This is a genomic window from Variovorax sp. J2P1-31 (assembly GCF_030317215.1).
Taxonomy (GTDB): Bacteria; Pseudomonadota; Gammaproteobacteria; order Burkholderiales; family Burkholderiaceae_C; genus Variovorax.
This window is the reverse complement of record NZ_JASZYA010000002.1, coordinates 1,179,523-1,865,560: the sequence shown is the minus strand read 5'-3', so window position 1 is coordinate 1,865,560 and position 686,038 is coordinate 1,179,523. Positions and strand designations below refer to the sequence as shown.

Genomic DNA, 686,038 nt, shown 5'->3' with positions numbered 1-686,038 from the left:
CATGAGCGTTTAAAGTCTTGCGACTTGTTCCGAAGAACTTGGCAATTACCTTCAAACGCCCACGCTTATCGGCTGTAGATTTTTAATGAACCGCATCAGACATCTACCGTCTTCTGCTTGCGTTCGCTGCGATCAGCGAAGCCTTGTAGTCTATCACGGTTTTTACAGAACCGTCAAACTTTTTTCGCTTTCTTTTTCTTCACCGTCTCACTTCGTTCGGACTCTCATCCCCTGAAGCTCAACTGCGATTCGTTTTCAGCGCAGCCTTCGATTATGACTCGGTTTTGGCGACTTCGTCAAACCTTTCGGCTTTTTTCTTTGCTCACCAGAGTGAAGCCTTCCAGCATCACCCCGGTCTGCTTTCGTACGTGACGTCTGCTGAGCGAAGCCCTCAAGTGTATGCCAAAAACAGGCGCTTGCAAGCCTGCACCTACAAGAAGTTTGAACAATGCACCCGCTCGACGGGGTTCGAAGGCAGCAGTCCCCATCGGCGCGGGCAATGGAACTACAGGAGAGACGGCACGGACACTACATAGAGGAGGCTGTGTGCCCCCCAGACTGCCTGTCGAGACCAAGGATCCATCCGGGCCCGCTTCGTTCGAAACAAAACGGAACGCTCACGCCCTCCGCCCCGGGGAACCCTTGCCTTAGCACTCCCTCCAACCGAGTGCTAATATGTCGATCAACAAAGGAGTTCCCCCAATGACAAGTCTGTCTGGAGCCTCTATGACCCATCAACTCGCCGTCGCCAACCCCTGGTCGATGGTGCCGCCGCTGGGCAACCTGGATGCCTACATTTCGGCTGCGAACCGCCTGCCGCTGCTCTCCCTCGAGGAAGAGCAGGGCTTTGCGCGCAGCCTGCGTGACCACAACGACCTCGAATCGGCAGGTGCTCTGATCCTGTCGCACCTGCGCCTCGTGGTCTCCATCTCCCGCCAGTACCTGGGCTACGGGCTGCCGCACGGCGACCTGATCCAGGAAGGCAACATCGGCCTGATGAAGGCGGTGAAGCGCTTCGATCCGGACCAGGGCGTCCGGCTGGTGAGCTACGCCATGCACTGGATCAAGGCCGAGATTCACGAGTACATCCTGAAGAACTGGCGCATGGTGAAGGTCGCCACCACCAAGGCGCAGCGCAAGCTGTTCTTCAATCTGCGTTCGATGAAGCAGGGTTTCAAGGCCGACGACGCCGCCGCCGATGGCGACACCCATCGCTCGACCCTGACCGAAGGCCAGATCACGCAGATGGCGGAGAAGCTCAACGTCAAGCGCGAGGAAGTGCTCGAGATGGAGATGCGTCTGTCGGGCGGCGACGTGCTGCTCGACCCGAGCCCCTCGGACGACGGCGACGACGCCTTCGGCCCGATCGCCTACCTGGCGGACGCCACGCAGGAGCCGACCGCGCAGCTGGAATCGCGTGCGCGCGACAAGCTGTCGAGCGACGGCATCGCGACCGCGCTGGAAGCGCTGGACGAGCGCAGCCGCCGGATCGTGGAAGAGCGCTGGCTCAAGGTCAACGACGACGGTTCGGGCGGCATGACGCTGCACGACCTGGCCGACGTGTACGGCGTGAGCGCCGAGCGCATCCGCCAGATCGAGGTGGCGGCCATGAAGAAGATGAAGAAGGCGCTCGCCGACTACGCGTGAGGCCTTCGCCCTCCAGGAACAAAGCCCGGCATGCCGGGCTTTGTCATTTGGAGAGCGTGCGCAGCGCCCGCTTGGCGATGTAGCGCGTCTGGGGCGTGTCCGATTCCGCCACCCAGCGCGCGCACACGCCGTCGACCCATTCCCCCTGGCTCTTGCTCGCGTCGTTGAGCCAGTTGGCCACCGAGTTCTGCACATAGCGGCTCGGATCGGCGCGCAGGGGTTCGAGCAAGGCCAGCGCGCGCCAGGGCGCGGTTTTGAGCGCCTCGATCTGCGCACACCACACACCGCGCGGGCGCGTGAGTTCGCTCGCGAAGCGGCGGATGTTCGGATCGGGATCGCCCACCCAGGGCTGCAACAAGGCCAGCGCTTCGTCGAGCGAGGCGATGACCGCATCGCGCACCGCCATCCAGGCGATCTCGCGCACGCCGAAATGCGGATCGGCGGCAAAGCGTCGTACCGCCTCCAGTTGCGCCGGCAGCGGCAGACCCGACAGCGTGACCCATTGCGCGGCCCAGCAGCGCGCCACGTCGCTGGGGTGGGTGGCCAGCCTGTGGGCCACGGCGTCGCGTTCGTCGTGCTGCGCCGCCAGGTCGTAGAGCACGCGGGCGATGTGGCCGTGGCGCTGCATCGGCCTGAAGGCGTCGAGCATGGCCAGCGTGTCGAGCAGACGCTCGTGCTGCGCATCGAGTCCGATGTGGCCCGCCACGCTGCGCGCCAGTTGCGGCAGCGCCAGCGCCATGAATTCGTTGAGGTTGACGGTCTCGAGCCGGCCGTCGTTGAGGGCCTGCAGCACCTCGGGCGGGATCAACGCGATGCGGAATGCGCCCTTGCGCCCTTTCAGGTGCTCGACCGAGTCCGCCGCCGTCGCCATGCCCTGTTCAGGAAGCGAGCAGCGTCTTCACGTCCGCCACCATCGGCGCCACGCCCATGCCGTAGCGCGCGTAGAGGCGCAGCCGCCCCTGCGTGTCGTAGATGTAGCTGGCGGCCGAGTGGTCCATCGAGTAGCTGGTGGGCGTCTTGCCGTCGACCTTCTTGTAGTAGGCCTTGTAGTCCTTGGCCATCGCGACCAGCTGTTCGTTGGTCGGGATCAGCGCGACGAAGGAGGGGTCGAAGGCGCCCATGTAGGCCTTCATGACCTCGGGCGTGTCGCGCTCGGGGTCGACCGTGACGAACAGCACCTGCAACTTGTCGCCGTCCTTGCCCAGCTGCTGCTTGACCTGCGCCATCTCGCTCATGGTGGTCGGGCAGACGTCGGGGCACTGGGCGTAGCCGAAGAACAGCACCACCACCTTGCCCTTGAAGTCCTGCAGCGTGCGCGCCTTGCCCTCGGCGTCGGTCAGCGCGAAATTCTTGGCGTAGTCGGCGCCGGTCATGTCGACCGCATTGAAATTGGGCTTGGCCTCGGTGCAGGCGGCGAGGCTGGTGCCGACCAGGGCGGCCGCGCCGGCCCACTGCAGGAAATGTCGCTTGTGCATGGCGTCGTCAGAGGAGGTAGTGATCGACCAGCAGCGCCGCGAACAGCACGCTCAGGTGGATCAGGGAGAAACGGAAGGTCTTGCGCGCGAGCGCGTCGGAATAGTTGCGCCACAGCGCGAAGGCGTAGCCGCTGAAACCGATGCTCACCACCACCGCCACCGCGAGGTACAGCCAGCCGCTCATGCCGTAGATGAAGGGCATCAGGCAGGCCGCGAACAGGATGAAGGTGTAGAGCAGCACCTGCAGCCGTGTGAACGCGTTGCCGTGCGTGACCGGCAGCATCGGCAGGCCGGCCTTGCGGTAGTCCTCGACCCGGTAGAGCGCCAGCGCCCAGAAGTGCGGCGGCGTCCAGAGGAAGATGATCAGGAACAGGATCAGCGCCTCCGGCCCGACGTCGCCGGTCATCGCGGCCCAGCCCAGCACCGGCGGCATCGCGCCCGAGGCGCCGCCGATCACGATGTTCTGCGGCGTCAGCGGCTTGAGGATCACGGTGTAGATCACCGCGTAGCCGACGAAGGTGGCGAAGGTGAGCCACATGGTCAGCGGGTTGACCGTGAACCACAGCAGCGCCGAGCCGGCCGCGCACAGCAGCGCCGAGAAGATCAGCGCCTGCCGGTCGCTGAGCTCGCCGCGCGCGGTCGGGCGCCAGGCGGTGCGCTTCATCTTGGCGTCGATGCCCTTCTCGACCAGGCAGTTGAAGGCGGCGGCCGCACCGGCCACCAGCCAGATGCCGATGCAGGCCAGCAGCGCGCGCTCCACGTCGGCCAGGCTCGGTGCGCCGGGCACGGCCAGCACCATGCCGATCAGGGCGCAGAAGACGATGAGCTGGACCACGCGCGGCTTGGTCAGCGCATAGAACTGGCGGATCACGCTGGCGTTCGAGGCGCTCTGCGGTGCGGGAGGGGTGGGAACGGGTCTGCTCATGCGGCCCCCATGGTGCCCGAACGCGGGGCGGTGCCGCGCACCGTCACCGCATTCTTTTCGCGCCGGCTCTCGCACAGCGTCCAGACCAGCACCACGGCCAGCGCCGCGGCGCCGCCGGTGTGCAGCACGGCCGCGGCCAGCGGCCAGCCCAGCAGCACGTTGCCCAGGCCGGTGGCGAGCTGCAGCAGCGCGAGTCCGGCCAGCCAGCGCGCCGAGAAGCGCAGCGCAACGATGCGATGCAGGCGCCAGGCCAGCACGCCCAGCGCGACGAAGACCAGGTAGGCCATCAGGCGGTGCACATAGTGGATGGCGGTGAGCGCCGCGAAGTCGATCGGCGTGCCCGAGGTGTCCACACCCAGCTCACGCCAGATCTGGAAGCCCTGGGCGAAATTCATCGGCGGCCACCAGCTGCCCTGGCAGGTGGGGAACTGGGTGCAGGCCAGCACCGCGTAGTTGGTGCTGACCCAGCCGCCCAGCGCGATCTGCAGCGTGAGCAGCGCGGTGGTGGCGACCAGCAGGGTGCGCAGCGGCGAGGCGATCGGCACCGGGCCGCGCGCGGCCGCGGCCTGCCGGTAGCGCACGGCCTGGATGCACAGCAGCGCGAGCAGCACGATCGCGCCCATCAGATGCAGGGTGACGATGGCCGGGAACAGCTTGAGCGTGACCGTGAGCGCGCCGAAGGCGCCCTGCAGGCAGACCCAGACCAGCGTGGCGGCGGGCCACCAGGCGCTGAGCGCCTGCGGCGCGTCGGCCGCCTCGCGCGCGGACAGGCGGCGCTGGCGGCGGCGTTCGATCCAGGTGGCGACGGACAGCACCAGGATCAGCACGCCCACGCCGGTGGCCAGGTAGCGGTGCACCATCTCGACCCAGGCCTTGCTGTGCGTGACCGGGCCGGTGGGCTGCGCCGACTGCGCCATCGCGATCTCGTGCCGCGCGCCCAGCGGGCTGGCGTTGCCGTAGCAGCCGGGCCAGTCCGGGCAGCCCAGGCCCGAATCGGTGAGCCGGGTGAAGGCGCCGAAGAGCGTGAGGTCGAAGGTGAGGAAGAGCGTGAGCACGGTCAGCGCGTGCAGCCGGCGCGCGGGGCCGGCGCCGGCGTTGCGCCGCCAGACCCAGAACAGCGGGCCGAGCGCGATCAGCACGCCCATGGCCATGAGCCAGGCGACGGGCGTGAGGTCGTAGAGAGACTGGGTTTCCTTCATCGAGAATCAGCGGCCCGCCTCGTCCCAGGACGACGACGCCCGCAACAGGCGCCCCAGGTCGCGCTTGGCATGGCCCGCGCCTTCGGCATCCATGCGGGCCGGGAAGCGCATCATCAGGTTGCCCAGCGGGTCCACCACGAACAGGTGCTCGGCCAGCGCATGGCCGGCCGCGGGCACCAGCCACTGCGCGAGGTCGGCTGCCGGCACGCGCAGCACGGTCGCGCCGTGCAGGCCGTTGTCCAGGCGCGCGGGCACCGGGGCCGCGTCGCTCACCAGCCAGACGCGGTCGAGCCGGTCCTTTTCGCGGCCCAGGCTCTCGCGCAGCTGGCGCTGCAGGTAGAGCTGCTGCTCGCACAGCGCGTCGCAGGCCGCATCGGCCACCGTCACCAGCAGCCACTGGCCCTTGAGCGCGGGCAGCGGCGTGGGCGTGCCGTCGCGGGCGATGGCGTTCAGCGCCGGCAGCGGGCGCTGCGGCTCGATCAGTTCGCCGTACACGCTGCGGCCTTCGGGCCGGACCACGTAGTAGGTGAAATAGGAGGCGATCACCGGCGCGGCGCAGCACAGCATCACGGCCGCCATCTTCCAGCGGCCGAGCGCGGTGCGGCGGCCTTCGCCGCCCTGCAGCGCCTGGGTCGGCGAGGGCATCGAATGCACGGTCAGGCCGAGCGGCTCGTCAGGAGCGGACATCACGGGCCTTGCTGCGCCGGGGGGCGATGAGTTGGAACCAGACATAGAGGAAGACGACGAGGGCCGCGAGGCCGAACCACTGGAATGCATAGCCATAGTGCTTTTCGACGCCCAGCGCGGGCGCGGGCCATTCGCGCAGCAGGCCTTCGGAGGCGGCGCCGGTCTGCTGCAGCGAGAGGTCGGTGCGCAAGGGCAGCCGGGTCTCGGCGCGGAAGGCTTCGAGGTCCAGATTCTGCCGGATGGGGGAAGACCCCACGGCGGGCTGCTGGCCTTCGGGCGCCGGCGCCGGTGCCGCTTCCTTGCCCAGCTCGAACAGATGCGCGGGCGGCGTGGCGACCAGCGCCGTCACCTCGACCAGGCCGCCGGGCGTCTCGACCGGCACCAGCTGCGTGCGGTCGGTGAAATTGCGCTGCACCCAGCCGCGCTGGATCATCACCGTCTGCTCGCTGCCCTCGATGGCGAAGGGCGTCAGCACATAGAAGCCGGGCACGCCGCGCATCTGGCGGTTGTCCAGGTAGACGGTCTGCGGCGCCAGCCAGAGGCCGCGCAGGTGCACCGGGCGGTGCAGCGCCTGCGCGGGTTGGTCCAGCGTCAGGAAGGCCTCCTGGTCGAGCGGCGGCAGCAGCTTCTGCGCATCGATCTCGGCCTGCAGCGCTTCCTTCTGCGCCGCGCGCGACAGCTGCCAGCGGCCCAGCGAGACGGTGGTGGCGAGGGTCAGCACGGCGGCCAGCGTGACCAGCCAGAAACGTCCGCGCCGGGCAGGCCGAACGGGCGCGGGTGGCACGTCGTTCAGCACCGGAGGTGCCTCGCGAGGCCGATAATCGGGTTCATGAAATACGTCCTCGCCCTTGCGTTCGCGGGCATCCTGGCCAGCCTGGGCTGGGCCCTGTTCTTCATGATGAAAGACGGCCGGGATGGCCGCGCCAAGAGCGGCGGCATGGTGCGCGCCCTCACGGTTCGGATCGGCCTGTCGGTCCTTTTGTTCCTCTGCGTGCTGCTGGGCTGGAAGCTGGGCTACATCACGCCCGGCGGGCTGCCGATCGGCAAGTAGATCGTGCTCGTTCCAGGTCCACCAGGACCAGGGCGACCATGAAAAAAGCGCCTTCCGGCGCTTTTTTTTCGGACCGGTCGGAATGCTCAAAGCCAGTAGACCAGGAAGTAGAGGCCCAGCCACACCACGTCGACGAAGTGCCAGTACCAGGCGGCGCCTTCGAAACCGAAGTGGCGCTCGGCCGTGAAGTGGCCCTTCTGCAGGCGCAGCGTGATGAACAGCAGCATCAGCATGCCGATGAACACGTGCAGGCCGTGGAAGCCGGTCAGCATGAAGAAGGTCGAGCCGTAGGCACCCGAGCTGAGCTTGAGGTTCAGTTCGGTGTACAGGTGGTAGTACTCGTAGCCCTGGACGCCCAGGAACACGATGCCCAGCAGCACGGTCAGCCACATGAAGCGGATGCACTGGGCGCGGTGGTCGGCGCGCAGCGCGTGGTGGGCGATGGTCAGCGTCACACCCGAGCTCAGCAGCAGCGCGGTGTTGATGGTCGGCAGCCAGAAGGGGCCGACGGTCTGGAAGGGCTCGACGATACCGGCCGGCGAACCGGTCACGCCGGCCGCGACGCTGGGCCACACGGCCTTGAAGTCGGGCCACAGCAGCGCGTTGTCCAGGCTGCCGAGCGCCGGCAGCGAATGGGTGCGGGTCCACCACAGCGCGGTGAAGAAGGCGCCGAAGAACATCACTTCCGAGAAGATGAACCAGCTCATGCTCCAGCGGTAGGACAGGTCGATCTTGTGACCGTACTGCCCGCTTTCGCTTTCACGGATCGATTCGCTGAACCATTGGTACAGCACGACCCACCACCACAGCAGGCCGAAGGCCAGCGAGTAGGCGCCCCATTGGTGCGCGTTGATCCACTGCCCCGCACCCAGGATCACGAAGAACAGGCCGATGGCCGCCATGATCGGGTGGCGCGACGGCCCGGGCACGAAGTAGTAAGGCGTGGTGCCGTGGGTGGTTGAACTCATATCCGTTCCTGGCTTTCTCTCTCGTTTTCGTTTCTATGGGGCAACTCTTGTCGTGGCCTCAGGCCGCAACCACGTACTTGACCAGCACGATCAGCGCGCCGACGAACAGCGCCACCGCCACCAGGCCCACGGCCACGATGTGCAGCGGCGTGAGCCGGGCGATGTCTTCCTGATAGGCGCTGTTCTTGCGCACGCCGAAGAAGCCCCAGGCCACCGCCTTGACGGTGCGCCAGATGGAGCCCTTGCGGGGTGCGGCAGCCGGACTCACGAGCGCGGCTCCTCGCCCACCAGCGGCGCGGCCGATGCCGTCGGTGCCGCGGGCGTCTTGCCGCCCACCTCGAAGAAGGTGTACGACAGCGTGATGGTCTTCACGTCCTTGGAAATCTTGGGGTCGATCACGAAGGCGACCGGCCACTGCTTCTTCTCGCCCGAATCCAGCGTGTACTGGTTGAAGCAGAAGCACTCGAGCTTGTTGAAGTACGGCGCGGCCTGCTGCGGCGCGTAGCTCGGAATCGCCTGCGCCGCCATGCGACGGTTCTGCGTGTTCTGGAACTCGTACATCACGGTGTTCAGCTGGCCCGGGTGCACCTGCATCGAGCGCAGCTCGGGCTTGAAGTCCCAGAGGCCGCGCACGTTGGCATCGAACTCGACGGTGATCGTGCGCGAGGTGTCGACCTGCGTGTTGTCCGGCACGCGGACGTTCTTGCCGCCCGATGCGCCGCCCGGCACTTCCAGTTCGGACAGCGCCAGGATGTTGATCCCGGTCATCTCGCAGATCGCGCGATAGAGCGGCACCAGGCCGTAGCCGAAGGCGAACATGCCGCAGGCGACGATCGCCAGCTTGCCGACCATGCGGGCGTTTTCGCGGCGAAGAGCGGAACCCAGTGCCATGTCAGCCTCCGAACCAGGCCATGCGCGCCATGAAACCGATGAAGAACAGCACCGCGATGGAGGCCAGCGTGAGCCCCATGCGTCGGTTGTTCTTTTTCTGTTCAGGTGTCATTGCAGGCAATCGTCTGGCGGCGGATCAGCCGATCACCTTGGTGGCGGTCGCGTCGAGCTTGGGCGGGGTCTCGAAGGTGTGGAAGGGCGCCGGCGACGGCACTTCCCACTCGAGGCCTTCGGCGGCTTCCCACGGCTTGGCCGCGGCAGGCTCGCCCTTGCCGCGCATCGCGGGCAGCACGACGAAGAAGAAGAAGTACACCTGTGCCAGACCGAAGCCGAAGGCGCCGACCGAGGCCACCGCATTGAAGTCGGCGAACTGCATCGGGTAGTCGGCATAGCGGCGCGGCATGCCGGCCAGGCCCAGGAAGTGCATCGGGAAGAAGGTGATGTTGAAGGAGATCAGCGACCACCAGAAGTGGATCTTGCCGCGGGTCTCGTTGTACATCACGCCGGTCCACTTCGGGCACCAGTAGTAGAAGCCGGCGAACATCGCATACAGCGAACCGGCCACCAGCACGTAGTGGAAGTGGGCCACCACGTAGTAGGTGTCCTGCAGCTGGATGTCGATCGGCGCCACGGCCAGGATCAGGCCGGTGAAGCCGCCCATCGTGAACACGAAGATGAAGCCGACCGCGAACAGCATCGGCGTCTCGAAGGTCATCGAGCCCTGCCACATCGTGGCGATCCAGTTGAAGATCTTCACGGCCGTGGGCACCGCGATCAGCATGGTCGCGTACATGAAGAACAGCTGGCCGGTCACCGGCATGCCGGTGGTGAACATGTGGTGGGCCCACACGATGAAGGACAGGATCGCGATCGACGAAGTGGCGTACACCATCGAGGCGTAGCCGAACAGCTTCTTGCGGGCGAAGGCCGGCACGATCTGGCTCACGATGCCGAAGGCCGGCAAGATCATGATGTAGACCTCGGGGTGGCCGAAGAACCAGAAGATGTGCTGGTACATCACCGGGTCGCCGCCGCCGGCGGGGTTGAAGAAGCTGGTGCCGAAGTGGCGGTCGGTCAGCGTCATGGTGATGGCGCCGGCCAGCACGGGCATCACGGCGATCAGCAGGTAGGCGGTGATGAGCCAGGTCCAGCAGAACATCGGCATCTTCATCAGCGTCATGCCGGGGGCGCGCATGTTGAGGATGGTCACGATGATGTTGATCGAGCCCATGATCGACGAGGCGCCGAGGATGTGCATCGCGAAGATGCCCGCGTCCATCGACGGGCCCATCTGCAGCGTCAGCGGTGCGTAGAGCGTCCAGCCAGCCGCGGGGGCGCCGCCGGGCATGAAGAACGAGCCCACCAGCATCAGCGCGGCGGGGATCATCAGCCAGAAGCTGAAGTTGTTCATCCGCGCGAAGGCCATGTCGGAAGCGCCGATCTGCAGCGGGATCATCCAGTTCGCGAAGCCCACGAAGGCCGGCATGATCGCGCCGAACACCATGATCAGACCGTGCATGGTCGTGAACTGGTTGAACAGCTCGGGGTTCACGAGTTGCAGGCCGGGCTGGAACAGCTCGGCGCGGATCAGCAGCGCCAGCACGCCGCCCACCATCAGCATGGTGAACGAGAACAGCAGGTACAGCGTACCGATGTCCTTGTGGTTGGTCGCGAACAGCCAGCGGCGCCAGCCGGTGGGCGCGTGGTGATGGTCGTCGTGCGCGTGATCGCCGTGGGCGTGACCGTGTGGGTCGAGGACTGCACTCATTTCAATGTTCCTTGCAATTTCTTCGTCGCGGGGCGCTTGGCCTCTTGTTTAGAGCTTGGCCCGCTCGGTCTTCACTTCGGCCGGCTGCACCAACTGGCCCGTCTTGTTCGACCAGCTGTTCTTGGTGTACGTCGCGACGGCGGCGATGTCGGTGTCGCTCAGCTGCTTCCAGGACGGCATCGCGCCGTTGTTCTGGCCCTTGAGCAGCACATTGATCTGGTCGGTGTGGTCGGCGTCGAGCACCTTGGCCGAGCCGTCGAGCGGCTTGATCGGGCCGGCGCCCTTGCCGTTGGCCTGGTGGCAGGCGGCGCAGTTGGCCGCATAGACCTTCTCGCCACGCACCAGCATCTCGGGCAGCGCCCAGACCTTGTTCGGGTCGTCGAGCTTGGCGGCGGCTTCCTTGCGCTTGACGTCGACCCAGGCCGTGTAGTCGGCGGCCGAGACCACCTTCACGTGGATCGGCATGTAGGCGTGCTCCTTGCCGCACAGTTCCTGGCACTGGCCGTAGTAGTCGCCGACCTTCTCGGCCCGGAACCAGGTGTCGCGCACGAAGCCGGGGATCGCGTCCTGCTTGATGCCGAACTGCGGCACGGCGAAGGCGTGGATCACGTCGTTGGCGGTGGTGATCACGCGGATCTTCTTGTCGACCGGCACCACCAGCGGGTTGTCGACCTTGAACAGGTAGTCGGCCGGGATCTCGCCCTTGGCGCCGGCGTTCGACATCGCGCGGTGCGAGCTGTCGAGCGTCGAGATGAAGCCCAGGCCCTCGCCCTCGCCGGTGATGTAGTCGTAGCCCCACTTCCACTGGTAACCGGTGGCCTTGACGGTGAGGTCGGCGTTGGTGGTGTCCTTCTGGGCCACCAGCACCTTGGTGGCCGGCAGCGCCATCAGGATCACGATGATGAAGGGCACGATGGTCCAGACGACTTCGACCACCACCGATTCATGGAAGTTGGCGGCCTTGTGGCCCACCGACTTGCGGTGCTTCCAGATCGAATAGAACATGACCGCGAACACGGCGATGAAGATCACGGTGCACAGGATCATCATGACCGTGTGCAGGAAATGCTGTTCCTGCGCGATCTTGGTCACGCCGACCGGCATGTTCAGCTGGCGCACCAGCGGACCGCCCGGCAGGTCTTCGACTGCATGCGCCGCGCCGCCGAGGACCGCGCTGGCCGCCAGCAGCAAATTCGCCGGCCTGTACTTGTTGCGCCAAATGCTCTTCATCGTGTTCACTTCTTCAATTTCCGTTTAACCCACCGGCCTGCACGGTGCGAGCCCCGTGCCGCTCAAACGCCACGCAATGCCATGCGAATCTCGCGCGCCAGCGCCGCGCGCAATTCGGGGCGCACATAGCGCCCCACCTTGACCGACCGACCCTGCCCCGACACCTCGATCAGCGAACGATCGCTGACCTGCGGCTCGACCCTCACCTGGTGCGGCAAGAACTCCGTGCGCTCGCAGCGCCCTCCGTTTTCCAGCTCGACCACCAGCCGCCCGCCCTGCAACTCGATCCGCTCTCCGTCGGTCGCGTGCCTGGCATACAGCATGAAAGCGACGCCGACCGCAATGAGCTCGATCCATGCGAACGGCAGCACCAGCGGTGCGCCGTTCAGCCAGAAACCCGTGCCGACGCCCAGCGAGATCACGCAAAGCGACGCGTAGAGCCACCCCAGCTGACTCGGGGTGACCGAGCAGTTGCGCTTCAGAAACCAGTGGATGCTCTGGCCTGAGACGGTGGCAAAACGAAACACGGAATTCGACACGGACGAGTTCGGCAGATCGGTTCTTCGACGGCCACCGCTCCCGTTTCAGCCAGGTTGGGCAATCATCGAACGAGGGAAAAGCCCCGGGAGTTCACGCAACCGCGGATTGTAGCGGGTCGGTTGCACAATTTGACCTCGATCAAGGCCGCCCGCGCTGCAGCATCTCGCGCATCTGGCGCAGGGAAACCGCGCTTTCGCCGGACAGCGCCACGCGCGGCGGCGGCTTGAAGGCATGGCCGTAGATGATTTCGAAGGTCATCGAGATGCGGCCATCCGGGGCTTGCGCGGCCGATCCGGCCAGCGCGCCGGCGAGCTCGGCTTGCCAGCCGCGCCCGCGCAGGCCGGCGAAGCGCGCCGGGTGCAAGTTGCGCCCCAGCCCGCGCAATTCGGCGAACGCGGCCTCGGGCGTGGCCCAGGTCAGCACGATGCGCTCCATGTCCATGATCGGCTCGGCGAAACCCGCGCCGACCAGCATGTCGCCCCAGTCGTGCATGTCGGTGAACTGGTGGCAGGCGGGCGGCCAGCCCAGCCCTTCGTACAGCGCGCGCAGCTCGCGCAGGGTGTCCGGTCCGAGACAGGAGAACATCAGGAAACCGTCGGTCGCGAGGTGCCGGTGCCACTCGGCGATCAGCGCCTGGGGATCGGCCGCCATGTGCAGCGCCATGTTGGCCCACAGCAGGTCGACGCCCGCCTCCGGCGGCGCCTCGACCCGGGCGCGCACGCCCTGCCAGCGGCGCGCGCTCCACCAGGGCGTGTTCAGCGCCTCGGCGGTGCGGGCCGCCAGCGCCGCATCGGGCTCGATCACGTAGGGCACGGCGTCGCGGTAGCGCCGCGCCACCAGCGCATGCGTTTCCAGCCCGCCACGCAGCGGCGACCAGTCGGCCCAGCGCTGGGGCTTGGCCGTGATCCATTGCAGCCGGTCTTCCATGCGCCGGCCGATCTCCTCGTGCAGCCACGGGGAAGCGGGGTGGGCGGGCAGCCGGGCCCACCTTGCGGCGGCCGGTGCATCGATGGTCGGCGGGCGCTGGACGGGATCGGTGGGCATGGGGAGCCCAGTATATTGAGCGATGCGTTCCAGCCTGGCCGCACGGCCTTTCTCGTCTCTGCTAGGGCGGCTGCCCAGCCAGTGCGCGGTGTGCCGCGCCTGGCCCTCGCGGCCGGTCTGCGACGCCTGCGTGGCGCGTTTCGCGCCGCCGGCACCGCGCTGCCGCACCTGCGCCCTGCCGCTGCCGGCCGGGGTGGCGAGCTGCGGCGAATGCGTGCGGCATCCGCCGCCGCTCGACGCCTGCCTGGCCGCCTGCAGCTACGCCTGGCCCTGGCCGGGCCACATCGGTGAATTCAAGTTCCAGGGCCAGGCCGGCTGGGCGGGCCCCTTCGCCACGCTGATGCGCAGCGCGCCCTGGGTCGAACCGGCGCTGGACGCCTGCGACCTGCTGCTTCCCATGCCGCTGGCACCGGCCCGCCTGCGCGAACGCGGCTTCAACCAGGCGCTCGAACTCGCACGCCGCCTGGCGCCGCGCAAGACCGAGGCGCGCCTGCTGCTGCGCACCCGCGACACCACGGCGCAGAGCGGCCTGACCCGGGCCGAGCGGCTGCGCAACCTGCGCGGCGCCTTCGCGCTCGAGCCGCTGCGCGCGGCGGAGGTCGGAGGCCGGCGCGTCGTGCTGCTCGACGACGTGATGACCAGCGGGGCCTCGCTGTTCGCGGCGGCGGCGGTGCTGCGCGCGGCCGGCGCGGCGCACATCACCGGCCTGGTGCTGGCCCGCACCGATCCGCCGCGCTGAAGTCGCCCCCGGGGCCGCGACAATCGGCCCCATGTTCCATATCGTCCTGGTCGAACCCGAAATCCCGCCGAACACCGGCAACGTGATCCGCCTGGCGGCCAACACCGGCTGCACGCTGCACCTGGTCGAACCGCTGGGTTTCTCGATGGACGACAAGCTGCTGCGCCGCGCCGGCCTCGACTACCACGAGTACGCCGAAGTGAAGCGCCATGCCGACTGGGCCGCCCTGCTGGCCAGCGAGGCGCCCGCGCCCGAGCGCATGTTCGCGCTGACCACCCGCGGCACCCGGGCGGTGCACGACGTGGCCTTCCAGCCCGGCGACTGGCTGGTCTTCGGTTCGGAAACCCGCGGGCTGGCACCCGAACTGCGCGACAGCTTCGCGCCGCCGCAGAAGCTGCGCCTGCCGATGCGCGAGGGGCAGCGCAGCCTCAACCTGTCGAACGCCGTGGCCGTGACGGTGTTCGAGGCCTGGCGGCAGAACGGCTTCGGTTAGGGCCTGTGAACAGGCCCTAGTTACTTGAAGCGCCGCACCACCGACTCGGCCACGCAGGCCGGCTTGGCCGCGCCTTCGAGCTCGATCGTGGCTTCCCACACCATCTGCAGGCCGTCGCCGGCGATCGGCTCGGCCGACAGCAGCTTCATGCGCCCGCGCAGCCGGCTGCCGACCGGCACCGGCGACATGAAGCGCACCCGGTTCAGGCCGTAGTTCACGCCCATGCGCGATTCGACGACGTCGAAGGCGCTTTCATACAGCTTGGGCAGCAGCGACAGCGTGAGGAAGCCGTGCGCGATCGGCGCGCCGAAGGGGCCGGCCTTGGCCCGCTCGACGTCGACGTGGATCCACTGGTGGTCGCCGGTCGCCTCGGCGAACTGGTTGACCTGTTCCTGGGTGATGGTCAGCCAGTCGCTCACCGCGACTTCCTGGCCGACGCAGGCGGCGAGGTCCGCCAGGGTCTGGAATGTCTTTTTCATGCGACGCACTGTACGCCGGCGTCTTCGCAACGCGCTGTCCGCGCGGCGACAACAACCGCGAACCGGCACGGGATGCGTCCGCTGCGCTATGTTCGCGGGATATGACTACAACAACAGAAACGGGAACCGACGCGGCGCGCATCTACGTGATCGCCGCCCACCCGCACTGGCGCGATTCGCGCGTCAACCGGCGCATGCTGGCGGCCGCGCGGCAGGTGCCGGGCATCGACGTCAACGACCTCTACGGCAGCTACCCCGACTACGCCATCGACGCCCATGCCGAGCGCGAACGCCTGGCGCGGGCCGACCTGCTGGTGCTGCTGCACCCGATCCAGTGGTATGCGATGCCGCCGCTGCAGAAGCTCTGGCTCGACGAGGTGCTGCACTACGGCTGGGCCTACGGCACCGGCGGCACGGCACTGCGCGGCAAGGCCCTGTGGCTGGTCGCGACCACCGGCGGCCCGCAGGAGAGCTACCACCCGCAAAGCTACAACCGCTACTTCTTCGACGCCTTCCTGCCGCCCTACGAGCAGACCGCCGCGCTGTGCGGCATGCGCTTCCTGCCGCCGATGATCCTGCACGGCGCGCGCAGCGCCGACGCGGCCGAAGTCACGGCCCACGTCCAGACCTTCGCCGAGCGCCTGGCCAGCTACCCGGCCTGGCCCGAACTCGACGCGCTGGGCGACTGCCCGGCCTGCGAGGTGCCGGCGGCCGACCGGCCGGCCCTCGAGCCGGACCGCAGCGCCGCCTTCAGCGACGGGATGCAGCGGGCGCTGGCCGCCATGGCGACACCGGCCGCGGCGGCCGACGAGAAGAAGGCGGCCTGAGCATGGAACACGCACCCGCCTGGCTCACCAGCAGCCTGATCTATTTGAGCGCCGCCGTGCTGGTGGTGCCGCTGTCCAAGGCGCTGGGCCTGGGCTCCATCATCGGCTACCTGGCCGCGGGCATCGCCATCGGGCCCTGGGGCCTGGGGCTGGTCTCCAGCGTCGAGGACGTGCTGCACTTCGCCGAGTTCGGCGTGGTGCTGATGCTGTTCCTGGTCGGTCTCGAACTCGAACCCGCGCGCCTGTGGAACCTGCGACGGCCGATCTTCGGCTGGGGCAGCGCGCAGGTGCTGGTCTGCGCGGGCGTGCTGTTCCTGGTCGGCTACCTGGCCGGCGCGAGCTGGCGCGTGGCGCTGGTCGCGGCGCTGGGCCTGGCACTGTCGTCCACCGCGATCGCGCTGCAGGTGTTCGGCGAACGCAACCTGCTGCCCACCGCCAGCGGGCAGGCCGGCTTCTCGATCCTGCTGTTCCAGGACGTGGCCGCGATCCCGATCCTCGCGCTGCTGCCCCTGCTGGCCGGTGCCGGTGCCGATGCGCACGAGGCCATGAGCGGCGCGGCGCGCGCGCTCGAAGCCGCAAAGATCGTCGGCGTGATCGCCGGCATCGTGCTGGGCGGCCGGCTGCTGCTGCGGCCCGTGCTGCGCTGGATCGCACGCAGCAACACGCCCGAGATCTTCACCGCCGCCGCGCTGCTGCTGGTGGTGGCCATCGCGGCGCTGATGCAGTTCGTCGGCCTGTCGATGGCGCTGGGCGCCTTCCTCGCCGGCGTGCTGCTGGCCGAGAGCGAGTACCGGCGCGAGCTGGAGACCGACATCGAACCCTTCAAGGGCCTGCTGCTGGGGCTGTTCTTCATCGCCGTCGGCATGAGCATCGACTTCGGCGTCCTGATGGCGCAGCCGGGCCTGATGGCGCTGGTGGTGGTGGGCTTCCTGGCGCTCAAGTTCGTGGTGATCTACGCGCTGGCCAAGGCCATGGACGTGCCCTACCAGCAGCGGCCGGTGTTCACGCTGCTGCTCGCGCAGGGCGGCGAGTTCGCCTTCGTGGTGTTCCAGGCGGCCGGCCCCGACGTGCTGCCGCCGGGCGTCGCTTCCTTCCTGATCGGCGCGGTCGCGCTGTCGATGCTGATCTCGCCGCTGCTGCTGGTCGCGATCGACAAGTTCGTGCTGCCGCGCTACAACCTGTCGGCCGGCCCGCAACTGGAGGAGATCTCCGAACAGCAGGAGCCCAAGGTGCTGATCTGCGGCTTCGGCCGCTACGGCCAGATCGTGGGCCGCATGCTGGGCTCGCAGCGCATCGACGTGACGGTGCTCGACCACAACCCCGACACGGTGCAGGGCCTGCGCGAATTCGGCTTCCGGGTGTTCTACGGCGATGCGACGCGGCTCGACCTGCTGCGCACCGCGGGCGCCGGCACGGCGCTGGCCATCGTGGTGGCGGTGGACGACATCGACCAGTCGCTGGAGATCGTCGACCTGGTGCGCGAGCATTTCCCGCAGGCGCGGCTGGTCGCGCGGGCGCGCAACGTGAGCCACCTCTACCAGCTGCTGGACCGCAAGGTGGAGTTCATCGAACGCGAGCTGTTCGAATCCTCATTGCGCAGCGCGCGCTCGGTGCTCGAGGTGCTGGGCTGGCCCGCGCACGAGGCGCGCGAATCGGCGATGGCCTTCCGCCGGCGCAACATCAAGCTCACCCAGCAGACCTACCCGCACTACAAGGACCGGGCCAAGCTGATCGCGGTGGCCAAGGAAGGCCGCCAGCAATTCCAGGAGCAGATGACGCGCGAACGCGAGGAGCGCCAGCAGCGCTCCGGTGCGGATTGGGACCGGCGCGACGACTGAACGGCGCCGGCCCCCCCCCGCGGATCCTCAATCCAGGCTGGCGCCCGATTCCTTCACGACCTTGCCCCACTTGGCGGTCTCGCTCTTGATGAAGGCGGCGAACTCTTCGGGCTTCTCGCCGTGCGATTCGGCGCCCTGCTCGGCCAGCTTCTTCTTCACTTCGGGATCGGCCAGCGCCTTGAGAATCGCGGCGTTGAGCTTGGCGACGATGGGCGCGGGCGTGCCGGCCGGGGCCAGCAGGCCGAACCACGAGGTGGCTTCGTAGCCGGGCACGCCGGCTTCGGCGATGGTCGGCACGTCGGGCAGCGCGGGCGAACGCTTGGCGGTGGTCACGGCCAGGGCGCGCAGCTTGCCGCCCTTCACATGCTGGATCGCCGAGGGCATGTTGTCGAACATCACCGAGATCTGGCCGCCCAGCAGGTCGGACACGGCCGGCGCGCTGCCGCGGTAGGGCACGTGCTGCATGTCGACGCCGGTCATCTGCTTGAACAGCTCGCCCGACAGGTGGATCGAGCTGCCGTTGCCCGAGGAGCCGAAGTTGATCTTGCCCGGGTTGGCCTTGCCGTAGGCGATCAGTTCCTTCACGCTCTTGTAGGGCTGGCCCGGGTTGACCACCAGCAGGTTCGGCACCATGGCCACGCGCGACAGCGGCGCGAAGTCCTTGATCGGGTCGAAGGGCATCTTCTTGTAGAGGCTCTGGTTGATGGCGTGCGTGCCGACCGTGCCCATGAACAGCGTGTAGCCGTCGGCCGGCGCGCGCGCCGCGGCCTGGCCGCCGATGTTGCCGCCCGCGCCCGCGCGGTTGTCGACCACCACCGGCTGCCCGAGGTCGGTGCCCATGTGCAGGCCGACCACGCGCGCCAGGATGTCGGTGGTGCCACCGGCCGAGAAGGGCACGATGATGGTGATGGGCTTGCTCGGGAACGCGGCCTGGGCTTGCGCCGCCAGCGGGGCCAGCGACAGCGCGCCGGCAGCGGCCACGGTGGCCAGGACGAAAGTGCGGCGCTTCGGCGCGACGGCAGGGAAGAAACGGGTCATGGGAAAGCCTTGGAAAAGGTGGAACCAGCGCAGGCGGCATGGCGCCTGCACGCGAAGCGAACGGGCACGGCCCGTTCGAGGGAGTGCGCGGGCGCGCGGGCGATGGCCCGGGCCCGCGGCGAGGTCAGATGGGCGCGACGCCCAAGGTCGTGCCGCCGCAGACGTACAGCACCTGACCGGTGACGAAACCGTTGTCGGGCGAGAGGAAGAACATCGTGGCGCGGGCCACGTCCTCGGCCGTGCCCAGGCGCTTCACGACGATGCTGTCGATGATGCGTTGGGTCTGCGGCGCGCCTTCGGGGTTGCTGTTGCGGAACAGCTCGGTCGCGATCGGGCCCGGCGCCACGGCGTTGACCGTGATGCCGTCACCGCCGAGTTCCATCGCCAGCGTGCGCGTCAGGCCGACCATGCCGGCCTTGGTGGCCGAATAGACGATGCGCTCGGGCTTGCCCAGCGCGGCGCGCGAGGACACGTTCACGATGCGGCCGCGGCCCGAGGCGCGCAGCGCGGGCAGCGCGGCCTGGATCAGGATCATGCTGGCCTTGAAGTGCAGGCCGACCACGTAGTCCAGGTCGGCCATGGTGGCCGTGTCGATGGTGCCGGGCCGCGTGGCGCCGGCGTTGTTGACCAGCGCGGTGATGGCGTACTGTGACGCGATGTGGGCCGCGATCTCCTTCGTGTCCTGCTCGCGCGTGAGGTCGGCCTGGAAGGACACGAGCTTCTCGTGCGTCCAGTCGGGTTGGTTGTAGTCGAGGTTGACGACCGTACGGCCCTGCGCCAGCAGCGCTTCGCAGGTGGCGCGGCCGATGCCGGCGCTGCCGCCCGTGACCAGGGCGACTTCTTGTTGACTCATCTTGGCTTCCAGAACTCTTCAGAAGGGGCCGCGCGGACACGGCCCCGGAAACAGAACGCGCTCAGACGCGTTCGAGGATCAGGGCGATGCCCTGGCCGACGCCGATGCACATGGTGCACAGCGCATAGCGGCCGCCGCTCTTGTGCAGCTGGTTGACCGCGGTGGTCGCGAGGCGCGCGCCGCTGGCACCCAGCGGGTGGCCCAGCGCGATCGCGCCGCCGTTGATGTTGACGCGCGCGTCGTCGTCCTTCAGGCCCAGCAGGCGCAGCACCGCGAGGCCCTGGGCCGCGAAGGCCTCGTTGAGTTCGATCACGTCGATCTGGTCGATCGTGAGGCCGGTCAGCGCCAGCACCTTCTGCGTGGCGGGCGCGGGGCCGATGCCCATCACGCGCGGCGCGACGCCGGCCGTCGCCATGCCGACGATGCGGGCCCGCGGCGTGAGGCCGTGCTTCGCGGCGCTGGTCTCGTCGGCCAGCAGCAGCGCGCAGGCGCCGTCGTTCACGCCGCTGGCGTTGCCGGCGGTCACCGTGCCGTCGGGACGCACCACGCCCTTGAGCTTGGCCAGCGCCTCGAGGCTGGTGTCGCGCGGGTGCTCGTCCTTGCTCACCACGATCGCGTCGCCCTTCTTCTGCGGCACGTGCACCGGCACGATCTCCGCGTCGAAGAAGCCTGACTTCTGCGAGGCCACGGCGCGCTGCTGCGAGGCCAGGGCCATGCGGTCCTGCGCTTCGCGCTCGATCTTGTAGTCGGTGGCCACGTTCTCGGCCGTCTCGGGCATCGAGTCGACGCCGTACTGCGCCTTCATCAGCTTGTTGACGAAGCGCCAGCCGATGGTGGTGTCGTAGACCGCGTTGGCGCGGCTGAAGGCCGACTCGGCCTTGGGCATCACGAAGGGCGCGCGGCTCATGCTCTCGACACCGCCCGCGATCATCAGGCCGGCTTCGCCCGCCTTGATCGCGCGCGCGGCCGAACCGACCGCGTCCAGGCCCGAGCCGCAGAGGCGGTTGATGGTGGCGCCACCCAGTTCCAGCGGCAGGCCGGCCAGCAGCGCCGACATGCGCGCGACGTTGCGGTTGTCCTCGCCCGCCTGGTTGGCGCAGCCGTAGAGCACGTCGCCCACGGCCTGCCAGTCGACGTTGGCGTTGCGTTCCATCAGCGCCTTGAGCGGGATCGCGCCCAGGTCGTCGGCGCGCACGCTGGAGAGCGCACCACCGTAGCGGCCGAAGGGCGTGCGGATGGCGTCGCAGATGAAGGCTTGTCGGGTCATGGTGTTGTCTCTGTTGAAGGTTGAAAGACGGACTGCAGGACGCAGAGGTCCCGCAGAGGGCGCGGAAGAAATCCTGCTTGTTCTTTTGCGATCTCTGCGAAACCTTTGCGTTTTCTGCGTCCGGAAGCCCGCATCAGGCGGCGATCGGCAGGCCGATCAGCTTCTCGAGCTCGGCATGCGAGAGGCCGTCGACCGTGTCGACCAGCTTCAGGCCGGCGGGCGTGCATTCGAGCGTCGCGAGGTCGGAGTACACGCGCTTGACGCAGCCGATGCCGGTCAGCGGATAGCTGCACTGGGCCACGATCTTGCTCAGGCCGGCCTTGGTCAGCAGGTCCATCATGACCCAGGTCTGTTTCGCGCCGATGGCCAGGTCCATCGCGCCGCCGACCGCGGGGATCGCGCCCTCCTCGCCGGTGCTCCAGTTGGCCAGGTCGCCTGTGGCCGAGACCTGGAAGGCACCCAGCACGCAGATGTCGAGGTGGCCGCCGCGCATCATCGCGAAGCTGTCGGCATGGTGGAAGTAGGAGCCGCCGGCCAGCAGCGTGACCGGCTGCTTGCCGGCGTTGATCAGGTCGTAGTCCTCGTCGCCCGCGGCCGGTGCCGGGCCCATGCCCAGGATGCCGTTCTCGCTCTGCAGCACGATCTCGCGGCCGGCCGGCAGGTGGTTGGCCACCAGCGTGGGCTGGCCGATGCCGAGGTTGACGACCGCGCCGTCGAAGATGTCCTGCGCCACGCGGGCGGCGAGCTGGTCCTTGGTGCGGCGCTGGTAGGTGGGGGTGCTCATGGTCATGCTGCCTTCTTGAAGCCGCCGGCTTGCGTGGCCACACGCTCGACCTTGACGACATGGTGGACGAACACGCCGGGCGTCACGATCGCCTCGGGGTCGAAGGAACCGAGCTCGACGACCTCGTGCACGGTCGCGATGGTCTTCTTCGAGGCCATGGCCATCACCGGGCCGAAGTTGCGCGCCGCCTTGCGGTAGAGCAGGTTGCCCCAGCGGTCGCCGGCCTCGGCCTTGATCAGCGCCACGTCGCCGTGGATCGGGTACTCGAGCACGTACTGCTTGCCGTCGATCTCGCGCGTCTCGCGGCCTTCGGCCAGCTGCGTGCCGTAGCCGGTGGGGCAGAAGAAGGCGCCGATGCCGGCACCGGCGGCGCGGATGCGCTCGGCCAGGTTGCCCTGGGGCACCAGTTCGAGCTCCAGCTTGCCGCTGCGGTAGAGGCCGTCGAAGACCTGGCTGTCGACCTGGCGCGGGAAGCTGCAGATGATCTTGCGCACGCGGCCGGCCTTGAGCAGCGCGGCCAGGCCGGTCTCGCCGTTGCCCGCGTTGTTGTTGACCACGGTCAGGTCCTTCGCGCCCTGCGCGATCAGGCCGTCGATCAGTTCGAGCGGGATGCCGGCGGTGCCGAAGCCGCCGATGAGGACGGTGGCACCGTCCTGGATGCCGGACATGGCCTCGGCAATCGAAGGCGCGATCTTGTCGATCATGGAATCTGTCTCCGGTGAGGGGAAAGGGACTGCGCGCAAAGCGCCGGGACCGCTCGCCAATTTGTTCGTATGGCGAACATTTGTTCTTATAATGAATTCTAAACAACAAGACCCGTCATGGCAAACCCTCGAGACAACGACACCGCGCCGGCCCCCGGCGACAGCTACGTGCAATCCTTCGCCCGCGGCCTGCAGGTGATCCGCTCCTTCAGTGCCGCCGCGCCGCGCCAGACCCTCAGCGAAGTGGCGGCCGCGACCGGCCTCACGCGCGCCGGCGCACGGCGCATCCTGCTCACGCTGCAATCGCTGGGCTATGTCGAGACCGACGGCAAGCGCTTCGGCCTGACGGCGCGCATCCTCGAGCTGGGCTTCGCCTACCTGTCGTCGATGCCGATCTGGAACCGGGCCGAGCCGGTGATGGAGGCGCTGGTGGCGCAGGTCAAGGAGTCCTGCTCGGCGGCGGTGCTCGACGGCACCGACATCGTCTATGTGCTGCGGGTGCAGACGCACAAGATCATGCGCATCAACCTCGCGGTCGGCACCCGGCTGCCGGCCTACTGCACCTCGCTGGGCCGCATGCTTCTGGCCGACCTCGACGACGACGCGGTGCGCGCGCGGCTGGAGGCCTCGCAGCCGGTCGCGCTCACGCGCCACACGGTCACCGACATCGACGCGCTGCTGGCCAAGGTGCAGCAGGCGCGCCGCCAGGGCTGGTGCCTGATGAACCAGGAGCTGGAAGAAGGCCTGATCTCGATCGCCGCGCCGGTCACCGACCGCAGCGGCCGCACCGTGGCCGCGCTCAACATCAGCGGCCAGGCCAACCGCACCCCCGCCAAGGTCATGCAGGAGACCCTGCTGCCCGGCCTGCGCGCGGCCGCGGCCGAGATTTCACGGCTGCTCTGACACGTCTTTGGCCCGGTGCTACCCTCCCGCGCATCATGTTCAATCCCACTCAGGAAGAAGTGCGCCGCTTCTTCTGCAACGTCTACGCGAAGAACCGCGACGGCCTGCCCATGGAAGCGCTGGAAACCATCGCTGCGGGCTGGATCGACGCGCACCCCGAATACCACGCCGAACTGGCCGATGCCGATGCCGCGGTGGCGCGCATCTACGACGGGAAGGACGGGCGCGAGAACCCCTTCCTGCACCTGTCGATGCACCTGTCGATCAGCGAGCAGTGCTCGATCGACCAGCCGAGCGGCATCCGCCAGGCGGTCGAGCTGCTGTCGGCGCGCCGCCGCTCGCTGCTCGAAGCGCACCACGAAGCCATGGAATGCCTGGGCCGGATGATGTGGGAGGCCCAGCGCGCGGGCCGCCCGCCCGACGGCGAAGCGTATGTGGACTGCGTGCAGCGCCGCGCTACCCGCGACTGAACAGCGCGGCCGCGTGGGCTGAGGCCCCTTCGCGCAGCAGCGCCGCCAGCGTGCGCTGCGCGGCCGACAGCTCCACGCCGCTGCGCAGCAGCAGGCCCACCGGCTCCTCGGTGCCGGGCGTCGCGACATTCAGGCGCACCAGCGTGCCCGAGCGCAGTTCGTCGCGCGCCGCGCCCGCGGCCGTGAACCACACCGCATCCGAACGCAGCAGCAGCGCGCGCGCCACCGACAGGTCCAGCGTCTGCGTGTGGTCGGCCGGCAGTCGCAGGCCCAGGCCCGAGAGCAGGCTCTCGGTGTGGTGGCGCGGCACCGTGCCCTCGCTGTAGACCACGAGCGGACAGGCCATCACCTCCTGCATCGACAGCGCGGCCGCGCCGGCCAGCGGATGGCCGGGCCGCACCACCATGGCCAGCGGCTCGGCGCAGAGGAACTCGAAGCTCAGGCCGGCCATGCGCTGCGGGTCGCTCATGCGGCCGCAGACCAGGTCGAGCTCGCCGGCGCGCAGAGCGTCGCACAGCGCGGCGTTGGCGCCGGTGCGCACCTCGGCCTGCAGCGCGGGGATGCGCTGGCGCAGCGCCAGCAGCGCATCGACCAGCAGGGTCGGCGCCACGCTGGGCAAGGCGCCGATGCGCACCCGTTCGAGGCGCTCGCCCGCGCCGGGCCGCAGCGCCTGCGCGCCCGCATCGACAGCCTCCAGCACGCGCAGCGCATGCGCGAGCAGCTGTTCGCCCGCCACGGTGAAGCGCTGGATGCCCCGGCGCCCGGCCTCGCCGCGCTCGACCAGCCGGGTCCCGGCCAGCGCCTCGAGCTCGGCCAGGGTCTTGGACATCGCGGGCTGGCTCAGCGCCAGCCGCTCGGCGGCGCGCGCCAGGTGCCGCTCCTGCGCCACCGCCACCAGGCAGCGCAGGTGCCGCAGCTGGACGCCGCGCGCGAAGCGTTCGGAAGCAAGGGGCGGCCGCATTGAATTACCAATGGTTATGAGAAGTCACCGAACAGTCAATTTACATCAGCACTGCGCATGAATAAAGTGCAGGTCCCCCTCGATGCCGGAGACAAGCCCATGAACGACCCCACCCCCCTGCCCTCGCTCACGCCCCGCGACTGGGACAGCCACCCTTCCTACATCTACCCCGGCTACAAGTCGACCGTGAAGCGCGGCCCGCTGCAGCCGCTGATCCCGCTCAAGGCCTCGCTGGGTGAATTGCAGCAGCCGGTCTACGGCCACGGCAGCATCGGCGCGCTCGACCACGACCTCACCCGCAACGCGCGCCGCAACGGCGAGCCGATCGGCGAACGCATGGTGCTGGCCGGCCAGGTGCTCGACGAGCACCGCCGCCCGGTGCGCAACACGCTGGTCGAGCTCTGGCAGGCCAACGCCTCGGGCCGCTACGTGCACAAGGTCGACCAGCACGACGCGCCGCTGGACCCCAACTTCCTGGGCGCGGGCCGCTGCCTGACCGACGACGAGGGCCGCTACCGCTTCCTCACCATCAAGCCCGGCGCCTACCCCTGGGGCAACCACCCCAACGCCTGGCGGCCGCAGCACATCCACCTGTCGCTGTTCGGCCAGCACTTCGCGAGCCGGCTGGTGACGCAGATGTACTTCCCCGGCGACCCGCTGCTGCAGTACGACCCGATGGTGACCGGCACGCCGGAGAAATACCGCAACCGCCTGATCGCCGACTTCAGCCTCGACCTCACCGAGCCCGACTACGCGCTGGGCTACCAGTTCGACATCGTGCTGCGCGGCGCCGACGAGACGCCCTTCGAAAACCGTTGAGCCAGGAGACACACACCATGATGAGCGCACTGGAAAGCAACTTCGGCCAGACCCCGTCGCAGACGGTCGGCCCCTACTTCGCCTACGGCCTCACGGCCACGCAGTACGGCTACGACTTCGACCAGCCCTTCGATGCCACGCTGGCGCTCGACGGCGCCACCGGCGAACGCATCCGCCTCGAAGGCCGGGTGATCGACGGCGACGGCCAGCCGATCTTCGACGCCATGATCGAGATCAGCCAGCCCGACGGCGAAGGCCGCTACCCGCGGTCGGTGGAAGAGGCCCAGGCCCGCGGCTTCCGCGCCTTCGGCCGCTGCGGCACCGGCACCGACGCGCAGAAGCGCTTCGTCTTCCACACCGTCAAGCCGGGCGCCGAGGCACCGGGCGAGGCGCCGCACATCAACGTGATCGTCACGATGCGCGGCCTGCTGCTGCATGCCTTCACCCGCATCTACTTCAGCGACGAGGCCGCGGCCAACGCCGGCGACGCGGTGCTGCAAAGCGTGCCGGCCGCGCGCCGCCCGACGCTGGTCGCCGAGCGCATCGCGCAGGACGGCGCCGTGACCTACCGCTTCGACATCCGCATGCAGGGCGCGGACGAGACGGTGTTCTTCGACATCTGATCGGCTGCCGCCAAGGCAAAAGGGGCGCACCTCGCGGTGCGCCCCTTTTTCGTTTCATGCGCGCGCGGCGCTCAGGCCGTGGCGTGCCGCACGCGCCCCGCGTCCATGGCCTCCTCGCGCAGGCGGTCGTATTCCGGCTGCGGCACCGGCACCGCGTCGGCCTTGCCCAGGTCCTTCATCTGCACGCGGAAGGTCTCGCGGGCGGTGTAGGCCGACACGGCCGCGATGGCGCAGATGGCCAGTGTGATCGAGCCGATCAGCAGCGGGATGTTGGTGGCGCCGGGCGGGGCCACGGCCACGAACAGCGCCGGCAGCAGGGCCGTGATGGCGGTGCCGATGTTCTGCGAGATCGCCATGCCCGAGACGCGCGTACGGGTCGGGAACATCTCCGGGTAGAAGCTCGGGAACACCGCGTTGTAGCCCTGGTAGACCACGCCCCACATCAGCAGCGACATCACGATGGCCAGCGGCACGTTGTGGATGCTGATCGCATACAGGTAGCCGAAGGACAGGAGGCCCGAGCCCAGCGCGCCGACGATGATCGGCAGCCGGCGGCCCACCTTGTCCGACAGGTTGCCGACGAAGGGGATCACGATCACGGCCACGATGTTGCCCATCACCGGGATCCAGAGGTAGAGGTCCTTCTCGAAGTTGATGCCGTAGCCCGGCTGCACCGCGTAGGCGGCGCCGAAGATGGTGGCGACCACCGGGATCACGTTCATCAGCGAGCAGCACAGCACGCGCAGCATGTCGCGCCAGCTCTCGGTCACGGCCTGGATCACCGGCGCCTTGGGCAGCTTGCCGCTCTGGTCGACCTCGGCGAAGGCCGGCGTCTCGTTGACCTCGCGGCGGATCACATAGCCCGCGACGATCACCAGGAAGCTCAGCAGGAAGGGGATGCGCCAGCCCCAGCTGTTGAAGTCGTCCTTGGGCATGTAGTGCGCGAGCGGCAGGAACACCGCGGCCGCCATGATCTGGCCGGCCTGCACGCCCTGCAGCGTGAAGCTGGCGAAGAAGCCGCGCCGGCCGAAGGGCGCATGCTCGAGGATCATCGAGCTCGCGCCCGAGATCTCGCCGGCCACCGCGAAGCCCTGGATCAGGCGCATCAGCACCAGCAGTGCGGGCGCCCACAGGCCGACCTGGTCGTAGGTCGGCAGCAGGCCCACGGCCACGGTCGAGAAGCCCATCAGGAACATGCAGACGATCAGCACATGCTTGCGGCCGTGGGTGTCGCCCCAGTGGCCCAGCATGATGGCGCCGATCGGGCGCGCCACGTAGCCCACGCCGTAGGTGGCGAGCGAGGCGATGATCGCGATCTGCGGGTCGCCCTTGGGAAAGAAGATCTGCGGAAAGATCAGTGCCGCCGCGGTGGCGTAGATGAAGAAGTCGTAGTACTCCAGGGCGGAGCCGATCCAGCCGCTGGCTGTGGCCTTCCTGGACTGGTGCTTGCCTTGCGGCTCGCCGGGTAATGCAGTGCTGCTCATGGGGTGTCTCCTGTGGCTGGATCGGTCTGCGGGGATGGGGGCTGCTGGGCCTGTGATGCCATGCGTGCGGGCGCGTTGACCGCGCCATACGCGTCGTAGGAAGCGACACGTTGCACCACCTCGAAGAACAGGCCGTTCTTCTCGAAGCTCTCGGTGTAGATGTGGAGGTAGTCGCCGGCCGGCGAGCGGTCGAACAGCACGCCGGCGGCGCGCATGCGCGCCACCAGGCCCGCGTCGAGCTCGATGCGGGTGGCCAGGTCGTCGTGGTAGTTGCCGGAGATCGGCACGAAGCGCACGCCGTTGGCGCGCAGCCGCGCCACGGTGTCGAAGATGTCCTCGCAGCGCAGCGCGATGTGGTGCACCGCGCCGCCGCCGCCCGCGCGCACGGCCTGCGCGGTGCGGGTGCGCTGGCTCAGCGACACGTTGAGCACCAGGCGCACCGTGCGTTCGGCATTCGCCACGCCGCGGCTGCGGATCAGGCCGAAGGGGTCGGCCAGCTCCAGGCTCTCGCCGGGCTCCAGGCCCAGCACCGCGCGCGAGAACAGCACCCAGGTGTCGAGCTGGTCGACGGCCAGGCCCAGCGCGACATGGTCGATGGCCTGCAGGCCGGCGCCGTCCTGATCGCTGTCTTCCAGTTCGAAGTCCGCCGCGTAGAGGCCGTGTTCGCCCAGCGCGCTGGCCACGAAATGCACCAGGTTGCCACCCGGCACCACGATCGCCGGCACGGTCGCCTCGCCCGGCCCGGTGGGGCTGTGGTGGCGCTTCGAATGCATGGCGGCGGCCCGCGCCGCGGCCGCTTCGGGCTCGGGCGTGCGCAGGCCCAGCGCGCAGACCGACACGCCGTGGGCCTCGAAGCGTTCGCGCGCGAAGGAGGCCGGCTCGGCATTGACGATGAAGTGGATGCCGCCCTGCCGGTACAGCGTGACGGCCTTGGAGCGGTGCCGGCCGATGCGGCTGAAGCCCAGCTGCCGCAGCAGCGCGCCGAGGCTTTGGGCCGCCGCTTCGTCGACCGCGAATTCGATGAAGGCGATGCCGTCGAGCACCGGCCGCGGCGGCGGGCCGAACAGCGTCACGCCCGGCGGTGGCGCGTCCGCCATGCGCTCGCGCACCTGGCTCTCGAGGTACAGCAGCGAGCGCATCGCATCGACCACCGTGCGCCGGTTGGGCGTCTCGCGGAACAGGTCGTTGAAGATCTCCAGCGAGAGCGGGCCGGTGTAGCCCGCGCGCAGCGTCTGCGCGAGGAAGTTCACCACGTCGAAGTCGCCCTGGCCCGGGAAGGAACGGTGGTGGCGCGCCCACTGCAGCACGTCCATCGCCATCAGCGGCGCGTCGGCCATCTGCAGGAAGAAGATCTTCTGGCCCGGGATGTCGGCAATGCCGGCCGGATCGTCCTGGAGCGACAGCGTGTGGAAGCTGTCGAGGATCAGCCCCAGCTGCGGATGGTCGGCGCGGCGCACGATGTCCCAGGCCTGGCCGTAGCGCGAGGTCGCGCGGCCCCAGGCCAGCGCCTCGAAGCCCACGCGCAGGCCGCGCCGCGCGGCGCGCTCGGCCAGCGCATGGAGCTGCGCGGCGGCCAGCGCCGGGTCGTCCACCGTCAGCGGCGAGGTGTTCGAGCAGCACAGCACCAGCGACGCGCCCATGGCCTGCATCAGGTCGAACTTGCGCTCGGCGCGTTCCAGGCTGCGGCGGAACAGCGGCTCGGGCATGCCCTCGAAGTCGCGGAAGGGTTGGTAGAGGTCGACGGAGAGGCCCAGGTCGGCCGCGATGCGCCCCAGCTCGGCGGCGTCGCCGTTGAACTGGATGAAGTCGTTCTCGAACAGCTCGAAGCCGTCGAAGCCGGCCGCGGCGATGGCTTCCAGCTTCTGGCGCAGCGTTCCGCTGAGCGACACGGTGGCGATCGAGCGATGCATGTCAGCCTTGGACGAGGTCCGGACCGGTGGCGCCGGCCCGGGGGTGGAAGGACGTGAAGGTGTTCATCTGTGGGAGGACTGTAAGAAGCCGATCGCCCCGCCACAACGGCCGGAGCCGCCGACGCGATCGATGATCGATCGCATGCGGTCAGAATACGTACGAAACTCGGGTTACACCTAGGCCATGACCAAGACCGACACCGCCGCCGCGCCGATCGACCGCAAGCTGCTCATCGAGGGGCTGGGCAAGGGGCTGCGCGTGATCGAGGCCTTCACCGACGAGCGCACCCGCATGACCGCGACCGAGGCCGGCACGCACGCGGGGCTGACGCGCACCGCGGCCCGGCGCTACCTGATGAGCCTGGTGCACTACGGCTACGCCGAGACCGACGGCAAGCACTACTGGCTGCTGCCGCGGGTGCTGCGACTGGGCCAGGCCTACCTGGAAGGGGCGCGGGTGCCGCGCCTGGTGCAGCCCTACATCCAGCGCGCGTCGATGCAGTGCGGCGAGACGCTCAACGTGGGCACGCTGGACGGCCACGAGGTGGTCTACCTGGCGCGCAGCAACCCGCCGCGCATGGTGTCGATCGGCTTCCATCCCGGCGCCCGGGTGCCGGCCCATGTGGTGTCGCAGGGCTTCGTGCTGCTGTCGACCTTCGACGACGCCGCGCTCGACGCCTGGATCGCCGAGCACGCCTTCAGCAGCTTCACCGGCTCGGCGCCGGTCGATGCCGCGCGCTTTCGCGACAGCGTGCTCGCGGCGCGCCAGCTCGACTTCTGGCAGGCCGAACAGCACCTGGACGTGGGACTGGCCGGCCTCGCGGTGGCGCTCAAGGACCGCAAGGGCCGCTGCAAGTACGCGCTGAGCGTGACGGTGCAGCAGCAGCTCTACCCGGGCGAGCAGCTGACGAAGAAGCTGCTGCCGGTGCTGCGCGAGGTGGCCGAGGCGATGCGCCCGATCATCTGAGGCGCCGGCCGGCTCAGTAGCGCAGCTGCGCCACGGCGCGCAGCGCCTCGGGCGTGGCACTGCCGAAGCCGAAGAACTCGAGGTACGCCGGGATCATCTCGAACAGCATGTCTGTGCCGACCTGCACCGCGCAGCCCTTGGCCTTGGCGGCCTGCAGCAGCGGCGTGTACTCGGACTTCATCACCACTTCGCCGACGAAGGTGCGCGGGTCGATGCGCTCGACGTCGAAGGGCAGCGGGTCGCCCTCCTTCATGCCCAGCGGCGTGGCGTTGACCACCACGTCGAAGCCGGCCGGGTCCTTCGAGCCGGTGCGCACGCCCAGCTGCGGGTAGTGCGCGCGCAGCCGCTCGGCCAGCGCCTGGGCCGAGGCCTCGCTGACGTCGAACAGCGCGATCTCGGCGGCGCCGGCCGCCGCGATGGAGGCCGCGATGGCCGAGCCCACGCCGCCGGTGCCCGACACCAGCACGCGCGTGCCCTGGAACAGCCGGCCCTTGCGTTCGACGCCGCGCACGAAACCGGCGCCGTCGAACTGGTCGCCCAGCAGCGTGCCGTCGGGCCGCAGCAGGATGGCGTTGCAGGCGCCGGCGATGCGCGCGGTCGGCGTGACCTCGTCCACCAGCGCCATGGTCGCGATCTTGTGCGGCATGGTCACGAGCGCGCCGCGCAGGTTGGTCAGCCGCGCCAGCGAGGCCAGCATGGCCGCATAGTCCTCGGGCTTGACTCCCATCGGCACCACCACCGCGTCGATGCCCTGCTGGTCGAACCAGGGGTTGTAGATCATCGGCGCCTTGAAGGCTTCGGTGGGGTAGCCCAGGTGGGCGATGAGCGTGGTCTTGCCGGAGATCATGGGGAGGTCGGAACGAGGAAGTGGAGGGAGGGGTTCAGGTCCCGCTGGGGCGCAGGTAGCGCAGCGGCTGGCGGATCTCGGCGTGCATGGCCTCGGGGTAGATGCGCTCGCGCAGGAAGTCCGAATCGGCCGCCAGCGACTGCGCGACCGCTTCGTGGCCGAAGTAGCGCAGGTAGTGCGGCATCTGCTGGATCAGCATCTCGAAGCCGGCCTGCGCATGCAGGCCGCGGGCCCGCGCGGCGCGCACCACGGGCGTGGGCTGGCCGCGCAGCAGGATGTCGAACAGCGAGGCGTGGCGGTCCATGCGGGACACGTCCACCGGCAGCGGGTCGTTCGGGTCCAGGCCCAGCGGGGTCGCGTTGACGACCAGGTCGTAGCCCTCGGGCGCGTTGCTGTCGACCGCCACCACGTCGGCGTCGAAGAAGGCGTCGAGCTTGGCCGCCACGCCCGCGGCCTTGCCGGCCGAACTGTCGTAGAAGGCGATGTGCGCCGCGCCGCCCATGCCGCCGCCCTCGACCAGCGCCACGCCCACGGCCGAGGCGCTGACGCCCGCGCCCAGGATCAGCACGCGCTTGCCGCGGAAGGGGATCGCGTAGTGGTCGAGCGCGCCGATCAGGCCCTCGCCGTCGAACAGGTCGCCCTCGAGCCGGTCCTCCTCGGTACGGCGCACGATGTTGATCGAGCCGGCCACGCGGCCGATCAGGCCGCAGCCGTCGAGCAGGTCGATGGCCAGCGGCTTGTGCGGCGGCGCGATCAGCATGCCGCGCACGTTGCGCGCCAGGAAGGCCGCGGCGAAGAAGACCGCGAAGTCGCGCCGCGGCACCTGCATCGGCACCAGCACCGCGTCGATCTCGAAGCGCTCGAACACGGCGTTGAACATCCGCGGCAGCCGCACGTTGCGCACCGGGTCGCCGGGGATGAGGTAGGCCTGCGTGTTGCCAGTGATGCCAGGGGTCATGGATCGGTCCGTCGGGTCAGTGGATCTGGATCGTCGGTCGCTGCGGGTAGAGCCGCAATGGTGGCCGGCGACGCGGGGGATGTCGAGGCGCAAGGCGGCCACGGCGATCGATCATCGCGCACATCCGATCGCTGATCGAACAGTCCGAGGGTTTGTCCCGCCTCGGCGTCGGTCGCCCCCAAAGAAAAAACCCGCACGAGGCGGGTTTTTTGCGGGGGAAGCGGGGCGTCAGTTGTTGGCCGTGTGGAAGCGCGACTCCGGCACCACCTTGACTTCGCCCGGCAGCGAGCTGATGTAGCCGGCCAGTTCCTTGAGTTCGGCGTTGGTGAACTTCTTGGCCTGGCCGCTCATCACGCCGTTCGAACGGCCGACCTGGGCGTGGTTCTCGGCCTTGTACGACTTCAGCGCGACGAACAGGTAGTCGGCGTGCTGGCCGGCGATCTTGGCCACGGTGCCGTCGTTGGGGGTGTTGAAGTTGGCGCCGTGGCACTTGGTGCAGGCGTTGTCCTTGTCGCGCGAGATCAGCGCCTGGACGCGTTCGCTGGGCTGCTTGGCGGCGGTGGCCGGCGGTGCATCGCCGGCCTTGACGCCCAGCTGGCTGTAGTAGGCCGCGAGGTCGGCCATGTCCTGCTCGGTCAGCGAGTCGGCGATGGCGCGCATCGTCGGGTGCTTGCGGTCACCGGCCTTGTAGGCGGCCAGCGCCGAGCTGATGTACGTGGCGCTCTGGCCCGCGATCATCGGCACCTTGTGGATCTCGGGGAAGCTGGCCTGGTAGCCGACGATGCCGTGGCAACCCACGCACATGGCGGTCTTCTTGGCACCGTTTTCGACGCTGCCGGTGACAGCCTGAGCCTGGGCCGAGAACGTCACGCAAGCGACAGCCAGGGCAAACATCGTGGTCAACAACTTGTTCATTTTGCGCGCACAATCTCGTGGAAATTCGGTTTTTTCAGATCAACATTTGATTATATGCGGGGGCTTTTCACGGCCCCGAGCCAAGGCGACAGTGCCGGCCGGCAACGCATGCTTGAATGGTCGCTTCATCCACCCCCAGCTCGATGTCATCCATGAAATTCAAGGGCTCAGACAATTACGTTGCCACCCAGGACCTGATGCTCGCGGTCAATGCCGCCATCACGCTCAAGCGCCCGCTGCTCGTCAAGGGCGAACCGGGCACCGGCAAGACGATGCTGGCCGAGGAAGTGGCCGCCGCGCTCGACCTGCCGCTGCTGCAGTGGCACATCAAGTCGACCACCAAGGCGCAGCAGGGCCTCTACGAATACGACGCCGTGAGCCGCCTGCGCGACTCGCAGCTGTCCGACGTGGACGGCGGCGAGCGGGTCAAGAACATCGAGAACTACATCGTCAAGGGCGTGCTGTGGCAGGCCTTCACGGCGGACAAGCCGGTGGCGCTGCTGATCGACGAGATCGACAAGGCCGACATCGAATTCCCGAACGACCTGCTGCGCGAAATCGACCGCATGGAGTTCTACTGCTACGAGACGCGCGAACTGATCCGCGCCAAGCACCGGCCGGTGGTGTTCATCACCTCGAACAACGAGAAGGAGCTGCCCGACGCCTTCCTGCGCCGCTGCTTCTTCCACTACATCAAGTTTCCCGACGCCGACACCATGCGCAGCATCGTCGACGTGCACTTCCCCGGCCTCAAGCAGGAACTGCTCGCGGCCGCGATGAAGACCTTCTACGACGTGCGCAACCTGCCCGGCCTGAAGAAGAAGCCCTCGACCTCCGAGCTGCTGGACTGGCTCAAGCTGCTGGTGGCCGAGGACATCCCGCTCGAGGCGCTGCAGAGCAAGGACGACAAGGTCGCGGTGCCGCCGCTGGTGGGCGCGCTGCTGAAGAACGAACAGGACGTGACCTTGTTCGAAAAACTCGTCTTCATGCAACGCAACAACCGCTGAGGCCGCGACCATGAACGGCACGACCCCGCATCCGCCGCGCCAGCTGCTGATCCTCGGCGTGGCCCAGGCCGTGGGCTTCGTGCTCGGCGCGCTGCTGGGCCGCGGGCTGGGCCTGCTGTTCGGGCTCGACGCCTTCGGCAGCGCGGGCTACGACGGCCCGGGCATGCTGGGCATCGCGCTGATCGGCGCGGGCGGCGGCGGCGGCGTGCAGCTGGGCCGCACGCTGTACCGCCGCAAGTACGGCGACCCGCGGGCCTGAGCCGGAACACGCGCCATGGCCTTCGTCGAACCCGTCACCCTGAAGTCGCGCGGCATCGCGCTGGTGCCGCTGGCGCTGGCGCATGAAGACGGCCTGCGCGCCGCCGCGGCCGACGGCGAACTGTGGACGCTGCGCGTGACCTCGGTGCCCGAGCCGCAGCACACCCGCGCCTACATCGAGGCCGCGCTGCAGATGCGCGAGGCCGGCAACCGCTTCGCCTTCGCCGTGACCGACGAGGCCACCGGCACCGTGCTCGGCAGCACCAGCTTCCACGACATGCTGCCGGCCGTGAAGCGGGTGGAGATCGGCTACACCTGGTATGCCGCGCGCTGCCAGCGCACGCACGTCAACACCACCTGCAAGTTGCTGATGCTCACCCACGCCTTCGACGCGCTGGGCTGCCGCACCGTGGGCTGGCGCACCGACAACTTCAACTTCGCCTCGCAGCGCGCCATCGAGCGCCTGGGCGCGAAGAAGGACGGCGTGATCCGCGGCAATGCGCTGCGGCGCGACGGCACGGTGCGCGACACCGTGATGTACAGCCTCGGCGCGGGCGAATGGCCCGAAACCAAGGCGCAGCTGCTGTACCTGCTCGACAGGCCGCGCCCTGCAACGACCAACCCAAAGGAGTGAGCCGCGATGCTGATCGACTTCTTCTACACCCTGCGCGCGGCCAAGCTGCCGGTATCGGTCAAGGAATACCTGACGCTGCTCGAGGCGCTGCAGTCCGACGTGGTCGGGCCCAATTCCGATGATGCCTACGGCATGGACGACTTCTACTACCTGAGCCGCACGGCGCTGGTGAAGGACGAGAAGCACTACGACAAGTTCGACCGCGCCTTCGCCGGCTACTTCAAGGGCGTGGAGATGCTCACGGACTTCACCAAGGAAGTCCCGCTCGACTGGCTGCGCAAGACGCTGGAGCGCGAGTTCAGCGCCGAGGAGAAGGCCAAGATCGAGAAGATGGGCTGGGACGAGCTCATGGAGACCCTGAAGAAGCGCTTCGAGGAACAGAAGGAGCGCCACCAGGGCGGCAACAAGTGGATCGGCACGGGCGGCACCTCGCCCTTCGGCCACGGCGGCTACAACCCGCAGGGCATCCGCATCGGCGGCGCCGGCAAGAACAAGAGCGCGGTCAAGGTCTGGGACCAGCGCGCCTACAAGGACTACGACGACACGCAGGAACTGGGCACGCGCAACATCAAGGTCGCGCTGCGCCGGCTGCGCAAGTTCGCGCGCGAGGGCAACGTCGAGGAGCTGGACCTCGACGAGACCATCGCCAAGACCGCGGCCAACGCCGGCTACCTCGACATCAAGATGCGGCCCGAGCGCCACAACAACGTCAAGGTGCTGCTGCTGATGGACGTGGGCGGCACCATGGACGAGCACATCCAGCGCGTGGAAGAACTGTTCTCGGCCGTCAAGACCGAGTTCAAGCACCTGGAGTTCTACTACTTCCACAACTGCGTCTACGACTTCATGTGGAAGAACAACAAGCGCCGCTTCTCGGAGAAGTTCGCGACCTGGGACATCCTGCGCAAGTACAACAAGGACTACAAGCTGATCTTCGTGGGCGACGCGACCATGAGCCCCTACGAGATCCTGCAGCCCGGCGGCAGCGTCGAATACAACAACGAGGAGGCCGGCGCCGAATGGCTGCAGCGCCTCACGCACGCCTTCCCCAAGTTCGCCTGGATCAACCCCGAGCCGCAGGGCGTCTGGCAGTACCGACAGAGCATCTCGGTGGTGCAGCAGCTGATGTCCAACCGCATGTACCCGCTGACGCTCAAGGGCCTCGAGGAAGCGATGCGCATGCTGTCCAAGTAGGACGCCGCCGTCTCTTCGCGCACCACCCCCGGCGAGCGCCGGGACGGCCATGGCTTGATGTCAGAATGGGGCCGATGGTCAGGGTGGTCCTCTTCAAAACGCCGGCGCGCATGCCGGCGTTGCTTCTTGCAAGCGTCCTTCTTCTTTTGCAAGGATGCAGCCTGCTGCCATCCAAAAAGGACGCCACCGAGGACGGCACGCAGGCCGTCACGGCCGACAGCTCCTCGTCGTCCAGCGAGGACGGCGCCACCCGGCGCGAGGCCTTCACGCTCGAAGTGCACGGCCCCGACGTGGTGCGCGACTACCTGGCGCTGCACCTCGAGATCCAGCGCTACACCCGGCTGCCCGACCTCGGCGCGACCGAGCTGTCGCGCCTGATGGTCGCCGCCGAGGCCAATGCGCGCGAGCTGCTGGCCACGCTGGGCTACTTCACGCCGACGCTCACGCTCGAGCTCAAGGAAACGCCCGAAGAGAAGACGCCGCGCAAGGTCGTGGTGACGGTCGAGCCGGGCGAGGCCACGCGGGTGAAGGCGGTGGACATCCGCTTCAGCGACGCCATCGCCGCCGACCCGAGCGCCGCGGCGCAGCGCGAGGCGATCCAGTCGGCCTGGACGCTGCAGAGCGGCCAGCTGTTCACCCAGCAGGCCTGGGACAACGCCAAGGCCGTCGGCCTGCGCAGCCTCACATCCAAACGCTACGCCACGGGCAGCATCGCCAACAGCCGCGCCACCGTCGACGCCGACCGCGGCGAGGCGCAGCTGGGCATCACCTATGCCTCGGGCCCGGCCTACCGTTTCGGCCCGGTCGACGTGCGCGGCGCCCAGCGCTACGACGCCGACGGCGCGCGCCGCATCGCCCGCGTGCCCACCGGCGCCGACTACGACCAGCAGAAGCTGCTCGACGCCCAGCAGCGGCTGGCCAGCAGCGGCTACTACGACTCGGTCTTCCTCACGCTCGACACCGACGGCACCGACCCGCAGGCCGCGCCCGTCATCGCGCAGGTGCGCGAGGCGCCGCTGCAGAAGGTGGTGCTGGGGGCCGGTTTCACCACCGACGGCGGGCCGCGCCTGTCGATCGACCATGTGCACAACCAGATGCCGCTGCTCGGGTGGCGCGCGGTGTCCAAGCTGTCGGTCGACCGCGAGACCCAGTCGCTGGGCACCGACTGGAACGGCATCCCCGGCGACGACGGCTGGCGCTGGTTCGGCTCCGGCCTGCTCAAGCGCGAGGTCTCGGGCACCTACGACGTCGACAGCGGACGGCTGCGCGCCGGCCGCGGCCGCACCGGCGACCGCATCGACCGCAGCCTGTTCCTGCAGTACGACTACGCGACCAACCGCGGCGACGGCGCGCCGCCCTCGGCTTCCGCCATCAGCGCCAACTGGACCTGGACCGGCCGCTACTTCGACAGCAACGACGCGCCCTCGCGCGGCCAGGGCCTGGCGCTCGAGCTCGGCCTGGGCCAGACGCTGATCGGCGAACGCGCGCCCTTCGTGCGCAGCTATGCGCGCTGGCTCGGCATCCTGCCGCTGGGCCGCGTGCAGGGCAGCGACGGCACCCAGGCGCGCAACAGCCGGCTGCAGTTCCGCGCCGAGGGCGGCGCCGTGGTCGCCAAGGACAGCGCGCAGATCCCGTCCACACTGATGTTCCTGACCGGCGGCGACACCACGGTGCGCGGCTACAGCTACCGCCAGATCGGCACCGAGCGCGCCGACGGCACCATCGTCGCGGGCCGCTACATGGGCGTGGCCAGCGTCGAATGGCAGCGCCCGATCGTCTGGAACGGCAAGCTCAGCGACTGGGAAAGTGCGGCCTTCGTCGACGCCGGCTCGGTGGCGGACAAGGTCGGCGAGCTCAAGGCCAAGGTCGGCGTGGGCGTGGGCGCGCGCTGGCGCAGCCCGGTCGGCCCGGTGCAGGCCGACGTGGCCTACGGCGTCGACGTGAAGAAGTTCAGGCTGCACCTGCGGCTGGGCTTCACCTTCTAGGCATGGCAACGGCACCCACGACACCTTCCACCGCGCCGCCGCGCCGCTTGCGCACGCGCCGCGTGCTGCGCGCCGCGGCCTGGAGCTTCGGCGCGCTGCTCGCGCTGCTGGTGCTGGTGGTCGCCGCGGGCTGGTGGTGGCTGGGCTCGGACCAGTCGCTGGCCTATGCGATCACAAAGGCCGCGCGCTACATGCCGGCCGGCCAGACGCTGCAGAGCCGCGAGGTCAGCGGCTCGCTGCGCACCGGCGGCCGCATCGGCTTCCTGCAATGGCAGAGCCCCACGCTGTCGGTCGAGGTGCACGAGGCCACCATCGGCTGGACGCTCAAGCCGCTGTTCCAGCGCAAGGTGCAGCTGGGCGAGGTGCACGCCGCGCAGGTGCTGATCGAACGCCGCGGCCCGCCGCCCGAGAAGAACGACGAACCGCTGCAGCCGCTCGAACAGCTGGTGCTGCCGGTCGACGTCGACCTGCCCTTCCGCGTCGACACCGTGCGCTGGGCCGGCCCGCCCGTGGTGGAAGTCAAGAACCTAGCCGGCCGCTACGGCTACGCCCAGCGCCAGCATGCGCTGACCGTCGACGGCGTGGACGTCGCCGACGGCCACTACAGCGCGCGCGTCGGCCTGCAGGGCGACGCCCCGATGGCCCTCGACGCCGCGCTCGAAGGCAAGGTGCGCGCGCCGCTGGCCGAAGACCGCAGCATCGAAGTCCAGGCCCAGGCCAGCGTCAAGGGCACGCTGGCCGGCAGCGCCGCGCGCCTGGCCATCGCGGCCGAACTGCAGCCCACCGAACAGGACGAGAAGAATCCGATGCAGGCCCGGCTGCGCGCCAACATCGCGCCCTGGCTGACGCAGCCGGTGGTCGACGCCGACGCCGACCTGCGCAACGTGGACCTGGCCCGGCTCTGGCCCACCGCCCCCGCCACGCTGCTGAGCGGCACCGTGCAGGCCGGCCCGGGCGCGGCCGGCAGCGACGTGCAATGGCAGGCCAGCGCCGACATCCGCAACGCCCTGCCCGGCCCCTGGGACGCAGGCCGGCTGCCGCTGGAGCAGCTCGAGGCCCGCACCAGTTTCGACGGCAGCACCTGGACCGTGCCCGCGGCCACCGTGCGCGCCGGCGGCGGCCGCATCGAGGCCGAAGGCGAATGGCGCCCCGCGCCCGCGCCCTGGCAGGTGACGGCCACCGTGCGCGGCGTGCAGCCCGGCGGCCTGCACACCCAGCTGGCCGGCGCGCCCGTGGGCGGCCGCATCGAGGTCGAGCAACGCGACGAAGCCTTGCGCTTCGACGTGGCGCTGCAGGCCCAGGGCACGGCCGGCAGCCGCGCGCTGCAGGGCCTGCGGCTCGACCTGGTCAAGGCCCAGGGCCAGTGGAAGGACGAGGTGCTGGACCTGCGCACGCTGCGCTTCGAGGCGGCCCAGGCCAGCGTGGCCGGCCAGCTGCAGGCCCGCATCGCCGAGCGCGCGGGCAGCGGCGACCTGAAGGTGGTGCTGCCCGGCGGCAACGCCCAGGTTGCCGGCCGCATGGGTCCCGCACAAGGGCGCGGCGAGCTCACGGTCCAGGTCGACGATGCGGCCGCGCTGCAGCGCTGGGTCGAGAAGCTGCCTGGCCTGTCGACGGTTTTCGCGGGCGCGAGCGCCCAGGGCAACGCCCGCCTCGATGCACGCTGGAGCGGCGGCTGGGAAGCCGTGCAGCGGCGCCTGCAGAACGCTGCCGCGCCGGCCCCGCGCGGCAGCGTCGAGCCGACCGTGCAGGCCACGCTGGCCGTGCCGCGGCTCGACCTGCGCCTGCCGGCCGTGCCCGCGGGCGCGGTGCCGGCACCGCCCGATGCGCCGATCCAGTTGCGCGGCCTGCGCGCCGAACTGGGCGGCAGCCTGGCGCAGGCCACGCTCTCGGTGCAGGGCGAGGCCCTGCGCGGCACCCAGAAACTCACGCTCGACACCCGCGCCAGCGGCGCGCTGGAAGGCCCGGGCCGCTGGCGCGCCGCGCTGGCCAGCCTGCGCGTGCAGGCCCAGGACAGCACCCGTCCCGGCCCCTGGACCGTGGCCCTGAGCGCGCCGCTGAGCGCCAACGTGCGCCGCCTGGCCAGCGGCCTCGAGATCGACACCTCGGCCGGCGGCGCCACGCTGCAGGGCCCGGTGGCCGGCACGGTGCGCCTCGACTGGGAGCCGGTGCGCTTCCGCCAGACCGGCAGCGGCGCGCAGCAAGGCATCCGCGTGCAGACCAAGGGCCGCATGCAGGGCCTGCCGATGGCCTGGGCCGAGGCGCTGGACAACAACAGCTCGCTCGCGAGCCTGGGCCTGAGCGGCGACCTGCTGTTCAACGGCGACTGGGACATCGACGCCGGCGACGCGCTGCGCGCCAGCGTGCGGCTCGCGCGTCAGAGCGGCGACATCCGCGTGCAGGCCGGCGAAGCCGCGCTGGTCACGCGCATCGAGAGCCGCGGCACCGGCACCAAGAGCGAGATCAAGATGGTGTCGGGCAGCACCAACGTCGACAGCCCCAGCACCCCGGCCGGGCTGCGGCAGGCCGAGCTCCGGATCGACGCGCAGGGTGAAGAGGTGCGTGCCAACCTGGTCTGGGACAGCGAACGCGCCGGCAACATCCGCGCCGACGCGCGCACCCGCGTGGCGCAGCGCGACGGCGGCTGGCAATGGGCCGAGGACGCCCCGCTCAACGGCAGCGTCAAGGCCCGCATGCCGAGCCTGGGCGTGTGGTCGATGCTCGCGCCGCCGGGCTGGCGCATCGCCGGCACGCTCGAGGCCGACGCCGCGCTCTCGGGCAACCGCGCCGCGCCGCGCTGGAACGGCACGCTGGCGGCCGACCAGCTGGCGCTGCGCGCGCCGGTCGAAGGGCTGGACCTGCGCGACGGCCGGCTGCGCGCCACCCTGGGCGGCGACCGCGTGGACATCACCGATTTCACGCTCAAGGGCGGCCGTGGCAACAGCGCGCGCATCGCCGGGCAGAGCGGCAACCTCAGCACCACCTCGAGCGAGGCCGCGCGCGACGGCGGCACGCTCACGGGACGCGGCGAGATGCGCTGGGGCCAGGCCTCGGCCGCCGGCGGCTCGGGCATCCGGATGGCGATGCAGGCCCAGCTGCGCAGCCTGCGCGTGCTGGTGCGCACCGACCGCCAGGTCACGCTGTCGGGCGACCTGCAGGCACGGCTGGACGACGGCCAGTTCACGCTGCGCGGCAAACTCGAGACCGAGCGCGCCGTGATCATCCTGCCCGACGAGAGCGCGCCCAGCCTGGGCACCGACGTGGTGGTGCGCTCGGCCGCCAAGGACCGCGAGACGGCCGCAGCCGCACAGCGCGAGGCCGCACAGAACAGCGCGCAGGCGGCCCGGCCGCAGACCGCCAAGCCCTTCGACGTGGCCGTGAGCTTCGACCTGGGCAAGGACTTCGCGGTCCAGGGCCGCGGCATCACGACCCGGCTCGAAGGCCAGCTCGACATCCGCAGCAGCTCCCTCAGTTCGCCGCCGCGCGTGACCGGCGAGGTGCGCACGGTCAAGGGCCAGTACCGCGCCTACGGCCAGCAGCTCGACGTCGAGACCGGGCTGGCGCGCTTCAACGGCCCGATGGACAACCCGGCGCTCGACATCCTCGCGATCCGGCCCAACATCTCGCAGCGCGCGGGCGTGCAGGTCTCGGGCACGGCTCAGGTGCCGCGCGTCAAGCTCTACTCGGAGCCCGCGCTGTCGGACGCGGAAACCCTGTCGTGGGTGATCCTGGGCCGTGCCTCGGTGGGCAACGGCGGCGAATCGATCCTGATGCAGCAGGCCGCGCTGGCCCTGCTGGGCGGCCTGGGCAAGGGCGGATCGGGCGGCAGCCTGGCCAGCCGGCTGGGCCTGGACGAGATCGGCTTCAAGGGCCCGGGCGCCGGCGGCGAGCTGCGCGAATCCGCGGTCACGGTGGGCAAGCGGCTGTCGAAGGATTTCTACGTCACCTACGAGAGCAGCCTGACCGGCGTGCTGGGCACCCTCTTCATCTTCTACGACCTGACCCAGCGCCTCACGCTGCGCGGCCAGGCCGGCGTCCAGAGCGGCGTGGACCTGATCTACACCCTCAAGTACGACTGAGTCCCTCTGCTACAGTCGCCGGGCTGCCCACCGTCCTCGTAGTTCAATGGATAGAACGGGGTCCTCCTAAGACTCAGATACAGGTTCGATTCCTGTCGAGGGCACCAGCCGGTCGGCGCACCCGATCGCACCGAACCACCCGCTTGCCGCAAGGCAAGGCGGGTTTTTTGTCGTCTTGCCGCATCGCCGGGCACGCAGGCGTGGCTTCTCGGCCACAGCACTTTTGTGACCTAGGACACAAACTAGAAACATTTACGAGTGCAACAAAATGAAATAGTTCCTACTATCCATTGCTTGTTCACTGCTCCCGTTTCGAGCGCGCCGCCGATGACTTCCACCTCGTTTCAGATGCATGTCCCGTGCCGGGGCGGGTGCCAGAGGAATGGGCTGCATCCTTGAAACGGCGGACGGTGTTCTCCGTTCCGGGCGGCAGCCCGGCGCGGAAGGCCCATCCCACCCCCTCCCCTCCACCTCTCGCCATGGCGGGCGGCGGAGCACCGCCCGCCAGGAACACAGGTCAGCGACCGGTCCCACGCATGCCGCCATGCCCCAGCCAGACAGCCATGCGATGAGCGCATCCCCGATCAAATCCGCCGCGCCCGCGCAGCCGGCCGATGCATGGGTCGACTCGATGTCGGAGCCCTGCCGGTGCGTCTTCGTGTTCATCGGCAATGCGCCGCACCTGGCGCAGGCCTTCAGCGCCGGCCTGGCCGCGGCGGTCGGGCGGGAAGTCGGGCGGCGGCTCATGGCGCTCGCGAGCGCGACGGCCGGCCCGGAGGTGATCGAGATCCGCGACGACTGCTTCCTGCTCTGGTCGCCCGGCGACGCGGCGGGCGGGGGCTACGGCGGATCGCCGAGCGTGAGCGAGAGCATCGAGCACCTGCTGTCGGCGCTGTCCGCCGAGCCCGTGCGATTCGACGGGCTGGTGGCCCTGCCCGAGCTGCATGCCGGCTGGATCGAGGTCTCGGACCCGCGCACCCTCGATGCGACCGAGATCGACCTGATCCTGTGGGCCGCGCAGCAGTCGCCCTCGCTCGACGAGGTGCGCGCCGAGGATTGGCGCGCCGGCTATCGCGCCGACATGGCGGTCGCGGTGCGGGTATGGGAGGCCGCGCGCGCCGGGCGGCTGCAGACCCGCTGGCAACCCGTGGTGGACGCCTACGCGGGCGCCGCCACGCTCTACCGCGAGGGCTGCGTGCAGGTGGCGCCGGCGCCGGAGCACCATGCGCCGCTGGCGTCCGGCAGTTTCATGCCCAGCCTGGAGCGGCTGCGGCTGACACGGGCCTTCGATCGCCGCGTCGCCCACCAGGTGCTCGACGCGCTGCGCCAGCAGCCCGGCGCGAACATGGGCCTGAACCTGTCGGCGCACAGCGCGCGGCTCGACCATTGGTGGGCCCTGTTCCTGGACGCCCTCGCGCGCGAGCCGCTGCTCGCCCGACGGCTGGTGGTGGAGATCGATTGCGCGCGGGCCCAGTTGCAGGACGCCGAGGCCGTGCGTGATTTCTGCCGCTGCCTGGCGGCCTACGGCTGCCGGATCGCCATGGACGCCTTCGGCGCGGGATCGGCCGGCCTGACCTTCGTGCAGGCGTGCAAGCCCGAGATCGTCAAGCTGGAGGCGGCCTTCGTGCGGCGCGCCGGCGAGAACCAGTTCGGCTTCGAGAGCCTCAAGGACATGCTGGGGCTTTGCGCACGCCTGGCCCCGCGGACCGTGGTGGCCGGCATCGACCGCGAGGCCGACCTGCACGTGGCGATGCGCGCAGGCGCGCAGTGGCTGCAGGGCTGCTACCTTGGCGGCGGCCAGGTCCTCACCCGCCACCGTGGCCCGGCCCGGCGCGGTCTCGCTTCGATGCGAGGCGAGGCGGCCCCGTCGGACCGACCGAGGATCCATCCCCTCTAACCAGGCGTTCGGGACCGCCGCCCTGCCAGGCTGCCGCTCGAAAAGAACGAAGTTTTGTCACCGGAACGCGCACTGCTGCAACACGCATGTACCTGCACCCACTGACTTCCTGCCTGCCCCAGTTCGAGCGCGACGAGCTGAAGAAGGCCGTGGACGTCCGCTCCTACAAACGCAACCAGTACCTGCTGGCCAGCGGACAGCGGTCGCAGAGCATCTTCTGCGTCGCCACCGGCCTGTTGCGGGTGGCCCTGCAGGGCCAGGGCAACCACGAGGAAGTCACCACCGACTTCATCCGGCCGGACGAGTTCTTCCTGCCGCCCTCCCTGCGCCATGACGAGTTCGAGAGCCCCGCCACCGTCATCGCGGCGCTGCCGACCGTGGTCTATGCCATCCCGCTGCGCCATGTGCGCATGCTGTGCGCCAAGTACCCCGACCTGCTGATCGGCCTGCTCGAGCACGAATCGCGGCGCATCGGCATCCTGCGGACGCAATTGCGCCGCGTCACCACCTCGTCGGTCGAGAAACTCGTGAGCCGGGTGCTGCACGAACTGACGCAGCTGGCCCCGTCCGAGAACGGCGGCTACGACAAGCGCATCACGCAGGCCCTGATCGCGTCCTACGCCGGCATCTCGCGCGAGATGGTGAACAAGACCATGAAGGACCTGGAGAACCGCGGCCTCGTCACCAAGGACGAGCAGGGCGTCCACGTGCCGCCCAGCTTCGCGTCGACCGATTTCGGCAGTGCGCTGCCGGTGATGCCGGCTCCCGCGAAGAAGAGCCCGCCGCCGGTCGACCCGGGCTTCGAGATCGATTTCCTGAAGAAGCCGCGCAAGGACTGACGATGAACATCGCCCTGCCCGGCCGGATCACGCCGCCTTCCCTTTTCCCCGTGCCGCACCGCGCGCACGCCCCGTTTCGATTCGCATGAGGCTCGTTGAAGCATGAAGATCCTGAAGTCGGGCTGCGCCTGCCGCCCCCCCTCGCTCGAACGCCTGGAACGCAGCCCCTGGATGCGGCTGCTGCCGGGCCTCAGGGCCTACCACTGCACGAACTGCGGCGAGAGCTTCCTGGCCTCGAAGCGGGAGGTCACGGACATCATCGTCGCCCACCGGCAGCGGGTGTTCACCCACCGGCACGAGACCGCCGATGCCTCACGTTCCGAATAGCCCGCGTGGCCCAGACATGACGCCGCGGCATCCGCCCCCCATGCACCGCGACGACCGCATCCTGAACATCGTGACCATCGCCAACCAGGGCGCGGGACTGATGAAGGCGAGCGAGGTGGTCCGGGTGATCGCGGACCTGATCGACCGGCTCGACCGCTCGTGCGAGAGCTACGCGCAGGAGACGGAGGCGCTGCTGCGGATCGGCGCCACGGTATGGCACCAGCAACAGCGACAGACCCCTGCGTGCGAGGCCGGCGCCGGCCAGGACACGCCCTGGCCGGCCCGCTAGGGCAGCGGGTCGCGACCCCGGTCCGCGGGTGACCGCGGGCCCGCCCGCCCCACGGCATGGCGCGGCGGCGAGGCGGCCAGGCCATCGGCGCCTTCGATGGGCGCGGTCTGCAGATGGTCGAGCACCTCGGCCGCATCGATCATGGACAGCGCGTAGGAGCCGAAGCTGCGGCTGCTCCGAAGCAGCATCGCGCCATCGGCACCGCGCAGGAGCCATGACCATCGGCGGTCCACGGTGCGAATGCCGAGCAGTTGCATGCGGCCTCAGACCGTCTCGTGATCGAACACCGGGCGGGCCTGCAAGGGCATCCCGCCACGCGGCCGCCCCGCCATGCCGCCGGCCTGGGGGCCGATGCCCCGGCCGCCCTGCGCGGGCAGCGCCCCGTTCCTCCTGGCGATGAACGCGCGCAACGCCTCCACCGATGCCGGCCGCCCGAACAGCCAGCCCTGCGCGAACTGGACGCCGCTCTCGACCAGGAAGTCAGCCTGGGCCTGCGTCTCGACGCCCTCGGCCACCATCTCCAGCGCCAGCGACCGGGACAGGCCGATGATGGCGGTCGCCACTTCCGAGCCCTGGCCGGCCTGCGTCGCCGACTGGACGAAGCGGCGGTCGATCTTCAGCAGGTCCACCTCGATGCTGGCCAGGGTGCCGAGGTTGGCGTAGCCGGTGCCGAAGTCGTCGATGGCCACCCGGAAGCCCAGCGCGCGGATCCGGTCGATGATCTGGCTCACGTTCTCCTCGAAGCTGGTCTCGGTGATCTCGATCCAGAAGCTGGCGGCCGGCAGCCCCGTCACCCGCAGCAGGCCGGTGAGCAGTTCCACCGCCTCGGTCGAGCGCAGGTCCATGGCCGAGAAGTTGATGCTCACGTGCAGCGCCGGGTTCGCGCGCAGCAGTTCGGCCATGTCCAGCGCGACCAGCTGCACGATGCGGCGCGTCACCAGCGGCATGATGCCGGCGCGCTCGGCCGCGACGATGAAGCGCTGGGGCGGCACCAGCCCGCCGCCGTGCCGCCAGCGCACCAGCGCTTCGGCGCCGATGCAGCGCCCGGTGCGCAGGTCGACGATCGGCTGGTACTCCATGTAGACGCGGTCGGTGTGGAGCGCGCGCGCCAGCGAGGCGGCGACCGAGCTGAGGCTCCGGTACGACACGAACAGCAGCAGCGAGAGCGACAGGCCCAGCACGGCGCCCAGCGGCAGCAGCGAGGCCCGGGCATCGTCGATGCTGGCCTGCACCCGGTCCGCGGGCAGTTCGACGAACGCGACGTACTCCGAGTTCGGCGAAGCGCCGAGCCCCAGCAGGCGGTGGCCGTCGAAGGCGGCCGACGCGCCGTCGTGCGCCAGGACCTTGAACGCCGCGAGGTCGTAGGTGCCGCGGCTGAAGAGCACCGGTCCGCCGTCCCGCACATAGGCGCCCAGGGAGGCGTCGCGCAGGGTGGCCAGGATCGTCGTCGCCACGCTGCGGTGCACGAACACGGCGAGGGTGCCGTCGGACACCACGAAATACTCGGCGCCGTCGGCGGCCGGCAGGGTCACGCGCCGGTGCACCCGCCGGGTCCCGCGGCGGATCACGTCGTCGGCCGGCCCCAGCCGCATCCCGTCGGCCTCGGGGCCGAAGGTGGAGCACAGGATGCGGTCGCCCGACGGGTCCAGGCGCGCCATGGCACCGACGTAGCTGTAGCGCGCATGGATGGCCTGCAGCCGCGGGATGTCGGCGCCGTCGCAGTGCGCGGCACTGCCGATGTCTCGGCTGCCGCGCGCCATGGCCTCGTCGATCTGCGCGCCGATGCTCTCGGCGCCGCCGAGCACGCCGGCGGCGAGGTCGGCCGCGCGCCGCTCCGCGCGTTCCAGGCCCTGCTGCGATGCCAGCCAGGCGGCGCCCCACAGGCAGGCCACGAACAGGACGAGGCAGGCCATGAACAGCGGCGCGGGCGCGGCCTGCCGCAGGCGCGACCACGCCGCCGCGAGCCTGCGCGAGGCGGTGGGCCGGGCAGGCCGCCGCCCGTCAGGCATCGGGATCGAGGCCGGCGGCCTGGCGCGGTGGGACGAGGGGGTACAGGATCATGGAGAGGCCGCCGTCGCGCCTGCAAGCGGGCTCGCCGGGCAGGGGCGGCATCGGCGAGCGGTTCGGTGACCGAAAGGGTTGTTCGCTCGCAGGCGCAGCGGGTTCATCCTGGGACTCGGTTCGAGAAGAAGACCTGCCACGCACGGAGCGCCCGGCCATGGCGATGGCTGGGCGCGCTGGCGTGGCCTGTCGGGCAAAACGGCACGGCCGCCAGGCCGCCCGTCTCTTTCTTGCGCGGATGGGTCGTTGTTAGAACTCGCCTTTCAGGCCGATGCGCACACCGAGCGAACCGTTGCCGCCGGCCACACCGGCGGAGATGGCCAAGGGAATGTCGGTGGTCAGACGGTGCATGAGGCTGGCGCCGATCGCGGCCTCGCCCTTGTAGCTCGCCGCCTGGGTCGCCCAGCTGGTCTTGCCCGGTGCCGAGGGCATCGGCGCATCGGCGCTGGCCATGGCCGCGGCCACGCCCCGGGCCGCGAACTTGCGCGCCTCGCCGAGCGTCGCGGCGTTGAGCTGCTGCGCCTGCTCCAGGTTCACCGCGTCCGTGGGCAGCACGCCCGGCGCCACGTTGGCGATGTTGCGCGTGAAGCCCGTCGCGGCATTGCCCACCGACACCGTGTTGTCCCGCGTCGCGACCGAGCCCTGGCCCAGCGCCACCGAATTGGCGCCGCTGGCCAGCGTGTTGGCGCCCAGCGCCACCGAGTCGTTGCCCGCGGCGATGGCGTTGTTGCCCACGGCGGTGGTCGGGTCCGCCAGCGCCCGCGCGCCGGCGCCGATCGCCACCGAGCCGGCGAAGCTGGCCTGTGCGCCGTTGCCGATCGCCGTCGTGTCGTCGCCGTTGGCGACCGCGTTCGGGCCGAGCACGGTCGCGCCCGTGCCGGTGGCCTTGCTGCCGGTGCCGCAGGTCACGTTGCCGTTGCTGAAGCTGCACAGGCCGTTGTCGAAGGCCCGGTTCATGACCTCCTGCAGCGCGCTGACCTGCTGGCTCGTGAAGCCGTTGGCCGTCACCACGGCCGCCTGCTGCGCCTGCTGCACCTGGCCGAAGTTGGCCGCGTCGGTCGCGCCGACGCCGGCGCGCACGTTGGTGATGGTCGAGCCCGCGCCGCCGTTGGCGTTGAGCTGGAGCTGGGTTCCACCGGCGGCGTACTGGGCCGAGTTCTGGCCCAGGCGCTGCGCATCGTTGGCGGTGGCCTGGGCCGCGTCGGCCGAGACCTGGGCGGTCTGGGCGGCGCCGAGCGCGGTATTGGCCGTGCCTTGCGCCGCGGCAGCCGCGCTCACGCCGGTGTTGGCCGTGGTCTGTGCGGCATTGGCGGCCCCCAGCGCGGTGTTGGCCGTGCCCTGCGCCGTGGCGGCCGCGCCCACGGCGTTGTTGGCCGTGGTCTGCGCGGCACCGGCTGCGCCCAGTGCGGTGTTGGCCGTGCCTTGCGCCGCGGCGGCCGCGCTCACGCCGTTGTTGGCCGTGGTCTGCGCGACAGCGGCTGCGCCCAGCGCATTGTTGGCGGTGTTCTGCGCCGTGTTGCCCACGCCCAGGGCCGTGTTGGCGACGGTGTTGGCGGCGTTGGCGCTTTGCTGGGCGCCGTTGGCGGCAAAGTTGGCGGCGCCGGCCAGGTTGAGCGCGCCATTGGCCGTGTCCTGTGCCGCGTAGGCGGTGTTCTGGGCCGCCTGGGCGGCGCCCGCGGCGGTGTTGGCAGCGTCGTGCGCGGCGCCGGCGGCGGTGGAAGCCAGGTCCGCGGCATTCTGGGCATTGTTGGCGGTGTTGTTCGCCGAATTGGCCACACCCAGCGCGAGGCCGGCCAGGTTGCTCGCATTGCTGGCGGCGTTCTGGGCGAGGCCTGCGGCAGTGCTGGCCGCGCCCGCCTGGCTCAGTGCACTGTTGGCCGTGCCCTGCGCCGCGCTCGCGGTGTTCTGGGCCGTGGTGGCGGCCGACGAAGCCGCATTGGCCGTGCTCTGCGCGGCGCCCGCGGCAGCCGCCGCGGCATCCGCGGTCCCCTGCGCGTTGCCCGCCGCATTCATCGCGTTGTTCCCGACGCCCAGCGCGATACCGGCCACGCTGGCGGCGGCGTTGGCGCTCTGCTGTGCGCCGTTGGAAGCCACGTTGGCCGCTTGCGCGATGGCCGATGCGTAGTCGGCGGTCCCTTGCGCCGTCTGGATCGCCGTCTCGGCAGCGGCCCGGATGTCGAAGACCTGTCCGCCATTGATGGCTTCCGTGCTGCCCTGCGCAATGGCGCCGGCGCCCACATTGACGACGGCCGGCTGGGCCAGGGCACCGCCCATGGCGGTCGCGACGACGGTGGCGACGAGGGTGCGGACGAGAAGCGGCCGGTGCGACCGCGAAGGAAGAAGGTGAGAGGGCAAGGTTGGCTCCGTACTTGTTGTAGCGGGGAGCGCTTTGCCATCGTGGGTGCGCCCCCCAGGCACCGGGGGGTGCTCGAAATGAATGTACATCTCGATACATATGTGACGGACGGGCCAACTGGGCAATCCAGTGAACCGGTTCACATTCAGGACACGTTTTCGGGTTGGCGGGCGGGCGGACGCATACGGCCCGATGCGTCAGCGCCGGTGCAGGGCACGGGGAGCGGCCCGGCGCCGCCCCACGATGACACCGACCTACTTGGTCAGGATCAGCTTGCCGAGCTTGGTGGCCTGCAGCGTGTACACGAAGCCGTTGTGCGCGATCTGGACGGTCTTGTGGCCCCGCAGCAGCGCGTGGCTGTCCAGGCTGGACACGACCAGCGCCGCATCGTCGAAGCGCGGCGCTTCGGGCGCCGCCGGTGCATGCGCCTGCACGTCCGCGACCGGCGCGACGAGCGAAGAAGCCGTGATGCGGCGGCGCACGCGCAGGGTCGGGGTGCTGTGGTGGGACAGGGCGGTCTGCATGGGGATCGATCCTTCGTTGATCATCAATCGGAGGCTGGTCCTGCGGCCGCCCTTCGAGGAAAGCGAGGCACCGGATCCAGCAGCATGGCCCCAGTATAGCCTCAAATACGATTGATTCTCATTTGAATCCATCCGCCCCGGCCTTGCCAGCCGCGCATCCCGATCCCTCAGTCTCGCCCGGGGCGCCAGCGCAGCTGGCACTTGTCGCCGCTCGCGCGGCGCTCGATCGTGACCGCGCTCAGCAGGGGGAGCGTGGGCTGCAGATGACGCCGGATGAAGTTGCAGAGGTTTTCCAGCGTGGCCGGCCCCAGGTCGGGGATCTCGTCGAGGAAGCGATGGTCGAGCAGCTCGCGCACGCGCGCCACCTCCTGGCGCACCAGGCCCAGATCCGCCAGCATGCCCGTGGCCGCATCCGGCACCCCGGTGATCGTGATCTCGGCTTCGTAGGTGTGGCCGTGGATGCGCCGGCTGCCCTCGGTTTCCACGGCGCGGTGCAGCGTGTGGGCGGCATCGAAGAAGAAGCGCTGCGACAGCTCGCAGAGGGTGCCGTCGAAGGGAGAAGCGTCGTTCATCGGATGTCCAGCACCTTGTGCGTCTGCACCGACAGCCGCCATTCGGGGTGGGCCTGGCAATACGCGATCGCCGCCCGCGTGTTCTGGCGCTGGAGGGGCCCGTCCATGGGCTGGAGCAGCCGGTGGTCGAAATCGAGATCCGCCACCGCCGCGACGTCGCCGGGCAGCAGGCCGGGCTGCGGATAGACCAGCTTGAGTTCGTGGCCCTGGCGCTGCACCCAGCCGGCGCCGGCCTTCGGGCTCACGCAGATCCAGTCCAGGCCCGGCGGCGCGGCGACGGTCCCGTTGGTCTCGACCGCAATCTCGAAGCGATGGGCGTGCAGCGCATCGATCAAGGCGGCGTCCACCTGCAGCAGCGGCTCGCCGCCGGTCAGGACCACATACCGGTGCGCCTGCCCGGCCGGCCACTGGGCCATGATCCGGTCGGCCAGGGCCGCGGCCCGGGCGAACTTCCCGCCCAGGGTTCCGTCCGTGCCCACGAAATCGGTGTCGCAGAACCGGCAGGTCGCGCTGGCGCGGTCTTCCTCACGGCCGGTCCACAGATTGCACCCTGCAAAGCGGCAGAAGACCGCGGGCCGTCCGGCCCGCAATCCCTCGCCTTGCAAGGTGTAGAAGATTTCTTTCACGCTGTATGTCATGGCGCCGGGTGCGGATCGCACCTGCCCTGTTCGAGTCCCTGATACGCGGATCCTACGGCAGGGTCCGCCGGCCTGGAAATCCCGTGCGCGCGACCGCCGTCGACGCACACGGCACAATGGCCTGATGACAGTGATAAGTGAATTGAGTGACGATGACTTGGCGCTTCACGCGCAGGAATGGCGCCAGAGAGCCCTGAGAGGTGAAAAGACAGCCCGCGGGGTGGCCCACACCCTGGAGACCGAGCTGCGCCAGCGCAGCGGCGTCACGCTCGCCAGCGCCGAGACGCTGGACACGCGGCCCGCCACGGTGCGCCAGCAGACGCGACCCTGGTGGAAGTTCTGGTAGCCGCGGCCGATCGGCTTCGGTGATCCACCACGAACCTCCAACAGCTCACTCGTCCTCTACCGCCGCGCCGGGCATGCTGCCCGCGACGCTGACCATGGCGGCCGCCGCGGCCTCCCGGTCGGGGAACGTGGCAGCGCTCTTCGCCACCACCTTGCCCTCGGCATCCTTCAGCCCCCAGCTGAACTGTCCGGGGGCATCTTCTGCAACAAAAAACTCCAATTGATCACTCCGTAGATCCATGTGCCCGCGCGCTGCGGGCACCGCTTCTCGATAACAGGCGGCCCGGTGCTTCCAGGCGCGCCCTCCCTTGCTTGCAATGCGTCGGCGTCCTGCGTGCCATGCGCCGAAAAGGCTGGGAACGCACGCGCTTGCCGAGCAGGCAGATTCGAACCCGGGGCGCCGGCCGGGGCCGTCAGCATTCGCCTGATGCCACTGCCCGCTGAAACCGGTTCCGTCCGAGTCGTCCTCTACGCATGAGCGCCTGCTTTGGATGCAGTGTGCAGGGACTTATCGATTCCGGACACTCAAAAAAGCGTAACTGTCTGCAGCAGGAACGCGGCGACCGCGTGCGGCAGAATGCGTTCGATGGCAGCGGCCGCGCCCTTGCCGCCCTGCCACGCTTCGCCCTCGCCCTCGCCCGATGAAAAGCTTCGCCCTCGTCCTGTCGTCCCTGCTGTCGCTGTATGGCTGCGCCATGCCGGCGCCCACGGGCGTGACGCGCCTCGGCGACGGCGTGCTGCAGGCGCGCAGCGCGCAGGAGGCCGAGCGCTTCTGCCGCACCACCGGCGACCCGATCCGCCTGCTCGACCTCCCCGGCGCACCGCCGGAGACGGTTCGCTTCCGATGCGACTGAGCCGCCCCCGGCGAACAGGCTGCGCGATGCACCCCACGCCATCCTGCCGATGAAGGGACTGCTGTTCGCGCTGGCGGGGCAGTTCTGCATCCTCGGGATGGTGGTGAGCGCGGCACGCCCGCAGTGGTTCCGCATCCACGGCGTCGTGCCCTCGCGCTGGAAGATCGGCGGCGCCTGGTTCGCGCTGGCGCTGGTCTGCGCCGTCGGCGCCCTGGCCAGCGGCTTCGAGCCGGAGCGGGCCCCGACCGAGTGGGTGGAGACCACCACCGTCGAGCCCGCCGTCATGGACATCGCGGTGCCGGTGCCGGTCGAGGTCGAGGCACCGGGCCTCCAGGACGCGAGCCGCCCGGCTCTGCCCGACCCCGCGCTGCGGCCGCCGGTCCGGCGCTGAGCGCGGGATGCGCTCGCGTCGCGCATGCGCGATGGCTTTGCGCTGACAGAGCGCACGGCCACGGTCCGCGAAGCTTGCGCCCATGACCACCTTTCTCGCCACCGTCCTCGCCTCGCTCGCCGCGGCGGCCATCTTCACGCTGGCGATCCCCGCCGACGCGGCGACCGCGGACTGGGAGCTGCCCTTCACTGCCGCGCGCTGAGGGCGCCCGGGTGTAGGCAGCGGACCACGCGATCGGCTTGCCTTCTCCCGCAGGGTGCGCGAGCGACCAGGCCCTACGCTGATTCCTCACTCAAACAAGTTCGGAGAAATTCATGAAGAGCATCATCCTTTGGCTGTGCGGCGTGCCCGTGGTGGCGATCATTGCGCTGAAGATTTTTGGAATTCTCTGACCCCATTTGCATCCAACGGCTGGATCCTCCTCGCGGCGCCCGAAAGGCGCCGTTCCACAGCGCCCTTCGGGGCGCTTTTTTTGCGCCGGGCTAGCCGGGACGACGGCCGCCGGTCTGCTCGTACACCAGCACCGCGGCCGCCAGGTCCTCGAGCGCCGTGCCCACCGACTTGAAGACCGTGCGGCCCCCACCCTCGCCGCGCCCCGGCACCGTGCCGCGCGCCAGGTCGGCCAGCGTGCCCGCGACGTCGGCGGCGGCGAACACGCCGCGCGCCATCGGCCCCAGCAGTTCGCCGCTCTTCTGCAGCGCTTCGGGCGTGTCGACATAGAGCCGCGCGCCGCCGCCGAAGCAGGCGTCGTCGGCCTCGCGCATGGCCGGCGTGAAGCTGCCGATCAGGTCGAGGTGGGCATGGGGCGCCAGCCAGGCGCCCTGCACCACCGGCGCCGTGGCCAGTGTGGCGCAGCTCACGATGTCCGCCTGCGCCACGGCCGTCGGCAGGTCGGCCGCGGCCTCCGCGGCGATGCCTTGCGCACGCAGCCGTTCGACCAGCGCGTCCGCCTGCGCAGCGTTGCGCCCCCAGACCCTCACCGTCTCCAGCGGCCGCACGGCACGGTAGGCCGCGGGCAGCAGTTCGGCCACGCGGCCGGCGCCGACCACCAGCAGCGAGCGGGCGTCGGCCGGTGCCAGGTAGGAGGCCGCCAGCGCCGAGGCGGCCGCGGTGCGGCGCGAAGTGATCTCGTCGCCGTCGATCTGCGCCAGCGGCGCGCCGGTCTGCGCGTCGTAGAGCACGTAGGTCGAGTGCAGGCCCGGCAGCCCGCGCGCCGCGTTGCCGGGGAAGATGGCGACGGTCTTGATGCCCAGGTAGGCTCCGGCCTGCCAGGCCGGCATGATCAGCACCGTGCCCCCGCTGCCGCCCTCGGCCGCGGGCAGCGCGTGCACATGGCGCGGCGGCACCTCGCAGCCCGCGGCGAACAGGCTGGCGAGCGCCGGCACCAGCCGCTCGAAGGGCAGGGCCTCGCGCGTGGCGGCGGCATCGATGAAACGCATGGGGGATCTCCCGGCTTCGTTGCGGAGGGACGGTCGCGCGTCAGCGCTCGGGCGGCATCGCGTCGCGCAGCGCGATCACGTCGGCATGCAGCGACTCGGCCCAACGGCGCCGGTCGCGCCCGGTCGACGACTGCGGCGCACCGAAACGCACGACCGCGCGCAGCGGCGGCGCCCTGAGCGTGTTCCACAGCGAGGCCGCGAGGCTGTCGTCGTCGATGTAGCGCGGGGCCTGGCTGAGGGCGCCGGTGGCGTCGTCGACGAAGCGCAGCGCGGCCGGCTGCACCGGCGCGCCCGAGACGATGGCCGCCTGCAGCAGGTTGGCATGGAAGGGCAGCACGCCGCGGCCGTCGCTGGTCGTGCCTTCGGGGAAGACCGCGATCAGGTCGCCGTCGCGCAGCGCCTCGGTCATGTGGTGCACCACGCGCAGCGCGTCGCGGCGGTTCTCGCGTTCGATGTAGAGCGTGCCCGCGCCGGTGGCCAGCCGGCCGATCAGCGGCCAGCGGTGCACGCCGGCCTTGGACACGAAGCGCACATGGCGCGCCGCATGGATGGTCACGATGTCCAGCCACGACAGGTGGTTGCAGACCAGCAGCAGCGGCCCATGGGACGGCACCGTGCCCTCGACCACCAGCCGCACGCCCATGAGTTCGAGCATGCGCGCGGCCCATTGCTGCACCCGCAGGTTGCGCTGGTCGGGCGTGAGCTTCGGGAACACGAAACGGATGGTCCACCAGCCGCCCAGCGCATGCCCGATGGCGCGCAGCAGTTTCCAGCAGGCGGTGAGCGATCGCATGGCGGCCTCAGGTCGAATGCACGATCCGGCCGCCGACCAGCGTGAAGCGGGCCTGGCCGCGCATCGCATAGCCGGCGAAGGGCGTGTGCTTGCCCTGGCTGCGCAGCGCGTCGGCCTGCACCTGCCACTCCACCGCGGGGTCGATCACGCAGAGGTCGGCCGGGCCGCCCGCTGCGAGTCGGCCGATGCCGGGCGCGCCGAGGCGCTGCGCCGGCGCGGCGCTCACCACCTCGAGCGCGCGCATCAGGCCCGCGCCGCTCTGCTCGCCCCATTGCAGCGCCAGCGGCAACAGCAGTTCGAGGCCGGTGGCACCCGGCTCGCTTTCGGCGAAGGGCAGGGTCTTGGCATCGGCCTCGACCGGCGTGTGGTCGGACACCAGCGCGTCGATGGTGCCGTCGGCCAGCCCGGCCGAGAGCGCATCGCGGTCGCGCTGCTGGCGCAGCGGCGGGTTCAAGCGCGCACGGCTGTCGAAGTAGCCGATGTCGTTCTCGGTCAGGTGCAGCGAGTTGATGCTGACGTCGCAGCTCAGCGGCAGGCCCTCGGCCTTGGCCGCGCGCACCAGCGCCACGCCGGCCGCGCTCGACAGCCGGCACAGGTGCACGCGCGCGCCGCTGCTCTTCATGAGCTCGAAGATGGTGAACAGCGCGATGGTCTCGGCCGCCACCGGCACGCCCGACAGGCCCAGCCGCGTGGCCAGCGCGCCGCTGGCCGCCACGCCCTTGCCCAGGTCGCGGTCCTGCGGCCGCAGCCACACGGTGTAGCCGAAGGTCGCGGCATAGGACAGCGCGCGCTGCAGCACCTGGGTGCTGGCCAGCGGCACGTCGGCCTGGCTGAAGCCGACACAGCCGGCCTCGGTCAGCGCCACCATCTCGGTCAGCACCTCGCCGGCCAGGCCGCGCGTGACCGCGCCCAGCGGGAACAGCCGCGCGCGCCGCAGCTTCTCGGCACGGAAGGTGAGCATCTCGACCAGGCCGGGTTCGTCGAGCACCGGGTCGGTGTCGGGCGGGCAGACCAGGCTGGTCACGCCGCCGGCCACGGCCGCGGCCATCTCGCTGTCGAGCATGCCCTCGTGCTCGTAGCCGGGCTCGCGCAAACGCGCGGCCAGGTCGACCAGGCCGGGGGCGACGATGCAGCCCGCGGCGTCGAGCGTGCGCTCGGCCTGGAAGCCGGCGGGGGTGGCGCCGAGAGCGAGGATCCTGCCATCGGCGATGGCGACATCGGCCACCTGGTCGAGTCCGGAGGCCGGATCGACGACACGGCCATGGGTGATCAGGATGTTCATGGCGTCGTCTTGAAATCGGGAGCGGACCGCCGGACGCAGAGGACGCGAAGATTCCGCGGAAGAAAGCCCAAAGGGAAATTTCTTTCTTTGACTTCTTTCGCGTCCTCCGCGGATCCTCCGCGTCCTCCGCGTCCTCCGCGTCCGGAAGTTCTTTTCCTCATGACTCGTTCCCCGCCACGATGCTCATCACGGCCATGCGCACCGCGATCCCGAAGGTGACCTGCGGCAGGATCACGCTCTGCCGGCCGTCGACCACGGCCGAGTCGATCTCGACGCCGCGGTTGATCGGGCCCGGGTGCATCACGATGCAGTCGGGCTTGGCCAGCTGCAGCTTCTCGGGCGTGAGGCCGTAGGTCTTGAAGAACTCCTGGCTCGAGGGCAGCAGCGCGCCGCTCATGCGCTCGTTCTGCAGGCGCAGCATGATGACGACGTCGCAGTCCTTGATGCCTTCTTCGAGCGTGTGGCACACGCGCACGCCCATGCCGGCCATGTCGGCGGGCACCAGCGTCTTGGGACCGACCACGCGCACTTCGGCGCAACCGAGCGTCGTCAATGCATGGATGTCCGAACGCGCCACGCGCGAGTGCAGCACGTCGCCCACGATCGCGACCGTGAGGTTGGCGAAGTCCTTCTTGTAGTGGCGGATCGTGAACATGTCGAGCAGCCCCTGCGTCGGGTGCGCGTGGCGGCCGTCGCCGGCATTCACCACGTGCACGTGCGGCGCGACATGCTGCGCGATCAGGTAGGGCGCGCCCGACTCGCTGTGGCGCACCACGAAGATGTCGGCCGCCATCGCCGACAGGTTGGCGATGGTGTCGAGCAGCGACTCGCCCTTGCTCGCCGACGAACGCGCGATGTCGAGATTGAGCACGTCGGCCGACAGCCGCTTGGCCGCGATCTCGAAGGTGGTGCGGGTGCGCGTGCTGTTCTCGAAGAACAGGTTGAACACGCTCTTGCCGCGCAGCAGGGGCACCTTCTTCACCTCGCGGTCGCTCACGCTGGTGAAGTTTGCCGCGGTGTCGAGGATGTGCGTGAGGATGCTCCTGGGCAGGCCTTCGATCGACAGCAGGTGGATCAGCTCGCCGTGCTTGTTGAGCTGCGGGTTGCGCTTGTAGAGCACTTCAGGATTCCTTGAGGTCGAAGCTGAAGCTGCCCGCCTCGCTGCGGGCCAGCGCCAGCGACTGCGCGGGGGCCAGCGTGAGCCGCGCGGCCGCGAAGTCCGCCGCCACCGGCAGTTCGCGCCCGCCGCGGTCGACCAGCACCGCCAGCCGCACGCAGGCCGGGCGGCCGAAGTCGAACAGTTCGTTGAGCACCGCGCGGATGGTGCGGCCGGTGTAGAGCACGTCGTCGAGCAGCAGCACGTCGGCGCCGTTCACTTCGAAGGGCAGCGCGGTCTGCGCGCTGGCCGACAGGCCGCGGCGCGCGAAATCGTCGCGGTGCATGGCCGAGGAGATCACGCCGGGCGCGCCGGCCAGGCCCAGGTCCTGCTGCAGCCGCTCGACCAGCCAGGCACCGCCCGAGGTGATGCCGACCAGCCGGGTGTCGGGCCGCCGCAGCGCCTGGACGCCGCGCAGCAGGTCGCCATAGAGCGCCTCGGCTTCGGGGATGGAGGTCAAGGAAGATTCCTCAGGAACTGCTCGAGGATGATGCAGGCCGACGCGGCGTCGGCATCGCGCGCGCCCGAGGACAGGGCCTCGGTCGTGCTGTAGCGCTCGTCGACCTCGTAGACCGGCAGCTTGAAGCGGCCGCGCAGCTGGCGCGCGAACTTCTGCGCCGCGCGCGTGTTGTCGTGGGCCGCGCCGTCGGGGTGGAAAGGCACGCCGATCACCAGCGCATCGGGCTGCCACTCCTTGATCCGGGCCGCCACCTGCACGAAGCGCGCGTCGCCCTCGGCCTTGATCGTGGCCTGCGGCGAGGCGCTGCGCAGCAGCCGGTTGCCGGTCGCGACGCCGGTGCGCTTCTGGCCGTAGTCGAAGGCGAGGAAGCTCTGGAAATGCGCGGGGACCGGTGCCGAAGCCGACAGGCCGGCGGCGGGCGCCGGTGCGGCCTCAGCGTTCATGCGTGCCCCGCATCGGGCGACAAGGTCCAGGCCTCGAGTCCCAGCAGCATCAGGGCGCGGTCGTAGCGCTCGGCGATCGGCGTGTCGAAGATCACGGCCGGGTCGGCGCCCACGGTGAGCCAGCTGTTCTCGGCCAGTTCGCTCTCGAGCTGGCCCTCGCCCCAGGCCGAGTAGCCCAGCGACACCAGCACCCTGCGCGGGCCGGCGCCGGTGGCCAACGCCTCCAGCACGTCCTTCGACGTGGTCATTTCCAGCCCGCCGGGGATGCTCATGGTCGAGGCGTAGACCGATTCCTCAGGCTTGTCGGCATCGGCGAAGACCGGCTCGTGCAGCACGAAGCCGCGCTCGGTCTGGACCGGGCCGCCCTGGAACACCGGCGCCTCGCCCAGCTCGGGGCGCGACAGGTGCAGCTCGATCTTCTCGAACAGCACCTTGAGGTTGATGTCGCTGGGCTTGTTGATCACCAGGCCCAGCGCGCCGCGCGCGCTGTGCTCGCACAGGTAGACGACGCTGCGGTTGAAGACCTGGTCCTCCAGCCCCGGCATCGCGATCAGGAAATGATGCGTGAGGTTCATCGGGGCAGAATCGGAAGACATATGCCTCCGATTTTACTGGCCGTCGACAAAATCTATCCCAAGGGTCTCGTGTGGTTCCGCCGGGACCTGCGCGTGGACGACAACGCCGCCCTCTGGCAGGCGCTGCGCACCTGCCGCGAGGTGCTGTGCGTGTTCGTCCTCGACCAGCCTCTGCTCGAGCCGCTGCCGCGGTCCGACCGCCGGGTCGAGTTCATCCGCGAGTCGCTGGCCGCGCTCGATGCCGAGCTGCGCACCCTGGGTGGCGGCCTGATGGTGCGCCATGCGGTGGCCGAGGAGGAGATTCCCGAGCTGGCGCACTCGCTGGACGTGCAGGCCGTGTTCGCCAACCGCGACTACGAGCCGGCCGCGATGGCGCGCGACGCGCGGGTCTTCGGCGCGCTGGCCAATGCCGGCATCACCTTCGTGACGGCCAAGGATCAGGCGGTGTTCGAGCGCGACGAGCTGCTGACCAAGACCGGCCAGCCCTACACCGTGTTCACGCCCTACAAGCGGGCCTGGCTGGCCAAGGTCGACAGCTTCTACCTCAAGGCCTACCCGGTGCGCGGCCACGCCGACGCGCTGATCCCGCCGCCCGCGCGCCACGACGCGCCGGTGCCCACCCTGGCCGACATCGGCTTCGAGGCGACCAACCTGTCCTCGCTCGAGATCCCCACGGGCGCCCAGGGCGGCGCCGCGCTGTTCGAGGATTTCTTCGACCGCATCGACCGCTACGACGAGGCCCGCAACTACCCGGCGGTGCGCGGCCCCAGCTACCTGGGCGTGCACCTGCGCTTCGGCACGGTGTCGATCCGCGGCCTGGCGGGCGTGGCGCACCAGCTCGCGCTGCAGGGCAACGCGGGCGCGGCCACCTGGCTCAGCGAGCTGATCTGGCGCGATTTCTATTTCCAGGTGCTGGTGCACCACCCGCAGGTGGCCGAGGGCAAGAGCTTCCGGCCCGAGTACGACCGGATCATCTGGCACCACGGCAAGCATGCCGACGGCCTGTTCGCGGCCTGGTGCGAGGGCCGCACCGGCTACCCGCTGATCGACGCGGCCATGGCGCAGATCAACCAGAGCGGCTACATGCACAACCGGCTGCGCATGGTGGTCGCGAGCTTCCTGTGCAAGGACCTGGGGCTGGACTGGCGCCGCGGCGAGGCCTACTTCGCCCAGCACCTCAACGACTTCGAGCTGTCGTCGAACAACGGCGGCTGGCAGTGGGCCAGCTCGAGCGGCTGCGACGCGCAGCCCTACTTCCGCATCTTCAACCCGGTCACGCAGAGCGAGCGCTTCGATCCCGAGGGCAAGTTCATCCGGCGCTACCTGCCGCAGCTCGCCGGCCTGTCGAACAAGGTGATCCACGCGCCCTGGACCGCCTCGCCGGTCGAGCTGGCCGCCGCCGGCCTGACGCTGGGCGAGCACTACCCGCAGCCGGTGGTCGACCACGCCGAGGCGCGCGAGCGCACGCTGCAGCGCTACGGCGTGGTGCGCGGCCCCAAGGCCAAGGCCGCGGCCTGATCAGGCCGCCGGCGGCGGCTCGACCTGCGCGTAGCTGCGCACCAGCCGGATCAGTTCCTCTTCCGAGTAGGGCTTGCCCAGGTAGTGGTTCACGCCCAGCTGCACCGCATGCTCGCGGTGCTTCTCGGCGATGCGCGAGGTGATCATGATGATCGGCAGGTCGGCCAGCGCGGGGTCGACGCGGATGTTGCGCGCCAGGTCGAAGCCGTCCATGCGCGGCATCTCGATGTCCGACAGCACCACCGCGGGCCGCTCCACCTGCAGCCGCTCGAGCGCCTGCAGCCCATCGGCCGCCAGCGCCACGCGGTAGCCCTCGCGCTGCAGCATGCGCTGCGTGACGCGCCGCACGGTGATCGAGTCGTCGACCACCAGCACCAGCGGCGCCTCGGGCAGCGCGGGCTCGACCACGGGCGTGGCACCACCGCGCGCACCGGTGTGCTGCAGCGCGCGCGCCCGTTCGCCGTGCACCGCCGCGAGCGCCACCGGGTTGTAGATCAGCACCACCGCGCCCGAGGCCAGCACCGAGATGCCGGCCATGCCGGGCAGGTTCGAGAGCTGCGGGCCGAGGTTCTTGACCACCACTTCCTGGTTGCCCAGCACCTCGTCCACGTGCAGCGCCACCCGCTGGGCCGCGCTGCGCACCACGATCACCGAATGGGTCTTGCTGCTCGAGGCCTCGCTGCGCGCCGAGGACTGGAGCAGCGCACCGCCCCAGTAGAAGGGCACGGCCTCGTCGGCGAAGGGGTAGTGCTGCGCGGCGTAGGCCGTGTCGAGCTCGGCCAGGCCCACGCGCTGCACCAGCTCGACCAGGTTGGAGGGCACCCCGATCGAGGTGCTGCCGGTGCGCAGCATCACCACGTGCGTCACCGCGGTGGTCAGCGGCAGCACCAGCTTGAAGCGCGTGCCCTGGCCCGGCGTGCTGAGCGTCTCGATGCGGCCGCCCAGCGCCGCCACCTCGGCCCGCACCACGTCCATGCCGATGCCGCGGCCGGCCAGTTCGGACACCTGTGCGGCGGTCGAGAAACCGGGCCGGAAGATGAGTTCGGCCGCGGCCTCGGGCGTGAGCGCCGCGGGGCCGTCGACCAGGCCCAGCGCCCGCGCGCGCTGCTCGATGCGCGCCAGGTCCAGGCCCGCGCCGTCGTCGCCGAAGCTCACCGACACGTCGTTGCCTTCGTGCTGCAGCGCGATGGTGATCAGGCCGGTCGCGTCCTTGCCGGCGCGCTCGCGCCAGGCGGCGTCCTCGATGCCGTGGGCCACGCTGTTGCGCAGCAGGTGTTCGAAGGCCGGCGTCATGCGCTCCAGCACGCCGCGGTCCATCTCGATCGAGCCGCCGACGATGTCCAGGCGCACCGGCTTGCCGGTGTCCTTGGAGGCCTGGCGCACCACGCGGTAGAGGCGGTCGGAGATGCCCTCGAACTCCACCATGCGCGTGCGCAGCAGGCCGCGCTGCAGCTCGCGCGTCTGGCGCGCCTGGGCCGACAGGTCGTCCTCGGTGGCCTGCACCGTCTTCTGCAGCGTGCGCTGCACGGTGGCCACGTCGTTGACCGACTCGGCCATCATGCGGGTGAGTTCCTGCACCCGCGTGAAGCGGTCGAACTCCAGCGGGTCGAAGCCCTGCTGCGAATCCTTGGCCTGGGCCAGGCGCGACTGCATCTGGCTCTCGGCCTGCACCTCGATGTCGCGCAGCTGCTGGCGCAGGCGGTCGAGGTTGCCGGTCAGGTCGCCCAGCGACCCGCGCAGCTGCTGCAGTTCGACCTCGAGCCGCGAGCGCGTGATGATCACCTCGCCGGCCTGGGCCACCAGCCGGTCGAGCAGTTGGGTGCGGATGCGCACCGCCTGCTGCGAACTGCTGCCGCGCAGGGGCGTGAGCCGCGACGGCAGCGGCTTGGCCACGCGGCCGGCCGGCACGGCCGGGCGCTCCGGCACGATCGGCGCCGCCGGTACCGCGACCGGCTCGGCCACCGGCACTTCCGGCGCCGGCTCCACGGACTGGCCGCTGCGCAGCTGGTCGAAGGCGGACTGCAGCGCATCGAAGCGCACCAGCAGCGCCTCGACCGAGGCCCGGTCCGCGCCCTGCGCGCCCAGGTACTCGATCTCCGACTCCATGCGGTGGGCGCGTTCGCCCAGGCGCATCGCACCGGCCAGCCGGGCACTGCCCTTGAGGGTGTGCAGCGCGCGCAGCACGGCGGCGCGCGGCGCGTCGCTGTCGGGCTGGCGCAGCCAGTCGCGCAGGGCGCCGCCCAGCGTCGGCAGCAGGTCGACCGCCTCGTCCTCGAAGATGGGGAACAGCTCGCGGTCGATGACATCGGCCAGGTCGACGCCATCGTCCGAATCGTCGAGCGACACGTCGACCTGCACCGGCGCCCGTTCGAGCGGCGCGTTGCCGCTGTCCTGCGCCTCGACGGGCAGCTGCGAGGCCGCGACCTCGCGCAGGGCCTGCAGCGTGGCCTCGACCGGTTCGCGCAGGAAGCCGGCGGCGAACTGGTGCAGCAGGCGCCGCACCTCTTCGGCGGCGGCCACCAGCACCTGGCCCTGCTCGGGCGTGCCACGGCCCTGGCGCTGCAGATGCTGCAGCGCGGACTCGAACAGGCGCGCCATGCCCGACAGGCCCTGGAAGCCGACCGTGGCCGAGCTGCCGGCCAGCGAATGCGCCAGCGCGATGGTCGAATCGCCGATGCGCAGGTGCGATTCGAGCGCCCACTCGCCGACGTCGATGGCCAGCTGGCGCGACCACTCGTCGGCTTCGTTGAGGTAGACGTTGTAGAGCGCGATGCCGATGCGCAGCGGGCCGATCGCCTTGATCGGGTCGTCCGCGCTCGGCGGCGGGGTGCCGGTGCCGACCAGGGTCAGGCGCGGAGGCGCGGGCGGCGGGGGCGCCGTGGGCGGTTCCGGTTCCGGTTCCGGCTCGACGGTGGCCACGGGCGACACCGGCTCCGGCACCGCTTCCGTGGGTGCGGGCTCGGCCGGCGCCTCCGCCGGCACCGCCGGGTCCCAGGGCATCCCGCTGGGCCGCGACAGCAGGCTCGCGAGCACCGCGAGGTCGTCCTGCGCCTCCTGGGCATCGGGCGCGGGCGTCTCGGGGGCCTCGACGAGCGCGGGCGCCGGCGCCGGGGCGGCGGCTTCCTGCGCCGGGGGCGCCGCGGGCTGCAGCCAACCGGCCTCGATCGACGCATGGGCGGTCTCGAAGAAATCGATGTCCTCGCCCTGCGGCAGATGCGGCGCGGGCGTGGCCGCGGGGGCCGGTTCGGGCGAAGGGTCCAGCGTGCGCAGGTCGAAGTCCAGGAAGTCGGTGGACGCGAAATCGTCGTCCATCTCGCTGTCGCGGCGCGTGCTCGCGCGTTCGGTCTCGGCCAGGCGCGAGGAGGTTTCCAGCGCGTGCTGCCCGTCGAGTTCGGGCGCCGCGGGCTCCGGCTCCGGCTCGACATGCGCCGGCGCCGGCGGCTCGGCCGCGATGTGACGCGCGGCGATCGCCAGCAGGTCGGGGTCGCTCAGGCGCGTGGGCGGCAGCGGTGCGCCGCTGCACAGGGCCTCGGCCAGGCGGCCGAAGTCGTCGTCCTGCGCGTCGTGCGGCCGGCCGGCCGCGATGGCCTCGACCCAGGCGGCGAAATCCTTGAGCGCGCGACCGGTGGCCTCGCGCAGTTCGGGCGTGGCGGGACGCTGGTCGGCCAGCCAGAGGTTGACGACCTGCTCGAAGGACCAGGCGGCGTCGCCGAAGTCGGTCAGGCCGACCATGCGCGAGCTGCCCTTGAGCGTGTGGAAGGCGCGGCGCAGCACCGTGAGCGCGCCCATGTCGGTGGCATCCTGCCCGAGCGTCTCGAGCGCCGCCTGGCCGTTGACCAGCACCTCGCGCGCCTCGTCCAGGAAGATGTTGCGCAGGTCGTCTTCCTCGAGCTCCGTCACCTCGGTGTCGGGCAGGGACATCGGGCCGACGATCTTGGCGGTCCAGCTGTCGGCCGCGCGGCTGAATTCCTCGATCGGCGAGACCGGCTTGCGGTGCGGCGTGGCCAGCGCGGCGAGCTTGGCGGCGATCTGGGCATCGACCTCCTCCACGCTGAGCGCGAGCTCGGCGTCGGGCGCAGCGGCCAGGGCCTCGGAGGGCGCGGCCGCGGCGCCGGCCTCGGCGGTGCGGCCCATCAGCGGCTTGAGTTCGCCGGCCTCGGCGTCGAACACGAACAGGCGCTTGGCCAGCGCCGGCTGGTAGGCCAGCATGTCGATCAGGAAGCCCAGCGCGCCCAGGTTGTTGCCCAGCGAATCGAAGTCGCTCGTCTCGTCGGCCGGCGACGCGGCCGCCGTCAGGTGGTCGACGTTCTCGCGCATGCGCTGCACGGTCTGTGCGGCCTGGTCGAGCCCCAGCACCGAGAACACGCCGCGCATCTGCAGCAGCTGGGTGGGCACGGTGCGCAGCAGCGACAGGTCCTGCGGCCGGCGGAAGAACTGGTCGAGCGATTTCTCGAGCTCGCTGAGGTTGGCGCGCAGCTCGTCGACCACCGTGCCCATCGACTGGCGGTCGCTCACGCGGCGATAGAGCTCCTCCATCCAGGGCTCGAGCGGCTCGGCCCGGCCGCCTTCGCGCACCCGGTCGATGCGGCCGGCGAGCTGGACGGTGCGCGCCGTGAGCTGGCGGTCCTGCGGATCGAGGTCCTCGAAGGCGGCTTCCAGGTACAGCACCGAGGTCGCGACCTCCATGCCGAGCTCGGTGCCGGGCGGCTCGCCCGACCGCAAGGTGGCCTCGACCGCTTGGTCGAGCGCCTGCGCCATCGGCAGGCTGGCCGGATGCAGCTTCTGCAGCGATTCGCCCAGCTGCGTGAACGCATCGACCGCCTGGCGGACGCGCGACAGGTCGCCGCCGGACAGCGCCGACCACATCTCCTTGGCGGCCTCGATGCGCTTGCGGGCCTGGGCCAGCGCCTGCGGGTCGAAGCGGCCGAACTGCTCGACCGCGTAGTCGACCGGCGCCTCGTCCTGGACGCCCCAGGCGCGCCGCACCCGGCGCAGCGTGAGCACCTCCGCGCCGCGGGCCGGCGCGGCCTGCGCGCAGAAGAAAAGAAGATCCTGCGCCAGCCGCTCCGACGTGGCGGCATCGCCGCCCCGGGCCAGCGTGGCGTACTGCAGCAGCACGCGCGAGGCGGCGCGCTTCACGTAGAGGTCGACCGGCAGCAGCGACAGGCTCAGCGCCTCGAAGAAGCCGGCGGCCAGCATCCAGAAGCTGACCACGCGCGGCGCCGAGGCGCCGCGGGCCAGGCCGAGGCACAGCGCGTGCAGGCGGCGCGCCGCCTCCGCGTCGCCGTCCTGGACGATCTTGAGCACCTCGCGGTCGAGCTTGGAACGCACTGCCGGGTCGTAGACCAGCGCCACCTGGGTCGGCGACGGGCGGATCTCGACCCAGCGCCAGGGATGGGGCCAGAGGTCGGCCGGGTGCACGCGGTCGCTGCTGGCCATCTGCAGCACGTCGCGGTACTGCGGGAACAGGCCGACCGCGGACACGGCCTTGCCGCCCAGCAGGGCCTGCAGGTAGTCGATCACCGCGAAGCTCGCGCGGTCGATCTTGTGCACCTCGGCCTCGGTGCAGCGCGCGGGTTCGTCGACGAAGCGCTGCACCGCGAACTCCATCGCGCCCACCACCAGCGCCGGCGTCTTGTGGCCCACCATGGTGAGCGCCCCCACGGCCTGGTGCAGATGCTGGCGCGCCTGGCGCAGCGGCCCGGCGTCGGACGTCGACGCCACGTCGCGCGCGAAGCGGCGCAGGGACTTGCCCGTGCCCTCGAGGGTCTTCTGGACTTCGCCGATCACCCAGGCCAGCGGCCCCAGGTCATGGCTGTCGGGTGCGGAGGCGGTGGACTCGGCCATGGCGGACGAAGGGGTCGACACGTTCGGCGCCCGCGGTTCAGACGATCTTGAAGCGAGCCACCGACTGGCGCAGCTCCTCGGCCATCTGCGAGAGCTCGCGCACCTGCTGGGCCGTGGTGCGCGTGCCGTCGCCGGTCTGCTCGGTCACCGCGAAGATGTGCTGGATGTTGGCCGCCACCACGTTGGCCGAATCGGCCTCGCGCGAGGCGGACTGCGAGATCTGCTCGATCAGGTCGGCCAGCCGGCGCGACACGCGGTCGATCTCGGACAGCGCGGTGCCGGCGTTGTCGGACAGCTTCGCGCCCTCGACCACGCCCTGCGTGGAGCGCTCCATGGCGCCCACCGCATCCTGGGTGTCGGTCTGGATCGCCTTCACCAGCGCCGCGATCTGGCGCGTGGCGTCGGCCGAGCGTTCGGCCAGGCGCTGCACTTCTTCCGCCACCACCGAGAAGCCGCGGCCGGCCTCGCCCGCGGACGCGGCCTGGATGGCGGCGTTGAGCGCCAGCACGTTGGTCTGTTCGGTGATGTCCGAGATCAGTTCGGTGATTTCGCCGATCTCCTGCGAGGACTCGCCCAGCCGCTTGATGCGCTTGGAGGTTTCCTGGATCTGGTCGCGGATCGAGTTCATGCCGCCGATCGCGTTCTGCACCGCCTGCAGGCCCGACGAGGCCGCCTTGAGCGACTGGCGCGCCACCGTGGCCGATTCCTGCGCCTGGGACGACACGCCGTTGATGCGCTCGGCCATGGTCAGCACCGACTGGCCGGTCTCGCGGATCTCGCGCAGCTGTTCGGTCGAGGCCGCCAGCAGCTCGGTCGAGGTGCTTTCCACCAGCGAGGTGGTGTGGGCCACGCGCGAGGCGGTGTTCTGCACGTTGCCCACCAGCAGGCGCAGTTCCTCCACCGTGTAGTTCACCGAGTCGGCGATGGCGCCGGTGATGTCCTCGGTCACCGTGGCTTCCTGCGTCAGGTCGCCTTCGGCCACCGTCTGCAGTTCGTTCATGAGCCGCAGGATCGCGGCCTGGTTGGCGCTGTTCACGCGGCTGGCCTCTTCGCTCAGGCGCTCGGCCTCGAGCCGGTCCTTCTCGGCCGCGACCGCGCGCTCGCGGCCTTCGCGCACCTGCACGAAGCCCATGCCGCCGGCCAGCGCCAGCGCCGCCAGCGAGAGCACGACCAGCATGGCCAGCGTGCCGGCGCCCAGGCCGGTGCGGTCGGACAGCTTGGACTGCAGGTCGCCCAGGGCCAGGCGCAGCGGCTCGCTGTCGGCCAGGATGGTGGCCAGGCCTTCGCGCGCCGACACCAGGCCCTGCAGGTTGCCCAGGATGGCGCCGGCCTGCGTGCGGGTCTGTTCGTAGGTCTTGAGGATCAGTTCGAGTTGCTGGCGGCTCTGCGCATCGCGCGCGCCCGGCAGGCGCTGCTGTGCATTGCCGTCGAGCAGGCCGCGCGCGAGTTCCTGGAAGGTGTTCAGGTCCTTGCCCAGCAGGAACACGGCGTCGGGGCTCACGCCTTCGACGGTCAGGAATTCGTTGGCCGACTTGCCGATGCGCTGCGTGAGCATCACCAGCTGGCCGGACGCGGAAATCTCGGGAATGGAGGCGCCCTGCTGCGTCTTCAGCGCGGTCAGCGTCTCGGCCATTTCCAGCAGGTCGGAGGACTGCCGGTTGATGTCGCGCAGCGCCGCGCCCACCTGCGTCAGGATCTTCTGCTGGGCCAGCACGGCCTTGGCGCTCTTGTCGGCACGCTCGACCAGCGGCGTGATCCTGGCGAGTTCGGCGTCGTACTGCCCGCCCACGCGCTCCAGCTTGAGGGACTCGTCGCCGCTCGCCAGGCCCTGCACGCGGCGCGTCAGGTCGTCCGAGCTCTCGCGCACTTCGGTGAAGGCGGCGCCGTTGCCCACCAGCGCCTGCGACACCGACTTGGCCAGCCGCTGCGACTGCATCAGCGCCTGGCCGGTCGAGGCCACCTGCTGCGCCAGGCGGTCGGCGCGCAGGATCGCGGAGCCGGCCACCAGCAGCAGCAGCAGGATCACCACCGCCAGCGCGATCGCGAAGATGCGCAGCTGGCGCGCGGGATGCACGCGCAGCGCCGCCGCCACGGCCTGGGCCGCCCCGCCACCGCTGTCGGCCGCGGCCGGCGCGCTCGCCGCGGCCGCGAAGGCCGGCTCGGCCGCCGGGAAGGACGCGTGCGGCGGTGACGCCACCGGGGTGCGCGGCAACGACGGCTCGTCCGCCAGCGGCTGCAGGGTTTCGATGTTGTCCAGCGCCAGCGTCGAGCCGGCGCCATGCATGCGCTCGTTCGCGCTGTCCTCCGCGTCGGGCAGGTACTTCTTCAGCTTGTCGGCGATCGAGCTCACGGTCGGTCCTTCACTTGGATGTCAAAGCCCGGCCAGCCATTCAGGCGCCGATGCTCAGGAAATGGGATTGCTGCGACAACGCCTGCAGGCTGAGTTCCTGCCAGGATTCGCCGTCGGCGTCCTGGTAGGTGTGGCCGAACCAGGCGGGGGCGTCGGCGGCCGGCGGCTGCGAATCGGTGAAGGCCTCCACGCCGCGCAGGCCCACCAGCCGGTCGACCAGCAGCGCGCAATTGACTTCCAGCAGCTCGTTGAGCGCCACCAGGCGCGACTGCGCCCGCGCGCCTTCGCCGGCGGGCACCGGCGCATCGGGCGGCTGGCCGGTCAGGAAGCTCGACAGCTGCACCACGCCGTAGAGGCCGCCGCGCAGGTTCGCCACGCCCAGGAACCAGGGCGCGGTGTAGGGCACCGCCTGCGGCGGGGTCCAGGGAAAGATCTCGCCGGCGTGGCCGAGCGGGAACAGGTAGCGCGCCTCGCCGGCCTCGACCGCCAGCCACGAGGCCGACACGTCCGAGGTGCGCGCGGCCTGGAGGCGCGCCGCCAGCCGGGACTGAAAGGCACGCAGGGCGTCGCGATTGGCCATGGGCGGATCGGCAGACTCAGGCCAGCGCGCTGATCTTCGCCATCAGCTCGGTGGCGTTGACCGGCTTCACGATGTAGTCGCGCGCGCCCTGGCGCATGCCCCAGACGCGATCGGTTTCCTGGTTCTTGCTCGTGCACAGGATGATGGGCACGTTGGCGTACTGCGGATTGCGCGCGATCGCGCGGGTCAGCTGGAAGCCGTTCTGGCCGGGCATGACCACGTCCATCAGGATCAGGTCGGGCCGCTCTTCCTCGATGCGGCGCATCGCGTCGTCGGCGTTCTCCGCGGTCTTGACCGAGAAGCCGTTCTTCTGCAGCAGGTCGCTCAGGAAGAGCAGCTCGGTCTTGGAGTCGTCGACCACGAGCACTTTGTGGATGGGCATCAGAGCGCCTCTTTCTTCTGTGCGGTGCCGAACTGCTGCACGGCCTGCAGCAGCTGGTCCTTGGTGAAAGGCTTGGTGAGATAGTCCTGGGAGCCGACCATGCGGCCGCGCGCCTTGTCGAACACGCCGTCCTTGGAGGACAGCATCACGACCGGCACGTTGGAGAAATCGGCATTGCGCTTGATGATGGCGCAGGTCTGGTAGCCGTCGAGGCGCGGCATCAGGATGTCGCAGAAGATCAGGTGCGGCTTGTGGTCGTTGACCTTGGACAAGGCATCGAAGCCGTCCTCGGCCAGCAGGACTTCATGGCCGCCCTGCTTGAGGAAGATCTCGGCACTGCGCCGAATGGTGTTGCTGTCGTCGATGACGAGCACCTTGTAACCGGACCCATTCGTGCTCATTGGCACACGCTCCTCGTATGAGACTGCCTCGACTACCGTGCCTCTGCCGCACCAGGGACCTCACCCTATGCCATGCTTCAGATCTCAACCATTTCGAAGTCTTCCTTGCGTGCGCCACACTCGGGGCATGTCCAGTTCATCGGGACATCGGCCCAGGCCGTGTTGGCGGCAATACCGTCTTCCGGCACACCCGCCGCTTCGTCGTAGATCCACCCGCAAATCAGGCACATCCAGGTTTTCGTGTTCATCGCAGCTTAAAGTCCCTGTACATAGAATGCAACGATTGTATCTAGACGTATCATCAAAATACCCGACGACCGTCGCACATACGCCACCATGGCGTGGGCGTCCGATGGCGTATGAAAACTTACCTACTACCGCCTTGCAGCGGTCGCGGCATGGCTGATCTTAACGACCCCTCCGCAGACGACCTGGCCGAACTGGACGTCGATCTCAATCCCCCCTGCGTGCTGGTCTTCAACGCCAGCGATCCCAGCGGTGCCGGCGGCCTGGGCGGCGATGCGCTGGCCATGGCGTCAGTCGGCGCTCACATGCTGCCGGTGGTCACGGGCGCCTATGCGCGCGACACGGCCGAGATCTTCGACCATTTCGCCTTCGACGAAGAGGCGGTGGCCGAGCAGACGCGCGCGATCCTCGAGGACGTGGAAGTGCAGCTGATCAAGGTCGGCTTCGCGGGCTCGCCGGAGATCCTCAGCACCATCGCCGAGACCGCGACCGACTACCCCGACGTGCCGCTGGTGGCCTACATGCCCAACCTCTCGTGGTGGGACGAGAACCAGATCGACGCCTACCTCGACGCCTTCCGCGAACTGGTGCTGCCGCAGACCACGGTGCTGGTCGGCAACCACAGCACGCTGTGGCGCTGGCTGCTGCCCGACTGGAGCGGCGAGAAGCCGCCGACGGCCCGCGACATCGCCCGGGCCGCCGGTGAACAGGGCACGCCCTACACGCTGGTCACGGGCATCATGCTGCCCGACCAGTTCATCGACAACGTGCTGGCCTCGCCGCAGGCGGTGCTGGCCAGCGAGAAGTACGAGCGCCTCGAAGCCGTGTTCGCCGGCGCCGGCGACACGCTGTCGGCCACGCTGGCCGCGCTGCTGGCCAGCGGCACCGACCTGGTGGCCGCCACCTCCGAGGCGCTGAGCTACATGGACCGCTGCCTCGACGCGGGCTTCCGCCCCGGCATGGGCCACGTGCTGCCCGACCGGCTGTTCTGGGCCCAGCCCGAGGACGACGAAGACGAGGACGACGACGGCCCGGCCGATCCCGCCGATTTCGCACTCCCCCCCCACGACACCCGACACTGACCCACCCACCCCCGAAGCGCCTGCGGCGCTTCCCCTCCAGGGGGCGATACCAGCGGCCCGGCACAGCCGGTTCCACCGTGTCCCCGGCCACGGGCCCCCATCGAACGTTAGGCAAGACATGACCACCGACAACAACCAGACCCTCTTCGAACGCGCCAGCGCCGTGATCCCCGGCGGCGTGAACTCGCCGGTGCGCGCCTTCAAGGCCGTGGGCGGCACGCCGCGCTTCATCCAGCGCGCGCAGGGCGCCTACTTCTGGGACGCCAACGGGAAGCGCTACATCGACTACATCGGCTCCTGGGGCCCGATGATCCTGGGCCATGGCCACCCGGCGGTGGTCGAGGCGGTGCAGAAGGCCGTGCTCGAAGGCTTCTCCTACGGCGCGCCGACCGAGCGCGAGATCGAACTGGCCGAAGCCATCCTGGCGCTGGTGCCGTCGATGGAGATGGTGCGGCTCGTGAGCTCGGGCACCGAGGCCGCGATGAGCGCGCTGCGCCTGGCGCGTGGCGCCACCGGCCGCAAGCACATCATCAAATTCGAAGGCTGCTACCACGGCCATGCCGACGCGCTGCTGGTCAAGGCCGGCTCGGGCCTGGCGACCTTCGGCCACCCGACCTCGGGCGGCGTCCCGCCCGAAGCGGTGCAGCACACGATCGTGCTCGAGTACAACAACATCGCCCAGCTCGAGGAAGCCTTCGCGCTGCACGGCAACGACATGGCCTGCCTGATGATCGAGGCCATCGCGGGCAACATGAACTTCGTGCGCGCCACGCCCGAGTTCGCCCGGCGCTGCCGCGAGCTCTGCACGCAGCACGGCGCGCTGCTGGTGTTCGACGAAGTGATGACCGGCTTCCGCGTCGGACGGCACGGCGCGCAGGGCGTGCTGGGCATCACGCCCGACCTCACGGTGCTGGGCAAGGTGATCGGCGGCGGCATGCCGCTGGCGGCCTTCGGCGGACCGCGCGCCATCATGGAACAGCTGGCGCCGCTGGGCCCGGTCTACCAGGCCGGCACGCTCTCGGGCAACCCGGTGGCCACGGCCTGCGGCTTGGCGACGCTCAGGGAGATCGCCAAGCCCGGCTTCTACGAGGCGCTGTCGGCCAAGACGCGCACGCTGGTCGCGGGCCTGAAAGCCGCGGCGGATGCCGAAGGCGTGGCCTTCAACGTCGACAGCGAAGGCGGCATGTTCGGCTTCTACCTGATGCAGGACAAGCCACAAAACTATGGCACCGTGATGACCACCGACAACGCGAAATTCAACGCGCTGTTTCACGGATTGCTCGATCGCGGCGTGTACATTGCACCCGCGCTCTACGAGGCCGGCTTCGTGAGCGCTGCCCACAGCGACGAGGACATCGCTGCCACCATCGACGCCGCACGTCAGATCTTCCACGCATCCCAGCCATGAATTCCCTGCGCGCCCTGCCGCTCCTGAGTGCCCTCCTGCTGCCCGGCCTGGCGCTGGCGCAGTCCTTCGACCCGAAGGAGATCTGGATCAACCCGGGCTTCTACTCGGCGCACTTCGACAGCCACAAGGGCCTCGAGAACTCCAACTACGGGCTGGGCTTCGAGTACCCGCTGAGCGACGTCTACCGGCTCACAGCCGGCACCTTCCACAACAGCGACCGCCGGCAGTCGAACTACCTGGGCCTGTACGTGCTGCCCTTCGAGGTCTATGGCGTGCGGCTGGGTGCCGTGGTCGGCGGCTTCGACGGCTACCCCAACTACCGCAACGGCAACTGGTTCCCGGCCCTGATCCCCACCGCGGCGATCGAAGGCAAGAACTGGGGGCTCAACATCGCCTACGTGCCGACGATCAAGAACCGGCTGTACGGCGCGCTGACCTTCCAGCTCAAGTACCGCTTCAAGGACTGAGCCTGCCCCGGCCGCTTGCGCGCCGAGGCGCGCAAGCGTTCAGTGCCGGAAGTGGCGCACGCCGGAGAGCACCATCACCACGCCGCGCTCGTCCGCGGCATCGATGACTTCCTGGTCGCGCATCGAGCCACCCGGCTGGATCACGCAGCTCGCGCCCGCATCCACCACCACGTCGAGGCCGTCGCGGAAGGGGAAGAAGGCGTCGCTGGCCACGGCCGTGTTCTTCAGCGACAGGCCCGCGTGCTCGGCCTTGATGCTCGCGATGCGCGCCGAGTCGAGGCGGCTCATCTGGCCCGCGCCCACGCCCATGGTCATGCCGTCGGCACAGAACACGATGGCGTTGCTCTTCACGTACTTCGCGACCTTCCAGGCGAACAGCAGGTCTTCGAGTTGCTGCGGCGTGGGCTGCTTCTTGCTGACCACCTTGAGCTCGCTGGCCGCGAGCTCATGGTTGTCGGCGGTCTGGATCAACAGGCCCGAGCCGACGCGCTTGACGTCCATCGCGTTGCGGCCATTGTCCCAGTCGCTGGTGCCGCCCTGGGGCAGCGCGATTTCCAGCACGCGCACGTTGAGCTTGGCCTTGGTGGCCTGGAACACTTCCAGCGCCTCGGGCGTGTAGCCCGGCGCCATCAGCACTTCGACGAACTGCTTGGCGATGGCCTGGGCGGTCTCTGCGTCGACCGGCCGGTTGAAGGCGATGATGCCGCCGAAGGCCGAGGTCGGGTCGGTCTTGAAGGCCTTCGAATAGGCCTCCGCCGCGTCCTTGCCGATGGCCACGCCGCAGGGGTTGGCGTGCTTGACGATCACGCAGGCCGGCACGTCGAAGCTCTTGACGCATTCCCAGGCCGCATCGGCATCGGCGATGTTGTTGTAGCTCAGTTCCTTGCCCTGCAGCTGCTTTGCAGACACCAGCGAACCGGGCGCCGGATGCAGGTCGCGGTAGAAGGCGGCCTGCTGGTGCGGGTTCTCGCCGTAGCGCAGGTCCTGCACCTTGACGAAGCGGCCGTTGCTCTGCGCCGGGAACAGCGAGCGCTTGGGTGCGGGCTGGCCGATGCTGGCGTCGAAGTCGATGGCCGAGAGGTAGTCGCTGATCGCGCCGTCGTAGTCGGCGATGCGGTTGAAGGCGGCCACCGAGAACGCGAACTTGGTCTTGTCGCTGAGCTTGCCGTCGGCCTTCAGTTCGGCCAGCGCCACCGCGTACTGCGAGGCGTCGGTGAGCACGCCCACGTCCTTCCAGTTCTTGGCCGCGCTGCGCACCATGGCCGGGCCGCCGATGTCGATGTTCTCGATCGCGTCTTCCAGCGTGCAGCCGGCCTTGGCCACGGTGGCTTCGAAGGGGTAGAGGTTGACGATCAGCAGGTCGATGGTGTCGATGCCGTGGGCCTGGATCGCCGCCACGTGTTCGGGCAGGTCGCGCCGCGCCAGCAGGCCGCCGTGGATCTTCGGATGCAGCGTCTTCACGCGGCCGTCGAGCATCTCGGGAAAGCCGGTGTGCTCGGCCACTTCGGTCACCGGCAGGCCGGCGTCGGCCAGCAGCTTGGCGGTGCCGCCGGTGGACAGCAGCTTCGTGCCCAGCGCATGCAGCGCCTGGGCGAATTCGAGGATGCCGGTCTTGTCGGAGACGGAAATCAGTGCGGTCAGTGCCATAAGGTTCTCAGCAAAAGCAAAAGGGGCGGTGTTCTTTTTCGGGGACCACCGCGGAACCGGCTTTGCCGGGCCGCCGGTGGGGCCCCCTCGAGGGGGAGGTCGCCGCGACACGCAGTGCGCGGCGACTTCGGGGGTGGGCCTACTTGATCAGTTTGTGCTCGACCAGCTTCTTGCGCAGCGTGTTGCGGTTGAGCCCCAGCCACTGGGCCGCCTTGGACTGGTTGCCCTCCGCGCGGGTCATCACCACGTCGAGCAGCGGTTTCTCCACCACCCGCACCAGCATGTCGTACATGCCGTCGGGCTCGATGCCCCGCAGGTCGCGGAAATAGCTGTCGAGGCTGTTCCTCACGCATTCGTCGATGTTCTTCTTGCTCATGGTCTTCTCTTGTGTTCTCAATGCGCGGCCGCAGCCGCGCCCTCGTCCTCGGCACCTTCTTCGTCGTCGACCGCCTCGGCCGCATCCCGGTGCACGGGAATCCGTTCCATCCCCGCGGCCAGCTGCTCGAAATAGTCGGACACCGCGCGCAGCTGCTGCGCGCAGTCCTCGATGCCGTTCATGCGGCCGCGGAATGCCTCGCCGCCGGGCAGCGCGCGCACGTACCAGCCGATGTGCTTGCGCGCCGTGCGCACGCCGCTGTACTCGCCGTAGAGGCCGTAGTGCTCCTGCAGGTGATCGAGCAGCAGCCGGCGCACCTCGGCGACCAGGGGCGGTGCAAGGTGCGTGCCCGTCGCGAGGAAATGCGCGATCTCGCGGAAGATCCAGGGCCGGCCCTGTGCCGCGCGGCCGATCATCACCGCGTCGGCGCCGGTCGCGGCCAGCACCTCGCGCGCCTTCTCGGGGCTGGTGACGTCGCCGTTGGCCACCACCGGCACCCGCACCGCGGCCTTGACGGCGGCGATGGTGTCGTATTCGGCCGACCCCTTGTAGCCCTGCTCGCGCGTGCGGCCGTGCACGGTGAGCATCTGCACGCCGGCGGATTCGAAATCGCGCGCCAGCTTGACGGCGTTGCGGTGGTCGGCGCTCCAGCCGGTGCGCATCTTGAGCGTCACCGGCACGCCGTGCGGCGCGGCCGCGTCGACCACCGCGCGCGCGATCTCCAGCGCCAGCGGCTCGTCGCGCATCAGCGCCGAACCGGCCCACTTGTTGCAGACCTTCTTGGCCGGGCAACCCATGTTGATGTCGATGATCTGCGCGCCGCGGTCGATGTTGTACTGCGCCGCCTCGGCCATCATGGCCGCATCGGTGCCCGCGATCTGCACCGCGATGGGGCCCGGCTCGCCCGCATGGTCGGCGCGGCGCGAGGTCTTGAGCGTGTTCCACAGCTCCTTGCGCGAGGTCACCATCTCGCTCACCGCATAGCCCGCGCCCAGCGAGCGGCAGAGCATGCGGAACGGCCGGTCGGTCACGCCGGCCATGGGCGCGACGAACAGCCGGTTTTCCAGCGCGATAGGGCCGATCTGCATGGTGATTGGAAGAGGGGGAGCGAGCGCGGGGCTGCTGAAAAATGAGGCACGATTGTAGCCAAGCGCCATTTCAGGGGCTGAAACGTTTGAACTAAGGCTTCCCCTCTTGCGCGGGCCGCGCGGCGCCCTCTCCCACGCGCCGCCGCCGGCCGCCTTCCTATACTGCGTGGCAATGGAAGCCTGGCTCGACTCTCTCCTGACCCTTCTGGCGCTGCCGCAGTACGGGCTGTCGACGCTGTTCTTCGCGGCCTTCGTCTCCGCCACGCTGATCCCCGTGGGCTCCGAGCCGATCCTGTTCGGCCTGCTGCGCCTCAACCCCGACATGTTCTGGTCGGCCATCGCGGTGGCGACGGTGGGCAACACGCTGGGCGGCGCGGTCGACTGGTGGATGGGCTACGGCGCCCACCAGGTGGCCGACAAGTACTCGAACTCCAAGCACCACGTGCGGGTGCTGGGCTGGCTCGAGCGATTGGGGCCCAAGGCCTGCCTGCTCAGCTGGCTGCCGCTGGTGGGCGACCCGCTGTGCGCGGTGGCCGGCTGGCTCAAGCTGCCCTTCTGGCCCTGCGTGTTCTACATGGCCATCGGCAAGTTCGCGCGCTACGTGACGATGACCGTGGCGCTGCTCTACATCTGGCCCACGCACTGAAAAGCGCGGCGCCGTCCTCCTTCAGGACAACAGGCCGTAGGGGCCGCCGCGTTCCAGCGCGCGCCGGTAGGCGGGCCGCGCGTGGATGCGTTCGAGCCAGGCCATCAGCCGCGGCCGGCTGGCGTCGAGCCCGCCGCGGGCCTTTGCGGCCTCGACCGGAAAACTCATCTGGATGTCGGCGCCCGTGAAGTCAGGCCCGGCGAACCATTCGCCCTTGCCGAGCTCGCCCTCCATGAAGTCCAGGTGCGTCCTGAGGTTGGGCGTCACGAAGCCGGCCTTGGCCTTGCCCGCGATCATCCGCGCCACCGGCTTCACGAAGAAGGGCATCTTGCTGCTCTCGATGCGGTCGAAGATCAGCTTGAGCAGCAGCGGCGGCATGGCCGAGCCCTCGGCATAGTGCAGCCAGTAGCGGTAGCGCAGCGCCTCCGCGCTGCCCGCCGCCGGCGCGAGCCGGCCCTGGCCGTGGCGCTCGATCAGCGTCTCGATGATCGCGCCCGACTCGGCCAGCACCAGCCCCTCGTCGGTCGTCACCACCGGCGACTTGCCCAGGGGATGGACCTTGCGCAGTTCCGGTGGCGCCAGCATCGTCTTGGGATCGCGCTCGTAGCGCACGATGTCGTAGGGCAGCCCGAGTTCTTCGAGCAGCCAGAGCACGCGCTGCGAGCGCGAATTGTTGAGGTGGTGGACGGTGATCATGGGCGCAGCTTGCACGCCAGGCGCCGGAAGAGGCCTGCAGCGGTTCCGGTTTCTAACCGATCCGGCCGCCTCGCGCCCGCGCCATGCGATCAGCGGCCCTTGCCGAAGCGCGCGCCACCGAAGGCATCGCGCTCGGAGGCGAGGCTGGCGAAATAGGGTGCGAGCCGCCGTTCCATCTGCGCCACCACCTCCTGCAGTTGGCGCGCGATCTCGGGCGCGCGCGCATGCGGGATGCGGTGGTTCGGCCCCACCACGGTGATCGAGCCGAAGGGGCGCCCCGCCGCGGTCAGCGCCACCGCGATCGCCGAATCGCCCAGCGCGACGCGGTTGCGCAGGAAGGCGTAGCCGCAGCGCGCCGCTTCCTCGATGGCGGTGACGAAATCCTCCTGGCCCACCTTGTAGGGGCCGCGCAGCCGCGGCAGGGACAGCGAGACGATGTGGTCGCGCTCCTCGCGCGGCAGGCGCGCCAGCATGGCCACGCTGCCCGAGCCGGCCCCCAGGGGCCAGCGCGTACCCATCACCAGCAGCACGCGCGCGCCGGCCGTGGGGCTGTTGCAGCAGTCGATGCAGACCGCCTCGTCGCCGCTGCGGATGGTCAGGTAGACGGTTTCGCCCGTGCTCTCGGCCAGCTGCAGCAGGTAGGGCCGGCAGTGGGGGCGGATCTCGAAATGCGGTGCCGCCGCCAGCCCCAGCTCGAACAGCATGGGCCCGAGGATGTAGCGGCGCGAGGTCTCGACCTTGCGGGCCAGCCCTTCGTCGATCAGCTGGCCCAGCAGCCGGTGCACCGTGGGATGCGGCAGGCCCACGTAGGTCGAGAGCTCCGACAGGCCCAGCCCATGGCCTCCCGCGACGGCCAGCATGCGCAGCAGGTGCGCGGCGCGACCGATCGTGCTGTCGTTGCTGGACCCGGCGCGCGGCTTGAGGGTCCCTGGACTGGGCGCTTCCATGGCGGCGAGTCTAGCCCGCTCCACCGGCGTGAGCGGCGGGATCGCAGCCGCTGCGTCTTCCGTGCGCGATGCCATGCGCCGCGCCCCGCTCAGGCCTGTTGCGCCTCGGCGTGGCTCACCGCGACGTGGGCGAAAGCGATGGCGGGGCCCAGCGTGATGCCGCCGCCCGGGTAGGCGCCGCGCATCATCGAGGCCAGCTCGTTGCCGCAGGCGTAGAGGCCGGGGATGGGCGCGCCGGCCGCGTCGACGACCCGCGCGTGCGCGTCGGTCTGCAGCCCGATCGCGGTCCCCAGCGTGGCCGGCACGATGGGCAGCGCGTAGAAGGGGCCGCGAGCGATCGGCGCCAGGTTGGGGTTGGGCTGCACCGCCGGGTCGCCCCAGGAATGGTTGTAGGCGGTGTCGCCCTTGCCGAAGTCGGTGTCGACGCCGGTCGCGCAGAAGGCGTTGTGGCGCCGCACCTCGTCCACCAGCCCCGCCGGGTCGAGGCCCGCTCGCGATGCCAGTTCGGCCAGCGTGTCGGCGCGCAGCAGGTAGCCGTCGCGCAGCATGCGCGGCATCTGCACCAGGTTCCAGGGCCAGGGCCGCACGGCCCCGAGGCCGCGCTTGTGCATGAAGTCGGCGTCGCAGACGAAGTAGAAGCGCTGCTGCCCCGCGCGCTGGCGTTCGAACAGCGCCAGCACGATGTCGTGGTACGAGTTCGACTCGTTGACGAAGCGCCGCCCCGTGCCGTCGACGGCGATCACGCCGGGCCGGCCGCGGTCGAGGTAGCCGTAGATGAAGGTCTCGCGCCGCTGGCCGCTCACCCGTTCCGAGGCCGGCGTCCAGAGGCCCGGCGAATGCAGCGCCGTGTCGACCTGAGCGCCGACCGCGCGCGCGGCGCCGATGCCGTCGCCCGTGTTCGCGCCGAAGGCCATCGAATGCACATGCGGGAAGCGCGGCGCCAGTTCGGCGCGCAGCGGCTGGCTGTGCGGGAAGCCGCCGGTGGCCAGCACCACGCCCAGGCGCGCATTCACGCGGCGCGGACCGTCGGGCGTGTCGACCTCGGCCCCGGCCACGCGTCCGCCCTCTTCCACCAGTGACACCAGCGGCGACGACACCCAGATCTGCGCCGGGGTGGTGCGCAGGTAGGCGAACATGCGCGCGACCAGCGCATTGCCGTTCGAAATGACGGTGCCGCGCGGGTAGCCGCGCAGGCGGTCGCCCGCGTGCCGCAGCACACGGCTGACCACGCGCGAGAACGCGGCGAACGAGGCCAGGGGCCGCACGAACTTGGCCACGTCGTCGGGGCCGAGCATCATGCCGCCGAGCACCAGCAGGTTGCTGATCGGCGCCCGCACCTTCGCGAAATCCGCACCGAGTTCGCGCCCGTCATAGGCGCGCGCCTGCAGCGAGCGGCCGCGCGCCACGGCACCGGGCGCCGCGCTGTGGTAGTCGGGCATGTCGATCAGGTCGAAGGGCACGCCCGCCTGTTCCAGCGCCTGCAGCGCCGGCACGCCGTGCGCCAGGTAGGCCGAGACCAGGTCGTCGCGGTAGAGCGCACCGGCCTCGCCCCGGAGGTAGGTGCGGACCGCATCGGCCGAGTCCGCGACGCCGGCCTGGCGCGCCTGCGGGCTGCAGGGGATCCAGACCACGCCACCCGAGGTGGCCGTGGTGCCGCCCAGTTGCGCGCTCTTCTCGCACAGCAGCACGCGCAGGCCGCGCTGCGCCGCGAAGACGGCCGTGGCCAGCCCCCCCGCGCCGGAACCGAACACCAGCAGGTCGACCTGCACGGGCGCGTCCTGGCTCATCGGGCGCCTCCCGCCGCTGTCCATCCAACGGACATTGCGGTGGTCGGCGGGGCGAACTGTTCGTAAATTCGCGCACCTACAAGGAAGACAAGCATGATGGAAGTCAGCGACCACACAGCGGCGCCCCCTGCGGGCGCGCACAGCGGATTCATCGACAGCTCGCGAGAGCGACTGAAGACCGTCGCACCCCTGCTCTCGCCGAGAGAGGTGGAGGTGTGCATCCGGATCATGCTGGGTGTCACGTCCGAGGGCATCGGGATCGATCTGGGAATTAGCCGAAACACAGTTCTTACCTATAGAAAACGGGCCTACGCGAGGCTCAACATCTCGTCCCAGAACCAGTTGTTCCGGTTGCTCATGTAAGTTGTCGACTCTAGGCAGCCAGGCAGCGTCCCGCCATCACATGGCGATGTGACGCCCCACCGTCCGACTCACGCGTGCAGCGCATGCACCGATGGAAGAACCCATGCCATTCACCCACAAGGTCTGCGTCGTCACCGGCGCGGCCAGCGGCATCGGCCGCGAGATCGCCTGGGCCTTCGCGGCCGCCGGCGGCGACGTGCTCGCGGTCGACCGCGACCCGGTCCTGCTCGAGCAGCTGGCGGACGAGGCGGCAGGTGCCGCGCTGCGCATCCGCGGCGCGGTGTGCGACGTGGCCGATGCGGCGCAAATCGCGCGCACCTGCGACGAGCTCATCGCGCGCGCCGGCCGCTGCGACGTGCTGGTCAACAACGCGGGCATCCTGCGGCGCGGCGCGCTGGAGGATCTCGACGACGCACAGTGGGACCAGGTGCTGGACATCAACCTCGGCGGCGGCTTCCGCTTCGCGCGGCAGCTCGGGCGCCACATGATCGCGGAGCGCCGCGGCGCCATCGTCCACATCGCCTCCATCGCGGCCACACAGGCGCATGGCGGCTGCGGCGCCTATTCGGCGTCGAAGGCGGCGACGGTGGCGCTGTCCGCGCAGATGGCCGTGGAGTGGGGCCCGCACGGCGTGCGCTCCAACTGCATCAGCCCCGGCTTGATCGAGACCGCATTGAGCGCGCCCTTCTATGCGGTGCCCGGCGTGCGCGCGCAACGCGAGCAGCTGGTGCCGCTGCGCGCGATCGGCACGCCCCGCCACGTGGCCGACGCCGCCCTCTTCCTGGCGAGCGATGCGGCCGCCTACATCAGCGGCCACAACCTCGTGATCGACGGCGGCCTGTCGCATGCACTGATCGGGCAGGTGCCCCGGCCGCAGGCCGCCTGAGCCCCACACCCACCCAAAAAAAGCGCCCTGGACGGGCGCCTTCCTCACTTCACCGAGATCCTGTTCTCGTTGATCACCTTCTGCATCTGCTGCGCCATGGTCAGCGCCTGCTCGCGCAAGCCGCTGCCGGGCAGGTAGGTGGCCACCACGCCGCGCGATTCGAAGTCCTTGCGCACCGGCTCCAGCGTCAGCACCTTCTTGAACGCCGCGCTGAGCTTCTCGGCGATCGGCGCCGGCACGCCGGCGGGCGCGATGATGCCCACGTAGGGATCGAAGAAGTAGTTCGGCAGGCCGGCCTTGGCCATGGTCGGCAGTTCCGGCAGCACGCCCTTCAGGCCGTGGCCGGTCCAGGCGTAGGCCCGCAGCTGGCCGGACTTCACGAACTGCAGCGAGCCCGGCACGTCGGTCAGGATGAAGTCGATCTGCTTGGCCACCAGGGCCTGCACCGCGGGCGCCGTGCCGCCCGGGTAGGGAATCATGGTGGCGCTCACGCCCATCTGGTTCAGCATCATCTGGGTGCCGAGGTGGGTCACCGAGCCCACGCCGAAGGAGCCGTAGTTGAGCTTGGTACCGTCCGCACGCAGCCGCTCGGTGAACTCCTTGAGGTTGTTGGCCGGGAAGTCGCCGCGTGCCACCAGCACGTAGGGCGCGGTCATCATCGACGCGATGAAGGTGAAGTCCTGCTCCACCTTGTACGGCGCGTCGTACAGCAGGGGCACGATCGACAGGGCGTCGGCGCCGGCCGCCATGATGGTGTAGCCGTCCGGCTTGGAACTCAGCAGCGCGCGCGCCGCGATCAGGTTGTTGCCGCCCGGACGGTTCTCGATCACCACCGGTTGACCCAGCTCCTTGGCCAGCTCCTGGCCCACGATGCGGGCCGCCACGTCGGTGGCGCCGCCGGGCGCGAAGGGAATGATCACGCGCAGGGGCCGGTTCGGCCAGTCGTTGGGCTCGGCCGCGAACGCCGGGACGGCGATGGCGGAGGCCAGCAGGGCGGCGCACAGGGCGCGGCGGTGGAGGGTCTTTGTCATATGTTTCTTCTCTGGTGAACGAACGGGACGCGCGCCGCATCCCGCTACCGCGACTGTAGGAACGAAGCGGCGCCAGCGCTGCCACATCGCGATGTGACAGCCGGCCGGCGGCGCGCGTTACTGCATGCGGACGCCGCCGTTGACGTCCAGCGTGGCGCCGGTGACGAAGGCCGCGTCGACGGAGGCGAGATAGGACGCGGCCGCCGCGATCTCGTGCGGCAGGCCGACCCGGCCCAGGGGCAGCATCGCCATCGCGTCGTAGGCGGTGTCGGCGGTCCGGGCGTCGGCCGCCTTGCGCGAGGACCGCATCATGGGCGTCTCGACCGGCCCGGGCGCGATCGCGTTCACCGTGATGCCCTGCGCCGCGAGCTCGCGCGCGACGACGCGGGTCAGGCCCAGCACCGCGGCCTTGGAGCTCACGTAGGGCGAGCGGCTCTGGTAGCCACCCAGCTGCCCCGCCGAGGACGACACGGTGATCACCCGGCCGTGCGGCACCGCCTGCCGCGCACGCCAGCGCGCGAACTCGCGCACGCACAGGAAGCAGCCCGTGACATTGACGGCGAGCGTGAAGTTCCACGTGTCGAGCGTGGTGTCGACCAGCGCCGGCTGTCGGCCGTCGGGCCCGTTGCCGACCACGCCGGCGAAGGTGGCGAGCACCGCGATCGGGCCGAGCCCGGTCTCGATCGTCTCGAAGGCCTGCGCGACCGAGGCCTCGCTCGTCACGTCCAGCGCGATGCCGCGGTGGCCGGTGCCCGGCAGGGCCGCGGCGATGCGTTCGGCCTGCGCCGCCTCCATGTCGGCCACCACCACGCGCAGGCCATCCTCCGCGAAGCGCTGCGCCACCGCGTGGCCGAGCGCGCCGGCACCGCCGGTGATCAATGCCACGCGGTGCGCGGCGACAGGAGAAGCGTTGGAGGATGGAGCAGAGGACATGGCAGGCCGTTCGATGGGGCCCGAAAGTCTAGACCGCACGTCCGCGCCCGTCTGCCCCATGCGGATGTGACGGATCCGCAGCCTCTGGAAACGCCTTGCGGAGGCCCTCGGCCGCTAAAGTTTCGGCCATGAAAAATCCTGCAGTGGGCGCGACGTGAGCGCCGTCGGAGTGAACGAAGTCCCGGACCTGGTGGCCGTCCAGGTGATGCGGCTCTATGCGCGCCAATCGCGCCTGATCGACAGCGGCGATGCCGCGGCGTGGGCCTCGACCTTCACCGCCGACGGCGTGTTCGCCTCGCCGTCCTACCCCGAGCCTGCGACGGGCACGCAGCAACTGCGCGCCTTCGCCGAGCGCTTTGCCGCGGGCAATGCCTCGGGCACCGTGAGCCGGCACGTGATCACCAACGTGGACGTGCTGCCCGGCGCCGACGAGGACCGGCTCGTGGTCCACGCCTACCTGCAGATCGTGGCCACACCGCGCGGCGAGTTCAGCCGCCTCGTGCGCCTGACCACCATCACCGACCAGCTGCTGCGCCGCGACGGCGCCTGGCGCGTCGCCCACCGCCAGGTGGTTCGCGACGATGCCGAACCGACCCGCGCACCCATCGAAAGCAAGGCATGAGCGCCGTGGAAACAACCCCGAAGCACCCCGGCCGTGTCGAGGGCCGACTGATGGCGGCGGAGCACCCGGACCTGCGCGGCAAGGTGGCCGTGGTGACCGGTGCCGGCCGCGGCATGGGCGCGCGCTTCGCCGCCGCCCTGGCGCGCCGCGGCGTGCAGGTGGTGGGCGCCGACATCGACGTCGGCGCCATGCAAGAGGCGGCGAAGGCCATCGCCCTGGAGCACCGCGAGGTCGCCGGCGCCGGCGAGGTTGTGGTCACCACGGTCGACGTGCGCAGCCGCGCGGCCCAGCAGGCGCTGGCCGACTTCGCCGTCGAGCGCTTCGGCCGGCTCGACCTGTGGATCAACAACGCGGGCATCTTCCCCGCCGCGCCGGCCGCCGAGATTCCCGTCTCGCAGATCCAGGCCACCCTGGCGATCAACGTCGAGGGCGTGCTCTACGGCGCGCAGGCCGCGGCGTCGGTCATGAAGCCGGGCGGCGCGATCCTCAACATGGCCAGCGTGGCCGCCTTCCGGGTGCGGCGGCTGCGGGCCGCGTACTGCGCCTCGAAGGCCGCGGTGGCGCACCTGACCGAATCGCTCGCGGTGGAGTTCGGCGACCTGGGGCTGCGCGTCAACGCGATCGCGCCGGGCCTCATCGACACCGAGATGACGCATTGGCTCCAGAACGATGCCGAGACGCTGGGCAGGACGCTGGACAACATCCCGCTGCACCGCATGGGCTCGCCCGAGGAAGTCGTCGGCCCGCTGCTCTTCCTGCTCTCGGACAGCGCGCGCTACGTGACCGGCCACATCCTGACGGTGGACGGCGGCTCGCGGCACGTCTAGGCCTGCGCGCGGGCTCCGGCCCGCACGCGGCCGCTCAGGAGCTGAACAGGAAGTTCATCACGTCGCCATCCTTGACGACGTAGTCCTTGCCTTCGGCGCGCATCTTGCCCGCGTCCTTGGCGCCCTGCTCGCCCTTGAAGGCGATGTAGTCGTCGAAGGCGATGGTCTGGGCGCGGATGTAGCCCTTCTCGAAGTCGCCGTGGATCACGCCGGCGGCCTGCGGGCCGGTGTCGCCGATGTGGATGGTCCAGGCGCGCACTTCCTTCACGCCGGCGGTGAAGTAGGTCTGCAGGCCCAGCAGCTTGTAGGCCGCGCGGATCAGGCGGTTCAGGCCCGGCTCGTCCTGGCCGATCTCGGCCAGGAACATGGTCTTGTCCTCGTCGTCCATCTCGGACAGCTCGGCTTCGATCTTGGCGCAGATCGCCACCACGGGCGCGTTCTGCTTGGCCGCATACTCGCGCAGGCGGTCGAGGTAGGGGTTGTTCTCGAAGCCGGTCTCCGACACGTTGCCCACGAACATCGCGGGCTTGGCGGTGATCAGCGTGAAGCTCTTGACCAGCGGCTGCTCTTCCTTGCTGAACTCCAGCGCGCGCACCGGGATGTTCTCGTTGAGCGCCTTCTGGCAGCGCTCGAGCAGGCCGACCAGCTTCTGCGCGTCCTTGTCGCCCGAGCGCGCGACCTTGGTGTGGCGGTGCAGCGCCTTCTCGACCGTGGCCAGGTCGGCCAGGCAGAGTTCGGTCTGGATCACCTCGATGTCGGAGATCGGGTCGACGCGGCCGGCCACGTGGATCACGTTGTCGTCGTCGAAGCAGCGCACCACGTTCACCGTGGCGTCGGTCTCGCGGATGTGCGCGAGGAACTTGTTGCCCAGGCCTTCGCCCGTGCTGGCGCCGGCCACCAGGCCCGCGATGTCGACGAACTCGACGATCGCCGGGACGACGCGCTCGGGGCTCACGATCTGGCTGAGCTGGGCCAGCCGCGGATCGGGCACCTCGACCACGCCGGTGTTGGGCTCGATCGTGCAGAAGGGGTAGTTCTCCGCAGCGATACCGGCCTTGGTCAACGCATTGAAAAGGGTGGATTTACCGACGTTGGGCAGGCCGACGATGCCGCATTGCAAACTCATGGGAGGTCCTCTTGGGTAACCCACGATTTTAGGCGGTCCCGCGTGTCCCCCGAATGGCACGCCCTTCGGCGCACCCCGCACACCCCTGCGGAACGCCTGTCGCGTAGGGGTTTGACCCGATTAGCAAACGTTTGCGCAAACGTTCTCGTCGACTAAGATCGCGGCCCCGGCCAAGACCGGTGCCATCTCGCCGCTCACCCAACCCTGGAGACATCACCATGAAGTTCACCCGCCGTACCCTGCAAGGCGCTGCCGCCCTCACGCTCCTGGGCGCCATCGCCGGAACGCCCGCCTTCGCCCAGGACAAGCCCAAGGTGGCGCTGGTCATGAAGTCGCTGGCCAACGAGTTCTTCCGCACCATGGAAGACGGCGCCAAGGCGCACCAGAAGGCGCATGCCGCCGAGTACACGCTGGTCGCCAACGGCATCAAGGACGAGACCGACACCGCGGCCCAGATCAAGATGGTCGAGCAGATGGTGGCGCAGAAGATCAACGCGCTGGTGATCGCCCCGGCCGATTCGAAGGCGCTGGTGCCGGTGATCAAGGCCGCCATCGACAAGGGCATCCTGGTGGTCAACATCGACAACCAGCTCGACGCCGCGGCGCTCAAGGAAAAGGGCATCCAGGTGCCCTTCGTCGGCCCCGACAACCGCGCCGGCTCCAAGCTGGTGGGCGATGCGCTGGCCAAGGAACTCAAGGCCGGCGACAAGGTCGGCATCATCGAAGGCGTGTCGACCACCTTCAATGCGCAGCAGCGCACGCTGGGCTACCAGGACGCGATGAAGGCCGCCGGCATGACGGTGGTGGGCGTGCAGTCGGGCCAGTGGGAGATCGACAAGGGCAACACGGTGGCCGCCGGCATGATGCGCGAGCACCCCGACCTCAAGGCCCTGCTGGCCGGCAACGACAGCATGGCGCTGGGCGCGGTCGCGGCGGTCAAGGCCGCAGGCAAGACCGGCAAGGTGCTGGTGGTGGGCTACGACAACATCGGCGCCATCAAGCCCATGCTGAAAGACGGCCGCGTGCTCGCCACCGCCGACCAGTTCGCCGCCAAGCAGGCCGTGTTCGGCATCGAGACCGCGCTCAAGGCCCTCGCCGACAAGAAGAAGCAGGCGGACATGCCGGCCGCGGTGAAGACCGACGTGGTGCTGGTCACCAAGGACAGCAAGTAAGCCGCCAGGCCCGCCGACCGGACGACCCCACCTTGACTTCTTCCCCCGCCGCCCCGACGGCCACCCCGGTGCTGGCGCTGAACGCGCTCGGCAAGGACTATGCGGCGCCGGTGCTCGACGACGTCTCGCTGGTGCTGAACGCCGGCGAGGTGCTGGCCCTCACGGGCGAGAACGGCGCCGGCAAGAGCACGCTGTCGAAGATGGTCTGCGGCCTGGTGCAGCCCACGCGCGGCCGCATGCTGCTCGACGGCCAGCCCTTCGCGCCCGGCTCGCGCCGCGAGGCCGAGCGCCTGGGCGTGCGCATGGTGATGCAGGAGCTGGGCCTGGTCACCACGCTGTCGGTGGCCGAGAACCTGCTGCTCGACCGCCTGCCGCACCAGGCCGGCTGGGTCCGGCGCGGCCGGCTGCACGAACTGGCCGCGCAGCAGCTGGCCAAGATCGGCATGGCGCACATCGACCCGGCCACGCCGGTGGCCCGGCTGGGCATCGGCCAGCAGCAGATGGTCGAGATCGCGCGCAACCTGCAGGACGACACGCGCGTGCTGGTGCTCGACGAGCCCACCGCGATGCTCACGCCGCGCGAGACTTCGCACCTGTTCGAGCAGATCGACCGGCTCAAGGCGCGCGGCGTGGCGATCGTCTACGTGTCGCACCGGCTGGAGGAACTGCAACGCATCGCCGACCGCGTGGCGGTGCTGCGCGACGGCCGGCTGGTCGACGTGCGGCCCATGGCCGGCGTGCGCGAAGCCGAGCTGGTCCAGCGCATGGTCGGCCGCGCGGTGCACGAGCACGAAGGCCGCGCGCGCCGCGTCGCCGGGCCGGTGCTGCTGAGCGCCCGCGGCCTGGGCCGGGCCCAGGCGGTGCGCGATGTGGACCTCGACCTGCATGCCGGCGAGGTGATGGGCCTGGCCGGCCTGGTCGGCTCGGGCCGGACCGAGCTCGTGCGCCTGCTGTTCGGTGCCGACCGCGCGGACCGCGGCGGGATCACGCTGCACGAGAACGGCCAGGCGACGCAGCCGGCGCGCCAGGGCTGGCGCTCGCCGATGCAGGCGATCCGCGCGGGCATCGGCCTGGTCACCGAAGACCGCAAGTCGCAGGGCCTGCTGCTCACCCAGTCGATCCGCGTGAACGCCACGCTGAGCGACCTGGGCGCGATCTCGCGCGGCGGCTGGCTGCTGCGCGCCAAGGAGCGCGGCATCGCCCGGCGCCTGGTCGACCTGCTGCGCGTGCGCTCGCGCAGCATCGAACAGCCGGTAGCGACGCTCAGCGGCGGCAACCAGCAGAAGGTGGTGTTCGCGCGCTGGCTGCACCGCGAATGCAAGGTGCTGCTGCTCGACGAACCCACGCGCGGCGTGGACGTGGGCGCGCGCGCCGACCTCTACGCCGAACTCGACCGCATGACCGACGCCGGCAAGGCCCTGCTGATGGTCTCGAGCGACCTGCGCGAACTGATGGCCATGTGCGACCGCATCGGCGTGATGAGCGCGGGCCGGCTGGTCGCGGTGTTCGAGCGCGGCCAGTGGAGCGAGCAGTCGCTGCTGGCCGCCGCCTTCAGCGATGCCACCGGGCACGCTGCCTCCCCTTCCTCCACGGCCACGGCCGACACCCCATGACCGCTGCCTCCTCCGCCACCGCTTCGCCCGCCCAGCCGTCCGCCCTCCGGGGCCAGCTCGGCACCTACCTGGGCCTCGCCATCGTGCTCGTGGGCATGATCGCGCTGTTCGGCTCGATGAGCGAATACTTCCTCACGCGCGACACCTTCCTTTCGATCGCCAACGAGATCCCGGCGCTGGCCGTGATGGCGGTCGGCATGACCTTCGTGCTGATCATCGCGGGCATCGACCTGTCGGTGGGCTCGGTGCTCGCGCTGAGCGCGGCCGTCACCGCCGCCGCCATCCTCCAATGGAAGCTCTCGGTGCCCGTGGCCGCGGTGCTGGGCCTGCTCACCGGCCTGCTGTGCGGCACGGTCACGGGCGCGGTGTCGGTGGCCTGGCGGCTGCCGAGCTTCATTGTCTCGCTGGGCATGCTCGAGGCCGTGCGCGGCGGCGCCTACCTGGTGACCGACTCGCGCACCCAGTACGTGGGCGATGCGATCTCCGGCCTGGCCGCGCCCTGGATCGGTGGCATCTCCGCCGCCTTCGTGCTGGCCGTGGTGCTGGTCGTGGTGGGCCAGCTGGTGCTCACGCGCACCGTGTTCGGCCGCTACGTGGTCGGCATCGGCACCAACGAGGAAGCGATGCGTCTGGCGGGCGTGGACCCGCGCCCCATCCGCATCATCGTGTTCGCCGTGACCGGCCTGCTGGCCGGGCTCGCGGGCCTGATGCAGTCGGCGCGGCTCGAGGCGGCCGACCCGAACGCCGGCGTGGGCATCGAGCTGCAGGTGATCGCGGCCGTGGTGATCGGCGGCACCAGCCTCATGGGCGGGCGCGGCTCGGTGATCAACACCTTCTTCGGCGTGCTGATCATCGCGGTGCTCGAGGCCGGGCTGGCCCAGGTGGGCGCCAGCGAGCCGAGCAAGCGCATCATCACCGGCGCGGTGATCGTGGTGGCCGTGATCATCGACACGCTGCGCCAGCGCCGCGCCGACCGCCGCCTGGCCTGAAGGAAGCGGCACGCCATGGCCACCCTCAAGGACGTCGCGCTCGAGGCGCGGGTTTCCGTCACCACCGTGTCGCACGTGGTCAACGCCACGCGCCATGTGAGCCCCGCGGTGCGCGAGCGCGTGGAGCTCGCCATCCGCGCGCTGGGCTACGTGCCCAACGCGATGGCGCGCAGCCTGAAGAGCAACACCACCTCGACGCTGGGGATGCTGATCCCCAACTGCTCGAACCCCTATTTCGCCGAGATCGTGCGCATCGTCGAAGACCGCTGCTTCGGCGCCGGCTACACGCTGGTGCTGTGCAACACCGACGACGAGCCGAACCGCCAGAGCGTCTACCTGCAGGTGCTGGCCGAGCGCCGCATCGACGGGCTGATCGTGGTGTCGACCGGCCCGGCCGACGACGACTCGCTGGTGCGCCAGCTGCACGGCCTGCGCGTGCCGACCGTGCTGCTGGACCGCGAGATCGCCGACCCCGCCTGCGACCTGGTGGAAACCGCGCACATGCAGGGCGGCCTGCTGGCGGCGCGGCACCTGCTGTCGCTGGGCCACCGGCGCATCGCGTGCATCGGCGGGCCGGTGGGCGTGGCGCCCAGCGAGCAGCGCATCGAAGGCTGGCGCCTGGCGCTGGCCGAGGCCGGCGCGACGCCCGACCCGGCGCACGCCGACGCGCTGCTGTGGCGCGGCAGCTTCACCAGCCAGAGCGGCTACGAGGCCATGCACGCCATCCTGCGCACCGCCGAGCGGCCCTCCGCCGTGTTCGCCTGCAACGACCTGATGGCCATCGGCGCGTTGCGTGCCGCGCACGAGAGCGGCGTGCACGTGCCCGACGAGATCTCGATCGTGGGCTTCGACGACATCGAACTCTCGGCCTACACCAGCCCGCCGCTCACCACCGTGGCCCAGCCCAAGGAGCGCATCGGCGCGCTGGCGGTCGACATGCTGCTCGAGCGCGTGGGCGGCCAGCGCCGCGACGCGCGCAAGGTGGTGCTGCAACCCGAGCTGTGCGTGCGCGGCTCGACCGCGCGCCATGCGAATTTCCGCGAGGCGGCCGTGCCCGCGCCGGCCGCTTCTTCTTCCGCCACCTCTTCCCGAAAGTCCCGCACCCCGTGAGTCCGTCGCCTTCCTCCCGCCCCAGCCACCCCGCACCGCGCATCGTGGTGCTCGGCAGCCTCAACATGGACCTGGTGCTGCGCGTGCCGCACGCGCCCGCCGCGGGCGAGACCCTGCAAGGCCATTCGATTGCCACCATCCCCGGCGGCAAGGGCGCGAACCAGGCCGTGAGCTGTGCGCGCCAGGGCGGCCAGGTGCGGATGATCGGCTGCGTGGGCGACGACGCGCATGGCGCGGCGCTGCGCGAGGCGCTCGAAGGCGATGGCATCGACACCGCCGCGCTGCGCACCGTGGCCGGCGAGGCCACGGGCACCGCGCTGATCCTGGTCGAGGACAGCGGCCAGAACCGCATCGTGATCGTGCCCGGCGCCAACGCCCGGGTCGAACTCGACGAGGCCGCGCTGCAGCCGCAGCTGCGGGGCGCCGCCTTCCTGGTGACGCAGTTCGAGACGCCGATGGCGCCGGTGCTGCGCGCCGTCGCGCTGGCCCACGACGCGGGCTGCAAGGTGATGCTCAACCCCTCGCCCATGCAGCCGATCCCCGACGCGCTGTGGTCGCAGGTCGACACGCTGGTGGTCAACGAAATCGAGGCCGAGGCGCTGTGCGGCCTGGCCGCCGACACGCCGCAGCAGGCCGCCGCCGCCGGCCGTTCGCTGCGTGCCAAGGGCATCGCGCGCGTGGTCGTCACGCTCGGCGCGCGCGGCGCGGTGGCGGTCGATGCCGAGGGCGCGCGCCACCATCCCGCGCCGACCGTGCAGGCCGTCGACACCACGGCCGCGGGCGACACCTTCCTGGGCGCGCTGGCCGTGGCGCTGGGCGAGGGCCAGGCCTTCGACGACGCGGTGCGCCTGGGCATCCGCGCCGCCGCGCTGTGCATCCAGCAGCCCGGCGCCCAACCGTCCATTCCGAAGCGTGACGCCGTGCTGCGCCAAAGCCCCCTGCCCCCCGACTGGAGCTCGCTGTGAAACGCTCGCCCCTGCTGCATGCCGAACTGTCCCAGCTGATCGCCTCGATGGGCCACGGCGACATGCTGGTGCTCGGCGATGCCGGCCTGCCCATTCCCGCGGGCCCGCGCCGCATCGACCTGGCCGTGGCGCGCGGCGTGCCGCGGCTGGCCGACGTGCTGGGCGCGGTGCTGTCCGAGCTGCAGGTCGAAGGCATCGTGGTGGCCGACGAGGCGCTGGGCACCGACGGGCAGCTGCCCGGCTGGTACCCGCAGGCGCTGGGCATCGCGCCGCAGACCGTGTCGCACGAGGAGTTCAAGCAGCGCAGCGCGAAAGCCCGCGCCATCGTGCGCACGGGCGAATGCACGCCCTACGCCAACATCATCCTCATTGCCGGGGTGGCGTTCTAGCCGGCGTCACTCGAATCGGTAGTTCGCGTCGACGGACTGCCCCACCTTGAGCAGGTGCTCGACCCCCTCGAGCACGATGCAGTTCATGCCGAAGGTGATCGCGCCGTCGACCCGCGCGTTGGCGCGGTAGGTGCGCAGCATGTCGTTGACCTCGGGGCTGGAGACGGCCGTGAGCGGATCGATGTCCGGGATCGGGCAGCGCGGGCAGGGCTTGGCCGGCTGCAGCCGCGCCTGGCCTTCGGCGGTCGCCACGTGCATCGTCTCGACCCGGTCCTCGTCCTGTGCTTCGATGCCGGCCAGCACGATGTTGGGCCGGAAGCGCGCCATCGTGACCGCGGCATGCCCCGCGGCCAGCAGCTTGTCGTTGAGCTCGGCCAGCGAGGCCTCGCTCGTGACCAGCAGCGGGAAGCCGTCGGCGAACTGGTTCTCGGCCTCGACGCCACCGGTCCAGGCCATGTTCGACAGGCGCTTCTGCTCGGGGTCGAAGCGCACCAGGCGCAGCGCCTGCGGCCGGCCGGGCTCCGAGAGGAAATCGCTGAACCACTGGGCCGCGATGTCGCCCATGTCGTAGGCCGCCACCTCGTCGCGCCAGACCTTCACGCGCACCGGCTTCTCTACCCGGTCGAAGGCGACGTGCAGCGCCAGCATGCCGGGCGCGCGCAGCACCATCTCCATGTGCTTCAGGGTCGGCTGGACCAGCGCCATGCGCGGCAGCTCGCGCTGGGTCACGAACTCGCCCTGCGCGTCGACCACCATCCAGGCGCGGTCGAACTCCAGCCCGGTCTCGGTCAGCAGCACCTCGGGCAGCTCGACCCCGGCGCAGGACTTGATCGGGTAGACGAAAAGGCGCGCGATGGTGGCGCGCAGGTCGAAAGCGGAGTCGGTCACGGTCGGAACCTCAGGACGGCGAAGCGGCGATTGTCCCCGGTTCCCGCGGGTGCGCAGGGCGCCTGCCTACAATGCCCCGATGGCCCTTTCCCCCGAGGTTTGCATTCGCGGCGCCGGCATCGTCGGACGCACATTGGCGCTGCTGCTGGCGCGCGAACGGGTGCGCGTCGCGCTCGTCGCGCCCGAGGCAGCCACACGCCCCGACCCCCCCCCCCAGGACGTGCGCGCCTACGCGCTCAACGCGGCGTCGAAGACGCTGCTCGAATCGCTGCGGGCCTGGCCCGATGCGGCCCACGCCACGCCGGTGCGCGAGATGCGCGTGAACGGCGACGACGGCGGCCACGTGCGCTTCGATGCCGCGGCACAGAAGGTCGAGGCGCTGGCCTGGATCGTCGACGTGCCCGCGCTCGAGCGGCAGCTGGCCGACGCGGTGCGCTTCCAGCCGCTGATCGACGTCGTGTCCGCGCCCGTGAACGCGGCCCTGACCGTGGTCTGCGAAGGCAAGGCCAGCGCCACCCGCGAAGCGCTGGGCGTGAGCTACGAGGTCACGCGCTATCCGCAGCACGCCATCGCCGCCCGGTTCGACGCCGAGCGCCCGCACGACGGCATCGCGCGCCAGTGGTTCAACGACCGGGGCGAGGTGCTGGCCCTGCTGCCGCTGGGCGGCGCCGGCGGCCGCTCGCTGGCACTGGTCTGGTCGGTCGAGCAGTTGCGCGCGCCCGCGCTGCTGGCGCTGGGCGCCGAGGAATTCGACGCCGCGGTGCGCGAAGCCAGCCACGACGCGCTGGGCGCGCTCACGCTGACCAGCGAACGCGCCGCCTGGCCGCTGCAACGCGCCATCGCCGACCGCTGGACCGGCCGCTTCGCGGGCGCCGACGGCAAGGCCTGGGCACTGGCCGGCGACGCGGCCCACACCGTGCATCCGCTGGCGGGCCAGGGCCTGAACCTGGGCCTGGCCGACGTCGCCGTGCTGGCCGAGGTGATCCAGGGCCGCGAATACTGGCGCAGCGTGGGCGATGCGCGCCTGCTGCGCCGCTACGAACGCGCGCGCCGCACCGACGTGCTGTCGATGAGCCTGGCGACCGACGGCCTGCAGCAGTTGTTCGCCCACAGCGCCGACCCGCTGCCGGCCTTGCGCAACTGGGGCATGCGCGGCTTCGATCGCACGCGCCTGCTCAAGCACTGGATCGCCGGCCATGCCATCGGCACAAGGTGACCCACCCCCGATGCGCCCGCGGCGCCTCCCCCTCGAGGGGGCGACACCAGCGGCCCGGCGAAGCCGGTTCCGCGCTGCCCCCTGAACCATCGACCTCGTCAACGATCGATCGAACATGAAGAAAACCCTCCGCATCCTCTTCGCCGCGCTCGCACTGGGCAGCACGCTGGCGGCCGTCGCCGGTGAAGCCGACATCCGCAAGAACCTGGCCTCGCGCATTCCGCAGTTCGCCAACATCGACGAGGTGAGCAAGACGCCGGTCGCGGGCCTCTACGAAGTCCGCATCAACGGCTTCGAGATCTACTACACCGACGAGCAGGGCAACTACCTGCTGCAGGGCAACCTGATCGACGTGCAGGCGCGCCGCAACCTGACCGAGGAACGGGTCGACAAGCTCAGCACGGTCGATTTCGACAAGCTGCCCTTCAAGGACGCGTTCAAGATCGTGCGCGGCAACGGCAAGCGCAAGCTGGCGGTGTTCGAGGACCCGAACTGCGGCTACTGCAAGCAGTTCGAGCGCGAGATGAAGAACGTCGACAACGTCACGGTCTACCTGTTCCTCTACCCGGTGCTGGGACCGGACTCGAACGTCAAGTCGCGCGACATCTGGTGCAGCAAGGACAAGGCCAAGACCTGGGACGACTGGATGAGCACCGGCGCCAAGCCCGCCACGGGCAGCTGCGACACCGCGGCCCTGCAGCGCAACATCGAGTTCGGCCGCAAGTACAACATCACGGGCACGCCGACCGTGATCTTCGCCGACGGCAGCCGCGCCCCGGGCGCGATCCCGGCCGCCCAGGTCGAGAAGATGCTCGCAGCGGCCAAGTGATGGCAGGCACCGAAGCCATCCACTACCGCGTGGAATGCGCGGACCCGCACGCGCACCTGTTCGCCGTCACGCTGACCATCGCCTCGCCCGCCGCGCTGCAGCGCGTGGCGCTGCCGGTGTGGATCCCGGGCAGCTACCTGGTGCGCGAGTTCGCCAAGAACCTGCAGCAGCTGCGCGCCACCCAGGGCCGGCGCAAGGTGCTGCTGACGCAGCTCGACAAGCACAGCTGGCAGACCGACTGCGTGGCCGGCAAGCCGCTGGTGCTGCGCTACGAAGTCTGCGCCTACGACCACTCGGTGCGCACCGCCTGGCTCGATGCCGACCGCGGCTTCTTCAACGGCACCAGCCTGTGCCTGCAGGTGGACGGCCAGACCGGCCTGCCGCATGCGCTGGAGATCGTGGCGCCCGCGCCGGCCGCCGGCCGCGCGCGCTGGCAGTGCGCCACCGCGCTGCCGCCCGCCCGGGTCGACGCGCGCGGCTTCGGCCTCTACCGCGCCGAGAACTACGACGAGCTGGCCGACAGCCCGGTCGAGCTGGGCGATTTCTGGAGCGCCAGCTTCGAGGCCTGCGGCGTGCCGCACCGCTTCGTGGTGGCGGGCGCGACCGCGGCCTTCGACAGCGAGCGCCTGGTCGCCGACACGCAGGCGATCTGCGAGACGCTGATGCGCTTCTGGCACGGCGACAAGGTGGGCAAGCGCGGGGGCGGCAAGCCGCCGCACGACCGCTACGTGTTCATGCTCAACGCGGTCGACGACGGCTACGGCGGCCTCGAGCACCGCCACTCGACCGCGCTGATCTGCACCCGTCACGACCTGCCGCAGCGCGGCGCCAAGAAGCAGCCCGAGGGCTACACCACGCTGCTGGGCCTGATCAGCCACGAGTACTTCCACACCTGGAACGTCAAGCGGCTGCGGCCTTCGGAGTTCGAGCGCTACGACTACGCGCAGGAGAACTACACGCGGCTGCTGTGGTTCTTCGAGGGCTTCACCAGCTACTACGACGACCTGCTGCTGCGCCGCGCCGGCCGCATCGACGACGCGACCTACCTCAAGCTGCTCAACAAGACCATCAACCAGGTGCTGCAGGCGCCCGGCCGGCAGGTGCAGTCGGTGGCCGAGGCCAGCTTCGACGCCTGGGTCAAGTACTACCGCCAGGACGAACAGACCGCCAACCAGACCATCAGCTACTACACCAAGGGCGCGCTGGTCGCGCTGTGCCTGGACCTCACGCTGCGGCGCGAAGGCCATGGCACGCTCGACGAGGTGATGCGCCTGCTGTGGACCCGCAGCGGTGGCGGCCCGATCGACGAGGCCATGGTCGCGGCGGCGCTGGAATCCGTGGGCCAGCGCGCCTACGCGACCGAGCTCGCGCAATGGGTGCACGGCACCGGCGAACTGCCTTTGTCGGAGCTGCTGCGCGCCCATGGCGTGGCCACGCTGGACGACCCGGCGCAACGCGCCCAGGCGCTGGGCCTGCGCGTGGCCGAAACCAACGGCAGCGTGCAGGTGAAGGTGGTGCTGCGCGGCAGCGCAGCGGAAAAGGCCGGCTTCTCGGCCGGCGACGAATGGATCGGCATCGAGCTGCCCGCGGCCAAGGGCCGGCCCGCGCAGGGCTGGCGCCTGGCCAAGCTCGACGACCTGGCGCTCTACCTCGGCGACGCGCACAAGAAGGTGACGGCGCTGGTGGCGCGCGACAAGCGCCTGCTGCGGCTGGCGCTCACGCTGCCGAGTGGCGAGACGACCTGGCGCTTGTTCGCTCAAGACGCCGCCAAACTTTCGGCCTGGCTGAGCTGACCCACCCCCGATGCAGCGCACTTCGTGTCGCTGCCTCCCCCTCAAGGGGGCGACACCTGCAGCCCGGCGAAGCCGGTTCTGCGGTGTCTCTGGTATTCGGGCCCAGCGGTTTCACGCGGTGCGGCCCTGCGCCCGCGCCATGAGACGTTAGGAACCCACCGTCTCCCCGCGCCGCACGAAGCGGATCGGCTGCGCCTGCCCCACCAGCACGCAGGGCTTGCCGGTGCGGCGGCAATGGTCCTGCACGCGCCAGTAGGCGCCGTGGCTCATGCAGCCGGTCTGGCAGATCACCAGGTCGGCCGCGCGCAGGCTGGCCTCGAGGGCGGCGGCGTCGACGTCGTCCTGGCCGTCGTGGTGCAGGAAGCGGCCGCCGGCGATCTCGACCAGCTGGCGCGCCATGGCCGAGGCCTCCTCGGCCCGCCCCACGCACAGCACCGCCTTCTCGCGCAGGTCGGCCTCGTGCAGGGAGGCGCGCGTGGCGCGGCGCCGCGCGGGCAGCAGCAGGTTCTGCAGCCGCTTGGGCAGCGACACGCCGCTGGTCGGCGCCGCCAGCGCCTCGCGCACCATGGCCAGCGCCGAATCGCGCACGATCAGCGCGGCGCGCAGCCGCACGATCTGCGCGGCCTGTTCGGCCAGCAGGCGCGAGCAGCGCTCCTGCGCCCGGGCATAGGCGCGCAACAGGACGGCGTTTTCTTCCATGGCAACTCCAAATCGATGGCGCATTCTAGATGCGAATTATTCGCAACAAAGTCGCCAATCCTGGGTCGCCGCGCTGGTTATAGTGGCCCGCATCCCCCGCATTCCTTCACCTCTCACGGAGACAGCATGAGCTACGACAACATCGAAGTGCGCACCGAGGCCGGCAAGGTCGGTGTCATCACCCTGAACCGCCCCAAGGCGCTGAACGCACTCAACGACGCGCTGATGACCGAGCTGGGCACCGCGCTCCAGGCCTTCGACGCCGACGGCGCGATCGGCTGCATCGTCATCACCGGCAGCGAACGCGCCTTCGCCGCCGGCGCCGACATCAGCGCGATGGCCAAGTACAGCTTCATCGACGCCTACAAGGGCGACTACATCACGCGCAATTGGGAAACCATCCGCAGCATCCGCAAGCCGGTGATCGCGGCCGTGTCGGGCTTCGCGCTGGGCGGCGGCTGCGAGCTGGCCATGATGTGCGACTTCATCATCGCCGCCGACAATGCCAAGTTCGGCCAGCCCGAGATCAAGCTGGGCGTGATCCCCGGTGCCGGCGGCACGCAGCGCCTGCCGCGCGCGGTGGGCAAGAGCAAGGCCATGGACATGGCGCTCACCGGCCGCATGATGGACGCCGCCGAAGCCGAGCGCGCGGGCCTGGTGAGCCGCGTGGTGCCCTTCGACAAGCTGGCCGACGAGGCCCTGGGCGCGGCCCTGCAGATCGCCGACTTCTCGCAGATCGCGGTGATGGCGGCCAAGGAATCGGTCAACCGCGCCTTCGAGAGCGGGCTGAGCGACGGCGTGATGTTCGAGCGCCGGCTGTTCCACGCGCTGTTCGCCACGCACGACCAGAAGGAAGGCATGGACGCCTTCGTGAACAAGCGCAAGGCCGAGTTCAAGCACGAATGACGCCGGCCGTCACCGGCCGCGCCTCAGCGCGGCGGTGACGGCTGCTGCGCCGGGGCGCTCGCCTCTTCCAGCGCGGCACGCAATCCCTTCATGGCGCCAGCCCCGGGCGAACCGACGCCCGGCGCCACGCCCTCTTCGCGCCAGCGCACCTGGCCGCCGGCCAGTTCCAGCACCGCCAGCGCCTCGCCGTTTCGATCGAGCGTGAGGCGCCAGTCGACCTTGGCGCGCAGCGGCCGAGCACCCACGCCCGCCAAGGCCGCCGAGCCGATCAGCGCGCCCAGCTCGCGCGCCTCGGCCCGCTGCAGGGTGCGCGTTTCGCCATCGGGGCGCGTGATGTGCAGCACGGTCCATTGCGACAGCGCGGCGAAGCTCGGCGGCGCGGCCGCTGCGGCCGGCTCGATCGCGGCAGGCGCCGGCGCCACGGCCGCCGCGCGCGGCGGCGCGGCCGCCGGGGCGGCGTCCTGCGGTGCCGCGAAGGTGCGGCGCTCGGTGATCGCCGCCTGCGGGGCCGCGCGGCCGGACGGCGCCTCGGCCGTCGCCGGTGCGGCGGGCGGGGCCGGTGGCACCGGTGGCGGTGGGCGCGCGCTCTCCTTCCTGAGCGCGCGCGCACGCGCCGTTGCCGCCTCGGTCTCGGCCTGACGGTCGCGCTTGGCGCGGGCTTCGTCCTCGTCGAGCGCGCGCGTGGCGGCCGCGTTGGTCGCGCGGGACTCGGCCAGCTGCGCATCGAGCGCGCTGGGCGGAGGGGCGGGCTCGGGTGCCGGCGGGGCCGCTGGCGCTGGTGCTGGTGCCGGTGCGCCTTGCGCGACCTCGGCCTGCGGCGCGGCCGCCGCGGGCGCCGCTTGTTGCTGCGCGCCATCGGGCCGCGCACCCGGCACCTCTTCGCGCTGCCACATCAAGGTGACCAGCACGCCAACCAGCACGGTCGCGAAAGCCGCGTTCCACGGCACACCGCCGCCCGCGCCGATGCCCAGCAGCCGCTGCCACCAGGTGCGTTGCAGCGGCAGTTCGGGCAACGAGGGCGCCACGGCCTCGTGCGCCATCGCGCGGATCGACTCGCCCAGGCGCCAGTCGGGTGTGGCCGCCTGGTCGGGCGCGTTCTCGAGCGCGCGCTGCAGCACCGGGTCGCGCAGGTCGTCCGCATCGTCGTCGTGGATCGAGGTCGGATCGCTCATGCGCCCTCCCCCAGCGCCGTCAGATAGCGCTCCATGCAGCCGCGCAGCTTCTTCATGCCGTAGCGCAGCCGGCTGCGCACCGTCTCGAAGCCGATCTCGAGCGTGGTGGCCAGGGCCTCGACGGTGAAGCCGTCTTCGTGGTGCAGCAGGAAGGCCGCGCGCTGCTCGTCGGGCAGTTCGTCGAGGCAGTTCAGCAGCCGCCGGCCGGCCGAGCGCCAGAAGGCCATGTCCTCGGCCGAGGGATGGGCGGCGTCGACCGGCTGCCCCAGGTCGTTGACCAGGGCGCGCCCGAACAGCTGCGCGGCCTCGATGCCGTCGCCGTCCTCGTCGTGCGCATGGAAGACCACCTGGCGCCCGCTCGCGCGCAACCGGTCCATCGCCAGGTTGTGCGCGATGGTGAAGGCCCAGGTGCGCCACGCGGCGCCCTGCGGCGAGAAGCTGTCGCGCGCCGTGATGACCCGCACCCAGGTCTCCTGGAACACCTCGTCGACCTCGGCCGCCAGCCGCACACCCAGCAGCCGCCGCACGAAACGGTACAGCGCGCCTTCGTGGCGCGCATAGAGCAGGTCGAAGGCCGCGGTGTCGCCGCCGGCATAGGCCAGCATCAGCTGGTCGTCCGGCATGGCGGCATGGATCGCGGAAGCTGCGACGGGCGGGGGGGACTGCATGGACAGATTCTCACCTCAGCTTGTACGCGCGGCGACGGCGTTCGGGGTTTGCACGCAGCGTTTTCTTTGGCCGACCCGAACCCCGGACGCACGCGCCGGCCGTATCAAGGACATCACTCACCCTCGGAGTCCTCGATGACCCTGCCTTCCGTCCCTCCTTCGACCGCCTCCGCCGCCCGTCCCGCGGCCCGCCGTCTTTCACGTGGCCCGCGCGCCGTCGTCGTGCTGCTGTGCGCGCAGTTGCTGCTCGGCGCCTGCCAGGCCCGAAGCGTGGTGGTCGAAGGCCCCACCGCCTGGCCCGAGCCCACGCCCCAACCCCAGCCGCCGCTGCCCACGCCAGGCACGCCGCCGCAGTGGCCCGCCGGCGCGGCCGTGCTGCACACGCCGAACTTCCAGGCACCGTCGGCGCTGAGCTGCGCGCGTCCGATCCAGACGCGGGAGGTGCCGGGGCGCGATCCGCAGGCCAGCCGGCGCGACGAGATGCGCGAGCATGCGGGCATCGCCGGCAAGCGGCGCAGCCATCGCGCGGAGGCTGGCGAACCCGCGGCCGACGCTTCGGTCGCCGAAGCGGAGGTCTCCGCAGCCGCGCCCCCGCCCTCGCCCGCGCCGGCCCTCCTGCCGATGCCGCGCCAGGCCCCGCCACAGCGGCCGCAGCAGCCCGTGACCGCCGGCATGGTCGACGACAACGCCGACTTCGGCGAGTACCTGCGCTTCCGAGACCGCACCCAGGTCACGCACCGCGCCCGCGACGTGCGCCAGCGCTACCTGCTGCAGGTGCGCAGCGCGCGCGGTGCCGTCGTGCCCGATGCCGAGATCGCGGTGCGCGCCCCCGGCGGCGCCGCGATGTGGGCCCGCACCGACGCGGGGGGCCGCGCCTGGCTGCACCCCGACGCCTTCGACCCGAACGCCAGCCAGGTCTACGAGATCGCGGTGCGCAAGAACGGCCGGCAGGCCAGCGGCTTCCTGCAGCGCGGCCAGAAGAGCGCGGTCGACATCGTGCTGGCCGACGACGCGGCGCCGGCGCGCGCGCGGCTGGACCTGGTCTTCCTGATCGACGCCACCGGCTCGATGGCCGACGAGATCGGCCGCCTCAAGAGCACGCTGCGCACCATCGCCGGCGAAGTGGCGCAACTGCCCAGCCGCCCCGACACCTGCTTCGGCCTGGTGGCCTACCGCGACAAGGGCGACGCCTTCCTGCTGCGCAGCCACGACTTCACCAACGACCTCGACGCCTTCCAGGGCGTGCTGAACGCGCTGCAGGCCAACGGCGGCGGCGACTACCCGGAGGCGATGAACGAAGCGCTGCACGAAACGGTGCACAAGTTGAGCTGGCGCGGCAGCGGCGCGACCCGCATGGTCGTGCTGCTGGCCGACGCGCCACCGCACCTGGACTACGGCGGCCCGCAGTACGACGACGACATGCTGGTCGCGCTGGGCAAGGGCATCAAGGTGTTCAGCGTGGGCGCGAGCGGCCTCGACAAGCAGGGCGAGTACATCCAGCGGCAGATCGCGCAGTACACCGGCGGGCGCTTCGTGTTCCTCACCTACAAAGACGCCGAGCGCCCCGCGAGCGGCCCGGGCCGCGAGACGGTGCACGACGTGGGCAACTACTCGGTCCAGACCCTGGACCGGCTGATCGTGCGGCTGGTGACCGAAGAACTCGACAAATTGCCGCGAGGCAGTTGACGGGGCATACAAAGCTCGGGCTATAATCTCGGGCTCGGCTCTTTAGCTCAGTCGGTTAGAGCGATGGAATCATAATCCACAGGTCCGCGGTTCGAATCCGTGAAGAGCCACCAGTCAGAAAAAGCCTTGCAAGTCAACGACTTGCAAGGCTTTTTGTTTTCCAGGGCAGCCCCATGCACATCCACGAACTGAGGCAACGGCTGCAGGACGCCGGCGCCGGCCCGCTGCACGAACACCGGATCCTGCGCATGTGGTCGCATGCGCGGCCGCAGGACAGCGGCCGGCGCCGGCCGCACACCTTCTTCCCGTCGTCCCTGCTGGCCGCGATGCCGCGCATCGAGGCCGAGCTCGCGGGGCTGGCGCGCATCGACGCCGTCCATCCCGGGGCCGACGGGTCCGAGCGCCTGCTGGTGGCGCTGGCCGACGGCCAGACGGTGGAAAGCGTGCTGCTGCCGCGCGGCGGCCTGTGCGTGTCGTCGCAGGTGGGTTGCGCGGTCGGCTGCCAGTTCTGCATGACGGGGCGCGACGGGCTGCTGCGCCAGGTCGGCAGCGCCGAGATCGTGGCCCAGGTGGTGCTCGCGCGCCAGCGTCGCGCCGTGACCAAGGTGGTGTTCATGGGCATGGGCGAGCCGGCCCACAACCTGGACAACGTGATGGAGGCGATCGAGCTGCTCGGCACAGTCGGCAACATCGGCCACAAGAACCTGGTGTTCTCCACCGTGGGCGATCCGCGCGCCTTCGAGCGCCTGCAGCACAGCACGGTGAAGCCCGCGTTGGCGCTCTCGCTGCACACGACCGACGCCGCCCTGCGCCGCAAGCTGCTGCCGCGCGCGCCAAACCTGTCGCCCGAGGAACTGGTCGACGCCAGCGAACGCTACGCGCGCGCCTGCGGCTACCCCGTGCAGTACCAGTGGACGCTGCTGGAAGGCGTCAACGACAGCGACGAGGAGGTCGAGGGCATCGTCGCGCTGCTGGGCGGCAAGTACGGCGTGCTCAACATGATCCCCTTCAACACGGTGGACGGCGTGGCCTTCAGCCGCCCGCAGCGGGCGCGCTGCGAGCAGATCGCCCGCACGCTGCGCCAGCGCGGCATCCTCACCAAGCTGCGCTACTCGGCCGGGCAGGATGTCGATGGCGGCTGCGGCCAGCTGAGGGCGCGGGCCATCGAGTCGCGGGTGGTGCTGCATCGGGGGACCTGAAGAGGCCGATCAGCCCTCGATCGCCCCCTCGGCCTTGGCCAGCCACCGGCTCGCGGCTTCGATTGCGTCGCGCTCGGTCTCGACGAAGGCGATGGCCAGCCCGAGCACCTTGCCCGCGCCCTGGGCCGCCAGCCGTGCCGCAGCAGGGATCGCACGGTCGCCAGTGACAAGGGCCTGTTAACGCTATTTCCGGGGTCGCGAAGGCCTGCCATGGCGGGCCAATCAAGGCGCGTGACGCCGTGCGTGCTGAAGCACGCGCAAGGAACGCAACGCCGAGTGGCCCGTCATGGCAGGCCTTCCCGAAGGGTTGGCTGAGCCAGGGGCCGTCTGCGGCGTTGCCCGCGCTTGCAAGGCGCAAGCCTTGCTGCGCACGGGCGCCTTGCATCCAGCCCCTGATTCAACCAACGCGATCCCCGGAAATAGGGTGAACAGGCCCCAGTGTGTTGATTTTTTGTTTCTTGTACCGATCGACTTCGTGCACGCCGTGTTTCCATCGCACGAACAATCACGCGCCCTCGAAATGGCATGCGGCGAGAATCGGGCGCACTCGGCTACGCTTCTTTTCTTCCGACGCTCCTTCTCCGCATGACACCCTCCGACCTCCAGCCCGGCCTCCTGGTCCTGCACGGCAACCGCGCCGAGCTGCTGGGCGATGCGTTGTTCGAGTGGACCCGCCGCCATCCGCTGCAGCCGCTGGAGGAAGAGATCTTCCTGGTGCAGAGCAACGGCGTGGCCGAGTGGCTGAAGATGACGCTGGCCGCGCGCAGCGGGGTGTGCGCGGCAGCCAGGGTCGAACTGCCCGCGCGTTTCCTCTGGCGCAGCTACCGCCAGGTGCTAGGCCGCGACGCGGTGCCGCCGCGCTCCGCGCTCGACAAGCAGGCGCTGGCCTGGCGCCTGATGCACCTGCTGCCCGCGCTCGCGCCGCAGCCGGGCTACGAGCCGCTGGCCGGCTTCCTGCGCGACGGCGACATGGGCCGCCGGTTGCAGCTCGCGAGTCGGCTGGCCGATCTCTACGACCAGTACCAGGTCTACCGCGGCGACTGGCTCGCGGCCTGGGAAGCCGGCCGCGACCTGCTGCCCGGCCCCCGGGGCGAGACCGCATTGCCGCCCGACCAGCGCTGGCAGGCCGCGCTGTGGCGCGAACTGCTCGAAGGCCTGAGCGAGGAGGAGCGCTTCGCGGCGCGCTCGAATCTGCACCGCCGTTTCATCGCCGCGCTGGACGCGGGCGACAGGCCCGCCACGCCGGTGGCGCGCCGCGTGATGCTGTTCGGCATGACGCATGTGCCGATGCAGACCCTCGAGGCGCTGGCCGCGCTGTCCGCGCACAGCCAGGTGCTGATGGCCATCCCCAACCCCAGCCGCTACCACTGGGCCGACATCATCGAAGGCCGCGAGCTGCTGCGCATGGAGCGCCGGCGCCAGCCCTTGCGTGCCGAACGCGACCTCGCCTTGGTGCCCCTGGAGCAGATGCATGCGCACGGCCATCCGCTGCTCGCGGCCTGGGGCCGCCAGGGCCGTGACTTCGTGCGCCAGCTCGATGCCTTCGACGATGCCGACGCCACGCGCCAGCGCTTCGGCGACAGCAAGATCGACCTGTTCGACGAGGCCGAGCCCGGGACGCTGCTGCAGCAGGTGCAGGCCCACATCCGCGACCTGCTGCCGCTGGGCGAGCATTCGCATCCGGCGGTCGATGCCGACGACCGCTCGATCGTCTTCCACATCGCGCACGGCGCGCAGCGCGAGGTCGAGATCCTGCACGACCAGCTGCTCGCGTTGCTGGCTCATCCCCCGGGCGACGAGCCGCTCAACCCGCGCGACATCGTGGTCATGGTGCCCGACGTGGCGGCCTTCGCGCCGGCCATCCGCTCGGTGTTCGGCCAGCATTCGCGCGGCGATGCGCGCTTCATTCCCTTCGACATCGCCGACCTGAGCGAGCGCGGCCACAACCCGCTGCTGGTCGCGCTCGAATGGCTGCTGCGCCTGCCGCAGCAGCGCTGCGGCCTGACCGAGATCCGCGACCTGCTCGACGTGCCGGCTGTGGCCGCGCGCTTCGGCCTCGATGCCGATGCGCTGCCACGCCTGGCGCGCTGGATGGAAGGCGCGGGCATCCGCTGGGGCCTGGACCTCGCGCACCGGCGCGACCTCGGCCTGGCCGAGTGCGGCGAGCAGAACACCTGGCTGTTCGGCCTGCGCCGCATGCTGCTGGGCTATGCCAGCGGCGAGGCGGCCGAGGGCGTGGACGGCAGCTTCCAGGACATCGAGCCCTATGCCGAGGTCGGCGGCCTCGAGGCCACCATCGCGGGCGCGCTGGCCGACCTGGTCGAGGTGCTGGGCGACTGGTGGGTGCAGGCCTCGACCGAGGCCACGCCCGCGGGCTGGGCCGAACGCTCGCGCGCCCTGCTCGAGGCGCTGATGGCGCCCACCGACGAACGCGAGCGGCTGGCGCTGGCCGCCGCGCAGCAGGCGCTGGGCCAGTGGCTGGAAGCCTGCGAACTGGCCGGCTTCGATGCGCCGGTGTCGCTGGCCGTGGCGCGCGAGGCCTGGCTCGAAGGCATCGACGAGCCCGGCCTGAGCCGCCGCTTCCGCGCCGGCGGCGTCACCTTCTGCACCTTGCTGCCGATGCGCGCCGTGCCCTTCGAGGTCGTGTGCCTGCTGGGCATGAACGACGGCGACTACCCGCGCAGCAGCCCGCGCAGCGACTTCGACCTGATGGGCCTGCCCGGCCAGCGGCGCCCCGGCGACCGCTCGCGCCGCGACGACGACCGCCAGCTCATGCTGGAGGCGCTGCTGTCGGCGCGCCGCGTGCTCTACCTGAGCTGGACCGGCCGCAGCGTGCGCGACAACAGCGAGCAGCCGCCCTCGGTGCTGGTCTCGCAGCTGCGCGACTACCTGGCCGCGGGATGGCACGAGGATGTCGTCGAAGCCCGCACCACCGAGCATCCGCTGCAGCCCTTCAGCCGGCGCTATTTCGAAGGCCGCGAGGGCGATGCGCTGTTCACCCATGCGCGCGAATGGCGCACCGCGCACGAGGCCACGGTCGAACAGGCGGCTCCCGTGCTGCGTCCCGAAGGCGCGGCGGCCAACGGCGAGCGCGCGGTGCCGCTCACGCTCGCGGCGCTGACCAGCTTCCTCAAGAACCCGGTCAAGGACTTCTTCCGCCGCCAGCTCGACGTGGTGTTCCAGGAGGACGAGGCCGCGATGGAGGACCACGAGGCCTTCGCGCTCGACGGCCTCGAACAGTACGGCCTGCTCGACGAGGCGCTGACGGTGCTGCGCGATGTCGACGACGCGGCCGCGCTGTCGCGGCGCGTCGCTGCGCAGCTGCAGCGCATCCGCCGCAGCGGCCGGCTGCCGATGGCCGAGCTGGGCCGGCGCGCCGAGCGCGCGCTGGCCGACACGCTGCAGCCCATGCTCGCGCGCTGGCGTGCGCTGCATGCGCTGTACCCGGTGGCGGGCGTGAAGGAGCCGCTGCGCTTCGCGCACGAAGGCCTGCTGCTCGACGACTGGCTCGACGGCCTGCGCCTGTCCTCGCTCGAATCGGGTGAGCCGGTGTGGATGGGCATGCTGCCCACGCGGCTCGCCTCGGAAAAAGGCGTGGTGCGGCCCGACAAGCTGATCGCCCTGTGGGTCAACACCCTCGTCAGCAGCGCCTGCGGCGCGCCGGTGCAGGGCGTGCTGGTGGGGCGCGATGCGACCATCACCGCCCAGCCGCTGCAGGCCGACTTCGCGATGGCCACGCTGCGCACCCTGCTCGACGTCTGGCGCGAAGGCATGGGCCGGCCGCTGCCGCTGGCGCCGCTCACGGCCCTCGAATGGCTGGCCGGCGGCAAGCCCGAGCAGGCCTACGAAGGCGGCATGTTCGTCGGTGGCGAGGTGCAGGAGCCCTGCCTGGCGCGGGTCTATCCCGACCATGAGGCCTTGCGCGCGGGGGGCGAATTCGAAGACCTGGCCGAAGCGCTGTTCGCGCCGCTGCGAAGCTGGGCCGAAACGCAGGTCACGGTGGAACTGCATGCGGCCGGCGGGTCGGAAGGAGAGCTGGCATGAGCATCGCGCTGAACGCGCTCACCTTGCCCTTGTGGGGCAGCCGCCTGATCGAGGCCAGCGCGGGCACGGGCAAGACCTGGACCATCGCCGCGCTGTACCTGCGGCTGGTGCTGAGCCATGGCGGTGAGGACGAAGACGGTGCGTCGACCGCGTTCGCGCGCCCGCTGGTGCCGGCCGAGATCCTGGTGATGACCTTCACCCGCGCCGCCACGCGCGAGCTGTCGGACCGCGTGCGCGCGCGACTGCTGCAGGCCGCGCGCTGCTTCCGCGGCGAGGCCGAGCCCGAGGCGCACGACGTGTTCCTGCGCGAACTCATGGCCGCCTATCCCGAAGGCACGGCCCGCACGGCGGCGGCCTGGCGGCTCGCGATGGCGGCCGAGAGCATGGACGACGCGGCGGTCCACACCATCGACGCCTGGTGCCAGCGCATGCTGCGCGAGCACGCCTTCGACAGCGGCAGCCTGTTCGACGAGGAGCTGGCCGCCAACGAGCGCGCGATGTTCGACGAGGCCGCGCAGGACTACTGGCGCCAGCAGTTCTACCCGCTCACCGGCGACGCGCTCGATGCCGCACTGGCGGCCTGGGCCAGCGTCGAGGCCCTGGCGAAGGACGCGCGCGCGCTGGCCGGGCAGGCCCTGCCGGCCGATGCGGGGCAGGGCAGCCTGGGCGCGCTGATCGCGACCGCATTGGCCGAGCGCCAGCGCGCGCTGGTCGAACTCAAGCAGGGCTGGCCCGCGCGCATCGAGGCCATGCGCACCTGGCTCGAAGGCCAGCTGGGCGGCAAGACCAGCGTCTTCAACAAGACCAAGCTGCGCGCCCAGTACTACGAGCCCTGGCTGCGCGAGCTGCACGACTGGGCCAGCGGTGCGCGCAGCGACCGGCCGGTGCTCAACAAGGGCGAGTTCCGGCTCACGCCCGCGGGCCTGGACGACGCCTGCAAGGGCGCTGCGCCGCCCGCCTGGCCGGCCGAGTTCGACGCCTTCGCGCAGCTGATGACGGCGCTCGATGCGCTGCCGCCCCTCGCGCCGCGCCTGCGGCTGCACGCGGCCGCGCAGATCGCGCAGCGCATGGCCGAGCTCAAGAAGCAGGCCGGCAGCTTCGGCTTCGCCGACATGCTCGAGCGGCTCGATGCCGCGCTCGACCCGGCGCGCAACGGCGAGGCCGCGCTGCGCCTGCGCGAACGCATGCTGGCGCAGTACCCGGTGGCGCTGATCGACGAGTTCCAGGACACCTCGCCGGTGCAGTCGCGCATCTTCGACCGGCTCTACCGCATCGCCGACAACGCGCCGGCCACGGGCCTGCTGCTGATCGGCGACCCCAAGCAGTCGATCTACGGCTTCCGCGGCGCCGACATCCATGCCTACCTGATGGCACGCCGCGCGACCGAGGGCCGGCACTACGTGCTGGGCACCAACCACCGCTCGACCGCCTCGGTGGTCGCGGCCGTGAACCACCTGCTGGCGCAGCCCGAGGCACGCGAAGGCGAGGGCGCCTTCATGTACCGCAGCGCGGGCGACAACCCGCTGCCCTTCGAGGCCGTGGGTGCGCGCGGGCGCGGCGAATCCTTCGTCAGCGCAGACGGCGCCGAGCCGGCCGTGACGATCGCGCTCGACGCCGAACTGCTCAACGCCGAGGGCAGCCGGCGCCGCTTCGCCGCGCGCTGCGCCGAGCGCATCGTCACGCTGCTCAACGACGAGGCCGCCGGCTTCGCCGAGCCTGGCGAGCCCTTCGTGCGCCTGCGCCCGGCCGACATCGCGGTGCTGGTGCGCACCGGCAAGGAGGCCGCGGCCGTGCAGCGTGAACTGCGCCGCCGTCGCGTGGCCTCGGTCTACCTGTCGGACAAGGATTCGGTGTTCGCCAGCAGCGAGGCCCACGACCTGCTGCACTGGCTCAAGGCGGTGGCGGCGCCGCTCGACGTGCGGCTGGCGCGCGCCGCGCTGGCCACGCGCACCGTGGGCCTGTCGATCGAAGAACTGCGCGTGCTCGCGCGCGACGACGAGGCCTTCGATGCGCGCAGCGAGCAGCTGCGCGAACTGCACGGCGTGTGGCAGCAGCAGGGCGTGCTGACCATGCTGCGCCGCACCTTGCACCGGCTCGACCTGCCCGCGCGCTGGCTGGCCGCGCCCGACGGCGAGCGCCGGCTCACCAACTTCCTGCACCTGGCCGAACTGCTGCAGGCCGCCAGCGGCATGCTCGACGGCGAACAGGCGCTGGTGCGCTGGCTGGGCGACCAGCTGCGCGGCGAATCGGCGGGCGGCGACGAGCAGGTGGTGCGGCTGGAAAGCGACGCCGACCTGGTCAAGGTCGTGACCGTCCACAAGTCCAAGGGCCTCGAGTACCCGCTGGTGTTCCTGCCCTTCGCCAGCGGCTTCCGTGGCGTGAAGAAGGCCGGCACCTCGCACCTGAGCCTGGCCGATGCAGAGGGCGAGCGCACGCTGCACCTGCACCTGAGCGATGCCCATGTGGCCGAGGCCGACAAGGAGCGCCACCGCGAAGACCTGCGCCTGCTGTACGTGGCGCTCACGCGCGCGCGGCACGCGGTGTGGGTCGGGCTGGCCGCGCTCAAGGAGGGCAGCGCCAACGCGCCGACCCTGCACCGCAGCGCGATCGGCTATGTGCTCAACGGCACCGAGGCGGTGCTGCCCGAGCAGCTGCAGGCGCGCATCGTGGAAGCGGTGCAGGGCTGCGCCGACATCGCGCTGGTGCCGGCCGCCGAGATGGCGGGCCTCGCGGCCACGCCCTTGCAGTCGCGCGGCGCGCCGCCCGCGCTGCGCGACGTCGCGGTCTACGACGCGCGCTTCGACCGGCGCTGGTCCATCGGCAGTTTCTCGGCGCTGGTGCGCACGCTGCCCTCGATGCCGGGCGTGCTGGCGTCCAGTGTGGCGGCGGTGCGCAACGACGAAGCGAGCGACGAGGCGCCCGAGCCGATCGCGCCGGCCTCCGTTGCACCGGGCGACGCCCCTTGGCACCGCTTCCCGCGCGGCGCCTTCGCGGGCAATTTCCTGCACGACCAGCTCGAATGGCTGGCCGGCGAGGGCTTCGACCTCGCGGCCTCGGAAGAACGCCAGCAGCAGCTGCTGCGCCGCTGCGAACGCCAGGGCTGGGGCGAACGGGCGGCCGAGGTGCTGGCCTGGCTGCTGCAGGTGCTGCAGACGCCGCTGCCGCCGATCGGCAGCGCGCTCGAGGGTCTGCAGGCCACGCTGCCCGAAATGGAGTTCTGGCTGCCCAGCCGCAGCCTCGATGCGCTGCAGATCGATGCGCTGTGCAGCGCGCACCTGCTGGCCGGCCGCGCGCGGCCGCCGCTGCCCGAGCGCGAGCTGCACGGCATGCTGATGGGCTTCGCCGACATCGTGTTCGCGCACGAAGGCCGCTACTGGGTGCTCGACCACAAGTCCAGCCACCTGGGCGACGCCGACGCCGACTACACGCCCGATGCGCTCGAGGCCGCGATGGCCGCGCACCGCTACGACGTGCAGGCCGGCATCTACCTGCTGGCCCTGCACCGCCTGCTGCGCGAGCGGCTGGGCGAGGCCTACGACCCCGCGCAGCACCTGGGCGGCGCGGTCTTCCTGTTCCTGCGCGGCGTGGCCGGACCGGCCCGCGGCTGCTACCACGTGCGGCCGCCGCTGGCGCTGCTCGACGGGCTCGACCAGCTGCTGGGCGCGGCGCAGGAGGCCGACGCATGACGACGGAATCGACACCCATGCTGCTCGACACGCTGCGACGCTGGGCCGCGCAGGGCTGGCTGCGCCGGCTCGACAGCGCCTTCGCCGCCTTCCTGGGCGAGCTGCAATCCGCCACCCCACCCGAGGTGCTGATGGCCGGCGCGCTGGTCGCGCACATGGAAGGCCGCGGCCATGCCTGCCTGCTGCTCGACGAACTGCGCGACGACCCGGCCGCGCTGCTCAACTGGCCGGCCGAGGTGATGGCCGAACTGCAGTCCGCGCTGGCGACCTTGCCGCCGGTGGCGCAGTGGGCCGAGGCCTTGCGCGCCAGCCCGTTGGTCGCACACGGCGACGACGCCGCGGCGGCCGGCCGCGGCGAGCCGCTGGTGCTGCAGGCCGGCAAGCTCTACCTGCGCCGCTACTGGGCCTACGAGCAGCGCGTCGCGGCCCAGGTGCTGGCGCGCGGCGCGGCGTCGCGCAAGGTCGACGAAGCGGGGCTGCGCGCGCAACTCGACCTGCTGTTCGGGCCCTCGGCCGACGGCGCGCTGGACTGGCAGAAGATCGCCTGCGGCATCGCGCTGCGCGGCCGGCTGTCGATCGTCACCGGCGGCCCGGGCACGGGCAAGACCTACACCGCGGCGCGGCTGCTGGCGCTGCTGTTCGCGATGGACCGCTCGCCCGAACGCCTGCGCGTGATGCTGGCCGCGCCCACGGGCAAGGCGGCCGCGCGGCTCAAGCAGTCGATCGATGGCGCCTTGAGCCAGCTGAGCGAGCAGGTCGGCGACCGCCTGCCGTTGAACGAACTGGCCTCGCACATCCAGCCCGCGCGCACGCTGCATTCGCTGCTGGGTGCGCGGCCCGACACGCGGCGCTTTCGCTTCGACGCGGCGCGCCCGCTCGAGGTCGACGTGCTGATCGTCGACGAGGCCTCGATGATCCACCTGGAGATGATGGCCGCGTTGCTGGAGGCCTTGCCGCCGCAGGCGCGCGTGATCTTCCTGGGCGACAAGGACCAGCTGGCCTCGGTCGAAGCGGGCGCGGTGCTGGGCGACCTGTGCCGCACGGCCGAGAAAGGCCGCTACAGCGCGCCGACGCTGGCCTTCATCGAGGCCGTGACCGGGCAGCGCGTGCCCGAACGCTTCGCGGGCGCGGGCTCGCCGCTGGCGCAGCAGACCGTGATGCTGCGCGAGAGCCGGCGCTTCGGCGGCCCGATCGGGCAACTGGCGCTGGCCGCCAACGGCGGCGACGTGCGGGCTGCGACACAGCTGCTGCACGCCAGGGCGAAGGGCGAACTGGCCTGGCTCGATGCGCCCTCGACCGCGGTCGTGGTGCAGCTGGCCCTGCACGGCCGCGCCGATGCGCCCGGCGGCTTCGGCCACTACCTGCGCGCGCTGCAGCAGCGCCCCGCGGCGCCGAACGCGCAGGCGCATGCGGCCTGGGTGCTGTCGGTGCTCCACGCCTTCGAGCGCTTCCGCCTGCTGTGCGCGGTGCGCCAGGGCGAGTGGGGCTCGGAGGGGCTCAACCTGGCGATCGAGCGCGCGCTGGTGTCGGCCGGCTTGCTGGCCAAGCGCGGCGCCTGGTACGAAGGGCGGCCGGTGATGGTGACCCGCAACGATGCGGGCGTGGGCGTGTTCAACGGCGACATCGGCATCGCGCTGCCGCCGGCCACGCCGGGCGCCCCGCTGCGCGCCTATTTCCTCGATGGCGCCGAGGCGCGCTCGGTCGGCGTGAGCCGGCTGGCCGCGGTCGAGACCGCCTTCGCCATGACGGTGCACAAGTCGCAGGGCTCGGAGTTCGAGCACACGGTGCTGGTGCTGCCGCGCGACCCGAGCCGCGTGCTCACGCGCGAGCTGGTCTACACCGGCATCACGCGCGCGCGCCAGGCCTTCACGCTGGTCACGCCGCGCGCGCAGGCCTTCGGCGAGGCCTTGGCGCAGCGCACGCGGCGCGCCAGCGGCTTGCTCGAAAGGCTGGACCGCCCGGGCTAGCCACCGCCGCCCTCACCGAGCCCGGCCGCGCGCGCACGACGCCGCGGTCCGGCATCGATTTCCATTTCTCCAGCAGCAGATCCAATGTGCGATCGGCTGCGTACCCTTTGCCGTGAACCCTTCCCTCCTGCCCGAATTCCTCCCCTCCCATCACAACCTGTGGGCCGTCGCCGCCTCGGTGCTGATCGCGATGCTCGCGTCCTACGTGGCGCTCGACCTCGCGCGGCGCGTGCGCCAGTCGGACGGCCGGCTCCACGCCATCTGGTGGGTCGCCGGCTCCCTCACGCTGGGCACCGGCATCTGGTCGATGCATTTCGTCGGCATGCTGGGCTTCTCGCTGCCGATCGACCTGGGCTTCACCGTGGGCGCCACGCTGGCCTCCTGGATCGCCGCCGTGGGCGCCTCCGGCATCGCGCTGTGGGTCGCGAGCCAGGGGCGCTACGGGCCCGTGCGACTGGTGCTCGCGTCGGTGGCCATGGGGGCCGGCATCTGCGCCATGCACTACATCGGCATGGCCGCGCTCGACATGGCGCCGGGCATCGTCTGGCATGCGCCGACGGTCGCGCTGTCGGCCGCGATCGCGATCGGCGCCTCGGCCGCCTCGCTGCTGATCTTCAAGCACCTCGGCGATGCGGCGCCCGAGCGGCGGGTGCCGCTGCAGCTGCTGGCCGCGCTGGTGATGGGCCTGGCCATCTGCGGCATGCACTACACCGGCATGGCGGCCGCGGCCTTCCCGGCCGGTTCGGTCTGCCTGAGCACCGACGCGCTGCAGGGCACCGGGCTCACCACCGTGGTCGGGCTCGCGACCAGCATCCTGCTGCTGGGCACGCTGTTCACCTCGACGCTGGAAGCCCGCCTGCAGGTGGTGGCGCAGCGCCTCGCGCACTCGCTGCAGGAGGCCAACACCGAGCTCACGCGCGCCAACCACGAGCTGCACCAGCGCGCCTTCACCGACGCGCTCACCGGCCTGCCGAACCGCGTGCTGTTCGAGGACCGCCTGCGCCACGCGCTGCTGCGCATGGGGCGCGCCAACCTGCTCAAGGTGGAGGAGCGGATCGCGGTGCTGTTCGTCGACCTCGACGGCTTCAAGCCGATCAACGATTCCTTCGGCCATGCGGCGGGCGACCACATCCTGCGCGCCACCGCCGACCGGCTGGTCCGGCTGGTGAAGGAGAGCGACACGGTCGCGCGCGTGGGCGGCGACGAGTTCCTGATCCTGCTGGAGGGGGTGCGCGACGACGCCGAATGCGCGCAGGCCGCGAACAAGGTGCTGCGCGCGCTGTCCGAGCCCTTCAGCATCATGGGCAAGCAGTTGCAGATCGCCTGCTCGATCGGCATCGTGCTGCACCCCGACCAGGGCGAGCCGGACAAGCTGGTGTCGAACGCCGACGCCGCCATGTACGCCGCCAAGCGCGCGGGCGGCGGCAACTACGCGATGTTCGAATCGTCCATGGGCGCCGATGCCTCGCAGCAGCTCGAGCTGCAGAGCGACCTGCGGCAGGCGCTCGTGCTCAAGCAGTTCGAGCTCTACTACCAGCCCAAGATCGACGGGCGCAGCACGCGCACCAGCGGCGTGGAAGCGCTGGTGCGCTGGAACCATCCGCAGCGCGGCCTGATCGCGCCGGTGCACTTCATCGGCCTGGCCGAGCGCTTCGGCCTGATCGTGCGCCTGGGCGACTGGATCATCGACGAGGCCTGCCGCCAGATCGCCCAGTGGCAATCGCAGGGCATGACGATGTCGGTGGCGGTGAACCTTTCGGTGATGCAGCTGCGCGAGGCCGACTTCGCCGACCGCGTGGGGCAGGCGCTGGCGCGGCATGGCGTGCCGGCCTCGCTGCTGCTGTGCGAGATCACCGAGTCGCTGGCGATGGAGGACTTCCGCGCCACCGAGCGCACGATCGCGGGGCTGGCGCGCATCGGCGTGTTCCTCTCGATCGACGACTTCGGCACCGGCTACTCGAGCCTGAGCCACTTGCGCCAGCTGCCGGCGCGCCAGGTCAAGATCGACCGCAGCTTCGTGCAGGACCTCGAGACGCAGGAGGACGCGCGCGCGGTGGTCGATGCGGTGATCCGCCTGGCCCATGCGCTGGGCCTGGGCGTGGTGGCCGAAGGGGTGGAGACGCAGGCGCAGCGCGACCTGCTGCTGGCCATGGGCTGCGACGAACTGCAGGGCTTCTTCTATGCGAAGCCGATGGATGCGTCGGCGCTGCTCGACTGGTTCGGCACGCGCAAGATCGGCGATGCGGGCGGCCTGGGTGCCGCCGCGGGCCAGCGTCTTGCGCCGGCCCTGCCGCGGGCTTAGCGCGCCGCGCCGCTGAGGTAGGGCTCGGGGTTCACGGCCGTGCCGTTCTTGCGGATCTCGAAGTGCAGCTTCACGCGGTCGGCGTCGCTCTGGCCCATCTCGGCGATCTTCTGGCCCTGGCGCACGATCTGGTTCTCCTTCACCACGATGGCCCGGTTGTGCGCATAGGCCGTGAGGAAGGTCTCGTTGTGCTTGATGATCACCATGTTGCCGTAGCCGCGCAGCTGGCCGCCCACGAAGACCACGCGGCCGTCGGCCGAGGCGACGATCGGGTCGCCCGCGTTGCCCGCGATGTCGAGCCCCTTGTTGCGGTTGCCGTCGAAGCGCGCCAGCGTGGCGCCGGGCGCGGGACGGATGAAGATCGCCTTGGCCTGCGGCGCCGCGGCCGCCGGGGCGGACTTGCCCGGGCCCGGGGTGGGCGTGGTGGTGGTGCAGGCCAGCAGGCCGAACGCGGCGAGGGCCGCGAGGCCGCCGCGCAGCACGGTGCGCAGGGAGGGGAGTGAAATGGAACGGGACATGGGCCGATTGGAACGCATTCGCCCCCGAGGGTTCCCCAAGGCCCTAGTTCGGCGCAACCATGCGTTGCAGCAGCGGCTGGCGGGCCAGCACGGCCTCGCGCGGGCCGGCATCGAGCACCCGGCCGGCCTCCATCAGCACCACGGTGTCGAAGCGATCGAGCAGGCTCAGCCGGTGGATCGAGGCCACCACGCAGGCTTCGGGGAAGGCGTTGGCGATGCGCTCGAGCACGCGGGCCTCGGTGGCCGCGTCGAGCGCGCTGGTGGGCTCGTCGAGCAGCAGCAGCGTGCTGCCCTGGGCCGCGAGCACGCCGCGCGCCAGGCACAGGCGCTGGCGCTGGCCGCCCGAGAGGTTGAAGCCGCGTTCCGACAGGGGTGTGTCGAGGCTGCCCTGCGTGGCCGCCAGCACCTCGTCGAAGGCGCTGGCATGCAGCGCGGCCAGCAGGGCCGCGTCGTCGCCGGGCCGGCCGAAGGTGAGGTTCTCGCGCACGCTGGCCTCGAACACCTCGGTCTCCTGCGGGATCAGCGTGGCGATCTGGCGCAGCCGGCCCCAGTCGGCGGGCTGGCCGTCGAAGGCCAGCGTGCCGGCCTGCGGTGCGTAGAGGCCGGCCAGCAGCCGCAGCAGCGTGCTCTTGCCGCCGCCGCTGGGACCCACCAGCGCCACCCGCTGGCCGCGTCGCAGCGTGAGCGCCACCTCGTGCAGGCCGCTGCGCACGGTCTCGCCTTCGACCGGCTCACCGCGCCGCGCGTAGTCCCAGCGCAGGCCGCTCACCGCGAGCTGCGACCAGCGCGTGCCGGCGTCGATGCGCTCGTGCGCGGGCACCTGCTCGGGCGGCGTGGTCAGCGCGGGGCCGTGCGGCGCTTCCCAGATCGGCGCCGCGCTGCCGTAGTCGGTGTGCATGCGCGCGAAGAACTGGAAGTTGGCCGCCATCGACGACACCACGCCGGCCGCCTGCTGCGCGTACTGGTAGATCATGAACACCGAGCCCAGCAGCACCGCCTGGCCCGGCGTGCGCGACTGCCACACGTACAGCACCACCAGGCCCCAGGTCAGCATCAGGCCCAGCATGTCGACGGTGAACCACTTGCCTTCGTTGAGCACCACGGTGCGCTTGAGCGGCACCGAGATGGCCGCCATGCGCGCGCGCAGCAGCAGGCGCGAGGCGCCCTGCAGCCGCAAGCCGATCACGGTCGAGGTGTTGCCGACGAAGTCCAGCAGCGCGGCCACGTAGCGCCGGTCGGCGTCGTTCTCGGTGCGCGCCAGCCGCATCAACGCGCGGTCGATGCGCAGGATGATCAGGCCGATCACCACATAGCCCGCGAGCGCGGTGATGCCGCTGCTGCGCGACAGCAGCGTGAGCGCCACCAGCGGGCCGACGATGTTGACCACGTTGGTGAGCCAGATGAACTGGTTCTGCGCGAAGTCCGAGAGCGCGCGGCTGGCCTGATGCACGCGGTGCTGCAGTTCGCCCGAATGGTGGCCGTCGTGCCAGACCAGCGGCGCCGACGCCAGCCGCACGTAGAGCTGGTCGGCCAGCGATTCGCGCACCCTGACGCCGACGTTGCGCTCGAGGATGCGGCCCGGGCCGTGCAGCATCCAGGAGAACAGGTAGACGCCGGTCAGCGTGGCGATCCAGCCGCCCGAGCCGCGCAGGTCGCCGCGTTGCAATGCGTTGATGGCCTGGCCCGCGAGGTAGGGCAGGGTCAGCTTGACCAGCTGCGAGCCGGTGAGCAGCGCGGTCGCGCCCAGCAATTGCCCGCGCGCGCCTTCGGCGAAGCGCCACAGCGCGGCATAGAGTTCGCGGACGGCGTTGCCGGGGGCTGTGGTCATCCGTGCGGCTTCGCTTCGTCTACTTCAGGGGAATCGGCGTGGCCCGGTCGACCGGCACCGCGGTCACGCTGTTTTGCGGCGAGCCCTCGACCAGCCGGTCGGAGTAGCTCATGTAGACCAGCGTGTTGCGCTTGGCATCGACCATGCGCACCACGCGCAGGCGCTTGAACATGATCGACTGGCGCTCGCTGAAGATCTCGTCGCGCTTCCTGATCGGCTCGGTGAAGCTCACCGGCCCGACCTGGCGGCAGGCGATCGAGGCCTCGGCCTTGTCCTCGGCCAGGCCGAAGGCGCCCTTGACGCCACCGGTCTTGGCGCGCGAGACATAGCAGGTCACGCCGGCCACCTGCGGATCGTCGTAGGCCTCGACCACGATCTTGTGGTCGGGGCCGATGAGCTTGAAGACCGTGTCGACCTCGCCCACCTGCTCGGCGCCGGCCGTGCAGGCGGCGATGGCGCCGAGGAGAACGAAGGCGAGGCGTTGGGTCTTCATGAAGAGGTTCAAGTGATGTCCAGGGTGTGCACGCGGTCGAAATTGCCGCGCCGACGGTCGTCGAAATAGCAGCGCAGCGCCTCGCGCACCGTGCGGAAGGCGATCTCGTCCCAGGGAATCTCTTCCTCGGTGAAGAGCTTCGCCTCGATGGTCTCGTGACCCGGGTCGAACACGTCGTCGAGCAGCCGCGCGCGGTAGAACAGGTGGACCTGGCCCACGCGGATCACGCTCATCACGGCGAACAGGCCTTCGATCTCGAAGTGCGCGCCGGCCTCTTCATCGGTCTCGCGCGCGGCGCCCTGGGCCGTCGATTCGTTGAGCTCCATGAAGCCGGCCGGCAGCGTCCACTTGCCCCAGCGCGGTTCGATGTTGCGCTTGCACAGCAGCACGCGCTCGCCCAGCACGGGGATGGTGCCCACCACGTTGACCGGGTTCTCGTAGTGGATGGTGTGGCAGGCCGGGCACACGGCGCGCTCGCGCGTGTCGCCGTCGTCGGGCACGCGGTAGACCACGGCGGTGCCGCAGTTCTTGCAGTGCTTGATGGGAAGGTGGATGACGCTCATCGCTCAGACGATCTTCACGGTGAGGGTCGGCAGGCCGGCCACGGTGCCGACCAGCGTGTCGCCCGCGACCACCGCGGCCACGCCCTCGGGCGTGCCGGTGAAGATCAGGTCGCCGGGCTGCAGTTCCCAGGCGGCCGACAGGTGCTCGATGGTCTCGGCGATGTTCCAGATCAGCTTGCTCACCGTGCTGCGCTGGCGCTCGCTGCCGTTGACCTGCAGCGCGATCTCGGCGTTGGGCGCGTCGCCGGCCTCAGCCACGGGCACGATCGGGCCGATGGGCGCGCTCTGCTCGAAGCTCTTGCCGATGTCCCAGGGGCGGCCCTGCTTCTTCATCTCGCCCTGCAGGTCGCGCCGGGTCATGTCCAGGCCCACGGCATAGCCGAAGATGTGTTTTTGCGCATCGGCCGCGGCGATGTTCTTGCCGCCGGTGCCGATGGCCACCACCAGCTCGATCTCGTGGTGCAGGTTGTGGGTGAGCGAGGGGTAGGCCATGGTGCCGGTCTGGCCGGCGTCGACCACCACCACCGCATCGGCCGGCTTCATGAAGAAGAAGGGCGGCTCGCGGCCGGTGAAGCCCATTTCCTTGGCATGTTCCTCGTAGTTGCGGCCCACGCAGTAGATGCGGTGCACCGGGAAGCGGGCGGGCTGGCCGGCGACGGGGATGCTGACCACGGCCGGCGCGGGGAAAACGTACTCGGAAGCCATTTGCTTGTTCGTCCTTTGAAGCGAGAACGGCAGTTTGCCAGAGGCGCAACGAAGACGTGCCGCGGCGCCCCTTCGCAGGGGCGGCGCGGCACGCGTCAGGTCAGGGCCCGTGGAGGCCGCTGGCGGGGATCAGAAGCTGTGGCGCAGGCCCAGTTCGTAGCCGGTCACGCTGCTGCCCAGCGCGATGGTCGGGCTGGCCAGCGAGGACGAGGACACGGCCAGGCCGCGGTTCGCGCGGTCGTCGTTGCTCACGCGGGCGATGGTGCCGTAGACCTGGGTGCGCTTCGACAGGTTGTAGCCGTAGCCCAGCGCGAACTTGTCCGAGTCGGCGTTGTCGATGTCCTTGCGCTGGAAGTGGCTGTAGGCCGCGCGGATCTCGCCGGCGCCCACGGGCACGGTCACACCCACGCCCAGCAGGTCGACGCGGCGGCCGTTGCCCTTCTCGCTGGCGTACACGATCATGGGCTTGGCAACGCCGAAGTTGTACGAGGCGCCGATGTTGGTCGACTTGTAGTCCACGCCCACGGCGGTGGTGCCGCCGCGCGTCTCGCCGTAGCCCAGGGCCACGTTCAGCGGGCCCGAGCCGTAGCCCAGGCGCAGGGCGACCGAGTCGCGCAGCGTGTCGTTGGCCACGTTCGAGACCTGTTCGCCGAAGGCGTACTGGACCTGGCCGTAGAAGCCGCCCAGCGTGGCGGGCAGCAGGTAGTTGATGCCGTTGCTGGTGCGCTTGGGCGCGCTGCCTTCGGGCGTGCCGACCGCCGAGGAGGCGCTGCCGACCAGGTTCGAGCCGCCGATGCCGCCCACGCCGACGTCGCCGAAGGGATCGAAGGTCTCGATGTTGAGGTAGGCCGGCGACTTGTCGCGGCCCAGGCGCAGCTCGCCCAGTTCGTTGGTCGACAGGCTCACGGTCGAGCGGCGGTCGAAGGACAGGCCGGCGCTGTTGCCGTTGTCGACGTTGATGCCGGCTTCGAGCCAGAAGCCCGCGGCCAGGCCGCCGCCGAGGTCCTCGACGCCGCGGAAGCCCAGGCGGCTGCTCGACTGGCCGCCGTTGGCCAGGCCGGTGATGCTGGAATTGTCGGCCTTGATGTGGGCCAGCGAGGCGTCGAGCACACCGAAGAGCTGGACGTTGGATTGGGCGAAGGCGCCGGCGGCGGCGGTCAGGGCCGCGATGGCGACGAGAGTGTTTTTCATGGAAGTCGTTTCTTCGTTGGGGGGATGCCGGCGGCTGCTTGCGCGAGGCGCCGGACATGCGCGTGGCGCCCGTTGCCGGGCGCCTTCCGATTAGAGAAACTTTGTGTGACAACTCAGGGTAAACCCGTGCGTCGAGGGGGTAAGCAGGGCGCTCCGTCATCGGGGCGTGATAGGCCCTCGGGCCCGTGTGCCGGGGCCCCGCCGCGCAGGGGCCGCGATATGCTCGATGCATGATGAAGCTGCACAACTACTTTCGCTCCTCCTCCTCGTACCGCGTGCGCATCGCGCTGAACCTCAAGGGCCTGGCCTACGACTACGTGCCGGTGCACATCGCGCGCGGCGAGAACCACCAGGCGCCGTTCAACACGCTGTCGGCCGACATGCTGGTGCCGGTGCTGGAAGAGGATGCGTCGTCGGGCGGCGAACTGTTCTCGCAGTCGATGGCGATCATCGAATACCTCGACGAACTGCACCCCGAGCCGCCGCTGCTGCCGCACGACCCGGTGGGCCGCCAGCGCGTGCGCGCACTGGCGCAGATGATCGCCTGCGAGATCCACCCGATCAACAACCTGCGCGTGCTCAAGTACCTGGTGCGCGAGCTCAAGGTCGACGAGGCCGCCAAGAACGCCTGGTACCGCCACTGGGTGCGCGACGGTCTGGAAGCCTTCGAGCGCCAGCTGGCGCGCCTGCCCGCGAGCCTCTACTGCTACGGCAACACGCCCACGCTGGCCGACTGTTGCCTGGTGCCGCAGATCTTCAATGCCCAGCGTTTCGACGCCGACCTGAGCGGCCTGCCGCGCACGATGGCGGCGTATGAGGCGGCGATGCAGCTCGATGCGTTTCAACGCGCCCAACCTTCCCGCTGCCCCGACGCTGAAACATGACCCCTGCGCTGGACTGGCTGCAGCCCGACTGGCCCGCGCCCGCGGGCGTGCGGGCCGTGTGCACCACGCGCGCGGGCGGCGTCTCGCAAGGCGCATGGCGCGGCCTCAACCTCGGCGACCATGTGGGCGATGACCCGGCGCATGTGGCGGCCAACCGGGCGCAGCTGCGCGCGGCCATCGATGCCCAGGCGGTGTTCCTGCGGCAGGTCCATGGCGCCGATGTGCTGGCGCTGCAGCCCGGCACGCCCGACGGCGCGGTGGCCGATGCCTGCACCACCACGCAGACGGGCCTGGCCTGCACGATGATGGTGGCCGACTGCCTGCCGGTGCTGTTCACCGATGCGGAGGGCCGGCGCGTGGCGGCCGCGCATGCGGGCTGGCGCGGCCTGGCCGCGGGCGTGCTCGAGCGCAGCGTCGACAGCTTCGGTGAAGCGCGTCCCATCGCCTGGCTCGGCCCCTGCATCGGGCCGCAGGCCTTCGAGGTCGGCGACGAGGTCAAGGCCGCGTTCGAGGCGTCGTCGGCCGAGGCCGCGCAATGCTTTCGCCCCACGGGCGCACCGGGCAAGTGGTGGGCCGACCTGCCCGCGCTCGCGCGCCAGCGGCTGCGTTCGGCGGGGGTGGCCGGGATCTACGGCAACGACGGCAGCGAGGACTGGTGCACGGTGCGCAATCCCTTACGGTTTTTCTCGCACCGGCGCGACGGGGTCAGCGGCCGTTTCGCCGCCGCCGTCTGGCGCGTCTGATGCCGCCTTGGCGGCGGCCGCGAGGCGCGCGGCTTCACGGGCCGCGGCTTCCTTTTCCTTCAGTGCCCGCCGCCGTGCGGGCGTGCTCATCAGGTAAACCACCAGGGACAGCGGCAGCAGGCCGTAGAGTAGAAAGGTGAAGATGGCGCCCAGCACCGTGCCGTTCGTGTTGGTGGCTTCGGCCACGGCCATCATCACGGTGACGTAGAGCCAGGCGATGATCACGAGGTAGAGGGACATGGGATGCGAAGGAGAGAAAGAGAAAGCTGAAATGAGGGGGCGTCGCGTTGTGGGCGCCCGGCGAATGCAGGATACTCAAAATCAAAAGCAGTCCAGGAACCAGGAGAACCCATGAAGCAGCAGGCCGCATCCTCCGATGCCTTCACCCCGTTCCAGGAAGCACTGACCCAAGGCTGGCAGAAGGCGCTCTCGTCCTTCCAGTCGATGGGCGCGCCCGGCGCCGCACCCGAGATACCGCGCTTCACCTTCGCCGCCGACAAGCTCAAGGCGATCCAGGAACAGTACGTGGCCGAGGCCGGCGAGCTCTGGCGCAATGGCATGAGCGCGCAGCCCGCGGCCGACAAGCGCTTCGCCGGCGAAGCCTGGACGAGCAACCCGCTGTCGGCCTTCGCCGCCGCCGTCTACCTGCTCAACGCGCGCACGCTGCTGGGCATGGCCGATGCGATCGAGACCGATGCCAAGACCCGCGCCCGCCTGCGCTTCGCCATCGAGCAATGGCTCGCGGCCTCCTCGCCCAGCAACTCGCTGGCCTTCAACGCCGAGGCGCAGCAGAAGGCGCTCCAGAGCCGCGGCGAGAGCATCGCCAAGGGTGTGCAGAACCTGGTCCATGACATCCAGCAGGGCCACCTGAGCATGACCGACGAGAGCGCCTTCGAGGTCGGCCGCAACGTCGCGACCACCGAGGGCGCGGTGGTGTTCGAGAACGAGCTGTTCCAGCTGCTCGAGTACAAGCCGCTCACGGCCAAGGTGCACGAGCGGCCCTTCCTGCTGGTGCCGCCCTGCATCAACAAGTTCTACATCCTCGACCTGCAGCCCGAGAACTCGCTGATCCGCTATGCGGTCGAGCAGGGCCATCGCGTGTTCGTCGTGAGCTGGCGCAACCCCGACGAGTCGATGCGCGACTTCACCTGGGACCGCTACATCGAGGACGCGGCCATCAAGGCCATCCACGTGGTGCAGGAGATCGGTGGCAGCCCGCAGATCAACGCGCTGGGCTTCTGCGTCGGCGGCACCATCCTGGGCACCGCGCTGGCGGTGCTGGCCGCGCGCGGCGAGAAGCCGGCCGCCTCGGTCACGCTGCTGACCACGCTGCTCGACTTCCAGGACACCGGCATCCTCGACATCTTCATCGACGAGGCGATGGTCAAGCTGCGCGAGATGCAGATGGGGCAGGGCGGCCTGCTGCCGGGCATGGACCTGGCGTCGACCTTCAGCTTCCTGCGCCCCAACGACCTGGTGTGGAACTACGTGGTGGGCAACTACCTCAAGGGCGAGACCCCGCCGCCCTTCGACCTGCTCTACTGGAACAGCGACGCGACCAACCTGCCCGGCCCCTTCTACGCCTGGTACCTGCGCAACACCTACCTCGAGAACAAGCTGGCCCAGCCCAACGCACTGACCGTCTGCGGCGAGAAGATCGACCTGGGCCGCATCGACATCCCGGCCTACATCTACGGCTCGCGCGAGGACCACATCGTGCCCATCGGCGGCGCCTACGCGTCGACGCAACTGCTGAGCGGCAAGAAGCGCTTCGTGATGGGGGCCTCGGGCCACATCGCGGGCGTGATCAACCCGCCGGCCAAGAAGAAGCGCAGCCACTGGATCCGCGAGGACGGCAAGCTGCCCCAGGCGCAGTCCGAGTGGCTGGCCGGCGCGGTCGAGCATCCGGGCAGCTGGTGGACCGACTGGTCGCAATGGCTCAAGGGCCATGCGGGCAAGCAGATCCCCGCGCCCAAGGCCTACGGCAAGGGCCGCAGCTATGTGGCTGGCGAGCCGGCGCCGGGCCGCTACGTCAAGGCCCGCGCCTGAACATCCTTTTCCTTTTTTCATTCCAGCCCAAAGCAACGGAGAGCATTCATCATGGAAGACATCGTCATCGTTTCAGCCGCCCGCACCGCCGTCGGCAAGTTCGGCGGCTCGCTGGCCGGCATCGCCGCCACCGAGCTCGGCGCCATCGTGATCAAGGAAGTGCTGGCGCGCGCCGGCCGCTCGCCCGAGGAGATCGGCGAAGTCATCATGGGCCAGGTGCTGGCCGCGGGCGCGGGCCAGAACCCCGCGCGCCAGGCCCTGCTCAAGGGCGGCCTGACCAAGGCCACGCCGGGCCTGACCATCAATGCGGTCTGCGGCTCGGGCCTGAAGGCCGTGATGCTCGCGGCGCAGGCCGTGGCCACGGGCGACAGCGAGATCGTGATCGCCGGCGGCCAGGAGAACATGAGCCTGGCGCCGCACGTGCTGCCGAATTCGCGCAACGGCCAGCGCATGGGCGACTGGAAGCTGGTCGACACCATGATCGTCGACGGCCTGTGGGACGTCTACAACCAGTACCACATGGGCATCACGGCCGAGAACGTGGCCAAGCAATACAACATCGACCGCGCCGCGCAGGACGAGCTCGCGCTGGGCAGCCAGACCAAGGCCGCGGCCGCGCAGGACGCCGGCAAGTTCAAGGACGAGATCACGGCCGTCACCATTCCGCAGAAGAAGGGCGATGCGATCGTCTTCGACAAGGACGAGTTCATCAACCGCAAGTCGAGCGCCGAAGGCCTGGCCGCGCTGCGCCCCGCCTTCGACAAGGCCGGCGGCGTGACGGCCGGCAACGCCTCGGGCCTCAACGACGGCGCGGCTGCCGTGATGGTGATGACGGCCAAGAAGGCCGCCGCCCTGGGCCTGACGCCGCTGGGCCGCATCGCGAGCTACGCCACCGTGGGCCTCGACCCCGCGATCATGGGCATGGGCCCGGTCGGCGCATCGCGCAAGGCGCTGGAGCGCGCGGGCTGGAAGGCCGCCGACCTCGACGTGCTGGAGATCAACGAAGCCTTCGCGGCCCAGGCCTGCGCGGTGAACCGCGAGATGGGCTGGGACGTGAGCAAGGTCAACGTCAACGGCGGCGCGATCGCCATCGGCCACCCGATCGGCGCGTCCGGCTGCCGCATCCTCGTGACGCTGCTGCACGAGATGAAGCGCCAGAACGCCAAGAAGGGCATCGCCTCGCTGTGCATCGGCGGCGGCATGGGCGTGGCCCTGACCATCGAACGTTGAGAACGTACGAAAGAACCTGCTGCGCGCCCCGATCCCGCATCTGCGGTCCTCACCGCACGCAAGTGCGGCGCCGGTCCAGAACCCAGCCTTGGCAGGCTCAGGGCGTTCGCGACGGTTCCTTCGCACGTTCTGAGTCGCCCATCTTGTACGTTCCCATTGGCGTGGCGGCGCGCCTGAGTGCTGCCGCCTGTTCAAAGCGCCATGGACGTTGACGCGCCAATGAAGACGCTGGTCCTCGGCGGCTACGGCAATTTCGGCGTGCGCATCGTGCGCGCGCTGGCCGGCGACCCGGCCATCGCCCTGTGCATCGGCGGCCGCGACCTGCGGCGCGCCGAAGCACTGGCGGCCGAGGTGGGGCAGGGGACGGTCGGCATCGCCATCGACCTCGGGTCCGCCGACTTCGCCGCGCAGTTGCGCCGGCTCGGCATCGAACTGCTGATCCACACGGCCGGCCCGTTCCAGGTGCAGGGCTATGGCGTGGCCGAGGCCGCCGCGGCGGCCGGCGCGCACTACATCGATCTCTCGGACGGGCGCCGCTTCGTCTGCGATTTTCCCGCGGCGCTCGATGCGCGCTTCCGCGCCGCCGGCCGCAGCGCCGTGTGCGGCGCGAGCACCGTGCCCGCGCTGTCCTCGGCCGTGGTCGACGCACTCGCGCGCGGCTGGCAACGCATCGACACGATCGACACCTGCATCGCGCCGGCCCAGACCGCGCCGCGCGGCGAGGCCACGATGGCCGCGGTGCTGGGCTATTGCGGCGCACCGATAGCGGTCTGGGACCAGGGCCGCTGGCAGGCGCAGCGTGGCTGGGCGAGCCCATCGCGCGTGCACTTCGAGCGGCTGCGGCCGCGGCTGGGCGCGCTGTGCGACATCCCCGACCTCGAACTCTTTCCGGCGCGCTATGGCGTGTCGCAGCGCGTGATGTTCCGCGCTGCGCTCGAGCTGGGCTTCGCGCAGCGGGCCTTCGCCACGCTGGCGGCCCTGCGCGGGGCCGGCCTGCTGCCCGACCCCGCGCGCTGGGCGAAATGGCTCAACCTGGCTGCGGGCACCATCGACTTCCTCGGCTCCGCGCTGGGCGGCATGGTGGTGCGCGTGCAGGGCCTCGATGCGGGCGGCCGGCCGGCCCGCGTGGCCTGGCACATCGCGGCCGACGACGATCACGGGCCCGAGATCCCCTGCATGGCCGCGATCCTGCTGGCGCGGCGCTGGGCACGCGGCGAGCCCGCGCCGGTGGGGGCGTTCACCAGCAGCGGCCTGCTGGCGCTGGCCGAGTTCGCGCCCGAGTTCGCGCGCTGGGGCATGGTGACCGACCTGCGCGTCGAGACCGCATCGGAGCTCCCGCCGTGAACGCAGCGTCCCGTGAGATGTCGTGGCTGCGCTTCAGCCTGGTCTTCGTGTGGCTGGCGACCGCGGTGGCCAGCGTGTGGGAACTCGACGGCCAGAGCACCGAGCTGCTGGTCGCGGCCGGCATCGGCGACCCGGCGCTGCGGCGCGGCCTGATCCTGGGCGGCGCGGCCGTCGATGCGCTGCTGGGACTGCTGCTGTGGCTGCGGCCGACGCGCGCCGTCTACTTCGCGGCACTGGCCGCGATGGTCGGCATGACGGTGGTCGCGACGCTGTTGCTGCCCGCGCTGTGGCTGCATCCGCTCGGGCCCCTGACCAAGAACCTGCCCATCGCCGCGGCGCTGTGGCTGCTGGCGAGCTCAAGACGATGAGCCTCTACCTGACCCTCAAGTGGCTGCACATCCTGTCGAGCGTGGTGCTGGTCGGCACCGGCTTCGGCTCGGCCTACTACATGTTCTTCGCCAACCGCAGCGGCAGCGTGGCGGCGCAGGCCGTGGTGGCGCGGCTGGTGGTGCGGGCCGACTGGTGGTTCACCACGCCCACCATCGTGCTGCAGCCGGCCACCGGCCTCGCGATGGCGCATCTGGCCGGCCTGCCGCTGAGCACGCCCTGGCTGATGCTGTCGCTGGGCCTGTTCGTCCTGGCCGGCGCCTGCTGGCTGCCCGTGGTGTGGCTGCAGCTGCGGCTGGCCGCGATGGCGCGCGAGGCCGCGCAGCAGGGCACCGCGTTGCCCGAACGCTTCACCCGCTATGCGCGCTACTGGGAATGGTTGGGCTACCCGGCCTTCGTGGCGATGCTGGGCATCTTCTATCTCATGGTGGCCAAGCCGGCCCTGTTCTCGTGACCCCTGATCCTTCTGCCGACGACACCGCGATCGTCATCGACACCAACATCGTGCTCGACCTGCTGGTCTTCGACGACCCGCGCTGGGCCGCGTTGCGCGCGGCGCTGGCCGCGGGCACGCTGCGGTGGCTGGCCACCGCAGCGATGCGCGTCGAGCTCGCGCGCGTGCTGGGCTATCCGCTGATCGTGCGGCGGCTGGCCAAGGACGCGCGCGCGCCCGAGGCGGTGCTGGCCGCCTTCGATGCGCAGGCGCGCCTCGTGGAAGGCACACCACCCCGCGCGCGTTTCGTCTGCAAGGACCCCGACGACCAGGTCTTCATCGACCTCGCGGTGATGCACCGCGCGCGGCTGCTGAGCAAGGACCAGGCGGTGCTGGTGATGCGCAAGCGGCTCGCGACGCTGGGTGTGACCGTGGCGCCGAGTTACGAAGCCCCGCCTGCGGGCTAGCGCGCGCAAGCCTGCGCGATGCAGGCATCGCCTATACGATGGCGCCCCTGAAAGGAACGCTGCCATGTCCACCCTCTACGACATCCCCGTCCGTCGCATCGACGGCACCCCCACGACCCTGGCCCCCTTCCGCGGCGAGGTGCTGCTGATCGTCAACGTGGCCTCCAAGTGCGGCCTGACGCCGCAGTACGAGGGGCTCGAGAAGCTCTACCAGCAGAAGAAGGCGCAGGGCCTGCAGGTGCTGGGCTTTCCGGCCAACAACTTCGCCGGGCAGGAGCCGGGCACCGACGCCGAGATCAGCGGCTTCTGCAGCCTGAACTACGACGTCCACTTTCCCCTGTTCTCCAAGCTCTCGGTCAAGGGCGAGGACCGGCACCCGCTGTACGCCGAACTCACGGCCGCGCAGCCCCAGGCCATCGGCGACGGGCCGCTGCGCCAGCGCCTCGCGGGCATGGGCCTGGCCCAGGGCCAGCCTGGCGAGGTGCTGTGGAACTTCGAGAAATTCCTCGTGAGCCGCGAAGGGCAGGTGGTCGCGCGCTTCGCCCCCGACTTGACGGCCGAGGACCCGGCCCTGCTGGCGGCCATCGACGCGCAACTCGACCGCGCCTGAGGCGGCCGCGTCCAGCGGCCTCAGTCCCGGTCCGGGTACCAGCGCCCCAGCAGCCGCGCCAGCGCGCGCACGCGCTGCGTGTCGCGGCCCCAGCGGCGGCTCGCGGGCAGCTTGCGCAGCCAGCGCATGCGGCGCGAGGCCTCGGCGATGCGCTCGCGCACGGCTTCGCTGGCGCCGCTCTGCTGCATCGCGTGCCAGTGCTCGCCCGCGGCCTGCGGCGCGGCGGCGCGCACCAGCATGGCGGTGGAGTGCAGGTAGCTGAGCCAGTCGCGCACCTGGCAGTCGACCAGGTCCAGGGTCTCGCCCGGGTCGTCCTCGAAGTCGATGTAGCCGATCACGCCGTCGGGGCACTGCACCAGGTTGCGGTCGAAGGCCTGGCTCAGGTAGGCGCCGCGCGCATGCACCGCGGCGATGGCTTCCAGCCCCTCGCGCCACACGGCCAGCAGCGCCGCCGGGCCGGCCGCGGCCGCCTGCTCGATGCGTTCCTGCACGGTCACGGTGGCATGGCTCTGGCCCAGGTCCGACAGCAGCAGGCCGCCCGCCTCCTGCGCCAGCACCTGGGGCACGCGCAGCCCGGCCGCGCCCAACTGGCGCAGCCGCCGGGCCTCGATGGCCACCGCCGCCTCGCCGCCCGGGTTGGGCACGGGCTTGATGATGTCCAGCCGCAGCGCATGGGCGAACAGCGCCATCACGCGGTAGCCCCACTTGCCGTGGCGCGGGCCGGCCTTCTTGAGCCACACGCGCTCCTGGCCCAGCCGGTGGCTGGCGACGGTGTCGGCCTGACGCGGCAGCGTGCTGCGCAGGAATTCGGCGTAGCCGTCGCGTGGCGTGTCCTGGGCGGTGAGCGGGGCCGGCGCGGAGGCCGCGCCCTTGCGCATCTGCACGCGCGTCGATGTGCTGCCGCGGCCGCGATGCAAGGGGTTCATGCGGCGAGGGCCTGGTCCTGGGGCTCGGGCATGTCCTGGGCCATGGGCTGGAAGCTCTGTGCGCTGGCCAGCGGCCAGTACATTCGGAACACCGTGTGTTGCTGGTCCAGCGGACCGAGCAGCGCGCCGGGCTGCACCTGCATCACCAGGTTGCTCAGCAGGCGCACTTCGGTGTCGGAGATGCGGCGCACGATGTGGTGGGCGGTGATCTGCTGCGGATGGTCCAGGCCCGCGGCCTGCACCAGTTCCTGCAGCGCATGCAGCGTGCTGCGATGGAAGTTGCGCACCCGCTCGGCCTTGGCCGGCACCACCAGCGCCTGCTGGCGCACCGGGTCCTGGGTGGTCACGCCGGTCGGGCAGTGGCCGGTGTGGCAGCTCTGGGCCTGGATGCAGCCCAGCGCGAGCATGAAGCCGCGGCCCGCGTTGCACCAGTCGGCGCCCAGCGCCATCATGCGTGCCAGGTCGAAGGCGGTGATCACCTTGCCCGCGCAGCCGACCTTGACGCGGCTGCGCAGGCCCACGCCCACCAGCGTGTTGTGCACCAGCAGCAGGCCTTCCTGCAGCGGCGCGCCCACATGGTCGCTGAACTCCACCGGGGCCGCACCGGTGCCGCCTTCGGCGCCGTCGACCACGATGAAGTCGGGCGTGATGCCGGTCTCGAGCATGGCCTTGACGATCGCGAACCACTCCCACGGGTGGCCCAGGCAGAACTTGAAGCCGGTGGGCTTGCCGCCCGACAGCTCGCGCAGCCGGGCGATGAAATGCATCATCTCGGTCGGCGTGGAGAAGGCGCCGTGCGAGGAGGGCGAGATGCAGTCGACGCCGATCGGCACGCCGCGCGCGGCCGCGATCTCGGCCGTGACCTTGGGCGCCGGCAGCACGCCGCCGTGGCCGGGCTTGGCGCCCTGGCTCAGCTTGATCTCGATCATCTTCACCTGCGGGTCGCGCGCGTTGACGATGAAGCGCTCCTCGCTGAAGCTGCCGTCGTCGTTGCGGCAGCCGAAGTAGCCCGAGCCGATCTCCCAGATCAGGTCGCCGCCGTGCACCCGGTGGTGCTGCGAGATCGAGCCCTCGCCGGTGTCGTGCGCGAAGCCGCCCATCTTGGCGCCCTGGTTGAGCGCCAGGATCGCGTTGGCCGACAGCGCGCCGAAGCTCATGGCCGAGATGTTGAACACGCTGGCGCTGTAGGGCTGGGTGCAGGTGAAGCCCGAGGGCGTGGCCGGGTTGGGCGTGCCGCCGATCACGATGCGGAAGTCGTGGTCGGCCAGTTGCGTCGGCTGCATCGAATGGTTGATCCACTCGTAGCCCGAGAGCGTGACGTTGAGCTGGGTGCCGAAGGGCCGGTTGTCGGGTTCGCCCTTGGCGCGCTGGTAGACCAGCGAACGCTGCGCGCGCGAGAAGGGCGCGGCTTCGCTGTCGCTCTCGATGAAGTACTGGCGCATCTCCGGCCGGATGAATTCCAGCAGGAAACGCAGGTGGCCGATCACCGGGTAGTTGCGCAGGATCGCATGCCGCTCCTGGCGCAGGTCGTGCACGCCCACGCCGGTGAGCGTGGCGAACACGGCCAGCGCGAGCCAGGCCGTCCAGGCCTGCGGCAGCAGGACCGAGGCGACGACACTGGCGACGAGGCCTGCCACGCACAGCGCAAAGGCGCTGTAACGGGCTGGAAAGAAGGAAAACGTGGGGGATGAAATGATGTCTCTCCGGGAGCCTGCTGCATCATAGAGGGCTCTATCCGGCCTTTTCATGACCACGACACCCGATACCCCCGCTTCCCCGCCCTCCGACGACACCCCTGCGACCTCGCTCACCCCGAGCGCAGAAAAGGCCCTCGGCCCCGAAGACTTCGACCTGCTCGACACCCTGCTCGACGCGATGCGCGAGAAGGACGACGAGATCCCGCAGTGGGAATTCTGCGAAGGCTTCCTGGCCGCGCTGGTCTGTTCGCGCCGCGCCATCCCGCCCTCGGAGTACTGGCCCGTGCTGCTGGGCGACAGCTTCGTCGCCGCGCAACAGATGGAATTCGTCTGGCACTGGAAACGCCGCTGGCGCGAGGTCGAGCAGGCGCTCGACGCCGACGTCGAGGCGCTCGACGACGACCGCAGCTACCAGCCCGAGGTGCTCGACACCCGCGGCGCCATCGCCTCGCTGCCCGAGGAGGAGCGCGAGGAAGTCGCCGGCGAGGCGATTCCCTCCTTCGCCCAGGTCTATGCGCTGGGCTTCATGTTCGCGGTCGAGAACTGGCCCGAGGACTGGGCCGCGCCGCGCGACAAGGAGGCCGCGGGCATGCTCGACGACGCGCTCCATTCCATCGTCGCGCTGACCGAGGACGACACCGGCAAGCCCGAGCTCTCGATGTTCAGCGAGGACGGCCCGCCCAGCGTGAGCCAGCGCCGGCTCGACGAGTTCGGCGAGGCCATCTGGGCCGTCTACGACCTGCGCCAGCTCTGGAAGAGCATGGGCCCGCGCGTCGAGACGGTGCGCAAGGAAGCCACGCCGGGGCGCAACGACCCGTGCCCCTGCGGCAGCGGGAAGAAGTTCAAGAAGTGCCACGGCGCCTGAGGGCCTGAGGCGCACGCTCGACGTGCGAACGAAGCGGCCACGATGGCCGGTTCGTTCGCCGTCCTCAGATCTTGAAGGCGCGCTGGATGTCCGGCCGCACCAGGTCCGCGTAGTCGCGGTGCTTGCGGATGTAGCCCGCGATGAACTGGCACACCGGGATCACGTGCCTGCCCTCGCTGCGCGCGGCGTCGAGCACGTGTTTCGCGAGCGCCGAACCCACGCCCTTGCCTTCGTTCTCCGGCAGCACCTCGGTGTGCGTGAACATGATGGCGTCGGTCAGCAGGTTGTATTCGCAGTAGCCCGCGAGGGCGTCGCCGGCGTAGGCCTCGTAGCGGTGCAGTTCGGCGTTGTTGACGATGCGGAGGTCGGCCATCGGATGCGGCTCCAGGAAATCAGGGTTGACGGGCCAGGAAGGCCTTGAGGTTGGCGGCCGCGGTGCCGCGCACCTTGCGGCGCAGGCTCGGCGACCAGCCCAGCAGCAGGCCCGGCAGGCCCAGCGCCTGGCGGGCCCAGGTCCAGAAGGAGAAGCTGTCGCGGTGCGTGGCGATCAGGCCCTCGGGCGTGAAGGTGAAGCGCGCATCGACGGCGTTGTCCACGATGCGGCCGGTGGCGCTGAAGCGGTAGTGCGCGTCCCAGTGGGCCTGGCCCCGGGTGCCGTCGGCCTTCACGTCGCGGTACGTGAGCTTCCAGATGTCCGCGCCCTTGGCCTTGGTGCTGCTGCCCAGTAGCTTCCACATGCCGCCGATCTCGCGCGCGCCGCGCAGCTCGAACACCTCGTCCTTGAAGGTGGCGTCGGGGGCATAGCAGGCGGCCATGGTGTCGGCGTCGAGCTGGGCGAAGGCGTCGTAGAAGCGGCGGATCGTCTGTTCGGGTGTGGTGGTCATGGTGCGGGAGGAGGGGCGTCGGCCAGGAGCAGGGCCAGTGTCTGCAGGGCATGGTGGGCGGTGGCGGCGCGCACGGCGGCGCGGTCGCCGTCGAAGCGGCGGCGCTCGCTGCGCAGCACGCCGTCGACCGACCAGCCGAACCACACGGTGCCCACCGGCTTGTCGGGCGTGCCGCCGGTCGGGCCGGCCACGCCGGTGACGGCCAGCGAGACCTGGGCGTTCGAATGCGCGAGCGCGCCCGAAGCCATGGCGCGCGCGACCGCTTCGCTGACCGCGCCGTGCGCGTCGATCAGCGCCGCGTCGACGCCGATCGATTCGTGCTTGGCGGCGTTGGAATAGGTGACGAAGCCCCGCTCGAACCAGGCGCTGGAGCCTGAGAGTTCGGTACACGCCGCGGCGATCAGTCCACCGGTGCAGCTCTCGGCCGTGGCCAGCATCCAGCCGCGGCGCTGCAGCAGCGCGGCGACCTCGGCGGCCAGGGCGGGCAGGGTGGAATAGGCGTCGTTCATGGGCGGCGAGTATGCAACGGGCGGGTGACCGGTCTCATCAGCCGCGCCACAGCGCGATCACCACCAGCGTGCAGAAGGCGGCCACCAGGTCGTCGAAGATGATGCCGAAGCCGGCCAGGCTCCAGCGCATGGTCTGGGGCGTGGCGTTCTTCTGCTTGCACAGGGCGTCGGCCCAGCCCACCGGGCCGCGCTTGACGGCGTCGAACACGCGGAACAGCGCGAAGGCCGCGAACTGGCCCCAGAAGCCGGCCGGCGTGACCAGCCAGAGGATCAGCCAGAAGGCCACCACCTCGTCCCACACGACCGCGCTCGGGTCGGCCACGTTCATGTGGCGCGCGGTCACGGTGCAGGCCCACCAGCCGATCGGCAGCGAGGCCAGGATCACCCAGCCGATGGTGGCGGGCGAGAGCCAGAGCTGCATCACGAGGAAGGCGACCCAGGCCCACAGCGTGCCCACGGTGCCCGGCGCCCAGCGGGGCAGGCCCGAGCCGAAGCCCAGCGCGATGACGTGCGCGGGGTGCGAGAGCATGAAGCGGAAGCTCGCGCGGACCGGCGCGGTGGCGGGCGGGGCGGGGAAGGCGGTCGGCATGGCGCCGGATTCGGGTGCGGTGGACATCACCCCGCAGTGTCGCGCATCTTGGGCGCCGGCTGCGCCTCGACCGGTGCGATCGGCGTGATCGGTGTGATGCGGTAGACGCAGCGCCGCGCACCCGCGATCAGGTGCTCCTCGCGCCGCAGCGCGCCGCGCGGCCCGGCGACCTCGCGGAACACCTCGAGCTCGGAGCGGCAGAAGCCCAGGCAGCTGCTGGCGGCGGCGCAGATCGGGCAGTGGTCCTCGATCAGCAGCCAGTCGGCGCCCTCGCGTTCGACGCGCGCCATGTAGCCCTCGCCGTCGCGCAGCGCGGCCAGCCGGCGCAGCCGGGGCTCGAGCGCCTCGATGCCCTCGCAGGCCTGCAGGTAGGCGGTGCGCGTGGCCTGTTCGCGGGCGGCGATCAGGCGTTCGAGCCCGGGCTCGCCGAAGACCTCGCGCACCGTGGCCAGCAGCTGCACCGTGAGCTGCGCATGCGCGTCCGGAAAGCGCGCATGGCCCGCGGCCGTCAGCGCCCAGTGGCTGCGTGGGCGGCCGGCGCCGGCCTGCGGCTGCAGCCGGGCCTCGACCAGTCCGGCGGCCTGCAGCTTCTGCAGCTGCTGGCGCGCGGCCTCGCCGGTGATCGCCAGTTCGGCGGCGAGGGCGGCGGTCGCGCGCGGGCCGTGCGTCTTCAGCGCGAACAGCAGGCGGTCGGCGGTGGCGGCGGGGTCGGCTTCCATTTATGCAAGTATTTACTTGTTTAATCGTCTGGGCAAGTCTAATATCCAAGACCTGACTTGGATAATAACGCCGGCCGCCCGGCCACGACACATGAGCTCACAAGCCTCCGCGGTGGATGCCGCGCCTTCGCCCTCCACCCCCGACATCACCGCCGGCTGGTCCGAACTCTTCACCGGCCGCAACGGCTGGCGCGCGCTGGCGCTGACCGGCGGCGTCGCGCTGCATGCCGTCAACGTGCACATCGTGACCACCGTGCTGCCCTCGGTGGTGCGCGAGATCGGCGGCCTCGACTGGTACGCCTGGAGCACCACGCTGTTCGTGGTCGGCTCGATCGTCGGCGCGGCCCTGTCGGTGCGCCTGCTGGCCGCGCTGGGCCCGCGCGGCGCCTGCCTGGCCGCGCTGGCGGTGTTCGCCGCCGGTTCGGTCGGCTGCGCGACCGCGCTGGCCATGCCCTGGCTGCTGGCCGGCCGCACCGTGCAGGGCCTGGGCGGGGGCGTCCTCGCGGCCCTGAGCTACGCGCTGATCGGCCGGGTGTTCGAACCGCGGCTGTGGCCGCGCGCGGTGGCGCTGGTCTCGGGCATGTGGGGCGTGGCGACGCTGTGTGGTCCCGCAGTCGGTGGGCTGTTCGCGCAGTCCGGCCACTGGCGCTGGGCCTTCTGGTCGCTGCTGCCGCTGGCCGTGCTGCAGGGCCTGCTGGTGAGCTGGCAGCTGTCGCCGCGGGCCGGCGTGCAGCACCAGCGGCCCGCCACCATGCCGCGCGTGCCGGCGCCGCAGATCGCGCTGCTGGCGCTGTCGGTGCTGGCGATCGCCGCGGGCGGGCTGCTGGACTCGCTGGCGGCGCAGGCGGTCGCGGTGGCGGTCGGCCTGGCGCTGGGCTGGCTGGCCAGCCGCTGGGACCGGCGCGCCACGGTGCGCCTGCTGCCCACCGGCGCCTATGCGCTGGGCCGGCCGCTGGGCGCGATCTACGCGGCCATCGCGCTGCTGCTGGTCGGCACCACCACCGAGATCTTCGTGCCCTATTTCCTGCAGCTGCTGCAGGGCCACAGTCCGCTGGCCGCGGGCTACCTCACGGCCGCGATGGCGGCGGGCTGGAGCGTGGGCTCGCTGGGTTCGTCGGGGCGCCAGGGCGCGGCCGCCGACCGCCTGCTGCGCCTCGGGCCGGTGCTGTCGGCGCTGGGCCTGGGCGTGCTGGCCTGGGTAGTGCCCACCAGCGGCGCGCTGGCGGCCGGCCCGACGCTGGCGCTGATGGCACTGGCGCTCAGCGCGGTCGGCCTGGGCGTGGGCATCGGCTGGCCGCACCTGCTGACGCGCGTGATGGCGCTGGCCCCCCAGGGCGAGGAGGGCATCGCCTCGGCCTCGATCACCACGGTGCAGCTCTACGGCATGGCGGTGGGCGCGGCCATCGCCGGCCTGGTGGCCAATGCCGCCGGGCTCAGCGCGCCCGGCGGCGTGGCCGGCGCGCAGTCGGCGGCGTTGTGGCTCTTCGCCAGCTTCGCGCTGGCGCCGCTGGCGGCCGCCCTGCTGGCCCGGCGCGCGACGCGGGGCACCGCATGAGCCTCGACGCCACCGCGCTCTTCGCCGCCACGCAGGCGCTGGGGCTCGCGCTCTGGGCCAGCCTCGCGGTGATCAACAACGTCCAGGATTTCCGGGGCGCGGCGGCCGCGGTCGGCCGCACGCTGTCGATGGCGCCGCTGGCCGAGGCCCCGGCCATCGACACGCCCCTGCGCCGCCGCGCGATCCGCTCGCCGGTGCTGCACCGGCTGGGCCTGGTCGGCGTGGTGCTGCTGCAGTGCATTGCCGCGGCCGCGCTGTGGACCGGCTGCGTGCTGTGGGCCGCGCAGGGCACGCGCGTGCCGGCGCTGCCCTGGTTCGACCTGGGCCTGGCTGCGCTCTCGGCCGCGGTGCTGGCGATGCTGCTGGGCGGCCTCGCGACGGCCTACTGGATCCGGCAGGAGGCGCTGCAGCAGACGCACTTCCTGCTGCTGCTGTGGATCCTCGCGGCCTTCGGCGTGCTGCACTTCGGCGGGGCCGCATGACGGCCGGCGGCCCCGCGCCGGAAGCGCTCGAAAAGCTGCTGGCCAAGGGCACCGACAACGCGCTGCTGCGCATGGGCCTGGCGCTGGCCTGCCAGCGGCGCGGCGAACTCGAGCGCGCGCGCGGCCATGTCGAGCAGGCGCTGCGGCACCAGCCGGGCTTCGCGGCCGCGGGCCGCCTGCGCGGGCTGATCGCGTTGGAGCAGGGCGAGCCCGCGGTGGCGGCCGAGGCCTTCGCGCAGGCGCTGGACGCCGCGCAACGGCAGGGCGAGCGCCAGCTGGAACGCGAGCTCGCGGTGCGGCTCAAGCGTCTGCAGCCGCCTGCTTCAACGGCTCACACGAAGTGATCGAATGAAGTGAAGCGCTGTTCGACCGGCGCGCGCGCCGCGTCGACGATGCGCACGCCGGGCGCGACCTCGATGCGGCCGATGCGCGTCACCGCGGTGGCGCTCGCGCGGCCGGCCTGGGCCACGGCCTCCCGTGCCGTGGCCGGCGCGGTGAACACCAGCTCGTAGTCGTCGCCGCCCGAGAGCGCGCACAGCCGCTGCAGTTCGTCGCCGAGGTCGAAGGCCGGATGGGCCCGGGCCGCGATGCAGCCGGCCGCGGCATCGGCATCGACCACCGCGCCCACACCGCTGGCGCGCAGGATGTGCGACAGGTCGCCCAGCAGGCCGTCGCTCACGTCGGCCGCCGCGCTGGCGATGCCGCGCAGCGCCTGGCCCAGCGCCACGCGGGGCGCGGGCGTTTCCATGCGCGCGCGCGCCAGCGCGAACAGTTCGGCTGGCAGTTCGAGCGTGCCGCGGAACACTTCGAGCGCCAGCCGCGCATCGCCCAGCGTGCCGCTGACCCAGAGGTCGTCGCCGGCCTTGGCACCCGAGCGCAGCAGCGCGCCGCCCCGGGGCACTTCGCCGAAGACCGTGATGCAGATGTTGAGCGGGCCGCGCGTGGTGTCGCCGCCCACCAGCGCGCAGCCGTGTTCGTCGGCCAGCGCGAACAGGCCGCGCGAGAAGCCGTCGAGCCAGCCTTCGTCGACCGAGGGCAGCGACAGCGCCAGCGTGAAGGCCAGCGGCCGCGCGCCGCAGGCGGCCAAGTCGCTGAGGTTCACGGCCAGCGACTTGTGGCCCAGCCGCGCGGGGTCGACGGTGGACAGGAAGTGCCGGCCCTCGACCAGCATGTCGGTCGACACGGCCAGCTGCATGCCGGGCGCGGGCTGCAGCAGCGCGCAGTCGTCGCCCACGCCGAGCACCACGGCGCCGGCCGCGCCGGTGGCCGCGCGGCCCTGCGCCGGGCGCGTGAAGTAGCGCGCGATCAGGTCGAACTCACCCATCATGGCCACTTCGGCGGGTTGCGGAAGCGCAGCGCGGCCTGGCGCACCACCTCGGCCAGCAGCTTCTCCCTCGACTGCTTCTCGCGCAGCCAGCGCGCATCGTTCTGGCCGGCCTCGACGTCGGTGCGCAGCTGCGCGATCGAGCGGCTCGCGTTGATCGCCTCGCTGTGCCATTCGAGCTGCGTCATGGTCATCAGGATGTGCTCGCGCAGCGGCATGTGCTGGCCGGTGGCGGGGTCGACGTAGACCGCGTCGAGCCCGAAGCGGCAGGCCTGGAAGCGGTTGTAGGTGTAGACCAGGTAGTCGTCCTCGGTCGGCGTGAAGGGCTGCTCCTGCAGGAACCAGGCGCCCAGCGACTGCACGTAGCCCGCGAGCGCGGCCGCGCGCTCGACCGTCAGCGGCGTGTCGAACACGCGGATCTCGATGGTGCCGAACTCGGGCTTGGGCCGGATGTCCCAGTAGAAGTCCTTCATGCTGCGGACCACGCCGGTGCGGGTCATGCGCTCGAAGTAGTTCTCGAACTCCTTCCACGACAGGGTGAAGGGCGCGCGGCCCGAGAGCGGGAAGGCGAACACCGAGTTGAGCCGGGCCGAGTCGAACTGCGTGTCCTGCCCCTGCACGTAGGGCGAGGAGGCCGACAGCGCGATGAAGTGCGGGATGTAGCGCGACATGCGGTGCAGCATCAGCAGCGCCGCGTCGGCATCGGGGCAGCCGATGTGCACATGCTGGCCGAAGATGGTGAACTGCTTGCTCAGGTAGCCGTAAAGCTCCGACAGCTCGCGAAAGCGCGGCTTGTCGTAGATGCGCTGCTCGTGCCACTGCTGGAAGGCGTGCGTGCCGCCGCCCAGCACCGCGATGTTGAGCTTGTCGGCGTTCTTCACCAGCGCGTCGCGGATCGGCGTGAGCTGGTCGATCACGTCCTGCGCCGAATGGCAGATGTCGGTCGAGATCTCGATCATGCTCGAGGTCATCTCGGGCACCACGCTGCCGGGCAGCGGGGTCTGCGCCATCAGGCGCAGCATGTCCTCGGCATAGGGCGCGAGGTCGTAGTCGTTGGTGTTGACCAGCTGCAGCTCGAGCTCCACGCCCAGCGACAGCGCCACGGACTTGTTGAAGCGCTCGAGCTTGACGCTGCGGTCGGCCGGCAGCGAAGGCGCCGCACCGGACGAAGGGGTTTGCGTGCTCATCGTTGGGTGTCCCTCGTGTCGCGTTCCTCGGGGCGGGTGAAGGCTTCGGGTGCCCAGGGCCGGTGGCTCTCGCCCGAAGCATGGACGGCCACGGTGGCGAGCACCGCGCCCAGCACCTCCATCAGCAGGATCGCGGGCAGCGTGATCTGCGTGATCATCGCGCCCAGCAGCGGCGAGGCGCTGGCGAAGTTGGAGGCGATCAGCAGCGCGATCGACGACAGCGGCGACATCGCGCAGCCGACCCAGAAGGCCTGCTTCCAGCTGGTGCCGCTGCCCTTGTTGGCGATCGCCACGCCGGCGATCTTGGCCACCAGGCGCACGCCGATCACGGCCAGCACCAGGCTGGCCACCGGCATGCTCCAGTCGCCCTGCGCGGCCACGATCGACACCAGCACGAACATCAGCATGGTCAGCAGCGAGGCCGCGGTGCCCAGCTGGCGCGGCCAGGCCCAGGGCTTGGGATTGAGCTGCTTGAGCAGGATGCCGCCGATCAGCGCGGCCAGCGGCGCGGCACCGCCGAAGTGGGCGGCCAGCGCGGCGCCCGCGCCGATCAGCGCGAGCAGCAGGATCGAGGTGTTCTCGCTGGTCGGGCTCATGACCCGCAGCGCCGAGCGCATGGCCAGGGCCAGCACCGCGCCCACCACGAAGGACACGCCCAGCACCACCAGCACCGGGTAGAGCTTGCTGATCAGCCCGGCCGGGCCGCGTTCGAGCAGGCCGGCCTGCGCATAGCCCAGGGCCAGCGCATAGAAGGTGTTGAGCGTGGCCAGCGTGAGCGCGCGCTCGGTCACCGGGCCCGAGGCGCCGGTGTCCATCACCACCCGGCTCAGCACGGCCGGCGAGGCGACGATGGCGATCAGCGCCACCGGGTTGGCCACCGGGTCGGGCACGCCCAGCCAGTGCAGCGTCCAGAACACGCCGAAGTAGGTCAGGGCCGATTCGAGCAGGCTCTGCAGCAGCAGCATCGGGTTGTGGCGGAACCAGCGCAGCGGCAGCCGGCCGCCGGCCTCGAACAGCACGATGGCCACGCCCAGCTCGAGCAGGAACAGGCTGATGCCCTGCAGCGGCCAGACCGCGCCTTCGAAGCCGGCCAGGCCGACCAGTGTGCCGACGATGGCGTAGCCCACCACCTTGGGCAGGCCCATGTAGCGTTGCACCAGGTGGCCGGAGGCCGCGGCCGCGGCGATCAGCAGCGACCACAGCACGGTCGGCAGGCCGGCCGAGGGGCGCACCCATTCGGCCCAGAAGCCCAGGAGGTCGGCGGGAATGAAAGAGGTCATCGGGCAGGCACGAAGAAGCTGGCGGGCCGGCTGCGCCAGCGGGCCCAGATCGCGGAACGGATGCGCGCGCGGTCGACGGCGTTCACGCTGTGGGCCCGCAGCGCGAGGCGGAAGGCGAAGTAGAAGCTCACGCTCACGTTGAGCGCGCCGATCAGCGGCACGGCCGCGACCGCCCACCACAGCGCGGGCAGCTGCAGCGCGGCCGGGCCGAGCGCGCCGGCCGCGGCCGCGATCTGGCCGGCCGAGAGCGTGACGTGGCGCACGTCCAGCCCGACGCCGAAGAAGGCCGCGAACGCCGGCACCAGGCCCAGCATGAGGCCCAGCGAGATGTTCGAGGCGAAACCGGAGATGTGTGTGCGCATGAAGTCGGCCCAGCGGCGGGCACGGGCGGCGCCGAGGAAGGCGCCGATGCGGGGGTTGTAACGCATCGCCGAGTCCAGGCGATGCAGGACAAAGGCGTTTTCGGTCCAGCCGGCCACGATGCTGGACGCGAACAGCAGCAGGCCGGTGAAGGCCGCGTAGAGTGCGGTCGGGCCCGCGAGCGACAGGCCGTGCAGCACGTCGACCGCGTGCACCGCGTCGAGCGGCGCGATGCCCAGCAACTGCTGCGCCGCCACCACGATCGCCAGCACCACCGGCACCACGACCAGCACGTTGCCCAGCACCGCCGCCACCTGCGAGCGCACCAGGTGCGTGACCTCGTCGACGAAGGCATCGACCGCGCCCTCGGACTTCAGGTCGCGCAGCTTGGCGGCCATGGCCGGCGCGGTCATCGCGGGCTGCTTGGTGGCCAGCGTCAGGTGCAGCAGCTGGATCGCGACGAAGCTGGCCGCATACATCAGGCCGGCCGCCAGCCCCCCCCAGAAGGCCGAGAGCCCGAGCGCCAGGATGGCGAACTTGAGCAGCACCGTGACCGAGGTCAGCGCGCCGCCGCCCGCGGCCTTGCGCACCATCTGCGCGTAGGCGCCGCGGTCGCGCGTGATGTAGTGCTCGCCGGCCTCGGCGCTGCGCTCGGTGACCTTGGCCGCGAGCATCGAGGAGTTGGAGGCGATCAGCGCGCGGATGCTGCTGCGCTCGCCGCCGGCCGTGACCAGCTTGCCGACCAGGCGTGCCACGCTGGCCTGCGGCGCGGGGGTCATCAGGCAATCCAGCAGTTCGCGGATGCGCAGCACGCGCTCGCGCAATTGGCGCAGCCGGAACACCAGGCCCACCGAGATGCCGTGGTCCTCGAGATGGGTGTAGACCGAGGACGCGCCCAGCCGGCAGGCGTCGAGCCGGTCGCGAAAGGCGAGGTAGGCGGCCTGCAGCGCGGCCTCGTCGCGCGGCACGCGGAACATCTCGTCGCGCAGATCGTCCAGGCTGGACATCAGCGTGTGGAAGGGGCGCGACTGCCGCACCGGGTCGCTCATGCGCAGCCGCAGCTCGGGCGAGAAACCGGCCGCGACCACCTGGCTGCTGCAGTAGGTGATGGCGTCCATCACGGTGTGGCGCCAGCGCGGGATGTCTTCATCCACCGGGGCGTCCGGCCCGTCGGCCAGCAGTGCGCCCACGCGCGCCAGCGTGGCCTCGTCGAGCAGCGCGATCCAGCGCGCGTCGAAGTCGCCGGGCAGCACCATGCGGAACAGTTCCGAAGCGTCGGTGGTCTCGGGCGTGCCGGGCAGCAGCTTGCGGCGCAGGCGTTCGCTGAGTTCGCTGAGGAAGGCGGTGCGCGGCGCGAAGCCGTGGTCGGCCAGCAGGGCCGTGAGGTCCACGTCGCGCGTGAAGGCCGACCACCAGGCCCGCACGCGTTCGCGCAGCGCGGGGCGGCCGTCGACGGCGTCGAGCAGCAGCCGCACGCGCGCGGCGGCGGCCTGGGGCGTGCCGCGCTCGCCGCGCAGCCAGTCGAACAGGTCGATCAGCCAGACGTGGCGCTCGGGTGTGCCGGCCGCCGGATCGAGTCGGGCGAGCAGCGTCGACAGATCGCTCTGGGCGCGCATCCTGGAGGCGGGGCGCCGGGCTTAGTGCAGCACGCGCGCCGCGGGCGCGCCGTCGGTGTGGGCTTCCAGCAGGAACAGCGGCACCGGCACGTCGTGGCGTCCGCCGTGCTCGTCCACCACGAAGAAGCTGCCGTGCATGGTGCCGCTGGCGGCCTGCAGCCGGCAGCCGCTGGTGTAGCGGAAGGATTCGCCGGGCGCCAGCAGCGGCTGCTGGCCGATCACGCCCAGGCCCTTGACCTCCTGGGCATGGCCCGAGGTGTCGTTGATCAGCCAGTGGCGCGCGATCAGCTGGGCCGCGACCTTGCCGACGTTGGTCACGGTGATGGTGTAGGAGAAGGTGTAGACGTGGTCGTCCGGCGAGGATTGCTCGGGGAGGTAGCGCGGCTCGACCTGGACGCTCATGGGGGACTGGGACATGCGCGAATGGTAACTGTTGGCTCCGGCGCCACGCTGCGACAATCCCGGGCATGAGCAGCCCCACCTACCGCATCGCGCCCTCGATCCTGTCCGCCGACTTCGCCCGCCTGGGTGCCGAAGTCGGCGACGTGATCGCTGCCGGCGCCGACTGGATCCATTTCGACGTGATGGACAACCACTACGTCCCCAACCTCACCTTCGGACCGATGGTGTGCCAGGCCCTCAAGCCGCACGCCAAGAAGCCCGACGGCACGCCCGTGCCCATCGACGTGCACCTGATGATCCAGCCGGTCGACGCGCTGGCCGCGGCCTTCGCGCAGGCGGGCGCCGACTACATCAGCTTCCACCCCGACGCCTCGCCGCACGTGCACCGCAGCATCCAGGCGATCCGCGCCGCGGGCTGCAAGCCGGGCCTGGTGTTCAACCCGGGCGCCGGCCTCGAGGCGCTCGACTGGGCGATCGACGACATCGACCTGATCCTGATCATGAGCGTGAACCCGGGTTTCGGCGGCCAGAGCTTCATCGATTCGGCGCTGCGCAAGATCGAACTGGCGCGCAAGCGCATCGAGCAGAGCGGGCGCGACATCCGGCTCGAGGTCGACGGCGGCATCAAGGCCGAGAACATCGCGCGCGTGGCCTCGGCCGGCGCCGACACCTTCGTGGCCGGCAGCGCGATCTTCAACGCCAAGGACTACGCCGGCGTGATCTCCACCATGCGCGCCAACCTGGCGGGCTGAGCCTTCAGGCCGCGGCGTGCTGCCGGGCGGTGCGCCGCACGGCCTGCGGCGGCTGCCCCATGGTGCGCAGGAAAGCCCGGCGCATGCGCTCCGGGTCGCCGAAGCCGGCCATCGCGGCGACCGACTCGATCGGGTGCCGGCCTTCTTCGAGCAGTTCGCGCGCGGCCTCGACGCGCAGCTTCTCGACCGCGCGCGCGGGCGACTGGCCGGTCTCCGCGCTGAAGGCCCGGCTGAACTGGCGCGGGCTCAGGTTGGCCGCGGCCGCCAGGTCGTCGACCGACAGGCGCTGGCGCAGGTTCTTCTTCGCATAGGCCAGCGCGGTCTGGATGCGGTCCGAAGCCGGTGCCATGTCCAGCAGCGCCGAGAACTGCGACTGCCCGCCGGTGCGCCGGTGGTAGACCACCATCTTGCGTGCCACCGCGCGCGCCACCTCCACCCCCAGGTCCTCCTCGACCAGCGCGAGCGAGAGGTCGATGCAGGCCGTCATGCCGGCCGAGGTCCAGACCGAGCCGTCGTTGACGAAGATCCGGTCGGGCTCGAGGTGGATGGCCGGGTGGGCGCGCTGCAGCGCCTGCGCGAAATGCCAGTGCGTGGTCGCGCGGCGGCCGTCGAGCACGCCGGCCTCGGCCAGGATGAAGGCGCCGGTGCAGATGCTCGCCAGCCGGCGCGACGAGGCCAGCGCGCGCCGCAGGAAGGCCAGCAGGCCGGGCGGGGAGGGCTCGGGCGTCATCGCGCCCGTGACCATCACGGTGTCGAAACGGGCGCGGCCGAAGGGCGCGCTCTCGACGCGCACGCCCGACGAACTGAGCACCGCGCCGCCGTGTTCCGACACCACGCCCACCTCGTAGGCCGGGCGCGCCAGCTGCTGGTTGGCCAGCTCGAACACCGACACCACCACCAGGTCGAGCACCTGGAAGCCCGGGAAGACGACGATGGCGATGCGGCGCATGATGTCCTGAAACGAGGGTTAAATGACTTTCAGGACATGAGCCTAGATGAGCCAATAGAGCCTTGTCAATCCCGACCGCTCAAGGACATCTCTCATGAACACTTCCGCAACCCCGCTGGGCAAGGCCCTGATCACCGGTGCCTCGTCGGGCATCGGCGCCGTCTACGCCGACCGGCTCGCCCGCCGCGGCCATCCGCTGGTGCTGGTGGCGCGCGATGCGACGCGCCTGGCCGAACTCGCGGCGCGCATGAAGGCCGCGCACGGCGTCGAGGTCGAGGTGCTGGTGGCCGACCTCACGCAGACGGCCGACCTGCGCCGCGTCGAGGCCAGGCTCGACAGCGACGTCGGCATCTCGCTGCTGGTCAACAACGCCGGCGTGGGCGCGACCGCGCCGCTGGTGCAATCGACGCCCGAGTCGCTCGACGCGATGCTGCTGCTCAACGTGCTGGCGCTGACGCGGCTCACGCGCGCGGCCGTGCCGGGCTTCGTGGCGCGCGGACAGGGCGCGGTGATCAACATCGCGTCGATCGTGGCGCTGGCGCCCGAGCTGCTCAACGGGGTCTACAGCGGCAGCAAGGCCTTCGTGGTGAACCTGAGCCAGTCGCTGCACCACGAGGTGGGCGACAAGGGCGTGCAGGTGCAGGCCGTGCTGCCTGGCGCCACGCACACCGACTTCTGGCGCATCGCGGGCGTGCCGGTGGAGCACCTGCCCGAAGGCATCGTGATGTCCGCCGAGGACATGGTCGACGCCGCGCTGGCCGGCTTCGACCAGCGCGAACTGATCACCATCCCCTCGCTGCCCGACGTGGCGGACTGGGAACGCGCCGACGCGGCCCGCCGCGCGCTGGGCCCGAACCTGTCGCGCCCGACGCCGGCCGAGCGCTACGGCGTGGCGCTCAGCGCTTGACCTTGTCGTTGTAGACGCGGTCCGTCACCGGGCCGCGGTCGGTGTCGACCGCGCCGCGCTCCACGTCGTCATGGGCCCGCTTGCCCACATCGGTGGCGGTGCCGTCGCTGTTGCGCTGGCTGTCGGAGGACTCGTCGCGTTCGTGCGGCAGGCGCGGCGCGGATTCGCCGTCCTGCGCTGCGCGGGTCTTGCCGTCCTCGGGCTTCTGCGGGGTCTTCTTCGTGGCGGTCATGCGGTGCTCCTTGGGCTTTCGCCTGTGGCTCGGTTATGGCCCGGTCCTCGGAAAAGCCCGGTAGGACCGCCCAGCCGCGCGCTGTAGGATCGCTGGCGATGCCTTCATTTCCGCCCGACGACCTTCTCCGCATCCACAGCTTCGTCTCGACCGAGCCCGGCCCCCGGCTGATCGTGCTCGGCGGCGTGCACGGCGACGAGACCTGCGGCACCGTGGGCATCGAGCGCCTGCGGGCCGAACTCGACGGCGGCGCGTTGCGGCTGGCGCGGGGCGAACTCACGCTGGTGCCGGTGGCCAATCCGCTGGCGCGCCGCCTGCTGCGGCGCGAGGGCGAGCGCAACCTCAACCGCTCCTTCCGGCCCAGCGAGGCGCCGCCCGACCACGAGGCGCGGCTCACCAACCTGCTGTGCCCGCTGCTCGCGCGCCACGAGGTGCTGCTCGACCTGCATTCCTTCCAGAGCGCGGGCGAGGCTTTCTCGATGATCGGCCCGCGCGACAACGCCGGCACGCTCGAGCCCTTTGCGCGCGCCTTCGAGGAAGGCCAGCTGGCGCTGCACATCGGCACGCCGCGCGTGGTCGAGGGCTGGCTGGACATCTATGCCGCGGGCCTGGCGCAGCGCGCGGGCGGCCAGCCGGCCGACGAGGCGGCGCTGGCCTTCGGCTGGGGCACCAACGAGTACATGCGCAGCCAGGGCGGCTACGGCGTCACGCTCGAATGCGGACAGCACACCGACCCGGCCGCGCCCGAGGTGGCCCATGCGGCCATCCATTCGGCGCTTCGCCTGCTCGGCATGGTCGATGCGCCGGCCCCGGTGGCACCGCCACAGCCCGTGCTGCTGCGGCTGGTCAGCGTGACCGACCGCGCCCATGAAGACGACCAGTTCGTGCGCGAATGGGCCACCTTCGACGCGGTGGCGCAGGGCGAGGCCATCGGCGTGCGCGCCGACGGCAGCGTGCTGCGCGCCGAGCGCGACGGCTTCCTGGTGTTTCCGAACACCGAGGCGCTGCCCGGCACCGAGTGGTTCTACTTCGCGGTGGCGAGCGAGCGCAGCCTCTAGCGCATCGGCGCCCCCCCACGACGGGGGAGGCCGGGTTCCTACATGCGCGGCGGAAGCGCCGGGCTAGTTTGCAGGCTGGAGGAATCCCGCCATGCCTGCTGCCGCCAAATCGTCGACCCCCCGTGTGCTCTGGAAAGGCGCGATCAGCTTCGGGCTGGTGCACATCCCGGTTGCGCTCTATTCGGCCACCACCGACCACAGCATCGACTTCGACTGGCTCGACAAGCGCACCATGGACCCGGTGGGCTACAAGCGGGTCAACAAGAAGACCGGCAAGGAGATCGCGCGCGAGCAGATCGTCAAGGGCATCGCCTACGAAGACGGCCAGTACGTGGTGCTGACCGATGCCGAGATCGCCGCCGCCTACCCCAAGACCACGCAGACGGTGGAGATCGAGACCTTCGTGCCGGCCGACAGCATCCCCTTCGTCTATCTGGAGCGCCCCTACTACGTGGCGCCGATCAACCGCGGCGCCAAGGTCTATGCGCTGCTGCGCGAGACCTTGCAGCGCACCGGCCGGGTCGGCATCGCGCGCGTGGTGATCCAGACCAAGCAGCACCTGGCGGTGCTGGTGCCGGCCGGGCCCGGGCTGGTGCTCAACCTGCTGCGCTGGGGCGCGGACATCCGGCCCTGGAAGGACCTGCCCCTGCCGGCCGAGGGCGCCAAGGCCGCGGGCCTGACCGAGCGCGAGCTCAAGATGGCGGGGGAGCTGGTTAAGGACATGAGTTCGGACTGGGATCCCGACGAATTCAAGGACTCGTTCAAGGACGAGATCATGCGACTGGTCGACCGCAAGGTGGCGGCGGGCGACACCGAGACCGTGACCCAGCCCGAGGCGGCCGAGGAAGACGGCCGCGGCAGCGCGAAGATCATCGACCTCACCGAACTGCTGCAGCGCAGCCTGCGCAAGGGTGCCAAGGCGGCGGCCGCGCCATCCGAGGACGACGAGGAAGAAGCGCCTGCCGCGAAGACGGCCGCGCGCAAGAAGCCCGCGCGCAAGGCCGCCCCGGCCAAGAAGGCCCCGGCCCGCCGCCGCGCGGCCTGAGACGCGGAGCCGCCATGGGTGCGAAGGAGGCGCTCGCGCACTACCACCGCAAGCGCGACTTCAGCAAGACGCCCGAGCCGCGCACGGGCGGCAAGGCAGGCAAGGGCGTGCTGTCCTTCGTGGTTCAGAAACACCACGCGAGCCGGCTGCACTACGACTTCCGGCTCGAGCTCGACGGCACGCTCAAGAGCTGGGCCGTGCCCAAGGGCCCCTGCCTCGATCCGCAGGTCAAGCGCATGGCGGTACTGGTCGAGGACCATCCGCTGTCGTACGGCGGCTTCGAGGGCACGATCCCGCCGGGCCAGTACGGCGCGGGCACGGTGATCGTCTGGGACCGCGGCACCTGGCAGGCCGAGGGCGACGCGCGCGCGGCGTTGGCCGCGGGCAAGCTCAAGTTCTCGCTCCAGGGCGAGAAGCTGCAGGGCCACTGGACGCTGGTGCGCATGAAGGGCAAGGGAGAGAAGCAGGAGGCCTGGCTGCTGATCAAGGAGAAGGACGATGCGGCACGACCGCTCGACGACTACGACGTGACCGAGGCCCTGCCCGACAGCGTGATCGCGGCGGCCCGGTCCAAGCCCGCGCCCGCCGCGAAGAAGGCCGCCAGCCGGCGCCGCGCGACGGAGACAGCGCTCCCGGAAAACTTCGCGCCCCAGCTCGCCACCCTGGCCACGGCGCCCCCGCCCACGCCGCAGGAATGGCTCTGGGAACTCAAGTTCGACGGTTACCGGCTGCTGACCCGGATCGAGAAGGGCACGGTGCGCTGCTTCACCCGCAACGGCCACGACTGGACCGCCAAGCTGCCCGAGCTGGCGCGCGCGCTGGCCGGCCTCGAGCTGCGCTCGGCCTGGCTCGACGGCGAGATCGTGGTGCAGGACGCGCACGACAGGCCCGACTTCCAGGCGCTGCAGAACGCCTTCGACCATCGCTCGACCGCCTCGATCGTCTACTGGATCTTCGATGCGCCCTGGCTCGACGGCGAGGACCTGCGCGCCTTGCCGGTCGAGCAGCGGCGCGAGCGCCTGGCCCCCTTGTTGACCGACGACCTGGCGCCGCGCCTGCGCTTCAGCGAGGCCTTCGATGCGCCGCCGCGCGACCTGCTGGCTTCGGTCAGCGCGCTGGGCTTCGAGGGGCTGATCGGCAAGCGGCGCGGTTCGGGCTATGTCTCGCGCCGCTCGCCCGACTGGATCAAGCTCAAGAGCCAGCAGCGCCAGGAATTCGTGATCGGCGGCTACACCGAACCCAAGGGTTCGCGCGCGGGCTTCGGCGCCTTGCTGCTGGGCGTGCACGACGCCGACGGCGCGCTGCGCTATTGCGGCAACGTGGGCACGGGCTTCGACGGCGAGCGGCTCACGGACATCAAGGCGAAGCTCGACGCGCTCGCGACCGCGCATTCGCCTTTCGCCGAGGGCGCGCACGGCGTGCCGCGCACGGTGAAGGCGCACTGGGTCAGGCCGCAGCTGGTGGCCGAGGTGTCCTTCGGCGAATGGACGCGCGAGCATCGGGTGCGCCACAGCGTCTTCCAGGGCCTGCGCAGCGACAAGCCGGCGCGCCAGATCACGCGGGAACAGGCGGTCGCGGTGGCGCCCGCCAAGGACGGTGCCATGACGAAGAAGACAACGAAGACGAACAGCGCCGCGGCCAGGATGCCGCGCATCACCAACGCCGAGCGCGTGATCGACGCCGAGAGCGGCGTGACCAAGGGCGAGCTGGTCGACTACTACGCCCAGGCCACGCCGCTGATCCTGCCGCACCTGCAGGGACGGCCGGTGTCGCTGGTGCGCGCGCCCGAGGGCATCGGCGGCGAGCTGTTCTTCCAGAAGCATGCCAAGGGCACCGAGATGCCGGGCATCACGCTGCTCGACCCCGCGCTCGACCGCGACCACGATCCGCTGCTGCAGATCGACCGCGGCGAAGGGCTGCTGTCGGCCACGCAACTCAACGTGGTGGAGTTCCACACCTGGAACGCGGTGTCGAAGGCCATCGGCCAGCCCGACCGCATGACTTTCGACCTCGACCCCGGCGAGGGCGTGCCCTGGGAGCGCATGCAGGAGGCCGCGCTGCTGGCGCGCACGCTGCTCGAGGAGGTGGGGCTGGTCGGCTTCCTCAAGACCAGCGGCGGCAAGGGCCTGCACGTGGTGGTGCCGATCCGCCGCCACTACGGCTGGGACGCGGTCAAGGCCTTCTCGCAGGCGCTGGTGCTGCACCTGGCCCGGACCATTCCCGACCGCTTCGTGGCCAAGAGCGGTCCGCGCAACCGCGTGGGCAAGATCTTCGTCGACTACCTGCGCAACGGCTTCGGCGCGACCACCGTGAGCGCCTGGTCGGTGCGCGCCCGCCCGGGAATGGGCGTGTCGGTGCCGGTGGCCTGGGACGAGCTGCCGACGCTGCGCTCGGGTGCGCACTGGAACCTGCGCTCGGCGCCGGAGCGCTTCGCGGTGGGCAACATGCCCTGGGCCGACTGGGAGCGCGGACGCAAGGGCCTGGCCGCACCGATGAAGGTGGTGGGCTTCGTCCCCGACGCGCCCGCCTGACCGGCCTCAACCCGTCACTTCGAAGGTCGTGACCTCGAAGCGCTGCAGCGTGTTGGCGCCGAAGACCATGGTGATCGGCACGTCGGCGGCATCGCGGCCGCGCGCGATCACGATGCGGCCGATGCGCGGCGTGTTGTGGCGCGCGTCGAAGGTGTGCCAGCGGTCGCCCAGGTAGACCTCGAACCAGGCGCTGAAGTCCATCGGGTAGGGCACGGGCGGGATGCCGATGTCGCCCAGGTAGCCGGTCACGTAGCGCGCCGGGATGTTCATGCAGCGGCACAGCGTGATCGCCAGGTGCGTGAAGTCGCGGCACACGCCGACGCGCTCGCGGTAGCCCTCGAGCGCGGTGCGCGTGGCGCGCGCCTGCTGGTAGTCGAAGCGCAGGTGGTTGTGCACGAAGTCGCAGATCGCCTGCACCCGGTGCCAGCCCGGCGCGACGCCGCCGAACTGGGCCCAGGCGAAGGCCAGCAGTTCGCTGTCGACCTCGCAATAGCGGCTGGGCAGCACGAAGGGCAGGGTGGCCACGGGCAGGTCGGCCGGCGCGTGGCCGACGGCGCCGTAGTCGACCGGATCGTGCCAGCCCGGGTCGTACACCACCGCGTGGTTGCGCAGGCGCACGCTCTGCACGCCTTCGGGCACATGCACGCGCGCGCAATGGTTGTGGAAGCTGTCCTGGAAATGGTCGGTGCGCAGCGGCGGGCTGATCGTGATGTGCTCGCCCGTCTGGATGTCCGCCGCGCGCGAGGGATGGATCTGCAGCATGTAGAGGAGCGCGGTAGGCGCGCTGACGCCGATTTCGATGTCATAGCCGATCTGGATGAGCATGGCGTCGCTTCGCAAGAGTGGAGTGGTGGGAATGCTGAAGCATGTTCGGTGCCCGCTGCGAACCATGGTAGCGGCGGACGCATCCGCGCGCCCCACGGCAGCCCGTCATGGCGTAGGCGGAAAGCGCTGCGTCGGTGCACGCCTACCGGATCCGCCCCTGTGCACCTACAGACCCGAGCGCGCGGCCACTACGGGGTCGGCACGCGCGCGGCCCTACGCTCATCGGGTCGATGTGATCGTCGACGACCTTCATTCAAACGAGGCAAAAACATGGTGCTTTCCACGCTGGTCGACCTGCTGAACAGCCCCTTCATGGACGAGTTCCTGATCTGGTCGGTGGCGGCGCTGGCCGGCACCATCGGCCTCGTCGCGTTGGTGAATGCGCTGGACATCGTCCTCGACGCAGAAGCCAACTGAGTTTTTTTCGCGCCGTGAGGCGCCTTACCCACGATCCCGAGGATTCGGAATGACCCCAAGAAACAGGGCTGCGGCCAACCGCCGTCCGAAGGCCGGCGACGGCCCGAACGGCAAGCAGATGCAGCTGGCGGGCTTCACCCAGGAGGGCGCGGCGCAGCTCACGACCAACCAGGGTCTGCACATTCCCGACAACCACAACTCGCTCAAGGCGGGTGTGCGCGGCCCGACGCTGCTGGAGGACTTCATCCTCCGCGAGAAGATCACCCACTTCGACCACGAACGCATTCCCGAACGCGCCGTGCATGCGCGCGGTTCGGCGGCCCACGGCTACTTCGAGGTCTACAAGTCGATGTCGCAGTTCACCTGCGCCGATTTCCTGCAGGACCCGGCCCAGAAGACGCCCGTTTTCGTGCGCTTCTCGACCGTGGCCGGCGAACGCGGTTCGGCCGACACGGTGCGCGACGTGCGCGGCTTCGCGGTCAAGTTCTACACCCGTGAAGGCAACTACGACCTGGTGGGCAACAACATCCCGGTGTTCTTCATCCAGGACGCGATGAAGTTCCCCGACCTGATCCATGCGGTCAAGCCCGAACCTCACCATGCGATGCCGCAGGCCGCGAGCGCGCACGACACCTTCTGGGACTTCGCCTCGCTGATGCCCGAGACCACCCACATGCTGATGTGGGCCATGAGCGACCGCGCCATCCCGCGCAGCTACCGGATGATGGAAGGCTTCGGCGTCCACACCTTCCGCTTCGTCAACGCGCGCGGCGAATCGCACTTCGTCAAGTTCCACTGGAAGCCCAAGCTGGGCGTGCACGGCCTGGCCTGGGACGAGGCGCAGAAGATCGCCGGCAAGGACGCCGACTTCCATCGGCGCGACCTCTGGGACGCGATCGAGAACGGCGACTTCCCGGAGTGGGAGCTGGGCGTGCAGATGATCCCGCAGGACAAGGAGCACTCGCTGGGCTTCGACCTGCTCGACCCGACCAAGCTGATCCCCGAGGAACTGGTGCCGGTGCAGAAGATCGGCCGGCTGGTGCTCGACCGCAACCCCGACAACTTCTTCGCCGAGACCGAGCAGGTGGCCTTCCACCCGGGCCATGTGGTGCCGGGCATCGACTTCAGCAACGATCCGCTGCTGCAGGGCCGGCTGTTCTCGTACACCGACACGCAGATCTCGCGGCTGGGCGGTGCCAACTTCCACGAGCTGCCGATCAACAAGGCGGTGTGCCCCTTCCACAACTTCCAGCGCGACGGCATGCACCGCCAGACCATCGCGCGCGGCCAGGTCGCCTACGAACCCAACACGCTGGCCACCGGCGCGGAGTACCGCGTCGATGGCGAGAGCGGCGGTTTCCAGTCGTACCCGGAGGCCATCGAGGCGCCCAAGGTGCGGCGCCGCAGCGCCTCCTTCGACGACCACTTCACGCAGGCGCGGCTGTTCTTCAACAGCCAGAGCACGGCCGAGAAGGAACACATCGTCGCGGCCTTCCGCTTCGAGTTGTCGAAGCTCGAGGTGCCGGCGATCCGCCAGCGCATGGTGGACAACCTCGCGCACGTCGACGAGAAGCTGGCGCGGCGCGTGGCCGAGCCGCTGGGCATCGGCGCTCCCGACGCCAAGGCCGCGGCCGGCCGGCCGGGCTTCCGCGACCACCGCATCGCCTCGGCCATCGAGGAGTCGCCCGCGCTGCGCATGGTCGACAGCGGCGACGGCTCGATCAAGACCCGCAAGATCGCGATCCTGGTGGCCGATGGCGTGGACTCCGCCTCGCTCAAGCCGATCCGCGAGGCGCTGGAGCATGCCGGCGCGACCTGCAAGGTCGTCGGCCCGCGCCTGGGCACGGTGGCCAGCGCCTCGAAGCGCCAGATCGACGTCGACGCCACTTTCGCCAACATGCCCTCGGTGATGTTCGATGCGGTGCTGCTGCCGGCCGGCAAGGAGGGCGCCGCAGCCATGGCGCTGAACGGCGACGCGGTGCATTTCGTGCTCGAAGCCTTCAAGCACTGCAAGGCGATCTGCGCGGTGGGCGAGGGCGTGCAGCTGCTGGCCACGCTGGGCGTCACGGCGGACTCGGCCGCGCCGGCCGGCGTGGTGGTGGCGGCGACGCCGGTCACCAACCTGGGCGACACCACCGCGGCCACCGACATCGCCGCGAGCTTCGTGGCGGCGATCGCCAAGCACCGGCATTGGGACCGGACGGGCGTGGAGGCGGTACCGGCCTGAGCGGGCTGACCGTCTCTCGATCAAAAAAAGGGACGCCGGCTGGCGTCCCTTTTCGTTTCAGCGGAGGGCCGCGCTCAGCCCCGTGCCGGAATCCCCAGGCCCCTGACGACGGCGGGCCGGGCCACGAAGGCCTCGAGCACGCGGTTCACGTGGGGGAAGTTCTCGAAACCCACCAGTTCGCGCGCTTCGTAGAAGCCGATCAGGTTGCGCACCCACGGGAAGGTCGCGATGTCGGCGATGCTGTAGTCGGCGCCCAGGAGCCAGTCGCGGCCCGCGAGGCGTTGTTCGAGCACGCCCAGCAGCCGCTTCGATTCGGCCACGTAGCGGTCGCGCGGGCGCTTGTCCTCGTAAGCCTTGCCGGCGAACTTGTGGAAGAAACCGAGCTGGCCGAACATCGGGCCGATGCCGCCCATCTGGAACATCACCCACTGCAGCGCTTCGTAGCGGCCGGCCGCATCGGCGGGCAGGAAGCGCCCGGTCTTCTCCGCCAGGTAGAACAGGATCGCGCCCGACTCGAACAGCGCGAGCGGCTTTCCGCCGGGGCCGTCCGGGTCGATGATCGCGGGGATCTTGTTGTTCGGGTTCAGCGAGAGGAAGGCCGGCGACAGCTGGTCGTTGGTCTCGAAGCTCACCAGGTGCGGCTCGTAGGGCAGGCTGAGTTCCTCCAGCAGGATCGAGACCTTCACGCCGTTGGGCGTGGGCAGCGAGTAGAGCTGCAGGCGCTCCGGATGCTGGGCGGGCCACTTCTGCGTGATGGGAAAGGCGGAGAGATCGATGGTCATGGTGTGCGCACGGGGCAGGAAGAAAGGAGCCGGAGGCAGCGGTGGGCGCTGCTGCTGTGTCGAATTCTGCATGGCCGCCGGTGTTTCGTCCCGGCCGGGGTTTTGCAGCCGTGGCGGTGGGCGCCGTACCATCGCGCCCACGTGTTCGCCCCTTGCCCGCAGGAGACCCCATGACCAATCCGGACCCCGACCCGAGCGCCTCGGTGCGCATCGACCAGCGCATCGCCGAGCTTGCCGATTGGCGCGGCCAGACGCTGGCGCGCATGCGCCAGCTGATCCACGAGGCCGACCCGGCGGTGGTCGAGGAAATGAAATGGCGGGGCACGCCGGTGTGGTCGCACGACGGCATCCTCTGCACGGGAGAGTCCTACAAGAAGGTCGTGAAGCTCACCTTCGCCAAAGGTGCCTCGCTCGCGGACCCGGCGCGGCTGTTCAACGCCAGCCTCGACGGGAACGTGCGCCGCGCGATCGACATCGCCGAGGGCGAGCAGGTCGATGCGGCGGCGTTCAAGGCGCTGGTGGGTGAGGCGGTGGCGCTCAATGCGTCGTCCGTCAAGCCGAAGCCCGCGAAAAAGCGCAGCGCCTGAGCTGGCCGCGCGCTCCTGCGCCGCCATGGCCCAGTCGCGAAAGCGCGTTCTTGGCTCTACCGCGCCCGGACCCGGCTGCCTAGAGTCGCTGCATGACCCAAGCCACCCCTCTTTCCCCCCGACCGATCGACGCCGCCCTGCGCCATGCCGAGACCGATGCCGAACTGCGCGCCTGCTGGCCCGTGATGCAGCAGCTGCGACCGCACCTGCAGGGCCCCGACGACTTCATCGCCCGCGTGCGCCGCATGCAGGACGACAGCTACCGCCTGCTCGCCGTCTGGCAGGGCGACAGCCCGCGCGCGCTGGCCGGCTACCGGTTGCAGGAGAACCTGGTCTATGGCGGCCGTTTCCTCTACGTCGACGACCTGGTCACCGACGAAGCGGCACGCGGCACGCAATGGGGCGCACGCCTGATCGAGGCCACCACGCGCATCGCGGACGAGGCCGGCTGCGTGCGCTTCGTGCTCGACACCGGCCTGTCGAACGCGCTGGCCCAGCGTTTCTATTTCCGCCAGGGCCTGCTGACCGAGGCGATCCGCTTCGGCCGCACGCTGGGCACGGCCGGAGCCGCGGCATGAAGAAGATCCTGCACATCGTCTGCAGCCCGCGCGCCGAGGGCTCGCACAGCACGCGTTTCTCTTCGCGGATCGTCGAGCGCCTGATGGCAAGCCACCCCGAGGCCGAGGTGCTCGTGCGCGACCTCGCCAGCGTGCCGCTGCCGCAGGTCGACAGCGACTACGCCTACACCTTGGCCGGTGCCCGGCCCGACGTGGCGGCGCCGGGCTCGCTGGCGCGCTCCGACCACCTGATCGCCGAGCTCGAACAGGCCGACGCCGTCGTCATCGGCACGCCGATGCACAACTACACCGTGCCGTCCTCGCTCAAGGCCTGGATCGACCACGTGCTGCGCATCGGCCGCACCTTCGTGCCCACGCCCGAAGGCAAGCAGGGCCTGCTGCCCGACCGGCCGGTGTACGTGGCGGTGGCCTCGGGTGGCCTCTACCTGGGCGAACATGCGCGCCAGCCGGATTTCCTCACGCCCTACCTCAAGGCGGCGCTGGCCACCATCGGCCTGCGCAGCCTGCACTTCTTTGCGCTGCAGGGGATGGTGCGGGGGGAGACGGCGGTGGCGGAGGAGTGGCGCGGGGCGGCGGCGTTGCTCGACGCTCAACTCCCTTTGCAGAAAATGGCGCTGCTGGACTGAGTCGCCAATCCCCGCACATTCATCGAAATGCGCGTGGATCACGCTGCATCGACAGACTCGCGGCTGCGGTTGATGCTGGCCAGCACGAAGGGATTGCGGATGGCCCCGGGCTCGACCAGGTCCACGCCGCGTCCCAGCAGCTTCTCCAGGTCTGCCTTGGCGCCGAAGAAGGTGTCGAGATCGACGACGGTGTCCGGCGCGAACTCCACCAGGAAGTCCGCATCGCTGTGGTCCGCATCGAAGTCCTCGGCCCGCGCCGCGGAACCGAACACGTCGAGTCGACGGATTCGATAGCGTTGGCAGATGGCGGAGATGCCGGCGCGGTGTCTGGCGATGGCGGGGTGCATGGCGCAAGTTTAGTGCGCCAGGCCTGGCATCGGTGACACGGCCGCAAGGCACGCCTCACCGCACGCCATTCACTTCCCCCAGCCGTCCCGCATCCCCGCCGCCCGGTTGAACACGCGCGCACCGCTGGCGCTGGCCTTCGAATCGACCACGAAGTAGCCGTGGCGCTCGAACTGGAAGCCCGCGCCGCCGGCCTCGGCGCCCGCGAGGGAAGGCTCGACGAAGGCCGTGATGGTGCTCAGGCTGTTCTTGTTGAGTTCTTCCAGCAGCTCGCCGCTGCCCGGCTTCTCGGCCGCGAACAGGCGTTCGTAGAGGCGCACCTCGGCCGGCAGTGCATCGGCGACCGCGACCCAGGTGATGTTGCCCTTGACCTTGACCGCGTCGGCGCCCGGCGTGCCGCTCTTGGTGTCGGGCACCAGCGTGGCCTGGATCTCGAGCAGCTGGCCGTCGGCGTCGCGCGTGGCGCCGGTGCATTCGATGGTGTGGCCGTACTTCAGGCGCACCTTGTTGCCAGGGAACAGGCGGAAGAAGCCCTTGGGCTGCACGTCTTGGTAGTCGGTGCGCTCGACCCAGACCTCGCGGCCGATCTTGAACTGGCGCAGGCCGGCGTCGGCGTCGCGCGGGTTCAGGGGCGCGGTGCAGTCGTCGAGCACTTCGTCGCCGCCCATGAGCTCGCCCCAGTTGGTGATCACCAGCTTGACCGGGTCCAGCACGGCCATGGCGCGCGGGGCGATCGGGTCCAGCGTGTCGCGCAGCGCGGCCTCGAGGCTCGCGTAGTCGATCCAGCCGCCGGACTTGGTCACGCCGCTGCGTTCGCAGAAGAGCTTCAGGGCTTCGGGCGTGTAGCCGCGGCGGCGCAGGCCGGCCAGGGTGGGCATGCGCGGGTCGTCCCAGCCGTCGACGTGGCCTTCCTCGACCAGCTGGCGCAGCTTGCGCTTGCTGGTGATCACGTGGGTCACGTTGAGGCGCGCGAACTCGTACTGGCGCGGGTGCGGGCTGGCGATCAGCTTGCCTTCGGCCAGGCGGTCGAGCAGCCAGTCGTAGAAGGGGCGCTGGTCCTCGAACTCCAGCGTGCAGATCGAATGGGTGATCTGCTCGAGCGCGTCCTCGATCGGGTGCGCGAAGGTGTACATCGGGTAGATGCACCAGGTGTCGCCGGTGTTGTGGTGGGTGGCCCGGCGGATGCGGTAGAGCGCCGGGTCGCGCATGTTGATGTTGGGGCTCGCCATGTCGATCTTGGCGCGCAGCACCGCGGCGCCGTCCTCGAGCTGGCCGTCGCGCATGGCGCGGAAGCGCGCCAGGTTCTCGGCCGGCGTGCGGCTTCGGAAGGGGCTGTCGGTGCCGGGCGTGACGAAGTCGCCGCGGTTGACGCGCATCTCCTCGGGCGTCTGCTCGTCCACATAGGCCAGGCCGGCCTCGACCAGGTACTCGGCCGCGCGGTACATGAAGTCGAAGTAGTTGCTCGCGAAGTACTCGTGCGGCTGCAGGGTGCCGGGCGCGCTGGGGCGGTCGGCCAGGTAGGTCTCGTAGCCCAGCCACTGCACGGCTTCGCGGATCGAGTCGACGTATTCCTGCTCTTCCTTCTCGGGGTTGGTGTCGTCGAAGCGCAGGTGGCACACGCCGCCGTATTCCTTGGCCATCTCGAAGTTCAGCCAGATGCTCTTGGCGTGGCCGATGTGCAGGTAGCCGTTGGGTTCGGGCGGGAAGCGCATGCGGACCTGGGCCGGGTCGGCCATGCCCTGGGCGTGGTGGGCGGCGTCGCCGGGCGAGCCGCCCCATTGGCGCTGGGCATAGGTCTTCTGCTCGAGATCGTTTTCGATGACGTGGCGCAGGAAATTGCTGGGGGCCGCGGGCGTTTTGTTGCCGCTTTTGTCTACAGGGGAGGTCATGGGATCATTCTAGGCGGCGGGTCCGGGCGTTACCTTTGGCAACGAACTTCACGATGCCGAGTGAACCTGATTAACGCCTGACGCGTTCAATACAGGCATGGGCGGTTGTCGCCCCCGGTCGATTCCCCGGCATCCCGCCGCCGACCGCCCCGTTTTCACAGGAGTCCCGTCATGAGCCTCACACGTTCTACCTTCTTCAAGTGGGCCGCCGCCGGTGCGGTGGCCGCCGCCGCGCTGTTCGGCGCCTCGGCCGCCAGCGCCCGTGGCGATGTCAGCTGGTCCATCGGCATCAACACGCCCGGCGTGGTCTTCGGCGCCCCCGCGCCCACCTACTACGCCCCGCCGCCGACCTACTATGCGCCGCCGCCGACCTATTACGCACCGCCGCCGGTGTATTACCGTCCTGCTCCGGTCTATTACGCACCGCCGCCGGTGTATTACCGGCCGGCACCCGGCTACTACCGGGGCGGTGGCTACTACCGCCACGACCACGGTCGTCGCGACTGGCGCTGAGTCGCCAAGACCCGGGCGCGCCTGAACGCGCCCGCCAGCAGCCGGCCTCTCGAGGCCGGCTTTTTCTTGGGCGCTACATCGCGCGGAACAGGTGGGCGTAGAGCCGGCTGACCGGGATGGTCTCGCTGCGGTCGCGCAGCGTGAGCGAGAGCTTGCCGGCGTCGTCGCGGTGCACGGAGGCGATCGCGTCGGTGCGCACGGCCACCGCGCGGTGCACCTGCCGGAAGGTGTTGGCGTCGAGTTGCGGCAGCAGCTGCTTGAGGGGGGTGCGGATCAGGTATTCGCGCGTCGCGGTGAGCACGCGCACGTACTTGTCGGCGGCCTCGAAATACTGGACCTCGTCGATCGGCACCATGTGCACGGTCGCGCCCGAGGAGCCGGCCTCGCTGGCCGTGATGAACTTGAGCGGCGTGCCGGCCGGGTCGCCGGCCGCGTTGAGCAGCCGGCGCCACTGGGCCAGGGTGCTGGCCAGCACGTCTTCGCCGGGCACGGCGGTCGAGCGGCGCAGCGCCATGGCTTCCTTGAGGCGGGCCACGGTGCGCCGGAGCCGTTCGGGCTGCACCGGCTTGAGGATGTAGTCGATGGCCTGGGCGTCGAAGGCGCGGGTCGCGTACTCGTCGTAGGCGGTGACGAACACCAGCTGGGGCAGCGGCGCCTCGTCGGCCGGCCAGTTGTCGGCCAGTTCGGCGGCGGCGGCCAGCCCGTCGAGGCCGGGCATGCGGATGTCCAGGAACAGGATCTGCGGCAGCAGGCGCAGGGCCTCGCGCACCGCGCTGAGGCCGTCGCCCACGCCGGCGACCACCTGCAGCTCGGGCCAGGCCAGCGCAAGCTCTGCGCGCAGGGCTTGGGCGAGCAGGGGCTCGTCTTCGGCGATCAGGGCGGTGGGATTCATGGGCGTGAGGGGAACGAGATGCTCGCGCAGGTGCCGCCCCCGCGCAAGGGGTGCAGCTGCAGGACGCCGTCGTCTCCATGCAGGGTCGCCAGCCTCTCCCTGACCTGCGCCAGGCCGAAGCCGCCGCCTTCCGACGGCGCGGCACCCGCGGGGGCCTGGCCCTGGCCGGTGTCGCACACCTCCAGCCGCAGCCGGTCGCCCTCGCGCCGCGCGCGCACCGTGATCTCGCCGCCCTCGACCTGCGGTTCCAGGCCGTGCCGGATGGCGTTCTCCACCAGCGGCTGCAGCAGCAGCGGCGGCACGGGCACCTCGCGCAGCGCGGCCGGCAGGTCCAGCGTGTAGCGCAGCCGCGGGCCCATGCGCACGGCCATCAGCTCGAGGTAGTCGCCCAGCCGGTCGAACTCGGCCGCCAGCGGGTGCGACAGCGCGCGCGAGCCCGACAGCGTGACGCGCAGGTAGCTGTTGAGCCGGTCGAGCATGGTCACGGCGCGCGGCGGGTCGAGCGTGATCAGCACCCGCAGGTTGGCCAGGGTGTTGAACAGCATGTGCGGCTCGAGCTGCGTTTCGAGCAGCTTGAGCCGGGCCTCGGTGGCGGCGCGCTGGGCCAGTTCGATCTGGCTCTGCAGGTGCTTGCTCTTGCCCAGGCTGTAGAAATAGAAGCACATGCCGACGGTGGCGGTGAGCGTGATGACGATCGCGGTGGCCAGCTTGTGGCCGGCGAAGTCCAGGAAGTCGAAGGCCGGTGCGCCGATCCAGGCGTCGCCGATGAGGTTGCCGCCCAGGAAGCCCAGGGTCACGCCGACCGCCACCACCAGGTAGCCCCTGAAACCGAAGGGCCAGCGGATCTCGCGGCCGCGGGTCAGCAGCAGCCGGCAGCCGTCGATGAACAGCCAGCTGATGGTGCCTATCGACAGCGAATAGACCAGGTGGTTGGCCCAGCCGCCGCCCTTGGTGACGGTCAGTGCGATGGCGATCAGGCAGCAGAAGACGGCGGTGACCAGGCCGTGCCGCAGCATGTCCCGCAGGTCTTCGGCAAGGCGCCGGGACGGCGGGGTCGTGCTCGGCGCGGCCAGGCTCATCCGCGATCCCCGGCGCGCAGCGCGCGGCGCTCGCGTTCCAGCAGCCGGTCGTAGAGGCCGCCGCCGGGCGCCAGCAGCCAGACCACCGCGCCATGGACCAGCAGGCCCAGGCCCCAGCCCATGAGCGGATAGACCGCCCAGCTGTGGCCGTTGGCGGCCGACAGCGTGACCAGGCCCAGGTTGACCAGCACGTAGACGAAGGCGTGGATGTACCAGCCCATCTTGGCGCCGGCGCGGCGGCGGGCGGCGCGCTCGAGGTCGGGACGGGCGGGGTTCGAAGCGGGGTAGGCCATGGCGATGCTCCTCAGCATAAGGGGTGGGGAATGGAGGGCGGGCTCAACTGCGTTCGATGCCCAGCCCGGTGTCGAGCGGTGCGTCAGCGGGCAGGGTCTCCTGCGGGCGGGCGGCGCGTTGCCGCAGTTCTTCCGTGGTCTCGCCCGGCCCGTCGGGCCGCCAGCCCGGCGGCTTGACCAGGTAGCCCAGGAAGGCGCGCGCCGAGCGTGCCGAGGCCAGGTCGCGCCACAGCGCGCGCCATTGCGAGAACTCGATCTCCAGCAGGTTGTGCGAGGTGATCGGCCGCACCAGGCCGTAGCGGCAGGGCAGGTCGGCGCGCTCGGGGATGTAGGTGCCGAACAGGCGGTCGAACACGATCAGCACGCCGCCGTAGTTGCCGTCTAGGTATTCGAGGTTCGAGGCATGGTGCACGCGGTGCGCCGAGGCCGTGTTGAACACCCATTCCAGCGGCCCGAGGCGCGGGATCCAGGTGGCGTGGATCCAGAACTGGTAGAGCAGGTTCAGCGTGAACATCAGCAGCACCACGCGCGGCGGCATGCCCAGCAGCGGTGCCAGCATGAAGAAGGCCAGCGTGCCGGTGAGCTTGCCGGTCCAGCCGAAGCGGTAGGCGGCCGACAGGTTGAGCTGGTTGGGCGAATGGTGGATGGCATGGGTGCACCAGAACCAGCGCACCCGGTGCGCCGACCGGTGGTACCAGTAGTAGCAGAACTCCTGGCCGATGAAGCAGGCGGCCCAGCCGGTCCAGTGGTCCATCGGCAGCGTGAGCAGGCGGTGGGCGTAGAACCAGTCCATGGCGCCGGTCCAGAAGGCCAGCGGCAGCAGCCAGCGCAGCGGGTATTCGCGCACCAGGAAGTCGACCACCGAGATGGCGGAGGCCTTCCAGTCGTAGCTGCGCCAGCCATGGCGCCAGGACAGCACCAGGGCCTCGGCGACCGAGGCCACGAGCACCACGGTGACGGCCAGCTTGAGGATCAGCAAGAGCACGCTCATGGCACTTCCTGGCAGTGGGACGGTGGCGGGATTGTCAGGCCGCGCGGGCGCCGGCGGCCATCGAATCGGTCGCGATGGCCAGCTTCCACAGGCGCACGGCGCGGGCCGCGAAGACGCCGGTGAAGGCGCCGTAGAGCATGGGCAGCAGCACGGCGAAGGTGGGCTGCAGCTTCAGCTCGGGGTGCATGGCCAGGGCGATGGCCACCAGGTACTTGGTCAGGAAGATGCCCATCATGAGCATCAGCGGCACCGGGCTGCCGGCCAGGTGGAAACGGCGTGCCGCCGCGTCGTAGCGGGTGGTGGCGGGCAGCGGGCGCTGCAGCAGCAGGGCCAGCATCGCGGCCACGGCCACCGCCCAGCCGAGCAGCGCGCCGACGGCGTCGCCGAAGACGGAGATCACGCCGTAGAGCGACAGCGCGCCCATGACGACGGGCATCAGGGTGACGCGGTTCAGGCCCACGCTGTGGGTGAGCATCTGCTTGGCGCCGAGCCAGATGAGCAGCGCGAAGACGGCGAACACCCACTTGGGGGTATGGAGGATGACTTGCATCAGCATGGTGGCACTCCGTGGAAGGTTGGGAGGGTGGAATGGCGGGGCAGGAAGCGATGGAGCGGACTGTGCCGGGAAGCGCCGCCGCCCGCCAGCGCGGTGCGACGGAATGCCGGCAGGCGGCGCGAACGGAGGCTCGGCGGCGCCAAATGCGCTCGGAGGCGGCGGGGCGTGACGGCGGCCCGGCGCTTTACCCGCCGTTTACGGACAGGCAGATGAAGCGTCGCAATCCGCGGCCGGGCGCAGGCTACGATTCGATGCAAATTTCCGCGCGTCGGTCCAACCGGCGGCTCTCTTCAGGACTCTCCATGGACAACCGTCCCGCCGAAACAACCCCCACCCCCCCGGCCACCGAAGCCCCACCGCGCCCGCGTCGGCGCTGGCTCGGCGGCACGATCGCGCTGCTGGTGCTGGCGGCGCTGATCGGCACCGCGTGGTACCTGGCCAATCGGCCGCCGGCCGATGCCGCGCCCGGGGGGCGGCCAGGCGGCGGCGCACGCGGACCGGGTGGGCCCGGTGGCCCGCGGGCCGGCGGCGGCGGTTCCGGTCCGCTGGTGACCGTGGGCATGGCGGTGGCCAAGCGGGCCGACATCCCGGTCTATCTCGATGCGCTGGGCACGGTCACGCCGGTCACGACCATCACGCTGCGCCCGCAGGTCTCGGGCGTGATGACCGACGTGCTGTTCACCGAAGGCCAGACCGTCAAGAAGGGCGACGTGCTGGCCCGCATCGACCCGCGCCCCTATGAACAGGCGCTGATGCAGGCCCAGGGCACGCGCGTGCGCGACGAGGCGCAGCTCGAGGCGGCGCGGGTCACGCTCGCGCGCTTCCGCACGCTGCTGGGCCAGGACTCCATCGCCCGCCAGGACGTCGACACCCAGGCCGCGCTGGTCAAGCAGCTCGAAGGCACGGTGACCACCGACAAGGCGGCCGAGGGCGCGGCGCGGCTCAACCTCGAGTACACCCGCGTGACCTCGCCGGTCAGCGGCCGCGTCGGCCTGCGCACGGTCGACCCGGGCAACTACGTGGCGGGCGGCGCCACCACCGGCATCGCCGTGATCACGCAGATGACGCCCATCGACGTGCAGTTCTCGGTGCCGCAGGACCGCGTGCCCGACATCGAGCGCCGCGTGGCGCAGGGCGCGAAGCTCAGCGTGACGGCGCTCGACCGCACCAAGGCCAGCACGCTGGACACCGGCGTCTTCTCCACGCTCGACAACGTGGTCGACGTGCAGACCGGCACGGTCAAGGCCAAGGCCCGCTTCGGCAACGCCGGCAGCACGCTGTTCCCGAGCCAGTTCGTCAACGTGCAGCTGCTGCTGCGCACGGTCGAGGGCGCGGTGGTGGTGCCGGTCACGGCGCTGCGCACCGCGGGCACCGGCAACTACGTCTACGTGATCAACGAGGACCGCACGGTGTCGATGCGCAACGTGAAGCGCGGCGAATCGACGGTCGAGTCGGTGGTGATCACCGAGGGCCTCAAGGAAGGCGAGCGCGTGGTGACCGAGGGCGGCGACCGCCTGAAGGACGGCACCACCGTGCAACTGCCCACCGACGCACCGGCCGCGCCGCGCGTGCGCGGCGGCGCCTCGGGCGCGCGCCATGGCGCCTCGGGGCCGCGCGGCGGTGCCTCCGGCCCGCGCCGCCGGCCGGAATGAGGACGCGCCAGCCATGAGTCCGTCGCGCCCCTTCATCGAGCGGCCGGTCGCGACCGCGCTGCTGATGCTCGCCATCGTGCTCGCGGGCTTCGTCGGTTTCCGCTTCCTGCCGCTGTCGGCGCTGCCGCAGGTCGACTACCCGACGATCCAGGTGCAGACGCTCTACCCGGGCGCGAGCCCCGAGGTCATGAGCCGCACCGTGACGGCGCCGCTCGAGCGCCAGTTCGGCCAGATGTCGGGCCTGAACCGCATGAGCTCGACCAGCGCCTCGGGCGTGTCGATCATCACGCTGCAGTTCGGCCTGGCCGAGACACTGGACGTGGCCGAGCAGGAGGTGCAGGCCGCCATCAACGCCAGCAACTCGCTGCTGCCGGCCGACCTGCCCGCGCCGCCGGTGTACGCCAAGGTGAACCCGGCCGACGCGCCGGTGCTCACGCTCGCGATCAGCTCGGGCACCATGCCGCTGACCGAGGTACAGAACATCGTCAACACCCGGCTCGCGCAGAAGATCAGCCAGGTCTCGGGCGTGGGCCTGGTCACGCTCTCGGGCGGCCAGCGGCCGGCCGTGCGCATCCAGGCCGACACCAAGGCGCTGGCTTCCTACGGCATCGGCCTCGACACGCTGCGCACCGCCATCTCGGCGGCCAACTCCAACAGCGCCAAGGGCAGCTTCGACGGCCCCAAGCGCTCGTACAGCATCAACGCCAACGACCAGCTGGTCACGGCCAAGGACTACCTCGACCTGATCGTGGCCTTCCGCAACGGCGCGCCGGTGCGCATGTCCGACGTGGCGGGCGTGGTCGACAGCGCCGAGAACACGCGGCTCGGTGCCTGGTCCGGCATCGACGGGCAGCTCACGCCCAGCATCATCCTGAACGTGCAGCGCCAGCCCGGCGCCAACGTGATCGCCACGGTCGACGCGATCAAGCGCCAACTGCCCGAGCTGCAGGCCGGCCTGCCGCCCACGTTGGACGTGCGGGTGCTGAGCGACCGCACCACCGGCATCCGGGCTTCGGTCAAGCACGTCGAGATCGAGCTGGTGCTGGCGGTGGTGATGGTGGTGCTGGTGATCTTCTTCTTCCTGCACAGCTGGCGCGCCACGCTGATCGCCAGCCTGTCGGTGCCGATCTCGCTGATCGGCACCTGCGGCGTGATGTACCTGATGGGCTACAGCCTCAACAACCTGAGCCTGATGGCGCTGACCATCGCGACCGGCTTCGTGGTCGACGACGCGATCGTGATGATCGAGAACATCGCGCGCTACCTGGAGGAGGGCGAGGCGCCGTTCGCCGCCGCCATCAAGGGCGCGACGCAGATCGGCTTCACCATCATCTCGCTCACGGTCTCGCTGATCGCGGTGCTGATCCCGCTGCTGTTCATGGGCGACGTGGTGGGCCGGCTGTTCCGCGAGTTCGCGGTCACGCTGGCGATCACCATCCTGATCTCGGCCGTGGTCTCGCTCACGCTGGTGCCGATGATGTCGGCGCGCATGTTGAAGAGCGAGCCGCACAACGCCACGCGCGGCCTGGCCGGCAAGGTGCAGGCCTTCTTCGACCGCGTGATCGCGCGCTACGACCTGATGCTGCAATGGGTGTTCCGCCGCCAGGGCCTGACGCTGATCGTCGCGCTGGCCACGCTGGCGCTCACGGTGCTGCTCTACGTGTTCATTCCCAAGGGCCTGTTCCCGACGCAGGACACCGGGCAGCTGCAGGGCCGCATCGAGGCCGCGCAGGACGTCTCCTATGCGCGCATGGCCGAGCTGCAGCAGGCGGCCGCGCGCGCCGTGCTGGCCGACCCCGACGTGGAGAGCCTGAGCTCCTTCACCGGCGTGGACGCGGCCAACAACACCATGCTCAACACCGGCCGCATGCTGATCAACCTCAAGGCCGACCGCGGCTCGCAGGAGGCCACGATGAACCGGCTGCGCGAGCGGGTGGCGCAGGTGGCGGGCGTGAAGCTCTACCTGCAGCCCACGCAGGATCTGACCATCGACGCCGAGACCGGCCCGACCGAGTACCGCTTCTCGATCGAGGGCGTGGACTCGGCCACGGTCACCGAATGGGTCAACAAGCTGCGCGCCCGGCTGCAGGACGTGAAGCAGGTGCGCAACGTGACCAGCGATGCCGGCGCGCAGGGCCTGTCGGCCTATGTCGACATCGACCGTGCCACCGCCTCGCGGCTGGCGGTCACGGCCAGCGCGGTCGACGACGTGCTCTACAGCGCCTTCGGCCAGCGCATCGTCTCGACCATCTTCACCGAGACCAACCAGTACCGCGTGATCCTCGAGGCCAAGGTCGATTCGATCGAGACCCCGCAGCAGCTGGGCACGCTGAACCTCACGACCGGTTCGGGCGCGCCGACCTCGCTGGCGTCCATCGCCACCATCCGCGAGCAGCTCGCGCCGCTGCAGATCACGCACGTGGCGCAGTACCCGGCCGCGACGGTGGGCTTCGACACCGCCGACGGCGTGTCGCTGGGCCGCGCGGTCGACGCGATCCGCCAGGCCGCCAAGGACATCGGCCTGCCGACCGGCGTGACCATGACCTTCCTGGGCGCCTCGGGCGCCTACGAGAAGTCGCTGTCGAACCAGCTGTGGCTGATCCTGGCGGCGGTGGTGTGCGTCTACATCGTGCTGGGCGTGCTCTACGAGAGCTACATCCATCCGCTGACCATCCTCTCGACCTTGCCCTCGGCCGGCGTGGGCGCGCTGCTGGCGCTGATGGTCACGGGCAACGACCTCGGCGTGATCGGGATCATCGGCATCATCCTGTTGATCGGCATCGTCAAGAAGAACGCGATCATGATGATCGACTTCGCGATCGAGGCCGAGCGGCAGCAGGGCAAGAGCCCCCTCGAGGCGATCCACCAGGCGGCGCTGCTGCGCTTCCGCCCGATCCTCATGACCACGCTGGCCGCGCTGTTCGCCGCGGTCCCGCTGATGCTGGGCTTCGGCGAAGGCGCCGAACTGCGCCGGCCGCTGGGCCTGGCGATCTTCGGCGGGCTGATCGTGAGCCAGGTGCTGACCCTGTTCACCACGCCCGTGATCTACCTGGCCTTCGACCGGCTGGGGCGGCGCTTCGGCGGGCGGCGTGAAGCGGTGAGCGCAGCATGAACGGCCTCGCGCATCCGCTCCCTCCCCCTCTGGGGGAGGGCTGGGGTGGGGGCCCGCGGCCTGAGGCGCTGGGCGCGTGGCTGCCCCCATCCCCGCCTTCCCCCAGAGGGGGAAGGGGCAAGACAGGGATGCGGGCATGAACCTCTCCAAACCCTTCGTCGAACGCCCGATCGCCACCATCCTGCTGACCATCGGCATCGCGCTCGCGGGCATCGCGGCCTTCTTCGTGCTGCCGGTGTCGCCGCTGCCCAAGGTCGACTTCCCGATCATCTCGGTCAGCGCCTCGATGGCCGGCGCGAGCCCCGACACCATGGCCAGCAGCGTGGCCACGCCGCTGGAACGGCGGCTGGGCACCATCGCGGGCGTCAACGAGATGACCTCGAACAGCTCGACCGGCTCGGCCCGCGTCACGCTGCAGTTCGACCTCAACCGCAACATCGACGGCGCGGCGCGCGAGGTGCAGGCGGCGATCAACGCCGCCCGCGTCGACCTGCCGGCCTCGCTGCGCAGCAACCCGACCTACCGCAAGGCCAACCCGGCCTCGGCGCCGGTGGTGATCCTGGCGCTGACCTCCAAGACCAAGACGCCCGGCCAGATCTACGACGCGGTGTCCAACATCGTGAGCCAGCGCCTGTCGCAGGTCGAGGGCGTGGGAGACGTCGAGATCGGCGGCGGCTCGCTGCCGGCGGTGCGGGTCGAGCTGCTGCCCTTCGCGCTCAACCGCTACGGCATCAGCACCGAGGACGTGCGCGCCGCCATCCAGGCCACCAACGCCAACCGGCCCAAGGGCGCGATCGAGGGCGAGGGCCGGCGGTTGCAGATCTACACGCCCTCGCCGGCGCGCAAGGCCAGCGAGTACCGCTCGATGATCGTGGCCTGGCGCAACGGCGCGGCGGTGCGACTGTCGGACGTGGCCAACGTGGTCGACGGGGTCGAGAACCGGCGCACGCTGGGGCTGTTCAACGGGCAGCCCGCGATCATCGTGCTGATCACGCGCGAACCCAGCGCCAACATCATCGAGACCGTCGACCGCGTGCGCGCGCTGATCCCCGAGCTGCGTGCCCAATTGCCGCAGGACATCGACGTGCAGGTGGCGTCGGACAGCACCAACTCGATCCGCGCCTCGCTCAAGGAGATCGAGCTCACGCTGGTGGTCTCGATCGTGCTGGTGGTGCTGGTGGTGGGGCTGTTCCTGCGCAAGGCGCGCGCCACCATCGTGCCGGCCGTGGCCACCGTGGTGTCGCTGCTGGGCACCTTCGGCGTGATGTACCTGCTGGGCTTCAGCCTCAACAACCTGAGCCTGATGGCGCTGACCGTGGCCACCGGCTTCGTGGTCGACGACGCCATCGTGGTGCTCGAGAACACCATGCGCCACATCGAGGCCGGCATGGGCCGGGTCGAGGCCGCGCTGCGCGGTGCGCGCGAGGTGGGCTTCACGGTGCTGTCGATCAGCCTGTCGCTGGTGGCGGTGTTCATCCCGTTGCTGTTCATGGATGGGCAGGTGGGCCGGCTGTTCCGCGAGTTCGCGATCACGCTGTCGGCCGCGGTGCTGATCTCGCTGGTGATCTCGCTGACCACCACGCCCATGATGTGCGCGGTGCTGCTGCGGGCCGAGCCCAAGCTCGAAGGCCCGCCGCGCCGGCCTTCGTGGCCCGCGCGCTGGGCCGAGCGCGGCTACGACAAGGTGCTGCGCGGCTACGAGCGTTCGCTCGACTGGGCGCTGGCGAGCAAGGGCCTGGTGATCTTCATCCTGCTGGCGGTGGTCGGGCTCAACGTCTACCTGTTCGCGAAGGTGCCCAAGGGCTTCTTCCCGCAGACCGACAACGGCCAGCTCAACGGCGGCCTGCGCGCCGACCAGAGCATCTCGTCGGAGGCGCTGGGCAACAAGCTGCGCGAGGCGGTCGACATCATCCGCAAGGACCCGGCGGTCGACACCGTGGTCGGCTTCTCGGGCGGCAGCCGCGCGGGCGGCGGCTTCATGTTCGTCAACCTCAAGCCGGCCGGCGAACGCTCGGTGAGCAGCCAGGCCGTGATCGCACGCCTGCGGCCGCAGCTCGACAAGCTCACCGGCCTGCGTGTGTTCCTGGGCCAGGTGCAGGACCTGCGCGGCGGCGGGCGCTCGAGCAACTCGACCTACCAGTACACGCTCAAGGCCGACAACATCGCCGACCTGCGGCTGTGGGTGGGCAAGCTGGCCGACCGGCTCAAGCAGGAGACGGCGCTGACCGACATCGACAGCGACCAGTCGGACAACGGCGTCGAGACCTATGTCACGGTCGACCGCGAGACCGCGTCCCGCATGGGCATCACCTCGAGCAGCATCGACAGCGCGCTCTACAACGCCTTCGGCCAGCGCTCGGTCGCGACCATCTACGACGAGCTCAACCAGTACGCGGTGATCATGGAGTGGGCGCCGAAGTTCATGCAGGGCCCGGTGGCGCTCAAGGACCTGTACGTGCCCGCCTCGGCGGTCACGGCGAGCGGGGTGGCCGTGACCACGACCTCGGCCAACCCGGGCCAGCGCGGTGCCTCCACCGGCGCGCCGCTGAGCACCAGCGCCACCACCATGGTGCCGCTCAGCGTGATCTCGAAGCTGTCCGAACGCGCGATCCCGACCTCGATCTCGCACGACGGCGGCGAACTCTCGAGCACCATCTCCTTCAACCTCGAGGCCGGCGCCACGCTGGGCCAGGCGCAGGCGATCATCGACCAGGCCACGGCCGACATCGCGATGCCGATCAACGTGCGCGGCAGCTTCGGCGGCACGGCCGCCACCTTCCAGCAGTCGCAGGGCCAGCAGCTGTTCCTGGTGCTGGCGGCGCTGGTGGTGATCTACATCGTGCTGGGCGTGCTCTACGAGAGCCTGATCCATCCGATCACGGTGCTCACGACATTGCCCTCGGCCGGCGTGGGCGCGGTGCTGGCGCTGATGGTGCTGCGCATGGAGTTCTCGCTGATCGCGCTGATCGGCGTGTTCCTGCTGATCGGCATCGTCAAGAAGAACGCCATCCTGATCATCGACTTCGCGCTCGATGCCGAACGCGCGCGCGGCCTGAGCGCCACCGAGGCGGTGCGCGAGGCCTGCATGCTGCGCTTCCGCCCGATCCTCATGACCACGCTGGCCGCGGCGCTGGGCGCGCTGCCGCTGGCCATCGGCTTCGGCCAGGGCGCCGAGCTGCGCCAGCCGCTGGGCGTGGCCATCGTCGGCGGGCTGATCGCGAGCCAGCTGCTGACGCTGCTGACCACGCCCGTGGTCTACGTGCTGATGGACAAGCTGCGCCGCCGCTCCCCCAACGAACGCCATCTGGCCCGGCCCGATGCGGCCCCCACCGCGGCCTGAAGAGAAGAAAACGACCTGACATGACCTCCCGACGCTTCCTGTCCACCCTGACCGTGCTGGCCGCCGCGGCCGCGCTCAGCGCCTGCGCGGTCGGGCCACGCTACGAACGCCCTGCGCTGGACGCCCCGAGTGCCTGGAAGGAGGCGCCCGCGGCCGAAGGCTGGCTGCCCGCCGCCCCGGCCGATGCGCTGGAGCGCGGCCCGTGGTGGCTGCTGTTCGGCGACGCCGACCTGAACGCGCTGGCCGATCGGGTGCAGGTGTCGAACCAGAACATCGCCGCGGCGGTGGCCAGCTATGCGCAGGCGAGCGCGCTGGTGCGCCAGCAGCGCGCCGGGCTGCTGCCCAGCGTGTCGCTGACGGGCGGCGCCTCGCGCAACGGCAACCGCGACACCGGCACCGCCAGCGGCAGCGCCAACGCGACGCTGGGTGCCGACTGGGCGCCCGACGTCTGGGGCCGGCTCGGCCTGGCGGTGGACAGCGCCGCGGCCCAGGCCCAGGCCAGCGCGGCCGATCTCGCGGCGGCGCGGCTATCGGCCCAGGGTGCGCTGGCGTCGAACTACTTCTCGCTGCGCGAGGCCGATGCCGAACTGGCACTGCTGGCGACCACGCTCGAAGGCTACGAACGCTCGCTGACCATCGCGCGCAACCGCTACGAGGCCGGCATCGCGGCGCAGAGCGACGTGCTGCAGGCCCAGACCACGCTGGTCAACACGCGCGCCGAACGGGTCGCGCTGCAGCGCACGCGCGACACGCTGGAGCATGCGATCGCGGTGCTGGTGGGCGTGGCGCCGGCCGACTTCCGCATCCCGGTGGCCGCCACCTGGACCCCGACCGTGCCATCGGTGCCGCTGGGCGTGCCCTCGACCTTGCTGCAGCGCCGGCCCGACATCGCCTCGGCCGAGCGCGCCGTGGCCGCGGCCAATGCGCAGATCGGCGTCGAGCGCGCGGCCTACTACCCGAGCTTCAGCCTCAGCGCCTCGCTGGGCCGTTCGTCGAGCCGCGTGTCGGACCTGTTCGGCGCCTCGAACACGCTGTGGTCGCTGGGCCTGTCGGCCGCGCAGGTGATCTTCGATGCGGGCGCCATCGACGCGCGCGTCGATTCGGCCAAGGCCGCGCACGAGGCCGCGGTGGCGCGCTACCGCCAGACCGTGCTCACCGCCTTCCAGGGCGTCGAGGACCAGCTCACCGCCACCGCCAGCCTGGCCCAGCAGGAAGCGCTGCGCCGCGAGGCCTCGGCCGCGGCCGACCTGACCGAGCAGCAGATCCTCAACCGCTACCGCGCGGGGCAGGTGAGCTACACCGAGGTGGTCACGGCGCAGGCCTCGGCGCTGAGCGCGCGCCGCACGGTGCTGCAGCTGCAGGTCAACCGCCAGAACGCGGCCGTGACGCTGATCCAGGGCCTCGGCGGCGGCTGGACCGCACCGGATTGAGGGTTACTCCGGCACAGGCCCGAATCGCATCTATCTACAATATGGACACCCATCCACATTATGGACAGATGAAATGCCCGTCGACGCCAACGACCCCAACCCCAAGACTCCCTACCAGTACCCGAACCCGCCGGACGCGCTGCCGGAGATCGTGATCAACCACGCGATCCCGCAGGACGAGCGCCTGTGGGTGCCGCAGGCGGAGAACGTGTGGTTCCGCCCGCTGTGCCTCAACGCGAGCCAGGGCTACTGGATGAACCTGCTGCGGGTGCGCAAGTCGGGCGTGCTGAGCCGCCACCGCCATCCGCAGGCGGTGCACGGCTTCGTGCTCAAGGGCCGCTGGCGCTACCTCGAGCACGACTGGGAAGCCACCGAGGGCAGCTACGTGTTCGAGCCGCCGGGCGAGACCCACACGCTCTACGTGCCGGAAGACGTCGAGGAAATGATCACCTACTTCCAGGTCAACGGTGTCATGTACTACACCGACCCCTGGGGCAAGGGCATGGGCTACGAGGACGTGTTCACCAAGATCGACATGTGCCGCAAGCACTTCGAGGCCGTGGGCCTGGGCGCGGACTTCACCAAGCAGTTCATCCGATGAGCCAGGCCTACGGCAACGCACGCTACGACTTCGCGGGCAGCGTGGCGATCGTCACCGGCGGCGCGAGCGGCATCGGCGCCGAGGTGGCGAGCCGGCTGCGCGAGAGCGGGGCGCGGGTGGCGCTGTGGGACGTGGCCGAGAGCGTCGACGCCGAGGCCTGGCAGGTGGACGTGAGCGACCGCACGGGCGTGGACAACGCCGCGCAGGAAGTGCTGGCGCGCTTCGGCCGCATCGACTTCCTGGTCAACAGCGCGGGCTTCACCGGCCCGACGCTGCCGCTGGAGGACTACGACCCCGCGCTCTGGGCGCGCATCGTCGAGGTCAACCTGGTGGGCACCTTCAACGTCTGTCGCGCGGTGGTGCCCACCATGCGCGCCGCGGGCGCGGGCCGCATCGTCAACATCGCCTCGCTGGCCGGCAAGGAAGGCACGCCCAACGCCTCGGCCTACAGCGCGGCCAAGGCCGGCGTGCTGGCGCTGACCAAGTCGCTGGGCAAGGAACTCGCGACCACCGGCATCCTGGTGAACGCCATCGCGCCGGCCGCGGTGCGCACGCCGATCCTGTCGCAGATGTCGATCGCGCATGTGCAGGCCATGGTCGACAAGAGCCCGATGGAGCGGCTGGGCGAGCCCTTCGAAGTCGCCGAGATGGTGGCCTGGCTGTGCTCGGGCTCCTGCAGCTTCAGCACCGGCGCGGTGTTCGACCTCTCGGGCGGCCGCGCGACCTATTGATCCCGAATCTCTTTTTCTTCTTCTCATGACCTATCAGGCAGATCTCTTCAGGGGCAAGCGCGCGCTGGTGTCGGGCGCGACGCAGGGCATCGGTGCCGTCATCGCCAACCACCTGGCCGCGCTGGGCGCGCAGGTCACGGCCATCGGGCTGGGCAACGGCGACGGCACGCTGGATGCGGCCGTCGAGGTCAAGCAGGCCGACGTGACCTCGGCCGAGAGCGTCGAGGCGGCGCTCGCGCCCATCGAGCGGCTGGACATCGTCTTCAACTGCGCCGGCATCATCCAGCGCGGCGCCGAGCACGACCTCGAAGTCTTCGAGCGCGTGCTGGCGGTGAACCTCACCGGCACCATGCGGGTGTGCGGCGCCACGCGCGCGCGGCTCAAGGCCAGCGGCGGCTGCATCGTCAACACGGCATCGATGCTGAGCTTCTTCGGCGGCGGGCTGGTGCCGGGCTATGCGGCCAGCAAGGGCGGCGTGGCCCAGCTCACCAAGTCGCTGGCCATCGCCTATGCGGCCGACGGCATCCGCGTGAACGCGGTGGCGCCGGGCTGGATCGCGACGCCGCTCACGCAGGCGCTGCAGGACGACCCGGCCCGCGCCGGCCCGATCCTCGCGCGCACGCCGCTGGGCCGCTGGGGCACGCCCGACGACGTGGCGCGCGCGGCGGTGTTCCTGTGCACGCCGGCCGCGGCCTTCATGACCGGCGTGATCCTGCCTGTCGATGGCGGCTACATGGTCTCCTGAGCGCGCGGGGCCGCGGAGATAATCGCGCGGCCCTTCGCTCACCTCCCTTCTTCCTTCCTCCCATGCCTGCTCTCCGGTCTCCCGCTGCCACCGCCACGCCCGTCTCGGCGCAGGTCGCGGGCACCGCATCGTTCTCCAAGTTCATGCACGTGCTGCAGCTGGTGGCCGATGCACAGGAACCGGTCAACGTCGCGGCCTTGATGCGCGCCAGCGGCTATCCGCGGCCGACCGTGCACCGCATCGTCGCGGCGCTGATCGCCGAGCGGCTGCTGGTGGAGAACGAACGCAGCGGCATGCTCGCGCTGGGCCCGCGGCTGATCCAGCTCGCGAGCCGCAGCTGGGGCCGCTCCGAACTGCGGCTGGCCGCGGTCGACGAGCTCAAGCGCCTGCGCGACCTCACGGGCGAGACCGTGCACCTCGCGGTGCCCAACGGCAGCAGCATGGTCTACATCGAGAAGCTCGAGAGCCCGAGCGCGGTGCGCATGAGCTCGCGCATCGGCACCAGCGTGTCGCTGCACGCCACGGCCGTGGGCAAGGCCTACCTGGCGGCCCTCGACGAGGCCGCGCTGGCGCCGCTGCTGCAGGGCCTGCCGCTGCCGCGCTACACCGCGAACACCGCCACCGACCTCGATGCGCTGCGCGCGCAGGTCGCGCTCACGCGCACGCGCGGCTGGTCGGTCGACAACGAGGAGAACGAGGCCGGCATCTTCTGCTTCGGCGCCGTGATCCGCGGCGGCACGGGCGCGCCGGTGGCGGCCATCAGCGTGAGCACGCTGGTGTTCCGCCAGAAGGACGATCCCGAGCAGGCCTATGTCGCGCCGCTGCTCGAGGCCTGCCGCGCGATCTCCGAGCGCATCGCGCAGACGCCGGCGCTGTCGGCCGCGGACATCCTCTAGCTGCGCGAACGCGGCGCCGACACATAGGCGCCCGACTCGAACAGCTGCGCCTCGGCCTGGTCGATGCGCCGGACCACCGGCTTGCCCGCGCGGCTGGCCAGCATCTCCACCAGCGCCTCGGCCACCGCCACGCCGGCCGCGATCGAGGGGAAGAACGACGGACTCTGGATCGCGAAGAGCAGGGTCTCGTCGGCCATCAGCGCGAGCGGCGAGGCCAGGCTGTCGGTGATCGCCACCAGCTTGCAGCCCGCGGCCTTGGCCGCCTGCGCCACCTGCACCGCCTCGCGCGAGTAGGGCGCGAAGCTGGCCACCACCAGCGCGTCGCCCTTGGCGAAGGCGCGCTGCTGCATCTCGAGCGAGCCGCCCTGGCCGTCGACCAGGTGCACGCTGTTGCGGAAGAGCCGGTACACGTAGACGAAGGAGAAGGCGATCGGGAAGCAGGCCCGGAAGCCCGTGGCATGCACCGCGCCGGCCTTCTCCAGCAGCGCGCAGGCCTTCTCCAGCGCGGCGCCGCTCTGGCGGTGCGTGGCGTCGAGGTTGCGGCGCTGCACCTCGAACATCTCGCCGGCCAGCGTGTGGTCGGCCGCGCGGCCGACCAGCGCCTTGGCGCGCGCGCCGTAGGCGTCGGAGCCCAGGCCCATGTCCGAGGCCACCGCCTCCTTGAACTGCGGCCAGCCCGCATAGCCCAGGTGCTGGGCGAAGCGCACCAGCGTGGCCGGCGTGCTGCCGGCACGTGTGCCGACGGTGCGCATCGAGCTGGTCACCACGTCGTTGGGATGGTCCAGCACATGGCGCGCGACCTGCTGCAGCGCGGGGCTGAGGTCGGCGAAACGCTGGAGGAGGTCGGCTTTCACGCCCATGGTCTTTCCCTTGTGCTTGGAACGAATGTGCCGGCTGGAACACGGCTGTTCCAGATTGTGCTTGACGGAACAAATGTTCCAAATCAGAATCGGCCGGCACATTGGTTCCAACGGAGTTTCCTGTCTTGACGCACGTCTTCCACCGCCATCTCCACCAGACACCGCCGGTCGCCGTGTCGGCCCAGGGCCTGCAGATCCGCGACGCGGCCGGCCGCACTTATCTCGACGCCTCGGGCGGCGCGGCCGTGTCCTCGCTGGGCCACGGCCATCCCGACGTGATCGCCGCCATGCACGCGCAGGTCGATGCGCTGGCCTATGCCCACACCAGCTTCTTCACCACCGGGGTGGCCGAGCAGCTGGCCGACGAACTGGTGCGCACCGCGCCCAAAGGCATGGAGCACGTCTACCTGGTGAGCGGCGGTTCGGAGGCGGTCGAGGCGGCGCTCAAGATGGCGCGCCAGTACTTCGTCGAGATCGGCCAGCCGCAGCGCACCCACTTCATCGCGCGGCGCCAGAGCTACCACGGCAATACGCTGGGCGCGCTGGCGGTGGGTGGCAACGAATGGCGGCGCGCGCCCTTCGCGCCGCTGCTGGTGCCGGCCACGCATGTCGCGCCCTGCTATCCCTACCGCGAGCAGCGTGACGACGAGACGCCCGCGGCCTACGGCCAGCGCCTGGCCGAGGAGCTCGAGGCCGCCATCGTGGCGCAGGGACCCGAACGCGTGATCGCCTTTGTGGCCGAGACGGTCGGAGGCGCCACCGCCGGCGTGCTGACGCCGGTGCCCGGCTACTTCAAGGCGGTGCGCGAGGTGTGCGACCGCCATGGCGTGCTGCTGATCCTCGACGAGGTGATGTGCGGCATGGGCCGCACCGGCACGCTCTACGCCTGCGAGCAGGAGCAGGTGGTGCCCGACCTGGTGACCATCGCCAAGGGCCTGGGCGGCGGCTACCAGCCGGTGGGCGCGGTGCTGGCGCAGCGCCGCATCGTCGAGGCGATGTCCGGCGGCAGCGGCTTCTTCCAGCACGGCCACACCTACCTGGGCCATCCCGTGGCCTGCGCGGCGGCGCTGGCCGTACAGCGCGTGATCCACCGCGACGGCCTGCTGGCCAGGGTGCGCGCGGAGGGCGAGGTCTTCGGCGGACTGCTGCGCGAGGCGCTGGGTGCAGAGGCGTACGTGGGCGACATCCGCGGCCGCGGCTTCTTCTGGGGCGTCGAGCTGGTGGCCGATCGCGCCGCGAAGACGCCCTTCGACCCGGCGTTGAGGCTGCACGCACGCATCAAGCAGGAGGCGATGGCCCAGGGCCTGCTGTGCTACCCCTTCGGCGGCACCGTGGACGGCCGCCGCGGCGACCACGTGCTGCTGGCGCCCCCCTTCGTCGCGCAGCGCGCCGAGCTCGCACGCATCGCCGAGCTGCTCGCGTCGTCGATCGCCGCCGTCATGCGTTCGCCCGACGTGCCGGCCGCGCGCTGAGTTTTTCCTTTCGCCTTTTCTTCTTCAACCTTCCTCGAGGAGCTTCGCCATGCCCGTCCCGTCCGTCTTTCGCCTGTCGGTCCTGAATGCCTTGCTGCTGCTCGGCGCCGCCGCGCTGTGGCCTGTCGCCGCGGTCCAGGCCCAGGAGGGCGGCACGCTGGCCAAGATCAAGGCCACCGGTGCCATCACCTACGGCTACCGCGAATCGTCCTTCGGCTTCTCCTACCTCGACGCCAACCTCAAGCCCGTGGGCTACAGCATCGAGATCTGCAACCGCATCGTCGAGGCGGTGAAGACCGAGCTGCAGCTGCCGGCGATCGACATCAAGTACCAGGCCGTCACCTCGGCCAACCGGATTCCGCTGGTGGCCAACGGCACGGTGGACATCGAGTGCGGCTCCACCACCAACCTGGTCGAGCGGCAGAAGCAGGTGGCCTTCTCGCCGGACATCTTCCGCTACAACGTGCGCATGCTGGTGCGCGCCGATTCGGGCATCCGCAGCATCGCCGACCTGCAGGGCAAGACGGTGGTCACGACCACCGGCACCACCTCGTTCCGCCTGCTGCGCGAGGCCGACAAGGGGCGCAACCTCGAGGTCAACAACCTGGGCGGCAAGGACCATTCCGACTCCTTCCTGCTGGTGGAGAGCGGCCGTGCCCAGGCCTTCGTGCTCGACGACATCCTGCTCGCGGGCCAGATCGCCAATGCACGCAACCCCAAGGACTTCATCATCACCGGCGAGAGCCTGCGCACCGAGAACCAGGCGCTGATGCTGCGCAAGGACGATCCGGAATTCAAGGCGCTGGTGGACCGCGTGGTCGGCGGCATGATGAAATCCGGCGAGATGGAGAAGCTCTACAACAAGTGGTTCACCTCGCCCATCCCGCCGAAGAACATCAACATCAACTACCCGCTCAATGCCGAGACGAAGGAGGCTTTCGCCAACCCGTCGTCCAAGGGCATCTGAGCCTTCCCCGCCTCACTTCATGACCCGCATCGCCCTGATCCACGCGCTCGCCCATTCCGTCGAACCCATCAACGCCGCGTTCGCGCGCGACTGGCCCGAGGCCCAGCGCATGAACCTGCTGGACGACAGCCTGTCGGCCGACCTGGCCCGCGGCGGGCAGGGCCTGGACGCCGCGATGCACGAACGCTTCCAGCGGCTCGCGCAGTACGCGGTCGACACCGGCGCGCAGGCCATCCTCTTCACCTGCTCGGCCTTCGGGCCGTGCATCGAGGCGGTGGCGCGCCGGCACGCCGCGCTGCCGGTGCTCAAGCCCAACGAGGCGATGGTGGCGGAGGCCGCTGCGGGCGAGGGCCGGCTGGGCCTGGTCTCCAGCTTCGCACCGACGCTGGTCTCGATGCCGCCGGAGTTCCCTGCGCGGGTCGAACTCGACACGGCCCTGGCCGAGGGCGCGCTCGAGGCGCTCAACCGCGGCGACGAACCGGCCCACGATGCGCTGGTCGTGGCGCAGGCCCTGGCGCTGAAGGCGCGCGGCTGCCGGCGCATCGCGCTGGCCCAGTTCAGCATGGCGCGCGCGCGTGCGGCCTGCGAGGTCGCGACGGGCCTGCCGGTGCTGACCACCGTCGACAGCGCGGTGCGGGCTTTGCGGGCACGACTGGCCTGATCGCCCCCGTGGGCGGCTGTCTGAACGCCAGCTGACTTGAGGGGTCGCGATAATCCTGCTCTTTGCCAACAGGAGTACGCGTGGACATTGTTTTGCTGGTCAAGGCCGCCATCATGGGGATCGTCGAGGGCCTGACCGAGTTCCTGCCGATCTCGTCGACGGGCCACCTGATCCTCGCCGGGTCCTTGCTGGATCTGCACGGCGACAAGTTCAAGGTCTTCGACATCGCGATCCAGACCGGCGCGATCTTCGCGGTGATCTTGGTCTATTGGCAGAAGATCCATTCCACCGTCGTGGCGTTGCCGCGCCAGGCCAAGGCACGGCGCTTCGCGCTCAACGTGTTCATCGGCTTCCTGCCGGCGGTGGTGCTGGGCCTGCTGTTCGGCAAGGTCATCAAGGCGCACCTGTTCATCCCGACCGTGGTGGCCACCACCTTCATCGTGGGTGGCTTCATCATCCTGTGGGCCGAGAAGCGGCCGCCGGGCTCGATCCGCATCGAGAGCGTCGACGACATGACGCCCTGGGACGCGCTCAAGGTGGGCCTGGTCCAGTGCTTCGCGATGATCCCGGGCACCAGCCGCAGCGGCTCGACCATCATCGGCGGCATGCTGCTGGGCCTGAGCCGCAAGGCCGCGACCGACTTCTCCTTCTTCCTGGCCATCCCCACGCTGATCGGCGCCGGCGTCTACAGCCTCTACAAGGAGCGCGCGCTGCTGTCCACGGCCGACATCCCGCTGTTCGCGGTCGGCCTGCTGTTCTCCTTCCTGAGCGCCTGGCTGTGCGTGCGCTGGCTGCTCAAGTACATCAGCACCCACAACTTCGTGCCCTTCGCCTGGTACCGCATCGCCTTCGGCATCGTGGTGCTGGCGACCGCGTGGAGCGGCGTGGTGGTCTGGGCCGACTGACGAGGGCTCAGCGCCCCGCGCGCTGCCGCTTCGCTTCCTGCGCCAGGAAGCGGTAGAGCTTGGGATCGTCCGCATAGCCCACGTTGAAGCGCAGCCAGGGCGTGGGCCGCAGGTCGGTGCGGAACAGGTCGCCCGGCGCGAGCAGGAAGCTCTCGGCGATGGCACGCTGCGCCAGCGCGCGCATGTCGACGTCGTCGCGCTCGAAGCGCGCCCACAGGAAGGGGCCGCCGGCCGGCCGCGTGAAGAGCTGCATGCCCGCGGCCTCCAGCCGGTCGCACACCGTGCGCTGCGCCGCCTGCAGGCGCTCGGCCAGCCGCGCCACGTGCGCGCGGTAGCGTCCCTCGACCAGCACGCTGTGCAGCAGCCGCTCGGTGAGTTCGGAGGAGGTCAGGCTGTTGACCATCTTCTGCAGGATCATCTTCTCGGCGAACTCCTCGCTGCAGGCCACGAAGCCCACGCGCAGCGCCGGTGACACGGTCTTGGAGAAGCTCCCCACATGGATCACGCGCCGCAGCCGGTCGAGGCTGGCCAGCGGCGTGGCCGCGCCGGGCGGCTCCAGCCCGGCCATCACGTCGTTGTCGACGATGTGGAAGTCCAACTGCTCGGCCAGTCGCAGCATCTGGTAGGCCACGGCCGGCGTGCACTGGCTGCCCGTGGGGTTGTGCAGGTTGGTGGTGGTGAAGAAGGCCTTGGCGCCGTGGCGCTGCGCCAGCGCCTGCAGCGCGGCCAGGTCGGGCCCGTCCGCGGTGCGCTCCACGCCCACCAGCTTGAGGTCGAGCGAGCGCAGCATCGCGTAGAGGTTGGTCGAGCCGGGCTCGTCGACCAGCACCACGTCGCGCGGCTGCAGCAGGCAGCGCGCCACCAGGTTCAGCGCCTGGGACGCGCCGTGCGTCAGCACGATCTGGTGCGGCGCGGTCTCGATGCCCTGCTGCGCGAGCAGCGTCTGGATCTGCTGGCGCAGCGGCAGGTAGCCGTAGGGCGTGCCGTAGTTCGCCAGGCCGGCCGCCGACTTGCGCGACAGCGCGGCCAGCGCGCGCCGCACGCCGTCGACGTGCAGCATTTCGGGCGGGATCCAGCCGCAGCCGGCGTTGAGCAGCGTGCGGTCGTCCTCGTAGACATGCTTGAGCAGCCACAGCGAATCGACCGAAGTGCGGCCCAGGAAGGGCTTGCGCCGCGTGGCGGCCGAGCGCTCGGCCTGCGCCACGTAGTAGCCGCTGGCGCGCCGTGCCTCGACCTGGCCTTCGGCCACCAGGCGCTGGTAGGCGTTGGTGACGGTCATGGTGCTCACGCCGCAGTCGGCGGCGAGCGCGCGCACCGAAGGCAGCTTGTCGCCGGGCTTCATCGCGCTCGAGGCGATCTGCGCCTGCAGCGCCTCGTAGACCTGGCGAACCAGCGGGATGGACAGCGAAGGATGGACGGTGATCACGGCAGGGGTGTGCACGGTTCGTGTGCATGAAAAGGCCCCAACACGGGGCCGAGACGATGGAGAGCGCGCGACTGTTCTACTACAGAAGAGTTGAACTGTATATATGCATTTGACCGGTCGGATGCCCCAATGGAGCCCTCGCCGCCGCCAGCCTTCGCGCTGTCGGCATCGCGTTCCCTGTTCCATCCCTTCCAGGAAGTCACATGCCATCGCAGCCCTTCTCGCCTTCGCCGGCCCGCCCGGCAGCCACCTTGTCGCGCCGCCTTGCCCGGTGGGGTGCCGCCGCATTGCTGGCCGGCGCCGCCATCGCGCCGGCCATGGCGCAGACCAGCACGCTCAAGATCATTCCGAGCAGCAACATCACCGTGCTCGACCCGATCTGGACCACGGCCTACGTGACGCGCAACTTCGGCTACATGGTGTACGACACGCTGTTCGCGACCGACCTCGAAGGCCACATCAAGCCGCAGATGGTCGACAAGTGGAAGGTCTCCAGCGACAACAAGACCTGGACCTTCACCCTGCGCGAGGGCCTGGAGTTCCATGACGGCAAGCCCGTCACCAGCGAGGACGTGGTGGCCTCGCTCAAGCGCTGGGCCAGCCGCGACACCTTCGGCGCCCAGCTCGCCAAGGTGACCGAGCGCTACGACACGCCCGACGCCAAGACCTTCTCCATCGTGCTCAAGGAGCCCTTCGGCCTGGTGCTCGAAGCGCTGGGCAAGCCCTCGTCGAACGTGCCCTTCATCATGCCCAAGCGCATGGCCGACACCTCGGGCGACCTGCAGGTCAAGGAGTCGATCGGTTCCGGCCCCTACGTCTTCAAGGCCGACGAGTTCCGCCCCGGCGAACGCGTGGTGTTCACCAAGAACATGCGCTACAAGCCGCGCACCGAGGCGCCCTCGGGCACGGCCGGCGGCAAGAAGGTGTACGTGGACCGCGTCGAGTGGCTCATCATCCGCGACGCGCAGACGCAGATGAATGCGCTGCTCAACGGCGAGGCCGACATCCTCGAGCAGCCGGCCTTCGAGCAGTACGCCACGCTGCGCACGAACCCCGACATCCAGCTGGTGGACGCGCAACCCGCGGGCAACCAGTTCATCCTGCGCTTCAACTTCCTGCAGCCGCCCTTCAACAACGAGAAGGTGCGCCGCGCCGCGCTGCTGGCGCTGGGCCAGGAGGCTTTCCTGCGCACCCAGGTGGGCACGCCCGGCCTCACGCGCTACTGCAAGAGCATGTTCCCCTGCGGCACGCCCTTCGAGTCGGAGCAGACCGGCGACTACACCGGCATCGCCAACCCGCAGAAGGCCAAGGCATTGCTCGAGGAGGCCGGCTACAAGGGCGAGCCCGTGGTGCTGATGCGGCCCACCGACAACCCGACCATCGGCAAGCTGCCGCTGGTGGCCAAGCAGCAGCTGGAGCAGGCCGGCTTCAAGGTCGACATGCAGTCGATGGACTGGTCCACGCTGGTGGCGCGCCGCGCCAAGAAGGACGCGCCCGCGGCCGGCGGCTGGAGCGCGTTCATGACCTCCTGGACCGCCTCCGACATCCTCAACCCGATCACCATGGCGATGATGAACGCCACCGGCGACAAGGGCTGGTTCGGCTGGCAGAACGACCCGAAGCTCGAAGAGATCAAAGTCCAGTTCGCGCAGGCCAAGACCGAGGCCGAGAAGAAGAAGTTCGCCCAGGCCGCGCAGTTGCGCGCCTTCGAGACCGCCTCGCACGTGCCCGTGGGCCAGTACAACCAGCCCGCCGCGGTGCGCAAGAACGTGAGCGGCCTGGTGCCGGCCGGCGCGCAGGTGTACTGGAACATCAAGAAGCAATAAGCCCATGCTGACCTTCCTCGGCAAGCGCCTGCTCGCCACGCTGCCGGTGCTGCTGGTGGTGGCGATCGCGATCTTCATGATCGTGCGCCTCACGCCCGGCGACCCGGCGGCCGTCATCGGCGGCAACAGCGCCACCAACGAAGACCTGGACCGCATTCGCGTGCAGCTGGGCCTGACCCGCCCGCTTTGGGAGCAGTTCGCGATCTGGGGCCGGGGCGTGCTGCACGGCGACCTGGGCTTCTCCTTCTTCCTGAACAAGCCGGTGACCGAGCTCATCGGCCAGCGCATGGAGCCCACGCTCTCGCTGGCCGGCGGCACGCTGCTGCTGGCGGTGCTCATCGCGCTGCCACTGGGCACGCTGGCCGCCTGGCGCATGGGCGGCTGGCTCGACAAGGCCGTGATGGCGTTTTCGGTGGCCGGCTTCTCGGTGCCGGTGTTCGTGGTCGGCTATGTGCTGATCTACCTGCTGGCGATGAAGCTGCAGTGGTTCCCGGTGCAGGGCTACCGGCGAATCGGCGACGGCCTGGGGCCGTGGCTGATCCAATTGGTGCTGCCCTGCCTCACGCTGGCCATCACCTATGTGGCGCTGCTGTCGCGCGTGACGCGCGCCGCGGTGAGCGAGGCGCTGACCGAGGACTTCATCCGCACCGCGCGCGCCAAGGGCATCACCGAGCTGCAGGTGCTCTCGCACCACGCGCTGCGCAACGCGGCGGTGCCGGTGGTCACGGTGATCGGCGTGAGCGCGGCGCTGCTGCTGGGCGGCGTGGTGGTCACCGAGACGGTGTTCGCGATTCCCGGCCTGGGCCAGCTCACGGTCGACGCGGTGCTCAACCGCGACTTCCCTGTGCTGCAGGGCGTGGTGCTGTTCTTCGCCGTGGTGTATGTGGCCGTCAACCTGCTGGTGGACCTGAGCTATCTCTTCATCGACCCGCGCATCCGATACTGACATGAAACCCACCCCCGACGCGCCTTCGGCGCCTCCCCCTCGAGGGGGCGCACCCAGCGGCCTGGCAGAGCCAGTTCCGCGGGTGCTCCGGCATCGGCCGCGCCAGCTTCATGCCATGCGGGCGGCGCGCAGCGCAATGGACAACCGATCATGAATAACTTTCAAAGACTCTGGCGCAACACCGCCGTGCGCGGCGGCGTCGTCGTGCTGGTGGGGCTGGCGCTGCTGGGCGTGTTCGCGCCCTGGCTCGGCACCTTCGATCCTTCGGTGATGGACCCGGGCTTCGTCTCGGTCGGCGCCGGCACCGCGGGGCAGGTGACCATGCCCGACGGCGCGCAGTTCGCCCACACCTTCTGGATGGGCAGCGACAGCGTGGGCCGCGACGTGTGGAGCCGCGTGCTCTACGGCACCCGCATCTCGATGACCGTGGGCCTGTTCACCGCCTTCGTCGCCATCGCCTTCGGCTGCCTGCTGGGCATGCTGGCGGGCTATTTCCGCGCGGTCGATGCGGTGCTGATGCGCGTGATGGACGGCGTGATGGCCATCCCCGCCGTGCTGCTCGCCATCACGCTGGTGGCGGTGCTGGGTGCCAGCCTGCCGACGGTGATCCTGGCCATCGCGGTGCCCGAGGTGCCGCGCGTGACCCGGCTGGTGCGCGCGCTGGTGATGAGCCTGCGCGACGAGCCCTTCGTGGAAGCGGCGCGCGCGCTGGCCACGCCCGACATCACGATCCTCTGGCGCGACATCCTGCCCAACGCGCTGGCGCCGCTGATCGTGCAGGGCACCTTCATCGCGGCCTCGGCCGTGCTGACCGAGGCCATCCTGAGCTTCCTGGGCCTGGGCCTGCCCTCGGACGTGCCGACCTGGGGAAACATCATGGCCGAAGGCCGCGTGCAGTTCTCGCAGAGCCCCGGCAACGTGCTGTTCCCCGCACTGTTCCTGGTGCCCACGGTGCTGGCCATCAACATGCTGGGCGACGGCCTGCGCGACGTGCTCGACCCCAAGTTCTCCAAACGTGTGTGAGGCGCCGATTCCATGACTGATTCCAATCCAGGCGCCGCCATCCTCGAGGTGCGCGGCCTGCAGGTCGCGCTGCCCGCCGACGCCGACCGGCCGCATGCCATCGAACAGCTCGACCTGCGGATCGCCGCCGGCCGCACGCTGTGCATCGTGGGCGAGTCCGGCTCGGGCAAGTCGGTGCTGGCCACCACGGTGATGGGCCTGCTGGCCAAGGGCCTCACGCTGAAGGCGGGCCAGGTGCTGCTGTCCGGCGAGAAGCTGGTCGGCGACGGCCGCTTCATCGCCGACAAGCGGCTGCGCCAGTTGCGCGGCACCGGCATGGGCATGGTGTTCCAGGAGCCGATGACCGCGCTGAACCCGGTGCTCACCTGCGGCGAGCAGGTCGACGAGCTGCTGCGCACGCACACCGCGTGGGGCGCGGCCGAGCGCAAGGCGCAGATCCTCGCGATCTTCGAGCGCGTGCGGCTGCCCGACCCGGCGCGCATCCATGCGAGCTACCCGCACCAGCTCTCGGGCGGGCAGCGCCAGCGCATCGTGATCGCGATGGCCATCATCCTCAAGCCGCGCCTCCTGATCTGCGACGAGCCGACCACCGCGCTGGACGTGACCACGCAGGCCGAGATCCTCAAGCTCATCGCCGAGCTGCAGGCCGAGCAGGGCAGCGCCGTGCTCTTCATCACGCACGACATGGGCGTGGTGGCCGAGATCGCCGACGAGGTGATGGTGATGCACCGCGGCGTGCTGGTGGAGCAGGGCGCGTGCGACCAGGTGCTGCGCAACCCGCGCGCGGCCTACACCCGCATGCTGCTCGATGCCGTGCCCGGCATGACGCCGCCGCCCGCGCGCGCGCTGCCCGGCGGCCCGCCGCTGCTGGCCGGCACCGGCGTGGGCAAGGTCTACACGCGGCGCGACTGGCTCGGCCGCGCGAAGCACAACACCGCGCTGCAGGACGCCAGCGTGGCGGTGCACCGTGGCGAGACCGTGGGCGTGGTGGGCGAGTCGGGCTCGGGCAAGTCGACCTTCGCGCGCTGCATGATCCGGCTGATTTCGCCCAGCGCGGGCAGCATCCTCTGGGGCGACGCCGAGGTGCGCGAGCTGCCCGAGGGCCGGCTGCGGCCGCTGCGTTCGCGGGTGCAGGTGGTGTTCCAGGACCCCAACCGCTCGCTGAACCCGCGGCGCACCGTGGGCTCGTCGATGGTCGAGGGCGCGATGAACTTCGGCATGGGCCAGCGGCAGGCACGCCAGACCGCCGAGGAACTGATGGACCGCATCCAGCTGCCGCGCACCGCGCTCGAACGCTACCCGCACCAGTTCTCCGGCGGCCAGCGCCAGCGCCTGGCGATCGCGCGCGCCATCGCCTGCCAGCCGCAGGTGCTGGTGGCCGACGAGGCGGTGTCGGCGCTCGACGTGTCGGTTCAGGCGCAGATCCTCGACCTGCTGCGCGAGATCCAGCGCGACCTGGGGCTGGGCATTTTGTTCATCACGCACGACCTGCGCGTGGCGGCGCAGCTGTGCGACCGCGTGATCGTGATGAACCAGGGCCGCATCGTCGAGCAGGGTGCCACGGGCCAGGTCTTCAACGCGCCGGCCAACGACTACACGCGGCGGCTGCTGGCGGCCGCGCCGCGCGCCGAACTCGCGACGAGCGCGCGGTGAAGGCAGGGCCTGCCCGGCGTGCAGCCGTCGACGACCCGGCCTGGCGCCACGCCTTCGCGCAAGGGCGGCGCGACATCGCGGGCGCGGCGATCGGCACCCTGGCCATGGGCCTGGTGGCGGGCGTGGCCATGGCCAAGAGCGGCGTGGGGCTGGGCGTGATCCTCGCGATGTCGCTCTTGGTCTTCGCCAGCGCCTCGCAGCTGGCCTGCCTGCCGCTGATCGCGGCCGGCGCGCCGCTGTGGGTGATCGTCGCGACCGCCTGCGTGCTCAACCTGCGCTTCGTGGTGTTCAGCGTGAGCTGGCGGCGCTACTTCGGGCACCACCGCCGTTCGCAGCGCATGCTGCTGGCCTACCTGGCGGGCGACCCGGTCTATGCGCAGTTCGTGCAGCGGCATCCGCAGCCGCCGGCCGCGGGGCAGGCCACGCCGCAGCAGCAGGGCTACTTCCTGGGCCTGGCGCTGACCAACTGGGCCGCCTGGCACATCGCATCGCTGGCCGGCATCTTCCTGGCCGATGCGATTCCCGCGGCCTGGGGCCTGCGCTTCATCGGCGTGCTGGCCCTGCTGGCGCTCGCGCTGCCCATGCTCACCGACCGCGCGGTGCGCTGCTCGGCCCTGGCCGCGGGCGCGGTGGCGCTGGCCACGGCCTCGTGGCCCATGGGGCTCAACGTGGTGGCGGCCATCGCCACCGCCGTCGTGGCCGGCACCTGGGCCGACCGCCGCTGGAGCCCGCGCTGATGCACCTCGGGCACGCGCTCTATGTGTGGCTGGCCGTGGGCGCGCTGGTGGGCGTGACGGTGCTCACGCGCAGCTTCTTCCTGCTGCCCGACGGCGAGCCGAAGCTGCCGGGCTGGCTGTGGCGCGGGCTGCGCCATGCGCCGGTCGCGGCCCTGCTCGCGATGGTGGTGCCCGACGTGTTCCTGAGCAACGGGCGCCTGCTGTCCGACTGGCACGATGCGCGGCTCTTTGCCGTGGGCGCCGCATTGGCCTACTACCTCGTTCGGCGAAACGACGTGGCCGGGACGATCCTGGTCGGCACGGGTACGCTGATGCTCTTGCGGCTCGGCTTCGGCTGGCCCTGACATGGTTATTTTTTTGAAGCGATATTGGAGAAAGACAGATGACGCTGGCAATGCGCTGGGATGAATGGTCCGCACACGACGGGATCGGGCTGGCCGAACGGGTCCGCAAGGGCGAGGTCTCGGCGGCCGAACTCGCGGCGCAGGCCGCGGCCGGCATCGCGAAGGTGAACCCGCAACTCGACGCAGTGGTCGAGGTGTTCGACGACGTGGTGGCCGATCCGCTCAAGGACGGCATGAACCCCGCAGGCGTGTTCGCGGGCCTGCCCTACCTGATGAAAGACCTGGGGCCCACGCTCAAGGGCCGGCTGCAGGAATTCGGCTCGATGATCATGCAGGGACACCGGCCCGCGGCCGACAGCTTTCTCACGCAGCAACTGCGGCGCGCCGGCCTCAACATCGTGGGCCGCAGCACCACGCCCGAGTTCGGCGTCTGCAGTTCGGTGGAGAACGCGCTGCATGTCACGCGCAACCCGTGGGACCTGGAATACACCACCTGCGGTTCCTCGGCCGGCACGGCCGCGGCGGTGGCGGCCGGCGTGCTGCCGTTGTCGCATGCCACCGACGGCGGCGGTTCGATCCGCATCCCCGCGGGCGTGAACGGCAACATCGGCCTCAAGGTGTCGCGCGGCGTGTTCTCGCTGGCGCCGAACCTGTCGGACCTGTCGGGCCTGGTGTCCATCCAAGGCTGCCACAGCCGCACCGTGCGCGACACCGCGGCCTTCGTCGACCACTGCCGCGGCGGCGCGCCGGGCGAGTTCATGCCCTTCTGGTCGCCGGCCGAGCCGTACAGCGAGCTCATCCAGAAGGACCCGGGCCGGCTGCGCATCGCGCTGTCGCACGAATGGGGCGACTTCCGCGCCACGCCGCATTTCGTGGCCGAGCTGACGCGCGTGGGCCAGTTCCTCGAAGGGCTGGGCCACCATGTCGAATGGGCGCTGCCCGCGGTCGACTTCCAGGGCGCCTTCGCCGCACAGACCACCTGCTACATCAGCAACTTCGCGCAGGTCATCGACGGCCACCTGCACCGCCTGGGCCTGGCGCGCCCGCCGGCCGAACTGCTGGAGCCGATCAACATCAAGATCTGGGAAGCGGGGGTGCACACCTCGTTCTCCGAGCGTTCGAAGATGCAGGCGGTGTTCAACACCACCTCGCGCGCCTTCGGCCAGTTCTTCCAGGACTGGGACATCATCCTCACGCCGATCACCGCGCTGCCCACGCCCCGCGTCGGCACCAGCGAGTACCTGACGACCAGCACCAACCCCTCGGTGCACGACTGGTTCGCCAACCTCTGGCAGAACTTCGCGTACACGCCGCTGGCCAACCTCTGCGGCATGCCGGGCATCTCGCTGCCGATGGCGGCGCAGGAGAACGGCCTGCCGCTGGGCATCCAGGCGCAGGCCGCGCAGGCCAACGACGGCCTGCTGCTGCAGCTGGCGGCGCAGATCGAGCGCGCGCTCGACGGGAAATGGAACGCAGGCCGGCGGCCGGGCGTGCACGTCACCCAGGCCTGAGCCGAACAGGTCCTAGCCGCGCGCGCCGAGCAGGGTGCTCGTGGCCTGCGCCTCGCGCTGCACCGCCAGCGCGATCGGCCCGCCCAGGGCCGGGTCGAAACCGCCCGTGGCCCCCAGGGCGGTGAGCACCGCGCACACGCGGCCGGCGTAGTCGTAGACCGGCGCCGCCACGGCGCTTATGCCGCGCAGGTAGGTGTCCTTCACGCTGGCGCAGTGCGCCTGCTGCACCTCGCGGCGCAGCTGGCCGATGGGGTCGGCGGCATCGAGCGTGGCCCGCATCTCGGGCGTGGCCGCGGCCAGTTCCTGCTCGGCCAGCGCCACCACGCGCGACTCGTCGAGCAGCCCGAGGAAGGCGCGGCCGGTGGCCGACCACAGCATCGACATCACCGAGCCGGCGCGCACGTTCACCGTGACCGGCAGGCCCGGCTCCTCGAAGCGCACGATGGTCGGGCCCTTGTTGCCCATCACCGCGATGAAGCAGGTCACCTCCAGCGATTCGCGCAGCCGGATCAGGCAGGGCTCGGCCGCGCGGATCGGGTCGGCCTGCCGCATGGCCGCCAACCCGATCTGGATCGCCTCGGTCCCCAGGTAGTAGTGCTGCGACGCGGCGTCCTGCGACACCAGCCCTTCCTCCATCAGGCTCGCCAGGTAGCGGTGCACCTTGGCCGGGCTCTCGCCGACGTGGGTGGAGAGCGCGGTCAGGCTGCTGCGGCCGCCCAGGTGGGCCAGGCCCTTGAGCACGGCCATGCCGGTTTCGGCGGCCTGGACGCGCTGGCGCCGTTCGCGGGGGGCAGGGGATTCGGCAGGGGAGGAAGTCATGTCGCCTGGATGTTAGGGGCTCGGGCCGTGCCTGCCCGTGCGTCAGCGTGGGGCGGGTAAACCCGCAAATATAGATTACGCAATGCGGATGATACTTACGCAATACACAACATCCCATCCGGAGACACCCCATGAAGAAGCACCTCGCCAGCGGCCTCGCGCTGCTGTCCCTCGTCGTCGCAGCGGGCGCCAGCGCGCAGGGCTACCCGACCAAGCCGATCCGCTGGATCGTTCCCTATGCGGCCGGCGGCGGCTCCGACTTCCTGGCGCGCACCGTGGGCCAGACCCTGTCGACGCAGGTCGGCCAGCCGGTGCTGGTGGACAACAAGCCCGGCGGCAACACCGCGCTGGGCGCCGCCGAGACCGCGCGCGCGCCGGCCGACGGCTACACCATCCTCTCGGCCGACAACGGCACGCTGGTGTTCAACCCCGCCCTCTACAAGTCGCTGAGCTACAACGCCACCAAGGACCTGACGCCGGTCACGCTGATGGGCAAGTTCCCGATGATCCTGGTGGTCGGCACCAACTCGGGCTTCGCCACCGCCAAGGACTTCATCGCGCAGGCCAAGGCCAAGCCCGGCGGCATCAACTACGCCTCGGCCGGCGCGGGCAGCCCGCACCACCTGGCGATGGAACTGCTCAAGGTCGAGGCGGGCCTGTTCATGGTCCACGTGCCCTACCGCGGCGCGGCGCCGGCGCTGGCCGATGTGGTGGGCGGGCAGCTGCCGGCCATGATGGTCGACTTGGCCGCGGGTGCCGGCTTCATCAAGGGCAACAAGGTGCGCGCGCTGGCCGTGGCCAATCCCACGCGCCTGCCGCAGCTGCCCGACGTGCCGACCTTCGCCGAGCTGGGCTACAAGAACGTCGAAGCCGCCGCGCTGGTCGGCGTGGTGGTGCCCTCGGCCACGCCGACGGAGGTGGTGAACACGCTCAACCGCCAGATCGTCGCGGCCATCCATGAACCGGCGGTGCGCACCCGCATGATCGACTTCGGCGTCGAACCCGTGGGCAACACGCCCGCGCAGTACGCCGAGCTGCTGAAGAACGAGACCACGCGCTGGCACAAGCTGATCCGCGACCTGAAGATCACGCTCGACTGACCCGACCGCCATGCCCGACACCGCCACCCCTTCGCGCGCTTCCGGTTGCCCTGTCGCGCACGGTCCGCTCTCCGCCGAGCGCACGCCCACCGGTTGCCCGGTGAGCCAGCGCGCCGCGGCCTTCGATCCCTTCGAGGACGGCTACCAGCAGGACCCGCCCGAGTACGTGCGCTGGGCGCGCGAGCAGGAGCCGATCTTCTACAGCCCCAAGCTGGGCTACTGGGTGATCACGCGCTATGCCGACATCAAGGCGGTGTTCCGCGACAACATCACCTTCAGCCCGTCGAACGCGCTGGAGAAGATCACGCCCACCGGCGACGAAGCCAACGCGGTGCTCGCGAGCTACGGCTTCGCGCTCAACCGCACGCTGGTGAACGAGGACGAGCCGGCCCACATGCCGCGCCGCCGTGCGCTGATGGACCCGTTCACGCCCGAGGAACTCAAGCACCACGAACCCATGGTGCGCGAACTGGCCCGCAGCTACGTCGATCGCTTCATCGACGACGGCAAGGCGGACCTGGTCGACCAGATGCTGTGGGAGATCCCGCTGACCGTGGCGCTGCATTTCCTCGGCGTGCCCGAGGAGGACATGGACACGCTGCGCAAGTACTCCATTGCGCACACCGTCAACACCTGGGGTCGCCCCAAGCCCGAGGAGCAGGTGGCGGTGGCCCACGCCGTGGGCAACTTCTGGCAGTACGCGGGCAAGGTGCTCGACAAGATGCGCCAGGACCCCGATGCGCCCGGCTGGATGCAGTACGGCATCCGCAAGCAGATGCTGCAGCCCGAGGTGGTGACGGATTCGTACCTGCACTCGATGATGATGGCCGGCATCGTGGCCGCGCACGAGACCACGGCCAATGCCACCGCCAACGCGATGAAGCTGCTGCTGCAGCATCCGCAGGTGTGGCGCGAGCTCTGCGAAGACCCGGGCCTGATCCCCAATGCAGTGGAAGAGTGCCTGCGCCACAACGGCTCGGTGGCCGCCTGGCGCCGCCTGGTCACGGCCGACACGCAGGTGGGCGGCGTGGACCTGCCCGCGGGCTCGCGGCTGCTGATCGTGACCTCGTCGGCCAACCACGACGAAGGCCACTTCGCCGACGCCGACCTGTTCGACATCCGCCGCGACAACGCCAGCGACCACCTGACCTTCGGCTACGGCTCGCACCAGTGCATGGGCAAGAACCTGGCGCGCATGGAGATGCAGATCTTCCTGGAGGAGTTCACGCGCCGGCTGCCGCACATGAAGCTGAGCGCGCAGCGTTTCAGCTACGTGCCCAACACCTCCTTCCGCGGCCCCGAGCACCTGTGGGTCGAATGGGACCCGGCCGCCAACCCCGAACGAAGCAACGCCGGCCTGCGCGACGTGCAGGTGCCGGTGCGCATCGGCGAACCCTCGCGCCACGCGATCGCGCGGCCGGTGGTGGTCGAGCGCGTGACGCGCGCGGCCGACGGCATCGTCCGGCTGCGCCTGGCCTCGCCCGACGGCAAGCCGCTGCCGCGCTGGACGCCGGGCTCGCACATCGACGTGGAGTGCGGCACGCCCGAGCTGTCGCGCCAGTACTCGCTGTGCGGCGACCCGGACGAAGCCGGCGTGTTCGAGATCGCGGTGCTGCACGAGCCCGAAGGCCGGGGCGGCTCGGCCTGGGTGCATGGCCAGCTGAAGGCCGGCGACCGGCTGCGCATCCGCGGCCCGCGCAACCATTTCCGGCTCGACGAGTCGCTGCAGAAGGCGGTCTTCATTGCGGGCGGCATCGGCATCACGCCGGTGAGCGCGATGGCGCGGCGGGCGAAGGCGCTGGGCATGGACTATCAACTGCACTACAGCGGCCGCAGCCGCGCGAGCATGGCGATGGTCGAGGAACTGCGTGCGCTGCATGGCGAGCGCCTGCACCTGCACATCGCCGACGAGGGCGGCCGCAACGACCTGCAGGCCCTGCTCGCGCAGCCCGTGCCGGGTGCGCAGGTCTACGCCTGCGGCCCCTTGCGCATGCTCGAAGCGCTGGAATCCTGCTGCGCCGCCTGGCCCGAGGGCGCCTTGCGTGTCGAGCATTTCGAGTCGACGCTGGCGACGCTCGATCCGTCGAAGGAACAGGCGTTCGAGGTCGAGCTCAAGGACTCCGGCCTGGTGCTCACCGTGCCGCCGGACCAGACCCTGCTGACCGCGCTGCGCGCCGCCAACGTCGACGTGCAGAGCGACTGCGAGGAAGGCCTGTGCGGTTCCTGCGAGGTGCAGGTGCTGGCCGGCAGGGTCGACCACCGCGACGTGGTACTGACGCGCATGGAGCGCGATGCGAACACCAAGATGATGGCCTGTTGTTCGCGCGCCTGCGACGGGCGCCTGGTGCTGGCGCTGTAGGGCTGTCCGCTCAGCCGACCGGCCCGAGCGGCCCGAGCGGCATGCGCAGCACCACCTGCGTCTCGCCCGGCCGGGATTCGAGCCGCAGTTCGGCCTTGAGCCGCCGGGCGCGTGCATGGAGGCTGCGAAGGCCTGCGCCCTGGCCCTTGGCCGCCGCCTCGACCACGAAGCCGCGTCCGTCGTCGCACACGCTCAGCTGAAGCGCGCCGTCCGCACACTGCACGCGCACGTCCACGCGCCGGCTCGCGCTGTGCTTGAGCACGTTGGTCAGCGCCTCCTGCAGGAAGCGCAGCAGCTCCAGGCTCTGCGAAGGCGAGAGTTCCAGCGTCTCGAGGCCGGCGACCCGCCAGCGGCAGTCGATGCCGCTCGCGTCGAGCGACTGCGAGATCCGGTGGCGCAGCGGCGCCAGCAGCTCGCCGAAGGCCAGCGGGCCCTCGCTCTGGCCGGTGGCCTCGATGATCAGCCGCAGGTCGTCGCGCAGGCTCTTGAGCATCGCGAGCAGCTGCGGCGCCGACAGCGCCTCGGGCCGGCGTTCCAGCGTCGCGATGCTGCCCAGCAGCATGCCGCCGAGACCGTCGTGCAGGTCGCTCACGAGGTTGACGCGCTCGCCGATGCGCGCGTGCGCGAGTGCCAGCGCGTGCTGCTGCGCGAGCGTGGCGGCCAGTTCCGACTTGGCGGCGTTCACTTCCTCGATCAGCTCGGTGTTGAAGTGCTCGATGCGGTCGAGGCTCTGCACGAAGCGCGCGGCCTGGGTCATGGCCATGCCCAGCAGCAGCACGTACGAAGACATCGTCGTGTAGTAGGTGTTGCTGTCGATCACCTGCGTGAACACCAGCAGGTCGTGTCCGGCGGCAGCGGCGGACACCGCCATGAAGGGGGCCAGCGAACGCATCGGGCTGCCGCGGTGGCGCAGCGCATGGACGATCGCGCCGCAGTTCACCGCGATGGCCGTGAGGCCGCCCACCAGTGTCCAGGCGGCGCGGTGCGCGGGCAGGCCGGCGCCGCTGGCCAGCCACAGGTCGAGCACGCCGGCCGCCGCGACCAGCAGCGCGAAGGCTTCGAGGCGGGACTTGCGTGCCTGGCAGAAGCGCAACGCGAAGACCAGGTAGGCCACGTCGAAGAGCAGCAGCAGCGAGGTGTTCAGCGCCTGCCAGCCGTGGTTGTCGGCAAAGGGCCAGGGGCTGGTCGCGATCTGGTTGTAGCCGAACAGCAGCCACAGCACCGACATCAGCGCGAACCAGCCGTAGGCCGTCTCGCGCCGCCGCAGCAGCCACGCCGCGGCGAAGAAGGCCGACACCGCCGCGCTCAGTGCCAGGCCCAGCACCTGCAGGTCGCGGCGCACGATGCGCTCGTGTTCGAACGCGGCCTGCAGCGCCGACGGCGGGCCCAGGTCGACCGGCCCCAGCCCCGCCTGGTAGGCGGACAGGCCCGAGACGCGCACCAGCAGCGTGTTGCTGCCGGGCCGCAGCAGCGGCGGCGCCAGCAGCCAGTAGCGCGGCGTGTTCCAGGCGCGGGTGAGCGGCTCGACCAGGCTGGGGTCGCGTGAGATGGGCGTGCCGTTGAGCGACACCTCGCCCGCCATGTTGAGGTAGTGCAGCAGCAGGCCGGTGTCGCGCACCGGCGCGGGCTGTTCCCAAGTCAGCCGGTACCAGACCACGCCGTCGAAGCCGGGCCAGCGCTGGCCCCAGCTGTCGGGCAGGGTGACGGGCACCCAGCCTTCGGCGGGCGGGGCGGTGTCGTCCCAGCTGGTGGCACGCACGGCCTCGGCACGCAGTTCGGGCACGGGCTGCGCCAGCGCCGTGCCGGCGGCCAGCACGAGGACAAGGCACAGACCGATCCGCGCGGCGAGCCAGGCCCAGGCCCGTGTCAGTCGGCTGCGGAGCGGAGAGCGCATCGTGCTCAGTGCAGCAAGCCGTGCCTTCGGCCCTGGTAGACGGCCTCGGTGCGCGAGCCGACGGCCAGCTTGCGGTAGATGTTCTTGGTGTGGCATTCCACCGTGAGCCTGGAGATCGACAGCGACTCGGCCATGTCGCGGTTGCTCAGGCCCTGCGCGACCAGTTCGAGGATCCGGCGTTCGCGTGGCGTCAGCGCGACCGGCAGGGGCGCCGGCTCGTCGGCGATCGGCACCGCGGGCCGCGCAGGCTGTTGCGCCGAGAGCCAGCCCAGGATCCGGCGCGCGATGGCCGGATCGATGGGCGCGCCGCCCTGTGCGATGCTGCGCAGCGCCAGGCTCAGTTCGAGATCGTCGCGCTCCTTGAGCAGGTAGCCGATGGCGCCGGCACGCAGCGCCGCGAAGATGATGTCCTCGGTGCGCCAGGCCGAGATCACCACCGCGGGCAGCTGCGGGTGCTGCGTGCGCATCCATTCGATGAGCTCGACCCCGCTGCCGTCCGGCAGGCCGATGTCGACCAGGGCGATGCCGAAACGCTGCGTCGCGAGCAGTTCCCTGGCCGCGGCCACGCTGTCGGCCCAGGCGATCTGCGGCGCGCTGTCCCCCAGCGTGGCCAGCACGCCGCTCAGGCGCTCGCACATCGCGGGATCGTCTTCGACCACCAGGGCGGGACTCAACGAGACGGCTTCAACGTCTTCCAGCGGGGAATGGGACATGGGCGCGGAGCGGGTCGCTGGCTGTTGCCGGCGACGTGTTTACCTGTTTTCGGGGATTGTTCCAGGATATTGCCATTTGTATCTTCTGCGGGTTGTCCGTGTCCGGGCAGGTCTTTTGCAACCAGAGAAGTACAGCGCGTGAACCTCATCTACAGACTCGTTTGCAATCGCGCGACAGGGGTGCGTCAGGTCGTCTCCGAAGTGGCCCGGGCGGCCCATGGCGGCACCACCGTGAGCCGGGTGCCAGTGGGGTTGCGCGGTGTGCTCGCAATGGCCTTGTCGGCCGCGCTGGCGCCGGCCGCGATGGGCGCCAGCACCGACCTCGTCATCGACAGCGGCACCACGCACAACAACCTCGTGCAGCTCACGGGCCCCAACGCACGACTGACGAACAACGGCACGCTCGACACCACCGCGCAGGCCGGCGCGACCGCGGTCGAAGGGCTGGCCGGCTTCGCGGGCGTGACGGTGACCAACAGCGGCACCATCGCCAGCAACGCCGACGCCGCGGCCGTGATGATCCGCGGCGCCAGGGCCGGCGTGATCAACCTGGCCGGCGGCACCATCTCGACCAGCAGCGTCAACGGCGAAGCGGTCTTCCTCACGAGCGGCGGCACGCTCACGAATGCCGGCACCTTGATCGGCCACGGCTCGGGCGCACTCATCTTCGGCGACGGCAGCGTCGTCAACTCGGGCCTCATCTCGGCCGACCGCGCGGGCTCGGCCGGGGTCAGCATCAACTACGCGGCCATCGCCACGCTGGTGAACCAGGCGGGTGGCGAGATCAGCGGCGGGTTGTCGGGCGTCAAGCTGTCGGGTGGCAGCCTCGCCAGCCTGGAGAACGCGGGCACCATCCGCGCGACCGCGGCGAACGCCAACGCCGCGGCCGTGCGCGTCTCGGGCGGCACCGTCAACGTGGCGAAGAACCTCGCGGGCGGCCTGATCGAGTCCGCGGCGGGCATCGGCATCCAGATGGAGAACGGCACCGTGCTCAATGCACACGGCGCGACCATCACCGCCCCGATCGCCATCGCCATCACCGACTACACGCAGTCGGCCAGCGTCACCAACCACGGCACGCTCAACGGCGATGTCTACCTGGGCAGCGGCAACGCCGTGCTCACGCTGGGTGCCGACGGCCGTTTCAACGGCAAGGCCGACGCGGGCATCCGCACCGGCGCGCCGACCGTGGTCAAGGCCGTGGTGCTGAGCGGCAGCGAGAACGGCGCGGCCGCATCGGGCACGCTCGACGGCGCACAGCTCACGGGCTTCGACAGCCTCGACGTGAACGCGGCCAACGCACGCTGGACGCTGAGCGGCCACTTCACCCACGCCGGTGGCACCACCCTGCGCGCGGGCCGGCTCGACGTGGCCAGCAACGGCGCGCTGGGCGCGGGGGCGCTGGCCATGGACGACGGCACCACGCTCGGCTTCGCGGCCGACGGCCTGGTGCTGGCCAACGCGCTGCGCTTCACCAGCATCGCCGACCCGACCATCGACACCGGCGCTTTCACCGGCACGCTGGCCGGCGCGATCAGCGGCGCGGGCGCGCTCACCAAGACCGGCAGCGGCACGCTGGTGCTCAGCGGCGCCAACGGCTACACCGGCGCCACCACGGTGGCCCAGGGCACGCTGCGTGCCGGCGCGGCCGGCAGCTTCAGCAGCGCGTCGGCGCACAGCGTGACGGCAGGCGCCATGCTCGACCTGTCCGGTTTCAACCAGACCCTGTCCGCACTCGACAACGGCGGCACCGTCTCGCTGCAGGGCGCGGCGCCCGGCACCACGCTCACCGTCACCGGCGCCTACACCGGCAGCAACGGCCTGCTGCGCCTGGGCACCGCGCTGGGCGACAGCGCCAGCCTGAGCGACCGCCTGGTGCTCGACGGCGCCGGCGCCTCGGCGCGCGGCCGGACCACGGTGCAGGTGAGCAACCTCGGCGGCCTGGGCGCGCTGACCACGGGCAACGGCATCGAGGTGGTCAGCGCGCTGAACGGCGCGACCACCACCGCGCAGACCACGAAGGACGCCTTCGCGCTGGCCGGCGGCCATGTGGACGCGGGCGCCTACGAGTACCGGCTGCACGCGGCCGATGCCGACGGCGCGGGCGAGAACTGGTACCTGCGTTCGACCATCGTGGCCACGCCGGTCGACCCGGCCCAGCCCGGCGGGCCGACCCAGCCCGGCGAACCGGTCGTGGAACGGCCCGTCTACCGCGGCGAGGTGCCGCTGTTCGCCGCGCTGCCCGAGCAACTGCGCCAGGCCAACCTCGCGCTGCTGGGCAACCTGCACCAGCGCCAGGGCGACGACGAGCTGAAGTCCGGCGCCGGCCAGGACGCGCCGCGCAGCGCCTGGGGCCGCGTGCTGTCCACCGAGGTCCGCCTGGGCCAGCAGGGCACCGTGCGCCCGCACAGCGAGGGCCGGCTCACCGGCTTCCAGGTCGGCACCGACCTGTTCACCGACACCCGATGGCGCGCCGGCCTCTACGTCGGTCAACTCGACGGCGACATGGCGGTGCGCGGCGACGCGCGCGGCCTGCTGGGCCTGGGCGTGGGCGGCAACGACCTGCGCAACCAGTACCTCGGCGGCTATGCGACGTGGGCCGGCGTTCGCGACCTCTACGTCGACGCAGTGCTGCAGGCCGGGCGGCATCGCTACACCGTGGGCCCGCTGGACGGCGACGGCGCGCCGGGCAAGGGCCGCAGCCTGCTGGCCTCGATCGAGGTGGGCCAGGCCTTTGCCGTGGTGCCGGGTTGGCAGGTCGAACCGCAATTGCAGCTGGTCCACCAGCGCCTGCGGCTGGACGACACCGGCATCGCCGGCGCCCGCGTGCAGCAGCGGCCGGACGATGGCTGGCTGCTGCGTGCCGGCGTGCGCGTGAAGGGCGAACTGCGCACAGGACTGGGCACGCTGCAGCCCTATGCGCGGCTCAACCTGTACCGGGCCGCGGGCGGCACCGACGTGGCGCGCTTCGTCAGCCCGGCGGCCAGCACCGACATCGCGAGCCGCACCGGCCATGCCTCGACGGAACTGGCGACCGGGGCCTCGCTGGCGCTGGGCGCGCGCACCAGCGTCTACGGCGAGATCGGCAAGCTGTGGGCCTCGGGCGGCGCGAGCCGCGTGGCGTCGTCGGTGCAGGGCTCGGTGGGCCTGCGCGTCAGGTGGTGAGCGGGCTGCGCGGCGCGCGGCACATGATCAGGTAGTCCGCACCGGTGACCGGCTCGCGGTGCGTGGCCGCGGCGCGGAAGCCCAGCCGCTCGTAGAAGCCCACGCTGCGCGGCGTGAAGGTCTCGAGGAAGCAGGGCGCGCCCGCCGCATCGGCCTCGGCCAGCGTCGGTGCCAGCAGCTTCGCGCCGAGGCCCTGGCCTTGCGCGGCCGGCGCGATGCCCAGGATCGACAGGTACCACGCGCCCGCCGGCACCACGGCCGGTGACTGCGCGGCCATGAATTCGACGATGCGGTGGTAGTGGGCCAGGCCCCGCGGGCCCAGCGTGCGGGCGAGGAAGGCGTGCTTCGCGGCCGACTCCGCCGCCTCGGCTTCGTCCGCGCGCGGCAGCAGCCATGCGGCCGCGCCCGATGTGCGATCTTCGAGCGTGAGGCAGCGCCCGCTGCGTTCGGCTTCGCCCATCGAATACGCGAAGTAGGACGCGAGCACGGCCTTGCGGCGGGGCATGTCGTGTTCGAAATCGACGGAGATCGCCAGGTAGAAGGGGTCGATGATCAGGGCATCGGCCAGGGCGGGCGCGGACAGGGATTCGGGCGGGAGCATGCGGATTCGGCGGGTCGGTCTCTGGAAGGGGCCGCGCGATTCTAGGCAGCCACCCGCCGCCACGCCGACGGTCAGAGCAGGTTGCGCAGCGAGGCTTCCACCGCCGCGGCCGACGCGATCGGCTTCTCCATCGGGAACAGGTGCGTGCCGTCGAGCATCGCGATGCGCCCGCGCGTGATGCGGTCGGTCATGGCCATGCCCACGCGCCGCATCTCGACCGACTGGCGCCCGCCCACGAAGGCCACGCGGCATTGCAGCGGGTTGGCGCGCAGCAGCGCACCGAGGTTGTGGGGCAGGGTGTCGTAGATCGCGGTCTCGACGTCGCGGTCGAAGCTCAGGGTCAGTGCCTCGGCCGGGTCGGCGGCATCGGGCGCGTCGAGCATGCCGTGCTCGATGTAGTCGCGCAGCACCTGCTCGTCCCAGCGCGCGAAGGCCTTCTTGGCGCGGAAGTGGGCGAAGGCGGCCTCGCGGTCGTCCCAGCGGTTGCGCCGCTTGCGGCTCACCGCGCCGGGCGAGACGGTCTTCATCAGCGCGGTGCGCTTGACCAGGCCCAGCGTGTTGGCGCGCCAGCCGCCCACCAGCGGCGAGTCGAGCATGACCACGCCGCGCGCGAGCGTCGGGTGGCCCGAGGCGCACATCAGGCTCAGGAAGCCGCCCAGCGAATGGCCCACCAGCAGCGCCGGCTGGCCCGCTTCCTTGACCACGCCGCGCGTGAAGTCGGCCAGCTGCGCGACCAGGTGCGGCCAGTTGTTGGTCACCGGGTACTTCGGGTCGTGCCCGAACTTCTCGATCGCGTGCACGTCGAAGCCGCGGTTGCGCAGGCTGTCGAGCATCACGCGGTAGGTGCTCGCCGGGAAGCTGTTGCCGTGCGAGAAGACGATCGGGGGCATGGCCATCGGATGCGGGCCCGGGCCTAGATCAGCTTTTCGTCGGGCGTGGAGATCTTGCGCAGCGGCGCGTGGCGCGTGGCCGGCATCATCAGCGGATGCTCGGTGAAGCTGCCGTCCCAGACCGGGTCCTCGATGCTGTCGAACACCTCGCGCAGCTTCTGGCCCCAGCTGTTGTGCATCATCTGGTAGTAGGGGTTGTTGGCGTCGAGGCAGACGATCTTGTCGGTGCGCAGTCGGCCGGCTTCATACACCACCAGGTCCAGCGGCAGGCCCACCGAGAGGTTGGACTTCATGGTCGAGTCCATCGACACCAGCGCGCACTTGGCGGCCTCGTCGAGCGGGGTGTCGGGCGTGAGCACGCGGTCGAGCACCGGCTTGCCGTACTTCGATTCGCCGACCTGGAAGTAGGGCGTCTCGTTGGTGGCCTCGATGAAGTTGCCGGCCGAGTAGACCAGGAACAGGCGCATGCCTTCGCCCTTGACCTGGCCGCCGAAGATGAAGGACACGTTGAAGTCCACGCCCGCATGCTTGAGCGCCTCGGCGTCGCGGTCGTAGACATGGCGCACCGCCGAGCCGAGCACGCGCGCGGCGTCGAACATGCTCTTGGCGTTCCAGATGGTGATCGGCGGGCCGGGCTCGCCGTTCTCCTGGACCTCGCGCACCTCCTCGATCTGCAGGATCTCGCGCACCGACTGCGAGATGCTCAGGTTGCCGGCCGACAGCAGCACCATGACGCGGTCGTCGGGCTGCTCGTAGACGATCATCTTGCGGAAGGTGCTGATGTGGTCCACGCCCGCGTTGGTGCGCGAGTCCGAGAGGAACACCAGGCCGGCGTTGAGTTTGATGCCTACGCAATAAGTCATGGGGTCTGCGTGCGAATCGGGCCGGTTCAGGGGCGACCGCCTTCGCGCATGTTGAGTTTTTGAAGGGCGTACAGCGCCTCGAGCGCTTCCCGGGGGCTCATCGCGTCGAGGTCGAGTGCGGCCAGGGCGGATTCTACGGCGCTGTCCTCGGGCGTCTCGGCCACCGGCGGCGGCGCGAACAGGTCGACCTGGGCCCGGGTCTGCGTCTGCTGGGCCTCGAGCGCCTCCAAGGCCTGGCGCGCGTGGTTGACCACCGCGGCCGGCATGCCCGCCAGCCGCGCCACCTGGATGCCGTAGCTCTTGCTCGCCGGCCCCGGCTGCATCTCGTGCAGGAACACGATGTCGCGCCCCGATTCGGTCGCGCTCACATGCATGTTGACCGCGCCGTGGTGCGTGGCCGGGAACTCGGTGAGCTCGAAATAATGGGTGGCGAACAGGGTGAAGGCCTTGGTGCGGTCGTGCAGCTGCGCGGCGATGCCCGCGGCCAGCGCGAGGCCGTCGAAGGTGCTGGTGCCGCGGCCGATCTCGTCCATCAGCACCAGCGACTGCGCGGTGGCGCCGTGCAGGATCTGCGCGGCCTCGGTCATCTCGAGCATGAAGGTCGACTGCGCATTGGCCAGGTCGTCGGCCGCGCCGATGCGGGTGTGGATCGCGTCGATGGGCCCGAGCCGGCAGGCCGCCGCGGGCACGTGCGAGCCGATCGAGGCCAGCAGCACCACGATCGCGATCTGCCGCATGTAGGTCGACTTGCCGCCCATGTTGGGGCCGGTGATGACCTGCATGCGCTGCTGCGGGCCGAGCTGGGTGTCGTTGGCGATGAAGGCGCCGGCCGACTTCTCGGCCAGCCGCGCCTCGACCACCGGATGGCGGCCCTGCGAGATCTCGATGCAGGGGTGCGAGACGAAGCTCGGCGCCTTCCAGTGCAGCGTGTGCGAGCGTTCGGCCAGCGCGCACAGCGCATCGAGCGTGGCGATGCCCGCGGCCAGGCCGGTGAGCGCGTTCACATGCGGCTGCAGCGCGTCGAGCAGCTGTTCGTAGAGCCACTTCTCGCGCGCCAGCGCGCGGTCCTGCGCGCTCAGCGCCTTGTCCTCGAAGGCCTTGAGCTCGGGCGTGATGAAGCGCTCGGCGTTCTTCAGCGTCTGGCGGCGGCGGTAGTTGTCGGGCACCTTGGCCAGCGCGCTCTGCGTGACCTCGATGTAGAAGCCGTGCACGCGGTTGAACTGCACCCTCAGGTTGCTGATGCCGGTGCGCTCGCGCTCGCTGACTTCGAGCTTGAGCAGGAACTCGTCGCAGTTCTCGCTGATCGCGCGCAGCTCGTCGAGGTCGGCGTCGTGGCCGGTGGCGATCACGCCGCCGTCGCGCACCAGCGCGGCCGGGTCGGGCTTGAGCGCCGCGACCAGCAGCTCGGCGCAGCCCGCGGGCGGCGACAGGCGCTGCGCGATCTGCTGCAGCAGCGGCGCCGCGCCGGGCAGGGCGGGCGCGAGCTGCTCGGCCTTGGCCAGCGCCAGCCGCAGCGCCACCAGTTCGCGCGGGCGCACCTGGCGCAGCGCGATGCGCGCCGCGATGCGCTCGACGTCGCTGGTGTTCTTGAGCTGCTCGCGCAGCGTACGCCAGGGCGCGCTGCTGCCGCCGAGCGCCGGCGCCTGCAGCGCGCCGATGGCGTCGAGCCGCGCCTGCGCCTCGCCGCGCTCGCGCCGCGGCGACAGCAGCCAGCGCTTGAGCAGGCGGCTGCCCATGCCGGTCATGCAGGTGTCGATCAGCGAGAACAGGGTGGGCGAATCCTCGCCGCGCAAGGTCTGCACCAGCTCGAGGTTGCGGCGCGTGGCGGGCGGCAGTTCGATCAGGTCGCCGTCGCGTTCCACCGTGAGGCGCTGCAGGTGCGGCAGCGCGCGGCCCTGCGTGTGCTCGGCATAGCCCAGCAGCGCCGAGGCCGCGGCATGGGCATTGCCCAGGCCCTCGGCGTTCCAGGCCGACAGGCTGGCGCTGGCCAGCTGCTCGCAGAGCTTGCGCTCGCCCAGCGCGCCGTCGAACTGCCAGGCCGGCCGCACCGACAGCGTGAAAGGCTGGGCCGCGCGCGCGGACTTGAGCCGGTTCTCGAAGGCCGGCGTGACCTCGGCGCTGTAGAGCACCTCGCTGGGCGCGATGCGCGCGATCCAGGCTTCCAGCGCATCGGCCGGGCATTCGGCCAGGCGCAGCTCGGCGCCGGTCACGCTGAGCCAGGCCAGGCCGCAGGAATTGCGGCTGCCCGCATGCACCGCGAGCAGCAGCGATTCGCTCTTGTCCTGGAGCAGCTCGGCGTCGGTCAGCGTGCCGGGCGTGACCACGCGCATCACCTTGCGCTCGACCGGGCCCTTGCTGGCGCCGACCTCGCCGACCTGCTCGCAGATCGCGACCGACTCGCCCAGCTTGATCAGCCGGCCCAGGTAGGCATCGACCGCATGGAAGGGCACGCCGGCCATGGTGACCGGGTGACCGCCCGACTGGCCGCGCTGCGTGAGCGTGATGTCGAGCAGGCGCGCGGCCTTCTCGGCGTCGGCGTAAAACAGCTCGTAGAAGTCGCCCATCCGGTAGAACAGCAGGGTGTCGGGATGGTCCGCTTTCAGGCGGAAATACTGCGCCATCATGGGCGTGTGCTGCGCGAAGTCGTCCTTCGCCAGCATCGGATCCGGCTGGCTTTTCTTGCCCGCACCGCGGATCCCATTGGAGTTCGTTGCACTCGCCTCGGTCATTGTTCGCTTGTCTTCACTGGTCCTGGCCGCGCGACCTTGGCATCGGCGGCACAGGCTTGGCCTGTCGTTTGGAAAAAAGGGGGGCCGGCGGCGTGGCGCCGGGTGAGCCCGCGCGGCGGCAGCCCGGCCGAACATTATCGCGGCAGGGGCCGGCCGCTCCCGCAGCGACGCCGCGCCGGCACTCAGTGCCCGGCCAGCGGCAGCCTCGAGCGGTAGCGCGAGCGCCCCTGCGGGTAGATGCCGACCGAGCACTGCACCAGCTTGCCCGCCGCGTCGAGCCAGTGGCGCGTGACCTGCAGGCAGGGCGAGCCGGCCTCGGCGCCCAGGCGATCGGCCAGCTGCGCCTCCAGCGGGGCCGCGTCGATCTCCTGGTCCACCACGGCCACGCGCACGCCGAAGCGCTGCTCCAGCAGCTTGAAGACCGGCCCGTTCCAATCCTCCAGCGATTCGGCCGCCGCCGCGAACTCGGGCCGCGTGTAGAGCCAGAGCGCGCCGATGGGCCGCGATTCGTTGCGCAGGTAGCGCAGCGTGTCCATGAAGAACCAGTCGCTGTCGGGTGCCACGCGCAGCAGCCCCGCCAGCTGTGCGTCGGCCCTCAGGTGGCCGGAGCGCTCGAGCTTGAGCTTGGTGGTGCGCGCGGCCTCCATGATGCTGTCGAGCGTCTGCTGCGAATGCACGAAGAAGGGCGTCGGGTTGCGCGCCAGCACCGTGGTGCCGATGCCGGCGCGCGAATCGATCACGCCCAGCTTGCGCAGCGCGCCCATGGCCTCGCGCAGGCGGTAGCGGGTGGCGCCGAACTGCGCCTGCAGGTCCGCCTCGCTGGGCAGCAGGCTGCCCACGGGGTAGTGCCCCTCGTCGATCCTGCGGACGATGGCGGCAACGATGTCCTGGGTGGAAAGCGCCGCGCCGGCGCTTGTTGGATTCGCCATGAATTGATAATATTCGAATATTCGACTAATAAGGCGATCGACGCCGATCACGCCTCGACTGGAGACAAACGCATGAAACGCAGAGACTTTATCCGCACGCTGTCCGCGGCCGCCGCGCTGCCTCTGGCGGGCGCCGCCGCCGGGGCTTTCGCCGACACCTATCCGAGCAAGCCGATCCGCCTGGTCGTCACGCAGGGCACGGGCTCGGGCAGCGACGTGATCGGTAGGCTGCTGGCCACCAAGCTGGGCGAGCGCCTGAAGCAGAGCGTCTACGTGGAGAACAAGGCCGGCGGCGGCGGCATCATCGGCCACCAGTTCGTGCTGGAGCAGCCCGCCGACGGCTACACCCTGCTGCTGAGCACCACCGCCCCGCTGGTCGTGGTGCCGGCGATGAACCGGAACGCCAGATTCCGCCTGAACGACTTCACCCCCGTGGCGGCCGCCTTGCGCAGCCCCTACCTGGTGCTGGTGGGCACCGGCCCCGACAGCCCGCGCAGCCTGCAGGAACTGACCCGGCGGCTGGCGTCGACGCCCTCGAGCTATTCCTCGTCGGGCACCGGCACGTTGACCCACCTGGCGACCGAGATGTACCTGCAGCAGGCCAAGGTCGAGGCGACCCATGTGCCCTACAAGGGCAGCGGCCAGTCGCTGGCCGACCTGGCGGGCGGGCAGGTGCTGTTCTCGACCGATTCGCCGATCGCCGCCCGCGCGCTGATGCGCGGCGGGCGGCTGCGGGCCCTGGCCGTGACCTCGGTCCAGCGCCTGGCGACCTACCCGGACGTGCCGACCATGGCCGAGCTCGGCCACCCCGGCCTCACGCTCAACACCATGGGCGGCCTGTTCGGGCCGCCGAAGCTGCCCGCGGCCGTCGTCGAGCGCATCGGCACCGAGATGGCGGCGGTGCTGTCCTCGCCCGAGGTCAAGGCGCAGTTCGCCGCCATGGAGACCGAGCCGCTCGCGATGCCGGTCGAGGCCTTCCGCGCGCAGATGCTGAAGGACGCGCCGGTCTGGGAAGCCGTGGTCGCGCGTCTGGGCATCACGGCCGATTGAGCGGGCGACGATGGACCTGCACCGCATCCGCACCGCGCTCTTCGTGCCGGTGCTCGAACCCCGCTTCTTCGCCCGCGCGGGCGAACGCGGCGCCGACGCGCTGATCCTCGACCTGGAGGATGCGATCGCGCCGCAGCGCAAGGCCGAGGCGCGGCGCGCCCTGGCGCCGGCCGTGGCTGCATTGCGCGCCACCGGCCTGCCGCTGTTCGCGCGCGTCAATGCCGAAGCCGAACTGTGCGAAGTCGACCTGGTGGCCTGCGTTGCCGCCGGCGTCGATGCCGTCATGCTGCCCAAGGTCGAATCGCCCGACACGGTGCAGGCCGCCCGGGCCGCGCTCGAGCGCCATGCGCAGGCCCTGGGCGTGGCCGCGCCCGGCGCGCTGGTCGCGTTGATCGAGACGCCGCGCGGCGTGCTGCGCGCCGACGCCATCGCCGCCGCCGACCCCGGCCTGCGCGCGCTCGGCTTCGGCGCCGAGGACTATGCCGCCGCCATGGGGCGTGCGCCCGAGCGCGAACTGCTGCTGCCCGCGGCCGCGCGCGTGGCGATGTGCGCCGCGGCCGAGGGCCTGGCCTGCTGGGGCCTGGCCGCATCGATCGCCGAACTGGACGAGCTCGAGTCCCTGGCGCAGGCCGCGCGGCTGTCGCGCCGGCTGGGCTTCGGCGGCTCGCCCGCCGTGCATCCGGGCCAGGTGCCGGTGCTGCGCCGCGCCTTTGCCCCCTCCGACGACGAGCTCGCCCACGCCCGCGATGTGCTGGCGGCGTACGCAGCGGCCGAAGCCGACGGCAGCGGCGCCCTGCGGCTGCAGGGCCGCATGGTCGACCGGCCGATGGTGGAACGCGCGCGCCGGCTGCTGGCCTGAGCCGCGCGCGCTCGCTCCCTGCCGTTCATTCCATCGACTCTCCACGGACCCCATCCCATGGCGCAACAGACACTCGAGGGCATCCAGGTGCTCGACTTCAGCACCTACATCGCCGGCCCCTACGGCGCCAGCCTGCTGGGCGACATGGGCGCCGACGTGGTCAAGGTCGAGACGCCCGAGGGCGACCCGATGCGCCACTACCCGTCGACCCTGCCCGGCGAGAGCCGTGCCTTCCTGGGTGTCAACCGGAACAAGCGCGGCATCGTGCTGGACCTGAAGCAGCCCGCCGACCGCGCGGCCTGCCACCACCTCGTGGCCGACGCCGACGTGGTGCTGCACAACTTCCGCCCCGGCGTGGCCGAGCGGCTCGGGCTCGACTTCGACACGCTGCGCGCGCTCCAGCCGCGGCTGGTCTATTGCAGCTTCACCGGCTACGGCCCCGACGGCCCGCAGGCGCAGCGCCCCGGCTTCGACCAGGTGCTGCAATGCCGCACCGGCATCGCACAGGCGCAGGGCTATCCCGGTGACGAGCCGCGCGTGGTCTGGGGCTCGGCCGTGGACTTCTACGGCGCGAGCCTGATCGCCACCGGCATCTGCGCGGCGCTGTTCCAGCGCGAGCGCACCGGGCTGGCGCAGCGCGTCGACACCTCGCTGCTGCAGGCCGCGCTGGCGATGCAGGCGGGCCGCATGGTGTGGGCCGAAGGCGAGTCGGCCGAGGTCGACCGCGACCTGCGCGGCGGCGCGCTCTCGGGTCTGCATCCCACGCGCGACGGTTACCTCTACCTCCAGGCCCAGACCGAAGCCTTCTGGGAAGCGCTGTGCGAACTCACGGGCCTCGGGCACCTGGCCTGCGATTCGCGCTATGCCCACATGCGCCTGCGCAAGGCGAACGAGGCGGTGCTGCTGCCACAGCTGCGCGCGGCGCTGATGACGCGCAGCGCCAGGGAATGGGAGGCGATCTTCGGCAACCGCGTGCCCTGCACGGTGGTGCGCGGCATCGAGGCGGTGTTCGACGACGAGCAGGTCGCGCACCAGGGCCTGCTCGTGACCCATGCCCACCCGACGCTGGGCAGCTATCGCGCCGTCGCGGAGCCGATCCGCTTCAACGGGGAGCGCAGCCGGAAGCAGGAACGCAGGGCGCCGATGCTGGGCGAGCACACGGCGGACATCGTGGGACCGGCGCGCTGAGCCTGCGGGCCGAGCGCGTCAGGATCCGGCGCGCCTTCAGCTCCCCGTTTCCTTCCAGTGCTTGGCCCACAGCGCCTCGCCACGCTCCAGCGCCGCGCCCAGTTCCTTCTTGCGCCGCTGCGCCACGGCCATGACCAGCGCGTTGGCCACCGAGAGCGCGGCGGTGTAGGAGTCGAAGGGCGAAGCGCTCGAGGTGCGCACCAGCAGCATGTGGTCGGCCGAGGCCGCGGGCGGGGCGGTGGGCATGTCGGTGATCACCACCACCTTGGCGCCCTGGGCGCGGAAGTACCTGGCCGCGCGCGTGATCGCCAGCGAATGGCGGCGGAAGGTCGGGGCCAGCAGCACGTCGTGCTCGCCGATCCACAGCATCTCGTCCTCGATGAACAGCGGGCCGGTCGAGCTCATCAGCCGCACGTCGGGCAGGCACAGGTTCAGGTGCAGCGCCAGGTGGCCGGCGATCGGGGCGCCGTGGCGCTGCCCCAGCACATGGACGCGCGCCTTGCGCTGCGTGAGCAGGCGCACCGTGGCCTCGAAGGCGGCCACGTCGAGCGCGGCGAAGGTGGCGGCCAGGTTGTGCTGGTCGTGCAGCAGCACGTTGTCCAGGCAGGAGCGGATGGAGGTGTCGTCGCCGATCACGGCGCTGGCGCGGGTGCCCGGCGTGGCGAGCAGGGCCGTGACCTCCGAGCGCGCTTCCATCTGCGCTTCGGCATAGCTCGCATAGCCCAGCTTGGCGAGCAGCCGCACCACGGTGGATGCGCTGGTGTTGACCTGCCGGGCCAGCTGGCTGGCCGATTCGAGCAGGCCCTGCGGGTGGCGGGCCTGCAGTTCGGCGATCAGCCGCTGCTCGCTCTTGGTGAGCTTCCTGTCGTAGCCGGCGATGCGTTGGTTGAGGTTCTGGGTGGCCATGGGGGATTGTGAGCAAACTGCCTGCCGCCCTATTTTGAAGACTTCATTGCAATTTGAAAAATAAAATGAAAAAATCTCTTCAAATATTCTTGCTGTTCTCCTTCCACCCTTTCTGGACATCACGCCATGCGCTCCTTTTCCGACGCTTTCACGCTGCGCCGCCGCAGCCTCCTGGGCATGGGCCTGGCCGCCGCGCTGCCCCTGGGGGCGCATGCACAGTCCTTCCCGTCCCGGCCGGTCACGCTGGTGGTGCCGTTTCCCGCGGGCGGCTCGGTCGACCTGATCGCGCGGCTCTACGCCGAGCCGCTGGCCAAGGCGCTGGGCACCTCGGTGGTGGTGGACAACCGCGCGGGGGCGGGTGGCTCCATCGCCAGCGCCCAGGTCGCGCGCGCCAAGGCCGACGGCTACACGCTGGTGGTGTCCTCGCAGAGCTCGCACCTGGCCAACCCGCTCACGCAGGCCAACACCGGTTACGACCCGATCAAGGACTTCGCTTCCATCGCGCAGCTGGCGCGCACGCCCAACGTGCTGGTGGTCAACCCGGCCGTGCCGGGCAAGACCTTCAAGGAATTCCTCGCGCATCTGAAGGCCCACCCCGGCCAGCTCAATTTCTGCAGCGCCGGGCCGGGCAGCATGGGGCAGCTCAACGTGGAGCTGCTCAGGAACGCGGCGCAGTTCGACGCGGTGCATGTGCCCTACCGCGGCGGCGGCCCGCTGGTCGCGGCGCTGATGGCCAACGAGGTGCAGTTCGGCCTCGACAACCTCGCGCCCTTCCTGCCGCAGATCCAGGCCGGCAAGCTGCGCGCGCTCGCGGTGGCCGCGCCCACGCGGCTGTCGGTGCTGCCCGAGGTGCCCACCTTCGAGGAGCTGGGCTACCCCGTGGTCAACGCCACCTCGTGGATCGGGCTGGCGGCGCCGGCCCGGACGCCGCCCGAGGTGCTGGCCGCGCTCTACAAGGCCGTGCGCACCGTGGCGGAGCAGCCGAGCATGCTGGACGCGCTGCAGTCGCGCGGCGCATTGGCGCCCGAGGCGCTGTCGTCGGCGCAGTTCACCGCCATGATGTCGGAGCGCCTCGCGGTGTACGGCGAGCTGGTCAAGCGCGCCGGCATCAAGGGGGAGTGAGGCCATGACGACCTTCGTTCCCGACAGCTCGCCGCTGGAGGTGCTGCCGCGCGACCTGTCGGCCTACCGGCAGGGCAACACCGGCATCGACTATGTGCACCGCTTCGCATCGGGTCGGCCCGGCCCCCATGTGCTGGTCAACGCGCTGACCCACGGCAACGAGATCTGCGGCATGGTGGCCGCGACCCATCTGCTGGACACCGGCGTGCGCCCCCGGGTCGGCACCCTCACGGTGAGCTTCGCGAATGTCGAAGCCTACGAGGCCTTCGACCTCGAGCGGCCTTACGAGAACCGCCAGCTGGTGCACAACCTCAACCGCATCTGGTCGCCCGAGATGCTCGACGGCGCCGAGCAGAGCCCCGAGCTGCGCCGCGCGCGCGAACTGCGCCCGGTGCTGGCCGCGGCCGACAGCATCCTCGACATCCACTCCACGCGCGCGCCGGTGCAGCCCTTCTGGGTCTACCCGGAGTTCGCGCGCAATGCCGCGCTCACGCTGGCCGTGGGCAACCCGCTGGTGCACCTGGTCATGCCGCCGGGCGCGGCGCCGGGCACGGGCGTGATGTCCTATGCGCGCCATGGCGATCCGGCGGGCGACAGCCTCGGTGCCGTGGTGGTGGAGTGCGGCCAGCATTTCAGCCAGTCGGCGGCCGAGCTCGCGACGGACGTGACGCTGCGCTTCCTCGCGCACCACGGGCTCATCGACGCGTTGCCCGCGGCTTCGGCCGGCGCGCCCGCGCGGCGCTTCCGCCTGCTCGCGGTGCACATGGTGAAGACCCCGGGCTTCGCCTTCGTGCGGCCGGTGATCGGCTTCGAGACCTTCGCCAAGGGCGAACTGATCGCGGTGGATGCGGGCCAGGAGATCCGCTCGCCCTGCGACGACTGCACGATCTTCATGCCCACGCGCGACCCGGTGGTGGGGCGCGAGGGCGTCTACCTCACGGTGCAGATCTAGGACGTCAGGCGGCCGGCCAGCAGGCCCAGCCAGCGCGCCCGCCAGCTCAGCGTGAAGGCGATGGCCAGCGCGGAGCCGGCCAAGGTCATGAACCAGACCAGGAAGGCCATCGACGCGTGGTCGACGCGCAGGCACAGCGCCAGCGACACGGCCAGGCCCGCCACGCCGAGCACGCGCAGCCGCTTCACCGCACCGGGCGATGCAGGGCGCGGCCCGAAGACCTGTTCCCAGTGAACGTCCATCGCCAGGGCCAGCCAGCCCAGGCCCGCGAGGTTGGCCGCCACGGCCAGCAAGAGCAGCACGGCATCAGGCACGGGCACGCTCCCCCGCCAGCGCGGCGCTGGCGGCCACCGGCGTGCCGGCGCGCCGGCCGAGCTTGCGTGCCACGCCGATCGCGATGGCGGCGCTGGCCAGCATGAACAGGTCGACCCCGGCCACGGGCCAGTAGCGTTCGCCGAGCGTGCGCAGCAGGTGGTCGCCGGTGGTGATCCAGTTGAGCAGCACGGCCGTGACGGCCAGGGCCGCGATGGCCCAGCACTGCTCGGCCCAGGCCGGCGCCATGCGCGCCTCGGCCACGGGCGCGGTGCGCCACAGGCCGTGCAGGCCGGCCAGCACCCAGGCGCCCCAGAAGATGTACTTCTCGGCATCGCCCTTGCCGGGCCAGCCCGCGGGCATCACGTCGGGCAGCAGGCGGTTGCCGATCAGCATGGCGAGCGCGGCGACCAGCATGCCGGTGACCGTGGTCACGGCGAAGCCGTCGACCCAGCGCGCGCCCCCCTTGCCCTGCCTGGCATGCTGGCGCTTGCGCTTCTCGACGAAGAAGATGAAGCCGGTCGCGATGCAGGCGCAGCCCGCGAGGCCGCCCAGCACATAGAGCCAGCGCAGCAGCCAGTGGCGGAAGTGCTGCAGGTGCAGGCCGGTCAGGAAGGTGTTGATGCTGGCCACGGGCGTGAGCGGCGGGTCTTCGCGCAGCAGCTCGCCGGTCGCGGCCTTGAAGTGCATGCCCTCGCCGGTGAGCGCGATGCGGTCGGTGCCGGCGCGGTACACGCTCACGTAGCTGTTGGCATCGCCCACGTGCTGCACGCTCAGGAAGCCCACCTCGCCCGCCATGTCCTTGGCGGCCCAGCGGCGCTGGGCCTCGGCCACCATCGCATCGACCGAGGCCAGCGGCCCGGCCACGCCCGCGCGGTCGTGCGGCAGGCCGGTCTCGAGCGCCTCGTGCTTTTCGTGCATCTCGTGCAGTGGCTCGAGTTGCGTGTGGGTCACCGGGAAGTAGATGCCGCCGAAGATCACCAGGCCCGAGAAGGCGAAGATGAAATGGAAGGGCAGGGCCACCACGCCCGTGAGGTTGTGCAGGTCGAGCGCGCTGCGCTGCGTGTGCTTCTTCGGCCTGAAGGTGAAGAGCTCGCGGAAGATCTTGCGGTGCATCACCACGCCGCTGACCAGCGCCACCAGCATGATCAGCGCCGCGAAGCCGACGATCCAGTAGCCCAGGTTCTTCCACTCGAGGTGCAGGCTGTAGTGCAGCGGGTAGAAGAACTGGCTGCCGATCTTGAGGTGGTCGTCGGGCAGCGACTTGCCGCTGCGCGGGTCGATGGTGCGGGTACCGAAGACGCCGTCTTCGGGGTCCTTGGCGTTGGGCAGTTCGTAGCTGGAGAACAGGCCCAGCACCGGATCGCGGTGCGTGGTGTAGGCGCTCCAGCTCTTGACCACCGGGAAGCTCTCGGCCATCGGGCCGTTCACGCGGCTGCGGGCTTGCGCGATGCTCTCGGGGTTGGCCTTCATGTCCTGGAACACCGGCAGCAGCACCTTGTCGAAGGAGGGCATGGGCTGCGGCGCGAAGCGCGATTCGGGAATCGCCCAGCGGTCGATCTCGCGGTCGAACACCGACAGCGAGCCGAAGAAGAACACGACCATCAGCACGAAGCCCAGCACCAGGCCGAACCAGGTGTGCAGCCAGGCCATGGTGAGGCGGAAATTCTGGAACATGGTGGGGTGTCCTTAGAGCAGGGCGCGCTGCACGAGCCAGGCCGCGCCGGTCATGAGGGCACCGCCGCCGGCCAGCACCAGCCACACGCGGGCCAGGCTGCGCGCGCTGAAGGCCCAGAGGAAGACCCCCAGGAAGACGATGAAACCGAGGATGTAGCCCAGCGCTTCGGCGTCATGGAATTCCATCTTCGCGGCGAACAGCAGGCCGATCAGCAGGGCGATGAAGCCCCAGGTGAAGGCGTAGCCGCCCAGCATGCCCGCGGCGATGCGCGAGGCGAGGTGGACGCGGGACAGGGTCGAAGCGGTCATGGTCGTTGTTCAGGAACGGGCGCGGCAAGCGCGGGCGGTCGCTGCGACAGGCTGGCTTGGGAAGCGTGGCTGACCTGTGATCTGCGGAAGCGGCGTGATTATCCCCGACCCTCGGCGCCGGGCGCGCGGTATGCATGCGCATCGTAGGGGCAGCGTGCGCGCGGGTCCCGCTTCATCGTCGTGAAAGTCCTACACGCCGCATCGGCATGCGCGCATGCGGTCGACGGCCTGGCGGCCCGAGGATCGACATCTCCCCAGGGAATACCTCCACCATGCACAGGGATGCGAATGCCGCAGACCCTGACGACCTCCAGAGAAAGCTCACGCCGTCATGCCCCTGTCCCTGTCGTCCCCGCCATCCTCGATGCCCATCGGTCGTCTCTGTACGCTGGCCATGTTGCTCGGCACCGCCTGGCTCGCCGCCACACCGGCCGCCGCGCAGGTCTCGCCCGCGCTCGACCGCTTCAGCCTGTCGGTGGGCGCCTTTCATGCCGAGCCGACTTTCGGCGCGCGCTTCGACACGCCCTATGGCCGGCTCGATTCCGGCGACGTCAAGCGCGATGCCGTGACCATGCCGCGGATCTCGGCCGACCTGCTGCTGTTCGACAGCCAGGGCCTGTCCTTCGACTACTACCGCTATTCGCGCAGCTACTCGCAGAGCGTCGGCGGCAATTTCACGGTGGGGCCGAACCAGGTCGCGGCCTCGGCCGATGCCACGCTCGACACCAAGATCGAGTTCGCCAAGCTGGCCTACAAGTGGTGGATCGGTTCGGGCAACACGGTGGTCGGCCTGGGTGCCGGTGCCGCGTACTACCGGGTCGGGCTCGACGCGCGCGCCAACGCCACGGTCAACGGCACCAGCGCGGCCTTCAGCACCAGCCAGAGCGAGGACGCGATCGCGCCGTTGCTGGAAGTCGGCGTGCGGCATGCGCTCACGCCCGACTTCCGCCTGTTCGCCGATGCCTCGGGCGTCTGGAAGAACGGCGGCAAGGTGCACGGCAGCATCTACAACGCGGCCGTGGGCGTCGAGTGGTTCCCGATCAAGAACGTGGGCCTGGTGCTGTCGTACGGCGTGACCGACATCGACTTGAAGCGCGACGACACCATCGACACGCGGCTGCGCGTGAAGCTGCAGGGGCCGAGCGCCTTCCTCAAGGCCCGCTTCTGATCGGGTCCGCTGCAGGGCTCGACCCTGCAATCCTCAACTATCGATAGAGGAATTCAGCGCAAGCGGTGCGCGCAAGGCCCCAGAGAATTCGCAGCAATTCTCTCCGGGGCGTCTTTCGCCGCACACCGTGTCCTATTCGCTGTCCCTGCTCGACAAGAGCCTGATCCCTGAAGGCGCCGACGCCGCCCAGGCCTTCCAGCACACCGTGGCGCTGGCGCAAAGCGCGGAGCGGCTGGGCTACCGGCGCTACTGGCTGGCCGAGCACCACGGCAACAGCAGCTATGCGGGCTCGGCGCCCGAGGTGCTGGCCGCGCATGTGCTGGCCAGGACCTCGCGCATCCGCGTCGGCACCGGCGGCGTGATGCTGCAGCACTACAGCCCCTTCAAGGTGGCCGAGACCTTCCGCGTGCTGGCCTCGCTGGCGCCGGGCCGGGTGGACCTGGGCATCGGCAAGGCGCCGGGCGGCCTGCCCCTGACCAGCAAGGCGCTGCAATGGCTGCACGATCCGCTCAGGAAGAAGGAAGACTTCGCGCTTCGCCTGGCCGAGCTCGATGCCTTCCTGCACGACGGTGTCGCGCCCGACCACGCGCTGGCCGGTGCGCTCGCCCGGCCCGAGCCCCCGCAGCCGCCGCAACGCGTGCTGCTGGGCGGCAGCCCCGAGAGCGCGGTGCTGGCCGCGCGCCAGGGCTGGCAGTTCGTCTATGCGGGCCACTTCAACGGCGACCCGGTGAACCTCGCGCAATCGATCGCGGCCTACCGCGCCGAAGCCGGCCGCGCGCCGTGGCTCGCGCTCTTCGCCTTCGCCGCGCCGACGCGCGCAGAGGCCGCCGAACGGGTGGCCGCGCTGCGCAGCTTTCGGGTGCACCTCTCCACCGGCCAGACGGTCAACCTGCCCAGCCTCGAAGCCGCCGCCGAATTCGCGCGCCAGGCCGGCGTGAGCGACTACCGCACCGAAGAGCGGCGCCCGCACGTGATCGCAGGCACGGGCGAGGAGGTGCGCGATGCGCTCGATGCGCTGAGCGAACAGCACGGCATCGAGGAGCTCGTCATTGACATCCCGGTCGCGGACTTCGCGGCGCGCCATGCCGCGGTCGAACTGCTGGCCGCGGCGCGCGAGCGCGTGCCGGCCTGAACCGCATTCCTCCCCCCAACGAGACAAAGGAAGCATCGCATGCGCAACATCCCCTTCGGCGTCATGCTGCAAGGCGCGGGCAGCCACATGAATTCGTGGAAGCACCCCGGCGGGCCGGCCGACGCCAGCGTCAACCTCGACTTCTTCATCGGCACGGCGCGCAAGGCCGAGGCGGCCGGCATCGCCTTCGCCTTCGTGGCCGACGGGCTCTACATCAACGAGCAGTCGATCCCGCACTTCCTCAATCGCTTCGAGCCGATCTCGATCCTCTCGGCGCTGGCCGTGGCGACCTCGAAGATCGGGCTGGCGGGCACGGTGTCGAGTTCGTACAGCGACCCGTTCACCGTGGCGCGCCAGTTCGCCTCGCTCGACCTGATCAGCGGCGGCCGGGCGGGCTGGAACGTGGTGACCACGCCGCTGGAAGGCAGCGCGAAGAACTACAGCCGCGCGCACCCCGCGCATGCGCTGCGTTACGAGATCGCCGACGAGTACCTGGCCGTGACCCAGGGCCTGTGGGACAGCTGGGACGACGACGCCTTCGTGCGCGACCGCGCGAGCGGCCGCTTCTTCGACCGCGACAAGCTGCACCCGCTCGACCACAAGGGCCGCTTCTTCGAGGTGGCGGGGCCGCTCAACATCCAGCGCTCGCCGCAGGGCCAGCCGGTGATCTTCCAGGCCGGTTCGTCCGACGCGGGCATCGGCCTGGCCGGCAAGTACGCCGACGCGGTGTTCACCCATTCGCCATCGCTCGACGAGACGCGCGGCTTCCTGCGCCAGGTCAAGGCCAGCGCGGTGGCGCAGGGCCGCCGGGCCGACGACGTGAAGATCTTCCCCGGCATCGGCCCGGTGGTCGCGGCCACCGAGGAAGAGGCCGAGGCCAAGTACCGGCTGATCCGCGAACTGCTGACCATCGAGGAAGCACTGGCCTACCTGGGCCGCTTCTTCGACCACCACGACTTCGGCCAGTACGCGCTGGACGATGCCTTCCCCGAACTGGGCGAGATCGGCCGCAACAGCTTTCGCTCGACCACCGACCGCATCAAGGCCAACGCCAGGGCCAAGGGCCTGACGCTGCGCGAAGTGGCGCTCGAAGTGGCGACGCCGCGCACCGCCTTCGTGGGCACGGGCGAACGCATCGCCGACGAGATCATCCGCTGGGTAGACGAGGGCGCGGCCGACGGCTTCATCCTCGGCTTCCCGGTGCTGGGCCAGGGCCTGGACGACTTCATCGAATTCGTGCTGCCGGTGCTGGAGGCGCGCGGGCGCTACAGCCGCGCGCTGCCGGGGCGGACGCTGCGCGACCACCTGGGCCTGCCGCGCAAGGCGAGCCGCCATGCGACCGCGGGCGACACGGCCGCGGCACGGAGGGCCGCCTGATGCGCGAAGCCTTCGTCTACACCACGCCGCTCGATCCACGCGCGCGGCCGCTGCTCGACGAGCTGGCCTTCGAGTACGACAGCCGCTACGGCGACGTGCTGCGCGAGCCCGGCGAGCCGCGCGAGATGGAGCGCTACCCGGCGCATCTGTTCGCGCCGCCCCATGGCAACTTCGTGCTGCTGCTGCGCGATGGCGTGGCGGTGGGCGGCGGCGCGTTCATGCGCCACGACGAACGCACGGCCGAGCTCAAGCGCATGTGGACCCACAGCGCGCTGCGGCGCCAGGGCCTGGCGAGCAAGGTGCTGCTCGAATTGGAGGCGCAGGTGCGGCGCCAGGGCTATGAACGCATCTACCTGACCACCGGCTTTCGCCAGCCGGAGGCGGTGGGGCTGTACCTGGGCCACGGCTACACCGCGCTGTTCGATCCGCCCGAGGACCCGGAGACGCCGCGCAAGCTGCCCTTCGAGAAGCAGCTGCAGCTGGCGCGCCCGTCGGCCCGGATCGTGCCGCAGCAGGCCGAGGCGGTGCAGCGATGAACACCACCGTCCTCGACGGCGAGGCCGCACCGGCGCGCGTGCCGCCGGCGCCACGTGCCGCACCCGCCGCGCCGGAAAAAGGCGACTACTCGCACTTCCGCATCGTGCCCGCCCGCTACCCGGCGCGCACCGTGGGCACGGTATTCGCGGCGGCGGTCATCGCGGTGGTGTTGTATTCGACCCTGACCAACCCGCGCTGGGGCTGGGGCGTGTTCGCGCAATGGTTCTTCGCCGAGCCGGTGCTCGAGGGCCTGGGCCGCACGCTGCTGCTGACGGCGCTGGGCGCGGTGCTCGGCTTCTTCTTCGGCACCGGGCTGGCGCTGGCGCGCGTGTCGCGCTCGCCGCTGCTGTCGAGGCTGTCGTGGGTGTTCACCTGGATCTTCCGCTCGATCCCGGTGATCGTGCTGCTGCTGATCATCAACAACCTCGGCTACCTCTACGAGACGGTGACGCTGGGCATCCCCGGCACCGATGTCACCTTCTTCTCCTACCCGACCACCCAGCTGATCAGCCCCTTCGTGGCGGCGCTGCTGGGCCTGACGCTGAACCAGGCGGCCTTCGCCTCGGAGATCGTGCGCGGTGGCATCCTGTCGGTGGAGCAGGGCCAGCTCGAGGCCGCGGCGGCGCTGGGCCTGTCGCGCAGCCGGCAGTCGTTCCGCATCGTCCTGCCGCAGGCGATGCGCACCATCCTGCCCACGGCCTTCAACGACATCATCGGGCTGGCCAAGGGCACGTCCAACCTCTACATCCTGGCGCTGCCCGAGCTGTTCTACACGATCCAGATCATCTACCGGCGCAACCTGGAAGTGATCCCGCTGCTGATGGTGGCGACCGTCTGGTACCTGGTGATCCTCACGGCGCTGTCGGTGGTGCAGCACTACGTGGAGCGGCATTTCTCGCGCGGTGCCTTGCGCAACCCGCCGCGCTCGTGGCTCGGCGGTGTGCTGCGCGGGCTGTGGCCTTCGAAGGCGGCGGCGAGCGAGCCCGCGGCACCGCCCGCCGCGGCACCCGCGCAGCTGCCGCGCTGGACCGATCCGCTCACGCAGGGCGGCGAGGTCACGATCCACGGCATCTCCAAGCGCTTCGGCGCGCTCGAGGTGCTCGACGAGGTGACGCTCACGGTGGGGCAGGGCAGCGTCACGGTGATCCTCGGCCAGTCGGGCTCGGGCAAGTCGACGCTGCTGCGCGCCATCAACCACCTGGAGCGGGTGGACGACGGCTTCATCGCCATCGACGGCGAACTGATCGGCTACCGTCGCGATGCCGACACCCTCTACGAGCTGCACGAGAAGGAGATCCTGAAGCGCCGGGTCGATGTCGGCATGGTGTTCCAGAACTTCAACCTGTTCCCGCACCTCACGGTGCTGGAGAACATCGTCGAGGCGCCGGTCTCGGTGCGCGGCCTGTCGCGTACCGACGCCGAGGCGCTGGCCTCCGAGCTGCTGCGGCGCGTGGGCCTGGCCGACAAGACGCATGCCTACCCGCGCCAGCTCTCCGGCGGCCAGCAGCAGCGCGTGGCCATCGCGCGCGCGCTGGCGCTCAAGCCCAAGGTGCTGCTGTTCGACGAGCCCACCTCGGCGCTCGACCCCGAGCTGGTGGGCGAGGTGCTGGCGGTGATCAAGGAGCTGGCGCGCTCGGGCACCACGCTGCTGATCGTCACGCACGAGATCGGCTTCGCGCGCGAGGTGGCCGACACCATCGTCTTCATGGAGCGCGGCCGCATCCTCGAAACCGGCACGCCCGAGCAGGTGTTCAACGCGCCGAAGCATCCGCGCACGGCCGAGTTCCTGGCCAAGGTCCTCTGATTCCTTCTCTTCTTCTTCTTACTGCATTGCACTTCATGACCCCTCGACGAAACATCCTGTCCGTTCTGCTGGCGGCGCTGCTGCTGCCGCTGGCCGCCGCCGCCCAGACCGCGCCCGACCTGAGCCCCGAGCAGGCGGGCCGCCCGCGCGCGCAGAAGAACGAGGAGGCGGTGGCGCTGGCCAGGGACTTCAAGTTCCAGAAGGAGGGCGTGCTCGTCGTCGGCACCACCACCGGCCGCCTGCCTTTCGCGGCTTATGCCACCGACACCAGGACGCCCGTGGGCAACGCGCCCGACATCGCGCAACTGGTGGCCGACAGCCTGGGGCGCAGGCTGGAGCTGGTGTCCACCACCTGGGGCGACTGGCCGCTGGGCCTGCAGTCGGGAAAGTTCGACCTGGTGGTGTCCAACGTGACCGTGACCGAGGAGCGCAAGGAGAAGTTCGACTTCTCGACCTACCGCAACGACCAGATCGGCATCTACGTGAAGTCCGACAGCAAGCTGGGCGCGATCAAGGAACCCAAGGACATCGCGGGCCTGCGCACCATCGTGCAGGCCAGCACCAACCAGGAGCAGATCATCCTGCGCTGGAACAAGCAGAACGTGGCGGCCGGGCTCAAGCCCATCGAGCTCCAGTACTACGACGACGATGTGGTGCAGCGCCTGGCGATCCAGTCGGGCCGCGCCGACATCTACGTGGGGCCGAACGCCATCGCGGCCTACGAGGCGCGCGACGGCAAGACCCGGCTGGCCGGCGTGTTCTCCGGCGGCTGGCCGCTGAACGCCGAGATCGCCGTCACCTCGCGCAAGGGCTCGGGCATCGCCGAGGCGGTGACGCTGGCGCTGAACACGCAGATCAGGAACGGCAACTACGCCAGGACCCTGTCGCGCTGGAGCCTGGAATCCGAAGCCATCCAGAGCTCGCGCACCAACCCGCCCGGCCTGCCGAAGAACTGAAGACCATGCCATTCACCAGGAACCCATCCGCGGCGTGGATCGCCCGCAGCGTCGTCGCCCTCGCGCTGATCACCGGCGCGGCCCATGCCGCCGACAAGTTCGACTTCAGCCCCGAGCAGGCGGGCCGACCGCGCGCGTCCAAGGATGCCGAGGCCGTGAAGGCCATTCCGCCGAACTTCAAGTTCGTGAAGGAGGGCGTGCTGACCGTCGCCATCGCGCCCTTCGCGCCACCCATCTCGACCTATGCCACCGACGCCCGTACCGTGGTGGGCTTCGACGCCGACTTCGCGCTGCTCGTGGCCGACACCCTGGGCCTGAAGCTCGAGCTGCAGCCCATCGCCTGGGCCGACTGGCCGCTGGGCCTGAGCTCGGGCAAGTACGACGCGGTGATCTCCAACGTGGGCGTGACCGAGCAGCGCAAGGAGAAGTTCGACTTCTCGACCTACCGGCTGGGTCTGCACGGCTTCTACGTCAAGGCCGACAGCGCCATCCAGAGCATCAAGGAACCGAAGGACATCGCGGGCCTGAAGCTCACGACCGGCGCGGGCACCAACCAGGAGCGCATCCTGCTCGAGTGGAACCGGCAGAACGCCGCGGCCGGCCTCAAGCCCGCCACGATCCAGTACTACGACGACGATGTGACGCGCACGCTGGCGGTGGTCACCCAGCGGGTGGAGGCCAACTTCAACCCCAACGCGCCGCAGGCCTACGAGGCCGCGAAGAACGGCCAGATCCGGCTGGTCGGCACGGTCAACGCGGGCTGGCCGCTGAAGTCCGACGTGGCGATCGCCACGCGCAAGGGCAGCGGCCTGGCCGTGGCGCTGACCGCGGCCACCAACCAGCTGATCCGCAACGGAAGCTACGCGAAGACGCTGGCGCGCTGGAGCCTCGCGGAAGAGGCGCTGCCGAAGTCGGAGACCAACCCGCCCGGCCTGCCGAAATTCGCGCCGTGAGCATCCGGCACCTGGCCTTCCTCACGCCCGGCAACTATGCCGAGGCCGACCCGCTGGCGGGCCTGGAGACCGCACTGGGCCTGTTCGAGCTCGGCGAGCGGCTGGGCTTCGACGGCGCCTGGGTGCGGCAGCGGCACCTGGAACGCGGCGTGTCCTCGGCCGCGACCTTCCTGGCCGCCGCCACCCAGCGCACGCGCCGCATCGAGCTGGGCGTGGCGGTGATCCAGATGGGCTACGAGAACCCGTTCCGCCTGGCCGAGGACATGGCCACGGTCGACATCCTGTCGCGCGGCCGGCTGCAGGTGGGCCTGAGCGCGGGCGCGCCGCCGCACGGCGCACTGCTGGGCCAGCGCTTCTACGATGCGCCGCCGAACACCGTCGACTTCAGCCACAAGCGCGTGGGCCGCTTCAAGGCCAACCTCGAAGACACGCTGCTCGGCGACGCCCAGACCTTCGTCGAGTCGGCCGGCGGGCGCGTGCGGCCGCAGGTGCAGCCGCATGCGCCGGGGCTGATCGACCGGCTCTGGTACGGCGGCGGCTCGCTGCGCTCGGCCGAGTGGGCGGGGCGCAACGGCTTCAACCTGCTGCAGGGCAACGTGCTGACGGGCGAGACCACCGACGACTTCCTCGCCGCGCAAGGCGGCCTGGTCGCGCGCTACCGCGCCAGCGAGACCGGCGCGCGCCGGGGCCGGGTGGCGCTGGGCCGCGTGATCGTGCCGCTGGACGGCGCCGATGCCGCCACCCGCCGGCGCTACCGCGCCTTCGCGGCCGGGCGTGTCGAGCGCACGCTGGCGCCGCAGGGCGTGCGGCGCACGCTGTTCGCGTCCGACCTGGTGGGCACGTCGGACGAGATCCTGGAGCGCCTGCACCGCGACCCGGTGCTGCCGCTGGTGGACGAGCTGCGCGTGGAGCTGCCCTACAACTTCAGCGGCGAGGAGTACGCGCAGATCCTGAGCGACCTGTCGCTGCGCGTCGCGCCGGCGCTGGGATGGCGCGGCGGCGTGCATGCGGTTTAGCTGTCGCCGCGCCGCCGGCGCGCCACCTTCACCGCATCGAACCAGAAGTCGACGTTGAAGCGCTGGCCGGTGGCCGCCATGCGCGCGCTCTGGATCGCATGCAAGGGCACCACGCGGGTCTGGCCCGGCAGGTCGCCGTGGCCCACGATGAAGCGCCGGCGCAGGTCGACCTGCTCGATCTGCAGCGTGCATTCGGCCTTGTGGCCCTGCGGGTCGCGGTAGCGCAGGTGGACGCGCGGCCGCTCGTCGACCACCGCATGGCCGCCCTTGCCCTGGATGAACCACTCGGGCAGGGTGTCGGGCGCGGCGCCGTTCTGCGTGCCGCCGAGGCCGCCGCGCATCGTGGGGATCTCGTTGGGCAGGTGGCCCGCGCGCACGCGGGCGGCCGCGATGCGCCTGCGCGCCGAACGCTGCGTGGCGATCCAGCGCCAGCCCCAGCCGCCGAGGGCCAGCAGGAGCAGCAGGCCGCTCGCGAGCCGCAGCGCGGCGTTGTCGAAGAGGTCGAGTCCGAAGCCCATGGAAAAGCTCCTTTGCCGAGGTCGATCACGGCCAGGAATGCTAATTCTTTGGTATTCAAATGAACAGTCCCCCGAACGGGGGATGGCGCCGCGGGCCCGCGGCTGTCAGCGCGGCAGCGCGAGCGCGAAGGGCAGGCTCGCCACGCCCAGCAGCGTGGACAGCGTGACCAGCCCCGCCACGTAGGGCCCGTTGTAGCCCATGCGCGCCGCCAGCACGTAGGCGCTCGAGGCCGTGGGCACGGCGGAGAAGGTCAGGAGCACGCTGGCCTGCACCGGGTCCAGCCGCAGCGCGCGCGCCAGGGCCCAGCCGATCAGCGGCAGCAGCAGGTGGCGGATCGACAGCAGCGACACCGCCAGCACCTTGCCGCGCGCCAGCGTCGCGAACTGCATGCCGGCGCCGGCCGCCATCAGGCCCAGCGCCAGCGAGGCCGCGCCGATGCGGGTCAGCGTGGGCTCCATCCAGGTCGGCACGCCGAGCCCGAGCAGGTTGACCACCAGGCCGGTGGCGGTCGCGACGATCAGCGGGTTGCGCAGCAGCTGGCGCAGGAAGCCGGTCTGCGCATGGCGCGCCATCGGCCAGACCGCCGCCACGTTCATCAGCGGCACGCCCACGCCGATCAGCACCGCGATCATCAGCAGGCCCTGCGCGCCGCCGAGCCGGTCGGCCAGCGCCAGGCAGATGAAGGAGTTGAAGCGGAACGCGACCTGCACGCTGCCCGCGTGTTCGCGCCGGTCGATGTGCGGGCCGATGCCGGGCAGGTGGGGCAGCACATAGGCCAGCGCGACGCCGCTGGCGCAGACGCCCAGGCCGGCGGCCAGCAGGTGCGAGGTCTCGCCGAAGTCGATCGGGCTGCGCACGATCGAATGGAACAGCAGCACCGGGAACAGGAAGTAGTAGACCAGGCTCTCGACCTGGTCCCACACGCGGCGGTCGAGGGCGGTGTAGCGGCACAGCAGCCAGCCGCAGGCGATCAGGGAGAAGTCGGGGAAGAGGAGCTGCGCGTAGTTCACCGGTCGAGGATAAACCGTGCGCTCCGTGGGTAATCCTGGGCATCGGGATCGGCGCCGAGCCGCTAGCATGGCCGTTTTCGTTTCCACGACTTTCACTCACAAGGAGTTTGCTGATGCAACGTCGTCAATGGGGCGCTCTCGCAGGTGCAGCGGCAATGGTCGCCATCGCCGGGCCGGTGCTGGCACAGGGTTATCCGAACAGGGCCATCGAGCTCCAGGTGCCCTTCGCACCGGGCGGCACCACCGACATCGTGGCGCGCGTGATCGCCGACCCGCTGGGCCGGACGCTGGGACAGAGCGTGATCGTCATCAACAAGGCCGGCGGCGGCGGCGTGGTCGGCGCGGCCGAGACCGCGCGCGCGGCGCCCGATGGCTACAAGCTGGGCATCGCCACCGTCTCGAGCACCGCCGCCAACCCGGCGATCAACCCGAAGACGCCCTACGACCCGATCAACGACTTCACGCCGATCATCAACATCGCGGCGACGCCGAACATCATCGCGGTCAACCCGAACTTCCCGGCCAAGAACTACGCCGAGTTCGTGGCCGAGCTCAAGAAGAACCCGGGCAAGTACTCGTACTCGTCCTCGGGCACGGGCGGCATCGGCCACCTGCTGATGGAGCTCTACAAGAGCCTGACCAACACCTTCGTCACCCACATCCCGTACCGCGGCGCGGGCCCGGCGCTCAACGACACGGTGGCCGGCCAGGTGCCGATCATCTTCGACAACCTGCCCTCGGCGCTGCCCTTCATCAAGGCCGGCCGGCTGGTCCCGATCGTGGTGAGCGCGCCCAACCGCGTGGCGGCCCTGCCCAACGTGCCGACCTTCAAGGAAGTCGGCCTGGAACCGGTCAACCGCATGGCCTACTACGGCATCCTGGGCCCCAAGGGCCTGCCGAAGGAAGTGGTCGACAAGATCAGCGAAGGCACGCGCAAGGCGCTGGCCGACCCGGCGGTGCGCAAGCGCATCGAGGACACCGACTCGATCATCGTGGCCAACACGCCCGAGCAGTTCGCGGCCCAGATCAAGGCCGAGTTCGAGGTCTACAAGCAGGTCGTGGTCAAGCAGAAGCTCACGCTGGAGTAGGCCGTCGCGCCTTCGCCTCGAAAGCCGCCTTCGGGCGGCTTTTTGTTTGCTATCTTGCGGGCCATGCCCCGCCCTGTGAAAACGCCTGCCGCCCCCGCTTCCGTGCCGGAGATCGACGACTTCGTGGACGCGCTGTGGCTGGAGGACGGCCTGTCGAAGAACACGCTGGCGGCCTACCGGCAGGACCTCGCGCTGTTCGCGCAATGGCTGCGGGCCGAGCGCGCCACCGCGCTCGACCACACGGCCGAGAGCGATCTGCAGGCCTACATGGGAGAGCGCCTGGTGCACGGCGGGCGCGAAGGAAAGACCGGCAAGGCGACCTCGGCCAACCGGCGGCTCACGGTGTTCAAGCGCTACTTCCGCTGGGCGCTGCGCGAGAACCGCATCACGGCCGACCCCACGCTGCGGCTCGCGCCCGCGCGCCAGGCGCCGCGCGCGATCAAGCTGCTGTCGGAGCAGCAGGTCGACGACCTGCTCAACGCGCCCGACGTGAACACGCCGCTGGGCCTGCGCGACCGCGCGATGCTCGAGCTGATGTACGCGAGCGGCCTGCGTGTGAGCGAGCTGGTGGCGATCAAGGTGATCGAACTGAGCCTCAACGACGGCGTGCTGCGGGTGACCGGCAAGGGCGACAAGGAGCGTCTCGTGCCCTTCGGCGGCGAGGCGCGCCGCTGGATCGAGCGCTACATGGACGAGGCCCGCCCGGAGATCCTGGGCGGCCAGCAGACGCCCGACCTGTTCGTGACCGCGCGCGGCGCGGGCATGACGCGCGTGATGTTCTGGATCATCGTGAAGAAGCAGGCCGAGGCGGCGGGCATCCGCTCGCCGCTGTCGCCGCACACGCTGCGCCATGCCTTCGCCACGCATCTGCTCAACCACGGCGCCGACCTGCGCGCGGTGCAGCTGCTGCTGGGCCATGCGGACATCTCGACCACCACCATCTACACCCACGTGGCGCGCGAACGGCTCAAGCAGCTGCATGCGCAGCACCATCCGCGCGGATGACCAAGCCCGGCCTGCCCCCGCTGCGCATCGGCTGTGCCGGCTGGAGCCTGCCGCGCGCGCAGTGGCCCGACTTTCCGGCCGAGGGCTCGCACCTGGCGCGCTACGCGCAGCGCTTCGACGCGGTGGAGATCGACACCTCCTTCTACCGCCCGCACCGCACCGAGACCTATGCGCGCTGGGCCGCGAGCACGCCCGTGCATTTCCGCTTCGCGGTCAAGCTGCCCAAGACCGTCACGCACGAGCGCCAGCTGGTCGATGCGATGCAGCCCTTCGACGACTTCCTCGCGCAGGTCGCGGGCCTGGGCGAGCGGCTGGGCTGCCTGCTGGTGCAGCTCGCGCCGCGGCTGGCTTTCGAGGCCGACGTGGTGGAGCGCTTTCTCTCGGATGTGCGCGAGCGTCACGCCGGCGCGATGGCGCTGGAGCCGCGGCATGCGAGCTGGTTCACGCCCGAGGCCGATGCGCTGCTGGCGCGCTTCGCGGTCGGCCGGGTGCTGGCCGACCCGGTGCTGCACGACGCGGCCACCGCGCCCGGCGGCTGGCCCGGCCTGGTCTATGTGCGCATGCACGGCACGCCGCGGGTCTACTGGTCGGCCTACGACGAGGCCCTGCTCGCGCGCGTCGCGCAACGCCTGCGCCAGGCGCGAGCCGAGGGCGCGGAATGCTGGTGCGTGCTCGACAACACGGCCGGCGGCGCGGCGGTCGGCAATGCGCTGAGCCTCGCGCGGCAGGCGGCAGAATCGGTGCCGGATCACAACAACACGGAGACCGCATCCTCATGACCGCTCGCAAGAATTTCTGGACCGCCCTCGCGCTCGCCGCCGCCGCGGGCCTGACCTCGGCGCAGGGCTACCCGAGCAGCAAGCCGATCCGCCTGATCGTCGGCTACCCGCCCGGCGGCGGCATCGACTTCGCTGCCCGCACGGTGCAGGTGCCGCTGCAGGAGGCGCTCAAGCAGCAGATGGTGGTCGACTACAAGCCCGGCGCCAGCGGCATGATCGCCGCGACCGAGCTGACCCGGCAGGCGCCCGACGGCTACACGCTGCTGCTGGCCAACACCGGCCCGTTTGCCATCGCGCCCTACCTGCAGTCCAAGCCGCCCTACGACCCGGTGAAGCAGTTCACCTACATCGGCCAGATCAGCCAGGGCAGCTACATCGCCGTCACGCGCAACGACCATCCCGCGAAGGACCTCAAGGCCTTCGTGGCCTGGGCCAAGGGGCAGCCGGGCAAGGTCAATTTCGCCTCGGGCGGCGCCGGCACCTCGACCCATCTCAACGGCGAACTCATGAACCAGGTCACCGGCCTGGACATGACCCACGTGCCCTACAAGGGCAGCGCGCCCGCGGTGCAGGACCTGATCGGCGGGCAGACGCAGATCCTGATCGACGCCGGCAGCGTGCTGCTGCCGCAGGTCAAGGGCGGCAAGCTCAAGGCGCTGGCCGTGACCGGCCCGAAGCGCGATCCGCAGCTGCCCGACGTGCCCACGGTGGCCGAGCTGGGCCTCGCCGGCATGGAGTCGGTGGGCTTCCAGGGCCTGGTGGGGCCGGCGGGCATGCCCAGGGACGTGGTCGACCGGCTGTCGAACGAACTGGCCAAGGTGCTGGCGCAGCCCGACATCCAGGCCAAGTTCGCGGTCGCGGGCGCGGAAGTGCATTCGCTGGGGCCGACGGCCTTCTCGGCCTTCGTGAAGGCGGACAACGAGAAATGGGCCAAGCTGATCCGGGAACGCAAATTGCAGCTGGACTGAGAACCTCACAACCTTCAACGAGAACGATCGAATGGATTCCCGAATTTCGCGGCGCGGCGCGCTGGCCCTGTCCGCCCTGGCCCTGGCCGCCGCCGGCACGCTCTGCGGCGCCGCCGCCTCGGCGCAGGCCCTGCCCAAGACCTTGCGCATCGTCGTCGCCTATCCCGCGGGCGGCGTCAGCGACACCGTGGCGCGCGCGCTGGCCGACCGGCTGGCGGCGCAGATGAACATCCCGGTGGTGATCGACAACAAGGCCGGCGCCAGCGGCAGCATCGGCATGGATGCGGTCGCCAAGGCGGCGCCCGACGGCGCCACGCTGGGCTTCTCGGCGATCAGCCCGCTGGTGCTCAACCCGCACCTGGGCAAGTCGCCCTTCGATCCGCTGAAGGACATCCAGCCGATCGCCAGCGTGATGTATTCGCCGGTGCTGCTGATGGCGACCTCGGCCAGCACGAGCAAGGACTTCGCCGGCCTGCTGGCCGAGGCGAAAGCGAAGCCCGGCGCGATCCGCTGGGCCACCTCGGGCCAGGCCTCGCTGGGCCACATCATGCTGGAGCAGCTGCACGCCGGCGCGCGCATCGAGGTCACGCACGTGCCCTACAAGGGCGGCGGCCAGCAGATGAACGATGCGATCAGCGGCCAGTTCGAGGTGCTGTCGACCAACGCGGGCGGCGCGCTGTCGCAGTACATCAAGGCCGGCAAGCTGCGGCCTCTGGCCGTGGGCGCGCCCGCGCGGCTCGAGAGCCTGCCCGAGGTGCCCACGCTGGCCGAGCTGGGCTACCCGGCCGCCAACCTGTCCTCGCTGTTCGGCGTGTTCGCGCCGGCCGGACTGCCGCAGCCGCTGGCCGCGCGCTACAACGCCGAGATCAACAAGGCGCTGGCCACGCCCGAACTGCGCGCCAAGCTGGTCGCGACCGACAACGTGCCGACCGGCGGTGCCGCAGCCGACTTCGCCAAGGCCATCGCGGCCGAGTACGAGAGCAACGGCCGGGCCATCAGGGCGGCGGGCATCAAGGCCGACTGAGCGACAGGGTCATCGGCCGGGCCGGGCTGGCGTGCGCTGCCAGCCTACCTTATAGTAGGCCCATGTCCACTGCCTCGCTTGCCGCCCCCTCCACGCGCGAACAGATCGTGCGCGTGGCGCGCCGGCTGATCCGCACGCGCTCCTACCTGGGCTTCAGCTTCCAGGACGTGGCCGACGAGATCGGCATCCGCAAGGCCAGCCTGTACCACCACTTCCCGAGCAAGGAAGCGCTGGGCATCGCGGTGCTGCGCGAATCGAACCAGTCCTTCAAGGACTGGGCCGCCAAGCCGCGCGCGCCGGCCGAGGCGCTGGAGGCCTACTTCTTCATGTACCGCAACGCCCTGCAGGCCGGCGCGGCGGTCTGCCCCGCGGGGGCACTGGCGCCGGGCTGGGACTGCATCGAGGACGAGCTGCGCCAGACCGTGCGCGAACTGCGCGACACCCAGCTCATGTGGCTCACCGGCGTGCTCGGCGCGCTGGTCCACGGCGCCGCGAAGCCGGTGTCGGCCGGCGCGTTGGCCGCCTGCGTGTTCGCGACCGCCCAGGGCGCGCTGCTGTCGGCCCGCATGAGTGGCCGGCCCGAGGATTTCGACGCGGTCATCGACCCCTTGAAAGCCATGCTGCCGACCTGAGACACCCGATCACCCGCGGCACGCCCGGCGTGCCTTTTTTCAGCCCTCGAAGACTACCGATCGGTTGGTAGTCAGTCATCGAAAGGAACCGTCATGAAAGCCGTCATCGCCGCCTACGCGCGCACCCCCTTCCACTTCGCGCGCAAGGGCGCGCTGGCCGAGGTCCGGCCCGACACCCTGGCCGCGCAGGCGGTGAGCGGCCTGCTGGCGCGCACCGACCTCGACCCGGCGCTGATCGAGGACGTGATCCTGGGCTGTGCCTACCCCGAGGCCGCGCAGGGCAACAACCTCGCGCGCATCGTCTGCCTGCTCGCGGGCCTGCCGCTCGAGGTGGGCGGCATGACGGTCAACCGCTTCTGCGGCTCCTCGATGCAGGCGGTGCACATCGCGGCCGCGCAGATCGAGGCCGGCATGGGGGAGGCCTTTCTGTGCGTGGGCGTCGAGTCGATGACCATGGTGCCGCAGGGCGGCTTCAACTTCTCGCCCAGCCCCGAGCTGCTGGCGAACACCGCGGCCTACATCTCGATGGGCGAGACGGCCGAGAACGTGGCCACGCGCTGGAACGTGAGCCGCGCCGACCAGGAGGCGCTGGCGGTCGAATCGCACCGCAAGGCCGCGGCGGCGCGCGCCGAAGGCCGGCTGGCCGAGGAGATCGTGCCGGTGCGCCTGGCCAACGGCGAGTTCGTCGAGGCCGACGGCTGCATCCGCCCCGGCACCTCGGCCGAGGCGCTGGCCGGGCTCAAGCTGGCCTTCCGGCCCGACGGCTCGGTCACGGCCGGCACCTCGTCGCCGCTGACCGACGGCGCCGCCGTGGTGCTGGTCACCAGCGACGCCTTCGCCGAAAAGCATGGGCTGAAGCCGATGGCGCGAATCCGCGCCTTCGCCTCGGTGGGCGTGGACCCGGCCGTGATGGGCATCGGCCCGATCCCGGCCACGCGCAAGGCCCTGGCGCGGGCCGGCCTCACGGTGGCCGACCTCGACGTGGTCGAGATCAACGAGGCCTTCTCCTCGCAGGCGCTGGCCTGCATCCGCGACCTGGGGCTCGATCCGGCCACGGTCAACCTCGACGGCGGCGGCCTGGCCATCGGCCACCCGCTGGGCGCGACCGGCGCGCGCATCACGGGCAAGGCCGCCGCATTGCTGGTGCGCGAGAACGGGCGCTATGCGCTGTCGACCCAGTGCATCGGCGGCGGGCAGGGCATTGCGACGGTGCTCGAACGCGTCTGAGCGGGGCCGTGACAAGATGGCTGCACCCGATTTCCCAGGAGACCTTCTTGTCGAAAAAACTCTACCTCGATGACCTCCGGGTCGGCGACCGCTTCACCAGCGGCGAGCATGCGCTCGATGCGGCGCAGATCATCGCCTTCGCGCGGCAGTTCGACCCGCAGCCCTTCCACACCGACCCCGAGGCGGCGCAGTCCACTTTCTTCGGCGGCCTGGCCGCGAGCGGCTGGCACACGGCCGCGCTCACGATGAAGCTGCTGGTGGAAAGCGGCCTGCCGCTGGCCGATGGCGTGATCGGGTCCGGCGGCGAGATCCAGTGGCCGCAGCCGACCCGTCCCGGCGACGTGCTGCATGTGGAGGGCGAGGTGATGGAGATCGTCCCTTCGCGCTCCAAGCCGGGCCGCGCGATGGTGCTGATGCGCTGCGAAACCAGGAACCAGCGCGGCGAGGTGCTGCAGCGCTTCGGGCCGAAGCTGGTGGTGGCGAGCCGGCCCTAACCGGCCACCAGCTCGCCCAGCTCTTCGTCTGTGAAACCCGCCAGCGCGCGCGCCTCGAGGTTGAAGGGCGCGCGCAGCCGCGGCGCATCGTGCCGGCGGTAGAGCACGCGGTAGTGCGCGATCGGGTCGAAGCCGTCGCGTTCGCAGGCCCATCGGTACCAGCGGTTGCCCACCGCCACATGGCCCACCTCGTCGCGCAGGATGATGTCGAGGATCGCGATGGCCGCGATCGCATCGGGCGTGCCCACGCGCTGGAGCTTGGCCTGGATCAGCGGCGTGGCGTCGAGCCCGCGCGCCTCGAGCGTGCGCGGCACCAGCGCCATGCGCGCGAGCACATCGTGCGCGGTCTTCTCGCACATGGCCCACAGGCCGTCGTGGCCGGTGAAGTCGCCGTAGCCGAAGCCCAGGGTCCGCAGGTGCGCATGCAGCAGTTCGAAGTGCAGCGCCTCCTCGCCGGCCACGCGCAGCCAGTCGCGGTAGTAGGCCTCGGGCATGCCGTCGAAGCGCCAGACGGCGTCGAGCGCGAGGTTGATCGCGTTGAACTCGATGTGGCAGATCGAATGGATCAGCGCGGCGCGGCCCTCGGGGGTGAAGGGCGAGCGCTTGCCGACCTCGGTCGCGCCCACGCGCAGAGGGCGCTCGGGCCGGCCGGGGACATCGGTTTCGTCGACGCTGCCGTGCAGCGTGACCGGGGGCAGGGGAAGGGTGGCGGCGTCGGCCGCGAGCGCGCGCGTGGCGGCCACCTTGGCCTCGGGATCGGTCAGGCGCAGGGCGGCGAGGGCGCCTAAACGGGGATGCATCCCTACAATTCTAGTTTTAGCCCCAGAACAAGGAGACACCGCGATGGCCCTCTATGAACTCGATGGCGTGGCGCCGCAGCTGGCGGAAGGCGCCTGGGTGGCCGACAGCGCGCAGGTGATGGGCGCGGTGGTGCTGGGCGAAAATGCCAGCGTCTGGTTCGGCGCGGTGCTGCGCGGCGACACCGAGACCCTGACCATCGGCCGCAACAGCAACGTGCAGGACCTGTCGGTGCTGCACGCCGACATCGGCTGCCCGCTGACCCTGGGCGAGAACGTCACGGTCGGCCACCAGGTCATGCTGCACGGCTGCACCATCGGCGACAACACGCTGATCGGCATCCAGGCGGTGGTCTTGAATAACGCGAAGATCGGCCGCAACTCGATCGTTGGCGCCGGCAGCGTCGTGACCGAGGGCAAGGAGTTTCCGGACAACTCGCTGATCATCGGCGCGCCGGCCAAGGTGGTGCGCACGCTCGACGATGCCGCCGCCGCCAAGCTGCGCGCGAGCGCGGAACACTATGTGGAAAACGCCCATCGCTTCGCGAAGGGCCTCAAGAGAATTAGCTAACCCCCAGGCTTGCCCACTTCGTGTGGCCTCCCTCCCCCTTGCGGGGGGCCATGCCAGCGGCCCGGCAAAGCCGGCGCCGCGGTATGTCATGTGAAGAAGAAGCCTGATCAAGAGAAAGACGATGCTGTGAGCGAGCTGCACAAATTCCTGTTCGACGGCATGCCGGTGCGCGGCATGATCGTGCGCCTGACCGACGCCTGGCAGGAAATCCTGGCGCGCCGCGCCGCCAACACCACCACCGGGGCCTACTCGGCGCCGGTGGCCGAGCTGCTGGGCGAGATGACCGCGGCCGCCACGCTGATGCAGTCCAACATCAAGTTCAACGGCTCGCTGATCCTGCAGATCTTCGGCGACGGGCCGGTCAAGGTCGCGGTGGCCGAGGTCCAGGCCGACCTGGGCCTGCGCTCGACCGCCACCATGGTCGGCGAGCTGCCGGCCGACGCGCGCTTCCCCGACATGGTGAATGTCCAGAACAAGGGCCGCTGCGCGATCACGCTCGAGCCCAAGGGCCGCGTGCCCGGCCAGCAGCCTTACCAGGGCGTGGTGCCGCTGTTCGGCGACGACGGCCAGAAGCTGGGCAAGCTCAGCGACGTGCTGCAGCACTACATGCTGCAGAGCGAACAGCTCGACACCACGCTGGTGCTGGCGGCCGACGACAAGGTCGCGGCCGGGCTGCTGATCCAGCGCCTGCCGGTCAAGGGCGAGGGCAACCTCGAGGGCACGGCGGGCAGCGACCTGAACCTGGCCAACGAGGACGAGATCGGCCGCAACGAGGACTACAACCGGATCTCGATCCTGGCCTCGACCCTGACGCGCGAGGAACTGCTGACGCTCGACGTCGAGACCATCCTGCGGCGCCTGTTCTGGGAAGAGAAGGTGCTGCGCTTCCAGCCGCAGGTCGGCGCGCTGGGCCCGCACTTCGCCTGCAACTGCAGCCGCGAACGCGTGGCGCAGATGATCCGCGGCCTGGGCGTGGAGGAGGCCGAGGAGATCCTCGCCGAGCGCGGCGACATCGAGGTCGGCTGCGATTTCTGCGGCAAGCAATACCGCTTCGACGCGGTCGACGCGGCCCAGATCTTCCGCCCGCCGGGCAACCAGCTGCCGGCCAGCCCCACGGTCCAGTGAGACCGCGTCAGCGCGCCGTCGCGAAGCCGCTGAAGCGGATGTCGGGCGCGCTGGTGTTGTGCCTGGACGGCAGGCTGCGCGCGAAGCGCAGGTCCATGGCCCGCAGCGTGCCGAGTTCCGGCAGCGCCGTCACGGTCGGCGCGGCGCCGGACGTGGCGCGCCACTGCAGCTCGCTGACGTCCGCGTTGTCGGGCTGCACGTACATCGAACGCAGCACGGCGAAGGGCCGGCCGTCCGCTGCGGCGGGCCGCAGCGCGACGTCGAGCGCGGTGCGCCGGCGGCTGATCTCGGCCACGGTCACCCGTGCCTTGCCGCCATCGGCAAAGCGCAGCCGCAGCGCGAGCGGCTGCGTCGCGACCGTGATCGAGGCGATGTCCACCACGGGCCTGCGCGCCTGCGTGACCGGTCCCAGCAGGAAGGTCGAGCCGTAGACGCCGTCGCCGAAGCGCGCTTCGGGCAGGGGCTTGAGGCGCCATGAGCCGTCCGACGGGTACATCACCAGGGCCTCCTTGGGCTCGGCGCCGTCGGCCGTCTTGGCGAAGACCTGCAGCAGATGGAGGCCGCGCACGGTGCGGCCGTCGACCGTCACGGGCACGCGCTGCGGCCGCCAGAAGCGGGCCAGGGTGAGCCCGACGATGCGCCAGCGCGGACCGTCGTGCAGCACCACGCGGCCTGGCTCGAAATCGAAGGCTGGATCGGTGGGGTGCGTGCCGCCGTCGAAGTTGCAGCCGGAGAAGTCGGGGGCGGTGGTGTCGCGCTCGATGCGATCGAGGTAGGCCGGCTGCAGGGCCTCGACGCGGAAGCCGGCGATGCGCGACCCGCTCAGGGCCACGGACACGTTGTCCTCCTCGGCGCAGGCCGTGGCCGTGCTCTGGTTGACCACCGTCGCCAGCGCGGGGGCGGCGATGGCCGGCCCGCTCGCCGCCAGGCAGACGAGGGGAACCCAGCGGACCCAGTGAAGGCGCGGCATCGGCATCTCCCAACGAGGGCGGCGCGGCCGCGTTCAGGAGCGTCGTGCCACCAGTTCGGTGAAAAGGCGATGTTCGCACACCGGGTCGGAGCATTTCTCGCACGACCACTGCCAGCCCTCCCTGGCGCGGCCGGCCGGCCGGCGCGCGGCGGGCGCCTCCGACTGCGCGGCCAGGTTCAGCGCATTCCAGGCATTGGCGAGGCGCTCGCCGCCGCTGCCGTGCACCACCGCGTACGAGACGCCGGCCCGGCCCAGCGCGGCGCGCACCAGCGCATCGACCGGCTCGCGCACATGCGGCCCGTCGCGCTGCAGGCCGTCGGCCACCCAGGGCAGGTCGAGCGCGGTGAGCAGCGTCAAGGCGTAGCCGGCCTGCGCGGCCAGCGCGTCGGCATGGAGCGATCGGTCGTCGAACAGCAGCTCGCTGTAGACCGCGGTCATGAGCGCCGTGGTGTCGGCCACCGCCACGCCCTGCCGCGCGGCCAGCGCGATGCGCCGGCTTTGTTCGGCGGCGATGGCGGCCTGCTCGTCGGGCCGCGGCGTGCGGCCCTCGCGCTCGCACCATTCGCGCAGGTACTCGGGTACCAGGGTGGCGACGATGCCGCGCTGCGTCAGCCGCTCGGTCAGCGCGCCCGCGAGCGCGGTCTTGCCCGTGCTCTCGGCGCCGAGCACCGCGATCACGCAGCCCGCCGACAGCGAGGGCGTCATGCCGCGACCCTCGGCAGGCGCCGCTGCCAGGCCAGGTAGCCCGCCACGCTGAGGGCCGCGAACACCGCATAGAGGCCCACGGTGAGCCACAGCCCCTTGTGGATGAACAAGCCGATGCTCACCGCATTGACCGCGAGCCAGACCAGCCAGTTCTCGATGTACTTGCGCCCCAGCAGGAACTGGCCGACCAGGCTCAGGCCGGTGGCGAAGCCGTCCCACCAGGGCACGTCGGTGTCGGTGAAGCGGCGCAGGAAGAGCGCGACCGCGGGCCAGGCCACGGCGCAGGCGAGCAGCACGAGCGCGATGCCGCGCGGCGACAGCCGCGTCACCCGCAGCGCGCTGCCGTCGGCGCGATGCCCGCGCAGCCACTGGAACCAGCCCCAGAACGCGACGCTGGCGAAGAAGACCTGCAGCGAGGCGTCGCCATAGATGCGGGCCTGCGCGAACACGCCGAAATACAGCAGCGAACTCACGATCGCCAGCGGCCAGCCCCAATGGATCTCGCGCATGTTGCAGCCCACCATGACCAGCGCCAGCGACGCCGCGAGCACCTCGAGCCAACTGGTCGGAGCGCCCCAGAGCAAGAAGGCGGGCGCGGAAAAGAACTCAGGCATCACCGCATTCTGCAAGGAGTGGAGGAGCGAGCCGTGTTCGCGGCAAGCGAAGCGAAGCCCCTTCGTGAAACACCGCGGAACCGGCTTCGCCGGGCCGCCGGTGTTGCCCCCTTGAAAAGGGGGAGGGAGAAGCGACACGAAGTGCGCGGAGCCTGGGGGTTACTTCGTTATTTGTACGAAAACCTCGTCCGGCTTGACCATGCCCAGCTCCTGCCGTGCACGCTCTTCCACCATCTCGAGGCCTTCCTTGAGGTCGTTGACCTCCGAGCCCAGCCGCTCGTTGGCCAGCGCCGCGCGGGCGTTGGCCTCCTTCTGGGCCACCAGCCTGGATTCGAGCCGCGCCACCTCGGGCACGCTCCCGCGCCCGGTCCACAGCTGCCACTGAAGGATCAGCAGCAGCAGGGCCAGGACGATGGGAACGATGCGCGAGCGCATGCGGCGCCGAAGCGGCTCTTAACGCAGGTTGTAGAACGCGCCGCGGCCGGGGTAGCTGGCGATGTCGCCGAGGTCTTCCTCGATGCGCAGCAGCTGGTTGTACTTGGCCGTGCGGTCCGAGCGCGACAGCGAGCCGGTCTTGATCTGGCCGGCGTTGGTGCCCACCGCGATGTCGGCGATGGTGCTGTCCTCGGTCTCGCCCGAACGGTGCGAGATCACGGCGGTGTAGCCCGCGCGCTTGGCCATCTCGATGGCGGCGAAGGTCTCGGTCAGCGTGCCGATCTGGTTGATCTTGATCAGGATCGAGTTGGCGATGCCCTTGTCGATGCCCTCTTGCAGGATCTTGGTGTTGGTGACGAACAGGTCGTCGCCCACCAGCTGCACGCGCTTGCCCAGGCGTTCGGTCAGGTGCTTCCAGCCGTCCCAGTCGCCTTCGTGCATGCCGTCTTCGATGCTGATGATCGGGTACTTGTCGACCCAGGTCTCGAGCATGTCGGTCCAGCTCTCGGCCGACAGCGACAGGTACTCGCCCGACAGCACGTACTTGCCGTCCTTGTAGAACTCGCTCGCGGCGCAGTCCAGGCCCAGGGCGATCTGTTCGCCGGCCACGTAGCCGGCCTTGTCGATCGCCTCGAGGATCAGCTGGATCGCTTCCTCATGGCTGGCCACGCTGGGGGCGAAGCCGCCTTCGTCGCCGACAGCGGTGCTGATGCCGCGGTCGCTCAGGATCTTCTTGAGCGCGTGGAAGGTCTCGGCGCCGTAACGCACCGCTTCGCGGAAGCTCTTGGCGCCCACGGGAATGATCATGAACTCCTGCAGGTCCAGGCTGTTGTTGGCGTGCGCGCCGCCGTTGATGACGTTCATCATCGGCACCGGCAGCTGCATGCCGCCCATGCCGCCGAAGTAGCGGTACAGCGGCAGGCCCGATTCCTCGGCCGCGGCGCGGGCCACGGCCATCGACACCGCCAGCGTGGCGTTGGCGCCCAGGCGGGCCTTGTTCTCGGTGCCGTCGAGGTCAAGCAGCGTGCGGTCCAGGAAGGCCTGTTCCGAGGCGTCGAGGCCCAGCACCGATTCGGAGATCTCGGTGTTGATGTTCTCGACCGCCTTCAGCACGCCCTTGCCGAGATAGCGCTTGGCATCGCCGTCGCGCAGTTCGATCGCTTCACGCGAACCGGTCGATGCGCCCGAAGGCACGGCCGCGCGGCCCATGGTGCCCGATTCGAGCAGCACGTCGCACTCGACGGTGGGGTTGCCGCGGCTGTCGAGAATTTCGCGCCCGACGATGTCAACGATTGCACTCATTTTTTCTCCGATTTAAATAGATTCATCTCGCGCCCACCCTGTGAGGGGCGGGCTGGGAAGGCGGGTGCACGGCACCGCAAGGAGGCGCCTCAGGCCACGCCTTCGACCACGATCATCCGCATGATCGCGGCGCCCTGGCGCGACGCGCGCGCCTTGCCGTATTCGGGGGAGCTGTCGAACTTCTTGGCGGCTTCGACGCTGGGGAACTTGAGCACCACCAGGCGCTCGGGTGTCCAGTCGCCTTCGAGCACTTCGACCTTGCCGCCGCGCACGCAAACCTCGGCCCCATGCGCCTGCATGGCGGCCGTCGACCACTTCTTGTACTCCTCGTACTGGGTCGGATTCGTCACTTCGACGTGGGCGATGATGTAAGCGGTCATCGTGCCCCCACGCGCGTCACTGTCGTGTACTCGCTGCCCCCCGAGGGGGCCTTCGCTTGCTTGAAGCGGTTCGGCGCTGCGCTCATGACTGGAAGATGTCCTCGAGGAATGCGTTCTGCTTGGTGACCCGGTCGAGCGCGACCAGCGTCTCGAGCAGGGCCTTCATGTGCTTGAGCGGCACGGCGTTGGGGCCGTCGCTCAGCGCCTTCGACGGGTCGGGGTGCGTTTCCATGAACAGGCCCGCGACGCCCACCGCCACCGCCGCGCGCGACAGCACCGGCACCATCTCGCGCTGGCCGCCCGAGGTCGTGCCCTGGCCGCCGGGCAGCTGCACCGAGTGGGTCGCGTCGAACACCACCGGCGCGCGGGTCTCGCGCATGATCGCCAGCGAGCGCATGTCCGACACCAGGTTGTTGTAGCCGAAGCTCGCGCCGCGTTCGCAGGCCATGAAGCTGTCCTCGTCGAGGCCGGCCTCGCGCGCCGCCGCACGCGCCTTGTCGATCACGTTCTTCATGTCGTGCGGCGCGAGGAACTGGCCCTTCTTGATGTTGACCGGCTTGCCCGACTGCGCCGCGGCGTGGATGAAGTCGGTCTGGCGGCACAGGAAGGCGGGCGTCTGCAGCACGTCGACCACCTTGGCGGCCTCGGTGATGTCCTCGTGCGTGTGCACGTCGGTCAGCACCGGCAGGTTCAGCTCGCGCTTGACCTTGGCCAGGATCTCCAGGCCCTTGTCGCGGCCCGGGCCGCGGAAGCTGGTGCCCGAGGAGCGGTTGGCCTTGTCGAAGCTGCTCTTGAAGATGAAGGGGATGCCGAGCGCCGAGGTGATTTCCTTCAGCGTGCCGGCGGTGTCCATCTGCAGTTGCTCGGACTCGACCACACAGGGTCCGGCGATCAGGAAGAAGGGCTGGTGCAGCCCGATGTCGAATCCGCAAAGCTTCATGGTGGGTCTTTCCTTCTTCAGGCGACGGACTTCAAGGCCTTCTTGCCCGCGCCCTGGTGGTCGAGCGCGGCCTTGATGAATGCATTGAACAACGGATGACCGCTCCACGGCGTGGACTTGAATTCCGGGTGGAACTGCACGCCGATGAACCAGGGGTGCACGTCGACCGGCAGTTCGACGATCTCGGTCAGGTGCTCGCGCTGCGTGAGCGCCGAGATCACCAGGCCGGCATCGCGCAGCTGGTCGAGGTAGTTGACGTTGGCTTCGTAGCGGTGGCGATGGCGCTCGGTCACCACGTCGCCGTAGATGCTGTGCGCCAGCGTGTCGGGCGAGACGTCGGAGCTCTGCGCGCCCAGGCGCATGGTGCCGCCGAGGTCGGACTTCTCGTTGCGCTTCTTGACCGTGCCGTCGGCGTCCTTCCACTCGGTGATCAGCGCGATCACGGGGGTGGGGGTGTCGGGGTCGAACTCGGTGCTGTTGGCGTTCTTGAGGCCGGCCACGTTGCGCGCGTACTCGATGGTCGCGACCTGCATGCCCAGGCAGATGCCGAGGTAGGGCACCTTGCTCTCGCGGGCGAAGCGGGCGGTGGAGATCTTGCCCTCGACGCCGCGCTGGCCGAAGCCGCCGGGCACCAGGATGGCGTCGTACTTGGCCAGGCGCGAGACGTCCTGCGGCGTGATGGTCTCGGAGTCGACGTACTCGATCTTCACGCGGGCATGGTTCTTCATGCCGGCGTGGCGCAGCGCCTCGTTGACCGACTTGTAGCTGTCCGACAGGTCGACGTACTTGCCGACCATCGCGATGGTGACTTCGCGCTGCGGGTGCTCGACCTCGTAGACCAGGTCGTCCCAGCGCTTGAGCTTGGCCGGCGGCGTGTTGATGCGCAGCTTGTCGCAGATCAGGCCGTCGAGGCCCTGCTCGTGCAGCATGCGCGGCACCTTGTAGATGGTGTCGACGTCCCACATCGAGATCACGCCCCATTCGGGCACGTTCGAGAACAGCGAGATCTTGGCGCGCTCGTCGTCGGGGATCGGGCGGTCGGCGCGGCACAGCAGCACGTCGGCCTGGATGCCGATGGCGCGCAGTTCCTTGGCCGTGTGCTGGGTCGGCTTGGTCTTGAGTTCGCCGGCCGCGGCGATCCAGGGCACGTACGACAGGTGCACGAAGGCCGAGTTGTTGGGGCCGTTGCGCAGGCTCATCTGGCGCACCGCCTCGAGGAAGGGCAGCGACTCGATGTCGCCCACCGTGCCGCCGATCTCGACGATCGCGACGTCGACCTCGTGCGCGGTGTCGATGCCGGCGCCGCGCTTGATGTATTCCTGGATCTCGTTGGTGATGTGCGGGATCACCTGCACGGTCTTGCCGAGGTAGTCGCCGCGGCGTTCCTTCTCGAGGACCGACTTGTAGATCTGGCCGGTCGTGAAGTTGTTGGCCTTGCGCATCCGGGTGTTGATGAAGCGCTCGTAGTGGCCGAGGTCGAGGTCGGTTTCGGCCCCGTCGTCGGTGACGAACACCTCGCCGTGCTGGAACGGCGACATCGTGCCGGGATCGACGTTGATGTACGGATCCAGCTTGATCAGGGTGACGGAGAGGCCGCGCGATTCAAGGATGGCGGCGAGAGAGGCGGAGGCGATTCCCTTGCCCAGGGAAGACACCACACCGCCGGTGACGAAGACGAATTTGGTCATGCCATTTCCAGACTTTTCAGGTCCGGTCAGTGGGAAATGAGGATTATAGGTGGCTGCGGGACGCGATTTCGGTCCGGGCCCAAGTGTCCTTCGCCGTTCTCCGGCGATGCGCCACGTCATTACACTCCCAGCGATATGCAAGACCTCCTTGGCAAACACATCGTTCTCGGGCTCACGGGCGGCATCGCCTGCTACAAATCCGCCGAGCTGTGCCGGCTGTTCGTGAAAGCCGGCGCCACCGTGCAGGTGGTCATGACCGAGGCGGCGACCCAGTTCATGACGCCGGTCACGATGCAGGCGCTGTCGGGCCGCCCGGTCTATGTCTCGCAATGGGATGCGCGCGAAGACAACAACATGCCGCACATCAACCTGAGCCGCGAGGCCGACGCGATCGTGCTGGCGCCGTGCAGCGCGGACTTCATCGCCCGGCTGGCCGAGGGCCGCAGCGACGAGTTGCTGAGCCTGATGTGCCTGGCGCGCCCGATGGACCGGATCCCGCTGCTGATCGCCCCGGCCATGAACCGCGAGATGTGGGCGCACCCCGCGACCCAGCGCAACCTGCAGCAGGTGGCGGCCGACGGCGCGACCATGCTGGGCGTGGGCAGCGGCTGGCAGGCCTGCGGAGAGACCGGCGACGGCCGCATGCTGGAGCCGGCCCAGCTGCTAGAGGACATCACGGCCTTCTTCCATGCCAAGGTGCTGGCCGGCCAGCATGTGCTGGTCACGGCCGGCCCGACCTTCGAGGCGCTGGACCCGATCCGCGGCATCACCAACCATTCGTCCGGCAAGATGGGCTTCGCCATCGCGCGCGCCGCCCGCGAAGCCGGCGCCGAGGTCACGCTGATCGCCGGCCCGGTGCACCTGCCCACGCCGCGCGGCGTGCGCCGGATCGACGTGCTGTCGGCACTGGACATGCTGGCCGCCACCGAGCGCGAGGCGGCGCGAGCCTCGGTCTTCGTCGCCACGGCGGCGGTGGCCGACTGGCGGCCGGCCTCGCACAGCGAGCAGAAGATCAAGAAGGACGGCAGCGGCCTGCCGCCGGTGCTGAACTTCGTCGAGAACCCCGACATCCTCGCGACCGTGGCGCGCAGCCCGCGCGCGGCCAGCGGCGCGCTGTTCTGCGTGGGCTTCGCGGCCGAGAGCGAGAACCTGGCCGCGCATGCCAAGGCCAAGCGCGAGCGCAAGGGTATCCCGCTGCTGGTGGGCAACATCGGTCCGCTGACCTTCGGTCAGGACGACAACAGCCTGCTGCTGGTCGATGCCGAGGGCGTGCGCGAACTGCCGCGCGCCCCCAAACTGCAACTGGCGCGCGAGCTGGTGCTCGAGATCGCGGCCCGACTTCCCAACCGGAGCGCCCCATGAACCTCAATCCGCAATGGAACACGCCGCCGAACGGCGACTTCGCCCGCTATGTGGAGCAGCTGTCGGCCCGCGCCGCGCTGTCGCTGCGCACCGGATCGGCCAATGCGGAGCACGGGCTCGACGTCGGCATGCCGCCCTCGTCCGAACCGCACGCCGCGCTGTCGCCGGGCGCCGTGGCGCCGCGCCGCCGCGGCACGCCGCCACGGCCGGCCGCCATCCCGGGTGGCGGCGATGCCGGCTCGCCCTTCAAGCTGGTGCGCGTGCTGGGCATCGCCTGGCTGCTGGTGCTGGTCGGCATGTTCGTGTTCGACGCGCCCTTCGGTGTGATCCTGCTGGTGCTGGCCGGGGGCTTCTGGCTCGCCAAGCAGCTGCGCCATCGCCTGCTGCCGGTGGGCGTGACCAGCTGGAGCCAGTGGGCGCAGGAAGCGGCCCGCAACGCGGCCGAGAAGCAAAGACAACAACAGCAGCAGCAAGGCAAGTGAAGAAGTGAACGTCGACGTCCGAATCCTCGATCCGCGCATGGCGGACCAACTCCCGGCTTACGCCACCCCCGGCAGCGCGGGGCTCGACCTGCGCGCCTGCCTCGATGCGCCCATCACGCTGGAGCCCAACGGCTGGCAGCTGGTGGGCACCGGCATCGCGGTGCACCTGGCCGATCCCAGCTATGCGGCGCTGATCCTGCCGCGCTCCGGCCTGGGCCACAAGCACGGCATCGTGCTGGGCAACCTGGTCGGCCTGATCGACAGCGACTACCAGGGCGAACTGAAGATCAGCGCCTGGAACCGCAGCAACACCGCCTTCGTGCTGCAGCCCATGGAGCGGCTGGCGCAGCTGGTGATCGTGCCGGTCATGCAGGCCCAATTCAACGTGGTGAGCAGCTTCGAAGCCAGTGCGCGCGGCGAGGGCGGCTACGGTTCCACCGGCCGCGCCTGAGCCCGCCTGTAGGCGCGGGCCTGCGCCCGCTGCTTGGTTTCGCTCGCGTAAAGATCGGAACTCGCGGCAGGGCCGCTTTCTCGAAGTTTCGAGATGATGGTTGAATGGCAACAGCGTCCGCGGTCATCCTGACGGACCGTGGCGCGTTGCACAGAAGGCCGTCGTCGGCCCGCAGCCAAAGCTCATAACCACATGCGTGGAGCACGAAACATGAAGAAACAACTTCGCATCCTTTCCCTCACAGCCGGCGTGCTGGCCCTGGCCACGCTGACCGCCTGTGTGGCACCGCAGCCGGTCTACGAGACCAGCCGCTACCCCTACCAGCCCCATGTCCAGCCGGCCTACGCGGCGCCGCAGCCTTATGGCGAGTACGGCCGCATCGTCAACATCGAGGTGGTGCGCAGCGAATCCTCCGGTGCCGCCCCTTCGGGCGGTGGCGCGGTGGCGGGCGGCCTGATCGGCGGCGTGGTCGGCAACCAGTTCGGTCACGGCGGTGGCCGCGCGGCCGCGACGGCGCTGGGCATCGTGGGTGGCGCCTTGCTGGGCAACACCGTCGAGGCGAACGCCAATGCACCGCGCGCCTACCAGAGCTACCGCATCTCGGTCCAGACCGAGCGCGGTGGCTACCGTGCCTTCGACGTGCCCACGCCCGGCGAGCTGCGGGTGGGGGACCGGGTGGTGATCAACAACGGTCAGATCTCGAGGTATTAGCCCACCCCCGAAGCGGCGCACTTCGTGTCGCCGCCTCCCCCTCGAGGGGGCGATACCAGCGGCCCGGCCGAGCCGGTTCCGCGGTATCACGGACCCACCCCCGATGCGCCTTCGGCGCCTCCCCCTCAAGGGGGCGATACCGGTGGCCCGGCGAAGCCGGTTCCACGGTATCCCTGGAACACAAAAGCCCCGCATGCGGGGCTTTTGGCTTTTTTGGGGTGCTGGCTGTTTCTCAGTGCAGGGTGTCGTTGCCGGGGGTGGTGCTGGCGAGCTTGAAGAAGCCGGTGCCGGCGGAGCCGCGGCCGATTTCTTCTTCGGTGGCTTCGCGCACCGAGCGCACCGTGAGGTCCAGGCGCAGCGCGATGCCGGCCAGGGGGTGGTTGCCGTCGAGCACCAGGTGGTCGGGGTAGACCTCGGCGACGGTGTAGATCGCGTCTTTCACGATGTCGGGGTTGACCCCGGCCGGCAGGGCCGCGCCGTCGAAGGTCATGCCTTCGTCGGTGCCTTCGGGGAACAGCGCGCGCGGCTCGAGGAACAGCAGCTGGTCGTTGAAGTCGCCGAAAGCCTGTTCGGGTTCGAGCTGCAGTTGCACCCGGGCGCCCGGCTCATGGCCCTGAAGCACGGCCTCGATCGCATCGAAGAGATCGTCGCCGCCCACCAGGAACTCCACCGGTTCGTCGAGCACGTCCAGCACGTCGCCGAGGGTGTCCTTGATCGTCCATGTGAGGCCGACCACGCATTGTTCAGAAATTTCCATTGCAGAATTCTCCCATGGACCTTCATTCCCCTCTACCGCTCCTGGGCGGACTCACGCCGGCGCAATTCATGCGCCGCCATTGGCAGAAAAAACCCTTGCTGGTGCGCCAGGCCGTGCCCGGCATGCTGCCGCCGGTCGAACGCGGCGCGTTGTTCGCGCTGGCCGGCTCGGAAGACGTGGAGTCGCGGCTGGTGCGCCAGACGGCCAAGGGCTGGTCGCTGCGCCACGGTCCCTTCCCGCGGCGCGCGCTGCCGCCGCTGCAGCAGCCGGGCTGGTCGCTGCTGGTGCAGGGCGTGGACCTGCACCACGAGGGCGCGCATGCACTGATGCGGCAGTTCGGCTTCCTGCCCGACGCGCGGCTCGACGACCTGATGATCAGCTACGCCAGCGACACCGGCGGCGTGGGCCCGCATTTCGACAGCTACGACGTGTTCCTGCTGCAGGCCAGCGGCCGGCGCCGCTGGTCGATCGGCCGCCAGCGCGACCTTGAACTGCAGCCCGGCGTGCCGCTCAAGATCCTGCAGAACTTCGAGCCCGAAGAGAGCTTCGTGCTCGAGCCGGGCGACATGCTCTACCTGCCGCCGCGCTACGCGCACGACGGCGTGGCGATGGGCGACGACTGCATGACCTGCTCGATCGGCCTGCGCTCGCCGGCCGCCGCGCCACTGGGCGCCGACCTGCTGGCGCGCATCGCCGAGGCCCAGGCCGACGAACTGCAGGACATCCCCGCAGTGCACTACCGCGACCCCTCGCAGGAGGCGGTGGACCGCCCCGCGGCCATGCCGACCGAGTTGCAAACCTTCGCGCGCAAGGCGGTCGAGGCCGCGCTGCGCGACCCCGATGCGATCGACCGCGCGCTGGGCGAATCGATGACCGAGCCCAAGTCCAACGTGTGGTTCGATGCGGGCGAACTGCCCGAGCGGCTCGAGGGCGTGCGGCTCGACCGGCGCACGCGCATGCTCTACGACGCGCGCCATCTCTACATCAACGGCGAGAGCTTCCGCGCGGGCGGCCGCGATGCGACGCTGATGCGCCGGCTGGCCGACCAGCGCGGGCTCGATGCGCGCGATCTGTCGCGTGCCAGCGAGGATGCGTTGGCGCTGCTCGGTGACTGGTGCGAAGCCGGGTGGGCCCATGCCGTCTGACACGGCCCTGCCGGACGGTCCCTTCGACGGCCGCCAGGCCTTCGACGCGGCGTTGAAGGCCGCACTGGACGCGGCCGCCGGCGAGGGCTGGCGCGAGATCGTGTTCAGCGACCCCGACTTCGCCGACTGGCCCCTGGGCGAGCGCGCCAGCATCGCGGCGCTGCAGGCCTGGGCCGCGAGCGGGCGCCGCCTCGTGCTGCTGGCCGAGGGCTTCGGCGTCTTCGATCGCGCGCATGCGCGCTTCGTCGAATGGCGCCGGCTCTGGAGCCACATCGTCGAGGCCCGGGCCTGCAGCGGCAGCGGCGCGCCTGCCGTGCCCAGCGCGGTGTGGACGCCGGACTGGTCGCTGCACCGCATCGACCCCGAGCGCAGCCGCGGCGTGTGCAGCCGCCAGCCCGAGCGCCGGCGCGCGCTGCGCGAGCGCATCGACGAATGTTGGAGACAGTCGCGGCCGGCCTTCGCCGCCTCCACGCTGGGCTTGTAAGCCGAGGCCGCGCTCACATTTGGAAGCACCGATGCCGGCCTAGAATTTTTGTTCCTGTCCATCGTTCCAAAGGAGATAGCAATGAACAAGTCCGTCCTGCTCGCCGCCGTGATCGCTGCCGCCGCGCTCAGCGCCTGTGGCAAGAAAGAGGAGCCGGCGCCCGCGGTCGTGACCCCGCCGCCCGCGGCCGTGACGCCGGCACCGGCATCGCCCAGCACGCCACCCGCCGGCACCATGGCACCGTCCGCCTCGGATCCGGCCGCGGCCACGCCGTCGCCCTCGGCTTCCTCGGCGCTCGATGCCGCCAACGCCGCGACCGAAGCGGCGCGCAACGCCGCCTCCGCGCCCAAGTGATCCACCCCGCATGAAAAAGCCCGCCCGGTGCGAACCGGGCGGGCTTTTTCATGCGGGCGACGGGTGGCTCAGGACGGGTCCTTGCCCCGCGTGCGGCCGACCGCGCTGAAGATGCCGATCCCCAGCACGATGAGGGCGCCGATGCCGATGTACAGCGTGGGCACGCCGGCCACCGAGGCACCCCAGACGAGGCCGGCCAGGAAGATCAGGAAACCGATCATGTAGAGCGCGAAAGACATGGTTCTCTCTCCTTAAAAGGTGAGCCAGCCTGCCTGCCCCGGCGCGCCGCGGACCGGCGCCTTCGTCGCCAATCCGTGTGGGAGGCTGCTTACCGCGAAGCCGTCGCGCCCTGTTCCTGGCTGGCCGCGTCGAGCAGCGCGATCGAGGCCGCATCGAGCTTCAGGGTGGCGGCGCGCGTGAGCTCGTCGAGCTGCGCGACCGAGGTCGCGCTGGCGATCGGCGCGGTGATGCCCGGGCGTGCGATCTGCCAGGCGATGGCCGCCTGCGCGGGCGTCACGCCGTGCGTCTTCGCCACGCCGTCGAGCGCGCCGAGGATGCGCAGGCCGCGTTCGTTGAGGTACTTCTTGGTCGTGTTGGCGCCGCGCGCGCTCTTGGCCGCATCGGCCTCGCTGCGGTACTTGCCGGTGAGGAAGCCGGCCGCGAGCGCGTAGAAGTTGATCACGCCCACGCCGCGTTCGACGCACAAGGGTTCGAGCGCCTCCTCGAACACTGCGCGGTCGTAGAGGTTGTAGAGCGGCTGCAGGCTCTCGTAGCGCGGGATGCCCAGCCGCTCGGACACGTCCAGCGCCTCGGCCAGGCGCGGCGCCGTGAAGTTCGAGGCGCCGATGGCGCGCACCTTGCCGGCCTTGATCAGCGCGGCGAAGGCTTCGAGCGTTTCTTCCAGCGGCGTGTTCGCATCGTCGTCGTGCGACTGGTAGAGGTCGATGTGGTCGGTCTTGAGCCGCTGCAGCGAAGCGTCGACCGCCTCGCGGATGTAGGCCGCCGAGAGTCCCACCTTGTCGTCGCCCATCGGCTTGCCGACCTTGGTTGCCAGCACCACGCGGTTGCGCTTGCCGCTCTGGCGGAACCACTTGCCGATGATCGTCTCCGACTCGCCGCCCGTGTGGCCGGGCACCCAGCGCGAGTAGACGTCGGCGGTGTCGACGAAGTTGAAGCCGGCGTCGAGCCAGGCGTCGAGCAGCCGGAAGGACTGGGCCTCGTCCACGGTCCAGCCGAAGACGTTGCCGCCGAAGGCGAGGGGCGAGACCTGCAGGTCGGAACGGCCGAGGGCGCGAAGTTGCATGGGTGTTCTCCTTGGGGGTTGAATCAGACGAAGCCGACGGCGCCGAGCAGCGCACCCGCGCCCAGCAGCCACAGCAGGTGAAGGCGCGTGCGCCAGACGATCAGGGCCGCGACGCCCGCGAGCAGCCACAGGTGCCAGGCGGGCGCCTGGCCGGTGCTGTTGCCCGAGGCCAGCACCCAGCCGGTGGCGATCAGCAGGCCCACCACCACCGGTCCCATGCCCTGCTTGAAGGCGCGCACCGCGCGCCGCTCGCGGTTGCGGTGGCCCCAGCGCGTGGCCAGGTAGGTGAGGGTGGTGCTGGGCAGCATGATGCCGACCATCGTGACCGCCAGCCCGAACAGGCCCAGCAGCCAGGCCTTCGGTCCGGCCGCGATGCCGCCGCCCGCGTTGAGCCCGACGTTCCAGCCCATCAGCGCCACGAAGAGCACGTTCGGTCCGGGCGCGGCCTGCGCGATCGCGACCGAGGAGGTGAACTGCGCGTCGGTGAGCCAGCGGTGCTGCTCGACCAGGTAGCGGTGCATGTCGGGCACGGTGGTGATGGCGCCGCTGATCGAGAGCATCGACAGCATCAGGTACTGCGCGAACAGCGCGAGCCAGTCGTGCCAGTGCATCGTGATGCTCATCGGCCGAGCCTTCGCCAGGTCTCGCCGCAGGCAATGCCGCCCACGAAGATCAGCACCCAGCCCAGCGGGATGCGCACCAGCGCGATGGCCGCGAACACGATGCCGACGATGGCCAGGCACAGGCCGAAGCCCAGCGGGTTGCGGCGCAGCGGCGCGATCAGCTTGATGCCGGTGGCGGCGATCAGCCCGCCGGCCACCGCGCCCATGCCGCGCAGTGCGCCCGCGACCTGCGGGTTGCCCGCGAAGTGCGCATAGAGCACGGCGAGCGCGAGGATCACGAACAGCGGCACGGTCAGCATGCCCGCCAGCGCCGCGGCCGCGCCGCGCAGGCCGAAGTAGCGGTCGCCGATCATCACCGCGAGATTGATCACATTGGGCCCGGGCAGCACCTGGGCCACGGCCCAGTCCTCGAGGAATTCGTCGGGCGTGAGCCACTTCTTCTTTTCCACCATCTCGCGCTGCACGATGGTCAGCACGCCGCCGAAGCCCTGCAGCGCCAGCCAGGTGAAGGACAGGAAGAGGTCGCGCGGCGATTGCGGCCGGGGGCGCTCGGGCGCCGCGGCCACGTCCGGTGAGGGCGGGTGCATGGCGGCGATTATCGGCGCGGATGTGCGAGCCTGCAGGCCGGTGCCACGACAGGCATTGCGCCGACAGGTCGGGGCGCGGCGGCCTGCAATACTCGCGCCATGCAACTGCGCGCACTCCTCGAACTCTCCAAGCAGGCCTTCCTTTCGTGGAAGAGCGACTACGCCCCGAGCATGGGCGCGGCCCTGGCCTACTACACGGTGTTCTCGGTGGCGCCGCTGCTGCTGATCGTCATCTCGGTGGCGGGCCTGGTGTTCGGCCAGGAGGCCGCGCGCGGCGAGATCTTCGCGCAGCTCTCGGGCCTGATGGGGGCGCAGGGCGCGCTGGCCGTACAAGGCATGCTCGAGGCGGTCAACAAGCCGCGCGAAGGCATCATCGCCACCGTGATCGGCATCGGCCTGCTGATCGTCGGCGCCACCACGGTGTTCGGCGAGCTGCAGGACGCGATGGACCGCATCTGGCGCGCCCCGGCGCGCGACAAGCGCGGCGGCGTGCTGAGCCTGCTGCGGGTGCGGCTGCTGTCCTTCAGCATGATCATGGGCATCGGCTTCCTGCTGATGGTGTCGCTGGTGGCCAGCGCGGCCCTGGCGGCACTGGGCAAGTGGTGGTCGCCGGTGTTCGGCGGCTGGGCCACGCTGGCGCAGGGCGTGAACTTCGTCTTCAGCTTCGGCATGGTCACGGTGATCTTCGCGATGATCTACAAGCTCATGCCGCGGGTGAAGGTCGAATGGCGCGACGTGTGGGTGGGCGCGGGCGTCACGGCGCTGCTGTTCACCGTCGGCAAGCACCTGATCGGCCTGTACATCGGCAAGAGCAGCGTGGCCTCGGGCTATGGCGCCGCGGGCTCGCTGGTGGTGGTGCTGGTGTGGGTCTACTACTCGGCGCAGATCTTCCTGCTGGGGGCCGAGTTCACCTGGGTCTATGCGCGCCGCTACGGCTCGATGAGGAACCTGCCCGACGTCGATGCGGCCCCGGCCACGCCGACGCGCGACGACGCCTGATCGGGGGCTCAGCCTGCGAAACCGCCGCTGTCGAGGAAGGCCTGTTCTTCCGCGGTGGATGCGCGTCCCAGCAGGCGGTTGCGGTGCGGAAAGCGGCCGAAGCGCAGCACGATGTCCTGGTGCAGCCTGGCGAAGCGCTGGGTGTTGGCATCGAGCGCCGCATTCAGTTCGACCGAACGCTCCTGGTCGGCCGGCAGTTCGGAATGCATGAAGGGCAGGTAGAAGAAGGGCCGCAGCGCGGCCTCGACCTGCCGGTCGAAGCCCGCCGCCACCGCGCGCTTCGCGACCGCCAGCGCCTGGGCGTCGGTGGCCAGCATGTGCGGGTTGTTGCGCCAGGCGTTGCGCGGGAACTGGTCGAGCAGGATCAGCAGCGCCAGTGCGCCTTCGGCGTCGTGGGCCCAGCCCTCGAGCTCGCCGCGTGCCGCGGCCTGGTGGGCGTCGGCGCACAGCGCGATGAAGGCGGTGTCGAAGTCGTCGTTCTTGGCGAACCAGCGCGCGGGACCGGCGTCGCGCCAGAACGCGACCACGTCGCGGGCGGAGGGAAGGGCAGGGGATGTCATCGCGACATTCTTGCAGGCCCGGCGGCCAAGTCCCGGCGCCAGCGGCGGTCATGCGGCTGGTGTCCAATGAAACCATGACGACGAAGAAACCCCGCACGGCCACGCCCGTCCTTCATCCTTTCGAGGCCCGTCGCGAAGACATGCGCAATGCGCGCAAGGCGCTAGTGCTGCAGGGCGGCGGCGCGCTCGGCGCCTACCAGGCCGGGGTGTACGCCGCGCTCAGCGAGACCCGCATGAAGCCCGACTGGATCGCCGGCGTGTCGATCGGCGCCATCAACGCCGCGCTGATCGCGGGCAATGCGCCGGCCCAGCGGGTCGACCGCCTGCGCGAGTTCTGGCACCTGGTGTCGTCGGGGGCGTCGCAGCAGCTGCCCGCCTGGCTGGGCGGCCGGGCGCAGCAGAACCAGTGGAGCGCCACCATGGCCTCGCTGGTGGGCATCCCCGGCTTCTTCGAGCCGCGCCGTTCGCCGCTGCTGCTGATGGGCGGGGCCGCGCCGCTTTTGAGCTACTACGACACCGCGCCGCTCAAGGCCACGCTCGAGCGGCTGGTCGACTTCGACCGCATCAACGATTGCGAGGCGCGCTTCAGCGTGGGCGCGGTCAACGTGCGCACCGGCAACTCGGTGTACTTCGACAACACGCTGCAGCGCATCGGCCCCGAGCACATCATGGCCAGCGGCGCCTTGCCGCCGGGCTTCGCGCCGGTGCACATCGACGGCGAGGACTACTGGGACGGCGGCATCGTGTCGAACACGCCGCTGCAGTACGTGCTCGACCAGCACCCGCGCAACGAGCCGCTGGTGGTGCTGCAGGTCGACCTGTTCAACGCGCGCGGCGAGATGCCGCACACGCTGGCGGGCGTGACCGAGCGCCAGAAGGACATCACCTATTCGAGCCGCACGCGCATGAACACCGATGCGCTGGCCGCCAACATGAACCTGCAGCAGGCGATCGCCGAACTGATCTCCAAGCTGCCGCCGGCCTTGCGCAAGGACCCGAGCGTGCTCGCGGTGCAGTCGCAGCTCACGCACCAGCCGATCGACATCTTCCACCTGATCTACCGCGACAAGCCCTACGAGCTGGAGTCGAAGGACTACGAGTTCTCGCGCGCCGCGGTCGAGGAGCACTGGGATTCCGGCGCGCGCGACATGCGCACGACCCTGGCGCATCCCGAGACGCTGCGGGCCGATGCCACGGTCAACGGCGTGACCACTTTCGACCTCGGCGAGCACGGGGCCGAGCGGATCAAGCGCCCGGGCCTGCCGGCATGAGCCCGCGATTCAGGCTCGACTAAGCAAGCGGCCCCAGACTGGCCGCGTCGCCTCGGCTTCCCTTTTTCCCACCTCAAGGACATTCACCATGCAACTCAAGGACAAGGTCGCCTACATCACCGGCTCGGCCAGCGGCATCGGCAAGGAAATCGCGATCCTGTTCGCGCAGGAAGGCGCGAAGATCATCATCGCCGACCTCAACAAGGAGGCGGCCGATGCGACGGCGGCCGAACTCAAGGCCACGGGCGCAGAGGCCATCGGCGTGGCGGTCGACGTGACCGACGAGGACCAGGTCGAGGCCTCGGTCGAAGAGGGCGCGAAGGCCTTCGGCGGCATCGACATCCTGATCAGCAATGCCGGCATCCAGATCGTGCATCCGGTGGAGGAGTTCAGCTTCGCCGACTGGAAGAAGATGCTCGCGATCCACCTCGACGGCGCCTTCCTCACCACCAAGGCCTGCCTCAAGCACATGTACGCGCAGGGCCGCGGCGGCAGCGTGATCTACATGGGTTCGGTGCATTCCAAGGAAGCCTCGCTGCTCAAGGCGCCCTACGTGACGGCCAAGCACGGCCTGATCGGCCTGGCCAAGACGGTCGCCAAGGAAGGCGCCAAGCACGGCGTGCGCGCCAACGTGATCTGCCCGGGCTTCGTGCGCACGCCGCTGGTCGAGAAGCAGATCCCCGAGCAGGCGAAGACGCTGGGCATCAGCGAAGAGGAAGTGGTCAAGAACGTGATGCTCAAGGAGACGGTGGATGGCGAGTTCACCACCACCGAGGACGTGGCGCGCGTGGCGCTGCTGTTCGCGGGCTTCCCGACCAATGCGCTGACCGGCCAGTCGCTGGTCGTGAGCCACGGCTGGTTCATGCAGTGAGGTGAGTTTCTCCCTCTCCCGCCGGGGGAGGGTCGGGGTGGGGGTCGACGGCCTTCATCCTGGCAGAACGCGCGTGAGACGCCGGCCCCCATCCCCACCTTCCCCCAGAGGGGGAAGGGGTCAGAGCTTGAGTTCCCAGGTCTCGCCCACGAGCGAGGCGCCATAGCTCTCGTGCGGCACCGACTGCTTGAGCACGAAGCCGCGCTTCGCATAGATGTCGCGCGCCGCCGTGAGGCAGCTGTTGGTCCACAGCACCACCTTCCGGTAGCCCGCGGCACGCGCGAAGGCCAGGCATTCGTCGGTCAGGCGCGCGCCCAGGCCCAGGCCGCGCGCCGCGGGCGCGACGATCAGCATGCGCAACTGCGCGACGGTCGCCGACTTGCGCACCAGGAAGATCGCGCCCAGGCGCTCGCCCTCGCGTTCGGCGATCCAGCCCTTCTCGCGCCCGGGCTGGAACTTGCGCAGGAAGTCGGCCGCGATGCCGGCGACCAGCACCTCGAAGTCCTGGTTCCAGCCGTATTCGCGCGCATAGACCTCGCCGTGCTGCTGCACCACCCAGCCCATGTCGCCCGGTGCCAGGTCGCGCAGCACGACCAGGCCGGCGGGTGCGCGCGCATCCATCAGCGCCTCGATGCGGGCCATGGCCGCGACCAGTTGCTGTTGCTGCGCCGCGCCCAGGGGCGCGAGCAGGGCGGCCGCATGGTCGCGCGAGGCCTGCTGCAGCGGCGCGAACGCCGTGTGGCCGGCGGCGGTCAGCGCGAGCCGGCTCTGCCGGGCGTCCTGCGGATCGGGGGTGCGCGCGAGCCAGCCGGCGGCCTCGAAGCGCTTGAGGATGCGGCTGAGGTAGCCTGCGTCCAGGCCCAGGTCCTGCTGCAGGTCGCGCGCCACCGGCGCCTGCCGGTGCGCGAGTTCGTAGAGCACGCGCACGTCGGTCAGCGACAGTTCGCTGCCCAGGTAGGGATCGAGCACGCCGATGCGTTGGGTGAAGAAGCGGTTGAAGCGGCGCAGAGCCTTGATGGCCTCGGGCGAGACGGCGTCGGGGGAAAGCATGCCGGGGATTTTCCCGTCAACTGGTTGACTGAGTCAATTAATTGCAAGCCCTGAAGCTGCACAGGTCACTGGCGGGCAGGGGCGACAGGAAGAGGCGCAGCGCCTACAATCGCGGGTTGCCCGCCACGGGCCCACGGCCAGGTCCGGCCCCCCAATATTCCCCGATGAACGCCCCCGTCGACGTCTCCTTTTTCGCGCGCGCCGCCAAGCCGCTGACCAGCTACCGCAAGTACTGGGCGGCCCGCTTCGGCACGGCCAAGTTCCTGCCGACCTCGCGCGAGGAAATGGCCGCGCTCGGCTGGGACAGCTGCGACATCATCGTGGTCACGGGCGACGCCTATGTCGACCACCCGAGCTTCGGCATGGCGGTGATCGGCCGCATGCTCGAGGCCCAGGGCTTCCGCGTGGGCATCATCGCCCAGCCCGACTGGCAGAGCGCCGACCCGTTCAAGGTGCTGGGCAAGCCGAACCTGTTCTTCGGCGTGACCGCCGGCAACATGGATTCGATGATCAACCGCTACACGGCCGATCGAAAGATCCGCAGCGACGATGCCTACACGCCGGGCGACGTCGGCGGCGCACGGCCCGACCGCGCGGCCATCGTCTACTCGCAGCGCTGCAAGGAAGCCTGGAGCGACGTGCCGATCATCCTGGGCGGCATCGAAGGCAGCCTGCGCCGCATCGCGCACTACGACTACTGGTCGGACAAGGTGCGCCGCTCGGTAGTGGTCGATTCGAAGTGCGACCTGCTGCTGTACGGCAACGCCGAGCGCGCCATCGTCGAGATCGCGCACCGCTTGGCGGCCAAGGAGCCGGTGCAGCAGATTACCGACGTGCGCGGCACGGCCTTCGTGCGCCGCGAAACGCCCGAGGCCTGGTTCGAGATCAACTCGACCAGCGTCGACGAACCCGGCCGCGTCGAGGCCCACGTCAATCCCTACCTCATGGTCTCGGACCAGGCCAAAGCCAACGGCGCCACCTGCGCCAAGGAAGACGAGGCCCAGGTCGTGGCGGCCACGGCCGAAGCGGCCGGCGCCAAGGCCCTGGCGGCGGTGCGCGCGCGCTCGGCCGAGGTGAACCCGGCGATCAAGCCGATCACCTTCGTCGCCAACCCTTCGGTCAAGCTCAAGGTGCCGCCGCGCGACCGCAGCGTGATCCGCCTGCCTTCGTACGAGCAGGTGCGCAGCGACCCGGTGCTCTACGCCCACGCCAACCGCGTGCTGCACCTCGAGACCAATCCCGGCAACGCGCGCGCGCTGGTGCAGGCGCATGGCGAAGGCACGACCGCGCGCGACGTGTGGATCAACCCGCCGCCCATCCCGCTGACCACGGCCGAGATGGACCATGTGTTCGACCTCGCCTATGCGCGCAGCCCGCATCCGCGCTATGCCGACGAGAACGGCAGCCACGACGGCGCGACCAAGATCCCGGCCTGGGAGATGATCCGCTTCAGCGTGAACATCATGCGCGGCTGCTTCGGCGGCTGCACCTTCTGCTCGATCACCGAGCACGAAGGCCGGATCATCCAGAGCCGCTCCGAGGATTCGATCATCAAGGAGGTCGAGGCCATCCGCGACAGCGTGAGCGGCTTCACCGGCACCATCTCCGACCTGGGCGGCCCCACGGCCAACATGTACCGGCTGGGCTGCAAGAGCCCCGAGATCGAGGCCGCCTGCCGCAAGCCCAGCTGCGTGTACCCGGGCATCTGCTCGAACCTGGGCACCAACCACGACCCGCTGATCAAGATCTACCGCCGTGCGCGCGCGCTCAAGGGCATCAAGAAGATCCTGATCGGCTCCGGCCTGCGCTACGACCTGGCGGTGCAGAGCCCCGAGTACGTGAAGGAGCTGGTGCAGCACCACGTGGGCGGCTACCTCAAGATCGCGCCCGAGCACACCGAGCAGGGCCCGCTCACCAAGATGATGAAGCCGGGCATCGGCAGCTACGACAAGTTCAAGCAGCTGTTCGAGAAGTTCTCGGCCGAGGCCGGCAAGAAGCAGTACCTGATCCCGTACTTCATCGCCGCGCACCCGGGCACCAGCGACGAGGACATGATGAACCTCGCGATCTGGCTCAAGAAGAACGGCTTCCGTGCCGACCAGGTGCAGACCTTCTACCCGTCGCCCATGGCCACCGCGACGACGATGTACCACACCAACAAGAACCCGCTGCGCAAGATCACGCGCGAGAGCGAGACGGTGGACATCGTGCGCGGCGACAAGCGCCGCCGCCTGCACAAGGCCTTCCTGCGCTACCACGATGCCAACAACTGGCCGCTGCTGCGCGAGGCCCTGAAGAACATGGGCCGCGCCGACCTGATCGGCAACGGCAAGCACCACCTGATCCCCACCTGGCAGCCGCTGACCGATGGCGGCTACACCAGTGCGCGGCGCAAGAATTCGACCGTCGTGCCGGCGGCCAAGACCGCGAAGGCCTCGGCACCGGTGCGGCTGGCGCCCGTGAAGCCCTCCAAGGGCCGCATCCTCACGCAGCACACCGGCCTGCCGCCGCGCGAGACGGGCAGCGGCGGTGCGGCGCGCGGCCCGGCGGGCGTGCCGGGCAAGGGCTTCCGCAAGGCGCGCTGAGCGCCGCGGAAGCCGGCCGTTCAGGCCCTTGTCAGGCCGGCAGGCCGCTCACCTGCACCGACAGGTCGAACAGCTTCGCCTTGCCGGCGTAGTAGCGGTCGATGCGCCATTCCTTGAGGATGTCGATGGCGATCTCGAAGGTCTCGAGCTCCAGCTTGTAGAGTTCCGCGACGTTGAAATGCGTGTCGGACTCGAGTGCGAGCACCAGTTGTGCAAGCGTTCGAGCCGATTCGCTCGCCGGATTGGCGACGATGAATTTGCGGGCTGATTTGATGGCGTTCACGATGGTCCTTTGGGTGCCCCGAGGGGTGGGCTGTGGCCGAGCCCGTGGCTACGGGTCAACCCGGATGTGCTCGGTGCAAACCCGGGTGTGGGCAGGATTGTCGCAACCTTCATATGACAAATTTATGACAGTCCTTTCCTGGCTCGGGACGTTTGGTACTACAAGGTGCCGAACGGTGCCCACCAGAATATCCAGGCCGCGAGTGCCGCGCAATGCAGGACGGCCGTGGCCGCATGGACCCGCAGGAACGCGGCCTTGCTCGACTTGTGCCGCAGCATCGTTTGCGCCAGTCCGGCCGCCGGCCAGCCGCCCAGCAGGGCGAGCAGGTGCAGCGTGCTTTCCTGGGTGCGCCAACGACCTTCCTGCGCCGCGCGCTTGTCGAAGGCATAGGCGAGCAGCGTGACGAGGTTGAGCAGCGCGAGCACCGCGACGACCCAGGCGGGCAGGCGCCCCAACCCCACCCCGTAGCCCAGCAGCGCGATCCATGGCAGCAGCAGCCAGGGCCACCGGCGCGGGCTTGACGGCCGGGCACGCGTCGATGGCCCGCGGGGAGCGCGGCGGCCTGCCTCAGGCCGGCGACTCGGCATCGCGCATCGCATGCAGCGGCAGGTCGTGCGCGAGCGCCATGGCCTCGAGCGCGGCGCAATCCTGGTCGCGCACGAAGGCGGCGATGGCCGCATGCGTCGAGGAGCGGAACATCGACTGCGCGGCGTCGGCATCGAGACCGGCCGCCGCGCACAGGCGCTGCGCGAAGTGCGGCTCGAGCGCGGCCAGCGCCACGCGGCCGTCGCGGCAGGGGTAGACGCGGTAGCCCGCGTGCGCGCCGCCCACCGTGCCGCCGGGCGTGGTCAGGCCCCAGTGGCGCGGCAGCGCGAGGTAGTGCGCGGCGTCGGACAGCGCGACCTCGATGCGCACGCCGCGGCCGTGCGTGGCGCGGTGCAGCAGGGCCTGCAGCACGGCTTCGCTCGCCATCAGCGAGCCGCCCATGTCGGCATAGAGCGTGGGCGGCAGTTCGGCGCCGGTGACCAGGCCGTTCTCGGCCATGTAGCTGAGGTCGTGGCCCGGCGCTTCGGCCTGCGCGCCGGGCGCGCCGACGATGGCGACCATCGAGAGCCGCGGGTAGCGCGCATGCAGCGCCTCCCAGTCCAGGCCCAGCTTGCGCAGCGCCGACGGCCGGAACGAGGTGATCAGCACGTCGGCACAGGCCAGTTCGATCTGCAGCAGCGCCTGGCCTTCATCGGTCTTGAGGTCGCCCTGCAGCAGCGAGACGCCGGCGTGCATCGCGTCGTAGGCCTCGGGCGCGTAGACGCGCATCGGATCGGCCGAGCCGCCCTTCGCCGCCAGCGGTTCGAACTTCACGCACTGCGCGCCCATCGCATGGCAGCGCATCAGCGCGGCCGGGCCGGGCAGGTTGAGGGCCAGGCTCAGCACGCGCGTGCCGGCGAGGGGAGAGAACGAGGAAGCGGCAGGACTCGGCATGGTGTGAGGCGTTGGGAGCAACGCGCCATTCTCGTGGCCCGCGGGGGCCGTCGTGCCGCTGGCCGTCGCGCATGCGTCGATGGACCGCGCCGCCGCCAGGCGCAGGGCCTTCAGACCAGCCCGCCGTTGGCGCGCAGCGTCTGGCCGTTGACCCAGCCCGCGTCTGGGCCCACCAGCATCGCGACCGTGTTGGCGATGTCCTCGGGCTGGCCCAGCCGTTCCAGCGGCGCCATCTTCGCCATGCGCTCGATCAGCTCGGGCGCCTTGCCGTCGAGGAACAGCGCGGTGGCCGTGGGGCCGGGCGCCACCGCATTGACGGTGATGTTTCGGCCGCGCAGTTCCTTGGCCAGGATGTTCGTCATCACCTCGATCGCGGCCTTGGTGGCGGCATACACCGCGTAGCCGGGCAGCGCGAGGCCGATCACGCTGGTCGAGAAGTTGACGATGTGGCCACCGCTGCGCAGCCGGGTCGCGGCTTCGCGCATGGTGTTGAAGCTGCCCTTCACGTTGACCGAGAACAGGGCGTCGAAGGTGCGGTCGTCGGTGTCGGCCAGCATCGGCAAGGCCGGCGGCATGATGCCCGCGTTGTTCACCAGCACGTCGACCTGGCCGAAGGCCGCGATGGCTTCGTCGAACAGCCGGCGCACCGCGGCCGGATCGGCCACGTCGGCCTGCACCGCGAGCGCCCGGCCGCCGGCGGCGGTGATGGCGTCGACCACCTTGGCGGCTTCGGCGGCGTTGCCCGCGTAGTTGACGACGACCGCGTGGCCGTCCCGGGCCAGGCGGGTGGCGATGGCGGCGCCGATGCCGCGGGATGCGCCGGTGACGATGGCGACGGGGGATGTGTTCATGCAGGGCTCCTCGGGAAGATGGACGAAGGGCTGAACCGTGGGTCCGGCGAGGGCTTCGCGGCTCAGTGCATGAATTGTTCTATTGATCGCCCTGCCGATAAATGGGGCGCATCGGCCATCACTGTGCAACAGATGCCAACAATGAAGAGGGGCCGAGCGGCCCGTCCAGGCGTGCTCAGTCGTCGGCGGCCGGCGGCACGTCGCCGCCCTTCTGGCGCTCGCGGAACAGCGCGGCGCGCATCAGGAAGATGGTCGTGACCGGCGCGGTGAGCGCGACGAACAGCGTGATCAGCACCGCGTGCAGGAACAGGCTGTAGCCCTGCACCGAGAAGTAGACGATGGTGGCGATGGTCAGGCACCAGACGCCCGCCGTGGCCCCCAGCGTGGGCGCGTGGATGCGGCGGAAGAAGGTGGGCAGCCGCACCAGGCCGAAGGAGCCCACGGCCGCGAAGGCGGCGCCCAGCACGGCGAAGAAGCCGGTGAGGATCTCGGCCCAGATCGGCAGCGGGCCCACGATGAAATCGGGCGTCATTCGATCACCTCCCCGCGCAGCAGGAACTTGGCCAGCGCCGTCGAGCTCACGAAGCCGAACAGCGCGATCAGCATCGCGGCCTCGAAGTAGACGTTGCTGGTGTAGTTGATGCCCAGCACCAGCATCATCAGCATGCCGTTGATGTAGAGGCAGTCGAGGGCCATCACGCGGTCCTGCGCGGACGGGCCGATCAGCAGGCGCCACACCGCGCACAGCATCGCGACCGCCAGCAGGAAGAGGGCGCCCTTGAGGGCCCAGAACAGGATGGGGGTCATGATTCGAAGATCTCCATCAGCGGCTTCTCGTAGCGGTTCTTGATGAGGTCGATGAAGGCCTGCTCGTCGACCAGGTCGAACACGTGGATCAGCAGCGCGGAGCGGTCGAAGGCCACCTCGGCCCAGGCCGTGCCGGGTGTCAGGCAGCAGATCATCGAGAGCACCGCGAGCGCGTTGGGGTCGCGCAGGTCCAGCGGCACCGTGACGAAGGCCGGCGCCATCGCGCTGTTGCGCCGCGTGAGCAGCAGACGGCCCACGGTCAGCGCCGACTGCAGCATGTCGCGCAGCGCCACGCCCGTGAGGCGCAGGGCCACGCCGGGCTTGCGCATGCGCACCGTGGCCGGGCGCAGGCCCTTGGTGATCAGCGGCACCACGATCGCGAGCACCGCCGCCAGCAGCACGGTGGCGAGATGCAGCGACTGGTTGAGCAGCAGCCAGACCGCGAACAGCGCCAGCGACAGCGGCGGCGAGGGCATCCAGCGCTTGATCATGGCAGGCCTCCCTTGGCCGCGGGGTTGGGCACCTGCTGCGCGCCGAACACGGCGTCGCGGTAGGCGGTGGGGGCGAACAGGCCCTCGGCGGTCGCGCTGGCGTGCTGCATCACCGGGCCGGCCTCGATGGTCAGCGCCACGCAGGCCGCGAGCAGCGCCGCCACCGGCAGCACCTCGACGGCGCGCAGGCTGGGCATGGCGCTCAGCGGCTGGGTCCAGAAATGGCGGATGCCGGTGCGGCTCAGCGCCACCAGCGTGAGGAAGCCCGAGACCAGCAGCAGCGCCAGGAAGGCCCAGCTGGCCTTGCCCACCACCGGGGCGTCGAGCAGGCCGTTGAGCATCGCGAACTTGCCGACGAAGCCCGACAGCGGCGGCAGCCCGGCCAGCAGCAGCGTGCAGCAGAGGAAGCCCAGGCCCAGGAAGGCCACCCCGGCTGGGATGGCGCGGCCGTAGAGCGCCTGCTGCTCGTCGTCGAGGTTGACGTCGTCGAGCGCGGTCAGGTCTTCGGACAGGAAGGGCGCGTTGCCCGCGCTCTCGTGCGGCGCGATGCTGGCGCCTTCGTTGCGCCAGCGCTCGACCATGTCGATCAGCAGGAAGAAGGCGCTGACCGCCAGCGTCGAGCTCAGCATGTAGTAGAGCGCGCCGGCCCAGATCGCGGGCTGGCCCAGGCCGATGGCGGTGAGCAGCGTGCCGGCCGAGATCAGCACGGTGAAGCCGGCCAGGTTCGACAGCCGCTGCGTGCCCACGATGCCGATCGCGCCGACGAACAGCGTCGACAGGCCGATGGCGATCAGCATGCCCTGTCCGAACTGGGCCGACATGCCGGTGTCGGGCGCGAACAGCACGGTCCACAGCCGCAGCAGGGTGTAGATGCCCAGCTTGGTCAGCAGCGCGAACACCGCGCTGACCGGCGACACCGCCGCGCTGTAGGCGGGCACCAGCCAGAAGTTGAGCGGCCAGGCGCCGGCCTTGGCGAAGAAGGCGGTGGCGAGGATGGCGGCGGCCGCATGCACCAGGCCGCGGTCGCCCGCGTCGAGCTGCGCGATGCGCGCGCCCAGGTCGGCCATGTTGAGCGTGCCGGTCACGCCGTAGAGCAGCGCGGCGCCGATCAGGAACAGCGAGGAGGCCGCGAGGTTGATCGCGATGTAGTGCAGCCCGGCCGAGACCCGCAGCCGGCCCGAGCCGTGCAGCAACAGGCCATAGGACGCAGCCAGCATGACCTCGAAGAACACGAACAGGTTGAACAGGTCGCCGGTGAGGAAGGCGCCGTTGAGCCCCATCAGCTGCAGTTGCAGCAGCGGATGGAAATGCACGCCGGCCTTGTCCCAGCGCGAGGTGGAGTAGATCGAGGCCGCGAAGGCCACCACGCCGGTGAGCGCGAGCATCAGCGTCGACAGCCGGTCGGCCACCAGCACGATGCCGAAGGGCGCGCGCCAGTTGCCGGCCAGGTAGACGCCGATGGAGCCGGGCCCGCTGCCGGTGTCGGCCGCGTTGACCCAGCGCAGCAGCGCCAGCGCGGCCAGCAGGCCGATCAGCCCGGAGATCACGCTCAGCGTGGACTTGAGCCGGCGCTGCTTCTCGTCGAGCAGCAGCATCAGCGCGGCCGTGAGCATGGGCACCAGGATGGGCACCGCCACCAGGTGCGGCATGGTGAACTCGAGCAGGCGGTCGAGGAAGCCGGTGAACTCGTTCATTCCGCGGCCTCCTTGCGCTCTTCACCGTCCACATGGTCGGTGCCGCTCAGGCCGCGCGAGGCCAGCATCACGACCAGGAACAGCGCGGTCATGGCGAAGCCGATCACGATGGCGGTCAGCACCAGGGCCTGCGGCATCGGGTCGGCGGTGTTGGCCAGCGTGGCCTCGAAGCCGGGGATCAGTACCGGTTCGCTGTCGACGGTGAGCCGGCCCATGCTGAAGATGAACAGGTTGACTGCATAGGAGATCAGCGTCAGGCCCATGATGACCTGGAAGGTGCGCGGGCGCAGCAGCAGGTAGACGCCCGAGCCGGTGAGCACCCCGATGGCGATGGCGAGAACGGCTTCCATCAGCGCGCGCCCTCCAGCACCACGGTCGAGGCGGCCGCCGCTTCGGCCTCGTTTTCCTTCTCACGCTGCTCGTCGGACCAGCGATGGCTGCGCACCGACTGGTGGGCCAGCGCCGTGAGGATCAGCATGGTGGCGCCCAGCACCAGCGCGAACACGCCCAGGTCGAAGAAGAGCGCGCTCGGGACATGGATCTCGCCGAGCAGCGGCAGGTGCAGGTGGGCGGTGTGGGTGGTCATGAAGGGGTAGCCCAGCGCGACCGCGCCGCCGCCGGTAGCGAGCGCCAGCAGCAGGCCGATCGCGATCCAGCGGCGCGGGTAGATGCGCAGGTGCTCTTCCACCCACTCGGTGCCCGAGACGATGAACTGCAGCACCAGCGCCACCGACATCACCAGGCCCGCGACGAAGCCGCCGCCGGGCGCGTTGTGGCCGCGCATGAAGAAGTAGATCGAGACCAGCACCGCCAGCGGCAGCAGCAGGCGCACCAGCACGGCCGGCACCATCAGGTAGCCGATCGCGCTGTCGGTGGCGCGGCGCGGGTTGAGCAGGTCGCTGCTGCCGTCGTCCTTCTGCTGGCGCTGCTGGGCCGGCAGCGCCATCGATTCGGGCGCGGGCCGGAAGCGGCGCAGCAGCGCGTAGACGGTGAGCGCGACCACGCCCAGCACGGTGATCTCGCCGAAGGTGTCGAAGCCGCGGAAGTCCACCAGCATCACGTTGACCACGTTGGTGCCGCCGCCCTCGCTGAGCGCGCGGTCGAGGAAGAAGGGCGAGATGCTCTGCGGGAAGTCGCGCGTCATCATGGTCCAGGCCAGCGCCGCCATGCCGGTGCCGGCGGTGGCGGCCACCAGCAGGTCGCGCCCGCGCCGGCCCCAGGGGCGGATGCGGGCCGAGGCCGGCTGCACCGCGTCCTTGCTGCGCATCGGCAGCCAGCGCAGGCCCAGCAGGATCAGCACGGTGGTGATGGCCTCCACCACCAGTTGCGTGAGCGCGAGGTCGGGGGCCGAGAACCAGATGTAGGTGATGCAGCAGACCAGGCCGGCGGCGGCGGCCAGCATCATCGAGGCCAGCCGATGGAACTTGGCCTGCCAGGCCGCGGCGAGCGCGCAGACCGCGCCGATCAGCCAGGTCATGGCGAACATCGGCGAGAAGGGCGTGAGGCCCCGCGTGCCGCGCTCGCTGGGCGTGAACCACAGCGAGGCGGCGGCACCCCCGACCGCCACCAGCACCAGGATCAGCAGCTGCGTCTGCAGGCGGCGCGTGCCGAACACGCGGCGACTGCGCCGGCCGGCTTCGCTCAGGCGCGCCAGCAGGTTCTCGAAGATGCGCTGGCCGTCGAAGCGGTGCAGCAGCGGCGTGTGCTCCAGCCGCCCGTGTTCGCGGCCGCGGCGCTGCAGCAGGTACAGCGCCGCGCCGCCCGCGAGCGCGACGAAGCTCATCAGCAGCGGCAGGTTGAAGCCGTGCCACACCGCCAGGCTGTACTCGGGCAGCACGCCGCCCACCACCGGCAGCGCGGCCGCGGCCAGCAGCGGGCCGACCGACCAGGCCGGCGCGACGCCCACCACCAGGCAGATCAGCACCAGCAGCTCGACCGGCACGCGCATCCAGTGCGGCGGTTCGTGCGGCTGCTTGGGCACCTCGTCGCCACAGGGCGGGCCGAAGAACACGTCGAACACGAAGCGCGCCGAGTAGGCCACGCTGAAGATGCCGGCGATGGTGGCGATCACCGGCAGGCTGAAGTCGATCCAGGGCGTGGACTGGATGAACACGGTCTCGGCGAAGAACATCTCCTTCGACAGGAAGCCGTTGAGCAGCGGCACGCCGGCCATCGAGGCGCTGGCGATCACGGCCAGCGTGCCGGTGATGGGCATGAGCCGCATCAGGCCGCTGAGCTTGCGGATGTCGCGCGTGCCGGTCTCGTGGTCGATGATGCCCGCGGCCATGAACAGCGAGGCCTTGAAGGTCGCGTGGTTCATGATGTGGAAGACCGCCGCCACCGCGGCCAGCGGGCTGTTCAGGCCCAGCAGCAGCGTGATCAGGCCCAGGTGCGAGATGGTGGAGTAGGCAAGCAGGGCCTTCAGGTCGCGCTGGAACATCGCGATGAAGCCGCCCAGCAGCAGCGTGATCGCGCCCGCGCCGCCGACCAGCCAGAACCACTGCTCGGTGCCCGAGAGCACCGGCCACAGCCGCGCCATCAGGAACACGCCCAGCTTCACCATGGTGGCCGAATGCAGGTAGGCCGAGACCGGCGTGGGCGCGGCCATGGCGCGCGGCAGCCAGAAGTGGAAGGGGAACTGCGCGCTCTTGGTGAAGGCGCCGAGCAGCACCAGCACCAGCACGGCCGGGTAGAGCGCATGCGCCCGGATGATGTCGCCCGAGGCCAGCACCACGTCGAGCTCGTAGCTGCCGACGATGCGGCCCAGCACCAGCACGCCGGCCAGCAGGCACAGCCCGCCCGCGCCGGTCACGGTGAGCGCCATGCGCGCGCCGCGGCGCGCGTCGCGCCGGTGGTGCCAATAGCCGATCAGCAGGAAGGAGAACAGGCTGGTGAGTTCCCAGAACAGCACCATCTGGATCAGGTTGCCCGAGAGCACCACGCCCATCATCGCGCCCATGAAGGCGAGGAAGAAGGAGAAGAAGCGCGGCACCGGATCGGAAGCCGACATGTAGTAGCGCGCATACAGCACCACCAGCGCGCCGATGCCCAGCACCAGCATGCAGAACAGCCAGGCGAAGCCGTCCATGCGGAAGGAGAGGTCGAGGCCCAGCGCGGGCAGCCACTCGAACTCCTGGCGGATCACATTGCCGTTGGCCAGCTGCGGAAACATCCAGCCGGCCTGCACGGCACAGCCCAGGGCCACCAGTCCTGCGAGCGTCGACTCCCGGTTTCGCGCGTTGGCCGGCAACAGGGCCGCAAGAACGCTGGCAACGAAAGGGAGTGCGACGAGGAGGACAAGGGACATTGCCGACGATTCTATCGGCCGTCCCTTGACTGACGGCCGATTAACCCGTAAATGCCTGGACCGTTTTGAAGCCCAGCCAGGTCAGGCACAGCGAGCCGCAGACATGCAGCGCGATGGTGCCGAAGGCCAGTGCCGCGCGGCCGTTGAGTAGCATGCCCACGGTCTCGGCCGAGAAGCTGGAGAAGGTGGTGAAGGTGCCGAGGAAGCCGGTGATGACCATCAGGCGCCACACCGGATCGATCTCCGGCAGGCCGTTGAACACGCCGATCGCGATGCCGATCAGGTAGCCCCCGATCAGGTTCACCGCCAGCGTGCCCCAGGGCAGCAGGCCGCCCGGATTGAGCCACAGGGCGAAGCCCCAGCGCAGCAGCGCGCCGACGCAGGCCGCGGCGCAGATGGCGATGACGTTCAGGAACATGGCCGCCACTTTAGCCGCTTGCCTGGCCCCTTCGGCCAGAGACACCGCGGAACCGGCTTCGCCGGGCCGCTGGTGTCGCCCCCTGGGGGGAAGGCGAAGCGACACGCAGTGCGCGAGCCTTCGGGGGTGGGCTATTTCTCTGCGCCCATCATGAGGTCGGGCAGGATGGTCACGATGCCCGGGAAGATCGTGATCAGCGCGATGCACAGCACCAGGCAGAAGAAGAAGGGGATCGCGGCCTTGGCGATGATGTTGCTGTCCTTGCCCGTCATGTTCTGCAGCACGAACAGGTTGAAGCCCACGGGCGGCGTGACCTCGGCGATCTCCACCAGCAGCACGATGAAGATGCCGAACCACACCAGGTCGAAGCCCGCCTTCTGGATCATCGGCAGCACCACCGCGCTGGTCAGCACGATCATCGAGATGCCGTCGAGCGCGGTGCCCAGCACCAGGTACACCACCACCAGCGCGCTGATCAGCGCATAGGGCGACAGGTGCATGCCGTCGACCCATTCGGCCAGCTCGCGCGGGATGCCGGTGAAGGCCATGGTCTTGGTCAGGAAGGCGGCGCCGGCCAGGATGAACATGATCATGCAGCTGGTGCGCGTCGCGCCCATCAGCGCGTCCTTGAAGTTCTTCCAGGTCAGGCTGCGGCCATAGGCCGCGATGGCCAGCGAGCCCAGCACGCCGAAGGCCGCGCACTCGGTCGCGGTGGCCCAGCCGGCGACCAGCACCCAGACGATGAAGACGATCAGCAGCGCGCAGGGGATCAGGTTGCCCGACAGCCGGATCTTCTCGCGCAAGCGGGTCGGCGGGTCGGCGGGCGGCACCTTGTCGGGGTGGCGCAGGCTCCACCAGGCGATGTAGCCCGAGAACAGCAGCATCAGCAGCAGGCCGGGCAGGAAGCCGGCCAGGAAGATGCGGATGATCGAGGCATCGGCCGCGACCGCATAGACCACCATCGTGATCGACGGCGGGATCAGGATGCCGAGCGTGCCGGCGGTGGCCAGCGAGCCGATCGCCAGCTGTTCGTCGTAGCCGCGGCGCTTGAGCTCGGGCAGCGCGACCTTGGCGATGGTCGCGCAGGTCGCGGCCGAGGAGCCCGAGACCGAACCGAACACGCCGCAGCCCAGGATGGTGGTGTGCATCAGCCGCCCCGGAATGCGGTTGAGCCAGGGCCGCAGGCCCTCGAACATCTCCTCGCTGAGCTTGGTGCGGAAGAGGATCTCGCCCATCCAGATGAACAGCGGCAGCGCCGCCAGCTCCCAGCTCGCGTTGCTCTCCCAGAAGGAGGAGAACAGGTTCTTGGCCGGCAGCGTGTGGGTGAAGAAGGCCTGGCCGACCCAGCCCACGATGGCCAGCGTCATCGCGATCCAGACACCGCCCGCCAGCAGCACCAGCATGATGACGAGCAGCAGCGCGCCCATCCACAGGGTTTCGGTCATCGAGGGTCCAATACGGGAACGGGAGCCGTACGCAGAGGACGCGAAGGTTCCGCGGAAGACGCAGAAAAGACAAAGAGAGATCTGAAGAGTTCGCTGCTGCGACTTCTGCGCCGTTTGGGTTTCCCTTCTGCGTTCGGATGTCCGCTTTTCATGGCCTGCTCACACCTCCGAGGAGAAGTCGCCGGCCGCGTGCCGTTCTTCGACCGCCCGCTGGTAGCTCGGCTTCTCGCCACGCACCACGCCGACCAGCTCGTCGACCATCGCGATCAACAGCAGCCAGCAGCCCACGACGAAGGTCGCCTGCGGGATCCAGATCGGGATCACGACCAGGCCGGTGGCCATCTCGGCGAACTCGTAGCTCTCCCAGGTGAAGCTGGTGGCCGCATAGGTGAGGTAGGTCACCGAGACCGAGGCGATCAGCAGGCAGGCCACGTCGAGCACGCGCCGCACCCTGGGCGGCACGGCATCGAGCAGCAGCGTGACGCGCACGAAGTCGCCGTGCCGGAAGGCGTGCGCCATCGCGAGGAAGGCGGCCGCGGCGCAGAGCCAGGCCACCACGTCGTTGAGCCCGCTGACGTGCCAGTTCATCTGCCGGCCCACGCCGGCCAGGATCATCAGCACGAAGATCAGGAATACGCAGAAGGCGCCGAGCGCGCCGGCACCGTCGTACAGGGCGTCGAGGAAGCGGCGCATGCGGCCGCCCTATTTTTTGTAGGCCGAGACGATCGCGGCGCCGTCGGCGCCCGCGGCCTTGAGCCAGTCGGCCTGCATGATGCTGCCGACCTGGCGCATGTCGGCATCGAGCTTGGCCGACGGCTTGTGGATCTTCATGCCGCGCTCGGCCAGCAGCCGCTTGTACTCGGTGTTCTTCTCCTCGGCGACCTTCCAGCCGCGGGTCTCGGCAGCGCTGGCGGCCTTGAGCACGGCCTCCTTGGTGGGGGCGTCGAGCGCGTCGAAGGACTTGGCGTTGACCAGGATCGCGTTCTTGGGAATCCAGGCCTGCGTGTCGTAGAAGTTCTTCAGGCTCTCGTAGGTCTTGGTGTCGTAGCCGGTCGAACCCGAGCTCATGTAGCTCTCGATCACGCCCGTGGCCATGGCCGCGCTGAGCTCGGCCTGCTGGATCTGCACCGGCTGTGCGCCCACCAGTTCGGCGATCTTGGCGGTGGCGGGGCTGTAGGCGCGCCATTTGATGCCGCGCAGGTCGGCCACCGAGCTGATCTCCTTCCTGGAGTAGATGCCTTGCGGCGCCCAGGGCACCACGAACAGCACCTTGATGCCCTGGGCGGTGAGCAGCTTCTCCATGGCCGGCTTGGAGGCTGTGTAGAGCTTCATCGCTTCCGGATAGGTGGTGGCCAGGAAGGGCACGCCGTCGAGCGCGTAGACCGGGTTCTCGTTGGCGAAGTTGGCCAGCAGGATCTCGCCGGCCTGGGCCTGGCCGCTCTGCACCGCACGCTTGATCTCGGGTGCCTTGAACAGCGAGGCGTTGGCATGCACCGTGATCCTGAGCTTGCCGCCGGTGGCGGCCTCCACCTCCTTGGCGAACTGCGTGATGTTCTCGGTGTGGTAGTTGGTCGCCGGGTAGGCGGTCGGCAGGTCCCACTTGGTTTGCGCGAAGCCGATGCTGACGAAGCTGAGGGCGGCGACTGCCGCCATGGCAGCACGGGTGAACTTGTGATTCATGGGCTCTCCGTCGAGTGGATGGGGAAGGCGATCGCGAGCATATGAGCAAATATCGGGCCACGATGGCCGCGTTTCCCCGCACGCGCCGCCATCAAAAAAACCGCCCGAGGGGCGGTTTTTTGGGTAGGCGACGCGTGGCCCGCGTCACTTCGCGGGGGTGGTGCCGGTCGGCGCCTTGGCCGCCCGGGGCTGGCCCTTGACGCGCTCGGGCGCGGCGGCGGCCGCGTCCTTGAAGGCCTCGCCGTTGACGGTCAGCCCCTGGGCCGACAGCTTGGCCGCCGTCTTTTCCTTCACCCCCTTCACGCGCTGCATGAAGTCGGGCCAGTCCTTGAACGCACCTTGCTGTCGCGCATCGACGATGCGCTTGGACATGGCGGGACCGACCCCCTTGAGTGCATCGAGATCGGCCGGGCTGCCTTTGTTGGCATCGACGGCGGCGAAGGACGTGCAGGCGAACAGCAAGAAGGCCGTGACGGCCAGGATTTTTTTGAACATGAACTCTCCCTGAGTTTTTTGATGTGAAGAAGCACCGCACCGCCCGCGCGGGCGGGAGGTGCCGCGACAGCTTAGGTGCTCTTCACGCCCGGGAGCAAGGCAGGGATTCCCCGCAATGCGAATGGCCTACGGTGTGGGCCGCGGCCGTTCAGAGTTCCTCGACGCGGCGCGGCGGGTAGCTGTCCCAGGCCTGGCAGCCCGGGCAGTGCCAGAAGTACTGGTGCGCCTCGAAGCCGCAGGCCGCGCAGCGGTAGCGCATCAGCGGCCGGGTGGCCAGGTCGAGTGCGCGCTGCACCTGCGGATGGAACTGCTCGTGCGCGAAGGTTTCGCCGGCCAGCCAGCGTGAAGCAGCCACCAGCGAAGGCTGGCGGGCCAGGTGGGCGATGTAGCCGTCGCGCGGTTCGGCTGGCGCCTCGCCGGCGGTCTCGGCGCGCACCGGCGTGCCGCCGAGCGCGATGATGGCCTCGAGCACGTCGATCGACGGCGTCTGCGCATAGCGCGCCTGCAGCAGGGCCAGCGCATCGCCGCCGCGCTGTGCGCCCACGGCCGCCTGCTGCAGCGTGGCGGCGTAGAGCGGCAGGGCCAGCGGCGCGCGCTCGCTGAGCGCGGCCAGCGTCTCGAAGGCCTGCGCCGCATCGCCGTTGCGCAACTGCAGCGTGGCGGTGTCGATGGCCGGGCGGGGCGCCTCGGGCGCGAGCGCCACGGCCTGCCGCAGCAGCGCGCCGGCGGCGGTGGCGTCGCCCATGGCCACCTGCTCGGCCGCCTGCTCGCAGAGGTGGTGCGCACGCCGTGTGCTGTAGCTGGCCTGCTCGGCGTCGTCGAGCTTCTGCGCCACGTCGGCGGCCTGCGCCCACTCGCGCGAGCGCTCGTAGATGGCCAGCAGCGCCAGCCGCGATTCGTTCTCGTAGCGCGTGCCTTCGAGCTTCTGCAGCGCGGCTTCGGCGCGGTCGAGCAGGCCGGCGCGCAGGAAGTCCTGGGCCAGCGCATGCTGCGCGCGTTCGCGGTCGGCACGCGACAGGTCGCCGCGGCCCAGCAGGTGCTCGTGCACGCGCACCGCGCGCTGGTACTCGCCGCGGCGGCGGAACAGGTTGCCCAGCGCGAAGTGCAGCTCCTGCGTGTCGGGATCGTTCTGCACCGCCTCGATGAAGGCGTCGATGGCCTGGTCCTGCTGCTCGTTGAGCAGGAAGTTGAGGCCGCGGAAGTAGGCCTTGGGGGCCTGCCGGTTCTCCAGCTTCAGCTGACGGATGTCGAAGCGCGAGGCCAGCCATCCCAGCACGAAGGCCGCGGGCAGGCTGAGCAGCAGCCAGCTGAAATCAAAGTCCATGTTGTCTGACGGCGGGCAGGTCGGTCGGAGGGGGCGCGGGGATGGGCGCCGCGGGAATGGCGAGTTCGTCGGGGACGACGGCAGGGCGCTGCGCGGCCGCCGCGCGGTGCTTCCACCAGCCGGGCAGCATGCCCAGCGCGCCCACCACCAGGCCGCCCGCGAAGGCGGCCAGCACCACCAGCACCAGCGGCGCGCGCCACGAGGTGCCGAAGAAGAAGTAGACGGTCGCGTCGTGCTGGTTGTTCAGCGCGAAGGCGAAGAGGGTAAAAAAAATGGCTGCCTTGAGCAGCCACAGGAGGTATTTCATGATCGTCACCGGTGGCGGGACGATTCTAGGGGGTCGTCGGGCCCGGTTTCAGGCCTTGTCGGCGGCATCCAGTTCGGCGGTGCGTGCGTCGACCGCTTCGCGCAGGGCCTTGCCCGGCTTGAAGTGCGGCACGCGCTTTTCGGGAATCTGAACGCTTTCGCCCGAGCGCGGATTGCGTCCGATGCGCGGCGGCCGCCGATTGACCGAGAAGCTGCCGAAACCGCGGATCTCGATGCGGTGCCCACGCACCAGCGCGTCGCCCATCGCATCGAGGATGGTCTTGACGGCGTACTCGGCATCGCGGTGCGTCAGCTGCGAGAAGCGGGCTGCGAGTTCTTCAACGAGGTCGGAACGTGTCATGGGCCTGCGAAAAAAACGAAGACGAAAAAAAAGACAGAGCGGCCCGAAGGCCGGCTCTGTCTCCTGGGACAGCTTACTTGTCGCTGTTGTCCAGCTTGGCGCGCAGCAGGGCGCCCAGGCTCGTCGTGCCCGCGTTTTCGCGTGCCGACTGCTGGCTCAGGCTGGCCATGGCGCCTTGTTCGTCGACCATGTCCTTCTGCTTGATCGACAGCTGGATGTTGCGGGTCTTGCGATCCACGTTCACCACGACGGCCGTGACTTCGTCGCCTTCCTTGAGCACGTTGCGGGCATCTTCGACGCGGTCGCGCGAGATTTCCGAAGCACGCAGGTAGCCGATGATGTCTTCGCCGAGGTCGATCTCAGCACCACGGGCGTCCACGGTCTTGACCTTGCCGGTCACGATCTGGCCCTTGTCGTTCACGGTGGTGAACGTGGTGAAGGGGTCGCTGTCGAGCTGCTTGATGCCCAGGCTGATGCGTTCGCGGTCGACGTCGACTGCGAGCACCAGAGCCTCGACTTCCTGGCCCTTCTTGTAGTTGCGAACCGCGGCTTCGCCGGTTTCGTTCCACGAGAGGTCGGACAGGTGAACCAGGCCGTCGATGCCGGCAGCCAGACCCACGAACACGCCGAAGTCGGTGATCGACTTGATCGGGCCCTTGACGCGGTCGCCACGCTTCGTGTTCTGAGCGAACTCTTGCCACGGGTTGGCCTTGCACTGCTTCATGCCCAGGCTGATGCGGCGCTTGTCTTCGTCGATTTCCAGGACCATGACTTCGACTTCGTCGCCCAGGGAGACGATCTTGTTCGGAGCGATGTTCTTGTTGGTCCAGTCCATTTCGGAGACGTGCACCAGGCCTTCGATGCCGGGTTCGAGTTCGACGAACGCGCCGTAGTCGGCGATGTTCGTGACCTTGCCGAACAGGCGGGTCGATTGCGGGTAGCGGCGCGAAACGCCCATCCACGGGTCGTCACCCATTTGCTTGAGACCCAGCGAGACACGGTTCTTCTCGGTGTCGAACTTGAGGATCTTGGCGGTGATTTCCTGGCCGGCCTGAACGACTTCGCTCGGGTGGCGGACACGGCGCCATGCCATGTCGGTGATGTGCAGCAGGCCGTCGATGCCGCCGAGGTCCACGAACGCACCGTATTCGGTGATGTTCTTGACCACGCCGCGCACGACTGCGCCTTCCTTCAGCGTTTCCATCAGCTTGGCGCGTTCTTCGCCCATGCTGGCTTCGACCACGGCACGGCGCGACAGCACGACGTTGTTGCGCTTGCGGTCGAGCTTGATGACCTTGAATTCCAGGGTCTTGTTCTCGTACGGGGTCAGGTCCTTGATCGGACGCGTGTCGATCAGCGAACCCGGCAGGAAGGCGCGGATGCCGTTGACCAGGACGGTCAGGCCGCCCTTGACCTTGCCGCTGGTGGTGCCGGTGACGAAGTCGCCCGATTCCAGGGCCTTCTCGAGGGCCAGCCACGAAGCGAGGCGCTTGGCGGTGTCGCGCGAGAGGATGGTGTCGCCGTAGCCGTTTTCAACGCTGCCGATGGCAACGGAAACGAAATCGCCGGCCTGGACTTCGAGTTCGCCCTTGTCGTTCTTGAACTCTTCGATTGGCACATACGCTTCGGACTTCAGGCCGGCGTTGACCACCACGTGGTTGTGCTCGACGCGCACGACTTCGGCCGTGATGACCTCGCCGGTGCGCATTTCGGAACGCTTCAGGGACTCTTCGAATAGGTCGGCAAAAGATTCAGACATGTGTCATTTCCTTCCGTCACGCAGGGTTGGCAGCGGCACGATTGCGACTGCACTGGGGTCTGGCGACGGCGGTTGGGTTAGGGGCTTGGGGCCCGGTGGGTTGCAAAACCAGCAGATCGGTGCGCTGACGCGCGGCGGGGACCGGCTGGACGGAAAACACCCCTCAAGACTTCTTGAAGGGCTGTAGCGCCTGCCACCAGTCCAGCACCTGCTCGATCGATTGCGCGATCGAGAGCTGGGAGTTGTCCAGGTGGCGTGCATCCTTCGCCGGCTTCAGCGGCGCGACACTGCGGGAGGAGTCCCGGGCGTCGCGTGCTTCCAGGTCGGAGCGAAGACTGTCGAGTGTAGTCGAAATACCCTTTGAAATCAACTGCTTATGCCGGCGCTCGGCACGCTGCGCGGCGCTGGCCGTGAGGAAGACCTTGAGCGCCGCGTCGGGGAAGATCACGGTGCCCATGTCGCGGCCGTCGGCCACCAGGCCCGGCAGCTGGCGGAAGCGCTGCTGGAGCGCCAGCAGCGCGGTCCGCACGCCGGGCAGGGCCGAGACGCGCGAGGCGTCCATGCCGGCCGCTTCGGTGCGGATCGCATCGCTGACGTCCTCGCCGTCGAGCATGGCCTTGCCCTTGACGAACTGCAGCGGCAGCGCCTGGGCCAGGGCCGCGATCTGCGCCTCGTGGGCGGGCACGGGTTCGAGCCCGGCGCGGCGCGTGACCAGCCCGGTCACGCGGTACAGGGTGCCCGAATCGAGGTAGTGGTAGCCCAGCGCATGCGCGACTTCCACCGCCAGCGTGCCCTTGCCCGAGGCCGTCGGCCCGTCGATGCAGATCACCGGGATCCCGGTCGGCTCGATCACCTCGAACAGGGTCTCGAAGTAGTCGGGGAAGGTCTTGGCGACGCAGTGCGGATCGAGGATGCGCACCGGCAGCCCGGCCGGGTTGAAGGCGGCCAGCGAGAAGCACATCGCCACGCGGTGGTCGTCGTAGGTCTTGATGCTGGCGGCGCGCCAGCCGGCCTGGGCCAGCGGATGCACGCGGATGAAGTCGGGGCCGTCCTCCACCGTGGCGCCCAGCTTGCGCAGCTCGCAGGCCATGGCGTCGATGCGGTCGGTTTCCTTGACGCGCCAGCTGGCGATGTTGCGCAGCGTGCTCGGGCCGTCGGCGTAGAGCGCCATCACGGCCAGCGTCATGGCCGCATCGGGGATGTGGTTGGCGTCGAGGTCGATGGCCTTGAGCGGCCAGGCGTCGCGTGCCACGCGCAGCCAGTTGGGGCCGCTCTCGACCTGGGCGCCCATCGCGCGCGCGGCCTCGACGAAGCGGATGTCGCCCTGGATCGAGTCGGCGCCCACGCCCTCGATGCGCAGGCCGTCGCCGGTGGCCGCCAGCGCGCCCAGCGCGATGAAGTAGCTGGCCGAGGAGGCGTCGGCCTCGACGTGGATCTCGCCCGGCGAGCGGTAGCGGCTGCCGGCCGGAATCGTGAAGCGCTGCCAGCCCTCGCGCCGCACCTCGATGCCGAAGCGCGCGAGCAGGTTGAGCGTGATCTCGATGTAGGGCTTGGAGATGAGCTCGCCGACCACGTCGATCACGATGTCGCGCGTCGCCACCAGCGGCAGCGCCAGCAGCAGCGCGGTCAGGAACTGGCTGGACACGTCGCCGCGCACGCGGATCGGGGCGTCGAGCGTGAGGGTGTCGGCCGGCACCGGGTGGATGCGCAGCGGCGGATAGCCCGGGTTGCCGAGGTAGTCGATGCGGCAGCCGAGCTGCGTGAGCGCGTCCACCAGGTCGCCGATCGGGCGCTCGTGCATGCGCGGCACGCCGCTGAGCTCGAAGTCGCCGCCCAGCAGCGCCAGCGCGGCGGTGAGCGGCCGCATCGCGGTGCCGGCGTTGCCCAGGAACAGTGCGGCCTGCGGCGTGCGCAGGCGGCCGCCCAGGCCCTCGATGCGGAGTGCGGCGCCGGTGGCGTCGACCTGGCAGCCCAGCGCCCGCAGGGCGTCGAGCATGACGCGCGTGTCGTCCGAATCCAGCAGGTCGTGGACCGTGGTCGTGCCTTCGGCCAGCGCGGCCAGCAGCAGCACGCGGTTGGAGATGCTCTTGGAGCCGGGCAGCCGGACGACGCCCGAGGCGGCGACGAAGGAGGGGAGGTCGAGGAAGGGGGACGAGAACATGGTCAGGGGGCCGGCGTGCGTCGCCAGTCGGAGCGGGTCTGGCGGGCCTCGGCGATGGCGTTCTCCAGCGCCTGCGCGTCGCCGGCGCCGAGCATCGCCTCGAAGGCCTGCAGCTGGGCGCGGAAGGCCTGCGACTGCAGCAGCACCTGCTCGCGGTTGGCCAGCAGGATGTCGCGCCAGACGGCCGGGTCGCTGGCGGCGATGCGGGTGAAGTCGCGGAAGCCGGGGCCGGCGAGTTCGAGGAAACGGGCGCCCTCGGGCTGCCCGGCGAGGCCGTTGATGAAGGCGAAGGCCAGCATGTGGGGCAGATGGCTCACGGCGGCGAAGGCGCTGTCGTGGGCCTCGGGCGTCATGGTCAGCACCTGCGCGCCGACGCCGGTCCAGAGCTGCGAGGCGCGCTGCACGTTGGAGCGCAGCGTGGTCTTGGTGGGCGTGAGGATCACCTGCCGGCCGTCGAACAGCGAGGCCTCGGCGTGCTCCACGCCCGCGACTTCCTTGCCGGCGATAGGGTGGGCCGGCACGAAGCTCGCGAACTGCGTCTGCAGGCCGCGGCGCGCGGCCTCGATCACGTCGCCCTTGGTCGAGCCGACGTCCATCACCAGCGTGTCGGCCGAGACGCCGTGGCGGATCGCCTTGAAGGTGGCTTCCGAAGCCGCGACCGGCACCGCCACCAGCACCAGGTCGGCGCCCGAGACGGCCAGCAGCGCCGAGGGCGCCGCGACGTCGATCACGCCCAGCTGGCGCGCGCGTTCGGTGGTGGAGGGCGACTTGCTGTAGCCCACCACGCGCTTGACCAGCTTGGCGCGCTTGAGCGCGAGGGCGAAGGAGCCGCCGATCAGTCCGCAGCCGATCAGGCCGAGCTGCTCGAACATCGGGCCGCTCACGCGGTGACGGGGTAGGCGCCCAGCACCTTGTAGAAGGCGCACAGCGTCCGCAACTCGGCCAGCGCGGCCGCCACGTTGGGCTGCGACGGATGGCCGTCGAGGTCGATGTAGAAGTAGTACTCCCACTGGCCGGTGCGCGCGGGGCGCGACTCGAAGCGCGTCATCGAGACGTTGTTGGCCTTGAGCGGCATCAGCAGGTCGTGCACCGCGCCCGGCTGGTTGGGCACCGACACCACCAGGCTGGTGCAGTCGCGGCCCGAGGCCGGCGGCATCGCGAGCGTCTGCGGCAGGCAGATGATGGCGAAGCGGGTGCGGTTGTAGGAGTCGTCCTGGATCGCGTGCGCCACGATGTGCAGGCCGAAGCGGGTGGCGGCACGGTCGCTGGCCAGCGCGGCCCAGGCCGGGTTGCCCGCGGCCAGGCGAGCGCCTTCGGCGTTGCTCGACACGGCGCGGCGCTCGGCGTTCGGCAGGTGCTTGGACAGCCAGGTCTGGCACTGGGCCAGCGCCTGCGGATGGGCCAGCACGGCCTCGATCTCGCCCAGCGAATTGGTGGTGCGCAGCAGGTGGTGGCGCACCAGCAGGCTGACCTCGCCCACCACATGGGTCGGCGAATGCAGGAACAGGTCGAGCGAACGCGTGACCACGCCTTCGGTCGAGTTCTCGACGCCCACCACGCCGTACTGGGCGCTGCCCGCGGCGGTGGCGTGGAAGACTTCGTCGAAGCTGGCGCAATAGACCAGGTCGGCGGCGCCGCCGAAATACTCGACCGCGGCCTGTTCGCAGAAGGTGCCTTCGGGGCCGAGCACCGCCACGCGCTGCGGCGACTCGAGCGCCAGGCAGGCCGACATGATCTCGCGCCAGATGGCCGCGATGTGCAGGCTCTTGAGCGGGCCGGTGTTGGCCTTCTGCATCTTGTCGATGACCTGCGCCACGCGGTCCGGCCGGAAGAAGGGCGTGCCCTCGCGCTTCTTGACCTCACCGACCAGCTCGGCCACATGGGCGCGCTGGTTCAGCAGGTCGATCAGGCGCTGGTCGAGCGAGTCGATCTGCACGCGCAGATCGGCCAGGCTGGCGGAATTGTCGGAAGGCGAGGTGGGGGTGTCGGACATCGTGCGAGAAAAAAAGCGGCGGCCCTGGCACTACGCTAGGCGCGCGATCGCTCGAATTCTCGCATGTAGGCCACCAGCGCCTGCACGCCTTCCAGCGGCATGGCGTTGTAGATGCTCGCGCGCATGCCCCCGACCGACTTGTGGCCCTTGAGCTGCAGCAGCCCGGCATCGCGCGCACCGGCCAGGAAGGCCTCGTTGCGGCCCTCGTCGGCCAGGAAGAAGGGCACGTTCATGCGCGAGCGGCAGTCGGGGCTGATGCGGTTGGCGTAGAAGTCCGAGGCGTCGATGAAGTCGTAGAGCAGCTTCGCCTTCGCGATGTTGCGTTGCTCCATCGCCGCCACGCCGGTCAGCTCGCCCTCGGTCTGCTTGCGCAGCCAGTCGAAGGTCAGGCCGGCCATGTAGATGCCCCAGGTCGGCGGGGTGTTGTACATCGACTGGTTGTCGGCCACCGTCTTGTAGTTGAAGGCGCTGGGGCAGATCTCGAGCGCATGGCCCAGCAGGTCGTCGCGCACGACCACGATGGTCAGGCCGGCCGGGCCGAGGTTCTTCTGCGCGCCGCCGAAGGCCAGGCCCACGCGCGACCAGTCGACGCTGCGCGAGGCCACGTGCGAGGAGAAGTCGATCACCAGCGGCGCATCCGAACCCAGCGCGGCCAGGTCGGGCAGCGTCTGGAATTCGATGCCGTTGATGGTCTCGTTGGTGCACACGTGCACGTAGGCGGCGCCGGGCGTGAGCTGCCAGGTCGACGGGTCGGGCAGCTGCGTGTGCTGGTCGTCGGCGTTGCTCGCCACGATGCGCGCATCGCAGTAGCGCTTGGCTTCCTTGTGCGACTTGATGCTCCAGCTGCCGGTCACGACGAAGTCGGCCACGCCGCCGCGCGACAGGTTCATCGGCACGATGGCATTCTCGCCGAGGCCGCCGCCCTGCATGAACAGGATCTGGAAGTTCGACGGAACGGCGAGCAGCGCGCGCAGGTCGGCTTCGGCCTTCGCGTAGATCGCGCCGAATTCCTTGCCGCGGTGGCTCATCTCCATCACGCTCATGCCGCTGCCATGCCAGTCGAGCATCTCGGCTGCGGCTTCGCGCAGCACCGCCTCCGGCATCGCGGCCGGACCGGCGGAGAAGTTGTAAGGGCGCGCGCCCGCCGGCCGGGTCACTTCTTGGCGGGGGCTTTGGCCGCGGGCTTGGCCGCCGGTTGCGCTGCCGCGGGCTGGCCGTCGGTCGGTGCGCCCAGCGCCTTGGCCACGCTCACGTTGAGCGCCTGCAGCTTCGGGTCGATGGTCGGGCGAACGTCGGTCACCAGCTTCTGCGTGAGCGCGGAACCCAGTTGCGGGTTCAGTTCGGCGAACTTCTTGTTCAGCGGCGAGCTGAGCCAGGCGATGAGCTGGCGCAGTTCGTCTTCATTGAAGTTCTGCTCGAGCAGCGGGCCCACGGTGCTGGGTGCCAGCTGCACGGCCTTGTCGCGCACGATGGGGAAGGCTTCCTGCACGTACTTCTGCACTTCGGCTTCGGCCGCCTTGCCCAGCGCTTCGCGCTTTTCCGGCGGAACCTGCGTCTGCAGGTATTCGCCGCCGGCCTGGAGGATCGGCGCCACGGAGTCGTTCACCAGGATGCGTGCCATGCCGTCGATGGCGGGGCGTTGGACCTCGAGCAATTGCTTGACCAGCGCGGCCTTGTCCTGGGCCATGGCGATCGAACTGGCTGCCAGTGCGACCGTCAGGACCGCAAGCTTGAATTTTTTCACTGAGGATTCTCCGTTGAAGATGTGGAAGTGTCGTCTGCGCCGGACTCCGGCTCGCTTTCGGCGATCGCGTCGTTCTCGACAATGCGCTGCAAGCCGCTGAGCTTCGCGCCTTCATCGAGGCCGATGAGCGTGACGCCCTGCGTGGCGCGGCCGAGTTCGCGGATTTCGGCGACACGGGTGCGCACGAGCACGCCCTTGTCGGTGATCAGCATGATCTCGTCGTCGGCATGCACCAGCGTCGCCGCGACGACCTTGCCGTTGCGCTCACTCTGTTGAATGGCGATCATGCCTTTGGTTCCCCGGCCATGGCGGGTGTACTCGGTAATGCTTGTGCGCTTTCCGTAACCATTTTCGGTCGCGGTCAGCACGCTCTGCAGTTCGTCCTCGGCCACCAGCATGGCGATCACGCCCTGGCCGGCCTCGAGCGACATGCCGCGCACGCCGCGCGCATTGCGGCCCAGCGGACGCACATCTTCCTCGTCGAAGCGCACCGCCTTGCCGCCGTCGCTGAACAGCATCACGTCGTGCTTGCCGTCGGTCAGCGCCGCGCCGACCAGGTAGTCGCCGTCGTCGAGGTTGACCGCGATGATGCCGCCCTTGCGCGGGTTGCTGAACTCGTCGAGCGCGGTCTTCTTGACCGTGCCCATCGAGGTCGCCATGAAGATGTACTGGTCGGCCGGGAAGGTGCGCTTCTCGCCGGTCAGCGCCAGCACGACGTTGATCTTCTCGCCTTCCTGCAGCGGGAACATGTTGACGATCGGCCGGCCGCGCGAGCCGCGCGATCCCGCCGGCACTTCCCACACCTTGAGCCAGTAGAGCCGGCCGCGGTTCGAGAAGCACAGGATGTAGTCGTGCGTGTTGGCGATGAAGAGCTGGTCGATCCAGTCGTCGTCCTTGGTCGACGTCGCCTGCTTGCCGCGCCCGCCGCGCTTCTGCGCGCGGTACTCGCTGAGCGGCTGGCTCTTGATGTAGCCGCTGTGCGAGAGCGTGACCACCATGTCGGTGGGCGTGATCAGGTCTTCGGTCGAGAGGTCGAAGGCGCTGTGCTCGACCTGGCTGCGGCGGGCGCCCAGCTTGGTCTGGCCGAACTCCTGCTTGATGACGCTGAGTTCGTCGCCGATGATCACCGAGACGCGTTCGGGCTTGGCCAGGATGTCGAGCAGGTCGTCGATCTCCGCCATGACTTCCTTGTACTCGGCGACGATCTTGTCCTGCTCGAGGCCGGTCAGGCGCTGCAGGCGCATCTGCAGGATTTCCTGGGCCTGCGTTTCGGACAGTCGGTAGAGGCCGTCGGCACCCATGCCGTACTCGCGCTCGAGCCCGTCGGGGCGGTAGTCGTCGGCATTGATCACGCCGCCGTCGGCCCGCGTGCGGGTGAGCATCTCGCGCACCAGCTTGCTGTCCCAGGGGCGGGTCATGAGCTCGGCCTTGGCCACCGGCGGCGTGGGCGATTCGCGGATGATGCGGATGAACTCGTCGATGTTCGCCAGCGCGACGGCCAGGCCCTCGAGCACGTGGCCGCGCTCGCGCGCCTTGCGCAGCGTGAAGACCGTGCGGCGCGTCACCACTTCGCGGCGGTGCTGCAGGAAGACCTGGATCAGGTCCTTGAGGTTGCACAGCTTGGGCTGGCCGTTGACCAGCGCCACCATGTTGATGCCGAAGGTGTCCTGCAGCTGCGTCTGCTTGTAGAGGTTGTTGAGCACCACCTCGGGCACTTCGCCGCGCTTGAGCTCGATCACCAGCCGCATGCCCGACTTGTCGGACTCGTCCTGGATATGGCTGATGCCCTCGATCTTCTTCTCGTGCACCAGCTCGGCCATGCGTTCCTGCAGCGTCTTCTTGTTGACCTGGTAGGGCAGCTCGTCGACGATGATCGCCTGGCGCTGGCCGCGGTCGATGTCCTCGAAGTGGCAGCGCGCGCGCATCACCACCTTGCCGCGGCCGGTGCGGTAGCCGTCCTTGATGCCGTTGATGCCGTAGATGATGCCGGCCGTGGGGAAGTCGGGCGCCGGGATGATCTCCATCAGCTCGTCGATGCTGGCTTCGGGGTGCCGCAGCAGGTGCAGGCAGGCGTCGACCACCTCGTTGAGGTTGTGCGGCGGGATGTTGGTGGCCATGCCGACCGCGATGCCGCCCGAGCCATTCACCAGCAAATTGGGCAATTTGCTCGGCAGCACCGCCGGCTCTTTTTCCGAGCCGTCGTAATTGTCCTGGAAATCGACCGTTTCCTTGTCGATATCGCCGAGCATTTCGTGCGCGATTTTCGACAGCCGAATTTCGGTATACCGCATTGCCGCGGCCATATCGCCGTCGACCGAGCCGAAATTGCCCTGGCCGTCGACCAGCATGTGGCGCATCGAGAAGTTCTGCGCCAGCCGCACGATCGTGTCGTAGACCGACTGGTCGCCGTGCGGGTGGTACTTGCCGATCACGTCGCCCACGATACGGGCCGACTTCTTGTACGGCCGGTTCCAGTCGTTGTTCAGTTCGTGCATCGCGAACAGCACGCGGCGATGCACGGGCTTGAGCCCGTCGCGCGCGTCCGGCAGCGCGCGGCCCACGATCACGCTCATGGCGTAATCGAGATAACTGCGACGCATTTCCTCTTCGAGGCTGATGGGGAGTGTTTCTTTGGCGAACGAGGTCATGGGCAGCAGAGAGACGGCAAGGAGCGAATTTTACGCTTCTGACGGTGTCGTGCCGCCGCAACACAAGGCCCGTATTCCGCCGCCGTCCTACGCTTCCGGCCCCTCTGGCGGCCTGTTTGCCAAAGACCCTATGGCACAATCGCCTCAACGTTTTGGGTGGTGGTCACTTAAAGCGTCCTTGATTCGCAGCGCGGCTGCGGCTTTTTCCCCAAGAGGAGAACCATGAAGAAACTGAATAAAGTGGCGATGATGTTTGCAGTCGCTGCGCTCGCCACTGCCGCCGGCGCGCAGAACCGTGTCACCGCAGCAAATGGCGGTCCCGTGATCGACAACTGGCAAAACGGCACCGGCGAGCTGGTCTGGAAGAACGGCACGAACGAACTGTGCTGGCGCGATGCCAACTGGACGCCTGCTACCGCTGCTGCTGGCTGCGACGGTGCTCTGGTTCCGGCTGCTGCTCCTGTCGCTCCGGTCGCAACGCCTGCTGCCCCGGTCGTGCCCCCGGCACCCCCGGCACCGCCCGTTGCTTCGAAGGTGACCTTCGCTGCTGACGCATTCTTCGACTTCGACAAGTCGGTTCTGAAGCCTGAAGGCCGCGCCAAGCTCGACGACCTCGTGTCGAAGATCCGTGACGTGAACCTGGAAGTCATCATCGCCGTGGGTCACACCGACTCGATCGGCACCGATGCCTACAACCAGCGTCTGTCGGTTCGCCGTGCAGAAGCCGTCAAGGCCTACCTGGTGACCAAGGGTATCGAACGCAATCGCGTCTACACCGAAGGCAAGGGCGAGAAGCAGCCAGTGGCTGACAACCGCACCAAGGAAGGCCGCGCGAAGAACCGTCGCGTGGAAATCGAAGTGGTCGGCACCCGCGCCAACCGTTGATTCGAAAGAATCTTCGAATGAAACCCCGCCTCGGCGGGGTTTTTTTATGGGCTCTTCCATAATGACTGCCATGACAGATCAAGTGAACGCCGACCCGGCCGAACTCGCCAAATTCTCCGAGCTGGCCCATCGCTGGTGGGACCTGGAAAGCGAGTTCCGCCCCCTGCACGAAATCAACCCGCTGCGCCTCGAGTGGATCGAGGGCCTGGCGCCCATCGCCGGCAAGCGGGTGCTGGACGTGGGCTGCGGCGGCGGCATCCTGGCCGATTCGATGGCGCGCAAGGGCGCCGAGGTGCTGGGGATCGACCTGGCCGACAAGGCACTCAAGGTGGCACAGCTGCATGCGCTCGAGGCGTCGACCCAGGGCGTGAAGTACCGCGAGGTCAGCGTCGAAGCGCTGGCCGCCGAGCAGCCGGCCAGCTTCGACGTGGTGACCTGCATGGAGATGCTGGAGCACGTGCCGCAACCGGCGTCGGTCGTCAAGGCCTGTGCCGCGCTGGTCAAGCCGGGCGGCTGGGTGTTCTTCTCCACCATCAACCGGAATGCCAAGGCCTTCCTGCTGGCGATCGTCGGCGCCGAGTACGTGCTGGGCATGCTGCCGCGCGGCACGCACGAGTACCAGAAGATGATCCGCCCGAGCGAACTGGCCGCGCATTGCCGCGCGGCCGGCCTGGACCTGCGCCACACGCGGGGCCTCGAGCACAACCCGGTCACGCGGCGCTACTGGCTCAGCGCCGACACCAGCGTCAATTACATGTTCGCCACGAGGAAGCCCGTCTGATGGCCGGCGACACGCTGGGCGCCGTGCTGTTCGATCTCGACGGCACGCTGGTCGACAGCGCGCCCGAACTCGGCGCCGCGGCCGACAAGATGCGCACCGACCGCGGCCTGTCCTCGCTCCCGCTGGCCCGCTACCGGCCGATGGCCGGTGCCGGGGCCCGCGGCATGCTGGGCATCGCGTTCGACATCACGCCCCAGTCACCCGACTTCGCGGCCCTGCGCGAGGAGTTCTTCGTGAATTACGAGGCCCGCATGCTGCTGAACACCCATGTCTTCGACGGCGTGGCGGAACTGATCGACGCCCTGACGCAGCGCGGGCTGGCCTGGGGCATCGTGACCAACAAGTCGAAGCGCTTCACCGATCCCCTGACCCGCTCGATCCCTGTCTTCGCCAGCGCGGGCGCGGTGGTGAGCGGCGACACCACGCCCCACGCCAAGCCGCATCCCGAGCCGCTGTTCGAAGCGGCGCGCCGGCTGGGCATGGACCCGACGCGCTGCGTGTACGTCGGAGACGACGAGCGCGACATCGTGGCGGGCCGCGCCGCAGGCATGCGGACGGTGGCCGCCACCTACGGTTACATGGGCGCGCAGGCCGACGCTGCGCTGTGGCGGGCCGATGGCAGCATCGATTCTCCGATGGCGCTCTTGCAATGGCTGAATAGGGCCTAAAATGGGATGCTTGGGGCTGCACTGGTTTCGACGTGGGTTCGGAATCGCAGCGGTGCATGTCGAGCTGAATGCGCTCGTAAAACAGATTCAAACAAACTAACTGCAAACGACGAACGTTTCGCACTCGCTGCTTAATTGCCAGTGAGCCTTGCAACAGTTGGCCGATGGGCTGGGCAAGGGGGTGACAGAGCAATCTGACGCCTCCCGGCTGCAAGGATAATTACATGGGCTGGTCTCGATCCGGGTGCCTTGGGTCGGGACAAGAAAATAGGGCACTGGCGTCCGGTGTAGCGTGCGACTGCGCGACTCCGGAAGCGAGATCCAAATCAGACCGCTAAACATGTAGATCTGCGCGATGAAGGCTTGCGGACGGGGGTTCAAATCCCCCCAGCTCCACCATTTCCCTCGAGGGAAATCCTTAAGAATCAACAACTTAGGATTTCCCTCGTAGTCTGTCGCCGTCCTCTGACGGCCACCAATTCACTCGTTTTTCACACGCGTTTCTCGGCGTCCTCGATCACCGGCAGACCGGCTAAGCACGATCGACCATAGCGCACCCGGGGGCCGGTCGTAGCCCAGGGCCGCACCTTGCTCGACCCAGCGGCCATAGTGCCGCATCACCATCTCGGTCGTTTTGTGGCCGAGCAGCTTGGCGGTGTACGTCGGGTTCTTTCCCCGGCTCGGCAAGTTGCTTGCGAAGGTGTGCCGCATCTGATACGGGTTCCGGCAGGCGATCTTGGCCCGTGGGCATGCTGGCTGCCACAGACGCCGCAGCGACTGGTCGGTCCACTCGCCGACAACCGCATCGGGATCACCCGGACGCCGGACTTGGTCTTCGTCGTCTTCCGTTCTTCCCCTTCGACGACCGCCCGATGCACGCGCGCCGTCCTTGCCGCGAGGCGTGGTGCGTCCAGATATATTCAAGCAACTCGTCAGCGGCGGCGGCGGAAGTGGCCGCGGAGTTCCCCTCTGAGTGGCTGCGTGAGACCATCGCAGTGGCGGCGCGCTGCACGTTCTCGCTCGAGGAATTGCGCGACAAGTACCCCGCAGGAGATCGCACCTGCCGGGGCTACGAGGCCTGGTAAGTCCGGCAAGGTCGGTCGAAGACGCACCGCGCAACGCTGCCGCGTAGCGAACGTCGATCTGATCCGGTCTTTCAAGCCACAACTGCACACGTCGCCAGCGCGGGCTGCAGGACAAACTGTCGAAATGCCTGAAAAACAAGCCCTTCAAAGTGCCCCACACCACGGTGCCGGGCTGACGCAAATGCCGACTGGCCTGGTGCCGACGGGTCCGCAGACGAGCCTGCACGAGGTCCTGGACCGGCTGGGCCCGTCCATCTTCGCCGGCCTGCTCGACACCGACGGGGTGCTGCGCTATGCGAACCAAGCGGCGTTGCGAGCCATCGGCAGCGCGCCGGAACAGGTGCTCGGCCAGCGTTTCGACACCACCCCCTGGTGGCAAGCCTGCGAGATCTCGCGGCAGCGGCTCCAGCAGGCGCTGGCCGCGGCATTGCGCGGCGAGGTCTCGCGCTTCGACGTGCGAGTGGCCACGAGCAGCGGCGCTGCCTTGTCGATGGACTTCTCGCTGCTGCCGCTCTACGACTTGGAAGGGCGGGTGGTCTGGTTGATCCCGTCTGCGCGCGACGTGAGCGAACGCGAGCAGGCGCAGCACCAGCTGCAGCTCACGCGCCGCGCCGTCGAACAGGCACACGACGCGCTGCTGCAGGTCGGGCCCGACGGCGCCTATCGCGATGCCAACGAGGCGGCCTGCCGCCTGCTGGGCTTGGACCGCGAGCAATTGCTGCGGTTGCGTGTGCCCGACATCGACACTCAGGTCGATGCGGCGCAGTGGCCGCGGCACTGGCGCGAATTGTGCGACCGAGGTTCGCTGCGTTTCGAGACCAATGTCCGCCACCTGGAGGGTCACGAGATTCCGGTGAGCGTCTCCGTGAGCCTGGTAACCAGCGACGAGGTGTCCTTCGCCCATGTCTGCATCACCGACCTTCGCGAACGTCGCGCTGCCGAGCGCCGAATCCAGCAATTGCTGCAGTTCGACGAACTGACCGGGCTGCCAAACCGCCAACTGCTCCTGGAGCGCTTGAGCGCGACTTTGCAGAGCAGCAGGCAGACCGTGGTGCTGGTACTGGTACTCGACCGTTTCAAACGTATCAACGACGGCCTCGGCCCACACATCGGCGACGCAGTGCTGCGTGAAGTGGCTCAGCGGATCGTCGCCGCCGTGCGCAGTATGGATCTGGTAGCACGCCGCAGCGAGGACGAATTCGTGATCGTGATGCCGGCCCCTTCGGTATCGGCGCTGCACACGGCGCAAGCGCTGCTCGACGGTATCGCCCGACCGATGTTGATCGAGGGGCACGAGGTTTATGTCACCTGCAGCATCGGCATCGCCACGGCACCCGCCGATGGCGACCACCCCGACATCTTGCTGCGCCGCGCCAACGCTGCGCTGCACCAGGCCAAGCTCCTGGGCCGCAACCAGCACAGCGTCTACGCCGGTGCGCCACACGACGACGACCCCGAACGACTGGCCCTGGAGACAGCGCTGCGCAAAGCGTTGCGCGACGAGCAGTTCGATCTGCACTACCAGCCGCAAGTTGATCTTGTGCATGGCCGTATCGTTGGCGTCGAGGCATTGCTGCGCTGGCAGCACCCGACGATGGGCCGCATCGCGCCGGATCGATTCATCCCCATCGCTGAAGAGACCGGCTTGATCGTCGCCATCGGCGATTGGGTCCTGCACCGCGCCATCGAGCAGGCCGCCGCTTGGCAGAGGGCCGGGGTGCCACCAGTGCGCATGGCAGTGAACCTCTCGGCGCGTCAGTTGTTGCAGCCGGACCTGGCACAGCGCATCGAAGGCCTGCTCGCCTCGGCGGGCCTTGACCCGCGGCTGTTCGGCGTCGAGGTGACCGAGAGCAAGCTGATCGGCAACTTCGACCAAGCGGTGCAGCACCTGCAAGCGCTGCGCGCACTGGGCGTCGAAGTCTCGCTCGACGACTTCGGCACGGGCTACTCGAGCCTGAGCTACCTGCGCCGGCTGCCAGTGGACGTCGTGAAGATCGACCGTTCGCTGGTACCCGACGTCACCGCGCCAGCGCAGGACGTATCGATCACCCGCGCCATCATCACGATGGTGCATCAACTGCAGATGAAGGTGCTCGCCGAAGGCGTCGAAAGCGAAGGCCAGGCGGCCCTGCTGGCGGCCAACCACTGCGACCAGATGCAGGGCTACTGGTTCAGCGCTGCATTGCCTGCAGCCAAGATCGAAACGATGCTGCGCGAGGGCCGGCGGATCGATCCGGCGGTCTTCCACCAGCGTCAACGGTAGCCCATCCTGCTGCCGCTGCTGCGAACCAGTCAGCCGAGCAGATCCTGCGCGCCTGAAGGGCACAGCGCGCTCACTGCGCTCTTCGATCACGGTTCCGCAAGCCTTTCAGGCGGCAACGGGAATCGGCGTCCGGCCACCGACACGCTGCGGGAGGTCTGCACCTTCAAGACCCCGTGCGTCTGCTCAGGCCTGCGGTCTTCGAGCGCGAACGGCGTCAATCGTCTGCCGAGTGGCTCCTTGACGCGTTCTCTGCTGCTGCTCTTGCAGGCGCCGAGGACGGACGAAGTCGCCATCCGGAAGGCGCCACCTTGATCTTCGGCATGCGGAGTCGCCAGCGCGACGGATGCAGATTCGGGTATCCAAACTTCGAGAGCTCGTCGCGTCCCTTCTGAGTGATCGCCAGTACCTGGGCAGCAGGACGGGATCCCGAGAGGGCGAGAGCATCAGAGGGAGCGGGAACGAGGGCAATCACCAGGCCGGCGGCTCGAAGCACCCTGACACTGTCAATTTCCTCGCGACGGTGGAACGATACGGGCAGTCGGGATCCCGCGATTTGCCTCAGCAAGTTCATGGTCATTTCACTACCTCCTTGTTGATTGACCAGTTTTCGACGGCAGCAAAGATAGCCCCTCCCGAGCGAGATTTCAAGTCTGTCCTTTCGATGCAAGTATCTGCAAAGATCGCCGCATCGCAGGGGCTGACGCAGTGCTGCAAGCGGCTGATCTCGGGGCGTTGGCATCGCGCAGGATCTGACACCTTGACGCTCGAACGGGGTCGGTGCCGCCATGCTGCGAGCGCATCGCTGCGTTGTGCGCTAAAGCTCAAACAACACACGCACTGCGGGGACTTGAACTCTCGAGCACCTGCCTTAGATAGTCGTTCGGAAGCGCTGGAGACGCCTCCGGCGCGTCCATCTGTTCAACCCATCGAATGGAGGAAATCGCCATGTACCGATCGCTTTTTCCGCGCGACGTGTTCGCCGAACTGGACCGCCTTCAGCGGGAGATGCAACAGGCCTTCGATCTGTCGCCCACGATCCGCGGCGTCGGCCGCAACGGCTTCCCGGCGCTGAACGTCGGGACCACGCCCACCGCCATCGAGGTCTACGCGTTCGCCCCCGGCATCGATCCCGACAAGATCGAGGTTCAACTCGATCGCGGCCTGCTGACGCTTGCCGGCGAACGCAAGAGCCCGCTGCCAGACGGCGACGGTGACAGCCGGTCGACGGTGCACATCAACGAGCGTTTCGAAGGCAGCTTTCGCCGCGTGCTGACGTTGCCCGAGGATGCCGACCCGGATGCGGTCGAGGCGCGCTACCGCGACGGGGTGCTGCAGATCAGCATCCAGCGCCGTGCCGCTTCCCAGCCGCGGCGCATCGCGATCCACTGAGCGCCCCATGTCTTTTTTCTCGTCGAACCCGAAAAGAAAGGAGCCCATCATGACGACCTTCTCGACCGCCACGGCCAAGAACGCCGATGCGCTTGCGACGGCCCAGTCACCGTCCGCGCGGAGCACGCGCTACAGCGAATCCACACTCACACCGCCCGTCGACGTGGTCGAGGACGATGGCGGCATCACGCTGTACGCCGACCTGCCAGGCGTGCCGCGCGACAAGCTGACGCTCAACGTCGAAGCGGACACCCTCACCATCGAAGCTGAATTGGCACTGCCCGTGCCGGAAGGTTTGCAATCCAGCCATACCGAGGTCGGGCTCGCGCGCTTTCGGCGGTTGTTCACCCTCAGCAAAGAGTTGGACACCGAGCAGGTATCTGCCGAGTTTGCGCAGGGTGTGCTGCGTCTGCGCATCCCCAAAGCGCAACATGCGCAGCCGCGTCGTATCGACGTGAAGGTCGGCTAGCGACGCACAGCGGGTGGCCGATCCGCAGCCATTCCGGCATCGGGCGTGATGGCCGCTCCTTGCGCGCGGCAGGGGGCGGCCAGCGCCGGTGGAGAAGGCGGTCGGGTCAGGGCCGCCTGCACCTCGTGCAAGCAAATGCCGCCGCTCGCCTGCTCGTGACGATGGTGAGCTTGCATCCCTCGTTCAGCACCGCGCCGATCTTTCGGCTGTACCTTTATTGCATAGAGAAAGGGGGTTGTCATGTCTTCGCGATCCGGCTCTTCCGTTCCGGAGCCTTCCAGCGGTCGGTTCCGTGGGACAGCAAGCGCTGCACGCCGGCCTGTGATGAGTGAGAAAGAGATCAAGGCCTACCTGATCACACGCGACGCCTTGCGACGTCTCCAGCGCGCCGCGTTGCCGCTGCACCATCGGCAGCACGCGGGAGTCATCGTTCCCATGCAGTCAGAACAGGAGTTGCGCAGCCGCTGAATCTTGATGCAAGCGAACCTTCGCGGATTTGCAGAGCCGATGCGCTGCGGCGACGAGTGAAGAGCGGGTGGACCGGGCGGGCGAGCGCATCGTGAGCAGACGCCGCGCGCATCAACGTCAACGAGGCGCACGAGCTGCGCTCCTGGACAAAGACCCTCGGGGTTTCTGAAGAGAAGCTCCGATCGGCCGTTGCGTCGGCCGGCTGATGGCCAATGACGTGCGCGCGCACCTCGGCGTGCCGGAGCAATGACCACGGGCAGACGTCGTGTTTTTTGAGCTCGCAGGGTCACGTTCTGGCAGGCGATTTGCAGCGATCTCGCGTGCGGCAGCGGTCGCTTGGACCTTGCGGGCAGAAACGATCAACCGATGAACGCAAGGCTGAGCAGCATGGTCAGTGCGATCACGGTCACAAAGACGGCCAGTTCCTTCAGGGCCGCCCGTGGCGCCTCTTCTCCATGCCGTCTTTTCCGGGGTGGTCGAGGCTTCATGTGAGACCTTTTTGCTTACTTGTTTGCGATCGTAAGCAGGTTTCGGCGGCGCGTCCCTCCCATGTTCATGGGAGTGCCTGGCTTCTGGCGGAACACGCCGATGCAGGCGAGGTTCAACCGCAGCCGCGCGCGGTGCATTGCCGGCGCGCCTCCTCGACCTCCGCCTGAAGTTCGCGGGCGCGGGTCTCGCACCGCGTCGCCGCCGCGGCGGTTTCGGTGGCGACCGACTGCTCGAACACGGCGCCCGCGAGCTTGTTGTTGGCTCGCGCGCGCTGGGCCAGGATCTCGCGCTGCTGGCGATCGCAGAAGTTCCGATGGCGGGAAAGGTCCTCGATCCTGTCGCGCAGCACATCGCTCGCGTCGGTCCGCAGCCGCTCGGCTTCGGCTTCCTCGAGTTGCTGCTGCAGGGTGGGGCGGCCGGGCGCGCCCTCGCCGGGCTGGCGTGCCTCGACCAGGGCCTGGATGGCGGTCTGGGCCTGCGAGCGTTCGCAGGGCGTTTCCTGGAAGCTGGTCGACCCGCCGGTGCCGACGCATTTGTAGAGCGCCCATGCGGGCTGGGTGGCGAGCACGATCAGGGCGGCGATCAGGTGGCGCATGAGTGAAGTTTCCTCGTCTTTGGGGTTGCACTGTAGTGGACGCGCGTGCAGCCCGGCCATGCGCCCGGCACGGACGATGCCCTGGATCGCGGGCGGGAGGGCCTCGGTCGACAGCGCGGCCTACGAAGGCCGATCGGGGTCCTCGCCGTGCGACGGCGCAGTCCGGGGTGCCATCTTCCGTTGCGCCATCAAGGCGAGCACACCCGCAGGAACCGGCCGGCAGCCACAGTGTGTCGCATGCGCCATGTGCCAGGAGATCCGTTGCTCGACGGTCGGAGACTTGGGCATGGGATGGGCTTCGTGCCAAACGCGATTCATCTTCCCTCCGGGGTTCTGGGGCAGGCAACAGTGCAGTCGAATCCTAGGCCGTGTTCGGCGCGGCGGGTTTGATGGAGGTCAACTCGGTTGCTCGCGCGCGCAGGACCCTCCTCGCTACCGGCCTTGTCGGCCTGCGCAGGGCCCGTCATGTGACGCCGGCCTACAGCCATCCTGTTCTCATTGAAAACAAAATGACTACATGGAAATCCTGGATGACGAAGAGTTGGCCTCCGCGGCGTATGTGCTGCGGATTCGTGCCGCCCATGGCGATCGCGAGGCCTTGCGCGAAGCCGAACGGCTCGAGGGAATCCTGAAATCCCGGCTCGGCCCCACGCCTTCGGGCCATGCACCGCTGGCGGCCGGGCAGGGCGAGCGCAAGCCATGGTGGCGCTTTTGGTAGCGGTGTCCCGCCGGGGCGGGGGGTAACGCCATGGATTGGGTGCCATTGGCATGGGCGGCATTGGGCGCCACCTTCTCGGCCAGCTGTTTCGGCCTCTACGCGCGGCTCAGTGCGGCGTTCGACCGGGACCTGCTGCTCCTGGCGGCCGCGGGTGTGTCACTGGGCATGCTCACGGCCTCGAGGCCGCAATGGATGTGGTGAGGGATCTAGATTCGGAAGACGAAGCCCATCACCAGGGTGGCCACGAAGGCGGCGAAGAAAACCCGCCGCTCCTTCGCCAGTTGCGCTGGCGAATCCTGAGTGAACGACCCGCGCTCCCCTTCCAAAAACCGCATCCTGCTTCTCCCTTTGCGGCAAGGATGCTTCGACATGTGACGGCGTGCTGTAGGCGGGCATCCCTTGCGTCAGTCGCTGTTTGCACGCGTGCGCGGAATCCCCCTCGCGTACGGCTGCGGAACATCAGGGGCGCTCGGGCTGGAGCTCGCCCGCATAGCACTCGGGGCTCTGCTCGCTGCCTTGCACGCAGTCCGAGTGCCGGTAGAGCGCCTCGATCTCGATCACCGGGACCGGCTGGCCCACCACCTGCTGCGAACCGAGCACCCGGCCCCCGATGCTCAGCAGGGTGAACGGGGCCACCAGCTTGCGGTCGTAGTTTCCCGGACCGCAGGCGACGAAGTACTGCGGGTCGCGCGGCCACTGCAGCACCTGCCGCGCATCGAAGGTGGCGTGCAGCAGGGTGAAGCATTGGCGCCCGCCTTCGCGGGCCTCGATCGTTTGGATGCCGCCGCTCCAGCGCACCCGCGTGCCCAGGGCCGAAGGGGCCAGTGCCTGGCCGGGTGAAAGGTCGGCGACCGGCCGTTCGATGACACGGGCAGGTCCAGGGCCTTCCCGTCTTTCGGCGGATGCCGAGGGTGCGTTGCGATCGACCGAGGTGGCGCAAGCGCCCAGCAGGGCGCAGGCACAGAGCATGGCGCAGAGATGTCGCTGAGGTGGCATCGCTTCATCGTAGCGTGGCGATGCGTCGGCTTCGACGTGCGCAGTCACGGCCTCCAGGTTTTTTTGCGCCGAATTTATAATTCGAATTACTCTTGGAACTTGTTGCGCCATGCATGGGGCTTGCGCGCGGCGGCGGGAGCCGAAAGAAGACCGTGAGATTTGTCGTCATTCCTGAATCGAAGAATTGCTGGATCTGGGAGCTCCGCAGCGCACAGGATTTCCTGGTGTTGAGGAGTCCGGGCAGCTTCACCGCCAAATTCCAGGCCGTCGCCCAGATCGAGGCCCTGCGCCGTGCCATCCAGGTCGCCGGCATCTACGACCTCGTGGGCGCGCGGGTGGACGCGCCGGCCGACCGGGTCGAGTCCTAGCGGCCGCGCGTCGAACCGTCGGCTGCGCGAAGTCCGGCGGCGCCATGCCGCGGCATGGCGCATGGCAGCGCCTGTCGGCGCCCGTTCATGGGGCACGGACGGTCCAGGGATGCGCCCGGCGGCCCTCCGCGGTGCCGCGGTCCAGGCACGTCAATTGCATGCGCAGTGGGCCGCGCCGGCCATGCCAGGGTGTGCAGCTCCGCATAAACCCGGATGCGCTGCCTCACCCCGGTGTATAAAGTGCGGCACTCGATCGCGGCACCGCCCGGTTCGTGCAAGCTGAAGCCCCAAGGATGCGGCCGCAGCCCAGAGACATCGTCAGTCCCGCTCTCTTCTGACCGCCAACGTCGTCGGTCCTTGTCTTGCCGGCATCTCGTCCGGTAACCCCCCGTCTCTCCCTCCTTCCGCGCCATGCCTGGCGCAGGCCCGCGTTCGCTTCGGCGACGCGCAAGCCTGTGCGCGTGCGCGTGCGCATGCGCCGGCGTCGGCAGGGGAGGCGGACATCCCAAGGAAACAACATGACTTCTTCCCGTCGCCAATTTCTAGGCACCGCCGCATCCACCGCCTTCGCCTCCGCGCTCTCGCTGCGCGGCCTCGACGCCTTCGCCGCCGAAGACAAGATCAAGGTCGTCGGCATCTATGACCTGTCGGGCGGCCTCGACATCTATGGCAAGCCCGTGGTCGACGCGCTGCGCTTCGCCGCCGAGGAGATCAACCAGAAGGGCGGCCTGCTGGGCCGGCAGATCGACTTCATCCACTACGACGCGCAGTCGAACATGCAGCTCTATGCGCAGTTCGCGCAGCAGGCGGCGCTCAAGAACAAGCCCGCGGTCGTGATGGCGGGCATCACCTCGGCCTCGCGCGAGGTGGTGCGGCCGGTGCTCGACCGCTACAAGACGCTCTACTTCTACAACAACCAGTACGAAGGTGGCGTCTGCGACGGCAACTACTTCGCCGCCGGCGTGACGCCGGCGCAGACGGTGCAGAAGCTCGTGCCGCATGCGATCAGGAAGTGGGGCAAGAAGGTCTACATCGTCGCGGCCGACTACAACTACGGCCAGATCGTCTCCTCGTGGGTGAAGAAGTATGCGGCCGAGGCGGGCGGGCAGACCCTCGCGGTGGAGTTCTTCCCGCTGGACGTGACCAACTTCGGCGCCACCATCTCCAAGATCCAGGCGGCCAAGCCGGACTTCGTGTGGTCGGCGCTGGTGGGCGGCGCCCACATGTCCTTCTACCGCCAGTGGAAGGCCGCCAACATGGCCGGCAAGCTGCCGATCGCATCCACCACCTTCGCCGGCGGCAACGAGCATATCGTGCTGTCGCCCGAGGAGTGCAACGGCATCCTGATCTGCCAGAACTACCTGCAGGAGCTGCCGGGCGCGGCCAACCGGGACTTCGTGGCGCGCTTCCACAAGCGCTACGGCGCCGACTATCCCTACATCACCGAGCTGGCCATGGGCGCCTACCAGGGCTTCATGCTGTGGGCCGAAGGCGTGCGGCGCGCGCAGAGCATCGACCGCGTGAAGGTGATCGCGGCGCTCGAGTCCGGCGTGGTCATCGACGCGCCGAGCGGCAAGGTCGGCATCGATCCCGTCACCCACCACTGCACGCTCGACGTGCACATCGCCGAGGTGCGCGACCGCAAGCTCAACCTGGTCGAGAGCTTCCCGCAGCAGCCGCCGGCCGACACGGCCGCGGTCTGCGACCTGCGCAAGAACCCGAACGACGCCAAGCAGTACACGATCAAGTTCTGAGCGCGACCGATCCATGGACCTCGCAGCCATCTTTTCCATCGAGGTCGTGGGCGCCATCGCCACGCTGGTGCTCATGAGCATCGGCCTGGCGGTGGTGTTCGGGATGATGAAGATCATCAACCTGGCCCACGGCGAATTCATGATGCTCGGCGGTTACGTCGCCATCCTTGCCACCAACCGCTTCGGCGTGCCGATCTGGCTGTCGATGCTGGTGCTCGCGCCGCTCGTCACCGGCCTGTTCGGCGTGCTCGTCGAACGGCTGCTGGTGCGGCATCTCTACGGCCGCATGATCGACACCATGCTCGCGACCTGGGGCCTGAGCCTCGCGCTCGTCGGCATCGCGACCATGGTGTTCGGCAACACCACGGTGGGCATTTCCTCGCCCTTGCCGGGCTTCGCCATCGGACGCTTCCAGGGCAGCGGCTACACGCTGTTCGTGATCGCCGTGGCGGTGGCGGTGCTGGCCGGCCTGTGGCTGCTGTTCCGCTTCACCGACCTCGGGCTGTGCGCGCGCGCCTCGATGCAGAACGCCGCCATGGCGGCCGCGCTGGGCGCCAACCCCGGGCGCATCTACACGCTGACCTTCGGGCTCGGGGCGGCACTGTCCGGCCTGGGCGGCGCGGTGCTGGCGCCGGTGTCGGGCGTGATCCCGACCATCGGCGCGAGCTACATCGCCAAGGCCTTCATCACGGTGATCGGCGGCGGCAGCGCCGTGATCACCGGCAACCTCGCGGCCTCGGGCCTGTTCGGCGCCGTGAGCCAGGCCGTGACCTTCGCCACCACGCCGGTGTTCGGCGAGGTCGCGCTGCTGGTCGCGGCCGTGCTGCTGATCCGTCTGCTGCCGCAAGGCATCACCGGCCGCTTCTTCAAGAAATCCATCTGATGACCCACGCTTCTTCTCTGCGATCCTGGGGACTGGTGGCTGCCGGCGCGCTGTGCGTGGCCGGCGTGCTGCTGGCCCCGCAGGTCACCGACACCTTCGCGCTGCTGGCGCTGACCGTCTACCTGGTGATGGCGATGCTCGCGCTGAGCCTGGCCTTCGTCTGGGGCTTCGGCGGCATCCTGTGCTTCGGCCAGGCCGCGTTCTTCGGGCTCGGCGCCTATGCCTATGCGATCGGCGCCATCAACTTCGGCCCCGGCGTGGCGGCGCTGCTGCTGTCGGTGGCGGTGCCGGCGGTGTTCGCCGCGCTGCTCGGCTACTTCATGTTCTACGGCCGCATCAGCGATGTGTATCTGGGCGTGATCACGCTGGCCGTGACGCTGATCCTGTTCAACCTGGCCAACTCCACCTCGGGCTCGGAGTACCGCATCGGCGAAGCGCTGCTGGGCGGCTTCAACGGCATTCCGTCGATCCCGACGCTGACGCTGCCGGGCCACGACAGCCCGCTCGAGCCCGAAGGCCTGTTCCGGCTGGTGGGGCTGCTGCTGATCGCCGCTTACGTCGGGCTGCGCCTGCTGCTGCGCACGCGCTTCGGCCAGGTGGTGGTGGCGGTGCGCGAGAACGAGCGCCGGGCCGAACTGCTGGGCTACGACGCCCGGCTGCACAAGCTGCTGGCCTTTGCGCTCGGCGGCGCGATCGCCGGCCTGGCCGGCTGCCTGTACGCCAACTGGGGCGCCTTCGTGAACCCCGGCGTGTTCAGCCTCGCGCAGTCGGCCCAGATCATCATCTGGGTGATCGTCGGGGGCCGCGGCACGCTGATCGGGCCGATGATCGGCTGCGTCGGCATCCAGTGGATGGTGACCGCGCTCGGCGGCCAGCAGACGGTGGACACCGGGCTGGTGCTGGGCGTGGTGCTGGCGGCCTTCGTGATGCTGATCCCGCGCGGCATCGCGCCCACGGTGATGGGCTGGTTCGCGCCGCGCGCGCGGCCCGTCGCCACCGGCCAGGAGCGCGTGCGATGAGCGCCCCGCTGTTGCAGACCCGGCGGCTGGGCGTGAGCTTCGGCGGCGTGCATGCGGTGCGCGAAGTGGACTTCGATCTCGCCGAAGGCGAACTGCGCTGCCTGATCGGCCCCAACGGCGCCGGCAAGAGCACCTTCTTCAAGATGCTCAGCGGCCAGCAGCTGCCCGACCGCGGCGAGGTGTTCTTCCGCGGACGGCGCATCTCCGGCCTGGCGGCGCACCAGATCGCGCGCCTGGGCATCGGCATCAAGACCCAGGTGCCCAGCGTGTTCGACGGCCTCGACGTGCTGCAGAACCTGCACCTCGCGGCCTTGCGCGCGCAGCCCTCGGAACGCGCCGCGCGCGCCGAGGCGCATGCGGTGCTCGAGCGCGTCGGCCTGGCCGGGCGCGGCGATGCGCGCGTGGGCGAACTCGCGCACGGCCAGCGGCAGTGGGTCGAGCTCGGAATGATCCTGGCCTCGCGCCCGGCGCTGGTGCTGCTGGACGAACCGGCGGCCGGCATGACGCACCACGAGGTGCGCAAGACCGCGGAACTGATCCGCGAGATCAACCGCGCCAGCACGGTGGTGGTGGTGGAACACGACATGGCCTTCATCCGGATGATCGCCGGCCGCGTCACGGTCTTCAACCGCGGCGAGGTGCTGGCCGAAGGCAGCTTCGACGACGTGGTGTCCGACCCGCGGGTGCGCGACGCCTATCTGGGCAACAAGCCCATCCATTCCAGCAACCAGGAGACCGACCATGCTTGAAACACGCGACCTGCGCGCCGGCTACGGCCGCGTGCCCGTGCTGCACGGCATCACGCTGGAGGCCGGCGCCCGCGAGATCACGGGCATCCTCGGGCGCAACGGCATGGGCAAGACCACCTTGCTCAAGGCCCTGATGGGCGAGCTGCCCGCCACCGGCGGCACGCTCGCGCTGGCCGGGCAGGACCTGACGCGCGCGCGTCCGCACGAACGCGCGCGCGCGGGCATCGGCTATGTGCCGCAGGGCCGGCAGATCTTTCCCTTCCTCACGGTGGCGCAGAACCTGCGCATGGGCTGCGCGAAGAACTTCGCGACGGCCGAGGCCACCATCGCGCGCGTGCTGCAGCACTTTCCGCGGCTGCAGCGGCTGCTGGAGCAGCCCGGCGGCAGCCTGTCGGGCGGCGAGCAGCAGCTGCTGGCGCTGGCGCGCTGCCTGTGCGGCGACCCCAAGCTGATCCTGCTGGACGAGCCCACCGAGGGCATCCAGCCCTCGATCTGCGACGAGATCGTCGAGACCCTGCTGCAGCTGCGCGAGCGCGACGGGCTGGCGGTGGTGCTGGTCGAGCAGGACATCGAGTTCCTGTGCGCGCTGTGCGACCGGATCCTCGTCATCGACAAGGGCGTCTTCACCGGCGCCATCGATCCGCGCCAGACCTCGAGCGAAGAGATCGCGCGCCAATTCACCGACTTCCACGCCTGACGACATGCCCGTTCAACGTCCCACCCTTTCCCAGCTCGACGCGACCGCCCGGTCGCTGGGCCTGGCGCTCGACAGCGCCACGCTGAGCGAATACGACGCGATCCTGCAAGCCACCTTCGACGACTACGACCAGGTCGATGCGATGCCGCCCGAACTGCCCGCGGTGCACTACCCGCGCACGCCCGGGACCTACCCGACGGGCGCCGACAACCCGCTGGGCGCCTGGCATGTGCGGACCACCGTCGCGGGCCGCGCCGACGGCCCGCTGGCCGGCCGGACGGTGGTGCTCAAGGACAACATCTGCCTGGCCGGCGTGCCGATGATGAACGGCGCGTCGACGCTGCGGGGCTACGTGCCCGACGTCGACGCCACCGTGGCCACGCGCGTGCTGGACGCCGGCGGCACCATCGTGGGCAAGGCGCACTGCGAGTACTTCTGCGTCTCCGGCAGCAGCCACACCAACGCCGTCGGGCCGGTGCAGAACCCGCGCAAGCCGGGCCACTCGGCCGGCGGCTCGTCCTCGGGCTGCGGCGCGCTGGTGGCCGCGGGCGAGGTCGACATGGGCATCGGCACCGACCAGGGCGGCTCGGTGCGCATTCCCGCCGCCTATTCGGGCTTCGTCGGCATGAAGCCCACCTGGGGCCTCGTGCCCTACACCGGCATCATGCCGATCGAGATGACGCTCGATCATGCGGGCCCCATGACCGCCACGGTGGCCGACAACGCCTTGCTGCTCGAGGTGCTGGCCGGTCCCGACGGGCTCGACCCGCGCCAGGGCGCGCCGGCGCCGCACACCCGCTACGGCGACACGCTGCGCGCGGGCTGCCAGGGCCTGCGCATCGCCGTGGTGCGCGAGGGCTTCGGCTGGCCCAACGCCGAGGTCGACGTCGACCAGGCGGTGCAGCGCGCGGCGCAGCAGTTCGAGCGGCTCGGCGCGCAGGTCGAGACGGTCTCGATCCCGCTGCACCGGCAGGGGCATGCCATCTGGACGCCGATCGCGGTCGAAGGCACGACCCAACTGCTCAAGGGCTTCAACCACGGCTCTAACTGGAAGGGCCTGTACGTCACGAGCATGATGCGCGCGCAGCAGGACTGGCAGGCCCACAGCATGGACTTCCCGCACGACCTGCGCACCTGCCTGCTGGCCGGCGAATACCTTTCGCAGCGCTACGGCGGGCGCTACTACGCGCAGGCGCAGAACCAGGCGCGGCGCCTGCGCGCGGCCTACGATGCGGTCCTGTCCCGCTACGATCTGCTGCTCATGCCCACGGTCCCGATGAAGGCTCCCGCACTGCCGGCACGCGACGCGTCCGCCACCGAGTTCGTCACGCGCGCGCTCGAGATGAACGCCAACACCGCGCCCTTCGACGTCACCGGCCATCCGGCGCTGTCGCTGCCCTGCGGCCAGTCGCAGCGCTTGCCCATCGGCCTGATGCTGGTCGGCGCCTTCCACGGCGAGGCCGCGATCTACCGCGCCGCCTACGCCTTCGAGCAGACCGGCCTGGGGAGCCCGGCGTGATGCCGGCCCGCGCACCGGCGCGCGAAGGCTGGAAGGTCGGGCTGCTGTTCTCCACCACCAGCCTCACGGCGGCGGTGGAAGCGACCCAGGCCCAGGCCACGCGCCTGGCCATCGAGGAGGTGAACGCCGCCGGCGGCATCGACGGCGTGCCGCTGGTGCCGGTGGCGATCGAGGCCGGCGCGACGCCCGAGGCCTACCGCGAGGCCGCGCTGCAGCTGTGCGACCTGCACCAGGTGCCGGTGATCTTCGGCACCCACATGTCGAGCACCCGCAAGGCGGTGCTGCCGGTGGTCGAGAGCCGCCGCACGCTGCTGTTCTATCCCACGCTCTACGAGGGCTTCGAGTACTCGCCGTTCTGCATCTACACCGGCGCCGCGCCCAACCAGAATTCGGTCCCGCTCGCGCGGCACATGCTCGAGCGGCATGGCGGCCGCGTGCTCTTCGTCGGCGGCCAGTACGTCTACCCGTACGAGTCGAACCGCATCATGCGCACGCTGTTCGAGCAGGCCGGCGGCAGCGTGCTCGACGAGATCTACCTGCCGCTGCGGAGCTCGCACGAGGACTTCATGGCGGTGATGGACCGGGTGCGCGCGCTGGCGCCCGACGCGATCTACTCCACGGTGGTGGGCAGCGACACGCTGCGCTTCTACGAGGCCTACCAGAGCGCGGGCTTCGACCCGGCGCGGATGCCGATCGCGAGCCTGGCCACCAACGAGGCCGATGCCGCCGCGATGCGCCCCGGCGCGGCCGAAGGCCACCTCAGCGCCGCCCCTTGGTTCGCCACGCTCGACACGCCCGCCAGCCAGCGCTTCGTCGCCAGCTACGGCCGGCGCTTCGGCCCCGAGGCCCCGATCACCGCGGGCGCCGAGGCCGCCTATTTCCAGGTCCACCTGTTCGCCGAAGCGGCGCGCCGCGCGGGGGGGGCGCAGCGTCCCGATGCGCTGCTGGAGGCGCTGGGCGGGCTGGGTTTCGAGGCACCCCAGGGCCATGTGCGCATCGATGCCGAGTCCCACCACACCTGGCTGTGGCCGCGCATCGCGCGCATCGCGGCCAGCGGGCGCTTCGAGATCATCGCCAGCGCGAGCGAAGCCGTGCGCCCCAGCCCCTACATGATCGATCACACGCTGCAATCCGGCGTGCAGGGCGATGACAGCCAAGGCGCCTGACCCGCGGCCGGCACCGGCGCTGCCCGCCGTCGGGCCCCTGCTGCACGAGCTCAACGGGCTGCGCGTGGCGGTGCTGCATCCGCTCGATGCCGAGGGCAGGGTGCTGATCTCGCACCTGCAGCGCATCGGCAGCGTGGTGACCCAGCGCTGGCCCGTGCCGCCGCGGCTCGACGCGGATTTCGACGTGGTGATGCTGGCGATCGAGCTCGACCAGCGCCAGCCGACCACCGCCTTCGTCGCCTCGCGCAGCGAACTCAGCCCGCCGCTGATCGCCATCGTCGGCTACGAGAACCCCTCGATGCTGCAGCTGGTGCTCGAGAGCGGCGCGGTCTCGGTCATCGAGCGGCCGCTGCGGCCCTTCGGCCTGCTGACGCAGCTGCTGATGGCGCGCACGCTGTGGCGCCAGCGCGCGGCCGCGCTGGCCCACATCCGCAAGCTCGAGGGCCGCTATGCCACGGTGTCCAAGCTCACCATGGCCAAGACGCTGCTGATCGCGCGCGAAGGGCTCACCGAGCAGGAAGCGCACCGCAAGATCCAGCGCCTGGCGATGGCCGGGCGCACCACCGTCGAAGAGGTCGCCGAGACGGTGATCGCGACCTATCCCTGAACGGGCGCCCGACGCTCGACTTCTCCCACCCTTCCCACACCTTCCAACGAGGGCCTCTCATCCATGTCTCCCTTCTCCTTCCAGACCGTTCCCCGCATCGTCATGCAGAGCGGTGCCGCCGCCGGCCTCGGGCCGCTGTTGGCGAGCCGCTTCGCGGTCGGCCGCGTCTGCGTGATCACCGACGCCTTCCTGCATCGCAGCGGCCTGCTCGCACCCGCCCTCGAGAGCCTGCGGGCGCAGGGCTGGCAGGTGCAGGTGGTCGACGACGTGCAGGCCGACCCGCCGGACCATGTCGTCGAGACCGTCACCGCCCGGGCGCGCGCATTCGGCACCCAGGTCGTGCTCGGCCTCGGCGGCGGTTCGTCGATGGACGTGGCCAAGCTGGTCGCGGTGCTGCTGGGATCGACGCAGCCCTTGGCGCAGATGTACGGCATCGACAAGGTCGAGGGCGAACGCCTGCCGCTGGTGCAGGTGCCGACGACCGCGGGCACCGGCTCGGAAGTGACGCCGATCGCGATCGTGACCACGGGCGCGACCACCAAGAGCGGCATCGTCGCGCGGCAGCTCTACGCCGACATGGCGATCCTCGATGCGACGCTGACCACCGGGCTGCCCGCGGCCATCACGGCCGCCACCGGCATCGACGCGATGGTGCATGCGATCGAGGCCTACACCAGCCGCCACCTGAAGAACCCCCTGTCGGATCACCTGGCGCTGCTCGCGCTGCGCCTGCTGGCCGATCACCTCGTGCCGGCGTGCGAAGACGGCCGGAACCTCGCGGCACGCGAGGCCATGCTGCTGGGCGCGATGCTGGCCGGCCAGGCCTTCGCGAACTCGCCGGTGGCGGCGGTGCACGCGCTGGCCTACCCGCTGGGCGGGCATTTCCATCTGCCGCATGGCCTGTCCAATGCGCTGGTGCTGCCGCACGTGCTGCGCTTCAACGCAGCGCACGCCGCGGCGCACTACGCGCAGCTGGGCGAGGCCCTGCGGCCCGGCCTGCGCGGCAGCGACGGCGAGAAGACCGAGGCCTTCATCGCGCACATCGAAAGCCTGGCGGCGGCCACGGGCCTGCCCATGCGCCTGCGCGACCATGGCGTGGGCGAGGCCGACCTGCCGCTGCTGGCGGCCGATGCCATGAAGCAGACCCGGCTGCTGGTCAACAACCCGCGCGAGCTGGGCGAGGCGGACGCGTTGGCGATCTACCGCCTGGCCTTCTGAGCCGCAGCGCGGGCTGCAGTGTCAGAAGGCGGCCAGCGGACAGCCGCGCATCCACGGCGAGAGCCGCACCCAGCCGGTGAGGGCCCGCCGGTCCGACCAGCGTTGTCGTCGGTCCTGCGCCTCAAGCCAGTCGACGGCCGAGGGTTGCCGCAGGCCTTCCTCGGCGGAGAGTGCCTGGATGAGGGCGATGGCCTGCTGGCGTTGAAGCATGGGCGGAGTATGGGGTGGCCCGGCGCCGGTCCACGTCAGCGAAGACCACGAATCCGATGCTGCCGATCGGCCCTGGCGCGTGGGCGCCGACCCACGGCGGGCTGCGTGCGTCGCGCGGTCCGGCGCAATCCCGTCCAGAAAGTGCGTATTTCCGGCGCCGGGCCGGAGGTGGCGTTCTAGGATCTGTCCAACGTCGCGCGGTGTGCGCGGCGAAGCAATCTCCAGGACAACCTCATGCGCCGCTCCATTTCCCTGCGTTCCACCGCCGCCGCCGTCATCGCCGTGACCTTCGCCTCGATGGCCATCCCGAACCTGGCCCACGCCAAGCGCATGGGCGGCGGCAAGAGCTTCGGGCGCACGGCACCGGCCGCCCCGGCCGCACGACCGGCGACGCCTGCGCCCGCAGCGCCTGCTGCGGCAGCACCCGCGGCCACGGCCCCGGCGGCCGCCGCGCCGGGCGCGCGCGGCCCCGGCCTGATGGGCATCGCGGGCGCCGCCGTGGTGGGCGGTGCGGTCGGCTCCATGGCCGGCAACGCGATGGCGTCCCCGCACAAGGATGCGAAGGAGGCCGAAGCCAAGGCCGCCGAGAAGGAAGCTGCCGACCTGCAGAAGAAGGCCGACGAGGCCAAGGCCCGGGCAGACGCCGCGCGCGCCTCCGCCAAGTAATCATCCGGGCGGCGGACCGCCGCGCCGATGCGCGCCGTCGCATGTGCAGGGGACCGGGACTCCGGTCAGAATGGCCGACCCCATGAATCCGCCGCGCCTGCTGACCGCTCTGCTTCCCCTGATGGCCGACCTCGCACAGGACCTGCCCGAGGCCGAGCGTCATCGAAGGCTTCTCGAGACCCTGCGCGTTCTGTTGCCCTGCGACGCCGCGGCGATGCTGCGGCTCGACGGCGACTGGCTGGTGCCGCTGGCCGTCGACGGGCTGAGCGGCGACACGCTGGGCCGGCGCTTCCGCGTGGCCGAGCATCCGCGCTTCATGCAATTGCTCGAGGCAAGCGCCCCGGTGCGTTTCGCGGCCGATTGCGGCCTGCCCGATCCCTTCGACGGCCTGGTGGAAGCGGTGCAGGGCCACCTGCCGGTGCACGACTGCATGGGCTGCGCGCTGCAGGTCGACGGCCGGCCCTGGGGCGTGCTCACGCTGGACGCGCTCGACGTCGGGCGCTTCTCGCGCGTGGACCTGCAGGTGCTTCAAGCCTTCGCGAGCCTCGCCGCGGCAGCCGTCGCGCTGGCCGGGCGCATGCATGGGCTGGCCGAGCGCGCCGAAGACGAACGCCTGCGCGCCGACAGCTACGCGCAGACCGCAGGACACGGGCCGCGCCAACTCATCGGCCACAGCGCCGCGCACAAGCGATTGATGAAGGACATCGCCCTGGCGGGCCCGACCGAGTTGTGCGTGCTGATCCAGGGCGAGACCGGCACCGGCAAGGAACTGGTGGCGCGGGCGCTGCATGCGGCGTCGGCGCGCGCGAAGCGGCCGCTGGTCAGCATCAACTGCGCGGCCCTGCCCGACAGCCTGGTCGAGAGCGAACTGTTCGGCCATGTGCGGGGCGCCTTCACCGGCGCGGTGGGCGACCGGCGCGGCAAGTTCGAGCTGGCCGACGGCGGCACGTTGTTCCTGGACGAGGTGGCCGAACTGCCGCTGCAGGTGCAGGCCAAGCTGTTGCGCGTGCTGCAGGACGGGCACTTGCAGCGCCTGGGGTCCGACCGCGAGCACCGCGTCGACGTGCGCGTGATCGCCGCGAGCAACCGCAACCTGGCCGAGGAAGTGCGCGCGGGCCGGCTGCGCGCGGACTTCTACCACCGGCTCAGCGTGTACCCGCTGCAGGTGCCGACGCTGCGCGAGCGCGGGCGCGACGTGCTGCCGATCGGCGGTTTCTTCCTCGAGGAGGCGCGCTCGCGCATGGGCCTGGGAGCCGTGCGCCTCGACGCCGGTGCCCAGGCCGCGCTGCTGGCCTACGACTGGCCGGGCAACGTGCGCGAACTCGAGCATCTGCTGGGCCGCAGCGTGGTGAAGGCGCTGGGTCGGCATGCCCAGCGCCCGCGCATCCTGACGCTGGGCGCCGAGGATCTCGGGCTCGGTGCCGCGGCCGTCGTGGCCGCTGGCGCATCCGCGGCGCCGGACCCGGACGCACGGGCCTCGGGCCCCGGCCTGCGCGATGCCGTCGCCGACCTGGAGCGCCGCATGGTGCTGCAGGCCCTCGAGCAGCATGGCCAGCAATGGGCCGCTGCCGCGCGCGCCTTGCGCATCGACCCGGCCAACCTGGCCCGCATGGCGAAGCGGCTGGGCATCGCGCGCGGCTGAGGCCGCGTCTGCCGGTTCGGCCTCTACTCCAGCGCCGAAGCCGGTCCGAAGAACTCGAAGCGCGCCTGCGCATCCGGCACGCCCCAGGCGCGGAGCCCGCGGCGCACCTGTTGCATGAAGGGCTTGGGCCCCAGGAAGTAGGCGTCGACATCGCGCGTGTGCATGGGCAGCCAGGCGTTCAGGCGTTCGATGTCGAGCCGGCCCACCGCATGCGGCGCGGGCGAGGTGCCGGTGCCCGCCTCGTCGTAGCTGTAGAAGCGCCGCAGTTGCGGATGCCGCGCGGCGGCCGACTCGACCTGCTCGCGGAAGGCGTGCACCTCGCCATGGCGCGCGCAGTGGATGAACACCACCTCCCGGCCGGCGGCCAAGGCCTGCTCGAGCATCGCCAGGGTGGGCGTGATGCCGACGCCGCCGCTGATGAGCACCAGCGGACGCGCGCTCTCGCCCAGCACGAAGTCGCCCGACGGCGGCAGCAGCAGCAGCGTGTCACCCTCCTGCACCTGGTCGTGCAGGTGGTTGGACGCCACGCCGCCGGCTTCGCGTTTCACGCTGATGCGGTAGGTCCTGCCGTTGGGCGCGGCCGACAGCGAGTAGTGGCGGCGGATCTGTGTGCCGTCCACCTCGAGCTGCAGGCCGATGTACTGGCCGGGCGCGAAGTCGCTCAGCGCGCCGCCGTCGGTCGGCGCGAGATGAAAGGAGCTGATCTCGGCGCTCTCGCGCACCTTGCGCAGCACGGTGAATTCGCGCGTGCCGCGCCAGCCGCCGGGCGCGGCGCCCTGCGCGTCGTACAGCTGCTGCTCGGCGCCGATGAGGATCTCGGCGAGCTGTCCGTAGGCGGCGGCCCAGGCATCGATCACCTCGTCGGTCGCCAGCTCGGCGCCCAGCACCTCGCGGATCGCGCGCAGCAGGCAGGCGCCGACGATCGGGTAGTGCGCGGGCATCACCTGCAGCGCCACGTGCTTGTGGACGATCTGCGACGCCAACGGGCCCATGGCCTCCAGCCGATCGATGTTCTTCGCGTACATCAGCACGCCGTTGGCCAGCGCGCGCGGCTGCGCGCCGCTGGCCTGGTGGGCCTGGTTGAAGAAGGGGCGAAGCTCGGGGTGCTCGGCCAGCTGCAGCCGGTAGAAGTGCGTGGTCAGCGCCTCGCCACCCTGTTCGAGAAGGGGCACGGTGGACGAGACGATGGCGCGTTGGGCGGAGGTGATCATGAAAGCTCGGTGAGGCGTCGAGGCCGATGGAATGGAGAGGTCTTGTCCATCGCAATGGGCGTGCCGCGTGGCGAGCTTTTTGAAATCAAGGGGTTGGGTGGCGTTCAGGTCGAATCGACATGGACGTTATGCCGTCGATTCGACATTTCATGGTCGAATCGACGTGCCCTGCATCGCAGGTCAGAAGCTGTGCTTGACGCCGAGCATGTAGCCCGTCGAGCTGCCGCCCGCGGTCGGTGCCGGCGCGTTGACCGATCCGCTGAGGTTGGTCAACGCCACGGTGCCCGTGCCCTTGTTGCGCAGCCGGGCCAGGTCAGCGTAGAGCTGGGTCCGCTTCGACAGGTAGTGCACATAGCCCACGCTGTACTTGTCGAAGTCGTTGCGGCTGTTCGACTGGCGGTAGCGCGCCACCTGGGCCCGCCACAGGCCGGCGCCGACCGGTGCGGTGGCGCCGAGGGCCAGGGTCTCGAAGCCGAAGTCGGCCACGGTGTTGCGGCCGTCGATGCGTTCGCGTTGATAGAGGAGCATGGGCTTGACGACGCCCGCATCGAAGGACGCTCCGACGTTGGCGATCCGGTAGTCGCCGGCATAAAAGGCCGTCCCCACGTTGCGCACCGCGTCCTGGAACACGCCGTACGAGGCCGACACGTCGAAGGGGCCGCGCGCATAGCCGATGCGCCCGCCGTGGTAGTTGCCGGTGCGTTCGGTGGCTGCGTTGGCGGCGCTGTTCGAGAGGCCCGCCGCGTTGGCGATCACGGCCTTGTTCGACAGCTGCTCGCCGAAGGCGTATTGCACCGAGCCGTACAGCCCGCCCAGGTCGGCGGGCAGGAAGTAGGCGATGGCGTTGGAGCTTCGCGTGTAGCTGCCCACGCCGCCGCGTGAGGAACCGGTGGTCTCCACCGTGCCCAGGCCGCGCTGGCCCCAGACGTCGAACTGGTTCATGTTGAGGTAGGTGGGGACGTAGTCGCGGCCCAGCCGCAGTTCGCCGAAGCGGCCGCCGAGGCTTACCGTGGCGCGGCGCGCGAAGTCGAGGCCCGTGTTCTGCGTGGCGCCCGCACCCACGTCGTTGTTCAGCTGGCCCTCGAGCCAGAAGCCCGCGCTGAATCCGCCGCCCAGGTCCTCGGTGCCGCGAAAGCCCAGGCGCGAGGTGCCGTTGCCGCCCGACCCCAGGCCGGTGGCGTGCGCGCCGCCCGTGGCGCTCAGACGTGCCACGCCCGCATCGATCACGCCGAAGAGCGTTGCGGAAGAGGATTGGGCGCCCGCCACGCCGCAGGCCAGCAGTGCGAGGGCCAAGAGGATTGCTTTTCTTTTCATCGTGTGTGTCTTCGGTATTTTTTTAGGGCATGGCTGCGCCATGCGCGGACCGTTCCGTCGGTCCGCGTGGCGCCGTGCGCGGATGCGTCCGCGGCGATCAGTTCATCTGGACGTTGGCGTGCTTGATGACCTCGGACCAGCGCTTGGTCTCCTCGTTGGAGAGCCGGGCCATGTCCTCGCTGGTGCCGGGGAAGGGGCGCGCGCCCAGGTCGGCGAGGTGCGCCGCCATGGGCTTCTCGTTGGCGATGGCGAGCACCGTGTCCTGCAGCTTCTTGATGATCTTCGGGTCGGTGCGCGCGGGCGCCATGACGCCGTACCACGACTCGACGGTCGCGTCCTTGACGCCCGCTTCGGCCAGCGTGGGCACGTCCGGGATCGCCGCGTTGCGCTTGTCGCTGGCGATCGCCAGCACCCGGACCCGGCCCGACTGGACATAGGGCAGCACGTTCGGCAGGTTGGCGAACATGAGCTGCGCCTGGCCCGCGAGCAGGTCGGCCGTCGCGGGGCCGGCGCCCCGGTAGGGCGTGTGCGTGAAGTTCACGCCCGTGCGCAGCATGAACAGCTCGCCTGTCAGGTGGTTCACCGAGCCGATGCCGGCCGAGGCCATGTTCAGCTTGCCGGGGTTGGTCTTGGCGTACTGCACCAGCTCGGCCACCGTCTTCGCGGGCGTGTCGGGCGACACGGCCAGCACGTTCGGCACCGTCGAGAACAGCGCGATGGGTGCGAAGTCCTTGATCGCGTCGTAGGGCAACTTCTTCGACAGCAGGGGCTGGATCGATTGCTGGCCCTGGGTCGCGAAGACCAGCGTGTAGCCGTCCGCCGGCGCCTTGGCGACGAAGGAGGCGCCGATGCTTCCGCCGGCACCGGCCTTGTTGTCGACGATGACGGTCTGGCCCAGCAGCTCCGACATGCGCGTCGCGAGGATGCGGCCCATCAGGTTGACGGTGCCGCCGGGCGCGAAGGGCACGACCAGCGTGATGGGTTTGGCGGGGTAGGTCTGGGCACTGGCGCCCAGGCAGGCTCCGAGGGTGATGGCCAGTGCCGCGGCAAGTTTCAGCATCGCTTGACTCCTGTGGGTTCAGTCGGCGAGGGCGCCGAAGGGGGTGGGGAGCGCTTCGGTGCCGGGCGCGGCAAGCGCATGGGCACGTCGTTGCAGGGCGTCGCGGGCGGCGCCGACGCGCGCCGTGGTCGCCTCGAAGCGTCTGGCCCGGTCGCCGAGCGCCAGCTTCTGCGCCTCGATGTGCCGCAGCACCTGCTGCGGCGCGGGGCCGCCGGGGGACTGGCGCGCGGCGACGTTGGCCGCCGGGTCCAGGCATTGGCTCACGTCGGCCTGTTGCAGCGTCACGGGGCGTCCGAGCTGCCGGGTCGCCGTCGTGTTGACCATCTCGGCGTCGATCCGGTGCGCCGGGATGCCGAGGTCGAGCGCGTGGCGCACCACCGCGCCGATCACATGGTGCGCGTCGCGGAACGAGATGCCGCCCTTGCGCACCAGCAGGTCCGCGAGGTCGGTGACGGCCGAGAAATCCTCGGCCGCCCGGGCCGCCATGCGCTCGCGGTCGGGCTCGACCTGCTCCACCAGCAGTCGCATGAGCTCGAGGGCCTTCAGCGCTTCCTCGCAGCTCTCCCAGCAGGTCCGGGTGCTCTCGCGGCTGCTGTCGCCCGAATGGGTGAAATGGGTGGACTTCACGGTCGAGAAGGCGGCCGAGGTCAGGCCGATCAGGTGGCCGGTCTTGCCGCGCAGGTACTCCAGCACCACCGGATTCTTCTTCTGCGGCATGATGCTCGAGGTGCTCGCCACGCTGTCGGGGAAGGACAGGTAGCCGAACTCCGCCGTCGACCAGATGTAGAAGTCCTGCACCATGCGGCTGCAGGTGATCATCATGATCGAGAGCGTGGCGCTGAGCTCCAGCGCGAAGTCGCGCGAGGCGACGCCGTCGAGTGCATTGCCCAGGGGCCGGCTGAAGCCCAGCATCGCACTGGTGCTGGCGCGGTCGATGGGAAAGGACGTGCCCGCGAGCGCGCAGGCGCCGAGCGGCGAGCCGTCGGCCGTGTCCAGCACATGCAGCAGCCGGTCGATGTCGCGTGTCCACGCATCGGTCAGCGCCGACAGGTAGTAGCCGTAGGTGATGGGCTGCGCGGCCTGCATGTGGGTGTAGCCCGGCATCACGCAGTCCGCGAACGCGCCGGCCCGCGTCAATGCTGCGTCGGCGAGCGCGATCAGCGCCTGGCCGATGCGCGTCGCGAAGTCCCGCGCACGCATGCGGTCGATCGTGGCGCCGATGTCGTTGCGGCTGCGCGCGGTGTGCAGGCGGCCGCCCAGGTCCGGGCCGACCTGCCTGATCAGATGCGCTTCGTAGTTGAAGTAGGCCTCTTCACGCGCCGGATCGAGTTCGACCGCATGGGGGCCCTCGGCCTGCATCTGGAGCAGGGCCCGCGCCAGCGGCACCGAGGCGCTCGCGTCGAGGATCTTCTGCTCGTGGAGCATCAGCAGGTGCGCCAGGTTGATCTCGTTGAGCAGATCGAAGTTGGCGAAGAACTCCCGGTTCAATCGGGGCAGGAAGATGTACTGGAGGACCTCTTTGGCAAGAGGCTGCTTCAGGCGTCGGCTGATCTTGGATTCCATGGCTCTGTCTCGTGTAGGAGCGCTCAGTCTCTCGCCGGGCCTGTCATGCGTCAAATCAGCGTCTCGCTGCGATGCATGCATTTTTGATATGCTGGCGCCGCCCGTGGAAAGCCGTGTGACGGCCTGCGGGAAAGGGCTTCAGGAGTGCCGCAGAGATGAATTTCAAGCAGGTCGAGGCCTTTCGTGCCGTGATGAAGACGCGTTCCATGACCACGGCCGCGGGGCTGCTCCACACCTCGCAGCCCAACGTGAGCCGCTGGATCGCGCTGCTCGAGCGGCAGGTGGGTTTCGCGCTGTTCCAGCGCAACGGAACCCGGCTGCTGCCCACGCCCGAGGCCGAGGCCTTCTACACGGAGGTGGAGCGCGCCTTCATCGGCCTCGAGTCGCTGGGTGCGAGTGCCGAGTCGATCCTGCAGCGCGGCACCGGCCTGTTGCGCGTGGGGGCCGTGGGATCGATCACGGAGTTCGTGCTGCCCGAGGCCATCCGCCTGTTCCGCGAGGCCTTCGCCGACGTCCGGGTCGTGATCCGGATGGGCGGCTCCGACGTCGTCGCCAAATGGTCGGCCAGCGGCTTCTGCGACATCGGCTTCTGCTCGATCCCCACCGACCTGCCGGGCCTGCGCTACGAGCGCATCCACACGGCGCGCGGGGTGGCGATCGTCGGCCGCGCGCACCGGCTGGCCGCGCGCAAGACGCTCAAGCCCGCCGACTTCGACGGCGAGAACTTCATCTCGCTGCCCGCGGGCAGCTTCAACCGCGCCTCCATCGACCGCCACTTCGTCGACGATGCGCGGGTGCTGTCGATCGAGACGCCCTATGCCGCGACCATCTGCGCCATGGTGGGCAAGGGGCTGGGCGTGTCGATCGTGAACCCGCTGGTGTCGCGCTCGCTGCGCATGCCGGGCGTGCGCGAGATCCCGTTCTCGGCCAAGACCGAGTTCCACAGCTACTGCGTGAGCTCCGACCATTTCCCGGCGGGCTTCCTCGCGAAGCGCATGGCGGATTGCGTGCGGGCCGCCTTCGCATCGCTCGGTTCGTTGCGGCGTTGAACCCGGACGCAGGGCGCTCGCGCGAGCGGCAGATGCGCGGCCCGCTCCTCAGGTCGAATCGCGCAGGACGATCTGGAAGGGCAGTTCGAAGCTGCGACCGGGCCGGTTCGCCTCGGGGCCATCCAGCCGCGCGATCAGCAGATCGGCCGCGAAGCGGCCCATGGTCTGCTCGGAGCGACGCACGGTGGTCAGGGCCGGATGAAGCAGTTGCGCGGCCGGGATGTCGTCGAAGCCGGCCAGGGCCATGTCCTGCGGGATGCGCCGCCCCGCCGTGCGCAGCGCGGCCATGGCGCCGATGGCCAGCAGGTCGTTGGCCGCGAACACGGCGCTGCAGTGAAACTCGCCCGCCAGCTCGGCCGCCATGGCGCGTGCGCCCGCGGCCTGCGTGAAATCGTCGGCGACGATGATGCGGGGGCTGAGCCCGGCCTTCTTCATCGCGGCCTGGAAACCGCGCTGGCGCTCCTTGCCCGGGCCCATCGGGCAGGAGAGCATGGCGATGCGCTCGTGCCCCTTGTCGATCAGCACCTGCGTCATGGCCCGGGCCGCCGCCGCGTTGTCGACGTAGACCTTGTCGATGGCGTGCGACGGCTTGCTGGCCTGGCTCGTGACCTGAACCATCGCGAGGCCGCCACGCACGGCTTCCAGCAAGGCCGCGTCGTCGAGGTGGAAGAAGATCGCCATCACACCGTCGACATGCCCCTGCGCGAGCCACTGGAGTGCCCTGCGCTCGCGTTCGGCGGTGCCGTCGGTGTCGAAGATCATGGTGTCGTACCCTCCCGCATCGGCGGCCGACTGGAAGCCCCGGACCAGCGCCGGGTAGATGGGGTTGGTGATGTCCGGCACGATGCAGGCCAGCGTGCGCGTGCGCGCGGACTGGAGGTTGCGGGCCATGCGGTTGGGCACGTAGCCCAGCCGCTGCGCGGTCTGCAGGATGCGTTGCCGTGCCTCTTCGGACACGGTGCACGGCTCCACCCGATTGAGCACCAGGGACACGGCGGTCTGCGACATGCCGGTCGCGACGGCGATGTCGCGCTGCGTGGGGCGCCGGGTCGGCGCGCGCTCGGCCACGGCGGCTGGCGGCCGGGCTTCGGCGGGCGAGGGCGGTGGACTGGCTTTTGGATTCTTCATGCTCGGTATCAATCCACAATACGTATTATTCTGCGCCGGACGCGGGCGTTGTGGCATCGAGTGGGATGATGCCCGGAAAAAGCATCGAGGATCTCCCCATGAACATCTCGCGCCGCGCATTCGGCCGCACCGGCCTGCACGCGGCGTCGCTGGTGGCGGCCCCTTACCTGCAGGCCCAGTCCCGGGCCGGCCCGCTCACGATTCTGGTGGCCCAGCCGGCCGGCGGCATCACGGACGTCTTCGCGCGTGCCGTCGCGCCGGCGCTCGGGCGGGGGCTCGGACGTGCCACGGTGGTGGAGAACGTCACCGGGGCCAGCGGCTCCATCGCGGCCAACCGGCTGCTGGCGGCCGCGCCCGACGGCTCGACGCTGTTCGTGGGATCGCCCTCCGAGGCGGTGCTGGCGCCGCTCACCCTGCGCGCTGTCCACTACAAGCCCACCGATTTCCGGCTCCTGGGGCTGCTCAACGATTCGCCGCTGGCGCTGTACGCGCGCAGCGGCCTGCCCGCGAACGATTTGGACGAACTCGTCGCCCTGGCGCGCCAGCGCGCCGACCGGCCGCTGAGCTACGGCAGCACGGGACAGGGGTCGCTGTTCCACCTGGTGACGGCCTTGCTGCTGGCGGCCACCGGGGTGCAGGCCACGCACGTGCCCTACCGCGGCGGCTTGCCCCTGCTGACCGACCTCCAGGGCGGCGTGATCGACTTCACGATGCTGCCCGTGGACGCGCTGCTGGGCGGCATGGTCGCCGGCGGCCGGATGAAGGTGCTGGGCGTTTCCTCTGCGCGGCGTCTTGCGCGATTTCCGGCCGCCCCGAGCTTCGACGAGAGCCGGTCGGCCCCCCACCTCGGCCGGCCGAGCATCTGGGTCGGCCTGCTGATCCCGGCGGCGACGAGCGAGGCTGTCGGCCAGCGTCTGCACAGGATCGCCGCGGAGGCGCTTGGCGATCCGGAGGTGCGCAAGGCCATCGATGCCGCGGGCGGCAGCGTCCCGCCCCCGATGTCGCTCGCCGAGGCCGCGCGTTTCTATGCGGCAGACGCGGCGAAGCTGCAGGCCCTGGCAAAGGCCGCGCGCATCGAGCCGCTGTAGGCAGCGGGCCGCCGCGGACCTACCAGCGCCGCGCACGTCGTCCGCTGCGCCTCGACGCCTGGCGTTCGGGGCGGTGAGCGGGGAGCACGTCCGTCTGCCGCCGTGGCGCTTCGCGCGCATCGACCTGCAGGGCCAGGGGCCGGGCCCTGTACGCCAGCAGCGCGCGTCCGGGGCGGATGCGAGGGCGCGTCGGCCGGATGCCGATCGGCGGGGCCGGAGCGGCATGTGTCGCTTCGAAGCGCTGTTCCTTCTTGCGCAGGTAGTGCATCAGCACATGCGAGGCCATGTTGATGCCCAGGGTGCCGAAAGCCGCCGGCAGGATGTACAGCGCGATCGAGAGCTCCGAGGTGAAGACCCGGTCGTCGGCCAGCGAGGGGGTCGCCAGGGCGGCGCTCGACAGCGCACGCAGCAGCACCAGGTCCACGCTGGCCATCGCCACCAGCAGCAGGCCGAAGACGAGCACCGTCGTCTTCGAGAACGCGCGCCGCACGAACAGCGTGAAGAAGATGGCGCTGGGCAGCAGGACCGAGAGCGAGACGAGCGCCCAGAAACGGAACTCCGTAAAGACCGAGGCATTCGCGCCGCTCAGCATGGGCGTCTCTCCATGCCGTGTCGGAAGGCGACGCGCCACTGTGCGGGCGCACCGGGCGGGCAGGGGCTTGGGTGCATGCAGAGAGTGGGCCACCGGGCGGGCGTTCGAAGTTGTCCGCGCGGTAAATGGGCTGTAAACGAAAGCATCGGTTGGTGACGCAGTGGGCCTCGCGACGGCGGGGGGCTGCCGCTATAGTGCGCGGATTCCAGATTGATTCATTCAACGGAGGAGACCCATGCCGGACGACCTGACCACCGTGCTCACCGACTACTACGATGCGGTGCCCTACGACTCCCATCCGTTTCCGCAGACGGCCGCGGAGCATCTGGAAGCGCTGGCCTTCCTGTTCGGGCTCGAGAGCAAGCCGCCGGCGCAGGCCCGGGTGCTGGAACTGGGGTGTGCGTCGGGCGGCAACCTGCTGCCCTTCGCCGCGCGCCATCCGCAGGGCAGCGGCCTGGGCGTGGACCTGTCGAGCGTGCAGGTGGCCCAGGGCGTGCAGGCGATCGGCCAGACGCGGCTGGGCAACGTCGAGCTGCGGGCCTTCGACATCTCGCAGATCGACGCCTCCTTCGGCCTGTTCGACTACATCATCTGCCACGGCGTCTACAGCTGGGTGCCGCCTTCGGTGCAGGACGCGATCCTGCGCGTGTGCTCCGAGAACCTCGCGCCCCAGGGCGTGGCCTACGTCAGCTACAACGTCTACCCGGGCTGGAAGGCACGCGAGATCGTGCGCGACGCGATGATCCTGCGCGGCGGCCCACGCGAACTACCGGCGGAGAAGCTGGCCTATGCGCGCGGCATGCTCGACTTCCTCGAGGAATCGGCGCGCCCCGACAGCGTGCTCAAGAAGACGCTGGAGGAAACCCTGCCGCTGGTGCGCACCGGCAACAGCTCCTACCTGATCCACGAGTTCCTCGAGCCCTGCAACGCGCCCTGCTATTTCAAGCAGTTCGTCGAGCGCGCCGGCAGCCACGGCCTGGCCTACCTGGCCGATGCCGAGCCCTCGACCATGTACGTGCAGAACTACGGCGAAAAGGTGCGCGAGCCGCTGCTGCGCGAATGCGGCGGCAGCCAGATCATGATCGAGCAGTACCTCGACTTCCTCGTCAACCGGACCTTCCGGCAGACGCTGCTGGTCAAGCAGGATCGCGCCGGCGGCATCCGCTACGGCACCGACCTCGCGCGCCTGCGCGCGCTGTCCTATGCGGGCGTGTTCCGGCCCGACGACGGCGCGGCGATCGCGCTCGACGGGCCGGAGCAGCGCTGCACCGCGATCCGCAACATCAAGGTCAGCCTGCGGGTGCCGCTGCACAAGGTGGTGGCGCAGGTGCTCGACCGCCACTATCCCGCCGCGGTGCCGCCCGAAGTGCTGGTCGCCGAGGTGTGCCGCCACACCGGTGCGCCGGCGGCCCAGGTCGAGGCGCCGGTGATGGCGCTGCTCGAGGAACTCCTGATCCTGGGCGCGGTGCGCGTGCGGCTCAGCCCGGTCGAGCTGGCGGCGCAGGTGTCGGCGAAGCCGCGCGCGCTGCCGGCGGTCCGCCTGGACCCGGGCCTGCCGCTCTCGGCGGGGCCTTCGGCTTCGGCCTGCAATCTCTGGCACGAGCAGGTCGCGCTGTCGCCGATCGAGCGCTGCCTGCTGCCCCTGCTCGACGGCGCGCACGACCATGACGCGCTGGCCGAGCACCTGGTCGGCGAGGCGAGGGCGGACCGCCTGAGCTTCCATGCGGACGGCGCGCCGCTGCGCGACCCCGGCGCCCTGCGCCCCTTCGCCGACCAGCAGGTGGCGCGCGCGCTCGAAGACCTCCGGCGCAAGGGTCTGCTCACCGCCTGAGAGGTCCCCGGTTTTTTGTGACCCACCCAGAAGGAAGAGACAACATGACGACACGCATCTGGAATTCCCCGCTGCGCCTCACGGTCGCGGCCGCGGTCGTGCTGGCCGCCGCGGCGCCGCTGCACGCGGCCTCGGTCGCGCCGGTCGCCGCGCCCAACGGCATGGTCGTGACGGCGCAGCACCTGGCCTCGCAGGTCGGCGTCGACGTGCTCCGCAAGGGCGGCAACGCGGTCGACGCGGCGGTCGCCGTGGGCTACGCGCTGGCCGTGGTCTACCCGGCCGCGGGCAACCTGGGCGGCGGCGGCTTCATGACGCTGCAGCTGGCCGACGGCCGCAAGACCTTCCTCGACTTCCGCGAGAAGGCGCCGCTCGCGGCCACGGCCAACATGTACCTCGACAAGGACGGCAACGTCATCAAGGGCCTGAGCACCCATGGCCACCTGGCCGTGGGCGTGCCCGGCACGGTGTCGGGCATGGAGTACGCGCGCGAGAAATACGGCACCCTGTCGCGGGCCGCGCTGATCGCGCCCTCGATCGCACTGGCCGAAAAAGGCTTCGCGCTCGACCAGGGCGACATCGACATGTTCCAGACCGCCACCGCCGATTTCCAGAAGGATCCGGTGTCGGGGGCGATCTTCCTCCACAAGGGCCAGCCCTTCGCGGTCGGCCAGAAGCTGGTGCAGAAGGACCTGGCCAAGACGCTGAAGGCGATCAGCGCCAAGGGCACCGACGGCTTCTACAAGGGCTGGGTCGGCAGCGCCATCGTGGCCTCGAGCCAGGCCGGCAAGGGCATCCTCACGCAGGCCGACCTCGACCAGTACAGGACGCGCGAGCTGGCGCCGGTGGAATGCGACTACCGCGGCTACCGCGTGGTCTCGGCGCCGCCGCCGAGCTCGGGCGGCGTGGTGATCTGCGAGATGCTCAACATCCTCGAGGGCTACCCGCTCAAGGACCTGGGTTTCCGCTCGGCCCAGTCGGTGCACTACCAGATCGAGGCCATGCGCCATGCCTATGTCGACCGCAACAGCTACCTGGGCGACCCCGACTTCGTGAAGAACCCGCTCGACCGGCTGCTCGACAAGGGCTACGCCGAGAAGATCCGCGCGGTGATCGATCCGAACAAGGCCGGCGTGTCGAAGGACATCAAGCCGGGCGTCGCGCCGCATGAGGGCAGCAACACCACCCACTACTCGATCACCGACCAGTGGGGCAACGCGGCCTCGGTGACCTACACGCTCAACGACTGGTTCGGCGCCAAGGTCACGGCCGCCAAGACCGGCGTGCTGCTCAACAACGAGATGGACGACTTCACCTCGAAGATCGGCGTGCCCAACATGTACGGCCTGGTGCAGGGCGAGGCCAACGCCATCGCCCCGGGCAAGCGCCCGCTGAGCTCGATGAGCCCGACCATCGTGAGCAAGGACGGCAAGCCGGTGTTCGTGGTCGGCACGCCCGGCGGCAGCCGTATCATCACGGCCGTGCTCCACACCATCCTGAACGTGGTCGACTACGGCATGAACGTGCAGGAAGCGGTCGACGCGCCGCGCTTCCACCAGCAATGGCTGCCCGACGTGACCAACGTCGAGACCTTCGCGCTGTCGCCCGACACGCGCAAGATCCTGACCGACATGGGCCACAACCTGGGCGTACCGCAGCCGGCCAACCACCTGGCGGCGATCATCGTGGGCGCGCCCTCGCTGGGCGGCAAGCCGGTCGGCAACAATCGCTTCTACGGCGCCAACGATCCACGGCGCAATTCGGGCCTGGCGCTCGGCTACTGATCCTCTCCATTCAACTGTTCGACGGCCGCCCCGCGCGGCCGCTTTTATTTCGATGCATCTGCAGGACATCCTCTACACCCAGGGCTTCGGCACGCGGCGCGTCTGTGCCGGCCTGGTCCAGCAAGGCTTCGTGACCGTGAACGGCCAGCCCGTCACCGACGCCGGCCAGGACATCGCCGTGACCGAGGGCATGCCCTTCACCGTGCAGGGCACGGCCTGGGAATACCACGAGAAGGCTTACGTTCTGCTGCACAAGCCGGCCGGCACCGAGTGCTCGCAGAAACCCTCGACATGGCCCAGCATCTACACCCTGCTGCCCTCGCCGCTGCGGCTGCGGCCCAACAAGGGTGCGGTGCAGGGCGTGCAGGCCATCGGCCGGCTCGACCAGGACACCACCGGCCTGCTGCTGCTGACCGACGACGGCCAGTTCATCCACCGCATGGGCTCGCCCAAGCACCATGTGCCCAAGGTCTACGAGGTCACGGTCAAGCATCCGCTGGACGAGGCCCAGGTGCAGAAACTGCTCGACGGCGTGGTGCTCGACGACGATCCGAAGCCGGTGCGCGCCGCGGCCTGCGAGGCGGTCGGGCCGCTGCACCTGCGCCTGACGCTGACCGAGGGCAAGTACCACCAGGTCAAGCGCATGGTCGCGGCCGTGGGCAACCGGGTCGAGGCGCTGCACCGCTCGCGCATCGGCGGCCTGGCGCTGCACGAGGCGATGGCGCCGGGCCAGTGGCGCTGGCTCACGGCCGAGGAAGTGGACGCCCTGCGCACCGCCCGGCCCAAAGGGTGACGGAATAGGGGGCGCGGCCGCTTTTTGCTTGCGCGAGGTCAGCCGCAGGCAAGGCTGGTACGTTATCGTTCGAACTGCTGTCACGGAAGCTCTCCCTTGCGATTCAATGCACCCCCGACCGGCCGCCTCGCGGCCTTTTTCCTGGCCTGCGCCTTCCAGTTGCTGCCCGCCGCGGCCGCCACGCCGCCGCCCCCGCTGTTCGTCCTGAATTCGCTGGACGCCACGGTCAGCGTGGTGGACCCGCTCACCTGGACCGAGAAGCAGCGCATCCCGACCGGCAAGGAGCCGCACCACATCTACATGACGCCCGACGAGAAGTCGGTCATCGTGGCGAATTCGGCCGGCGACTCGCTGACCTTCCTGAACCCGCGCACGGCCGAGGTGCAGCGCGTGGTCTACGGCATCATCGACCCGTACCAGCTGCAGTTCTCGCGCGACATGAAGTGGTTCGTCACGGCGGCCAACCGGCTCAACCATGTCGACATCTACCGCTGGGACGGCAAGGACCTCAAGCTCGCCAAGCGCATCACGACCGGCAAGACGCCCAGCCACATCTGGATCGACGCCACCAGCACCATCGCCTACGTGACCATGCAGGACAGCGACGAGCTGATCGCGGTCGACCTGCCCACGCAGACCATCAAGTGGCGCACCGCCACCGGCCCGATGCCGGCGGACATCTTCGGCGTCCACAACGACCGCACCTTGCTGGTCGGCCTGACCGGCAGCGACGGCGTCCAGGTGTTCGACGTGGCCGGCCCGCAGCCCAAGATCGTCGGCAAGATCCCGACCGGCAAGGGCGCGCATGCCTTCCGCTCGGCCGGCGACGGCCTGAGCGTGTTCGTGAGCAACCGCGTGGCCAACACCGTGAGCCGGATCGACCTCAAGACCCTGCAGGTGATCGAGAGCTACGCCGTGCCCGGCGGCCCCGACTGCATGGACCTCTCGGCCGACGGCAAGACGCTCTACGTCACCTCGCGCTGGGCCAAGAAGCTCAGCGTGATCGACCTGGTGAGCCGAAAGGTCGTGCGGCAGGTCAATGTCGGGCGCTCGCCGCATGGCGTGTGGACCCTGGACCATGCCAAGCGCTGAGCGCCGCCGCGTCGTCGCCGGGTTGCTGGCGCTGTGCATCGGCACCGGCGCCCTGGCGCAGACGAAGTGCGAAAAACCGCTCTACCTGACCTTCGACACCGGCCACATGGGCGTGGCGCCGCTGATCGCCGAGGTGCTCAAGCGCCAGGACGTGCGCGTGACCTTCTTTGCGGCGGCCGAGCGCACGCAGACCGACGGCGACAGCCTGGACAACCACTGGGCCGCCTGGTGGAAGGCGAGGGCGGCCGAGGGCAACGAGTTCGCCTCGCACACCTACGACCATGTCTACTGGCGCGGCGACGTGCGCGGCACCGACCCCCAGTTCCGCATCCGGCCTTCGGCCGGTGCGCTGGCCGGGCGCGAGTTCACCTGGAGCGCGGCCAGGTACTGCGAGAACATCGCCAAGGCCAGCGACCGGCTGCAGCACATCACGGGCAAGAAGCCCTTGCCGCTGTTCCGCGCCCCCGGCGGCAAGACCTCGCCCAAGCTGCTGGCGGCCGCCAAGGCCTGCGGCTACGAACACGTGGGCTGGGCGCCCGCGGGCTTCCTGGGCGACGAGCTGCCGAGCGACAAATTCAGCAACGAGAAGCTGCTGCAGCAGGCGCTCGACAAGATCCGCAGCGGCGACATCCTGCTGGCCCACCTGGGCATCTGGTCGCGCCAGGACCCCTGGGCGCCGGCCGTGCTGGAGCCGCTGATCGTCGGCTTGAAGGCCAAGGGCTTCTGCTTCCAGACGCTGCGCCAGCATCCGCAGTACGCTGCCTGGATCGCCTCACACCCCTGACGCCCCTGAACGTCCCCGTGGACCCGGTATGGAATGGTTGACTGATCTTTTTGCAGGCTGCCAGCAATGGCTGTTCGAGGCCGTGGTGCAGCCGTTGGTCTACGCGGTCGGCCTGGGCGGCTGGGTCGAGGACGCCTTCGACGCCACCGGCTGGCTGCTGGTCGGCCTGATCCAGATCGCGATCCTGATCGCGGTCATCGGGCCGCTGCAGCGCTGGAAGCCGGTCGAGCCGGTGGTCGACCGGCGGGCGATCCGCACCGACGTGCTCTACACGCTGATCCACCGGCTCGGGCTGTTCCGCCTGGGCATCTTCTTCGTGCTCCAGCCCTTCTTCGACGACGGCCTGGGCCTGCTGCGCGGCGCCGGCTGGGGCTCGCTGCACCTGGACGAACTCTGGCCCGGCGTCACCGACGTGCCCTGGGTGGCGTTCGCGGTGTACCTGGTGGTGCTGGACTTCGTCGAGTACCTGATCCACCGCGGCCAGCATCGCTTCAACTGGTGGTGGAGCCTGCATTCGCTGCACCATTCGCAGCGCCAGATGACCATGTGGAGCGACAACCGCAACCATCTGCTCGACGACGTGATCCACGACGTGATCATCGTGATCGTGGCGCAGCTGATCGGCGTGGCGCCCGGGCAGTTCATCGCCATCGTGGCCTTCACCCAGCTCAGCGAAAGCCTGCAGCACGCCAACCTGCGCTGGAGCTTCGGCGCGCTCGGCGAGCGGCTGTGGATCAGCCCGCGCTTCCATCGGCTGCACCATGCGATCGGCATCGGCCACGAATCGAAGGGACCGCAAACGCTCGGGGGCCACAACTTCGGCGTGCTGCTGCCCTGGTGGGACATGCTGTTCCGCACGGTGAACTTCGAGCCGCGCTACGACGCCACCGGCATCCGCGACCAGGTCGAGCCCGATGCGCAGGGCCGGGTGCGCGACTACGGCCGCGGCTTCTGGTCGCAGCAGTGGCAGGGCCTGCGCCGGCTGGCGGGCCGAGGCTGAGGCCGCCGCGGCCGCCCTTCGAGACGCTGTCGCGCGGCGGCGTTATCCTCGGCACCCCATGCCACTCCTTCTCGACTCCTTCTGGCGTGCCGTCGCCTACTGCATGCGGCCCCGGGTGATCCTGTTGTCGCTGCTGCCGCTGGCCCTGATGGTGTTGCTGGCGGCGGGCTTCGGCTACTTCTTCTGGAGCGCCAGCGTGGCCTGGACGCGCGAGGCGCTCGACGCCTGGCCGATGCTGTCGAGCTTCTGGGGCTGGATCGGCGGTCTGTTCTCCAGCGATGTGCCGGCCATGCTGGCGCCGCTGGTCGTGATCTTCGCCGCCACGCCGCTGATCGTGCTGGTGTCGCTGCTGATCGTCGCCGGCATGATGGCCGGCCCGCTCACCAGCCTGGTGGCCGAGCGCCGCTTCCCGGCGCTGGAGCGCAAGAAGGGCGCCTCCTTCCTCGGCAGCGTGCTGCGCTCGCTGGCCTTCACCGTGCTGGCGCTGGTCGCGCTGGTGGTCTCGATGCCGCTGTGGCTGATCCCGCCGCTGGTGCTGATCCTGCCGCCGCTGATCTGGGGCTGGCTCACCTACCGCGTGATGAGCTTCGACGCGCTGGCCGAGCATGCCAACCCCGAGGAACGCCAGGCGCTGCTGCGCCAGCACCGGCTGCCGCTGCTGACCATCGGCGTGCTGTGCGGCTACCTGGGTGCCGCGCCGAGCATCGTCTGGGCGTCGGGGCTGCTGTTCGCCGCCGCCTTCTTCGTGCTGGTGCCGCTGGCGATCTGGATCTACACGCTGGTGTTCGCCTTCTCGGCCCTCTGGTTCGCCCACTACTGCCTCGACGCGCTGGCCCAGCTGCGCCTGCAGCGCGCGGCCGCGGTGCCGCCGCCCCTTCTTCCTTCTTCTTCCGAAGAGACCGCGCCGGTGCCCGGTCCTTCCATCCGATCGGACATCCCATGAATCGACATTTCGGCCTGATCGTCGTCGGCGACGAAATCCTGTCCGGCAAGCGCCTGGACAAGCACATGCCCAAGGTCATCGAACTGCTGGCCGCGCGCGGCCTCTCGCTGGCCTGGGCCGAGTACGTGGGCGACGTGCCCGAGCGCATCACGGCCGCGCTGGCGCGCGCCTTCGCCTCGGGCGACATCGTGTTCTCGACTGGCGGCATCGGCGCCACGCCCGACGATCACACCCGCCAGTGCGCGGCCGCCGCGCTGGGCGTGCCGCTGGTGCTGCACCCCGAGGCCGAGCGGCTGATCCGCGAACGCATGCAGGACACGGCGCGCGAGCAGGGCACGGTCTACGAACCCGAGCGCCCGGACAACATCCACCGCCTGAACATGGGCGTGTTCCCGGCCACCGCCGAGATCATCCGCAACCCCTACAACAAGATCCCGGGCTTCAGCGTGGGCGACGTGCACTTCGTGCCCGGCTTCCCGGTCATGGCCTGGCCGATGATCGAGTCGGTGCTCGACGAGCGCTATGCGCCGCTGTTCGCCCAGGGCCAGGCGGCCGAGAAGTCGGTGATCGTCTTCGGTGCCATGGAGGCGACCCTCACGCCGCTGATGCTGGCCATCGAGGCGGCGCACGAGGGCGTCAAGGTGTTCAGCCTGCCCAGCGTCGACCATCCCGAGTACGGCCGCCACATCGAACTGGGCGTCAAGGGTGCCTCGGACCGGCTCGAAGCCGCCTATCGCCAGCTGATCGACGGCCTGCACGCTTTTGACGCGCGCCTCGGCCCCGAGATGGTGCGTTAGGATGGATTGCACCAAATTGGCGCTTTTTTATCGCTTTGACGGGGCGCCAGCCCCAAAAGAGCCGCGTTGGGGATGCCCCGCAATGGCACAGAACCTGCATTCCCCTGCACACGTATTTCCAACCACTACCCTTTCAACCAGGAGAAATTGATGGCAAAGACCGTCGCCGATGTACTGAAGCTCGTCAAGGAAAACGAGGTCAAGTTCGTCGACTTCCGCTTCACCGACACCCGTGGCAAAGAGCAGCACGTGACCGTGCCGGTGTCGCATTTCGATGAAGACAAGTTCACTTCGGGTCATGCGTTCGACGGTTCGTCGATCGCGGGTTGGAAGGGCATCGAAGCCTCGGACATGCAGCTCATGCCCGACCCGAACACCGCCAACATCGATCCCTTCTTCGAAGAGACGACGCTGATCCTGACCTGCGACGTGATCGATCCCGCCGACGGCAAGGCTTACGACCGCGATCCGCGTTCGCTGGCCAAGCGCGCCGAGGCGTACATGAAGGCCTCTGGCCTGGGCGACACCGCCTTCTTCGGACCGGAACCCGAATTCTTCGTGTTCGACAACGTTCGCTGGAAGAACGACATGTCGGGCTGCTTCGTCAAGATCGACTCCGAAGAAGCCTCGTGGAACACCGACAAGGAATACGAGCACGGCAACACGGGCCACCGCCCGGCCGTCAAGGGTGGCTACTTCCCGGTGCCGCCGGTCGACAGCTTCCAGGACATGCGCTCGGAAATGAGCCTGGTGCTCGAAGCCCTGGGCATCCCGGTCGAAGTGCATCACCACGAAGTGGCCAACGCCGGCCAGATGGAACTCGGCACCAAGTTCAGCACGCTGGTCCAGCGCGCCGACTGGGTCCAGCTGCAGAAGTACGTGATCCAGAACGTGGCCCATGCCTACGGCAAGACCGCCACCTTCATGCCCAAGCCCATCGTCGGCGACAACGGCTCGGGCATGCACGTGCACCAGTCGGTCTGGAAGGACGGCAAGAACCTGTTCGCCGGTGACGGCTATGCCGGCCTGTCGGAATTCGCGCTGCACTACATCGGCGGCATCATCAAGCACGCCCGTGCCCTGAACGCCATCACGAACCCCGGCACCAACAGCTACAAGCGCCTGGTGCCCGGCTTCGAAGCCCCGGTGAAGCTGGCCTACTCGGCCAAGAACCGTTCGGCATCGATCCGCATCCCCTTCGTGGCCAACCCCAAGGGCCGCCGCGTCGAGGCACGCTTCCCCGATCCGCTGATGAACCCGTACCTCGGTTTCGCCGCGCTGCTGATGGCTGGCCTCGACGGCGTCGAGAACAAGATCGATCCGGGCGAAGCCGCGACCAAGGATCTCTACCATCTGCCGCCGGAAGAAGACGCGCTGATCCCGACCGTCTGCCACAGCCTCGACCAGGCGCTGGAAGCACTCGACAAGGACCGCGCCTTCCTGACCAAGGGTGGCGTGTTCACCGACTCTTACATCGATGCCTACATCGACCTGAAGATGCAGGAAGTCACGCGCCTGCGCATGGCCACGCACCCGGTCGAATTCGACATGTACTACTCGCTGTAAGAGGCACGCCCCAGGCTTCGCGCACTGCGTGTCGCTTGTCCCACCCCCTGCCGGGGGCGACACCCGAGGACCGGCGAAGCCGGTTCCTCGGTGTCTCGCGAAGGGAGCTTGCGCCAGGTGGGCGCGGCGCTGGCGATTTGAAAGGACGGCTTTGGCCGTCCTTTTTCATTGGAGGGGAACACCGGGGCAGGGCATCACTCGAATTGCATCAGAATGCCCTTTGCTTCGCGCCCAGACTTCCCGAGGACCATGAAGAAACTACTTTTTCCACTGCTGCTGGTGATGCTTCCGCCCGCCCTGCTGCCGGCCCAGGCCCAGGAGCGCGTCTGGCGCTGCGGCAACGAATACACCAACAACGCCGCCGACGCCCAGAGGCGCGGCTGCAAGGTCATGGAAGGCGGCAACGTCACCGTCGTCCAGGGCGCGCGGCCGCCGGGCGCGGCGGCCCCGTCGGGCGGCGGCGCGGCGGCCCGCGCCCCGGCCGGCAGCCCGCGCGTGGAAGGTTCGGACCAGCGCGCGCGCGATGGCGAGGCCCGCGCGGTGCTCCAGTCCGAACTGCGCAAGGCCGAGGCACGCCAGGCCGAGCTGCTCAAGGACTACAACAACGGCGAGCCCGAGAAGCAGGGCGGCGAAGCGCGCAACTACCAGAAGTACCTCGACCGCGTGGCCGACATGAAGGCCGAGATCGCGCGCAACGAGAGCGACATCGCCGGCATCCGGCGCGAGATCGGCCGCCTGCCGCCGGCGGCGCCCTGACATGGCCTTCGGCAAGACCGCCTCTTCGCTCAAACGCTTCCAGCCCTTCGACCTGCTGGCCACGCTCATCGCGGTGGTCAAGGACGACGGCTCGGTGCTGTTCGCCAACGCCGCGCTCGAGGACGCGCTGGGCACTTCGCGCCGCACGCTCGAAGGCTCGCAGTTCGGCGCCTGCTTCCAGGAGCCGCAGGTGCTGCGCACCGCCATCGACGGTGCGCGCAGCAACGATTTCGCCACCTTGCGTTACGAGGCCTTCCTGCGCCGCGTCAACCACGAACTGATGCCGGTGCAGGTCACGCTCGCGCAGGGCGACAAGCCGGGCGAACTGATCATCGAACTCTCGCCGCTCGAGCAGCAGGTGCGGCAGGACCGCGAGGAGCGGCTGATCGACCAGGCGCAGGCCAACAAGGAACTGATCCGCAACCTGGCCCACGAGATCAAGAACCCGCTGGGCGGCATCCGCGGCGCCGCGCAGCTGCTGCAGATGGAGGTCGAGTCGCGTGATCTCATCGAGTACACGCAGGTCATCATCCACGAGGCCGACCGGCTGCAGACGCTGGTCGACCGCCTGCTCGCGCCGCACCGCCGGCCACACGTGGTGGGCGACGTCAACATCCACGAGGTCTGCGAGCGCGTGCGCTCGGTGATCCTCGCGGAGTTTCCGCGCGACCTGCACATCGAGCGCGATTTCGACGTCTCGATCCCCGAGTTCCGCGGCGACCGCGAGCAGCTGATCCAGGCCACGCTCAACATCGTCCACAACGCGGCGCAGGCGCTGGTCGAGCGCCGCGCGGCCGGCGATGCGCGCATCACTTTCAAGACCCGAATCGCGCGCCAGGTCATCTTCAACAAGCAGTGGTATCGACTGGCATTGGAATTGCATGTCATCGACAACGGACCGGGTGTACCCGATGCCATCAAGGACCGCATCTTCTATCCGCTGGTGTCGGGCAGGGACGGCGGAACGGGCCTCGGATTGACGCTGGCGCAGACCTTCGTGCAGCAGCACCATGGGGTGATCGAATGCGACAGCGTGCCCGGCCGGACCGATTTCAAGATATTGATACCGCTGCCCTAGCAGCAAGACGACAAGGAGTTGCATGAAGCCGATCTGGATAGTAGATGACGACCAATCGATCCGCTTCGTGCTGGAAAAGGCATTGCTGCGCGAAGACCTGCCCACGCGCAGCTTCACCAATGCACGCGAGGTGCTGGCCGCGCTCGAGCTCGCGGACGACGACGAACAGCAGGGCCCGCAGGTGCTGGTGAGCGACATCCGCATGCCGGGCGGTTCGGGCCTCGACCTGCTCGACAAGATCAAGGCCAAGCACCCCGGCCTGCCCGTCATCATCATGACGGCCTTCTCCGACCTCGACAGCGCGGTCTCGGCCTTCCAGGGCGGCGCCTTCGAGTACCTGCCCAAGCCCTTCGACCTGCCGCGCGCGGTCGAACTCATCCGCCGCGCCGTCGGCGAGAGCCAGCGCGAGGAGGTGGCCGAGGAACGCATGGCGGCGGCCCCCGAAATGCTGGGCCAGGCGCCCGCGATGCAGGACGTGTTCCGCGCCATCGGCCGGCTGGCGCAGAGCAATGTGACGGTGCTGATCACCGGCGAATCGGGCTCGGGCAAGGAACTGGTGGCGCGCGCGCTGCACAAGCACTCGCCGCGCGCCAACGGCCCCTTCGTGGCCATCAACACCGCGGCCATCCCCAAGGACCTGCTCGAGAGCGAACTCTTCGGCCACGAGCGCGGCGCCTTCACCGGCGCGCAGACCATGCGCCGCGGCCGCTTCGAGCAGGCCGAGGGCGGCACGCTGTTCCTGGACGAAATCGGCGACATGCCCTTCGACCTGCAGACGCGCCTGCTGCGCGTGCTGAGCGACGGCCATTTCTACCGCGTGGGCGGCCACAACTCGGTCAAGGCCAACGTGCGCGTGATCGCCGCCACCCACCAGGACCTCGAGCAGCGCGTGAAGCTCGGCGGCTTCCGCGAAGACTTGTTCCACCGCCTCAACGTGATCCGCCTGCGGCTGCCCGCGCTGCGCGAGCGCGGCGAGGACGTGCCGGCGCTCACGCGCCATTTCCTGCAGCAGAGCGCCAAGCAGCTGGGCGTCGAGCCCAAGCGCATCTCCGATGCGGCCCTCGCGCAGCTCGCGACCTTCGGTTTTCCCGGCAACGTGCGCCAGCTCGAGAACATCTGCCACTGGCTGACCGTGATGGCGCCGGCGCAGCTGATCGAGACCAAGGACCTGCCACCCGAAGTGATGGCCGCGCCCGCGGCCGATGCCGTGGCGCTGCATGCCCCGGTGCCGCCATTGGCGGGCCTGGCCGCGGAGCACGACGGCGACGCGCCCCTTGCCGCCATCGCGGCGCCGGCCGCAACCATCGCCGCACCCGAGACCGCCACCGCCGCGGAGTGGGAAGGCGGGCTGGAGCTCGAAGCGCAGCGCCTGCTGTCGGCGGGCCACACCGATGTCTGGGAAGTGCTGTCGCGCCGCTTCGAATCGCGCCTGATCCTCACCGCACTGGCCAACACCCGCGGCCGCCGCATCGAGGCCGCGCAGAAGCTCGGCATCGGCCGCAACACCATCACCCGCAAGATCCAGGAACTGGGCCTGGAGTAGCCCTTTCCTCGGCACCCCACCTATGCGCGGAACACCGCGGAACCGGCTCCGCCGGGCCGCCGGTGTTGCCCCCTTGAGGGGGAGGGCGAAGCGACACGCAGTGCGCGAAGCCTTCGGGGGTGGGTCGATGCTGCGGAACCGGCTTGGCCGGGCCGCCGGTGTTGCCCCCTTGAGGGGGAAGGGCGAAGCGACACGCAGTGCGCGAAGCCCTTCGGGGGTGGGCTAATTCAGCGGCTCCTTTGCCCCAGCGTGCGCGAGTCGAGCTGGAAGTTGCCGCTCTTGTCCCAGAGCCAGGTGTCGACGTAGGTGTGCGGACCCAGTCGGCCCGGCGGCGGCAGGGGCGAGGCCTTGCGGATCAGCTCGGCGATCATGTCCGGCACTTCGGGCGCATGGCTGGGCCGGCGGCTGAAGCTCACGTTGAGCACCTTGCCGGTGGCGTCGATGTCGGTTTCGACCACCACCACTGCATAGACCAGCGGCGGGATCTTGCCCTTGTAGATGCGCGTGGGATAGGTCTTGTAGATCTGGCCCGAGCCCAGCTTGCGGTAGGCGCGCACGGCCGGGGTCTGGTTGGTGATCAGCCGCACGGGTTCGACCTCGGATGCGGGTGTGACGGTGCTCGCGGCCTCGGCGACCGCGTTTGACGTGATCGCCGCATCCGGCGGTGCCGCGGGCTTCAGCGGCGCACAGCCGACCAGCAGGACGCCCACGATCGCAGCGGCTGCTGCGAGGTGCCGGTCGTGCGTGGCGCGCATGGTGTCAGTCCGGCTGGTCGAGCGTCAGCACCACGGGCGCATGGTCGCTGGGCTTTTCCCACTTGCGCGGCACGCGGTCGATGACGCAGCCTACGGCGCGCGGCACCAGCGGCGCGCTCACCAGGATGTGGTCGATGCGCAGGCCGCGGTTCTTCTGGTAGCCCAGCATGCGGTAGTCCCACCACGAGAAGCTCTTCTCGGGCTGCTCGAACAGGCGGAAGGCATCGGTGAGCCCCAGCGCGAGCAGCGCGCGGAAGTGATCGCGTTCCTCGGTCGTGTGGTGGATGGTTTCCTTGAGGCCGACCGGATCGAAGCTGTCGCGGTCTTCCAGCACGATGTTGAAGTCGCCCAGCAGCACGAGGTCGGGATGGGCGGCCATCTCGGCCGCCAGCCAGCCGCGCAGCGCGTCGAGCCAGCGCATCTTGTAGGCGAACTTGTCGCTGCCCGGCGCCTGGCCGTTGACGAAGTAGCCGTTGACCACGCGCAGCGAGCCATGGGCCGTGTCGACGGTGGCGCTGATCACGCGCGAATGCTCGTCGGTGAAGCCGCCGATGTTCTTCGCGACGTTGCTCACCGGCGCGCGGCTGAGGATCGCCACGCCGTTGTAGGTCTTCTGGCCGAAGTAGGCGGCCTGGTAGCCGGCCGACTGCAGCACGTCGAGCGGGAATTTGTCGTCGCTCATCTTGAGCTCCTGCAGGCACAGCACGTCGACGGGGTTGGCGATCAGCCAGTCGAGCACGTGCTGCAGGCGAGCGGTGAGCGAGTTGACGTTCCAGGTGGCTATTTTCATGGCGTAAAAGATGTTGCAGATCGATGGCTTGCACGCACCGATCTTCGAGGAAGCGATCCTGGCTGCCGCATCGCTTCGTGGGCCGATGCGGGCGCCGGGCACCCGCCCATCCTAGCGCTCCCCGGGCGCCAGGTGCGGGTCGCCGGAGGTCTGGAAGCGATGGGCCGGGTGAGTGCGCGCCGACAGCGGCCGCTTGCTCAGGGCTTGAAGGCCGTCCAGCCCTTGAAGCTCAGTCCCGCATAGAACAGCTCGACGTTCGAGAACCCCGCCGCGTACAGCAGCGCCACGTCCTGTTCCGGCGAGAGCACGGGCAGGCGCTCCTTGATCGCTGCGATGCTGCTCCGGGCCTGCACCGCCGGCACGCCGGAGGCGATCGCGAAGGCAGCGTTGCGCGCGAGCCATCGGTCCTTGCCGGGATCGTCGTCGGCAAAGCTGTGGTGCGCGACGACCAGGGGCGCGCCGGGCCGGAGCCGTCGATGGATCTGGGCCAATGTCTCGCGGCGCTCGGCTGCCGGCAGGAAGTGCAGCGTGAGCAGGCAGGTCGCGGCGTCGAAGGGGCCTTCGGGCGCGCTGTCGATGTAGCCCTCGTGCCAACGCACGCGCGAGGCGAGGGGGCCCAGCGTGGTGCGCGCCAGCGCAAGCATTTCCGCGGACGGGTCCACGCCATCGAATTGCCAGGCCGGCTGCAACTCGGCAAAAGCCTTCAGTTCCAGCCCGCCGCCGGCGCCGAGCACCAGCACCCGCGCATCGGCGGGTGCACGCTCGGCCATCAGCAAGCTTGCCATCTTGTGAAGGTCGCGCAGGCCGGGGACCAGCCGCGCGGTCTTGTCGGCGTAGCCCGAGACCAGGGCCGGGTCGGAGAACGGCGTCATGCGAGATGGCCCTCCGACGGCATGCACAGGTGGCGCGTGACACCGCGCGTCCGGAGGCTTTTGAATATCATGCAACTTATGATGTTGCATCAAGCGCCGAATGTCAAGACGCGGCCCGGGCCGGCGCCGCCGGGGCCCGGCCTTCGCGGTCTCAGCGGGTTTCGCGTCGGCTCTCGAAAGCCTGTTGGCGCTGTGCGATCACCAGCGCATCCATCGCCCGTTTGGAGGCCAGGAAATCCGTGCCGCAGGTGCGGCAGCGGTAGGCCCTGATGCCGGGCAGCAGTCTCATCCAGAAGCTGCGTTCCATGCGGTCGGCCGCGACCGGCTCGCATGCGCACCTCAACCCTGGAAACTTCTTGTGCAACGCCATTTCGCCATCTTCCCGATTGAACCTGCCTGACCGTTGTCAGGAGAAGGGGCGCGATGCTAGCGCAGCTTCAAGTAACGAACATGTCGGTTCCGAGACGACGCCGAAGGGCCGGGATCGGCCTGCGCGGACGGCACCGCGGGGCGCACTTCTTCCCGGGTGCTGCAGCCTTTCAGACGCTTTGCGCAAGCGCGATGCGGCGAAGAAAGGCCGCGACGTCATCGGTCGGGATGCCCTTCCTGGCGTTGTAGGTGATGCCCGGGTCCCAGGCGACGCCGGGTTCTTCGGCGAAGGCCAGCCGGTATTTGCGCATCACGTCGTTGGGCTGGCGTGCGAGGTCCTGCCGAAGCCTCTCGACCGTCCATTCCGTGCGCGCGACCTTTGTCTGGAAGACCTGCTCGATCACGTCGGCCAGGCGCCCGTAGCTGAGGGTCTCGCCGGCGGTGAAGAAGATCCGGTTCGTGCCGGGCGCATGGGTGAAGAGGATGTCCGCCGTCAGCTTGCCGATGTCCTCGGCCGTCGTCACGGTCACGCGAGTGTTCCAGCTGCCCAGCGCATGGACGCTCATCTGCTGGAGGTTCGCGACACCGAAGGCCGGCTCGAACAGGAAGCTGGTGAACATCCCGGTCGAGACGATGGTCCAGCAGCTCGCCTGCTGTGCCCGCAGCAGGGCGCGCACCGCGATCTGTTCGTCGAAGATGCCGCCGCCGCTGCCGGCTTCGATCGTGTCGTAGTCGACGCCGAATTGCCACGGCACGTAGCGCTCGACGCCTGCCTCCAGGGCCGCGGTCGTGAGCTTGAACTGCGTGCCCGGGCCGCCGACGAAGCCCGTGCAATTGACCACGGTCTGGAACGGCCGGAAGACCTCGGCGAGTGCCGATGCGCTCGCCGTGGCGATGTCGGCGTAGACCGGGGTCACGTCGAGCTGCGCCAGCGCCGCCAGCACCGTGCGCCGGGCGGGCGTGGGCGAGGGCGAGGGCGAGGGCGCCGCGTCGGGCCGCAGCAGCGCGCCGATGCGGGTGCCTGCCGGACCCGCGCGGGCGGCGAGCGCGCGGATCACGCTCAGTCCCAGTTCTCCGGTGCCGACGACCAGGATGCGGGGGATGATGGGGGCGCGGCCATGCTGCATGGATTCTTCTCCTGTGAAAATCGGCAGTTGGACCCGGAACCCCCCGGGCAAAAGAAGGCACACGCGTGATACCGCCAGAAAAAGTCGAGCAGTTGATCCAGCAGTCGCATGCCGTCTGCGCCGCGCTGAGCGACGACGACGACGGACTCAAGCGCGAGTTGCTCGCGCACGCCGGCAACCGATGGTCGCTCGGTGTGGTCCATACCCTGGGCGTGTCGGGCCGTCTCCGGCATGCCGATCTGGGACGTCGACTGGCGGGCGTGACCCAGCGGATGCTGACGCGCACGCTGCGGCAGCTGGAGCGCGATGGCCTGGTGCAGCGCTTCGACCACCGCGAAACGCCGCCGCGCGTCGAGTACGCGCTCACGATCCTGGGCCGCGAACTGCTCTGCCAGATGATCCCGCTGTGGACCTGGGTGATCGAGAACGCCGACGGCATCCGCGCACAACGCCGAGCCTTCGACGCAGCGCAGTCTGCCTAGCGCGCAGTTCCGCAGGAAGGCGCGCCGTAATCCGGTTCAGGTCACGCAGTCGCCCGTGCTCACCGGGAAAGGGCCGCCAGCTTCTTCTTCGCGCTCTGCAGCAGCCCGAGCCGCTCGGCCGGCAAGCGGGCCTTGGTGTCGCCGGGCGCGACGATCTCGAAGGTCGAGGCCGCGGCCAGCCGGTGCACGAGTGCATCGTGACGCGCCGGCGCGCTGAGCCGGTTCGCCGACACCACATGCACCTGCAGGTGGCGATGGAGGCTCTTCGACAGCTTCGTGCAGGCGGCCGTCATGGCCGCCTCGTCGGGCGTCACCGCGCCATGCACGACCACGAGTTCGACGACGTTGTTGTCGTCCTCGCCCAGGATGAAGGCGCGCACCACCGAGTCCTTGAACTTGGCGCGCAGCATGGCGCGGATCGGCTCGGCCGCGGCGAAGGACTTCAAGGCGATGCTGCGCAGCTCGCGGTAGAAGACGAAGGAAGGGTCGGTCTTGAAGGCGGGGGGCTGATCCGCCTGCAGCGTCTGCGATGCCAGGATCCCGCTTCGCACCAGGTGCTCGAGCGTGGACGCGAGCACGTCCGGCGCCAGCTTCGTGCGCTGCGTCAACTCCTTCGATGACAGCCACTGATCCGGCGCCGCGTACACGACCTGCATGAGTTTCTGCACGGCGGGGGACAGGAGGAAGTCTGCGGCACTCAAGGGCGTTCCGATTCGGTGGGTGACTGGGAAGGGCCTGGATTATGAAGTCGAGGGCCTCCGTGCCGGGCGGGTGGACGGCTCAGGCGGCCTTCGTGCCGCTGCCTTGCCGGCGCATGCGCTCGGCCAGGCGCGACAGGCCGAGGCAGATGAGGAAGTAGAACAGCGCCACCGTCGCGTAGAGCTCCACATGGTAGGGCCGCCAGGTCGTATCGGCCACCACGGCCTTGGCCGCGCTCAAGACATCGAACACGCCGATCACCGCGACCAGCGACGTGTCCTTGACGGCACCGACGAACACGCCCAGCGCAGCGGGAGCGGCGATGCGCCTGGCCTGCGGCAGCAGCACCGACCACAGCACGGCGGCCGGCCGCATGCCCAAGGCCATCGCGCTGATCACCTGGCTGGCGGGCACGGCCTGCAACGCCCCGCGCAGCACCTCCGCCAGCAGGCAGGCGGTGTGCAGCACCAGGGCCGCCAGCGCCAGCTGGAACTTCGAAGACGACCAATCGCCGCCCCACCAGACCGGGATCAGGAAGGACACGAGCAGCAGCTGCGTGATCAGGGGCACGGCACGCACGGCTTCGATCAGCAGCACGGCCGGCACCCTGAGCCAGGCCCGCCGGCTGCGGCGCATCAGCATGAGCAGCACCGCCAGTGGCAGCGCCAGCGCGATCGACGCGACCGACATCACCACGGTCACCAGCACGCCGCCCCACTGCACCGGCAGCAGGGGCGGTGCGCCATCGAACACGCCGGCCAGCACCAGCCCTGCCAGCAGCCATGCCGCGCCCGCTCCTGCGAGACGCGCGCGCGGGCCCAGGCGTGGCATGAAGGCGGCGCCGACGCCGGCGACCACCAGCACGATGGCCAGCAGCGCGGCCGGGCGCTGCGGCGGCGCCATCGTGCCGAACATGAGCAGTGGCCAGTTCGCGGCGACGGCCACCCAGCACGCACCGCCTGCGTTCTCGCACGCTGCCGCACCGCCGGTCCACACCGCCGACAGCAAGGCCCAGCGCAAGCCTGCCCACAGCGCCCATGCCCCCAGCACGGCCAGCACCGTGCTGAGCACGGCGTGCGGCGGTGTGCGCCACAAGGCCCGGGCCGTCAGTACAGGCACGCCCAGCCGCTGGCCCAGGCGGCTCATGCCGGCCCCCTCGATGCCTTGCCGGTTCACCCGTGCGTTGTAGCGCGCCAGGCCCCAGGCCATCAAGGCACTGGCGGCGAGATAGCAGGCCGCGGCCAGGGCCATGCCTTCGAGCGCGCGCCCGGTCTGCGTGATGGTGGTGTTGACGATGGCCGTCAGTTCCTGGTAACCGATGGCGATCGCGAGCGTGCTGTTCTTCAGCAGCATCAGGCACTGGTTGGCGAAGGGCGGCAGCGCGGCCCTGGCCGCATAGGGATAGACCACCGTGCGCGCCACGCCGGGCAGGCGCATGCCGAGCGCGGAAGCGGCATCGATCTGCCCCGTGGGGACGGCCAGCACGGCGCCGCGCACGATGTCGGAGATGTAGACCGCGTGGAACACCGTCAGGCCCAGCACCAGTGCGGTGAACTCGGGGCTCAGGCCCCCGCCGCCCGCCAGGCCGAGGCCGGCGAATCCGGGCAGGTCGAGCACCGGACGCGGCAAGGAAACGAGACGCCAGCCGGTCCACAGCATCAGCGCGGCCAGCGCCGGCCACCGGATGCGCCGCCTCACGCGGCCCAGTGCATGCCATGCGCCATGGGCGGGCAGGGGCAGCAGCCACAGCAGCGCCGCCGACACCGCGAGCACGGCCAGCGACCCGGCATGGGCGCCCGCGCCCTGAAGCATCGGCAATGCCAGGCCCCGGTTGGAAATGAAGACGCCGGGCAGCGGCTGCCAGGCTTCGCGCACCTCCGGCAAGCCCAGCAGCAACGCGTACCAGACGAACAGCTGCAACAGCACCGGCGTGTTGCGCACGGGCTCCACGAGGAGGGCCATGGCGCGATAGAGCAGCGGATGCCGCGTGAGCCGCAGCAGGCCCACCGCCAGGCCGAGCAGCGTGGCCAGCGGAAGCGCCACGGCCACCACGGTCACGGTGTTGACCAGGCCGGCCAGCAGCAGGTGGAGGTAGGTGTCGGTGGGGCCGGCGTCGAGCAGGCTTTCGGCGATCTGAAAGCCGGCGTGTTGGAACAGGAAACTGAAATCAGGCACGGCGATGCACGGGGAGGTCGAAGTGCGACGGCGCCATCGCCCATGAACGAGGGCGTCGGCGCGCCGGCCTGAAGACGATGAACGTTCCCCGGCGCGGGTGGCGCGCCGGGGAACCGGGAGGAAGGCGCGGGCGTCGCGTCCGGCGGCTTACTGGAAGGGCGGGGCGTAGAGCAGGCCGCCCTTGTTCCATTGCGCGTTCTGTCCTCGCTCGAGCTTGAGCGGCGTGTGGGGCCCGACGTTGCGGTCCCAGATCTCGCCGTAGTTGCCCACCGACTTGATCACCTGGTAGGCCCAGCGTTCTTCCAGCTGGAAGCTCTTGCCGATGCCGGGGTCGGTCCCGAGCAGGCGGCGGATCTGCGGGTCCTTGCTCTCGAGGAAGCTGTCGACGTTGGCCGAACTCAGGCCCAGCTCTTCGGCGGCGACCACGGCGTGCACGGTCCAGCGCACGATGTCGGCCCAGTTGCCGTCCTCGCGCCGGACCCAGGGGCTGAGCGGCGACTTGTTGACGCGCTCGGGCAGGATCACGTAGTCGTCGGCCTTGGCGGCGCGCGCCGCGCGGCTGGCCGCGAGCGTCGACGCGTCCGACAGGTAGACGTCGCAGCGCCCGGCGTAGAAGGCCTTCTCGAGTTCGACCAGGTTCTCGATCACCACCGGCCGGTACTTCAGCTTGTGGGCCGCGAACCAGTCCACCAGGTTCTGTTCGTTGTTGGTGCCGGGCTGGACGCAGACCTGCGCGCCATTGAGCTGGGTCGCGCTCTTGACGCCCAGCTTGCGCGGCACCAGGAAGCCCTGGCCGTCGTAGAAGACCACGGCGGTGGAGACATAGGGCTGGCCGGCGTCGCGGCCCGAGGTCAGGGTGGTGTTGCGGCTGAGCACGTCGATCTCGCCCGAGACCAGCGCGGGGAAGCGCTGCTGCGAACTGAGCGGCACATAGCGCACCTTGTCGGGCGAGCCCAGCACGGCGGCCGCCAGCGCCTTGCAGATGTCGACGTCGAGGCCGCTCCACTTGCCCTGGCTGTCGGCCAGCGAGAGGCCAGCCGAGCCCTGGCTCACGCCGCAGACCAGCTGGCCGCGCTTCTTGATGGCGTCGACCGTGGGGCCGGCATGGACGAGCATCGCGGTACACGCCGCGAGCGCGAAGACGGCAGCGCCGCGAAGCAGGGGCGTGGAGAAATTCAAGCGCATGAAAGAGAGGTCCAGGTGGAAGAGTGAGGCGCGAACGGCGCGCGCATGCGGCTTGGAGCGCGTGTCCACGCCGCTGGCCAGGCGATGCCCCGGAGCGCACGAACGTGGCAGGTGCCGGAGGCGGGCGCCGGGCGATGTGAGGCGAAATTCTAGAAAGCGTCGCGCCATTCGCTCAGAAGGATTTCAACCATGCTTATGCGCTGAGCGTGCCAGCGAATTTCTAGAATCTGTCGGCTACAACAAGGCAGTACCGACATGGATTGGCAGCAGGCGTTCAGGGACAACTTCCCCATCACACAAGAAAAAATCTATGCCTGCCAGGCCTACAGCAGCCCGCTGTCGCCGAGGGTCAGCCAGGCGATGCAGGATTTCTTCAGCGGCGTGACGCATGCCCGTGCCGACAAGCCCGAATGGCTGGCCACGGCCGAAGGCGTGCGCGTGCAGGTCGCACGGCTCATCGGTGGCAGCGCACGGCGCGTGGCCTTCACCAAGAACACCACCGAGGGCCTGAACATCGTGGCCCAGGGCTTCCCCTGGCGCGAGGGCGACAACATGGTCATCGACGACCAGGAGCATCCCGTGAACGTGGTGCCCTGGCTCCACCTGCGCCGGCGCGGCGTCGAGGTCCGCGTGGCCGCCACGCAGGACCGGCATGTGAGCCTGGACGCGCTGTGGGCGCGGGTGGACGACAGGACCCGGCTGATCGCGGTGTCCTATGTGCAGTACAGCACCGGCGTGCGGGCCGACATCCAGGCCCTGGGTGCGCGTTGCCGCGAACGCGGCATCCGGCTGGTGGTCGATGGCATCCAGGCGGTGGGCCTGCTGCCGATCGACGTGCAGGCCTGGGGCGTCGACGCGCTGGCCTGCGGCGCCTACAAGCCGCTGCTGGGGCCGCTGGGCCTGGGTTTTCTGCATCTGTCGCCGGAACTGCTGGCGGAGCTGGAGCCCGCGTTTCTCGGTGCGTCGGCCGTCAACAAGGTCCGGCGCAACGTGGCCGACTGGGCGCTGGACGCGGGCACGGGCGGCGATGCGCGCCTCCTCGAGGGCGGCAACATCAACTACCCCGCGGTCTACGGCCTGGCGCCAGCGCTGCTGATGATCGAGCAGGCGCGCATCGATCGGCTCGCGCCCTGGGTGCTGGGCCTGGGCGCACAGCTCGACAGCGGCCTGCGCGCCCAGGGCTATGAGCTGTTCTCGTCGGACGTCGAAGGCGAGAACAGTTCCATCGTCTGCCTGCGCCACCCCGAGTCCTTCGCGCTGCGCAAGTACTTCTACATGGAAGGGGTGGTGTCCAACCTGCTCGACACGGGGGCGGTGCGGCTGTCCTTCGGCGGCTACAACACGCCGGCCGAGGTGGCGCGCATCCTGGACATCACCGGGCGCTTCGCGAGCGATGCCAACCTGCGCCGGCACCTGCTGAAGCCGACCGCGAGCCGGCCCTACTGAAGGCCTCGGCGTCGCGGCACGCCCTCAGACGGTGATCGCCGCCACGCGGTTCTGGAGGAAACGGACCACCGACAACACCGTCAGGGCCGAGGTCTTCGGGTTGTCGGCCAGTGGCTTGCCGTTGACCACGATGCGCATCTCGCCGAAGGCGCCGCTGACCTCGATCTCGTGCGTGTTGGCGACGGCCTCGGGGTCGGCCACCAACTGCACGCGCGTGGCGTCGAGGCCCAGCCCGGCAAGGGCCACGATGGCCGCCACGTTGGCGTTCTTGGGGTAGAGGCGCGCGGCCTCGCGGGCGCTGCTGTCGAGGAACACCGTCGCGGCGCGCAGCGCGCCGAGGTCCAGCAACTGCTCCGCATGCGAGCCGCGCCACGCCGCGGGCGGTTTGCGGCCGGTGTAGAGCACCTTGTCCAGCCCGGCACCGCGGGCGGCGGCGATGGCGTCCAGGCCGCCGACGGCACCGGCCAGCAGATGCAGTTGCGTGCCGCCGCGCAGGGCCGCATCGGCCAGCCGGGCGGCCAGGCCCGAATCCGCCAGCGCGCCGGAGGAGACCACCGCGCATTCGATGCCGGCGGCCAGGGCAGGCAGCACATGCGCGGCCAGCGCGCCGTGGCCCGCGCATTCGACCAGCAGCCGCGTGTCCTGCGGCACCTGATGGCAGACCTGCGCGGCGGTGCCGACCGACGCCTGTGTGGCTTCGACACGGTCTTCGCGCACGACGACGTGGGTGATGCGAGGGCCGCTGCCCTCCTGCATTCGCTGGAACACGGCCCGGCCGACGGCACCGAAGCCGACCAGCGTGATGGCCTGGGGAGTGCGGAGCATGTGGATCGTGTGTCGCTGAAGCGTGGGGCGGAAGGAGGAGGGCGGTCAGTATGGCGCAGGACGTCCATGGCCCTGGCGCCGGGCCGGCGGGGGCGTTGAAGCGTGGCCAGGCTTCATGCAAGTCCCTGCTCGAAGATGCTGGCGGTGCGCCGGTAGTGCGCGGCCAGCAAGGCCTGGGCTTCGTCGGCGCGACCGTCGAGGAGGGCCTGGAAGATGGCCTGGTGCTCGTCCAGTTCGTTGCGCCGCTTGTAGGCCGTGCGTGCGGCGAGCTGCCGAAAGCGATAGGCGCGGTCGTAGAGCTGGTCGCAGAAATTGAGCAACAGCGCCGAGTCGCAGCCGGCCAGCAGCGCGCGGTGGAAGTCGCGGTGCTGCCGTTCCCATTCGGGGTTTTCCTCGTACGAATCGGGGGTCACCGACCGCGGCGTCCGCCACAGGCGATGGAAGGCAACGACCAGCTGCTCCTCCCAGGCGGGCGTGCGGCGCGCGCAGGCCTGGGCGATGGCCAGCGACTCGATGCCGATGCGCGTGTTCACCAGATCCTCCAGTTCGGCCTGCGTGGCCTGCGCCACCATGAAGCCGCGCTGGTCGTTGTGGACCACCCATTGCTCGCTCGCCAGGCGGTTCAGTGCCTCGCGCAGGGGGCTGGCGCCGACCTGGTAGCGGTCGCGCAACTCGTGCATGAGCAGCTTTCGGCCAGGACGCCAGTGGCCAGCGAGCACGTCCGCTCTCAGCCGCTCGTAGGTCACCCGCGCCAAGGTCGGCGCGGCCGCCGACCCCGGCTCGCCTACCGGGGTAATCCCTGCCTCCAATTTTGTCGACAAATTCATATGTGAGACTTTAATATCGCCAAAACAGTCCATCGAAAGGTTTGTCGAAATTATGACCAGATATGCACGCGTCACGCCAGCGGGCGCACCGACGCAATGGGCGGTCCAGCACCAAGGCGAGTTGCTGGGCCTGGGCGAGCAGGTGGCCGCCGGGCCGCACGACACCGACTGGCTGGCGCTGGCGGCCGAGGGCCTCACGGCCGCGATGCTGGCGCGCGCCCGCCCGCTCGACGCCGACACCGTGCGCTGGGAAACGCCCGTGGCGCGCCCCGGCAAGGTGATCTGCCTGGGCCTGAACTACGCGGCCCACGCTGCCGAAGGCGGCAACGCGGCGCCCGAGTACCCGAGCTTCTTCATGCGCGGCGCTACCTCGCTGATCGCCCATGGCGCGCCCCTGGTTCGCCCGCGCGAGTCCGACAAGCTGGACTTCGAGGCGGAACTGGGTGTGGTCATCGGCCGCCGGGCCCGGCATCTCACGGCGGCCAACGCGCTGGAGGCGGTCGCGGGCTATGCCTGCTTCAACGACGGCACGCTGCGCGACTACCAGCGGCGCACCGCCCAATGGACCATCGGCAAGAACTTCGACGGCACCGGCGCCTTCGGGCCCTGGCTGGTGCCGGCGTCCGCGCTGCCACCGGGCGCGAGCGGATTGAAGATCGCGTCGCGCCTGAACGGCGAGGTGATGCAGAGCGACAACACGGCGCACATGATCGTCACGGTGGCGCAGGCGCTGGTGCTGCTGTCCGAGGTGCTGACGCTCGAGCCGGGCGACGTGATCGCGATGGGCACGCCCTCGGGCGTGGGCTACGCGCGCAAGCCGCCCGTGTGGATGCAGCCGGGCGACCGCATCGAGATCGAGATCGAGGGTGTCGGGCTGCTGTCCAACCCCGTGGTGGCGGAGGAGGCCTGAGATGCAACCCGTGATCACGCGCCTGCCCGACGACTTCCGCTGGCCCGGCGGCCACCGGCTGGCCGTCGTCTTCAACATCGCCTACGAAGCCTGGTCCGACGGCCAGGCGCCGGGCATCGGCCCCATGGGCAACGTGCTCAAGCCGGGCTTCTTCGACACCAACGCCCATTCCTGGGCTTCCTTCGGCCTGGTGCGCGGCATCCACCGGCTGCTGGGCATCGCCGAGAAGCACGGCATCCGCACCAGCGTGATGGTCAACGGCGTGATCTGCGAACGCGACCCCGAGACCGTGCGGCGGATCGCGGCGCTGGGCCACGAGATCGTCAACCACTCCTGGGGCATGGACGTGATCCCGGTCTACTTCGACGAGGCCGCGGAGCAGGCCAACATCGCGCGCAACCACGATCTGCTGACGGCCACCGCGGGCGTCGCGCCCAAGGGCTGGATCAGCCCGCGCGGCACCGGCAGCCCGATCAGCTCGCGGCTGCTGGCCGAGGCCGGCTACCTGCACCACGGCGACGTCAACGACGACGACCGCCCCTACGTGATGGACTTCGGCGGCCGCCGCATCGTCGGCATCCCGCTCACGATGGACGTGAACGACCTGCCCACCTGCATCCGCTACGGCCAGGGGCCGCGGCACATGCTCGACACCTTCGACGACACCCTCGCCGCGCTGCGCGCCGAGGCCGCGCCGCTGATGCTGGACGTGACCGCGCATACCCACGTGATGGGGCGGCCCTCGGGCGCCTGGGTCTACGACGAGATCATGGCGCGGGTGAAGCAGGCCGGCGACGTCTGGATCTGCACGCGCGAGGAGATGGCGCGCCACGTGCTCGCCTCGATCTGACAGAAGCCCCGGCAGGGCCGCCGCAGAGCGGCCCGCCGTGATCCACAACCTGGAGACAAGACGAACATGCGACGCCGATTCCTTTCATGCGCGATGGCGGCGGCGGCCCTCGCGGCCGCACCGTCGATCAGCCTGGCGCAGGCCGCATGGCCGGCGCGTCCGGTGCGCTTCGTCGTGGCCTTCGCGCCCGCCGGGCCGGCGGACATCATCGGCCGGCTGGTGGCCCAGCGGCTCACCGGCGCGCTGGGCCAGAGCGTGATCGTGGAGAACCGCGCGGGCGCCGGCGGCAGCGTGGCGTCGGCGGTCGTGGCCCGCGCCGAGCCCGACGGCTACACGCTGCTGGTGAACACCAGTTCCTACGCGGTCAATCCTTCGATGCAGCGCAACCTGGGCTTCGATGCCACCAAGGACCTGACGCTGGCGGCGCTGGTCGCCTCGAGCCCCAACCTGATCGTGATCGCGCCCTCGGTGAAGGCCGGCACGCTCAAGGGCGTCATGGCCGATGCGCAGGGCGGCGCCTACAACTACGCCACGGCCGGCGCCGGCACGACGCCGCACCTGACGGCCGAGTACCTGTTCAAGGTGCTGGGCAAGGTGCCGGTGACGCACGTGCCCTTCCAGGGCGCGGGCCCGGCGCTCAACGCGGTCATGGGCTCGCAGACGCAGATGGCCAGCGTGGCGCTGCCAGCGGCGGTGGAACTGGTGAAGTCCGGGCGCGTGCGCGGCCTGGTCGTGACCGGGAGCAAGCGCTCTTCGGCCCTGCCCGCGGTGCCGACTGTGGCGGAGTCGGGCTTCCCGGGCTTCGAGGACGTGACCTGGGTCGGCATCTTCGCGCCGTCCCACACGCCGCGCGCCGTGCTCGAACGCGTCAACGCGGAGGTCGCGCGCCTGCAGCAGGACCCGGACTTCCTCGCCAAGCTCTCGGCGGCGGGCTTCGACCCCCTGGGCGGCAGCGTCGAGCAGTCGAAGGCCTACCTGCAGAAGGAGCTCGAGAAATGGGCGCAGGTGGTGAAAGAGACCGGCGCGCGGCCCAACTGAGCGGATTTTCCGAACCCGTTTTCCAGGCCAAGGAGTCACGGACATGATCACACGCAGGAACCTCATGGCAACCGCCGGCGCGCTGGGCGCCACGCATCTGTTGCCCGCCATCGGCCAGCCGGCCGACTTCCCCAGCCGACCCGTCAAGCTGCTGGTGCCCTTCTCCGCCGGCGGCAGCCCGGACCTGCTGGCGCGGGTGATCGGCATGCAGGCCGGCAAGCAGATGGGCCAGGGCCTGGTGGTGGACAACCGGCTCGGTGCCAACGGCATCGTGGCCGCGGAAGCCGTGGCCCGCGCCGCGCCCGACGGCTACACGCTGCTGGTGACCACCGGCTCGCAGGCGATCAACCCCAGCATCTACAAGACGCTGCCCTACGACACGGTGGCGGACTTCGCGCCCGTCGGCCTGTTCACGATCGCGCCGGCGCTCACGCTGGTCGTGCATCCGGAGTCGCCGGTCAAGACCTTCGCGGCTTTCCTGGAGCTTGCGCGCAAGCCCGATGGCGACGTGTCCTTCGGATCGCCGGGCACCGGCAACACGCTGCACCTGGCCGGCGAGCTGCTCAATGCCCTGGCCGGCACGCGCATGCTGCATGTGCCCTACAAGGGCGCGGCGCCGGCGCTCAATGCGGTCATGGCCAGGGAGGTCACGGCCTGCTTCCTGAGCACCACGGCCGCGGTGCTCGCGATCAAGGGCGGCCAGGTGCGGCCGCTGGCCGTCACCAGCGCCAGGCGCATCGCGGCCTTTCCGGAGGTCCCGACCATGGCCGAGAGCGGCGTGCCGGGCATGGACTACAACGGCGGCTGGGTGGGCGTGTTCGCGCCGGCCAAGACCCCGCTGTCCGTGGTGCAGAAACTCTCGACCGAGTTCAACCGCGCCATGCAGGTGCCGGAGGTGAGGGTCAAGATGGTGGCCTGGGACAGCCCGCCGGCCAGTTCCACGCCGGACGAGTTCGGCCGCTTCTTCCGCCAGGAGATGGAGAAGTACGCACGCATCGTCAAGCTGGCGAACATCCCCAAGCAATGAAACCCACACGAGGCATTCCGGCATGAGCACGATCGACACCCGCACGACGGTGGAACAGGGCCTGGTGTTCGAGCGCGACGTCGCGCTCGCCATGGCCGACGGCACGCTGCTGCGCGCCAACGTCTTCCGGCCCGAGGCGCCGGGCCGCTACCCGGTCGTCATGGCCATGGGCGCCTACGGCAAGGACGTGCACTTCGAGGACGCCTTCCATCCGCAGTGGCAGGTGCTCAAGCGCATCTACCCCGGGCTGGACAGCGAAGGCTCCACCGGCCGCTACCTGCGCTGGGAAGTGGTCGACCCCGAGCGCTGGGTGCCCGATGGCTTCGTCGTCATCCAGGTCGACGCGCGCGGCACCGGCCGCTCCGAGGGCTACCTCGATCCCTTCTCGCCGGTGGAGACGCGCGATTTTTACGAATGGATCGAGTGGGCCGGTACCCAGCCCTGGAGCAACGGGAAGGTCGGCCTGATCGGCGTCTCGTACCTGGCCATCAAGCAATGGCAGGTCGCGGCGCTGCGCCCGCCGCACCTCGCGGCCATCGTGCCGTGGGAAGGCTCGAGCGAGTTCTACCGCGACGGCGGCCACCACGGCGGCATCCTGAGCAACAGCTTCACCTTCGAATGGTGGCCGCGCCAGGTGCTGTCGAACCAGTACGGCAGCGGCGAGAGCACGCACCGCGACCGCCTGACCGGCGAGCGCACCACGGGCCCCGCCTTCTCGGCCGCCATGCTGGAAGGCAGCCGGGCCGACCACCCGAACGACCGCCTGACGCATGCGCTCGACGACGCCTGGAACCGCGCCCGCGCCGCGAACCTGGCGGCGATCGAGGTGCCGCTGCTGTCGGCCGCCAACTGGGGCGGCGCGGGCATGCACCTGCGCGGCAACTTCGAAGGCTTCCTGCGCGCGGGCTCGGCGCGCAAATGGCTGTTCGCGCACATCGGCACCCACTACGAGAGCTTCTACCTGCCGCGCTACGTGGCGATCCAGAAACGCTTCTTCAACCACTTCCTGCGCGGCGAGGACAACGGCTGGGAGCGCGAAGCGCCGGTGCAGCTGGCCATCCGCCAGGTCGACGGCACGGCCACGCTGCGCCAGGAGAACGAGTGGCCCCTGGCGCGCACGCAGTGGACGCCGCTGTACCTCGACGCCGCGCAGGCCGGCCTCGACAGCGCCGTGCCGGTCGCGCCCGCGCAGCGCGGGTTCGGGGCCCTGCAGGAGAGCCTGAGCTTCACCACCGCGCCCTTCGAGCAGGAGACCGAATTCACCGGGCCGGTCACGCTGCGGCTCTGGATCGGCTCGAGCACGCGCGATGCGGACATCTTCGCGGTGCTGCGCGTGCTCGACCCCGAGGGGAACGAAGTGAACTTCGTCGGCGCGCACGAACGCGTGCCGATGGCGCAGGGCTGGCTGCGCGCCTCGCATCGCAAGACCGATCCGTCGCGCGCCACCGGCTGGCGTCCCTGGCACACGCACGACGAGGTGCAGGCGCTCGAACCCGGCGCGGTCTACGCCCTCGAGGTCGAGATCTGGCCGACCTCGATGGTCTTTCCCAAGGGCTGGCGCCTGTCGCTGACCGTGCAGGGGCACGACTTCATCGTCACGCCGCCGGGCCGCATGCGCCACGACCATCCGGTCGACCGGCCGCCGGAGGCGTTCGGCGGCGTCACCACGATCCACACGGGCGGCGCCCATGCCAGCCACCTCGTGATGCCGCTGATTCCGCGTCGCTGAGCGCAGGGGGGTCGCGCAGCTGAAGGGTCCTTCCGCAAGAGGACGGACCTGTGCCGATGGGGCGAACAAGAGCGCCAGGCGGCGGCCGACGCTGGTGCGCGGCCCCGGCTGTTCCGACTACCCGCGTACCAGCACCAGGCCGGGCGGCAGTGCCTCGCCGAACACGCGGCGTTGGTCGGCTTCGTCCAGCACCGTCACGTCGCGCACCATCGCGGCCCAGCTCGGTGCGGCATGGGCGGCTTGCAGCTGCGCTGCGATCTGCAGACGCAATGCCTCCGGCAGGTCGCGCGCGCGGTCGCCCGTGGCCCGCGCGATCTGGGCCACGGCGAAGGCCGCGCTTTCGTCGCGGGCCCAGTCCGGCGTGATGTCGGCGATCTGCGCGAGCCAGTCCTGCGCGACGGCGGGCGGCAGCACGTGGTGCAGGCTGGCGTACAGCGGTTGGCGCGCACCCAGCCGGCCCAGCGCCCACCAGAGTTCGGCCGCGGCGCCTTGCTGCAGCCGATGCAGCAGCCAGCGGCCGAACTGCATCTTGTCGGCCGGCTGGATGCGTTCGAACGAGGCCGCCATGCGCAGCAGTTCGTCGAGCGCCTGCATGGAGGGGCCTTCGGGTGCGGCGATGTCGGTGCCGCCGGGTGGCTGCAGGTAGTAGGCGATGACCTCGTAGACCCTCTGCTGCTGCTCGGCATCCAGGCCACCCGCGATGCGGCGCCACAGCGTCCACCATTCGGACCACTGCTGGTTGTCGTCGCTGTGGGCGATGCCGGGGCCGAACAGGTCCCACATCTGTTCCATTCGCCAGCCGTCGAGCGGATCGCCGAAGCCCGGCCGCAGCGTGAAGCCGACCAGGTTGAACCAGGTGCGCTCGTGCTGCAAGGAGCGACGGCGGCGCCGGCTGCCCTGCAGCAGCGCGCCGAACAACGTGCGCAGCAGCGCGGCCGGCCAGGTGGTGCGCTCGCCGAGCAGGCGCTCCAGCGTGGCGCGCAACTGGCGGACCTCCTTGGCGTCCACGGCCAGCTTCTTGTCGCCATAGACGCGGGCGATGGCGGCGAGCGCCTCGGGCAGGCGCGGATGCGCGGCGGCGGGTGTCGCTGCCTCCGGCGTGGCCGCGTCGCCGCGCAGCTGGAATTCGAGCTTCCAGCGCTGGCGCGGCCGGCCGGCCTCCGGCTGGGCCGCGACGCAGTGCATCTCCAGCGTGCCGACCTCGGTGATCTGGGCATCGAGCAGCACCTGCACCTCGCCGGCCGCGCCAGCCTGGGGCTGCAGCACGGTGGCGATGGGCGGCAGGCGCTGCAGCGCGTCCTGCAACACCACCAGGTCGCCGGCGCGGTGTTGCAGGTCGACGGCACTTGTGGCGAGGTTGAATCGCACCGGCCGGCCCAGGCGCAGGTTGAAGCGCCGGGCTTCGAGCCGCACCGGCTCGCCTTCGGGCGTGCCGTGCGGCAGCACGCAGACGCCCTGGCCGTCCTCGAGCGCGAGATAGTAGGCCCGCGCGGCGCCGCCACGGATGCGCGGCGCGCTGCCGGCGCGGGCCATGGCGTAGGCGACCGCACCGCGCGCAACGGCGGCGTCGAGCCGAGGCGCATCCAGCAGGCGGATCGGCGGCGCGCTCGGCGGCTGCCAGCTGCGCAGCGTGGCCAGCAGGCGCTCGCGCAGCACCTGCGCATGGAACACGCCGCCGTTGAGCAGCAGCGTGTCGGGCAGGTCGCCACCTTGACGCTGCAGGAAGGCTGCGATGTGGCGCGTGATGGCGGCATCGCTGGCATAAGGCAGGCCGAACTCGACCAAAGCGCCACGGGCGCGCAGGGGCTGGGCATCCGCAGCGACCTGCGGGAAGAAGCCTTCGACCAGCAGCTGGTCCACATCGGCCCGCGTGAGCGTGGCCGAGCGCGCACCGCCGATGAGCCGGCTGCCGCTGCCCTGCAGCGTGACCGTGGTTTGCGCCGGTCCGTTCGGGGCCAGCAGGCGCTCCTTGGCGCTGCGGCAGCGCTGGGTGAGTTGGGCCAGCTGGACGGCGCTGAGGCGTTGTCCTGGCGTGCCGCCCGACAGCCGTGGCTCGATCCAGCGCGCGAGCGCGAGGTCCATGTTGTCACCGCCCAGCACCAGATGGTCGCCCACGCCCGTGCGCGCGAGCTGCGGCCGGCCCGCCGCGTCCAGCGTGACCTCGATCAGCGTGAGGTCGGTGGTGCCGCCGCCCACGTCGACCACCAGCAGGCGTCGCGTGCCGGCCAGTTGCCGGGCCAGATCGGCACGGTGGGCGAACACCCAGTCGTAGAACGCGGCCTGCGGCTCCTCGATCAGATGGATGGTGCCCAGGCCGGCCAGCGCGGCGGCCTGCAAGGTCAGCGCGCGCGCGCCGTCGTCGAACGAGGCCGGGACCGTGAGCACGGTGGGTTGCTGCGCGAGCGGCGCTTCGGGGTGTGCCTGGTCCCAGGCCAGGCGCAGGTGTCGCAGGTAGCTGGCGCTGGCCTCCAGCGGCGAGACCTTGGCCACCTCGTCCGGCGCGCCCCAGGGCAGGATGGCGGCGGTGCGGTCGACCGAGGGATGGGACAGCCAGCTCTTGGCGCTGGCCACCAGCCGGCCTGGCGTCTGCTGGCCCAGTTCGCGCGCGAAGGCGCCCAGAATGGCCGGCTCGTCCGAGGGCCAGGGCAAGGGAAGGTCGGCCGCGGCCAGCGCGCCCTCGGCCGCATGGAAACGCAAGGAAGGCAGCAGGGGCCGCGGTGCGACCTCGCCGGTCGCGATGCTCTGCGGGACCGCGAAGACCTGGATGTCCTCCTCGCCGACCGGCGCGAACGCCAGCACGCTATGGGTCGTGCCCAGGTCGATGCCGATGCGGAAGGCGGCGGCCATCACGCGTCGCGGACGTCGAATTCCACCTTCCAGTGCACGCCGCCGGCCGCTTCGGCCAGCAACTCCAGCGTGCCGATGTCGGTGACGCGCGCGCGCAGCTGCACGGGCACGACCTCGCCCGCCGCGCGGCCTTCAGCCGGCAGCGTGGCCTCGATCTGGGCGAGTTCTTGCAGTTCCTCGGGCGACCAGAAGTCCAGCAGCGTGCCGGGCCGGTCTTCGCGCCGCACCGACGAACCGAAGAAGCGGAAGCGCACCGATTCGCCGACCACCAGGCCCAGCTGCTGCGGCGGCAGCGGCGCCTCGGAGCCTTCCTCCATGCCGAAGGGCGCGACGCACAGCGCCTGCACGGGGGGCTCCAGTCCCGGCACGGCCGGCATGCTCGACTCGATGCCCACGTAGTAGGCCTGGGCCGTGCCACCGCGGATGCGGATGCCCTGGCCCTGGCGCACCTGGCCGTAGTAGGCCGCGCCGCGCGCCACGGCATGGTCCATGTCGGCGCCCTGCAGCAGCCGTGCGGCGGGCGCGCCGTCGGCGGCCAACCAGGCGTTCAACGTGGACAGCACACGTTCGACCAGCAGTTCCGACTTGAACACGCCGCCGTTGAACAGCACCGCCGTGGGATGCAGGAAGCTCGCGCCATCGCGCGGCGTGAAGCCCGCGAGTTGCGCCGTGGCGCCGAGCTGTCGACCCAGCAGCGCGGCCAGGTGACGCGTGACGGCGGCGTCCTGCGCATAGGGCAGGCCGATCTGGGTCAGGCCGGCGCGCGGGCGGCTGACGGGCCGGGCGCTGCTTTCCACGGCCGGGAAGAAGCCGTCGAGCAGAAGGGCGGTCAGCAGTTCGCGCTTCAACTCCGTCCTGATCGAGCCGCCTATGAGCTTGGAGCCCCGGCTGGGAACGACCAGCGGCACGCTCTGCAGATCGGCGTCGCCGAGCAGCTGCTCCTTGGCGAGGCGGCAGGCGTAGGTCAGCGCGCGCATCTGCCAGGGATCCAGCTGCTTGCCTTCGGCGGCCAGTCCGCGTGCCACGCCGTGGGCCAGCGCCAGGTCCATGTTGTCGCCGCCCAGCAGGATGTGCTCGCCCACCGCCACACGGTTGAGCTGCAGGTTGCCGGCGTCCTCGGTCACGGCCATCAGCGAGAAGTCGCTGGTGCCGCCGCCCACGTCGATGACCAGGATCACATCGCCGACCTGCACCTGCTTGCGCCAGTCGCCGGCGCTGCCCGCAATCCAGCTGTAGAGCGCGGCCTGGGGTTCCTCCAGCAGCGTGATGTCCCGGTAGCCGGCGGCCTGGGCGGCCTCGGCGGTGAGTTCTCGCGCGGCCGGGTCGAACGACGCGGGAATGGTGACCGTGATGGCCTGCTGGTCGAACGGCGCCTCGGGATGGCGGTGATTCCAGGCGTCGCGCAGGTGTTGGAGGTAGTGCGTGCTGGCGGCCAGCGGCGAGATGCGTTCGACCTCGGCCGGTGCATCGGCCGGCAGGATGCCGGCACGCCGGTCCACGCCGGCATGGCCGAGCCAGCTCTTGGCGCTGGAGACCAGGCGGATCGGCGTCAGCGCGCCGTGGCTGCGCGCCCATTCACCGGTGATGCGGTCGGGCGCGGCGTTCCAGGGCAGGGCCAGGTCGCCGGCAGCGAACTCGCTGGCATGCGGCAGGTAGAGGAAGGATGGCAGCAGGGCGAAGTCCTGCACGGCGCCGGGCCCGCTCTGCTGGGCGACGGGAAGAATCTCGGGCGCTGCGCCCTCGGTCTGCAGGTCGACCCACGACAGCGCGCTGTGCGTGGTGCCCAGGTCGATGCCGATGGCGTAGCGGCTCATGCGACAACCCTCGCGCGACGCGCTGCGTTGCGAGCACCGGCTGGCGGTCGGGCGGCGCTCACAGCTCGACCTCCGCGGGTGCGATCACGCGCGCGTCATGTCCTTCGGTCAGCGCCGGCAGTCGCACGGCCGTGGCGCGCCAGCCCTTGTGCTGCAGCGTGCCCGTGAACGGCGGCTGGCCGACCACGTTGCCGGTCACGCGCACGGCGGCGGCGTCGAAGCCCGCCGGCAGCGTCAGTCGGCTGCCTTCGGCTTCGCCACGAATGGCCTCGAGGTCGAAGGTGTCCTTGAGCACCTTGCGCGCGCCGCCATGCAGCAGACGCGCGGCGCCGCCCACATCGGCATCGGTGTAGGCCGCGATGTCTTCCTGCAGGAAGTCGACGAAGCGCGACTCGCGTTGCAGCAGCGCCAGCAGTTGCAGGGCAGCGTCGACGTTGGCGGTCGCGCGCACGGGCGCGGGCGCCGGCGGTGGCGGCGTCTGCACAGGTGCGGGCGGGGGCACCTCGCTGGCCAGCGGCGCACCGTTGCGCAGCGTTTGCACGCGCGCGGCCAGGCGGCCGTCGCCCAGCAGCGCGAAGAAGCTGCCGACGGCGATCGACAGGCGGGAGAAGAAGGGGAGGGATTGTGGTTCGGTCATGGGAAAAGAGGCCCCAGCGGGGGGGCGCAACAGTCGGTGGGCCGGTCAAATGCCGGGCCGCGCTGTCGCTATTGTCTTCAATACGGAAGAGCAACTGCAAAACACGAGGATTCCACGCGCCGCTAGCCTCTTTTGCCGCGTGACGCGCCGGTCACCGCGAGCGTGCGTGCTGACGGCAAGCGGCGTCAAGCCGCCTTCGATCTCGGCGACTGGCGCCGCATCCCCGGTGCATTGCTGATGGCGGGGGTTCGGTTTCTACCAGCTCGAGGCCTGGACCTTCGGGACCTCTGCCTTCATCGTCAGCGATGCGATCGTGCTGTTCCTGCTGTGCGCCTTGTTCGTCCCCGACAGCATGCAGGACTGCGCGCGCTACGAGAGGTGTTTCCATGCCCGCCGCGCGTGGTTCTTCGGTCTGCTGGATGTCGTGGACACGCTGATCAAGGGCGATGCGCACTTCGCCCGCTTCAATACGCTGGACTGATGTCGCCACTCGGCAGGGCTGTTCACAGCGACTGCAGCCACGCCAGTGCGGCCTGGCAGTGAGCCAGCACGACCCCATGGGGGCGCCGCCGTCCTCGTCGGCCCCTCAATGGCCGACCCGTGGTCGCACGCTGTCATCGGTGAAACAGCTCCCGGTCGGCGCATAGCGGATGACCTTGCCACCCTCGACATAGAAGAGGTTGTTGCACACGATGCGGTTCTCGGAGCAGGTGGTGAATGCCGTGTGGTCGAGGTAGCGGTGATCGCCGTGGTGGGCATCGACGCGCGTGAAGCACTGCTGTGCTTCCTGGCTGTTGACGTAGTTGCGGATCTCGACACCGCTGTCGGTCAGCGTGCGGTACATCGGGATCGTGAGGAAGAGCGGATGGGTGTCCAGGGCTTCCACGGGTGCGCCGACCCAGGCATCCAGGTCGGGCTGCCGCACGGTGGCGCAGCCGGCGAGGGCGGCGACGAGCGCCGCGGCGCAGAGGAGAGAGGGAGGCGTCGACATCTCAGGCCGTGGCCGCGCGCGCGAGCGCGGCGTCCTGTTCGGGCGTCCCGCCGGAGACGCCGAGCGCGCCGATCAGCACGCCGTCGTCGCCGAACAGCGGCAGGCCGCCGCCCATGAGCAGCAGCCCGCCCGCGTGGACATGGTCGAAATGCGCAAGGGGCTGCCCCACCTGCAGCGGGGCGTTCAACGCCTCGCTCGGCATCTGGAACATCACGGAGGTGCGGGCCTTGGCGATGGCCAGTTCGTTCGACGCCAGCCACGCGCCGTCCATGCGCGAGAACGTGACCAGGTGCGCGCCGGCATCGAGGAGCGCGAAGACCGCGTTCAGGCCGGCGTCCTGCGCGGCGGCGCGACCCTGCACCACGATCCGGTGCGCGTGTTCGAGTGTCAGGTCAGGCATTCTGGGTCCATTCGGTCTGCTGCCATTGCTTTGCGGCATCGATGGTGGCGAGCGGGCGCATGGTGCGGTAGAGGTGCTCGTCGGCGGGGATGATGTCCACCATCGCGTCGACCATCTCCTGCGGATCGGCCTGGCCGACCAGGCTGCCGCTGAAGTCGGGCATCGGCACCACGGCGGTGTCGGCGTCGTACCACTGGACGTAGCTTTCGGCGCCGGTGTCGTTGAAGCCCGTGCCGAAGACGCCGGGATTGACGGTCGCGACCTTGACGCCATAAGGCGCGAGCTCGGCCTTCATCGATCCGGCGATGGCCTCGATCGCATGCTTGGTCGCGCAGTAGGCGCCGAGGAAGGGGACCACCAGGATGCCGCCCATCGACGAAGTCCACACGATCTTCCCCGCCTTGCGGGCGACCATCTTCGGCACGATCGCCTGGACCAGTTCCAGATGCCCGAACACATTGATGTCGAAGGACTCGCGCACCCGCTGCATGGGGATGTCGACCACGGAGCCGCCTTCCATCACGCCGGCATTGAGCACCAGCACGTCGGGGTCGAACGACCCGGCGCGCGCAAGGTCGATCTTGTCGAGCAGGTTGAGCTTGATCACCTCGAGCTTGACGCCCGCTTCGGCGGCATCGGCGCGCAGGCTGCGAACCTGCGGCCAGGTTTCGGCGGTCGCCACGACCTGGTGGCCCAGGCGTGCAAGTTGCAGTGCGGCACCACGGCCGAAACCGGAGCTGGCGCCGGTGATCAGGATCTTCTGTGACATGGGTACTCCTCGGGGTTGTTGCTCAAGCCAGTCTATGAAGCGCCTACCATCAGGACAATCCAGTCAATGCTTCATGCCCAGATGAAAGATGCTCACCAATTGAAAAGCGGCGATCTGTTCGCGCTGGGCGTGTTCCTCTCGGTCGCTGCGCATCGCAGCTTTCGTGCGGCAGCCACCGAGCTCGACGTGACCCCGTCGGCGGTCAGCCATTCGATCAAGATGCTGGAGCAGCGGCTGGCGGTGCGCCTGCTTCATCGCACGACGCGCAGCGTGTCGTTGACCGATGCCGGCGAGCGGTTGGCGCTCAAGCTGCGCCCCGCCATGTCCTCCATCTCCGAGGCGATGCGCGAGGTCGACGAATTTCGCGAGACGCCGAGCGGCACCGTGCGCATCAACGCCAGCGAGGGGGCGATCCGCTGGGTCCTGCGGCCGGTGCTGACGCGCTTCCTGCGCGACCATCCGCTGGTGCATCTGGACATCGTCAGCGACGGCAAGCTCAGCGACATCGTGGCCGACGGATTCGATGCCGGCATTCGGCTCGAAGAGGCCGTGCCGCAGGACATGGTCGCGATCCGCGTGACCGGCCCGGTGCGCTTCGCCGCGGTCGCGTCCCCGGCGTACTTCGAGGCACGCGGCCGGCCTGCCGTGCCGCAGGATCTGCTGGGCCACGACTGCATCCGATTCCGCTTCGACAGCGGCGCGATCTACCGTTGGGAGTTCGAGCGCCATGGCGCGGTCGAATCGATCAACGTCGCGGGCCGGATCACGCTCAGCGATCAGCCGCTCATGGTCGATGCGGCGATCGACGGCCTGGGCATTGCCTTCGTGCCGGAGCACCTGGCCCACGCCGCACTGCAGGAAGGTCGACTCGAGCGTGTGCTGCTGGAATGGTGTCCCTCGTACGGCGGGCTGCGTCTCTACTACCCCGGACACCGCCATGTCTCCAGCGGTCTTCGCGCGCTCATCGCGGCCATCCGCGTCGCGGAAGAGCGCTGAAGGGTGAGCCGCCACCGATGGACAGCCCGTGCCTGAATGCAGGATCACCGACACGCCGCGCCTGACCCGGCTTCTTCCGGCGTCCAGACGGCGCCTGGCTCCATGGTTCGGCCGATCGGGTGGCCTGCACGGTGGCGTCGGACGGGCAGGAGACGCGACCGGGAAGGCGCTGCCTGTCCCCGGTGCAAGGAACGAGGGTCGGCGGGCGATTCAGCGGCAAGCCGAAGCGAACTCGGCGATCGCGTCGCAGGCCTGCCGGAGCGCCTGGTCGTCGAGTGCATACGCGATGCGGATGTAGGGCCCGAGACCGAAGGCGCTGCCCTGGACCACCGCCACATCGGCTTCGTCGAGCAGTGCGAGCGCCACCGCCTCGTCGGTGCACAGCGGCACGCCGCCCTTCGATGTCTTGCCGATCAGCCCCTCGCAGGATGCGAAGGCGTAGAACGCACCGGCGGGGGTGTCGCAGCGAAGCCCGGGCGTGGCGTTCAACGACGCCACCATCAGGTCCCGGCGCGCCTGGAAGACGCGGCGGCTGGTCTCGATGAAATCCTGCGGACCCTCGAGCGCGGCAAGGGCGGCATGTTGCGAGATCGAACTGGCGCCGGAGGTCTGCTGGCCCTGCAGCTTCTCCATGGCATCGAGCAGCCAGCGCGGGGCCGTGCAGAAGCCGATCCGCCAGCCCGTCATCGCATAGGCCTTCGAGACGCCGTTCATGGTGACGGTGCGCGCCGCCAGGCGCGGCTCGACCTGCGCGATGGTCGCGAACCCGGCACCGTCGAAGACCAGGTGCTCGTAGATGTCGTCGGAAAGAACCAGGATGTGCGGGTGCTTCAGCAGCACGTCGGCCAGCAGGCGCAACTCGTCACGCGAGTAGACCGCGCCCGTGGGGTTGGAGGGCGAGTTGAGGATCAGCCAGCGCGTCCTGGCGCCGATGGCCCGGGACAGCGTCTCGGGCGTGAGCTTGAACCCTGCCCTGTGTTCGCATTTCGCGATGACGGCCCGGCCGCCGCAGAGCTGGACCATCTCGGGGTAGCTGACCCAGCAGGGCGCCGGCACGATGACTTCGTCGCCGGCGTTCAGCGTCGCGGCAAGGGCGTTGTAGATCACCTGCTTGCCGCCCGAGCACACCAGGGTGTCCTGCCAGGTGCAGTGCAGCCCGTTCTCGCGCTGGAACTTGCGTGCGACCGCCTTCCGCAGTGCGCGCATGCCGGCCACCGGGGTGTAGCGGGTGTGGCCTGCACCGATGGCGTCGATCGCCGCGGCGCGGATGTGGGCCGGCGTATCGAAGTCGGGCTCGCCCGCCGACAGCGAAATCACGTTCGCGCCCTCGGCCCGCCGGGCGGCGACGCGGTCCATCATCCGGTAGGTCGCCGAGGGCTGCACGCCGGCGAGGTGCACGTTGAGCCGCTGAAGGGACGGAGCCATCCTCGCCGTCACGCCGCGCCTCGCTGCTGCAGCGTGTGGTAGCCGCGCGCGGCGCGGGCTTCGCGGATCGACCTGCCCTGGGCGATCTGGCTGCGGATGGCCGCTTCCGCCTCCTCGATGCGGCGGGCCACTTCCGCGACCTCCCTGGCGCGGCCGCGCGGCACGACGACGACCCCGTTGGCGTCCGCGACCACGATGTCGCGTGCCACGACGCGCGCCGTCCCGATCGACACGGGACCATTGACGGCCTCCACCTGGACCCGGTCCTTGCCCGTGCGCATGAAGCGGCCTTTGGTGAAGAGCGGGTAGCCATCGCCCAGGGCCTTGGACACGTCGCGGCAGACGCCGTCGATCACGGTGCCCGCGATCTTCCGGGTGCCGGCGTACTGCGTCATGATGTCGCCCCAGACCGAGCAGTCGGTGCGGCCATCGTTGTCGATCACCACGACATCGCCTGGCGCCACATCGTCGAGGAAATCGCCCACCGTGCCGGGCGGTGTGCTGGCCGAGGCGTACTTGACGGTGAAGGCCGGGCCGACGACCACGCTCCTGTAGTTGTCCAGCGGCATCACGTTCATGCACTGGCCCGGCAGGCCGAGCTTGTCCATGGCGTCCGAGACACCCGGGGTGTCGAGGCCGTGAAAGAGGGCGACGAGTTGCTTGTCTTCTGCGTTCATTGGGCGGGTTCCTGTTGTTGGATGGCTTCGAATTCCTTGTCGTGCATGACCTCGGCGACCGAGCGGCCGCGGCGCACGGCCTCGACCATGCCGTCCTGGCGGCGGGCGATCTTCTCGCCGAGGTCCAGCACCTCGAGGATTCGCGCGGCGGTGACGAAGACGGTCCCGCAACGGTCGGCAATCACGTAGTCGCCCTCGTCGACGTCCACGCCGGCCATGCGCACGCGATGCCCCGCGTCGACCTGGATCACGCGGTTGCGCGCGCTGATCATCGTGACGCCGCGGCCATAGACCGGGTAGGCGATGGACTCGCTGCCATCGATGTCCCGGCTGAGGCCGTCGAGGACCGAGCCGCGGATGCCGCGGGCCCTGGCCGCGTTCGCGAGGATGTCGCCCCAGCAGGAGATGCCGTCCAGCCCGCCTGCGATCACGAGGATCCGGTCGTCCGTCGTGATCTCGGCGATCACGGGGGAGATGAGGTGGACCGTGGGCTTCGCGTCGGTCTTGGGACCCAGCTGGATGGTGCTCGCGCGGCCGACGATCTTCGGGCCGTTCCACAGCGGCCGAAGACCGAAGGTGGCGCCCGGCAGGCCGAGGAAGTCGAGCGCATCGGAGACCGTGTTGGTGTCCAGCGCGGCGAGGCGGTCAAGGGTCGGGTGGGTCATTCGCGAAAGTACTCGAGGGAGGGAGATTCGACTTTCGGCGGAGGCGATTCATATGTAAATTCCGAAGGATGAATGGCTGTGATACGGCCAGCCTATGGAAAGAAAAATGATCAACTTTCGTCTCGTCCGCCACCTGTGGCTGTTCCTCGCGGTGGCGGAGGAAGAGAACTTCAGCAAGGCGGCGGCTCGGCTCGGCATGTCCCAGCCGCCCTTGACCGAGCAGATCCAGGTGCTCGAGCAGGCGCTGAAGCTCAAGCTCTTCGAGCGTTCGCGGCGCGGCGCCAAGCTCACGCCGGCGGGCGCGGCCATCCTGCCGGCGGTGCGCAAGTTCGCGCAGCAGCTCGAGCAGCTCGAACTGGCGGTGCGCGAAGCGGCGGCGGGGCAGACGGGCCTGCTGACCATCGGCGCGATCAGTTCCGCGATGCTCGATGTGCTTCCGCCCTTTCTGGCGACGCTCAGGAAGCGTTACCCGGACCTGACGGTGTCCGTCAAGGAGATCGACAGCGCGGAGGCCGTTCCCGCGCTCGAATCGGGCGATGTCGACCTCGCGTTCGCGCGGCTGGAGGGCGATCTCGGCGAGTCCATCGCCAGCGTGCCGCTCAAGCAGGACAAGCTGGCGGTGGCGCTCCCCAAGGGGCATCGCTTCGCCGGCATGGCGCGCATCCGTCTGGCCAGCCTGGCGGACGAGGACTTCGTCATGGTCGCCAGGCGCCTGAGCCCCGTCTCCTTCGACGGGTTCACCGCGGCGTGCCTGGCGCATGGCTTTTCGCCGAGGGTGCTCCACGAGACCCGCAGCGCCTCGTCGCAGGTGGCGTTCGTCGGATGCGGGCAGGGCATCGCGCTCGTGCCCGCGTCGATGAAGAAGCTCGCACCGGAAAGCGTCGTGCTGCGTCCGCTGCGGGAGCGCCTGGAGGTGGTCACGACGGCGGTGGCCTGGTGCAAGACGCGGAGTTCGCCGCTGTTGCAGGAGATCACGGCCCTGCTGGGCGCGGGCGCTCCGGCGCGCACCGCCTAGCGCGGCCACAGGGCGGGCTGTCTTTCACCCAGCCGCGACGCATGGGCACCCGGTGGCCGGAAAGCGGCCCTTCGAGCCTCAGCGCCCCTTCGCCGATGACGCTTTGGGCGCCGTCAGCCCGGGGGCGCGCATGGCGGCGGCGACGAAGGGCACGATCTGGCGCAGGGACTCGGCAAAGTTCTTGCCGGAGCAGCGTCCGGCCGAGATCACCTCGATGCGGCCGGTGTCCGCCAAGGCGTATTGATAGGTGCCGAGCATGAACATGAAGCGCCAGGACACCTCGTCGCGCGACAGGTCGGGAAGGCCGCGCGCGAAGGCCGCGACGAAGCGGCCGGTCGAGTCGTCGTAGAGGCGCCGCCGAAGTTCGTTGCCGAACTCGGTGCCGTCGAGCTGCAGATGGGCTTGCATGCGCAGAAAGGCGCGACCGCTTTCTCCGCTCATCGCCAGCTTGAAGGCGGGCGCCAGGAAGATCTCGATGAGCCGCTCCACGGGCACCGGCGCGCCCTTCGCGGCGACTTCCTCGGCCTGGAGCAGTCGCATGCGCTCCTCGACCAGCGGCGTGCCGCAACGCAGGTACGTCTCCTGGAACAGGACCTCCTTCGTGCGAAAGAAGTAATGGATCATTCCTTGGTTGACACCCGCGCTGTCGGCCACGTTGCGCATCGAGCAACCGGTGAAACCCAGTTCGCCGAACAGCTGTTCTGCCGCACGCAGGATGCTGTCGCGCGCGTCGCTTCGCCGACGTGGGGGCTGTTCTGGCGCGGTCGTCGTGTCGTCGGAATGCATGTTCTTCCTCATGGCTTGAAATTCTTCTGCGGCCCGTGCGTGTGCGGCACGGGCCGCGACCCACTGCCGCGCGAGGGGATCGGCGCTCTCGTTGTTGGTGGGTCGAAAGACTAACAGCGTCGCGGCCGCGCATCTTCCGAATGCCGTCATGGCCCGGCCGCTCGGATCGAGAAGGCTCATCTCGACACGCCCCACGCCCCACGCCGACGGGCTGCGGAGCAGGTCCGAGCCTCGAGGCCCTTGTGGGTTGAACTAAGGGTTAACCCGTTAACAACTTAGTCAATCGAATAACTAACATCCAGGTCGATCGCAACCCTCAAGGACTCGACATGCTGAAACTGGTGGTGCATTGCACCGCGTTGCTCCTCGCCCTGGCAGGGCTGCCGGCGGCAGCGGCAGCGGCAGCGCAGTACCCGGAGCGCCCCATCCGCCTGGTGGTTCCCTATGCGCCGGGCGGCGGGACCGACAACATCGCGCGCCTGCTGGCGGTGAAACTGGGCGCGCGCCTGGCGCAGCCGGTGGTGGTGGACAACCGGGCCGGTGCCAACGGGATCATCGGCGCCGACGCCGTGGCCAAGTCGCCCGCCGACGGCTACACGCTGCTCCTGGCGGGGCTCGGGCCGCTGGCGGTCAACCCCAGCCTGTTCCAGAAGATGCCTTACGAGCCGCTCAAGGCCTTCGCGCCGGTCGCCAGGATCTCGTCGGCGGCCCTGGTCCTCGTGGCGGGCAGCGGCGCGCCGAAGGAAGGGCTCAAGGAGCTGGTCGCGGCCGCGAAGGGCGCGCCCGGGCAGCTCACCCTCGCCAATGCCGGCGAAGGTTCCCCGCAGCACATCTGCGCCGGGCTGTTCGCGCGTTCGGCGGGCATCGTCGTGAACAACATCCCCTACAAGGGCGCCGTGCCGGCCGTCACCGACCTGCTGGGCGGCAGCGTGCAGGCGATGTGCGACAACATCGGCACGGTCCGGTCCTTCATCCAGTCCGGAAAGCTCAGGGCCCTGGCCGTGTCGACGCGCCAGCGGGCGCAGGCTTTGCCCGATGTGCCCACGTTCGAGGAGCAGGGCTTCGCGGGCATCGACTTCTCCCTGTGGTTCATGTTGGTGGCGCCGTCGGGCACGCCAGGCCCGGTGATCGCCCGGCTGAACACCGAGGTCAACGCCATCCTCCAGCAGCCCGACGTGATCCAGGCGCTGCACGACAACGCGAGCGAAGCCACCGGGGGCTCCGTGTCCGAGGCCGCGCAGTTCCTCGCCAAGGAGAACCGCGCCTGGCCGGAACTGGTGCGCGCCATCGGCCTCGGCAAGCAATGACCGACATCACCTCCTGGCTCCTTCCTTCCCACATGCCGGCTCCAATGAAGCTCATCGACCTCTCCGTCGCCATCGAAAACGGGCTGCCCGTCGATCGACCGGGCAACGGCCCGAAGATTCGCTACGAACGGCACGGCGAGACCTTCGCGGCGCTGGCCAAGCCCTTTGCGGGATTGCGCCCGGAAGACCTGCCCGATGGCGAAGCCTGGGCCGTCGAGCGGATCGACCTGTCGACGCACAACGGCACGCACATGGATGCGCCATGGCACTACGCCTCCACGATGAACGGTGGCGAGCGCGCGGCGACCATCGACGAGGTCCCGCTCGACTGGTGCTACCGCCCGGGAGTCAAGCTTGATTTCCGGCACCTGCCGGACGGCCATGTCGTGCGGGCCGACGAGGTCGATGCCGAGCTTGCGCGCATCGGCCATGCACTGCAGCCGCTGGACATCGTGCTCGTGAACACGGGCGCCGGCGCGCGCTACGGCCAGCCGGACTACCTCGACAGCGGCTGCGGCATGGGACGAGAAGCCACGCTCTACCTCACCGAGCGCGGCGTCAGGGTCGTCGGCACCGATGCCTGGTCCTGGGATGCGCCCTTCAGCCACACCGCCCGGCGCTACCGCGAAACCGGCGACGCCTCGCTGATCTGGGAGGGCCACAAGGCCGGCCGCGAGATCGGCTATTTCCAGATGGAGAAGGTGAGCAACCTGCAACTGCTGCCATCGAGCGGCTTCCAGGTGATCTGCTTTCCCGTCAAGGTCCGCGCCGCGTCGGCCGGTTGGTGCCGCGCGGTGGCGATCCTTCCATGAACGACGAACACACATACATTGAAAGCTGGAGCCCCCGCATGAGCACAACCCCCCTGATCGGAACCTGGTTCCTGCGCGAAGCGTATGCCATCGCAGCCGACGGCGAACGCCTGTACGACGTCTATGGCGCGCGGCCCACCGGCGTCATCCACTACGGTGACGACGGCCGAATGATGGCGCTGATCACCCACGACGGCCGCGCGCCGCTGGACGGTGACCGGCAGGCCGCGCCGGAATCGCAGCGGGCGCAAGCCTACAAATCGTCCATCGCCTACGCGGGCGCGTTCTCGCTGGCGGACGGCTGGGTGTCGCACGCGGTCGACATGTCCTCCTATCCCAACTGGGTCGGGACCGTGCTGCGTCGCGCATTCCGCTTCGAGCAGGGCGATGTGGTGCTCACGACCGCGCCGCAGATCCAGGACGGCGTCGAGACCGTCATCAAGCTGGTCTGGCAACGCCAACCGGTCCAGCACTGACCCCATCGTTGGAAGCGGAGAAACCATGTCCAAGTCGTCCCGGAAAATCATCATCACCTGCGCCGTGACCGGCGCCATCCACACGCCGACCATGTCGGACGCGCTGCCCTATCGCCCCGAGGACATCGCACGCCAGGCCATCGATGCGGCAGAGGCCGGCGCGGCCGTGCTGCACCTGCATGCGCGGCACCCGGACAACGGCGCCGTGTCGATCGATCCCGCGCATTTCCTCGGCTTCCTGCCGGCGATCAAGGCGTCGACGAATGCGGTCGTCAACCTTTCCACCGGCGGCAGCCTGCGCAACACCGTGGCCGAGCGGATCGCGCCGGCCAAGCGCTTCTCGCCGGAGATGTGCTCGCTGAACATGGGCAGCATGAACTTCTCGATGCATCCGCTGGCGCAGCGCTACACGAACTGGAAGTTCGACTGGGAGGAGCCGTACCTGCGCGAGTCCGACAGCTACATCTTCAGCAACACCTTCCGCGACATCGAGATGGTGGCAGGAGAGCTGGGCCACGAGCACCGCGTCAAGTTCGAGCACGAGTGCTACGACGTGGGCCACTTGTACAACCTCAAGTTCTGCGTCGACGCCGGCCTGTTCAAGGCGCCGATCTTCATCCAGTTCGTGCTGGGCATCCTGGGCGGCATCGGTGCGGACCTGGAGAACCTGGTCTTCATGAAACGCACCGCAGACAAGCTGTTCGGCGACCGATACCAGTGGTCCGTGCTGGGCGCCGGCGCCAGCCAGATGAGCCTGGCGACCGCGGCCGCCACGCTGGGCGGCCACGTGCGCGTCGGGCTCGAGGACTCGTTGCTGATCTCGCGCGGCCAGTTGGCGGACTCGAATGCGCAGCAGGTGCGCAAGGTGCGCCAGCTGCTGGAAAGCCTGGGGCACGAGATCGCCACGCCCGATGAAGCGCGCGAAATCCTGTCCCTCAAGGGAAGCGCCGCGGTTCGGTTCTGACCGGGTCGCTCGGGTCCGCCACCGCGGCCCCTGCGCGATAGACATGACCCCGCCCGGCCCGCATTTCAAAGTGATCAATTTTCAAAAGCCATGAATCCACATGCCGACCGGAGCGCGAGAACATCGCCTGCGAGCAGGGTCGAGTTCCGCCACATCAGCAAGCACTTCGACGGTGTCGCGGCTGTCCAGGACGTCGATCTGGTGATCGAACCCGGGGAGTTCATTTCCCTCCTGGGCCCCAGCGGCTCCGGGAAGTCGACGCTGCTGATGCTGCTGGCGGGTTTCGAGCGGCCCACCCAGGGCGAAATCCTGATCGACGGCCGCTCGATGAACGACGTCCCGCCGAATCGCCGGGACGTGGGCATCGTCTTCCAGAGCTATGCCTTGTTCCCCCGGATGTCGGTGCGGGAGAACGTGGCGTTTCCGCTCAATGCGCGCGGCATCACCGGGCAGGCGCAGGCGCGCCTCATCGATGCGGCGTTGACGCGCGTGCGCATGACGCCCTTCGCCGACCGCTTGCCATCGCAGCTCAGTGGCGGCCAGCAGCAACGGGTCGCGCTGGCGCGTGCGCTGGTCTTCAATCCACCCCTGGTGCTGATGGACGAGTCGCTCAGCGCGCTGGACCGGCGCCTGCGGCAGGACATGCATGTCGAGCTGCGGCAGATCCATCGCGAAATCGGCACCACGATCGTGTTCGTGACGCACGACCAGGAAGAGGCCATGGCCCTGTCGGACCGGATCGTGGTGCTCCAGAACGGCGCCGTGCAGCAACGGGGAACGCCGACCGAGATCTACACCAAGCCGGTGAGCAAGGCCGTGGCCAACTTCATGGGCGAAAGCAATTTCATCGAGGGGACGCTGGTCGACGTCGGCGCGCACGGGTTCGACATCGCGACCCCGGTCGGAACGATGGGTTTCCACGGCCGCGCCGCGCCGCACGCGGGACCGGCGATGGTCATCGCCGTCCGTCCCGAAAACATGCGTGTCGATCCCGTGGCGTCGCCGGTCGATCGCGCCGGCTCCCATGTCGTCGAGTTCATGGGCGAGGTGGTCCACAGCTCCTTCCGAGGCAACTACCTCTACTACCAGGTCCGCTGCGATGCCGGGCTGCTGTCGGCCAATGTTCCGTTCGAGGCCCATCGGAACGCGCTTCAGCCGGGCGACCGCGCGCGCATCCGCTTCGACAAGACCTCGGCAATGATTTTCTAAGTCTTCCTTTGATCGATCACGGAGTGCATATGTTTTGTCTCACACGAGGAATGAAATCCATCGCCGTGCTTGGCGGCCTTTTCATCGGGACCTGCCAGGCCGCATCGCTGACCGTGCTGGTCGGCGGCGGGATGCTCGGCGATTCCATGATGACGTCCGTCGTCGAACCGTTCGAGAAGGCGACCGGGATCAAGGTCAATGCCGTCAAGCAGCAATGCGCGCCCGCGGTCATTCGGACCATGGCGCAGAGCAAGCGCCAGGACATCGACCTGTGCATGCTGAGTTCCACGTCCATGATCGTGCTGGCGCGCGAAGGCCTGCTGGCGGAGATCAACTACCAGGCCATCGATCCCGCAGTGGCCGAACAGATCGAACCGGCCCTGCGTCACAGGTACGGCGTCGGGTTCTTCAACTATGCGATGGCGCTCGGATACGACAGGTCCAAGCTTCGGGCCGGTGTGAATCCACCCCAGAACTGGGGTGAGTTCTGGGATCCGAAGAGATTTCCGGGGCCTCGGATCCTTCAGAGCGGTGCGTATCCGGGGCAGGGGCCCTGGGAAGAAGCCTTGATCGCGGATGGCGTGCCGGTCGAGAAGCTCTACCCGATCGATGTCGACAGGGCGCTCAAGAGCCTGGACAAGATCAAACCCGCCGTCAGGAAATGGTGGATGGTCGGCGCCGAACAGGAGCAGGCGTTCTCCGGCGGTGGCGCGGCCATGGGACAAGGTTTCGACGGCGTCTTTCAGAACGTCATGAAGACGAATGAAAAGGTCGCCTACACCTACGCGCAGGCCAAGATCTACACGCTTCATCTGGTCGTTCCGAAGGGCGCCAGGAACAGCCAGGAGGCCGAGAAGTTCGTCAACTTCGCATTGGATGCGCAGCGGCAGGCCCTGTTCTCGAAGTTGTCGGGCTACTCGCCCACCAACCGCTCGGCCTTCAAGTTCCTCGATCCCGCATTCGCGTCGACCTTGGTCGGCGCGCCTGGCAACAAGGAGAAGGCCTACTACGCCAATGCCGACTGGTACTCGGCGCTGGACGCTTCCGGAAAGACCCACTCGGAAGCACTGATCAAGCGCTGGAACGAATGGGTGCTGAAATGAAATGCGCCTGGGTCCTGGTCGGCGGTCGTCTGAAGGAACGCGCCTCATGAAAGCGAAGATCGACGTGGCGATTTGCGCGCTGGCACTGCCGGCGGTCGTTCTGCTGGTGTTCTTCTTCTACCCGCTGCTGCAGATCGGCTTGCTCAGTCTTCGCGCCCCGGAGTTCTCCTCGGCCGAATATCGCGCCATCTTCGAGAATGCGATGTACCTGAACGTCGCCTGGCGCACGTTGTCGACCTGCGCACTGGTCACGCTGTTCTGCCTCGTTCTGGGTTATCCGACTGCCGCATTCATCGCGTCTCTCTCTCCTGCGAAGGCGAAGCTCGTCCTGCTGTGCGTGGCCATTCCCTATCTGACAAGTTTCCTGGTCAGGAGCTACGGATGGGTGGTGATCCTCGGGGACGAGGGCCTCGTCAATCACATGCTCCAGTACTTCGGCGTCGCGGACGATGGTCTGGCGATCCTGTACACGCGCACCAGCATGATGATCGGCATCGTGCACGTCATGCTTCCGATGATGATCCTGCCGATCTACGCGTCGATGCTGAGGATGGACATGTCTTTGCTCAGGGCGGCCAAGGCCCTCGGCGGCGGGCCGGTGCGGACCTTCTTCGCCGCCTATTTTCCGCAGACCGCCAACGGGGTCCTGAGTGGATGCATGCTCGTCTTCATTGTCACGAGCGGCTTCTACATCACGCCCGCGATGCTCGGTGGCCTCTCGGATGTGCTGCTGTCGAACCTGGTGGCCGTTCAAGTCACGTCGCTGCTGAATTTCTCCACCGGCGCTGCGCTGGCCGTGCTGCTGCTCATGGGCACCTTGCTTCTTCTGCTGGGCGCGTTCCTCGTCAAGATCCTGGCGCAGAAAGGGAGAAACGCGAACGGCGCCGGAGGGACGCCGCGACGCCATGGATGGAAAACCGCCTTTGCGATGGTCAGTGGCTTCTTCTTCTCGCGGCTCAAGTCGAAGCCGTCGTCGGCCGACGTGCTGCGGAGCATTCCGCTCAGAGCGGTCGCTGCCCTGGTCTGCATCTTCCTGGTGCTTCCCAGCGTGGTGGTGATCGTTGCATCCTTCACGAACTCGGCATCCCTGGACTTTCCGCCCAAGGACTATTCGTTCAGGTGGTATCGCGCGCTGGTGAATGACGCGCAGTGGCGATCGGCCGCGTCGATCAGTTTTCAGGTCGCGCTGGTGGCAATGGCCATCTCGACCTCGCTCGGTCTGCTTGCCGCCTACGGCGTCTCCAAGATTTCATCCGAAGGTCGAAAGAAGGCGGCTTATGCCGTGCTGATCGCCCCGCTGGTGGTGCCTTCGGTGGTTTTCGCCATCGCGATGTTCGGCGTGTTGGCCCAGTGGGGCCTGATCGGAACCCGAGAGGGGTTGATCGTCGCGCACACCGTGGGTTGCATCCCTTATGTGTTCGTCGTCGTGTATGGCGCACTGCTGATGATGGACCCCCGATTGGAGATGGCGGCCCAGAGCCTGGGGGCGACGCGGGCGCGAACGATCTTCAGGGTGGTGTTGCCCACGATCGGACCTGCGTTGGTATCGGGTGCCGTCCTGGCCTTCATTCATTCTTTCGACGAGGTCGTCATCACGTCGTTTGTCGCAGGGGTTTCCGTGGAGACCCTGCCTCTCAAAATGTGGGTGGACATCCAGAACAAGGTCGATCCCACGATCGCCGCGGTCTCCACCCTTCTGATCTTGATCCCTGTTGCGTACCTGATCGGCAGCAGGGGCAAGTTGGCCAAGTGAAACTTTTAAAGAAGGAAATGTCGATGAGTCCGAAAGATGTTGTTCACGCCTGGCATACAGAGTGGCGGATCAATCCCGAGAACGCCAACTCGCTGTATCTGCACCAGGACATCAAGGTGCTTCTGCCCGGCAAGGAGGCGATCAAGGGCTGGGATGCCGCCAATGCCCACTTCCTGAACGTCGCATCGGCAGTGAACCTGCCGCAGCCCTATACCGCCGACGAGAACAGATACCTGATCTATCTGGAAGACAAGGACTTCGTGGCGCGTCGCTTCCGGTGCACGTACCACAACAAGGACGGCACGACCATGGACATGATGGTCTACAACATCTACCGGGTCAAAGACCAGAAGATCCTTCACTTCGAAGAGTACTTCGACACCTACTATCGTCGCGTGAGTTCGGTGGAGAACCCGACGCAGCAGGTCGATCTGAGCGAGTACCTGCTGGAGGCCTGAGGGCGGACTTCCCGCCCCAAAACCGCCGGGTCCCGCGATCGGTGCGGAGGACCCGGCGCCGGTGAGCGGGACCTCTCGCGCGCGATGTCAGACGGCAGGCCCATCCGGCGCTTCACCTTGGGCAGACGCCAAGGAGGCCGGAGAGAGGAGGCCTGCTACTTTCGATGTCGAGCTTTTGAGATGCGTGACAACGAACGTCGGTATTTCTCGGAAAGCATCTCGGTGCCGGAGATGCTCAGTTGCAGGTCCTGCAGGTGCCCGTCGTGAACACCGAAGATCCAACCGTGGACGGTCACTGGCTGGCCGCGGGCCCAGGCATCGAGCAGGATGGTGCTTGCGCACACATTGACCACCTGCTCGATCACATTGATCTCGCACAGCGCCGGCGCCCGCTGCTCGTCAGGGATGCGGCCAAGCAGCTCACTGTGGCGGTCCCGGGTGTTCTGGATGTGTCGCAGCCAGTTGTCCGCCAGGCCGATCCGGGCACCTTCGAGTGCCGCCTGGACGCCCGAACAGCCGTAGTGCCCGACGACCATGATGTGCTGGACCTTCAGCCGCTCCACCGCGAACTGGATGGCGGACAGCGCATTCAGGTCGGAGTGAACGACGATGTTGGCGACGTTTCGGTGCACGAACACCTCGCCCGGTTCCAGGCCGGTGATCTGGTTCGCCGGCACCCTGCTGTCGGAGCAACCGATCCACATGTACCGGGGCGTCTGCTGCTTGACCAGGCCGCTGAAGAATCCGGGGCGTTCCTTCTCCATCGCGGCCGCCCATCGGCGATTGTGGGCAAACAGATCCTCGATGCCCGATGTCGTGGTTTCAGTCATGTTCGTCCTTTTGCAATGTCTCTGCGCCTTGTCGTCACGTGATCAGCACGGCGCGGAAGTCATTGACGTTCGTATAGGTCGGCCCGGTGACGACCAGGTCGCCGATGGCCGAGAAGAAGCCGTAGGATTCGTTTCGGTCGAGGTGCTCGTCCAGTGACAGGCCGCAATGGGTGGCGCGCGCCAGGGTGTCGGGCGTGACCAGCGCACCCGCGTTGTTCTCCACGCCGTCGATGCCATCCGTGTCGGCGGCCAGCGCCCAGATACCCGAATGCCCTTTCAGCGACTGCGCCAGTCCGAGGCAGAACTCGCCGGCACGCCCGCCGCGGCCTTTGGGCCGAGGGCCGCGGGCAGGTCGAACCGTCACGGTGGTCTCGCCGCCGGACAGCAGGACGCAGGGCCTCGCGAAGGGCGTGCCGTGGACCGCGATCGACCTGGCGACAGCGCCATGGACTCGCGCCACTTCACGCGACTCGCCCTCGATGTCATCGCCCAGGATGTACGCAGGTATTCCGTGGCGGCGCGACTCGGCTGCGGCCGCTTCCAATGCTTGCCGCGGGGTGGCGATGAGCTGCTGACGGGAGCGCAGGAAGATGGGGTCGCCGGGTTTGGGTGTTTCTCCACCGCCAGACGCGAGTCGCGCACGCAGCGCCGATGGCAGCGCGATGGCGTAGCGGTCCAGGATGCCCAGTGCCTCGGCCGCCGTCGTCAGGTCCGGCACGGTCGGCCCGCTGGCGATGACCGAGAGTTCGTCTCCCGGGACGTCGCTGATCGCCAGGGTGAGGATGCGCGCAGGCGAGCACGCCGCGGCAAGACGCCCGCCCTTGATGGCCGAGAGGTGCTTTCGAACGCAGTTCATCTCGTCGATGCTGGCGCCCGAAAGAAGCAGCGCCTCGTTGATCCGCTGCTTCTCTTCGAAGGAGAGCCCATCGGTGGGCAGGCAGAGCAATGCGGAGCCGCCGCCGGAGATCAGGCAGAGGACCAGGTCCTGCGGCCCGAGCCCCTTGACCGCATCGACGATGCTTCGCGCCGCGGCCTGCCCGGCTTCGTCGGGCACCGGATGGCTGGCCTCGATCACCTCGATCCGCTGCAAGGCATTCGCGGGGCGCGGCGGCGTGTGGCCGTAGCGTGTCACGACGATGCCGCTCAGGTTGGCAGAAGCGGGCCAGAGGGCATCGACCGCGTGCGCCATGGCGCCGGCCGCCTTGCCGGCGCCGACCACCACGGTGCGCCCGGCAGGCGGCTCAGGAAGCACGCAGGCCAAGGCATCGGCCGGCGACGCTCGACGGACGGCGACGTCGAACAGCCGCCGCAGGAACGCCTGCGGATCCGCAACAGGGTTTTCGTGCGTCATGGCCGGTCTAGCCTCCGACCAGGTTCCGTGGTGTTCCCTGGACGAAGGCCTCGATGTTGCCGATGAGCTGGTCGGCCAGTCCCTGGGTGGCCTCGTCGCTGGCCCACGCCACGTGCGGCGTCAGGATGAAGTTGGGCAGGTTCAGCAGCGCCATGAACGGGTGATCCGGCGGCGGCGGTTCGACGCTGGTGACGTCGAAGCCGGCCCCGGAGACATGGCCGGCGGCCAGGGCCGGTCCCACCGCGGCTTCGTCGACCAATCCCCCGCGGGCCGTGTTGATCAGCAGGGGCCGCTTCTTCATCTTCGCGAACTCCTCGGCGCCGATCATGTTTCGGGTGGTCGGGAGCAGCGGGCAGTGCAGCGTGATGATGTCGGACTGCGCCAGCATCTGCTCGAAGGGCGTGTAGAGCTCTCCTTGCCCCGTCCGGCCCTTGTGTCCGGAGAAGAGCACCTTCATTCCCAACGCCCGCCCCATCGCCGCGACCGCGTTGCCGAGGATGCCGTCGCCGACGATGCCCAGCGTCGAGCCGGCGAGGTCTCTGATGGGATAGTCGAAATAGCAGAACTGCGCGGCGTCCTGCCAACGTCCGGCCCTGACCGACGCGTGATAGGCCAGGATGCTCCGGCGCAACGCGAAGATCAGCGCGAAGGTGTGCTCCGGCACCGTGTGGCCGGCATAGTTCCGGATGTTCGAGACCGCCACGCCCCTGGACGCGCATGCGGCGAGGTCGATGTTGTCGGTGCCGGTGGCCGCGACCGCGATCAGCCCGAGGCGGTTCGTGCCTTCCAGGTCGCAGGCCTGGATCCGGACCTTGTTGACCATCACGATGTCGGCGTCCTTGATGCGCTCCCCGACCTCACCGGGGGTGGTCCTGTCGTAGATGCGGAGCTCGTGCGGAAAGTCGGGCGCGCGAAGGGTGGTCTGCGGTGAGATGCTTGCCCGGTCGAGAAAGACGATTTTTTTCATGGCGTGGATGTCGTGATGGGCTGACTTGCAATCAGCCGGTGCTTCGAAGTCCGGCAGAGATGCCGTTGATGGAAATGTGGAGGCCGAGCTTCGTCTTCTCGTCGGCCTGTCCTGCCCGATACCGGCGCATCAGCGCCACCTGCAGGTGGTGCAGGGGATCGATGAACGGGGACCTGATCTCGGCAGCCGGCGAGAAGCCGTCGCCGGGCCTTGGGATGTCGGCGCCTGCGATGGCAGCGATGGCGTCGGCCGTTCTCTGCCACTCGCGGGAGATGGAGGCGAAGATGGCCTGGCGGCTTTGCTCGTCGACGACCAGGCTCGCGTACTTCTCGGCAATGACCAGGTCGCACTGGCCCAGTGCGCGGCCGATGTTGGACACCAGATGCCTGAAGAACGGCCAATCCCGGTACATGGCCTGAAGCTCCGCCAGTTCGCCGCGGTCAGCCTCCGGACCGACGGCTTCATCGGCGTGCGTGGCAAGAAAACCGCTGACGGCGCCACCGAACCCATACCACCCGGGCAGGCCCACCCGGCATTGCCCCCAGCTGAAGGACCAGGGCACCGCGCGCAGGTCTTCGATGTTGCGGTGCGGGCTTCTCGAGGAGGGGCGCGAACCGATGTGGAGCTCCGATATCTCCCGGATGGGCGTGGCATCGAAGAAGTAGTCCTGGAATCCAGGGGTGCCGTAGACCAGCTCGCGGTAGGCGCTCATGCTGCGCGCGCAGAGGGCTTCGGAGATGGCCACCCAGCGTTCATCCGGAGGCGTGACCAACGGACTGAGCGTGGCGTCCAGCACCGCGGACACCAGCGCCTCCAGGTGGGCGCGCCCGATCCTCGGGTTCGAATACTTGGCGCCGACCACCTCGCCCTGTTCGGTCAGCCGCAGCTGGCCCTGGACCGAGCCCGGCGGCTGTGCCAGGATGGCCTGGTCGCTGGGGCCTCCGCCGCGTCCGACCGTGCCACCGCGGCCATGGAACATCCGCAGCCGGATGGCGGTCGGCCCGACGGCCTCCTTCGAACTTCCCGCATCGAGGCCGTGCCTTGCCAGCTCGCCGAAGAGCTCGGTGAGCTGTTGGCCGGCGCGATAGAGCGCCCAGCTGCTTGCGAGGATCCCGCCGTCCTTGTTGCTGTCGGAATACCCCAGCATGAGGTCCTGCTCGGCGCCACTTCGTTCGACGAGCGAGGCCATGCCGGGGATGCGGAAGTAGTCGCGCATGATGCCGGGCGCATTGCGCAGGTCGTCGATGGTCTCGAACAGCGGCACGACCCCCAACCCGCAGACGGCTTGCGCGTTCAGCGCCCCCTTCATCAATCCCGCTTCCTTCTGCAGCAGAAGCACCTCGAGGAGGTCGCTGACGGCCTCGGTGTGGCTGATGATGCAGTGGCGCACCGCATTCGGCCCATACACGTCCCGGATGTCGCGCGCCGCCTCGAAGATGGCCAGCTCGGCCTGGGCCAGGCCCGTGTACCGGTGTTCGACCAGGCGCAGTGGCCGGGGATCGTTGAGCAGGCCGACGAGCAAGGCCCGTCGTTCCTGTTCGCCCAGCGCGGCGTAGTCGGCGCTGATGCGTGCCACCTGGAGCAGCTCGGCCACCACGGCTTCGTGCTTGTCGGCGTTCTGCCTCAGGTCGACGGTCGCCAGATGGAAGCCGAACGCCTCCACGGCGAAGAGGAGCGGTTGGAGCCGGTGGCGAGTGACCACCTCACCCTGGTGCGCAAGAAGAGAAGCCTCGATGGTTTTCAGGTCGGCCGAAAGCGCGTCGGGGGATGCGTAGCGCGGCGTCGGCGCGCCGTCGGCGGCGCGAGAAGCTGCGCCTGACAGCGCCCGGAGCGTCTCGGTCAGTCGCGCATGCACGCCAGAGAGCGCCCGTCGATAGGGTTCGTCGCGTCGGTGCTCGCTGTGGTCCGGGCTCGTCTCGGCCAGCTGCCCCAGCTCGGGCGAGCAGTTCACCAGGCGGGTGGAGAAGGAGAGCTCTGCGCGCAGCTGGCGAATTTCCTCGAGGTAGTGGCGGATGGCCACCTCGCTCTGGCGCCGCAGCGCATAGCGCAGGGTCTCGGCGCTCACATGGGGGTTCCCGTCCCGGTCGCCGCCGATCCAGCTCCCCATCCTCAGGACGGGGCCGATGTCATGTCGCTCCAGCTGCCGCTCGAGCGATTGGCGAAGGCGCGGAATCTCCCTGAGGAAGGTGGATTCGTAGAAGAAGAGGGCGTTCTCGATCTCGTCCGCCACGGTCAGCTTGCTGAATCGAATCAACCGGGTGTGCCAGAGCTGTGTGAGGCGGGCTCGAATCCGCTCGCTGTTCTCGGCCAGTTGTTCGCCCAGAAGCCGGTCGTCCCCGTGCTCGAATCCGCAAGCGGCCGATTGGGCGATGTCTCGCTCGGTGAGCAAGGAGGAGATGCTTCGCTGGGCATCCAGGACGCTGCGCCGCTGGACCTCGGTGGGATGCGCCGTCAGCACCGGCGACACATGGCCCGACAAGAGGGTGCTGGCGATTTCGTCGGACGAGACGCCGCGATCCGCCAGGCCGGCAAGGGCCTTTCGAAGGCTTCCCTCGGGACAGTGGCCGTGTCGCTCCTGCGCTGAACGCAGCCGCACGGCGTTCCTGTCCTCCGCCAGATTGGCCAGATGGATGAGGTAGGTGAAGGCCCGAATGACAGTGACCGCCTGGTCTGCGGACAGGCCGTCGAGCACGGCGCGCAACTGCTCCGCCGCGGCGCTGTCGGCCTTGCGTCGGGAGGCCGCGGCCAGGCAGCGGATTCTCTCCACGAGCGCGTAGGTCTCGCTTCCGGCCTGTTCCCGGATCACGTCTCCCAGGAGGCGCCCGAGAAGCCGGAGGTCTTCCCGCAGCGCGTCTGTCAAGCGGTCCGGTCGATGCGCTGCGGGGGCGCATGTTCGTTCGAAGGACCGCTCCCTCGTGGAGGATTCGGCGGCAGAGGGCACGGCGGGCTCGCAGTTCAAGAATGGGGGGAGACGTGCCGGCGCCTGGGGCCGGCGGTGAGGGCGCTCGCGCGTGTTGCGGGCGAGCGCAGCCCCGGAAGGCCGAGGCGACCTTCCCGGGGACTGCGATGGCGCAACGCGCCGGCTACGCGTCCAGCGCGGGCAGGCCGGCCTGCTTCAAGGCATCGTTGAGCCAGGGCGAGACCAGCAGGCCCTCCTCGATCTCGCGAATGCGTTGAGCCTCCGCTTCGATCTTTTCCTCGGCGGCAGCAAGAACGGCATCGACGTCGGCTCTGGGGATCACGACCACACCGTCGACGTCGCCGATGACCAGGTCACCGGGGTGCACCGAGACGCCGCCGACCGAGACCGGAACGCTCAGCCTGCCGGAGAGTCCTTTGGTGGGACCGCAGGGGTTCGTGCCAAGGGAAAAGGCCGGAAACGTTCCGGCCGCCAGAGCGACGGTATCGCGTGACGCCGCATCGACCACGAAGCCGCCGAGCCCCGCGGCTTGCGCTTGCGTCACCATGAGGTCGCCGAACAGGGCACAGGTCGCATCCGCCTTGCCGTCGACGACCATGACGTCGCCGGGCCGGGCCACTGCCAGCGCCGCGTGGAACATCAGGTTGTCGCCGGGACGGACCTCGACCGTGAAAGCCGGGCCGCAAACGGTCATGGCAGGGTGGATCGCCTTGATTCTGGAGTTCATGGTGCCGCGGCGACCTGCAACGTCGCACAGGATGGCGGCTTGGTACTTGCGAGCGCGCGTGATCTGCGCCGGCGTGACGCGGTCGAAGTCCGCGAACTTCTGGTAGGACATGGTCTCGGGCTTTCTGTGGAGTGCTCAGGCGTTCTTCAGTCGATCGACCGCCGCGGCAATGGCGGCGATGCCACGGTCGATCTCCTTGTCGGAGGTCGCGAACGAAAAGCGCAGATAGGGCGACAGGCCGTACGAGGCGCCATCGATGGTCACGACGCCTGCGGCATCGATCAGGTAGTTGCAGACGTCCAGGTCGGTGTCGAGCACCTTGCCATCGGGCGTCCTCTTTCCGATGAGGCCTGCAACCGACGCGAAGACATAGAAGGCGCCCGCAGGCATGTCGCATTCGATGCCGTCGATGGCGTTCAACCGGGTCGCCATGCGGGTCCTGCGCGCGGCGAACAGTTCGCTGGCCGACTGCACGCAGCCTTGTGGACCGTCCAGCGCGACGGCTGCGGCGATCTGGGCCGACGCGGTGGCGCAGGTGGTGCTCTGCCCGATCAGCAGCGCGATGGCCTGGATGAGGGCAACGGGGGCGGCGCCGTAGCCGACGCGCCAGCCCGTCATCGCGTAGGCCTTGGACAGGCCGTTGATGACCAGCGTCCGCGACTTCAGCTCGGGCGTGGTGTTCAGGAGGCAGGCATGCCGCGCGCCGTCGAACACGAAGTGCTCGTAGATCTCGTCGGTCATCACCCACACATGGGGGTGCCTTGCGAGCACCTGGCCCAGCGCGCGAAGCTCCGGCTCGGAGTAGACCGCGCCCGTGGGGTTGTTGGGCGAGTTCAACACCACCCACCGGGTGCGCGGCGTGATGGCCGCCTCCAGCGCCTCCGGCGTGAGCTTGAAGCCCACGTCGGCCGGGCAGTCGACGATCCTGGGAACGCCGGCGTTGATGCGCACCATCTCGGGGTAGGAGACCCAGTACGGCGCGGGAATGACGACCTCGTCGCCTTCGTTGAGGGAGGCGGTGAACGCGTTGAAGATGATGTGCTTGGCACCGCAGCCGACGACGATTTCCGAAAGCTCGTAGGCGAGGCGGTTTTCGCGCTGGAGCTTGGCCTGGATGGCCTTGCGCAGCGGCAGGATGCCCGCGGACGCGGTGTAGCGGGTATGGCCCTCCAGAAGCGCTTGCCGTCCGGCGTGAACGATGTGCGGCGGCGTCGGGAAGTCGGGTTCACCGACGGTGAAATCCACGATCTGGCGCCCCTCGGCACGGAGCGCGTCGGCCTTGGCTTTGGCGGCCACACTGGCCGACGGTTTGGCGACGCTGAGTCGCGATGCAACGATGGCTGCGTTCTGCATGGGTCTGTTTTCTGAGGCTCGCTGGCCCCATTGGCGGGGTGTTGCGGATCTCGTGTTTCCCGAGGTCCCTGGCGCGGACGGAAGCGCCGAAGAGCCACGGGTCACAAGGGCATGGGCGTGATTCTTTCGATGCGGAGATATTCCGTAAAGGGAGATAATTGGAGTCATGGGTATTCCAAAATGGTCTTCTGCAAGAGGGCCGCACAGGCGCGAGGCGATCCAGCGGGATGGCGACGTTTAGAGAACTGGAAGCGCTGGTCGCATTCGTCGACTTGCGTTCGCTCCAGGCCGCTGCACGCAGCCTCGACACCTCCCAGTCCGCCGTCGCGCGGCTGCTGAGCGAGTTCGAAGCGCGATACCCCCGCCCACTGCTCGACAGGCGCAAGAGGCCTGCACGGCTGACTTCCGACGGGAAGGAGGTGCTGCGCCTGGCCAGGGCGGTGCTGCGCAAGCGGGCGGACCTGGTCGAGCGCTTTTGCGACGCCGATCGCATCGCACCCGCGCTGCGCCTGGGCATCACGGAGCTGGCGGCCGCAACGTGGATACCCGGCTTCGTTCAAGACCTGCGTGCTCGCTACGGCAACATCGAGCTGAAGGTCGTCGTCGGTCAGTCCCCCACGCTCCGGGAGATGCTTCTTTCCGGCGCCCTGGATATCGCCATCGTGGTCTCGACCCACCACACCGACGACCTGGTCCAGGTCCCCATCGGCACCGCCAGACATGGGTGGTACTGCTCACCGACGTACGCCGACGCCGGCCCTTTCACGGTGAAGACCTTGGCCCAGCAGACCCTGTTGCTCCAGGGCGCGTCGACCGGCGCCGGGCAGGCACTGGGGTCCTGGTTCGCCTTGCACGCGGTTCGCCCCGCAAGCGTGATCCAGAGCGACAGCCTGGCAGCACTCACCGGCATCGCCGCGGCCGGGCTGGGGGTTGCCAACCTGCCGGAGGCCGCCGCACGCGAGGCCGTGAACGCAGGCAACCTTCGTGCATGCGCGCTCGACTTCGAGACGCCGGACCTGGACTACGTGGCCATCCTCCGGAACGACACGCTGTCGGACTTTCATCGCTCGATCGTCTCGATCGCATGCCAGTGCTGCGACTTCAACACGCCGTTCCGATTCAGGCATGGCGCGGGAGCTCCAAAAGATGTTGACCGTTAAGCAACTGCAGGCCTTCTATTGGACGGCGAAGCTGGGAACCCTCGGCAAGGCCGGAGAGCGGCTGCACATCACCCAGTCCGCAGCGACGAAACGGCTGCAGGAGCTGGAGTCCGTTGCCGCGTCACCGCTGTTCCAAAGTGCCGGCAGGCGCAACGAGCTGACGCGACGAGGCCACGAGCTCACGCAGGCGTGCGAGGAACTGTTCGGCTTGCTGGATGCGCTCGATGCGCTGAGCGCCAGCCCCCAGGCACCGGTTCGCGAGCTCCATATCGGGCTGACCGACGTGTCTGCCTCCACGTGGTTCCCCGCCTTCGTCCGCGGCATGCGGGACGCCCATCCTGCGATGGCGCTCTACCCGGAGGTCGCCGAGTCGCCCGTGCTGATCGAGAAGCTGAGGAACGGCGACCTGGACTTCGCCTTCCTGCCGGACCCGTTGGTGAAGGACGGATTGAAGCTCCGCCCTCTCGGCCAGGTGGCATTCGCATGGTTCTCCGCACCGGGTGCCTACCCCAAGGGAAAAAGATGCACCCTGGAGCAGCTCGCGCAAAGCCCGGTGATCGAGCAGACCGGCGGGTCACTGATCGCACGGCTCTACGACAGGCAGTGGCCGTTGCATGCACTGCCGCGAAAGATCCGCGGCGGCAACAACGCGCATGCATTGGCGGAACTCGTGATGTCCGGGCTGGGCGTCGCCTGCCTTCCTCGCCACATGTTCGCGGAGCAGGTGAGGTCCGGAAAGCTGGAGCCCGTGGATTGCAATCCGCCAGCGCCGAGGATCACGTACTACGGCTGTTCGGCGCAGACCTCGTTGGGCGTGGATGTCCCGGTCCAGGAGATCGCGAGCCAGAGCTTCGAGCAGTTCGAATCGAACGCCTGACGGCCTTGCGAGGCTCCCGGACGACAAGGCCCCGCCACGGCTCATTCGAGCTTGATCCCCGCTTCGGCGATCACCTTCGACCACTTGAGGGTGTCGGCCTTGATCCTGGCAGCGAGCGCTTCGGGGGTACCGCCTTCCGGCTCGACGCCCATGTCGCTGAGGCGTGTGCGGATGTCGGGCTCCTGCAAGGCCTCGTTGATGGCCTGGTTGAGCTTGTCGACCACCGCCTTGGGCGTTCCGGCAGGCGCCATGAAGGCGAACCAGGTCGGCATTTCGAAGCCCTTGAGACCGGGTGCATCCGCCGCGGAGGGCAGCTGTGGGTAGAGAGGCGAGGGCGTGGTCGATGCAACGGCGAGCGGCCGCAGTTTCCCGGCGGCGGCAAACGGCATCCCTTCGCCTGCGATGGCCACCATCACCTGCACCTGGCCGCCGACGAGATCCTGCAGTGCGGGCGCGCCACCCTTGTAGGGGACGTGCACGGCACTCACACCCGTCATGCGCTTGTACAGCTCCATCGCCAGGTGGGAGGGCTGGCCGGGACCGGTGGAGGCATAGCTCACCGTGCCGGGGTTCCTGCGGATGTGTTCCGTCAGTTCGCCGAGGGTCTTCACCGGAAGCGAAGGATGGACGAAGACGACGCTTGGCAGGCTGGCCGCCTGGACGATGGGTGTCAGGTCTTCCTGGGGTCTGTAGCTCAGCTTGCTGCCATACAGGCTCGGATTGACGGCGAGGCCGCCCGTGGTGGACAGCATGATCGTGTAGCCGTCGGCGGGTGCCTTGGTCACGAAGTTCATGGCCACCTGCTCGCTTGCGCCCGGCCTGTTGTCGACCAGGGTGGGCTGGCCCAGCGACCGTGTCAGCTTCTGCCCCACCATCCGCGACAGCGCGTCGGTGGCGCCGCCTGGTGGATAGGGGACCACGATGCGGATGGGCTTTTCCGGAAACTGCGCCTGCGCCATCGCGCCTGCTGCGATGGCCGTGACAAGCACGAGGGACTTGACGATGTGCTTCATGGATGGACCGCCTTGGATGAAGGGAACGATGAAGGCGGCGGCGTCAGGACGATCGCTGCGCCGCTGCGTCGGTGGATGCCTTCAGCGAGCGCAGATGGGCCGTCAGCGTCTGCGTCAGGTGCAAGGTGTCCACCGCGGGGCTGGTGATGAAGCTGTATCCCAGCTCGGCCAGATCCTTCGCCTGCTGCGGGTCGAACGCCGGGATGCCGACCTTCACGCCCGCCTTGTTGGCGCTCTGGAGAATCTTCTCGATGGCCGCGCGCACCGTGGGATGGGTCACCTGCGTGGGAAGGCCGTAAGAGCATGAAAGATCGGACGCCCCGACGAACAGCAGGTCGAGCCCCGGCGTCTGGACGATGTCCTCGATCTGCTCGACGGCTTCCCGGTCTTCGATCATTCCGATGACCAGCAGGCGATCGTTCTGCACCTTCATGTGCTCGACCATCTTGACGCCGCCATACCTGGCGACGCGGGTGGCGCCATCGATGCCGCGCATCCCGATCGGCGGGTACTTGGCGGTGGCGACGATCCTCTCCGCCATCGCGCGGCTGACGACATGCGGCACCATGATCGCGTCGGCCCCCGCTTCGACCGCCCGGAGGATGGTCGCGAAATCCATCTGCGGCGTGCGCACGATGGAGGAGATGCCTGTGACCTGTGCTGCGCGGATGAAATGCTCCATCGCCGACAGATCGAGCGACGAGTGCTCCAGATCGATCACCGCGAAGTCGTAGCCGACATGGCCCAGCAATTCCACGACGGCCGGATCCTTCAATGCGCAGAAGGTCCCGTAGGCGATCTCTCCGCGTTGCAGTACTTCCTTGAGTTTTCCCATGACATTTGTCCTTGCAGTTGGTGACCGGGCGCGCGCTGCCGCGCCCGCAAGACACGGGCTGGCAGTCGCTGCGTGATGGGAGTGCGCCCGGCAGGTCCCGACATGCAATGCCAGGCCTGCCGGAGCGCGCGGAGGCTTATTGCGGCTCGATCCGCGCCTGCTTGACGACGTTCGCGTAGAAGGCCGAGTCGGCCTTCACGAAGGCGGTGAAATCGGCGGACGTGTCACCGATCGGGATCAGGTTGATCTTCGTCAGCTCGGCGCGGAATTCGGGCGTCATCGCCTTCTTGATTTCGGCATTGAGCTTCTCCACCACGGCCTTCGGCGTCCCGGCGGGCGCGACCACGCCGAGCCAGGTGTAGGCCTCGTAGCCCGGTACGCCGGCTTCGGCCACCGTGGGCAGCTCGGGCAGCGTGCTCACCCGCTTGGGCGTGGTCACGGCCAGTCCGATCAGCTTGCCCGAGGCCACGAACGGCGTCGCGGTCGGCGAGGTCTCGAACATCAGGTCGATCTGGCCGCCCACCAGGTCCGCCAACGCCGGAGCGCCGCCCTTGTACGGCACGTGCAGCATCTTCGTGCCGGTCTTCATCATGAAGATCTCCGCCGCGATCTGCTGCGCCGAGCCCAGGCCGGCCGAACCGAAGGACAGCTTGCCGGGCTTCGAGCGGGCGAGCGCGATCAGCTCCTGCACGTTCTTCACGCCCAGCGAGGGGTGCACCACCAGCACGCTCGGCTGGTCCGCGACCCGGATGATCGGTTGCAGGTCCTTGAGCGGGTCGAAACTCATCTTGGCGTAGAGATGCATGTTGGCGGTGAGCGCCGCGCTCGCCATGAGCAGCGTGTAGCCGTCGGCCGGCGACTTCGCCACGAAGTCCATGCCGATGTTGCCGGATGCGCCGGCACGGTTGTCCACCAGTACCGGCTGTCCCATGCTGTCGCCGAGCTTGCTGCCCACCATGCGGGCCACCATGTCGACGCTGCCGCCGGCGGAGAAGGGAACGACCAGCCGGATCGGCTTGGTCGGATAGCCCTGGGCGAAGGCGCTGCCGGTGAAGGCCGTCGCCAGGAGAAGGATGCGGAGGTGTTTGTTCATCGATGTCTTTCGAAAGCGAAAAATGTGTTCAGGCCGCGCGCAGTTCGGGCGTGTGGCGGTGGAAATCCGTGCAGCGCTGGAAGGCTTCGGCGATCGCGATGAGTTGCGCGTCGTGGCCCGTGGCCGCGGCGATCTGCACGCCGATCGGCAGCCCGCCGCCATCGACACCGGCGGGCACCGAAACGCCGCACATGTCCAAAAGATTCAGGATGCGCGTGTAGCGCACCGGCGCATTGCCGTGGTCCACGGAGTCGATGGGCACGGCCGTCGCCATGGTGGTCGGCGTGACGAGCGCATCGCTGCGCGAGAGCAGGGCGGTGAACTCCCGCTTCCACGCCTCGCGCTGCCGCATGGCGCGCACATAGTCGACCGCCAGCAGACGCGCGCCGGCGGCGATGCGGGGGCGCACCGAGGTGTCCATCGCGGCCATGGCATCGGCGGCGAGCTCGCCGTGTTCGGCGGCGGCTTCGGTCAGCATGATCGCGCTGGTGGTCTGCGCGAAGGTGTCGAGCGGACGCGGCATCGCGACGACCGTGACCTGCGCGCCGCCCTGCGCGAACACCGTCATCGCCGCTTCGTAGGCCGCGAGAACGTCCGGCTCGACCCCCACCAGGTCGGACGGGCCCAGGCGCGCGAGGCGCAGTCCGGCAAAGGCCTGGGAGCCGGTGGCGGTGGGCACCTGCGCTGGCCGCGCGCGGTCTTCGGCCAGCACCGCGTGCAGCAGGGCCGCATCCTTCGCGGCGCGGGCGAACACGCCGATGCTGTCCAGCGTGGTGCTCAGGGACACCACGCCGGTGGTGTCGATGGCGCCCGCGGTCGCCTTGAACCCGGTGATGCCGCAGAAGGCAGCGGGAATCCGCACCGAGCCGCCGGTGTCCGAGCCGATCGCCAGCGGCACCAGCCCGGCGGCGACGGCCACGGCCGAGCCGCTGCTCGATCCGCCAGGCGTCCGGTGCGTGGCGGGGTCCCACGGGTTGCGCGGCGTGCCCATGTGCTCGTTGGTGCCCCAGGCGCCGAGCGCGAACTGCACCATGTGCGTCTTGCCGACGATGATGGCGCCGGCCGCCCGCAGCAGATCGACCATGCGCGCGTTGCGTTGCGCGATCCGGTTGGCGAACAGCGGCGACCCGTTGGTGGTGGCCTTGCCGGCGATGTCCACCAGGTCCTTCACCGCCACCGGAATGCCGTGCAGCGGGCCCAGCCGGTAGCCTGCCCGCATCATCCGGTCCGCGGCGTCCGCGGCGGCCAGGGCCTCGTCGGCGTAGACCTCGCTGAAGGCGTGCAGCTGCGGGTCGTGCGCGCGGATTCGGGCCAGGCAGGCGGTGACGATGGCAACCGATGTGAGCTCGCCGCGGGACAGTGCCTGCGACAGATCGGTTGCGCTGTCCAGGGGGATTTCAATGGAGGACATGGGAGATGCGTGAAAGAAGGAGTCCTCAATCTATCGCTGCCCCTGCTGGAAGAAAAACGGATTCTTCGAAGCTTGGTTGATAAAATTTCTGAATCATGCGGTTTACCCTGCGCCAGATCGAGGCGTTCTACTGGACGGCCAAGCTCGGAAGCATCCACGCGGCAGCGGACCATCTGAATTTCAGCCAGCCAGCCGTCTCCTCGCGCATCAAGGAGCTGGAGAGCGCGATGAACCTGGAGCTCTTTTCGCGCAAGAACCAGCGTGTGCAGCTCACCCCCGCCGGTCGCAATGCGCTGGCCCATGCCGAGCGCGTGTTGCACGCGGGCAAGGACTTCGAGCAGCTCGGCATCTCCACCGCACCACTGGAAGGCGTGCTGCGCCTCGGATCGGACGAGTCCAATGCGATGGTCGCGTTGACCGATGTGCTGACCCAGCTCAAGCTGCGCCACCCCAGGCTCATCGTGGAGCTGACCATCGACGTCGGCAGCGTGCTCGTGGAGAAGCTGCGCAAGCGCGAGCTGGACATCGCGCTGCACACCAACGCGGGCGCCGCACCGCACGTGATCGACCAATTGATCGGATGGGTGGAGTTCCAGTGGCTGGCCTCGCCCGACATGGACGTGTCGGACGGGCTGTTCGTTCCCAGCGTCGCGGCCAAGCTGCCCATCGTCACCCACTCGCCGCCGTCGACCCTCAACGGCGTGGTCCAGAAGTGGCTGCGCAGCGGCGGCGTCGATTTCGAAGGCGTGAACTTCTGCAACTCGCTGTCGCTGATGCTGAGGCTGGTGCGGGCGGGGCATGCCATCGCCGTGCTGCCGGTCGCGATCCTGCGCGACCAGCTCGCCACCGGCGAGTTGCGGGTGCTGCCCGCGAAGCCGGAGCTTCCGCCCACGCCTTACTACGCGTCCTATGTCAAGGAGGAGTGCGGGCCAGGCACCGAGGTGGTCATCGAGATCGCCCGCTCGGTGCTGCAGAGTTCGCGCCTGCTGACCCGGCTTGCCGAACCGCCCGCCGAGTCCGGTGCGCCCTAGCAGGCGTCTCGCCCGTGGGCTCGGGGACGGGCAGGGGAACGTTCGACGTCGATGCGCGGTCAGCGCTGCATCTGCTTCTCGATCGCGTCCATGATGATCCGGGTGGAGCCGAGGATGTCGGGGTACTTCTCGCCGGCGTCGATGCGCGCGAGCGTGAGCTTTTCGTCCTTGCTCATCTGCAGGGCGCGGGTCGCCGATGCCTGGATGTCCGAGGGCGGAAGGACGAGCACGCCGTTCTCGTCGGCCAGGATGGCGTCGCCGGGGTTCACCGTCACGCCGCCGCAGCTCACCGGAATGCAGAACTCGCCGCCCAGGCCGAGCGTCTTGACGGTGACGGCACAGGTGCCCTTGGACCAGACCGGCACGCCGTATTGGCGCAGTTCGCCCAGGTCGGTCACCAGCCCGTCGACGATGATGCCGGCCACGCCCGCGGCGCGCGCCGCATAGGCCACGGCGCCGCCGATGGTCGCGATCGACATGTCGCCGCAGCGGTCGATCACCAGGATGTCACCGGGCCGCGCCTGGCCGATGGCGTAGTGAACCATGGCACCGTCCATGCCCGGCACGCGGGCCGTGATGGCGGTGCCGGCGATGCGCACATCCTGGAAGTGGGCCTTGATCGCCGGGGCCATGAAGCCCGTGTAGCGGAAATGCCCGATGACGGCCGGCTCGGCCTGGACCAGCAGCTTGAGAAGGTTGTCGTCGACGGGAGCGGGAAGGGAGTTGAGTACGTACATGCGGGATAAAGGAGATGGAAGAGAAAGCCCGGCCAATCTATCGCCGCGCCCCGCAAAGGAAAAGCCAGTTATGTGGAGGCTGGTTGATCCAATTCTTGGATGATGTGTGCGCGGAAGACCGCCTTCGGGGCGCGCTCCCGCCATTGACTTCCGAAAGTGCGTGGCGCCCGAACTCGAGCGCCTGGAGGCCCTCGATCAATGGCCTGTCAAGGTTGTCGACCTTGCGGCGCATGCGATGCGCGCGCCTTGCGCTCGGCCATCCACGCCTCCAGGAAGTGGATGCTGGTACCGCCGCGCACGAAGGACTCGTCGGCGAGCAACAGGCGATGCAGCGGAATGTTCGTGTCGATGCCTGCGACGACGGTCTCGGACAGGGCCGCCGCCATGCGCGCCAGGGCCTGGGCCCGGTCCTCGCCGTAGGTGATGAACTTGCCGATCAGCGAGTCGTAGTGCGGCGGCACCGTGTAGCCTGCATACACATGCGAGTCCACGCGCACGCCCGGACCGCCGGGCACGCGCCAGGCCTGGATGTCGCCCGGCGACGGAAAGAAGGTCTGCGGGTGCTCGGCATTGATGCGGCATTCGATCGCGTGGCCGCGGCGCCGCAGTTCCGATTGCGCCCAGGGCAAGGGCTGGCCGGCCGCGATGCGGATCTGCATCTGGACGATGTCGATGCCCGTCACCCATTCGGTCACCGGATGCTCGACCTGCACGCGCGTGTTCATCTCGATGAAGAAGAACTCTCCGTTCTCGTAGAGGAACTCGAAGGTCCCGGCGCCGCGGTAGTTCATGCGCCGGCAGGCTTCCACGCAGCGCTCGCCGATGGCCTCGATCTGCGCGCGATCGATGCCGGGCGCGGGCGACTCCTCGATGATCTTCTGGTGCCGGCGCTGCATCGAGCAATCGCGCTCGCCCAGCCACACGGCGTGGTTGGCGCTGTCGGCGAGCACCTGGATCTCGATGTGGCGCGGATTCTCGAGGTACTTCTCCATGTAGACCGCCGCGTTGCCGAACGCGGCCTCGGCCTCGGAACGCGTGGTCTCGATCGCGGCGAGCAGGTCCGCCTCGCCGCGCACGACACGCATCCCACGCCCGCCACCGCCGCCCGCGGCCTTGATGATGACCGGGTAGCCGACCGCGGCGGCCTGCCGGCAGGTCTCGGCACCGTCCTGGCCCAGCGCACCATCGGAACCGGGCACGCAAGGTACGCCGGCCAGCTGCATCGCCTGCTTGGCCGCCACCTTGTCGCCCATGGTGCGGATCGACTGCGCGCTCGGGCCGATGAAGACCAGGCCCGCGTCCTCGACGGTCTGCGCGAAGCCCGCGTTCTCGCTCAGGAAGCCGTAGCCGGGATGGATCGCCTCGGCCCCGCTGAGCGTTGCGGCCGCCATCAGCGCCGGGATGCTCAGGTAGCTCTGCGCCGAGGGTGCGGGGCCGATGCACAGTGCCTCGTCGGCCTGCTGCACGTAGCCGGCCTCGCGGTCGGCCTCGGAGAACACCACCACCGCGCCCACGCCGAGCTCTCGGCAGGCGCGCTGGATGCGCAGCGCGACTTCGCCGCGGTTGGCGATCAGGATCTTCTTGAACATGTGTGGCGCTTCCGTCATGCGATCACCATCAGGGCCTGGCCCACGCTCACGGCCTGTCCGTCTTCGCAGAGCACCGCCGTCACCGTGCCGGCGTGCTCCGAATCGATCTCGTTGAAGATCTTCATGGACTCGATCACGCACACCGCGGCACCGGCCGCGACGACGGAGCCGACCTGGACCAGCGCGTCCGCGCCGCGGGCCGAGGCGCGGTAGAAGGTGCCGACCATGGGCGCATGGATGACGTGGCCCTCGGGCGCGGCCGGGGCGGCGGGCGAGGGCGCCGCGACGGACGCGACCGCCGGCGGCGTGGGCCGGGATGCGGCCGGCGCGGGTGCGGGCGTGGCGGCCAGGGCTGCGGTGCCGCCGCCCTCGGCGTTGCGGACGATGTGCAGGTCGAAGTCCGGCGCCGTCAGCTGCAGTTCGGCAAGGCCGGTGTCGGCCACCGCATCGATCAGATCGGTGATGTGCTGTACGTTCATGCTGCTCAGGCCTGCGCGAGGACTTCGCTGACCGGCGCCACGACCGCGCCACTGGCCTCGATCTGCGCGCGCACATGCGTCGCCAGGCCGGCCGCGCCCTGCGTGTCGCCGTGGACGAGCACGGAGTCGATCCGCACCGGCAGGCGGCGCCCGGCGGTGCTGGTGATCTCGCGGTCCTGCAGCATGCGGATCACGCGGCGCGAGACCTCCTGCGGGTCCTTGATGACGGCGCCCGGCAGCTTGCGCGAGACCAGCAGCCCGCGGTCGTCGTAGGCCCGGTCGGCGAACACCACGCGCGCCACCGGCAGGCCGGCCTGCTCGGCGGCACGCTCGAGCTCGGTCATGGGCGGTGCGATCACGATCATGTCGCGGTCGAAGTCGCGCACCGCCGCCATCAGCGTGTCGGCGAGGCCGGCATCGACGAAGGACATGTTGCCCAGCGCGCCGTGGAAGGTGACGTGCGTAGCGCGTCGGCCGGCCGCACGCGCGATGCCTTCCAGTGCACCGAGCTGGTAGAGCGTCAGCGTGCGCAGCTCGGCGGCGTCGAGCTGGAGCGGACGCCGGCCGAAGCCCTGCAGGTCCTGGAAGCCCACGTGCGCGCCCACGTCGACGCCGCTGGCACCGGCCAGGCGGACCGTGCTGTCCATGATCAGCGGATCGCCGGCATGGAAGCCGCAGGCGATGTTGGCCGAGGAGACGATGGCCAGCAGCGCCGCGTCGTCGCCCATGCGGTAGGGGCCGAAGCCCTCGCCGAGGTCGCAATTGATGTCGATCTTCATGTGTTGTTCCTGTCCGATGTGCGGCCACCCAGCAGCTGGCTCGCGAGGCGAAGCTTCTGCAGGTAGGCCCGTTGTTCCCTGAGTGCGTCCAGCGCCTGCGCCTGGCTCGCCTCGACGAAGCGCACGTTGCCGCCCAGCGGCGTCTGCGCGATGCGCCACTGATCGGCCTCGATCACCGTGGCGAGCTTGGGGTAGCCGCCCGAGGTCTGCGCATCGCACTGCATGACGATGGGCTGGCCCGAGGGCGGCACCTGCACCACGCCCGGCACGATGCCGTGCGACAGCAGCTCGATCTTCTTCACCGGCGCCAGCGTCGGCCCCTGCAGCCGCAGGCCGATGCGGTTGCTCGCCGGCAGCACCTTCCAGGCCGTCTCGAAGAAGGTCCGGCGGGTCGCGCCGGAGAAGCAGTCCCATTGCGCGGCCGGCAGCACGCGCACCACGGTGGCGTCCGGCGCGTGCGCCGCTGCGGGCAGCGCGAACTCGGCCGGCACCGCGCCGAAGCGGTTGCAGGTGACCGACGCCGGCCCTTGCCGATGAAACGCGGCATGCGGCACCTGGTCGCCCTTGCGCAGCGGTCGTCCCTGGTGGCCGCCGAAGCCGGCCTTGAGGTCGGTGCTGAAGGAGCCCAGCACGGCCTCCACCGCGAAGCCCCCGTGCACGGCGAGGCAGGCCACGCCGCCGCCCAGCGGCCCCTGCATCGACAGCACCTGGCCGGCGGCCACGGGCAGCGTCCACCAGGGCCAGACCGGCTTGCCGTCGAGGCTGGCGCGCGCGTCGGTGCCGGTCAGCGCGATGCACGTGTCGGCGGTGAAGCGCACGCGGAAGGGGAACACCACGATCTCGATGATCGCGCTGCCCGCGGGGTTGCCCAGCATGGCGTTGCCGGCTTCGGCCGCCAGCTTGTCCAGCGCGCCGGACACGCTCACGCCGAAGCGCCGTTGGCCGATGCGGCCCAGGTCCTGCACGGTGCTCAGCCCGCCGGTGGAAAGTATGTCGATCACGTGTCGATCCTCGTCGCGCGAAAGACCACCGTGTCGCCGGGGCACAGCAGCGTCGGCGGCGTGCGGTGGGCATCGAAGAAGGAGGGGTCGCAGTGGCCGATCAGCTGCCATCCGCTGGGCGAGTTCTGCGCCACCACGCCGGCTTGCGCACCGCCGATGGCCACGGTTCCGGCGCGGATGTGCAGACGCGGTTCGGCGCGGCGCGGCGTGTGCAGCCGCGGGTCCAGGCCCGCCAGGTAGGCGAAGCCCGGGTGGGCCCCGAGGAAGAACACCGCGTAGCGCGCTTCCGAATGCAGTCGGACCACCGTCGCCACCTCCAGCCCCGTGCGCTCGGCGATCGCGGCCAGATCCGGGCCGCGTTCGCCGCCATAGACGACCGGCAGCTCGACGGTCTTGGTCTGGCCCTCGACCGCCGGCGCGTGGAACCAGGCCGCATGGACCTGCTGCACCAGCGCTTCGGACGGCAGGGCGAAGGGGTCGAACGCCACCGTCAGGTTGTTCATGCCGGGCACGGCTTCCTGCACGCCCGGCCAGGCTTCGGCCGCCTTCGCGACGGCCCAGACGCGCTCCTGCACGCCGAGGCCGAGCGCTTCCTCGGCCTCGAAAAGCATGGCGCTGGTGCCCAGGAAGCTCGCGCGCGGCAGTTTCATGGCGCCTCGCATCGCAGCGTGAACAGCGGCTTGCCGTAGTCGATGCATTGGCCTTCGTGGGCCAGCAGTGCTTCGACGCGGCCGGCCCGCGGCGCGAGGACCTCGGTGAAGGCCTGGCCGACCTGCAGCAGCGCCATCGTGTCGCCTTCGGCCACCTCGTCGCCCACGGCCAGCGCGGCCGCCGGGCGCGAAGGATGCGCGAGCCGCAGCAGCCCGAGGGCCGTGGCCACCACGGTCGTCAAGCCGGCTTCGGCGACCACCGCCTCGGGGGCGGCCGCGCCTTCGCCGACCTGCAAGGCGGGCGCGCCCTGCGGCATGCGCAGGCGCAGGCGACTGTCGCCCTGGGCGAATTCCACGACCGCGACACCGCGCAGGCGCTGGTGCATGGCAATGCGCCGGATGTCGGCGGTGTTCATGGCGGGCAAACTCATGGGACTCAAGGCAGGGGATCGAACTTGAGGTCCTTGATGGGCGTCACGGTGTGGGTGCGCTTGAGACCGTAGGCCGTCTGCGGGCCGAGCCATTTCTCCCAGATCTTTGCGAGCTCGCCCGACTTCTCGAGCCGGCCCAGCACGGTGTTGACCTCGGCCAGCAGCGCCGGCTCGTTCTTGCGCACGCCCACGGCCATCGGCTCGAGGATGGTGGGCTCCGCGATCGGCACCACGGGGCGGGCCGTGCTGGCGGACTGGCGCACGAACTGCGCGGCCGTCACGTCGTTGATGGTGAAGGCGTCGACCTTGCCCATCTGCAGCGCGAGATAGGCGGCCGAAGCGTCCTGGAACGTGACCGTCGTCGACGTGGGGATGCGCATCTTCACGCCCTGCTCCGAGGTCGAGCCCTTGGCCGCGCTCACCTTCTTGCCGGCCAGGTCGTCGAGCTTGCTCAGGCCGGAGTCCTTGTTGACCAGCACCTTTTCCGACAGCACGTGATAGGCATCGGAGAAGTCGATCTGTTGGGCACGCGTCTTGGTGAACGCCAGGTTGGCAATCAGGATGTCGACGTGGCCGAGGTTCAGTTCCGGGATGCGTGCCTCGATGGTCAGCCCGCGCTGCTCCAGTGCCACACCCATCTCGCGCGCCACGGCCTTGCACAGGTCGACGTCGTAGCCCACGGTCTGGCGCGTCTTGGGATCGGCGAAGCCGAAGGGCTCGATGGCGCCGTAGGTGCCGCAGACCAGGGTCTTCTTGGCCTTGATGTCCTGCAGCTGGTCGGCCAGCGCGCCGGAAGCGAAGAGGACGACGAGAAGGGAGGGAACGATTTTCCGGACGAAGTTTTTCATGGCTTTTCCTGAGGACGGGTGGAGACGAGGGACGGTGAACGGTCGGGGGATGGGCGGCTTCGGTGCCGCTCAATGGGCGCGCAGGTCGGAGAGGAATTTCCTCGCGCGGTCGCTTTGCGGGTTGGCGAAGAATTCCTCGGGCGTTCCGCTTTCGACCAGGCAGCCCTGGTCCATGAACCAGATGCGGTCGGCGACCTCGCGGGCGAAGTTCATCTCGTGCGTGACGCACATCATGGTCATGCCATCGCGCGCCAGGCTCTTCATGACCTGCAGCACCTCGCCCACCATCTCGGGGTCGAGCGCGCTCGTGGGTTCGTCGAACAGCATGGCGGGTGGGTCCATGGCCAGTGCACGGGCGATCGCCACGCGCTGCTGCTGGCCGCCCGAGAGTTGGCCGGGATAGGCCTTGAACTTCGACGCCATGCCGACCCGGTCGAGCAGGTGTTCGGCCCGGGCCTGCGCCTGGGCACGCTTGTGCTTGAGCACCGCCATCGGCCCCATCATCACGTTCTCGGCCACCGTCAGGTGCGGGAAGAGGTTGAAGCTCTGGAACACGAAGCCCACGCGGCTGCGGAAGCGGTTGATGTCGAGCGATGGCGAGTTCACGTCCTGCCCGTCGAACTCGATGGCGCCGGACTGGATGTCCTCGAGCCGGTTGACGGTGCGGATCAGCGTGGACTTGCCCGAGCCCGACGGCCCGCACACGACCAGCACCTCGCCCTTGGAGACTTGTGCGTTGACGTCGCACAGCGCGTGGTACTGGTCGTACCACTTGTTGACGGATCGGAAGGAGATCATGGGCTGCGGGGCGGAAGTGGAGGAGGTCATGGGATGCGCCTTCAGGCCTGTGTTCGGGTGGGGCTGATCGCCATCGCGCTGACCTGGGTCGGCGTCGTCGATGCGTCGGCAGCGCGTGGGGCGCCGGCGCGGCGGCGCGTCACGCGGCGCTCGAACATCCGCGCCGTCTGGGTGAGCGAGAAGCACAGCACGAAATAGATCGCGGCCAGCAGCACGAAGACCTCGAAGGGCTTGGTCAGCAGGTTGCTGTTGATCTGGTTGGCCGAGAAGGTGAGTTCGTTGACGCTGATCACGTAGCCCAGCGAGGTCTCCTTGATGGCCGAGACGAACTGGCTGATCAGCCCCGGCACCATGTTGTAGAAGGCCTGCGGCAGCACGATCTTCACCATCGTCTGCATGTAGCTCAGGCCCATGGCGCGCGCCGCTTCGGTCTGGCCCTTGGGCAGGCCCTCGATGCCCGAACGGACCACTTCGGAAAGGTAGGCCGCCTGGTAGATCACCAGCGTGACCAGCATGGTGGAGAAGCCGCTCACCGTCTTGCCGATCAGCAGCGGCAGGAAGAAGTAGACCCAGAAGATGAACATGATCAGCGGCACGCCGCGCACCACGTAGACGATCACGGTCGCGGGGCGTCGCAGCCAGGCGAAGGGACTGAGGCGGGCCAGCGCGATGCCGACGCTCAGCGGAAAGGCCAGCGCCAGGCCCAGCACCGACAGGATGAAGGTGATGGCGAGCCCGCCGAGCGGGCCGTGCGGGTACTGGCCGATCAGCAGCAGCGCCCAGTTGTCGCGCAGGATGGTGAGGATGTCGTTCATGGTTCAGCGCGCCTTGATGCGGTAACGGCCTTCCAGCAGCGACCCGCCGAACATGATCAGCATCGACACGGACAGGTAGACGGCGGTGGCGAACAGGTAGACCTCCACCGTGCGGAAGGACTGGCTTTCGATCTCGCGTGTGACGTAGGTCAGCTCGGCCACGCCGATGGTCATCGCGAGGCTGGTGTTCTTCAGCAGCAGCACGGTGTGGCTCACCAGCGTCGGCAGCGCGATGCGCGCCGCCTGCGGGAAGATCACCAGCCGCGAGGCCTGCAGGTAGGTCAGGCCCAGTGCGCGCGAGGCCTCGAGCTGCGACTTGGGGATCGATCGGATGCCACCGCGCAGGTCCTCCGACATGTAGGCCGCCATGCAGAGGCCCACCGCCACGAAGGCGAAGAAGAACTCGCTGTTGTTGGCATTGATCCACAGCTGCACGCCCATCGGCAGCAGCGCCGGGATGCCGAAGTACCAAAGGAAGATCTGGACCAGCATCGGCACGTTCTGGTGGTATTCGACGTAGGCCACGACCACCGCCTGTCCGATCCGGCTCCTGCTCATGCGGATGAGGGCCAGCACCGTCCCCACCACGGCCGCGAGTCCCCAGGACAGCGCGGTCAACTCGAACATCGTGAGGACACCCTCGGCGATGGACTTGGCGTAGTCCGCTCGGGTGAGGATGGAAAGGTCGAAGGGAATGGTCATGGGGCAGGCCTTGGACGGGGTTGCTCGGCGGCGGGCGCCGGATCAGCTGTCGGCGGACACGGGGGTCGCGGCAGCCACGGGGCGCGTGCACCGCGACAGCGCCAGGGCCATCGCCGCACAGCCCGCCCGGATCTCTTCGATCGAGGTGGCAAAGGAGATGCGAAGGTGGCCAGGAATGCCGTAGGACGTGCCATCGATGGTCGCGACGCCAGCGCTTTCCAGAAGATACGCCGCGACGTCGATGTCGGACGCAAGGGTCGTGCCGGACGGCGTGCGCTGGCCGTACAGGCCGTGCACGCTGGGGAACACATAGAAGGCCCCGTCGGGCGCCGCGCATTCGATGCCGGGGATGGCCTGGAGCAGCGCCACGATCGCGTCGCGGCGCGCTGCGAACACCGCCACCGCCTCGCGCACGCAATCTTGCGGACCGTCGAGCGCCACCACCGCCGCGGCCTGGCTCATCGCACTGGCGCAGGAGGTGCTTTGCGTGCACAGCAGGTTGATGGCGCCGATCAAACGGGCCGGTCCCGCGCCGTAGCCGATGCGCCAGCCGGTGAAGGCATAGGCCTTGGACAGGCCGTTGACGATCAGGCTGCGCGGCTGCAGGTCGCCCGCGACATTGAGCGGCGAAAGATGCGTGGCGCCGCCATAGACGAAGTGCTCGTAGATCTCGTCGGTCATCACCCAGACCTGCGGATGCAGGCGCAGCACCGCGCACAGCGCCTCCAGCTCGGCGCGCGAATAGACCGCGCCGCTCGGGTTGTTCGGCGTGTTGAGGATCAGCCAGCGGGTGCGCGGCGTGATGGCGGCCTGCAGCGCCTGCGCGGTGAGCTTGAAGCCGTCTTCGGCCCGGCCCGGCACGATCACCGGCACGCCGCCGTGCAGGGTCACGATGTCGGGATAGGACACCCAGAACGGTGCCGGCACGATGACCTCGTCGCCTTCGTTCAGGGTGGCGGCGAAGGCGTTGAAGATCACCTGCTTGGCGCCGCTGCCGACGACGATCTCCGAGGGCTGGAAGCTCAGGCCGTTCTCGCGCGCCAGCTTGGCCGCGATGGCCTTGCGCAGTGCGGGCGTGCCGGCCGACCCCGTGTAGCGGGTGTGCCCGTCGCGCAGGGCCTGGACGCCGCCCTCGACGATGTGCGACGGTGTCGGGAAGTCGGGTTCGCCGATGGTCAGGTCGATGATCCGGCGGCCTTCGGCCCGCAGGCGGTCGACCGTGGCCTTGGCGGCCATGCTGGGGGACGGCTTCACGGCGTCGAGTCGCCGTGCGAGGAGTGTGTTCATGATCGAAGGGGAGGAGATGGACGGGTTCAGAGACCGTGCGGCTGCAGCACCTTGTCGAGCCAGCTCTGCTCGAGCCGGCCGGTGGCGATCTCCGCCTTGATCAACTCCTCGTTGGCGGCCGTGCGTTCCACGGCGGCCAGCAGCGCGGCTGCCTGGTCCTGCGGGAAGCAGATCACGCCGTCCTCGTCGCCCACCAGGATGTCGCCGGGCATCACGACCTGCCCGCCCACGGTCACCGGCACGTTGATGGCGCCAGGGCCGAACTTGAACGGCCCGCGGTGGGTCACGGCGCGCGCGAAGCAGGGGAAGTCGGCCTGGTGGAAGGCGGCCGTGTCGCGGATCGCGGCGTCCATCACGAAGCCCGTGCAGCCGCGCTGCTGGGCATACGACATGATCAGTTCACCGACCAGGGCGTTCTTCGAATCGCCTGCGCCGTCGACCACCAGCACGTGGCCCGGCGACATCAGCATCAGGGCCTTGTAGATCATCAGGTTGTCGCCCGGACGCGCCTTGACGGTGAAGGCCGTGCCGACCAGCTTGCGGGTGGGGTTGAAGCGCGTCAGGCCGGTGATGCCCGAGAAGCGCTGCAGGTTGTCGCTGATGTGCGGCGTCACCACGTGCTGGAGTGCCTGCACCACGGCGGCCGGCGCGAGCGCCGGAATGGGACCAATGTGAAACGAACTGGAGGACATGGCAATACCTTCGGGAAGAGCGCTCCGGTGAGCAAGTTCGTGAATTCTGGAAGCCCGATAGAATTAAAAAAAGCGATATTTATTTGTGCTAACACATTCATAATTTTCATGTGATAAGGGTTTTCACGAAGGGGTGCGCACCATGATGACTTTCAAGCAGCTCGAAGCGGTGTACTGGATCACGCAACTGGGTGGCTTCTCGGAAGCCGCCGCCAAACTGCACACCACGCAGTCGGCCATCTCCAAAAGGGTGCAGGAACTCGAGCTGGTGTTCGACACCCGGCTGTTCGATCGCAGCCAGCGCAGCGCACGCCTGACGGAGAAGGGCGAGGAGATGTTCGAACTGGCCAGGAAGCTGCTCGCGCAGCGGGATCTGGCCATCGACCAGTTCGGCCGCGCCGAGGTGATCGAGCGCCGTGTGCGCATCGGGGTGACCGAGCTCACGGCCATGACCTGGCTGCCGCGCCTGGTCGCGCTGATCCACGACTACTACCCCAAGGTGGTGATCGAGCCCGACGTGGACATGAGCGTGAACCTCCGGGACAAGATGCGCGAGGAGAAGGTCGACCTGATCGTGATTCCCGACGCGGCCGCCGATTCCCGCTTTTCATCCAAGGTCCTGGGCTATGTCGAGAACGCCTGGATGGGCAAGCCCGGCCTGGTGAACACCAGCAAGACCTTGCGCGCGCACGAGTTGGCCTCGTACAGCCTGCTGACGCAAGGCGACCGCTCGGGCACGGGCCTGGTGTACGGGCAATGGTTGAAATCCATGGGCATGCAGCCCGCGAACACCATCGTCAGCAACAGCCTCGTCGCGTTGATCGGGCTCACGGTGTCAGGCCTGGGCCTGAGCTACCTGCCGCGGCAATGCATGGAGCCGATGGTGGCCGCGGGCATGCTCGAGGTGATCCCGGTCAGCCCGTCCCTGCCCAAGACCACCTACATCGCGATGTACAACGGCGGCAACCACAGTTCGCTGATCTCGTCGATCATCATGCTGGCGCAGGATTGCTGCGACTTCACGCGGATGTTCCAGACGGGCCCCGCACCGTGAGCGAAGCGGCGGTGCCGCGACCGGCGGCGTCGTTCAGGCCCGCAACGCGCTGAAGGCACACGGAATCGGGGGGGCGATGCAGGCGTTGATCCTTCGGCATGTCTTTTCTGGCGAGGCCCACATGCTTGGCCCGCCACGACGGAATGCGAGCTCGCGCTCAGTCGATCTTGATGCCCAGCCGCTTCACCGTGGCGCCCCATTGCGCGGTGTCGGTGCGGATCAGCTCGGCGTACTCGGCCGGCATGGTGGTTTTGGGTTCGAAGTTCTGCGTCACGATCCACTGATTGAAGGCCGGGCTCGCCACCGCATTGCGGATCGCCGTGTTGAGGATGCCCACCACCTGCGCCGGTGTGTTCTTCGGCGCCGAGATGCCGTACCAGCCGGCCAGCTGGAAGCCCGGGTAGCCCGACTCCGCCAGGGTCGGCACCTCGGGCAGGGCGGGCACGCGCTGCGCGTTGGTGATGACCAGCGCACGCACCTTGCCCGACTGGATGAAGGGGAAGCCGCTCGCGAGGTCGGTGAACATGGCGTCGATCTGGCCGGCCATCAGGTCGCTCACCGCGGGCGCCGCGCCCTTGTAGGGCACGTGCGTGAGGTCGACCTTGGCCAGGTCCTTGAAGATCTCGGTCGCCAGCTGCACCGGGGTGCCGGTGCCGGCCGAGCCGTAGTTCATCTTGCCCGGGTTGGCGCGCGCCGCCGCCACGAAGTCCTTGACGTTGCGGATCGGCGATGCCGCGTTGACCAGCAGCACGAAGGAGTAGCGCGCGACCAGGCTCACCGGCAGGAAGTCCTTCACCGGGTCGTAGGGCAGCTTGTGGAACAGGCTGGGGTTGATGGCCAGCGCGGTCGGGTCGCTGATGAGCAGCGTGTAGCCGTCGCCGGGTGCGCTCGACACGGTCTGCGCCGCGATCACGCTGTTGCCGCCCGGCTTGTTGTCGACCACCACCTGCTGCTTGAGCGATTGCGTGAGGTGCACGCCGAGCTGGCGCGCGATGGCATCGGCCGAGCCGCCGGGCGGGTAGGGCACGACGATGCGGATCGGCTTGTCGGGATAGCCCTGGGCGCCGGCGGACAGGGCCGTGGACAGCGCGGCGAGCGACAGCAGCGCGAGGCGCGCGAGTTGGGGGAAGTTCATGGCATGTCTCCTGTGAATCGAAAAAAAGAAGAAGGCCGCGCCCGCGGCGGCGCTGCGCGCCGTCGTCGCGGGAAGGCTTCAGGGGGAACGAAACAAAACGCGCGTCAGTCGACCGGCGCGAGATGCAGGCACACGGTGTCGGCATCGCCGTCCAGCGGTGGATAACGCCGCAGCACCTCGGGGTCGTGGCCGGGCACCACATGGCGCGGCGAGTCGGCCGCGGCCAGCAAGCGGCGTTGGCCCTCGAGCATCTGCTGCATGTCCTGCACGATCGGGAACGGCCGGCCTTCTTCGTGGTTCTGGTAGTAGTGGCTGGCGTCCGAGGCCAGCACCACCCAGCCGCGCGCGGTGCGCACGCGCACCGACTGCAGGCCCCGCGTGTGGCCGCCGATCAGCATCAGCTCGACCCCCGGCGCCAGCGTGTCGTCGCCGTCGTGGAACACCACGCGCTCGGCGTACACCTGGCGCAGCAGCTCGGCCACGTCCTCCACCGAATACGCATGCCGCATCGGCGCGAAGCACATGCAGCGGCCGGTGGCGTAGTGCATCTCCGCGTCCTGCAGGTGGAAGCGCGCCGCCGGCAGCTTGGCCAGGTTGCCCGCGTGGTCGAAGTGCAGGTGCGTGAGCACCACGTCGGTGACCGTGGCGGGGTCGACGCCCAGCGTGGCCAGCGTGTCGATCGGGCAGCGGTAGCGGTCGAGCACGCGTCGGCGGGCCTGCGCGGTGGCGGCGGTGAAGCCGGTGTCGACGAGGATCGTGCGCCGCGGCGAGCGCAGCAGCCAGACGTAGAAGTCCATCGCCATCGGGCCGTCGTGCACGTCCATGCCGATGAAGTTGTCGATGCGCCGGCGCTGCACGCCGGCATAGCGGATGGCGAAGACCTCGTAGGTCTCGTCGGTGTCTGCAACGAAGGTCATGGCCGGCCTCAGAAATTCAGCGCCAGGCCCGGCGCGGGCCAGCGCATCGCCAGCAGCGTGCCGCTGAACGACTGGGTGATCCAGGCGGTCGACAGGTCTTCGCCGCCGAAGCAGAGGTTGGTGGTCTGCGGGTCGGGCATCGCGACCTGCCGCAGCAGCGCGCCCTGCGGCGAGATCACCGTGACCTGGCCGGTCACCAGCGTGGCCACGCAGACGTTGCCCGAGGCTTCGACCGCCAGGCTGTCGAAGCGCTGGTAGCCGCCCAGCCCGCAGACCAGCTCGCCGCCGTGCGGGGCCGGCGAGGCGCGGCGCGCCAGCACGCCCGGCGCCTCGATGCCGAAGGACCAGAGCCGCGCGGTCTCGGTCTCTGCCACGTAGAGCGTCTGCTGGTCGGGCGAGAGGCCGATGCCGTTCGGGTTGAGGATGCGCTCGACCACCTCGGTGATGCGCGAGCCGTCGGGCTGCGCGTAGTAGACGCAGCCGATGTCGCGGTCGCGCTCGCGCGACTTGCCGAAGTCGGTGAAATAGAAGCCGCCGCTGCGGTCGAACACCAGGTCGTTCGGGCCGCACAGGCGCACGTCGCCGCAGTGGGTGTAGAGCGTGCGCACCGCGCCGGTTTGCGGGTCGACGCGCTGGATGCTGCCGCCCTTGTAGTCCGCGGGCGTGCCGTGCAGCGGTCGCAACCAGCTGCCGGGCTGCACCGGCTGCCAGCGCATGCCGCCGTTGTTGCAGACGTAGAGCGCGCCGTCGGGGCCCAGGGCCATGCCGTTGGGCCCGCCGCCGGTCTCGGCGATCACCGTGACGCGGCCATCGGGCGCCACGCGCGACACGGTGCCGCGCGCGATTTCGCAGAGGGCGATGTCGCCGTCGGGCAGGGCCACCGGGCCCTCGGGAAAGAGCAGGCCGCTGGCGGCGATGCGGGGCGTGTTCATCGTGGCACCGGCGAACTCAGTACGACAGCCTGGCCGCCGCGGCCAGGCGCCCGCCGGCCGCCGAGGCCTGCTGCAGCGCGCGCGTGATGAGGCCGGTGGTGACGCCCGCGAAATAGCGCGCGCCCCACTGGCCGTACTTGGCTTCGTCCTCGGGCGTGAGCGCGATCACGCCGGCGCAGTTGCCCGCACCGCTGATGGCGCGCAGCGCGCGTTCGATCTCGGCCTCGACCTGCGGGCATTGCCAGTCGTTGTCGAAGCCCATCGCATGCGACAGGTCGTTGGGCCCGACGAACACCGCGTCGACGCCTTCCACGGCGGCGATCTCCGCCGCCTGCGCCACCGCCTCGGGCGTCTCGATCATCACGATCAGCGCGATGCCCGCGTTGCTGCGTTCGGTATGCGCCACGCCGGGGAAGGCACCGTAGCCCGCGGCGCGCGGGCTGAAGGCGCTGCCGCGGCGGCCGGCGCGCGGATAGCGCACCTGCTGCACCAGGTCGCGCGCCTCGGCCGCGCTGGCCACCATCGGGATCTGCACCGCGCTGGCACCCATGTCGAGCACGCGCGAAATGTCGTGGCGCAGGCAGCGCACCACCGGCACGATGCCGCTGGCGCGGGCCGCGCGCAGCATGTTCTCGGTGGTTTCGAAGCCGGCGCTGCCGTGCTCGTTGTCGATGATGATGAAGTCGAAGCCGGCATAGCCGCACATCTCGACGATGGCCGGGCTGGGCAGCGAGTTGAAGACGCCGCGCAGGGGCTGGCCGCTGCGCAGCATGCCGGGCAGGCGGTTGTCGAGGGGATGGCGGGTGTCCATGGGATGTCTCTTTCGTGGGCGCGGGTCGCGCGATGGTTCGGTGTCAGTGGATGTCGTCGGCGCTGCGCATCGCCTGCGCGAGTGCGTCCAGCGTGAAGTCGCCGCTGCGCGCCGCGGCCAGCAGCGGCGTCTCCTTGCGCCGCGTCAGTTCGATGCAGCGCGGCAGGTCGTGCAGGTACTGCGGCGCGATCCGCACCGCGCCGTGGTGGTCGGCATGCAGCAGGTCGTCGTGCGCCACGCGCAGCCCGAACACCTCGACCGGCGTGCCGATGTCGACCAGGTGGACGAAGGCATGCGACGGGCCGATGCTGCCGGCCAGGATCGGGAAGCTGGGCGACAGGTCGCCGAGGTCGCGTACCGAGCCGTTGGTGAGCACGCCCGCCACGCCCAGCCCCTGGTGCACGGCCGAGTTCACCTCGCCCCAGAAGGAGCCGGTGCCGGGGCGTTCGTCCAGGTCCTGCATGACCACGATGGTCGGCAGCGCGGCGCTGCCCGCGGCATGGCGGTAGTAGTCGAGCCGCAGCTGGCGCGCGTCGGCGGCCGACAGCGAAGACGGCGCCATGGCCCGGATGCGCGCGGTGCGCGCATAGCCCAGCATTGGCGGCAGCGGTGCGGGTGCGGCCACCAGCGTGCCGTAGGTGAAGCCCTGCGCGCTGCGCCCGCCCATGGCGAGCTCGAGCGCGTTGCAGACCGTCGGCGTGTCGACGGCGCGCAGCGTGCGGATCAGTTCGGGCGTCAGCATGGCGGCGCTCTCAATCGATGGAGACGTGGTTGGTCTTGATGAGCTCCGCGAACTTGAGCGTCTCGTCCTGGATGAACTTGCGGAAGGCCTCCGGCGCCATGGGCTTGGGCGTGAAGCCCTGCGCGGCCAGCCGCGCCGTCACCGCGGGCGAGGCCAGCACCGTGACCACTTCCTTGTTGAGCCAGGCCACCACCGGCGCGGGCGTGGCCGCGGGCGCCAGCAGGCCGAGCCAGGTCACGGCCTCGAAGCCGGGCACGCCGGATTCGGCCAGCGTCGGCAGGTCGGGCTGCAGCGGCGAGCGCGCCGCGCTGGTCACGGCCAGCGCCTTGGCCTGGCCGTTCTTGGCGAAGGCCAGCGCGGTCGTCATGTTGTCGAACTGCATGTCGATCTGGTTGCCCGCGAGGTCGACCAGCGACTGGCTGCTGCCCTTGTAGGGCACGTGCACCGCCTTGCCGCCCACGCGGTTGAGCAGCATCAGCGTCGTGAGGTGCTGCGAGGTGCCGTTGCCGCTGCTGCCGTAGGAGATCGCGTCGGGCTTGGCCTTGATCGCGGCCACCAGCTCCGGCACGTTGCGCGCGCCGGACTTGTTGCTCGCCAGCAGCACCAGCGGCGTGCTGGCGAGCTGCGTGACCGGCGCGAAGTCCTTGTCCACGTCGTAGCTGATCTTCTTGAGCAGCGTGGGGTTGACCGACAGCGCGGTCTGCGTGCCCAGCAGCAGCGTGTAGCCGTCGGGCTTGGCGCGCGCCACGTACTCGGTGCCGATGCCGCCGCCGGCGCCGGCCTTGTTGTCGACCACCACGGCGGTGCTCCAGCGTTTGCCCAACTCGTCGGCCACCAGCCGCGCCACGATGTCGGTGGCGCCGCCCGGTGCGAAAGGCACCACGATCACCACGCGGCCGGTGTGCGGGTAGCCGCCCGGGCCGGCCGGTGCCGGGGCCTGCGCGGCGGCGAGGCCGGCCAGTGACAGCGCGGCGAGCGCGGCCGCCGCGCGGCCGAAGCGGCGGCGGGCGAAGGAGGGAGAGGTGTGCGATGGCTTCGTCATGGGATGTCTCTTTGCGTTGTGTTCGTCATGCGGCTGTTCATTCGGCCTGGATGCCCGCGTCCTGGATGACCTTGCCCCACTTCAGGATCTCGGCCTGCTGGAAGCTGGCAAAGGCCGCGGCCGTGCGACCGTCGGGTTCGACGCCCAGGTTGCGCAGCTTCTGCTGCACCTCGGGCTGCGCCACGATGGCGGCGATCTCGCGGCTCAGGCGGTCGACGATGGGTTTGGGCGTGCCCGCGGGCGCGAACACGCCCTGCCACGACTGCATCTCGAAGTTCGGCGCCCCGGCCTCGGCCAGTGTCGGTGCGCCCGGCACGTCGGGCAGGCGGCGGGCGGCGGTCACGCCCAGCACCTTCACGCGCTTGCCGTCGATCATCGGCCGCGCCGCGGCCACGGTCTCGAACACCATGTCGATCTGGCCGCCGACCAGGTCGACCATGGCCTGCGAGCCACCCTTGTAGATGATCTGGCGCATGCGCGTCTGCGTGATGTTCTGGAACAGCTGGCCCGACAGGTGCTGCGAGGTGCCGGCGCCGGCCGTGCCGTAAGTGAGGCTGTCGGGCTTGGCCTTGAGCTCGGCGATGACCTGCGCCACCGAGTTGAAGCGGCTTTCCGCGGGCACCACCAGCACGTTGCTCACCATGCCCACCAGGTTCACCGGCGCGAAGTCCTTGACCGGGTCGTAGCCCAGCTGCCTGGTGAAGAAGGGGTTGACCGCATGCGTGGTGATGGTGCCGCCCATCAGCGTGTAGCCGTCGGCCGGCGAGCGCGCCACGGCCTGCGTGCCCAGGATGCCCGAGACGCCCGGCTTGTTGTCCACGATGACCGGCTGGCCCAGCCGCTCGCCGAGATGCTGCGCCACCAGCCGGGCCACGCCGTCGGACACGCCGCCGGGCGAGAAGGGCACCACGTACTTGATGGGCTTGGTGGGCCAGGCCGGCGCCTGCTGTGCCTGTGCGCTGCGGTTCAGTGCGGGGCCGGCCAGGGCCAGCAGGGCGAGGGCTGCGGGCAGCAGTGCGCGGGTTCGGATTCGCATGGAAGTCTCCTGAAGGGGGAAGCGGGCGCGCTCAGGCGCCCGGTCGGGAAGCAGCGCCGCGCCGTGCGGCACGTGGCTTGGGCGTTGGCTTGGGTGCAGGCGCGGGCGTACCCGCCGCGCGCACCGAATCGCGCTCCACCACGCGGCAGGGAATCACCACGTTGCGCGGACGCGCGTCCTCGCGCATCTGTTCGTGCAGCAGCTCGACGGTGGCCTCGACCATCGCCTCGACGCTCTGCACCACCGTCGTGAGGCGGTAGGCGCCCCAGGCCGCCTGCGGCACGTCGTCGAAGCCGACCACGCTCACGTCCTGCGGCACGCGCAGGCCCAGTTCCTGGCGCAGCACGTCCATCACGGCGATGGCCATGTGGTCGTTGGCGACGAACACCGCATCGGGCCGTTCGCCCGGGCCCGCGAACAGCGCGCGCGCGGCCTCCTGCGCGCGCTCGAAGCTGTAGTGGCCGACCGCGCGCCGGTACACCGCCGCGCCGGCCTGGGCGAGCGCATCGTTGAAGCCGCGCTCGCGCTCAAGGTTGGTCGACGACTTCTCCAGCCCGGCCAGGAAGGCGATGCGCCGGTGGCCGCGCTCGAGCAGCAGCTCGGCCACCATCTCGCCGCCCCGGTGGTTGTTGCAGGTGACCGAGCTCGTGCTGTGGCGCGCGAAGGCGCTGATGTCGGGCACGCGGTTGAACAGCACCACCGGCACGCCGACGTCGGCGCACTGGCGGGCGAGGTGCGGCGAGAGCATGGCCGAGGCCATCACCACGCCGTCGATCTGGTACTGCAGGATCTCGTCGAGCACGCCGTCGGTCTCGTCGCCGTCGCTGATGAACATAAGCACGTGGTAGCCCTGCTTCTGCAGCTTCTGCGAGAGCTTCTCGATCACCAGCGGATAGAACTGGTTCTCGAGGTAGCTCATCACCAGCGCGACGATCCGGCTGCGCCCGGTGATCAGGCTGCGGGCCATCGCATTGGGCCGGTAGCCCAGCGTCTTGGCAGCGATCATCACCCGGTTGCGCGTGTCCTCCGACACGCTGGCGCCCGGCGTGAAGGTGCGGCTCACCGCCGACTGCGAGACCTTGGCGAGGCGCGCGACCTCCTGTGCGGTGGGGCCCGGCTTCATGCGGCGCTCCATCCGCCGTCGAGCATCAGCGCGCTGCCGGTCATGAGGCTGGACGCATCCGACGCGAGGAACACGATGGCGCCCATGATCTCCTCGACCCGGCCGAGCCGGCCCAGTGCGATGCGCTCGACCACCCAGGCGCGGAAGGCCGGGTCGGCGAACATGCCGGCCGTCATCGCGGTCTCGATGAAGGTGGGGCAGACGGTGTTGACGCGGATGTTCGCGTGGCCCAGCTCCCAGGCCAGGGCCTTGGTCATGCCTTCCATCGCGTGCTTGCTCGCACAGTAGAGCGAGCGGCGTGGGCTGCCGACCACGCCCATCTGCGACGAGACGTTGACGATCGAGCCCGGCAGGCCCGCGGCCAGCAGGCCGCGCGCGACGCTGCGCGTGACGTAGAACGCGGCCTTGACGTTGAGGTCGAACACCGCGTCGATGTCGGCGTCCTCCACGTCGACCAGCAGCTTGGGCCGGTTCAGGCCCGCGTTGTTGACCAGGACCTGGAACGGGCCCGCGGCCGACAGCGCGGCCTCCACCGCCTTCGCATCGGTCACGTCGAGCACCAGGTGGCTGCAGCGGCCGCCCTCGGCGCGGATCTGCGCGCAGGCCTCGCGCAGCTCCGGCTCGGAGCGGGCCGCCAGCGTGACCTCGGCGCCGGCCTGCGCCAGCGCCGCGGCCGCCGCCAGACCGATGCCGCGGCCCGCGCCCGTCACCAGGGCGCGGCGACCGTCGATGCGGAAGTCGGGAGCGCGCGGCAACATGCTCACTTCTCCAGCGCCGGCACCGGCTGGTACCAGGGCACCTCGGCCCGCGTGCCGTAGCGGCGCACGCGCAGGTTGGCCTGCTCGCCGTGGCCGGCGAAGTTCTCCATGTGGCACAGGCGCGAGCAGTACTCGCCCATCAGCGCGCTGGCTTCGTCGGTCAGCACCTTCTGGTAGGTGCAGGTCTTGAGGAACTTGCCGACCCACAGGCCGCCGGTGTAGCGCGCGGCGCGGTTGGTGGGCAGCGTGTGGTTGGTGCCGATCACCTTGTCGCCGAAGCTCACGTTGGTGCGCGGGCCGAGGAACAGGCCGCCGTAGTTGCTCATGTGCTGCAGGAAGTAGTCGGGGTCGCGCGTCATCACCTGCACATGCTCGAAGGCCAGCTCGTCGGCCTTCTGCAGCATCTCTTCCTGCGTGTCGCAGACGATCACCTCGCCGTACTCGGCCCAGCTCACGGCCGCGATGGCCGCGGTCGGCAGGATCTGGAGCTGGCGCTCGATCTCGGCCAGCGTGTCGCGCGCCAGCTGCTCGCTGGTGGTGAGCAGGATGGCCGGCGAGGTCGGTCCGTGCTCGGCCTGGCCCAGCAGGTCGACCGCGCACATCTCGCCGTCGGCCGTTTCATCGGCGATCACCAGCGTCTCGGTCGGGCCCGCGAACAGGTCGATGCCGACGCGGCCGTAGAGCTGGCGCTTGGCTTCGGCCACGTACATGTTGCCCGGGCCGACCAGCATGTCGACCGGCGCGATCGACTCGGTGCCGACCGCCATCGCCACCACCGCCTGCACGCCGCCCAGCACCAGGATCTCGTCGGCGCCGGCCATCGACATCGCGGTCACGATGGCCGGGTGCGGCGCGCCCTGGTAGGGCGGCGCGGTCGCGACCACACGCTTCACGCCGGCCACCTTGGCCGTCAGCACGCTCATGTGGGCCGAGGCCAGCAGCGGGTACTTGCCGCCGGGGATGTAGCAGCCCACGGCGTTCATGGGGATGTTCTTGTGCCCGAGGATCACGCCGGGGAAGGTCTCGACCTCGACGTCCTTCATCGAGTCGCGCTGGATCTGCGCGAAGTTGCGCACTTGCGTCTGCGCGAAGGTGATGTCCTCGATCTCGCGCGCCGACAGGCTCTTGCGCGCCTTCTCGATGTCCGCGGCCGAGAGCCGGAAGTCGGCCGGGTCCCATCGGTCGAACTGCTTGCTGTAGTCGCGCACCGCGAGGTCGCCGCGGGCCTCGACGTCCTTGATGATGCCTTCGACCGTGGCACGCACCTTGGCGTCGTCGTCGGCACGGACCTGCACGTCCTTGCCACGCTTGAGATATCGGATCATTTGTTTTTCCTGATGAGAAGAGAAGAGGGGAGGGATGGCAGCTGCATACGTATGCAATGTGGAAAGCTTGCATACGTATGCAAACAGGGAAAACCCTAGGAAGGCACACGTCGCGCGGTGCGCGGGCTCACTCGATGGGAATGGCGTTGGTCTTGACCAGCAGCCGCGCTTTTGCCAGCTCGCTCGCGATGAAGGCCTGCATGGACGCCGGCGACGTCGGCCGGGTGCTGAAGCCCATGGCTTCGAAACGGGATGCGGTATCGGCGTCCTGCAGCACCGCCTGGACTTCCGCATTCAGCCAGTCGACAAGCGGCTTGGGCGTTCCGGCGGGCGCCAGCATGCCGATCCAGGTCAGGGACTCGAATTGCGCGAAGCCCGCCTCGGACAGGGTCGGCAGCGGGGATTTCAGCTTGCCGCGGTCCAGTCCCGTCAGCGCCAGCCCCGTGACCTGGCCGCTGGTGACGAAGGGCAGGGCGGTCGCGTAGTTGTCGAACAGCAGGTCGATCTCGCCGGACGCCAGGGCGCTCAGCGCCGGGCCGCTGCCCTTGTAGGCCACATGGACCGCCTTGGCATCCATCCGATTGAGGAACATCAGTGTGGAGAGATGAATGGAGGTGCCGATGCCGCTGCTGCCGTAGTTCAACCCGTCGGGCTTCTTCTTCAGGGCCGCCACCAGCTCGGGCAGGGTCCTGATGCCGGATTGCCTGCTGACCATCAGCACCAGGGGTGTCGTCGCGATCATGGAAACGGGCGCGAAGTCCTTGGCGATGTCGTACTTCAGCTGCCGGGTGAGGGCCGGTGCGTTGGCGAAGGAGGTCGCACCGATGAGCAGGGTGAGGCCGTCGGGCCGGGCCCGCGAAACATACTCGGCCGCGATGTTGCCGCCCGCGCCGGCCTTGTTCTCGACGATGACCGCGGTGTGCCACCGCGCGCTCAGCGACTGCGCCACGATGCGTGCGACCAGGTCGGTGGTGCCGCCGGGCGCGAAGGGAACGATCAGCGACACCCGGTTCGCGCCGGAATAGCCCGCGGGTTGCACGACAGGCTCGGCCGCACCTGCGAGCGCGCTTCCGGCTGCGATGCACAGGGCCGCCGTCCAGCGGGCCAGCGTGCTGATGCGGCGGTCCTTCATGTGCCCTCCTGGATGTTCAGTTCTCGAATCAGTTGGCCCCACTTGGCTTCGTCACGGTCCATGCGCCGCTGCACGTCCCGCGGCGTGGAGGTGACCAGTTCCACGCCGAGCCTGGCCAGGCGTTCGCGCAGTTCGGGGTCGGCGCCGATCCTCTGCATGGCCTCGCGCAGGCGCGCGAGCACCGGCGCGGGCGTCCTGGCGGGCGCCACCAGGGCCATCCAGAACACCGCCTCGAAGTCGCGCAGGCCCGAAGCCTCTTCCATGGTCGGCAGGTCCGGCAGCAGCGCCAGGCGCTGGGTGGTGGTGACCGCGATGCCGACGGTGCGGCCGCTGCGCATCAACGGAGCGGCTTCGTTGGCCGCGGAGAACATCATCTGGATCGTGCCGCCCATCAGGTCCTGGGCGGCGGGTGCGCCGCCGCGGTAGTGCACGACCGCGACCTTGAGGTGGAAGGCGCGCAGGAAGTACTCGGCCGCCAGGTGGTTGACGGAGCCGGCGCCCGAGGTGCCGATGGCGTACCTGTCGGGGTGCTCGCGCACCCGTGCGAGCAGCTCCTTCATGCTCCGGACCCCCAGCCCCGGATGCACCTGCAGGACGAAGGGCGAGTCGATCATCAGGGAGATCGGCTCGAAGTCCTTGCGGGCGTCGTATTGCACCGTGCCCTGCAGGATGGGATTGATGACCAGCGACACCGGCGCGGCATAGAGCGTGTAGCCGTCCGCCGGCTGCGTCGCCATCCAGTTGCTGGCCAGGGTCGAGGCGGCGCCGGCCTTGTTCTCGATCACCACGGGCTGGCCCAGTTCCTTGCCCAGGCGCTCCATGACCGCTCGGCTCGACACGTCGGTCATTCCGCCGGGCGCATAGGGCACCACGACCTTGACGGGGCGGGCCGGATAGGCCGTGGCGGGCTGTGCGGCCGCGAGGCTGGCGCCCAGCATCAGCCAGGCGGTCAGCGCGGTGTGGAGGGTTCTGGAAAATTTCATCGTTGTCTCCTGTCGTTGTTCTGACGCGGGGCATGCCGGGCCCGCAATGGGCGCTTCAGCCCTCCGGCAGGACCTTGCCCGGGTTCATGATCCCCAGGGGGTCGAGCGCGGTCTTGATGGACCGCATGAGGGCGAGCGCCAGCGGTTGCTTGTAGCGGCGCAGGTCCCCGGTCTTGGCCGAGCCGATGCCGTGCTCCGCCGACATCGAGCCGGCCATGGCCTCGACCACGTCGAACACCGACCGGTGCACCCGTTGCTCGAGGGCCTCGAAATCCGCCTGGGCCAGTGGCTGGGACGGTTCCACGTTGTAGTGCAGGTTGCCGTCGCCCATGTGCCCGAGCGCGACGATGCGGATGCCCGGGTAGGCCTGCACCAGCACCGCCTCCATGGTGCCGAGGAACTCGGCGATGCGCGAGATGGGCAAGGAGATGTCGTGCTTGATGTTGCGCGGCTGCGCATGCGCGATGCGCTCGCGCAGCTGCCAGAACTGCAGCGACTGGGCCTGCGACTGCGCGATGGCCGCGTCGACGATCACGCCCTGTTCGAAGGCCGTCGTCATCAGCGCCTCGAAGCGTTCGACGGCGTGGGCTTCGCTTTGGAGGTCGGACGATTCCAGCAGCACGTACCAGGGGTGGGTCTCGGCGAAGATCCGGGGGGTGTCCGGAAAGCGCCGGCCGACCAGCTCGACGCAGTAGGCCGACATCAGTTCGAAGGCCGTGAGTTCGGCACCCAGCAGCTGCTGGCCGAGGGACAGCAGGTGGATGGCCTGCGCCGCGGACGACACCGCGGCCATCGCGGTCACCCGTGCCGCCGGCTCGGGAAAGAGCTTGAGCGTCGCGCCGGTGATCACGCCCAGCGTGCCTTCCGCCCCGATGTAGAGGTCGCGCAGGTCGTAGCCGGTGTTGTCCTTTCGCAGGCCGCGCAGGCCATGCAGCACCTCGCCCGCGGGCGTGACCACCTCCAGCCCCAGGCAGAGTTCGCGCGCATTGCCATAGCGCAGCACGCCGGTGCCGCCGGCATTGGTCGAGAGGTTGCCGCCGATGGTGCAGCTGCCCTGGGCACCCAGGGACAAGGGGAAGAATCGACCCGCCTCCCGGGCGGCTTCCTGCACCTGCTGCAGCACCATGCCGGCATCGACCGTCATCGTGTTGTTGGCCAGGTCGACCTCGCGCAGCCGGTTCATGCGGGCCAGCGAGAGCACGATCGCATGGCCCGAGGCATCGGGCGTGGCGCCCCCGGCCAGGCCGGTGTTGCCGCCCTGCGCGACCACGGGCACGCGATGTTCGCTGCACCAGCGCAGCAGCGTGGCGACTTCGTCGGTGTGGCCCGGCTGCACGACGCAACGTGCCGCACCGACCCGGTGGCCGGACCAGTCGCGCACGAAGGGCGCCATCTGTTCGGGCGCGTCGATCACGCGGCCGATACCTGTGGGCAGGGGGGGAGTGTGCATGGGCATCGTCATTCGACCCGCACGTCGGCCTCGCGGATCACGCGGCTCCAGCGGGCGCCGTCGCGCTGGATGATCGCGTCCATCTCGGCCGGCGTGCCGCCGACCATCTCGACGCCCAGCGGCGCGAACTTCTCCAGCATGGCCGGCGAACGCGCGATGGCCGCGATGTCGCGCTGCAGCTGGGCCACGATCTCGGGCGGCGTCTTCGCCGGCGCCGAGATGGCGAACCAGATGTCGCCCGCCAGGCCCGGCAGGCCCAGTTCGGCGACCGAGGGCACTTCGGGCAGCAGCGGCAGCCGCTTGTCCGACATCGCGGCCAGCACCTTGAGCTTGCCGCCCTTCACCGTGCCGTAGTTGGAGCCGATGATGTCGATCATCATCTGCACGCGGCCGGTCTGCAGGTCGCCCAGCGCGAGGTTCGAGCCTTGGTAGGGCACATGGATCATCTTCGTGCCGGTCTGGCTCTGGAACAGTTCGCTGTGCAGGTGGATCACGCCGCCCACGCCGGCCGATGCGAAGGACAGCTGCGCCGGCCGCTCCTTGAGGTAGGCGACGAAGCCCGGCAGGTCTTTCACCGGCAGGTCGTTGGTCACCATCAGGATGCTGGGCGAGGTCGCGAGCATGGTCACCGACGCGAGGTCGCGCCGACTGTCGTAGCGCATGCTCTTGTAGAGGTGCGGCACCACCGACAGCGTGCTCGAGGTGGCGAGCAGCAGCGTGTAGCCGTCGGGCGCGGACTTCGCGACGTACTCGGCACCGAGCATGCTCGCGGCCCCGGGCTTGTTCTCGATCACCACCGGCTGGCCGTACTTCTTCGACAGCTCGGCCGCGACCGCGCGCGGCAGCGCGTCGGCCATGCCGCCGGCGGAGAAGGGCACGATGATGCGGATCGGCTTGGAGGGGTAGGCCTGTGCCATGGCCAGGCCGCTGCCGAGCGCCAGCCCCAGGGCCAGCAGCGTTGTCTTCAGGATCTTCATGGATGTCTCCGGTCTTCTGGTGGTTGTCGGGGGAATCTCGACCGCTCATCGGCCCAGCCACTGCGGCCGACCCGGCGTGCGCAGGCGGATGCGGTAGAGCGAGGTGCAGGCCGTGACATAGAGCGTGCGGTGGTCCGCGTCGCCGAAGGCGAAGTTGCAGGCCTTCTCGGGGAATCGGATGCGCGCGATGCGCCGGCCGTCGGGCGTGAACACGTGGATGCCGCCGGGCCCGCAGCAGTAGATGCGGCCTTCCAGGTCGACCTTCATGCCGTCGGGCACGCCGGGCTCGTCGCCCGGCACCTCGGCGAACAGCCGACCGGCCTCGACCGTGCCGTCGGCCTTCATGCGGTGCACGTGGATGCGCTTGCGCGGACTGTCGTTGACGTAGAGCAGGCCCTCGTCGAGGCTGAAGCACAGGCCGTTGGGCTGCTCCAGATCGACGGCGAGGCGCTGCAGCGTGCCCTGCGCATCGATGCGGTAGACGCTGCTGTGGTCGAGCGCCGGCTCGCGCGCCGTGCCGTGCGGCAGGCGCCGGCCGAAGATCGGGTCCGAGAAGTAGATGCTGCCGTCGCGTCGCGCCACGATGTCGTTCGGGCTGTTGAGCTCGCGCCCCTCGAAATGGCTGGCCAGCACGGTCAGCGTGCCGTCGGCCTCGGTGCGCACCACGCGGCTGCTGGCATGCTCGCAGCTCAGCAGCCGGCCCTGGGCGTCCCAGGTGTTGCCGTTGGTCATGCGGCTGGGCTCGCGGAACACGCGCGTGCCGGACTGCGCGTCCCAGCGGTGCATGCGGCTCTCGTCGATGTCGCTGAACAGCAGGTAGTGGTCGCGGCTGTGCCACAGCGCGCCTTCGGTGAAGACGAAGCCGCCGGCGATGCGTTCGATGGGTGCATCGGGTGCGACCACGGCGGCGGCCGCGTCGTCGAAGTATTCGATGGTCATGGGTCTCCTCGGAGCAATGAAGGAAGAAGGTGCGCCGCGCTCAGATGCCGGGGATGGCGCGCAGGCGGTCGCGTGTGAGCTCGTCGAGCCGGGCGCAGCCCAGCAGCGCGAGGTTGCGGTCGATCTCGCCCTGCAGCAGCCCGATGGCATGGCGCACGCCGGCCTGGCCGCCCACGGCTGCCGCATACATCAGCGGCCGGCCGACGAAGACCATGCGGGCGCCGAAGGCCACGGCCTTGAGCACGTCGGCGCCACGGCGGAAGCCGCCGTCCACCATCACCGGGAAACCCTCGGGCACCGCGGCCACGATCTCCGGCAGTGCCTGCAGCGTCGACAGGCTGCCGTCGAGCTGGCGGCCGCCATGGTTGGAGACGATCAGGCCGTCGAGCTGCAGCCGCACGGCCTCGGCCGCGTCGGCCGGATGCATCACGCCCTTGAGCAGCAGCCGGCCTGGCCAGCGCGCGCGCAGCCAGGCGATGTGCTCCCAGCTCAGCAGATCGCGCCCGGTGCGAAAGCCGTGCGCCGGCTCCTCGGTGATGCGGCAGCCGATTTCCTCGTAGAGGTTGCACCAGCGCGGCACGCCGCCGCGGCGCAGCGTGCGCGCGAACACGCCGAGCAGCCAACGCGGATGCAGCAGGCCGTCGAGCATCAGCGAGGGATTCAGCGCGAAGGGCACGGTGAAGCCGCGGCGCGCATTGTTCTCGCGGTTGCCCGCGACGCAGGTGTCGATGGTCACGACCAGCACCTCGGTGCGCGCGGCCTGCAGCCGCTGCAGGATGCGCTCCATGCGTGCGGTGTCGCCCGGAAAGTAGGCCTGGTACCAGGTGCCGGGCGCCAGTTGCTGGATGCGCTCCAGCGGCACGTTGGACGAGCCGCTGAGGATGAAGGGCAGCCCGGCCGCGTGGGCGGCCTGCGCCAGCGCCAGGTCGGCCTCGTGGCGGCACATGCCGGCGATGCCCATGGGCGCGATGCCGACCGGCAGCGGATGGCTGCGGCCCCACAGCGCGACGTCTGCGCTGCGCCGGCTCACGTCGCGCAGGCCGCGCGGCACGAAGCCCACGCGGGTGAAGGCGGCGCGGTTCTCGCGCAGCGAATGCTCGGCTTCGGCGCCGCCGGCGACGAAGCCGAAGACCGCGCGCGGCAAACGGCGCCGCGCCGCGGATTCGAAGTCGTCCAGAGAATGGAAGTGGGAGAAGGCCATGCGTGTCTCGTTCCGGCTTGGATGCCGCGAAGCTGCGGGCTGCCGGTGCTGGCGCCGATTCTCTGGAGTCGGCAGTTATATTGCCAATACTCAAATTGAATGTGATTGAGACAGTTTCTGTATGACACCCCACCTCGACCTGCGCGTGCTCCAGTCCTTCCTCGTGCTCGCGGAGGAGCTCAGCTTCACGCAGGCGGCGCGCCGGCTCCACATGACGCAGCCGCCGCTGAGCCTGCAGATCAAGCAGCTCGAGGCGCAACTGCAGACGCAGCTGTTCGAACGCACCAAGCGCAGCGTGCGCCTCACCGCGGCCGGGCAGGTGCTGCGCACCGAGGTCGAGAAGCTGTTCGAGTCCGAGCACCGCGCGCGGCAGATGGTCACGCGCGCCGGGCGCGGGGAGGACGTCGGCCACATCGCGATCGGCTTCACGCCCGTGGCCACGCTCGAGCTGGTGCCCGCGCTGCTGCGGCGCTTCAGCGCCCAGGTGCCGGGCATCCTCTATTCGCTGAAGGAAACCAGTTCCGATGCGCAGATGGCCGCGCTGCTGCGCAACGAGATCGACATCGGCTTCCTGCGCCCGCCGGTGGTCGACTCGCGCCTCGATGCGCGCTGCCTGCTGACCGAGCCGCAGGTGCTGGCCGTGCCGGCGGCGCACCCGCTGGCGACGCGCGCCAGGGTGCACGTGAAGCACCTGCACGGCGAGATGCTCGCCACCTACGAGCGCCGCACCGGCCGCTACGCGCACGACCTCATGATGACCTGGCTGACGCAGAACGACGTGGTGCCCGCGCGGCTGCACGACGTGGTGCAGCACCACGCGATGATGGCGCTGGTGAGTGCCGGCATCGGCATCGCGCTGGTGCCCGCATCGACCGCCAGCCAGCCGGTGAACGGCGTGGTGTTCCGGCGTCTCTCGGGTCCCGCCGCGCCGCGCATCGAGATGTGGATGGCCTGCCGCAAGGATTTTTCCAACCCGATGACGCGGCTGTTTGCCGATGCGGCGCTGGCCTACGCGCGGTCCTGGAAGGTGGCCTTGCCGCATTGAGCGCTTCCACCCCAAGGGCCATTCGACGGCGGTCGGATGGCCCTTGGGGCGCTCGACTCGAAGCGGCTTGCGCCGGCAACGAACTAGAAGGCGTGGCGGACGCCGAAGTCGTAGCCCGAAGCGCTCTTCGGCGCATAGCCGCCGCTGTTCAGGTAGGCCGGCGACCCGCCGGTCGCGACACCCATGATCAGCGGGTTGTTGGCGGCGTTCTTCAGGTTGATGTGCGACAGCCCGGCGTACAGCGCCGTGCGCTTGGAGAGGTTGTGCACGTAGCTGAGCGCCCATTGATCGGCCCGGGCATCGCCGTTGTTCGCGCTGGTGGCCGGCGCCGCGCCGTTCTTGTACTTCACCGACGAATAGGAAGCGCGGACCAGCCCGACACCGATGGGCGCGGTCACGCCCAGCAGGTAGCCGTTGTACTTGTCGGTCTGCTGCGTCGTGCGGAAGGTCGGCAGGCCGGCGACCGTGCTCGTCGCGCCCAGTTCGTTCCTGTCCTGCGTCTGGCCGAATTCACCGATCAGCTTGAAGGGACCGAAGTCGTACGAGGCGCCGAGGTTGAAGATGTTGATCTTGCGGTCCTGCGTGGCGGTGACGGTGCCGGTCGCCGGCGTCGCGCTGTCGGCGGCGATGCTTTGCGAATAGGCCGCGGCGATGTCCAGCGGGCCGTTGGCGTAGCCGAAGCGGGCGCCGATGTAGCGACCCTTCTTCGACGGGCTGCCGTTCGTGTCGCTGGACTTGATGGTCTCGGGGAGCGCGTACATCGCCTGGCCGTAGAAGCCGCCCAGGTTGCGCGGCAGGAAATAGCCGATCGAGTTGCCGGCGCGAACGTAGGTGTCGGATGCGGCGCTGGCCGAACCCGGCCCGTAGGTCGACATGATTTTTGCGTTCACCCGGAACAGCAGGGTCGTGCCGACGCCGTTGTTGCCGTGCGGATCGAAGGTCCAGTCGTTCCAGTAGGTGGGCGTCAGGTCGCGGCCCAGGCGCAGTTCGCCGAAATCGCCCGACAGGCTGACCGTCGAGCGGCGGTTGAACTGTAGGTCGCCCGCCGAGCTGCTGCCGCGGCCGTCGTCGTTGTTCAGGCCCGCTTCGAGCCAGAAGCCTGCCGCCATGCCGCCACCGAGATCCTCCGTGCCACGGAAGCCCAGGCGGCTGGTGTTGTAGCCCGAGTTGGCCAGCACGGTCTGGCTCTGCTTGAGGCCCGCGGGGGGCACGAGCGGTGCCGCTTGCGAGGGGTTCGTCGGCTGGAAAACGCTCTTCGTCGCGTAGTGGCTGACCGAGGCGTCGAGGATGCCGAACAGCGTGACGGACGACTGGGCCGAGGCCACACCGGCGGCAGCCAGGGTGGCGAGCGCAACTAGGGATTTTTTCATTGCAGGTTTCTTGAAAGGTGAAACGGAGGGGCCGGTGCACAGCGTTCTCCGTGCCCGGCAGGTCTGCGCTGACCGGGTCAACGCATTCGAATGCACTGTGTTGGTCTTGCATTCGAATGCAAACGAGGAAAAACCCTCGACAAGCGCGGCGAATTCAAGGCGCGACGGAAAGTAATGCAAGCCTGGGCGGGCGCGGCTGCAGTGCGCCGCCGGATAGGGTTTGTCCGGGGTTTGCATACGTATGCAAGCACCACACAGTGCATCCGAATGCACCAGACGGGTCCACTGCCGATTCCGTCGCTGCGAAACCGTTCCAGCCGCTCAACTTCACACATCCGACAAGGGGACAAACTTGAAAAGAAGGCACTTCATCGAGGCAGCAGGCGCTGCCGCCGTGGCCGGCGCATCGGCATTGCCGGCGTTCGCGCAAACCACCCTCCCGTACGCGTTGAAGGCGAACAAGCCTCATGCGGGCAAGACAATCAACGTGCTGCTGCCTCCGGCTTCGCAGTTCCGCGCACAGGAAAAGCGTCTCGCCGAGTTCGAGAAGCTCAGCGGCATCAAGGTGGTCTACAGCTATGTTCCCTACGGACAGTTGCTGGACAAGATCACGACCGAGGCCGTCGCGGGCAATGGCGCCTACGACGTCATCGCCTACCAGGACAGCTGGCTGGCTGCGTTGTCCGGCTACTTCGAGCCGATCGACGCCGTCGTCAAGGCCGATGCGCTGGACCTGGCGCGCTATCCGAAGGTCTTCAGCGCGGCGTCGGTTTATGAAGGAAGGAATTACGGCTTGCCCGTGCGCGCGCATCCGCAGCTGTTCTTCTATCGCAAGGACCTCTATGCGCAGGCCGGTGCGACCGTGCCACGCACCTGGCAGGAAATGATCGCAAGCTCGAAGCTCGTCCAGGAAAAGACCGGCGTGCCTGGTGTCGCGATGGACTACGTCAAGGGCAGCGGATTCCAGAACCTCTGGCTCTGGTTCAACTGCCTTTGGGGCCATGGCTCGGATCTGCTGGATGCCGGCGGCAAGCCGCGATTCAACGATGCCGCGGGCGTGCTCGCCACCCAGACCTATGTCGACGTGCTGATCAAGCACAAGGTCGCCAATCCGGGATCGACCCAGTTCAACGAGTACGACATGGTCAACTCGATGGCGCAGGGTGCCTCGGCCTCGATGATGGTCTGGTGGTGGACCTATTCGGTGCTGACCGGCGCGCGCTCCAAGCTGAAGGCGGAGCAGGTGGGCTTCGCGCCCATGGTGCGCTTCGAGGATGGCAAGTCGCCCACGGTGGCGGTCATCATGCCCTTCGGCATCAGCAGGCAGTCGCGCCAGAAGGACGCCGCCTGGGAATTCATGAAGTGGGTGACCAACCCCGAGCTCGAGCGCGCGATCGTGACGGACAAGAGCGACCCGGCCACCGCGGACATCGTGGCGACCCACATCGCCACGCTCGCCGACGAGAAGGTGAACCAGGCCAACTTCGGCCTGCCCGCGGTCGCGTTGAAGAGCCTCGACGGCGCCCGGGGTCTGCCCAAGCTCGTGGTGTGGCCCCAGGTCGCGTCGGTGCTGGAGACGGCCATTTCCGAGATGGTCTCGAACGGCAAGCCGGTGAAGGCAACGCTGGACGATGCCGCCCGCCAGGTCGAGCGGATCACCCAGCGCGCCGGCGGCCGCCGAGGATGAGGCGCTGCCCGTGAAAGATCGTTATCTGAAATACGCGTTGCTGGCGCCGGCCCTGCTGGTGTGTGCAGCCACGCTCTTCTATCCACTGCTGCAGTCGCTCATCTACTCGACCCAGGACTGGAATCTGGGGCGCTCGCCGGCGCCTGAAGGCTTTGCCGGTCTGGCGAACTACGCGGCCTTGCTGCGCGACCCGGACTTCCTCGGCAGCGCCAAGGTGACCCTGCTGTTCACGCTGCCCTCCGTGACCCTGACGATCGTCGTCGCGATGGCGATGGCGCTGCTGCTCGCCGACAACGGCCGGCTGCAGGTCAACGCGCGCACCTTGCTCGTGATTCCCTTCGCGATGTCGCCGGCCTTGATCGGCATCTCGTGGCGCTTCATGCTGAACCCGGAATTCGGCGTCGTCGATGCCGTGGTCCGACGGTTCCTGCCTGGCCTGAGCCCCGTGCCCATCCTGTCCGATCCGGTCCTGGCCATGGCGGCGCTCATTGCCGTCGATGTCTGGCATTGGGCACCGTACTTCATGCTGACCTTCATCGGCGCGCTCGCTGCTTTGCCGCGCGATACGGTGGATGCCGCGCAGGTCGACGGTGCGGGAAAGGTCCGGATCTTCTTCGAGATCATGCTGCCGCAGTTGTGGCCGGTGCTGACGATCGCGATCCTGCTGAAGACCATCTTCTCGCTCAAGATGCTGGACCAGGTGGTCACCATGACCGCAGGCGGTCCCGGCGTGGCGACGGACACCTTGCCGCACATGGTCTACACCACCGCCTTCCGCTTCTACGACATCGGCTACGCATCGGCCATGGCCTGGTTGCTGGCCGTCGTGATGATGGGGCTGGCCATGCTCTATTCGCGCTTCGTGATGGGGAGTTCCAAATGACCGCGTATGTGAACCCTGGTCTTTCGTCTCTGAAGATCGACGGCCGCCGACGCCGTCGCAACGGCCGCAGCCTGCGCAACGCCGCCATCGTCTTCATCACGGTGCTGTGGGTGCTGCCGGTGCTCTGGATCATGGCGACGGCCTTCAAGCCGCCTTCCGAAGCAGCCGGCCTCGCGCTGTGGTTCAAGCCGACGCTCTCCAATCTGTTCGCGTCCTTCGGCGTTCCCTACCTGCTGGGTTCGCGGCTGCTGAACAGCATCCTGGTGACTGCCGGCACGCTGGCCATCGCGATTCCCGTCTCGACGGCCGCAGCCTATGCCTTCTCCCGTTTCCGCTTTCCGGGTGGGTCGGCCGCGCCGCTGGTGCTGCTCGCGACCCAGTTCCTGCCGCCGGTGATCATCGTGATCCCGCTCTTCGTGGTGTTCCGGAATCTCGGGATGCTCGACACCCGCCTGGCGTTGGTCATCGCGAACCTGTCGTTCGTGGTGCCCTATGCGACCTGGATGATCAAGGGCTTCTTCGACGGGCTGCCGGTCGACATGGAGGAGGCCGCGCAGATCGACGGTGCTTCGCGCCTGATGGCGTTGTGGTCGGTCGTGGTGCCGGTCGCGGTGCCGGGCATCGCCACGGCGGCGATCTTCTCGTTCGTCGTGTCGTGGAACGAATTCTTCTATGCGCTGGTGCTGACCAGAGACCATGCGGTCACCCTGCCGGTGGCCTTGATGAGTGCTCGGTCGGAACAGGGCGATGCCTGGGAAATCATGGCCACCATGGGGCTGTTCATCATTGCCCCCATGCTGGTCATTTCGCGCTATGTGCAGCGCTATTTTGTCGCCGGACTGGTGTCCGGCGCGGTTCGTTGATCCGGGAGGCCCTATGGCAGCAGTAAGACTGAACAATGTAGAGAAGCGCTGGGGCGATGTCGTGGGCGTGGCCCGGCAGTCCCTGGAGATCGCCGACGGCGAATTCATGGTCTTCCTCGGCCCCTCGGGCTGTGGCAAGACGACCACCATGCGCATGGTGGCGGGGCTCGAGGAGCCCTCCGGCGGCGAGATCTGGATCGGCGACCGAGACGTGACGGATGCCTTGCCCAAGGATCGCGACGTGGCGATGGTCTTCCAGAACTATGGCCTCTACCCGCACCTGACGGTGGGCGACAACATCGGCTATCCGCTGCGGATTCGCGGCCACAGCCGCAGCGAACGCAAGACCCAGGTGCTGGAGGTCGCGCGAAAGGTCGAGCTCGAGCATCTGCTGGAACGGCGACCTCGCGATCTCTCCGGCGGCCAGCGCCAGCGCGTGGCCCTGGCCCGGGCGATCGTGCGCCGGCCGCAGGTCTTCCTGATGGACGAGCCGCTGTCCAATCTGGACGCCAAGCTGCGCGTATCGATGCGCGCCGAGATCCGGCGCCTGCAGGCGGAACTGCGCATCACCACCATCTATGTGACGCACGACCAGATCGAGGCGATGACGCTGGCCGACCGGATCGTGGTCATGAAGGGGGGCGTGATCCAGCAGGTCGGCACGCCCGCGGAGGTCTATGGCCGGCCGGCCAATCTTTTCGTCGCCGGCTTCGTGGGCTCGCCGCCCATGAACCTGATGCCCGCCGTCGTGCAGGACGGGCGCCTTCGCGTCGCCGGGCAGTCCGTCGGTGCGGTCCCCGTACCCGCAGCGGAAGGCGTAGACCTGGTGCTGGGCATTCGGCCGGAGGACCTGGTCATCGTGCCGCCCGATGAAGCCGACCTTCGCGGTCAGGTCTACATGTTCGAACTCACGGGCGACGCCGTGCTGGTGACCATCGACGTCGGGACTTCACGCATCTGCGTGCGCGGAGACCGGCATCTGCGTCACGGCATCGGCGATGCGATCGGCCTCAGGCTGGACCCGCAGCACTGCCATTTCTTCGACGGCCAGACGCAGAAGCGGCTTCAGCTGGACTGATCGGCGCAAGGGGCGCCGACGCGCGCGCGACGACGGTCCCGTCCACGAGGATGGTCTGAACGGCGGCCGCGGGCTGCTTGATGCGTGCCTCGAGGAGCCTCACGGCCTGTTCGGCCATGCGCTGGATGGGTTGCCGCACCGTCGTCAGCCGATAGCTGGAGCGGGCCGCCTCGGGCACGTCGTCGAAGCCGGCGACCACGAGGTCGTCCGGAATGCGCCAGTCGAGCGAGAAGCGGCAGGCGTCCATCACGCCCATGGCCATGGCGTCGTTGGCGCAGAAGACGCAGTCCGGTCGCACGCCCGAGGCGGCGGCCTCGAGGAACGCGTCATGGCCGCCTTGATAGGAAAAATCCGTGTGCAGGACATCGATCGGTTCGACATTCGCCTTGCGCAGCGCAGCGAGGAATCCCTCCATGCGCGCGACGTTCACCGGTGCCTGTGCCGGGCCCCCCACGCACAGGAAGCGCCGATGGCCCGCCGCCAGCAGCGCCTCGGCCAGCTCGCCTGCGCCCTTGGCGTGGTTGGTGGAAATGCTGTCGGCCTTCACCCGGCCCGGCAGGCGATTGAAGAACAGCACCGGCACGCCATGCGCTTGGAATTGCGTCACGAAGCTGTCTTCGAGCGTCGCACAGCTGATGAGTCCGTCCAGGGGATAGCCCTGGATGTCCCCGATCGCGCTGGCCACGGCCTCGTCGTCGTCCACCGCCAGCAGCACGAGCCGCTTGCGTGCCTTGCTCAGTGCGTCGCCCAGGGCATACAGCAGGCCCGGCGATCCATGCAGCGTGTAGCGCGTGATGACCAGGCCCACCGCATGCGATTGGCCGGTGATCAGCGACTGCGCCAGCAGGTTGGGCGTGTAGCCCAGACGGGCCGCGACCGCCTGCACGTGCGCCCTGGTCTTCTCCGAGATGTTGCTGCCGAGCTGGAAGCAGCGCGACACGGTGGACTGGGCGACGCCAGCGGCGGCCGCCACGTCGTAGGACGTGGCGCGGTTGTGGCGGGGGAGGGAGGAAGGATCGGTCAAGGCAGTGAACTTTACCCAGAAAAAAAGCCCTCCGGCGCGGGGTGGAAGGCCAAGAGGCCATTGTGAATACCTTGCAAGCTATGCAGAATGCATTCGAATGCATAACTCGCACCCAAACAAGCGTGTCTTTTGAAAACCCATCCGAAAGGAAGCTCCCCATGCACACCGAAACCTTGACACCCGAGGCGGCATACGCGCGCGCCATCCATCGCTCCGACATGGTCGCCTGCAAGCTGGCCTTCATCGATTGCAAGCTGCCGGGCTCCGACAAGAAGGAGAACTACTCGCTCATCGGTGCGGGCGTGACGCAGTCCGAGGACCAGGTGGTGAACCTCGTCGAGCCGCACGGCTTCAGCATCGGCGTCGCGGCGATGCCGCCTGGCGTGACCAACAACCTGCACATGCATTTCACGGCGGAGGTGTTCATGGTCCAGCAGGGCACCTGGAAATTCCGCTGGGGCCACGGCGAAAGCCAGGGCGAGGTGCTCGGCGGCCCCGGCGATGTCCTCAGCATGCCGACCTGGATCTTTCGCGGCTTCTCCAATGTGGGCAGCGACGATGGCTGGATCGTGACGGCGCTGGGCGGGGACAACACCGGCGGCATCATCTGGCATCCCGAGGTGCTGGCGGCGGCGGCCGAGCATGGGCTCCACCTGACGCGCGACAACATGCTGGTCGACGTCTCAGGCGGTGCGCCGCGTCCTGCGCCCGATGAGCTGACGCAGCCGCTCGACGCGGAAGACCTGTCGGCGCTGCCGGACTACACGGCCCGGCAGATGCAGGCGTTCATGGTCCGCGCCGATGCGCGCGAGTGGTCCGACCGTGCACTGGTCGGTGCCGTGCTTTCCAGCGGCGAATGCGCACTGGCGCCGGCCCTGGGCTACGGCATGTCCGAACGCCGAGGCCACGTGGCCCCGATCACCGGGGCGCATGGGTTCTCCATCGATTGGCTGCGCCTCGGCGCTGCCGGTTCGACCGGTGCCTTCCTCTCGCGCGACAAGCAGGTGCTTTGCGTGATGCGCGGCAGCCTCGAGCTGCTGATCAACCGCGGGCCGGACCAGGTCGTCGTCCGGCTGGCGGAGCGCGAGGTCTACTCGGTGCCTGCACACGTCTGGCGCGAACTGCGATCGGTGGGCGAGCAGGCCTGCGAACTGACGGTGACGACCGCGGGCGATCACCGCAAACGGCTCGTGTGGGCGCAGGAGGTGGTCGATGCGGCGGACGCCCGCGGTTTCACGGTCGATCCGAACGGATGCATCGTCCAGCGCAGGCTGCTTCCGCTGTCGGCGCTGGACGTCGGTGTCGCGGCCTGACCCATGGGGGCCAGGGCATGACGCCGTTGCTGCTGCTGCCCGGAACGCTGTGCGACGAACGGGTCTGGGCGCCCGTGCGGGACGCATGGGCATCGGCAACGGGTGAAGGCCGGCGCGACATTCGGACGGCCGCGCTGGAAGGCCGCCGGAGTGCGGCCGCGATGGCCTCGGCATTGCTCGAGTGCATGCCGGACCGCTGCGCGATCGCGGGCTTCTCGCTGGGAGGCATCGTCGCCCTGGAGATGGCTGCGCAGGCCCCGGACCGGGTGCTGGGCCTGGCGCTGGTGGCGAGCAATGCACGCCCGGATCCGCCGGAAAATGCCGCCTCTCGCCGGGCTGCCGTGCACCGGGCCCGCTCGAACGGCATCGAGTCGCATGTGCGGGACGAGCTGCTGTGCCGCTACTTCGGCTCGGCGCATGCGCAGGACCGCGCGTTGCAGGATCTCGTGTGCCGGATGGCCGTGGACACGGGACTCGATGCGTACCTGGCGCAATCGGACATCGCGTCGAATCGCTCCGACAGCCGACCGAGGTTGCGCGACATCGTCGGGCCCACCCTGGTGGTGGGCGGCGACGAAGACGGCATCAACCCGCCCGACAGGCAGGAAGAGATGGCGCGTGCATTGCCGTGTGCCGAGTGGCATCAGGTGAAGCACGCGGGCCATTTCGTCCCGCTTGAAGCGCCGGCCGAACTCGCCGAACTCATGGCGCTTTGGCTTCATCGGGTCGACGCCGAGCGCGATGCGAGGCTATCGTCTCAGCAGCCTGCCGAAGCGCTCGATGCTCTGCGTGATGAGCGCCTGCGCGGCCGGTGACCAGCGGCCCATGTCGAAGAAGCCGTGGATCATGCCGGGCCCTTCGATGAGCTCGGCCTGCCCGCCCGCGGCGCGCAGCGCCTCGGCATAGGCCGCCCCCTGGTCGCGCAGCGGGTCGAACTCGGCCGTCAGGACCACGGCGGGCGGCAGGTTCGCGAGGCTTCGGGCCTGCAGCGGTGCCAGGCGCGGGTCCATCGTTTCGGTGTAGCCACCCAGGTAGTGGTCGATGAACCAGGCCATCGTGTCCAGTTCCAGGAAGTAGCCCTTGGCGTTTTGCTCGATGCTGGGATACGCCGCCGCCGCATGGTCCACGGCCGGGTAGATCAGGAGCTGCGCCGCCAGCGGCAGGCCTGCGTCGCGCAGCTGCTGCGTCACCACGGCGGCGAAGTTGCCGCCCGCGCTGTCGCCGGCCACCGCCACGGTGTCGTTGCCGCCCAGCTCGCGCGCATGCGCCACGATCCATTTCGTGGCCGCCACGGCGTCCTCGATGCCGGCTGGAAAGGGGTGTTCGGGCGCGAGCCGGTAGTCCACCGACACCACCACGGCCTGCGCCCCCCGGCAGATCTCCCGGCACATGTTGTCGTGCGTGGACAGGTCGCCGATCACGTAGCCGCCTCCGTGGAAGTACGCCACGGTGGGCAGTGGGCCCGCGGCCTGCGGGCGGTAGATGCGTGCGGGGAGGGCGCCCGCTGCACCGGGCACGGTGGTGTCTTGCGTGCTGGCCACGGGCACGCGCTGTTCGGGCGTGAGCGAGCCCGCGGTCAGCGCCAGATAGCCGGCGCGGCTTTCTTCGGGCGTGCTTTCGTGGATGGGCTTGGCGCCGGATGCGGCCATCATCTGCAGGACGCCGGCGATGTGGGGATCGAGTGGCATGGTCGAAGTCTCCTTTTGTGGTGGGTTCAGTGGTAGCTCAGGGTGGCCTCGGTGGCGGGCTGCAGGGCGGGCAGGGCGGTGCGCTCGTCGCCGTACTCGTGCATCTGCTTCCAGGGCGCCTGCCAGGGCGAGCGGTCGCCCTGGCGCGGCAGCTTGTCCTGCGCGCGCAGCATGTAGCCGGCACTCACGGTGGTGGGGTCGGTCCAGGGCTCGCGCGGCATGTCGGCGTCCGCGTCGCCCAGCGTGGGAACGACCACGTCGTGGCCCGTCGCGCGCATGTGCGCGAGCACCCGGCACACCAGGTCGCTGACCAGGTCGGCACGCAAGGTCCAGCTGTAGCGGAAGTAGCCGATGGTGTGGGCCATGTTGGGAATGCCTTGCACCATCATGCCGCGCCAGGTCATGTGCTGCGTGAAGTCCACGGGCTTGCCGTCCAGGCGGAACGGCACGCCGCCCAGGAACTGCATGTTGAAGCCGGTGGCGGTCACGACGATGTCGGCCTCCAGGTGCCGCCCGCTGCGCAGGCGAATGCCGGTGGCGTCGAAGCGCTCGATGGTGTCGGTCACCACCGATGCCTTGCCGCTGCGGATGGCGGCGAACAGGTCGCCATCGGGGATCACTGCGATGCGCTGCTGCCACGGCCTGTAGCGGGGGTTGAAATGCGTGTCCACGTCGTAGCCCTCGGGCAGGCGGGTGCGGGTTTCCTGCAGGAGGACCTCGCGCAGGTCGTCGCTTTGCTCGCGCGCCAGCCGAACCACTTCATCGGTCTTGGCGATGAAGGCGCGGCGCATGATCTCGTGGAACCAGTCGTCGGGCAGGTCGAGCGGCCGCAGCTGCTCTTCCAGCGGATGCGCCCAGGGCTCGCACGCGAAGAAGGTGGGCGAGCGCTGCAGCATGGTCACGTGCGCGGTCTCGTTCGCCATGTTCGGGATCAGCGTGGCCGCCGTGGCACCCGAGCCGATGACGACCACCTGCTTGTCGGCGTAGTCCAGGTCCTTCGGCCAGTGCTGCGGATGCACGATCCGGCCCTGGAAGTCCTGCATGCCCTCCCACTCGGGCGTGTAGCCCTTGCCATGGTCGTAGTAGCCCGCGCACATCCAGAGGAAGCCGGCGGTGTAGGTGAGCGTCTCGCCCGTGTCGACGCGGGTGACCTTCACCGTCCAGCGCTTGTCCTGCGACGACCAGTCGGCGGACGCGACCTGGTGCTGGAAGCGGATGTGCGGCGCGAGCGCGTTGTCCTCGATCACCTCGTCCAGGTAGTGGCGGATTTCATCCGCGGTCGCGATCGACTTCCCGCGCCAGGGCTTGAAGCTGTAGCCGTAGGTGAACAGATCGCTGTCCGAGCGCGCGCCGGGGTAGCGATGCGTCCACCAGGTGCCGCCGATGCCGTCCATGGCTTCGAGGATGGCGAAGGTGCCGTCCGGAAAATGCCGGCGCAGGTGGCAGGCCGCGCCGATGCCGGACACGCCGGCGCCGATGATGAGAAAGTCGACATGCTGTGCCATGAGGTTGTCTCCTGTTGTGGGTGGCAGGGTCATGCTAGGTTTTGCCCTCAGGCGCCGCTTGTGTTTGCGCGACAGAATCTTGATCTGACGCGACACACCGGAAGCCCTCCAGCCATGCCAGTCGATTCCTCCGCGAGCCTCGTGCGCGCCGCTGCGCTCGCCCATTTCGATGAACTGGTGCGCTCGCTGGGGGGCGATCCCGCGGTCCTGCTGCGGGCCTGTGGCCTCGCGCTGGACGATCTGAAGGACCTCGACCGCTACCTGCCGTACCGTTGCGTGGCGCAGGCCATCGAGGACGCCCCGCGCGCGCTGGCCGCGCCCGACTTCGGCCTGCGCCTGTGTGCGCTGCAGAGCGTGGAAACCCTGGGCCTGCTCAGCCTGGCGATCCAGTCCGCACCCACCGTGCGCGAAGGGATGATGCAGGTGGACAAGTACATCCACTTCCACAACCCCGCACTCACCTTCCGCAATTTCATGAGCCCCGGCGAAGGGCTGGAATGCCTGGGCGTGATCCACCGGCTGCAGCCGCTGGCCGAAATGCCGCAGGTCACGGAGATCTGCGTGTCCTACCTGTGCCGGCTGGTCGACCTGCTGTCCGAAGGCGCGTTGCACCCGGTCGCGATCCACCTGCGGCATGCGCCCCTGGGCAGCAGCGCGCAGTACCGGCGCCACATGGGGCAAGTGCCGCACTTTCGGGCTGCGTTCGACGGCATTGCCATGGACCCCTTGGCCTGGCGCCGGCCGTTGCCGCTGCACAACCGGCTGCTGCAGCAGTTCGTCGAACGCTTCCTGCTCGGGCTGCCGTCGGGGCGGGAGGCGTCGATGGCCGACCAGGTGCGTGGCGTGCTGGGCAACCTGATGCGCGTGGGCATCGCCGACCTGGGCGCCGTGGCGCGGGTGCTCGATCAGCACCCGCGCACGCTGCAGCGCCGCCTGTGCGCCGAGGGCGTGGTCTTCGAAGATTTGCGCGACGCCGAAAAACGGGCCTGGGTGCGCCAGTTGCTCGACCAGCCCGGCCTGAGCCTGGGCGAGATCTCGAACCTGCTGGGCTTCGCGGACCAATCGGTTCTCACGCGCGCCTGCCGGCGCTGGTTTGGCGCCGCGCCCCGGCAGTTGCGGCGCGGCCTGAAGCCCTGATTGCAGGCAGCCGGACGAGACCCGAAGGCCCGACGAAAAAAAAGCCCGCTGCCATTTCTGACAGCGGGCTCTCCAGAGGCCTTGCGGCTTGTAGTGGCTCCTCGACCTGGGCTCGAACCAGGGACCTACGGATTAACAGTCCGGCGCTCTACCGACTGAGCTATCGAGGAACAAGCCTCAAATTATATGCAATGAAATCGCCGATTTCCTCGTGCGCGCATCTGATTTTCATCGTCGATGCATCGGCAGCAATGAAAATGCCCCACTGCCTTGAGAGCAGTGGGGCATCCAGTGGCCTTGCGGCTTTTTCATGGCTCCTCGACCTGGGCTCGAACCAGGGACCTACGGATTAACAGTCCGGCGCTCTACCGACTGAGCTATCGAGGAACAAGCCTTAGATTATAGCGTGTTTTTTGGGGCTGTCTTGAAACGCATTCGCGCCGCGTCTTACAGCGTGACGTTCACGCCCAGCCGCAGGGTACGCGGCGCGCCCGGGAACAGGTAGACGTGGCCGTACTGGTAGGGCGATTCCTTCCAGTAGCGCTTGTCGGCGACGTTCTCGATGCCCAGCGTCCAGCGCGTGGCCACGCCGGCCATGCGCGTGTCGTAGCGCAGTGCGGCATCGACGCGCGTCCACGCGGGCAGCGTGATCGATCCGTCGGGCAGCACGTTGCGCCGGCCCTCGTGCGAGAGCAGGCCCTGCACCTCGAGCCCCGGCACGGCCGCGATGCGGTAGGCGGCCTGCGCACGCAGCACCTGCCGGGGCACGTTGGTCGGGCGCTGGCCGTTGATGGCGGGCGAGAACTCGCTGCCCTCGCGCTTGGCGTCGATCAAGGTGAGGCTGCCGCCCAGCCGCCACGGGCCGGTGCGGCCTTCGGCGCTGAGCTCGAGGCCGCGGTGCACGGCCTTGCCGTCGTTGCGGCCGATGCAGTCGGCGCCGGCATTGCTGCAGGCGTCGATGTTGGTCATGGGGCGCGAGATGTCGAACCACGCGGCCTGCCAGTTGAAGTTCTCCTGGCCGCCCTTGAAGCCGATCTCCCATTGGCGCGAGACCAGCGCCGGCAGCGCTTCGCCCGCATTGGCGTACTGCGAGGCCTTGTTGGGCACGATCTGCGACTCCACGCCTTCGCCCCAGCTCGCATAGGCCATCAGGCCCGGTTGCAGCGCATAGCTGATGGCGAGCCATGGCGTGGTGATGCCGTCCTTGTAGCCGGTGGGGCGCGAGCCGTCGGTGCGCACGCTGTCGCGGTCGAGCCGGGTGTGGCGCAGGCCGACCCAGGTCGTGAGCTGCGTGTTCCAGCGGATCGCGTCCTGCAGCGAGAGTTCGGTCGAGCGCTCGTCGCGGTTGGTGTTCGGGTCGTAGACCGCGGGCTCGAGCGGCACCACGGCCGTGCCCCAGATGTTGCCGGGTGTGCCCAGGAAGGTGTTGGTCTGGTCCTGGAAGCGGTTGCGCACGCGGCTCGCCAGCAGGCCGATCGACAGGTCGTGCCGTACGCTGCCGGTCATGGCCTGGCCCTTGAGGTTGAGGCTGCCCGCGGTCTGCGTGCGGCGCTCGTTCTCGCTGCGGAAGTCGTAGAGGTCGAAGCTGCCGTCTGAACAGTAGCGGTCGTAGTTGCCTTCGGCGCTGCAGCCGAAGGCATAGGCCAGGCGGTCGTCGCTCTTCAGGCGCTGCTGGCCGATCTGCGCGCTCCAGCGCCAGTCGGCATTGATGGCCTGCGTGAAGCGCAGCGTGCCGGTGAGCCCTTCGAACACCGAGGGCTGCGACCAGGGCTGGTTGTTGATGTTGATGCGCGGGTCCATCGGCGCGGGCAGCGTGCTGCCCAGCAGGCTGAAGCCGTTCTGGCTGGGCTGCGTCTTCTTGCTGTATTCGATCTCGGCCTCGATCACCGAATCGCGCGTGATGCGCCAGTCGGCCGCCAGCGAGGCCAGGTGGCGCTGGCCGTCGAGTGCGAAGGTGCGCGGCTTCAGGTCTTCGGCCGCGACGTTGAGCCGGTAGCCGAACTGGCGCTCGGCACCGAAGCGCCCGCCCAGGTCGACCGCGCCCAGCACGCTGCCGCGGCCCGAGACTTCGGCGCGCACTTCGCGCAGGTCGTTCTCGGTGGGCCGCTTCACCACGTAGTTGACCAGGCCGCCCGGCGCGCTGGTGCCGGCCTGGATGCCGCTGGTGCCGCGCAGGATCTCGACGCGCTCCTTGTTGTCGAGCGCGATCGCGGTCTCGGCGCTGATCGGCAGGCCTTCGCGTCGGTAGTTGAAGCGGTTGTCCAGCACGAAGCCGCGCACCGTGAGGTAGTCCCAGTAGCCGGCCGAGTTGTAGGCGTCGGTGACCGAGGCGTCGAACTGCGTGAGGTCGGCCAGCCGGCGTGCGCCGCTGGCCTGCAGTTGCCGGCTGTCGACGATGGTGGCCGACAGCGGCACCTCCTTCAACGGCAGGTCGCCGAAGCCGGCGATGTCGGCCTGCGGCGCGGCGCTGCGCGCGTCGACGGTCACGGGGGCCAGCGTGGCCTCCTGTGGCTGCGCCTGGGCGGCGCTGGCCATCGAGAACAGGGCGGCGGCAACGGCCAGGGCTAGGGGAGAGAAGGCAGGAGGGCGAGCGACGGACATGGAAGCAGGAGCAGTCTGGAAAAAAGAAGAAGGAGAGGTCAGTGAACGGCGGCGGCCACCGCGGCGGTGAGTTCCGCGGCCGTGGCTTCGGGGTCGTCGGCGGCGATCAGCGCGCGCACCATCGCGACCGAGCCCACGCCGGTGTCCAGTACCGCGGGCAGCCGTTCGGCATCGATGCCGCCGATGGCCACCAGCGACTGGCCGCGCAGCAGGCGCGCATAGGCGCCCAGGCGCGCCAGGCCCTGCGGGGCGGTGGCCATCTTCTTGAGCGTGGTCGGGAACACCGCGCCCATCGCGATGTAGCTGGGGCTCACCGCATCGGCGCGCACCATCTCGGCATAGCCGTGCGTGCTCACGCCCAAGCGCAGGCCCGCGCTGCGGATGCGTTGCAGGTCTGCGGGTGCGAGCGCATCCAGGTCTTCCTGGCCCAGGTGCACGCCATAGGCGCCGGCGTCGATCGCGGCCTGCCAGTGGTCGTTGATGAACAGCAGTGCGCCGGTGCCGCGCACGGCTTCGACCGCAGCCCGCGTCTCGGCTGCGATGGCCGCCGCGTCGTCGGACTTGAAGCGCAGTTGCACCGTGGGCACGCCCGCACGCGCCATGCGGCCGACCCAGGCGGCGTCGGGCAGCACCGCGTAGAGGCCCAGCCGCTCGGGGCAGGCCGCGAAGGCATTGAGGCGTCGGGCGGGCGGCAGGGGCGACATGCCGAAGTCTTCGGGCGCATCGGGCCAGGCCTGCGCATCGAAACGACCCGTGCGCGCGGTCTGGGCCTGCCAGGCGCGGGCCAGGCAGTCGGCATCGACCTCGATGAAGCCGAGCTGGAGGCAGTTCTGTTTCGCGGTGCCGTAGACATCCGCTGCGGCCGGGATGTCGACCGGGGCCGTTGCCGCCAGGGTGCCGAGGCGTTCGCTGCAAGTCGCGACGGTGGCGGGGGCAGGGGTGTCGTCGTGCGTCATGTGTTCATTGGGCCTCGTGATGCCAGAAGGGGGTGCCGAGAACCGGCGTGCTGGGTTGGGCCGCATCCTGCGCGGCCATGGCGCCGGCGCGGCGGGCGGCACGGCCGGCCTGCACGGCGTCGGCGAAGGCGCCGGCCATCGCGACCGGGTCCTGCGCGAGCGCCACCGCGGTGTTGAGCAGCACGCCGTCGTAGCCCCACTCCATCACCTGGCAGGCGTGCGAGGGCAGGCCCAGGCCGGCATCGACCAGCATGGGCACGTCGAGCCGCTCGCGCAGCAGTTGCAAAGCGTAGGGGTTGACCGGGCCGCGGCCGGTGCCGATGGGCGCGGCCCAGGGCATCACGGCCTGGCAGCCGACGTCGACCAGGCGCTGGCACAGCACCAGGTCTTCGGTGCAGTAGGGCAGCACCTGGAAGCCGTCGCGGATCAGGTAGGAGGCCGCTTCGACCAGGTTCAGCGTGTCGGGCTGCAGCGTGTAGTCGTCGCCGATCAGTTCGAGCTTGATCCACGGCGTGTCGAACAGCTCGCGCGCCATCTGCGCGGTGGCGATGACCTCCTGCACGCCGTGGCAGCCGGCGGTGTTGGGCAGCACCGGCACGCCGAGCCGCCGCAACAGCGCCCAGAAGCCGTGGTCGTCGGTGGCGCCGGGGGCCTGGGCCGCGGTCTGCCGTCGCAGCGAGGCGGTGAGCATCGCGGGCCGCGCGCGCTCGACCGCGGCCGCGAGCACGTCGGGCGAGGGATAGCGTGCCGTGCCCAGCAGCAGGCGGCTGTGGAAGGTCTGGCCGTACAGGACCAGCGGATCGTCGGATGGGGCGGGGTTCATGGCGTCAGCCTCCGGTGACAGGGCGGATGACCTCGATGCGGTCCTCGTCCTGGAGGGGATGTTGGTCATAGGTCGAGCGCGGCACGAAGGCGCGGTTGACCGCCACCGCGAAGGGCGGCACGGCCTTCAGGGCCGCCAGCGCATCGGCCACCGTGGCGGGTGCGGGCAGCGTGTGCGGAATGTCGTTGATCAGCACGTTCATGCGAGGGTCTCCGTCGTCGTGAGGCCAAGGCGTTCCGCCAGCGCGGAGCGGCCGTCGGCCAGCCATTCCATCGCCATGTCGAGTATCGCCGGGGCGAGCATGAAACCGTGGCGGTAGAGGCCGTTGATCTGTAGCACGCGCGACGCCGGCTGGCGCAGCGCGGGCAGGTTGTCGAGCAGCGTCGGGCGGCACTGGGTCGCGATCTCGAGGATGCGCGCCTCGCCGAAGCCGCTGTGCACCGCATAGGCCGCGCTCAGCAGTTCGAGCGTGGAACGCACGCTGGCCGGCGACATGTCGTTCGATTCGATCTCGGTCGCACCGATCACGAACACGCCGCCGGGCTTGGGCGCGATGTACAGCGGATAGCGCGGGTGCACCAGCCGGGTCGGCCGCGTCAGGCCCACCTCGGGCGCATGAACGCGGATCACCTCGCCGCGCACGCCGCGCAGCGCGGGCCATTGCGGCAGCGCGCCGAGGCCGCGGCAGTCGATCACGCGCTCGTGCGCGCCCGGCGTGAAGTCGGCGGGCGCGCGGGCTGCGTGCCAGTGCAGCTGCACGTTGGGCAAGGCTTCGAGTTCGGTCCGCAGCGCGAGCAGCAGCGCGCGGTTGTCGAGCTGGCCTTCCTCCGGCAGGAACAGGCCCTGCGCGAAGCGCGTGCCCAGCGCGGGTTCGAGCGCCGCGATGCCGGCCGCGTCCACGCGCTGCATCGCCGGCAGCTCGGGCACCTCGGTGCCGGTGCGTTCGAGCACCCGTGCCAGGCGCGCCGCTTCGGCCGCGTCCTGACGATGCCACAGCACCAGCGTGCCTTCGCGCTGGAAGAAGACCGGCGTGGCCAGCGAGGCCAGCAGCGCGGGCCAGCGGTCCAGCGCGTAGCGCCCCATGCGCACCACCGACAGTGGCGCGACGGCCGATTCGGCCAGCGGCGCGAGCATCGCCGCGGCCACGCGTGCAGCGGCGCCATCGGCCTCCGGGCCGCCCGCATCGAACAGTGCAACCCGGCAACCGGCACGCGCCAGCGCGAGCGCCATCAGCCGGCCCATCAGGCCGGCGCCGAGCACGTTGGCGGCATCGAAAGGCAGTGTCTTCATCGCATCGACCTCCTGGCGACGGGCCGCCATCGCCCATAATTTTCAGCATGACGAACCCATCGACCTCCATGCCTTCCTCTGCCCAACGCTATGCCCGCGTGCTGTCCATCGCGGGCTCCGACAGCGGCGGCGGCGCCGGCATCCAGGCCGACCTCAAGACCTTCGCGGCGCTGGGCTGCTACGGCATGACCGCCATCACCGCGCTCACCGCACAGAACACGCTGGGCGTGCGCGGCATCCACGGCGTGCCGCCGGAATTCCTCAAGGCGCAGATCCAGGCCGTGGTCGAGGACATCGGCGTCGATGCGGTCAAGCTGGGCATGCTGCATGCGCCCGAGGTGGTCGAGGTGGTGGCCTGGGCCATCGACCACTACCAGCTGCCCAACGTGGTGCTCGACCCGGTGATGATCGCCACCAGCGGCGACCGCCTGATCGCGCCCGCGACCGTCGAGGTGCTGGTGCGCGAGCTGTTCCCGCGCGCCACGGTCGTGACGCCCAACCTCGACGAGGCCGCGCTGCTGATCGGCCATGCGATCGACGGCATCGAAGCACTCGACGGCGCGTGCGATGAACTGCTCGCGCTCGGCGCACGCGCCATGCTGCTCAAGGGCGGCCATCTGCCGGGCGAGGAGGTGGTCGACGTGCTGGCGCTGCGCGGCGGTGCGCGCCATCGCCATGCATCGGCACGCATCGCCAGCCGCAACCTGCACGGCACCGGCTGCACGCTGTCGTCGGCCATCGCCGCGCACCTGGCGCTGGGGCATGCGCTGCCCGAGGCCGTGGCGCTGGCGCGCGCCTACGTGCTCGGCGCGATGGCGGCCGGCGTCGACGTGGTGGTGGGCGAGGGCCATGGTCCGCTCAACCATGGCTTCGCGCCAGTGCCGACCCATCGCTTGGCGCGGGCGACCGCGGCCGCGTGAGCCAGGCCAGCACGAAGCTCAGCGCCAGCGTGGGCAGCGCCGAACCCCACTGCGGCGCCCAGGCCGCGCAGCCGTGGTACAGCGCGATGCCGGCCAGCCACAGCCCGGCCGCGATCGGGTCGACGCGGCGTGTGGTCACCGTCGATGCGCCCGTGCCCAGCCGGCCCAGGATCACGCCGTAGAGCGGCACGAAGACCGAACTCAGCATCAGCAGAAAGGGCTCGAGCGTGTGCATCGGCAGCACCAGCGCAAAGGCGATGCACACGGCGGCCAGCACCAGGCCCCAGCGCCGCACGCTCCAGCGCGGGCGCAGGCTGTGGGCCGACACCGAGCCCGAGTAGACGTCGCCATAGGCGTTGTCCAGTTCGTCGATCAGGATCAGGCCGAGCGCCAGCAGGCCGCCCTGTGCGAGCAGCAGCGCGGTCACGAGGTTGGTGCCCGGCTCGGCCACGCTGACCACCATCACGCCCAGCGCATAGCACCAGACGTTGGCGATGCCGTAGCCCAGCCAGGTGCCGCCGAAGGCGCCGCCCAGGCCGCGGCCCGCGCGCCGGCCGTGCCGCGCGTAGTCGGCCACCAGCGGAAGCCACGACACCGGCATCGCGATCACCAGGTCGAGCGCGCCGAACATGCCCATGCTGCCGTTGCCGGGGCGCGACCAGAAGGCGTCGAAGCCCCTGGCGTGGAGCTGCGAGGCGAACTGCCAGCTCAGCCACAGTAACGAGAGCACCACCAGCGGCAGGCCGAAGCGGCTCACGAAGCGGCGCACCAGCGTCACCATCGAACCCGCCAGCAGGGCCAGCAGCACGCCGCCCCAGAGCAGCGTGGTCAGCGCCGTGCCGAGCAGGCCGCCGGCATCGAGGCCGAAGGCGCGTTGGGCCAGCGCCTGCGTGCCTTCGCGCATCACCACGAGTTCGAAGGTGGTCCAGCCGATCAGCTGCACGATGTTGAGCAGCACCGGCAGCCGCGCGAAGGCGCTGCCGTAGGTCGCATGCATCAGCCCCGCGCTCGCGAGGCCGCTCTCGCAGCCCAGCCGCGCGGTCCAGGCGAGCAGCGCCGCGCCGATGCACGAGCCCACGAGGATCGCGACCGTCGCGTCGCGCGTGCCCACGGCCGGCACCAGGTAGGCGCCGATCTGCATCACCAGCAGGCCCACGCCCAGGCTGAACCACAGCGCCGCATGGTCGTGCCAGCCGAAGACGCGGCTGGACGGGGGCAGGGGGGTGAGCGCCTCGTTGCCGCCCGGCGCGGCGGGCCGCGGGGCGGAAGAAGTCGTCGTCGGAGTCGTTGCCATTCATTTGCTCCAGTGCAAATTCTTTGGCAGGTGGGCGTGGCCCGAATGCGCATGGCACGCGCCGGGACTCGAAGGAGCGGGCGTGACGACGTGACGGTTTTCGGACCGGCTTCCCTGCGCGAGGATTACCTCAATCAGGTTCAAAGGGACTTTCTCAGCCGTTGCAGCTTTGCTGCTTCAGCACCCCTAGCGGTCTCCTCGGTGACGAGGAGATGGGCGGATTCTAGTCCGATGACAGTTGTTGCCATCACAGTTATAGCCATCTGGCGAGCGTCGAAGACAGATGTGCTCGGAAACTGATGTCACTAGCAACAGGAGCGACGCCGGATGTGTCTAGCGGCATGAGCGCTGAACCCTCTAGAGGCAGCCAACGACGCTTCGGCCCTGTCAAAACGGGCTCTCTGTTTGGAGCAGGGCGAACACATACTCCGATCCAGCACCTAAGTCGGCAAGACTGAGGCCTTCGCTGGAAGCGCGAACTTTGGGTTGAGGAACACGATCTGGTCTAAGTCCGAGAAGAAGGACATAAGGTTATAGGGCGTGATGGGCGCATCACCTGGATGAGCGCCGTGGCAGCGAATATCAAAACAGCTCGCCAGTCGCGTGTGCTGATTGGTGTCGATCAACTGCATGCCTTCGATCACCCAGAGGATCATCGAGTCGAATACTTCGCGGATCTCGGCAAGGTTGTGGGCGTGTTGGCCCTTGTTGGTGAACTTCTTGTAGCGGCCTGTCGTCGATAAATGCATCTGCTGCGACATGGTGTTGAATCTGTCGAAACCGATGTGCTCTATGACGCGATGAATACGGTCGATGGCCGCGCTCCATCCGAGGACAACCGCTGCCCTTTGATGGCCTGCCTTCGCGCACGCAATCGCCTCGGCGAGATATTCGCTCTCTTCTGAGTTTGAAAGCGCTGCAAAGAATGTGTCGAAGGCAGATGGTGCGGCTGCGCCGAATGCCCCTTGCTGCGACGGGATCACCAAGTTGTCGTTGAACGGCTTGATGATGGCGTCAAGCGCCTCCATGTAGCTCTTGACCAAGTTGTTGGGCGCACTGATCCGAATTAGGCGTGTGAAATGTGCGTTGTAGCCATCAAGGTCTTCAGCCGCCAGGGAGTGCCTGAAGACAGGCAAGAATTCTTTGTGCCACAGCGCACCGAGTGCTTTGGCCTCTGACCGGAGTGCCCCCTTGTTGATAGTGGCAGTGGTTTCCGATTTTATGGCCCGTCTGAAGGTTTTTAGCCGGGTCAGCAGTCCCTCGATTTGTTCGTGTTCCACGGTCAATCAAAGGTCTTGATTGCTGCCGCAAGTTCCTTCTTTCCCTGCTCGGAAAGCCGTACCTCGCTGACGCCGGCCTCCCACGTTCCGAAATCGAACGTGGCTGCATTGTTCTTGAAGATTCTGGTGAAGTTGGCTTTGTCGTAGCACTTTCTCATCTTGCATTCTTCGCGGATGGCTTCCACCGACGCAACGAATTCACCGTCAGTCAAAGCGCGATGCATGCTTTGCAACATCGCGATTCGAATCTGACCCTCAGACATGCCCGTCACGCCGAGGTCTGTAAAAAGAGCCTCGAACGTTCCATCATTCTTGTAGAAAACGTTGTTCAGTTGCCCTAGCGTCACATCATTTTTCTCCAAGAATTTTCTGGTCTTCATGTGGATGTCGGCCAGACCGATGTCTGACCCGTCGTTCACTTTTGGCTGAGTAGCGGGAGGCTGCTGCGTCTCGTTGTTCTGGTCATCCACCTCGGTGGCGACTTTGGGTGTGGGTGCGGGCGCTGGCGGAGGAGACGGGGGAGGGTGCGGCGGCGAGGCACGCTTTGCCAGGGCTTCTTTGAGCAGCAGCTCAAAACACGTCGTTTTCAGCGACTCGGGGACGAGCGCAACGATTTCAATGATTTCTTTGACTTGTTCTTTGAGGTCGGCCATCACGCGAGTCCAGATAGTGAACGAGCGTCAATGTTAAGGCCGAGGCAACAATTGCTATCAAAAGCAGGGTGGAGCCACAGACTCAGGTGCCCATAAAGCCAAATTCGGCACATTCCGGGAGCGTCGCAAAGCCAGTACTTAGATCTTTGGATTGAGCCTTACCTCAATCAGGTTCAACGGGACTTTCTCAGTCGTGTCGGCCAGCCGACGCAGAACCCCTAGCGAACTGTCGTCCTAGGCGCTGTTCCACGTGTGCCGCGGGTCCAGTTGCGTACGGAAGAACCCGGCACGACGCAGTCCTTGAGCGGCTCGGCTGCACAAGTGCGATGGGTTGGCGCGTACCTCGGCATCGGTCGTCCTGCTGCCGCCGAAGCACGGCCACCCGAACAGGCTAGAAGCGCTGCCGTTGCGCGCTGAGGTACGCGTCGCGCGACGGCAGAAGGTGCGCGTCACACAAGGCAACCAATGCCTCTCGATCCCCGGCACGCAGCGCTTCGATCATCTTCCAATGGTCCTGACGCGCCTGTTCGCGGTAGTCGGCGGAAACCAGCGACGCGAACCGGATGGGATGGGTCTGTCGGGCGTATTCGTCGATCGCCTTGCGCAACGTCTCGCTGCTGCCCAGGCTGAACAACTCCTGGTGAAAGGCGAGGTTGACCCGGAATACGGTGCGGGCGTCGCCCGCGGCCACCGCCGCATCGTGTTGCCGCTGGATCGCGATCAGGCGGTCCAGCCGCTCGGGTGGCACGGGCATGACGACGCGCCGGGCCGCTTCCGTTTCGAGCAGGCCGCGAAGCTCGTATAGCTCCCGGACCTCCTGGGCCGTGAAGGACCGGACCACGGCGCCGACGTTCTTTCGGCGCTCGATCAGGCCCATGCGATCCAAAGCCGCCAGGGCGTCGCGGGTTACATGCCGCTTGACCTGGAAGCGCTCCATCAGCTCGTCTTCGACCAGGCGCTCGCGCGGGTGAAGCCGGCCGAAAACCACATCTTCTTCCAGCGCCGCGATCATGGACACCAGGGCATCCGCGGGGCTGATGGCGGCGTCGAGGCTCTGGAAACTGGAGGAGGTCGGCAAGGTGGCGGGCAACGACATGGGGTTGGAGGCGGCAAGGCAAACGCCCGACGCTCGGTCAAACACGAGGGGCGCCTGCCATTGTTGCCGATCCGCCCGTCAGCCAGGCTCCGATCCCGAGCGCGGCACCTTGCCGTGCATCTGCGCGGCGCGCAGGAAATCGAAGTCCACGCCCTGGTCGGCCTGCGTCACGGTCGTGAGGAAGAGCTTGCGGTAGCCGCGGTCCGCGGTGGGAACCACGACCGGCGTTTCCACGGCGCGCTGGGCCAGGTCCGCGTCCGACACATGCAGCGTCAGTTCCCGTCGCGACACCGACAGCGTGATGCGGTCACCGTTGCGGACATAGGCCAGCGGACCGCCGACGGCCGATTCCGGCGTCACATGCAGCACGATCGTGCCGAAGGCGGTGCCGCTCATGCGGCCGTCGGAGATCCGGACGATGTCCTTGACGCCCGCGCGCGCGAGCTTGAGCGGAATCGGGATGTAGCCCGCTTCCGGCATGCCGGGCGCGCCCTTGGGGCCGATGTTCTTGAGCACCAGGATGTCGTCGGCCGTCACGTCCAGGTCATCGCTGTCGATGCGGTTGGCTAGGTCCTGCGCGTTCTCGAACACCACCGCGCGGCCTTCGTGCTCCATCAACTTGGGATGGGCGGCGGACTGCTTGATGATGGCGCCGCCCGGTGCCAGATTGCCCTGCAGGACGGCAATGCCGCCCTGCGGATAGATCGGGTTGTCCCGCGTGCGCACCACGGCCTGCGCGAAGCCGGGGCCGGCGGCTTCGATCTCCTCGCCCAGCGTCCGGCCCGTCACGGTCAGTGCGTCCAGGTTGAGCAGGGGCTTGAGCTCGCGCAACAGCGTCGCCATCCCGCCCGCGTGGTGGAAGTCCTCCATGTAGTGATCGCCCGAGGGCTTCAGGTCCAGCAGCACGGGCGTGTCGCGGCCCATGTGGTCGAGCGCCTTGAGGTCGATGTCCAGGCCCATGCGACCCGCAATGGCCGCCAGGTGGACGATGCCATTGGTCGAACCCCCGATGGCCAGGAGCACGCGCATGGCGTTCTCAAATGCGGCGGGCGTGAGGATCCTGTCGATGGTCAGTCGCTCGCGCGCGATGCGGACGGCTTCGGTGCCGGTCCGCTCGGCCACGCGGATGCGGTCGGCCGTCACGGCCGGGGGCGACGCGCCGCCAGGCACGGTCATGCCGAGCGCTTCCGCAATGCAGGCCATCGTGCTGGCCGTGCCCATGACCGAGCAGGTGCCCACGCTGGCCACCAGTTGGTTGTTCACATCCGCAATCTCTTCCGCGTCGATTTCCTCGGCGCGGAACTTGCCCCAGTAGCGCCGGCAATCCGTGCAGGCGCCCACCCGCTGGCTGCGGTGCGAACCGGTGAGCATCGAGCCGGTGATCAGCTGGATGGCCGGCAATCCGGCCGATGCCGCACCCATCAGCTGGGCCGGCACGGTCTTGTCGCAGCCTCCGATGAGCACCACGGAATCCATCGGCTGCGCCCGGATCATTTCCTCGGTGTCCATCGACATCAGGTTGCGCAGGTACATGCTTGTCGGCGCTGAAAAACTCTCGTGGATCGAGATGGTCGGGAAGTCCATCGGCAGGCCGCCGGCCAGCATCACCCCGCGCTTGACCGCTTCGATCAGTTGCGGCGCGTTCCCGTGGCAGGGGTTGTAGGCACTGCCCGTGTTGACGATGCCGACCACCGGACGGTCCAGGGCCGCGTCGGTGTAACCCGCGCCCTTGATGAAGGCCTTGCGCAAGAAGAGGGAGAAACCACGGTCGCCGTAGTTCGTCAGGCCCTTGGAGATCCCCTGGGCGGCGTCCGCGGGGGCAATGTCGTGGCTGGCAGCGGCGTCGGCTGCAGGCTTGTGGGCGTCGGTCATGTGGGCGCTTGGAGAGAGGGTTGTGAACGCGTTCGGGCGGGGAGTGCGGCAGGTTAAGCGCACAAACTCGAATTATAAATAGGGTTATCGCCTAGATTATCAATAATTATATTGCCTATAGTCGCGCCCAGTCTGGCCCTCGCCAGACCCTCGTTTTTTCACTCCAGAACCGAAGGCTTCCGTGACCCGCCCCACGCCCAGATCCCAATCCTCGCTGCACCGCCGTGGCGCGATGCTTGCGCTGAGCAGCCTGCTCACGGCGGCTGCGTTGCCCGCCATGGCGCAGACCTATCCCGACCGCCCCATCAAGCTGGTGGTGCCCTACACCGCAGGGGGCGCCACGGACGTGATCGGGCGGGTGGTCGGCCTGCAGCTGGCCAAGGCCTTGGGCCAGCCGGTGGTCGTGGACAACCGTGCGGGCGCCGCGGGGAACCTGGGCGCCGCATCGGTGGCCAGGGAAAAGCCCGACGGCTACACGCTGCTCCTCGGCGCCTTGACCAGCCATTCGATCAACAGCGTGCTGCAGCCCGCCACGGCCGGCTTCGACATGGAGAAGAGCTTCACGCCGATTTCGGTCGTGGGCCGCGTGCCGCTGGTCGTGGTGGTCGGCCCTTCGGTGAAGGCCAACACGCTCAAGGAATTCATCGCGCTCGCCAAGAGCAAGCCGGGTGGGCTGAACTACGGCTCGTCCGGCAACGGATCGCCGCAGCACCTGGCGGCCGAACTGTTCAAGCGGCAGGCCGATGTCCAGATCACGCACGTCCCCTACAAGGGCAGCCCACCGGCACTGAACGACCTCATGGGCGGCCAGGTGGATGTCGTGTTCGACACCCTGCCGGCCACCCAGGCCTTCATCAAGGGCGGCAAGCTGCGCGCGTTGGCCGTGACCACGCCCACGCGCCAGGCGGCGATTCCCGATGTGCCCACGGTTGCCGAAGCCGGCCTGGCGGGGGTCGAGCTCACGTCGATGTTCGGTGTGCTGGGGCCCGCGGGCCTGCCCGAGCCGATCCTGGCCAGGCTCAGCGCCGCGCTGAAAGAGGCCATGGACAAGAAGGAAGTGAAGGACTCGCTGCTGGCGCAGGGCGCCGCACCGGTCTACACCACCCCGGCCGAAACGCGTCAGCAGATCCAGGCCGAGGTCGCACGCTGGTCGAAGGTGATCCAGGACGCGGGCATCAAGGCGGACTGATCCGCGCGTGGGCCGCCAGCGGCGGGCTGGCGGCAGGCCGCGAGGCTGGTGCTGTCGCTCATCACGGTCCCGATCCCGCTGCACGCCCTGAACCACAGGCCCCCGGGCCATCCGCCGCGATGACGGGGCGTGCGTACACTGCCCCCGATGAACCGAGAGCCGGATCTTCTCGCGCACCTGCGTGCCGAACTGCGTGGTGGCCGCGTGTGGCTCGACCGGGCCATCGTGCTGGGCTATGCGATCGCGGCCGGGCTCTGCGTGGTGGGCTTCACCTTCGCCAGCGACTAGGTCTTCGGCGCATTCCACCGCTTCTACCGCGCCTGGCCCTGGGCCGTGCTGCTGACCACGCCGCTGATCACGGCCGGCATCGTCTGGGCCACGCAGCGCTTCTTCCCCGGCGCGGGCGGCTCGGGCATTCCGCAGGTCAAGGCGGCGCTGCATCCGGCCTTGCCCGAGGCGCGGCGTTCGATGTTCGCCTCGCTGCGGCTCACGCTCGCCAAGATCGGGCTGGGCGTGGCGGGCTTCGCCGCCGGGCTGTCGATCGGGCGCGAGGGGCCGTCGGTGCAGGTGGCGGCGGGCGTCATGCAGCACGCGCGCCGCTGGCTCTCGCCGGGCTCCGCCATCGATGGGCGCGCACTGCTGGTGGCCGGCGGGGCGGCCGGCATCGCCGCGGCCTTCAACGCGCCGCTGGCGGGCGTGGTGTTCGCCATCGAGGAACTGTCGGGCCGGCTCGAGGCGCGCTCCAGCGGCCTGATCATCACGGCCATCGTGCTGGCCGGCCTGGTGGCGGTGTCGGCCTTCGGCAATGTCAGCTATTTCGGCGTGATCCATGTGCCGGGCCTGGGCTGGGATGCCCTCGGGCCGGGCCTGCTGGTCACGTTGCTGAGCGGCGCGGCCGGCGGCCTGTTCGCACGGCTGCTGATCGCCTCGCTGACCGGTGCGCCGGGCCGCCTCGGCCGGTGGCGTTCGCGCTTCCCGGTGCGCTTTGCGGCCGTGGGCGGACTGGCGGTGGCCGTGATCGGCCTGGCGACGGGGGGCGCGACTTTCGGCGCGGGCTCCGAGGCCGTCAAGGAAATGCTGCGAGGGCACGATGCGCTGACGCCGCTGTACACGGTGCTCAAGTTTGTGGCCACCTGGCTCACGGCCTGGTGCGGCGTGCCGGGCGGCATCTTCGCGCCCTCGCTGTCGATCGGCGCGGGCATCGGCGATGCCGTGGCGCACCTGGGCAGCGGCGAGCTGGGGCCGGCGCTGATCGCCATGGGCATGGCCGGCTTCCTGGCCGCGGTGACGCAGGCGCCGCTCACCGCCTTCATCATCGTGATGGAGATGGTCGACGGCCATGCCATGGTGCTGAGCCTGATGGCCGCGGCCATGCTGGCCAGCCTGGTCTCGCGCATGATCAGCCGGCCCCTGTACGACACGCTGGCCGAACACATGGTGGGACGGGCCATGGCGTCCGTGCATCCTCAGGTCCCCCGAAGCGCGCCGGCTTCGATGCCGTCGTAGACGGGGCATCGGCGTTCGGGGGCCGTGTCCGGAGCCGCCGTGTGAAGGTGCATGAACCCGGCTAGGATGTGATGCTTTGCTCGCTTCAAGCGACGACGGCATGACGACCAGGCGCCCCTCCCTCAAGCCACGGAAGATCCCCACGCAGTCGCGTGCCGAACAGACGGTCGCCGCCTTGCTGGAGGCGGCGGCGCGCGTGCTGGAGGCCAAGGGGCTCGAAGGGCTCAACACCAACAAGGTCGCCGAACTCGCGGGTGTCAGCGTGGGGTCGCTCTACCAGTACTTCCCCGGCAAGGACGCGCTCGTCGTGGCTCTGTTGCAGCGCGAACGCGCGGCCTTCCTGGCCGCGGCGCAGGGCGCCTTGGCCGAGCCCACGGGGCGGCAAGGGCTCGAGCGCCTGGTGGCCGCCTCGGTGCATCAGCAGCTCTACCGGCCCGCGCTGGTCCGGCTGCTGGACTTCGAGGAGCGCCGCCCAGCGATCGCGAGGGAACTGGCGCCCTTCATCACCTCCATCGGCGCGTTGATCGCAGCGCTGCTGCACCGCGCGGACGTTCCGCCTCAACCCGACATCGAGACGGCCACCGACGACGTGATCGCCATCGTGCGCGCGCTGGTGAACGCGGCCGGAGAACGCGAAGACCTCGACCGGAGGGCGTTGGAGGGCCGGATCTGCCAGGCGGTGTTCGGCTATCTCGGGCTTCCGAGGCCGGCGGTGCCTCGAAAACGCACCGCGGTTTGAGGTGCCGGCGCGTCTTCCGCACGCTGTGCGGACAGTGAGGGGCACGCCGAAATGCGAGCAATCCAGGACGAGTTCTCGATGCGTGCGACCTCTGCCGCAGGGGCCACGGCCACGCCCGAGGGCCGCGGAAAGGCGAGTACCTGAAACGAGTGATTGCTCGCAAAATCGATGGACTTGAAATCTTCGGGAACATCGACATGCGTGTATTCGTCACCGGCGCGTCCGGCTTCATCGGCAGCCGGATCGTCCAGGAACTCCTCGGCAACGGCCATCGGGTCGTCGGGCTGACCCGCTCCGACAAAGGCGCTCGCGCGCTCGCGGCGGCGGGCGCCGAGGTCCAGCGCGGCGATGTGGAAGATGCGCAGAGCCTTCGCGCGGGGGTATCGACCGCCGACGGCGTGATCCACACCGCCTTCAACCACGACTTCTCGCAGTTCGTCGCCAACTGCGAGTCGGACCGACGGGTGATCGAGACCCTGGGTGCCTTGCTCGCCGGGTCTACGCGTCCGCTGGTGGTCACGTCCGCGATCGCGGTGGTGAAGGCTGGCGCGGGTGAGCCTGCCGTGGAGACCGATCCGGCCGTGAGCTCTCGCGTGGTGCCTCGCGCGGCCTCGGAGGAGGCGGTGGCTGCCGTCGCGGCGCGCGGCGTCAACGTCAGCGTGGTGCGGCTGTCGCAGGTGCACGATCCGGTCCGCCAGGGGCTGGTCTCCGACCTGATCGCGCTGGCGCGTGCCAAGGGTGTCGCGGCCTACGCGGCCGAGGGGCAGCAGCGCTGGCCGGCGGCGCACATCGGCGATGTCGCGCGCCTGTACCGGCTGGCGCTCGAGCACGGCGTCCCGGGCGCGGTCCATCATGCGGTGGCGGAGGAGGGCGTGTCGCTGCGGGAGATGGCCGAAGCGATCGCACGCGGCCTTCGGACCTCCGTGGCTTCCTTGGCTGCGGACCAGGTCGAGCCGCATTTCGGGTGGCTGACGAAATTCGCGACGCTGGACATGCCCGCTTCGAGCGCGAAAACCCAGGCGCTGCTGGGATGGCGGCCGGCCGGCCCGACGCTGCTGGCCGACCTGGCGCAGATGCGCTACCGCGACCCGGCCGACTGAGCGGGCGCGGCTACTGGCCGGAGCGGTACCGGGTGAACAGGTCGACCACGCTCCGGGGCGCGTCGTCGTCGAAGAACAGCCGGAGGTTGCGGTCGGTCTCGGCGGCCACCTCGGCGCTGCGCGGGAACAGGTCGCGTTCGTAGGCCACGAGCGCCGTTTCGATGTCGCCGGGATGGGCTGCGAGGGCCAGGCCCAGTTCGGCGCCGTCGTAGAGCGCGAGGTTGGCGCCCTCGCCGGCGAAAGGCGACATCAGGTGGGCCGCGTCGCCGAGCAGGGTCACGCCGGGCACGCGATCCCAGCGGTGACCGATCGGCAGCGCATGGATGAGGCGCAGCACGGGCTCGGTGTCGCCGTCGGTGATGAGCGCCTTCAGCGCCGGCGCCCAGCCCTCGAATTCGTCGGCGACGCGGGCCAGGGCCTTCGCTGGGTCGGAGAAGTCGAGGGCGGCGATCCAGTCCTCGGGCCGGTTCAAGGACACATAGGCCTGCAGTTCGCCGTCGGCATGGCGGTGCGCCAGGATGCCCTGGCCCGGCGCGATCGCCATCAAGGTGCCGTCGCCGACGGCTTGCGCGCTGGCGGGGTGCCGCGTGTCGCCGTCGAACAGGTGCGTCTCGATGAAGGCGGTGCCGACGTACGCGGGCTGGACTGCGGACAGCAGCGGCCGCACTTTGGACCAGGCGCCGTCGGCGCCCACCAGCAGGTCGGTGACCACGCGCGTGCCGTCGGCGAAGTCGAGCCGGTGCTTTCCGTCGCCCAGCGGGATGGCCGCGCCGAGCTTGTGCCCCCAGCGGACCGTGCCGGGCGGCAGGGCGTCCAGCAGCAGCCGGCGCAGCGCGCCGCGGTCGACCTCGGGCCGGCTGCCGCTGCCGGGCCAGGCCATCAGGATGCGGCCGTGCCGGTCGACCACGCGCTTGGCGTCGGCGCCGGGCAGCACCAGCTCGAGGAAGGGCTCGTAGAGGCCCGCGGCCTTGAGCGCGAGCTGCCCGTTGTGTTCGTGGATGTCGAGCAGGCCGCCCTGGGCGCGCGCGTCGGCCGAGGCCTCCGCTTCGTACACGGTGGCGGCGATGCCGTGGACATGGAGCACGCGCGCCAGGGCCAGGCCGCCGAGGCCGGCGCCGACGATCGCGATGTGGGGATGCATGGGATTCCTTCTGGAAATGGGTTTCGAAGGACGTCCCATCAATTCATGGAACGTCATTCCATGAATATTGGAACAACATTCCATTTGTGTCAAGATGCGGTCATGGCACCCAAGAAAACCAGCACCCCACGGCGGGAGGATTCGCTCACGCGCGATCGCATCATCGAGGCGGCGATCGAGCTGCTCGACAGCACGGGTGAGGGCGGCCTGACCTTCCGCAGCCTGTCCGAGCGGCTCGCCACCGGGCCGGGCGCGCTCTACTGGCATGTCGCGAACAAGGACGATCTGGTGAATGCGGCCTGCGACGCCATCGTGGCGCGCACCTTGGCGGATGGCGCTGGCGGCGCCACGCCCGGGGATTCGATCCGCGAGCTGGCGCTGGCCCTGTTCGACGCGATCGACCGGCACCCCTGGGTCGGCTCGGCCCTGGCCGCGGCGCATGGGCAGCTGCCGATGGTGCGCATCCTCGAGCGCATCGGCCGGCAGGTCCGCGCGCTGGGCGTGCCGGAGGAGGCGCAGTGGGCCACCGTGTCGGTGCTGCTGAACTACATCCTGGGCGTGGGCGGGCAGAACGCGGCCAACGGGCAGTTCGCCCGCACGCACGGCATCGACAGGGATGCGTTCCTGGCGGCGCTGTCGTCCCGGTGGCTGGCGCTCGACCCCGAAGAATTCGCCTTCACGCGCAGCTTCGCGGACCGCTTGCCGGCGCACGACGATCGGGCCGATTTCCTGGCGGGCATCGACGTGATCCTCGACGGCATCGCGTCGGCACACGCACGCTGAGCCCGCTCCGGGGGCGCCGCTACGATCGGCGTCTTTCGCTGCCGCCCCGCACATGAAGATCCGCCTTGCCATTCCCGCCGACATCCCCGCCGTCTTCAAAGTCCGCACCGGCGTGCGCGAGAACCACATGTCGATGGCCGAACTGGCCGCCATCGGCGTCACGCCCGACACGCTGTCGGGCATGCTCGAAGGCGACGGCCGCGGCTGGGTGGCCGAGGAAGAGGGCCGGGTGCTGGCCTTCGCGATGGCCGATGCGGCCGACGCCACCGTCTTCGCGCTGTTCGTGCGCGACGGCTGCGAGGGCCGGGGGCTGGGTCGCCTGCTGATGGCCGAGGCCGAGCAATGGCTGTTCGCCAGGGGTTGCGCGCAGATCTGGCTGGAAACCGACAGCGACCGCGCGGTGCGGGCCAACGGCTTCTACCGCCACCTGGGCTGGACCGACGACGGCCTGCAGGACGACGGCCAGGTCCGCTTCATCAAGCGGGCCTGAACCTCCGTCAGCTCAGGCGACGCCGAGCAGCTGGTGCAGCCGGGTGCTGGTGGTGGTGTACTGCAGCGGCACGGCCTTGCCCGGGAACACGATCGCGGTCGCGGCCCAGGCGGCCAGCGTGGCCTCGTGGAAGCCGCAGACGATCAGCTTGCGCTTGCCCGGGTAGGTGTTGATGTCGCCCACCGCGAACACGCCGGGCTCGCGGGTCTGGTAGCCCGCGGTCTCGACCGGCACCTGCTTGCGTTCGAGTTCCAGGCCCCAGTCGGCGATCGGGCCCAGCCGCGGCGAGATGCCCAGGCAGGCGATCAGCGCGTCGATGGGGCGCGCGACCACCTGCGTGTCGGGCAGGGTCACTTCCAGCTCGCTGCCGTCGAAGCCCGAGGGCTGGCCGACCACGAAGCGCAGTGCGCCCGCGGCAAGCTGCGCGCGCAGCGCCGCGACCTTGGCCGGGTCGGCCTGGAAGCCGTCGCGGCGGTGCAGCAGCGTGACCTCGGCGGCCACGCCGACCAGGGCCAGCGCGGTGTCGAGCGCGGCATCGTCGCCGCCCTGGACCACGACCGACTGGCCGGCGAAGCGGGAGAGGTCCGACGGGTGATAGAACAGCTTGGTGCCCTCGAAGGCTTCGATGCCCTCGATGGTCACGCGGCGCGGCACGAAGGCACCCACGCCGCCCGCGATGAACACGGTCCTGGCCAGGAATTCGGTGCCGGTGCTGGTGCCCAGCCGCAGGCGGCCGTCGGGCTCGCGCGCCAGCGTGGCGACCTGCTGGCCCAGGTGCATCACCGGCTGCAGCGGCGCGACCTGCGCCAGCAGCGCATCGGCCAGGCCGCGGCCGGTGGTCGCGGGCGTGCCGGGGATGTCGTAGATGGGCTTGTCGCCGTAGAGCTCGACGCACTGGCCGCCCACGTGGGGCAGGGTGTCGACGATGTGGCTGCGGATCTCGAGCAGGCCCAGCTGGAAGGCCTGGAACAGCCCGACCGGGCCGGCGCCGATGATCAGCGCGTCGGTCTCGATCGGGGCCGTCGATGGGTGGGGCGTCATCGACGCCTTACTTCACCAGTTCGGCGATCTTGTTGGGCTTGTCTTTCCACTCGTCGGCATCGGCCAGCGGCGCCTTGCGCTTGGTGATGCTCTTCCAGCCGTCGGCCAGCGCGAGCTCGGCGTTGAGCTTGATGAAGGCGAGCTGGTCGGCCGGCAGGTCTTCTTCCGCGAAGATCGCGTTGGCCGGGCATTCGGGGATGCAGACGGCGCAGTCGATGCATTCGTCCGGATCGATCACCAGCATGTTGGGGCCTTCGCGGAAACAGTCCACGGGACACACGTCGACGCAGTCGGTGTATTTGCAGCGGATGCAGTTCTCTGAGACGACGTGGGTCATGAGGATCTATTGCCGAGGGAACTCGGTCGTCAAGTGAAATCGGGGGAAACCCCGCATTTTAAGGGCGTTGTGCGGGCTTCAGCCGAGCGCGGGGCGAATCAGCACCGCGGCCGAGGTCTTGTGGCTGGCCGTATCGACCAGCACCAGCGAGCCCAGGGCGCGCGAACGGGTGAAGGGCAGCACCGCCAGCGGCTGCTGCAGCGCGAGCACCACGTCGCCGATGGCGTTGGCTTCCAGCTGGGCCGCGGGCTTCGATTCGAGCGTGGCGATGTCGACCCGGTCGACGATGCGCGCCACCTTGGCCTTGACCCAGCGGTGGCCCTGCAGCGCCCAGTAGATGCGGCCCGGCACCAGCGGCTCGTCGTCGAGCCAGGCCACCGTGGCCGTGACCTCGCGCACCGGCGTGAAGGCGTCGGGCGCCAGCAGCCAGTCGCCGCGCGACACGTCGAGCTCGCGGTCGAGCACGATGCCCGCGCTGTGGCCCGCATGCACGGTCTTGGGCTGGCGCGTGTGGCCCAGCACCTGCGCCACGGTCGCGCTCTGGCCGCTGGGCATCACGGTGACGCGCTGGCCCGGCTCCACATGGCCACTCGCGACCCGGCCCCAGAACACGCGGCGGCCCTGCGAGGTGTCGGACGAGGAAGAGAACTTCTCGACCCATTGCACCGGGAAGGCGAAGGGCACGTCCTCGTCCTGCGCGGTGACCGGCAGGCCTTCGAGCAGTTCGAGCAGGGCCGGGCCCTGGTAGCCGCACCAGTCAGGGTGTGCCGACACCACGTTCCAGCCCTTGAGGGCGGAGATCGGCACGATGGCCGCGACCTGCACGCCCGCGTTCTCGGCGAAGGCGTGGAGCGCGTTCGAGATGCGTTCGAAGGCCAGCTCGGCATCGGCGATGGCGTCGAGCTTGTTGACCGCGAACACGATCGACTGCACGCGCAGCAGGTGGCACAGCAGCGCATGGCGGCGGGTCTGCGCGAGCAGCTCGCCCTTGACCACCTCGCCGTCGCCCACTTCGGCGGCCCAGGCCAGCTTGGTCGCGTCGACCAGCACCACGGCCGCGTCGGCGCTCGAGGCGGCCGTGACCATGTTGCGCGTGTACTGCTCGTGGCCCGGCGCGTCGCCGATGATGAACTTGCGCTTCGCCGTCGCGAAGTAGCGGTAGGCCACGTCGATGGTGATGCCCTGCTCGCGCTCGGCCGACAGGCCGTCGGTGAGCAGCGCCAGGTCGGTCTCGCCGCCGCGCTGCACGCCGGCCAGCTGGTCCTGCAGCACGGTCTTGCTGTCGACCAGCAAGCGGCCGATCAGCGTGCTCTTGCCGTCATCGACCGAGCCGCAGGTGATGAAGCGCAGCGCGGCGCCGGTGTCGGCTGCCACGGCGGTGGGAAGGGTGCTAACGGTCATGTCTTTTTTCCTTTTTCCAGGGACACCGCGGAACCGGCTTTGCCGGGCCGCTGGTGTCGCCCCCTTGAGGGGGGAGTCGAGCTACACGCAGTGAGCGAGGGACGGGGGTGTGCCCAGGACACCGCGGAACCGGCTTTGCCGGGCCGCTGGTGTCGCCCCCTTGAGGGGGAGGCGGCTACACGAAGTGAGCCGCATCGGGGGTGGGTCAGAAATAGCCGTCTTTCTTGCGTTTTTCCATGGAGGCTTCCGAGGTCATGTCGTCCATGCGCGTCGCGCCGCGCTCGCTCACGTCGACCGTGAGCGTCTCGATCACCACGTCGCCCGCATCGGCGGCGAGGCTCTCGACCGGGCAGGTGGTGGTGATGTCGCCCACGGTGCGGAAGCGCACGTCGCGGGTCTGGACGGTCTCGCCGTCGCGCGCCGGCGTGAGCGGGCTCACCGGCACCAGCAGGCCGCGGCGCTCGACCACCTCGCGCTTGTGGGTGTAGTAGATCGAGGGCAGGGCGACCTGCTCGCGCTCGATGTACTGCCAGACGTCGAGCTCGGTCCAGTTGGAGATCGGGAACACGCGGAAGTGTTCGCCCGGTGCCAGCCGCGTGTTGAACAGCGTCCAGAGTTCGGGCCGCTGGTCCTTGGGTTGCCATTGGCCGAAGGCGTCGCGGTGCGAGAAGATGCGCTCCTTGGCACGCGCCTTTTCCTCGTCGCGGCGGGCGCCGCCGATCAGCGCGTCGAAGCGGAATTCCTCGATGGCTTCGAGCAGCGTCACCGACTGGTGCGCATTGCGCGACTCGCCCGGGTGGGCCAGGCGCACGGTGCCGCGTGCCATCGAGTCCTCGACGCTGCGCACGATCAGCTCCGCGCCCAGCTCCTTGGCACGGAAGTCGCGGAAATCGGTCACTTCGGGGAAGTTGTGGCCGGTGTCGATCATCAGCAGCGGGTAGGGGATGCGGCCGGTGCCGAAGGCCTTCTCGGCGCACTTGAGCAGCACCAGCGAATCCTTGCCGCCCGAGAACAGCAGGGTCGGGCGCTCGAAGGCCGCGGCCACCTCGCGCAGGATGAAGATCGCTTCTTCCTCGAGCGCGTCGAGGTGCGTGTTGGACAGGCGCGGGGCCGTGTGCGTGGGTTGCAGCATGTCGATGTCGGTGCGGGCGTTCATGGTGGGAGCGGAGGGAGCGATGTCGTCAGTGCGAGAGGTGCAGGCCGCACTCGCGGTTGTCTTCGCCCTTGGTCGGGTCCACGTAGTCGAAGTTGTTCGGCAGGCCGTGCGCCTCGCAGTATTCGTACAGTTCCTTCGACGACCAGTGCAGCAGCGGCGCGACCTTGATCAGGCCGTCGGGGTTGATGCTGACCGGGTCCATCTGCGCGCGCACGGCGGTGTCGGTGGCGCGCAGCGCGGTGAACCAGACCTTGGGCGCGGTCTCGCGCAGCGCGCGGGCGAAGGGCTCGAGCTTCACTTCTTCGGTGAAGGCCGCGTGGCGCGGATCGTCGAGCGCGGGCGTGGGGCCGTCCACGGCCTCGCGGTGCGCGCGCGAGCGGCGCGGCAGGTAGATGTGCAGGTCCAGGCCCAGCTGCTTGGTCACCTCGTCGGCGAAGCGGTAGGTGGCTTCGGTGTTGTAGCCGTTGTCCATCCAGACCACCGGCACGTCGCGCTTGACGCGCGTGACCAGGTGCAGGATCACGGCTTCGAAGGGCCGGAAGTTGGTCGTGATGATCGCGGGCTGGCCCAGGCCGAGGGCCCAGTCCACGAGGCCGGGCGCGTTGCGTCCGAGTTCGGTGTTGACGTGTGCGAGGTCGATGCTGCTCATGGGGAGGATTCCGGTAGAGGCCCGAACTTTAGGCAGAGGGCTTATGAAAGCAAACGATCTTTTTGTTCGCGCTTCATGCGGATAAGCAAATGCACCAGCAACCATGCGGGTCGCGGCGCGGTTCGGTGGCGAATCCGGATAAGGCGCGAGCGGTGCTCCCTAGAATGAAAGCAACACATCCAACCGCTCACACCCGATGGCCAATCGCTCCTATCTCTACAGCCTGAGCAATCGTCCGGCCTCCTACGCAGACCGCCCGGAGACGATCTCGGGCCTGTCCGAGTGGCCCTACGACGTGCCCTTCATGTACCGGCTGCTGATGTCGGGCGATCCGCGGCTCTGCGCCTCGCTGATCTCCGACGGCCTCGAAGGCGACGAGCCCGACGACAAGATCCGCCTGCATGCGATCGGCAGCGACTTCGCCGCGGGCTTTGCGCGCGTGCAGCGTTTCATCGCGATCGTTCGCCATCTCGTCACGTTGCCGCCCTTGCCCGCGGTGCCCCCGGTGCCGAAAGCGCCGACGCTGGCGGAGCGCCTGAAGCGCTTGGTCTCGCCGCAGGCCGAAGCGGCGCCGGTCGCCGCGGTCACGAAGCCCGTGGCGAGCGCGCTGCTGCTGGCCGGTCTCGACGAGACCATCGCCTTCCTCGAAGCCCATCGCGACGAGCACCTGCTGCTGGAGACGGTCGAGCTCGACTGCATGTCCGAGGAGACGGAAGAGGGCTTGCGCGGCTGCGTGGAAGCGGAGATCGCGCGCTGCATCGCCGCGGGTGCGGCGCTCGACGCGCTGCCGGACGACATCGCCCAGGCCGCGCGGCGGCTGCAGGCGGCGCTGCGCGAAGAACAGGAAGCGCCGCTTGATGCCTTCTTCGGCCTGCGGCTGGACGACGACTGCGACAGCACGCGCAGCGGCGCCACCGAGAACCCGTTGGGGCTTCAGTGGTCCGAGGTGCTGTATTTCGAGCTGTTCGACCGCGCCGCCTTCGAGGAAGCGCAGCGCGACTGAACGGGAGGGCTTCAGGCGCCCGGGGCAGCCACGAAGTGCGGCGCGACGTTCACCGCGTCGCCCTGGTAGAAGGCCGAGAAGCGCTCGAACTGGCGCTGCGCCGCCGAGGCGTCGACGCCTTCCTTGAGCACCGCGCTGGTGAAGCCGGTGCGTTCCATCTGCACCAGCTGGTCGATCAGCACGTCGCCGGTGGCGCGGATCTCGCCCTTGAAGCCCATGCGCCGGCGCAGCAGGAAGGCCTGGCTGTAGGCCCGGCCGTCGGTGAACTTCGGGAAGTGCAGGTCGATGCGGTCGATGTCCTGCAGGCAGACCTCGATCGCCTGCGGGTCGGCGTCGTTGGCCAGTTGCAGCACGCGCGGATCGCCGTCGTCGACGTGGTCTTCGGTGGCGAGAAGTTTGAGGGTCTGGCTCATGCTGCCACCTCCTCGGCCTTGAAGCGCGCACCGTTGGCCGCGGCCTTGAACGGGTCGTGGCCCACGCGGCGCAGCGTGTCGATGAAGGTCTCGCTCTTCCCGTCGATGACCTTGCGGTTGTCGCGGTAGGCGCCGAGCACGGCCTCGATCACCTCGGGCACTTCGGCCGCCGAGAAGGAGGGGCCGACCGCCTTGCCGGCCTGGGCCGGGCCGCTGAGGTCGGAGCCGTCGGAGCCGGCCAGCGTGACCTGGTACCACTCCTTGCCGTCCTTGTCGACGCCCAGGATGCCGATGTGGCCGCTGTGGTGGTGGCCGCAGGAGTTGATGCAGCCGCTGATGTGCAGGTCGATCTCGCCCAGGTCGTCGAGTTCGTCGAGGTCCTGGTAGCGCTCGGTGATGGCTTCGGCGATCGGGATCGAGCGCGCGTTGGCCAGCGCGCAGAAGTCGCCGCCGGGGCAGGCGATCATGTCGGTCAGCAGGTGCACGTTGGCGCTGGCGAAGCCGGCCTCGCGCGCGGCCAGCCACAGCGCATGCAGGTCTTCGGCATGCACCCAGGGCAGCAGCAGGTTCTGGTCGTGCGTCACGCGCACCTCGCCGGCGCTGAAACGGTCGGCCAGGCGGGCGGCGGTGTCGAGCTGGTCGGCCGAGGCGTCGCCGGGCGCCTGCTTCAGGCGCTTGAACGACAGCGTGACCGCGCGCAGCGCCGGGTTCTGGTGCGGCGCCACGTTGCGCGCCAGCCAGCGCGCGAACTGCACGTCGTCGGCGGCCTGCTGGCGCAGCGCGGCCTCGGTCTGCTCGGCGCTCTGCAGCACGCGGGTGGCCAGCGTGGGCGGCACGAAGGAGGCGGCCACGCGGTCGTACTCGGCCTGGGTGATGGTGTGCGGCGCGCCGTCGTGTTCGAGGATCTGCCGGTACTCGGCATCGACGTCGTCGATGTAGCGCTGGCCTTCGGCCTTGACCAGGATCTTGATCCGCGCCTTGTAGATGTTGTCGCGCCGGCCGTAGCGGTTGTAGACCCGCACCACGGCCTCGAGGTAGTTCATGATCTGGTTCCAGGGCAGGAACTCGCGCAGCACGCTGCCCACGATGGGCGTGCGGCCCATGCCGCCGCCCACCTGAACGCGGAAGCCCAGCTCGCCGGCCTCGTTCTTGATCAACTTCAGGCCCACGTCGTGCCAGCCGGTGGCGGCACGGTCTTCGGTGGCGCCGGTGATCGCGATCTTGAACTTGCGCGGCAGGAAGGCGAATTCGGGGTGCAGCGTGCTCCACTGCCGCATGATCTCGGCGAAGGGGCGCGGATCGGCCACCTCGTCGACCGCCACGCCCGCGCGCTCGTCGCTGGTGATGTTGCGGATGCAGTTGCCGCTGGTCTGGATGCCGTGCATGTCGACCGAGGCCAGCAGGTCCATCACGTCGGCGCTCTTGGCCAGCGGGATCCAGTTGTACTGCACGTTCTGGCGCGTGGTGAAGTGCGCGTAGTGCGTGGGCAGCTTGAGCGAGCCCAGCTTGCCCTGGGTCTCGATCGCCTTCTGGTAGACGGCCGCCTCGGGCTCGTCGTACTCGCGCGCGATGCGGGCCAGCACGCGCAGCTGGCGGCTCGAGAGCTCGCCGTAGGGCACGGCCACGCGCAGCATCGGTGCATAGCGCTGGACGTACCAGCCGTTCTGCAACCGCAGCGGACGGAATTCGTCCTCCGGAAGCTTGCCGGCCTGCCAGCGTTCCAGCTGGTCGCGAAACTGCGCCGCGCGCAGGTGCACGAACTGGCGATCGAAATCTGTGTATTGGTACATCGTGTGAAAGTCTTGAAGTGCGGTGCGTCCAGCGCCACCAAGAACCGGCGACTGTAGGAGGGCAGGGCACGGAAACCAACTATTTTTTGGTTCGCGGCTTATATGGATAAGTTTATGCGCCAGCGCCCATGCGGGTTTCCGGACCTTTCAAGACCGTTTCTGGATAAGGAAAATTCGCGGCCCGATCGGTGGGCCGGGGCCGGTTTGCAGGGCAGGATCGTACGGCCCCCGCCCCGGGGCCGCGCCGGCTCAGCCGGTCACCAGGCTCAGGATGTTGCCGTCCGGGTCCTTGAACCACGCGATGCGCATGCCTTGCGAGTGGTGGATGTCGCCCTCGAGCTCGGTGTCCGGCATGTCCGGATAGTGCTCGAAGCGCACGCCCTTGGCGGCCAGGGTCTTCGCGATCTGCTCGATCTCCTCGCCGCACGCCCAACTCATGGCGGTGGCCTGGTTGCTGCCGGCGAAATCGGAGCGGTAGACGAAGAACTGCGAGGCGCCGCTCTGGAAGGTCAGCACGTCTTCGCATTCGGATGCGACCTGCGTCAGGCCCAGCGTGTCCTCGTAGAACTGGCGCGCCGTCTCGAGGTTCTTGACGGCGAGGTTGGCAATGGTTTCCTTGTTGGCGAGCATGGCGGTCTCCTTCCGGAAGACATTCCGGGAGGCGATTGCAGCGCCGAATGCCCGGCACCGGCGTAGGACAGGCGCCCGGTTGCGTTTGGCGGCCCTAGCTGGCGTGCCGCTTGACCTGCACCGAGGCCTCCAGCCCCACGTAGGCGTCGGCTTCGCCGAACCAGCTGCCCGACACCGGGGCGGCGAAAGCCGGATCGCGCGCCACGCCGACGCGAATCAGCTGGCTGCCGCCCAGCAGGTTGTTGGTCGGGTCGTAGGCCACCCAGCCCGCGCCGGGCAGGTAGGCCTGCAGCCAGGCGTGGGTGGCGCCGGCGCCGGTCATCGCGCCTTCGCCGCCGGGCGCGGCGACGTCGAGCGCGCTGTCGTAGAGGTAGCCCGAGACGAAGCGCGTCGCCACGCCCAGCCGGCGCATGGCCTCCATCATCAGCAGCGCGTAGTCGCGGCAGCTGCCGCCGCCCAGCGCCAGGGTCTGCAGCGGCGTCTGCGTGCCTTCCTCCTCGCGCGTCTCGTAGCGGAAGTTCTGGTTGATGTGCTGGTTCATGCGGCCCAGCAGGTCGCGCGTGCCGGTCGGGCCGTCGTGGCGGAAGAACTGGTGCGCCCAGGCGATCAGCTTGCCCTCGGGGTCGTCGTGGTGCGGGCGCAGGTAGTGCTCCAGGTCCAGCCGGTCCTGCAGCGAATAGGCGAAGGGCAGGAACTCGGCCGAGGGCGAGAGCAGGGAGAGGTCCTGCGTGACGTCGGCGCGCTCGATGGTGAAGGAGGCCACCAGCCGCAGTTCCAGCGCCGGCTGGATCGGCTGGACCAGCGCCACCGAGTTGGAGTGCGGGTCCTGGATCATGCGCACGATCGCCTCGGGGCTGACCTGCAGGTCGGTCGCCAGCACCCGCAGGTCGTGGCTGTCGCGCGGGCGGAACATGACGCGGTGCTCGCCGAAGGTGACCGGCGTGCTGTAGCGGTAGACCGTGGTGTGGGTGATGTCGTAGCGGGTGGGCATGCGCTGCATTCTGCGCGTGTGGCGTGACCCTGATCCAGTCGGGACTTTGCTGCGTATAGCCAGCAGCGGCGCCCCATCGCGGTGCCACCCAACGAGGACAAGCGCATGCCGCAAGCCACTGAAGTCGCCATCCGTTCGGTCGAACGGGGCCTGGTGCCCGATCGCCTGGTGCGCATCGGCATTCGCCGCCTGCTGACGCAGCGGCTGGTCGAACTGCAGGACGACGACGCCGAGGCTTCGGCCGCGCTCAAGCAGGCCTTCGTGCAGGAGCTGCAGGCCGCCTCGCTGGCGCCGCTGCCCGAGAAGGCCAACGAGCAGCACTACGAGGTGCCGGCCGCCTTCTTCGGCGAGGTGCTGGGCATGCACCGCAAGTACAGCAGCTGCCACTGGGGCGAGGGGGTCGAGACGCTGGCCGACGCCGAGGCCGCGGCGCTGGCCGCCACCTGCGAACGCGCGGGGCTGGTCGACGGGCAGGTGGTGCTGGAGCTGGGCTGCGGCTGGGGTTCGCTCACGCTGTGGATGGCCGAGCACTACCCGCACAGCCGCATCACGGCGCTGTCGAACTCGAACTCGCAGCGCGAATACATCGAGGCCGAGGCGAAACGGCGCGGGCTCGCCAATGTGCGCGTGCTGACCCGCGACATCAACCAGTTCGACACCGCCGACCGCTTCGACCGCGTGGTGTCGGTCGAGATGTTCGAGCACCTGCGCAACTGGCCGCGGGCCTTCGCCAACGTGGCGCGCTGGCTGCGGCCCGACGGCCGCTTCTTCATGCATGTGTTCGCGCACCGCGGCGCGCCGTACCCCTTCGTCGAGCGCGACGCGAGCGACTGGATGAGCCGCTATTTCTTCTCGGGCGGCATGATGCCCAGCGACGATCTGGCCCTGCGCTGCCAGGACGACCTGCGGCTCTTGCAGCAATGGCGCTGGGACGGCACCCACTACCAGCGCACCTCCGAGGCCTGGCTGCGCAACATGGACCAGCGCCGCGAGACGCTGATGCCGCTGTTCCGCGAGACCTACGGCGAGGAGGCCGACGTCTGGTGGGTGCGCTGGCGGCTGTTCTTCATGTCGGTGGCCGAGTTGTTCGGCTACGAGGACGGCCAGCGCTGGTGGGTCAGCCACTACCTGTTCGAGCGGCGCGCATGACGGTCGCCCTGGCCCCCATGGCGGCGCCCCCGACCTCGCCGGCGGCCATGGCCAGCCGCCCCACGCGCACGGTGCTGCTGGCCAACGTCGCGCTGTCGCAGCTGGGCTGGTTCGCCGCGGTGCTGGGCGCCGCCCATCACATGGCGCCGGCCGGCACGCTGTGCGTGGTGGCCGTGGTCTGCTGGCACCTGTCGGTGTCGGCCCGGCCGGGCCGCGAGGCGATCCTGGTGGCGCTGGCCTGCGCGATCGGCTTCGCGGTCGAGACGATGGTGGCGCTGCAGGGCCATGTGGCCTATCCCTCGGGCCAGCCCGATCCGCATTTCGCGCCCTACTGGATGGTGGCGCTGTGGGGGCTGTTCGCGATCGCGCTCAACGTCAGCCTGCGCTGGCTGCGGCCCCGGCTGTGGCTGGCCGCCGTGCTGGGCGCGATCGTCGGGCCGCTCGCGTTCTCGTCGGGCGTGCGGCTGGGCGGCGCGGCCTTCGTCCACCCCGTGCCGGCGCTGCTCACGCTGGCGCTGGTGTGGGGCGCCGTGCTGCCCTTGCTGGTGCGGCTGTCGATGCGCTTCGACGGCGTGCGCGCCGAGGGGCAGACGCCATGAGCGCATCGACCGCCTTCTTCGGCCTGGCGCTGACCGTGGCGCTGGCCGCGCTGACCTGGCTCGCGAGCCTGCGGCGCGACGACGTGAGCCTGGTCGACCGGGTCTGGTCGCTGCTGATCGTCGGCGCGGGCTGGGTCTATCTGCTGCTGACGCCGGAGGCCGGCGCGCGCGCCTTCTGGATGCTGGCGCTGGGCAGCGCTTGGGCCTTGCGTCTCTCCCTGTTCATCACCTGGCGCAACTGGGGCCATGGCGAGGAACGGCGCTACCAGGAAATCCGCGAGCGCAACCAGCCGGGCTACCGTTTCAAGAGCCTCTACCTGGTGTTCCTGCTGCAGGCCGTGCTGGCCTGGGTGGTGTCGGCGCCCTTCCTGGTCGGGGCGGCGGCCGCGCGGCCGCTGAATGCGCTGGATGCCCTCGGCTTCGCGCTGGCCGCCTTCGGCATCGTCTTCGAGGCGATCGGCGACGCGCAGATGGCGCGCTTCAAGGCCGACCCTGGCCACCGGGGCCAGGTGATGGACCGCGGCCTGTGGCGCTACACGCGCCATCCCAACTACTTCGGCGAGGCCTGCGTCTGGTGGGGCCTGTGGTTCTCGGCGCTGGGCGGCGCGGGGTGGGGCGGGGCCTGGAGCATCGTGTCGCCGCTGCTCATGACGGTGCTGCTGCTCAAGGTCTCGGGCGTGAAGCTGCTCGAGAAGGACATCGCCGAGCGCCGGCCGGCCTACCGCGACTACATCGCGCGCACCAATGCCTTCGTGCCCGGCCCGGTGCGCGGCGGCGGGAAGGGGGCCGCGCCATGAGGCGGCTGCTGGTGCTCGGCCTGTGCGCGGTCGGTGGCAGCGCGCTGGCCGCCGAATCCAACTTCGCCGCCTTCCTCGACGGCAAGCCCATCGGCGAGCACCGCTTCGTGGTCGGCGGGCCGGCCGAGGCGCGCGAGGTGCTCAGCGATGCGCGCTTCAACGTCAAGCTGCTGGGCCTCACGGTCTACCGCTACCGTCACCAGGCCGCCGAGCGCTGGCGCGGCGACTGCCTCGACAGCCTGAGCGCCTCCACCGACGACGACGGCACCCTGAGCCGCGTGCGCACCGAGCCGTCGGGCGCGGGCCTGTCGGTCACGGCCGAGACCGGGCCGGCGCAGGCGGTGCGCGTGCTGCCGGGTTGCGTGATGAGCTTCGCCTACTGGAACCCCGCGATGCGCAGCCAGACCCGCCTGCTCAACGCCCAGACCGGCAAGGCCGAGACCGTGCGCGTGAGTCGTGTGGGCAGCGGGCCGATCGAGGTGCGTGGCCAGCCGGTCACGGCCACGCGCTGGCGCATCGAGGGGCCGCCGCAGCCGATCGACGTCTGGTATTCGGCCGAGGGCGAATGGGTCGGCCTCGATTCGACGCTCGAGGGCGGACGGCTGCTGAGCTACCGGCTCAAGTGATCCGCGGCGCGGGCCGATGCGTAAGCAGCGCGAGGCCGCCGCGCCTCGTCTTTTTTCTAACGCGCAGGAGCTACGCATGACCTTCCGGCAAACCGCCGTCGCCTACCTGGCCACGGCCGTGGTCTTCCTGGCGCTCGACGCCGTCTGGCTCACGACCATGGCCGACCGGCTCTACCGCCCGGCCATCGGCCACCTGATGCGCGAGCCGTTCGCGGTCGGGCCGGCCGTGCTGTTCTACCTGGTCTACGTCGCGGGTGTGGTGGTGTTCGCGGTCATGCCGGCTTTGAGCAGCGGGCGGTGGACCACGGCGCTGGGCTTCGGCGCGCTGCTGGGCCTGCTGGCCTATGCGACCTACGACCTGACCAACCAGGCCACGCTCAAGGACTGGTCGTGGCAGGTGACCATTGCCGACCTCTGCTGGGGCACCATCGTGACGGCGGTGTCGGCGGCGGCCGCGGCGCGGCTCACGATGGCTTTCGGCGGACGCTGAAGCCGCCGGTCGGCCTCACATGCCGACCAGCGAGCCCAGCATGCGGGCCAGCGCGCCCTGGAACAGCACCTTGCCCTCGACCGAGGCCAAGCAGATGCAGTCGCCGCCGGCCTGCACCGTTGGCTGGTGGTGGAAGCTGCCGTCGGCCTCGTCGAAGTCGCCCGGGCCGAACAGCGCGCGGCCGTCGTGGAAGCTGCCGTAGAGCACCTGCGTGAGCTCGCAGTCGCTGTGGGTGTGGACCGGCAACTGCTTGCCGGCGCCGATGCGCAGCAGGAACACGTTGGCCTTCGGGTCGTCGGGCAGGGTCACGCGGCTCCAGCGCATGCCCGGGCCCAGCCAGCGCCAGGGCGTGGCGCTGCAGTCGCGCAGCGCGCGCGGCCATTGCATGTTGGGTGGCAGGGCGGGGTGGCGGCCCGCGGCCGGCGGGGCGGCGGGCGTGCGGGGCAGGGCGTCGATGGCGGCCAGCGTGCGCGCCAGGGCGTCGGGCGCCAGCGTCTGCGGCGGCAGGGCCTCGAGCAGCGCGCCGCCCACGGCTTCCAGCAGGCGCACGCGCGCACGGCAATGGCCGCAGCCCTCGAGGTGGGTCGCGACCACCACCGCCGGCCCGCGCGCCAGCCGGCCGGCCGTGTAGGCCAGCAGCAGGTCCTCGTCGGGATGGTGTTGGATCGGGGTCGTCATGGTTCGAGTCCGTCGAGCAGCCGGCGCAGGTGGTGCATGGCCAGCCGCACCCGCGACTTGACCGTGCCCAGCGGAATGCCCAGTTCCTGCGCGATCTGCGCATGGGGCTGCTCCTCGTAGAAGGACATGCGCAGCACCTGCAGCTGGTCGGGCGAGAGCCGGGTCATCGCCTCGCGCACGCCGGCTTCGCGCTGGCGCGCGAGCAACTGCTCGTCGAGCGCCGGCAGCGTGTCGGCCAGGTCGACCTCGTCGCCGATGTCGCTGGCATGGCCCTCCGACAGCCGGTTGCCCTGGCGGCGGAAATGGTCGACGCGGAGGTTGCGGGCAATGGTGAAGATCCAGGTCGAGACGTTGGCGCGGCTGGCGTCGAAGCCGGCGGCCTTGCGCCATACATTGACCATGGCTTCCTGAGCGAGTTCCTCGGCCAGGCTGTCGGAGGTGCCCAGGCGCATCAGGTAGGACTTCACGCGCGGCGCGAAGTGCTTGAACAGGGCGGCGAAGGCTTGCCGGTCGCCGCTGCGCGCGATGGCCCGGGCCCACTCGTTCAGTTCATCGCTTGTCGGCATCTCGCTCCGGCTGTGGTGCAGCCTCACGATCGACAGCCAGGGCGCACGCAGGCTCCTTCTGGCTGGCGCAGGGATGGCCGCAGGGTGTCGGGCGGTGTTCATGTTGCTCCTACGCACCGCCCGCGGGATTAGATCACAGGGCCCCCGCCGCCCGGGCCGCGCACCGGCCGGGCAAATCCAAATCGCCGATGGCTGCGTACAAGCAGCAACAACCCTTCCGGAGCATTCCATGACGACTGCCTTTGCGCCCGATGGCTCGGCCCCCACCCGTGGGCACGACGGCTCTTCGCAGGACATCGCCGTGATCGGCAGCGGGATCTCCGGGCTGTCTGCCGCCTGGCTGCTGTCGCAGCGCCACCGCGTGACCTTGTTCGAGGCCGACAGCCGCCCCGGCGGCCACAGCAACACGGTCGAAGCGCCGAGCGCCGCCGGCCCGGTCGCGGTCGACACCGGCTTCATCGTCTACAACGAGCCCGCCTATCCCAACCTGAGCGCGCTGTTCGACCATCTGGGCGTGGCGACGCAGGCCACCGAGATGTCCTTCGCCGTGAGCCTGGACAAGGGCCAGCTCGAGTACTCGGGCACCGACCTGCGCGGCCTGTTCGCCCAGCGCGGCAACCTGCTGAGCCCGCGTTTCTGGTCGATGCTGCGCGACCTGGTGCGCTTCTACCGCCAGGCGCCGGCCGACGCCGAGCGCTTCGGCCTGATCCCGCTCGACAGCTACCTCGACGCGCGCGGCTTCGGCAAAGCCTTCCGCGAAGACCACCTGTACCCGATGGCCGCGGCCATCTGGTCGACCTCCGCCGCCCGCGTCGGCGAGTACCCGACCGAAGCCTTCGTGCGCTTCTGCGAGAACCACCACCTGCTCAAGCTCGCCGGCCGGCCGGCCTGGCGCACCGTCACCGGCGGCAGCGCGCGCTATGTGGAGCGCCTGACCGCCGCGCTGGGTCAGGGCCTGCGGCTGGACCAGGCCGTGACCGAGGTCAAGCGCGACGCCGAAGGCGTCTGGGTGCGCACCGAGGGCGCGGCCGCGCCGCAGCGCTTCGACCAGGTGGTGATCGCCACCCATGCCGACCAGGCGCTGCGCCTGATGCCCGACGCTACGGCCGCCGAGACGCGCGTGCTGGGCGCCTTCGGCTACAGCCGCAACCGCGCGGTGCTGCACAGCGACCCGGCCCTGATGCCGCAGCGCCGCGCCGTGTGGTCGAGCTGGAACTACGCGGCCGACCGCGGCCGCGCCGAGGCGCCCTGCGTGACCTACTGGATGAACCGGCTGCAGGCCATCCCCGACACCACGCCGATGTTCCTCACCCTCAACCCGACGCTGGAGCCACGCAGCGAGCACCTGATCCGCAGCGAGATCTACGAGCACCCGCTGTTCGACATGAAGGCCATCCGCGCGCAGGACGAGCTCTGGGGCCTGCAGGGCCGCCGCCGCACCTGGTTCTGCGGCGCCTACTTCGGCTCCGGCTTCCATGAAGACGGCCTGCAGGCCGGGCTGGCCGTGGCCGAGGCCCTGGGCGGCGTGCGCCGGCCCTGGAACGTGGCCAACGAGTCGGGCCGCATCCGCATCCGGGCGAACGCCGAGGTCGTGCAATGACCACCGACGCCACCGGCTGCGCGCTCTACGCCGGCCGCGTGATGCACCAGCGGCTGAAGCCGGCGAAGCACCGGCTCGGCTACCGCGTGTTCTCGCTCCTGCTGGATGTCGACGAACTGCCCGCGCTGGCGCAGCGGCTGCGGCTGTTCTCGCTCGACCGCTTCAACCTGTTCAGCCTGCACCAGCGCGACTACGGCGCTGGCGACGGGCTGGGGCTGCGGCCCTATGTGGAGCGGCAACTGGTCGCGGCCGGCCTGCGCGCGGGCGGCGCGATCCGGTTGCTGAGCATGCCGCGCATCCTGGGCTACGCCTTCAACCCGCTGAGCGTCTACTACTGCGACCACCCCGACGGCAGCGGGCTGCAGGCCATCCTCTACGAGGTCAACAACACCTTCGGCCAGCGCCACAGCTACCTGATCGCGGTCGATGCCGCAGGGCACGACGGCCGGGACATCGTCCAGCACTGCGACAAGCAGTTCCATGTCTCGCCCTTCCTCGGGCTCGACCTGCGCTACGACTTCCGGATGCAGGCACCCGACCCGCAGCGCCCCGGCCTGGCGATCGGCATCACGGTGGCCGACGAGGCCGGTCCGGTGCTCGTCGCGCGCTTCGATGCCGAACGCCGCCCGTTGACCGACACCGCCCTGGCCACCGCCTTCTTCTCCCATCCGCTGCTGACCCTCAAGGTGGTGGGCGCCATCCATTGGGAAGCCCTGCGGCTGTGGCTCAAGGGCGCGCGCTTCCATGCCTGCCCCGCCGCCCCCGCCCACTCCGTGACCATTGCCGGAACCAAAGACTCATGAGCACTTCCTCCACCCCGTCGAACGGCCTGCAGGCCGAGTCCCTCGAACAGGCCGCGGCGGCGCTGCGACCGGGCTGGACGCGGCACCCGCTGCGCCGCCTGCTGGTGCGCCTGATGCGCGGCATGGCCTGCGGCACGCTGGTCGTCGAACTGCCCGACGGCCAGCGCGTCGAGGGCCGCGGCGCGGCAGCGGGCCCGCACGCGGCGATCACCCTGCACCGCTGGCGCCCGCTGGCGCGCATGCTGCTGCGCGGCGACATCGGACTGGCCGAGTCCTACCGCGACGGCGACTGGTCGACGCCCGACCTCACCGCGCTGCTCGAGTTCGGCATCCGCAACGAAGCAGGCTGGGGCCGCGTGTTCGACGCCTCGCTGCCCGCGCGCTGGGCCGGCCGGCTGCTGCACCGCGCGCGCGCCAACACGCGCCGCGGCAGCCGCCAGAACATCTCCTTCCACTACGACATGGGCAACGACTTCTACGCCCAGTGGCTGGACCCGGACATGGTCTATTCGAGCGCGCTCTACGCCTCGGGCGACGAGACGCTGGAGCAGGCGCAGGCGCTCAAGCTGCAGCGCATCATCGAGCTGCTGGACCTGAAGCCCGAGGCCAAGGTGCTGGAAATCGGCTGCGGCTGGGGCGCGCTGGCGCTGGCCATCGCGGCGCAGGGCGCGCAGGTCACCGGCCTCACGCTGTCGACCGAGCAGCTCGCGCACGCGCAGCAGCGCGTGACGGCCGAGCAGCGCGAAGCGCAGGTGGACCTGCGGCTGCAGGACTACCGCGACGTCGACGGCGGCTACGACCGCATCGTCTCCATCGAGATGCTCGAAGCCGTGGGCGAGCGCTACTGGCCGGTCTACTTCGACACGCTGCGCGCGCGCCTGGCACCCGGGGGCAAGGCCGTGGTCCAGGTGATCACGATCGCCGAGGCGCATTTCGACCACTACCGCCGCACGCCCGATTTCATCCAGCGCTTCATCTTCCCGGGCGGCATGCTGCCCTCGATCGAGGCGATGCAGTCGCAGGCCGAGCGTGCCGGCCTCACGCTGCAGGTCGTGGAACTGTTCGGCCTGGGCTATGCCCAGACGCTGGCCGAGTGGCGTCGCCGCTTCCTCGCGGCCTGGCCGGCCATCGAGCGGCTGGGCTTCGACGACGCGTTCAAGCGTCTCTGGGAGTACTACCTGTGCTACTGCGAGGCGGGGTTCCGCTCGGGGCGGGTCAATGTGGGGCTGTTCAGCGTGGAGCACGCGCCGGGCGCCGCCTGAGCACCGACAAGGGCGCGTGCCTCAGAGCAGCGCGCCGCACCAGACCACTCGGCCCAGCAGCTTGAGCGAATCGCGCGGCGCGACGAACTCCCGGTGCACGGGGTTGTCCGCGAGCGCGCGCACCGTGCCGCCGATCTCGAGCTGCAGCCGCCGGATCAGCAGATGGCTGTCGTCGCGCAGCAGGTAGAGGCGGTCGTCCTCGATCTCGCGTGCGTCGGTGTCGATCAGCACGATGTTGCCCGGCCGCAGCGTGGGCGCCATGCTTTCGCCACGCACCTCCAGCGCCGACAGGCGGGTGTCGTCGAGGCCGTTGTCGTTGAGCCAGCGAAAGCAGAAAGCCTGCGCCGTGAAATCCTTGCGCGTGCTGGGCCCGACCTCGTCGCGGCTCGACGTCCCCTCCGTTTCCGCCAGGTAAGGCACGAGCCGTAGCGTGCTGGTCGGCAGCGCGGGCGCGCTCGGCGGACGCATCGGCCCGACGCCCGATGCGAGCCATGCGAGCGACACCTCGGCGGCCTGCGCCAGCGCCGTGAGTACGCGGCGTGACGGGTCGCCGCCAGCCATGTAGCGGCTCAGGCCGCTGTGCGAGATGCCGGCCCGCCGCGCCAGCGCGCTGGCGCTGCCGACCAGCGACACCAGTTCACCCAGCCGCGCGATGAAGGCCTCGTCCGCTGCCTCGGCAACCGGGGCGCCAGGTTCCACAGCAGGCTTCATATTCTTCGTTATCCATAAATGTTGGCGCAATCTACAGCGATCGAATCGCGCGGTTGAGAAGAAAAACGCCTATCCAATGACGAAATCCTTCGTAACAACTTCGCGATAGATCAATAGCATTCGCTCAAGTCAATTATCTGCTGTCGAAAGTAATCGATAGCTCAGTTTGAAATGAGCGATTCATTATCGGCCATGGCGCGTCGCGCGCCGGTGCCCCTGTTGTTGCTGGCCCTGTGGCAGTGGGTCACGGCTTCGGGCTGGATGCCACAGGGTACGCTGGCCTCGCCGGGCAGCACGCTGAGTGCGGCCTGGACCCTTGCGGTCGACGGCTCGTTGCAGGAAGCCCTGGTCGTTTCGCTGCGGCGCGCCGCCCTCGGCTTCGCCCTCGGCAGCACGCTGGGATTGGCGCTGGGCCTTGCCGCCGGCTTCTGGCAGCTGGGCGAAGAGCTGATCGACGGCAGCATGCAGATGCTGCGCACGGTGCCCTTCGTGGCGCTCGCGCCGTTGTTCATCGTCTGGTTCGGCATCGACGAGAGCGCCAAGATCGCGTTGGTCGCATTCGCCACGCTGTTCCCGCTTTACATCAACACCTGCGCGGGCATCCGCGGCATCGACAACCGGTTGCTGGAGGCCGGGCGCACGCTGGGCCTGGGTCGTATGGCGCTGGTGCGCGAAGTGGTGCTGCCGGGCGCGCTGCCCTCGATCCTGGTCGGGCTGCGCTATTCGCTGGCGCTGTCGGTGATCTCGCTGGTGATCGCCGAACAGATCAACGCCGACGCCGGCATCGGTGCGCTGCTGCTGGACGCCCGGCGCTTCGTGCAGACCGATGTGATGGCGCTGTGCATCGTGATCTACGCGCTGCTGGGCCTGGCCACCAACGCCGCGGTGCGGCTGCTGGAATGGTGGCTGTTGTCCTGGCGCAGCGGTGTGAGGGCGTCATGAAGGCCGCGGTCGCATCCCGGACGCTGGCGATGGCCGTACCGCGTGCACGCCGTCGGCTCACGCCTCGCGGGCGGCGTGCGTTCGTGCCGCTGCTACTGGTCGTGCTGTGGTCCCTCGCCTCTGCGGCGGGTTGGCTGTCGCCGGCCGTCCTGCCCTCGCCTTGGGCAGTGCTGGGGGCGGCCCTGCGCCTAGGCGTCGACGGTGTGCTGTTCGAGGCCGTGGGCATCTCGCTCTACCGTTTCCTGGCCGGCTTTGCGTTGGGCGCGGTGGCTGGCGTCGGCCTCGGTGTGCTGGTCGCGCTGTGGTCGCGCGGCGAGCAACTGCTGGACGGAACGATGCAGGCGCTGCGCGCGATTCCCTTCCTGGCGCTGGCGCCGATGTTCAGCCTCTGGTTCGGCGCGGGCGAGGCCTCGCGCATCGCGCTGGTGGCCTTCGGCGCCATGTTCCCGCTGTACCTCAACACCATCTCCGGTGTGCACGCCGTCGACCGGCGGCTGGCCGAATCGGCCCACGCGGTGGGCGTGCACGGCTGGGGCGTGGTGCGCGAGATCGCGCTGCCCGGCGCGCTGCCGTCGATGCTGGTCGGCGCCCGGCTGTCCTTTTCGTGGGCTCTGGCGGCCTTGGTCTCGGCCGAGATCATCGGCGCGCCCACCGGCATCGGTGCGCTGATCGCGCAGGCACGCGAGTTCGTCCAGGTCGATGTGATCTTTCTCTGTGTCGTCGTCTACGCCCTGCTGGGGCTGGCGGCCGATGCGCTCGTTCGTTGGCTGGAATGGAGGTTGTTGGCATGGCGTCGGACATTCGCGGGGCAGTGACGCCCGCTTCGGGCCGCGCGCCGCGCGCGGTGGTCTCGGTGCGCGGGGCGTTACGCCGCTTCGGCGAGCGCACCGTGCTGCGGCACGTCGATCTGGACATCCCGCCCGGACAGTTCGTGGCGCTGCTCGGCCCCAGCGGTTGCGGCAAGACCACGTTGCTGCGGCTGCTGGCCGAACTCGATCTGCCCGACGGTGGCCAGATCGACGTGCCCGCGCGGCGCGGCGTGGTGTTCCAGGATGCGCGGCTCCTGCCGTGGCGGCATGTGTGGCGCAACGTCGTCCTGGGGCTGCCGCGCGACCGCGCGCTGGCGGAGGCGGCGCTGGCCGAGGTGGGGCTGACGGCCCGGTCCGGCGACTGGCCCGGCACGCTGTCGGGCGGCGAGGCGCAGCGCGCGGCGCTGGCGCGCGCGCTGGTGCGGCAGCCGGAGCTGCTGCTGCTCGACGAACCCTTTGCGGCGCTCGATGCGCTCACCCGCCTGCGCATGCAGCAGATGGTGCTGGACCTCTGGCAGGCCCACGACCCGGCCGTGTTGCTGGTCACGCACGACGTCGACGAGGCGCTGCTGCTGGCCGACCGCGTGCTCGTGATGCGCGAGGGCGTGATCGCGGTCGACCTGCCGATCGATTTCGAGCGGCCGCGCCGCCGCAACGCGCCCGGCTTCGAGGCGCTGCGCGAGCGGCTGCTGGCCGAACTGGGCGTGGTCGCGCCCGGTGCGGCCTCTGCGGCGCAGTCCCCCCTGTCTTCCCCGTCCTTTCTTTCCGGAGTTCAAGCCCCATGAGCCATGCCGCCCTTTCCCTGCCATCGACACCGGAGGACGTGTGGTACTCGCGCTGCCCGGTGCCGACGCCCTTCGCCGTGGCGCTGAAGCTCGGCTGGCTGCACGAGGCCTTCGAGGCCGCGCCCGGGCGCGACCCGCTGCCCTGGCGTTCGCTGGGCGAGTCGCGAGACGATGCGATCCGCAACGCGCACTTCACGCATGCCCGGGCTGACGTGTTCCGCCACGGCGGCAACATCCCGCCGCTGTGGGCGCGGTCCGAGGGTGCCGACACGCGCGTGATAGGCGTGTCGTGGGTCACGATGCGCCAGCAGGTGCAGGTGCTGCCCGACAGCGACATCCGCACGCCGGCCGACCTGGCGGGCAAGCGCATCCTGGTCCAGCGCCAGCCCACGGCGTCGATCGACTACTGGCGCGCTTCCACGCTGCGCACCTACGAGGCGGCGCTCGCGTCCGCCGGCCTGGGCTTGCACGACGTCGTGCTGGTGGAGCAGAGCTCGCAGGTCGGGGCCCAGAGCGGTGCCACGGCCGCGCTGTCGCCGGACGGCTCACTCTGGACCACCGACCGCAGCCTGGCGCGCCGGCGCGAACTGCTGCTGCCCCTGGTGCGGGGCGAAGTCGACGCCATCGCCACGCAGGCGCACTACGGTGTCGAGTTCGAAGGACTCATCGGCGCGCGCACGATCTTCGACCGCTCGCTCTCTCCGCAACGTCTGGACCGCGTGAACAACGACACGCCCGATGTGCTGACGGTCAGTGCGAGCCTTGTCGAGCAGCGCCCCGAGGTCGTGGAGCGGGTGCTGCTGCAGCTGCTGCGCGCGCGCGACTGGGCGCGCAACCACCGGGCCGAGGTGGTGCGCCTCATGGCCCAAGAGTTCAAAACCTCGGAAGCCCTGGTCGACCAGGCTTGGGGCGCCGACCTGACGGAGGGGCTGAACATCGACCTGGGCGAGGAGAACGTCGCCGCCCTGCAGTCGCAGCACGACTTCCTGCTGCACCACGGCTTCATCCGGCAGGCCTTCGACATCGAACAGTGGATCGATCGCCGCCCGCTCGCGCGGGCCCTGGCCCGGCATGCCGAGGAGCGCATCGCACAACCCGAACCGGCCTGAAGTGCCAACCGTTCACCTCACATCCTTGCAATCGAGAAAGCTTTGAAATGGAAGTCTATTGGTATGTTTTCTACGTCGACGGCCAGTACCCCTGGAACGCCGGCAAGACACGGCATGTGGACCGGCGCTACCTGAAGGCGCTGGGTTCGGCGATCGACGCGTCGGGATTCCACGGCGCGCTGGTGGCGACCGGCGCTGGCGGCGGCTGGGACCCGTGGGCCATCTCGTCCACGCTGGCCGCGCACACGGAACGCATGCGCTTCCTGATCGCGGTGCACCCTTCGCTGCTGTCGCCGACGCTGCTGGCCAAGCAGGCCGTCACCTTCGATCACCTGTCGGGCGGACGGCTCGACATCAACATCGTCAACGGCCATGCCGGCCTGGGCGCGGCGGGTGTGCATCTGGCGCATGACGAGCGCTATGCGCACGGCGACGAGTACCTGGAGGTCTACCGGCGCATCGTGGGCGGCGGCCCCGGCCCGATCGACTTCAAGGGCAGGCACCTGGACATCCGCGGTGGCCAGCCGCTGGATGCGGCCATCCAGTCGCCGTATCCGCCGATCTGGGTGGGTGGCTCGTCCGACGTCGCCATGGACCTGGCGGCCAAGCACGGCGACGTCTACGCGAGCTGGGCCGAGCCGCTGGAAAAGCATGCGGCGCACATCGCCGCATTCCGCGAGCGCGCGGCGGGCTATGGCCGCGAGGTCGAGACCGCGATGACCATCCACGTGGTCGTGCGCGACACCGAGGAGCAGGCCTGGGCCGAGATCGACCGCATGCTCCAGCATGCCGACCAGGGCTCGGTCGATGCACTGCAGCGCGGCCTGCGCGCCGGGCAATCGGTGGGTCAGCAGCGCGCGCTGTCGCTGCACAGCGGGCAGCTGCCGCGCCATGCCCGCGATCTCGAGATCTCGCCCAACGTCTGGACCGGCTACGGCCTGCTGCGCATCGGCTCCAGCATCACACTGGTGGGTACGCCGCGCCAGGTGGCCGACCGGCTCATCGAATACCACAACGCCGGCGTCGACAAGTTCATCCTCTCGCACCATCCGCTGCCCGAAGAAGCGATGCGCGTGGCCGACGACCTGCTGCCGCTGCTGCCGCTCAGTCCGGTACCGGGCCAGCGCGAGCCCGCGCAGCGCAAGGCGCGCACTTTCAACAACCAGCTCAACGGCGTGGGGGCGAAATGAGTCGCAGGATCCGCATCGGCATCCATCCCCAGTCGCCCGCGGGCCCGGTGCTGCTGCGCGCGCCGGCCTTCGAGGCCGCACGGCAGGCGCTCGCCGACACGGTGGAGTGGGTCTGGTACGCGCATGGCACGATGACGCCGGCCCAGTTCGCCAGCGGCGCCATCGATGTGGCGCTGACCGGTGCCACGCCGCCCATCACCATCCAGGCGGCCGGCGCCGACATCGTCTACCTCGCGGTGGGCCAGCCGCGGCCGCGCTCCGGCGCCATCGTGGTGCCGAAGGACTCGCCGGTGCAGCGATTGCAAGAACTTGCGGGGCGCCGCATCGGCTTCGCGGTCGGTTCCTGGCACACCGCCTTCGTGGCGCTGGCGCTCGACGGCGTCGGGCGCTCGTTCCGCGACATCACGCCGGTGAGCTTTGTCGACTCGGCCGGTCGCGTCGACCCATCGATCGTGGACGCATGGGTGGCACGGCCCGAGGAAATCGATGCGCCCGCGCTGCGAACGCTCGCCGTCGTGGGCGATGTCTGGAGCAACCGCAGCGTGAGCTTCGCGCGGCGTGAGGCCGTGGCGCAGGCGCCCGAGGCGCTTGGGCGCTTCGTCGCCGCGCTCGACGCAGCGGGCCGCTGGCTCGGCCGCCATCCCGCCGAGGCCGCGGCCTTGCTGGAGCAGGGCAGTCCGGTGGCGCGCGATGCGCTGGAGCGCGGCATCCGGCAGCAAAGCGGCGCCGAGGGCCTGGGCCCGGCCGGCGCGGCTTTTGCGCAAGAGCAGCAACGCGTGGCGGACGTGCTGGCCGCCGCGGGCGTGCTCGCAGGTGTGCGCATCGGCGATGCAGTGGACAGCGCCAGCGCCGCCGTGTGGGCCCATGCGCAGGCCGCCCGCGGCGAAGCGGCGCTCGACGCATGACACCGCGCCTTTTCCTTTCTTTCTTCGATTTCCCTCAACCTCTGGCTGACGAACGAGCTTTCATGAACCATCGATCCAACCCCCTCTCGTCGCTGCAGCGTCTGGCTTTGGGCCTGCGCCGCGTGCTGGCCGGCGGCGCCCTGCTGGCGCTGGCAGGCCTGAGCGCCGCCCAAGGTGCCAAGCCGGTGGCGCTGCAGTACGGCGTGATCCGCGGCCTCACCACCTCCAACCTGGCCAAGGAGAGCGGCGCGCTCGAGCGCCGGCTCGCCGAGGCCGGCACCGCGCTGGTCTGGCGCGGCCCTTACTCGACCACCCCCTTCGAGGCCCTGAGTGCCGGGCAGGTGGACGTGACCTTTACGACCTCCACCAACGCCTCGCCGGCCATCCTTGGCAATGCGAAGTTCAGGATCTTTGCCTACCAGGCGCCGGACCTGGATGGCGAGGGCATCTGGGTCAAGAAAGACTCCGGCATCAAGACCCTGGCCGACCTCAAGGGCCGAAAGATCGCGACGGACAAGGGCGGCTCGGGCCACCACGTGCTGCTCAAGGCGCTCGACAAGGCGGGCATCTCGCCCAAGGACGTGAAGATCAGCCACTTCGATCCCGCCGATGCGCTCGCCGCATTCAATGGTGGACAGGTCGAGGCGCTGGCGAGCTGGCGCACCTTCGGCGCGTCCGCCGAGGCCAAGGGCAACGGCGTCAAGCTCGTGAGCGGCCGCGAGGTGGGCTCGGAGAACCTGCTGATCTACATCGCGCGCGAACAGTTCGCCGCCGAGCATCCGGAGGCCTTGAAGGCGGTGTTCGAAGCGCTGCGTGAATCGGCCGCGCAGTCGGCCAAGGACCCGGCCGCGACCGCGGTGCTGTGGCAGAAGCTGGGCAACCTCGACGCCCAGACTGCGCCGATCTTCGTGCCGCCTGCTTCGCGCGAGGTGCTGCCCGTCACGCCGGCGATCCTGCCGACGCTGCAGAGCGCGGCCAAGCTGTTCGTCAAGTACCGCGTGATCCCGCGCGAGCCCGACTTCAAGCCCTTCATCCTGGACGTCAACAAGGCGCCCTGAGCGCCTGATCGGGACCTTCAGCGCCGCTGCGTCGACAGCGCCTTCGCCAGCGCATTCGACAGCGGCAGCGGCTCGCCATGCCATTGCGCGGCCAGCAGCTCGGCGCACAGCGCGGCGAAGCTCAGGCCGCGCGAGCCCAGGGCGGTGCAGACCCACAGCCCCGCTTGTTCCGCCGCCAGCGGACCGACCAGCGGCCGGCGGTCGGCCGAGGCGCAGCGGATGCCGGCCCAGGGGGTCGCCTGGTCGAAGCCGTCCGCCAGCGCCGCGGCGGTGGCGGGGTGCAGCCGTTCGAGCTGCGCGCGGTTGGCCGCATGGTCGGCTTCGCGTGGCGTGGTGTCGGTGCTGCCGCGCTCGTAGGTCGCGCCGCTGAGCCAGCGCCAGGTGCCGTCGGGGCCGGGCACCTGCGGGATCAGGTGGCCGTCGCCGTTGACCGGCGTCGCCGCCAGGGGCCCGGCCGATGTGCCCCAGGCCACCTGGCCGCGCACCGGCTGCAGCGGCAGCGCGGGCGCGAAGCGCAGGCTGTCGAAGCCGGCCGCGACCACCACGCGCTCGGCTTCCGCGACCAGGCGATCTTCCGCATCGAACAACTGCCAGCCTGAGGCCGAGGGCGCGAGCCGCGCGACGTCGACCTGCGTGCGCAGCCGGACGCCGGGCTGCGCCAGCCAGGCCGCGACCAGCGCGGCAGGCTTGACCCAGCCCGCGCGGCCATGCCACAGCGCGGCGGCGTCGGTGGGCAGGCCGGCCGCGGCGATCTGCGGTGCGTCGGCCTGCCATGAGAGGTTGGGGCCCGCGGGCGTCCAGTCCGGCGGCAGCCGTGGCGGTGGCACGGCCGGCCGGCGTTCGAGCACGCCGCTGGCGCGCCAGTCACGGCCCTGGACCAGCAGGTCCTCGAGCTGCTGCCAGGTGGCGCGGATGCCGGCGCGCGTGAGCCGCGAGAGCAGGGCGTCGTCGGAGGAGACGTGCGGCGCCAGCAGGCCCACGGGCAGGCCGGAGGCGCCGGCGGCCGCATGGCCGGCGCGCTCGAGCACCTCGACCTGCCAGCCGCGCCGCGCCAGGCTCGCGGCCACGGCCGCGCCCGCGAGGCCGGCGCCGATCACGGCGCAACGGCCCGGCGTGGTCGCCGAGGGAGAGGGCGTGCGCTGGCGCGGCGTCCAAGCTGGGTCGAACACGCCGCGCAGGCAGTCGCGCTTGGGCGGGAAGCCGGGCGCCTTGCGCACCTGGAAGCCGAGCTGCGACAACGTGTCGCGCACCGCGCGCGCGATGGTCCAGGTCGCGAGGCCGGTGCCGCGGCGGGCGAAGCGCGACACCGCCTTGAGCGTGTCGGGCGACCACATGTCGGGGTTCTGCACCGGGCTGAAGCCGTCGAGGAACAGGCTGTCGGCCTCGAAGCGCTGGGCCTTGAGCATGGCCTGCACGTCGCCCACGCACACGGTGAGCAGCACGCGGCCGCCGTCGAAGGCCAGGCGGTGGAAGCCCGGCAGCAGTTCCAGCCACTGCGCGGCCAGTTCCTCGGCCAGCGCATGCAGTTCGGGATACGCGGCGGTGGCGCGGCGCAGGTCCTCGGCGCCCACGGGGTAGGCCTCGATCGACACGAAGTGCAGCAGCGCCGGACGCGCCGGGTCGTCGCGCCAGGCCTGCCAGGTCGCGAGGAAGTTGAGGCCGAAGCCGAAGCCGGTCTCCAGGATGCGCCACTGCGGCCGGCCCGCCCAGGCGCCCGGCAGCCCGCAGCCGCCCAGGAACACATGGCGCGACTGCGCCAGCGCACCGGTCTCGGTGTGATAGATGTCGCCGAAGCGTTCGCTCAGCGGAACGCCATCGGCACGCCAGGTGACGGGTTCGGTCATGGGGAGTGACTCCCTCTCCTTCCGGGAGAGGGCGGGGGTGAGGGCCAGCGGCGTGTCCATGGGAGGACGCCGTGCCCCCATCCCGACCTTCCCCCGGCGGGGGAAGGAGAAGACGGGTCAGGCCGACGGCGGGACGTAACCCTGCGCCACGTCGGCGCCGTCGCCGAAGAAATGCTTCTCCATCTGGCGCTTGAGGTACTCCCGGGCGCGCTGGTCGGCCAGGTTGAGCCGGTTCTCGTTGACCAGCATCGTCTGCTGCTTGAGCCAGGCGGCCCAGGCCTCCTTGCTGACGTTTTCCCAGAGCCGCTTGCCCAGGTCGCCGGGGTAGGGCGGGAAATCGAGTCCCTCGGCTTCCTTGCCGAGCTTGATGCACTGGACCATGCGAGCCATTTGAATTTGCCTTTGCGTGTGGGTTGCGGGACGGCCGTGACCGGGTCCCTTAGTTGATTTCGCTATTTAGAACTGAGAACTCGGTCGTTCCAAGTTCCTTATGCCGAATTCAGAATCGGCAGCTTCATTGATATGCCCCTTGCATTGAACAGAGAGCAGAACACCATGAGCATTCGCCGCGACTTTATCAAGCTTTCCATCGGCAGCGTCCTTGCGAGCGGCATGGCCCTCACGGCCCTGCCGTCGTTCGCCCAGACGGTGAACCTGCTCAACGTCTCCTACGACCCCACGCGCGAGCTCTATGTGGACTACAACAAGGCCTTCGCCGCCTACTGGAAGGGCAAGACCGGCCAGGACGTGGTGATCAAGCAGTCGCACGGCGGCTCGGGCAAGCAGGCCCGCTCGATCATCGACGGCATCGACGCCGACGTCGCCACGCTGGCGCTGGCCGGCGACACCGACGCGCTGGTCTCGCACGGCGGCCTGGTCAAGCCCGACTGGCAGAAGCGCCTGCCGCACAACTCGGCCCCCTACACCTCGACCATCGTGTTCCTGGTGAAGAAGGGCAACCCCAAGGGCCTGAAGGACTGGGACGACCTGATCAAGCCCGGCGTGCAGGTGATCACCCCCAACCCCAAGACCTCGGGCGGCGCGCGCTGGAACTACCTCGCGGCCTGGGAATTCGCCAAGCGCAAGTACGGCGGCGACGACAAGGCCAAGGACTTCGTCGGCAAGCTGTTCAAGAACGTGCCGGTGCTCGACACGGGCGCGCGCGGCTCCACCATCACCTTCGTCCAGCGCGGCGTGGGCGACGTGCTGCTGGCCTGGGAGAACGAGGCCTACCTGGCGCTGAAGGAATTCGGTCCCGAGAAGTTCGACATCGTCGCGCCCTCGATCAGCATCCTGGCCGAGCCCACCGTGGCCGTGGTCGACAAGGTGGTCGACCGCAAGGGCACGCGCGCCGTGGCCGAGGAATACCTGAAGTACCTCTACTCGGACGAAGGCCAGGACATCGCCGGCCGCAACTACTACCGCCCGACCTCGGACAAGGCCAAGGCCAAGTACGACAAGCAGTTCCCCAAGCTGACGCTGTTCACCATCGACGACGCCTTCGGCGGCTGGACCAAGGCCGACAAGGCGCACTTCGCCGACGGCGGTTCCTTCGACCAGATCTACACCAACAAATAAGAAGGCTCGCCCCCCAGGCTCCGGCGCACTGCGTGTCGCCTTCTCCCACCCCCCTACCGGGGGGGCGGGCCGGCCGCTTCGGGCGGCCGCGCGCGGCGGCCCTCACGCCTAAAAACCTCAGAAAGCTACAGTGACAGTTCTCCTCATTGCCGGCAGCCCGACCGCCCCCTCGCGTTCGTCGGCGCTGCTCGAAGCGGTGGGCCAGCGGCTCGAAGGCCGTGGCGCCCGCATCGATCGCATCGCGGTGCGCGAGCTTCCGGCCCAGCCGCTGCTGCATGCCGACTGGAACCATCCGGCCGTCCAGCGCGTGATCGCGCAGGTCGCCGAGGCCCAGGTGGTGGTGGTCGCGACCCCCGTCTACAAGGCCGCCTACAGCGGCGTGCTCAAGGTGCTGCTGGACCTGCTGGCGCAGGACGCGCTCAAGGGCAAGACCGTGCTGCCGCTGGCCACCGGCGGCAGCCCGCACCACATGCTGGCGCTGGACTATGCGCTGCGCCCGGTGCTGCAGTCGCTGGCCGCGCGCCAGATCCTGCCGGGCGTGTACGCCACCGACGCGCAGGTCACGCTCACGCCCGAAGGCGCCTACCAGGTGCACCCGGACCTGGCGCGCCGGCTCGACGACGCGGCCGAGGCGCTGGCCACCGAAGGCCTGAAGCTGGCGCCGCGGCGCGGTTTCGATCCGGTGCCGTTCTCGCAGGTGCGATGTAGTTTCTGACCCGGGATGTGACCCACCCCCGATAGCCGGCGCGCACTTCGTGTCGCTTGGCTTTCCCCCTCAAGGGGGCAACACCAGCGGCCCGGCGGAGCCGGTTCCGCGGTGTTTCACGAACAGAGTTCCGTGCCACCGCTGGGGTGGTCATGGGAAAGGCTTTGCCTGTGTTTCGCCAAAGGACATCTCCATGCATCCCGTCAACCCCGAAGACTTCGCCATCGATTCCGAACCGCGTCCGCTGTGGCAGTCGCTGCGCGACCTCGCGCTGAGCCTGCTGGTGGTCGCGGCCATCGCCTTGATCACGGCCTTCCTGACCGCGACCTCGGCGCATGCGCAGGCCGGTGGTCAGCTGCGCATCGGCTACCAGAAGTCGGCCAGCCTGTTCGTGCTGCAGAAGGCGCAGGGCTCGCTCGAGAAGAAGCTGCAGCCGCTGGGCTTCGGCGTGAAGTGGGTCGAGTTCCCGGCCGGGCCGCAGCTGCTCGAAGGGCTCAACGTCGGCGCGGTCGACGTGGGCTTCGTGGGCGAGGCGCCGCCGATCTTCGCGCAGGCCGCGGGTGCCAAGTTCGTCTACTTCGGCCACGACCCGGCCGCGCCGCGCGCCGAGGCGATCCTGGTCACCAAGGATTCGCCGATCCGCTCGGTGGCCGATCTCAAGGGCAAGAAGGTCGCGCTCAACAAGGGCAGCAACGTGCACTACCTGCTGGTCAAGCAGCTGGAGAAGAACGGCCTGAGCCTGTCCGACATCCAGCCGATCTACCTGGCGCCGGCCGACGGCCGCGCGGCCTTCGAGAGCAAGAACGTCGACGCCTGGGTGATCTGGGACCCGTTCCAGGCCGCGGCCGAGAAGGCCACCGGCGCGCGCGTGCTGGCCGACGGCACGCCGGGCGTGGTGAGCAACTACCAGTACTACCTGGGCGAGCGCGGCTTTGTCACCAGGAATCCGAAGGTGATCGAGGCGCTGTTCGAGGACTCGGTGTCGCAGGGCATCTGGCTCAAGAAGAACCTGCGCGAGGCGGCCGAGATCATCGCGCCGCTGCAGGGCCTGCCGGTGGACGTGGTCGAGCTGGCACTGCGCCGCTACGAGTTCAACGTCAAGCCGCTCACCCCCGAGGTCGTGGCCGACCAGCAAAAGATCGCCGACACCTTCTTCCAGCTCAAGCTGATCCCCAAGGCCATCAAGGTCCGCGACGCGATCGCCAACTAGGCCGCCCCCTCCTTTCTGGCCGAACCGAACAGAGAACAAACCCATGACCTCCCTCTCGCTCCCCCGCCGCCGCCTGCTCCAGGGCGCCGCCGCCGCCATCGTGCTGCCTTCCTTCGCCGCACTGGCGCAGCCGCCGGCGCGCACGCTGCGCATCGGCAACCAGAAGGGCAACCTGAGCCTGCTCAAGGGCCGCGGCACGCTCGAGAAGCGGCTGGCGCCGCTCAACGTGTCGGTGAAGTGGACCGAGTTCACGGCCGGCCCGGTGCAGCTCGAAGCGCTCAACGTCGGCTCGATCGACTTCGGCGACGTGGGCGAGGCGCCGCCGATCTTCGCGCAGGCCGCGGGCGCGCCGCTGGCCTACGTGGCCGCCACCGTGCCGCGCCCCGCGTCGGAAGCGGTGCTGGTGCCCAAGGGCTCGGCGCTGCGCACCGTGGCCGACCTCAAGGGCAAGAAGATCGCGCTCAACAAGGGCAGCAACGTCCACTACTTCATCGTCAAGCTGGCCGAGAAGCACGGCCTGGCCTACACCGACCTGAACCTGGTCTACCTGCCGCCGGCCGACGCGCGCGCCGCCTTCGAGAAGGGCTCGGTCGACGCCTGGGTCATCTGGGACCCCTTCCTGGCCGCCGCCGAGAAGACGCTCGACGCGCGCGTGCTGGCCGACGCCACCGGCGTGGTGGGCAACCGCGCCTTCTACTTCTCCTCGCTCGACTACGTGGCGAAGAACCAGGACGTGCTGAACATCGTGACCGAGGAGATCAACGCCATCGACAAATGGTCGGAAGCCAACAAGGACGCGTACTCGACCGAGCTCGCGGCGCTGCTGGGCCTGCCCAAGCCGGTGCTCGACCTGTCGGTCGGCCGTGGCCGCTACGGTACCGGCCCGATCACCAAGGCCATCCTGGCCGAGCAGCAGCAGATCGCCGACACCTTCTTCGCGCTGAAGCTGATCCCCAAGAAGATCAACGTGCTCGAGGCCGCCGCGGCCAGCATCGCCTGAGAGCGCCGCCATGCAGTTCTTCTGGTTTCTTCCCACGCACGGCGACACCCGCTACCTCGGCAGCGCCGAGGGCGCACGCGCGGTCGAGCTCTCGTACCTGCAGCAGATCGCCGGCGCTGCCGACCGCCTCGGCTACGAGGGCGTGCTGATCCCCACGGGCCGTTCCTGCGAAGACCCCTGGGTCATCGCCTCGAGCCTGATCGGCGCGACAAGCAAGCTCAAGTTCCTGGTCGCGGTGCGCCCGGGCCTGCACCAGCCCAGCCTGGCCGCGCGCATGGCCGCGACCTTCGACCGGCTCTCGGAAGGCCGGCTGCTGGTCAACCTCGTGACCGGCGGCGACCAGACCGAGCTCGAGGGCGACGGCGTGTTCCTCGACCACGCCGCGCGCTACGAGCAGTCGGCTGAATTCATCCGCATCTGGCGCGAGATCCTGGCGCGCAGCCATGACGGCCGGACCTTCGACTACGAAGGCAAGCACCTGGCGGTCAAGGGCGCCAAGCTGCTGTACCCGCCGGTGCAGACGCCGTACCCGCCGGTGTGGTTCGGTGGCTCGTCGGAAGCCGCGCACGAGCTCGCGGCCGAGCAGGTCGATGCCTACCTGACCTGGGGCGAACCGCCGGCCGAGGTCGCGAAGAAGATCGCCGACGTCAGGGCGCGCGCCGAGCGCAAGGGCCGCAAGGTCGAGTTCGGCATCCGCCTGCACGTGATCGTGCGCGAGACCGACGAAGCCGCCTGGCAGGCCGCCGAGGACCTGATCAGCCGCGTCGACGACGCCACCGTGATCCGCGCCCAGGCCGTCTTCGCGAAGATGGATTCCGAAGGTCAGCGCCGCATGGCCGCGCTGCATGCCAAGGGCGCCAAGCGCACCCGGGCCGACCTCGAGATCTCGCCCAACCTGTGGGCCGGCGTGGGCCTGGTGCGCGGCGGCGCGGGCACGGCGCTGGTCGGCGACGCCAAGACCGTCGCGGCGCGCATCGAGGAGTACGCGGCCCTGGGACTCGACAAGTTCATCCTCTCGGGCTACCCGCACCTCGAGGAGGCCTACCGCTTCGCCGAACTGGTGTTCCCGCTGCTCTCCTACAAGACGAAGGCGCGGCTGGCCGGCGGCCTGCCGACCGGGCCCTTCGGCGAGGTCGTGGCCAATCTCGACGCGCCTTCGCGTCTGGCTTCGCAAAGCTGAGGACGGCCATGACCGAACAAGTGCAGAAACTGCCGGCCGTCGCCCCCACCGATGGCGCGGCGGGCGCGCTCAGGGGCTTCGGCCTGAACGTCGCGAAGCGGCTCGTGCCCTGGCTCGTGCCGGTGGGCCTGATCGTGTTCTGGCAGATCGCCTCCTCGCTCGGTTGGCTGTCCACGCGCGTGCTGCCGGCACCGATCGACGTGGTCAAGGCCGCGTGGACGCTGACCGTGTCGGGCGAGCTCTGGACCCATGTGAAGGTCAGCGCGGGCCGTGCGCTCGCGGGCCTCGCGATCGGCGGCGGCGCGGGCCTGGCGCTGGGCCTGCTGACCGGCTCGGTGAAGTTCGCCGAGACCCTGCTCGACTCCACCATCCAGATGGTGCGCAACATCCCGGCGCTGGCGCTGATCCCGCTGGTGATCCTCTGGTTCGGCATCGACGAGACCGCCAAGCTGTTCCTGATCAGCATCTCGGTGTTCTTCCCGATCTACCTCAACACCTTCCACGGCATCCGCAACGTCGACCCGCAGCTCATCGAGATGGGCCGCACCTACGGCCTCACCCGCTGGCAGCTCTACCGCGAGGTGATCCTGCCGGGCGCGCTGTCGTCGATCCTGGTCGGGCTGCGCTTCTCGCTGGGCCTGATGTGGGTGATCCTGATCGTGGCCGAGACCATCTCGGCGCAGGCCGGCATCGGCTACCTGACGATGAACGCCCGCGAGTTCCTGCAGACCGACATCGTGCTGGTGGGCATCCTGCTCTACGCGCTGCTGGGCAAGCTGGCCGACCTGTTCGCGCGCGGCCTCGAGCACTGGTGGCTGCGCTGGCACCCCGGCTATCAATCCAAGTGACGGGAAGACACCCCATGACCTCATCGCTTTCCCTCACCCGCCGCGGCGCGCTCGGCACGCTGGCCGCGCTCGGTGCGGCATCGGCCTTCGCGCAGCAGGGCCACGGCACGGTGCGCATCGGCTACCAGAAGTCGTCGACGCTGATCGTGGTGCTCAAGACCCAGGGCACGCTCGAGCAGCAGCTCGCGCCGCTGGGCGTCAAGCCCAGCTGGCACGAGTTCACCAGCGGCCTGCCGCTGCTCGAGGCGCTGAACCTCGACAACCTGGACTTCAGCGCCGACGTGGCCGACACCGTGCCGGTGTTCGCGCAGGCGGCCGGCGCGCAGCTGACCTTCGTGGCGCAGGAAGCGCCGTCGCCCGCGGCCCAGGCGATCGTGGTGCGCGAGGACTCGCCCATTCGCACGGTGGCCGACCTCAAGGGCCGCAAGATCGGCTTCGCCAAGGCGGCCGGCGTGCACTACCTGCTGATCGCCGCGCTCGACAAGGCCGGCCTGTCCTTCAAGGACATCGAGCCGGCCTACCTGACACCGGCCGATGGCCGCGCGGCCTTCGAGAAGGGCGCGATCGACGCCTGGGTCGTGTGGGACCCGTTCCTCTCGGCCGCCCAGCGCCAGTCGAAGGTGCGGGTGCTGGCCGACGGCACCGGCATCGCTTCCTACCAGCGCTACTACCTGGCCAGCACCAAGTTCGCGACCGCGCGGCCCGATGTGCTGCGTGTGCTCTACGCCGAACTGGCGAAGGCCGGCCGCTGGGTCAAGCAGTATCCCAAGGACGCGGCCGCGCTGCTCGCGCCCGTGTGGGGCATCGACGCCGCGACGGTGGAGCAGGCCAATGCCCGGCGCAGCTATGCGGTGCGCCCGGCCGTGGCCGAGGGCCTGGCCGAGCAGCAGAAGATCGCCGACGCCTTCTTCGCCGAGAAGCTGCTGCCGCGCAAGCTGAATGCGCTCGACGTGCCGCTGTTTCAACCGGGAGCCGGTGCATGAGCAACGAACCTTTGATCGCCGGCGGCGTGAAGCTCGAAGTGCGCGGCGTGCACAAGCGCTACGGCGCGCGCGAAGTGCTGCGCAACACGCAGCTGAACATCGAGCCCGGCCAGTTCATCGCCATCGTGGGCCGCAGCGGCTGCGGCAAGAGCACGCTGCTGCGCCTGGTGGCGGGCCTCGAAGCGGCCACCGAAGGCACGCTGGCCACCGACGGCCGCGCCATCGACGGCCTGCACGACGACACCCGGATCATGTTCCAGGAAGCGCGCCTGCTGCCCTGGCGCCGGGTGCTCGACAACGTCACGCTGGGCCTGCCGACCGACCTGCGCGAACGCGGCCGCGAGGTGCTGGCCCAGGTCGGCCTGGCCGACCGCGAGAACGAATGGCCGGCGCGGCTGTCGGGCGGCCAGCGGCAGCGCGTGGCGCTGGCGCGTGCGCTGGTGCACCACCCGCGGCTCTTGCTGCTCGACGAGCCGCTGGGCGCGCTGGACGCGCTCACGCGCATCGAGATGCACCGGCTGATCGAGAACCTCTGGCAGCGCCACCGCTTCACCGCGCTGCTGGTCACGCACGACGTGCAGGAAGCGGTGGCGCTGGCCGACCGCGTGATCCTGATCGAGGACGGCCGCATCGCGCTCGACGAGAACATCGCGCTGGCCCGCCCGCGTTCGCAGGGCGACCCGGCCTTCGCGGCGATCGAGAAACGCATCCTCGACCGCGTGCTGCAGAAGCCCGACACGGCCGAGCCCGGGGAGGGCGACGCGCGCTGGCTGAACCCCTCGGCGCACGCCCTGCGCTGGGCCATCTGAACCTCTTCTTCCCACAAAAAAAGGCACACACATGTCCAGCAACTGGAAATTCGAAACCCTCTCGGTCCACGCCGGCTACTCGCCCGAGCCGACCACGCGCGCGGTCGCGCCGCCGATCTACCAGACCGTGGCCTATGCCTTCGACAGCGCGCAGCACGGCGCCGACCTGTTCGACCTCAAGGTGCCGGGCAACATCTACACCCGCATCAACAACCCGACGCAGGACGTGCTCGAGCAGCGCGTGGCCGCGCTCGAGGGCGGCATCGCGGCGCTGGCCCTGGCCTCGGGCCAGGCCGCCGTGACCTATGCGATCCAGACCATCGCGGAAGCCGGCGACAACATCATCAGCAGCACCGCGCTGTATGGCGGCACCTACAACCTGTTCGCCCACACGCTGCCGCAGTTCGGCATCACCACGCGCTTCGCCGACCACCGCGACCCGGCGAGCTTCGAGAAGCTGTTCGACGAGAAGACCAAGGCGGTGTTCGTCGAGTCGCTGGGCAACCCGGCCGGCAACGTGACCGACATCGCCGCCATCGCCGAAATCGCGCACCGCCACGGCGTGCCGCTGATCGTCGACAACACCGTCCCTTCGCCGTACCTGAGCCGGCCCATCGAGCACGGCGCCGACATCGTGGTGCACTCGCTGACCAAGTACCTGGGCGGCCACGGCACCAGCATCGGCGGCGCGATCGTCGATTCGGGCAAGTTCCCGTGGGCCGAGCACAAGGAGCGCTTCAAGCGCCTCAACGAACCCGACGTGAGCTACCACGGCGTGGTCTACACCGAGGCGCTGGGCCCGGCCGCCTACATCGGCCGCGCGCGCGTGGTGCCGCTGCGCAACACCGGCGCGGCCATCTCGCCTTTCAATGCCTTCCTGATCCTGCAGGGCATCGAGACGCTGGCGCTGCGCATGGACCGCATCAGCAGCAATGCGCTGGCGGTGGCGCAGCACCTGAAGGCGCACAAGGCCGTGAACTGGGTCAACTACGCGGCGCTCGAGGACCACCCCGACCATGCGCTGGCGCAGAAGTACTTCGGCGGCAAGTCCAGCGGCGTGCTGACCTTCGGCATCGGCAGCGGCCGCGAAGGCGGCGCGAAGTTCCTCGATGCGTTGAAGCTCTTCACGCGCCTGGTGAACATCGGCGACGTGCGCTCGCTGGCCACGCACCCGGCCTCGACCACCCACCGGCAGCTCAACGCCGAAGAGCTGGCCAAGGCCGGCGTGACCGAGGACACGGTGCGCCTGTCGGTCGGCATCGAACACATCGACGACCTGCTGGCCGACCTCGACGTCGCGCTGGCGGCGGCTTCGTCCTGAACGCCTCGCGAGGAGAACCATGACCACGCTCAACACCATCCCCGAAGCCGCGCTGGACCAACTGTTCCGCGCCGCCCGCACGGTGCACGCCTTCCAGCCGGTGCCCGTGACCGACGAACTGATCCACAAGCTCTACGAACTGGTGAAGTGGGGCCCGACGGCCTTCAACGCCCAGCCCGCGCGCTATGTGTTCGTGCGCAGCGAGGAGGCCAAGGCGAAGCTCAAGCCGGCGCTGTCGGCGGGCAACAGCGCGCAGACGCTCGCGGCCGGCGTGACGGTGATCGTCGCGCACGACACGCGCTTCTACGAGCACCTGCCCACGCAGTTCCCGGCCTACGACGCCAAGCCGATCTTCGAGAACAGCGCCGAGGCCGCGCAGGCCACGGCCTTCCGCAACAGCAGCCTGCAGGGTGCCTACCTGATCCTCGCGGCGCGCGCGCTGGGCCTCGACGCGGGGCCGCAGTCGGGCTTCAACGCCGCGCTGGTCGACCAGGCCTTCTTCCCCGACGGCCGCTACCGCACCAACTTTTTGCTCAACCTGGGCGTGGCCGACCACAGCGGCACCTTCCAGCGCGGGCCGCGCCTGGCCTTCGACGAAGTGGCCCAGATCCTCTGACCCGCATTCATTCTTCCATCCCCGCTTCAACCCGAAAGAGAAACACCATGTCCATCCAAGCCATCAACGTCCGCAACCAGTTCAAGGGCAAGGTCAAGGAAATCATCCGCGGCGACGTCGTCTCCGAAGTGGATGTCGAGACGCCCTGGGGCATCGTCACCTCGGTGATCACCACGCGCTCGGTCGACGAGTTGCAGCTCAAGCCCGGCTCCGACGTGGTCGCGCTGGTGAAGTCGACCGAAGTCTCGATCGCCAAGCTCTGAGTTCCGCGCGGCCCTGCGCTTCATCGCAGCAGGGCCACCGCGGATCACGCCGGCGTGTCCTGCGGCAAGGGCACCTGCAGTCCCGCCTTCAGGCAGGCCAGGGCCACGGAAGTGCGGAAACGCCGCACGTTGTCGTCGCCCCGGAGCATCCGGTCGGCGAGCGCGTCGTACTCCGCCATGGAGGCGACATGGATGATCAGCAGGTAGTCCGCCTCGCCGGTGATCACATAGCACTGCTGCACCGCGGGCTCGGCGTCGATGCGCTGGCGCAGCGCCGCGGTGCGCAAAGGGTGTTCGTCGTGCACGTGCACTTCCACCGTCAAGGTCAGCGACCGGCCCAGCTTCGCCGCATCGAGCACGGCCACCTCGGCGCGGATGACACCGCTGTCCCGCAGCCGCTGGATGCGCCGCTGCACCGCGGGCGCCGAGAGGTGCACCGCCTGCGCGATCGCGCGCTGCGGCATGGTGTTGTCGCGTTGCAGGATGTCCAGGATCGCGAGGTCGAAGCGGTCGAGGGGCGGCGAGGCGTGGAGCGGCATGGGGCAGGGCGAGCGAAAGTTGCGTGGGGCCGTCGAAACAAGAGGGAAAAGCAGGCCGGCCGCGCCATACATTGTCTCCAATGTCTTCGACCCGCACCGCCTCGCTCTTTCCCTTCCTCGCCATCCTCGGCGCCGTCGTCTGCCTGGGCCTGGGCACCTCCTGGGCCAAGAACAGCCTGTTCCCGGCCCTCGGGGCCCAGGGCACGACCGCGCTGCGCATCGGCTTCTCCGCCTTGTTCATGCTGCTGCTGTGGCGCCCCTGGCGCAAGCTCCCGACGCGCGCCGAGCTGCGGGTGATCGCCGGCTACGGCGCGGCGCTGGGCGCGATGAACCTGGCCTTCTACATGTCTTTGCGCACGCTGCCCTTCGGCATCGCCGTGGCCATCGAGTTCTCGGGCCCGCTCGCGGTCGCGATCTTCTCGTCGCGCCGGCCCATGGACTTCGTGTGGGTGCTGCTCGCCGTGTGCGGCCTGGGGCTGCTGCTGCCGATTGGCCATGAGGTCAGCACGCTCGACCCGGTCGGCGTGCTGTATGCGCTGGCGGCGGCGGTCTGCTGGGCCACCTACATCGTCTTCGGCAAGCGCGTCGGCCACCTGCCCACGGGCCAGACCGTGTCGCTGGGCCTGGCGGTGGCCGCGCTGGTGGCCATGCCCTTCGGGGTGGCACATGCGGGCACGGCGCTGCTGTCGCCGTCGCTGCTGATGGTGGGCGCCGCCGTGGCCGTCCTCTCGAGTGCCATCCCGATCTCGCTGGAGATGATGGCGCTTCGGCGGCTGCCCCGGCACGCCTTCGGCATCATGATCAGCATGGAGCCCGCCGTGGCCGCCATCCTGGCGCTGGGCCTGCTGGGCGAACAGCTGAGCCTGTCGCAATGGCTGGCGATCGGGCTCATCGTGGGGGCGTCGATGGGCAGCGCCATGACGGCCGGCCGGTCCGCCAAGCGCGCCGCCAGGCCGGTGCTGGTGCAGGACGGGGTGTCCTGAGCGCAGGTCCGGGGCCGGTCTCCGGGGCCGCCGATGCGTATGGAATACTGCAGCGCCTCGAGGGGCCTGTCGCGCGCCCCCGCCGCCGAGTGACCGAATCCATGCCCAAACCCACCAAATCAGAAATCGACGCCGACATCATCGACCGTGCCTCGGCCCTGTTCGCCAGGCACGGTTTCGACCACACCTCGCTCCAGCAGATCGCCGACGCCGTCAACTATTCGAAGGCCGGCTTGCTGCATCACTTCCCGAGCAAGCTCGCGATCTACGCCGCGGCGATCGACACGGTGCGGGCGCACATGCTGGAGGTGCGCGACAGCACGGCGCACATTCCCGTCGGCATCGAGCGCGACAAGGCGCTGGTGGAACGCGCGGTGCAGTTCACCTACGACTGGCCCGGCGTGTCCACGCTCTCCAGCCGCATCGCCGAGAACGAGCCCGACGGCGATCCGCAGCTGGTGGAGATCGGCCTGATCCTCTACGAGGCCCTGGGCATCGATTTGAAGAAGCTCGACATGGAGCGCATCGTGCGTGTGACCAGCGCCTTCACCGGGCTCGGCGTCACCGCGCTGCAGGCGGTGCGGGTGGACCTCAAGCGCGAATGGCGCAGCCACATCGTGCAGGCGGCCATGGACGCGCTGGGCCATGGCAAGCGCCGCGCCGCGAAGTGAGCGCCGCGCCCTTCGCCTGAACGCTGCGGCACGGCCGCCGCGCGCTCAGGCCGCCTCGGCGAAGGCCGGGTAGTCGGTGTAGCCCTCGCCGCCGCCGCCGTAGAAGGTGGCGTGCGCGTCGTAGTTGACCGGCGTGAGCGCATGGCCGCGCGCGATGCGCGTCACGAAGTCGGGGTTGGTGATGAAGGGCTGGCCGAAGGCGACCAGGTCGGCCAGGCCCTTGTCCAGGATCTCCTGCGCGCTGTCCCTGGTGTACTTGCCGGCCACCATGATCGGGTTGCGGTAGAGCGCGCGCGCCTCCTGGCGGTAGGCCTCGGGCATGGCCGTGTAGCGCGAGATGTTCTCCGAGAAGTGCACATAGGCCAGGTCCATCGGCGCCAGCGCCTGCATGGCCTTGAGCGTGACGGCCGGGATCTCCGGGTCCTCGTCGGCATAGCCCTCGGTCACGAAGGGCGACACGCGGATGCCGACGCGGTCGCCGCCGACCGCGTCGACCACGGCCTGCGTCACTTCCTTCAGCAGGCGAACGCGCTTCTCCGCCGAGCCGCCGTAGGCGTCGCTGCGCTGGTTGCTGTGCAGGCGCATGAACTGGTCGATCAGGTAGCCGTGGGCCGCGTGCAGCTCGACACCGTCGAAGCCGGCCGCGATCGCGTTCCGCGCGGCGGTGACGAAGTCGCCGATCGTGTCCTCGATGTCGGCCAGCGTCATGGCGCGCGGCGTGCCGGTCTCGATCATGCCGAAGCCGCCTTCGGGCAGCGGGCCGTAGACCTTGTCCGGGTGCTTCACGGCCGAGGCCGACACCGGCGTGTGGCCCGAGATCGAGGCGTGCGAGCGGCGGCCCACGTGCCACAGCTGGACGAAGATCTTGCCGCCGTTGCGGTGCACCGCGTCGGTCACCTTCTTCCAGCCCGCCACCTGGGCCGGCGAATAGATGCCGGGCGTCAGCGAGTAGCCGCGGCCGACCTCGGAGATCGGCGTGCCTTCGCTGACGATCAGGCCGGCGCCGGCGCGCTGCGCGTAGTAGGTGGCCATGAGCTCGTTGGGCACGTCGCCGGGCTGGTCGGCGCGCGAGCGGGTCATGGGGGCCATGACGACCCGGTTCGCCAGGTTCAGGCGACCGAATTGGTGGGGGGTGAACAGCATGTGTGTCTCCGTGGGATGAACGATGCTGCGCACTGTAGGCAGATGCCAGGCCGTGAACTAGACTCACAAGTGGAACAACAGTTGTGAATTGGATTCGCATGGCCCGTGCCGAGATCAACCGCTCCGGCGAAATGGAAGTCTTCGTGCAGGTGGTGGACTCGCAGAGCTTCTCCGCCGCGGCGCGGCGGCTGTCGCTCACGCCCTCGGCCGTGAGCAAGCTGGTGGCCCGGCTCGAGGCGCGGCTGGGCGCGCGGCTGCTGGTGCGTTCGACCCGCGGCCTGCACCTGACGCCCGAGGGCGCGGGCTTCCAGGCGCGCGCCCGCGCCATCCTCGAGTCGATGGCGCAGGCCGAGCGCGAGGTGGCGCAGGCGTCCACGCCGCGGGGCCGCGTGCGCATCAACACCAACGTGCCTTTCGGGCGCCACTGCCTGCTGCCGCTGATGTCCGAATTCCTCGCGCGCTATCCCGAGATCTTCATCGACCTGGTGCTGACCGACCAGGTGGTGAACGTGCGCGAGGAGAAGACCGACATCGCGATCCGCACCGGGCCGCTCAAGGACTCGGGCCTGGTCAGCCGCGAGCTGGGCCAGAGCCGGCTGGCGGTGGTCGCCTCGCCGGCCTACCTGGCGCGCCACGGCACGCCCACCCATCCGGACCAGCTGGCGCAGCACAACTGCCTGGGCTTCGGCTTCATCCGCCACACGCAGTTCTGGCCTTTCGTCGCGCCGGGCGGGGCACGGCTGTCGGTGGTGCCGCGCGGCAACATGCACGTGAGCGACGGCGAGACCATGCGCGAGCTGGTGCTCGCCGACGTGGGCCTGGCGCGGCTGGCGCTTTTCCACGTGGGCCGCGACATCGCCGAAGGGCGGATGGTGCCGCTGCTCGAGCCCTTCAACCCCGGCGACACCAATCCCGTGCACGCCGTGTTCATCGGCCCGGGCCAGGAGCTGCCCGCGCGGGTGCGGGCGGTGCTCGACTTCCTCTACGAGCGCGTGACGCTCGACGCCTGAGGCGCCTCAGCGGCGCGCGTTCTTGAGCACCAGCGGCGTGCCGCTGAGGAAGGCGTCGACGCGGAAGCCGATCGCGCGGTCGAGGTCCTTGGGCACGGGCTGCTCGTAGACCCACTTGCGCACGCCGATGTAGAACACGCTCGAGTGCATGGCCCAGACCAGCTCGAGCTCGTCCTCCTCTTCCTGCGGCGTCTTCGGGTCGGGAATGTCGAAGCTGTGCCGCATCTCGGCCGCGATCACCTTGAAGTGCCGCTCGCGCAGCCGGCTCAGGTACTTCTGGTTGATGCCGCCGCGCGTGAGGCCGGCGAACATGAAGATGCGCACCCACTCGCTGCGCAGGATGAAGCGCGCGTAGTCCTGCAGGTAGCGCTTGAGCCGGTCGGCCAGCGGCACGCCGCGATCGGCCAGCCATTCCTCCCATTCGGGGTTCCAGCGGCGCACGAAGATCTCTTCGTAGACCCGGTCGACCAGCGCCTCCTTGGTCGGGAAGTAGCGGTAGAGCAGGGGCTGGGTGATGCCCAGCTCCTTGGCCAGGTCGCGGGTGCTGGCCTCGAAGCCGTGGCTCGCATAGAAGGCGATCGCCTTCTGCACGATCTGGTGCTCGCGGTCCTCCGGCGCCAGGCGCCGGCGCGTGGCCGGCACCGTCGGGTCGGCGGCGGGTGCGGGGCTGGTCATGCGCATCGGCGTCCTGCTTTCATGTGCATCGTTAATTATCGATCGAATATTAATTTCGGCGCGCGGTCCGGCGCGCTTCGGCGCCGCCGCGTTTCCCGTGAACGTGCATGTTAGGGGATGACCGAGCGCCTGCGCGCCTGAACGACCGTCTCTCTGGAAAGAGTGATGGAAGGGCGCTTTTGGCCGGTCGAATCAAGCCGGGAAAACATCGGACACCCCCCATCCCCCGGCGCGTCACCTAGGGAAAACGCGAAGACGCATCGTCCATTGCACGAACTACTATTTATCAATCGATCATTAAAAGGATGCAAGAAATGCCCATCTCGCGGCTCGGCCACTACTCGGTGCGGACAGCGCAGCTCGCCGCTTCCGTGCAGTTCTATACGCGGGTGCTCGGCCTGCGCGAAGGCTTCAGGCCGGCCTTCAATTTCCCGGGCGCCTGGCTCTACAACGGCGCGGACGAGGCCGACTTCGGCGTGGTCCACCTGATCGGCGTGGACGCGAGCAATCCCTCGGGCCTGCACGACTACCTGGGCGACAAGGCCGAGGCCAGCGGCACCGGCGCGCTCGACCACCTGGCCTTCATCGCCACCGGCGTCGCCGAATTCCGCCAGGGCCTGGTGCGCGAGGGCGTGGCCTTCCGCGAGCGCACCGTGCCCGGCCTGCGCCTGCACCAGGTCTTCTTCGAGGACCCCTCGGGGGTCACGATCGAAATGAACTTCCCCGCGCACGAGGTCGCCTAGAACCCCGGCGCGTTCGCTTCAGCCCCTTCACCACCACGGAGACAAAACCATGAACCCCACCTTCCGCTTCGGCCTTCCTCGCTTCCTCCCGCTGATGGCCCTGGTCGCCGCGGCCGCCACCGCCCCGGTCTCGCAGGCCACCGAGACCTTCCTGCCCGCCTGCTACAAGCCCGCGGCCGGCGTCAGCACCACCGTGAGCTACCCCGCGCGCAAAGGCCCGTACCGCGTGGCGCTGGTCAACGGCCACACCGGCATTCCATGGCGTATGCAGATGATCCAGCAGACCCGGGCCTGGGCCGCGCGCCCCGAGGTGGCCAAGGACATCAAGGAACTGAAGGTGGTCAGCACCGGCGCCGACGTGGCGAGCCAGATCGCCGCCATCGACAACTTCATCCAGGCCGGCTACGACGCCATCGCCTTCATCGCGGTCAACCCCAAGGCCTTCGATGCGGTGATCCGACGGGCGAAGAAGGCGGGCACCGTGCTCGTGTCCTTCGACAACCCGGTCGACAGCCCGGACGTCGTGCGCATCACGCCCGAATGGATCGAGTTCGAGGGCGACATCAAGACCCAGGCGGTGGTCGACCTGATGCCCGTGAAGAAGGGCAAGCTGCTCGAGGTGCGCGGCCTGCCGGGCAACTCCACCGACCGCGACCGCCATGCGGGCGTGCGCAAGGTCCTCGACAAGTACAAGGACATCTCGGTGGTCGAGGTCACGGGCAACTGGGACACCGGCACGGTGCAGAAGGTGGTGGCCGACGCCATCGCGGTCAACGGCAAGTTCGATGCGGTGGTGTGCCAGCACGGCTGCCGCGGCGTGACCAGCGCCATGAAGGCGGCCGGCCATCCGCCGGTGCCGGTGGGCGGCGACGCCGAGAACGGCTTCGTCAAGGCGCTGATCGAGCAGAAGATCCCGGGCATCTCGGTCTCGACCTCGCCCGGCCAGGGGCCGGTGGCGATGCGCGCGGCCCTGGCGCTGCTGCAGGGCCAGGCGCTGCCCTCGCTGGTCAACCTGCCCACGCCGAACGTGCTGACCAAGGACATGAAGGCCGAGGTCAACTACTTCCCCAGCCTGCCCGACAGCTACGAGACGGTGTCCAGCTACGCGAGCTGCGGCATCAGCTTCACGCCCGACGAGATCAACAAGTTCAACCCGGACAACAACTGAGCCGGCTAACCTGGAGATCCGGAGTGAACAACGACTATCTGCAGCTGATCGGCGTCAGCAAGCGCTACGGGGGCATCACCGCGCTGAGCGACGTGTGCTTCAGCGCCGCGCGCGGCTCGATCCACGCCATCCTCGGCGAGAACGGGGCAGGCAAGAGCACGCTCATGAAGACGCTGGCCGGCGTGGTGCGGCCCGACACCGGCGCGGTGCGGCTCGACGGCCGCGAACTGCGCATGACGGGGCCCGCGCAGGCGCTGGACGAAGGCATCGTCTGCATCTTCCAGGAGCTGTCGCTGGTGCCGCACCTGAGCGTGGCCGCCAACATCTGCCTGGCCAACCCGCCGCGCAACCGGCTGGGGCTGATCGACGCGCGGCGCCAGAACGAGATGGCGCGCGAGGCGCTGGCGCGCATCGGCTGCGAACGCCAGATCGACCTGCGCGAGCGCTGCATCGACCTGCCGCTGTCGCAGCGCCAGATCGTGGAGATCGCCAAGGCCGTGGTGCGCCGCCCGCGCGTGCTGATCCTCGACGAGGCCACCTCGGCGCTCACCGCCGAGGACGTGGAGAAGGTCATGCACCTCCTGCGCACGCTGCGCGAGGAGGGCACCTGCGTGCTCTTCATCTCGCACCGCATGCACGAGGTCGACGCGCTGGCCGACACCTGCTCGGTGTTCCGCAACGGCGAGCATGTGAGCACCTTCGCCGCCGGCACCAAGCCGCATGAAGAGATCGTGCGGCTCATGATCGGTCGGCCGATCGCGCAGGTCTATCCGCCCAAGCCCGCGCCGCTGCCCGCATCGGTGCAGCCCTACCTGCAGGTGAGCGGCCTGCGCTCGGGCACGCAGCTCAAGGGCGTGGAGCTTTCGGTGCGGCCCGGCGAGATCGTCGGCCTGGGCGGGCTCGACGGGCAGGGCCAGCGCGAGCTGATGCTGGCGCTCGCGGGCCTGCTGCGCGACGCGCGCGGCGAGATCCGCATCGGTGCCCAGACCACGCCGCCCGACGGCCCGCGCGGCGGCAAGCGCGAGGGCTACCGCATGGCGCTGATTCCCGAGGACCGCAAGACCGAGGGCCTGATGCTGGCCCAGTCGGTGCACGACAACCTCGGCGTGTCCGCGCTCGACCGCATCAGCCGCTTCGGCGTGGTCGACCACGCGGCCGAGCAGGCGCTGGTCGCCGAGCTGGTGAAGACGCTGCAGATCAAGGCGCCCGACACCCGCGTGGCCGTGTCCACGCTGTCGGGCGGCAACCAGCAGAAGGTGGTGCTGGCCAAGTGGCTCGCCACCCAGCCCCGGCTGCTGCTGCTGATGGACCCGACGCGCGGCGTCGACGTCGGCACCAAGCAGGAGATCTACCGGCTGTTCCGCGACCTGGCCGCCAAGGGCCTGGCCATTCTTTTCTATTCCACCGACTGCGACGAACTCATCGGCCTGTGCGACCGCGTGCTCGTGATGTACGACGGCCAGGTCCGCGCCTCGCTCGCGGGCGCCACGCTCACCGAAGAACAGATCCTCATGAATGCGATGAACCTCGGGCGCGGCGATGCGCCCGCCCACACCCGCCGCGTGCGCGCCGGGGCCCTGGAGTACGCGGCATGAACGCCGCCTCGCTCCATCTGCGCCACCATGCGCGCACGCTGCTCGCGCTGGGCCTGCTCGGCGTGCTGCTGCTCGCCTTCCTGGCGATCCATCCGCGCGGCGCCTCGGCCGCGGTGCTCACCGCCTGGTCCAACCAGGGCGTGGCGCTGGCGCTGGTCGCCATCGGCCAGACGCTGGTGGTGCTGACCAGCGGCATCGACATCTCGATCGGCGCGATCATGGCGCTCAGCAACTGCGTGGCCTCCACGCTGGTGCAGGGCGACCCCACCCAGGTCGCGCTGGGCGTGGCCGCGGTGCTGCTGGTGGGCACGCTGTGCGGCGTGACCAACGGGCTGATCATCGTCTACGCGCGCATCCAGCCCATCGTCGCGACGCTGGCCACCGGCACCATCTACGCCGGCATCGCGCTGCTGGTGCGGCCCACGCCCGGCGGCGAGGTCGACGCGGGCCTGAGCGACGCCATGACCGGCACGCTGGGCGATCTGGTGCCGACCTCGCTGGTGGTGCTGGGGCTGGTGGTGCTGCTGGTGTGGGAGCCGCTGCGGCGCTCGCTCACCGGGCGCACGCTGTTCGCGCTGGGCTCGGCCGAGCAGGCGGCCTACATGTCGGGCCTGTCGGTGGACCGCGCCAAGATCGTGGCCTATGCCACGGCCGGCCTGTTCGCGGCCATGGGCGGCCTGTTCCTGGGCTTCCAGACCGCCAGCGGCGACGCCGCCATCGGCCTGCCCTACACGCTCAATTCCGTGGCCGCGGTGGTGCTCGGCGGTGCCGCGCTCAGCGGCGGCGCGGCCAGCGTGCTGGGCACCATCGCCGGCGCCTTCCTGCTGCGCACCATCGGCAGCCTGATGTTCTTCACCGGCGTGCCGCCGCTCGCGCAGCCGCTGTTCGAGGGACTGGTGCTGATCTGCGCCGTCGCGCTGGGCGCCACGCGCCTGCTGCGCATCCGAAACCGCCTGGAGATCTTCCGATGAGCACGCTCGCCCTTCGCAACCCGATCAAGACCCCGACCGGCGCGGTGCTGCTGGCGCTCGCGGCCCTGCTGCTGCTGGGCGGCGCGGTCAACAGCCAGTTCTTCTCGCCGACCTACCTGCTGCTGCAGCTGCAGAGCGGCGCCTTCCTCGGCGTGATCGCCGCGGGCGCGACGCTGGTGATCCTGCTCGGCCACATCGACCTCTCGGTGCCCTGGACGCTGACCGTCGCCGCCACCGTGGCCACGGCCGTGGCGCGCGCCAAGGGCGGCGCCTGGGCCGAGCTCGGCCCGCTGGCCGGCATCGCCGCGGGCGCGCTGATCGGCCTGCTCAACGGGGTGGGCGTGGCCTACCTGCGCATCCCCTCGCTGATCTGGACGCTGGCGGTCAACACCATCCTGCTGGGCGCGGTGGCCTTCTATGCCGGCAACACCGTGATCTCGAGCGAGCCCTCGCCGATCATGGCCGCGCTGGGTGCGGGCCGCAGCTTCGGCGTGCTGCCCAACGCGGTGCTGGTGTGGGTGGCGGTGTCGGTGCTGGTGGTGTGGGTGCTGCGCCGCACGCTGATGGGCCGCTACATCTATGCGGTCGGCACGCGCGAGGTGGCGGCCCACATGTCGGGCATCGACACCCGCCGCGTGATCCTGGGCGCCTTCGTGGCCTCGGGCGTGTGCAGCGCCATCGCGGGCCTGCTGCTGGCGGGCTACGCCGGCCAGTCGTACCAGCGCATGGGCGACCCCTTCCTGCTGCCCGGCATCGCGGCCGTGGTGGTGGGCGGCACCAGCATCCTGGGCGGACGCGGGCGCTACGGCGGCACCGTGGCGGGCGTGCTGCTGATCACGCTGATGAGCAGCATGCTGTCGCTGATGCACGTGCCCGAGGCCGTGAAGCAGATCTGCTACGGGCTGGTCATCGTCGTGATGGTCGGCCTCTACAGCCGCCGGCAGGCCGGCTGAGCCCGCTTCCTTCCCTTCAGGAGACACAACCATGTTCGACCAACGTGCACTCATCGTCGGCGTGACCGGCATCGTGGGCAACAACCTCGCGCGCCAGCTGCTGGCCGAGGGCGGCTGGGAGGTCGTGGGCCTCTCGCGCAAGCCGCCGCTGGGCCTGTCGCGCGTCCGCCATGTCGCGGTCGACGTGCTGGACGCCGAGGCCACGCGCGCCGCGCTGGCCGAGGTCCGGCCGACCCACGTCTTCTTCTGCACCTGGACCCGCATGGGCAACGAGGCCGACAACTGCCGCGTCAACGGCGCGATGGTGCGCCATGTGCTCGACGCGGTCAGCGGCCCGGGCCGGATGTCGGTGCGGCACGTGGCGCTGGTCACGGGCACCAAGAACTACCTCGGGCCCTTCGAGATGTACGCGCGCAACAAGCCCGAGACGCCGTTCCGCGAGGACCAGCCGCGGCTGCCGATCGAGAACTTCTACTACGTGCAGGAAGACGTGGTGTTCGAGTTCGCCGCGGGCCACGGCTGGTCGTGGAGCGTGCACCGGCCGCACACCATCGTCGGCTACGCGGTGGGCAACGCGATGAACATCGGCGTCACGCTGGCGGTCTACGCCTCGGTCTGCAAGGCGCACGGCCGGCCCTTCGTCTTTCCCGGCTCGCCCACGCAGTACGCGGGCCTGAGCGACGTGACCGACGCGCGCCTGCTCGCGCGCCACATCGCCTGGGCCGCCACCACCCCGGCCGCGCGCAACGAGGCCTTCAACGTGGCCAACGGCGACGTGTTCCGCTGGCAGCGGCTGTGGGGCGTGATCGCCGACGACTTCGGGCTCGAAGCCGCGCCGTACCCGGGCCAGCCGGTGCCGCTGCAGCAGCAGATGGCCGACATGGCGCCCCTGTGGGACGGCCTGGTGCAGGCCCACCGGCTGCAGCCGCACCGCCTGGACGCGCTGGCCTCGGCCTGGCACACCGACCTCGACCTGGGCCGGCCGATGGAGTGCGTCAACGACATGAACAAGAGCCGGCGCCTGGGCTTCGTCGGCTTCCAGGACACCGAGCGGTCCTTCCTCGACCTGTTCGACCAATTGCGCCACGAACGAATCATTCCCTGACAACAAAGAACGGAGCACAACCATGACACAACCCTTCGACGGCCGCGTGGCGATCGTCACCGGCGCGGGCGCCGGCATCGGCCTGGAGACCGCGCGGCAATTCCTCGTGGCGGGCGCGCGCGTGATCGCCGCCGACCTCGACACCTCGGCGCTCGCGTCGCTGGCCAGCGACGCGCTGCACCCGGTCACGGCCGACATGCGCGACCCCGAGGCCGCGGACCGGCTGGCGCGCGAGGCGCTGCAGCGCTTCGGCCAGATCGACATCCTGTTCAACAACGCGGGCGTGGCCACTGCGCGCAACGGCTTCCTGAGCATCCGCGACGAGGACTGGCAGGCCACCTTCAACCTCAACCTGATGGGCTACGTGCGCATGAGCCGCGCGGTGCTGCCGCACATGGTCGAGCGCAAGCGCGGCGCGCTGGTGCACTGCGCCTCGGAGACCGGGCGCATCCCGCATCCGCTGCTGCCCGACTACAGCGTGTCGAAGGCCGCGATCCTGATGCTGTCGAAGATCCTCGCGACCGAGTTCACCGGGCAGGGCGTGCGTTCGAACGTGGTGTCGCCCGCGCATGTGCGCACCGCGCTGTGGGACCGGCCGGGCGGCTTCCTCGATTCGCTGGCCGCCAAGTACGGCTCGGGCCGCGAGGAGGCGATCGACATCTTTCTCCAGACCGCCAACATCCCCTCGGGCCGGCTGGGCCGGCCGGAGGACGTGGCGGCCGCCGTGCTGTTCCTGGCGTCGGACCAGGCCGACTTCATCACCGGCGTCGAGCTGGCGGTGAACGGCGGCGTGACCAAGTTCGTCTGAGGAGCGCGGCCATGCAACGCTTCGATCGACGCGTGGTGCTGGTCACCGGTGCCGGCTCCGGCATCGGTGCGGCGATCGCGCAGCGCCTGGCGCAGGAGGGCGCCTCGGTGACCGTGGCCGACCGCGACCCGGCGGCCGCCGCGGCCGTCGCCGCCGCGCTCGAGGCAGAGGGGCAGGACGCGGTCGCGATCGGCCTCGACGTCACGCGCGGCCAGGACATCGCGGCCGCCATCGCCCACCTCCGGGCGCGCCACGGGCACCTGGATGCGCTGGTCAACAACGCGGGCATCCACCACGGCGCGAGCTTCGAGGACACCGACATGGCCGACTGGCGCCGACTGATGGCGGTCAACGTCGAAGGCACGATGGGCCTGTCGCTGGCGGCGCTGCCGCTGCTCAAGGCCGCGGGCCGGCCGACCGCCATCGTCAACCTGTCGTCGATCTCCGGCCTGGGCGGCGACTTCGGCCAGGCCGCCTACGCCACCAGCAAGGGCGCGGTCACGCACCTCACGCGCAGCATGGCGCTGGACCTCGCGAAGTTCGGCATCCGCGTGAACGCGGTGTGCCCGGGCTCGGTGCGCACGCCGATGTTCGACGCCGCCATCGCCAAGCTCGACCCTGCCACGGTGGGCCAGGCCTTCGCCAACGCCTACCCGATGGGGCGCATCGCCTTGCCGGCCGAGGTCGCGGCCGCGGTGGCCTTCCTGGCCTCGGACGACGCCTCTTTCGTCAACGGCGTGAACCTGCCGGTGGACGGCGGCCTGACGGCCCACAACGGCGCGCCGCGCTTCGACGCCTGAGGCGTCGGCACTTCCCCACGACAAGCACCCCCACAGGAGACCCCATGGACCTTGGACTCGAAGGCGCCCGCGCGCTGGTCACCGCATCGAGCGGCGGCATCGGACGCGAGATCGCCCACACCCTGGCGCGCGAAGGCGCCACCGTCTACGTCAACGGCCGCACCGCGAAGGCGGTCGATGCGGCGCTGGCCGACCTGCGCGCCCGCACGCCGGGCGCGCGGCTCGAAGGCCTGGTGGCCGACAACGGCGGCGCGCCGGGCTGCGCCGAGACCATCGCCCGGCTGCCCGAGGTCGATGTCCTGGTGAACAACCTCGGCATCTACGAGGCCGTGCCCTTCACGCAGACCACCGACGCGCAGTGGTTCGAGAGCTTCGAGGTCAACGTGATGAGCGGCGTGCGGCTGGGCCGCCACTACATCCAGGGCATGCTGGCGCGCGGCCATGGCCGCATCGTCTTCCTGTCGAGCGAAGCCGCGATCGCGCCCGCGCTGGAGCTGCCGCACTACAGCGCCTCGAAGTCGATGACGCTGGCGGTCTCGCGCACGCTCGCCGAACTGACCAAGGGCACGGCGGTCACGGTCAACGCCGTGGTGCCGGGCTCGACGCGCACCGAGGGCGTGCGCGTGTTCGTGCAGGGCCTGTTCCCGGAGCTGCCCTACGAGGAGGCCGAGCGCCGCTTCGTGGCGGAGAACCGCGGCACCTCGATCATCGCGCGGCTCATCGATCCGGCCGAGGTGGCGGACCTGGTGGCCTTCGTGTGCAGCCGGCGCGCCGCTGCCATCAACGGCGCGGCGCTGCGCGTGGACGGCGGCATCGTCCGCTCGATCTACTGATGAGCGCCGCACCGTCCTACCAGGCGCGGCCCGAGGTGCCTTTCGCCGAACTGCTCGACCTGCGCGGCCGGACCGCGGTGGTGACCGGCGGCGCCGATGGCATCGGGCTCGCGATCGCGCGGCGCTTTGCCGAAGCGGGCGCCCGCGTGGTCGTGGGCGACCTGCAGCCCGGCCGCACCGGCGAACTCGCGGCCGCGGGCCACGAGGTGCGCCACGTGCCCACCGACGTCACCGCGCAGGGCGAGCTCGACGGCCTGCTCGACGCCGCCATGGCCGCGCACGGGCGGGTCGACGTCTTCGTGAACAACGCGGGCATCTACCCGCTGCGCGCGGTCGAGGAGATCGACGGCGCCTTCTGGGACCGCATGTTCGCGGTGAACTGCAAGGCCATGTTCCTCGGCGCGCAGGCCGCGAGCCGGCACATGAAGGCGCGCGGGGAGGGCGGCGCGATCGTCAACCTGTCCTCGATCTGCGGCCACAAGCCCATGCCCAACCATTGCGCCTACGACGCGTCCAAGGGCGCGGTGCTGGCGATGACGCGCAACCTGGCGATCGCGCTCGCGCCGCACGGCATCCGCGTGAACTCGGTCTCGCCGGGGCTGACCGCCACGCCCGGCAACCTCAAGCCCGAGCTGTTCCGCCAGCTGCAGGCCAGCGGCGTGCTCGAGCACATCCCGCTGCGCCGCCAGGCCGAGCCCGCCGAGATCGCGAACACCGTGCTGTTCCTGGCCTCGCCGATGGCCAGCTACGTGACCGGCACTGATCTGCTGGTCGACGGCGGCTGGCTGCTGCACGGCATCTGAGGCGTGCAAGCCCTTTCCCTTTCCGTTCTCCCACTCTTTCTTCGACATCCATGAAAACCAAAGCCGCCGTCGCCTGGCAATCCGGCCAGCCGCTGAGCATCGAAACGGTCGAGCTCCAGGGCCCGAAGTTCGGCGAAGTGCTGGTCGAGCTCAAGGCCACCGGCCTCTGCCACACCGACTACTACACGCTCTCGGGCGCCGACCCCGAAGGCATCTTCCCCGCGATCCTGGGCCACGAGGGCGCGGGCATCGTGGTCGACGTGGGCCCCGGCGTGACCACGCTGAAGAAGGGCGACCACGTCATCCCGCTCTACACGCCCGAGTGCCGCCAGTGCAAGTTCTGCCTGAGCCGCAAGACCAACCTGTGCCAGCTGATCCGCGGCACGCAGGGCAAGGGCCTGATGCCCGACGCCACCTCGCGCTTCAGCCTCGACGGCAAGCCCATCTTCCACTACATGGGCACCAGCACCTTCAGCAACTACACCGTCGCGCCCGAGATCTCGCTGGCGAAGATCCGCGAGGACGCGCCCTTCGACAAGGTCTGCTACATCGGCTGCGGCGTGACCACCGGCATCGGGGCGGTGCTCTTCACCGCCAAGGTCGAAGCGGGTGCGAACGTGGTGGTGTTCGGCCTGGGCGGCATCGGCCTGAACGTGATCCAGGGCGCGAAGATGGTGGGCGCCGACAGGATCATCGGCGTCGACCTCAACCCCGCGCGTGAGTCCATGGCGCGCCAGTTCGGCATGACGCATTTCCTGAACCCGAAGGAGCACGAGAACATCGTCGATGCCATCGTGCAGCTGACCGACGGCGGCGCCGACTACAGCTTCGAGTGCATCGGCAACACCCAGGTGATGCGCCAGGCGCTGGAGTGCACGCACAAGGGCTGGGGCCGCAGCATCGTCATCGGCGTGGCCGAGGCGGGCGCCGAGATCAGCACCCGGCCGTTCCAGCTGGTCACCGGCCGCAAGTGGGAAGGCTCGGCCTTCGGCGGCGCGCGCGGGCGCACCGACGTGCCGAAGATCGTCGACTGGTACATGGACGGCAAGATCAACATCGACGACCTGATCACCCACACCATGCCGCTCGAGGACATCAACAAGGGCTTCGAGCTGATGAAGCGCGGCGAGTCGATCCGGGGCGTGGTCCTCTACTGACGCCCCGGGCCCGCGCCCTCCCTTTGCCCACAGCCTTCGTGCCGCGCCGCCCGGCCGCGGCCCGCGCTCATTTTTCCGCTGTTTTTTTCCAACCCCTGACCTCAACGAAAGAGAGAAGACTCCGTGCCCAAGCTCTACGACTGCGACATCTCCGGCAGCTGCTACAAGATCCGGCTGTTCCTGAACATCCTCGGCGTGTCCTACGACGCGGTGCCCGTGGACTTCGTCCACAAGGAGCACAAGACCGCGCCCTACCTGGCGCTCAACCCCTTCGGCGAGATCCCGATTTTCGAGGACGGCGAGCTGCGCCTGCGCGACGCGCAAGCCATCCTGATCTACCTGGCGCGCAAGTACGACACCTCGGGCCACTGGTTCCCCGAGGACGCGAAGTCGCAAGGCCAGATCGCGCAGTGGCTGTCGACCGGCGGCGGCGAGATCATGAACGCCGCGGGCGCGCGGCTGGTGAAGGTGCTGAACTACCCGCTCGACCTCGAGAAGCTGCATGCTGGCGCCAAGCGCGTGTTCGGCATCATGGACGCCCACCTGGCCGACCGCGAGTTCCTCGAGCTCGGCCGCCCGACCATCGCCGACATCGCCTGCTTCCCCTACACCGCGCTGGCCGGCGAGGGCGGCATCGACCTCGCGCCGTACCCGAACGTGCTGGCATGGATCGAGCGCATGAAGGGCCTCGAGGGCTTCATCCCGATGCCCGGCATCGCCGCCAAGGCCTGAAGCAAGCCCGCTAGCCGCCCGCGCCCTGTGCCTGTGCCGCCGCGCGCAGGCACTGGACCAGCATGCCGGCGGCGGGCGACAGCCGCGCACCGCGCCGCGTGACGATGCCGTAGGCCTCGTGGCGCGAACGGATCTGCAGCGGCAGCCGCCGTGCGATGTGGTGTTCCTCGCAGAAGTCCATGGTCGCGGCGGCCATCAGCGCCACCGCCTGCGGGTCTTCCTTGAGCAGCAGCATGGTGGCCAGCGAGGAGGCGGTCTCGATAGGGTAGGCCGGCAGCGGCAGCCCGGCCTCGAGGAACTCGCGCTCCAGCAATTGGCGCAGCGGCATGTTGCCCGGGTAGAGGATCCAGCGGCTCTTGGCCAGCTGCGAAAGGCTCACGCGGCGCGCGTTCGCGAGCGCGTGCTGCGGCCCGACCGCCACCGCCACCGCCTCGTCCAATAACGGTTCGTAATCGAACTGCTCGGCCTGGCTCGACACCGTGGTGCGGCAGATCGCCAGGTCGAGCCGGCCCTCGTTGAGCTGGTTGAGCAGCTCGATGCTGATGTTCTCGCGCACATCGATCGACAGCGCGGGCTGCAGCCGGCGCAGCTCGGACAGCGCGCCGATCAGCACCGAATGCAGCGCCCCCGTGATCGAGCCCACCGCCACGCGCCCGCCGCCGCCGCGCAGCACGCCGTCGATCTCCTCGCGCAGGTGCCCGAGGTCGGCGTCGATCAGGCGCGCATAGCGCAGGATGCACAGCCCCAGTTCGTTGGGGTGCACGCCCTTGGGCGTGCGCACGAACAGCTCGGTGCCGAAGGTCAGTTCGATCTCGCGCAGCGCCTTGGTCAGGCCGGGCTGGGTCAGGCCCAGCCGGTCGGCCGCCTTGTGCAGCGAGCCGCATTCCTCCAGGGCGATCAGCAGCGACAGCTGGCGAAAGCGCAGGCGGGAGGAGATCGAGGAAAGGCTGGGAACCATGGGGGGATCACTCAAAGTTATTGCCGGATCAACAGCTCTCACTATGCAGCAAGGGCCGACCCTTTGAGAATCCGCGGCACCAAGGAGACCTGAAATGAAGTTGCTGCGCTACGGCCCCCCCGGCCAAGAGAAACCCGGCCTGCTCGATGCGGCCGGCACCCTGCGGGACCTGTCCGCCCACATCGCCGACGTCGACGGCCGCGTGCTCGATGCCGCCACGCTGGCCCGGCTGCGGGCCCTCGACCCCGCCACCTTGCCGGCCGTCGACGGCTCGCCGCGCCTCGGTGCCTGCGTGGCGAACATCGGCAAGTTCATCTGCATCGGCCTGAATTACGCCGACCACGCGGCCGAATCCGGCATGGCCGTGCCGGCCGAACCGGTGGTCTTCGGCAAGTGGACCTCGGCCGTGGTCGGCCCCAACGACGACGTGAAGATCCCCCGCGGCTCGGAGAAGACCGACTGGGAGGTCGAGCTCGGCGTGGTGATCGGCAAGGCCGCGAGCTATGTGGAGGAAGCCGATGCGCTGGACCACGTGGCCGGCTACTGCGTGATCAACGACGTGTCCGAGCGCAACTACCAGCTCGAGCGCGGCGGCACCTGGGACAAGGGCAAGGGCTGCGACACCTTCGGCCCCATCGGCCCCTGGCTGGTCACGGCCGACGAGGTGCCCGATCCGCATGCGCTGGGCCTGTGGCTGGAGGTGGACGGCCACCGCTACCAGAACGGCAACACGCGCACCATGATCTTCCGCGTGCCGCAGCTGATCGCCTACCTGAGCCGCTTCATGACGCTGCAGCCCGGCGACGTGATTTCCACCGGCACGCCCCCGGGCGTGGGCATGGGCTGCAAGCCGGCGCCGGTCTACCTGCGCCCCGGCCAGACCATGCGCCTGGGCATCGACGGCCTGGGTGAGCAGCAGCAGCGCACGGTCGCGGCCTGAGGGAGCAACGCACATGATCCAGTACGACTTCAACGGCAGCACCGCCGTCGTCACCGGCGGCGCGCAGGGCATCGGCTTCGCGGTGGCGCAGCGCCTGCTCGGTGGCGGCGCGCGCGTCTCGCTGTGGGATGCGGACCCGGCGGCGCTGGCCGCCGCGCAGGAGGCGCTGGCGGGCCGGGCCGTGCACACGGTGCAGGTGGACGTGACCGACCTGGCGCAGGTCGAGGCGGCCGTCGCGCAGACCGAATCGGCCTGCGGCCCGATCGCCATGCTGGTGCACAGCGCGGGCATCGCGGGCGCCAATGCCCCGGTCGCCGACTACTCGCCGGCCGAATGGCACCGCGTGGTCGACGTGAACCTTCACGGCGCCTTCCACGTCAACCGCGCCGTGGTGGCCGGCATGATCGCGCGCAACTACGGCCGCATCGTGAACATCGCGTCCATTGCAGGCAAGGAAGGCAATCCCAATGCGGGCGCCTACAGCGCCTCGAAGGCCGGCGTGATCGCGCTGACCAAGAGCCTGGGCAAGGAAACGGCTGCCAAGAACATCGCGGTCAACGCGATCACGCCGGCCGCCGCGCGCACGCGCATCTTCGACCAGATGTCGCAGCAGCACATCGACTACATGCTGTCGAAGATCCCGCGCGGGCGCTTCCTCGAGGTGGAGGAGGTCGCTGCCATGGTGGCCTGGCTGGTGTCGGAGGACAACTCCTTCACCACCGGCGCGGTGTTCGACCTCTCCGGCGGCCGCGCGACCTACTGAGCTCCCTTTTCTTACAGAACAACAGAGACAAGCCATGAAATTCACCCGACGCGACCTGATCGCCTCCGCCTGCGCGCTGGCCGCCACCGGCTTCGGCGCCGCCGCCCAGGCCGCCAGCGACTACCCCGCCAAGACCATCGAGCTGATCGTGCCGGTGGCCGCCGGCGGCGGCACCGACCTGGTGGGCCGCGCCTTCGCCGAGGCCTCGAAGAAGTACCTGCCGCAGCAGCCCATGGTGGTGATCAACAAGCCCGGCGCCAGCGGCGCGATCGGCACCGCCGAGCTGATCAACGCCAAGCCCGACGGCTACAAGATCGGCATCATCATCTGCGAGATCACGATCATCCCGAACCTCGGGATCACCAAGTACACGGCCGCCGACCTGCGCCCGATCGCGCGGCTCAACGCCGACCCCTCGGCCGTGACGGTGCGCGCCGATGCGCCGTGGCAGACCATCGACGAGTTCCTCGCCGACGCGCGCAAGCGCAAGGACCCGATGCCCGTCGGCAACGCGGGCATGGGCTCGATCTGGCACATGGCGGCGGCGGCCTTCGCCGAGAAGACCAGCGTGAAGGTGAACCACGTGCCCTTCCTGGGCGCGGCACCGGCGGTGGTGGCGCTGCTGGGCGGCCATGTCGATGCGATCACCGTGAGCCCGGGCGAGGTGGCGCAGCATGTGGCGGCGGGCAAGCTGCGCACGCTGGCCGTGATGTCCGACCAGCGCGTGGGCGGCATCTTCGAGAAGGTGCCCACGCTCAAGGAGCGCGGCGTCGACCTGACGGTGGGGGTGTGGCGCGGCCTGGCCGTGCCCAAGGCCACGCCGGCCGACATCGTGCAGACGCTCAGCGAGGTGGCGCGCAAGGCGGCCGACGACGCGGTGTTCCGCGATGCATTGAGCAAGGCCAGCCTGGGCTGGGCCTATGCGGACGCGGCGGCTTTCCAGACCGTGATCGACAACGATCGCGCCTTCTACGCCGCGCTGGTGCCCAAGCTCGAACTGAACAAGCCCTGAGCGGCGCCGGCGCCCTCAGCTCGCGCGCGTGCCCACGCCCCAGTAGAAGGTGGGCCGCGTGCCGTTGAGCGCGTGGTCGCCGATCACGCGCGACTTGTAGATCACAGGGTTGTGCGAGGCCAGCGTGCGCGCGTTGCGCCAGTGGCGGTCGAGCCGGCGGTCTTCCTGCAGCGCGGTCGCGCCGCCGACGTCGAACAGCCGCGTGGCGGCGCCGAGCACGGCCTCGGTCACGGCGATCTGCGCCTTGCCCGCGCGCAGTTCGACGTCGACCAGGAGGTCCTCGGGCAGCGGCTCGCCGCGCAGGCGCACCTGGTCGAGCTGGCCCAGGCCGCGCGCCACCTCGCGCGCCGCCAGCGTGGCGACGAAGGCCGTGCTCGCGAGCTGGCCGATCACCTGCTGCACCAGCGGGTCCTCGCGCGGCACCGCGCCGCTGCCGTGGCTGAACACCCGCTTGCGCGGCTGCACGAAGGCCACCGCATCGCGCTCGATGGCGCGCGCGATGCCGGCCAGCGTGGCGATGTGGAACAGCTGGAACACCGCGGTCATCAGCGTCGGGCCGGTGCGCGAGAAATCGACGATGTGGGCCTCGTCCACGGGCACGCGCTCGAAGCGCGTGGTGCCCGAGGCGGTCAGGCGCTGGCCGAAGCCGTTCCAGTCGTCCAGGCGCGTCACGCCCGGCGCGTCGGTGCGCACCAGGGCCAGCGTGCGCCATTGCGCGGGATCGCTTTCGTCGCGCTGCACCGTGACCGCGACCCAGTCGGCGTACAGCGTGCCGGTGCTGTAGAACTTCTCGCCGCTCAGCAGCCAGCCGCCGTGCTCGCGGAACACGCGGGTCTGCAGCTGGCCCAGCGCGCCGTCGCCGGCCTCGGTGGTGGCGTTGCCGACGATCGCGCCGTCGGCCACCCGGCGCAGCCAGGGCGCGCGCTGCGCGGGCGCGAACTCCACCAGCACGCGCTCGACGAAGCCGAAGTGCGCGCGCAGCGCCTGCGGCAGGTTGGAGTCGGCCTCGGCCAGTTCGATGACCAGTTCGTAAAGCTGCTCGGGCGTGGCACCGAGGCCGCCGTGTTCGGCGGGCACGCGCAGCGCGCCGAAGCCGGCCTCGCGCAGCCAGCCGACGGCTTCGTGAGCGAGCGCGCGCTCGTGCTCGCGGCGGGCGGCATGTTCGGCGATGCGGGCGAAGACGGGACGGAAACGCGCGGCGAGCTGCGCGTCTGTGGGAGAAGGGTGGGGCATGGGAGAGAAGCCGCGCGGATGCGCGGCGGACGAATCAGTGCGAAAGGCCTCATCCTAGAAAGAACGATCTGCTTTCCAAGGAAGAAAAACAAGCGAGCAAGTGCGTGTGGCGCATTAGGAAAAGATGTCGCCACCGATTGACAAAACTCTCTGGCTGCAACTTGGCGATCTTGGAAATATTCCAGAAGTTTTCTGACTCTCTGACTCCCACCCTTGCTATCTGCGCAGTTGGGGGGCGTGACGGAGCAGAGCATGGTTGCTGGCTCAGGGCTCGGGATTATCTTGTGACGGAAGTACTAGTTCGACCGCGGCTTCCTGGGCCGTAAGTCGGCGGGTGGCGGTCGGCATATCGATGCCATCCATTGCGTATGGCTGTAGCAGCCAGCGACCCGCAGAGTGCACCTGCACATGTGCGCGTAAGAATGCCCCGCTTTCTACGCATTCAGGGCCTTTCCATTCAGTGTTCTGCTTCATCGCCTGCGCACTCGCTATTTTTTGAATGCGCACACAGGTTTCCTTGGAAACAATCAGTTCCGATGTCCCCTTGATCCTGATGCCCACTACGGTCGCGAGAATTTTTGGTAGCTCTGCGCTCCACATCGAACCCGTAAAAAGAAGGGCAATAACACCCAATAGAACTATAGCGAATGCTTTGCGGAGATTCAAAGCGGAAAGACCAGAGATAAAGAGAGTGGCAACGGAAAAAATGCCCAGGAACATGACTGCTCGATCACTCGTTGTAAACAGTGATGTGCCAGTTACTACCTGAATCAGGAGATTTAAGCCGCCGGCCAGCCAAAGCACACTCAAGGCCGATAGGAGAAGAAATGCACCACCGTAACTCACACGCTCGCGCCAAGACGTGGCCTTCGCACGAGCCCACGGAATCAAGAGCATGGGCCCTAATAAAACGACTAGCGCGATGACTAGGATGCTCCACTTCAGGGGTGTTTCGAGGTTAGTCCAGTCAGAAACAAAGAACGACCATCCTACAAAAAAGGTCGTCGGACCGATTTGTACCAATGCGATTGCGTACCACGGCAAACGAACTCCAAAACAAATTTGTGGGATTGCCATTGGCATCCATAACAGAACTGCAAAGCTCATAGCCAAAAGTATGGCCATCGCCGTGATCAGACCCGCCGACGTCAGAAGCGAGCTTATGTCGGGTAACGGGTAGTCAATGTTGTTGAAATAGCGTAGCGTTGAAAGCAGTCCTGTCGACGTCGCAAGCAGCACTAGGGCCGTTAAAGGGAGTTCGGATGCGGTGAGCCAAAAATTCCGCAAGGGCTGTGGCCAAAAGGAAATATTCTTCCTCGGTACTGGATTCTGATGGAAAAAAGTGGTCATGAAGAATTCTATGGAATAGAAATCCGTACTTCACGCCACTGGGTATTTTCGGAAGGACGGTGCGCGGAGTTTGAGTGTTGCACAGGGCGCGATTGGGCTTCGATAGCAAGATATAGGGGCTGGTGCTCGGGAGCGTGCAGCCGTGCATGACGAAGCGTGTAGAACGCCTTCAGCGCTGCGGCCAGTGGTCCGCGTACCAGTTACGGAGATTGTGCGTATCGAGAAAATCTTGAATGTGAAACGCTTCGAGACATCGTCCATGTTCTCATCTGCGCCCACGTAGTCACGGTATTCTGGGGGGGCTTAGGCCGCTGGTTGCGGCGACCTGAGGACAATCTTCAGTCGACGTGCGCCAGCGCGGGCTTCGCGCTGGTCACGCCGGCAGCATGCACATGCGCCGGATAGCCCGGGTACCCAGGAAGCGCAATGCCCAGGTGCTCGCGCAGCGTGCGGCCGCTGTACTCGGTGCGGAACAGGCCGCGCTTCTGCAGGATCGGCACCACGCCGTCGACGAAGTCCTGCAGCCCGTCGGGCAGCTGGTCGGGCATCAGGTTGAAGCCGTCGGCCGCGCCGCCCTTGAACCAGTGTTCGATGTCGTCGGCGATCTGCTCGGGCGTGCCGACGATCACGCGGTGGCCGCCGCCGCCCGCCAGCTCGCGCACCAGTTGGCGCACCGTGAGACCGCCGCCGCGCGCCGCCGCCAGCGTGGCGTGGAAGAAGGTGTGGTTGCCGTTGCCGCCCGCGGGCAGCGCCAGGTCCTCGGGCAGGGGCTTGTCGAGGTGCAGCCGGTCGGGCGTCACGCCCAGGATGCCGGCCAGCCGCGCCAGGCTGTAGTCCCAGGGGATCAGGTCGACCAGCGCATCGCGGCGCGCGCGGGCCTGGGCCTCGGTGGCGCCGATGATGGTGGTCAGGCCGGCCAGCACCTTCACCGCGTGCGGGCCGCGGCCCAGCTCGGCGGCGCGGCGGTTCAGCGCCTGGCGGTAGGCCAGCGATTCCTCGAAGGACTGCGAGGCCGAGAACACCGCCTCGGCATGGCGCGAGGCCAGCTCGCGGCCGTCGGACGAGCCGCCGGCCTGGACCAGCACCGGGTGGCCCTGCGGCGTGCGCGGCAGCGTGGACGCACCGGCGACCGCGAAATGCGCGCCGCGGTGGGCGATGGGCTGCACCTTGGCGGCGTCGATGAAGCGGCCGCTGGCCTTGTCGCCGATGAAGGCGTCGTCGGCCCAGCTGTGCCAGAGCGCCTTGACGACGTCGGTGAACTCGCTGGCGCGGCCGTAGCGCTGCGCATGGTCGGGCGCGGCCTCGAGGCCGAAGTTGCGCGCCGAGGGCACGTCGGCCGTGGTCACGACGTTCCAGCCCGCGCGCCCGCCGCTCACATGGTCGAGCGTGGCGAAGCGGCGGGCGATGTTGAAGGGTTCGTTGTAGCTGGTCGAGGCGGTGCCGATCACGCCGATGTGGGTGGTGGCCGCGGCGATGCTGGCCAGCAGCACCGTGGGCTCGAGCGCGGTGATCGGGCGGAAGTGGATCTGGTCGATGATGGCCGCGTTGTCGGCCAGGAACACCGCGTCGAGCTTGCCGGCCTCGGCGATTTGCGCCACGCGGATGTAGTGCTGCACGTCGGTGAAGGCGTGCGGGTCGCTTTCGGGCAGGCGCCAGGCCGAGGGCACGAAGCCCGAGTGCAGGATGTTGACGTTGAGATGGAGTTGGCGGGGCGGCGGGACGGGGGAGCGGCTCATCGGTGCTTCGGGCATGGAGGGTGGCAGGGCTGAAGGCCGCCGCAGCATCTCGACGGGCCGATGGGCCGTCGCGTCACGCACCGTGAAGCGGGCATGCGCCGGGCCAGGGCGTCGATGTCGCGGGAGGCAGACGGACCACTCTAGGCGGCCGCCGCCGCGCGCCCAAGGAAGCTTTGCGCGCTTCGATATCTGCGCCGCGGATATCGACGCGCGGCCTGGCGTCAGCGCGCCGTCACTGCGCCGGGCAGTTGAGCCCGGACTGCGCGATCAGGCCGCGCAGCTGCGCGGTGCTGGCCGAGTCGTCGGGGCCGATGGTGTTGCGGGTGAAGCTGCAGCCATAGCTCGGTTGCGCCACGGTGGCCGGTGTCACCACGTCGTCGCCCTTGGGCTTCACGCCGTCGCGCTCCCACTTGATCATCGCGTCGAAGGCCTCGGCCTGCTCCGCGACGGTGAAGTCGCAGTGGGTGGCGCCGCGGATCGCGCGCTGCACCAGCCAGGCGTCGTTGCCCTTGGCGGTGACGCGCTTCTTGTAGATCTGCTCCATGCTGAAGGGCACGTAGAGGTCGCCCAGCGTGTGCAGCGTGACCACGGGGATCCTGAACTCGCCATTGGCGACCGGAATCCAGCGCAGCCCGTCGCGGCGCAGCCGGTTGGCATCGGCCTGGCCCGTGACCTGGAGCGCGGCGGCATTGAGCGCGGCCGAGCCGGCCGGGTCGTTGTCGATGGTGTAGGTGAAGCGCCGGGTGTCGACGAGGTCCTTGTTGAGGATGCCGTTGACCGTGCCGTCGCGGCCGAACACGCCCCATACCGCGGAGAAGGAGCCGCCGTAGGCCAGGCCCAGGTCGAACAGCGGGCGCTCGCCGCCGGTGAGGTTCTTGAGCACCGACTTGTAGCGGTTGCCCAGCGCGGTGGTGCCGACCGGCGCCGTCGGGAACTGGGTGAACAGCGCGGTCGTGACCTGCGCCTGCACGTCGCCCCAGTTGCGGAACGGGTTCTTCGCCACACCCGCGATCGCCTGCGCCGTGACCTGCGCGCCCGCGAAGTAGTCGAACAGCTCGGTGTCGCCCAGCACGCCGCACATGGGCACGGCGCCGTTGTAGCGCACCTTGTTCCTCGCGGTGGCGAGGGCCTCGTCCTCGATCGCTGCCGCCGTGATGTGACCGCCCATCGAATGGCCGGTGATGTAGGTGCGCGTCGGGCTGGCCAGCGTGCGGCCGTTGGCGGCCGCGATCTGGTTGAAGGTCAGCGCCAGGGCGTTGGTGTCCTCCACGCCGACGCGCACGTCGTAGAAGTTCTTGCTGTAGCTCGAGGCGGCCCAGGCATAGCCGTTGGCGATCAGGTAGCGGCGGATCGACGGGTTGGTCACGGCGAGCGCATTGCCTTCGCCCGCGTAGCCATGGGCGTACATCACCAGCTTGCCGTTCCAGTTGGCCGGCACTTCGACGCGGTAGGCCGCGCCGCCCAGCACCCCGGCCCAGCGGCTGGTGGTGGCCGGGTCGACGGTGTCGCCCGCGGCCGGCAGGGCGGCGAAGGTCTTGGCCGTCGGGTCGACCGGGGCGAAGCTGTTGCGGCTGTCCTGCGCGCGGGTTTCCTCGGGGGCGGACGCGGAATCGCCGCCGCCGCCGCAGGCGGCCAGGGCCAGGGGGGCGATCAGTGCGAGCAAGCGGAGCGGGCGGCGGGCGCGTTGGATCTTCATCGTGTGGTCTCCGGACGTGGGGGTGGGGCTGCGACGGCACAGCCTAGGGCGCGGGGTCGGGCGCACCCCCCGGGCTTTCCCGGGGAGTGCTATCGCCTGCGCGACAGGGCGGGCCGCCGCGGCGCGATGCCGGCGGCGGCGCCGCAGGGCCTAACATGCCGTCCTTCCATCGCTCGGTTTACGCCATGTCGCTGACCCTCCTGCTCCTTCAACTGACCGTGATCCTGGCCGTGGCCCGTGCCTGCGGCCTGCTGCTGCGCGCCTTCGGCCAGCCGATGGTCATCGGCGAGATGGCGGCCGGCATCCTGCTCGGCCCGATCGTGTTCGGCGCGCTGTTCCCGCAGTGGCACGCCCAGCTGTTCCCCGCGGCCTCGCTGCCTGCGCTGTCGTCGCTGGCGATGGTGGGTGTGGTGCTGTTCATGTTCATCGTCGGCGCCGAACTGCGCGCGCCCGCGGGCATGGGCGCGCAGCTGCGCGCGGCCGGCTGGGTCGGGTTGTCGAGCATGGCGCTGCCGATGGTGCTGGGCCTGGCGATCGCGCCGATGCTGCACGACGCGCTGGCGCCCGCGGGCGTGGCCTTCTGGCCCTTCGCGCTGTTCATCGGCGTGGCGCTGTCGATCACCGCCTTCCCGGTGCTGGCGCGCATCCTCAAGGACCGCGGCATGACCCACACCCGTGTCGGCCAGCTCGCGCTCTCGGCGGCCGGCGTGGTGGATGCCTTCGCCTGGGTGCTGCTGGCGCTGGTGGTGGCGCTGGCCAGCGCGGGCGGCGGCTGGTCGGCCTTCGGGCGCATCGCCTGCGGGCTGGCCGCGCTGGTGGCGGTGGTGTTCCTGGCGGTGCGGCCCCTGCTGGCCTGGGCGCTGCGCCGCTACGCGCCCGACGGCACGCCCACGCCGATGCTGCTGGCCGGGCTGATGATCGGGCTGTTCGCCTGCGCCATGGTCACGGAGTGGCTGCACCTGCACGCGGTGTTCGGCGCCTTCCTGTTCGGCATCAGCCTGCCGCGCGACAACCGCCTGCTGCATGCGCTGGTCGAGCGCCTCGAGCCGCTGTCGATCATCGTGCTGATGCCCATCTTCTTCGCGCTGGCCGGGCTGGGCACGCACCCGGGCGCCTTCGCCAACGCCGGTCTCGGCGCCATGGGGCTGATCCTGCTGGTCGCGACCGTGGGCAAGATCGTCGGCGGCGCGGCCGGCGCGCGAGTCTGCGGCTACGACTGGCGCGAGAGCCTGTCGACCGGCGCGCTGATGAACTCGCGCGGGCTGATGGAGCTGATCGTGATCAAGGTCGGCCTCGACGCTGGCCTGATCGGCCCCGAGCTGTTCACCATGCTGCTGGTGATGGCCCTGGCCACGACCGCGGCCACCGGGCCCCTGCTGACCCTGATCGAGCGGCGCGGCGGCCTGCGGGTCGGGCGCGCGGCACGCTGACGGCCGGCGGCACAATGCGTGCCATCGAATCAATTCAAGCCAAGGGAATGGACGTCATGGAAGCAAGCCAGGAATGCGACGTGCTGGTGATCGGCGGCGGGCCCGCCGGTTCGACCATCGCCACGCTGCTCGCGCGCCAGGGACGGCGCGTCGTGATGCTCGAGAAGGCGCACCATCCGCGCTTCCACATCGGCGAATCGCTGCTGCCGGGCAACGTCGAGCTGTTCGAGAAGCTGGGTGTGCGCGACCAGGTCGAGAAGATCGGCATGCCCAAGTTCGGCATCGAGTTCGTGCCGCCCGACCTGCCCTACCGCAGCTATGTCGATTTCTCCGAGGGCTGGAACCCCAAGCTCGACTCGGCCTGGCAGGTGCGCCGCTCCGAGCTCGACGAGCTGCTGTTCCGCAACGCGAAGAAGGAGGGCGCGCTGACGCTCGAAGGTGCGCAGGTACGCCAGGTCGATTTCGACGACGGCGGCGCCACGGTGCAGGCCGTGCTCGACGACGGCGCGCGCCGCAGCTGGCGCGCGAAGTTCGTGGTCGATGCGAGCGGGCGCGACACGCTGCTGGCCACCAAGCTCCAGTCCAAGAAGAAGAACACCGAACACAACAGCACCGCGCTGTTCGGCCACTTCCGCGGCGCGCGCCGGCTCGAGGGCAAGCGCGAAGGCAACATCAGCATCTGCTGGTTCGAGCACGGCTGGTTCTGGTTCATCCCGCTGGCCGACGGCACGACCAGCGTGGGCGCGGTGTGCTGGGCCTACTACCTCAAGGCGCGCGACAAGCCGCTCAAGGACTACTTCCACGACACCATCGCGCTGTGTCCCGAGCTGGCCGACCGGCTCAAGGACGCGACCCTGGTCGACGACGCGGTGCACGCCACCGGCAACTTCAGCTACGCCAGCACCCACGCCACCGGCGAGCGCTACCTGATGGTGGGCGATGCCTTCACCTTCATCGACCCGATGTTCTCCTCGGGCGTGTTCCTCGCGATGCAGAGCGCCTTCGACGGTGCCGAGCTGGTGGCCACCGCGCTCGACCGGCCGGCCGAGCTGCCGGCCGCGCGCCGTGCGCTGGAAAAGCGCATGCGCGTGGGGCCGCGCGACTACTCGTGGTTCATCTACCGGGTCACGAACCCGACGATCCGCGACATGTTCATGCACCCCAACAACGCCTTCAACGCCAAGCAGGGCCTGATGTCGCTGTTGGCGGCCGACATCCACAACCAGGGGCCGGCCTACCGGCAGTCGCTGCGGATGTTCAAGCTGATCTACTACTTCGTGTCGCTGATCCACCCGCGCCGCACCTTCGCCGGCTGGAAGCGGCGCGCCGGCAACATCCGCGACTACGGCGCGCTCAAGGGCGAGACGATCCAGACCTCGGAATGACATGAGCGGGCACGGGTGGGCGTGCGCGCCCACCCGTGCGGTGCATCAGAACCTTCCACGCAGCGACAGCATCACGCTGCGCGGCTCACCGTAGAAGTTGGAGCCGTAGGCGGCCCAGACGCGCTGGTAGTAGACCTTGTCGAACAGGTTGTCGAGGGTCAAGGTGGCTTCCAGCTGGGGGTTGAAACGGTAGCCGACCTGCACCGACGCCACGCCGTAGGGCTTCTGTTCGAATTTCACGTCGCCCGCCAGGCGGTAGGTGCTGCTCACGCTGCGCAGGCCGCCGCCGATGCTGAAGCCGCGCAGCGCGGAGTCGGCATCGAAGCGGTACTTGGTCCAGACGTTGAGCGTGTGGCGCGGCGCGATGTAGCTGTAGAGCTGTTGCTTCTGCTCGTCGGTGCCTTCCAGCGTCTTCGTGCGGGTGTAGGCATAGCCCGCGCTGAGGTCCCAGCCGCGTGCCAGGCGCCCGGTGATCTCCGTCTCGAGCCCCTCGCTGCGCATCTTGCCGCCGGCGATCGAGAACAGCAGGTTGTCGGGGTCCGTCATGGCGCGGTTGACGTCTTCCATGCGGAACAGGGCCACGTGCGCATTGGCCTGCTTGTCGAACAGCTCGGCCTTGAGGCCGATCTCGGCCTGCCTGCCCGTGCGGGGGCGCAGCACCTGGCCCGAGATGTCGGTCGCGGTCTGCGGCGAGAAGATGCTGGAATAGCTGGCATAGACCGAGGTGCTGTCCGTCAGCGCATAGACCAGCGCCGCGAAGGGCGTGAACTTGCGGTCGATGTTCGCGCGCGTGTCGCTGAACTGGTTGAAGTAGGCGTTGCGGTTCTGCGCCTTGTTCTCCCACCAGCTCAGGCGGCCGCCGAGCACCACCGAGAGCCGGTCGCCGGCCTTGAGGTTGGCGCGGGCGTAGGTGCCGTACTGCACGGTCCGGCTGTCGTTGCCGTTGGCGAAGCTGTAGCCCGGCTCGGGCACGTCGTTGTCGGGCTGGTAGGCGTTGATGTAGGCACCGTCGCCGCCACCGTACTGGAACACCTTGTGGATGCTGCGGTAGTCCGCGCCGAAGGTGAGTTCGTGGGTGCGCCCGAGGGCGGAGAAGGGGGTGCTCACGAAGGCATCGGCGCCGTAGGTCTTCCAGTGGCTGCGGTACATCCAGCTCACCAGGCAGCTGTCGCCGGTCGCGGGGTCGACCGCGCAGTCGGACCAGCCGAACTTGCGCGTCGGCTCGTCCTGCTCACGGTACACCAGGCTCAGCTTGGCGCGCCCGCCGTTGGCCAGGCGGTGGTCGATCTCGCCGAAGTACTCCTTCACGTCCTCCGTGATGTGGTTCCAGCTCGGGTCGAGGTTGGTCGAGCGTGGCACGTCGAGAAAGCGCCCGTCGACATAGGCCGGCAGGCCGAACGCCGGACGCCCCTTGTACTGTTGCCGGGTGATGCCGCCGGTGAGCGTGGTGTCGGGCGTGAGGTCGACGGCGACCGTGCCGTAAAGCAGCGGCTTGCGCGAGCCGACGTTGTCGACGAAGGAGCGCTGGTCCTGGTAGGCGCCGACGAGCCGGCCGCGCACGCGGCCGGTCGCGTCCAGCGCGCCGGTCACGTCGACCTGCGCCTCGTAGCGGTCCCACGAGCCTGCGCCGAGTTCATAGTTCAGCGCGAAATCCTTCTGGGCGCGTTTGCGCACGAGGTTGATGCTGCCGCCCGGATCGCCGCCGCCCTGGAACAGGCCGGCCGGTCCGCGCAGCACCTCGACACGGTCGTAGATGGCCATGCCGAAGCCGGTCGACAGGTCGTTGCCGGTGCTGGCCGGCGTGGAGACGCCGTCGATCTGCACGGTATCGATGGCATGGCCGCGCGCGTAGAAGTTGCCGTGGTTGCCGCCCGTGCTCGAGGTCTCGACCGAGATGCCCGTCACCGTCCGCATCGCGTCGTTGAGGCTGCCGATGTTGCGATCGTCCAGCTGCTGGCGTGTGATCACCGAGACCGACTGCGGAATGTCGCGCACGCTTTGCACCTGCTTGCCGAGGGACAGCGCGCGCGCGGCGTAGGAGCCCGTGCCTTCGGAGACCGCGTCGCGCTCGCCCTCGGCGGTGACCAGCACTTCGTCGAGGGTCCGGCTTTCGGCGGCGGGCGCGGCTGCGCTGGCGGCCCGCCGCACCGACCAGTTGCCGCTGTCGGTGCGCGTGAGCTCGAGTCCGCTGCCCGCGAGCGCGGCGCGCGCGGCCTGCTGCGTCGTGAGGCTGCCGCGCACGGCGGGCGCCGTCAGGCCGCGTACCAGCGCCGCATCGATGCTGATCTGCTGGCCGCTGGTGCCGGCGATGCGCGCCAGTGCGCTGCCCAGCGGCTGGGCGGGCAGGTCGTAGGCGTGGGCCACGGGGGCGGGCGCCGGGGTCTGGGCCTGTGCTTGCAGGTTGCCGATCAGGGCTGCGGCGGCCAGGGCCAGCAGGGCTGGGCGCGAAAGGAAAAGGGCGGGCATGAAGTCCTCGGGAAAGAGCGGATGTCGAAGGGGTCCCGAGGCTTGTCGTTCGAGTTCGAAAAAGTGTTCAACTTTCTGCGCGCTGCTGGCGGACGCAGGCCGCGTCGAAGCGCGTCAGCTGCGTTCGATGAGCACCAGCCAGCCGCGCTGGAAGATGCGGATCCGCACCGGCAGCGTCTCGCCGAGCGCGGTCAGGGCGCGGTCGGTGTCGTCGAGTGCATAGGTGCCGTACACGCGCAGTGCGGCGGCTTCGGGCGTGATGCGCACGAAGCCGCTGCGGTAGGCGCGCAAGGTGTCCACCACTTCGCCCAGCGTCTGGTCGTGCGCTTCGAGCATGCCCCGCCGCCAGGCGGCACTGGCCGCCGGAGCTTCGTCGATGAATGTGATGCCCCGGGCATCGAAGCGCGCGCTGCGGCCCTCGGCCAGCGTCTCGCGCCGGCCTTGCGCGGTCCGGATCTCGACGCTGTGCTCGAGCATGCCGACCTGGCTGTGCGTGGCGTCGAGCCGGACGACGAAGCCGGTGCCCAGCGCGCGCAGCGTGCCATGCACCGTGCGCACGATGAAGGGCGCGTCCTCGCCGGGGCGTACCGACGCAGCCTGCGCGATCAGCGCGCCCTGGCGCAGGGTCACGGTGCGGTGGCCGGCGCGGAAGTCCAGGTCGACCGCGGAGCGCGCATCGAGCGTGAGCCGGCTGCCGTCGGGCAGTGCGAGCTCGCGCCGCTCGCCCGTGCCGGTGCGCAGGTCGGCCGTCAGCTGCGCAAGGGGCAGCTGGCGCTCGGCGACCAGCGCTGCACCGGCCGCGAGGCCACCCAGCCCGAGCGCACCGCGCAGCAGCCGGCGGCGCTGGCGGGTGCGGGCATCCTGCCGGGCGAGCACCTCGCCCAGCAGGGCGCCCGGCGCATCGGCTGCGGCCCCGCGCGCCGGTGCCAGCGTGCCGACGAGCGCGCCGCTCAATTGCTGCCAGGCCTGCCGGTGATGGGGGCTGGCGAGCAGCCAGGCATCGAAGTCGCGCCGTTCGGCGGCCGTGGTGTCGCCCGAATGCAGCGCCACCATCCAGCGCACCGCCGCCTGGGTGGCGGCGTCGAGTTCGAGCGCCACGGTCACACGCTGGCCGTGACGCGTGCCGTGCACGCAAGGCCCGCCTGCTGGCGTGCCATGGCCATGGCGATGCGCCCGAAGGCCTCGGCCATGTGTCGGCGCACCGTGCTGTGCGAGATGCCGAGTTCGGCCGCGATCGCGTGGTAGCCCAGGCCGTCGAGCTGGCTCAGCAGGAAGGCCTGGTGCGCCTTGAGCGCGAGGCCGTCGAGGGCCTGGGCGATGTGCTCGAGCGTCTCGATCAGCACGGCGCGCTCTTCGGGCGAGGGGGCCGTCTCCTCGGGGCGCAGGGCCAGCGTGTCCAGGTAGGCGCGCTCCAGGTCGCGTCGGCGCCAGAACGAGAACAGCAGGCGTTTCGCGATGGTGGTGAGAAAGGCGCGCGGTTCCTGGACCGCCTCGAGGTCCCGCTGGCCGACCATCCGCACGAAGGTCTCGGAAGCCAGGTCCTGGGCGTCGGCGACATTGCCCAGGCGGGCCTGCAGTCGGCCGGTCAGCCACGCATGGTGGTCCGAGAACAGCTGTTGCACGAGGTGCATGGGGTCGGATGCAGGGCGAGAGGCGGACATTGGCGGCGATTGTAGTTATTCAATGAGAATCGTTCCCATCTGTCCGGGCGCGGAATGACCGCGGTCGCGGTCGGTGTCCGGCTTTTGCGCTACAACCGACGCCTTCCGTTTGTTTTTCTCGCCGCGTGAAGCGGCAACCGACCATGCAATCCTTCGACGTCGACGACATCGTCCGCGCCCTGCGCGACGCACGCCATGAATGGCGCGACTCGCAAAAGCGCTCCCGCGAACCCGTGGGCCGTGAATTCCCCTCGCGCGAGGCCCTGACCGAGATCGTCGAGGCGCTCAAGGGCGCGCTGTTCCCGATGCGGCTGGGCCCGCCCGACCTGCGCCACGAGAGCGAGGATTTCTACGTCGGCCACACGCTGGACGCGGCGCTGATGGGCCTGGTCACGCAGGCCCGGCTCGAGCTGCGCTACGTGGGGCGCCAGCAGTCGCTCGACGAGGCGGCGCTCGACGCGCAGGCCAGCGCGGCGGTCAAGGCCTTCGGCGCCTCGCTGCCGCAGATCCGCCGCCTGCTCGACAGCGACGTGCTGGCCGCCTACCAGGGCGACCCCGCGGCGCGCAGCGTGGACGAGGTGCTGCTGTGCTATCCGGGTGTGCTGGCGATGATCCATCACCGCCTCGCGCACCGGCTCTACGGCCTGGGCCTGCCGCTGCTGGCGCGCATCGTGGCCGAGCTGGCCCATGGGCAGACCGGCATCGACATCCACCCGGGCGCGACCATCGGCGCCGGCTTCTTCATGGACCACGGCACCGGCGTGGTGATCGGCGAGACGGCGGTGATCGGCGAGCGCGTGCGGCTCTACCAGGCGGTGACGCTGGGCGCCAAGCGCTTCCCGACCGATGCCGAGGGCCATCTGCAGAAGGGCCTGCCACGCCATCCAGTGGTGGAGGACGACGTGGTGATCTATGCCGGCGCGACCATCCTCGGGCGGGTCACGCTGGGCAAGGGCGCGACCATCGGCGGCAATGTCTGGATCACCGACGACGTGCCCGCGGGCGCCAGCGTCACGCAGGCCAGCCTGCAGAAGAAGCCGTGCACCTGACGCACACATCCTGAGACATGTCTCGGGGTCATACTGTGCCTTCCGCCTCTCCCTGGAGAACGCCATGAATGCCGCAGTGAATCCCCAGCGCCTGCTCGAACCCGACGCGTCGACCGACCATGTGCTGGGCCCGCCCGGCGCGCGCGCCACGCTGGTCGAGTACGGCGATTTCGAGTGCCCGTCCTGTGCCCAGGCCTACCCGGCCGTGAAGATCATGCTGGACCACTTCGGGCCCAAGGTGCGCTTCGTGTTCCGGCACTTCCCGCTGCGCGAGGTGCACCCGCATGCCGAGCTGGCGGCCGAGGCGGCCGAAGCCGCGGGCGCGCAGGGCAAGTTCTGGCCTTTCCACGACCTGCTGTTCACCCATGCGCACCGGCTGGGCGAGGCGCACCTGCGCGAGCATGCGCAGCAGGCCGGACTGGACATGGCGCGCTTCGAGAACGAACTGCGAGACCATGTCTACCTGCAGCGCGTGCAGGAGCAGATGCAGGTCGCGACCCAGTTGCGGGTGCGCGCCACCCCGACCTTCTACCTCAACGGCGAGTTCGTCGACGTGTCCTTCGGGCTGCTGCACCTGCAGCGGGCCATCGAACGCGTGCTCGACCCCGCCTGAGCCCTTTTTCGTCCACTTCCACTTCTGGAGAGATTGCATGAGTCAGTACAAGATCGCGGTCGTCATCGGCAGCCTGCGCAAGGATTCGTTCAACCGCAAGCTGGCGCTGGCGCTGGCCCACCTCGCGCCCTCGGACTTCACCTTCGAGCACCTGGAGATCGGCGACCTGCCGCTCTACAACCAGGACGACGACGGCAACCAGGCGCCGGCCGTGAAGCGGCTGAAGACCGAGATCGCGGCGGCCCAGGGCCTGCTGTTCGTGACGCCGGAATACAACCGCTCGGTGCCGGGCGTGCTGAAGAACGCGATCGACCACGCCTCGCGGCCCTACGGCCAGAACGCCTGGGGCGGCAAGCCGGCCGGGGTGATCGGGGTGTCGGTGGGCGCCATCGGCACCGCGCTGGCGCAGCAGCACCTTCGCAACGTGCTGGCCTACCTCGACGTGCCGACGCTGGGCCAGCCCGAGGCCTTCATCCAGAACAAGGAAGGGCTGTTCGACGACAAGGGCCACGTGTCGGAGGCCAGCAAGCAGTTCCTGCAGAGCTGGGTCGACAAGTACGTGGCCTGGGTCAAAACACACAACGGAAGCTGAGCCTCGACACGGGCCCCAGGGCCCGTCGGGTTCAGGCGGCCAGCTGGCTGACGGCCTGGTTGGCCGCTTCGGCCGTGGCGGTGCGGATGTCGGCGCGGGCCGATTCGATGGCCGCGGCCTTGGGCGCGTCGCCCATCGCCAGGCCTTCGGCGCGCACGATGCGCACGTCGGTGATGCCGAAGAAGCCGAACACCACCTTGAGGTAGCTTTCCTGGTGCTCGGCGGCCTGGCCACCTTCGCTGGTGGAGTAGATGCCGCCGCGCGACGAAGCCACGATCACGGTCTTGCCGCCGGCCAGGCCGACCGGGCCCTTCTCGGTGTACTTGAAGGTGCGGCCGGCCTGCGCCAGGCGGTCGATCCAGGCCTTGAGCTGGGTCGGGATGCTGAAGTTGTAGAGCGGTGCGCCCACCACGATCACGTCGGCCGCCAGGAACTGGCTCACCAGCTTTTCCGAGACCGCGTTCTCGCGCTTCTGCGCTTCGGTCGGCTCGGCCTGCACGCCGACCTTGATGCCCAGGGCGTTGGCGTCGAAATGGTTGGGGGTGTCGACGGCCAGGTCGAGGTAGTCGACCGTGGTGTCGGGGTGTGCACGGCGCCATTCGGCGACGATGTCGGCCGTGAGTTGGCGGGAGACGGAGTTGGTGCCCAGAACGCTGGCGTCCACTTGCAGAAGTTTCATGATCAATCGCTCGCTTTCGATTCAGAAGGGTCGGCACGGAAGGCCGGCATGGAGAGAATTCTATTTTTGTGACCAGTGGCTGATAAGTCGGTAAATTTGCGCCACATCGTTCTCCATTTGGGACAATAAGCCGATGCAAGACCTCAACGACATGGTGTTCTTCGCCGAGGTGGCGGAGCGGGGCGGCTTCACCGCCGCCAGCAAGGCGCTGGGCGTGCCGAAGTCCCGGCTCTCGCGCCGCGTGGCCGACCTCGAGGCCTCGCTGGGCGTGCAGCTGCTCCAGCGCAGCACGCGGCGGCTGTCGCTCACGCCCGCGGGCGAGCTCTACCTGCGCTACTGCGTGGAGATGCGCGACGCGGCCCAGGCCGCCTCCGAGGCCGTGTCCCAGGTGCAGACCGAGCCGCGCGGCACGGTGCGCATCACCTGCCCGGTGACGCTGGCGCAGAGCAGCGTGGGGCCTTTGCTGCCGGTGTTCATGCGCCGCTTCCCCGGCGTCCGCATCGAGATGCGGGTGCTCAACCGGCCGGTCGACCCGGTGGAGGAGGGGGTCGACCTGGCCCTGCGCGTGCGTCCGGCCATCGAGGACAGCGCCACGCTGGCGGCCCGCAGCTTCGGCGAGAGCCGCGGCATGCTGGTGATGAGCGCCGAGCGGCTGCCCAACCAGGGGGCCTTGCAGGGGCCGGAAGACCTGGCGCGCATCGACACGGTCGCCATGTCCTCCGGCGACGGCCGCGCCACGCTCGCGCTGGCCGGTCCCGACGGCCGCACCTACCAGGCGGTGCACCACCCGCGCTACGTGGCCGACGACCTGCTGACGCTCAAGATCGCGATCATGCAGGGCGTGGGCGCCGGCATGCTGCCCGACTACATGTGCCGGCGCGAGCTGGCCAGCGGCGAACTGGTGGAGGTGCTGCCCGGCTGGGCGCCGCAGGCCGGCGTGGTGCACGCGATGTACGCGCCGCGCCGGGCGCTGGTGCCGGCGGTGCGACAGCTGCTGGATTTTCTGGCCGAACACCTGGACGGGCACGAACCCACGGGCTGCGCGAGCGAGGAGGAGGCGGCGCTCCGGGTCGCGCTTAGTGCCAAAAAGACATATTCAAACAATTAGATATTCGTTTGTTATCCGAGCCGGCCTTTCCACAATCGGTGCTCCAACCCCATTCCACTGAGGAGCGACGACCATGGCCACCCTTCGACTCGGCGACACCGCCCCCGATTTCCTGCAGGACTCCAGCGAAGGTCCGATCCAGTTCCACCAGTGGGCTGGCGATTCCTGGGTGGTGCTGTTCTCGCACCCGGCCGACTTCACGCCGGTCTGCACCACCGAGCTGGGCAAGACGGCCGCGCTGTCGGGCGAGTTCGCCAAGCGCGGCGTGAAGCCCATCGCCGTGAGCGTAGACCCGGTCGACAAGCACCAGGGCTGGATCGCCGACATCAACGAGACGCAGAACACCACGGTCAACTTCCCGATCCTGGCCGATGCCGACCGCAAGGTGGCCGACCTGTACGACATGATCCACCCGAACGCCTCGACCACCGCCACGGTGCGCAGCGTGTTCATCATCGACCCCAAGCACGTGGTGCGCACCACGCTGACCTACCCGGCCAGCACCGGCCGCAACTTCGACGAGATCCTGCGCGTGATCGATTCGCTGCAGCTCACCGACAGCCACAAGGTCGCGACGCCCGCCAACTGGAAGGACGGCGACGACGTGGTGATCATCCCCAGCCTGCAGGACCCGGCCGAACTGGCCCAGCGCTTCCCCAAGGGCTTCAAGGCCGTGCGTCCGTACCTGCGCGTGACGCCCCAGCCGAACAAATAAGACGCGATGAAGCTGGCGTTGATCACCGGCGCGCACGCGCCGGCTGCCGGGCGGGTGCGGTGACGCATCGCGTCGTCATCGTTCCGGGCTGGCGCGATTCGGGTCCCGGCCACTGGCAGAGCCTGTGGGCCAAGGGCCTGGCCGACGCCGCGCGCGTGGTGCAGGACGACTGGGTCTCGCCCCGGCGCGAATCCTGGATCCGGGCGATCGGCGACCTGATCCTCGCGCAGGACGCACCGGTGGTCGTGGCCGCCCACAGCCTGGGCTGCATCGCGGTCGCGCACCTGCCGCCGCCGGTGGTCGAGCGCATCGCCGGTGCCCTGCTGGTGGCCCCGGCCGACCCCGAACGCCGCGCGGCCCTGGCCGATTTCGCGCCCGTGCCCTACGCCGCGCTGCCCTACCGCAGCATCGTGGTGGCCAGCAGCAACGACCCCTTCTGCCCGGTGCGCCTGGCCGGCGCCTATGCGCGGGCCTGGGGCAGCGAATTCGTTCGCATGCAGAATGCGGGCCACATCAACGTCGACTCGGGGCACGGGGACTGGCCGCTCGGCCTGGCACTGCTCCAGTCGCTGACCGAAGCGCCCAGCCAGATGCTGGCGGGCCGACCCTCTTCAGAACCTTTGGCAACTCCATGACCACCAGAATCAAGACCCTCCTCGTCGCCGTCGCCTTCGCCGCGGCCGGTTCCGCCGCGCTGGCGCAGACCACGACCCTGCTCAACGCCTCGTACGACGTGGCGCGCGAGTTCTACAAGGACATCAACCCGGCCTTCATCGCAAGCTACAAGAAGGCCACCGGCAAGGACGTGAAGGTCGACCAGGCGCACGGCGGCTCGAGCGCCCAGGCGCGCGCGGTGGGTGACGGCCTCGACGCCGACGTCGTGACCATGAACACCACCACCGACATCGACTACCTGGCCGGCCTGGGCGTGGTGGCCAAGGACTGGTCCAAGCGCTTCCCCGACAACGCGTCGCCCACCACCTCGACCATGCTGTTCCTGGTGCGCAACGGCAACCCCAAGGGCATCAAGGACTGGGACGACCTGACCAAGCCCGGCGTGCAGGTCGTGGTGGTCAACCCCAAGACCGGCGGCAACGGTCGCTACGCCTACCTCGCGGCCTGGGGCTACGTGAAGAAGAAGGGCGGCAGCGACGCGCAGGCCGCCGAGTTCGTGGGCAAGCTGTTCAAGAACGTGCCGGTGCTGGGCAAGGGCGGCCGCGACGCCACCACCATCTTCCTGCAACGCAACATCGGCGACGTGCTGATCACCTTCGAATCCGAAGTGCTGTCGATCGACCGCGAATTCGGCGCCGGCAAGGTCGACGCCGTCTACCCCTCGATCAGCGTGCTGGCCGAGAACCCGGTGGCCGTGGTCGAGCGCACCGTGGCCAAGAAGGGCACGGCCGACGTGGCCAAGGCCTACCTCGACTTCCTGTACTCGGAAGAGGGCCAGGAAATCGCCGCCAAGCATGCACTGCGTCCGCGTTCGCCGGCCGTGCTCAAGAAGTACGCCAGCACCTTCAAGCCGGTGCAGCTGTTCACGGTGCAGGAACTGTTCGGCGGCCTGGCCGAAGCGCAGAAGGTGCACTTCAACGACGGCGGCCAGTTCGACAAGATCTACACCCCCGGCAAGTGACACGCCCCGCAGGTGGCGGCGCACGGCGCGTCGCCTTCTTCCTCCCCCCTGCCGGGGGGCAACACCCGCGGTCCGGCGAAGCCGGTTCCGCGGTGTTCCACGAATAAGACCATGGGCTCAACATGAGTGGTGTGACTTCTTCGGCGCTGTCGTCCGCGACAGCGCCGCTTTCGCGTCCAGGGCGACGCAACAACCGCGTGCTGCCGGGCTTCAACCTGACGCTCGGCTACGCGCTGCTGTACCTCTGCCTGATCGTGCTGATCCCGCTGTCGGCGCTGGTCTTCAAGACCTTCACGCTGACCTGGGACCAGTTCTGGGTGGCCGTGACCGCGCCGCGCGTGATGGCCTCGTACCGGCTGACCTTCGGCGCCTCGCTGATCGCGGCACTGGTCAACCTGGTGTTCGGGCTGCTGCTGGCCTGGGTGCTGGTGCGCTACAAGTTCCCGGGCAAGAAGATCATCGATGCGCTGGTCGACCTGCCCTTCGCGCTGCCGACCGCGGTGGCCGGCATCTCGCTGACCGCGCTGCTGGCCGGCAACGGCTGGGTCGGCCAGTACCTCGAGCCGCACGGCATCAAGCTGGCCTTCACGCCTGCGGGCGTGGTGGTCGCGCTGATCTTCGTCGGCTTGCCCTTCGTGGTGCGCACGGTGCAGCCGGTGCTCGAAGACACCGAGAAGGAACTGGAAGAGGCCGCCACCTCGCTGGGCGCCACGCGCCTGCAGACCTTCACCCGCGTGATCTTCCCGTCGATCCTGCCGGCGCTGCTGACCGGCTTCGCGATGGCCTTCGCGCGCGCGATCGGCGAGTACGGCTCGGTGATCTTCATCGCGGGCAACATGCCCATGATCTCGGAGATCACGCCGCTGATCATCATCGGCAAGCTCGAGCAGTACGACTACGCTGGCGCGACCGCGGTGGCGCTGGTGATGCTGGTCATCTCCTTCCTGCTGCTGCTGGTGATCAATGGTCTCCAGGGCTGGCAACGCCGCCGTTCGGAAAGCTGACATGAGCGCTCCCCAAAAAGTCATCCGCCGCGCCAACGCCGGCACCACCGAGGCGCCCTGGGTCCGCTGGACGCTGATCGGCATCGCGCTGCTGTTCATGTTCCTGTTCCTGATCCTGCCGCTGGCCGCGGTGGCGACCGAGGCCTTGCGCAAGGGCTTCGGCGCCTACCTCGAGGCGCTGAAGGAACCCGACGCCTGGAGCGCGATCCGGCTCACGCTGATCACCGCCGCCATCGCCGTGCCGCTGAACCTGGTGTTCGGCGTCGCGGCGGCCTGGGCCATCGCCAAGTTCGAGTTCCGCGGCAAGGCCGTGCTGACCACGCTGGTCGACCTGCCGTTCGCGGTGTCGCCGGTGGTCGCGGGCCTGATCTACGTGCTGGTGTTCGGCGCCCAGGGCTGGTTCGGCCCGTGGCTGGCCGCGCACGACATCAAGATCATCTTCGCGGTGCCCGGCATCGTGCTGGCGACCGTGTTCGTGACCTTCCCCTTCATCGCGCGCGAACTGATCCCGCTGATGCAGGCGCAGGGCACCGACGAGGAGCAGGCCGCGATCGTGCTGGGCGCGACCGGCTGGCAGACCTTCTGGCGCGTGACACTGCCCAACATCAAGTGGGGCCTGTTGTACGGCGTGATCCTGTGCAATGCGCGCGCCATGGGCGAGTTCGGCGCGGTGTCGGTGGTCTCGGGCCACATCCGCGGCCAAACCAACACCATGCCGCTGCATGTCGAGGTGCTCTACAACGAGTACCAGTCGGTCGCGGCCTTCGCCGTGGCCTCGCTGCTGGCCATCCTGGCGGTGGTCACGCTGGTCATCAAGTCGGTGATCGAGTGGCGCCACGAGCGCGAGATGAAGGCCATTGCCGAACTGCCTCCTGAGCGTCCGGCGACCGTGTAAGAGGAAATTCGAACTGCCGGACGCAGAGGACGCAAAAACTCGCAAAAAAAACGCGAAAGGATCCAGAAGAAGATTTTCGGATGTTCCTTTTGCGTCCTTCGCGAAACCTTCGCGTCCTCTGCGTCCGGGCATCCGATCCCGATTTAGAAAGATCCCATGAGCATCGAAATCCGCAACGTCAGCAAGCAGTTCGGCGACTTCCGCGCGCTGAACGACGTCAATCTCGACATCGCCTCGGGCGAGCTGGTCGCGCTGCTGGGCCCCTCGGGCTGCGGCAAGACCACGCTGCTGCGCATCATCGCGGGCCTGGAAACGGCCGACCAGGGCAGCATCCTGTTCTCGGGCGAGGACACCACCGACGTGCATGTGCGCGAGCGCCAGGTCGGCTTCGTGTTCCAGCACTACGCGCTGTTCCGCCACATGACCGTGTTCGAGAACGTGGCCTTCGGCCTGCGCGTGAAGCCGCGCAAGGAGCGCCCCTCGGACGCGCAGATCAAGCAGAAGGTGACCGACCTGCTGAAGCTGGTGCAGCTCGACTGGCTGGCCGACCGCTATCCCTCGCAGCTGTCCGGCGGCCAGCGGCAGCGCATCGCGCTGGCGCGGGCGCTGGCGGTGGAGCCCAAGGTGCTGCTGCTCGACGAGCCCTTCGGCGCGCTCGACGCCAAGGTGCGCAAGGAACTGCGCCGCTGGCTGCGCCGGCTGCACGACGAGCTGCACGTGACCTCGATCTTCGTCACCCACGACCAGGAAGAGGCGCTCGAGGTGGCCGACCGCGTGGTGGTGATCAACAAGGGCCGGATCGAGCAGGTCGGCTCGCCGCAGGAGGTCTGGGACCATCCGGCCAGCCCCTTCGTCTACGGCTTCCTGGGCGACGTCAACCTGTTCCACGGCCGCGCCCACGAAGGCGAGGTGCAGCTCGAAGGCATCCGCCTGCAGTCGCCCGAGCACAGCGGCGTGCAGGACAGCAAGGCGCTGGCCTATGTGCGCCCGCACGACCTGACGGTCGAACGCTATGTCACGGGCGCGTCCAGCGGCGGCCTGGTCGCGAAGATCGAGCGCGCAATCGTGGTCGGACCGATCGCGCGGCTGGAACTCCGGCCGGTCGAAACGGATCAGCATAATCCTGCGTCCGGAACCATCATCGAAGCGCAACTCCCTGCGCAACAGTTCCGGGACCTGGGTCTAGGCGAAGGCGACACGGTCGTCGCCACGCCACGCAAGGCCAAGGTATTCGTGGAAGACTGGGTATCCCCTTGATCTCTTGGTATTTCGCGGCGCCGCGCCGCGCCCTGGCGCTGATCTGTCTGGCCTGCGTGGCCATGCTGGCTTTCGGCATGTACCTGCAGCACGTGGTCGGGCTCGAACCCTGTCCGATGTGCATCGTGCAGCGCTATGCGCTGGTGCTGGTGGCGGTGTTCACCGGCCTGGCCGCGCTGACCGGCCAGCCGGTGCTGCAGAAGACGGGCGCCGCGCTGGCGCTGGTCAGCGCCGCGGGCGGCGCCTACACCGCGGCGCAGCAGAGCTGGCTGCAGTGGTATCCGCCCGAAACGGTGTCCTGCGGCCGCGACATCTACGGGATGATCGAGACCTTCCCGCTGCAGCGCGCCATCCCGATGATCTTCCGCGGCAGCGGCGACTGCTCGAAGGTCGACTGGACCTTCCTCGGCCTGTCGATCGCCAACTGGTCCTTCGTCTGCTTCGTCGTCTTCGCGCTGCTGCTGGTCGTGCTGCTGTTCAGGCGCGCCCGCTGAGGATCGCGTTCACAGCGTGGGCAGCAGGCCGCCCACGGCCGCCAGCGTCCCGTTGCTCTGGCTGAAGCTCAGCTTGGTCTGCGTGAGGTAGGCCGTCACCAGCAGGGGCGGCCGCCCCGGCGGCCAGACGATCGCCACGTCGTTGTTGGTGCCGAAGGCGCCGGCCCCCGTCTTGTCGCCCACGGTCCAGCCGGCCGGGAGGCCCGCGCGCAGGCGCAGGCCGCCGGTCTGGTTGGCCACCAGCCAGTCGCGCAGGCGCTCGCGCGAGGGCGGCTTCAGGGTGTCGCCGAGCAGCAGCGTGTGCAGCAGGCCGAGCATCGCGCCCGGCGTGGTCGTGTCGCGCGGATCGCCGGCCAGGGCCTCGTTGAGCGTGGGCTCGGTGCGGTCCAGCCGCGTCATCGTGTCGCCCAGCGCACGCAGCCAGGCGGTCAGCGCGGCCGGCCCGCCGAAGCTGTCCAGCAGCAGGTTGGCCGCGGCGTTGTCGCTCTGGACGATGGCGGCCTCGCACAGCGCCGCCAGGGGCATGCGCTGGCCCACGCGGGGTTCGGTCAGCGGCGAGTGCGGCAGGATGGCCGCGCGTTCGATGGGCAGCGTGCGCTCGAGCGTCTCCCGGCCCGCATCGACGCGCTGCAGCACCAGCGCCGCCGCCAGCCACTTGAAGGTGCTGCACATCGGGAAGCGCTCGTCGGCGCGGTGGCCGATGCGCCGGCCGTCGGCGGTGTCGAGGATGCACACGCCCAGCCGGCCGCCGCTCTCGGCCTCGATGCGCTGGAGGGCCTGCGCGATGCGGCTGTCGGCCGCCGGGGTGCCGGCCTCGGCACCCATCGCGAGCGCGGCCAGTGCGCTGCCCATGGCCAATGAAAAATGACGTCTCTGCATGATGCTCTTGTGCGTTGTGGATCGAGCGTCGGACGATATCGAAGGGCAGGCGCCGAATCCAATGCTAAGAAAGAGGGCCAGCCATAAGAAAATCTGGGCCATGCAACTTCCGCTCAATGCCCTGCGCGCCTTCGAGGTGTCGGCGCGCCACCTCAGCTTCACCCGCGCTGCGCTCGAGCTGCACGTCACGCAGACCGCGGTGAGCCAGCATGTGAAGAAGCTCGAGGAGCGCGTCGGCGCGACCCTGTTCCGGCGCCTGCCGCGCGGCCTGGCGCTGACCGACGAGGGCGCGGCGCTGCTGCCGGTGCTCGCGCAGTCCTTCGGCCGCATCGAGAGCGTGCTGGCCCAGTTCGGCGAAGGGCAGGCGCGCGAGCCGCTGACGGTGGGCGTGGTCGGCACCTTCGCGGTCGGCTGGCTGATGCCGCGGCTGCAGGATTTCCAGCAGCTGCATCCCTTCGTCGACCTGCGCCTGTTCACCCACAACAACCGGGTCGACATCGCGGGCGAGGGGCTGGACTATGCGGTGCGCTTCGGCGATGGCGCCTGGCACGGCACCGAGGCCGAGCCCCTGATGCCCTCGCCGCTGTCGCCGGTGTGCGCGCCGCTGCTGGCGCCCGCCCTGCAGCGGCCGGCGGACCTGCACCGCACGACGCTGCTGCGCTCCTACCGCAGCGACGAATGGCCGGCCTGGTTCGCGGCCGCGGGTGTCGACTGCCCGGTGGTCCGCGGCGCGGTCTTCGATTCCTCGCTGACCATGGCCGAAGCCGTGGCGCAGGGCGCGGGCGTGGCGCTGCTGCCGGTCGCGATGTTCGGCCGCGAGCTGCGCCAGGGGCGGCTGGTGCGGCCCTTCGCCACCGAGACGCAGAACGGCCGCTACTGGCTCACGCGGCTCAAGTCCAGGCCCGAGAGCGAGGCGATGAAGGCCTTCCGCGACTGGCTGCTGCCGGCCGCGAACTACAGCGGCAGCGTGTCGAAGGCGCCGTAGGCCGTGGCCAGCCAGGTCTTCACGCGCTGGCGTTCCAGCAGGCCCAGCGCGTGCGGGCCTTCGCGGTCGTTGACCGCCTTCCAGAAGCTGCTGTTCTGGGCGTCGATCTTGCGCATGCTGGCCTCGTGCAGGCGCGGCAGCGCGATCACGCGGGCGCCGTGGGCGCTGGCCTTGGCCAGCGACTGCGAGGCCAGCAGCATGCCGAAGTCGCTGCCGCGGCCGTAGTTCTGCACTACGATGTAGTTGGGGCGCTCGCCGAAGGTGTCGATCAGCGTGCCCAGCAGGTCGGTGGAGTCGCGGCCGTCGTCCAGCACATGCCAGAAGTTGACCGCCACGCCCATCTCGGCGAACAGGTCGAACAGGTCCGATTCCTTGATCCAGCGTGACAGCGGCGCCAGCGTCTGCGCCGCGAGGTCGACGATCACGCTCTGCGCCGGGTTGCTCTCGAAGCCGTTCACCACCTTGTCCAGGCCCTCGAAGCTGTCGACCACCACCGGCGAGGCGAAGCCCTCGTAGAAGCGGGTGAAGGAGCTGTGCGAGCGGTCGGTGTCGAAGCCGGTGAAGGGGCGGCTGTGGTCGATGAAGTACTGCGCCAGCACCCGTGCGGTGACCGACTTGCCGACCCCGCCTTTTTCGCCGCCGATGAAGTTGAGGGAGCTCATGAGGTGTGCCTGGTCAGGGGTTGGGAAGGGGGATGAGGAACGGGAAGAACCGGTGAAGCATTTTAGGTGCCACGTCGCGCCAGGCCCTGGAGCAGGCCGTGGTCGCGCAGGCGGGCCGCGAGCCTTGCCTTCCAGGGCGCGGGCAGCGTGGCGGTCTCGATCATCGCCGGCCAGGCGGCGCGCGCGGCGCGTGCCGTGTCGGCGATGGCGCGGCGCACCCGCGGCTCGTGCAGGCCGGCGGCGAAGCAGAAGGCGCGCATGCGCGTGGGGGTGAACAGCGCGCTGCGCGCCGCCGGGGTGCGCGCGTTGGGTGCGGCCGGCATCAGCGGCAGGCCGTGGCCTTCGACGCCCTGCATCGCGGCATAGGCCACGATGTCGTAGGCCGGCGCGAAGCGCGGCGTGCGGCCGTCGGGGTAGAGCAGGCCGAAGTTCTTCAGGTGGGCATCGGGGTTGCCCAGCAGGTCGTTCACCACCAGCCGGCGCAGCAGCTCGAGCACCGCGTCCTCGCCCAGCGAGGGGAAGGCCTGCATCGCCAGCGCCATGTCGAGGTAGCTGGCGCCGTACTTGTGCTGCGGGTCGATCGCCAGCACCTGGGCGAAGTCCTCGAAGTGGATGCGCTTCGCGCCGTCGCGGTCGAAGCGCGTGACGGCCAGGAAGTCCGGCTCGTCGGGCAGCGCGTAGCTGTGCTCGGCCTGGATCGCGGCCAGCGGCGCGAGTTCGGCATGGCAGACCTCGACCCCGGCGGCGCGCGCCATCTCGAGCGAGAGCATCTCCAGTTGCGGCATGTGCGGCCGGCCCGCCACCGGCAGCTTGGCGATCACGCGGGTGCTCTTGCCCGCGCGGGTGCGCGCCACGTAGCGCCCGCCCTGGCGCCGCAGCCCCAGCTTGGGCTGCACGCCCGAGACCGAGATGCCCTGCGGCAGCGGCAGCTCGACCACCGACATCTCCAGCGCGTCCTGGTCCTGGGTGATCAGGCGCTGCAGCGTGGCGCGGTCGACCGTGGTCGGGCGCGCGCTGACCGCGCCCGGCAGGTCGCCGCCGCAGGCCGCGAGCAGCTCGAAATGGTCGTCCTCGCGGCAGCCGCGCAACTGCGCGATGTGGGTGCGCAGCACACCTTCGGGCAGCAGGTTCTGGAAGTAGGGCGGCAGCTTGCCGCCCTGGGCGTTGAACAGCGGGTTCTTGACGTCGCTCCAGAGCGCCGACTGCGCCGAGGCATCGGCCGCCACCATCGACAGCGACAGCACCTCGGCCGGCGGCGCCGCGATCAGCGCCGGGTCGGCCACGAAGCGGCACAGGTCGGCGTACTGGAACAGCTGGCCGAAGGGCCGGCCGCCGAGCGCGATCTCGAGGATCTTGACGTTCATGAGGCGGACGCGGGGGGCTTGCCCTGCGGGGCCACCGCGGCGCCCACGCGCGTGGCCACCGGCCGGTAGGCCGGATCGTCGGCCGCGCCGGCGGGGGCGCCGAAGCCGCGCGGCGTGAGGTGGAGTTCCAGCTCGAGCGCATCGGCCAGCGCCAGCAGCGACGAGAGCTGGGGATTGGCCTGCGGGCCCAGCGCGTTGCGCACCGAGCGCTCGGTCAGGCCCGAGCGCTGCGCGACCTGGTCGAGCGTGAGCCCGAGCGCCTCGCGCCGGGCCGCCAGCTGCACGATGAGGGCCTTCTTGTCCATGGAAACATAATACCTTTTTCGAGGAAAAAGGAAATATGTTTCCTATTGCTTGGCCATCGACAGGAAGGGGCCGAGGCTGCCCATGAGCCAGCCCTGGGCGAAATCGAGGGCCGCGCGGCGGTACTTCTCGTCGGCCTGTGCGGCCAGCAGGTCCAGCCGCGCCACGACCTTCGACAGCTCGCGGTCCACCAGCAGGTTGCGGCCGCGCTCGCTGACCTCCGTGGCCAGCAGCAGCGGTTGGCCGTCGGGGCCGGTCCTGGAGCCGATCAGCCACAGCGAGATCTCCATGTTGCGCGCGGCGCGGTAGCTGTTCTCGGCATTCACGCCGTCGATCATCGTCTGCTCCCAGGTGTCGCCGTTGGCCTGCTTGAGCATGGTGGCCCAGCCGTAGACCAGGGCGGCGACGCGGTCGCCGGCATAGGGCGGCGGGCCGGCGTCGAAGGCCAGGCGCACCGCATCGATGCCGTGGGTGCCGCGCAGCGCCGCCAGCGGCACGCCCTGCATGACCGCGTTCCAGGTGCGCTCGGTCGCGTCTTCGGGGCTGGTGGCCCACTTGCGCCATTCGCGCGGATTGCGGCGGTAGAGCGAGAGCTGCACCCGTCGGATCGACTGCAGGTTGTCGCGCAGCGCCAGGTTCGCGATCCGGTTGGCGCCCGATTGCCACCACTCCCGGCTGTCGTAGTTCTGGGCCCGTTCGGTGTCGCGGGTGGCGGCACAGCCGGCCAGCCCGAACGCCAGCGCGGCCGCGACGAGGATCCGGGTGCGGCGAGGCGTGAAAGCGCGGTGTTCGCGGGCTCGGGGAAAGAGGGAATCGCGCATGGTGTGCACGTTATCATCGCGGCCTCGGGCGGCAGCCGGCCGGCTGTGCATTTTTCCTTACAAATCAACACCTTGGCTTTCGGGCCAGGTTGGAACGACCCCTCGTGCGTCTCAATTCCATCAAGCTTTCCGGCTTCAAGTCCTTCGCCGAGCCCACCAACTTCCTGCTGCCGGGCCAACTGGTCGGTGTGGTCGGGCCGAACGGCTGCGGCAAATCGAACATCATGGATGCGGTGCGCTGGGTGCTGGGCGAGTCGCGCGCCTCGGAGCTGCGCGGCGAGTCGATGCAGGACGTGATCTTCAACGGCACGACCACCCGCAAGCAGGCCAGCCGTTCGAGCGTGGAGCTGGTGTTCGACAACGCCGACCACCGCGCGGGCGGCCAGTGGGCGCAGTTCGCCGAGATCGCGGTGCGGCGCGTGCTCACGCGCGACGGCACCAGCAGCTACTACATCAACAACCAGCCGGTGCGCCGGCGCGACGTGCAGGACGTGTTCCTCGGCACCGGCCTGGGCCCGCGCGCCTACGCCATCATCGGCCAGGGCACGATCAGCCGGATCATCGAGTCCAAGCCCGAGGAACTGCGCCTGTTCCTGGAAGAGGCCGCGGGCGTGTCCAAGTACAAGGAACGCCGCCGCGAGACCGAGAACCGGCTGGGCGACACCCGCGAGAACCTGACGCGCGTCGAGGACATCCTGCGCGAGCTCAACACCAACCTCGAGCGGCTCGAGAAGCAGGCCGAGGTGGCGGCGCGCTACAACGCGCTCACGGCCGACGCCACGCGCAAGCAGCACCAGCTGTGGTTCCTCAAGCGCACCGAGAGCGAGGCCGACCAGGCCAAGATCAAGGCCGACGCCGACCGCGCGCTCAACGACCTGGAGTCGCGCACCGCCGACCTGCGGCGCATCGAGTCCGAGCTCGAGACCGTGCGCCAGGCGCATTACGCGGCCGGCGACCATGTCAACCAGGCGCAGGGCAAGCTCTACGAGGCCAGCGCCGAAGTCGGCCGGCTCGAGGGCGAGATCCGCTTCGTGGTCGAGGGCCGCCAGCGGGTCGAGCAGCGCCTGATCCAGCTGCGCGAACAGATCGGCCAGTGGAGCGGCCGGCGCGAACAGGCCGAGGTCGAGATCGAGACGCTGGCCGGGCAGGGCGTCGATGCCGAGGAGCAGGCCGAACTGCTGGCCGCGCAGCTCGAGGAACACGACGCGCGCATGCCCGAGCTGGAAGATGCACAGCAGCGCGCCCAGAACGAGGCCAATGCGCAGCGCGCGGCGGTGGTGCAGGTGCAGCAGCAGATCCAGGTGCTGGCCGCCGACCAGCGCAACATCGAGGAACAGAGCCGCCAGCTCACCCTGCGCAGCGAACGCCTGCGCACCGACAAGCAGGCGCTGGCCGCGCCCGACGAGGAGAAGCTGCAGGACCTGCAGTTCCAGTTCGCGGCCGCCCAGGAAGCGGCGGCCGAGGCCGACGCCCGCCTGCAGGACCTGCAGGAAGCCGTGCCGCAGCTCGACGACGACCGCCGCACGCGCCAGCAGGCCGTCAACACCGAGGTGGCGCGCCATGCCGACCTGTCGGCCCGGCTCGAGGCGCTCAAGGCGCTGCAGGAGAAGGTCAAGACCGACGGCAAGCTCGCGCCCTGGCTGGCCAAGCACGGCCTCGACGGGCTGCAGGGCCTGTGGAGCCGCATCCACATCGAACAGGGCTGGGAGAACGCGCTCGAGTCCGCGCTGCGCGAGCGCCTGGGCGCGCTGGAGGTCTCGCGGCTGGACATGGTGCGTGCCTTCGGTGGCGACGCGCCGCCCGCCAAGCTGTCCTTCTACAGCCCGCCCGCGGCCGGCCTGCCGCCCGGTGGCGGGACGCTGCCGCGCCTGTCGGACCTGCTGCGCGTCAACGACGCCGGCCTGCAGGCGCTGCTGGTCGACTGGCTGCACGGCTGCTACACCGCGGCCAGCTTCGAGGAGGCCCTGGCCCAGCGCGGCCAGCTCCAGCCCGGCGAGGCGATCTTCGTGCAGAGCGGCCATGCGGTCACGGCGCACAGCGCGAGCTTCTACGCGCAGGATTCCGAGCAGGCCGGCCTGCTGGGCCGCCAGCAGGAGATCGAGAACCTCGACCGCCAGCTGCGCGCCCAGACGCTGCTGAGCGAAGAGGCGCGGACCGCGCTGGTGCGCGCCGAGGCGGCGTACGCCGACGCCGCGCAGCGCCTGGTCACGGCGCGCCGCGAAGCCGGCGAGACGCAATCGCGCGCGCACGAGCTGCAGGTCGAGACGCTGCGCCTCACGCAGCTGGCCGAGCAGACCCGCGCGCGCAGCGAACAGCTCGCGGCCGACCTCGGCGAAGTCGATGCGCAGCTGGAAGACCTGCAGGAACGCCGCGTGGCCGCCGAAGGCCGCTTCGAGGAACTCGACATGCAGCTGGCCGACAGCCAGGAGCGCCATGCCCAGCTCGACGAGCGCGTGATCGAGGCCGGCCGCGCGCTGGCCGCCAGCCGCGACCAGCACCGCAGCCTGGAACGCCAGGCCCAGGAAGCCACCTTCACGCAGCGCAGCGTCGACGCCCGCCGCGGCGAACTGAGCCGCGCGATCGAGACCGCCGCGCAGCAGACCGTGGCGCTGGCCGACGAGCAGGAACGCGCCCAGGCCGAGCTCGGCCGGCTGTCGGATGCGGCCGCGCAGGCCGGCCTGCAGGATGCGCTGTCGCTCAAGCTCGAGCGCGAGACCGCGCTGGGCGCCTCGCGCAGCCAGTACGACGACCTCACGCTCAAGCTGCGCGCCAGCGACGAGCGCCGGCTGCAGCTCGAGCGCGAGCTCGATCCGCTGCGCCAGCGCATCACCGAATTCCAGCTCAAGGAACAGGCCGCGCGCCTGGGCTTCGAGCAGTACGCCACCTTGCTGGCCGACGCCCAGGCCGACCTGGAGGCGATCGCGCTGTCGATCGAGACCGACAAGGTGCGCCTGACCGGCCTGCAGGGAGAGATCGACCGGCTGCACCGCGAGGTGGCGGCGCTGGGCGCGGTCAACCTGGCGGCACTCGACGAACTGGCCATGGCCAGCGAACGCAAGACCTTCCTCGACGCGCAGTCGGCCGACCTGAACGAGGCCATCGGCACGCTGGAAGACGCGATCCGCAAGATCGACGGCGAGACCCGCGAGCTGCTGGGCGGCACCTTCAAGATCGTCAACGAGCACTTCAGCCGCATGTTCCCCGAGCTGTTCGGCGGCGGCAACGCGCGCCTGGTGATGACCGGCGACGAGATCCTCGACGCCGGCGTGCAGGTGCTGGCGCAGCCGCCCGGCAAGAAGAACCAGACCATCCACCTGCTGTCCGGCGGCGAGAAGGCGCTCACCGCCATCGCGCTGGTGTTCGCGATCTTCCAGCTGAACCCTGCGCCCTTCTGCCTGCTGGACGAAGTGGACGCGCCGCTGGACGACGCCAACACCGAACGCTATGCCAAACTGGTGTCCGCCATGAGCAAGAGCACGCAGTTCCTTTTCATCAGCCACAACAAGATCGCGATGGAGATGGCCGAACAGCTGATCGGCGTGACCATGCAGGAGCAGGGCGTGTCGCGCATCGTGGCGGTGGACATGGAGTCCGCCGCATCCATGATCGAAGCCTGATCGGGTCCCGCACCACATGAGCAGCCTCACCGTCGCCCTCGCCATCCTGGGCGGACTCGTTCTCGCCGGCCTGGTGGCCTTCAACACCTGGTCCTCGCGCCGCAATGCACCGCGCCAGCCCGACGCGCCGCCGCCCACCGGGCTCGACCCCGCGTCTTCCGGCGAGCGCACCGACGACGGGCCCACGCTGCACGTCGACCCGCACCCCGTGCCGGGCAACGAGCGCCACGAGCCCTTGTTCGACCCCGACCTGCCCGCGCCCACGGCGCTGCCGATCCCCACGGCCGACCGCCGCGGCGGGCTCGACCCGCTGATCGACGTGATCGCGCCGGTCTCGCTCGACGGACTGGTCTCGGGCGATGCGGCCATCGCCGCCATGCCGGCCACGCGCCGCGCGGGCAGCAAGCCGGTCGCGATCGAAGGCCTCAACGAGCACAACGGCGAATGGGAGCCGCCGGTGGCGGGCCAGCGCTACGGCGCCTTCCAGGTCGGCGTGCAGCTGGCGAACCGCACCGGCGCGCTCAACGAGATCGAGTACTCGGAGTTCGTGGTCAAGGCCCAGGCCTTCGCCGACGCCCTCAACGGCGCGCCCGAGTTTCCCGAGATGCTCGACGAGGTCGCACGCGCCCGCGAGCTCGACCAGTTCGCCAGCGCGCACGATGCGCAGCTGGGCTTCGTGCTGCGCGCGCGCCATGCGGCCTGGAGCCCCGGCTATGTGCAGCAGAACGCCGCGCGGCTGGGTTTCGTGGCCGGGCTGATCCCGGGCCGCATGGTGCTGCCGGCCGGCGAGGCCGGGCTGCCGCCGATCATCGGCCTGTCCTTCGACACCCAGGCCGCGCTGGCCGACGACCCGGCGCAGTCGGCGATCCGCGAGCTCACGCTGAGCCTCGATGTGCCGCAGGTCGACCGCGCCGAGCGCCCCTTCGTGCGCATGCGCGAGTCGGCCGCCACGCTGGCGCGCGAGATGGACGGCGTCGTGACCGACGGCGACGGCCAGCTGCTGCGCGACGAGACCATGGACGTGATCGGCGCCGACCTCGAGGAGCTCTACGACATGCTCGACTCGCGCGAGCTGGGCGCGGGCTCGGCGCTGGCGCGGCGGCTGTTCAGCTAGACGATTTTCCCGGCGTCGCGCACATGTCCTGTCGCTTCGCCTCCCGTGACTGCCGCGGTCGGCCCACGCCGGCGCGCGGTGTGCCCGTTCCCGATTGACCGCGCCCTCCTGTTGCCATGACTGCCCCTGACGAAAATGCCGCGCGCGAAGCCGCCGCGTTGAGCGAAACGCTTCGCCACCACGCCCATCTCTACTACGTGCTCGATGCGCCGACGCTGCCGGACGCCGAGTACGACAAGCTGTTCCAGCGCCTGCAGGCCCTCGAGGCCGAGCACCCCGAACTGCGCACCGCCGATTCGCCCACCCAGCGCGTGGGCGGCCAGGTGCTCGACGGCTTCGTCAAGGTGCGCCATCGGGTGCCGATGCTGTCGATCCGCACCGAGACCGACATCACGGCCGGCGGCGCGAGCGCCTTCGATGCGCGGGTGCGCAAGGAACTGGGCCTGGCCGAGGACGCGCCGCCGGTGGCCTATGTCTGCGAGCTCAAGTTCGACGGCCTGGCGATGAACCTGCGCTACGAGCACGGCGTGCTGGTGCAGGCTGCCACGCGCGGCGACGGCGAGATCGGCGAGGAGGTCACGCAGAACATCCGCACCATCGCGCAGATCCCGCTGCGCCTGCACGGCGACGCGCCGCCGCCGGTGGTCGAGGTGCGCGGCGAGGTCTACATGCGGCGCGACGACTTCGAGGCGCTCAACGAACGCCAGCGCGAGCGCATCGCGGCCGGGCAGAAGAACGAGAAGGTCTTCGTCAACCCGCGCAACGCCGCGGCGGGCGCGGTGCGCCAGCTCGATCCCGCGATCGCGCGCGAGCGGCCGCTGAGCTTCTTCGCCTACGGCCTGGGCGAGGTGTCGACGCCCGAGCAGGGCGGGCCCGACTGCCCGACGCAGTTCGACTGGCTCGAGCAGTTCCGCGCCTGGGGCTTCCCGGTCGCGATGCAGACCGCGCGCGCCAGCGGCGCCGAGGCGCTGGTGACCTTCCATGAACTCACCGGCCGCACGCGCGACGCCTTGCCCTACGACATCGACGGCGTGGTCTACAAGGTCGACAGCATCGCGCTGCAACGGCAGCTGGGCTTCGTCTCGCGCGAGCCGCGCTGGGCCGTGGCCCACAAGTACCCGGCGCAGGAGCAGTTGACCGAGGTGCTGGCGATCGAGGTGCAGGTGGGCCGCACCGGCAAGCTCACGCCGGTGGCCAAGCTGGCGCCGGTGTTCGTCGGCGGCGTGACCGTGACCAACGCGACGCTGCACAACGAGGACGAGGCGCGCCGCAAGGACGTGCGCGTGGGCGACACGGTGATCGTGCGGCGCGCCGGCGACGTGATCCCCGAGGTGGTGGGCGTCACGCCCGAGAGCGCCGCCAAGCCGGCGGAGCAGCGCGGCGCGCTGTTCACCATGCCCCGCCACTGCCCGGTCTGCGGCTCCGATGCGGTGCGCGAGGAGGAAGAGGTCGACTACCGCTGCACCGGCGGCCTGTTCTGCGCCGCCCAACGCAAGGAGGCGATCCTGCATTTCGCCGCGCGCCGCGCGCTCGACATCGAGGGCCTGGGCGACAAGCTGGTCGAGCAGCTGGTCGACGCGCAGCTGATCCGCACCTTGCCCGACCTCTACAAGCTGGGCTTCGTCACGCTTGCCGGGCTCGAGCGCATGGCCGACAAGTCGGCCAGCAACCTGATTGCGGCGCTCGAGGCCTCGAAGAAGACCACGCTGCCGCGCTTCCTGTTCGGCCTGGGCATCCGCCACATCGGCGAGAGCACGGCCAAGGAACTGGCGCGCCACTTCGGCCAGCTCGACGCGATCATGGACGCGAGCGAGGAACGGCTGCTTGAGGTGGCCGACGTGGGGCCGGTGGTCGCGACCAGCCTGCGCACCTTCTTCGACCAGCCGCACAACCGCGAGGTGGTCGAGCAGTTGCGCGCCAGCGGCGTGCACTGGGAGGAGGGCGAGCCCGCGCCGCGCGCGCTCAAGCCGCTCGCGGGCAAGACCTTCGTGATCACCGGTACATTGCCTACGCTGTCGCGCGACGAGGCGAAGGACAAACTGGAGGCGGCCGGCGCCAAGGTGGCCGGCTCGGTCAGCAAGAAGACCGACTACCTGGTGGCCGGCGCCGAAGCCGGCAGCAAGCTCGACAAAGCGAACTTGTTGGGGGTGGCGGTGATCGATGAAGGGGGCATGCTGGAACTGCTCGCGCAGGAGGCTCCTCTTTCGTGAAGGTTGCGCGGCTTCGACGATTTTTGCGTGGCGGCCTTACGCGGTGTTACCTGTGTTTGCCTGAGGGACGTCAGCGGAATGTATTTCTGGCGCCGAATGGCGTTGAAAGAAGGAGATCGCTATGAAGATGAACTTGCGTCGGTTGGCCATGGGCCTGGGTCTTGGGGCCGTGGTGGTGCTGGCCGGATGCGCGGCCTATCCCGCGGGCACCTATTACGACGGCGGCGGCTACAGCACGGGTGGCTACAGCAGCGGTGGCTATGGCTACGGCGGCGGATACAACGCCTATGAAGGCGGCTACTACCCCGGCACGGCCCCGGTCATCATCCAGCAGCCGCCGGTTTATGTGAACGGCGGCTACTATCGTCGCCCGGATTATCGCCGCGACGACCGCCGCGATTGGGACGGGCGTGATGGCCGGCCGGGCTACAACCGCCCGCAGCAACAACAGCAGATTCGGCCTCAACGGCCGCCCCGGCCCGAGCCGAACGTTGTTCGTCCTGGCCGCCCGGCTCCGTCGCAGGCCTTCCCGCAGGTCGCTCCGGGTTCGCCGTCGCCGGTGCAACCCAACGGCCAGTACGTCAACTGAAGTTTGAGCGAAGGCGCAGCGACCGACCGTGACCGTTCGAGACATCCTGAAGATGGGCGACCCGCGTCTCTTGCGCGTCGCTCAGCCCGTGGCAGCCTTCGACACCGACGAACTGCACCTGCTGGTGCGCGACATGTTCGAGACCATGCATGCGGTCAACGGGGCCGGCCTGGCCGCGCCGCAGATCGGGATCGACCAGCAGATCGTGATCTTCGGCTCGGGCGAGCCGAATCCCCGTTATCCCGATGCGCCCATCGTGCCTCGCACCGTGCTGCTCAACCCGGTGATCACGCCGCTGGGCGACGAAGAGGAAGAGGGCTGGGAAGGCTGCCTGTCGGTGCCCGGCCTGCGCGGCGTGGTGCCGCGCTTCGCGAACATCCGCTACACCGGCTTCGACCTCTACGGCGATCCGATCGACCGCAGCGTGAGCGGCTTCCATGCACGCGTGGTGCAGCACGAGGTCGATCACCTGCTGGGCAAGCTCTACCCGATGCGGGTGCGCGACTTCACGCGCTTCGGCTTCACCGAAGTGCTGTTCCCGGGCCTCGACGCGTCGGACGACGACTGAACGAGACCCGCGTCCCGCTCAGTTGTACTTGCCGCTGACGCCGCCCACGCTCAGGCGGCCTGCGCCCAGCAGGGCCACCGCGACCGCGCCGAACAGGAACATGCCCTGCAGCTCGAGCGCCCAGCCGCCGCTCTTACCGAGCGCGAACAGGTCGGCCGTGTGCACCAGCCAGAGCGCCACCAGCATGTTGATCACGATGATCAGCGCGGCCGGCCGCGTGTAGAGGCCGATGATCACCAGCGCGGGCGCGACGATCTCTCCGACATAGACCAGATAGGCCAGCGCGGACGGCAGTCCGTGCGAGGCCAGCATGCCGCCCACGCCGCTGACGCCCGTGCTGAGCTTGGAAATGCCGTGCAGCAGGATCAGGATGCCCAGCGCCAGGCGCAGGACGAGTTTTCCGGTGTCGTCGGAACGGGTCATGTCGAAAGTCCTTTCAGGCCAAGAGGGCCGCATTGTGGGCCAATTTGAGTTGCTGCGTGCCGCCAGCGTGTGTGGGGTGTGCCGCCCCGCTGCTGCAAGGACCCCGGCCGCCCCGTAAACTGCGCGGGCCGTCTTTTGAGGAATCCATGCCCATGAACCGAACGTTCCGCCCCGTCCTGGCCACCCTGGCCGCCACCCTGGCCCTGGCCAGCGCCGCGCCCGCCTTCGCCGGCAAGGTGCTCGACACCGTCAAGCAGCGGGGCAGCGTCAAGTGCGGCGTGACCAACGGCGTGGCCGGCTTCTCCGCCCCCGACACCCAGGGCAACTGGTCGGGCCTGGACGTCGACACCTGCCGTGCCGTGGCGGCCGCCGTGCTCGGTGATGCGAAGAAGGTCGAGTTCGTGCCGCTGAATTCGCAGCAGCGCTTCTCCGCGCTGCAGGCCGGCGAGGTCGACATCCTGGCGCGCAACACCACCTGGAACCTCACGCGCGATGCCTCGCTGGGCTTCCACTTCACCACCATCAACTACTACGACGGCCAGGGCTTCCTGGTGCCCAAGAAGATCAAGGTCACGAGCGCCAAGCAGCTCAAGGGCGCGACCATCTGCACCCAGTCGGGCACCACCAACGAGAAGAACGTGGCCGACTGGTCGAAGGCCCAGGGCATCCCGGTCAAGACGGTCGTGTTCGAGAGCTTCGAAGCCTCGTTCAAGGCCTTCTTCGCGGGCCGCTGCCAGGCCTTCACCACCGACACCTCGGCGCTGGCCGGCCTGCGCAACAAGGAAGCGCCGAACCCCGACGACTACCTCATCCTGCCCGAGCTGATCTCCAAGGAACCACTGGCGCCGCTGGTGCGCCGCGGCGACGACGAGTGGTTCGCGATCGTGAAATGGGTGCCCAACGCGCTGATCGAGGCCGAGGAGGCCGGCATCACGCAGGCCAACATCGACGAACTCAAGAGCAACAGCAAGGACCCGGCGCAGCAGCGCCTCGTCGGCACCGGCGACGACCTGGGCAAGCTGCTGGGCCTGGACAAGGACTGGTCCTACCGCGCGATCAAGGCCGTGGGCAACTACGGCGAGATCTTCGAGCGCAACGTCGGCCCGAAGTCGGTGCTGAAGCTGCCGCGCGGTGCCAACAACCTCTGGAACAAGGGCGGGCTGCTGTACGCGCTGCCGGTCCGCTGATGGGCTCGCCCCCGAGGGCTCGCGCACTGCGTGTCGCTTCGCCTTCCCCCTTCCGGGGGCGACACCCGCGGCCCGGCAAAGCCGGTTCCGCGGTGTCTCTGGCATGAGGCATCCGTTGACATGAGGACATCTTCGCCTGGATCGAGCCGTGCGTCGCGCCGTGCCGTCTGGCGCGGGCGCGCCTTGCAGGTCCTGCTGATCGCCGCGGTGGCGGGCGGCGCCTTCTGGCTCGTGCACCATGCGCTCGAAACCCTGCGTGCGCGCGGCGTGCGTTCGGGCTTCGACTTCCTGCTGCAGTCGGCCGGCTTCGAGATCTCCGAAGGCTGGCTGGATTTCGATTCGGGCCAGCCCTTCTGGCGCGCCTTCCTCGCGGGCCTGATCAACACCGTGCGCGCCGCCGTGCCGGCCGCGCTGATCGCGGTGGCCTTCGGCACGCTGCTGGGCATCGGCCGGCTGGCGCCGCATGCGCTGCTGCGCGGGCTGTGCGCGGTCTACGTCGACACCGTGCGCAACGTGCCGCTGCTGGTGCAGATGCTGATGCTGTACTTCGCGCTGACCCAGTTGCTGCCGGATTCGATGGAAGCCATCGAACTGCTGCCGGGCGTCTGGCTCAGCAAGGGCGGGCTGGCGATGCCCTGGCCGCTGCGCGAGCCGGGCGCGTTCTGGCCCAGCGGGCTCGATTGGCCCGAGCAAGGCGGCTTCAACGTCACGGGCGGCGCCGCGCTGAGCCCCGAGTACCTGGCGGTAGTGGGCGCGCTGGCGCTCTACACCGCGGCCTTCGTGGCCGAGATCGTGCGCGCGGGCATCGCTTCGGTGTCGTCCGGGCAGAAGCTCGCGGCGCAGGCGCTGGGCCTGTCGTCCGGCCAGCAGCTGCGCATCGTGGTGCTGCCGCAGGCGCTGCGCGTGATCGTTCCTTCGCTGACCAACCAGCTGCTGAGCCTGACCAAGAACTCCTCGCTGGCGGTGGCGGTCGGCTACCCGGAGCTGGTGTCGGTGGCCAACACCTCGCTCAACGCCACCGGCCGCGCCTTCGAGTGCATCGCGGTCGTGATGCTCGTCTACCTGCTGCTGTCGCTGGCCATCTCGGCCGCGATGAACTTCTACAACGCGCGCGTCGCGCTGCGGGGCTGGCAATGAGCATGGCGCCGCCGCCATTGGCCAGCGCCTCGAAGCGCTGGACCGCCGAACTGTTCGGCTCGCCCTGGCGCGCGCTGGCCTCGGTGCTGCTGCTGCTGGCCATCGGCTGGGCCGCCATGCACGCCTTCGACTGGGCCGTGCTGCATGCGGTGTTCCGGGCCGACGCCGAGGCCTGCCGCGCGGTGCGCCATGGCGCCTGCTGGGGCGTGGTGGCCGAGAAGTGGCGGCCGATGCTGTTCGGCCGCTACCCCTACGAGGCGCAGTGGCGGCCGGCCGTGGCCGTCGTCGTGCTGTCGGCGGTGACGCTGCTGAGCGCCTGGCCGCGCAGCTGGCGCTGGTGGCTGCTGCCGCTGTGGGTGGTGGCGCTGGCGCTTTTCGTGCTGCTGATGCGCGGCGGCGTGGCCGGCCTGGCCTACGTGCCGACCAACCGTTGGGGCGGCCTGCCGCTGACCATCGGCCTCGCGGTGGTGGGGCTCGCGATGGCCTTCCCGCTGGCCCTGCTGCTCGCGCTCGGGCGGCGCTCGCAATGGCCCGCGGCGCGCGCGCTGTGCGCCACCTACATCGAGTTGGTGCGCGGCGTGCCGCTGATCTCGGTGCTGTTCATGGCTTCCTTCCTGCTGCCGCTGCTGTGGCCCGCGGGCTGGCAGCCCGACGTGCTGGTGCGCGTGCTCGCGGGGCTGTCGCTCTTCGTCGCGGCCTACCTGGCCGAGATCATCCGCGGCGGCCTGCAGGCCGTGCCGCGCGGCCAGACCGATGCCGCGGTCGCGCTGGGCTTCGGCCGCTGGCCGGTGCAGCGCGACATCGTGCTGCCGCAGGCGCTGCGGCTGGTGGTGCCGGCGCTGACCAACAACGTGGTGGGCACGCTCAAGGACACCTCGCTGGTCACCGTGGTCGGCCTGTTCGAGCTCACCGGTGCGCTGGGCCTGGCGCTGGGCGGCGACCCGACCTGGCGGCCCTTCTACCTCGAGGGCTACCTGTTCCTCGCGCTGGTGTACTGGGTGATGTGCTTCGGCCTGTCGCGCTACAGCGCCTGGCTCGAGCGGCGGCTGGGCGCGGGCAACCGGGCCTAGGCCGACAGCGCCTCGATCAGCTCGGTCTCGATCGCGAGCTGCGCGCGCTGCCCCTGCAGCTCGGGCCCGCTGAGCAGGAAGGTGTCTTCCACCCGTTCGCCCAGGGTCGTGACCTTGGCCAGCTGCAGGTTCAGCTGGTGCCGGGCCAGCACCCGCGCCACCGAGTAGAGCAGGCCCGCGCGGTCGCTGGCCGAGATGCTCAGCAGCCAGCGCTGGGCCTTGTCGTCGGGGATCAGGCTGATGCGCGGCTGGATCGGGAAGCTGCGCACGCGGCGCGACACCCGGCCCATGCTCGGGGCCGGCAGCGGGCCGGCCTCGGCCAGCGTTTTGGTCAGGCCGGTCTCGACCATGCTGATCAGGTCGCGGTAGTGCTCGGGCGCGTAGGCGGTGACGATCTGGAAGGTGTCGAGCGCGTAGCCGTTGGTGGCGGTGTGGATCTTGGCGTCGAGAATGCTGAATGACGATTGATCGAAGTAGCCGCAGATGCGCGCGAACAGGTCGCGCTGGTCGGGCGTGTAGACCACCACCTGCAGGCCTTCGCCCACCGGCGACAGCCGGGCGCGCACGATCGGCGGCGCCTTCGGGTCGACCGGCACGCCCTTGTGCGGCACGTGGCGCGACAGCTGTTTGGTGTGCCAGGCGATCTCCGAGGCGTCGTGGCGCATGAAGTAGCCCACGTCCAGCGTCTCCCACAGGCCCTTGTGCACCTCGAAGGGCATGGCGTGCAGCGCCAGCTGCACCAGCGCCTCGCGCTTGCGGGCCTCGATCTCGGCGTCGGGGTCGGGCAGGTGGCCGCCCAGCGCGCGCGAGGTGGCGCGGTAGAGGTCTTCGAGCAGCTTGCCCTTCCAGGCGTTCCAGACGCGCGGCGAGGTGCCGCGGATGTCGGCGATGGTCAGCAGGTACAGCGCGGTCAGGTAGCGCTCGCTGCCCACGCGCTTGGCGAAGGCCGCGATCACCTCGGGGTCGCTCAGGTCCTGCTTCTGCGCCACGGTGCTCATGGTCAGGTGCTCGGTGACCAGGAACTCGATCAGCTTGCTGTCTTCGCGGCTCACCGCATGCAGCCGGCAGAAGCGCTGCACGTCGCGCGCGCCCAGCGTCGAGTGGTCGCCGCCGCGGCCCTTGGCGATGTCGTGGAACAGCGCTGCCACGTAGAGCATCCAGGGCTTGTCCCAGCCGGCCGCGAGTTGCGAGCAGAAGGGGTACTCGTGCGCGTGCTCGGCGATGAAGAAGCGCCGCACGTTGCGCAGCACCATCAGGATGTGCTGGTCGACCGTGTAGACATGGAACAGGTCGTGCTGCATCTGGCCCACGATGCTGCGGAAGGGCCGCAGGTAGCGCCCCAGCACCGAGGTCTGGTTCATCAGCCGGAAGGCGTGCGTGATGCCGCGCGGCTGCTGCAGGATGCGCATGAAGGTCGCGTGGTTCGCGGGGTCGTTGCGGAACCTGGCGTCCATCACCGAGCGGGCGTTGTAGAGCGCGCGCAGCGTGCGCGCCGACAGGCCCTTCACGCCGATGGTCTTCTGGTAGAGCAGGAAGGTCTCGAGGACCGCGTGCGGTTCCTTGAGGTAGAGGTCGTCGCTGGCCACCTCGATCATCCCGGCCTTCTCGAAGAAGCGCTCGTTGATGCGGGTCGGCTCCTCGGCCTGCGGCTTGAGCCGCTCGCCGATGTTGAGCAGCAGGATCTGGCTCAGCTGCGTGACCGCCTTGGCGGCCCAGTAGTAGCGCCGCATCAGCGCCTCGCTGGCCTTGCGCTGCGACAGGGCCTCGTAGCCGAAGGTCGCGGCCACGGCGGTCTGCAGGTCGAACACCAGCCGGTCCTCGCGCCGGTTGGCCGTGACGTGCAGGCGCGCGCGGATCAGGCTCAGCAGCGCCTCGTTGCGCTTGATCTGCTGCACTTCGAAGGCGGTGGCCAGGCCGTTCTTCGCCAGGTCTTCCCAGCGCTTGCCGAAGCCCGCGGCCTTGGTCATCCAGAGCACGGTCTGCAGGTCGCGCAGCCCGCCCGGCGATTCCTTGCAGTTGGGCTCGAGCGCATAGGGCGTGTCGTCGAACTTCTGGTGCCGGTGACGCATCTCCTGCGACTTGGCGGCGAAGAAGGCCTGCGGGTCGATGGCCGCGCAGAAGCGCTTGCGGAAGGCTGCGTAGAGCTTCTTGTCGCCGATGATCAGGCGCGATTCGAGCAGCGAGGTCTGGACCGTGACGTCCTTCGCGGCCTCGTCCAGGCACTCCTCCAGCGTGCGCACGCTGGAGCCGATCTCCAGGCCCGCATCCCAGCAGCGGCCGATGAAGGCTTCGAGCCGCGTCGGGTCGACGTTGCTGGCATGCACCTCCGGCAACAGCAGCAGCACGTCGACGTCGGAGTAGGGGAACAGCTCGCCGCGGCCGAAGCCGCCGACCGCGACCAGCGCCAGGTCGTTGCCGAAGCCGGCGTCGTTCCAGAGCGTGCTCAGCGTTTCGTCGGCGAGCGCCGAGAACTGGCGCAGCGTGGCATGGACGCTGCGCGTGGGCGCATGGCCGTGGCGCAGCGTGTCGAAGAGCGCGAGCTTCTGCGCGCGATGGGCCTCGCGCAAGGACGCCACGTCGACCGTGTTGGCGACTTCGATCACGTGCGCGTCTCCCCGGGGATCAGGTGGCCGTCGCGGTGACGAAGGACGGCAGCAGCGGGCTGCCCGCCGACAGCGTCAGCACCTCGTAGCCGGTCTCGGTCACCAGCACGCTGTGCTCCCACTGGGCCGACAGCGAATGGTCGCGCGTGACGATGGTCCAGCCGTCGTACTGGCCGCCCTTGGCGTCTTCCTTGATGTCGCGCTTGCCGGCGTTGATCATCGGCTCGATGGTGAAGATCATGCCGGGCTTGAGTTCTTCCATGGTGCCCGGGCGGCCGTAGTGCAGCACCTGCGGCTCCTCGTGGAACTTCTGGCCCACGCCGTGGCCGCAGAACTCGCGCACCACCGAGTAGCCCTGGGCTTCGGCGTATTTCTGGATCGCGTGGCCCACGTCGCCCAGATGCGCGCCGGGGCGCACCTGCAGGATGCCGTGCCACATCGCCTCGTAGGTCACCGAACAGAGCCGCTTGGCCGCGATCGAGGCCTCGCCGACCACGAACATCCGGCTGTTGTCGCCGAACCAGCCGTCCTTGATGACGGTGACATCGATGTTCATGATGTCGCCCTTCTTCAAAGGCTTGTCGTTCGGGATGCCGTGGCACACCACATGGTTGACCGAGGTGCACAGCGACTTGGGGAAGGGCACCGAGCTGGCGCCCAGGTAGCCCACCGTGGCCGAGGTGGTGCCCTGCTGGACCATGTACTCCGAGGCGAGCCGGTCGATGTCGTTCGTGGTGATGCCGGGCTTGATGAACGGGGTGAGGTAGTCCAGCACCTCCGAGGTCAGGCGGCCGACTGCGCGCATGGCCGCAATGCCTGCCGCGTCGTGATAGGTAATGCTCATCAACCAATTATCCCATCCGCCATCGTGGCAGGCCGGCGCTCGGGCGGATGCCCTCTCGCCGGTGCCCTAAAATCCCGGGTTTCCACGGAGGGCCCCAGTCAGCGGCCCTCCAGCGCGTTTTCTCCTTTTTCTTCCATCACAACCAGCCCAGCCGGCCCCCGCCAGCCCTTCCGACCGTGACGCAGCCATCCCACACCGCCCAACCCGTCGTGACCGTGTTCGAGGGCGGCAGCGCGCTCAGCGACTTCCGCGCGCGCCAGCTGCTGCCCCGGCTGCAGGCCGTCGAGCCGAAGATCGAGGCCATCGCGGCCCGCTTCGTCCACCTGGTCGTGACCGATGCCGCCCCGGACACCGCCGCGCGCGAGCGCTTCGCGGCCCTGCTGAGCTACGGCGAGCCCTTCGCGGCGCCCAAGAGCGCGACCGAACTGGTGGTCACGCCGCGCCTGGGCACCGTGTCGCCCTGGGCCTCCAAGGCCACCGACATCGCCCACAACTGCGGCCTGGCGCTGCGCCGCGTCGAGCGCGTGGTGCAGTACCACCTGAGCCTGAAGTCGCCGCTGATCGGCAAGGCGCCGGTGCTCGAAGGCGAGAAGCTGCTGGCCGTGGCCGGCCTGCTGCACGACCGCATGACCGAATCGGTGCTGCCCGGCCTCGACGGCGCCGCGGCGCTGTTCGCCGAGCTCGATGCGCAGCCGATGGTGCAGGTCGACGTGCTGGGCGGCGGCCGCTCGGCATTGGTTTCGGCCAACACCACCTTCGGCCTGGCGCTGGCCGAGGACGAGATCGACTACCTGGTCGCGGCCTTCACCAAGCTGGGCCGCAACCCCAGCGACGTCGAACTCATGATGTTCGCGCAGGCCAACAGCGAGCACTGCCGCCACAAGATCTTCAACGCCGACTTCGTGATCGACGGCCAGCCGCAGCCGATCAGCCTGTTCGGCATGATCCGCCACACCGAGAAGCAGAACCCGCAGCACACCGTGGTGGCCTATGCCGACAACGCGTCGATCATGGAAGGCCAGCAGATCGAGCGCTTCGTGGCGCGTGCCGACGCGAACGGCGCGCGCTACGACAAGGAAAGCGCGCTGAGCCACGTGCTGATGAAGGTCGAGACCCACAACCATCCGACCGCCATCTCGCCCTTCCCCGGCGCCTCGACCGGCGCCGGCGGCGAGATCCGCGACGAGGGCGCGACCGGCCGCGGCTCCAAGCCCAAGGCCGGCCTGACCGGCTTCACCGTCTCCAAGCTCTGGCCCGAAGCAGGCCACTACGGCAAGCCCGCCCATATCGCGAGCCCGCTGCAGATCATGACTGAGGGTCCGCTGGGCGGCGCCGCCTTCAACAACGAATTCGGCCGGCCCAACCTGCTGGGCTACTTCCGCGAGTACGAGCAGGCCATCGAGAGCGATGCCGACACCGTGCAGCGCGGCTACCACAAGCCCATCATGATCGCGGGCGGCCTGGGCAGCATCGACGCCACGCAGACGAAGAAGATCCTGTTCCCCGCGGGCTCGCTGCTGATCCAGCTGGGCGGCCCCGGCATGCGCATCGGCATGGGCGGCAGCGCCGCCAGCTCGATGGCCACCGGCGCCAACGCGGCCGAGCTCGACTTCGATTCGGTGCAGCGCGGCAACCCCGAGATCGAACGCCGTGCGCAGGAGGTCATCAACCACTGCTGGCAGCAGGGCGCGGCCAACCCGATCCTGGCGATCCACGACGTGGGCGCGGGCGGCCTGAGCAATGCCTTCCCCGAGCTCACCAACGACGCGGGCCGCGGCGCGCGCTTCGACCTGCGCGCGGTGCCGCTGGAAGAGTCGGGCATGGCGCCCAAGGAAATCTGGTGCAACGAGAGCCAGGAGCGCTACGTGCTGGCCATCGCGCCCGAATCGCTCGAACAGTTCAAGGCCTTCTGCGAGCGCGAGCGCTGCCCGTTCTCGGTGGTGGGCGTGGCGACGGAGGCGCGCCAGCTGCTGGTGGCGGACGAGGGCGCAGACGCCCAGCCCGTCGACATGCCGATGGACGTCCTTTTGGGCAAGCCGCCCAAGATGCTGCGCGACGTGAAGACCGTCGCGCGCAAGTTCAAGCCGCTCGACCTGACCGGCGTGTCGCTGCAGAAGGCCGCCATCGACGTGCTCTCGCACCCGACCGTGGCCTCCAAGCGCTTCCTGATCACCATCGGCGACCGCACCGTGGGCGGCCTGAGCCACCGCGACCAGATGGTCGGCCCGTGGCAGGTGCCGGTGGCCGATTGCGCCGTCACGCTGGCCGACTACGCCGGCTTCGCGGGTGAGGCCATGAGCATGGGCGAGCGCACGCCGCTGGCCGCGCTCGACGCGCCGGCCTCGGGCCGCATGGCGGTGGCCGAGGCCATCACCAACCTGCTGGCCGCGCCGATCGAACTCTCGCGCGTCAAGCTCTCGGCCAACTGGATGGCGGCCTGCGGCGAGGCCGGCGAGGACGCCGCGCTCTACGAGACCGTGAAGGCGGTCGGCCTCGAGCTGTGCCCGGCGCTGGGCATCTCGATCCCGGTGGGCAAGGATTCGCTGTCGATGCGCACGCAATGGTCGGACGGCGCCGAGAAGAAGAAGGTCAGCTCGCCGGTGAGCCTGATCGTGACCGCCTTCGCCACGCTGGCCGACGTGCGGGGCACGCTCACGCCGCAATTGAACCGCGACGAGGCCGACACCACGCTGGTGCTGATCGACCTGGGCCGCGGCCAGCACCGCATGGCCGGCAGCATCCTGGCGCAGACCCTGGGCCAGAGCGGCGACACCGTGCCCGACCTCGACCATCCCGAAGACCTGGTGAACCTGGTCAAGGCGGTGAACGCACTGCGCGCCGAGGGCAGGATCCTCGCGCTGCACGACCGCAGCGACGGCGGCCTGTTCGCCGCCGCCTGCGAGATGGCCTTCGCGGGCCAGGTCGGCGTGGCGCTCAACGTCGACATGCTGGTCACCGAAGGCGACGGCATCTCCGACAGCCGCATGGAAACCGGCGACGCCAAGAACTGGGCCCAGCAGGTCAGCGCGCGGCGCGAGGAGCTCACGCTCAAGGCGCTGTTCAGCGAGGAGCTGGGCATGGTGCTGCAGGTGCGCACGGCAGACCGCAACGACGTCATGCAGCTGCTGCGCGCCCACGGCCTGAGCACCCACAGCCATTTCGTCGGCAAGACCCGCCCCGAGGCCTCGGCGCTGGACGTGGGCAAGGGCAAGATCGAAGTCTGGCGCGATGCCAAGTCGGTGTTCGGCGCCACGCTGCACGACCTGCACCAGGTCTGGGACTCGGTCAGCTGGAAGATCGCGCGCGAGCGCGACAACCCGGCCTGCGCCGACGCCGAGCATGCCGCGGCCGGCGAGCCCTCGAACCCGGGCCTGCACGTGTTCCTGCCGAACGCGCAACCGGCCGCGCCGGCGATCCTGCAGTCGCGCCCCAAGGTCGCGATCCTGCGCGAGCAGGGCGTCAACTCGCATGTGGAGATGGCCTATGCCTTCAACGAGGCCGGCTTCGAATCCTTCGACGTCCACATGACCGACCTGCAGACCGGCCGCGCCGACCTGGCCGACTTCCAGGGCGTGGTCGCGTGCGGCGGCTTCAGCTACGGCGACACGCTGGGCGCGGGCATCGGCTGGGCACGCAGCATCACCTTCAACCCCCGCCTGTCCGACCAGTTCCAGGCCTTTTTCGGCCGCGCCGACACCTTCGGCCTGGGCGTGTGCAACGGCTGCCAGATGTTCGCCGAACTGGCCGACATCATCCCGGGCGCCGAAGCCTGGCCGCGCTTCACCACCAACCAGAGCGAGCGTTTCGAGGCCCGCCTGGCGATGGTCGAGGTGCTGGAATCACCGAGCATCTTCTTCGGCGGCCTGGCCGGCAGCCGCCTGCCGATCGCGGTGGCGCACGGCGAGGGCTATGCCAACTTCAAGCACCGCGGCGACGCCTCGAAGGCCATCGCGGCCATGCGCTATGTCGACAACCACGGCCAGCCCACCGAGCAGTACCCGTTCAACCCGAACGGCAGCGCGGGCGGCCTGACCTCGGTCACGACCGCCGACGGCCGCTTCACCGCGGTCATGCCGCATCCGGAGCGCGTGTTCCGCAACATCCAGATGAGCTGGACCTCGGAAGACAAGAGCGGGTTCAGCCCGTGGATGCAGATCTGGCGCAATGCGCGGAAATGGGTGGGCTGACCTCGCGCCAGGCTTCCATCGATTCGTGTGCGCTGGCGCACAGCGTCCTCCCACGGACACTCCGATGATCGCGCGATGCTGAATCGCCGTGACTTCGTGGGTGCCCTGGGCGCCGTCCTTCCGCTGGCCGACGCGCTGTCGGCCGAGCCTTTCCGTGCGTTGAAGACTTCGCCGCGCATGCCGGTGCTGTTCGTCGGCCATGGCAGCCCGATGAACGCGATCGGCGACAACGCCTACCGGCGCAGCTGGCAGGCGCTGGGCGCGGAATTCGGCCGCAGGTACCCGACGCCGCAACTGATCCTCTGCGTCTCGGCCCACTGGCTCACGCAGGGCGGCTGGTTCCTCACCGCGATGGCGAAGCCCAAGACCCTCCACGACTTCGGCGGCTTCCCGCAGGAACTGTTCGACCAGCAGTTCCCGGCGCCCGGTGCGCCGGCGGCGGCGGCGGAGATCGCGCAGGCCGTGCGCCAGCCCCTGAGCGGCGCGGCCCTGGGGCTCGATCGCGGGGAATGGGGCTTCGACCACGGCACCTGGTCGGTGCTCAAGCCCATGTTCCCGCAGGCACAGATCCCGGTGGTGCAGCTGAGCATGGACTACGGCCGCCCACCGGCCGAGCACGCGATGCTGGGCCGGCAGCTCAAGGCCTTGCGCGAGCGCGGCGTGCTGATCGTGGGCAGCGGCAACCTGGTGCACAACCTGCGCGTGACGCGCCGCGGCACGGCGCCGGACCAGGCCTACGACTGGGCCCATGCCTTCGACGGCATCGTGACCGAGCAGCTGGAGAAGGGCGAGCTCGCCGCGCTGCCGCGCTTCCAGTCGCTGGGCGCCGTGGCGCAGCAGGCGCACCCGACGCACGAGCACTACCTGCCGCTGCTCTACGCGGCCGGCGCCGTCGATGCCGGCAAGGAAGCGCCGCGCTTCTTCAACGCCGACTTCCAGTCGGCCTCCATCTCGATGCGTTCGGTCGTCTGGGGCTGAGCGCTCACCGCTCGTCCATGAAAAAAGCGGCCCGCAGGCCGCTTTTCAAATTCCAGGGACACCGCGGAACCGGCTTTGCCGGGCCGCTGGTGTTGCCCCCTGGGGGGAAGGCGAAGCGACACGAAGTGCGCGAGCCCTCGGGGGAGAGCCAATCACTCGATTTTTGCCTTGGCGCGCAGCTCTTCCTGGTACTTCTGCAGGCGTTGCTGCTGCAGCTGCTGCGTGATCTGCGGCTTGACTTCGTCGATCTTGGGCAGCTCGGCCTGGCGGATGTCGTCGACGCGGATGATGTGGTAGCCGAACTGCGACTTGATCGGGGCCGGCGTGGTCTCGCCCTTGCCCAGCTTGATCATCGCTTCCGAGAACTCGGGCACGAAGCTCGCGGGGTTGGCCCAGTCGAGGTCGCCGCCGTTGGCGCCCGATCCCGGGTCCTTGCTCTGCTTCTTGGCGATGTCCTCGAACTTCGCGCCCTTCTTCAGGTCGGCGATGATCTTCTTGGCCTCGTCCTCGGTTTCCACCAGGATGTGGCGCGCCTTGTATTCCTTGCCGCCGTTGGCCGCCACGAACTTGTCGTACTCGGCCTGCACGTCGGCGTCGGTCACCGGATGGGTCTTGCGGTAGTTGTCGAACAGCGCGCGGATCAGGATGGCCTGGCGGGCGAGTTCGAGCTGGGCGCGGTAGTCGTCGCTGGCGTCCAGGCTCTGCTTTTGCGCTTCCTGCATGAACACTTCGCGCGCGATGACTTCCTCGCGCAGCTGCGGTTCCATCTCCGGCGTCACGGGGCGGCCGGCGGCGGCCAGCTGCTGGGCGAGCACTTCCATGCGGGCCTTGGGCACGGCTTTGCCGTTGACGATCGCCACGTTTTGCGCGAACGCGCCAACGGAAGCTGCGCTCAGCACGAGGGCTGCTGCCAGGGTCTTCAGGGTAGGTTGTTTCATGGGATGGTCCTTAGGACTCGCAGGGTGAGATCGCGCAGAGCGCAGTGGTGAAAGGGGCTGTCTCGTGCCGCCGTAGGAGAGGGCGGTCCGCGAAGAAGGAAATCGTGCGGCTCAGAGCGTTTCGATGGCGATGGCGTGAACGCCCTCGGCGATGAAAAAGTGCAGCGCATCATACACAAGCCGATGCCGCGCCACGCGGGGCTTTCCGGCGAATTCGGGGCTGGCGATGCGGACCCTGAAATGGGTGCCGTAGCCCTCGGCGCCGGCGCCCGCATGGCCCGCGTGCGCGGCGCTTTCGTCGATCACTTCGAGCATCGTGGGCTGCAGCTTTTCGCGCAGCACCGCGTCCAGTTGGGCGGCGGTGTAGAGCGTCATGCGGCGGGCGTGTCTTCGGATTTCAGGTGGGGCGCGATGTAGAGGCCCTGCGCGATCAGGAACACCACCGGGAAGGCATAGCCCCAGAGCTTGAAGTTGACCCAGGCCTCCGTGCTGAAGTAGAGCGCGACGTAGCCGTTGATGACCGCCATGAACAGGCAGTAGGCGATCCACGCGACGTTGAGATGCGTCCAGATGCGGTGCGGCAGTTGCAGCTGCGCGCCCAGCATGGCCTGCAGGACGTTCTTGCGGAAGCCCCACAGCGCCACGGCCAGCGCGATCGCCATCGCGCCGTACAGCACGGTCGGCTTCCACTTGATGAAGCGGTCGTCGTGCAGCACCAGCGTCAGCGTGCCGAACAGCAGGATCAGCACCAGCGTGGCCTTCTGCATGGTCTGCAGCTTGCGCTCGATGGCGTAGGTGATGAGCATCTGCAGCACGGTGGCGCCCATCAGCACCGCGGTCGCGACATAGATGTCGGCCAGCTTGTAGGCGCCGAAGAACAGCAGGATGGGGAAGAAGTCGAGGATCAGTTTCATGCGAAGCGGGGAGGCGTCAGTCCTTGCGGGGTTCGAAATCCAGCGACGCCGAATTCATGCAGTAGCGTAACCCGGTCGACGTGGGGCCGTCCGGGAACACGTGGCCGAGGTGGGCGCCGCACTGGGTGCAGACGTTCTCGGTGCGCACCATGCCGTGCGAGCGGTCGACGATGTTGGTGATGGCGCCGGGCACGGCTTCTTCCGAGAAGCTGGGCCAGCCGCAGCCGGCGTCGAACTTGGTCGCGGCCTCGAACAGCTTGGCGCCGCAGCACACGCAGTGGTAGGTGCCGTCCTCCCAGTGGGCTTCGTACTTGCCGGTGAAGGGGCGCTCGGTCGCGGCATGGCGCGTGACCTCGAAGGCGGCGCGCTCGGCGCCCTTCTCGGCCAGCAGCGCCTTCCATTCGGCATCGGTCTTCTGGATCTTGGGGGTGGAAGAGGAGGTCATGAGGAGCAGCTGATTTCGATCGTGGAGGCCCAGTCGGGCGGGAAACCGGCATGGGCGTCGTGGCCGGCGTGTTCTTCAAATGGGGTTTCGAGCAGTTTCAGCAAGGTGGCGACGCCCGAGAAGTCCTTGGCCGCGGCCGCTTCGATCGCCTGCTGGCCCAGGTGGTTCCGCAGCACGAACTTCGGGTTGACCGCGCGCATCGCCGCGCCGGCCGCGGCCGAGGGCAGGCCGCCATGCCGTGGCGTGAAGGTGGCGAGCCAGGCGTCGATGCCCGCGGGGTCGATGAAAAGGTCGCGGACCGGCTGCAGGTCGCCCGTGGCCACGGCCTCGGACAGCCGGCGCCAGAAGATCGTCCAGTCGGTCCGCTCGGCCGCCAGCACGCGCAGCACGCCGTCGACCAGCGGCCGGTCGGCTTCACCGGCATCGGAAAGACCCAGCTTGGCACCCATGCGGGCGTCGAATTCACGCGGAAAGACCGTCTTGTACGACTCGAGCGCGGCGATCGCCAATTCCTGGTCGCCGATCAGCGGCAGCAGCGCCTGGGCCAGGCAGAACAGGTTCCAGTAGGCCACGTTGGGCTGCTGGTTGAAGGCGTAGCGGCCCTGCGTGTCGCTGTGGTTGCAGATATGGGCCGGGTCGAAGCCGTCGAGGAACTGGAACGGGCCGTAGTCGATGGTGAGCCCGAGGATGCTCATGTTGTCGGTGTTCATCACGCCGTGGCAGAAGCCCACCGCCTGCCACCGGGCCAGCAGCGCGGCGGTGCGCTCGCTCACGGCCTCGAGGAAGGCCGCGTAGGCGTTGCCGCCGAAGCGCTCGGTGTGGCGGCAGGCCGGGTAGTGACGGTCGATCACATGGTCGGCCAGCGCGCGCAGCTCGTCGATGCGATCGGCGGCCGCGAAATGCTCGAAATGGCCGAAGCGGATGAAGCTGGGCGCGACCCGCGCCACCACGGCGGCGGTCTCCAGCGTTTCGCGGCGCACGGGTTGGTCGGAGCCGGTCACGCTGAGCGCGCGGGTGGTCGGGATGCCCAGGCCCTGCATGGCTTCGCTGCAGAGGAATTCGCGGATGCTCGAGCGCAGCACGGCGCGGCCGTCGCCGCCGCGCGAGTAGGGCGTGCGGCCGGCGCCCTTGAGCTGGATCTCCAGGCCGCCCTCGGTCTCGCCGATCGCGATCGCGCGGCCGTCGCCCAGCTGGCCGGCCCAGACGCCGAACTGGTGGCCGCTGTAGACGGTGGCGTAGGGCTGGGTGCCGGCGATCGGCAGGCTGCCGGTCAGGGCCGCGAGGGTGCTGTCCGACTGCCGCCAGCCGGCGGGCAGGCCGAGCATGCGCGCCACCGCATCGCTGTGGCCGACCCAGTAGGGCGCGGGCAGCGGGGTGGGGCGCAGGGCGGTGAAAAAGGCGGGGCCCAGGGTGGTGAAGCCGGGTTTCCAGCGCAATCCCAGGTCGGCGAGGTCGAGGTCTTCGGCAAGCAGGCTCATGCCCGGATTGTCCGGCAGAGCGTGAAACCCTGGGCCGGGACCGGTCTGCGGCTCAATGGCTCAGCGAAGGCGTGTGCCAGATCCGCGCCCGGTACTGGGCGGGCGGCAGGCCGAACCAGCGCTTGCAGGCCCGGAAGAAGTTGCTGCTGTCGACGAAGCCCAGCAGGTCGGCCACGTCGGTCAGCGTGTGGCGGTCTTCGGCCAGGTACTGCTGCGCGAGTTCGCGGCGCGTGCGGTCGAGCAGCGACTGGTAGGACACCGATTCCTCCTGCAGCCGGCGCTGCAGCGTGCGTTCGGCCAGCCCCAGGCCGGCGGCCACGTCCTGGCGGCGCGGCTCGCCCTGCTGCAGGCGGCGCGCGATCTCGGCGCACACCAGGGTGCTGGTGGTGGTCTGGCCCAGCAGGCTCAGCTGGTCGTCGAGCAGGTGTTCCTGCATCTGGCCCAGCGCCGGATGGTGGGTGGGCAGCGGCATGGTCATGTCGGATTCCGACAGCAGCATGCGGTTGGCGACCGCGTTGAAGCCGACCTCGCAGCCGAAGGCCTCGCGGTGCAGCCGGTCGCTGGGCGGCGTGGGGTAGACGAATTCCATGGCCAGCGGCTGCAGTTCGCGCCGCGTGAGCCACTGGCATTGCATCAGCGTGGTCAGCAGCGCGTACTCGACCCGCTGGCGCGGGATCGGCAGGCTGCCGCCGTTGTGCGACATCACCAGCCAGCAGCCGCGCGTGTCGGATTGCAGCGAGAAGGCGGTCGCGTCGGAGATCACCGCCATGTAGCGGGCCAGCCGCGCCAGCGCCGCGCCCAGGTCGGGGCTGCAGGCCATCGCATGGCCGACCGTGCCCAGCTTGCTGTGGGTGGCGGCGAGGTCGCGGTGCAGGCCCAGCGTGGTCTTGCCGGCGCGCGCCAGCGCGAGCTGCCACAGCACGGTGATCTCGTCGACCGGGATGCGGGCGTTCTGGCGCAGCAGCGAGTCGGGCTCGAAACCCGCATCGCGCAGCAGCGAGGGCACGTCCAGTCCCTCGGCTTCGAACATCGACAGCACGCCCTCGAGCCAGGCGGCCGAGCTGGTGCGCAGTTCTGGCTGTTGCGCGCAGCCGGGACGGCGCGGCGGCCGACGCGGATGGCGAGAGATTTGGGCTCCTGAAGTCATTGCTTTGGCTCGCTTGCGATAGCGGGGAAAACGGCGACCGTTCCTAGAATTTTGACGGGTTCGATGGCTTCGCAGTATGGGTCACCGGACACCGATCCAGAAATTCCGATTAACCCGGTGTGGATACAACAAGAATGAACGAGACAAAAAAGACAACGGCGGGCGCACGCGCGCTCGCTTCGAGCCTGGCGGCGACGGCCTGCCTGGTCCTGGCCGCCTGCGGCGGTTCCGGCGGCGCCTCGCAGGCCGCGCCGACGACCTCGCCCACCACGCCCCCGACCGTCGAACCGCCTCCCGTGGTCGACGGCCCCATGGTGCGCCAGACCACGGCCGGCAAGATCGAGGGCGTGGACGACAGCGCCCGCACCGGCACCTGGTCCTGGAAGGGCGTGCCCTTCGCCAAGCCGCCGGTCGGCGCCCTGCGCTGGCGCGCGCCGGTCGAGCCCGAGGCCTGGAGCGGCATCCGCCCGGCCGCCAAATTCGGCAATGCCTGCCTGCAGCTCGGCCGGCTGTTCGGCCCGGGCGAGAACAACACCTACGATGCGACCATCGGCGCCACGCTGGGCCAGCCGGTGGGCAGCGAGGACTGCCTCTACGTCAACGTCTGGCGCCCGGCCACCACCGACCAGAAGCTGCCGGTGCTGCTGTTCGTCCACGGCGGCAGCAACATCTCGGGCTACACGGCCGACCCGCTGTATGACGGCGCGGCGCTGGCCAAGGCCGCCAACGCGGTGGTGATCACCACCAACTACCGGCTCGGCCTGCTGGGCTTCCTGAACGTGCCGCAGCTGCGCCCTGGCGGCACGGCGGGCGACGACTCGGGCAACTTCGCGCTGCTCGACATCCTGGCGGCGCTGCGCTACATCCAGGCCAACGCCGCGGCCTTCGGCGGCGATGCAGGCAACGTCACGCTGTCGGGCGAGTCCGCCGGCGCCACCAACCTGCTGGCGCTCATGACCTCGCCGATGGCCAAGGGGCTGTTCCACAAGGTCTTCGAGATGAGCGGCGGCATCTCGCTGGCGAGCAACCTGCCGGCCGGCACGCTGCCCACGCTGACGCCGGCCTCGACCAAGCAGGGCGAGACCCTGCTCGAGAAGCTGCTGGTCGCCGACGGCACCGCGGTCGACGCCGCGGCCGCGCGCACCTACCTCGCCACCCGCACCCCGGCCCAGGTGGCCGACTACCTGCGCGCCCAGGACGGCAAGGCGCTGCTGCGCGTGGTCCAGGCCGCGGGCCTGAACAGCGCCAACCCGATTCCCGACGGCCAGGTGATTCCGACCGATCCGATCGGCGCCATCAACGCCGGCAACTACATCCAGGTGCCGGCCCTGACGGGCAACACGCGCGACGAAGGCAAGCTCTTCGCGGGCCTGCTCGGTTCGCTCGGCATCCCGGGCTTCAAGGCGGGCTGGATCGTCGACGATGCCAAGCGCTTCAAGATGATGTTCGACTACAACCCGGATGCGGCGCCCACGCTCACCGTGGAAGACATCATCGACCCTTCCTACCTGCCGGTAGACAAGCCGGGGACGGGTTACAACGCGGCCACCGGCCTGATCACGCGCAGCCTGTTCGAGGCCAACCGCGACAACCTGCTGGGCGCGATGCAGAAGCACCAGTCGAACATCTGGCACTACCGCTTCGACTGGGACAAGGCCCCGGCGCCCTGGAACGACGTCTACGGCGCGGCCCATGCCTTCGACCTGGCCTTCGTGTTCGGCAACTTCGGCCCGGCCCTGCTCACCAACGCCGAGTTCAGCCAGGTCAACAAGCCCGGGCGGATCGCGCTGTCGAACGCGGTCATGGCCAGCGTCGGCGCCTTCATGCGCAACGGCGACCCGAACACGCCGGCGCTGGGTGCGAACTGGGCGCCCTGGCCGGCGCAGTTGAGGCTCGACGCCACGCTGTCGGACGCGAAGATCACGCCCGTGGCCGCCGCGCCCAATTGAGCGTGCCGTCCAGTGCGGGTTTGTGTCATTGTGGAAGCTTCGAAAGCTTGCGTGAATCTGCGGTCGGTAAGCTTTTCAAAGTTATTTCACACAGGAGTTTGTAGATGCTGGGTTTGATGCAAGACCAACCGTTGTTGATTTCGTCCCTGATCGAATTCGCCGAACGTCACCACGGCGACGGCGAAATCGTGTCGCGGCGGGTCGAAGGCGACATCCACCGCTACAGCTGGGCCGACGTGGCCCGGCGTTCGCGCCAGGTGGCGAACGCGCTGGACAGCGAGAACCTGCTGTTCAGCGACCGTGTCGCCACCTTGGCCTGGAACGGCTACCGCCACCTGGAGCTCTACTACGGGGTTTCGGGTTCGGGCCGCGTGCTGCACACGATCAACCCGCGCCTGCACCCCGAGCAGATCGCCTGGATCGCCAACCATGCCGAAGACCAGATCCTGTGCTTCGACCTGAGCTTCCTGCCGCTGGTGCAGGCGGTGCATGCCAAGTGCGCCACGGTGAAGAAGTGGATCGCGCTGTGCGACGCCGACAAGCTGCCGGCCGACAGCGGCATCCCCGGCCTGGTGAGCTACGAGGCCTGGATCGGCGGCCAGTCCACCGACTACGCCTGGCCCAGCTTCGACGAGAACTCGGCTTCCAGCATGTGCTACACCAGCGGCACCACGGGCAACCCCAAGGCCGCGCTCTACAGCCATCGCTCGACCATCCTGCATGCCTATGCGGCCGCCTTGCCCGACGTCATGGGCCTGTCGGCGCGCGATTCGGTGCTGCCGGTGGTGCCGATGTTCCACGTCAACGCCTGGGGCATCCCGTACTCGGCCGCGCTGACCGGCGCCAAGGTGGTCTTCCCCGGCCCGGCGCTCGACGGCAAGTCGGTCTATGAACTGATCGAGGCCGAGAAGGTCACCTACGCCGCCGGCGTGCCCACCGTCTGGCAGATGCTGCTCACGCACATGAAGCCCGCGGGCCTGCGCTTCTCGACGCTCAAGCGCACGGTGATCGGCGGCTCGGCCTGCCCGCCGGCCATGATCCATGCCTTCCAGCAGGACTACGGCGTCGAGGTGCTGCACGCCTGGGGCATGACCGAGATGAGCCCGCTGGGCACGCTCTGCACGCTCAAGAACAAGCACCTGGCGATGCCGGCCGAGGCCCAGGACGCGATCCGCCTCAAGCAGGGCCGGGCGATCTTCGGCGTCGACATGAAGATCGTCGACGGCGACGGCAAGGAACTGCCCTGGGACGGCAAGGCCTACGGCGACCTGCTGGTCAAGGGGCCGTGGATCGTCAAGGAGTACTTCAAGGCCGAGGGCGGCGACCCGCTGGTGCCCGACGCGCAGGGCCGCGGCTGGTTCCCCACGGGCGACGTGGCGACCATCGACGCCGACGGCTTCCTGCAGATCACCGACCGCAGCAAGGACGTGATCAAGTCCGGCGGCGAATGGATCAGCTCGATCGACATCGAGAACATCGCGGTCGCGCATCCGGCGATCGCCATGGCGGCCTGCATCGGCGTGTTCCATCCCAAGTGGGACGAGCGGCCGGTGGTGGCGGTGGTCAAGCGCCCCGGTGCCGAGGTCACGCGCGAGGAGCTGATCAAGTTCTACGAAGGCAAGACCGCCAAGTGGCAGATCCCCGACGACGTGATCTTCGTCGAGGCGATCCCGATCGGCGCCACCGGCAAGATCCTGAAGACCAAGCTGCGCGAGCAGCTCAAGGGCTACAAGCTGCCCGGACTCTGAAACCCTGGCGGCGCGGCTTTCCTACCGCAGGGTAGGTCGGCCGTGCCACCGGCCCCGCGCGGGCAGTGGCCTGAGCCCTTGCCCGCGACTCTTTTCCGTTCCATTCCATCGCAGGAGACAAAGCAGTCATGAAGTTCCCGTTGCAGGCCGTCGCAGCCGTCGTTCTCGTATCCGCCGCCGCAGGCGCATTCGCCCAGAAGGGCGAGACGGTCAAGATCGCCTGGCTCGACCCGCTGTCCGGCCTGATGGCCGCCGTGGGCACCAACCAGCTCAAGACCACGCAGTACTTCGCCGAGGAGTTCAACAGGAAGAACCTCTCGGGCGTGAAGTTCGAGATCGTCGCCATCGACAACAAGCTGAGCCCCCAGGAAACCACCAGCGCGCTGCGCTCGGCCATGGACCAGGGCGCCCGCTACGTGATGCAGGGCAACGGCTCGGGTCCGGCACTGGCGATCATGGACGCGATCGAGAAGAACAACGCGCGCAATCCGGGCAAGGAAATGCTCTACATGAACTACGCGGCGGTCGACCCCGACCTGACCAACGCCAAGTGCAGCTACTGGCACTTCCGCGTCGACGCCGACACGTCCATGAAGATGGAGGCCCTGACCACCTTCATGAAGGACCAGGCCGACATCAAGAAGGTCTACCTGATCAACCAGAACTACGCGCACGGCCAGCAGGTCTCGAAGTACGCCAAGGACAACCTCAAGGCCAAGCGTCCCGATGTCCAGATCGTCGGCGACGACCTGCACCCGCTGGCCCAGGTGCGCGACTTCGCGCCCTACATCGCCAAGATCAAGCAGTCGGGCGCCGACACCGTGATCACCGGCAACTGGGGCTCCGACCTGTCGCTGCTGATCAAGGCGGCCAACGATGCGGGCATGAGCAACGTCAAGTTCTACACCTACTACGCCTACGGCGCGGGTGCGCCGACCGCCATGGGCGCGGCCTCCGACGGCAAGGTCTACACCGTCAGCTACGCCCACTACAACATGGGCGGCGACATGCAGAAGAGCATCGATGGCTACAAGAAGAAGCTCAACGACGACATGGTCCAGACCTCGATCCACCATGTGTTCGCGCTGCTGGACAACGCCTTCGCGCAGACCAGGTCGACCGATCCGGTCAAGGTCGCAGCGGCGCTGGAAGGCATGAAGCTCAAGAGCTTCAACGGCGAGATCGAGATGCGCAAGTCCGACCACCAACTGCAGCAGGGCCTGTACATCACGCGCTGGGAAAAGAAGAGCGCGAAGTACCCTTACGACGCCGAGAACACCGGCTACACGCTGGCCCCGGTCAAGTACTACGAGCCCTACGTGGCCAGCACCCCGACCTCGTGCCAGATGAAGCGTCCCTGAGATGGTGCACGGCGAAGTTCTACCGCACGGTAGGATTTTTCCGTGCCGTCTGTCGCGTGGGCGATAGAAACGCTCTCTCCGAGGCGGCCGTTACGGGCATTCCCTGACGGTCCGACCTGCAAAGGCTTGTAATCTCGCTCGCACTCAGACCAACGACCCAGGAGACAACCATGCAATTTCCAGTCAAGTTTCTCGCCGCCTCCCTGATTGCCGCCAGCGCCGCCGGCGCCTGGGCCCAGCAGGGCGAAACCGTGAAGATCGCATGGCTCGACCCGTTGTCGGGCCTGATGGCCTCGGTGGGCACCAACCAGCTCAAGACCTTCCAGTTCCTGGCCGAGGAGTTCAACAAGAAGAACGTGGCCGGCGTGAAGTTCGAGATCATCGGCATCGACAACAAGCTGAGCCCCCAGGAAACCACCAGCGCGCTGCGCTCGGCCATGGACCAGGGCGCCCGCTACGTGGTGCAGGGCAACGGCTCGGGCCCGGCGCTGGCGATCATGGACGCGCTCGAGAAGCACAACGCGCGCAACCCGGGCAAGGAGGTGCTGTACCTCAACTACGCGGCGGTCGATCCCGACCTGACCAACAGCAAGTGCAGCTACTGGCACTTCCGCCTCGATGCCGACACGTCCATGAAGATGGAAGCCCTGACCACCTTCATGAAGGACCAGGCCGACATCAAGAAGGTCTACCTGATCAACCAGAACTACGCGCACGGCCAGCAGGTCTCCAAGTACGCCAAGGAGAACCTCAAGGCCAAGCGTCCCGATGTCCAGATCGTCGGCGACGACCTGCACCCGCTGGCCCAGGTGCGCGACTTCGCGCCTTACATCGCCAAGATCAAGCAGTCGGGTGCCGACACCGTGATCACCGGCAACTGGGGTTCCGACCTGGCGCTGCTGATCAAGGCCTCGAACGACGCCGGCCTCAACGTCAAGTTCTACACCTACTACGCCGTGACCACCGGCACGCCGACCGCCATGGGCGCGGCCTCCGACGGCAAGGTCTATCAAGTGGGCTACAGCCACTACAACGCCCCGGGCGTGATGGTGCCGCTGATGGCCGAGTACAAGAAGCGCTTCAACGACGACATGTACACCACCGCCGTCTACACGGCCTACGCGATGCTGAGCGAGGCCTTCGTGCGCACCAAGTCGACCGATCCGGTCAAGGTGGCGGCGGCGCTGGAGGGCATGAAGTTCAAGAGCTTCAACGGCGACGTCGAGATGCGCAAGTCCGACCACCAACTGCAGCAGGGCCTCTACATCACGCGCTGGCAGAAGACCGATGCCAAGAACCCCTACAGCCCGGAGAACACCGGCTACACGCTGGCACCGGTCAAGTTCTACGAAGCCTATGTCGCGAGCACGCCCACGAGCTGCGAAATGAAGCGGCCATCCTGACGCGCACCCGCGCCTGAGTGTCGAGGCCCGACTTCGCAACTCGGGCCTTTTTCTTTTCACCACCGAACGGAACGATGAACGTCGAATTCTTTGTCATCTCGCTGCTCAATGGCGTCAGCTATGGGCTGCTGCTGTTCATGCTGAGCTCGGGCCTTACGCTCATCTTCAGCATGATGGGCGTGCTCAATTTCGCGCACACCAGCTTCTACATGCTCGGGGCCTACCTGGCCTACACGATCTCGGGGCTGGTCGGCTTCTGGCCGGCGCTGGTCATCGCGCCGCTGGTGGTGTTCGCGCTGGGTGCGCTCTTCGAGCGCTACAGCCTGCGCCGGGTCCACAAGTACGGCCATGTGCCGGAGCTGCTGGTGACTTTCGGCCTCTCGTACCTGATCCTGGAAGTGGTGCAGCTGCTGTGGGGCCGTTCCACCGTGCCCTACGGCCTGCCGACGCAATTGCAGGGCCCGCTGTTCACGCTCTACGGCACCCAGTTCCCCAAGTCGCGTTCCTTCATCATGCTGGTCGCGATGCTGATGCTGGTGTCGGTCTGGCTGCTGCTCACGCGCACCCGCATCGGGCTGGTGATCCAGGCCGCGCTGAAGAACCCGGAGATGGTCGAGGCGCTCGGCCACAACGTGCCGCGCGTGTTCATGCTGGTGTTCGGCGGCGGCGCCGCGCTGGCCGGCCTGGCCGGCGTGATCGGCGGCAACACCTACGTCACCGAGCCGGCGATGGCCGCCTCGGTGGGCTCGATCATCTTCGTGGTGGTGGTGGTCGGCGGCATGGGCTCGCTGGCCGGCGCCTTCCTGGCCTCGCTGCTGATCGGCATCGTCCAGACCTTCGCCGTGGCCATGGACTATTCGGTCGCCACCGGCCTGCAGGGCCTGGGCGTGGCCGTGACCGACCAGACCTTCGGCTACGAGCTGATGAAGCTCACCATCTCGCAGGTCGCCCCGATCCTGCCCTATCTGTTCCTCGTGCTGATCCTGATTTTCCGCCCTAAAGGCTTGCTCGGCACCCGTGAAGATTGACATGAACACCATTGCGAATCCTTCGGCGCCCGTGCGCTACCACCGCTTCAAGCCCTGGAACCTCGGCCGCATCCTGGTGTGGTCGCTGTTCGCCATCGCGCTGATCGTCGCGCCCATGCTGTTCCGCAGCAGCCTGGCGCTGACCATGCTCTCGCAGATCGGCTACCTGATCATCATCTGCCTGAGCTACAACATGCTGCTGGGGCAGGGCGGCATGCTGAGCTTCGGCCATGCGGTCTACACCGGCCTGGGCTCCTTCATCGCCATCCACACCATGAACCTGGCGGCCAGGGGCAGCATCCCGGTGCCGCTGGTGTTGATCCCGCTGGTGGGCGGCCTGGGCGGCATGTTCTTCGCGATCCTGTTCGGCTACGTCACGACCAAGAAGTCGGGCACCACCTTCGCGATGATCACGCTGGGCCTGGGCGAGCTCGTGGCCTCGATGGCGCTGATGTTCCCCACCTTCTTCGGCGGCGAGGGCGGCATCACCACCAACCGGGTCTACGGCACGCCTTTCTTCGGCCTGAACTTCGGCTCGCAGATGCAGGTGTACTACCTGATCGCGGTCTACTGCTTCATCTGCACCGCGCTGATGTTCGCCTTCACCGGCACCCCGCTGGGCCGGATCCTGAACGCGGTGCGCGACAACCCCGAGCGGGTCGAGTTCATCGGCTACAACACGCAGCGCGTGCGCTACACCGCCTTCATCATCGCGGGCTTCTTCGCCGGCATCGGCGGCGGGCTGGCCTCGATCAACTTCGAGATCGTCAACGCGGCCGACAGCCTCAACGGCCTGCGTTCGGGCGGCTACCTGCTGTTCACCTTCCTGGGGGGCGCGACCTTCTTCTTCGGGCCGATCATCGGTGCGGTGCTGCTGGTCTTCGCCTCGATCCTGCTGTCCGAGCTCAGCAAGGCCTGGCTGCTGTACCTGGGCCTGATCTTCCTGTTCATGGTGATGTTCGCGCCGGGCGGCGTGGCCAGCCTGATCATGATGAACCTGCGGGTGGCCAAGTTCGGCCTCTTCAAGCCCTTCTGGAAACTCTACGCCGGGCTGTTCGCGACCGGTGCCGTGCTGGTCGCCGGCGTGGCCAGCGTGGTCGAGATGATCTACCACATGCAGCTCAACGCGGCCCTGGGCCCGACGGTCCGCTTCTTCGGCTTCACGCTCGACACCTCGAGCGCGACCAGCTGGACGGTCTCGGTCGGCCTGATGGTGGTCGGCGGCGTGCTGCTGGAAATCGTGCGTCGCCGCTTCGTGCGCGAGTGGGGCGCGGCACAGGAAGTGATCGAGCGCGAGATCAAGCGCGGGGAGACGGCATGAGCGCCACATTGAACTACGCACTGGAACTCAAGGACCTGCGCAAGAACTTCGGCAAGACCGAGATCATCCGTGGCGCCAACCTCGCGGTGAAGGCCGGCGAGCGCGTCGCCATCATCGGGCCCAACGGCGCGGGCAAGTCCACGCTGTTCAACCTCATCAGCGGCCGGCTCACGCCGACCAGCGGCGACGTGCTGCTCAACGGGCAGCGGGTCAACGGCATGCGGCCCTATGAAATCAACCGCATGGGCTTGTCGCGCAGCTTCCAGATCACCAACATCTTCCCCAAGCTCAGCGTGTTCGAGAACCTGCGCTGCGGCGTGCTGTGGAGCCTGGGCTACCGCTACACCTTCCTGCGCTTCCTGTCGAACCTGGACGATGCCAACGAGCGCACCGAACAGCTGATGCGCCAGGTCGGCCTGGACCGCAAGCGCGACGTGCTGGCGGTGAACCTGACCTACGCCGAGCAACGCGCGCTGGAGATCGGCGTGACCATCGCCGGCGGTGCCAGCGTGATCCTGCTGGACGAACCCACGGCCGGCATGAGCACGACCGAGACCGCGCATTTCATCGCGCTCATCAAGGAGGTGACCGTGGGTCGCACGCTGTTGACGGTGGAACACGACATGGGGGTGGTGTTCGGCCTGGCCGACCGGATCGCGGTGGTGGTCTATGGCGAGGTGATCGCCTTCGACACCCCGGCCGCGGTGCGCGCCAACGCGCGCGTGCAGGAGGCCTACCTGGGCTCTGCCGTGGCCGATGCACAAGGAGGCCACTGATGACTTTGCCCCCACGTTCATCACTTCGTGTATTCGCTGCCCCCCGAGGGGGTCGCGGCCTCCCTTGGGGCGGCCCGGCGGGAGACCTGACATGTTGAAACTCCAAGACCTGCACGCCTACTACGGCAAGAGCCATGTGCTGCACGGCGTGTCCTTCGAGGTCCAGCCGGGCCAGATCGTCGCGCTGCTGGGCCGCAACGGCTCGGGCCGCTCGACCACCGCCAAGGCCATCATGGGCCTGGTGCATGCCGAGGGCGGCCTGCACTGGAAGGGCCAGGACATCCTGCGCCGCAAGGCCTACGAGATCGCGCACCTGGGCATCGGCTACGTGCCCGAGAACCGCGAGATCTTCCCCAAGCTCACGGTGCACCAGAACCTGCTGCTGGGCCAGAAGGGCAAGGCGGCGGTCAAGTCTAGCCGCTGGTCCTTCGACGACATGTACGCGATGTTCCCGCGGCTCAAGGAGCGCCAGCACAACGAGGCCGGCGTGCTCTCGGGCGGCGAGCAGCAGATGCTCACGCTGTGCCGCACGCTGATGGGCGACCCCGACCTGATCATCATCGACGAGCCCACCGAAGGCCTGGCGCCCAAGATCGTCGAGCTGGTGGGCGAATACCTCAAGCGGCTCAAGGACCGCGGCGTGTCGGTGCTGCTGATCGAGCAGAAGCTCACCATCGCGATGCAGATCTCCGACCGCGCGCTGGTCATGGGCCACGGCAGCATCGTGTTCGACGGCACGCCCGACGGCCTGCGCGCCGACGCGGCCACGCGCAAGGAATGGCTCGAGGTCTAGGATCGGCTGTCGAAAGCGGACTTCCGGACGCAGAGGGCGCGAAGATTTCGCAGAAGACGCCAAAGGAACAGGAACACATCTGGCTGTTCTTTCGCGTCCTCTGCGTCCGGTATCCGTTCCCGCATTCGGACGCCTTGTCCCAACAGCGACTGGGCGACATTGCCCGGTCGCCGGAAATGCCTAGAATTCCAGAAAAAAAGAACAGTCGTTCTTTTCGGAGACAGTCCCCGCCGGGCGCGCTGCGCCGGGCGAGGGGTGCTCCGCGGTTCATCCTCTCCAACCCTCTCATTCGAAGGAAAGCAGCATGACGGCTGAATACAAAGTGCTCGGCGAGGTCGCCGTGATCACGCTGGCCAACCCCCCGGTCAACGGCCTGGGCTTTGCGACGCGCGTGGGCATCACCGACGGACTGGCGAAGGCGCTGGCCGACGATGCGGTGAAGTCGGTCGTCATCACCGGTGCCGGCAAGGCCTTCTCGGGCGGCGCGGACATCAAGGAATTCGGCACCGCCAAGGCGCTGCAGGACCCGAACCTGCTGAGCGTGATCCTGGCGCTCGAAGCCTCGACCAAGCCGATCGTCGCCGCGATCCACTCGGTCTGCATGGGCGGCGGCCTCGAGCTCGCGCTCGGCTGCCACTACCGCGTGGCCGCACCGGGCACCAGCGTCGCGCTGCCCGAAGTCAAGCTGGGCCTGCTGCCCGGTGCCGGCGGCACGCAGCGCCTGCCGCGCGTGCTCGGCGTGGAAACCGCACTCAACATGATCGTCAGCGGCGAGGCCGTGAAGAGCGAAGTGCTGGCCAGCCTGCCGGGCCAGAAGCTGTTCGACGCGCTGTCGGCTTCGGCCGAATCGCTGTTCGACGAAGCCGTGGCCTTCGCCAAGTCGGTCGCCGGCAAGACCGGCGATGCGCTGCCGCTGGTGCGCAACCTGCCGTGCAAGCACCCGCAGGGCGACGCCTACTTCCAGTTCGCGCGCAACATGGTCGGCGGCATGTCGAAGAACTACCCGGCGCCGCTCAAGTGCGTCGATGCCGTCGAGGCCGCGGCCAAGATGAAGTTCGACGACGGCCTGGCCGAAGAGCGCCGCCTGTTCACCGCGCTGATGTTCACGCCCGAATCGCTGGCGCTGCGCCACCTGTTCATGGCCGAGCGCGCGGCGAGCAAGATCCCCGACGTGGCCGACGACACGCCCAAGCGCGAGATCAAGTCGGTGGCCGTGATCGGCGCCGGCACCATGGGCGGCGGCATCTCGATGAACTTCCTCAACGCCGGCGTGCCGGTCAAGATCCTCGAGATGAAGCAGGAGGCGCTCGACCGCGGCGTCGCCACCATCAAGAAGAATTACGAAGCCCAGGTCAAGAAGGGCAAGCTCAAGCAGGACAAGTACGAGCAGCGCATGGCGCTGCTGAGCACCACGCTGAGCTACGACGACCTCAAGGACGCCGACCTGATCATCGAGGCGGTGTTCGAAGAACTCGGCGTCAAGGAAAAGGTCTTCGGCGAACTCGACCGCGTGGCCAAGCCCGGCGCGATCCTGGCGTCGAACACCTCGACCCTCGACGTCGACAAGATCGCGGCCTTCACCCAGCGTCCGCAGGACGTGGTGGGCATGCACTTCTTCAGCCCGGCCAACGTGATGAAGCTGCTGGAAGTGGTGCGCGGCGCCAAGACCGGCAAGGACGTGCTGGCCACCGTGATGGGCGTGGCCAAGAAGATCAAGAAGACGGCTGTGGTCTCGGGCGTGTGCGACGGCTTCATCGGCAACCGCATGATCGAGCAGTACTCGCGCCAGGCCGGCTTCCTGCTGGACGAGGGCGCGACGCCGCAGCAGGTCGACCGCGCGGTCGAGAAGTTCGGCTTCGCGATGGGCCCGTTCCGCATGGGCGACCTGGCCGGCAACGACATCGGCTGGGCGATCCGCAAGCGCCGCGCCACCGAGCGCGCCGACATGAAGTACAGCAAGACCGCCGACAAGCTCTGCGAGCTGGGCCGCTTCGGCCAGAAGACCGGCGCGGGCTGGTACGACTACCAGGCCGGCAAGCGCGACGCGATCCCGAGCCAGGTCGTGCTGGACCTGATCGCGCAGCACCGCAAGGACGAAGGCATCACGCCGCGCAAGATCAGCGACGAGGAAATCGTCCAGCGCCTGGTCTACGCCCTGGTCAACGAAGGCGCGCACATCCTCGAGGACGGCATCGCCTCGAAGGCGGGCGACATCGACATGGTCTACCTCACCGGCTACGGCTTCCCGATCTGGCGCGGCGGCCCGATGCACTACGCGGGCCAGGTCGGCCTGTACAACGTGGCCGAGGCGATGAAGCGCTTTGCCCGGAACCCGCACGACGATGCGGCCTTCTGGGAGCCGGCACCGCTGATCCGCAAGCTGGTGGCCGAAGGCAAGTCCTTCGCCTGAAGCGGCAGGCCACACCGTGCTGAAGCGAGCATTCGTCGGCGTGTTGGGCGTGGTCGTGGTGCTGGCCGCCGCGATGGCGGTCAACACCTGGCGCACGCCCTCGCAGCAGGTGGCGGTGGCGGCCCCGCCACCGCTGGCCATCGACCTCGATGCGGCCGTGCAGCGACTCTCGGGCGCGGTGCAGCTGCGCACGGTGTCCAGCCTGGAGAACGTGGCGCAGAGCGAGGCCGAGTTCGACAAGCTCCATGCGCTGCTGGCGCAGCAGTTCCCCAGGCTGCATGCCGTGCTGAAGAGGGAAGTGGTCGGCAGCAAGGCGCTGCTCTACACCTGGGCCGGCAGCGACCCCAGCGCCGCGCCGGTGGCGCTGCTCGCGCACCAGGACGTGGTGCCGATCGCGCCGGGCACCGAGAAGATGTGGACCGTCGCGCCCTTCAGCGGCACGGTGCAGGACGGCTTCGTCTGGGGCCGCGGCACGCTCGACAACAAGAGCAACCTGATGGCCCAGTTCGAGGCCGTCGAGATGCTGGTGGCCGCGGGCTTCCAGCCGCGCCAGACCGTCTACTTCGTGTTCGGCGACGACGAGGAGGTCAGCGGCCTGCGCGGCGCGCTGCCCATCGCCCAGCTGTTGAAGTCCCGCGGCGTGCGGCTCGAGTGGGTGCTCGACGAGGGCCTGCTGGTGCTCGACGGCGTGCTGCCGGGCCTGAGCAAGCCCGCGGCGCTGATCGGCCTGGCCGAGAAGGGCTATGCCACCTTCTTCCTCTCGCTCGACACCGCGCCCGGTCACTCCTCGATGCCGCCCGCGCACAGCGCGATCGGCCAGATGAGCGCCGCGCTGGCCCGGCTCGAGGCCACGCCCATGCCGGGCGGGATCCAGGGCGTCGCGCGGTCGATGTTCGGCACGCTGGCACCCGAGATGGGCGGCGTCAACCGCTTCATGCTCACCAACCTCTGGCTGACCGCGCCGCTGGTGCAGGGCCAGCTGGAGAAGAGCCCGAGTAGCAACGCGATGCTGCGCACCACCACTGCGCTGACCATCGTCAAGGCCGGCAACAAGGACAACGTGCTGCCCGGCCGCGCCGAGGCGGCGGTGAACTTCCGCGTGCTGCCCGGCGATTCGCTGCAGAGCGTCGAGGCGCATCTGCGCAAGACGCTGGCCAACGACGCGATCCAGATCGAGGCCTACCCGGGCAACTCGGAGCCTTCGCCGGTCTCGCCCACCGAAGGCAGGGGTTACGCCACCCTCGCGCGCTCGGTGCGCGAGGTCTTCCCCGAGGCCGTGGTGGCGCCGGGCCTGATGACCGCGGCCACCGACTCGCGCCACTTCAGCCTGGTCAGCGACGCGGTCTACCGCTTCTCGCCGCTGCAGATGAAGGGCGAGGACCTGGCGCGCTTCCACGGGACCAACGAGCGCCTGGCGGTGACCAACTACGCCCGGATGATCCAGTTCTATCACCAGGTCCTGCGCAGCACCGGCCCGGCCGCGGCCGCGCAATGACCTCTTTCCCTTCCATTCTCCAAAGGACCTCACCATGACCCGCGCCGTCATCGTTTCCACCGCCCGCACGCCGCTCGCCAAGAGCTGGAAGGGTGCCTTCAACATGACGCACGGCGCCACGCTGGGCGGCCATGCGGTGCAGCACGCGGTCGCCCGCGCCGGCATCGACGGCGCCGAGGTCGACGACGTGATCATGGGCTGCGCCACGCCCGAGGGCGCGACCGGCTCCAACATCGCGCGCCAGATCGCGCTGCGCGCCGGCCTGCCCATCACCACCTCCGGCATGACCATCAACCGCTTCTGCTCCTCGGGCCTGCAGACCATCGCCACTGCGGCCCAGCGCATCATCGCGGGCGAGGGCGAGGTCTACGTGGCCGGCGGCGTCGAGAGCATCTCCTGTGTGCAGAACGAAGCCAACCGCCACATGATCACCGACCCGTGGCTGGTCAAGCACAAGCCCGAGATCTACTGGAACATGCTGCAGACCGCCGAGCAGGTGGCCAAGCGCTACAACATCGGCCGCGACGCGATGGACGAGTACGGCGCCGCCAGCCAGCAGAAGGCCACGGCCGCGCTGGAAGCCGGCCGCTTCAAGGACGAGATCGCCCCGATCACCGTGCTGGCCGGCGTGGCCGACCCGGTGCTGGGCCTGCGCACCAAGGAAGTCACGGTCGAGAACGACGAAGGCATCCGCGCCGGTACCACCAAGGAAGGTATCAGCGGCATCCGACCGGCCATCCCCGGCGGCCTGATCTCGGCCGGCAACGCCAGCCAATTCTCCGACGGCGGCGGCGCCTGCGTGCTGGTCGATGAAGCCTATGCCGAGCGCAAGGGCCTGAAGCCGCTGGGCCGCTTCCTGGGCTTCGCGGTCGCGGGCTGCGAGCCCGACGAGATGGGCATCGGCCCGGTCTTCGCGATCCCCAAGGTGCTGAAGAAGCTGGGCCTGACGGTCAACGACATCGACCTGTGGGAACTCAACGAAGCCTTCGCGGTGCAGGTGATCTACTGCCGCGACAAGCTGGGCATCCCGGCCGACCGCCTCAACGTCGACGGCGGCGCCATCGCCGTGGGCCACCCCTACGGCGTGAGCGGCCAGCGCCTCACCGGCCACGCGCTTATCGAAGGCAAGCGCCGCGGCGCGAAGAAGGTCGTGGTCACGATGTGCATCGGCGGCGGCATGGGCGCGGCGGGCGTGTTCGAAGTGATCTGATCTTCGAATCACTGCGGCAAGCAAAAGGCCGCGTCGGGCCTCCAGCCCGGCGCGGCCTTTTCGCATCCGCGCCTAGGCGGAATGCGCCCAGTTGGCCATCAGCGTGTTCGACGGCAGCTGTTCGTCGAGCAGCTTGCGCGCGGTCTCCACGCCGGCCACCGGCAGCCCGGTCGGATCCAGCTTGCCGATCTGCACCAGCACGCTGGCCTGGTCCCAGTAGATGTGCTCGTGGTAGAGCTTGTCGCCGCGGAACTTCACGATGGCGACCAGCGGGATCTCCACGCGTTGGCCGGTGGGCGGCACGCCCGGCAGCAGCCAGTCGATCTCGCAGCTGTGGGTGAAGCAGAACAGCATCTCGTCGACGATCTGGCTGGTGCCCACGGTGCGCGAGATCGGGATCAGCGTGGTGTCGGGCGGGTTCGCATCGACGAAGTGGTGGCGGTAGAAGCGCGACAGCAGCCGGTGGCCCACGCCGCCGGTCATCGTCGGGATGTGGTTGACGTAGGGCTCGGCCACCATCGTGGCCATGGTGGCCTCGACGTCGCGGGTGGCGAATTCATGCTCGCAGTGCTTGTCCCACAGCGCCGAGAAGTCGTAGTGCGGTCCCAGCACCTTGCGAAAGGCGGCGATGCTGCGCTGGTGCGCCATCAGCGCCGAGGGCTTGTGGAAATGCTCGCTGCCGGCGCGGGCGAAGGCATGGTCCGCGCCGGGGTAGACGTAGAGTTCCACGCCGGCGCGTCCCTGCAGCGCCTGCAGGATGGCGTCGCGTGCCGGCGGCGGGCAGAAGCCGTCCTGCTCGGCGATGTGCAGCACCAGTGGCTTGCCTTTCAGGGCCTTGGCCTCGTCCAGCGCCTGTTCGATGCCGACGCCGTAGTAGGCCACGGCCACCTCGCAGTCGGTGCGGCAGGCCGCCAGGTAGGCCAGCTTGCCACCCAGGCAGAAGCCCAGAACGCCCGCCTGGCCCGCGAAGGCCGGCAGGGTGCGCAAGGCGTCCAGCGCGGCCTGGATGTCCTCCACGCCCTTGGCCTCGTCGAAGCCCTGGTAGAGCGCCAGCGCGCGGTCGAACTGCGATTCGTCGAGTTCGATGCCGGCTTCCTGGCGCCAGAAGAGATCGGGCACCAGCGCGACATAGCCTTCCTCGGCGTAGTAGTCGGCCAGCTCGCGCATCGTCCTGTTGACGCCGAAGATCTCCTGCGCGATGACGATGCCCGGGCCCTTGCCCGATGCGGGCAGTGCCAGGTAGGCGCCGAAGTCGCCGCTGCCGTCGGTGGCGCGGATTCTCAGGCGGCCTGCATGCGTGTCGGGTGGGGTGCTCATGGGGTGGTGTCTCCAGGTGCTTGCAAGGTGGTGTAGCGGCCGTCGGCGTAGAGCAGCGGCGCATGGCGTCCCGGGTGCAGCTGCACCGCCTTGATCTCGCCGATCATCACGGCGTGGCTGTGCGCGACCATCATCTCGTCGACCACGCAGTCGAAGGCCACCAGCGCGTCGCGCAGGATCGGGGCGCCCGTGGTCAGCGTCTCCCACAGCCCGGGCTCGAACAGGTCGCCGCTGCCGGGCCCGGCGCCGCCGAAGCGGCCCGCCAGGTCGGCATGGTGCGTGGCCAGCAGGTTCACGCTCATGCGCCGGCTTTCGGTGATGCCGCGGAAGGTGCTGCCGTTGAGGTTGATGCAGGTCAGCAGGCGCGCGGGCTCCGCCGACAGCGGCGTGACGGCCGTGGCCGTGAGGCCGGTGAGCCGCTGGCCGTCGGAGGTGGCGACGATGCACACCGCGCCCGCGAGCCGGCGCATGGCCAGCCGGAAGTCGGCCGGCGGCAGGCAGGCGGCCCGGCGCAGGGCCTGCAGCGGGAGCAGGGCGGGAGAGGCTTCGGCCACGCTCATGCTGCGGCCTCCTCGGCCGGCGCGACTTGCGTCAGGTAGGCATTGGCCAGGTCCGGGCGCATGAAGAAGTTGGCGTAGTCGGTCGGGTCGTTGAAGCCGTTGACGATGCGCCGCGCCACCGCGGGCGATGCGGCAGCGCTGCCCAGCAGCCGCATCACGTGTTCGGGCGGCGGCGCCAGCATGGCGTTGGTCCAGCCGCTCACATGCGTGCCGTAGCCGTTCCAGAAGCCCTCGAAGGTGTCGTGCATGAAGCGCTCGTCGAAGGCCGCCTGGCCCTGCGCGACGATGGCGGCCTCGACCGCATGCGCGAACTTGGCGGCGTTGTTCGAGCCCTGGCCCGTGATCGGGTCGTTGAGCATCACCGCATCGGCCATGCCCATCACCAGCCGGCCGCTGGGCAGGCGCCCGACCGGCTTGCGCACGGTCGGCGGGAAGGCGCCGCTGAGCAGGCCGTTGGCGTCGGTGAGTTCCACCTGCGCGCAGCGTGCCGCCTCCCAGGGCAGGAAGCGCTGCAGGATCTCCAGCGAGCGCGCCAGGTGGTCGGCGGGGCTGCGGACATCGGCCCAGCAGTCCATCGGGCCGCCCGGGATGCCCTCGAACACCATGATCTCGCACGGGCCGCTGTGCGTGAGTGCCGGGAAGACGAAGTACTCGCCCACGCCCGGGATCAGGTTGAAGCTCACCGCGCTGTGCTCCTCGCGCGGCCGCATGCCGTGCACGTAGGTGAGGGCCAGGGCGCGCTGGGGTCGGTCGTAGGGGCTGCGGTCGGCGTCGCGCTCGAACATCTTGGCGATCGCGCCCTTGCCGGCGGCCACGATCACCAGGTCGTGCTCGCGCGTCCACTGCTCCAGGTCGTCGATCTCGGCGTCCTTGAAGCGCAGTCGGCCGCCCCGCTGGCTGAAGGCCTCCATCCAGCCGGGCACCTTGACGCGCTGGTCGACCGACTGCGCGACATGGTCCAGCCGGTGGCTCCAGCTCAGCGCCTTCACGCCCGCCTGCTCGGGGTGGGGCACGGCGAAGGAGATGCCCTCCACCGGCGGGCAGTCCCGTTCCCAGAAGGCCAGATCGCGGTCGCGCTCCAGCTGCAGGCTGTCGTGGAACATGCATTGGCTGGACATGACCTTGCCGCCGCGGATGTCGTCCGCCGAGCGGTTCGAGACCACGGTCACGCCATAGCCCCGGGCCTGCAGGCCCAGGGCGAGTTGCAGGCCGGACTGGCCGGCGCCGACGATGAGGATGTTGCGCATGGGTGTCTCCAGTGGTTTCGGGGGGTCAGGCCATCAGCTTGGGGATGGCCGGCTCGAAGGATTCGGGGCCCATGGCCGAGTAGCCGCCGTCGACGGCGTAGTCCGCCCCGGTGACGAAGCTGGCGTGGTCGGAGCACAGGAACAGCACCACCTGCGCCACCTCCTCGGGGTCGCCCACGCGGCGCAGCATGTGGAAGGGGGCGGCCACGCGGTCCGTCTTGGCACGGTTGCCCTGGGTGAGCTGGTCCATGATGGCCGACCAGGTCCAGCCGGGCGAGACGCTGTTGACGCGGATGTGGTCGGGCGCCAGGTCCAGCGCCATGCTGCGCGTGAGCTGCACCAGCGCGGCCTTGCTGGTGGGATAGAGCCAGCGGCCGGTCTGGGCCACGCCCGAGGAGATGCTGGTGAAGTTCACCACCGCGCCCCCGCCGCCGCGGCGCATGTGCGGCAGCACCGCCTGCAGCATCACCACGGCGCTGGCCACGTTCACGTTGAGCGCCGTGAGCCAGTCCGCGCGCGGCGATTCGATGCCGTTGTCGACATAGCTGCAGGCCAGGTTGACCAGGAAGTCCACCCGGCCGAAGCGCGCGGCGGTCTCGTCGGCGCAGGCCCGGACCTGGGCATCGTCGGTGATGTCGGTGCGGCGGAACCACACCTTGTCCTCGCCGCCGCAACTGGCGGCGACGCGTGCGCCGCCCTCGGCATCGATGTCGGCCAGCGTCACCCGCACGCCGGCCTCGTGCAATGCGCGCACCACGCCCGCGCCGATCAGGGTCGCCCCGCCGGTCACGATCGCCACCTTGTCCTGCAAGCCCTTGAACATCGCCGTCTCCTTCTGTCGTTGGGATGGGCGAACGATAGGCAGGGCGGGGCGCGCGCGGGATCCGGAAAGCGCAGGCCGGATCCCGAATGCGCAGTTCTTTGCCGGACGCCGAGGGCCGGCCCCGATGTGCGCCGGCCGGCCTTTTGCTAGATTGGCACCACCATGCTGGCTCGGCCCCTTTCGCTGCCCCTGTCGCGCTTCAGCCTGTTCCACACCCGCGACGTGGACCAGGCGCGCGAAAGCGTGGCGCGGGTGTTCTGCCCGCATGTGCTCAACACCTGCCACGCCCGCGATGCGCTGCCCGCCACCACAGCGCACCGCTGGGCGCGGACGCCAGCCTCAATTACGTGCAGTACGGCCCGGCCGTGGAGATCGACCCCGGCCACCTGGGCAGCTTCTATCTGCTGCAGATTCCACTGCGCGGCGGCGCCACCGTCTGGTGCGGCGGCAAGGAGGTGCGGGCCGACCGCGCCATGGCCTCGCTGCCATCGCCCACGGAGTCGCTGCGCATGCGCTGGGCCGACGACAGCCCGCACCTGATCGTGCGCTTCTCGCAGGCCGCGGTGCTCGCGCAACTCGCGCAGCTGGCGCAATGCGAGGTGCAGGGCCCGCCGGTCTTCGAACCCGGCGTGCGGCTGGACGACCCCTGCGTCGCCCCCGCCGTGGCTTTCGTGCGCTACCTCTGCGATGCGCTGGACGCCGACCCGGGCTTCGCCGGCTCGCCGCTGGCCCGCCAGGCCGAGAGCTACCTGATCTCCACCCTGCTGCTGCAGCTGCCGCACAGCCAGCGGCCGCTGCTCGACGCCTCGGCCCGGCGCGCGCTGCTGCCGCGCACGGTGCGCCGGGCCCAGGAATTCATGCGCGCCCATGCGGCGGAGCCGCTCACGCTGGTCGCCCTGTGCCGCCATCTGGGCGTGAGCGCGCGCGGCCTGCAGCAGGCCTTCGCGGCCGCCACCGGCGAAAGCCCGATGGCCCATTGGCGTGGGCTGCGGCTGGACCTGGTGCGCCAGGCGCTGGTGAGCGGGGCGATCCGCGCGGAACCCGGCGCCTTGACCAGGCTCGCCGAACGTTACGGTTTCTTCCATGCGGGCCATTTCGCGGCCCACTACCAGCGCCGCTTCGGCGAGCGTCCGGGCGACACGGCGCGTGTCTTCAAGGAGTCAGGCCGCGCGCATTGATTCCAGTACATTGACCGGCTTGTCTTCTTCCAGCACGGCACGGCCATGACGTTTCGCCCCACCCTCGACTTCCTGCTCTACGACTGGCTCGACGCCGAGTCGCTCAACCAGAACGAGCGCTTCGCCGACCATTCGCGCGAAACCTTCGATGCGGTGCTCGACACCTGCGAGCGCATCGCGCGCGAGAAGTACGCGCCGGCGAACCGCATCGTCGACACGCAGGAACCGCATTTCGACGGCGAGAAGGTGATCCTGCCGCAGGCCACGCACGACGCGCATGCGGCCTACGCAGGCTCGGGCATGTTGAGCGCCGCGCAGGACTACGAGATCGGCGGCATGCAGCTGCCCTACACGGTGCAGGCGGCGGCCAACGCCTTCTTCGCCATGGCCTCGGTCAGCATCGGCTCGAACATGCTGACCAGCGGCAACGCCAACCTGCTGATGGTGCACGGCACGCCGACGCAGCAGGAGGTGTTCGCCAAGAACGAGTTCTCGGGCCGCTGGGCCGGCACCATGTGCCTGTCGGAGCCGCAGGCCGGTTCCTCGCTGAGCGACGTGGCCACGCGCGCGGTGCCCGATGGCGCCGATTTCCAGGACGATCCGCTGGGCCCGCGCTACCGCCTGACCGGCAACAAGATGTGGATCTCGTCGGGCGACCACGAGCTGACCGAGAACATCGTGCACATCGTGCTGGCCAAGATCCCCGACGCCGATGGCAAGCTGGTGCCGGGCACGCGCGGCATCTCGCTGTTCGTCGTGCCGAAGAAGATGGTCGACACCGCGGGCGCGCTGACCGGCGAACGCAACGACGTGGCGCTGGCCGGCCTCAACCACAAGCTGGGCTGGCGCGGCACCACCAACACGCTGCTGAACTTCGGCGAGGGCAGGTACCCGGTCGACGGCAAGGCCGGCGCCGTGGGCTACCTGGTCGGGCAGCCCGGCAAGGGCCTGCACTGCATGTTCCACATGATGAACGAGGCGCGCATCGCGATCGGCATGGCGGCCACGATGCTGGGCATGGCCGGTTACGAGGCCTCGCTGGCCTACGCCAGACAGCGCCCGCAGGGCCGGCCCGTGGGCCCGGCCGGCAAGGACGCGGCCAGGCCGCAGGTGCGCATCATCGAGCATGCCGACGTGCGCCGCATGCTGCTGGCGCAGAAGGCGTACTGCGAAGGGTCGCTGGCGTTGCAGCTCTACTGCGCGCGGCTGGTCGACGTGCAGAAGACCGGCGACGCGCAGGCGGCCGACGAGGCGCGCCTGCTGCTGGAGGTGCTCACGCCCATCGCGAAGAGCTGGCCCAGCGAGTGGTGCCTGGAGGCCAATTCGCTGGCCATCCAGGTCCACGGCGGCTATGGCTACACGCGCGATTTCCCGGTCGAGCAGTACTGGCGCGACAACCGCCTGAACATGATCCACGAGGGCACGCACGGCATCCAGGCGGCCGACCTGCTGGGCCGCAAGGTGCTGATGGAAGACGGCCGCGGCCTGGCGCTGCTGGCCGCGCGCATCGCCGAAACGGCCGCGCGCGCGTCCGCCGTGCCGGCGCTGGCCGCCGATGCCCAAGCCCTGACCGACGCGCTCGCGCAGGTCGAGGCCGCCACCCGCGCCGCCTGGTCGACCGGCGATCCGGGAGCGGCCCTCGCGAACGCGGTACCCTATATGCAGGCTTTCGGCCATACCGTGCTGGCGTGGATCTGGCTCGACCTCGCACATCGTTCGCTTCAGGACGATGCCGCGGCGTCGACGCCCGCCACCGTCGGCAGGCTCGGGGCCGCAAGCTATTTCTATCACTACGAATTGCCGAAAATCGGCGCGTGGCTCCATGTGGTCGAGACCCGAGATCCCACATGCGCCCAAATGCCCGAGGAAGCATTCTGATGAACAGCGGAAGTTACATGCCCAAACTACGTTCGAACGAACCGCCCAAGCCGCACGCCGGCCTGGAGAAATGGACCTGGCTCCTGATCTACGGGGGCCTGTTCCTGGTGATCCTGGGCGTCGCCACCGCCCGCACCGACACGGTGCTCGGCTGGAGCATGGCCACGCCGGGCGCGCTCGCCGCGGTCGTCGGCGTGGCGCTCATCTACCTGCGTTCGCGCTACAAGGACTGACAGGGCCGGCCATGATCAAGCACATCGTGATGTGGAAACTCGTCGACGCCGCCCAGGCGCCGCAATTCAAGCAGCTGCTCGAGACCTGCAAGGGCATCGTGCCCGGCATGCGCGAGTTCGAGGTCGCCGTGCAGGCCGAGGGCCTGGAAGCCAACCACGACGTGGCGCTGTATTCGGTGTTCGACGATGCGGCGGCGCTGCAGGCCTATGTCGTGCATCCGCGGCATCAGGAGGTGGTGGCGACGCTGCCGGCGCGGGCTTCGCGCAGCGTCTTCGATTACGAGATTTAACCCCCCCGAAGCGCCTGCGGCGCCTCCCCCCAGGGGGCGATACCGGTGGCCCGGCGAAGCCGGTTCCACGGTATCCCTGGACTTGGTCCTGCCGGTTGCGAAGCGGCGGATCGGAACCCACACACAGAAAGACGCACCCATGAGCCAACGCACCGTTCAACAACTTTTCGACCTCAGCGGCAAGTCCGCGCTCATCACCGGCGGCTCGCGCGGCCTGGGCCTGCAGATGGCCCATGCGCTGGGCGAGGCCGGTGCGCGGATCATGCTGAGCTCGCGCAAGGCCGACGACCTGGAGCAGGCGACCGCCGAGCTGCAGGCCGCGGGCATCGACGCGCGCTGGATCGCGGCCGACTGCGCCAAGGAGGAGGACACCCGCCGCCTGGCCGACCAGACGCTCGAGCGCATGGGCGCGATCGACATCCTGGTCAACAACGCCGGCGCGAGCTGGGGGGCGCCGGCCGAATCGCATCCGGTCAATGCCTGGGACAAGGTGATGAACCTCAACGTGCGCGGCTACTTCGTGCTGGCGCAGCAGGTGGCCAACCAGTACATGATCCCGAACAGGACCGGGCGCATCATCAACATCGCCTCGATCGCGGGCCTCAACGGCAACGGCCCCGAGATCCAGACCCTGGCCTACAACACCTCGAAGACCGCGGTGATCGGCTTCACCAAGACGCTGGCCGCCGAATGGGGCAAGTACAACATCAACGTCAACGCGATCTGCCCCGGCTTCTTCATGACCAAGATGGCCTCGGTGCTGATCCAGAACGTGGGCGAGGACAAGATGACCGCCACCGTGCCGTTGGGCCGCCTGGGCGACGACGAGGACCTCAAGGGCATCACGCTGCTCTACGCGAGCGAAGCCGGCAAGCACATCACCGGCCAGTGGCTGGCGGTCGACGGCGGCGTGAGCGTCGTGCTGGCCTGAACGGGACCGCGACCGTGAGCGACAACCAGGACATCAACGTCCGTTCCTACACCAGCCAGATCCCGTTCGCGCGGCACCTGGGCTTCGAGCTCACCAGGTTCGAGGGCGGGGCCTCCGAGATCCTCTACACGCCCAAGCCCGAGCACCTGAACACCTTCGACGTGGCGCACGGCGGCGCCTGCATGACGCTGCTGGACATCGCGATGGCCGCGGCGGCGCGCAGCGATACCCCCGAAGTCGGCGTGGTCACGATCGAGATGAAGACCAGCTTCATGCGGCCCTCGGTCGGCCCGCTGCGCGCGCGCGGCCGGCTGATCCACCGCACCGCGACGCTGGCTTTCGTCGAAGCCACGATCTACGATGAGAAGGAGCAGGCCTGCGCGCAGTCGACGGGCACCTTCAAGTACGTGAAGCGGCGGCTGCCGACGGGGCCCGCGAGCGCGAACGCACAACGTCCGCCGTCGACGGACTGACTCCCTGAAGCGCCGTCGGCGCCTCCCCCCGAAGGGGGGCGATACCAGCGGCCCGGCAGAGCCGGTTCCGCGGTATCCCTGAACTGATTGCATCCACACACAAGGAACGCCATGCCCACCAATCGCCAACAACATCTGGACAACCGCCCCGAGGGCGAGGCCGTCGTCGGCAACTTCAAGCTCGTGACTGCCGAGACGCCGGCGCTCGAGGACAACCAGGTGCTGGTGCGCCATCACTACCTGAGCCTGGACCCGTACATGCGTGGGCGCATGAACGACTCCAAGAGCTACGCGCAGCCGCAGCCGCTGGGCCAGGTGATGCAGGGCGGCACGGTGGGCGAGGTGGTCGAGAGCCGGAACCCCAAGTACGCCGTGGGCGACACGGTGGTGGGCTTCGGCGGCTGGCAGGAGTACAGCGTGGTCGACGGCAACGTGGTCGGCGCGCTGCGCAAGGTCGACACCACGCACGTGCCGCTGTCGCACTACCTGGGCGCGGTCGGCATGCCGGGCGTGACCGCCTGGTACGGCCTGGTCAAGATCATCGCGCCCAAGGCCGGCGAGACGGTGGTGGTCACGGCCGCCAGCGGCGCGGTGGGCAGCGCCTTCGCCGCGCTGGCCAAGGCCCGTGGCTGCCGTGTGGTGGGCATCGCGGGCGGCACGGACAAGTGCCGCTACGCGACCGAGGAACTGGGCTTCGACGCCTGCATCGACTACAAGCAGCATCCCGACGTCAAGAGCATGTCGCAGGCGCTCAAGGAAGCCTGCCCGGACGGCATCGACGGCTACTTCGAGAACGTCGGCGGCTACATCTTCGATGCGGTGCTGCTGCGCACCAACGCCTTCGCCCGCGTGGCGCTGTGCGGGATGATCGCCGGCTACGACGGTGCGCCGCTGCCGCTGGCCAACCCGGCGCTGATCCTGATCAACCGGCTGAAGATCGAAGGCTTCATCGTCAGCGAGCACATGGAGTTCTGGCCCGAGGCGCTCAAGGAGCTGGGCGGCCTGGTGGCCAGCGGCAAGCTGCGCCCGCGCGAGTCGGTGGCCGAGGGCATCGCCGCGGCGCCCGAGGCTTTCCTGGGCCTGCTCAAGGGCCGCAACTTCGGCAAGCAACTGGTCAAGCTCATCTGAGCACCTGAAACGGGAGCACCGTGATGCACGCGACGCACGAGGTTTTCAACCAGCCCGTGCCGCTCGCGGGCTACAACCTGTTCACATCGAACCGCGCTTTACGCGATGCCTTGCGTTTCCATGCGCCACAACTGCCGACGGCCGGGCTCGAGGCGCTCGGTGCGCTGGTCGGCACCGACGCGATGCAGGCCCATGCGCGGCAGGCCAACACGCACGCGCCGGTGCTGCATTCGCACGACCGCTTCGGCCGCCGCATCGACGAGGTGGAGTTCCATCCCAGCTACCACGTGCTGATGAGCGCGGCGGTGGAGGCGGGTCTGCACGGCACGCCCTGGGCTTCCACCGCGCCGGCGGACCAGGCCTCGCCGCACGTCGAGCGCGCGGCCGCCTTCATGCTCTTCACCGAGCTCGAGCCCTCGGTGCTGTGCCCGATCTCCATGACCTACGCCGCGACCCCGGCGCTGCGCGCCAATGCCGCGGTCTACGCCGACTGGGGGCCCAGGCTGGCCAGCCGCGTGTATGACCCGGCGCTCAGGCCCTGGCGCGACAAGCCCGGCCTGACCATGGGCATGGGCATGACCGAGAAGCAGGGCGGCTCCGACGTGCGGGCCAACACCACGCAGGCGGTGCGCGAGGGCAGCGACGCCTGGGGCGAACGCTACGCGATCACCGGCCACAAGTGGTTCTTCTCGGCGCCGATGTGCGATGCCTTTTTGGTGCTGGCGCAGGCGCCGGCCGGGCTCAGCTGCTTCTTCTTGCCGCGCGTGCTGCCCGACGGCACGCGCAACGCGGTCCGCATCCAGCGCCTGAAGGACAAGCTGGGCAACAGGGCCAACGCCAGTTCCGAGGTCGAGTTCCAGGCGGCTACCGCCTGGCGGGTGGGCGAGGAGGGCCGTGGCGTGCCGCAGATCCTCGAGATGGGCACCATGACCCGGCTCGACTGCGCGCTGGGTACCAGCGGCCTGATGCGCCAGGCGCTGTCGCTGGCGCTCGACCACACGGCGCAGCGCAGCGCCTTCGGCAAGCCGCTGATCGAACACCCGCTGATGAAGAACGTGCTGGCCGACCTGGCGCTCGAGAGCGAAGCCGCGACCGCGCTCGCGATCCGGCTCGCACGCGCCTTCGACCGGCCCGGCGACGCCCACGAGCGCCTGATGGCGCGCCTGCTCACGCCGGTCGCCAAGTACTGGATCTGCAAGCGCGGCAGCCACTTCGCGCAGGAGGCGATGGAATGCCTGGGCGGCAACGGCTACGTGGAGGAGGGCGGCGAGTGCGTGATGGCGCGGGTCTACCGCGAGATGCCGCTCAACTCGATCTGGGAAGGCGCGGGCAACATCATGGCGCTCGACCTGCTGCGCGCCACCCGCAAGGGCGACGCGGTGGCGGCGCTGGCGCAGGAACTCGCGCCCGCGCGCGGCCTCCACGCCGCGCTCGACCGCCTGTCCGATGCGCTGCCCGCGCGCATCGAGGCCCTGGCCACCGAGCCCGAGGCGCGCCGGCTGGCGCAGGACGTGGCGCTGGCGGTGCAGGGGGCGCTGCTGGCGCAGACCGCGCCGCCGGCCGTCACCGACGGCTTCTGCGCCTCGCGCATCGACGGCGACTGGGGCCATGCCTTCGGCACGCTGGGCCGCGGGGCCGATGTCGACGCGATCATCGCCCGGGCCCTGCCGCGCTGAGCCGCCGGCACGCCTGTCGCGCCCAGGACTCGACGTTGCCGGGCGGAGCGGGTAGGGTGGGGGCATGACCGATCTCATCCTCCATCACTACCCCACGTCTCCCTTCTCCGAGAAGGTCCGCCTGATCCTGGGCGTCAAGAAGCTGCCGTGGAAGTCGGTCTTCATCCCGCCGATCATGCCCAAGCCCGAGGTGCTGGAACTCACCGGCGGCTACCGCAAGACGCCCTTCCTGCAGATCGGTGCCGACATGTACTGCGATTCGGCGCTGATCGCCGACGTGCTGGAACACCTGCAGCCCCAGGCGACGCTCTACCCGGAGCCCGAGAAGGGCATGTCCCGGATCCTGTCGCAGTGGGCCGACACCACGCTGTTCTGGGCCGCGATGGCCTGGAACCTCCAGCCCAAGGGCGCGGCCGAGGTCTTCGCCCATGCGCCGCCCGAGGCCGCCAAGGCCTTCGGCGAGGACCGCGGCAAGATGAGCGCGGGCAACATGACGCGGCTGCGGCCGGCCGACGCCACCAGCGCCTACAAGTCCTACCTGCGGCGCCTGTCGGACATGCTCGACGACAAGCCCTTCCTGCTCGGCGAAGTGCCCTGCATCGCCGACTTCTCGGCCTACCATCCGCTCTGGTACACGCGCCGCATCGAGGCCGTGAAGGGCATCCTCGACCTCACGCCGGCGGTGGTCGACTGGATGGACCGCATCGCGGCCATCGGCCACGGCCAGCCGGAGAAATTCAGCGCGGCGGAAGCCATCGCCGCGGCCCAGGCGGCCACGCCCCGGACGGTGCTGACCGACAGCACCTTCCAGGACGACCACGGCATCCCGCTGGGCAGCGCGGTCACGGTCCGGGCCGAGAGCTTCGGCCTCGAGGAAACCGCCGGCCAGCTGGTCGCCGCGACGCGCACCCACTACACGCTGGCGCGCAGCGGAGAACGCACGGGCACCGTGCACGTGCACTTCCCGCGCATCGGCTACGTGCTGCGCAAGGCCGAGGGCTGAACGCCGTCGCGCGCAGGACATCGCGCGGCGCCGCAACGCGGTTCAATACGAGGCAAGAGACGACAACGCAAAAAGGACCGCTTCCATGATTCAGGATTTCAAGGGCAAGACCGCCGTGCTCACCGGCGCCGGATCGGGCTTCGGCCTCGAGTGCGCGCGCATCGGCGCGGCGCGCGGCATGAACCTCGTGCTGGTCGACGTGCAGCAGGACGCGCTCGACCGCGCCCAGGCCGAGATGGAGGCCGCGGGCGCCCAGGTGCTGGCGCGCCGGGTCGACGTGTCGAAGGCCGACCAGATGGAATCGCTCGCGCAGGCGGTGCAGCAGCGCTTCGGCGCGCCGCACTTCGTGTTCAACAACGCGGGCGTGGGCGCGGGCGGGCTGGTGTGGGAGAACACCGTGGCCGACTGGGAATGGGTGATGGGCGTCAACGTCTGGGGCGTGGTGCACGGCGTGCGCCTGTTCACGCCGATGATGCTGGCCGCCGCCGCGAAGGACCCGTCGTACCGTGGCCACATCGTCAACACCGCCAGCATGGCGGGCCTGCTGACGCCGCCCAACATGGGCGTCTACAACGTGAGCAAGCACGCGGTGGTGAGCCTCACCGAAACGCTCTACCAAGACCTCTCGCTGGTGACCGACCAGGTCGGCGCCAGCCTGCTGTGCCCGTATTTCGTCGCCACCGGCATCCACAGCAGCGAACGCAACCGACCCGGCGACCTGCCCGCGGGCGAACTCACCAAGAGCCAGCTGATCGGCCAGGCCATGACCTCCAAGGCCGTGAGCAGCGGCAAGGTCAGCGCGGCCGACGTGGCGGGCAAGGTGTTCGACGCGATCCGCGACAACCAGTTCTACATCTTCAGCCACCCCAAGGCGCTGGGCAACGTGAAGAGCCGCATGGAAGGCATCGTCTCGGGCACCAACCCGGCCGACCCCTTCCTCGAACGGCCGGAGATCGGCCAGCAGCTGCGCGCCCAACTGCGCGGCTGAACCCGTCCGGCCGACCTGTTTTCCTACACGGCGGCGCCGCGGCCGCGCGTAGGGTGGCCGGATCATGTCGAATCCCATCACCCTGCGCCGGGCCCTCCGGGGCCTGTCGGCCGTCGCGCTCGGCCTCTCCCTGCTGTGCTTCGGCACGGGTGCCGCGGCCCAGGACGCGGCCGCGCTCAAGGCCCGGCACCAGGCGCTGACCGCGCGCCTGGCCGACAACCCCTTCCAGCGCCGGCTGGTGCTCGACTCCACGGAGAGCCCCGACCGGCTGAGCGGCGACATCTACGCGGTGGTCGACCATCCGTTCGCCGAGCTGTCGGCGCTCGAGCGGCCGGCCAACTGGTGCGAGGTGCTGATGCTGCACCTCAACACCAAGCATTGCGTGGTCAAGGGCGGCGAGGCCGCGCCCGTGGTCGAGGTGGCGATCGGACGCAAGTTCGACCAGCCGCTCGACCAGGCGCAGCGCGTGCCCTTCACCTGGGGCGGTGCGGCGGCGACGGCCGACTACCTGTCGGTGCGGCTGTCGGCCGCCAGCGGGCCGATGTCCACGCGCGACTACCGCATCGGCTTCGAGGCCACGCCGCTGAGTGCGAAGCAGAGCTTCGTCCACCTGTCCTATGCCTACGGCTACGGCACCGCCGCGCGGCTGGCCATGCAGGCCTACCTCGGCACGCTGGGCAGCGACAAGGTCGGCTTCACGCCCAAGGGCGCGTCCGGCTACGTGGGCGGCGTGCGCGGCGTGGTCGAGCGCAACACCATGCGCTACTACCTGGCGATCGACGCCTTCCTCGACGCGCCGCGGCCCGAGCAGCTCGACCGCCGGCTGGCCGCCTGGTTCGACGCCACCGAGCGCTACGCACGGCAGCTGCACGAGACCGAGCGCTCGGAGTACCTGGAGATGAAGCGCAGCGAGTACGCGCGGCTCAAGAGCGGCTCCTAGCGGCGCGGGCGGGCAGGGCGCGGGCGCCGCCGGAGCGCTCACTACAATGGTTCTTCATCTTTGAGCGGGTGATCCCATGTCCTCCATTGCCGCGGTCCGGAATGCCGATATCGTCGACAGCCTGCCGCAGGCGCTGTTCGCATGCGACGCCCAGGGCGTCTACCTGCGGGTCAATCCCGCCTACGAGCGACTGACGGGCCACAGGGCCCATGAGCTGGTCGATCGGCAGACCATCGCGCTGGTGCATGGCGCCTTCGAGCTGCCGTCGGGCCCCGAGTCGCTCGCCCGCCCGTCGTGGACCACCCAGCACCGCGACGGCCGCACGCTGCCGGTGCAGCTCGTGCTCACCGCGATGCCGCAGCAGGACGATGCGCCGCACAGCTGGCTCGGCACGCTGGTCCCGGTGCCGCCGCGCGAGACGCAGGCGATGGCACGCTGGAACGACGGCTTCCACGACGCCTGGACCCAATTGCCCAACGTGGCCTGGCTGCGCGAGCGCGCGGCGCTCAAGCTGCAGTCCGCGCGCCAGCGTCAGCGGCCCTGCGCGCTGCTGGTGGTCGAGCTCGACCAGATGGCGCGGCTGCGCGATTCGCAGGGCGACGAAATGCTGGGGCAGGTGCTGCAGCTGTGTGCGCACCGCATCCGCGGCGCGATCGGGCCCGAAGCGGTGCTTGCGACCCTGGGAGGCGGGCTGCTGGCCTGCGTGGTGGACGGCGACACGCACGAGGTCGACGCCCGCATCGACGCCATGCTGCACGGCCTGTCGCTGCCCATGCAGGGCGCCGACCGCAGCCTGCGCCTCACGGCCTGCATCGGCGGCGCGATCAGCAACCTCGAGAACCGCGCCGACGTGACCGAGCTGCTGCACCGCGCGCGTGTGGCGTTGGGCGTGGCCAAGGCGGCGGGTGCGGCGCAGGCGCGCTGGTTCAGCAACGCGATGCAGTCCCAGGCCGAGGGCCGGCTGCAGCTCGAAGGCCTGCTGCGCGAGGCGCTCGAGCGCAACCAGTTCAGCCTGGTGTTCCAGCCGCAGCTCCACCTCGCGACCGGGCGCGTGCGCCACATGGAGGCGCTGCTGCGCTGGCAGTGCCCGGCGCTGGGGCCGGTCAGCCCCGCGGCCTTCATCCCGGTGGCCGAGGACATCGGCCTGATCGTGCCGATCGGCGAATGGGTGATGCGCGAAGCCTGCCGCGAGGTGGGCCGGCTGCACCGGCTGATGGCGCGCAAGGGCGGCGAGGCACCGCGGGTGGCGGTCAACGTGTCGGCCCACCAGCTGCTGTCGCCCGGGCTGGTCGAGATGGTGCAGAGCGCGCTGGCCGATGCGGGCCTGGGGCCCGAGCACCTGGAGATCGAGATCACCGAGAGCATCTTCCTCAACGACGCGGCGCGCGCGCTGGCCACGCTCGAGCAGCTGCGCCAGCTGGGCATCGAGCTGGCCATCGACGACTTCGGCACCGGCTACTCGAGCTTCTCCTACCTCACGCAGTTTCCCTTCGACCGGCTCAAGATCGACCGCTCGCTGGTGATGAACGTGGACCAGCCGGGCAAGGGCTACGCCATCGTCGCGGCCATCGTGTCGCTCGCGCATGCGCTGGGCATGAAGGTCACGGCCGAGGGCATGGAGACGCCCGCGCAGGCCGCGGCGCTGGAGGCGCTCAAGTGCGACGACATCCAGGGCTACGGCTTCGCGCGGCCGCTGCAGCCCAAGGCCCTCGAGCGCCTGCTGACCGGCGCGCCGACCGCGGACCCGGCCTGAGCTGGCCGTGCGCGCCCCGTTCTCCGACCTGGCCCCGCTGCACAGCAGCCGGGCGCCCCTGACGGCCTTCGAGCGCCGCCTGCGGCCGGTGCCGTCCTCGAACCGCAGCCTGCTGCTGGCGGTGGGGGCGGCGGCCCTGCTGGCGGTGCTGGCCTGGGTGCTGTGGCAGACGTGGTTCCGGGACGATGCCAATGCGCCGCGCCCGGTGCCGAATGCGCCGGCGGAAGGGCGTACCGTGCCCCCGGCGCCCAGGCTGTCGCCTTCGCCCGCGCCGCAACCGCGCATCGAGCGCGTCACGAAGTGCCTGAGCAACGCCGGCGCCGCCAGCTATTCCGACGGACCCTGCCCGGCAGGGACGCGCGGCGCGATGGTCGAGCTGCGGCCCGACAGCAACCTGGCCGACGGCATGAGTCCGGAGGCGCGCGCGGCTTCGGTCCAGCAGAACCGCGAGGCGGCGCAGGCGATGGCGGCGCACGAGCGGCGCGTGGCGCAGCAGGTCGACGGCACGGTCTCGGCCTGCGCCGACATCGACGCGCAGATCGCCTGGCTGGATGCGGCCGCGCGGCAGCCGCAGAGCGCGGGGGCGCAAGACCGCCTGCGCGACCAGCGCAAACAGTTGCGCGACCTTCAGTTCAGGTCGCGCTGCCGATAGGCGCCATTTCAGCATCCGCTGCGCATCTGTCGCGCAAGCAGGCGTTGCACCCCTGTCTATCCGCGCTGAATGGCGCGCGGCAGGGAGGCGGAGGAAGGGTAAAGTGCGCTGGCTTTCACCCTTCGATCCCTCCAGAAAGGCAGCACGACACCATGGCAGTTCTGCGTACCCCTGAAACGGCACCGGGCGAATACGGCGACCTCTTCGCGTTCCTGATGGAGGAGCTGAAGCTCTTCAAGCGCAAGCTGCTCGTGATGCTCAAGCATGTGCAGACCGGCGAGTCGATGGTGTACGAGCAGGCCTGGTATGCCTTCGCCCTGAAGGACCGCCTGACCGCCTTGCTCAAGGCCGAGGACTACGAGGCGGTCGCGCAGCTGCCCATCGTCAAGGAGGGGCAGACCGGCATCTACATCGAGACCCGCTATGTGCCCTCGGGCAAGCTGGTGGGGCTTCAGCTCGTCGAGGCCCGGCCACACGAAGGCGGGCGCTATGTGGGCCTGACGCCGGCCATGGTCTACACCGAGGCGGATGGCGAGCGCGTGCTGGCGTTCGCCAGGACGCTCAAGTAGGCGCGCCGGGCCCAAGCGCCGCCCGATGAAGCACGCCCGCCTGACCCACCGCGGTGAGTCCTTCGAGTTCGTCGACGACGAGGGCGTGCGTTTCGTGGGCGAGTGTGTCTGGGCCTGGGAGGAGGTGCCGGCGCAGATGCCCCGGCGGGTCTATCCCATCACCTTGCTGTTGCAGACGATCCGGCAGGTCGACGGCGAGCGGCTTCGGGCGCTGAAGGCCGGCCGCCGCGCGGAGATCGCGCGCGAGGTCAAGACACTGTTGGAGCTTCGGCCCGACGGCTGCCAGGTGCTGCTGCATGACTGATGCCGGCGTGCAGCCCGAATGCCCCGCCGGTTTCGCCGTCTTCGACACGGTGATCGGCCCCTGCAGCATCGCCTGGGGCGAGCGCGGCATCGTGGGTGTGCAGCTGCCCGAGCGCGACGAAGCGCTGACCCGCGCGCGCATGCAGGCGCGCTTTCCGGCCCTGGCCGAAGCGCTGCCGCCGCCGGGCGTGCGGGCGGCCATCGACGCCACGAGCGCGATGCTGGCCGGTGCGCCGCTCGACCTGCTGGAGATCGTGCTGGACGAAGAGGGTGTGCCCGAATTCCACCGGCGCGTCTATGCGATCGCGCGGCGCATCCGGCCGGGCCAGACAAGGACTTACGGGGAGGTCGCCGAGGAACTCGGCGGCAAGGGGCTGGCCCGTGCGGTGGGGCAGGCGCTGGGTCGCAATCCCTTCGCGCCCATCGTGCCCTGCCACCGCGTGCTGGCGGCCGATGGACGCCCGGGTGGCTTCTCGGCGCCGGGCGGCGCGCTGGCCAAGATGCGCATGCTGCACAACGAGGGCGCGCGGCCGACCGGGACGGCCTCGCTGTTCGACGCGTTCTAGTCGGACAGCGGGCCCGCCGTGGTTCAGCGCGAAGCTTGCTGCGTGAAGGACACGCGGGGCTTCAGGTAGGCGGTGGGCACCTGGTCGCGGTAGAAGGCGCGGCGGTCCAGGCTCTGCAGCGGGTTGTGCGCGGCGGCCACGGCCTCGGCACGCACCGCGGCGCGGTCGACGGTCGAATTGACGGCCAGCACGCCGCTGCCGTAGGTGTCGCCGTAGATGTTGCCGGCGCGGGCGGCGGCCACGGCCTGGCCCTGGGTGTCGGCGCGGCTCAGGCTCGAGCGCACGGTCAGCACGCCGTCATAGGTTTCGGCTTGGGCGCCAACGGCAGCGACGAGGGAGAGGGCTGCGACGGCGAGGATCTTGCGGGTGTTCATTTCAATTTCTCTTTCTTCAATGATTTGGATGATGTCGAACCGGTCTTGGGTGGGTGTCTCCGCCCCTTCCCGGGGCGGCCTCTTCGCTCGGTGGCCTGTTCACCCAGATCAACTTGCTGCGTTGGTCTGTGGGATGAAGTTTGATCCTGAACGGCCGGCAAAAACGCGTGCGCGCAGAACCATGGCGTTCGGGCAATGGAAACAATGCGGCCCTGTTGAAATCACGGGCCGCCCCCAAGGTCAAGCGCGCGCCGCGCGCTTTCTGCGTCGAAACTCTGGCGCGCTCCGCATGCCCCTCCTTCCCTCTCTTTCCCTCTGCCTCCCATGGACGACTTCGCACGGCTGATCGGCGGCCTCGGCCTCGTGCTGCTGCTCGCCGCCTGTGCCGACGGCTACCCGGCCGGCGACAACCCCCGCACGGCCGCGCTCTCGGTCACCGACCACGTGCGCGCGCTCAACGGTTATCTGGGCGCGCAGGCCGGCCCCACGCGCGCGGACTTCGAGATCGTCTCGCCCTGCGTGCTGGCGCTGCGCGAGACGGCCGCCGGCAAGGCGGGCAAGGCCGCCCGGCGCGAGGCGATCGACCTGCGCACCCTGGCGGTCGAAGTCAAGGCCGACAAGGCGGCCGGCGGCTACGCGGTGACGCTGCTGCACGGCGCGGGGGGCGGCTCGCCCGGCCGCGAGGGCTTCCGGGTCGAGGGCTGGATCGACGCCGTCGCCTTCCGCTCGCACCTGCAGCAGCTGCAGATCTCCTGCGTCGACGAAGCGGGCGGCCGCGAGGGCCTGCGGGGGGCGTAGCACAAGCGCGCCCGCCGCGCTGCCGGGTGGCCGTTGCCGGGTTGGCGACAATCACCCCCTATGACTTCTTCGCGTTTCTTCAAGATGGCGCTCGTGCTGGGCCTGCTGTCGGCCATCGGCCCGTTCGCCATCGACATGTACCTGCCCGCGCTGCCGGCCATCGGCACCAGCCTGCGGGCCGACATCGGCGCCGTGCAGTGGAGCCTCACGGTGTTCTTCCTGGCGCTGGCGGTGGGCCAGCCTTTCTACGGACCGATCTCCGACATGGTCGGGCGCAAGCCGCCGCTGTACTTCGGGCTCGGCCTGTTCGCGCTGGCCAGCGTGGGCTGCGCGCTGGCGGGCGACATCCAGACGCTGATCGTGCTGCGCTTCCTGCAGGGCCTGGGCGCGGCGGCCGGCATGGCGATCCCGCGGGCCATCGTGCGCGACCTGCACACCGGCAACGACGCGGCACGGCTGATGTCGCTGCTGATGCTGGTGTTCAGCATCTCGCCCATCCTCGCGCCGCTGGTCGGCAGCGGGGTGATCGCGCTGGCCGGCTGGCGCGCGGTGTTCTGGGCCGTCACGCTGGCGGCCGCGGCGGGGCTGGTGCTGATCGGCACCTCGCTGGGCGAGACCCGCACCCCCGAGCAACGCGTCGAGAGCAGCCTGGGCAGCGCGCTGGCCGGCTACGGCCAGCTGCTGCGCGACTGGCACTACCTGGGCCTGGTCTTCATCGGGAGCTTCGCGATGGCCGGCTTCTTCACCTACCTGGCCAACTCGTCCTTCGTGATGATCGACCACTACGGCCTGTCGCCCGTGATGTACAGCGTGGCCTTCGGCGTCAATGCGGCGGCCTTCTTCGCGGCCGCGCAGTTCAACGGCTCGCTGGGCGAGCGCTTCGGGCTGGCGCGCGTGGTCAAGGGCGCGGTGGCGGCCTGCGGCGTGGTGATGATCGCGATGTTCCTCTACTTCCTGCTGGGCGGCGATTCGATCTGGGTGCTGCTGGTGCTGTACTTCGTCGCCAGCGGCCTGATGGGTCTGGTGATTCCCACCACCTCGGTGCTCGCGCTCGAGGAGCACGGCAGCATCGCCGGCACCGCCTCGGCGCTGATGGGCACGCTGCAGATGCTGACCGGCGCGGTCGTGATGGGCGTGGTGGGCCTGTTCACCGACGGCCGGCCGCTGCCCATGGTGGCCGGCATGGCCGGCGGCGCGCTGGTGGCCGTGGTGCTGACCTGGCTCACGCTGGGCGGTACCTACGACGCCGCTTCCGATGCCGTGGCCGAACCCGCGGTGCGCTGAATGAGCGCCGGCACCCTGCGCGAGGAAGCGTCGTCCCCCGTGGCCGCGGCGGCGCCGCGCGACGGGTTGCCCATGCCGCAGCGCCTGTACGCGATGGCGGTGATCATCCTGGGCATCGCGGTCTCGGTGCTCGACGGCACCATCGTCAACCTCGCGCTGCCGGGCATCGCGCGCGAACTCAACGCCAGCCCCGCGCACTCGATCTGGGTGGTCAACGCCTACCAGATCGCCACGCTGGTGATGCTGCTGCCGCTGGCCTCGCTGGGCGACCGGATCGGCTACCGCCGCGTCTACCTGCTGGGCGTGGCCCTGTTCACCGTGTCCTCGCTGGCCGCGACGCTGGCCAATTCCCTCGGCACGCTGATCGCCGCGCGCGCCTTCCAGGGGCTGGGCGCGGCCGGCATCATGAGCGTCAACGCGGCCATGGTGCGGCTGATCTATCCGTCGGCGCAGTTGGGGCGCGGCATCGCGATCAACTCGATGGTGGTGGCGACCGCCTCGGTGGCCGGCCCCTCGGTGGCCGCGGCCATCCTGTCGGTGGCCTCCTGGCCCTGGCTGTTCGCGCTCAACGTGCCGCTGGGGCTGGCGGTGCTGGCGCTGGGCATGCGCGCCTTGCCCTTCAACACCGCGGCACCGGCCACCGGCCTGCGTTTCTCCTGGGTCGACGTGGTGCTCAACGTGCTGATGTTCGCGCTGATCTTCGTCGGCGCCGACCGGCTCGGCGTGCGCGAAGCCGACGCCGCGCAGGGCGCCCAGCCCATGGCCTGGGCGCTGCTGCTGGCCGGCGTGGCGGTGGGCTTCGTCTACCTGCGCCGCCAGCGTTCGCTGGTGGTGCCGCTGTTCCCGATCGACCTGCTGCGCATCCCGGTGTTCGCGCTGTCGATGGGCACCTCGGTCGCGGCCTTCTGCGCGCAGATGCTGTCGTACATCGCACTGCCTTTCCTGCTGCTCGACGTCTACGGCCGCACCCACCTGCAGGCCGGCCTGCTGATCACCGCCTGGCCGCTGGCCATCGTGGTGATGGCGCCGATCGCCGGGCGGCTGATCGGCCGCTACCCCGACGGCCTGCTGGGCGGCATCGGCCTGGGCCTGCTGGCCATCGGCCTGGGGCTGCTGGCCTCGCTGCCGGCGCAGCCCGACAACCTCGACATCGTCTGGCGCATGGCGCTGTGCGGCGCCGGCTTCGGCCTGTTCCAGTCGCCCAACAACCACACCATCGTGACCACGCCGCCGCCGCACCGCAGCGGTGCGGCCAGCGGCATGCTGGGCACCGCGCGGCTCACCGGCCAGACGCTGGGCGCCGTGCTGGTGGCGGCGATCTTCAGCATCTGGAGCCCGCACGAGGGGCGCGGACCCCTGATCGCGCTGGTGCTGGCGGCCTGTTTTGCGGCTTTGGCTGGCATCTGCAGCAGCCTTCGTCTGAGGGCGGGTACCGGGCCAAGCCATTAAGCTGGGCGCCAATGAAGGAAATTCCCGAGGCGATCGTCTGCGAAGGCTGCGATGCGGTGTACCACCGCGCGCCGCTGCATGAGCGCGAGATCGCCCGCTGCCCGCGCTGCGGCACCGAGCTCGAGCGGCACCCGGGTGCGCAGAAGGCGCGCATCCTGCCGTTCACGGTGGCGGCGCTGATCATGTTCTTCATCGCCAACCTGTTCCCCATCGTCGAGATCGAGCTGCGCGGGCTGCGCAGCCAGACCACCTTGACCGGGGCCGTGATCGCGCTGGCGGGCGAGGGCATGTCGCTGGTGGCGCTGCTGGTGCTGGCCACGACGCTGCTCTTTCCGCTGCTGCAATTGCTGATCCTGGTCTGGCTGCTGGTGCCCTTGCGCCACCACCGCCGCGTGGCGGGCTTCGCCTGGCTGGTGCGCGCCATGCAGTCGCTGCGGCCCTGGGGCATGGTCGAGGTCTTCCTGCTGGGCGTGCTGGTGGCGCTGGTCAAGCTCTCGAGCATGGCCACCGTGCTGCCCGGCCCGGCGCTCTATGCCTTCATGGCGCTCACGGTGCTGCTGACGGCGGTGCTGGCCTTCGACCCGCGCGGCTTCTGGACGCTGGCCGAGGGCGCGACGGTGGCGGCCGAAGACGGTCCGCCGGCCCGCGAGGAAGCCGCATGACGCGCGCCGCGCACGCGCCGCGCGCCATCGACATGGGCCTGATCGGCTGCCGCCATTGCGGCACCGCCTGGTCCGGGGCGGAGGACGGCGCGCCCTGCGGCCGCTGCGGCACACCGCTGCACATCCGCAAGCCCGACAGCCTGAACCGCACCTGGGCGCTGCTGATCGCGGCCTGCGTGATGTACCTGCCGGCCAACCTGCTGCCGGTGATGATCACCCGCACGCTGTTCGGCTCGCAGAACGACACCATCATGAGCGGCGTGATCTACTTCTGGATCACCGGCGCCTACGGGCTGGCCGCCATCGTCTTCGTGGCCAGCTTCCTGGTGCCGCTGTTCAAGCTGGCGGCGCTGTTCGTGCTGGTGGTGAGCGCCCAGCGCCGCAGCCGCTGGCGCCGCCTCGAGCGCGCCAAGCTCTACCACGTGATCGAGATCATCGGCCGCTGGTCGATGCTCGACGTGTTCGTGGTGGCGCTGCTGGCCGGCCTGGTGCGCATCCAGGGCTTCGCCGAGATCACGGCCGGCGTGGGCATCGCGGCCTTCGGCTCGGTGGTGGTGCTGACCATGCTGGCCTCCCTGAGCTTCGACCCCAAGCTGACCTGGGACGGCCACGCCGGTCCCGACGACGAAGAAGACGATACCGAGCAAGAGAACCCAAGGGACGCACGCCATGAGTGACGACGACAAAACCTCCGACGGGCGACCCCCCGCGCTGCCCGCGCCCCGCGTGGCCAAGCGGCGCGACTGGATGCCCTCGCTGATCTGGCTGATCCCGGTGGTGGCGGCGCTGGTCGGCATCACGCTGGTGGCGCGCATCCTGATCGACCGCGGCCCCGAGATCGAGGTCAGCTTCAAGACCGCCGAGGGCCTGGAAGCCGGCAAGACCGCGGTCAAGTACAAGGACGTGCAGATCGGCGTGGTGCAGAGCCTGCGCCTGGCGCGCGACCGCTCCCACGTGCGCGTGACGTTGCAGCTCAACAAGGACGCCGACGCCTTCACCGCCACCGACACCCGCTTCTGGGTGGTGCGCCCGCGGCTCGACACCTCGGGCATCTCGGGCCTGGGCACCTTGCTTTCGGGCGCCTACATCGGCGCCGATGCCGGCGTGGCCGACGAGAGTTCGAAGGACTTCACCGGCCTGGAGGCGCCGCCCATCGTCACGCGCGATGCCTCGGGCAAGCAGTTCCTGCTGCGCGCGCCCGACCTGGCCTCGCTCGACGTCGGCTCGCCCGTGTACTACCGCCGGATCAAGGTCGGCCAGGTGGCGGCCTACGAGCTCGACGAGAACGGCCGCGGCGTGACGCTGCGGGTGTTCGTGAACGCGCCTTATGACAAGTTCATCGGGGCCAACTCGCGCTTCTGGCAGGCCAGCGGCATCGACATGCGGCTCAACGCCAGCGGCATCACGCTGCGCACCCAGTCGCTGGCCACCATCCTGATCGGCGGCATCGCCTTCGGCGCGCCCGAGAACGACAGCGGCCCGGTCGCGGTCGAGAACACCTCCTTCGCCCTGGCCGACGACGAGAGCTCGGCCATGAAGCCGCCGGACGGCCCGGCCCAGACCATGCTGCTGTACTTCAACCAGTCGCTGCGCGGCCTGTCGCCCGGCGCGCCGGTGGACTTCCGCGGCGTGGTGATCGGCGAGGTCAAGTCGATCGGCATCCAGTTCGACCGCAGCGAGCGCGAGTTCCGCATGCCGGTGATCGTCACGGTCTACCCCGACCGGCTGCACACCCATGCCAACGGCGAGCCCCGCGAGTCGCGGCTCGCGCAGGACAAGCGCCTGCAGTTCCTGATCGGCAAGGGCCTGCGCGCGCAGATGCGCACCGGCAACCTGCTGACCGGCCAGAACTACATCGCGCTCGACTTCTTCCCCAAGGCGCCGCCGGTCAATGTGGACGTGAGCAAGACGCCGCTGGAGATGCCCACGCTGCCCAACAGCCTGGACGAGCTGCAGTCGCAGGTGCAGGAGATCGTGACCAAGGTCAACAAGGTCCCGTTCGAGCAGATCGGCACCGATGTGCGCAAGGCATTGGCCACGCTCGACAAGACGCTGGCCGGCGCCGAGCAGCTCACGCGCACGCTCAACAACGACGTGTCGCCCGAGATCACGGCCGCCATGAAGGACGCGCGCAAGACCATCAACTCGGCCGAGCGCACGCTGGCACAGGACTCGCCGCTGCAGCAGGACATGCGCCAGACGCTGCAGGAACTCACGCGCGCGGCCGGCTCGGTGCGCGTGCTGACCGACTACCTCGAACGCCATCCCGAGTCGCTGCTGCGCGGCAAACCGGAGGACAACAAGAAATGAAGCGACTGCCCCGAACCCTGCTGGGCGTCTTGGCCCTGTCCCTGCTGGCCGCGGGCTGCGCCACCAGCACGCCCGACCGCTACTACACGCTGGCCGCGCCGGCCGATGCGGTGCCCGCGCCGGCGGCGGCGCCCCTCTTCATCGAGCTCGCGCCGGTCGCGGTGCCCGAGCGCCTGGCGCGCCCGCAGATGCTGGTGCAGCGCGCGGGCGGCGGCGCCGAGGTGGCGCTGCTCGAGCAGCACCGCTGGTCTTCGTCCTTCGAGAACGAACTGCGCGACGCGCTGGCCGCGGGCGTCGCGAGCCGGCTCGGCGCCATCGACGTCACCAAGGGCGGCCGCCAGCCCAGCCAGCCGGCCTGGCGCATCGCGGTGCAGCTGCAGCGCTTCGACGCCATCGAGGCCACGCGCGTCGACGCCGCCTTCAGCTGGACCGTGCGGCGCTCGGATGCGGAGCGCAGCGCGACCTGCCAATGGTCGGGCAGCGAAACCGTGGGCCCGGGCATCGATGCGCTGGCGCTGGGTGCGCAGCGCGTGACGGCGCAGGCGGCCCAGGCCATCGCGCGCCAGGTGTCGGCGCTGCAGTCGGATCCTGCGGCGTCCTGCCGCGGCGCGGGCTGAAGCCCTTCGCCCGGCGGGAAACCATTTCTACCCCAAGGAGCACGCGCCGATGATCGAGTTTTTTCATACCAAGGATCGCCTTCGCTTCCTGTTGTACGTCGGCGCGATCGCCGTGCCGATCCTGCTGGTGTCGGCCTGGGTCGTGAGTTCGATGGAGGACTCGGCCGCGGCCAAGGGTGAGCCCAACGACAAGGGCGGCCTGCACTACCGCATCCAGGAGAAGAGTGGCGCCAAGGCGCTGCCTCCCGCGCTGGCGGCCCTGGTCTCGCTGCCGCCGAACACCGCGATGACGGACGTGAGCGCGGACACCGACAGCGCCGGGCGCCTGACGAGCGCATCGATCAAGGCCTTCAGCACCGACGACTTCAAGACGGTGGCGGCATTCCACCGCCCCGCGCTCGCGCCGGTAACCCATGACGCCCAGAGCCGCCTGGAGGGCGTGCGCGACGGCTACGAGATCAAGATCTCGCAGGAGTCGAAATTCTTCGACAACGATCCCTACAAGGACCGGACGAAGATCGAGTACTACGTCACGCCGTCGAAAAAGTGACGGTGTTGGCCGTCCGCGGCGCGGGTCCATCGCTTGTGGGGAAGCAGACGCCGGCGTGAGCACGTGCGATGCGGAGCCGCAGGTGAGCTTCCTGCGCGAGTCGGTGATCTCGTTCGGCCACGCCGGCTATGTCGCGCTGTTCGACATCGTCGACGACCACAGGGTCGTCATCGCAGCGGTCCGCCATCAGCGCGAAGACGACTGGCACCAGCGATCTGCGAAAGGCCAAGCCGCTTCATCCCGCGGCCGCCCGCTGCGCCTGGCGAATCGCCGCCGCACTTCGTCGCAAGGTGCGCGACGGCTCGCAGGTCCGCCCGGACAATCGCCGACATCGTCCCCACAGGCCCATCATCCCCATGAAAACGCTCACCTCTCTTGCCGCCATCCTGGCACTCACCCTCGCCGGCGCCAGCGCGGGCGCCGCGGGCTTCCAGCACGGCTTCGCGGCCGATCCCGATGGCCAGCCGCTGGAGATCGGCATCTGGTATCCGAGCGAAGCCGGGGCCCGGCCCGTGGCCATGGGGCCCACCACGATGCGGGTGGCGGTCGACGCAGCGCTGCAAGGCAAGGCGCTGCCGCTGGTGGTGATGTCGCACGGAAACGGTGGCTCGTTCCTCGGGCACCATGACACGGCCATCGCCCTGGCCGACGCCGGCTTCGTCGTGGCGGCCGTCACGCACACGGGCGACAACTACAAGGACCAGAGCCGCAGCATCGACATCATGGACCGGCCGCGCCAGATCGGCCGGGTGATCGACCACATGCTGTCGCGCTGGGATGGGCGCGCGGCGATCGATGCGTCGCGCATCGGCATCTTCGGTTTTTCATCGGGCGGCTTCACCGCGCTGGCGAGCGTGGGGGGCGTTCCGGATTTCTCGAGGATCGGGCCGGTGTGCCGCCAGTACCCCGGTGACTTCGCCTGCCAGCTCATCGCGAGAAGCGGTGGCAACGCGGCTGCGGCGCCCGCCGGGCCGGCAACGGCGAGCACCGCCGACTCCCGCATCAAGGCCGCGGTGGTGGCGGCGCCCGCGCTCGGCTTCACCTTCGCCCCGGACGGGCTCAGTCACGTCAAGGTGCCGGTGCAGCTGTGGCGCGCCGAGAACGATGAGGTCGTTCCGCATCCCCGCTATGCCGAAGCGGTGCGGCTGGCGCTGCCGGCGGCGCCCGAGTATCACGTCGTCCCGAACGCGGGCCATTACGATTTCCTGGCGCCGTGCAGCAGCGCGCTGGCATCGATGGCGCCGGCGATCTGCACCAGCGCCACCGGCTTCGACCGGGATGCGTTCCACGCGGGCTTCAACGCGAAGGTGGTGGGCTTCTTCGCCAGGACACTGGCAGCCCAGACCCGGCCTTGAAGCGTCGGATGCAGGGGCGCTCGACCTTTTCCCGCGGCCGCCGTAGCATGGCAGCTGGCCCCGCACAGGCCGTTGTGCGCGGCAACGTTTTTCTCGGTCACCGGAGGCGCCAGCCGCGGCGCGCCAACTGCCACCCCAGATGCCCACATCCGACACGGTGCTCATCGTCGGTGCCGGTCCCACCGGACTGGTGCTCGCCCTCTGGCTGACCCGCCAGGGAGTGAAGGTGCGCATCGTCGACAAGACGAGCGAGCCCGGCACCACCTCCCGCGCGATGGCCGTGCAGGCGCGCACGCTGGAGCTCTATCGCCAGCTGGACCTCGCCGACGCGGTGGTGGCGGCGGGGCATCGCATTCCGGCGATCAACCTCTGGACCACCGGCAGGAAGCGGGCGACGCTGTCCTTCGGGTCCGCCGGGCGCGACCTCACGCCCTATGCCTTCCTGCTCGTCTACCCGCAGGACCGGCACGAGCGCCTGCTGGTCGAGCGGCTGCGGGCGGTGGGCGTCGAGGTCGAGCGCCAGACCGAATGCCTGGGCTTCGACGACAGGGGCGACCATGTGCTGGTTCAGCTTCGCCTGCCCGACGGCGGTACGCAAGTCTGCGAAGCCGCCTACATCGCGGGCTGCGACGGCGCCCATTCGATCGTGCGCCACCAGATCGGCGCCGGCTTTCCCGGCGGCACCTACGACAAGATCTTCTACGTGGCGGACGTCCATGCCACCGGCCCGGCCGCCAACGGCGAGGCGAACATCGCGCTGGACAACGCCGACTTCGTGGCCTGGCTGCCCTACGACGACGAGGGCCGGGGCCGGCTGATCGGCGTGGTCGGCGCGGTCGGCGATGACGGCGCGGAGCGCGCGCAGACGCTGCGCTTCGAGGACGTGAGCCACCGCGCGATCGCCGGCATCGGGCTCGAGGTGAAGCAGGTCCACTGGTTCTCGACCTACCACGTGCACCACCGCGTGACCGAGCACTACCGCCGCGGGCGGGCCTTCCTGGTCGGCGATGCGGCCCATGTCCACAGCCCGGCCGGCGGCCAGGGCATGAACACCGGCATCGGCGACGCGATCAACCTGGCCTGGAAGCTGGCGGCCGTGCTGCGGCACGCGGCGCCCGACACCCTGCTCGACAGCTACGAGGCCGAGCGCCGCGCCTTCGCGCTGAAGCTGGTCGAGACGACCGACCGGGTGTTCAGCTTCGTCACCGCCGACGGGAGCTTCGCGGACTTCGTGCGCACGCGCGTCGCACCGGTCGTCGCGCCGCTGGCCTATGGCATCGATGCGGTGCGCGAGTACGCGTTCCGCATGATCTCGCAGGCCATGATCAGCTACCACGACAGCCAGATCAGCGAAGGAAAGGCCGGCGAGGTCCGCGGCGGCGACCGGCTGCCGTGGGTGCGGCAGGCCGACAATTACGGCTCGCTGCGCGAGATCGCATGGCAGGTGCATGTCTACGGCATGGCGGGCAACGCGCTGGTCGCATGGTGCGGCTCGCAGGGCATCACCTTGCACCACTTCGACTTCGGCCCGGCCCACGAGGCGGCGGGGCTGGCGCGCAATGCGGCCTACCTGATCCGCCCCGACAGCTATGTCGGGTGCGCCGATGCGCACGGGCGGCCCGAAGTGTTCGAGGCCTATCTGCGGCGCTGCCTGGGCTGAGCCGCAGCATGTGCGCTGGGGTGGCCGCGCATGAAATTTTCATGACAAACGACGTTCCGGGGTGTTGGGATTCGTCTGGAAAAGCAGCGTGCGCTTGGCCGTCGATCCCTTGCAGGCCGGAGGATCGGATGGGACGCGTACCTTCCATCACCAGGTTCTCCACAAGAAATCGATCATGAGAAGAAACAGAAGGTTTTCCTTTGCCGGCCCTTTGATCTCGGTGGCGGTTTTATTGGGTATTCTTTCCGGCTGCCAGTCGATGGTCAGCCCGAGTGCCCAGCCTGAGTTGCCCCCCATCATCAGCAAGACGATCAAGGATGGGAAAGGCCAGCCCTACGGACGATCGGATGCGGATTCCCGCTACATCAAGACCTCGGTGAAGGTCTCGTCGAATCCCGCGTACGGGTACTCCCAGATCAACGCGATCGGCGTTCCGGTGCGGGACCACCGGCTGTACCTGAACACCTTGCGTGGACCCGAGGGGCAACCCGTCGAATACGAACGACTGGGTGCCTGCTGCTATGGCCCGGACCATCCAGCCGCGAAGGGGCCGGTGGATGTCTACAGAATCCGGGTGGACGGGGTGTCCAAGGAGATCTTCCTGTTCCTGGACGGCTACAAGGAATGGACGACTGAATTGCCGATGGGCTTCCAGCAGCGGAAGTGATGCCGACGCGGGGCCTTGGCCGCCCGCTGCCACGCATCGACACGGCGGATCGCGAAGCCGCGAGTCGGCGCCCCGGCCGCCGTTGCGCGATTCAATCCTCCCGCACCAGCCGAATCCCCACCAGCGTGTAGCGCGTGCTCGGCGCGTTCCAGTTGCGATAGGACGCGCGGGTATAGAAGGGCCATGTGTGCCAGGAGCCGCCGCGGCGCACCCGCACCGTGCCTTCGGCGGGGCCCTGCGGGTCGTCGATCGGAGACTTGGCGTAGTAGTCGTCGCCATGCCAGTCGGCCACCCATTCCCAGGCGTTGCCGTGCATGTCGTGCAGGCCCCAGGGGTTCGGCGCGTAGCTGCCGACCGGCGCGGTGAAGGCATGGCCGTCGTCGCCCTGCAGCGCCATCGCCTGCCACTGCGGCCAGTGGCGGGCGCTGCGCGCGTCGAACACGTTGGCCGCGCCCAGCAGCGAGCGGGGATCGTCGCCCGCGTGGTAGCGGCTGCGGGTGCCGGCGCGGCAGGCGTATTCCCACTCGGCCTCGGTCGGCAGCCGGTAGCGCCGGCCTTCGGTCCGGCTGAGCCAGGCCGCCAGCGCCTGGGCGTCGTGCCAGGTCACGTTGACGACCGGATGGTCCTCGCCTTGGACGAAGCCGGGGTTGCGCCACGAGTAGCGGCGATCGCGGCCTTCGAAGGCATCGCCGCGCGGTGTGGTGGCCGGGTCGTAGTCGGCGCGCCAGCCGTAGCCGCCGGTGCCGTCCGCCTCCGACTCCGCAACGTAGCCCGAGGCTTCGACGAAGCGGCGGAACTGGCCCACCGTGACCTCGTGCTGGCCCATCCAGAAGGCGCGCGTGATGCGCACCCGGTGCACCGGTCCCTCGTCGTCCAGCTGTGCGAAGCGCGCGGCCGGCAACTCGGGGTAGGCGCGCGCCAGCGAATCGGAGGCCTCGTCGCTGCCCATCAGGAACTCGCCGGCCGGCAATCTCACGAAGGCCATGCCCAGGCTGTTGTGCTCGATATCGGCCGCGTGCGCACCGGCCGCGACCCAGGTCAGAAGCAAGAGCAAAAGGCAGCGCTGCATGGGCGGATGCTATGGCATCCGATGCCGTCGCGCGCGGCCTTGCATCCAGCCGCGAATTCGCCGCGTATAGATCCTGTGCGGACCTGAATCGGACTGCACGCGGTTCCGCCGGCGCCAGGGCTGGCGGTCTTCATCCAGCCAAGAGGAGTTCCATCATGTCCACCAAGTTCATCGCCATCGCTGCCGTTGCCGCCATCACCGGCCTGACCGGTTTCAGTGCCCAGGCCTTCCAGGGCGAGCAGAGCAACCTACCGCCGCAGGCCTTCCAGTCGATGCGTTCGCGTGCCGAGGTGGCGCAGGAGGCGCTGAAGCCGGTGCAGATCACCAACGGCGGCACCGGTGTGGCCAAGCCCGTGGCCTCGGCCGACCGCGCGACGGTGCGCGCCGGTGCGCGCGCGATCGCGGCCAACGGCGCTTCGCTCTACGGCACCTGAAGCCCGGGGCCCGCGGGCCTCAGACCAGTTTGCGGATCGCCTTCTTGCGCCACACGCCGCGGTAGTAGGCGGTCTGCAGCCCCAGCATCGCGAGGAAGGTCACGGGGTAGGCCACCCACACGCCGTTGATGCCGATGCGGTGGCTCATGAAGTACGCCACCGGCACTTCGATCAATGCGATGCAGAAGATCGCGATGGCCGTGGGCACCAGCACCGAGCCGCTGGCCCGCATGATCCCCGACAGCACCGAGGCCATGCCGAAGATCACGCTGCTCCACAGCATGATGTGCAGCAGGGTCTGCGCCAGTTCGATCACCGGCGCGCTCGTGATGAAGAAACCCATCAGCGGGCGCGAGAACAGGTAGCCCAGCAACACCAGCGAGCCGGTCAGCACCAGGTTCATCAGCAGGCCGGTGCGCGCGATCGCGCCCAGCTGCTCGGTGCGGCCCGCGCCGATGGCCTGCGCGCCGAGGATCGAGGCCGTGATGGCGATCGAGATCGCGGGGAACTGCACATAGGCCACCACCTGGTTGACCGCGCCGTAGGCCGCGGTGGCGTTCGAGCCGTAGCTGTTGACCAGCGAGAGCAGCGCCACTTCGGCCAGCGCGACCACGATCATCTGCACGCCCGTGGGCACGCCGACCTTGAGCACCGTCTTCAGGATCCTGAGGTCGATGCGCATGGCGTGCGCGAAGGCGGCGTCGGGCGCCAGCGGGCTCTGGGTCTTGCGCAGGCGGAAGGCCAGCCAGGTCGTCGCGACCACGAAGGACACCACGGTGGCGGCCGCGCCGCTGGCCACGCCCAGTTGCGGCAGGACGCCCCAGCCGCGGATCAGCGCCGGCGTCAGCACCAGGCCGATGCCGGTCGAGATGGCCAGCGTGTAGAGCGGCGTGACGGTGTCGCCCACGCCGCGCAGCATCGCGGTCGACAGCAGGAACACGAACAGGCCGGGCATCGCGATCAGCATGATGCGGGCGTAGGCGGTGGCGTCGGCCAGGATGTCGGGCGGCGTGCCCAGCGCCGCGAGCAGGGGTTGCGTGAAGCTGCCGCCGAACACCGCGACCAGCAGGCCGAAGGCGATGCCCACGGTGAGCGTGGTGCCGGCGATGGTCTTGACCTTGGCGGTGTCGCGCGCGCCCCAGGCCTGGCCGATCAGCACCGAGGCGCCCGCGCCCAGGCCGATGGTGAAGGCGATGAAGAAGAACATCACCGGGAAGAAGCTGGACACGGCCGCCATCGCGCCCACGCCGATCATCTGGCCCACATAGACGTTGTTGAGCGTGCCCGACAGCGACTGCAGGATGTTGCTCAGCAGCATGGGCGCGAGGAAGAACAGGAAGATCTTCCAGAGCGGGCGGCGCGGGTCGGGTGTGCGGGCGCCGGTCCGCATCGCGGCGGGCGGCGCCGCATCGCTGGCGGGTGCCACGGGCACCGCGGCAGGGTCGGCCACGGCGGCGGGCGCGGCGGCGATCTCGCCGGCCACGCGCAGGTCCTCGGCCTGCAGGTCGGCGCTCAGGGCATCGGGTTTCTTCATTGTGTTTTTTCCCAGGCGGCGTTGCTCAGTTGTTCGAGATGTGTGCGCACGTCATCGGGCCAGGCCGCGATGCGTTCGACGAAGGCTTGCCGTTCTCCGGCGAACAGCGCGCGCGTCGCTTCCTCGAAGCCCGGCAGGTCGCCGGCGATCTCGGACATGAAACGGTAGGTCGACTCGCGCGCGGTGCGCAGCGTATCGCGTCCGTCGTGCAGGCGGCGCGCCTCGTCGACGATGCGCCGCAGCGCGACCGAGGCGCCGCCGGGCTGGCGGGCCAGCCAGTCCCAGTGGCGCGGCAGCAGCGTGACTTCGCGCGCCACCACGCCGAGTTTGGGCCGGCCGACGCCGCGCGCCGGGGCGGCGTCCTCGGCCGCCTCGGGCCGCAGGTCCAGGTCGATCCGTGTGCCGGTGGCGTCGTCGAACACGCGCAGCAGCGGCTCCTGCGGGGGCGGCGCGGCCCGCAGCCGCGCCACGATCTCGGCGCGCGGCCCGGAGGCGATGCGCCGGAAACCGGCAAAGACCGTGAGGTGGTCGGCAGGGGGCGCGGAGGAGGGCGGCGTGGACATGGCAGGGCTCTGGACAGCGGAGCACGGAATCTACCCGGATGAAAAAACCATTGCAATATCTTCCGGGTAAAAATATCTCGAGGTGAAGTCGGGAGACACTTCGACACCTTGATAGAATGCGAATTGTTCGTATTCATATGGCCGTCGCCTGCAAGCCGCCTCTGCTAGACCTCGGGCGAGGGCCAGCGTCACGGCCGCGAGCGGCCCGCCCGGCGGGCACTGCCTTCGACGCCATCGACTTCACACCTTTTCATGAACAAGACACTCGCCGCCGCTTTCGCCCTGCTGGGCTTCGCCACCGCTTCGCAAGCGCACCAGATCTGGCTCGAGCAGCCCGCGGGCCAGAGCGCGGTGATCCGCTTCGGCGAGTTCGGCGAGAACCTGCGCGAGACCTCGCCGGGCCTGCTCGACAAGTTCGGCCAGCCCACCGCCACGCTGGTGTCGGCCCAGGGCGAGAAGAAGGCCGACGGCAGCAAGGCGGCCCAGGGCTTCACGCTGCCCTTCAAGGCCGCCAAGGGCGAGTCCATCGTGGCCGAGGACGCGAGCTATCCGCTCTACACCCTGAAGCAGGGCGACAAGGAATCGAAGAACTGGTACCACCCGGCCGCGCGGCTGATCACCGGCTTCGCGTCGCAGGAGGCCAAGCTGGCCTTCGACATCGTGCCGGCCGGCGCCCCGGGCGAGTTCAGGCTGGTGTTCAAGGGCCAGCCGCTGCCCAAGGCCAAGGTCACGCTGGTCACCCAGTCGGGCTGGTCCAAGGAAGGCCGCACCGACGCACAGGGCCTGGTGCGCTTCGACATGCCCTGGAAGGGCACCTACGTGGCCGAGGCCAGCCACACCGACCGCACCGGCGGCGAGCGTCCCGGGGCCGCAGGACCCGAGAAGTACGACGGCGTGAGCTACGTCACCACGCTGACCTACGTCAAGGCCGAGGGCGTGGCGCCGATCGCTGCCGGCCCCGCCGCCACGCCCAACCAGTGAACGCCGTGCTGCACCGGGCCCTGCGCGTCGGGCCGCTGCTCTCGCGCATCGTGGCCGCGATGTTCGGCGGCTACGGCCTGGCCGCGCTCGCGAGCGTGGCCGCGCTGGCCCTGCCCATGAGCAAGCCGCAGGCGGTGCTGACGGGCATGCTGTCGAGCTTCGCGGTCTTCGCGGGCGCGGTGGTCTGGGTCTTCGCGGTGCGCAGCGCACGACGCGCCTGGGCCGGCCTGCTGGTCGCGGCCGTGCCGCTGGGCCTGGCCGCCTGGTCGGTGTGGCGCGGAGGCGCCGCATCGTGAGCACCGACAAGCCGGCGAAGAAGTCGCCGCCCAAGGCGCGCGGCATCCGCCAGTCCATGTCCGACCTGCACATCTGGACGGGCCTGCTGGTCGGCTGGTTCCTCTATGCGATGTTCCTCACCGGCACGGTGAGCTACTTCAAGGACGAGATCTCGCAGTGGATGCGGCCCGAGATCGCGCACCAGGCCCAGGTGCCCGATGCGGCCGTGGTGGCGCAGCACGTGGCCGACAAGCTGCGCACCGAGGCCGCGGGCAGCCCGCAGTGGAGCATCGGCCTGCCCGATGCGCGCAACAACGTGGTCAGCGCCTTCTGGCGCACGTCCGGCGTCGAAGGCCGGCGCGCCTTCCAGAGCGGCACCTTCGATCCGGTCAGCGGCGACAAGGTCGCGGGGCGCGACACTGGCGGCGGCAACTTCTTCTACCGCTTCCACTTCCAGTTCCACTACATGCCGGTGCTGTGGGGCCGCTGGCTCGCGGGCTTCTGCGCGATGTTCATGCTGGTGGCCATCGTCAGCGGCGTGATCACGCACAAGAAGATCTTCATCGACTTCTTCACCTTCCGCGGCGGCAAGGGCCAGCGCTCGTGGCTCGATGCGCACAACGCGCTGTCGGTGTTCGGGCTGCCCTTCCACCTGATGATCACCTACACCGGGCTGATCACGCTGGCCGCGCTGTACATGCCCTGGGGCAGCCAGGCGGCGTTCAAGACCCCGGCCGAGCGGCAGGAGCTCTCGGCCCAGCTGAGCGCCTTCATCACGCCCGCCAAGCCCACCGGCCAGGCCGCGACGCTCGCGCCGATCGAAGACATGGTGCGGCAGGCGCAGGCGCGCTGGGGCCGCGACAACATCCAGCGCGTGAACATCACGCTGCCGGGCGACGCCGCCGCGCGCGTGACCATCTCGCGCGGCGACGAGGGCCGTGCCTCGGTGAGCCCGCAGTACATGCTGTTCGACGGCTCCACCGGCAAGCTGCTCGAGACCAAGGACAGCGTGGGTCCCGCGGCCGAGACCCGCGGCGTGATGTACGCGCTGCACCTGGGCCGCTTCGGCGACACCGCGACGCGCTGGCTCTACTTCCTCGTGAGCCTGGCCGGCACCGCGATGGTGGGCACCGGGCTGGTGATGTGGACCGTCAAGCGGCGGCAGAAGCTGCCCGACCCCGACAGACCGTATGTCGGCTTCTGGCTGGTGGAGCGGCTGAACATCGCCGCCATCGCGGGCCTGTCGATCGCCATGACGGCCTTCCTCTGGGGCAACCGGCTGCTGCCGCTCGATCTGCCCCGGCGCAGCGAGTGGGAGGTCGACCTGTTGTTCATCGTCTGGGGCCTGGCGTTGCTGCATGCGATGCTGCGGCCCGCGAAGCGCGCCTGGATCGAGCAGCTCTGGATCGCCACCGCCGCGCTGGCGCTGCTGCCGGTCGTGAGCGCCTTCACCACCGAGCGGCCGCTGTGGCGCAGCCTCCTGGCCGGTGACTGGGTCTTCGCCGGCCTGGAACTCACGCTGTGGGCCCTGGCCGCGCTGCATGCGCTGCTGGCGATCCGCACGATGCGGCACAGCCCCAAGCCCAAGCCCGCGCGCCGCGCCGCCGCGCCGGTGGCCACCACGGCCACGCCGGCCGGGGAGGGCGCATGAGCGGCTGGTTTCACGGGGTCGCCTTCGCGCTGTGCCTGCCGGGCTTCGCGGCGCTGGCACTGGCCATGGAGCGGCACCAGGAGGACCTCTTCGGCCATGCCTTCGCGCCGTCGCTGACCCGTCGGCTGCGCGTGGCGGGCTGGGGCGCGCTGCTGTTCGCGCTTGGCGTGCTGGTGGGTGCGCAGGGCTGGGGCCTGGGGCTGGTGAGCTTCAGCGGCCACACCAGCCTGGCGGCCGGGCTGGTGTTCGTCGCCTTGCTCGTGCAGGGCCGGCGGAAGGCCTAACGCAGGCGCCAGAACGCGCGCCAGTACCTGCGCGTGCCGGCCTTCATCTGCCGCACCGCACGCCAGGGCGCGCTCTGCCGCACCAGGCCCAGCACACGGTCCTTCCACGCGGTCCAGCGCGGGTACCAGCGCGCGAACCAGCCGATGCGCATCAGCGTGGGCTGCACCAGCTGGAACAGCCGCGCCACCACGGCCGTGCCCGCGAGCTTGGCCGCGCCCAGCAGCAGCACGCCGCTCGCATAGTGGCCGCGGCCGAACAGGAACAGCGCGAGCAGCTTGATCGGCAGCAGCGCGATCACGGGCAGCGCGAAGGTCAGCAGCGCGCCCCAGGGCGGCAGGCCGCGAACCCAGCCTTCGAGCCGCGCCCACAGCGGCAGGCGCGCCAGCCTGGCGACCTGCGCGGCCAGCGGTTCCCAGCCCCATTCCTCGAACAGGAGCACCGGCACCAGCAGCACGGTGGCGACGAGGCGGAGCAGGCGGCGCAAGCGGATCAACATGCAAGCGATTGTGAGCCCGGCGCCCCGCGGGGCCTATGGCAAACTGCTGCGCTTTATTGCGCGCCCAGGGTTCATTCAGACATGCAGAAAATCATTCGCCAGCTCGCGTCCGAAATCAAGGTCGGCGAGCACCAGGTGAAGGCGGCCATCGAGCTGCTCGACGGCGGCGCCACGGTGCCCTTCATCGCCCGCTACCGCAAGGAGGCCACCGACGGCCTCGACGACATCCAGCTGCGCGAACTCGAGGCGCGCCTGGCCTACCTGCGCGAGCTCGACGAGCGCCGCACGGCCGTGATGAAGAGCATCGACGAGCAGGGCAAGCTGACCGACGCGCTGCGCATCGCGATCGCCACCGTGGCGACCAAGCAGGAGCTGGAAGACCTCTACCTGCCCTTCAAGCAGAAGCGCCGCACCAAGGGCCAGATCGCGCGCGAGTTCGGCATCGAGCCGCTGGCCGACAAGCTCTTCGCCGACCCGACGCTGGACCCGGCCGTCGAAGCCAAGGCCTTCCTCAAGCCCGCCGAGACGCTGGACGACGGCAAGCCGGGCCCCGATTTCTCCACCGTGCCGGCCGTGCTCGACGGCGTGCGCGACATCCTGTCGGAGCGCTGGGCCGAGGACGCGGCGCTGGTGCAGCGGCTGCGCGAGTGGCTCTGGAGCGAAGGCCTGTTCAAGTCCACGCTGATGGCGGGCAAGGACGAGAACAACGTCGACGTGTCCAAGTTCCGCGACTACTTCGACTACGACGAACCCATCGGCCGCGTGCCCTCGCACCGCGCGCTGGCGGTGTTCCGCGGCCGCGCGCTCGACATCCTCGACGCCAAGCTGGTGCTGCCGGTCGAGCCCGAGCCGGGCAAGCCCAGCGTGGCCGAAGGCCGCATCGCCCTGCACCTGGGCTGGAGCCACGCGGCCCGCCCGTCGGACGACCTGATCCGCAAGTGCGTGGCCTGGACCTGGCGCGTGAAGCTCTCGCTCTCGACCGAACGCGACCTGTTCACCCGCCTGCGCGAGGACGCCGAGAAGACCGCCATCAAGGTCTTCGCCGACAACCTGCGCGACCTGCTGCTGGCCGCGCCCGCGGGCCGCCGCGTGGTGCTGGGCCTGGACCCGGGCATCCGCACCGGCGTGAAGGTGGCGGTGGTCGATGCGACCGGCAAGCTGGTCGAGACCGCCACCGTGTTCCCGCACGAGCCGCGCAAGGACTGGGAAGGTTCGCTGCACACGCTGGGCAAGCTCTGCGCCAAGCACGGCGTGAACCTGATCGCGATCGGCAACGGCACCGCCAGCCGCGAGACCGACAAGCTGGCGGCCGACCTGATCAAGCTGCTGGCGAAGATGGCCGACCAGGCCGGCGCGCCGCCCATGGCCATCGACAAGGTGGTGGTGAGCGAGGCCGGCGCCTCGGTCTATTCCGCGAGCGAATTCGCCTCGCAGGAGATGCCCGACGTGGACGTGAGCCTGCGCGGCGCGGCCAGCATCGCGCGCCGCCTGCAGGACCCGCTGGCCGAACTCGTGAAGATCGACCCCAAGTCGATCGGCGTGGGCCAGTACCAGCACGACGTGAACCAGAGCGAACTCGCGCGCACGCTGAGCGCGGTGGTGGAAGACTGCGTGAACTCGGTCGGCGTGGACCTCAACACCGCCAGCGTGCCGCTGCTGTCGCGCGTGTCGGGCCTGTCGGCCAGCGTGGCCAAAGCGGTGGTGCGCTGGCGCGAGGCCAACGGCGCCTTCGCCACCCGCAAACAGCTGCTGGAAGTCACGGGCTTCGGCCCCAAGGCCTTCGAGCAGAGCGCGGGCTTCCTGCGCGTGCGCGACGGCAGCAACCCGCTGGACATCACCGGCGTGCACCCGGAAACCTATCCGCTGGTCGAACAGATCATGGTCAAGACCGGCAAGCCCATCACCGAGCTGATGGGGCGCGCCGACATGCTCAAGGCGCTCAAGCCCGAACTCTTCGCCAACGAGAAGTTCGGCGTGATCACGGTCAAGGACATCCTGGGCGAACTCGAGAAGCCGGGCCGCGACCCGCGCCCCGACTTCAAGGTGGCGCGCTTCAACGACGGCGTCGAGGACATCGCCGACTTGAAGGAAGGCATGATCCTCGAGGGCACGGTGAGCAACGTCGCGCAGTTCGGCGCCTTCATCGACCTGGGCGTGCACCAGGACGGCCTGGTCCACGTGAGCCAGCTGGCCAACAAGTTCGTGGAAGACGCGCGCGAGATCGTCAAGACCGGCGACATCGTCAAGGTCAAGGTGATGGAGGTCGACGTGGCGCGCAAGCGCATCGGCCTGTCGATGCGCCTCGACGCTTCGCCCGCGCGCCGCGACGGCCCGCGCGACAACCGCTTCGAAGGCGCGGGCCGCGGCCAGCAGCAGGGCCCGCGCCGCGACAACACGCCGCAGCCCGCGGGCCAGATGGCCAGCGCCTTCGCCAAGCTGCAGGGGCTGCGCGGCAAGTAAGCCGCCTCCCCGATGAAGGCACTGCGCATCCATGCCGGACCGGCCGCCAGGCGCCTGATCGAAGCGCAGGGCCTGCGGCCCGGGGACGTGCGCGTGGTGCCGGGCGCGGCGGGCGGGCCCAAGGGCCTGATCCTCGGCCCCATCGACCGCTTCCTGCTCGGCGACTGGCTGCCGCGTTCCGACCAGCCCATCGACCTGGTGGGGGCCTCCATCGGCGCCTGGCGGCTGGCCAATGCCTGCCTCGACGACCCGATGCGCGCGCTGCGCGACTTCGAGGACGGCTACATCACCCAGCACTTCGAACTGCCGCCGGGCCAGAAGCGGCTCACGGCGAAGCAGGTCAGCGCGCAGTTCGGCGAGGGCCTGCGCAGCTTCTACGGCGGTCGGGCGCAGGAGGTGCTGAAGCATCCGCGCTACAGCCTGCATGTGATCACCGCCCACGGCCGGCACCTGCTGGGCCGCGAGGGGCGGGGGCGCACGGCGCTGGGCTACCTGGGCGCCTTCATGGCCAACGGCGTGCGGCGCAAGGCGCTGGGCGGCTGGCTGGAGCGCGTGGTGTTCTCCACGCCGGATGCGGCCCTGCCTTTCGCCACCACCGATTTCGCGACCCGGCGCGTGGCGCTGAGCGAAGCCAACTTCGCGCCGGCGCTGCAGGCCTCGTGCTCGATCCCCTTCATGCTCGAGGCGGTGCACGACATCCCGGGCGCGCCGCCCGGCGCCTACTGGGACGGTGGCATCACCGACTACCACCTGCACCTGGACTACCGCGCGGGGCCCCAGGGCATCGTGCTGTATCCGCACTTCCAGCAGGCGGTGGTGCCGGGCTGGCTGGACAAGGGCCTCAAGTGGCGCCACAAGGCCACGCCTTTCCTCGACAGCATGGTGGTGCTGGCGCCATCGCCCGAATGGGTCGCGACCCTGCCCAACGGCAAGCTGCCCGACCGCAACGACTTCCTGCGCTACGGCAACGACCTGGCGGGCCGCATCCAGGCCTGGCGCACCGCCGCGGCCGAGGCGCAGCGCCTGGCCGACGAACTGCAGCAATGGCTGGAAAAACCCGACCTGGCGCAGCTGCGCGCACTTTGAAGCGCAGATTTCGCATCGGTTGAATCCAAGGTGCGGGCGGGGCCGTATCCCTTTCACCCGCTGCGCATCTTCGTGGCGGTGAACGCAACAGGAGCCATCCATGCAAGCCAAGTTCTCACGCCTCGCTTCCCTCGCACTCGCAGCCGCTCTGTCGGTCGGTGCGGTCTCCGCCATCGCCCAGGTCACCGTCGGCGGCGCGCCGATGTACGCCACCAAGGACATCATCGACAACGCCGTGAATTCCAAGGACCACACGACCCTGGTCGCCGCGGTCAAGGCCGCCGGCCTGGTCGAGACGCTCAAGGGCCCGGGTCCGTTCACCGTCTTCGCGCCCACCAACGCCGCCTTCGCGGCCCTGCCGGCCGGCACGGTCGACACGCTGCTCAAGCCCGAGAACAAGGGCACGCTCACGACCATCCTCACCTACCACGTGGTGGCCGGCAAGGTCGATGCCAAGTCGCTCATGAAGATGATCGACGACGGCAAGGGCATGGCCTCGCTCAAGACCGTCTCGGGCGGCACGCTGGTGGCCAAGAGCACCGGTGGCATGGTGACCGTGACCGACGAAAAGGGCGGTACCGCCAACGTGACCATCGCCGACGTCTACCAGTCGAACGGCGTGATCCACGTGGTCGACAAGGTGCTGCTGCCCAAGTAAGCGGGCCACCTCCGACAGCAAGCCTCGCGCGGCAAGCTGTCAGATTTCTTTACCTTCCTATAATTCTGTGGTCGGGCCGGCGCTGTGAGCGCCGCGCCCGCACGGTTCGAAGGTGCCCCGCACGCTCTCATCGCTTGAGGGTCTCGGGGTTAAACGGGAAGCAGGTGCCTTGCGTCTTCACACGACGCGACAAGTCCTGCGCTGCCCCCGCAACGGTCAGCGGATCTCGAAGAATCCCTCACGCGCATGCCTTGTCGGCATGGCAGTCACTGCGCCTCACGGCGTGGGAAGGCGAGGGATTCGGTCCTGCACGCAACGCGCATGCAGGACGGTCCGCAAGCCCGGATACCGGCCTTCGCAACTGCTTCGGCCGCTGCGGGAGAGCGAGGGTCCGGGCAAGCCGGTGCACACACGCACCGGGCTTGGCCGCGAGGCGTTCTTTCTTCTTCAGCGTATTCAATGGTTGAGGCTCCGCGGGGTGGCGGGGCGGTTGGAACACGCATGAAAAAAACAACGATCCTGAACCCGGCCCGAGTGGGCGTGCTGGGTTTGCTCTCGATGGCCGCGGGCCAGGGCATGGCGCAGGAAGCCGATGCCCTCAATGAAATCTTCGTCACGGCCACGGCCCGCCCCGAGGCGCGCGCCAGCATCGCCGCGACCACGCAGGTGATCGACCGCGCGGCCATCGACCGCTCGACCGCCAAGTCGGTGACCGACCTGCTGGCCGAGAACGCGGTCGGCTTCTTCAGCGAATGGACCGCGGCGCAGACCTCGATCAACATCCGCGGCGCCACCAGCGACGGCCAGGGCCGCGACTACAAGGGCCAGGTGCTGGTGCTGGTCAACGGCCGGCGCGCCGGCACGGCCAACATCTCCAAGCTCAGCGCCAACGAGGTCGAGCGCATCGAGATCGTGCGCGGCCCGGCCTCGGTGATCTACGGCAGCCAGAACATGGGCGGCGTGATCAACATCATCATGAAGAGCGGCTACAACGCGCCGCCCAGCCAGGCCGGCCTCAGCGTGGGCTCCTGGGGCGGCGTGCAGGCCAATGCGCAGACCAGCGGCGGCGGCGAACGCTTCGACTGGTACTTCGGCGTCTTGGGCGGCCAGCGCGACGATTACGAATCGGGCAAGGGCGGCGGCAAGCTGGCCAACACGGGTTGGGAGCGCCGCGGCTTCGCGGGCGCGCTGGGCTTCCAGGTCGACGAGCGCAACCGGCTCGAACTCAAGCTGCGCACCGACGGCATCTACAACGCGGGCTTCCGCGGATCGGGCGCCAACACCATCAGCAAGGACGACCGCACCAACGCCTCGGCCGACCTCACCTACGAAGGCCGCACGGCCGACGAGCGCATCGGCTGGATGGCGCAGATCTACTCGGTGGCCGACGAGGACGAGTTCAAGTGGGCCTCGCCCGTGGTGCGCTCCGGCACACGGGCCACGCCCGGCACCTCGAGCGACTACAACGACCGCAAGCTCGACATCCTGGGCACGCGCCTGCAGCCGCGCTTCAAGCTGGGGCAGGGCAACGACCTGCTGCTGGGCTACGACTGGGAACGCAGCCGGCTGCGCTCGGACCGCTTCCGCGTCGCGCTGCCCGGCGGCCCGACCGGCCAGGTCGCGCCCTACGACAACAACCAGACCGAGCACGTCAACGCGCTGTACTTCGAGGATTCGCAGAAGTTCTTCGACGACCGCGTGACGGTGCGCGGCGGCGCGCGCCGCACCGAAGGCCGCACCAGCTTCGACTACACGCCCAACCTGCCGCTGCAGCGCAGCGGCAGCCAGTCGTACGGCGAGACCACCTGGTCGACCGGCGCGACCTGGCGCGCGCTCGACGTGCTGAACCTGCGCACCGGCATCTCGACCGGCTTCCGCGCCCCGACCTCGACCGAGCTGGGCTCGGACTTCACCGCGGTGGGCGGCGGCCGCAGCTTCGGCAACCCGAACCTCAAGCCCGAGAGCAACCGCCAGATCGAGTTCGGCGGCACGCTGCAGCTGCCGGTCTGGAACGTGGACGTGGCGCTGTTCCAGAACACGATTTCCGACCGCATCATCACCGTGTCGCGCGGCCCGACCACCAACACCTCGGACTACGCCAACAACGCCGCCGACATCGTGGTGCGCGGCATCGAGGCCAGCGCCAACGTCGACCTGGCGAAGGCACTGAACTTCTCGACCGGCGCCCACAGCCTCAACGCGTATGCCAACGGCTACTACAACTTCACGATGCGCGACAAGGGCGCGACCGCGCTCGACACCGACCGCGTGCAGCGCATGTACAAGTACGAGGCCTCGCTGGGCCTGCGCTACGGCCGCGGCGCGGGCAAGCTGCCCGACGACTGGAGCCTGCAGATCGGTGCGCTGCTGCGCGGACCGATGTGGTACGACACCGAGGAAGCGCTGCTGATCCCGCAGGGCGAGCCCTACAGCACCTACATCCACAGGAAGGGCGCCTTCACCGTGTGGAACCTGCGCGGCGACTACCGCATCAACAAGCGCGTGAAGGTGTTCGCGGCGGTCAACAACCTGTTCGACCTCAACCGCAGCCCAATCTTCATCGCGCTCGACCAGAAGCCGTGCATCGCCGATCCGCGCTTCCAGAACGGCGGGTGCGGCACCTCGATGCCGGGCCGCGAGTTCCAGGTCGGCATGCAAGTCAGCTTCTGATGCGGTTCAAGCGCATCGCGCTGGTCCTGGGTCTGAGCGCCGCGGCCCTCTCGGGGCAGGCCGCGCCGATCGAGGTCCGCGATGCGCTGGGCCGCAGCGTGGTGCTGCCCGCGGCGCCGCAGCGGCTGGTGACCATCTTCGCGTCGAACACCGAACTGGTGACTTCGCTCGGCCTGGCCGACCGCATCGTCGGCGTCGAGGAATACACGCGCTTTCCGCCCGAGGTCATGGACAAGCCCAGGGTCGGCGGCCGGCTGGGCTTCTCGGTCGACGCGGTGGTCGCGCAGCGGCCCGACCTGGTGATCGTCACGCCCGCGCGGCAGGCCGCCAACCAGCTGGTCGACCCGATGACGCGCATCGGCGTGCCGGTGATCGTGCTGCTGAGCCGCTCGGTCGGCGAGGTGCTGGACAACATCCGCCTGATCGGCCGCGCCACCGGCGTGCCCGAACGCGGCGAGGCGCTGGCGCAGTCGCTGCAGGCGCGGCTGGATGCCGTGGCGCAGCAGGTCGCGCAACGCACCGCCCCGCGCATGGTGATGATCACCGGCCGCGTGGGCAACGGCATGCTGCTGGTGGCGCGGGCCGACACCTACACCGGCGAGGCGATGCGCATGGCCGGCGGCCGCTTCGCGATCGCGGGGCGCGGGGCGGTGGCGCAGGTGTCGCCGGAGGCCATCCTCGCGTCGGACCCGGACGTGCTGCTGTTCGCGGGGACGAAGGCTGCTCTCGACGATCTGGTTCAACTGCCGGGCTGGCGTGACATGCGGGCGGTGCGCGACAAGCGCGCGGTGACGGTGTCGCGCAGCGAGTTTTTGATTCCGGGGCCGCGGACCATCGACGGGATCGAGCGCCTGGCGAAGTGGCTGGGGTCAGTGGAGGGAAGGCCGTGAGTGTTTCGGTTTTACTCCCTCTCCTCCTGGGAGAAGGCAGGGGTGAGGGCGGCGGCGCCTCCATCGTGCGAGCCCCCATCCCCGCCTTCCCCCAAAGGGGGAAGGAGCCTGACATCCCGCGACCTTCTTCTTGCTCCCTCCCCCTCCGGGGGAGGGCAGGGGTGGGGGCCGGCAGCGCCTCCATCGTGCGAGCCCCCATCCCTACCTTCCCCCAAAGGGGAAAGGTGCCCGACATCCCGCGACCTTTTTCTTGCTCCCTCCCCCTCTGGGGGAGGGCAGGGGTGGGGGCCGGCAGCGCCTCCATCGTGCGAGCCCCCATCCCCACCTTCCCCCAAAGGGGGAAGGTGCCAAGCCCATGACCCCACCCGCCCCACGCCACCCCGCCCGCGCCTGGCTCATCGCCGCCGCGGTGCTCGGGGTCGCCTTGCTGCTCGCGGCCTGTGCCGGCCACGAGTGGTCGTCGCCCCAGGCCCTCTACCGCGCGCTCGCGGGCGACGACAGCCTGCGCAGCCGCCTCTTGCTGCAATGGCGCCTGCCCCGCGTGTTCGCCGCCGCCCTGGTCGGCGCCTTGCTGGGCCTGTCGGGGGCGGTCTTCCAGGGCGTGTTCCGCAACCCGCTGGCCGAGCCCTACCTGCTCGGCGCCTCGGGCGGCGCGGCACTGGGGGCCACCGTCGCGCTGCTGGTGCCGCTGGGCGTGCCCCAGTCCTATGCGCTGCCCGTGCTGGCCTTCGCCGGCGCCTGGGGCGCGACCGCCCTGGTGCTCGGCGTCTCCCGCGTCGCGGGCGCGCTCGATGCCGCCGGCATGCTGCTGGCCGGCGTGGCCATCGCCGCGATGCTGGGCGCGCTGCGCTCCTTCCTCATGCTCGCGCTGTCCGACGAGACCGTGAGCTTGCAGGTCGTGATGAGCTGGGTGCTGGGCGGCATCCAGACGCCGTCGTGGCCCGGCCTGGGCCTGCTCGCCGCGCTGTGCGTGGCCTGCCTGCTGGCCACCTCGCGCATCGCGCACGGGCTCGACCTGCTGGGCCTGGGCACGCGCGCGGCGCAGGGCTTCGGACTCGACGTGGCGCGCTTCACGCCTGTCGCGGTCGTCGTCGGTTCGCTGGTGGTCGCGGCGGCCGTGGCCTATGGCGGCCTGGTGGCCTTCGTCGGCCTGGCCGCGCCGCACATCGCGCGCTGGATGGTCGGGCCGCTGCACCGGGCGCTGCTGCCGGCCTCGGCGCTCACCGGCGCCATCGTCGTGACCGTGGCCGACGCCATCGCGCGCTCGGCCCTGCCGCCGGCCGAGATCCCGCTGGGGCTGGTCACGGCCGTGGCGGGCGGGCCCTTCTTCATCGTGCTGCTGGCGCGGAGGCTGCGTTCATGAACCTGCTGCTCGAAGCCCAGCACCTCGGCGTCTCGCGCCGCCACAAGTCCATCCTGCGCGACGTGTCGATCGGCTTCGGCGCGACCGGCTCGGTGGCCGTCATCGGCCCCAACGGCGCGGGCAAGTCCACGCTGCTCGCGCTGCTGGCCGGGCTGGAGACACCCGCGCAGGGCGAGGTGCGGCTGGGCGTGCGGCGCGTGGTCGACGTGCCCGCCGCCGAGCGCGCGCAAGCCATCGGCTTCATGCCGCAGCACTTCGAGCCGCACTGGGACCTGGTGCTGGAAGAACTGCTGGGCATGCGCCTCACGCCGCCGCGCGGCAAGGCGCCGGCCCAGTGGCCCACGGTCGACGAGGTGATCGCACGCAACCAGCTCCAGGCCTTCCGCGGCCGGCGCTGGTCCACGCTGTCGGGCGGCGAGCAGGCCCGCGTGCTGCTGGCCACCGTGCTCGCGACCGATCCGCCCATCCTGCTGGCCGACGAGCCCGGCGCCGCGCTCGACGTGCGGCACCGGCTCACGCTGGTCGAGGCGCTGGCGCAGCGCGGCCGCACCCGGCTGGTGATCGTGGCCATGCACGACCTCGACCTGGCCTTCCGCCACTTCGAGCGCATCGTGGTGGTGGCCGACGGCCGCATCGCGATCGACGGCGGCGAGGAGCTGATCCATGCGGCGCTGCTCGACGAGAGCTTCGGCGTGGTGTTCGACCGCATCGGCGTGCCGCCCGGCGTGATGCTGCGCGCGCGGCTGCGCCGGCAGGCCGGCCCATGATGCGCATCGACCTCGCCGGCTGGACCCGCGAAGCCACGCAGGGCGACCCGCGTGCCTTCTTCGCGCTGTTCGACGAAGCCGACCGGCTGGGCTTCGACGGCGTGTGGTTCAGCGAATTCCGCCTGCCCACGGCCGACTGGCCGTACCCCTCGCCGCTGCTGCTGGCCGCCGCGCTGCTGGCGCGCACCGAGCGGCTGCGCGTGGGCACCTCGGTGCTGGTGCTGCCGCTGCACCAGCCGCTGCTGCTGGCCGACGAGGTCGCGCAGCTGGCCTTCCAGAGCGGCGGGCGCATCGACATCGGCGTGGGCCGCGGCACCGAGCCCGCCACGCTGGCCGCATTGAACATCGACGCGGCCCAGACCCGCGCGCGCTTCGAGCGGAACTGCATCGTGCTGCAGGCCCAGGCCGCGCACGTGCCGCTCTACGTGGCCGGCTCCACGCCCGAGACGCTGGGCTTCGCGATCGAACGCGACCTGCCGCTGCTGCTGAGCCTGGAGCCCCCCGAAACCACGCAGCTGGGCCACGTGGCCGACATCCTGCAGGGACGACCCTCGACCTTGCTGCGGCGATCGTCGCTCGCGCGCTACGTGTGCATCGGCACCGATGCGGCGTCGGTGCAGTCGCAGCTCGACGGCCTCTGGGCCCAGCTGCAGGCGCGCCGCGAATTCTTCGCCGCCAGGCGCGGCGTGCCGCCGGAGCAGGTGCCGCGCATCGAGCCTGAACGCATGCTGCGCGAGCAGTTCATCCACGGCGACCCCGCGCAGTGCCATGCGCAGATCCTCGCCCTGCGCGCGCGCAGCGGCATCGATGCGCTGCGCTGCGTGTTCAACGCCAACGGCCTGCTCGACAACACCCAAGCCCTCGCCGGCATGACGCTCTTTGCGATCGAGGTGCTCCCCGCGCTTCGCGAGCCGGCATGATCCATCCCATTCCAGAAAGCCACACGCCCATGCAAAGCGCCAAGATCCCCGTCACCATCGTCACCGGCTTCCTCGGCAGCGGCAAGACCACGCTGCTGCGCCACATCCTCGGCAACGCCGAGGGCAAGCGCATCGCCGTCATCGTCAACGAGTTCGGCGAGCTGGGCATCGACGGCGAGATCCTGCGCGGCTGCGGCATCGGCTGCGACGACGAGGGCAACGAGCGCGAAGGCGCCCTGTACGAACTGGCCAACGGCTGCGTCTGCTGCACCGTGCAGGAAGAATTCCAGCCCGTGATGCTGCAGCTGGCCGAGCGCCGTGCGGACATCGACGCGGTGATCATCGAGACCTCGGGCCTGGCGCTGCCCAAGCCGCTGGTCCAGGCCTTCCAGTGGCCCGAGATCGCCAACGTGTTCACCGTCGACGCGGTGGTCACGGTGGTCGACGGCCCGGCCACGGCTTCGGGCCAGTTCGCGGAGAACACCGAGGCCGTCGATGCGCAGCGCCGCGCCGACCCCAACCTCGACCACGAGTCGCCGCTGCACGAGCTGTTCGAAGACCAGCTCTCGGCGGCCGACCTGGTGGTGCTCAACAAGTCCGACCTGCTCGACGAGGCCGCGCGCGCGCAGGTCGAGGCGCTGATCCGCGCCGAGATCCCGGCCGAGGTCAAGATCGTCGCCGCCACCCAGGGCCAGCTGCCGCTGGCCCTGCTGCTGGGCCAGGGCCGCGCGGCCGAGACCACCATCGACCAGCGCGTCAGCCACCACGACCACGAGGAAGACCACGACCACGACGAGTTCGACTCGCTGGTGATCGACCTGCCCGCGGTCGACCGCGACCGCCTGCTGGCCGCGCTCGAGCAGATCGTGGCCGCGCACACCGTCTACCGCATCAAGGGCTTCGTCGCGATCCCCGGCAAGCCGATGCGCCTCTTGGTGCAGGGCGTGGGCAAGCGCTTCGACCATCACTTCGACCGCCAGTGGCGCGAGGGCGAGGCCCGCCGCACGCAGCTGGTGTTCATCGGCGAGGACCTCGACGAGGCGGTGCTGCGTTCGGCGCTGGCGGGTGCTGAGGCCTGAATTCGGACCGCCGGACGCAGAGGGCGCAGAGGTTTCGCAGAGAACGCAGAAAAAGCCGATTAAAAGGAAATTCAGAATGAATGGATTCCCTTTTGGATTCCTTCTGCGAAACCTCTGCGTCCTCTGCGTCCGGTACCCGCACCCGACCCCGCACCCGAGTCGATGACATGCACCTGCTGAGCACCCAGCCCGGCCGCTTCGTCGAGGACGACAGCGTCGTCACCCGGCTCGACCAGACGCCGGGCGAGATCGTGGTGCTGAGCTCGGCCGACACCACGCTCGCGCTCTTGGCCGCCGCGCGCAGCGCGCTCGCCGCCATCGACCCCGGCTACCCCTCGCTGCGGCTGGCCAACCTGCAGTACCTGCGCCAGCCGGCCTCGCTCGACCTCTATGTCGACGAGGTGCTGCAGCATGCGCGGGTGGTGATCGTCGACCACCTGGGCGCCGAATCGGCCTGGGCCTACGGGCTGCAGCAGATCGAGAAGCTCGCGCGCCGCAAGGGCCAGCAGCTCGCGATCTTCTCGGGCGACCTGCAGGAAGACGAAGACCTGCTCGCGCGCAGCACGCTGCCGCAGGCCGTGGGCCGTCAGCTGTGGCAGTACACCCGCGCGGGTGGCGCGGCCAATGCGCTGCAGTTCCTGCGCGCCATCGCCTTCCACGGCCTGGGCCATGGCGAGGCGCCGCAGCCGCCGCGCAGCCTGCCGCAGGTGGCGCTGCATGTGCCGGGCGGCTTCGGCGCCGCGCACACGGTGGCCGGCATCGACGACCTGCGCGCGCTGTGGCGCGAGGGGGCGCCGGTGGTGGCGCTGGTGTTCTACCGCTCGCACCTGCAGTCGGGCAACACGGCGGTCTTCGATGCGATGGCCGCCGCGCTGCAGGCCGAGGGCCTGAACCCGCTGCCGGTCGCGCTCGATTCCTTGAAGGACCCGCTGTGCATCTCCGCGCTGCGCGGCCTGTGCCGCGCGCACGCCGTGCAGCTGGTGCTCAACACCACGGCCTTCGCGGCGCTGGGGCAGGGCGGCAACGCGGGCGATGCCGTGGCCGAGCTTGCCGGCGATGCGCCCGTGCTGCAGGTGATCGTGAGCGGCGGCAACCGCGAGGACTGGCTGGCCGACAGCCAGGGCCTGCGCCCGCGCGACATCGCGATGCAGATCTCGCTGCCCGAGATGGACGGCCGCATCGTCACGCGCGCCATCAGCTTCAAGGGCCTGTCGCACCGCGACGAACTCACGCAGACCGAGGTAGTGAACTACCAGCCCGAGCCCGACCGCATCGCCTTCGTGGCCGAGCTGGCGCGGCGCTGGTGCAAGTTGCGCAGCCTCCCCGCCGCGGACAAGCGCCTGGCGCTGGTCCTCGCCAACTATCCGGGCAGCGAAGGCCGCATCGGCAGCGGCGTGGGCCTCGACACGCCCGCGTCGGTGATCGCGATCCTGCGCACGCTGGCCGCCGAAGGCCATGCGCTGGGCGATGCCGACAAGCTGCCCGCCGATGGCGACGCGCTGATGCACACGCTGCAGCAGGGCATCGCCAACGACCCCGCGCAATGGCCGCTGCGCCCGGCCTGGCAGAGCTATGCGCTGGCCGACTACCGTGCGCGCCTGGCGAGCTTGCCCGAGGGCATGGCCGCGGCCATCGACGCGCGCTGGGGTGCGCCAGAGCAGGACCCGTCGGTGCGCCAGGGCCGCTTCATGATCGCCGGCCTGCGGCTGGGCCGCGTGTTCGTCGGCATCCAGCCCGCGCGTTCGCTGGCGGTGCAGGGCGCGCAGGACTACGCCAGCTACCACGACGCCGAACTCGTGCCGCCGCACGGCTACCTGGCCTTCTACTTCTGGCTGCGCGACGTGTTCGCCATCGACGCGGTGGTGCACGTGGGCAAGCACGGCAACCTCGAATGGCTGCCGGGCAAGAGCCTGGCGCTGTCGCAGGCCTGCTGGCCCGACGCCATCCTCGGGCCGCTGCCCAACGTCTACCCCTTCATCGTCAACGACCCGGGCGAGGGCGCGCAGGCCAAGCGCCGTACGCAGGCCGTGATCGTGGACCACCTGATGCCGCCGCTCACGCGCGCCGAGAACCACGGACCGATGCAGGACCTGGAACGCCAGGTCGACGAGTACTACGACGCGCTGCTGGTCGACGCGCGCCGCGCCCGCGTGCTGCGCGCGCAGATCCTCGCGACCGTGCGTGCGCAGCACCTGGTCGAGGAGCTGGCACTGCCCTCGGCCGCGGCCGACGACGACACCGTGCTCGCGCGCGTCGACGCCTACCTGTGCGAGCTCAAGGAAACGCAGATCCGCGACGGCCTGCACGTGTTCGGCCAGTCGCCCGAAGGCCGGCTGCGCCGCGACACCCTGCTCGCGCTCGCGCGCTACCCCTCGGCCGACGGCACCGGCGAGAACGCGGGCCTGCTCGATGCGCTGTCGCGCGACCTGCTGCCCGGCGCTGTCGACGATGGGTTCGCGCCGCTCGACATCGAGCCCGCCACGCCCTGGCAGGGCGCGCGACCTGCGCTGCTGCAGTCGGTCAGCGACGAACCCTGGCGCCATGCGGGCGACACGCGCGAGCGGCTGGAGCTGCTCGCGCAGCGGCTGCTCGACGAGGCCGATGCAGGCATCGCGCTGCCGCAAGACATGCCGCACACGCAGGCCGTGTTGGGTCGCATCGCGCATCGCCTGTCGCCCGACCTCGACGCCTGCGGCACGCAGGAACTGCATCAGCTCTCACGCGCGCTGCAGGGCCGCTTCGTGCCCGCCGGCCCCAGTGGCTCGCCCTCGCGCGGCCGGCCCGACGTGTTGCCGACCGGGCGCAACTTCTACGCGGTCGACACCCGCGCCATCCCCACGCCCACGGCCTGGATGCTGGGCCTCAAGTCCGCCGCGCGGCTGGTCGAGCTGCACCTGCAGGAACACGGCGAGTACCCGGTCGCGATGGGCCTGTCGGTCTGGGGCACGGCCACCATGCGCACGGGCGGCGACGACCTGGCGCAGGCCTTCGCGCTGATCGGCGTGCGGCCCAAGTGGGCGGCCGGCAGCCAGCGCGTGGTCGACTTCGAGGTGCTGCCCACCGTGGGCATCGGCCGTCCGCGCATCGACGTCACGCTGCGCATCTCGGGCTTCTTCCGCGATGCCTTCCCCGCGGCCGTGCAGATGTTCGATGCCGCGGTGCAGGCCGTGGCCGCGCAGGAGGATGAGGACGCCGAACGCAACCCGATCCGCGCCCGCATCCTGCGCGAGGCCGCGGCGCTGGAGGCGCAAGGCCTCGACGCCGCTACCGCGCGCACGCAGGCCGGCTGGCGCGTGTTCGGCTCGGCGCCCGGCCACTACGGCTCGGGCCTGCAGCCGCTGTTCGACCGCGGCGACTGGCAGAGCGACGACGACCTGGCACGCGCCTATGTCGCCGGCGGCGCCCATGCCTACGGCCAGGGCAGCGACGGCGTGCCCGCGCAGGCCGCGCTGGTCGAGCGCCTGAAGACCATGGACGTGGTGCTGCAGAACCAGGACAGCCGCGAACACGACCTGCTCGACTCCAACGACTACTACCAGTTCCAGGGCGGCATGGTCGCGGCCGTGCGCCACCTGAGCGGCCAGCAGCCCGCGATGTACCACGGCGACCACGGCAACCCGCAGGCGCCGCGCATGCGCACCCTGAAGGAAGAGATCGGCCGCGTGATTCGCGCGCGCGTGGTCAACCCCAAGTGGATCGCCGGCGTGAAGCGCCACGGCTACAAGGGCGCCTTCGAGATGGCCGCCACCGTCGACTACCTGTTCGGCTTCGACGCCACCGCGCGCGTGGTCGGCGACCACCAGTACGCGATGGTGGCCGACGCCTACGTGATGGACCCGGCCACGCGCCAGTTCATCCAGGACCACAACCCGCAGGCGCTGCACGACATGCTGAGCCGGTTGCTCGAAGCCATGCAGCGCGGCCTGTGGCAGGCGCCTGGCGACTACCAGCGACAACTTGAAGACCTGTTGCTCGATCAGGAGCAACGGATGGAAGGAACCCGATGACCCCCCCCGCGAGCGCGGCCCTGCCGCTGCCCTTTCCCTTCGCCGCCATCGCCGGCCAGCCGCAGCTGCGCCAGGCGCTGCTGCTGGCCGCGGTCGACCCCGGCCTGGGCGGCGTGCTGATCGAAGGCCCGCGCGGCACGGCCAAGTCCACGGCCGCGCGCGCGCTGGCCGAGCTGCTGACCGGCGCGCCCTTCGTCACGCTGCCCCTGGGCGCGAGCCTCGAGCACCTGGTCGGCACGCTGGACCTGGGCCAGGCGCTGGCCGGCCACCAGGTGAAGTTCGCGCCCGGCCTGCTGTCGCGCGCGCATGGCGGCGTGCTGTACGTCGACGAGGTCAACCTGCTGCCCGACGCGCTGATCGATTCGCTGCTCGACGTGGCGGCCAGCGGCGTCAACAGCGTGGAGCGCGACGGCATCTCGCACCGCCATGCCGCGCGTTTCGTGCTGGTCGGCACCATGAACCCGGAGGAGGGCGAGCTGCGCCCGCAATTGCTCGACCGCTTCGGCCTCTGCGTGCGCCTCTCGAACATCGACGACGCCGCGTCGCGCCAGGCCATCGTGCGCGCCCGCCTGGCCTTCGACGCCGACCCGCAGGGCTTCCGTGCCGACCATGCCGACGCCCAGGGCGCCCTGGCCCTGGCCCTGGGCCGCGCCCGCGCCACCGTGGCCGACCGCGAGGCGCTGCCTTACGAAGACGAAGTGCATGCCGCCGTCGGCGCGCTGTGCATGGCCGCCCAGGTCGACGGCCTGCGTGCCGATCTGGTGATGCTGCGCGCCGCCCGCGCCCTGGCCGCCTGGGAGCAGGCCGACACGCTCACCACGGCGCATGTGCAGCAGGTGGCCGACCTGGTGCTGCTGCATCGGCGCAAGCCGGGCACGGAGGAGAGCGCGCCGACTCCCGCTTCCTCTCAGGCCGGCGCGCCACGTCCCTCGTCCGGCGAGGGCAAGGGCGCATCGGGCGACCACGCCTCCACATCTGCTTCCGACGACGACACCGACTGGGGCGCGATGCCGCCCGAGCCCGTGGGCATCGAACGCGTCAAGCCGCTGCGCCCGCTGATGGCCGCGGCCCCCACCCCAAAAAAAGCCTGAGCCTCCGGAACGCCGACCCCGCTGGCGCACGCCAGGGTGACCGGAGGCAGGGCACGCAACGGGACACGTCGCGCCACATCGCATCGCCGAAGGACGGCACCGCCTGCGACTGGCCCCGCACCCTGATGGCCCGCGGCGCCGAGGCCCGACTGCGCGCCGAGCACCTGCGCCGCCGCCCGCAGGAGGCCCGCAGCGGTGCGCTGCACTGCTTCCTGCTCGACTGCTCCGCCTCGATGCTCAAGGACGGCAAGCTCGCGCGCGCCAAGGGCGTGCTGGTGGCGCTGATGGAGGAAGCGTATCGACGCCGCGACCGCGTGGCCTTGCTGTGCTTCGGCGGCGATACGGTCGAACTGCGCATGCCGCCTCGGCGCGCTGGCGCATTCAACGACGCCTGGCTGGCGCCCATCGCAGGGGGCGGGGGCACGCCTTTGACGCTGGGCGTTCAGCAGGCGGGGATCCTGCTGGCGAAGCATGAGTCCGCGCAGCGGTGGCTGTGGCTGTTGACGGATGGGCGGAGTGCGGAGCATCCGTTGCGGCCACCGGAGGTGGATATGGCGACGGTGGTCGACTTCGAAGCCGGGCCCGGGGCGTTGGGGCGGGCGGCGTCCTTGGCGGCGGCGTGGCGCGCTGCGCACGTGAGGCCGGCGCTCTGACAACGCAGCGCTTCAGTGGCCGGGCATGAGGTGGCTCGGGTCGCCGCCTGCAGCGTCGGCCTCCACGGGCCATGGCGCCGCTGCCGTCCGTCCTAAGCGCCCACCCCCGCCCCAAACCGCAACGTGAACGCCGTCCCTTCTTCGGCCGAAGAAGCCACCTCCATCGTCCCCCCGTGCGCCTTCGCGATCTCGTTGACGATGTAGAGGCCCAGGCCCACGCTGCGCACGGTGTTGCTGCCGGTGTCGCCGCGCACCATCGGTTCGAAGACCGTGGGCAGGGTGGCGGCGTCGATGGGGTCGCCCTGGTTGTGGACCTGCAGCTCGGCCTGCGTGGCGGCGATGGCCGAGGTGACGATGATGGGGGTGCCGGCCCGGCCGTAGGCGGCGGCGTTGCCGACCAGGTTGCCGATCAGTTGGGCGAGCCGGTCGTGGTCGGCCACGCAGGCGCCAGGGCCCCGGGTGCGGTGCACGATCTCGCGGTCGGGAAAAGCGAGCCGGAGTTCGTCCAGCGTGCGCGCGGTCAGCGCATGCAGGTCCATGGGCTGCAGGCTCACGGCCAGGCCGGTGCCGACGCGCGCCTGCGTGAAGTCGAGCAGTTCCTCGATCAGCCGCTGCGCGCGTTCGGCCGAGCTGCGCACATGGCCCAGCACGCGCACGCCGCGTTCGGTTTTCTCGGCACGGCCCATCAACTGAACGCCCATCAGGATGGCCGACAGCGGGTTGCGCAGGTCGTGGCTCACGATGCCGACCATCTGCTCGGCGAACAGCGCGCGGTCGCGCAGCAGGCGCTGCGACTGCAGCTCGACCTCGAGCAGCGCGTCGGCCTTCTTGCGCGCGTTCATGAGCTCGCGCTCGTAGCGGTTGCGGTCCTGCGCCACGAAGGCGGCGATCTCGTCGAACTCGCCTTCGGCGCGCTTGCGGCGGCGCGCGTTGAGGATCATCGGGATCAGCTGCCCGTCGGGTCGGCGCACCTCGAACTTGACCTCGGCCAGCGAGCCCTGCATCTGCAGCGTTGGCACCCAGTGGGTCTGGTGGAAGATCCGCCCGCCCATGGTGAACAGGTCCTGCAGCCGCTTGGCGCCCACGAGGGCGTCGCGCGGCATGCCGAGCCAGTCGCAGAACGTGGTGTTGACCTTGAGCACGGTGCCGTCCAGCGCGGTCACCAGCAGGCCGCAGGGGGCCTGGTCGAACAGTTCGTCGGTGTCGGGGACGGGGACGGGCGAGGCGGCCGCGGACATGCGGGGCCCGGCTAGCGGCGCGGCAGCGCGTCGATGAATTCCTCGATCGCGTCGCAGGTGGGGCCGGGCGCGCTCAGGTGCGGGCAGTGGCCGGTGTTGGCGACCACGCGCAGCATGCCGTGCGGCAGCGTGCGCTGCAGGTACTCGCCGACCGTGAGCGGCGCGATCAGGTCCTCGGACGATTGCACGATGAGCGTGGGCGTCTGCAGCCGCGCGACCTCCTTGCGGGAGTCCGACAGGAAGGTGGTCTTGGCGAACTGCTTGGCGATCTCGGGGTCGGTGCGGCAGAAGCTGGCGGTCAGTTCCTCGCCCAGCTCGGGGCGCTCGGGCACGCCCATGATGGCCGGCGCCATGCTGCTGGCCCAGCCCAGGTAGTTGCTCTCCAGCGTGTCGAGCAGCGACTCGACGTCCTCGCGCGTGAAGCCGCCGATGTAGTCGCCGTCGTTGATGTAGCAGGGCGAGGGGCCGATCATCATGTGGGCCGCGAAGGTGCCGGGCGACTTCAGGTCGGCCAGCATGCCGATCATCGCGCTCACCGAATGGCCGACGAACCAGGTCGGGCCCTGTGCCGTGGCGGCGGCGATCTCCAGCACGTCGTCGGCATAGCCCGCGAGCTCGGCGTACTTCGAGGGCTGGTAGGCGCTCAGGTCGGAGTTGCCCGAGCCGACATGGTCGAAGGTGACGACCCGGTAGCGCTGCGAGAAATGCCGGGCGACGAAGCGCCACATGTTCTGGTCGCAGCCGAAGCCGTGCGCAAAGATCATGGTGGCCGGTCCTTCGCCCTGGACCTGGACGTTGTTGCGCTGCTGGATGTTCATGGGGGCGAATCCGGGGGAAAGGGCCGGGGGCCGGCAAGGCGGCCGGGGTGGGTGCGGGCATTGTGCCCGGTGCAAGCCTCGTGTCTGTCCGCCATCTTCCCGTGATGGCTCGCGGCGGCACTACCGGTCCCAGCGCCGCAGGCCCAGCGTGCTCGCCATTTCCCGGTAGGCGGCCAGCTGCCGCGCCACGAAGTCGTCCATGGCCGGTCCCGTCAGGGAGAAGGGGTAGAGCCGGTGCCGGCTTCGCAGCGCCGCGTACTGCGGCGAGGCCAGCGCTTCCTGGAAGGCCGCGGCCCATTGGCGCGCGGCGTCCCTGGACACGTTGGCGCTGATGTACACGCCGCGCACCGTCGGCCAGACGATCTCGACGCCCTGCTCGCGCGCGGTGGGCACGCCCTGGAGCGCATCGCCCAGGCGGGTGGCCGACAGCACCGCGACGATGCGCACCGCGGCGCCGCCGGCAATGGCCTGCAGCGCTTCGGCGGCATCGCCGGGGAACACGTCGACGTGCTTGCCCTGCAGCGCGGCCAGCGCGTCGCCACCGCCTTCGAAGGAGACGAAGCGCATGGCCTTGGGGTCGCGGCCGGCGGCGCGCACCAGCAGGGCGGACTTGACCCAGTCCTGGCTGCCCACGGTGCCGCCCGAGCCGAAGACCACGCCCGACGGGTCGCGGCGGATGGCGCTCATCACGTCCTGCAACGTCCGGTAGGGCGAATCGCGGTGCACGGCCACCACGCCGTAGTCGGTGCCCAGGGTGGCGAGCCAGTGCACGGCGTTGGCCGGGTGCGGGCCGAAGCGGCCCTGGGCGATGTTGAGCAGCGAGCCGCTGGAGAAGGCGACCAGCAGGTCCGGCCCGCCCATGCGGCCCGTGGCCATGCGGTCGAAGGCCACGGCGCCGATGCCACCGGGCATGAAGCGCTGGACCAGGGGCGGGCGCGTGGGGCGCACGATCTGCAGCGCGTCGCGCGCGAGCGCGCAGGTCAGGTCGAAGCCGCCGCCGGCCTTGGCGGGGATCACGCATTCGGCGGGCGCGAGGCTGGGGTCCTGCGGCTGGGCGTGCAGCGCGGCGGGCAGGGGCAGCAGCAGGGCGCCGGTGCGCAGCACGAGGGCGCGCCGCGCGCGCATGAACGAGGGGGTCATGCCATCGGCCCCTGGGGCGCGATCGCCGTCATCGTCGACGTGGGGCCCTGGGGCCACCAGATGCAGGCACGCAAGCCCGTGTGCCCGCCGCCGTCTTTGTTCACGCTGCCCAGCGCGAGCCCGCCGCCATGCCGCTGCGCGATCGAGGCCGCGATCGCCAGGCCCAGGCCCGAGCCGCCCTGCGCCGCGCGCCGGCCGCGGCGGAAGCGCTGGCCGATGGAAGCCAGTTCGGCTTCGCTCATGCCGGGGCCGTTGTCTTCCACGCTCAGCTGCCATCGCGCGGCATCGTCGTCGCGCGCATCGAGTGTGACCTTGCCGTGTTCGGGTGTGTAGGCCAGCGCGTTCGCGACCAGGTTGCCCAGCGCCTCGCGCAGCAGGGCGGCGTCGGCCACCGCGGGGCCATGCAGCGCGAGCGGGGCGATGCCGAGGTCGATGTGCCGGGCGCGCGCCATCGGCAGCAGGCCCAGCGCCACCTCGCGCAGCAACTCGGCCAGGTCGACGGTCTCGAACTCGAGCGACGCGGTGTCGGAGCGGCCCAGGGCCAGCAGCTGCTGGGTGGTGCGCGTCACGCGGCCGATCTCGACGCGCATGGCTTCGAGCGCGGCCTTCAGTTCCTTCGGGTCGTCCTCGCGCTGCGCGTAGTCGGCCTGCATCTGCAGCGTGGTCAGGTGGGTGCGCAGCTGGTGCGAAGCGTCGTCGAGGAACTGGCGTTGCTGCGTCACCAGCGCCTTGGTGCGCGCCATGTGCTGGTTCACCGCGCTCACCAGCGGCCGGATGTCGGCGGGGATGGCCACTTCCTCGATCTGCGTCAGGTCCTCGGGATGCCGCGCCTGCACTTCGCGTGCGAAGCGGCGCAAGGGGCGCAGCGCCGCGACCAGGCCGAGCGAGGTGGCGAGCATCAGCGCGGCCAGCACCAGGGAGTCGCGCAGCGCGGCGCGGCGCACGAAGCGCGCGGTGAAGTCTTGGCGCGACTTGGTGCTCTCGCCCACCTGCACCAGCACGCTGCGGGCGCCGTCCTCCTTTGCCGAGGGGAGGTCGAGCGCGCGGCGGTAGGCCGCGAAGCGCACCGGCTCGCCGAAGTACTCGGCGTCGTAGAACGCCGGCACGCCCGGCGAGAGCGCGAAGGGCGGCTCGGGCAGGTCGGCGCTGCCCAGCTCGACCAGGCCGTCGGAGGTCGCGACGCGGAAGTACACGCGGCCGCTCGCCGTCAGCTCGAAGAACTCGAACATCGTGTAGGGCAGCTCGACCGACAGGCCGCCCGAGGCGGTCGAGATGTTGGCGTCGATGGCCTTGAGCGCGCCCAGCACCGAGCGGTCGTAGGCGGCGTTGGCCGCGCCCAGCGCATCGTGGCGCGTGAGCCAGAGTTCGGAGGCCGTGACGATCAGCAGGGCCGGCACCAGCATCAGCGCCAGGCGCTGCCACAGGCTCGCGCGCTGGAACCAGGTACGCGCCTGGCGCAGGCGAGTCACGCCGAGACTGGAAGCGGGCACCTAAGCCGCTTCCAGCGCGTAGCCCAGCCCGCGCATGGTGACGATGCGCACCGCGCTGCCTTCGAGGCGCTTGCGCAGCCGGTGGACGATCACCTCGACGGCTTCGGGATGGATGTCTTCCTCGTCCGAGAACACACGGTCGAGGATCTGCTGTTTCGACACCGGCTCGCCGCTGCGCTGGGCCAGCACGCGCAGCACCGACAGTTCGCGCGGCGACAGCGCGAGCACTTCGCCGTCGAGGTGGAACTGCCGCTTGGTGCCGTCGAACACCAGCGGCCCGCAGGCCAGCCGCGGATGCTCGATGCCGCGCGCGCGGCGCACCAGCGCATGCAGTCGCGCCTCGAGCTCGGCCAGCTGGAAGGGCTTGGCCAGGAAGTCGTCGGCCCCGGCATTGAGCGAGCCCACGCGTTCGGCCAGCGAATCGCGCGCCGTGAGGATCAGCGCGGGCAGGCGCTGGTCGCGCTTGCGCAGCCGCTCGAGCACGGTGTGGCCGTCCATGCCGGGCAGGCCCAGGTCGAGCACCACCGCATCGTGGTCGCGGGCCTGCAGGGCCTGGTCGGCCAAGCGGCCGTCGTCGACCCATTCGACCTGGATGCCGGAACGCTCGAGCGCCCGGCTGAGCCAGGTGCCCAGGCTGTGTTCGTCTTCCGCGAGCAGGATGCGCATGGCGCGATGCTAGCGTTGCCGCGGAGGCGATCGCAACGCTGCAAACCCTGCAGGGCGCAGGCGAGCCCGGTCGAGTGAACGCCTGCCGCGTCAGCGCGTCGGCATCAGGCGGCGGCCGTCATCTCGGCCATGAGTTCTTCCTTGCGGGCCTGCAGCTCGTCGCGCATGGCGACCAGGTCCAGGTTGCGGGCGGCACGCGCCTTCACGAAGATCTCGTTGCGCTCTTCCTTCACGTGATGGTCGATGTACTCGCCGAGCACGATGACCTTGGCGCACCACTTGCTGTCGTTCTCGTCGCCGTCGCGGATCTGGGCGATCAGGTCCTTGGCGCTCGCATGCTCGACCTCGGCCTCGTCGAGCAGGTCCTCGGCCTTCACCGCGGCCCGCAGGGCGGGGTAGAAGATCTCTTCCTCGATCTGCGCATGGACGCTGAGCTCCAGGCAGATCTGGTCCGCCAGCTGGCGGCGCTTGGCGGGGGCCGTCTTGGCCTTGGATTCGGCCAGGGGCTCGAACTCCTTGAAGAGCTTCTTGACGTTGCGGTGGTCGGCATCGAGCAGGCTGCAGGCATCGGCGGGGGCGCGGGGGGTGGTCATGGGGTGTTCCGTTGTGTTCGTGGGAACTGCAACATCCGCCCGGGCCGAAGCCCCCCGCGTAGGACCAGCGCGCTCGAAGCGCGAGGTGGCCGGAGGACACGGCGCTTCGACGGTGCCGGAGGCTGCGGCCGTGGCTGCATGCAGCGCACCCGAGCCGTCGAAACGTCCGACATGCAGGCCGCCCCTGCGCCGATACGACGCCGTGTGCAGCCGGGTAGCTTGATGTCTTCGACATTCGATCAAACCACTCGACACGGAAGGTGCCCCATGAGCGCAACGACAACTCCACACAACGCCCTCGACGGGATCAAGGTCGCGATCCTGGTGACCGACGGCTTCGAACAGGTCGAGATGACCGACCCGCGCCAGGCATTGATCGCAGCGGGTGCCGCAACCGCCATCGTCTCGCCGATGGATGGCAGCGTGCGCGGCTGGAAGCACCACGATCCGGCCGACACCTTCGAGGTCGACGTCGCGCTGAAGAACGCCAAGCCGGCCGACTACGACGCGCTGCTGCTCCCCGGCGGGGTCGTGAACCCCGACGCGCTGCGCATCGACGAGCGCGCCATCGCCTTCGTCAAGGCCTTCGTGGACGCCGGCAAGCCCATCGCCGCGATCTGCCACGGGCCGTGGACGCTGATCGACGCCGGTGGGGTGAAGGGCAGGCAGGTGACCTCCTGGCCCTCGCTGCGCGTCGACCTCGAGAACGCGGGCGCCGAGTGGCGTGACCTGGAAGTGGTGGTGGCGCCCCAGCTGGTCACCAGCCGCAAGCCCGACGACCTGCCGGCCTTCGACCGCGAGATGGTCAAGCTCTTCGCCACCGCCGGCACGCGCCCCGCGAAGGGTTGAGGGCCGGGCCGGAAGTCCGATGAAGCCCGTGAAGACGCCCGAAAAGTCAGGCGCGCCGCGCAAGCGATCGCGGGCCAGCGAACGCCTCGATGTGCTGGACCGCCTGGAGGCGGCGTCCCTGTTGCGCACCGACGAGACCTTTCTGCGCTGCGGCGGGCCACGCCCGATGAAGCCCCGGCGCCACATGGCGAAGAAGGGCCCACCGAAGCGATAGCGCGCGCCGCGACGACTTCAGTCGGGCTTGATGTTCGCGCGCGCGATCACCTTCTTCCAGCGCTCCTGCTCGATGGCGATGAACTTGGCGAACTCCTCGGGCTTGTCGCCCACGGATTCGGCCGCGTCGCCGCGCAGCCGCTCGATCACGGCCGAGGTCTTGGCCGCCTTCATCGTTTCCTGCGACAGCTTGGCGATGTGGGCGGCCGGCATGTTGGCCGGGGCCAGCATGCCGTACCACTGCGTCATCTCGAAGCCGGGGAAGCCCTGCTCGGCCACGGTCGGCACGTCGGGCAGTTGAGGCAGGCGCTTGGCCGAGCCGGTGGCGATGCAGCGCACCTTGCCGGCCTTGATGAAGGGGATGATCGCGGCCGCGCCGATGGCCGAGGCCTCGAGCCGGCCCGAGAGCAGGTCGGTCAGCATGGGGCCGGTGCCGCGGTAGGGCACGTGCAGCATGAACACGCCCGAGCTGATCTTCAGGTACTCGAAGGCCAGGTGGCCCGCGCTGCCGTTGCCGGCCGAGCCGTAGCTGAGCTTGCCCGGATTCTTCTTCGCGTAGGCGATGAACTCGGTCAGGTTCTTCGCCGGCACGTCGGGGTGCACCACGTAGAGGCTGGGCACCTTGGCCAGCAGGCTCACCGGCTTGAAGTCCTTGTTGGCGTCGTAGGGCAGCTTGTCGAAGATGTAGGGGTTGACGGCCAGCGTGCCGATGTGGCCCAGGATGATCGTGTGCTGGTCTTCGCTGCGCGCCACTTCCGACATCGCAATGTTGCCCGCCGCGCCGGGCTTGTTGTCGACGAAGACGCTCTGGCCCAGCGTGTTCGACAGCTCGGCCGCGGTCGAGCGCGCCACGATCTCCGAACTGCCGCCGGGCGCGAAGGGCACGACGAAGCGGATTGACTTGCTGGGCCACGCCGGCTGCGCCAGCGAAGCCGCGGGCAGCACGCCGCCCAGGCCCAGGGCGCCGGCCATCTGGAGCAGGGTTCTGCGGGTGGTGGGATGCGTGGCTTCGCCTGCGCCGGGTGCGTTGTTGAACATCATGGCTTGTCTCTTGTTGGAAGGAGAAGGCGCGATGGTGATCGATGGAAGCTTTCAGAAGCCTGTCAGCCGGCTTGAAGCGAGACGTCGCGACGCCGGGAATCCGCGACAGGGTGTCGGCATGTCGCCACAGGCGCGAGGCCGCAAGGCCATGCGCTGCATGCACTTCTTCCTTCAAATGCAGTGCTTCTGCCGCCGACAACCGGATCACGCCGCATTCCGGCAATCGTTCATGTCGCCTGGACAGGAGTCCGGGCGGGATGGGCTGAGAATCCCCTCGCATCGATGGCGCCCTCGCTTGGGCGTGGATTCGATCGGCTTCGCGCTTCGTGTGTCACTACGGGCGCGTCGTTTCCGGTGCCAGTCGCCCGACGTGTTGGGGCGTACGGAACGCAAGGCCCCGCCTTGGGGCAAATGCCATACCTTCGGCTGCGCCCGGCCGAGTCTCAATCCTCCACCGGAATCCCCGTCCTCTCAATCACCCGTTTCCAAGTCTCCGCATCGTCCCGCAGCACCACCGAGAACTCCGCCGCCGTACTCCCCACCGGCTCGATGTTCATGTCCCGCATCTTCTTCTGCACTTCGGGCCTGGCAATGATCGCGGCCACCGTGGTCGACATCTTGTCGATGCGGGCCTGCGGCGTGCCGGCGGGCAGGAAGAGGCCGATCCAGGCGTAGGGCTCGAAGCCCGCGTAGCCGGCCTGCTGGAAGGTGGGCACCTGGGGCAGGGCTTCGGAGCGCCGCGTGCCCAAAGCCGCGAGGGCGCGCAGCTTGCCGCCTTGCAGGTAGGGCAGCGCAGTGCCGGTGTCGAGCACCGCGACGCGGATGTGGCCGCCGAGCAGGTCCGTCACCATGGGCGCCGCGCCCTTGTAGAGCACGTGCGGCATGTCGACGCCAGCTTCCTTCTTGAACAGTTCGCCGTAGATGTGCGAGGTGGTCGCGACGCCGGTCGAGCCGTAGGCGTGCTTGGCGGGCTCGGCCTTGAGCACCGTGACGAATTCCTGCAGCGTGGTTGCGGGAAAGTCGGGCGTCACGACCAGGGCCGAGGTCGACATGCCGATCTGCGAGACCGCCGCGAAATCCTTCACCGCGTCGTAGGGCAGGGCGCGCCGCAGCGCCGGCATCTGCACGTGCGTGGTGATGGTGAAGAGGGCCGTGTGGCCGTCCTTGGGGGCGCGGGCCACGGCTGCGGCGCCGATGGTGCCGCTGGCGCCCGCACGGTTGTCGACCACCACGGGCTTGCCCCAGGCCGTGCCCAGTTCCTGGGCGACCAGGCGCGCGATGCTGTCGGTGATGCCGCCGGTGGGGAAGGGCACCAGGAGCGTGACCCCCTGCGTGGGGTAGTCGGCGGCGGGAGCCTGCGCGGCCGCGGGCAGGGCGGTGAAGGTGGTCAGCGTGCCAAGTGCCAATCCCAGGACCAGGGTGAGCGAGCGGTGTGCCATCGTGTGTGGGGCGAAATCGATGCTTTCCGGAACGAAATCGCCTCCCGCTCCGCACGGACAGACAGCGTCGCTGAGCCACCGCATTGCGCTTCCGTTGCTTGATCTATTCCTTGGTGCCAAGTCCATCATGATTCACTCGCTGAAAATCCCGAGGCTATGGAAAATCCCGCGACATCCGCTGTCGGGTCAACAAGAGAAATAAGCCTTTCGAATTATTTGTGTCCGCGAAAATTTTCTTTCAATAGAATTTTTTCGGATATGAATATCAGGAAAATGCTTTTGTGAGCCGCTTTTCATCGGTGGCAAGCATGGCGGCGTGAGGCCCGTCACGCTGCCGGCATAGATGAAGCATGAAAAACCATCAAGGAACTGAAGATGGGGCGATGCCGACCCGGACCGCCGGCCGCCCGCGGCTTGCAGGCAAGGCCGGCCAAGTCCGCACTGCGTGAACGTGCGCTTATTTCCCCGCCGCGTCCAGCTTCAAACAGCGCCGCGCTTCCTCGGCCCGTCCGGCCCCCAGGGCCGCGACGCGCTCGGCGCGCAGGCAGGCCATCAGCGTGTCGTCCTTGCGTGACCACAGGCCCTTGTCCTGGCAGCGGATGGCACGCGTGGCGAGCAGGGCCACCGCGTCGCTGTCGTCGACCTGCAGCCAGTTGGACTCGTGCACGAACTCCTCGGCGCTCTCGCAGCTGTCGCGGGTCACGGCGCCGGTGAACTCGTAGGCCAGCACCGGGTCGGGCGTGGCGGGCGGCGCGCCGATGCCGGTCTTGGCCGACGCCGCGGCCACGGCGGCTGGGGCCTGGCTGCCGGGGAAGTGGTTCATCAGGCCCGAGAGCACGGCCGTGACCAGCGTCAGCACGAAAAGGCCCCCGACCACCGTGTTCAGCGTCTTGCGGGGCGTGCCGAAGTAACGCTCCCTGCGTGCGGCCTGGCGCGACCACCGGGTCGCAAGTTTTGCATGCACCGCCTGCCATGCCGGCAGATGGGCGTGGCCTTGCGCGTCGAGGTGCAGCGCGAACCAGTCGGGGAAATCGCTGGCCAGGTGCTCGAGCACCTCGGCGAAGCTGCGCACCTGTTGCGCCTGCGGCGAGGGCACGCGCGCGACCGTGGCCATCGCCTGCTGCTGCAGCGCGATCGCCGCCGGCGTCTGCGCTTGCCACTGCAGGCCCTGGTTGATCACGCGCGAGATCCACTGCGCGGCCTGGGTGCTGGCGATCGGCCGGGCGTTGCGGTCGGTCCAGTGGAAGCGCCGGGCCGCGGTGTCGAACAGCACGGCACGGCCGGGCGGGTCGTCGTGCAGCAGGTCGGCGATGCGGGCTTCGAGCTGCGCATGGCTGTCGAGGTGCAGCAGCCGCGGGTCGGTCAGGGCCTCCTCGAGCAGGACCGCGACCGCGCCGGGGGCCGCGTCGCGCAGTTGCGTGCTCCAGTGCTGCAGGGCCTGGCGGGCCTCGTCGGGGCGCTGCGGTGGAGGCACGGGCGCCGCAGGCGCCTGGGCGGGCGGCGGTGCGAACGGCACGGGCGCGTCCGGCGCCTCGGGGGCGGCCGCGTCGTCGGTGTCGGCAGGGGCCTGGTCTTCCCGGTCCTCACCGTCCTCCTCGTCGCCTTCTTCCTCTTCCTCTTCCTCTTCGTCTTCCTCCTCGTCCGCGCGCGCGGCCCAGGCCTGCGCCTGCTCGTAGGCCTGGCGCAGCCGCTCGAAGGCCTCGCGCTCGCTGGCCTGGTCGATGGCCTTGAGCGCCACGGCATAGGCGCGCTTGATGGTCTTGATGTCGCGGGTCGGCGTGATGCCGAGGCGCTCGAAGGCGTCGGTCACGGCGCTCAAAACACGAAGTCCGGGTCGAAGTGGCTGTCGCGCTCGAAGAAGCCGATGGCCTTGCGCAGCCGCTCGCGCGCCGGGCGGATCTGCCGCTCGTCCTGCGATTCCAGCGTGAGCTCGAAGCGCGAGATCTCGTCGCCCAGCCGCTCGCGCGCATCGGCGCGCAGCTGCTGGAACACGCGCTCGGCCTGCGCCACCAGTGCCCGGTTCTCGGCCTTGTCGCGCGGGTGGATCTTGAGCTCGGCCAGTTGCGCGAGCCGCGCCGCGATCTCCAGCTCGCTCAGCACGCCGCTGTTGCCCTGGATCACCAGCCGGTGCACCTCCTGCGTGGCCAGCACCGTGGCTTCGACCTCCAGCAGGCCGTTCACGTCGTAGGTGAAGCGCACCTCGACGTTGGCCTCGGCGCGCGGCGCGCGGGGCAGCGGCACCTCGAGCGTGCCCAGCTTGATGTTGTCGGGCACCAGCCGCGCCTCGCCCTGGAAGATCTCGAGGCTCAGGATGCGCTGGCCCTCGCTGACCGGGATGTAGCGCTTGACGCGGCTGGCCGGCACCACGGTGTTGCGCTCGATGATGGGCGAGAAGTAGCCGTCGACCTCGCCGCCGCCGGGCATGCGGTGCACGGTCTCGACGCCCAGGGTGTAGGGGCAGACGTCGGTCATCACCACTTCCTTGAGCGCCGCGTCGCGCGCCTTCAGGCCGGCCATCACGGCCGCGCCCAGCGCCACCACCTCGTCGGGGTTGATGTCCATTGCGGGGAAGCGGCCGAACATGCGCGTGACCATCTGGCGCACGATGGGCGAGCGGGTCGCGCCGCCGGCCAGCACCACGTTGTCGATCTCGCCGGCGCGGATGCTGGCGTCGCGCAGCGCACGCTCCACCGGCGCGCGCAGCCGGGCCAGCAGCGGCTCGCTGATCGCGCGGAAGCGCTCCTGCGTGAGCACCAGCGTGTGCTCGCGCTCCTGCCAGTGCAGCGCGAGGGTGGCGCTCTCGTGGTCCGACAGCGCGCGCTTGGCGACTTCGGCGCGCGCCACCAGCTGCTGCATGAAGCCGCCGTCGGCGCGTGCCGTTTCAGGAAGGCCGGTCTCGGTGAAGAAGAGCTGGACGATCTCGTTGACGAAGTCCTCGCCGCCCAGGAAGTTGTCGCCGGCGGTCGCGCGCACCTCCATCACGCCCTCGAACATCTCGAGGATCGAGACGTCGAAGGTGCCGCCGCCCAGGTCGAACACCAGGAACTGGGTCGCGTCCTCGTCCTGGTGCAGGCCGTAGGCCAGCGCGGCGGCCGTCGGCTCGTTCACCAGCCGCTCCACCTGCAGCCCGGCGAGCTGGCCCGCGATGCGCGTGGCCTTGCGCTGGCTGTCGGAGAAATAGGCCGGCACGGTGATCACGGCCTCGGTCACGGGCTCGCCCAGCATGGCTTCGGCGTCGGCCTTCAGCGAGCGCAGCACCAGCGACGAGAGTTCCTCGGCGCGGAAGCCGCGCGCGCCCAGCTGGAAGCTCTTGTCGCTGCCCATGTAGCGCTTGAACAGCGCGGCCGTGCGTTCGGGATGCGTCTGCAGCCGGTCGCGCGCGGCCTGGCCGACCAGCACGCTGCCGTCTTCGTCGATGCTCACGCAGGAAGGCGTGAGGTAGGCGCCCAGCGCGTTCACCACCAGGTGGGGGCGGCCGTCCTTCCAGACGGCGGCCAGGCTGTGGGTGGTGCCCAGGTCGATGCCGATGATCATCGGTGTGGTCCTCGTGTGCGCCAAGGTGGCAAGGGCCACCATGATGCCGCACGCGCGTGGCGGGCCCGCGCCGCGCCGCGATCAGGCGTCGCTGACGCGCCAGTCGTCGAGCGAGAAGTCCTTGTCGATCAGCTTCTCGGCGAGCAGGAAGCGCTTGACCTCGCCCAGCAGCGCCACGCCCTCGGCCGGGTAGGCCACTTCGGGAAACTGCGACAGCGGATGCGAGATCTTCACCACCTCGAGCGGGAAGCCGCTGACCTCGGCGTGGAAGTCGAAGTAGGCGTCGCTGCGGCGGTGGATGTCCTGCAGCGCGGTGCGGCGTGCGCGGGTCCAGGCGGCGGGCAGGCCAGGTGCGGCGGCCAGCGTCTTCTGCGAGGCGACGATCACCTGCGTGCCGCGCAGCGTCGGATGCTGGTCGGCCTGGTCGATCACCGGGTAGCCGCGCGAGGCCAGCAGCGGGCCGACGTCGGTCTGCGCCGCGAAGGCGGCGATCGAGCCGCGGTCGAGCGCGGCCTCGCCGTCGCGCGGGAACATGTGGATCACCTTGACCGACTTCTGCAGGCCGTTCTCCTTGAGCAGGCCCAGCACGTAGCGGTGCATGTAGGAGCCGCGCGCCACGCCGATGGTCTGGCCTTCGAGTTCCTTCACACTGCGCGCGCCGCCGCGCGGCGTGAGCAGCCAGACGTTCATGCCCACGGTGTCGAAGCCGATCAGTTGCGCGTCGAAGCCGCGGGCGCGCGCGACCACGGCCGGCGTGTCGCCGTAGATGCCCACGTCGAGCGCGCCCGAGAGGAAGGCCTCGTTGAGGTCGGGCCCGTTGGGGAAGTTGCGCGTGACGATCTCGCGGATGCCCAGCGGCGCCAGTTCCTTCAGCAGGCCGCCCTCGCGCAGCGCCCAGCCGGTGGCGGCCGCGGGCTTCTTGCCGGGGCCGATGTAGCCCAGGCGCAGCACGCCGTTCGTGGCCTGGGCCTGGGCGATCGCGAAGCCGGGCAGGGTGCTGGCCGCGGCGGCGCCGAGCGCGCCCTGGAGCAGGCGGCGGCGGGTGGGGGAGCTCGGGTGAGGCATGGCGGATGAAGCGGTGTCAGTGGGCGCGGCCCAGGAGTTCGTAGCTCGCGTCGGCCGACGCGGTCGAGGTGCGGCCGCGGCCCCAGCCGACGGCGCTGCGGTAGCTGCCCATCAGCGCGGCGGTCGCGGGTTCTCGCTCCTCGGCGGTGGCGCGGCGGTCGGCGATCGGGGCGACGTAGAGCGCGTCCTCGGGGCAGTAGAGCTCGCACATGAAGCAGGTCTGGCAGTCGTCCTGCCGCGCGATGCGCGGCGGGCCGCCGGCCACGGCCTCGAACACGTTGGTCGGGCAGGCGTTGACGCAGATGTTGCAGGCGGTGCAGCGCTCGGCGCTGATGAGTTCGATCACGCCGTCACCTCCGCCGCGGCTTCGTTCTGCACGGCTTGCCGCTGGACCCAGACCTCGTCGAGCCCGCCGCTGAGCAGCCGGTGCTGCTGCGCCGGGTCGAGCGCGCCGTGCTCGCGCCGCCGGTGCATGCCGCGGGTCTCGGTGCGCTGCAGCGCGCTGCGGTACATCCAGCGCGCGGTGGCCAGCATTGCTGCGGCTTCGCGGGCGCGCACCGCCTCGGCGGCGCTGGCGGCCGGGGCGCTGCCGCGCAGCTGCGCCCACAGCGCATCGAGCCGCGCCAGCGAAGCGTCGAGCACCTCGCCCTGACGGAACCAGTTGCGCTCGTAGGGAAAGACCTCGTCCTGCACGGCGCGCACCACGGCCTGGCTGTCGAAGGGCGTGGCGCCGCGCGTGTTCAGGGCCACGCCGCCCGCGCGCAGGGCCGGCCGTTGGGCGCCCGCGCTGCGTGCGTCCTGGCCGAAGGCGGCCGCGCCGGCACCGGCCCAGAAGCCCGAGGACAGCGCCCAGGCCGCGTTGTGGCTGCCGCCGCCGGTGAAGCCGCCGCAGATCAGCTCGCGCGTGGCCGCATCGCCCGCGGCGTAGAGGCCGGGCACCGAGGTGGCGCAGCTGTCGTCGACCAGGTTGAGCCCGCCGGTGCCGCGCACCGTGCCTTCGAGCCGCAGCGTGACGGGGAAATGCTGGGTGAAGGGGTCGATGCCCTGGCGGTCGAAGGAGACGAAGAAGTTGGGCTGGGCGGTGCGCATCCAGGCGCGGACCTGTGCGTCGGCGCGGTCGATGCAGGCGAACACCGGCTGCGTCTGCAGGGTCTGCGCGATGATGCTGCGCCCGCGCGAGGAGCCCGCGCCTTCGACGGGTTGGCCGTCGCGGTCGTAGAAGGTGGCCCAGTTGTAGAACAGCGACTTGGTGACCGACGAGAAGGCCGGGCCCAGGCCGTAGGCGTTGGAGAACTCCATGCCCGAGAGCGAGGCGCCGACCTCGGCCGCCATCAGCTGGCCGTCGCCGGTCAGCACGTTGCAGCCCAGCGCCTTGCTGAGGAAGGCGCAGCCGCCGGTGGCGATCACCACCGCGCCGGCTCGCACCACCCAGGTCTCGCCGCTCTGGCGGTTGACGCCGGTGGCGCCGCAGACCGTGCCGTGCTCGTCGACCAGCAGCTCCAGCGCGGGGCTGTGGTCGAGGATGCGCGCGCCGGATGCCTTGACCCGCTTGCGCATCAGCCGCATGTACTCGGGGCCCTGCAGCGAGTTGCAGCGCAGCCGGCCTTCCTCGTCGGCGGGGAAGGGGTAGCCCCATTCCTTGAGCCGCTCGACGTTGTCCCAGGTCTGGGCCAGCACGCGGTCCATCCAGGCGTGCTCGGCCAGGTGGCCGCCCATGGCGAAGCGCGCGGCCTTGGCATCGGCGCGCGCCGTGCCTTCGGGCGAGACGTGCCACAGGCCGGTGCCCGAGGGCGCGGTGGCGCCCGAGGTGCCGCAGAAGCCCTTGTCGGCCAGCACCACGCGCGCGCCCTGCGCCGCGGCGCTCACCGCCGCCCAGGTGCCGGCCGGACCGCCGCCGATGACGAGCACGTCGGCCTCGTGGCGGCGCTGGCCGTCGGTGGCGGAAAGTGCCGAATGCTGGAGGAAATCGCGTGCGCCCATGGGAAAGATCGCCTGTCTGTCGTGAGACCGCGACCGTACCCAGGGCCGCGCCGAGGGCCAAGGAAGTTTTCCGAGGATCGATATGCGCGGATCGGCGGGCTCAGCCCCGGACGTGCGCGGAGGTCGGGCCGAAGGACGTCAGCCGCACCGGCAGCCCGGCCAGCGACTGCATGCGTTCGATCCATTGTGCGGGCGTCGAGACGGGCGTCGTGTCGTACACCGGTTCGGCGCGCAGCAGCCGCCGGGTCAGCGCGGCCTGCGTGTCGAGGTCGGGCACGGGCGGGCAGGGCAGGGCGCTCGCCAGCGCGGCTTCGCCGTCGATCCGGTAGGCCTCGCACCACCGCAGCGGATGTGCCGCGTCGATGGTATCGAGGTGGCTCGCGACCAGGCCGTCGAGCCGGCCGACGGCCTGCAGCGCATAGGCCCACAGCAGCGCATCGGGATGGCCGCGGCGGAAGCGGCCCTGCCAGCCGGTGTCGGCGTTGTGCGGCTCGGGCAGGCGGTCGAGCGCGGCATCGGCCGTGGGCAGCGGGCCGGCGCCATGGCGCGTGAGGTGGCTGCGCAGCACGCCCAGGTGCGCGACGCGCGCGGCGATGCCGGCATCGCCCAGCACATCCTCCACCGCCTGCGTCGAGACCGTGCTCCAGGTGGTGTGCGGATGGAAGCCGCGTGTTTCGTCGAGCAGCACGCCCTGCGCGCCCTCGAACAGCACGCAGCCCGGCCGGGCGAGCCGCGTGGCCACCGCATCGACCGAGGCTGGCGGCGCGCGTTCGAGGCAGGGCTGCACCGCGGCCAGCCAGCGCCGCGCCACCTGCGGGTTCGCCAACAGCGCGAACTCCTGCGTCCAGGCGGCGTGCGGCGGCGCGTGCGACGCGAATTCGTCGTGCAGCGCGCGGCGGATGGCTTCGAGCGTTTCGAGTGCGCGCGCCGGATGCCGCAGGTCGCCGTAGCGCAGCACGGTGTCGGGCTGCGCCAGGGCCTGGCGCACCGTCTCGCCGACACCCACGCCGCAGCTGCCATGGGCCTGCGCGCCGCGCGCCCATTCGCGCAGCCGGCCCGCGGCCTGGTGGAAGGGCGTGGTGACGCGGCAGCGCGCATCGATCTGCAGGCGTTCGAAGGCATCGTGCACGCCGGCTTCTTCCAGCGCCGCGTGCTCCATCAGCAGCCCCGTCGGATGCACGATCACCGGGCTTGCGAGCAGCGTGGCCGTGCCGGACACGAAGCTGCCGGCGCCGAACTGCGAGAAGGTGTGGTGCCGGCCGTCGGCCAGCACCACGTTGTGGCCGGCCTGCGCGCCGCCGTTGAAGCGCACCACCGTGTGGGCGGCCTCGGTGCGGCAGAGGTGGTCGGTGAACAGGCCCTTGCCGCAGTCGCCGAAGCCCAGGCCCAGCAGCGAGACGTAGCGCGTCACCGGGGCATGGCGCTCATCCGACCAGCTTCTTCCACCACGAGCCCAGGGTGGTGGTCGCCGTCGCGGCCGTGGCGGGCCGCGCGCGTTTCGGCGCGTTCGGGTCCAGCAGCTCGGCATAGGCCTCGAGCGCATGCGCGACCGTGGCAATGCGCTCCTTGGGCGTGCCGTGCGCGGCCATCACCTGCGTGAGCCCCTGGAGGCCCGGCACGGCGTGCTCGGTCAGCGCCACGATGCCCGCGGCCACGGCGCAGGCGTCTTCGGGCGCGTCCATGCAGATCACATGGTCGCCCAGCAGTTCGCGCCAGCGGCCCTCGCACCGGCGGCGGCGCTGCGCATCGGGGATCAGGAAGAACAGGTGGTAGGTCTCGGCCGCGGCCGCGATCACTTCCTCGATCGGGATGTCCTCGTCGAGCTTGTCGCCGATCAGCGCCTCGATCTGGTGGCGCGAGACGGCGTTGTAGGGCAGTTCGTCGCCGGTCATGAACAGGTAGCCGCGCTTCTTGCGCTTGGCCCAGGCGTCGCTGTCGGTGTGCTGGGCGAGCACGTAGAAGGCCAGTTCGTAGCTCTCCTCGCCGCTGCCGCCACCGCCGCCTTCGAGGTAGCTCGAGGTGAGCCACTGGTCCATCAGTTCGGCGGTCGATTCGAACTGGCCGACCTGCAGCGGCGCCGAGTCGGACACCGCATCGCCGATGGCCATGAACATCAGCTGTGGGTCGGCGACGCCGCAGTCGGTCAGCAGCTTCATGAAGGTCGGCAGCTCCTGGCGCGCCAGCAGCTGCGGGATGTCGCCCATCGAGCCCGTGACGTCGAGCGCGAACACCACCGGCAGCGAATTCGGATGGTCGGCGTTGTCGCGCGACTCGCGCACCTTGAGGCCGCGCGGGTTCATCAGCGTGTGCACGCCGCGCTGGGTGAAGACCTCCTGGCCCGGTTGCGCGGCACGGTCGGCGAGCAGCGCGGCATGGGCCGCGTGCGAGTAGTTGCCATAGCCCATCTCGTTGACTCCTGGGTTTCACGCGCCGTGCGGCGCGGGGTTTAAGGGGATGAATCGGGGTGCGCCGAAGGAAGCCAGCGCGGCCTCGGTCAGCGCGGTCTGGAGGGCGGCTGCGTCCAGGGCCGTGCCGTCTTCGCTGCAACGGCGCAGCAGCTCGGCGAGCGGCGCGGGCGTGTGCGCGCCCAGGCCGGGCGTGCCGCCGTCGCGGCTGCCGTGCAGCACTGCGCGGATCGTCCAGGCCGACTGACGCAGGTCGTGCGCCACCGCATCGGCCAGCGCGCGGCCCTCGGCCTGCCGCGCTTCGCGCCAGCCGACCAGCAGCACGCCGTGGTCGTGCGGATGCACGAGCGCATGCGCGGGCCGGAGGTCGCGATGGGTCCAGCCATGGGAATGCACGAAGCCCAGCACCTCGAGCATGCGGCGCCACAGCCAGACGGCATGGCGCGCATCGATACCCTCGGGCTGGGCCTGTGCGACGGCCGCCAGGCTGCCCCAGTGGCCGGGCGGGTGGCGCAGCAGCAGCGCGTCGTGCGAACCGCCGGCCGCCGTGGTGGCCGCGTCCACACCGATGGGCTGCGGCAGGCGGCGCGTGAAGTAGGCGGCGCCCGGGCCCTGCAGCGCCTGCAGCGCATGCAGCACCTCGTACTCCCGGCGCAGCCCGTCGGCGTGGCCCGCGACATGCGCGAGCTTCACGGTGACGCGCTCGGGCGCGGCGCCCAGGCGCTGGGCCAGCAGCAGCTCGTGGTGCCGGCCGTGGCCCAGCGGCATCAGCACGCGGTAGCGCGCGTCCCGCCATTGGAAAACCTGCCCTTCGGCCGCGTGCGATTGCGCGCGCAGCCAGGCGGCATGGAAGTCGGCGCGTTGCACGAGCTCCTCGCCGCGCATGACGGTGGCGCCGCAGTACGGGCATTGCACGGTGCGCCAGCGTGCCGCGCGGGGCAGCGGCGCGGCGCATTGCGGGCAGACGAGGGCCGTGAGGGTCAGCATCGGGCCAAGCATAACGGGAGGGCGCGGGCATCCGGTGCCGGAAAAACGCCCGTTCTTCATCGTGGCGTCATGCAAGTTGCGCAGACTGCCTCCCGTTCCGCTCCTGGTCCGTTGGGTGCGTGTCATCGACATCGCGCACTGCGCTCGCAGGCCGATGCGGTGATGCGCCGCATTGCACATCAACATGTCTTCTTCTTCCTCCTTGTCGCGTCGTTTTCCGGCGGTTCCGCTTCGTTCCACGCCGCTGCGCTACAGCCTGCTGCTCGGCGCCGCCATGCTGGCCGGTTGCGGCGGAGGCGCCGACAGCGGCACGCCGGTCGCGGTCGTGCCGCCGGTGCCCACGACGCCGACCACGCCCGACCCGCAGCCCGCGAAGCCGACCGTGCCGACCGGCCGCTGGACCGCCGGCGACCTGCATGTCCACACCTTCCAGTCGGACGACACGCAGCAGATCTCCACGCTCGACCAGGTGCTGTCCAGGACCTTCGACACCTTCGGCCTCGACTGGGTCGCGATCTCGAACCACCTGCGTTCGTCGAAGTACGACAACGACGGCCACGAGATCACCCCGATCCCGTTCTCCGAAGGCATGGCGAAGTACGAGGTGCCGCGCATCCAGGCCCTGCAGGCCGGCGGCAAGTACCGCGACAAGACGATCCTGTCGTCCTTCGAATGGGACATGCCCACGCACGACCACGCCAACATCGGCATCCTCACCGGCGGCTCGATGTCGGCCGAGGCGCTCAAGGCGGTGAACCAGTTCGAGTACCTGTTCACCAACCGCCCGGCCGCGATGTTCGCGCCGGCCGACGTGGCCGCCTGGGACGCCAAGGACACGCGCGCCTATTCGACGCACCAGGACGCGCTGCAGGCCATCGCCTGGCTCAAGAAGAACCACCCCGACACCAGCTACCTGCAGCTCAACCATCCGTCGCGCAATCCGGGCAAGTACACGGCGGCGCAACTGCGCGAGATGAACGACCTGGCGCCGAACATCTTCTTCTCGATCGAGGGCATGGTCGGCAACCAGATGGAGCCCAACCGCGGCGGCTACGAGAGCGCCTACATCCCCGCCAACCTGCCTTCGCGCGTGTACGGCGGCGTCGACTACCTGGTCGCCAAGGTCGGCGGCACCTGGGATGCGCTGCTGTCCGAGGGGCGCCGGATCTGGAACGTGGCCGATTCCGACTACCACTTCGTGACCTCGAAGGGGCAGTACAGCAGCGGCTACTCGCCGGGCGAGTACGCCAAGACCCATCTCTGGGGCGACATCCAGGACGCGCCCTCGCTGCTGAATGCGCTGCGCTCGGGCCGCAGCTTCGGTGCCAACGGCGGGCTGATCGATGCGCTGGACTTCCGCGTGACCGGCACGGCGGGCAACGGCGAGATGGGTTCGGAGCTCGCGGCCAAGGCCGGCGAGGAGCTGAAGATCACCATCCGCTTCAAGAGCCCGCAGCGCAACAACTACGAGTTCCAGCTGGGCAGCGGCATCTACGCCAACGTCAAGCCGGTGGTCGACCACGTCGACCTGATCGTGGGCGACGTGGGCGCGCGCGAGCAGCCGGGCACGCCGGGCTATGCGCGCGACACCAACCCGTCGACCCGCGTGATCAAGCGCTTCACCGCCAACGAGTGGGCACGCGATGCCGAGGGCTACAACAGCGTGAGCTTCACCGTGATCGCCAGCGGCAACCAGTACTTCCGGCTGCGCGGCACCAACCTGGGCGTCAACGTGCCGGGCGAGACGCTGGCGGGCGATCCGCTGCCCGACGAGAAGATCGACCAGCCGAGCGCCGACCATGCGGTGCGCTTCAACGCGATCAACGCGCGCAACTACAGCGACCTGTGGTTCTACTCGAACCCGGTGTTCGTCAAGGTCGCGAAGCTCTGAGCTCGGGGCGCTCTGCCTCTGGCGCCTGTGCGTAGTGCGCGCACAGCGCCTCGACCAGCGCCTTGGCATAGGTCGGCAGGCTGGCGCGCTCGCGCACCAGCAGGTAGCGCTCGCGCACGCACCAGGCATCGCTGAGCTCGATCAGCGCGAGCTGCATGGCCTGCTGGTTGCGGCGCGCGGCCGATTCGGGCACCACGCCGATGCCCACGCCGCTGCCGATCATGCGGCACATGGCGTCGAAGCTGCCCAGCTGGATGCGCAGCTTCTGGCGCCGGCCCAGGTGCTCGGTGATCTGGGTCAGGAAGGCCTGCAGCGTGCTGCCCTGCGCCATGCCCACCGCGTCCTCGTCCAGCGTCTCGGCGAAGGCGATGCGCTTGCGCCTGGCGAAGCGGTGCCGGCCTGAGGTGACGAGCACCAGCCGGTCGGTGCTGAAGTGGATCGCCTCCAGGCCCAGCGTGTCGACATTGCCCGCGACGATGCCGATGTCGGCCCGGCCCTCGAGCACACCGCGCGGGATCTGAGCGTTCGGTTTCTCCTGAAGGTCGACGTTGATGCGCGGATGCGCCGCCAGGAAGGCCGGCAGCAGCTCGGGCAGGAAGTCGGTCACGGCCGTGGTGTTGGCGAACACCCGCAGGTGGCCGCGCAGCCCGCCGCCGTAGGCCAGCAGTTCGTCGCGCAGCCGGTCCGTCTGGTGCAGCACCAGCCGGGCGTGGTGCAGGAAGGCCTCGCCCTGCGGCAGCAGGCGCACGCCGCGCGCCTCGCGGGTCAGCAGTTGCAGCCCGGCCTGGGTTTCCAACGCCTTGATGCGCGCGCTGGCCGCGGCCAGCGACAGGTGCTGGCGCTCGGCCGCGCGCGTGAGGTTGCCCAGCTCGGCGGTGGCGACGAACAGGCGCAGGTCGGTCAGGTCGAATTGCATGCGCCGATGCTAGCAAGGCTTCGTCAATTCCGAAGGCTCGGTTCCAAACTCGCAGATTGTGCGGGGCCGTCATGGGCGCGACCATGGCGGCTCGCATGAACAGCCCCACTTCTTCCCCTTCCTCCCTCGACGCCGACGGGCTCGCCGCACTGCAGGCCTGGCAGGGCCGCAGCGAGACGCTGCACGACGAGATCACCGCCGCGCCGCTGCGCGCGCTCTCGGCCACGCTCGACCGCGACGATGCCGCCCCCGGCGCCGGCACCCGCCTGCCCGAACTCTGGCATTGGCTCTACTTCCTGCCGCACCACCGCCAGTCCGAGATCGGCCCCGACGGCCATGCGCGGCGCGGCGGCTTCCTGCCGCCGGTGCCGCTGCCGCGCCGCATGTGGGCCGGCGGCCGTTTCGCATGGGCGTCGGGCCATCCGCTGCGCGTGGGCGACGCGGTGCGGCGCGTGTCGACCATCGCCTCGGTCACGCACAAGGCGGGTCGCAGCGGCGCGCTGGTCTTCGTGTGCGTGAAGCACGAGGTGCACAACGCCCACGGCCTGGCGCTCACCGAGGAGCACGACATCGTCTACCGCGCCGCCGCGGCCCCCGACGAAGCCGCGCCCGCACCCACGCCGGCCCCGACGGACGCCGCCTTCAGCCGCACCGTCGTGCCCGACGACGTGCTCCTGTTCCGCTACTCGGCGCTGACCTTCAACGGCCACCGCATCCACTACGACCGCCGCTACGTGACCGAGGTCGAGGGCTATCCCGGCCTGATCGTGCACGGCCCGCTGATCGCCACCTTGCTGGTCGACCTGCTGCGCCGAGAGCGGCCGGATGCGGTCCTCTCGCACTTCGAATTCCGCGCCGTGCGGCCCACCTTCGACACCGCGCCGTTCCGGCTGCACGGTCGCCCCGAGGCCGACGGCAAGACCTTCCACCTCTGGGGCGAAGACGCGGACGGCTGGCTCACGATGAGCGCGACCGCCACCCTGGCTTGAGAAAGACAGCATGAAGACCGAGATCCCCACCCCCGACGACCACCAGGCGATGCGCGAGGCCCTGCGCGCGCTGTGCGGCGGCTTCGACGCCGCGTACTGGCAGCAGGTCGACCATGCGCGCGGCTACCCGGAAGCCTTCGTGAACGCGCTGACCGAGGCCGGCTGGCTGGCCGCGCTGATCCCCACCGCGTACGGCGGCTCGGGCCTGGGCCTGGCCGAGGCCTCGGTGATCATGGAGGAGATCAACTTCTCCGGCGGCAACGCGGGCTCCTGCCACGGCCAGATGTACAACATGGGCACGCTGCTGCGCCATGGCAGCGAGGCGCAGAAGCGCCAGTACCTGCCGCGGATCGCGAGCGGCGCGCTGCGGCTGCAGTCGATGGCCGTGACCGAACCCAGCACCGGCACCGACACCACGCAGCTCAAGACCACGGCGGTGAAGAAGGGCGACCGCTATGTCGTCAACGGCCAGAAGGTCTGGATCTCGCGCATCCAGCACTCCGACCTGATGATCCTGCTCGCCCGCACCACGCCGCTGGCCGAGGTGAAAAGGAAGTCCGAGGGCATGTCGATCTTCATCGTCGACCTGAAGAGCGCGATCGGCCACGGCATGACGGTGCGGCCCATCCTGAACATGGTCAACCACGAGACCAACGAGGTGTTCTTCGACAACCTCGAGATCCCGGTGGAGAACCTGATCGGCGAAGAGGGCCAGGGCTTCAAGTACATCCTCGACGGCCTCAACGCCGAGCGCACGCTGATCGCGGCCGAGTGCATCGGCGACGCCTACTGGTTCATCGACAAGGCGCGCCGCTATGCGAGCGAGCGCCAGGTCTTCGGCCGCCCGATCGGCCAGAACCAGGGCATCCAGTTCCCGATCGCGGCCGACTACATCGAGACCGAGGCCGCGAACCTGATGCGCTTCAAGGCCTGCGCGCTGTTCGACGCGGGCCGGCCCTGCGGTGCCGAGGCCAACATGGCCAAGTACCTGGCGGCCAAGGCCAGCTGGGAGGCGGCCAACACCTGCCTGCAGACGCACGGCGGCTTCGGCTTCGCCTGCGAATACGACGTGGAACGCAAGTTCCGCGAGACCCGGCTCTACCAGGTGGCGCCGATCTCGACCAACCTGATCCATTCCTACGTGGCCGAGCACCTGCTCGGCCTGCCACGCTCGTTCTGACGGAGGCCGCCATGACCCGACCCCTGGACGGCATCACCGTCATCTCGCTCGAACACGCCATCGCGGCCCCGTTCTGCACCCGCCAGCTGGCCGACCTGGGCGCGCGCGTGATCAAGGTCGAGCGCCCCGGCACCGGCGACTTCGCGCGCGCCTACGACCAGCGCGTCGACGGCCAGGCTTCGCACTTCGTCTGGGTCAACCGCTCGAAGGAAAGCCTCACGCTCGACCTCAAGCAGCCGGCCGCGCTGGCCGTGCTGCGCGAGCTGATCGCCGGCGCCGACGTGCTGGTGCAGAACCTCGCGCCCGGCGCCGCGGCACGCATGGGCCTGGGCTACGACACGCTGCAGGCGGCGCACCCGGCGCTGATCGTCTGCGACATCTCGGGCTACGGCGAGGACGGGCCCTACCGCGACAAGAAGGCCTACGACCTGCTGATCCAGAGCGAGGCCGGCTTCCTCTCGGTCACCGGCACGCCCGACACCCCCTGCAAGTCGGGCAACTCGATCGCCGACATCGCCGCGGGCATGTACGCCTACACCGGCGTGCTGGCCGCGCTGATGCAGCGCGGCAAGACCGGCAGGGGCTCGCACATCGACGTCTCGATGCTCGAGTCGCTGGCCGAGTGGATGGGCTACCCGATGTACTACGCCTACCAGGGCGCCCCGCCGCCGCCGCGCAATGCGGCCGCGCACGCCACCATCTACCCCTACGGCCCCTTCGCGGCCGGCGATGGCGGCACCGTGATGCTGGGCCTGCAGAACGAACGCGAGTGGCAGCTGTTCTGCGAGAAGGTGCTGCTGCAGCCCGCGCTCGCCGGCGATGCGCGCTTCGACGCCAATGCCCGGCGCAACGCGAACCGCGAGGCGCTGCAGGCCGTCATCCTCGAGACCTTCTCCACGCTGAGCACCGCGCAGGTGCTCGAGCGGCTCGATGCGGCGCAGATCGCCAACGCGCGCATGAACGACATGGCCGGGCTGTGGGCGCATCCGCAACTGGAAGCGCGCGCGCGCTGGCGCGAGGTGGGCTCGCCCGCGGGCCCGATCCCCGCGCTGCTGCCGCCGGGCCGGCAGAGCGCCTTCGACTACCGCATGGACCCGGTGCCGGCGGTGGGCGAGCACACCGAGGCGATCCTGCAGTCGCTGGGCCGCGGCACCGAGGCCATCGCGACGCTGCGCGCGGCGGAGGCCATCTGATGGGCACCGCCACGCTGGCCCGCTTCGCGGCCGAACTGCGCTTCGAACACATTCCCGCGCCCGTGCTGCGCCGCGCCGAAGACCTGCTGGTCGACTGGTTCGGCTCGGCCATCGCCGGCCACGGCACGCGCCCGGTCGAGACCATCGCGGCCTTCGCGCGCGCCATGGGCCCGGCCGAGGGCGCGAGCGAGCTGCTGGTGGGCGGCGGCCGCAGCAGCCCTTATTTCGCGGCGATGGTGAACGCCGCCGCCTCGCACGTGGCCGAGCAGGACGACGTGCACAACGGCTCGGTGTTCCATCCGGCCACGGTGGTGTTCCCGGTCGCGCTGGCCTGGGCGCAGGCGCTGGGCGCGAGCGGCCGGCAGCTGCTGACGGCCGCGGTGGCGGGCTACGAGGTCGGCATTCGGGTCGGCGAATTCCTCGGCCGCTCGCACTACAAGGTGTTCCACACCACCGGCACCGCGGGCACGCTGGCCGCGGCGGCCACGGCCGGCCATCTGCTGGGCCTCGACGCCGCGCGCATGCAGCATGCTTTCGGCTCGGCCGGCACGCAGGCCGCGGGGCTGTGGGAGTTCCTGCGCACCGCCGCCGATTCGAAGCAGCTGCACACCGCGCACGCGGCCGCCGCGGGCCTGATGGCCGCGAGCCTGGCGCGCGACGGCTTCACCGGCGCGCAGCAGATCCTCGAGGGGCCGCAGGGTCTGGCGGCGGGCATGTCGAGCGACGCCGATCCGGCGAAGCTGGTCGACGGCCTGGGCACGCGCTGGGCGCTGGCCGAGACCTCGTTCAAGTACCACGCCTCCTGCCGCCACACGCACCCGGCCGCCGATGCGCTGCTGGCGGTGATGCAGGCGCACGGCCTGCGCGCCGAGGACATCGACCGCGTGCAGACCCACGTGCACCAGGGCGCGCTCGACGTGCTGGGGCCGGTGACCGACCCGGCCACGGTGCACCAGTCGAAGTTCTCGATGGGCACGGTGCTGGCGCTGGTCGCGCGCTTCGGCCAGGCCGGGCTGGGCGAGTTCGACGCGCACTTCCGCGACGACGCCACCGTGGCCCTGCGCGAGCGCGTGCAGATGGTGCTCGACGCCGAGGTCGATGCCGCGTACCCACGCCGCTGGATCGGCAAGGTCACGGTGCGCACCCGCGACGGCCGCGTGCTGGAAGGCCGCGTCGACGAGCCCAAGGGCGACCCGGGCAACACGCTGAGCCGCGACGAGATCACGGCGAAGGCGCTGCGGCTCGCGGCCTTCAGCGGCGGCGCGAGCGAGGCCGGGATGCGCAACGCCATCGCCGCGCTGTGGCGCGTGGCCGAGGCGCCGAGGATCGGCCCGCTGCTCGGGGTCGCCGCATGACGACACTGGCCCTGGCCCGCACCTTCCTGTTCGTGCCGGGCGACCGGCCCGAGCGCCATGCGCGTGCGCTGGCGAGCGGCGCGGGCGCGGTCATCGTCGACCTCGAGGACGCGGTGGCGCCCGAGCGCAAGGCCGATGCCCGCACGCAGCTCGATCACAGCGTCGCGGCCCTGCCGAGCGGTGCGCACGGCCGCCTGCTGGTGCGCATCAACGCCAGCGGCACGCCCTGGCATGCGGAGGACGTGGCGCTGGCCGGCCGCCTCGCGGTGCAGCGGCGGCTGGCCGGCGTGCTGCTGCCCAAGGCCGAGCGCGCCGGCGATCTCGCGGCACTGGCCGGCGTCGTCGGCGCGGACGTGGCGCTGCTGCCCTTGATCGAATCGGTGGCCGGCCTCGATGCGCTCGCTGCGCTGGCCGCCGCGCCGCAGGTGCTGCGCCTGGTGTTCGGCCATCTCGATTTCCAGCTCGACGCCGGCCTGGCCTGCGGGCCCGACGAGGCCGAGCTGGTGCCGGTGCGGCTCGCGCTGCTGCTGGCCTCGCGCCGCGCGGGCTTGGCGCCGCCGGTGGACGGCATCACGGCCGACTGGCGCGACACGGCGCGGCTCGCGGCCGAGGCGGCGCGCGCGCGCCGGGGCGGCTTCGGCGCCAAGCTGTGCGTGCATCCCGAACAGGTTCCAGTCGTGCAGGCGGCCTTCACGCCCAGTGCCGACGAGCGCGCCTGGGCGCACCGTGTGCGCGATGCGGCGCGCGCGGCGGGCGGCGGCGTGGTCAAGGTCGACGGCCGCATGGTCGACGCGCCCGTGGTCCGGCTCGCCGAGCGCCTGCTGGCGCAGGAGGCGCATCCGGCCTGAGCGGCCACCGGTTTCAGTTCACAACACCCTAGGAGACGACATGGCATCGAAGACCCGAACATGGCTGGGCGGCATCGCACTGGCCGCGACACTGCTGCCGATTCACGCGCCGGCGCAATCGGCCTGGCCCGACAAACCCATCACCTTGGTCGTGCCGTACTCGGCCGGCGGCCCGACCGACGTGGTGGCGCGCATGCTGGCCATCCCCATGGGCAAGTCGCTGGGCCAGACGGTGATCGTCGAGAACACGGTGGGGGCGGGCGGCACCATCGCGCCGGCACGGGTGGCGCGCGCCGCGCCCAACGGCAACACGATCCTGATCCACCACATGGGCATGGCGACCGCGCCCGCGCTCTACAAGAAGCTCAACTTCGATCCGCTGAAGGACTTCGAGTACATCGGCCAGGTGCTCGACGTGCCGATGACGCTGCTGTCGCGCAAGGACTTCCCGGCCAACAACTTTCCCGAGCTGCTGGCCTATGTGAAGACGCACAAGGACAAGGTCTCGCTGGCCAATGCCGGCATCGGCGCCGTGTCGCAGCTCTGCGGCCTGCTGTTCGCGAGCCAGATCGGGGTCGAGCTCACGACCGTGCCCTACAAGGGCGCGGGCCCGGCGCTCAACGACCTGATGGGCGGGCAGGTCGACCTCTTGTGCGACCAGACCACGCAGACCGCGCCGGTGATCAAGGACGGCCAGCGGGTCAAGGTGTTCGGCGTGACCACGCCGCAGCGGCTGGCTTCGATGCCCAACATCCCCACGCTCGACGAGCAGGGCCTCAGGGGCTTCGACGTGAAGGTCTGGCACGGGGTCTATGCGCCCAAGGGCACGCCGCCCGAGGTCACGGCCAAGCTCAACGTGGCGCTGCGCGCGGCGCTGCAGGACGAGGCGGTCAAGGCCCGCATCGCCGAGCTGAGTTCGGAGATCGTGCCGATGGACAAGGTCACGCCCGAATCGCTGCGCACCCATCTCGCCGCCGAGACCGCGAAGTGGGGCAAGGTGATCAGGGCCTCGGGCGTGCAGGCGGACTGATCCGCCTTGGACCGGTCAGGGCGCGACGATCGCCTTGACCTCGTTGCCCAGCTCCAGCACCGACATCGCGTAGTAGCTGCTCCAGTTGTAGCGCGTGATCACGTAGAAGTTCTGCGTGCCGGCCACGTAGCTGGGCGCATCGGGGCCGTTCTGCAGCTCGATCAGCGCGAGCAGGCCCGGGTGCGACAGCGCCTCGCCGCGCAGCGTGGCGCCGGCGGCGACGAAGCTGTCGGCGCTGAAGGTGGGCTTGATGTCGGGTGCCATCAGGATCTGCATCTTCAGGCGCTCAGGGTCGAGGCGCACCGGGAAGATCGAGGCCATGCCGCGCTGCCAGCCGAAGGCCTTGAAGTAGTTGGCCACCGAGCCGATCACGTCGGCCGTGTTGTTCACCAGGTCGATGCGGCCGTCGCCGTCGAAGTCGACCGCGTACTTGGCGATGCTGCTGGGCATGAACTGCGGCATGCCCATGGCGCCGGCATAGCTGCCCAGCGGCACCAGCGGGTCCTGCGCGGTGCGGCTCTCGATGCTCAGGAAGCTCTCGAGCTCGCCGCGGAAGAAGGCCTCGCGCTCGGCCGCGCGCGGGTGGCCCTGCGGGAAGTCGAAGGACAGGGTGGCCAGCGCATCGATCACGCGGAAGTTGCCCATGATGCGGCCGTAGAGCGTCTCGACGCCGATGATGCCCACGATGATCTCGGGCGGCACGCCGTACTCGGCCTCGGCCCGCGCCAGCAGCGCCGCGTTGTCGCGCCAGAAGCGCACGCCGGCGTTGATGCGGATGGGGTCGACGATGCGCGCGCGGTAGGCGTTCCAGTTCTTGGCCGAGCCCTTGGCCGGCGGCAGCATGAGCCGCGGCACGTTGGGCAGCAGCTGCGCGGCGCCGATGGTGGCGCGCACCCAGTCGCGGTCGAGGTTGCGGCGCGCAGCCACGTCGTCGGCGAAGCGCATCGCATCGTCGCGCGTGGCGTAGGGCACGGTGCCGCGCACCGCGGTCGCGCCGCGGCGCGCATCGGCGTTCTGCGCGATCGCCGCGGGCGGCAGGGCCAGGGCCGCGAGGAGCAGGCCGGCGAGAAGGGAGGGGGCGGTCGAGGAGAGGCGTCGCATGCGTCGATTGTGCCGTCGCCCCGCAAAGCGCCTTGTGGGAATACCGCTGTTTTCAGCCGGGCCAGCGCAGCCGGCGGAATTCGGCGCGCAATGGGCCCAGCGCGGTGGCGGGCGCGGGCGCATAGCGCTGCGCCTCGAGCGCGAGCAGCCAGTCGTGCGCGGGCTGGGCCGATGCACCGAAGCGCTGCGTGGCCAGCGCCGCCATCTGGCGCGGCGTGGCCGGCTCGGGCAGGACGAGGCCGGCCTTCTCGAGGCGCCGGCGCGCGCGGCGCAGCAGCCGCAGCCAGGGGTCGTGCTGGGCGCGTTCCCACAGCGTCCAGCCCGCGCCGCCCAGCGTCGCGATCACCAGCATCCAGAGCAGCACCGTGGCCAGGTCCTGCAGGCTTGGCGACTCGAAGCCCAGCGACTTGAGCAGGTCGAGCTGGCGGCTCTGCGTGTAGTTGAGCACCCACTGGTTCCAGCGGTTGTTGACCGCCTCCCAGGCCGCGCGCAGGTTCTGCGACAGCGTGGGGCTCATGGTGCCGATCGCGCTGGCGAAGAAACCCGGTGGCGAGCTCAGCCGCTGGAAGCTGCCGACGCGCCCGGGCGACACTGCGGCCGTCGGGTCGACCCGCGTCCAGCCGCGGCCGGCCTGCCAGACCTCGGCCCAGGCGTGGGCGTCGGACTGGCGCAGCACCCAGTAGCCGTCGACGCCGTTGAGCTCGCCGCCCTGGTAGCCGGTGACGATGCGCGCCGGGATGTCGAGCCCGCGCATCAGCACCACGAAGGCCGAGGCGATGTGCTCGCAGAAACCGGTCTTGCGGTCGAACCAGAACTCGTCGGCGGTCTCGTCGCCGTAGACGCCGGGTTCCAGCGTGTAGCTGTAGCCGCCGCTGCGCAGGCGCTCGAGCGCGGCCTGCACGAAAGCGGGCGTGTCGGCATTGGCCAATCGCGGATCGCGCTTCATCTCGGCCGCGAGCGCCAGCGTGCGCGGGTTGCGGCCCGCGGGCAGCGCGACGTAGGGCTGCAGCGCGGCGGTGCGCCGCAGCGGGCCGCTCTGGAAGTCCGGATAGCTCTCGGCGCGGTAGCGCACCAGGTCGCCGATCGCGCGGTTCGCCACCCATTGCAGTTCGGGCGTGGCCATCACGCGCAGGCCGGGGATCTCGGGCAGTGTTTTCGGCGCGGGGGCGTCGAGCGTGAGCAGCCAGGGCCGGTTGCTGGGCTCGAGCGTGACCTCGTAGCGCACCGGCTCGCCCTGCACGCGCAGGTTGGCGTCGAAGCTGCCGCGTTCCCAGGGCGGGGTCGCGGTCCATTCGCGGCCGTCGAAGTTCGACAGCACCGGGCCGCGGAAGTAGAGCTGGGGCTGGGGCGGCGGCGTGCCGCTGTCGAAGCGCACGCGCGCGGCGATGCCGTCGTCGAGCGCCAGCGACGCGATGCTGCCCACCCGCATCGTGTTCGACAGCCCGCTGCGCCCGGTCATCTCGTCGTTGGGCGTGCCCCACAGCGGCGCCATGCGCGGGAACAGCATGAACAGCGCGAGCATGATCGGCGCGCCCAGCAGCGCCATGCCGCCCGCGGTGCGCGCGGCCTGCAGCAGCGGCGGCCGGCCCACCGGCATGTGGGCATTGACCAGCGCGGTCAGCAGGCCCAGCAGCGCGAACAGCATCGCCACCGCGGTCGGCAGCGACTGCGACTGGAAGAAGTTGGTCAGCATCACGAAGAAGCCGAGGAAGAAGATCACCAGCGCGTCGCGCCGCGCGCGCACCTCCAGCGTCTTGAGCGCGAGCAGCACCACCACCAGCGTCACGCCCGCATCGCGCCCGATCAGCGTGCGGTGGGTGGCGAAGATGGCGACCAGCGCGACCGCCAGCAGCGCGAAGCGCCACCAGCGCCCGGGCAGCGGCCGCGACTGCACGGCCAGCGTGCCGCGCCAGAGCAGCACGGCGGCGGTGAACAGCGTGCACCACAGGGGCAGGGTGCCGACTTGCGGCAGCAGCACGAGCGCGATCACGCACAGCAGGAACAGCGTGTCGCGCGCGTCGCGCGGCAGCGCGCCGAGCCTTTGCGTCAGCTTCAGCATGTGGCCAGCACCTCGAGGCAGCGGCGCCGGTGCGCCTCGCCCTGCGCCGGCGGCACCTGCCGGCCGGCCACGCGCAGGCCGTAGTCGATGCCCAGCCGGTCGGCCATCAGCACCCAGGCGCACAGGCGCGAGAGCCGCGCCTCGACGTCGGGCAGCGCCGCGTGCTGGGCGTCGAGCCAGAGTTCCTGCCGCTGGGACTGCTGGGTGTCGCGGCTCACCAGTTCGTCGGAGCCCGCGGCCTGGGCACGCGCCGCCTTCTTCCAGACCACCAGCTTGAGCGGGTCGCCGCGGCGGTAGGCCCGCACGCCGTCGTATTCGCCGGCGCTCGCGGCGCGGGCCAGCGAGGTGCTGGCGTCGCCGGCCAGCGGTTCGCCGGGCGGCAGGGCGGGCGGATGCGCTTCGGGCGCGGGGTAGACCAGCAGCGCCGAGGCGGGCCGCCACACGGTCCAGACGCGGAAGGTGCCGAGCGGGAAGCGGGTCTCGGCCGTGAGCGGCGGCACCGGGTGCAGGCCGCGGCGCTCGGGCTTGAAGGCGATCTCGACCGTCTCGCTGCCCTGGGCCGGCACGTCACACCAGGCCCACTGGCCGCTGCCGCGCACCGCCAGGCCGATGCCGTGGCGCACGCTGCGCCGCGCGTTGTGCAGCACGATGCGAAACATGGCGGCGCTGCCCGCGTACTGCGGCTCGGGCGGCATCAGGTGCATCGAGAGGCCGCGCAGCGTGGCGTGGCTCACGTGCATGCCCACGGCCACGCAGCCGGCCAGCATGAAGGTCAGCAGGTAGCCCAGGTTGAGCTGGTAGTTGATCGACGCGACCAGCAGCACGACCAGCGTCAGCGCCAGCATCCAGCCCGCGCGCGTCGGCACGATGTAGACGTTGCGCTGGGTCAGCGCGAGCATGTCGCTGGGCGGCCGGCGGGACAGGAACCAGCCGTCGATGCGCCGTCGCAGCGTGGCGATCATGGACGGTTCAGGTCAGGGCAGCGGGATGGCGGCGACCATGGCGCGCACCTGCTCGAAGGCGCCGCGGCCGGCGTCGCCCACGGGCGTGACGCGGTGCGCCACGGTCTGCGGCAGTACCGCCTGCACGTCGTCGGGCGCCACGTAGTCGCGCCCGGCCAGCAGCGCCTGCGCCTTGGCGGCCCGCAGGATGGCGATGCCCGCGCGCGGCGACAGGCCCTGCAGGAACCAGCGGCCGTCGCGGGTGGCGGCGATCAGGTCCTGCACATAGTTCAGGAGCGGTTCGGAGGCGTGCACCTGCTGCACGCGCTGCTGCAGCGCCTGCAGTTCGCCCGCGTCGAGCAGCGCGGGCAGGGTGGCCAGCATCTCGCGCCGGTCGGCGCCGGCCAGCAGCTCGCGCTCGGCCGCGCGGTCGGGGTAGCCCAGCGAGATGCGCATCAGGAAGCGGTCGAGCTGCGACTCGGGCAGCGCGAAGGTGCCGAGCTGGTCATGCGGGTTCTGGGTCGCGATCACGAAGAAGGGCGTGGGCAGCGGCCGGGTCTCGCCTTCGATCGTGACCTGCTTCTCCTCCATCGCCTCGAGCAGCGCGCTCTGGGTCTTGGGGCTGGCGCGGTTGATCTCGTCGGCCAGCAGCACCTGCGAGAAGATCGGCCCGGGATGGAACACGAAGGCTTGCTGGTTGCGGTCGTAGATGGCCACGCCCGACAGGTCGCCCGGCATCAGGTCGGCCGTGAACTGCACGCGCGAGAACTGCAGGCCGAAGGTGTGCGAGAGCGCGTGGGCGAGGGTGGTCTTGCCGACCCCCGGCACGTCCTCGATCAGCAGGTGGCCGCCCGCCAGCAGGCAGGCCACGCAGTCGCGCACCTGCGCCTCTTTGCCCACGATCACCGTGTTAAGCTGAGCCAGCAAACTGGCGAGCTTTGCGGCAACGTCCATTTTTGTATCCATATGCAAACCATACCGCAAGGCGCGAAGGCCCACGCCGGCCAAGGGTGGCGGGGCGCAGCGACGAGTCTGCGGTGAGATCGACCGAGACATGGGCAAAACCGGCTACTTCACACACCGCGACTGCTGGAAACACGACATGGGCGGGGGCCACCCCGAATGCCCCGAACGCCTCGACGCCATCGAGGACCGGCTGCTGCTCACCGGCGTCGGCGACGCCCTCGAACGCTGTGACGTGCCGCTGGCCACGCTCGAACAGATCACCCGGGCCCACAGCGTGGCCCACCTCGAACATCTCGAATCGCTGAGCCAGCGCCTGATCGAGGACAACCCCGCCGGCGGTCCCGCCCATGCGATGCTCGACCCCGACACCGTGCTCATGCGCTACACCGTGCTGGCCGCGCGCCGGGCGGCCGGCGCCGCGGTGGCGGCCACCGATGCGGTGATGTCCGGCCAGCTCGAGAACGCCTTCTGCGCGGTGCGCCCGCCGGGCCACCATGCGGAGCGCGAGCAGGCCATGGGCTTCTGCTTCCTCAACAACGTGGCGATCGCGGCGCGCCATGCGCTCGAGGTGCATGGGCTGGAACGCGTGGCCGTCGTCGACTTCGACGTGCACCACGGCAACGGCACCGAGAACATCCTGGCCGGCGATCCGCGCGTGCTGATGGTCGGCTTCTTCCAGCATCCCTTCTATCCTTTCAGCAACGTCGACCATCCGGCGGCGAACATGCTCAACCTGCCGGTGCCGGCCTACACCAAGGGCATGGACGTCCGCGAGCTGATCGACATGATGTGGCTGCCGCGGCTGGAGGAATTCAAGCCGCAGATGATCTTCGTGAGCGCCGGCTTCGACGCCCACCGCGACGACGAGATGGGCCAGTTGCGGCTCAACGAGAACGACTTCGCCTGGATCACCGAGCGGGTGCACGAGGTGGCGCGGCGCCATGCGCGCGGGCGCATCGTGTCGCTGCTCGAGGGCGGCTACAACCTCGACGCGCTGGCCCAGAGCGTGGAGGCCCACATCCGCGTACTGGCTGACCTGCGCTGAAATGAACCTCGACGACTTCATGGCGCGGCTGGCCCAGGTCCAGGCGCGCGGCCTCTGGATCGAGCTGGCGGCGCTGGTGGCCTGCGTGGCGCTGGCCTGGGGCGTGAGCCGCTGGTTCGGCCGCGACCAGCCCAGCGACTCGATCTGGTTCGGCGCGCGCACCTTCGACGGCCTGCTGTTCCCGCTGCTGGCGCTGGTGTTCACCGAACTCGCGCGGCGCGTGGTGCACGACTTCCAGGTGGTGGTGGTGTTGCGCATCGCGGTCTCGGTGTTCGTGTCGCTGGCCGCGATCCGGCTGATCGCGCGGGTGCTGCGCGCGGTGTTCCCGGCCTCGACGCTGGTGCGGCTGGTCGAGCGCACCGTGTCGTGGGCGGCCTGGGCCGGGGCGGTGCTGTGGATCGTCGGCCTGCTGCCGCCGGTGCTGGCCGAGCTCGACGACATCACGCTGGCCTTCGGCAAGACCCGGGTCAGCCTGCTGACCTTCTTCCAGGGCACGCTCTCGGCCGGCCTGGTGCTGGTGGTGGCGCTCTGGATCTCCAGCACGATCGAGAAGCGCATCCTGCGCGAGGCCGTGACCGACCTCTCGATGCGCAAGGTGGCCTCGAACGCGATCCGCGCGATCCTGCTGCTGATCGGCCTGCTGTTCGCGCTGTCGGCCGTGGGCGTGGACCTGACCGCGCTGTCGGTGCTGGGCGGCGCGCTGGGCGTGGGCCTGGGCTTCGGGCTGCAGAAGCTGGCGGCCAACTACGTGAGCGGCTTCGTGATCCTGCTCGAGCGCTCGATCCGCATCGGCGACAACGTCAAGGTCGACAGCTTCGAAGGCCGGATCACCGACATCAAGACCCGCTACACCCTGATCCGCGCGGGCAACGGGCGCGAGGCCATCGTGCCCAACGAATCGCTGATCACCAGCCGGGTCGAGAACCTGTCGATCTCCGACCGCAAGTTCAACATCACGACCGCCATCGTGGTCGGCTACGAGAGCAGCGTGGCGCAGGTGCAGTCGATCCTGGTCGAGGCGGCCAAGGCCCAGGCGCGCGTCATGACCGACCCGTCGCCGATCGCCTACCTGACCAACTTCGCGCCCGACGGCCTGGAGTTCACGCTGCATTTCTGGGTCGCCGACCCGGAAAAGGGCCGGGACAACCTGCGCTCGGCCATCAACATCGCGATCCTCGAAGGGCTGCGCGCCGCGGGCATCGACATTCCCAGTCCGCAGCGCGTGCTGCGGGTCGCATCCTTGCCCGAGGGTTTTCAGCCGGCGGGGATCGCGCCTCCCGTATAATTTTCCCTTAAAAAGCACGATCGTTCTTTTTTGTTCGGTGGCTTCTGCCTGTCGGAACCGGCTTGCGCGGGCAGTGACCGAAACGGACAGGGCTCACGAAGCCCTCGCCCTAGAATGATTGGCTACCCCGAATTCACTCAGTTTTGCAATCCTACGGAGTCATACCCATGAAGGTTCTGGTCCCAGTCAAACGGGTCGTCGACTACAACGTCAAGGTCCGTGTGAAGAGCGACGGCACGGGCGTCGACATCGCCAACGTCAAGATGAGCATGAACCCCTTCGACGAGATCGCCGTCGAAGAGGCTGTGCGCCTGAAGGAGAAGGGCGTGGTGACCGAGGTCATCGCCGTCTCCTGCGGCGACGCGAAGTGCCAGGAAACCCTGCGCACCGCGATGGCCATCGGCGCCGACCGCGGCATCCTGGTCGAGACCACCGAAGAACTGCAGCCCCTGGCTGTCGCCAAGCTGCTCAAGGCGCTGGTCGACAAGGAACAGCCCCAGCTGATCATCCTGGGCAAGCAGGCCATCGACGACGACGCCAACCAGACCGGCCAGATGCTGGCCGCGCTGGCCGACCTGCCGCAAGCCACCTTCGCCTCGAAGGTCGAAGTGGCCGGCGACAAGGCCACCGTCTCGCGCGAAGTCGACGGCGGCATGGAGACGCTGACGCTGACGCTGCCGGCCGTGATCACGACCGACCTGCGCCTGAACGAGCCGCGCTACGTGACCTTGCCCAACATCATGAAGGCGAAGAAGAAGCAGCTCGACACCTTCAAGCCCGAGGACCTGGGCGTGGACGTCAAGCCGCGGCTGAAGACCCTCAAGGTCAGCGAGCCGCCCAAGCGCGGTGCGGGCATCAAGGTGCCCGACGTCGCGACCCTGGTGGACAAACTGAAGAACGAAGCGAAGGTGATCTGAACATGAGCGCACTAGTCATTGCCGAACACGACCACGCCACGGTCAAGCCCGCCACCCTCAACACCGTGACCGCGGCCATCGCCTGCGGCGGTGAAGTCCATGTGCTGGTCGCTGGCGCCAACGCCGCCGAAGCCGGCAAGGCCGCCGCGCAGATCGCTGGCGTCACCAAGGTCATCGTGGCCGACAGCCCCAGCCTGGCCGAGAACCTGGCGGAGAACGTTGCTGCCCAGGTGCTGGCGATCGCCGGCAACTACAGCCACATCCTGTTCCCCTCGACCGCCAACGGCAAGAACGTCGCACCGCGCGTGGCCGCCAAGCTGGACGTGGCGCAGATCAGCGACATCACGGCCGTGGTGAGCGCAGACACCTTCGAGCGTCCGATCTACGCGGGCAACGCGATCGCGACCGTGCAGAGCACCGATGCGACCAAGGTCATCACGGTGCGCACCACCGGCTTCGACGCCGCCGCTGCCACCGGTGGTTCGGCTTCGGTCGAAACCGCCGAAGGCGTGGCCGACAGCGGCAAGAGCGCCTTCGTGGGCCGCGAGGTCACGAAGAGCGAGCGCCCCGAACTGACGGCCGCCAAGATCATCGTCTCGGGCGGCCGCGCCCTGGGCAGCGCCGAGAAGTTCCAGGAGGTGATGGCACCGCTGGCGGACAAGCTCAACGCGGGCCTGGGCGCCAGCCGCGCGGCTGTCGACGCGGGCTACGCCCCGAACGACTGGCAGGTCGGCCAGACCGGCAAGATCGTGGCACCGCAGCTCTACATCGCGGCCGGCATCTCGGGCGCGATCCAGCATCTGGCGGGCATGAAGGACTCCAAGGTGATCGTGGCGATCAACAAGGACGAAGAGGCGCCGATCTTCTCGGTGGCCGACTACGGCCTGGTGGCGGATCTGTTCACCGCCGTGCCGGAACTCGTCAAGGCGCTTTAAAAAAAACACGGGCCACTGGACGCCGAGGACGCCGAGACCGCGCAAGAAAAACTCAGAGAAGCCAGACTTCAAATCCTTGGAGTCCCCTTTTTGGATTCCTTTTGCGTTTTCTGCGAATCCTTCGCGTCCTCTGCGTCCGGCAGCCCGCATTCATGAAGGCACCGTTCGCGGTGCCTTTTTCGTATCTGGAGAGACCATGAGCTACACCGCCCCCCTCAAGGACATGCTGTTCGACATCGAGCACCTGGCCCATATCGGCGAGATCGCCAAGCTGCCCGGCTTCGAGGAAGCCGGCCTCGACACCGCGCAGGCCGTGCTCGAGGAGTGCGCACGCTTCAACCAGGACGTGGTGGCACCGCTCAACGTCGAAGGCGACCGCAACCCCTCGTCCTTCAAGGACGGCGAAGTCACCACCAGCAAGGGCTTCAAGGACGCCTTCGCGCAGTACGTGTCGGGCGGCTGGCAGGGCCTGCAGCACCCCGCGGACTTCGGCGGCCAGGGCCTGCCCAAGACCATCGGCGCGGCCTGCGGCGAAATGCTCAACTCGGCCAACATGAGCTTCGCGCTGTGCCCGTTGCTCAGCGACGGCGCGATCGAAGCGCTGCTGACGGCGGGCTCCGACGAACTCAAGGCGGTGTACCTCGAGAAGCTGGTGAGCGGCCAGTGGACCGGCACGATGAATCTCACCGAGCCGCAGGCCGGCAGCGACCTGGCGCTGGTGCGCAGCCGGGCCGAGCCGCAGCCCGACGGCACCTACAAGGTCTTCGGCACCAAGATCTTCATCACCTACGGTGAGCACGACATGGCGGAGAACATCGTGCACCTGGTGCTGGCCCGCGTGAGCGGCGCGCCCGAGGGCGTGAAGGGCATCAGCCTGTTCGTGGTGCCCAAGTTCATGGTCGAGAAGGATGGCTCGCTGGGCGCGCGCAACGATGTGCACTGCGTGAGCATCGAGCACAAGATGGGCATCAAGGCCTCGCCCACGGCCGTGCTGCAGTACGGCGACCACGGCGGTGCGGTCGGCTACCTCGTGGGCCAGGAGAACCGCGGCCTCGAGTACATGTTCATCATGATGAACTCGGCCCGCTACGCGGTGGGCATGCAGGGCATCGCGATCGCCGAGCGCGCCTACCAGCATGCCGTCGCCTACGCCAAGGACCGCGTGCAGAGCCGTCCGGTCGACGGCTCGATCAACGGCAGCGCGGCGATCATCCACCACCCCGACGTCAAGCGCATGCTGATGACGATGCGCGCCTACACCGAAGGCTGCCGCGCGATGGCCTCGGTGGCCGCCGCGGCCTACGACGCCTCGCACCACCATCCCGATGCCGACGCGCGCAAGCAGAACCAGGCCTTCTACGAATTCATGGTGCCGCTGGTCAAGGGCTACAGCACCGAGATGAGCCTGGAAGTGACCTCGCTGGGCGTGCAGGTGCACGGCGGCATGGGCTTCATCGAGGAGACCGGCGCGGCGCAGTACTACCGCGACGCGAAGATCCTGACCATCTACGAAGGCACGACCGCGATCCAGGCCAACGACCTCGTGGGCCGCAAGACCGCACGCGACGGCGGCCAGACCGCCAAGGCCATCGCCGCGCAGATCGAGACCACCGAGGCCGAACTCGCCAAGCGCGACAGCGCCGATGCGCGCGCGGTGCACAAGCGCCTGAAGGCCGCGCGCGAAGCCTTCGTCGACGTGGTGAACTTCGTCGCCGGCCAGACCAAGGCCTCGCCCAACGCGGTGTTCGCGGGCAGCGTGCCCTACCTGATGCTCGCGGGCAACCTGGTGGCCGGCTGGCAGCTGGCGCTCTCGCTGCTGGTCGCCGAGGAACAGGCCCGGGCCGGCCACGAAGTGGCCTTCATGCAGGCCAAGATCGTCACCGCGCGCTTCTACGCCGAGCACATCCTCAACAAGGCGCCGGGCCTGCGCGACAGCATCGTCGACGGCGCCGAGAGCGTCACGGCGCTGGCGCTCGACGCCTTCTGAAACACGGACTTCCGGACGCAGAAGTCGCAAAGGTTACGCAGAAGTCGCAGAAGAAAAATCAAAATTTGTCTTCGGTCTCTTCTGCGTCCTCTGCGTCACTTTTGTCTTCCTTCTGCGTCCGGAAGTCCGATCCCGCATCCCCCAACTTTCCTGAGACAAGCACCATGTCCAAGCTCCCCTCCGTGCTCGCGAACCTGCCGCTGCCCATCATCGGCTCGCCGCTCTTCATCATCAGCAACCCCCAGCTGGTGATCGCCCAGTGCAAGGCCGGCGTGGTCGGCGCGATGCCGGCGCTCAACGCGCGGCCGGCCGCGCAGCTGGAGGAGTGGCTGATCGAGATCACCGAAGAACTGGCCGCCTACAACAAGGCCAACCCCGACAAGCCGGCCGCGCCCTTTGCCATCAACCAGATCGTGCACAAGAGCAACGACCGGCTCGAGCACGACATGGAGATGGTCGTGAAGTACAAGGTGCCGATCGTCATCACCTCGCTGGGCGCGCGCACCGACGTCAACGATGCGGTGCACAGCTACGGCGGCGTGACCCTGCACGACATCATCGACAACAAGTTCGCCAGGAAGGCGATCGAGAAGGGCGCCGACGGCATCATCGCCGTGGCGGCCGGCGCCGGCGGCCATGCGGGCGTGAAGAGCCCGTTTGCGCTGGTGCAGGAGATCCGCCAGTGGTTCGACGGCCCGATCGCGCTGTCGGGCTCGATCGCCAGCGGCGACGCGGTGCTGGCGGCGCAGGCCATGGGCGCCGACTTCGCCTACATCGGCACCGCCTTCATCGCGACCGAGGAAGCCCGCGCCAGCGAGGCCTACAAGCAGGCCATCGTCGACGGCAGCTCCGACGACATCGTCTACTCGAACCTGTTCACCGGCGTGCACGGCAACTACCTTGCACCCAGCATCGTCGCGGCCGGCATGGACCCGGCGAACCTGCCCGAAGGCGACCTCAAGACCATGAACTTCGCTTCCGGCGACGGCAGCAAGGCCAAGGCCTGGAAGGACATCTGGGGATCGGGCCAGGGCATCGGCGCGATCACCGAAGTCACCAGCACGGCGGCCTTCGTCGAGAAGCTCAAGCGCGAATACTTCGCGGCGCGCGCGCGGCTGGCGCTCTGATCCGCTTCCTCTCGGTCGATTGACCCGCCGCCCAGTGCCTGGGCGGTGAACGACGGCGCGTCCAGCGCCGCTCGAAAAAATCCTTTTCCGCGTCCCCGCCGCCACCTCGCGAGAGCCCGTGGCGGCGCAGCCGCGCGCGCCCGTCTTTGGCCATTTCACGTATCGCGGTCATCATGCGCCGTGCAAACGCAGCGCACATCCTTTAAACTTCAGGAAGTTTCAGTAAATACTGAAATTACATGAATCCCACAAAGATGTCTTCTTCGCCTTCCCGCACCACGCCATCGACCGAGGCCGTCGGCCGATCGACCGATGCCTTGCGTGCCCTGGCGGCCCCGGGCCTCGGCAGCCTGGTGCAGGGCGCCGCGGCGCTGTTCTGGTTGCCGCAGGCGGGCTTGCTGGCCTGGGCGGTGCAGGGGCTGGGCGCGGGCGAGGGCATGGCCGCGGTGTGGCTGCCGGCGCTGGGCGTGTTGCTGCTCGGCGTGGCGCGCGCGGCCTGCGAGGCCTGGGGCGCGCGCCGCGTGTTCGCCGAGGTGCGGACCCAGCTCTCGGCCTTGCGCGCGCAGGTGGCACGCGCGCTCGCGGCCCGCTCGCCGCTCGATGCGCGCCGGCCGGCCTCGGGCCTGGCGGCCAGCGCGATCGCCGAGCAGGCCGAGGCGGTGGTGCCCTACCTCGCGCGCTACCAGCCCGCGCGCTGGCGCGCGGTGCTGGTGCCCTTGTGCATCCTGCCGCTGGTGGCCTGGTTCTCCTGGGTGGCGGCGCTGGTCCTGCTGGTCACGGCCCCGCTGATCCCGCTGTTCATGGCCATCGTGGGCTGGCGCGCGCAGGCCGCGAGCCGCGAGCAGATGGTGGCGATGGGCGGCATGAACGCCTTCCTGCTCGACCGGCTGCGCGGCCTGGCCACGCTGCGCGCGCTGGGCGCGGTCGACGCCACCGCGCGCCGGCTGGGCGAGGCCGCGCAGTCGCTGCGTCGCCGCACCATGGCCGTGCTGCGCATCGCCTTCCTGTCCTCCGCGGTGCTGGAACTGTTCGCGGCGCTGGGCGTGGCGATGGTCGCGGTCTATGTCGGCTTCCATCTGCTGGGCACGCTGGAATTCGGCAGCTGGGGCACGCGCCTCACGCTGGGCGAGGGCCTGTTCGTGCTGCTGCTGGCGCCGGCCTTCTACGAGCCGCTGCGCGAGCTGTCGGCCGTGTGGCACGACCGCGCGGCCGGCGAGGCGGCGCTCGATGCGCTCGACGGGCTGGCCGAGGGCGGCGTGCCGCTGCCGGGCGCGCAGGCCCAGGCGGCCGTGGGCGAGCGCGTCGGCGCACCCTCGGTCCGGATCCTCGACCTGCACTTCGGCCATGCCGGCGAAGCGCCGGTGCTGCAAGGCTTCGACCTGCGCATCGCGCCCGGCGAACACGTCGCGCTGATGGGCGCCAGCGGCGCCGGCAAGACCGCGCTGCTGAGCCTGATCGCGGGCCTGGTGCCGGCCGATTCGGGCGAGATCGCCATCGGCGGCGTCGCGCTGGACGACGCGAGCGCCGCCGGCCTGCGCCGCCGCATCGGCTGGATGGGCCAGCGCCCTCATGTGTTCGCGGGATCGGTGCAGGCCAACGTGGCGCTGGGTCGGGCCGGCGTGCACGGCTCGCAGGTCGAACAGGCGATGCGCTTCGCCGCGCTGGGTGGCGTGGCGCAGGCCCATCCCGCCACCGCGCTGGGTGAGGGCGGCAGCGGCCTGTCGGGCGGCGAGGCCGTGCGGCTGGCGCTGGCGCGCATCGCGGCCCAGCCCGAGGCCGACCTGCTGCTGGTCGACGAACCCTCCGCGCACCTCGACACCGAAACGGCCGAGCGCGTGGCCGATGCGCTGATGGAACTGGCGCGCGGCAAGACGCTGATCGCCGTGACGCACGACCCCGTCCTGGCCGCGCGCATGAACCGCGTCATTCAGCTATGAGCACGAGCATTCCCCTGAAGACGCGTCGCCGCCTTCCCGGTTTCCGCAGACGGGTCGTGCAGCCGAGCCGTGCCGCCAGCGAGCTGCGCACCGTGCTGCGCCCCTTGCTCGCCACCGCCCCGCGCCGGCTCGCGCTGGGCGCCGCGCTGGCCGCGCTCACCGTGCTCATGGGCATGGCGCTGCTGGGCCTGTCGGGCTGGTTCATCACCGCCACCGCGCTGGCCGGCCTGAGCGCCAGCACCGCGCTGGTGTTCGACGTGTTCGCGCCCTCGGCCGGCATCCGGCTGCTGGCGCTGGGCCGCACCGGCGCGCGCTACGGCGAGCGGCTGGTGACGCACGACGCCACCTTCGCCGCGCTGGCCGACCTGCGCGAACGCCTGTTCCGTGGCTGGGCCCGGCCCGAGGCGGCGCGGCGGCTGCAGGCCCGGCCGGCCCGGCTGCTGTTCCGGCTCACGGCCGACATCGATGCGCTCGAATCGCTCTACCTGCGCCTGATCGTGCCGGCCCTCGCGGCCCTCGGCGCGGCGCTGCTGGCGGGCACGGTGCTGGGCTTCATGCACATCGGCATGGGCGTGGCGCTGGCCGGCTGGCTGATCGCCTTCGGCTGGGGCATGGCCTGGGTCGTGGCGCAGCGCGCCAAGCCGCATGCGATGCGGCGCGCCCAGGCCATGGAAGCCTTGCGTGCCCGCGCGGTCGACCTCGTGGCCGGCCAGACCGAGCTCGCGATGGCGGGCCGGCTCGATGCGCAATGCGAGGCATTGGCCGCGGCCGACCGCCGGCTCGCGCGCGCCGACCTGGCGCTCAATCGCCTCGAACTGCGCGCCGGCATGGGCTATGGCCTCGCGGGCACGCTGACCCTGGTCGCGGTGCTGCTGGGGGTGGGCGCGCTGGCGGGCGAGGGCGCGATCGGCGCGCCGGCCGCGGCGCTGGCCCTGCTGCTGGCGCTCACGGCCACCGAGCCCTTCGCCGCCTTGCGCCGCGGCGCGCTCGAGGCCGGCCGCACCTGGCTCGCGGTGCGCCGCCTCGCGCCGCGCATGCACGACAGCGCGCCACCGGTGCCGGCCGCCGCCTCCGAGGACGTCCGCCTGCACGACATCGTCGCGGGCTACGAAGGCAGCGCGGCGCCGGCGCTGCACGGCCTCTCCTTCACGATCGCGCCCGGCGAGCGCGTGGCGTTGATCGGCCCCAGCGGCGCCGGCAAGTCCACGCTGCTGTCGGTGCTGGCCGGCGAACTCGCGCCCACGCAGGGCGAGCTGCGCGTGCCGCCGCACTGCCTGCTCACGCAGCGCACCGAGCTGTTCCAGGACGACCTGCGCGACAACCTGCGGCTGGCCGACCCGGCGGCCGACGACGCGCGGCTGTGGTCGGTGCTCGAGGCCGCGGGCCTGGCGGCCGAAGTGCGCGCCACCGCGGCCGGGCTCGACACCGCGCTGGGCGAGGGCGGGCTGGGCCTGTCGGGCGGCCAGCTGCGCCGGCTCGCGCTCGCGCGGCTGCTGCTGCGCGACGCCCCCTTCTGGCTGCTGGACGAGGCCACCGAGGCGCTCGACACGGCCACGGCCCACGACGTGCTGCAGCGCCTGGCCGCCGCGGCGCAAGGCCGCACGCTGCTGATCGCCACCCACCTGCGCCGCGAGGCCGCGCTGGCCGACCGGCTGCTGTGCCTCGACGATGGCCGCATCACGGCCGACCTCGCACGCGGCACCCCGGCCTTCGAGGCCGCGCTGCGCACCCTGCGCCCCGACTGACGCCACACACGACGCCACGACCGAAGAAGAAACGAAAGGAACCTCCCCATGGACCTCGACATCGTCGCTCTCTCCCGATTGCAGTTCGCCCTCACGGCGCTGTACCACTTCCTTTTCGTGCCGCTGACCATCGGCCTCGCGGTGATCGTCGCCATCATGGAGACGGTCTACGTGATGACCGGCCGCACGGTCTGGCGCGACATGACCAAGTTCTGGGGCGTGCTGTTCGGCATCAACTTCGCGATGGGCGTGGCCACGGGCATCGTGATGGAGTTCCAGTTCGGCATGAACTGGAGCTACTACAGCCACTACGTGGGCGACGTCTTCGGCGCGCCGCTGGCCATCGAAGGCCTGATGGCCTTCTTCCTCGAAGCCACCTTCGTCGGGCTGTTCTTCTTCGGCTGGGACAAGCTCAGCAAGGTCGGCCACCTGATGACCACCTGGGCCGTGGCCATCGGCTCCAACTTCTCGGCGCTGTGGATCCTGATCGCCAACGGCTGGATGCAGAACCCGGTGGGCTCGGCCTTCAACCCGCAGACCATGCGCATGGAGGTCACCGACTTCTTCGCCGTGCTGACCAACCCGGTGGCGCAGGCCAAGTTCGTGCACACGGTGTCGGCCGGCTACACGGTGGCGGCGATCTTCGTGTTGGGCGTGTCGGCCTGGTATGTGCTCAAGGGCCGGCACCTGGAACTCGCCAAGCGCTCGATGACCGTGGCCGCGTCCTTCGGCCTCGCGGCCTCGCTGTCGGTGGTGGTGCTGGGCGACGAGAGCGGCTACCTCTCGACCGAGCACCAGAAGATGAAGCTGGCCTCGATCGAGGCCATGTGGAAGACCGAGCCCGCGCCCGCCGCCTTCACCGCCTTCGGCTTCCCCGACCAGGCCGCGCGCGAGACGCACTACGCGATCCACATCCCGGCCGTGATGGGCCTGATCGGCACCCGCTCGCTCGACACCGTGATCCCCGGCATCGAGGAACTGGTCGAGCGCGCCGAGGAGCACATCCACGCGGGCATCAAGGCCTACGACGCGCTGCAGACCATCCGCGCGGCCGGCAGCGACGCCGCGGTCCCGGCCGCCGCACGCGAGGCCTTCGAGGCCAACGGCCAGTCGATGGGCTATGCGCTGCTGCTCAAGCGCTATGTCGACGACCCGCGCCAGGCCACGCCCGAGCAGATCCAGAAGGCCGCCTGGGACACCGTGCCGGCGGTGGCGCCGCTCTACTGGTCCTTCCGCATCATGGTCGGGCTGGGCATGTTCTTCATCCTGCTGACCGCCACCTTCTTCGTGCTGTCGACGCGGCGCCGGCTCGATGCGCACCCGTGGCTGCTCAAGGTCGCGGTGTTCGCGATCCCGCTGCCGTGGATCGCCGCCGAGTGCGGCTGGATCGTGGCCGAGGTCGGCCGCCAGCCCTGGGTGATCGAAGGCGTGCTGCCCACGGCCGTGGCGGTGTCGAACCTGGGCGTGACCACCTTGCTGATCACCATCGTGGGCTTCGTGGCGATCTACACCACGCTGTTCCTGATCGAGATGAAGCTGATGCTCAAGGCCATCCGCAAGGGCCCCGAAGAGCACCCCGTGCCGCCGCCCGCCGTCTACCGCGGCGGTGCCGCACCCGAGCTGCGCGCCTCGCCGCGCCCCCTGACCGGCGCCGCCGAATAACCGAGGAGCACACACCATGGTCCTGAACGAACTGATCTCCTACGAAACCCTGCGCATGGTCTGGTGGCTGCTGATCGGCGTGCTGCTGGTCGCCTACGCCGTCACCGATGGCTTCGACCTCGGCGCCGGCATGCTGCTGCCCTTCGCAGGCCGCAACGACAACGAGCGCCGCGTGATCATCAACAGCGTCGGCCCGGTCTGGGAAGGCAACCAGGTCTGGCTGATCCTGGGCGGCGGCGCGGTCTTCGCGGCCTGGCCGCAGCTCTACGCGGTGTCCTTCTCGGGCTTCTACCTCGCGATGTTCGTGATCCTGGTCGCGCTGATCCTGCGGCCCGTGGCCTTCAAGTTCCGCAGCAAGCGCGAGGAGCCGGCCTGGCGCGCGCGCTGGGACGCGGTGCTGTTCGCCAGCGGCCTGGTGCCGGCGCTGATCTACGGCGTGGCCGTGGGCAACGTGCTGCAGGGCGTGCCCTTCCGTTTTGCCAGCGACATGCGCATCTTCTACGACGGCAGCTTCTTCGGCCTGCTCAACCCCTTCGCGCTGTTGTGCGGCCTGGTGTCGGTCGCGATGATGCTGATGCACGGCGCGGCCTGGCTGCAGCTCAAGACCGACGGCGCCGTGGCTGCGCGCGCGCGCACCTACGGCAGCTGGGCGGCCATCGCCACGCTGCTGCTCTACGCGCTGGCCGGCTTCGCGCTCTGGACCTGGATCGACGGCTACCGCGTGACCAGCGCGCTGCCGACCACCGGCCCGTCGAACCCGATGCTCAAGACCGCCGAACTGCACGTCGGCGCCTGGTTCCTCAACTACGCGGCCAAGCCCTGGCTGTGGGCGGCGCCGGTGCTGGGTCTCGCGGGCGCATTGCTGGCGCTGATCGGCCTGCGCCTGCGGCGCGAGGTGGCCACGCTGCTGGCCAGCGGCCTGTCGATCGCGGGCATCGTGCTCAGCGTGGGCGCGTCGATGTTCCCCTTCATCCTGCCCTCGTCGATCGACCCGCGCGCCAGCCTGATGGTGTGGGACTCGTCCTCGAGCCACCTGACGCTGTTCAACATGCTGGTCGCGACCGCGATCTTCCTGCCGATCATCGTGGCCTACACCACCTGGGTCTACCACGTGCTGTGGGGCAAGGTGGATGCCGAAGCCATCCGTGAAGACCGCGGACACGCGTATTGAAACGCCAAGAAAGGACTGACAGATGTGGTACTTCGCCTGGATCCTGGGGCTGCCGCTGGCGGCCACCTTCGCGGTGCTCAATGCGATGTGGTACGAGCTGATGGACGACGAAGCGATTCGCCGCGACAAGTTCGACACGCCTGAAAGCTCGCGCAATCAGGAGCGGCTGTAGCGGGGCGCCGCCGGGCCGCTCAGGCCGACGGCGGCTGCAGCGCGGCGCGCGCCCGCGGGGACAGCGGGACGCTCGCGGGCAGCAACGCCAGGGCCTGCGCACCGCGGGCCGCGGTGCCGACATTGGCCACGAAGGTCAGGCGCCGGCCGTGGAATTCGAAGATCAGGTTGAAGGTGCCGTAGGCCGATCGCACGTCGACCTCGCGAATCTGCGCCCAGGGCCGCTGCTGCAGGCGCAGCACGCGGAACACCAGTTGCTCGCTCTCGATGCGGAGGACCGGATTCAGGCTGTTGCTGGCCAGCGCGACCCAGGGCAACCCGCGCCAGCCGGTGAAGGTGGCCCGGACGCGAAAGGCGCCGTTCCGCATCATCGCGGGGCCGTCGTCCGGGGCGACACGCGCACGGGGCTGTGTTCGCGTCTTCCCGCGCTGGCCGGCAAGGCCAAGGAAAGCGACTGTGCGCCGCTCGTCACGGTCCGAAGGACGAGCCTTGCCTCTTGGACACGGGAAGTCAATGTGGACCGGGGAGGCCATTGCTGACCAGGTCGCCGCCGATAGCGTGCAGGTTTTCCGTGATCTCGCAAAGGGCAAAGTCCGGGTCCGGGAACGCGGTCAGGAGCTCAGGGTTCTGGCACTCGACCTCGGCAAGCAGGAGGTCGCGCGGAAAGTCGCGACAAAGCCAACGCCGTTCGCGTTCGACGGTGGTGTCGTGCGGTCTTGGAAACCCCGGTCGCTCGGCAGTCTGTGGATCGATGCTCATCGGCTGTCCTCGGGCCAAGCGATAAGATCCGATCCGATCGTGCGCCCGGCCCGCTGCATTCTGTCACGCTGTGATTGCGCAAGACCGAGGTCAGATGGCGAGACGCCGAAGTCAGCAGCGTCGAATCACAGGAGATGCAAACCCGATGCGACTGGACCCTGAGAACCGCCCTGGGCGCGGTCCTCGACAAGCTGGGCAAGGGGGAGCGCGGGCGCAGCCATGCAGAACCTCCGTCTGATGAGGCTTTCTCTAATAGAGGTAAACCGCCCCTCGGTTGACGGCGCTGTTGTCTGCTTGATCGCCACCGATGCCACTTGCCGCGCTGGCTTCTCCGGTCGCCCCCACCGCGATCGTCTGGCTGTCCGCCGAGATGTCGATCGCGTCGCCGAACAGATCGCCGCTGCCGGTGTTGGGTGCCTTCAGGTACCTCGTGCGTGCGAACTGCGCGCCCGCCAGCCGGTACAGGTAAACGGCGCCGGCCGTCGTGGCCGCGCCCTGCGTCGCGTCGCCATCGACGCCGGTTCCACTGCTCGAGTCGCCGCGCGCGGAAATCGCCAGGACGGTGCCGTCCCGCGTGAGCGCCAGGCCGAAGCCGCCGAAAGTGGCCTCCGGCGTGGGCAGGGGCGCCGGGATCGTCTGGGCGAGGGCGTAGGTGCCCGCATTGCGCCGGAACACATAGGCGACGCCCGCGCGAGACACGCCCGCGACCGGCTCGTTGCGTGCGCCGATGATCACCGTGTCGCCATCGCCCGATATGGCGGTGGTCGCCCCGAACAGATTGTCGGTGCCGGGCACCGGTGCCTTGAGGTAGGCGCGCTGGGTCCATGTGCCCGTGCCCGTGTCGTAGCCATAGACGAATGCCGCGCCGGCGTTGGACGCGCTGGTGTCGGTTTCATCGGTGAGCGAGCCGCTGCGGTCGTACTGCGCGCCCACCACGATGGTGCCGCCGTCGGCCGAGATCTTGGCCTGCACGCCGAACAGCGCACCCAGCTGCACGTGCTCGGGTTCGATGGTGGCTTCCCTGGCCCAGGTACCGCCTGTCTTGCGGTACACGTGAAAGCTTCCGCCCCTGCCGTTCATGTACTCGCTGACCACGGCCACCGTGCCGTCCCGCGAGATGCCGAGGAACGCGCCGAAGTTGCCGATGGTGCGCGGCACCGGCGCGTTCCACTCGTCGGCCTGCGTCCAGCCCGATGGCGTCCTGGAGAACACCTGCACCAAACCCTGGTCGCCAAACGCGCCGTCGTAGCCGAACATGCCCACCAGCAAGGTGCCGTCGTCCGACATGACGGGCCTGGGATAGCTCGCGGTCTGGAAGCTCAGCGTTTGCACCCACTGCCACTGGCCCGCGCTGCGCGTGAACAACTCCAGCGTGGCCGAAGCACCGACGGCCATGACGTTGCCGTCCGGCGACAGGGCAACGGACTGGCCGAAGTTGCGGATGCCGGCGGCCCCCGGCTTGAAGTAACCGATGGCCCGGGTGGCATCCGCAGTGACCGGCAGCGACCAGGGGCTGCAACCATGGGCATTGCAGGCCTGCAGGGCATAGCGCCAGGCAGCCGGCGGCTGGGTCAATGCCAGGTCCTGCAGCGCATAGGTGGTGCTGCCGAGGTTGTCGGCCAGCACGGTGAAATTGCCCGTGGCGCCCGGGTCTTCGCCCAGCCGGTAGTAGCTGGTGTGGGCAACGGCCGGCCAGCTGAACAGGAAGGATTTGGGCGCGTAGCCGACAGTGGGCGCGGCGGGAATCGGCGGCGCTACCGCCGACGGATCGACGGCGCAAACAGCCACGACCGAGGTGACGGCCGCATCGACCGTGCCGTTGGCACCGGAGAGGGTGCACAGCTGTCCGGCCGGTTGCATGTGCACGGTCACGTCGTACGCGGCGCCTTCGGGCAGGGCCTGCGCGAACGCGAAGCTGCCGTTGGCCGCAAGGCTCAGCGCGTCCGTGCCGTTGTTGCGCAGCACCAGCGTTCCGCCCGCCAGGCCCGAGAGCGTGCCGCCCACCGTGTGGGTGGTGGCTGCGCAGGACACGCGCACGTCCGTGACCTGGGCCGAGGCCGTGCCCTGGCCCGCGCTCACTGCGCAGGTCTGGCCTTCGGGCTGCTGGGCGATGCTCACTGCGTAAGGGTTGCCGGCCGTCACCGGGTCGGCGAAGTGGAAGGGGCCGTCGGCCTGGAGGGTGAGGTCGCCCTTGCCGTTGTTGCGCAGCACCAGGGTGCCCTGGAGGCCCGAGACGCTGCCGCCGATGGTGAAACGGGCGGCCGGAACGACAGGCGGCGTGCCCGTGCCGTCATCACCGCCATCGCCGCCGCCCCCGCACGCCGCCAGCATCACGGCGGCCATGCCTGTCACGCCCCACGCAGCAAGGCGCTGCAGACTCTTCCGTTGAACCATGAACCCACCCCTCTCGTTAGCTGCGAGATGCTATGCAGCACGGCAGGCGCAGCCAATCCCCGAAAACTGGTAGCTCGACGTTGGTCATCGATCGGTGGCGCGATCTCCCGAGCATCCGGTTGGGTGCCCGGACCTCAGCCCCCGCGCGCCGCTTCATCGCCTGCCGGAGGCGCCGCGACCACCAAGGGCTGCAACTCGGCCCATTGACCATCGCGCAAGCGCCAGACATCGCATTGCGCGTGGCGGCTGCTTGCCTGCTTCATCCTTCAGCAGGATCACGCCCAGTGCCGCGAGCGCGCGCCCTCGGCGATCAGGCCGAAGCGGATCCCCGCGGCGCAGCCTACTTCTCGGCCGCCTTCCCCCGCTTGCCCCCGCCCGTCAACCGGTCCTTGAGCCCCAGCACCTTGGTCACGGTCGCGCCCATGCCCATGAGCTGCATGGCGGTCTCGGGCGCGAGGCGCTGCACGTCGTCGAACCACTTCATCAGCCGGTCGATGAGGTCGTGCATCTCGCGCATGCGCTGCTGGGCATGGCGCTCCTCGGCCGAGGTGGGTTCCTCGAGCAGCGCCATGCGCAGCATCGACAGCGTGGGCTCGATCTCGCGGCGGCGGCGCTCCTCGGCGAGCACGCGGAAGATCTCCCAGACGTCCGACGGCGCCTCGAAGTACTCGCGGCGGTCGCCGGATTGGTGGCGCAGACGCACCAGGCGCCAGGCCTGCAATTCCTTCAAACCCATGCTCACGTTGGAACGCGAGAAGGCCAGCAGCTCGGAGATCTCGTCGGCGTTGAGCGCACGCTCCGATAAAAAGATCAGCGCGTAGATCTGGCCGACGGTGCGGTTGATGCCCCACTTGCTGCCCATCTCGCCGAAGTGGGCGACGAACTGGCGGTTGAGGGGCGGGAGCTCGAGGGGAGGGCTGCTGGTGCTGGGCATGACGTGATTGTTGCGCGTCGCTGCTGAAGCTTCAAGAAGTTCTGAAATTCTGGCGTTTCAGGGGTGCTTCCGGGGTGCTTCCGGATTGACCTGCGTTTCACGCCGCACCGATACTGCTTGCCACATCCAGCCCCCACGAAAGGCATCGCATGAGCAACGAACTGCGCAAGAAGCTGCACGAACTGTCGGTGCTGGTCGACAACGCACCCGACCCGCAGACCCGTGCGATCGTCGAGGCGCTGCGGCTGCAGACCGCGATCCTCAACGAGCGGCTGTTCGCCATCGACCTGCAAATAGGCGAGCTGATCCAGCGGATGGATGCGCGGGTCGGCTGAAGTGCGCGCCATTGTGGGGATAATCCTCCGCCATGAGCGGCAACACTTTCGGCAATCTCTTCGCGGTCACCAACTTCGGTGAATCGCACGGCCCGGCCATCGGCTGCGTGATCGACGGCTGCCCCCCCGGCATGGCCCTGACCGAGGCCGACATCCAGGGCGACCTGGACCGTCGCCGCCCCGGCACCAGCCGCCACGTCACGCAGCGCAACGAGCCCGACGCGGTGCAGATCCTCTCCGGCGTCTACCAGGGCAAGACCACCGGCACGCCGATCGCGCTGTTGATCCAGAACACCGACCAGCGCAGCAAGGACTACGGCGCCATCGCCGAGCAGTTCCGGCCCGGCCACGCCGACTTCACCTACTGGAAGAAGTACGGCATCCGCGATCCGCGCGGCGGCGGGCGCTCCTCGGCCCGGCTCACGGCGCCGATGGTGGCGGCCGGCGCGGTGGCCAAGAAATGGCTGTTCGAAAAATACGGCACGGTGTTCCGCGGCTGCATGACGCAGATCGGCGAGACCGTCATTCCCTTCGAGGACTGGCAGCACGTGCCCAACAACCCCTTCTTCGCGCCCGTGGCCGACGTCTCGGCGCTCGAGGCCTACATGGACGCGCTGCGCAAGGCCGGCGACTCCTGCGGCGCGCGCATCCGCGTGACCGCCTCGAAGGTGCCGGTCGGCCTGGGCGAGCCGCTGTTCGACAAGCTCGATGCCGACATCGCCTTCGCGATGATGGGCATCAACGCGGTCAAGGGCGTGGAGATCGGCGCCGGCTTCGCCAGCGTCGCGCAGCGCGGCACCACGCACGGCGATTCGATCCGGCCCGACGGCTTCGCGAGCAACAACGCGGGCGGCGTGCTCGGCGGCATCAGCACCGGGCAGGACCTGGAAGTCAGCATCGCGATCAAACCGACCAGCTCGATCATCAGCCCGCGCCAGTCCATCGACGTGAACAACCAGCCGGTCGAGGTCGTGACCAAGGGCCGGCACGACCCCTGCGTGGGCATCCGCGCCACGCCGATCGCCGAGGCGATGCTGGCGCTGGTGGTGATGGAACATGCGCTGCGCCAGCGCGCACAGAACGGCGAAAAGGCCCCGGCCGACACCGAAGCACCCGCGGCACCGCTGCAGGCCTCCTTCCTCTAGTGGCCACCGCGCCACCCCCGCCGTCCCCCGCGGGGGGCCGCGGTCACCTGCTGGCGTTCGCCGCGCTGTCGGCGAGCTATTTCGCGCACATCGGTTTCTTCAACCCCTATCTGCCGCTGTGGCTCAAGGACCAGGGGCTGCCGATCTTCACCATCAGCCTGCTGGCGGCGGTGCAGTCCTTCACCCGCGTGTTCGCGCCCTATGCCTGGGGCGCGCTGAGCGACCACACCGGCGAGCGCGTGCGGCTGCTGCGCATCAGCGCGGCGATCGCGCTGGCCGTGTCCTTCGGCCTCTGGGTGCCGGGCAATGCCTGGTGGATCGGCTTCGTGCTGCTGCTGCTGTTCACCCACACCAGTTCGATGATGGGGCTCACCGAGGCCGCGATGGCGCAACTGGTGGCGGGCGACTGGGGGCGCTACGGCCGGATCCGGCTCTGGGGCTCGGCCGGTTTCCTGCTCACGGTCTCGGTCGCGGGCGAATGGTTCGACCGCTTCGGCATGGGCCACTTCCCGGCCTGGGCCGCGATCACGCTGGCGCTGGTGCTGTGGGCCGCCTGGCGCCTGCCCGACGTGCGCGAGCCGCCGGCCGCGCACGACGAGGCGCGTGTGCCGGTCGGCCCGGTGCTGCGCCAGCCCGCGGTGCGCTGGTTCCTGGCCTCGCTGTGCCTGCACATCACGGCGCATTTCTCGATCTACGGCTTTCTCTCGCTGTATCTCGATTCGCTGGGCTACGGCAAGGGCGTGATCGGCGCGCTGTGGGCGCTGTCGATCGTGACCGAGGTCGGCTGGTTCTTCGTGCAGGGCCGGATCATCGGCCGCTTCCCGATGGCGCGCTGGCTGCTGATCTGCAGCGTCGTGGCGATCGCGCGCATGGCGCTCACCGGTGCGGCGGGGCAGTGGCTGTGGGCCATCGTGGTCGCGCAACTGCTGCACGGTTTGAGCTTCGCGGCCCACCACACGACCTGCATCGCGCTGGTCACGCGCCATTTCCCGGGCCGGCTGCGCGGCCGCGGCCAGGCGCTCTTCACCGTGGTCGGCTACGGCATCGGCGGCGTGGCCGGCGTGCTGGCCGGCGGGGCGCTGGCCAGCCGCTTCGGTTTCGGCGCGATGTTCGCGGCCGCCTCGGTGCTCGCGGTGCTGGGCACGCTGTGCGCCTGGCGCATGGTGCTGGCCGAGGCGGGCACTTCGGGCCCGGCGCCGGAACCTCGCGCCGCGGCCTGAGTCGCACCGTGCGCCTTCTTCCCTGATCCAGACCCAGACCCCAGAAACGGAGCCCCGATGTTTGCCATGCCGCCCGCCACCCAGGCGCTGATCCTCAGCTGCGTGGTCGTTTTCCTGATGCAGTCGCTCGGCGTCGACGGCCTGGCGATGTTCGCGCTGTGGCCCGTCGACTCGGGCGGCTTCATGCCCTGGCAGGTGCTGAGCTACGCCTTCCTGCACGGCGGCATGTCGCACCTGGTGTTCAACATGTTCGGCCTGTTCATGTTCGGCGCCGAGCTCGAGCGCGTCTGGGGCCCGAAGCGCTTCCTGGTCTTCTACTTCGTGAGCGTGCTGTTCGCCGCGCTGGCCCAGCTCGCGGTCGCGGCCTGGAGCGGCAGCGGTGCGCCCACGGTGGGCGCCTCGGGCGGCCTGTTCGGCCTGCTGCTGGGCTTCGCGATGCTGTTCCCCCACCGCCGCATCGTGCCGCTGATCCCGCCGATCCCGATGCCGGCCTGGCTGTTCGTGCTGCTCTACGGCCTGATCGAATTGTTCCTGGGCGTGACCGGCAGCATGAGCGGCGTGGCGCATTTCGCGCACCTGGGCGGCATCCTGGGCGGCTGGCTCACGCTGCGCTACTGGCGCGGCCAGATCCCTTTCGGTACCCGACGCTGAGCAGGGGGCGGCGGCCCGCGTTCACAATGCGGGCACCCGAAACGCCTTCTTCCATGAGCATCTTCGACGCCTTTCTGTCCAACCCCGAGATCCAGGCGGTCTTCGAGGGCCCTTCGGTCGTCGGCGCGATGCTGCGCTTCGAGGCCGAACTGGCGCGCGCGCAAGCGGGCGCGGGCCTGGTCCCCGCGGCCGCGGCCGAAGCCATCGCCGCCTGCTGCGACCCCGCGCTGTTCGATCCCGCGCAGATCGCGCGCGACAGCGGCCGCGCCGGCAGCCTCGCGATCCCGCTGGTGCTGGCGCTCAAGGCCCGGGTGGCCGAGCGTCATCCCGAGGCCTTGCCCTTCGTGCACCTGGGCGGCACCAGCCAGGACGTGATCGACACCGCACTGGCGCTGACGATGCGCGAGGCGCTGGCGCTGCTGGAAACCGATCTCGACGCCGCGATCGCGGCCTTGCTGGACCATGCGCAGGCCCATGCCGCCACGCCGATGCTGGCGCGCACGCTGATGCAGCCGGCCTCGGTCACCAGCTTCGGCCTGGTGTGCGCGCAGTGGGCGGCGCCGCTGCTGCGCAGCCGCGAGCGCTTGCAGGACGTCGCGGCGCGTGCGCTGCAACTGCAGCTGGGCGGCGCGGTCGGCACGCTCGCGCAGATGAAGGGACAGGGCGCCGCGGTGCGGGCCCGCCTCGCCGCCGCGCTGCGGCTGCGCGACCCCGGCGCCACCTGGCACACCCAGCGCGACGAGGCGGTGGCCTTGGGCTGCGAACTGGGCCTGCTGGCCGGCAGCCTGGGCAAGATCGCGCTCGACCTGTCGCTGCTGGGCCAGTACGAGGTCGGCGAGGTCACCGAAGGCAGCGAGCCCGGCCGTGGCGGCTCCTCGGCCATGCCGCACAAGCGCAATCCGGTGGCCTCGATGGTCGCGCTGGCCGCCGCGCAACGCGCGCCGCAGCAGGTCGCGGCGCTGCTGGCTGCGATGCCGCAGCAGCACCAGCGCGCGCTGGGCCCCTGGCAGGCCGAACTGGCCGCCTGGCCGCAACTCTGGACCACGGTGCAGGGCGCCACCCGCGCATTGGCCGGCGCGCTGCCGCGGCTGCAGGTCGATGCCGCGCGCATGCGCGCCCAGATCGACCGGCTGCGCGCCGAACTGCCGCCCGAGGCCGCCGACGAATGGTTCGACCCGGCGCTGGCCGAGGGCGCCGCCGAGATCGCCCGCGCGCAGCTGCAGGACCTGCGGGCCCGCTTCGACACCCTTCGCGCACCCACTTCCAAGGACGTTTCGCCATGAGCGACGACAGCACTTCCTCCTCTCCTTCCTCGACGCCGAGCGACTACGAACGCGGCCTGCTGCAGCGCCGCCGCGTGCTGGGCGATGCCTGGGTCGACCAGTCGCTGGCCAAGCGCACCGGCTTCAACGCCGAGTTCCAGGAACTCATCACGCGTCATGCCTGGAACGACATCTGGGGCCGGCCCGCGCTGGGCGACAAGACGCGCCGCTACATGGTGCTGTCGATGATGCTGGGCACCCACGCGTACGAGGAGTTCGCGATGCACGTGCGCTCCGCGCTCGACGGGCCGCCCGAGTCGCGGCTCACGCCCGACGACATCAAGGAAGTGCTGCTGATGGCGGCCATCTACTGCGGCGTGCCGGTGGCCAACCATGGCTTCGGCATCGCGACGGCGATCCTGCGTGAAAAGGGCCTGCTCTCGGACCTGCCGAAGTGAGTGCGGCCGCGGGCGCCCCACCTTCCGCGCCATCGCCGGCGATCTCCTTCGCGCTGCTGCTGCCGCTGCTGCTCGCGGCCCAGCCCGTGGCCACCGACAGCTACCTGCCGGCCCTGCCCGAGATCGCGCGCGAACTGGGCTCGGCCAGCGCCAGCCTGACGGCCTTCGTGCTGGCCTTCGGCTTCGCGCAGCTCGCCTGCGGACCGCTGGCAGACCGCATCGGCCGCCGGCCGGTGCTGCTGGGCGGCCTGGCCCTCTACGCGCTGGCCTCGGCCGGCGGCGTGTTCGCGCCCATCATGGCCTGGCTGGTGGGGCTGCGCGTGCTGCACGGCTTCGCGATGGCCGCGATCCTGGTCTGCGCGCGCGCCGCGGTGCGCGACCTCTACCCGGCGCACGAAGGCCCGCACATCATGGCGCGCGGCCTCACGGGCCTGGGCATCGTCGCGCTGTTCGCGCCGGTGATGGGCGCCTTCGCGGTCGAGGAACTGGGCTGGCGCTGGGTGCTGGGCGGCATGGCCGTCTATGCGCTGGTGCTGTGGGCCATGTGCCACCGCTGGTTCGGCGAGACGCTGCGGCCGCCGGTGGCCGGGGCGGCCGCCGCGCCCCAGGGCAGCCTGCGCGAGGTGTTCGCCAGCGCGAGCTTCCGCGCCTGGGCCTCGGTCGCGGCCAGCACCTATGCGGGCATCTTCTCCTTCCTGCTGCTGTCGCCTATGGTCTACATCGGCTACCTGGGGCTCACGCCGATCCAGTACGGCTGGATTCCCGCGGGCGGCTCGCTGGTCTACATCTTCAGCACCACGATGTGCCGGCGCCTGCTGCGCCGGCGCGGCGCGGTGCGCACCGTGCAGCTGGGCGCCACGCTGAGCCTGGCCGGCCCGCTGCTGGCGGCGCTGGGCTGCTGGCTGCTACCGCTGTCGGTCTGGCCGCTGCTGCTGGGCCACGGGGTCTATTGCCTGGGCCACGGCATCCATCAACCCTGCGGCCAGGCCGGCGCGGTGGGCGACCTGCCGCACCTGGCCGGGCGCGCGGTGTCGTGGTCGGGCTTCGGCATGATGGTGGCGGGCTTCGTGGTCGGACAGACCGCCGCCACCTTCATCGACCCGGCCTCGTCCAACGGCGCCTGGCCGATGGTGGTGCCGATGGCGCTGGCCGGCGCCTCGCTGATGCTCATCGCCTTCTTCTGGCTGCCCCGGCTGCCTGTAACCTCCGTCCGTAAAGAGATCGCACCATGATTCCATTGAATGTCCTGCGCGAAGGCGAAGGCCCGATCGTCGTGCTGAGCCATGCGCTCGGCTGCAACCTGCACATGTGGGACGGCGTGGCCGCGCTGCTGGCGCGTGCCCACACCGTGATCCGCTACGACCACCGCCACCACGGCGGCTCGGCCGCGCCGGCGGCGCCG

General features: G+C 69.7%; 656 protein-coding genes, 4 tRNA genes, 1 other RNA gene, 1 pseudogene and 2 riboswitches (1 of these 664 cut by a window edge). Of the genes and pseudogenes, 357 read left to right on the top strand and 305 right to left on the bottom strand.

The window, feature by feature from the left end:
- Positions 1-702: 702 nt before the first annotated feature.
- On the top strand, positions 703-1,647 hold the full coding sequence (rpoH, locus tag QTI20_RS19920) for an RNA polymerase sigma factor RpoH (protein ID WP_286553378.1): 945 nt from the start codon (positions 703-705) through the stop codon (positions 1,645-1,647).
- A 43-nt stretch (positions 1,648-1,690) separates the two neighbouring features.
- Here the strand turns inward: rpoH and QTI20_RS19915 are convergent, their stop codons facing one another.
- The 6 genes from QTI20_RS19915 to QTI20_RS19890 are packed head-to-tail and all read right to left on the bottom strand — an operon-like array spanning position 1,691 to position 6,726.
- Entirely contained in the window at positions 1,691-2,518 is an 828-nt protein-coding gene (locus QTI20_RS19915; protein ID WP_286553377.1) for a DNA alkylation repair protein, read from the bottom strand.
- A gap of 7 nt (positions 2,519-2,525) precedes the next feature.
- Positions 2,526-3,122, bottom strand: coding sequence for an SCO family protein (locus QTI20_RS19910; protein WP_286553376.1), 597 nt, complete (start codon positions 3,120-3,122; stop codon positions 2,526-2,528).
- Positions 3,123-3,129: 7 nt separating this feature from the next.
- Positions 3,130-4,047, bottom strand: a complete 918-nt coding sequence (cyoE, locus tag QTI20_RS19905; RefSeq protein WP_286553372.1) for a heme o synthase — start codon at positions 4,045-4,047, stop codon at positions 3,130-3,132.
- Complete coding sequence (locus QTI20_RS19900) at positions 4,044-5,246, bottom strand: COX15/CtaA family protein (RefSeq protein ID WP_286553371.1); 1,203 nt, start codon at positions 5,244-5,246, stop codon at positions 4,044-4,046. The genes cyoE and QTI20_RS19900 overlap by 4 nt, the downstream gene beginning before the upstream one ends.
- A 6-nt stretch (positions 5,247-5,252) precedes the next feature.
- Positions 5,253-5,933 (bottom strand): redox-active disulfide-containing membrane protein, encoded by a 681-nt coding sequence (locus QTI20_RS19895; RefSeq protein WP_286553370.1) that lies wholly within the window; start codon positions 5,931-5,933, stop codon positions 5,253-5,255.
- Positions 5,920-6,726 carry an SURF1 family protein gene (locus QTI20_RS19890; protein ID WP_286553482.1) on the bottom strand — a complete coding sequence of 269 codons (807 nt, stop codon included), beginning with the start codon at positions 6,724-6,726 and terminating at the stop codon, positions 5,920-5,922. The genes QTI20_RS19895 and QTI20_RS19890 overlap by 14 nt, the downstream gene beginning before the upstream one ends.
- A gap of 36 nt (positions 6,727-6,762) precedes the next feature.
- Here QTI20_RS19890 and QTI20_RS19885 point away from each other — a divergent pair, with 36 nt between their 5' ends.
- Positions 6,763-6,984, top strand: a complete 222-nt coding sequence (locus QTI20_RS19885; RefSeq protein ID WP_183027119.1) for a twin transmembrane helix small protein — start codon at positions 6,763-6,765, stop codon at positions 6,982-6,984.
- 86 nt (positions 6,985-7,070) lie between these two features.
- On the opposite strand, the gene QTI20_RS19880 is transcribed toward QTI20_RS19885, so the two are convergent.
- The 8 genes from QTI20_RS19880 to QTI20_RS19845 all read right to left on the bottom strand — a co-directional run bounded on the left by QTI20_RS19880 (position 7,071) and on the right by QTI20_RS19845 (position 13,425).
- Complete coding sequence (locus tag QTI20_RS19880) at positions 7,071-7,952, bottom strand: cytochrome c oxidase subunit 3 (protein ID WP_286553368.1); 882 nt, start codon at positions 7,950-7,952, stop codon at positions 7,071-7,073.
- A gap of 58 nt (positions 7,953-8,010) precedes the next feature.
- The gene (locus QTI20_RS19875) at positions 8,011-8,220 is read right to left on the bottom strand and encodes a DUF2970 domain-containing protein (protein WP_286553366.1); all 210 of its coding nucleotides are present in this window, start codon (positions 8,218-8,220) and stop codon (positions 8,011-8,013) included.
- Positions 8,217-8,843 carry a cytochrome c oxidase assembly protein gene (locus QTI20_RS19870; protein WP_286553364.1) on the bottom strand — a complete coding sequence of 209 codons (627 nt, stop codon included), beginning with the start codon at positions 8,841-8,843 and terminating at the stop codon, positions 8,217-8,219. The genes QTI20_RS19875 and QTI20_RS19870 overlap by 4 nt, the downstream gene beginning before the upstream one ends.
- Before the next feature lies 1 nt (position 8,844).
- Positions 8,845-8,955 (bottom strand): cytochrome oxidase small assembly protein, encoded by a 111-nt coding sequence (locus QTI20_RS19865; RefSeq protein WP_286553362.1) that lies wholly within the window; start codon positions 8,953-8,955, stop codon positions 8,845-8,847.
- 24 nt (positions 8,956-8,979) lie between these two features.
- The gene (ctaD, locus tag QTI20_RS19860; protein WP_183027115.1) at positions 8,980-10,611 is read right to left on the bottom strand and encodes a cytochrome c oxidase subunit I; all 1,632 of its coding nucleotides are present in this window, start codon (positions 10,609-10,611) and stop codon (positions 8,980-8,982) included.
- 48 nt (positions 10,612-10,659) lie between these two features.
- Positions 10,660-11,841 carry a cytochrome c oxidase subunit II gene (gene coxB / locus QTI20_RS19855; RefSeq protein ID WP_183027114.1) on the bottom strand — a complete coding sequence of 394 codons (1,182 nt, stop codon included), beginning with the start codon at positions 11,839-11,841 and terminating at the stop codon, positions 10,660-10,662.
- A gap of 62 nt (positions 11,842-11,903) precedes the next feature.
- Positions 11,904-12,380 (bottom strand): DUF2244 domain-containing protein, encoded by a 477-nt coding sequence (locus tag QTI20_RS19850; RefSeq protein ID WP_286553360.1) that lies wholly within the window; start codon positions 12,378-12,380, stop codon positions 11,904-11,906.
- Between the two features lie 139 nt (positions 12,381-12,519).
- Positions 12,520-13,425: a methyltransferase domain-containing protein gene (locus tag QTI20_RS19845; protein WP_286553359.1), complete on the bottom strand. Its 906-nt coding sequence runs from the start codon at positions 13,423-13,425 to the stop codon at positions 12,520-12,522.
- A gap of 22 nt (positions 13,426-13,447) precedes the next feature.
- Here QTI20_RS19845 and QTI20_RS19840 point away from each other — a divergent pair, with 22 nt between their 5' ends.
- Both QTI20_RS19840 and trmL read left to right on the top strand, forming a co-directional pair.
- Positions 13,448-14,164, top strand: a complete 717-nt coding sequence (locus QTI20_RS19840) for a ComF family protein (RefSeq protein WP_286553356.1) — start codon at positions 13,448-13,450, stop codon at positions 14,162-14,164.
- A 31-nt stretch (positions 14,165-14,195) separates the two neighbouring features.
- Complete coding sequence (gene trmL, locus QTI20_RS19835; protein WP_219213875.1) at positions 14,196-14,657, top strand: tRNA (uridine(34)/cytosine(34)/5-carboxymethylaminomethyluridine(34)-2'-O)-methyltransferase TrmL; 462 nt, start codon at positions 14,196-14,198, stop codon at positions 14,655-14,657.
- A gap of 20 nt (positions 14,658-14,677) precedes the next feature.
- Here the strand turns inward: trmL and QTI20_RS19830 are convergent, their stop codons facing one another.
- Positions 14,678-15,136 carry a MaoC family dehydratase gene (locus tag QTI20_RS19830; protein ID WP_286553354.1) on the bottom strand — a complete coding sequence of 153 codons (459 nt, stop codon included), beginning with the start codon at positions 15,134-15,136 and terminating at the stop codon, positions 14,678-14,680.
- A 101-nt stretch (positions 15,137-15,237) separates the two neighbouring features.
- Between QTI20_RS19830 and kefF the strand changes: the two genes are divergently transcribed.
- Together kefF and kefC are read left to right on the top strand one after the other, a co-directional pair.
- Positions 15,238-15,963, top strand: a complete 726-nt coding sequence (gene kefF / locus QTI20_RS19825) for a glutathione-regulated potassium-efflux system oxidoreductase KefF (protein ID WP_286553353.1) — start codon at positions 15,238-15,240, stop codon at positions 15,961-15,963.
- A gap of 2 nt (positions 15,964-15,965) precedes the next feature.
- Positions 15,966-17,801 carry a glutathione-regulated potassium-efflux system protein KefC gene (gene kefC, locus QTI20_RS19820; protein ID WP_286553351.1) on the top strand — a complete coding sequence of 612 codons (1,836 nt, stop codon included), beginning with the start codon at positions 15,966-15,968 and terminating at the stop codon, positions 17,799-17,801.
- 27 nt (positions 17,802-17,828) lie between these two features.
- Here the strand turns inward: kefC and QTI20_RS19815 are convergent, their stop codons facing one another.
- The 5 genes from QTI20_RS19815 to QTI20_RS19795 form a co-directional block, all read right to left on the bottom strand.
- Positions 17,829-18,839, bottom strand: coding sequence for a Bug family tripartite tricarboxylate transporter substrate binding protein (locus QTI20_RS19815; protein ID WP_286553350.1), 1,011 nt, complete (start codon positions 18,837-18,839; stop codon positions 17,829-17,831).
- 124 nt (positions 18,840-18,963) lie between these two features.
- Positions 18,964-19,692 carry an SDR family NAD(P)-dependent oxidoreductase gene (locus QTI20_RS19810; RefSeq protein ID WP_286553348.1) on the bottom strand — a complete coding sequence of 243 codons (729 nt, stop codon included), beginning with the start codon at positions 19,690-19,692 and terminating at the stop codon, positions 18,964-18,966.
- 61 nt (positions 19,693-19,753) lie between these two features.
- Positions 19,754-20,959, bottom strand: a complete 1,206-nt coding sequence (pcaF, locus tag QTI20_RS19805) for a 3-oxoadipyl-CoA thiolase (RefSeq protein WP_286553346.1) — start codon at positions 20,957-20,959, stop codon at positions 19,754-19,756.
- Positions 20,960-21,092: 133 nt separating this feature from the next.
- Entirely contained in the window at positions 21,093-21,749 is a 657-nt protein-coding gene (locus QTI20_RS19800; protein ID WP_183027103.1) for a 3-oxoacid CoA-transferase subunit B, read from the bottom strand.
- Positions 21,746-22,447 carry a 3-oxoacid CoA-transferase subunit A gene (locus QTI20_RS19795; RefSeq protein WP_183027102.1) on the bottom strand — a complete coding sequence of 234 codons (702 nt, stop codon included), beginning with the start codon at positions 22,445-22,447 and terminating at the stop codon, positions 21,746-21,748. The genes QTI20_RS19800 and QTI20_RS19795 overlap by 4 nt, the downstream gene beginning before the upstream one ends.
- A gap of 117 nt (positions 22,448-22,564) precedes the next feature.
- Here QTI20_RS19795 and QTI20_RS19790 point away from each other — a divergent pair, with 117 nt between their 5' ends.
- Both QTI20_RS19790 and QTI20_RS19785 read left to right on the top strand, forming a co-directional pair.
- Entirely contained in the window at positions 22,565-23,350 is a 786-nt protein-coding gene (locus QTI20_RS19790) for an IclR family transcriptional regulator domain-containing protein (protein ID WP_286553329.1), read from the top strand.
- Positions 23,351-23,385: 35 nt separating this feature from the next.
- Positions 23,386-23,820 (top strand): DUF1841 family protein, encoded by a 435-nt coding sequence (locus tag QTI20_RS19785; RefSeq protein WP_286553328.1) that lies wholly within the window; start codon positions 23,386-23,388, stop codon positions 23,818-23,820.
- Here the strand turns inward: QTI20_RS19785 and QTI20_RS19780 are convergent.
- Entirely contained in the window at positions 23,807-24,781 is a 975-nt protein-coding gene (locus QTI20_RS19780; protein ID WP_286553326.1) for a LysR substrate-binding domain-containing protein, read from the bottom strand. The genes QTI20_RS19785 and QTI20_RS19780 overlap by 14 nt on opposite strands.
- A gap of 99 nt (positions 24,782-24,880) precedes the next feature.
- On the opposite strand from QTI20_RS19780, the gene pcaH reads away from it, so the two are divergent.
- Positions 24,881-25,600, top strand: a complete 720-nt coding sequence (gene pcaH, locus QTI20_RS19775; protein WP_286553325.1) for a protocatechuate 3,4-dioxygenase subunit beta — start codon at positions 24,881-24,883, stop codon at positions 25,598-25,600.
- Positions 25,601-25,617: 17 nt separating this feature from the next.
- On the top strand, positions 25,618-26,223 hold the full coding sequence (gene pcaG / locus QTI20_RS19770; RefSeq protein ID WP_286553322.1) for a protocatechuate 3,4-dioxygenase subunit alpha: 606 nt from the start codon (positions 25,618-25,620) through the stop codon (positions 26,221-26,223).
- Positions 26,224-26,294: 71 nt separating this feature from the next.
- Here pcaG and QTI20_RS19765 read toward each other — a convergent pair whose 3' ends face one another.
- Together QTI20_RS19765 and QTI20_RS19760 are read right to left on the bottom strand one after the other, a co-directional pair.
- A complete protein-coding gene (locus QTI20_RS19765) occupies positions 26,295-27,707 on the bottom strand; it encodes an MFS transporter (RefSeq protein WP_286553319.1) in 1,413 nt (470 codons plus the stop codon).
- The gene (locus tag QTI20_RS19760) at positions 27,704-29,617 is read right to left on the bottom strand and encodes a bifunctional sugar phosphate isomerase/epimerase/4-hydroxyphenylpyruvate dioxygenase family protein (protein ID WP_286553317.1); all 1,914 of its coding nucleotides are present in this window, start codon (positions 29,615-29,617) and stop codon (positions 27,704-27,706) included. The genes QTI20_RS19765 and QTI20_RS19760 overlap by 4 nt, the downstream gene beginning before the upstream one ends.
- A gap of 184 nt (positions 29,618-29,801) precedes the next feature.
- Here QTI20_RS19760 and QTI20_RS19755 point away from each other — a divergent pair, with 184 nt between their 5' ends.
- Positions 29,802-30,584 carry an IclR family transcriptional regulator domain-containing protein gene (locus QTI20_RS19755; RefSeq protein WP_286553316.1) on the top strand — a complete coding sequence of 261 codons (783 nt, stop codon included), beginning with the start codon at positions 29,802-29,804 and terminating at the stop codon, positions 30,582-30,584.
- A gap of 13 nt (positions 30,585-30,597) precedes the next feature.
- Here the strand turns inward: QTI20_RS19755 and QTI20_RS19750 are convergent, their stop codons facing one another.
- The 3 genes from QTI20_RS19750 to QTI20_RS19740 form a co-directional block, all read right to left on the bottom strand.
- Positions 30,598-31,431, bottom strand: coding sequence for a shikimate dehydrogenase family protein (locus tag QTI20_RS19750; protein WP_219213830.1), 834 nt, complete (start codon positions 31,429-31,431; stop codon positions 30,598-30,600).
- 34 nt (positions 31,432-31,465) lie between these two features.
- Positions 31,466-32,389 (bottom strand): shikimate dehydrogenase family protein, encoded by a 924-nt coding sequence (locus tag QTI20_RS19745; RefSeq protein ID WP_286553313.1) that lies wholly within the window; start codon positions 32,387-32,389, stop codon positions 31,466-31,468.
- Between the two features lie 228 nt (positions 32,390-32,617).
- Complete coding sequence (locus QTI20_RS19740; protein ID WP_286553311.1) at positions 32,618-33,304, bottom strand: c-type cytochrome; 687 nt, start codon at positions 33,302-33,304, stop codon at positions 32,618-32,620.
- A 152-nt stretch (positions 33,305-33,456) separates the two neighbouring features.
- Here QTI20_RS19740 and QTI20_RS19735 point away from each other — a divergent pair, with 152 nt between their 5' ends.
- From QTI20_RS19735 to QTI20_RS19685, 11 genes are all read left to right on the top strand, one after another.
- Positions 33,457-34,311: an AAA family ATPase gene (locus QTI20_RS19735; protein WP_183027260.1), complete on the top strand. Its 855-nt coding sequence runs from the start codon at positions 33,457-33,459 to the stop codon at positions 34,309-34,311.
- Between the two features lie 10 nt (positions 34,312-34,321).
- Positions 34,322-34,570, top strand: coding sequence for a hypothetical protein (locus QTI20_RS19730; protein WP_183027091.1), 249 nt, complete (start codon positions 34,322-34,324; stop codon positions 34,568-34,570).
- 15 nt (positions 34,571-34,585) lie between these two features.
- The gene (locus tag QTI20_RS19725) at positions 34,586-35,203 is read left to right on the top strand and encodes a GNAT family N-acetyltransferase (protein WP_286553310.1); all 618 of its coding nucleotides are present in this window, start codon (positions 34,586-34,588) and stop codon (positions 35,201-35,203) included.
- A gap of 6 nt (positions 35,204-35,209) precedes the next feature.
- Entirely contained in the window at positions 35,210-36,397 is a 1,188-nt protein-coding gene (locus QTI20_RS19720; RefSeq protein WP_183027089.1) for a vWA domain-containing protein, read from the top strand.
- Positions 36,398-36,471: 74 nt separating this feature from the next.
- On the top strand, positions 36,472-38,382 hold the full coding sequence (locus QTI20_RS19715) for an autotransporter assembly complex protein TamA (RefSeq protein WP_286553309.1): 1,911 nt from the start codon (positions 36,472-36,474) through the stop codon (positions 38,380-38,382).
- 2 nt (positions 38,383-38,384) lie between these two features.
- Positions 38,385-42,458 (top strand): translocation/assembly module TamB domain-containing protein, encoded by a 4,074-nt coding sequence (locus QTI20_RS19710; protein ID WP_286553307.1) that lies wholly within the window; start codon positions 38,385-38,387, stop codon positions 42,456-42,458.
- 32 nt (positions 42,459-42,490) lie between these two features.
- Positions 42,491-42,565, top strand: a tRNA-Arg gene (locus QTI20_RS19705).
- A 437-nt stretch (positions 42,566-43,002) separates the two neighbouring features.
- Complete coding sequence (locus QTI20_RS19700) at positions 43,003-44,355, top strand: EAL domain-containing protein (RefSeq protein WP_286553304.1); 1,353 nt, start codon at positions 43,003-43,005, stop codon at positions 44,353-44,355.
- An 86-nt stretch (positions 44,356-44,441) separates the two neighbouring features.
- Complete coding sequence (locus QTI20_RS19695) at positions 44,442-45,194, top strand: Crp/Fnr family transcriptional regulator (RefSeq protein ID WP_286553303.1); 753 nt, start codon at positions 44,442-44,444, stop codon at positions 45,192-45,194.
- A gap of 102 nt (positions 45,195-45,296) precedes the next feature.
- Positions 45,297-45,521, top strand: a complete 225-nt coding sequence (locus QTI20_RS19690) for a hypothetical protein (protein WP_286553302.1) — start codon at positions 45,297-45,299, stop codon at positions 45,519-45,521.
- A 40-nt stretch (positions 45,522-45,561) separates the two neighbouring features.
- Positions 45,562-45,810, top strand: coding sequence for a hypothetical protein (locus tag QTI20_RS19685; RefSeq protein ID WP_286553301.1), 249 nt, complete (start codon positions 45,562-45,564; stop codon positions 45,808-45,810).
- Here the strand turns inward: QTI20_RS19685 and QTI20_RS19680 are convergent.
- From QTI20_RS19680 to queE, 6 genes are all read right to left on the bottom strand, one after another.
- Positions 45,807-46,067 (bottom strand): hypothetical protein, encoded by a 261-nt coding sequence (locus tag QTI20_RS19680; RefSeq protein ID WP_286553300.1) that lies wholly within the window; start codon positions 46,065-46,067, stop codon positions 45,807-45,809. The genes QTI20_RS19685 and QTI20_RS19680 overlap by 4 nt on opposite strands.
- A gap of 6 nt (positions 46,068-46,073) precedes the next feature.
- On the bottom strand, positions 46,074-47,819 hold the full coding sequence (locus tag QTI20_RS19675) for an EAL domain-containing protein (protein ID WP_286553298.1): 1,746 nt from the start codon (positions 47,817-47,819) through the stop codon (positions 46,074-46,076).
- A 301-nt stretch (positions 47,820-48,120) separates the two neighbouring features.
- Positions 48,121-50,226, bottom strand: coding sequence for a YadA family autotransporter adhesin (locus tag QTI20_RS19670; protein WP_286553296.1), 2,106 nt, complete (start codon positions 50,224-50,226; stop codon positions 48,121-48,123).
- A gap of 255 nt (positions 50,227-50,481) precedes the next feature.
- Entirely contained in the window at positions 50,482-50,751 is a 270-nt protein-coding gene (hemP, locus tag QTI20_RS19665) for a hemin uptake protein HemP (RefSeq protein ID WP_286553295.1), read from the bottom strand.
- A gap of 167 nt (positions 50,752-50,918) precedes the next feature.
- On the bottom strand, positions 50,919-51,323 hold the full coding sequence (locus QTI20_RS19660; RefSeq protein ID WP_286553293.1) for a 6-carboxytetrahydropterin synthase: 405 nt from the start codon (positions 51,321-51,323) through the stop codon (positions 50,919-50,921).
- Positions 51,320-51,961, bottom strand: coding sequence for a 7-carboxy-7-deazaguanine synthase (gene queE, locus QTI20_RS19655; RefSeq protein WP_286553292.1), 642 nt, complete (start codon positions 51,959-51,961; stop codon positions 51,320-51,322). Before queE ends, QTI20_RS19660 begins: the two co-directional genes overlap by 4 nt.
- 220 nt (positions 51,962-52,181) lie before the next feature.
- On the opposite strand from queE, the gene QTI20_RS19650 reads away from it, so the two are divergent.
- The gene (locus QTI20_RS19650) at positions 52,182-52,307 is read left to right on the top strand and encodes a hypothetical protein (protein ID WP_259652100.1); all 126 of its coding nucleotides are present in this window, start codon (positions 52,182-52,184) and stop codon (positions 52,305-52,307) included.
- Positions 52,308-52,352: 45 nt separating this feature from the next.
- Here QTI20_RS19650 and QTI20_RS19645 read toward each other — a convergent pair whose 3' ends face one another.
- A complete protein-coding gene (locus QTI20_RS19645) occupies positions 52,353-52,526 on the bottom strand; it encodes a DUF1508 domain-containing protein (protein WP_286553290.1) in 174 nt (57 codons plus the stop codon).
- Positions 52,527-52,947: 421 nt separating this feature from the next.
- On the opposite strand from QTI20_RS19645, the gene QTI20_RS19640 reads away from it, so the two are divergent.
- Entirely contained in the window at positions 52,948-53,160 is a 213-nt protein-coding gene (locus tag QTI20_RS19640) for a hypothetical protein (RefSeq protein ID WP_286553289.1), read from the top strand.
- A gap of 49 nt (positions 53,161-53,209) precedes the next feature.
- Complete coding sequence (locus QTI20_RS19635) at positions 53,210-53,551, top strand: hypothetical protein (RefSeq protein ID WP_286553288.1); 342 nt, start codon at positions 53,210-53,212, stop codon at positions 53,549-53,551.
- Positions 53,552-54,033: 482 nt separating this feature from the next.
- Here QTI20_RS19635 and lhpI read toward each other — a convergent pair whose 3' ends face one another.
- The 7 genes from lhpI to QTI20_RS19600 all read right to left on the bottom strand — a co-directional run bounded on the left by lhpI (position 54,034) and on the right by QTI20_RS19600 (position 59,720).
- The gene (gene lhpI, locus QTI20_RS19630; RefSeq protein WP_286553287.1) at positions 54,034-54,990 is read right to left on the bottom strand and encodes a bifunctional Delta(1)-pyrroline-2-carboxylate/Delta(1)-piperideine-2-carboxylate reductase; all 957 of its coding nucleotides are present in this window, start codon (positions 54,988-54,990) and stop codon (positions 54,034-54,036) included.
- 40 nt (positions 54,991-55,030) lie between these two features.
- Complete coding sequence (locus tag QTI20_RS19625) at positions 55,031-55,783, bottom strand: lysophospholipid acyltransferase family protein (protein ID WP_286553285.1); 753 nt, start codon at positions 55,781-55,783, stop codon at positions 55,031-55,033.
- 7 nt (positions 55,784-55,790) lie between these two features.
- Complete coding sequence (locus tag QTI20_RS19620; RefSeq protein WP_286553283.1) at positions 55,791-57,065, bottom strand: dihydroorotase; 1,275 nt, start codon at positions 57,063-57,065, stop codon at positions 55,791-55,793.
- Between the two features lie 157 nt (positions 57,066-57,222).
- A complete protein-coding gene (locus QTI20_RS19615; protein WP_286553281.1) occupies positions 57,223-58,185 on the bottom strand; it encodes an aspartate carbamoyltransferase catalytic subunit in 963 nt (320 codons plus the stop codon).
- Position 58,186: 1 nt separating this feature from the next.
- Positions 58,187-58,681 carry a bifunctional pyr operon transcriptional regulator/uracil phosphoribosyltransferase PyrR gene (gene pyrR, locus QTI20_RS19610; RefSeq protein WP_286553279.1) on the bottom strand — a complete coding sequence of 165 codons (495 nt, stop codon included), beginning with the start codon at positions 58,679-58,681 and terminating at the stop codon, positions 58,187-58,189.
- Positions 58,678-59,124, bottom strand: a complete 447-nt coding sequence (gene ruvX, locus QTI20_RS19605) for a Holliday junction resolvase RuvX (RefSeq protein WP_286553278.1) — start codon at positions 59,122-59,124, stop codon at positions 58,678-58,680. The genes pyrR and ruvX overlap by 4 nt, the downstream gene beginning before the upstream one ends.
- Complete coding sequence (locus QTI20_RS19600) at positions 59,121-59,720, bottom strand: YqgE/AlgH family protein (protein WP_286553276.1); 600 nt, start codon at positions 59,718-59,720, stop codon at positions 59,121-59,123. Before QTI20_RS19600 ends, ruvX begins: the two co-directional genes overlap by 4 nt.
- Between QTI20_RS19600 and QTI20_RS19595 the strand changes: the two genes are divergently transcribed.
- Positions 59,721-61,217 carry a cryptochrome/photolyase family protein gene (locus QTI20_RS19595; protein WP_286553274.1) on the top strand — a complete coding sequence of 499 codons (1,497 nt, stop codon included), beginning with the start codon at positions 59,721-59,723 and terminating at the stop codon, positions 61,215-61,217.
- Here the strand turns inward: QTI20_RS19595 and QTI20_RS19590 are convergent, their stop codons facing one another.
- From QTI20_RS19590 to QTI20_RS19565, 6 genes are all read right to left on the bottom strand, one after another.
- The gene (locus QTI20_RS19590; RefSeq protein ID WP_286553272.1) at positions 61,218-67,064 is read right to left on the bottom strand and encodes a hybrid sensor histidine kinase/response regulator; all 5,847 of its coding nucleotides are present in this window, start codon (positions 67,062-67,064) and stop codon (positions 61,218-61,220) included.
- Positions 67,065-67,101: 37 nt separating this feature from the next.
- A complete protein-coding gene (locus QTI20_RS19585; protein WP_503011429.1) occupies positions 67,102-69,348 on the bottom strand; it encodes a methyl-accepting chemotaxis protein in 2,247 nt (748 codons plus the stop codon).
- Between the two features lie 106 nt (positions 69,349-69,454).
- Positions 69,455-69,994 (bottom strand): chemotaxis protein CheW, encoded by a 540-nt coding sequence (locus QTI20_RS19580; RefSeq protein WP_286553270.1) that lies wholly within the window; start codon positions 69,992-69,994, stop codon positions 69,455-69,457.
- 16 nt (positions 69,995-70,010) lie between these two features.
- Positions 70,011-70,376: a response regulator gene (locus QTI20_RS19575; protein ID WP_286553269.1), complete on the bottom strand. Its 366-nt coding sequence runs from the start codon at positions 70,374-70,376 to the stop codon at positions 70,011-70,013.
- Positions 70,376-70,777 (bottom strand): response regulator, encoded by a 402-nt coding sequence (locus QTI20_RS19570; protein ID WP_219213743.1) that lies wholly within the window; start codon positions 70,775-70,777, stop codon positions 70,376-70,378. The genes QTI20_RS19575 and QTI20_RS19570 overlap by 1 nt, the downstream gene beginning before the upstream one ends.
- Positions 70,778-70,854: 77 nt before the next feature.
- A complete protein-coding gene (locus tag QTI20_RS19565; RefSeq protein ID WP_183023681.1) occupies positions 70,855-71,025 on the bottom strand; it encodes a rubredoxin in 171 nt (56 codons plus the stop codon).
- Positions 71,026-71,136: 111 nt separating this feature from the next.
- Between QTI20_RS19565 and thiD (QTI20_RS19560) the strand changes: the two genes are divergently transcribed.
- The 3 genes from thiD (QTI20_RS19560) (at position 71,137) to QTI20_RS19550 (ending at position 73,980) form a co-directional block, all read left to right on the top strand.
- Positions 71,137-72,105, top strand: a complete 969-nt coding sequence (gene thiD, locus QTI20_RS19560; RefSeq protein ID WP_286553262.1) for a bifunctional hydroxymethylpyrimidine kinase/phosphomethylpyrimidine kinase — start codon at positions 71,137-71,139, stop codon at positions 72,103-72,105.
- A 118-nt stretch (positions 72,106-72,223) separates the two neighbouring features.
- A complete protein-coding gene (gene hemL / locus QTI20_RS19555) occupies positions 72,224-73,513 on the top strand; it encodes a glutamate-1-semialdehyde 2,1-aminomutase (protein ID WP_286553261.1) in 1,290 nt (429 codons plus the stop codon).
- Positions 73,510-73,980 (top strand): hypothetical protein, encoded by a 471-nt coding sequence (locus tag QTI20_RS19550; protein WP_286553260.1) that lies wholly within the window; start codon positions 73,510-73,512, stop codon positions 73,978-73,980. Before hemL ends, QTI20_RS19550 begins: the two co-directional genes overlap by 4 nt.
- 39 nt (positions 73,981-74,019) lie before the next feature.
- Here QTI20_RS19550 and purH read toward each other — a convergent pair whose 3' ends face one another.
- The 3 genes from purH to dusB form a co-directional block, all read right to left on the bottom strand.
- A complete protein-coding gene (gene purH, locus QTI20_RS19545) occupies positions 74,020-75,627 on the bottom strand; it encodes a bifunctional phosphoribosylaminoimidazolecarboxamide formyltransferase/IMP cyclohydrolase (protein WP_286553259.1) in 1,608 nt (535 codons plus the stop codon).
- A gap of 139 nt (positions 75,628-75,766) precedes the next feature.
- Positions 75,767-76,003 carry a Fis family transcriptional regulator gene (locus QTI20_RS19540; protein ID WP_183027280.1) on the bottom strand — a complete coding sequence of 79 codons (237 nt, stop codon included), beginning with the start codon at positions 76,001-76,003 and terminating at the stop codon, positions 75,767-75,769.
- 17 nt (positions 76,004-76,020) lie between these two features.
- Positions 76,021-77,091, bottom strand: coding sequence for a tRNA dihydrouridine synthase DusB (gene dusB / locus QTI20_RS19535; protein WP_286553256.1), 1,071 nt, complete (start codon positions 77,089-77,091; stop codon positions 76,021-76,023).
- Between the two features lie 172 nt (positions 77,092-77,263).
- Between dusB and QTI20_RS19530 the strand changes: the two genes are divergently transcribed.
- Entirely contained in the window at positions 77,264-77,737 is a 474-nt protein-coding gene (locus QTI20_RS19530) for a YqaA family protein (protein ID WP_286553255.1), read from the top strand.
- 21 nt (positions 77,738-77,758) lie between these two features.
- Here the strand turns inward: QTI20_RS19530 and QTI20_RS19525 are convergent, their stop codons facing one another.
- From QTI20_RS19525 to QTI20_RS19515, 3 genes are all read right to left on the bottom strand, one after another.
- Entirely contained in the window at positions 77,759-78,433 is a 675-nt protein-coding gene (locus tag QTI20_RS19525) for a glutathione S-transferase (RefSeq protein WP_286553254.1), read from the bottom strand.
- A gap of 89 nt (positions 78,434-78,522) precedes the next feature.
- Positions 78,523-79,380 (bottom strand): IclR family transcriptional regulator, encoded by an 858-nt coding sequence (locus QTI20_RS19520; RefSeq protein WP_183027284.1) that lies wholly within the window; start codon positions 79,378-79,380, stop codon positions 78,523-78,525.
- Positions 79,381-79,469: 89 nt separating this feature from the next.
- Positions 79,470-81,167 carry an FAD-dependent oxidoreductase gene (locus tag QTI20_RS19515; RefSeq protein ID WP_286553251.1) on the bottom strand — a complete coding sequence of 566 codons (1,698 nt, stop codon included), beginning with the start codon at positions 81,165-81,167 and terminating at the stop codon, positions 79,470-79,472.
- Between the two features lie 93 nt (positions 81,168-81,260).
- Here QTI20_RS19515 and QTI20_RS19510 point away from each other — a divergent pair, with 93 nt between their 5' ends.
- Positions 81,261-81,530 (top strand): helix-turn-helix transcriptional regulator, encoded by a 270-nt coding sequence (locus tag QTI20_RS19510; RefSeq protein ID WP_183027286.1) that lies wholly within the window; start codon positions 81,261-81,263, stop codon positions 81,528-81,530.
- A gap of 103 nt (positions 81,531-81,633) precedes the next feature.
- Positions 81,634-82,416, top strand: a complete 783-nt coding sequence (locus QTI20_RS19505) for an SDR family NAD(P)-dependent oxidoreductase (RefSeq protein ID WP_286553249.1) — start codon at positions 81,634-81,636, stop codon at positions 82,414-82,416.
- Positions 82,417-82,460: 44 nt separating this feature from the next.
- On the opposite strand, the gene QTI20_RS19500 is transcribed toward QTI20_RS19505, so the two are convergent.
- Together QTI20_RS19500 and QTI20_RS19495 are read right to left on the bottom strand one after the other, a co-directional pair.
- Positions 82,461-83,447 (bottom strand): tripartite tricarboxylate transporter substrate binding protein, encoded by a 987-nt coding sequence (locus tag QTI20_RS19500; RefSeq protein WP_286574245.1) that lies wholly within the window; start codon positions 83,445-83,447, stop codon positions 82,461-82,463.
- A gap of 117 nt (positions 83,448-83,564) precedes the next feature.
- On the bottom strand, positions 83,565-84,380 hold the full coding sequence (locus tag QTI20_RS19495) for an SDR family NAD(P)-dependent oxidoreductase (protein ID WP_286553245.1): 816 nt from the start codon (positions 84,378-84,380) through the stop codon (positions 83,565-83,567).
- A 154-nt stretch (positions 84,381-84,534) separates the two neighbouring features.
- On the opposite strand from QTI20_RS19495, the gene QTI20_RS19490 reads away from it, so the two are divergent.
- Together QTI20_RS19490 and QTI20_RS19485 are read left to right on the top strand one after the other, a co-directional pair.
- Positions 84,535-85,002: a nuclear transport factor 2 family protein gene (locus QTI20_RS19490; RefSeq protein ID WP_286574243.1), complete on the top strand. Its 468-nt coding sequence runs from the start codon at positions 84,535-84,537 to the stop codon at positions 85,000-85,002.
- Between the two features lie 5 nt (positions 85,003-85,007).
- Positions 85,008-85,829, top strand: coding sequence for an SDR family NAD(P)-dependent oxidoreductase (locus QTI20_RS19485; RefSeq protein WP_286574242.1), 822 nt, complete (start codon positions 85,008-85,010; stop codon positions 85,827-85,829).
- A 34-nt stretch (positions 85,830-85,863) separates the two neighbouring features.
- Here the strand turns inward: QTI20_RS19485 and ychF are convergent, their stop codons facing one another.
- Positions 85,864-86,955 (bottom strand): redox-regulated ATPase YchF, encoded by a 1,092-nt coding sequence (ychF, locus tag QTI20_RS19480; protein WP_183027291.1) that lies wholly within the window; start codon positions 86,953-86,955, stop codon positions 85,864-85,866.
- 218 nt (positions 86,956-87,173) lie between these two features.
- Here ychF and QTI20_RS19475 point away from each other — a divergent pair, with 218 nt between their 5' ends.
- From QTI20_RS19475 to rbsD, 6 genes are read left to right on the top strand one after another with little or no spacing between them, the layout of a single operon-like run.
- Positions 87,174-88,127, top strand: coding sequence for a sugar ABC transporter substrate-binding protein (locus QTI20_RS19475; protein ID WP_286553239.1), 954 nt, complete (start codon positions 87,174-87,176; stop codon positions 88,125-88,127).
- Between the two features lie 32 nt (positions 88,128-88,159).
- Positions 88,160-89,740, top strand: a complete 1,581-nt coding sequence (locus QTI20_RS19470; protein WP_286553238.1) for a sugar ABC transporter ATP-binding protein — start codon at positions 88,160-88,162, stop codon at positions 89,738-89,740.
- Positions 89,737-90,729 (top strand): ABC transporter permease, encoded by a 993-nt coding sequence (locus QTI20_RS19465; RefSeq protein ID WP_286553237.1) that lies wholly within the window; start codon positions 89,737-89,739, stop codon positions 90,727-90,729. Before QTI20_RS19470 ends, QTI20_RS19465 begins: the two co-directional genes overlap by 4 nt.
- A gap of 15 nt (positions 90,730-90,744) precedes the next feature.
- Positions 90,745-91,839: a LacI family DNA-binding transcriptional regulator gene (locus tag QTI20_RS19460; protein ID WP_286553236.1), complete on the top strand. Its 1,095-nt coding sequence runs from the start codon at positions 90,745-90,747 to the stop codon at positions 91,837-91,839.
- Positions 91,836-92,804 (top strand): ribokinase, encoded by a 969-nt coding sequence (rbsK, locus tag QTI20_RS19455; RefSeq protein WP_286553235.1) that lies wholly within the window; start codon positions 91,836-91,838, stop codon positions 92,802-92,804. Before QTI20_RS19460 ends, rbsK begins: the two co-directional genes overlap by 4 nt.
- Positions 92,801-93,193, top strand: a complete 393-nt coding sequence (gene rbsD / locus QTI20_RS19450) for a D-ribose pyranase (protein ID WP_286553234.1) — start codon at positions 92,801-92,803, stop codon at positions 93,191-93,193. Before rbsK ends, rbsD begins: the two co-directional genes overlap by 4 nt.
- A gap of 6 nt (positions 93,194-93,199) precedes the next feature.
- Here rbsD and QTI20_RS19445 read toward each other — a convergent pair whose 3' ends face one another.
- Positions 93,200-94,081 (bottom strand): MOSC domain-containing protein, encoded by an 882-nt coding sequence (locus tag QTI20_RS19445; RefSeq protein ID WP_286553232.1) that lies wholly within the window; start codon positions 94,079-94,081, stop codon positions 93,200-93,202.
- 79 nt (positions 94,082-94,160) lie between these two features.
- Here QTI20_RS19445 and QTI20_RS19440 point away from each other — a divergent pair, with 79 nt between their 5' ends.
- The 3 genes from QTI20_RS19440 to QTI20_RS19430 all read left to right on the top strand — a co-directional run bounded on the left by QTI20_RS19440 (position 94,161) and on the right by QTI20_RS19430 (position 97,919).
- A complete protein-coding gene (locus QTI20_RS19440) occupies positions 94,161-95,297 on the top strand; it encodes an FAD-dependent monooxygenase (RefSeq protein ID WP_286553230.1) in 1,137 nt (378 codons plus the stop codon).
- Between the two features lie 115 nt (positions 95,298-95,412).
- Positions 95,413-96,126: a DsbC family protein gene (locus QTI20_RS19435; protein WP_286553228.1), complete on the top strand. Its 714-nt coding sequence runs from the start codon at positions 95,413-95,415 to the stop codon at positions 96,124-96,126.
- Positions 96,126-97,919 carry a M61 family metallopeptidase gene (locus QTI20_RS19430; protein WP_286553226.1) on the top strand — a complete coding sequence of 598 codons (1,794 nt, stop codon included), beginning with the start codon at positions 96,126-96,128 and terminating at the stop codon, positions 97,917-97,919. The genes QTI20_RS19435 and QTI20_RS19430 overlap by 1 nt, the downstream gene beginning before the upstream one ends.
- 147 nt (positions 97,920-98,066) lie before the next feature.
- Here QTI20_RS19430 and QTI20_RS19425 read toward each other — a convergent pair whose 3' ends face one another.
- Positions 98,067-98,618, bottom strand: a complete 552-nt coding sequence (locus tag QTI20_RS19425) for a DUF2325 domain-containing protein (protein WP_286553224.1) — start codon at positions 98,616-98,618, stop codon at positions 98,067-98,069.
- Positions 98,619-98,744: 126 nt separating this feature from the next.
- Here QTI20_RS19425 and QTI20_RS19420 point away from each other — a divergent pair, with 126 nt between their 5' ends.
- Complete coding sequence (locus tag QTI20_RS19420; RefSeq protein ID WP_286553223.1) at positions 98,745-99,524, top strand: enoyl-CoA hydratase; 780 nt, start codon at positions 98,745-98,747, stop codon at positions 99,522-99,524.
- A gap of 23 nt (positions 99,525-99,547) precedes the next feature.
- On the opposite strand, the gene QTI20_RS19415 is transcribed toward QTI20_RS19420, so the two are convergent.
- A complete protein-coding gene (locus tag QTI20_RS19415; RefSeq protein ID WP_286553221.1) occupies positions 99,548-100,696 on the bottom strand; it encodes a hypothetical protein in 1,149 nt (382 codons plus the stop codon).
- A complete protein-coding gene (locus QTI20_RS19410; RefSeq protein WP_259652120.1) occupies positions 100,693-101,364 on the bottom strand; it encodes a sigma-70 family RNA polymerase sigma factor in 672 nt (223 codons plus the stop codon). Before QTI20_RS19410 ends, QTI20_RS19415 begins: the two co-directional genes overlap by 4 nt.
- 135 nt (positions 101,365-101,499) lie before the next feature.
- On the opposite strand from QTI20_RS19410, the gene QTI20_RS19405 reads away from it, so the two are divergent.
- The 7 genes from QTI20_RS19405 (at position 101,500) to QTI20_RS19375 (ending at position 116,248) form a co-directional block, all read left to right on the top strand.
- Positions 101,500-103,050 (top strand): vWA domain-containing protein, encoded by a 1,551-nt coding sequence (locus QTI20_RS19405; protein ID WP_286553220.1) that lies wholly within the window; start codon positions 101,500-101,502, stop codon positions 103,048-103,050.
- A gap of 36 nt (positions 103,051-103,086) precedes the next feature.
- Positions 103,087-103,163: transfer RNA gene (locus QTI20_RS19400), tRNA-Met, on the top strand.
- A gap of 60 nt (positions 103,164-103,223) precedes the next feature.
- Positions 103,224-104,249 carry an RNA methyltransferase gene (locus QTI20_RS19395; RefSeq protein WP_286553219.1) on the top strand — a complete coding sequence of 342 codons (1,026 nt, stop codon included), beginning with the start codon at positions 103,224-103,226 and terminating at the stop codon, positions 104,247-104,249.
- A 585-nt stretch (positions 104,250-104,834) separates the two neighbouring features.
- Complete coding sequence (gene recC, locus QTI20_RS19390) at positions 104,835-108,293, top strand: exodeoxyribonuclease V subunit gamma (protein WP_286553218.1); 3,459 nt, start codon at positions 104,835-104,837, stop codon at positions 108,291-108,293.
- Positions 108,290-111,979 (top strand): exodeoxyribonuclease V subunit beta, encoded by a 3,690-nt coding sequence (gene recB, locus QTI20_RS19385; protein WP_286553216.1) that lies wholly within the window; start codon positions 108,290-108,292, stop codon positions 111,977-111,979. Before recC ends, recB begins: the two co-directional genes overlap by 4 nt.
- Positions 111,976-113,946: an exodeoxyribonuclease V subunit alpha gene (recD, locus tag QTI20_RS19380; RefSeq protein WP_286553214.1), complete on the top strand. Its 1,971-nt coding sequence runs from the start codon at positions 111,976-111,978 to the stop codon at positions 113,944-113,946. The genes recB and recD overlap by 4 nt, the downstream gene beginning before the upstream one ends.
- Before the next feature lie 112 nt (positions 113,947-114,058).
- Positions 114,059-116,248 (top strand): putative bifunctional diguanylate cyclase/phosphodiesterase, encoded by a 2,190-nt coding sequence (locus QTI20_RS19375; RefSeq protein WP_503011417.1) that lies wholly within the window; start codon positions 114,059-114,061, stop codon positions 116,246-116,248.
- On the opposite strand, the gene QTI20_RS19370 is transcribed toward QTI20_RS19375, so the two are convergent.
- The 6 genes from QTI20_RS19370 to QTI20_RS19345 all read right to left on the bottom strand — a co-directional run bounded on the left by QTI20_RS19370 (position 116,245) and on the right by QTI20_RS19345 (position 121,546).
- Positions 116,245-116,766 (bottom strand): murein hydrolase activator EnvC family protein, encoded by a 522-nt coding sequence (locus tag QTI20_RS19370; protein WP_503011416.1) that lies wholly within the window; start codon positions 116,764-116,766, stop codon positions 116,245-116,247. The genes QTI20_RS19375 and QTI20_RS19370 overlap by 4 nt on opposite strands.
- A 43-nt stretch (positions 116,767-116,809) precedes the next feature.
- The gene (locus QTI20_RS19365; RefSeq protein WP_286553213.1) at positions 116,810-118,594 is read right to left on the bottom strand and encodes an ATP-binding cassette domain-containing protein; all 1,785 of its coding nucleotides are present in this window, start codon (positions 118,592-118,594) and stop codon (positions 116,810-116,812) included.
- A gap of 19 nt (positions 118,595-118,613) precedes the next feature.
- The gene (locus QTI20_RS19360) at positions 118,614-119,087 is read right to left on the bottom strand and encodes a CreA family protein (protein WP_286553212.1); all 474 of its coding nucleotides are present in this window, start codon (positions 119,085-119,087) and stop codon (positions 118,614-118,616) included.
- 8 nt (positions 119,088-119,095) lie between these two features.
- Complete coding sequence (locus QTI20_RS19355; protein ID WP_183022906.1) at positions 119,096-119,650, bottom strand: NUDIX hydrolase; 555 nt, start codon at positions 119,648-119,650, stop codon at positions 119,096-119,098.
- A 3-nt stretch (positions 119,651-119,653) separates the two neighbouring features.
- Positions 119,654-120,355: a fumarylacetoacetate hydrolase family protein gene (locus QTI20_RS19350; RefSeq protein WP_286553210.1), complete on the bottom strand. Its 702-nt coding sequence runs from the start codon at positions 120,353-120,355 to the stop codon at positions 119,654-119,656.
- A 129-nt stretch (positions 120,356-120,484) separates the two neighbouring features.
- Entirely contained in the window at positions 120,485-121,546 is a 1,062-nt protein-coding gene (locus QTI20_RS19345) for a porin (RefSeq protein ID WP_286553209.1), read from the bottom strand.
- Positions 121,547-121,779: 233 nt separating this feature from the next.
- On the opposite strand from QTI20_RS19345, the gene maiA reads away from it, so the two are divergent.
- Both maiA and pgeF read left to right on the top strand, forming a co-directional pair.
- Entirely contained in the window at positions 121,780-122,430 is a 651-nt protein-coding gene (maiA, locus tag QTI20_RS19340; RefSeq protein WP_286553479.1) for a maleylacetoacetate isomerase, read from the top strand.
- Positions 122,427-123,173, top strand: coding sequence for a peptidoglycan editing factor PgeF (pgeF, locus tag QTI20_RS19335; RefSeq protein ID WP_286553208.1), 747 nt, complete (start codon positions 122,427-122,429; stop codon positions 123,171-123,173). The genes maiA and pgeF overlap by 4 nt, the downstream gene beginning before the upstream one ends.
- On the opposite strand, the gene QTI20_RS19330 is transcribed toward pgeF, so the two are convergent.
- Positions 123,105-123,413 carry a hypothetical protein gene (locus QTI20_RS19330; protein ID WP_286553206.1) on the bottom strand — a complete coding sequence of 103 codons (309 nt, stop codon included), beginning with the start codon at positions 123,411-123,413 and terminating at the stop codon, positions 123,105-123,107. The genes pgeF and QTI20_RS19330 overlap by 69 nt on opposite strands.
- Before the next feature lie 111 nt (positions 123,414-123,524).
- Between QTI20_RS19330 and phaC the strand changes: the two genes are divergently transcribed.
- The 7 genes from phaC to QTI20_RS19295 all read left to right on the top strand — a co-directional run bounded on the left by phaC (position 123,525) and on the right by QTI20_RS19295 (position 129,693).
- Entirely contained in the window at positions 123,525-125,222 is a 1,698-nt protein-coding gene (gene phaC / locus QTI20_RS19325; RefSeq protein WP_286553204.1) for a class I poly(R)-hydroxyalkanoic acid synthase, read from the top strand.
- A gap of 51 nt (positions 125,223-125,273) precedes the next feature.
- Positions 125,274-126,452, top strand: coding sequence for an acetyl-CoA C-acetyltransferase (locus tag QTI20_RS19320; RefSeq protein ID WP_286553203.1), 1,179 nt, complete (start codon positions 125,274-125,276; stop codon positions 126,450-126,452).
- A 219-nt stretch (positions 126,453-126,671) separates the two neighbouring features.
- The gene (locus QTI20_RS19315) at positions 126,672-127,796 is read left to right on the top strand and encodes a saccharopine dehydrogenase family protein (RefSeq protein ID WP_286553201.1); all 1,125 of its coding nucleotides are present in this window, start codon (positions 126,672-126,674) and stop codon (positions 127,794-127,796) included.
- Positions 127,797-127,813: 17 nt separating this feature from the next.
- A complete protein-coding gene (locus QTI20_RS19310; RefSeq protein WP_286553478.1) occupies positions 127,814-128,164 on the top strand; it encodes a DoxX-like family protein in 351 nt (116 codons plus the stop codon).
- A complete protein-coding gene (locus QTI20_RS19305) occupies positions 128,161-128,637 on the top strand; it encodes a DUF2269 family protein (protein ID WP_286553200.1) in 477 nt (158 codons plus the stop codon). The genes QTI20_RS19310 and QTI20_RS19305 overlap by 4 nt, the downstream gene beginning before the upstream one ends.
- Entirely contained in the window at positions 128,634-129,083 is a 450-nt protein-coding gene (locus QTI20_RS19300) for a PIN domain-containing protein (protein WP_286553198.1), read from the top strand. The genes QTI20_RS19305 and QTI20_RS19300 overlap by 4 nt, the downstream gene beginning before the upstream one ends.
- A 64-nt stretch (positions 129,084-129,147) precedes the next feature.
- Positions 129,148-129,693: a glutathione peroxidase gene (locus QTI20_RS19295; RefSeq protein WP_286553197.1), complete on the top strand. Its 546-nt coding sequence runs from the start codon at positions 129,148-129,150 to the stop codon at positions 129,691-129,693.
- Positions 129,694-129,713: 20 nt separating this feature from the next.
- On the opposite strand, the gene QTI20_RS19290 is transcribed toward QTI20_RS19295, so the two are convergent.
- Positions 129,714-130,619: a BUD32 family EKC/KEOPS complex subunit gene (locus tag QTI20_RS19290; RefSeq protein ID WP_286553196.1), complete on the bottom strand. Its 906-nt coding sequence runs from the start codon at positions 130,617-130,619 to the stop codon at positions 129,714-129,716.
- Positions 130,616-132,367, bottom strand: a complete 1,752-nt coding sequence (locus QTI20_RS19285; protein WP_503011415.1) for an FMN-binding glutamate synthase family protein — start codon at positions 132,365-132,367, stop codon at positions 130,616-130,618. The genes QTI20_RS19290 and QTI20_RS19285 overlap by 4 nt, the downstream gene beginning before the upstream one ends.
- Between QTI20_RS19285 and QTI20_RS19280 the strand changes: the two genes are divergently transcribed.
- Positions 132,366-133,181 carry a UPF0149 family protein gene (locus QTI20_RS19280; RefSeq protein ID WP_286553193.1) on the top strand — a complete coding sequence of 272 codons (816 nt, stop codon included), beginning with the start codon at positions 132,366-132,368 and terminating at the stop codon, positions 133,179-133,181. The two genes, QTI20_RS19285 and QTI20_RS19280, sit on opposite strands and share 2 nt — an antisense overlap.
- Before the next feature lie 64 nt (positions 133,182-133,245).
- Here QTI20_RS19280 and QTI20_RS19275 read toward each other — a convergent pair whose 3' ends face one another.
- The 5 genes from QTI20_RS19275 to QTI20_RS19255 are packed head-to-tail and all read right to left on the bottom strand — an operon-like array spanning position 133,246 to position 135,882.
- Positions 133,246-133,554 carry a GNAT family N-acetyltransferase gene (locus tag QTI20_RS19275; RefSeq protein WP_286553191.1) on the bottom strand — a complete coding sequence of 103 codons (309 nt, stop codon included), beginning with the start codon at positions 133,552-133,554 and terminating at the stop codon, positions 133,246-133,248.
- Between the two features lie 19 nt (positions 133,555-133,573).
- The gene (locus QTI20_RS19270) at positions 133,574-134,065 is read right to left on the bottom strand and encodes a nuclear transport factor 2 family protein (protein ID WP_286553190.1); all 492 of its coding nucleotides are present in this window, start codon (positions 134,063-134,065) and stop codon (positions 133,574-133,576) included.
- Positions 134,062-134,574, bottom strand: a complete 513-nt coding sequence (locus QTI20_RS19265) for a CinA family protein (protein ID WP_286553189.1) — start codon at positions 134,572-134,574, stop codon at positions 134,062-134,064. Before QTI20_RS19265 ends, QTI20_RS19270 begins: the two co-directional genes overlap by 4 nt.
- 37 nt (positions 134,575-134,611) lie before the next feature.
- Positions 134,612-135,163: a phosphatidylglycerophosphatase A family protein gene (locus tag QTI20_RS19260; RefSeq protein ID WP_286553476.1), complete on the bottom strand. Its 552-nt coding sequence runs from the start codon at positions 135,161-135,163 to the stop codon at positions 134,612-134,614.
- Positions 135,164-135,189: 26 nt separating this feature from the next.
- Positions 135,190-135,882, bottom strand: coding sequence for a helix-turn-helix transcriptional regulator (locus tag QTI20_RS19255; RefSeq protein WP_286553187.1), 693 nt, complete (start codon positions 135,880-135,882; stop codon positions 135,190-135,192).
- A gap of 91 nt (positions 135,883-135,973) precedes the next feature.
- Here QTI20_RS19255 and QTI20_RS19250 point away from each other — a divergent pair, with 91 nt between their 5' ends.
- Genes QTI20_RS19250 through QTI20_RS19240 form a run of 3 tightly spaced genes read left to right on the top strand, consistent with a single transcriptional unit; the run spans position 135,974 to position 138,263 of the window.
- Positions 135,974-137,437: an MFS transporter gene (locus QTI20_RS19250; protein WP_286553185.1), complete on the top strand. Its 1,464-nt coding sequence runs from the start codon at positions 135,974-135,976 to the stop codon at positions 137,435-137,437.
- Complete coding sequence (locus QTI20_RS19245) at positions 137,434-137,919, top strand: DUF2165 family protein (RefSeq protein WP_286553184.1); 486 nt, start codon at positions 137,434-137,436, stop codon at positions 137,917-137,919. The genes QTI20_RS19250 and QTI20_RS19245 overlap by 4 nt, the downstream gene beginning before the upstream one ends.
- Complete coding sequence (locus QTI20_RS19240) at positions 137,916-138,263, top strand: tetratricopeptide repeat protein (RefSeq protein WP_286553182.1); 348 nt, start codon at positions 137,916-137,918, stop codon at positions 138,261-138,263. Before QTI20_RS19245 ends, QTI20_RS19240 begins: the two co-directional genes overlap by 4 nt.
- On the opposite strand, the gene thiL is transcribed toward QTI20_RS19240, so the two are convergent.
- Genes thiL through apaG form a run of 5 tightly spaced genes read right to left on the bottom strand, consistent with a single transcriptional unit; the run spans position 138,251 to position 144,103 of the window.
- A complete protein-coding gene (gene thiL, locus QTI20_RS19235) occupies positions 138,251-139,243 on the bottom strand; it encodes a thiamine-phosphate kinase (RefSeq protein ID WP_286553474.1) in 993 nt (330 codons plus the stop codon). The two genes, QTI20_RS19240 and thiL, sit on opposite strands and share 13 nt — an antisense overlap.
- Entirely contained in the window at positions 139,243-140,430 is a 1,188-nt protein-coding gene (locus QTI20_RS19230; RefSeq protein WP_286553181.1) for a YbdK family carboxylate-amine ligase, read from the bottom strand. The genes thiL and QTI20_RS19230 overlap by 1 nt, the downstream gene beginning before the upstream one ends.
- The gene (locus QTI20_RS19225; protein ID WP_286553179.1) at positions 140,427-141,710 is read right to left on the bottom strand and encodes a cation:proton antiporter; all 1,284 of its coding nucleotides are present in this window, start codon (positions 141,708-141,710) and stop codon (positions 140,427-140,429) included. The genes QTI20_RS19230 and QTI20_RS19225 overlap by 4 nt, the downstream gene beginning before the upstream one ends.
- Positions 141,707-143,686 (bottom strand): transporter-like protein TlpB, encoded by a 1,980-nt coding sequence (tlpB, locus tag QTI20_RS19220; protein WP_286553178.1) that lies wholly within the window; start codon positions 143,684-143,686, stop codon positions 141,707-141,709. The genes QTI20_RS19225 and tlpB overlap by 4 nt, the downstream gene beginning before the upstream one ends.
- A 21-nt stretch (positions 143,687-143,707) precedes the next feature.
- Positions 143,708-144,103 (bottom strand): Co2+/Mg2+ efflux facilitator ApaG/CorD, encoded by a 396-nt coding sequence (gene apaG, locus QTI20_RS19215; protein ID WP_286553177.1) that lies wholly within the window; start codon positions 144,101-144,103, stop codon positions 143,708-143,710.
- 50 nt (positions 144,104-144,153) lie between these two features.
- On the opposite strand from apaG, the gene rpe reads away from it, so the two are divergent.
- Positions 144,154-144,840: a ribulose-phosphate 3-epimerase gene (gene rpe / locus QTI20_RS19210; RefSeq protein ID WP_286553174.1), complete on the top strand. Its 687-nt coding sequence runs from the start codon at positions 144,154-144,156 to the stop codon at positions 144,838-144,840.
- Positions 144,841-144,844: 4 nt separating this feature from the next.
- Here rpe and QTI20_RS19205 read toward each other — a convergent pair whose 3' ends face one another.
- Positions 144,845-145,789, bottom strand: a complete 945-nt coding sequence (locus tag QTI20_RS19205) for a GlxA family transcriptional regulator (RefSeq protein ID WP_286553172.1) — start codon at positions 145,787-145,789, stop codon at positions 144,845-144,847.
- Between the two features lie 94 nt (positions 145,790-145,883).
- On the opposite strand from QTI20_RS19205, the gene QTI20_RS19200 reads away from it, so the two are divergent.
- The gene (locus QTI20_RS19200) at positions 145,884-146,696 is read left to right on the top strand and encodes an SDR family NAD(P)-dependent oxidoreductase (RefSeq protein WP_286553171.1); all 813 of its coding nucleotides are present in this window, start codon (positions 145,884-145,886) and stop codon (positions 146,694-146,696) included.
- Here QTI20_RS19200 and QTI20_RS19195 read toward each other — a convergent pair.
- On the bottom strand, positions 146,686-146,928 hold the full coding sequence (locus tag QTI20_RS19195) for a hypothetical protein (RefSeq protein ID WP_286553170.1): 243 nt from the start codon (positions 146,926-146,928) through the stop codon (positions 146,686-146,688). The two genes, QTI20_RS19200 and QTI20_RS19195, sit on opposite strands and share 11 nt — an antisense overlap.
- A gap of 92 nt (positions 146,929-147,020) precedes the next feature.
- Here QTI20_RS19195 and QTI20_RS19190 point away from each other — a divergent pair, with 92 nt between their 5' ends.
- The 3 genes from QTI20_RS19190 (at position 147,021) to ligD (ending at position 151,562) form a co-directional block, all read left to right on the top strand.
- Positions 147,021-147,986, top strand: a complete 966-nt coding sequence (locus QTI20_RS19190) for a succinylglutamate desuccinylase/aspartoacylase family protein (protein ID WP_503011428.1) — start codon at positions 147,021-147,023, stop codon at positions 147,984-147,986.
- A 91-nt stretch (positions 147,987-148,077) separates the two neighbouring features.
- Positions 148,078-149,031, top strand: a complete 954-nt coding sequence (ku, locus tag QTI20_RS19185; RefSeq protein ID WP_286553166.1) for a non-homologous end joining protein Ku — start codon at positions 148,078-148,080, stop codon at positions 149,029-149,031.
- A 14-nt stretch (positions 149,032-149,045) separates the two neighbouring features.
- The gene (gene ligD / locus QTI20_RS19180; RefSeq protein WP_286553165.1) at positions 149,046-151,562 is read left to right on the top strand and encodes a DNA ligase D; all 2,517 of its coding nucleotides are present in this window, start codon (positions 149,046-149,048) and stop codon (positions 151,560-151,562) included.
- 6 nt (positions 151,563-151,568) lie between these two features.
- Here the strand turns inward: ligD and QTI20_RS19175 are convergent, their stop codons facing one another.
- Positions 151,569-152,387, bottom strand: a complete 819-nt coding sequence (locus QTI20_RS19175; RefSeq protein WP_286553163.1) for a transglutaminase-like domain-containing protein — start codon at positions 152,385-152,387, stop codon at positions 151,569-151,571.
- A gap of 270 nt (positions 152,388-152,657) precedes the next feature.
- Between QTI20_RS19175 and QTI20_RS19170 the strand changes: the two genes are divergently transcribed.
- The gene (locus tag QTI20_RS19170) at positions 152,658-152,804 is read left to right on the top strand and encodes a hypothetical protein (RefSeq protein ID WP_286553162.1); all 147 of its coding nucleotides are present in this window, start codon (positions 152,658-152,660) and stop codon (positions 152,802-152,804) included.
- A gap of 49 nt (positions 152,805-152,853) precedes the next feature.
- Complete coding sequence (katE, locus tag QTI20_RS19165; RefSeq protein WP_286553161.1) at positions 152,854-155,031, top strand: catalase HPII; 2,178 nt, start codon at positions 152,854-152,856, stop codon at positions 155,029-155,031.
- Positions 155,032-155,105: 74 nt separating this feature from the next.
- Here the strand turns inward: katE and QTI20_RS19160 are convergent, their stop codons facing one another.
- Entirely contained in the window at positions 155,106-155,813 is a 708-nt protein-coding gene (locus QTI20_RS19160) for a glutathione S-transferase N-terminal domain-containing protein (protein WP_286553159.1), read from the bottom strand.
- Positions 155,814-155,983: 170 nt separating this feature from the next.
- Here QTI20_RS19160 and QTI20_RS19155 point away from each other — a divergent pair, with 170 nt between their 5' ends.
- The 3 genes from QTI20_RS19155 to QTI20_RS19145 all read left to right on the top strand — a co-directional run bounded on the left by QTI20_RS19155 (position 155,984) and on the right by QTI20_RS19145 (position 157,604).
- A complete protein-coding gene (locus QTI20_RS19155) occupies positions 155,984-156,400 on the top strand; it encodes a DUF1801 domain-containing protein (RefSeq protein WP_286553157.1) in 417 nt (138 codons plus the stop codon).
- A 92-nt stretch (positions 156,401-156,492) separates the two neighbouring features.
- Positions 156,493-156,978 carry a GNAT family N-acetyltransferase gene (locus QTI20_RS19150; protein WP_286553156.1) on the top strand — a complete coding sequence of 162 codons (486 nt, stop codon included), beginning with the start codon at positions 156,493-156,495 and terminating at the stop codon, positions 156,976-156,978.
- A complete protein-coding gene (locus QTI20_RS19145; RefSeq protein WP_286553154.1) occupies positions 156,975-157,604 on the top strand; it encodes an FMN-dependent NADH-azoreductase in 630 nt (209 codons plus the stop codon). The genes QTI20_RS19150 and QTI20_RS19145 overlap by 4 nt, the downstream gene beginning before the upstream one ends.
- Positions 157,605-157,642: 38 nt before the next feature.
- Here QTI20_RS19145 and QTI20_RS19140 read toward each other — a convergent pair whose 3' ends face one another.
- A complete protein-coding gene (locus tag QTI20_RS19140) occupies positions 157,643-157,951 on the bottom strand; it encodes a nucleotidyltransferase family protein (RefSeq protein WP_286553153.1) in 309 nt (102 codons plus the stop codon).
- A gap of 69 nt (positions 157,952-158,020) precedes the next feature.
- Positions 158,021-159,838, bottom strand: a complete 1,818-nt coding sequence (locus tag QTI20_RS19135; RefSeq protein ID WP_286553152.1) for a glutamine--tRNA ligase/YqeY domain fusion protein — start codon at positions 159,836-159,838, stop codon at positions 158,021-158,023.
- Positions 159,839-160,009: 171 nt separating this feature from the next.
- On the opposite strand from QTI20_RS19135, the gene QTI20_RS19130 reads away from it, so the two are divergent.
- The gene (locus tag QTI20_RS19130; protein ID WP_286553150.1) at positions 160,010-160,351 is read left to right on the top strand and encodes a hypothetical protein; all 342 of its coding nucleotides are present in this window, start codon (positions 160,010-160,012) and stop codon (positions 160,349-160,351) included.
- 73 nt (positions 160,352-160,424) lie between these two features.
- Here the strand turns inward: QTI20_RS19130 and QTI20_RS19125 are convergent, their stop codons facing one another.
- The 5 genes from QTI20_RS19125 to QTI20_RS19105 are packed head-to-tail and all read right to left on the bottom strand — an operon-like array spanning position 160,425 to position 164,162.
- Positions 160,425-161,243 carry a LytR/AlgR family response regulator transcription factor gene (locus tag QTI20_RS19125; RefSeq protein ID WP_286553148.1) on the bottom strand — a complete coding sequence of 273 codons (819 nt, stop codon included), beginning with the start codon at positions 161,241-161,243 and terminating at the stop codon, positions 160,425-160,427.
- Positions 161,240-162,322 carry a sensor histidine kinase gene (locus QTI20_RS19120; protein WP_286553147.1) on the bottom strand — a complete coding sequence of 361 codons (1,083 nt, stop codon included), beginning with the start codon at positions 162,320-162,322 and terminating at the stop codon, positions 161,240-161,242. The genes QTI20_RS19125 and QTI20_RS19120 overlap by 4 nt, the downstream gene beginning before the upstream one ends.
- A complete protein-coding gene (locus QTI20_RS19115; RefSeq protein WP_286553146.1) occupies positions 162,319-162,615 on the bottom strand; it encodes a 2TM domain-containing protein in 297 nt (98 codons plus the stop codon). Before QTI20_RS19115 ends, QTI20_RS19120 begins: the two co-directional genes overlap by 4 nt.
- Before the next feature lie 43 nt (positions 162,616-162,658).
- On the bottom strand, positions 162,659-163,606 hold the full coding sequence (locus tag QTI20_RS19110) for a sterol desaturase family protein (RefSeq protein WP_286553144.1): 948 nt from the start codon (positions 163,604-163,606) through the stop codon (positions 162,659-162,661).
- Positions 163,607-163,640: 34 nt separating this feature from the next.
- The gene (locus QTI20_RS19105) at positions 163,641-164,162 is read right to left on the bottom strand and encodes a DUF6622 family protein (protein ID WP_286553142.1); all 522 of its coding nucleotides are present in this window, start codon (positions 164,160-164,162) and stop codon (positions 163,641-163,643) included.
- A gap of 302 nt (positions 164,163-164,464) precedes the next feature.
- On the opposite strand from QTI20_RS19105, the gene QTI20_RS19100 reads away from it, so the two are divergent.
- The 8 genes from QTI20_RS19100 to QTI20_RS19065 all read left to right on the top strand — a co-directional run bounded on the left by QTI20_RS19100 (position 164,465) and on the right by QTI20_RS19065 (position 176,669).
- Positions 164,465-165,814 carry an efflux RND transporter periplasmic adaptor subunit gene (locus tag QTI20_RS19100; protein WP_286553141.1) on the top strand — a complete coding sequence of 450 codons (1,350 nt, stop codon included), beginning with the start codon at positions 164,465-164,467 and terminating at the stop codon, positions 165,812-165,814.
- Positions 165,815-165,827: 13 nt separating this feature from the next.
- On the top strand, positions 165,828-168,926 hold the full coding sequence (locus QTI20_RS19095; protein ID WP_286553139.1) for an efflux RND transporter permease subunit: 3,099 nt from the start codon (positions 165,828-165,830) through the stop codon (positions 168,924-168,926).
- Between the two features lie 136 nt (positions 168,927-169,062).
- Positions 169,063-172,266, top strand: a complete 3,204-nt coding sequence (locus tag QTI20_RS19090; protein ID WP_286553137.1) for an efflux RND transporter permease subunit — start codon at positions 169,063-169,065, stop codon at positions 172,264-172,266.
- Between the two features lie 20 nt (positions 172,267-172,286).
- Positions 172,287-173,696, top strand: a complete 1,410-nt coding sequence (locus tag QTI20_RS19085; RefSeq protein WP_286553135.1) for an efflux transporter outer membrane subunit — start codon at positions 172,287-172,289, stop codon at positions 173,694-173,696.
- Between the two features lie 73 nt (positions 173,697-173,769).
- Complete coding sequence (locus QTI20_RS19080) at positions 173,770-174,297, top strand: 2,4'-dihydroxyacetophenone dioxygenase family protein (RefSeq protein WP_286553133.1); 528 nt, start codon at positions 173,770-173,772, stop codon at positions 174,295-174,297.
- The gene (locus QTI20_RS19075) at positions 174,294-175,028 is read left to right on the top strand and encodes an SDR family NAD(P)-dependent oxidoreductase (protein ID WP_286553131.1); all 735 of its coding nucleotides are present in this window, start codon (positions 174,294-174,296) and stop codon (positions 175,026-175,028) included. The genes QTI20_RS19080 and QTI20_RS19075 overlap by 4 nt, the downstream gene beginning before the upstream one ends.
- 25 nt (positions 175,029-175,053) lie before the next feature.
- Positions 175,054-175,773 (top strand): SDR family NAD(P)-dependent oxidoreductase, encoded by a 720-nt coding sequence (locus QTI20_RS19070; protein ID WP_286553127.1) that lies wholly within the window; start codon positions 175,054-175,056, stop codon positions 175,771-175,773.
- 62 nt (positions 175,774-175,835) lie between these two features.
- Positions 175,836-176,669 (top strand): IclR family transcriptional regulator, encoded by an 834-nt coding sequence (locus tag QTI20_RS19065; RefSeq protein ID WP_286553125.1) that lies wholly within the window; start codon positions 175,836-175,838, stop codon positions 176,667-176,669.
- On the opposite strand, the gene QTI20_RS19060 is transcribed toward QTI20_RS19065, so the two are convergent.
- Positions 176,666-177,529, bottom strand: coding sequence for a MurR/RpiR family transcriptional regulator (locus tag QTI20_RS19060; protein WP_286553123.1), 864 nt, complete (start codon positions 177,527-177,529; stop codon positions 176,666-176,668). The two genes, QTI20_RS19065 and QTI20_RS19060, sit on opposite strands and share 4 nt — an antisense overlap.
- A gap of 125 nt (positions 177,530-177,654) precedes the next feature.
- On the opposite strand from QTI20_RS19060, the gene QTI20_RS19055 reads away from it, so the two are divergent.
- The 4 genes from QTI20_RS19055 to QTI20_RS19040 all read left to right on the top strand — a co-directional run bounded on the left by QTI20_RS19055 (position 177,655) and on the right by QTI20_RS19040 (position 181,534).
- Positions 177,655-179,001 (top strand): aspartate aminotransferase family protein, encoded by a 1,347-nt coding sequence (locus tag QTI20_RS19055; protein ID WP_286553121.1) that lies wholly within the window; start codon positions 177,655-177,657, stop codon positions 178,999-179,001.
- Between the two features lie 49 nt (positions 179,002-179,050).
- Entirely contained in the window at positions 179,051-179,968 is a 918-nt protein-coding gene (locus QTI20_RS19050; protein ID WP_286553120.1) for an amino acid ABC transporter substrate-binding protein, read from the top strand.
- Between the two features lie 19 nt (positions 179,969-179,987).
- Complete coding sequence (locus QTI20_RS19045) at positions 179,988-180,629, top strand: aspartate/glutamate racemase family protein (protein ID WP_286553118.1); 642 nt, start codon at positions 179,988-179,990, stop codon at positions 180,627-180,629.
- Between the two features lie 80 nt (positions 180,630-180,709).
- On the top strand, positions 180,710-181,534 hold the full coding sequence (locus tag QTI20_RS19040) for an undecaprenyl-diphosphate phosphatase (protein ID WP_219209607.1): 825 nt from the start codon (positions 180,710-180,712) through the stop codon (positions 181,532-181,534).
- A gap of 7 nt (positions 181,535-181,541) precedes the next feature.
- Here QTI20_RS19040 and QTI20_RS19035 read toward each other — a convergent pair whose 3' ends face one another.
- Entirely contained in the window at positions 181,542-182,975 is a 1,434-nt protein-coding gene (locus QTI20_RS19035; RefSeq protein ID WP_286553117.1) for an aminotransferase-like domain-containing protein, read from the bottom strand.
- A 188-nt stretch (positions 182,976-183,163) separates the two neighbouring features.
- On the opposite strand from QTI20_RS19035, the gene QTI20_RS19030 reads away from it, so the two are divergent.
- The 7 genes from QTI20_RS19030 (at position 183,164) to QTI20_RS19000 (ending at position 191,000) form a co-directional block, all read left to right on the top strand.
- Entirely contained in the window at positions 183,164-184,786 is a 1,623-nt protein-coding gene (locus QTI20_RS19030; RefSeq protein WP_286553116.1) for an ABC transporter substrate-binding protein, read from the top strand.
- A 4-nt stretch (positions 184,787-184,790) separates the two neighbouring features.
- A complete protein-coding gene (locus QTI20_RS19025; RefSeq protein WP_286553114.1) occupies positions 184,791-185,732 on the top strand; it encodes an ABC transporter permease in 942 nt (313 codons plus the stop codon).
- Positions 185,733-185,882: 150 nt separating this feature from the next.
- Positions 185,883-186,755, top strand: coding sequence for an ABC transporter permease (locus QTI20_RS19020; protein ID WP_286553113.1), 873 nt, complete (start codon positions 185,883-185,885; stop codon positions 186,753-186,755).
- A gap of 12 nt (positions 186,756-186,767) precedes the next feature.
- On the top strand, positions 186,768-188,408 hold the full coding sequence (locus tag QTI20_RS19015; RefSeq protein ID WP_286553112.1) for a dipeptide ABC transporter ATP-binding protein: 1,641 nt from the start codon (positions 186,768-186,770) through the stop codon (positions 188,406-188,408).
- Complete coding sequence (locus QTI20_RS19010; protein ID WP_286553111.1) at positions 188,405-189,145, top strand: AzlC family ABC transporter permease; 741 nt, start codon at positions 188,405-188,407, stop codon at positions 189,143-189,145. The genes QTI20_RS19015 and QTI20_RS19010 overlap by 4 nt, the downstream gene beginning before the upstream one ends.
- Positions 189,145-189,489: an AzlD domain-containing protein gene (locus QTI20_RS19005; RefSeq protein WP_183028865.1), complete on the top strand. Its 345-nt coding sequence runs from the start codon at positions 189,145-189,147 to the stop codon at positions 189,487-189,489. The genes QTI20_RS19010 and QTI20_RS19005 overlap by 1 nt, the downstream gene beginning before the upstream one ends.
- A 38-nt stretch (positions 189,490-189,527) precedes the next feature.
- Positions 189,528-191,000 carry an amidase gene (locus tag QTI20_RS19000; protein ID WP_286553109.1) on the top strand — a complete coding sequence of 491 codons (1,473 nt, stop codon included), beginning with the start codon at positions 189,528-189,530 and terminating at the stop codon, positions 190,998-191,000.
- Positions 191,001-191,012: 12 nt separating this feature from the next.
- Here QTI20_RS19000 and QTI20_RS18995 read toward each other — a convergent pair whose 3' ends face one another.
- Positions 191,013-191,819 (bottom strand): IclR family transcriptional regulator, encoded by an 807-nt coding sequence (locus QTI20_RS18995; protein ID WP_286553107.1) that lies wholly within the window; start codon positions 191,817-191,819, stop codon positions 191,013-191,015.
- 131 nt (positions 191,820-191,950) lie between these two features.
- On the opposite strand from QTI20_RS18995, the gene QTI20_RS18990 reads away from it, so the two are divergent.
- Together QTI20_RS18990 and QTI20_RS18985 are read left to right on the top strand one after the other, a co-directional pair.
- Positions 191,951-192,919: a Bug family tripartite tricarboxylate transporter substrate binding protein gene (locus QTI20_RS18990; RefSeq protein ID WP_286553106.1), complete on the top strand. Its 969-nt coding sequence runs from the start codon at positions 191,951-191,953 to the stop codon at positions 192,917-192,919.
- Between the two features lie 10 nt (positions 192,920-192,929).
- Positions 192,930-195,278: a cytochrome P450/oxidoreductase gene (locus QTI20_RS18985; RefSeq protein WP_286553104.1), complete on the top strand. Its 2,349-nt coding sequence runs from the start codon at positions 192,930-192,932 to the stop codon at positions 195,276-195,278.
- A 10-nt stretch (positions 195,279-195,288) separates the two neighbouring features.
- Here the strand turns inward: QTI20_RS18985 and QTI20_RS18980 are convergent, their stop codons facing one another.
- Positions 195,289-197,172, bottom strand: a complete 1,884-nt coding sequence (locus tag QTI20_RS18980; protein ID WP_286553101.1) for a sensor histidine kinase — start codon at positions 197,170-197,172, stop codon at positions 195,289-195,291.
- Positions 197,173-197,177: 5 nt separating this feature from the next.
- Positions 197,178-197,885, bottom strand: coding sequence for a response regulator transcription factor (locus QTI20_RS18975; RefSeq protein WP_286553099.1), 708 nt, complete (start codon positions 197,883-197,885; stop codon positions 197,178-197,180).
- Between QTI20_RS18975 and QTI20_RS18970 the strand changes: the two genes are divergently transcribed.
- Entirely contained in the window at positions 197,877-201,050 is a 3,174-nt protein-coding gene (locus tag QTI20_RS18970) for an autotransporter domain-containing protein (protein ID WP_503011414.1), read from the top strand. The genes QTI20_RS18975 and QTI20_RS18970 overlap by 9 nt on opposite strands.
- On the opposite strand, the gene QTI20_RS18965 is transcribed toward QTI20_RS18970, so the two are convergent.
- The 5 genes from QTI20_RS18965 to QTI20_RS18945 form a co-directional block, all read right to left on the bottom strand.
- A complete protein-coding gene (locus QTI20_RS18965) occupies positions 201,040-201,651 on the bottom strand; it encodes a GNAT family N-acetyltransferase (protein WP_286553096.1) in 612 nt (203 codons plus the stop codon). The genes QTI20_RS18970 and QTI20_RS18965 overlap by 11 nt on opposite strands.
- Before the next feature lie 71 nt (positions 201,652-201,722).
- Complete coding sequence (locus QTI20_RS18960) at positions 201,723-202,547, bottom strand: alpha/beta fold hydrolase (protein WP_286553095.1); 825 nt, start codon at positions 202,545-202,547, stop codon at positions 201,723-201,725.
- Between the two features lie 17 nt (positions 202,548-202,564).
- Positions 202,565-203,404 carry a proteasome-type protease gene (locus tag QTI20_RS18955; protein WP_183026218.1) on the bottom strand — a complete coding sequence of 280 codons (840 nt, stop codon included), beginning with the start codon at positions 203,402-203,404 and terminating at the stop codon, positions 202,565-202,567.
- A 26-nt stretch (positions 203,405-203,430) separates the two neighbouring features.
- Positions 203,431-206,064: a DNA mismatch repair protein MutS gene (gene mutS, locus QTI20_RS18950; protein ID WP_286553093.1), complete on the bottom strand. Its 2,634-nt coding sequence runs from the start codon at positions 206,062-206,064 to the stop codon at positions 203,431-203,433.
- Positions 206,065-206,315: 251 nt separating this feature from the next.
- Positions 206,316-207,062 carry a GntR family transcriptional regulator gene (locus QTI20_RS18945; protein WP_286553091.1) on the bottom strand — a complete coding sequence of 249 codons (747 nt, stop codon included), beginning with the start codon at positions 207,060-207,062 and terminating at the stop codon, positions 206,316-206,318.
- Between the two features lie 72 nt (positions 207,063-207,134).
- On the opposite strand from QTI20_RS18945, the gene QTI20_RS18940 reads away from it, so the two are divergent.
- From QTI20_RS18940 to QTI20_RS18930, 3 genes are read left to right on the top strand one after another with little or no spacing between them, the layout of a single operon-like run.
- Positions 207,135-208,112: a Bug family tripartite tricarboxylate transporter substrate binding protein gene (locus tag QTI20_RS18940; protein ID WP_286553089.1), complete on the top strand. Its 978-nt coding sequence runs from the start codon at positions 207,135-207,137 to the stop codon at positions 208,110-208,112.
- Positions 208,113-208,122: 10 nt separating this feature from the next.
- Positions 208,123-208,971 carry an HpcH/HpaI aldolase/citrate lyase family protein gene (locus tag QTI20_RS18935; protein WP_286553086.1) on the top strand — a complete coding sequence of 283 codons (849 nt, stop codon included), beginning with the start codon at positions 208,123-208,125 and terminating at the stop codon, positions 208,969-208,971.
- A 57-nt stretch (positions 208,972-209,028) separates the two neighbouring features.
- Positions 209,029-210,159 (top strand): CaiB/BaiF CoA transferase family protein, encoded by a 1,131-nt coding sequence (locus QTI20_RS18930; protein WP_286553083.1) that lies wholly within the window; start codon positions 209,029-209,031, stop codon positions 210,157-210,159.
- Positions 210,160-210,195: 36 nt separating this feature from the next.
- Here QTI20_RS18930 and QTI20_RS18925 read toward each other — a convergent pair whose 3' ends face one another.
- Complete coding sequence (locus QTI20_RS18925; protein WP_286553081.1) at positions 210,196-211,065, bottom strand: MurR/RpiR family transcriptional regulator; 870 nt, start codon at positions 211,063-211,065, stop codon at positions 210,196-210,198.
- Between the two features lie 126 nt (positions 211,066-211,191).
- Here QTI20_RS18925 and QTI20_RS18920 point away from each other — a divergent pair, with 126 nt between their 5' ends.
- Together QTI20_RS18920 and QTI20_RS18915 are read left to right on the top strand one after the other, a co-directional pair.
- Positions 211,192-212,187, top strand: a complete 996-nt coding sequence (locus QTI20_RS18920; RefSeq protein ID WP_286553080.1) for a Bug family tripartite tricarboxylate transporter substrate binding protein — start codon at positions 211,192-211,194, stop codon at positions 212,185-212,187.
- Between the two features lie 4 nt (positions 212,188-212,191).
- Positions 212,192-213,139: a M14 family metallopeptidase gene (locus tag QTI20_RS18915; protein WP_286553077.1), complete on the top strand. Its 948-nt coding sequence runs from the start codon at positions 212,192-212,194 to the stop codon at positions 213,137-213,139.
- On the opposite strand, the gene QTI20_RS18910 is transcribed toward QTI20_RS18915, so the two are convergent.
- The 3 genes from QTI20_RS18910 to QTI20_RS18900 are packed head-to-tail and all read right to left on the bottom strand — an operon-like array spanning position 213,136 to position 215,437.
- The gene (locus QTI20_RS18910; RefSeq protein ID WP_183026227.1) at positions 213,136-213,453 is read right to left on the bottom strand and encodes a DUF3325 domain-containing protein; all 318 of its coding nucleotides are present in this window, start codon (positions 213,451-213,453) and stop codon (positions 213,136-213,138) included. The genes QTI20_RS18915 and QTI20_RS18910 overlap by 4 nt on opposite strands.
- Positions 213,446-215,128: a PepSY-associated TM helix domain-containing protein gene (locus QTI20_RS18905; RefSeq protein WP_286553075.1), complete on the bottom strand. Its 1,683-nt coding sequence runs from the start codon at positions 215,126-215,128 to the stop codon at positions 213,446-213,448. Before QTI20_RS18905 ends, QTI20_RS18910 begins: the two co-directional genes overlap by 8 nt.
- Positions 215,129-215,140: 12 nt before the next feature.
- Complete coding sequence (locus QTI20_RS18900) at positions 215,141-215,437, bottom strand: iron uptake protein (RefSeq protein ID WP_219209585.1); 297 nt, start codon at positions 215,435-215,437, stop codon at positions 215,141-215,143.
- A gap of 394 nt (positions 215,438-215,831) precedes the next feature.
- On the opposite strand from QTI20_RS18900, the gene QTI20_RS18895 reads away from it, so the two are divergent.
- The 8 genes from QTI20_RS18895 (at position 215,832) to QTI20_RS18860 (ending at position 224,380) form a co-directional block, all read left to right on the top strand.
- Positions 215,832-216,605: a hypothetical protein gene (locus QTI20_RS18895; RefSeq protein ID WP_286553072.1), complete on the top strand. Its 774-nt coding sequence runs from the start codon at positions 215,832-215,834 to the stop codon at positions 216,603-216,605.
- Between the two features lie 127 nt (positions 216,606-216,732).
- Positions 216,733-217,737 carry an MsnO8 family LLM class oxidoreductase gene (locus QTI20_RS18890; protein WP_286553071.1) on the top strand — a complete coding sequence of 335 codons (1,005 nt, stop codon included), beginning with the start codon at positions 216,733-216,735 and terminating at the stop codon, positions 217,735-217,737.
- Between the two features lie 39 nt (positions 217,738-217,776).
- Entirely contained in the window at positions 217,777-219,114 is a 1,338-nt protein-coding gene (locus QTI20_RS18885; protein WP_286553068.1) for an LLM class flavin-dependent oxidoreductase, read from the top strand.
- Positions 219,114-219,650 (top strand): GNAT family N-acetyltransferase, encoded by a 537-nt coding sequence (locus tag QTI20_RS18880; RefSeq protein ID WP_286553065.1) that lies wholly within the window; start codon positions 219,114-219,116, stop codon positions 219,648-219,650. Before QTI20_RS18885 ends, QTI20_RS18880 begins: the two co-directional genes overlap by 1 nt.
- Positions 219,647-221,455, top strand: coding sequence for an amino acid ABC transporter permease/ATP-binding protein (locus QTI20_RS18875; RefSeq protein WP_286553062.1), 1,809 nt, complete (start codon positions 219,647-219,649; stop codon positions 221,453-221,455). The genes QTI20_RS18880 and QTI20_RS18875 overlap by 4 nt, the downstream gene beginning before the upstream one ends.
- Before the next feature lie 35 nt (positions 221,456-221,490).
- Positions 221,491-222,411, top strand: coding sequence for an ABC transporter substrate-binding protein (locus tag QTI20_RS18870; RefSeq protein ID WP_286553059.1), 921 nt, complete (start codon positions 221,491-221,493; stop codon positions 222,409-222,411).
- A 5-nt stretch (positions 222,412-222,416) separates the two neighbouring features.
- Positions 222,417-223,364: an ABC transporter substrate-binding protein gene (locus tag QTI20_RS18865; RefSeq protein WP_286553056.1), complete on the top strand. Its 948-nt coding sequence runs from the start codon at positions 222,417-222,419 to the stop codon at positions 223,362-223,364.
- On the top strand, positions 223,352-224,380 hold the full coding sequence (locus QTI20_RS18860) for an LLM class flavin-dependent oxidoreductase (protein ID WP_286553473.1): 1,029 nt from the start codon (positions 223,352-223,354) through the stop codon (positions 224,378-224,380). Before QTI20_RS18865 ends, QTI20_RS18860 begins: the two co-directional genes overlap by 13 nt.
- Here the strand turns inward: QTI20_RS18860 and QTI20_RS18855 are convergent.
- On the bottom strand, positions 224,377-224,898 hold the full coding sequence (locus tag QTI20_RS18855) for a hypothetical protein (protein WP_286553054.1): 522 nt from the start codon (positions 224,896-224,898) through the stop codon (positions 224,377-224,379). The two genes, QTI20_RS18860 and QTI20_RS18855, sit on opposite strands and share 4 nt — an antisense overlap.
- Positions 224,899-225,003: 105 nt before the next feature.
- Positions 225,004-225,909 (bottom strand): AEC family transporter, encoded by a 906-nt coding sequence (locus QTI20_RS18850; RefSeq protein ID WP_286553052.1) that lies wholly within the window; start codon positions 225,907-225,909, stop codon positions 225,004-225,006.
- Between the two features lie 113 nt (positions 225,910-226,022).
- Here QTI20_RS18850 and QTI20_RS18845 point away from each other — a divergent pair, with 113 nt between their 5' ends.
- The 8 genes from QTI20_RS18845 to QTI20_RS18810 all read left to right on the top strand — a co-directional run bounded on the left by QTI20_RS18845 (position 226,023) and on the right by QTI20_RS18810 (position 233,126).
- Positions 226,023-226,997, top strand: coding sequence for a tripartite tricarboxylate transporter substrate binding protein BugE (locus tag QTI20_RS18845; protein ID WP_183026237.1), 975 nt, complete (start codon positions 226,023-226,025; stop codon positions 226,995-226,997).
- A 63-nt stretch (positions 226,998-227,060) separates the two neighbouring features.
- Positions 227,061-228,002, top strand: a complete 942-nt coding sequence (xerD, locus tag QTI20_RS18840) for a site-specific tyrosine recombinase XerD (RefSeq protein WP_286553048.1) — start codon at positions 227,061-227,063, stop codon at positions 228,000-228,002.
- Positions 227,999-228,781, top strand: coding sequence for a DUF72 domain-containing protein (locus tag QTI20_RS18835; protein WP_286553045.1), 783 nt, complete (start codon positions 227,999-228,001; stop codon positions 228,779-228,781). The genes xerD and QTI20_RS18835 overlap by 4 nt, the downstream gene beginning before the upstream one ends.
- Positions 228,778-229,749 (top strand): Bug family tripartite tricarboxylate transporter substrate binding protein, encoded by a 972-nt coding sequence (locus tag QTI20_RS18830; protein WP_286553042.1) that lies wholly within the window; start codon positions 228,778-228,780, stop codon positions 229,747-229,749. Before QTI20_RS18835 ends, QTI20_RS18830 begins: the two co-directional genes overlap by 4 nt.
- A gap of 31 nt (positions 229,750-229,780) precedes the next feature.
- A complete protein-coding gene (locus tag QTI20_RS18825) occupies positions 229,781-230,773 on the top strand; it encodes a Bug family tripartite tricarboxylate transporter substrate binding protein (protein ID WP_286553040.1) in 993 nt (330 codons plus the stop codon).
- 62 nt (positions 230,774-230,835) lie between these two features.
- Positions 230,836-231,405, top strand: a complete 570-nt coding sequence (locus QTI20_RS18820) for a TetR/AcrR family transcriptional regulator (RefSeq protein WP_286553038.1) — start codon at positions 230,836-230,838, stop codon at positions 231,403-231,405.
- Positions 231,406-231,498: 93 nt separating this feature from the next.
- Entirely contained in the window at positions 231,499-232,632 is a 1,134-nt protein-coding gene (locus QTI20_RS18815; RefSeq protein WP_286553037.1) for a thiolase family protein, read from the top strand.
- 47 nt (positions 232,633-232,679) lie between these two features.
- Positions 232,680-233,126 (top strand): MaoC family dehydratase, encoded by a 447-nt coding sequence (locus QTI20_RS18810; RefSeq protein ID WP_286553036.1) that lies wholly within the window; start codon positions 232,680-232,682, stop codon positions 233,124-233,126.
- On the opposite strand, the gene QTI20_RS18805 is transcribed toward QTI20_RS18810, so the two are convergent.
- A complete protein-coding gene (locus QTI20_RS18805) occupies positions 233,123-233,926 on the bottom strand; it encodes a ferritin-like domain-containing protein (RefSeq protein ID WP_286553035.1) in 804 nt (267 codons plus the stop codon). The two genes, QTI20_RS18810 and QTI20_RS18805, sit on opposite strands and share 4 nt — an antisense overlap.
- Positions 233,927-233,969: 43 nt before the next feature.
- Here QTI20_RS18805 and QTI20_RS18800 point away from each other — a divergent pair, with 43 nt between their 5' ends.
- Both QTI20_RS18800 and hslO read left to right on the top strand, forming a co-directional pair.
- The gene (locus QTI20_RS18800) at positions 233,970-234,494 is read left to right on the top strand and encodes a gamma carbonic anhydrase family protein (RefSeq protein WP_183026245.1); all 525 of its coding nucleotides are present in this window, start codon (positions 233,970-233,972) and stop codon (positions 234,492-234,494) included.
- A 126-nt stretch (positions 234,495-234,620) separates the two neighbouring features.
- On the top strand, positions 234,621-235,619 hold the full coding sequence (gene hslO, locus QTI20_RS18795; protein WP_286553032.1) for an Hsp33 family molecular chaperone HslO: 999 nt from the start codon (positions 234,621-234,623) through the stop codon (positions 235,617-235,619).
- Between the two features lie 7 nt (positions 235,620-235,626).
- Here hslO and QTI20_RS18790 read toward each other — a convergent pair whose 3' ends face one another.
- The 8 genes from QTI20_RS18790 to pyrG all read right to left on the bottom strand — a co-directional run bounded on the left by QTI20_RS18790 (position 235,627) and on the right by pyrG (position 242,653).
- Positions 235,627-236,589 carry a hypothetical protein gene (locus QTI20_RS18790; protein WP_286553029.1) on the bottom strand — a complete coding sequence of 321 codons (963 nt, stop codon included), beginning with the start codon at positions 236,587-236,589 and terminating at the stop codon, positions 235,627-235,629.
- 33 nt (positions 236,590-236,622) lie between these two features.
- Positions 236,623-237,294 carry an AAA family ATPase gene (locus QTI20_RS18785; protein WP_286553028.1) on the bottom strand — a complete coding sequence of 224 codons (672 nt, stop codon included), beginning with the start codon at positions 237,292-237,294 and terminating at the stop codon, positions 236,623-236,625.
- On the bottom strand, positions 237,291-237,908 hold the full coding sequence (gene pnuC, locus QTI20_RS18780; RefSeq protein WP_286553025.1) for a nicotinamide riboside transporter PnuC: 618 nt from the start codon (positions 237,906-237,908) through the stop codon (positions 237,291-237,293). Before pnuC ends, QTI20_RS18785 begins: the two co-directional genes overlap by 4 nt.
- Positions 237,909-238,067: 159 nt before the next feature.
- On the bottom strand, positions 238,068-238,343 hold the full coding sequence (locus QTI20_RS18775; protein ID WP_286553022.1) for a septum formation initiator family protein: 276 nt from the start codon (positions 238,341-238,343) through the stop codon (positions 238,068-238,070).
- Positions 238,344-238,361: 18 nt separating this feature from the next.
- Positions 238,362-239,645: a phosphopyruvate hydratase gene (eno, locus tag QTI20_RS18770; RefSeq protein WP_183026251.1), complete on the bottom strand. Its 1,284-nt coding sequence runs from the start codon at positions 239,643-239,645 to the stop codon at positions 238,362-238,364.
- 89 nt (positions 239,646-239,734) lie between these two features.
- Positions 239,735-240,025 carry a DUF1330 domain-containing protein gene (locus QTI20_RS18765; protein ID WP_286553020.1) on the bottom strand — a complete coding sequence of 97 codons (291 nt, stop codon included), beginning with the start codon at positions 240,023-240,025 and terminating at the stop codon, positions 239,735-239,737.
- Positions 240,026-240,107: 82 nt separating this feature from the next.
- Complete coding sequence (gene kdsA / locus QTI20_RS18760) at positions 240,108-240,965, bottom strand: 3-deoxy-8-phosphooctulonate synthase (protein ID WP_286553019.1); 858 nt, start codon at positions 240,963-240,965, stop codon at positions 240,108-240,110.
- Positions 240,966-240,982: 17 nt separating this feature from the next.
- Positions 240,983-242,653: a CTP synthase gene (gene pyrG / locus QTI20_RS18755; RefSeq protein WP_183026254.1), complete on the bottom strand. Its 1,671-nt coding sequence runs from the start codon at positions 242,651-242,653 to the stop codon at positions 240,983-240,985.
- Positions 242,654-242,788: 135 nt separating this feature from the next.
- Between pyrG and coaBC the strand changes: the two genes are divergently transcribed.
- The 4 genes from coaBC to QTI20_RS18735 all read left to right on the top strand — a co-directional run bounded on the left by coaBC (position 242,789) and on the right by QTI20_RS18735 (position 245,659).
- Positions 242,789-244,015, top strand: a complete 1,227-nt coding sequence (gene coaBC / locus QTI20_RS18750) for a bifunctional phosphopantothenoylcysteine decarboxylase/phosphopantothenate--cysteine ligase CoaBC (protein ID WP_286553017.1) — start codon at positions 242,789-242,791, stop codon at positions 244,013-244,015.
- Positions 244,012-244,497, top strand: a complete 486-nt coding sequence (locus QTI20_RS18745; RefSeq protein ID WP_286553015.1) for a hypothetical protein — start codon at positions 244,012-244,014, stop codon at positions 244,495-244,497. Before coaBC ends, QTI20_RS18745 begins: the two co-directional genes overlap by 4 nt.
- A gap of 4 nt (positions 244,498-244,501) precedes the next feature.
- Entirely contained in the window at positions 244,502-244,948 is a 447-nt protein-coding gene (dut, locus tag QTI20_RS18740; RefSeq protein ID WP_286553014.1) for a dUTP diphosphatase, read from the top strand.
- 210 nt (positions 244,949-245,158) lie between these two features.
- Positions 245,159-245,659 carry an outer membrane lipoprotein gene (locus QTI20_RS18735; protein WP_183026258.1) on the top strand — a complete coding sequence of 167 codons (501 nt, stop codon included), beginning with the start codon at positions 245,159-245,161 and terminating at the stop codon, positions 245,657-245,659.
- Between the two features lie 232 nt (positions 245,660-245,891).
- Here the strand turns inward: QTI20_RS18735 and QTI20_RS18730 are convergent, their stop codons facing one another.
- Positions 245,892-246,416 carry an FKBP-type peptidyl-prolyl cis-trans isomerase gene (locus tag QTI20_RS18730; RefSeq protein ID WP_286553010.1) on the bottom strand — a complete coding sequence of 175 codons (525 nt, stop codon included), beginning with the start codon at positions 246,414-246,416 and terminating at the stop codon, positions 245,892-245,894.
- Positions 246,417-246,430: 14 nt separating this feature from the next.
- On the opposite strand from QTI20_RS18730, the gene QTI20_RS18725 reads away from it, so the two are divergent.
- The 3 genes from QTI20_RS18725 (at position 246,431) to QTI20_RS18715 (ending at position 248,399) form a co-directional block, all read left to right on the top strand.
- Positions 246,431-247,561 (top strand): JmjC domain-containing protein, encoded by a 1,131-nt coding sequence (locus tag QTI20_RS18725; protein ID WP_286553009.1) that lies wholly within the window; start codon positions 246,431-246,433, stop codon positions 247,559-247,561.
- Positions 247,551-248,045, top strand: coding sequence for a hypothetical protein (locus QTI20_RS18720; protein ID WP_286553007.1), 495 nt, complete (start codon positions 247,551-247,553; stop codon positions 248,043-248,045). The genes QTI20_RS18725 and QTI20_RS18720 overlap by 11 nt, the downstream gene beginning before the upstream one ends.
- An 81-nt stretch (positions 248,046-248,126) precedes the next feature.
- On the top strand, positions 248,127-248,399 hold the full coding sequence (locus tag QTI20_RS18715; RefSeq protein ID WP_220811895.1) for a hypothetical protein: 273 nt from the start codon (positions 248,127-248,129) through the stop codon (positions 248,397-248,399).
- 68 nt (positions 248,400-248,467) lie between these two features.
- Here QTI20_RS18715 and QTI20_RS18710 read toward each other — a convergent pair whose 3' ends face one another.
- From QTI20_RS18710 to QTI20_RS18695, 4 genes are all read right to left on the bottom strand, one after another.
- Positions 248,468-248,638 carry a hypothetical protein gene (locus tag QTI20_RS18710; protein ID WP_183026262.1) on the bottom strand — a complete coding sequence of 57 codons (171 nt, stop codon included), beginning with the start codon at positions 248,636-248,638 and terminating at the stop codon, positions 248,468-248,470.
- An 89-nt stretch (positions 248,639-248,727) separates the two neighbouring features.
- Positions 248,728-249,702, bottom strand: a complete 975-nt coding sequence (locus QTI20_RS18705) for an aldo/keto reductase (protein WP_286553005.1) — start codon at positions 249,700-249,702, stop codon at positions 248,728-248,730.
- Positions 249,703-249,725: 23 nt separating this feature from the next.
- Positions 249,726-250,325 (bottom strand): chromate transporter, encoded by a 600-nt coding sequence (locus QTI20_RS18700; protein WP_286553004.1) that lies wholly within the window; start codon positions 250,323-250,325, stop codon positions 249,726-249,728.
- Positions 250,322-250,912, bottom strand: a complete 591-nt coding sequence (locus QTI20_RS18695) for a chromate transporter (protein WP_286553002.1) — start codon at positions 250,910-250,912, stop codon at positions 250,322-250,324. Before QTI20_RS18695 ends, QTI20_RS18700 begins: the two co-directional genes overlap by 4 nt.
- 99 nt (positions 250,913-251,011) lie before the next feature.
- Here QTI20_RS18695 and QTI20_RS18690 point away from each other — a divergent pair, with 99 nt between their 5' ends.
- On the top strand, positions 251,012-251,911 hold the full coding sequence (locus QTI20_RS18690) for a YihY/virulence factor BrkB family protein (RefSeq protein WP_286553001.1): 900 nt from the start codon (positions 251,012-251,014) through the stop codon (positions 251,909-251,911).
- Positions 251,912-251,919: 8 nt separating this feature from the next.
- Here QTI20_RS18690 and QTI20_RS18685 read toward each other — a convergent pair whose 3' ends face one another.
- Positions 251,920-252,471, bottom strand: a complete 552-nt coding sequence (locus QTI20_RS18685; RefSeq protein WP_286553000.1) for a DUF924 family protein — start codon at positions 252,469-252,471, stop codon at positions 251,920-251,922.
- A 74-nt stretch (positions 252,472-252,545) separates the two neighbouring features.
- On the opposite strand from QTI20_RS18685, the gene QTI20_RS18680 reads away from it, so the two are divergent.
- Positions 252,546-253,742: a patatin-like phospholipase family protein gene (locus QTI20_RS18680; protein ID WP_286552998.1), complete on the top strand. Its 1,197-nt coding sequence runs from the start codon at positions 252,546-252,548 to the stop codon at positions 253,740-253,742.
- 88 nt (positions 253,743-253,830) lie between these two features.
- Positions 253,831-254,613: a 3-hydroxybutyrate dehydrogenase gene (locus QTI20_RS18675; protein ID WP_286552997.1), complete on the top strand. Its 783-nt coding sequence runs from the start codon at positions 253,831-253,833 to the stop codon at positions 254,611-254,613.
- Between the two features lie 120 nt (positions 254,614-254,733).
- Here QTI20_RS18675 and QTI20_RS18670 read toward each other — a convergent pair whose 3' ends face one another.
- Positions 254,734-255,663, bottom strand: a complete 930-nt coding sequence (locus tag QTI20_RS18670) for a bifunctional helix-turn-helix transcriptional regulator/GNAT family N-acetyltransferase (protein WP_286552996.1) — start codon at positions 255,661-255,663, stop codon at positions 254,734-254,736.
- Positions 255,664-255,827: 164 nt separating this feature from the next.
- On the opposite strand from QTI20_RS18670, the gene QTI20_RS18665 reads away from it, so the two are divergent.
- Positions 255,828-258,248 (top strand): YgiQ family radical SAM protein, encoded by a 2,421-nt coding sequence (locus QTI20_RS18665; protein ID WP_286552995.1) that lies wholly within the window; start codon positions 255,828-255,830, stop codon positions 258,246-258,248.
- Between the two features lie 31 nt (positions 258,249-258,279).
- Here QTI20_RS18665 and QTI20_RS18660 read toward each other — a convergent pair whose 3' ends face one another.
- From QTI20_RS18660 to gyrA, 25 genes are all read right to left on the bottom strand, one after another.
- Positions 258,280-258,531: a hypothetical protein gene (locus tag QTI20_RS18660; protein WP_183026271.1), complete on the bottom strand. Its 252-nt coding sequence runs from the start codon at positions 258,529-258,531 to the stop codon at positions 258,280-258,282.
- A gap of 158 nt (positions 258,532-258,689) precedes the next feature.
- Entirely contained in the window at positions 258,690-258,956 is a 267-nt protein-coding gene (locus QTI20_RS18655) for a DUF1294 domain-containing protein (RefSeq protein WP_286552994.1), read from the bottom strand.
- Between the two features lie 142 nt (positions 258,957-259,098).
- Positions 259,099-260,010 (bottom strand): CoA transferase, encoded by a 912-nt coding sequence (locus QTI20_RS18650; protein ID WP_286552992.1) that lies wholly within the window; start codon positions 260,008-260,010, stop codon positions 259,099-259,101.
- Between the two features lie 110 nt (positions 260,011-260,120).
- Positions 260,121-260,861, bottom strand: a complete 741-nt coding sequence (locus QTI20_RS18645; RefSeq protein WP_286552990.1) for an SDR family oxidoreductase — start codon at positions 260,859-260,861, stop codon at positions 260,121-260,123.
- 175 nt (positions 260,862-261,036) lie between these two features.
- Entirely contained in the window at positions 261,037-261,393 is a 357-nt protein-coding gene (gene mnhG, locus QTI20_RS18640) for a monovalent cation/H(+) antiporter subunit G (RefSeq protein ID WP_183026275.1), read from the bottom strand.
- Positions 261,390-261,668, bottom strand: coding sequence for a K+/H+ antiporter subunit F (locus QTI20_RS18635; protein WP_183026276.1), 279 nt, complete (start codon positions 261,666-261,668; stop codon positions 261,390-261,392). The genes mnhG and QTI20_RS18635 overlap by 4 nt, the downstream gene beginning before the upstream one ends.
- Entirely contained in the window at positions 261,665-262,156 is a 492-nt protein-coding gene (locus QTI20_RS18630; protein ID WP_286553471.1) for a Na+/H+ antiporter subunit E, read from the bottom strand. The genes QTI20_RS18635 and QTI20_RS18630 overlap by 4 nt, the downstream gene beginning before the upstream one ends.
- Positions 262,156-263,853, bottom strand: a complete 1,698-nt coding sequence (locus tag QTI20_RS18625) for a monovalent cation/H+ antiporter subunit D (RefSeq protein ID WP_259652033.1) — start codon at positions 263,851-263,853, stop codon at positions 262,156-262,158. The genes QTI20_RS18630 and QTI20_RS18625 overlap by 1 nt, the downstream gene beginning before the upstream one ends.
- Positions 263,850-264,203, bottom strand: coding sequence for a Na+/H+ antiporter subunit C (locus QTI20_RS18620; RefSeq protein ID WP_286552988.1), 354 nt, complete (start codon positions 264,201-264,203; stop codon positions 263,850-263,852). The genes QTI20_RS18625 and QTI20_RS18620 overlap by 4 nt, the downstream gene beginning before the upstream one ends.
- Positions 264,203-267,160 (bottom strand): monovalent cation/H+ antiporter subunit A, encoded by a 2,958-nt coding sequence (locus tag QTI20_RS18615; protein ID WP_286552987.1) that lies wholly within the window; start codon positions 267,158-267,160, stop codon positions 264,203-264,205. The genes QTI20_RS18620 and QTI20_RS18615 overlap by 1 nt, the downstream gene beginning before the upstream one ends.
- A 40-nt stretch (positions 267,161-267,200) precedes the next feature.
- Positions 267,201-267,578 (bottom strand): fluoride efflux transporter CrcB, encoded by a 378-nt coding sequence (gene crcB, locus QTI20_RS18610; protein ID WP_286552985.1) that lies wholly within the window; start codon positions 267,576-267,578, stop codon positions 267,201-267,203.
- 131 nt (positions 267,579-267,709) lie between these two features.
- Positions 267,710-269,023, bottom strand: a complete 1,314-nt coding sequence (locus tag QTI20_RS18605) for a TRAP transporter large permease (protein ID WP_183026280.1) — start codon at positions 269,021-269,023, stop codon at positions 267,710-267,712.
- 159 nt (positions 269,024-269,182) lie between these two features.
- The gene (locus QTI20_RS18600) at positions 269,183-269,716 is read right to left on the bottom strand and encodes a TRAP transporter small permease (RefSeq protein ID WP_286552984.1); all 534 of its coding nucleotides are present in this window, start codon (positions 269,714-269,716) and stop codon (positions 269,183-269,185) included.
- A gap of 9 nt (positions 269,717-269,725) precedes the next feature.
- Positions 269,726-270,703, bottom strand: coding sequence for a TRAP transporter substrate-binding protein (locus QTI20_RS18595; RefSeq protein WP_286552982.1), 978 nt, complete (start codon positions 270,701-270,703; stop codon positions 269,726-269,728).
- A gap of 144 nt (positions 270,704-270,847) precedes the next feature.
- Positions 270,848-271,198: a ComEA family DNA-binding protein gene (locus QTI20_RS18590; protein ID WP_286552980.1), complete on the bottom strand. Its 351-nt coding sequence runs from the start codon at positions 271,196-271,198 to the stop codon at positions 270,848-270,850.
- Between the two features lie 148 nt (positions 271,199-271,346).
- A complete protein-coding gene (gene lapB, locus QTI20_RS18585) occupies positions 271,347-272,522 on the bottom strand; it encodes a lipopolysaccharide assembly protein LapB (protein WP_286552979.1) in 1,176 nt (391 codons plus the stop codon).
- Positions 272,512-272,829: a LapA family protein gene (locus QTI20_RS18580; RefSeq protein WP_286552977.1), complete on the bottom strand. Its 318-nt coding sequence runs from the start codon at positions 272,827-272,829 to the stop codon at positions 272,512-272,514. The genes lapB and QTI20_RS18580 overlap by 11 nt, the downstream gene beginning before the upstream one ends.
- A gap of 48 nt (positions 272,830-272,877) precedes the next feature.
- Positions 272,878-273,189 carry an integration host factor subunit beta gene (locus QTI20_RS18575; RefSeq protein WP_183026286.1) on the bottom strand — a complete coding sequence of 104 codons (312 nt, stop codon included), beginning with the start codon at positions 273,187-273,189 and terminating at the stop codon, positions 272,878-272,880.
- Positions 273,190-273,262: 73 nt separating this feature from the next.
- Positions 273,263-274,948 (bottom strand): 30S ribosomal protein S1, encoded by a 1,686-nt coding sequence (gene rpsA, locus QTI20_RS18570; protein WP_183026287.1) that lies wholly within the window; start codon positions 274,946-274,948, stop codon positions 273,263-273,265.
- Positions 274,949-275,111: 163 nt separating this feature from the next.
- Positions 275,112-277,109, bottom strand: coding sequence for a bifunctional 3-phosphoshikimate 1-carboxyvinyltransferase/cytidylate kinase (locus QTI20_RS18565; protein WP_286552975.1), 1,998 nt, complete (start codon positions 277,107-277,109; stop codon positions 275,112-275,114).
- A gap of 2 nt (positions 277,110-277,111) precedes the next feature.
- Positions 277,112-277,981 (bottom strand): prephenate dehydrogenase, encoded by an 870-nt coding sequence (locus tag QTI20_RS18560; RefSeq protein ID WP_286552973.1) that lies wholly within the window; start codon positions 277,979-277,981, stop codon positions 277,112-277,114.
- Between the two features lie 8 nt (positions 277,982-277,989).
- Positions 277,990-279,102 (bottom strand): prephenate dehydratase, encoded by a 1,113-nt coding sequence (gene pheA / locus QTI20_RS18555; RefSeq protein ID WP_286552972.1) that lies wholly within the window; start codon positions 279,100-279,102, stop codon positions 277,990-277,992.
- A 35-nt stretch (positions 279,103-279,137) separates the two neighbouring features.
- Entirely contained in the window at positions 279,138-280,205 is a 1,068-nt protein-coding gene (gene serC, locus QTI20_RS18550) for a 3-phosphoserine/phosphohydroxythreonine transaminase (protein WP_286553470.1), read from the bottom strand.
- 50 nt (positions 280,206-280,255) lie between these two features.
- Positions 280,256-280,846, bottom strand: coding sequence for a DUF2059 domain-containing protein (locus tag QTI20_RS18545; protein ID WP_286552971.1), 591 nt, complete (start codon positions 280,844-280,846; stop codon positions 280,256-280,258).
- Positions 280,843-283,494 carry a DNA gyrase subunit A gene (gene gyrA / locus QTI20_RS18540; protein ID WP_286552969.1) on the bottom strand — a complete coding sequence of 884 codons (2,652 nt, stop codon included), beginning with the start codon at positions 283,492-283,494 and terminating at the stop codon, positions 280,843-280,845. The genes QTI20_RS18545 and gyrA overlap by 4 nt, the downstream gene beginning before the upstream one ends.
- 222 nt (positions 283,495-283,716) lie before the next feature.
- Between gyrA and ompA the strand changes: the two genes are divergently transcribed.
- From ompA to QTI20_RS18495, 9 genes are all read left to right on the top strand, one after another.
- Positions 283,717-284,379, top strand: a complete 663-nt coding sequence (ompA, locus tag QTI20_RS18535; RefSeq protein ID WP_286552968.1) for an outer membrane protein OmpA — start codon at positions 283,717-283,719, stop codon at positions 284,377-284,379.
- Positions 284,380-284,449: 70 nt separating this feature from the next.
- Positions 284,450-285,160, top strand: coding sequence for a bifunctional 2-polyprenyl-6-hydroxyphenol methylase/3-demethylubiquinol 3-O-methyltransferase UbiG (gene ubiG / locus QTI20_RS18530; protein ID WP_286552967.1), 711 nt, complete (start codon positions 284,450-284,452; stop codon positions 285,158-285,160).
- Complete coding sequence (gph, locus tag QTI20_RS18525) at positions 285,160-285,828, top strand: phosphoglycolate phosphatase (protein WP_286552966.1); 669 nt, start codon at positions 285,160-285,162, stop codon at positions 285,826-285,828. The genes ubiG and gph overlap by 1 nt, the downstream gene beginning before the upstream one ends.
- Positions 285,829-285,840: 12 nt before the next feature.
- Positions 285,841-286,227: a transfer-messenger RNA gene (gene ssrA, locus QTI20_RS18520) on the top strand.
- An 810-nt stretch (positions 286,228-287,037) separates the two neighbouring features.
- The gene (locus QTI20_RS18515) at positions 287,038-289,176 is read left to right on the top strand and encodes a putative bifunctional diguanylate cyclase/phosphodiesterase (RefSeq protein ID WP_286552965.1); all 2,139 of its coding nucleotides are present in this window, start codon (positions 287,038-287,040) and stop codon (positions 289,174-289,176) included.
- Between the two features lie 945 nt (positions 289,177-290,121).
- On the top strand, positions 290,122-290,565 hold the full coding sequence (locus tag QTI20_RS18510; protein WP_286553468.1) for an Hsp20/alpha crystallin family protein: 444 nt from the start codon (positions 290,122-290,124) through the stop codon (positions 290,563-290,565).
- A 49-nt stretch (positions 290,566-290,614) separates the two neighbouring features.
- The gene (locus QTI20_RS18505) at positions 290,615-291,034 is read left to right on the top strand and encodes an Hsp20/alpha crystallin family protein (RefSeq protein ID WP_286552964.1); all 420 of its coding nucleotides are present in this window, start codon (positions 290,615-290,617) and stop codon (positions 291,032-291,034) included.
- A gap of 324 nt (positions 291,035-291,358) precedes the next feature.
- On the top strand, positions 291,359-291,502 hold the full coding sequence (locus QTI20_RS18500) for a hypothetical protein (RefSeq protein WP_286552962.1): 144 nt from the start codon (positions 291,359-291,361) through the stop codon (positions 291,500-291,502).
- A 110-nt stretch (positions 291,503-291,612) separates the two neighbouring features.
- Positions 291,613-291,708, top strand: a complete 96-nt coding sequence (locus QTI20_RS18495; protein WP_503011427.1) for a DUF3606 domain-containing protein — start codon at positions 291,613-291,615, stop codon at positions 291,706-291,708.
- Between the two features lie 395 nt (positions 291,709-292,103).
- On the opposite strand, the gene QTI20_RS18490 is transcribed toward QTI20_RS18495, so the two are convergent.
- Positions 292,104-292,586, bottom strand: coding sequence for a DUF4124 domain-containing protein (locus QTI20_RS18490; RefSeq protein WP_286552961.1), 483 nt, complete (start codon positions 292,584-292,586; stop codon positions 292,104-292,106).
- 517 nt (positions 292,587-293,103) lie between these two features.
- On the opposite strand from QTI20_RS18490, the gene QTI20_RS18485 reads away from it, so the two are divergent.
- Both QTI20_RS18485 and QTI20_RS18480 read left to right on the top strand, forming a co-directional pair.
- On the top strand, positions 293,104-293,304 hold the full coding sequence (locus QTI20_RS18485; RefSeq protein WP_286552960.1) for a hypothetical protein: 201 nt from the start codon (positions 293,104-293,106) through the stop codon (positions 293,302-293,304).
- Between the two features lie 39 nt (positions 293,305-293,343).
- Positions 293,344-293,505, top strand: a complete 162-nt coding sequence (locus QTI20_RS18480; protein WP_286552959.1) for a hypothetical protein — start codon at positions 293,344-293,346, stop codon at positions 293,503-293,505.
- Between the two features lie 258 nt (positions 293,506-293,763).
- Here QTI20_RS18480 and QTI20_RS18475 read toward each other — a convergent pair whose 3' ends face one another.
- A complete protein-coding gene (locus tag QTI20_RS18475; RefSeq protein WP_286552957.1) occupies positions 293,764-294,273 on the bottom strand; it encodes a hypothetical protein in 510 nt (169 codons plus the stop codon).
- Positions 294,274-294,524: 251 nt separating this feature from the next.
- Here QTI20_RS18475 and QTI20_RS18470 point away from each other — a divergent pair, with 251 nt between their 5' ends.
- From QTI20_RS18470 to QTI20_RS18425, 10 genes are all read left to right on the top strand, one after another.
- Positions 294,525-294,668: a hypothetical protein gene (locus QTI20_RS18470; protein ID WP_286574239.1), complete on the top strand. Its 144-nt coding sequence runs from the start codon at positions 294,525-294,527 to the stop codon at positions 294,666-294,668.
- A gap of 518 nt (positions 294,669-295,186) precedes the next feature.
- Positions 295,187-296,422 (top strand): urea ABC transporter substrate-binding protein, encoded by a 1,236-nt coding sequence (locus tag QTI20_RS18465; RefSeq protein ID WP_286552953.1) that lies wholly within the window; start codon positions 295,187-295,189, stop codon positions 296,420-296,422.
- 13 nt (positions 296,423-296,435) lie between these two features.
- Complete coding sequence (locus QTI20_RS18460) at positions 296,436-297,305, top strand: ABC transporter permease subunit (protein ID WP_286552952.1); 870 nt, start codon at positions 296,436-296,438, stop codon at positions 297,303-297,305.
- Positions 297,305-298,324: an ABC transporter permease subunit gene (locus QTI20_RS18455; protein ID WP_286552951.1), complete on the top strand. Its 1,020-nt coding sequence runs from the start codon at positions 297,305-297,307 to the stop codon at positions 298,322-298,324. The genes QTI20_RS18460 and QTI20_RS18455 overlap by 1 nt, the downstream gene beginning before the upstream one ends.
- Positions 298,321-299,073 (top strand): ATP-binding cassette domain-containing protein, encoded by a 753-nt coding sequence (locus QTI20_RS18450; RefSeq protein ID WP_286552949.1) that lies wholly within the window; start codon positions 298,321-298,323, stop codon positions 299,071-299,073. Before QTI20_RS18455 ends, QTI20_RS18450 begins: the two co-directional genes overlap by 4 nt.
- Positions 299,066-299,770 carry an ABC transporter ATP-binding protein gene (locus tag QTI20_RS18445; protein WP_286552947.1) on the top strand — a complete coding sequence of 235 codons (705 nt, stop codon included), beginning with the start codon at positions 299,066-299,068 and terminating at the stop codon, positions 299,768-299,770. Before QTI20_RS18450 ends, QTI20_RS18445 begins: the two co-directional genes overlap by 8 nt.
- Before the next feature lie 4 nt (positions 299,771-299,774).
- Positions 299,775-301,289 carry an amidase gene (locus tag QTI20_RS18440; protein WP_286552945.1) on the top strand — a complete coding sequence of 505 codons (1,515 nt, stop codon included), beginning with the start codon at positions 299,775-299,777 and terminating at the stop codon, positions 301,287-301,289.
- Positions 301,289-302,455: a transporter substrate-binding domain-containing protein gene (locus tag QTI20_RS18435; RefSeq protein ID WP_286552943.1), complete on the top strand. Its 1,167-nt coding sequence runs from the start codon at positions 301,289-301,291 to the stop codon at positions 302,453-302,455. Before QTI20_RS18440 ends, QTI20_RS18435 begins: the two co-directional genes overlap by 1 nt.
- Positions 302,436-303,062 (top strand): ANTAR domain-containing response regulator, encoded by a 627-nt coding sequence (locus QTI20_RS18430; RefSeq protein ID WP_286552942.1) that lies wholly within the window; start codon positions 302,436-302,438, stop codon positions 303,060-303,062. Before QTI20_RS18435 ends, QTI20_RS18430 begins: the two co-directional genes overlap by 20 nt.
- A gap of 63 nt (positions 303,063-303,125) precedes the next feature.
- Positions 303,126-304,280, top strand: coding sequence for an iron-containing alcohol dehydrogenase (locus QTI20_RS18425; RefSeq protein WP_286552939.1), 1,155 nt, complete (start codon positions 303,126-303,128; stop codon positions 304,278-304,280).
- 21 nt (positions 304,281-304,301) lie between these two features.
- On the opposite strand, the gene QTI20_RS18420 is transcribed toward QTI20_RS18425, so the two are convergent.
- On the bottom strand, positions 304,302-304,490 hold the full coding sequence (locus QTI20_RS18420; protein ID WP_286552936.1) for a hypothetical protein: 189 nt from the start codon (positions 304,488-304,490) through the stop codon (positions 304,302-304,304).
- Between the two features lie 234 nt (positions 304,491-304,724).
- Between QTI20_RS18420 and QTI20_RS18415 the strand changes: the two genes are divergently transcribed.
- The gene (locus QTI20_RS18415; protein WP_286552934.1) at positions 304,725-305,156 is read left to right on the top strand and encodes an ABC transporter substrate-binding protein; all 432 of its coding nucleotides are present in this window, start codon (positions 304,725-304,727) and stop codon (positions 305,154-305,156) included.
- 121 nt (positions 305,157-305,277) lie between these two features.
- A complete protein-coding gene (gene norR / locus QTI20_RS18410; RefSeq protein ID WP_503011827.1) occupies positions 305,278-306,798 on the top strand; it encodes a nitric oxide reductase transcriptional regulator NorR in 1,521 nt (506 codons plus the stop codon).
- A 23-nt stretch (positions 306,799-306,821) separates the two neighbouring features.
- Here norR and hmpA read toward each other — a convergent pair whose 3' ends face one another.
- From hmpA to argH, 4 genes are all read right to left on the bottom strand, one after another.
- Positions 306,822-308,009 carry an NO-inducible flavohemoprotein gene (hmpA, locus tag QTI20_RS18405; protein WP_286552931.1) on the bottom strand — a complete coding sequence of 396 codons (1,188 nt, stop codon included), beginning with the start codon at positions 308,007-308,009 and terminating at the stop codon, positions 306,822-306,824.
- Between the two features lie 180 nt (positions 308,010-308,189).
- A complete protein-coding gene (locus tag QTI20_RS18400) occupies positions 308,190-309,323 on the bottom strand; it encodes a porin (RefSeq protein ID WP_286552930.1) in 1,134 nt (377 codons plus the stop codon).
- Positions 309,324-309,420: 97 nt separating this feature from the next.
- Positions 309,421-310,383: a Bug family tripartite tricarboxylate transporter substrate binding protein gene (locus QTI20_RS18395; RefSeq protein ID WP_286552926.1), complete on the bottom strand. Its 963-nt coding sequence runs from the start codon at positions 310,381-310,383 to the stop codon at positions 309,421-309,423.
- Between the two features lie 18 nt (positions 310,384-310,401).
- Positions 310,402-311,946, bottom strand: coding sequence for an argininosuccinate lyase (gene argH, locus QTI20_RS18390; protein WP_286552924.1), 1,545 nt, complete (start codon positions 311,944-311,946; stop codon positions 310,402-310,404).
- Between the two features lie 155 nt (positions 311,947-312,101).
- On the opposite strand from argH, the gene QTI20_RS18385 reads away from it, so the two are divergent.
- Positions 312,102-312,995 (top strand): LysR substrate-binding domain-containing protein, encoded by an 894-nt coding sequence (locus QTI20_RS18385; protein ID WP_286552922.1) that lies wholly within the window; start codon positions 312,102-312,104, stop codon positions 312,993-312,995.
- Between the two features lie 48 nt (positions 312,996-313,043).
- Here QTI20_RS18385 and QTI20_RS18380 read toward each other — a convergent pair whose 3' ends face one another.
- Complete coding sequence (locus tag QTI20_RS18380; protein WP_286552921.1) at positions 313,044-314,123, bottom strand: LacI family DNA-binding transcriptional regulator; 1,080 nt, start codon at positions 314,121-314,123, stop codon at positions 313,044-313,046.
- 98 nt (positions 314,124-314,221) lie between these two features.
- On the opposite strand from QTI20_RS18380, the gene QTI20_RS18375 reads away from it, so the two are divergent.
- A complete protein-coding gene (locus tag QTI20_RS18375) occupies positions 314,222-315,211 on the top strand; it encodes a tripartite tricarboxylate transporter substrate binding protein (protein WP_286552918.1) in 990 nt (329 codons plus the stop codon).
- A 19-nt stretch (positions 315,212-315,230) separates the two neighbouring features.
- Here QTI20_RS18375 and QTI20_RS18370 read toward each other — a convergent pair whose 3' ends face one another.
- Positions 315,231-315,803: a hypothetical protein gene (locus QTI20_RS18370; RefSeq protein WP_286552915.1), complete on the bottom strand. Its 573-nt coding sequence runs from the start codon at positions 315,801-315,803 to the stop codon at positions 315,231-315,233.
- Positions 315,804-316,038: 235 nt separating this feature from the next.
- On the opposite strand from QTI20_RS18370, the gene QTI20_RS18365 reads away from it, so the two are divergent.
- The 12 genes from QTI20_RS18365 (at position 316,039) to ntrC (ending at position 329,767) form a co-directional block, all read left to right on the top strand.
- Entirely contained in the window at positions 316,039-317,634 is a 1,596-nt protein-coding gene (locus QTI20_RS18365) for a methyltransferase regulatory domain-containing protein (protein ID WP_286552913.1), read from the top strand.
- Positions 317,635-317,795: 161 nt separating this feature from the next.
- Positions 317,796-319,415, top strand: a complete 1,620-nt coding sequence (ggt, locus tag QTI20_RS18360) for a gamma-glutamyltransferase (RefSeq protein WP_286553466.1) — start codon at positions 317,796-317,798, stop codon at positions 319,413-319,415.
- 52 nt (positions 319,416-319,467) lie between these two features.
- A complete protein-coding gene (locus QTI20_RS18355) occupies positions 319,468-320,208 on the top strand; it encodes a pseudouridine synthase (RefSeq protein WP_286552911.1) in 741 nt (246 codons plus the stop codon).
- Between the two features lie 96 nt (positions 320,209-320,304).
- The gene (locus tag QTI20_RS18350; protein WP_286552909.1) at positions 320,305-321,300 is read left to right on the top strand and encodes a YncE family protein; all 996 of its coding nucleotides are present in this window, start codon (positions 320,305-320,307) and stop codon (positions 321,298-321,300) included.
- Positions 321,287-322,084 carry a polysaccharide deacetylase family protein gene (locus QTI20_RS18345; RefSeq protein ID WP_286552907.1) on the top strand — a complete coding sequence of 266 codons (798 nt, stop codon included), beginning with the start codon at positions 321,287-321,289 and terminating at the stop codon, positions 322,082-322,084. Before QTI20_RS18350 ends, QTI20_RS18345 begins: the two co-directional genes overlap by 14 nt.
- A gap of 28 nt (positions 322,085-322,112) precedes the next feature.
- Positions 322,113-323,084 carry a sterol desaturase family protein gene (locus QTI20_RS18340; RefSeq protein ID WP_286552906.1) on the top strand — a complete coding sequence of 324 codons (972 nt, stop codon included), beginning with the start codon at positions 322,113-322,115 and terminating at the stop codon, positions 323,082-323,084.
- 58 nt (positions 323,085-323,142) lie between these two features.
- Positions 323,143-324,027: an EI24 domain-containing protein gene (locus tag QTI20_RS18335; RefSeq protein WP_286552905.1), complete on the top strand. Its 885-nt coding sequence runs from the start codon at positions 323,143-323,145 to the stop codon at positions 324,025-324,027.
- Positions 324,024-324,824, top strand: a complete 801-nt coding sequence (locus tag QTI20_RS18330) for a competence/damage-inducible protein A (protein WP_286552903.1) — start codon at positions 324,024-324,026, stop codon at positions 324,822-324,824. Before QTI20_RS18335 ends, QTI20_RS18330 begins: the two co-directional genes overlap by 4 nt.
- 150 nt (positions 324,825-324,974) lie before the next feature.
- Positions 324,975-326,390 (top strand): type I glutamate--ammonia ligase, encoded by a 1,416-nt coding sequence (gene glnA, locus QTI20_RS18325; RefSeq protein WP_286552901.1) that lies wholly within the window; start codon positions 324,975-324,977, stop codon positions 326,388-326,390.
- A 249-nt stretch (positions 326,391-326,639) separates the two neighbouring features.
- Positions 326,640-327,146 (top strand): hypothetical protein, encoded by a 507-nt coding sequence (locus tag QTI20_RS18320; protein WP_286552899.1) that lies wholly within the window; start codon positions 326,640-326,642, stop codon positions 327,144-327,146.
- Between the two features lies 1 nt (position 327,147).
- Positions 327,148-328,224: a nitrogen regulation protein NR(II) gene (gene glnL / locus QTI20_RS18315; protein ID WP_183026347.1), complete on the top strand. Its 1,077-nt coding sequence runs from the start codon at positions 327,148-327,150 to the stop codon at positions 328,222-328,224.
- A 22-nt stretch (positions 328,225-328,246) separates the two neighbouring features.
- Positions 328,247-329,767 carry a nitrogen regulation protein NR(I) gene (gene ntrC, locus QTI20_RS18310; RefSeq protein ID WP_286552896.1) on the top strand — a complete coding sequence of 507 codons (1,521 nt, stop codon included), beginning with the start codon at positions 328,247-328,249 and terminating at the stop codon, positions 329,765-329,767.
- A gap of 227 nt (positions 329,768-329,994) precedes the next feature.
- On the opposite strand, the gene QTI20_RS18305 is transcribed toward ntrC, so the two are convergent.
- From QTI20_RS18305 to QTI20_RS18285, 5 genes are all read right to left on the bottom strand, one after another.
- Complete coding sequence (locus QTI20_RS18305) at positions 329,995-330,522, bottom strand: hypothetical protein (protein WP_286552895.1); 528 nt, start codon at positions 330,520-330,522, stop codon at positions 329,995-329,997.
- Between the two features lie 4 nt (positions 330,523-330,526).
- Positions 330,527-331,312, bottom strand: a complete 786-nt coding sequence (gene xth, locus QTI20_RS18300) for an exodeoxyribonuclease III (protein WP_286552893.1) — start codon at positions 331,310-331,312, stop codon at positions 330,527-330,529.
- 197 nt (positions 331,313-331,509) lie between these two features.
- Positions 331,510-332,184, bottom strand: a complete 675-nt coding sequence (locus QTI20_RS18295) for a class I SAM-dependent methyltransferase (protein WP_286552892.1) — start codon at positions 332,182-332,184, stop codon at positions 331,510-331,512.
- A 151-nt stretch (positions 332,185-332,335) separates the two neighbouring features.
- Positions 332,336-332,554: a hypothetical protein gene (locus tag QTI20_RS18290; RefSeq protein WP_286574238.1), complete on the bottom strand. Its 219-nt coding sequence runs from the start codon at positions 332,552-332,554 to the stop codon at positions 332,336-332,338.
- A 169-nt stretch (positions 332,555-332,723) separates the two neighbouring features.
- Positions 332,724-333,680, bottom strand: a complete 957-nt coding sequence (locus tag QTI20_RS18285) for an aromatic alcohol reductase (protein WP_286552891.1) — start codon at positions 333,678-333,680, stop codon at positions 332,724-332,726.
- A 65-nt stretch (positions 333,681-333,745) separates the two neighbouring features.
- On the opposite strand from QTI20_RS18285, the gene QTI20_RS18280 reads away from it, so the two are divergent.
- Positions 333,746-334,162 carry a winged helix-turn-helix transcriptional regulator gene (locus QTI20_RS18280; RefSeq protein ID WP_286552888.1) on the top strand — a complete coding sequence of 139 codons (417 nt, stop codon included), beginning with the start codon at positions 333,746-333,748 and terminating at the stop codon, positions 334,160-334,162.
- Between the two features lie 59 nt (positions 334,163-334,221).
- Here QTI20_RS18280 and QTI20_RS18275 read toward each other — a convergent pair whose 3' ends face one another.
- The 3 genes from QTI20_RS18275 to QTI20_RS18265 form a co-directional block, all read right to left on the bottom strand.
- Positions 334,222-334,863: a hypothetical protein gene (locus QTI20_RS18275; protein WP_286574237.1), complete on the bottom strand. Its 642-nt coding sequence runs from the start codon at positions 334,861-334,863 to the stop codon at positions 334,222-334,224.
- Positions 334,864-334,942: 79 nt separating this feature from the next.
- A complete protein-coding gene (locus tag QTI20_RS18270; RefSeq protein ID WP_286552884.1) occupies positions 334,943-337,036 on the bottom strand; it encodes an ABC transporter permease subunit in 2,094 nt (697 codons plus the stop codon).
- Between the two features lie 147 nt (positions 337,037-337,183).
- On the bottom strand, positions 337,184-338,221 hold the full coding sequence (locus QTI20_RS18265) for an amino acid ABC transporter substrate-binding protein (protein WP_503011413.1): 1,038 nt from the start codon (positions 338,219-338,221) through the stop codon (positions 337,184-337,186).
- A gap of 255 nt (positions 338,222-338,476) precedes the next feature.
- Between QTI20_RS18265 and QTI20_RS18260 the strand changes: the two genes are divergently transcribed.
- Positions 338,477-339,667: an aminotransferase class V-fold PLP-dependent enzyme gene (locus QTI20_RS18260; protein ID WP_286552883.1), complete on the top strand. Its 1,191-nt coding sequence runs from the start codon at positions 338,477-338,479 to the stop codon at positions 339,665-339,667.
- A gap of 24 nt (positions 339,668-339,691) precedes the next feature.
- Here the strand turns inward: QTI20_RS18260 and QTI20_RS18255 are convergent, their stop codons facing one another.
- A complete protein-coding gene (locus QTI20_RS18255; protein ID WP_286552882.1) occupies positions 339,692-340,492 on the bottom strand; it encodes an aspartate dehydrogenase in 801 nt (266 codons plus the stop codon).
- Between the two features lie 113 nt (positions 340,493-340,605).
- Entirely contained in the window at positions 340,606-341,319 is a 714-nt protein-coding gene (locus QTI20_RS18250; RefSeq protein WP_286552880.1) for a GntR family transcriptional regulator, read from the bottom strand.
- 52 nt (positions 341,320-341,371) lie between these two features.
- Between QTI20_RS18250 and QTI20_RS18245 the strand changes: the two genes are divergently transcribed.
- The 5 genes from QTI20_RS18245 to QTI20_RS18225 all read left to right on the top strand — a co-directional run bounded on the left by QTI20_RS18245 (position 341,372) and on the right by QTI20_RS18225 (position 346,873).
- Entirely contained in the window at positions 341,372-342,229 is an 858-nt protein-coding gene (locus QTI20_RS18245; RefSeq protein WP_286552878.1) for a fumarylacetoacetate hydrolase family protein, read from the top strand.
- A 1-nt stretch (position 342,230) separates the two neighbouring features.
- Entirely contained in the window at positions 342,231-343,079 is an 849-nt protein-coding gene (locus QTI20_RS18240) for a polysaccharide deacetylase family protein (RefSeq protein ID WP_286552876.1), read from the top strand.
- Positions 343,080-343,145: 66 nt separating this feature from the next.
- Entirely contained in the window at positions 343,146-344,117 is a 972-nt protein-coding gene (locus QTI20_RS18235) for a tripartite tricarboxylate transporter substrate binding protein (protein WP_286552875.1), read from the top strand.
- 43 nt (positions 344,118-344,160) lie between these two features.
- Positions 344,161-345,144: a Bug family tripartite tricarboxylate transporter substrate binding protein gene (locus QTI20_RS18230; RefSeq protein WP_286552874.1), complete on the top strand. Its 984-nt coding sequence runs from the start codon at positions 344,161-344,163 to the stop codon at positions 345,142-345,144.
- Between the two features lie 22 nt (positions 345,145-345,166).
- Entirely contained in the window at positions 345,167-346,873 is a 1,707-nt protein-coding gene (locus tag QTI20_RS18225; protein WP_286552873.1) for a CocE/NonD family hydrolase, read from the top strand.
- A gap of 117 nt (positions 346,874-346,990) precedes the next feature.
- Here the strand turns inward: QTI20_RS18225 and QTI20_RS18220 are convergent, their stop codons facing one another.
- The 3 genes from QTI20_RS18220 to QTI20_RS18210 are packed head-to-tail and all read right to left on the bottom strand — an operon-like array spanning position 346,991 to position 352,171.
- Positions 346,991-349,720: an Hsp70 family protein gene (locus QTI20_RS18220; RefSeq protein WP_286552872.1), complete on the bottom strand. Its 2,730-nt coding sequence runs from the start codon at positions 349,718-349,720 to the stop codon at positions 346,991-346,993.
- Entirely contained in the window at positions 349,720-351,534 is a 1,815-nt protein-coding gene (locus QTI20_RS18215; RefSeq protein ID WP_286552871.1) for an Hsp70 family protein, read from the bottom strand. Before QTI20_RS18215 ends, QTI20_RS18220 begins: the two co-directional genes overlap by 1 nt.
- 58 nt (positions 351,535-351,592) lie before the next feature.
- Complete coding sequence (locus QTI20_RS18210) at positions 351,593-352,171, bottom strand: DUF2760 domain-containing protein (protein ID WP_286552870.1); 579 nt, start codon at positions 352,169-352,171, stop codon at positions 351,593-351,595.
- Positions 352,172-352,484: 313 nt separating this feature from the next.
- On the opposite strand from QTI20_RS18210, the gene QTI20_RS18205 reads away from it, so the two are divergent.
- On the top strand, positions 352,485-352,652 hold the full coding sequence (locus tag QTI20_RS18205) for a hypothetical protein (protein ID WP_286552869.1): 168 nt from the start codon (positions 352,485-352,487) through the stop codon (positions 352,650-352,652).
- A 105-nt stretch (positions 352,653-352,757) separates the two neighbouring features.
- Here the strand turns inward: QTI20_RS18205 and QTI20_RS18200 are convergent, their stop codons facing one another.
- The 3 genes from QTI20_RS18200 to QTI20_RS18190 are packed head-to-tail and all read right to left on the bottom strand — an operon-like array spanning position 352,758 to position 354,331.
- Positions 352,758-353,162: a hypothetical protein gene (locus tag QTI20_RS18200; protein ID WP_286552868.1), complete on the bottom strand. Its 405-nt coding sequence runs from the start codon at positions 353,160-353,162 to the stop codon at positions 352,758-352,760.
- 1 nt (position 353,163) lies between these two features.
- On the bottom strand, positions 353,164-353,562 hold the full coding sequence (locus QTI20_RS18195; protein ID WP_286552867.1) for a GlcG/HbpS family heme-binding protein: 399 nt from the start codon (positions 353,560-353,562) through the stop codon (positions 353,164-353,166).
- Complete coding sequence (locus tag QTI20_RS18190; protein ID WP_286552865.1) at positions 353,555-354,331, bottom strand: SDR family oxidoreductase; 777 nt, start codon at positions 354,329-354,331, stop codon at positions 353,555-353,557. The genes QTI20_RS18195 and QTI20_RS18190 overlap by 8 nt, the downstream gene beginning before the upstream one ends.
- An 81-nt stretch (positions 354,332-354,412) precedes the next feature.
- On the opposite strand from QTI20_RS18190, the gene QTI20_RS18185 reads away from it, so the two are divergent.
- Positions 354,413-355,327, top strand: coding sequence for a LysR family transcriptional regulator (locus QTI20_RS18185; protein WP_503011426.1), 915 nt, complete (start codon positions 354,413-354,415; stop codon positions 355,325-355,327).
- A 210-nt stretch (positions 355,328-355,537) separates the two neighbouring features.
- Here the strand turns inward: QTI20_RS18185 and QTI20_RS18180 are convergent, their stop codons facing one another.
- Genes QTI20_RS18180 through QTI20_RS18170 form a run of 3 tightly spaced genes read right to left on the bottom strand, consistent with a single transcriptional unit; the run spans position 355,538 to position 358,094 of the window.
- Positions 355,538-356,752 carry a pyridoxal phosphate-dependent aminotransferase gene (locus QTI20_RS18180; RefSeq protein ID WP_286552863.1) on the bottom strand — a complete coding sequence of 405 codons (1,215 nt, stop codon included), beginning with the start codon at positions 356,750-356,752 and terminating at the stop codon, positions 355,538-355,540.
- A gap of 8 nt (positions 356,753-356,760) precedes the next feature.
- Positions 356,761-357,429: an RraA family protein gene (locus QTI20_RS18175; protein ID WP_286552861.1), complete on the bottom strand. Its 669-nt coding sequence runs from the start codon at positions 357,427-357,429 to the stop codon at positions 356,761-356,763.
- Entirely contained in the window at positions 357,426-358,094 is a 669-nt protein-coding gene (locus tag QTI20_RS18170) for an RraA family protein (protein ID WP_286552859.1), read from the bottom strand. Before QTI20_RS18170 ends, QTI20_RS18175 begins: the two co-directional genes overlap by 4 nt.
- A gap of 106 nt (positions 358,095-358,200) precedes the next feature.
- Between QTI20_RS18170 and QTI20_RS18165 the strand changes: the two genes are divergently transcribed.
- A complete protein-coding gene (locus QTI20_RS18165) occupies positions 358,201-359,109 on the top strand; it encodes a LysR family transcriptional regulator (protein ID WP_286552858.1) in 909 nt (302 codons plus the stop codon).
- A gap of 78 nt (positions 359,110-359,187) precedes the next feature.
- On the opposite strand, the gene QTI20_RS18160 is transcribed toward QTI20_RS18165, so the two are convergent.
- Positions 359,188-360,075 (bottom strand): TetR/AcrR family transcriptional regulator, encoded by an 888-nt coding sequence (locus QTI20_RS18160; protein ID WP_286552857.1) that lies wholly within the window; start codon positions 360,073-360,075, stop codon positions 359,188-359,190.
- 149 nt (positions 360,076-360,224) lie between these two features.
- Here QTI20_RS18160 and QTI20_RS18155 point away from each other — a divergent pair, with 149 nt between their 5' ends.
- From QTI20_RS18155 to QTI20_RS18120, 8 genes are all read left to right on the top strand, one after another.
- Positions 360,225-361,202 (top strand): Bug family tripartite tricarboxylate transporter substrate binding protein, encoded by a 978-nt coding sequence (locus QTI20_RS18155; RefSeq protein ID WP_286552856.1) that lies wholly within the window; start codon positions 360,225-360,227, stop codon positions 361,200-361,202.
- Positions 361,199-362,014, top strand: a complete 816-nt coding sequence (locus QTI20_RS18150; RefSeq protein ID WP_286574236.1) for a cyclase family protein — start codon at positions 361,199-361,201, stop codon at positions 362,012-362,014. Before QTI20_RS18155 ends, QTI20_RS18150 begins: the two co-directional genes overlap by 4 nt.
- A gap of 38 nt (positions 362,015-362,052) precedes the next feature.
- On the top strand, positions 362,053-362,490 hold the full coding sequence (locus QTI20_RS18145) for a lipocalin-like domain-containing protein (RefSeq protein ID WP_286552852.1): 438 nt from the start codon (positions 362,053-362,055) through the stop codon (positions 362,488-362,490).
- A gap of 25 nt (positions 362,491-362,515) precedes the next feature.
- Positions 362,516-363,454, top strand: coding sequence for a 3,5-dioxohexanoate:acetyl-CoA acetone transferase (gene kce / locus QTI20_RS18140; protein WP_286552850.1), 939 nt, complete (start codon positions 362,516-362,518; stop codon positions 363,452-363,454).
- 90 nt (positions 363,455-363,544) lie between these two features.
- A complete protein-coding gene (locus QTI20_RS18135) occupies positions 363,545-364,663 on the top strand; it encodes an ABC transporter ATP-binding protein (protein ID WP_286552848.1) in 1,119 nt (372 codons plus the stop codon).
- A gap of 50 nt (positions 364,664-364,713) precedes the next feature.
- Positions 364,714-365,766 carry an ABC transporter substrate-binding protein gene (locus tag QTI20_RS18130; protein WP_286552846.1) on the top strand — a complete coding sequence of 351 codons (1,053 nt, stop codon included), beginning with the start codon at positions 364,714-364,716 and terminating at the stop codon, positions 365,764-365,766.
- Positions 365,767-365,812: 46 nt separating this feature from the next.
- A complete protein-coding gene (locus tag QTI20_RS18125; RefSeq protein ID WP_286552844.1) occupies positions 365,813-367,519 on the top strand; it encodes an ABC transporter permease subunit in 1,707 nt (568 codons plus the stop codon).
- 23 nt (positions 367,520-367,542) lie between these two features.
- Entirely contained in the window at positions 367,543-367,977 is a 435-nt protein-coding gene (locus QTI20_RS18120; protein WP_286552843.1) for a nuclear transport factor 2-like protein, read from the top strand.
- A gap of 155 nt (positions 367,978-368,132) precedes the next feature.
- Here QTI20_RS18120 and can read toward each other — a convergent pair whose 3' ends face one another.
- From can to QTI20_RS18090, 6 genes are all read right to left on the bottom strand, one after another.
- The gene (gene can / locus QTI20_RS18115; RefSeq protein ID WP_286552841.1) at positions 368,133-368,807 is read right to left on the bottom strand and encodes a carbonate dehydratase; all 675 of its coding nucleotides are present in this window, start codon (positions 368,805-368,807) and stop codon (positions 368,133-368,135) included.
- Between the two features lie 34 nt (positions 368,808-368,841).
- Entirely contained in the window at positions 368,842-370,158 is a 1,317-nt protein-coding gene (locus tag QTI20_RS18110) for a glycerate kinase type-2 family protein (RefSeq protein ID WP_286552839.1), read from the bottom strand.
- 7 nt (positions 370,159-370,165) lie between these two features.
- Positions 370,166-371,125, bottom strand: a complete 960-nt coding sequence (locus QTI20_RS18105) for a D-2-hydroxyacid dehydrogenase (RefSeq protein ID WP_286552838.1) — start codon at positions 371,123-371,125, stop codon at positions 370,166-370,168.
- 31 nt (positions 371,126-371,156) lie between these two features.
- A complete protein-coding gene (gene ppc / locus QTI20_RS18100) occupies positions 371,157-373,985 on the bottom strand; it encodes a phosphoenolpyruvate carboxylase (protein WP_286552837.1) in 2,829 nt (942 codons plus the stop codon).
- A gap of 223 nt (positions 373,986-374,208) precedes the next feature.
- The gene (locus QTI20_RS18095; RefSeq protein WP_286552836.1) at positions 374,209-374,883 is read right to left on the bottom strand and encodes an RraA family protein; all 675 of its coding nucleotides are present in this window, start codon (positions 374,881-374,883) and stop codon (positions 374,209-374,211) included.
- Positions 374,884-374,907: 24 nt separating this feature from the next.
- A complete protein-coding gene (locus QTI20_RS18090; protein WP_286552835.1) occupies positions 374,908-376,125 on the bottom strand; it encodes an aminotransferase class I/II-fold pyridoxal phosphate-dependent enzyme in 1,218 nt (405 codons plus the stop codon).
- A gap of 227 nt (positions 376,126-376,352) precedes the next feature.
- Between QTI20_RS18090 and QTI20_RS18085 the strand changes: the two genes are divergently transcribed.
- Together QTI20_RS18085 and QTI20_RS18080 are read left to right on the top strand one after the other, a co-directional pair.
- Positions 376,353-377,285, top strand: a complete 933-nt coding sequence (locus QTI20_RS18085; RefSeq protein WP_286552834.1) for a LysR family transcriptional regulator — start codon at positions 376,353-376,355, stop codon at positions 377,283-377,285.
- Positions 377,272-378,162, top strand: a complete 891-nt coding sequence (locus QTI20_RS18080) for a LysR family transcriptional regulator (protein WP_286552833.1) — start codon at positions 377,272-377,274, stop codon at positions 378,160-378,162. The genes QTI20_RS18085 and QTI20_RS18080 overlap by 14 nt, the downstream gene beginning before the upstream one ends.
- A gap of 41 nt (positions 378,163-378,203) precedes the next feature.
- Here QTI20_RS18080 and QTI20_RS18075 read toward each other — a convergent pair whose 3' ends face one another.
- The 4 genes from QTI20_RS18075 to QTI20_RS18060 all read right to left on the bottom strand — a co-directional run bounded on the left by QTI20_RS18075 (position 378,204) and on the right by QTI20_RS18060 (position 382,514).
- The gene (locus QTI20_RS18075) at positions 378,204-379,175 is read right to left on the bottom strand and encodes a Bug family tripartite tricarboxylate transporter substrate binding protein (RefSeq protein ID WP_286552831.1); all 972 of its coding nucleotides are present in this window, start codon (positions 379,173-379,175) and stop codon (positions 378,204-378,206) included.
- A 43-nt stretch (positions 379,176-379,218) separates the two neighbouring features.
- The gene (locus tag QTI20_RS18070) at positions 379,219-380,010 is read right to left on the bottom strand and encodes an HpcH/HpaI aldolase family protein (protein WP_286552830.1); all 792 of its coding nucleotides are present in this window, start codon (positions 380,008-380,010) and stop codon (positions 379,219-379,221) included.
- Between the two features lie 136 nt (positions 380,011-380,146).
- Positions 380,147-381,103, bottom strand: a complete 957-nt coding sequence (locus QTI20_RS18065) for a Bug family tripartite tricarboxylate transporter substrate binding protein (protein WP_286552829.1) — start codon at positions 381,101-381,103, stop codon at positions 380,147-380,149.
- Between the two features lie 28 nt (positions 381,104-381,131).
- Positions 381,132-382,514 carry an amidase gene (locus tag QTI20_RS18060; protein WP_286552828.1) on the bottom strand — a complete coding sequence of 461 codons (1,383 nt, stop codon included), beginning with the start codon at positions 382,512-382,514 and terminating at the stop codon, positions 381,132-381,134.
- Between the two features lie 95 nt (positions 382,515-382,609).
- On the opposite strand from QTI20_RS18060, the gene QTI20_RS18055 reads away from it, so the two are divergent.
- Positions 382,610-383,545, top strand: a complete 936-nt coding sequence (locus tag QTI20_RS18055) for a LysR family transcriptional regulator (RefSeq protein WP_286552826.1) — start codon at positions 382,610-382,612, stop codon at positions 383,543-383,545.
- A gap of 59 nt (positions 383,546-383,604) precedes the next feature.
- Here the strand turns inward: QTI20_RS18055 and QTI20_RS18050 are convergent, their stop codons facing one another.
- The 13 genes from QTI20_RS18050 to QTI20_RS17990 all read right to left on the bottom strand — a co-directional run bounded on the left by QTI20_RS18050 (position 383,605) and on the right by QTI20_RS17990 (position 394,353).
- A complete protein-coding gene (locus tag QTI20_RS18050; protein WP_286552824.1) occupies positions 383,605-384,282 on the bottom strand; it encodes an RraA family protein in 678 nt (225 codons plus the stop codon).
- Positions 384,283-384,488: 206 nt separating this feature from the next.
- A complete protein-coding gene (accC, locus tag QTI20_RS18045) occupies positions 384,489-385,871 on the bottom strand; it encodes an acetyl-CoA carboxylase biotin carboxylase subunit (RefSeq protein ID WP_286552823.1) in 1,383 nt (460 codons plus the stop codon).
- Between the two features lie 14 nt (positions 385,872-385,885).
- Positions 385,886-386,350 (bottom strand): acetyl-CoA carboxylase biotin carboxyl carrier protein, encoded by a 465-nt coding sequence (gene accB, locus QTI20_RS18040; RefSeq protein WP_286552821.1) that lies wholly within the window; start codon positions 386,348-386,350, stop codon positions 385,886-385,888.
- Positions 386,351-386,355: 5 nt separating this feature from the next.
- Positions 386,356-387,129: a LamB/YcsF family protein gene (locus QTI20_RS18035; RefSeq protein ID WP_286552819.1), complete on the bottom strand. Its 774-nt coding sequence runs from the start codon at positions 387,127-387,129 to the stop codon at positions 386,356-386,358.
- Complete coding sequence (locus tag QTI20_RS18030) at positions 387,126-388,130, bottom strand: 5-oxoprolinase subunit C family protein (RefSeq protein ID WP_286552818.1); 1,005 nt, start codon at positions 388,128-388,130, stop codon at positions 387,126-387,128. The genes QTI20_RS18035 and QTI20_RS18030 overlap by 4 nt, the downstream gene beginning before the upstream one ends.
- Complete coding sequence (gene pxpB, locus QTI20_RS18025) at positions 388,127-388,780, bottom strand: 5-oxoprolinase subunit PxpB (protein WP_286552817.1); 654 nt, start codon at positions 388,778-388,780, stop codon at positions 388,127-388,129. The genes QTI20_RS18030 and pxpB overlap by 4 nt, the downstream gene beginning before the upstream one ends.
- The gene (locus QTI20_RS18020) at positions 388,777-389,211 is read right to left on the bottom strand and encodes an acetyl-CoA carboxylase biotin carboxyl carrier protein (protein ID WP_286574235.1); all 435 of its coding nucleotides are present in this window, start codon (positions 389,209-389,211) and stop codon (positions 388,777-388,779) included. The genes pxpB and QTI20_RS18020 overlap by 4 nt, the downstream gene beginning before the upstream one ends.
- A gap of 5 nt (positions 389,212-389,216) precedes the next feature.
- Positions 389,217-390,059, bottom strand: coding sequence for an ABC transporter substrate-binding protein (locus tag QTI20_RS18015; protein ID WP_286552814.1), 843 nt, complete (start codon positions 390,057-390,059; stop codon positions 389,217-389,219).
- A 69-nt stretch (positions 390,060-390,128) separates the two neighbouring features.
- A complete protein-coding gene (locus QTI20_RS18010) occupies positions 390,129-390,857 on the bottom strand; it encodes an amino acid ABC transporter ATP-binding protein (protein ID WP_286553461.1) in 729 nt (242 codons plus the stop codon).
- 41 nt (positions 390,858-390,898) lie between these two features.
- Entirely contained in the window at positions 390,899-391,672 is a 774-nt protein-coding gene (locus QTI20_RS18005; RefSeq protein WP_286552813.1) for an amino acid ABC transporter permease, read from the bottom strand.
- Between the two features lie 3 nt (positions 391,673-391,675).
- On the bottom strand, positions 391,676-392,374 hold the full coding sequence (locus QTI20_RS18000; RefSeq protein WP_286552812.1) for an amino acid ABC transporter permease: 699 nt from the start codon (positions 392,372-392,374) through the stop codon (positions 391,676-391,678).
- 42 nt (positions 392,375-392,416) lie between these two features.
- Positions 392,417-393,661: a pyridoxal phosphate-dependent aminotransferase gene (locus QTI20_RS17995; RefSeq protein ID WP_286552811.1), complete on the bottom strand. Its 1,245-nt coding sequence runs from the start codon at positions 393,659-393,661 to the stop codon at positions 392,417-392,419.
- A 26-nt stretch (positions 393,662-393,687) separates the two neighbouring features.
- A complete protein-coding gene (locus QTI20_RS17990) occupies positions 393,688-394,353 on the bottom strand; it encodes an RraA family protein (RefSeq protein WP_286552809.1) in 666 nt (221 codons plus the stop codon).
- Between the two features lie 145 nt (positions 394,354-394,498).
- Here QTI20_RS17990 and QTI20_RS17985 point away from each other — a divergent pair, with 145 nt between their 5' ends.
- Positions 394,499-395,407, top strand: a complete 909-nt coding sequence (locus tag QTI20_RS17985; RefSeq protein WP_286553460.1) for a LysR family transcriptional regulator — start codon at positions 394,499-394,501, stop codon at positions 395,405-395,407.
- A 157-nt stretch (positions 395,408-395,564) separates the two neighbouring features.
- On the opposite strand, the gene QTI20_RS17980 is transcribed toward QTI20_RS17985, so the two are convergent.
- The 16 genes from QTI20_RS17980 to QTI20_RS17905 all read right to left on the bottom strand — a co-directional run bounded on the left by QTI20_RS17980 (position 395,565) and on the right by QTI20_RS17905 (position 411,910).
- On the bottom strand, positions 395,565-396,542 hold the full coding sequence (locus tag QTI20_RS17980) for a Bug family tripartite tricarboxylate transporter substrate binding protein (protein ID WP_286552808.1): 978 nt from the start codon (positions 396,540-396,542) through the stop codon (positions 395,565-395,567).
- Between the two features lie 104 nt (positions 396,543-396,646).
- A complete protein-coding gene (locus QTI20_RS17975; RefSeq protein WP_286552806.1) occupies positions 396,647-397,459 on the bottom strand; it encodes an N-acyl homoserine lactonase family protein in 813 nt (270 codons plus the stop codon).
- Positions 397,460-397,467: 8 nt separating this feature from the next.
- Entirely contained in the window at positions 397,468-398,391 is a 924-nt protein-coding gene (locus QTI20_RS17970) for an SMP-30/gluconolactonase/LRE family protein (RefSeq protein ID WP_286552804.1), read from the bottom strand.
- A 16-nt stretch (positions 398,392-398,407) separates the two neighbouring features.
- Complete coding sequence (locus tag QTI20_RS17965; protein ID WP_286552802.1) at positions 398,408-399,202, bottom strand: HpcH/HpaI aldolase family protein; 795 nt, start codon at positions 399,200-399,202, stop codon at positions 398,408-398,410.
- 43 nt (positions 399,203-399,245) lie between these two features.
- Positions 399,246-399,944, bottom strand: a complete 699-nt coding sequence (locus QTI20_RS17960; protein WP_286552800.1) for an RraA family protein — start codon at positions 399,942-399,944, stop codon at positions 399,246-399,248.
- 10 nt (positions 399,945-399,954) lie between these two features.
- Positions 399,955-400,986, bottom strand: a complete 1,032-nt coding sequence (locus QTI20_RS17955; protein ID WP_286552798.1) for a tripartite tricarboxylate transporter substrate binding protein — start codon at positions 400,984-400,986, stop codon at positions 399,955-399,957.
- 37 nt (positions 400,987-401,023) lie between these two features.
- Entirely contained in the window at positions 401,024-402,022 is a 999-nt protein-coding gene (locus QTI20_RS17950) for a Bug family tripartite tricarboxylate transporter substrate binding protein (protein WP_286552797.1), read from the bottom strand.
- 31 nt (positions 402,023-402,053) lie between these two features.
- Positions 402,054-403,145, bottom strand: a complete 1,092-nt coding sequence (locus tag QTI20_RS17945) for a LacI family DNA-binding transcriptional regulator (RefSeq protein WP_286552796.1) — start codon at positions 403,143-403,145, stop codon at positions 402,054-402,056.
- A complete protein-coding gene (locus tag QTI20_RS17940; protein WP_286552795.1) occupies positions 403,142-403,903 on the bottom strand; it encodes an SDR family NAD(P)-dependent oxidoreductase in 762 nt (253 codons plus the stop codon). The genes QTI20_RS17945 and QTI20_RS17940 overlap by 4 nt, the downstream gene beginning before the upstream one ends.
- A gap of 2 nt (positions 403,904-403,905) precedes the next feature.
- Positions 403,906-405,228 carry a histidinol dehydrogenase gene (gene hisD, locus QTI20_RS17935; RefSeq protein WP_286552794.1) on the bottom strand — a complete coding sequence of 441 codons (1,323 nt, stop codon included), beginning with the start codon at positions 405,226-405,228 and terminating at the stop codon, positions 403,906-403,908.
- A gap of 127 nt (positions 405,229-405,355) precedes the next feature.
- Positions 405,356-406,360 (bottom strand): tripartite tricarboxylate transporter substrate binding protein, encoded by a 1,005-nt coding sequence (locus tag QTI20_RS17930; protein ID WP_286552792.1) that lies wholly within the window; start codon positions 406,358-406,360, stop codon positions 405,356-405,358.
- Positions 406,357-407,343: a Bug family tripartite tricarboxylate transporter substrate binding protein gene (locus QTI20_RS17925; RefSeq protein ID WP_286552790.1), complete on the bottom strand. Its 987-nt coding sequence runs from the start codon at positions 407,341-407,343 to the stop codon at positions 406,357-406,359. The genes QTI20_RS17930 and QTI20_RS17925 overlap by 4 nt, the downstream gene beginning before the upstream one ends.
- 55 nt (positions 407,344-407,398) lie before the next feature.
- Positions 407,399-408,793, bottom strand: a complete 1,395-nt coding sequence (locus QTI20_RS17920) for an FAD-binding oxidoreductase (RefSeq protein ID WP_286552789.1) — start codon at positions 408,791-408,793, stop codon at positions 407,399-407,401.
- Positions 408,794-408,801: 8 nt separating this feature from the next.
- Positions 408,802-409,770, bottom strand: a complete 969-nt coding sequence (locus QTI20_RS17915) for a Bug family tripartite tricarboxylate transporter substrate binding protein (protein WP_286552788.1) — start codon at positions 409,768-409,770, stop codon at positions 408,802-408,804.
- Positions 409,771-409,815: 45 nt separating this feature from the next.
- Complete coding sequence (locus QTI20_RS17910; protein WP_286552787.1) at positions 409,816-410,709, bottom strand: SMP-30/gluconolactonase/LRE family protein; 894 nt, start codon at positions 410,707-410,709, stop codon at positions 409,816-409,818.
- A 40-nt stretch (positions 410,710-410,749) separates the two neighbouring features.
- A complete protein-coding gene (locus tag QTI20_RS17905) occupies positions 410,750-411,910 on the bottom strand; it encodes an alpha-hydroxy acid oxidase (protein ID WP_286552786.1) in 1,161 nt (386 codons plus the stop codon).
- 121 nt (positions 411,911-412,031) lie between these two features.
- Here QTI20_RS17905 and QTI20_RS17900 point away from each other — a divergent pair, with 121 nt between their 5' ends.
- The gene (locus tag QTI20_RS17900; RefSeq protein ID WP_286552785.1) at positions 412,032-412,955 is read left to right on the top strand and encodes a LysR substrate-binding domain-containing protein; all 924 of its coding nucleotides are present in this window, start codon (positions 412,032-412,034) and stop codon (positions 412,953-412,955) included.
- 83 nt (positions 412,956-413,038) lie between these two features.
- Here QTI20_RS17900 and QTI20_RS17895 read toward each other — a convergent pair whose 3' ends face one another.
- Positions 413,039-414,325 (bottom strand): porin, encoded by a 1,287-nt coding sequence (locus QTI20_RS17895; RefSeq protein ID WP_286552784.1) that lies wholly within the window; start codon positions 414,323-414,325, stop codon positions 413,039-413,041.
- A 487-nt stretch (positions 414,326-414,812) separates the two neighbouring features.
- Here QTI20_RS17895 and QTI20_RS17890 point away from each other — a divergent pair, with 487 nt between their 5' ends.
- The 4 genes from QTI20_RS17890 to QTI20_RS17875 are packed head-to-tail and all read left to right on the top strand — an operon-like array spanning position 414,813 to position 418,836.
- On the top strand, positions 414,813-416,012 hold the full coding sequence (locus tag QTI20_RS17890) for an ABC transporter substrate-binding protein (RefSeq protein ID WP_286552783.1): 1,200 nt from the start codon (positions 414,813-414,815) through the stop codon (positions 416,010-416,012).
- A 10-nt stretch (positions 416,013-416,022) separates the two neighbouring features.
- On the top strand, positions 416,023-416,895 hold the full coding sequence (locus tag QTI20_RS17885; protein ID WP_286552780.1) for a carbohydrate ABC transporter permease: 873 nt from the start codon (positions 416,023-416,025) through the stop codon (positions 416,893-416,895).
- Positions 416,892-417,758 carry a carbohydrate ABC transporter permease gene (locus tag QTI20_RS17880; RefSeq protein WP_286552778.1) on the top strand — a complete coding sequence of 289 codons (867 nt, stop codon included), beginning with the start codon at positions 416,892-416,894 and terminating at the stop codon, positions 417,756-417,758. The genes QTI20_RS17885 and QTI20_RS17880 overlap by 4 nt, the downstream gene beginning before the upstream one ends.
- Positions 417,759-417,771: 13 nt before the next feature.
- On the top strand, positions 417,772-418,836 hold the full coding sequence (locus QTI20_RS17875) for an ABC transporter ATP-binding protein (RefSeq protein ID WP_286552777.1): 1,065 nt from the start codon (positions 417,772-417,774) through the stop codon (positions 418,834-418,836).
- Here the strand turns inward: QTI20_RS17875 and QTI20_RS17870 are convergent.
- Positions 418,769-419,860: a LacI family DNA-binding transcriptional regulator gene (locus tag QTI20_RS17870; RefSeq protein WP_286552776.1), complete on the bottom strand. Its 1,092-nt coding sequence runs from the start codon at positions 419,858-419,860 to the stop codon at positions 418,769-418,771. The two genes, QTI20_RS17875 and QTI20_RS17870, sit on opposite strands and share 68 nt — an antisense overlap.
- A gap of 158 nt (positions 419,861-420,018) precedes the next feature.
- On the opposite strand from QTI20_RS17870, the gene QTI20_RS17865 reads away from it, so the two are divergent.
- Both QTI20_RS17865 and QTI20_RS17860 read left to right on the top strand, forming a co-directional pair.
- A complete protein-coding gene (locus tag QTI20_RS17865) occupies positions 420,019-421,173 on the top strand; it encodes a cupin domain-containing protein (RefSeq protein ID WP_286552775.1) in 1,155 nt (384 codons plus the stop codon).
- A 17-nt stretch (positions 421,174-421,190) separates the two neighbouring features.
- A complete protein-coding gene (locus QTI20_RS17860) occupies positions 421,191-421,988 on the top strand; it encodes an alpha/beta fold hydrolase (protein WP_286552774.1) in 798 nt (265 codons plus the stop codon).
- On the opposite strand, the gene lipP1 is transcribed toward QTI20_RS17860, so the two are convergent.
- Both lipP1 and QTI20_RS17850 read right to left on the bottom strand, forming a co-directional pair.
- The gene (gene lipP1 / locus QTI20_RS17855; RefSeq protein ID WP_286552773.1) at positions 421,923-422,861 is read right to left on the bottom strand and encodes a LipP1 family hormone-sensitive lipase; all 939 of its coding nucleotides are present in this window, start codon (positions 422,859-422,861) and stop codon (positions 421,923-421,925) included. The genes QTI20_RS17860 and lipP1 overlap by 66 nt on opposite strands.
- Before the next feature lie 26 nt (positions 422,862-422,887).
- The gene (locus QTI20_RS17850; RefSeq protein WP_286552772.1) at positions 422,888-424,366 is read right to left on the bottom strand and encodes a flavin-containing monooxygenase; all 1,479 of its coding nucleotides are present in this window, start codon (positions 424,364-424,366) and stop codon (positions 422,888-422,890) included.
- 114 nt (positions 424,367-424,480) lie between these two features.
- On the opposite strand from QTI20_RS17850, the gene QTI20_RS17845 reads away from it, so the two are divergent.
- Positions 424,481-425,503, top strand: coding sequence for an AraC family transcriptional regulator (locus QTI20_RS17845; RefSeq protein WP_286552770.1), 1,023 nt, complete (start codon positions 424,481-424,483; stop codon positions 425,501-425,503).
- Between the two features lie 94 nt (positions 425,504-425,597).
- Here the strand turns inward: QTI20_RS17845 and QTI20_RS17840 are convergent.
- From QTI20_RS17840 to QTI20_RS17810, 7 genes are all read right to left on the bottom strand, one after another.
- Positions 425,598-425,673: transfer RNA gene (locus QTI20_RS17840), tRNA-Asn, on the bottom strand.
- Between the two features lie 141 nt (positions 425,674-425,814).
- Positions 425,815-425,890: transfer RNA gene (locus QTI20_RS17835), tRNA-Asn, on the bottom strand.
- A gap of 60 nt (positions 425,891-425,950) precedes the next feature.
- Complete coding sequence (locus tag QTI20_RS17830; protein ID WP_286552769.1) at positions 425,951-428,104, bottom strand: TonB-dependent siderophore receptor; 2,154 nt, start codon at positions 428,102-428,104, stop codon at positions 425,951-425,953.
- 38 nt (positions 428,105-428,142) lie between these two features.
- On the bottom strand, positions 428,143-429,060 hold the full coding sequence (locus tag QTI20_RS17825) for a thiamine phosphate synthase (protein ID WP_286552768.1): 918 nt from the start codon (positions 429,058-429,060) through the stop codon (positions 428,143-428,145).
- Positions 429,061-429,064: 4 nt separating this feature from the next.
- Entirely contained in the window at positions 429,065-429,883 is an 819-nt protein-coding gene (locus tag QTI20_RS17820; RefSeq protein WP_286552767.1) for a thiazole synthase, read from the bottom strand.
- 4 nt (positions 429,884-429,887) lie between these two features.
- The gene (gene thiS, locus QTI20_RS17815; protein WP_286552766.1) at positions 429,888-430,085 is read right to left on the bottom strand and encodes a sulfur carrier protein ThiS; all 198 of its coding nucleotides are present in this window, start codon (positions 430,083-430,085) and stop codon (positions 429,888-429,890) included.
- The gene (locus tag QTI20_RS17810; RefSeq protein WP_286552764.1) at positions 430,082-431,173 is read right to left on the bottom strand and encodes an FAD-dependent oxidoreductase; all 1,092 of its coding nucleotides are present in this window, start codon (positions 431,171-431,173) and stop codon (positions 430,082-430,084) included. Before QTI20_RS17810 ends, thiS begins: the two co-directional genes overlap by 4 nt.
- 68 nt (positions 431,174-431,241) lie before the next feature.
- Between QTI20_RS17810 and thiD (QTI20_RS17805) the strand changes: the two genes are divergently transcribed.
- Entirely contained in the window at positions 431,242-432,093 is an 852-nt protein-coding gene (gene thiD, locus QTI20_RS17805; RefSeq protein ID WP_286574232.1) for a bifunctional hydroxymethylpyrimidine kinase/phosphomethylpyrimidine kinase, read from the top strand.
- Here the strand turns inward: thiD (QTI20_RS17805) and QTI20_RS17800 are convergent.
- The 5 genes from QTI20_RS17800 to QTI20_RS17780 all read right to left on the bottom strand — a co-directional run bounded on the left by QTI20_RS17800 (position 432,032) and on the right by QTI20_RS17780 (position 438,288).
- Positions 432,032-433,387, bottom strand: coding sequence for a purine-cytosine permease family protein (locus tag QTI20_RS17800; protein ID WP_286552762.1), 1,356 nt, complete (start codon positions 433,385-433,387; stop codon positions 432,032-432,034). The two genes, thiD (QTI20_RS17805) and QTI20_RS17800, sit on opposite strands and share 62 nt — an antisense overlap.
- 94 nt (positions 433,388-433,481) lie before the next feature.
- Positions 433,482-433,585: riboswitch (TPP riboswitch) on the bottom strand.
- Between the two features lie 242 nt (positions 433,586-433,827).
- Positions 433,828-434,667, bottom strand: coding sequence for a hypothetical protein (locus QTI20_RS17795; protein ID WP_286552760.1), 840 nt, complete (start codon positions 434,665-434,667; stop codon positions 433,828-433,830).
- A gap of 2 nt (positions 434,668-434,669) precedes the next feature.
- On the bottom strand, positions 434,670-435,320 hold the full coding sequence (locus QTI20_RS17790) for a hypothetical protein (RefSeq protein ID WP_286552758.1): 651 nt from the start codon (positions 435,318-435,320) through the stop codon (positions 434,670-434,672).
- Positions 435,321-435,711: 391 nt separating this feature from the next.
- Positions 435,712-436,416, bottom strand: coding sequence for a GntR family transcriptional regulator (locus tag QTI20_RS17785; protein ID WP_286552756.1), 705 nt, complete (start codon positions 436,414-436,416; stop codon positions 435,712-435,714).
- Positions 436,417-436,494: 78 nt separating this feature from the next.
- On the bottom strand, positions 436,495-438,288 hold the full coding sequence (locus QTI20_RS17780) for an IlvD/Edd family dehydratase (RefSeq protein ID WP_286552754.1): 1,794 nt from the start codon (positions 438,286-438,288) through the stop codon (positions 436,495-436,497).
- 232 nt (positions 438,289-438,520) lie between these two features.
- On the opposite strand from QTI20_RS17780, the gene QTI20_RS17775 reads away from it, so the two are divergent.
- From QTI20_RS17775 to QTI20_RS17760, 4 genes and pseudogenes are all read left to right on the top strand, one after another.
- Positions 438,521-439,477: a Bug family tripartite tricarboxylate transporter substrate binding protein gene (locus tag QTI20_RS17775; protein ID WP_286553458.1), complete on the top strand. Its 957-nt coding sequence runs from the start codon at positions 438,521-438,523 to the stop codon at positions 439,475-439,477.
- Between the two features lie 147 nt (positions 439,478-439,624).
- Positions 439,625-440,983, top strand: a pseudogene (locus tag QTI20_RS17770) (chloride channel protein).
- A 100-nt stretch (positions 440,984-441,083) separates the two neighbouring features.
- A complete protein-coding gene (locus QTI20_RS17765) occupies positions 441,084-441,722 on the top strand; it encodes a TetR/AcrR family transcriptional regulator (protein ID WP_286552753.1) in 639 nt (212 codons plus the stop codon).
- 197 nt (positions 441,723-441,919) lie between these two features.
- Positions 441,920-442,822, top strand: a complete 903-nt coding sequence (locus QTI20_RS17760) for an SDR family oxidoreductase (protein ID WP_286553457.1) — start codon at positions 441,920-441,922, stop codon at positions 442,820-442,822.
- A gap of 10 nt (positions 442,823-442,832) precedes the next feature.
- Here the strand turns inward: QTI20_RS17760 and QTI20_RS17755 are convergent, their stop codons facing one another.
- A complete protein-coding gene (locus QTI20_RS17755; RefSeq protein WP_286552752.1) occupies positions 442,833-443,963 on the bottom strand; it encodes an FAD-dependent oxidoreductase in 1,131 nt (376 codons plus the stop codon).
- Positions 443,964-444,065: 102 nt separating this feature from the next.
- Here QTI20_RS17755 and QTI20_RS17750 point away from each other — a divergent pair, with 102 nt between their 5' ends.
- Together QTI20_RS17750 and QTI20_RS17745 are read left to right on the top strand one after the other, a co-directional pair.
- Complete coding sequence (locus QTI20_RS17750; RefSeq protein ID WP_286552751.1) at positions 444,066-444,746, top strand: TetR/AcrR family transcriptional regulator; 681 nt, start codon at positions 444,066-444,068, stop codon at positions 444,744-444,746.
- Between the two features lie 52 nt (positions 444,747-444,798).
- A complete protein-coding gene (locus QTI20_RS17745; protein ID WP_286552749.1) occupies positions 444,799-445,236 on the top strand; it encodes a GNAT family N-acetyltransferase in 438 nt (145 codons plus the stop codon).
- Positions 445,237-445,248: 12 nt separating this feature from the next.
- Here the strand turns inward: QTI20_RS17745 and QTI20_RS17740 are convergent, their stop codons facing one another.
- From QTI20_RS17740 to QTI20_RS17720, 5 genes are all read right to left on the bottom strand, one after another.
- On the bottom strand, positions 445,249-446,277 hold the full coding sequence (locus tag QTI20_RS17740; RefSeq protein WP_286552747.1) for an NAD(P)/FAD-dependent oxidoreductase: 1,029 nt from the start codon (positions 446,275-446,277) through the stop codon (positions 445,249-445,251).
- A gap of 7 nt (positions 446,278-446,284) precedes the next feature.
- Positions 446,285-446,614, bottom strand: a complete 330-nt coding sequence (fdxA, locus tag QTI20_RS17735) for a ferredoxin FdxA (protein ID WP_056673330.1) — start codon at positions 446,612-446,614, stop codon at positions 446,285-446,287.
- Between the two features lie 78 nt (positions 446,615-446,692).
- Positions 446,693-448,015 (bottom strand): sulfate adenylyltransferase subunit 1, encoded by a 1,323-nt coding sequence (locus QTI20_RS17730; RefSeq protein WP_286552744.1) that lies wholly within the window; start codon positions 448,013-448,015, stop codon positions 446,693-446,695.
- Between the two features lie 205 nt (positions 448,016-448,220).
- A complete protein-coding gene (gene cysD / locus QTI20_RS17725) occupies positions 448,221-449,171 on the bottom strand; it encodes a sulfate adenylyltransferase subunit CysD (RefSeq protein WP_286552743.1) in 951 nt (316 codons plus the stop codon).
- A gap of 25 nt (positions 449,172-449,196) precedes the next feature.
- Positions 449,197-449,820 (bottom strand): phosphoadenosine phosphosulfate reductase domain-containing protein, encoded by a 624-nt coding sequence (locus tag QTI20_RS17720; RefSeq protein ID WP_286552742.1) that lies wholly within the window; start codon positions 449,818-449,820, stop codon positions 449,197-449,199.
- A gap of 196 nt (positions 449,821-450,016) precedes the next feature.
- Here QTI20_RS17720 and QTI20_RS17715 point away from each other — a divergent pair, with 196 nt between their 5' ends.
- Positions 450,017-450,823, top strand: a complete 807-nt coding sequence (locus QTI20_RS17715) for a DUF7822 domain-containing protein (RefSeq protein WP_286552741.1) — start codon at positions 450,017-450,019, stop codon at positions 450,821-450,823.
- 11 nt (positions 450,824-450,834) lie between these two features.
- Here QTI20_RS17715 and QTI20_RS17710 read toward each other — a convergent pair whose 3' ends face one another.
- The 4 genes from QTI20_RS17710 to QTI20_RS17695 form a co-directional block, all read right to left on the bottom strand.
- Positions 450,835-451,236 carry a DUF934 domain-containing protein gene (locus QTI20_RS17710; RefSeq protein WP_286552740.1) on the bottom strand — a complete coding sequence of 134 codons (402 nt, stop codon included), beginning with the start codon at positions 451,234-451,236 and terminating at the stop codon, positions 450,835-450,837.
- Positions 451,233-453,026 (bottom strand): nitrite/sulfite reductase, encoded by a 1,794-nt coding sequence (locus QTI20_RS17705; protein WP_286552739.1) that lies wholly within the window; start codon positions 453,024-453,026, stop codon positions 451,233-451,235. Before QTI20_RS17705 ends, QTI20_RS17710 begins: the two co-directional genes overlap by 4 nt.
- Before the next feature lie 249 nt (positions 453,027-453,275).
- A complete protein-coding gene (locus tag QTI20_RS17700; RefSeq protein WP_286552738.1) occupies positions 453,276-453,656 on the bottom strand; it encodes a VOC family protein in 381 nt (126 codons plus the stop codon).
- A 94-nt stretch (positions 453,657-453,750) separates the two neighbouring features.
- Complete coding sequence (locus QTI20_RS17695; RefSeq protein WP_286552737.1) at positions 453,751-454,647, bottom strand: transglutaminase family protein; 897 nt, start codon at positions 454,645-454,647, stop codon at positions 453,751-453,753.
- Between the two features lie 105 nt (positions 454,648-454,752).
- On the opposite strand from QTI20_RS17695, the gene QTI20_RS17690 reads away from it, so the two are divergent.
- The 5 genes from QTI20_RS17690 (at position 454,753) to QTI20_RS17670 (ending at position 458,308) form a co-directional block, all read left to right on the top strand.
- Positions 454,753-455,796 (top strand): SAM-dependent methyltransferase, encoded by a 1,044-nt coding sequence (locus tag QTI20_RS17690; RefSeq protein WP_286552736.1) that lies wholly within the window; start codon positions 454,753-454,755, stop codon positions 455,794-455,796.
- Positions 455,793-456,395, top strand: coding sequence for a DUF2878 domain-containing protein (locus QTI20_RS17685; protein WP_286552735.1), 603 nt, complete (start codon positions 455,793-455,795; stop codon positions 456,393-456,395). The genes QTI20_RS17690 and QTI20_RS17685 overlap by 4 nt, the downstream gene beginning before the upstream one ends.
- On the top strand, positions 456,392-457,192 hold the full coding sequence (locus tag QTI20_RS17680) for a DUF1295 domain-containing protein (RefSeq protein ID WP_286552734.1): 801 nt from the start codon (positions 456,392-456,394) through the stop codon (positions 457,190-457,192). Before QTI20_RS17685 ends, QTI20_RS17680 begins: the two co-directional genes overlap by 4 nt.
- Positions 457,189-457,818: a DUF6134 family protein gene (locus QTI20_RS17675; RefSeq protein WP_286552733.1), complete on the top strand. Its 630-nt coding sequence runs from the start codon at positions 457,189-457,191 to the stop codon at positions 457,816-457,818. The genes QTI20_RS17680 and QTI20_RS17675 overlap by 4 nt, the downstream gene beginning before the upstream one ends.
- 76 nt (positions 457,819-457,894) lie before the next feature.
- Positions 457,895-458,308 (top strand): DUF2177 family protein, encoded by a 414-nt coding sequence (locus tag QTI20_RS17670; RefSeq protein WP_286552732.1) that lies wholly within the window; start codon positions 457,895-457,897, stop codon positions 458,306-458,308.
- Positions 458,309-458,323: 15 nt separating this feature from the next.
- Here QTI20_RS17670 and QTI20_RS17665 read toward each other — a convergent pair whose 3' ends face one another.
- Together QTI20_RS17665 and QTI20_RS17660 are read right to left on the bottom strand one after the other, a co-directional pair.
- Positions 458,324-458,986 carry a ChrR family anti-sigma-E factor gene (locus tag QTI20_RS17665; protein ID WP_286552731.1) on the bottom strand — a complete coding sequence of 221 codons (663 nt, stop codon included), beginning with the start codon at positions 458,984-458,986 and terminating at the stop codon, positions 458,324-458,326.
- The gene (locus QTI20_RS17660; protein WP_286552730.1) at positions 458,983-459,552 is read right to left on the bottom strand and encodes a sigma-70 family RNA polymerase sigma factor; all 570 of its coding nucleotides are present in this window, start codon (positions 459,550-459,552) and stop codon (positions 458,983-458,985) included. Before QTI20_RS17660 ends, QTI20_RS17665 begins: the two co-directional genes overlap by 4 nt.
- 229 nt (positions 459,553-459,781) lie before the next feature.
- Here QTI20_RS17660 and QTI20_RS17655 point away from each other — a divergent pair, with 229 nt between their 5' ends.
- The 3 genes from QTI20_RS17655 to QTI20_RS17645 are packed head-to-tail and all read left to right on the top strand — an operon-like array spanning position 459,782 to position 463,217.
- Positions 459,782-461,152, top strand: a complete 1,371-nt coding sequence (locus tag QTI20_RS17655) for an NAD(P)/FAD-dependent oxidoreductase (protein ID WP_286552729.1) — start codon at positions 459,782-459,784, stop codon at positions 461,150-461,152.
- The gene (locus QTI20_RS17650) at positions 461,149-461,955 is read left to right on the top strand and encodes a DUF1365 domain-containing protein (protein ID WP_286552728.1); all 807 of its coding nucleotides are present in this window, start codon (positions 461,149-461,151) and stop codon (positions 461,953-461,955) included. Before QTI20_RS17655 ends, QTI20_RS17650 begins: the two co-directional genes overlap by 4 nt.
- Positions 461,952-463,217 (top strand): SAM-dependent methyltransferase, encoded by a 1,266-nt coding sequence (locus QTI20_RS17645; RefSeq protein WP_286552727.1) that lies wholly within the window; start codon positions 461,952-461,954, stop codon positions 463,215-463,217. The genes QTI20_RS17650 and QTI20_RS17645 overlap by 4 nt, the downstream gene beginning before the upstream one ends.
- A gap of 21 nt (positions 463,218-463,238) precedes the next feature.
- Here the strand turns inward: QTI20_RS17645 and QTI20_RS17640 are convergent, their stop codons facing one another.
- Positions 463,239-463,916 carry an XRE family transcriptional regulator gene (locus tag QTI20_RS17640; protein ID WP_286574230.1) on the bottom strand — a complete coding sequence of 226 codons (678 nt, stop codon included), beginning with the start codon at positions 463,914-463,916 and terminating at the stop codon, positions 463,239-463,241.
- Between the two features lie 183 nt (positions 463,917-464,099).
- Here QTI20_RS17640 and QTI20_RS17635 point away from each other — a divergent pair, with 183 nt between their 5' ends.
- From QTI20_RS17635 to QTI20_RS17605, 7 genes are all read left to right on the top strand, one after another.
- On the top strand, positions 464,100-464,870 hold the full coding sequence (locus QTI20_RS17635) for an ABC transporter permease subunit (RefSeq protein ID WP_286552725.1): 771 nt from the start codon (positions 464,100-464,102) through the stop codon (positions 464,868-464,870).
- Positions 464,867-465,685: an ABC transporter permease gene (locus QTI20_RS17630; protein ID WP_286552724.1), complete on the top strand. Its 819-nt coding sequence runs from the start codon at positions 464,867-464,869 to the stop codon at positions 465,683-465,685. Before QTI20_RS17635 ends, QTI20_RS17630 begins: the two co-directional genes overlap by 4 nt.
- Positions 465,658-466,464, top strand: a complete 807-nt coding sequence (locus QTI20_RS17625) for an ABC transporter ATP-binding protein (protein WP_286552723.1) — start codon at positions 465,658-465,660, stop codon at positions 466,462-466,464. The genes QTI20_RS17630 and QTI20_RS17625 overlap by 28 nt, the downstream gene beginning before the upstream one ends.
- Positions 466,461-467,573 carry an ABC transporter substrate-binding protein gene (locus QTI20_RS17620; RefSeq protein WP_286552722.1) on the top strand — a complete coding sequence of 371 codons (1,113 nt, stop codon included), beginning with the start codon at positions 466,461-466,463 and terminating at the stop codon, positions 467,571-467,573. The genes QTI20_RS17625 and QTI20_RS17620 overlap by 4 nt, the downstream gene beginning before the upstream one ends.
- 47 nt (positions 467,574-467,620) lie before the next feature.
- Entirely contained in the window at positions 467,621-468,763 is a 1,143-nt protein-coding gene (locus tag QTI20_RS17615) for an LLM class flavin-dependent oxidoreductase (protein ID WP_286552721.1), read from the top strand.
- On the top strand, positions 468,760-469,668 hold the full coding sequence (locus QTI20_RS17610; RefSeq protein WP_286552720.1) for an ABC transporter substrate-binding protein: 909 nt from the start codon (positions 468,760-468,762) through the stop codon (positions 469,666-469,668). The genes QTI20_RS17615 and QTI20_RS17610 overlap by 4 nt, the downstream gene beginning before the upstream one ends.
- 62 nt (positions 469,669-469,730) lie before the next feature.
- Positions 469,731-470,726, top strand: a complete 996-nt coding sequence (locus QTI20_RS17605; RefSeq protein WP_286552719.1) for an ABC transporter substrate-binding protein — start codon at positions 469,731-469,733, stop codon at positions 470,724-470,726.
- Positions 470,727-470,743: 17 nt separating this feature from the next.
- Here the strand turns inward: QTI20_RS17605 and mnmC are convergent, their stop codons facing one another.
- Together mnmC and QTI20_RS17595 are read right to left on the bottom strand one after the other, a co-directional pair.
- The gene (gene mnmC, locus QTI20_RS17600) at positions 470,744-472,570 is read right to left on the bottom strand and encodes a bifunctional tRNA (5-methylaminomethyl-2-thiouridine)(34)-methyltransferase MnmC2/FAD-dependent 5-carboxymethylaminomethyl-2-thiouridine(34) oxidoreductase MnmC1 (RefSeq protein ID WP_286552718.1); all 1,827 of its coding nucleotides are present in this window, start codon (positions 472,568-472,570) and stop codon (positions 470,744-470,746) included.
- A 117-nt stretch (positions 472,571-472,687) separates the two neighbouring features.
- A complete protein-coding gene (locus QTI20_RS17595) occupies positions 472,688-472,960 on the bottom strand; it encodes an oxidative damage protection protein (protein ID WP_286552717.1) in 273 nt (90 codons plus the stop codon).
- A 165-nt stretch (positions 472,961-473,125) separates the two neighbouring features.
- Between QTI20_RS17595 and QTI20_RS17590 the strand changes: the two genes are divergently transcribed.
- The 11 genes from QTI20_RS17590 (at position 473,126) to QTI20_RS17540 (ending at position 483,084) form a co-directional block, all read left to right on the top strand.
- Positions 473,126-474,148, top strand: coding sequence for a sulfate ABC transporter substrate-binding protein (locus QTI20_RS17590; RefSeq protein WP_286552716.1), 1,023 nt, complete (start codon positions 473,126-473,128; stop codon positions 474,146-474,148).
- A gap of 130 nt (positions 474,149-474,278) precedes the next feature.
- On the top strand, positions 474,279-474,863 hold the full coding sequence (gene ssuE, locus QTI20_RS17585; RefSeq protein ID WP_286552715.1) for an NADPH-dependent FMN reductase: 585 nt from the start codon (positions 474,279-474,281) through the stop codon (positions 474,861-474,863).
- A gap of 184 nt (positions 474,864-475,047) precedes the next feature.
- On the top strand, positions 475,048-476,064 hold the full coding sequence (locus QTI20_RS17580) for a sulfonate ABC transporter substrate-binding protein (RefSeq protein ID WP_286552714.1): 1,017 nt from the start codon (positions 475,048-475,050) through the stop codon (positions 476,062-476,064).
- Positions 476,065-476,107: 43 nt separating this feature from the next.
- Entirely contained in the window at positions 476,108-477,064 is a 957-nt protein-coding gene (locus QTI20_RS17575; protein ID WP_286552713.1) for a sulfonate ABC transporter substrate-binding protein, read from the top strand.
- 10 nt (positions 477,065-477,074) lie between these two features.
- Positions 477,075-478,244: an FMNH2-dependent alkanesulfonate monooxygenase gene (ssuD, locus tag QTI20_RS17570; RefSeq protein ID WP_286552712.1), complete on the top strand. Its 1,170-nt coding sequence runs from the start codon at positions 477,075-477,077 to the stop codon at positions 478,242-478,244.
- Between the two features lie 8 nt (positions 478,245-478,252).
- Complete coding sequence (gene ssuC, locus QTI20_RS17565) at positions 478,253-479,092, top strand: aliphatic sulfonate ABC transporter permease SsuC (RefSeq protein WP_286552711.1); 840 nt, start codon at positions 478,253-478,255, stop codon at positions 479,090-479,092.
- A 14-nt stretch (positions 479,093-479,106) separates the two neighbouring features.
- Positions 479,107-480,075, top strand: coding sequence for an aliphatic sulfonate ABC transporter substrate-binding protein (locus QTI20_RS17560; RefSeq protein ID WP_286552709.1), 969 nt, complete (start codon positions 479,107-479,109; stop codon positions 480,073-480,075).
- Positions 480,072-480,884 (top strand): ATP-binding cassette domain-containing protein, encoded by an 813-nt coding sequence (locus QTI20_RS17555; RefSeq protein WP_286552707.1) that lies wholly within the window; start codon positions 480,072-480,074, stop codon positions 480,882-480,884. The genes QTI20_RS17560 and QTI20_RS17555 overlap by 4 nt, the downstream gene beginning before the upstream one ends.
- Before the next feature lie 31 nt (positions 480,885-480,915).
- Positions 480,916-482,205 (top strand): O-acetylhomoserine aminocarboxypropyltransferase/cysteine synthase family protein, encoded by a 1,290-nt coding sequence (locus QTI20_RS17550; protein ID WP_286552706.1) that lies wholly within the window; start codon positions 480,916-480,918, stop codon positions 482,203-482,205.
- A 19-nt stretch (positions 482,206-482,224) separates the two neighbouring features.
- The gene (locus QTI20_RS17545) at positions 482,225-482,821 is read left to right on the top strand and encodes a malonic semialdehyde reductase (protein WP_286552705.1); all 597 of its coding nucleotides are present in this window, start codon (positions 482,225-482,227) and stop codon (positions 482,819-482,821) included.
- Between the two features lie 47 nt (positions 482,822-482,868).
- Complete coding sequence (locus tag QTI20_RS17540) at positions 482,869-483,084, top strand: TOBE domain-containing protein (RefSeq protein WP_183026473.1); 216 nt, start codon at positions 482,869-482,871, stop codon at positions 483,082-483,084.
- Positions 483,085-483,128: 44 nt separating this feature from the next.
- On the opposite strand, the gene QTI20_RS17535 is transcribed toward QTI20_RS17540, so the two are convergent.
- Entirely contained in the window at positions 483,129-483,623 is a 495-nt protein-coding gene (locus QTI20_RS17535) for an Lrp/AsnC family transcriptional regulator (RefSeq protein WP_286552701.1), read from the bottom strand.
- Positions 483,624-483,703: 80 nt separating this feature from the next.
- Here QTI20_RS17535 and QTI20_RS17530 point away from each other — a divergent pair, with 80 nt between their 5' ends.
- A complete protein-coding gene (locus QTI20_RS17530; RefSeq protein WP_286552700.1) occupies positions 483,704-484,606 on the top strand; it encodes an EamA family transporter in 903 nt (300 codons plus the stop codon).
- A gap of 101 nt (positions 484,607-484,707) precedes the next feature.
- Complete coding sequence (locus QTI20_RS17525; RefSeq protein ID WP_286552698.1) at positions 484,708-485,277, top strand: TetR/AcrR family transcriptional regulator; 570 nt, start codon at positions 484,708-484,710, stop codon at positions 485,275-485,277.
- Between the two features lie 45 nt (positions 485,278-485,322).
- Here the strand turns inward: QTI20_RS17525 and QTI20_RS17520 are convergent, their stop codons facing one another.
- Positions 485,323-486,420 carry an alkene reductase gene (locus tag QTI20_RS17520; protein ID WP_286552696.1) on the bottom strand — a complete coding sequence of 366 codons (1,098 nt, stop codon included), beginning with the start codon at positions 486,418-486,420 and terminating at the stop codon, positions 485,323-485,325.
- Between the two features lie 83 nt (positions 486,421-486,503).
- On the opposite strand from QTI20_RS17520, the gene QTI20_RS17515 reads away from it, so the two are divergent.
- Complete coding sequence (locus QTI20_RS17515; protein WP_353621762.1) at positions 486,504-487,430, top strand: LysR family transcriptional regulator; 927 nt, start codon at positions 486,504-486,506, stop codon at positions 487,428-487,430.
- Between the two features lie 6 nt (positions 487,431-487,436).
- Here the strand turns inward: QTI20_RS17515 and QTI20_RS17510 are convergent, their stop codons facing one another.
- Entirely contained in the window at positions 487,437-488,105 is a 669-nt protein-coding gene (locus QTI20_RS17510; RefSeq protein WP_183026479.1) for a TetR/AcrR family transcriptional regulator, read from the bottom strand.
- 314 nt (positions 488,106-488,419) lie between these two features.
- Between QTI20_RS17510 and QTI20_RS17505 the strand changes: the two genes are divergently transcribed.
- From QTI20_RS17505 to QTI20_RS17450, 12 genes are all read left to right on the top strand, one after another.
- Complete coding sequence (locus tag QTI20_RS17505) at positions 488,420-488,848, top strand: VOC family protein (protein ID WP_183026480.1); 429 nt, start codon at positions 488,420-488,422, stop codon at positions 488,846-488,848.
- Between the two features lie 49 nt (positions 488,849-488,897).
- Complete coding sequence (locus tag QTI20_RS17500) at positions 488,898-490,016, top strand: sugar ABC transporter substrate-binding protein (protein WP_286552694.1); 1,119 nt, start codon at positions 488,898-488,900, stop codon at positions 490,014-490,016.
- Positions 490,017-490,039: 23 nt separating this feature from the next.
- Positions 490,040-491,611 (top strand): sugar ABC transporter ATP-binding protein, encoded by a 1,572-nt coding sequence (locus tag QTI20_RS17495; protein ID WP_286552693.1) that lies wholly within the window; start codon positions 490,040-490,042, stop codon positions 491,609-491,611.
- Positions 491,608-492,582 (top strand): ABC transporter permease, encoded by a 975-nt coding sequence (locus QTI20_RS17490; RefSeq protein WP_286552691.1) that lies wholly within the window; start codon positions 491,608-491,610, stop codon positions 492,580-492,582. Before QTI20_RS17495 ends, QTI20_RS17490 begins: the two co-directional genes overlap by 4 nt.
- Positions 492,579-493,535, top strand: coding sequence for an ABC transporter permease (locus QTI20_RS17485; RefSeq protein ID WP_286552689.1), 957 nt, complete (start codon positions 492,579-492,581; stop codon positions 493,533-493,535). The genes QTI20_RS17490 and QTI20_RS17485 overlap by 4 nt, the downstream gene beginning before the upstream one ends.
- A 31-nt stretch (positions 493,536-493,566) precedes the next feature.
- The gene (locus tag QTI20_RS17480; protein WP_286552687.1) at positions 493,567-494,640 is read left to right on the top strand and encodes an SDR family oxidoreductase; all 1,074 of its coding nucleotides are present in this window, start codon (positions 493,567-493,569) and stop codon (positions 494,638-494,640) included.
- Positions 494,641-494,662: 22 nt separating this feature from the next.
- On the top strand, positions 494,663-495,448 hold the full coding sequence (locus QTI20_RS17475) for an SDR family NAD(P)-dependent oxidoreductase (RefSeq protein WP_286552685.1): 786 nt from the start codon (positions 494,663-494,665) through the stop codon (positions 495,446-495,448).
- A gap of 11 nt (positions 495,449-495,459) precedes the next feature.
- A complete protein-coding gene (gene budC, locus QTI20_RS17470) occupies positions 495,460-496,248 on the top strand; it encodes a meso-2,3-butanediol dehydrogenase (protein ID WP_286552683.1) in 789 nt (262 codons plus the stop codon).
- Between the two features lie 44 nt (positions 496,249-496,292).
- Positions 496,293-497,081 carry an SDR family NAD(P)-dependent oxidoreductase gene (locus tag QTI20_RS17465; RefSeq protein ID WP_286552682.1) on the top strand — a complete coding sequence of 263 codons (789 nt, stop codon included), beginning with the start codon at positions 496,293-496,295 and terminating at the stop codon, positions 497,079-497,081.
- On the top strand, positions 497,081-497,884 hold the full coding sequence (locus tag QTI20_RS17460) for an SDR family NAD(P)-dependent oxidoreductase (RefSeq protein WP_286552681.1): 804 nt from the start codon (positions 497,081-497,083) through the stop codon (positions 497,882-497,884). Before QTI20_RS17465 ends, QTI20_RS17460 begins: the two co-directional genes overlap by 1 nt.
- A gap of 50 nt (positions 497,885-497,934) precedes the next feature.
- A complete protein-coding gene (locus tag QTI20_RS17455) occupies positions 497,935-499,041 on the top strand; it encodes an S-(hydroxymethyl)glutathione dehydrogenase/class III alcohol dehydrogenase (protein WP_286552679.1) in 1,107 nt (368 codons plus the stop codon).
- 123 nt (positions 499,042-499,164) lie between these two features.
- Complete coding sequence (locus tag QTI20_RS17450) at positions 499,165-499,773, top strand: glutathione S-transferase family protein (protein WP_286552677.1); 609 nt, start codon at positions 499,165-499,167, stop codon at positions 499,771-499,773.
- A 10-nt stretch (positions 499,774-499,783) separates the two neighbouring features.
- Here the strand turns inward: QTI20_RS17450 and QTI20_RS17445 are convergent, their stop codons facing one another.
- Entirely contained in the window at positions 499,784-500,731 is a 948-nt protein-coding gene (locus QTI20_RS17445; RefSeq protein ID WP_286552675.1) for a LysR family transcriptional regulator, read from the bottom strand.
- A 94-nt stretch (positions 500,732-500,825) separates the two neighbouring features.
- Here QTI20_RS17445 and QTI20_RS17440 point away from each other — a divergent pair, with 94 nt between their 5' ends.
- The 3 genes from QTI20_RS17440 to QTI20_RS17430 are packed head-to-tail and all read left to right on the top strand — an operon-like array spanning position 500,826 to position 503,446.
- A complete protein-coding gene (locus tag QTI20_RS17440) occupies positions 500,826-501,671 on the top strand; it encodes an ureidoglycolate lyase (RefSeq protein ID WP_286552673.1) in 846 nt (281 codons plus the stop codon).
- A gap of 13 nt (positions 501,672-501,684) precedes the next feature.
- Positions 501,685-502,434, top strand: coding sequence for an SDR family oxidoreductase (locus QTI20_RS17435; protein ID WP_286552671.1), 750 nt, complete (start codon positions 501,685-501,687; stop codon positions 502,432-502,434).
- A gap of 34 nt (positions 502,435-502,468) precedes the next feature.
- On the top strand, positions 502,469-503,446 hold the full coding sequence (locus tag QTI20_RS17430; RefSeq protein ID WP_286552670.1) for a Bug family tripartite tricarboxylate transporter substrate binding protein: 978 nt from the start codon (positions 502,469-502,471) through the stop codon (positions 503,444-503,446).
- A 15-nt stretch (positions 503,447-503,461) separates the two neighbouring features.
- On the opposite strand, the gene QTI20_RS17425 is transcribed toward QTI20_RS17430, so the two are convergent.
- From QTI20_RS17425 to QTI20_RS17410, 4 genes are all read right to left on the bottom strand, one after another.
- Positions 503,462-504,679, bottom strand: coding sequence for an acyl-CoA dehydrogenase family protein (locus QTI20_RS17425; protein WP_286552669.1), 1,218 nt, complete (start codon positions 504,677-504,679; stop codon positions 503,462-503,464).
- 264 nt (positions 504,680-504,943) lie between these two features.
- Positions 504,944-506,029: a hypothetical protein gene (locus QTI20_RS17420; RefSeq protein ID WP_286552668.1), complete on the bottom strand. Its 1,086-nt coding sequence runs from the start codon at positions 506,027-506,029 to the stop codon at positions 504,944-504,946.
- 338 nt (positions 506,030-506,367) lie between these two features.
- Positions 506,368-507,765, bottom strand: coding sequence for an LLM class flavin-dependent oxidoreductase (locus tag QTI20_RS17415; protein ID WP_286552667.1), 1,398 nt, complete (start codon positions 507,763-507,765; stop codon positions 506,368-506,370).
- Positions 507,766-507,997: 232 nt separating this feature from the next.
- On the bottom strand, positions 507,998-509,461 hold the full coding sequence (locus tag QTI20_RS17410) for an alpha/beta hydrolase (protein ID WP_286552666.1): 1,464 nt from the start codon (positions 509,459-509,461) through the stop codon (positions 507,998-508,000).
- A gap of 185 nt (positions 509,462-509,646) precedes the next feature.
- Here QTI20_RS17410 and QTI20_RS17405 point away from each other — a divergent pair, with 185 nt between their 5' ends.
- Positions 509,647-510,891, top strand: coding sequence for a cation:proton antiporter (locus QTI20_RS17405; protein WP_286552665.1), 1,245 nt, complete (start codon positions 509,647-509,649; stop codon positions 510,889-510,891).
- Between the two features lie 56 nt (positions 510,892-510,947).
- A complete protein-coding gene (locus QTI20_RS17400; protein ID WP_286552663.1) occupies positions 510,948-512,276 on the top strand; it encodes an NAD(P)/FAD-dependent oxidoreductase in 1,329 nt (442 codons plus the stop codon).
- A 45-nt stretch (positions 512,277-512,321) separates the two neighbouring features.
- On the opposite strand, the gene QTI20_RS17395 is transcribed toward QTI20_RS17400, so the two are convergent.
- The 3 genes from QTI20_RS17395 to QTI20_RS17385 all read right to left on the bottom strand — a co-directional run bounded on the left by QTI20_RS17395 (position 512,322) and on the right by QTI20_RS17385 (position 516,373).
- A complete protein-coding gene (locus QTI20_RS17395) occupies positions 512,322-514,742 on the bottom strand; it encodes a TonB-dependent siderophore receptor (protein WP_286552661.1) in 2,421 nt (806 codons plus the stop codon).
- Between the two features lie 114 nt (positions 514,743-514,856).
- Positions 514,857-515,873 carry a FecR family protein gene (locus QTI20_RS17390; RefSeq protein WP_286552660.1) on the bottom strand — a complete coding sequence of 339 codons (1,017 nt, stop codon included), beginning with the start codon at positions 515,871-515,873 and terminating at the stop codon, positions 514,857-514,859.
- Positions 515,843-516,373 carry a sigma-70 family RNA polymerase sigma factor gene (locus QTI20_RS17385; RefSeq protein ID WP_286552659.1) on the bottom strand — a complete coding sequence of 177 codons (531 nt, stop codon included), beginning with the start codon at positions 516,371-516,373 and terminating at the stop codon, positions 515,843-515,845. Before QTI20_RS17385 ends, QTI20_RS17390 begins: the two co-directional genes overlap by 31 nt.
- A gap of 173 nt (positions 516,374-516,546) precedes the next feature.
- Between QTI20_RS17385 and epsC the strand changes: the two genes are divergently transcribed.
- The 3 genes from epsC (at position 516,547) to QTI20_RS17370 (ending at position 518,657) form a co-directional block, all read left to right on the top strand.
- Positions 516,547-517,452, top strand: a complete 906-nt coding sequence (gene epsC, locus QTI20_RS17380) for a serine O-acetyltransferase EpsC (RefSeq protein WP_286552657.1) — start codon at positions 516,547-516,549, stop codon at positions 517,450-517,452.
- A 64-nt stretch (positions 517,453-517,516) separates the two neighbouring features.
- Complete coding sequence (locus tag QTI20_RS17375) at positions 517,517-518,065, top strand: DsbA family protein (RefSeq protein WP_183029299.1); 549 nt, start codon at positions 517,517-517,519, stop codon at positions 518,063-518,065.
- A gap of 37 nt (positions 518,066-518,102) precedes the next feature.
- The gene (locus QTI20_RS17370) at positions 518,103-518,657 is read left to right on the top strand and encodes an NADPH-dependent FMN reductase (protein WP_286552656.1); all 555 of its coding nucleotides are present in this window, start codon (positions 518,103-518,105) and stop codon (positions 518,655-518,657) included.
- A 31-nt stretch (positions 518,658-518,688) separates the two neighbouring features.
- Here QTI20_RS17370 and QTI20_RS17365 read toward each other — a convergent pair whose 3' ends face one another.
- Positions 518,689-519,336, bottom strand: coding sequence for an FMN-dependent NADH-azoreductase (locus tag QTI20_RS17365; RefSeq protein ID WP_183029301.1), 648 nt, complete (start codon positions 519,334-519,336; stop codon positions 518,689-518,691).
- A gap of 133 nt (positions 519,337-519,469) precedes the next feature.
- Here QTI20_RS17365 and QTI20_RS17360 point away from each other — a divergent pair, with 133 nt between their 5' ends.
- From QTI20_RS17360 to QTI20_RS17325, 8 genes are all read left to right on the top strand, one after another.
- Complete coding sequence (locus QTI20_RS17360; RefSeq protein WP_286552653.1) at positions 519,470-520,444, top strand: LysR family transcriptional regulator; 975 nt, start codon at positions 519,470-519,472, stop codon at positions 520,442-520,444.
- A 73-nt stretch (positions 520,445-520,517) separates the two neighbouring features.
- Positions 520,518-521,159, top strand: a complete 642-nt coding sequence (locus tag QTI20_RS17355; protein ID WP_183029303.1) for a peroxiredoxin — start codon at positions 520,518-520,520, stop codon at positions 521,157-521,159.
- A gap of 59 nt (positions 521,160-521,218) precedes the next feature.
- Positions 521,219-521,794 carry an RBBP9/YdeN family alpha/beta hydrolase gene (locus QTI20_RS17350; RefSeq protein WP_286552652.1) on the top strand — a complete coding sequence of 192 codons (576 nt, stop codon included), beginning with the start codon at positions 521,219-521,221 and terminating at the stop codon, positions 521,792-521,794.
- Positions 521,791-522,795: a sulfate ABC transporter substrate-binding protein gene (locus QTI20_RS17345; protein ID WP_183029305.1), complete on the top strand. Its 1,005-nt coding sequence runs from the start codon at positions 521,791-521,793 to the stop codon at positions 522,793-522,795. The genes QTI20_RS17350 and QTI20_RS17345 overlap by 4 nt, the downstream gene beginning before the upstream one ends.
- Before the next feature lie 122 nt (positions 522,796-522,917).
- On the top strand, positions 522,918-523,799 hold the full coding sequence (gene cysT / locus QTI20_RS17340) for a sulfate ABC transporter permease subunit CysT (RefSeq protein ID WP_286552651.1): 882 nt from the start codon (positions 522,918-522,920) through the stop codon (positions 523,797-523,799).
- A 1-nt stretch (position 523,800) separates the two neighbouring features.
- Entirely contained in the window at positions 523,801-524,694 is an 894-nt protein-coding gene (cysW, locus tag QTI20_RS17335) for a sulfate ABC transporter permease subunit CysW (RefSeq protein WP_286552650.1), read from the top strand.
- 156 nt (positions 524,695-524,850) lie between these two features.
- Positions 524,851-525,951, top strand: coding sequence for a sulfate/molybdate ABC transporter ATP-binding protein (locus QTI20_RS17330; protein ID WP_183029308.1), 1,101 nt, complete (start codon positions 524,851-524,853; stop codon positions 525,949-525,951).
- Entirely contained in the window at positions 525,948-526,445 is a 498-nt protein-coding gene (locus tag QTI20_RS17325; RefSeq protein ID WP_183029309.1) for a disulfide bond formation protein B, read from the top strand. The genes QTI20_RS17330 and QTI20_RS17325 overlap by 4 nt, the downstream gene beginning before the upstream one ends.
- Before the next feature lie 9 nt (positions 526,446-526,454).
- Here QTI20_RS17325 and bla read toward each other — a convergent pair whose 3' ends face one another.
- Positions 526,455-527,324, bottom strand: a complete 870-nt coding sequence (gene bla, locus QTI20_RS17320; protein WP_353507287.1) for a class A beta-lactamase — start codon at positions 527,322-527,324, stop codon at positions 526,455-526,457.
- 100 nt (positions 527,325-527,424) lie between these two features.
- Here bla and QTI20_RS17315 point away from each other — a divergent pair, with 100 nt between their 5' ends.
- Complete coding sequence (locus tag QTI20_RS17315; protein WP_183029311.1) at positions 527,425-528,309, top strand: LysR family transcriptional regulator; 885 nt, start codon at positions 527,425-527,427, stop codon at positions 528,307-528,309.
- Here QTI20_RS17315 and QTI20_RS17310 read toward each other — a convergent pair.
- From QTI20_RS17310 to QTI20_RS17295, 4 genes are all read right to left on the bottom strand, one after another.
- Positions 528,279-528,971, bottom strand: a complete 693-nt coding sequence (locus QTI20_RS17310; protein ID WP_286552647.1) for a P-loop NTPase family protein — start codon at positions 528,969-528,971, stop codon at positions 528,279-528,281. The genes QTI20_RS17315 and QTI20_RS17310 overlap by 31 nt on opposite strands.
- A gap of 62 nt (positions 528,972-529,033) precedes the next feature.
- Positions 529,034-530,335: a type II toxin-antitoxin system HipA family toxin gene (locus QTI20_RS17305; RefSeq protein WP_286552645.1), complete on the bottom strand. Its 1,302-nt coding sequence runs from the start codon at positions 530,333-530,335 to the stop codon at positions 529,034-529,036.
- On the bottom strand, positions 530,332-530,640 hold the full coding sequence (locus QTI20_RS17300; protein ID WP_286552644.1) for a helix-turn-helix domain-containing protein: 309 nt from the start codon (positions 530,638-530,640) through the stop codon (positions 530,332-530,334). Before QTI20_RS17300 ends, QTI20_RS17305 begins: the two co-directional genes overlap by 4 nt.
- A gap of 42 nt (positions 530,641-530,682) precedes the next feature.
- Entirely contained in the window at positions 530,683-531,459 is a 777-nt protein-coding gene (locus QTI20_RS17295; protein ID WP_286552643.1) for a hypothetical protein, read from the bottom strand.
- 104 nt (positions 531,460-531,563) lie between these two features.
- Here QTI20_RS17295 and smc point away from each other — a divergent pair, with 104 nt between their 5' ends.
- From smc to def, 5 genes are all read left to right on the top strand, one after another.
- Positions 531,564-535,076 carry a chromosome segregation protein SMC gene (gene smc, locus QTI20_RS17290; protein WP_286552641.1) on the top strand — a complete coding sequence of 1,171 codons (3,513 nt, stop codon included), beginning with the start codon at positions 531,564-531,566 and terminating at the stop codon, positions 535,074-535,076.
- Positions 535,077-535,092: 16 nt separating this feature from the next.
- Positions 535,093-536,190: a cell division protein ZipA C-terminal FtsZ-binding domain-containing protein gene (locus tag QTI20_RS17285; protein WP_286552640.1), complete on the top strand. Its 1,098-nt coding sequence runs from the start codon at positions 535,093-535,095 to the stop codon at positions 536,188-536,190.
- Between the two features lie 116 nt (positions 536,191-536,306).
- Positions 536,307-538,400, top strand: coding sequence for an NAD-dependent DNA ligase LigA (gene ligA, locus QTI20_RS17280; protein ID WP_286552639.1), 2,094 nt, complete (start codon positions 536,307-536,309; stop codon positions 538,398-538,400).
- A gap of 121 nt (positions 538,401-538,521) precedes the next feature.
- Complete coding sequence (locus tag QTI20_RS17275; protein WP_286552637.1) at positions 538,522-538,989, top strand: hypothetical protein; 468 nt, start codon at positions 538,522-538,524, stop codon at positions 538,987-538,989.
- Between the two features lie 28 nt (positions 538,990-539,017).
- The gene (def, locus tag QTI20_RS17270; RefSeq protein ID WP_286552635.1) at positions 539,018-539,557 is read left to right on the top strand and encodes a peptide deformylase; all 540 of its coding nucleotides are present in this window, start codon (positions 539,018-539,020) and stop codon (positions 539,555-539,557) included.
- A gap of 18 nt (positions 539,558-539,575) precedes the next feature.
- On the opposite strand, the gene QTI20_RS17265 is transcribed toward def, so the two are convergent.
- Entirely contained in the window at positions 539,576-539,980 is a 405-nt protein-coding gene (locus QTI20_RS17265; RefSeq protein ID WP_286552634.1) for a DoxX family protein, read from the bottom strand.
- Positions 539,981-540,132: 152 nt separating this feature from the next.
- Here QTI20_RS17265 and QTI20_RS17260 point away from each other — a divergent pair, with 152 nt between their 5' ends.
- The 3 genes from QTI20_RS17260 to QTI20_RS17250 all read left to right on the top strand — a co-directional run bounded on the left by QTI20_RS17260 (position 540,133) and on the right by QTI20_RS17250 (position 543,374).
- The gene (locus QTI20_RS17260; RefSeq protein WP_286552632.1) at positions 540,133-541,167 is read left to right on the top strand and encodes an amino acid ABC transporter substrate-binding protein; all 1,035 of its coding nucleotides are present in this window, start codon (positions 540,133-540,135) and stop codon (positions 541,165-541,167) included.
- Between the two features lie 120 nt (positions 541,168-541,287).
- Positions 541,288-542,304, top strand: a complete 1,017-nt coding sequence (locus QTI20_RS17255; RefSeq protein ID WP_286552629.1) for an amino acid ABC transporter permease — start codon at positions 541,288-541,290, stop codon at positions 542,302-542,304.
- Positions 542,305-542,306: 2 nt separating this feature from the next.
- The gene (locus QTI20_RS17250) at positions 542,307-543,374 is read left to right on the top strand and encodes an amino acid ABC transporter permease (RefSeq protein WP_286574228.1); all 1,068 of its coding nucleotides are present in this window, start codon (positions 542,307-542,309) and stop codon (positions 543,372-543,374) included.
- Here QTI20_RS17250 and QTI20_RS17245 read toward each other — a convergent pair.
- Together QTI20_RS17245 and map are read right to left on the bottom strand one after the other, a co-directional pair.
- The gene (locus QTI20_RS17245; protein ID WP_286552626.1) at positions 543,371-545,977 is read right to left on the bottom strand and encodes a [protein-PII] uridylyltransferase; all 2,607 of its coding nucleotides are present in this window, start codon (positions 545,975-545,977) and stop codon (positions 543,371-543,373) included. The genes QTI20_RS17250 and QTI20_RS17245 overlap by 4 nt on opposite strands.
- Positions 545,978-545,996: 19 nt before the next feature.
- Positions 545,997-546,821 carry a type I methionyl aminopeptidase gene (gene map / locus QTI20_RS17240; protein ID WP_286552625.1) on the bottom strand — a complete coding sequence of 275 codons (825 nt, stop codon included), beginning with the start codon at positions 546,819-546,821 and terminating at the stop codon, positions 545,997-545,999.
- A gap of 176 nt (positions 546,822-546,997) precedes the next feature.
- On the opposite strand from map, the gene purL reads away from it, so the two are divergent.
- Together purL and ygiD are read left to right on the top strand one after the other, a co-directional pair.
- Positions 546,998-551,008, top strand: coding sequence for a phosphoribosylformylglycinamidine synthase (purL, locus tag QTI20_RS17235; RefSeq protein ID WP_286552623.1), 4,011 nt, complete (start codon positions 546,998-547,000; stop codon positions 551,006-551,008).
- A 75-nt stretch (positions 551,009-551,083) separates the two neighbouring features.
- A complete protein-coding gene (gene ygiD, locus QTI20_RS17230; protein ID WP_286552622.1) occupies positions 551,084-551,986 on the top strand; it encodes a 4,5-DOPA-extradiol-dioxygenase in 903 nt (300 codons plus the stop codon).
- 152 nt (positions 551,987-552,138) lie between these two features.
- Here ygiD and QTI20_RS17225 read toward each other — a convergent pair whose 3' ends face one another.
- The 6 genes from QTI20_RS17225 to QTI20_RS17200 all read right to left on the bottom strand — a co-directional run bounded on the left by QTI20_RS17225 (position 552,139) and on the right by QTI20_RS17200 (position 556,908).
- Complete coding sequence (locus QTI20_RS17225) at positions 552,139-552,924, bottom strand: foldase protein PrsA (RefSeq protein ID WP_183029329.1); 786 nt, start codon at positions 552,922-552,924, stop codon at positions 552,139-552,141.
- A 111-nt stretch (positions 552,925-553,035) separates the two neighbouring features.
- A complete protein-coding gene (locus QTI20_RS17220; protein ID WP_286552619.1) occupies positions 553,036-553,299 on the bottom strand; it encodes a BolA family protein in 264 nt (87 codons plus the stop codon).
- Positions 553,296-553,838 (bottom strand): septation protein A, encoded by a 543-nt coding sequence (locus tag QTI20_RS17215; protein WP_183029331.1) that lies wholly within the window; start codon positions 553,836-553,838, stop codon positions 553,296-553,298. Before QTI20_RS17215 ends, QTI20_RS17220 begins: the two co-directional genes overlap by 4 nt.
- Before the next feature lie 16 nt (positions 553,839-553,854).
- The gene (gene msrB, locus QTI20_RS17210) at positions 553,855-554,283 is read right to left on the bottom strand and encodes a peptide-methionine (R)-S-oxide reductase MsrB (protein WP_286552617.1); all 429 of its coding nucleotides are present in this window, start codon (positions 554,281-554,283) and stop codon (positions 553,855-553,857) included.
- Positions 554,280-555,761 carry a protein adenylyltransferase SelO gene (locus QTI20_RS17205; RefSeq protein ID WP_286552615.1) on the bottom strand — a complete coding sequence of 494 codons (1,482 nt, stop codon included), beginning with the start codon at positions 555,759-555,761 and terminating at the stop codon, positions 554,280-554,282. Before QTI20_RS17205 ends, msrB begins: the two co-directional genes overlap by 4 nt.
- 52 nt (positions 555,762-555,813) lie before the next feature.
- Entirely contained in the window at positions 555,814-556,908 is a 1,095-nt protein-coding gene (locus QTI20_RS17200; protein WP_286552614.1) for an AraC family transcriptional regulator, read from the bottom strand.
- A 134-nt stretch (positions 556,909-557,042) separates the two neighbouring features.
- Here QTI20_RS17200 and QTI20_RS17195 point away from each other — a divergent pair, with 134 nt between their 5' ends.
- The 11 genes from QTI20_RS17195 (at position 557,043) to QTI20_RS17145 (ending at position 572,402) form a co-directional block, all read left to right on the top strand.
- The gene (locus QTI20_RS17195; protein WP_286552612.1) at positions 557,043-558,857 is read left to right on the top strand and encodes a carboxylesterase/lipase family protein; all 1,815 of its coding nucleotides are present in this window, start codon (positions 557,043-557,045) and stop codon (positions 558,855-558,857) included.
- Between the two features lie 104 nt (positions 558,858-558,961).
- Positions 558,962-560,605: a 3-(methylthio)propionyl-CoA ligase gene (locus tag QTI20_RS17190; RefSeq protein WP_286552610.1), complete on the top strand. Its 1,644-nt coding sequence runs from the start codon at positions 558,962-558,964 to the stop codon at positions 560,603-560,605.
- A 128-nt stretch (positions 560,606-560,733) separates the two neighbouring features.
- The gene (locus QTI20_RS17185) at positions 560,734-561,966 is read left to right on the top strand and encodes a branched-chain amino acid ABC transporter substrate-binding protein (RefSeq protein WP_286552608.1); all 1,233 of its coding nucleotides are present in this window, start codon (positions 560,734-560,736) and stop codon (positions 561,964-561,966) included.
- 170 nt (positions 561,967-562,136) lie between these two features.
- Positions 562,137-563,369, top strand: a complete 1,233-nt coding sequence (locus QTI20_RS17180) for a branched-chain amino acid ABC transporter substrate-binding protein (RefSeq protein WP_183026759.1) — start codon at positions 562,137-562,139, stop codon at positions 563,367-563,369.
- Positions 563,370-563,443: 74 nt separating this feature from the next.
- On the top strand, positions 563,444-564,397 hold the full coding sequence (locus QTI20_RS17175; RefSeq protein ID WP_183026758.1) for a branched-chain amino acid ABC transporter permease: 954 nt from the start codon (positions 563,444-563,446) through the stop codon (positions 564,395-564,397).
- Between the two features lies 1 nt (position 564,398).
- Positions 564,399-565,718, top strand: a complete 1,320-nt coding sequence (locus tag QTI20_RS17170) for a branched-chain amino acid ABC transporter permease (protein ID WP_286552605.1) — start codon at positions 564,399-564,401, stop codon at positions 565,716-565,718.
- Positions 565,715-566,494: an ABC transporter ATP-binding protein gene (locus tag QTI20_RS17165; RefSeq protein ID WP_286552604.1), complete on the top strand. Its 780-nt coding sequence runs from the start codon at positions 565,715-565,717 to the stop codon at positions 566,492-566,494. Before QTI20_RS17170 ends, QTI20_RS17165 begins: the two co-directional genes overlap by 4 nt.
- Positions 566,495-566,585: 91 nt before the next feature.
- A complete protein-coding gene (locus QTI20_RS17160; RefSeq protein WP_183026755.1) occupies positions 566,586-567,287 on the top strand; it encodes an ABC transporter ATP-binding protein in 702 nt (233 codons plus the stop codon).
- Between the two features lie 304 nt (positions 567,288-567,591).
- Entirely contained in the window at positions 567,592-569,697 is a 2,106-nt protein-coding gene (locus QTI20_RS17155) for a 3-hydroxyacyl-CoA dehydrogenase NAD-binding domain-containing protein (protein WP_286552603.1), read from the top strand.
- Positions 569,698-569,713: 16 nt separating this feature from the next.
- The gene (locus QTI20_RS17150) at positions 569,714-571,192 is read left to right on the top strand and encodes a M20 family peptidase (RefSeq protein ID WP_286552602.1); all 1,479 of its coding nucleotides are present in this window, start codon (positions 569,714-569,716) and stop codon (positions 571,190-571,192) included.
- 34 nt (positions 571,193-571,226) lie between these two features.
- Positions 571,227-572,402, top strand: coding sequence for an acetyl-CoA C-acyltransferase (locus tag QTI20_RS17145; protein ID WP_286552601.1), 1,176 nt, complete (start codon positions 571,227-571,229; stop codon positions 572,400-572,402).
- A 72-nt stretch (positions 572,403-572,474) separates the two neighbouring features.
- Here QTI20_RS17145 and QTI20_RS17140 read toward each other — a convergent pair whose 3' ends face one another.
- The 4 genes from QTI20_RS17140 to QTI20_RS17125 are packed head-to-tail and all read right to left on the bottom strand — an operon-like array spanning position 572,475 to position 576,349.
- Positions 572,475-573,719 (bottom strand): dienelactone hydrolase family protein, encoded by a 1,245-nt coding sequence (locus QTI20_RS17140; RefSeq protein WP_286552600.1) that lies wholly within the window; start codon positions 573,717-573,719, stop codon positions 572,475-572,477.
- Positions 573,716-574,279, bottom strand: a complete 564-nt coding sequence (locus QTI20_RS17135) for a flavin reductase family protein (RefSeq protein ID WP_286552598.1) — start codon at positions 574,277-574,279, stop codon at positions 573,716-573,718. Before QTI20_RS17135 ends, QTI20_RS17140 begins: the two co-directional genes overlap by 4 nt.
- Entirely contained in the window at positions 574,276-575,526 is a 1,251-nt protein-coding gene (locus QTI20_RS17130; protein ID WP_286552597.1) for a styrene monooxygenase/indole monooxygenase family protein, read from the bottom strand. Before QTI20_RS17130 ends, QTI20_RS17135 begins: the two co-directional genes overlap by 4 nt.
- A gap of 25 nt (positions 575,527-575,551) precedes the next feature.
- Entirely contained in the window at positions 575,552-576,349 is a 798-nt protein-coding gene (locus QTI20_RS17125) for an SDR family oxidoreductase (protein ID WP_286552596.1), read from the bottom strand.
- 86 nt (positions 576,350-576,435) lie between these two features.
- Between QTI20_RS17125 and QTI20_RS17120 the strand changes: the two genes are divergently transcribed.
- From QTI20_RS17120 to QTI20_RS17045, 16 genes are all read left to right on the top strand, one after another.
- Positions 576,436-577,527 (top strand): AraC-like ligand-binding domain-containing protein, encoded by a 1,092-nt coding sequence (locus tag QTI20_RS17120; protein ID WP_286552595.1) that lies wholly within the window; start codon positions 576,436-576,438, stop codon positions 577,525-577,527.
- Between the two features lie 45 nt (positions 577,528-577,572).
- Complete coding sequence (locus tag QTI20_RS17115; RefSeq protein WP_286552594.1) at positions 577,573-579,405, top strand: acyl-CoA dehydrogenase; 1,833 nt, start codon at positions 577,573-577,575, stop codon at positions 579,403-579,405.
- A 17-nt stretch (positions 579,406-579,422) separates the two neighbouring features.
- The gene (locus QTI20_RS17110) at positions 579,423-579,638 is read left to right on the top strand and encodes a hypothetical protein (protein WP_286552593.1); all 216 of its coding nucleotides are present in this window, start codon (positions 579,423-579,425) and stop codon (positions 579,636-579,638) included.
- Between the two features lie 11 nt (positions 579,639-579,649).
- On the top strand, positions 579,650-579,928 hold the full coding sequence (locus QTI20_RS17105) for a Dabb family protein (protein WP_286552592.1): 279 nt from the start codon (positions 579,650-579,652) through the stop codon (positions 579,926-579,928).
- A 139-nt stretch (positions 579,929-580,067) separates the two neighbouring features.
- Positions 580,068-580,859: an SDR family oxidoreductase gene (locus QTI20_RS17100; protein WP_286552591.1), complete on the top strand. Its 792-nt coding sequence runs from the start codon at positions 580,068-580,070 to the stop codon at positions 580,857-580,859.
- A gap of 14 nt (positions 580,860-580,873) precedes the next feature.
- A complete protein-coding gene (locus tag QTI20_RS17095; RefSeq protein ID WP_286552590.1) occupies positions 580,874-581,332 on the top strand; it encodes a PaaI family thioesterase in 459 nt (152 codons plus the stop codon).
- Positions 581,333-581,443: 111 nt separating this feature from the next.
- Positions 581,444-582,460, top strand: coding sequence for an NADP-dependent oxidoreductase (locus tag QTI20_RS17090; RefSeq protein WP_286552589.1), 1,017 nt, complete (start codon positions 581,444-581,446; stop codon positions 582,458-582,460).
- 23 nt (positions 582,461-582,483) lie between these two features.
- Positions 582,484-584,136, top strand: a complete 1,653-nt coding sequence (locus tag QTI20_RS17085) for an isovaleryl-CoA dehydrogenase (protein ID WP_286552588.1) — start codon at positions 582,484-582,486, stop codon at positions 584,134-584,136.
- A 64-nt stretch (positions 584,137-584,200) separates the two neighbouring features.
- Positions 584,201-585,139 carry a glutathione S-transferase family protein gene (locus tag QTI20_RS17080; RefSeq protein WP_286552586.1) on the top strand — a complete coding sequence of 313 codons (939 nt, stop codon included), beginning with the start codon at positions 584,201-584,203 and terminating at the stop codon, positions 585,137-585,139.
- Positions 585,140-585,224: 85 nt separating this feature from the next.
- Positions 585,225-586,127: an SDR family oxidoreductase gene (locus QTI20_RS17075; RefSeq protein ID WP_286552585.1), complete on the top strand. Its 903-nt coding sequence runs from the start codon at positions 585,225-585,227 to the stop codon at positions 586,125-586,127.
- 64 nt (positions 586,128-586,191) lie between these two features.
- Entirely contained in the window at positions 586,192-587,067 is an 876-nt protein-coding gene (locus QTI20_RS17070; protein WP_286552584.1) for a hypothetical protein, read from the top strand.
- Between the two features lie 76 nt (positions 587,068-587,143).
- Positions 587,144-588,820: a putative bifunctional diguanylate cyclase/phosphodiesterase gene (locus QTI20_RS17065; protein WP_286552582.1), complete on the top strand. Its 1,677-nt coding sequence runs from the start codon at positions 587,144-587,146 to the stop codon at positions 588,818-588,820.
- Between the two features lie 7 nt (positions 588,821-588,827).
- The gene (locus tag QTI20_RS17060; RefSeq protein ID WP_286552578.1) at positions 588,828-589,472 is read left to right on the top strand and encodes a hypothetical protein; all 645 of its coding nucleotides are present in this window, start codon (positions 588,828-588,830) and stop codon (positions 589,470-589,472) included.
- A 152-nt stretch (positions 589,473-589,624) separates the two neighbouring features.
- On the top strand, positions 589,625-590,041 hold the full coding sequence (locus tag QTI20_RS17055; protein WP_183026732.1) for a hypothetical protein: 417 nt from the start codon (positions 589,625-589,627) through the stop codon (positions 590,039-590,041).
- A 25-nt stretch (positions 590,042-590,066) separates the two neighbouring features.
- Positions 590,067-590,345 carry a hypothetical protein gene (locus tag QTI20_RS17050; RefSeq protein WP_286552577.1) on the top strand — a complete coding sequence of 93 codons (279 nt, stop codon included), beginning with the start codon at positions 590,067-590,069 and terminating at the stop codon, positions 590,343-590,345.
- On the top strand, positions 590,338-590,910 hold the full coding sequence (locus QTI20_RS17045; RefSeq protein WP_286552575.1) for a methylated-DNA--[protein]-cysteine S-methyltransferase: 573 nt from the start codon (positions 590,338-590,340) through the stop codon (positions 590,908-590,910). Before QTI20_RS17050 ends, QTI20_RS17045 begins: the two co-directional genes overlap by 8 nt.
- A 23-nt stretch (positions 590,911-590,933) precedes the next feature.
- Here QTI20_RS17045 and QTI20_RS17040 read toward each other — a convergent pair whose 3' ends face one another.
- On the bottom strand, positions 590,934-591,284 hold the full coding sequence (locus QTI20_RS17040) for an alpha/beta hydrolase (RefSeq protein ID WP_183026730.1): 351 nt from the start codon (positions 591,282-591,284) through the stop codon (positions 590,934-590,936).
- Positions 591,285-591,608: 324 nt separating this feature from the next.
- Here QTI20_RS17040 and QTI20_RS17035 point away from each other — a divergent pair, with 324 nt between their 5' ends.
- The 11 genes from QTI20_RS17035 to QTI20_RS16980 all read left to right on the top strand — a co-directional run bounded on the left by QTI20_RS17035 (position 591,609) and on the right by QTI20_RS16980 (position 602,636).
- Positions 591,609-592,082 carry a hypothetical protein gene (locus QTI20_RS17035; protein ID WP_286552574.1) on the top strand — a complete coding sequence of 158 codons (474 nt, stop codon included), beginning with the start codon at positions 591,609-591,611 and terminating at the stop codon, positions 592,080-592,082.
- A 60-nt stretch (positions 592,083-592,142) separates the two neighbouring features.
- Positions 592,143-593,366 carry a multidrug effflux MFS transporter gene (locus tag QTI20_RS17030; RefSeq protein ID WP_286552573.1) on the top strand — a complete coding sequence of 408 codons (1,224 nt, stop codon included), beginning with the start codon at positions 592,143-592,145 and terminating at the stop codon, positions 593,364-593,366.
- On the top strand, positions 593,367-594,815 hold the full coding sequence (locus QTI20_RS17025; protein ID WP_503011411.1) for an MFS transporter: 1,449 nt from the start codon (positions 593,367-593,369) through the stop codon (positions 594,813-594,815).
- 11 nt (positions 594,816-594,826) lie between these two features.
- A complete protein-coding gene (locus QTI20_RS17020; RefSeq protein WP_286552572.1) occupies positions 594,827-595,477 on the top strand; it encodes a paraquat-inducible protein A in 651 nt (216 codons plus the stop codon).
- A complete protein-coding gene (locus QTI20_RS17015; protein WP_286552570.1) occupies positions 595,474-596,154 on the top strand; it encodes a paraquat-inducible protein A in 681 nt (226 codons plus the stop codon). Before QTI20_RS17020 ends, QTI20_RS17015 begins: the two co-directional genes overlap by 4 nt.
- Positions 596,147-597,787, top strand: coding sequence for a PqiB family protein (locus tag QTI20_RS17010; RefSeq protein ID WP_286552568.1), 1,641 nt, complete (start codon positions 596,147-596,149; stop codon positions 597,785-597,787). Before QTI20_RS17015 ends, QTI20_RS17010 begins: the two co-directional genes overlap by 8 nt.
- Positions 597,784-598,404 (top strand): PqiC family protein, encoded by a 621-nt coding sequence (locus QTI20_RS17005; protein WP_286552566.1) that lies wholly within the window; start codon positions 597,784-597,786, stop codon positions 598,402-598,404. The genes QTI20_RS17010 and QTI20_RS17005 overlap by 4 nt, the downstream gene beginning before the upstream one ends.
- A gap of 49 nt (positions 598,405-598,453) precedes the next feature.
- Entirely contained in the window at positions 598,454-598,954 is a 501-nt protein-coding gene (locus QTI20_RS17000) for a hypothetical protein (protein ID WP_286552564.1), read from the top strand.
- Between the two features lie 356 nt (positions 598,955-599,310).
- Positions 599,311-600,309, top strand: coding sequence for an alpha/beta hydrolase family protein (locus QTI20_RS16990; RefSeq protein WP_286552562.1), 999 nt, complete (start codon positions 599,311-599,313; stop codon positions 600,307-600,309).
- A gap of 139 nt (positions 600,310-600,448) precedes the next feature.
- Positions 600,449-601,969, top strand: coding sequence for an FAD-dependent oxidoreductase (locus QTI20_RS16985; protein ID WP_286552561.1), 1,521 nt, complete (start codon positions 600,449-600,451; stop codon positions 601,967-601,969).
- 94 nt (positions 601,970-602,063) lie between these two features.
- Positions 602,064-602,636, top strand: a complete 573-nt coding sequence (locus tag QTI20_RS16980; RefSeq protein ID WP_286552559.1) for a hypothetical protein — start codon at positions 602,064-602,066, stop codon at positions 602,634-602,636.
- Between the two features lie 91 nt (positions 602,637-602,727).
- Here the strand turns inward: QTI20_RS16980 and QTI20_RS16975 are convergent, their stop codons facing one another.
- Positions 602,728-603,705 carry a formylglycine-generating enzyme family protein gene (locus QTI20_RS16975; RefSeq protein WP_286552557.1) on the bottom strand — a complete coding sequence of 326 codons (978 nt, stop codon included), beginning with the start codon at positions 603,703-603,705 and terminating at the stop codon, positions 602,728-602,730.
- Between the two features lie 155 nt (positions 603,706-603,860).
- On the opposite strand from QTI20_RS16975, the gene QTI20_RS16970 reads away from it, so the two are divergent.
- Positions 603,861-604,139 carry a DUF4148 domain-containing protein gene (locus QTI20_RS16970; protein WP_286552556.1) on the top strand — a complete coding sequence of 93 codons (279 nt, stop codon included), beginning with the start codon at positions 603,861-603,863 and terminating at the stop codon, positions 604,137-604,139.
- A 19-nt stretch (positions 604,140-604,158) separates the two neighbouring features.
- On the opposite strand, the gene QTI20_RS16965 is transcribed toward QTI20_RS16970, so the two are convergent.
- Both QTI20_RS16965 and QTI20_RS16960 read right to left on the bottom strand, forming a co-directional pair.
- Entirely contained in the window at positions 604,159-605,529 is a 1,371-nt protein-coding gene (locus QTI20_RS16965) for an MATE family efflux transporter (RefSeq protein WP_286553452.1), read from the bottom strand.
- A gap of 140 nt (positions 605,530-605,669) precedes the next feature.
- Positions 605,670-606,236: a DUF2239 family protein gene (locus QTI20_RS16960; protein ID WP_286552554.1), complete on the bottom strand. Its 567-nt coding sequence runs from the start codon at positions 606,234-606,236 to the stop codon at positions 605,670-605,672.
- Positions 606,237-606,488: 252 nt separating this feature from the next.
- Here QTI20_RS16960 and QTI20_RS16955 point away from each other — a divergent pair, with 252 nt between their 5' ends.
- The 4 genes from QTI20_RS16955 to QTI20_RS16940 are packed head-to-tail and all read left to right on the top strand — an operon-like array spanning position 606,489 to position 609,428.
- Positions 606,489-607,217 carry a DUF4198 domain-containing protein gene (locus QTI20_RS16955; RefSeq protein WP_286552553.1) on the top strand — a complete coding sequence of 243 codons (729 nt, stop codon included), beginning with the start codon at positions 606,489-606,491 and terminating at the stop codon, positions 607,215-607,217.
- Positions 607,214-607,513 (top strand): DUF3649 domain-containing protein, encoded by a 300-nt coding sequence (locus QTI20_RS16950; RefSeq protein WP_503011410.1) that lies wholly within the window; start codon positions 607,214-607,216, stop codon positions 607,511-607,513. Before QTI20_RS16955 ends, QTI20_RS16950 begins: the two co-directional genes overlap by 4 nt.
- Positions 607,510-609,144, top strand: a complete 1,635-nt coding sequence (locus tag QTI20_RS16945; RefSeq protein ID WP_503011409.1) for a PepSY-associated TM helix domain-containing protein — start codon at positions 607,510-607,512, stop codon at positions 609,142-609,144. The genes QTI20_RS16950 and QTI20_RS16945 overlap by 4 nt, the downstream gene beginning before the upstream one ends.
- Positions 609,141-609,428, top strand: coding sequence for a DUF3325 domain-containing protein (locus tag QTI20_RS16940; RefSeq protein ID WP_286552551.1), 288 nt, complete (start codon positions 609,141-609,143; stop codon positions 609,426-609,428). Before QTI20_RS16945 ends, QTI20_RS16940 begins: the two co-directional genes overlap by 4 nt.
- Here QTI20_RS16940 and QTI20_RS16935 read toward each other — a convergent pair.
- Positions 609,425-609,925, bottom strand: a complete 501-nt coding sequence (locus QTI20_RS16935; RefSeq protein WP_286552550.1) for a hypothetical protein — start codon at positions 609,923-609,925, stop codon at positions 609,425-609,427. The two genes, QTI20_RS16940 and QTI20_RS16935, sit on opposite strands and share 4 nt — an antisense overlap.
- 81 nt (positions 609,926-610,006) lie before the next feature.
- On the opposite strand from QTI20_RS16935, the gene QTI20_RS16930 reads away from it, so the two are divergent.
- The 12 genes from QTI20_RS16930 (at position 610,007) to QTI20_RS16875 (ending at position 627,569) form a co-directional block, all read left to right on the top strand.
- Positions 610,007-612,385: a Tex family protein gene (locus QTI20_RS16930; RefSeq protein WP_286552549.1), complete on the top strand. Its 2,379-nt coding sequence runs from the start codon at positions 610,007-610,009 to the stop codon at positions 612,383-612,385.
- 12 nt (positions 612,386-612,397) lie between these two features.
- Positions 612,398-613,471 carry a patatin-like phospholipase family protein gene (locus tag QTI20_RS16925; RefSeq protein WP_286552548.1) on the top strand — a complete coding sequence of 358 codons (1,074 nt, stop codon included), beginning with the start codon at positions 612,398-612,400 and terminating at the stop codon, positions 613,469-613,471.
- A gap of 100 nt (positions 613,472-613,571) precedes the next feature.
- Positions 613,572-614,129, top strand: a complete 558-nt coding sequence (locus QTI20_RS16920; protein ID WP_286552547.1) for a fasciclin domain-containing protein — start codon at positions 613,572-613,574, stop codon at positions 614,127-614,129.
- Between the two features lie 94 nt (positions 614,130-614,223).
- A riboswitch (cobalamin riboswitch) is annotated at positions 614,224-614,500 on the top strand.
- Between the two features lie 130 nt (positions 614,501-614,630).
- On the top strand, positions 614,631-616,799 hold the full coding sequence (locus tag QTI20_RS16915; protein ID WP_286552545.1) for a TonB-dependent receptor: 2,169 nt from the start codon (positions 614,631-614,633) through the stop codon (positions 616,797-616,799).
- On the top strand, positions 616,799-617,689 hold the full coding sequence (locus QTI20_RS16910; RefSeq protein WP_286552544.1) for an ABC transporter substrate-binding protein: 891 nt from the start codon (positions 616,799-616,801) through the stop codon (positions 617,687-617,689). Before QTI20_RS16915 ends, QTI20_RS16910 begins: the two co-directional genes overlap by 1 nt.
- 355 nt (positions 617,690-618,044) lie before the next feature.
- Positions 618,045-619,052, top strand: a complete 1,008-nt coding sequence (locus QTI20_RS16905; RefSeq protein ID WP_286552541.1) for a FecCD family ABC transporter permease — start codon at positions 618,045-618,047, stop codon at positions 619,050-619,052.
- Positions 619,049-619,819 carry an ABC transporter ATP-binding protein gene (locus QTI20_RS16900; protein ID WP_286552539.1) on the top strand — a complete coding sequence of 257 codons (771 nt, stop codon included), beginning with the start codon at positions 619,049-619,051 and terminating at the stop codon, positions 619,817-619,819. The genes QTI20_RS16905 and QTI20_RS16900 overlap by 4 nt, the downstream gene beginning before the upstream one ends.
- Entirely contained in the window at positions 619,816-620,739 is a 924-nt protein-coding gene (locus QTI20_RS16895) for an LLM class flavin-dependent oxidoreductase (protein WP_286552537.1), read from the top strand. Before QTI20_RS16900 ends, QTI20_RS16895 begins: the two co-directional genes overlap by 4 nt.
- A 29-nt stretch (positions 620,740-620,768) precedes the next feature.
- Positions 620,769-621,818, top strand: coding sequence for a cobalamin biosynthesis protein CobW (gene cobW, locus QTI20_RS16890; RefSeq protein WP_286552535.1), 1,050 nt, complete (start codon positions 620,769-620,771; stop codon positions 621,816-621,818).
- A 167-nt stretch (positions 621,819-621,985) separates the two neighbouring features.
- A complete protein-coding gene (cobN, locus tag QTI20_RS16885) occupies positions 621,986-625,825 on the top strand; it encodes a cobaltochelatase subunit CobN (protein ID WP_286552534.1) in 3,840 nt (1,279 codons plus the stop codon).
- On the top strand, positions 625,822-626,916 hold the full coding sequence (locus QTI20_RS16880) for a magnesium chelatase ATPase subunit I (RefSeq protein ID WP_286552533.1): 1,095 nt from the start codon (positions 625,822-625,824) through the stop codon (positions 626,914-626,916). The genes cobN and QTI20_RS16880 overlap by 4 nt, the downstream gene beginning before the upstream one ends.
- Before the next feature lie 125 nt (positions 626,917-627,041).
- Complete coding sequence (locus QTI20_RS16875) at positions 627,042-627,569, top strand: vWA domain-containing protein (protein ID WP_286552531.1); 528 nt, start codon at positions 627,042-627,044, stop codon at positions 627,567-627,569.
- Positions 627,570-627,661: 92 nt separating this feature from the next.
- Here the strand turns inward: QTI20_RS16875 and QTI20_RS16870 are convergent, their stop codons facing one another.
- The 6 genes from QTI20_RS16870 to QTI20_RS16845 form a co-directional block, all read right to left on the bottom strand.
- Positions 627,662-628,807 carry a PAS domain-containing sensor histidine kinase gene (locus tag QTI20_RS16870; protein WP_286552529.1) on the bottom strand — a complete coding sequence of 382 codons (1,146 nt, stop codon included), beginning with the start codon at positions 628,805-628,807 and terminating at the stop codon, positions 627,662-627,664.
- Between the two features lie 11 nt (positions 628,808-628,818).
- Entirely contained in the window at positions 628,819-629,625 is an 807-nt protein-coding gene (locus tag QTI20_RS16865; RefSeq protein WP_286552527.1) for an alpha/beta fold hydrolase, read from the bottom strand.
- 120 nt (positions 629,626-629,745) lie between these two features.
- Positions 629,746-630,765, bottom strand: a complete 1,020-nt coding sequence (locus QTI20_RS16860) for a Bug family tripartite tricarboxylate transporter substrate binding protein (RefSeq protein WP_286552526.1) — start codon at positions 630,763-630,765, stop codon at positions 629,746-629,748.
- Positions 630,762-632,168: a sensor histidine kinase gene (locus QTI20_RS16855; protein ID WP_286553449.1), complete on the bottom strand. Its 1,407-nt coding sequence runs from the start codon at positions 632,166-632,168 to the stop codon at positions 630,762-630,764. The genes QTI20_RS16860 and QTI20_RS16855 overlap by 4 nt, the downstream gene beginning before the upstream one ends.
- A gap of 87 nt (positions 632,169-632,255) precedes the next feature.
- Positions 632,256-632,921 (bottom strand): response regulator, encoded by a 666-nt coding sequence (locus tag QTI20_RS16850; protein ID WP_286552525.1) that lies wholly within the window; start codon positions 632,919-632,921, stop codon positions 632,256-632,258.
- Positions 632,922-633,025: 104 nt separating this feature from the next.
- Entirely contained in the window at positions 633,026-633,514 is a 489-nt protein-coding gene (locus QTI20_RS16845) for a hemerythrin domain-containing protein (RefSeq protein WP_286552522.1), read from the bottom strand.
- A 267-nt stretch (positions 633,515-633,781) separates the two neighbouring features.
- On the opposite strand from QTI20_RS16845, the gene QTI20_RS16840 reads away from it, so the two are divergent.
- Positions 633,782-634,363, top strand: a complete 582-nt coding sequence (locus QTI20_RS16840; RefSeq protein WP_286552521.1) for a type 1 glutamine amidotransferase domain-containing protein — start codon at positions 633,782-633,784, stop codon at positions 634,361-634,363.
- A gap of 19 nt (positions 634,364-634,382) precedes the next feature.
- Positions 634,383-634,577 carry a hypothetical protein gene (locus tag QTI20_RS16835; RefSeq protein ID WP_286552519.1) on the top strand — a complete coding sequence of 65 codons (195 nt, stop codon included), beginning with the start codon at positions 634,383-634,385 and terminating at the stop codon, positions 634,575-634,577.
- A 17-nt stretch (positions 634,578-634,594) separates the two neighbouring features.
- On the opposite strand, the gene QTI20_RS16830 is transcribed toward QTI20_RS16835, so the two are convergent.
- The 10 genes from QTI20_RS16830 to QTI20_RS16785 form a co-directional block, all read right to left on the bottom strand.
- Positions 634,595-635,614 carry a Bug family tripartite tricarboxylate transporter substrate binding protein gene (locus tag QTI20_RS16830; RefSeq protein WP_503011425.1) on the bottom strand — a complete coding sequence of 340 codons (1,020 nt, stop codon included), beginning with the start codon at positions 635,612-635,614 and terminating at the stop codon, positions 634,595-634,597.
- Positions 635,615-636,060: 446 nt separating this feature from the next.
- A complete protein-coding gene (locus QTI20_RS16825) occupies positions 636,061-637,056 on the bottom strand; it encodes a tripartite tricarboxylate transporter substrate binding protein (protein WP_286552518.1) in 996 nt (331 codons plus the stop codon).
- A 457-nt stretch (positions 637,057-637,513) separates the two neighbouring features.
- Positions 637,514-638,875 (bottom strand): J domain-containing protein, encoded by a 1,362-nt coding sequence (locus QTI20_RS16820; protein WP_286552517.1) that lies wholly within the window; start codon positions 638,873-638,875, stop codon positions 637,514-637,516.
- The gene (locus QTI20_RS16815) at positions 638,872-640,590 is read right to left on the bottom strand and encodes an Hsp70 family protein (protein WP_286552516.1); all 1,719 of its coding nucleotides are present in this window, start codon (positions 640,588-640,590) and stop codon (positions 638,872-638,874) included. The genes QTI20_RS16820 and QTI20_RS16815 overlap by 4 nt, the downstream gene beginning before the upstream one ends.
- An 81-nt stretch (positions 640,591-640,671) precedes the next feature.
- Positions 640,672-641,655: an ABC transporter substrate-binding protein gene (locus tag QTI20_RS16810; RefSeq protein WP_286552515.1), complete on the bottom strand. Its 984-nt coding sequence runs from the start codon at positions 641,653-641,655 to the stop codon at positions 640,672-640,674.
- 16 nt (positions 641,656-641,671) lie between these two features.
- Entirely contained in the window at positions 641,672-642,001 is a 330-nt protein-coding gene (locus QTI20_RS16805; RefSeq protein ID WP_183026684.1) for a 4Fe-4S dicluster domain-containing protein, read from the bottom strand.
- Positions 641,998-643,635, bottom strand: coding sequence for an FAD-dependent oxidoreductase (locus QTI20_RS16800; protein ID WP_286552514.1), 1,638 nt, complete (start codon positions 643,633-643,635; stop codon positions 641,998-642,000). Before QTI20_RS16800 ends, QTI20_RS16805 begins: the two co-directional genes overlap by 4 nt.
- A 100-nt stretch (positions 643,636-643,735) precedes the next feature.
- On the bottom strand, positions 643,736-645,046 hold the full coding sequence (locus QTI20_RS16795) for an adenylosuccinate synthetase (protein ID WP_286552513.1): 1,311 nt from the start codon (positions 645,044-645,046) through the stop codon (positions 643,736-643,738).
- A gap of 13 nt (positions 645,047-645,059) precedes the next feature.
- Positions 645,060-646,040: a VWA domain-containing protein gene (locus QTI20_RS16790; protein ID WP_286552510.1), complete on the bottom strand. Its 981-nt coding sequence runs from the start codon at positions 646,038-646,040 to the stop codon at positions 645,060-645,062.
- 18 nt (positions 646,041-646,058) lie between these two features.
- Positions 646,059-647,027, bottom strand: a complete 969-nt coding sequence (locus QTI20_RS16785) for a protein kinase family protein (RefSeq protein ID WP_286552508.1) — start codon at positions 647,025-647,027, stop codon at positions 646,059-646,061.
- 184 nt (positions 647,028-647,211) lie between these two features.
- Between QTI20_RS16785 and QTI20_RS16780 the strand changes: the two genes are divergently transcribed.
- Positions 647,212-648,918, top strand: coding sequence for a CehA/McbA family metallohydrolase domain-containing protein (locus QTI20_RS16780; RefSeq protein WP_286552507.1), 1,707 nt, complete (start codon positions 647,212-647,214; stop codon positions 648,916-648,918).
- Here QTI20_RS16780 and QTI20_RS16775 read toward each other — a convergent pair.
- The gene (locus tag QTI20_RS16775) at positions 648,899-649,834 is read right to left on the bottom strand and encodes a LysR substrate-binding domain-containing protein (protein WP_286552506.1); all 936 of its coding nucleotides are present in this window, start codon (positions 649,832-649,834) and stop codon (positions 648,899-648,901) included. The genes QTI20_RS16780 and QTI20_RS16775 overlap by 20 nt on opposite strands.
- 95 nt (positions 649,835-649,929) lie before the next feature.
- Here QTI20_RS16775 and QTI20_RS16770 point away from each other — a divergent pair, with 95 nt between their 5' ends.
- The 6 genes from QTI20_RS16770 to QTI20_RS16745 are packed head-to-tail and all read left to right on the top strand — an operon-like array spanning position 649,930 to position 656,429.
- A complete protein-coding gene (locus QTI20_RS16770) occupies positions 649,930-650,823 on the top strand; it encodes an HTD2 family dehydratase (RefSeq protein ID WP_286552504.1) in 894 nt (297 codons plus the stop codon).
- A gap of 10 nt (positions 650,824-650,833) precedes the next feature.
- Positions 650,834-652,003 carry an acyl-CoA dehydrogenase family protein gene (locus QTI20_RS16765; protein ID WP_286552502.1) on the top strand — a complete coding sequence of 390 codons (1,170 nt, stop codon included), beginning with the start codon at positions 650,834-650,836 and terminating at the stop codon, positions 652,001-652,003.
- Between the two features lie 11 nt (positions 652,004-652,014).
- Entirely contained in the window at positions 652,015-653,196 is a 1,182-nt protein-coding gene (locus QTI20_RS16760; protein WP_286552501.1) for a CaiB/BaiF CoA transferase family protein, read from the top strand.
- Positions 653,196-654,551 carry an MmgE/PrpD family protein gene (locus tag QTI20_RS16755; RefSeq protein ID WP_286552499.1) on the top strand — a complete coding sequence of 452 codons (1,356 nt, stop codon included), beginning with the start codon at positions 653,196-653,198 and terminating at the stop codon, positions 654,549-654,551. Before QTI20_RS16760 ends, QTI20_RS16755 begins: the two co-directional genes overlap by 1 nt.
- Positions 654,548-655,399: an HpcH/HpaI aldolase/citrate lyase family protein gene (locus QTI20_RS16750; RefSeq protein WP_286552498.1), complete on the top strand. Its 852-nt coding sequence runs from the start codon at positions 654,548-654,550 to the stop codon at positions 655,397-655,399. The genes QTI20_RS16755 and QTI20_RS16750 overlap by 4 nt, the downstream gene beginning before the upstream one ends.
- A gap of 40 nt (positions 655,400-655,439) precedes the next feature.
- A complete protein-coding gene (locus QTI20_RS16745; protein ID WP_286552497.1) occupies positions 655,440-656,429 on the top strand; it encodes a tripartite tricarboxylate transporter substrate-binding protein in 990 nt (329 codons plus the stop codon).
- Between the two features lie 15 nt (positions 656,430-656,444).
- Here the strand turns inward: QTI20_RS16745 and mltB are convergent, their stop codons facing one another.
- The 4 genes from mltB to QTI20_RS16725 are packed head-to-tail and all read right to left on the bottom strand — an operon-like array spanning position 656,445 to position 661,484.
- Complete coding sequence (mltB, locus tag QTI20_RS16740) at positions 656,445-657,530, bottom strand: lytic murein transglycosylase B (RefSeq protein WP_286552496.1); 1,086 nt, start codon at positions 657,528-657,530, stop codon at positions 656,445-656,447.
- Between the two features lie 52 nt (positions 657,531-657,582).
- The gene (locus QTI20_RS16735) at positions 657,583-659,589 is read right to left on the bottom strand and encodes a transglutaminase TgpA family protein (RefSeq protein WP_286552494.1); all 2,007 of its coding nucleotides are present in this window, start codon (positions 659,587-659,589) and stop codon (positions 657,583-657,585) included.
- The gene (locus QTI20_RS16730) at positions 659,583-660,551 is read right to left on the bottom strand and encodes a DUF58 domain-containing protein (RefSeq protein ID WP_286552493.1); all 969 of its coding nucleotides are present in this window, start codon (positions 660,549-660,551) and stop codon (positions 659,583-659,585) included. The genes QTI20_RS16735 and QTI20_RS16730 overlap by 7 nt, the downstream gene beginning before the upstream one ends.
- Before the next feature lie 12 nt (positions 660,552-660,563).
- Complete coding sequence (locus QTI20_RS16725) at positions 660,564-661,484, bottom strand: AAA family ATPase (protein ID WP_183026668.1); 921 nt, start codon at positions 661,482-661,484, stop codon at positions 660,564-660,566.
- Positions 661,485-661,584: 100 nt separating this feature from the next.
- Here QTI20_RS16725 and QTI20_RS16720 point away from each other — a divergent pair, with 100 nt between their 5' ends.
- From QTI20_RS16720 to cydX, 11 genes are all read left to right on the top strand, one after another.
- Complete coding sequence (locus QTI20_RS16720) at positions 661,585-662,541, top strand: histone deacetylase family protein (protein WP_286552491.1); 957 nt, start codon at positions 661,585-661,587, stop codon at positions 662,539-662,541.
- A 1-nt stretch (position 662,542) separates the two neighbouring features.
- Positions 662,543-663,826 (top strand): mechanosensitive ion channel family protein, encoded by a 1,284-nt coding sequence (locus QTI20_RS16715; RefSeq protein ID WP_286552489.1) that lies wholly within the window; start codon positions 662,543-662,545, stop codon positions 663,824-663,826.
- A 167-nt stretch (positions 663,827-663,993) separates the two neighbouring features.
- Positions 663,994-664,743: an electron transfer flavoprotein subunit beta/FixA family protein gene (locus tag QTI20_RS16710; protein WP_198088977.1), complete on the top strand. Its 750-nt coding sequence runs from the start codon at positions 663,994-663,996 to the stop codon at positions 664,741-664,743.
- A 2-nt stretch (positions 664,744-664,745) separates the two neighbouring features.
- Entirely contained in the window at positions 664,746-665,678 is a 933-nt protein-coding gene (locus tag QTI20_RS16705; protein ID WP_286552487.1) for an electron transfer flavoprotein subunit alpha/FixB family protein, read from the top strand.
- A gap of 196 nt (positions 665,679-665,874) precedes the next feature.
- On the top strand, positions 665,875-667,665 hold the full coding sequence (locus QTI20_RS16700) for an acyl-CoA dehydrogenase (RefSeq protein ID WP_286552486.1): 1,791 nt from the start codon (positions 665,875-665,877) through the stop codon (positions 667,663-667,665).
- Positions 667,666-667,829: 164 nt separating this feature from the next.
- Positions 667,830-668,792, top strand: a complete 963-nt coding sequence (locus tag QTI20_RS16695; protein ID WP_286552484.1) for an NAD(P)H-dependent flavin oxidoreductase — start codon at positions 667,830-667,832, stop codon at positions 668,790-668,792.
- 254 nt (positions 668,793-669,046) lie between these two features.
- The gene (gene cydD / locus QTI20_RS16690) at positions 669,047-670,729 is read left to right on the top strand and encodes a thiol reductant ABC exporter subunit CydD (RefSeq protein WP_286552482.1); all 1,683 of its coding nucleotides are present in this window, start codon (positions 669,047-669,049) and stop codon (positions 670,727-670,729) included.
- Positions 670,726-672,474 carry a thiol reductant ABC exporter subunit CydC gene (gene cydC / locus QTI20_RS16685; RefSeq protein WP_503011408.1) on the top strand — a complete coding sequence of 583 codons (1,749 nt, stop codon included), beginning with the start codon at positions 670,726-670,728 and terminating at the stop codon, positions 672,472-672,474. The genes cydD and cydC overlap by 4 nt, the downstream gene beginning before the upstream one ends.
- Positions 672,475-672,522: 48 nt before the next feature.
- A complete protein-coding gene (locus QTI20_RS16680) occupies positions 672,523-674,136 on the top strand; it encodes a cytochrome ubiquinol oxidase subunit I (protein WP_286552479.1) in 1,614 nt (537 codons plus the stop codon).
- Between the two features lie 16 nt (positions 674,137-674,152).
- Positions 674,153-675,307: a cytochrome d ubiquinol oxidase subunit II gene (gene cydB / locus QTI20_RS16675; protein ID WP_286552477.1), complete on the top strand. Its 1,155-nt coding sequence runs from the start codon at positions 674,153-674,155 to the stop codon at positions 675,305-675,307.
- Between the two features lie 22 nt (positions 675,308-675,329).
- Positions 675,330-675,479: a cytochrome bd-I oxidase subunit CydX gene (cydX, locus tag QTI20_RS16670; protein WP_286552476.1), complete on the top strand. Its 150-nt coding sequence runs from the start codon at positions 675,330-675,332 to the stop codon at positions 675,477-675,479.
- A 19-nt stretch (positions 675,480-675,498) separates the two neighbouring features.
- Here the strand turns inward: cydX and QTI20_RS16665 are convergent, their stop codons facing one another.
- The 4 genes from QTI20_RS16665 to QTI20_RS16650 all read right to left on the bottom strand — a co-directional run bounded on the left by QTI20_RS16665 (position 675,499) and on the right by QTI20_RS16650 (position 679,565).
- Positions 675,499-675,849, bottom strand: a complete 351-nt coding sequence (locus tag QTI20_RS16665; protein ID WP_286552474.1) for a hypothetical protein — start codon at positions 675,847-675,849, stop codon at positions 675,499-675,501.
- Positions 675,850-675,988: 139 nt separating this feature from the next.
- Positions 675,989-676,237 carry a hypothetical protein gene (locus QTI20_RS16660; RefSeq protein WP_286552472.1) on the bottom strand — a complete coding sequence of 83 codons (249 nt, stop codon included), beginning with the start codon at positions 676,235-676,237 and terminating at the stop codon, positions 675,989-675,991.
- Positions 676,238-676,486: 249 nt separating this feature from the next.
- Positions 676,487-678,631, bottom strand: a complete 2,145-nt coding sequence (locus QTI20_RS16655; RefSeq protein ID WP_286552471.1) for a hypothetical protein — start codon at positions 678,629-678,631, stop codon at positions 676,487-676,489.
- A 340-nt stretch (positions 678,632-678,971) separates the two neighbouring features.
- Positions 678,972-679,565: a GbsR/MarR family transcriptional regulator gene (locus QTI20_RS16650; protein ID WP_183026656.1), complete on the bottom strand. Its 594-nt coding sequence runs from the start codon at positions 679,563-679,565 to the stop codon at positions 678,972-678,974.
- 149 nt (positions 679,566-679,714) lie between these two features.
- Between QTI20_RS16650 and QTI20_RS16645 the strand changes: the two genes are divergently transcribed.
- The 8 genes in view from QTI20_RS16645 to QTI20_RS16610 are tightly spaced (at most 57 nt apart) and all read left to right on the top strand, a layout consistent with a single transcriptional unit that may run on beyond the window.
- Positions 679,715-679,900 (top strand): hypothetical protein, encoded by a 186-nt coding sequence (locus tag QTI20_RS16645; RefSeq protein WP_183026655.1) that lies wholly within the window; start codon positions 679,715-679,717, stop codon positions 679,898-679,900.
- A 32-nt stretch (positions 679,901-679,932) separates the two neighbouring features.
- Complete coding sequence (gene aroC, locus QTI20_RS16640) at positions 679,933-681,045, top strand: chorismate synthase (protein WP_183026654.1); 1,113 nt, start codon at positions 679,933-679,935, stop codon at positions 681,043-681,045.
- Entirely contained in the window at positions 681,045-682,265 is a 1,221-nt protein-coding gene (locus tag QTI20_RS16635) for an MFS transporter (protein ID WP_286552469.1), read from the top strand. Before aroC ends, QTI20_RS16635 begins: the two co-directional genes overlap by 1 nt.
- Positions 682,266-682,322: 57 nt before the next feature.
- A complete protein-coding gene (locus QTI20_RS16630; protein ID WP_183026652.1) occupies positions 682,323-682,916 on the top strand; it encodes a rhomboid family intramembrane serine protease in 594 nt (197 codons plus the stop codon).
- Between the two features lie 53 nt (positions 682,917-682,969).
- Positions 682,970-684,199 carry a lyase family protein gene (locus QTI20_RS16625; RefSeq protein WP_286552467.1) on the top strand — a complete coding sequence of 410 codons (1,230 nt, stop codon included), beginning with the start codon at positions 682,970-682,972 and terminating at the stop codon, positions 684,197-684,199.
- A complete protein-coding gene (locus tag QTI20_RS16620) occupies positions 684,196-684,636 on the top strand; it encodes a carboxymuconolactone decarboxylase family protein (RefSeq protein WP_286552465.1) in 441 nt (146 codons plus the stop codon). Before QTI20_RS16625 ends, QTI20_RS16620 begins: the two co-directional genes overlap by 4 nt.
- Positions 684,633-685,868 (top strand): MFS transporter, encoded by a 1,236-nt coding sequence (locus QTI20_RS16615; protein ID WP_286552464.1) that lies wholly within the window; start codon positions 684,633-684,635, stop codon positions 685,866-685,868. Before QTI20_RS16620 ends, QTI20_RS16615 begins: the two co-directional genes overlap by 4 nt.
- Positions 685,865-686,038 carry the 5' end (the start) of an alpha/beta fold hydrolase gene (locus tag QTI20_RS16610; protein ID WP_286552463.1) on the top strand. 591 nt of this gene lie beyond the right edge of the window, so only the first 174 of its 765 coding nucleotides appear in the window; the start codon lies at positions 685,865-685,867; its stop codon lies off the right edge, out of view. The genes QTI20_RS16615 and QTI20_RS16610 overlap by 4 nt, the downstream gene beginning before the upstream one ends.

Coding starts and splice junctions, on each gene's coding strand:
- rpoH (WP_286553378.1), top strand. CDS start 703: ATGACAAGTCTGTCTGGAGCCTCTATGACCCATCAACTCGCCGTCGCC.
- QTI20_RS19915 (WP_286553377.1), bottom strand. CDS start 2,518: ATGGCGACGGCGGCGGACTCGGTCGAGCACCTGAAAGGGCGCAAGGGC.
- QTI20_RS19910 (WP_286553376.1), bottom strand. CDS start 3,122: ATGCACAAGCGACATTTCCTGCAGTGGGCCGGCGCGGCCGCCCTGGTC.
- cyoE (WP_286553372.1), bottom strand. CDS start 4,047: ATGAGCAGACCCGTTCCCACCCCTCCCGCACCGCAGAGCGCCTCGAAC.
- QTI20_RS19900 (WP_286553371.1), bottom strand. CDS start 5,246: ATGAAGGAAACCCAGTCTCTCTACGACCTCACGCCCGTCGCCTGGCTC.
- QTI20_RS19895 (WP_286553370.1), bottom strand. CDS start 5,933: ATGTCCGCTCCTGACGAGCCGCTCGGCCTGACCGTGCATTCGATGCCC.
- QTI20_RS19885 (WP_183027119.1), top strand. CDS start 6,763: ATGAAATACGTCCTCGCCCTTGCGTTCGCGGGCATCCTGGCCAGCCTG.
- QTI20_RS19880 (WP_286553368.1), bottom strand. CDS start 7,952: ATGAGTTCAACCACCCACGGCACCACGCCTTACTACTTCGTGCCCGGG.
- QTI20_RS19870 (WP_286553364.1), bottom strand. CDS start 8,843: ATGGCACTGGGTTCCGCTCTTCGCCGCGAAAACGCCCGCATGGTCGGC.
- QTI20_RS19865 (WP_286553362.1), bottom strand. CDS start 8,955: ATGACACCTGAACAGAAAAAGAACAACCGACGCATGGGGCTCACGCTG.
- ctaD (WP_183027115.1), bottom strand. CDS start 10,611: ATGAGTGCAGTCCTCGACCCACACGGTCACGCCCACGGCGATCACGCG.
- coxB (WP_183027114.1), bottom strand. CDS start 11,841: ATGAAGAGCATTTGGCGCAACAAGTACAGGCCGGCGAATTTGCTGCTG.
- QTI20_RS19845 (WP_286553359.1), bottom strand. CDS start 13,425: ATGCCCACCGATCCCGTCCAGCGCCCGCCGACCATCGATGCACCGGCC.
- QTI20_RS19840 (WP_286553356.1), top strand. CDS start 13,448: ATGCGTTCCAGCCTGGCCGCACGGCCTTTCTCGTCTCTGCTAGGGCGG.
- trmL (WP_219213875.1), top strand. CDS start 14,196: ATGTTCCATATCGTCCTGGTCGAACCCGAAATCCCGCCGAACACCGGC.
- QTI20_RS19830 (WP_286553354.1), bottom strand. CDS start 15,136: ATGAAAAAGACATTCCAGACCCTGGCGGACCTCGCCGCCTGCGTCGGC.
- kefF (WP_286553353.1), top strand. CDS start 15,238: ATGACTACAACAACAGAAACGGGAACCGACGCGGCGCGCATCTACGTG.
- kefC (WP_286553351.1), top strand. CDS start 15,966: ATGGAACACGCACCCGCCTGGCTCACCAGCAGCCTGATCTATTTGAGC.
- QTI20_RS19815 (WP_286553350.1), bottom strand. CDS start 18,839: ATGACCCGTTTCTTCCCTGCCGTCGCGCCGAAGCGCCGCACTTTCGTC.
- QTI20_RS19810 (WP_286553348.1), bottom strand. CDS start 19,692: ATGAGTCAACAAGAAGTCGCCCTGGTCACGGGCGGCAGCGCCGGCATC.
- pcaF (WP_286553346.1), bottom strand. CDS start 20,959: ATGACCCGACAAGCCTTCATCTGCGACGCCATCCGCACGCCCTTCGGC.
- QTI20_RS19800 (WP_183027103.1), bottom strand. CDS start 21,749: ATGACCATGAGCACCCCCACCTACCAGCGCCGCACCAAGGACCAGCTC.
- QTI20_RS19795 (WP_183027102.1), bottom strand. CDS start 22,447: ATGATCGACAAGATCGCGCCTTCGATTGCCGAGGCCATGTCCGGCATC.
- QTI20_RS19790 (WP_286553329.1), top strand. CDS start 22,565: ATGGCAAACCCTCGAGACAACGACACCGCGCCGGCCCCCGGCGACAGC.
- QTI20_RS19785 (WP_286553328.1), top strand. CDS start 23,386: ATGTTCAATCCCACTCAGGAAGAAGTGCGCCGCTTCTTCTGCAACGTC.
- QTI20_RS19780 (WP_286553326.1), bottom strand. CDS start 24,781: ATGCGGCCGCCCCTTGCTTCCGAACGCTTCGCGCGCGGCGTCCAGCTG.
- pcaH (WP_286553325.1), top strand. CDS start 24,881: ATGAACGACCCCACCCCCCTGCCCTCGCTCACGCCCCGCGACTGGGAC.
- pcaG (WP_286553322.1), top strand. CDS start 25,618: ATGATGAGCGCACTGGAAAGCAACTTCGGCCAGACCCCGTCGCAGACG.
- QTI20_RS19765 (WP_286553319.1), bottom strand. CDS start 27,707: ATGAGCAGCACTGCATTACCCGGCGAGCCGCAAGGCAAGCACCAGTCC.
- QTI20_RS19760 (WP_286553317.1), bottom strand. CDS start 29,617: ATGCATCGCTCGATCGCCACCGTGTCGCTCAGCGGAACGCTGCGCCAG.
- QTI20_RS19755 (WP_286553316.1), top strand. CDS start 29,802: ATGACCAAGACCGACACCGCCGCCGCGCCGATCGACCGCAAGCTGCTC.
- QTI20_RS19750 (WP_219213830.1), bottom strand. CDS start 31,431: ATGATCTCCGGCAAGACCACGCTCATCGCCCACCTGGGCTACCCCACC.
- QTI20_RS19745 (WP_286553313.1), bottom strand. CDS start 32,389: ATGACCCCTGGCATCACTGGCAACACGCAGGCCTACCTCATCCCCGGC.
- QTI20_RS19740 (WP_286553311.1), bottom strand. CDS start 33,304: ATGAACAAGTTGTTGACCACGATGTTTGCCCTGGCTGTCGCTTGCGTG.
- QTI20_RS19735 (WP_183027260.1), top strand. CDS start 33,457: ATGAAATTCAAGGGCTCAGACAATTACGTTGCCACCCAGGACCTGATG.
- QTI20_RS19730 (WP_183027091.1), top strand. CDS start 34,322: ATGAACGGCACGACCCCGCATCCGCCGCGCCAGCTGCTGATCCTCGGC.
- QTI20_RS19725 (WP_286553310.1), top strand. CDS start 34,586: ATGGCCTTCGTCGAACCCGTCACCCTGAAGTCGCGCGGCATCGCGCTG.
- QTI20_RS19720 (WP_183027089.1), top strand. CDS start 35,210: ATGCTGATCGACTTCTTCTACACCCTGCGCGCGGCCAAGCTGCCGGTA.
- QTI20_RS19715 (WP_286553309.1), top strand. CDS start 36,472: ATGGTCAGGGTGGTCCTCTTCAAAACGCCGGCGCGCATGCCGGCGTTG.
- QTI20_RS19710 (WP_286553307.1), top strand. CDS start 38,385: ATGGCAACGGCACCCACGACACCTTCCACCGCGCCGCCGCGCCGCTTG.
- QTI20_RS19700 (WP_286553304.1), top strand. CDS start 43,003: ATGCCCCAGCCAGACAGCCATGCGATGAGCGCATCCCCGATCAAATCC.
- QTI20_RS19695 (WP_286553303.1), top strand. CDS start 44,442: ATGTACCTGCACCCACTGACTTCCTGCCTGCCCCAGTTCGAGCGCGAC.
- QTI20_RS19690 (WP_286553302.1), top strand. CDS start 45,297: ATGAAGATCCTGAAGTCGGGCTGCGCCTGCCGCCCCCCCTCGCTCGAA.
- QTI20_RS19685 (WP_286553301.1), top strand. CDS start 45,562: ATGCACCGCGACGACCGCATCCTGAACATCGTGACCATCGCCAACCAG.
- QTI20_RS19680 (WP_286553300.1), bottom strand. CDS start 46,067: ATGCAACTGCTCGGCATTCGCACCGTGGACCGCCGATGGTCATGGCTC.
- QTI20_RS19675 (WP_286553298.1), bottom strand. CDS start 47,819: ATGCCTGACGGGCGGCGGCCTGCCCGGCCCACCGCCTCGCGCAGGCTC.
- hemP (WP_286553295.1), bottom strand. CDS start 50,751: ATGCAGACCGCCCTGTCCCACCACAGCACCCCGACCCTGCGCGTGCGC.
- QTI20_RS19660 (WP_286553293.1), bottom strand. CDS start 51,323: ATGAACGACGCTTCTCCCTTCGACGGCACCCTCTGCGAGCTGTCGCAG.
- queE (WP_286553292.1), bottom strand. CDS start 51,961: ATGACATACAGCGTGAAAGAAATCTTCTACACCTTGCAAGGCGAGGGA.
- QTI20_RS19640 (WP_286553289.1), top strand. CDS start 52,948: ATGAAAAGCTTCGCCCTCGTCCTGTCGTCCCTGCTGTCGCTGTATGGC.
- QTI20_RS19635 (WP_286553288.1), top strand. CDS start 53,210: ATGAAGGGACTGCTGTTCGCGCTGGCGGGGCAGTTCTGCATCCTCGGG.
- lhpI (WP_286553287.1), bottom strand. CDS start 54,990: ATGCGTTTCATCGATGCCGCCGCCACGCGCGAGGCCCTGCCCTTCGAG.
- QTI20_RS19625 (WP_286553285.1), bottom strand. CDS start 55,783: ATGCGATCGCTCACCGCCTGCTGGAAACTGCTGCGCGCCATCGGGCAT.
- QTI20_RS19620 (WP_286553283.1), bottom strand. CDS start 57,065: ATGAACATCCTGATCACCCATGGCCGTGTCGTCGATCCGGCCTCCGGA.
- ruvX (WP_286553278.1), bottom strand. CDS start 59,124: ATGAACGCTGAGGCCGCACCGGCGCCCGCCGCCGGCCTGTCGGCTTCG.
- QTI20_RS19600 (WP_286553276.1), bottom strand. CDS start 59,720: ATGTCTTCCGATTCTGCCCCGATGAACCTCACGCATCATTTCCTGATC.
- QTI20_RS19595 (WP_286553274.1), top strand. CDS start 59,721: ATGCCTCCGATTTTACTGGCCGTCGACAAAATCTATCCCAAGGGTCTC.
- QTI20_RS19590 (WP_286553272.1), bottom strand. CDS start 67,064: ATGGCCGAGTCCACCGCCTCCGCACCCGACAGCCATGACCTGGGGCCG.
- QTI20_RS19585 (WP_503011429.1), bottom strand. CDS start 69,348: ATGCATGGCGCCGGCTCGACGCTGGCGCTGGACAACATCGAAACCCTG.
- QTI20_RS19580 (WP_286553270.1), bottom strand. CDS start 69,994: ATGGCCAATCGCGACGCCCTGCGTGCCTTTCAGTCCCGGCTGGCGGCG.
- QTI20_RS19575 (WP_286553269.1), bottom strand. CDS start 70,376: ATGCCCATCCACAAAGTGCTCGTGGTCGACGACTCCAAGACCGAGCTG.
- QTI20_RS19570 (WP_219213743.1), bottom strand. CDS start 70,777: ATGAGCACGAATGGGTCCGGTTACAAGGTGCTCGTCATCGACGACAGC.
- QTI20_RS19565 (WP_183023681.1), bottom strand. CDS start 71,025: ATGAACACGAAAACCTGGATGTGCCTGATTTGCGGGTGGATCTACGAC.
- thiD (WP_286553262.1), top strand. CDS start 71,137: ATGAAAACTTACCTACTACCGCCTTGCAGCGGTCGCGGCATGGCTGAT.
- hemL (WP_286553261.1), top strand. CDS start 72,224: ATGACCACCGACAACAACCAGACCCTCTTCGAACGCGCCAGCGCCGTG.
- QTI20_RS19550 (WP_286553260.1), top strand. CDS start 73,510: ATGAATTCCCTGCGCGCCCTGCCGCTCCTGAGTGCCCTCCTGCTGCCC.
- purH (WP_286553259.1), bottom strand. CDS start 75,627: ATGGCACTGACCGCACTGATTTCCGTCTCCGACAAGACCGGCATCCTC.
- QTI20_RS19540 (WP_183027280.1), bottom strand. CDS start 76,003: ATGAGCAAGAAGAACATCGACGAATGCGTGAGGAACAGCCTCGACAGC.
- dusB (WP_286553256.1), bottom strand. CDS start 77,091: ATGCAGATCGGCCCTATCGCGCTGGAAAACCGGCTGTTCGTCGCGCCC.
- QTI20_RS19530 (WP_286553255.1), top strand. CDS start 77,264: ATGGAAGCCTGGCTCGACTCTCTCCTGACCCTTCTGGCGCTGCCGCAG.
- QTI20_RS19525 (WP_286553254.1), bottom strand. CDS start 78,433: ATGATCACCGTCCACCACCTCAACAATTCGCGCTCGCAGCGCGTGCTC.
- QTI20_RS19520 (WP_183027284.1), bottom strand. CDS start 79,380: ATGGAAGCGCCCAGTCCAGGGACCCTCAAGCCGCGCGCCGGGTCCAGC.
- QTI20_RS19515 (WP_286553251.1), bottom strand. CDS start 81,167: ATGAGCCAGGACGCGCCCGTGCAGGTCGACCTGCTGGTGTTCGGTTCC.
- QTI20_RS19510 (WP_183027286.1), top strand. CDS start 81,261: ATGATGGAAGTCAGCGACCACACAGCGGCGCCCCCTGCGGGCGCGCAC.
- QTI20_RS19505 (WP_286553249.1), top strand. CDS start 81,634: ATGCCATTCACCCACAAGGTCTGCGTCGTCACCGGCGCGGCCAGCGGC.
- QTI20_RS19500 (WP_286574245.1), bottom strand. CDS start 83,447: ATGACAAAGACCCTCCACCGCCGCGCCCTGTGCGCCGCCCTGCTGGCC.
- QTI20_RS19495 (WP_286553245.1), bottom strand. CDS start 84,380: ATGTCCTCTGCTCCATCCTCCAACGCTTCTCCTGTCGCCGCGCACCGC.
- ychF (WP_183027291.1), bottom strand. CDS start 86,955: ATGAGTTTGCAATGCGGCATCGTCGGCCTGCCCAACGTCGGTAAATCC.
- QTI20_RS19475 (WP_286553239.1), top strand. CDS start 87,174: ATGAAGTTCACCCGCCGTACCCTGCAAGGCGCTGCCGCCCTCACGCTC.
- QTI20_RS19465 (WP_286553237.1), top strand. CDS start 89,737: ATGACCGCTGCCTCCTCCGCCACCGCTTCGCCCGCCCAGCCGTCCGCC.
- QTI20_RS19460 (WP_286553236.1), top strand. CDS start 90,745: ATGGCCACCCTCAAGGACGTCGCGCTCGAGGCGCGGGTTTCCGTCACC.
- QTI20_RS19440 (WP_286553230.1), top strand. CDS start 94,161: ATGGCCCTTTCCCCCGAGGTTTGCATTCGCGGCGCCGGCATCGTCGGA.
- QTI20_RS19435 (WP_286553228.1), top strand. CDS start 95,413: ATGAAGAAAACCCTCCGCATCCTCTTCGCCGCGCTCGCACTGGGCAGC.
- QTI20_RS19430 (WP_286553226.1), top strand. CDS start 96,126: ATGGCAGGCACCGAAGCCATCCACTACCGCGTGGAATGCGCGGACCCG.
- QTI20_RS19425 (WP_286553224.1), bottom strand. CDS start 98,618: ATGGAAGAAAACGCCGTCCTGTTGCGCGCCTATGCCCGGGCGCAGGAG.
- QTI20_RS19420 (WP_286553223.1), top strand. CDS start 98,745: ATGAGCTACGACAACATCGAAGTGCGCACCGAGGCCGGCAAGGTCGGT.
- QTI20_RS19415 (WP_286553221.1), bottom strand. CDS start 100,696: ATGAGCGATCCGACCTCGATCCACGACGACGATGCGGACGACCTGCGC.
- QTI20_RS19410 (WP_259652120.1), bottom strand. CDS start 101,364: ATGCAGTCCCCCCCGCCCGTCGCAGCTTCCGCGATCCATGCCGCCATG.
- QTI20_RS19405 (WP_286553220.1), top strand. CDS start 101,500: ATGACCCTGCCTTCCGTCCCTCCTTCGACCGCCTCCGCCGCCCGTCCC.
- QTI20_RS19395 (WP_286553219.1), top strand. CDS start 103,224: ATGCACATCCACGAACTGAGGCAACGGCTGCAGGACGCCGGCGCCGGC.
- recC (WP_286553218.1), top strand. CDS start 104,835: ATGACACCCTCCGACCTCCAGCCCGGCCTCCTGGTCCTGCACGGCAAC.
- recB (WP_286553216.1), top strand. CDS start 108,290: ATGAGCATCGCGCTGAACGCGCTCACCTTGCCCTTGTGGGGCAGCCGC.
- recD (WP_286553214.1), top strand. CDS start 111,976: ATGACGACGGAATCGACACCCATGCTGCTCGACACGCTGCGACGCTGG.
- QTI20_RS19370 (WP_503011416.1), bottom strand. CDS start 116,766: ATGTCCCGTTCCATTTCACTCCCCTCCCTGCGCACCGTGCTGCGCGGC.
- QTI20_RS19365 (WP_286553213.1), bottom strand. CDS start 118,594: ATGACCACAGCCCCCGGCAACGCCGTCCGCGAACTCTATGCCGCGCTG.
- QTI20_RS19360 (WP_286553212.1), bottom strand. CDS start 119,087: ATGAAGACCCAACGCCTCGCCTTCGTTCTCCTCGGCGCCATCGCCGCC.
- QTI20_RS19355 (WP_183022906.1), bottom strand. CDS start 119,650: ATGAGCGTCATCCACCTTCCCATCAAGCACTGCAAGAACTGCGGCACC.
- QTI20_RS19350 (WP_286553210.1), bottom strand. CDS start 120,355: ATGGCTTCCGAGTACGTTTTCCCCGCGCCGGCCGTGGTCAGCATCCCC.
- QTI20_RS19345 (WP_286553209.1), bottom strand. CDS start 121,546: ATGAAAAACACTCTCGTCGCCATCGCGGCCCTGACCGCCGCCGCCGGC.
- maiA (WP_286553479.1), top strand. CDS start 121,780: ATGAAGCTGCACAACTACTTTCGCTCCTCCTCCTCGTACCGCGTGCGC.
- pgeF (WP_286553208.1), top strand. CDS start 122,427: ATGACCCCTGCGCTGGACTGGCTGCAGCCCGACTGGCCCGCGCCCGCG.
- QTI20_RS19330 (WP_286553206.1), bottom strand. CDS start 123,413: ATGTCCCTCTACCTCGTGATCATCGCCTGGCTCTACGTCACCGTGATG.
- phaC (WP_286553204.1), top strand. CDS start 123,525: ATGAAGCAGCAGGCCGCATCCTCCGATGCCTTCACCCCGTTCCAGGAA.
- QTI20_RS19320 (WP_286553203.1), top strand. CDS start 125,274: ATGGAAGACATCGTCATCGTTTCAGCCGCCCGCACCGCCGTCGGCAAG.
- QTI20_RS19315 (WP_286553201.1), top strand. CDS start 126,672: ATGAAGACGCTGGTCCTCGGCGGCTACGGCAATTTCGGCGTGCGCATC.
- QTI20_RS19310 (WP_286553478.1), top strand. CDS start 127,814: ATGTCGTGGCTGCGCTTCAGCCTGGTCTTCGTGTGGCTGGCGACCGCG.
- QTI20_RS19305 (WP_286553200.1), top strand. CDS start 128,161: ATGAGCCTCTACCTGACCCTCAAGTGGCTGCACATCCTGTCGAGCGTG.
- QTI20_RS19295 (WP_286553197.1), top strand. CDS start 129,148: ATGTCCACCCTCTACGACATCCCCGTCCGTCGCATCGACGGCACCCCC.
- QTI20_RS19290 (WP_286553196.1), bottom strand. CDS start 130,619: ATGAACCCCTTGCATCGCGGCCGCGGCAGCACATCGACGCGCGTGCAG.
- QTI20_RS19280 (WP_286553193.1), top strand. CDS start 132,366: ATGACCACGACACCCGATACCCCCGCTTCCCCGCCCTCCGACGACACC.
- QTI20_RS19285 (WP_503011415.1), bottom strand. CDS start 132,367: ATGAAAAGGCCGGATAGAGCCCTCTATGATGCAGCAGGCTCCCGGAGA.
- QTI20_RS19275 (WP_286553191.1), bottom strand. CDS start 133,554: ATGGCCGACCTCCGCATCGTCAACAACGCCGAACTGCACCGCTACGAG.
- QTI20_RS19270 (WP_286553190.1), bottom strand. CDS start 134,065: ATGACCACCACACCCGAACAGACGATCCGCCGCTTCTACGACGCCTTC.
- QTI20_RS19265 (WP_286553189.1), bottom strand. CDS start 134,574: ATGAACGACGCCTATTCCACCCTGCCCGCCCTGGCCGCCGAGGTCGCC.
- QTI20_RS19260 (WP_286553476.1), bottom strand. CDS start 135,163: ATGCCGACCGCCTTCCCCGCCCCGCCCGCCACCGCGCCGGTCCGCGCG.
- QTI20_RS19255 (WP_286553187.1), bottom strand. CDS start 135,882: ATGGAAGCCGACCCCGCCGCCACCGCCGACCGCCTGCTGTTCGCGCTG.
- QTI20_RS19250 (WP_286553185.1), top strand. CDS start 135,974: ATGAGCTCACAAGCCTCCGCGGTGGATGCCGCGCCTTCGCCCTCCACC.
- QTI20_RS19245 (WP_286553184.1), top strand. CDS start 137,434: ATGAGCCTCGACGCCACCGCGCTCTTCGCCGCCACGCAGGCGCTGGGG.
- QTI20_RS19240 (WP_286553182.1), top strand. CDS start 137,916: ATGACGGCCGGCGGCCCCGCGCCGGAAGCGCTCGAAAAGCTGCTGGCC.
- thiL (WP_286553474.1), bottom strand. CDS start 139,243: ATGGGTGAGTTCGACCTGATCGCGCGCTACTTCACGCGCCCGGCGCAG.
- QTI20_RS19230 (WP_286553181.1), bottom strand. CDS start 140,430: ATGAGCACGCAAACCCCTTCGTCCGGTGCGGCGCCTTCGCTGCCGGCC.
- QTI20_RS19225 (WP_286553179.1), bottom strand. CDS start 141,710: ATGACCTCTTTCATTCCCGCCGACCTCCTGGGCTTCTGGGCCGAATGG.
- tlpB (WP_286553178.1), bottom strand. CDS start 143,686: ATGCGCGCCCAGAGCGATCTGTCGACGCTGCTCGCCCGACTCGATCCG.
- apaG (WP_286553177.1), bottom strand. CDS start 144,103: ATGTCCCAGTCCCCCATGAGCGTCCAGGTCGAGCCGCGCTACCTCCCC.
- rpe (WP_286553174.1), top strand. CDS start 144,154: ATGAGCAGCCCCACCTACCGCATCGCGCCCTCGATCCTGTCCGCCGAC.
- QTI20_RS19205 (WP_286553172.1), bottom strand. CDS start 145,789: ATGCGCCGCATCGCCATCGTCGTCTTCCCGGGCTTCCAGGTGCTCGAC.
- QTI20_RS19200 (WP_286553171.1), top strand. CDS start 145,884: ATGAACACTTCCGCAACCCCGCTGGGCAAGGCCCTGATCACCGGTGCC.
- QTI20_RS19195 (WP_286553170.1), bottom strand. CDS start 146,928: ATGACCGCCACGAAGAAGACCCCGCAGAAGCCCGAGGACGGCAAGACC.
- ku (WP_286553166.1), top strand. CDS start 148,078: ATGCCTGCTGCCGCCAAATCGTCGACCCCCCGTGTGCTCTGGAAAGGC.
- ligD (WP_286553165.1), top strand. CDS start 149,046: ATGGGTGCGAAGGAGGCGCTCGCGCACTACCACCGCAAGCGCGACTTC.
- QTI20_RS19175 (WP_286553163.1), bottom strand. CDS start 152,387: ATGCTCATCCAGATCGGCTATGACATCGAAATCGGCGTCAGCGCGCCT.
- QTI20_RS19170 (WP_286553162.1), top strand. CDS start 152,658: ATGGTGCTTTCCACGCTGGTCGACCTGCTGAACAGCCCCTTCATGGAC.
- katE (WP_286553161.1), top strand. CDS start 152,854: ATGACCCCAAGAAACAGGGCTGCGGCCAACCGCCGTCCGAAGGCCGGC.
- QTI20_RS19160 (WP_286553159.1), bottom strand. CDS start 155,813: ATGACCATCGATCTCTCCGCCTTTCCCATCACGCAGAAGTGGCCCGCC.
- QTI20_RS19155 (WP_286553157.1), top strand. CDS start 155,984: ATGACCAATCCGGACCCCGACCCGAGCGCCTCGGTGCGCATCGACCAG.
- QTI20_RS19150 (WP_286553156.1), top strand. CDS start 156,493: ATGACCCAAGCCACCCCTCTTTCCCCCCGACCGATCGACGCCGCCCTG.
- QTI20_RS19145 (WP_286553154.1), top strand. CDS start 156,975: ATGAAGAAGATCCTGCACATCGTCTGCAGCCCGCGCGCCGAGGGCTCG.
- QTI20_RS19140 (WP_286553153.1), bottom strand. CDS start 157,951: ATGCACCCCGCCATCGCCAGACACCGCGCCGGCATCTCCGCCATCTGC.
- QTI20_RS19135 (WP_286553152.1), bottom strand. CDS start 159,838: ATGACCTCCCCTGTAGACAAAAGCGGCAACAAAACGCCCGCGGCCCCC.
- QTI20_RS19130 (WP_286553150.1), top strand. CDS start 160,010: ATGAGCCTCACACGTTCTACCTTCTTCAAGTGGGCCGCCGCCGGTGCG.
- QTI20_RS19125 (WP_286553148.1), bottom strand. CDS start 161,243: ATGAATCCCACCGCCCTGATCGCCGAAGACGAGCCCCTGCTCGCCCAA.
- QTI20_RS19120 (WP_286553147.1), bottom strand. CDS start 162,322: ATGAGCCTGGCCGCGCCGAGCACGACCCCGCCGTCCCGGCGCCTTGCC.
- QTI20_RS19115 (WP_286553146.1), bottom strand. CDS start 162,615: ATGGCCTACCCCGCTTCGAACCCCGCCCGTCCCGACCTCGAGCGCGCC.
- QTI20_RS19110 (WP_286553144.1), bottom strand. CDS start 163,606: ATGAGCGTGCTCTTGCTGATCCTCAAGCTGGCCGTCACCGTGGTGCTC.
- QTI20_RS19105 (WP_286553142.1), bottom strand. CDS start 164,162: ATGCTGATGCAAGTCATCCTCCATACCCCCAAGTGGGTGTTCGCCGTC.
- QTI20_RS19100 (WP_286553141.1), top strand. CDS start 164,465: ATGGACAACCGTCCCGCCGAAACAACCCCCACCCCCCCGGCCACCGAA.
- QTI20_RS19095 (WP_286553139.1), top strand. CDS start 165,828: ATGAGTCCGTCGCGCCCCTTCATCGAGCGGCCGGTCGCGACCGCGCTG.
- QTI20_RS19090 (WP_286553137.1), top strand. CDS start 169,063: ATGAACCTCTCCAAACCCTTCGTCGAACGCCCGATCGCCACCATCCTG.
- QTI20_RS19085 (WP_286553135.1), top strand. CDS start 172,287: ATGACCTCCCGACGCTTCCTGTCCACCCTGACCGTGCTGGCCGCCGCG.
- QTI20_RS19080 (WP_286553133.1), top strand. CDS start 173,770: ATGCCCGTCGACGCCAACGACCCCAACCCCAAGACTCCCTACCAGTAC.
- QTI20_RS19075 (WP_286553131.1), top strand. CDS start 174,294: ATGAGCCAGGCCTACGGCAACGCACGCTACGACTTCGCGGGCAGCGTG.
- QTI20_RS19070 (WP_286553127.1), top strand. CDS start 175,054: ATGACCTATCAGGCAGATCTCTTCAGGGGCAAGCGCGCGCTGGTGTCG.
- QTI20_RS19065 (WP_286553125.1), top strand. CDS start 175,836: ATGCCTGCTCTCCGGTCTCCCGCTGCCACCGCCACGCCCGTCTCGGCG.
- QTI20_RS19060 (WP_286553123.1), bottom strand. CDS start 177,529: ATGGGCGTGAAAGCCGACCTCCTCCAGCGTTTCGCCGACCTCAGCCCC.
- QTI20_RS19050 (WP_286553120.1), top strand. CDS start 179,051: ATGCCCGTCCCGTCCGTCTTTCGCCTGTCGGTCCTGAATGCCTTGCTG.
- QTI20_RS19045 (WP_286553118.1), top strand. CDS start 179,988: ATGACCCGCATCGCCCTGATCCACGCGCTCGCCCATTCCGTCGAACCC.
- QTI20_RS19030 (WP_286553116.1), top strand. CDS start 183,164: ATGCCATCGCAGCCCTTCTCGCCTTCGCCGGCCCGCCCGGCAGCCACC.
- QTI20_RS19025 (WP_286553114.1), top strand. CDS start 184,791: ATGCTGACCTTCCTCGGCAAGCGCCTGCTCGCCACGCTGCCGGTGCTG.
- QTI20_RS19020 (WP_286553113.1), top strand. CDS start 185,883: ATGAATAACTTTCAAAGACTCTGGCGCAACACCGCCGTGCGCGGCGGC.
- QTI20_RS19015 (WP_286553112.1), top strand. CDS start 186,768: ATGACTGATTCCAATCCAGGCGCCGCCATCCTCGAGGTGCGCGGCCTG.
- QTI20_RS19005 (WP_183028865.1), top strand. CDS start 189,145: ATGCACCTCGGGCACGCGCTCTATGTGTGGCTGGCCGTGGGCGCGCTG.
- QTI20_RS19000 (WP_286553109.1), top strand. CDS start 189,528: ATGACGCTGGCAATGCGCTGGGATGAATGGTCCGCACACGACGGGATC.
- QTI20_RS18995 (WP_286553107.1), bottom strand. CDS start 191,819: ATGACTTCCTCCCCTGCCGAATCCCCTGCCCCCCGCGAACGGCGCCAG.
- QTI20_RS18990 (WP_286553106.1), top strand. CDS start 191,951: ATGAAGAAGCACCTCGCCAGCGGCCTCGCGCTGCTGTCCCTCGTCGTC.
- QTI20_RS18985 (WP_286553104.1), top strand. CDS start 192,930: ATGCCCGACACCGCCACCCCTTCGCGCGCTTCCGGTTGCCCTGTCGCG.
- QTI20_RS18980 (WP_286553101.1), bottom strand. CDS start 197,172: ATGCGCTCTCCGCTCCGCAGCCGACTGACACGGGCCTGGGCCTGGCTC.
- QTI20_RS18970 (WP_503011414.1), top strand. CDS start 197,877: ATGGGACATGGGCGCGGAGCGGGTCGCTGGCTGTTGCCGGCGACGTGT.
- QTI20_RS18975 (WP_286553099.1), bottom strand. CDS start 197,885: ATGTCCCATTCCCCGCTGGAAGACGTTGAAGCCGTCTCGTTGAGTCCC.
- QTI20_RS18965 (WP_286553096.1), bottom strand. CDS start 201,651: ATGCTCCCGCCCGAATCCCTGTCCGCGCCCGCCCTGGCCGATGCCCTG.
- QTI20_RS18960 (WP_286553095.1), bottom strand. CDS start 202,547: ATGGCCATGCCCCCGATCGTCTTCTCGCACGGCAACAGCTTCCCGGCG.
- QTI20_RS18955 (WP_183026218.1), bottom strand. CDS start 203,404: ATGACTTATTGCGTAGGCATCAAACTCAACGCCGGCCTGGTGTTCCTC.
- mutS (WP_286553093.1), bottom strand. CDS start 206,064: ATGCTGGCGAAGGACGACTTCGCGCAGCACACGCCCATGATGGCGCAG.
- QTI20_RS18945 (WP_286553091.1), bottom strand. CDS start 207,062: ATGGCGAATCCAACAAGCGCCGGCGCGGCGCTTTCCACCCAGGACATC.
- QTI20_RS18940 (WP_286553089.1), top strand. CDS start 207,135: ATGAAACGCAGAGACTTTATCCGCACGCTGTCCGCGGCCGCCGCGCTG.
- QTI20_RS18935 (WP_286553086.1), top strand. CDS start 208,123: ATGGACCTGCACCGCATCCGCACCGCGCTCTTCGTGCCGGTGCTCGAA.
- QTI20_RS18930 (WP_286553083.1), top strand. CDS start 209,029: ATGGCGCAACAGACACTCGAGGGCATCCAGGTGCTCGACTTCAGCACC.
- QTI20_RS18925 (WP_286553081.1), bottom strand. CDS start 211,065: ATGGCCACCCAGAACCTCAACCAACGCATCGCCGGCTACGACAGGAAG.
- QTI20_RS18920 (WP_286553080.1), top strand. CDS start 211,192: ATGCGCTCCTTTTCCGACGCTTTCACGCTGCGCCGCCGCAGCCTCCTG.
- QTI20_RS18915 (WP_286553077.1), top strand. CDS start 212,192: ATGACGACCTTCGTTCCCGACAGCTCGCCGCTGGAGGTGCTGCCGCGC.
- QTI20_RS18905 (WP_286553075.1), bottom strand. CDS start 215,128: ATGTTCCAGAATTTCCGCCTCACCATGGCCTGGCTGCACACCTGGTTC.
- QTI20_RS18900 (WP_219209585.1), bottom strand. CDS start 215,437: ATGACCGCTTCGACCCTGTCCCGCGTCCACCTCGCCTCGCGCATCGCC.
- QTI20_RS18895 (WP_286553072.1), top strand. CDS start 215,832: ATGTTGCTCGGCACCGCCTGGCTCGCCGCCACACCGGCCGCCGCGCAG.
- QTI20_RS18885 (WP_286553068.1), top strand. CDS start 217,777: ATGCGCAACATCCCCTTCGGCGTCATGCTGCAAGGCGCGGGCAGCCAC.
- QTI20_RS18880 (WP_286553065.1), top strand. CDS start 219,114: ATGCGCGAAGCCTTCGTCTACACCACGCCGCTCGATCCACGCGCGCGG.
- QTI20_RS18875 (WP_286553062.1), top strand. CDS start 219,647: ATGAACACCACCGTCCTCGACGGCGAGGCCGCACCGGCGCGCGTGCCG.
- QTI20_RS18870 (WP_286553059.1), top strand. CDS start 221,491: ATGACCCCTCGACGAAACATCCTGTCCGTTCTGCTGGCGGCGCTGCTG.
- QTI20_RS18865 (WP_286553056.1), top strand. CDS start 222,417: ATGCCATTCACCAGGAACCCATCCGCGGCGTGGATCGCCCGCAGCGTC.
- QTI20_RS18855 (WP_286553054.1), bottom strand. CDS start 224,898: ATGGGCTTCGGACTCGACCTCTTCGACAACGCCGCGCTGCGGCTCGCG.
- QTI20_RS18845 (WP_183026237.1), top strand. CDS start 226,023: ATGCAACGTCGTCAATGGGGCGCTCTCGCAGGTGCAGCGGCAATGGTC.
- xerD (WP_286553048.1), top strand. CDS start 227,061: ATGCCCCGCCCTGTGAAAACGCCTGCCGCCCCCGCTTCCGTGCCGGAG.
- QTI20_RS18835 (WP_286553045.1), top strand. CDS start 227,999: ATGACCAAGCCCGGCCTGCCCCCGCTGCGCATCGGCTGTGCCGGCTGG.
- QTI20_RS18830 (WP_286553042.1), top strand. CDS start 228,778: ATGACCGCTCGCAAGAATTTCTGGACCGCCCTCGCGCTCGCCGCCGCC.
- QTI20_RS18825 (WP_286553040.1), top strand. CDS start 229,781: ATGGATTCCCGAATTTCGCGGCGCGGCGCGCTGGCCCTGTCCGCCCTG.
- QTI20_RS18820 (WP_286553038.1), top strand. CDS start 230,836: ATGTCCACTGCCTCGCTTGCCGCCCCCTCCACGCGCGAACAGATCGTG.
- QTI20_RS18815 (WP_286553037.1), top strand. CDS start 231,499: ATGAAAGCCGTCATCGCCGCCTACGCGCGCACCCCCTTCCACTTCGCG.
- QTI20_RS18805 (WP_286553035.1), bottom strand. CDS start 233,926: ATGCATCCCCGTTTAGGCGCCCTCGCCGCCCTGCGCCTGACCGATCCC.
- QTI20_RS18800 (WP_183026245.1), top strand. CDS start 233,970: ATGGCCCTCTATGAACTCGATGGCGTGGCGCCGCAGCTGGCGGAAGGC.
- QTI20_RS18790 (WP_286553029.1), bottom strand. CDS start 236,589: ATGCCGCGCCTTCACTGGGTCCGCTGGGTTCCCCTCGTCTGCCTGGCG.
- QTI20_RS18785 (WP_286553028.1), bottom strand. CDS start 237,294: ATGACGCCCTCGCTGTCGGCGGGCTGCGTGATCGCGGTGCTCGGCGCC.
- pnuC (WP_286553025.1), bottom strand. CDS start 237,908: ATGCCTGAGTTCTTTTCCGCGCCCGCCTTCTTGCTCTGGGGCGCTCCG.
- QTI20_RS18775 (WP_286553022.1), bottom strand. CDS start 238,343: ATGCGCTCGCGCATCGTTCCCATCGTCCTGGCCCTGCTGCTGCTGATC.
- eno (WP_183026251.1), bottom strand. CDS start 239,645: ATGAGTGCAATCGTTGACATCGTCGGGCGCGAAATTCTCGACAGCCGC.
- QTI20_RS18765 (WP_286553020.1), bottom strand. CDS start 240,025: ATGACCGCTTACATCATCGCCCACGTCGAAGTGACGAATCCGACCCAG.
- kdsA (WP_286553019.1), bottom strand. CDS start 240,965: ATGAAGCTTTGCGGATTCGACATCGGGCTGCACCAGCCCTTCTTCCTG.
- pyrG (WP_183026254.1), bottom strand. CDS start 242,653: ATGACCAAATTCGTCTTCGTCACCGGCGGTGTGGTGTCTTCCCTGGGC.
- coaBC (WP_286553017.1), top strand. CDS start 242,789: ATGCAAGACCTCCTTGGCAAACACATCGTTCTCGGGCTCACGGGCGGC.
- QTI20_RS18745 (WP_286553015.1), top strand. CDS start 244,012: ATGAACCTCAATCCGCAATGGAACACGCCGCCGAACGGCGACTTCGCC.
- QTI20_RS18735 (WP_183026258.1), top strand. CDS start 245,159: ATGAAGAAACAACTTCGCATCCTTTCCCTCACAGCCGGCGTGCTGGCC.
- QTI20_RS18730 (WP_286553010.1), bottom strand. CDS start 246,416: ATGGAAATTTCTGAACAATGCGTGGTCGGCCTCACATGGACGATCAAG.
- QTI20_RS18725 (WP_286553009.1), top strand. CDS start 246,431: ATGGACCTTCATTCCCCTCTACCGCTCCTGGGCGGACTCACGCCGGCG.
- QTI20_RS18720 (WP_286553007.1), top strand. CDS start 247,551: ATGCCGTCTGACACGGCCCTGCCGGACGGTCCCTTCGACGGCCGCCAG.
- QTI20_RS18715 (WP_220811895.1), top strand. CDS start 248,127: ATGAACAAGTCCGTCCTGCTCGCCGCCGTGATCGCTGCCGCCGCGCTC.
- QTI20_RS18710 (WP_183026262.1), bottom strand. CDS start 248,638: ATGTCTTTCGCGCTCTACATGATCGGTTTCCTGATCTTCCTGGCCGGC.
- QTI20_RS18705 (WP_286553005.1), bottom strand. CDS start 249,702: ATGCAACTTCGCGCCCTCGGCCGTTCCGACCTGCAGGTCTCGCCCCTC.
- QTI20_RS18700 (WP_286553004.1), bottom strand. CDS start 250,325: ATGAGCATCACGATGCACTGGCACGACTGGCTCGCGCTGTTCGCGCAG.
- QTI20_RS18695 (WP_286553002.1), bottom strand. CDS start 250,912: ATGCACCCGCCCTCACCGGACGTGGCCGCGGCGCCCGAGCGCCCCCGG.
- QTI20_RS18690 (WP_286553001.1), top strand. CDS start 251,012: ATGCAACTGCGCGCACTCCTCGAACTCTCCAAGCAGGCCTTCCTTTCG.
- QTI20_RS18685 (WP_286553000.1), bottom strand. CDS start 252,471: ATGACATCCCCTGCCCTTCCCTCCGCCCGCGACGTGGTCGCGTTCTGG.
- QTI20_RS18680 (WP_286552998.1), top strand. CDS start 252,546: ATGACGACGAAGAAACCCCGCACGGCCACGCCCGTCCTTCATCCTTTC.
- QTI20_RS18675 (WP_286552997.1), top strand. CDS start 253,831: ATGCAACTCAAGGACAAGGTCGCCTACATCACCGGCTCGGCCAGCGGC.
- QTI20_RS18670 (WP_286552996.1), bottom strand. CDS start 255,663: ATGCTTTCCCCCGACGCCGTCTCGCCCGAGGCCATCAAGGCTCTGCGC.
- QTI20_RS18665 (WP_286552995.1), top strand. CDS start 255,828: ATGAACGCCCCCGTCGACGTCTCCTTTTTCGCGCGCGCCGCCAAGCCG.
- QTI20_RS18650 (WP_286552992.1), bottom strand. CDS start 260,010: ATGCCGAGTCCTGCCGCTTCCTCGTTCTCTCCCCTCGCCGGCACGCGC.
- QTI20_RS18645 (WP_286552990.1), bottom strand. CDS start 260,861: ATGAACACATCCCCCGTCGCCATCGTCACCGGCGCATCCCGCGGCATC.
- mnhG (WP_183026275.1), bottom strand. CDS start 261,393: ATGACGCCCGATTTCATCGTGGGCCCGCTGCCGATCTGGGCCGAGATC.
- QTI20_RS18635 (WP_183026276.1), bottom strand. CDS start 261,668: ATGACCCCCATCCTGTTCTGGGCCCTCAAGGGCGCCCTCTTCCTGCTG.
- QTI20_RS18625 (WP_259652033.1), bottom strand. CDS start 263,853: ATGAACGAGTTCACCGGCTTCCTCGACCGCCTGCTCGAGTTCACCATG.
- QTI20_RS18620 (WP_286552988.1), bottom strand. CDS start 264,203: ATGGAAGCCGTTCTCGCCATCGCCATCGGGGTGCTCACCGGCTCGGGC.
- QTI20_RS18615 (WP_286552987.1), bottom strand. CDS start 267,160: ATGTCCCTTGTCCTCCTCGTCGCACTCCCTTTCGTTGCCAGCGTTCTT.
- crcB (WP_286552985.1), bottom strand. CDS start 267,578: ATGTTCCTGAACGTCATCGCCATCTGCGCCGCGGCCTGCGTCGGCGCG.
- QTI20_RS18605 (WP_183026280.1), bottom strand. CDS start 269,023: ATGACCGAAACCCTGTGGATGGGCGCGCTGCTGCTCGTCATCATGCTG.
- QTI20_RS18600 (WP_286552984.1), bottom strand. CDS start 269,716: ATGCGCCGCTTCCTCGACGCCCTGTACGACGGTGCCGGCGCGCTCGGC.
- QTI20_RS18595 (WP_286552982.1), bottom strand. CDS start 270,703: ATGAATCACAAGTTCACCCGTGCTGCCATGGCGGCAGTCGCCGCCCTC.
- QTI20_RS18590 (WP_286552980.1), bottom strand. CDS start 271,198: ATGTTCAAAAAAATCCTGGCCGTCACGGCCTTCTTGCTGTTCGCCTGC.
- lapB (WP_286552979.1), bottom strand. CDS start 272,522: ATGGACTTTGATTTCAGCTGGCTGCTGCTCAGCCTGCCCGCGGCCTTC.
- QTI20_RS18580 (WP_286552977.1), bottom strand. CDS start 272,829: ATGAAATACCTCCTGTGGCTGCTCAAGGCAGCCATTTTTTTTACCCTC.
- QTI20_RS18575 (WP_183026286.1), bottom strand. CDS start 273,189: ATGACACGTTCCGACCTCGTTGAAGAACTCGCAGCCCGCTTCTCGCAG.
- rpsA (WP_183026287.1), bottom strand. CDS start 274,948: ATGTCTGAATCTTTTGCCGACCTATTCGAAGAGTCCCTGAAGCGTTCC.
- QTI20_RS18565 (WP_286552975.1), bottom strand. CDS start 277,109: ATGTTCTCGTCCCCCTTCCTCGACCTCCCCTCCTTCGTCGCCGCCTCG.
- QTI20_RS18560 (WP_286552973.1), bottom strand. CDS start 277,981: ATGTTCGAGCAGCTCGGCCTGATCGGCTGCGGACTGATCGGCGGCTCC.
- pheA (WP_286552972.1), bottom strand. CDS start 279,102: ATGTCCGACACCCCCACCTCGCCTTCCGACAATTCCGCCAGCCTGGCC.
- serC (WP_286553470.1), bottom strand. CDS start 280,205: ATGCCGGAGGCGGTGCTGCGCGAAGCCGCAGCCGAGATGCTCGACTGG.
- gyrA (WP_286552969.1), bottom strand. CDS start 283,494: ATGACCTCGTTCGCCAAAGAAACACTCCCCATCAGCCTCGAAGAGGAA.
- ompA (WP_286552968.1), top strand. CDS start 283,717: ATGAAGAAACTGAATAAAGTGGCGATGATGTTTGCAGTCGCTGCGCTC.
- ubiG (WP_286552967.1), top strand. CDS start 284,450: ATGACAGATCAAGTGAACGCCGACCCGGCCGAACTCGCCAAATTCTCC.
- gph (WP_286552966.1), top strand. CDS start 285,160: ATGGCCGGCGACACGCTGGGCGCCGTGCTGTTCGATCTCGACGGCACG.
- QTI20_RS18515 (WP_286552965.1), top strand. CDS start 287,038: ATGCCTGAAAAACAAGCCCTTCAAAGTGCCCCACACCACGGTGCCGGG.
- QTI20_RS18510 (WP_286553468.1), top strand. CDS start 290,122: ATGTACCGATCGCTTTTTCCGCGCGACGTGTTCGCCGAACTGGACCGC.
- QTI20_RS18505 (WP_286552964.1), top strand. CDS start 290,615: ATGACGACCTTCTCGACCGCCACGGCCAAGAACGCCGATGCGCTTGCG.
- QTI20_RS18500 (WP_286552962.1), top strand. CDS start 291,359: ATGAGTGAGAAAGAGATCAAGGCCTACCTGATCACACGCGACGCCTTG.
- QTI20_RS18490 (WP_286552961.1), bottom strand. CDS start 292,586: ATGCGCCACCTGATCGCCGCCCTGATCGTGCTCGCCACCCAGCCCGCA.
- QTI20_RS18485 (WP_286552960.1), top strand. CDS start 293,104: ATGGAAATCCTGGATGACGAAGAGTTGGCCTCCGCGGCGTATGTGCTG.
- QTI20_RS18475 (WP_286552957.1), bottom strand. CDS start 294,273: ATGCTCTGTGCCTGCGCCCTGCTGGGCGCTTGCGCCACCTCGGTCGAT.
- QTI20_RS18465 (WP_286552953.1), top strand. CDS start 295,187: ATGACTTCTTCCCGTCGCCAATTTCTAGGCACCGCCGCATCCACCGCC.
- QTI20_RS18460 (WP_286552952.1), top strand. CDS start 296,436: ATGGACCTCGCAGCCATCTTTTCCATCGAGGTCGTGGGCGCCATCGCC.
- QTI20_RS18455 (WP_286552951.1), top strand. CDS start 297,305: ATGACCCACGCTTCTTCTCTGCGATCCTGGGGACTGGTGGCTGCCGGC.
- QTI20_RS18450 (WP_286552949.1), top strand. CDS start 298,321: ATGAGCGCCCCGCTGTTGCAGACCCGGCGGCTGGGCGTGAGCTTCGGC.
- QTI20_RS18445 (WP_286552947.1), top strand. CDS start 299,066: ATGCTTGAAACACGCGACCTGCGCGCCGGCTACGGCCGCGTGCCCGTG.
- QTI20_RS18440 (WP_286552945.1), top strand. CDS start 299,775: ATGCCCGTTCAACGTCCCACCCTTTCCCAGCTCGACGCGACCGCCCGG.
- QTI20_RS18435 (WP_286552943.1), top strand. CDS start 301,289: ATGCCGGCCCGCGCACCGGCGCGCGAAGGCTGGAAGGTCGGGCTGCTG.
- QTI20_RS18430 (WP_286552942.1), top strand. CDS start 302,436: ATGACAGCCAAGGCGCCTGACCCGCGGCCGGCACCGGCGCTGCCCGCC.
- QTI20_RS18425 (WP_286552939.1), top strand. CDS start 303,126: ATGTCTCCCTTCTCCTTCCAGACCGTTCCCCGCATCGTCATGCAGAGC.
- QTI20_RS18420 (WP_286552936.1), bottom strand. CDS start 304,490: ATGCTTCAACGCCAGCAGGCCATCGCCCTCATCCAGGCACTCTCCGCC.
- QTI20_RS18415 (WP_286552934.1), top strand. CDS start 304,725: ATGCGCCGCTCCATTTCCCTGCGTTCCACCGCCGCCGCCGTCATCGCC.
- norR (WP_503011827.1), top strand. CDS start 305,278: ATGGCCGACCTCGCACAGGACCTGCCCGAGGCCGAGCGTCATCGAAGG.
- hmpA (WP_286552931.1), bottom strand. CDS start 308,009: ATGATCACCTCCGCCCAACGCGCCATCGTCTCGTCCACCGTGCCCCTT.
- QTI20_RS18400 (WP_286552930.1), bottom strand. CDS start 309,323: ATGAAAAGAAAAGCAATCCTCTTGGCCCTCGCACTGCTGGCCTGCGGC.
- QTI20_RS18395 (WP_286552926.1), bottom strand. CDS start 310,383: ATGCTGAAACTTGCCGCGGCACTGGCCATCACCCTCGGAGCCTGCCTG.
- argH (WP_286552924.1), bottom strand. CDS start 311,946: ATGGAATCCAAGATCAGCCGACGCCTGAAGCAGCCTCTTGCCAAAGAG.
- QTI20_RS18385 (WP_286552922.1), top strand. CDS start 312,102: ATGAATTTCAAGCAGGTCGAGGCCTTTCGTGCCGTGATGAAGACGCGT.
- QTI20_RS18380 (WP_286552921.1), bottom strand. CDS start 314,123: ATGAAGAATCCAAAAGCCAGTCCACCGCCCTCGCCCGCCGAAGCCCGG.
- QTI20_RS18375 (WP_286552918.1), top strand. CDS start 314,222: ATGAACATCTCGCGCCGCGCATTCGGCCGCACCGGCCTGCACGCGGCG.
- QTI20_RS18370 (WP_286552915.1), bottom strand. CDS start 315,803: ATGCTGAGCGGCGCGAATGCCTCGGTCTTTACGGAGTTCCGTTTCTGG.
- QTI20_RS18365 (WP_286552913.1), top strand. CDS start 316,039: ATGCCGGACGACCTGACCACCGTGCTCACCGACTACTACGATGCGGTG.
- ggt (WP_286553466.1), top strand. CDS start 317,796: ATGGTCGTGACGGCGCAGCACCTGGCCTCGCAGGTCGGCGTCGACGTG.
- QTI20_RS18355 (WP_286552911.1), top strand. CDS start 319,468: ATGCATCTGCAGGACATCCTCTACACCCAGGGCTTCGGCACGCGGCGC.
- QTI20_RS18345 (WP_286552907.1), top strand. CDS start 321,287: ATGCCAAGCGCTGAGCGCCGCCGCGTCGTCGCCGGGTTGCTGGCGCTG.
- QTI20_RS18340 (WP_286552906.1), top strand. CDS start 322,113: ATGGAATGGTTGACTGATCTTTTTGCAGGCTGCCAGCAATGGCTGTTC.
- QTI20_RS18335 (WP_286552905.1), top strand. CDS start 323,143: ATGCCACTCCTTCTCGACTCCTTCTGGCGTGCCGTCGCCTACTGCATG.
- QTI20_RS18330 (WP_286552903.1), top strand. CDS start 324,024: ATGAATCGACATTTCGGCCTGATCGTCGTCGGCGACGAAATCCTGTCC.
- glnA (WP_286552901.1), top strand. CDS start 324,975: ATGGCAAAGACCGTCGCCGATGTACTGAAGCTCGTCAAGGAAAACGAG.
- QTI20_RS18320 (WP_286552899.1), top strand. CDS start 326,640: ATGAAGAAACTACTTTTTCCACTGCTGCTGGTGATGCTTCCGCCCGCC.
- glnL (WP_183026347.1), top strand. CDS start 327,148: ATGGCCTTCGGCAAGACCGCCTCTTCGCTCAAACGCTTCCAGCCCTTC.
- ntrC (WP_286552896.1), top strand. CDS start 328,247: ATGAAGCCGATCTGGATAGTAGATGACGACCAATCGATCCGCTTCGTG.
- QTI20_RS18305 (WP_286552895.1), bottom strand. CDS start 330,522: ATGCGCGCCACGCACGACCGGCACCTCGCAGCAGCCGCTGCGATCGTG.
- xth (WP_286552893.1), bottom strand. CDS start 331,312: ATGAAAATAGCCACCTGGAACGTCAACTCGCTCACCGCTCGCCTGCAG.
- QTI20_RS18295 (WP_286552892.1), bottom strand. CDS start 332,184: ATGACGCCGTTCTCCGACCCGGCCCTGGTCTCGGGCTACGCCGACAAG.
- QTI20_RS18290 (WP_286574238.1), bottom strand. CDS start 332,554: ATGGCGTTGCACAAGAAGTTTCCAGGGTTGAGGTGCGCATGCGAGCCG.
- QTI20_RS18285 (WP_286552891.1), bottom strand. CDS start 333,680: ATGCAGCATGGCCGCGCCCCCATCATCCCCCGCATCCTGGTCGTCGGC.
- QTI20_RS18265 (WP_503011413.1), bottom strand. CDS start 338,221: ATGCGCTTGAATTTCTCCACGCCCCTGCTTCGCGGCGCTGCCGTCTTC.
- QTI20_RS18260 (WP_286552883.1), top strand. CDS start 338,477: ATGGATTGGCAGCAGGCGTTCAGGGACAACTTCCCCATCACACAAGAA.
- QTI20_RS18255 (WP_286552882.1), bottom strand. CDS start 340,492: ATGCTCCGCACTCCCCAGGCCATCACGCTGGTCGGCTTCGGTGCCGTC.
- QTI20_RS18250 (WP_286552880.1), bottom strand. CDS start 341,319: ATGAATTTGTCGACAAAATTGGAGGCAGGGATTACCCCGGTAGGCGAG.
- QTI20_RS18245 (WP_286552878.1), top strand. CDS start 341,372: ATGACCAGATATGCACGCGTCACGCCAGCGGGCGCACCGACGCAATGG.
- QTI20_RS18240 (WP_286552876.1), top strand. CDS start 342,231: ATGCAACCCGTGATCACGCGCCTGCCCGACGACTTCCGCTGGCCCGGC.
- QTI20_RS18235 (WP_286552875.1), top strand. CDS start 343,146: ATGCGACGCCGATTCCTTTCATGCGCGATGGCGGCGGCGGCCCTCGCG.
- QTI20_RS18230 (WP_286552874.1), top strand. CDS start 344,161: ATGATCACACGCAGGAACCTCATGGCAACCGCCGGCGCGCTGGGCGCC.
- QTI20_RS18225 (WP_286552873.1), top strand. CDS start 345,167: ATGAGCACGATCGACACCCGCACGACGGTGGAACAGGGCCTGGTGTTC.
- QTI20_RS18220 (WP_286552872.1), bottom strand. CDS start 349,720: ATGGCCGCCGCCTTCCGCATCGGCATCGACCTGGGCACGACCCATAGC.
- QTI20_RS18215 (WP_286552871.1), bottom strand. CDS start 351,534: ATGAGCCGCTACGCCATCGGCATCGACCTGGGCACCACGCACAGCGCG.
- QTI20_RS18210 (WP_286552870.1), bottom strand. CDS start 352,171: ATGACCGAACCACAATCCCTCCCCTTCTTCTCCCGCCTGTCGATCGCC.
- QTI20_RS18200 (WP_286552868.1), bottom strand. CDS start 353,162: ATGTCGACGCCTCCCTCTCTCCTCTGCGCCGCGGCGCTCGTCGCCGCC.
- QTI20_RS18195 (WP_286552867.1), bottom strand. CDS start 353,562: ATGCCTGACCTGACACTCGAACACGCGCACCGGATCGTGGTGCAGGGT.
- QTI20_RS18190 (WP_286552865.1), bottom strand. CDS start 354,331: ATGTCACAGAAGATCCTGATCACCGGCGCCAGCTCCGGTTTCGGCCGT.
- QTI20_RS18185 (WP_503011426.1), top strand. CDS start 354,413: ATGAAAGATGCTCACCAATTGAAAAGCGGCGATCTGTTCGCGCTGGGC.
- QTI20_RS18180 (WP_286552863.1), bottom strand. CDS start 356,752: ATGGCTCCGTCCCTTCAGCGGCTCAACGTGCACCTCGCCGGCGTGCAG.
- QTI20_RS18175 (WP_286552861.1), bottom strand. CDS start 357,429: ATGAACGCAGAAGACAAGCAACTCGTCGCCCTCTTTCACGGCCTCGAC.
- QTI20_RS18170 (WP_286552859.1), bottom strand. CDS start 358,094: ATGACCCACCCGACCCTTGACCGCCTCGCCGCGCTGGACACCAACACG.
- QTI20_RS18165 (WP_286552858.1), top strand. CDS start 358,201: ATGATCAACTTTCGTCTCGTCCGCCACCTGTGGCTGTTCCTCGCGGTG.
- QTI20_RS18160 (WP_286552857.1), bottom strand. CDS start 360,075: ATGAGCCTTCTCGATCCGAGCGGCCGGGCCATGACGGCATTCGGAAGA.
- QTI20_RS18155 (WP_286552856.1), top strand. CDS start 360,225: ATGCTGAAACTGGTGGTGCATTGCACCGCGTTGCTCCTCGCCCTGGCA.
- QTI20_RS18150 (WP_286574236.1), top strand. CDS start 361,199: ATGACCGACATCACCTCCTGGCTCCTTCCTTCCCACATGCCGGCTCCA.
- QTI20_RS18145 (WP_286552852.1), top strand. CDS start 362,053: ATGAGCACAACCCCCCTGATCGGAACCTGGTTCCTGCGCGAAGCGTAT.
- kce (WP_286552850.1), top strand. CDS start 362,516: ATGTCCAAGTCGTCCCGGAAAATCATCATCACCTGCGCCGTGACCGGC.
- QTI20_RS18135 (WP_286552848.1), top strand. CDS start 363,545: ATGAATCCACATGCCGACCGGAGCGCGAGAACATCGCCTGCGAGCAGG.
- QTI20_RS18130 (WP_286552846.1), top strand. CDS start 364,714: ATGAAATCCATCGCCGTGCTTGGCGGCCTTTTCATCGGGACCTGCCAG.
- QTI20_RS18125 (WP_286552844.1), top strand. CDS start 365,813: ATGAAAGCGAAGATCGACGTGGCGATTTGCGCGCTGGCACTGCCGGCG.
- QTI20_RS18120 (WP_286552843.1), top strand. CDS start 367,543: ATGAGTCCGAAAGATGTTGTTCACGCCTGGCATACAGAGTGGCGGATC.
- can (WP_286552841.1), bottom strand. CDS start 368,807: ATGACTGAAACCACGACATCGGGCATCGAGGATCTGTTTGCCCACAAT.
- QTI20_RS18110 (WP_286552839.1), bottom strand. CDS start 370,158: ATGACGCACGAAAACCCTGTTGCGGATCCGCAGGCGTTCCTGCGGCGG.
- QTI20_RS18105 (WP_286552838.1), bottom strand. CDS start 371,125: ATGAAAAAAATCGTCTTTCTCGACCGGGCAAGCATCTCACCGCAGACC.
- QTI20_RS18095 (WP_286552836.1), bottom strand. CDS start 374,883: ATGTCCTACCAGAAGTTCGCGGACTTCGACCGCGTCACGCCGGCGCAG.
- QTI20_RS18090 (WP_286552835.1), bottom strand. CDS start 376,125: ATGCAGAACGCAGCCATCGTTGCATCGCGACTCAGCGTCGCCAAACCG.
- QTI20_RS18085 (WP_286552834.1), top strand. CDS start 376,353: ATGGCGACGTTTAGAGAACTGGAAGCGCTGGTCGCATTCGTCGACTTG.
- QTI20_RS18080 (WP_286552833.1), top strand. CDS start 377,272: ATGTTGACCGTTAAGCAACTGCAGGCCTTCTATTGGACGGCGAAGCTG.
- QTI20_RS18075 (WP_286552831.1), bottom strand. CDS start 379,175: ATGAAGCACATCGTCAAGTCCCTCGTGCTTGTCACGGCCATCGCAGCA.
- QTI20_RS18070 (WP_286552830.1), bottom strand. CDS start 380,010: ATGGGAAAACTCAAGGAAGTACTGCAACGCGGAGAGATCGCCTACGGG.
- QTI20_RS18065 (WP_286552829.1), bottom strand. CDS start 381,103: ATGAACAAACACCTCCGCATCCTTCTCCTGGCGACGGCCTTCACCGGC.
- QTI20_RS18060 (WP_286552828.1), bottom strand. CDS start 382,514: ATGTCCTCCATTGAAATCCCCCTGGACAGCGCAACCGATCTGTCGCAG.
- QTI20_RS18055 (WP_286552826.1), top strand. CDS start 382,610: ATGCGGTTTACCCTGCGCCAGATCGAGGCGTTCTACTGGACGGCCAAG.
- QTI20_RS18050 (WP_286552824.1), bottom strand. CDS start 384,282: ATGTACGTACTCAACTCCCTTCCCGCTCCCGTCGACGACAACCTTCTC.
- accC (WP_286552823.1), bottom strand. CDS start 385,871: ATGTTCAAGAAGATCCTGATCGCCAACCGCGGCGAAGTCGCGCTGCGC.
- accB (WP_286552821.1), bottom strand. CDS start 386,350: ATGAACGTACAGCACATCACCGATCTGATCGATGCGGTGGCCGACACC.
- QTI20_RS18035 (WP_286552819.1), bottom strand. CDS start 387,129: ATGAAGATCGACATCAATTGCGACCTCGGCGAGGGCTTCGGCCCCTAC.
- pxpB (WP_286552817.1), bottom strand. CDS start 388,780: ATGAAACTGCCGCGCGCGAGCTTCCTGGGCACCAGCGCCATGCTTTTC.
- QTI20_RS18020 (WP_286574235.1), bottom strand. CDS start 389,211: ATGAGTTTGCCCGCCATGAACACCGCCGACATCCGGCGCATTGCCATG.
- QTI20_RS18015 (WP_286552814.1), bottom strand. CDS start 390,059: ATGAAAAACTTCGTCCGGAAAATCGTTCCCTCCCTTCTCGTCGTCCTC.
- QTI20_RS18010 (WP_286553461.1), bottom strand. CDS start 390,857: ATGATCTCCTTCCGATCCGTCAACAAGTGGTACGACCAGTACCACGCG.
- QTI20_RS18005 (WP_286552813.1), bottom strand. CDS start 391,672: ATGAACGACATCCTCACCATCCTGCGCGACAACTGGGCGCTGCTGCTG.
- QTI20_RS18000 (WP_286552812.1), bottom strand. CDS start 392,374: ATGACCATTCCCTTCGACCTTTCCATCCTCACCCGAGCGGACTACGCC.
- QTI20_RS17995 (WP_286552811.1), bottom strand. CDS start 393,661: ATGAACACACTCCTCGCACGGCGACTCGACGCCGTGAAGCCGTCCCCC.
- QTI20_RS17990 (WP_286552809.1), bottom strand. CDS start 394,353: ATGTCCTCCAGTTCGTTTCACATTGGTCCCATTCCGGCGCTCGCGCCG.
- QTI20_RS17985 (WP_286553460.1), top strand. CDS start 394,499: ATGACTTTCAAGCAGCTCGAAGCGGTGTACTGGATCACGCAACTGGGT.
- QTI20_RS17980 (WP_286552808.1), bottom strand. CDS start 396,542: ATGAACTTCCCCCAACTCGCGCGCCTCGCGCTGCTGTCGCTCGCCGCG.
- QTI20_RS17975 (WP_286552806.1), bottom strand. CDS start 397,459: ATGACCTTCGTTGCAGACACCGACGAGACCTACGAGGTCTTCGCCATC.
- QTI20_RS17970 (WP_286552804.1), bottom strand. CDS start 398,391: ATGAACACGCCCCGCATCGCCGCCAGCGGCCTGCTCTTTCCCGAGGGC.
- QTI20_RS17965 (WP_286552802.1), bottom strand. CDS start 399,202: ATGGACACCCGCCATCCCCTCGACAACCGCCTGCCCGGCATGCTGCGC.
- QTI20_RS17960 (WP_286552800.1), bottom strand. CDS start 399,944: ATGCTGACGCCCGAACTGATCCGCACGCTGCGCGCCGTCGACACGCCG.
- QTI20_RS17955 (WP_286552798.1), bottom strand. CDS start 400,986: ATGACGAAGCCATCGCACACCTCTCCCTCCTTCGCCCGCCGCCGCTTC.
- QTI20_RS17950 (WP_286552797.1), bottom strand. CDS start 402,022: ATGCGAATCCGAACCCGCGCACTGCTGCCCGCAGCCCTCGCCCTGCTG.
- QTI20_RS17945 (WP_286552796.1), bottom strand. CDS start 403,145: ATGAAGCCGGGCCCCACCGCACAGGAGGTCGCGCGCCTCGCCAAGGTC.
- QTI20_RS17940 (WP_286552795.1), bottom strand. CDS start 403,903: ATGTTGCCGCGCGCTCCCGACTTCCGCATCGACGGTCGCCGCGCCCTG.
- hisD (WP_286552794.1), bottom strand. CDS start 405,228: ATGATCCGATATCTCAAGCGTGGCAAGGACGTGCAGGTCCGTGCCGAC.
- QTI20_RS17930 (WP_286552792.1), bottom strand. CDS start 406,360: ATGAAGGACCGCCGCATCAGCACGCTGGCCCGCTGGACGGCGGCCCTG.
- QTI20_RS17925 (WP_286552790.1), bottom strand. CDS start 407,343: ATGAAATTTTCCAGAACCCTCCACACCGCGCTGACCGCCTGGCTGATG.
- QTI20_RS17920 (WP_286552789.1), bottom strand. CDS start 408,793: ATGCACACTCCCCCCCTGCCCACAGGTATCGGCCGCGTGATCGACGCG.
- QTI20_RS17915 (WP_286552788.1), bottom strand. CDS start 409,770: ATGAAGATCCTGAAGACAACGCTGCTGGCCCTGGGGCTGGCGCTCGGC.
- QTI20_RS17910 (WP_286552787.1), bottom strand. CDS start 410,709: ATGACCATCGAATACTTCGACGACGCGGCCGCCGCCGTGGTCGCACCC.
- QTI20_RS17905 (WP_286552786.1), bottom strand. CDS start 411,910: ATGGCCTTCTCCCACTTCCATTCTCTGGACGACTTCGAATCCGCGGCG.
- QTI20_RS17900 (WP_286552785.1), top strand. CDS start 412,032: ATGACACCCCACCTCGACCTGCGCGTGCTCCAGTCCTTCCTCGTGCTC.
- QTI20_RS17895 (WP_286552784.1), bottom strand. CDS start 414,325: ATGAAAAAATCCCTAGTTGCGCTCGCCACCCTGGCTGCCGCCGGTGTG.
- QTI20_RS17880 (WP_286552778.1), top strand. CDS start 416,892: ATGACCGCGTATGTGAACCCTGGTCTTTCGTCTCTGAAGATCGACGGC.
- QTI20_RS17875 (WP_286552777.1), top strand. CDS start 417,772: ATGGCAGCAGTAAGACTGAACAATGTAGAGAAGCGCTGGGGCGATGTC.
- QTI20_RS17865 (WP_286552775.1), top strand. CDS start 420,019: ATGCACACCGAAACCTTGACACCCGAGGCGGCATACGCGCGCGCCATC.
- QTI20_RS17860 (WP_286552774.1), top strand. CDS start 421,191: ATGACGCCGTTGCTGCTGCTGCCCGGAACGCTGTGCGACGAACGGGTC.
- lipP1 (WP_286552773.1), bottom strand. CDS start 422,861: ATGCCACTCGATCCCCACATCGCCGGCGTCCTGCAGATGATGGCCGCA.
- QTI20_RS17850 (WP_286552772.1), bottom strand. CDS start 424,366: ATGGCACAGCATGTCGACTTTCTCATCATCGGCGCCGGCGTGTCCGGC.
- QTI20_RS17845 (WP_286552770.1), top strand. CDS start 424,481: ATGCCAGTCGATTCCTCCGCGAGCCTCGTGCGCGCCGCTGCGCTCGCC.
- QTI20_RS17830 (WP_286552769.1), bottom strand. CDS start 428,104: ATGTCCGTCGCTCGCCCTCCTGCCTTCTCTCCCCTAGCCCTGGCCGTT.
- QTI20_RS17825 (WP_286552768.1), bottom strand. CDS start 429,060: ATGACGCACGACGACACCCCTGCCCCCGCCACCGTCGCGACTTGCAGC.
- QTI20_RS17820 (WP_286552767.1), bottom strand. CDS start 429,883: ATGAACCCCGCCCCATCCGACGATCCGCTGGTCCTGTACGGCCAGACC.
- thiS (WP_286552766.1), bottom strand. CDS start 430,085: ATGAACGTGCTGATCAACGACATTCCGCACACGCTGCCCGCACCCGCC.
- QTI20_RS17810 (WP_286552764.1), bottom strand. CDS start 431,173: ATGAAGACACTGCCTTTCGATGCCGCCAACGTGCTCGGCGCCGGCCTG.
- thiD (WP_286574232.1), top strand. CDS start 431,242: ATGCCTTCCTCTGCCCAACGCTATGCCCGCGTGCTGTCCATCGCGGGC.
- QTI20_RS17800 (WP_286552762.1), bottom strand. CDS start 433,387: ATGGCAACGACTCCGACGACGACTTCTTCCGCCCCGCGGCCCGCCGCG.
- QTI20_RS17790 (WP_286552758.1), bottom strand. CDS start 435,320: ATGGCCGACCTCAAAGAACAAGTCAAAGAAATCATTGAAATCGTTGCG.
- QTI20_RS17785 (WP_286552756.1), bottom strand. CDS start 436,416: ATGTCGTTGCCCGCCACCTTGCCGACCTCCTCCAGTTTCCAGAGCCTC.
- QTI20_RS17780 (WP_286552754.1), bottom strand. CDS start 438,288: ATGACCGACGCCCACAAGCCTGCAGCCGACGCCGCTGCCAGCCACGAC.
- QTI20_RS17775 (WP_286553458.1), top strand. CDS start 438,521: ATGCTTGCGCTGAGCAGCCTGCTCACGGCGGCTGCGTTGCCCGCCATG.
- QTI20_RS17765 (WP_286552753.1), top strand. CDS start 441,084: ATGACGACCAGGCGCCCCTCCCTCAAGCCACGGAAGATCCCCACGCAG.
- QTI20_RS17760 (WP_286553457.1), top strand. CDS start 441,920: ATGCGTGTATTCGTCACCGGCGCGTCCGGCTTCATCGGCAGCCGGATC.
- QTI20_RS17755 (WP_286552752.1), bottom strand. CDS start 443,963: ATGCATCCCCACATCGCGATCGTCGGCGCCGGCCTCGGCGGCCTGGCC.
- QTI20_RS17750 (WP_286552751.1), top strand. CDS start 444,066: ATGGCACCCAAGAAAACCAGCACCCCACGGCGGGAGGATTCGCTCACG.
- QTI20_RS17745 (WP_286552749.1), top strand. CDS start 444,799: ATGAAGATCCGCCTTGCCATTCCCGCCGACATCCCCGCCGTCTTCAAA.
- QTI20_RS17740 (WP_286552747.1), bottom strand. CDS start 446,277: ATGACGCCCCACCCATCGACGGCCCCGATCGAGACCGACGCGCTGATC.
- fdxA (WP_056673330.1), bottom strand. CDS start 446,614: ATGACCCACGTCGTCTCAGAGAACTGCATCCGCTGCAAATACACCGAC.
- QTI20_RS17730 (WP_286552744.1), bottom strand. CDS start 448,015: ATGACCGTTAGCACCCTTCCCACCGCCGTGGCAGCCGACACCGGCGCC.
- cysD (WP_286552743.1), bottom strand. CDS start 449,171: ATGAACGCCCGCACCGACATCGACATGCTGCAACCCACGCACACGGCC.
- QTI20_RS17720 (WP_286552742.1), bottom strand. CDS start 449,820: ATGAGCAGCATCGACCTCGCACACGTCAACACCGAACTCGGACGCAAC.
- QTI20_RS17715 (WP_286552741.1), top strand. CDS start 450,017: ATGGCCAATCGCTCCTATCTCTACAGCCTGAGCAATCGTCCGGCCTCC.
- QTI20_RS17710 (WP_286552740.1), bottom strand. CDS start 451,236: ATGAGCCAGACCCTCAAACTTCTCGCCACCGAAGACCACGTCGACGAC.
- QTI20_RS17705 (WP_286552739.1), bottom strand. CDS start 453,026: ATGTACCAATACACAGATTTCGATCGCCAGTTCGTGCACCTGCGCGCG.
- QTI20_RS17700 (WP_286552738.1), bottom strand. CDS start 453,656: ATGCTCGCCAACAAGGAAACCATTGCCAACCTCGCCGTCAAGAACCTC.
- QTI20_RS17695 (WP_286552737.1), bottom strand. CDS start 454,647: ATGCCCACCCGCTACGACATCACCCACACCACGGTCTACCGCTACAGC.
- QTI20_RS17690 (WP_286552736.1), top strand. CDS start 454,753: ATGCCGCAAGCCACTGAAGTCGCCATCCGTTCGGTCGAACGGGGCCTG.
- QTI20_RS17685 (WP_286552735.1), top strand. CDS start 455,793: ATGACGGTCGCCCTGGCCCCCATGGCGGCGCCCCCGACCTCGCCGGCG.
- QTI20_RS17680 (WP_286552734.1), top strand. CDS start 456,392: ATGAGCGCATCGACCGCCTTCTTCGGCCTGGCGCTGACCGTGGCGCTG.
- QTI20_RS17675 (WP_286552733.1), top strand. CDS start 457,189: ATGAGGCGGCTGCTGGTGCTCGGCCTGTGCGCGGTCGGTGGCAGCGCG.
- QTI20_RS17670 (WP_286552732.1), top strand. CDS start 457,895: ATGACCTTCCGGCAAACCGCCGTCGCCTACCTGGCCACGGCCGTGGTC.
- QTI20_RS17665 (WP_286552731.1), bottom strand. CDS start 458,986: ATGACGACCCCGATCCAACACCATCCCGACGAGGACCTGCTGCTGGCC.
- QTI20_RS17660 (WP_286552730.1), bottom strand. CDS start 459,552: ATGCCGACAAGCGATGAACTGAACGAGTGGGCCCGGGCCATCGCGCGC.
- QTI20_RS17655 (WP_286552729.1), top strand. CDS start 459,782: ATGACGACTGCCTTTGCGCCCGATGGCTCGGCCCCCACCCGTGGGCAC.
- QTI20_RS17650 (WP_286552728.1), top strand. CDS start 461,149: ATGACCACCGACGCCACCGGCTGCGCGCTCTACGCCGGCCGCGTGATG.
- QTI20_RS17645 (WP_286552727.1), top strand. CDS start 461,952: ATGAGCACTTCCTCCACCCCGTCGAACGGCCTGCAGGCCGAGTCCCTC.
- QTI20_RS17635 (WP_286552725.1), top strand. CDS start 464,100: ATGAGCGATTCATTATCGGCCATGGCGCGTCGCGCGCCGGTGCCCCTG.
- QTI20_RS17630 (WP_286552724.1), top strand. CDS start 464,867: ATGAAGGCCGCGGTCGCATCCCGGACGCTGGCGATGGCCGTACCGCGT.
- QTI20_RS17625 (WP_286552723.1), top strand. CDS start 465,658: ATGGCGTCGGACATTCGCGGGGCAGTGACGCCCGCTTCGGGCCGCGCG.
- QTI20_RS17620 (WP_286552722.1), top strand. CDS start 466,461: ATGAGCCATGCCGCCCTTTCCCTGCCATCGACACCGGAGGACGTGTGG.
- QTI20_RS17615 (WP_286552721.1), top strand. CDS start 467,621: ATGGAAGTCTATTGGTATGTTTTCTACGTCGACGGCCAGTACCCCTGG.
- QTI20_RS17610 (WP_286552720.1), top strand. CDS start 468,760: ATGAGTCGCAGGATCCGCATCGGCATCCATCCCCAGTCGCCCGCGGGC.
- QTI20_RS17605 (WP_286552719.1), top strand. CDS start 469,731: ATGAACCATCGATCCAACCCCCTCTCGTCGCTGCAGCGTCTGGCTTTG.
- mnmC (WP_286552718.1), bottom strand. CDS start 472,570: ATGACCGAACCCGTCACCTGGCGTGCCGATGGCGTTCCGCTGAGCGAA.
- QTI20_RS17595 (WP_286552717.1), bottom strand. CDS start 472,960: ATGGCTCGCATGGTCCAGTGCATCAAGCTCGGCAAGGAAGCCGAGGGA.
- QTI20_RS17590 (WP_286552716.1), top strand. CDS start 473,126: ATGAGCATTCGCCGCGACTTTATCAAGCTTTCCATCGGCAGCGTCCTT.
- QTI20_RS17580 (WP_286552714.1), top strand. CDS start 475,048: ATGCATCCCGTCAACCCCGAAGACTTCGCCATCGATTCCGAACCGCGT.
- QTI20_RS17575 (WP_286552713.1), top strand. CDS start 476,108: ATGACCTCCCTCTCGCTCCCCCGCCGCCGCCTGCTCCAGGGCGCCGCC.
- ssuD (WP_286552712.1), top strand. CDS start 477,075: ATGCAGTTCTTCTGGTTTCTTCCCACGCACGGCGACACCCGCTACCTC.
- ssuC (WP_286552711.1), top strand. CDS start 478,253: ATGACCGAACAAGTGCAGAAACTGCCGGCCGTCGCCCCCACCGATGGC.
- QTI20_RS17560 (WP_286552709.1), top strand. CDS start 479,107: ATGACCTCATCGCTTTCCCTCACCCGCCGCGGCGCGCTCGGCACGCTG.
- QTI20_RS17555 (WP_286552707.1), top strand. CDS start 480,072: ATGAGCAACGAACCTTTGATCGCCGGCGGCGTGAAGCTCGAAGTGCGC.
- QTI20_RS17550 (WP_286552706.1), top strand. CDS start 480,916: ATGTCCAGCAACTGGAAATTCGAAACCCTCTCGGTCCACGCCGGCTAC.
- QTI20_RS17545 (WP_286552705.1), top strand. CDS start 482,225: ATGACCACGCTCAACACCATCCCCGAAGCCGCGCTGGACCAACTGTTC.
- QTI20_RS17540 (WP_183026473.1), top strand. CDS start 482,869: ATGTCCATCCAAGCCATCAACGTCCGCAACCAGTTCAAGGGCAAGGTC.
- QTI20_RS17535 (WP_286552701.1), bottom strand. CDS start 483,623: ATGCCGCTCCACGCCTCGCCGCCCCTCGACCGCTTCGACCTCGCGATC.
- QTI20_RS17530 (WP_286552700.1), top strand. CDS start 483,704: ATGTCTTCGACCCGCACCGCCTCGCTCTTTCCCTTCCTCGCCATCCTC.
- QTI20_RS17525 (WP_286552698.1), top strand. CDS start 484,708: ATGCCCAAACCCACCAAATCAGAAATCGACGCCGACATCATCGACCGT.
- QTI20_RS17520 (WP_286552696.1), bottom strand. CDS start 486,420: ATGCTGTTCACCCCCCACCAATTCGGTCGCCTGAACCTGGCGAACCGG.
- QTI20_RS17510 (WP_183026479.1), bottom strand. CDS start 488,105: ATGACCAGCCCCGCACCCGCCGCCGACCCGACGGTGCCGGCCACGCGC.
- QTI20_RS17505 (WP_183026480.1), top strand. CDS start 488,420: ATGCCCATCTCGCGGCTCGGCCACTACTCGGTGCGGACAGCGCAGCTC.
- QTI20_RS17500 (WP_286552694.1), top strand. CDS start 488,898: ATGAACCCCACCTTCCGCTTCGGCCTTCCTCGCTTCCTCCCGCTGATG.
- QTI20_RS17490 (WP_286552691.1), top strand. CDS start 491,608: ATGAACGCCGCCTCGCTCCATCTGCGCCACCATGCGCGCACGCTGCTC.
- QTI20_RS17485 (WP_286552689.1), top strand. CDS start 492,579: ATGAGCACGCTCGCCCTTCGCAACCCGATCAAGACCCCGACCGGCGCG.
- QTI20_RS17480 (WP_286552687.1), top strand. CDS start 493,567: ATGTTCGACCAACGTGCACTCATCGTCGGCGTGACCGGCATCGTGGGC.
- QTI20_RS17475 (WP_286552685.1), top strand. CDS start 494,663: ATGACACAACCCTTCGACGGCCGCGTGGCGATCGTCACCGGCGCGGGC.
- budC (WP_286552683.1), top strand. CDS start 495,460: ATGCAACGCTTCGATCGACGCGTGGTGCTGGTCACCGGTGCCGGCTCC.
- QTI20_RS17465 (WP_286552682.1), top strand. CDS start 496,293: ATGGACCTTGGACTCGAAGGCGCCCGCGCGCTGGTCACCGCATCGAGC.
- QTI20_RS17460 (WP_286552681.1), top strand. CDS start 497,081: ATGAGCGCCGCACCGTCCTACCAGGCGCGGCCCGAGGTGCCTTTCGCC.
- QTI20_RS17455 (WP_286552679.1), top strand. CDS start 497,935: ATGAAAACCAAAGCCGCCGTCGCCTGGCAATCCGGCCAGCCGCTGAGC.
- QTI20_RS17445 (WP_286552675.1), bottom strand. CDS start 500,731: ATGGTTCCCAGCCTTTCCTCGATCTCCTCCCGCCTGCGCTTTCGCCAG.
- QTI20_RS17440 (WP_286552673.1), top strand. CDS start 500,826: ATGAAGTTGCTGCGCTACGGCCCCCCCGGCCAAGAGAAACCCGGCCTG.
- QTI20_RS17435 (WP_286552671.1), top strand. CDS start 501,685: ATGATCCAGTACGACTTCAACGGCAGCACCGCCGTCGTCACCGGCGGC.
- QTI20_RS17430 (WP_286552670.1), top strand. CDS start 502,469: ATGAAATTCACCCGACGCGACCTGATCGCCTCCGCCTGCGCGCTGGCC.
- QTI20_RS17425 (WP_286552669.1), bottom strand. CDS start 504,679: ATGCCCCACCCTTCTCCCACAGACGCGCAGCTCGCCGCGCGTTTCCGT.
- QTI20_RS17420 (WP_286552668.1), bottom strand. CDS start 506,029: ATGACCACTTTTTTCCATCAGAATCCAGTACCGAGGAAGAATATTTCC.
- QTI20_RS17415 (WP_286552667.1), bottom strand. CDS start 507,765: ATGAGCCGCTCCCCCGTCCCGCCGCCCCGCCAACTCCATCTCAACGTC.
- QTI20_RS17410 (WP_286552666.1), bottom strand. CDS start 509,461: ATGAAGATCCAACGCGCCCGCCGCCCGCTCCGCTTGCTCGCACTGATC.
- QTI20_RS17405 (WP_286552665.1), top strand. CDS start 509,647: ATGTCGCTGACCCTCCTGCTCCTTCAACTGACCGTGATCCTGGCCGTG.
- QTI20_RS17400 (WP_286552663.1), top strand. CDS start 510,948: ATGGAAGCAAGCCAGGAATGCGACGTGCTGGTGATCGGCGGCGGGCCC.
- QTI20_RS17395 (WP_286552661.1), bottom strand. CDS start 514,742: ATGCCCGCCCTTTTCCTTTCGCGCCCAGCCCTGCTGGCCCTGGCCGCC.
- QTI20_RS17385 (WP_286552659.1), bottom strand. CDS start 516,373: ATGCACCTCGTGCAACAGCTGTTCTCGGACCACCATGCGTGGCTGACC.
- epsC (WP_286552657.1), top strand. CDS start 516,547: ATGCAATCCTTCGACGTCGACGACATCGTCCGCGCCCTGCGCGACGCA.
- QTI20_RS17375 (WP_183029299.1), top strand. CDS start 517,517: ATGAATGCCGCAGTGAATCCCCAGCGCCTGCTCGAACCCGACGCGTCG.
- QTI20_RS17370 (WP_286552656.1), top strand. CDS start 518,103: ATGAGTCAGTACAAGATCGCGGTCGTCATCGGCAGCCTGCGCAAGGAT.
- QTI20_RS17365 (WP_183029301.1), bottom strand. CDS start 519,336: ATGAAACTTCTGCAAGTGGACGCCAGCGTTCTGGGCACCAACTCCGTC.
- QTI20_RS17360 (WP_286552653.1), top strand. CDS start 519,470: ATGCAAGACCTCAACGACATGGTGTTCTTCGCCGAGGTGGCGGAGCGG.
- QTI20_RS17355 (WP_183029303.1), top strand. CDS start 520,518: ATGGCCACCCTTCGACTCGGCGACACCGCCCCCGATTTCCTGCAGGAC.
- QTI20_RS17345 (WP_183029305.1), top strand. CDS start 521,791: ATGACCACCAGAATCAAGACCCTCCTCGTCGCCGTCGCCTTCGCCGCG.
- cysT (WP_286552651.1), top strand. CDS start 522,918: ATGAGTGGTGTGACTTCTTCGGCGCTGTCGTCCGCGACAGCGCCGCTT.
- cysW (WP_286552650.1), top strand. CDS start 523,801: ATGAGCGCTCCCCAAAAAGTCATCCGCCGCGCCAACGCCGGCACCACC.
- QTI20_RS17330 (WP_183029308.1), top strand. CDS start 524,851: ATGAGCATCGAAATCCGCAACGTCAGCAAGCAGTTCGGCGACTTCCGC.
- bla (WP_353507287.1), bottom strand. CDS start 527,324: ATGCAGAGACGTCATTTTTCATTGGCCATGGGCAGCGCACTGGCCGCG.
- QTI20_RS17315 (WP_183029311.1), top strand. CDS start 527,425: ATGCAACTTCCGCTCAATGCCCTGCGCGCCTTCGAGGTGTCGGCGCGC.
- QTI20_RS17310 (WP_286552647.1), bottom strand. CDS start 528,971: ATGAGCTCCCTCAACTTCATCGGCGGCGAAAAAGGCGGGGTCGGCAAG.
- QTI20_RS17305 (WP_286552645.1), bottom strand. CDS start 530,335: ATGAACGTCAAGATCCTCGAGATCGCGCTCGGCGGCCGGCCCTTCGGC.
- QTI20_RS17300 (WP_286552644.1), bottom strand. CDS start 530,640: ATGGACAAGAAGGCCCTCATCGTGCAGCTGGCGGCCCGGCGCGAGGCG.
- QTI20_RS17295 (WP_286552643.1), bottom strand. CDS start 531,459: ATGCGCGATTCCCTCTTTCCCCGAGCCCGCGAACACCGCGCTTTCACG.
- QTI20_RS17285 (WP_286552640.1), top strand. CDS start 535,093: ATGAGCAGCCTCACCGTCGCCCTCGCCATCCTGGGCGGACTCGTTCTC.
- ligA (WP_286552639.1), top strand. CDS start 536,307: ATGACTGCCCCTGACGAAAATGCCGCGCGCGAAGCCGCCGCGTTGAGC.
- QTI20_RS17275 (WP_286552637.1), top strand. CDS start 538,522: ATGAAGATGAACTTGCGTCGGTTGGCCATGGGCCTGGGTCTTGGGGCC.
- QTI20_RS17265 (WP_286552634.1), bottom strand. CDS start 539,980: ATGACCCGTTCCGACGACACCGGAAAACTCGTCCTGCGCCTGGCGCTG.
- QTI20_RS17260 (WP_286552632.1), top strand. CDS start 540,133: ATGAACCGAACGTTCCGCCCCGTCCTGGCCACCCTGGCCGCCACCCTG.
- QTI20_RS17255 (WP_286552629.1), top strand. CDS start 541,288: ATGAGGACATCTTCGCCTGGATCGAGCCGTGCGTCGCGCCGTGCCGTC.
- QTI20_RS17250 (WP_286574228.1), top strand. CDS start 542,307: ATGGCGCCGCCGCCATTGGCCAGCGCCTCGAAGCGCTGGACCGCCGAA.
- map (WP_286552625.1), bottom strand. CDS start 546,821: ATGAGCATTACCTATCACGACGCGGCAGGCATTGCGGCCATGCGCGCA.
- ygiD (WP_286552622.1), top strand. CDS start 551,084: ATGCTGAATCGCCGTGACTTCGTGGGTGCCCTGGGCGCCGTCCTTCCG.
- QTI20_RS17225 (WP_183029329.1), bottom strand. CDS start 552,924: ATGAAACAACCTACCCTGAAGACCCTGGCAGCAGCCCTCGTGCTGAGC.
- QTI20_RS17220 (WP_286552619.1), bottom strand. CDS start 553,299: ATGACGCTCTACACCGCCGCCCAACTGGACGCGGTGCTGCGCGAAAAG.
- QTI20_RS17215 (WP_183029331.1), bottom strand. CDS start 553,838: ATGAAACTGATCCTCGACTTCTTCCCCATCCTGCTGTTCTTCGGCGCC.
- msrB (WP_286552617.1), bottom strand. CDS start 554,283: ATGACCTCCTCTTCCACCCCCAAGATCCAGAAGACCGATGCCGAATGG.
- QTI20_RS17205 (WP_286552615.1), bottom strand. CDS start 555,761: ATGAGCCTGCTTGCCGAAGACCTCGACCTCGCCGACCTGGGATTGCGC.
- QTI20_RS17200 (WP_286552614.1), bottom strand. CDS start 556,908: ATGACTTCAGGAGCCCAAATCTCTCGCCATCCGCGTCGGCCGCCGCGC.
- QTI20_RS17195 (WP_286552612.1), top strand. CDS start 557,043: ATGAACGAGACAAAAAAGACAACGGCGGGCGCACGCGCGCTCGCTTCG.
- QTI20_RS17190 (WP_286552610.1), top strand. CDS start 558,962: ATGCTGGGTTTGATGCAAGACCAACCGTTGTTGATTTCGTCCCTGATC.
- QTI20_RS17185 (WP_286552608.1), top strand. CDS start 560,734: ATGAAGTTCCCGTTGCAGGCCGTCGCAGCCGTCGTTCTCGTATCCGCC.
- QTI20_RS17180 (WP_183026759.1), top strand. CDS start 562,137: ATGCAATTTCCAGTCAAGTTTCTCGCCGCCTCCCTGATTGCCGCCAGC.
- QTI20_RS17175 (WP_183026758.1), top strand. CDS start 563,444: ATGAACGTCGAATTCTTTGTCATCTCGCTGCTCAATGGCGTCAGCTAT.
- QTI20_RS17170 (WP_286552605.1), top strand. CDS start 564,399: ATGAACACCATTGCGAATCCTTCGGCGCCCGTGCGCTACCACCGCTTC.
- QTI20_RS17165 (WP_286552604.1), top strand. CDS start 565,715: ATGAGCGCCACATTGAACTACGCACTGGAACTCAAGGACCTGCGCAAG.
- QTI20_RS17160 (WP_183026755.1), top strand. CDS start 566,586: ATGTTGAAACTCCAAGACCTGCACGCCTACTACGGCAAGAGCCATGTG.
- QTI20_RS17155 (WP_286552603.1), top strand. CDS start 567,592: ATGACGGCTGAATACAAAGTGCTCGGCGAGGTCGCCGTGATCACGCTG.
- QTI20_RS17145 (WP_286552601.1), top strand. CDS start 571,227: ATGACCCGCGCCGTCATCGTTTCCACCGCCCGCACGCCGCTCGCCAAG.
- QTI20_RS17140 (WP_286552600.1), bottom strand. CDS start 573,719: ATGAGCACCCCACCCGACACGCATGCAGGCCGCCTGAGAATCCGCGCC.
- QTI20_RS17135 (WP_286552598.1), bottom strand. CDS start 574,279: ATGAGCGTGGCCGAAGCCTCTCCCGCCCTGCTCCCGCTGCAGGCCCTG.
- QTI20_RS17130 (WP_286552597.1), bottom strand. CDS start 575,526: ATGCGCAACATCCTCATCGTCGGCGCCGGCCAGTCCGGCCTGCAACTC.
- QTI20_RS17125 (WP_286552596.1), bottom strand. CDS start 576,349: ATGTTCAAGGGCTTGCAGGACAAGGTGGCGATCGTGACCGGCGGGGCG.
- QTI20_RS17120 (WP_286552595.1), top strand. CDS start 576,436: ATGCGCAGTTCTTTGCCGGACGCCGAGGGCCGGCCCCGATGTGCGCCG.
- QTI20_RS17115 (WP_286552594.1), top strand. CDS start 577,573: ATGACGTTTCGCCCCACCCTCGACTTCCTGCTCTACGACTGGCTCGAC.
- QTI20_RS17110 (WP_286552593.1), top strand. CDS start 579,423: ATGCCCAAACTACGTTCGAACGAACCGCCCAAGCCGCACGCCGGCCTG.
- QTI20_RS17105 (WP_286552592.1), top strand. CDS start 579,650: ATGATCAAGCACATCGTGATGTGGAAACTCGTCGACGCCGCCCAGGCG.
- QTI20_RS17100 (WP_286552591.1), top strand. CDS start 580,068: ATGAGCCAACGCACCGTTCAACAACTTTTCGACCTCAGCGGCAAGTCC.
- QTI20_RS17090 (WP_286552589.1), top strand. CDS start 581,444: ATGCCCACCAATCGCCAACAACATCTGGACAACCGCCCCGAGGGCGAG.
- QTI20_RS17085 (WP_286552588.1), top strand. CDS start 582,484: ATGCACGCGACGCACGAGGTTTTCAACCAGCCCGTGCCGCTCGCGGGC.
- QTI20_RS17080 (WP_286552586.1), top strand. CDS start 584,201: ATGACCGATCTCATCCTCCATCACTACCCCACGTCTCCCTTCTCCGAG.
- QTI20_RS17075 (WP_286552585.1), top strand. CDS start 585,225: ATGATTCAGGATTTCAAGGGCAAGACCGCCGTGCTCACCGGCGCCGGA.
- QTI20_RS17070 (WP_286552584.1), top strand. CDS start 586,192: ATGTCGAATCCCATCACCCTGCGCCGGGCCCTCCGGGGCCTGTCGGCC.
- QTI20_RS17065 (WP_286552582.1), top strand. CDS start 587,144: ATGTCCTCCATTGCCGCGGTCCGGAATGCCGATATCGTCGACAGCCTG.
- QTI20_RS17055 (WP_183026732.1), top strand. CDS start 589,625: ATGGCAGTTCTGCGTACCCCTGAAACGGCACCGGGCGAATACGGCGAC.
- QTI20_RS17050 (WP_286552577.1), top strand. CDS start 590,067: ATGAAGCACGCCCGCCTGACCCACCGCGGTGAGTCCTTCGAGTTCGTC.
- QTI20_RS17045 (WP_286552575.1), top strand. CDS start 590,338: ATGACTGATGCCGGCGTGCAGCCCGAATGCCCCGCCGGTTTCGCCGTC.
- QTI20_RS17040 (WP_183026730.1), bottom strand. CDS start 591,284: ATGAACACCCGCAAGATCCTCGCCGTCGCAGCCCTCTCCCTCGTCGCT.
- QTI20_RS17035 (WP_286552574.1), top strand. CDS start 591,609: ATGGACGACTTCGCACGGCTGATCGGCGGCCTCGGCCTCGTGCTGCTG.
- QTI20_RS17030 (WP_286552573.1), top strand. CDS start 592,143: ATGACTTCTTCGCGTTTCTTCAAGATGGCGCTCGTGCTGGGCCTGCTG.
- QTI20_RS17025 (WP_503011411.1), top strand. CDS start 593,367: ATGAGCGCCGGCACCCTGCGCGAGGAAGCGTCGTCCCCCGTGGCCGCG.
- QTI20_RS17020 (WP_286552572.1), top strand. CDS start 594,827: ATGAAGGAAATTCCCGAGGCGATCGTCTGCGAAGGCTGCGATGCGGTG.
- QTI20_RS17015 (WP_286552570.1), top strand. CDS start 595,474: ATGACGCGCGCCGCGCACGCGCCGCGCGCCATCGACATGGGCCTGATC.
- QTI20_RS17010 (WP_286552568.1), top strand. CDS start 596,147: ATGAGTGACGACGACAAAACCTCCGACGGGCGACCCCCCGCGCTGCCC.
- QTI20_RS17005 (WP_286552566.1), top strand. CDS start 597,784: ATGAAGCGACTGCCCCGAACCCTGCTGGGCGTCTTGGCCCTGTCCCTG.
- QTI20_RS17000 (WP_286552564.1), top strand. CDS start 598,454: ATGATCGAGTTTTTTCATACCAAGGATCGCCTTCGCTTCCTGTTGTAC.
- QTI20_RS16990 (WP_286552562.1), top strand. CDS start 599,311: ATGAAAACGCTCACCTCTCTTGCCGCCATCCTGGCACTCACCCTCGCC.
- QTI20_RS16985 (WP_286552561.1), top strand. CDS start 600,449: ATGCCCACATCCGACACGGTGCTCATCGTCGGTGCCGGTCCCACCGGA.
- QTI20_RS16975 (WP_286552557.1), bottom strand. CDS start 603,705: ATGCAGCGCTGCCTTTTGCTCTTGCTTCTGACCTGGGTCGCGGCCGGT.
- QTI20_RS16970 (WP_286552556.1), top strand. CDS start 603,861: ATGTCCACCAAGTTCATCGCCATCGCTGCCGTTGCCGCCATCACCGGC.
- QTI20_RS16965 (WP_286553452.1), bottom strand. CDS start 605,529: ATGCGGACCGGCGCCCGCACACCCGACCCGCGCCGCCCGCTCTGGAAG.
- QTI20_RS16960 (WP_286552554.1), bottom strand. CDS start 606,236: ATGTCCACGCCGCCCTCCTCCGCGCCCCCTGCCGACCACCTCACGGTC.
- QTI20_RS16955 (WP_286552553.1), top strand. CDS start 606,489: ATGAACAAGACACTCGCCGCCGCTTTCGCCCTGCTGGGCTTCGCCACC.
- QTI20_RS16940 (WP_286552551.1), top strand. CDS start 609,141: ATGAGCGGCTGGTTTCACGGGGTCGCCTTCGCGCTGTGCCTGCCGGGC.
- QTI20_RS16935 (WP_286552550.1), bottom strand. CDS start 609,925: ATGTTGATCCGCTTGCGCCGCCTGCTCCGCCTCGTCGCCACCGTGCTG.
- QTI20_RS16930 (WP_286552549.1), top strand. CDS start 610,007: ATGCAGAAAATCATTCGCCAGCTCGCGTCCGAAATCAAGGTCGGCGAG.
- QTI20_RS16925 (WP_286552548.1), top strand. CDS start 612,398: ATGAAGGCACTGCGCATCCATGCCGGACCGGCCGCCAGGCGCCTGATC.
- QTI20_RS16920 (WP_286552547.1), top strand. CDS start 613,572: ATGCAAGCCAAGTTCTCACGCCTCGCTTCCCTCGCACTCGCAGCCGCT.
- QTI20_RS16915 (WP_286552545.1), top strand. CDS start 614,631: ATGAAAAAAACAACGATCCTGAACCCGGCCCGAGTGGGCGTGCTGGGT.
- QTI20_RS16910 (WP_286552544.1), top strand. CDS start 616,799: ATGCGGTTCAAGCGCATCGCGCTGGTCCTGGGTCTGAGCGCCGCGGCC.
- QTI20_RS16905 (WP_286552541.1), top strand. CDS start 618,045: ATGACCCCACCCGCCCCACGCCACCCCGCCCGCGCCTGGCTCATCGCC.
- QTI20_RS16900 (WP_286552539.1), top strand. CDS start 619,049: ATGAACCTGCTGCTCGAAGCCCAGCACCTCGGCGTCTCGCGCCGCCAC.
- QTI20_RS16895 (WP_286552537.1), top strand. CDS start 619,816: ATGATGCGCATCGACCTCGCCGGCTGGACCCGCGAAGCCACGCAGGGC.
- cobW (WP_286552535.1), top strand. CDS start 620,769: ATGCAAAGCGCCAAGATCCCCGTCACCATCGTCACCGGCTTCCTCGGC.
- cobN (WP_286552534.1), top strand. CDS start 621,986: ATGCACCTGCTGAGCACCCAGCCCGGCCGCTTCGTCGAGGACGACAGC.
- QTI20_RS16880 (WP_286552533.1), top strand. CDS start 625,822: ATGACCCCCCCCGCGAGCGCGGCCCTGCCGCTGCCCTTTCCCTTCGCC.
- QTI20_RS16875 (WP_286552531.1), top strand. CDS start 627,042: ATGGCCCGCGGCGCCGAGGCCCGACTGCGCGCCGAGCACCTGCGCCGC.
- QTI20_RS16870 (WP_286552529.1), bottom strand. CDS start 628,807: ATGTCCGCGGCCGCCTCGCCCGTCCCCGTCCCCGACACCGACGAACTG.
- QTI20_RS16865 (WP_286552527.1), bottom strand. CDS start 629,625: ATGAACATCCAGCAGCGCAACAACGTCCAGGTCCAGGGCGAAGGACCG.
- QTI20_RS16860 (WP_286552526.1), bottom strand. CDS start 630,765: ATGACCCCCTCGTTCATGCGCGCGCGGCGCGCCCTCGTGCTGCGCACC.
- QTI20_RS16855 (WP_286553449.1), bottom strand. CDS start 632,168: ATGCTGGTGCCGGCCCTGCTGATCGTCACGGCCTCCGAACTCTGGCTC.
- QTI20_RS16850 (WP_286552525.1), bottom strand. CDS start 632,921: ATGCGCATCCTGCTCGCGGAAGACGAACACAGCCTGGGCACCTGGCTC.
- QTI20_RS16845 (WP_286552522.1), bottom strand. CDS start 633,514: ATGACCACCCCCCGCGCCCCCGCCGATGCCTGCAGCCTGCTCGATGCC.
- QTI20_RS16840 (WP_286552521.1), top strand. CDS start 633,782: ATGAGCGCAACGACAACTCCACACAACGCCCTCGACGGGATCAAGGTC.
- QTI20_RS16835 (WP_286552519.1), top strand. CDS start 634,383: ATGAAGCCCGTGAAGACGCCCGAAAAGTCAGGCGCGCCGCGCAAGCGA.
- QTI20_RS16830 (WP_503011425.1), bottom strand. CDS start 635,614: ATGTTCAACAACGCACCCGGCGCAGGCGAAGCCACGCATCCCACCACC.
- QTI20_RS16825 (WP_286552518.1), bottom strand. CDS start 637,056: ATGGCACACCGCTCGCTCACCCTGGTCCTGGGATTGGCACTTGGCACG.
- QTI20_RS16815 (WP_286552516.1), bottom strand. CDS start 640,590: ATGATCATCGGCATCGACCTGGGCACCACCCACAGCCTGGCCGCCGTC.
- QTI20_RS16810 (WP_286552515.1), bottom strand. CDS start 641,655: ATGCCTCACCCGAGCTCCCCCACCCGCCGCCGCCTGCTCCAGGGCGCG.
- QTI20_RS16800 (WP_286552514.1), bottom strand. CDS start 643,635: ATGGGCGCACGCGATTTCCTCCAGCATTCGGCACTTTCCGCCACCGAC.
- QTI20_RS16790 (WP_286552510.1), bottom strand. CDS start 646,040: ATGGGCTATGGCAACTACTCGCACGCGGCCCATGCCGCGCTGCTCGCC.
- QTI20_RS16785 (WP_286552508.1), bottom strand. CDS start 647,027: ATGCTGACCCTCACGGCCCTCGTCTGCCCGCAATGCGCCGCGCCGCTG.
- QTI20_RS16780 (WP_286552507.1), top strand. CDS start 647,212: ATGTCTTCTTCTTCCTCCTTGTCGCGTCGTTTTCCGGCGGTTCCGCTT.
- QTI20_RS16775 (WP_286552506.1), bottom strand. CDS start 649,834: ATGCAATTCGACCTGACCGACCTGCGCCTGTTCGTCGCCACCGCCGAG.
- QTI20_RS16770 (WP_286552504.1), top strand. CDS start 649,930: ATGAACAGCCCCACTTCTTCCCCTTCCTCCCTCGACGCCGACGGGCTC.
- QTI20_RS16765 (WP_286552502.1), top strand. CDS start 650,834: ATGAAGACCGAGATCCCCACCCCCGACGACCACCAGGCGATGCGCGAG.
- QTI20_RS16760 (WP_286552501.1), top strand. CDS start 652,015: ATGACCCGACCCCTGGACGGCATCACCGTCATCTCGCTCGAACACGCC.
- QTI20_RS16755 (WP_286552499.1), top strand. CDS start 653,196: ATGGGCACCGCCACGCTGGCCCGCTTCGCGGCCGAACTGCGCTTCGAA.
- QTI20_RS16750 (WP_286552498.1), top strand. CDS start 654,548: ATGACGACACTGGCCCTGGCCCGCACCTTCCTGTTCGTGCCGGGCGAC.
- QTI20_RS16745 (WP_286552497.1), top strand. CDS start 655,440: ATGGCATCGAAGACCCGAACATGGCTGGGCGGCATCGCACTGGCCGCG.
- mltB (WP_286552496.1), bottom strand. CDS start 657,530: ATGCGACGCCTCTCCTCGACCGCCCCCTCCCTTCTCGCCGGCCTGCTC.
- QTI20_RS16735 (WP_286552494.1), bottom strand. CDS start 659,589: ATGCTGAAGCTGACGCAAAGGCTCGGCGCGCTGCCGCGCGACGCGCGC.
- QTI20_RS16730 (WP_286552493.1), bottom strand. CDS start 660,551: ATGATCGCCACGCTGCGACGGCGCATCGACGGCTGGTTCCTGTCCCGC.
- QTI20_RS16725 (WP_183026668.1), bottom strand. CDS start 661,484: ATGGACGTTGCCGCAAAGCTCGCCAGTTTGCTGGCTCAGCTTAACACG.
- QTI20_RS16720 (WP_286552491.1), top strand. CDS start 661,585: ATGGGCAAAACCGGCTACTTCACACACCGCGACTGCTGGAAACACGAC.
- QTI20_RS16715 (WP_286552489.1), top strand. CDS start 662,543: ATGAACCTCGACGACTTCATGGCGCGGCTGGCCCAGGTCCAGGCGCGC.
- QTI20_RS16710 (WP_198088977.1), top strand. CDS start 663,994: ATGAAGGTTCTGGTCCCAGTCAAACGGGTCGTCGACTACAACGTCAAG.
- QTI20_RS16705 (WP_286552487.1), top strand. CDS start 664,746: ATGAGCGCACTAGTCATTGCCGAACACGACCACGCCACGGTCAAGCCC.
- QTI20_RS16700 (WP_286552486.1), top strand. CDS start 665,875: ATGAGCTACACCGCCCCCCTCAAGGACATGCTGTTCGACATCGAGCAC.
- QTI20_RS16695 (WP_286552484.1), top strand. CDS start 667,830: ATGTCCAAGCTCCCCTCCGTGCTCGCGAACCTGCCGCTGCCCATCATC.
- cydD (WP_286552482.1), top strand. CDS start 669,047: ATGTCTTCTTCGCCTTCCCGCACCACGCCATCGACCGAGGCCGTCGGC.
- cydC (WP_503011408.1), top strand. CDS start 670,726: ATGAGCACGAGCATTCCCCTGAAGACGCGTCGCCGCCTTCCCGGTTTC.
- QTI20_RS16680 (WP_286552479.1), top strand. CDS start 672,523: ATGGACCTCGACATCGTCGCTCTCTCCCGATTGCAGTTCGCCCTCACG.
- cydB (WP_286552477.1), top strand. CDS start 674,153: ATGGTCCTGAACGAACTGATCTCCTACGAAACCCTGCGCATGGTCTGG.
- cydX (WP_286552476.1), top strand. CDS start 675,330: ATGTGGTACTTCGCCTGGATCCTGGGGCTGCCGCTGGCGGCCACCTTC.
- QTI20_RS16665 (WP_286552474.1), bottom strand. CDS start 675,849: ATGATGCGGAACGGCGCCTTTCGCGTCCGGGCCACCTTCACCGGCTGG.
- QTI20_RS16660 (WP_286552472.1), bottom strand. CDS start 676,237: ATGAGCATCGATCCACAGACTGCCGAGCGACCGGGGTTTCCAAGACCG.
- QTI20_RS16655 (WP_286552471.1), bottom strand. CDS start 678,631: ATGGTTCAACGGAAGAGTCTGCAGCGCCTTGCTGCGTGGGGCGTGACA.
- QTI20_RS16650 (WP_183026656.1), bottom strand. CDS start 679,565: ATGCCCAGCACCAGCAGCCCTCCCCTCGAGCTCCCGCCCCTCAACCGC.
- QTI20_RS16645 (WP_183026655.1), top strand. CDS start 679,715: ATGAGCAACGAACTGCGCAAGAAGCTGCACGAACTGTCGGTGCTGGTC.
- aroC (WP_183026654.1), top strand. CDS start 679,933: ATGAGCGGCAACACTTTCGGCAATCTCTTCGCGGTCACCAACTTCGGT.
- QTI20_RS16630 (WP_183026652.1), top strand. CDS start 682,323: ATGTTTGCCATGCCGCCCGCCACCCAGGCGCTGATCCTCAGCTGCGTG.
- QTI20_RS16625 (WP_286552467.1), top strand. CDS start 682,970: ATGAGCATCTTCGACGCCTTTCTGTCCAACCCCGAGATCCAGGCGGTC.
- QTI20_RS16620 (WP_286552465.1), top strand. CDS start 684,196: ATGAGCGACGACAGCACTTCCTCCTCTCCTTCCTCGACGCCGAGCGAC.